Origin of the sequence: Enterococcus sp. DIV1208 (assembly GCF_050530455.1) — a bacterium.
Lineage (GTDB): Bacteria > Bacillota > Bacilli > Lactobacillales > Enterococcaceae > Enterococcus_B > Enterococcus_B hirae.
Genome location: NZ_CP172887.1, coordinates 1,037,843 through 1,960,588, shown reverse-complemented (window position 1 = coordinate 1,960,588; position 922,746 = coordinate 1,037,843). Strand labels below are relative to the sequence as shown.

The window sequence follows — 922,746 nt, the reverse complement described above, 5'->3', positions numbered from 1 at the left end:
CGCTCATTTGTACGGGGGAGAATTTGGCTTGATGTTCTTAGAAGGCAATCAAACATTTAGTAAGCTTGGTACAGCAGTTCAAATGGCTTGGCGTTACTGTGACCGTTTGGGAGTTTCACGTACGACTTATAGCGGAAAAGAAGTCTTTGAACGAGCAGAACAAGGGGATGAACTAGCAAAAGAAGAGGTAGATAATTTTTATAATTATTTAACAAAAGGTTTGTTTAGTATCCAATTTTCGATTGATCCTGAAGTCATCGTGATTGGCGGGGGGATCTCTGCAAAAGCAGGGTTATTAACAGAAATCAATCAACGAATGAAACAATTAACTACTGATTTAGAACTAAATGACTTTGATCCTAAAATTTTATTATGTGATTATCGAAATGATGCAAATTTGATTGGAGCAGCTGCCAATTTCACCGCTCAACGTGAAGGTTTAGTTCAATGATGCATAGCGTTGAACAAAACTTTTAGACATATGGTAGGCATTCCATGATTGAATATGATAAACTATCATGGAGGTGGAAAAAGATGTCAAAAAAAAATAAAGATATTGAAGTGCGTATCGAAGAAGTCAAAAAACAAATCAAAGGAACAACTTATGATGTGACTCAGTTATTTATTGGTAAAAAAATGATTGGGGAAATTTTGGCTTATGGACCAAAAGAATTTGAAATTTTTTTTGGTGAAGAAGATTTTGGGAAAGAAAAGAGTCTTGAAAACGCGATAGAAACAGTTATTCGTCACTGGAATCTACACGAATAAAAAAATATCAAAAAAATTTTCAATAAGGGGTTGCAAAAATCTGGAAAATTAGGTATTATAACTAAGTCAGGTTGATACAAACCTTTCGGAGGAGTAGCGAAGTGGCTAAACGCGACGGACTGTAAATCCGTTCCTTAGGGTTCAGTGGTTCGAATCCACTCTCCTCCATTTCATTGGGGTATAGCCAAGCGGTAAGGCAAGGGACTTTGACTCCCTCATGCGTTGGTTCGAATCCAGCTACCCCAGTAGTACGGAGTGATCTATTAAGATCACTCTTTTTTTGTGTGAAAACAGCTTGTTTCTTGAAGATTATCAAGAAATAGGCTAGAGTGAATAGTAGGTAGATCAAAAAAAGGGGGCAGTAAAATGAAGTGGAAAGAAAAAGTAGATGAGACTGCAGAGAAAATCTATGATTTGATTAAGTCGGAAAAGTATCAGGTAGAAGTCCGGTTACCGAAAAAATCAGAAAAAGCGATACAAGTGAAATCAAAGCGTCCAACCAATCACACAAAAAAATGGCTTTCAAAAAACCGTTAAGAATAACACAATCTCTAAAAAACAGTGATTTTGCTGTCTTTTGGAGGTTTTGTTATTTTACAAAATGATTTTCAATCCTTCCACTTGGATTAAAGAGGAAGGAAACACAATTACTTACATAAACTTTCGGATAAAATAAACGGGTTGGCAAATGATTGATCGACAATTAGTCGAGCAAAAGAAACTTTTTCCTTTTCAGTTGTGAACCAGGTATATACCAGTTATAATAAAGGAAATGAAAGGGCGGATATACGTTATGTCGAATCAACTACCAGTCTATATACAAATCCATGATCAGATCAAAAGTGAAATCGAACAAGGTATTTGGAAAATCGGTGATCGCCTTCCTTCTGAAAGAGAATTGGCAGTGAAATTCAATGTTAGTCGAATGACTTTACGTCAAGCCATTCAAAACCTGGCTGATGAAGGGATTTTGGAAAGAAAAATTGGCTCAGGTACATATGTTGCAAGAGAAAAAGTCCAAGAAAAGATGTCGGGTGCGACCAGTTTTACTGAAATTATGGAATCACAGAATCGAGTACCCTCCAGTCGGACAATCTCTTATTTTTTAACTTCCCCAAGTTCTAGTGAAATGGAGAAGCTGAAACTGGAAAAAGACGAAACGATTCTTCGTATGGAACGAATTCGTTATGCTGATGATATACCAATCTGTTTTGAAGTAGCCAGTATCCCGCAAAAGATTATTGCAGACTATAGTAAATCTGAAATTACCAATTCTCTTTATCGGGTACTCGAAGAGAAAAGTGGGCATAAGATCGGGGCAGCTAATCAAACAATAACAGCCATTCTTGCTTCAGAAAAAATTGCAGAATATTTAGAAGTAAAAAAAGGAGATGCTGTGTTACGTTTACGCCAAACTTCTTATTTTGATGACGGTACCCCATTTGAATATGTTCGTACGCAATATGTAGGGAATCGTTTTGAATTTTATTTAGAGAAATAAAAGAGGGATGCGAAACAGTCCAAATAAAGAAGAGCCTGAGACAAGTTTTGTCCTAGGCTCTTCTTTTTTGATTTCGAGATCAGCGGATAGAGTGATTACTGGTCAGCTTCTACCAGTTGTTCATGATAGGAAATTGGACCATCTGTAAATTCCACCTGTCCATTCAATAATTCAACGACTGCTGTTTTAAATGCAGTAACTTCTGTTTCTACAATCAAACAGTGAACCGTGACTTTGTCTGTGTAGATCGTTTCTTTTATAGGAATATGTTTCAACTCAAGCATATTTTCTAATTTACCTAATTGCGGATAGGTGATATGGACAGCTATTTCTTGCTGTTGTGTTCCTTCCACGATCCCGATTTCAATTAGTGCGTGAGAAACAGCCTGTGTATAGGCACGAATCAAACCACCGGTACCCAATTTTGTCCCACCAAAATAGCGTGTGACGACAGCGACCACATTGATCAATTCATTTTTTTTAAGTACTTCCAGCATTGGGACACCTGCCGTACCACTAGGCTCACCGTCATCACTACTGCGTTGAATTTCATTTTTTTCACCGAGAACGAAAGCACTACAGTTATGGTTTGCTTTCCAATGTTCTTTTTTCATTGCCTGAATAAACGCTTTAGCTTCTGCTTCCGTTTCAATTCGTTTCATAGAGCAAATAAAACGAGATTTTTTGACTTCGATTTCTGCTTGACCGTCTGCTTGGATGGTTCTATAACTATTCAGCGTGATGCTTCCTCCTTACAAGTAGTTGATAATAGTCAAAGTATAATGAATTATTCCTTTAGTTTCAACACTTATAATACTTGAGTAATGAAGAGAGTCTATGGGATAATAGAAGAAAGAAAGGTGAGATGGGGATGAAAGAACGCATAAAAAAATATGACGCCATCACCCAATATTTAAAAAATAACGGGGGATCACAGGTTACTTTAACATTTACACAGATCGACGAACTTCTTTTTCCAAGTTATGGGCTCCCTAAATCAGCTAGACAAAGCACTGATTGGTGGGCAAATGATTATAAGCACCCAGAAAAAGGAGCATATGGCTGGATCAATGCTGGCTACGAGGTTGTGGTGATCAATTTAAAAAAAGAATATGTTGTGTTCAATCAATTAGTTAAATCGAGTTGGCTATTCGACTGATAAGAAAACGTTGACATTATCTTGCTTTTTTGTATAATAATCACACAAGCAAAAAAAGAAATCGTTTGCAAAAGTTAAAAGAATGGAGAGAGTAAAATGACTAAAAAAACAATCATGCTCGTATGTTCTGCTGGGATGAGTACCAGTTTACTTGTAACAAAAATGCAAAAAGCTGCTGAAGAACAAGGAATTGATACGGATATTTTTGCCGTATCAGCTTCTGATGCCGATAATCAGCTAGCTTCTAAAGAAGTTGATGTTTTGCTGTTGGGACCACAAGTCCGCTTCATGAAGGCTGATTTTGAAAAACGTCTAGAACCAAAAGGAATCCCATTAGATATTATCAATATGGCAGATTATGGTTTGATGAATGGCGAAAAAGTATTACAACAAGCCATCCATTTAATTGAAAACAAATAAAGGACAGAGCATACTAAGATGTTCATATCGGAAACAAGCCGAAAAATCCAGCGAATAGGTCGCCTATTCAAGGATTTTTCGGCTTATTTTTTATACTAACCGCTTCAAATAACCATTCATTCTCAAATTTTTTTGAAGAATGGACTGATGTAGCGTATCTTCTTTTAGGGGATTAGATGAAAAAAAGTAGTTTATGCAGTTTATATGGCAGACGATTACTTACGAGAGACTTGAGAGAATGGACAGAGAGTTTTGAACAGATTCGCTATCAGAAACTAGCTGCCATTCATCTACAAGGAAATTGGTTAACATGTAATCGATGCAGCATGCGAACAAAAATAGGTAAATCAGAGCAAAAGCAACCAATCATCTTTTGTCCTGTTTGTCTTTTTTTAGGTCGTTGTGACAACACACAAGAATTATTTTTATTTGAACAACCTGAGTTGCCGAAAAGAAATGTCTGTTTTACTTGGACAGGAAAGTTAACGCCAACTCAACAAGCGATTTCTACGAACTTGGTCACTGATGTCTCGGGAAAACAGCACATGATTTGGGCTGTGACAGGAGCGGGAAAGACTGAGATGCTTTATGAAAAGGTCATAAAAACGTTAGAAAAAGGTGGACGAGTCGCATTAGTTTCACCTAGGGTTGATGTGTGCAACGAACTTTACCTACGTTTTTGTGGCGTTTTTCCAGAAGAAAACATTGTCCTGCTTCATGGAAAAAAGAAAGAAGCCTATCGCTTTAGTCCATTCGTGATTGCGACTACGCATCAGCTGTATCGTTTTTATCAGACGTTTGATCTGTTAGTCGTCGATGAGGTGGATGCGTTCCCTTTTGCAGGAGATCCTGGGTTAGCTTATGCTGTTGAAACTGCAATTAAACCAAAAGGAACATTTATCTATTTAAGTGCGACACCTAATGAGCAGCTACTGAAAAAAATCCGTTCAACCTTTTTGATCCATCAATTGCCACTTCGCTTTCATCAACGGTTATTGCCTGAACCACATTTGTTTTTTTGGAATGACTGGCCGAATAAATGTTTGAAAGAAAAAAAACTTCGACCACTTTTGAAGTGTCTAAACATGCTGCTCCAACAAAATCATGTCTTATTATTTTGTCCGTCGATTGCCTTGATGAATCGATTAGCCTCACTGTTAAAGCGTTGTTTACCCATGTACCGTATTACCGATGCATCCGCAAAAGATCCAAACCGTTCAGAAAAAGTTCAGCAAATGAGAAAGCAACAATATGATGTGTTACTTACTACAATGATTTTGGAACGTGGGGTAACATTTGCAAATGTGTCAGTGATCGTGTTAGGCGCTGATCACCGTGTTTTTACTAAATCTTCCCTTGTACAAATCGCTGGTCGAGCCGATCGAAAGGGAGATTTTACCAATAGCCAAGTCTATTTTTTCTATGAAGAACTGACAAAAGCTATCAAATTAGCCTGTCGTGAGATCAAAGAAATGAATCGTCAGGGAAAAAAGCAGATTGCTATGAAAAATAGTGAGCCTAGAGGAGAAAAAACACATGAATCGTTGTAGTTATTGTCAAAAACAAGTCATCCGAAATTTGAAGATCAGCGAGATTCTTGGATTGGGAAAGATTCTTCCTCAGATTTGTGAGGACTGTTCAAATTTGTTTCGTCCGATAAATAAACAGCAAAGCTGTCGAACTTGCCAGAAAGAACTGCCTGGTGATATTACGTATTGTGAAGATTGTATCGCCTGGAAAAACGCCTATCCCAATTATGATTTCAGTCATCATGCTTGTTTTTACTATGATTCAGCCTTCAAAGAATGGTTAAAGCGCTATAAATTTATGGGAGATGTCCGACTGGCAGGTACATTTGCTAAACAGTTGCAAATAATACAACAAGAATTTAGCGATTATCAAATCTGTCCAATCCCACTAGCAACTGCTCGTTTAAAAGAACGTGGGTTTAATCAGGTCATTGAAATGTTGAGAGTAGCTAAAATACCTTATAGTCAACTGCTGACTCGCTCTGATCATTCACTTCCACAATCCCAAAAAACACGTCAGGAACGTTTAAAAACTACCCAACCTTTCAAATTAGCTGTTGTTCCAACGATCATCAAAGGGAAAAAAGTATTGTTGGTAGACGATGTCTATACGACGGGGCAAACCCTTTTTCATGCTGCTTCTTGTTTATTGCCACATGCTCCTGAAAAAATCCGCACCTTTTCGCTAGCTCGATAAATAAATGAAAAACGAATGTCCTTGATAGCGATTTAGTTTGCAAATGGATTAGAGTTCGATATAATGGTAGTAAGAAGAGGGAAAGAGTGGTCCTTCTCCTTCTTGATTGTGGTAGACGAAAGGGGTAATTTTTATGTTTAGATACAATGTACGCGGTGAAAATATCGAAGTAACTGAAGCGATTCGTGACTACGTTGAGAAAAAAGTAGGAAAACTTGAACGCTATTTCAGTGATGCACCCGATGCTACAGCACATGTAAATTTAAAAGTTTATACTGAAAAAACAGCGAAAGTGGAAGTAACTATTCCATTACCTTATCTTGTATTGCGTGCCGAAGAAACATCACCTGATCTTTATGCAAGTATTGATTTGGTAGTTGACAAATTGGAACGACAAATCCGCAAATTCAAAACAAAAATTAACCGTAAATCTCGCGAAACCGGTATGAACACAGCCGATGCAGCGGTATTATTCAATAACGAAGCTGACGATGCCGATCATGAAAATGATTCTGAATTAGACATTGTCCGCACGAAACGTTTATCACTGAAACCAATGGACAGTGAAGAGGCTGTTCTACAAATGAACATGCTTGGTCATAATTTCTTTATTTTTGAAGATGCAGAAACCAATGGTACAAGTATCGTTTACCGTCGTAAAGATGGCAAATACGGTTTGATTGAAACCGACTGATAAATAACAATTAGAAAAAGCAGTAAAAAGCTTGTGGCAAACCCTTCACGGTTTGCCACAGCTTCTTTTTTGTCTACGTCAGAAATTGTGAATTAATTGTGAATATATTACATTAATTGTGTTAAGATATTTCAATTATCTAGAACTAATGATAAAATAGAAACTAGAATCTACATAATCTGGATAATATATGTAAAAAGGAGATTATACAACGCATGGCCAATTTTATTCGTTCGATTATCGAAAATGATAAAAAAGAACTAAAACGTTTAGATCGTATTGCTAAAAAAGTAGAAGATCATGCTGACGAAATGGCAGCATTAACAGATGAACAATTACAAGCAAAAACAGCTGAGTTTAAAGCTCGCTATCAAAAAGGGGAAACTTTAGATCAATTATTACCGGAAGCCTTTGCGGTAGTTCGTGAAGCTGCCAAACGAGTGTTGGGACTTTATCCTTACCATGTACAATTGATGGGGGGGATCGTTCTTCACGATGGAAATATCCCAGAGATGCGTACTGGTGAAGGGAAAACTTTAACAGCGACAATGCCGGTTTATTTGAATGCATTGACGGGAGAAGGCGTTCACGTCGTTACTGTCAATGAATACCTGGCTACTCGTGACTCCTCTGAAATGGGCGAATTATATAACTTTTTAGGTTTAACAGTTGGCTTGAATATCAATTCAAAATCAGCGGACGAAAAACGAGATGCTTACAATTGTGATATTACCTATAGTACCAATAATGAATTAGGTTTCGACTATCTAAGAGACAACATGGTCGTTTATCGTCATCAAATGGTTCAAAGACCATTGAATTATGCGATTGTCGATGAAGTCGATTCGATCTTGATCGATGAAGCAAGAACACCGTTGATTATTTCAGGTCAAGCTGAAAAATCAACAGCTTTATATACAAGAACAGATAATTTTGTGAAACGTTTGAAAGAAGAAGAAGATTATAAAATCGATGTGCAATCGAAAACAATCAGCTTGACTGAAGCAGGGATCGAGAAAGCCGAAGAAACATTTGGCTTAGAAAATCTATATGATATTGAAAATACTGCCTTAACCCACCATCTGGATCAAGCATTGCGTGCCAACTATATCATGATCTTGGATATTGATTATGTGGTCCAAGATGGAAAAGTCTTGATCGTTGACCAATTTACTGGTCGTATCATGGATGGACGCCGCTACTCTGATGGATTACATCAGGCGATTGAAGCAAAAGAAGGCGTAGAGATCGAAGACGAAACGAAGACGATGGCGACAATCACGTTCCAGAACTATTTCCGAATGTATAAGAAACTGTCAGGTATGACTGGTACAGCAAAAACAGAAGAAGAAGAGTTTCGGGAAATCTATAATATTCAAGTTTGTCAAATCCCAACAAATCGTCCAGTCATTCGTGACGACCGACCTGATTTGTTATATCCAACATTGACTAGCAAGTTCCAAGCGGTGGTGCAAGACATCAAAGAACGTTACCGCAAAGGACAACCTGTTCTTGTCGGAACGGTAGCAGTGGAAACTTCAGAATTATTGTCTGATATGTTGAATCGTGAACGTATCCCACATGAAGTATTGAATGCAAAAAACCACTTCAAAGAAGCGGAGATCATCATGAATGCTGGTCAAAAAGGTGCGGTGACGATTGCAACGAATATGGCTGGACGTGGTACAGATATCAAGTTGGGACTTGGTGTCAGAGAACTAGGCGGACTAGCTGTTATCGGGACAGAACGTCATGAATCACGTCGTATCGATAATCAATTACGTGGTAGGGCTGGACGTCAAGGAGACCCAGGGATGTCTCAATTCTATCTTTCATTGGAAGATGATCTGATGAAACGATTTGGTTCTGAACGGATCAAAGCATTCTTAGATCGCATGAAAATCGGTGAAGAGGATGCAGTGATCCAAAGTAAGATGCTGACAAAACAAGTGGAATCAGCACAAAAACGTGTCGAAGGAAATAACTACGATACTCGTAAAAATGTCTTACAATACGATGATGTAATGCGAGAACAACGCGAAGTTATCTACAAACAACGTCAAGAAGTCATCATGGAAGAAACAAGTTTGTCTAAACCAATGATGAATATGATCAAACGTACGATCAGTCGGGTAGTAGATGCACACACACAACTAGAAAAAGACAACTGGAACCTTGAAGGAATCGTTGATTTTGCAGGTAGTACATTAGTCCATGAAGATAGCATCTCAATCGATGACCTTAAAGGGAAAGAACCGCAACAGATCAAAGAATATTTAAATGAGTTAGCACAAGAAGTATTTAATACGAAAGCTAACCAGCTCAACGGACCTGAACAATTACTAGAATTTGAAAAAGTAGTCATTCTACGAGTAGTGGATTCGAAATGGACCGATCATATCGATGCTATGGATCAATTACGCCAATCAATCGGTCTTAGAGCATATGGACAAAACAATCCATTGGTTGAGTATCAAACAGAAGGATACAAGATGTTTGAAGAGATGGTTGGAGCGATCGAATATGAAGTGACTCGTCTCTTTATGAAAGCTGAGATTCGTCAAAATGTTCAACGGGAGCAAGTGTCAACCGGCGAAGCAGTTCAACCAACTACCGGTGATGCAAAAGAAAATAGCAACACAAGTGCCAAAAAACAACCGGTTCACGTGAACAAAGTAGGCAGAAATGATCCTTGTCCATGTGGTAGCGGGAAAAAATATAAAAACTGTCATGGAAAAGATGAGAACTAATTTTTGACAGCTAGCAGATAAGATTGGTGAGATCGGTTCTTTTTGATTAAGAATCGACTCACCTTCTTTCTGTTATGAAGCGTTTCTGTTAAACTAAAGTGGTTGAATAAAACATAAAATAATGTAGATAGAAAGAGGGAAGTTTATGGAGATTTCAGAAATCCGTAACTTATTAGCTGAGATGGAAGAAAAGGTCACAAGTTTCAGGAGGTCTCTTTGACTTAGATCGGTTGGAAGAAGACATCGCTGAAGCTGAAGCCAAAATGGCAGAGCCTGGTTTTTGGGATGATAGCGAAGCAGCACAAAAAGTGATCAATGAAAACAACACAAATAAAGAAACGTATGATCAATTCAATGCGTTAGCTGAAGAATTAGAAGAGTTAGCCCTAATGGTAGAAATGTTGCAAGAAGAACCAGATGCTCAAATGCAACAAGAAGCAGAAGATAGAATCCAACTATTAGACGAAAAAATGAAGACGTATGAATTAGCCATGCTTTTAGATGGTCCATATGATCGCAACCATGCAATCGTCGAACTTCATCCTGGAGCAGGGGGTACAGAATCCCAAGACTGGGGAAGTATGTTGTTACGCATGTATACACGTTGGGCAGAACAACATGGCTACCAAGTGGAAACATTGGATTACCAAGCAGGGGATGAAGCAGGAATAAAAAGTGTGACTTTACTGATCAAAGGGCATAATGCATATGGCTATTTAAAATCGGAAAAAGGTGTCCACCGTCTTGTTCGGATCTCCCCATTTGATTCAGCCAAACGGCGCCACACTTCGTTTTGTTCGGTCGATGTGATGCCAGAACTAGATGAAACGATTGATGTTGCCATCAACCCAGATGACTTGAAGATCGATACGTACCGAGCAAGCGGTGCCGGAGGACAACATATCAATAAAACAGAGTCTGCCGTTCGGATCACTCATCTTCCAACAGGAACGGTCGTAGCTAGTCAAGCGCAGCGTTCACAATTAAAAAACCGAGAACAAGCAATGAGCATGTTGAAAGCGAAGTTGTATCAACTTGAGGTTGAAAAGAAAGAACAAGAAGCTGCAGCATTGCGTGGGGAGCAAAAAGAAATTGGTTGGGGTTCACAAATTCGTTCCTATGTCTTCCATCCATATTCAATGGTAAAAGATCACCGGACAAACGTAGAAACTGGTAATGTTCAAGCTGTAATGGATGGCGATTTAGACTTATTTATTGACGGATATTTAAAAATGCACCTCTAAATAGTTGACTTTAATTGAAATAAAATTGTAAGCTTTTGAAAGCAAGATGAAACATTACCATGCTATAATGGTGAGAGACTGAGAAAAGATATGGAGAGAACGCCATGATTGAAATGAAGGATGTCATGAAAAAGTACTCAAATGGTACGACTGCAATCCGAAATTTATCGGTTGTTATCGATCAAGGAGAGTTCGTTTATGTAGTTGGTCCATCAGGGGCTGGGAAATCTACATTCATCAAATTGATGTATCGAGAAGAAAAAGCGTCAAAAGGAACCTTAAATGTTGCTGGTCATGATTTAATGGCAATCAAAAACAAAGATGTTCCTTACTTACGCAGAGAAATCGGGGTAGTTTTCCAAGACTACAAACTGTTGCCGAGAAAAACAGTTTACGAAAATGTCGCTTATGCGATGCAAGTAATCGGTAGAAAACCACGAGATATCAAAAAACGTGTGATGGAAGTGTTAGATCTTGTTGGATTGAAACATAAAGTGCGTGTTTTTCCAAGTGAGTTATCTGGTGGGGAACAGCAACGGGTATCGATTGCCCGTGCAATCGTAAATACGCCGAAAGTATTGATTGCTGACGAACCTACAGGAAATCTAGATCCGGAGAATTCTTGGGAGATCATGAAGTTATTGGACCGAATCAATGCTCAAGGGACAACGGTCGTTATGGCAACCCATAACAGTACGATCGTGAATACAATTCGTCATCGAGTGATCGCCATCGAAAATGGACGAATCATACGTGACCAAGCGGAAGGGGAATATGGATACGATGATTAGAACCTTTTTCCGACATTTATTAGAGAGTATCAAGAGTTTAAAGCGTAACGGCTGGATGACTGTCGCTTCAGTGAGTGCCGTGACGATCACATTAACATTAGTTGGGGTATTCATGGCTGTGATCATGAATGCAACGAAACTAGCCGAAGATATCGAAGGCAACGTAGATGTTTCTGTTTTCGTTGATATTGGCACGAATGAAAAAGATATGAAGAATCTTGAAAAACAATTAAAAGAGATTGATCACGTCAAAAGTGTCAAATTCTCAAGTAAAGACCAAGAGTTGAAAAAGATCCAGGATGCTATGGGGAATTCATGGAGTTTATTTGAAGGAGATAACAACCCGTTATATGATGTTTATGTCGTTCAAACGTCAGAACCTTCTTATACGAAACAAGTATCTCAAGAAGCCGGAAAATTAGCGAATGTTTCTCGCGCGGATTACGGTGGAACGTCTTCAGATAAAATTCTTAAGCTTGCAGGAACCGTTCGAACATGGGGCTTAGCTGCAGCAGCATTATTATTGTTTATTGCAATGTTTTTGATTTCAAATACAATCAGAATCACGATCTTATCTCGCCAAAAAGAAATTCAAATCATGCGATTAGTTGGTGCCAAAAACGGCTACATTCGTTGGCCATTCTTTTTAGAAGGTGGCTGGATTGGTTTGATCGGTGCAATTATTCCGGTATTGCTGATTACATTTGGGTACCAAGAAGTATTCCGAATGCTTAACCCTTCATTATTGCGCTCCCACTATTCCTTGATCCAACCACAGGATATCGTGTGGAAAATCAACGCTTTGATGGCTGGGATCGGAATCATTATCGGTTCATTAGGATCAATTATTTCGATGAGAAGATTCTTGAAGTTTTAATTCATTTCCATCGTTTCACCATATGAAAGGATGGAACGAGTTGTTTCAAGAAGATCCAACAACTTTAAAGTTTAAATGGATGATTCAATGAATCAGCAGACAGAAATTCATTTTTCTGTCTGCTTTTTTAGTTGAGATTGGGACAAAACTCGTCTCAGTCTCTTCTAGTATCTCTAAAAACGAATAAACGGCGTTCAAGAAGCAACTCCTCAACAATAAGCGATGATTTTCTAAAATATGAGGAGCTATTTTAAAAAATCCTCTCTTATTCGCTCGGAGCTAAACGCTTCTTTCACGACCTCTTGTTCACGGTGAGACAAAAGCAGCATCTTCGGAAAATTTGCCGAAATTTACCAAAAATTTGAGAAGCACCAAGTAGATAACAATCAACATCAAAAACTAGTTTTTGTGTTTCTTGTCAATTTTCGGAAATTCCTTCTTATTTCTTGATGCTAAACACTTTTGTCTCAATCTCTTTGTAAAACGCTATCATTTTTTGTCTCATAATATAAAATAAAAAAATAATATCAAGTAATGATCAATAGGAGGTCATATTGGTACAGCAGTAGGTATTTTAATTCATTGAGATCATTATCTGTCTGATACTTTCACTTTACTTTAAAAAACATCTCGGCTATTCTTAAGTAGGTGTAAAAGTGAAGAGGTGAGCCATGAGAGTAGTTGTTGATAATTTTTTTACGATCATCTTAATTGCGAATATCTTATTATCAATTGTCATTGTTTTTCGTGAACGAAAAGAAACCGCTCAGACATGGGCATGGTTGTTAGTATTAATGTTTATTCCGATTGTCGGTTTTCTTTTATATATCTTTTTTGGCAGAGGTATTTCACAAGACAAGATCTTTGATTTGAAGATCCAAGGGAAAATCGGGAAGAACTTGGAAATTGAAGAAGACAAACAAGCCTTGATGCGAGGACTTTATCCGCATCCACCAACAGGACAAGTTGATGTCAAGCAACTAATCTATATGCTGACAGTGTTTGAAAGTACATTGTACACAACTGGAAATGAAGTGACTTTATTTACGGATGGACGAGAAAAATTTGATGCATTGATTGAAGACATCAAGCAGGCAAAAGATCATATCCATCTACAATATTATATTTATCGGGGCGATGCTCTGGGTAAGGAAGTGCGTGACGCGCTGACTGAAGCAGCTCAAAGAGGGGTTAAAGTCCGTGTATTATTAGATGCTTGGGGGTCTACCCAAGTAAATGCAAAATTTTTCCACGAATTACAGGTAGCTGGTGGTGAAGTCGCTTTTTTCTTTCCACTATTTGTCCCTTATATCAATCCACGAATCAATTATCGAAACCATCGCAAAATCGTTGTTATCGATGGGAAAATTGGTTATACTGGTGGATTCAATGTAGGAAACGAATATTTAGGAGAAGTTTCAAAGTTTGGTTATTGGCGAGACAATCATTTGCGAATCTATGGGGAAGCAGTTTATACGCTACAAAATCGTTTCTTGATGGATTGGAACTCGCAGCACGTGAAAGAAGTCAGCTATGCACCAAAATTTTTCCCAAAAATTGATTCTGTAGGCACTTTAGCACTTCAAATCGTCACAAGTGGCCCAGATTCTGAGCATGAACAAATCAAATTGACTTATTTAAAAATGATTTCATTAGCAAAAAAAGAAATATTGATTCAAACGCCTTACTATATCCCAGATGAATCCATTCATGAAGCATTGAAATTAGCCTTGCTTTCTGGTGTCAAAGTTCAGATTCAGATTCCCAATAAACCTGATCATCCGTTAGTCTATTGGGCAACTTATTCTTTTGCAGCAGAACTAATCGAATATGGTGCAGTGATCGAAACCTATGAAAATGGGTTTATCCATGCTAAGACCATGATCATTGACAGTGGAATAGTTTCAATTGGTTCAGCAAATATTGATGTCCGTTCATTCAAATTAGACTTTGAAGTGAATGCGTTGATCTATGATGAAGGAATGGCGACTCACGTAAGAAAAGCTTTCTTTGCTGATTCAAGAAAGTCACAACTGTTAACCAAAGAACGCTATGAAAATCGAGGATTTATCATCAAATTAAAAGAAGGTTTGGCACGATTGATCTCGCCATTATTATAATTGCTACTTCCAGCTAATCAAAAAGGACATGAGGGAGGCGTCTAAGACGTCAGCTCATGTCCTTTTTCTGTCGGGGCCATTTCTGTAAACTGTCAGAAATGGAGAAAGCGTCTCACAGGAACAAAACTAACTTTGGGGTACTTCTTGTTTTTGGGGAAAGCAAGAAATAAGTTAGATAATGTTTGATAAAGAGACACATTTCAAAGCCAGTATAGCATAGAATAACCTAATGAGATAGTGTTTTTTTATTAATAATCATTATTTTTGTTATTTTATAATTTTAATTCGTTTTCAAGTATTTTGTTAAATGTTAAAATGAACTTACTTTAGGACTGAAGGAGATTTCTAAATGAAAAAATTAAAATTACTTTTACCAATAATAGGATTAACTATTCTTTTATCAGGTTGTTCAAAATGGATCGATCGAGGAGAATCCATTACAGCTGTCGGGTCTTCCGCATTGCAACCATTAGTTGAAACAGTCGCTGAATCTTTTCAGGCTGCAAACCCTGGGAAATTCATCAATGTCCAAGGTGGAGGAAGTGGAACTGGATTATCTCAAGTCCAATCTGGAGCAGTAGATATCGGGAATTCTGATTTATTTGCGGAGGAAAAATCTGGAATCGATGCATCTGCTTTAGTTGATCATCGAGTGGCTGTAGTTGGGATCACACCGATCGTTAACAAGGAAGTGGGCGTTAAAGACATCTCAATGGAAAACTTACGGAAGTTATTTACGGGTGAAATCACCAACTGGAAAGAACTTGGCGGGAAAGACCAACCAGTGGTTATTTTAAATCGTGCATCAGGAAGTGGGACACGTAGTACTTTTGAAAAATGGGTCCTTGATGGAGAAACGGCGATTCGTGCGCAAGAACAAGATTCAAGCGGAATGGTGCGACAAATCGTTGCAGATACTCCAGGAGCAATTAGTTATGTCGCTTTCTCATATGTAACCAACGATGTGGCTACTTTGAGTATTGATGGTGTAGAGCCAACCGATGACAACGTTACGACCAATAAATGGATCATTTGGGCTTATGAACATATGTATACAAAAAATCAACCAAAACAGTTAACGAAAGAGTTTTTAAACTACATGCTATCAGAAGAAGTTCAAAATAATATCGTAGGTGAATTAGGTTATATTCCGGTTTCACGTATGCAAGTAGAACGTGATTGGGAAGGAAATATTGTAAAATAATCATCTTTACACAATCTTTACAAACTTCGCATAAATTTTACATGTTATTAAACTCAAATTGATGTTCGCTTTGTACACTGTATAAGTATGTTAAACCTTACTGGGGGGGAATCATCTGTGGAAGATGTGAAAAAAGTATTATTAACAAAATCAAAACGTTCAAAAATGGAGCAGCGTGGTAAATTCATCAGCTTCTTATGTATCGCCTTGATCGTTCTAGTAGTAGTAGCCATTTTTTATTTTGTTGCAAGTAAAGGATTAGCGACCTTTTTCGTTGATAAGATCAACGTATTTGATTTCTTGTTTGGAACGAATTGGAATCCTGGACAAATTGGTGCAGATGGTAAACCGATGGTCGGGGCATTACCAATGATCGCTGGTTCGTTTATCGTTACTTTTTTATCTGCGATCATCGCGACACCTTTTGCCATCGGTGCAGCGGTCTTCATGACAGAGATATCTCCAAAAAATGGCACAAAAATCTTGCAACCAGTCATTGAACTATTAGTTGGCATTCCATCTGTTGTTTATGGTTTTATTGGATTATCAGTCATCGTACCATTTATCCGAAACATTTTTGGCGGAACTGGTTTTGGTATTTTAGCTGGGACATTTGTTTTGTTTGTCATGATCTTACCAACTGTGACGACTATGACAGTCGATGCCTTAAAAGCTGTGCCGCGTCATTATCGTGAAGCATCATTAGCTTTAGGAGCTACACGTTGGCAAACGATCTATAAAGTCGTTTTACGAGCTGCTGTACCGGGAATCTTGACAGCCGTTGTATTTGGTATGGCACGTGCATTTGGTGAAGCATTAGCGATCCAAATGGTCATCGGGAATGCTGCCTTGATGCCAACAGGATTAACAACTCCTGCTTCAACATTGACGTCGATTTTAACAATGGGGATCGGAAATACGATCATGGGAACAATTGAAAACAACGTGTTATGGTCATTAGCTTTGATCTTGCTATTGATGTCATTAATCTTTAATATCGTGATCCGAATGATTGGTAAGAAAGGGGCATTGAAATAATGAACGCAAAACGCTCTGATAAAATCGCAACAGGAGTCCTTTATGCAATATCGGGAATTATTGTATTGATCTTAGCTGCGTTACTTTTATATATTTTAGTTCGAGGAATTCCTCATATCTCTTGGTCATTTTTAACTGAACCATCAAAAGCCTATCAAGTAGGTGGCGGAATCGGTATCCAATTATTTAACTCGATTTATTTATTATTGATCACGATGATCATTAGTTTTCCGCTTTCTTTAGGAGCCGGTATTTACCTTTCTGAATATGCTGGTAAAAACTGGTTGACTGATGTTATCCGTACTTCAATTGAAATATTAAGCTCATTACCATCTGTAGTTGTTGGTTTGTTTGGCTTTTTAGTTTTTGTTATCCAATTCCAGTATGGCTTCTCCATTATCTCTGGGGCACTAGCTTTAACAGTTTTTAACTTACCTCTATTGACGAGAACGGTAGAAGAATCTTTACAAGCGGTGCATTACACACAGCGTGAGGCAGGGCTTGCATTAGGTTTGTCACGTTGGGAAACAGTAATTCGTGTAGTTGTACCTGAGGCAACTCCAGGGATTTTAACAGGAGTCATTTTAAGCTCAGGGAGAATTTTTGGGGAAGCAGCAGCTTTGATCTATACAGCTGGGCAAAGCGCGCCTGCACTTGATTTCTCAAACTGGAATCCATTGAGTGTCTCTAGTCCAATCAGTATTTTCCGTCAAGCTGAAACACTAGCTGTTCATATTTGGAAAATCAATACGGAAGGAACGATGCCAGATGGTGTATCAGTATCTGCTGGAGCATCAGCGGTCTTAATTATCGCAGTATTACTATTCAATTTTGGTGCTCGTGCGATTGGTAAACGTTTATACCGGAAAATGACTTCAGCTTAAGGAGAAGAAGTAAGATGAAAGAATATAATTGGAATGAAAGAAATATCATCACAATGGGTCAAGAAAAAGAAATTGCCCTTTATACAGATGATCTTCATGTTTGGTACGGTGACAACGAAGCGATCAAAGGTGTTGATCTGGAATTTGAAAAGAATAAGATCACAGCTTTAATCGGTCCTTCTGGCTGTGGGAAGTCAACTTATTTACGTTCGTTGAATCGGATGAATGATGGGATCGCAAATACTAAGGTGACTGGTAAAATCATGTACAAAGATGTCGATATCAATGCACCACAAATTGATGTCTATGAGATGCGTAAGCGAATCGGAATGGTTTTCCAACGACCAAATCCATTTAGTAAATCAATCTATGAAAATATCACGTTTGCATTGAAGCAACATGGCGAAAAGAACAAGAAGAAATTAGATGAGATCGTTGAGACCAGCTTGAAACAAGCCGCATTATGGGATCAAGTAAAAGATAGCCTGGATAAAAGTGCTTTAGCCTTGTCAGGTGGTCAACAACAACGTTTATGTATTGCACGTGCGATTGCGATGAAACCGGATATCTTGTTATTAGATGAACCAGCCAGCGCACTTGATCCGATTTCTACTGGGACAGTGGAAGAAACATTAGTGAATCTAAAAGATGATTACACGATCATCATTGTGACCCATAACATGCAACAAGCAGCTCGTATCAGTGACTATACTGCCTTTTTCTACTTAGGAAAAGCGATCGAATACGATAAAACGAATAAGATATTTACTAGACCAAAAATTAAAGCGACCGAAGATTATGTATCGGGTCATTTTGGGTAAGACGGAGGATTCGTTATGACAAAAGAAATTATCTCATCAAAAGATCTTCACTTATATTATGGAAAAAAAGAAGCGTTAAAAGGAATCGATCTAAGCTTCAATCAAGGCGAAATCACAGCGATGATTGGTCCTTCTGGCTGTGGTAAATCAACTTATCTACGCTCATTGAATCGAATGAATGATTTGATACCGAGTGTGACGATCACTGGAAGTGTCCTGTATAAAGGAAAAGATATCTATGGCCCTAAAACGGACATTGTTGAATTGCGTAAAGAAATTGGAATGGTCTTCCAACAACCAAATCCTTTTCCCTTTTCGATTTACGAAAATGTGATCTATGGGTTAAAACTAAAAGGCGAAAAAGATAAAAAAGTCCTTGATCAAGTAGTCGAAGAAAGTTTAAAGGCTGCATCTGTGTGGGATGATGTCAAAGACAAACTGCATAAAAGTGCCTTATCCTTATCAGGTGGTCAACAACAACGGGTATGCATTGCAAGAGTGTTAGCCGTCAATCCAGAAATTATTTTGTTAGATGAGCCAACTAGTGCGCTTGATCCTGTTTCTACTGGGAAAATCGAAAGCATGCTCTTGGAATTAAAGGAAAGATATACTATGATTATAGTTACGCATAATATGTCACAAGCTTCACGGATTTCTGATAAAACAGCCTTTTTCTTAGATGGGAATTTAATTGAGTTCAATGATACGAAAAAAATCTTTATGACTCCAGAAAAACAAGAAACGGAAGACTATATCTCAGGGCGATTTGGATAAGGAGGAAACGAAATGTTACGTACACAGTTTGAAGAAGAACTACTTAACCTTCATAATCAATTTTATGAGATGGGGATGATGGTAAGTAGTGCAGTGCATAAATCAGTTCGTTCTTATATCAAACATGATAAAGCACTTGCTCAAGAAGTGATCGAAAATGATATTAAAATCAACGACATGGAAACACGTTTAGAGAAAAAAAGTTTTGAAATGATTGCTTTGCAACAACCAGTGACTACAGACTTACGGATGATTATTACCGTGATGAAAGCTAGTTCTGATTTGGAACGAATGGCAGATCATGCGGTTTCAGTTGCCAAATCAACGATTCGTGTGAAAGGTCAAACCAGAATCCCAGAGATCGAAAAAGAAATCTCTGATATGTCTGATTATGTCAAAAAAATGGTGGACAATGTGTTGGTTGCTTACGTCAAAACGGATGAAAAAGATGCTCGAACGATCGCAAATATGGATCAACGGGTCAATGATTATTTCAATCGCATCTACAATGCAACGATCAAAAATATGCAGTCTGATCCAGAAACAGTCATCAGTGGGACAGATTATCTAAATGTTGCCAGCTACTTAGAACGGATTGGCGATTATGTAACGAATATTTGTGAATGGATCGTGTATCTAGCTACAGGAAAAATCACCGAATTAAACTCAAATCATAACGAAATTTTCTAACTCTTGAAGATTGGAAAGTAACGATCAACGTGTGAGTTATAAGAAATAAGCCGAAAAATTCCAAAATAGGAAATATCCTAGGAATTCTTCGGTTTTTTTGTAACTTGAAGACTTAGAGTGAATATTGCTGACTTCTCTGAGAGAAAAAGGTCAAGACTAATTGTCATTTGTATAATCGAAATTCAGCGACTAGTCTTTGTTTTTTCAACTCGTTCAATTATAATAAGAGCATAGAGATGAAAAGGAGTGAAAGAAGATGAAATTTGTTGAGCAAGATTTTGCTTATTATGAGCGGACAATCAAAAGAATGTATCAAAGTTATTATTGAAAGCGAATTCTAATCTTAGCATTCGTACTCGTGATTGTTCTGGCTTATACAGGCATCTTTCAGGAACATTTGCTTTATAATGTTTTACTGATGATAATCATTGCTGGGGGAGGTATTTATCTTTATCTGCAAAAACAAAAATTTCCAGAGGTCTATCAAAAATATCTAGAGATAAATCAACCAGAAGCAAAAATCGTTAAGATCCAAGAAGCAGAGTATAGCTATAATGATCTTGAAGACAAGAGTGTCAGGATTAACAAAACTGGTATGCGTAATTTGCCGTCAAGGAATAAACAGTATACATTGATGGTTGGATTCTCCAAGTCCTTTTTTCCGCGTGAACCACTTCAAATTGTTTATTATGATATGCTTGAACTAACCTATGAAGAAAAGTTTCGTTTGAAGCGAAACGGCTATCATTCAATGCCACGTTTTTTGCGTCGGTTTACATTTAGTAATTTAAAAGAAAGTATTGGTAATATGGGACGTTTTATTGTCGGAAATATATTTTTACTAGTTATCCTGTTTCGTGTTATACGCTATTTATGGTCATTTATCCAATTGCTTTTTTAATATCCATAATATTCATACATAATTCATAAAAAAATAGAAAACAATATTTCTTGCCATAAAAAGGGAAAGAAATATTGTTTTTAAAGCATTATTGGCTGGTTCAATGGGAAGTAAATCGTTCAGTAACTCAAGTTGGAGAAAAAGTTACAACTTAAGTCCTATGACTTTTTCTTCCATTCCGTGCATAATATGAATGTAAGGAAAAGCTTGCAAACTATATTTGCTTAAGGAGGCAATTTCCATGAAAGAAAGAGAACGTATTTTAGACTTAGTTAAAAAAGGGATCCTTTCCACTGAAGAGGGCTTAGATTTATTAGAAAGCATGGCAACTGAGAAAGATGAAAAGCAAATCGCAAAAGAAGCAGATAAAGTAACTGCTAGTCATAAAGAAAAAGATCAAGCAACTCAATTGATCGATGAATTGGAAAATGGCACATCAGAAGAAATCCATTTTAATGCCGATCCAAAACAAAATGAAAAAGAAGATCAAGAAAATTTGGAACGTATCTTAGATGAGTTAGCAACACAAGCAAATCAAACGTCGGCTCATTTAGACGAAGTGAATGAAAAGTTAGCACAAAATAAAGCGGCACGCAATGACAAACAGGAAACATTGATGCAGCTGAATACCAAAGAAGAATTGGATGAACTAACAGAAGATGAGCTTCTCCAAAGAAAGACTCTTGAATCTGAGATCAAGGAATTAGAAGCTGCGAGTGAACAATTAACAGAAGAACAATTGAAACTAGAAGCAGAATTAAAAGATATTCGCAAAAATCAATGGACAGAAAAGAAAGAAACAATTGCTGATAAATTTGAGTTACCAGATGACTGGAAAGAACAAGCCAACGATACATTGAACCAAGTTGGAGAAAAAATGTCTGAAGCTGGTTCTCAGCTAGGCAAGTTTTTGCGGAAGACATTCCAAACGGTATCGGAAACAGTTAATGAAAACATGGAATGGAAAGATGTCAATCTCCGTGTACCAGGTATCGCAACGACAAAATTTGAACACGAATTTTATTATGAAGCACCTGCAGCAAGTATTCTTGATATCAAAGCTGCAAACGGAAATGTCACATTGAAAACTTGGGAAAGTGAAGATGTGAAAGTTGAAGCTAAAATCAAATTATACGGTAAAATGAATGCAGAACCATTCGAGGCATTCTTAGAACGTAGTCAAATTGAAGTCAATGATGAGCATGTCTCATTCCAAATTCCAAATAAACGTGTACGTGCGGATCTAGTCTTTTATTTACCAAAACGAGTATATGACCATACAGCAATCAAATTGTTAAATGGGAATATTACGATTAACGACTTAGAAGGTAAAGATGTGTACACCAAATCGACAAATGGAAATATCGTCATTCAAAAATTACAAGCAACCATGCTTGAAATTGAAGGCGTTAATGGGAATATCGATGTTCAATCAGGTGCAATCTTAGATTCGATCATCGAAACAGTGAATGGTACGGTCACTGTAGGAACAACCCCTGAAAATCTTTCCGTTTCTCTCGTTAATGGGGATGTACGGTTGACAATGAAAGAAGAACATTTGAAAAAAATTGAAGCAAGTTCAGTCAATGGCAATGTCAAAGTAGCTTTACCAACAGGAATTGGCATGGAAGGTAATGCGAAAACAAGTTTAGGCAGCATCAACAGCCGCCTGACTGATTATGAAGTAATCCGTGAAAAAAAAGAACGGACCAATCAATTACTACAGTTCCGTCGTCTCTCTGAAAATGAAGTAGCTAGAATCCAATTATCGACTACGACTGGTAGTATTTATTTAAAAGATACGGATCAATAAAGTAATCAACCGGTGAGTTAGCTTATTCTAACAATCGAAAGCAGGATTGATAAGTGGGATGTACGTTCACTATTAAACGATGATACTTGGTCATTCGTTCCTTTAACGAGGAAAAGCAAAAATCTTTGGAGAAAAAGTGTAGTGAGAATGAACAGTTTATCTATTGTCACACTCTTTTTCTTCCATTAAAATGAATAGAACAGAGGTGAAAGTAAAATGAAAAGAAAATTGACAAAATCAAATAAAAATATTGTTTTGACTGGTACATTAGCTGGGATTGCAGAATATCTTGGAATTGATCCAACGGTAGTTCGTGTGATCTATGTATTCCTAAGCTTAGTGGCATTTGGAAGTCCAGTTATCTTATATATTTTATTGGCTTTGCTCATCCCTTCTGGACGAAACAAACAGACTCGTTATGGGCATGAAAACCAATATTATCAAAATAATAATTATCATCATGAACAAACAAAAAAACGTAAAGAGGCGGAAAAGGTCAATGATGACGAATGGAGTGACTTCTAATGTCTTATCTTCAGCGCCTCATCGTGAATACGTTGACGTTCATCTCTCTGGCAGTGATTTTTCCGACGATGATTTATGTAGATAGTATTTGGACAGCTATTTTAGCAAGTTTCGTATTGTCCATCTTGAATATGTTCATTAAACCTATTCTAACAATTTTATCACTACCATTCACTTTAGTGACACTGGGCTTGTTCACATTTGTCATCAATGCGGCAATCTTGAAGATGACTTCCTTTTTTGTTGGAGCATCTAATTTTAATTTTGCTTCCTTTGGTTCAGCTTTTTTGATTGCTGTGATCATGTCAGTGGTGAATATGATTGTCAGTGAACACAATAGTAGAAGGTAAACGTGAACAATCGATAATGACTAAAAGGGTACATCCATGGGAAATGTCTTAAATTCCTTGGTTGTACCTTTTTGCTTTGTTTTATAAAAAAAGTGAATTTAAAATAAAAACGTTTTTTTTATTTGGTAGTACTTTTTGTCAGACAATGATAAAATGGGAAGGAACACTCTAATAGAAATGAGGTAGCACGAATGGCAGAAGTTGTAAAAGTAAGCCAATTAGTAGAAAAATTATCATTAGAAATAGTGACTGGTGATGAAAAGAGTTTGGAGCGTGTTATCGTAACTGGTGACATCTCAAGACCTGGTTTAGAATTGACCGGTTATTTTAATTATTATTCACATGATCGTTTACAATTATTTGGGAGCAAAGAGATTAGCTTTGCTGAACGGATGATGCCGGAAGAAAGACTGATGATCATGAGAAGATTGTGCAGTGAGGATATGCCAGCATTCATTATTTCTCGGGGGCTTCCAGCTTCTGAAGAAATGATTCAAGCAGCCAACGAATACGGTATGGCTGTCTTACGTTCACCAATCTCCACATCACGTTTGCTTGGAGAATTATCTAGTTATTTAGATGGTCGTTTAGCTCCTAGAACGAGCGTTCATGGTGTGCTAGTCGATGTTTATGGGTTAGGTGTACTCATTCAAGGGGATAGCGGAATTGGTAAGAGTGAAACCGCATTAGAATTAATCAAACGTGGTCATCGCCTGATTGCTGATGACCGAGTAGATGTTTATCAACAAGATGAACTGACAGTCATTGGTGAACCACCAAAAATCTTAGAACACTTGATAGAGATCAGAGGGATCGGAATCATTGATGTCATGAACTTGTTTGGAGCAAGTGCTGTCCGTGGTTCAATGCAAGTGCAGTTAGCCGTTTATTTAGAAGCCTGGGCGAAGGACAAAAAATATGATCGACTAGGTTCTGAAGATACTTCTGTGGAAATTGCAGAAGTGGGGATTCCACAAATAAAAATACCTGTCAAAACTGGACGAAACGTGGCCATCATCATCGAAGTCGCAGCAATGAATTTCCGAGCAAAAACGATGGGATTTGATGCAACAAAAACGTTTGAAGAAAGATTAAGTCGTCTGATCGAAGAAAATTCAGGGGCACAATAGCAAGGAGTGGAAACATGATAGCGCAAATCGATCGGGTAGCGTTCAATCTTTTAGGAATACCAATCTATTGGTATGCTTTGATCATTGTATCGGGAATAATTATTGCCATGTGGCTAAGTAGCCGTGAAGCCGTACGTGTTGGCTTAAAATCTGAGGATATCACTGATTTTATGTTGTGGGGATTGCCACTTTCAATTATTGGGGCACGGTTGTACTATATTTTATTTGATTTACCACAATATATAGCTGATCCTATTCAAATATTCAATATCCGTTCTGGCGGGTTAGCTATTTATGGTGGATTGATCGCAGGTGCCATTACTTTATATTTCTTTACCAAATACCACTTTATTTCCATGTGGACATTTTTAGATATTGCCGCACCAAGTGTCCTACTCGCTCAAGCAATTGGGCGTTGGGGAAATTTTATGAATCATGAAGCTTATGGCCCTGTCACGACGAGAATCTTTTTAGAAAATCTTCATATCCCAAGATTCATAATTGATAATATGTACATTGAAGGTTTTTATCGTCAACCTACCTTTTTATATGAATCCGTTTGGAGTTTGATTGGCTTTATCCTACTCCTATTTTTAAGAAACAAAAAGCATTTACTGAAAAAAGGAGAAGTTTTACTTGTTTATGTGATGTGGTACAGCTTCGGGCGCTTTTTTATCGAAGGATTACGGACAGATAGTTTATACTTCTTAGGTGTTATTCGTATCTCCCAATTGTTGTCAGCCTTTTTATTCGTTGGAACAATTATTCTGTTTATCTGGCGTAGAAAAAAAGGAAATCTACCAGATTACGATCGCACTTTTGGTAAAAATCAAATGATTATCTAATTTACAGAGCTAAAAAAATGAAAAAAATAGCAGGAGTGGTAAAATGAAATATAGGGTGGCAGTCTTAGGAGCTGGCTCATGGGGGACAGCTCTTGCGCAAGTTCTTGCTGAAAATGGACATGATGTTCGCCTATGGGGACATCGTCAATCGCAAATAGACGAGATCAACCAACAACACACCAATCAAAAATATTTACCCGACTATCATTTGTCAATGTCAATCCGTGGTTTTAGTGAGTTGGAACAGGCAGTTCAAGATATTGATGCCTTGTTATTCGTGATTCCGACACGAGCCATTCGCTCTGTAGCACAAGAGGTGGTCACTAAATTGAATACCAAGCCTGTAATCATCCATGCAAGCAAGGGTCTAGAACAGGAAACACACAAACGGATCTCAGAAATTCTTTTAGAAGAGATCCCGAGTGACAAACGTCAATCCATTGCTGTTTTATCTGGTCCGAGTCACGCAGAAGAAGTAGCAAATCATGACATTACTACGATCACAGCTGCTAGCACAGATCAAAAAACAGCTTCCTTTGTCCAAAAGTTATTCATGAATCATTATTTTAGGATTTATACCAACCCTGATGTGATTGGGGTTGAAATGGGGGCTGCATTGAAAAATATTATTGCTCTTGGTGCAGGAGCAATCCACGGATTAGGTTTCGGGGATAATGCAAAAGCTGCTATTATGACTAGAGGTTTAGCTGAAATCAGTCGTTTAGGTGTTGCCATGGGTGCCAACCCATTGACTTTTATTGGTCTTAGTGGTGTGGGCGATTTGATCGTTACTTGTACTAGTATCCATTCGCGAAATTGGCGAGCGGGCAATTTGTTAGGTAAAGGGCATGAACTGTCAGAAGTATTGGAAAATATGGGGATGGTTGTGGAAGGTGTCCATACGACAAAAGCCGCAAAAGAACTTGCTCAGCAAGTAGGTGTAGACATGCCAATCACTCAAACAATTTATGAAGTACTTTATGAAAATAAAAATGTACAAATTGCGGCAAGAGAAATCATGTTGCGAGATGGAAAAAAAGAAAATGAATTTTCACGATTAATTTTTTAGAGGAGAGATGACAAATGAAAGTAAAAAAGGCAGTTATTCCAGCAGCAGGTTTAGGAACAAGATTTTTACCTGCAACAAAAGCGATGGCAAAAGAAATGCTTCCAATCGTTGACAAACCAACGATTCAATTTATCGTAGAAGAAGCACTTAAATCAGGGATCGAAGACATTTTGATCGTCACTGGGAAAGCAAAACGACCAATCGAAGACCATTTTGATTCAAATATCGAGTTAGAAACGAATTTGAGTGAAAAAGGGAAAACAGAATTATTGAAGTTGGTTGAAGAAACAACTGATGTAAATCTACACTTCATTCGTCAATCTCATCCAAAAGGGTTAGGACATGCTGTATTACAAGCCCGTGCTTTTATCGGTAATGAACCTTTTGTTGTGATGTTAGGTGATGATATCATGGAAGATGAAGTACCTTTGACACAACAATTGATTGATGACTATGAGCGGACACATGCATCAACAATCGCAGTGATGGAAGTGCCACAAAAAGATACGTCTAAATACGGAATTATTAATCCTGGTGAAGAATTAGAAGAAGGATTGTTCAATGTTAAAAACTTCGTTGAAAAACCAGACCCAAGTAAAGCACCAAGTAATTTAGCTATTATTGGACGCTATTTATTAACTCCTGAAATCTTTGATGTTTTGGCAGAACAACAACCAGGTGCTGGGAATGAAATCCAACTGACAGATGCGATTGATACATTGAATAAAACACAACGAGTATTTGCTCGTAACTTTACAGGCAAACGCTATGATGTTGGTGACAAGTTTGGTTTCATGAAAACCAGTATCGAATACGGCTTGACTCATCCAGAAGTCGGCGAACCATTAAAAGAATATATCAAAGAGCTAGGGAAACAATTAGAAGCTGATCAAACGATGGTACCAAAAAAAGACAACAAAAAAATTGAATCAAAAGATGAGCTGAAAAAATAAATTTTTTAGCAATGAAAGCTTCAACTGCTCTTATCCAAAAAAAGTAGTTGAAGCTTTGCTATTTTTTATTTGTTTAAAAAATGCGAAAATGCTATGCTTATAGAAAGAGTATCAGAAGGGAGTTCGAGTATGACAGGCGGAGAAATTGCTGGGCTGATTGCGGCCATCGCATTTGCAGTCCTCGTTGTTTTTATCATAAGAGTATTGTTACAATTATCAAAAACATTAGAAAAAGTGGATCAAACAGTGGCAGAAGCAAATACGACGATTGAAGTCGTCACCAAAGATGTCGATCTTTTGTCAAGGCAGGTGGAAGGTTTACTAGTCAAAAGTAATGAATTGCTTTTAGACATCAATGGGAAAGTAGAAACGATTGATCCATTATTTACAGCTATCGCAGATTTAAGTGAAAGCGTGTCAGAATTGAATACATCAAGTAAAAATATCGTAACCAAAGTTGGTGGGATTGGGCGTACAACAGCTAAAGCTACCGTGGCTGGAAAAGTTGGTGGCACAGCTTTAAAGTTTTTCAAAAATAAAAAACATACAGAAAAGACTGGAGGAATTTAATTATGGCAAAAAAAGGTGGATTTTTACTAGGAGCAGTTATTGGTGGGACAGCAGCGGCAGTCGCAGCATTATTATTAGCACCAAAGTCAGGAAAAGAACTACGCGATGAACTTGCTGCACAAGCAGATGATTTACTTGATATGGCTTCAGACTACACGGATATGGCAAAAGAAAAATCAGCGACATTAACAGACATCGCAAAAGAAAAAGCGCAAGATCTATCCCAACAAGCTGGTGACTTAGCTGGTAGCGTGAAAAATAAAGTCAATCATTCTGCAAATGATGTCGAAGATGAGTCTGAAGACATTTTATTAACATTAAAAGAACAATCAGAAGATCTTTCTCATCGCTTCAAGAAATCAGCAGATGAGCTTAAAAAGCCAGTCGGACAAATGAATGAAACAGTTAAAGATGCATCTGAAGATATGATGATCAATGCGAAAGATGCTGCAGGTGAAGCTGGACAAACAGTCAAAGAAGGCATTGCTGAAGCAAAACCAGTCGTAAAAGATGCGCAAGCAATGGCAGATATGGCTAAAGAAGATGTCAAAGCTAAAAAAGAAGATTTAAAAGATACATTTACTGACAATGGAAAATAGCCAATTTCTATTTTTAGTAGGTAATTAATAGATACTTTTTCGATTTCAGTTAATCGAACGGAACAAGTGATGAATATCAAAGCTAGCAAAGTTTCCTAGCTTTGATATTTTTTTGTTTGATAATTGCTAGAATAATACATAATGTAAAGGTCTAATTTGCGTAATCACTTGATAGCATGCTTATTACCATGAGAGTGAAGACACTATAAAAGAACCAGAATGATCAGAAGAATTCGTATAATCTATTGGTAACCAGAGCTCTTTGGTATGAATGAGCCAACAACGATTAGTGAGGTTGAAGATAAGAAAAAAATGAGTCTAGGACTAACAGTCACCCTAGACTCATTAATAGATGTAGAAGTGATAAACGGCGTTCAAGAAGCAACTCCTCAACAATAAACGATAATTTTCTAAAATAAGAGAAGCTATTTTAAAAAATCATCGCTTATTCGTTCGGAGTTAACCGCTTCTTTCACGACCTTACTCAATAACCAATAATTCTTTTGGCGTAGTTGTAAATGGAATACAGCCGTCTTTTGTCACATAGACACAGTCTTCGATTCGAACACCTACTTGATCAGGGATATAGATTCCTGGTTCAAGTGAGAAGCACATGCCTTCTTCGATGACTAAATCATTTCCTGCTACAAGGGAAGGAAATTCATGGACAGTGGTTCCGATTCCGTGACCTAGACGATGATTGAAGTATTCGCCATAGCCATAGCTATTGATTACATTTCTTGCAATTTGATCTAGTTCGGCAGCCGTTACGCCGGGACGTACAGCTGCTTGGGCAGCTAATTGTGCCTCAAGTGTGATTTGATAAATTTTTTCCTGAAATTCAGTTGGTTTTTTATAGGCTACAGTTCGAGTAGCATCGCTGCAATAACCATCCCAAACAACACCTAAATCAAACAAAACAAGTTCATTAGGCGAAATTTTTGTGCTGCCTGGAGCACCGTGGGGGCTTGCTGCGTTTTTACCAGCTAAAACGAGCGTGTCAAACGACATTTGCGAAACACCTTGTTTTTTTAGTTGATATTCGATTTCTGCAATGATTGCTTGCTCAGTAACACCTTCTTTTACTGCCTTAAAGCCGATTTCAAAGGCAACATCTGCCCATTTACCAGCAGCAAGTAATTGGTCTTTTTCTTCCAACGTTTTGATTAATTGGAGACGTTGAATGATTGCTGTTAAATCAGTAAAGTTGTCAGAACCAGTTAGAACATCTGAAATGGCATCGAAACGATCAACGGTTAACGCATTTTTTTCGATTCCGATATTTCCAGGCTGACCATAACGGTGACGAATTTCTTTCCCAATGATTTCCCAAGGATTTTCGCTGTCTAAATAGCCACGAACATCAAAAGACCATGCACTGTTTTGTGCATCTTCAACTTCTAAAGCCGGAGTGAATAAAAAAGGATCCTGTTCAAGTGGGATAAATAGTGCTAAGACACGTTCATGGGGTTCACTTTCGTATCCTGAAAAATAAGCGATGTGTCCTGGATCACTAATATAGGCAAGATCCACTTGATTTTGAGCCATCCATTTACGTAATTCGTTGATTTTTACGTTATTCATTTTGGCATCCTTCTTTCTAATTTATTGAATTATTAGATAATTGTACCACTTAATGTTTCAAAGACCAACGTATAAAAGTGAAAAAATGAATTATTTTCATGAAAGCGGTAGTAAAACGGTTGCAATTTTGAGTATTATTTGTTATCCTGTTTTAGAAATGTAAAGCGTATTTTCAGAAAACATATAAAAATGAACAGGAGAGCAAGAATGGAAAAGCAAACAATTACTATTTATGATGTAGCGAGAGAGGCAAATGTTTCGATGGCTACTGTTTCACGTGTCGTTAACGGGAATCCGAATGTCAAACCTGCGACTAGAAAAAAAGTGTTAGAAGTCATTGATCGATTGGACTATCGTCCGAATGCTGTTGCACGTGGGCTAGCAAGTAAGAAGACAACGACAGTAGGGGTAATCATTCCAGATGTCAGCAATATGTTTTTTGCTTCTTTAGCACGTGGGATCGATGATGTTGCTACAATGTACAAATACAACATCATTTTAGCAAATTCAGACGGCAATGATCAAAAAGAAGTGAATGTATTAAATAACTTGTTAGCAAAACAAGTAGATGGCGTGATCTTCATGGGACATCATATCACTGATGAAATCCGTGGTGAGTTTTCTCGATCTAAGACTCCTGTAGTATTGGCTGGCTCAATTGACCCTGATGAACAAGTTGGAAGTGTGAATATCGATTACACTTCAGCAACTAAGGATGCTGTCAATAAATTAGCTAAGAATGGCAATAAAAAAATTGCCTTTGTCAGTGGGGCATTGATTGATCCAATCAATGGTCAAAATCGCTTGAAAGGATATAAAGAAGCACTTAAAGAAAATAATTTACCTTACAGCGAAGGTTTGATCTTTGAAGCAGAGTATAACTTTAAAGACGGATTAACCCTAGTTGATCGCATTCATAATAGTGGCGCAACAGCTGTTTATGTTTCAGATGATGAATTAGCTATCGGTATTTTAGATGGTCTTTTAGATAAGGGTGTGAAAGTACCGGAAGAATTTGAGATCATTACAAGTAATAACTCATTGTTAACAGAAGTTGCACGTCCACGCCTAACAAGTATCACACAACCATTGTATGATTTAGGTGCCGTTTCAATGCGTCTATTAACAAAAATGATGAATAAAGAAGAAGTTGAAGAAAAAACAATTATCTTACCTTATGGAATTGAAGAAAAAGGATCGACGAAATAATAAGTGATTAACACTCCACTAGATGATGCTAGTGGAGTGTTTTTAACCTCTAAAAAGATTCAGTGATTGAAATAAGTAAACATTCGTTGAAGCTTTTAGCTAGTTAACAAGAACAACTATTTATTTTTTTTGTAAAAATTTGGACAAATTTTAGCTTTTTATTCCGTATAATGAAATGGAATCTCTATCAGAAGAGAAAATTTAAATTGTAAGGAGAAGTTATAAATGTCAGATTTTTATTTTGTGAAACTGCTTCCTGATGTTTACGATGAGTTAAAAACTTCAAAGTATAAAGACATAATATTAGAAAATTTAAATAGGACATATCTTGCATTGGAAAGAAATAGGAGAAATTGGTATATTCCTATTAAATCTTTTACAGAGAATGCTATTACAGATTTTGTATTTCCATTACCAGTAATGGAAGAGAAGTACAAGAACAATCGTCGCTGTACTCCAGGTTTTGTTTTTAATCATTCCTTATATCTTGATTCTTCACTGGTAATAGTAACTAAGGATCCGGGAATGGAATTATATCGTCCGTTTATAGAAGAAAATAAAGAAAAGATCATAGAAAAATTTTATTATTTTGTAAGTGTGGCACATCATATTAATGCACGTGTTAAGTGGGATAGCTCAATTGACTTATTTCCAGAAGGAGTTGAATATATACTAAATCTTAGGTTTAATGAGGGAATAGACGATAAAAGTATACAAAGCTTGAACAAACGGGGGGATAGGGAAGGGATTGAAACGTATCGAAAAAAACAACTTTCAACTTTTCTAGAAGAGGATAATTTTATTAAGTTTTTATCTGTTACAGCGCATCTTCCTTGGCAACACTCAAAAATAACCCAAAACCTGATCGCCCAAAAACCAGATGTCCAATTGGCTCTCGAGGCTCAGGAATGGAAGAAACTAGAAAAAAAATTAAAACTGGGTCCAGAGGCACTTTATAGAGACCATACAGAAGTACGTTTCGACAAAGAAACAAAAAGTAAACTAACAGCCTCTTTTCTAGTACAGGTTTTCGATGTTAGTGAATTAGCGGAAAAGCAAGAAATACCCAGACCAGCATACTATGTAGGGAATCAAACAGTTGATTCATTTCTCTACCAAATTTTGTTCCAAAGTATTAACCAATTTAAAAATATGCCAATCGAGATTCAGTCAGGGATGAATGATAAACAAACATTGAGTAACTTTATGCGTTCAGCCATACATAAGACAAGAGGGACTAGTACCGATTATCCAGACCAATTAGAATATTTTAAATCAGAAGCGATTGGTTATATCTTAGCAAAACATATAGGTTTACATACGGAGAGTTATTCTTTTGAATATCTTTCTACTTTGAAAAAAAGTGAATTGTCTGACAGTAAAATCGATGCTATTTTAGTTAGCATTAGTAGGAAAGTAAGTCAAATATATGGACGGTTTAGAGACAATTTTAACGATATTTTGAAAAAAAGCATGGAAAATGATACAGTCATCCAATTTCAAAACAATCAATCTATTGAGTTATTAGATCCTGTCAACAAATGGAGAAAAAGACGTGAAGCTTCAAATGAACGTAATCAAAAAAGGGTTGACAGCATACGTTTGGAAGAAGAGAAACAAAAACAGCATGACCCACAAGTATGGATAGAAGTACAAACGAACAGTAGCGAAAGAACCAATTGGAATAAAGATGAAAGTAAAATGCAAAGTCCTGAAGAGCCAAATAGAGAAAACAATAGCGATTATTGTAGGGAAATCGAAAGTAAGCAAGCGATGACTGTCAAAGAAGGGGATAACCGGCAATCAGGTGACTTTAAAGGAAAAGACAAAGATGATGCAAGCCTACCTTTAGAAAAAGCTGAGCCCTCGATGAATATCGATGGAAATGACCAACAGTCAGATAACCTAAAGAAATCAAGTGAAACGAACCCGCTGTGGTTTGAAATTGGGGTATGGGAACCAGTCATATATGAAAAAGAAAAAAGCAACCTTGCTACCAATGATCTAAATAGTTTTAACCCTAGCACTTTTAAAAGCTTGACTACTCCTAAATTCAAAGAAGGAACCAGCCTATATTTAGAAAAAGCTGAGCCCTCAATGAATATCAATGGAAATGACCAACAGTCAGATAACCTAAAGAAATCAAGTGAAACGAACCCGCTGTGGTTTGAAATTGGGGTATGGGAACCAGTCATACATGAAAAAGAAAAAAGCAAACCTGCTACCAATGATCTAAATCAGTCTAAATATTCACCGACTACAGATAAAAATACTCATCAACAGCAAACAGTGGATCAAAAAAGGAATAAAGCAATGAACTTAGTCAAACAGCAAGAAAAAAAGCGTATGGGCGCTACTGAAAAATTAACAAGATAAAAACAGTCGCCATAATTGACGACTGTTTTTTAGGTCCTTTGTCAAATAATGTTGGTGCGTTTCATCAATATTATTTGACAAAGTCTGAGTTATTCTTTTTCTTTATCATTTTCTTTTTTTGCTGGATGCTCTCGAGCAAAGGCTGAAGCAGTTCCCCAATAGTTTTTATAGTTTTCATCCGTTCCACCGACACCAAACTTGAATGTTGATTTTTTTGGACCATTTTTTGCCCAAAGCGATTCAACTGTCTGACTTGGTGTTTCGATGGTTTTCTTATCAACAGTAACTTTACCAGGAAGTTGTCCTGTAAAGGATGCTACTTTTTTCTTGGAGACATCAGAAGATAATTCAAATTTATCCTTTGTCCCGAACATCGCTGGATTTGCTTGGTATACTTGATTAATGAGATTGGCTAAATAGCTAGAAGAACGTAATCGGGCTCTTGAGTCCATTCCAGTGTTGTCATCGTGACCTGCCCAACTACTGATCGTAATAGATGGCGTTGAAACAATCAGCCAAGAATCACGGTAGTCATTTGTTGAACCTGTTTTGCCGATCCAATCCGCTTGTCCCAGTTCATGATTTAAAGCAGTAATATCATCTTTAAAAGGTGTCGTGATTTTCGCAGTGATTACACTACGCATCATATCATTCATAATTGATGCTGTAGCTTCAGAATACACTCTTACAGGTTTTTCCTCATGTTTGTAGATGACTTTTCCTGAGTTATCAGTAATTGAATCAATCAAATAACCTTCTTGATAGACCCCGCCATTAGCTAAAGCTTGGAAGCCATTGGTTTGTTCCAAAGTCGTTACATCAACGGTTCCCAAAGGTGCAGACTCAACGCTCCAATTATCGTTGGTTGGATAATTCATTTTTGCCAAGTAATTTTCATAAGCATATTGTTTAGAACCACCATTTTCTAAAACATCCTGATATAAATGATAGGCAGGGATATTGTTAGACCATTCCAAAGACTCTCGAATCGTTTGGAAGGTATTAGAACCTTCATTCGTTGCATTGACGATTTTTTCTCCTGCGTTACTTCCTTCTTGCCAGGTAGTTGCGTAATCAGAAACACGTGATTCTGATCCTACGAGCCCCATATCGATGGCTGGACCATACACGAGTACTGGTTTAATCGAAGACCCAGCTTGTCTTTGGGTGTCAAAAGCATGATTATTTTGGTTTTGTAGATAATTTCTACCACCAACAAAACCATAGATACGACCAGTTTTATTATCCATCAAGACATTTCCTGTCTCAACTTGTGTGGCTTTGCCATCGTCTAATAGATGACCATAACTTTTTGCTGCTTCTTGCATTGCCGCATAAACATTTTTATCGATCGTTGAATGGATCGTATAACCTTTGTTTTGGATCGTTTGTTGTGCTTTTTGATAGTAGGCATCATAGACTGAACTATCAGATAAATCTGCATCATCTTTTTCAGCTAATTGTTTAGTGATGATCTCTGTGGCTTCACCCATAACGGTATAATATAGAAACTCACGATCACTTTGTTCAGCAATCTGTTGTGGTAAGAAATCTTTCGTGAGATCATAAGCTTTCGCTTCTTCATATTGTTGTTTTGTGATTTTATTTTCACGATACATGCTGAATAGAACCACATCTTTTCGATTCAATCCTGCTGAAAGGTCTTCTTTTAAACTCCCAGTATTTGTATAAGGACTATAAGTGATCGGACTTTGTGGCAAACCTGCGATAAAGGCAGCTTGTGGTAAGTTGACATCTTTGGCATTAACACCAAAGATTCCTTTCGCTGCTTCTTGTACACCAGCGATATTTTGTCCTTTATTGTTTCGACCAAATGGAGAAACATTTAGATACATAGAAATAATTTCATTTTTGGAAAAGTGTTTCTCGACTTGTGCTGCTAATAAAATTTCATTTGCTTTTCGCTTGAATGTTGTTTCATCAGTTAAGATTTGTTGTTTGACTAACTGTTGAGTCAACGTGGAACCACCGGAAGAACCGATACCAGTTGCTTCAGAAAATAAAGCACGCAAAACAGCTTTTGGTACATAGCCGTTATGTCGCTCAAAATACTCATCTTCAGTACTAATGATTGCAGTTTTCAATAAAGGCGAAATTTGATCTGAAGGAACGGCTGTCCGCATTAAATCAGTTTGGATCTTTGATATTTCAGAATTGTCAGCATAAACAAGTTTAGATGTTTCTGTAATGTTGCCAAGCTCTGATTGCAGGATTGCTTTGGATGGTATTTCGGTATCTTCAACAAGATAGGCAAAATAACCAGCTCCGATACCAACACCAAGGGCTGCCAGTAGCAGAAGAAGGACGACGATAAAAGTAGTCAGTGATTGGAAGACACCAAAAGCGATGTTTAATCCCAACCATTTTTGCTTTTTCCTTCGATGTTGCTTTTTCCGAGTATCTTTACGTGGCAAAAGGGTTCACCTCAACTAATAGTTTTATTTCGCTAATTATAGCAAATAATGGAACAAAAAAACAGATATGGTGATTTTTATAAGGATTATTTCAACTTTCTTTTTCTGAATGATAGAGTGAACGAGAAACTTAAAGCACTAGACCGGTTTTCGAGTCGTAAACTTTCCTTTCCCTATATGTTCAGTTAAAATAGAAAAAGATTAGCTTATTTAGAGTGATTATCAATGAATGGAATATGGCTTGATAAGGATTTCGATCATTGACTCACTTTTTATGGAGAGGAAGAATTTTATGTTATTAGGGTCACACGTAAGCATGAGTGGGAAAAAAATGCTATTAGGGGCAGCAGAAGAAGCTGCAAGTTACGGTGCTTCAACCTTTATGATTTATACTGGAGCACCGCAAAATACTAGACGTAAAGCAATTGAAGACATGAATATCGAAGCGGGGAAAGCGTATATGAAGGAACATGGATTATCTGATATAGTGGTTCATGCACCTTATATTATTAATTTGGGAAATACGATTAAACCGGAGATGTTTCCTTTTGCGGTTCAATTTTTAAGAGAAGAGATCGTCCGAGCGGAGGCTTTAGGAGCAACACAGATCACTTTGCATCCAGGTGCCCATGTCGGTGCAGGTGCCGAAGCTGGTATCGCCAAAATCATTGAAGGATTGAATGAAGTTTTGACGAAAGAACAGACTGCACAAATTGCTTTAGAGACAATGGCTGGTAAAGGGACGGAAGTCGGTCGGACATTTGAAGAATTAGCGCAGATCATTGATGGCGTGACTTTGAATGAAAAATTGTCTGTGACATTTGATACTTGTCATACGAACGATGCAGGCTATGACGTGTGTCATGATTTTTCAGGTGTCATGACAGAATTTGATAAAGTAATCGGCTTGGATCGATTGAAAGTGTTACACATCAATGACTCGAAGAATCCTCAAGGGTCACATAAGGATCGTCATGCTAATATTGGTTTCGGGACGATCGGTTTTGATGCACTGAAAGAAATCGTACATGAACCGATGTTTTCAGATATTGCCAAAATCTTAGAAACCCCTTATGTAGGGAAAGAGAAAAAAACGGCCTATGCACCATATGGAAAAGAAATTGCTATGTTAAAAGAAAAACACTTTGATCCAGAAGCTTTCCCAGAATTATTAGCAGCAGTGAATGAATAAACAAATGAAACCTTAAAGTTTTGATTGTAGGATCTGTGCAAAAACTACATGATATTAGTAGTAAAAAACGTGATTCGTTTGCTTCACGAAGACATTTCAACAAATGGACATAAAAGTTGTTGAATGTAGTTATACGAATTAAAATAAGCCGAAGAATTTCCCTGAGTAACTATTTCGGGATTCTTTGGCTTATTTTTTAAAGTTGGACACTTAAGGAACAACTTTTTTATCATCTAATCTTTTTATTAGTTATTTTCTTGAACGGTTAGTTGTTGCAAACGTTCTGCGTATCTTTTGTTCCCTTTATACAAGTCGACGATCGTCCAACACAATAAGGCTAAGACAGCAAAGATAATCAAGTAGGCCACATTGTCTGCCCACATCAATTCATTGGTAGTTGCTTGATCACCAAAGAAACTTTCGATTTGTCCGGGTAATCCTCGTAAATTCAAGAATGTCAGACTGATTACGGAGATCCAGCCTAAAGATTTAACGAATAGATTATTTTTAAATTGTTTCCCCATCTCTACTTCACTATTTGTCATCATCAATAATGGAATCATTGAAAAAGGAAGCGCAAATGCAAGAAATACTTGAGATTCGTTCATCAAATGATTCAAAGCAGTATGTTCTTCGATCGTTCCTTTCGTGCTGGTAAAGAGGACACAGAGTAAAACAGGGATGACAGACAAGAGACGTGTGACCAAACGACGTAACCAAATCGGCATACGCATGTGGATAAAGCCTTCCATGATCACTTGTCCTGTCAGTGTTCCAGTAATCGTAGAATTTTGTCCAGAAGCTAAAAGTGCAACAGCAAATAATGTAGATAAAATGCCAGATTTTGCTACAGTGGTCAATACATCATTGCTCATAACAGAAGGATTAGACAATGCTTCGTAAAGCCCAAAAAATGATGGGTCTTGCACAGAACCATTTTTAAATACTGCAACGCCCATGATCAAAAGTAAAGCATTGACTAAAAAAGCCATAGTTAATTGAATATTAGAATCCCAAGTTGTAAAACGAACAGCTCGAGCGATATCGGTTGGGTCTTTCCGATCGATTTCTCTCGTTTGTGAGACTGCAGAATGGAGATACAAATTATGAGGCATGACAGTTGCGCCAATGATTCCTAATGCACCTGTCAATGGTGTTTCACCACCAATCATCGGTGAATCAGCAAACGTTTTGCTATTAGGAACAAAGCCAGCAAATAAATGTTTCCAGTCGGGATTTGACAAAGCCACTTGGTAGACAAAAACGAATAAAATGACAAAGATCAAACAAACGACGATGGCTTCAATTTTACGAAAGCCAATCTTAGTTAACATCAATAAAACAAAAACATCAAAAACAGTAATAAATACGGCAATTACTAATGGAATATCAAAAAGTAAATAAAGGGCAATGGCGGCCCCAATTACTTCTGCAATATCGGTTGCCATGATTGCCAATTCAGTTAACACCCACAAAATCACACCAAGTGTTTTACTTGTACGGGCTCGGATGGCTTGGGCTAAATCCATTTGACTAACGATGCCTAGTTTTGCTGCCATATATTGCAAAAGCATAGCGACTAAGCTGGATAAAAGAATGACTGACATCAGTAAATATTGAAAGTTTTGACCTCCTGTAATAGAAGTCGACCAGTTTCCTGGGTCCATATAACCTACCGCAACGAGTGCGCCAGGACCTGAATAAGCTAATAATGTTTTAAAAAAACTTTTCCCTTTAGGAACTTTGACTGTTCCGTTCACTTCAGCTAAAGATAAGCCGTTGGTGTGTTCAATCAATTTTTGTTTATGGAATTGATTACTCAAAAAAATCACCTCTCATTTTCTTCACGACACCATTCTACACCTGCATCAAAAAAATTGAAAGCAATTTATTCGGTTTGCCTAAAAAAAATATATGGTTAAGCTTCTTTTTGGCGAAGTTATAGGAAATCAGTAAAATAAACTTTTTAGCCAAAACTAAAGAAAACGCCTTTCTTTTTTGGGAAAACTTTAGTAAAATAAGTCATTGAGAGCAATTCGGAAATAGAAAGGAGAGATTTATATGGTAAAAACAGGAATAGTCGTACTTATCGCAGTTATTGCTTTATTAATCGGCGCAATCGGTGGATTCTTTTTTGCGCGTAAATATATGAAAGATTATTTAGAAAAAAATCCTCCCGTTAATGAGGACATGTTACGATCAATGATGATGTCAATGGGGCAAAAACCATCTGAAAAGAAAATTCGTCAGATGATGCAACAAATGAAAAACCAAGGGAAAAAATAAGGTTTTCATTGGACAAATCATAGCGGGCTGATTGATTTCAGCTCGCTTTTTTTGTTAGATGGATTTATGGAAGCGATTAAAAACAAGGTTGTGTAGTTAGTGAGAAAAATAAGTAACACTGACTAAATTTTCAAGAGAAAAAGAGGTTGATGGGAGTTAAAAAGGAGGAAAATATGTCTATTTTTAGGAAGTTGGGTTGGTTTTTTAAACAAGAAAAGAAGCACTATGTGATCGGCGTTTTTTCTTTATTATGTGTTGCCTTGGTTCAGTTAGTTCCGCCTAAAGTAATCGGGATCATTATCGATGAGATTGCAGATAAGAATCTCTCCATGCGATTTATCGTCTTTTGGATCGCTGTATTAATCGGATCTGCCATTTTACAGTATCTCTTTCGTTTCATTTGGCGGGTGAATATTTGGGGAAGTGCAGCGAGGTTAGAGAAGGAATTACGTCAGCGTTTGTTTATCCATTTCACTCGTATGGATAGTATGTTTTACCAAAAATATCGTACAGGTGACTTAATGGCACATGCGACCAATGATTTAAATGCGATTCAAAATGTGGCAGGAGCAGGCATCTTGACATTTGCTGATTCGGTCATTACTGGGGGAACCACAATCATTGCCATGATCCTTTTCATTGACTGGCGCTTGACTTTACTTGCTTTGATCCCTTTGCCGCTATTAGCTGTTACTTCAAGGATATTAGGATCAAAACTACATGATGCTTTTCGAGAATCACAAGAAGCTTTTTCCAGTATCAACGACAAAACGCAAGAAACTATTACTGGGATTAAAGTAATCAAAACCTTTGGGCAAGAGCAGGAAGATCTGGCAGATTTTCAAGAAAAAATCGAACAAGCAATCACCAAGAATAAACGTGTCAACTTTTTAGATGCTTTGTTTGATCCGTTTATCACGCTGATCATTGGGTTATCTTATGTCTTAACGATCATCTTGGGTGGTAAATATGTGCTAGATGGCACGATTACGATTGGACAAATGGTTTCCTTCATCAGTTACATTGGAATGTTGGTTTGGCCGATGTTTGCTATTGGTCGGTTGTTCAATGTTCTGGAAAGAGGAAATGCTTCTTATGACCGAGTGAATGAACTCTTACATGAGAAGACCCATATCGTCGAACAACTTGGTGCAGTGAAGACACCCGCAAAAGGAGAATTAAATGTAGAGATCGCGCAATTCCATTATCCCAAAGAAGAATTACCCGCCTTGGAACAAATCAAGTTTGCAATTAAAGAAGGGGATACATTAGGAATTGTTGGTAAAACTGGTGCTGGAAAAACCACGATCATGAAGTTGCTGATGCGTGAATATGATGACTATCAAGGACAAATCAAATTTGGTGGTCGTTCGATCAAAGAATATTCCTTAGATGCTCTTTTACATTCTATTGGCTATGTACCACAAGATCATTTTTTGTTTTCAATGACGATTCGTGAGAATATCCGTTTTTCTGATCCTAAGTTATCTAACGAAGAAGTGGAAGCTGCTGCGTCGTTAGCATCAATCAACCAAGAGATCAAAGAATTACCGAAGGGGTATGAAACATTAGTTGGTGAGCGGGGTGTTTCCTTATCTGGTGGACAAAAACAGCGGATCTCGATTGCCAGAGCATTGATCCAAAATCCAGAGTTATTGATCCTTGACGATGCGTTGTCGGCAGTGGATGCTAAAACAGAAGAAAGAATTTTGCGGAATTTAAAAGAAATTCGTCAAAGTAAAACCACGATCATTGCCGCTCATCGACTAAGCAGTGTGATGCATGCTGATGAAATCATCGTCATTGACAAAGGACAGATCGTTGAACGTGGCCGTCACGCCGAGCTATTGGCTTTAGGTGGTTGGTACAAACAAATGTGGGAAAAACAACAGTTAGAAGCCAAAATTGAAAGGGGAGAAAATGATGGAAGATAACTATCAATCCGAATGGTCAAAATCCATTCCATTGCGAGAGCAAAAGCAAATCATTAAACGCTTGTTGCATTTTGCTAAACCCTTTAAAGCGACTTTCATCATTGCCATCCTGTTTGCTTTGGGATTGTCAGTAATCAATGTCCTATTACCTCGAATCATTCAAACCTTTATGGATGAATATTTAGCCAAACAATCTGCTACGACACAAGTGATTTTATTTTTTGCAGGCTTGTATTTATTTGGGGTCATCGTCAAAAGTATCATCTGGTTTTTCCAATGGTATTTGTATTCCAATGCTTCGCTTAAAACCTATCAATATATCCGTATAAAATTATTTGAAAAATTGCATACATTGGGAATGAGATATTTTGACCAGACACCAGCCGGCTCGACTGTCTCAAGAGTCACGAATGACACCGAAACGCTTTTTGAATTTTGGTATGTTTTTCTGATGGTATTGACAGGCATTTTCGCAGTAGTTTCCTCCTTTATTGCAATGTTTCAAATCAACGGACGCATTGCTTTATGGCTGTTGCTTTTTTTACCTGTTCTAGGAGTCGTGATCTGGTATTATCAAAAATTTAGTTCTCGGATTTATCGTAATATGCGAGAAAAGTTAAGTCAGTTGAATACTAAATTAAATGAATCCATTTCAGGGATGCGGATCATCCAGCAATTCCGGCAGGAAAAACGGTTAGCAAACGAATTTGAAGCGGTCAATACGGATTATCTCAATACACGATACGCTATGATCAAAACCAATTCGCTGTTATTGAGCCCGATTATCAGCTTTTTATATGCATTAGCCATTGCTTGGGCACTGACGCTTTTTGGTTTAGATGCCTTAAAATCACCAGTGGAAGTTGGACTGATCTATGCTTTCACCACATATGTCCAAGGATTCTTCAACCCGATGTCTCAAATGATGGATTTCTTAAGTATATTCACTGACGGAATCGTCGCTGGTAGCAGAATCTTAAAAATCATGGACACAGAAGAATACGCACCACAGCAACATGAAGGAGCAAACAAAACCATCACTGAAGGGAAAATCGAATTTCGTAATGTCAGCTTTTCCTATGATGGGAAAAATAAGGTGTTGAACAACATTTCTTTTGTTGCCAATCCTGGTGAAACTGTCGCATTAGTCGGTCATACTGGCAGTGGGAAAAGTTCGATCATCAATGTATTGATGCGTTTTTATGAATTTTATGAAGGGCAGATTTTAATTGACGGGTGTGATATTCGGGAGTATCCGATTGCTGAACTTCGTAAAAAAATGGGGTTAGTTCTCCAAGATGCTTTTCTATTCTATGGGGATATTGCAGGAAATATACGTATGATGGACCCAGCGATCACAGATGAACAGATACGTGCAGCGGCTGAATTTGTCCAAGCCGATCGCTTTATTAATGAATTACCAAATGGGTATCATTCAAAAGTGATTGAGCGAGGCGCAAGTTATTCTAGTGGACAACGACAATTGATCACATTCGCACGAACCATTGTTACTGATCCTAAAATCTTGGTTTTAGATGAAGCAACTGCCAATATTGATACCGAGACAGAAGGGTTGATCCAAGAAGGATTAGCAAAGATGCGTCAAGGAAGAACCACTATTGCGATTGCGCACCGCTTGTCAACGATCAAAGATGCAGAACTCATTCTTGTCTTGGATAAAGGAAAAATCGTTGAACAAGGAACCCACCAGGAGTTGCTAGTAAAAGAAGGACTGTATGCTGATATGTATAAACTCCAAAGTGAATAGTTGTTCCAAATAGAAGTAATCAGACAGAGAAAAAGAGGAAATCATCTTCTTTTTCTCTGTTTTTTTAATAAAGACATTTTTATTGAGTATCAGAAGTAGAGTACCTTGAACAATAGCGTTTGAAATAAACAAAACAGATATAAAATAACTATTTAGAGACCAATTATTTCTTTTTTTAGAAAAATTGGGACGATTCGCAAAAGTAAATTAGCATAGAATGATAGAAATTAGAATTTTTATTATTCTAAAATAATTTTAGCTAGGGGTTGTGACCGATGAAAGAGGAAAACTTAGTCAATTTACTTAATGTACTGGAGATAAACCATGGGAAAAACAAAGGAGTATATGAAAAGTTACAAAAAAATCCTGAAAGCTTTGATATTGCTAGTTCGATACATGTGTTAACAAATGTACTTTTTCATACGTCTAATGTTGATCAAGATACGAGAGAAAAAACGTTAACAGTTTGTACGGCAAGCTTTTCACCCGAAGATAAGGCCTATATCTATAAACATGTCATTAATCATTCTATGGAACAATGGGAAAAAGTACCGCAAACAAAAGAAAGTGTCATGCAAAAATTTGCTGAATATTATGAGATTGCAACATATTGTGAAACACAAAAGTCGTATACTTTAATCAAGGCTAAGGAAGAGTTATTGGGTAATATACAAATAGGGACAGTAAAAGAAGAGACAGAAAAAGATATCGACGAATTAATCCAACTACATGTAAAAGTCATTGAAGAACATAGTAAGGTTAACAATCCTAGCACTTCCTTTAAAGAGGCAAACTCATTATTGCTAACAAGTCAACCACATATTGGTAACAATATAAATCAAATCGTTACTACTCTCGAAAAACTAGCTATTTCTCAAGTAACACATCATGAAGTAAAAGTTTATTTAACGAAACAGTTGATAGATAGACAAAAAGAAGTACTTGACAAGCAGGTATTTGTTGATGACATAATCAAAATCACTCGTGCTAAAAGACGGGATACAAACCATGAAACGATGGAACAACAGTATGGAACGTTACATGAATTAGTCCAGCAGATCAAATTTAAGGATGAGGAAAAAAATCGTTTGTATAAAAAATTTATTAAACTCCAAGCAAAAGATCATTTGCCGATAGCAGAAAGACTAACAGCAAATGATGTTGTGGGTTATTTAATCGATACATATAATCAACTTTCGTTGTCTGAAAAAGACAAACAAGTATTAGTAAATGATGAAAAAAATAGAATAAAACAACCTTTATCGAAGGAAGAATCCTATCAAGTTGACCAGAAAATCGACATTTTTTTGATGGTTAGTGAGAAAAAGCCACAGCAGAAGGCGAACATTGCGAATTTTTTTAAAGAATCTCACTCATTAAATGAAAAACAACGCATCGATTTTTTGACGCACTTATTTAATGATACGAAAGCATTTACGCAAGAACAAAAACAACAAATAGTGACAACTATATTTCCGGAGTTAGATGAACTGAAGCACTCAGAAGTTATCCATCAAATAGACAAAAAAATGTATTTTATGACAACAATTGCTCGTTCCCGTACTACTGATGAAAGTCCAGAAAAAAATACCTCTAACGTGCTCAAAGTGCTCCAAGATAAATTTTTATTGAAACAATCTGACAGCCCTTCAACGATTCATATAATGACTTATTTCAGTGTCGTTTGGCATGAATTATCACTTCCAAATAGTAAAAAAAAAGCAATTCTGTTACATGAAAAAGATCAATTAGTGCAATCATTGAGTGAAGAGAATCAACATAAAATAAATGATCAGCTAGAGGTATTTATGGAGATCAGTGAGAACTATCCTAATGAGGGAAAGATAATTAGCGATATCTTAAAAGAGCCTGACCGTTTACACAAAACAAGCGCAATCAATTACTTAGCGGATAAATTTCATCAGTTTCCAGAACTTAATGAAAAACAAAAAGCCGTTTTGGTAGGCTTAATGGCTGACAAAATTGGTTCTCCAACTGTATCCGTAGAAGAAATTAAAAAAACAGTGATTGCCAAAATGAAACACCTCTCACTAACTGAATCAAAACAGTTAGCAAGATTTGATCAGAAAAGAGCAAGTGGGCTAGAAGGCGCTGATAAGCAATTACCAGTTAACACCAATAAAACTGCTAAAAGCCACGAAACACAACATGAAATTTAAGCAAATAAAACCTAAAAAATATCCATGTCGTCGTGGATAACTTTTTTAGGTTTTTTCTTTTCCGACTAACTTATACAAGCTAGATGGTGAAAAGAGGAAATGAATAAGAAGCTAAAAAGTGTGAGATAAGATAATTTATTCCTTAATTGCAGGAGGCTCTTCCATAATAGAGGAGCTGATTGGGCGATCGTCTACTTTTTGTCCGATTTTGATTAAATGGTTGAGGTTTTTTTGATATTCCTCTGCAAAGATACAGCTGTATAGTACGTCTAGTAAGTAACAAATTGAAGTATTGATCGTAAAATTACTGATTTTGGAATACAATCGTTCTCTGGTAGTGATACGAAGGATTGCTGAGCTGAAAGTAGAAAGAGTGGAATCACCAATACTCGTCAATGTTAAAATCGGCACATTGATTTCTTGCAAAATCTTGGCTGTTCGTAACATCATTTTATTTTCGCCGGTATAAGAAATTAAGATGGCACAAGTATCAGGCGTACAGTTGTAGGCTTCATAGTAGGATTCGCCTGAAGTCGTCACGATCGTTACGTCTCGTTTGATTCGCTTCATTTTCAACATAAAAGCCTGCGAGATCAAAGTATTCGAATTACTAGAAAAAAGGACGATTTTTTTTGCTTTCAATAAAAGCTGTTTTGCTCGTTGTAAGTCATCGTGGTGAAGCAATGAGAGTGTGTCTTCAATCGTCATTCGTTCCAGTGCAGCGACTTTGTTCGCAATAGACATGATTCCATCGTTTTCTAGAAAGGGGAGGTTGGCATCAACTTCTTGAAAATTTCCTTCCAAATACTCGTTTTCCGCCAAAAAAGCTTCCTTAAAGTGGACCCAACCGTTGAACCCAGCCTTTTTGGCAATCCGAATCAACGTAGAAGGATGGACATAACATGCCTTCGCAATTTGTTGAATTGTTGCTTCTTTGAGTTGATGTTCATGGCTTTGAATAAAATGGATCACTTCTGTTTCTGCGGGAGAAAAAGCAATTTTTTTTAGTTTTTCTTTTAATAGCATGACGATCCTCTTTTACATTTTTTTAATTTTTTGTGTAAAAATATTGTAAGCGCTATTTGTTGATTCGTCAATCGTTCGTTGTTCTTATACAAGATTTTCACAAAAAAATCGGCTATATAATGAATTTTTGTAAATGGAAATGCAAAAGAATAAAGTTAACTTGTTGTTTTCGTTTACAAAAAACATAATATAGTTGTAAAAACAAAAAAGGAGGAAGCTCATGGAACGAAAAGTGAAGATTGCAACAATTGGTGGCGGAAGTAGCTATACCCCTGAATTGATGGAAGGGTTTATTAAACGATATGAAGAATTACCGATTAAAGAAATCTGGTTAGTGGATGTAGCAGAGGGTCAAGAAAAACTAAGAATCGTCAGTGAAATGTCTCAACGAATGTGGGATGCTTCGCCTTATGATGTTAAGATCTATGCGACGTTGGATCGAGAAGAAGCACTGCGGGATGCTGATTTTGTAACAACTCAGTTTCGGGTAGGTCAATTAGATGCCAGAGTGAAAGATGAACGAATCCCTGCATATTATGGCATGCTTGGACAAGAAACCAATGGAGCTGGCGGGATGTTCAAAGCGTTTCGTACCATTCCGGTCATTCTTTCAATCGTAGAAGATATGAAAAGACTATGTCCCGATGCTTGGCTGATCAATTTTGCCAATCCTAGTGGAATGGTTACAGAAGCTGTCGTTCGCTACGGAAAATGGGAAAAGGTAATTGGGCTTTGTAATGTACCAGTTATGGCAATGATGACAGAGCCAGAAATGCTGGGAGAAACAAAAGAAGACTTGATTTATAAATTTGCTGGACTCAATCACTTTCATTGGCATAAAGTAGCAGATTCACATGGAAACGATCGAACGAATGAGCTAATCGACCGACTTTATGCTGAAAATAATGGCTTACCAAAAAATATATTCGATGTGCCGTTTTTCAAGGAACAATTACAACAAATGCAAATGATTCCTTGTGGCTACCATCGCTATTATTATCGTGAAGAAGAAATGTTGAACCATGCTTTAGAAGAATATCAAACAATTGGTACAAGAGCAGAACAAGTTAAAAAAACGGAAGCAGAATTATTTGAGTTGTATCAGGACCCAGAACTAGACCATAAACCAGAACAGTTACAACAACGTGGGGGTGCTTATTATTCAGATGCTGCCTGTGAAACGATCGCTTCGATCTATGCCAATAAAGAAACCCAAATCGTTGTTTCAACAAAAAATGACGGCGCTGTTCCTGATCTGCCTGCTGATTGTGTCGTGGAGGTCACAGCGTATGTCGGGGCACAAGGGGCACGTAACGTTGCTTTCGGTTCTTTGCCACCAGCTGAACGTGGCTGGCTTCAAGTCATGAAAAATATGGAATTATTGACGATCGAAGCGGCAGTGACGGGTGATTATGGCACAGCGCTTCAAGCATTTACGATCAATCCCTTAGTACGTTCGGGTGAAACAGCGAAACGGATCATGGATGAATTGTTTGTTGCTCACGAAGCGTATTTGCCACAATTTAAGGAAACGATCCACCGCTTAAAAGAAGAGGGGATCGAAGTACAAGATGAAATAGCAAACAACCTGACAAAAACTTATCAAAAACAATAATGGAGGAAGTAGGATGGCATTTAGGAAAGACTTTTTATGGGGTGGCGCAACGGCTGCCAATCAATGTGAAGGAGGCTACGCTGAAGGTGGACGTGGTTTAGCTAATGTTGATGTTGTTCCGATTGGTAAAGATCGTTTTTCAGTGATCACTGGTAAACAAAAAATGTTTGACTTTGATGAGGAACATTTTTATCCAGCAAAAACAGCCATTGATATGTACCATCGTTACAAAGAGGATATTGCACTTTTTGCGGAAATGGGATTTAAAACCTATCGCTTATCCATTGGGTGGAGTCGTATTTTTCCAAAAGGTGATGAAAAGGAACCAAATGAAGAAGGGTTGAAGTTCTATGAAGATGTCTTTAAAGAATGTCAAAAATATGGAATCGAACCGTTAGTGACAATCACTCATTTTGATTGTCCGATGCATTTAGTCAAAGAATATGGTGCTTGGCGTTCTCGAAAGTTGATAGAGTTTTATGAAAGACTTTGCCATGTCATTTTTAATCGTTACAAAGGATTAGTGAAATACTGGTTGACCTTCAACGAAATCAATATGATTTTACATGCTCCATTTATGGGCGCTGGATTGTATTTTGAAGAAGGGGACGATGTGGAACAAATCAAATACCAGGCAGCCCATCATGAATTAGTTGCTAGTGCAATCGCTACAAAGATCGCTCATGAAGTGGATCCAGAAAATAAAGTTGGCTGTATGTTAGCAGCCGGCGCAATTTATCCTTACACTTGTAAACCTGAAGATGTCTGGGCTTCAAGAAAGGCGGACCGGGAAAACTATTTCTTTATTGATGTCCAGTCAAGGGGAAGTTATCCAGCCTATGCCTTAAAAGAAATGGCACGTAATGGAATCAAAATCGAGATGGAACCAACTGACTTAGAAATATTAAAAGAACATACCGTTGATTTTATTTCATTCTCCTATTACTCTTCCCGGGTAGCTACTACTGATCCAAAAGTATTAGAGCAAACGGCCGGTAATATTTTTGAATCGGCTAAAAATCCTTATCTTTCAGCCAGTGAATGGGGCTGGCAAATTGATCCATTGGGGTTACGTATCACGATGAATGATCTTTATGATCGTTACCAAAAACCATTGTTCATCGTCGAAAATGGGTTAGGTGCCATTGATACACCAGATGAAAATGGCTATGTAGAAGACGACTATCGGATCGATTATTTAGAACAACATATCCAAGCAATGAAAGATGCGGTTGAGCTCGATGGTGTGGATCTCCTAGGCTACACGACTTGGGGCTGTATCGATCTTGTCTCTGCTGGGACTGGCGAAATGAAGAAACGCTATGGGTTCATCTACGTTGACCGTGACAACGAAGGAAATGGGACATTGGAACGCTCGAAGAAAAAATCGTTCAACTGGTATAAAAAAGTCATTGCAACAAATGGAGAAGATTTAAGTAACGAATAGTGAATTAAATAAAAGTCTATTGTTTTTAAACTAATTTTTCGAGTATAATAAATCTATTCGAGGAAAGAGTAAGCAGAACAATAGACTTTTTTTTCTATAGGCTGTAAAGTAAGCTTACTTGATTTTTATAATGGAGGAATGTACATATGTATGATGTTATCGTGATTGGTGCTGGACCTGCTGGAATGACTGCTGCGTTATATGCGTCACGTTCAAATCTTTCAGTTGCTATGATTGAACAAGGCGCACCGGGTGGACAAATGAATAACACCGCTGAAGTTGAAAATTACCCTGGATTTGATTCCATCATGGGACCTGACCTTGCATATAAAATGTATGAAGGTGTCACTAAATTTGGAACAGAAAATGTCTATGGAATTGTGCAAGACATCAAAGACCATGGAAATTACAAAGAAGTGATCTGTGAAGATCAATCTTATGAAGCCAAAACAGTGATTATCGCAACGGGTTGTATCCATCGTAAGTTAGGTGTTCCTGGAGAAGAAGAATACGCTGGACGAGGTGTTTCCTATTGTGCAGTATGTGACGGTGCTTTTTTCCGAAACAAACGCTTAGTCGTGATCGGCGGTGGCGATTCTGCGGTAGAAGAAGCCATCTACCTAACGCAATTTGCTTCTGAAGTCGTGATCGTTCATCGAAGAGACGAATTACGTGCGCAAAAAATCATCCAAGATCGCGCATTCGCTAACGAAAAGATTTCATTTGTCTGGGACACTGTCACAGATGAAATCGTTGGTAATGACATGGTGGTCACTGGGGTTAAAGCGCATAATGTGAAAACGAATGAAACCGTTGATTTAGCAGCAGATGGCGTGTTTATTTATGTGGGCTTAGATCCATTGACTGAACCATTTAAAAAAGCTGGTTTAACTAATGCAGCTGGTTGGATTCCAACAGATCAAGACATGCGTACGACTATGCCTGGTGTGTTCGCTATTGGGGATGTTCGTGAAAAAGATTTACGACAAATCACGACAGCAGTCGGCGATGGAGGCATTGCTGGTCAACAAGTTTATAAATATTTAGAAGCATTAGAAGAAACAACACAAGCGTAAAGTGATCAAAAGAGGTCGTTAGAAGGGCTGTTTGAATATTATTCATTTTTATACTACTAAAGGAGAGTGGGACAATAGTTCTTTCTCAAAAAGAAAATAAGTTCGATTTTGATGTTTATTGTCAAAATCGAACTTATTTTTTCTGTTTTGCGCACTTTCCTCTCCATATATTTTCCTAATTTTCTTAAATTTAATGCCATCAGTGCCAAACCAATATCAATCGTTGCTCCTTGTTTCCCACGCAAATGGAAACGATGGAACGCCAAATGAGCCTTTAGATGTCCGAACACGGGTTCGACATCAATTTTTCGTTTCCGATAAATCGAACCAGTTTTCTCCTCTAAAAGATTTTTTCTGCATTCTGCTTTGAAATAGCGCCAATTATTATTTACTTGAATTTTTCGCTTTTGTTCACTTTTCGCACGCGTACATTGACGACGAACTGAACAGTTCCGACAATCCTCACATTCATAGATTTTGAAATCTCGAATAAAGCCACCTTTATCTTTTCTGCGACTATAATTTTTGAACGGTACCGGACGATTCGCTGGGCAAATATAGGTGTCTTGTTCTTCAAGATAACGCCAATTCTCCACGTTAAACGGATTATCCTTGTACTTCTTTTTATTTTCTTTGTGATAACTGCCATATGTAATTAAGGGAGTTTTATGTAGAACATCGTTGATATACATGTAATTTTCTTCGCTACCATACCCTGCATCTGCCACAATGTACTCCGGTAACTCCTTATGTCGGTCTAAAAAACTGTCTAAAAATGGATTCAATGTTTTGGTGTCTGTGGGATTTGGAAATAATTCATAGCTCAAAACATACTGATTTTCGGTGGCGATTTGTAAATTATAACCTGGCTTGAGCTGTCCATTTCGCATATAATCGTCTTTCATCCGCATAAAGGTGGCATCAGTATCTGTTTTTGAAAAGCTATTTCGTTCTTGAAATAGTTGAGCATACCGTTCATACTTTTGTTTTCTTGGCAGATAATCCGTTTGTACCTGTCGGAGATATTTTTTATACATTCTTCTTTTTTTCTTTAGTTGACTTTGCTTTTCTTTGCATTTTTCATGTGTTAATTGTACTTGTGTTTCATGGAGTTCAGCTTCTAAATGATGAGCGACTTCTTCTAACTGGTCGCTCGTCAATCCATCGGATTGACTTTCTTCTTTTAAGCAAGGAAGAATTTCCTCTTGATAAAGCGTTTGATAAAAAGCTTCTGATTTTTCATCTAACAACCGTTCATACCGAGTGGTGGCTTTACGCCAAACAAAGCTGAACTTATTGGCGTCTGCTTCAATTTTCGTACCGTCAACGAAGATGGCTTCATTATCTATCACTTGATTGGTTATCAGTTGACGGCGAAACAACACAAAAGCCTCTGCTAGAAGCTGAGCTGTCGTTTCCTGACTTCTGAATCGATTGATCGTGCGGTAACTCACTTGTTCATGATTGGCTAGCCAACGCATACGGTAACTATCGTCTAATAAAAATTCGATCTTTCTGCCAGAAAAAACACGTTGCGTGTAGGCATAAAGAAGAATTTTCAACATCATTTTGGGGTGATAGGCTGGACGTCCCAGCTGTTGTTCAATTTGGTTGAAGAGCGCTTGCGGGATTGCTTCTACTAACGAGTGAACCGCAAAGGCAACATCCGTTTCTGGAATATAATGTTCTACATCTAGTGGTAAAGTTGTTTGGTTGATGGTATAATTTTTAAACATAAGGCACACTCCTTTGATTTTTGTTTAGGCACTTTAATCATACAAGGTTGTGTGCTTTTTGTGTACCTTAAAATCAAAAAAAAAAATGGGGCAATAATCAGATTTTTTTCTGACTATTGTCCCACTCTCTTTTTGTGGACAGAATTTATTCATGGAAAATAGGAGTTATTTTTAGACACGATCGCTTGTTACTGGCACTTCAATCATTAAGAGAGAACTATTTTTTTTTGAAAACAGGATTTTTTGCCATCCGAGTGAAATTAACACGTGATACAATGAACAGGCATTTTGATGGAAATAGGGAAAGAAGAAGGACAATGAAAAAAGAGTACTCGGTGATGCAAGGACTATGGGAATAGAGGCTACTCGTAAACTACATAAAAAGCTAGCCACTTCCAATCAAAGAAGAGAGACACATATTCAAACGATAGAAATGGATCGTTGTACACGTAAATGACTTTCCAGAAAATGACTATCGTTATCAGAAATAAATGAAAAGGAGAGGAAAATGTGACAAAAGAAACTATTTTTATTTATGGCTTAGCTACAGCGCGGAAGGCATATGCGAAAAGTCTGGGGTACTCTATATTTAATCTAAGTCAGGCGATAGATCTAGCGGAAGAAAAACCAGGCAATTTAGAACAAGCAGAAAAGGAAGCAAAAAAAAATCATGTTCCCATTTTTATTGATGAGTACAATAACGAAATTAGGAGTATATTAAATAGAGAAGAGGATAAATTAAATGTGAAAGAGGATAGTATCTGGTGTTCTGAAGAATCTTTTTCAAAATTTTCCAAAGAATGGTTTAATTATGTGGATGAAGGCAAGAAACACTGGCCATTATGGGGAAATTATTTTCGTGGTACTCAAATGAATCAGAAAAATGAATTAAAAACAATCTATCAAGATGTACTTAAGAATAAAGCTTATCATGACCATTCTTTGCACGTGAATAGAGGCTGTAAAATTGGTTTGGATATAGCGATGGAAAAGCAAGATATGGAACTTTACTATTGCTTAGATGAAATAGATATTGAACTTGTCCTAGACGAAAAAAATCTAGATGATATTAAGGGAAGAAAGTCTACGACCTCTAGCGAACTACGTTATATTTACCGCAATTGGGAAAAATTACGTGGAAAAGTTACTTTTATCTCTCAAGGAAAAAAAGTAAAAGCACCTTGGGAACAGGAACCAGAAGTTTGGCAAACATACCAGCCGAAGAGTTGGAATAATCTTGGAACTTTGCAAAAGAAAGAAGAGCAAACAAATAAAAAAAGAAAATTATTTGATATTCTAAAAAATAAAAAAACTCAACCAGATAATCGTAACGGTTCAGTGCAATTTCAAAAACAAGAAAAATCTTGTTTGATATTGTAAGAACAGTAGGAATAATCTTGATCTTGGTGAAAGAAAAGAAGATCCTATCTGCGCTTATTTTTTCTTCTGACTTTTCTATCTAAAAAGAGAATGCTATACTGAAAGAGGTAGATATTTTAGAAAGAGGTGTTCGCTTCATGTCTTGGGAACAAGTATACCAACAATGGGCCAATGAAGAAAATTTAGAAGAAAATTTAAAAAAACAATTAACTGATCTTAGTCAGGACCCTGAAAAGCTGGAAGATGCTTTTTATGCTCCTTTAGAATTTGGAACAGCAGGAATGCGGGGAATTTTAGGTCCTGGGATCAATCGAATGAATATTTATACGGTCAGACAAGCAACAGAAGGGCTGGCACGTTTTATGGATACACAAGGAGAAGAAACAAAACGTCGCGGCGTAGCGATTGCTTATGATTCACGCCATCAATCGCCTGAATTTGCGATGGAAGCAGCGAAGACTTTGGCACAACACGATATTCCTTCTTTTGTCTTTGAGAGTCTACGTCCAACACCTGAACTTTCTTTCGCTGTTCGTCATTTGAATACGTTTGCGGGAATCATGGTGACAGCTTCTCATAACCCAGCAGCTTACAATGGCTATAAAGTTTATGGAGAAGATGGCGGACAAATGCCACCCGCTGATGCGGATGCATTGACAAAATATGTACGTGAAGTAAGTAATCCTTTAAAAGTCGCTGTTTTAGCTGATGACGAAGTAGAAACTAGTGGATTGATTACGATCATTGGTGAAGAAGTCGATAAAGCATATTTGGAAGAAATCAAAGCAGTCACGATTGATCAAGAATTAGTCCAAACAATGGGGAAAGACTTAAAATTGGTGTTTACACCCCTTCATGGTACAGGAAAAATGCTAGGAGAAAGAGCATTACAACAAGCTGGTTTCGAACAATTTATGCTTGTACCTGAACAAGCTGTAGCTGATCCTGACTTTACAACGGTTCAATCACCAAACCCTGAAGAACATTCAGCATTTGAGTATGCGATTCGTTTAGGTGAAAAAGAAGGCGCTGATTTATTGATTGCAACTGATCCTGATGCGGATCGCTTAGGAGCAGCAGTTCGCCAACCTGATGGCTCTTATAAAGTTTTGACCGGTAATCAAATCGGTGCGTTAATGATTCAATATATTTTAGAAGCACATCAATCACGAGGGACTTTACCTGAAAATGCAGCCGTACTTAAGTCAATCGTATCAAGTGAACTTCCTGCAGCCATCGCTGAAAGCTATGGCGCTACGATGATCAATGTCTTAACAGGCTTTAAATTTATTGCAGAAAAAATCCATCAATTTGAAAAAGATCATTCTCATACATTTATGTTTGGTTTTGAAGAAAGCTATGGTTACTTGGTCAAACCATTTGTACGTGATAAAGATGCAATCCAAGCACTCTTATTGTTAGCCGAAGTGGCTGCTTTTTATAAAAAACAAGGGAAGACACTTTATGACGGCTTACAAATGATTTTTGAAAAATATGGTTATTTTGCTGAAAAAACAATCTCAGTCACGATGAGTGGTCAAGAAGGTTCAGCCAAAATCGCTGCTTTGATGAAGAAATTCCGTGACCATGCCCCATCAGAATTTGCTGGAGCAAAAGTTCTTCAAACAGAAGATTTCAAAGAATTAACGAAAACAGTTTCAGCTGGACGAGTGGAAAAATTAACGACACCTCCATCTGACGTATTAAAATATGTATTAGAAGAACATGGTTGGGTAGCGATCCGTCCTTCAGGAACAGAGCCAAAAATCAAATTCTATATTGGTGTAAAAGGCAATTCCGCACAAGAGGCACAAGAAAAGATCGATACCTATGAAGCAATCATCAAATCAATGACAGAAGAATAAAATAATTGAGACTGATGGAAAAAGTGGTAAACTTTAGAAGTCAGTCTTTTTTATGGAGGTGAATCGGTTGACAGACACACCAAAAAGCGAAATAGAAAAAGTGAGTCAATTATTTAAAGTCTTAAGTGATCCTACCCGATTGAAAATATTGATGTATTTAAAAGATGGAGAACAAAATGTGACGGCCATCAGCCAAGCGGTGGAAATGGAACAATCCGCTGTTTCCCACCAACTACGTTTATTAAGGGAAAACCATGTGGTAAAATCGCATCGTGAAGGCAAAGCAATATTGTATAGTTTAGATGATTTTCACGTGTTGGATATCTTGGAACAAACCTTGAAACATGTGGAACATCAGTAAAATAAGAATGAGGCATTTCTAAGGGAATGTAAATAGATTATACTGAAAAAAAGCCAGCAGACACGTTTCAGCTGGCTTTTTTTTCAACTAGTTATGCGTTTGGTTCTGGTTGTTTGTTATAGCTGCTTACTGGATACAATTATTTGTTCTTTATTTTTCTCCTGAAGTATCCGTGCCATAATAACTGTGGTCCTCTAAATCTAAGGCATTTAGGATCAACGAAGCCGTTTCTTCAATTGAGAGAGAAGCAACATTGATCACAACGCAACCTAATTTTTCATACAAATCATTAGCAAAATCTAATTCTGCTCGTATTTTTTCGATATCAGAATAAGCCGTATCAGGATTTAATCCATAGGAACGCATCCGTTCTTTTCGAATATTATTTAAAATATCGGGATTATTGGTTAAACCAACAATTTTTTTAGGATCGATCTCCCAAAGTTGTTTTGGGATATGGGCTTGAGGAATGAGTGGGAGATTCGCCACTTTTAAGTTTTTATTCGCTAAAAAAAGACTTAACGGTGTCTTTGACGTTCTGGAAACTCCTAGCAACACCACGTCTGCTTCTAAGAAACCTCTTGGATCTTTCCCATCATCGTATTTTACAGCAAATTCCATTGCCTTGATTCGTTTAAAATAATTTTCATTCAATAAATGTAGGGCTCCAGGTTGACGAGTGGGTTGAATTCCTGTTAATCGTTGGATTTCTTCGATCGGTGGAGTCATCACGTCAAAACTAAATAAGTTGTTTTCTTCGCAAAAACTTCGGGTATAATCAATCAGCTCTTGGTTGATCAAGGTATGAAGTACTAACGCTTTTTCTGCTAACGCATCTTGTAAGGCTTGTTCGAGGGTGTCTTGGTCAGTGACAAACGTTCGACGAAATAAATTAAATTCAACTGTAGGATATTGTGCCATGGTTGCCTGTGCGAGTTTTGTTGCTGTTTCACCAGCTGAATCAGAAATGACAAAAAAAGTAACGATCTCAGTAGAATCAAAAGCCATAAATAAAAAACCTCACTTGCATTTTTTTTATCTTTAGTATACCATACTGTGGAATATGTACTTCGTAATCATTTTGATTTGGAGGGAAAGACTTGAAAAACCAAACATTAATCGAACAATCGTTAGAAATTTTGAAAAATAACGGATTTAAATACACGAAAAAGCGAGAAGCATTATTGACTTATTTGGTCAAAAGAAATCGTTATGTGTCAGCAAAAGAAGTATTTGATTTTATGAATGAGGAATTTAAAGGAGTGAGTTATGATACCATTTATCGTAATCTCCATGATTTCTCTGAGTTAGACTTATTAGAAGAAACCGATTTGAATGGCGAAATGAAGTTTCGCTTTCATTGTTGCCAGGGAGAGATCGGTCACCATCATCATTTTATTTGTACCGTTTGTGGGATGACAAAAGAAATCCATATGTGTCCAATGGACTATTTTGAAAATCAATTATCAGGTTGTACGATCGAAGGGCATCGGTTTGAAATTTTCGGTCGATGTGAAAACTGTCAGTAGTTGTTTTATAATAAAATAACATATCATTATTTTAAAAAATCCAAAGATTCCCTTGACGGTCAAATCAGCATTAGATATAATGTTTTATAGAACAGTCTTGTTTTTTGGATTATAATTTCAATAACAATTACGGTTACTTTTTAAGCTCGGAGGGAGGGAATTAACATGTCAAAAACAGTCATTCGTAAAAACGAATCAATTGACGATGCTCTTCGTCGCTTCAAACGTTCCGTGTCAAAAGCGGGTACTTTACAAGAATCTCGTAAACGTGAATTCTACGAAAAACCAAGCGTAAAACGTAAGAAAAAATCTGAAGCAGCTAGAAAAGCAGCGAAAAAACGCAAAAAAACGCAAAAAAACTAGTTCCTTTATGAATTGGAGTTGGTAGTGTGTCACTACTAAGTAGATTGAACGATGACATGAAAACAGCGATGAAAGCAAAAGATAAAGAATCTTTACAAGTCATACGTATGATTAAGTCATCCATTCAAAACGAGCAAATCAAAGAAGGTCACGACTTGACTGAAGATGAAGAATTAACAGTGTTGTCTCGTGAAATGAAACAACGGCGTGATTCTTTACATGAGTTCGAAGAAGCTGGACGTGACGATTTAGCTGAAAAAGTGAAAAGTGAAATAGTAATTGTTGAAAAATACATGCCAGAACAACTTTCTGAGGATGATATTCGTCAACTTGTTCAAGAAGCGATTACACAAACTGGAGCTTCTTCTGTCAAAGAATTTGGCAAAGTCATGGGTGCGATCATGCCGAAAGTCAAAGGAAAAGCAGATGGGAACCAAGTGAATGCGATTGTGAAAGAGCTATTACAATCTTAAACTTATCATTTAAAGAGTTTGGGACAACCGCCCTCTCTTAAAAAGAAAATAAGCCTGATTTTGATCCACAACGTCAAAATCAGACTTATTTTTTTTAGATTTTTTTTCATGCATGTCCCAATTTCCTCAAGGTGAGCGCCAAGGCAACATCAATCGGTACGCCTTGTTCCCCATGCAATCATACATATCCTTCTTTTATCTCTCTTCCTCACTCGATAGATCTAGGCTTGGTTAGATTGGTTCTTTGCCTTATCTATTAAGTAAAAGCTGTTTATTGATAGGCAGGAATCTCTCAATCATGGAATAACATAAAGTAAATCATGGAAGTTCAGCAAAGTAATTTTAGGTTAAAATGAATGAAACGAATAAGGAGTGAGACAACCTTTTTTATTTGCTATATAGTTTTTTACGAATATGGTAAAATAGGAAGGAATGAATTGAAGTAAAGGAGATGTCTATTTTTGACAGAAGCATCCAGTTCTTTAGAAATTAGATTAACAGCTGCTGACGATATCAGTATGTTGTTAGGCTCGCATGACAAACATGTAAAATTAATTGAAGAAATGACTGAAACAACGATTCATACGAGAGGCGAAATGATCCAGATTATTGGAGAAGAGCCGGGGCTTTCGTTAGCACAATCGGTGATACGTACCTTACAAGAATTGATCAAGCGGGGGATACATGTCAGTACACCTGATGTTGTTACTGCCTTAAAAATGGGGCAAAAAGGGACATTGGATTACTTCATTGAAATGTATGAAGAAGAAATCGTCAAAGACCGCAATGGTAAACCGATTCGAGTGAAAAATAGTGGACAAAAACAATATGTCGAGGCCGTTGCTAAACATGACATCGTATTTGGTGTCGGTCCTGCTGGAACAGGTAAAACATTTCTAGCTGTCGTTTTAGCAATTGCTGCGTTGAAAAAAGGCGAAGTCCAAAAAATCATTTTGACTCGTCCAGCGGTGGAAGCAGGAGAAAATCTTGGTTTCTTACCGGGTGATCTGAAAGAAAAGGTTGATCCTTATTTACGTCCAGTGTATGATGCACTGTATCAAATATTTGGTTTAGATCATACCAATCGTTTGATGGAGCGTGGGATCATCGAAATTGCGCCATTAGCTTATATGCGTGGGCGAACACTTGACGATGCTTTTGTAATACTAGATGAAGCTCAAAATACAACAGTGGCACAGATGAAAATGTTCTTGACTCGTTTGGGGTATCAATCAAAAATGATCGTAAACGGCGATACAAGTCAGATTGACTTACCTAAAGGGACGATGAGTGGTTTGATCCATGCAGAACGTACATTGAAACAAATCAAAAAAATTGCTTTTGTCAATTTTGAAGCAAGTGACGTCGTTCGTCATCCTGTTGTAGCCGAAATCATCAAAGCTTATGAAAAGGCAGATCTTCATCAAGAGTAAGGCTTAGGGGGATAAGCGAATGTTGAATAAAATACTCCAACAACTGCAAGCAAAATTAGGAAAGGCGGCAATGCCTTTCTTATTGCTTTTGTTTTTTGTGATCGTTTGTGGCGTTACGTTCAGTAGCGTCAAGCAAAAAGCCAATGATTTCAAAGAAGGACAAGTGGCAGAAGAAAGTATCCGTGCGAATAAAACGATCGAAAATACAGAAGAAACGGAACAAAAAAGAAAACTAGCAGCGGAAGCTGTTACGCCAGAATATACGTATCAACAAGATTTGGCGAGTGAACAAAGTAGTCGCATCAAGCAGCTTTTTGAATTGATCAATAAAACAAATGATTCGATCAATAAAGCGTATAAAGAAAAAGTGGATAAAGCAAAAGAAAATGAGAATGTTCCCAAACCAACTATAGATGAGCGAATTGCAGCTCTAAAGAAGAGTTTTGAAAATGCTAATGCTGAAAACGTGGCATTTTATCAAAAATTACCGACTAACTTTTACACAAAAATCTTTGGCATGTCAGATAGTCAAATTGCGACAGTCCGAGATGAAAGTCTGCGATTGATCAATGAACAAATGAAAAAACAAGTTCGAGAAAGTGATTTAGAAACCTTCAAGCAACAGGCGGAAGAACAGATCCAATATTTGAACGTGACACCTGACCAACAACAAACGATCCATTATCTTGTCGATCAAGGAATCGTCGTAAATGATGTCTTAAATGAAAAGAAAACAGAGGAATTGAAACAATCAGCAAGGAGTGCGGTTCAACCGGTCATGATCTATCAAGGCGAAATCATTGTTCGTGAAGGAAATCAAATCGATGCAGATGCAATGAAAAAGCTTGAATTATTAGGATTGACCAGTCAAACAACGTCAATTTTTCCTTTAGTAGCAATGATCTTAGCAGTCTTATTGCAAATTGCTGTTTTAGTTTACAACTCAATGCAGTACCATGAAGCCGGAAAACGAACAGAATATGTGCTCTTTTATGTTACGGCTATGTCCATCAGTGTGTTATTAATGAAATTTTTCCAACTATTCCAAACGGAACAAGCAGCTTTTATCCCGCTGTTTTATCCTGCAGCTTTTGTTCCTTTAGTTTTAAATTTCTTTTTGAACCGGAGGGCAGGAATCATGGCTGCCTTGTTCCAAGCCGTATCTGCATTGTTTATTTTTTATGGCTCGATTGGGACCAACTTTTTGACCGTTATCTTGATGGCTTATCTTTTTTCAGGTTTATTAGCGACGGTTTTAAAACGCCAACGAGTGTCAGAACAATGGTTTTCAGCTATGATGTGGGTCATTATTTTTCCGTTGATGATGGATGTTGTGTTGATCGTTTATCAAGGTATGAGCTTTAGTAATGGAACAACTTGGTTAACACTGATTTGTGGCTTTATGGGGGCTTTGCTGTCGTATCTGTTAACGATGGGATTACATCCGTATATCGAATTGATGGTCAACGATGATAGTGTGATCGTCTTGAATGAGTTAAGTAATCCTAACCATCCATTGTTAAAACAGCTATTGGAAGAAGCACCAGGAACTTATCATCACAGTATGATGGTCGCCAATTTAAGCGCGAACGCAGTGGCTGAGATCAATGGGCGGTCATTATTGACACGTGTAGCTTGTTACTACCACGATATTGGTAAAATCAAACATGCTAGCTTTTTTGTAGAAAACTTGCCTTCTGGTGCTGAGAATCCACATAATTTCTTATTACCGGAAGATAGTAAACAGATCATTTTTGGTCATGTGACCGATGGAGCGAAAATTTTAGAGGAATATGGCATGCCGCAAATGGTAATCGATATTTGCCGACAGCATCATGGAACAACATTGATGAAGTATTTCTATATCAAGGCAAAAGAAAGAAATCCTGAAGTCACCGAAGAACAATTTCGTTATCCTGGTCCCAAACCACAGACCCGAGAAGCCGGCATCGTGAATATTGCAGATAGTTGTGAAGCGGCAGTACGGGCAATGGATCATCCAACAGGTGAAAAAATCGAAAAATTTGTCCATAATTTGATTGAAGAACGAATCTCTGATGGTCAACTTGATGATAGTGGTTTAACATTAAAAGAAATTCGCAAAGTGGAAAAATATTTGATCAGTGGGTTAAGTAGTACCTTCCATTCACGGATCAAATATCCTAAAATGAAATCGGAAGCGGAAACGATGAAAGTAGAAAAAGAAAATGGCTAAAATAAAAAATATCAGCAATAAGTAAGAAAGAAGCGATAAATATGGACATCACATTTATGGATGAAACACAGAAAGTTTCAACAGAAAAAATCAAAGAGATCGAGGACCTTCTGCAATTTGCAGCGGCTCATTTGAAATTACCCGAGGAAACAGAAATGTCTGTTACTTTTATGGACAATGCAGCAATCCAAGAAATCAACCGTGTCTACCGTGGCAAAGATGCCCCAACAGATGTGATTAGTTTTGCATTAGAAGACGAAGGGGAAGACGAAATTCCCGTGATTTTTGAAGAAGGCGATAATCCTTTACCACGAGTATTAGGAGATATCATGATCTCAATTGAGCGTGCCCAGGAACAAGCGGAAGAATATGGTCATTCGTATGATCGAGAGTTGGGATTTTTGGCAGTGCATGGCTTTTTGCACATCAATGGTTATGATCACATGACACCCGAAGATGAAGCAGAGATGTTTGGTTTACAGAAAGAGATTTTAGATGCTTATGGACTTAAAAGATAAAGAGTGCGAGAAAAAGGTTGAGAAAAATAAGCACTTCGCTATGTCAGTAGAATTTGCTCTTCAAGGGGTTAAAACAGTCTTTGATGAGGAACGTAATATGAAAAAACATGTAGGTTTTGGGTTGCTGGCGTTTTTTATGGGAGTTGTATTTCAACTGAACCAACTAGAATGGCTGTGGTTAGTTTTAGCAGTTTTTCTGGTGTGGATCGTTGAGATTTTAAATACTGTTTTTGAGAATGTGGTGGATATGTTTACCGATTTTCATTTCCATCCAATTGGGAAAAAAATCAAAGATATGGCGGCAGGAGCAGTGTTAGTCACCGCTTGTTTTGCAGTGATCGTCGGTCTCATTTTATTTGTACCTAAAATCTATCAAATGTTTTTTAATTAAAAGGAGAATAATATGTTAGAACATAAATCAGGTTTTGTCGCTATTGTGGGACGACCAAATGTTGGCAAATCAACATTATTAAATCGAATCGTTGGGCAAAAAATTGCTATCATGAGTGACAAGGCACAAACGACCAGAAATAAGATCCAAGGCGTTTATACGACACCAGAAGCACAGTTGATTTTTATCGACACTCCGGGAATCCATAAACCAAAACATCGTTTGGGTGATTTTATGGTGGAATCAGCCTACAGTGCACTAAGAGAAGTGGATGCTGTCTTATTTATTATCAGTGCGGATCAAAAACGTGGACGTGGGGATGATTTTATTATTGAACGATTAAAAAATGTTCAATCACCTGTTTATTTGATTATCAATAAAATCGATAAAGTTCATCCAGATGAATTATTAGGAATCATCGAAGATTATTCGGCACAAATGCCTTTTGCACAAGTTGTACCGATTTCGGCTACAGAAGGGAACAATGTGGACCGTCTAATGGAAGTGTTGATCGCTGAGATGCCAGAAGGTCCTCAATACTTCCCGGATGATCAAGTAACGGATCATCCAGAATACTTTATCGTTTCGGAATTGATTCGTGAGAAAGTCCTGTTTTTGACTAGAGATGAAGTCCCACATTCAGTGGCTGTTGTTGTTGACTCAATGAAACGCAATGAAAATGATAAAATCCAAATTCAAGCAACCATTATCGTTGAACGTGATAGTCAAAAAGGGATTATCATCGGTAAAGGTGGTAAAATGCTAAAAGAAATTGGGACGAAAGCAAGAAAAGATATTGAAAATTTGCTTGGTGACAAAGTATTTCTAGAACTATGGGTTAAAGTTCAAAAAGATTGGCGCGATAAAAGAGTTTATTTACAAGATTTTGGTTACCGCAAAGAGGAATATTAACTTTAAGTAGATAAAAATGAGTTGAACGTGATTATTCGATAGACGAAACCGCGTGTAAAAGTCAGAAGACAAGAAAATGAGTAGAATAAGTGGGAAAGGAAAATGATTCAGTGAATGATTTTTCTTTTCCTTATTCTTTTTCTAAAAGGGGGGCGAAAAAAATGAGCCAGCTAGCCGAATCAAAAGGGATCATATTGTCCAGTCGAAATTATAAAGAAAAAGACAAATTAGTGAAAATTTTTACTGAGTCTGCGGGGAAGCTGATGTTTTATGTCAAAGGAATTCACCGGCAAAACCAACCATTAGCACCTGCACTGCTCCCTTTTACTGAAGGAATCTACATTGGTACGTTTAAAAGTGAAGGACTTTCGTTTATAACCAGCGTAAAAGATGTTCACTCCTTTAGAAAAATTCAAGAAGACATTTTTTTAAGTGGTTACGGCACGTATTTGTTAAACTTAGTGGATGCAGCGATCGAAGACCATCAATATGATCCCCATCTTTTTCAATTTACACAAGCAGCATTGCAACGGATGGATCAGGGGGACGACGCGGAAATCATCACTAACATCTTTGAGGTACAATTATTGCAACGCTTTGGGATTGCACCGATTTGGACACATTGTGTGGTGTGTGGTAAAACACAAGGTAAATTTGATTATTCTTCCAAATATGGAGGCGTGCTGTGCGAAGAACATTGGTCAATGGATCACCGTCGTTATCATGCAGATCCAAGAGCTGTTTATTTCGTGCGTATGTTCTCTGCTATTTCTTATGATAAGATCACAGGGATCAATTTAAAAGACGAAACTAAAGCAACGATCAGGCAACTGATTGACCAGTTATACGAAGAATACGTAGGGATTCATCTAAAAAGTAAAAAGTTCATTGATCAAATGAAATCATGGGAACATGTCCTAAAAAAGCCTGATCCGGAAGGAGAAAGTGCTTCTGAAAACCAAAAAAATGAGTAGAATGTTCAATCAACATTCAAAACTATTTGACAAAAGCCTAACTATACGTCTATTATGGAACCTAGATAAATGAGAGTTTTGTACAAAAACTTGATTGGCTAAATAAAAGAATAAAGTACGTTGAACAAGATCAGTAAAAAATACGTAGCAAAAGCGAGTTCGGGAGGGTGTGAGCCGAATGCTGTCGGTTTTTGAAGAGGCACTTGGGAGTACTGACAATGAAGCTGCCGAAATTTTCGGAAGTAGGGTGGAACCGCGAAGTTATTCGTCCCTATGTTTGTTTAGACAAGCATAGGGACTTTTTGTTGTTTCAAATTCTCAGCAAACTATTTAGAAGTGGAAGGAGTCATTTTAAATGAGCAAAAAATTATCTGTACAAGACATGATCTTGACGTTGCAAAAATTTTGGTCATCAAATGGGTGCATGTTGATGCAAGCCTATGATACAGAAAAGGGGGCAGGTACAATGAGCCCATATACCTTTTTACGAGCAATTGGACCAGAGCCTTGGAATGCAGCATACGTAGAGCCTTCTCGTCGCCCAGCCGACGGTCGTTATGGGGAAAATCCGAACCGTCTGTATCAACATCATCAGTTCCAAGTAGTGATGAAACCATCACCTGAAAATATCCAAGAACTTTATTTAGAAAGTTTACGTTTATTGGGGATCGATCCTTTGGAACACGACATTCGGTTTGTCGAAGATAACTGGGAAAACCCTTCGATGGGCTGTGCCGGTGTTGGTTGGGAAGTTTGGCTCGATGGAATGGAAATTACACAATTCACGTATTTCCAACAAGTCGGCGGTCTGCCATGTAAACCAGTGACATCTGAAATTACTTATGGTTTGGAGCGCTTGGCATCCTACATCCAAGAAGTAGAAAGTGTCTATGATCTTGAATGGTCAGATGGCGTAAAATATGGGGAGATTTTCAAACAGCCTGAATACGAGCACTCCAAATATTCATTTGAAGTCAGTGATCAAGAACTATTATTAAGTAATTTTGATCGTTTTGAAAAAGAAGCTAAACGATGCATTGATGAAAATTTAGTTCATCCTGCCTATGATTACATTTTAAAATGCAGCCATACATTCAATCTACTAGATGCTCGTGGGGCAGTTTCTGTCACAGAACGTGCTGGTTATCTGTCACGTATCAGAAATATGGCAAAATCTGTTGCAAAGATTTTTGTGGCAGAGCGTGAAAAATTAGGATTTCCTTTATTGAATAAAAACACAGCAAATCCAGAAACGGTTAAGGAGGCTGAATAACATGGCAAAAGAGTTACTTTTAGAAATCGGGTTGGAAGAAATGCCTGCCCATGTAGTTACACCAAGCATGAAACAACTGGAACAAAAAACAGCAAAGTTTTTAGATGAACACCAATTGTCTTATGATACAATCGAAACTTTTTCAACGCCAAGACGTTTAGCGATCAAAGTAACCAATATCCCAGAACGTCAAGCAGATAGCGAAGAAGAATTAAAGGGTCCGGCTAAAAAAATCGCATTGGATTCAGATGGAAATTGGACGAAAGCCGCAGAAGGGTTTGTACGTGGTCAAGGTTTGACGACTGACGATATTACCTTTAAAGAGCTGAAGGGTGTAGAGTATGTGTACGTAACCAAATATACACATGGACAACCAGCGAAAGAAGTATTGACTGGACTTGCAGATGTCATCAAAAGTTTGACATTTCCTGTTACGATGCATTGGGCAAATTTTGACTTCGAATATATTCGTCCTATTCATTGGATTGTTGCTTTACTAGATGATGAAGTGATTCCTTTCGAGATTTTAGATGTTACAACAGATCGCACATCACGTGGTCATCGTTTCTTAGGAGAAACAGTTCGTTTCGCTCATGCCAATGAGTATGAAGAAAAATTACAAGAACAATTCGTGATAGCTGCGCCACATAAAAGAAAAGAAATGATTGTCCAACAAGCAACAGAATTAGCAGAGAAAAACCATTGGACGATCGATTTAGACGAAAAGTTATTAGAAGAAGTGAATAATTTAGTCGAATATCCCACAGTTTTTGCTGGCGATTTTGAAGAAAAATATCTGTCTGTCCCTGAAGAAGTATTGGTTACTTCAATGAAGGAGCACCAACGTTATTTTGAAGTAAGAAATGACCAAGGATTACTCTTGCCACATTTTATTTCTGCTCGAAATGGGGATCGTGTCAAACTAGAAAACGTGATCCGTGGAAATCAAAAAGTATTGACTGCTCGTTTAGAAGATGCAGAGTTTTTCTACAATGAAGATAAAAAGATTGAAATCGAGACTTTTGTTGATAAATTAAAATCAGTGACTTTCCATGAAAAAATTGGAAGCATCTACGAAAAAATGCAACGAGTACAAGTTATTGCTCGTATTTTAGGTAAATCTGTCGGCTTATCACCAGAAGAGTTAACGGATTTACAACGTGCTTCTGAAATCTATAAATTTGATTTAGTGACCAACATGGTAGGTGAGTTTCCAGAGCTTCAAGGGATCATGGGTGAAAAATATGCGCGATTACACGGCGAAACATCAGCTGTAGCAACAGCTATCAAGGAACACTATCTGCCAATTTCAAGTGAAGGTGACTTACCAGAAACCAAAATTGGTGCAGTATTAGCGATTGCAGACAAATTAGATAGTATCTTCTCTTTCTTTACAGTTGGAATGATCCCAAGTGGGTCAAATGATCCGTATGCTCTTCGTCGTCAAGCGTATGGGATTGTCCGCATCATCGAAGCAAAAAATTGGGCATTTCCATTGGTTCGTTTACAACGTGAAATCGACCAGGCAATCAATGAAGATCAAGAACGTTTTGGCGTCCAGTTATCGGATGGACAACAGGCAGTCATTGATTTTATCAAAGGACGTTTCCGTCAGTTACTAACTACAAAACAAATCCGACACGATGTGATTGATGCAGTTTTGAATGCAAAACAAAGCGATTTGACAAAAGTTTTTGCAGCAGCTCAACTGTTTAAAGAACGTTTAGATGAGGAAGAGTTTAAGCCATCGATGGAAGCATTGACTCGAGTGGTTAATTTAGCGAAGAAAGCGCAAGAAACAACGACAACAGAGATTAATCCTGCATTATTTGAAAATGAAGCTGAAACAGCACTTTATCAAGCGGTAGCAGAAATGAAAAAACAATTTGGTACACAAACGCTGAAAGAAGATTATGATCAACTTGTTGCTTTACGTCCATTGATCGAAACGTATTTTGACCAAACCATGGTCATGGTAGACGATCCTGCTGTCCGTAACAATCGTTTGGCACAGCTGAAACAAATTGCTGAAATGGCACTATCAATAGCAAGCTTAGATCAGATTATCACTAAATAAATCAGGTAGCCCTCTGCCAACTTGATTTGAAACAAGCGTTATGACAAGTCTAGCTCTGAGATATAAGCCGAAGCATCCGAAAATAGTTTCTTCTATTTTTAAATGCTTCGGCTTATTTTTTGACTGATTACCGAAGTGCAGATCTTTGAACGCCGTCGATAAGATTGTGAAAGTACCAGAGTGGATCCTTTCATAACAATTACTCATCTTAGTGTAAAAAGTAAGCTTAAGGTCTTAATACCTCAGACTCTATTTATGTAGTGTATATCGTTTTTATTCATGCTATCTAGCAATAAGCGACTTTTCTTTCACGAATCAGAACAATATGACATTTCTTGGTAAAAAGAGAACAATCGGTCAGTGCTATTGAGTGAAATACATAGTTTTTGTTATTTTTAAATCATCCTTTATTTAAAAATGAAAGTTAGGTATAATTAATATAGAAAAATTGTTATTCATGACAAGAAAAGTTTGTTATGAATGGGATAATAGTAAATAGGGTCTCAGGTAGAAATTCTTTACTTGTCTAATGAAATTAGCAAATTTCCCGTGATTTGGAAGCGATTAGATAAAGTAACGATTTATTTTTTTGGGAATAAAAAGTTTTTAAAACGATGGGATCCAGTATCTTACTCTAGATGATAATAATTATCATCTGAATGATAAACTAAAAAATTTTTTTAGAAATCGATGTCATTTTATTATCTAAGTATGTTCATAGGATGGAAGTCTCACGAAGCTTCACTGAAATGAGTATATTTTATGAGAACAAGTAACATCAGCAGGATGTCATGTGTTAAAAGAAAAATGAATCTAGGAAAGTAACAGGAAAGTGGAGAGAAATGGAAGAGACAATTAGTATAAAAGAGATCATCGGAGTATTTCGTAAGCGTTTGTTGACCTTATTTATTTCAACGTTAGTTGGTTTGGCGGTAGCAAGTTTCGTTACATTCTTTATTTTAACACCCAAGTTTAGTTCACAAGCCCAATTGATTGTCACGTTGCTTCAGTCAAATATTACGAATGTCAATGATGTGAATACGAATTTACAAATGATTAACACCTACAAAGATATGATTATTAGTGACTTAGTTTTAAGTGAAGTGAAAGATCAATTAGAAACGCAAGATCAGCTAGCAATGACGGTTGGAGAAATCAAACAAGCAATCACAGTGAATCAATCCGAAAATTCACAAATGTTTTCTATCCAAGCGATTAGTTCGATTCCAGATAATGCTCAGAAAATTGCGAATACCACAGCTGAGGTGTTTCAAACGAAAGCAAAAGATGTGATGAATGTTGATAAAATATCGATCATTTCTGAAGCGGTTGCGGACGGAACATCGGTGTCACCAAATAAAAAAATAAATATTGCCCTTGGCCTTATTTTAGGTCTGATGATTGGCATGGGGATAGCTCTGTTATTGGAATTGTTCGACCAGACTGTGAAAGATGAAAAATATCTTTCGGAGGTCATAGGGTTTCCAATTTTAGGGACGGTACCAGAAATGACTGCCAAAGATTTCAATAGAAATGACAAAAACAACAATGCACCGGTGACAATAAACGATGAAACTGGTGAACAAGCGAGAGCTTCTCGTAGAGCTCGTTCGAGAGTGTAGGAGGGAAAACATGCGACGTGTCATAAAACAAAAAGAAACACTACTTCAACCGATTCGTTTGATTACTTTAACTAATCCTTCATCAGCAGCGGCTGAGCACTACCGAACGATTCGAACCAATATCCAATTTGTTTCAATCAATGATCAACAAGTCAAAACGATCGTGGTCACGTCATCTGGACCAGGTGAAGGGAAATCGACCACGGCTGCAAATCTGGCTGTTGTCTTTGCAAAAGCTGGTCAGAAAGTGTTATTAGTTGATGCTGACATGCGAAAACCAGTTATTTACAAAGCATTTCAAATAAATAATCACTATGGATTAAGTAATCTACTCAGTTCAACTGAAACGATCAGTAAAGGGATCCAAAAAACGGCAATCAAGGAATTATCGGTATTACCAAGTGGACCGATTCCTCCTAATCCATCAGAGCTGTTAAGCTCGAAAAGAATGGATCAACTAATGGTAGAAGCAAGTCAGCTCTATGATATCGTGATGTTTGATTTGCCGCCGATTGTAACTGTGACAGATGCTCAAATCTTGTCATCAAAGGCAGATGGTACGCTTCTGGTAGTACGTGAAAAGACTTCACGAAAAGAAGCAGTTGTGAAAGCAAAAAAATTATTAGAGATGGCTCAGGCAAAGGTACTGGGAATTGTTTATAACGGAGTCGAACAAAGCAAAGATACAAGTTATTATTATGAATGATAAAGAGGAGGTAAAGGGAATGATCGATTTACATTGTCATCTATTACCAGCAGTTGACGATGGTGCGCAAAACCTGGAAGAAAGCCTAGCAATGGCTGAAAAAGCGGTTGAACAAGGGATTACTCATATTTTATGTACACCGCACCATAACAATGGCAAGTATTGTAATCAAAAGAAAAAAGTCATTCCCCTAGTCGCCACTTTACAAAAAGAGCTGGATAAAAGAAATTTACCGTTGGTGTTATTAGAAGGTCAAGAAGTTCGTATTACTGGAGAATTGCTTGAAGCGCTTCACCGAGATGAACTTCTTTTTACAGATTTAAATGATACTTATCTGTTGATTGAATTTCCTACATTAGAAGTACCGTTATATGCAAAGAACCTTTTTTTTGAACTGTTGAAACTAGGAAAAATACCAGTAATCGTGCATCCTGAGCGTAATACTTATTTTGCAAAAGATCCGAATCGTTTGTTGCCTTATCTAGAAATGGGCTGTTTGACACAGCTGACAGCGCCAAGTTATCTGGGGCGCTTTGGCAAAGAAATCCAAAAAACAGCAAAAAAAATGGTCAAGTACAATCTTGTACAAATGATTGCTTCGGATGCTCACGGTGTTGAGCGACGTTCTTTTTGTTTAAAAGAATGTTATGAACAAATCGCTAAAGACTTCAATAACGAAAAAGTTGAACAAATGAAACAAGTCGCCAAAGATTTAATCAATGGGGAGCAGATTCATTATCCAACTTATCAAGCGATAAAAAAGAAGAAGTTTGGGTTATTTTAGGGGGAGTAAAGGTGTTTGAAGTCACAAGAAAAAGAAAGATTGCTATTTTGATAGGAGTTGATAGCTTATTGTTGTTTTTGGCAAACATTGCTACAATTAGATTCATGAAGCCATTCGCAGAAGTATCAACGGATTTTATGTTCATCTCTACAGGCGTTTCAATAGGTTTCTATTTGTTTTATGGGAGTTTATTTAAAGTCTTTACAAGGATCAATCGCTATATGAATTTAGAAGAAATCAGGGCGATTTTTGTTTCTTTGTCGATCACTATGATTTCAAATATTTTTGTCTTGTTTTTTATCAATCATCAGTATATGTTACGTCTAACGATCTTTACCTATATTTTGTCTTTGCTTTTAATCATGGGAAGCCGTCTGGAGTGGCGTCTTTACATTGAGAAAAAGCAGACAAAGCTACAACCTAGAGCCACTGCCAAGAAGACGATCATCGTAGGCGCTGGTGAAGGCGGTAGAATTTTGGCAAATATCTTACTTGGATCAAAAACAGCAAGTGACACCTATGTCATTGGTTTTGTTGATGATGATCCTAATAAGCAAAATACATATCTTTCAGGAAAAAAAGTGATCGGTATGATCAAAGACCTCCCTGCACTAATCAAGAAACATGATGTACAAATCGTTACCATCGCCATTCCTTCCTTATCCAAAACAAAAATCAGGAATATCTTTCAAATGGTAGAATCCTTGCATGTCAAAGTAAACACGATGCCTTCAATGGAAGAAATCGCTTCTGGAAAAGTCAGTGTCACAAAATTAAAAAAATTGACGTAGTTGATTTACTAGAAAGAGATGAAGTTGAATTGGACATTGAATCGATCAAAGGTCATTTGACAGGGAAAACCATTCTTGTGACTGGTGCGGGTGGCTCGATCGGCTCAGAGATTTGTCGGCAGATTATCCAGTTTTCCCCAGCACAATTATTACTAGTAGGACATGGGGAAAATTCGATTTATTTGATCGATCGGGAACTCCGCATGAATCAGCAAAATCAGCAGACAAAAATCGTCCCGCTCATTGCAGATATTCAAGATCGTGACAAAATCAATGAGATCATGCAAAACTATCGCCCAGATATCGTTTATCATGCTGCAGCACATAAGCATGTTCCTCTCATGGAAGTAAATCCCAAAGAAGCAGTAAAAAATAATATTCTTGGAACGAAAAATGTTGCGGAAGCAGCCAAACAAGCGAAAGTCAAGAATTTTGTGATGGTCTCAACAGATAAAGCGAATCATCCACCTAATGTGATGGGAGCGACAAAGCGGATTGCAGAAATGATTGTAACAGGATTGAACGAAAAAAATGGAACAACATTTTCCGCTGTTCGCTTTGGAAATGTATTAGGTTCACGAGGAAGTGTGATTCCTGTCTTTCGTGAACAAATTGCGCAAGGTGGACCAGTCACGATTACTGATTTTCGGATGACACGTTACTTTATGACAATTCCTGAAGCAAGTCGATTGGTTATTCAATCAGGAGTCTTGGCTAAAGGTGGAGAGATTTTTATTTTAGATATGGGTGAACCAGTCAAAATCGTCAACCTTGCCAAAAATATGATTCGCCTGAGTGGCTATCGTGAAGACGAAATTGAGATTCTTGAAACGGGTATCCGTCCTGGGGAAAAACTATATGAAGAACTACTGTTGGATAAAGAGAGAAACGATGAAGCTGTCTATGAAAAAATTTTTGTCGGAAACATCAAAGGTTATTCAAATCAAAAAGTGATGGATTTTATCCGTCATTTGCCAAAAGATGAGAAACAATTAGCAAGAGAAGTGATTCGTTTTGCCAATGCTTCTAATCAATAGAAACTAGCTGTTTTAAGCTGAACGTACTATTAGTAAAGTAGTAAAATCATTGCTTTATGTGCTGGATTATACGATTCCTGCGATCAAAAATTGCATAGGGATACGTTATTCAAATCGCATGTAAAAAAACGTTTGACCATCAAAAAAAGAAACGAGAGGAGAAAGCGAGTGGATGCAATAATAGTAGGAGCAGGTGGGTTTGGTAAAGAAATTGCTTTTTTGCTCCAACAACAAAATGAGTATCAGTGGGTCGGTTTTGTCGATGATCGTAAAAGTGAGCAAAGCGATGTTCTAGGAAAACCTGTGATTGGCAAAATTGCTGACTTGCTTCAAGTCAAAACACCAATGGCAGTTTTTCTTGGGATTGCGGCTCCGACGGTCAAAGAAAACATCTATGAACAGTTACGACAAAACCCTCACTTGCTTTTTCCAAATTTGTTTGCCCCTAGCGCATTGATTGGCTTAAATGTTCAACTGGGCATTGGGAACATATTGATGCCTTACACGACCTATACTGCAGATATTTCAATCGGTGACTTCAATATGATCAATATTGGTTCAACAATCGGTCATGACTCCATTATAGGTAGTTACAATGCCATTTTTCCTAATGTCAATATTTCGGGAGCAGTCACTTTAGGAGATAAAAATGAACTGGGTGTCGGTACAAAGATTATTCAAGAACGTTCGATTGGTGATGGTAACATTATTGGGGCTGGCAGTGTTGTCATCAGAGATATCCCTCATCATTCAAAATGGGTGGGGGTACCAGCAAAGATAATTAAAAGGTGGAGTTGATGTGAGAAAAAAGCGAATATTATTAGCTTCGCCCCATATGAGTGAAGCAGGCTATGAACAAGCGTTTGTCAAAGAAGCCTTTGATACGAACTGGATTGCCCCTTTAGGTGCCAATGTCGATGGTTTTGAGCAAGAACTGGCAGATCATGTGGGAGCCAAGCATGTTGCTGCGCTTTCTTCAGGTACGGCAGCGATTCATTTAGCATTAAAGGCAGCAGGTGTCACGAAAGGAGATCAAGTGATTTGTCAATCCTTGACTTTTGCAGCTACGGTCAACCCGATTCTTTATCAAGGAGCCGCCCCAATCTTTGTGGATAGTGATGCCGAAACTTGGAATATGAGTCCTGTTCATTTACGCGCAGCTTTAGAAAAATATCCAAAAGCGAAAGCGGTGATCGTCGTTCACTTATATGGATTAGCTGCAAACTTAGCTGAAATCATGCAGATCTGTCAAGAATATCAAGTGACGTTGATTGAAGATGCTGCCGAATCATTAGGAACGACTTACCAAGGTAAATATACAGGAACGTTTGGAGACTATGGGATTTATTCCTTCAATGGAAATAAGATCATCACAACTTCAGGTGGGGGAGCATTGATCTCTGACGATCCTTTAAAAATCGAAAAAGTCAAATTTTGGGCCACTCAATCTCGTGAAAATGAACGTCATTATCAACATTTAGAAATCGGTTATAACTATCGTATGAGCAATATATTAGCAGGAATCGGACGTGGTCAATTAAAAGTATTAAATGAAAGAATCCAAAAGAAGCGTGCCATCTATCAATTTTATCAAGAAGAATTGTCCGAGTTTCCTAATATACAATTTATGCCGGAAAACTCTTGGAACGAACCTAACTATTGGTTGAGTGTCATTCGTTTAGAAGGAATAGATCCATCTTATTTGATTGAAGAATTGGAAAAAGGACAGATCGAAGCACGTCCTGTCTGGAAACCGATGCACTTACAGCCTGTTTTTGACTCTTTTGATTTTATTGACGGTGAAGTTGCAGAATCGCTTTTTTCTTCTGGAGTTTGTCTTCCCTCAGATACTAAAATGACGGATGAAGAGTTAAATAGAGTCGTTGCAACGATCAAGCGAGTGATGCGTTATGAGTAAACCAACCTTTTATCGACTTTTTGGAAAGCGTGCGTTCGATCTTTTTTTCTCAGGTCTTTTATTGCTTTTGCTTGCACCACTGATGCTCATACTTGCAGGGTGTGTTCGATTTAAACTAGGTTCACCGGTTATTTTTAAGCAAACAAGACCAGGGAAGAATGAACAATTATTTTTTATGTACAAGTTTCGCACGATGACAGACGAGAAAGATCAACATGGCGCGTATCTTCCAGATGAAGTTCGTCTAACAAAATTCGGCAAACTACTTAGAGCGACTAGCCTTGACGAGCTGCCAGAGCTTTGGAATATCTTTAAAGGCGAAATGTCTTTTGTTGGTCCTCGTCCATTATTGGTAGAATATTTGACACTTTATAATGAAGAGCAACGAAAACGCCACAACATTCGCCCAGGTTTGACCGGATTGGCCCAAGTCAGTGGTAGAAATGCGATCAGTTGGGAAGAAAAGTTTACGTATGATTGTTTGTACGTTGAAAGTTATTCGTTTGGCAAAGATGTTTGGATCTTGTTACAAACAGTTCTTAAGGTGTTCAAACAAGAAGGGATTAGCTCAAATTTTGGACCAACAAGTGAAAAATTTGAAGGGAATGAACCATACTGAAAATTTTATATGTGACGACGATCTCCAATACACTCAATGCTTTTTTAATCCCTCATATTGATCAACTAATCAAAAATGGACATGAAGTGAGTGTGGCATGTGCGCTTGAACAACCGTTGGCATCTTATTTTTCTGATAAAAAAATACCTGTATTTCAAATACCATTCAATAGGAATCCATTAGCTAAAAGCAATCTTTTAGCCTATAAGAAAATCAAACAGCTGATCAAAGAAGAGAATATCGATATCGTACATACGCATACGCCAGTTGCTTCGATGGTGACAAGACTTGCTTGTAAGCGGATCAATATTCCTATCTACTATACGGCACATGGGTTTCACTTTTATCAAGGAGCCCCTATGCTTAATTGGTTCGTCTATTACCCAGTTGAAAAATACTTATCTCGTTATACAAGTAAGCTTATTACCATTAATCAGGAAGATTATTTGCTTGCTTCACAAAAATTTAAAGCAACACAAACTCATTTGATTCAGGGGGTTGGAATCCAAGTCGAAAAGTTCGAGAAAACCTTGGTTGATAAACGGCTAAAAAGTAAGGTACTTTCACTAGCTCAGCCAACAACCAAAGTACTCCTTTCAGTCGGTGAATTGAATAAAAACAAAAACCACGAACTGGTGATTCATGCACTCGCTTCATTTAAAGACCAAGATTTCCACTATTTTATTTGTGGAACGGGGCCTTTGAAACAAACGCTGGAACAAAAAATTAAATTTTTAGGTTTGGAAAAGAAAGTCAGTTTACTCGGATATCGTAAGGATATTATTCAGATCATGAAAATGAGTGATCTATTTCTCTTTCCTTCTTTAAGAGAAGGATTGCCCGTATCGATCATGGAGGCTATGAGCGTTGGTTTACCGGTAGTCGCTTCAAATATACGAGGCAATAAAGATCTGATCTATGATGAGAACACAGGAAAATTGTTTGATGTCAAAGAGTCAGAAGAACTAGTGAATATTCTTCAAGATTTTTTTGCTGGAACGTTACCTGTTACAAAATATTCCGAGAACGCTGCTGCTCATATCCAACAATTCAGCGAAAATGTAATCATCAATCAAGTAGCAGAACTTTATGAAACTTTATAACTAAAGGAATTTCACAAAATAAAAAAAGCACTTAAACAGGGAAAATGAGGTGAAAAGCTCTTAACCTCAAGAATGTTTTGATTATTTGTAAGAGTGACTGACGAAATGAGCCTGGGTTCAAAGGAAAAGTAAATGGCTTTGTTTTTTATAAAGCGAATGAAACGAAGAACTACCAATAACGTTCCAGTTTGTGTTTTTTATGTTAATAAAATTAATTATAGAGGTGAAACCAATTGAACGTATCAATTTTCGGCCTAGGCTATGTAGGGCTAGCCAATGCGTTATTACTTAGCCAGCATGAGAATGTCAAAGCTTATGACATCGTAGCAGAAAAGATCGAACGACTACAAAAGAAGGAGTCACCAATTGAAGACCGTGAAGTACATAATTTTCTTCAAAGAGAAGACCTAGCAATCGAATTTATTAAGGATTTCCGAGAAGCGGTTCTTTTTGGTGATTATTTGATTATTGCCACACCCACTGATTACGATGAAAAGAAAAATTATTTTAATACCTCATCGATTGAGAGCATCATTGAACAAGCTCTCGCCATTCGTCCAGAAGCAAAATTTATCATTAAGTCCACGGTACCAGTAGGGTATACGGCCGAATTAAAGAAAAAATATCAAACAGAAAATATTGTTTTTTCACCAGAATTTTTACGTGAAGGTAAAGCATTGTACGATAATCTTTATCCTGCCCGCATTGTTGTAGGAGAATGTTCAGATAGAGGGACAGAGATTGCGAATATGTTCAAAAAGAATACGCAAGCAGATAATGTCCCAGTTTTATTGACTCATTCAACAGAAGCGGAAGCAATCAAGTTATTCTCAAATACGTATCTGGCGTTGCGTGTGGCTTACTTCAATGAATTGGATAGTTATGCGGAGATACGAGGCTTAAATACGAAACAAATCATTGAAGGCGTCGGACTGGACCCACGTATCGGCTCTCATTACAATAATCCTTCATTTGGTTATGGAGGGTATTGTTTGCCAAAAGATACGAAACAGTTGAAAGCAAATTATACCGATGTGCCTAACAATCTTATCCAAGCGATCGTTGAAGCAAATACAACCAGAAAAGATTTTATTGCAGAACAAATTTTAGCCCAAAAGCCTAAGACTGTGGGAATCTATCGGTTAACGATGAAAGCCGATTCAGACAATTTCCGTTATTCATCGATTCAAGGAGTCATGAAACGAATCCAGGAACAAGGAGTTTCGGTGGTTGTCTATTAGCCAACGTTACCTGTTGAAGAATTTCATCATGCGCCTGTCGTTTCGGATCTTGCGCGATTCAAACAACTATCGGATGTGATCGTCTCAAATCGGATGGACCATCAATTAAAAGATGTGATCGAAAAAGTCTATACGAGAGATATTTTTAGTCGGGATGAATAAATGAAAAATATAGCCAAAAATTTTTTTTATCAGAGCTTGTTTCAACTGACGAAAATCATTCTTCCGATTATTACCATTCCAATCGTTTCTAATGCTTTAGGACCAAGTGGGATCGGTCTTTATAATTATACGTTTTCAATTGTCCAATATTTTGTTTTGTTTGCGGGGCTAGGGGTAACGATGTACGGGAACCGGGAAATAACTTTGACTTACAACTGTAAGAAAGAAGCGTTATCAGAAGTTTTTTGGGAAATTCTGCTTTTTAAGGCATTAGCGAGCTTAATTGTCATAGTCGTTTACTTTATTGTTGCCTCTTTATTAAATAATCGTTCGTATTTGTTTGTCCAATCCTTGGCGATTTTTGCCGTATTATTTGACGTATCTTGGTTTTTTATGGGAATTGAAGATTTTAAGAAAACTAGTATAGCTAATTTAGTAGTCCAACTAGTCACGTTTTTTCTCATTCTTTTCTTGATTAAAAACGAAGACGACACGTTAAAATATACCTTGATTCAAGGACTAGGTTTAGTTTGTTCACAAGTGAGTGTCTGGTTCTTTATTCCTAAATACATTCATTTGACGAAAGTTGATTTAAAGAAAAGTCTTAGTCATTTAAAGGGCTCTTTTGATTATTTTATTCCTCAAATTGCGATCATGTTGTATACCAATTTGAATAAGACCCTTTTAGGTTTCACATTAGGAAGTGTTGCAGTGGGCTATTTTACCAATTCTCTGCAATTGAATACCGTATTCATCACGATCATAACTACCTTAGACATCGTCTTACTTCCCCATATGACAAGTTTTTTTGCAAAAAAAAATATGGAGAAAATCGTTCGCACGATGGAAAAAACGATTCATTTACAATTGTTTTTTTCGATTCCAATCATGTTTGGGATGTTGACAGTTTATGACAAGCTCGTTCCTTGGTTTTTTGGCGAAAAATTTAGCTACATCACTCAAATTATTCCATATTTTACGGTTTTGATTGTGATCGTTCCTTTAGGCATGGCGATTTCTAGACAATATCTAATGCCAATCGGTCAGGTTAAAGAGTATAATCGTTCAGTAATCATTGGAGCTATCATCAATCTTGTGGCAAATCTCATACTATTGCCGTCTATTGGCTTTTTGGGCGTTGTATTTTCAACTATTCTCGCCGAAAGTTTCGTTACAGTTGTAAGAACAAGAGCTTTTCTGAAACAGACGACGTTTACCTTTTCTCTAAGAAAAATCGGGATGTTTATAATTGCTGGATTGATCATGTGTTTGATCACCAGGTTTTTAACAGGTCATTTAACGAGTAATATCCGAACCAATCTGATCCAATTCGTCATTGCTTGTCCGATCTATCTCGCAATCACAACGATAACCAAAGTCAATCCACTAGTTGATTTATTGAGGATCAAAAAGAAAATCTAATGATGACAAACAACAGGTCAAAGACCTTGAAAGTGGTTGCTGCTAGTGAAAAGAAAAATGTTTACACTGATTTTCATTCAATCCGAACCATTGATTCGGCAATATAGAGAAGAATAGTCAATGATCAGAGGACAAAATAAAAAAGGAGGAGAGGCGTTCTCTCTTCCTTTTTTATTTTAGCTATTTTGAGAAATAAACGAAATGCTTAGTTATTTCCGTTTTTGTTGTTTTCCAGCGTTACGACCTGTTTGGTTTTTAGGTGCTTTGACTTGTTTCTTCACTGGTTGTTCGCTATCCGCAGGTGTCACGTCTTTACGAGGTGTTACGACTTGCTTCGGTGGATTTTGTTTTAACTCTTCTGCCACTTGAGCTTTTAATTTAGGCTTCATGATGACATTTGTAATGAAGGTTTGCAAACAACTAAAGATACCACCAACTACCCAATAAAGTGTGACTCCAGCTGGCGCACTGATCGACATGAAGACGATCATCGCAGGCGAAACGATAAGCATCGTACGCATTGTTTTCTTTTGTTCTTCAGGGATACCGATTGTTGAAATATATCCTTGAAGTAAATAAGCAGCACCAGCAATCGCAACTAATACAAAACTAGGGTGTCCTAAGTCGATCCCATAGAAAGAGGATTCACGAATGCCTTCTGTATAACGAGCTGTGAAATAAAGGGCTGAAAAGATCGGCATTTGGATCAAGAGAGGCAAGCAGCCAATCCCGCCAGTCATACTTAACCCATTTTCACGATAAACTTGTTGCATTTCAGCTTGTGCAGCCATTTGTTCTTCACGAGTAGTCGCCGTTTTTAGTTTTTGTTGAGCGGCTTCGACTTGCGGCTTCAATGCTTGCATTTTTTCAGATTGGATCATTGTCTTTTTCGATTGACTAATACCTAATGGCAAAATGATGATACGAACGATGACTGTCATTAAAATAACAGCCCAACCATAGGACCAGTTGAAGTTCTCCACTAAATATGTAATCGCTTGTCCCATTGGATGGACTAATACTCGGTACACGATACCTGATGTGTCAGGGTTACCATTTGAATCCAGACGAACACAACCAGATAAGAAAAGCATGACTGTGACAAGGCCAGAACCCAATACCCAATTTTTCCATTTATTCATAAAATACTTCCTCTTTTATAATTTTTACACAAAATTAACTATACTAAAAAAGCCCACACAATTCAATCTACTTTATAGAAAATTCATAGATTCCTACCTATATGGTCTTAAAAAAATAAAAAAGTTATTTGTCAAACCACAAAAAGGAAAGGGAGAAAAGCCATCGGTTAAACAGAAGCAAAAACGATCAAACGAATGAGGGACGATTAGAAGAGAGAAGGCACGTTGTTTCTTTAAAAAAAGTCCTTTATCGTCAAACTTTCTTAAAGTCATGTGAGCCTTCTCATAGTGTAAATAGAACTACCTTTTGCGTGTTTCGTCCATTCAGAATCAGTAAATTAGCCGATCACATCAAATTTTTTTCGTTCTTCCATCATCGGATTATCTTGCAAGTCAACGTATTGTACGCGACCACTAGGACTTGGAGAATCCTTTACTTCTTCAATGAATCTTTTGATCGTTTCCTCATCGCCACATGCTTCGATTGTCACCGAACCATCTTCTTCGTTTTTAACTGTGCCTGTGATCCCTAATTGATCGGCAACGATTTTTGTCATATAACGAAAGCCAACACCTTGGACACGTCCTTGAACGTTCATCTTGATTTTTTTCATCATATCCACCTTTCTTTCCTTGCTTTTTAAATTAATGATACCGATTTTTTGATGTTGTAACAAGTTCAAGGTTCGAATTCATGCTATAATTAAGTGAGGTGAAAAATGTGAAAGAAATCCAATCAGCAAAAAATCCAAGAATCAAAGAATTGAAAAAACTACATAAGAAAAAATACCGGGAAGAAACAGGCGAGTATCTACTCGAAGGATTCCATTTGGTTGAAGAGGCAGTTGCTTCTCATGCCAAAGTAAAAGAAATCTTAATCACAGAGAAAGGGTTAGAAGAGTGGGAGGAGTGGCTTAAAAACCATTTAGACATCCCTTGTACCTTGGTAACGAATGAAGTCATGGCTGTGGTATCAGATTTGCCAACACCCCAAGGTATCTTAGCCGTTATGCTCTACGAAAAAGTAAACATGCCCGAATTAACTGGAGGATGGTTATTGTTAGATAATGTCCAAGATCCTGGGAATGTTGGAACAATGATTCGTACGGCAGATGCTTTTGGATTATCTGGTGTCGTTTTAGGAAAAGGATCAGCTGACATTTATAGTACAAAAGTGTTAAGAAGTATGCAGGGGAGCAATTACCATCTACCAATACTTCAAACAGACCTTGAGCAAATGATCCCGCTTTTAAAGGAACAAAATTTTAATATCTATGGAACGGAATTGAACGAGGATGCTCGTTCATTAGAACAGGTAACTGTTCCTGAGAAGTATGCAATTGTCATGGGGAATGAAGGGCAAGGCGTGCGGCCCGAAATTCTTTCCTTGACGGATAAAAATATCTATATTCCGATTTGCGGAAATGCTGAATCATTAAATGTAGGAGTGGCAGCAGGCATCGTACTTTACCATTTCTCTTTATGATTAAGGAACTATTAAGCTTTCTACATTTTGATGGAAACTCACTAGGATATTCCGAACACTAATGATATACTAGGATCAATTTCAAAGGAAAATGAAATTCAAAAAAGGTGGCAGATCAATAATTATGACAGAAAAATGGCGTGAAGACGAAGAATATATGTCTTATGTAGAAGATCTATTAGCAACAGATGCAGTGAAGAAATTAGCCAATTATACACAACATGTCCACTCCACTCGATTAGAGCATTCTCTTAGTGTTTCTTACTATAGTTATAAATTAGCCAAAAAATGGGGCGGTAATGCAAAAGCAACCGCACGTGCAGGTCTTTTGCATGATCTTTTCTACTATGATTGGCGTACAACAAAATTTGATGAAGGAACGCATGCTTATATCCATCCAAGGATCGCAGTGAAAAATGCAGAAAAAATTACTGACCTATCCGATTTAGAGCGTGATATCATTTTAAAACATATGTGGGGCGCTACGATCGCACCGCCTAAGTATAAAGAAAGCTATATTGTGACGTTTGTCGACAAATATTGTGCTGTGAAAGAAGCAGCACAGCCGATGACTGCTTCGATGAAACAAAAATGGCAAAGATATTTCGGCAAAGAACAATCGATTTAATACGATGTGATTAAGAATTCTTCCTGAGAAATTTCATAAAATTTCTCAGGTTTTTTTTTATTGACGAACCATGATTTTTACGGTTTACTTTGTATCAAGAACAAGTTGTTGATACAAAATTAAAGGGGGTGATGATAAGATGCCATATGGATCTTATTTAAAAGAGTGGAAAAGCTTTAACTAACGTACTTTGTTGAAGTTCTTTTCTTCAAAGTACATTCACTTGAAAGAAGAAAGGACTCAAAGTCATGGAAAAAACAATTAAACCTTATCAATATTATTTTATTAAAAGAGAAGTCGAACAATTAATATCAGTCTATCATTCAGTAAACGATTCTAAAACGATCGAAACGGTCCAAGCATTAGCTGTGGAGAGAATAGAGGAACTAGTAGAACCCTCACAAAGGATGAACCTTTTCTTAGAAAACATCTTAGATACTTCTTTGACTAAAGAAACTGCTGAACGCTTATTAGAAGAATTAAAAGAATCAGTTCAACCTTTTGAGCAACCTTCGAAAGCTCAAATCGAAAAATTATTCCGAAAAGTGAAAAAGCTAAAACAACCTGATTGGAATCATTTGGATTTAAGAGAACACACCTATATTGGATGGAATGATCCTGGTACCCAGAAAAAATTTCTTGTTTATTATGATGAATCAGGGAAGTTAAACGGTATTCGCGGGACTTTATCCCCGACCATCACGAAAGGGATTTGTACGATTTGTAAAAAAACTTCGAGTGTGTCACTCTTTTTAGCAACAACAAAATCGAATTCAGATGGCACCTATACGAAAAAAGGAAACTATATTTGCCATGATAGTGAGCATTGTAACCACAATTTAGTCCAATTGACTCCTTTTTATGAATTTACTGAGATTGTAAAAAAAGAAGGATAATTTCATTGTATTTTTCATAAATATATGCTATTTTAATTGATGAAGTGAATAGGTGATGGTGTTCGCCTTTAAACGTTAATCTTAAGATAACTAATGACGCCTACTAAGAATCGGGATACCCCTTTTTTTAGTAGGCGTTTTTTTTGAGGAGGAAAAGAGATGGAAAATCGATTACCTGATCCAATTAGGGTCGTCGTATACATGATCAAATGGTTATTGATCACATTGCTATTGGGAATTTTTATGGGAAGTTTATCAGCCTTTTTTCTCAATAGTTTAACATGGGTTACTAATATACGCCTTGCTTCACCCTGGTTGTTGTTTCTTTTACCAGTAAGTGGTGGAATTTTTGCTTTTTTATATAGTAAGTACGGAGGAAATTCTGGTAGAGGAAATAACTTAGTGATTGATCAAGGAAATGGTGGGGAAGAAAAAATTCCTTTACGCCTGATTCCTTTAACGTTATTTGGAACGATTACCACCCATTTATTTGGTGGTTCTGTCGGACGAGAAGGAACAGCTGTGCAAATGGGAGGCGCTTTAGCAGAAAATTTAGCCCGTCTCTTTCAGTTAAATAAAGTGGAACGGGAGTTATTGGTGATCAGCGGGATCAGTGCTGGTTTTAGTTCCGTTTTTGGTACGCCTCTGGCTGGAACACTATTTGGGTTAGAAGTTTTAGCAATTGGAAAAGTTAGAACAGAAGCCTTATTTCCAAGTTTTTTTGCAGCACTGTTTGCTAACTTTGTGACTGAAAGCTTTGGGGTGAAACATATCCATTACCCTATGGGGACGATTCCAAATTGGGATGTATCTCTTTTCTTTAAATTATTCGTTGCAGGCATTGCTTTTGGTCTTATTGGTTGGGTATTTAGTCGTTCGATCGTTTTTTTGAAAACTTGGTATGCCAAAAGAATGGCTAGTCCAGTTCTACGTAATTTTATTGGCGGAGCTGTGGTCGTCATCGCAGCGCTCTTATTGCAAACCCAAAGATATTTGGGGCTCAGTTTGCCTTTGTTAACTGATGCCTTTAATGGTACCGCCCATTTCTATGATTTTCTTGGAAAGCTTGGATTTACTGTCTTGTCTTTAGGTGCTGGTTATCAAGGTGGAGAGGTAACTCCTTTATTTGAAATTGGAGCGACATTAGGTGCTGCTCTAGCACCAATCTTACATGTGTCCATTCCTTTTTTAGCAGCCTTGGGATTCATTGGCGTCTTTTCAGGAGCAACAAATACACCCATTGCTTGTTTTGTTATGGGAATCGAATTGTTCGGTGGACAAGCAGCCAGTTATTTCTTTATGATCTGTCTGGTGAGCTTCATGTGTTCTGGTAATAGTGGAATTTATTCAGCACAAAAAGTAGTAGTGAAAAAGGGAATTCTTTTCCTGCCAATGATGGGAAGTCAGAAACAGTCTGAGCGATCTAAAGGGAGAACGAAAACACGAAAATAGTTGTTGCAAAAGGAAAGATTACAAAAAGTAAAAGGCATTTGGGGGGCACCCAAATGCCTTATTTAAATAAAGATGCTCAAAGCTGCGAATAATACGGTAAATAGCACGATTAAGCCACCAACGATCAAGTGTCTTTTTTTGTGCAGAACCAAGATGGCGATATATTCTCGCAAAAATGCATTCGGCAAGTAGTAAAAGGCAGTTTTCGCTCCGATTCCATCCGCTTTTAAACCAGCTTGCTTTGCATAAAGACCTGCACGGAAGATGTGGTAATTATTAGAAGTGAAAATCGCTCGATATGGCCCACCAGTTTGTTGATCCATGAGTTCTTTAGAAAAACGCATATTTTCTAAAGTTGTCTTTGAATTGGCTTCCACCAAGATATCTCTCTCAGGAATGCCTTTAGCTAAAGCATATTGCTTCATCGCAATTGCTTCCGGCACTTTTTCATCTGATCCTTGACCACCAGACATCAATAGAATAGGCGGGTTCAAGGTTGCTTTACTTTGTGCCCAATAAAAGGCGATCGCTTTGTCGATTCTTTTTGCTAAAAGAGGGGATACCGTTTCGCCATTGAGTAGACCAGCCCCTAAAACAATAATGTAATTTTGGTTGTATCGTGGACGGTTGAACTGATACAAAAAAGAAACGGTTATAAAGTTATAGAAAACCACAAAAAGATAAAACAGAATCAATGGGACAGCCGTGAATAATACATTGAACCATTGTGGGAAATATTGGATAAAGAAGATTTGAAATATAGTATATAACGTCAAAAAGATTGCTAATAATAAAGTTAAGAGATTGGCTAATGAGCGAGATTCTCTTTTTAAAACTAATAACCCGTTCCAAAATAAAAAGACGATCAAAATGTAAACGCCAAATAACAAGATCAACAAAACGGGGATAGCAATTATTGCAAATAAACCACCAATAAAAATATTTTGTGTTTCAAGCAGCAAGGTGACTAAGTAGCCACCAAAACTAATTAAAAAGAAATTAAACAATACCCCGTTCAATAGTTTGCGTTTTTCAGTAAAATAGGAGAATGCAAAAATACTGAAAAAAACAAGTGGGATCAAAAAGTAAAAGGTGGAATAAAAAATTTCCAAAACAATGAAGTAAGTGACCATCATCATAAATGTCCAAGATCCACAATAAAAGAACAGAGCAGGATCACTTTGACGACGGCGCCAATAAAGAATACCGGTAAACCCTAAAACATAGAGAACCAAGAAAGTCAGGTCTCTTGTCAAATTCATAGAATTAACTCCTTTCGTTTAATGAACACGAAATAAAACGTGTTTTGTTTAGGTTGATACCAATTTACGCAAAAACGATTGATTGAAAGATAAAATCAATAAAATTGACACAACCTTTACTATTATAGCTAAAATTAGAAAAAAAAGCTGTTCTGAAAAATTAAAAACTAAAAAAAGGAAAACTTGGGGCATGTAGCAAGGATTGTTAGATAAAAGTACACCTCCTAAGTTAGACAATGACATTCTGACTTAAGAGGTGTACTTAAAATTCTACGTTCTACTTGTTGGTATTTTAGCTGGATTAGAACAAATTACTAAAAAAATCAGTAACATGTCGCCAACCAATCACAAAGATATTTGCTTTTTTAACTGATTTAGCAGTAATAATATCTGTGGTTGGTTCTTTATTGTCTTCCAAATAGCCCAGTGAATCATCGGCTAAGGTAATCGTTGCTGTCCCTACCTTCATACCTTTATTGACGGGGGCTGCTACTTGATCATTCGTTACGACTTTTTTATCAAGGGTAGGAGTAATTTTTAATTTACCAGTATCCATACCATTTCTTACCCAAACTTTTACAGGATTTTTTAAGGCAACAGCTACTGAAGTTTCTTTGCCATCTTTCACTGCTAAGTTTTTTAAATCTGGAATACTTGCATTGGACTTTCCAAGTTCTTTAATTGACCAATTATCATAGCAGTAATCCATTAAACGTCCGGTTTCGTTGAAGCGGGCACTTGGATTTGTAGCATGGTCATCGGCATTTAAAACAACCGTAATGACTCGTCTACCATCTTTATTGATCGTTCCAACAAAACAAGCACCAGCAAATTCAGTTGTACCAGTTTTTAAGCCATCTACGCCTTCTTTGTAGTTAACAAACCCAGAAAGCATCCAATTCCAATTCACCATTTCGACAGGAGACTGAGTCCCTTCGCCGAACGTTTCATTAGTAGTATTTGTCACTTTTAATACCTCAGGGAAATCTAAGATCAAGTGTCTGGCAACGATCGCAACATCTTTGGCTGACATTTGGTTTTCTTCTGTTTCCGAGGTACCTTCAGGACGATTCTCACCGAGATAGGAATTATTTAATCCAGAGGCGTTCACAATCGTTGCGTCGTTAATACCCCAATCTTTTAATTGTTTTTTCATCAATTCAAGAAACTTTGTTTCACTGCCAGCTATTTTTTCGGCTAAAGCTACCATTGAGGCGTTAGCAGATTGAATAAAGGCTGAATCAAAAAGTTCTTTGACCGTATAGCTGTTCTCTTTGTGTAAAGGTACGTTTGACAAGTCAGGAACAACGCTCAATTTTTCAGCATAATCTGAAATTGGCACTTTTTCATCCCAAGTCAGTTTTCCTTCTTTTACTTGATCAAGAACGATATAAAGACCAATTATTTTGGTGATTGAAGCAATTCCCATTGGTTTTTCTCCATCTTGATCATAAAGGATCTTACCACTCTCTGCATCAACAGCAAAAGCGGCTTTTGCATTGACTTTGAATGATTCGTCAGCGTGAACTGCTGTGATTGGTAAAATCGCAGCGAGGCACAAGATCAAACTTGTTAATAACATGAACAATCGTAATTTTTTTTGAGGCATTTTTTTCTCCTTGTTTTCTAATAGTTTTCCTATAAATTAAAATTTTATCAAAGAGATAGAGTAGTTTCAATATTTCTGATAAAAACATAATAAAAGATATTTATAGAAAAAGGAGAAAAGTGGTTACTTCTCTTGATCTTTGCTACGAATTTTTACCGGTTGCGCTTCTGGTTCATTCAATCGAGAAGCAACAAAAATAGTAACAGCAGTTAGGGTTAATAAACTGAAGATCATGAATATGTGCATGTGATCACCTCATTCATTTATTTTCTATTAGTGTAGCAAAAAGAATTGAATTTCTTTTTAAGAAATGAAAGGAATGATTGAGTAAAGTATGAAATAATTATGAAATTAATTAAATAAAACAAAAATAGAAATAAGTCGTTTTATTAAAATTCGTTTTATTATCTCGAAAAAATTTGTTGTGGTAGACTTTACTTATAGTAAAGGAATGACTTTTTTTAGGAGGGATACGATTATGACAAAAATGGCGAAAGAATTATTGTCACAGCTGACTTCAGAAGGTGCTACAGGCCCATTCGTCACGATTATGTTGAACACCCATGTCGCACATCAAGATGTAGAAAAAGATCAAATCAAGTTCAAAAATTTTGCGAAAGAAGCAAAAAAACGGTTTGAAAAAAAATATGCTGAACATGACTGGTCCTTGTTCCAAGAAAAAATCACTAGTTTGTTAGAAGATGCTTCATTTTGGCGAAGCGCTACAACAAGCGTTGCTGTCATCTTATCTCCAGAACATACGTATATCCATCGCTTAGGTATTCCTGTAGATGACCAATATTATGTGAGTGATCTGCCATATCTTCTAGCGATTATCAAAAATAGTCACTTTAACTACGCTTATTATCTACTAGGATTGAATCGTGATTCAATGAAGTTGTACGAAGTAAACAATAAGCAGGTAACTGAAGTAAAATTACCGGAAGATGCACCGAAAGATGTAGTAACAGCTTTAGGTTCGGAGTTAACAGGTGGCGGATTAAACTATACTTCAAATGGTAGTGAGGGAGCTACGTTTCATGGTGTCAATCCAAAAGATGAGGAAGTAGAGATCGACTGGGTCAATTATTATCAAGCAGTTGATGATTATCTTAAGGATACCTTTGACAATCCTGAAAAACGCCCAATTTATCTCTTTGCGTTACCGGAAAACCAAACGATGTTCAAAAAAATCGCTAAAAATCCGTACTATTGTTCTGATGTGGCGATCTCTGCCTCACCTGCACAATTATCGTTAAAAGAAATCGAAGCAGGAGCTAAAAAACTTTCTGAGGAATTAGCTGCGAAAGAAGCAGAAGGGTATAATCGTTTGTTAGATAAGAAATTTATCGATCAACTAGTAGATATCGTTCCAGCTGCTAAAGAAGGGAAAATTTCTCACTTGTTTATTGCTACGTCTAACTTAGTGGATGGATTTGGAGAAGATCCAGAAACAGAGTATGACCGCCGTCAAGTTTTAAATGAATTGGCAGATAATGTCATCATGAACGGAGGACAAGTAGTCATTCTTGAACAAAAAGAGGCACCAGATGAGAAAAGTTTAGTAGCAATCCTTCGTTACTAATAGAGTGCCATGAGATTTTGCATTTTGAATAAAGAAATGAAAGAGCACGACTGGGGAAATTTTTTCCTCAGTCTTGTTTATAGTTAAAAAATAAAAAGTAGAAGAAGTCGATTCAACTGGTGTTATTTTACTATCAACTATCGTTCTTATGGGGAATCTTATCAAAAAAAATCGTTAGAGAAAGTCTGAATTATAAGGAAACGATTCCATAATTGTTAGGACGGAATACAGAGATATCACTCTTTTTCTCGTTTTTGTCAGAAAACACCAGATGAAAAGGAAAAAAAGAAGGGAAAATAGTGGCTATTTTGTAACCGATATGATATATTAAGAGTGTAGTTTTTGTTCGGTAATCTGTGGCATGTTTCAAATAAACATCTTCCAGATATACACCATTCAAGTAATTGCAAAATATGTGTTGAAACACAAGGAGGATTTTTATTATGGAAACAGGTACAGTAAAATGGTTTAACTCAGAAAAAGGTTTTGGATTCATTACAGCAGAAAACGGTAACGATGTATTCGTTCATTTCTCAGCTATCCAAGGCGACGGATTCAAAACTCTTGAAGAAGGTCAAACAGTAAACTTTGACGTTGAAGAAGGTCAACGTGGCCCTCAAGCAACTAACGTTGTTAAAGCTTAATTAATTGATTTGAATAAAAGCTCGATAACTACATTGTAGTTGTCGAGCTTTTTTGTTTTGGATCAATCACAAAGTTAAATAAGTTCTTCAGATAAGTGGAATTGATTCTGCATCAATAGGTAGTTGAGTAATCAGCCGGTAGTTAAGGTGATCAGATGATTTAGAAAGTGAACCAATAATATAAAGGTTTTTTTCATAAATGGAAAGAGAGATTAAGAAATTTTCTGGTGATTGTAGTATAATCGCAAGAGAACATTTAAAGGCAAGAGAAGAGGAAGTAAATTTGAAATCAAAAACTTATGCAGTTGTCGATATTGAAACGACTGGGACAAATCCAAAAGAAGATCGCATTATCCAATTTGGATGTGTCATGATTGAAGGTGGTCGAATCACTTCTCGTTTTTCGATTGATATTAATCCCGGACGCAAGATTTCCAAACAAATCCAACATCTGACAGGAATTACCAATCGTCGTGTCCAACAAGCACCTTATTTTGAAGATGTGGCCGCAACCATCTATAATCTGTTGGCGGATACGATTTTTGTTGCTCATAATATTTATTTTGATTATAACTTTCTTAATCAGGAGCTATTAAGGTGCCAAACACCGGGATTAAAGATTCCTGGCATCGATACTGTTGAATTAGCTCAAATCTTCTTGCCAAGTGAGCCAAGCTTTCGATTGGCTGATCTGTCAGAGAGTCTAGGCTTTATTCATGAAAACCCACACCAAGCTGATAGTGATGCCGAAGTGACTGCCCAACTTCTTCTATTGATTGAAGAACGGATGCGCCGTTTACCATTAGTCACATTAGAAGCCATTTATGCATTAAGTGGGCAAACTGGAATGGATACAAGTCGATTTATTCAAAGTGTGATGGAAGAGATGAGAGAACAACCTCAGCCGTTAAACGAAGAATTAGAGATAATCGATGGGTTAGCTTTGCAAAAAAAAGAAGTAGATCTTTATACCAGCATTCATTACAACGAGCAAGTTTATCCTAGAAAGAAACAAGCTAAAGAAAAGATATTTGGGAAAACATTGATGTATCGTAAGGAACAAAATCGCTTGATGAATGCAGTATACGACCATTTTACCAAAGATGAGTCCAAAGATTTGATGATTGAAGCCGCTACTGGAATGGGAAAAACGATCGGGTATCTACTCCCACTCAGCTATTTAGCCACTCCTGAAAAGCCGGCGATCATCAGTACTGTCTCACTGGTACTCCAGCAGCAGATCTTGGAGAAAGATATCCCATTGTTAAATCAATTGTTGGATCAGCCGATTCAAGCAACAGTGATTAAAAGTTATCGCCATTATATCGATTTACAAAGGTTTAAAGCGACCCTTGAAGCGCCAAAAGAACAAAAACAGTATTTACTTTACCAAATGGCAATCCTTGTTTGGTTGACTCAAACAAAAACCGGTGATTTAGACGAATTGCATTTGACCAACTTGAATCATCTTCTTTTTAGTGAGATTGCCCATCGGGGGACTTCATTTTTAGCTAAAAATCAACCGTTTTATGCACAAGATTTTGTTCGTTTTTTAGAGAGAAAGATCCAGCAAAGCAATTTTTTGATTGTGAATCATGCCTTTTTAGTCCAAGAAACCCAAAGAAAGCGACCATTGTTACCAGAGAGTCCATATTTATTGATCGATGAGGCGCATCATTTGCCTGATATTGCAGAGAAAGTCAATGATCGCCGCTTAAGTATTGCGTATTTTTTCAAACAAATCCAACAGTTTAACGAATCGGATCATTTGTTTGACCGGATCAAAGCGTATTTACCAGAAAACCACGAAGTTCAACGTTGGTTAGAGATTTACCAAGAGGAGTTAAACGCACTTAACGAAGCGCAAATTTTTCTGGCAGAAGGACTGAATCAATTTGCGGCAAAGCAAACAAACGGTCAGTATCCAGAAGAAATGATGGTTACTCAAGAAATGCTTTCGCAGTTACCATTTGAGTCGAGCCTTGCAATTGACCATCTCCATGTGTTTTATCGTGAAATCAAACAACTACAAGACCAAATGCGCTTAAGTTTGACAATCATTCAAGAAAGCTGGACGAAACAAATGCGCATTGATTTAGCCACTCTTTATCAATTATTCGATCAAATGGAAAAGCAAGCAACTTTGATGGAACAGTGGCTGGAAGATTGGCATGAAAATTTGATCCATTGGTTTGTTCCCAACAAAACGGCGCAACAAACGATTTTTCATCTTCACGATTTCAAGGCAGCCTCACTGAAAAGAACAGTTTGGTATCCGCGCTACACGCATATTTTATATATTGGCGGCACGCTTAAAGTGGGACCGAATCGTCAGTATCTTGCGAAACGTTTAGGAATTGAAGGTACACCATTGAAAGTGATCGCATCTCCTTATGATTACGAAAAACAAGTCCGTATCTATGTACCCAAAGAAGCACCGTCAATTAGTCAAGTTGATCAGCAACAATACGTGGACTATTTGTCTCATACGTTGTCTCAATTGATCTTACAAGAAAAGCGGCCAATCTTGGTTTTGTTTACGTCACATGATATTTTACAAAAAGTTTATCAGGCGATTCATTTATCCATGTTAGAGCAAGGACGGGAAATCTTAGCCCAAGGGATCGGCGGTAGCCGACAGAAATTGTTGAAACGATTCATGCTGTCTGAAATGAGTGTTTTATTTGGAGCTGATAGTTTTTGGGAAGGTGTGGATTTACCGGGGGATGCTTTACAGATTGTCGTGGTTACCCGCTTACCTTTTGACAATCCGTTACGACCGATGGTGAAGGCAAGGAATACCTATCTTGAATCAGAAGGAATCAACCCATTCTATCAAGAATCGATCCCTAAAGCTGCTTTAAAATTGAGACAAGCCTTAGGAAGATTGATTCGTGGTGAAGAAGATCGAGGCGTTTTATTGATTCTGGATCGTCGATTACTGTCTGCGAAATACAGTAATCGGATCTTGCAGGCCTTACCGAAGAATATTACGATCAAAGAAGAAACATTGGACGATATTTGCAAAGATATCCCAAAATTCTTAAAGAAAAACGAAGAATAAACTTCTTCAGACAATCTATTTTCGCATGAAAAATCTGCTATAATAAAACTTAGCGAATATAAAAGGAGCGACGATCCTTGAAGAAACAATCAAAACAAAAGCAAGAATCTCCGAAAGAAAAAACAATTAATCATGTATTACTAGGGTTGATTATCGCTTTATTAGCGATAATCGTATTTAGTTCGATTTTTTATTTACGTGCGAGCCGCCCAAGGATGCAAGCCAAACAAGAAGCAATTGAGATTGCTAAAAAATACGCAGGACTTGAAGAAGCAGATCACTTTTATTGGTTTACTCGGAATCATACTTACTTTTCTTTGACTGGTAAAAACGATAAAGGGCAAGAAATTGCGGTCATTATTCCTAAATCGGGCGAAAAGGTCAAAGTATTAGCTCAAAAAGATGGGATAACTGAACAAGAAGCAAAAGAAAAAATTGCTCAAGCTCATCCAGAAGTCCAAATCGAAAAAGCTTCACTAGGAATGTACGATAATCAAGCTGTCTGGGAAGTTGTTGGAAAAAATTCAAAGGATCAATTCAATTATTATTTGCTTTCTTTCGAGTCAGGGAAAGAAATAAAAACTATCACTGGAATATAATTTGTAAAGGATGAGTAGGATGAAGCTGTCAAAAAGAGTACAACAATTAGAACCTTCTGTGACGCTTGCTGCAGCAGCAAAAGCAAAAGCTTTAAAAGCACAAGGAAAAGATATCTTAAGTCTAACGGTCGGAGAACCTGACTTTGAAACGCCCGAAAATATCCAAGAAGTGGCGGTTCAGGCAATTAGAAACGGCAAAGCAAGTTACTATACGCCGAGCGCAGGGATTCCTGAACTACGCCAAGCAATTGTCGATTATATCAAGGAGTACTATGGGATCACCTATGAACCTTCTCAAACGATTGTAACGGATGGTGCAAAATTTGCGTTATATGCCCTTTTTCAGACGATTTTAGATCCTGAAGATGAAGTGATCATCCCAGTACCTTATTGGGTAAGTTATGGAGAGCAAGTAAAATTAGCAGAAGGTCGACCGGTATTTGTTAAAGGCGAGGAAAACAATGGATTTAAAATAACTGTTTCCCAGCTAGAAGCATCACGAACCCCTAAAACGAAAGCATTGATCATCAATTCTCCTTCGAATCCGACAGGAATGATCTATGATCAAAAAGAGCTGCAAGCAATCGGAGAATGGGCTGTCAAACATGATATTTTGATAGTTGCAGATGATATTTATGGACGTTTAGTTTATAATGGCAATGAGTTTACTCCAATTGCAACAATCTCTGAATCTATTCGTAAGCAAACGATCATCATCAATGGGGTCTCAAAAACTTATGCAATGACGGGATGGAGAATCGGCTATGCTTTGGGGAACCAAGAAATCATCGATGGGATGATTACAATTGCTTCTCAATCAACAAGTAATTCAACAGCAGTCAGTCAATATGCTGCGATTGAAGCGTTGACTGGTGAGCAAGATCCAGTGGAAGAAATGCGCGTGGCATTTGAAGAACGCCTAAATATCTTATATCCACTTGTTTCAAACTTACCTGGAGTGACACTTAATAAACCACAAGGTGCTTTTTATTTGTTTCCGAATGTAAAAGAAACGTTGGCTATGTGCGGTTATGAGAATGTTACGAAGTGGGTAGAAGATCTATTAGAGGAAACGGGTGTTGCTTTAGTAACTGGTGAAGGATTTGGTGCGCCAGAAAATGTGCGATTAAGTTATGCAACGGATCTTGGAACTTTGGAAGAAGCAGTCCGACGTATTGCGCAATTTATTGAGAGTAAAAGTCAAATATAATCCTAATAATTAAGGTAGAGCGAAGGAGAGTCATAAGTGGAAACAATTCAAATCATTGATTCGAAAAATCATGTAGGAGAAACAGTAAAGATTGGCGCTTGGGTAGCAAATAAACGTTCAAGCGGAAAAATTGCTTTTCTACAACTAAGAGATGGAACGGCTTATTTTCAAGGAGTAGTTGTGAAAAGTGAAGTTCCAGAAGAAGTATTTCAATTAGCAAAAAATCTTCACCAAGAAACATCAATCATCTTGACCGGAGAAATCCGTGAAGATAGCCGTTCAAAATTTGGCTACGAAATCGGGATTAAGACAATCGAAGTTGTCAGTGAAAGTCATGATTATCCCATCACACCTAAAGAACATGGAACTGATTTTTTGATGGATCACCGTCATTTATGGTTACGTTCTTCCAGACAACATGCAATCATGCAAATCAGAAATGAAATTATTCGTGCAACATATGAGTTCTTTAATAACCATAACTTTGTCAAAATCGATCCTCCAATTTTAACTGGTTCTGCACCAGAAGGAACGACTGACTTATTTGAAACGAACTATTTTGACCAAAAAGCGTACTTATCACAAAGTGGTCAATTATATATGGAAGCTGCAGCGATGGCTTTTGGTAAAGTATTCTCCTTTGGTCCAACATTCCGTGCAGAAAAATCAAAAACACGTCGTCATTTGATCGAATTTTGGATGATTGAACCTGAGATGGCATTTACACATCAAGAAGAAAGTCTAGAGGTCCAAGAACAATATGTTGCTTTCTTAGTACAAAATGTATTGGATCACTGTGATTACGCATTAGATGTCTTGGAACGAGACAAAGAAGTATTGAAAACTTATACGAAGTTACCATTCCCACGTATCTCTTATGATGATGCGATTGAATTATTGAAGAAAAATGGGTTTGATGATATTGAGTGGGGCGATGATTTTGGTTCTCCGCATGAGACATTCATTGCCAATTCATTTGAACAACCCGTATTTATCTTGAATTATCCAAAAGCAATCAAACCTTTCTATATGAAACCACATCCAACTCGTGAAGATGTAGTGATCTGTGCCGATATGATCGCACCAGAAGGATACGGTGAGATCATTGGTGGTAGTGAACGGGCAACGGATTATGAATTCTTATTAGAACAGATCAAAAATCATGGTTTAGACGAAAATGAATATTCTTGGTATCTTGATTTGCGTAAATATGGTTCAGTGCCACATTCTGGATTTGGATTGGGCTTAGAGCGAACAGTTACTTGGATCGCAGGTATCGACCATGTGCGTGAAGCAATTCCATTCCCACGTTTGTTAAACCGTATCTATCCATAAAAATGAAATAGCTGGTTCAACCACAAAAAACTGCAGAAAGTGGCCTCTTAGGAGGTTAACTTTCTGCAGTTTTTTTATAACTTAGTCAGTTTGTAATGGCTCTTTTAAAGCTTTAATTAATGGTTGGATCGTTGATTGCTGAAGAAGCAATTCTAAGGTACGAATCTCTTTTAGCGAAGGATAATTGTCTAAAAGTAGCCAGTTTTTCTGAGGAGCTATTGGAAGATTAGAAATCCAGTAATCGATGGAATCTGCATTTTGATCGTTCATTACAGAATCTTGGACATCAATGATTTCAAAAACTGCGTACTCATTCAATTTCGTTTTAAGAAGCGTAATCAGTAATTCACTATGTACTTGGTCGTAGGTAAAAGCAAGACCAATTTTTTTCTTCTGTTGATTTTTTCTAATAAGTTCCTTTAAGTGTTTATCATAGATAATTGTAAGATAGAGCCATTCATAAAATAAAGGATCATCATTTATTTCATTTCTGAAAGTGATCAATTTTTGTAACAGTCGGTTAGCAGTATGGGCAGAAAAGCGCCCATTTTGCTTAAAAAATTCAATCACAAATCGTTTTTTTTGATCATTTAACAAATATTTGATTTTTCCAGACAAAGTTAGTGATTGATCGATCGAATAATGGAGCTCGATTTCTTTATTTTCTCCAAATAGCTGGTAGAGTTCAGTTGTCAACTGAATCAAGGATTGCTTTTTCCCTTGCATTTCTAGTGAAAGCTTTGGTTCTTTCATCATTGACTGAAATGTTAAGAGATTTGATTGGACGACACCCGTATATGAAAGCTTGAATACTTCTTTGAAGTGTGCATAATCAATGACGATTCGTGAATCATCAAATGGTAAAGTTGCTGAGGATATTGCATTTTTATCCGCTGATTTATAATAAGTCGTTGATTTTTGGATATGGACACTAAGCTTAATAATCACCCAGATCCAGCTACTTAATCGTTGTTGTTCTCGAGAAGTAGAGAAGTTGGGCAATTCGGTAAATGCTTGCAACAGTTGATCAAGAATTAATTGTTCTTTCGGAAGAATATATTGAGTATTAGCGTGATATTTTTCTGAAAAAAAGACATAAAAAAACTGATATAGTTTAGATGAATCTCCTGTAAAGTAGAAAGGAGAGTCAGTCAGACAAATATCATGGCAGTTCAAAAAATCAGCTACTTGTTTTTTGATACGGCGAAATTGAGATTTACTGATTTTTAGTTTTTTAAAATTTCCGAAGTTGTTATAAACGGACGAGAAAAAACCAGAGAAATAAATTGAAGCTGTACAGAATCTTGATAAATATAACTGTATACTTCACTATAGCTGATTGGTTTATTTTTTCTCAGCAATAAATGATCTTTTTCTTTTCCACTTGAAAAAAGCCACGATTTTCCAGCTCATTCAATTGTTTAAGAATCGTTTGCTTGGTTGCTTGGGTTGTTTCTTCTAGTTGTTGAACGGTCACTTGTCCATTTGCTAAATATGTTTCTAAAATAATTAACTGGATATAATGTTTTTTGGATAATATCGCTTTCATCTTGGTTGGAACCTCCTTACTCGTTATAAGGATTGTACTAATGAAATAGCTGCTATCGGCAATGATAATTTCTTTTTTTGGAAAAAAAATTATGGACAATTCCAAAAAATTAGTAAACATTAGCAGGATTGCTAAATAGAGAGATGAAAAATGGGAATTTGGCGATTTATTTCTTTTTTTGTGTAAAAAAGGATCTTTAAAATAAAATGTTCATGAAAATTCAAGGCAAATAAAAGAGTATCTCCAGAGATAATATAGAATGAGTCTCGTTACCTAATCGTAACAGCAGAAATCAATTAGTGGGGGAAAATAGAATGAAAAATAACATGAAGAAGGTATTTGTCGCAAGTATTGCCTGTCTGTCTTTAGGAACTTCTATAGGCGTACATGCAACAACCATAGGCAAGGAAGCTATTACTATCAGTGATAACTTGAAAGAAGTGGTTGAGGACTCGATTATCAGTAACGGGGATTTTAGCGCTGGTTTAGATCATTGGATCGTGTCAAACCCAGAATCGAAGAATCCAACACTGGTAACTGAAAATGGGGTTTCTTATGTGAAAGCAATGTTGGGCGAAAATATCCATCAATATGTGAAATTACAACCCAATACGACCTACACATTTTCTTATGACGCTGCGGGAAGCAAAAATTTTCCGAGTAAAGTCGAGTTTGGTACATTGAATCACGGAGAAGAATTTGTTTCTTTACAAGAATCGGCACATAATAATGAACAATGGGAAAGACATTCGTTTACTTTTACGACACCAGAAAAAGACAATACATATATTATCCGTTTTTCTTCTACGGGAAATGGTTGGGCAACTTTTAAAAATATCGATATCCAATCTGAAGATGACACATCCCAAAATACTTTGTTATCTGTTGGAGTAGAAAGTCACCAACCATATATCTACTTAAACTTAACGCCAGAACAATTTAATAGCAAACAACGCCTGATGGTTTATTTGGATGGTAACTATTATTTTGAAACGTATAATGGTAAAGCTTACTACTCTTACAAAGAGATAACAGACGAACTAGTAAAGATACGTCGTGGGTTTGAAGGCAACAAAGGTGAAAAAATTGAAGTTTATTTAGCGCCTGGATCACCTGGTCAAAGCTCTGCAGGTAAAGTATTGTTAGAAACCTATGTAGTAGAGAAAAAATTGGAATCAGCAGCGACTGAATATGATCAGATCGTGAAAGATATTCAAGTAGTTGGAAATAAAGTAGTGATGGATATTGATCGAGAAATATTTGAGCAAGACAATCGAATCGTACTTTATAAAAATGATGCATATATCGCGGAAACTTATAAAGGAAAAGCTTACTATTCATCAGTCAAAAAAATGAATGAGACTGTTCGGGTGACTTACAGTAAAGGCGTGGTTGCTGGCGATATCATTTCAGTTAAATTAGTAGGTAATCGACCAGGAACAAGTACTACGAATAGTTTCCAACAACTACTAGCGACTATAGAAGTGGAATAATCCCAGTAAAATAGATATCGCTTAGGATGAAGAGATACGACAACAATAAAAAAACTCCCTCACTCGTTTGGCTAGTGGGGGAGTTTTAATCAAATAGGAGAAATGCTTATTTTTTTTATTGCTGATAAGATAGCTATTAGGTATGGATTAGTTCAGGGAATGACAAGTGTAGATTCCATTGTTCAGTTCTTTTTTATTTGTGACACTCCTGTACTCTTACAATGAATGATATGGTTTTCACTTTATGAGTCGCTTTTTTTATTGTAAAGGTAATGCTTTTTTGATTGATAAAAAATAGAAGAAGTATTAGTTTGACAAATGAGTGACCGCTCATATATAATTATATATGAATAAATGCTCATGTTTAAAGTGAGGAGGTCAGAGCATGAAAAGCTATCGATTAGAAGGATTGGATTGCGCAAACTGTGCAATGAAAATCGAAAAAAGAATCAACGAAATCAATGGGGTAAAGCAAGCAAATGTTAACTTTGCTGTAGGTAAATTAACGATTGACGCAGATCAGGATAAGATAGGTGAAATCGAAACTGAAACTAGAAAAGTGATCAAGGAATTAGAACCAGAAGTTGAGGTAAAAGAGATGGAAGAAGTGACTTCGACATTAAATGAAGAAAAAAAGGATCTGATTCGTATTGTCCTATCAGCTATTGGCTTATTAGGCTTGTTTATTTGGGATCCAGCTGAACCGATTCGTTTTATTGGATTTTTACTTGTCTATTTATTTATTGGTTTTGATGTTATTAAACAAGCTGCATTAAACATTACGAGAGGTCAATTGTTTGATGAAAATTTTTTGATGGCAATCGCAACGATCGGTGCGATGTTGATTGGTGAATATCCAGAGGCAGTAGCGGTCATGTTGTTTTATCAAGTAGGAGAATATTTCCAAGGCTTTGCAGTCAACCAATCAAGAAAATCGATACGTGCATTGATGGAGATTCGACCAGAAGTGGCTCATGTTGAAACAGAAGCTGGATTGGTGACAACCCAGCCAGAAAGAGTAATGATTGGGGAGCATGTTTTTGTCAAACCAGGAGAACGAGTACCATTAGATGGGAAAGTCATCAGTGGGCAGTCATTAGTTGACACTTCTGCATTAACGGGAGAATCGGTTCCAAAAGAAGTTTTTGAAGGAGAGTCAGTATTAAGTGGTTTTATCAATATCAATCAACCATTAGTTGTTGAAGTAGAAAAAAATTATCAAAACTCAACCATTAGTAAATTGCTCGAATTAGTAGAAAATGCAAGTAGTAAAAAGGCACCAGCAGAAAATTTCATCACTAAATTTGCTCGTTACTACACGCCAGTGGTAGTAGTATTAGCTGTTTTATTAGCCATTTTACCACCACTTGTGTTACCAAATACAGGATTTGATGAATGGATTTACCGAGCTTTGACGTTCTTAGTGATTTCGTGTCCTTGTGCTTTAGTAATTTCGGTACCTTTAAGCTTTTTTGGAGGGATTGGTGGAGCTAGTAAAATGGGTGTATTAGTGAAGGGTAGTAATTACCTTGAATTATTAGCTCATACAGACACCATGGTTTTTGACAAAACAGGAACTCTGACAAAAGGTGATTTTTCTGTTCAATCAATTGAAACTACTATGGTTGAACCTTTATTCATGCAATATGTTGCAAGTGTAGAACAATATTCGACACATCCGATTGCACAAGCGATTTTAGCTGATTATGAAGGAGCATTATTACCCACGGATCAAATGGAAGAAGTTTTAGGCGAAGGAATCAAGGCAGTTGTGGATGGGAAAGTAGTCTTAGTAGGAAATCATAAACTTTTCACTCGATACAATATAGCCTTTCCAGTCAATCAAGCAGTTGGTACCTTAGTATATGTGGCAATTGATCAACAGTATGTTGGAAGCATAGTGATTGCAGATTCCATCAAAGAAGATGCAAAAGCAGCTTTACAAAAACTAAAAAAACTTGGAGTTAAACAAACTGTGATGCTTACCGGGGACGCACAAGCAATTGCGACACATATTGGAAATGAATTAGGAATCGACACGGTCTATAGCGAGCTCTTACCGCAAGACAAAGTGGCTAAATTAGAGCAAATCCTCACGAACGCATCGCAAAAGACTGCGTTTGTTGGTGACGGAATCAATGATGCACCTGTGCTAGCTAGAGCTGATGTCGGAATAGCGATGGGAGGTCTTGGAAGTGATGCAGCAATCGAAGCGGCTGATGTAGTGATCATGAATGATGAACCTGGAAAAATCGCAGATGCTATTCGCTTATCAAGAAAAACGTTGAAAATCGTTAAACAAAATATTATCTTTGCAATCGGGATCAAAAGTGTTGTCTTAATTTTAGGCGCATTCGGGATCGCCACAATGGGAGATGCCGTATTTGCTGATGTAGGTGTCACTGTACTAGCAGTCTTAAACGCTATGAGATGTTTAAAACTCTAACGATCGACTGTTGATCTAAACACAAGCATCGTTAAAGTGAACTTTTCTTGCCTACGGAGTAGGATTATCAGAAAATAAGTGAAAATCTTTAACCAAACTATTTATATGCGTGTTTAAAATGAAGTTCTATAGGTGTATTTTGTTTGTTATTGATCAATAGAAAAGAAATTTTCCTTTATTCGTCAGCTTGATGACTGTTCGGATGAAAGGGGAATTTCTTTTTTTTATTTAAAAGCAACGATTTTTGAATTGTACTACCCATTGTTGTTTTTTGATTAGAAAGTAAGCATATTAAAATAACTATTTGATCTAATTTTTAGAAAATTCTTTTACATCGTTCAGTTTGAAAGGGATTAACTAATTTATACAAGGTGTTATCTTGTGTAAAATGATAAAAAGATGGAAGAATAGTGTGGGAAAATTAAAAATATACACACATAAAATAACGAACTATTGTAAATAGATAAGAATTTGTTTATGATTGTAAATAGATAAATATTTTATTTAAAAAAATTTAAAAGGAGAAAACAGATGAACGATAAACAACTACGTTGGTTTACCGTAGCACTCATTGCTTTCAACATGGTTTGGGGCATGGGGAATGTAGTAAACAACTATGCGCAACAAGGAATTTCAGTTGTTACTTCTTGGCTATTGATTCTTGCTATTTATTTTATCCCTTATGCCTTGATCGTAGGGCAACTTGGTTCCGCATTTAAAGACAGTAAAGGTGGCGTCAGCTCTTGGGTCGAAAATACGACATCAAATAAACGGTTGGCATACTATGCTGCATGGACTTATTGGGTCGTCCACATTCCTTATCTTGCACAAAAACCTCAGGCAATTTTGATTGCTGCTGGATGGGCAGTTCAAGGAAATGGAAATATTGTTAACACAATGACTGTTCAAATGGTAGCAGTGATTTCCTTAGTAATTTTCTTAGCCTTCTTGTATCTTTCTACAAAAGGATTATCCACATTGAAGGTCATTGGTGGATTAGCAGGAACTGCGATGTTTGTCATGTCACTTTTATTTATTTTGATGGCAGTAACAGCTCCATTTATTACTACTGATATGGAATTTGCTACTACAGGAATGAATCAGGTCAAAACATACATCCCGACATTTGACTTTAGCTATTTTACGACCGTTTCGATGCTTGTATTTGCAGTAGGTGGGGCAGAAAAAATCTCTCCTTATGTTAATTCCACAAGAAATCCAGCCAAAGAATTTCCAAAAGGAATGATTTTCTTGGCTGCAATGGTTGGTGTTTGTGCGGTTTTAGGTTCTGTAGCGATGGGAATGTTATTTGCGAGTGACAATATTCCGAAAGACTTAATGGCAAATGGTGCTTACAGTGCTTTCCAAATCCTAGGCAACTATTATGGCATTGGTAATTCGTTGATGATCATCTATGCTTTGACAAATATGGTTGGTCAAATTTCCGCATTAGCCTTCTCAATCGATGCACCACTGAAAATTTTATTAGCAGATGCAGATCCAGAATTTGTTCCTTCATGGTTACGTAAACGAAGCAATAAAGGAACACTCGTCAATGGCTATTTATTGACTGGGATTTTAGTTAGCATCATCATTTTACTACCCATTTTTGGAATCAAAGACATGAACGAATTAGTGAAATGGTTGACTAATCTAAATTCAGTAGTAATGCCTATGCGTTATTTATGGGTATTCTTAGCGTATATGATGTTGAATAAAGCTTACAAGAAATTTACTTCTGAGTATAAATTCGTGAAGAATCCAAAGGTTGGTTTTATTTTCGGTGCTTGGTGTTTTGCCTTTACCGCTTTTGCTTGTATTCTGGGAATGGTTCCCAAAGTCGAGTATGCGGCTGATCCTAAAGCTTGGTGGTTCCAGTTGATCTCAAATGTCGTTACACCAATTATTTTGATCATGTTGGGAATGATCTTACCAGCGATTGCCCGTCGTGATAAAAATAAAAATGTAAAAGAAACATTGATTAAAACATAATGAGCTGAGAGAGAAACGATCGTTTCTCTCTTTTTTTGTGCCTCATGTTATCATAAATAAAAAAAGAAAAAGTTTTGAGTGGAGGAGGAATAAGATGAAGATAGTAATTTTAGGACAAAGTGGCTCTGGAAAATCGACACTGGCAAGAACTATTCAAGAAACGGCAAAGATTCCTCTTTTACCCTTAGATTTTTTATGGCATGGTACAGATTATAGTGAAAAGGCACAAGTTTGGTTTCAACTAGAGCAAGAAAACTTTATGGCTAAACATGAGAACTGGATCATCGAAGGAAACTATCTTGCTACTGCTGCAAAGAGGTTGCAAGAAGCAGATCAAATCATCTTATTACGAGTGCCAACGTATCTTGCAATGACTCGTGTCATCAAACGAACTTTAAAAAGAAAGCGAGATCGTGCGACCAGACCTGACATGCCTAATGAGTTTACTGAAAAGTTGGATAAAGAATACTTGGATTTTTTGTGTTTTGTTTGGCGTTTTAAGCGAAAGAATGAATCTCGAATCTTCCAACTGATCGATACATTGCAAGTGAAAAATAAATTACTCATTTTAGATAATAAACGTGATCGACAAAAGTATATTGACCAGTTGAAAAAAAATAAGCCCATTGTTTGACAATTTTCGATTACAGTTGTAATCTATTATCGAATTTAAGTTTACAAATGTAATCGATGGAGGTGAAAAACCAATGGAAGAAAAGAGAGTATTAATTAAAATCAGTGATTCTGAATGGGAAGTCATGCGAGTTATCTGGACTTTAGGTCAAGCAAATGCCCAACAAATCACTCAGATATTAGCTGATTCGATGGATTGGAAAGTAGCAACTGTTAAAACCCTTCTAGGGCGTTTGGTGAAAAAAGAAGCGCTTTGGACTGAACAAGAGGGAAAGAAATTTATTTATCATCCAGCTGTTTCCGAGATGGAAACCGTTCGAAGTGCTACTGAAAATCTCTTTTCACATATTTGTGCAAAAAGAGTCGGTGCGACAATTGCTGATTTGGTTGAAGAAGCGACATTGACCCAAGAAGATATTCAGCAGATCATGAAACAACTCAATAAAAAAGAGCCAGTCGAAACGATTGAATGTAATTGTATACCTGGCCAATGTGAATGTAAGAAACAGTAATAAGGAGGAAACAAGAATGAAACAAGAATTTTCAGTTAAAGGGATGAGTTGCAACCATTGTGTGGCTCGGATTGAAGAAGCGGTCGGAAGAATCAGTGGTGTCAAAAAAGTAAAAGTTCAGCTGAAAAAAGAAAAAGCCGTTGTGAAATTTGATGAAGCAAATGTTCAAGCGACAGAGATTTGTCAAGCAATCAATGAATTAGGCTATCAAGCAGAGGTGATTTGATGGCAACGAATACCAAAATGGAAACATTTGTCATTACTGGAATGACATGTGCGAATTGTTCTGCTCGAATCGAAAAAGAACTAAATGAACAACCTGGTGTCATGTCTGCTACTGTCAATTTAGCCACTGAAAAGGCAAGTGTGAAATATACCGACACTACTACAGAAAGATTGATCAAAAGTGTCGAAAATATCGGCTATGGGGCAATTTTATATGACGAAGCGCATAAACAAAAAATTGCTGAGGAGAAACAAACCTATTTAAGAAAAATGAAGTTTGATCTTATCTTTAGTGCGATCTTGACTCTACCCTTGATGTTAGCAATGATTGCCATGATGCTTGGAAGTCATGGACCAATTGTGTCGTTCTTCCATCTGCCTCTTGTGCAGTTGCTCTTTGCTTTGCCTGTGCAATTTTATGTAGGTTGGCGCTTTTATAAAGGAGCCTATCATGCATTAAAAACTAAAGCGCCGAATATGGATGTCTTAGTTGCGATTGGAACATCTGCAGCCTTCGCATTAAGCATTTATAATGGTTTTTTCCCTAGCCATTCCCATGATCTTTATTTTGAAAGTAGCAGTATGATCATTACCTTGATTTTACTTGGAAAGTATTTAGAACATACAGCAAAAAGTAAAACAGGCGATGCCATCAAACAGTTGATGTCCCTTCAGACAAAAACAGCACAAGTTTTAAGAGATGGCAAAGAAGAGACGATTGCAATTGATGAGGTCATGATCGATGACATCTTAGTGATTCGTCCTGGTGAACAAGTACCTACAGATGGACGGATCATTGCTGGCACTAGTGCATTGGATGAAAGCATGTTGACAGGAGAAAGTGTACCTGTTGAGAAAAAAGAAAAAGATATGGTTTTTGGTGGAACGATCAATACCAATGGATTGATCCAAATACAAGTTTCTCAGATAGGAAAAGATACGGTGTTGGCACAAATCATCCAAATGGTGGAAGATGCTCAAGGAAGTAAAGCACCGATCCAACAAATTGCTGACAAGATTTCAGGGATTTTCGTACCGATCGTTTTGTTTTTAGCATTGGTGACACTATTAGTTACAGGATGGCTCACGAAGGATTGGCAGTTAGCATTGCTTCATAGTGTGTCCGTTTTAGTCATTGCTTGCCCATGTGCGCTTGGTTTAGCAACACCAACTGCCATCATGGTAGGAACAGGAGTCGGTGCTCATAATGGGATATTGATCAAAGGTGGCGAAGCGTTAGAAGGAGCCGCTCATCTAAATAGTATTATTTTGGATAAAACTGGAACGATTACACAAGGCCGACCAGAAGTAACAGATGTCATCGGTCCCAAAGAGATCATTTCCCTTTTCTATTCCCTTGAACATGCTTCTGAACATCCTTTAGGAAAAGCTATTGTTGCTTATGGTGCAAAAGTCGGTGCAAAAACTCAGCCAATCACTGATTTTGTTGCTCATCCTGGTGCAGGAATCAGTGGAACGATCAACGGTGTTCATTATTTTGCTGGGACAAGAAAGAGACTAGCTGAAATGAACCTTTCATTTGATGAATTTCAAGAACAGGCGTTAGAATTAGAACAGGCAGGGAAAACAGTGATGTTTTTAGCCAACGAAGAACAGGTTCTTGGAATGATTGCCGTTGCTGATCAAATCAAAGAAGATGCAAAACAAGCAATCGAGCAACTACAACAAAAAGGTGTCGATGTGTTTATGGTTACGGGAGATAATCAACGAGCCGCTCAAGCAATCGGCAAACAAGTAGGAATTGATTCCGACCATATCTTTGCAGAAGTTTTACCTGAAGAAAAAGCCAACTATGTAGAAAAACTACAGAAAGCTGGAAAGAAAGTTAGCATGGTCGGTGATGGAATCAATGATGCCCCAGCGCTAGCTTTAGCAGATGTTGGGATTGCAATGGGAAGTGGAACCGATATTGCGATGGAAACAGCCGATGTGACATTAATGAATAGTCATTTAACTTCTATCAATCAAATGATTTCTTTATCAGCTGCCACATTAAAAAAAATCAAACAAAATTTGTTTTGGGCATTCATTTATAATACGATCGGGATTCCTTTTGCTGCCTTTGGTTTTTTAAACCCAATCATTGCTGGTGGCGCAATGGCCTTTAGTTCAATCAGTGTATTATTGAATTCTTTAAGCTTAAATCGAAAAACGATCAAATAAATCGTTTCAGAGGAAAGGAAGGAAAAAGATGAATAATGGAATAGATCCTGAGAATGAAACAAATAAAAAGGGCGCTATTGGAAAGAATCCTGAGGAAAAAATAACTGTAGAACAAACGAATACCAAGAATAATTTACAGGAACATGGAAAAATGGAAAATATGGATCAACACCATACGCATGGACACATGGAACGACACCAACAGATGGACCATGGACACATGAGCGGAATGGATCATAGCCATATGGATCATGAAGATATGAGTGGAATGAATCATAGCCACATGGGTCATGAAAATATGAGTGGAATGGATCATTCTATGCACATGGGGAACTTTAAGCAAAAATTTTGGCTTTCTCTGATTTTAGCGATTCCGATTATTCTTTTTTCACCGATGATGGGGATGTCCTTTCCTTTTCAAGTGACGTTTCCTGGCTCTAATTGGGTGGTGTTGGTTCTGGCAACGATTTTATTTATTTATGGCGGACAACCATTCTTAAGCGGAGCCAAAATGGAATTGAAACAAAAAAGTCCAGCAATGATGACACTGATTGCTATGGGGATTACCGTCGCATATGTTTATAGTGTGTATTCTTTTATAGCCAACCTCATCAACCCCCATACACATGTCATGGATTTTTTCTGGGAATTAGCAACGTTAATCGTAATCATGTTATTGGGACATTGGATCGAAATGAATGCAGTCTCTAATGCCAGCGATGCTTTACAAAAATTAGCAGAATTATTACCTGAATCGGTAAAACGATTGAAAAAAGACGGAACTGAAGAAACCGTCTCTTTAAAAGAAGTCCATGAAGGTGATCGTCTAATTGTTCGTGCTGGAGACAAGATGCCAACGGATGGGACGATCGACAAAGGACATACCATTGTTGATGAATCTGCTGTTACGGGTGAATCCAAAGGGGTTAAAAAGCAAGTGGGCGATTCGGTCATTGGTGGATCAATTAATGGCGACGGAACAATTGAAATTACTGTAACAGGTACTGGCGAAAATGGTTACCTTGCAAAAGTAATGGAGATGGTACGAAAAGCCCAAGGAGAAAAATCTAAATTAGAGTTTCTATCAGATAAAGTAGCAAAATGGTTATTTTATGTGGCTTTAGTAGTTGGGATCATCGCCTTTATTGCTTGGCTCTTCCTAGCAAATTTACCAGATGCACTAGAACGAATGGTCACCGTGTTCATCATTGCTTGTCCGCATGCACTGGGACTTGCGATTCCATTAGTCGTTGCTCGTTCGACTTCGATCGCAGCTAAAAATGGGTTGCTTTTGAAAAATCGGAATGCGATGGAACAAGCCAATGATCTAGATGTGATCATGTTAGATAAAACAGGCACGTTGACCCAAGGGAAATTTACTGTAACTGGTATTGAGATTTTAGATGAAGCTTATCAAGAAGAAGAAATCTTGAAATATATTGGTGCTTTAGAAGCACATGCAAATCATCCTTTAGCGATTGGGATAATGAATTATTTAAAAGAAAAAAAGATTACTCCTTATCAAGCACAGGAACAAAAAAATTTAGCAGGTGTTGGTTTAGAAGCAACTGTGGAAGACAAAGATGTTAAAATTATTAATGAAAAAGAAGCAAAACGTTTAGGACTAAAAATCGACCCTGAACGATTAAAAAACTATGAAGCTCAAGGAAACACTGTCAGCTTTTTAGTAGTTTCAGATAAATTAGTGGCTGTGATTGCTCTAGGAGATGTCATTAAACCAGAAGCAAAAGAGTTTATCCAAGCGATCAAAGAAAAAAATATTATCCCAGTCATGTTGACTGGGGATAACCCCAAAGCAGCCCAAGCAGTAGCCGAATATCTTGGAATCAATGAATATTACGGCGGTCTACTGCCAGATGACAAAGAGGCGATCGTTCAAAGATATCTTGATCAAGGAAAAAAAGTGATCATGGTTGGTGACGGCATCAATGATGCGCCAAGCTTAGCACGGGCAACGATAGGTATGGCAATCGGAGCAGGAACTGATATTGCGATTGATTCTGCAGATGTTGTCTTAACGAACAGTGACCCCAAAGATATCTTGCATTTCTTAGAATTAGCAAAAGAAACAAGAAGAAAAATGATCCAAAATCTTTGGTGGGGCGCTGGTTATAATATTATTGCTATTCCTTTAGCAGCAGGAATCTTAGCACCAATCGGACTTATTTTAAGCCCAGCAGTGGGAGCAGTCTTGATGTCACTAAGTACAGTGGTCGTTGCGCTCAACGCCTTAACTTTAAAATAAGTTGTTAACGTTACTTGATTAACGAGTGAGTGTAAAAATAGAAAAAAGACAATCTTTAAGGACAAACACAAGCAAATTTATTCAAATGAAAACTGGCAAGCAGCTATTTTTCAGCGAATCAATTTTAGCAAAGGTCGTTAAAGATTGTCTTTTTTATTTATGTAGACAAAATGAAAAGAAAAAATGGCAGGAGAAAAGTTGAGAGAGGGATTCAAGAAATAATCAGTAACCATAGTTGTTCCCATTGTACGAAATTTTGCACAGTTCAATGTGTGACGGTAAGAAAAAAATAGCAGTAGTTAACTTTTTCGATCTGTTAAATTAGAATTTAATGAATTTCGTTTGAATTAAAGAAGAAAAAATGTTTTTTTTCGTAATTTATATATAGGGAGATGTATTAATCTATAGTTGATCGTGCTCCTGAAACACACAGTAAAAAATAAGTGAGGGAACGCCAATGAAGTGGCAAAGATTATTGTCAAAAAATGTACAAAATCTATTTATATTGATCCATCAAATGAAAGATTTATCGTGGAAAAAAACGGATCTAGCAGAAAAACTATTAGTTGATGTGAAAACGATCGATCGATATTTAAAAAGATTAGAAGAAGGAGATTTTCCGATCCAACTGATTCAACATAAAAAAAGCGTAAAGCTGATTTATAATAAAGGCTACAGTGAGCCCTATTTATTGTTTGATTTTCTGATCCACTCCTCATCCTTTTTCTTATTGAAGGATTTGATTTTGAACACGGAGTATCAACAAGAGTATGATCGCTCCTCACAAGAGCGTCTAAGAAAATGGCTGGGGGAATATCATTTGTCTTTTTCTTATCGAAAACAACAACTTTATGGTTCTGAAAGAAAGATACGCTATCTTTTTTTCTGTTTTCTTAAAGATTTTCCCCTCTTTTTTATTGGGGATACAGAACAGTCTTTTTCCGAATTATTTATCCATTTGTTGGAGACACGTGCCCAAAATGCCGAAATCAAAATATTAGACGAACATCGCACGCTTTTTTTTGAACTTTTTCCAGAGTTGTTATTCCGACACGAACAACGGTTATCTGTCCGCGAAAAAAATTACCGCTGTATCGTTCGTTTAAGTTGCAACATCATTATCGAAAAATACTGGAAAAAAATTGAAGAAACGAAAATCTACCGAAAATTAATGACCTTAACAGAGAAATTGGATTCGTTGTTTTGGTTGGCTAGTGAATTTGAAAGTACGAATAAAACAACGATTACGCGAGTTATCTATCAAGAGTGGCTCCGTTACTCAATTGGACTACACGAAAGAGTAGTCAAAGAGGAATTTCATGAGTATCAGGAAAGCTTGCGTTTGGTGCCGAATGTTAATGAAAAACTTTATCAATACCGGATGGCTTTACAACAAGCACTTACATATCCATCGTATGAATGGGGCCTACTTTTACTTAAAGTTTTGCAAGAAAGAGGATACCTGGAAATCTATCCACCAGAAGTAAAAATCGTCTTTTTTTTTCGTTACGATCACGAGGAAGCGCGCCGCCTAGCTTCTGTTCTGGATAAGACCTTGCGACATCGAAAACGGACCTCCATACATGTTTGTACTCGATCAATCCCTCCAAGTTATGCACAATTGATTATTACGGACCATTTTTTTCCATTAAATAATAGTAAACATCAAAAGACTTATTTCTACCAACCTTCTTTTGGGGTAGATCGTCTACTATCAGATATTGATTATTGGATTGATACGAAAAATTGATTTTTATCATATGAAAAGGGTGTGTTATAATAAAGAAGATGAGTAAAGGAGGATGTCTTTTGGATTTAAAGAAATTAGAAGTTCCTACATCTTCAATCACTGAAGTAAAACGATCACCGATGGATGTATTTGATCAGGCAAGAAAAGCTGAAACCGGTGTATATATATTTAATCGTGAAAAAGTTGCAGGAGTGATGTTGACACAAGAGCAATATGAAACACTGTTACAAGAATTAGCAGATTTACGTCAGAAGGCAAATGAAGAAGTACAGGCACCTATAGAAAGTAATGAACTACTTGGAAACTACGCTGACCAAACAGCTGCTGTCGTTTCGACTTCTGATGGTCTAGATGAGCTGGTACAAACACTGAAACGTTATTTGATTACTGGTGTAACGATTTCTGCTAAAAACTTAGATGAACGAATGGTTACACTAGGTTTCATTACGAAAAAGACGGGCTTTGGAGGAGTGGTCGATATGTTAAACGAATTGACCGCAACTGGAAAGATCAATTATCAGTTACGTAGAAAACCAAACAGTCGTACAGTAATTGCCGAGATTATTGGTGAACAAGACAGTCAATCACAATTATTTGATAAAATTATTATAAAAAAAATCTATCTGCATGAACTTTAATGAATAGCGTAAATTTTTATTTTTTGCTTCTTTCGGTGCTATGATTTTTCAGACTTTTTTACAAGGATCAATGAGAAATCATAGCTGATTTTCTATAAAAATTGGGTGGTTACCGATCCTTTGCTAGTCATATTTTTTCGATTCACTGATTTAACGAGTGAAAATTCTTGCCCAAAAAGCCCCAAGAATTTGAGGGATCAAATACAAAACCGAAAGCAGTAAAATCAGTTGGGTTGGTTTGAATGGCTGGTAAAAGAAATGCCAATCAGAGTAATAGTGACAAATCAAATAAGAAATGAATGTTGAACTAATATTAATAAAGAAGAGAAAGAGTAACTGTTGCTTTTTCTGGAAGCTAAAGCCAGCGTAAAAAGACAGAAAAATCAAAAAAATCAAGCCAAAAACAGAATGATACCGATAATCTAGTAGTAAAGAGAAGTACACATACGGAATGAAAAGTAAGAGCAAAATTAATTTTTTTTCATGATTTTTCATGGTGTGTTCCCCCAATCAGGTGAATCCGATTTCTCCTACTTTCATTCTAAAATCAACCAGCTAATAATCAAACACTTTTTTGAAATTTGTAGATTAAATGAATAAACTCTCATAGCCTTATCTCTAAAAAAAAAGATTTTCCCCCTAATTTTTTTAGAGAAAACGCTTATAGTAGGTGAAAGAAAAAATCGCATAGGAGTAAAGTGATGAAAAAGAAAATAAAACTTGAACAATTGTATTTATTTTTTTGGTTTTTTCCAATTCTGCTGTTGCCGTTTACTTGGGTGAATGCCGTTGTTCAGGGAGCAGAAATTTTGGGGCTAATTCATGGTACTGGGATTGTAGTATCGAAAAATTTTCCAATTTTAACACTATTCTATTTTTTAGTGAGTATGAGCTTGATTTTGACAAATAAATTTATGAATAGTTATAATTGGCATTTGATTCATTTTTCTTGTATGTTGGTTTTTACTTCCTTTTTTTCTATTCTGCCACGAATCATTGTTGGACCGAATGGCTTAAGTGAAAGTGGATTGAAAGATACAGGGGAAACTTCGATGTACTTTTTGACCATTAAACCAAGTTTTTATCTAGCGATTCTTTCGTTTTTATTAGCAGTCATTTTTTATTCTATAGCAAAATTAAGAATAGAAGAAAAACTGTCCGGCGAAGTTAATAAATTGGTTCAATAAAGAGGAAACATTGTGAGCAAATGATAGTAGCGAACAGTGTTTTTTTTGCTCTTTGTCAAAGATTTTTGATCCCAAAACAGGCGTTGGCAGGATTCGACATTTTGAAAACACTGTACAAAAATACCTGAAAGGATGGAAGAAGCAAGGTTGCCTGAAGAAAATCAAATATAAAAGAATAAATAACTGAATGCACTAATATTCTGCAAATGAAATATTTCTTTTCATGTAATAATCAACCTTTTTTAAGCAAGCTAAAGATCTTCATTCTATGATATAATATTATTGTAGAAAGTTTGTGGCGGTTTGGCAAATCCAATTGAAGGAGCGTGGTGCCTATGGGCTTATTAGCTTATCGGACGTACTCTTTAGAAAGGAAATGCCTGATTTGTTCTCATTGGATCAAATCATTGCTATTATCGGAGCAGCAGCAGTAGTAATTACTGCCGTAGCGAAAGCTAGCGATTCGATTTTAGCTTGGTTAAAGTTCAAAAAAGAACAAAAAAAATAGAGCCGTCTCAACTTTTGGCAGAGTAGACAGGCTCTAAACTTGTTAAAAAATGCCATCCGCTTTGAACGGACTACACATTAAGGGCTATGTTAGCGCATAGCTCCTTTATTTAATTATAGTATATCGTAGATAGAGAAGAAAGAAAAGGATTAAAGGTTAGTTTTGATATAAATTAACCTTTATTTTTGGGCTTTTTGTCAAATGACGTTGGTAAAGAGAAAGTCTAGAATCATTTGGCCAGAAAGAAGAAAACTTCTTTCTGTGTTTTTTTTGGTTAAAATAGTTTTACGTGACGGATAATGGTTTAAAGGATTTCAGGGGGGCTCTTCTCTCTGTTTTTACATCATAAAAAATTTGTCGGTGAATTTCACCAACATCAAAAAGTACGAAGCCTTTTTATTTGGCTTCGATTTACGATAACTTTACATAAATTAACTTGATATTTACACCTTCAATATGCAGGATTTACAGTAGATTGCTACAATTTACTTGTAAATAAGAAAGGGGTATATCAATGAAAAAAGTATTATTTTCTTTAGGTGTTTTAGGTCTTATGTTAGCTGGCTGTGGTTCCGGTTCTGGTAGCACGGATGGCTCCGCAGCACAAAATAATTCTGCAACTTCTGGCGATCAAGTCAAAATCGTGGCTGTCGGATCTACTGCGCTCCAACCTCTAGTCGATGCGGCACAAGAAAGTTTTGTCCAAAAAAATCCCAACTATCAAATCTCTGTCCAAGGTGGCGGAAGTGGTACTGGGTTAAGTCAGGTCGAGTCTGGGGCAGTGACGATCGGAAACTCAGATGTCTTTGCTGAGGAAAAAGAAGGCGTAGATGCAAGTAAAATAAAGGATCATAAAGTTGCGGTGGTAGGTATGGCGCCAATTGTCAATAAAGACACGAACGTCAAAAATATTACAAAACAGGAATTAATTGATATATTCACTGGGAAAATTACCAATTGGCAAGAACTAGGTGGGAAAGATGAAAAAATCAATGTCATCAATCGGGCAAATGGTAGTGGTACACGAGCTACTTTTGAAAAGTGGGGATTAGATGGTGCTACTCCAGTACAATCACAAGAACAGGATTCATCAGGAACTGTTCGACAAATTGTTAGCCAAACTCCTGGCGCGATCAGCTACCTTGCTTTTTCTTATTTGGATGATAAAACACAGGCTTTAAGTATTGATGGTGTAGAACCAAAAGAAGAAAATGTTGCTGACAACAGTTGGAAAATTTGGTCTTATGAACATATGTATACAAAAGGTGAGCCTTCCCCAGAAGTTCAAAAATTTTTAGATTATATGATGACAGACGAAATCCAACAAGGACCGGTGAAAGAACTCGGTTACTTACCAATTACTGCGATGAAAGTAGAACGTGATGCTGAAGGAAACTTAAAATAAGCAATCATGTACTCAAATCTGCTACCCCTAAAAGTGTGCCTTTAACGGGCATGCTTTTTTTTTAGCTATTTCCTGCAAATGAATATGACAGTAATGAAAGATATTTATTAGTCATTTCATAGGCTTTTTTTTTACAAATGTATTAAGGTAAATATAATACTAATAATCGAGGTAAACGGTAAATGAGAATATTTAGTCATCAAACGGAAGTTGAAAAAGATCAAACTTCAGTTAAAAATATTACAAGATATGCTCCCGATTATCGAGAGGGGCTAACAGATGAGCAAGTTGCAGAACGAGTGCATGCTCAAGCAACAAATGAAACGATCGACCCATCATTTAAAACGAACAAACAAATCGTTTTGCAAAATATATTTACTTATTTTAATTTGATTTTTATCGTCTTAGCAGTTTTATTATGTCTAGTTAGTTCCTATAAAAATTTGACTTTTTTGCCAGTGATTCTTGCAAACACGGGAATTGCTATCTATCAAGAGATTCGCTCAAAAAAGATATTAGATAATTTGAGTGTACTGAATGCAGCAAAAGTCACAGTCGTAAGAAACGGCGCAGCCAATAAGATCGATATGGAGGAATTAGTTTTAGATGATGTCATCTTGCTCGAAACGGGTCAACAGATTCCTGCAGACGGTTATGTCTTAGACGGTAAATTACAAGTCAACGAAGCACTTTTGACAGGTGAAGCAGATGAGATCGTGAAAGAAGTAGATGATTATTTGATGTCAGGGAGCTTTGTCGTTTCTGGTAAGGCTTATGTACGATTAGACAAGGTTGGCTATGACTCTTACATCTCCCAATTAACAGCAAAAGCAAAAAAAATGGGAGGAGGCGAACAATCAGAAATGATTGCTTCGCTGAATAAATTAATCAAATGGATCGGGATCATTATTATTCCCATCGGCATAACCTTGTTTTCACAAAGTTACTTTTTTAATGGCAACACGATCAAAGAAAGTGTGGTAGCCATGGAAGCAGCTTTAATCGGGATGATACCAGAAGGCTTGTATTTATTGACAACGATCGCTCTAGCAATGAGTGCCGCTCGTTTAGCTAAGCAACGAGTATTATTACATGATATGAAAAGCATAGAGACTTTAGCAAGGGTTAATGTACTATGTGTAGATAAAACGGGAACTATTACTGAAAATCAGATGTCTGTACAAAAACTAGTGATTGCTAAAAATGAGCAAGCGGAGCAACAGGCAACTAGGATTCAAGAACTCATTTCAGATTATGCTAAAGCTATGGCAAATGACAATGCGACGATGCAAGCAATCAAAACGTACTTTAATAAGCCTACAGATCAAGAACCTTTATCTATCTTGCCTTTTTCGTCGGTACAAAAATTCAGTAGCGTAACATTTGCGGATGGGGTCTATGTATTAGGAGCGCCAGAAATGGTTTTACGTGAACGTTTCGAAACAGTTAAAAATGAATTTAATCAATATGCTGATCAGGGCTATCGTGTGTTGGTTTTCGGTAGTTACCAAGGAATATTGAGCGAAGCACTTTTAGAAGCAGAAGTGATTCCGCTTGCTTATCTTTTGATTGCCAACCCAATTCGAAAAGAAGCCCCTGACACATTTGCTTATTTTAAGGAACAAGGGGTAGCAATCAAAGTGATTTCAGGGGATAATCCGCAGACCGTTTCAACTGTCGCATTACAGGCGGGCATTGCTAATGCAGACCAATATATTGATGTTTCTCAACTTGCTGAGGAAGATTATCTCTCAGCAGTGGAAAAATACACCGTATTTGGACGGGTAAAACCTGAACAAAAAATGCAGTTCGTTCAGCTTCTTAAACAAAAAAATACAGTCGCGATGACTGGTGATGGTGTCAATGATATTTTAGCAATGAAAGAAGCTGATTGTAGTATCGCTATGGCTTCTGGCAACGAAGCAACGATCCAAGCTGCGCAAGTTGCCTTATTAGATTCTGATTTTTCTAGAATGCCTGAGATCGTAGCAGAAGGTCGGCGAGTTGTTAATAATATTGAACGATCTGCTAGTTTGTTTTTAGTAAAAAATATTTTTTCTTTCTTACTTTCCGTCTTTTCTGTCTTGTTCGCACTGACTTATCCGTTGGAGCCTTCTCAAATTACCTTGATTAGTCTGTTTACGATTGGTTTGCCATCGTTTTTACTTGCTCTTGAAGAAAACAAAAATCGAATTGAAGGAAAGTTTATTGTGAATGTCTTAGAAAAAGCCATTCCTGGTGGGCTAACAGATATGACTGTCGTGGGGACTTTAGTGGTAGGCGGTGTCATCTTGCATTTGAACAAGACAGATGTTTCCACTGCTTCAACGATGCTACTGACAGCGGTTGGTTTTCTCGTACTCTATAAAATTTGTCACCCATTGAACCAATTCAGAGGGCGGATCATTTTATTTTGCGCAGCAGGTATCTTATTTTCAGTCGTCTTTCTGCATAAATTATTTTCTATCTCCGCTATTTCACCCGTTTCGATTCTGTTGCTTTTGATTCTATTTTTTGCGGCGGACTCGATTTTCCGGCAGTATTCGCGAATGATTGAAAATTACAGCCAGTTGAAGGATGGAAAGAAAAAACGGTCTATTTGGTTCTGGCTCAAAGTGCTGTTTTCAGTAGACAATAAACACGATTAACAGATAGACAAAACAAAAATGAGAGTGGGACAATAGTCAGAAAAAAATCTGATTATTGCCCCATTTTTTTTTTTGATTTTAAGGTACACAAAAAGCACACAACCTTGTATGATTAAAGTGCCTAAACAAAAATCAAAGGAGTGTGCCTTATGTTTAAAAATTATACCATCAACCAAACAACTTTACCACTAGATGTAGAACATTATATTCCAGAAACGGATGTTGCCTTTGCGGTTCACTCGTTAGTAGAAGCAATCCCGCAAGCGCTCTTCAACCAAATTGAACAACAGCTGGGACGTCCAGCCTATCACCCCAAAATGATGTTGAAAATTCTTCTTTATGCCTACACGCAACGTGTTTTTTCTGGCAGAAAGATCGAATTTTTATTAGACGATAGTTACCGTATGCGTTGGCTAGCCAATCATGAACAAGTGAGTTACCGCACGATCAATCGATTCAGAAGTCAGGAAACGACAGCTCAGCTTCTAGCAGAGGCTTTTGTGTTGTTTCGCCGTCAACTGATAACCAATCAAGTGATAGATAATGAAGCCATCTTCGTTGACGGTACGAAAATTGAAGCAGACGCCAATAAGTTCAGCTTTGTTTGGCGTAAAGCCACCACTCGGTATGAACGGTTGTTAGATGAAAAATCAGAAGCTTTTTATCAAACGCTTTATCAAGAGGAAATTCTTCCTTGCTTAAAAGAAGAAAGTCAATCCGATGGATTGACGAGCGACCAGTTAGAAGAAGTCGCTCATCATTTAGAAGCTGAACTCCATGAAACACAAGTACAATTAACACATGAAAAATGCAAAGAAAAGCAAAGTCAACTAAAGAAAAAAAGAAGAATGTATAAAAAATATCTCCGACAGGTACAAACGGATTATCTGCCAAGAAAACAAAAGTATGAACGGTATGCTCAACTATTTCAAGAACGAAATAGCTTTTCAAAAACAGATACTGATGCCACCTTTATGCGGATGAAAGACGATTATATGCGAAATGGACAGCTCAAGCCAGGTTATAATTTACAAATCGCCACCGAAAATCAGTATGTTTTGAGCTATGAATTATTTCCAAATCCCACAGACACCAAAACATTGAATCCATTTTTAGACAGTTTTTTAGACCGACATAAGGAGTTACCGGAGTACATTGTGGCAGATGCAGGGTATGGTAGCGAAGAAAATTACATGTATATCAACGATGTTCTACATAAAACTCCCTTAATTACATATGGCAGTTATCACAAAGAAAATAAAAAGAAGTACAAGGATAATCCGTTTAACGTGGAGAATTGGCGTTATCTTGAAGAACAAGACACCTATATTTGCCCAGCGAATCGTCCGGTACCGTTCAAAAATTATAGTCGCAGAAAAGATAAAGGTGGCTTTATTCGAGATTTCAAAATCTATGAATGTGAGGATTGTCGGAACTGTTCAGTTCGTCGTCAATGTACGCGTGCGAAAAGTGAACAAAAGCGAAAAATTCAAGTAAATAATAATTGGCGCTATTTCAAAGCAGAATGCAGAAAAAATCTTTTAGAGGAGAAAACTGGTTCGATTTATCGGAAACGAAAAATTGATGTCGAACCCGTGTTCGGACATCTAAAGGCTCATTTGGCGTTCCATCGTTTCCATTTGCGTGGGAAACAAGGAGCAACGATTGATATTGGTTTGGCACTGATGGCATTAAATTTAAGAAAATTAGGAAAATATATGGAGAGGAAAGTGCGCAAAACAGAAAAAATAAGTTCGATTTTGACAATAAACATCAAAATCGAACTTATTTTCTTTTTGAGAAAGAACTATTGTCCCACTCTCATTTTTTTCTGTTCCGCTATTTCACTTGTTCATTCATTTTTTGAAGATTTAAAGGTGATCATGCTGGAGGGATGGTGACGGTAAAAGTCGACCCCATTCCTGGATGACTTTCCACTTTGATCGTACCACCCAAGAGATTGACGTAATCTTTCACAATAGCCAGACCTAGACCAGTACCACCTGAGTGTCGACTACGTGCTTTATCCACTCGATAGAAGCGCTCAAAGATCCTTTCTTGATCTTCACGATCAATCCCAATACCAAAGTCTTGGACGGAGAATGTCAATTGGTTGTCAACCTCGTAACGGATGATTATTTTCTCTGATTCTTTAGAATATTGGATTGCATTTTCGATCAGATTTTTGATGATCGGGTATAAGAGTTCAGTTTGAGTTGTAAATGATTGTTCTTTCTGTTGCATTTCCAGGGTTAAGTGTTTCTTTTCGATCATTGGTTGGTAACTTTGAATGATTTGTTCAAAGTAAGTTGCTAAATGGATGGTTTGCGTTTCGTGTGCCGTTTCTTCATCTTTTGATAACTGAATGATTTCTCGGATCAGCTTATCTAAACGAATCGCATCTTTTTGCATGATCAATAGGAACTCATTCACTATTTTTGGGTCATCTTTGGCTCCATCCAGCAGTGTTTCAGTAAATCCGATCAATGAAGTAACCGGTGTTTTAAGTTCATGAGAAACATTTCCTACGAAGTCTTTTTGCAGTTTTTCTAATCGTCTGACTTTTGTGAGATCATAAGCCACGCCTAGAATCTGCCCAGTCTCTTCAGAACTATTGAAGTAACGTAAGCTGATGTCTAATGTTTGTTGTCCCTCTGAAATAGTAATTTCTTGATGGATCAATGGTTCATTTGGCGTAACTTGGTGAATCAATTGGATTAATTTTGGCTCTTGAATGATCTCAGTATACCGTTGATTAGGCTGATAATCATGTACCCCTAAATGTGCCTGCATTTTTGGATTCAATAGCCGCAGATGTGACTCTGAATCGATCAAAAAGACACCAATCATTAATTCATTCAATAGAGTATACAATTGTTCTTCAGTGGTCGTATAGGCACGATAGACTTTACTCATTTGTTCACTCAAAGCATTGATCGTTTGGTAAAGTTCTTCCCATTGATCAGAAGTTTGCATGATGGTCTCGGTTTTATCAGGGTTTTTGACCATTTTCTTTAAGACGGGCAGCACGGTTTTCAAGGGACGGTTACGTTGATAAACCAAATAATAGCTCATACTGGACAAAACAACGAAGAAAACCAAAAAGAAGAAAAAGACCCAACGACGAAAATTTTCTGTTCTTGGCAAAAAGCCGTTTGTTGGTTCTGCGATTCGAATAATGGCTTCCAACTGCCCATTCTTCTTGATCGGTAGTGCTACATATAATAGTTCTTCCTTTAACGTACTGCTCATTCTTAAAGAAGTACCTAGTGAGCCGCCATCAAGGACTGCTTTGATTTCTGGACGAGTATTTCGCTGCCCTCGTAGTGAGTGATCGGTCGTATCGAATAGGATTGTACCATTTGGAGCTAATAAGGTTAGTCGTTCATTTGATTGATGAACAAAGTCTGTTAAAACTGATTGATTATGCTTCGAAGATAAATCATCAATAGTCAATTGCTGGATCAGCAATTGCCCTTTTTTTGAAAGATAGCTTTCTTGTTGCTCGATGATTTGTTGTTTGAAATATTGAGAAATCATTTGCCAGCCACCGAAAAAGAGTCCCACTAAGAGAATGAAAAAGAAGACACGCTCAGAAATTTTTTTCCAATTCATCGTTTTGGTTCCTGAAATTTATAGCCAAAACCGCGAACTGTCACTAAATATTTTGGATGTTTAGGGTCTCTTTCGATTTTTTCTCTTAAGTGACTGACATGGACATCAACGATTCGACTTTGACCTGCAAAATCAAAATTCCAGATGCGATTTAGCAGCGTATCACGATCAATTACACGATCTTTTCGTTTCATAAAATAAACGAGCAGTTCAAATTCTTTTGGCGTTAATTCGATCGGTCGTTCCTCTACGGTTACTTGGAAATTCGTTAAATCTGCTTTGATCTGTCCAATCGTTAGGTAAGCAGGTTCTGCTTCTTCTTGTTGGACATGGCGTGGTTCGATGCGGCGAAAAATAGCTTTCATTCGAGCAAGTACTTCTCTAGGGCTGAAAGGCTTTGTTAAATAATCATCAGCACCAATTTCCAAACCGATGATCCGATCGACCTGGTCATCTTTGGCTGTTAGCATTAAAATTGGAGTATCAATTTTTTCTTGTCTTAACTTTTGGGTGATTGCCATACCATCTATAGAAGGCAGCATCACATCTAAAATCATAAAATCAAAAGGTTCTTCCAGTGCTAATTCCAGTCCTTTTTGTCCGTCTAAAGCACTTGTTACTTGATACCCTTCTTTTTCCAGATTGAATGTCAACAATGTGACGATTGAAGGTTCATCATCTACCACTAATACTTTTTTCATAACTTCTCCCTTTTCTTGCGTTCATTCTTTTTGTTTATTTAAAAACAGCTATCAACTAATGCCTGGTTTTTTTAATTAAGTGTCATGAATAGACATTTCTTATTTTAGCATAGAATCCAGTAGAAGGACTATTTTACCAACTAAATAAATGGTATAATAGGAAGGCACTTTGTTGGATAAAGGAGTGAGTGGCAATTGATCGGAATTAGCGCTTGTTTAGGCGGTGTCTTATGTCGGTATGATGGACAAGAAAAAGCTGTGCCGGAATTAAAGAAACTGGTCGCTGAAGGTAAAGCGATCATGGTTTGTCCTGAAGTAATGGGCGGTCTTTCAACTCCTAGAGCCCCAGCAGAAATCGTTGGTGGCGATGGATTTGACGTTTGGAATGGTCAGGCAAAAGTGATCACTACAAATGGTGAAGACGTCACAAAAGCCTACCAAGAAGGGGCAATCCATGCTTATCAAAAATTAAAAGAGCAAGAAATAGATTTAGTGATATTAAAAGCGAAAAGTCCTTCTTGTGGTTCCTCTCTTATTTATGATGGGAGTTTTTCAGGAACCTTGAAGTCTGGAACTGGTGTAGCAACTGCTTATTTTATCCAACAAAAGATGACCGTACTCTCTGATGAAGAATGGTTGAAATTGCGAGGTGAACAGAATGGAAATCGAGAAAACGAACCGAATGAACGCACTTTTTGAATTTTATTCTACGCTTTTAACCGAAAAACAGATGAATTATATGGAGTTGTATTATGCAGACGATTTTTCATTAGGAGAAATAGCAGAAGAGTATGAAGTAAGTCGCCAAGCAGTATACGATAATATCAAACGAACCAGTAAGATTTTAGAAGATTATGAAAAGAAACTCCATCTTTTCTCTAATTATATTGTTCGGGAACAGTTATTAGAAAAAATGAAAACTTATGTAAAGGAAACTTATCCTAAAGATGAAGTTCTCCTTGATTATGTGAAACAGATCCAAGAAATTGAAGAATAAAGGAATGAAGAAATCATGGCATTTGAAAATTTAACTGAGCGCCTTCAACAGGCAATGAGCAAGTTAAGAAAAAAAGGGAAAGTTTCAGAAGCTGACGTCAAAGAAATGATGCGGGAGATCCGCCTTGCATTACTAGAAGCCGATGTAAACTTACAAGTAGTAAAAGACTTTACAAAGCGTGTTCGAGAACGGGCGATTGGTGTAGAAGTATTAGAAAGTTTAACACCTGCACAACAAATCGTTAAGATCGTTGATGAAGAATTGACGATCACTTTAGGGGCAGAAACTGTTGAATTGAATAAATCACCAAAAATTCCAACAGTCATCATGATGGCAGGTTTGCAAGGGGCAGGTAAGACGACGTTTACTGGTAAACTAGCCAACTATTTAAAGAAAAATGAAAATGCACGTCCTTTACTAATCGCAGGTGACGTGTATCGTCCAGCTGCGATCGATCAATTGAAAGTTCTAGGGCAACAATTAGATGTCCCTGTTTTTGATATGGGAACAGATGTTAGTCCAGTTGAGATCGTTCGTCAAGGGATGGAATTAGCAAAAGAAAAGAAAAATGATTATGTTCTGATCGATACGGCGGGGCGTCTGCATATCGATGAAACCCTGATGGATGAATTGAAACAAATCAAAGAATTAACACAACCAAATGAAATCTTGTTGGTTGTCGATGCGATGACCGGTCAAGATGCTGTCAATGTGGCAGATAGTTTTAACCAACAACTAGGGATCACTGGGGTAGTTATTACTAAATTAGATGGTGATACACGTGGTGGTGCAGCACTTTCGATCCGTTCTGTGACTGGCGCACCAATCAAATTCATCGGGTCAGGGGAAAAATTAACAGATCTTGAAGTTTTCCATCCAGACCGTATGGCAAGCCGTATTCTTGGTATGGGCGATATGTTGACGTTGATCGAAAAAGCGCAACAAGACTATGACGAGAAAAAAGCAGAAGAATTAGCGAAAAAAATGCGGGAAAATTCATTTGATTTCAATGATTTCATTGAACAGTTGGATCAAGTGATGGGGATGGGACCGTTAGAGGATCTGATCAAAATGATTCCTGGGATGAACCAAGTACCAGGGATTGAAAATGTCAAAGTAGATCCTAAAGATGTCGAACGTAAAAAAGCAATGGTTTACTCAATGACACCTGCAGAAAGAGAAAACCCTGATTTATTGAATCCAAGTCGTCGCAGAAGGATTGCCGCAGGTTCTGGTAACAGTGTGGTTGAAGTTAACCGCATGATTAAGCAATTTAAAGAATCACGCAAAATGATGCAACAAATGTCTAAGGGAGATATGAATATTCCTGGAATGGACCAAATGTTTGGCACAGGTGTCAAAGGAAAACTTGGAAAAATGGCGATGAATCGCATGATCAAGAAAAACAAAAAGAAAAAGAAAAAACGGAAATAAAGCGTCTATCGTACTTCTATCGTACTTCTATTATAATAGTAGAATTTTGTTTACCGTTTCATCCATCGAAAGAATCGTTGAGTTAGCTTCTGCTGGCTTTGCGATTCTTTTTTTGCATAATAATAGATAAGTCCAATTCAAAAACTACCTGCCATAGCGTTCCTCTTTTTAGATAGAGAAACAAAGGAATGGTACAATAAAGCTAAGAGGTGAAGAGAATGAAACGAAGATGTCCTTGGGGTGAGCAAACAGCAAGTATGAAACATTATCATGACACAGTTTGGGGTGTTCCAGAATATGATGATCAATTACTTTTTCGTAAATTGATGTTAGATATCAATCAAGCGGGATTAAGCTGGCAAACGATTTTGAATAAAAGTGCCTCCTTTGATGAAGCTTATGACTTTTTTTCGATCGGTAAAGTAGCCGAATATACAGAAGCAAAAATCAATGAGTTGATGGAAAATAAAGGGATCATTCGTAACCGTCGTAAAATTGAAGCAGCGGTAGCCAATGCTCAGGGTGTCCAAAAAATCCAACATGAATTTGGTAGTTTTGCGGATTATTTGTGGTCATTTTCGGATCATCAAGTGATCAATCACTCGTATAAAGAACAAAATGAGGTACCAACAACGAGCCCGTTATCTGATCAAATCGCTAAAGATCTAAAACAACGCGGTTTTAAATTCATCGGAAGCACAACCATATATGCTTTTTTAGAAGCTGTGGGAATTGTCAATGACCATTTAGATCATTGCTTTCGCAAACAAGAAGTCAGCCAGATGGGAAAAGGAGAGTGAACATGATGGGGAAAATCGTCTTTTATGGAGCCATTAGTTTAGATGGCTACTTAGCAACAAAAGAGGATAGTTTACAATGGCTATTTGACACACCAACTGGAGAAAAAACAACTTACGAGGCTTTTTATCAAACAATTGATCAAACGATTATGGGAAGAAAAACTTATCAGGAAGCCAAAAAATTGTTAGCAACTGACCATCTGTATCCTGAAAAAAAGAATTTTGTATTTTCTACTAACAAAGAATTGGTATTAAATGATGCAACAGTTGTTCATGAAGATCCTGTTTCATTCGTGAAAAACATAAAAGAACATTCTAACCAAACAGTCTGGGTCGTTGGTGGTGGGAATTTGTTGAAACCTTTGATCGAAAATCATTTGATCGATGAATGGTGGATCCAAATCGCACCTGTGCTTTTAGGAGAAGGTATTCGATTGTTTCAAGAAGGCGCATACGAAGAACGATTGAAACTAGTTGATACTAATTATTTTGGAGAGTTCATTGAATTGCATTATGTAAGTAATCGTGGATAATACTGGTTTAGTAAAAGGGAAGAGAAGTCTCGGAAAAAAAGAACATAAAGAGAAATGAAAATTTTTCAAAGCATGAGGAGCGATTTTAACAAATCCTTTCTGATCCGCTCGGAGCTTATCGCTTTTTTCGTGGTCTTATTCATGTATTGAAAACAAGCCGAAGAATTCCAAAAATAGGAGAAGCTATTTTCGGATTCTTCGGCTTGTTTTTCAGAGCTAGACAGGTCACAACCTTTTTTCGATTGTTTCCTTCATATATGATCTATTTGATTCGACCCATCGCTTATCAAAGCTAATTTTTACTTAGTTAATTTATTTAAAAAATCAAGATAAGCATCTAGAATCGTTTGGAAGAAGCTGAGTGTTCCTTCCACAATATGACCTTCTTCATCAACTAAGTTTGCAATATTGCCAATATAAGCTTCAGGTTGTTGTAAGGTAGGAACATTTAAGAATACAAGTGATTGACGTAGGTGATGGTTCGCGCCAAATCCACCGATACCGCCAGGGGAAGCAGTGACAACTAACCCAGGTTTGCCGTCCCATGCGCTTTGACCGTAAGGGCGAGAGCCTACATCTAGTGCATTTTTAAGTACAGCAGGAACCGAACGATTGTATTCTGGAGAAACAAAAACAACACCTGCTAATTCCTTGACCTCATCACGGAAACGACTCCATTCAACAGGAGCATTCTCTGGAGTTTCAAGATCTTCGTTATAAAAAGGCAGATCATCGATCTTTATAAAAACACCTTCATATCCTTCAGGTAGCATGTTAGCGAAAGCCTCTGCTACTTTTCTATTGTACGAATCCTTACGCAAACTACCTACAAAAAATCCAATTTTTTTAGTCATAAAACAATTCCTCCTTCAAACTTTCTATATTTATCTTACAAAAAATAAGTAAACTCAGCAAATAAAAACACTTGAGGAACATAGTGACTAACTTAACTACTTTTTTCGACTACTTATAGTAGTTATTGCATATATATATTTGCTTCACTTGACATGGATCTTCTATAATTAGTGAATAGAAGTCTTGTCTGAAGGAGTTTGTGTGATTTTTTTAGAAAAGAGTGTAGTACATGAACTTTTGATAAAGAATGTTTCTTATTGAAACATCGGTACACATCATCGCATGACTTTGGGTAACGCAGCATCAAATAAAAAGATGAAATTGGTAGGTGGAACAAATGCATATTAACGAGTTTTTACCATTTTTGATCCCGTTAGTGATCATACAACTTGGGTTATTTTTTTATGCCCTTTATCATATTTTGACTCATACGCATTATCGATTTGGCAGTCGAACACTCTGGATCATCGTAATTCTCATAGGATTTCAATTTGTTGGTCCAATCTTGTATTTCGTGTTCGGTAAGGAGGAGGCATAATGGCGATCCTTGAACTAATCGATGTATCAAAATCTTTTGGTGAAAAAAAAGTGTTGAACCATCTTTCCCTTACCGTCAAGGAAAAGACGATCTTTGGGTTTATTGGAAAAAATGGTGCAGGGAAAACGACAACGATGAAATTGATTTTGGGGTTGCTAAAAAAAGATGCTGGAACAATCAAGGTTAATGATGAAACGGTTCACTATGGTCAAACAAAAACGAATCGCTGGATCGGCTATTTGCCAGATATTCCGATGTTTTATGACTACCTTACCGCCGAAGAGTATTTGCAATTATGCGGGGAAATCACCGAGATGCCTAAACATAAAATCCAACAAAAAACGCAAGAGTTATTAGCGTTAGTCGGATTGGCTCACGAGAAAAAAAGGATTAGGACTTTTTCAAGAGGGATGAAGCAACGTTTGGGGATTGCCCAAGGGTTACTGAACGAACCAAAACTGTTTATTTGTGATGAGCCGACTTCGGCGTTGGATCCATTGGGGCGTAAAGAAATTTTGGATATCTTATTACGTGTCAAAGAGCAAACAACGATCCTTTTTTCCACACATATTCTATCAGACGTGGAACAAATTTGTGATGAAGTGGCTTTCTTAAATAAAGGAGAAATCGTTTTATCAGGCACGGTAGCAGAATTGAAAACCCATCCTAAAAATGAAGGATTTGAAATCCAATTTCCAACTGTGAAACATTCTCAAGAATTTTTATCGCTTTTGCCGGGAGCAATCATGAAAAATGAAACCCTTATTTATCCTGGCAGAACTAACGAAGACTTACTTCGTGCACTATCTTTAATTGTTGATCACAAATTACCGATTCAATCGATTCATCGTTTAGAACCTTCCTTAGAACAAATTTTTATGGAAGTGGTGGACAAATGAAGCAATTACTCGCATTTTCAAAAAAAGAATGGAAGGAAAATTGGCGTACAGGTAGATTATTACTGTTGCTTTCATTAACGATCATTTTTGGGATCATGAATCCACTGATAGCCAAATTAACACCCTACATCGTTCAATCGATGTCAGAAAATTTAGCAGCATCTGGTATGAAAATCGGGGAAGTCAATGTAGATGCGCTGACTTCTTGGGGACAATTTTATAAAAACATGCCTATGTTTCTTTTATTGTTTTTGTTATTGTTTAGCTCGACATTGACGAATGAATATCAAAAAGGAACATTGATTAATCTTTTAACCAAAGGAATGGTTCGCTGGAAAATTTATTTTACTAAATGGATCATGGGACAGTTTTTTTGGGCAGTTGGTTTTTGGGGTTGCTCCTTCATTACTTACTTTTATACTGCTATTTATTGGGATAATGAGCTGGTTGTTCAATTAGGGACAAGAAGTTTTTATTATTATTTATGGGGTGTGTGGTTATATACTTTATTTCTATGGTTGTCCTCCTTTATTTCTTCTGGCTATTTTGTGCTAGCTTGTGGAGGGATTTGTGTGGCTGGCTGTTATCTGTTATCTATGTTTACAAAAGTTGCTGAGTATTCTCCTTTTTATTTAACGACAGTTTCGAACGCATTAGGGGAAAGGATTGATTCGAGTAACTATTCTTTTTCTTTAGTGGTAACAGGTTTGATGATTGCTGCCTTTTTAGTGACAGGAATTCTTTTTTTCAATAAAAAAGAGAGTTGAAAAAATTTTTTATTAGCTGTAAAGAAAAAAAGCTTTACAGGGTAAAAAAAAACTGTTACACTACAACTTGTGAATAAAACAATGGAGGTGGAAATATATAATGGCAGTTAAAATCCGTTTAAAACGTATGGGTTCTAAAAAGAGTCCTTTTTACCGTATCGTCGTAGCTGATTCACGTTCTCCTCGTGATGGACGTTTCATCGAAACTGTAGGTACTTACAATCCTTTGAAAGACCCTGCAGAAGTAGTTTTAAAAGAAGATTTAGTTCTTAACTGGTTATCTAAAGGTGCGCAACCTTCTGATACTGTACGTAACATCCTTTCAAGAGAAGGCGTTATGCAAAAACACCACGAAGCTAAATTCTCAAAGAAATAAGGTGATCGGATATGAAAGATTTAAGCGAATTAGTCTTAACAATCGTTCGTCCGTTAGTCACTTATCCTAAACAAGTCCAGTTAGAAGTCACTGAGTCAAAAGACTTCTATGAATATAACCTAACTGTGGCTCCTGAAGATATTGGTCGTATCATCGGTAAACAAGGGCGTGTTGCGAAAGCAATTCGTACGATCGTTTACGGGGTACGAACAAATGCACCGAAAAAAGTGCGTTTAAATATTATCGATCATAAGGAATAAAAAAAGCTGTTTCGTCTTGACGAGACAGCTTTTTTCTTTTTGAGGGGACTACTTGGCAAATGATTATAGAAAGCGTATCCTTAAAGTATAGAAAGGAGTAGATACCTATGAAAAAAGTTGCATTATTGATACCAGCTCTTTTACTTTTAAGTGCCTGTCAAGGAACAAATAATTCTACTGAAACAACTGATACGGCGACACCAGAGACTCATTCAACGAGTCATAGTAGTTCCAAAGAAACAGATACTCAATCAACAACCAAAAAGAGTGAAAGCTCTGAGATGTCTGGAAATACAACGGAAACGGCGACTACAAAAACAGAAACATCTACACAGAATAAACAAGCACAAACCGCATTTGAAGAACTGAAAGAAAAATACCCAACAACACCGATGCCACAAGAGATACCGATTACAACAGGGAAATTAAACATCGCTGCTGCCGAAACCAAACAGGGCTTTTCAATCTTATACTATGACCTACCCAAAGCCTATGTCTTAAATGCCAAAGAGTTAAATCAAGAAACCCCGATGGCTTCTTATCTTTACCAGTATGGCTTTGCTTCTAGTCAAGAAGCAATTGATGCCTTGCAACCAGTTACGGTTGATACAAACGGCCGACAAGTCGATTTGGGCTACAATATTACTGGCTATCAACAAGGAGCAGCGGGATCTAGTATTCTAGAATGGCAAGAAGGAAATTGGAGTATTCGTGTCCGGGCAAGTAATATTGAAGGACAAGATCCTGTACCGTTAGCCAAAGAAATCGTTGCTTACTTAGAAAAAGCAAGTTTGCCTGCTCCTGAGAAGTACGGAAAAATTACGGTTGAAATGAATGATTCTTCCCAACAAGCTACACAAGTAAGCTGGCAAGAGCCTAAAAATGTTTATACTGTTACCCACAAAGATACTCTTTCCGCATTGAAAATGGCTGTTTCTATGAACCAATAAATGATTGGAAAATGATATAGAAAAGCGAAAAGAAAGTAGAATTGCATATGCACACATGCTAAAATAAGGCAGATACGTCAAAAACACGTTCAGCCATTTAAAAACCATTGTTTGGTTGAAACATGTGTGAAAAGGAAAAGGGGATACAAGTTGACTGAATATTTAAATGTTGGAAAAATCGTAAATACTCAAGGGATCAAAGGAGAAGTGCGCGTCATTTCTACCACAGATTTTCCAGAAGAACGATATAAAAAAGGTGCTGTACTTACCTTGTTTCAAGAGAAGAAAGCGCCAATTGAATTAACCGTCAAAAGTCATCGTAAACATAAAAATTTTGACTTGTTAAGTTTTGAAGGGCATCCTTCAATCAATGATGTTGAAAAATATCGAGATGGTATTTTAAAAGTTTCAAAAGAAGAAACGATTGAGTTGCCAGAAAATGAATTTTATTATCATGAGATCATTGGAGCAAAGGTCGTTGAGGAAAATGGGAATGAACTAGGTAAAATCAAAGAAATTCTTTCACCAGGTGCTAACGATGTTTGGGTAGTCCAACGACCAAAGAAAAAAGATGTTTTGCTTCCTTATATTGACTCAGTGGTTAAAACAGTTGATTTAGAAAATGGGGTCATTTACGTCGAGATTCCAGAAGGATTGATCGATGATGAAAATTGATGTCTTAACACTCTTCCCACGAATGTTTGAAGGACCAATGGGTGAATCGATCATCGGTAAAGCGGTCAATAAAGGATTGTTAGAGATCAATGTTTCTAATTTTAGAGACTATTCCGATAATAAACACCAAACGGTCGATGATTATCCATATGGTGGCGGGGCAGGGATGTTGTTAAAAGTCCAACCTATCTATGACAATATCAAAGCTATTGAACAAGCAAATCCTGAAACAAAAAAACGTGTGATTTTATTGGATCCAGCTGGTAAACGATTTGATCAAGCGATGGCGGAAGAATTTTCGAATGAAGAACATTTAGTATTTATTTGTGGACATTACGAAGGCTATGATGAACGAATCCGTTCGCTAGTTACGGATGAAGTCTCTTTAGGTGATTATGTCTTGACTGGTGGCGAACTTGGCGCAATGGTGATGATTGATGCAACAGTCCGCTTACTACCGGATGTTTTAGGAAATCAAACATCCGCTCAAACAGATTCTTATTCAACGGGATTATTGGAACATCCTCAATATACACGGCCAGCAGAATTTAACGGGATGAAAGTCCCAGAAGTTTTAACAAATGGAAACCATAAATTGATTGAAGAATGGCAACTGAAAGAATCCTTAAGAAGAACCTATCAACGCCGACCTGACTTATTGGAACAATTATCAATGACTCCACAAATGCTGAAATTGTTAGAAGAAGTCAAAAAAGAAGAATCAGACGAAATAGAATAAGAAATATCAATATGACTCTTTACACTAAATTGATAGTATGATAGTATCTTATGGTGAGTGCAAAAGCACTTAACTATTACGATGTTCCGCTGTGAGGGAAAACTCATAAGAATGTTTGGAATAAGGAGAAAAGATCAATGAATCCATTAATCGAAGAATTAACAAAAGAACAATTACGTTCTGACATCCCAGCTTTCCGCCCTGGTGACACTGTACGTGTTCATGCGAAAGTTGTCGAAGGTACACGTGAACGTATCCAGTTATTTGAAGGTGTTGTAATCAAACGCCGCGGAGCTGGAATCAGCGAAACTTATACAGTACGTAAAGTTTCTAACGGAGTAGGCGTTGAACGTACATTCCCATTGCATACACCACGTGTTGCAAAGATCGAAGTCGTTCGCTACGGTAAAGTACGTCGTGCAAAATTGTACTACTTACGTGCATTACACGGAAAAGCTGCTCGTATCAAAGAAATCCGTCGTTAATCTATCGTTATCTGATAGTGGAAGAACCCTTGAATTTCAAGGGTTCTTTTTTTGATTATTTTTATAAGCAGTAAGTCTAGATTGTTTGACATTATAGATTTGCAAGAGTGGCAAACAAGGAGCAAAAAGTCGAGTCACTTTGGTATATCTTAAATATACGTCAATCAGATGACACGATGACAGTCCTATTCATACCAAAGGGGCGACAGATCTGGTAGGTGAACGTAATCAGCTTATCAAGTTTATATGTACTACACGCAAACGCTATGCGTATTAAAGAGATCAGAAAAAAATCCTGCTAGAGAGTGTCTAAAAATATAAATTGCGACAGTTCTTGAATAATAAGAACTTTTTTTGAATGTTTTTACTAACAATCGTTTTGTCATTGGCAAGTTAACTGAAAATGAGACTGAAGAATCTGTTCTGATTCATCAGTCTCATAATTTTAACTTATTCAAAATGCAACGATGATCCCAAAGGTCGGTTGTTAAGAGAATTGAGGACTTTTTTTACATATTTACTAAACGAGAAAGTCTACTTTTTTAGGAGCGGAGGTGTCAATTATTGATTAGTGATTTCAGCTTCCTTTTGAGCCATTTTTGCCGTTACGTGTTCATCAATGCGTAGGAATGGTAGATAGATAAATACGCTAACCGCAATGATTAGAACTTGCAGTACTGCTGCTCGCCAATCTCCACCTGTCGCAAGGAATCCTGAAATAACTGGTGGTGTGGTCCACGGTATCTGAACTACCACATGATTGATTAAGCCGGCTGCAGTCGCAAAGTAGGCAGTTACTAACGAGAAGATTGGTGCTAACACAAACGGAATAATTAGACTCAAGTTAAATACGATCGGTAATCCAAAGATGATCGGCTCACTGATATTAAACATCGCTGGTGTTACCGATAGTTTAGCAAAGTCTTTATAATCTTTTCGACGACTGAAGATGAAAATCGCAATCAATAAGGCGATCGTATTTCCTGAACCACCCATAACAGCAAAAGTATCCTTGAAAGCCATGTTGATAATATGTGGGATGTGTTCATGGTTTGCATAAGCTGCCATATTTTCTTGCATGTTTTGTAGTAAGAACGGATCAAGTAAAGAACCTGAAATTACAGCTTGATGAATTCCAAAACCAAAGAATAAATTGGCGATTGATGTGATTAAGATAAAGCCAGGTAAACCAGTTGTGATGTGACTTAAAGGTCCCGTGATCGCTTTAGTGATCACGCCATTTACGTCCATGTTGAATAACTGATTGACAGCGAAAGATAGAATCGCAAAACCAGTAACAGTAATCATAATCGGGATCAATACATTGAATGACTTCAACACTGCGGGCGGAATATTTCCAGATAGTTTGATTTGCAATTTTTCATTTGTAGATAATTTAATGAATAGCTCAGTAGCTACTAATCCAACAAAGATTCCGACAAACATTCCTGATGCACCTGTATGGGAACCTGGAATAACTCCGGTTACTTCGATCGCTTTTTTTGCATTTTCCGGAGTGAACATCATTTTCATTGGTGTTAAAACGATGAAAGTTGAGATCGAAACTAAAACCGCTGCGATATGATTTGTATAATTTCTGCTAACACACATATGATAAGAAACTGCAGCTACAACTAATAGCGTCGTAATACTCAATGTTCCATTGGCGATCGACATGCCAATTTCTTGAACTTTCATTAATGTTTCGGGTTTAACAATTTTACCCATAAAACCAGTTGGTTCTAAGATAACGTAATTAATCAAAGTCACGAATCCAGCTAACATCATAAATGGCATGAATGTTGCAAATGCATCGCGTAATGTACGCATATGAATTTGATTTCCTAGCTTCGATGCGATCATACCAAATCGTTCAAACACCTGTTCCTTCTTATTTGTTTTCTTCATGGTATATTCTCCTTGTTTTTTATTTGTAAGCACTTACCGTAGTTCAATAATAGAACGGAATTTGATAAAAGTAAATAACTTTTTTTAAAATTATATACTTTAATGAAAAAGGGCAAAAAAAAGAGCTGATTTCCTCAGCTCTTTCAATCATTTTTCAACAAAAACGGCTTCAAAAACAAAATCTTGATACAAATGCCTTGTAATGGAGTATTCAAAAGGAGTCCCGTTTGCCAAAGAAACACTTTTTTCAACTTCGATCATAAAGTCTCCGGCATCAATTCCTAATATATTTGCATCAAACTCGGTTGCCAGTACGCCCTTCATCCAAACGTGAGAAGCATTGATCTCTAACTGCAGTTCATTGCGAATATAGGAATAAACCGATTTTTTCAAGTGTTTAGGTTCCAAACCAGGAATAATTGATAGCGGCATAAAAGTTTGTTCCAATGAATAGGGTTGTTGATCGACAAAACGACTGCGAACAATATTATAAATGTATTCCTTGTCGTTAATCTGTAATCGCTCTGCTATTTTTTTTGACGGTAATTCAATTGAAAACATATGAATTTCAGAGTCTACATGTTCTTCGCCAACTACGCTCATAAAACCTTCGCTTGGACCGAAAACTTTCGAATTATGGATCGGTTTGCGCAAAACTTCGGTTCCAAATCCACTTCGACTATGTAAAACTCCTTCAGAAACTAACATGTCTAATCCTTTTTTTACTGTCAATTTACTCGTATGATATTGTTTTGCCAATTCGGAACCAGTTGGTAATTTTTCACCGATTGCGTAAGTACCGTTTTCAATTTTCTTTTTTACATCAGAATAAACTTCCATATATTTCGCATTCTTCTTCATTTTTTCCCTCCTATAGTTACCGCGTAAAGATATAAATAATTATATACCTTTCTTTAATTTTAGCAATCTTTAAAGGGTAAAACAATTAACATTTATAAAAAGTATATATTTTTTAATAAAAAAATATTCCAATTTATTGGAAGCGGTGTTATGATGGAGTAGTACTCAAGAGAATGTCATTTTAGGAGGATACAATGAACAAACAACAATTAACATTTCCAGAAAACTTTTGGTGGGGTTCTGCTTGGTCAGCTGAGCAAGCAGAAGGTCGTGGTGAAACTGGAAAAGCCGAAACGGTTTGGGAACGTTGGTACAAAGAACAACCATACCGTTTTTATCAAAGGATTAGTTCAGAAATTACGACAGATCACATTCATCGTTATAAAGAAGACGTTCAACTGATGAAGCAAACCGGACATAATTCCTTTCGGGTCTCGATCTCTTGGGCGCGGATGTTCCCAGATGATGGAGTAGGGGAGGTAAATCCAAAAGCGGTTGAATTTTATCGGGATTTATTTACTGAGATGAATAACAATGGTATTAAAGTATTCGCCAATCTTTATCATTTTGATATGCCAGCAGCCCAACAGGATAAAGGCGGTTGGGAATCACGGGAAGTTGTCGATGCATATGTGCAATTTGCAGTTACTTGTTTCAAGGAGTTTGGCGATCTCGTCTATCACTGGTTCACTTTCAATGAACCGTTGGGGCCGATCTTAGGGTCATATCTGGAAGACTTCCATTATCCAAATTTGATTGATTTCAAACGAGGAGCGCAAGCGGCTCACTTTACTATTTTGGCTCACGCGAAAGCAATTGCAGCACACAAAGAGTTGAATTTGAACAGTAAAATAGGTGTTATCTTGAATTTAAGCCCGACGTTTCCAAGGAGTCAAACCCCCGCTGATGTGAAGGCAGCTGAAATTGCGGATCTTTTTTATGTTCGCAGCTTTTTAGATCCAATGGTCAAGGGTGTTTATCCAGAAAAATTAATTAACCTTTTACGTGAATATGATCAATTGCCAACGGATTATACCGAGGAAGACCTGCGTTGTATCAAAGAGAACACGGCACAAATCTTAGGATTGAACTATTATGAACCACGTCGTGTGAAGGCTCGTTTAACTGCAATCAATCAAGATGGTCCGTTCTTACCGGATTGGTTTTTTGAGAATCATGTGATGCCGGGACGTCGGATGAATGAATATCGTGGTTGGGAAATTTATGAAAAAGGTATCCATGATTTATGCATGGATATCAAAGAAAACTATGGGAATATCGAATCCTTTATCTCTGAAAATGGGATGGGCGTAGCAGATGAGGAACGTTTTATGGATGAAAGTGGGCAAGTGATTGATAATTACCGGATCGAATATATCCAAGATCACCTCGCTTATCTTTGGAAAGCAATCAATGACGGCTGTAATATCAAAGGGTATCATCTTTGGACCTTTATTGACTGCTGGTCCTGGATCAATGCATATAAGAACCGTTATGGACTAATTTCTCTTGATCTGCCAACCCAAAAACGGACGATCAAGAAAAGTGGTGAGTTCTACAAACAGTTAAGCAATCAAAATGGGTTTGAGTATGATATTGATCGATTGGTATAGCAAAAAATGAGTGAAAAAACTTGTATTTTTGTTTGAAAATCTTTTATCTAGAAATCATAGAGTTATTCATTCAATGGGATTGTTCAAATAAGCATCGGGACTGGGACAAAAGTTCTCTCAGTATCTTCTAGTATCTCTAAAAACGAATAAACGGTGTTCAAAGAGCTGACCTTCGGCGATAAGTCAAAAAATCTCAAAAATGAGGAGCTGTTTCGAGATTTTCATCCTTAATGCTCCTGCGATTACTCGTCGCAGTTTTTACTTGGTGAGCACTCAGGTCAAAACACTCTTTTCACGACCTCAAGAGAAACACAAAAAACGCTTGGTGTTCGTTTATTTGTTCCCATAGATCTACTGGCTATAAATAGCTCATCGCTTTGTTCAAAAAACCAGAAGCCATTTTCAGTATTGTGCACGAATTGTTTAACTATTACACATTGATTAGTAACTGGGATAGTAGTTGAGAGCGTAGCGTATTCTTTTGTAAAATGAAAGGTCTGAAACAATCATTAACCTAAAAAGAAAGTAAGTCTGATTTTGATTCATTACGTCAAAGTCAGGCTTATTTTTTCTGTTCTAGGCACGATCTTTCACGAATTTTCTTCAATTTTAACAAAACAATTTACTCCGGTTTCAGTGAGGTAGTTTGGTAATGGAATAAGATAAAAATTTTTTATCGTTATTTTAAAATAACATTTTTAATAGTGAGGTGTATCTCGTTTATTATATGTATCTTTATTCTTAATGTTGATAATGTAATTTTTTTGTTGTAATATTTTTTTATGATAACAGACTTTTTGTTTTTATTATAACAAATTTATCTTATTAAATATTTTCTATTTTTTTATTTTATAAATGAATATACTGAATATATTATGAGATGTGTACTTATGTTATATATGAAGGGGTAGGGAAGGAAAAGGGGACATAAGATGACATAAAATGGCTTTACACTCAGTTCAAAAGGAGGGAAGTGTCCAGTGAGGTTGTAGATTAAGGAGTATCATCTTATTTTTATCAGATCATAAAAGAGCAAGTATACATATCATGTGAAAAATCTGTATGGCATCATGAATTATTCTCTAATTCATTTATAGGAGGAATCGTTATGGCTATTGATCATAAACAAGTGACTCAATTGGAAAAATTAGCATTAAACATTCAACTAGATATTTTGATAAGTGTTAAACAAAGAGGAGAAGAATCAATGGATTGTTCTTTTTCTATGATCAAATTGTTAGCTGTTTTATACGGCAAACAGATGAAGATTGACCCGAAAAAACCAGATTGGGGAAATCGTGATCAATTAGTTTTAGCTAAAAGTCATGCGGTATTGGAATTATATAGTACTTTATCTAATCTAGGGTATTTTGATAAGAAGTGGCTATGGACGATGAGTCATCAAGGGGACAGACTCCCTAAAAAGTTAGATCGTTCAAAGACTCCTGGAATCGATGTGACAATCGGGGACTTAAATAACGGTGTTGCAATAGCTGCAGGTCTTGCGATGGGATTAAAAATAGCAAATAAGGAAAATGATGTTTATTTAGTGATGGATGAAGACGAATTAAAAGATGAACGTTGCTGGCAAGTATTTCAGTGTATTGCTCATTTTAAATTAGATCATTGCTTGGTAATTATTGATAGTGGTTATAGAAAACGAGAACAGTTAAGCAAAAGGTATGAGAAAACTTATCTATTGAAAAGAAAAGCAGAGAAGGCTGGGTTTTATACGTTGCTCGTTGATGGGACAAATATCAAAGCAATCAATGAGGCGATTGAAGAGTATAAAATGAGGACGACACAAGCCTTCTGTATTGTTTTAGAAAGTTATCCAGAGCGAGTGCTATCAGACTTAACAATGGACGATCATGAGGATTCAAGTAAAAAAATTCCTAAAACATTCCATCAAGAGATAGAAAAAACGATTTTGAAATTACAAGAAAAGCTTGAAAGGATGAGCTAAATGGTTCAGTTAAGTAACTCGTTATCTGTAAGGAAAGAACTTCGTACTTGCATAGTTGATACATTAAATGAATTAATGAAAAAAAACCACAATATCGTTGCGTTAGAAAATAAGTTTGAATCATTTAGTAATTGGGTTGATTTAAAAAATGAACACCCAAAGAGATATCTCAACATGCCTGTGGATGAAGAGAACATGGTAGGTATTGCAGCGGGGTTAAGTTTAGCTGGCTACCAACCTTTTATTCATCTTTTTGATTCTCATGCGATTCGAAAAATTTTTGATCAATTATTTATTTCCGAAGGATACGGTGGAAATACCATCAATATTTTTGGGGAATATTTCGCTTCTAATCGAAATGGAAAGGAACGCGTCAATGAACTAGGGGAAGATTTAGCGTTGATGACAATGATCCCAAATTCAATTATTTGTGAAGCAACAGATGAGGTGCAAATGGCATGGATCATCAAAGAATTTAGCCAATTGAGCGGTATTCACTATGTACGCGGAGAAAATAAAAGGATACCTAATATCTATAAAAAAGAAACGACTTTTCAATTAGGCAAAGGAAACATTGTTTGGCATGGAACAGATATTTTAATTATTGTTGCTGGCAGATTAGTTTACGAAGCTCTCAATGTTGCTAAGCGGTTAAAGTCCTGTCAAATTAGTTGCGAAGTCATTGATATGTTTACGATCAAACCAATCGATAAACAGTTGATCCTTAACGAGTTGAAAGGGAAAACACAAGTGGTCACTATCGAAAATTATGCAGTTATTGGTGGCTTGAGCAGTGCGGTGAACAGAGCTCTTACAGAAAATAAAGCAGCTGTTCCGTTGAGAAAGATAGAGATTGTGAAGCTTAGGCAACAAACGGATGTGCCAATCCAGACAGAAGGTTTTGACTTAGTGGTTCAGTTGATTTTTGAAACAATATTAGCGAATGAGCTAGATCGATAACGGAAAAATTGAGCTGGATCATGATAAAGGATAAAATTTCTTGAAAAAAATTAGTGTATCAAAGAAAGCATATGAAATATTGATTCTAATCGAAATACATAAAGAGCCTTGATTGATCAAGGAAATGAAGAAAACGAAAAAGGCAGCGTTTGGATTGGCCCGATGAAAGGGCCATTTGGGCGCTGTCTTCCTTTAATTTTTCGTTTCTTTAACTACTTAAAAGAGTTTTAATCAATTAATAATTGAACATGTTTGCCAAAGGTCTCTTTTTGGCTATGGGATATAGCAGAATCAGTAATTAAATAATCGACTTCTTGGAGCGGGTAAAAGCCATAAAAATCTTTTTTATCAAGTTTATGATGATCTGCTACGATATATCGTGTTTCAGCGCTGTTCAATGCGTAACGTTGAGTCAATCCTTCATCTTCATTTGAAGTGAAAACGGATGTTTTATCTAATCCATTTACCCCGATGAAACTTTTTTTTACATGGATATTTGCAATAAAATCATTGGCGATCGTCCCAACGAAAGCGCCGGTCTTATTTCGATAGGAGCCGCCGATCAGGATGATCTCAAATCGAGGATCACTTTTGAATTTGTTAAACACATGGATCGAATTGGTGATGATTTTAGCATGGTTAATCGTCAAAAAATCATAAGCTAATTCAATCGTTGTTCCAGGTCCTAAAAAGACAGTATCGCCTTCGTGGATATGATTCGCAATGATTGTAGCAATTTCTATTTTTTCTGACAAATGAAGATCCTTTTTTTCCCGATGACTTAGTTCGATCACGGAAGTTTTAGGATTTAATAGTTTGGCACCACCATGAATGCGAATGATTAACCCCTTATCCTCCAATTCCTGCAAATCTCTACGAACAGTCATATCAGCTACTTTCAATTCTTGAACAATATCGGCCACTTTCACGATGCCGTTCTTCTCTAGTTGTGCTAATAAGTATTTTTGTCGTTCTTCTTTTAACATGATATAAACTCCCTGATATTTCGTGGTTCTTATTTTTTTTGTTTGAAATAAACATAAAACATTCAGAGAAGGTTGTCAAATATTAAAGGTTTGTATAAGAAAATAGATTGACATGTTAAAAACATTCGGTTACTATTTGTTTGTAAAAGACAAAAACGAACACAAACAAACATAAACTGGAACAAATATAATGTTCTTGTAAGAGAATGGAGGAAGAAAAATGGATAAAGAAACAGTAGCAATGATTGGATTTGAAGTGGTAGCTTTTGCTGGTGAAGCAAGATCGAAATTGATCGAAGCGTTAGCTAAAGCAGAGAAGGGGGAATTTGAAGAAGCCAATGGATTAGTTGAAGAAGCAAATCAGAGTTTGGTTGAAGCGCACAATTCTCAAACTAAAATGTTAGCTGCTGAAGCGAGTGGTGAAACAATTGAAGTAGGGTTTATTATGGTTCACGCCCAAGATCATCTAATGACCACGTTGCTATTGAAAGATGTCATTCAACATCTCTTTAATATTTATAAAAAATCATAGAGGAGCCTGGGTATGAATGCAATGATCAAACGTATCGAAAAAATGAAACCGTTTTTTGAGAAAATTTCTAATAATTCTTATTTAAGAGCAATTAGGGATGGTTTTATCAGTCTTATCCCTGTCATTCTTTTTTCAAGCTTTTTTTTATTGGTAGCATATGTTCCCAACGCATTCAATTTTCATTGGGGAGAAGAAATAGAGTCCATTCTAATGAAAGCGTATAACGGGTCCATGGGGATATTAGGGATCTTAATGGCTGCTACAGTGACCAAGAGTTTGACAGAAAACTTTAATACTAAATTGCCAAAAACGAATCAAATTAATAGTACTTCAACCATGATCGCTGCTTTTATTGCTTTCTTGATTGTTGGGGTTGATTCGTTAGAAGGTGGATTTGCTTCTGATTACATGGGGACTAAAGGATTGATGACAGCGTTCATTGTTGGTTTTATTGTTCCTAATATCTATCGATTCTGTGTTAGCAAGAATTTGACAGTGAAAATGCCAGAGGAAGTTCCTGGTAATATCTCACAGACATTTAAGGATTTGATCCCGATTACACTGTCGACCGTCTTTTTTTGGGGATTTGATTTGGGTTTTCGTAACCTTGTCGGTAGTGGGTTTTCAGAAAAATTGATTGAGCTGTTCCAACCAATTTTCTCAGCGGCCGATGGCTATTTTGGGTTAGCACTCATTTTTGGGGCAATGGCGTTTTTCTGGTTTGTCGGTATCCACGGTCCCTCTATTGTTGAGCCAGCTGTTGCTGCCATCTACATAACTAATGTAGAGATGAATTTTCAACTGTATCAAAGTGGGGAACATGCACCGAAAATTTTATCTCAAGGCTTACAATACTTTGTTGCCACACTAGGTGGGACGGGTGCGACATTGGTCATTACGTTGATGTTTGCTTTTCTAGCAAAGTCAAAGCAGTTAAAAACAATGGGACGTGCCTCAGCGATTCCCGTTTTGTTTGGTGTGAATGAACCCATGCTGTTTGGTGCACCAATTGTATTGAATCCTATCTTTTTTATTCCTTTTATTCTTGCACCGATCCTCAATGTCTGGATCTTTAAATTTTTTGTTGAGGTGTTAGATATGAATGGATTCATCTAAAATCTGCCATGGACAACTCCTGGACCAGTAGGGTTGATCTTAGGGACAGGTTTTGCTGGACTATCGATCGTTTTGATGATTGTTTTATTAACAGTTGATTTTGCGATTTACTATCCATTTTTCAAAGCCTATGACAATGAATTATTAGTGAAAGAAAAAGAAATAGGGCACGGGGATCAGTTGGAAAGTACAACTGTCAAACCAGCAGTCGTTTCACCGGCATTTGCTAAACAAAAGAATGATCAGACTAATGTTCTTGTACTTTGTGCCAATGGAGCAACTAGTTCGATGTTAGCCAATGCAATTAAAAAGGGTGCGAAGGAATTGAGTATCGGTGTGGATGCGACGGCAATGGCTTATGGGCAACATAAAGATCAGATTGGCGAGTTTGACTTGATTATCTTAGCTCCGCAAATGGCTTCGATGCTTGAGGAACTGAGAGAAAGTGCGAAGGACCATAAAACACAAACTGTTTCTACTACGGGAATCGAGTACGTCAAACTTGCAAAAGCACCTACAGATGCGGTCAACTTTGTTTTTGAAAATCTAACATGATGTGGAGGATGCGATGAATAAATTTCCAGAACATTTTATTTTTGGAGCGGCAACGGCCGCTTATCAAGCTGAGGGTGCCCTTTCAGTAGGAAACCGTGGGAAAAATTATTGGGATGATTACCTTAAAAAGACAGGGACATTTGACCCTAGTCAAGCAAGTGATTTCTATAATCGATATGCAGAAGACTTACAAGCATGTCATCAGTTTGGCATCAATGGCATTCGGATTTCGATTGCCTGGTCTAGGATCTTTCCTAGTGGGAGAGAGAAGGTCGATCCGATCGGTGTCCAATTTTATCATCGTTTGATCGATTCTTGTATCAAAAATGGAGTCACGCCGTTTGTGACTTTGCACCATTTTGATACACCAGAGAAGCAATTTAAAGATGGTGATTGGTTGTCTGCAAATATGGTGGATGATTATGTTGACTTTGCGCAATTTTGTTTCGAAGAATACGGGGACAAAGTGAAACATTGGATCACGATCAATGAACCCTGGTCAGTGGTTGCCGGTCAATACATCATCGGTCATTTTCCGCCGAACAATCAATATGAGCTGGGTAAAGCGATCCAATCAATGCACAACATGATGGTTGCCCACGCTCGCGTAGTCAAAAAATACAAGGAAGCTAATTACCAAGGTGAGATCGGGATCGTTCATATTTTAGAATCAAAGTACGGGATAACTGATCAGAGAGAAGATAGCCTGTCAGCGAAGAAAGAACATATCTTGGCGAATCAATTTCTATTGGATGCGACGTTTAAAGGGGAATACTCAGCAGAAACGATGCGTGTGATCAATGAGATCTTATCTGCAAATGGGGCGAAGCTTGAACTCAAAATAGAAGATTTTGATCATCTAAAAGAAGCAGCAAAAATGATTGATTTTTTAGGAGTCAATTATTATGCGAGTCATTTTTTAAAAGGCTATACAGGAACATCAAAAATCCAACATAACGGAACTGGTGAAAAAGGAAGTAGTATCTTTGCCTTGCAAGGTGTAGGAGAAAGGGTAACAAATCCTGTAATCCCAACGACTGACTGGGATTGGCCGATCTATCCACAAGGGTTGGAAGATATGCTTCTCTTGATCAAACAGAATTATCCGAACTATGGAAAAATCTATGTAACAGAAAATGGTTTAGGGAGTAAGGATCATTTTGAAGCGGGACAAATCAATGATGAGGAGCGGATCGATTATGTTCGTCTTCATCTAGCCGCTATTTTACGGGCGATCGACCAAGGTGTGAGAATTGAGGGATACTTTATTTGGTCGTTGATGGATATGTTTTCTTGGACGAATGGTTACAATAAACGTTATGGATTATTTTACGTAGATTTTGATACGCAGCAACGATTTCCTAAAAAGAGTGCTTATTGGTACCAAAAAATCAGCAAAGAAAAAGTATTGGATCAACCGATTAAAAATGAAACTAGCGAGAAATGAGAAAACTAAACAGGAGGAAAAATGAGTATGCGAGTAGTCATTGGTGCGGATAGCGACGGAATGGAATTAAAAGAATGGTTAAAAGATAAGCTCGTGCAAGAGGGATTTGAAGTAGAAGATAAAAGTATCCGACCAGCAGAAGATTTTATTGCATCTACATTAGCTATCACAACAGATTTAAAAGAACACCCGGAAAGTCTAGGGATTGCTATTGATGGTTATGGTGCAGGGAGCTTTATGGTCGCAACAAAAATAAAAGGAATCGTGGCAGCTGAAGTGTCGGATGAAAGAAGTGCTTATATGACTAGAGATCATAATGATGCCCGAATGATTACCTTAGGCGCAGCGATTGTTGGTAAAGAGCTTGCGTTAAATATCGTTAAGGGATTTTTGACCGCATCTTATAGTGGTGGTCGTCATCAGATTCGTGTAGATATGTTAAATGAAATGGGTTAAGAAAGGAGCAGATAATGAGAATAGCAATTGGATGTGACCACATCGTAACAGATACAAAAATAGCAGTTGCGGATTTTTTGAAATCAAAAGGGCATGAAGTATTGGATGTAGGGACCTATGATTTTACCCGCACACATTACCCGATATATGGGAAAAAAATTGGAGAAGCAGTAGTTAAAAAAGAAGTTGATTTAGGCGTATGTTTATGTGGAACAGGTGTCGGGATTACCAATGCAGTCAATAAAGTACCTGGAGTAAGAGGTGCGTTGGTTCGTGATATGACCAGTGCCATCTATGCAAAAGAGCAACTAAATGCGAACGTCATTGGTTTTGGCGCCAGAATCACAGGAGAATTTTTGATTTGTGATGTCATCGAAGCCTTTATTCAGGCAGAATATCAAGAAACAGATAAAAACAAACAGTTGATCGAAAAAATCAACCAGTGTGAAAGCACAAATGCTTCGCAAGAGAAGCCGGAATTTTTTGCAAAATTTCTTAAAAAATGGGAAATGGGCGAATACGAAGACTAAAAAGGAGCGTGACATAGAAGCAATGGATGGAAAAATGAAACATTTAAAAAAACTCTGGAATAAAGAACAAATCTTTGCCGCTTTAGCAATTGATCAACGAGGTGCATTACGTAAAATGCTTACCAAAGCAAAAGGAGAAGAAGCAAGTGCGAAAGAGCTGGAAGAATTTAAGATGATCGTGTCTTCGCAACTAACAAAAGATGCGTCAGCGATTTTGTTAGACCCAGAGTATGGCTTGCCTGCAGCGAAAGCGAAAGCGCAAGAAGCTGGCTTACTTCTTGCCTATGAAAAAACGGGATATGATAGTACCGTGCCTGGAAGACTTCCTGATCTTTTACCTACTTGTTCAGTTAAGAATCTAAAAGAGGCAGGTGCAGATGCTTGTAAATTCTTAATTTATTATGATGTTGATGAAAGTGACGAAATCAATGAGCGAAAACAGGTATTTATTGAACGGATCGGCTCAGAATGTCAGGCAGAAAATTTACCATTCTTTTTAGAATTAGTTTCATATGATCAAAACATTTCTGATAGTCAATCAAAAGAATATGCGATGAAAAAACCTGGCAAAGTCATAAAAATGATGGAGAAGTTTTCTGAAGAGCGATTCAATGTCGATGTCTTGAAAGTGGAAGTTCCTGTCAACATGCACTATGTAGAAGGATATGGTCAAACGGATTTCGTACATACGAAAGAAGAAGCAGCGAAATTTTTCCAGGAACAAGCTGCTGCTACCCATTTGCCTTATATCTTTTTAAGTGCCGGTGTCGAAGCAGAATTATTTTATGAAACACTACGTTTTGCCAAGACAGCAGGATCGACCTTCAATGGGGTTCTTTGTGGTCGGGCAACGTGGAGTGCTGGGGTAGAAACTTTTGTCAAACACGGAAAAGAAGCGGCGATGACGTGGATGAACGAAGAAGGAAGTAAAAAAATCCAACAACTCAACCAAGTGCTGAAAGAAACTGCAACACCAGTAGCGTTATAAAAAAGGCTATGAATACCATTTGTTCGGAGGGTATAAACATAGCGGGCAACTTTACTGAATGAACATTTTTTGAAACGCTTCTTCTATTTTTATAATGGAGAAAAATAGACAAGAATAAATAATCAAGAGATATAAAGATAGTGTAAAGAAACGATTTAAAGTTTCACACTATCTTTATATCTTTTTTTGTATGATCAAATCATAAAGGAGAGAGGAAAAATGATGATTATATTTGGTTTGATTAGTGCTTTATTAATGATTTATCTTTTCTGGTTTTTATTTAAGGGGGAAGAGTTATGAGTAGTATCATTTATCAAGGATTGTTTTTTTTATTTGTGTTACTAATTCTAGCGTTACCTCTTGGGTGGTATATTAAACAAATCATGCAAAATAACATACCTAAAGGTGTACGATTTTTGCAACCCGTTGAAAAACTATTTTATAAAATAATCGGACCAGTAAGTCAGAAAGAAATGACGGCGAAACGCTACATTTTTAGTGTATTGTCATTAAGCCTTTTTTCGCTCATTTTACTGATTGGTCTGTTAATGACACAAGAATGGTTGCCGGGAGGAAATACAGTTAAAAATCTTTCTTTCCCATTAGCCCTCAATACGGCAGTTAGCTTTGTAACGAATACTAATTGGCAAGCCTATGCTGGGGAAACTACCTTATCGAATTTTTCGCAAATGTTTGGCTTAACAGTTCAAAATTTTGTATCTGCAGGTGTTGGTTTAGCAGTTTTGATTGCCTTATTAAGAGGTTTGACTCAAGTGAAAAATAAACGACTAGGGAATTTTTGGCAAGATTTAACCAGAGGTCTAGTCTATATCTTATTGCCGCTTTCCATCGTTTTAGCCATCTTATTGATCTCTCAAGGAACGATCCAAACGTTTCAATCAGGGCTAGCTTATCAAGGATTAGAAGGAAAAGATTTGTGGTTGTATCTAGGACCAGTAGCAAGCCAAGTAGCTATCAAGCAGTTAGGAACGAACGGTGGTGGTTTTTTTGGAGCAAATTCAGCTTATCCTTTTGAGAATCCAACGATTTTAGCGAATTTTTTGGAAAATATTGCCATTTTGCTCATTCCTGCTGCATTGATTTTTACACTAGGTTTTTGGGTAAAAGAATGGAAACAAGGACGGACGATCTTGATCGTTGCAACCACTTTTGTTCTATTAGCGTTTATCGGGGTAGCAGTTAGTGAATATTATGGACCAAACTTTATTCAAGTGTTAGGTTCGGCCAACATGGAAGGAAAAGAAGTTCGTTTCGGTGTAGGATGGTCAAGTTTATGGGCTGTCAGCACGACTGCTGCTTCTAATGGTTCGGTCAATGCGATGTTAGATAGTTTTACGCCCTTAGGTGGAGCGATCCCACTCTTTTTGATGCAATTAGGAGAGATTATTTTTGGTGGGATTGGTAGTGGACTATACGGCATGCTTGCTTTTCTTTTGTTAGCCGTTTTTATTGCTGGTTTATTAGTTGGTCGTACGCCCGAATATTTAGGGAAAAAAATTGAAGCGTTTGACATCAAGATGGCTAGTTTAGTTATTTTGACTCCTTTAATGTTGACCCTCTTTGGAGCTATGGCCTTGATCAGCCACAGTGAAGTCTTCACTTGGTTAACTAATGAAGGTCCTCATGGATTTAGTGAATTATTATATGGTGCAACTTCCTTAGCGAATAATAATGGGAGTTCATTTGGCGGTCTATTAGCAGATACGCCGTTTATTAACTATTTAGGCAGTTTCTTGATGCTGCTTTCCAGATATCTACCGATCGTTGCGATTTTATTCCTAGCAGAAAACATGGGGAATAAGAAAAAAGCAGCGTTGAGTCCAGGGACATTATCAACCGTCAGTCCAACGTTTGTTACGATGTTGATTATCGTCATTTTAGTGATCGGCGCCTTGAGTTTCTTACCAGCATTAGCCTTAGGACCAATTGCTGAGTATTTTACAGTAAAGTGAGTGAGAAAAATGAAAAAAATCTATTTATGGGCTGTGGGTCAATCGTTCAAGAAGTTGGACCCACGACAGCAATTAAGAAACCCAGTCATGTTTGTTGTCTATTTAGGCGCGATTTTGACAACCATTTTGTGTTTTTACCCGATGGATGTACCGTTATGGTTTAGTCTTGCGATTACGGTTTTCTTATGGTTGACTCTATTATTTGCCAATTTTGCTGAAGCCGTTGCTGAAGGTCGTGGGAAGGCACAAGCGGATAGTTTGAAGCAAGCGAAGAAAGAAGTAATGACCTATAAGATCACCCGTTTAGAAGATGTGCAAGAAAAAAACTTTATTGAGATCCGTTCTTCTGATTTGAAAAAAGGCGATCTGGTTTATGTCCAGGCAGGTGAACAAATCCCAGCAGACGGGGACGTTATTGAAGGGGCTGCCTCCGTCGATGAAAGTGCCATTACTGGAGAATCAGCACCAGTCATTCGGGAATCCGGAGGGGATCGAAGCGCTGTGACAGGAGGAACGACAGTCGTCTCTGATTATTTAGTGATACGGGTCACTTCCGAAAACGGGCAATCATTTTTAGATAAAATGATTGCGATGGTGGAAGGCACCCAACGAAAAAAAACACCCAATGAAATCGGGCTGCAAATCTTTTTGATCACTTTGACGATCATTTTCTTAACAGTTTCGATTACGCTGATCCCGTTTACTCACTTTAGTAGTCTGCTAGCAGGAAAAGGTGGCCCGCTTTCTTTAATCATTGTGATTGCGTTATTGATTTGTTTAGCACCCACGACAATTGGTGCGTTGATCTCTTCGATCGGTATTGCTGGTATGAGTCGATTGACAAAAGAAAATGTCATTGCCATGAGTGGTCGAGCAATCGAAGCGGCAGGAGACGTCGATGTCTTATTATTGGATAAAACAGGAACGATTACGCTGGGCAATCGACGTGCAAGTGAATTTTTACCAGTTCATCAAGTGAGTGAACGAGAACTGGCGGATGCTGCCCAACTTTCCTCTTTGGCAGATGAAACAGCAGAAGGCAGAAGCATTGTGATTTTAGCCAAAGAACGATTCAATCTACGGGAACGTGAATTTCAGCAATCTGAGGTGAAATTTATTGATTTTAGTGCCAAAACAAGAATGAGCGGGATCGATTATCGCGGGGACGAAATTCGTAAAGGCGCGGCTGACACTATGAAAAAATACGTGGAAGCAAATGGACATACCTATCCTGAAGAATGCGATCAATTAGTGGCTCAAATCGCACGTGCAGGGGGAACCCCATTAGTAGTTGTCAAAAATTACCAAGTTTTAGGTGTCGTTTATCTCAAAGACATTGTAAAAAATGGTGTGAAAGAAAAATTTGCGGATATGCGGAAAATGGGGATCAAAACGATCATGATCACAGGGGATAATCCCATGACGGCGGCAGCGATTGCAGCAGAAGCGGGCGTTGATGACTTTTTGGCAGAAGCAACACCAGAAAACAAAATGGAATTAATCCGTGAGTACCAAGAAAAAGGTCACCTTGTAGCAATGACGGGTGATGGAACGAATGATGCTCCGGCATTAGCACAAGCTGATGTAGCGATGGCAATGAATACAGGAACCCAGGCTGCCAAAGAAGCAGGGAACATGATCGACTTAGATTCAAGCCCTACGAAGCTCCTGCAAGTAGTTCAAATCGGCAAACAACTATTGATGACTCGTGGAGCGTTAACGACCTTTAGTATTGCCAATGATGTTGCTAAATATTTTGCGGTGATCCCAGTCTTGTTCTATAGCATCTATCCACAACTAGATCAATTGAACATCATGGGACTTAGTACGCCTTTAACAGCTATTTTATCTGCGGTCATTTATAACGCGGTGGTGATTGTGGCATTGATCCCGTTAGCGCTGAAAGGTGTTGCTTACCAGGAAAAACCAGCTAGTCAAATCCTAAGACATAATCTACTTGTCTACGGATTAGGAGGGGTCATTGCACCATTTATTTTTATCAAACTGATTGATGTCATTTTATCATTCGTGATTTTGTAAAGGAGAAAAGTGATGCGAAAAACAGTTATGGGAAGTATTCGTTTTTTATTGTTAAGTTTACTTGTTTTTGGAGGGGGTTATACATTACTAGTTACCGGGGTCGGTCAACTATTTTTCAATGAACAAGCTAATGGTAGCCAAGTTACCAATGATGGGAAAGTCATAGGTTCGAAGTTGATTGGGCAACCTTTTGAATCAACTCGCTATTTTTCTGGACGGAATGAAAAAGTTAGCCAACTGTCACCGGTATCCAAGGAACAGGCTTCACGTGTGGAACAGAGAACGAAAAAACAACTTCAAGAAAACCCAGCGCAAAAAGAAGTTCCGGTGGATCTAGTGACTGCTTCGGCAAGTGGTGTAGACCCGGATATCAGTGTGGAAGCAGCCAATTTTCAAGTGTCAAAAATCGCTCAAGAGCGAGGTCTTAAAGAAGCGGATATCTATGCTATAATAGAAAAAAACAGCCATAAGGATTGGTTTTCAGACCGCAAATACGTTAATGTATTACAATTGAATCTTTCGTTAGATCAGATGTCTGATTCATAATCGGTTCTAGCCATTTTCTTGATTGGTTTTAGCCAATCAGAAAATGGCTCAGACTTACATAAAGGATAAGTTGGAGGGGGAAAGGATGTCGTTATCGAGTGTATCAGAAGATTTTATGCAAAGACAGCAAGGGAAGAAGGGCAAACTAAGAGTATTCTTTGGTTTTGCGGCTGGTGTCGGTAAAACGTATGCGATGCTCTTAGAAGCTAGAGAATTATTTGCCTTAGGTAAAGATGTCGTGATTGGCTATATTGAGCCTCATGATCGACCAGAAACGAATCAACTACTCGAAGGTATGCCTCAGATCCCACCCAAAGAAATCAATTACAAATCAATCACTTTATTTGAACCTGATATTGATCGCTTGATCAAGCGAAAGCCCGAAGTAGTTTTGATCGATGAATTAGCACACACCAATGCGCATGGTTCAAGAAATAAGAAACGTTACCAAGACGTGGCAGAGTTACTGAATGCTGGAATCAACGTTTTTACAACGATTAATGTGCAACATATCGAAAGTTTGAATGATGTTGTTGTTAATGTAACAGGTGTGGAAGTAAAAGAAACCGTGCCAGATACTTTCTTTCAACAAGCATCTTTGAAAGTGATCGATGTTGAGCCGGAAGAATTGATCTTACGGTTAGAAGAAGGAAAGATCTATACCAACGAAAATGCAAAACGAGCCTTAAAAAATTTTTTTACCCCACAAAAGTTGAATCATCTGAGAGGTTTAGCGATCCAAAGAGCTTCCGACCATATCAATCAAGTTAGTAGTCAAACCAATCGAATCCAAAGCAAGTTGTTGACTATTGTTAATGACGATTTTCCTAAAATGGCAGAAAAGTGTATTCGTTGGACTGCAAGATTAGCGCAGGGCTTAGGTGCGCAATGGGTCGTTATTCAGATTCGTTCACATGAAGACACGCCGACAAACTTACCACTTGCTGACAAACTTGGTGGAGAAGTGATCAGTATGGAAGAAGAAGGAAGCTTTGAAACGATCGTTGAATACGCTAAAATGACTGGTATCACAGATATCATCATGGGAAAGAATCTACGACAACCATGGTATGAACGATTATTTTTAGAATCGTTTGAAAACCGATTGCTGAAGCGATTGAATGATACAGAGATCCATTTGATCCCATTTCAAGAAACTAGACCGTCTTTTTTATTTCATACAAGAAAAATCATTGAAGGCGGCGGGAAAGATCTAGGGTATGCATTAGGTGCTGTTTTTTGTGCCACTTTAATTACTGAGTTGATGCAGTATTTGAACGTCGGCGATCAAAATCTGATGTTGATCTATCTCTTTTTCGTCTTATTAGTCGCTCGGATGACTTCCGGTTATTTTTGGAGCGCTTTAGCATCAATCCTTAGTGTACTATCGTTCAATTGGTTTTTTGTTGAGCCGCTTTATTCATTGACAGTCTATAAACAAGGCTATCCGTTCACTCTTTTGATCATGTTTTTAGTTGCTCTGATGATTAGTAACTTAATGGTGCGGTTAAAAAAACAAGCAGTTTATTCTATGGAAAAAGAGCATCAAATGGAAATTCTTTATGAATTGAATAAACAATATGTGTTAGCACAAGATCAACAACAAATTTTTGATATTACTGCGACGTATCTTTCACGTTTGTTAGATCGGGAAGTGGTTCTCTTTGATTCTGAAGGACAAGTGAAAAGTGTGCATCGTGTCGATCGGAAAAAATCAAGACTTAACATCAGTGAAGAAATTGCAGTAGCTGTTTGGACAGCAAAAAACCAACAGGAAGCAGGAAATGGAACCGATACCCTCGGAGGAGCAAAAGGATTCTATTTACCGATCCTTACTAATGGAAAAGTCGTAGCTGTTTTAGGAATGGAACGAAGTCATTCCCACGACCTACAAAACGATCAACTAAACTATTTAAAGTTGCTCATTACACAATTGGCAACGATTCTGGAACAAAATCAATTGAAAAATGAGAAAGAGCAAATCGAACTTGAGAATGAACGAGAAAGAGTCCGCAGCAATTTGCTCCGAGCGGTCTCGCATGATTTGCGGACACCATTAACGGCAATTTCAGGGATTGCGGAGACGTTAAACAATGAAAAAAGTGTGTCGAAAGAAACCCAACAAAAATTATTGCAAGATATTCAAGATGAGTCCCAATGGTTGATTCGGATGGTGGAAAATTTATTATCGATTACACGGATCAATATGAATACAATGAAAGTGAATAAATCAGCGGAACCGATTGAAGAAATTATCGAAGCTGTGTATAGTCATTTGAAAAAAGTGTATCCAGATAGCCAATTAGATGTCGTATTACCAGAAAACATGCTATTCATCCAAGCAGATCCTATTTTAATTGAACAAGCTTTGTTCAATTTGATTGAGAATGCTTTGAGACACGGTGAAAAACAGCAACCTGTACGATTGACTGTGAGCCAAAATGGAGAAGAAACGAGGATTGAGATTAGAAATAAGGGTGAGATTCCTATTGAACAATTTCAAAAAATCCAAAATAATCTGACTCAACCAAATGAGGTGCCTGTTGATTCTAAAAACGGATTGGGAATTGGTTTAAGTATTGTCAACACGATCATTCGTGCTCATAACGGACAAATGGAGATGATTGCCGATAATGGGGAAACGATTGTCCGAATCTATTTAAAGTAAGGAGTTTTTTATGAATAAGATGATCTTATTGATTGAAGATGATCCCAATATTACCGACTTCATGGAAGTGGTTTTTGAGCGAGAACAATATAGATTAACGGTAGCAGCAAATGGGATGGAAGCTTTAACTGCTTTACAGGCAGAAACATTTGATGTCATTTTACTTGATCTAGGTTTACCTGATATTGATGGAATGGATCTCTTGAAAATATTGAGGAAACGGATGGATCTTCCGATCGTGGTAATCTCTGCACGAAAGGACGAAAATGAAAAAGTAGCCGCCCTTGATTTAGGAGCAGATGATTACGTCACCAAACCTTTCGGGACTAACGAACTTCTAGCTCGTATAAGAACAGCTTTACGCCATAAGAAAACCAAAGAAGAACAGACGTTGATCGTAGTAAATAATGCATTGAAAATCGATTTTGATAAGCAGTTGGTTTATAAAAATGACCAAGAAATCCATTTAACAAAAAATGAATATCGATTACTTAAATGTTTATTTGAGCAGATTGGTAAAGTAGTCACTTATCAAACCTTAATGACCCAAGTATGGGGACCATACAGCGAAGATTCCCAAATTTTGCGAGTCAATATGTCAAATATCCGCAAAAAAATTGAAACAAATACGTTGAAGCCTGAATATATCATTACTGAAATTGGTATTGGTTATCGCTTACGTGATTACCGCTCGTAAACATAAAGATGAAACAGTGAAGTCTGTTTAATAAGTATTAGATCCGAGAAAGATAATTAAAAAAGGTTATAAAAGAAGCAAATAGCTCCGAGCAAAGCAGAGCAGAGCTAGCTGTATCTTTCATGACCTTTTTATGGTGTTCATCGTATTACTTCTAGGGAATTAAACCTAGGTTATTCACTTACTCTTTTATAATTAGACCTAACAATGTAGAGAATTTTAAGGCCTGGTAGGTTGAGACCTGGCAACCTTTTAATTCATTGATCGTAATGCCTAATGTTTCAAAATTAGAGGAGCTTAAATCAACGCCTTTTAAAGAGGTTTGCTGAAAATTCGCTTCGTTCAATTCACAATTGTCAAAAATGATTCCTTTGAAGTGACAATGATAAAGATCGGCGTTTTCCAATGAACAATGGCAAAATTGATTATTCTCCATTTTAGCATAGCCAAAAGCAGCTAGATTGATTAGACAATCTTTAAAAGTAACGTTTTTAATCGTTGATTCTTGAAAGGTTGTCCCAAGTAGTTTGCAATTGATAAATTCTACTCGGTGGATAGAGGCTTTTGTCATATTGACGTTGGAAAGATCACAATTTGTAAAGCGAACATCTACGAACTCGACCTGACTAAAATCGCTATTTGTAAATTGACAGTGATCAAATTCCATATTGTAAAAACGTGGACGATCGAAAAATGCTTCGATTGCTTCGTCATTGACTACTTTGCACATTTCAAGCATTGGTTCCTCTTCGGAATAGATTGTAGAAAAGGGCTTAAGTGGTAATGTGGGAGAAATTTTTGGAGGAACGATTTTCATAGATTCATCTACTTTCCTATATAAGATTTTTTCATATCAGTAACGGAATCATCGTTGTCTGCTTATTATAGCACAAATCATTTGATTGCATTTGGCGATTTTTTTGCGACAAAATGCGATAAATTGCAAAATATTGCAAAATGTTGCAAACTGTAGTAAAGTGACTTAAGGGAGGCGGTTTCATGCTGAGGGAAATTCGTTTGAAAAAAATAATCAAAATCATGAAAGAAAAACAAAATGCTGCGATTGATGACTTAGCAGAACAGCTGGAAGTATCTAAAGACACGATCAGACGTGATTTAATGAAGTTAGAAGAAAAAAATATAGTTCGCAGAACACACGGCGGAGCGATTTTATTAGAAAGAGAAGCAACTATTTTTGATTATGAGCAACGTTCAACTAAATTAAATGGAGTGAAACTTCAGTTAGGAAAAACCGCTGCAGCTATCATTAAAGACAATTCATCGGTTATTTTCGATTCCTCCACTACTGTAGAAAGTGTGATCAATCAAATAGGGATGAAACCTTTGACAGCTATCACTAATTCTTTGACTCATGCGATGCTGTTAGCAAAAAGGTCAGCAACTACGATTACGCTATTGCCGGGAAAATTGCACAAAACACAACTTTTTTTACATGGCTCAGATACTATTGAGAAATTAAAACAATACAGTGTAGACTATACATTTTTAGGTGTTTTTGCTTTATCGTCTGAAGGGATATTCATCCATACGGAAGAAGAAGGACTTGTCAAACGCCAAATGGTCAAACAGGCAAAAACGGTGGTTGCTTTAGCAGATCATACAAAAATGGATAAAACCGGTTTTTTTAAGGTTTGTGATTTAAAAGAGATTGATTTTCTAGTAACAGATCAACCTCCCAGCAAGCAGTTGCAACAAGCTTTGATAAATAATCAGGTGGAATGTCTTATATTAGATCAATAAAGGAGTAAGTATGGAAAAGATAAATATAATTTTAGATGTGTTGACTGAGCCGAAAACATTTGCAGATGTCTCACCGGTTTTCTTAACAGATGAAACGATTGAGATGAGAAAAAAACGAATGATACAAAGGATGAGAGAAGAAGCGATTGACACACTAATCATTTATGCAGATCGTGAGCATGGTAGCAATTTTGAATATTTTACAGGATTTATTCCACGGTTTGAAGAAGGATTATTTGTTATGGAAAATAGTGGAAAAAGTACCTTGATTTTGGGAAATGAAAATCTGAAACTATGTAAACATGCACGAATCCAATCAGAATTGGTTCATTATCCACCTTTTTCATTGCCGAATCAACCAATGGATCACGAACAACCTTTAGAACAATTATTTACCTCGTTAGGGTTCGTTGAAAAGAAAAAAATCGGGGTAGTTGGTTGGAAAATGTTTACTACACGGAAGAAAGAAGCGACCAAGCTATTCGATGTTCCTCACTTTATTATTGAAGCAATCGAAAAAGTAAAAGGTGAAACGACTGAACTACTAAATGCTAGTTCGCTGTTGATCGGGGAAAAAGGAATACGGAGAACAAATAATGCCAATGAGATCGCTCATTATGAATTTGGTGCCAATCTAGCTTCTAGTTGCATGTTACAAGCACTAAACAAGATTGAAGTAGGTGTAAAAGAGTCTGAAATTGGAGCATTGTTAAATGGAAAAGGACAACCGAACACGGTAGTGACAATTGCTGCGACAGGGCAACGTTTCGAATATGCTAATCTTTACCCAACCGATAAAACAATTAAACTTGGGGATGCGTTGTCTTTAACTACTGGGTTTAAAGGTGGTCTATCTAGCAGAACAGGGTTTGTCATCGAACATGAAAAACAACTTCCGTCAGAGCAAGCGGATTATTTAGAAAAAGTGGCTAAACCTTATTTTCAAGCAATTGTTCATTGGTTAGAAACAATCAAAGTGGGGATGAGAGGCGAAGAAGTTTATCAACTAGTTGAGACTGTTTTACCAAAAAAACAGTTCCATTGGCATTTAAATCCTGGTCACTTGACAGCAGATGAAGAGTGGTTAGCTTCACCTATTTATCAAGAGTCGCAAGAAATACTTGAAAGTGGGATGATTTTTCAACTAGATATCATTCCTTCAGTTCCGGGTTATACAGGTGTTAGTGCGGAAGAATGTGTGGTATTAGCTGATGAGGCACTGCAAGCAAAAATCAAAGAAAAGTACCCAGAATTATGGCAACGCATTATGATTCGTCAAACGTATTTGAAAGAAGTGCTAAACATTGATTTAAGTAAAGATATTTTACCGCTTTCCAACACGGTTGCATACTTACGCCCTTTTTATTTAGCAAAGAATCAAGCATTTCGTGTACAAAGAATAAAATCCACATCTTGATGTACGAGTGAATGATAAGAGAAAATTCGTAGGAGTAACAGGAGCTGTATGGTTCGTTACTTCTCGAATTTTTTAGGTCTGCTAGCTTTTTTGAGAAAAATCCCTTATAGTGAGAGCCGAAAGACTAGATCATTTTTTGTACGTTGTTTCAAATGCGACGATGATCATGCATAAATCTCCATTCGTTTATTGGGTTTGTCCAAGCAGATAAATGTTAGGATAGTCGTTTATGAACGAGATGGAACAGAAAAAAGGGGATATCGACTATGAACATCAAACAAGTGAGTGAAACGAAAGGGATCTCGCCCGATACATTACGTTATTATGAGAAAATTGGTCTCATTCCACCTGTACATCGCACGAAAGGCGGAATCCGTGATTATACAGAAGAAGACCTCAACTGGGTAGATTTTACAATTTGTATGAGAAATGCTGGCTTATCCATTGAGTCGTTGATCGAATACAATAAATTGTGTAAGCAAGGAGACCAGACAATTGCTGCTAGGAAGCAATTATTGATGACAGAAAGACAGCATTTGATTCAAAAGATCGATGAGATGCAAGAGTGTTTAACACGATTACATAAGAAAATCGAGAATTACGATCGGTATTTATTAGAACAATAAGATATTAGTCCATGTTAGCCAACAGTTGGTTAAGAGAACTTTTATAGCCCAAATACAACAGTTCTGAAATTTTTACCGATGATGAAATAAAAAAATTTTGATGAAAAAGAAGGCGTGTCGGAAGTGTCTAACTCTAAGAAATAAGCCGGATAGTCCCAAATAGGAGGAACTATTTTGGGACTATCCGGCTTATTTTCGATGATAGAACTCACCATGAATATCAGACAGTGAGTGAAACTACATAGCATTTAACGCATCATCAAGATTAGCGATCAAATCTTCTACATCTTCGATCCCGCATGAAAGCCGAACTAAAGTTTCAGTGACACCCATCGCTAATCGATCCTTTTCAGGCATACTGGCATGAGACATCGCCCAAGGATAAGAAAGGATGGATTCCACACCGCCGAGACTGACAGCTACGATTGGTACACGACAGTGTGTGAATAAGGTTTCAATTTGCTTAACTGAATCTACTTCAAATGACAAAATAGCACCACAGTCTTCGCATTGTTTTTGATGGATCGAATGTCCAGCATGCTGTTCAAGACCAGGATAATAAACGTTTGTTACTTTCGGATGATTGACGAGAAAGTTAGCTAATTCACTAGCGTTTCGAACTGATTTTTCCATTCTTAACCCCAGCGTTTTAACGCCGCGCAATAGTAGCCAAGCATCTTCAGGACCCAAAATCCCGCCCAGTGCTTTTTGATGTTCCTTTAATTGCTGATACAGCTCCTCGTTATTTGTAGCGACCAAACCTGCAACAACGTCACTATGTCCATTGATAAACTTTGTTGCACTATGTATCACGATATCAACACCTAAATCTAAAGGATGTTGTGAAATGGGTGTCATAAATGTATTATCTGCAACTGTTAAGATCTGATACTCGTTAGCCAATTCAGTCACTTTCTTTATATCAGTGATTGTTAATAATGGATTGGAAGGAGTTTCAATGTAAAACATTTTTGTTTCTTTTTTAATCGCTTTTTGCCAAGAATCAATATCCGTTTCATCAACAAAAGTGCAATCGATCCCGAAACGAGCTAAGAAAAGATGGATGCTTTGGAAGGTTCCACCATAAATATTTTTACCTAGTACTAAATGATCTCCTTTGGATAAAAGGAACAGGACAGCGTTAATAGCAGCCATTCCTGATGAAAAGGCTAAACCGAACTGCGCGTTTTCTAATGAAGCAATACATTTTTCCGCCGCTTCGACAGTAGGGTTACCAAAACGAGTGTAACTAAAACCTGTGTGAGTGAAGACATTTTTTTGATGAAACGTGGAAGTTTGATATTTAGGTATCGACGATGCGCCTGTAACTGGGTCGATGACTGGGTAATCGTGTAGAATTTTTGTATTGATATTCATATGGGTTTCCTCCAAACCTACTTCATGTATCTCAAAAATAACACATTCATTTCCGTTATGTCAACGCTTTCTTGATAAAAAATTATCAATGAAATTAATTGCTTGCGTTAGATTTTAAATAACATTAGTTTTTATAATTTTATTTTAAATAAAAGAATTTTTGCGGTTTTTAAAAACTCTGAAAGTGGTTGACTGCCTTAAAAATATATGATAATTTTTTAGTGTAATTGTATTCTATGATAAAAAATTATTAAAGGAGGAAAAGAATGAGTAGCAACAAATTACCGTATGAAAAATATCGCGTGGCGGGAGACTTGATCTTTGTTTCTGGACAGTTACCAATCGATCCAACCACTGGTGAAATCGTTTCTGAAGAGATTAAAGCACAAGCGAACCAAATTATGATCAATATATCACAAGTGTTGGAGGAGCTAGACTTGACCATGAATCAAGTGGTTAAAACGACTTGTTTTCTAACAGATATGAATCATTTTGAAGCATTTAATCAAGTGTACGCAGAACACTTTGGTGAACGTTTCCCAGCACGATCAGCTTTTCAAGTCGTTGCCTTACCAAAAGATGCTTTAATAGAAATCGAATGGGTTTTATCTAAAGCATAAGAAAAGAGGAAGAAAGAATGAAAATAATAATCATTGGTGGAATTGCTGCAGGAATGAGCGCAGCGGCCAAAGCAAAGAGAGTCAATCCAGATGCAGAAATCATCGTGATTGAACAAGAGGATTATATCTCTTTCGGCGCTTGTGGGCTTCCTTATTATTTAGGCGAAGAATTTAATGATGAACAAGAGATGTTTGCTCGAACGCCTGAACAAATCGAACGTTTAGGAATTAAATTATTGTTGCGCCATCGAGTAGAATCAATCGAATTTGCCACTAAAACGTTAGCTGTAAAAAATTTAAGTACAAATGAAGTGAGTCATGAAACTTATGATCGTCTGATGCTGGCTGTCGGTGCAAAGCCGTTTGTTCCTAACATTGCTGGTATTGATTCTAGTGATGTATATACGATTACAAAACTTAATGAAGTCAAACGACTACAGCAAGAATTATCAAATTATCAAAATATTGTCATCCTGGGTGGTGGATTTATTGGCATTGAAGTAGCTGATCAGTTAACGAAAGCAGGAAAAAATATTCATTTGATCGAGATGGCTCCTCACTTGATGAATCGTTCATTTGATCCGGAATTTTCTACTAAAATTAAAGAAGCTATTGAAGAAGAAAATGTAAGGGTTTCCTTGGAGGAGTCTGTTCTAGAGATCGAAAAAATCATGAACAAGTGGTAGCTGTCAAAACGAATAGAGGAAGTTATCAGGCGGATGCGGTGATCGTTGCTGCTGGATTTGTTCCTAATACCAGCTTTTTGAATGATCAATTGGAATTGTTAGGAAATGGTGCAATTAAAATCGATACATACGGGAGAACGTCTCAAAAAGATGTATTTGCGGCAGGTGACTGTGCTTCGATTCCCCATCGAATCTTAGGGGATATTTACCTTCCTTTAGCGACTACAGCGAATAAAATGGGACGGATCGTTGGGGTCAATCTTAGCGGTGTACAGATGCAGGAATATTCAGGGACATTAGGCAGTAGTGCGATCAAAGTAGGAGAGTACGAGGCAGCAGCGACTGGTATCACTGAAAAAATGGCAAGAGAAAAAGGATTAGATATCAAAACGACTTGTATTGAGACAATGAATCACTCGAATTATTATGGAACTCAAGAAAAAATCATGATCAAACTGGTTTATGACCGACAAACAAAAGTGTTGTATGGTGCCCAACTATTCGGGAAAAATGAAACAGTTCTTCGTGCGACTGGCTTAGCTGTTGCGATACACGCTCAAATGACGACTGAAGAATTAGGATTTGTTGATTTTGCTTATGCACCACCTTTTTCTTCTACGTGGGAAGCACTAAATGTTGTAGCAAATACTGCAAAATAAAGGGGATGAATAAATTGATCGATGCACCTTTTTTTACTCAATTTCTGAAAGTAAGTAATTATTATACTGCGGGAGGAATCGCTTTGCTGATTCTCTCCCTTGGGGTAATGAAGTACCTCAAAGACAAACGGATTAATTTCTCAAAACGAATGATTTATGCTCTTATTCTTGGTTTGCTTTTAGGGGTTGTCATTGATTTGATTGGTTCCGATAGCGAAATTTATACCGAATTTGCTCGAACGGAAATCAATGCCTGGTATGCCCTAGTTGGTTCAGGATTCTTGAAGATGATCCAGTTGCTAGCTATTCCTGTCGTGTTCTTATCGATTATCAAAGTAGTGATTGATGTCAAAGGAGAACGGTTAAAATATTTGACGGGAAAAACTTTTGCAACATTACTAGGGACTACAGCTATCTCTGCGGCATTGGGGATTGCGGTTGTCAAACTCTATCGGCTTAACGGTGCAGAGTTTGCTGGAGACTTGGCAGCAGACAAAGCAGAAAGTATTAGTAATATTGCTTCGCAAAGTTTCCCAGAATTTTTCTTGAAACTGATACCTAACAATATAGTTAGTGTGATGGGGGATAATGGGAGTATTGTATCGGTTGTGATCATAGCGGCTATGTTTGCTGGAGCTATTCGCTTCTTACAAGTCAAAAAACCGGATCAAGTGGCACCTTTTGTTACGTTGTTGGACTCATTAAAAGTAACCGTCATTTCCGTTTTAACTAACGTGATCAAGTTGATGCCGTATGGGGTTGTTGCTTTAGTAAGTAATACAATTATTTCTAGAGGGATTCAAGCAATTATGGGAATGATCGGATTTATTGCAGCTCTATATACTGGTGTTCTTTTGATGTTGATCGTTTATGTCATTTTATTACTATTCATGGGTGTGAATCCAATTGTTTTTTACAAAAAAGCATTTACGACACTATTGTTTGCTTTTTCTTCCCGTTCAAGTGTAGGAACTTTACCTTATACTTTGAAAAATCTGGAAGAAGATCTAGGTGTGTCTCAAGAAACGGCAAATTTTGTTGCTACTTTAGGAACTTCGATTGGTATGAATGGATGTGCTGGTGTATTCCCTGCTATGCTTGGTGTTTTAATGGGATCAGCTGTTGGCGCAGAAATGGATCTATCCTTTTATTTCTTGGTGGTCGTTGTCGTTACGGTAGGATCCATCGGAATTGCTGGTGTACCTGGTACGGCGACCGTTGCTGCGACAGTTACTCTTAATGGCTTAGGGTTTGGACACACGATCGCAAGTATTGGAGCGATATTTGGTATCGATCCGATTGTTGATATGGGACGTACCATGTTGAACGTCGCAGGCTCAATGGTTTCTGCGATTATGGTAGATAAGTGGGAAGGAACATTTGATAAACAAGCGTTTTTGGCACCATTGAATAAAAAAAATGAAGAAGAGTAATAGACAATGGGAAAAGTTATGTGTTCAATTAGTGATCAAATGATATCTGGGTAATGAGTTGATACCAACTCGCTGATTAGATCGTTTTTACTATAGCTTTCGCCTGTTTCAAAAGTGAAACAACCAAGAAATAAGACGGCACGCCTTAGTGAAGAGGAGTGCCGTCTTTAGTTTCAAAGCCCATCATGTCTGAGAAGCTGTTAAAAAAATGCTTGCTTATTGTCATTGGAGGTAACCGATGCTTTCGCAATCTCTTTACTTTTCTCCTTCAGCAATCTTCAGGTAACGATAAACGCTGGGATCTGATATGTTGAGAATCTTAGCCACTTGTGAAACGGCGCCTTTGATTTGGAAGATTCCTTTTTCATTTAATTGGCGAATGATTTTAATTTTCAACTCTTTATTTAAAGGAGTCTGTTTGTCCAAGAGATCGGAGGGGACGATAGAGTAGATAATCCCTTCAATGGTTTCTTCCAAGATCTCAACGGATTCGGGGAGGTGATTTGTATCAAACACTGCAAGTGGTTGTTTTTCTGTTGATAAGCCAGCTAATGCGAGTATCTCCTTTGAGAGTGACTGATATTTGCTGATATCTTGATTAATGCAAAGTAATCCGACTATCTTCTGCTGATCATTGCGTATAAAAAAAGTGGCACCTCTTAATTTTTTCCCGTCGATTGTTTGTGCATCATAGTTGACTAAATAATCTTGTTTAAGATATTTCTTTGAGCGCACCATTTCTAAAGCGAAACCAGTAACAGGAGAATGGATATCTCGTCCACTTATATGATTGTTTTCAATGGCAGCGATATGAAAATGACCTTCTTCCAGATGATGAAGAACCACTTCATAGTTTTCCCCTAAAGCTTGTCCGAGGAATTTGACCAGGGATATATATAGCGTTAATTGAGTGTTATTCATTTTCTCACCTTGATAATTTTTTGTTACTTTATAATACCATCTTTGTTTGCTGTTTACATTATAAAATAATCGTTATTTCATTTTATTTTTTATTGACAAATTTTTTGGGTGAAGTTATATTGTTTGTATAAATCGTAATCATTACTATTTGAGTTCGTGAACGGTTTATTTGATAAAAATAGACTTGAAAAAGGGAGAAAGCAATGGAAAAACAAGACTTAGCGAGTGCTTATCGTCGGCTAAAGAGCCCCAATATCAAAACGAAAAAAAGAGCGTTAAAAATCATTCATCAATACAAACGTAATAAAAATAAGTAAAAACTATCATTTGCTAAAAAACGTGTTTGTTTTGATTAGTGATCCTATCAGTAGATTCTTGTCTTAAAAATTTGAACTGGTATAATAGTTTTTAAACAAAAAAAGGTGTGTACTATATGATCCGTTATTCTATAGCAGCTAAAGAAGATTTACCTCGCATCGTGGAGATTTACAATCAATCGATTTTAACGAAACAATCAACTGCCGATGTAACGCCCGTAACTATCGAGGATAAATTGGCATGGTTTGAAGCCCATGATCCTAAGAAACGCCCACTATGGATCATGCAAGAAGCAGGAGTAATCATTGGCTGGATCAGTTTGAGTGATTTTTATGGACGACCAGCATATGATCAAACGGTAGAAATCAGTATTTATATTGATGAGACCTATCAACATAGAGGTATTGGGCAGTATGCTATGGACTTTGTAGAAAAACAGCTCCCTGGCTTAGGTATTGAGACCGTACTAGCCTTTATCTTCGATAGTAATCAAGCGAGTCAACGTTTATTTGAAAAAAATGGTTATTGTTTATGGGGGCTACTGCCTGAAGTTGCGCAAATCGATGAGAGATTGCTTGGGTTAGCTATTTGGGGAAAATCGTATCGCTAATCAAATAAGCTGTAGTTTCATGAATTTTTCTGAAACTACAGCTTATTTTTCATATTACTACACAAATGAAAAAATTTGTGTTACACTCTTTTTGTGAAACAGTTTGTAAAACTGTACTAATGAAAAAGCGTTTTTCGAGAGAATGTTTAATGAAAAGGGAGTAATGTTGTAATGGATGATGAAATGAAACAAGGTTCTAGAGCTGTAGTAGAAAGTTTAGCAAATCACCAAGTCGAATATGTTTTTGGGATTCCAGGAGCAAAAATCGATGGGGTGTTTAATGAGTTAGAAGATCAAGGACCAGAATTAATCGTTACGAGACATGAACAAAATGCCGCTTTTATGGCTCAAGCAATTGGACGGATCACAGGCGAGCCAGGTGTCGTCATTGCTACTAGTGGTCCTGGAGCTAGTAATTTAGCAACTGGGCTAGTGACCGCTACGGCTGAAGGTGATCCGGTTCTTGCAATTGCAGGACAAGTCAAACGAAGCGATCTACTTAAATTAACTCATCAAAGCATGGACAATGCTGCTTTATTTCAGCCAATCACTAAATATAGTGCAGAAATTCAAGATCCAGAAACAATTTCAGAAGTGATTGCCAATGCTTATCGAATGGCTAAAAGTTCGAAAAAAGGAGCAAGCTTTATTAGTATCCCACAAGATGTGGTAGATGCGACTGTAAAAAATGAAGTCATCAAACCTCTAAAAGATCCACAATTAGGTTCTGCTTCCGCTGGCGATATCGATTATTTAGCGGAACGTATTCAAGAAGCGAAATTACCTGTTTTATTAATTGGGATGCGAGGTTCAAGTAAAAAAGAAACAGCAGCGATCCGTAGATTAGTAGCAAAAACAGGCTTGCCGGTGGTAGAAACTTTCCAAGCCGCTGGTGTGATCTCTAGAAAATTAGAAAACTATTTCTTTGGCAGAGTCGGTTTGTTTAGAAATCAACCAGGAGATATGTTATTGAAACGAAGTGATCTAGTGATTGCGATTGGTTATGATCCAATCGAATATGAAGCAAGAAACTGGAATGCTGAAAAAGATGCTCGAGTAATCGTTATTGATGAAACACCAGCTGAGATTGATTCTTACATGCAGCCAGAAAGAGAATTAATCGGGGATATCTCTGAAACATTGGATCTGTTGACGGATTCTTTAACACCGCATCAAGTGTCACGTGATGCGAAAGAATACTTAGCCTTTTTGCAAAATAAATTAACTGAGCGTGATATTGTGCCAACGAAAGACCGCGAAGGAATTTTACATCCTCTAGAAGTCATTAATACACTCCAAAATAAAGTGACAGATGAGATGACTGTTACTGTAGATGTAGGTAGTCACTACATTTGGATGGCACGTCATTTTAGAAGTTATGAAGCAAGACATCTATTATTTAGCAATGGGATGCAGACACTAGGCGTTGCTTTACCATGGGCAATCTCTGCTGCATTAGTACGTCCTAAGACACAAATCATTTCGGTATCTGGTGATGGTGGTTTCTTATTTTCTGCTCAAGATCTAGAAACAGCTGTTCGTAAAAATTTGAAGATCATTCATTTGATTTGGAACGATGGTCGTTACAATATGGTAGAATTTCAAGAAATCATGAAATATCAACGAGCTTCCGGTGTGGATTTTGGCCCGGTTGATTTTGTAAAATATGCGGAAGCTTTTGGTGCTAAGGGGCTTCGTGTGACCTCTGTCGCTGAGTTGGAACAAGCAATAGAAGAAGGATTTAAAACGCAAGGTCCAGTTATCATCGATATTCCAATCGACTACCGTGACAATGAAAAACTTGGTGAAACGATTTTACCAGATCAATTCTATTAAGGAGATGCTAAGATGAGTGAAAGAATACTTTTTCAACATGGAACACTAGGAGCATTGATGGCAGGACTAATGGATGGTACTGAGACGATTGAACAGATACTCAAACACGGGACTTTAGGTTTGGGAACGCTACATGGGTTAGATGGGGAAGTCATCTTCTTGGATGGCGAAGCTTATCAAGGGCGTTCAGATGGAGTAGTTGTTAAGCTGACAGGAAAAGAAACCACTCCTTATGCAGCAATCACCCCATTCATTACAGATGAACGTTTTGAAGTCGAAAATCAAACAAAAGGCGAAGAATTAAAACAATCAATTTTAGCCAGTCAAGCAGGAAACAACTTATTTTTAGCGATAAAAATTACTGGGCTGTTTAAAACAGTCCACACACGTATTATGCCAAAACAAGAAAAGCCTTACCGAAGATTAGCAAAAATATCAGAGTCTCAACCTGAATTTCATGAAACAAATAGTCAAGGAACGTTAGTTGGATTTTATACGCCAGAACTGTTTCAAGGAGTAGCAGCTGCTGGATTTCATTTGCACTATATCGATGAAGCTAAACAATTCGGAGGGCATGTCATTGATTTTGAGCTGACAAAAGGCACTGTCGAAATCAGTAAAATCGAAACACTTGTTCAACATTTTCCCAGCGATGATCCAACGTTTATTGGAACGACAATAGATTATGCAAACTTGGAACAAGAGATCCAGCAAGCAGAATAATTTTCTAATGAGTCCGTGCTAAAAATTAATAATGAAAGTATTTTATATTTGAAGGATGTTCTTTTCCCGTCTTTCTGTCTAGTAAGGTCAGTTTTTTCTCAATGACTAGTCAGCAAATCATTTCTAAGCTATAATTTTTTCATAGAAGGAGTGGTTGAGATGTTGTGGACAGAAAAGCAAAAAGAAGATGCCTATCAAATTTTATTATTACAGCAAAAAGGATTATTAGAGGCAGAAGATCATTGGCTAGCAAATTTAGCGAATTCTTCTGCTTTGTTGAACGAGACATTACCAGAAACAGTTTTTGCAGGTTATTACCTATATAATGGCGAAGAATTGATTTTGGGTCCATTTCAAGGTCGTGTTTCTTGTACTAGGATCACAATAGGAAAAGGGGTTTGTGGTGAGTCAGCACAAACAAAAACTACATTGATCGTTGATGACGTTAAGAAACATGAAAACTATATTTCTTGTGATTCTGCAGCTCAATCTGAAATCGTTGTGCCCATGATCAAAGAAGGGCATCTGATTGGCGTTCTAGATATTGATTGTGGTGTAACAGGCGGATACGATCATATTGATCAAGAATATCTTGAGAAATACGTAGAAATGCTTATTGATATCGTGCCTTTAGATGTTATTTCTTAAAAAAATTCAATAACTTTAATAAGTGAAATCAAAAGAACGCTCGAAAAAGTCGTTCTTTTGATTTTTTTCTAAAATTATAATGGTTTTTGGTTTTCATAATCTAATTTTAATGCTATTATCATTTTATAAAATGTTAGAACGATTAAAGGTGGATGAGATATGAATAACGAAGAAATCATTTTGGGACAAAAATATGCGTGTAAGCCAATCGGTTTAAAGCATGTAGTAGTAGGTGAAGTCATTAATAAATTAGAAAATTGTATCGTGTTATGTGTGGAAAAATACCAAGAAAGTGATCATGAAGAAATATTAGAAAAATGTGGGAAAGTGGTTGCAAAATATGCGGATGTATATGATTTAACTACTATAGAAGCCATTTTTGAAACTTCTTCAAAAATTTATGAACCAGCGCTTGTCTCATAAATAAAAAATAGTTTAAAAGAGAGGCTCTTTGTCGAATGATGTTGGTAAAGAGAAATCTTAGAATAATTTGGGCAGAAAGAAGAAAAACTTCTTTCTGTTCTTTTTATTTGGTTAAAATGGTTTTACCGTGTCGAATCATGATCCGACGTTTGAAATGATAAAAATTTCGAAACCCATAAGCATTGCATTTTAATACTTTAATATGGTTGTTTAAACATTCTAGTGGTCCGTTTGAATAACTGTAGCGGAGGGCATTTCGGATCTGTGGCAGAAACTTTTTAAATGTTCGCAAAGTTGTCGCATAAGTTTCAGGTAGCTGGCTGACTTCTCTGGATAAACAGTCCTCAAATAGTAAATGATCTCTTTTCTTTACTGCATAAAGAACATCTAGATATAACTGATAGCCTTATCGCAAGTTGGGACAAGTGGCTAACAATCGGTCGACAATCTCACTTTCAGTTAAGTAATCTTTGAAACTGGCACGCCAAACTCGTTTTTCATCGTTCAACTTTGCTTCTTCTTTTTGACTGAGCATTTGGGAAAAGCTTTTTAACCAATGAAACATAAGGCGCATACCTATCAATAACAATGAATTCAACAGCTTTTCGAGTCGCTAAGGACAATCGAGAAAACAGCTTTCTAAATAAGGCAATCGTCGGTTTGAGACAATGTGGACACTCTTCGGGCGTGTATTGAAGAGTACCTTTGTAAATCAAGCAAATTTGCCCTTTATATCTTTCTTTGGTTAAACAATTTTCCTCGAAATAGATAGTTAGGTCTAGAATATTTAGGGTATCTTTGATAAGCTGAGTATAAGACATCTTGAATCCTCCTATGAATTGGTTAGCCAAATTAATTCTAAAGGATTTCAGGGTGTCTTTTCTATGTTTTTACATCATAAACATAAAAAGATGTTGGTGAATTTCACCAACATCAAAAAGTATAGAGCCAAAAGAGAAAGAGGAATAGCTTTCTCTTTTTTTTTTTGTTATTCAAACTTTTATGCTTTACAAGTCTCACTAAAACATTTATATTATTGATAAGTCAATAATTGACAAGTCAACGGAAGGAGGATGGAGATGGATTTAAGAAAACTCAGTCAGTTACTCTATAAAATCAAAATTATCAGTCAAGAAGGATCAGCTTTGTTCGAGAAAGAAACTGGATTCAGTTTGACGAGATATGAAATGCTGATGTTTTTATGGGAAAAAGGCAAATGTTTACAAAATCAAATTCAAACAGATCTGAAAATAGACAATGCAGCTATCTCTAGACATTTGAAGATATTGGAAGAAAAAGGCTATGTTTCACGAAAACGCAATCCAGCGAATAATCGTGAAGTATTTGTTCTACTGACGGATACAGCCAAACGAGAACTGGCTAAGTGTGAAAATAATCATCAACAGTCCGCTGACTCTTTGTGCATTTCGTTGACCGATGAAGAAATCACCGAACTAACAAAATTATTGAATAAACTTTATTAACTACATTAGGAGAAAGAAGAGAGAAAAATGAGCAAAGAATTAGTAAACAATGATTTTTCAAGTGTTGTATTTGGAAGAAAATCCGTTCGTGTATATGATGAAACGGTTAAGATTTCTCATGAAGAAATGTTAGAAATGATACAAGAAACAACAACAGCACCATCTTCAGTTAATATGCAACCATGGCGTTTTGTGGTGGCAGAAAGTGAAAAAGCAAAAGCAAAATTGAAACCATTGATCCGTTTTAATACGAGACAAAATGATACTTCATCAGCTATGGTCATGATCTTTGGAGATATGAACTGCTACGAATATGGGGAAGAAATCTATGACCAAGCAGTAGCAGAAGGTAAGATGCCGGCAGAAGTCCGAGACCAACAACTTGCTGCGATCCTTCCTTATTACCAAAACTTTACACGTGAACAAATGAATGACGTTGTGAAAATTGATGCTAGTTTAGCTGCAATGCAATTCATGCTAGTTGCTCGTAGTCACGGCTATGAAACAAATCCAATCGGGGGATTCGAAGCAGACCAATTGGCTGAAGCTTTTGATCTCGACAAAGAACGTTATGTTCCAGTGATGATCTTATCTGTTGGGAAAGCAGTAGAAGAAGGATATGAATCTGTTCGATTGGCTCCAGAAAAAATTACAACTTTTAAATAAAGCGAGTGTGGAAAAATGATCGTTATCAATGCAAAATTTTCAATCAAACCAGAAAAAAGAAATGAATTTCTTGCAGAAGTAAATGAACTTGTTGCAAGTACAAGAAAAGAAGACGGGTGCTTAAGCTATCAATTGTACGAATCAATCGATATTGAAAATGAATTTGTCATGGTTGAAAATTGGCGTGATCAAGCAGCAATTGAAGGACACAATCAAAGTCCGTTACTTCAACAATTATTTAAAAATATGAGTCAGTATAGTAGTAAGAAGACAGAAATAAATGTTTCTCAAACAGTAAACTAATTTTTTGATTAAAGAAGTTATGTGTTAAATCTATTTTATAAAATGTAACTAAATAATTTCCAGTTCGTCATGGTAAAATGATTAATCATTTACCGTGACGGGCTTTTTTTGTTAATCAATCATTTTTACTAAATAAACAGAATCGGATTTTAAATAACGTTTGTGAATTTTTTTAAGAATGTGAAAATCATAATTTTAATTCCTTAACTAGATATTTTTTTATTTTAACACACAGAAAACCTTGGTTTAATAATAAAATAATCTTGCGAATCTTATATGTTACAGGTAACATTAATATGTAGGTTAAACTACTATTGTTTATTTTAAATAACGTTTTTTAAGGAGGTGGATAATCGGATTCAAGTACATAAATAAAAGTAACCAACCTTAGAATAAAGTAAGAAAAAGCTAGGTTAGCCAAATTTCAAATATAACTGGGGGAGCAGATAAATTAAATGACGAAAAGAAAGCAAAATAAAAAAATAAAAAAAATGAAAACAATTATGAACTCAGCATTGCTGATGACCACTGTAGTGGGGTTGCTAGCACCTAACGTATTGGCAGCATCCAACGCAGTAAGTGAAATCGAAATGATTGATGAGGTGCAACCACCACATGATTCAGGAACATTGGACCTATCCATGCCTGAACCGGAAATAGGATGGGTATCTGTCAATGGGGTAGATGTAGATACACAAAAAGTACTTTGGTTTTCAGAGGAAGTCGGTTTCGTCGGAAATGATGTAACCTTATTCGCTGAAATTGTAGAAGGGTATGAATTGATCTCGCCAGATAGAGTGACTATTTATATGGAAACGGCAGAGATGCATCACAATTTTTACTATAAGAAAATTGAAGATAGTCCTGAAGAAAGTTTCTCGTCAGTAACTGTGCAGTATTTACATAATGAAACTGGTCAACCGATTGCCGAACCTACGGTAATTAATGATTTAGAGATTGGAACAGAATACATAGGAAATGCACTGGTGATTGATGGCTACACGATCGTAGGGCCTGAAACTTATACAATCAATGTTTCCGAGGATCCAAATAGCAATATCATTACTTTCCGTTATGATGAAAATCCAGTGACTAAAGAAAAAGCAGCTGTAACTGTTAAGTATATTAATGAGAAGGGGGAATCGATTGCTGAAGATAAAATAATAAGTGACCTGGAAGTCGGCTCTACACATACAGAAGAAGCGTTACTTATCGAAGGATACGAATTGCTGAGTACCAAAGTCCAAACGATAGAAATACAAAGCGAAGGCAATATCATTACATTTATATATGAAACTAAGGAAACAACGCCGCCAGAAAATGAAAAAGCCAATTTGACTGTGAAATATATTGATGAGCATGGTCAATCGATTGCTGAAGATAAAATAATAAGTGACCTGGAAGTCGGCTCTACACATACAGAAGAAGCGTTACTTATCGAAGGATACGAATTGCTGAGTACCAAAGTCCAAACGATAGAAATACAAAGCGAAGGCAATATCATTACATTTATATATGAAACTAAGGAAACAACGCCGCCAGAAAATGAAAAAGCCAATTTGACTGTGAAATATATTGATGAGCATGGTCAATCGATTGCTAATGATAAAATAATCCAAGACTTAGAAGTCGGCTCTACATATACGGAAGAAGCGTTACTTATCGAAGGATACGAATTGCTGAGTGCCAAAGTCCAAACGATAGAAGTACAAAGTGATGGCAACACCATTACATTTATATATAAAGCCAAAGAAACATCACCGTCAGAAAATGAAAAAGCCGATCTGACTGTCCGATATATCGATGAGCAAGGTCAATCAATTGCGGAGAAAAAAGTAATAACTGATTTAGAAATTGGGAAGCTTCACAAAGAAGAAGCGTTACTAATCAAAGGATATGAACTAGTTAATCCGAAGTTAGCGATACAAGAAGTCATGATTGAAAAGGGAACAAACACGATCACGTTTATCTATAAGAAAATCAAAACAACAGTAGCGTTAGCAGGAAACGTTGCTTTCATTTATGGTACAGAAGGAAAACAAATGACGGCGGTTATTCCAGGAGGAACAACGATGTACGTTGTTTTGAACGGGGAAATCATCGGAAAAGCCAAACAAGAAAAGGTCAATTCTTCTCGTTTAGTAGATGTAAAAGTAGAAGAACCGACGACGATTTATTTATCTAAAGCTGTAGCAAATGGGGAAACAGTTCAATACTATACAGAAAATGAAGCCGGAGAAAAATCAGTCATCTCAGAAATTACACGCCAAGAAAAGACGGATCAAACAAATAAACCAACTGAGAATGACGACAACAAACAAGATCAAAGTAAAGTGGATACCACAACTGAAACGAATAAAAATAAAGAAAGTACCGAAAAGAAAGAATCAAATCAAACGTCAACTTCAAAAAATGGTAGCACCACAAAAAATAATTCTACAGGTACGACCAAAACCACCGTATCTGGAAAAGCTACTTTACCAAAAACAGGAGAGCAACAAAATCACTTATTGCGCAGTTTAGGAATGGCACTTTTAGTAACGGTAATGGGGATCAGTTACATATTAAAGAGAAAAAATAGAATAAAACAAGATTAAAAATCATTCAATGAAAAATAACTAAAAAAACACAGACCTCCAGAAGTATCTAGATACTTTCGGGGGCCTGTGTTTTTGTTCTCGCTTCCTATTTACTGGCAGTGATAGCGGACAGGATACTCATTTTTTCGGGATCGGATAAAACCGTCAATTATTTATTGATCTATGTGAGTAAACTTTGTCATAATGACTGAGAAATAACCAAAATCTAACTAGTTCAAGGTTGCTTATTGTTCAAATTATGCGCTTTATATGTATCAGTCAGCAGGGAATGCTTAGATTCAATCGTTAGTATAGGAAAATGTTCAGAATCATTCAATTTTATAATGAGTCTAGATAATAAAATTTTATCTTTCATTACTTGGTATTTTTTTTGTAAGGGATAAGCACGAGATTTTTTGTCTCCGTAGTTTCTTCCTCGCTTAAAGGAGTGAGAATAATCGTTTCATTCTTCTTACTGACTTTGTAAGACATGATGTCACTTTTAGACCAAAGTTCCTTCCAAGTCATTATATCTCCTTTAATCGTATAACGAAACTCTTCTTTTATATGCTTACTGAATTGTTTGATAAATTTCTTCATATGTACACTATTGGATTCATCGTCTACAGAGTAATCGATACTTGAAAAATCTAAGTTAAAACTAGCTTTACGGTTAGAAAAGGTAAGGGTCATTTTGGGATCATCAGTAGAGTCCGTCCCTTCAATTACCCACGCATTTGCTTTTAGATCCTTAACTAAACGATTTGCTTGCTCGTCTTTTTTCCTTTGACACCCACATGCGCTAAGTAACAACAATGTGAATAAAACCAATAAACGAACGCTCTTTTTTTTTCACTTGCTTTCCTCCTTTCTATTTTCTTTAGTGTTCAAGAGAAGAAGACTTGCCCTCTAAGCAAATAAAGAGTTGCGAGTGCTTAAATTAGATAAATAATCTCCCGCTTTTTAGATAATTTATAAAAATTGAAAACGTGGGCTCCTTTCGTTCAGGATCAAATTATTCTTCTCTTATCAGAAATAACGCAACCATTCAAAGATGAAACATGTTTCTCGTTGTGAATATCTCTAAGTTAAGTTTAAAGCTTATCTGATTTCATGACAATCAGAAATTGAAGAAAGAGAATTGATCTTGCTCAGTGACCAATCCAAACCAAACTTGAGGAGATAATGTACAGCGTATTTCAATTTCTGAAAACAAAAAAATGATTCATTCAAAGAAATAATTATAAAAAAAGGAAAAAAAATTGTATATTTTTGGTTAAACTATTGGAAAATAAAAAGGTATTAAATGATGTAGTGAGCGCTGAAATGACGTAAACAAGTTTCAAAATATCTTTTAGTTAGAAAGTCGAGGTCTATCGTTGAGGAGTTGGTTTTACACATCGTTGATTTTCTTTGGTAGTAGGCCAGTTCCTATCTTTTATAATCAATTATTAAATGAGGAGGGGTATGTATGTTTCTAATATTTATGTTTATCTTTTTTATTTCAGCATTTTTACTCTTGATGTATGGCGCAATTAAAAGGCGAAAAGTTACTGTTCCATTTTTTCTGCTACTTTTTTTGGGAACTTGTTGTTTCTTCAATGTGGCTAAAGATGTACTAGACGAACTGGATTTGGGAAGCAAAACGTCTTTCAATCAATTAGATGATGATATTTTTGAAATTGACGATTGATGAGATAATCATAAAATGTAGTGAAATTTTTAGCATTACCAACGATATACTAATAGTAGCTATTCCTCTGAATCAAAGCGGTAGTGTGAAAAAGCGCAGATGATTTGTCTGAAGTATTAGACAGATATTATTTTTTAGAAAGGATGAAATAAAATAACAATCCAAAGAAATAATCAAGCGATTATATTTAGTATTTCAGCAGGAACAGGTTGTTATCGCCACCTTTGTGTATCAATTAATGAGACACTTGAGGATTTTGCTGAGCTTATTTTAAGTGCGTTTGATTTTGTAAACGATCATGCACATGCCTTCTTTATGGACAATTATGCGTGGAGTTCTAATAATTGCTATTATATGAATGAAATGGATGAAGATAACGAATATCTCCATACTTGTGATTATAGACTCTATCAATTTGGACTAAAAAAAGGGGATGCTTTCAAGTTTGTATTTGATTTTGGGGATGACTGGAGATTTCAGTGTAAAGTGCTACGTGTAATTGATGATGACAGCGAGTATGAGACCGTCATAAAAAGTGTAGGTGAATCACCAGAGCAATATTTCAATTACTTTGATTAATCCAGTATTTTATTACAATCTTTATACGACTAGCAGTAACGTAATCTTTTTCTGTGCTATGGAAAAAAATAGGACTAGATTTTCCAAGTAATTGAATAAAAAATTGTTGTGTATATGTTTTGATAGCGGTGAATCTTACTAACATCAAAAGTATAGAGTCAACTTTTATCAACAGTTCGAATTCTGGTCAACTTTCTAGAACAATAAAAAAACTTGCTAAATCATTAATCGATTAAGTAAGTTTTTTTATTGAGAGGGTACAAGAGATAGTGCATTGACATTCGCAGCATGTCGTTTATTACTTTATCAAACGACTAGTAAAATTTTTGTAGCAGATATAGTTTTTACTATATCCATTTAAGGAATTGTGTTATTTAAAACGATGAAGGATTGTATGCAATGAAAATATATTGGATGTTGTATTTTCAAATTCTAAACAAAGCATTTTGTAGTTCTGTTCATCGGACTGATGATTTGTAATGAGTCAGAACAATGTACAGGAGAAGCATCAAGGTATTATCGACAAATCAATAAATGTTATGAGCGACGTAGAGACAATCAAATGCACTGTAGTAAAAATGAGAAGAGAGTCGGGGAAACAGAACATTTAGCTGTTGAAAGTCATTTGAAGGATAGCGCTACTTGATTTGAGCAGTAGGATAAATGATTGGTTAGGATATTAATTCTGTATCTCTTAATTTGGCACAACCACTATTAAATCTGTGTTATACTAAGTTATATTTTGAGATAAAGAGGAGTTAATTGGGTGGTATGATTAAAAAAATTAAGAGCAACAGACATTTATTTATTGTTTTATTTTGTATTTTTGGTTTTATGCTTCTTTTAAATAGTATGTCTCCTTTGGTACACGACGATTATTACTATTTTGTAAAGACCTCAAGCATAAAAACAATTTTGTTTGATGAGTATCAACAATATATGACTTGGACTGGGAGATCGGTAGTCCATATTATTTTTCGTTTTTTTACTAAACTTCCAAAAATATATTTTAATGTGTATAATTCTTGCATATTTTCCCTATTGGTTTATCAAATTATTATGTTTTCTTCCATAGTAAAAGAGCGAACTACTAAGAATGTTTATCTAAAAGCGTTTATCATCTTTGCATTAATGTGGACATTTACCCCAGCTTTCAATAATGTTTACTTATGGTTGGCTGGTTCTGTAAATTATCTCACTGCAATGGTGATTATGTTATCTTTTATTCTGGTTTATCATCGATATATAGCAGAATCTGAAGAACAAAATAATAGTCTTTTTAAAACAATAGGCATGCTTCTTTTAGGTATAGTAGCTGGTTGGTGTAACGAAAATACCTCCGGAGGAACGTTGTTCATTGTTATAGCATATACTGTTCTTTCCTATTTTTATAAGAAGAAAAAAATTGAAAAATGGATGATCGCAGGTATTGTTGGAAATATTGTAGGTTTTCTTTTTATGGTTATGGCACCTGGGAACGATATCAGAGCGACTTATTTTCATAGAAGTACGCTTTCAACTGCTTGGAAAATTCTTGATGCAATCCCTGCAATCAGTCATGCGTTACAGGATAATGCCATGTTCCCTCTAACGATAGGATTAGCTTTGCTTGTTTTATCATACTTAAATAGTAGTTTTACACTTAGTAATATTCTAAGTTCGTTATTTTTCGTGGGAGGTATATTGACAATAGGAGTGCTTGCAATTTCTCCAACTGCATTATCTTGGTCTAGATCTTATTTTGGAGGAGTTATTTTTCTTTTCATATCTATAGTAATTAGTCTTTTTGAATTATTAACAAATTTTGATAGAAGCAATAAAGTTGTTTTTTCTATGATTTTCAGTTATTTACTAGTTAGTTTTTTATTATTGTTTTTCAATGGAACTGCAGACATCTATAAAAATTATGTAAGTTATAGTCGCCAAACTGAATCCATTAAAAAGCAAATGAAGGATGGTGAAATGGATATAGTTGTTCCACCATTAAATTATAAGACACAAACAATTTATCCAGTTCACAATGATGGTGATATTACTATGGATAAGAATAACGAGAGAAATAGAAGCGTTGCTGCATATTGGGGAGTAAACAGTATTCGACTAGAAGAAAAAACAGAATAGTAGATTTAAGTATTTTTCTTTTCATATATGAATGTTCGGACACGATTTAGGTCGTGTCTTTTTGTTTCCATATAATTTTAGTATGAATCAAAAAATAGTTGAGTGGGGTCCAATGAAAAATCAGCGTGAGAGATGAATCTTTCGGACTTGAAAATGAGCTTGAATAAATTTCATTTAACGAAAACTACCGAAAATAAAAAATGCCTAAATCCTTTTAAAATAAGGATTTAGGCATTTAGTGAAATCTACCGAAATCTCACAATGGAGACGGCGGGAGTCGAACCCGCGTCCAAACACATCGCCACTTAAAAATCTACGTTCATAGTCAACTCATTTGTGGTTTCGCTTTACAGCTTGCCGAGTGACAGGCATTCTGTATCGCTAGTCTGATGATCTCTTTAACAACTTACAGACGGAAAGTTGTCACGTATCCCACTAAATTTGAGACCCTTACTCGAGCACATGGGCGATGCCGAGAGGATCTACGCTAACTGTTTTTAGGCAGCTAAAGCGTAAGAGTTGTTTTCGTTTTTAGCAGTTATATTTAACTGTAACGTTTTAACGTAGACGTAACCTACGAAACGCAATTCAAGCTCAAACTGTGCCTGTCGAATCCGTAACGTCCCCGTTATAAACAAGGGTTACGTGTATTTTTCATACAATTTATATTATAGCACAAAATTGAATTTTTTCAACGAGAAACGATTACGGAAAAAGCAAATCGTCCGAAGTATCAAGAGATGATTCTCAATAGCTAATACTGTAAAAAATCATCTCTCAGTTACTCGGAAATATACATCGTATTTCGATTAAAAATCAAATCAAGTCAAAATGTTTGAGCGCATGAACGATTCCGCCCTCAGTGTTTTTCTTTGTAATAAAAGTGGATAGTTCTTTGAGATCATTGTAAGCATTGCCCATCGCGATCTTGTTGTCGCATGCTTCTAACAGTGCAAAGTCATTTGGTCCATCACCAAATCCAAATGTAGGCACATCAACAAGGTTTAATTCTTGTTTTAAACGTTTCACTCCTGCACCTTTCGAGATTCCTTTTTTGACCGTGTCAATCGAGTAAGGACCATTTCGATAAAAAGTCAGATCAGGAAATTGTTCATGATAATATTCATCCCCAGATTGAGAGAGGATAAGTAACATATTGATTGGATGATCCAAATAAGCTTGCGGATTGATTTCTGGTACATTTGAATGGATAAAGTTATAGGCATCAATCATCGTTTGTGTGTGTGCAGTACACCAAATATGTTGATGGTTATAAAATGAGAGCTGGTGCCCTTGTATTTGGACATGTTCGAGCATCTTTTGACAGTCTTCAGTTGCGATTATTTCAGAATGAACTTCTTGACCATCCACGCTGATGTAAGAACCATTCATCGTAACTGCAGAGGAAATACCAGCATCTGACATAATATGTTTGATTTCAGCTTCAGTTCGTCCAGTTGCTATGACTGGCAGGACGTTATTTGCCTGTAGTGCTTGCATTGCTTCGGCCACTTCTGGTGTGATTTTTGATTGAGCATCTAACAGTGTTCCATCAAGATCAAAAAAAGTAATTGCACGATAATTTGACACAAAAAAAACCCCTTTTTTATTCGATTACCCCTATCTTAACAAAGAATGAACAAAAGACAAACCTTTCGTGAAGAATTACCGAATATATTGGTTCAAGTTAATTTTTAGAGTATACTAGAAAGAGAGATTTAGGAGGGATCATATGATTTTTTTAGTTGTCGGAGTATTTTTGACTATCCTAGGTTGTTTGTTTCTTTTTATCCCTTCTAAAGGGAATCTGCCTTTTTATGGTTACCACTCACCGCGTGCCACAAAATCCGATGTTCACTGGCGGTTAGCACAAAAAACAAGTGGAAAATATTTTTTTATTTTCGGTTTATTGATGGCCTTGATCGGCTATTTACTAAAATTAACTGGACAGACAAACTATTTTATAATCGAGATGTTGGTTTTAGTTTTTCCAATTATGCCGATTTTTATCTTAACTGAAAAAAAATTACAAGAACTCGATGATAGTATTGGAGGAAATAAAAAATGAATATTTTAATGATAGAAGATAATCAATCCGTATCTGAAATGATGCAGATGTTTTTTTTGAATGAAGGATGGGAAGCAACTTTTAAATATGACGGAAAAGAAGGTCTAGATGCTTTTTTAGAAAGACCGAATTACTGGGACATGATCACTTTAGACCTGAACTTGCCAACGATGGATGGTATGCTTGTTGGAAGAGAAATTCGGAAAGTCTCTAGTACAGTTCCGATCATTATGTTAACAGCTCGTGATTCTGAAAGTGACCAGGTTATTGGATTAGAGATGGGCGCAGATGAGTACGTGACCAAACCTTTTAGCCCACTAACTTTGATTGCCCGAATGAAAGCTTTACACCGTCGTAGTGAATTGGTAGAGGTAAAAGAAGAAACAAACAACTCGGACGATCACTTCGATATCGAAACAGATCACTTTAAGATGAATACAAAAACACGTGAAGCTTATTTAAATAAAGCACCAATCGAAGGTTTGACACCGAAAGAGTTTGATCTATTATTTACACTAGCTAAAAAACCACGCCAAGTATTTTCTCGGGAACAATTACTGGAATTAGTGTGGGATTATCAATACTTTGGTGATGAACGAACGGTTGATGCGCATATCAAAAAGCTTCGAAAAAAAATCGAAAAGGTTGGACCACAAGTCATTCAAACGGTTTGGGGCGTAGGTTATAAATTTGATGATTCTGGTGTGGCCTAATGCGCTATCTTTACCAGCAGTTATTAGCCTTTTGCGGAATGATCGCGATGATCATTTTGATCGTAGGTGTTTCTTTTACGCAACTGACTAAGCAAACCATTGAAGAAAATAATTACCAACAACTTTTTGGCTATGCAGAATCTGTCGAGAAGACAACACAGACATACACAGACACGTTTCCTCAATTAAGCCAAGATCAAGCGTTTCAAAATGCATTATTATTAACGGAACAAGTCTTATCAGAACAAAATGTCAATTTTATTTTTATCGATAAGAACGAACGGGTCATTTATCCTACTGATAATGTGGTATTGAACTTTACGATTAAAGCGGAACAATGGGATAATCTGCGTCATGGAAGACAAGTAAAATTTACCTCCAACAAAAATATACTAGGACAAAATCAAGCGACGTCTTATGCCTTAGTACCTTTTAATTTAAATCATGAATTTTATGGTGGCTTGGTTGTTAGTCAACCGGCTAAAAATATCGATAATAGTGTTCGGTCGGTCACATTGAATCTGTTTAAAGGTTTTATTTTTTCAAGTATTGTTGCTATATTAGCGAGTTATGCGTTTGCTGCTTTTCAGGTTAAAAGGATCAATCGTTTACGTAATGCAACGAAAGAAGTCACGAATGGAAATTTTGATGTCCAATTGCCAGTTCATGATAAAGATGAATTTGATGAATTAGCGGATGACTTCAACAAAATGACGAATTCTTTAAAAGAATCACAGGCTGAAATCGAAGAGCAAGAAAACCGCCGAAGACAATTTATGGCAGATGCTTCTCACGAAATGCGTACGCCGCTAACCACAATCAACGGGTTACTTGAAGGTCTAAAATATAATGCAATTCCTGAAGACCAAAGAGAAAATGCGATCAACTTGATGAAAAATGAAACAGAACGACTGATACGCTTAGTTAACGAAAATCTAGACTATGAAAAAATCAGAACCAATCAAATCAGTATGGTTATTAAAAGATTCAATGGTACAGAAACATTGAAAAATATTGTGGCACAGCTTGAAACAAAAGCAGAAGCTGCAGGGAATGTTTTAGTTTTACAAGCAGAAGACGATGTGGAAGTGTATGCAGACTATGACCGATTTGTGCAAATCATGGTGAATATCATCCAAAATGCGATTCAATTTACAGAAAATGGAACGATCACGATCTCTTTAGAAAAAGGTTATCTAGAAACGATTATCCGAATTAAGGATACAGGTATCGGAATGACTGAACAACAAATGAAGAGTATTTGGGACCGTTATTATAAAGTTGATCCCTCAAGAAAGAATACAAAATACGGGGAATCAGGACTAGGACTTCCAATCGTTCAACAGTTAGTTCGGCTTCATAAAGGAAAGCTGGAAGTAGAAAGCGAATTGGGGACAGGAACAACATTTACAGTTAAATTACCAGATGTAGAAATAAAATAAACAAAGAGACTGATCCAAAAATTGGTTCAGTCTCTTTTAGTATCTCTAAAAACGAATAAACGGCGTTCAAGAAGCAATTCCTCAACAATAAGCGCTTCTTTCACAGCCTCTTGCTAAACGGCGTTCAAGAAACAACTCCTCAACAATTAAGAGAGGAGCTAAATAGTGTTCAAAGAGCTGATCTTTGGCAATAAGGATGAAACTCTCAAAACATAGGAAGCTGTGAGTTTCATCCTTATTGCATAGGTCGAGTTGCTCTTTCCACGACCTCTTTTTATCGTTCATCATAGATTTGGTCGACATACTGACTATGAGCAATGGTTTCATCATGAGTCAGTAATAGAATGGCGATTTTTTTGTTTTTGACTAGATAATCAAATAGATCAAGAATTTCTTGTGCTTCAATTACTTTAAGTTCATCCAGCACTTCTTCAATGATGAGTTTGTCTTTTTTAGCAAGTAACGCATGCAACAATTGAAGTTTGATTTTATCAAAAAGAGAGAGTTGATCAGGTTCTCTGTTAAGAAGTGCTGGATCAATTTTGAGCATTTCTTGAAAAGATAAACGTTCTTTTTTATTTTCAGATAAATTCAGTAGTACTTGATCTTTGGTTTTTAAATAAGGGAAGAGAGGCCAATCTTTTTGGACGATAAGTAATTGTTTGGGACTCGATACAATCGCTTGTTTTTTTAGCGCTGTTAATAGTTCTTCTTGTTTTGCTTTTGGGCAAAGAATAACAGCTAATTCTCCTAAAGACATTATTGGCTTACATGTATTCATGAAAGATCACCTTACCTTTTTTTAAACGTTGATAGAAAATCGTAAATTGTAAGAGACTAATGCATAGACTGATGGAGATAAGAAGGCCAACCGTTTGTAGGAAACTCTTAAACGTATCGAAGAAAAAAGCATCGTTTACAAAATCAATTTTAAAAAAAGTTTGTTGATCCATCGGTATGGCTAATGGTCGAGTAGTCGATATAAGTGAATGGGTGTCAGGTAATTCAAATAATCTTAGACTCCAAAAATTAAGATGTTGTAACAGTGCTTGATAAATGTTTTGAAAAAGCACAATTCCAATAAATAAGAGTGTGCAACAGATCAGTAATGGTAAGATCATTTGCCAGATGATCAAAAGAAAAATTCTAGTTTTCGATAAACCAGCTAAACGCCAGTTGATCAATTCACGTTGGTCTTGTTTTAATGTTCGCTGAAAGAAAAAGATAAATGCGCCAACAAACAAGAACAGTAACAACAAGATCAGCTCGACATAAAATTGTTTCACTGATAGAAAAGACGGAAAGTGTACTTTTAAGGACGTCGTGTCCAAGAAACTAAGACGATCTTCAATTTGTGCATAAAGTGTTGATTGTAAATGATATAAGTTACATACAAGCATCAATAAAAAAGCAATGACACTTGTAAATAAGCAACTAAAAAGTGTCTGTTTTTTATAATAACGCATTCTTGCAACTGAATAGCGGAGTATTCTCATCACTTTCACCTCATTTTAAATTATAGAAAATGAATATGAATAAAGTATGAAATTCATATAGTAAAATCAGGAAATCCCTATTTTTTAATAAACGAAAATGACGATAAATCAACTGTTCCGCTATATTTTGTGAATAAAATCCAATGTTCATGGATGGTTCTAATACGTGAGTTTAAGCTCTATTTTCTAGAAAAACGCCAGAGTAACTCAAATTAAAGTGCATGAAAAAAGCTAAGAATTAACGAAAAACAAGAATTGGTTTTCGTCAATCTTAGCTTTTATAATCATTACTTCTATGGGCACGTAATCTTTTTGAAAGAAAGGCTAGCTATTTATCAGATTCAGAAGAAGGAACTGAATCACTCGTCTGTGTCCCATTTATTTGTTGGTAAGTTTTGGTTTCATATAGATCTTTTGTTGATTGGTTATTGTTTTGACTAAAGACACTTGTTGATTTGTCACCTAGTTCTTTTTCTTTTTCAAGCAACTGTTTCATGCCGTTTTTGTAATCAAATTGACTTGCTTCAATTGGGTCTAACCCAGTATCTGTAGAAAAGCGGAGTAAGTCACCATTGTTTATTTGATCTGAAACAGCTAACTGTTTATTCGCTTTTTCTTTCAATGCATCAATTTCATTTTGAACTTCTTGAGTCGGTTCTGTAATGGCTTGTCCGGTTTTGTTATCGTAAATCGTTCCGCCATAATAAGTGTATTTAGGAGTAATAAAATCACCATCACGGAAAGTAACAAGTTGATCATGTTGCTTAGAGAAGAGATCTTGTCCTAGCTGATTGTAATTTTTGGTATCTACTCCTAACAGATGGAGTAGAGTAGGTAATGCATCCACTTGTCCGCCATAGGTATGATTGATTCCACCGTTTGTTTGTCCAGGAAGATGGATCATGTAGGGAACTCGTTGCATTTGTGCATTGTCAAAGTTGGTCCATGTATCACTTGTTTTACCCACTAGTTCCGCTAACGATTTATTTCTAGAGTTAGAAATTCCGTAGTGATCACCATAAAGGACGATGACAGAATTATCATAAAGACCACTAGCTTTCAAATAGTTGAAAAATTCTTCAACTGCTGTATCGAGATAATTCGCTGTTGCAAAGTATCCGTTGATCGTTTCATCATTTGTCGTAGCTAGTGGGAAGCCTGCTTCTTCGTTTGTGAACTTAGAATAAGGATAATGATTAGATACCGCAATAAATTTAGAATAAAAAGGTTGTTGTAAATGTTCTAAATATTGTACTGATTGTTGGAAGAACGGTTTATCATGCAATCCATATTGGAATGAATTGTCGTCATTGACATCATAATAAGAAGCATCAAAGAAATAGTTGTAACCTAATTTTTTATAGGTCTCATTACGATTCCAGAATGTACCAGCGTTACCATGGAAGGCAGCACTCGTATAACCTTGTGTCTGACTCAAAATATCAGGAGCAGCTTGGAAGGTATTCTTTCCACCTAATTGAGTGAATAACGATCCTTGATTTAAACCAAATAGTGAATTTTCAAATAAGGTTTCAGCATCACTGGTTTTACCTGCTTTAACTTGATGGAAGAAATTGTCAAAGCTAAATGTACTGTTACTATGATATAAACTATTCAGAAATGGCGTTACTTCATGTTCTACACCATTGGCATCTTTTAGTTTATAGTCGATCAAGAATTGTTGGAAACTTTCTAAATGGATATAAATCACATTTTTTCCTTTAGCAATACCAAATGTTTCATCATTTGGTTCAGCATAGTGATCTTTGATATAACTTTCTACTTCTTTCAGATCATTAGGACTTGCTTCTGCTCGTACTTGGTTCGTTTGGTAAGTCTGGATACCATCATAGACGGTAAACGCATTGATACCTAAATATTTGACTAAATAATCTCTAGAAAAAGTACGAGTCAATAACTCTGGGCGATCGGCTTCTGCTAAAAATAAATTTCCAGAAAAAATCATGACTGACAAAGTCGAGATCGCAAAAGCCATTCGTGCACGAATCGGTTGTGGATCCATTTTGATTTTTTTGGTTATCAATAATGCAGCGACAATGATAAAGTCGATCCAATAAAGGACGTCATATGGTCTAAATAAGCGAATAGCACTTTCTCCAAGCCCGCTAGCTACTTTTCCTGCCCCCAAGATGGTATTGATCGTAATAAAATCCGTAAACTCACGATAATAAGTTACGTTGGAGAACACCAGTAAAGTCAATAGGAAATAAATGACCATCATTGTAATATAAGACGCTTTCGTCCGTCTCACATATAACGCAATCCCCATTAACAACAACGTGGTAGCGATCGGATTGATAAACAGTATAAAGTATTGTATGCCACTTTCGATGCCTAAATTGAAATCAAACAAATAGGCAAAAATTGTTTTTAGCCAAAGTAAAACAGCTAATAAAGAAAAAAATCCGAGCCTTTTATTCAAAAAGGCGGGTGTTTTTATTCGTCTCAATGTAATCTCCCTTTCCCCACTCTTCTCATTTACAGAGTGTTATGAAGTTATGATTGCTCAAACTACATATTCCATCCTATTTTACTAGTACGCAAATCCAGTGTCAATCGAAACCAAACGCTTACACCGGTGATTAAGGATTTCTTATTCTTTTGTGAACGCTAGCACTAAGACAGCCTGCTTAATATTTGGTATACTGATTAATGATAAAGGTAAAGTAGGTGAGTCAATGAAAGTACAAATTAAGAAAAAAGCAGGAAATCGTATCAAGAACGGTTATCCATTGATTCAAAAGGAAGATTTGGTCCAGTCGTACAATGAAACCACGCAGTGGATCGAATTGGTTGATCAACAAGATAATTTCTTAGCTAAGGGCTATTTAGGTAAACAAAACAAAGGAATCGGTTGGGTTTTGAGTCAACAAAATGAAACGTTTGACCAGGCATTTTTTGAGAAAAAGTTTTCTGAAGCTAAAGCAAAAAGACAAGCTTTTTTCATAGATGAACAAACAACAGCATTTCGTTTATTTAACGGAGAAGGGGATGGCATCGGTGGTCTGATCATTGATTATTATGAACACTATGCAGTATTTTCTTGGTATAATGAAACTCTTTATACTTACCGACATTTGCTCTTCTCAGCGTTTCAACAAGTTTATCCTGAGATAAAGGGTGCTTACGAAAAAATCCGTTTTGAAACAAATGAATTTCCTGAAAGTCAGTATGTTTATGGAGAAACAGCTCCTGAACCTTTAATCATCAAAGAAAATGGCGTCTCTTACGCCACTTATTTGAATGAAGGGCTGATGACAGGCATCTTTTTAGATCAAAAAGAAGTCCGAGGAGCTTTGATCGATGGACTTGGTCTAGGAAAGTCTGTTTTGAATATGTTTAGCTATACTGGGGCTTTTTCAGTTGCGGCAGCAATGGGTGGTGCTTTGGAGACCACGAGTGTTGACTTAGCAAAGCGAAGTTTGAAAAAAACACAGGAACAATTTGAAATCAACGGTTTGGATCTTCAGACACAAAAAATCATTGTGATGGATGTTTTTGCCTATTTTAAATATGCTAAAAGAAAGCAGCTGACTTATGATCTCATTGTGCTTGACCCTCCAAGTTTTGCGAGAAACAAAAAGAAAGTGTTCCGAGTAGCCAAAGATTATGGCGAATTGGTTAAAGATAGCTTGGCTATTTTATCGGACGAGGGAACGCTTATCGCTTCAACGAACGCAGCTAACGTGAGTACCGATCAGTTCAAAAAAATGATCGAAAATGAACTAATGCTAGCCAATGTTGAATATGAAGAAATCACTCGTTTTCGATTACCACAAGATTTTCAAACCATTGAAGCCTTTCCAGAAGGGGATTATCTAAAAGTATTTATCTATCAAATTAGGAAATAAGGGGGGAGGACAGATGGTGCAAGTGAAAGGACTAAACTTAGGAAAAGGACATCCTAAAATTTGTGCGCCAATGATCGGAGACACTCGTGAAGAACTTTTGCGAGAAGCAATTTTAGCCAAAGAAGCTGGTGCTGATTTAGTGGAGTGGCGAATTGATTATTATGAAGATGTCTTTCAATATGAAAAAGTCACAGAAACGTTGGTGCTGATCCATGAGATGCTCGACGGGTTACCGGTGCTTTTCACTTTTAGAACAATAGCAGAAGGTGGCAAACGAGATATAACGATCCGAGCATACCACGAGTTGTACCTACAGATGATCCGCTCTGGTTTAGTCGATATGGTTGATTTAGAATTAGAAAAAATTGAAAGCCTTGAAAAAGAGTTGTTAGCAGAAATCAAACAGCGCAACATCCCGATGATTATCAGCAGTCATAATTTTAAAGAGACCCCAGCTGATCCAGTCTTATTGTATCAATTAAATATGATGGAACATCTTGGTGCAGATATCGGTAAAATAGCGGTAATGCCCCATAACGAACGAGATGTGTTACGTTTGATGGAGCTAACGAGACGGGCAAGAGCGTTTGTGTCCATGCCTCTGATTACAATGTCAATGGGACAGCTCGGAATGATTTCGCGCTTATCGGGAAATTTGACTGGTTCGGTCATGACTTTTGGTGCGTTAACCTCTGAAAAAGCATCAGCACCTGGACAAATCACTGTAAAGGAACTAAAATCAATAATCAAATTATTAAATTGAAACAATCTAATTTGAAGGTGAAAATGTTGGCAAAGAAAAAACAAGTGAAAACAAATGCGATCCGCTTAGTAGAACAAAAGAAAATCAAGTATACTGAACATGAGTATGCTTGGGATGAAGCACATTTAAGTGCATCTTCTGTCGCTGAGCAACTTTCTGAAAGTGAACACCGCATTTATAAAACACTCGTAGCGGTTGGAAACAAAACAGGAACGATCGTAGCGGTCATTCCTGGTAATCGAGAGTTAGATCTAAAAAAATTAGCAAGAGTATCTGGAAACAAAAAAGTAGAAATGTTACATCTGAAAGACTTAGAAGCTACCACTGGTTATATTCGTGGTGGTTGCTCGCCAATTGGGATGAAGAAATTATTTCCTACTTATTTAGAACAAACAGCACAATCACAAGAAACGATCATTGTATCAGCAGGAAAAAGAGGACACCAAATGGAGCTAGCACCTCAAGCCATTTGTGATTTAACTAAAGGGACTTTTGCTGATCTTGTACTGTGATGCAGTCGGCAATTCATCAGTTTATCAACTAAAAAAAGAAAAAACAGTAACGAAAAGAGTCAGACATCTTCTACTCCCTTCGTTACTGTTTTCGTTTAATTAGCTAAGAAAAGCGGCATTCATTCCTGCTACATGTCCAGTTGCAAAAGCCGCAGTAATATTGAACCCACCAGTATATCCATTAACATCTAGCAATTCACCAGCAAAAAATAATCCATTGACCAATTTGCTTTCTAATGTTTTTGGATTGATCTCTTTTAGTGAAACGCCACCACCAGTCACAAAAGACTTTTCGATGGCAAAAGTTTTGGTTATTTTGAAAGAAAAATTTTTGCAAAGCTCCGCAAATTGTTGGATCTCTTTTTCTGTCGTTTGACTACCAGTTTGTTCCGTTAATCCACTTTTTTCAAGGAAAAAGAGAAGCAAGCGTTCAGGTAAAAAGCCATGCCAAGCATTACTCAATGTTTTCTTGGATTGTTGGCTTTTAGCAGTCAATTCGTTGATCAATTCTTGAAGCGAACGATTCGGAAAACAGTCTAAGACGACCGTGACAGGTTCTCCAGTCGTTTGCAACTCTTGATTGATGAAACTTGAACATCTCAATGCCGCAGGTCCAGAAATCCCAAAATGCGTGAAAAGCAAGTCCATAACATGTTCGGTGATGACTTTACCTTTCTTGTTTAATACGCTTAAAGAAATATCTTGTAAAGATAATCCTTGCAAGGTTTTATCCTTGATAAAAGTTTCTTCAGAAACCAGTGGAGATTCTGTTGCATACAAGGGAGTGACAGTGTGACCGACTTTTTTAACGATTTTATAGCCATCACCTGTAGAACCAGTCGACGGATAGGTTCGCCCCCCAGTAGTTAATACGACACAAGAGGATTGAAATTCTTCAAATTCCGTTCGTACGCCATAGATTTTTCCGTCGCTATGCACTAATTTTTCGACTCGGGTGCCAAAGAGCATCGTAACATTTAATTCATTTAAACGATGGATCAAGGCTTCGATAATCGTTTTTGACTTATTCGTCACAGGGAACATCCGACCATGATCTTCTTCTTTTAGATGAACACCTTGAGATTCGAAAAATTCCATGATATCAAAATTATTCCATTGGGAAAATGTACTGTATAAAAATTTGCCATTTCCAGGAATATGAGCAATCAAATCATCAACTGGACGGTTATTCGTGACATTACATCTTCCGCCACCTGTCATTAATAATTTTTTTCCAGCTTTTTTATTTTTTTCAATTAAGAGAACCTTTGCGCCATATTCAGCCGCACTAATTGCAGCCATCATACCACTAGTTCCAGCACCGACTACAATCACATCATAGGTTGTTTCCATTTCCTCACCTCAGAGAAAGTGTAGCATATTTATGAAAAGAAAGCAGGAAATGTTTTGAGCATCTAATAAAAATAGGCTAAAATAAAAGAAGATTATAAAAGGAGTGTGAAACAATGACAAACGCAACAGAATACGTCCAACGAATTCAAAATAATATTCATCAAAAAGACACAGGACAAGTCGAATTTTTACAAGCCATTGATGAATTTATGCCTTCAGCTACTCAATTTTTAGAAAAACATCCTGAATACATCAAACGAAATATTTTAGGATTGTTATCAGAACCAGAAAGAATCATTCAATTTCGCGTGCCGTGGCAAGATGGCGAAGGAAACTGGCAAGTCAATCGTGGATACCGCATTCAGTACAATTCAGCAATCGGCCCTTATAAAGGTGGGTTGAGATTCCATCCGAGTGTGAATTTAAGTATTCTTAAATTTCTAGCTTTTGAACAAATTTTCAAAAATAGTCTAACTGGTCTACCAATTGGTGGAGGAAAAGGCGGAAGTGACTTTGATCCAAAAGGAAAATCAGACGATGAAATCATGCGTTTTTGTCAAAGTTTCATGCTGGAGCTATCCAAGCATATCGGTCCATCCATCGATGTACCTGCTGGAGATATTGGAGTCGGTGCCAGAGAAATCGGTTATTTGTTTGGAGAATATAAACGATTAAAACAATATGATGCCGGTGTCCTTACTGGAAAACCATTAGATTTTTGGGGAAGTAAGATTCGTACGGAAGCAACTGGATACGGATTGGTTTATTATGTCAAACATCTTTTACAAGCAGAAAAAGACTCTTTTGAAGGAAAAACAGTTATGGTATCTGGTAGCGGAAACGTTGCAATCTATGCCATTGAAAAAGTTCAAGAATTAGGTGGGAAAGTCATCACATGTTCTGATTCCAGTGGGTTTATCTATGATCCAGAAGGAATCGACCTGGCACTATTAAAAGAAGTCAAAGAAGAAAAAAGGGAACGGTTGACCGCTTATGCAGAAAAACGTGATTCTGCTGTCTATCATGCTGGTCAATCTGTCTGGACTTTGAAAGAAACTGCAGATATCGCGCTTCCTTGCGCTACTCAAAACGAGATAGACGAAACGCTGGCTAACAACTTGGTTGAATGTGGAGTGAAAATCATCGCAGAAGGCGCAAACATGCCATGTACTCTTGAAGCTGTCAATGTTTTTGAAAAAGCCAATGTGTGGTATTGTCCTGGGAAAGCAGCTAATGCCGGCGGTGTCGCTGTCTCAGCATTAGAAATGAGTCAAAATGCTCAACGATTGTCTTGGGAAAGTGAACAAGTGGATCGCCAATTAGATGAAATCATGAAAAATATTTATCAAACGTGTCGCCAAACGGCAGCAGCTTATGGCAATGAAAAAAATCTATTGCTAGGAGCAAATGTTGCAGGTTTTGAAAAAGTAGCGAAAGTGATGTATGCGCAAGGATTAGTTTAGTGTTTGAAATTTTCTTGTAAATATTAGCTTCAATTCATTTATTTGCTTGAAAAATTGTAAAAAAAAACGTAAAGTATAAGCTGTATATTGATCTTTTAAAGGAGGAATAAAAAATGGCACATATTCATTTTGATTATTCAAAAGTAGCACCATTTGTTAATGAACATGAGTTAGGTTACATGCAAAGCCAAGTATCAATGGCAGATAAAGTATTACGTGAAGGTACAGGCGCAGGAAGTGATTTCCGTGGTTGGATCGATCTACCTACTAATTACGACAAAGAAGAATTTGCTCGTATCAAAGAAGCAGCGAAAAAAATCCAATCTGATTCTGAAGTTTTAGTAGTTATCGGAATCGGTGGTTCTTACCTAGGCGCTCGTGCAGCAATCGATTTCTTAAACCACACTTTCTTCAATTTATTAGATGGTGAACAACGTAAAGCACCACAAATTTTCTTTGCAGGAAACTCAATCAGCTCAACTTATATCGCTGATTTGATTGAAGTAATCGGAGATCGTGACTTCTCAGTAAACGTGATTTCAAAATCAGGTACAACGACTGAACCAGCTATTGCATTCCGTGTCTTCAAAGAATTACTTGTTAAAAAATATGGTCAAGAAGAAGCGAATAAACGTATTTATGCAACAACTGATAAAGCAAAAGGTGCAGTTAAAGTAGAAGCCGACGCAGAAGGTTGGGAAACATTCGTGATTCCTGATGACATCGGTGGACGTTTCTCTGTTTTAACAGCAGTAGGATTACTACCAATCGCTGTTAGTGGAGCAGATATCGATGCGTTGATGCAAGGAGCTGCAGATGCAAGCAAAGCTTATTCAAGTGATAAACTAGAAGAAAACGAAGCTTATCAATATGCAGCAATGCGTAACATCCTTTACCGTAAAGGGAAAGTAACTGAATTATTGATCAACTATGAACCAGGAATGCAATATTTCTCTGAATGGTGGAAACAATTATACGGTGAATCAGAAGGTAAAGACCAAAAAGGAATCTACCCTTCAAGTGCGAACTTCTCAACTGACTTACATTCACTAGGTCAATATATTCAAGAAGGACGCCGTAACATCTTTGAAACGATCGTTAAAGTTGAAAAACCACGTAAATCAATTACAATTCCAGAACAAGCTGAAGACCTAGATGGTTTAGGTTACTTGGAAGGAAAAGAAGTAGATTTCGTCAATACAAAAGCTTTTGAAGGAACTTTATTGGCTCATACAGATGGCGACGTACCAAACTTATTAGTTAAAATTCCAGAAATGGATGCTTACACATTAGGTTATACAATGTACTTCTTTGAAATTGCTGTAGGTATTTCAGGTTACTTAAATGGAATTAACCCATTTGACCAACCTGGTGTTGAAGCATATAAGAAAAACATGTTCGCACTTCTAGGTAAACCAGGCTTTGAAGACCTTGCCAAAGAATTGAACGAACGTCTTTAAGATAAGGAGTTATAGGTAATTATTAAAAATAATTATCCAAAACAATTTGCCTTTAAAATGAAAAATGATACTCATTGAGGTATTTATAAAAAAGGATGGCTAATTATAGCCATCCTTTTTTGGTTTGTTGGCAGAGAAATATTTTGTCCAGAAAATTTTCGTTGTTGATTATTGATATAGTCATTGGACTTATCGAAGTTCGTTCAATACTTTCATATGACACTTGATCATATAGTTGAATAATAGAGATATCTTTATGACTTATATCTTCATGCTTCATGCCAACTTTTCGGTTAGGCACTGCTTACACATATCTACCATTATGGACAGTTAGGGGAGAGATGGGCACGTTTGTCAATTCTGTGGGCAATAGTATTCACAGTTTAAATTTTTTAAATCAATCAAGCTTACTTTGCTCGGTTGGTCAGAGATTGTGAGCATACATCAAATGTGATTTTTATGTCGTCTGTAATGATTAAATCTTTGTTCAGATCTTTTCAATAGCTTTTATCCGTGCACGAATACTATCATTGACAAATATATCATTATTTTGATAAAATAATTATTGTTATTTAATAGCCGTTTGTTTTGATTTGTAATTAGCTGAAACATAGGTAAATCCAATTATAATAGTTTTACGACCAAATTTTAATAAAGTGAATGGAGAAATGATATGGATCAAAAAGCGTTTATTGAATCGATTGATTCTACAATTAATAAATTAAAAAAAGATATTCAATCGTATAATAGAATCATTGGCATAGGGAATATTATAAAAATCGTATTATCTGCTGCTATCCCTATTTTAATTCACGAGGCATCTGATCATAAGTCTTTGTTATTAGTCGTTTCGATTGCTTCCGCAATCATAACGATTATTCAAAGTGGAATGTCTGCGTTTAATTATCAAAACAAAGTACAAACCGCAACACAGGTTCTAATGAAAATAGAAAACGAGAAGCTACTTTATGTAACAAAAACATCCCCATATGATAAAACGGATGAAGAAAATTTTCATTTGATTGTTTCGACACTTCAAACGGAGTTGAATGATATCATTTCTGACTTTAATCAAGTAAGCAATTAACCATATCATCCGTTTAAAGATAGAAAGGTACCAAAGAGATAGGAACAACAAGTAATCCTAGAACAGCATTTATGTATAAATAAAAAATAAACCTAATTTTGCTGATTTAAAAAGGTATCCAAACCTACTCGCTGAGACAGATGGATACCTTTTTTCTTTGACAAAAAAGTTCTGATTTTTTTAGACGGGAGTTATATACTTCAAAACCAATTTTTATTTTTTACCAATAAATTCTTTCTTGATTTTTTTAAAATCAATCAGTATTTTCGTGGGACCGAGCACATGATATTCTTTGACGACCAATTGGTTTCTTTGATTATAATAGCCACTGATTACTAATTTCATTCCTTCATCTACTTCAGCAAGAAAGTTTAAACCATGACCAGCGATTAAACAGTTCGTATCATTCAAGCTAAATCTTATCAAGGGACGAGCCCCAATTTGTAGTATTTTTATTTTTGTTACTGTGCCATATTTCTTAATCATTGTGGACTCTCCCTTATGAGCGATTTCGAGGATGCCAATCCATAAATATTCTTTAATAGCATTATACGAACGAACGTTCTTTTTGTAAAGGAGAAACGCAAAAAAATTTATGGTATTTAAGCTAATATCCGACTATTAATATCAGGGGAATGGCTGTAAAAATTTTCTGTTTTTTTGTATGACCATGCTTAAGTAAAGTTAGGAGAGACCGAACACCGGAAATGTTCACAAAAAAAATAAATTAGGGAGATAAATCTTATTTTGTGCTTTGAAAATGGATAAACGGTGTTCAAAGAGCTGACCTTCGGCGATAAGTCAAAAAATCTCAAAACATGGAGAGCTGTTTCGAGATTTTCATCCTTAACGTTCAGGTCAAAACGCTCTTTTCACAACCTCTGATTCACGGTGTTCAAGCATCAACTCCTTGAAATAAGCCGGAGAGTCCAAAATAGTAGAGACTATTTTCGGATTCTCCGGCTTAGTTATCAGAGCTAGACACTGCTGTCACAGTTCATTTTATTATTTTAGATTAACCACGCTTACACAACGTATATCCACGTGCTTGGGCCTCTTGCAGCGAGATAGCTACGACAGAATTTGCATTGTTAAGTCCCGAACAGTTCGGATTTAAATGATATTTTGTACCATGATCTGGAGCAATATAAACCGTTTGTTCGTTGTTTTGTTGCGGTGTTTGTGCTGCTGCAACTTGATTGGCTTGTTCTTGTGCGGCCGCAGCTTGCCGTTGTCGTTCTGCTTCAGCTGCCTCATTTGCTTTGATCGTTGCATCTACTGTAGCTAGTCGAGCAGACAAGTGTGATTGCCGTTTGGAATAGCCTGGATTAAAGTAGCTGCTGAGTTATAGTTTTCTCTAGTTGGATGAAGTGCTGTTGTTGCTTCATTTTCAGCTTGTTTTTGACGTTCTTCTTGTGCTTTACGCTCAGCTTCAATTTTCTGTTTTTCTTCTTCTTGTTTTTTGCGCTCAGCTTCAATTTTCTGTTTTTCTTCTTCTTGTTTTTTGCGCTCAGCCTCAAGTTTTTGTTTTTCTTCTTCTTGTTTCTTACGCTCAGCATCAAGCTTCCGTTTTTCTTTTTCTTTATGTTCAGCTTTTTGTTTCAGCTGTTCTTCACTAGAAGTACTTGATGTTCTTTTTGTTTCGATCTTTTTTTCAGATTGTGTGCTTGCTTTTGAACTATCGGAATGACTGGTAGGAGAGATAGACGCTCCGAAAATCATAAGAATAAATGCTGTTCCTATAATAATAAAGTTTCGTTTTTTATTCCCTTTTTTGAAAAATGATCGAATCAGTCCTACTAACCCCCAACAAATACCAATTAAACCTACTAACACTAAAAAAGTTCCCATTTTTTCCTCCAAAAATAAAAATATTTTCCTTCCATGTAGGAATGAAAGAAATAAACCTCCTAATAAAAAAATATATCATTCTGTAATACTTCTCTAAAGATATACAAAGTTGTTTTTTATCTAAAAATTAAATTACAAAATAAAAAATGTGAATTTTTGATCACCTATTGATAAAAATAGATATATAAAGGAAATGATTTGCACAACAGCAGATTACGATAGTTACAAAGTGGAAAAGATCAGTCATTAAGTTAGTACAGTATAATTCTTGTTTTTAACGCTTAGAACCTGCTAAAAAAGCAATCAAACAAGTTAATAAGAATCTTTTAAGGTTAATATCAATGAAATGAATTTTTGCTATACTTATTAGAGGCTTATTGAATAAGGAGTTGAGTGAATTGGTTAAAAATAAATTATCAAATATGATTAGTATCAAGAAGAAAGGCGGAGGAAAGGTTAGGGTACATGGATAGAGTAAAGGAAATGCTTCAGTATGTTAGGCAAAAACAACTTTATTTTATTTGTGGTATCGCTCTAATTCTTACACTAATACGTCTTTATCTCTATTACAAAGCGACTTACAGCATCGATATGACAGCTAGCTATGATGACCAGCTTTTTATTCATTATGCCCGTAACTTAGTGGACGGGCAGTGGTTAGGAGAGTACAATGCTAAAACTTTATCAAAAGGTATTTCTTATAGCTTATTTTTAGCTTTTGCCAATAAAATTCAGCTACCATACTCGCTATTATTAGGTGGGTTTAATATTTTAGCTAGCGTGCTGATTACACTGAGTGTAAAGCCGATCGTTAAAAAGAATAGTATCTTGTTTTTTATCTATGTCTTTTTTTTATTTTCACCAATCGGTTTTACCCATGAATATTCGACACGTATTTATCGAAACGCCATTGTAATTCCATCTGTCGTAATTATCGTTGCTTGTTTATTAGCTATTTATTATCGTAAATATCGTGCAACAAAAACTATTTTACCTTGGTTTTTCTTGTTGTCTCTAATCTTTCCATTTTACTGGTATATTCGCGAAGATTCACTCTGGTTGTTGCCGTTTGTTCTGGCAGCCTTAATCATTAGTTTTGTTCAGATTTTATTAGGAGTGGATTTTAGACCAACGAAAACTGTTGAAAAGTTTCTTTCACAAATTACCTTTGATCGAAGAAAACTGATCAAACTCAGTTTGTTTTTTCTTCCTATGATCAGCTTTATCGTGACAAACCAAATGATTAAGCATAAAAATGAAGAAGTCTATCATCTTGCAGTAGTCAATGATCGTACGAGCGGAGAGTTTGCTCAATTGATGAAGAACTTGATTCGAATAGATGATGGAACGAACATAAACAAAGAGAACAGTAGGATTTGGGTTTCTCATGAAGCGTTAAATAAAGCATTAGCTGTGTCACCTGCTTTTGCTAAAGAAGCTGCTAGAATCAAAGAATTATATACGACACATGCTTGGACTCAGGCAGGAAAAGTAAAGGAATTAAAGGGAGACATTATTTTTTGGGCACTGCGAGATGTGTTGAATGAGTCTGGCTACTATCAAAATAACGCAAAAGAAACCAATGAATTTTGGAAACAAGTCAATCAAGAGTTAAGGGCTGCTTATCGTAAGGGAGATTTGAAGAAGAAACGTGAAGTCTACTTAATGAGTACAGGAGATGGGAAGATTGCCGAGGATATTCCAGTACTCTTAGATTTTTTTAGGACAGCTTATAGTGATAATTTATTTTACAAAGATTTTCATCAAGGAGGGAATTACAGTTTTGGAACCCATGCGGATGTAGAAGCAGCGCAAAACTTTTTGCGGGTTCCTTTATTGAATAATTGGATTAATAGTGAAGATCCACAACCGCCGATTTTAGTTTTATCAAAAACAGCGAAAATCTCTAATATTATGATTGCGATTTATCAAAAGACAAGTGGTGTTGTTCTATGTTTAGCGATTTTAGGATTTTTATTTTTGATCTTAGGTTCAATCTATGCTAAAAAAGATCGTGGTTTTTATTGTTCTGCACTAGTCATTACTAGTGGTTTGATATTGACCCAGTTTTTATTTTTATTTGGGGTTTCATGGTTTTGTTCCTACTCGCCAGAGCAAAAAGATTATTTTCTAAGTGTGTATACGGGGGCAGGAGTACCAATCATGCAAATTGCGATGGTTCTAATCTTTCTGGGAATCAGCAAAATTTCATGGGGGAAAATAAAGCACAAACTCAAATTGAATAAATAATAAAAGACGTTTGCTAACTGTATTAGTTGCAAACGTCTTTATTCTTTTTTCGATCCCGAGTTGTTTTCGGTCATTAGAAATGATTCACTCCTTATTTGGATTCATTTAATGCACGGACAGCTTGTTCAATCGTGATACCAAATGCTACGTTGTTTTCATTTGTAGCATCAATTGCCATAAATTGATTGGATACAGTATCAAATGCAACTCGGTATTCAATATTTGTTTTAGTAAATGTCATGTAAGTCACCTCTTTTTTTATTAATGTAAATTGTGGTTGGAATTTTCTGTTAAATTTTCCTTCCTGTAATCAGTGTAGCACCCTTATTTTTTTTTCGCAATTAATTGCTATGTCAACAAGGGATTCTTAATTTTCTGTGAGTCCAATAAGCAATCCAATCAATAACAGGATAAATACAATAGCTTGAATAACAATCATGAAATTCCCTCCTCACAGAATAGTTTAGATGCTTTTTCGGAGGTTTACACGAACAAAAGGCTAACAGTTTCAAACAAATCTGTCACTTATAAATTACAATTATATCTTGGTATTAGTTATGTGAGAAAAAGGGGAAACTAGATTGAAATCGTGTAATTCTAAGAAAAAATATAAAAAAATTCAATAAATCGTTTTCAAATCTTCTTTTTTTTGTTATTATAAATTAAAGAATAACAAAATAAAGGAGGGAATTGAGAAATGTTAAAATTAGAAATAGGCAAGTCATACATATGCAAACCGATTGGAGTGAACTATGAAGTGATTGGTTGCGTGGAACGTACATATACTAATACGGCTGTTATTTTTGTAGAAAGCTATGATCAGAGAGATCGGTTGGCTGTTTACGATAGTAAGTTTCGTCTACTAGTTAAACTGGACGAAATTTATACAGTAGCAGAATCTGCTTTGGTTTCATAAACACTTTTTTTGAGAAATATCGTAAACTTCTCTATAATTAGAGGAGAGAGAAGGGAGCGAAAAAACATGCAAAAAAGAAAGAGTTCAGGTAAAATGGGCATTATCTTAGCAGTTATTTCTGCTATTCCGGCAATCTTAGCAGTGGTTCGTGCGGTGAAAAGCGCGAGAGAAAGATAAAGTAATTGAAAAAGAACCCCATGGATTCAATCCATGGGGCTCTTTTTTTAACCAACACCTAAAACGAAATTCAATAATTTATCTGAATAGGTGATCTCTTCATCCATTGCTTTGATATTTTCATTTAAGATAGTCATTTGATCAGTAATGATCCCATCAACACCATAAAACATCATACGACTGATTCCATCTGAGTCGTTAACCGTCCAGACATACACTTTTTTACCATCTTGATGAGCTGAATCAATAAAATTCCGATTGATCGTACTATACTCCATCGTCAAAAAGTCGGCCGGAGTAACTGGTGGTCCAACAATATTGAATGGTAGGATGTAGCCTACATAAAAATTAGGATTGGCATTTTTCAGATCAGATACCGTCTGATACGTAAGACTTTGTAGAATATGCTGATGAGTTAAAATGTTTTCTTCATATTTTTTGACAAAGCGTTCAACGATATCTTTAGAATCATTTTTTGAATTTTTGATTTCGATTAAAAGTTTTTGATTTAATTCATTGGCTCTCTTTAAATAAGTATCAAAGGAAACGACAGGTTCTTTCGCACCGTTTTCAGTTACTTTTAACTTTTCTAATTCTTTCAAGGTTAGATCTTGTGGTGCTTTATTTATCCCTGTTAATTTTTTTAAGTTAAAATCATGCATGACAACGAATTGACCATCTTTGGTTTCTTGTACATCCATTTCCACATAATCAGGATGGTAGGTACGACTTGTTTTTTCTAAAGCAGCTAAAGTATTTTGGGCACTGTTACCTCCACTGACACCACGATGAGAAATCGTTACAGGTTTCGCTTGAGAAGCAGAAGTCAAATAATCCATATTGTAGAGACAAACACCTACACCAAAAAATACAGCAAATAAAACTAAGCTTGTATTTTTAAGAACAGAAAAACGTTTGTTAGGAGATTCTAAACGAAACCAGTTAGGAGTCTCAGGAAGAAAACCTTCATCATCCATGAAATCAATAATAATGTAAAAAATTCCGACTGTTGACATAACGATGTTGAATAAAAGGATAGCTTGAAGAATCGTCATTGCAAAAACAGCGCTAATCAATGAATAATTAGGGAAAAATTGTTCTACAATTATTTGTGCGAGGAGCACAATTAAATAGCCGGCAAATGAAATGAGTAAAATACTACCACCAATAATGATGAACTGTCCAAGGATTGCAAAAAAACGTGATTTGGTTAAATACCAACTTTCTTTAACCGCTTGTTTAAATGGTCGATCACGTAGAATCATTTCTGGTAAGGCAAAAATGAGACGGATACCAATGTAAGCTAAAAAGATATAAAACAGAATGAAGCTGCTAACCACGATCCAACGATTAGTAAAAATAAAGTCCATGATAAAAGCTGGAATTTTGACTTTAGATAATAAATCAGAATTAAAACTTAACCCACTAATCGGTAAAATAAGTACGAAATAAGCTAAGAAAAAAAGAAAAGTCAATGGGCGTATTTTTTTTAATTGACGAAACGTTGCTTGAAGTAACTGTTTCAACGAGATAGGTGTTTGTTTCTTAATAAAGTAAACACTCATCAATAAAAAAGTAAACTCAAAATAAACTAGGAGTAAGATAGTTAATAAGACAGCAGTCAAAGACAATAAGACACCTGGGTGCTGTGAAAGGATTGTAGAGATATTATCACTAGATATATAATCAATGGCTCCTCGATTCAAGATGAATCTGGTCGTACTATTCAATAAGGGTAAACAAATAAATAAAATAAATAAATGCATAATCAAAACATCACGAAAATATGCTTGAGTTCCTTTAAGAAAGTCCCAAGCATTTCCTAAACTTCTTTTTAAATAAATTAACATTCAATCACCTACCATAAATATTATAACGTAAAAATAAAAATAAGTGGACAGATTGCGCAAATACTTAACGCAGTACGCCCACTTATAATAAACTATCCTAGTAATCCACTTAAGAAATGTCCACCATAAATCAAAGCCATGCTGTATAAGAAAATCGAGAGGGGTTTCGCCAATAAAATGATCCAAGTATATTTTTTTACAGAAATATTTGTTAGACCAGCCATTAAACAAAGCGCATCATCAGGGGCCACTGGTAGAAAAATTGCTAAAGCAAATAACTTTTCAAAGCGATTCTGGTTATCGAGCCAACCAACATACTTGTTATACGTCTTGTCACTGACCATAGATAAAATAAATGGTTTACCATACCGTCGACCAAGTAAAAAGATGATGATCGAACCGATACAAATCCCTACATAATTATAAATAAAACCAGCATAAGGTCCAAAAATTAATACACCGGCTGCTGTACTTATCCCTCCAGGAATGATTGGAATAACAACTTGCAGGATTTGGATTAAGATGAAAATAATAGGACCTAAGATAATTGAATCTCCAACTAATCCTCTTAAAGAATTTAAATCTTTAAATACACCCAAATTGATAAAATAAATCGTTAAGCCTATCGAAATTACTAATCCAATGATAGATATAAAATTGATCAATTTCCGTGATGCCGCAATGTTCAACGTCTATCAACTCCTTTGATACGTTTTCTTATATTACTAATGTACTTTATTAGTGACTCTTTGTGCCACTATTTTAAATGACAGTTATCAAACAATTTTGTAAGTTGTAATAAGTATAATTTAAAAACGATTCAAAAACATCCAACTAAAGATGTATTTGAAGTATTATTTTTGTGCCTGTAGTTTTAGGAAAAATATCCTCTATTAAATGAAAAATCGGCGTTCAAGTATTAAATCTTTAAAATAAGCTGAGGAAACTAAAAGAAGAAGTTTTTGCTTTACCTCTTATGCGTTTCTAGCTTACTTACGTGGATAGAATACTCTGAACGCCATAACTATATGAAAGCTAAAGGGAATATCTCAGGGGAGTGAAAATCAGTGTCTCATTTTGTCTTTTCACTAAGCCTGTTGAATCAAAGGATTCATCTAAATACTTTTATATTTAAGATGGGAAGTTCGTACATGAGTTCCACATCATCAATCAGACTTCCAAGTAATCGGAAATCTGATTGATCCAGAAAAACATTTCCAAGCTCTTGGTAATATAGATCCATAGTAGGATTTCTTGGTTCATTGAGCATTTCCGCTAACTCATGCAAATCAGAAGGAGGAGAGTAACAAGTTCCTTGAATTTCAATATATAATCCTTCGGGTGTTGATTCTAGCCCAATCCTTATTTCAGTGATCTCGTGAGAATAAAGATAGGTTAAAAATTCACTAATGATTCTTTTTGATAATTCTTTTTCCAATGCCATCCTTTTCCTTTCTGCCAACAGTCAGGCTGCCTAAGATCGGTACAAGAAAACCTGCAACGAAACCAGTTGAGAATCCACTATTATATAGGCTTAATCCGCCATGTAATGCACTGACGTTATGGACTAAGACAATATGCAAAAATCCAGCTAAAATACCAAAAATACTACCATAAAAACCACTAATAGGAGCAAGTGCAGTACCAAATATCGCTGCTACGATCATTGTTGTTTGAGAGGCATCATGGATAGTAGCCAGATATGAAGCAAGATAAATCCCTATAAGTATGGGGAAACTGTTCTTTAGATGACAACCAAAGGCACTGAATCCAACTGAAGATAGGATTGCACCAATAATCGGGCCGTTGAATTCACCACCAATAAGAAGAACATAGATGGAAAGCATCAGCCCTACTAACCCCATGTTTAGTAAGATGGCACCGATACTTGAGATCGCCATAAAATCAGTAGTTACTTTTCCTGAAGTTTGAAAAATGTCATGTAAACCAGTGAGCTTCCATGAATTAATAAAAAGACCAAATAGCGTAGTTAAACTAAAAAAAGAAAAATGACTAATGTAAGTTCTTGATGGTAGCCTGTTGAAACGAACGATTGAACTTCAATTGGAAAATCAAATAACCGAAGGATACCAGCCACGACCATGGCGATCAATCCAGAAGTAAAACCAATATTATACAAATTGAATCCACGATGAAAAATAAGGGTATGCGATGCCAAAGGAGGGAGTAAAAAACCAACGAGTATACCAGTCAGATTACCAAATAAAATACCTAAGCCCAATGGTAAGTTCATACCGAAAGTGATATAACTAACTACAGGTGACAAGGCACTAGCAAATAAGCCAACCATAATATACTGTGAAAATGGTTTATGTACAAAACGTGCATAGAGATAGACACCCAAAATAATGGAAAGAGAGTTATACAGATTTTTTCCAAAAAAAGAAAAACCTGTGACGGTTAATACAGAAGCAAAGATTAGTCCATTTAGATAGACTTTATGATGATAGCAAAGAAGTACGGACAACAAAGTCAGGACACCAACATTGATAAATGCGCTTCCAAAACCACCTATTGCCAAATAATCGGTCATCAGATTACTAGGAGAAGTAAGGATATTGTTGAGTCCCTCAATAGTTTCAACCGGATGTCCAGAAACAAGCCCGATTATTAGAAAAAACAAGCCAGTAAATGTTAAATAAAAATACTTATTTTTTTGAGATGGCTTTTTTTTGATGGGGTGAATATAAATAACGTCGTTTTTATTAACCATTACATACCTTCTTTGTCGTTTTCTTTAACTATAACGTGAAAGAAATCTTTTGGTCAACTAACAGTTACAGAAAAGTCAATTTTTGTAAGGGGAAACAGTATTTTTGTTTATTCTTAAATAATATTGTATCATTGTTAAAAATAAATAAGAAAAAAACTTAAAATATAACGTTTTGAGTAAATTATTTGCCAAAAACTGTGTATATCGGTTACAATAAAACAACATATACTGCAGTAAGAAGTGGGGGAGTTTTAATGAGAAGAAAAGTCTATACTAAAGATCAAATTCTGAAAGCTGCTTATGATGTTGTTGCAAAGGAAGGTTTTAAAGGGTTTACTGCGAGAAATATTGCTAAAAAAATGGGTATATCGACACAACCTATTTATTTAGAGTTCAAAAACATGGAGGATCTAAAAAATACTTTATTAGACTCAATTTTTGAACAACTCAAAGAAAATGTTTTTCCAGTTGAACGTACTGGAGATAAAATTATTGACCTAGGATTAAACTATATCTACTTTGCAAAAAAACATCATAGTCTTTACATGGCATTATATATCGACGAACATGGCGATGGACAAAAAGTGCATGATTTTTCTTATAACTATTTCCGTGAAATCGTCAAACAAGATCATCGATACAACCAGTTGTCAGATGAATACGTTGATGCATTACACACTGGAACCTGGGTTGCAGTTACCGGAATCGCATCTTTAATGTCTTCAAACATCATGCACCCAACTGAAGAACAAATTATTTCGTTCATCAAGCGAACGATTGATTCTATTCTTTCTTTAGAAAATCCTGAAACAATTAGTTAGATCTACTTATGAAGTGTGATAACACAAGGTTCATTCCAATACTCTTTCTTACTTCACATTGGGCACTATTTAAGAAGGAGCAGAAAATGATTCTTGTGTTTTTTTGTCTCCACATAAAATAAATATGCCGGTTTTTGATTTCTATCGGGAAATAGGCTTGACTTTTTACTAAAAAAAGTTTAAAAATAATAGGTATGGAAGGTTGGCAGAGTGGTAATGCACCGGACTCGAAATCCGGCGAACCGGCTAATACCGGCGCGCAGGTTCAAATCCTGTACCTTCCTTATATACCAACGGTTAGACACGATTTAGGTCGTGTCTTTTTTGTTGTATTTTTTTATCTGAAATATTTTTTGACTCCCCCGAAAGAATATTTTTATGGTGAGATATTAAACTCACACTTTACTCAAAAAATGAATCAATAGTGTTTAAGCAGAAGCTTATTGTCATTGGAGCTACCCAAAGTTTTCATAACCTCTTTTTGTATTCCGAATTTCCGTCAGATGCCTATCGATAGTTATTGTAACTTTTGTCTCTTCATGAACGATATCATTTAGAATGGAGAATTTATGAATGTTTCAAAAATTATGCGGTGTTATTTGTTTGGAGTACTTATTTTTCTTGTAAAGTTTTATTAACAAGTAATGAATCTTTTTTTAGCCGAATATGGTTGATCAAACGCTTTGGAAAACCAATGAATGAAACCTGTTAATTGTTATGTTTATTTTTGATAAAGTGACCAGTTTGTTCATTATTTAAAAATAAAAGGATGAAAAAAATATAGGAAACAGAAGCCTCTGTGTTATAATTGCTGGGATAAATTATAAAAAGGAGTTTAATAATGTACTGGAATAAAAAAAGAATTAATAAAGAATTATTTTTTTTGCTTTTAGTTATTTGGCTTGGTTTTTTATTTTTCAATCTATATATGCCATCATTTAGAGCAGACGATTTAGTTTACTCAAATAGATTAGACCAACTAGGGTATTTAGGAGCTTCGATCGAACATTATAAAACTTGGAGTTCGAGAATGATCATAGAGCTGTTTATGATGTTTTTTTCTAAACATTTTCTGCTGTGGAAATTTGTCAATTCAATCATCATGTTGGGCACGGTTCTGATGATTTGTAAGTATGTTTTTGAAAAATTGGATGGTAAGAACGTGTTGCTAGTTACATCTGTCTACTGCTTAGTTCCACTTACCGTGATGGGGGAAACAGGCTGGGAGTCGACAACTTTGAATTATCAATGGTCCGTTTCATTTTGCTTATTCGCTTTTTTCCCATTCTTCCAACGCTTAAAAGGAAGAGCTATCACTCCTAGTATTTATTGGTTTAGTTTTCCTTTCCTGATATTTGCTGCTAACCAAGAACAAGTGAATGCGTGCTTTTTTACTTTAACGGCCATTATAACTGGCTATTTATTATATAAAAGAGCATATCATCGCTTATTGATTTTCCCACTGCTCATAAGTTTTATTGAGTTACTATTTTCGTTGACAACACCGGGGAATGCCATCAGGACATCTCAAGAAATTAGTAAGTGGTTTCCTCAATATGATCAATTTGGGTTTATTACTAAATTGGATTTGGGTATTTCTTCTTTTGGAAAGCCTTTTTTTCTAGATACAAATGTATTGTTCTTAATTTTGTTCTTATTTGTTTTTTTACTTTCTTATAACAAGTGCAAAAATTATTATGGCCGCTTATTATCTGCTATACCTTTTTTCTTGAATCTGATTATCTATCTAGGGAATACGATGGGTGAAAGTTTTATACACATTCGTGGCAATAGTCGTGCACAAATATGGGATAGCAGTCACTTAACAAAGCTATTTACCGATACTGGAACGAATCTGTCACTTACTCGTCCTGGATCATGGCTAGCGACTCTACTTGTTTTAGGTTTATTGGCTTGTTTGCTTCTAGGGATTTACTTAAGTTTTGAAAATAAAAAAACAGCATCTTTTCTTATATTGTTAATGATGATGGGCGCTTGTTCAAGAATAATTATGGGATTTTCTCCTACGATCTGGGCTTCAGGAATGAGAACTTATTATATTTTATATATTGTTGTAGGAATTTTAGTGTTAATGCTGGTAAAAGAATTGTTGAAAACCTGGAATCCGCAAAAAGCAGAACTCGTACAATTTAGTTTGACTATGCTGGGGATTGGGACCATTGTTTTGACCATCATAAATAGATGAAAATAAAAAAAGACTCAAGTTGTAGGAAATCCAACAGTTAGAACACTAACTATTGAGATCGTTACAACTTGAGTTTTTTTATTTCTCGCTTTGATAGTTTTTTGGATTAATTTTTTCAGTCTCTCTGATAATATACACTGGACGTTGTTTGGTTTCTAAAAAGATTTTTCCGATGTATTTACCAATTATTCCAAGACACAATAATTGGATACCTCCGATAAACAAGAAAATCGAGACCATGGAAGGCCAACCAGCTGTAGGATCACCATACAACAGGGCACGTAAAATAATAAATAAAATAGCAAGACCTGAACCAATACATGATAATGCCCCCACGAATGAAGCAATTGTTAATGGTGCATCTGAAAAGTTGACGATTCCATCAATAGAGTAATTAAATAATTTCCAAAAAGACCAAGAGGTTTCACCAGCTACTCGTTCACGGTTTTCAAAGGAAATATACTTGGTTTTAAAACCAACCCAACTGAACAAGCCTTTCGAAAAGCGGTTGTATTCAGTTAATTCCAAGATAGCATCAACCATTTGGCGAGTCATTAAACGGAAATCTCTCGCTCCGTCAACCATTTCAGTATCACTGATTTTATTGATTAGCTGATAAAATTTCTTAGCAAAAAAACTACGGATCGGTGGTTCACCGTCACGAGTCGAACGACGAGTACCGACGCAATCAATATCAGATTGCATAATTGTTTCAATCATTTCTGGTAATAGATCAGGTGGATCTTGTAGATCAACATCCATTACAGAGACAAGGTCGCCAGTAGAAGCTTGTAAACCAGCATATAAAGCAGCTTCTTTCCCAAAATTTCGAGAAAAGGAAATAAAGCGTACATATTCATGGTCATTAGCTAATGCTTTGATTGCTTGTAATGTATTATCTCTTGAACCATCATCAATAAACAAATATTCAAATTCATGTATTCCCTTAAATTTTTCGACCTCGTTAAAAAAAAGAGGAACTGTTTTTTCTTCGTTATAGCATGGAACCACAATTGATACTTTCATAACATTACCCTTTCCAATAAAGATCCTTTATAATAATAACATGAATGAATCAAAAAAAATATAGTTTTAGAGATAAGTAAACGAACAAAGCCTTCTTAGCTATGTTCGAAGAAATAGAAAAGAAAATATAAACCAGATACTATGCGAGATGAGGTCAGATCTAGTTAGGTTTATTTGTAAGTGGAAAATATATTCTTGTTTTTAAACGAGATTGTTCCAACGGAATTTCTTTCACGACAAGAAGGTTTAAGAGTAAAATCAAACAAGTCTTATTGGAAATCGCTCGTAACTTATTTAGAGCGGATTATTTAGTAAGGACTATCTTTTGATTTGGTTGAATGATAGAGATGATTAAATAATAATGAATATTTTTCAAGTCTTTGCTAAACAAAATAGCTTCCTTAGTCAAAACATGTTAAATTAATTAATAGGACTACTTTTTTTATAGTAGAACTCAAAAATATTCACTGTTATTTCATGTGACGAAACTGTAAGAGAGCTATTATTTCAAGATTTAATAGCCTCTATGATAAGATGCTTATGGACGAAACAAAGTAATAGTAATTATTATCTAGGATGTGAAAAATAAAATGTGTGGAATTGTAGGATTTATTAACGACAAAGACAATAAAAAAGCAATCGTCAACGACATGATGGATCGAATCGTTCATCGGGGACCGAATAGTTCGGGTGATTATATTGACCAGCATGTTGCTTTAGGATTTAGAAGATTAAGTATTATCGACTTAGAGGGTGGAAAACAACCTATCTATAATGAAGATCGAACAAAAGTCATCATTTTTAATGGGGAAATCTATAATTACCAACCTCTTAGAGAAGAGCTGATTGCAGCTGGACATATTTTTCAAACACATGCGGATACAGAAGTATTGTTGCATGGTTATGAAGAATGGGGAACTGATCTATTACAAAGGGTTCGGGGTATGTTTGCCTTTGCAATCTGGGACAATAAACGCAATGAATTATTTGGTGCTCGGGATCATTTTGGAATTAAACCATATTATTATGCGGAAATGAACGGCACATTTATGTTCGGATCAGAAATCAAAAGCTTTTTACCACATCCAGATTTTCATAAAGAATTGAATAAAGAAGCCTTGAAACCTTATATGACATTTCAATATTCACCATTAAATGGAGAAACCTTTTTTAAAGGGGTTCACCGTTTGCCAGAAGGTCATTATTTCACTTACAAAGATAATAAGTTAGCGATTCATCAATATTGGGATGCTAATTTTGAAGAAAAACAAAACTATTCACGGAAAGAATGGATCGATAAGATTGATGAAACAGTTGAAGCATCGATTAAAGCACATACGATCAGCGATGTAGAAGTTGGCTCATTCTTATCTAGTGGGGTAGATTCAAGCTATGTGACTTCTGTATTAAAACCTGATCATTCTTTTTCAATTGGGTTTGATGATAAAACATATAATGAAGCTATTGAAGCTAGAAAGTTAACAGAACTTTTGGACTTAGATAATACAGCAGCTGTCATCGATGGAGATATGTCATTTAAAGCTTTTCCTTTGATTCAATACCATTTAGATGAGCCAGATTCGAATCCTTCATGTGTCCCACTTTATTTCTTAGCAAACTTGGCTTCGCAAAGTGTTCGAGTTGTCCAATCAGGTGAAGGGGCAGATGAACTATTTGCGGGATACCAAACTTATGGGTTCCATACGAATTCAAAAGTTATTCGTGTCATTGCTCAAGGGTTGAAGAAACTACCAAAAGGAACACGTTATAACTTGGGACGAAAAATTGGCAAGATGAAAAACTTCCACGGTAGAATCCATTTATATGAATCTTTAGCTCCTGCGAAAGAATATTTTATTGGTCATGCCCGAGTGTTTGAAGAAAACGAAGCGTCAGATATTTTAACACAAGAATACCAAAAGGCTCCTTCCGTTGAGGAGATTATGGCAGTCCATTATGCTAAAACTGAAAAAATCGAAGATGAAGTGAACAAAATGCAATACGTTGACCTTCATCAATGGATGCCAAAAGATATTTTATTAAAAGCGGATAAATTATCAATGGCTAGCTCACTTGAAGTACGCGTACCGTTACTTGACATCGAAGTGATGAGATTGGCAGAACAGATCCCAAGTAAGTATCTGTTAAATCAAAATAATACCAAAGATATTTTCCGACAAGCAGCAAATAAACATTTGCCAGAAGAATGGTCTAACCGTGTAAAACTTGGTTTCCCAGTACCAATCAAAGCTTGGTTGAAAGAAGACCATGGCTATCAACAAGTCAAAGAATTATTTGAGGCTGATTTTGCCAAAGAATTCTTTGATCAAGAAAAAATTATGAAGTTGTTAAATGACCATCATGAAGGGCGTCATGAAGAACAACGAAAAATTTGGACGATTTTCAGCTTTTTAACTTGGTATAAAGTTTTCTTCGTTGACGAAGAAATCCCTAAGGCTGAAGCAATCGATTATGTAACAGTCTAAACGTGATCAGTTAGCGAAGCAAAAGAACATCCCGCTTCGAGCGGATTGATTTTATTCCTTTTTAACAGTGAACAACTCCTCCTTTATTGTGGAGGAGTTGTTTTTTATTAATAGTTTATTTCTCTTTCTTTCGTTCCGTCTTTTTTGTAGATAATTAATGATGTGTTTTTGTTTTGAGCAATTTCTTTCCCTTTTTCAATCGCTTTTTCTTTCGTATCAAAATGATTACTTGCTTTTTTAGCTCCCTCTGATTGGACCATCCACTTATCTTCTTCAAATTTTACGATCACGTTGGCTGTCAATAATTTAGAAGCTCTTGGATTTGTGTCGTGAGAATCATGCTTTGTTGGATTTTTTTCTTGAGAAAACTCTTTTTTTTCAGTAGAAGTAGCATCTTCTGACCATTCTTTGGCTTGTTTGATAGCAATCGGAATAGCACGATCATCAGGATAGCCTTCTGCAAGCAAGGCGTTACCGATATCGATTGCTTTCTTTCGTGTTAACTCTTCTAAATTTTTCATTGCAGGCGGATAATCTTTCATATTCCAAGGCATAAAATCTTCCTCCTCAAAAATTATTTATACTTCAAGTGTAAGCGCAATAGTTGGAAAAGGAAAAGATTTTGTTTAGCAAGTAGTTATTTAGATAACTTTCGTCAAGTAGTTTTACTTAACAAATTTTGTAAAAAGGCTAGCAATCTAGTGGAAATCATGGTAAGATAATCAAGTCTGAGAGTCATCTTAGAGGATTCTAGTAAAAAATGGGAGGGAAAAACATGCGCGTAAACATTACTTTAGAGTGTACTTCTTGTAAAGAACGTAACTACCTAACAAGCAAAAACAAACGTAACAACCCTGATCGTTTGGAAAAACAAAAATATTGCCCACGCGAACGTAAAGTTACTTTACACCGTGAAACTAAATAATTAGTTCAGCGTAAGTCTAGAATCCTTTTTAGGAAGCTAGACTTTTTTTAATAGTGAAGGTTGAATGAAACCATAAACCTGACAAGTGACTCTTTTTCTTGTAACAGGGTCGTTTTTCTTGTAACAGGGTCGTTTTTCTTGTATGATTGAAATCGTTTGTTCAAATTCAGTTTGAGAGGATGAAACACATGTTTATTTCAATGTGGGCACAAGACAAGAATGGTTTGATTGGAAAAGATGGCTTGCTTCCTTGGAGGTTACCAAACGATATGCGTTTTTTTCGGGAACATACGATGGATAAAATATTAGTGATGGGAAGAAAGACATATGAAGGCATGGGCAAATTGTCTCTTCCTTATCGGCATATCATTGTGTTAACTACTCAAAAAGATTTTAAAGTAGAAAAAAATGCGGAAGTCCTTCATTCGATTGATGAACTTTTGGCATATGCCAAGGATATACCTGAAGATATCTATGTGTCAGGAGGAAGTCGAATTTTTCAAGCTTTGTTACCAGAAACAAAAATCATCTGGCGAACATTAATTGATGCAGAGTTTGAGGGGGATACATTTATTGGAGAAATCGATTTTACAAGTTTTGAATTAGTGGAAGAACATGAAGGAATTGTCAACCAAGAAAATCAATACCCTCATCGATTTCAGAAATGGCAAAAAATGAGCAAAGTGGTTTAGCACATAGTTAAATAAAAAAAGACGTTCACTCCAATTTGTAAAGAAAGGAAGGTGAACGTCTATTCTTGTTCAGGCGATTTATTTCAAATTATTTTTGATATCATTGACCATATTTTGACTAGCTATTGGACCATTATAGAGCCAACTAGATTCAGGACCAAATTCTAAGACATGATTTTCTTTGACTGCTTTTAAATTTTGCCAAGTTGCTTCATTAAACATCGCAGCTTTTTCATCACTGTTGACTAAGATGATATAGTCTGCATCTAACTCTGCTAATTTTTCTGCAGAGACAGCTGACCAATCTGAAGTTGCACTTTTAGAGATTTCAGTAACTAGATTTGGCACACCAAATTTTAGATCACCGTAAATGATTCTTCCACTTGAACGTGTTTCACTAACCATAAATGCTGAGTTATTCGTTACCCATAAAACAGCAGCCGTTTTGCCGTTGATTTTATTTGCGAGTTCTTGTCTAGTGGCTTTCACCTTTTTTTGGTAATCAGTAATGATTTTTTCTGCTGCTTGTTCTTTATTTAATGCTTTTCCGATATCTTTTAGTTGGGTTTCCCAAGTGACATCATTCCCATTTTTTACGACATAGGTTGGTGCAATTTTGCTGTATTGCTCGTATTTACCTCCTTCAACTGTAGCCGAAGAAGAGATCAATAAAAGATCGGGTTCATAACTTAAGACTTTTTCATACGGAAGATCATAAGAGATCGTGGGAACATCTTTTAATTCTTTTTGTAAATAATGTTGAATCGATCCACTACCAACTGTCCATTGAGCAACAGGTTTTTCACCTAAAGCGATAAGATAGTCTTCGAGGTAACTCCCGATGATTCGTTTTGGTTGATTAGGGATCTCGACTTCATGACCCAAGGCATCAGTCACTAGGTGAGTTTTTGCAGTTGTTTCATTACCTGCTGTGTCAGTTGAATTGGATGAATTATTTGAAGAAGAGCAGGCGCTAAGTAAACTAAGCAGCAACACTGTGGCCCCAATGGTAAAGATATTCTTTTTTAGTTTCATTTTTTCCTCCTGAAGGGATTTTCATTGATAATCATTCTCAATTGATATTATTCCTGACAATAGTGGTCATGTCAACTATTTTCGGGAAAGAGCCATTTAGAGTAAAACTTGACGAATTTGTGAAGGAGCTTCATAATTGAGAATGATTTTCAGGGAAGGATGAAAAATTTGACGACGATTGAAGCTGTTGATATTACAACGGGTTACTTAAATAAACAAGTGATTGAAAAAATGTCTATCAAGATACCAGAAGGAAAAGTGACAAGTTTGATTGGTCCTAATGGCAGTGGTAAATCAACTTTATTAAAAAGTTTTACTCGACTGTTACCTGTCAAAGAAGGAAAGATTATCGTAGATGGATCTGAAATTTCTACATATAGCCCTAAGATGTTAGCGCAAAAAATTGCACTGTTAGCCCAAAGTAGTGAACACCCTTTAGGTATGACTGTCGAAGAGGTGGTCTCTTATGGTCGTTATCCTTATCAAAAATTTTTTAGTGGATTAAATGAAGAAGATCTACATGCTATCCAATGGGCGTTGGAAGCGACACAACTAACTAAGTTGAAAGAAAGAGAGCTTTCGAGTCTATCAGGTGGACAAGCTCAACGAGTTTGGATTGCGATGGCTTTAGCCCAAGAAGCGGATATTTTGATTTTAGATGAGCCAACCACTTTTTTAGATCCTGCGCATCAATTGGAAATCTTACATTTACTGAAAGAGATCAATCATATCAAACAGACAACCATTTTAATGTCGATCCATGACATCAATCACGCTTCTCGCTTTTCTGACTATTTAATTGGGATGAAAGCAGGACAAATAGTGGTTCAAGGCACACCTGATGAAGTAATCACAACGTCATGGATGAGGGAAATCTATGAAATTGAAGCGCAGATCATCGAATTGCCTGAAACGAATAAACCCGTTGTTTTGTCTTACGATTTAATCAATGATCGTAAGGAGGATGAACAATGAAGACAAAGAGGAAACGAATGATTCTTTCCCTATTGTTGCTAGGAGTAGTTAGTATATTTTTCTTTGCGTTAGCCAATGGAGCGGCGGTTGTCGACTTTTCTAATTTGTGGCAAGCGATTTTTAAATTTGACGACTCAGTTCAATCGCAGTTGATTATCCGAACGATTCGGTTGCCTCGAGTGCTGGGGGCTTTCTTAGCGGGAAGCTGTTTTGCTCTTAGTGGCGCATTGATGCAAGGTGTGACACGGAATCCTTTAGCTGATTCAGGGTTATTAGGAATTAATGCAGGAGCATCACTTGCAATGGCTCTTTGTTTTGCGTTTTGGCCACAAGCTTCTGCTTTTTCTGTTTTTTTACTGTCATTACTTGGTTCGTTGGTAGTTACGTTATTTGTTTTTGGTTTCTTACGTTTTTCAAAAATGGGGATGAATCCACTTCAATTGATTTTAGCAGGTGTTGCGATCAGTACTTTTTTTACAGCTATTAGTCAAGCGCTGACACAACTATTCAATTTGCAACAAGACTTGGCGTTTTGGTTCGTGGGAGGCGCTGCGAATGTCACTTGGCATCAATTAGAAATTTTGGCTCCGATTTATCTGTTGACAGTTAGTGGCTCTTTTTTGCTAGGTCGCTCCATCTCGTTGGTCAACTTAAGTGAGTCACATGCCTTGGCATTAGGAGGCAACCCTGGACGGATCAGATTTTTTGCGTTTGTATTAGTGGCGGGGTTAGCTGCAATGGCGGTGTCGTTAGTTGGACCAGTTTCATTTATTGGATTGATGGTTCCACCAATCGTCCGAGGAATCATTGGTTCCGATTATCGGTATGTTTTACCAGCCTCTTTTTTAGTAGGTGGAGGATTAGTGATGCTGGCGGATTATGTTGCACGAATGATCAATCCGCCATTTGAAACGCCATTCGGCTTAATTATTTCCTTGATTGGTGTACCGTTCTTACTACTCCAAGTAAGGAGGGAACAAGGATGAAAAGAAGTTACCAATCACTAGTTGTTTTATTTCTTTTATTAGTTGTTAATATAGTTGCAAGTTTAATGATTGGCACACCATTTATTCCATTTGATCAATTAGCTGAGGTGTTTCAAGGGAATGGTTCGGCAATCCAAGAGTTGATTGTTTATGAATTTCGTGCCCCTCGTCTATTAATCAGTCTTCTTGCTGGTATGTGTTTAGGTATTTCAGGCTTTATCTTGCAGGGAGTTACCAGAAATAGACTAGCTGATGCTGGCATATTGGGCATTAACGCTGGAGCAGGTTTTTTCGTTATGATTTATTTGGGCTTTTATGCCAACCAAACTTTTCCGTTTTTACTATTGATCGTGGCTTTTCTAGGCGGCTTGCTTGCAGCTTTACTTGTGTACTTGTTTGCTTATACGAGAAATAGTTTTTTAGGGATGAACCGGCTTTTACTATCAGGAATTGCAGTCAATGCTGGATTGTCGGCATTGATGCTTTTATTTACGATTAAATTGTCGAAAGAAAACTATGGTTTTGTTAATGCCTGGTTAGCAGGTTCACTTTGGGGAGCTAGTTGGCCATATGTTTTCTCATTGTTACCTTGGGCAGTTATTTTGCTTCCTTTCGTGCTGATTTATAGTCGACGAATTGGTTTATTATCTTTTGGTCAAGAAAGAGCGCAAAGTCTAGGATTAGATGTGCAGAAAAGTCAAAAAATCCTATTGATACTCGCTGTTGCTTTAGCCTGCGGAAGCGTTGCGGTAGCTGGCAGCTTATCTTTTGTCGGTTTGTTAGCTCCTCATTTGGCTAAATTTATCGTCAGAAGAGAAAATCAACTGTCCTTGATCTTGAGTGGATTATTTGGGGCATTTTTTGTAACGATTGCAGATGTTCTTACACGAGTGATTCTACCAAGTGGTGAGATTCCTACTGGGATTTTAATTTCGGCCCTAGGAGCTCCATATTTCTTATATTTATTATTTTCCAAACAAACGATTGCTTAGAAAATAAATACGGGGAAGAAACGATTGTGTTGAGTAAGCAGTGTTTCCCAAAGTAGTTTCTCGTTATTTTGAGACTACGATTATTCTGTCTATTCAAATGAAAAGAGTGAATCAGAGGTCGTGAAGGCATCGGAAAGCTCCAATGACAATAAGAAAGAATTTTTTTTAACAGCTTCTCATGTTTTGAAAAATTCAGGCTTATTTCAAAGAGCTGATGCGTGAACACCGTTTACTCGTTTTTAGAATAAAGAGTGAGAGTGATGTCTTAAATTCTGTTTATAAAACTCTTTTTATTTAAAAAGTTAAATTGCTATTTTTACTATTTTCCGCTACCATTTTAACGAGAGGTGGGTTGATACGTTTGAGTCATATTAAAGAAAAACTTAGAAAACTTGGCATTGAAAATTTACAAAAGATTGCTAGAAGTGAACAGAAGCAGCAAAAAGAGCAAAAAATTTACCAACAACTCTTTCAAAGTAATGAATGGCAGCAAGCAAAAGTGGTTGGTTTGACGATGGCAAATGAGATAGAAGTGGCTACGACCCCAATTATTGAAAAGGCATGGGAAGAGGGTAAAACCATACTTGTTCCTAAGACATTGCCTGAACGTCAAATGTGTTTTTTTAAAATTGATCCGGATACCCGATTTGAACGCACCGCTTTTGGCGTACTGGAGCCATTATCTGATCATTCTTTTTCACCGGACGCTATCGATTTGCTGATCGTTCCAGGGGTTGTTTATCATCAAAATGGTTATCGGATTGGTTTTGGTGGAGGCTACTATGATCGCTATCTAGCCAATTATCCGAACCAGACATGTAGTCTGGTTTTTCAAGAACAAATAAACAATCAATGGGTACCAGAAAGTTTTGATAAAAAAGTGCAACACTTGTTTATCGATAAATAATAAGGAGGGTTACATGAATTATCAACAGAAATTAAAATTAAACGCTTGGCTAAGAAGACCAATTTTGACTTATTTGTTTTTAGCGATACAAACCATCGTGTTTGCAATGATGGAGTTCTTTCCATTTTTAAATATTCCAGCATATTTAGGCATGTTTGGGCCGTCTATTGTAGTTGGAAATGAATGGTGGCGGTTTATTACACCGATTTTCATTCACTTTGGACTGGTGCATTTTGTCATGAATTCTTTGATTTTATATTTTATGGGAGACCAAATTGAAACACTCTACGGTCATTGGCGTTTTTTCTTGATCTACTTGTTTAGTGGTATCCTTGGGAATGCAGCGAGTTTTGCATTCAACGATCTTGGCGTTCTATCTGGTGGAGCAAGTACTTCTTTGTTTGGTTTGTTTGGTGCGTTATTCGTTCTTGGATTTCATTTCAAAAATAACTCTCAGGTTCGCCAATTGATTCGTCATTACATGTTGTTTATTGTTATCAGTTTTGTATTTGGTTTGACGGATACCTCAGTCGATATCTGGGGGCATCTCGGTGGGATTGTTGGTGGCTTGCTTATAGGAAATATCATCGGCCTACCACAGAAAGTGACCAATTACTCGATTCATCAAAAAATCCTATCTACGCTTGTTTTTGGATTTCTTTTGATAATATGTGTTTTATTGGGTTTAAAAAACTACGGATTACTTGTATAATGTGAAGGAAGTGCTTTGAGATGGAGAGCTTATATGACGTGCAACAACTGCTCAAACGATTTGGCATCTTTGTCTATGTTGGGTCACGTATCTATGATATTGAATTAATGACGATTGAATTGAAGAATCTTCATGACAGTCGTTTGATCGATCATGATACATACATGACAGCGTGGCGCATACTAAAACGAGAGCACCGAGTGGAAGAAAGCCGAAAGAAAGGAAAATTGTAATGGACAAAAAAATTATTGGGATTGATTTAGGTGGAACAACAGCAAAATTTGCAATTCTAACACCAGAAGGAGAGATTCAACAAAAATGGAGCATCGATACCAATATATTGGATGACGGTAAACATATTATTCCGGAAATTATCGAGTCAGTAAATCATCGTATCAAATTATATAACATGAATGCTGAAAATTTCATCGGAATCGGTATGGGAACACCAGGAAGTGTCGATAGTGAAGCAGGTACAGTGATCGGAGCCTACAATTTAAATTGGACTGAACTTCAATACGTAAAAAAACAAATTGAAGAAGGAACTGGAATCAAATTTGCTATTGATAACGATGCGAACGTTGCTGCTTTAGGTGAGCGCTGGAAAGGTGCAGGGGAAAATGATCCTGACGTTATTTTTGTTACCTTAGGAACGGGTGTCGGTGGCGGAATCGTTGCTGCTGGGAACTTGATCCACGGCGTTGCTGGTGCAGGTGGCGAGATTGGACACATTACAGTGGACCCAGAAGGTTTTGAATGTACATGCGGTAAAAGAGGGTGCTTAGAAACAGTTTCAAGTGCAACAGGTGTAGTTCGCTTAGCACGTTTCTTAGCAGAAGAGTATGCCGGAGATTCAAAATTAAAAGCAATGCTTGACAATGGAGAAGAAGTAACAAGTAAAGATATTTTTGAAATGGCACAAGCAGACGATCCATTTGGTCTGATGGTCGTTGATCGTGTTTGTTTCTACTTAGGATTAGCTTGCGGTAATCTAGGGAACACTATGAACCCATCAAGTATTGTTTTAGGCGGCGGAGTATCTGCTGCCGGGGAATTTTTACGTAGTCGTGTTGAAAAATATTTCAACCAATTTACGTTCCCTCAAGTACAACAATCAACAAAAATCAAATTAGCAGAATTAGGAAATGAAGCTGGCGTGATCGGTGCTGCTTCATTAGCCTTGAAATTTGCGGAATAACGTGGAGGAATGACATGGTTTTATGGGTAATTAACATCATTTTGCTATTGATTATTCTTGCTATTGTGTTTTGGGAAGTTTATCTACGAGTAATGGCAAAACGTTCTGCAAAAACACTGGAAGAAGAAGAATTTCGTGATGGGATGCGTAAGGCACAAGTCATTGATGTTCGTGAAAAAGACGTGTTTGATGCAGGACATATTTTAGGGGCAAGAAATATCCCTTATACTGTTTTAAAAGATTCATTAGGATCTATCCGAAAAGATCAACCGGTGTATATCTACGACCAAAAGAAAAGCTTAAGTATTCGTACAGCGAATAAGTTAAGAAAAGCTGGCTACCAAGATATCTATATCTTAAAAGGTGGATATGATGGCTGGTCTGGCAAGATTAAAAGTAAAAAAGTATAGAACGTCATGACGTCAAATTATCGGTCAATCCTGATGAGTCGTGTAAAGTCAAATCTGGGTCAGAATGAACCTCATTCTGTCTCAGATTTTTTGTTATTTCATTTGGAAGGAAAATGGGGCTGAAGAATCAACTTTGATTCTGTAGTAACCACCAGAAGTTAGATTTTGGTCTTACTTTTTGGGATTGATACATTCATCAGTTCCACAAATGACAGAGCCAATTTATCAGAAGTTTTTGTATATAAAGTAACAGATACTTTTTAGAAAATTGCATGACTGATTATTCGATTAGGCAACGGGAATAAAAAGAATTCATTAGATCGCACAAGATAAAATACTAACTTTTATTCTTTCCAGAAATAAAAGTTCTATCTCCATTGCGTACGTCATGTATGATGATGATTCAATGATAAATCAAACAATGGGGGAGAAAAGGCAATGCCAGAAATATCTAATGAAACTTTCACTGAGCAACAACCTGCAGGAATAGTAAAAAAAGAAGAAATAACAGAAAAAAGAAAAAAGGAACTTGATAAACTTGTTGGAACGATTGAGGTTTCACTAGCTGGTAAATTAAAAGGAAAGACATATGAGGAGATCGTTGAATCGGTTGTGTCTAAGATTATAAATAAGAAGGTAAAGCAATCTGAACTTGGGAGAGTATTATACTCACTAGATCTTTCTGCCCAATTATATCAGCAGGTCGTAAAGGACTATAACATAAAACGCTTAATCAACCATGATGGTCCAAGCCAAAGTAAAGTCTCTATAACCAATTCTGTGGTTATAGAAAATATAGAAAGCGCAATAGATTCTCCACAAATAATAATAGAAGATCAATTGGTCGAACAAAAAGATAGTTCAAAACCAGAAAACATTCAAGAACAAAAAAACAAGTAAGTTGACCACAGAAAAGCTAACGTTTAGGAAAAGGATTAAGAAGTGGGGTCAATCGTTAAACATTTTCAGAAAGAGTAACACAGATAAACAAGAGAATATAACAAATCGTCAAGGAATTGAAATGGATAAGGGGAGGGTACCTTTAAAAAAAATATTTAGACGAAAACCGAGCAAAACTAATGATGATTGTCATAAGAATAACCAACGCCTATACCCTGTCCCTCTCGAAAAGGGAGATAGGAATCACTAGCAAGTATCCATAGATCGTGCAAAATTGAAACTTAGCATTTAGGGAGTACTAACAGAAATCAAGCCACGATTTTTTGCTATGACATAATCAAAGGAGAATCTAATCATTTATGCTATGATCAATGTATAAGCAATGAAAGAAGTGGAGAAAATGATCAAACTGAAAAGAGTGTACAGTGCGCGCGAAAAGGGTGATGGCTTTAGAATTTTAGTTGATCGAATATGGCCAAGAGGGATATCAAAGGAAAAAGCGCAGATTGATCTATGGTTAAAGGAGATTGCACCAAGTACTGAGTTGAGAAAATTCTTTGGACATCTTCCTGAACGTTTTCCTGTTTTTGAAGAAAAATACCTAGAAGAGTTAATGACAGATCAAGAAAAGCAATTGGCAGTCAAGCAGCTAGCTGAACTCTGTCAAAACTATCCAATCGTGACCTTAGTTTATGGTGCAAAGAATGAACAGCAAAATCAAGCCGTGGTGCTAAAAGCGTTGATGGAAAGGAAGCTGAATCGATGATTATTGGCATTGTTGGGGCAGGCCCCAGAGGACTAAGCATGGTAGAACGATTGATCCGAAACAATCGGGAAAACCAACATATCCAGATCTGTTTATTCGATCCTGATGGGCCTGGTGGTCGAGTCTGGCGGCTCGATCAACCAACAGAGTTATTGATGAACTCAGTCTCTCAGCAAGTTACGCTTTTTACAGATGAAACATTAACAAGTGGCGGAGAGATTTCACCGGGGCCTAATTTATATCAATGGAGCCAAACAGAGGCGAAAAAGTATATCGAAAAGCAACAGTTTGTGAATAAAGAATTTTTTTTGGCAGAAGCCGAGCGCTTACGTGCCAATGAACCAGCTACCAGATGTTTTTATGGCTTGTACCAACAGTGGTTTTATGAACAATTAAAAAAATTAGCACCGCATTCATTCACTATCGTTCGATCCTTAGTGAAAGAGATTGATAAGATAAAGACAGGTTTTTACTTGAAAACAAACGAACAGCATTTAGTAGTAGATCAGTTAGTGATGACTACGGGACATTGGGAAAATAAAGTATCCGAAGACGAGAAAAGGTTTTATGACTATGCTGAAAAAGAGCAATTGTTCTACCAACCGCCAGCAAATCCAGCTGATGTTTCCGTAGAAACTATTCCGCCAAAAACCACAGTGATTCTTAGAGGATTAGGTCTAAGTTTTTTTGATTATGTAGGTTTACTTACCGAGAATAGAGGAGGTAAGTTTGAAAAACAAGGAGAGAAATTGGTATATTTGCCGTCTGGACGTGAGCCGATCGTATACTGCGGGTCTAGAAAAGGGTTGCCCTATTTTCCTCGAGGAAAAAATGAAAAACGGGGAGGAGCAATGGCTGTTCCTAAATTGATCACCAAAGAAAATTTAGCAAAGCTTTATCAAAATCAACAATTAACTGGGAAACTGTTTTTCGACTTGCTAAAAAAAGATGTCGAACTTTTTTATTATAAGAAATTAATTGAGGAAAAACATCTAGCTATTTCACCAGTATTATTTGAACAAATCTTTTTAACACGTGATCAAAGTGATTGGCAAAAACAATTTCCTGAATTACAGCCTTATCAATGGGAGTGGGATTTTTTTGAAACGCCTATCTATCATGAGAAGCACGACTTTCAAAAAGAAAGTCGAAGGTTTATTGATTATCAAATCAATGAATCAATGAAAGGAAATTGTACTGGGGCGATTGCTTCAGCTTTTGATGCGTTAAAAGATTGGCGTGATCCTGTCCATCTGGTCATTGAATGGGGCATCTTCACTGCCAAAGAATATAGAGAAGTATTATGGGGTTGGTTTACTAAGCTCAATGCTTTTCTCACGATCGGTCCGCCAGTTGTTCGGACAAGAGAATTAGCCGCTCTGATTGATGCGGGTATTTTCACAATCGTTTCCCCACCGCTGGAAATCAAAACAGAGGCCGGTTTCTTTATCGTAGAAAACGAGGGACAACGGATTGAAAGTCGCTACTTGATTGAAGCCCGACTCCCGCAGACTGATTTGACACAAACAAAGAACCCAGCATTAAATAGCTTGAAAAAACATCAGCTGATTCGTCCTTTTACTTATCAGGACACGACTGGCGTGTATGAAACTGGTGCAATTGATATCAAACTAAGCACCAATCAAGTCTGGAACAAACAGGGAGAGCTAGAAGAAAATTTATATTGTTTAGGGATTCCGGTCGAAGGTGTGGATTGGTTGACAGCTACAGTCTCACGACCATATACCGATGCTTGGAATTTGAGGCAAATCGATAAAGTGGCACAGCTGATTCTTGGAAGGACAACCAATTGAAGCAAAAAACACAACCGACTCTAAAGGCTAGATCATTCATCTAACTTTTAAGATCGGTTGTGTTTTACTAATTAATAATGATTCTTTGGGTTATAAAAGGGATGATTTTCTTGAATCGTTTAAAGATTAGCGAGCTACACGTTTACGCATCGCTTTTTTACGATTTTCTTCGATCATTGTTTCTTTTTCATCAATGGGATCGATTACTGTTTTTTTAACTGAAGCTACCAATCCAGCAACAGCTGCCGCTGTTGCAAGACTACCGACTAAAATTCCAGATACAAATTTTTTCATTAAATCCACCTCGTTTATTAGTTGTTGCTTCTATTATGTAACAAATTGAAAAAAAAGGCTAGTCTGACGTCTATTTATTGGAAACCTTTACAAATTCCCCTTGAAAATATTTACTAAATGTTTTATTATAAATTTACTAAATAAATAGCAAAGGCAACAGAAACAAAAGGGTCATAGTTTCAAACGATTCAAAACGTACTTTTTGCTGCTTTTGTAAAAAAAGGAGTGTTTTCATGGCAATCTTGGTATTGGGTGGCGCAGGTTATATCGGTTCACATGCTGTTGATCGGTTGATCAATCAAAACTATCAAGTGGTAGTAGTGGATAATTTATTAACGGGGCATCAAGCAGCAATTCATCCTAAAGCACAATTTTATAAAGGTGACATTCGGGATAAATCTTTTTTACAGTCTGTTTTTGAAAAAGAAACGATCGAAGGAGTCCTTCATTTTGCAGCTAGTTCATTAGTGGGAGAGTCTGTTGAGAAACCATTGAAGTATTTTAATAACAATGTCTATGGTATGCAAATATTGTTAGAAGTGATGCATGAATATCATGTGAAGAATATTGTCTTTTCATCTACAGCAGCCACTTATGGTGAACCTACAGAATCACCAATTACCGAAGCAACTCCTACGAATCCAAAAAATCCGTACGGTGAAAGCAAATTGATGATGGAAAAAATGATGAAATGGTGTGACCAAGCCTATGGCATGCGATATGTAGCATTGCGTTATTTCAATGTAGCAGGTGCAAAAGCAGATGCATCGATTGGGGAAGATCACACACCAGAAACGCATTTAGTTCCTATTATTCTCCAAGTAGCTCTAGGTCAACGTGATTCTTTGGCGATTTACGGTGATGATTACGATACACCCGATGGAACATGCATCCGAGATTATGTTCAAGTGGAAGATTTGGCTGATGCCCATATCTTAGCTTTAGAATATTTAAGAGCGGGGAATGAAAGTAACTTCTTTAATCTAGGGAGCAATCAAGGCTACTCCGTCAAAGAAATGCTTGAAGCGGCTAGAGAAGTAACAAATCGAGAAATTCCAGCTAAGGTGGCACCACGTAGAGCCGGAGATCCAAGCCGGTTGGTCGCTTCCAGTGCTAAAGCTGAAGAAATCTTAGGTTGGCGACCAGCTTACACAGATGTAAAAGAAATCATTAAAACAGCCTGGGATTGGCATGTGAGTCATCCCCATGGTTATGAGGAGTAGAGAGAAGATGACAATCAGTCAAACGATTTGTGATTTTACGACACTAGCAATTGAAGCTGGTGGCTGGATGGAAATGGATCGAATTTATTTACAAAATCGAATTTTGGGAATGATCGGCGAAGAGGCTTTGGAAAACACTGAAGTGCGCCCTGTTTCAGAAGAATCGGTGGTGTTACTTGATCGGTTAGTCGAACAAGCCAAAAAAAATGAAGTGGTTACTGATTTACCAGCTGAAATCGAAATCTTTGAAGCACAATTAATGGATTTTTTAACACCACCACCATCAGTAGTCAATGCGTTTTTTGCACAACATTACGCAACAAATCCAGAAGAAGCAACAGACTACTTTTATCAATTGAGTAAAAGAAATGATTATATCAAAACCAGAGCGATTGCGAAAAATATCAGGTATACGTATCCTTCAGAATATGGCGAATTAGAGATTACGATCAACTTATCCAAACCTGAAAAAGATCCTAAGCAAATTGCTGCCGAAAAACATGCCAAAAAAGTTGATTATCCTGAGTGTATGCTTTGTATGAACAATGAAGGCTATAAAGGACGTTTAAATTATCCAGCTCGCACCAATCATCGAATCATCAGAATGAATCTTGATGGGGAAAGTTGGGGATTTCAGTATTCTCCATATGCTTATTATAATGAACATTCGATCATCTTGTCAGAAGAGCATCGTCCTATGAAGCTTACGAAAGAAACATTTTCACGTTTATTAAAAATCACAGAGGTTTTACCACACTACTTTGTTGGTTCAAATGCAGATCTGCCAATTGTTGGAGGATCGATTCTGTCACATGATCATTACCAAGCAGGGCGCCATGAATTTCCAATGGCTAAAGCTCCAATCGAACGATTAATCAAATTATCGGATTATCCTCAAGTAATCGCAGGTGTTGTCAAATGGCCAATGTCTGTCATTCGTCTGCAAGCGACGGGGAAAGAAATCCTAGTGGAAGCTGCTAATAGTATTTTAGAAAAATGGCAACAATATTCAGATCCCGCGGTAGCAGTGACGGCATTTTCTAAAGATGGTACGCCCCATCATACGATTACACCAATTGCTAGAAAACGCGAAAATTATTTTGAACTCGATTTAGTGTTACGAGATAACAATGTCTCTGACGAACATCCAGAAGGGATTTTCCATCCTCACCGAGATATTCAGCATATTAAAAAAGAAAATATCGGTTTGATCGAAGTCATGGGATTAGCTGTTTTACCACCTCGTTTAAAATCAGAAATGGCAGAAGTAGAAAAGTATTTGCTTGGACAAGAAAATAAGATAGCTGAGTATCACATGGAATGGGCGAAGGGCTTGAAAGCCGACCATCCAAATGTGACAACTGAAACAGTAACAGAGATCGTTCAGCAAGCTATTGGTAAAGTTTTTGCTCGTGTGTTGGAAGATTCAGGGGTCTTCAAACGCGATACAAAAGGTCAAGAAGCTTTCCAACGCTTTACTGCAACGCTTTAAGAAGAATGCCCGAGTGGAATAGATAGGAGGAGAAACAAGTGGCAACGATTAAAGATATTGCAAAGTTGGCAGGGGTTTCTCCTGCTACTGTGTCAAGAGTCTTAAATGATGATCAGGAGTTATCAGTTAGCCTAGCAACGAAAAGAAAAATTTTTGAGGCTGCTGAAGAGCTGAATTACACGAAGCATCATAGAAACACATCGTTGAATCAAAAGTCGTTGCGTTTGATCCAATGGTACAATGATCAAGAAGAATTAGAGGATCTCTATTATCTTGCTATTCGTTTGGGAATAGAGAAAAAGGCAGAGGAATCAAATGTGACTTTGCTAAAGGAAACGTGGGACGCTATCAGTGATAGACCGACAAATGGAACGATTGCTCTGGGAAAATTCGATGAGCAGCAGTTGATTGAATTGAAGCAGACACAAAGCAATCTGTTATTAGTTGATTTTGATGGAACACCCTATAACATTAATTCATTAATCGTTGATTTTCAAACAAGTATCCAAAAAGTGATTGATTATTTTTTTAACCAGGATAAAAAAGCGATTGCAATGCTTGCTGGTAGGGAATACACCAAAAAAGGACATCAACGGATTGATGACCCAAGGATTGCCGCCTACCAACAAATCATGGCTGGTAAAGGATTGACTACAACGATCATTGAAGCAGATTTTTCAGTTGAATCTGGCTATCGGAAAGTCAAAGAATACTTAGATAGTGGACAGTATTCGTTTGAGGCGCTGTTTGCAGCAAATGACACACTAGCGATCGGTGCATTGAAGGCAATTAACGAAAAAGGTCTGAAAGTACCTGAGGATATCTCATTGATCGGATTCAATGACATTAGTGTAGCAAAATATGTTTCCCCAGCTCTTTCGACAGTCAAAGTTCACACGGAATGGATGGGGGAACTGGCGGTAGAGACCGTGTTACAAATGATGAATGAAAAAGCACCTGTTTCGAGAAAAATCATTGTAGAAACGGATCTTATCTTGCGTGAATCTACAAAAAACTAAAGAACAAATCAAGAGAAAGTTGCGAATGATTGCAACTTTTTTTCTTTTTTTCTGAAATGAATTGTCTTTTTCTTAGCAAGAAGTATGCTACAATATAAAACGATAGAAGTTAGTAGAAAGGATGCATCAAAATGATTACATTAGGGATAGACACCGCTAATCAAACTTTAGCGATCGGCGTGATTGAAGATGATATTGTCTTAGGGCAAATCCAAATCAATAAACAGAAAAATCATAGCGTTAGTTTGATGCCGGCTATCGATCAATTATTCTCAGCACTCGGATTAGCACCAACCGCTATCGATCGAATTGCTGTTTCCGATGGACCAGGTTCATACACCGGTCTAAGAATCGGTGTAACTACTGCAAAAACACTTGCATATACATTGGGTAAAGAACTTGTGGGGATTTCAAGTTTACAAGCAATTGCTGCTAATTGCCGGAACGTAAATGGATTGATCGTGCCTTTATTTGATGCAAGAAGAAAAAATGTTTATGCTGGTGTGTACCGAAGACAAAATGGAAAATTAGAAACAGTTCTTGAAGATGTACATATTTCAATTGAAGAACTGCTTAAGCAACTGTCTCAGTTCGATGAACCTATCTTATTTGTCGGAACAGATACGCAAAAATTTACGAATGAAATAAAGGAAGTATTACATGAAGCAGAAATAAATAAGGTGCTTGAATGGGATCTTCCTAATGGCTGTACGATTGCAACATTAGGGGCCAATCGTGAACCAGTAAGAGATTTAACCAATTTTGTACCACGTTATTTGAAAAAAGTAGAAGCAGAGGAAAAGTGGTTGGAAACCCACACTCCTGGAGACGAAAGATATGTTGAAAAAATTTAAAGCATATGCTAGAAGTTTATTCTATGAAAAAAAAGAATTTGCTACTAAGATAATTGAAAATCAAGGGAAAAGCTATCGAATAAAAGAGCTGATACCTCGAGATATCAAAGATTTATTATCGATTGAACGCCAGGTATACAATGGCGAATTACCATGGACAAAAAGTGCCTTCCTTTCTGAATTAAATTCACCTTTTCAAAATTTATATTTAGGAATACTAGACGGTGAACAGTTAATTGGATTTATAGGTGCGAGAATTTTTGGCTTGGATTGCCATATTACAAATATTGCGGTTATTCCTGTGTACCAACGAAGAAATATCGGTACATTGTTAATTGACGAAATTGAAAAATTTGCTATAATGAATCGCTGTGACACACTCTCTTTAGAGGTGAGAATGAGTAATCAAGATGCCCAAAGACTCTATCGGAAATTAGGATTTCAATCGAACAAAGTAAAAAAAGGGTATTATACCCAAACAAATGAAGATGGATTAGAAATGATCAAATATTTAGAAAAATGAGAGGTACAATTGATTTATACTAAGAATGACTTTGAAGATGAACAGTTAGCGTCTTGTTTATGGGCGCTTTGTGAGGAAGCATATGAACATGGTTCTCCTTGGACCAAAGACCAATTTTTAATGGATATCCAACAACCACATACGCAATATTACTTATTGGTGGAAAATTCGCTACTCCAAGGATTCATTGGCTATTCGAAAGTTATCGATGAAACGGAGATCACGAATATTGCTGTGGCAAAAAAACTGCAAAAAAAAGGGTATGCACGTCAGTTATTACGCTTTTTATTAGACCGAGAAAAACAAGCAGGAACATATAATGTTTATTTAGAAGTACGAACGTCTAACCTAGCAGCTCGTCATCTTTACCAATCAGAGAAATTTAGAGAACTAGGGAAACGAAAATCTTATTATCATGATCCAGTAGAAGATGCGATCATTATGAGTACAAAGTTAAAAACGGAGACGATGAAATGAAAGAAGAATTGATTCTGGCAATTGAATCAAGTTGCGATGAAACGAGTGTCGCAGTTGTGAAAAATGGTGATGAGATTTTAGCCAATGTCATTGCTTCACAGATTAACAGCCATAAAAGATTTGGCGGTGTTGTTCCAGAGGTAGCAAGTCGCCATCATGTAGAGCAAATCACCTTATGTATCGAAGACGCTTTGGCGGAGGCTGGCACTTCTGTTGAACAACTGAGTGCTGTAGCGGTTACTTATGGTCCTGGTTTAGTTGGTTCGTTACTGATTGGGATTTCTGCCGCTAAAGCTTTTGCTTGGGCGAACAATTTGCCTTTGATACCTGTGAACCATATGGCAGGTCATATTTACGCTGCACGCTTTCAAAAGCCTTTTGAATTTCCGCTACTAGCATTGCTTGTCAGTGGTGGACATACAGAGTTGGTCTATATGAAGGAAGACGGGAACTATCAAATCATCGGTGAAACGAGAGACGATGCCGCTGGAGAAGCTTATGACAAAGTTGGTCGTGTCTTAGGTTTGAGTTATCCAAGCGGAAAAGAAATCGATCAGTTAGCGCATCGTGGTGAAGATACCTACCATTTTCCAAGAGCCATGATTCATGAAAGTAATTATGATTTTAGCTTTAGTGGTTTAAAAAGCGCCTTTATCAATTTAGTACACAATGCCCAACAACGTGGAGAAACTCTTGATACAAATAATTTAGCTGCTAGTTTTCAAGCGAGCGTTGTGGACGTTTTAGTCAATAAAACTCTTCGTGCTTGTAACGAATACCCAGTCAAACAATTGATTGTAGCAGGTGGAGTTGCAGCCAATCAAGGATTGCGTGAAACGCTCGAAGAGGCATTGAAAAAAGAACATCCAGAAATTGAACTGCTGATCCCTCCATTAAAACTTTGTGGTGATAATGCAGCAATGATTGGAGCAGCTGCGCATGTAGAATTGAAACAAGCCAATTTCGCTGATCTTCGTTTAAATGCGAAACCTAGTGTGGTATTGAATCAAGGAGGAAATGAGTAAAATTCACCTCATTTTCGTATACATGGCAAGAGCGGTGGAGAAAAACTTACTTTGTAGTAAGTGAAATCGATTGATTAATGAAATATGAAAGTTAGAATATCATTTTTGTTTTTACATCTATCAAAGAGCTTGGGACAATCTTTTATTTGTTCCAAGCTTTTTTTGACTTAAAATTTCTAAATTTGGAAATTTTTGTTCTATTGTTCAAATCGTTATATTAATAAGAGATCTCGCGATAATACGGATTAGAGATTAAGAATACAAATGACGTAAATACTATGTTCTCAGCAAAAACACTTATTATAATAACTATTTTTAAATAGTAATTGTTATTTTGCGAGTAGTGATTTTATTACGATGGTTATTTGTTTTGAAGGCATTTATTTAATTGTCTTAAGAAATAACATATGCTAATATGGATGGTAGAAATGCTTTTATGTGTTATTTTTTAATGGTTGTTTAATTATTTTGATAGGAAAAGGAGAGTTAGAAGATGAAATATGTGTTACAGAGTATGGTTTTAATTTTATGTAGTTTCTTTTTTACGTCTTATGTTGATGCTGCCGGGGCGATTTCGCAAGATGAGCAAATGATCATCCAAGAATTGACTCAACCTATTTTAATTCAAGGCAAAGAATTTCAAATGCCTCAAACATATATTACACAAACTGAAAATTATTTAAAACAAAATGATTTATCCAAGTCACAAGTGGATACAGCAGTAAAAAATATCCAAAATGTGAAGCAAAAACTGACTAATTTAGACATTGATTTGTCATCGGTTCATACGATAAATGATTTAATAAAAATTATCCCTAGGGAAACAATTTTGGAAATTCAGCAATTGATTTCATCAACAGCGGATGCTTTAGGATTAGTCGTTTTAAGTTGGAATAAAGGGTATGTTGAGCTAGGCGCACAAAACTCTGATGGCTCGATTTCAGCAGTGTTCAACTCGAAACAACCGATTAAACAAACGGGAACATTCCCTATCTCAAGCATTCTTGCAATTGGATGTTTAATGATGACTGCGACAGGTGCATTCATCGTAGGAAAGAAAGTCAAACTTGCATAAAAAAAAGAAAAAATTAAAAAGAATAGGCGGAATGATTTTTACCCCTATCTTTTTTTGATCATGGGTTATTCGCTAATGTATATTATTGGGCGACCTGTCATTCAGTTTACGACTTCTTCCTTACGATTGTTTCTGCTTTCGGATATTCCAAAATATGAAAAAAAGACACAACCATCAGCTAAAGGTATGTCAACTAGTGAGTTAGAAGAAAAACGGAAAACAATTGAGTTGGAAGGAGAGAACATTCCCTCCAGTAAAATCGATTATCCAAGAAGCGGGTATCAATATGGACAGGTTGATGTTGCTTCTGTAAATTTGAATGTGCCCTTATATTATGGAGACTCAGATGATATTTTACGAGAGGGTGCTGGACAATACATGGGGTCTGTGTATCCAGGTGAACATGGGACTACATTGATTGGTGGGCATAATAGTAGTGAATTTGGAAAATTAAGTGCTGTCAAAATTACGGATAAGATTAACATTTCCACTAGTTATGGTGAGTATGTTTACCAAGTATACGAAACAAAGATTTTAGATAAAAATGCGAAATTGATTAGTCAACTTCTAGTTCAAAAACAGCAAGGAAAACTGATTTTGTATACTTGTTATCCAGTCGATAGTATTGGAATGACGGATCAAAGATTATTTATTCTAGGCGATCTCATTAAGGGGCCAATGATCCAACCAGATAAATAATGAATTGAAAAATTGCGCTACTCATGTGTTAAGCAAAACGCTTTGAAAAGAGGTGGATTTACCAAAAAAGAATCAAATGATCAATCGAATAATCGCTTGTTTGGCTCACTAAAAATGAAGTTAGTGGATAAAAAATTTCGAAGTGGGGCAATTTAAGCTGCAATGAGTTTGTGAAATTTTATGGTCTTTTCTTACATTTGGTAAAAATAGTTATGAAAAAAAGAAAACAATGGCGAAAAGTGCCAAAAATGATTCTTGCTTTTATCTGTTCGCTTAGTTTATTTGCAATTTTTGTCTTGGGCATTCTTAAGATTACTTTATTCAATCAAAATTTTATGATCCGTGCAGTGGAATCCTCACATTATGGGGAAACGATCACTAAAGAGATCAATCACACAATTGCTGATGTAGGAAGAGGTGCCAATATCTCCCAAAAATGGTTGAATCAGACAGTTTCAGAAAGCTTAGTAAATGATAATATCAAACAATATATTCATAGTATCTATGCTGGCTCAACCTTTCAATTAGAAGGGGAGAAGCAAATAGAAGAGACAGTCCAAAGCCAATTAGAAAGTTATGGAAAAGAAAAGAATTACCCAAGAAATGCAGAATTTGAAACCACAGTAAATAAACTAAAAAAAGTGAGTATTGAAACAGTTCGGCGTGATATCGAAATCCCTTATTTTGCGTTATATGGCAAAAAAATAATGGCTTATACATCCACCCTTAACCTGTTGCTCATTTTTGCAGTCGCTTTTTTTGGAATCTTATTTTCCGCAATCATTTCGCTTAACAAACCCTTCTTTCATTTAATTATCCGTTACCTTGCTTATGTGATCGGTGGAGCTGGATTAATGGTAGGGGCTTTACCGACCTATTTGTATGTAACTCGATTGATTGAACGATTGGGTATTCATTCTGAAGCTCTATACTTATTTTTAACGACTTATTTGAAAAATTTTCTCTTTATGTTTATGAAATTTGGTCTTTTCAGTATCCTGTTGAGCTTGTTCCTATTTGGTGTAAGTGAGTTTTTCAGAAAGAAAATAGTTCGACGTGAAAAATAGAATAGAAAGGGGCGAAAAGATGGAAGCGGTTATTAATTTGAATGAGATTCTAAGCTGGTTAAAAAAGCGGATACTGTTGATTATTTGTACATTGATCGGCGGTTTCGCCGTTGCGACTGGAATAACTTATTTTGTTATTACACCAACATACAGTTCATCGTCTGAATTGATCGTTCAATCGAAAAACGAAATCGTCAACCATAATTTACAATCAGAAGTACATGCAAATGTACTCTTGATTAATACATATAAAGACATGATTTTAGGAGATATCGTACTTAATGAAGCAACCGAATACTTAGAAAATAAATTTGCTTATTACTTAACGAAAGATCAATTGAGAAAGAATATTCAGATTATTCAATCTTCAGATTCACAAATGTTCCATATCAAGGTGATGTCAGATGAAGCTGAAAAAGCTGCGAATATAGCAAATGTTCTTGCTTATACTTTTGAAGAAAAAGTAAAAGAAGTTTTAGACGTAAATAAAGTAACGATCACATCAATTGCGCAAGCAAATCAGCTACCGGTTTCACCCAATAAACGGTTGAATCTTTTTCTTGGTGCATTTTTAGGTTTACTTCTAGGGATCGGGATGGCTGTCTTGTTAGAAATATTGGATAAAACAGTAAAGGATGAGCATTTTCTCGCAACGATGGGGTATCCAGTCTTAGGGATAATTAGTGAAATGAGTAATAAGGAAATTGAAAGTGGGCAATCGATTCAACTCACAACTTACTCTCGACAAGGCACTCATACACATAGACAATGAGCGCGTACACATCTAAGCAGAGAAAATCGGTTCACACGAAAATAGATGAGGAGACTAATACGTGAAAAATAATATGAAAAAAAAGGGTGTTCCTCTGATTAGTGCTAGTAAACAATCGTCCATGATCTCTGAACAGTATCGAACGGTTCGATCAAATATCCAATTTAGCTCATTTGATCAGGATATAAAGACAATCGTCGTTACTTCAGCAGGTCCAGAGGAAGGGAAGTCAACTGTTTCAGCGAATCTAGCGATTGTTTTTGCAAATAGCGGGAAGAAAACACTCCTAATTGATGCAGATTTAAGAAAGCCAAGTGTAGAAAGTACATTTCGTTCAACCTCGAACAGTGACGGACTAACTAACCTGTTAAAAAAAAGAAATGAATCAGCTTTCGTATTCATTCATGAAACAAATATTGCACATTTGTGGACAATGACCAGTGGACCAAAACCTCCCAATCCTTCTGAATTACTCGAGTCAAGCCGAATGAATGAAATCATTGATGAATTAAGCGTAAATTTTGATTTGATCATTTTTGATTTACCGCCTGTTGTGCCTGTGACGGATGCACAGATACTAGCTTCAAAAACAGATGGTACAATCATTGTCGTGAGAGAACGAAAAACGCTAAAGCAAGAATTGTTCAAAGCAAAGGAACTATTGACGATCGCTCAGGCAAATATCTTAGGGATTGTCTATAATGGAGTAAAGAAGTCGAAAGATATCAACTACTATTATTGAGGTAGTAGATGGTGTGTTAAAATGATTGAAAGAAAATGTTGATCAAGATCGTGCATATCAAGTACTAAAGAAGGTGATTTATTGATTAAACCAACTAGAAAAATCAAAGCGATTAGTTTGGTGCTACTCGATAGTTTTCTGATCATACTTGCTAATTACATCAGTTTTATATTTATGGTTCCATTTGTTATCATCAATAGAGATTATTTGGCAATAACACTCATTTCATCAGTTGTTTGTTATCTGTTCTATGGTGGGATCTTTAAAGTATTTACAAGAATCAATCGTTATACGAATCTTAATGAGTTGTTAGGGATCTTTGCGGCACTCACTTTTATGTTATTTTCAATTTTTCCTTTGTTTTACTTGTTTAACCAGGAGCTCATGTACCAGATTAGTTTGCGATTAGTTGTTTTTTCTTACATAATGGCACTTTTATTGATTGCTAGTAGTCGGTTAGGCTGGCGGGTCTGGGTTGAATTGAAAAATAAAAATGGTCGTTCGAATGAAAAAAAAGTACGAATCTTGATCATTGGTGCTGGAGAGGGTGGACAATTACTGTATCAAAGTTTTTTAGGTTCTCAAATTGTGAATAATATTGAAGTTGTGGGCTTTGTCGATGATGATTGTAACAAATGGGGAACTTATCTTTTAGGTAAAAAAGTACTGGGAAATACCCGTGAAATAAATCAATTGATCCAGACATTCCGTATCAATATGGTTACGATAGCGATTCCTTCGTTACCAAAAAAGAAGATCCAACAGCTTGTTCAATCCATTGAAAATAAGAATATCAAGGTAAATATGGTTCCCTCTTTTGAAGAAGTAGCTACCGGAAAAATCAATGTTTCGCAATTAAAAGAAGTAGATGTGATCGATCTATTAGGAAGAGAGGAAGTTTCCCTTGACCTAGAAAGTATCAGCCATCAATTAGAAGGACAAACGATTTTAGTAACTGGGGCTGGGGGCTCGATTGGTTCAGAGATTTGTCGGCAAGTTTTGGCATTTGAACCAGCAAAGTTGATTTTACTTGGACATGGAGAAAATTCGATTTATTCGATTCATCGAGAACTAACTACATTAGATCCTCAGAGGAAAGTAGAGATTCTACCAATCATTGCTGATATTCAAGATAGAGAACGCATCTTTTATTTGATGGAAAAATACCATCCCACGATTGTTTATCATGCAGCCGCACATAAACACGTTCCGCTGATGGAATATAATCCCACAGAAGCAATTAAGAATAATATTAACGGAACAAAAAATGTGGCGGAAGCAGCTAAAAAAAATCATGTTAAGAACTTTGTGATGATTTCTTCTGATAAAGCAAATCGCCCGCCAAATGTGATGGGAGCAACAAAAAGAATCGCAGAAATGTTAATCACAAGTCTGAACCAATCTGGTGAGACCAAGTTTTCGGCTGTCCGTTTCGGGAATGTACTTGGGTCTAGAGGTAGTGTTATTCCACTGTTTAAAGAACAGATTTTAAGAGGGGGACCGATCATTGTCACCGATTTTCGGATGACCCGCTACTTCATGACGATCCCTGAAGCGAGCAGATTAGTTATTCAATCAGGTGCATTGGCTAAGGGAGGAGAAATTTTTGTTTTGGATATGGATAAGCCAATCAAGATCGTGGATCTAGCTAAGAATATGATCCATTTGAGTGGTTATACAGAAGAAGATATCGAGATTGTTGAAACAGGGATACGTCCTGGGGAAAAATTATATGAAGAATTGCTATTAGAAAAAGAAAAGAAAGAAACGCAAATTTTTGAGAAGATTTTTGTTGGGGACATTAAAGGCTTTTCTTTAAAAGAAGTCACCCAGCTAATTGAACAGTTACCAGAAGATGAAAGCGAAGCAGCCAAGAAAGTTATAGCGTTTGTAAATGCTTCTAATGAATGAAGGAAAGATAGAAATGATGATTGGAAAAATAAATCAATCAGTGAATTTTTGCTGTTAAAGGCACACGGGGAGATAGAAAATGAAAACAATTGAAGCAAATGGGTACTCATCAATTGATGAATTAACGAAAAGCAACCAAAAAATTTTAGGAAGGTTATTTTACCTATTGGGATTTACACTCTGTATTTCGCGTGTTTTTTTCGGGATCAATATGTCAATAAGTGATGTATTTATGGTGCTATTAGTTGGCTACCTTCTACTAATGAAAAAAGTGGTGTTCAGTAAACAATTAGTACTATTTTTTATTGGGGTTATTTGTTGGCGGTTATTGTCCACGATATTGTTAAGTTCATGGGTGGATACTTCTGTTTCGCTTTTTTCAGTCATCATGACGGGACAAAAATTTTTCGTCAATCTCCTTTATTTGATTCTAACGATCTCGATCCTTCATATAAATCCAGAGTTGAAAAAAGATTTTTTATCTGGGGTAAAAGTCGGAACACTTTTTTTGGCTGTCTTAGTATGTTCATTTTTCTAGTAGCTCCAGCAAGTTTGAAATCATTTGTTTTGTTCGGTGATCTACGTTTGAAAGGATTCATGAATGATCCTAACTATTTTGCTTATCTTCAAACATGTGGCTACTGTATCTGGTACTTAAGACCATTTAAAGGTAAGTGGAAGAACCTGATTGCATTCATGGGTTATACATTCTGTATTTTGTTATCTGCTTCCAAAACAGGCGTTGTAGCGTTTTTAGTAATCAATTTGTTATTTCTAATTCAAAAATTATTTAGGAAAAATATCAACGTCAAACATCTTGTAATGACAATCATGACAGCGAGTGTATTGATTATCGGTACGCATTTTCTTTTTGCTGATTATGTAAGTAATTTAATTGCACGTTTTCTTTCCATTCCGCAATTTGTCCGATTTGAGGGAGTCTTCACTAATTTTTATGGCGCAATCGTTGCTGGAGGTTCCGGTAGAACAGAAGCTTGGAAAACAGCACAACTTTTGTTAACGCGGACTCATTTCATGGGTATTGGTTTCGTTGACTACTCTTCAGTTGCTTTATCAGTTAGTGGAAGCCCGACGATTGCTCATAATACTTTTTTACAAATAGCTGTTGAATGGGGAATAGTCCCAGCAATGATGGGAATGTTGTTGGTATTTGGTCAGTTTGTCAGAAAATTATTGCTGAAAAAATGGTTGCTGTGTCTCTTAATATTAGCGAATATTATTTTTTCTTTTAGTATTTCTTTACAAAATTCACGATTACTATGGATCTTAGTAGGTTTACTCGTTGTGAAAGAACAGGGATCTCTAGTAAATGGAAAAAAGGAGCAGTCAAATGATTAGTGTGATTATTCCCACTTTCAATGCAGAAAAATCGATTGAGCGAGCAGTCAATTCTGTACTAAGACAAAGCTATCAAGATTTTGAAATCATTATTGTCGATGATCGATCAACAGATCATACTTGGGAACTTTTAACGAAATTAAAAAAACAAGATCAACGTATCAGAATCTATCAAAACGCTAGAAATTCTAAAAGTGCTTATACTCGCAACCAGGCAATCAAACATGCACGGGGGAACTACATTATGCAACTAGATGACGATGATTATTGTCACGTGGAACGTATGGCAAAGCAAGTAGCGTTTTTAGAGGGCTCATCCAGAATTTGGTTTTGTTGGCAGTAATGCCTATTTATGGGACCAAGAGGGTGTCTATGGTGAACGGGTGGTCAAAGAACGACCTGAAATAAAAGATCTCTTGAAAACGAGTTCGTTCATCAATCCATCGGCTATGTTTAGAAAATACATCTTAGAATCTGTAGCGGGTTATCGAGTTTCAAAAGATACTGTTAGAGGACAAGATTATGACCTATATATGCGGTTATATGCGAAGGGACACAAAGGTTATAATTTACAAGAAAACTTAGTTTATTACTATCAAGATAAAGAGTATTATAAAAAAATTTCCTGGAAAAATCGCCTTGGGGAAAGTCGGTTGAAATATCGTAATTTCAAAGAATTACAGGTTGCTAAAGTTCATTATCTGTATGTCTTGAAACCACTAATAGCGATAATGATTCCTAGACACCTCCTATTTTGGCATCAGCACCGCAAACAAGGATGAAAAGGTCTCTTTATCTCCTTTACAAATAAATCAGGCTTAGACAAAAAATAAAACATACTAAGATAAGGGCAGCCTCATCTTAGTATGTTTTTTTATTCTCTTAAAGCAGGCGTCACAGCAGTTTTACAAAAAGTAAACCGTTTCTTTTGGTAATCTAATAAACCAGAATCTTTTAACTGTTTGATTACTTGTCCAGCAGTCTCTCTCGTTGTCCCACTATTAACCGCTAATTCTTTTAGTGTGATAGGGTATGGAATTTCGACATGGCCATCTGTGGTTGGTATGCCAAGCTCTTCTTTTAAAATGAATAAGTTTTGTTTCACTCGATCAAAAGCGCTAGAAGTTAAACCGATCTGTATCCGCAGTTCGTGCATCGCTACTACTTTTGAGATTTTATGGATCATATAGAGTAATTGTTTTGGATTGTTTTTCGCAATTTTTTCATAACAAGATACTGGGAAAGAGAAAGTTTCGATGTCTGTCATTGCTTGAGCAGTGTATGAATAAATTCCTTCTTCAAAAATACCAGACATTGGGAAAAGGTTATTTGGATTGACATAATCATAATAATAATAAGTAGCACTTTCATCATATCGTTCTAGACGAACCAATCCTGATGTTAAAATGTAGAGACGTTGTCGTTCATCTCCTTCATCAAATAAAATTTGTCCTTTTTTATAAGAACGAAGGATCGTATGCTCTTTAATGAGCTCAAATTCCTCGTCAGTAAAGTTTTCAAAATCAGGTTGATAGCGTAACTTTGAAAAATGATAATCAATTCTATTTATACGCATAAAACTCCCACTCCTTACTTTCAGCTACATACTATATTGTGACTGGTTTTGGCTTAAATGTAAAGTTTTAACCTAGAAGAAAAATCATGGTTAAAAAAGCAATTTTATTCTTTGTGATCAGTCTTTTTTGTTATTATGAATAATTTATACGGATAGATTGCATAATTCTTTTTAATGATTGGTATTTTTGTATAAAAAACACAATTATTACATAAAGCAAGCGCTATCAACCTTGTGAAATATCGAAAAAGAAAATATTCAAAAATAATTTTTTAATGAATAAATATTTTTTTGAGAGAGTTTTCAGTATAAAAAAAGTGATAAAAGTTAATAAAAAATGTAAAAACGTTTATTTATTTAATTGTCTTCTAATAATGTGAAATTGCTCTCGTTTTAGATGAGAAGAAATTATGAAAGTGGTTACAAAAAGGCGGTATTCTATGTATGTAATCAAAACGAAGGAGGCAACACAACATGGATAAACCTATTCACGTTTTCTCTGAGATAGGGAAGTTAAAGACAGTTTTATTGAAACGACCTGGACAAGAAGTGGAAAATTTAACACCAGATATTATGGACCGTCTGTTGTTTGATGATATTCCATATCTGCCAATCGCACAAGAAGAGCATGACTATTTTGCAAAGACATTGCAAGATGAAGGCGTCGAAACTTTATATCTAGAAAAATTAGCTGCAGAAGCAATTGATGCCGGCAATGTCAAAGAACAATTTTTAAATAAAATGTTAGACGAATCCCACATTGCATCTTCTGCTGTAAGAGATGGTCTTCATGAGTTCCTTCTATCAATGGAAACCCAAGAAATGGTAGATAAAATTATGGCGGGTGTCCGCACGAAAGATATTTCAGTTCGTTCAAACAGTCTGTATGATCTTTCTTCAGATGACGACTATCCATTCTATATGGACCCAATGCCAAACCTTTACTTTACACGTGATCCTTCCGCATCAATGGGAAATGGGATGACTGTTAACATGATGACATTTGAAGCACGTCGTCGTGAATCAATGTTTACTGAATACATCTTGAAACATCACCCACGTTTTGCGAACAAAGGGGTTGAAGTATGGTTAGATCGTGAAAACCCTGATCACATCGAAGGTGGAGATGAATTAATCCTAAGTGACAAAGTCGTCGCTGTAGGTATCTCACAACGAACAAGCGCTAAAGCAATCGAAAAATTAGCACGTAATTTATTTGCTAAACATGCAGGCTTTGAAAAAGTCCTAGCAATCAAGATTCCTAACAATCGAGCAATGATGCATTTAGATACTGTGTTTACCATGGTTGACCATGATAAATTCACGATCCATCCAGCAATCCAAAGTAAAGAAGGAAAAATGGATGTCTTTACGATCGAACAAGCAGGCGATGATATCAAGATCGCTCATTCAGATGACTTACAAGCGTCATTAAAAGCTGCGTTAGGTTTGGATGATTTAGTCTTGATCCCAACTGGTAATGGTGATGCGATCGTTGCTCCTCGTGAACAATGGAATGATGGTTCTAACACCCTGGCAATCGCACCAGGTGTTGTCGTAACGTACAACCGTAACTATGTATCCAATGAATTATTACGTAGCTATGGCATCAAAGTATTGGAAATCAATTCAAGTGAGTTGTCACGCGGTCGTGGTGGTCCACGCTGCATGAGCCAACCATTAGTACGTGAAGATTTAAAATAATATGAATGCTAGTGGCAGTCTAACTGTCAGCTGCCACTAGATTTCCTCTTTAAAACAAAAACAAACAACCTAAAGGAGAATTTTAGTTATGAAAGAGTCAGTATTTCAAGGAAGAAGTTTATTAGCAGAAAAAGATTTTACAAAAGAAGAATTGCAATATCTAATCGATTTTTCTGAGCACTTAAAAGATTTGAAAAAACGTGGCATTCCACATCACTACTTAGAAGGTAAAAACATTGCACTTTTATTTGAAAAAACGTCTACTCGTACACGTGCAGCTTTTACAACTGCAGCAATCGATTTAGGTGCGCATCCTGAATATCTAGGTGCCAATGATATCCAATTAGGTAAAAAAGAATCAACAGAAGATACAGCTAAAGTATTAGGTCGAATGTTTGACGGAATTGAGTTCCGCGGCTTTAGCCAAAAAATGGTGGAAGAACTAGCAGAATTTTCTGGTGTTCCAGTATGGAATGGCTTAACAGACGAATGGCATCCAACACAAATGATCGCAGATTTCTTAACAATCCAAGAAAACTTTGGAACAGTTGAAGGAATCACAGTGGCGTATTGTGGTGACGGACGTAACAACATGGCGAACTCTTTACTTGTGACTGGGGCTATTTTAGGTGCAAACATGCGTATCGTAGCACCAAAAGAATTACAACCAGAAGAAGAAATCGTCAAAATGGCAGAAGAATTTGCTGCTAAATCTGGTTCACAATTAATGATCACTGATGACGTGGATAAAGGTGTTGACGGTGCTGACGTACTTTATTCAGATGTTTGGGTATCAATGGGTGAAGAAGATAAATTTGAAGAACGAATCAAATTGTTGAAACCTTACCAAATCAACATGGAAATGATCGAAAAAACGCACAATACTGACCGTTTGATTTTCTTACATTGCTTACCAGCGTTCCATGATACAAACACAATCTATGGTGAACAAATGAAAGAACGCTTCGGCATTACTGAGATGGAAGTTACTGATGAAGTCTTCCGCAGTAAATATGCACGTCAATTCGACCAAGCAGAAAACCGCATGCACTCAATCAAAGCGATCATGGCAGCAACACTTGGTAACTTGTTTATTCCTCGTGTGTAACGGTTAATCACATTCATCTCAAGAACAAAACGAGTCAGCTTTAATGTACCTCATCATGGGCTGGCTTGTTTTGTCATTGAGAAAATTCAGAACTCTCTGGAGAAAGGAAGACAAATATGGCAAATCGTAAAGTAGTTGTCGCATTAGGTGGTAATGCGATTTTATCAACAGATGCAAGTGCAAAAGCACAACAAGAGGCATTGATGGAAACAGCAAAATACTTAGTAAAATTCATTGAACAAGGGGATGAGTTGATCATTTCTCACGGGAATGGACCACAAGTAGGGAATTTGCTGATCCAACAACAAGCAGCTGACTCAGAAAAGACACCAGCGATGCCTTTAGATACTTGTGTTGCAATGACAGAAGGATCAATTGGGTATTGGTTACAAAATGCAATGGGTGAAGTATTGAAAGAAAAAGGCATCGATAAAGATGTGGTTTCACTTGTTACGCAAGTCATCGTTGATGAAAACGATCCATCATTTAAAAACCCAAGCAAACCAGTAGGACCATTCTATACCGAAGAAGAAGCCAATGAACAAATGAAAGCTGATTCAACAGTAACCTTTAAAGAAGATGCTGGTCGTGGCTGGCGTAAAGTAGTGGCTTCTCCTAAACCAATTTCAATTAAAGAAGCACGAGTGATTGAAACGCTAGTAGAACAAGGCGTGATTACAGTCTCTGTTGGTGGTGGTGGAATTCCTGTTGTGGAAACGGCAACTGGTTTAGAAGGTAGAGAAGCGGTTATCGATAAAGATTTTGCTTCTGAAAAATTAGCGGAAATTATCGATGCAGATCTATTGATCGTTTTAACTGGAGTAGATAATGTTTATGTAAATTATCAAAAACCAGATCAAAAGAAACTAGAAACTGTTTCAGTTTCAGAAATGAAGCAATACATTGATGAAAATCAATTTGCACCAGGAAGTATGCTGCCAAAAGTCGAAGCGGCAATTGCCTTTGTTGAGGCAAAACCAAAAGCTAAAGCGATTATTACTTCTTTAGAAAATATCGAGAACCTTCTCGCATCTGAAGAAGGAACGATCATCGTAGCGGATAACTAAGAATTCTTTTTCTTAGGAGATGAACTATGTTAAAAAGTGTCCAGTTGGTATTTCTTCTCCTTTAGACCTTCTGGACATTTTTTATAAGAAATCCCTAGCCAGCAGTTTTTTTTTCTGCTATAATTCAATTAATATAATAATTTCATAGTTTGTTGAACAAGAGAGTAATTGTATTTACTTGATCAAAGCGAGTTTGGGTGTGGTGAAAGCCAAACGAGAGGATACAATGAAGCGCACTTGGAGAACTCTGTCTAAGACAGACGGCTATCAACCGATATCAGATGAAGCTGGTCCTAGCAAATAGGACAACTGGAGTGGTACCGCGGGATATCTCGTCTCTAGTGATCATAGTTATCTATGATCACTAGAGATTTTTTTGTTTTCAGCAAACAAAAGTATTTATAGGAGGAATGTAAATGAATAACAAAGATATTGTATCAAAAGCGATCTATGACGTTGTCAAAGACGATCTTACAATGGAACAAGTAGAAAAACTATTAGAAAATCCAAAATCTGCAGACCATGGGGATGTAGCCTTTCCTGCCTTTTCATTAGCGAAAATCTATCGAAAAGCCCCTCAACAAATTGCAGCTGACCTAGCAGAAAAAATCGATTCAACAAACTTTGAAAAAATCGAAGTGGTTGGTCCTTACTTAAACTTCTTTATGAATAAAGCGATGATCAGTAAAGAAGTTTTGGCTTCTGTCGTGAAAGAAAAAGAACATTATGGCGACAGCTCCATCGGAAATAACGGAAACGTACCAATCGATATGTCTTCTCCTAATATTGCAAAGCCGATTTCAATGGGGCATTTGCGTTCTACAGTTATCGGGAACTCCATCGGATTTATCATGGAAAAATTAGGCTACAACCCGATTCGTATCAATCATTTAGGAGATTGGGGCACACAGTTTGGGAAACTGATTGTGGCTTATAAAAAATGGGGTTCAGAAGAAGCAGTACGTTCTGAACCAATCAATGAATTGTTGCGTCTGTATGTTCAATTCCATGAAGTGGCTGAAACAGAACCAGAATTGAATGATGAAGCACGTTCATGGTTTAAACGTTTGGAAGAAGGCGACAAAGAAGCCATTGAATTATGGCAATGGTTCCGCGACGAATCTATGAAAGAGTTCAATAAAATCTACGATCTATTAGAAGTTCGTTTTGATTCTTTAAATGGTGAAGCTTTCTATAACGATAAAATGGATGAAATCGTAGAACTTTTAGAAGAAAAACATTTATTGCAAGCAGATAAAGGTGCTGAAATCGTTGACTTATCAGCTTATGATTTGAACCCAGCGTTGATCAAGAAATCAGATGGTGCAACACTTTATATCACTCGTGATTTAGCAGCAGCTCTTTACCGCAAACGCACCTATGATTTTAAACAATCATTGTATGTTGTCGGAAACGAACAAAGTTATCACTTCAAACAATTGAAAGCTGTTCTTAAAGAATTAGGCTTTGATTGGTCAGATGATATGCATCACATCCCATTCGGATTGATTACTCAAGGTGGTAAAAAACTATCAACACGTAAAGGGAAAATTGTTTTACTTGAAGAAGTGCTAAATGAAGCCATTGACTCTGCTAAAGAACAGATCAGTGAGAAAAATCCTGATTTAGAAAATAAAGATGTGGTAGCTAAACAAGTCGGTGTTGGCGCAGTTATCTTCCATGATTTAAAAAACGATCGCCTAAATACATTTGACTTTAATTTAGAAGAAGTTGTCCGTTTCGAAGGTGAAACAGGACCTTATGTACAATATACACATGCTCGTGCTGTCAGCTTGTTAGCAAAAGCCGACTTTACGCCATCGGCAGATCAAGAATACGCCTTGAATGATGAAAACAGCTGGGAAGTTGTAAAATTGATTCAAAAATACCCAGAAACTGTTTTACAAGCAGGTGAAAAATACGAACCGTCTATTATTGCGAAACATGCAATCAAGTTAGCTCAAGCATTTAATAAATATTATGCACATACTAAAATTTTAGTTGAAGATGACCAAAAAGAAGCGCGTTTAGCATTAGTTTATGCTGTAACAGTCTTGTTAAAAGAAGATTTACGTTTGCTTGGCTTACACGCACCAGATAAAATGTAAGAAAAGTAACGTACACAAATAAACCGTCCCTTACGAAAGGCTTACTTATAATAGTAGCTTTCGTGAGGGTCGGTTTATTTTATATAGAAGTGATTGGGACAGATATCATCCATTCATTGATTCATGCTGCGTTGATTAAATTTAGTTGGCTTAAAAAAGTGTTGTTTCTTTGGGAGCATGTAAGAAGGCTTCCACCAATTTTGCTTCTTCTTCATCTTTGGAAATGATAATGGTTGTATCGAACCCGGCAATCGTACTGACGATATGAGGTGGTTTGATATCGTCTAAAACGGCAGCGAAAAGATGTGCGTTGTCTGGTAAGGTATGGACGACCGTCAGAAAATGGACCCGTTCCACTTTTAACACGATGTCTTCGATCATTTGGACTAACCGTTTTTCATCATCTGTTTTTGCTTCGAGTCCTTTTTTTCCTTGAAAAAGAACAAAATGGGAAACGCCATTTTCATCTGGTACTTTTACGATTTTTAAGTCACGAATATCTCTGGAAATCGTAGCTTGTGTCGCTGTCACACCATAATTCTCCAGTTTGGCCAAGAGTTCTTCTTGTGTACGGATCGTAAATTCCCCGATCACTTGTTTAATAAGTAAATGTCGCTCAGATTTACGCATATTCTTTCTCCTTTACGAAAGATTTCACATGTATCATATCAAAAAAAAATCGAGTTGCCCAATATTATTCTGATTTATGAGATAACTCTAGGAATTATGATCATTTGTTAATGAGAGAGTAAAGCATAAAAGATGAGAATAAATGCAGAGGCAACTAGAGATTTCTCTTGATATTTACTAGCAAGTCAGGTAAAATATTGAATGTTGAGCAAGAATGTCTCTTTAGCTATTGCTATACAGGTAGGTTACTTGTATAATGTTTGAAGATGCTTTTTGTATCAATAAATCCACATTCCTGTTGGATCGTTGATAGGTGCTTGAAAAAGTTTGTCAGCGAGGTGAAAGACAGGGAGAGGAAAAATAAAAACCAAATCGGAGGAAACAAAAATGGCAGTAATTTCAATGAAACAATTACTAGAAGCCGGCGTACATTTTGGTCACCAAACTCGTCGCTGGAACCCAAAAATGAAGAAATATATCTTCACAGAAAGAAACGGAATCTACATCATCGACTTACAAAAAACTGTTAAGTTAGTAGATGCAGCTTATGACTACATGAAGAGCGTTGCAGAAGAAGGCGGCGTGGCTTTATTCGTAGGTACGAAAAAACAAGCACAAGAAGCAATCAAAGATGAAGCAACACGTGCTGGACAATACTTTGTAAACCATCGTTGGTTAGGTGGAACATTGACTAACTGGGATACAATCCAAAAACGTATCAGCCGTTTGAAACAAATCAATGCAATGGAAGAAGATGGAACTTTTGAAGTTCTACCTAAAAAAGAAGTTGCTGGTTTGAACAAACAACGTGAACGTCTTGAAAAATTCTTGGGTGGTATCGCTGATATGCCAAGAATTCCAGATGTAATGTACATCGTTGACCCACGTAAAGAGCGCATTGCTGTTCAAGAAGCGCATAAATTAAATATCCCAATCGTAGCTATGGTTGATACAAACTGCGACCCAGACGAAATCGACGTAGTTATCCCTTCAAATGACGATGCAATCCGTGCCGTTAAATTGATTACTTCAAAAATGGCTGATGCATTTATCGAAGGTAACCAAGGGGAAGACCAAGTAGTTGAAGAAGACTTTGTAGTAGAAAACAATGCTACTTCAATCGAAGAAATCGTTGACGTTGTAGAAGGCGACAACACTTCAGCAGAATAATTTTTAAATGATGGAGCTGTTTCAAAGGCTAGGCGACAAGCCTCACTCTCCTTTGAAACAGCTTTTTTTAAAAAGAAACTATAGGAGGATACAATAATGGCAGACGTAACAGCTAAAATGGTAAAAGAACTACGCGAAATGACAGGCGTAGGTATGATGGATGCGAAAAAAGCATTAGTTGAAGTAGAAGGCGATATGGAAAAAGCAGTAGATCTTTTACGTGAAAAAGGAATGGCTAAAGCAGCTAAGAAAAATGATCGTATTGCAGCTGAAGGATTAGCTTCAGTAGCAATCAAAGGAAATACTGCAGCAATCGTTGAAGTTAACTCAGAAACAGACTTTGTTTCTAAAAACGAAATGTTCCAAGATCTAGTGAAAGAAATCGCTGAACTTGTTGCAGAAAACAAACCTGCAGACATGGAAGCTGCAATGAAGATCAAAACAGAAAAAGGTACGATCGAATCTGACTTGATCGAAGCAACACAAGTAATCGGAGAAAAAATCAGCTTCCGTCGTTTTGAAGTAGTTGAAAAAGAAGATAACGCTGCTTTCGGTGGTTACTTACACATGGGCGGACGTATCGCTGTATTGACTGTTTTAGATGGAACAACTGATGAATCTGTAGCAAGAGACGTTGCTATGCACGTAGCTGCAATCAATCCTCGCTATGTAAACGAAACTCAAATTCCTGAAGCTGAATTAGAACATGAAAAAACTGTTCTTACAGAACAAGCTTTAAACGAAGGTAAGCCTGCTAATATCGTTGAAAAAATGGTAGAAGGACGCTTGAAGAAATTTAAAGCAGAAATCGCTTTGGTTGACCAACCATTCGTTAAAGATCCTGATATGACTGTTGAAAAATATGTTGCTTCTAAAGGTGCTACAGTGAAAACTTTTGTACGCTTTGAAGTTGGCGAAGGAATCGAAAAACGCGAAGACAACTTTGTTGAAGAAGTTATGAACCAAGTGAAAAAATAATTCTGAAAATTGAGTATATGTTATCTAATGTTGATTCATTTTGCGAGTCACTTTTTAAATGTTGGATCAACATTAGATAGTATGCTTATTTGGAATTAAAAAGGAGCAGCGACGTATGTCACAGCTCTTTTTTTTAGGCATAGGTACAAATAGTTAGACTTTTAGTGGCTAAATTACCTGAATATGGTAAAATAGCAATAGAAAATATTGGAGGAATGAACATGGTCACACCGAAATATCAGCGTGTTGTCTTAAAATTAAGTGGAGAAGCTTTAGCTGGGAATGAAGGCTTTGGAATTAAACCGCCTGTTATTAAAGAAATCATCCAAGAAATCAAAGAAGTACACGAATTAGGCGTTGAAATGGCTATCGTGGTAGGCGGCGGCAATATTTGGCGCGGACAAATCGGTGCTCAGATGGGAATGGAACGTGCTCAAGCTGATTACATGGGGATGCTGGCAACTGTAATGAATGCTTTAGCGTTGCAAGATACTTTGGAAAATGTTGGTGTGCCAACACGTGTCCAAACATCAATCGAAATGCGACAAATTGCTGAACCATATATTCGCAGAAAAGCAGAACGTCATTTAGAAAAAGGCCGAATCGTGATTTTTGCAGGTGGAACTGGGAATCCATACTTTTCAACAGACACCACTGCAGCATTACGCGCAGCTGAGATTGGCGCTGATGTTATTTTAATGGCTAAAAACAATGTTGATGGTGTTTATTCAGCTGATCCAAAATTAGATTCAAATGCTGTGAAATTTGAAGAATTGACTCATTTAGAAGTGATTGCAAAAGGGTTGCAGGTAATGGACTCTACCGCTAGCTCACTAAGCATGGACAATGACATCCCATTGCTTGTCTTTAATTTAAATGAACATGGAAATATCCGTCGTGCAATCTTAGGCGAAAATATCGGAACAACTGTAAGGGGGAAATAAAAAATGGCAGATGCAATTATGACAGAAGCAAAAGAAAAGATGCAAAAAGCAGCACAAAATTTACAACGTGAGCTTGGACAAATTCGTGCAGGACGTGCCAATGCAAGTTTACTTGATCGAATCACAGTTAATTATTATGGTGCACCAACACCTTTGAACCAAATGGCTTCAATTCAAATCCCGGAAGCACGTGTTTTAATGATCACTCCATTTGATAAGAGCATTTTACAAGATGTTGAAAAAGCAATTATGGCAAGTGATATTGGAATCAGTCCAACCAATGATGGGAATGTCATTCGTTTAATTATTCCTCAATTAACTGAAGAACGTCGTAAAGAATTAGCAAAAGATGTAAAAAAAGAAGCAGAAAATGCGAAAATCGCTGTTCGTAACATTCGTCGTGATGCAATTGATGAATACAAAAAACAACAAAAAAATGGCGATATCACAGAAGATGATCTACGTGGATTAGAAAAAGAAGTACAAAAACTAACCGATGAAAGCATCAAAGAAGTAGATAAAATCGCTAGTGACAAAGAACAAGAATTACTGGATGTTTAATCATAAAGCTTGGTAGAATCAGTCTTTTATCAATGCCGTTTATGTATTTTTACACCTACTAAAAAGCCTTGGACGATTTCTTGTCCTAGGCTTTTTTTATAGCAAAAGTTAAAAAATAAGAAAAAAGTCGTAGAAATAACTAAAAAAAGTAATCCAGCATAGGAAATCACGTGATAAATTGATATAATACTAAAGATAGTGGTAACTTTTAAGTATAGGAGGAAAAAGAATGTTACGTTTTTTTCCGCAAAAAAACAAGTATATTCAAGAAAAAAGTGATTTTCATTTTGCGGCTGAAGGTCCCATTCCTCAGCATATCGCAATCATTATGGACGGAAATGGTCGTTGGGCCCAAAATCGACGTTTACCTCGAGTTGCTGGACATAAAGAAGGGATGGAGACAGTTAAAAAAGTAACCAAACAAGCTTCTCGTTTAGGTGTGAAAGTTTTAACCCTCTATGCTTTTTCAACAGAAAATTGGAAACGACCAAAAGATGAAGTCCGTTTTTTGATGCAACTTCCAGTGGATTTTTTTGATACATTTGTTCCAGAATTGATCAAAGAAAACGTTCAGGTTCGTGTCATGGGCTATGAAGAAGTATTACCTGAACATACACAAGATGCTGTTCGTCGAGCAATTGAGCAAACAAAAGATAATACTGGAATGATCCTTAACTTTGCTTTGAATTATGGAAGCAGAGCAGAGATTGTGACAGCAGTCAAAAAAATTGCTGAAGAAGTCAAAAATGAAGAAACTGCGATTGAAGCTATTGACGAAGAACTGATTGCAGATCATCTCATGACTGGTTTTTTGCCAACCGAATGGCGGGATCCTGAATTGGTTATTCGAACAAGTGGGGAAGAAAGAATTAGTAACTTCTTGCTTTGGCAACTTGCATACAGCGAATTGTATTTCACAAAAGCTTTGTGGCCTGATTTTGATGGGGCGCATCTAGAAGAAGCAATCGCAGCATTTCAAAACAGAGACCGTCGTTTCGGTGGCGTGAAGAAAACAGAGAAAGAAGGAGATCAGTCATGAAGCAACGAGTGATCACAGCTGCTATTGCCCTGGTCCTATTTATACCAATTATATGGATCGGTGGAATCACAATCGAATTTGTAGCAGCTTTGTTAGCAGTCGTCGGTGTCTATGAGTTATTCCGTATGAAGGGCTTGACGTTGTTAAGTTTTGAAGGAATATTATCAGCGATTGGAGCAGTTATTTTAGTTCTACCAAAAGAACGTTGGTTTTTCTTTTTACCGGAGAAGACAAGCACGTTTATGCTCTTTTACTTGATCGTCATGATCTTGTTAGGGACATCAGTTATTTCAAAGAATACTTATACGATTGATGAGGCGGGATTCCCGGTAATTACTAGTTTATATGTAGGTATTGGATTTCAAAATTTCGTCAATGCAAGAACAGAAGGTTTGGCAGTCTTGCTCTTTGGATTATTTGTCGTTTGGGCAACTGATATCGGTGCTTATATGGTTGGAAGACAATACGGAAAACATAAGTTAAGTCCAGATGTTTCACCGAATAAAACAATCGAAGGAGCATTAGGTGGTATTACTAGTGCATTAGTCGTTGCTTTGTTGTACTTCTTGTTCTATCCAGCCAAAGAATTATTTGGACATGGGCTGTTCTTCATGCTCCTTGTAACGATGCTCTTATCGATCGTGGGACAATTTGGTGATCTCGTTGAATCTTCGATCAAACGTCACTACGATGTCAAAGATTCTGGGAATATCTTACCAGGGCATGGCGGGATACTAGATCGTTTTGATAGTTTGCTTTTTGTCTTTCCAATCATGCATTTATTTGGATTGATCTAGTGATCATCAAAGACTTGAATGAGCACTTGCCCAATCGTCTACTCATTTATAAATAACAATAGTTTAATAGTATGTCAATGAGTTGTTAGCTAAATATGGGCATGGGAATGAAGCATTATCTTTTTTCAAATCAATATGCGAACTTTATGTTCACATATTACTCAAAAAAGAATACGTGGTGTCTTAGAAGTTGTTCGTTCAGAAAATAAGCCGAATAATCCAGAAGAAAAATAGTTTTGGATTATTCGGCTTATTTCTAAAAATTGATTATTTCCAGCGCCACCTCTTTTCTTTAAAAAAACTAGGGCTATTGGTGAATAGCTATTAATATGGTAAAATTAAGATGTTTTATTTAACCTAAAAAAAGTAAAGGAGAATGTAAAATGAAAACAATTATTACATTTATTATTGTTTTTGGCATTTTGGTCATTGTTCATGAACTTGGACACTTCTTCTTTGCGAAACGATCAGGAATTCTCGTTCGAGAGTTTGCAATTGGTATGGGACCCAAAATCTATGGGCATCAAGCTAAGGACGGAACTACCTATACACTACGTTTATTGCCAATCGGAGGTTATGTGAGGATGGCAGGAAACGGGGACGATGAAACAGAGATGGCTCCGGGAATGCCGTTATCTCTTTTATTAAATTCTGATGGTATCGTAGAGAAAATCAATTTAAGTAAAAAAGTACAGCTTACAAATAGTATCCCGATGGAATTGATTCGTTATGATCTTGAAGAAGAATTAACGATTACTGGCTATGTCAATGGCGAGGAAGAACAAGAAGTGACTTATTCTGTCGCGCATGATGCTTCGATCATTGAAGCCGATGGCACAGAACTTCGAATCGCTCCAAAAGACGTGCAGTTCCAATCAGCCAAATTATGGCAACGGATGTTGACGAATTTCGCAGGACCAATGAATAATTTCTTGTTAGCTATTTTGTTATTTATTCTGCTTGCTTTTATGCATGGCGGAGTTCAAGTCACTAACACGAACCAAATTGGCGAAGTCTTACCTAATGGTGCAGCACAAACTGCTGGTTTAAAAGAAAATGATAAAATCTTGGAGATCAATGGTAATGCCATTCATTCTTGGGGAGATCTAACGGCTACGATCACCGAGAATCCTGGGAAAAAACTCAGTGTTGAAGTCGAGCGCAATGGACAGAAACAAACCCTTTCAGTAACACCAGGCGTGGTAGAATCGAATGGAAAAAAATATGGGCAATTAGGAATCAAAGCACCAATGAAAACGGGATTTTTTGACAAAATCATTGGAGGAACACAACAAGCTTTCAGTAGTTCATTAGAAATTTTTAAAGCACTAGGCTCATTATTTACAAACTTTAGTTTAAATAAATTGGGCGGTCCTGTAATGATGTTCCAATTATCTTCAGAAGCTGCAGATCAAGGAATATTAACGGTCATTAGCTTGATGTCCATTCTTTCGATGAATTTGGGAATCGTTAACTTATTACCAATTCCAGCGCTTGACGGAGGAAAGCTTGTCTTGAACGTCGTGGAAGGGATTCGTGGAAAACCAATCAGCCAAGAAAAAGAAGGCTTTATCACATTAGCAGGCTTCGGTTTATTGATGCTTTTAATGGTATTAGTCACATGGAATGATATCCAACGATTCTTTTTCTAGAAAAAGTTTATAAATAGGGTATAATTACAAATGATAAATGATTATATGAGAAATGAAGGAGTATATAGAATGAGACAATCAAAAATGTTGATTCCAACATTACGAGAAGTTCCAAATGATGCAGAAGTACTAAGTCATCAAATTTTATTAAGAGCAGGGTATATTCGCCAAGTTTCAGCTGGTATTTATTCTTATTTGCCTCTTGCTAATCGTGTATTGGAAAAATTAAAAACGATCATGCGTGAAGAATTTGAAAAGATTGGCGCTGTCGAAATGTTGATGCCAGCTCTCTTACCTGCGGAATTGTGGGAAGAATCTGGTCGTTATGAAACTTACGGCCCAAATTTATATCGTCTCAATGATCGTAATGATCGCAAAATGATCTTAGGTCCAACTCATGAAGAAACATTTACTGAATTGATTCGCAATGAAGTCAATTCCTATAAAAAATTGCCGTTGAACCTTTACCAAATCCAGACAAAATATCGTGATGAAAAACGTCCACGGTTTGGGTTATTACGTGGCAGAGAATTTATTATGAAAGATGCTTACTCTTTCCATTCATCAGAAGAAAGTTTAGATGAAGCGTATAAAGATTATGAAAAAGCATATACTGAGATTTTCAAACGTTGTGGGTTAGATTTCCGAGCAATCATTGGTGATGGTGGCGCAATGGGTGGTAAAGATTCAAAAGAATTCATGGCGATCTCAGAAATCGGTGAAGATACGATCTGTTACTCAACAGAAAGCGATTATGCCGCTAACTTAGAAATGGCGACAAGTTATTATGTCCCTAAAAAATCACATGAAACACAACTTGAATTAGAAAAAATTGCGACACCAGATGTAAAAACGATTGAAGAAGTAGCGAACTTCTTTGAAACTGAACCACAAAAAATCATCAAATCTGTTTTATTTATGGCTGACGAAAACCCAGTATTGGTATTAGTACGTGGGGACCACGATGTCAATGATGTGAAACTGAAAAACTTTTTAGCGGTTGATTTCTTAGAAGAAGCAACAGAAGAAGATGCTCAAAAATACCTAGGAGCAGATTTCGGCTCTGTTGGTCCAATCGGTGTAGCAGAAGAAGTAAAAGTCTACGCTGATCGTCATGTCCAAGACTTAGCGAACGCTATTACTGGAGCGAATGAAACTGGGTTCCATTATGTGAATGTCAACCCAGAACGAGATTTTGAAGTGATCTCATATGAAGACCTTCGCTTTGTTCAAGAAGGAGATCCATCACCTGATAATAATGGTGTATTGGCATTTACACGTGGAATCGAAATCGGACATATCTTTAAATTAGGCACACGCTATAGTGAATCAATGGGCGCAACCGTATTAGATGAAAATGGACGTGAAAAATTTGTCATTATGGGTTGTTACGGAATTGGCGTAAGTCGTCTGCTTTCAGCAATCGTTGAACAAAATTCAGATGAAAATGGCATTAACTGGCCTAAAGGAATCGCGCCTTTTGATTTACATGTTGTTCAAATGAATCTAAAAGACGAAAACCAAACGAACTTAACCGAAGAAGTCGAACAAACGATGTTAGCTGCTGGTTATCAAGTACTCGTTGACGATCGTAATGAGCGTGCAGGTGTGAAATTTGCAGATTCCGATTTAATTGGCTGTCCAATTAGAATTACAGTAGGTAAAAAAGCGGTGGATGGTATCGTTGAAGTCAAAATTAAGAAAACTGGGGAAATGGTTGAAGTTCGCAAAGAAGAGCTAGCAAATACGTTACCCATTCTTTTAAATCAATAAAATACAGTTAAGAAAGAAAATTCTTGCTTGAAATGAAAGACAAGCCTAACGAATAGTTAGGCTTGTCTTTTTTCTAATGAGACTGAGGCAAGTCTTGGCTCGGTATCCTTCGTTTTTTTGTTTCTTACATTTGTTCGAATGAAAAATCATACTGGCTCTTTAGTAAGAAGAAATTGATTTGTGTTACAAAATCGTTCTTAATAAATTGTTGGCACCAATCCTCCATCAAGTCGCAAGGCAGCGCCAGAAAAAGAAGTTGTATAGGGGCTAGAAACAAATGCAACAAAACGCCCGATTTCTTCTGGTCGGATCAAGCGTTGGATCTGTGAGAGTGGACGATGATTTTTCATAAAATCTTGTTCCCATTCAGATTCAGGCAATTGGCTGTCTGCGTACATTGTTGTTAACATTTCTTGAACGCCCTCTGTCAAGGTGGAGCCAGGCAAGATCGTGTTGACGGTCACTTGAGAGCCAACAGTCAATTTGGATAAACTTTTTGCTAAAGAAAGATTCATCGTTTTGGTCATACTGTATTGAGCCATTTCACCTGAAGGCATCACTGCTTCTTCACTCGCAATAAAAAGGATACGACCAAAATCTTGCTTCAACATTTTAGGTAAATAATTTTTGGCTAATGCATTTCCAGCAAGTACATTGACTTGGAAAAAATGTTCCCAAATATCATCTGTGATAGCTAAATAATCCATCGGTTCAAAAATCCCCATATTATTGATCAAAATATCTACTGTAGGAAATTGCGTAAACAGTTCTTGCCGTGCTTCTGGATCTGCTAAATCAAATGGCGCACGCTGAGGGTTAGTTTGGGGGGATTTTTCTTTTAATTCAATGACCACTTGATCAACAAGCAGTGCGTGACGACCATTGATGATGACATCTGCACCTTCTTTTGCCAATTCAATCGCAATGGCCTTTCCGATGCCTTTCGTTGAGCCAGTGACTAACGCAACCTTATGAGATAAACCTAGTTCCATCTTACATCTTCCTCCTTTATTTAAAATCGAATGTATCAGGATTTGGTCCTACCCGAAAATGATCGTTCAGTGCATTCAAAACCGTCATTTCATCTTCAGAAAGAACGAAATCAAAAATGTCAGCATTACTTTTCATTCGTTCGGGCTTAACTGACTTGACCACTAATAAGATGTCTTGCTGGACATCCCAACGTAAGATTACTTGGGCTGGAGTAATATGATGCGCTTCAGCAATCTCTACTATAGTTGGGTGATTCAATAGTTTCCCTTGCATCAAAGGGGACCACGCTTGGATCTTTATTGCATGTTTTGCGCAGAAATTGCGTAGTTCAATTTGAGATAACTTTGGATGTAGTTCCACTTGGTTGAGAACGGGAATGACATTCGCATGTGTCAATAATTTTTCTAAATGAGTGATTTGAAAATTGCTAACACCAATCGCTTTGATTTTCCCCGCTTGATATAATTGTTCCAAAGCACGCCAAGACTCTAAGAAAGCATCTTCGCCAGGCCAATGGATTAAATAAAGATCTAGATAGTCTAGTCCTAGACGTGCTAAACTGGTTTCAAAAGCTTGGATCGTTTCGTCATAGGTTAAATGATCGTTCCAGACTTTGGAGGTTACGAATAGTTCTTCTCGAGAAATTCCAGCAGCTTTCAGCCCTTCTTTGATTCCGATTCCTGTACCAATTTCATTATCATATATTTGAGCAGTATCAATCAATCGATAGCCCTTTACAATGCCTGCTTTGACTACTTCAGCAGTTTGGGTATCAGGGATTTGAAAGACACCAAGTCCTATCCCTGGAATTTCTATTTGGTTATTTAACATGATTCGATCATTCAATGAATGGATCATCTATACTCCTCCTTTAATTTTCAATAGATATAATGTATACTAGATAGGCTCTAATAGATAGTACCTACTTTATTGTGCTATAGTGTCTAAAAAGTAACTATTGGATAGTAAAAGGATTTTAGGAGGGAAATATGATTGAAAAAACGTATAATATTGGTGTAGAAGCCACGATGGATGTTATCGGTGGAAAATGGAAACCGATTATTTTATGCAACCTGCGTCACAGTCCGCTTCGTCCCAGCGACTTAAAACGAAAAATTCCTAATCTTAGCCAAAAGATGTTGACTCAACAATTGCGTGAATTAGAAGCAGACGGTATTGTTGTACGAACCTCATATCATCAGGTTCCACCAAAAGTTGTTTATTCCTTAAGTGAATATGGCCAAACATTAAGTAGTGTGTTAGATGCGTTATGTGATTGGGGCGAACTGCATGTTACTACGTTGCAAGAGCAAGGAGTACCAATCAGCTTACGTTGTGAGGATTCATTTAGCTAAGTAATCAACGATTTAGAACGAGAAAGAAAATTCTTTGTCGTTTTTTTAATGTAAATCCATGTAAAAACGGGTATACTAAATAGTACTGAAAGAAGAAGAGGTTCAAATGAAATAGCATTGATTTGTCCTCGTCAGAAAGGGCGTATGGTTTTGTCAGAAAAACGAGAGTTATTTGAAAAATTGTTGGAACAAATCCAACTAGAAGAAGTGGAAAAAAATCATCCACTAATCTCTGCTGGCGAAATGGAGCGTGTAGTGGTTCACCGCAAATCAAGATTGTGGGAGTTTACCCTACACTTTACTCAAATTTTACCGATCATGCTTTATCGATCATTGCTCCAAAATTTGACACTGGCATTTAAAGATATTGCACAGATCAGATTAACTATCAAAGCTGATGATCAGCAGTTTGATGAAAAATTATTACAAGATTATTGGGCACAAGCTTTAGAAAGCCAACAATGCGATACGCCGTTGGCTCAACAAGTTTTAAAAACACAAGTCCCTATATTGAAGGAAAAGAAAATTGTCTTGCCAGTCGATAGTAATGGCGCTATTAATTATTTAAAGCAACAATATCTACCTTTAGTTGAAACGCTGTTTGTCAGCTACGGGTTCCCTAAATTTCGTATCGAACCTGAAATTGATGAAGAACAAGCAGAACGTGTGCTAAAACTGTTTGAAGAGCGGAAGCAAGAACAAGCAGAAGCGTTCATGAAGCAAGCTGCGGAAAGTTTGATTGTCCATGAACAAAAGAAAAAAGAAAGAAAAGAGCAACTTCCTGTACTAGATGGACCGATCCAGTTAGGTCGTAATATTCCAGCAGATGAACCGACAATACCAATGATCAATATCGTTGAAGAAGAACGTCGTGTGACCTTGGAAGGCTATGTATTTGATAAAGAAGTGCGTGAGCTACGTTCAAAACGTAAGATTCTAACGTTAAAAATCACCGATTATACTTCTTCTTTTATTGTTAAGAAATTTTCAAATAATGAAAAAGATGAACAAATCTTTGATGCAATCAGCGTAGGAAGCTGGTTAAAAGTTAGAGGAAGTATCCAAGAAGATACATTTGTGCGAGACCTGGTGATGAATGCACAAGATATCATTGAGGTGAAGCATGCACCTCGTAAAGACTATGCTCCTGACGATGAGAAACGAGTGGAATTACATGTTCATAGTAATATGAGTACGATGGATGCAACCAATAGTATCTCTGACCTTGTGGCTCAAGCTGGAAAATGGGGACACAAAGCGATTGCGATCACGGATCATGGAGGGGCACAAGCATTTCCTGAAGCGCATAGTGCCGGTAAAAAAGCAGGCGTGAAAATTCTTTATGGGGTTGAAGCCAATGTTGTAGATGATGGTGTGCCGATTGCTTACAATGATGAACATGTTTCTTTGAATGAAGGAACATATGTCGTATTTGACGTGGAAACCACCGGACTATCTGCTGTTTATGATACGATCATCGAATTAGCTGCGGTCAAGATGTATAAAGGGAATGTCATTGAAAGCTTTGATGAATTTATTGATCCTGGACACCCACTTTCCCGCACAACGATTGATCTAACTGGGATCACAGATGAAATGGTACGAGGATCTAAATCAGAAGAAGAAGTCCTACGTCTGTTTCTCGAGTTTTCAAAAGATTCGATTCTGGTCGCCCATAATGCCGCGTTTGATATGGGATTTTTGAATACAAGTTATGCAAAATATGGAATCCCAGAGGCGACGAATCCAGTCATCGATACGCTAGAATTAGCCAGATATCTGTATCCTCAATTTAAACGATTTGGTCTAGGTGTGTTATCTAAAAAATTTGGTGTCAGTCTTGAACAGCATCACCGAGCGATTTACGATGCTGAAGCGACAGGTCATTTAGCATGGATTTTCGTTAAAGAAGCAATGGAAAACCATGAGATGCTCTACCATGATCAACTCAATGCTCATGTGGGAGAAGGCGATTCGTATAAACGAGCAAGGCCATTTCATGTGACGATCTTAGCGAAAAATCAAGCTGGATTAAAAGATTTATTCAAATTAATCTCGATGTCGAATGTGGAATATTTTGAACGTGTCCCACGTATTCCTCGTTCACAACTGAAGAAATTACGTGAGAATCTTTTCATTGGCTCTGCTTGTGATAAAGGTGAGATTTTCGAAGCAATGATGCAAAAAGGAATTGAAGAAGCTAGAAATCGAGCAAAATTTTATGATTATATTGAAGTGATGCCAAAAGCGGTCTATGCACCATTGCTTGAGCAAGAACTAGTCAAAAATGAACATGATTTAGAAGAAATCATCAAAAATCTAGTTGAAATCGGAAAGTCATTGGACAAAATCGTCGTTGCTACTGGGAATGTTCATTACCTTAATGAAGAAGATGCAATCTATCGGAAGATTTTGATTAATTCAATGGGTGGGGCTAATCCGTTGAACCGACATAGTTTGCCTGATGTGCATTTTAGAACAACAGATGAGATGTTGATTGCTTTTAACTTTTTAGGAAAAGATCTAGCGAAAGAAATCGTCGTTGACAATACGAATAAGATTGCTGACCTTTGTGAAGAGGTCATTCCGGTGAAAGATGATTTGTATACGCCAAAAATTCCTGGATCTGAAGAAGAGATTTCTGATTTGAGTTATACCAGAGCTAAACAGTTGTACGGTGATCCATTACCAGAAATCATTGAAAAACGATTAGAAAAAGAATTGAATTCGATCAACGGGAATGGGTTTTCTGTGATCTATTTGATTGCGCAAAAACTGGTGCATAAAAGTAACAAAGATGGTTATTTAGTTGGTTCACGTGGATCAGTTGGTTCTAGTTTTGTTGCGACAATGACTGGGATCACTGAAGTAAATCCATTAGCCCCTCACTATTATTGTCCTGATTGCCAGTATTCAGAATTCTTTGAAGATGGTACTTACGGTTCGGGGTTTGATATGCCTGAAAAAAAATGTCCGAAATGTGGCGCACGATTAAATAAAGATGGCCATGATATTCCTTTTGAAACGTTCTTAGGGTTCCATGGAGACAAAGTACCAGATATCGATTTGAACTTTTCAGGTGATTACCAAGCAGAAGCGCACAACTATACGAAAGTTTTGTTTGGGGAAGAATATGTTTATCGAGCAGGAACAATCGGTACAGTTGCCGATAAAACAGCTTATGGCTTTGTTAAAGGTTATGAGCGAGATCATAATTTACAATTTCGCAGTGCTGAAGTTGATCGATTAGCCAAAGGTGCGACTGGCGTGAAGCGAACGACTGGACAACATCCAGGGGGGATCATCGTTATTCCCGATTACATGGACGTATATGATTTTACACCGATCCAATATCCAGCAGATGATCAAAATTCAGAATGGAAAACAACGCATTTTGATTTCCATTCTATCCATGATAATGTACTGAAGCTTGATATTCTGGGACATGATGATCCGACAGTAATCCGTATGTTGCAGGATTTATCGGGAATCGATCCACAAACGATCCCAACTGACGATCCAGAAGTAATGAGAATTTTTGCCGGTCCAGATGTCTTGAACGTTACCAGTGAACAGATTTATTCTAAAACAGGGACACTAGGTATCCCAGAGTTTGGGACACGCTTTGTTCGGGGAATGTTGGAAGAAACACATCCAACGACTTTTGCTGAACTCTTACAGATTTCCGGATTATCACATGGGACCGATGTGTGGTTAGGCAATGCAGAAGAATTGATCAAACGTGGGGATGCAACTTTGGCTGAAGTAATTGGTTGTCGGGATGATATCATGGTTTACTTGATCCATGCTGGATTAGATAGTGGGATGGCTTTTAAGATTATGGAAACCGTTCGTAAAGGGCTATGGAACAAGATCCCTGATGAATTACGAGAAACCTATCTATCCGCCATGAAAGAAAACAATGTTCCAGATTGGTACATTGATTCTTGTTCTAAAATCAAATATATGTTCCCAAAAGCCCATGCAGCGGCTTATGTTTTGATGGCCTTACGTGTAGCTTATTTTAAAGTCTATTTCCCTATTTTATACTATTGTGCCTATTTCTCAGTTCGAGCGGATGATTTTAATCTTGTGGCTATGTGTAAAGGGAAAGATGCGGTAAAACAAGCGATGAAAGAAATCACAGATAAAGGTTTGGATGCCTCAGTCAAAGAGAAAAATCAGTTGACCGTCCTTGAATTAGCGAATGAAATGTTGGAAAGAGGCTTCCATTTTGGCATGATCGATCTATATAAATCAGATGCCGTGAACTTCGTGATCGAAGGAGACACATTGATCGCACCATTTAGAGCTGTCCCAAGTTTAGGAACAAACGTTGCAAAACAAATCGTTGAAGCACGAAAAGATGGACCATTCTTATCAAAAGAAGATCTTGCTACACGAGGAAAAGTTTCTAAAACGTTGATTGAGTATATGAACGACAACGGAGTATTGAAAGACCTTCCAGATGAAAACCAACTTTCCTTGTTTGATATGTTCTAATCAAGGGTTAGCGTGGAAGCTTGTCATTTTAAATGAAATATGGTATAGTTATTTATAGGTAATGATACTAACTGTGAGTGAGCGGAATTTTCGCTCACTCTTTTTAATGGAATTACGGAAGCAATTTTAAGGAGGCGAACTTTTTGAGTAGCGTCGTTGAAACAGTCACAGCAATGGTGACTCCGATTTTAGAGGAACAAAATTTTGAACTTGTCGAAGTAGAATTTGTGAAGGAAGGCAAAAGTTGGTTCTTACGAGTATTCATTGACAAAGATGGCGGAATCGATATCGAAGAATGTGCATGGGTTAGCGAAAAACTTAGCGAAAAACTTGATGCAGCAGATCCAGATCCTATCCCACAAGCTTATTTTCTAGAGGTATCATCTCCAGGGGCAGAACGCCCATTAAAAAAAGAGAAAGATTACGAAAAAGCGCTTGGAGAATATATCCATGTTTCTCTTTATCAACCAGTTGATGGAGAAAAACAATATGAAGGATTTCTTCAATCAGTTGATGCTGAACAGCTGATATTGAAAATACGCATAAAAACACGGGAAAAAGAATTAATTCTTGACCGAAAAAATATTGCCAAAGCTCGCTTAGCGATCCAATTTTAATCACGGAGAGGAAACAGAAAAATGAGTAAAGAAATGCTAAACGCATTAGATGCATTAGAAGCTGAAAAAGGGATTTCAAAAGAAATCGTGATCGACGCTTTAGAAGCTGCTTTAGTTTCTGCATACAAACGCCATTATGGTCAAGCTCAAAATGTTGAAGTTGAATTTGATCAAAAGAAAGGGAAAATTCACGTCTATGCTGTGAAAGAAGTTACTGAAGAAGTAATGGATTCACAATTAGAAGTATCATTAAAAGATGCGCTTTTGATTAATCCGGCATATGAGATTGGTGATACCATCCGTTTTGAAGTGACACCAAAAGACTTTGGACGAATTGCTGCACAAACAGCAAAACAAGTTATTTTACAACGTGTCAGAGAAGCAGAAAGAACCATCATTTACAATGAGTTCAGCGCGTATGAAAAAGACATTATGCAAGGTATCGTTGAACGTCAAGATAAACGATATATCTATGTAAATCTTGGAAAGATCGAAGCAGTTTTATCGAAACAAGATCAAATGCCTAATGAATTTTATCAACCGCATGATCGTATCAAAGTGTACGTTTCTCGTGTAGAAAATACGTCAAAAGGTCCACAAGTCTTCGTTAGCCGTAGCCATCCAGATCTATTACGCCGTTTATTCGAACAAGAAGTGCCAGAAGTTTACGATGGGATCGTTGAAATCGTAAGCATTGCTAGAGAAGCGGGCGATCGCTCAAAAGTAGCCGTTCGTTCAAATGATGAAAATATTGATGCAGTTGGAACTTGTGTTGGACCAAAAGGCCAGCGTGTGCAAGCGATAGTGAATGAATTAAAGGGTGAAAACATGGATATCGTTGAGTGGAACGAAGATCCAGCGGTATTTATCACCAATGCTCTGAATCCAGCGCAAGTGATCGATGTGATTTTTGATGAAGAAAATCCTAAAGCTTGTACCGTTGTCGTTCCAGATTACCAATTATCCTTAGCGATTGGTAAACGTGGACAAAATGCACGTTTGGCTGCCAAACTAACAAATCACAAAATCGATATCAAGTCAGAATCAGATATGGCTGAATATTATGAAAAACAAGCGCAAGATCAAGAAGTAGCTTCTGAAGAAGTCGCTCATGATGAAGCGATCGTTCAATCTGATTATACAGATGATGAATATGAAACGATTGCTTTCAACGATGAAACAGTTGAAAATACGGATCAAGATGCTTAACAATTAGCTTAGGAGGCGAAGAGATGAAACAAAGGAAGATTCCTTTACGCAAATCTGTGGTTTCAGGTGAAATGAAACCCAAAAAAGAGATGATTCGAATTACCCGTTCCAAAGAAGGGGAAGTATCGATTGATCCCACTGGGAAAATGCCAGGCCGTGGTGCGTATGTCTCACTTGAGCCAGCTGAAGTACAACAAGCTTGGGATAAGAAGATTCTTGATCGGGCGTTAGAAACGACTTTGACAGATGAATTCTACCAAGAGTTACTCGATTATGTAACCCATCAAAAAGCACGAAAAGAGCTATTCGGTAAATGAATGAAGGAAATCGGCAAAAAGCCATGAATCTCATTGGGTTAGCGATGCGCGCTGGTAAGTTGATTACCGGCGAGGAGTTGACCATTGCAGACATTCGTAAACAGAAAGCAAAGATCGTGTTTGTAGCAAATGATGCGAGTGAGAATACGAAGAAAAAAGTGAAAGATAAGAGTTCATATTATGAAGTTCCTTGCTTTGAACTATTTTCCGAAGCTGAAATCACGCAGATGATTGGGAAGCCTCGCAAAGTATTTGGAATCGTAGATAACGGTTTTGCGAAGAAAACCAAGGAGCTAATTGAAGGTTAGGAAGGTGATTGCATGAGCAACAAACGAATTTATGAACTAGCAAAAGAATTAAATCAGCCTAGTAAAGACGTTGTGGAAAAGGCGCAGCAACTTGGGATTAATGTGAAGAATCACATGGGAACAATCACAACTGGTGATGAAAAGAAGTTGCAACAAGCGTTCAAAAAACCACAGACGAATAAAAAACCAGCACAGCAAGCCAGCCAAAAGCCAGCCACAAACCAGCCGAATGAACAAAAGAAACAAGAAACAAAAACGAAACAACAAAAAAATAACCGCAACTATCAAGATCGCGGTCAAGGGAGCGGTCAAGTGAATCAAGGAAAAAACCAATCAACAAACCAAAACCGAAGTAATAATGGAGGCGGAAATAACCAAAACCGTCAAGGAGCAACACAAAGTGGCAATCAAAACCGCCAAGGATCAACACAAGGCGGAAACCAAAATCGCCAAGGATCAAACCAAGGTGGTAACCAAAACCGTAACAACAATAATAATCGTGGTAAATTTAACAATAACAACCGCAATCGTTTTAACAAAAAAGGGAAAAAAGGAAAACAACAAACTTCCAATAAACCTGCTGTACCACCACGTAAATTCCGTGAGTTACCAGAAGTATTAGAGTATACTGAAGGCATGAACGTTGCGGATATTGCGAAGAAAATCCATCGTGAACCAGCAGAGATCATCAAAAAATTATTTATGCTTGGCGTAATGGTCAACCAAAACCAAGCACTAGATAAAGATACGATTGAACTCTTAGCAACAGATTATGGGATGGAACCACAAGAAAAAATCCAAGTAGATATCGCAGATATCGACAAATTCTTTGAACCAGAAGAATTAAATCCTGATACATTGGTTTCTCGTCCACCAGTTGTAACAATCATGGGACACGTCGACCACGGGAAAACAACATTACTTGATACATTACGTCATTCACGAGTAACAAGTGGCGAAGCTGGTGGGATTACACAACATATCGGTGCCTACCAAATCGATATCGATGGCAAACCAATCACATTCTTAGACACACCTGGGCATGCTGCATTTACAAGTATGCGTGCGCGAGGAGCAAGTATCACTGATATCACGATCTTAGTTGTAGCAGCAGATGACGGTGTTATGCCACAAACAGTCGAAGCAATCAACCATGCGAAAGCAGCTGGCGTACCAATTATCGTTGCTGTTAATAAGATTGATAAACCAGGGGCAAATCCTCAACACGTGATGCAAGAATTAAGTGAATATGAATTGATTCCAGAAGCTTGGGGTGGAGAAACGATTTTCGTTGAAATCTCTGCTAAATTTGGTCAAAATATTGACGAATTGCTAGAAATGATCTTGCTGGTTGCGGAAGTAGAGGATCTAAAAGCAGATCCTAAACAACGAGCAATTGGTACAGTAATTGAAGCACGTCTAGACAAAGGAAAAGGACCTGTTACTACATTACTTGTTCAACAAGGGACTTTAAACGTAGGTGACCCAATTGTAGTAGGAAATACCTATGGACGTGTGCGTGTGATGGTCAACGACTTAGGTCGTCGTGAAAAATCTGCTGGACCAGCAACACCAGTTGAGATCACTGGGTTAAACGATGTGCCACAAGCAGGTGACCGCTTTGTTGTCTTTGAAGATGAAAAAACTGCTCGTGCAGCCGGTGAAGAACGTGCCAAACGTGCGTTGTTAGAACATCGTGCGATCACTAGTCGGGTAACATTGGACAACTTGTTTGAAAGCTTAAAAGAAGGCGAATTAAAAGAAGTAAATGTTATCATTAAAGCTGATGTACAAGGTTCTGCAGAAGCATTGGCTGCTTCATTGCAAAAGATCGATGTAGAAGGCGTACGTGTGAAAATCGTCCATTCTGCAGTTGGTGCCATCAATGAAAGTGATGTAACCCTTGCAGCAGCAAGTAATGCGATCATCATTGGGTTCAATGTTCGTCCTACACCACAAGCTAAAATTCAAGCGGATAATGAAGAAGTGGACATTCGTTTACACCGAATCATTTATAAAGCAATCGAAGAAATCGAAACAGCGATGAAAGGGATGCTAGATCCAGAGTTTGAAGAAAAAATCACTGGTCAAATGATCGTTCGAGAAACATTCAAAGTTTCAAAAGTTGGAACGATCGCTGGGGCTTATGTCACAGAAGGATACATTCGACGTGATAGTGGCGTTCGCGTGATCCGTGATGGTATCGTCATTTACGAAGGACAACTAGCTAGCTTGAAACGTTTCAAAGACGATGTAAAAGAAGTTAAAATGGGTTATGAATGTGGTGCAATGATCGAAAAATTCAATGACATCAAAGTCGATGACGTCATCGAAGGCTTCATTATGGAAGAAATCAAAACAATTTAATTTTAGGAGGCCGCTCAATATGGCAAACTATAGAGACCGCCGAGTCGGTCAAGAAATTTTAAAAGAAGTAAATGATATTTTACGTAAAAAAGTTCGTGATCCTCGTGTAGAAAACGTGACAATCACTGATGTCCACGTTACGGGAGATCTACAACAAGCAACCATCTATTATAGTATTTTATCTGACTTAGCTTCAGATAAGAAAAAAGCACAGGAAGGCCTAGCAAAAGCAAGTGGACTGATTCGCCGTGAATTAGGACACAACTTAAGCATCTATAAAACGCCTGAATTAACTTTTGAATTAGATGAGTCAGTGGGGTATGGTAACCACATTGATGAGTTGCTTCGTAATTTAAATAAAGATTAAAACAAAAAGAGCTATAAACCTTAAGAAGTGGGGTTATAGCTCTTTTTTAGTAGTTTTTTTAGTTTTAGCTTTTTATAAAGCAGAGATACCGCAGTTACACCATCATCCAATTTTTTAGAAAAAAAGTTCAAACTACACAATGCAAGTAGTTTAAAATGATAAACGCACAGTACCGTAATTTTACTGTACAGAATACATGAGAAAAAAATGAGCAATTTGTACGTGTCTCGAACAGGTTGTGAAAGAAGCGGTCAACTCCAAACGAATAAGAGAGAATCTTTTAAAATAGCTTTTCTTATTTTGAAAAATTCTCTCTTATTTTTAAGAAGTGGCTTCTTGGACACCGTTTATTAAGAGTTAGATTTATACTTCAGACTCTTTTCGAGATTCGTATATGATTCTCAGTTTTTTGTTTTGGGGAAGACTAGGATCATCTATTCCTTAAAAGCTGCGTCTCGTTTTAATCAAAGGTTGCAAATGAAGGATTCAAGCTTGCCTTTGTCTAAGAGAATAACATGAATTGTATTTACAGGTTTGTGAAGTTTTATTACAAGTTTGTTGCCAAATAATAAAAACGTAGCGAAAAAAGGTAAAATCGTCACATTATTGTGGGATGTGTTATAATGACAAAGTTGATATTTTATTGGATAGGGAGAAAAAACATGGACGGATTATTACCTTTGTGGAAAGAACGTGGCATGACAAGTCATGATTGTGTATTTAAATTAAGAAAAATCTTACATATGAAAAAAATTGGTCATGGTGGTACGTTAGACCCTGATGTTGATGGTGTGTTACCGATTTGCCTTGGAAAAGCGACTAAAGTTATCGAATATTTAAGCGATGCAGGAAAAGTATACCAAGGAGAGATTACATTAGGATTTAGTACAACGACAGAAGACAAATCTGGTGAGGTCGTCGAAAGTAAAACAGTTGATCGATTAATCAGTGATGAAGAAATTGATGAAACGATGAAAAGTTTTATCGGGGAAATCACTCAGATACCACCGATGTATTCAGCTGTCAAAGTGAACGGCAAACGTCTTTATGAGTATGCCAGAAACAATGAAACAGTTACACGTCCCGTGCGTAAAGCGCAGATTGAACGTTTTGAAAGAACAAGTGACGTGCATTGGGACCAAGAGAAGGGGTTGCTATCTTGGCGTTTTGAGGTAGTATGCGGGAAAGGGACTTATGTACGAACGCTTGCTGTTGATACTGGGAAAAAATTAGGCTATCCTGCTCACATGTCCGATCTAACTCGAACAGCTAGTGGAGGAATGAAGAAGGAGCAGGCAATCACTTTACAGCAAGTAGCAGATTATATGCTTGCAGGAACCTTTGAAGAACATTTATTACCACTAGAAGCTGGTGTCGCTCGTTTTAAGAGAGTAGACATTAGTGATCGTGTTTGGGAAAAAGTTAAAAATGGTATGCGCTTAGATTATCAGGTATTTAACTTAGCAGAAATGCCGACAGAAGAGATCGCACTTTTTTACCAAGACAAAGTAGTAAGTATTTACCAGCCAAATCCAAAAGAAAAAAATAAATTAAAACCAAGCAAAGTGTTGAGGAATGAGGTATAAAAATGAAAATTATCAAAATTAGACATCCTTATCAAGCAGATCAGATCCCACCAGAAGATGTTGTACTTGTTTTAGGATTTTTTGACGGGGTACATCTAGGCCATCAACGTGTTATCAATCGGGGAAAAGAAATTGCTAAAAAAGAAGGATTGAAATTAGCTTTGATGACTTTCAACCAACATCCTTCAATCGTCTTCAAAAAAATAAATCCAAGTCAAGTAAAATATTTGACTACTCTGGAACAAAAAGAAGAAAAAATGGCCCTATTAGGTGTTGATTATTTATACGAAATCGATTTTACGTCATCGTTTGCTCATTTAGCTCCACAAGAATTTGTCGATCAATATATCGTAGGACTTCATGCAAAATATGCTGTTTCTGGTTTTGACTATACTTACGGACCTAAAGAAATTGCAGATGTAGCGCACTTACCAAGTTATGCAAAGAATCGATTTGAAGTCATCACTGTACCAAAAGAAGAAGACAGTGGCGAGAAGATTAGTTCGACACGGATACGTGAATTATTAAACGCAGGAGAAATAAATGAAGTAACACGTTTATTGGGGGCTGCTTACGAGGTCGAAGGGGTGGTAGTCCATGGCGATGCTCGTGGTCGCCTGCTAGGATTCCCAACAGCTAACATCAAAGTTAAAAGTACTGTTCATCTTCCAAAAGAAGGTGTCTATGTTTCAGAGATCAAAGTTGGTGAAACGTGGTATCAAGCAATGGGATCAATCGGTCATAATGATACCTTTGGTGATGATCGTGAACTTACCGTTGAATTATATATTTTAAATTTTGCTCAAGATATCTATGGAGAGCATGTAAAAGTCCGTTGGCATCATTTTTTGAGAAACCAAGTGAAATTTCCAAACGTTGAATCGTTGATTGAACAACTGAAAGCAGATGAAAAAGCGACAGCGGACTATTTTAAATAAAAGTATTGAATTTAACTGAAGACAATAAAAAAGACTTTTTTGGTGAAATCATTCGAGTCAGCAAGTAGCTTGCTGACTCTTTTATTATAGAAAAAAGTAAATCGATCGAATAAGCGTATCGTTTGCCTAAAAGACAGGGTGCTATTGTACACTTGATATAGGAAGTATGCAGTAGGTGAAAAAGAAGGGTGGAAAGTATATGTATAAAGATCTAACAAATAAGGTGGCAGTAGTAACTGGAGGATCAAAAGGGATCGGTAAAGCAATCTGTGAACGCTTTGGTAAAGAAAAAATGTGTGTGGTTGTCAACTATCATTCGGATGAAGAAGGGGCACAAGAAGCAGTAGCCGAGATCGAAAAAAATGGTGGCAAAGCAGTAGCTGTCGAAGCGGATGTCAGTACAGAAGAAGGGATGGATCGTCTGCTCAAAGCAGCAATCGAAACATTCGGAAGTTTAGATATCTGGGTCAATAATGCTGGTATGGAAACGCAAAAACCAACCCATGAGCTGGAATTAGAAGATTGGGAGAAAGTGTTAAAGGTGAACCTAACAGGCGTATTTTTAGGGACAAAAACAGCGTTGAGTTATTTTAAAACTCATCAGATCAAAGGTAATATTATCAACATGTCCTCCGTTCACGAACAAATCCCTTGGCCGACATTTGCTCATTACGCAGCATCAAAAGGCGGTGTCAAGCTGTTTACAGAAACAGTAGCCATGGAGTACGCACCAGAAAATATTCGAATCAACAGTATTGGACCAGGGGCGATCAAAACTCCGATTAATGCAGAAAAATTTGAAGATCCAAAAGAAAAAGAAATTCTAGAAAGCATGATACCAATGGAACGAGTGGGTAAACCCGAGGAAGTCGCCGCCGCTGCTGCTTGGCTCGCTTCTAATGAATCCAGTTATGTGACAGGAATTACTTTATTTGTAGATGGTGGCATGAAACTATATCCATCCTTTCAAGGTGGTAAGGGTTAAAGCTACTTACCATTATTATAGAAACAAGAAATAGGAAAAAAATAAATTTAGAATCTAAAAAAACAGTAAACGACATTCAAAGAGCTGACCTTCGGCAATAAGACAAAAATCCACAAAACAGGGGGAGCTGTTTCGAGATTTTTATCTTGTTTGCTCCAACGATTACTCGTCGTAGTTTTTACTTGGCGAGTAATCAGGTCAAACGCTCTTTTCGCAATCTCTTATACACGGTGCTTATGCATCCAGTTCTTGAAATAAGCCTGAATTTTTTGAAACATGGGAAGCTGTTTCAAAAAATTCAGGCTTATTGTCATCAGAGCAGATCGTTTCTTTCACAGTCTCTCTTTCAAAATAAAAAACTAATTCTTTTTTAGTGAAATGGATGTTTGTTTTTGTAGTTGTTCATAGATCCATGACCCGAAATTAGTGACATAATTAAAGTTACCACCAATTAAGATATCATATTCATTTTCTTTGAAATGCGTGTATTGGATCAATCGATCATTTTTATTAGCATAAACCTCTGAATGATAGTTAAAAAGTTGCTCTTTAAAGGCATCCATTTCGTGAAAATCATCTGTTACAAGAGATAATTTTAATGTGACAGGGACATCAAGCGTCACTTGATAATCTTTTTGGATCATTAGATTTTCCTTGTCACCGTAAAGGAAATCAAACAAATTTTGTTCAGAAAACTTCCATTTTCCTCCAACTTTTGTTCCCTTTAATTTCCCTTCGTGCAGATAGTTTCGAATTGAACGAGTTGTCACACCAAGTTGGTCGGCTAATTCTTGTACTGAATAATAACCTTTCAATATATCCCTCCTAAAAATTAAACCACTTATTTAAACACCGTGGTATCGAATTAAAATAAAGTCCTTATGACCCAAAAGTTAGTTTCAGATTGATGAGGAATTAAATATACTTTATAGATTGTAATTATACTAAAATTCTTATGAAAAAAATAGATTTGTTCGTTAAATAATCGTTATGTTTAGAATAAAATAAACAGATAAAGCAGTGTTTTTCAAATTTAAACTTAAAAAATCGTTATTTAAAATAACTTAATGGAAATTTATGATCACTATGAAAATTTGAGGTGATGAAATAAAATAAAAACAAATTTACTTATAGATAGTAATGAATCCAATCAAATAAGTCAGAAGAACAAATCAACGTGTCTTAGAAATTTTAGCGTTATATAAAAGAAACGCATAAATTGTTTAATTGTTTTTATTTTATAACTAAGGTTTTAATAATTTTTCTCTCGAACCGTCATTGACAATATTTTCATTCAAAGTTTATACTATATTTAGGAAAAAAAATGAATATTATCGTGCTTTTTCCTAAAAGTTCAGAAAGGAGACTTGTTATGTTTACGAAACCTGTACTAAAAAAAATCTCTGGCAATGTTTTGTCCCCATGTTCTTGTGGGTTATTGATTGGTAACGGTTCTTAATCTAGTCTTCCGATGTCCATTTTTAATTGGAAAATAAAGTTGCCCTACAAAACTCCCCTGTTAAAAAGGCGACTTTATTTTCCTATTTAATATAGTCAAAATGTTATTATTCGTTTGTGATGCTAATAAAAGAGGTGAGTGATCTATGAAAATCAAGGAAAATTTATACGCGTATCCTTTTCTTGATGAAATGATTCTCCATAATGTTCTAAGAAGCAGCTGGCTAGTGATTTCTAAAGAAGAGTTAGAGTTGGTGAAGCTACGAAAGTATTCAGCGTTATCCGAGTCTACGCAAAAAAAACTAAAAATCTTTCAGCTTCTATTAGACGAGCCATTAAAAGTAAAAAAAAATGAAGTCACCATTCCTGAAACCGCTTATTTGGCGTTGACACATCAATGTAATTTAAAATGTGTGTATTGTTACGCAGAAGCAGATATGACCAAGAACTATCCAGATCAATTGTCTTTTATTGAATGGTTCCAACTATTAGAGCAATTAAAAGACTGTGGTGTAAAAAAAGTCATTTTTACTGGTGGAGAAATAGGACTGAATCATGATTCTTTAAAATATATCGATTATGCCTATCAACTAGGCTTATCGGTTGGTTTGATCACTAATGGAACCTTGATTGGAAAAAAAAGGAATGCACAATTCTTGGCAGATCGATGCGAATCAATGACCATCAGCTTGGATTCGATTGATAAAGAAGAAAATGACAAGAACCGTGGTAGAGGTTGTTATGAAATAGCAATGAGAGGTATCCGTAATCTTTTAGATATCGGTTTCCATAATATTTACGTTAATGCAACCGTTACCAACTATAACTTAAAATCGGTTGATCAAACGATTGAGTTTTTTAAAGAGAATGGAATCGCCTATAAATTAGGTGGATTTAGCGAATTAGGAAGAGGTAGTATGGCAGATATTTCATTATCTTTTGAAGAAAGAAAAGAAATCGAGTGCAAAGAAAAAAGTGCTCAACGATCTGCATTTTTAAAGCCATTTACAATTAAAGAATCTTGTGGTTTTGGTTTGGGAGAGTTCGTTATCAATCCAGTTGGGGATATTTTTGCATGTAAATTATTGGAGACAGATGACTATAAATTAGGTAATATCAGAAAAAACAAATTAGCTGATATTTATAACCATAAAGAGATAGAATTGCTTGAATCTCAAAATATCCATCATTTATCTGGTTGTCAAACTTGTTCTTTTCGCTATTTATGCGGTGGTGGTTGTCGTGCGCAACATTATTATCATACCAATGATATTCATGGAGTGGATCGCTCTGAATGTCAATTATTGCAAGAGTTAATAAAAAATCAAATGTATCGTATCTGGAAACAGACAGAAATGACCTGAAGGAGCGTGATTAGGTGAGACTGAACGGCGAATTGGCCTATGAGAAATTAGGGAACGACCTCTATCTTTCCTTGAATGATGAAATCTATCTTTTAGATAATGAAGTATCGATCTATATATTTGAATTATTAAAAACAAATGTAGCACTTAGTCATGTAAAAGAAAAAGTATTAATACGATTTGCTGATTCTGGTGACTATTCTAATGAAGAAAAAGAAAAATATATCACAGAGTTTATCTCAGATCTGATTAACAATCAAATTCTCTTACAAGATCAGGTCAATCAATGAAAACTAGCAAAAGAACAATGCGTTTATCAAAAGATAATCAACATTGTTCTTTTTTGCTTCTTTCTTCTGGCTTCACTCAAATTATCAAATGAAGCGTCATATTTCGGTAAAACTTCTCTTTGTCCGTTACAAGACTCAATTAGATAGAGAAGGGTCTAACTCAGTTCTTTGTTTAAAAATTAAACAATACAGTACGCCTATGATAAAGCCACTGATTGCTGGCAGGATAAAACCAACACCACTGGAAGCAAATGGAATCGTATGAACATACCAATTGGTTAAATTTGTTGTCAAATGATTTTGAATAGGTAATGCTTTGATACCATCAAACAAAGCAGGTATGGCTGTAAAGATTGTCGTCAATTGATAAACGATTCTGCGATTTTGGAAAAAGGCAGAGCAAAGTGCTGGGATGATCATTGCCATGGAAAGAGGATAAAGAATCATTAAAAATGGCATGGTCCAAGCAATAATGGTGTCAAGTCCAAAGTTTGCGGTAATAAAAGAAAGTAATGTAGTGATTCGAAGCCATCCTTTATAGCCGATCTTAGGGAAGCGGACTGAGAAATCTTGGGCAAATGAGGCAATCAATCCCATCGCAGAAGTGAAAACTGCTAACAGCGTCATCAAGGCCATAAAAATCAATCCCACTTTACCAAAATAGGATTGGACGATTTGAATTAATGCAATCCCTCCGTTTTCGGAGATACCAAAGCGATTTAAAGACATCGTACCTAATGCAATAATCCCCAAATAGATACCACCACATAAAACCATCGTGAATAGACCAGATTTTACAGTATTTTTAGCAATCTGATCTTCATCATGAATCCCCATTCCTTGAAGCGCACGAATGATCGTAATTGATTTTTAATAAATTTGATTCACGAGTTGATAAATAATAGGCTAAGCCAAAGAAAATAACCGAAAAGATAAATAAGCCAATCGTTGTATACTTTTCTGGTAAAATCATTCCTAAACTAAATTGATATCCTAATGCAGCAGTTCTGGGAGTGGCGAATAAAGGTCCTAAGGCCATATGGTTCATAATAAGAAATAAGGTACCATACCACGCAGCCACTGGTTTAGCAAAATCGTACAACCCGCTTGAGCGTGTTTTACTTAAGGCAATCAGTGCAGCTAAAGGTAATAAAGTAGAGGAGATCAAAAAACCAATCCCAGCAGATAACCAATGACTACCTGCAAGTTGACCTAAATGAGCAGGGAAAATAAGGTTACCTGCTCCAAAAAGCATTCCGAAAATGAGTGAAGCTAATAAAAATAATTTCTTTGTTGATAATTTTTCCATCATAAATAACTCCTTAATCGTTTAGTTAACATAAATGAAATGAAGCTAAACGTCTGACTCGTCTTTGTCTAAAAATTTGCATAAATCTTTTCCTTTCTTTGGTGAAAAACACAAAAAGCCCGTTGGAATAATTATTCCAACGGGCAATTGACATTGCGGTACCACCGTTTTTTTTGTTTATGAATAAACAATCTCTTAGCGACTCACTAATAGTGAAGCGCATTATCCGATAACGGGGATCGCCGGCACAAACTTCTAACGTCACTTGTGCATCTCCAGAGTTACTTTCACAAATAATAGACCTACGATTTTCCACCAACCAATCGCTCTCTAAAATGCTTATTATTCGTTACTCTCTCTATCAATAATTTTTGTTCATTATAGAAGCAATGATGGACAGTGTCAAGACAAAAAAAGTAAAAAATTGAATTTTCTGTCAATAGATTTGGGTGAAACGTTCACCATTGATTTTTTTCTTTCTTCTTAATTATGGTCAATTTTTATTGCTGTAAGAGTCTTCGTTAAGGACAGAAGCGTAGTTAAGTGTCTACATAATAAATAGTGAAACGAATACTTAATGGCTTGAAAAATGTGGGGAATATTCTTTGAGATTGTTAGAAACAGCCAACTATTGTTAGCAAAGTATTTATTTGACTATCTCTACAACAATTTTGAAATTTGATCGATCACACCGATTTGTTATCAGTCAGTCGTTCGATTCATCTTTTAAGACAAAAAAAGCAAAAATTGCAAGGTTAAACGGTTTCAAACGCCTTTTTTTAGAATGAATATAAGTAAAATAGGATTTACCCAATTGAGCGAAGATTAAAAAAAGGAGGTTTTGTTACATTTGCTGTAAAGAGAAAGGTGAGGGTAAGTGGATGAGAAAGATGACGATTGTTTTCTTTTTGTTCCTTATTTTTTTGACCATTGAGGCATATACGCGAACAATGATTGTCTACGCTGAATCTGTACAAAGCACAGCGGGGATCCGCTTTGTACCAAATCCTTCAAATGCATCATCAGAAGATCTGGCAAAAGAGAAAGACGGGCAGACAAAAAGAATGATGCAAAGAAAGCTCCCAAAAACAATTGATCAGCAGAGTAGTTCTTTGATGATCTGTGGTGGACTCATTGTAACAGCAGCAGGAGGTTTCCTCTTACTGAGAAAAGGAAAGAAGGAAAAAAATGAAAAAAGTAGTTTTAACAATCGCACTATTTAGCACATTCGTTATTAGTGCGAAGGCAACAACCGTTTATGCAGAAATAGCCGATGATACTCATGGCACAAGTATCGCTAAAGTTGGGTTAGAGAAACAAGATGAAACGGATGAACCAACGGATCCAATTGATCCACCAGATGTACCAGGTACGTATATTCCAACAGGAAACACCGGTGCTTTACGTATTGACTATATCTCAAATATTGACTTCGGTACACAAAAAATCGCTAGTGAAACAAAAAACTATACAGCTGGGAATTCAGATGAATTTGTTGAGACACAAATATCTGATCTACGAGGAAATGGTGCAGGTTGGAACTTACAAGTTAGCTATGATAGTGAAAAAGCAGGATTTTATACTGAAAATGGTGTTGCGTTAGCTGGGGCTGAACTAAGCTTGCCAGCAGGGACAGCAAAAACGGTGACAGAGAATCAATCTCCGGCAGCTGAAACGGCAACGGTAACAGTAAATAAAGATGCGCAAAATATTATGTTTGCTGCCGCAACAACCGGTCTAGGGACTTGGGAAGATCAGATGTCAGCAGAAGCTGTTTCATTAAAAGTACCTTCTGGTAACTTGGCAGGAACTTATTCTGCCACACTTGTTTGGACATTAACAGACGCACCAACTTAATCTAAAGGAGAAGAAACATGAAAAAAAATATTCTAGCAACTACATTATTAAGTGTGTTAGCCATTAATACCATGAGTATGACCATCTATGCAGAAGAAATGAGTGATTCAGCAACTTCAACAGCAAAGATCACATTCGAAGGGAATGATACCCATTCCAACAAACCAGTGAATCCAGATAATCCAGATGATCCAATCGACAAACCAGACGAAGTAGATCCAGATGATCCTAACAATCATGGAACTGGCGATCAAGGACCACTTTCAATTGACTATATGTCCAATATCAGTTTTGGTACACAAGAAATTTCACAAAATAAAAAAGTCTATGTCGCAGCAAATGCAAAACCATTTGTTCAAATCACAGATAAACGAGGAGTAGCTGGTGGCTGGTCACTAACTGCGACTGCTTCAAAATTTTCAGCAGCTGACAGCACTGAATTAAAAGGAGCAATCCTATCATTTGCGAATGGAGATACTCGAACGACTTCTGATAACATCAGCGGCAAACCTGATGCTTTTGATTTCACTTTTAACAATCATGAAGCTCAACCAGTTATGACGGCAAAAAGTCTGAATGGTCAGGGAACTTGGTTAGATGTATTTGAAGGAGAAGAAGGAAACAATACAAATGTTCAATTGACTGTTCCTGCTGGTTCTGCTCAAGCAAAAGAGTATACCGCAACGATTACTTGGACCCTTACTGCAGGTCCAACTGATGCACAATGATGAATAAACGTCATCATCGTTTTATTTGTTTAGTCACAGGCATCATCGGATTTTGGGGAATCCTTGGTGTCAATTCGCTCACCTCATATGCAGATTCAGCTGAATCTGCATATAGTGTAAGTGCAAATATACCTGAAGAACAAACAAATAAAGATGTATCTTATTTTGACTTAACTGAAGCACCAAATGAAACGCGCGACCTATCCATTCATTTATCCAATGTCGGAGAAAAAGAAAGTGTCTTTGAAATAGAGATCAACAATGCAGCGACCAACACAAACGGTGTGATCGATTATAATCAACGAACAGTTAAAAAGGATGCCTCTGCCAAATACCAAGTCAGTGATTGCTTAACCACTGATGCAAAGGAAGTAACAATTCCAGCTGGAGAAGCAAAAGACGTGCACTTTCAATTGAAAATGCCAAAAGAATCATTTGACGGGATTCTTTTAGGAGGTATCCATGTAACGAAAAAAGAGAACCAAAGTGAAAAAGTTTCTGGAACAGCGATTCGAAATAAGTATGCTTATGTTATTGGGGTTGAGCTTAGGAACAACAGTAAACCTGTCTCACCAGATTTGAAATTAATTTCTGTAAGAACTGGGTTACAAAATTCGTATGCAACGATTTTTGCACATTTACAAAATCCTACATCAACGATCATCAGTCAAGTTCATACGGAAGCGACGATCACTAAAAAAGGCTCATCAAAAGTGTTGTATACAGCAAACAAAGATCATATGTCGATCGCACCCAATACGAACTTTGATTTTCCGATCAGTGTCAACAAGAAGAAAATCGATCCGGGAACTTATATGTTAACAGTGGATGCGACAACAGAAAATAATCAAAAGAAATGGCATTTAGCAAAAACATTTACGATCAAACCAGAAAATGCCAAAAAAATCAATGATGAAGCAATTACAGAAGAAAAAGCAGAAGTATCTTATCTGCCGATGATCATTGGGATAGGCGGCTTACTATTAGGGATCATTGCGTTCTTAAGTTACAAACTGATCCAACAAAAAGGTAGGTGAGGAAGGAAATGAAAAAGCAAAAAGTGAATAAAAAATTATTATTTCTAGTCGCCTATTTTGCTTTGTTCAGTCTCTTTCAGCTAGCCTTCTCTACTAAGTCAGTTGTTGCGGATTCATGGCCTGATGGACAATCAGAAGCTGACATCTATGGTGGACATATCCATGCTAAAATCACCTATGTAAAAGATGGGAATCCAAATTATACAGCGATTGGGGATACGATAACAGTTACAACAGTTTTAGAAAAAAAAGATGATACAAACCTTGAAGAAGAGTATAAGCAATCAACGTTAGTGACGGTTTTTCCTGATAAAGAGCAAGGGTTGGAATTATTAGGAGAACCCGAACTTGTTTATAAACATGGTGGTGTAACAGGTAACGGAAATTTGATGGCTCCATCTAAGGAAGTTGCCTATGACATCATAACGGCTTATAACTTTTATGGACATACAGAATTTGGAGATTCCAAGTCCTATGATGGGCGGATTACAGAAATATTGCCGCTCGCTTCAGACGGTATCTCTGATGGTCCTTATAGTGACAATTACTCGGTTTATCGATTATTGGAAAAAACGGGTGATTCAATGACGATCACCTATCGTGCCAAAGTCACAGAAAAAGCAGTCACTAAGGATAAATTTGTCTTGCGTGCATCTGTTTGGGATAGTATGAAAAAAGATATTGGATTTACTCATTTTTTATCTGCTGAAATGCCAAGCTTTCAATCAGAAAAGTTAGCCTTATCTTTTGATGATACGAGCAAAAATCTAGAATTAGATTCCGAGCAGATCACGCTAACAGGTAAATGGAGTGGTCCTTTGGACGATCTCACAGCTTACTTAACAATCAATGGGATGATAATGAACACTGATGAACTATTGTCTTGCTTCAAGAGTGATGGCACATTTCGTGTACCTGTTGACCTGAGTCAGCTACCATCAGTTTCAGAAGTGAATAATGTGACTTTGATGATTCAAAAAAGTAATGGTGAGTCAGCACAAGATTCAACGGTCTTAAGAATGACCAAACCTGCTTCACCTCCTACGATTGAACTGGCAAATAATCTTGCTAATCAAACGCTCGTTCTTTACCCGGGGGATCAAGGGTTTACCTTGAGTGGCAAGTGGAAAGCCGATAGTGGTTCGTGGATCAATATTTACTATAAGTTAAATGGTGTTGAAAAAAAGCTGAATGATTCAGATTCGATTGCGAATACACAACCTGGAAATATGGTTGATTTTTCAAAGAATTTCACACTTGCAGACTTAGTAGCAGGAGAAAATCAATTTGAAGTTTATGTTAAAAATGAAAAACAACAACAATCAAATATTGAAACATTTAAGGTGATCAAAGAAGCGGGGGTTGTGAGATTTGTAAACGTACCAGATCTTCTGACTTTCATGTCAATCCCCGTTGCTAGTCATACGATTCAAACAAATTTGACACAGGCAGCCAATCTTTTAGTAGAAGATACAACTGGAAAACCGATTAATTGGAAACTTAATGTGTCACAAACTGAAGAGTTTAAAGATGGTAAACAAGTATTACCAGCCACTCTTTTTTATCAAAATGGTGATACGGCACAAGTCATCGAAAAAGAACATCCGATCACACTTCCTATGACTGAAGTAACAACTAATAATAATGTCCGGAATTACAGCATTCTACAAAATTCAGAAAACTATTTTTATCTAAATGTTCAACCCGGTGGATATGCTGGGGAATATTCATCACAGGTGGAATGGACAATTGTCAATGCCCCTTAGTTACTTTTATTGATAAAATATAGTGGAGCTGGTTAACAGGGATATTCAAATGATTGAAATCCAGATTTTTAATATTGAAATTAGCGAAATAAGCCAAAGATAGCCAAAATTACTTTTTGTATTTAAGCTATCTTTGGCTTATTTTTTTGTATTGTTTTATTAAGGATGGTGCAAATGCTGATCAAAGAAGACTGTTCATTGATTGAAATAGTTTGGATAGTTCTATGCTACTAAAAAAAGATGAATAAATGAAACTTGGATTTCCATCTAATCGAGAAGGTTAAGGTAACGTGAGATTCAGTTTTACAGTTAAGCTCTAAGGTGGTTAAATAAAAATTAAATTTTTCAAATATTCTAAATATGCTTGCGATTTTTCTAGTATTTTTTATTATTCATGTTATCTTATAACAGTAATGTTATTGGTTGTCAAAAGGGGAGGCACCAATTAATGAAAAAGTGGTATGTTTGAAAATGATAAACTGGTTTGCTTAGGGGGATGGGTTAATGGAAGTGATTATTTATATTATAGTGGTTCATCTTAATTTTGCACTGATAGGTCTCATTTTATTTGCAAAAAAAAAGGATTTTTATGGATTGCTTCATTCGTTTGGGATTAACGCTACTTAATATATGGCTGATTGAATGGACGCCAGTATTTTTGGTTTTACTTTATTTTTATAATGGAAAATATATTTTTCAGGAAACAAGAAATCTATTTATTGTTTTTTTATTAAATACTTTTTGTGTAAATTTTATCGGTATTTCTGTTTTTTTGACAATTGAAGTGCCACGATTTTTAGAAAATTATGACTTGTTAGCGAATGCGATCCTAGAAATTTTGCTTTTAGTGGCAATCCTAATTGTAATGAAAGAATTAGATAAAAAGTTTCGAATTAGTAATTATCTATACGCATATAAAAAAAATCGTCTGTTTTCGACATTTTTGATTATATGTATGTTCATGTCACTTTTGTGGTATCATTTGCTTTTTTCGATGGATTCATTGGATTTCCTTTTAACCTCTTTTATTTTAGTTGCTAGTAATTCCTTTTATGGACTACTTATGCTTTTGATTTTATTGAATGAAAAAAAGGAAGAATACTATCAGATCTATTTGGAAAGCATGAAAAAAAATGAAGAATATTATCAAAAGCTAGAAGAATTTCGTCATGATTATAAAAATTATGTTGGTGTGATGGAAGATCTTGTACAGAATAAACAAATTCATAACGAAATAGAGGCCATCGTAGGGGAAGAAAAAGAGTTTTTTGAAACGCAACTCAACGATGCTTTACACATGAAGTTACAAAAAATTTATGATCCACTGTTGCAAGGAGTTTTTGTCAAATTTGTTAAGCGGGCAGAAGAGCTTCGGATACCTTATAAAATCCAAGTTAATCATATCATACCCAAGCTTTCAATGAATTCCTATGACATGATTCGCTTATTTACAAATATTATCGAAAATGCGTTTGTTCATTATGATCAAACGATGGCGAAAGAAAAAAAAGAAATCACGATCATCGTTGAACATTTGTGGGATTGTTTTTATTTTGAATTTAGTAATCCCAGCAAAAACACTGGAAAAAATCTAACTGAATTGTTTCAAAAAGGAACAACCAGTCAGAAAAGTAGTAAGGGAATTGGGTTATACAGTGTCAAAAAAATCGTAGAAGAGAATGAGAATCTTGCATTGAATTTAAAGTATGACAAACAAGAGCAACGTTTTTACTGTATCTTAACTTTGAAAAAAGAAACAGTCCATTAAAAAAAGCCACTCGCCTATTTACTGAATAGGCAAGTGGCTTTTTGTTGTACGTATGGGACTAATGAACTAAATGATTTTCATTTTTCAGATGTTCCATAAAATCCACTAATTTTTTTATGCTTCGACGGCTAAGGATTAAGGTATCATCATTTTTAAACACAATTTCATTGTTTTTTTTATCTACTAATTTAATGTTAGCTGGATTGATGGAGTAACTCTTCAAATCATTGAAAAAATGAAAGTTTTGAAACGTTTGTTTTAGTTCTTCAATTTTTCCATGAATCAAAAAAAATTCTGTTTGACAGAAAAATTCAATAGTCGAACGAGAACCTGTGATCTTACTTAAGTAATTGACTTCTTTAGGGTCGATTAAATAGATTTTAGAAAGTGATTCGATTTTAATGAGTTTACTTTGTCCTTGTTGCAAATTCGAATGGTTGAACAATAATTCTTCCAAGCCATTTACAGCTTCCATGATGTCTTTTTTACTATAATATTTATCTGCTCGAATATTTTGATTGATAATCTCCATACCTTTAGTTGTGTCATTCGTCAAAAACAGGATGTAACAAGAATGATTTCTCTGACGAATTTTTTTGCTAAAATCAATCCCAGAATGAAAACGGTTCAATTCAATATCAACAATAAAAATATCTGAGTCTTGGATAGGCATAAAATCAAGGTCAGCATAGAATTTTTCTAATTGAGAAGGCAAGGGGATGGTTAACGAAATTGCTGCTAAATTAGCACTACGATTATATTGTTTACGAAATTCTTCTTGATGGAATACATTATCTTCAATATAGTACACTTTCACACACATCACCTCCAACTTTCAATCGTTCTTAGTATAGCAAGAATCAATGTGTGGATAAAGAGAATAAAAGAATAAATTATTAGACTTTTTTTATTTAATATTTAAATAATTGAAAGGAAATATAGATGTTGAAGTAAAATTTGAACGAAAGAGTCAGAGAGAAAACGGTTATTTTGGAAGTCTAAAAATCATCTGGAAATAGTCTACAGACAAAAGCTGGGATACCTTTTTTAAAAGTTGAATCAATGCTTACTGTTTTGTTCGTAAAAAGAAAGAACATCCTATATTAGTTGGTCATATGAAGAAAAGAAAGAATGAGCAAAGAGAAAAATTAATTGAAATAGCCGTTACAAGAAAACGCTTTTATGTTAAGGTAGATACGTAAAATAGTACATTGGTTAGGGAGGGTATTCAAATGACAAGGGAAGAAAAAATATATGATGTAGCATCACAGATCATTTATGTAGTCATAAACAATCTTTTTTTTATTGTTGTAAATTTACCGCTGTTTAGTTACCTTTATTTGATGATTTATCAAGGAGTTACTTTATATCTAATCTTATTGGGTCTCTTTATGATTCTGTTTGCTATTTCATTGATCGCACTATTTGAATCGCTGTATCAGTTTATTATTAAGAAACAGGAAAGCAATCTCCGATTTTTTTGGCGGAGCATCGCTAAGGCATGTTCTTGGGATAGTTTACCTGTCTATTTGCTCATCAGTTTGATTGCTTCAATAGGATTTCTCTTTTTTATGGTTGAACTTTCTCCAATTTTTTCTATATTTGTCATTATTTATGCTATTTTAGCGGTCTACGGGATGTTAATCCTTCCTTTTGCTATCATGGAAACGATCCTTTTCCAAAACACCTTTTTAAAAACGTTGTTGAATGCGATGATTTTATCTTTCCAGAAATGGCAATTACAGCTTTTTACGATTGCCTATCTGTTATTTGTTCTTTTATTGTTTCCACGCTCGCCAGCTATCTTCTTTTTTGTCGGTTTTAGTGGCTACTGCTACTTGTTTTTAACTTTTTATACACCATTTTTACAAACTCGGATAGCGAGTATTAAGGGATTGGATCAAAGAAATGACTAAAAGCATGACGAGGATTAAACATAACCTTTTGAAACACGCTTTTTATCGTTACATGTTGTGGATGAGTGTTAGTTTATTAGTATTATTCTTTATTATTTATCTCATCACAGTTTCTTTCCATCAAAAAAGAGATGAAAATCTAAAGGAAATCAACTTAAATTTTTATACAGAAATTATGATGATGAAAAATGCAACAGATAATATGTTGGCGCTTTTGTATGCGGAACAACCTGATTTGGAAGATTTGAGGCAAATTACTAATTTATCACTCGCAGAATACTATGAATACAAAACGACTACTTACATGAAACATGCCGGTTCAAAGTATAATGGAACCCAAAATTTTGTTAATCAGTCCTTTAAAATGAATGATTATTTGTCAACTGTAGTTATTTATCATGCGCAGACGAAACGTAGCGTAGTCTTCCAAAAAGATCAGACAACCACGATGAAAAAAGTGGATGAATTTCATTTAGCAGACCCAAACGATATCGAAAAGACAAAAAAGCAAATTTTTAAGATAAATAAGAATAGAAATCTGATTGGATTTCACAAAGAATTACATAAAGAAACAGATTTAAGTTACGCAGCAGATGTCTATTTTTATTATAATATTTCTCCATTATTTGAAAAGATTCATTATCAAGTGTTAAGAAACAACGGCAATATTCAAGTTTTCTACAAAAACAAGCCTATTCCACCGGAGATAAAACCAAAATATGTTCTAGACCAACGTCAAGCAGAACATTATGTGGTTACAGCCACGACAAAGTATGCCAATGTTTTTACAGAATATTCTTTGATCTATACTGTCTACTCTTTTTTTGCCATCCTTGTGTTTTTAGGTTTTTTCCCATTTCTATTTCAGTATTTGCAAAAAATAGAGGGAAGACTCTCTCAACTAACTCAAAAAATTACCAAAGTAAAAACAGGGAATTTTGAACCTGAAAAGTTCGCTCAATCAGACGACTATAAAAGTGATGATGCGATTTCTTTGATCTCTTCTAGTATTGATGAATTAGCGTATCAGTTAAATGACCAGATTCATCAAGTTTATAAAAGTAAGATTAAACAAAAGGATTATCAGATCCAAAGTATTCGGTCTCAGATCAATCCACACTTTCTTTACAATACGTTAGAAGCAATTCGAATGAAAGCAGAACTAAATGAAGATCACGCAGTGGCAGGAATGCTCTTAAATGCTGCAACATTATACCGTAAATTGATCAAGGGGAAAGATGTCATTTGTTTAGCGGAAGAATTGGAATATTGTGATGCTTATCTTAGTCTTTTTGAAATACGTTTTGAAGATGCACTATTTTATGATATCGTTTGTGATCCAAGTCTTGAATCTTTGCTGATTGAGAAATTTACGATCCAACCAATCATCGAAAATTTTATTCATCACGGGATTGATTCGCAACGCCAAGATAACTTCATCGAGATCCATTGTTTTGAAAAGGATGATCGGTTATACATTGAAGTAGTAAATAACGGAAAGCCAATTCCAAAAGTAGAAAAACAAAGAATCCAAAAACAACTTGCTCAAAACAGCCATGATCTGGAGATGACTGCCCCTACTGGCTTATTTGGGGTAGATTATCGAATCAAACAACGCTTTGGTCATCAGTATGGCGTAACATTTACTACGCAAGAAGATTATGTGAAATTTCAAATCACCATGCCTAAAAAAAGAGGAGGGGAGATCGTGTGAATGTTTTACTAGTTGATGATGAACCGTTAATCACAGAAGGAATTGAGAAACTGCTAAAAAAAACAACCGGTAACACAAAAAATTTCACGACATTTAAAACAACTTCCGGTATTGAAGCATTGAAAATCCTAAATGAGGTAGCTATTGATATTTTATTAACAGATATCAGAATGCCTGATATTGATGGATTGGCACTTGCTAAAAAGGCACGTTGTGTACAAAAACAAATAAAAATCATCTTTATCAGTAGTTATGATGATTTTAGTTATCTGAAACAAGCCATTCTCATTGGAAGCAGTGATTATCTTTTAAAACCAGTAGATCCTATTGAGTTAGCCACTACTTTTGGGAAGTTGACAAGAGAAATAAAAGAAGAAAAACTCTTTCAGCATTTGAAGAACAATCAACAGATTGATGTGTTTCGTGTCAATTTGTTGCGGAAATTGCTGCATCAAGAAATTTCGTCAACGGAATTAGCAAAATGGCAGGACATCCTTGAACCAATCACAGATTGGCAAAATTATACCATCACTTACCTAGAAGGTGCTTTTTATAATGATAAACTTTTTGAACGTGTTTCTGAGCAGTTATCGGTATTATTCGTCCAACCTTATAGCCTTTTATTGGAACCGAATAAACTTCTTTTGTTTTTTTCTCCTAAAGAAGAACAACATTATCGGTTAAGTATTCAATATTTATGTGAGACATTTGATTTATTTGCGGTCATCGGTAGTGGCTGCCATTCATTAATTGAGATCACGCATTCTTATCGAAGTATTGAACCATTTATGGAAAGTAAAAATATCTTGGAAAACCCATTAGTCATTGATCTATTTCCTAAAACTACATTGATCAACGAATACCAACTAACGCAGAAAATTTATTTTAAAAGTTTAGCTTATCTTGAAAACCAATCGATTGAAGCATTCCAACAATTAGCTATTGCCAATATTGATCAATGGAAAGACCATCCGATTCAGTCGTTAGTATGTCATTACTTGCTGATCGCACTTCACAAAGGGATTGCTACTCTGGAAAAACAAGAACAAGCTTATCAAGAGTTACAACCATTGATCTACGCATTAAAGACAGCAGACAAATCAGTTTTTAAGAAAAAGATAGGTACGATCTGTTCAAAACTGACTGAAATAAGTTGTACCACAAAAAGTCATTCTCCAGTGATTGACCAAATCTTATATCTAGTCAATCAGGATTTCACGAAACGCTACTCTTTAAAATCATTAGCTGAGCGATTTCATATGAATCCAGCCTATCTTGGACAGCTTTTTTTAAAAGAATTGAATATGAGTTTTAGTGAATATGATAAAAAAATTCGTATGAGAGAAGCCAATCAGCGAATCAAAGAGAGTACGGAAAGAATTACTGTGATCGCAAAAGCCTTAGGATATGATGATATCAGTTTATTTTATCGTCATTATAAAAAAGAATACGGAATAACCCCCAATAAAGCACGCAAGTTCGAAAATGAAAGAGAGCCGTTGAACCTAAAATGAAAAATCATTCTTTTATCATTTTTTATGACTAAGAAAGGCGTAGCAAAACCAATAATGAAATCATGAATCATTTTTCGAGAAGAGTGATATTCCAGACTCTTCTTTTTTGTGTCTTTATTACATACAAAAAATATTGTCTATAATTTTGCCAATAAATCTATAAAATCGCAAATTGAGAAAGCGCTTTATTTACTTTATGATAAACATAGATAAGGAGTTGAACAGGATGGAAGAAAAATTAGCAGCAACATTTGTCAAAAAGAAGCAGGAAAATCGTGTGTTAAAAACATTTAAAAAAAACCGACCTTTATTTTTCCTTTCTTTACCAGGAATCATTTGGTTTGCGATATTTTCCTATTTTCCACTTTTTGCGATTTTAGTGGCGTTTAAAGATTTTCGATTAAGTGGTAATTTTTTTGAGAGTTTTATGAAGAGTGATTGGGTCGCTTTTAAAAACTTTGAATTTATTTTTAAAAGTGGGAATGCTAGCCTGATTATTCGCAACACGGTTGGTTATAATGTGCTGTTCATTGTTATGGGAATCATCGTGCCATTGATCCTTGCATTATTGTTAAATGAAATTTTCAGTAAGCGACTATCAAAATTGTATCAAAGTGTCATGTTTATTCCTTACTTTCTTTCGATGGTCGTTGTCAGTTATATCGTATTTGCATTTTTGGACCCGACAAATGGGTTTATCAATCAGTTTTTGATAAGTATTGGGAAAGAGCCGATCCAATTTTATATGCAAGCAAAGTATTGGCCTTATATTTTAGTCGTTGTACAAATGTGGAAAACGATGGGCTACAATATGATTATTTTTTTAGCCGCAATATGCGGGTTTGATAAATCTTATTACGAAGCAGCTAATCTTGATGGAGCAACAAAATTCCAACAAATCTGGTATGTCACGATTCCTATGTTGAAACCCGTGATCATTATGTTGACGATTTTAGCAGTAGGGGGGATCTTTCGGACAGACTTCGGATTGTTTTATCAAGTGCCAAAAGATTCAGGGGCGCTTATCAATGTGACACAAACCATTGACACTTATATCTATCGCGGATTGTCGTCTATGGGAGATATCGGTTTATCGGCTGCTGGTGGACTGTTGCAGTCAGTAGTTGGCTTCTTTTTAGTGTTAGGAACCAACATGATCGTCAAAAAAATCGATAAAACACAAGGAATCTTTTAAGGGAGGAAAAAAGAGTGGAAGCAAAAAAAACACTAGGTGAATCTTTGAACCGATTTGGACGAATCAGTAAAAAAAATAACCTTTTGATTAGTCTGGGTTTAGGGATATTGACCTTTTTAACTGCTGTTCCTTTTATTTTAGTTTGTATTATCGCCTTTACTGATTCAGAATCGATCCAACGAAACGGGTACCGACTGCTACCTGAAAAATGGAGCCTAGCAGCTTTTCAAGCAATTTTTGAAGAAGGAGCGATTTTTTCCGCTTTCGGTACAACGATTTTCATTACGATCATTGGGACCGTCATCGGTGTGTTTTTAATGTCGACCTTTGCGTATACCCTTTCTCGAAAGACTTACGCTTATCGAGGGTTTTTATCAAGGTATTCTTTGATACCCATGTTGTTTAGCGGTGGGATGATTGGTAATTACATTGTGGTTGTGAATGTTTTAGGGTTGAGGAACTCTATCTGGGCATTGATTTTACCTTTGTGTATGTCCACGTTTTCAATCATGGTTTTGAAAACGTTTTATCAAATGTCTGTCCCAGAAGCATTGATTGAATCAGCATATATCGATGGTGCCAGTGAGTGGTTGATTTATTTTAAAATCGTACTTCCGTTATCGTTGCCAGGTATCGCAACCATTGCCTTATTCTTAACCTTAGGCTATTGGAATGATTGGTTTTCAGCATTACTTTATACCGATAATAATCAATTGGTACCGTTACAGTATTTGTTGATGAAGATGGAGAATAATATTGAATTTATTGCAAACAATGCTGGAAAAATGGGGATGACCCAAACCGGCGCTTTACCCACTGAAACGATCAAAATGGCGGTGGTAGTAGTAGCTACTTTACCGATCTTGATTGCATATCCTTTTTTTCAAAAATATTTTATTGGTGGTTTAACTGTTGGCGCAGTGAAAGAATAGTATAGGAGGAAAAATAATGAAAAAATTTGTATTGCTAGGAGCTGCATTATTAGCAGGAGGTCTTTTAACAGGATGTTCAAGTAACAAAACCAGTAATGCGAGTGAGTCTGGTACGGTGGATCTTACTTGGTACATAACGGGTATTCCACAAAAAGATGTGGCAAAAGTGAATGAGGCGGTCAATAAGTATACAAAGGACAAATATAATGTCACAGTGTCTCTTAATCAAATTGACTGGGGTGAATATGACCAAAAGATGAGCGCACTGGTCAATGCCGGAGAAAGCTTTGATCTCGCATTTACTGCTTCTTGGCTAGGAGGATTTAATTATTTAACCAATGCTCGAAAGGGCGCATTGTACGATATCACAGAATTACTTGATAATGAAAACCAAGGATTAAAAGCTGAAATCTACGAGAATTTTTGGAAAGGTTCCACCATTGATGGAAAGATATATGGGGTACCAGCGCAAAAAGAAATTGCTGCTACGGAATATTTTGTCTTTAATAAAGAACTAGTTGATAAATATGATGTTCCGTATGAATCAATCAAAACCTATGATGAACTTGAACCATGGCTCAAAACGATCAAGGAAAAAGAAGGAATCAATCCTTGGTACATGTCTGAAGGCTACCGAAATCCTTATAAATTCGATGAATTATCGACATCCGTTGGGATCAACCTTGAAGGAGATGAAGGGAAGATCGTCAATTATTATTTTGAGAAACCATACGTTGAACGGGTTGAAAAAGTGAGAGATTTTATGAAAAAAGGCTATGTCAATAAAGATGCAGCACTGGCAAAACAAACCGATATTGTTGGGAAAGAATGGTTTGTTACTTCAACCGTGATGGGACCACTTGATACAGCAACAGTCAAAGACCAAGTGAAAAAAGATGTAGTGGTAACGCCTATGGTAGATTCAATTGTGACGAATGCTTCAGCAATGGGTGGCGGTACGGTGATCAGTGCGAACTCGAAACATCCAAAAGAAGCGATGAAGCTATTAGAAGCTGTGAATACCGATGAAAAATTGATGAACCTCTTATCCTATGGTATTGAAGGAACACATTATGAAAAAACTGGGGAGAAGATAATCAAATGGTTAGATGCTCATAGCAATTATACGATGCCATTTTATATGTTTGGGAATTACTTCAATCTTTATCACCAAGAAGGTGCACCAACAGACGAATGGGAAGTGTTGAAATCTTATAATGAGCAAGCAGAAGCATCCCCAGCACTTGGATTCAACTTTGACACGAAAGCTGTGACAACGCAACTTGCTGCTTTGAATAACGTACAAGAAGAATTTAAAGCATTGATCAACACTGGCTCAGTTGAAACACAAGAGAATTTGAATAATATGAAGAAAAAAATGAATGCGGCTGGACTAGATGAAATTATCACGGAAATGCAAACACAATATGATAGTTGGAAAAAAGAACAAAAATAATACAGATAGTACAAGCCAGGAGCTCAATTTTTTTAGTTGTTTCCTGGCTTTTCACTAGAAAAGAGGAATAGTGTGAAAAAATTACTAGAATTTGAACGTGTGCAACGAATCATCATAGAGTTAAAAAAGAACATGATCAAAACTGCGATACCTGTTGAGAATTTAGTTTTTCATTCTGAAACGGGGACAAAAGAATTTGAAAGAGGTGCTTATTTTGGCGAAAAAAATCAGTACTATACAATTGCAGGAGAACTCTGTTTACCAAATGAATTTCAAAATCAAACAGTCGATTTAGCAATCTTTTCTTCACTAACTGAATGGGATTCAACGACAAACCCTCAAATAAAAGTGTATTTTGATGATCAGCTGATCCAAGGGTTAGATGTTAACCATACGACTTTGCGGTTACCCAAAGAATATGCCTCAAGAGATCGGATTCCATTGCAAATCGAGGTTTTTTCAGGTCGGGAGGAAAAAAAATATCCTTTGACGGTTGAGCTAAGGCTGATCGATCCTTTGTCTTATGAACTCTATTACGATTTGTTCGTGATATTGGATAGTTGGCGATCGCTAAACGAGCATGACTCGAATTATATCTATTATGAAAGAGAATTAGGACAAGTAGTTGATCAATTGAATTTTTATAAACCTTATAGCTCAGAATATTATCAAGGATTAATGAAAGCAAAAGAACACTTAGAACGTGCATTTTATCAAGCAGGCTTAGTAAAAAATGCTCCTCGTGCCTTGGTTGTTGGTCATACACATATCGATTTGGCTTGGTTATGGACAGTGATGCAGGCGGTTGAAAAGGGAGAACGTAGTTTTTCGACTGTATTGAAATTAATGGAGGAATATGATGAACTGACTTTCATTCAGAGTCAACCACAAATGTATCAATTGATCAAAGATACCTATCCGCAACTATATGAGAAAATCAAAGAAAAAATTGTTGCAGGCAAGTGGATTCCAGAAGGGGCTATGTGGGTAGAAGCAGATTGTAATCTTGCTTCAGGTGAATCATTGGTCCGTCAATTTCTTTATGGGAAACAATTTATACGCGAAGAGTTTGGTCAAGAAAGTCAAATTTTGTGGTTACCAGATGTTTTTGGCTATTCTGCAGCTTTACCGCAAATTTTGAAAAAAACAAACACGCCCTATTTCATGACAACAAAACTTTCTTGGAATCAATTCAATCAGATCCCTTATGACAGCTTTTTTTGGCAAGGAATCGATGGTAGCCGAGCGCTAACTCATTTTATTACGACAATCAGTGACGGTTATAGCCCGACACCTTATTATACGACTTACAATGGACTACTCGATCCTTATACGGTGAAAGGAAGTTGGGAACGCTACTTAGATAAGGATGTCAATGACAGTATTCTGATCGCTTATGGTTATGGAGACGGTGGTGGAGGACCAACACGAGACATGTTGGAAACGTTGAAGCGTATGAAAAAAGGTTTGCCGAGTATGCCCCAAGTCATTGAGAGCGCAGCGATTGATTTTTTTGAAGAACTCTCCAAAAAAATGGTCAAGCATCAGGAAAAAGAGTGGCTCGGAGAACTGTATTTTGAATACCATCGAGGAACATACACTTCAATCGGGAAAAACAAGCGCAACAATCGATTTGGTGAAACGTTATTACAGACAGTTGAAAAATTATATAGTATCTTTGCCCGAGAAAAATATCCAGCTGAAATGTTGGAAAAATTATGGAAACAATTATTGTTAAATCAATTCCATGATATTCTTCCAGGAAGCGGAATCAAAGAAGTTTATGATCAGACAGATATTGATTATCACGAACTTTTCACTGAAATGAACCAATTAATTGACACAGTGTTGCCAAGTCACGATGCAGGACAGTTTCTTTATCTGTTCAACCCTAGCGGAGTAAGTGAACAAGTCATCGTTCCATTACCACTGGAATCAGGAGAATGTCTGGAACATCAAGGTCAGTCGATTGTCAGCCAAAAAACGTATGATGGACAATTCTTAGGACGATTCGATCATTTACCTGCTCTCGGTGGGAGTTATTACACTATTGTAAAATCAGATCGTGAAGTCACGACTAAAACGGAAACCATTCCTTTAACTAAGCAATACGAGACACAAGACTTTAGTCTTTTATTCGACGAACACTATCGTATGATCAGTGCATTCGATAAAAAGAACCAACGAGAAATCGCTGGTAAGAAAGCAGTGAACGAACTACTGGTTTACGAAGATCTGCCTTTAAATTATGATGCATGGGACATTGACTTTTACTATAAAAATAAACCAACAATCATTACCGATATTCAAGAAGCATTGATTGTTGATCAAGGTCCGATTCGGGATACGTTGAAAATCGTTAGAAAGTTTTATGATTCGACTATTACGCAATACATCCATTTGATTCACGGAAAAGCACGAATCGATTTTGAAACGAAGGTTGATTGGCAGCAAAATCATAGTCTCCTTCGAGCAGAGTTTCCAGTGCCTGTCAATGCCTATCAAGCGACTTATGATATCCAGTTTGGCAATCTACAACGACCGGCGCATAAAAATACTTCTTGGGACAAAGCAAAGTTTGAAGTATGTGGTCATAAATGGGTCGATCTATCCGATGATGGCTATGGGATTTCATTATTGACAGATTCAAAGTATGGCTTTGATGCTCAATACCAACATTTAGGAGTCTCATTGATCAAATCTGCCACAGACCCTTATGAAACAGCAGATCAAGGAAATCATCAGTTCACCTACTCGCTTTATTGCCATGCTCAAACGTGGAAGGAAGCGAAGACCCAAGAAGAAGCTCGTCAATTAAATATCCCTTGTTTGGCTGTTCGTCAAGAACAGAAAACTTTACCAGAAGGTTCGTGGGTGAACTGTCAAGAACGAAACATTTGTCTGGAAACCTTAAAGAAAGCTGAAACGGATGGATCCATCATTATGCGGGCTTATGAATTTGAAAATCGCCAAACAACAACGGTCTTAAAATTTTCTCAGCCAATTCAACATGTACAGATTTGCGATCTATTAGAAAATCCAATTGAAACGGTCGCTTTAGATAATGATCATGAAGTTACTGTGGTGTTCAAACCTTACGAGATCCATACCTTCAAAATCCAATTAAAGGAGCAGAACGATGGGTGATTTGCAAAAATTGTTGGAAAAAATGACACTAAAAGAAAAAGTTGGACAATTGAATCAACGATTGTATGGCTGGCAAGTCTACGAAAAAAAAGACGGAAAGCTTTTTTTGACGGACTATTTCAAAAATGAAGTGAAAAAATATGGCACAGTCGGTGTCATTTATGGGGTATTTCGTGCCGATCCTTGGTCTGAAAGAAATGAGCTGACTGGATTAACAACCAGTGAGGCACAAGAAGTCAGTCAGATGATCCAACAATACATGAAAAAAGAAACCCGTTTAAAAATCCCGGTCTTATTATCCGAAGAATGTCCCCATGGGCATCAAGCCTTAGAAGCCACCACACTGCCAACGAATTTTTCAGTGGGATGTAGTTGGAATCCAGAACTTTACCAACAATTGCAGGAAGTCGTGGCTGCGGAGTTACAAGAAAAAGGAGCTCATCTTGGACTGATTTCGACTTTAGATCTATTAAGAGATCCACGCTGGGGCAGAACAGAAGAATGTTTTAGTGAAGATCCGTATCTAACAGCGGCCTTTACCCAAGCAGCTGTAACTGGTTTACAAAAAGAACAAAAAATTAAAGCTGTGTTAAAACATTTGGCTGGTCAAGGAAACGTCATGGGAGGACATAATTCTGGTCCAGTGGCAATCGGAGAGCGTGAGTTAAGGGAAATCCATTTACCCGCCATTCGAGCAGGAATTAAAGCTGGCGCAAAAGGCTGTATGGCAGCGTATAACGATATTGATGGTGTATTTTGTCACACGAATCCCCATTTGTTACAAGAAATTTTACGAGAAGAATATGGGTTTTCTGGAATCGTCATGGCCGATGGTTGTGCATTAGATCGAGTGGCAGAAACTTGTGGCGATCCATCAATGGCTGCAGCCAAAGCCATCTCTAGTGGAGTTGATCTTAGCTTATGGGACGAGGTGTTTCCTTATCTAGAACAAGCAGTGGCTATTGGGCTGGTAAGTGAAGAAGTGATTGATCGTTCTGTTTTAAGAATTCTTGAGTTGAAAAGCGAATTAGGTCTTTTCTCTAGCCAAAGTTCACCGAAAGTTTCTTTTACTTCGGCACAAAAAGAAACGTTGTGTACAGCTTTGGCAGAAGACAGTCTAGTATTGTTGAAAAATGACAATATATTACCTTTGAAAAAAGAGAAATTAAATCAAATTGGAGTTGTAGGACCTCATGCGAATAATATCTATCATCTATTAGGTGATTACACGCCTTTTAAAAAAATAGCATCATGTTGCAATCTATTGCAGGGGATCGAAGAGCACACGGCAAATTCAACTACCCAATTGGCTTTTGCTCAAGGCTGTCAGATCACAACTGATCTACCTCAAGGACTAGACGAAGCAAATCAAGTAGCTGAAAATGCAGATGTCATTGTCGTGACTTTAGGTGGGTCCAGTGCCAGAGATTTTTCAACGGCTTTTGCTAAAAATGGCGCTGCATTACAGGGATCACAAGAAATGACTAGTGGGGAAAATATTGACCTAGCCTCGATCGAACTACCGGAATGCCAAATTAAACTAGTCAAGGAATTAGCAAAACATGGAAAACCAGTCATTGCCGTTTTGATTGAAGGCCGACCTCATAGTATCTCAGCGATTGAACCATATGTTTCAGCGATTCTTTTCGCTGGCTATCCAGGACAATACGGAGGAAAAGCGATCGCGAATGTTCTTTTTGGAAAAAATCCGAATGGTAGATTAGCGTTTACGATTCCCGAGCATTCAGGTCAATTACCCGTTTATTATAACTATCGAAATACTCAATTTAAAGAAACGTATACCGATTATCCTGAAAAGCCAATCTATCGTTTTGGCTATGGCTTAAGCTATACATCGTTTGAATTGACCGATGTACTCTTTACCGATCATCAAGATCATTCGATTAAGGTTTCTTGTCGATTGAAAAACACAGGTAATCATAGTGGAGCAGAGACGATTCAAATTTACGGGAAAAAACAACAAGGTTTTATTCCCCCACGAGAAAAAGAATTGCTCGCATTTAAAAAAGTACATCTAACCCCATTGGAAGAACGAATGATTGAAATTATCCTAACAAAAGAACAGTTATACTATTTAGATGAAACGTTTAAAGAAGTATTGCCAAGAGAAGTTCATTTGACAGTTGAAACAGTTACCTTTAAACAAAGTATTCAATTATTTAGAAAGGTTGATGATCATGAAAAAAGCACATGGTGTATCCGCAGTTGAACAGGAAAACGAAGACCGTAAGCTGCGAAAAGACCTTGTCGAAAACCATCAAAGCGAAACAGATCATTACCAGGAGTTACCCGCTAATATCCAAAAAAAACTCGATTGGTTTCAAGATCAAAAACTGGGCGTGATCTTTCATTGGGGGCTGTATAGTATTCCCGGTATTGTAGAGTCTTGGCAATTGTCACAAGAAGACAGCTGGGCAAGAAAAATACCTTGGCGCACGAACATGGTCGAATTACGAGAAGATTATTGGGGGTTGATCCATAGTTTCAATCCTTATAAGTTTGAACCAACTAAGTGGGCAAAGCTGTGCCGACAAGCTGGTTTTCGCTACATGATTTTTACAACAAAACATCATGACGGCTTTACAATGTATGATACAAAGTATTCGGATTATAAAGTAACTGCAGCGACATGTCCCTACCATAAAGCGCCTCAAGCAGACATTTTTAAGGCAGTTGTTACTGCTTTTAGAAAGGAAGGACTAGCGACAGGTGCTTATTATTCAAAACCAGATTGGCATAGCTCTTATTATTGGTTGCCAGAAAGAGAAGCGACTGGGCGATATGCAAATTATAACTCAAAAGAGTTTCCTGAAATCTGGCAGAAATATGATCGGTTTGTTACGAATCAACTCATTGAAATTAGTCAAAATTATGGCCAACTTGATATCTTATGGTTAGATGGAGGCTGGGTGAATCAGGGGAATGAACAACTGGATATGGAAAGAATAGCGAGTGAAGTTCGGCATTCTCAGCCAGATCTCTTGATTGTCGATCGAACCATTGGCGGGGCCTATGAGAACTATGTGACACCAGAAAGAAAAATACCTGAACAACCACCAGTCAAAGTATGGGAAAGTAATATCCCATTAACCAAAAATTGGGGCTATTGGCCAAATGATGAGTATAAAGAAGTAGCAGAAGTTATTCTATCATTCGTCCAGATCGTTGCAAAAGGAGGAAATCTACTACTAGGAATCGGACCTAAACCAAATGGAGAGTTACCTACAGAAGCGGTAGCGATTTTAGAAAGACTAGGCGATTGGTTGGAAAAATATGGTGAAGGAATCTATGAGACAAGAGCAGTACCGTTTGATTCCCCTGAAGGCTGGTATGTGACCCAGAAAAATGGCGATTATTACTTTTTTTATAAAGAAAACGCTTCATCTTTATTGCTGTCTGAGGTAGGATTGGATTATAGAAACTTTACCATTCAAGAACTGTCTGAAAAAAATCAGGTAATGGGATCAGAAACTTTAGTACCAGGAAAAACGATAGAGGGCATTGGTTGTTGGCAACTAATGGCAGAATAAGGAGTGGATGCTGCTTGATGAATGAATCAAACAAGCCAATATCTGTTACAAAAGCACCTTCTTTAAAAGAGCGTGGCGTGATTTTAGATATTGGACGTAAATTTTATTCAATAGATTTTCTAAAAGAACTTGTAGACTACATGGCTTCATTGAAAATGAATGCTTTGCAACTTCACTTTTCTGATAATGAAGGATTTCGGTTGGAATGCGAAACAATTCCAGAAATCACATCAGAGAAATTTTTGACGAAACAGGAAATGACGGATTTGATTGATTATGCGGAGCAAAAGGGGATTTCTGTGATTCCAGAGTTTGATAGTCCTGGTCATTTGCAACGGTTGTTGGCAATCTATCCACAATGGCAAATGGAGCGAAAAGGCGAGGATTCTTTGATTTTTCCCACTAATCGAGCCCTTGATATCACCAAAAAAGATGCGGTCGCCATGATCAAAAAGATGATAAAAGAATATGCAGAGTTATTTCATCGTTCCGATTATTTCCATTTAGGGGCAGATGAATACATTGAATTTTCAGAGTTGGATAAATATCCTGCATTAAAAGCACAAGCAATCGCTGAATACCACGACCCAACTCGTCAGTATGATGTTTTCATCGACTACATCAATGAGTTAGCAGACTATGTCGAAACATTAGGTAAAAAAGCTAGAATTTGGAATGATGGTGTCTATAAAAAAGGACTGCTCATGAAAAGTAAATTAAAACCTTCTATTCAAATTACGTATTGGACAAAACATCAAGCAACAATGGCGACTGCGGGGGAATTTCTCACTCGTGACCATCAATTGATCAATGTCAACGATCAATTTTTCTATTTTGTTTTAGGAGAAGGTGCCAGTTATAAATATCCTACAGCTCAAAAGATTCAAGACAACTGGACGATTGATCAATTTCCTGAAAATCAACGATTAACAAATGAACAAATGAAAAAAGTACAAGGTGCCTATTTTGCTATCTGGAGTGACTACCCTGATGCTTTGACTGAAGAGGAAGTCTTAACGATGATTAAAGAACCATTAGCTGCACAACAGCAAATCATCTGGCACGAAACAATATGAACAATCAGTGATCAAAGAGGTGAATCTATAGTTGATGTTGTTTTCAATAATTGATCCTGGTGTTTCTTAAAAGTTGTCCAAACAAAAAAGCCGAAGATTTCAAAAATTGTTTCTTTTTTGACATTCTTCGGCTTTTTTAGATCTAGAAATTGTTACCAGGTTCTTAACTATCTAATCAATAATAAGATCTGGTTAGAACGATTCTCGTACCAAAAGGCATCAACGCTAATTTAGCTAATTTAAACGACTGTTTACCAAATGGAATACCAATGATTGTAATATAGAGTATAAGACCACTAATCACGTGGGCAATCGCTAATGGGAGTCCACTGATAATCAACCAGATGATATTGATAATTAAAGAAGTCCCACTATCGCTATAAATCACTTCTTTACCAAATGGGAAAAAGCTAAGAGTTGCCAGCTTAAAACATTGTAACCCGATTGGAATACCAATGATCGTTATACACCAAATGACTCCTGCTAAAAACCAACCAATCCCACCGATACAGCCTCCAAAAATAAACCAAATCAAGTTTCCTAACATTCTCATTTTAACACCTACTAAATTTTTTCCCATTATACCATGTAATGGTTCTTAGATTTCCTTTATTAAAGTTATTTAATTATGTGTTTTTTGTTTTGAATAAATGCTTTTTAATATTAATTATATATAAAAATAGTTATTTAATAGTGAACTAAGAACAGAAAGAATGTGAATGGCAAAGTGGGTTTGCTTAATTACCTTAATAAAGAAAAGTGATTGACTTATGCATCTTTTAGATATATCATTCTTGTATCTAAAAGATAGATAAGGAGGAAGAAACATGATGAATGAACTGTTTGTTCTAGGAGAATTGATGGAATCACCACAAAATGGTTATCACTTAAGAAATGCAATGCAGGCTTCTTTAGGTAAAAATCGCAAAGTCAGTTTTGGTGTTTTATACCCATTGTTAGACAAGTTGGCAAAAAATGGCTTAATCACTATTACTGTTAATGAAGAAGGCCGTACACAAAAGACTGCCAGTATTACTGATAAAGGACGTCAACGATTTTTTGAATTAATGAAACAAGACGTTCCCAGTGGCGCTCATACAGAAGAAATTTATTTAATCAAACTCGATTCGATGCAACATCTCTCATTAGACGAACAAAAAGAATTGTTAATGGTCTACATACGTGAAAAACAAATCACGGTTGACGAAATCAAGGGCTATTTAAAAAAACTAGACGAAGTAAAAAAAATTGATCATTGGTATGCGACTAAAAAGTTAGAATTATTACTTGGAAAAGCCCAGTTAGCAATCCAGTGGGCAGAAGATTTCCTATCAGAACTACCTTATGTGGAAGAATAAGCATGATCTTGGTGTAGAACAAAACGTGACAGTTCTTAACATCAGGTCGATTTTAAAGCGTCATAAAAAAGCAACGATACTGTAACTTTTTATTAGTTACAGTCTCTTTTATACAAAAAAATATATATCTAAAAGATATATTAAGGATGATATTTGGAGGAAGAACATGTCTCAACAAATCAAAATTGCCTTAGTAATGGCAATGAGTTTATTTATGGAAATATTAGATGGTACGATTGTTACAACAGCTTTACCCAAAATGGCGACCACTTTTTCAACAAGTATGTCGCAAATCTCACTTTTAATCAGTGCCTATTTAGTTACAGTGGCGATTTTTATCCCAATGAGTGGCTGGTTAGCCAATTATTTTGGTAAGAAAAAAATCTGGCTTCTGGCTGTTTTCCTATTCACCATTAGTTCATTAGGGAGCGCCCTTGCGCCTAGTTTTGGGGTTCTTTTAGGAATGCGAATGTTGCAAGGTTTCTCTGGAGCGTTGATGACACCTACTGCACGATTGATCGTTTTTGAAAAAACGCCAGTCGATCAACTATTAAAAATGACGAGTTATCTTGTTTGGCCAGCATTAATCGCACCTGCGATCGCTCCTATAATGGGTGGAGAAATCATTACCTATTTAAGTTGGCATTGGATTTTTTTGATCAATTTGCCAATCGGTATGTCGATCTTGATCCTAGGATATTCATTGATTCCGTCAGACCATGACCTGATCAAAAATAAATTTGATTGGCTCGGTTTTGTGGAAATGGCAATGGCATCCACCTTACTTGTAGTCGGTGCAGAATTATCTTCACGAGACGGTCTTTCATTTGAGATAGCAGGAATTGTGTGTATCGTGAGTGGAATAATATTTCTTTTGTTCACATATCAACATTTAAATAAAGTCGAACAACCCTTATTTTCATTAAAAGCCCTATCAAAAACTTCTTTTAGAATCGGCCAAACCAGTGGGGCAATCCTTTGGTTATCTGTCGGAGCGATGCCATACTTGTTGACGATCTATTTACAAAATATTTTTCATTGGTCAGCAATCGTTGCAGGAAGTTACGTTATTTTCATTTTTATTGGAAATATTGGGATCAAACCCTTCACGACATCGATTATTCGCTCACTTAACTACAAAGGGGCACTGATTGCGTCATTCCTCATGATTTTGAGTAGTTCTTTCTGTTTGTTTTTCATTGAAGCAACTACATTTCCAGCGATTATTATGTTACTAGCTTTTGCTTCAGGAATCGGGCGTTCACTCGCACTTACCGCATTTATGGGATTGAGTTTATCAGAAATTCCACCACAAGAACGCAATAGTGCCAATACATTGAATACAGTTGTCCAATCTTTAGCTCAAGGGTTAGGCGTATCATTTATTACGTTGGTGATTCATTTATTGGAAATCCAGCTGTCGATTCCACTGGCTTATAGCCTAAGTTTTGCTGTTTTAGGGGCGCTAATGCTTCTGCCAATCATTGAAATCCTAAAAACCCCACAAACAATGGGCATAGCGACAATGAAGAAATAAATCTAAATATAGTAGACAGGTAGATGTATTAAAGAAAGATTTTAACTAAACGTACTTTACAATCAAAAAACTATTCAAAAATTAGCCCTTCGCTGACTTGATTGAGCGAGGGGGTAGTTTATGTAGCGTTTTACCGAAAAGCCACGTTGGTAGTAAGTTGAATAACGACACTTCGGTTCAAACAAACGCCAACTCTATTACAAATAAGCAAATCAAGGATCATAGATTAGTGAGTCAGTACACGCAGTTGTTTTAAGTAATTGGCTAAAAAACCTGAATGACTATTCTGATTTTTTGATCAACACAAGAACAAGTAACAATCCGATCTTTCCTAGTAGGGAAAATCCTTCATGTGACTCGGACACAAGTTAGCTTTCCTTAAAATATAATCGAGCCTTTTTGATAAAGTTTCTTTGAGTATAGGAGAGGAATGATACCCAGTAAACGATAGTTCAAATCAATGATAATCAACGAGAATGCCTAAAAAATCTGTAATCTTCACAATAGTTCTAGTAAGCGAAGTATCAACGGATTGATTCTTTTAATAAAAATTATTTAAAAATTTTTATTATATAACAAATTAATACTCTTGTTATTGATTTACAATGTAATTGTCAGAACGATAAGCGAGAGGAGAAAATAATGGTTTTTAAATTCTTACAAAAATTCAAAGAAGCCAATCAACTGGAAAGCAGCGCTCAAGAAGTGGTTTCCAAACAATACTTAGAAATAAGAAAAACGTCTTTTGTGCAAAAGAAAGATGAGAAGATCGTAATCGACTTTTTAAGTGACATGGATAAAGATTTCGGTAGTAGCCAAGATGATCGAGTGAGGCAAGGAGAACATTTTGAGCAATTTTTAGCAGCAGCTTTCCGATTAGCAGGATACGGGGTTGAGATAACGAAGAAAAGTTATGTCAAAGATCATCGTAAGTATGTGGGAGATGGGGGTGTCGATTTAATTTTGACGAAAGAAAAAAAGCGGATCGCGGTACAAGCAAAATCCAATCGCTTAAACGCAAAACCCACACCGACACTGATTGGACGTAAAGATATCACTAATTTTTCAGGAATTTCAAATAAAAATTGGGATAAAAAAATGTTTATCACCACTTCATTTTTTTATCAACAGGTCTATGAAGAAATTGAACAAAATGAAAAAGCAAAAGAAATCGAGTGGTATGATCGCTACGGGTTATTACAATTATTAAATCAAATCATACCAGATACGATGCTAAAATTTCAGCTTTTAAATTCTTTGCCAATGGGTATAAAAATATGCCCCAAATGTAGCGAAGGAATCATAATTAATTGTCGGAATGGAAAAACCGGCCATCTATTTAAAGCATGTTCCTTACATTGTGGTCATACAGAAAAGTTCAACACAACGGAATGATAGCATCAGTCAGCGATTCTTTTTCCAAAATCTCTACATATACTAATACAGTGATACTTCGATTGAATGGTAGTCAATACTACGGACGATAAGACAGGGTTTATAGTTTAAAAAATCAACAAAAAAATATGTGATGAAGCCGTACTTGGGAATAATTCCCCGTCAATTTTTCAATAGAAAGAATAAACAGTTCAAACAAGTGATTAAGAAAGGACTCTAGAATGGATAAATGACAAAAATACTCAAAGTAAAGCAAATTGAAGCAATGAAATTTTATACGGATATCTATCGAGAAGCAAGTTCATTCAGAACCATGTGGGTAATCAAACCCTTTTATCTGTTTTTGTATATTATTAGTGCAGGGCCTATAGTGTTATTTACGGTAGTAATTTTGGGTAGTGTTTTTTTATATTTAACTGGAAATCATAATGCTTATAACAATATTGAAAATATTTTTTACCAATTTATTGTGGCAACAATTTTTATCTTATACTGTTGCTATAAAATATATCGAACAAAGCATGGTCGTCCTAAGAAATACCATAATTATTTATATAAACGAAAAGCCGAAAGAATGCTTGACGAACGAAGTATCAATCAATTGATTTTTGATGTGGAATACTTGATCGAAAAGAAAGAAATACACGGAACCAAGATATTAAGTATTTACCAAAACTTTATCGTAGCTTTGTGTTTTCCTATCATGATCTATCTCATCCAAAAATTTTTTGAGAATGGCAGTATAAATTTTAGTATTTTTCTAATCAGTATTTTTACACTGATAATCATTTTTTTAATTTTTAAATCGAATGATTTATTTATACTAGTAAAAAATCTTTATGTCGAAGATTATTATATGCTTGTTCACGTAAAAAAAGAATTAGAATATATGAAGACAATCAAAATAGATCGGAACAATGAATAACGGTACTCATGAGTCTCGTGTAATCAATAGAAAAATAAACAGTACATAATCCTTTCTAAAATAGTAAAACCATCATTTTAGAAATAGGTTATATTCAATTTAAAGCTCAAACTCATCCTCGGATTGATATAGAGTGGAATAAGACTAAGGCTAGAGTGCGCGGAATAAATTGGTAAAGAGAGGGAGGGATATTAGATGAAGTATATCACTAAAAGTTGGTCATTTATTTCTTTTTTAATCTTGCTAATCATTTTTGAATTAGTTAACACATATCTTATTTATCAGTTTCCTTTTTATGTACGAATAGGCATATTGATACTCATTGGGTGGGGATATGAAATAATCATAAGACGTTTTTTAAAACATTAACTATAAAAAACTATGGTAGAACATCATGAAAAAATACTATAAGATTATCTCTGATTTACGTTGAGCAACTTTAGAATCAGCGCTTAATACAGCATTTTCAAGAAAATAAGATAGAATTAAAAAAGGTTAGGCTGGCTTCCTACGAGAACTAGCTATAATGATGCTGGAATAGCTATAGCCGGAATAATATAGAGGAGTGAGTTTTCTTGTATAAAAACTGGAAAAAGTATACGAAAAACCATCCATACGCTAGTATTATCATTGTGGCGTTAGTAGCCAGTTTAATAGGTATTTTTATCGAATATTTACTGAATCGAGACTTTCTAAGAAGCGGCTTTGGGGTAACGTTGATTTTGATTATCGGACAGATAGTTGTTGTAAAGAAAAATAAGAAATAATTTACTGAAATAAAGTGTCGGGGTAAGAAGCGTTTTTGTAGTGTGAAAAATGATGAGTTTATGAAAGATTAAATGATGAATAATGAAACAATTGAACAAAAGAGAAAGGGTATGCTATAATAAACATGAAAAAAGGAACTGCGTCAACAGTTCCCTTTTGACAGCACCGCTAAAGACGGTGGCAAGTTATATAGTTATCTCAAAAAGGAGTAACCAATCTCTCGCTAAAGTGACGGTTACTTCTTTTTGTCGTTTTTGTGGGCTAAGGTTAGAATGCCAAAAATCAGTGTTGCGATCAAAGATCCAAAACTGATCATTAGCCCTAACGCTGCTTCCACAGACAAAAGGCGTCTCCTTTCTCTAAAGTTTGAGATTATGTGCATAAGCACCACCTCACTTTCAGATTGGATAGCCACCGTCATTAAACTTTACTGTCATAACTGATTATAGCCTATAGGATTTGTTATTATTACCTTAAAAATAAAAAACAACTGTTCTTTTGTTTTGAAAATTGGATAGAAGAATAAGCGTATGCTATAATGAAGATGAAAAATGGAACTGCGCGAACAGTTCCCTTCTGACAGCACCGTTTAAGAAGGTGGCTCAGTTTAAAAATAGTTACAAAAAAATAACCGTTCAAACTGGCTAAGTTTAAATTGCGGTTATTTTTTGTCGTTTTTGTGATTGCTGGTTGTCAGACCTAACGTTGCAAAAGCTATTACAAACATTAGCGCTTCAAAAACAGACAAGCTTATCCTTTCTAGGGAGCAAGTTACAAATAAACATAGGCCTCACCCCATTTCTATTGGGATTAGCCACCACATAAACTGTGCTGTCTCAACTATATATAGCATATAGACCTAGTTATTTTCTTGAAATTTCAAGTATAATTAGGTCTATTTTTTTGCTTAAAAATAAGAAACCAAGAGGGATTGTGAACTGAAAAAAGATCAAGAAAAAGGAGAAAAACAAAAACTTTTTATCCGTGAAAACGTAAGTATATTAGAATCGATGGAAGTTAAAGTTATTTAGTCAAATAAGAAAAATTAAAGTTGCTTTATAACATAAGAAAGAAACAAAATAAAATAAGATTAAGGGGAACAAAAATCAATGAAACAACCAATCCCGCAGAACAAAAGGTTTCTGCGTAAATCCATATCCCGTTTTGTGAGCATATCTGTTCATTACTGTAACTGGCTGACTAAAATTAGTTCTTTTATTTAAAAAATTCAAACAGTTATGACTTTAAAAACGTTTTTTATGACGAGGTAAACTAATAACATCGTTATTAGTTTACAGTTGTATAGTCATATAAGACAAATAAAATAATTGGGAGGATACATATTTTTAAATGAAAATTAGTATTACTTACATCTGATTTGGTTGTCTCTATTACTCCATCAATCTCGATAGGATCAAATGTATTTGCTAATGAAAATACAAAAATTTCGTTGAATCAATCAATAGACAGAACTATTACTGAATAAAAGCTTACTGAAGGATTCAGGCAATTATTTAATTTAAATATTGACGATTTAATCACTATTTTGAAACGATAAGAAATTGATCCATATACAATTTTTACTGCTAGCGAAATAGCATTACAAAGAAGAAAAGAGCTACTTAAGGCTAGGGTAAATAAAGTATTTAATTTCAATAACGAAACAAAAGATATTTATTTGAACTCTTATATTGCGACTACTGCAAAAACTGTTGGGCTTGCAACGATTGTACATTATGTAGGTTTAGGATAGCTCAAGCTATTAATGGTTCTATCGGAACTACTATTCATACAAGTAAAGGAATGATTATTCTTGTAAATAAACAACCAGGATGAAAATGGGGTTCGAATATTGATTGTTGAGTAATCATAAGTGTACGCAGCCAATAAAGTAAAGAAATCTTGATTGGATGGTGTTTTATATGAATTATTTATCTAAAATATGGCTATTTGTTCATTATTTAATATTACTAGTGATTTTTGAATTGATTAACATATTTATTATTTATTGTTTTCCTATTTATGTGAGAATTGTAATACTTGTTCTCATTGCTTGGGGATATGAAATAATCGTAAGCCATTTAAAAAAAACATCGTTATAATCATAAGCAATAAAGAAATTGTTACATAAAATCATGAAAAAAAGACAACAGAATTATCGCTGATTGGTTAAACAATTGTTGGCCAAAAAACAAAAGAAATGATGAAGTACATAGTTAATGGGATAAGCATTAAATAACAAAAATTAGTTGATGTGGATAAAAATGGTTTGAACAATGAAGTCATATCTACGATTAAGATATGACTGTGACTACTAAAATGTGTTTAAAATAATGACTCAAATCCAAATGAAACTTTTATGAACATTAAAGAGTCGTTGTGGTACTTTACATTTGCGACGGCTAGAAAACTCTCTCCTTGTTTGGGTAGTTTTTATAGTTGTTGTGTTTTTTGTCTAGCTTTTTACTTTCCATAGGATAAGTAAAAAGCATTAAATGAAAAGGAGATGGATACTATATGAGAATAGGTAAACTGATTACTGCTGCTCTTGGTGTGGCGAGCATAGCAAATGAAGCACGTAGTTTAGGACACCAAAATCAAGGAAGGGAATTAGAACGAAATCCGTATGTAGAAAACTTGGGTAGAATTAATTTTTTACCTGATGACATTCATCCACACGAAGTTCAACACTCGAAACACAACAATGGGATGAACGCTGACCAAACCTCAAGACTACTAGACGAAATGCAAAGAGATGATCCAAGACACCCCTATTCAGCTCAAATATCTAAAAAAAAATCTAAAAAATCTAAAAAAAATGATGAAATTCATCCACACAAAGTTCGACACTCGAAACACAATAATGTGATGAACACTGACCAAACCTCAAGACTATTAGACGAAATGCAAGTCGATGATCCAAACCCCTATTCAGCTCAAAAATCTAAACAATCACAAGAAATTGATGTAGAATTTTCAAAGCATCTCGAGGATCAAAAAGCTCATGACGGAGCAATTTATCAACTAGTGGAAAAAGAGTCAGAATTTATCAAACTCTTAAACGGATACATTACTGAAAAACCTGCAGAAATTAATCAATTAAAATCATACCGTGAGCAGTCTGAAGAATTATGCAAAGAATTACGTCTTGTGAGGAATGATTTAAAAACTTTTGTGAATAAGACAGAACAGAAGATGGAATCGCTTGAAAAATATTTAAAAAATGATGGAATAGAGAATAGAACAGAAGTAGAAGAATATGAGTTTCGTTACATAATGGACTTAGACAATCTAAAAAACAAAAAAAGGGAGGCCAATAGTTTTTTAGCCAATTGTAGAAAGCTAACAAGATTCCTAAAAAATGAGATAAACTACCTGAGAACCCCTGCAGTGCATTCTCTTGAAACAGAAAGTCCTACTATTTTTTCACAAGAGTCTACAAAATCAAAAGGAACCCATTTGGGTAGCACTTATAAAACAACGATAAGTATGCCTGAAATAACGAATAAACCTACAACAGCGCTACCTACTCTTTCTCCACAAGAAGAATCTATAGCAATAAGATTTGAAGATCTTTCAAACAATTTCAACATGGCAACTAAAAATATAAAATATTTACGTGAACAAATTAATGAGTTCCATTTACAGTTACGCTCGAATAAGAAAATGTCTCCTAGTGATATTCAGCAGACAGAAAAAAATCTTAATATTTTTGAGAATATCATCCTTCCAACATTAAAGTGTGAAAAAACGAATATTCAATATGCAATAATTAATGAGAAAAATTGTATAGAGTTGCTTGTAAAAAAAGGAAAATTAAGCCCCTCGTTAGCAACAAAGTATACTGATGAATACAATAAACTCATTAATAACTTTGAACAATCTAATAACAGAAGAAATAAAAGAGGCCAGTCAATGAAACCTACTCTCTCAGAAAAACTAACAAATACTGCTATAAAAAATAACGAAGAATTTTCAAGAACTAAACGAGAGTCAACTTTTGAAAGGTAGTCTATAAAAAAGTGTGTAAACCCCCAGAGGTTGTATCAAGTGATGCAGAGTTTTTCAAATGGATAAACCTAAAGAAAAGAATGATTAAAAGAATTAGATTTAAAACGTACATACAACATAAAAGACAGAATGAAATAGCTAATAAGTTCAGCAATTGAGGAGATGCTTGTTGAATTACCATTTTTTAGGTCTTTTTTGATTAGCCACTGTATAGACCTTACTGTCTTTACCATTAAACTCATATCTCTTTATTGGCAGAAGCAGGCTTTCTAATTAAAGCGATCATGGAGCGAGTGGGTCATTCCAACATGAAAACAACTTTAGAAATTTATAACCAAGTAACCAATACAACCAAAGAAAAACTAGTCCAAGAAGTCGATTCTTGGATTTTTTAGTGGATTTGTTTGGAAAATACGGTTAGTATGCGTATATGAGAGGTTGTGAAAGCGATGGTTTGCTTCAAGAATTAAGAGCGAAAAATCGAAAATAGCTTTCCATATTTTTGAATTTTTTGAACTTAATTCCGTAGAAGCAATCGCTTGAACACCGTTTAAAGAAGGTCGAAAACAGGTACGACTTTTCGACGTAAGGAGAATTTAGTTTAATGAATGAAACAACCAATCCCGCAGAACAAAAGGTTTCTGCGTATATCCATATCCCGTTTTGTGAGCATATCTGTTATTACTGTGACTTTAATAAAGTATTTTTAGAAGGTCAACCCGTAGATGAATATGTCGAGATGCTTCTAAAAGAAATGGAAATCACACTTAAACAACATCCTGTAAAAGAATTAGAAACACTGTATGTTGGTGGTGGGACACCTACGTCTTTGACTGCAGTGCAATTGGATCGTTTGTTAGCAGGCGCTAGGGAAATATTGCCTTTTAAAGAAGGAAAAGAATTTACGGTTGAAGCGAATCCTGGAGATCTAACGAAAGAAAAGCTTCAGGTCATGAAAAATTATGGAGTGAATCGTTTATCAATGGGGGTGCAAACTTTTGATAATCGGTTGCTGAAAAAAATTGGGCGGAAACATACCGCAGAGGATGTTTACCAAACAATGCGTTTTTTAGAAGAAGAAAACTTTACGAATGTGAGTATTGATCTGATTTATGCGTTACCTGGACAAACATTAGAGGGCTATCGAGAGACATTGAATCAAGCACTTGCACTTGATTTGCCCCATTATTCATTGTATTCATTGATTTTAGAAAATAAAACGATGTTTATGAATTGGGTGCGGCAAGGGCGTTTAGAACTGCCTGACCAAGAAACCGAAACGCGGATGTTTGAAGAAACCATACAAGCAATGGAAAAAAAGGGACGTCATCAATATGAGATCAGTAATTTTGGGTTGGAGGGGCATGAATCAAAACACAATTTGATGTATTGGAACAATGATCATTATTTCGGCTTTGGCGCAGGTGCAAGTGGATATCTTGGGAATAAACGATACCGTAATAAGGGACCGATTCAACATTATTTACGTCCATTAAGAGCAGGAGAACTCCCTGTTTTGGAAACTGAAGTACTTTTAAGAGAAAATCAAATCGAGGAAGAAATGTTTCTTGGGTTAAGGAAAAAGATAGGAATTTCCAAACAACATTTTTACGAACGTTATCAGCAAACAATCGAATCGCTTTATTCAAAGGTTTTGACAGATTTAGAAAAAGAAGGATTATTGGTCAATGAATCCGATCGAATTTATTTAACGCCAAAAGGAACTTTTCTAGGAAATGAAGTATTTGAACGTTTCTTGCTTGAAAAATAGTTGTGAGAGGTCAATAAAACCTTTAAATTTCTTTATAGATCGATTAAATAATGGAAGGTATTAAGAAACCTATTTATCTTTCGTGTTGATCTATCAATGTATTTATCAGAGAATGCCGCTTTTAGCACTCGTTAAATGAGAGTGCTAAAAGTGGTGTTCTTTTTCTTGACACACTATGCGCTTCTTGCTATATTAGTAAGTGGGTTAGCACTTAGAAGATATGAGTGCTAATGAGAGGTGAAGAAGATGTTAACACAAAGACAAAGTGAGATTTTACGTCTGATCATCCAAAACTATACGAGTAGCGGTATACCCGTTGGCTCCAAAACCTTAATGGAAGATGGAGTCAAGGCAAGCTCAGCAACGATCCGTAATGACATGAAAGCCTTAGAAGATGCTGGGTTGTTACTTAAAACTCATTCTTCATCAGGAAGGATTCCTTCAGCATTAGGTTATCGGCATTATGTGGATCATTTGCTAAAACCTGCTCGTGTAACCAATGATGATCTGCAGCAGATTCGGCTGTCTTTAAGCAAAGAATTTCATGAAATTAACGAGATTATTCAACAATCTGCTGAGATTTTATCCGAGCTAACTAGTTACACAACCTTCTCGTTAGGCCCAGAAATTAAAGACCGCCGTTTGACTGGTTTTCGTATTGTTCCTTTAAATAGTCGTCAAGTGATTGCGATTGTAGTAACCGATAAAGGAAATGTAGAAAGCCAAGTTTTTACACTTCCTGAAAATCTAGGAAGCCAAGATTTAGAAAAAATTGTTCGCATTGTCAATGAACGATTGGTGGGAGATCCATTGATGACTGTCTATCATAAATTGCGGACAGAGATTCCAATGATTTTGCATAGATATTTTCAGACAACTGAAGGGATATCAAATCTTTTTGATACGATACTCGGACATGCGTTTGAAGACAAAATTTATGTAAGTGGGCAAATGAATCTACTAGATTATGAACTCCACCAAGATCTGGAGCAATTCAAATCGATGTTTTCGTTTATGACAGATACTTATGAATTAACCCAAATGATCGTCCCAACGGATAGTAACATCCACATCAAAATTGGATCTGAATTAGGAAATGAGCTTTTACAAAATATGAGCATGATCCAAGCAAGTTACGAGATTGCTGGACACGGTCGAGGTACAATAGCCTTGTTGGGACCAACCAGTATGCCTTATTCAAAAATGCTGGGTCTGGTAGATGTATATCGTCAAGAATTAGCGAACAAGCTTGCTGATTATTATCGATCAATTGATTTGACTGGATCTTAGCATGAAAACGAATCACTGACTGATTAACGAAAAGGAGTGTGTCTTGTGAAAGAAAAAAAAGAAGAGTTAGAAAAAGACGTAGCGGATATTCAAGAAGATACGGAAATCGATACGGAAGCGACGGAAGACTCAGGTGTCTCTGACGTAGAAGCTGAAGAATTTGAGCGTTTAAATTTAAAGGCTGAAATGGAAGAGTTGGAAGATAAATATTTACGTGCTCGAGCTGAGATTGCAAATATTGCAAATCGAAGTAAAAATGAGCGTGAACAATTACAAAAATATCGTTCACAAGATCTTGCTAAAAAATTATTACCTTCAATTGATAACTTAGAGCGTGCTTTGGCTACAGATGTGGCTGATGATCAGGGTGCAAGTTTGAAAAAAGGTGTTGAAATGGTACTAGAAAGCTTGAAACAAGCACTTAAAGAAGAAGGAATCGAAAAAATCCCAGCAAAAGGAGAGGCTTTTGATCCGAACCTCCATCAAGCTGTACAAACCGTGCCAGCGACTGAGGAACTTCCAGCTGACACAATCGTCGAAGTACTACAAGAAGGTTACAAATTACATGACCGCGTATTAAGACCAACAATGGTTATTGTTGCGCAATAATGTCATGATATAAAATTAACTAAGATAAGGAGACGTTAATTATGAGTAAAATTATCGGTATTGACTTAGGTACAACCAATTCAGCAGTAGCTGTTTTAGAAGGAAACGAAGCAAAAATTATTGCAAATCCAGAAGGTAACCGTACAACTCCTTCTGTTGTCTCATTTAAAAATGGGGAAATTCAAGTGGGTGAAGTTGCTAAACGTCAAGCAGTAACGAATCCAAATACGATTTCATCGATCAAACGCCATATCGGTGAACCAGGCTATAAAGTAGAAGTAGAAGGGAAATCATATACACCACAAGAAATCTCTGCAATGATCCTTCAATATATCAAAGGATTCGCTGAAGACTATCTAGGTGAAAAAGTTGAAAAAGCAGTTATTACTGTGCCTGCTTACTTCAATGATGCACAACGTCAAGCAACAAAAGATGCTGGTAAAATTGCTGGCTTAGAAGTTGAACGTATTGTAAATGAACCAACTGCTGCAGCGCTTGCTTATGGCTTGGATAAAACAGATCGTGATGAAAAAATCCTAGTATTTGACCTTGGTGGTGGTACGTTCGACGTATCTATCCTTGAATTAGGTGATGGCGTATTTGACGTACTATCAACAGCTGGAGATAACCATCTAGGTGGGGATGACTTCGATAACAAAATCATTGATCACATGGTAGCTGAGTTCAAAAAAGAAAACGGCATTGATTTATCACAAGATAAAATGGCATTGCAACGTTTGAAAGATGCTGCAGAAAAAGCGAAAAAAGATTTATCTGGAGTATCAAGCACACAAATCAGCTTACCGTTCATCACAGCTGGCGAAGCAGGTCCTCTTCACTTAGAAATGACATTGACTCGTGCGAAATTTGATGAATTAACTGCTGATTTAGTAGAGCGTACAAAAATTCCAGTACGACAAGCCTTGAAAGATGCTGGTTTATCACAATCTGAAATTGATGAAGTTATCTTAGTTGGTGGTTCAACACGTATTCCTGCAGTTGTTGAAGCAGTAAGAAAAGAAACTGGAAAAGAACCAAACAAATCTGTAAACCCAGATGAAGTAGTAGCGATGGGTGCTGCTATCCAAGGTGGGGTTATCACAGGTGATGTCAAAGACGTTGTGTTACTTGATGTTACTCCGTTATCATTAGGTATTGAAACAATGGGTGGCGTCTTTACTAAATTAATTGATCGAAACACAACGATCCCTACAAGTAAATCACAAGTGTTCTCAACGGCTGCAGATAATCAACCTGCTGTAGATATCCATGTCTTGCAAGGTGAACGTCCGATGGCTGCTGATAACAAAACGTTAGGAAGATTCCAATTAACAGATATTCCTGCAGCACCACGTGGTGTGCCACAAATCGAAGTTACTTTTGACATTGATAAAAATGGTATCGTGAATGTTTCTGCTAAAGACCTAGGTACACAAAAAGAACAAAAAATCACGATTAAATCTTCTTCAGGTCTAACTGATGATGAAATCGAACGCATGGTAAAAGATGCAGAAGCGAATGCAGAAGCAGATAAAGCACGTAAAGAAGAAGTGGATTTACGTAACGATATTGATGCTTTACTATTCTCAGTTGACAAAACACTAAAAGAATTAGAAGGTAAAGTTGACGCAGAAGAAGTGAAAAAAGCGGAAGAAGCTCGCGATGAATTGAAAGCTGCTGTTGAAGCAAACAATATCGAAGAAATGAAAACAAAACGTGATGCATTGAATGAAATCGTGCAAAATTTGACAGTTAAATTGTATGAACAAGCTGCGCAACAACAAGCACAAGAAAATCCAGAAGCAGCGCAAACAGGTGCAGATGATGTAGTAGACGCTGACTTTGAAGAAGTCGACGGAGACGACAAAAAATAATCTCATTAAATAATCGTTAGCTGTTTAGTAGAAATGACAAGTTTCAGTAGAGAAGGTTTTCCCCTTCTCTAGCTGGGACTGTTATCATACAATACAACCTTTTGAATACGTTGTTAAACAATATTAAGCAGGATCTAAAAGACGAGTGAATCGAAGTTTATACAACAATTTACTTTACCATTCGTTTTTAGTGCCAATGCTTGAAAGAAGGTTTAGCAAAAGAGATCAGCTCTAAGAAATAATCCGAAGAATGCGAAAATAGATTCTCATATTTTCGAGATTCTTCGGATTATTTTCCGATAGTTCTAAATTTAGCGTGGTCTAAAAGGTTAGTAGGCGTTCACTTTCAAGAATGATGCGCAAAATAGAGACCTTATTGTTTGGAGATTTGATGTGCATGATTATGCCTGTTGAATAACAGAAGTCATAAGAACAATGGGAGAATTTCTTGGACAATAGCTGTTGCTTTGAGGTAGTTCGATCTGGTCATAAGATAAGATTTGAGGAACATTCTTTCTTCAATTTGGAAAACTTGACTTAGGTATGAGCCTTAAACTAGCTTCCTTTTTTAAATACTTGAAAGTAGCAGTTTTTGTTTTCGTAAAAGTATGATATGATAACAAGCGACGTGGAAATGATGAGAACCAATAGGAGGAAAGCCTATGGCAACAAAACGTGATTATTATGAAGTCTTAGGGCTCTCAAAAGGAGCTTCTGAAGATGAAATTAAAAAAGCTTATCGAAAGCTATCAAAAAAATATCATCCAGATATCAATAAAGAAGCTGATGCAGAAGAAAAATTCAAAGAAGTATCAGAAGCTTATGAAATTTTAAGTGACCCGCAAAAACGGGCAGCTTATGATCAATATGGACACGCAGGTACCGATCCAAACTATGGCGCTGGTGGAGCCGGTGGCGGCTTTGGTGGTTTTGGCGGCTTTTCAGGTGGCGGTTTTGGTGGCTTCGAAGATATCTTTGATTCATTCTTTGGCGGTGGCGGTCGTACGGTAGACCCTAATGCGCCAAGACAGGGTGCGGATTTACAGTATACGATCGATCTTTCTTTTGAAGAAGCGATTTTTGGCGTAGAAAAAGAAATCAAGTATAACCGAGAAGAAATTTGTCATACTTGCCATGGAAATGGTGCGAAACCTGGAACACAACCAACAACTTGTCATAAGTGTCATGGATCAGGGACAATCAATGTGGAACGTCAAACGCCACTTGGCCGTGTGATGAGTCGTCAAACTTGTGACGTTTGTCATGGTACTGGTAAAGAAATCAAAGATCCTTGTCCGACTTGTCATGGTTCTGGTCACGAAAAGAAAGCACATTCTGTTAAGGTGAATGTACCAGCAGGTGTAGAAGAAGGACAACAAATGCGTCTGGCAGGTCAAGGTGAAGCTGGAGAAAACGGCGGACCATTTGGTGATCTATATGTTGTATTCCGTGTGGAAGAAAGTGATATTTTCGATCGTGATGGTTCAGAGATCTATTACGAATTGCCATTGAGTTTTGTACAAGCTGCTTTAGGTGATGAAGTAAAAGTGCCAACCGTTCATGGAGATGTCAAACTTAAAATTCCGGCAGGTACGCAAACAGGAACGAATTTCCGTTTACGTGGCAAAGGAGCGCCTAAACTTCGTGGAGGAGCTACTGGGGATCAACATGTGAAAGTGAAGTTGATCACGCCGAAGAACTTAAATGAACAGCAACGTGAAGCATTGCGTGCTTTTGCTGAAGCTGGCGGCATCAAAGTAGAAGAACAACAAGAAGATGGCTTCTTTGATAAAGTGAAAGATGCCTTTGGCGGTAAGAAAAGAAAATAAAAGAAAAGCAAATCAATAAATTCAGCTAGCATCTCTGGCAGTTAGACCAACATCTAATTGCTGGAAAATCGCCAGCCTCTTATTGATTTGCTTTTTTTATTTAGACAGGAGAAAGTGGCAAACAAATAATTAAAGCAGGGACGGAAGAAGAGGACAAAAAGGAAGTAAGTGTTATTTCTGGTCGATTTTATAAATGCCTTTAAAATAAAGACCGTTGCAAGGGATAGGCATCCTTTTGCAACGGTCTTTAACAATTTCATCATCTTAAGGTTAAATATCTAGTACTTTATCTAGGAAATCTTTTGTTCGTTCATTTTGTGGATTTTCAAAGATTTGTTGTGGTGTGCCATCTTCTAGGAAATTCCCTCCATCAATAAACATGACACGATTGGCAACTTCTTTAGCAAAGCCCATTTCGTGTGTAACGATAACCATCGTCATCCCTTGCTTAGCTAATTTTTTCATGACGTTCAAGACATCTCCGACCATTTCCGGGTCTAGTGCAGAAGTTGGTTCGTCGAAGAGCATGATATCAGGATTCATCGCTAGAGCACGAGCGATAGCGACCCGTTGCTTTTGTCCACCAGAAAGCATTTCTGGATACATGTCTTTTTTATCTTCAAGGCCGACGGTTTGTAGCAATTTGATTGCTTTCTTTTCAGCGGCTTCTTTTGATTCTTTTTTCAAATCCATTGGTGCTAATGTAATGTTTTCTAGCACTGAAAGATGTGGGAATAAATTAAAATGTTGGAATACCATTCCGATGTGTTGTCTTACCAAATTGATATCAGTGTTTTTGTCCATTAAGTGGGCCCCATCAATGATGATTTCGCCGTCTGAAGGCTCTTCTAAACGGTTTAAACAACGTAGGAAGGTACTTTTTCCTGAACCGGAAGGACCGATGATACAAACAACGTCACCTTCGTTGATTGAAACATTGATATCATTTAAAACGGTATTTTCACCGTATTTTTTTACAAGATGTTCAACTAGAATTTTTTCAGCCATCTTATTTCACCTTCTTTTCTAAAACTTTTGCTAATTTTGTCAGAATAGTAATGAGGATCAAATACATGATAGCAATAATTAGATAGACGTACGTACTTTGTGTCGTACGTGCAACGATAATTTTACCAGTTTGCAGTAACTCTACCACACCGATCGCTGAGATGATTGTTGTATCTTTCAATGAAATAACGAATTGGTTCACGAAAGATGGCAACATGATCTTGATTGCTTGTGGTAAGATGATTTTTTGCATGGTTCGATTATATGAAAGTCCTAAACTGCGAGAAGCTTCCATTTGACCAACTGGCACAGCTTTGATCCCACCACGAACGATTTCTGCGATATAAGCGCTGGCGTTCAAAGTTAGTGTGATAATCCCGGCAATGAAGTCGGGAATAGTAAATCCGACGATACCTGGTAATCCAAAGAAGATGAAGAATGCAAGAACCATCATTGGAATACCGCGGATGACATCGACATAAATACTTGCAATTGTTCGTAGGGCTCTGATTGGCGCTACGCTGAATAAACCAAAGATAACACCAACAACTAATGCCAAGGCGAATGAAATTAAAGTTAATAAGATCGTTTGCCATAAACCTTTTAGTAAAACTTTGTAGTTGTTTTGTAATAGACCAGTTAGTGTAGATTCATCTTTGCTGGCTTTAGTAGGCGTATTATCTGTTGAGATATATTTGTTGATGATTTTATCGTATTCGCCAGTTCGTTTTAATTCTTTTAGACCTTCGTTGAACATTTGTAATAGTTCAGGATTTTGGCCCTTTTTCACAGCAAAAGCGTATTTACCACCAGATTCTTTAGCAATCGGTGTTTCTAATTGTTGATTGTTTTTAATTGCATAGCCGATAACAGGGTAGTCGTCCATCATGGCGTCAATTGCTCCAACTCTCAATCCGTCATATAACTGATCTGCAGAATCGAAGTACTTGATGGTATAGCCGTACTGGTCTTCGTGGGCATTTAAAAAATCAGCACTTTCAGTTCCAACTTTGGCACCTACTGTTTTTCCTTTTAGGTCTTCATAGGACTTGATTGAATTGTCTCCTTTTTTGACAGCGATTTGAATCCCGCTTTCAAAATAAGGATCTGAGAAATCATAGCTTTTTTTTCGTTCATCGGTCACAGTCATTCCTGCGATCATTCCGTCTGCTTGACCAGATTCTAACGCTTGTAGCGCAGCAGAGAAACCACGATAATCCATACGTAGGTTAAATCCTTGCAGTTTGGAGATTGCCTCCATTAATCCAACATCAATTCCCTCGTATTTGCCTTCAGCGTTTTGAAACTCGAAAGGTGCAAAAGCTGAATCGCTGGCAATGACATACGTCTCTTTCTTAGGTTCTATTTTTTGCATCGTCTCGCTCGTACTTGAGTCAGCAGTAGTTTTATCGTCAGCTTGTACAGGATTGCTAAGCGCAAATGTGACAAGTCCTGTCATTATGAAAATAATCGTATGAAGCAAATGCTTTTTTTTCATAATTAACCTCCTAAAATTTCAATAACTTTTCATATTTTCCTATTATATGCGAAAACTAATAATAGATACAAGCTGAGTTGCTGAAAAAAATAAAAAAAATGTCATTTTGTAACAATCTATGTTATAAAATGTAACATAATAAATGTAGAGAGGAATCTAACGTAAGATAAATAATTACTTAAGGGACCTTATTGATATATAATTTTGCTGCCTAATTTACTACATAATACATGTATGAATTTATATAATATAGTAGAAAAGAAAAAACTCAAAAGTAGCGAAAGTATGTTCGGTGTGGTATAATAAATCAACAAGGAATGCCTTTGCTTTCCTTTTCTTTTTTGTGGTCGTAAAATGAAGAGGAAAGAATGAAAAGGAGGATGAAATATGATAGAAAGAGATACCTCCCGACACTTTGAGTTGGTGTCAAAATATCAACCAGCAGGAGATCAACCCGAAGCCATTACACAGTTAGTTGATGGGGTAGTTGGTGGAAAGAAAGCTCAGATACTTTTAGGAGCAACTGGTACAGGGAAGACGTATACCGTTTCGAATTTGATTGAAAAAGTGAATAAGCCAACATTGATTATTGCTCACAATAAAACATTAGCTGGACAATTATATGGGGAGTTCAAAGAATTTTTCCCCAATAATGCAGTTGAATATTTTGTATCTTATTACGATTATTATCAACCTGAAGCTTATGTCCCTTCAAGTGATACTTACATTGAAAAGGATTCTAGTGTCAATGATGAAATTGATAAGTTACGACATTCGGCAACCAGTTCGTTATTAGAACGAAATGACGTGATCGTGATTGCTTCTGTTTCTTGCATCTTTGGTTTGGGTTCACCTTTTGAGTATCAAAAACAAGTCGTTTCAATTAGACAAGGAGCTGAGCTTGATCGTAATCAATTGATTCGTGATTTAGTTAGTATCCAATTTGAGCGCAACGATATTGATTTTCAACGTGGTCGTTTTCGAGTACGTGGGGACGTTGTGGAGATTTTTCCAGCCAGTCGAGATGAACGTGCGTTGCGTGTTGAATTTTTTGGTGATGAGGTCGAAAGGATTCGTGAAGTCAATGCGTTGACTGGTGAGGTCTTGGGAGAAACTGAGCATGTGGCGATATTTCCAGCGACTCACTTTGTCACAAATGATGAACACATGGAACATGCGGTTGCAAATATCAAAGCGGAACTGGAACAACGTTTGACAGTTTTGCGGAATGAGAATAAATTGTTAGAGGCTCAACGGCTAGAACAACGAACGAACTATGATATTGAAATGATGTTAGAGATGGGTTATACATCTGGAATCGAAAATTATTCGCGACACATGGATGGTCGAAAAGAAGGTGAGCCACCATACACATTACTTGATTTCTTTCCCGAAGATTCATTAATGATTATTGATGAATCGCATGTGACAATGCCGCAAATTCGGGGAATGTACAATGGTGACCGCGCAAGAAAACAGATGTTAGTCGATTATGGTTTTCGTTTACCATCGGCATTAGACAATCGTCCGTTACGATTAGAAGAGTTTGAAAAGCACGTGAATCAAATCGTTTATGTATCTGCTACGCCTGGTCCATATGAGTATGAACAAACGGATACAGTGATTCAACAGATCATCCGACCAACTGGACTACTAGATCCAATCATCGAAGTGCGGCCGATCATGGGGCAAATTGATGATCTGGTAGGAGAAATCAATGAACGAGTTGAAAAAGATCAGCGCGTGTTTGTAACTACATTGACAAAGAAAATGTCTGAAGATTTGACTGATTATTTTAAAGAATTAGGAATCAAAGTCAAATATCTGCATAGTGATATCAAAACATTAGAACGTACCGAAATCATTCGTGATCTTCGTTTAGGTGAATTCGATGTACTTGTAGGAATCAACTTGTTACGTGAAGGACTTGATGTACCGGAAGTTTCGCTAGTAGCGATTTTGGATGCAGATAAAGAAGGCTTTTTACGGAGCGAACGTTCTTTAGTACAGACGATTGGACGTGCAGCACGGAATGCAGAAGGAAAAGTGATTATGTATGCGGACAAAGTGACTGATTCGATGCGCAAGGCTATCGATGAAACTTCTAGACGACGTAGTATCCAAGAACAATATAATCAAGAGCATGGTATCGTGCCGAAAACGATCATCAAAGAGATCCGTGATTTGATTTCCATCACGAAAGAATCCGAAGATGATGCAAAAGAAACGGTTCAAGTATCCTATGAAGAAATGACAAGAGAAGAAAAAGCTACATTATTAATGAAATTAGAAAAAGAAATGAAAGATGCTGCTAAAGCATTAGATTTCGAGACAGCCGCAAATGTACGGGATATGATTCTTGAACTAAAGGCGTCAGAGTAGGGGGATTATATGGCAAATGATAAAATAATTATCCATGGTGCAAGAGCCCACAATTTAAAAAACATCAATGTGACAATTCCGCGAGATAAATTTGTGGTGGTCACTGGATTATCTGGTTCTGGGAAAAGTTCGTTAGCATTCGATACATTATATGCAGAAGGACAAAGAAGATATGTCGAAAGTCTTTCTGCTTATGCACGGCAATTTTTAGGGCAAATGGATAAACCGGATGTTGATAGTATTGATGGGCTAAGTCCAGCAATTTCAATTGATCAAAAAACAACTAGTAAAAACCCTCGTTCAACAGTAGGAACTGTCACAGAAATCAATGATTATCTCCGATTGCTGTTTGCACGTGTGGGGCATCCTATCTGTCCGAATGATCACATTGAGATCACCAGCCAATCTATTGATCAAATGGCTGATAAAGTTTTAGAATTACCTGAACGAACTAAAATTCAAGTTCTTGCGCCGATCATTGTCAAGAAAAAAGGCCAACATAAAAAAGTTTTTGAACGTATTCAAAAAGAAGGATACGTACGTGTTCGAGTGGATGGAGAAATCTATGACTTAAGTGAAGTACCAGAATTAGAAAAAAATAAAAAGCATGATATCGCAATTGTCATAGACCGTGTCATCATAAAAGAAGGAATCCGTTCACGTTTGTTTGATTCAATCGAAGCTGCCTTGCGTTTAGCAGAAGGCTATGTTTTGATTGATGTCATCGGAGAAGAGGAAATGCTGTTTAGCGAGCATTACGCTTGTCCTTATTGTGGCTTTACTGTTGGTGAATTGGAACCAAGACTGTTTTCTTTCAATGCGCCATTTGGTGCGTGTCCTGATTGTGATGGTCTTGGTGTCAAATTAGAAGTGGACCAAGATTTAGTGATACCTGATCGTACGAAGACGTTGAGTCAAGGAGCGATCGTCCCTTGGAATCCAATCAGTTCACAATACTATCCTCAGATGCTAGCTCAAGCCTGTGAAAGTTATGGGATTGATATGGAGACGCCTTTTGAAGAGTTGCCACTTGAACATCAAGAAATCGTGCTCAATGGGACAGACGAGCTGTTCCATTTCCACTATGAGAATGATTTCGGTGGTGTTCGTGATGTTGAAACAACTTTTGAAGGGGTATTGAAAAACATTAAGCGTCGGTACCATGATACGAACAGTGATTTCACAAGAGAGCAAATGAGACAATATATGACTGAATTGACTTGCCAAACTTGTCATGGGTATCGTTTGAATCCTCAAGCTTTATCCGTTCAAATCAATGGAACGAATATTGGACAAACGAACGAGTTGTCTATCCAAAAAGCGGTCAACTTCTTTTCAAATTTGACCCTTTCAGACCAAGAAAAAGTAATAGCTAAACCGATTTTAAAAGAAGTGAATGATCGACTTTCATTTTTAGAAAATGTTGGTCTCGATTATTTAACGCTGAGTCGTGCATCAGGAACTCTTTCAGGAGGAGAAGCACAGCGGATCCGTTTGGCCACTCAAATTGGCTCGAATCTCTCAGGGGTTCTTTATATTTTAGATGAGCCTTCTATCGGACTCCATCAAAGAGATAACGACCGTTTGATCGGTTCATTGAAGAAAATGCGTGATCTAGGGAACACCCTGGTCGTGGTCGAGCATGATGAAGATACGATGCGTGCGGCAGATTATTTGATTGATGTGGGTCCTGGTGCGGGGCATCAAGGAGGAGAAATCGTTTCAGCTGGCACGCCAGCAGAAGTTGCTGCTGATGAAGATTCTTTAACTGGACAATATCTATCCGGTAAAAAGAGTATCCCAGTTCCAACTGAACGCCGAAAAGGGAATGGACAAGCTATCAAAATCACTGGGGCAACGGAAAATAATTTGAAAAATATTTCAGTGGAATTTCCTTTAGGTGAATTTGTTGCGGTGACTGGTGTGTCCGGTTCAGGTAAGAGTACATTGGTCAATAGTATCCTAAAACGAGCTCTTGCACAAAAAATCAATCGTAATTCAGCAAAACCTGGTAAATTCAAATCAATTTCCGGTTATGAAAGTATTGAAAAAATCATTGATATCGATCAAAGTCCGATTGGGCGCACACCACGAAGCAATCCTGCGACATATACTAGTGTATTTGATGATATTAGAGATTTATTTGCACAAACAAATGAAGCTAAAATGCGTGGGTATAAAAAAGGCCGTTTTAGTTTCAACGTTAAAGGTGGACGTTGTGAAGCCTGCCGAGGCGATGGAATTATTAAGATTGAAATGCACTTTCTACCTGATGTTTACGTTCCTTGTGAAGTTTGTCATGGGAAGCGATATAATTCTGAAACGCTAGAAGTTCATTATAAAGGGAAAAGTATTGCAGATATTTTAGAAATGACGGTTGAAGATGCCGTTGAATTTTTCCAACCAATCCCTAAGATTCATCGAAAACTTCAAACCATTGTCGATGTTGGTCTAGGCTACGTTACGATGGGGCAACCAGCTACAACATTATCTGGTGGGGAAGCACAGCGGATGAAACTCGCTAGTGAATTACACAAAATAGCGAATGGTAAGAACTTTTATATTTTAGATGAACCAACGACTGGTTTGCATACAGATGATATTGCCCGGCTACTTGATGTCTTGCAACGTTTAGTAGATGCAGGGAATACGGTATTAGTGATCGAGCATAACCTTGATGTTATTAAAACCGCTGATCATATTATTGATCTTGGACCAGAAGGCGGGGAAGGTGGCGGTACGATTTTAGCCACTGGTACACCTGAAGAAATCATTGAGGTGAAAGAGAGTTATACTGGTCGATACTTAAAAAAAATCATGAATGGTGAAAACCAACTGGATAGTTAAAAAAAAATTAAAATCAAGTATCTATTCTTGTTTTATTGACTAGTATAGACTAAAATACGAAACATGGTAGTTCTTTCTACACTAATTGGTATAGATAAAAACTTCCTATAAGTTCAATCCGTTCAAAAAAGAATTGAGCAATCGGAGGAGATTCCTTTGATTGCTTTTTTCTTTATGGTATGATATTCCTTGTGTAGTTGAAAAAGAAAACTAGAGATTATGAGTAAGTGAGAGATAATGATGAACAGTAATGTAAACGAAGAATTTATTCCTATTTTATTGGGTAGCGACATGAATGTCTATGGAATGGCACGTTCATTTCATGAAGCGTATGGCAAAGTTTGCCAGGCGTATGCATCAAATCAGTTGGCACCAACTCGCTATAGCAAAATTGTCAAAGTAGACGTAATTCCTGGTTTTGATAAAGATCCGGTCTTTATTGAGTCCATGTTACGTTTAGCAAGAGAGAAATATTCAGATCAAACGAAGAAGTATCTCTTGATTGCATGTGGAGATGGCTATGCAGAACTGATTTCTCAGCATAAAGAAGAACTCTCAAAGTATTTTATTTGTCCTTACATCGATTATTCGTTATTTAAACGTCTGATTAATAAGGTTAGTTTTTATGAAGTTTGCGAGGAATACCAGTTACCTTATCCCAAAACGTTGATTGTTAGAAAAGAAATGTTAGTTGATGGGCATTTGAATCAAGAGTTACCATTTGACTTTCCAGTGGCATTAAAGCCGGCAAACAGCGTAGAATACTTATCTGTCCAATTTGAAGGTCGAAAAAAAGCCTTTATTATCGATAATCGTGAAGAATTTGACTTGATCTTAGGTCGTATTTACGAAGCAGGTTATACAAGTGAAATGATCGTCCAAGATTTCATTCCTGGGGATGATAGTAATATGCGTGTGTTAAATGCTTATGTCGATGAAAACCATCAAGTAAGAATGATGTGTTTAGGTCACCCATTACTAGAAGATCCAACACCAGCTTCGATTGGTAATTATGTGGTGATCATGCCAGATTATAATGAAAAGATCTATCAAACGATTAAACGATTTTTAGAAGATATTTCCTATACTGGTTTTGCGAATTTTGATATGAAATACGATCCAAGAGATGGTGAATACAAACTTTTTGAAATCAACCTTCGTCAGGGAAGAAGCAGTTTCTTTGTCACTCTTAATGGCTTGAATTTAGCAAAATTTGTGACAGAAGACCGTGTATTTGAAGTTCCATTCACAGGGACTACCTATGGGACAAGCCAATCGGATCAAGCAAAATTATGGATGGGTGTACCTAACAAGGTCTTTTTAACTTATGCAAAAGCAAATGAAGACAAAAAAGTTGCAGAAAAAATGATTAAAGAAAATCGTTATGGAACGACTGTTTTTTATGAGAAAGATCGTTCGCTCAAACGCTGGTTATTGATGAAGTATATGTTTAGAAATTACATTCCTCGATTTAAAAAATACTTTCATGTGAAAGAAGGTTGATTCATGGAAAACTTTTTTAGTATTTTGGGCGGAATGGGAACGATGGCCACAGAGAGTTTTGTCCGTCTAATCAATCATCGAACCAAAGCCTCAAAAGATCAGGAATATTTAAATTATGTATTATTTAATCATGCGACAGTTCCTGATCGAACGGCTTATATTTTAGATAGGGAACAAGAAAGTCCAATGCCTTACCTACTAGATGATGTTGAAAAACAAAATTTACTCAAACCAAATTTTATCGTTTTAACGTGTAATACAGCTCATTATTTCTTTGATGAACTTCAAGCAGCCACTGAGATTCCGATTCTTCATATGCCACGAGAAGCGGCAAATGAGCTTGTCAGACAAAATACAACTGGTAAAGTAGCCATCCTAGGTACGGAAGGTAGCATGAAAGCTGGAATTTATGAAAAGGAAGTGAGACAGCTAGGCTTTGAGGCTGTCATTCCTGATGCTCAACTTCAGGCGAAAATCAACCATTTGATTTATCATGATATCAAAGAATCAGATTATTTAAACAAAGAACTATACTACGAAATTTTGGCAGAAGCGGTGGCGCGATTTGATTGCGAGAAAATTATTTTAGGCTGTACAGAATTATCGTTGATGCAAGAGTATGTAGGGGAAAATGAATATCCCGTCATTGACGCACAGTCAATCTTAGCTGATCAAACGATCGCCCGTGCCTTACAACACCGACAAGCTACCATATCAAGTTGAAAACTTTTATGAGCAAAGATTAGGGGCGGATACCTACAGTGGTATTTGTCCCTATTTTTATCGACAACTTCATTTTTAAGAATGTTTAACTGGTAATGATACGCCCGGAAGTGATATAATTTTAGGAAGAGATATGAGAGGGGGCCGTTTGATATGGCTGATAATTTACAACTAGTAATCATCACAGGGATGAGTGGCGCTGGGAAGACGGTCGCTATTCAAAGTTTTGAAGATATGGGGTATTTCTGTATTGATAATATGCCACCAAATCTAATTCCAAAGTTTTGGGAATTGATCAAAGAATCGGGTAAAGTGACGAAAATGGCATTAGTGGTAGACTTGCGTTCACGCTCGTTTTTTGAAGAAATCCAAAATATGTTAGTCGAAATTGAGAATACGGATTTTATCGATACGTCGATTTTATTTTTAGATGCATCCGATGAAGAATTAGTCGCACGATACAAGGAAACAAGACGTACCCATCCAATGGCAATGAACGGTTTAGTCACGGAAGGAATTCGTAAAGAACGTGCGATATTGAATGATCTAAAGATGCAGGCCTCGGTCATTATAGACACGACGACTTTAACACCACGTCAGTTAAGGGAAAAAATCAATCAAACGTTTAAGACCAAAGGCGATCAAGGCTTTCGAATCGAATTTGTTTCCTTTGGATTCAAATATGGCTTGCCAATTGATTCAGATATCGTGATGGATGTACGCTTTTTACCAAATCCCCACTATATTCCTGAATTAAGACCTTTGACAGGAAAAGATCAACCAGTTTATGACTATGTGATGTCATTTGATGAAACTGAGCTGTTTTATAATAAGTTTTTAGATTTATTACAGACGGTTTTACCAGGATATATCAAAGAAGGTAAAAGCAGCTTGACGATTGCTATTGGCTGTACCGGAGGGCAACACCGTTCAGTTGCGTTAACAGAACGTTTATCAGGTGCTTTGAAAGAAAATTATAAAGTCAATGTGACTCACCGTGACAAAGATAAACGGAAAGAGACGGTGAATCGCTCGTGAAGATGAAAACTTACCGTATAAGAAAGCCCAAAATCGTTGTCGTTGGGGGTGGCACAGGCTTACCGGTTATTTTAAAAAGCTTGCGTAACCAAGGGGCTGATATTACAGCAATCGTAACTGTCGCAGATGACGGGGGCAGTAGCGGTGCAATCAGAGAATCAATTGCGATGGCGCCCCCTGGCGATTTGAGGAATGTGTTGGTTTCATTGTCGGATATGCCACAATTTTATGAAGATATCTTTCAGTATCGTTTTAAAAAAGAAGATCAATTTTTAGCCAATCATACGATCGGTAATTTGATCATTGCCGCTGTCGCAGAAATGAGAGGAAGTACATACGAAGCAGTACAACTCCTATCTAAGATGATGCATGTGGACGGTCATATCTATCCTTCTTCTGAAACACCATTAACACTCCATGCAGTTTTTAAAGATGGTACTACTGCGGTGGGGGAATCAAAAATTGCGGTCGATCGAAAAACGATTGATCATGTCTATGTGCGAAATACCACGGATGATAGCGAAGCCAAACCAGCACGAAAAGTTGTTTCTGCCATTATGGAGGCAGATATGGTCGTTTTAGGACCGGGTAGTTTGTTTACTAGCATTTTACCTAATTTGGTCATCCAAGAAATTGGAGAAGCAGTAGCTAAAACAGAAGCCGAAGTGGTGTATATTTGTAATATCATGACACAAAAAGGTGAAACAGAACATTTTACAGATGCTGATCATATTCGGGTGTTGCATGAACATTTGAAACGACCATTTATTGATACTGTTTTAGTTAACACAGAAAAAGTACCAGCAGGTTATATGGATCCTGAAATTTACGATGAATACCTCGTACAAGTAACCCATGATTTTCATGGATTACGGAATGAAGGTTGTCGAGTGATTTCGACTGACTTTTTAGAATTAAAAAATGGAGGTGTCTTCCATGATGGTGAAAAAGTTGTGGAAGAGCTATTTCGTTTGGTTTTTGGTTCCAAATATTAAACGGTAGGTTACTAAAAGAAAGGAGGAGAATAGGGTGTCATTTGCGGCAGATGTCAAAAAAGAACTTACTGGACTTGAAGTTCACCGCGAACATGCAAAGGCGGAATTAGCTGCACTTTTGCGAATGAATGGATCTTTAGGGATTGTAAATCAACAATTTATCTTAAACGTTCAAACAGAAAATGCAGCTATCGCCAGACGGATCTATTCTCTTTTAAAAGATCATTATAATGTCCGAAGCGAGTTACTCGTTCGAAAAAAAATGAAATTGAAAAAGAATAATGTCTATATCGTTCGTTTGAAACAAGGAACGAAAAATGTACTGATGGATCTAGATATCATGGACGGAATGATGTTCAATGGGCATGTATCTGATGAAATTTTAGGAAATGCACAAAAAATGCGATCCTATCTAAGAGGAGCATTCATGGCGTCTGGTTCAGTCAATAACCCTGAAACTAGTCGTTACCATTTAGAAATTTTCTCCATTTATGAACAACATAATCAAGACATTTGTGATATGTTAAATTATTATGGTCTTCATGCTCGAACATTGGAACGTCGAAACGGCTATATTTCATACTTAAAAGGCGCAGAGAAAATTGCTGACTTTTTAACCTTAATTGGTGCGACGAATTCGATGTTGCGCTTTGAAGATGTCCGTATCGTACGTGATATGCGAAACTCAGTCAACCGACTTGTCAATTGTGAGACAGCCAATCTGAATAAAACGATTGATGCTGCAGCAAAACAAATCGAAAATATTGAATTGATTGAAAGTAGAGTTGGATTAACTGCACTACCAGAAAAATTGCAAGAAATTGCAGAATTGAGATTAAAGCACCCAGAAGTCAGTTTAAAAGAGCTAGGAGAAATGATTCCATCAGGAGCGATCTCTAAATCCGGAATCAATCATCGAATCAGAAAGATTAATGAATTTGCAGAAAAGTTGCGCGAAGAAGCAAGTTAAGTGAAAAAATTTTTAATTTTTTAATTAATGAAGATTTTGGGACAAGTATTTGTCTCAGAATCTTTTTTTATTATATTTCCAAAAAAAGTTCTAATCAGTGTCCTTTAATATGTTAAAAAGTAAGTAGCAAGTCCCATTGATAACGGTTATTGCTACTAAAAACAAAGGAGAATAGTATCATGAAATATCTGAATAAAATACTGAGAGCCAAGGTTGTTCAAGGTTATGAACAAGGAAAAACAGATGAAGAAATTGCAGATAGCTTGAAGATATACCGTAAAATAGTGGTTGAAATCAAATTGCTTGAAATCGCATGTAAACTAAGTCAAGGATTTACGGAACTTGAAATAGCTGAACGATTTCACAAGCCCATTGAGGAAATTCACAGAAACAAACACAACTATATTCTAAGACGTTTTTCGGATTCCTCAAGTAATAATTCCATTTCTGAGATTCCACCTTCCTCTAGGATTGACTCCATTTCTCAGCAGATAGGTGGCACGAAGGCGTATGTTCTTGAAAAAATAATTATTCAAAAGCTGAAAAAAATGGAAAATATCGAGGATATTACTAAGAGTGTTTCTATTTCATTAGGAGAAACTAAAAAGATAATAGAAAATTGTGCAATACGAAAAATCTGTGAGGAAGGATACACACTGGAAGAATTGCATAAAATGTTGCATCTTAATTTGGCTGAGAATCCAAGAGTCTATAATATCTACCTTGAAGTTAAAAAGGAAAACGAATCAGGAGAAAAAGGAGTAGAAAGTAGGAGACAAAATGAAATAATTAATTTTTACAAAGAAAATAGAAAAGACAAGTTAGAAGAAATAACATCAAGTGAATTAAATAAATATCTAATTAATTATATTGCTATCCAAAGAAAGAAAGGTAAAAATATTGAGGAAATTGCACAAGAGTTGAATAGAAGTCATAAAACAATTCGAATGATAATAGCGCAATTTATTATCAGTGAATCGAGTAAGGGAACCCCTAAACAACACATTTCTACCTATCTTTGGTTAACAACAGCTCAAATGAAAAAAAATGTATACAACTATCTTACAGTAGAGTTAAAGGCTAATACAATGCAACATATTGCTTGGTTAAACAGTTCTACGTTCGATCAGATTCAATTAATGTATATCGAAGGCGCACTTGAAATGAAAAAATCCATTCATAAGATGCGCCCCAATAAAGATAGTTCAAAAAAATTAGCGTTTCTAAAACGCCACAATAAGGAGGAAATGAAGAAAATACGAGTAGAGTTCATTCAAGGACTTGAAAATAAAATAAGTCATGAAGAACTTATCGAGCAACTAAAGATTAGTAGACCAAATGCTTATAGGATACTTAATTTAGAAATCGCACGTAGCATATACCAAGGTTTTTCGGTACTTCAGATAGCTGAAAGACTACATAAAAGTTCAATTAGTATAATGGACAAAAAACATGCATTTATCCAAAATAGTTTTAAAAGGCATAGTGATATCCCTCTCATTGCTGAGAATATTGGTTGTTCAGAAGATTATGTGATGGAAAAATTGGTCGTTCACAAGCTAAAAATAAAGAAAAACATAAAGAATATCTCTGAAAGCTTGAATATTTCGGTAGAAAAAACTAAAACGATAATAGAGGATTATGCAATAAAAAAGATTCATCAAGGATATACACGGGAAGAATTAAATATTATATTACCTGTGAGTTTAGATGGATATCCGAGGATACTTGAGACTTTCAAAAAAGTTGAAAAAAATAATAAGTTAGAGGGAGAAAGTAAAAACACAAATACCTTATTATTAAAAACACAACCAGAAAGGGTACTTGAACAACTAAGCTTCGAAGCGCTTGTCAAGAAACTAAGAAAAGGGATAAAAATTGGTGATATTGCAACCGAATTGGACTGGACTCCGAGAATGGTGAAACATCGAATGGCTAAATTTATTATAGATCATTCAATTAGGGGAATATCTAGACAAGAAATAAGTAACCAGCTTTGTTTAACTCAAACTGAAATAAAAACATTTCCATATCAGTATATTAAAAACAATATATTAAAGAACCAAAAAATTCAAGGATTTGCGGAAAGAAATGGCTGCACGTTGGCTCAAATTTATAAGATATATGTAGAGGGAGCAATTGAAAAAAATGTATCCATTAATGAAATTGCATGTACGCTAAAGATAAACGAAGAAGCCGTTCAAGAGATAGTGAATAAAATTCAGAACGAATCTCAACCAGAATTAAACACCCCAGAACCACCTATCATTGAGAAAGCAATCTCTGAAGTTAAGAAAAATCTGATACAAGAAGGCACGATCCAACCACCAAAACCAATATCTATAGCTGAATCAACAAACCAGTTTCATCAAACCGACCCTGAACCAAATAGCTTAGATCTATTGAGTAAATCTATTATTAGTGAGTATAAAAAGAAAAAAAATATAAAAATGATTTCAGCTAAATATAATGTACCGCTAGAAGTGGTACAAAATATAATAAGCGAATACATAGTAAATAAAGGAAAGAAGGGGAGACGGATTAATGAGGTTGCGGCAGAGTTATATTTTTCTACCATTCATACAGGCGATGGACAAGTGTTATTTATCCATCAATCTGGAAAGGTCTTTGAAGTTAAGAAAAATCTGATACAAGAAGGCACGATCCAACCACCAAAACCAATATCTATGGCTGAATCAACAAACCAGTTTCATCAAATCTACACTAAATCGAATAGAATAGATCCATTGCGTGAAATCATTGTTAGTGAGTATAAGGAGAATCAAAATATAGGAGTAATTTCATATCAATATAATTTATCACCAGAAGAGGTCCAAGAAATAATATGTGATTACATCCGAAATGAAGAAAAGAAAGGGAGGACAGTTAACGAGATTGCGACAGAATTTTCTTTTTATTCCGTTCCTAATTCCGATGGAAAACTGCGGTTTATCCATAAAGATGAAGTGTTATCTCTAGTTAAAAACAATCCGTTGTACCAAAGCACGAGTCACCAACCACTACAACCAATATCTATGGATGAATTGACCAAACGTTTTCATCAAATCGAGCTTAGATCAAATAGCTCAGACCAAGTGAAAGGAAAATATGAAAAGAGTCAAGAAATGAAATCAGAAGGAGAGAGGAAGAGAAGAAATTCAGAATCGGATCCTAGCGCCATGGGCCTAAGTCTGAAAAAAGCACGGGTAGACTCACCCATATTGTCACAGCCAAAAAGTTTTTCATCGACTACAACTCGTGCCGTTGAAAAAGTGCAAAATGTCATCGAACAGAAACGGCAACAGCATCTAAATAACCCACGTGTCCAAGCTAGTTTACGAAGCTTTGTCAACGAAAGGTCTTAGGATAGATGGTGTATCAATCCGTTTTTTTATCTTTTTCTAAATTAAGATCTGGATAGTCGCTCAATCAAAAATGACCCAAGGACCTTAAAAATAGGCTAGGCTATTTTTAGGGTTCTTGGGTCTTGTTAGGGTCGGAACGATAGTGTCAATCCTGATCAATAATGATTACAAGTACATGTGATAGTCAGGATTATTACTCGTTCATGTAGTCAATTAGCTCTTCTTTTTTGATCGATTCATCAAAAATATGATCTTCCAAAATAACAGTTGGAACAAAACGGATATTGGCAGCATTCGCCTCAGCTATAATTGCTTGAGAGGCAGGAGATTCTTCTTGGTAAGTTAGACCTAACTTATTTTGAGCATAATCTGCTACTTCTGCTAGACTAAGATTTTTCCAATCATCCTGCGAATCAAATACTTTTTTGATTTCTCGTAAAGCTACTTGACCGTCTGATGTATCAATATGATGATGCATCACATTCCCACGTTGCAAACTTTCTTTTTCTTTATCAAAAAGTTTGATCACCCGTTGCAAACGACCTTTACTTACAGCTTCTTCGAGTAATTCATAAGATTCGTTGAACCATTGACGGCAATAAGGGCAAGCCAGATTGATAAACTCAGCCATTTTCTTAGGAGCATCTAAGTTTCCATAATGAATGCCAGTTTCGGTATTTGTTTTATCTGCTTTAATGATAGATATATCCATGTATAATCACCTCTTAGATTCATTTTAAGCATTTTTCAGGAAAAAGACTAGTTTTTTGTTTAATAAAGCATGTATCTTCTCATGTGAGTACTTTTACAGAATAGGTAGGTTTTCAGGAGCTTTTGCGTTATAATAGGTGGGATATTTGAGAGAATTTGAACAAGGATGATGACAAATGCGAAAAATGAAAACAATGGACGGAAATACAGCTGCCGCTTATATTTCTTATGCTTTTACAGAATTAGCTGCAATCTATCCCATTACGCCCAGCTCAACGATGGCAGAATTAGTGGATCAATGGTCTGCTAGTGGGAAGAAAAATCTTTTTGGACAACCAGTTAAAGTGGTTGAAATGCAATCTGAAGCAGGAGCGGCTGGTGTTGTGCATGGTTCGCTCAAAACAGGAGCGCTGACAACGACTTATACAGCTTCTCAAGGATTGTTGTTGATGATACCCAATATGTATAAAATCGCTGGTGAATTACTACCAAGCGTATTTCATGTCGCAAGTCGTGCAGTCACGACGAATGCGTTAAATATCTTTGGGGATCATGGGGATGTCATGGCTGCTCGATCGACTGGATTTGCGATGCTTGCAGAAAGCAGTGTGCAAGAAGTTATGGACTTAGCACCCGTAGCACATTTGGCTTCGATTGAAGCAGAGCTGCCATTCTTGAATTTTTTTGATGGTTTTCGTACGAGCCATGAAATCCAAAAAATTGAAGTACTAGAATATGACGAGTTAGCATCGTTAATCAATCAAGAGAAACTTGCTGCGTTTAGAAACAGAGCGATGAACCCTAACCACCCAACTGTTAGTGGAACGAATCAAAATCCAGATATTCATTTTCAGCAAAGAGAAACGATCAATTCGTATTACGAACAATTACCTCGCATCGTACAAAAATACATGCAAGCAATCAATGAATTACGTGGAACTTCCTATGATTTAGTCACTTATCATGGTGCTGCCGACGCGACAGAAGTCATCATTTCGATGGGGTCGGTAGCGCAAACGATTGAGCAGACAGTCGATTATTTGAATAAAAATGGCCGTAAAGTCGGTTTCTTGAATATCCATCTTTATCGCCCATTCCCAATTGAAACATTGTTGCAAAAACTTCCTAAAACTACACAGTCAATTGCCGTATTAGATCGAAGCAAAGAACCAGGAGCTGGTGGGGAACCATTACTGCTAGATGTTCAAAGTGCACTTTATGATGCAACAATCTGTCCTAAAATAATTGGGGGGCGGTATGGATTAGGATCAAAAGATGTGACACCAGATCAAATCATCAGCGTTTTTGACGAGTTGCAAAAAGATGAACAAATGAAAAAACGATTTACAATCGGGATAGTGGATGATGTTACCTATCATTCTTTGGCACCAAGACCAACATTGGATTTAACGGATGCTGAAACTTATCAAGCTAAGTTTTGGGGTTTTGGTTCTGACGGGACAGTCGGTGCAAATAAATCTGCTATTAAAATCATTGGCGATCATACAGACAAATACGCCCAAGGCTATTTTTACTATGATTCAAAAAAATCAGGTGGATTGACGATTTCCCATCTCCGTTTTGGAAACACGCCAATTCGTTCTACTTATTTAGTTGAACATGCTGATTTTGTCGCTTGTCATACGCCTGCTTACTTGCACAGCTATGATTTAGTTAAAGGGTTGAAAAAAGGTGGCACATTTTTATTGAATACTTTATGGACAGATGAGCAGTTAGAAACGCATCTGCCTATTCGTCTAAAAAAATATTTGGCAGAAAATGAGATTCAATTTTATACGATCAATGCGATGAAAATTGCTCAAGAAGTTGGATTAGGTCGTCGTATTAACACTGCCATGCAAACGGCTTTTTTCAAATTAGCAAACATTATTCCTATTGAAGAAGTGATTCCGCTCTTGAAAGAAGAAGTGCTTAAAAGCTATGGTCATAAATCAATGAAAATCGTAGAAAAAAATAACCAAGCGATTGATCATACCCTTGAACTTCTCCATAGAGTTGAAATCCCCAAACATTGGCAATCATTAGAACTACCTAGCAAAAAAGAAGAGACAACATCACGTTACGTAAAAGAGATTTTTACGCCAATCAATGCTCAAGAAGGAAATCAACTGTCAGTAGGTACTTTAGTAGCCAACCAGATGACAACTGGCGAGATGCCATTAGGAACAGCAGCGCTGGAAAAACGAGGTGTAGCCCTAGAAGTCCCTGAATGGATCAGTGACCGTTGTACGATGTGCAATGAGTGCGCATTTGTATGTCCGCACGCAGCCATCCGCCCATTCTTAGCTGATGAAGAAGAGCTGACTGAAGCGCCTGAAGGATTTATCGTTCGTGATATGAGAGGACCTGACGGGTTAAAATATCGTATCCAAGTTTCCGTGGAGGACTGTACAGGATGTGGATTATGTGTGGAGGCTTGTCCAGCCAAAGGAAAAGCGTTAGTGATGAAACCTTACGAGGAACAAAAAGAACAAGCGGTCAATTGGGCGTTTGCAATGACATTGAGACAGAAAGAAAACCCTATGAAAGGAAAAAATACGGTAATGGCTACCCAATTTAACCAACCGTTGCTTGAATTTTCAGGTGCTTGCTCGGGTTGCGGTGAAACGCCATATGTGAAACTTTTGACCCAAATGTTCGGAGACCGAATGATGATCGCTAATGCAACCGGCTGTTCTTCAATATGGGGAGGAGCTTCGCCAGCATCACCGTTCACAACAAATGCTTGTGGGCAAGGTCCAGCTTGGTCTAATTCCTTATTAGAAGATAATGCTGAATTTGGCTATGGTATGTTACTAGCTGCTCAAACCCGTCGTGAAGCTTTAGCGCAATCTGTTCGTGAAATCATGCCAAAAGTATCGAGTGCGCTTCGACTGTTGATGGAGGACTGGCTCAACCATTTATTCGATAGCGAAGGAACACAACAACGAGCAGCTAAACTTCAGGCTGCGATGGTAGCGGAAGTACAGCAAGTCCCAGAATTGGAATCCATTCTTGAGCACAAAGATATTTTTGTCAAAAACAGTCAATGGATTATTGGCGGAGATGGTTGGGCTTATGATATTGGCTTTGGTGGTATCGATCATGTATTGGCTAGTGGGGCAGATGTGAATATCCTAGTATTGGATAATGAAGTTTATTCTAATACTGGGGGGCAAACCTCTAAAGCAACGCCAACGTCAGCTATTGCAAAATTCTCCGCAAGTGGGAAATATGCGTCGAAGAAAGATTTAGGAATGATGGCAATGACTTATGGGAACGTCTATGTCGCTCAAATTGCTTCTGGTGCCAATCAAATGCAAACAATCAAGGCGTTTGAAGAAGCAGAGAAATACCCAGGGCCATCACTAATCATTGCGTATACGCCTTGTATCACCCATGGTCTGTTGGGTGGCATGAAAGAATCGATTAAAGAAGCCAAAGAAGCTGTTTCATCAGGCTATTGGTCCCTCTATCGTTATAATCCAAGTTTAATTGAAAAAGGGAAGGTTCCGATGATTTTGGATTACAAAAAACCAGACTTTTCAACAATGGGCGATTTTATGCGTAAGCAAGTCCGGTTTTCTTCACTAGAAAGTGCCAACCCTCAATTAGCTGAAAAATTGTTTGAAAAAACGGTTCTAGATGCAAAAACTCGTTTTTACAATTATGCTTCACTCACTGGACAGCTTGATAAAATTAAAGAAAAACTAGAACCGTCTGATCCGATTGTAAAAGAAGAGGAAGTCGAAACGAAAAAGAGAAAAAAAGAACGTAAGATCGATGATGAAGCAGCAGCCAGAAGAGCTGCTAAAAGAGCAGAACGTGCAGCTCGTCGAAAATGATGTTTTGAGGTTTCGTTCAGTGGTCCAACTATCTCATTTAGTGAATGATAAGCAAACAATTTAAAGGACGGAAAAATCGATCGAATAATTTATGTAATTTTCTTGAAAAAAATAGGCAGAATCGTCTCATATTTCCAAACATATGATATACTTAAAGGGAAATCTCAAAAGAGAAGAGAGGCTTTTTATGTCATTTCAAATCGGGGAACTTTTTAATTTAGAGTATTGGCAACAAATGTTTTCCGGTGACTTATTTTCTCTGAATTTTTTGGTAAACATACTGGATATTTTAGTCGTATGGTATTTGGTTTACAAACTGATCCAGCTACTAAGAGGGACTAAAGCGATCCAATTGCTCAAAGGCGTTGCCATCTTTATCGTGATTCGAATTGCGGCTGAGTTGATTGGGCTACACACGCTGTCATGGCTGATGAACCAAGTCATAACTTATGGTGTGATTGCAGCAATCGTCATCTTCCAACCAGAGATTCGTCGTGGGTTAGAACATCTGGGAAGAAGTTCGTTATTCAAACAAACGAAAAGCGAACAGCAAGAAGACGAGAAGATGATCCTATCCTTTGATAAAGCTATTCAATATATGTCGAAACGTAAGATTGGTGCTCTGATTACGATCGAGCGTCATACTGGTTTAGATGAGTATATTGAGACAGGCATCGCATTGGATGCAGATATTACTGGTGAGTTACTCATTAATATCTTTATCCCCAATACGCCGCTGCATGACGGGGCAGTTATTGTCAAAAATGGAAAAATTGCAGTTGCCAGTGCCTATTTACCTTTATCAGAAAGTATGTTGATTCCAAAAGAATTTGGAACACGTCACCGAGCTGCTGTCGGTATTAGTGAGGTCAGCGATGCAATAACTATCGTGGTCTCGGAAGAAACAGGAGATGTAAGTATCACTTTAGACAATCAATTGATACCAGGGTTATCGCAAGAAGAGTATTTATCGATCTTACGAAAACAACTAATTGTAGAAGAAAAAAATAAAAACAAAAAGAATGGGCTTCAATCTTTCTTGGACGCAATGACTAAGGGAGGGGATCGGAAATGATCTCAAAAGAAAAGCGTACGAGTATTCTGTATGGGTTTGTTGCGTTATTGTTTAGTATCATTCTTTATTTCAATGCGAATGGTCAAACGATGCAAAACACATTATCTGGAAACGAGTCCTATTCGCAGACAGCTTCTGATGTTTCGATCCAACTTTTATATGATACCGATAAGTATTATATCCATGGTTACGAAAACACTACTACTGTCAAATTGGCTAGTGCGAATCGTATCCAGTTGATGGCTGAGGCAAATGAAGACACCCGTACCTTTAGGGTCACCGCAGACTTAGCACATCTAGGTGAAGGAACCCACGAAGTGCCATTGAAAATCAAAAATCTAAGCAGCGCTGTCACCGCTAAGTTGCAACCGGAAACGATCACGGTTACAATTGAAAAGAAAGTGACCAAAGACTTTGAAGTTAAGGCTATTCTGCCAACAGAGACGACGCCTTCTGGTTATAATTTAACTGAAACAACCGTCGATCCGACGAAGGTCACGATCACCACTGGAGATAAGACTTTAGCGGAAATTCATCAAGTGGTTGCAAAAGTCAACCCGTCAATGATAACGGACGATGGTGTGAATAGTAATGTATCTGTACAAGCGTTAAATTCAGCTGGTGAGCCGTTGAGTATTGTTTCTGATCCAGTGCAAGTCAACGTCACGTCAGATGCAATCAAACCGAAAAAAACGGTTAGCCTATATGGTATTCAACAAGGGACAAAAGGCGAAGGAATTAAGAACTATAATTTCAAGTTTTCCGAATTAGAGGCTGAAGTCACAGGGACGACGGAACAACTTGCTCAAATAGGGGATAGTATCGCTGTGCCTATCGACATATCAGGAATTACTCATCGAACGACTAGGACGATTCAGATTCCTATTGAACAAGGAATGAGCGTCTCGCCTAAATCGGTTAAAGTTGAGATAACACCAGTGCTGGAATCGACAACTAGTGATTCTTCAGTCGATAAAAATCAAAGTTCGACTAAAAGGAATGACTCAACAACGTCAACGACAAAGTCGACTACATCGAGCACGTCACTTTCTAGTGTCCAGACAGAAAGCAAGCAAACTTCTGAAAGTACAGATTCGAGTGAATCCACTATGCAAAGTACACAAGAGAGTCAAACGTATTCTTCGGAAAATTAAGTTAAAGGAGCAAATTTACAATTATGGGTAAATATTTTGGAACGGATGGTGTCCGTGGCGAAGCCAATAAAGAATTGACACCAGAATTAGCGTTTAAGTTAGGTAGATGTGGCGGATATGTATTAAGCCAACATGAAACAGAAGGGAAACGTCCACGGGTTTTAGTTGGGCGTGATACCAGAATCTCTGGGCAAATGCTAGAAGAAGCCTTAATTTCTGGTTTGTTATCAGTTGGTATTGAAGTATTTCAACTTGGCGTCATTTCCACACCAGGAGTTGCTTATTTAACAAGATTGCAAAAAGCCAATGCCGGCGTGATGATTTCTGCTTCACATAATCCTGCACAAGATAATGGAATCAAATTTTTTGGTGCTGATGGGTTTAAATTAGTGGATGAACAAGAATTAGAAATTGAAGCATTGCTTGATGCCGAAGTGGACGAATTGCCACGTCCTTCAGCAGAGGGATTAGGAACAGTAGAAGAATTTCCAGAAGGCTTATTAAAATATTCTCAATTCTTAGTGCAAACGATCAATGGGGATCTATCAGGCCTAACCGTTTGTGTCGATGCGGCAAATGGGGCGACAGCAACTTCTGTCAACCGTTTATTCGCAGACTTAGAAACAGATTTTTATACGATGGGTACCAGCCCTAATGGCTTAAATATTAACGATGGTGTTGGTTCAACACACCCTGAAAAGTTAGCTGAAATGGTTGTTGAAAAAGGCGCCGATGCCGGTTTAGCATTTGATGGTGATGGGGATCGAATTATTGCAGTGGATGAACTTGGGAACATCGTTGATGGTGATAAAATCATGTTCATTTGTGCGAAATACCTTTCAAAGAAAAATCGTTTGAAAAAAGATACGATCGTTACAACGGTCATGAGTAATTTAGGATTCCATAAAGCGGTGGAAGAAATTGGCTTGAAGGACGTAGTTACTCAGGTTGGTGACCGCTATGTTGTAGAAGAAATGCGAAAAAATGATTATAATTTTGGTGGAGAACAATCTGGTCATATGGTCTTCCTTGACTTTAATACTACAGGTGATGGAATGCTATCAGGAATCCAATTACTGAATATCATGAAGCAAACTGGGAAGAAATTATCCGAGTTAGCGAGCGAAGTGACGATCTACCCACAAAAATTAGTAAATATCCGAGTAAGCAACAAAAATGGTGCAATGGAAGTTCCAGCGATCAAAAAAGTGATTGAAGAAACTGAGGCTGAGATGGCTGGTGAAGGAAGAATTTTAGTTCGTCCTTCTGGAACTGAACCATTATTACGTGTCATGGCTGAAGCGCCAACGGATGAAAAAGTAGCATATTACGTGGATAAGATTGCTGCAGTTGTTCGAGAAGAGATCGGACTTGAAGAATAAGAACTAAAATTTTTCTCATTTTAATAGTAATCGACTGTTATTTACAAAAATGTTTTCTTGTTTTTGTGAATAACAGTTTTTTTGTCTGTAGGAAAACAAATTTGGGTTGCTGTCAAATGATTGTTCCAAGATAACTACTTTTTTGTATAAAATTAGCGTTGGGTTTAGAATATTCTCCGTTAAAAGTTGTTATGATAGAACTTTAATTTCTAATTATACGAAAAAAAAGGGCTTTTTTTATCTCTGAATAGATTAAACTAACTTGCGAAACAACTAATTTAGAGGAGGTAAATATGAAAATTTTCAAAAAACTGATTCGATTGATGATGATTGTTTTTCTATTTGTAAAACCGGTCATTGTAGTAGCGGTTGATCCATCTTATGCACCCTCTTATCAACTAGCAGAAGAGGTGATTATAAAAAATGGTGAATTTAATGATGGGTTGAATCACTGGATCGTTTCCAATCCTGGAAGTAACAATCCTGCACTTGTGACAGATGAAAGTGGCAATCATTATGTAATGGCATCAAATGGAGAGAATATCCTGCAATATGTTCAGTTAAAACCGAAAACGACCTATCAATTCACTTATTATGTGATTGGAGACCCTTCGTTTCCAGCAATTGTGGAATTTGGCACGCTTAATCATGGGGAAGGGTTTATTTCGTTGAAGGATGAGAGACATTATAATGATGCTTGGAAACAACATGAATTTAGCTTTACGACTCCGGAAGGTGAAAATACATATATTATCCGTTTTGCGTCTAGTGGAAACGGGACAGCATATTTTGATAACGTTCAAGCCACTGCATTAGATTTGGAAGCTCCTACCAATCCTAAAAATCTGAAAGTCAACGACGTTTCAAGTGATAGTGTTAGCTTGTCTTGGGAAGCTGCAACAGACAACGTAGGCGTAATGGGTTATTTGGTTTATCGAGACAACCAACTGATTCAAACAGTAACCGGTGCAGACCTCGCCTATACCGACAATGGATTAACGGAAGATACTACCTATACGTATGAAGTGAGAGCAGTTGATCAAGCGGGGAATGTATCAGTAGCGAGTAATGCAGTGACGGCTAGGACAAAACTGGCGAGTAGCAGCCCACCTGCAGTGCCTTTGAATTTAAAAGTCACTAGTGTAACAACTGATAGTGTCAGCTTATCGTGGGAATCAGCGACAGATAGCATTGACGTAATCGGTTATATCATTTATCGAGACAATCAGTTAATTCAAGGGGTTATTGGTGCGGAGGAAGTAGCATACACGGATATAGGATTAATGGAAGATACGATGTATACATATCAAGTAAGAGCAGTTGATCAGGCAGGAAACATATCAGAAATGAGTAATACAGTAACGGCTAGGACAAAACCAACAGAAGAAATTCTTCCTCCTGCAGCTCCTTTGAACTTGCGAATCGATGATGTAACAACTAACAGTGTCAGCTTATCATGGCAAGAAGCAATCGATAATGTTGATGTAGCTAGTTATAACGTTTATCGAGATGATCAGTTGGTTCAAACGCTAACTGGTACGGACTTAACCTACATAGATACAGGGTTGATGGAAGATACCACCTATACCTATATAGTCAAGCTGTTGATCCATCAGGGAATCTATCAGAAGCAAGTAATGCGGTAACGGCTAGGACAAAATCAGCAGAAGATCTGACTCCTCCTACGCCCCCTTTGAATTTACGAATCGATGATGTAACAACTAACAGTGTCAGCTTGTCGTGGGAAGCAGCAATCGATGATGTGGGTGTCACTGGTTATCACGTCTATCGAGATGATCAGTTAATCCAAACACTGTCTGGTACGGAATTATCCTACATAGATACAGGCTTGATGGAGGCTACCACTTATACCTATAAAATCAGAGCGGTTGATCAAGCTGGTAATCTATCAGAAGCGAGTAGTGCAGTGAAATCAAGAACGAAAATGACAATTGAGGTGAGTCGCCCGTTGCCCCCTACTAAACTGAGATCAGCCCGTGTCACAGAACATGAAGTGGCTTTAATGTGGGACGCACCTAATGAATCGAAGGAAATCATGAGCTATCAAGTTTACCGAAACAATGTATTGGTAGGAGAAGTAGCGGGGGAAACCTCACTATATACTGATAAAGATTTACAGGAAAATACGAAATATTCTTATGTAGTTAAATCGAAAAACAAAGAAGGGGATCTCTCGGAAGAAAGTAATAAAATCATTGTGCAGACAAGCAAAAAACATGAGACGGTTCCTCCTTTAGAGGAAGAGATAGAAAAAGAATCAACGGAAAAACCACCTGTGGCAAAAGAAACCGAAACAAAAAATAATGGAGCGATTAATAAAGGAAAAGTGGAAGCAAAAGTGAATAAGAATACTGCTAAAAAGGTGAGTAAACAGTTACCAGCTACGGGTAATAAAGTTAGTCCATTGCTACAACTACTGGGGCTAACCATAATGAGTGTAACAATCCTGTTATCTTACAGGAGACAAAAAAAGAGCCATCAAGCAAAACAGCCCGGAACTAATGCTTAGCTCCTTTAGATGGGGGACTCGATGCAAAATAGGTTAAAACAATAAAAAGTCATTTTCGAACTGATTGATGACTACACAAAAAAGCCAAAAAGGCAATGAAAACTAAATTTCATTGTTTTTTGGCTTTTTTCATGGTGATACATGCTATATTTTTTTAACCTTTTTCCTATTCAACGGTCACTGATTTTGCCAAATTTCTCGGTTTATCAACATCAAGACCTCTTAGCAAGGTCGCATAGTAGGCAATCAATTGTGTAGGAATCACTGTGATTAATGAAGTGAGTAAAGGATGAACAACAGGCAATACTAATTGGTCACCTGGTCGATCTAAGCCTTTTGTAGCCATAACCAAAGTTTTTGCTCCACGACTTTCCACTTCTTTTAGATTTCCTCTCGTGTGTGCACCTGTTATCTCTTCGCTGATCATCCCGATAACCGGTGTGTTCGTTTCAATCAGCGCGATCGTACCATGTTTTAATTCCCCAGCTGCGAAACCTTCTGCTTGGATATAACTGATTTCTTTTAACTTCAATGCAGCCTCTAAAGAGACAGCATAATCTGTTCCACGTCCAATATAAAAAGCGTTTCTTGCATCCATTAGATAGTCAGATGCTAACTCCTGTAAGTAGTCCTTTTGAGAAATTAGTTCTTCCATGCCATTCGCTACGATACTAAGCTCGTGCGTTAGATCGAATTCTCTAGCTGAAGAAAGATTTTTTTCATGACCAATTCCTTTAGCAAGTGCAGCTAAAACAGCGATTTGAGCAGTATAAGCTTTTGTTGAAGCCACGGCGATTTCAGGTCCAGCATGTAGTAAAAGAGTGTAAGAAGCTTCCCTTGATAAAGTAGAGCCGGGTACATTAGTGATCGTCAATGATGGGTAATTCAATTCATTCATTTTCACGAGTACTTGTCGACTGTCTGCTGTTTCTCCACTTTGGCTTAAGAAAATAAAAAATGGTTTCTCTGAAAGTAAAGGCAAATTATAACCAAATTCACTTGCAAGGTGGACTTCCACAGGAATACGGGTTAATTGTTCTAAAATAGGTTTTCCAACTAAGCCAGCATGGTAACTCGTTCCACAAGCAACAATGTAGATACGGTCACTGTTTTTAGCTGTTTCTAAAAGTTGTTTGTCCATCAGTACTTCATTCTCATGGTTCACGTAAGTTTGGGCAATCTTTCGCATAACGATCGGTTGTTCATCGATTTCTTTCAACATGTAGTAAGGATAAGTGCCCTTTTCAATATCAGCTGCATCAATTTGTGCTTCAAAAGAAGTTCGTTCAACTGGTTGACCTGAGATCGTTTCGATTGAAATCTCATTTTTAGTGACGATCACTAATTCGCCATCTTCAATTTCAACAAATTCTTTCGTATAAGCCAGCATAGCCATTGCATCGCTGGCGATAACATTGAATCCGTCTCCCAGACCAATCAAGAGAGGGCTTTTGTTTTTAGCAACAAAAATTTGATCTGGCAGAGTACGATCAATTAATGCGAAAGCATAAGAACCTTTGATTAATTGAAGTGTTTTGACAAAGGCAGATTTTGTATCCAGTCCTTCATTTGCAAAAAATTCAATAAGATGAGCAATGATCTCAGTATCCGTTTCCCCTGAAAATTGATCCGTTTCTAAATAATCATTTTTTAATTCAGCAAAGTTTTCAATTACACCGTTATGGACAAGAACAAAACGTCCGCTTTGAGAAGTGTGAGGGTGCGCATTTTTTTGAGAAGGTTCGCCATGAGTTGCCCAACGAGTGTGACCGATTCCGATTGTTCCTGCTGTTTCGTTTGTTAGCTTATCCTTTAGGTTCTGAATTCTACCTTGTGCTTTGACCAAAAAATCATTTTCGTCATTCGCAACAAAGATTCCAGCCGAATCGTATCCCCGATATTCTAATTTTTCTAAACCATTGATCAATCCTGGTGTTACGTTTTCAAATCCAATCATTCCGACAATTCCACACATAAAAAACATCCTACTTTCTATAATATAATCATTATGAAAGTTTCCAGCTGCTGGAATCGATTTTTGTTCTATCTTCACAGATAGGTTTTGATCGATCCTATAGAGTGCAGTCCCTAGGGTCATCCGCCGAATATTTCGATAAACCCTTTCCTCGTCATCTGTAACTACAGACCAGGCGCTATTCCTTAAAATGAGAATGGTATATCTAAACTCCTTTTTAGTATTTTTCTGGAAACTTCTTAAATGATAACGTTGTTGTGTGATGTTTGTCAATAAAAAAGAGAAAAAATAAAATTGGTCTATATGGTTGTGGCGGGAGGATCGAAATGAAGTTTTGACTATCATCTTTTTGCAGACTTCGGTACAATATGAGAGTAAGTAAAAGAAGGAGGATGAAAAATGGCATCAAATATCGCGGTCTTGACATTAGGCATGCTAAAAAAAAAGTTGGCCGAACTTGAAAAAGTAAATACAGTGGATGATGAAACCAAAATCTTTTTAGATACTGGTTGGGATAGTATCCAAGAAATTGCGCCTGATGCGTTGACTATTGGAGAAGCGCAACAATTCGTAGTAGAAGATGAGTGGACAAAAGAGAAGTTCAATGGATTTACATTAGTCGAAAAAGCAGAAAAAATGAATGCAACTGGAGAAAAAGAAACAGTGATCGTTATCAAAAATTTATATTAAGCGAGGGAGAGTATGAATAAAAAGCGTTGGATAGCAGTGTTGATTGCGGCAGGCTTATTGGTTGTTTCGTTGGTATCATCTAGCCTGACGTCAAATTCAAAAGAAGAAAAGCAAATGAGTGGTTTGAATAGCTTATTATATGGCACTAATGAATTATCGCCCACGGTTCTGGAAGAAGGAGATAGTTCAGAAAAAATCGTAAAATTGACTGTTGATGGGACGATCACTAGTGATGGAACATCAGGTTTGTTTGCAACAGAAGGATACAATCACGCTAAGTTTATGGAGCAATTAAATGCTATAAAAGAAGATAAAACGATCAAAGGGATGATGTTAGAAGTCAATTCTCCTGGTGGTGGTGTTTATGAAAGTGCAGAAATAGCTAAGACAATCAGTGATATCCGAAATGAACGAAATATTCCAATGTATGTCAGTATGAAAAATACAGCTGCTAGTGGCGGATATTATATCTCAGCCCAAGCAGATAAAATCTATGCAACAGAGGAAACAGTCACTGGGTCCATTGGTGTCATCATGTCAGGTCTTAATTATTCTGGACTTTTAGAAAAATTAGGGATCGAGGATACGACGGTAAAAAGTGGTGCATTGAAAGATATGGGTTCAAGTACTAGACCACAAACGCCAGAAGATCAAAAAGTCTTACAAACTTATATCGATAATGCCTACAATCGATTTGTCAAAGTAGTCAGTACTGGACGAAATCAATCAGAAGAAGAAGTCCGAAAAATTGCGGATGGTCGTATTTATGATGGAGAACAGGCGAAAGCAGTCGGATTAGTGGATGAAATTGGGTATCCACAAGACGCGTTAAAAGCGATGAGAAGTGAGCAACATTTAGAAAACGCTCAGTTAGTAGAATATGAAACGAATACTACTGGTTTTGCAAACACATGGTTCGGTTCGAAACTTGCTCAGCTTCAAGGCTTAAAAGCTTCTGAAACAAGTCAAATCTTGTCTTTCTTAGAAAATCAAGGAACTGTTCAATCACCAAAGGCAATGTATTATTACGGAGGTGAGTAAGCATGACGAAGCAACCAGAAGATTTAACTTCACATAACAAGGCAGATCGTCCTGCTGTGGGTCCAGATCCAGGCTTTTCTCAAAAAGTACTTCAATCTTTTAAAGAAAAACCACTATCTGAAAGTGAAATCAAAGTAAAGCAACAACAATGGCAACAGTATACCGAAGATAAAGAGGAAAAAATCAATGTAAATGACTTTCCTAAATATTTTTATGCAGGATTTTGGATAAGATTTTTCGCTTTTATTGTGGATCTGATTTGTATTGGCTCAATCACACGGTTGACCATTGGATCAGCGGCTAATTTAGACTGGTTAAAAGTATCCGATTCTTATTTAAGTATTTATGGTTTTGCTGCTTTGCTGATTTACCTTGGTTATTTTATTTTATTCACGAAATTAAATCATGGTCAAACGATTGGAAAAATGATTTTTGGGATTCGTGTGATTTGCTTTAATGAATCAGATTTGAGTTGGACAACAGTGCTGGTGAGAGAAGGCGCTTGTCGGTTCATTTTGAAATTCCCATTACTTTTTGTTGGCTATTTACCGACAATCTTTAATCAAAGAAAACAGCATATTGGTGATTATTTTTCAAATACGAGTGTAGTCACGCTAAATCTAGTCAAAGCCTTTAATCAAGAAATTAATGCTTGATTCATTTTATTTTTTCAACATGGCAATCTAAAAAAGATTGTCATGTTTTTTTATGTTTGATACTATAGTTTTATTCATGATTTTACTGGCAAAGAGTCGAAGGGAGAACGAACATTGGAGCCGATTGATTTTCCTGATAAATACGAAAATCTTATACGTCTAGCGCAACAAGCATTAGCTGATCATCAATATTTACAAGCAAAGACATTTTTACAACGAGCATTGGAGCTTAAAGGAACATTTGAGGCGAATCGTCTACTTGTCCTTTGCTTAGTTGAGCTAGATGAAAAAAAAGAAGCGCTGAATCAGGCGTTTCCTTATGAAAATGACTACCTGACAGATGAAAAAGTGGCAGCTTTTTATTTTGATCTGCTGATCCAAACAAAAGATTATCTTTATGCTCGCAAGTTAATTGCCAGCTATGATTTTTCTGATTTATTTGAGCAACTCATGGTAGAGAAGATCCAACAAGCAGAAAATTTCACGAGTCAAAATGACCGTCAAAAAATACGTAAGATTCATCTTAGTGTTGAAAAAATGCCGACAATGCCACCTGCAGAACAACTTTTGGTTGTTTCTGAGATTGAAGAGTTGCCTTATCATGAATTGGTACAAACAATCAAAAAAATGATTATCTTACCAGAGATCCACTTATTAGTGCGAGCAAAAATGTTAGAGTCACTCGTGCAAGTGAAGAAACACCAGCCAGTTGTTTATTTAACGATGGATCAGACGTTTATAGAAGTCATACCTGCAACATTACCAAAACCAGAAAAGCAGAAGGCTTATGAACAATTAATGCGATTAGCAGAAGCTTATGAAGATCAAGATGCCTATCTTAGTACAGTGCTAAAAGAAGAATTTATGATGCAATCCGCTCTTCTTTATCCTGTTTATGATACATATGTCGGTGATCCCCAAAAATGGTTTGCTGATACACTTAGCATGTATGATCCAAACTATAATAATAGACAAACAGAAGCAGAGGAAGCAGATTTCCTAGAAAAAAGGGGAAATATTTTAAGGGAAATGCTACTCTTTCAAAGTGACCGTTGACACTTATCAGATAAAAAAGTCATGAAAAACGTGGATTCTAACCATTCAATATGTTTACAATTTGAAAGGGTTAGTGTACTATTTAAGGGTATGCATGAAACGTTTTTGATGTATAAAATGAATTTTCTAAACTCGGAGGGAACTAAATGACTGCAACATTTGAAAAAAAAGGCACAAACGATGGTGTTTTAAAATTTACGATTGCGCAAGATGAAATTCAAAAAGGATTGACAGCTGCGTTTAATAAAGTTAAAGGAAACTTGAACGTACCAGGGTTCCGTAAAGGGAAAGTTTCACGCCAAGTATTCAACCGTATGTACGGAGAAGAAGCTCTTTATGAAGACGCATTGAATGCTGTCTTACCTGAAAGCTATGAAGCAGCAGTTAAAGAAGCAGGTATCGAACCTGTATCACAACCTCAAATCGATGTTGAAAGCATGGAAAAAGGGCAAGATTGGGTGATCACTGCTGAAGTAACAGTTAAACCTGAAGTGAAATTAGGTCAATATAAAGATTTAGTTGTTGAAAAACAAGATCGTGAAGTTACTGAAGCGGATGTGGAAGAACGTATCAAACGTGAACAAGAAGCTCAAGCAGAATTAGTAATCAAAGAAGATGCTCCAGCAGAAAATGGCGATACTGTAGTGATTGACTTTGAAGGCTTTGTTGATGGCGAAGCATTCGATGGCGGAAAAGGTGAAAACTATTCACTAGAACTAGGCTCTGGTTCATTCATTCCTGGCTTTGAAGATCAATTGATCGGTAAAAAATCAGGTGAAAGCTTAGATGTAACAGTTACTTTCCCAGAAGACTATCAAGCAGAAGACCTTGCTGGTAAAGAAGCAGTGTTCAAAGTAACGGTTCATGAAGTAAAAGCTAAAGAAGTACCTGAATTAGATGACGAATTTGCAAAAGATGTAGATGATGAAGTTTCTACATTAGCTGAATTGAAAGAAAAATATCTAAAAGAATTGACAGAAGCAAAAGAAAAAGAAGCAGAAGACGCAAAAGATGAAGCTGCAATCCGCTTAGCTGTTGAAAATGCAGAAATCGTTGATCTGCCACACGTGATGGTTCACGATGAAGTACACCGTTCAATGGATGAATTTTTGAACAACATGCAACGTCAAGGAATCTCTCCTGACATGTACTACCAATTAACTGGTTCTACAGAAGAAGACTTGCACAAACAATTTGAAGGCGAAGCAGAAGTACGCACAAAAACAAATCTTGTAATCGAAGCTATCGCTAAAGCAGAAGGACTAGCAGCAACAGAAGAAGAAATCAACGCTGAAATCCAAGAATTATCTGAGACATACAACATGCCAATCGAACAAATCAAACGAGTGTTAACAGAAGATATGTTGGAACATGATGTGACAATGAAAAAAGCAATTGATTTGATTACTGGAACTGCTACTGAAGCAAAATAATCATCTTTTATTGCATTTTATCAAAGAGGAAACTGAGAGGTTTCCTCTTTTTGCATATTTTCGATTTTTGGTTTTTGTTTAGTGCTTTTGCTTTTTTTTGAATTATGGTATGATAGTAAAAGACTGTAAAGTCTGTGATAGTTTCTTGCATTTATGATGCAAGTTAAGGGGTGAAGACCATGTATGATAATCCAAGTGGCAATGAGACCGTACGTTGTTCTTTTTGCGGGAAAACACAAGAAGAAGTAAAAAAAATCGTGGCTGGTCCAGGGGTCTACATCTGTAATGAATGTATTGACCTATGCAAAGAAATCATTGATGAAGAATTTTATGAAGAAGCGGTACGTGAATTCACAGAAGTACCAAAACCATTAGAAATTTTGGAAGTCTTAAATAATTATGTGATTGGTCAAGATCGTGCGAAACGTTCATTAGCTGTAGCAGTATACAATCACTATAAGCGTGTTAATCAACAATCCCAAGAAGATGCAGATGATGTTGAACTGCAAAAAAGTAATATCTGCTTGATCGGTCCTACTGGGTCAGGGAAAACTTTCTTGGCACAAACATTAGCTAAAACGTTAAATGTACCTTTTGCGATCGCTGATGCAACCAGTTTAACTGAAGCTGGTTATGTTGGGGAAGACGTCGAAAACATCCTATTGAAATTATTGCAATCAGCTGATTACAATGTGGAACGAGCTGAAAAAGGGATCATCTACATTGACGAAATCGATAAAATTGCTCGTAAAAGCGAAAATGTTTCAATTACTCGAGATGTTTCAGGTGAAGGTGTCCAACAAGCCTTATTGAAGATTTTAGAAGGAACAGTTGCCAGCGTTCCTCCTCAAGGCGGTCGGAAGCATCCTCATCAAGAATTTATCCAAATCGATACGACAAATGTTTTGTTTATCGTAGGTGGTGCGTTTGATGGGATTGAAACAATTGTTAAAAATCGTCTAGGAGAAAAGACAATCGGTTTCGGGACTAAAAATCAAAAATTAGCAGATGGCGAAAGTGTCATGCAAGAAATCATTCCAGAAGATCTATTGAAATTTGGTTTGATTCCTGAATTTATTGGTCGATTACCAGTAATGGCAGCACTTGAAAAATTAACGACAGAAGATCTTGTGCGTATTTTGACAGAGCCAAAGAATGCTTTGGTCAAACAATACCAAAAATTACTTGCTTTGGATAATACGGAATTAGAATTTGAACCAGAGGCATTAACAGCAATCGCTGAAAAAGCAATTGCCCGAAATACTGGGGCACGTGGACTACGTTCGATCATCGAAGAAATCATGATGGATATTATGTTTGACATCCCATCTAATGAGAATATCGAAAAAGTGATCATTACGAAAGAAGCTGCTGAATTAACAGGAGAACCGACTGTCGTTTATAAAGATTCTGAGAAAAAAGCGGGATAAAAGCAGATAGAAGCTGGAGTGCTGTCGTGAAAGTTAGTTATTGCTTTTGCGGCAGCTTTGTCTTTTTATCGAACTATTGATTAATGATTAAGGCATTCTATTGACAGCAGGCGATTCAACGTTGTGATTACTCAAAATCGACAAATAGGGAAGCTGACTTTCGTTTATGTAAAAACGTACTTTCCGCAATCAACTGCAGTTTTTCGATCGTTGAATCTTAGAATGAAATCAAAAAACCTCAAAACATGAGAAGCTGTTTCGAGATTTTTTTCTTTAAGGAACGAATCAATTCATGCTTCTCGCAACCTGTTACACGGCGTTTAAGAAGCGACTCTTCGTATATCAGAGATTGTTTAATAAAGTGATATTAAACAGTCTTCTCTCATCTCGATAGAGTTCCTTTCTTCTTCAACGACCTTTTTTAGGAGAGATTTTATGAAAGTACATCAAGCAGAAATAGTGATTAGTGCAGTTGCACCAAAACAATACCCAGAATCTGATTTACCAGAAATTGCTTTAGCAGGGCGTTCAAATGTCGGAAAGTCTTCTTTTATCAATACGTTGATTGACCGAAAGAACTTAGCTCGCACTTCGGGAAAACCAGGTAAGACCCAAACATTGAATTTTTATTTGATTGAAAATGCGTTACACTTTGTCGATGTCCCTGGTTATGGTTATGCCAAAGTATCAAAGACTGAACGTGCAAAATGGGGTAAAATGATCGAAACATATATTACGACCAGAGAGCAGTTGCGAGCAGTCGTTTCTTTAGTCGATTTACGTCACAAACCTTCCCAAGAGGATATCCAGATGTATGAATTTTTGAAATATTACGATATTCCAGTGATTGTCGTAGCGACTAAAGCGGATAAGATACCACGAGGAAAATGGAACAAGCATGAAAGTGAAATCAAAAAAGCGTTGGATTTTGATAATAATGATCAGTTTATTTTATTTTCTTCTGTCACAAAGCAAGGAAAAGAAGAAGCTTGGCAGGCAATTGAAGAAGCAATTTCAGAATAAAAAACTAGTAGCAGACGAAGGACTCAAAGAGGAGAACATTCGCTTGCTACTAGTTTTTTTCTATTTTTTTGTCTGTTCTTTTTTTTCGTCATTTTTTGGTTTCAAAAAGCGATCGATTTCTTCTTTTGAAGCAACTGTTTTTTCTGGATCAACAGCAAAGGATTCAAATAATTTATCAAGATTATCTGTACGTTCAAATTTAAGCCCCAAATTATTCACCTCTTTGATTATTTGTTTCTATTCTACCATGGATAGTTACTAAAATAATTGGAAGTCGTTAAATTTTAGTTTTTTCTTATGCTTGGTTATAATTTAATTATAAAATACTTTGAAAGGAGTGAGAGTATAGTGGAAGAACAACAATTATTAATGACGATTCAATTAACCGATTTGAATCAAAGTCAAAGAGAAAATGAATTGGAAGATTGGTTCTTTTTTATTCGGATGATGTTTAGTCCCTCATTTTTTCAGACTTCTCGTCAGACAGCACGAATATTTGAATGGACAACCTTTAAAAAGGAAGCAATGCAGGAATCTCAGTTCGCATTTGGTTGGCTGACTGTAAAAAATGAAAGGAATGAGTGTCGTTTTCATTTTGATGGTCAACAATTGATCATTAAGAATATTTTGGAGAAGAATATTTTCTTACAACATGAATCGGTGATCAGAGATTATATCCAGCTTAAAATGGATAAAAATGGCGTATTTGCTTACTTACGTTCATACAATGAATTTAAGTATCATAATATTAAAGAAATTGAAGAACGGTTGAAGTTTGAAACACAAGAAGCTATTGATAAGTTGCCAAAGATGAGAGAACGATCGGGAGCGGTTGTGATTGATTGTAATCAATTGCCTGGTTACGATCTATCTCACGAGGGATTATGCTTTACTTCTTGTTGGGAAATGTATTACAGCTCTTACTACTATCGCATCATTCCGAAACAAGTATTTTTAGATGTCCAACAAGTGGAATTTGTAAAAGAGAAACAAAATGGTGTGATCTGTATTCAATTATATCGTGACCCTTTCAAATGGGCTGAGGAAACGAATCGACATTTTCAGACCTATTATCGCGACCAATTGGGATTTGATCATCTTTCTTGGGACAATGGTGTTGGGCTTTTGAAAGCCCCGTACATTGAGTATGCTTATACCGATCAAAGTATTCAATCTGTTCAATACCAAAATGAAAGAATGCAACCGACTCAGAAAAAGGATGCGACGTTCTTCATTACTCGAAGTTATAATTTTGTCAACGATGAATACCACGAAAAGCGAGTAAGAGGGCGGTTGAATACACAAGCTTATTTTCCTTGGGTAGATGAGCAGCGGGCGCAGATGATGTTTTACAAAGTGATTGATCCCCGTATTTCTTTAGATGATGGGATCGAAGCTTATTGCTACTATATAAAAGAATATTTAGAGATCGCAGTTGACGATGAAAAATATCAAGAATATTTAGTTACTTTACGATTATACGTACCTACTGAAAATTTGACACAGCTCCCATTGAATGAAATTCGCGAAAAACTATCAGATATTCAGTTTAAGCGAATAAGAAAAAGACGAGGACGTTTAAGCTTTGACGTGAAAAAAGGTGTAAATCATCTTAGAGTAGAAATCTATGATTATCCAAAGTTAAACAAATTTGCGACATTACAAAAAATTTGAGGTGATCACATGGATAAACACTTATATTATCGGGTCATGTTACCTACAGCATTTGTAGCTTTTTTGATGTTCTTTCTTCCAAACATCCCTGTACGATCAATTTTGGGCTTTATCATTATGTTCATTGGATTAGGAAGGTACTATTATTTAGTGCATAGAAAATAAAGCATATAAAAGGTTGTGGAAGAATCGTACAGCGAATACCGTTCGTACTTCTTTACAACCAATCAAGAGTCTGGACCAGTTGAAAGTTCAGACTCTTTTTTGAATGTTTTAGATTGTCTATGAATGTTTTTGAATGATTTTTATTGATTAATAAAAAGAATTATGCTACTATATGTCGTGAGGTGATCGTGGAAATGCTTACAGAAGAGCGCAGACAAAAAATACTACACTTGTTAGAACAAAATAAAATAGTGAAATCTCAAGATTTAGTAACACTTCTAAACGCTTCTGAATCAACGATTAGACGTGATTTGCAAGAGTTGGAGAATGATGGTCTGTTAGAAAGAATCCATGGTGGCGCAAAAAAAGGGCAACTTTTAGGGTTTGAACAGAATATGAGTGAAAAAACGCTCAAAAACGTTCAAGAAAAACAAACAATTGCTCGATTAGCAGCTCAATTAATCAATGACGATGACGTTATTTATTTAGATGCTGGATCCACGACGTTAGAAATGATCCCATATTTGCAAGAGAAAAAGGTAACGGTAGTAACTAATTCAGTGAAACATGCAGCTAGTTTGGTTGATTTGCAACTTCCCACCATCATATTAGGTGGACAAGTTAAATTATCAACAAATGCTGTACTAGGAAATAGTACAATCAGCCAGTTAAAAAATTTCTATTTTAATAAAGTGTTTATGGGAATGAACGGTGTTGACTTGAACCGTGGATTTACAACGCCAGATCCGGAAGAAGCAGCCGTGAAACGTCTAGCAATGGCAAATGCGGAAGAAAGTTTCGTCCTGATTGACCATTCTAAGTTCAACAAGCTTAGTTTCACTTCTGTGGCACCTTTAGAAGCAGCTACGATCGTAACCGAACGTTGTCCATTGGAATTTGTTGCCGATTATCGGGAACGGACAACTATCAAGGAGGCAGCTATACAATGATTTATACAGTAACATTAAATCCGTCGATTGACTTTATCGTACGTGTCGATGGGTTAAAAATCGGGGAATTGAATCGAATGAAAGAAGACTTTAAAGTTCCTGGCGGAAAAGGGATCAATGTTTCTCGAATTTTGAAAAGAATTGACTCTGATTCGACAGCCCTTGGCTTTTTAGGAGGCTTTACAGGAAACTTTATCGCAGAGTGGTTGGAAAAAGAAACAATCCAAACTTCTTTTACAACAGTTCAATCAGATACTCGGATCAATATCAAATTAAAATCTGATTCTGAAACGGAGATCAATGGTTTAGGCCCAACGATCTCAGATGAAGAAATCCAATCATTCAAGCAAGCGCTAAGTGTTGTAAACAAAGGGGACATCGTTGTCTTATCTGGTAGTACTCCTGCCAGCTTAAGAAAAGGGTTCTATCAAGAATTGATTGAGATCATTCGTGAAAAAGAAGCAGACTTTGTGATTGATACAACTGGGGATGATCTAAAAAATTCTCTTGCTAAAAGACCATTGTTGATCAAACCTAATAACCATGAATTAGCCGAATTATATCAGACACACTTTGATCGTGTGGAAGAGATTTTGCCATATGGTAAGAAACTATTAGCTGAAGGGGCACAAAATGTCTTGATATCAATGGCGGGAGATGGTGCCTTGTTATTTACTAATGAAGGTGCTTACCGATCAAACGTATTAGTTCGCCCGTTAAAAAACTCGGTTGGTGCAGGAGATTCAATGATTGCTGGATTTATTGGTGCTTATAGCAAAAATCAAGATCCAGTGGAAGCATTTAAATGGGGAGTCGCTTGTGGAAGTGCGACAGCATTTTCTGATGATTTAGCTTCTAGAGCATTGATTGATGAACTGTTACCAGAAGTTGAGATAACAAAAATAGATTCGTTTTCAGGAGGATTATCATGAATATCAAAGATTTAATGATCAAAGATGCAATGATCATGGACCTACAAGCAACTGATAAAAAAGGCGCAATTGATGAAATGGTCCAAAAAATGTTTGCTGCCGGAAGAATCTCAGATATTGAAACCTATAAAGAGGGGATTTTAGCACGAGAAGCGCAAACTTCTACCGGACTAGGTGACGGCATTGCGATGCCTCATGCAAAAAATGCAGCAGTAAAAGAAGCAACCGTACTATTTGCTAAAAGTAACAAAGGAGTCGATTATGAGGCATTAGATGGTCAGCCGACTTACCTATTCTTTATGATCGCAGCTCCAGAAGGCGCAAATGATACACACTTACAAGCGTTAGCTGCTTTATCCCGCCTTTTAGTGGATCCAGATTTTGTTGCAAAATTAAAAGAAGCAGATTCACCAGAAGCTGTACAAGAATTATTCCAAACAGCGGAAGATCAAAAAGCTGCGGAAGAAAAAGCAGAACAGGCAAAACAAGCTGAAGCTGCAACCGTTGATCCTAAGAGCAAGTTTGTTATTGCAGTAACTGCTTGTCCAACAGGAATCGCCCACACTTATATGGCGGAAGATGCTTTGAAGAAAAAAGCGAAAGAAATGGGCGTAGAGATCAAAGTTGAAACAAACGGATCAGAAGGCGTTAAAAACTTATTGACAGCTGAAGACATCGCTCGTGCGGATGGTGTAATCGTAGCTGCAGATAAAAAAGTTGCCATGGATCGTTTTGACGGGAAAGAACTTGTCAATCGTCCGGTTAGCGACGGGATTCGTAAGCCAGAAGAACTGATCAATCTTGCTTTAAGCGGTACTGCACCAGTTTATCATGGACAAGGGAAAGATACTGGTTCTGATGAAGGAAATGCAGAAGGAACCGTCGGTCAACGAATCTATAAAGATTTGATGAATGGTGTTTCTCATATGCTACCGTTTGTTATTGGCGGTGGGATTGCAATTGCTCTTTCTTTCATGGTAGACCAATTTATGGGTGTACCACAAGATCAGCTTGCAAACCTTGGGAATTATAATCAAATTGCCAGCTGGTTCAACCAAATCGGTCAAGCTGCTTTTGGTTTCATGTTACCAGTTCTTGCTGGATTTATTGCTTCAAGTATCGGGGATCGCCCTGGTTTGATTGTTGGTTTTGCTGCTGGTGCATTAGCTAATACTGGCGGTGCAGGCTTCTTAGGAGCTTTGATCGGCGGTTTCTTAGCTGGATATGTCATTGTGTTCTTGCGCAAACTATTCAAGAAATTACCTAAATCATTAGACGGAATCAAAACGATTCTCTTTTATCCCGTGTTTGGGTTGTTGATTACCGGTTTCTTGATGTTGTTGGTTAATGTACCGATGAAAGCAATCAATGATGCATTGAACGGATTTTTAACAAGCATGAGCGGTTCAAACGCTGCGTTACTTGGAGCTTTACTTGCAGGAATGATGGCTGCTGACTTAGGTGGACCAATTAATAAAGCGGCTTATGTTTTCGGTACAGCTACGCTAGCAACAACTGTTGCGACTGGCGGTAGTGTCGTGATGGCTTCTGTTATGGCTGGTGGGATGGTTCCACCATTAGCAATTTTTGTTGCTACTCGTTTATTTAAAAATAAATTTAGTAAAACAGATCAAGATGCTGGTCTAACGAATATTGTGATGGGCTTGTCCTTTGTAACAGAAGGATCGATCCCGTTTGCAGCAGCTGATCCGATCCGCGCCATTCCAAGTTTCATTATTGGCTCTGCTTTAACAGGTGGTTTAGTTGGTGCTTTCGGTATCAAATTACTTGCTCCTCATGGTGGGATTTTCGTTGTATTCTTGTTAAGTCATCCAGTCTTGTACTTAGCATTCATCGCTATTGGTGCAATCGTTTCTGGTGTGATTTATGGTTTACTAAGAAAATCACCAACAGTAACAACAGCATAATTTTCAATTTATAAATATGAGACCTTCTTACGGAATTTAACAATAATTTTCGTAAGAAGGTTTTTTTGTGAGATTAAATGCAAATTTTTTGAAAATTAAAAAATGGAAAGCGAAATTGATCAATAGATGCATAAATATAGGATTTGTGATTAGAAATTAGTTATTTATTGACGGATATAAATGTGTATAGTATCATTTTTTTGTAATCTAATGTTAATCAAAAGCGCTTTTATATAAAAAAAGAATGGTTATAGAGGAGGGGAATATGAAAAAAAGTACAAAATGGGTTGTTTTATCGCTCTTTATTCTTTGTGCTAGTATTGTCCCAGTCAATGACTTTGATGCACAAGAAAATGCTGAGAATAGTGTAAATCTCCATGACAATGTGCAAACGAGCACAAGTGATGAGTACTCCGTTTCCTTTGAGACAACTACGGAAGAATCCCATGAAGATGTCAATAATGAAATCACCGAAGCATCAACAAGCAGCGAAGAAACAAAACAAGTGTTAGCAGAAAACGCTGAACTGTCCGACGAAATTGGTGCAATTAGTCCTTTGGTTGGAGAAGGAACATTAGAAAGTCCTTATACTGCAGCAACAGCAGATGAATTAATTAGGGTAATGAGTGAGATCAATAATGATTCAGGTTCGGGAACCTATTATGTTGCTTTGACAGCAGACATCGTGTATACAGATGCGGATGTTTTTGAGTTTTATAAAAATGTCGAGATCGATGGTCAAAATCATCATATGCTATATACCAACGCTTCCAACTCAACCGCTTCGAATACTGGCTATCGAGTGAAGATTAGTGGATTAAGAATCAAATTGAAAAACATGAATTTTGGAAGCGCGACACTAACTGATGAAAATGGCGTTATCTATGGCAACCAATCTTACTACGGGATCTTAGGGGCTGGAAGTTTATCTGTCCTCTCATTTGACGCGGTTTTTGAAAACGTCAATTATTATGGCAAGACCGGGGCGCAACCACTTCTAGCTTGGCATACAGAATCCACCTTCACCTTTGAGGGGAAAAATGAATTTGTCAGTGAAGCAGGAGCAAACAGCGAAGAGTTCATGGAAGGAAACAACATTACATTTGCGAAAGATTCGACGACGATTATCAACCACCAAACGAGTACGAATCTCGCTTTGTTTTATGGTTCAGCTTCTGGCGGATCGGGTGATCGGAAAATACGAGTCACTCTTGAAGAAAATGCGAATGTGCAATTGACATCAAGCAAAGATTATTTTTCTTATGATGGGACAGGATTAATTTTTACGATTGGTCAAAATGCTAAATTTTTGTATGAACAAACAGGTAACAAGCCAATGAATTTTACGAATGGTCAAGCAGCAGAAATCAATTTTGGCGCTAATTCACAAACTTCAATGATCAGCCAAGGCAGATTCAATTCAAATGGAAATGTTGTAATGAATGCGGATGAGCCCGATTTTGTTCGTTTTCAAAATACTTCTAATACCAACGGCTTGTTTGCTAGAAATATGACATTTAACCGGATCGATGGAGTAGCAGGAGAAATAGGAGGCTATCAATTTAGCTATTTAGCAACTGATCAAAGTTTACAAAAAAAGGAAGTAGTAGGAGCTGGTACAGCTACATTAAATGACAGTTACTTTACAAATACAGCTCTAAAACAAGCAATCTATCAAAAAAAAATCAATATTACCGATTGGAAAGCACAGCCGAGTGTAGCGGTCGGACAAAGTCAATTAGACACTACGATCAATGCTTATGAGCCAGCCAGTCGGATAGGAAAGGCAACGACGTTTAAATTAAGTACGAAACAACTTTGGAGTAAAACCGATTTAACGACTGAGGAAGCACAACAACAAGTTGAGCTTGCTGATGAAAATACAGATGGGATGATCGCAATCGAAGAAACCGCGGGAATGACATGGACAAAAGAAAAACTACCAGCTGGAACTTATTTTGTCTATACAAAAATAGCTGGTGCCGTCAACGATGATCCCGAACTTCAAGCCTATTTAACTGAAAGCCTTTGGGTAGAACAACAGGTGGAAGTAGTCAAAAGTCCATTAAGTGTGGAAGTACCTTTAGAAATGATATTTGAATCGAAAACAGAAGGTGCATTCGACACGGCATCTTCGACCAAACCAATCATTAGTTCGAGTAACTATCCCATTGATTTTACGATTGGCACGGTTCAAGATCTTACAGCTGATTCATCAGTTGTGCTAGTCAATCAATTTTCTGGCGGAAATCATAACGAGTTGATTCTTAATCTTGTTGCCACTGATGGGACAACGATGGGACCGTTGGTTGTCGGGCAAAATAATGTGGACAGATTGGAAATTGCCCCTTTTTTAACAGAACCAATTGAACTTTATTTAGCTGGAGAATTTTCAGGAAACATTTTACAAAAATATTATCCTAGTTATGCCTTTACTTATCAACTATCAGCTAAAGAATAAAGGAGAAAAGCAATGGAAGAAACAAAACGGAAAAAACAAAAACAGGTACTACTCATTCTACTAGGATTATTGTTATTGCTAAGTGGCTGGCTAGTGTACCGCTATTATCTTCAAGCAAAACCAGAGCCCGTTACTATTGTTAGTGGCGAATTTTTACCCGCTGGGAAAGATGCCCAAAAAATCTCTGACTCTGAAAAGAAAAAAATGGCACAGGTTGCAGTAGATAAAAGCAAATTCAATTTAGTTATCTCACCTGAAGCGAAAATCGATCGACAAACAGGGAGCGGCGAATTGATGATAAAAAATCCCAGTGAAAATGGCTATCCGATCAATGTAGAAATTAGAGAAAAAAAGAACAATCAACTTGTTTATACTTCCGGTGCGATTCAGCCCGGGTATGAAATAAAAAATGTCACGTTGGAACAGGCATTAGAAAAGGGGGAGTATCCATCAGTTGCTTTATTTAGTTTGTATGACCCAGACACCAACGAAAAAAAGGTCAAGTGGCTGCAGGAGTTACATTAACAGTTGAATAAAAAATAAAAGGGGTTTATTGATATGATGAAAAAAGTACTTGTAAGTATGTTGTTTAGTGGGAGTTTTGTTGGATTTGTTGCGCCCGCAATGGTTCAAGCGGAAGACGTGATTGGTGTTGACCAAGCCGATATTCAAATCAATGGTACGATTGGATTAGATAACACAGATCCAGAAGAAGCGATTGAGGAAAGTCATGACAATTGGATCAATGTGACATTAGATACAGCGACCATATTCTATAACGTAAGCGGGCGAAATGATATTGAATCTCCAACCTATACTATTGAAAATAAATCGGGACGTCCAGTTGATGTATCCATTGCAGATTTCGCGCAAACAAATGCCGAAAGTATTACAGAAATTTCTAGTCTAAATCTTGTTTCTCCAGCAGCAACGAACACTTCCTTGATCGCCGCAGGAACACTCACAGATTTTGCGACGACACCAGTCAAACTCTTTACATTAGCAAACAATGAAGGAAAACTAACTGCAAATGGTACCGCAAATAATGCTTTTTCGACCACCTTCAACTATGCTGGAACAGTATCTTCTACCACAGCAACCAAGAGTACACCAACGTTCAATTTGACGTTGCAATTAGATGCTGTATCTTGGACAGCAGCGCCTTAAACTGATTAAAAAAGTTAGAAGGGATAATATGAAGGCAACACTTGACGTAAAAGGATCACTTGGAATTGATGCCGAACTGCCAAATGACCAGCAAGAAAGTGCAGGGGCTCAAAAACCAGGTTATGTGATTAAAACAGAAGTAAAAACGATGAGTACCTTCCCCAAAACAACGGACACAGACAGTTTAATGATTAGTTTCTTAGGAATATTCCTTGTAGGAGTAACAATTACAGTGAAGTATTTTTGGGGAAATAAAGAAAGAGAATAAGATGAAAAGTTTTTTTAAAGATAAAGATACTGGTTGTATTTCCCTATAAAATAAAAATTTGCTCTTACTACTAGCATACTGGCTAATCGTAAGAGCAAATTTTTATTGCCTAAAAGGCTTGTTTCGTCGTTAAAATCGAAGAGCGAGCAACAATCGTTTTCCGTACGCTTGAAAGATGACGTTCATCGGTTAAGATGACTAAAATGTCGCCAACATTCATGATTGTATCCCCATGAGTTAAAATCTCTTTATTTCCTCTAATAATGGAAACGAGTAACATATGTTTTGGCCAATTGAAATCTCTGACCATTCGTCCATCCAATGTACTTTCCGCAGTGATTGGAAAATCAAAGGTTGTTTTGCCGACTAATATTGGTTGTTTTTCTTGTTGAATCAATCGCTCGAGTAAAGATTCGTAAATCGGATTGCCTCCTAATAAATCATTGCTAACGTAAGCGAAGAGTGAAACGACACCTAAAGGCATCAAATGATTCAAAGAACCGACCATCTCCGTTACTAAGATAATTGCAGTCAACGGGGCTTTTCCGATTGCTGTAAAGTAACCTGCCATCGCAATCACGAGAAAGTCTTTGACATAAATCGGATTCATACCAACTAAGTTCACTAAAGCCCCTCCATAAAATGCTCCAATCAGCGCACCTAAAGTTAGGATTGGTAAAAAAATCCCGCCCGGTAAACTGGCGCCATATGAAACCATAGAAAAGAAAAACCGTAAGATAAACAGACCTGCAATCAATGTTAATGGGTAAAAGGCATGTCCTGAAGTGATGATGATCTGGTTTCCGCCCCCTAGGATTGTTGGCCAAAAATAGCCAATCGGCAAAACTAAAAGAAAAGGAACGATTCCGTGAAAGTGTGCAGGAATCGGCAGCTTTCGATAAAATTTTGGTAAGCTAAGCAAAACGATCTGATAAATATACCCTAGCACACCGAGAATAATACCTAGAATAATTAAAAAACCATAATATTTTAACGGTAAAGACGGAATTTTTCCTAGAGACAATACAGGTTTCAAACCGAAAAAATAAAGTGACACAAAATTAGCAGTGATCGCTGATGTAAAGGATGTCAGCCAAACTAATGAAGAGAAAGAATGATGGATTTCTTCTAAAACAAATAATAACCCAGCAATCGGTGCATTAAATGCTGCTGCTAATCCCGCACTCGCTCCGCTAGAGATAAGAATTTTCTTTTCAGCCGAAGAGCTGTTTAATAATTGGCTTGTTCCTTCACCCACCACTGCGCCTAACTGGATTGATGGACCTTCTCGACCTAAGAATAAACCGGAACCAACCGATAACACGCCTCCAATAAATTTTTTCCATAGAACAGAAAACCATGAGACTGTTAATTCTCCTTGTAATTGTCCTTCAACTTGGGGAATGCCGCTTCCTTTAATATCGGGATCGCTTTTGATAAGAAATCCCACAAAAATAGCAATAATAATTGAAGCTGCTAAGATAAATGCTAAATATAAAGGTTCTTGTTGACTATGAAGGTAAACTTGTTCGGTCAATTCACCAAATTTCTCAATCGCCAAGCGAAAAATGCTAACGATACCGCCAGTGAGCAACCCAACTAAGACCCCTTTTAAAATATAATATAGTTGTGTTTTGTCGACATGTTTAAATAATGTTTTTGTTTTCATTGCTAATCCCTCGTTTCAATTTAATTTAGCGTGATTTTTTCTTTTTTACAAGAGGAAAAGAAAAGAAATTTTTTTTCATTGCAAATTCATCGCTTTGCAAACAAATTTTCATTTCGCTTGCAGTGATCAGATTGCGGTTATTACTACCCTATTCATAGATAATATATGCTTTAATGAAAGCTGGGGAAATGCTATAATTAAACGGATTGATAAAAGAAAGGATGTTGTAAATGTCATCCAAAAGTGAATTATTGAATGGGATGAATCCTCGACAAAAAGAAGCGGTTCTTCATACCGAGGGACCGCTATTATTGATGGCCGGCGCAGGTAGTGGGAAAACGAGGGTCTTGACCCACCGAATTGCTTATTTGATTGAAGAAAAGGAAGTAAATCCGTGGAACATCCTAGCGATTACTTTTACCAATAAAGCCGCTAAAGAGATGAAGGAGCGGGTAAATGCCATTTTAGAATATGGTGGCGAAGATGTTTGGGTATCGACTTTCCATTCCATGTGTGTGCGTATCTTAAGAAGAGATGTCGATTTTATCGGTTACAACCGAAATTTTACTATTATCGATTCTTCTGAACAGTTGTCTTTAATGAAACGTATCTTAAAAGAATTGAATATTGATCCGAAAAAATACGATCCAAGAAGTATACTTGGAACGATTTCGCAAGCAAAAAACAACTTGCAAAAACCTCAGGAGTTTGCCAAGTTGCAAGGAAGCTACTATGAAGAAATTGCAGCTAAGTGTTATGTAGCTTATCAAAAAGAATTACAATATAACCAATGTATGGATTTTGATGACTTGATTATGAATACCATTCGGTTATTTGAAGAGCATCCAGATTCTTTGACTTATTATCAAAATAAATTCCATTACATCCATGTGGATGAATACCAAGACACGAACCATGCACAATATACTTTAGTTAATCTACTCGCCCAAAGATTCCAAAATTTATGTGTTGTGGGGGATGCTGATCAAAGTATTTACGGTTGGCGTGGCGCTGATATGCAAAATATTTTGGATTTTGAAAAAGATTATCCGGATGCCACAGTCATTTTATTAGAGCAAAACTACCGTTCGACTAAAACAATTTTAAGTGCTGCCAACCAAGTGATCGAAAATAATAGCAATCGAAAGCCGAAAAATCTTTGGACAGAAAACCGGGAAGGAAATAAAATCACTTACTACCGTGCAGATAACGAGCGAGATGAAACACGTTTCATCGTGGATCGTATGCAAGAGCAAATTCGTGAAAATCAACGAAATTATGGCGACTTTGCGATTTTGTACCGAACCAATGCTCAGTCTCGTGTGATGGAAGAAACCTTACTAAAAGCGAATATTCCTTATAAAATGGTGGGCGGACATAAGTTCTACGACCGTAAAGAAATTAAGGATATTTTAGCGTATTTGAATGTGATTGCGAATCCTCAAGACTCAATCAGTTTTGAACGGATCGTTAATTCGCCTAAACGCGGGATCGGACCTGGCTCAATCGAGAAATTAAGAAGTTTTGCGACGATCCACCAATGGCCACTCCTTGAAGCGGCGCAAAATGTTGATTTAACTAACATTGGTGGAAAAGCCGGTCAACAATTAGCAGTTTTTGGCGATATGATCAATGACGTCACACAAATGGTTCCCTATCTAACAGTGACCGAACTGACAAAAGAAATCTTAGAACGTAGTGGGTATCTAGAAGACTTAAAAATTCAAAATACTTTAGAATCACAAGCAAGAATCGAAAACTTGGAAGAATTTTTAACCGTTACTCAAGAATTTGATAAACAATTTGAAAAACAAAATGAAGAAAATGCGGATGCACCAGAAGAAAAATTAACTGTATTTTTAAATGACTTGGCCTTAGTTTCTGACATCGATAATTTAGAAGAAGAAACTACCCAAGTGACATTGATGACTTTGCATGCCGCAAAAGGTCTTGAATTTCCAGTCGTCTTTCTGATTGGGTTGGAAGAAGGGGTTTTCCCATTGTCACGAGCCTTGATGGAAGAAAGCGAATTGGAAGAAGAACGAAGACTTGCTTATGTCGGGATCACGAGAGCAGAAGAAGCACTCTACCTGACCAATGCTTTTTCCCGTACCTTATATGGCAGGACGCAATATAATCGACCTTCTCGCTTTGTAGAAGAAATCGATCAAGAATTATTAGAAGTCCAAGGCATGCGGCCAACGCCAAAACAAACGAGTCCTTTTACGAGCAGAACAGCTAAACCAGCCTACAAACAACCAGTAACAACTGTTGTTTCTTCAAAAACAGCAACTGGTGGAGAAAGCAATAGCTGGAAAGCAGGCGATAAAGTCAACCATAAAAAATGGGGGATCGGAACAGTGGTAAGGGTAAATGGTACTGCCAAAGATTTAGAATTGGACGTGGCATTTCCTAGTCAAGGTGTGAAACGGTTGTTAGCAGCATTTGCGCCAATTGAAAAAGTTTAAACAGGGGGGATAAACGATGGAACATGAAATGACAATTGATGAAGCTGCAAAACGAGCAGAAGAACTACGATCTCGGTTAAATCGTTGGTCCAGAGAATATTATGTTGAAGATAAACCAACTGTCGAAGATTATGTTTATGATCAAGAATATGCTGAATTAGTAGCAATTGAAGAGCAATATCCTGATTTAATCACTTCGGATTCACCAACTCAGCGAGTAGGGGGGAAAGTTCTCAGTGGCTTTGAAAAAGTGACTCATGATATTCCGCTTTATAGTTTGAATGACGTATTTAGCAAAGACGAACTCTTTGCCTTTGATCAACGTGTCCAAAAAGCAATTGGTCGCCCTGTTGATTACTGCTGTGAGTTAAAAATTGATGGTTTATCGGTTTCCTTGCGCTATGAAAATGGCGAATTTGTTCGTGGTGCAACAAGAGGAGATGGGACGGTTGGCGAAAATATCACAGAAAATCTAAAAACAGTTCGTTCTGTCCCATTGAAGTTGAAAGATGCTATCAGTATCGAAGTCCGCGGCGAATGTTTTATGCCCAAAAAATCATTTGTGCAATTAAATCAAGCAAGAGAAGCAGAAGGAAAAGATATTTTTGCAAATCCTCGAAATGCAGCTGCAGGATCACTGAGACAACTGGACTCTAAAATTACTGCAAAACGTAATTTGGATACTTTTTTATATACGGTAGCGGATTTTGGACCGATGAAAGCAACAACCCAATATGATGCTTTAGAAGAATTAGAACAGATCGGTTTCCATACGAATCACGAAAAGCGTTTATGTCATTCGATTGATGAAGTTTGGTCATTTATTGAAGAATACCATGAAAAACGAATGGACTTAACCTATGAAATTGATGGAATCGTCATCAAAGTGAATGACTTTTCTTTACAGGACCAATTAGGTTTTACTGTCAAAGCACCTCGTTGGGCAACAGCATATAAATTCCCACCGGAAGAAGTAGAAACGAAGATCGAAGAAATCGAATGGACGGTTGGGCGGACTGGTGTTGTGACACCTACAGCGATTATGACTCCGGTACGAGTGGCTGGCACGACAGTTAGTCGAGCAAGTCTGCATAACGGTGATTACATCAAGTTAAAAGATATAAGGTTAAACGATATTGTTCGTATCTATAAAGCAGGAGATATTATCCCTGAAGTAGCACAAGTCGTGTTGGATCAACGACCTGCTGATAGCGAACCTTATGTTTTACCAACACATTGTCCGATCTGTCATAGTGAATTAGTTCATCTTGATGAAGAGGTTGCTCTTCGTTGTATCAATCCGAAGTGTCCAGCCCAAATCAAAGAAGGATTGAATCATTTTGTTTCACGTAACGCCATGAATATCGATGGCCTAGGACCAAGAGTATTGGCACAGATGTATGATAAACAACTAGTTACAGATGTGGCTGATCTTTACAAGCTAACGGAAGAGGAATTGCTGACGTTAGATAAAATCAAAGAAAAATCAGCCAATAATATATTGACAGCGATCCACGATAGTAAGGATAATTCGGTCGAAAGATTGATATTTGGCTTAGGGATTCGCCACGTCGGCTCCAAGGCAGCGAAGATATTAGCAGAGCATTTTGGCGATCTGGAAACATTAAGTAAAAGTGACTTTGAATCGATCATTGTTTTAGACACGATCGGCGATACGATTGCTGATAGCGTAGTGACTTATTTCAGTAATGAAGAGGTCCATGACTTGATGTCCGAACTAAAACAAGCAGGTGTCAACTTTGAGTATAAAGGGATTCGCTCTTCACAGATCGAAACGATCGACTCGCCTTTTAAAGAAAAAACAGTGGTTTTAACAGGGAAATTGACTCGTTTTACGCGTGAAGAAGCAAAAGAAACCATTGAAAATCTTGGAGGTAAGGTTACTGGCAGTGTGTCTAAGAAAACCGATATCGTGGTTGCAGGTGAAGACGCTGGTAGTAAGCTGACCAAAGCACAAGAACTAGGAATCGACGTATGGTCAGAAGAAAAAATGGCAGAAGCATTAGCTGACAGTCATTTTAATTAAGAAAATCTGATTTTTTTCAGACAAATTTCAAGAAACAATTTCAGATGGGAATCACTTATGTTAAAATAGAGAGCAAAGTTTTTAACTCGTTTAGAAAGAAGGGGTAGTATGGCGATCAGTGAAGAACAAGTAAAACACGTTGCCAAATTAGCAAAACTTGCGTTCGCAGATGAAGAACTTGCAAGTTTTACTGATCAATTAGGGAAAATCATTGATATGGTGGAAATGCTTGAGGAAGTTGATACAGAAGGTGTTCCATTTACATCAAATGTGGTTGAAACAGTGAACGTTATGCGACAAGACCGAGCAAGTGCTGGTTGGGATCGCGATGAATTGTTGAGAAATGTACCAGAAAAAGAAGATGGCTTTATCAAAGTGCCAGCAATTATTGACAATGGGGAGGCTGGCGCATAATGACAAAACTATATGATCTTTCTTTAGAAGAATTGCACGCATTACTGGTTTCTAAAGAAATCACTGCACAAGATTTAACAAGAGCAACCTTTGAGCGAATCAAAGAAACTGAGCCAGAGATTGAAGCTTTTATTACATTGAATGAAGAAAAAGCTCTGGCACAAGCCAAAGCGTTAGATGAAAAAGGAATTGACGAAAATAATGTCTTAGCTGGGATTCCAATTGGGATCAAAGACAATATCGTTACCAAAGATCTGTTGACGACTGCCGCTTCCAAAATTCTTTATAATTTTGATCCTATCTATGATGCTACTGTCATGGACAAAGTGTATCAAGCAGATATGATTCCAGTTGGTAAATTGAACATGGATGAGTTTGCGATGGGAGGAAGTACAGAAACTTCTTACTTTAAGAAAACAAAAAATGCTTGGGACCATTCGAAAGTTCCTGGTGGTTCTTCTGGTGGTTCGGCTGCTGCAGTCGCTGCTGGACAAATCCCAGTTTCCTTAGGTAGTGATACAGGCGGAAGTATTCGCCAACCAGCTTCATTTAATGGAATCGTGGGAATGAAACCTACCTACGGACGTGTGTCACGTTTTGGTTTGATCGCCTTTGCCTCATCACTAGATCAAATCGGGCCAATGACTCGCAACGTGAAAGATAATGCATTAGCTTTAACAGCAATCAGTGGCTATGATGAAAAAGATGGCACATCTTCTGGTGTTTCTGTTCCTAATTTTGCCGAAGGATTAACTGGCGACATCAAGGGGATGAAGATTGCTTTACCAAAAGAATATCTTGGCGAAGGAGTCGCTCCTGGCGTAAAAGAAAACATTTTGAAAGCGGCAGAAACTTTCCGTTCATTAGGCGCAACTGTAGAAAAAGTAAGTTTGCCACATTCAAAATATGGGGTAGCAGTCTACTATATCATTGCCTCATCAGAAGCAAGTTCCAACTTACAACGTTTTGATGGTATCCGTTTCGGTTACCGTTCAGAAAATGTGAAGAACTTAGAAGATGTATATGTGAATTCACGTACTGAAGGTTTTGGTGAAGAAGTCAAACGTCGGATCATGTTGGGAACATTCTCATTAAGTGCTGGATATTATGATGCTTACTTTAAAAAAGCGGGTCAAGTTCGAACATTGATCAAACGTGATTTTGAAAAAGTCTTTGCAGACTACGATCTGATCATCGGCCCATCTTCTCCAACAGTGGCATTTGGTATCGGTGAAAACATCAATGATCCAATCACGATGTACATGAGTGACATCTTAACAATTCCTGTTAACTTAGCTGGTTTACCAGGAATGTCAGTTCCTGCGGGATTATCTGAGGATATGCCGGTTGGTTTACAAATCATTGGTAATTATTTTGATGAAAAAACAATGTACCAAGCAGCCTATGCTTTTGAACAAGCAACACAATTCCATAATCAAAAACCAGCAATTTTAGGAGGGAAAGGCGAATGAACTTTGAAACAATCATTGGGCTTGAAGTCCACGTTGAGTTAAAGACCAACTCAAAAATTTTCTCTCCAGCTCCTGCACATTTTGGAGCTGAACCAAACAGCAATACAAATGTGATCGACTGGGGATATCCTGGTGTTTTACCAGTAATGAATAAAGCAGCATTAGAATTTGGTATGCGAGCAGCACTCGCTTTGAACTGTGAAATTTCTAAAGACACACATTTTGATCGTAAAAATTATTTTTACCCAGATAATCCAAAAGCTTACCAAATCTCACAATTTGATCAACCCATTGGGCATGACGGTTGGATCGAGATCGAAGTTGAAGGTAAGAAAAAGAAAATACGGATCGAACGTGTTCACTTAGAAGAAGATGCTGGTAAGAACATGCATGGTATTGGTGGCTATTCTTACGTTGACTTAAACCGTCAAGGGACACCATTGATCGAGATCGTTTCTGAAGCTGATATGCGTTCACCAGAAGAAGCCTATGCTTATCTAGAAGCATTGCGTTCAATCATCCAATTTACTGAAGTTAGTGATGTGAAAATGGAAGAAGGTTCTATGCGCTGTGATGCCAATATTTCTTTACGACCTTATGGACAGGAAGAATTTGGAACAAAAGCAGAGTTGAAAAACTTAAACTCCCTTTCATTTGTTAAAAAAGGTCTAGCCTTCGAAGAAAAACGTCAAGCAAAAGTCTTACTTTCTGGTGGAGAAATCCAACAAGAGACACGACGTTTTGACGAAACAACTAATAAAACAATTTTGATGCGTGTCAAAGAAGGTTCTAGCGATTATCGTTATTTCCCTGAACCTGATATTCCTAAATTTATGATTGACGATGAATGGATCCAAAAAGTGAAAGCAAGCTTGCCGGAAATGCCTGCTTCTCGTCGTCAACGTTATATCCAAGAATTAGGGTTACCAGAGTATGATGCAATGGTTCTAACTCTATCAAAAGAAATGTCTGACTTCTTTGAAGCGACTTTAGAGAATGGTGCGGATGCAAAACAGGCATCTAACTGGTTAATGGGTGAAGTATCTGCTTACTTGAACAGTGAGAAACTAGAATTAGCTCAAACGAACTTGACTCCTGAAAATCTAGCAGGCATGATTCGTCTGATTGCAGATGGTACGATTAGTTCTAAGATTGCGAAAAAAGTATTCCGAGAATTGATCACAAATGGTGGCGACGCACAAGATGTCGTTGAAAAAAATGGTTGGGTTCAGTTGTCTGATCCAAGCAAACTATTACCAATTATCAACGAAATCTTAGATAATAACCAACAATCAGTAGATGACTTCAAAAACGGAAAAGATCGTGCGGTTGGTTTCTTAGTAGGACAAATCATGAAAGCAACTAAAGGTCAAGCCAATCCAGGTGTCGTTAATAAACTGTTGCAAGAAGAATTAGCAAAACGCTAGGAGTAGATCATGAAAAAAGCTCGTGTTATTTATAATCCAACTTCTGGCAAAGAATTGTTGAAAAAAAATCTAGCGGATATCCTCCAAGCCTTGGAGGATTCTGGCTATGAAGCAAGTGCGTATGCGACAACACCAGAAAAAAATTCTGCCAAAAATGAAGCAAGAAGAGCAGCAGAAAATGGATTTGATCTGGTGGTAGCTGCGGGAGGCGATGGGACAATCAATGAGGTTGTTAACGGTATTGCACCGCTTGAGCATCGTCCTAAAATGGCGATTATCCCAGCAGGTACTACTAACGATTACGCACGTGCGTTAAAGATTCCACGGGATGATATCAAAGCCGCAGCTGAAGTTATCAAGAAGAATCAGACGGTTAAGATGGATATCGGTCAAACGGAAGATAGCTACTTTATCAACATCGCTGCGGGTGGTTATTTAACGGAGTTAACTTATGAAGTTCCTTCAGAACTAAAGAGTATTTTCGGCTATTTGGCATATTTAGCTAAAGGAGCAGAGATGCTGCCTCGAGTGAAACCAATCAAAATGCGCTTGAAATATGATGAAGGAGAATACATCGGGAATGCCTCTATGTTCTTTTTAGGACTCACTAATTCAGTCGGCGGGTTCGAAAAGATTGCTCCTGATGCCAAGCTAGACGATGGTAAATTTTCATTAATTATTGTCAAAACAGCGAATATTTTTGAAATTTTGCATATCGCAGCCTTGATGTTGAATGGTGGGCGCCATGTAGATGATTCTCGAGTGATTTATACGAAAACCAGCAGTTTGTATGTCGAAACAGAAGACGATATCAACCGACCAGTCATGATCAACTTAGACGGCGAATATGGTGGAAATGCACCTATGCACTTCCAAAACCTTCATCAACATATTGAATTTTATGCAAACATCGACCAAATTCCAGATGAAGCAATTACTGGTTCCGAAGAGGAGTTAGAAGAGGTCAGCAAAGAATTTGTCAAAGAAGTTGAGCGTTTGACTGATGAAGACATAGACGGTGACGGCAAGATTGCAGATAAAGAAAAATGACGTAAAGGGTGGGACAAATGATCGTTCCACCCTTTCGTATGATAAAAATTAATTCTTATTTATTGAAGATCATTATGTAACAGTATGTTATTTTTCTTTGTTGAATCTAAAGCAGACGGACGAAAGATTGACAATTGGATCGTAAATGAAGTGAAGGCATCAAGTGAATAAATGGACTTGCCAAAAAAAGGCTCTATGTGCCTAAAAAAATGTCCTGAAGCAACCCGGTACCAAGTCCCTATCCAATAAAACACAAATGATCGTTTTTTGGATATGACCGTAGTACTAAAAGCAAAACTGCTTCAGTTACAAACCTAAATGAGGAGTTATTATGAAAGAGAAACTATCAGTTAAAAAAAATGAACGTTACACATTAGATATTATCGATTTAAGTTATGAAGGTATGGGCGTAGCTAAAATCGATGGCTATCCTTTGTTTATTGAAAATGCATTGCCAGGCGAACGAGTGGAAGTGCTGGTAGTGAAAGTTGGAAATAAATTTGGTTATGGAAAAGTAGAAAAATGGCTAACTGAATCACCAGACCGTCAACCATTAAAGGATAATCGCCTTCTACGGACAGGAATTGCTCCTTTAGCACATTTGAACTATGAGCAACAATTACTTTTTAAACAAAAGCAAGTGGAAAATGTCATGAGCAAGATCGCAAAGATGCCAGAGGTTGACATTTTACCTACCATCCCAATGGAGAATCCTGTTGGCTATCGTAACAAAGCGCAGATTCCAGTGAGAAGAATGGATGGTCGTCTAGCAACTGGTTTTTATAAAAAGAATAGTCATGAACTAGTTGAAATCGAGGATTATTATATTCAAGATCCAGCAATCGATGAAGCTATCAAACGTGTGAGAGATATTTTGCAACGTTTCCAAGTACGTGGTTATAACGAGGCGAAAAATGAAGGACAGATCCGTCATATTATCATCAGAAGAGGTCATTACTCTCATGAAATGATGGTCGTTTTAGTTACACGAAAAGAAAAATTCTTTAAAGGTAAGGAAATTGCGTCTATTATTCATGAAGAATTGCCAGAAGTCGTTTCAGTCATTCAAAATATCAACGAAGAGAAAACAAACGTGATATTAGGCGATAAAGAGAAGGTTCTTTATGGTAGAAGTTATATTGAGGATCAACTATTGGGCAAAACTTACCGTATTTCCTCAAAATCATTCTATCAAGTGAATACTGAACAAACGGAAAAATTGTATCAAACAGCCATTGAATTTGCAGCGTTACAAAAAGAAGATACCGTCATTGATGCTTACTCTGGTATTGGAACGATCGGTTTATCTCTAGCTGATAAAGTTAAAGAGGTCTATGGCATGGAACTTGTTCCGGAAGCGATTGAAGATGCACAATTCAATGCATTAACAAACAAAATTGAAAATGCTCATTACGAAGTAGGTAAGGCAGAAACAGTCATGAAGAAATGGCAAGACAAAGGGGTCAAACCATCTGTGATCGTTGTCGACCCGCCAAGAAAAGGATTAGATGCACGTTTTATTGCGTCAGCCATTGACATGGCACCTGCGAAATTAGTATATATCTCTTGCAATCCAGCAACTTTTGCCAGAGATGCAAAGTTATTTGCTGAGTCAGGCTACGAAGTGAAAAAAGTACAACCAGTCGATTTATTCCCACAAACACATCATGTGGAATTAGTGGCGCTATTAGCACCTAAGGGATAATTCAAACTTAGTGAATCATGTAAAAGAATCAGAAAACTAGAAAATGATAACGTAGCTGACAATCATGAAGAAAGGGGTGCAAGATGGATACAAAGGAAAAAATGCTTGAATTGATCAAAAAGAAACAAGGTGGCGGACGTTCAAAAAAAATGGCCGAGCCTAAAAATGATCGACGGAATATGCGAAAAGGACCAAAAATTTATAATAAATAATTAAAAAGAATCAACACGAAACTAAAAATCGTGTTGATTCTTTTTTTTATTACTTGTTCAGCTAATGATCAATCATTGATTGGATAAGCTAATTTAAAAATGTATTGTTGTAGATCGAGCCATTCCTTTTTTGTAGGAAAATAAGAAAGTAAGAGTACTGGGCAAGGGCAGGTTGTATCTAGAAAATCATAATTGCAAACAACCAATGCAACCTCAGTTTCTAAAACCATCTTATGTGAAATAAATTTATTAGAGACAAAAAGAGGAACCACATTTTGTGGAAGCAATTGGCATACGAATCGAGTCAAATAGTCTTCTAATCCGGGTTCTCCTTGGAATGAAAATAAAATCGTCTGTTTTTTTTGGGTAGAGGAAGAGGTTAAATTGGCATAATGAATAATACTTAACGTTAAGGCGATATCTTGATAGTGGGTAACAGAAAAAGGTAATACATGTGTATACTTTTTTAAATAGTTCTGCCATTCTTTAAAAAGTTTTTTGACTTTCATAGGTACGCTGGTATGAAGTTCTAAAGTGATTCGCTCAAAATGAGAAGAGATTTTTGTCAGCAGACGCAGGTTGCTGAGATATCCTTTTAACTTTAGCAGGTCGACATTTGTAATAGTTGTAGAATTCTGTAATGGTCGTAAAAATGGTTCATACTGTTCTAAGGTTGGAATATCTTCTGGATAGCACAGATTCAAAGTTTTGTTAGCTGGGTAGTAAGAAACACAATGTAAGCGTATGAGGTAAGACCAAACAATTTCCTCCTCGGCTACTTGGGTAATACCAAATCTACTTTTAAAATACTTTTTAAAAACCGATTTAAACTGAATGAAACTTGTTCTTGCCTTAATTTCTTTACATAAGGACGGTTCGAGATGAATCATTTGTTTATTTAATAAGCGCTGTTTTAAAATATTCATCCATAAGTTGATGCGAAAATAATTTGTTGCGATTTGCGTTGTCGCTTCTTGGAGTTCTTCGTATGTATTGTTGATTGTTTGATAAGAATGATTGGTCGTAAATGTTTGTCTAAAACCATGGTAAAACTCAAATAAAAAGTAACGGATATCTGCTTCATTTCCTAATAAATCTAATTGTTTAGTCGATAAAGTAAGGCGATAAAATTTTAATTCTTTGTTAATATGGCGAATGGTCTTTCTCAAAACTGAATGCGAGAGATGAAACTGTTCGGTGGCAGTTTGGAATGAATGAATACGACCTCGGTAGATTTCGTCAATCAATTTATAAACAATTGTATCTTTAGCAATCTCCATGACAATGGAATCAATCGTTTTGAATGTAGACACCATCAATCGGTAACCGATCTTTTTATAATATTTGATGGTCATTCCCTTGGGAAGTAATTGTTGTAAAGAATCAATATCCGCGCGAAGTGTCGGTGCTGTTGTTTCAAGTTCTTTCACTAGTTTTTCAGTTGAAGAAATCGAATCACATTTATGTAAATAGTAAAGAATTCTTATCTGCCGCTGTAATTGCTTGTTATTTAATAATCTGAAAAATAGGTTATTCATTCTTATTCCTTCCCGACTTTAATTAAAAGCCGCGTAATTTATTTAGTGAAATCTTTTTTATTTTAACTTGAATAAACGATGAGCTCAATTTTTTTACTAATATTTTTTTTGAAAGAAAAAAATAGAAAACTTTTCCTTCAAGTAATCGTTGATTATATAAATAGCTTTTATTTTAAAAACATGGTGAATTTAGGGGGAAAATCAATGAACAAGAAAAAGTTAGTCAAATGTTCGTTAGCGATTTGGTTGGCGACACAATCTCTGCTTCATCCGTTTTCTTATTCTTATGCCGAAGAATGGAGTAAACCAGACGAAGAGCAAGTACAAACAGCAACTAGTTTAAACGAACCAGGAGGTAAAAACGATCTGGTCGAAAATCCATTAGAAACAATGATCCAGGAACCTGATGAAAATCAGCCAGAGTTAGAAGAGTCAATGACAGAAGTTCCGCAAGAAGAACTGGTAGAGGAATCAGAGAGCCTTGATCAACCAACTGAAAGTCAATCAGCTGTTGACTTAGATCAGGATCAATTGACGGAAAACACAGAACAAGAGGAGACGCTTCTCAACACTGCCACACCTACAGAAGAATCCACCGATATTGCCAGTGGTGTTTTCGGAACTTGTTCTTGGCGAATCGATGCAGAAGGTACATTATATATTGGAGGAGGCACATTGGGAGAAACACCGGTTACGTTTTTTCCTCCTTGGTTCAACAGCTATCGATTTAAAATAAAAAAAATGGTATTCACTGGACCAACGATTGCTCCTAAAGAAACTCATCGCTTATTTTATGGATATAGTAATCTTTTGTCCATTGAGAATTTAGCTTATTTAGACGTAAGTCAAGTAACGGATATGACTTCCTTTTTTTCTGACTGTCGTGTACTAAATGGCGTTGATTTGTCAGGATGGGATACGTCAAATGTCACGAATATGTCTAATATGTTTTTTGAAGCATTTGACCAAACAGAGAATCTCATTCATCTTGATCTTTCAAGTTTCGATACAAGTAATGTAGTTGATATGAGTGGCATGTTCAGTCGATGTACCAAAGTACAATCAATCGATCTTTCTAGTTTTGATACGAGTAATGTTGTCAACATGAACAGAATGTTTTTTGCTTGTAATGAATTAATTACCTTAGATATCGCTCACTTTGATACATCAAATGTGGTTTATATGTCACGTTTATTCGCTGAATGTAAGAAGTTGCGCTATGTGGATGTCTCAAATTTCGATACATCAAGTGCGATTGATCTTTCAGTGATGTTTCGTTTGAATTATGAATTAGAGAGTGTGGACGTTTCTAATTTTGATACATCAAAGGTTGTTCATTTGCATTACATGTTTGATCAATGTCGCAAATTGAAAACGATCGCAGTGGAAGGTTTTGATACAAGTCAAGTAACATCCATGAATTATATGTTCAATGGCTGTAATAGTTTAACCTCTTTGGACGTTTCTAATTTTGACACCAGTCTAGTCCAAGCAATGAGATACATGTTTGCTAATTGTGAGTTACTAGAGACGATCGATGTGTCTAATTTCAATACAGAGTCTGTGAATTATCTGACATATATGTTCTTAAATTGTTCGAAAGTAAAAAAATTAGATCTTTCTTATTTTCAGTTTGAGGATCCCGTAGAAATGGCAGAAATGCTGGCTGGAACAACGAGCCTCAATGAATTGACTCTTGGTAAAGGCTATCGTTTTGTAGATTCAGCCAATCTTCCTGCTATTCCAGTAGAAGATGGAAACACTGGTTATTGGCAAAACGTTGGTTCTGGAACGGTTACGAACCCTGTTGGGGAATACGTGCTAACTTCAGAAGAATTGATGACGAACTATACAGGAGCGATGGCAGATACGTATGTTTGGCAGAAAGAGCCAAACTATGAATCAATTTTAGCCAAAGATTCGACGCTTTACCTTGGTGAAACCTGGGATCCACAGGATAATTTTATTTCAGCAACAGATAAGGAAGGAAATCCCCTAACATTTGACCAGAAAATGGTTTCTGGTAAGGTGGATACGACAAAAGTTGGCGTTTATCCAGTGACCTATCAAAACGGTCATCAAAAGAAAACTGTTGAAATCCATGTGCTAGCTGAACCAACTAAAGAAAAACCAGATGCGGATACGAACCAATCGGGGGATAAAAAGCCAGTACCAGCAACGCCAAATGAGACAACGAATAACAACGATCAGAGAGATAAAAAAGACGAAAAAAATGAAAAAAATGAAAAAAATGAAAAAAATAAAAAAGATGAAAAAGACGAACAAGAAGAACAAGAAGAACAAGAAGACAAAAAACTACCTACTACAGGTTATCAAAAATCAAGTCTTTCTATGATTGGCATGGCTTGCTTCTTACTTGGATTATACTTTGTTTACAAAAAAAAGATAAACGTTAAATAAAGCGTAAATCAACTAGTCAATCTCCTCGTTTTACGTCATAATGTAAAAAAAGGAGATTGGCAAGATGGATAAAGAATTATTGATTATTGAATTGATGTCAGCAAAAGCAAAGATGTTGTCTATCATCAATCAACGAACGAAAAAAATGACATGGAAAATTGGGATGTATTTAATCGCTAACCTGTTGTTCTTTGGCGGATGGGGAAACATCTACCATCATTTAAAGCAGAATCATCCACATTCATTTAAAATGGAGCGAATCACTAGTTTGTACCATTTTTCAAGTTATGTTGACTTTGCGATAGGACTATTCTTGTTTTTACTCGTTGCTGTGCTATGGTTCAAAAAGAGGAACATCTCTCGGCATTATGATCAATGGCTGGAAAAACAAGTGGCGAATATGTTACATATTTCAGTTGGCTCTCAGGACGAAAATTATCTCTACTTGAGTGATCATAACAAAAAGGAGTTTACACTTGCGAAAAAGAGGCGTTATTTTCTGCTGCAAACGATGGAGGGTGTCTCACTTTTTCTAGGAGAACAACTTACTTGGTATGGCAGTAATCGATACTATGTTTTTATGCAAGTAAATGAACCGATAGACCGAAAAAACAAAAAAAGAATTGAGCCTTTTTACTCTCATTTAGCAATTGGAGTTGGAACACTCTTGTTGATTGGCGGGGGTGTTTATCAATTCATTAATGCAGGACCAGTAGCAACGAATGTACACTCTATGATGCAAAGCGAAGAAAAAGTAAGAAAAATGCCAACTTCGACTAATCAGGACGGTTTATTGAAACCTGTTCAAATATCCGTCAATTTGACCACTGAGCAAACGAATGACGTAAAAATAGACCCAGAAACACAAGCCTTGTATTTGACGACGAATCAAGGAAAAGACTGGCATTTCGTTCCAATTGCTGTGGACTGGTTGCGTTTTGGTGACTATACTTTGACTTCGGGTATTGTTGCAAAAGGGGAATGGATGGACAAAACATTTGATGTTTCTCCTACTTTTTCTTGGTTTATCTATTCACCTGATCAAAAAAACGTTTACCTATTATCATCAGCTGATAATGGGAAGACGTGGCAAAAAAGTCAGATTACAGATCAAGGCGGACAGGTTCGTTATCGTAAAGCAAACTTTTTCACAAACGATCAAGGCGTCATGGTATTTTCATCCTCTACAGGAATGTCTGCGGAAAGTCTAAAAATTTATACGACCAACGATAAAGGGCAAAGCTGGCAAAAAAGCGGCAGTACCATCGTAAATCAACCGATTCAAAATGTTAGTTTTGTGACGAAGACATTGGGTTTCCTTTCTACAAGAGAAAACATCTATTATACGAATGATGGGGGACTAACATTCAAAGAATCCTTGGTAGCTATCCCGGGTGAGTATCAATTGGGAGGGATCGATTTGTTCCAGTCACCAAATGAAGTGGTACAAGTAAGTGCCAATAAATTGGAAACCAAGTTTTACCTCCTAAAAAATGGATCGATCGATGCAGGGAAAATGTTTGCTTGTCTTTTTTATTCGACTGATGGTGGAGAAACATGGCAATTCGAACAACAATTATCGCAAGTAGAGAATCGCTAAAAAAGTTTAGATGAATTTCAACACCAAAAAGAAAATGGCGTAAGGAGAGACATTGACAATTTATGTAAGTGAAAGTTCTCTATGTAACGATTGAATTTGTGAATAAGAGAGATTGAAAGAATAGACCCATAAAAAAGAGCCTTGGAAAAAAGTCCAGGCTCTTTTTTATGGGGTTTAAAATAGGTAAAAAGTGTTCAAAATTACTTAGGTCAAAGCGTACTTTTCACAACCTCTTGATATAAACGGTGTTCAAAGTGCTGACCCTCGGTAATAAGTCTAAAAATCTCAAAACATGAGGAGCTGTTTCGAGATTTTCTTCCTTATTACTTGGGTCAAAGCGCACTTTTCACAACCTCTTGATATAAACGGCGTTCAAAGTGCTGACCCTCGGTAATAAGTCTAAAAATCTCAAAACATGAGGAGCTGTTTCGAGATTTTCTTCCTTATTACTCAGGTCAAGGCGCACTTTTCACAACCTCTTTTATGTGATTTGAAATTGGCTATTATATAAACTAGCATAAAGTGTTGGTTTGCTTAATAGTGACTGATGAGTTCCTTGTTCAATAATATTTCCATTTTCCATCACTAAAATCAAGTCGGCATTTTCAATCGTAGATAACCGATGGGCGATAATAAAGCTGGTTCGGTTTTCTGTGACAGCATTCATTGCTTTTTGGATCATTGCTTCGGTGCGGGTATCCACGCTGGAGGTTGCTTCATCTAAAATAACTACGGAAGGATTCGCCAGCAATACCCGAGCAATGGTCAGTAGCTGTTGTTGTCCTTGTGACAACGAACCATTTTCACTTGAAATAATCGTATCATATCCTTCAGGTAACGTACGGATGAAATGATCACATTGGGCAATTTTGGCAGCCGCAATGATTTCGTCTCTGGAAGCTTGCTGTTTCCCATAAGCAATATTATCTGCCACTGTGCCTTCAAAGAGCCACGTATTTTGCAAAACCATCCCAAAGTGTTTACGTAACTCACTACGAGAGAATTTCGTGATATCGATTCCGTCGAATTCGATTCTTCCATGGTTTAGCTCGTAAAATCGCATGAGTAAATTGACTAATGTCGTTTTTCCTGCCCCAGTTGGTCCCACGATTGCAATTGTTTGTTTTGGTTTAGCCGAAAAGTTGACATTTTCCATCAAGATCTTATCTGGACTATAACCAAATCGAACATCTTTGAACCTGATTGAACCATCAGGCTGGTCAAGTGATGTTGTATTTTCGTGATCAGAACGCTCATTTTGTTCATCCATAATCTCAAAAATACGATCAATCGCCGCCATAGCAGATTGTAACGAATTGATGACATAAGAAGCGGTCGAGATCGGCTCAGAGATTTGATTGATGTACTGCAGATAAGCTTGTAACAATCCTAGTGTGAGTCCACCAGATATTACTAAGATCCCACCTAAGACAGCACTTAAAATGAACGCTGATTGATTGATCAAGCGAATCGCTGGATAGATGGCAAAGTTCATGAATTGCGCTTTTTTAAATGCTTGGTACTGTGAATGATTTACTTGACGGATCGACTCGATCGCTTGATCTTGTTGATTGAATGTTTTGATGACCAAGTTACCTGCAAGATATTCTTCCACTTTATTATTTAATGAACCTAGTTCTGTTTGATTGTCATCAGAAATCTTTTTGTTTTTATTCGCAAAGAGTTGAGTGACCCATGAACTACCAACGATCAATAAAAGAATCAGTAACGTCAATTTGCTGTCAATATAAAACAGCATCAAAATTGAAAATAAAATCGTTACGATGGAAGTGAAAAATTGATTGATCCCTGTTAGCAAGACTTGTGCTAGTTGATTCAAACCAGTCGTTGTTCGGCTGATGATATCTCCTACCTGATGCTGATCAAAGAAGGCCATTGGTAATGTTTTGAATTTCTTGGTCATTTCTTTTCTAACATTAAGTGTGATTTTTTCACTCAATGAAGCCATTGCGTATTCTTGAATGAAAGAAGTAATACTACTTAAAAAAGAAAAAACGAGTAATAAAACAACAGGGAACAAAAGGGCATCCTTGACATCATGAAATGTCATTTCAGCAATCCCGATCGTACGGATTCGACTTAAAAGCTGATCGATACCAACGCCCATGATCATCGGCATTGCAACGACCATCAGGTTACCGATTAAACTACATAATAGTAAGCCATAAAATGTTTTGTGATCAGATTGGATCATTTTCCAAAAGCGGATCAAACTATGTTTATTCATTTTTACATCAGTTGTTTTCATATATTCCCTTCTTTCAAAATCCCTTGTGATTTAGCAAATTCCTGATAAGAAAGACAAGTAGCAAGGAGTGTTTCGTGAGTTCCTTGTCCCACGATTCGGCCATTGTCTAAAACGATGATGTGATCAGCGTTCATGATTGTACTCAATCTTTGAGCCACAATGATCAATGTCTTATCAGCCATTTCTTCATGGAGGGCTGTTCTTAGTTTTGCATCCGTCTTGTAGTCCAAAGCAGAAAAGCTATCGTCGAAAACATAGATATCTGCTGGTTTGATGAGCGCTCGTGCAATACACATCCGTTGTTTTTGTCCGCCAGAATAATTATCTCCGCCTTGTGCAACAAAACTAGCTAATTTTTTGGGCAATTTATCCAAAACTTCCTCTAATTGTGAAATACGTATAGCTGAGGTCAATTCTTCTTCTGTTGCATGCTCATTACCCATTTGCAGGTTTGATAAAATTGTTCCACTAAACAGAAACGCTTTTTGCGGAACATAGCTGATTTTTGAGCGAATCATTTCTTGTGTTAATTGTTGAAGTGGTTTCCCCCCTAATGTAATCTGTCCACTGGTCACATCATTCAAACGAAGAAGCAATTTGGCAATTGTACTTTTACCAGAACCAGTTCCGCCAACGATGGCAGTTGTTTTGCCTTTAGGTACCTTAAAATGGATATCTTCCAATACAGGTTCCGAATCTTTGGTATAACTGAAAGAAACGTGTTCAAAAGATAACACATGCTCATCATCCATATTCAGCGAAGCTGTTGATGGATTTTCCGGATCAATGATCTCAATAGGTTGATTCAACACTTCTTCGATCCGCCGAAGAGAGGACATCGATTTTGGAACGACGACTAACACCATAGCTGCAGTCATTAGATAAGCCAACGTGAGCATCGAATATTCGACGATGGCAGTAACAGTCCCGATCTGTAGTGTACCTTCACTGACCAACGAACCACCAAACCAAAGAATGGCGCTGTATACGATCCCCATTAATAAAAATGCAATCGGAGTGACCCAAGCAAATACGCGATTGACTCGGATCATCTGTGTGGCATACTTCTCAAATGTTTGATTGGTGCGCTTCTCCTCATAGTCTTGATTGTTGAAGGCTCGAATCATATTCACACCTGTAAAAAATTCCCTTAAAGTCACTGTGATACGATCCATTTTTGGTTGAATACTGAGAGATAGAGGGGTTCCTTTTTTCATTAAAATGTAAATAACGACAGCATAAATAAACACAGAAATCAATGTAATCAACGTCAATGTCATGGAATATTGAAGCATCATGACAATTGTAAACACCGCAATGATTGGTGCAGGTAAGATCATTTGACAAAAGAGTACAATCATTTGTTGGATATTATCTACATCATTAGTCATTCGAGTCAGGAGTGAGGCACTTCCAAATTCATCTGCATCTTTCATCGATAATTGTTGGAACTTATCAAAATAGGTTTCCCTTGTTTGGTAGCCAAATTTTGCAGACACTAGTGCAGAAAAATAGCTAGAAGCAATCGCTGAAAAAGTACCTAGCAAGGCTACGAATACCATTTGTAGACCAATGGTATAAATTTTACTGTTTTGACCAGTAACTATCCCTTCATCAATTAATGTTGCCACTAATTTAGGGACACCAAGTGTACCCATGATTTGTAAACAGACGAATAAAAAAGTCATGCCTACGATTTTTTTATTCTTCCATAGGAATTGTTTAAGTAATGTCATTTTGTTTCCTCCTTTTACTAGACAATAATGAATTTTACACCTTAAAGTTACTTGAAGGTCAATAGAAGAAGCGGTAAAATTAACAAGAGGTGAGCGGAAATGCCAAAACTTTACACAATCGGAGAAGTCTCGGAACTACTAAATGTACCAAAGTCAACGATTCGTTTTTGGGATGAGCAAGGGTTAATCCATTCTCTACGCCATGAAGAAAACGGGTATCGGATGTTTAATATTGATGATATTTTTCAGATCTATGACATCAATTTCTATCGAAAATTAGATGTTCCAATCAAACAGATGAAAAATTTATATGGAAAAACGATCGAAGAACATTATGCAACGATTGCAGAAACAGAGCAGCGGATTAAGCAAGAAAAAATAAGTCTGCAAAAAAAACATGAAGAAATCTTGGCTCGAAAAGAACAATTAAAACTTATGATTGACAATCGAGGCATTACCAAAGAAACAATTCCTTTTGCGGCAATCGTCATAGTGGATTCCGACGACATTTTAGATTCGAAAGCCTATCTTGAAAACTATGCCAGCTTCGGTGGGTATTTTGATTTTTCGCTGAGCGATGAAATGATTTATGGCTTCTGTACAGACCAAACATCAGCCACAATTCCACTGTCTAAAATTGTTTGGTACAATCAGCCTGGTAAAACTTATCATCGATTTTTATTACAAGTGGAAGTCAATCATACCGAAAAGAACAATATCGAAGAAGTAAGGTTAACATTAGCTCAACGAGGGTATCAAACAGGAAATGTGATTGGACAGTATCTGCTAACGAAGCAAACGGAAGAAGGAGTCTATCATGAATATTATTTAGGATGGATCGAAAGCCAAAAAGTAGAAGCTGATTTAACAAATGAGTATAAGCAAAAGTAGACGAAGAAGGAGCGGGAAAGGATAGTTATCTCGCTCTTCTTCGTCTATTTGGTTAGGATTTATCAGGGTTAAAACTTTCTCTAATGATTAGTCGTGTAGGATAAGTGACAATGATCGGTTCCTCTCTCAAACCATCGATTCGCTCCACCGCTAATCGAACAGCAGACTGACCAATGGCTTTTGCATTGATCGCTACACTTGTTAAACTAGGAGATAAATCAGCAATCGCCTCGATGTTATCGAAGCTAACTAGAACGATCTCTTCTCCAATTTTTCGATTGTCTTTTTGTAATGCTCGATAAACACCTAATGCTAAAGGATCGCTGCCGATCAAAATGGCCGTCGGTAAATCATGTTTTTGTTTTTCGAGAAGTTTGGTCGCTAACTGCTCTCCGGATTCCTCTGTCCATTCTCCTAAATAATAATTGATCTGTTTGGTCAAATGATGGTCTTGCATGAAATGGCGGTAGGCTCTGAGCCTTTTTTCATTCTCAGTTGTTGATTTCCGACCAGCTTCGTTAATATCGATTTGATAACCACCAATATAAGCGATGTTGGTGTGCCCATTGTCTAAAAAAAGTTCTAAAACAGATTTAGTCATTCGTTCGAGATCCCCATAGACCATATCCACTTCTTGTTGGATATCTGGATTATCTACTACAACTAATTGTCGGTTCTGTTTCAATAAATCGGCGATTGCACCTTTATCGATCGTACCGACTACGATTATAGCACCTAATTGATCCAAATCTTTCCACTCGGTCGGGTTATCCGACATATTATAAATTCGATTCATGCCGATATGGAGTCGGCTGGCTTCTTCTTCTAGACCTGCTCGTAATTCTCGATAATAAATATCTTTTTCTTCGCTGGCTTTACTGATTGCTGAAATGACACCGATGGAAGGACGGCGTTTTTTAATATATTTTCGCTTGTTGATATCATAATTTAATGTGGCAGCTGCAGTGAAAATCCGTTGACGAGTAGCAGCAGAGACACTGATCGTTTTGTCTTCATTCAAAACTCTTGAGACCGTAGCAGGTGAAACATTGGCTTTTCTTGCGACATCTCTAATTCCAACCATAAAATGGCACCCCTTACAAAAAAATAAAAATTTTTATTGACATATTTGTTTAGTAAACAGTATACAGGAAATGTAACAAAAGTAAACGGTTACTATTTATTTGAGAGGTGAAACAATGGAACAAGTGATGAAGAATCAAAGAGTAGCTTTAATCACATTTGACGAACAGGAAAAAGTATTTCATCTATCCAATTCAGAAATTTCCTATATTCTTCAAATTGAAGAAAGTGAAGTTCTGGCTCATGTTTATTTTGGTAAAAGAACGACCCATTATCATAATCATAAAAAATATCCTCGCAGAGATCGTGGCTTTTCTGGGAACGTCCCCTTAAATGAAGATCGAACGTATTCAAAAGATACATTACCACAAGAGTATTCAGGGCACGGAGGGATGGATTATCGATTACCTGCCTTGATGATTCGTCGAGAAAATGGATCAAATCTGCTTGATCTACGTTATGAAAGTTTTCAGATCCAAGAAGGAAAGCCAAATTTATCTGGATTACCGCAAGCGTATATCAAGAATGATACAGAGGCAGAAACATTGATCGTGACGTTGAAAGATCGTGAAGAAAAGATTTACGTGGATCTTTCCTATACGATTTATCGAGAAAGAGCAGTGATTACACGTTCGCTGAAGGTAAGAAATGAAACCAATGATCCAGTGATGATTGAAAAAGCAGCCTCTTTTCAACTTGATTTTACGAATTCAGGCCGGTTTGATGAAGTGATTGCCTTACCAGGAGCGCATGTCAAAGAACGGCAGATGTCTAGACAAAGCATAACAGATGGCATCAAATCATTTGAAAGCCGTCGTGGTTCAAGCAGTCATCAGATGAATTCATTCATCGCCTTGACAAATCATGCAACAACTGAATTCACAGGGGAAGCGATTGGGATCCATCTTGTTTATTCAGGAAATCATTCCTTTGAGATTGAAAAAGATACCATTCAACAATTTAGAGTGATCGGTGGAATCAATCCCTATAATTTTTCTTGGGAGTTACAACCATATGAAAGCTTCCAAACACCGGAAATACTCTTAACTTATTCTGATCAAGGGTTGAATGGGATGAGTCAAGTGACCCATCATTTATTACGGGAACGAGTAGCAAGAGGGCGATTCCAATACCAAGAACGTCCGATCCTAGTCAACAATTGGGAAGCGACTTATTTTGACTTTACGAGCAAAAAGATCGAAGCGATCGTTGATGAAGCAAACGAATTAGCGATAGAGATGTTTGTTTTAGATGATGGCTGGTTTGGGAAAAGAGATTCGGACCAATCTTCTCTAGGAGACTGGTTTGAATATCAAGGGAAATTGAAAAATGGCTTAAAAGGGATCGCTGACTATGTTCACCAAAAAGGACTAAAGTTTGGCTTGTGGGTTGAGCCTGAAATGGTTTCCAGCGACTCTCAATTAAATCGGAATCATCCCGAATTTATGATGAAAGAACCAGGTCGTCAACCATCAGCTTCTAGATCTCAACACGTCCTTGATTTTACCCGAAAAGAAGTCCGGCAGACGATTGAAACACAGTTACGGCATTTGTTAGACAGTGTGGAGATCGACTATATCAAATGGGATATGAATCGATCGCTATCTGATGTCTATTCGGTGTCATTGGGCAAACAAAACCAAGGGGAAGTTTTGCATCGTTATCTATTAGGATTATATGAGATGATGGAAAACTTAACAAACGACTATCCTCATATCCTTTGGGAAGGATGTTCTGGTGGTGGTGGACGGTTCGATGCAGGGCTGCTTTATTATATGCCACAGTCTTGGACTAGTGACAATACAGATGCGGTTGAACGCATCAATATCCAATATGGGACGAGCTTAGCTTATCCTATTTCAGCTATGACTGCCCATGTATCAGCTGTTCCTAATCATCAAACGGGTCGAGTCACCAGTTTAAAAACACGTGGAGATGTGGCCATGGGCGGGGTGTTTGGATATGAACTCGATCTAACAAAATTATCTAGTGAGGAAAAGCAGGAAGTAGCCGCACAGGTAGAATTTTATAAAAAAATCAGACAGACAGTCCAATATGGTGATTTCTATCGTTTACAAAATCCCTTTGAGCAAAATATTGCTTCCTGGGAATTTGTTTCAAAAAACCAACAGGAAGTCCTCTTATTTATAAATCGTCGGTTAGCAAATGCACAGCCCGAATTTCATGAGGTACGCCTTGTTGGACTAAGCGAAGAAAAACTATACCAGAACCAGATAGATGGCAAAGTATATTCAGGATCGGAATTAATGACAATAGGTCTTTATTTCCCAGATTTTTATGGCGATTTTCAAACAGAATTGATTCATTTTATGAGTATAGACGAAGGAGAATAGAAAAATGAACGCATTGATTGAATGGTTAGATGATCCGCAAGTGTATCGAGTAAATCAAAGGAAAGCCCATAGTGATCATGTTATTTATGGTGCTAAAGAAGAAGTGGAAACAGGAAACACCAGAATCCAATCGCTGAATGGGAAGTGGCAATTTTGCTATTCCCGTAATGCTTTAGAACGTCCAGTGAATTTTTTTGAAAAGGAATTTGATAACAGCAGCTTCGATCAGATTGATGTTCCTGGGCATATCGAACTAGCAGGATACGACAAGATCCACTACATCAATACGATGTATCCATGGGAAGGGCATGAGTTTAGACGTCCGGCTTATACAACCGCTAGTAAGGAAGAAGCCGAGGGGATGTTTTCTCAAGCCGATTATAACCCAGTTGGCTCATATGTGACGAACTTTACTTTAAATGAAGAAATGAAAGAAAAGGCGATCACCATTCGATTTGAAGGTGTCGAACAGGCAATGTATGTCTGGTTAAATGGGCACTTTGTCGGCTATGCAGAAGATTCTTTCACGCCTTCTGAATTTGATTTAACTCCTTATCTGGAAGAAGAGAATCGTTTAGCGGTAGAAGTCCATAAAAGAAGTAGTGCCGCTTTTCTAGAAGACCAAGATTTTTTCCGTTTCTTTGGGATTTTTAGAGATGTTTCATTGATCGCCAGAGGGAAAAATCATATAGAGGATATGTGGATCAAACCTCAAGTTGATCCCTCTTTTCAAAGCGGTTGGGTAGATATCGACTTGACTATTGAAAATCTTACTTCAAACGGAAAGCTACGTGTCCGACTCCTCAATTGCAAAGGAGAAGAGATCCATCAAGAAGAAGTGGGAATCGAAGAACAAATCTCGTTGCATATTCCAGTAGATAAAATTACTTTATGGGATCATTTTCAACCCAATTTATACATCGTCGAATTTGAAACGTTTGATGATACTGGGGTGACGGAGTATAGTTACTATCCATTTGGTTTTAGAAAGATCGAGATCAAAGAGCGGATCATTTATTTGAATGACCGACGTTTGATCATCAACGGTGTCAATCGACATGAATGGCATCCTGAAAAAGGAAGAGCTATCGATTTGATGGATATGAAGAAAGATCTAGAAATCATTAAACATGCGAATATCAATGGGGTTAGAACCTCACATTATCCAAATCAAATCCCTTGGTATTATCTTTGTGATCAGGCGGGTATTCACTTGATGGCAGAGACCAATCTGGAATCTCATGGTTCTTGGCAAAAGATGGGGGCGTTTGAGCCGTCTTACAATGTACCGGGGAACGTTCCTCAATGGCGGGAGATCGTTCTTGACAGAGCACAGACAAATTTTGAGACATTCAAGAACCATACGAGTATTTTATTCTGGTCTTTAGGAAATGAATCTTACGCAGAAGAGAATATTCGTTTGATGAATGATTACTTTAAAGAAAAAGATCCCGATCGCCTTGTTCACTATGAAGGGAATTTCCCTAATCCTGCATTCGAAGATTCGATTTCTGATGTCAAGAGTTGCATGTATGCTACGCCAACAGATATCTGTGATTACCTTGAAAATGATGGGAAAAAGCCTTTCATTTTATGTGAATACATGCATGACATGGGGAATTCTTTGGGAGGATTGAATTCTTACATGGAATTATTAGATCGATACCCAATGTATCAAGGTGGCTATATTTGGGACTTTAAAGATCAAGCGATTCAAGTGATCGATCCATTGACGAAACAAAAAGTAATGAGATACGGTGGGGACTTTGATGATCGTCCAAGTGATTATGAATTTTCAGGTAACGGGATCGTCTTTTCTGATGGTCAAGAAAAACCGGCATTACAGGAGGTAAGGTATTATTATGGAAAATACAGCGATTAAAATGAAGATTATTTATGGAGATTGTACATTTGCTTTAAAAGGTGAAGGATTTCATTATATCTTTTCCTATACAAGAGGTGGGTTGGAATCCTTAAATAAAAATGGGAAAGAATGGTTGTATCGAGAAACGCTGCCGACGTTTTGGCGGGCTTTGACGGATAATGATCGAGGGAATGGGTTTGGCTATCGTTCGTCCATGTGGCTAGGGGCTGGGATGTACCCGAAAGTAAAAAATGTTCAAGTTTCCATTGATCAAAAACCAATCGAACAGCCAATTGCTCCGATCAATAATCGCTATTCCAATCATGAATATGCGCAATCAGCAGCGATCAAATTCACGTTAGAAATCAATACGGTGCCCAAAACAGAAGTCATAGTCAACTATGAAGTACAATCTGATGGGGAAATGAAAATTTCTGTCTTTTATCATGGACAGCAAGGACTGCCTGAATTACCTTTATTAGGTTTTCGCTTTATTATGCCAACCAAAGCGAAATATTTTGAATATGAAGGACTATCAGGAGAAACGTATCCAGATCGAATGGCAGGAGGAATCGAGGGTACTTATAAAGTAACTGGTTTACCAGTGACTCCCTATCTCGTGCCACAAGATTGTGGTGTCCATATGAAGACGAAATGGCTAGAAATCACTAGAGATTCTACGATGAATAATGTGGATCAAGGAAAGGAGGAATTTTCATTACGCTTTGAACAAGTGAACGGCGATTTTGCATTTTCAGCTCTCCCCTATAAAGCCGAAGAATTAGAAAATGCCACACATCTTGAAGAGTTACCACCAGCTAGAAGAACCGTCTTAGTGATTCAAGGGAAGGTACGTGGTGTAGGAGGAATCAACAGCTGGGGAGCAGATGTTGAAGAAGCGTATCATATTTCAGCGGAAGAAGACCATGAATTTAGTTTTATCGTGAAGTAAAGGTCGTGAAAGAAGCGGTCAGCTCCGAGCAAATAAGAGGCAATTTTTTAAAACACCTTTTCATGTTAAAAAAAATTTAGGCTTATTTCAAGGAGCTGATGCTTGAATGCTGTCTATCTAGAGAAAGGAAGGATTGATAGCTAAGTATCGGTAAAGAACAATAGCTTTTCATATTATTAGCAGACACGAAAAATATAAAACCATAGACAAATAGACGTTGCTTTTCTAAAATCATCTATCTTAGAAGGGCAACGTCTATTGCTTATAAGTATCAACTAACTGAATTGTTTATTTTTGAATTAACTGATTAATGGCAATGTGATTTTTACCGTTGTACCAACACCCATAATCGATTGGATCTGCAATCCATACTCTTTGCCGTAAAGCAATTTGATTCGTTCGTTCACATTCTTGACTCCGATTCCAGAAAAATAGTCCTTGTTTTTTTTCTTTTGATTTGTATCAAATCCATCACCGTTATCTACGATTTCAAAGATCAATTGTGTTTCATGAATTTTTCCGAATAAAGTAATAAACCCACTTTTTTTTGTTTGAAAAGCATGTAAAAAAGCATTTTCAATAATTGGCTGGATCATCATATTGGGCACTTTAAAAGGGTATAGTTCATCGGGGACCATGATCCGAGTGGCGATATCATCACCATATCTCAATGAAAGAATATGGATATAGCTTTGCACACTTTTTAATTCTTCTTCGACAGTGATTGTTTCTGCTTTTTTCCCAATGGTACTTCTCAACAAATCAATAAAATGATCGATTCCATGAATTGCTTTTTGATTTTCTTTTTGCCAGATCAAAAATTTTAGACTAGTTAACGTATTGTAGATAAAGTGAGGCTGGATTTGGGCTTGCATCGTTTGAATCTCTAATTGGCGTTTTTTCTTTTCGTTTTCAATTGAAGTAAAATAGTTCTCATCGATCGTTGTTAACAGTTGATTGATTGTAGTGCCTAAAGTCTTTGTTTCGTAGGTCCCTTGAACGTCTACTTGGGTATTATTAGGAATTTTTTTGATATGTTTTAAGGACTGAATCAAGGCATAAATCGACTTCGTCTGACGGTTCATATAGCGAAAGACAATAGCACCAACTACCATTAAAGTCATCAAATTAAAAAGGACGATCGGAACAATCAGTCCCATTTGATTGACTAGTGAACGAATATTTACTTTACTAATCAAAGCTAAGTTTTGTCGATATAATGGAACACGTGTTAAACGATTATAATCAACTGTTTTTGTTTCATTGGTATTTAAATCATTTAACAAGTTGGTTTTGGCACCAATCATGCCAGTTTCATTGGAGGTAATGATTTGATTTGCTTCATTGATGAGATAGATTTTGGAGACCTCCGAATGGATCGTTTCATTGAATAAATTCGCTAGCTCATCTGCAGTTATCGCAATGACAGCATACCCATAAATATGATTCAACGAGGAAGTCAATTTCTTAATGAATAGGATGCTGCTTTTTGTTTGGTCACGAGTAGTCAAACCAAAGTCGACAAAGAACATTTGGGTCGATGCTTTATGTGCCTTTGCTTTTTGTACGACATCAGATCTCATGAATGCCGCAGCATCCATACTGGCAAGCATCTCGTTTCCAACGAAGGTATGTCCACTTTCACCATAGATCATCAGATCGTAATTGATGGAAGGAGAGATCGAAGTAAAGCTTCGGTTCATTTGTTGGATTGTTTTTACATTTGCGTAGTTATCTAACGAAGAGTGCGGATCGTTAGAGAAATAATTTTCGACTGCAGGGTTGTTAGCGACCATCGTTAAGGTATTTTCGATATTATCATTCAATCGTTCAAAATCACGTTGTATTTTGCCAAGCGTTAGTTCATTCGATTTATCAAATAGATGGATATAAGCGTTTTTGGATCGATCATAAATGAAGAAGGACAGAATAATCGCTTGAGTAAGAAGCGCAATGACTAGGACAACCAGTAGTTTTGTAACTAGTTCATACTCTTTGAATTTTTTCTTCATGTTTCAAACTTCCTTTTCGATATTGAGAAGGATTTAGCCCAGTTTCTTCCTTGAATACTCTTGAGAAGTAACCAAGTTCAGCAAATCCTACTTGGTAAGAGATTTGTGAAAGTGGCTCGGTTGTCTCAAGCAAAAGCCGTTTCGCATGTTGTATCCGGACTTTTTTTAGATATTTAGTGAAGCTAATCCCATATTTCTCGGTAAACATGGTAGATAAATAACTATAGGAAAAATGAAATTTTTCGGAGATGATTTGCAAGGAAATATCTTGATGATAATTTTCTTGAACATAATCATAGATCGCTGTCAGAATTTCTGAGTTTTCATTCTTTTCCGGCGTGCTCCAACGCATCAATTGAGTGATGATTTTAGTAAACGTAATGGAAAAATCTTCGATGGTGGCGACGTTCGTTATAAGTGTTGGTAACGTAATTTTTAATGTCGTCAATTCTTTCGTCCCTTGACCATCTTCTAAAGCATTGATGAGTGCGTAGAGACGATTGATTGTTTCGTGTTTTAAAAATAAAGGGTCAATTTTTAAAGCGATCAGAGTCTCAATCGCTGATTTCATTTCTCTGATAGCGGATACATAATCTTTGTTGACAATCTTTGTTAAGTAGCTTTTCGTGCTCTGATCAAAGTGTGGAATCAAAGGGACTAATTGTTCTTCCGATACAACACCAGCACTTTTCTGATAAAAACGTTGTCCTTTGCCTAATTTTTTTAATCTTTGAAAACAATCGAACAGCTCACTTAGCTCTAAACAAGGGGAAATAATCAATAATGCATCAGATTTTTGCGCATATTCACGCAAAGAAGTCTGAATTTGTTCGAAACAATCCATGGAAGAAACATTTAGTAAGCAACCATATTCATAGTCGAGAGTGGTAAAAGGCTGACAATCAATCCAGGATTCAGCTCGTTCTTCGTTACTTTTTAGAGAAGCTAGTGGAGCTAAATCATCCATTTCACTATAGACGATGTAAAATAACGGGAAACGAAAAGGATCGTTAGATATCGTTGTTTTTTGTCCAGAGAAATATTGAGTTAAAGCACTATCTAGAGAGAATTTAGAGTCTAGATTTTTTTGGCCTTTTTTAACCAAATGGTTCAAAGCAGAAAGCAGGTTTTCTGGATTCAATTTTGGTTTAAGTAAATAATCGGATACGCCTTCTTTAAAAGAGTCTTTCACTAGTTGAAACTCATCATGGCTTGATAACACTAATATTTGAATATCAGGCTTGCTTTTTTTTAAGAGGCGAGCAAGTTCAATCCCATCCAGTTCAGGCATGATAAGATCAGTAATGACAATATCAATATCATTAGAATGAATAGAGAAAAAATCAAGCGCTTCCAATGAGTTTGAAAAAGCGCCTTTAATTTGGAATCCGTGGTTTGACCAATCAACCAAATTGGCTATGCCATGTAAGATTGTTTTTTCATCGTCGATCAATAATAAATTAATCAAGCTTGTTCCCCCTTTTAAACAGTTTCTCTTTTTAAAATACGGTTTAATTGGCAGAAAAGCAAGATGAATTACTCAAAATAAAAAAAATTGAAATCTAAATTTGTGATTTTTTCTTATTTTGGGATATTTTTTGGAACTCTTTTAGAAATTAAGAAAACGATTACATTTTTTGGTATGATTCACATGTAAAGAATAAAAATGAAAAAGGCGGGTTGGATATGAAATTCAAAAAATTAGTAGCAAGTGCGACGCTTTTAGCTTCAGCAGCAGTTTTGTTTGCGGGATGTGGGAGTTCCTCAAATTCAGCAACGAAAGATGAAAATAAAATCAGTGTTTGGGCATGGGATGAAACGTTTAATATCAAAGCAGTCAATGAAGCAAAAAAAGTCTATGACAATAAAGATGTCGAAGTGGATGTCGTTACGATGTCACAAGATGATATCGTACAAAAGTTAAACACAGCATTAGCCAGTGGAAATACGGATGGATTACCGAATATCGTGTTGATTGAGGATTATCGTATTCAAGGTTATTTGAATTCTTATCCGGACGCATTTTCTGAGTTAACCGATATCGTAGATGAATCCAATTTTGCTTCGTATAAATTTGCGGTTAATAAGATCGATGATCAAATTTATGGCGTTCCATTTGATTCAGGTGTTACGGCTAATTTTTATCGAACAGATTTGTTAGAAGAAGCCGGTTACAGTCAAGCAGATATGCAGAATTTAAGTTGGGATGACTATTTACAAGTTGCTCGAGATGTTAAAGCAAAAACGGGTAAAAAAATTACTGAAGTGAATCCCTCAGATCTTGGACGTGTCCGTATGATTATGCAAGAAGCTGGTGAATGGTACACTTCAGAAGATGGAAAGACGGTTACGATCAAAGATAACCAATCATTGAAATATGGATTAAATCTATTTGCTACACTACTTAAAGAAGATCTAGTGGAACAAACTTCAGATTGGAATGCAGGTGTCACGGCCATTCAATCAGGGGCTGTTGCATCCAGTCCAATTGGTGCTTGGTATTCCTCAACGATCCAAGGTGCTGAAGATCAATCAGGGAAATGGGCAATTGCACCGACACCTTCATTACCTGCCAATATGCAAAAAGCACAAGCTTCTAATTTAGGCGGAGCTGGGTGGTATGTGATCAAAGGTGTTTCAGGCGAAGAAAATGCGAAAGACTTCTTGAAGAAGACCTTTGCGACTAACGAAGACTTGATGGGAACCTTAGCGAAAGAAATCGGGTTAGTTTCTACCATGTTAAGTGCAAAAGATCAACCAGCTTATCAAGAGTCTTCTGAATTCTATAGTGGTCAAAAGGTGTTTGAAGACTTTTCTAAATGGACAGCGGAAATTCCACAAGTTAATTATGGACAAGAAACCTATGCAATCGAAGCAGTTGTAGCAGAGTCATTACACCGAATCATCAATGGAGAAGATACTGATAAAGTCTTGGCAGATACGCAAAAACAAGTAGAAGCACAGTTAGCCAATTAAGCAGAGTGAAATGAATTGATTTAGAGGATCAAATTTGTGTTGGCTGGTGATTTTTGAACGGTCATCAGTCACACAAATTTGCTATCTATTAAAAATAGTTTCAATCAATACCGTAGAATTTTCGTGAGGACGCTGTCATTTACTCAGACAATTAGTTAAGAGGGAGGATTTGTGAGACGATCCTTAAATGACAGATAAAACGAAGATGAACGTAACGAAAGTGAGCAAAGCAGATGAAACAAAAAGATTTTTTCAAGAACGGAAATGCGTTTCTTGTTTTACCAGTTCTGATGATCTCGATCATGGTATTTATCCCAATGATTTTAGCGCTGATCACTTCATTTCAAAGTGGTCCCCCAGTTAATATGAGTTTTAATGGTTTGGGGAATTATCAACGCATGTTGAATGATGCGACCTTCAAAAAGGCTTTTTTTAACACCTTTTTATATTTATTGGTACAAGTACCGATTATGTTGTTTTTAGCTTTATTTGTCTCTAATTTATTAAATGATAAAAAGCTTAAAATGAAAGGATTCTTCCGGACAGCGATTTTTTTACCTTGTATCACATCCATGGTTAGCTATTCGCTTATTATGAAAAGCTTGTTTTCTCAATCGGGATTAGTGAATAATTTTTTGATGACGATCGGCTTGATCGATATGCCAATTGGCTGGCTGACTCATCCAGTTTGGGCGAAAGTATTAATCATCATTTCGATTACATGGCGTTGGACAGGTTATAACATGATTTTCTTTTTATCAGGAATGCAAAATATTGATCCGGCAATTTATGAAGCAGCAGAAATCGATGGCGCATCTAAGTGGCAACAATTGATCAAAGTCACGATTCCTAACTTAAAACCAATTATTTTGTTTACGTCAATCACATCAACGATCGGTACGTTGCAACTCTTTGATGAAGTACAAAATATTACGGGTGGTGGACCAGCAAATGCAACAACTACGCTATCTCAGTATATTTACAATTTAAGTTATAAATTTACACCGAATTTTGGTTATGCTGCGGCGGTTTCATTTGTGATCGTAGTCTTTATTGTACTGTTATCAATCATTCAAACGAAAGTCGGAGGTGAAAAAGCGTGATAGATCAAGCAGAAAACAAAGTACTTCTTAAAGAGAATGAAAAAAAAGCGACTAAAACATTCGATTGGTTAGCTGTTTTTAAATATGCCTCTTTGAGCGTGATTTCATTTATTTCGATTTTTCCTTTTGTTTGGATGATCTTAGGAATGACGAATACACCTATCGATATTACTGCCGGAAAATTAAAGATCGGTAGCCATTTAGTTGTCAACTTCCAGAATCTTTTTTCAAATGACTTAAACTTTGCACGCTCATTGTGGAATTCAGCTTTGATCGCTATTGTAACAACGGTCTTAGCTTTGTTGATTTCATCTATGGCTGGTTATGGGTTTGAGATCTATAAAAGTCGAAAAAAAGAACGATTATTTACGATTTTGCTTTTATCGATGATGGTTCCTTTTGCTGCATTGATGATTCCTTTATACCGCATGTTTTCTAACTTAAACGGAACGATCTTAGGGATTAATAGCTTCTTAGTCGTCATTTTGCCTTCAGTAAGTACAGCTTTTTTGATCTTCTTCTTTCGACAAAACGTTAAAGCGTTTCCTAAAGATTTAGTAGAAGCTGCACGTTTAGATGGATTAAAAGAATTAAGTATATTTTTCCGTGTCTACCTACCCACTGCTAAAAATACGTATGCAGCTGCTGCAATCATTACTTTTATGAGTAGTTGGAATAACTATCTTTGGCCTTTAGTTGCATTGCAATCACCAGATAAGCGTACGGTCCCATTAGTTTTATCTGCCATGGGAGCCTCTTATACACCAGATTACGGAATGATTATGGCCGGGCTTGTGATTGCAACATTGCCAACAGCTATCGTGTTCTTTGTTTTACAAAAACAATTTGTTCAAGGAATGATCGGTTCTGTCAAGTAAACGCGATTCGATGATAAAATTAGTTTGGTATAAACTTTAAATGTATAGGAAAAGCTGTCCCACTAAGGGAGAGCTTTTTTCTTTTTAAATAACATTTTATATTAAAAATATATTTATGGTTAATTATTTAAATAACTGTAATTATTATAGGTTGTAAGGATAAAAATTTATAAATATTATATTGTTGCTATTTATTTAGTTGTTATTTATAATTAAATTGTACAAAAGATAACGTTTTCTTAATGAATGAATCATTATTTTTTTCATAAAATAATTTTAAGGAGTGAGGTAAATGAAAAAATATGCGGTTAGTCTGTTGTTGTTTGTGTTTGGTATCTGTGTACTTTCAGCCAATGTTGGGGCGCAAGAAGTCACGTCAAAAGAGATTTTTAGTATTCCGGAGCCGACGTGGATCTTCAACTCAGGGATGAGTAAAGGGAAAAACCATGATCGTCAGGATCTAGGTTTTATCTTAAGCGAAAATACCGAATTGAGAATGAGACAGACAAATGCTCATTTCAAGAATAAGTTAAAATTGCGACTACTAGGAAACGATAAAAAGAATGAAAAAAGTATCGAAGTTGGATCTAATTGGGTAAGTATCCGTGCAGATGAGCCCTTGGTTCCATTTATTGATACACCGTACGGAGAAGGATCAGCACAGATCGAATACGAAGTGGTGACTTCCAAAGAAATGAAAGCGTTACCTGTTTATAAATATCATGGGAATGAGACCATGTTTTTTTCAATGTGGGATACGGAGGATGCAGAGTATGCGTTAATTCAAGGAGTAGATTTCCAATTACTCATGCCCAAATTGGACAAAGAACTAGTGAGAAACTTAAAAGATTTTCCATCAATTGATGCGTTGATTGGGTATCATCACGGTATTTTTGCTTTATTTAACGGTATCGCTGGTTTTGATGGTTCCGCACCAGAAAATCAGAACGGCGCGAATCGTTACTTTTTAAAGGCAGATGATTCTGGCGCAGGTGCTGCTTATTATGGGGGTGATTGGACAGCTAATAGTGAACCTACGACAGATATGTGGTTGAAAGAACTAAGTTGGGCAACATTACATGAAATTGCTCACGGTTATCAAGCTGGTTTTGATGGGCAAGATATGTATACTGGCGAAGTGTCAAATAATTTATTTGGGGTCCAATATCAGTATGAAAAATATGGAAAAAAAGCAGATGACATCGGTTGGTTGTTTAATTTAGGTAAAAAAGAAGAAGTCGAAAACAAGCTATATGATAAGTTGATCCGTGACGGAGACACTTACCATGATGTCGATGTGCGTGAACAACTGATTTTATTAACGATGTTCAAACAAAAAGCTGGAAATGACTCCTTCACTAAGATATATCAGGAATATCGTAAAATGGCTAATCAAAGTGATATCAAAGATTGGGAATATACATTACCTAATTTAATGAATCGTATCTACAGTGAAAATAGTAAGCAGGATTTTTCTGCTGCCTTAAAAAAACGTGGGTTGTATCTTGATGAATTTCAAGCAGAAAAAAATCGTGTGGCAGGTTATCCAGCTGTGGCTTCATTGGCAGATATTGTCTCTGAAAATGAGTTGGTGCGTGCACGTCAATTGATTGACCCAAACTATTTGATCAATTCTAATTTTGAATTGGTTACTAACGAAGAAATCGCCTCTCTAGGGTTGGTTGGTGATTTGACCATTGAAATTCTTCCTAGCGATTTGAGTAACTTTGAAGGGCTCACAGTTGAATTAAAAGATGGAGCAACTATTATAGCGAGTCAACCAGTACAACAAAAAATGACATTCAAAAATATTCCTAACGGGGTCTATCATTTAGAATTTTCTGGTGAACAAATGAAGTATTATTTACCAAGCGAAAATTATGTTTATGTAAAGGAAACCCAAAACCATGCTTCTCTTTCATTAATCAAAGCTGATATCAGTAAGTTAGCCGATGAAGATCTTATCTTTTATGGTTTTAGTGATCAATGGTCAGGCTCATTAAGAACGAATTTGAATTCAAGAGAAGCAACACTTACCTTAAATATACCAAAACCTCATTATTTATTTAAAGATGAACTCTATGTAAAAGTGACCATCAAATCTCAGGATGGCAAAATTAGGTATGAAAAATCGATTAATGGAGACATACCTGAACGATTCACCGATGACCATTTGTTGCTTGAGATAGGAGATAGCATAGAAATCTACCATGCAGAAGCAAGAAATCGTTTGAAAGGTCCAGAAAATCTTATTGATCGTGGACAAAATACTAACCACTGGCTAGTTACGGAACATGGGTTAAAACACCTTGGATTAAACAATAATCCAGAAAAAGATCTTATGAAAAAAATTGAAAAATTAGGGAATTCATTAGTAAAAGCTGAGGGTATTAAACCGATGGCGTGGGAAAGATCAATGGCTAAAAAACAATTATGGACAGCCATACAATCTCTATCTCCAAAAGATACAGAACATTATATGTCCCAATATTATGTTTTGTTTAAATAGCATATGATGAGAAGTCAAAATTATCGAATTGATCGTCTTTAGCAAAAAACTTAGCACCTTAGAGGTTGAGACGAAAGTGTTAATTATCAAGCACCAAAAAAATTCCGGAACTTGCCAAGAAACACAAACGCTAGTTTTTTCTGTCGATTGTTATCTACTTGGTGCTTCTCAAATTCTTGATTAATTTCGGCTTATCTTTCGAAAATGCTGCTTTTATCTCGTCGTGAACAAGAGCTCTTTAAACTCCGTTTATTCATTTTTAGATATACTAGAAGATACTGGGACAAAAAAGTTGTCTCAGTATCTTCTTTTGTTTTATCACAAGCGTTTGGTTTTAGTGATGTAATACAAATAAGACCAGTATAAAATATTAGCTAAATGGCTATGCTAGTATAAATGACTTGAATGATCCTAAGATTTACTCAAGAATTTTTTAAAAGAGCTTCTTTTATATAACAAATACTTTTTTTTTGATATAAAAATGGTTACGCTTTCATTAGAATAGAAATATCAAATAAAGGAGTGAGTAGAATGAAAAATAAATGTTGCATGATTACTTTGGCTTCTATTTTATTGTTAGGATGTGCTACACCAAGTATCGTTTACGGAAAGGAACAAGAGGGACTATTGGCAAGAACAAGCCTTGCATCTGTTTCTCAATCCCTCAACAAAGGAAACGAGGGGCAAGTAAAAACAACAACACTTGGACTATCTGACGATGAGCAAGCGATCATTCAAGCAATCGGTAAAGGCAAGAATTTCAAGGGAAAACTTTATTTAAATTATATCCGAGATAAAATAACTGAAGTTTTCAAAGAGTATAATGGAGATATTTTTAAACTTCTAAGTGAATTCTCTTCGTTGATATCAGACCAAATTTCAGAAGTGAATGTAAAAGAACGCTTTGATGTTAGTCCAGGAGTAATCAAACGTTTGATTACAATCAGTGCGATGTATGACATTGCTTTTGCAAAAGACAGTTGTTTTATGAGCTTGCTTGGTGCAGCGAATGATGGAACGGCACCTGCTGAGCCTACAGGTTTTTATCCTAATACCACTCAATTAGAAGGAACGACCGTAAATAAGCAAGATGGAAAATTAATGACGTTGAAATCTTATTATGTGGATCAAAAATCAGATGTAACGGTGATGATTCATGGTGGTTTTCGAGGAAATTGGAATTTAGGGACAGTAACGGATGAGTATAATATCTTTTACAATGCGGGCTATAATTTATTATTTGTAGACCCTCGTGCCACTGGAAACAGTGGGGGCGATTATGTCACTTATGGACAATATGAGTCAGATGATGTGCTCTATTGGATCAATCGAGAAGTAGGAACTAAGCCGACTCAAAAGATTTTACTTTATGGTGGCTCAATGGAGGCTGCAGCTATGATGTCAACATTAGCTAAGGATATCCCAGCAAACGTAAAAGGAATCATCGAGAATTGCGGATTTAAATCAATTGATGAACAACTTAGATACACCTACAAAAATACCGTAGCGCCTTTATTAGGTTCAATATTTGGGGAAGAATTTGACATTGTAGCAGACGAAGAACATGAAGATCTATATATGGGATTGTTGAAAGAGTATTACTTTGACCAAGAATTAAAAATGAATGTGAATGAAAATCTACCTGAAATTGGTATGGCCACAACGATCCCCAAATTGATCATTCACGGAGATGCTGATCAAGTAGTTCCTCATGAAAATGCGGATGAACTCTATGATCTTTCCGGGGGCTATAAAGTCAAGTTGATTGTAGCAGGAGCTGGACATGGGGAAGCCCAATCAGTTGATCCCGTAGCGTATCAAACATATGTCACTAATTTTCTAAATTATCTTTTTGGAAGTCAAAGACATTAAGAAAAAATGATTGATCTTTCTGAGGAATGGGACGAAGTTTGACACGATCGAGAGAGTAGCGCCACGCATAATTAGGTTGATGAAATAAGCCGAAGAATCTAAAATCATTTCCTTGATTTTAGTGTTCTTCGGCTTGTTTTTACTACATTTACTCAAACCACAAGCAGTTACAAATACATACATGAAAGTATTGAACCTATCTGATCTCGATCAAGATAAATGGAGAACGACTTAGTAGTTAAGGCATTTTCAGACTAATGAATGGGCATAGTGGATACTTTTGTATTCTTTTGGGGTACAGCCGGCGACCTTTTTGAACACTTGAATAAAATGACTTTGACTAGAATAAGCAAGCAAGTGACTGATTTCATCGTAAGAATGATCTGTAAACAATAACAAATGTTTTGCTTCGGTTATCTTTTTTTCTTGAATGTATCCGTGAATGGTAATCCCCATTTCTTTTTTGAAGTGGCTGCAAATATGTGCTTTATGTTTTTCAGTGATGGCAGCTAACTCGTCGACGGTGATGCGTTCGTATAAATGATTATTAATGTGGTTGACAATCGTTTTTACTAACATGGATTTTTGAGCTAAAGGAAAATTATGAAGCAGTTCCATAAAACGGAAGGTTGCTTCTTTCATATATTGCAGACATTCTTTGACTGAGTGGATATAAATCAGTCCCTGAATCAAAGAGTCGGACAGACCAAAGGCTTGATTGATCGGTACGCCTTCTTCAATACTCATTCTGGTGACGATGGCTACGAATGAGGCAAATTTAAGTTTCAACCCTTCCAATTCAAAGGGGGATAAAGAGACTTTATAGGTTTCTTTCATTTTATTGAAGACCCAAATGACTTTTTCAGGTTCGTTTCGTTTGATGTAATCTAGATACCGTAATTCAAAATGATACGAATCGAAGGTTTCTTTGTGGATCCGTCGATCATAAAGATTATTTTCCAGGCTGTAATCAGTGGATAGATTTTTTTTATTTTTATCTTGTTGAAAGTACCAAATAAATTCTTCCTTTTTGGTTGGCCGCTGAGTCAGAATCGTGTGTAATAGTTGGATATATTCTTCAAATGAATACTTGTCTTCTTTGGAATAATGAATATTATAATGGTACTCATGTCCCATAAAAAACAAGAGGTTTCTTTTGAACCGATAATACCGCAAGGGCCAATGATCATCTGATATTCCTTTTGATCAGATTTAAAACAAAAATAGCCGTATAAATAGGATGTTGTATGGTAAAGCTGGATCTGCTCTGTTTTTCTAAATGGAAAATAGGTACTGATCGTGATTGGTAAGTCTTCTAAATTTTTTGGATGGATGAGATATCCGTTTTCATCAAATAATAGCATCGGAATCAGATATTTTCGGTACAATAAATCCATAGTTATTTTAATCGTATCGGTAGTCATAATGTAAATACTCCTTGTGACGAATTCTTTCTTTTTATTTTACACGAATAAATTTTGTATAGCGCGAATATTTTGGTATAAACGCTAATATTTTTATATAAAAATCGTTTTTTATTCTTTATAATCTGTTATATAAAGCGGTTACAAATGAGGCGCCGATGGAAGCAGATCAGTTACAAGCTTTGTTTGATCGATTATCTGTTCAGGAAAAAATCGCACAAATGATCCAACTGAATGGAAGTATTCTATCAGAAAATGATGTGATGAATACTGGGCCAATGGAAGAATTAGGATTACCTCAAGAGTTAGATGTATTTGAGATTGGCTCTATTTATAATATCAACGATCATCAAAAATTAAAAGAACTACAAACAAAAGTTTTAGCAAAAAGTAAACACAAGATACCCATGTTGTTTATGTCAGATGTCATCTATGGGTTTCGGACAATTTTCCCCATACCTCTAGCTCAAGCTGGTTCTTACGATTTTGAGCTAATTCAACAAGCAGCTAAGTTAACAGCAGAAGAAAGTTATTTAAATGGCTTACATGTCTTGTTTTCACCAATGTTAGATTTAGCGCGTGATCCACGTTGGGGGAGGGTTATGGAATCTCCAGGCGAAGATGTTTATACGGCGAAAGAGTTTGCAAAAAGTATCGTCAATGGTTATCAGGGAGATAGTGAGACAAAAATTCCAGAAAAACATGTAGCCGCATGTCTGAAGCACTTTGCAGCTTATGGAGCACCGGAAGCAGGACGGGAATATCAAGCTGTAGATATGTCCCATAAACGGCTTTTCAATGAATATCTACAGCCTTATCAAGCAGCAATTGAAGCAAAATGTGAATTAGTAATGACTGCTTTTAATTTGTTGAATGGAGTTCCTGCAACTGGAAATGAATGGTTGAATCGAGAGATTTTACGTTCTCGCTTTGGTTTTGATGGCGTATTAGTTTCAGACTATGCAGCAATCAAAGAACTGATTCCTCACGGGTATGCCAAAGACGAAATAGATGCAGCCAAAAAGGCACTCATTGCAGGTGTTGATTTAGACATGATGACTTCGATTTATGCCAATCACCTGTCTGAATTAGTACAAGAGCCACGATTTATGCAACTTCTCGATGAAGCGGTGTGGCGTATTTTAATGTTAAAAAATAAATTGGGCTTATTTGAAAATCCTTATCGTGGCTTGGAAGAAGTGAATACTGGAGAAATCTTAACCGAAAAAGCTAAAGAAGCAGCAGTCGAGTTGGTTGAAAAAAGTTGTGTTCTTTTAAAAAATAATGACACACTTCCATTAGTACCAAATCAAAAAATTGCTGTGATCGGTCCATACGGCGAAAGTCCTCTCACTTTAGGTTTTTGGGCTTCAGTCAGCGGAAAGCCACAAGATACGGTTACTTTGAAGGAAGGATTGAGTCGCCATTTTGCGACAGATCACTTAATGTTTGCTAAAGGATACAATTTATTCGATTCTTATGATGGGTTTGGACCTCTGAAAAAAGGAATGGAATTATTGAATGGGCCAATTGCAGAAGAGGAATCATTAATGGAAGAAGCTTACCAGATTTCTCAAAAGGCTGATGTGATTGTATTAACATTTGGCGAACAATTTCTCGAAAGTGGTGAAGGAGCTTCTAAAGCTCACTTACAGATTTCAAAAAAACAACAACGTTTGATCAAAAAATTACATGAATTAAATAAACCAATTATAGGCGTACTATATACCGGTCGACCGCTAGTCATAACGGATATAGAAAAATATTTCGATAGTTTATTACTTGTCTGGTTTCCTGGAACGATGGGTGGGATCGGAATCGCTAATTTACTTGCTGGTAAAGTCAGTCCTTCTGCTCGTCTATCGATGACGTTTCCTAGAAGTGAAGGACAACTACCGATTTATTATGCTCAGACCTCCACAGGCAGACCAATATCAACAAGCAATCATTCTGAGCGTTTTGTCTCAAAATATATCGATGAATCCAATGATCCGCTATTCAAATTTGGAGCGGGAATGAGTTACGCCTCATTCGAAAGTCAATTACTGAGAAGTGAGCAAAAAGACCAATTTATTGAGATCAATTATTTAGTGAAAAATCGATCGGATGTTTCAGCAGAAACTGTGACACATCTTTATCTTCATCAAGAATATGCTTCGATTGTCCAACCGGAAAAACGATTGGTCAGCAGTCAGCGAATCTATTTAGAAGCAAATCAAGAAAAGCAAGCAAGAATCAATATTCCAATTTCTGACTTAGCTATCTTTGATAATAATGGAAATAGTTGGATAGAAGAAGGTGTCTACCATTTTTATTTAAATGTCGACGGGTTAGAAAGTGTTACCACATGGGAATATAAACAATAGGGGGATTACGATGGAAAAATTAGAAGCGTTTTTAGGAAGTAAGTTATTACCATTATCGCAAAAATTACAACAAAATAAAGTGTTAGCTGCTTTGATGGAAGGGTTTATTCGTACGAGTCCAATCACTTTGGGGATTGCGCTGATTACGATCGTAGGGAACTTCCCAATTCCTGGTTGGATCGATTATTTGACTTCATTAGGTATTTACCCACATGTAGAAGCTATTACAAATGGTGCAACTGGGGTATTTTCATTGTATGTCGTTTATAGTCTGGCTTTTTCTTATGCAAAACAACTGGGGACGAATGAGCGAAACGCAGCCATTATTTCTTTAGCTAGTTTTGTGATGTTGATGCCTCAAACTGTCGCAACAATGGCTATGCAAAATGGAGAGGCTGTAGACTCTACGATTGCAGCATTACGCTTAGATTTCTTAGGCGGACAAGGCTTGTTTATTGGAATGATCGTTGCGTTAGTGGTTACTCAACTTTATGCTTATCTATCGAAAAAAAATATTGTGCTTAAATTACCAGATAGCGTACCTCCGATGGTTACGCAATCATTGGCACCGGTCTTTGTTGTAACAATCATCTTTGTCTTTGTATTTATTCTGCGTATCTTATTTGGTTTGACAAAATCTGGCTCGATTTTCCAATTCTTTATCGATGTGATCAATGCACCGCTTAACGCGTTGGTTGCTAGTCCATTATCAATTATTATTATCATGGAAGTATTAGCTGTCCTTTGGTTCTTTGGAATTCACAACGCAGTTTTACAAGGACCATTAGGAGCAATCAGTATGACGATGGTTGTCTCAAATATCGCAGCTTTCCAAAAAAATGAAGCTTTGCCTTACTTGATTCCTTCTGTGATCTACATGGGAATGTACGCTGCAGGCTTCATGGGATTTGTGACGTTCTTTATGATTCGTAGTAAATCTGCCAAAATGAAACAACTTGGGAAATTATCCGTGATTCCTGCCATTTTCAACATTACGGAACCCTTGATGTTTGGTATGCCGATTATTTTAAACCCATTGTTTTTCATTCCACAAGTCTTTACACAGTTGATCGCAGGCTTTGTGACGTGGGGATTAACCACAACCATTTTACCGATTTCATTGAACCCAATGATAAGTTTATTGCCTTGGACGACACCAACTTTTGTTAAGATGCCACTTTCTGGTGGAATAAATTATACAATCTTGATGGTTATTTGCATGGGTATCGGGATCTTGATGTGGTATCCATTTATCAAGATTGCTGACAAAAAAGAGTATGAATTAGAATTAAAAGCAGAAGCCGAAGCTAAGGAAGCAAAAGAAAAGATGGCTGGTGTGATTGCAGAAGAAGTTCAAGCATAATGGAGGAGAGCAAATGGTCGTTTTAGGGATTGATATTGGAGGGACGATGATCAAGACCGCTCTGATTTCTCAGAATGAAGTTTCTTTTAAAAAGCGTTTTCCAACACCTTCAGACAAAGAGCAATTTCAACGATTATTATCACAAATGATTCGTGACTATCAAGAGATCCAATCATTCCATAAAATTGCTTTTTCAGTACCTGGATCGGTTGATCAGTCTGGGACAGTTCGCTTCGGCGGTGCTGTTCCTTATCTGGATCAACTCCAATTGCAATCGTTTTTAGAGTTGGAGAATTTCGAAGTGTTCGTTGAAAATGATGCCAAAGCTGCTACTTCCTGTGAAATGAAATATGGCAATTTAAAAGGGATCCAACAAGCCGCAGCAATTATTTTGGGAACTGGAGTTGGCATGGGCATTTGTATCAATGGACAGCTTTATAAAGGAACGCACATGCAAGCCGGTGAAATTAGCTTTATGATCCGTGATCGTCAGATTACTGGTCAAGACTCGTTTGTAGGTATGGGACTGTCGGCTGTTTGGTTGATCAAACAATTAGCTGAATTATTAAAAGTAGACGACGAGGGCGAACAGGTCTTTGCTGCCTTAAAAGACAGTGAGAATGAGTCAGCCAAAGCTTTATTTCATGATTATTGTAAACAGGTTGCTTTTCTTTGTTTCAATGTTCAAACGCTGCTAGATGTTGAAGAGATCGTCATTGGTGGAGGAATCAGTCAACAAGAATATTTGGTCCAGACGATTCAACAAGCTTATCGAGAGCTGTTTACAGTAGCGCCAATCATCAAAAAAACATTACAACCAATGACGATTGAAGCAGCAAAATTTCAAGCAGACGCCAATTTAATTGGTGCGGCCATAAAGGAGAATGAAGATGAAAAATAAATTTCCAACAGATTTTTTATGGGGAGCTTCTACCAGTGCTTATCAAGTAGAAGGCGCTTGGAATGAAGAGGGGAAAGAACCATCTGTTCAGGATATCAAGTCTATCCCAGAAGGAACGACTGATTTTAAAGTTGCCTCTGACCACTACCATCGATTGGAAGAAGATGTCCGTTTATTTAAAGAGTTAGGACTAAAAGCTTATCGTTTTTCGATTTCATGGAGTCGTGTAATGCCTAATGGAAAAGTGAATCCAGCTGGTATTGCTTTTTACAAACGTTTGATTGAGTTATTGAAAGAAAATGATATCCAACCAATCGTAACTGTTTTCCATTTTGATTTGCCTGCGTCCATTGCCGAAAAAGGTGGTTGGGAAAATAGAGAAACGATTCAAGCTTTTGCGGATTATTGTCAGGTATTATTTGACCATTTTGGGCAAGATGTTCCACTTTGGCAAACAATCAATGAACAAAATGTCATGGCATTGGCTGGTTCTGTAATTGGGACAAGTAATAAAAGTATGAAAGAAAAATTCCAAGAAAACCATCATATGTTAGTCGCACAAGCCCTCGTGACCAGTAATTACCACAAAGGGAATTATAACGGCAAAATTGGACCAGCACCTAACATCGCCAGTGTGTATCCTGCTTCAGATAAACCAGAGGATCAGATGGCCGCTTTATATATGAGTGCGCTTAGAAATTGGCTCTTTTTAGATGTTGCTGTTTTTGGGAAGTACAATCATAATGCTTGGCACTTATTAGAGAAGATTGGTGCGGCACCAGTGATTACTGCAGAAGATCAAACGATTTTAGCAGAAGGAACAGGAGACTACATTGCTTTTAACTACTATAATACAATGACCGTCTCCAGTTATTTTGCTAAAGAACAAAAAATAGATCAGCAATCCGGTTTTGGGATTCCAGGATTCTTTCAAACAGTCGAAAATCCACATTTACCAATGACGGAATTTGGCTGGCCTATTGATCCAGAAGGGTTTCGTTTTACTTTAAATGAAATTTATTCTCGCTATCGCTTACCACTCTTGGTGACAGAAAATGGGATCGGTGCATCAGAACAACTCATTGACGGGAAAATCCATGATGATTATCGAATTGATTATTTACATCAACACATCCAGCAAATGGCTTTAGCGATTGAAGATGGCGTTGAGGTGATCGGTTATTGCCCATGGAGTGCGATTGATTTGATCAGTACCCATGAAGGAATCAATAAAAGGTACGGATTTATCTATGTCAATCGGACCGATGAAGAGTTACTCGATTTAGCACGGTATAAAAAGGATAGCTTTTATTGGTATCAACAAGTGATTGAGGAAAATGGCTTAGGAGAATGAAGCAATGAGAACAAAAGAAATTATTTTTGATCGCAAGGCAAATACCGGTCTCAAGCTTTACTTACAAGAAGAATTGTTTGAATCGCAGCCAATCGAACAACGTCCGTTTATTTTAGTAATTCCTGGGGGTGGGTATTCTTTTTGTAGTGAAAGAGAAGGGGAACCGATCGCATTAAGCTTTCTGTCAAAGGGCTATCATGCAGGTGTTTTACATTATCATGTAGGAGAACATCGTCATTTTCAAAAAGCATTGTCTGATGGACAAAAAGCAATGGAATTACTTCAAGAATGTGCGGAAGAATGGCAGATTGATCGTCATAAGATTGCGGTCATTGGCTTTTCAGCAGGTGGGCATTTAGCAGCAGCCATGTCGACAATGTTAGCGACTAAACCCGCTCTATGTTTATTAGGTTATCCAGCTATCCTCGCTTCTTTTTCAGAGGTCATGGGTATTTCGGCTCCTTCTTTTGAAGAATGCGTGACGAGTGATACGCCGCCGACGTTTTTATTCTCCACATTTGAAGATTCGATCGTTCCTATCGAAAATTCCTTACTATATTTACGTGCGTTAGAAGAAAATGATGTTCCTTTTGAATCACATATTTTTCAAAAAGGACCTCATGGACTTTCTTTGGCAACTAAGTGGTACCGCACATCTGATGAAGTGACAGACGAACGTTTTGCTCGCTGGTTTCCATTTGCGATGGAATGGATGGAATCACAGTGGGAAGAACAAGAAAAAGGCAACGAATTATCGACCAGAGAGATCATCGACATACCGATTTTTCAACTCGTAAAAGAGTCAGAAAATCAGCAAGTTCTCCAACGATTTTTCCCTGGCTGGCAAGATCCTAGTCGTTTCAAATTAGTAAAAAGACTTAATTTAAAGCAATTGCGGCGAATGATTCCAGATCAAATGACGAATGAACGATTTGAACAATTGATCGATGGATTGAATCGACCAAAGGAGGAGCATTGAATGCAAGCTTACCTTGTCCATGAAAGTTATAAAGCGACCAATCGTCTGACGGCTGAACAGCCTCAGGAACTTACGGAGTTAACTTTTTATAAGAACAGTAAAAATGCTTGTCAGTTACTACTTCATGACGGGCGAAAAAACCATTTCGTACTATCGAATGAATTTTCGATACCAGATGCTATTGAGATACCGATTTATCGTATCGCTATCGAATCCTCGTTACCAGTAAAAGCTCAATTTATTGACTATTATTTAGGCAACGAAGATATATTGTATGCTGATAAGTTGTTAGAACAAACAGTGAAAACTTATTCAGGCGATCGTTATGCGCCAATTTATCTGGAATTTCCTTTGGATACTGAAATCAAGTCTGGCAGCTATTCACTAGAAATAACAGTTTACCGTTCATATTTGACAGCCGGTGACGAAGAAGTAGTGACGAAAAAATTAATGATTGACGTTTCAGATTATTGTTTTCCAGATAACGTGACTCAGAAATTTAATTTGGACATCTGGCAACAACCGTCTAATTTAGCGAGAAGTTTTCAAGTCCCACTTTGGAGTGAGACTCATTTCCGATTGATTCGCGAAATGGCTGCCAGTTTAGCAGCTATTGGGCAAAAATCGGTAACGGTTATCGCAGGCGAGATCCCTTGGAAAGGTTGGTTCAATTATATCGTCAAAGACTATCCAGCGAATCTCTATGAGTATTCAATGATCAAAGTCAAGAAGGATCTCAAAGGAGAATTGACGTGTGATTTCACCATTTTAGATCGCTATCTTCAAACGATGGCAGAAGCAGGTATCGATCAAGAAATCAACGTCTTTGGTTTGTTAGGTGTGTGGCAAGTACCATTCTTCCCATTGATCCAACAGTTAGATTACCCTGAAAAAATTGTGGTTCGCTATTTTGATGAAGTCTTGCAAAATATCGGATTCATCGAAAACAAAAATGAATTGAAGTCCTATTTCAACCAATTATTTGAGCATTTCAAAGAGATTGGGGTATGGGACAAAGTCAGGATTATCTCTGATGAGCCGAAGATTCACGAAATAGACACCTTTAAAGCTTCATTAGCAGAATTAAAGTCAGTGGATACTAGTGTTCAGATAAAAGTCGCTTTTGATAAAGAAAACGTCTTGGAACAATTGCTGCCAGATGTCGATTTTCCGGTCACTTCTTTTTATTGTACGTGCAACCATTATCAGCAGTTAACACAAAGCCATCCAGGAAAGACACAATATTATATTTGTAATTATCCTGATCGTCCGAATACCTTTTTACACAGCTCATTACTAGAGACTCGTATCCAAGGAATTTTAGCGCATTGCTTCAAAACAGATGGTATGCTGCGTTGGGCATATAATTGCTGGCCAGAAAATGTGCGAGAAGATATCCGCTATAATACTAGTTCGTTACCGATCGGTGATACTTGTCTCATTTATCCTAGCTATTCTGGACAGTTATTGTTGTCTTTACGTTACAAACAATTGCAAAGAGGAATTGAAGATTTTTACCTGGTCAAAGAAGCAGTGAAAAAGAATCCGATTGTCACACAACAATTGTTAGATGCATTTCTAGGCAGCAGTGAACCAAAAGAATGGATGAAAGATAGCCACACAAGCAACCAACGTTTGTTTAATCAACAGGCAGACGAATACGAAGCATTTCGAAAACAATTGATTGCTTCCTTGTCTTAGAGCTGAGTACTTGTTTTGTGGTTACTTCCCACAGGTGAAACAAGAAGAGACTCTTAGTTCCAGACGCTTTTTGATCACCTTGCTAAATAACATGCCTTTCTTTTAAAATCAAGCCCCAAAATTTGAAAAGTTCGTTCTGATTTTTCATTCTTGATTTGAGACATTGTTGCTTATAACATAAAGAGAAGCCAAAGGAGCCGAAACCAAGTTTGATTTTCGCTCAATTTGGCTTCTTTTTACGGTAATGTCATATTTGAGTATTTTTTTATTGAAAAAAATAACAGCGTTTACCTGTTCTGCTCGTAACTTGTGAAGGAATCAGGTAAAATAGAGTAAAGGAGGAGGATATATGCTAAAAAATTTAAAAGAAGTTGTTATCGCCATTTTACCAATGACGCTTTTAATTGTTATTTTAACTTTTATTTTCGCACCGCTTGACTCAGATGAAATGATTTCTTTTTTGTTTGGGGCAGGGATTATGATGATTGGCATGACACTATTTTTATTTGGCGCCGATTATTCGATGATGGAAGTCGGGCGATTAGTGGGAAAATATATGATCAAAAAGAAAAGTCTCACAATCCTCATTGCTTTAGGATTTATGATTGGAATTGTAATCACGATCGCAGAACCTTCCGTTCAAGTGTTGGGACAACAAGTCAATCAGATTTCTGAAGGAAAGATTGGCCGAGTTTTGTTAATTGGAATTGTAAGCGTTGGCACAGGTGTCTTTTTAGCGTTTGCTCTGTTACGGGTTGTCTTCAAATTATCTTATTATCAATTGATGGCGATTGGTTATGTTGGTGTATTAGTCGCTTCATTTTTTACAAGTAATGAATTTATGCCGATTGCTTTTGATTCTGGAGGCGTTACGACTGGACCGATTACTGTTCCTTTTATTCTAGCATTAGCTGGCGGACTGACTAGTATGATTCGTCAAGAAACGAGTGCCAATGATAGCTTTGGGATGGTTGGGATTGCATCTTTAGGTCCAATTCTGGCAGTAATGATTTTAGGGGTGATTTTTCAATGAAGATAGTCCAAGAATTATTCTCGGGGATAGAAATCATTTCCTATGAGGTATTAATCGCCATATCGCCGATCATACTATTATTCTTAGTCATGAACTTCCTGAGCTTTCAGATGAGTAAAGAACGTTTCTGGGCTATTATCAAGGGCTTTTTGATCACTACTGTCGGATTGATCTTATTCCTGCATGGTGTCGATCTGGCTTACGTTCCTGTTGGACAACATCTAGGTAGTGTACTTGCTAGTTTAGAACATAATCAGCTTTTGATACCTTTAGGGTTCTTGATGGGGTTTTTAGTTGGTTTCGCAGAACCAGCGATCCATGTCATGGTTAAACAAGTGGAAGAATTGAGTGAGGGAAGAATCAAAGCAAAAATCATGTTAGCAGTCATCTCTATTGGGATTGGCTTAGCAGTTGGGTTATCTATGTGGCGTTTATTAGTTGGTTTTTCTCTCTACTATTTTTTGATTCCAGGATATGGCTTAGCTTTCATTTTAGGACGCAAGGTTGATAAAATTTTTCTTGCTATGGCATTTGATAACGGAGGGGTAGCGACTGGTCCCATGTGTTCCACGTTCATTTTATCGATGTGTGTGGCAATCGCCACGCAAATTGAAGGAAGAGATCCGATTATTGATGGATTTGGAGTAGTGGCTATGATTGCATTGACGCCCATATTATCGACATTGGTTCTAGGCTATATCTACAAAAGGAAAGATGAAAAAGATAAACAAGCCAAACACAAATTACAACAGTTGGAGGGAAAAAAATGAAAGATCCTGTAGCGTTGAATCTGAATATGATCGTCACGATTGTTGATGGGGGAATGGGGTACGAAGTGATTAAGTTTTCAAAAACCGCCGGAGCAGCTGGAGGTACGATACTCCATGGGCGTGGATCAGGGATTCATGATTCTAGTAATTTTTTAGGTCTGGAAATCTCCCCTGAAAAAGATATTGTGTTAACCCTCGTACCCGATAGTTTAACCAATCAAGTCATGGAGACGATTGGTCAGGGAATCAACATTGATGTGCCAGGAAATGGTATCTGTTTTAGTATTGATGTCGATAAAGTCATTGGGATCACTAAAATCCACCAATATCGGGAAGTGATCGAGATGAAAGAATTGATGGAAAAAGAGGAGTGAATCTGCAATCGCTCAGGTGGTTTCATTGTTTTAAGGAGAATTTGATGAATTACTAAATTTTTATGAAACCCTCCTCTTTTACCAGACAACTTTTTAAAAATATGCTATGTTAAAAATGATAAAGGGGGAGAAAAATGAATTTTTTAGTGGTGCTAAAGGATCAAGTCATCAACCGTTCGACCTTTCTTTATGTTCAGTTAAACAAGGGGAAAACTTTGTTGCATTTTTCGCCAGAGTTTCATTTAGAAGGTCAAACACTAGGAGAAATCTATCAATCAGAAGGGTTAACTGCACTTTTGCTCTTTTTTAATAGAGAACTTGATTTACCTGTGAAAGATTATCTTGAGCTTTCATTGACAAGTTGGGATCAGGCAGTAACAGAGCTATTTCCAAATGGCTTGATAATCAAGGAGAACGGCCAGTTGATACAGTTAACGGTCAGTGAACTTCAAAGACAAATGCGTTATAAAATTGATGAGAAAGATTCGTTTTCAATTTTTCAACGGCAACAAAAAATCTTAAAAAGTTTTTTAAGTGAAATTGGTAAAAAACGCCATTTATTAAAGACAACTCAATTATTAAAAAAATATCCTGATTTAGTTCATACATCGATTCAATTAACACAATTCTTAACGCTGATTCGCCGATTTGTTCGCTTGAAGGAAGTGCCTTCTAGAAAGCTCACGTTACCGTTAGCGGATACATTTCGTGTCGTCCAAAGAGCGCAGGAAAAGAAAGTCATCGTGATTGACTTTATGAAGAATCGGAATGCACTTCATCAATTAACAATGGAAAAAGCGAATTAAAGCTTTTTCTTTTTGCTTTTTTTTGCCATAATAAGAGCAACAGGAGGAGTTACGATGGCACAAATTTGGTTAAGACGCTTGATTGAATACAAAAGAAAATACAACCAAGTGATGCAAGGACGTTATGCAACATTTGATTCGTTGAACCAAGTATTGTTGATTCTGGCACTATTCTTTCGTCTGTTTCAATTTTTACTTCCTTTTTCAATCGGTTATTTCTTATTTTGGGGATTACTCGGTCTAATCGTATTTCGATTGTTATCGAAGAAAATCTATGTAAGAATAAATGAAAATCGGAAATTCATCGAAAAATCGAATCAAATAAAATTATGGTTTTCTCAGTTGAGAAAGCCAAAAAATTCAAAGAAAGTGATGGAGTACACGTTTTTTTCTTGTCCTACTTGTCACCAAAAGCAAAGAGCGCCACGAGGTAAAGGACGAATTCGAGTGACTTGTCAAAAATGCGGTACCCAATTTGAAACGAAAGTCTAGGTGAAGAGGATGAAGTTAGTCTTATTACGACATGGTGAAAGTGAAGCCAATTTTCAAAATTATTGGACTGGCTGGTTAGATGTTGCGCTAACTGAAAAGGGGATGCAACAAGCAACGGAAGCTGGACGAAAAATGAATGAGCAAGGATTGGTTTTTGATATCGTTTATACATCTGTACTAAAAAGAGCAATCAAAACGTCACAGTTAGCTTTAGAAGAAATGAATCAATTGTATCTTCCCGTCCAAAAAACTTGGCGGTTAAATGAACGACATTATGGGGCATTAGTTGGTAAAAATAAAACGGAGATGAAAAAAGAATATGGCGAAGAACAAGTCAAAAAATGGCGTCGTGGCTATCGAGAAGTTCCGCCACTCGTATCAGAAAACCATTTTGATCGACGCTATGATTCTTTAGATCCACGTTTGCTCTCCCATGGTGAAAGCTTAGAGATGACAGTTGAGCGCGTGGTTCCTTTATGGCAAGATGAACTTGCACCACACTTATTAGGTGGTAAAAATGTCTTAGTGGTTGGACATGGGAATAGCTTACGTGCGTTAACGAAATACTTAGAAGATGTACCAGAAAATCAGTTGGATACGATTGATATCCCGAATGCGCAACCGATTCAATACACTTTAAATAAAGAGTTAGAAATCCTCGGAAAAGAATTGTTATAAGAGGGACATGTTTTGTGGGAATATGAATAGATTTAAAGGAAAGAAGTTACGATGATAAAAAATTATGTTTGGGATTTTGATGGAACATTATTTGATACTTATCCAGCCATGGTCGATGGAGCGCTTCAAGCAATGGCTGCGTTAGGTATCTTAGCGGATCAAGAAACGATTTATCCGATTATGAAGAAATTTTCCACCCGTCAACTAATCAAAGAATACCAATTACCAGAAGAACAATTTACACCTTTGTTTCATCGTTATGAAGCAGCGAGTCAGAAAATTTCCAAGCCTTTTGCAGGTACCCAAGAAGTGTTACGATTATTGAAAAGCCAAGGTGCAAAGCATTTTATTTTGACCCATCGACTCTCAACCTCGACATGGGGATTACTTGAGCAGTTTGATCTAGCTGATTTGATTGAAGAAGTCATCGGGATTGATCGGAATTTTCCTCGTAAGCCAGCGCCCGACTCATTAAATGATTTGATCCAAAGACATCAATTGAAAAAGTCGGAAACGATCATGATTGGTGATCGTCGTTTAGATATAGAAGCTGGTAAGAACGCAGGAGTCTTGACTTGTTTGTATGATATTGATCATTTTTTACAAGATATTCCTGCCGATTATGTTGTAGATGATCTCTTAAAAATCCTTGATATCAAGGAGAAAGCAATAAAATAGTATCCTCTTTCAAAGTGAGGTATGTTATAATTTGAATAAGGAGTGATCAAATGGAAATCAAAAGACAAAAAGAAGTAGTAGAGGCATTTCACTATGATTTTAAAAGGCCTGATCAAGAAGTTGAAACAGATTTAAAAGTAGGATTTTCTCCTCTGAAAGAGACGATTGAGAACTATCCGAAAGAACACAGTATCGTAGGGGCACGTTTAGAATTTCGCTTAGTCTTTGATACATATGTTTTATCAGGAAGCGTGAGTCAAATTAACCATATCCTTAATCGAAAGATTGAAGGACAAAATGATGTCACACAAGAAGAAGTGGATGAGCTAGTTGCGCCATTATTTGACATCGTCAAACGAATGGCCTATGAAATAACTGAGATTGCATTGGATCAACCAGGCGTGAAACTAAATTTTCAATCTGAAAAAGAAGAAAACGAAGCATAAAACGTGCTTAAAACCAGTAGTGATAGTCAAAGGCTATCACTACTGGTTTTTTTCTATTACTAATTGTAAGCAAAACGAATGTATTTTTTACATAAATAGTCTAGAATGAACGAGTCGCTGAAAAAAATATTTTCAGGAAAATGATTGAAGAATCATTTTCGGGAACCTTTACTTCCTTAGATGGACTTGTCATTAAAAATTAGAGGAGGAGTAAAATGACAACACTCATCACAGTTTTAGTGGTTCTAGTTTTTGCGGTATTATTATATGTTTTTTATCGCATGCAAAAGCGCCATGCAAAATTTTCAACAAGGGTTTATACAGCTCTAGCTATCGGAATCGTATTTGGTGGCTTATTACAATTGATTTTTGGAGTAGATAACCAAGTCATCAGTCAATCAATGGAATGGATCAATATCGTAGGTGAAGGCTATGTCGGCTTCTTACAAATGCTGATTATGCCATTAGTATTCGTCTCGATCGTTGGCGCATTTACAAAAATGAAAGTTTCTGAAAAATTAGGTAAAATCAGTGCAACAGTATTAACCTCACTGCTTGCAACAACAGCAATTGCTGCATTGATTGGAATCGGTACAACCATATTATTTGGTCTTCAAGGAGCGAAGTTTACCGAGGGCGCAGCAGAAACAGCTCGAATCTCGGAATTAGCCACTCGCCAAGAGAGTATCCAAGGATTAACGATTCCGCAACAAATATTATCATTCATCCCTAAAAATGTCTTTGCTGATCTAGCTGGTACACGTGCAACAAGTACGATCGGTGTTGTGATTTTTGCTGCATTTGTCGGGATTGCTTATCTAGGAGTCAAAAGAAAAGCACCGAAAGAAGCAGAATTTTTTGCCAATTTGATTGATAGTTTATATAAAATCGTTATGCGTATCGTTACCTTAGTTTTACGTTTGACTCCATATGGCGTCTTTGCGTTGATGACGAATGTGATGGCTACTAGTGATTTTGTTGCCATTATCAATTTAGGAAAATTCGTACTTGCTTCATATGTTGCTTTACTAGCAGTCTTGATTGTTCATTCATTGATCTTGCTTTCAGTGAAAGTCAATCCGTTTGATTACTTTAAAAAAGCTTTTCCAGTATTGAGCTTTGCTTTTACTTCACGTTCAAGTGCAGGGGCATTGCCATTGAATATCGAAACACAGACCAAAGCGTTAGGTGTGGATGAAGCAACAGCGAATTTTTCAGCCAGTTTTGGTTTATCAATTGGGCAAAACGGCTGTGCAGGTGTGTATCCAGCGATGCTAGCCACGATCGTTGCTCCAGCTGCTGGAATTGATGTTTTTAGTATTGGCTTTATCTTGATGTTAGTTGCAATCGTCACGATCAGCTCATTTGGTGTAGCCGGTGTTGGTGGTGGCGCAACGTTTGCTTCATTGATCGTCTTAGGGGCGATGAATTTGCCAGTTGCCATCGTTGGCTTAGTTATCTCAGTAGAACCATTGATTGATATGGCTCGAACAGCAACTAACGTCAGTGGCAGTATGGTTGCCGGGATTGTCACAAGTGCTAGAATTAAGGACTTGGATCGTGAAGCAATCAAAGATGATTCAAAAGTCATTGATGTCAATGCTTAGTTATAAGCCAAAAACAGATTTCGTCTTTGAGACGGGATCTGTTTTTTTATAAGCGATTGATACAGAGAATCTATTTTATTCCGAAAAGTGAAAACGAGATTCCATCCACTCCAAAAACTATGACAATAAGGGCAAGTATAAGAGTATAAAGATGGAGTGAAGATAGCTTTTCCGATCTCCGTATGCTAAAATAGTTAAGCTTATGACTTCTAAAAAGAAGAAATGTAGGAGGATTTACATGTTTACCAATGAAATGAAAATCATGTTATATGTTGATGATGTGAAAAAAAACGTTGATTTTTGGACTGCCGTTGGATTCAAAGAATTAGATCGTCAAGAAATGGATGGCACACTGGTTGTAGAAATCGCCCAATCAGAGAAGGCGACTACTTCACTTGTCTTATACGATCGGGAATTCATTGAACAACATTCCCCAGAAGTTGCTGGAAGTTCCCCATCCTTGATGTTTTATAGCGATGATATTTTTGATTTATATAAGAAAATGCAAGCACAAGGTACGGTATTAGGCGAATTAGTCCAGTTAGGTGAAGAATACGTATTTAATTTTGCCGATCCTGATGGTAATTATTTTGCAGTAACAGGGAAATAAAGAAATGATTTGAAGGTAGTCTTCAGACACTCATTCTACTAGTAGTTAAACAGGTCATGTTTAGCGACTAGTAGAGTGGGTGTTTTTCACTTGGTAGAACCTAGTTTATGTAAATGGTCATTCCATCGTTGAGGTCATCTTATTCCATCTTTTATATAGTAAAGTTTGCCTAAATTAAAAAACGATAATTATATTATGTTAACTGAAGAGTTTGAACATAAATACACAAGCATAAATATCGTCAAACGAACCTTACTTTTTTTATACTATTCTGGAGAGAAGAGAAGAGAAGGAAGGAAAGAAAACATGGATTACCAAGTATTACTTTATTACAACTACACAACCATTGAAGACCCAGAGCAATTTGCGAAGGAACATTTAGCCTTTTGTAAATCGTTGAATTTAAAAGGAAGAATCTTAGTTGCCAAAGAGGGTATCAACGGCACATTGTCTGGAACGATCGAAGAAACTGAAAAATATATGGCGATGATGCATCAAGATGAGCGTTTTGCTGATACATTTTTTAAAATTGATCCAAGTGAAGGCCACGCATTTAAGAAAATGTTTGTTCGTGCACGACCAGAACTTGTTTCTTTGAAATTAGAAGACGATATCGATCCTCACGAATTGACAGGAGATTATCTCTCACCAAAAGAATTCAAAGAGGCAATTTTAGATGAAGATACTGTTGTCATTGATGCCAGAAATGATTACGAGTATGATCTAGGACATTTTCGTGGGGCTGTTCGTCCTGATATTAGAAGCTTTAGGGAACTCCCTAAATGGATCCGTGATCATAAAGAAGAATTTATGGAAAAACGAGTGGTTACTTATTGTACTGGTGGGATTCGTTGCGAAAAATTTTCTGGTTGGTTAGTCCGTGAAGGCTTCAAAGATGTTGGTCAACTACACGGCGGGATCGCAACTTATGGAAAAGACCCTGAAGTTCAAGGAAAATTGTGGGATGGTAAGATGTATGTGTTTGATGAACGTATTGCAGTTGATATCAATCAAGTGGATAAACGAATCGTAGGCAAAGATTGGTTCGACGGTACGCCTTGCGAACGCTACATCAATTGTGGCAATCCTGAATGCAATCGTCAGATGTTGACTTCTGTTGAAAATGAAGAAAAACATTTAGGTTCTTGTTCGATCGAATGCGCAAAACATCCACAAAACCGCTACATCAAAGAGCATCAACTGTCTGAAAAAGAAGTAGAAGAAAAATTAGCTGCTTTTTTTAACTAGCATTTAGTGACAAGCTGAAAAATAAACATAGCAGGAGAAGCTGTTCTCCAATCACCTAGCTCTAGTTGAGCGCTGAGTGAATAAGGGAATTCCTTTGCTATCTTTATTTTTGGCTTGTCTTTTTTTCTTTTTATTGAGAAAATCAGTATAGGAAAGGGAAAAACCTTTTCGATAAGTGTTAATCTATGCGAAAGATACGTTATACTACAATGGAAAGGGAGAGTTTCATCATGAAAAAGTGGGTGTATGCGATTGGCGATGTTCATGGAAAATACGATCTCTTTAAAAAATTGGTCAACGAATTTGATCCATTAAATCATCAATTAGTATTGATGGGGGATTTGAATGATAGAGGCCCTAATACGAAAGAGTGTTTTTTACTAGGTATGCAGCTAGTCAAAGAAAATAACGCGATTTATCTTCGAGGAAACCACGAAGAGTACTTTTTGCAGTTCCTCCAAAGTCCTGAAGACTGGTATGAGCCCTATTTACGGAATGGTGGCAAAGAAACATTTGACAGTCTTTTACACCCTGGGTCAACTGAAGAGTATTCGCCCACAGAGATTGCGTTGATGATTCGCTCACGATATGGCGAACTGATTGATTTTTTATGTGAGCGGCCGCTTTATTATGAATGGCATAATTATCTCTTTGTCCATGCAGGGGTTGACTTAACTAAAAAAGATTGGCATGATACAAACCCTCATGATTTCATCTGGATTCGCGAACCTTTCCATGAAGGTAAAAATAATACAGGAAAAACAATCGTTTTTGGTCATACCATTACCCCTATGCTACACGGAGATATGGAAACGACAGATTTATGGATTCACGATAAGAAAATCGGAATTGACGGTGGAGCAGTCTTTGGTGGATCGATGCATGGTGTGGTTTTTGATGAAACTGGTATCGTTCAAGACATTGAGTATCAAAACACTGAAGGACCGTGGCAAGGAAATTAATGGATCAGGATAACAGTACATGATTCCTTATAAAAGTATTGAGGAAACTCAAATTCCTCAACTATTATAGGGGATTTTTAGTGTGATTGATTTGTTTTGCTAAGAGCTGCTATAAGTACTGTTATCAAATATGATAAAATAAATAAGTATGTGAGAAAATCCACCATTTTTATTTAGAAACAGGGAATAATGAAAATGGCTTTAACTTAAAAAGGGAGTATATTGATGGCAGAGAATTTAAATCAAACAATTGTCCAGTTAGTTCAAAAAGAACTAACGATGTATCATTCAAAACAACTTACCACCGTATTGAATTTATTGAACGAAGGAAATACTGTCCCATTTATTGCACGTTACCGAAAAGAAATGACCGGTAGCTTAGATGAGGTACAAATTCGAGAAATTGAAGAGCGCTATGCTTATTTAGAAAACTTAGAGAAACGAAAACAAGAAGTGATTCGTTTAATCGATGAACAAGGTAAGCTAACGCCAGAATTGAAAAAAGACATTACTTTAGCAGTTAAAATGCAACAAGTAGAAGACTTGTATCGTCCTTATAAACAAAAACGCAGAACGAAAGCGACGATCGCAAAAGAAAAAGGATTAGAGCCTTTTGCCCAGTGGCTTCGTCAATTGCCCAATGAAGATGTCTATGCAGAAGCAAAAAAATACCTCAATGATGAAAAAGAAGTTCATACGGTCGAGGAAGTATTGCAAGGCGCTCACGAAATCATTGCTGAAGAAGTCAGTGATAATGCAACTTACAGAACGTGGGTACGCTCCTATACCTACAATAAAGGTTCTTATGTCAGTGTCGTTAAAAAGAAGGAGTTAGATGAAAAAGCGGTATATGAAATGTATTATGATTATGCCGAACCCATTCATAAAATCGTCTCTCATCGCATTTTAGCGACGAATCGTGGTGAAAAAGAAGGTATTTTGAAAGTCGGACTCCAAGTGGAAGAGGAACCTATTTTGTCTTATTTGGAGCGGCAATTGATCAATAACCCAGCTTCTCCCGCAACTATGTTTGTTAGGAATGCTTATCAAGATAGTTACAAACGGTTTATTCAACCTGCGATTGAGCGGGAAGTGCGCAATGAATTAACTGAAAAAGCTGATGAGCAAGCAATTGCGATCTTTGGAGAAAACCTCCGTAATCTCTTGTTACAACCTCCTTTAAAAGGAAAAGTCGTTTTAGGATTCGATCCAGCCTATCGTACAGGATGTAAGTTAGCTGTAGTAGATGCGACAGGTAAAGTTTTGGCAATTGAAGTCATCTATCCGCATAAACCTGCTTCTCAAGCGAAACGTGAAGCTGCAGGACCTGCTTTTGTTCAATTGATCAACCAATACCAAGTAGATATGGTCGCAATAGGGAATGGTACTGCTAGCCGTGAATCAGAACAATTTGTTGCTGAACAATTAAAATCAGCTGATCATAAAGCGTACTATGCGATCGTGAATGAGGCGGGAGCTTCTGTTTATTCTGCAAGTGATATTGCCCGCAAAGAATTTCCTGACCTCCAAGTGGAAGAGCGAAGTGCAGTGTCGATCGCTCGACGTTTGCAAGATCCATTAGCTGAATTAGTGAAGATTGACCCTAAAGCTGTAGGAGTTGGACAATACCAACATGATGTTTCTCAAAAACGTTTAGCGGAACAATTAGATTTTGTAGTAGAAACTGTGGTCAATCAAGTGGGTGTGGATGTTAATACTGCAAGCCCTCAATTATTGCAACACATCTCTGGTTTGAATAAAACAACTGCTCAAAATATTGTGACTTATCGAGAAGAAAATGGTGCGTTTGAGACGCGAGCGCAATTGAAAAAAGTTCCTCGCTTAGGACCAAAGGCTTATGAGCAAGCGATCGGGTTTATCCGTGTACCAGGTGGGAAAAACATTCTTGATAATACAGGCATTCACCCAGAAAGCTATCCAATAGCAAAAGAAATTCTAAAAAGCAACGGGTTATCAGAGAAAGCATTAGGTAAAAAAGAAGCAATCGAAACCCTATCTCAACTTTCTTCCACTCATTTATCCAAAACATTATCTGTAGGAGAAGAAACGTTAGCTGATATTCTTGAAGGGTTAACCCGACCTGGTAGAGATATGCGGGATGAAATGCCAGCCCCACTCTTGCGTTCAGATGTTTTAAGTATGGAAGATTTGAAACCAGGGATGGAGTTGAAAGGGACTGTACGGAATGTAATCGACTTTGGTGCGTTTGTTGATATCGGTGTAAAGCAAGACGGATTAGTTCATCTTTCTAAATTAAGTAAAAAATTTGTTAAACATCCTACTGATGTCGTTTCTGTAGGCGATGTTGTAACAGTTTGGATTGAAGCTGTTGATGTCAATAAAGGAAGAATCAGTTTAACGATGCTTTCCCCTTATGAGGCGAAATAAAGTGACAGAAATCGAATTGCAGCAACTCGTTGAAAAAATCTCGCTAGATAGTTTTTCATTGCCCTTTAAGCATCAAGCAAAATTCAATTCTCGTTTGCGATCTACAGGGGGACGTTATCACTTAAACGACCATCATTTAGATTTTAATTGGAAGATGTTTCAAGAAGTGGATGAAGCGACAAAAGTTGCAATCATTAAACATGAATTATGTCATTATCATTTGCATTTAGCTAATAAAGGTTATCGTCATCGAGATGCTGATTTTAAGGTTTTACTAAAAAAAACGGGTGGTTTAAGATACGCTCCTGCTCTTTCTGCTAAGAAAACGACTAAAATTGAATGGTATCAGTGTGCTAGTTGTACAACCGATATTTACCGCAAACGAAAAATCGATACCAAACGCTATGTTTGCGGGAAATGTCGAGGGCATTTGATTTGGAAGGAAACACTGGATAAAGTGCCAAATGAACAGCTTTCCAGTAAGTAAAAAATCTTAAAAAGGAGAAAAAAGCTCATGACGAATCAAGGGGAACAATTGAAAGATTGGAATTGTTTGCTATCCTTTTTGGCTGATGCAAGTGATCAAAGAACAAATGATTCGGCACCAATAGTGATTCTAGCAGGTAATGGCTTACCGATTCTTGCTGATAAGGCAGCTGAACTGTATTTGCAAGGACAAGTGCAGCAAATTTTTCTAGTCGGAGGAATCGGACATGCTACTAAGGTGCTTCGCCAAAATTTTGCAAAGCAAGGGGTTTTATTTGAGGATGGACTCAGTGAAAGTGAGATGTGTTTTCGTTACTTAACAGAAAAATACCACATTCCAACTGAAAGATTCATTTTAGAAACAACCTCGACGAACTCTGGGGAAAATGCACAACATGCCTTGACGATCCTTCAAAAAAAGGGCGCTTTACCTGAACGGATTTTTCTTATGAATGATCCAACATTACAGCGACGTACCAGAGCAACTTTTGAGAAGGTCTGGAAAGGCACAGGAGTAGAATGGTGTAACTATGTCCCATTTGTTCCCCAATTAATTGAACTAGCGGAAGAGTTACATTTTTCTCAGCCAGAGTTGAACGATCAATGGTCGAAAGATTATTTCTATGCGTTAGTTTTAGGAGAAATGGTTCGTTTGAAGGATGATGAACAGGGCTATGGACCAAATGGGAAAAATTATATGAATCATGTGGACATCCCACAAAAAGTTTGGTCAGCCTATCAACGGATCCGTTCTTCTGTTTCAGGAACTTTCTTGCGTTCATGAGAAAATCATCCCTAGTAGACCAAACGAGAGCGTTAGCCAGTTTTTAAATTTGAACGATTTTTCAAGTAAGTAACCTCTTCAAATATATTTGGTTGAAATTTTTTTAGGTTTATATGATAATGAGGAACGTGTTGTAATAGAAAACAAAATAATGGATGATATTTAAGAGAAGAGGATTCAAATGGAAAATCAAAATAAATTATACCATTTTGTTGGTATTAAAGGATCAGGAATGAGCTCATTGGCACTTGTCTTACACGAGCAAGGGTTACCAGTACAAGGATCAGATATCGAAAAATATTTCTTTACACAAAGGGATTTAGAAAAAGAAAATATCAAAATTTTGCCTTTTGATGCAGAGAATGTTCAACCTGGAATGACGATCATTGCTGGTAATGCTTTCCCAGATACGCATGAGGAGATTCAAAGAGCGAAAGAGTTGGGATTAGAAGTTGTTCGTTATCATGACTTTATCGGCGACTTTATCCAAAACTACACGAGTATTGCAGTGACTGGTTCACATGGTAAAACGAGTACGACAGGATTACTTTCACATATGTTGACTGGCATTCGTCCAACAAGTTATTTAATTGGTGATGGCACAGGACATGGCGATCCTCAAGCAGAATTTTTTGCATTTGAAGCTTGTGAATATCGTCGCCATTTCTTAGCATATTCGCCTGATTATGTTATCATGACAAATATTGATTTTGATCATCCAGATTATTATACAAGTATTGATGATGTGTTTACCGCATTTCAATCAATGGCAAATCAAGTGAAAAAAGCGATCTTTGCCTATGGAGACGATGCTTACTTAAGAAAATTAGAAGCAGATGTTCCGATCTATTATTATGGTGTTTCTGAAGATGATGATATCCAAGCTCGGAATATCGAACGCACAACGACGGGGTCAGCTTTCGATGTGTACCACAAAGATGAATTTGTGGGACATTTCACTGTTCCTGCTTTTGGCAAACATAATATATTAAATGCATTAGGCGTGATCGCAGTTGCTTATTTTGAAAAACTAGACCAAGAAGAAGTAGCGAAAGAATTGTTAACATTCCCAGGTGTAAAACGTCGCTTTAGCGAAAAAATCGTAGCTGATATGACAGTTGTAGATGATTATGCTCATCATCCAGCTGAAATCAAAGCAACAATCGATGGGGCTCGACAAAAGTACCCTGATAAAGAAATCATTGCAGTTTTCCAACCTCATACATTTACCCGCACAATTGCTTTGATGGATGAGTTTGCAGAAGCACTAGATCTTGCAGATAAAGTTTACCTATGTGATATATTTGGCTCTGCTCGTGAAGAACAGGGCGATGTCAAAATTGAAGATCTTGGCAATAAAATCAAAAAAGGTGGTCAAGTGATCAAAGAAGACAATGTTTCTCCTTTACTTGATTTCCACGATGCTGTCATTATCTTTATGGGTGCAGGGGACGTTCAAAAATTTGAACAAGCGTATGAAAAATTATTAAGTAGTACGACAAAGAATGTATTGTAATCTATTTTTTAAGTAGTCGATTGTAAAGCAGTCTCTATCTGTTAAAGAATGAAACTTAACAGGTAGAGATTTTTTGATTTTTCTGGTTTTCAAAAGAGGAATCAACATCGCTGTCTTCTTTCAGTTTCGTTAATATTTTCTTGTTTTAATCAGTGTAACTTGCCTTTTTGGACTGTTTTGATACAATAAGAAGTGATCAATATATAAACTGGAGGGTTACTAACTTGAACATAAGTAAACCACGTAAATTAGGAAAAACCATCAATGAACTGGAGGAAGGGGACTCGTTGTCTTTAACTGAATCGATTGAAGACAATCAGCTGTTATTGTATTTAGGACTAACAAATGATGCGAATCCACTATACATCCAACATGATTTTGCGAAACAAACGGAGTACCAACAACCGATTGTGCCTTCTGTCATGTTGATGGGCATCATCACCAGTGCAATTTCAAAACATTTGCCAGGTCCTGGGTCTCATGTAGTCAATTTTTCTGTCAATTTTATTGAGCCAGTTTTCCATTATCAAACATTGACTTTTCAGTTTGATATTATCAAAGTAGACAAAATGAAAAATGTCGTGACAATCTCTGTCGAAGCAAACAATAGCGAAGAAAATCGGGTATTGGATGCAGTAGTGATGGTTCAGCCACCGGTCGAACCAGAATTAGAGATTACTCTTGAAAGTGAAGGTGAAACATATGAATAATCAAGGTACTATTTCAACAGGACTGAATCGCTTCTATGCTAAGGTCTATGGTTATCTAGGAGGAGGTCTAGCATTAAGTGCGATTATCTCTTATCTCGCATTACAAGTATATCCTCAACAAGTTTTCTCGTTCATCAATAATTTCCCATTAGGCTTTATGGGTCTCTGGATCGTAGAGTTGATTTTAGTAGTTGTATTGGGCGTTAAAGCAGCTAAAAACCCAAGTTTAGCTATTGGTGGTTTTATTGCGTATTCGCTCTTGAATGGACTGACGTTAGCTGTCACATTAGCGATGTATGATATCGGTAGCATTACCAGAGCGTTTATTACAGCAACTGGAATGTTTTTAGGGATGTCCGTTGTAGGCTTGGTTACTAAAAAAGATTTGACAGGTGTCAGCCGTGCCGGAATGGCCGCATTGATCGGTGTCATTATTGCCATGGTCTTAAATGTCTTTATTTTACGAAGCAGCGCAGTAGAGTTGTTTATTTCTCTTCTTTTAGTCGTGATCTTCGCAGGAATTACCGCATATGACAACCAAAAGATCCGGTCAATCTATATAGAATCAAATGGGACAGCACACAGTGGAATTGCCGTTTTCTTGGCATTGCAACTATACCTTGATTTTATCAACTTGTTCTTAGCATTCTTAAGAATTTTCGGACGTAACAATTAAGCGATTGAATGGATCGTTCAGTTGAACAATAATTATGAGAGTGAAAAGCATTGAGTCTTTTCACTCTTTTTTGTTCAGTAAAGTGGTTAATTTGCGTTTTTCTTTTCGCTTTCCTCAGTATTCTTTGTTAGAATAAATAAGAACTTTACAGTAAGGAGTTAGGCAGATGACAAAAAATAAATTATTACTTGTAGATGGAAATAGTGTTGCTTTTCGCGCATTTTTTGCTTTACACAATTCATTAGAACGGTTTAAAAATAGAAATGGGTTGCATACAAATGCGATCTATGCTTTTAACACGATGTTTGAAAATGTGATGCAAAAAGAGCAACCTACTCATGTATTAGTTGCATTCGATGCAGGAAAGACGACGTTTAGAACCGAGATGTATGCAGAATACAAAGGTGGCCGTTCAAAAACTCCTGGAGAATTTAAAGAACAGATGCCTTACATTCGTGAATTACTCACAGGACTAGGTGTCCAATACTATGAATTACCTAATTATGAAGCGGATGACATCATTGGGACATTAGCCGAAAAAGTCAATAAAGAAGAATTTGATGTCGTTGTTTTATCTGGTGATCGAGATCTGACTCAATTAGCTAGTAATGAAATCAAAGTAGACATTACGGTGAAAGGTGTGAGTGATATCGAAAGTTACACACCTGAACATGTGGCTGAAAAATATGATGGGTTGACGCCAAATCAAATCATTGATATGAAAGGTTTGGCAGGAGACGCTTCAGACAATATTCCTGGTGTGACGAAAATCGGCGAAAAAACAGCAATCAAATTGTTAAAACAATATGGATCCGTTGAAGGGATCTATGAGCATATTGATGAAATGAAACAAAGCAAAATGAAAGAAAATTTGATCAATGATAAAGAACAAGCTTTCTTATCCAAACAATTAGCGACGATCAATACAGATGCGCCAGTTGAAGTCTCGATTGATTCATTGAAATATGAAGGGAAAAACTTAGAGAAATTGGTGCCATTTTATAAAGAAATGGAATTTAAACAATTCCTGGCAAAGCTGGACCTTGTTGAGGAAGAAGTAGAACTTGAAGATATCCTATTTGAAGTAGTCCATGAATACCATGAGGACATGTTCACGACTGACATGGCTTTATATGTGGAGATGATGGGAGACAATTACCATACAGAAGATATCGTGGGTGTAGCTTGGGGGACGAAACAAAAAATTTATGTTACGAATGATCTAGCGTTATTTGAGAACGAAGCTTTTTGTGCTTGGCTAGCTGATCCAACACGGTTGAAAAAAGTCTATGATGCTAAACGGACTTATGTGGCTTTAAATCGTTATGCTACGAAAACAAAAGGGATCGATTTTGATGTCTTGCTTGGTGCCTACTTGCTTGATACAAATGAGAAAAGTACGGATATTGAAGGAATCGCTGCCCATTATGGCTATCATGAAGTGCAGTCAGATGAAGCAATTTATGGAAAAGGGGCAAAAAAAGGATTACCGGAAGAGGAAGAAGTATTTTTTGCCCACCTTGCCAGAAAAGTATCTGCCATTAATGTTTTAACACCTAAGTTAAGTCAAGAATTAACAGAAAAAAACCAAATGGCCTTGTTCCGTGAGATGGAACTACCCCTTTCAATCATCTTAGCTGAAATGGAAATCACTGGTATCAAAGTTGATGCTTCTCGTTTACAAGAAATGAAAATCGAATTCTCCGATCGATTGAAAGAGATCGAGGAAACAATCTATCAAGAGGCTGGTGAATCCTTCAATTTAAACTCACCAAAACAATTAGGGGTCATTTTATTTGAAAAAATGGGGTTACCGGTGATCAAGAAAACGAAGACGGGCTATTCCACTGCGGTCGATGTTTTAGAACAATTAAGAGAACAAGCACCAATCGTGGATGACATCTTGACGTATCGCCAAATCGCCAAGATCCAGTCAACTTATGTAGAAGGTTTGTTAAAAGTCATTCAATCCGATGGGAAAGTCCATACCAGATATGTTCAAACATTGACTCAAACAGGGCGTTTAAGTTCAGTAGATCCTAATTTACAGAATATTCCTATTCGCTTAGATGAAGGGCGAAAGATTCGCCAAGCGTTTGTGCCTAGAGAAAAAGACTGGTTGATCTATTCATCTGACTATTCACAAATCGAATTGCGAGTCTTGGCTCATATCTCGAATGATGAACATTTAAAAGCAGCCTTTCTTGAAGGACAAGACATCCATGCAAGTACTGCTATGCGTGTTTTTGGGATTGAAAAAGCAGAAGATGTCACACCAAATATGCGTCGTCAAGCAAAAGCAGTCAATTTTGGGATCGTTTATGGCATTTCTGACTATGGTTTATCACAAAATCTTGGGATTACAAGAAAAGCAGCGCAACAGTACATTGATACGTATTTTGAGAAATATCCTGGAGTCAAAGAATATATGGAACGTATCGTTCGTGAAGCAAAGGAACAAGGATTTGTCGAAACCCTTTACCATCGCAGACGTTATTTACCAGATATCAATTCACGAAATTATAATATACGTTCTTTTGCTGAAAGAACAGCAATCAATACCCCAATCCAAGGAAGTGCCGCTGATATTCTTAAAATCGCGATGATCGAGTTGGATAAACGCTTAAAAGAAGAAAAACTATCAGCAACCATGTTGTTACAAGTACACGATGAATTGGTTTTTGAAGTGCCAGAAACAGAATTAGAACGATTAGACAAATTAGTAAGTGAAGTCATGGAACATGCCGTGTCCTTACACGTACCATTGATTACAGATAGTAGTTGGGGGAAAACGTGGTATGAAGCGAAATAGCTGATTGCCACTATTGAACCGATCTGCTCAATAAATAGATAAAAAAGCAAATAAGTCGAAGGTGAAAACATGCCAGAATTACCAGAAGTAGAAACTGTACGAAAAGGCTTGTCTCGTTTAGTCGTTGGAAAGAAAATCCAAAAAATCCAAGTCTTATGGCCAAGAATAATTGAACAACCAGAAACAGCAATCTTTGAAGCTTCGTTAGTTGGCGAAGAGATTCTGTCTATTGATCGAAGAGGCAAGTTTTTAATTTTTCGTTTGAGTCATTATGAATTGATCTCGCATTTACGTATGGAAGGAAAATACCAATTTGTTGAAAAAAATGAACCGATCGATAAACACACGCATGTCATTTTTTTCTTTGAAGATGGTAGCCAACTCCGATACCATGATGTACGTAAATTTGGACGAATGACATTAGTTGAAAAAGGAACGAGTGATGCCTACAAAGGCATCATGAAATTAGGTCCAGAACCGTTGCCAGATACATTTTTATTAGACGGCTTTCGTTTAGGCTTACAAAAATCTCATAAAGCGATTAAACCATTATTATTAGATCAAAAGTTAGTAACAGGTTTAGGGAATATCTATGTGGATGAAGCGCTTTGGGAAGCAAAGATCCATCCAGAACAGCCAGCGGATACATTGAAGCCCAAAGAAGCAGAGTTGTTACGAAAAGCAATTATTGACGTGTTGTCTCGGGCAATTGAGGCTGGCGGAACGACGATCAGGAGTTATCTCAATGCGTTAGGCGAGTCGGGTAACTTTCAAGTAGCTTTACATGTCTATGGTCAGACTGGTCAACCATGTGTTCGTTGTCATACACCGATCGTCAAAACAAAAGTAGCGCAAAGGGGGACTCACTATTGTCCAAATTGCCAAAGACTAAAAATCAGCAAGTAGGCTATGTCTTAGGCTTAACTGGTGGGATTGCTACTGGGAAAAGCACTGCAGCAGCTGTTTTTAGCCGTCACCAAATCCCGATGATCGATGGAGATATCATCGCCCGTGAAGTCGTCCAACCTCAGACTCCTGGATTGGCGGCAATCGTTCAAGAATTTGGGGAAGAAATCCTTCAAGAAGATGGCTCGCTTGATCGAGTAGCTTTAGCTAAGATTATTTTCGATTCGACAGAACAAAGACAAAAACTTGATCGCTTATTAGACCCCTTTATCCGTCAAGCGATTACGGAACAGATTAAGCAACAAAAAGCAAATTATCCTTTAGTTGTCGTTGATATCCCTTTATTATTTGAAGGTCATTATGAACAGGAAATGGATGCTGTAGCAGTCGTTTACCTTCCAGAAGAAATTCAATTGCAACGTTTGATGAAAAGAAATCAATTGACACTAGACGAAGCAAAGAAAAGAATACAAAGCCAGATGCCGATTGAAGAAAAGAAAAAATTAGCAGATATCGTTTTTGACAATTCCGGTAGTAAGGATGAACTGACTTGTCAAATCGAACGTTGGCTCTCGGACTTCAACAATCGATTTCTTTGAGTATATTTAGATAGTTTGCTATGCTGAATATAAAGAAAAGAGGGGGATTGGTATGGGGACTTTTAAAAATCAAAAAGATAAAGTAGTCGGTTCTGCAAAAGAAAAACTAGGAGAGATCTTGAATAAAGATGAACTGGTAGATGAAGGACGGGCACAATCAGAAGCTGCAAAAGAAAATGATGAACGCTACAAAGCCAGAGTCGATGAATTAGAAGACCAACAAGCAGAAAAAGAAGCCAAGGAGCAAGATCTGACACAAGAACGAAAAAAAGATGATCCAACACACAAAAAAACACCTTTACCAGAATCCGATCATATTCCTGAACAACAAAAAATCGATGAACAACGAATGAAACATTATACAGGGATTGAAGAAAAACTTTAATGGGTATAACTTAGACTGTTGAAACAGAGAGTGAGACAAGTTTTGTCTCACTCTCTGTTTTTTTTGAAGTATGCACCTGAAAGAAGTTTTTAAGAAGCACTGTTTTACATGCAGTTTTCTCGAAAGTCAAGCCTAATTGTTTTGCTTTGGAACAATTTCGATCAATCGATTGAAAAAAAGGTTCTTCTAACGAGGTTTTTTATACAGGAGAGTCGCCTGTAAGAATTGTTTCATGTTATAATACAACTAGTTACATGTGTGAAACTTTTTTTATGAAAAGCAGGAGTGAATCATAAAAATATTGTTTCATACGTAATTATTTACGTAACTATTATCGAGTGAAAATTTATCCTTTGAATGTTCGTTGAATCAATACTATATAAATTGATTCAATATATTAAATGAATGTATATCAGAAAAATTTCAGATTAAGAGGTGAAAATAATGAGATGTCCTAGATGTCAACATAACAATTCCCGAGTGATTGATAGTCGACAAGCGGATGATGGTCGAGCAATTCGTCGAAGACGAGAGTGCGAAAACTGTTCTTTTCGTTTTACAACATTTGAAAGAATTGAAGCAGCACCTTTATTAGTGATCAAAAAAAATGGGGAACGGGAAGAATTTAATCGTGACAAGATTTTAAGAGGATTAATCCGTTCAGCAGAAAAAAGACCAGTTGCGATGGAACAAATGGAACAAATCGTAACCCATGTTGAAAATCGGGTGCGAAGTCTTGGTGAAAATGAAGTATCGACGACGTTGATCGGAGAATACGTGATGGAAGATCTGGTCAATTTAGATGAGATTGCTTATATCCGTTTTGCCAGTGTTTATCGTCAATTTAAAGATATGTCGGTGTTTTTAAAAGAATTACAAGACATCGTTGATAAAGCAAAAGAAAATAATAAAGAGAATCACAAAGAAAACAACGAATAAATCAGAAATAAAATCAAGTCATAAAAGGAGGCCAAATTCCTTGGATAACGCATGGAAAGAGCTTCAACCTAAAAATATCTACCAAGGAAGAAAAAGCTATCCGCTAAGAGAAGAAGGGAAATCCTCATTACTTTATCTCTACCAGCCATTAATCGGCAGTGAAGCTTTGAGTTTGTATTTTACCTTACTATCAGAAATTCCTTTACAAAAAGGCGTTGGACCGGAAGGATTACATGCTGATCTGTTAAGTAGCTTGAATTGTGGTATTCCTCAGCTTTATGAAGCACGAAAAAAACTAGAAGGGATCGGACTTTTAGAAGTTTTTTTCAAAGAAGACCCTAGCTTAGGGGGATGTTTTATTTATGAGTTACTTGAGCCAATTGAACCGTTAGCATTTTTTAAAGATACATTATTGTCTTTTCTGCTATTAGAAAAAGTCGGTCAACGGCGTTCCGATCAGTTGATCCAACTATTTCAGCCGGAACATTTTTCGACGAATGATTATCAAAAGATCACGAAGAAATTTTTAGAAGTATATCGCTTTAATGAAAAAACATATGCTGCAGATCAAGAGAAACTCGAGGGAAACCAACAGTCATTTACAACCAAATCAACTGATCTGGGGAAGTCCATGGAACAATCCACTCTTGATTGGCGCTTTTTGACAGATTGGTTGGCAAAAAAACATATCATGAATCTAGATGAATCATTGAAGGAACAGTTAACAATGTATCATTTACTTTATGGCGTGGATGAGTTGACATTAGGAGAATGGGTCGTACAAGCGTATGATTTTTCTGAGCAGACAGTATCTGTCAAAGAGCTTCAACGCATCGTATTGGTGAACCAACAGACGAAGCGAACAAATACATTGGCTAATCAAAATGAAGAAGCAACCTCTGCCAATCAGAATGAGACACCTAAGGAAGCAACTGCTCTGACAAATGCGACACTACAGTTAGTGAACGAAGCCAAAAGCATTCCGCCAATGAAATATTTAGAGGCACTGAAACAAGCAAAAGGCGGCTATGTGTCAAAACAAGAAACTTGGCTTTTACAGGATTTAGTTTCACAATCGGGATTGTCGAATAGTTTGATCAATATCCTGATCAATTATGTCTTAGTAATCAAAGATCGTCCTAGCTTAACCGCAAGCTTTGTCAACACGATCGCTAACGAATGGGCACAAAAAAAGATCATGACCCCAGAAGAAGCCATTGAACATATTCGGAAAACCAATAGCAAAGTCAAACAAAATACTAAAAATACGAACCAGAATTATTCAACTAATCGTCGAAACGTTCGTCGTGAGAAATTACCGGATTGGGTCAACCAGCCTAAAGAAGAGAAAAAAATCAGTAGTGAGAAAAAAGCGGAGATCGAACGACGATTCAAAGAATATTTTGCCAAGAAGGAGGGAGATAGCTAATGGAAGATGTAGGAAAAGAATTAAAGCGGATCATCAGCCAGCGAAATTATCAACAAAAATTTGCTGAAATGATCGAAGAAGTCCTCAACGATCCAGATGTGCAAGCCTTTTTGGCGGATCACAAAGATGAATTAACACAAGCAGATATCGAAAAAAGTTATGCAAAACTATATGAATTTGTCCAAGAAAAACGAAAATACCAAAAAAATGACCCTACGATGATCGCTCCTGGCTATGAGCCCAAGCTAACCTTGAATTTTCATTATGTCGATGTGACTTATGTTCCAACAGAAGCCTTATTGGCGAAGAAAAGACAAGAAGAAATCAGGAACCGGATCAAAGCTGTCGATATGCCAAAAGATATCCAAGATGCTTCTTTCAATAATTTTGAGCGTACCGATGGACGGAGCTATGCGAGCTTTGAAGCATTAGACTTTGTGGAAAATTATAGTGCAAGTCCCAAAGACTATCACAAAGGACTCTATTTAGTTGGCAGCTTTGGAATAGGAAAGACCTATCTTTTAGGAGCGACTGCCAGAGAACTAGCCATTAAAGGCTTTACAACTACACTTGTCCATTTTCCAACTTTTGCTGTTGAAATGAAACAAGCGATTGGAAAAGATCAAGTCGCAGAAAAACTAGATGCAGTCAAACGTTCACCGATCTTAATGATGGATGACATTGGCGCTGATGCCATGAGTAGTTGGATCAGAGATGAAGTCTTTGGTGTGATTTTGCAATATCGAATGCAAGAGCAACTGCCAACCTTTTTCTCTTCCAATTTTACAATGAATGAATTGGAGCAACATCTTGCTGTGACACAGCGTGGAGATGAAGAACCATTGAAAGCCAAACGAATCATGGAACGGATTCGTTATTTGACAAAAGAAATTGAAATGACTGGACGCAATCGGAGAAATGGCTAGCGAAAAGAGAAAGCATAGAAGTCATAATTGTAGCCTTAGTAGGCTTAGAAGATGTGATCGAGAAAGCTTTTTGCTGAATTAGTTATTGCCATATTTCCTGCCTATTGCTTTGATGGGTAGGAAAATAAGCAATGCAAACAATTAATTGAGAGAAGTCTGCAAATAATTCTCTTTTCAATGACTCTCGATGTTCACTTAGTTATTCAAGAAACTCATAATTTGAGATGAAAGTGTATCTGAATTCATACTTAACGCCACTTTTATTGATCGTAACAAGCTACAAAAGTGGTGTCATACTGGATAGAGTGATGATTACAGAAGCTTACGCCTGATCAATAGTCATCATGGTAACGAAAAAAGACAACCATAAATTTCTGATGAACAAGTATCAAAAACAAAATTGAACGACTAAAAACAGAATGTATTGATTATCGTCAACTAAATAAAAAGTCAAAGAACGATCATCAATTGAAGTAATGTAAATAATTAGCCGGAGGATAAAGATATGAAAGTGATTTTTTCTTGTTTGTTGGCGACAGGGTTACTTTTTTCGCTAACAGGTTGTGGTAATGGAGATAAAAATGAGGCATCGATCGATTCGATTAGTGCGGAAACAACGACTAAAGCGAAGGATTCTTCTAACGAAGGACAAAGTATTTTTAAGGGTGAAATTGAAAGTATTGATGATTCAGTCGATGATACCATTCAAATCAAAGTGGTCAATGTAGATGAAATCGAAGACCCCGAGAATATTGGAACCTCTTTTGATAATGATGGTGTAACACTAAATGTTTCGAATGATCAATTAGTCGGAGGTAAGGAATCTTTTCAAAAAGGTGACGAGATCAAGTTTACTTTAAAAGAAAAACCAATTATGACAATGTCAATCCCTCCGCAAATTCCTGGTAATTCGATCGTTGAGGTAAGAGTTATTGAATAGTCAGTGTTAAACGTTTCGTAAAAGCAAATAGCTCATCAGGAGATTTGAAATTTTTCTTTTTCAAATCTCCTTCATTTATAGGGAAAATGTTATAATGAGGGGGAAGGAGTGAAGGTATGAACCACTTAGATTTATCGAAACGCTTAGCATTAGTGGGAGAACATGTCCCAACAGGAGCGTTTTTAGCAGATATTGGCTCTGACCACGCTTACTTGCCAGTTGCATTAATGTTAAAGGATAAAATTGAATTTGCTGTAGCTGGCGAAGTGGTGAAAGGCCCTTATGAGTCAGCAAAAAAGCAAGTACAGAAAAATGGTTTAGAAAAGCGGATCGTTGTTCGTTTAGCTAACGGATTAGATGCGATTGAGCCAACAGATCAGATCAATGCGATCACGATTGCTGGTATGGGTGGGGCTTTGATTCGAGATATTTTAGAAGCAGGCGCCAAACAGCATCGTTTAACAGGGAAGGAGCGTTTGATTCTCCAACCAAATATTGGCGAGCAAGCAGTGAGAAAATGGTTGCAAGATAATCACTATCAAATCATTGCAGAAGAGATTTTAGAGGAAAACAAAAAAATCTATGAAATCATTGTAGCTGAAAAAACACCGACGAAGCATATCTATAATGAGGAAGAGATTCTGTTTGGTCCATTTTTATTGCAAGGAAAAACAGTGGTCTTCCAAAAGAAATGGCAAAGAGAATTAAAACAAAGACAAGCGATTTTAAAACAATTGGCACAAGCACAGAACCAAGAAGAACGTGTTGAAGCGATAAAAAAAGAAATCCAGATGATCGAGGAGGTTTTAGCTTAATGGCGATCAACGGTAATGAATTTATTCGCAAATTTGAAGAATATTGTCCTCAATGGTTGGCTGAAGAAGGAGATCCTGTGGGGCTACACCTCGGAACATTAAATAAACCGATTCAACGCATAATGATGACGTTAGATGTTCGTCCAGAAGTTGTGCAAGAAGCCATCGAAAAAAAGATTGATTTGTTAATTGCTAAACATCCTCCCATATTTCGACCAATTAAACGATTAACAACGGATCATCCACAAGAAAAAATGTATGCTGATTTATTAAAACATGATATTTCTGTCTATGCAGCACATACCAATATGGATATTATCGAGGATGGATTGAATGATTGGTTTTGTGAAGCATTAGGAATCAATGTCGAAAATTATTTGTTAAAGACACATACAAGGCATTACAAAAAACTAGCTGTTTATGTACCGATCGAAGACGCTGACAAATTACGTAAGGCTTTAGCTGAGGCTGGTGCGGGTGAACAAGGTCATTACGATCATACAAGTTTTACCAGTATTGGCGAAGGTCGTTTTCGACCGAATGAACAGGCACATCCCGCAATTGGTAAAAACGGTCAACTAGAAAAGGTAGAAGAAGCTAAAGTGGAAGTGATTTTTCCTGAAGACCGTGAGGAAAAAGTGTTATCAGCTATGTATCGTGTCCATCCTTATGAAGAAGTAGCATTTGATTTGTTTTCAATTGACGAACCGACTCAAACCTGGGGGATCGGTCGAATCGGAGAATTACCAGAAGCGCTTGATTTAGATACCTTTGTATCTAAAGTAAAAGAAGTCTTCCAATTAGAAGGGCTACGAGTTGTTCGTCTAACTCATACAAATAGCACTGTTAAAAGAATCGCCATTTGTGGTGGTAGCGGCGAAAAGTTCTATCCTTACGCATTAGCTCAAAAAGCGGATGTTTATATTACTGGAGATATCTATTACCACACAGCTCAAGATATGCAAAGTGCAGGCTTGATTGCGATTGATCCAGGTCATTATATTGAATCTTTATGTAAAGAAAAGTTTGTCGAAAAATTTGAGAAATGGAAACAAGAAGAAAATTGGACCGTTGATTTCTTTGTTTCAGAAACGGATACGAACCCATTTCAATTTAACTAAAGGAGAGCTGTTGTATGTACGAAAATCTTTTACCACGTTTTTTACGCTATGTTAAGACTGAAACCAGATCTGATGAAAGTAGTCAAACGACTCCTTCGACACAAACACAAGTCGCTTTTGCGCAAGTCTTAAAAAAGGAATTAGAAGATTTAGGACTAACCAATGTATTTTACAATGAAGAAAATGGATTTGTTATAGGAACATTGCCAAGTAACATTGAAAAGAAAGTTCGCTCGATCGGTTTCATTGCCCACATGGATACCGCAGATTTCAATGCAGTAAATGTTAATCCACAAATCATTGAGAACTACGATGGGGAATCAACGATTGTTCTAGATAGTGAAGAACATTATACATTAAATACCAAAGACTTCCCTAATTTGAAAAACTACGAAGGACACACATTGATCACAACTGATGGCAGTACGTTGTTAGGTGCGGACGATAAAGCTGGGATCGCTGAAATTATGACCGCAATGGAAATTCTGCTGAAAAACCCAACTATCCCTCATGGTGAGATCAAAGTAGCTTTTGGACCAGATGAAGAGATTGGGGTAGGAGCAGATAAATTTGATATCCAGCAGTTTGATGTTGATTTTGCCTATACCGTTGATGGTGGACCTTTAGGCGAATTACAATATGAAACATTCAGCGCAGCTCAGGCTAATATTTCAATTCAAGGAAAAAATGTCCATCCTGGTACAGCCAAAGATACGATGATCAATGCATTACAATTAGCCATAGACTTCCATAATCAACTACCAGCAGATGAAGTCCCAGAAAAAACGACAGGTTATGAAGGGTTCTTCCATTTGATGGGATTAAATGGAAATGTCGAAGAAGCAACTATGAGTTATATTATCCGTGACCACGATCGAGAAAAATTTGAAGCACGGAAAGCGAAAATTAGTGAAATACAAGAAAAACTAAATAGTCGCTTCGATCAGACACGTGTGAAAGTTGATATGTATGATCAGTACTATAATATGCGAGAAATTATTGAAAAAGATATGAGCATTGTTGAATTAGCAAAACAAGCGATGATCGATTTAGAAATCGAGCCTGTGATTGAACCAGTACGAGGTGGAACAGATGGATCGAAAATTTCTTATCTAGGCATTCCAACGCCTAATTTGTTCGCAGGTGGAGAAAATATGCACGGCCGATTTGAGTTTGTTTCTCTTCAAGTGATGGAAAAAGCAACAGATGTGATTGTAAAAATTGCAGAATTGAATACAAACGTATAAAATCAAATAGGAACGTGGATGGATCAAGTAAGTGAACGAAGTGGATCTATCCTTTTAGCTGGGGGTGGGCGTATTCCAACAATGGAACGTCTGACCCCTTGGTTTTTGTGTAAAAATGGGAGGAAGAAAGAAATGGAAAAATTGCTAGTTTTTTATAATCAAAGCTCAGGACAAGATGAAGGTGAAAAATTAGCAAGCTGGTTTAAAGAATATGCCTTAAAGAAACGACCAGAACTAATCATCAATCTAACGGAAACAGGTCCTTCGATCAAGCATGAGACATTAGTCAAAAAAGCTGAAGAAACGCACGCAGATACCTTAATCGTAATCGGAGGCGATGGTACGATCCATCATATTGTACAGGCTTTTCAAGATAAACTTGAGCATTATCAAGTAGGACTACTACCAGGAGGAACAATCAATAATTTAGCCCGTGTTCTCGGTATTCCATTAGAAAAGGAAAAAGCTGCAGACATTATCTTAGAGGGACAAATCCGTCAAATCGATTATGGAAAAGTCAATGATGAAGTCATTATCTCAACTTTAACGATCGGTATATTGGCAGATACAGCTGTTTGGATCAGTCAAAAAGAAAAGCAAAAATATGGTTCTTGGATTTTTATCAAACGGTTCATCAAGTTATTATTAAAAAAGAGAAAGTATCATTTAGATATCAAAACAGAAAAAGAACATTGGCGAGGAAAAACACAATTATTGACAGTCACAATGTCTAACTCAGTAGGTGGTTATACGAATTTTGATGATTCAGCTTCACCCGATGATGGTATGTTTCATGTCACAATCATCCCATCTTTAGATATTTTTCGATTTGTTTTTTATTTGCCTCGTTTAATCAAAGGAAAAATTTACTCTGTCCCAGGTATCAATTATTTGACTGCTAGTCAAATCAATATCCAAGCACGGGAGAAATCAGTTGGTACTCGTACAGATGGTGATACGACAGATAATCTGCCTATCGAATTAGTCGTAGTCAAAAAAGGGTTGTCGGTCTTTGCTCCCAAAGAAGAGCAAAAATGATGTGCTAGAGGTGGAGGGAAACACGTATGGAAGCTTTACTACACAATCCTTTGTGGTTTTATTTAGTGATTGTCAATTTATATTTATTTTGTTTGATGGGTTACGATAAGTATCAAGCAAAAAAAGGCGGTTGGCGCGTTCCAGAAAATAATTTGATTTTTGTTAGTTTATTAGGCGGTGGAATTGGGGGATTAATTTCTCGTAAAGTATTCCATCATAAAACGAGAAAAAAGAAATTTACAGTAGGATTTGTACTGGGTGTATTGGTGGATTTACTGTTGATTTATTTTTTTCATTAAGGAGTAATTGATGGCGACAAAAGGTGCAAAAACGAAAATAGCGTTAAATCTATTCTTATTGATTGGAATTTTTGCCATTATTTATTATTTGATCAACCAATCTTTTGCAGATATTTTCGCTGAATTGCTGTCTACAAGCTTTATCGTTCTGGTAGCGGCATTCTTGTTAGGAACGATCTATCAGGTGGCAGAAGGGCGTTCAATCAAAGAGATTGCCCAGCCTTTCGAACCAACATTTTCCACTTGTGATGGTTTTTGGACATCTTGCTATATTGCATTTTATCGAATCGTTTCATTTGGAACAGGCACTTTGATTTCAGAAATTTATTTTTATAATAAAAAAGGAATGAAATACTCACAAGGTGCAGGTGTCACTGCGTTGCATATGATTATGTATAAATTAGCCGTGATTACCTATGCGATCATTGGTTTGATCATCCAGTTCTCTCTATTTTATTCCAAAGGACCAAACATGATCTGGTTCATTATTGCTGGCATTATTTTAACTGGGGTGATCATTGCCTTTTTATTGATGGTCTCAATGAGTCTGAATCTACAAATTTTCTTTATGAGTATCTCAAACAAACTGTTTCGAAGTGAACGCATCAGAGGTTGGGTAGATACATGTAATACACAAATCTATTCGTTGAGAGAAACTGTCCAGACAATTGTCAAAGATCGAACAGCTCTATTACGCATCTATTTTTGGAATATGGTCAAACTTATTTTTTGGTATATCATGCCCTATCTCTTTTTGGTTGAAAACCATCCCACGATCGACTTTCTCTTGACCTTTTCATTTATCAGTTTTGCGGTAGTTTTATCTGGTGTCATCCCTACCCCAGCTGGAATCGGTTCATTTGAATTTGTCTATCTGTTGTTATTCAGACCACTTGTGGGAACCGTAGATGCTTTTTCTTCTTTATTACTGTATCGGTTTAGCTCATTTATCTTACCTTTTATTTATGGGTTATTCTACGTGATTGCTGATCGTCGAAAGGTAATCAAACAAGAGATCCAAGATGTTAAAAACAATAAAAAATAATCAAATTGACCATTACAGCAATTGTATTGAGTCATATTATTAGATCCAAAACACAACAGTAAGTCCATCCAAGAGGCCTCTGTTGTGTTTTTTTTGATCACTTATTTTCGATAAAATAAGCGAGGTTATCTTTTGACCAAGACTGACCAAAGAGGTATAATGTTTATTGGAACGAGATGTATCATATTGAATATTGAAATTTTATATTCAGGAGGTAAGTAAAATGAACATTGAAAAAATGACAACCACGCTTCAAGAAGCGATTGCTGAAGCGCAACAAATCGCTGTCACAAGAAAACATCAAGAAATTGATATTGCGCATTTGTGGAAGATTTTTTTACAACCAAACCATTTTGGGCGCAATCTATACACTGATGCGGGAATGGATGTTGATACGTTTGAAAAGGAAGTAGATCGTGTATTAGATGAATATCCCACAGTTTCAGGGGGAAACGTCCAATATGGTCAGAATCTAAGCCAAAATCTATTCCGTTTATTAAATGAAGCAGACCAGTTAAGAGAAAGTTTTGGCGATGAATTTCTTTCAACAGAGATTGTAATTTTAGCCTTGATGAAATTGAAAAATTATCCATTGACAGTTTATTTGACCAAAAATGGTTTATCAGAAAAAGAGTTACGTAAAAATATCGAAGACATGAGAGGAGGAGAAAAGGTGACATCTAAAAATCAAGAAGAACAATACAAAGCATTAGAAAAATACGGCGTTGATCTTGTTCAACAAGTCAGAAGCGGGAAAATGGATCCAATCATTGGACGTGATGAAGAAATTCGGGATGTTATCCGTATCTTATCTCGTAAAACCAAGAATAATCCAGTATTGATTGGTGAACCTGGTGTCGGTAAAACAGCAATTGTAGAAGGGTTAGCACAACGTATCGTACGAAAAGACGTGCCAGAAAACTTGAAAGATAAAACGATCTTTTCATTAGACATGGGGGCATTGATTGCTGGTGCTAAATTCCGTGGTGAATTTGAGGAACGATTAAAAGCTGTGCTGAAAGAAGTCAAGAAAAGTGATGGACGAATCATCTTATTTATTGATGAAATCCATAATATCGTTGGTGCAGGGAAAACTGAAGGCAGCATGGATGCTGGAAATTTATTGAAACCAATGCTTGCTCGAGGTGAATTGCATTTAATCGGTGCTACTACATTAGATGAATATCGTCAATATATGGAAAAAGATAAAGCATTAGAACGACGTTTCCAAAAAGTCTTAGTCAAAGAACCGACAGTAGAAGATACAATCAGTATCTTACGAGGATTGAAAGAACGTTTTGAGATTCATCATGGAGTCAACATTCATGATAATGCATTAGTCGCTGCTGCAACTTTATCTGACCGTTATATCACAGACCGCTTTTTACCAGATAAAGCAATTGATTTGATCGATGAAGCAAGTGCAACGATCCGAGTAGAAATGAACTCTATGCCGACTGAGCTAGACCAAGTGACTCGTCGCTTGATGCAATTAGAGATCGAAGAAGCAGCATTGAAAAAAGAATCAGACGATGCAAGTAAAAAACGTTTGAAAAATCTACAAGAAGAGTTAGCTGATCTTCGTGAAGAAGCAAACTCGATGAAAATGCAATGGGAAACAGAAAAACAAGAAGTCAATAGTGTTTCTTCTAAACGTGCGGAAATCGATAAAGCCAAACATGAATTAGAAGACGCAGAAAACAACTATGATTTAGAACGGGCAGCTGTCCTACGTCATGGAACGATTCCTCAATTAGAAAAAGAATTAAAGGAATTGGAAGCAAAAGCTAAAGACAGTGAAATCAAAATGGTTCAAGAATCAGTCACTGAAAACGAAATTGCGCAAGTGGTTGGACGTTTAACTGGTATCCCAGTCACAAAATTAGTGGAAGGGGAACGAGAAAAACTAATCAAGCTCAACGAAACATTGCATAAACGTGTGATTGGACAAGATGAAGCAGTAGATGCAGTCAGTGATGCGGTCATTCGCTCTCGAGCAGGATTGCAAGATCCAAACCGCCCACTAGGTTCTTTCTTATTCTTAGGACCAACCGGAGTTGGGAAAACAGAATTAGCGAAAGCTTTAGCAGAAAACTTATTTGATTCTGAAGAACACATGGTGCGGATCGATATGAGTGAGTATATGGAGAAACATGCCGTATCTCGTTTGGTTGGGGCTCCTCCAGGCTATGTTGGCTATGAAGAAGGCGGACAATTGACGGAAGCCGTTCGCAGAAATCCTTATACGATCGTTTTACTCGATGAAATCGAAAAAGCCCATCCAGATGTCTTCAATATCTTGTTACAAGTATTAGATGATGGACGTTTAACTGATTCTAAAGGACGTGTGGTTGACTTCAAAAATACCGTTCTTATCATGACCAGCAACATTGGTTCTCAACTGTTATTAGAAGGAGTGTCAGCAGATGGCACTATCCCTGAAGAAGTGGAAGAACAAGTAAGAACGATCCTTCGAGGTCATTTCAAACCAGAATTCTTAAATCGAATCGATGATACGATTTTATTCACACCATTAAGTCTTGAAAATGTGAAAGGAATCGTTGATAAAATGGTGGCACAATTGGCAAAACGATTGGATTATCAAGAAATTCATCTAACAATCAGCGACGAAGCCAAAACATGGATCGCTGAAAATGCCTACGAACCAGCATACGGGGCTCGACCATTGAAACGCTTTATTACGAAAGAAGTAGAAACACCATTAGCCAAAGAAATCGTAGCAGGACACATCTTACCAAAATCTAAAGTAACGATTACCTTGCTAGCAGAGAAACTTCATTTCCAAACGGAAGAACTTGAAGACACGGAAGAGTAAAGAAACGGTAAGCTTTCGCAAGAAAACGGGTGTTGGCAAACAGTAGAATCGATCAAATGTTTAGTTGAGCCACACACCATCTAAGCTCAAAAAAAACAATAAAGTTAGGTCAACCACCTAGCTTTATTGTTTTTTTGTAATTTAGTCATAAGTCTGAAAAAATCATTCATAAAATAAGTTGATCTCAATCGTTATTTCCAAGTTCATCTACTCATAAGGTAATGTTTTTATTCCCTATATAAATAGGAGTGGGCAGGTAAATATCTTCTTTGTTCCCATCATTTTAACCCTTATCAATAAGTACAATTTTCATTGGGAATGGTAACAAAATAACCGTAAGGGTTGATGATAAGAAATAAGTGGGTGAGACAAAATGAGATGCCACCTAACCATTGACGTTTTCACGCACAATTTTTAGGAAGCATCTCATTTTTGTCACAATTCTTTAATGTGATATTTTTTTTGCTCTATTTCAAAATTTTCAACCGATAATTTTCAAAATAATCACGATTGTTTCTTCCTTGGGTCCAAGCAAAGATTCCCATGACCAATGCACCAATCGTATTTGTGAATAAATCACCCATCGTGTCCATCAAAGCAGCTCGTCCGACAAATAAGGTGCCATCTGAAGCGGCAAACCGTTGGAGATTCATTCCTAAGAATTGATCACAGAGAAATTCCCAAAATTCCCAAAACACGCCGCAGAGGCCAGCAAAGGCAAAACCAAACAGTAAAAACAACCATGGACTAGTCTTCGCAATTGGTGCATCTTTCAATAATAAGCCGATCAATCCGTAACCTAGGGCAGTCAACACCATAGGACTAACGGCGTGTAAAATTTTATCCCAGAATGAAATGATACTGATCAAATGCATACCGGTACCTAAGAACACGGAAATAAACAAGAAAAACCAATAAAATAAAACAATGGCATCTGGAACGTATAATTTTGCGATCTTTCTAACGATCTGAGGGAGAAAAATCAATAGAATCCCAGCTAAAGATTCGATGATGAAAGTAACTCCCTGAGTAGTTGAATATTTTTTAGTGATAAATTCATAAAGGTTATAACAAACCACAAACACACCAAAAGCAACAAGTGCAAGTTGGATTTTTTTCATTGTCTTATTCATGGCTCAAACCTCCATCTAAGTAAGTCTTTACTTGACTGAGTAACGCTTCTTCACTAGTTACGAGAGCGCCATTTAGCTTGATTAACCCAATTGTATAAAGATTTAAATAATGGAATTGGTTTTCAGCTACTTCTTGTAAAGCAGCAATTTTTTGCGGGTGGGTACCGCCTTGTTGCCGACTATCTGTATACAATCCAATGACAGGAATCCCTTTAGCATAGGCAACACCAATTTCGGATGCAACACCAGGATCAATGGTCAAACCATCTAATAGTGCAATCATCAAATCACTTTCCAACACCTTTTCTGTATCGGCTAAAGCAATCATCTGACTATCAGCATAGGCTGTTTTATCATTGATCGCTTCGTTTTCTTGCGGAAGATAAATGGTTAATTCATTGGAAAGACTCCTGATTTCTTCTACAAGTTTCGCATTATATAATAAGTCACTTTTTGCAAAAAGTGGTGCAGCAAAATAAATATTCATTTTCATCGTCCTTTTCTTAGAAATAGTCACTGAAATAAGCTTCCATATTTGGAAGAATCAATTCAAGTGTTTTAAGTGTTTCATCATCCGTTTTGATTCGTTCGATCCTTGCAAGATAAGAAGGGCGACGATAATTCATCATCAAACAACTTAATGTTTGAATGGACAACTGGACCGATTGTCCGACAGGTTCGTCCACGACATCCAATTGTCCGTCTTCGTTCCAGACCAACCCAAAAACACCATTGTTCCATGAGGCGATAGGGTCCTCGACAATAAAGTGAAAAGGTTTCGCAGTAGAAACGAAGGGGAATTGCTTCAGAAACTCTTTGACATCTACGATTCTCGCCATGTAATAAGGCTCGATCTGTTCTTTTATTTGACTATCTTCGATCAAGAAAGCCAGTGGTTCATTTTTGTAGATATCACCGTGAACCCAGTAAACCATTGAAAAGTGTGCTGAAATAAAATTCCATAAACCATTCCGAGCTTCTTGATTCAAGTAAAACATCTCTTTAACATGGAAAATTTCTTCAGCGACCCAATAAAATAAAACACCAATTGGTTCATGCTCTTTCCTATAGTAGATCGCAGCTGTCCGTTCCTCTTTATTTTCAAATCGCCAATATTCTTCCCAATGAAATTGGCTACGAAACAAAGCACCGTGATTTTGAGCCGCAAACTTCTGATACACTCGGTAAACATCTGGATGATCTACTGGTAATCGTTCAACCATTCCATCCACAGGAACATTCTTCGGTAATTGGGTATCACGAATTTTAAATGTCAACTTATCAGACATGATTTCCCAACCCTTGCGTCGATAATAAGGCACGCTATAGGGATAAAGATAAGAGATCCATTGTTTGTTTTTGCGCATATTATCTAACGCAACCAAGATCAAATCTTGCATCAATCCATGATTTGCATATTCAGGATACGTTCCGACACCGGTAACGCCACCCATTTTGTATGGTTTACCGTGGATGTTGACTTCACATGGATAGATCGCAATTTGAGAAATCAATTTGTTATGGTGGAACCAGCCAAATACTTCCGATAGTTCCAAAATTGGGCGCTTGGAGCGAATAAATGCCCCTTTGCTTTCAAAACCACTTTCTTCGATGTCTGCTTCTGTTACTTGAAAGACATAAGACAATAACTCATTGAATTGATCAACATCTTTTTCAGTAACAGGTTTTAATTCAAGATTTTCTCTGAAATCTTTTTCATCCATTCTTTCATCTCCAATTATTTACTTGTTATTAGTATAGCAAATTTTCATAAAAAAAACTTCTAAAGCTGACTAGGTAAAAAGTCTTTAAATTCATGCTTTTCATTGATATAATGAGAGGTGCTGATTAAACGAAAAGAGGAGACGCTATGGATATAAAAAAAATGAAACAACGACAAGAGCAAATTCGAAATTTTTCGATCATTGCTCATATCGACCATGGAAAATCAACGCTGGCCGATCGTATTCTGGAAAAGACGAACACTGTGACGTCTCGTGAAATGCAGGATCAGCTATTAGACTCAATGGATCTAGAGCGTGAACGTGGAATCACGATTAAATTAAATGCTGTCGAATTGAATTATACAGCCAAAAATGGCGAAACCTATATTTTCCATCTAATCGACACCCCTGGGCACGTCGATTTCACTTATGAAGTATCAAGGAGTTTAGCAGCCTGTGAAGGTGCGGTATTAGTTGTTGATGCGGCACAGGGAATCGAGGCTCAAACATTAGCAAATGTTTACTTAGCTTTGGATAATGATCTGGAAATTTTGCCAGTCATCAATAAAATCGATCTTCCAGCTGCTGATCCAGAACGTGTACGTCAAGAAATCGAAGATGTTATCGGAATCGATGCCAGTGAGGCAGTTCTGGCTAGTGCTAAAGCAGGAATTGGGATTGAAGAAATACTTGAACAAATCGTTGAATATGTACCAGCCCCATCTGGCGAGCTGGATGCCCCTTTGAAAGCATTGATCTTTGATTCCGTGTACGATAGTTATCGAGGAGTCGTTCTGAATGTTCGAATCACAGACGGCATGGTCAAACCAGGCGATAAAATCAAATTGATGAGTAACGGCAAAACATTTGATGTGACAGAAGTGGGAGTCTTTTCACCAAAAGCTGTTGCTAGAGATTTCTTGATGGTCGGTGATGTAGGGTATATCACGGCAAGCATCAAAACGGTCCAAGACACACGAGTAGGGGACACAGTTACGTTGGCAGATAATCCAGCAGAAGAAGCGCTACCTGGATACCGTAAAATGAATCCAATGGTTTACTGTGGATTATATCCAATTGATACTTCCCGCTACAATGATTTGCGTGAAGCACTTGAAAAATTACAACTAAACGACGCAGCACTACAGTTTGAACCTGAAACCTCACAAGCCCTTGGCTTTGGCTTCCGTTGTGGATTCTTAGGTTTATTACACATGGATGTAGTCCAAGAACGTTTGGAACGTGAGTTCAACTTAGAGTTGATCACAACGGCACCTTCTGTAATTTATCATGTGAATAAAACAGATGGTTCTATGACAGTCGTCGATAACCCGGCAGATTTTCCAGAACCAGTAACGATTCAAGATGTTGAAGAACCTTTTGTGAAGGCACAAATCATGGTTCCAAATGATTTCGTCGGTGCAGTGATGGAATTATCCCAAAGAAAACGTGGAGAATTCATCACAATGGATTATTTAGATGATTATCGAGTGAATGTCGTTTATAATATTCCGCTTTCTGAAATCGTTTTTGACTTTTTCGATAAACTAAAATCCAGTACGAAAGGCTATGCTTCCTTGGATTATGAAATGTCCGGTTATCAAAAGAGCAAGTTAGTAAAAATGGATATTTTATTAAATGGAGAAAAAGTCGATGCGTTAAGTTTCATCGTTCACCGAGATTTTGCTTATGAACGAGGAAAAGCAATCGTTGAAAAACTGAAAAAACTAATTCCACGTCAACAATTTGAAGTGCCGATCCAAGCAGCTATCGGACAAAAAATCGTTGCTCGTTCAGATATCAAAGCATTACGTAAAAACGTCTTAGCAAAATGTTATGGTGGAGATGTCTCACGGAAACGCAAACTTCTTGAAAAACAAAAAGAAGGAAAGAAACGAATGAAACAAATCGGTAGCGTCGAAGTCCCACAAGAAGCCTTCATGGCTGTTCTGAAAATGGACGACCAGGATAACGCGAAATAGCTTGTTTTCAACGGAAAACCCTATTAAATCAATCTTTTCGAGTAGCGCAAAATTCGTGATTTACCCGTTTAAAAAAGTTTAAACTGTCATACGGTTGTCACGACTTAACAAAAAAGGACAAAAAAGGAATAATTTCCTTGAAGGTTTTTACTTGTCAGCGTATGATGAAAGCATCTCATAAGGAGGTGCTTTTTTCATGCAAACAAATAAAGATGAGTTAATCAAAATGGGAAAGCATTTAAAAGAAGCTAGGTTATCTAAGCAATTAACTCAAGAAGAACTGGCAAGATTATCAAATATATCACAAGCTACAATCGTAAAATATGAAAATGGATTACGAAGTATATCTAAAAAAAACGATAGAATTTTGAGTGATGTTCTCGGTGTTGAATCATTTATTAAAGATATGACTCAAAGAAAACAACAAGTATTGATTGATTTAGAAAAATATCAAACTACCAATAATTTTTCTCGTGAGGAATTATCTAAGAAGTTAGGAATCGAAATATCTCTTCTAAATAAATTTTTAAATCAAAGTCGACCATTGTCAAAAAATGCAATAGTGAAAATCACTCAGTTATTGTCTAACGATGGGAAAGAGGTTTTGATGGATATAAAACAAGATGACGGTTCGTTTAAATTACCCATCGTCGATAAAATAGCGATGGGAAAACGAATCCAAGAGATTCGGAAAAATAGAGGTGAAACACTGGAAAAATTTGGTAAGAACTTTACTCGACCAGCAGGTAAGAATGTTGTGAATAGATGGGAAAAAGGTGTGAACATTCCTGATATTGAAAGATTAATGAATGTTGCCTATCTTGGGAAAGTGACTGTCCCTTATATTTTGTATGGGGTGACTTTTAGCAAAATGTTGAAAAGGGGGAATACGATTAACCAATTTGAAAAGTTGGATCCTTTCCGAATGGGACTAAGATTCAGGAAGATTCGAAGAGATTATCGTTTAGAAAGAGAAGACTTTGGAAAGTTTTTTTCACCGCCTATTACAAAATGGTCAATGGACAAATACGAGAACGGAAAAGATATCCCAAATACGGATCGCATTATTCAGTATGCCTATATAGGAAGAGTCTCTTTGGAGTTTTTGATATACGGTATCTGATAATTTTTGAAAAGAATAGTTTTAAACATTCGAGACATTCAGAGGTGGATGTCTCTTTTTTATTGCCCAAATGGGAAAGGAGATTAATTATATGAAAAAGCCGAGATTTAAAAATTGGCGATTATTTGCGACTTTGGCTCTATTAGGCCAAACAATTGGCGGAGCGATTGGTCCTACGATTGCTCTGGCCGATGAAATTACTCATCCACAAACGGTAACCGTAGAGCTTGATTTGGCACATCAATACGCTGTAGAAGGAACTTTCAGTGACGGCCGTCCAATGTCAGAAGTCACTGTTCCACATTATGCAGTGTACAATGGCGTGAAACAAGATATTTTCTGTATTGAACCAGGAGTGCCAATTTACAATGAATTCACTCCAGGCTATGAGAAAAATCCATTGCCGGATATACCGGAGAAAGCCAAATTAGTTTCCGTTTTATGGAAAAAAGCCGGCACAGATGTAGATACTCATATTGTGGCACAGAAGATGATCTGGCAAGAAGTTAACGGCTACACCCTTCACTCAATCAAACGTTCGGATGGTAGTGCCGTAAATATCCCAGCTATTGAAGCAAAAATTAACAAAGCAATCGCGAACTATCAGAAGAAACCAAGCTTCCATAATAGCACGGCTAAAACAGTGTTAGGTCAATCAACTACTGTAAGGGATACGAATAATTTGAATTTGTCAGAATTCGATGAAGTTGTGGAAAATACTGCAAACATTGATTATCGTGTCAATGGCAATCAGTTGGTCATCACCCCAAATGCCAATTCTAAAGAAAATGGTGTGCTGACGCTTAAGAAATCTGCTGGAACTGGAACACCGGTCGCCTATAAGATGGCTGGGCAACAAACCTTGATGGCCGGGGCGATTGATATACCGAACACTTACACGGTCAAAATTGATGTGGAAACTGAGGGTTCTTTAAAGATTAAAAAAATTGATAAAGAATCAGGTGCTATTGTACCAGGAACGGTTTTCCATTTAGACTTTGGAAAAACTTTGCCTGCAAAAGACGTGACTACTGACAAAGAAGGGATTGCGACCTTAGATGGAATTCCTCATGGTACAAAAGTAACCATTACTGAAAAATCAGTGCCGGCGCCTTATACGATTGATTCCACACCTATGACTGCTATGATTAAAGCAGGTGAAACCATTTCTGTGACTTCAAAAAATACGAGAGAAAAAGGTCAAATCATTCTGGATAAAACCGGAGTTGAAACAGGGAGTGATCTTTGGAATGACAACTATTCTTTAGATGGAAATACGTTTGCCATTCGCAAGGGCAGTCCAACTGGTGAAATCATTCAAGAAATGACCACGGATGAAAACGGTCATGCAGAAACACCAAAAGAGATTGCCAATGCGTTGGAATTGGGAACCTATTATGTGACTGAAACCAAAGTATCTAATGGCTTCGTGAATACCTTCGAACCCGTAAAAGTCGAATTGAAGTATGCCAATCAAACCGTGGCCCTTGTGACCAGTAATGTAAAAGGACAAAACCAAGAAATTACTGGTGAAACCACTTTGACGAAAGAAGACAAAGATACTGGTAATGAGACTCAAGGGAAAGCTGAGTTTAAAGGAGCTGAATATACTCTCTTTACTGCAATAGATGGTCAAGCTGTTAAATGGGGTGAGGCTTTTGAACCAGAATTAGTGAAAGGAACGAAGGCTTCTGATGAAACGGTGACTTTGACTTTAGATGAAAAGAATCAAGCTGCCGTTAAACACTTAGCCATCAACGAGTACTACTGGCAAGAAACCAAAGCGCCTGAAGGATATACCTTAGATGAAACAAAGTATCCTGTATCCATCAAAAAGGTGGATGATAGCGAAAAAAATGCCGTGATTACCCGAGATGTTACGGCAAAAGAACAAGTGATTCGCTTTGGGTTTGATTTCTTCAAATTCGCCGGATCAGCCGCTGGCACTGCCGAAACTGGCTTCAATGACTTAACCTTTAAAGTGTCGCCATTGGAAGGAACCAATGAAATCACAGGCGCCGAAGATGAAGCGACCACCGCTTATAACGAGCAACTAGGTTTTGATGGCTACGGTAAATTTGAAAATCTTCCTTATGGTGATTATTTACTTGAAGAAGTAGAAGCACCAGAAGGATTTCAAAAGATTACACCACTAGAAATTCGTTCTATCTTTAAGGAAAACAAAGACAACTTTGTAAAGAGTGAGTATGTCTTTACCATTACTGAACAAGGTCAAAAACAACCGATTAAGACGGTGACCGTTCCTTACGAGAAGCTGACGAACAAAGAATTCTCCGTTAGTTTGAACCGTTTAATGCTTTATGATTTGCCTGAGGAAGAAGATAGCCTAACTTCCCTTGCGACTTGGAAAGACGGAGGCAAAGAATTGATTACCCTTGATTCTACCGAGCTAGTTGATAAATTGAGCTATAACTTGCATGAAATCAAAGAAGACTGGTATGTGGTAGCTCAGGCTATTGATGTGGGAGCCACAAAAACTGCCCAAGAAAAAGATGAAAAAGCCAAACCAGTGATAATTGCCGAAACAACCGCCACTTTGGTGAATAAAGAGAAAACTGGAACTTGGGAAATTCTGCATAAATTAACCGCCGAACAAGTTTTGGATAAAACTATTGTCTTATTCAACTATGTGTATGAAAACAAGAAAGCCTTTGAAGCGGGCGATGAGCCAGTGGCGAAGGATGCTAGTTTGAACAATCAAGCCCAAACTGTCAATTGTACAGTGGAACGTCATGTTTCCATCCAAACCAAAGCGCACCTAGAAGACGGTTCTCAGACCTTTACTCATGGTGACGTGGTGGATATGTTTGATGATGTATCCATTACCCATGATGTTCTGGATGGCTCAAAAGAAGCTTTTGAAACAATTCTGTATGCCTTATTACCAGATGGTACGAACAAAGAAATTTGGAAATCTGGCAAGATTGATTATGAAGTGAATGACAAAGAATTCACCAAAACCGTGCTTGCGGAAAAAGTGGATACAAGTAAATATCCAGAAGGTACAAGTTTTACCTTCAAAGAAATTAACTATGACAAAGATGGAAACATCAATGGAAAACACAATGAAGATTTGAAAGAAAAATCTCAAACCTTAACACCAAAAGAAGTGCCAACCAAACCGAGTACGCCAGAACAACCGGAAATGCTAACTGTTCCAAGCGACTCTCAAGAATCTAGTCCTACAGTGAAGACATTTCCTCAAACCGGTGAGAAAAATTCCAATGTGTTACTGTTCATTGGTTTTACTTTAATCTTTGCGACGGCTGGCTATTATTTCTGGAATCGCCGAAACTAAGGTGATGTGATGAAACCAGTAAATTATAAGAAACAACGTGCGCGACCGCCTCCTAAAAAAAGTGGTCGCGCTATTTTTGTATCCAAAACTAATAATGAAAAGAGGAAAAAAAGATGGAATTGAAATTTGTTGTGCCAAATATGGTTGAAACCTTTGGCAAGTTGAGTTACGCCGGTGAAGGTGAAATTTTAACAGAAGGATATGGGCGGAATACTACAGTAATTGGTCGTAGTTATCATTTGTATTCCAGTAAGCAACGAGCCGATGATATTGAAGTGGTGGTAGCTGCGGAAGCCGGAGAAAAGGATTTTGATCAAGATCAACCACTAAAAGCTGTAAATCCCCACTTGGTTGCCAAAGGGTATGAGATTGAGAATCGTGGGTTTACCGATTACGTGTTGTATGTCGATGATTTAGTGAAAGCATAGGAGGAAAAGAAGATGAGATTAACAGAAGGCATTGTTGTAGATTCAGGATTAACCTTTGGCAAGTTGCGTTTTTCCGCATTACGTCGGGAAGTACGCAAGCAAAATGAGGACGGAACGGTTAGTAACGAGGTAAAAGAACGGACCTATAATTTGAAATCCTCCGCTCAAGGTCGAATGATTCAAGTTAGTATCCCGGCAAATGTGCCCTTACGCGAGTTTGCCTATGACGCAGAGGTAGAGTTGGTCAATCCAATCGTGGATACCGTTGCCAATTATGTTTTTCGAGAAGGGACTACTGTTAATTGGTTCATTAAGGCAGACGATTTAGTTTTAAAACGACAACCAAATCAAGGAAATCCTACGAACCAAAATGAAGGAAAGAAATAGGTGAAGAATATGGAAATCAATGTGGAACATATTTTAGATTGTCTAGATCGTTATGGCAAAGGAGAACTAACCAAAGAACAAGTTAACGAGGATTTGACGATAGATGAAAAAGTATTCCTTATTATGAATCAGGATTTTTTTGAAACCGATGAGGAAGATTTTGACGTACTCAAATGGTTGGATGAGGAAGAGTCCTTCTTTATGGTTGTCGAAGTAAATGAAAACTTATGTCGACAGGCAGAATCAGTCTTAGAAGAAATCGGTGTGGAGATGCCGGATGCCATTGAAGGTTTTTTAACACAATTGGTTGAAATGAAACAACTTCCCGTGTCAGTAAATGACTAGCATAACTTTTTGAAATTGCCCAAAAAAACCTATTGGGTAATTTTCGATTGGAGGTGGAAACCATCAAAATGTACAAAGGGCATCGCATACGCGCAGGAGATCAACACTTGGTTTATCACTTTGTTCTTGGGTGGCTAATTGCTTTGTTCATCGGTTGGATGGGCGTCTTCTATTTTCAAGAGCTTAGACAATTTGAGATTTCTAAGGTATCACTTTCCACTATTGAAATCGTTTGGTCTATAAAAGATTTAGTATGTCTACTTGGAAGTCTCGCTCTTTCGGAAAGCATGATATTGCTTTATATTCACTTTTTTCAGGACCATTGGCGAAGTTTATGGCATCGACAAAAGCTGGCTCGGATGATTCTAGAAAATCATTGGTATGAAGTGAAGCAAACTCAAAGTGAAGGTTTTTTCAAAGATTTGAATAGTAGTCGGACTAAAGAGAGTATCAGTTACTTCCCCAAAATCTATTATCGAATGAAAGATGGTTTACTTTCTATTCGCGTTCAAATTTCACTGGGAAAATATCAAGATCAGCTATTGAAGTTGGAAAAGAAGTTAGAAAGTGGGCTGTATTGTGAGTTAGTAGAAAAAGAACTCAAAGACTCCTATGTGGAATACACCTTGTTATACGATATGATTGCCAATCGAATTGGGATAGATGAAGTAGTGGCAAAAAACGGAGCTTTGAGATTGATGAAAAACCAAGTATGGGCCTATGATTCTTTACCTCATATGTTAATCGCTGGTGGCACAGGTGGAGGGAAGACTTATTTTTTACTCACTATTATTCAAGCACTATTGAAGTCAGATGCAGAATTGTTTATCCTCGATCCAAAAAATGCAGACCTTGCCGATTTAGGTACGGTAATGCCTCAAGTATATTCGCAAAAAGAGGAAATTTCTGCTTGTGTGGAAGATTTCTATGAACGTATGATGGCTCGTAGCAAGGCAATGAAAGAAATGCCCAACTACAAAACAGGAGAGAATTATGCCTATATTGGACTTCCGCCAAACTTTTTAATCTTTGATGAATACGTGGCTTATATGGAAATGTTAATGACTAAGGAGAGTGCGGTGATTTTGAATAAGCTCAAACAAATCGTGATGTTAGGTCGTCAATCTGGTTTTTTTCTGATTCTGGCTTGTCAAAGACCCGATGCGAAATATTTAGGAGATGGAATTCGCGATCAATTTAACTTCCGAGTGGCTTTGGCTCGCATGAGTGAGCTTGGGTATTCCATGATGTTTGGGGAGATTGAAAAAAACTTCTTTATGAAACGCATCAAAGGTCGAGGTTATGTAGATACAGGAGGGAGTGTGATTAGCGAATTTTATACGCCACTTGTACCAAAAGGATATGATTTTTTAGGCTCAATTAATAAATTAAGAAAGTTGAATGATTGAGTGACCTTCAAATACTGACTTTATACTTTAAGTAACGTATAATACTTTTATGTAGTAGAAAAAAAGGGGGCGAATAATGTGGAAAGCAATGATTCTTATTTAGAGTACGCAAAAGCAAATAAGGATAGTTTTATTTCTTATATTATCAAAGGAAAATCCCCCGAAGTTGGACGAGACGCAGTTTTTATGGCAGGGAGTCCTGGCGCTGGAAAGTCAGAGGTTGCCATTGGATTGGCTGAGAATTATGATAATCACGTAATTATTGATGCGGATTACTTTCGTATCCTGTTTCCTGATTATAATGGAAAAAACTCTAGTCTCTTTCAAAAAGCATCTTCTTGGTTGGTGGAGCAGGCATTTAGATATGTCTTAGATCATGGCTATTCTTTTATCCTGGATGCAACTTTTTCTATATTAAGTGCTGAAAAAAATATTTCGCGGGCATTGAAAAATCATTTTCGAGTGACGATTTTCTATGTTTATCAAGACCCAAAAATCGCTTGGAATTTTACACAAGAACGTGAACTGGCAGAGGGACGCCATGTGCCGAAAAAGGTATTCATTAACGCCTTTTTCAAATCAAGAGAAAATATTGCAAAAGTAAAGAGTAAACATCCAGATGTATTGCTTCATATTATTATAAAAGATTATATGAATAACATTTCTGAAGTTCATTATGCTGCGGATAATCTAGAATTATTTTTGCCATTAGGATATAGTAGGGAAGATTTGGAGGTTCAATTACATGACTGAGAAAGAACAAGTAACGAAAATTGTAAAGAAATACAATAAGAGTATTGCGGATTTATCGGAAAATGCTACTGCAAAAGAGTTCAAAACAGTGATCAAATATGTTGCCGATCAGGCCAATGAAAAACAGCGGAAATTAGTTGGGTTAGATAAAAAATAGTAAATGAAGTAATAATGTAGAAGCCAAGAGCAAAAAATGTTCTTGGCTTTTTTCTTTGTAATGACTGAGGTGATGTATGACATTTTTAGATTTATTCGCCGGGATTGGTGGATTTCGCTTAGGTATGGAACAAGCGGGCCACCAGTGTATCGGTTTTTGTGAAATTGATGAATTTGCCCGGCGGAGTTATAAGGCAATCCATGATACAAGGAAGGAGGTGGAAATGCATGACATCACAAGTGTATCAGACGAGTTTGTTCAATCCCTCGGACCAGTGGACATCCTTTGCGGCGGATTTCCGTGCCAAGCTTTTTCAATTGCGGGAAAGCGGCAAGGATTTTCCGATACTCGAGGTACTTTATTCTTTGAAATCGCTCGGTTCGCCACTCTTCTCCAACCTAAGTTTTTATTCCTTGAGAACGTCCGGGGATTGCTCAATCACGAAGGAGGGGCTACGTTCGAGACAATCCTCCGAACGCTGGATGGATTGGGGTATGATGTGGAATGGCAGGTGCTTAACTCAAAGGCCTACGTTCCCCAAAACCGCGAGCGGGTCTTCCTTATCGGACATTCTCGAGACGAATGTACCGAACAAGTATTTCCTATCATTGGATCGTCTGCAACATCTGATCAAAACATCAGAAACTTGGTAAATATCAATCCTTCCAATCGAGGCATGGGTGGCCAAGTCTATGGTTCAGATGGGGTAGCGCCCACCTTAACTGGTGATGAAGGAATCAAAATAGCCTTACCCACGAACGAGGGAATTTCTATAGCGGGTATGTTGCCGGGGAATTTTGAACAAGGAAATCGGGTCTATGAGGTAACCGGAACAGCTCCCACCTTGTCAACGAAACAAGGGGAAACGAAAATTATGATTCGAAAAAATAAAACAGAATATCAAGAGGTGAAGCCAGGGGACAGTGTGAACCTGGCTTTTCCTAACTCCACAAGTCGCCGAGGCCGTCTGGGAAAACAAAGTGTGCATACTTTACTAACAGGAGATCAACAAGCGGTTGTCACAGATCAGTATCAGATTCGGAAGCTAACACCTAGGGAGTGCTGGCGACTTCAAGGCTTTCCCGATTGGGCTTTTGACCGAGCCTCTCAAGTCAATTCAGATAGTCAGTTGTATAAACAGGCCGGAAACTCTGTAACAGTTCCGGTCATTTTTGATATTGCTAGAAGGTTAAGGGAGGTGAAAGCACATGATTTATGATGAGTTGATTGGAGAAATCTACTGGGTGATTGGCAAGATTCAGTCAGATCCGGAATTGGAAGAAGAACTGTACCGGCTCAATTTCGATATTCGAAAAAATGGGGTGAAGGTCCCTGGTGATTCATATGTAATGGACGAAGAAACCGATGCTCGAATGGAGCTGAATCAAATCATCAGTGAATTGGAACGGATTGCGGACCTTGCCAAAGAAACTGATATCCGCCAATACTTGTTTGAAATAAAAGCAGAGTTGGAAATTGAGGGTATTATCGCGGAGTAACAACCTAATAAACCACTGATAGGCGCTGACCGCGGGGGATTTGCGAAGCAGAAATCCTCCGTGGTGCTGTGCCTGTTCATGGACAGCGTTAGCCGGCCATGATGTCTCACCCCCCGTATCTAACAGGGGGGTACAAAAACACAAAAAATAAGCAAGCAACCATTAAAAATGCTTGTTGTATCAAGGATATTAAGCGATTTGCATAGGTGTTAACTCATTTGAAAAAGTTAACACCTTGAACTTGGAGGTGAGAACTTGACACAACGGAATTTAGATTATCGGTTATTAAAAGAACGACGCAATGAATATGGTGTTTCACAAAATAAATTGGCTACGGCTTGCGGGCTTAGCCGTCCCTATTTAAATCAGATAGAAAACGGTGGCGTAACCGCCTCTACAAAGACCATGAGGAAAATTTTTGACCAACTGGAAAGTTTCAATCCCGATTTGCCTTTGACGTTACTGTTTGACTATGTAAGGATTCGTTTCCCCACAACGGATGTACGGAAAATTATTCAAGAAATTCTCCATTTGAAATTTGAGTGTATGCTTCATGAGGATTACGCCTTTTACTCCTATCAGGAACAATATGTCATGGGCGATATTGTGGTGATGTTGTCACATGAAGAAGATAAGGGCGTTCTTTTGGAATTAAAGGGGCGAGGTTGTCGGCAATTTGAAACTTTTTTACTTGCTCAAAAGCGTAGCTGGTACGACTTTTTCGGAGCTTGTCTAAAAGAAGGTGGCGTGATGAAACGTTTGGACTTGGCAATCAATGATCGAGTGGGGCTATTGAATATTCCTGATTTAACGAAAAAATGTCAGAAGGAAGAATGTATCTCCTTGTTTCGTACCTTTAAAAGTTACCGTTCCGGGGAACTGTTGAAAGCTGATGAAAAGGATGGTATGGGCAATACCTTATATATAGGCAGTCTCAAAAGTGAGGTTTACTTCTGTTTGTACGAAAAAGATTATGAACAATATATCAAGTTAGGAATTCCATTAGACCAGATCGAAACGAAAAATCGCTTTGAGATTCGACTGAAAAATGACCGCGCTTATCATGCGATTCAAGATTTGTTAAAAGGTCGTAGCATTGAAAGTACCACATTTTCCATTATCAACCGTTACTTGCGATTTGCGGATAAGGTGGAAGGAAAACGGCGAACCAATTGGCCCTTGAATGAACAATGGGGTCGCTTTATTGGACGGAATCGCAAGGAAATTCAATTAACTTCTGAGCCGAAACCGTACACCATTGAACGAACCTTGAATTGGCTTGGACGACAAGTCGCTCCTACGTGGAAGATGGCCAAGGAGTTGGATCGGTTGAATCAGACAACCTATATCCAGGATATGGTACAGAATGCACGGTTATCAGACCGGCACAAAAAGATTTTGGAGCAACAAAGTATGGCAATCGAAAACTTGATTATATGAAAAGAGGAATGGTCATGGGAATTGTAAAAGATATTTTATTGGTATTTGGTGGCAGTATGCTTGGTGTTACTGTGATGTGCTTGATGAATGCAAGTGCAGCAGCAGACCGAGCAATGGAAAAGAAAGGAAAGTGACGAGATGAATTTCGGACAAAATTTGTATCAATGGTTTTTAACCAATGCTCAATCTTTAGTTTTACTAGCGATTGTGGTCATTGGTTTGTTTTTAGGATTTAAGCGGGAGTTTTCCAAACTGATTGGCTTCTTAGTGATTGCCTTGATTGCGGTAGGTCTGGTCTTTAATGCTTCTGGTGTGAAAGATGTCTTACTCAATTTGTTTAACCGAATTGTTGGTGCCTAGATGAGGCTTGCAGAGCGGAAATAAAAAATCTGAGAAAAGCACGCTATTATTAGTACTTAATAATACTTATAAAAATAATAGAAAAAATACACTTTTGAATCATATAGAAAAAGATTTATTATCTTTTTTATTAGCTTGTGCAATGGTAAACTTGAGATGGTTAAATTCTTATTCGTTTTTTATTAATGAGTATGTTGGAGAGGATTTTTTTATGCAAAAAAAAGATATAAAGGTTGAAATTGAAGATTTAAAACAGATTTTCTTATATTCAAAAAAAATTGGATTTTTTTTAGGAGCAGGCACTTCTTGCGCAATGGGGTTGCCAAATGTATGGGATTTAACTAAAGAAGTGGAATCTAGGGTTAATCCTAAATTAGTTGAAAAATACCGTATTGTAAAAAATTTGGTTCCAAAGGTAAACAATATTCATCCTGAAAACGTAACAATTGAGCATATTTTAAATTTAGTTCGTCAAATAAAAGATTTAACAAATGCTCGAGCAGACTTGCTGTTTTTAGAGATATCTGGCACGGATTCAATGGAACTAGATCGTGAAATTTGTAAGCAAATCTATTGCATAATAAGTGAAAAAGAAACGAATGCAGATACTCTTGTTATGAGAAGATTTATCGCATGGCTAGGGATATGTAATAACTATGAAGTCAAAGAAATATTTACTACTAATTATGATTTGATTGTTGAGAGATCACTTGAAAAAAATGAAATTCCTTATTTTGATGGATTTGTTGGCGGGTATGAACCTTTTTTTTGGCCTGAGTCAATTGAAAAAGAGGTTCTTTGTAAGGATTTAACCTATAGTTGGGTAAGATTATGGAAAATTCATGGATCTTTGAATTGGGAATTTAAGAATGGTTCTTCTAGAATTATAAGGACATCAAGGAAAGAAATACCAACGAATGAATTAGTTATCTATCCCTCTAAAGAAAAGTATAATTTATCAAGAAAGCAACCATTTATTGCATATTTCGATCGTCTTAAACAATATTTGAGAAACGGAGAAATAACTCTTGTAATGTCTGGTTATTCATTTGCTGACCAACATATTAACGATATTATATTTAGTGCGCTTAGGGAAAATACACTTCTTTTTTGCTTAGTATTTTGTTACAGTGATGATCAAGTTAATGAGATGGAGAAATTTTCAACAACCTTTTTAAATCTATCTGTTTATGGTCCAAACAGAGGTATTATTAGAGGAACAGTTGTTGAGTGGGAATTCCCAGAGGAACAGGATGAAAGTACAAAATCGTATCTTTATGAAGGAAAAGAACTTGGACTGGGAGATTTTTCGCAATTAGCAGAATTTCTAATTACATCATCGGGAAAAACAATAAATACAGCAGGTGATGATGATGAAGTATGAAGATAGACTACTAGGAGAAGTAATTAGAGCAGATTCAAATGTAATAGAAATACTTATGACAGAAACTATCCCCTCTTCAAGTCCGATTATATTTGGAAAAGTATATAGAGTTGGTCAAATTGGTGCCTTGGTAAAAATTCCAATTGGTAACATAATAATATATGGTTCAGTTAATTCTATCAGTAATCAGGCTTCGAAGAGTGATGAAATCGATATTCACGGGAGACGTTTTTTAATAATAGATTTAATTGGGGAAAAAATTGGAAATAAACCATTTGAAAAGGGAGTTGGAATTTACCCAACCATAGGAGAGAAAGTTTATTTAGTAACTGATAAAGATCTTTTTGATATTTATGGTGGCGAAGAGAAAACTGGTTTTAAGATAGGTACTCATTCGTCATCAAGTAATTTGCCAATTATGCTTGATACCCATAAATTTGTGTTGCGTCATTCGGCTATCTTGGGGTCAACAGGAAGTGGAAAATCCAACACTACAGTAGGAATTTTGAAAAGTATAATTAAGTCATATCCAAACAGTCGCACTATACTGATAGATCCCCATGGAGAATATTCCTCTGCATTTCCAGATGCACATGTCGTACGAGTTGGTGATCAGAAACAACCATTATATGTTCCATACTGGCTTATGAATTTTGAAGAGCTAGCCTATTTTCTTGTGGGAGCTAAAAGCTCGGATGATGCTCGCCCAGAATATAGAAGATTACGAGAAAAAATTGTTGAAATGAAGAAGTCTTGGAGATTTCTTGGGCAAGATAAAAACGAGATTACTGCTGATAGTCCCGTTCCGTTCGATGTGAGAGAACTTTGGTATTTTATGAATTATTTGGTTAATGCAACATATGATGAGTCTGCTCTGGATAAGCAAATTCCTACTGAAGCTAAAGTTACTGAAAAAGGAGACAGTGAGGTACTTGAGCCAGCTATATTTGAATCTTACTCTATTGGTGCGGGTGCGCCATACAAAAGTAAAGATCAAGTATTTTATGCATACGAAAAGAATATTTTTACTAGATTGAAAGATACAAGATATGATTTTATGTTTCATCCAGGAGAATATAAAGATGGAAGTAAAGATATTTCAAATTTGCTGGTTGAATGGTTAGGTAATACTGAGAGATTAACAATTTTTGATTTGAGTAATGTACCGTTTGAGGTACTTGATATTACTGTTGGATTAATAACGAGAGTGATTTACGAAAGTATGTTTTGGGGACGATATGAACAAAATACAGGGAAAAATAGACCACTTTTGATGGTTTACGAAGAGGCACATTCGTATTTGTCCGATAAAGATAATTCTATTTATGCTAAAAAGGCAGTAGAAAGAATCTTTAAAGAAGGAAGAAAATTCGGGGTGGGTTCCATGGTTATTTCTCAAAGACCATCTGAACTCTCTGAAACGATACTTTCTCAAGTAGGAACTTTTATCGCATTAAGGTTAACAAATTCGTCTGATCAAGGCATTGTTAATTCGCTCGCACCAGATAATATGAATACCATAATTAAACTGTTACCTTCATTAAGAATTGGAGAGGCTATTGTAATTGGAGAAGCTATTAAGATTCCAACTCGAGTAAGAATAGCTGAAGAGTTCCCAAGAGCAGCTAGTGACGATCCGGAGCTTGTAAAAAGATGGTCGGAACATTTAGTTACCGGAGGGCAAGAAGAAATTTATGAACAAGTAGTAAAAAAAATGCGTAGTAGAAAATTCACAAGGAGTGAGTAAAATGGAAAGAGAGTATGTTGATTCAAGTAATTTGGCGAGTGTTGGGTTTGATAATGAACAATCAATTTTGGAAGTTGAATTTAAGAAAGATGGAGCTATATGGCAATATTATGATGTTGAAGATTCTGTTTATTATGAGTTAATGGCCGCAGATTCTATAGGAAGTTATTTTTATCACAATATTCGCGTTAGAGGCTATCAAGCAGTTCGTATCAACTAATCTCAAAATAGATTGCTTGCTAGTACCTAAATTTTATGAAAAATTACTTAAATACTTATTGGAAGTGACAGCTGTGAGAGTTGTCACTTTTTGTGGAAAGGATTAATTGAATGAAAAAAATAAAAAGCTACACCAGTATTTGGGCAGTTGAAAAAGTCATTTACGCAATTAATGACTTTCAGCTGCCTTTTCCTGTGACCTTTAACCAGATGTCTTGGTTCGTTTTATCCTTGCTGTTTGTCATTGTTTTTGCCCATGTGCCTCCGCTATCCATGATAGAGGGGGCTTTTTTAAAATACTTGGGCATACCGGTGGCGGTTACATGGCTTATGTCGCAAAAGACCTTTGACGGCAAGAAACCATTAGGATTTTTACGATCCTTTATCAGTTATCACTTGCGGTTTAAGGTCACTTTTGCTGGAAAGAAAGTCAAAGAACAGAAGAAACGATGGGATGAACCCATTACTCTTGTAAGGAGTGTGAACTATGTACCCGATTAAGTATATTGAAAATAATCTTGTCTTTAATCAAGAGGGAGAATGTTTTGCCTACTATGAATTAGTACCTTATAACTATTCCTTCTTATCACCTGAACAGAAGTATCAAGTGCATGATAACTTTCGCCAATTAATTGCTCAGAACAGAGAAGGTAAGATTCATGCCTTACAAATTGCGACAGAAAGTAGCATTTGCGCCACACAAGAACGATCGAAAAAGGAAATTACCGGTAGACTCAAAGAAGTCGCGAAACAACGAATTGACCTTCAAACAGATGCATTAGTATCCATGATTGGCGATAGTCAGGTTGATTATCGCTTTTTTATTGGATTTAAACTAATTGCGACAGATGAAGAAGTGAATCTAAAAAGTCTCAAAAAATCTTTTATTTTTGGCTTTCAAGAATTTGTCTATGGTGTCAATCATCATTTGATGGGAGATTTTGTTTCCTTATCCAATGAAGAAGTTCGCCGATACACCAAGCTTGAAAAATTAATGGAAAGTAAATTGGCTAGAAGATTTAAAGTCAGACGAGTCACACCGAGTGATCTGACATATTTAATTGAACATATCTATGGTGAAAAAGGGATGCCATTTGAAGAGTACGAATTTCAGTTGCCAAAGAAAAAGCTGAAATCAGAAACGCTGGTGAAACGTTATGACTTATCACGTCCCAGTCGTTGTTTAATTGAAGAAAAGCCTCGGTACTTACGCATGGAACATGAAAATCATGAATCGTATGTAGCGTACTTAACAATCAATACCATTGTAGGAGAGATGGAATTTCCTTCCTCAGAACTTTTCTATTACCAGCAACAACAATTCACTTTTCCGATTGATACTTCAATGAATGTAGAAATCGTGACGAACAAAAAAGCCCTTGCTACCGTTCGCAATAAGAAAAAGGAACTAAAAGATTTGGACAACCATGCCTATCAATCTGACAATGAGACGAATTCCAATGTCTTAGATGCGTTGGATTCAGTAGATGAATTGGAAACCACCTTGGATCAGTCGAAAGAATCTATGTACAAATTGAGTTATGTGGTTCGGGTGAGTGCCGAATCAGTAGATGAACTAAAACTCCGCTGTGATGAAGTGCTCGATTTTTATGATGATACCAATGTAAAACTAGTTCGGCCCTTTGGCGATATGATGGGATTACATGAAGAATTCCTACCTTCAAGCAAACGCTATATAAATGACTATATTCAGTATGTTACCTCTGATTTTCTCGCTGGACTTGGATTTGGAGCTACACAGATGTTAGGCGAGTTAGAAGGGATTTACTTTGGTTACAACGTAGATACAGGGCGAAATGTCTACCTGAAACCGGCATTGGCTTCACAGGGGGTAAAGGGTTCAGTTACCAATGCGCTAGCTGCTGCGTTCCTTGGTTCTCTCGGTGGAGGTAAATCCTTTAGTAATAATCTCTTAGTCTATTATGCCGTCCTTTTTGGTGGGCAAGCTGTAATTGTCGATCCAAAGGGAGAACGCGGTGGCTGGAAAGAAACCTTGCCAGAAATTGCGGATGAAATCAATATTCTCAACTTAACTAGTAAGCCAGAAAATCAAGGCTTACTTGATCCCTATGTGATTATGAAGAAAAAGAAAGACTCAGAAAGTTTAGCGATTGATATTCTGACTTTTTTAACAGGAATTTCTAGTCGAGATGGCGAGAAGTTCCCCGTTTTACGCAAAGCCATTCGAACGGTTACTCAAAGTGAGCAACGAGGATTATTACAAGTAATCGTTGAATTGCGTAAAGAGGACTCGCCAATCGCGGAAAATATCGCCAATCATATCGAGTCTTTTACCGATTATGATTTTGCACATTTACTTTTCTCAGACGGCTCGATTACCCAGTCGATTAGTTTAGATAAACAATTAAATATCATTCAAGTGGCGGATTTGGTTTTACCGGATGCAGAAACGACTTTTGAAGAATATACCACCATGGAGTTGTTAAGTGTTTCCATGCTAATTGTTATTTCCACTTTTGCCTTGGACTTTATCCATAGCAACCGAGAAATCTTCAAAATTGTAGATCTGGATGAGGCGTGGAGTTTTCTTCAAGTAGCGCAAGGAAAGACGTTATCGAATAAACTCGTTCGTGCTGGTCGGGCCATGAATGCCGGTGTTTATTTTGTCACGCAAAACAGTGATGATTTACTGGATGAACGCTTGAAGAATAATATCGGATTGAAATTTGCTTTTCGAAGTACCGATATTCATGAAATCAAGAAAACCTTGGAATTCTTTGGCTTAGATCAAGAGGATGAAAGCAACCAAAAACGCCTGCGTGATTTGGAAAACGGGCAATGTTTAATGCAAGACTTGTATGGTCGAGTAGGCGTGGTTCAAGTTCATCCAGTCTTTGAAGAACTCTTCCATGCCTTTGATACCCGTCCGCCGATTCAAGAGAGAATGGAGTGAGGGGATGAAAAAGAAATTTTTTCGGATTGTGGGAGTGATCGCAATCAGTCTCTGTGTCATGTTACTTCTTCTCAGCCTGATTGGTACGGTGGCTGAGGCAACAGGTCTGGTTGATGATACGGTTGAAGCGGGAAATCTTTATTCCAAATATTCTCTGAACAATTATCAACTAGATTTCTTTGTGGATAGCTCTTGGGATTGGCTGCCTTGGAATTGGGGGGATGGCTTAGGGAAAAGCGTGATGTATGGCCTTTATGCCATTACCAATTTTATATGGACGGTGAGTTTGTATTTGTCCAACGCAACAGGTTATGTAGTTCAAGAAGCTTACAAGTTGGATTTCATTTCAGACACGGCTGAAAGTATTGGGAAAAATATCCAAACCTTAGCTGGTATTACTGAAAATGGATTACAGGCTTCGGGTTTCTATTTCGGTTTCTTATTATTAATGATTTTAGCTCTAGGGATTTACGTTACCTATACCGGTCTACTCAAGCGAGAAACCACCAAAGCAGTCCGGGCTGTGATTAATTTTGTGATGATTTTTCTACTTTCGGGTTCATTCATTGCGTATGCGCCCACCTATATCACAAAAATCAATGACTTTAGCTCAGATGTTAGTGAAGCGGCCCTTACCCTTGGAACCGAGATCGTTGTACCCAATTCAGAAAGCCAAGGAAAAGATAGTGTCGATTTGATTCGGGATAGCTTGTTTTCCATTCAAGTCCAACAACCTTGGTTACTACTACAATTTGATGATTCCAATATAGAAGAAATTGGAGAAGACCGAGTCAATAAAATCTTATCCGTGAGTCCGGATGAAAATAAGGGCAAGGATCGGGAAGAAGCGGTCAAAGCCGAGATTGAAGACAATGACAATGCGAATTTAAGTATTACCAAGACCATGAACCGCTTAGGGACCGTGGTCTTTTTGGTGTTGTTCAATATTGGCATATCCTTCTTTGTCTTTCTCCTAACAGGGATTATGTTATTTTCTCAAATTCTCTTCATTATCTTTGCGATGTTTCTACCAATTAGTTTCTTATTGTCCATGTTGCCGACTTATGAAAGTTTGGGAAAGAAGGCGATTATTCGCTTATTCAATACGATTATGATGCGAGCGGGTGTCACCTTGGTGATTACGACTGCATTCAGTATTTCCACCATGTTTTTCAATATTTCGGCTACCTATCCGTTCTTTATGGTAGCGTTTCTACAAATTGTGACCTTTGCCGGTATTTATTTCAAATTGGGCGATATTATGAGCATGTTCAACCTTCAAAGTAATGATAGCCAATCAATGGGAAGACGTGTCATGCGAAAACCGCAAATGTTAATGAATCGAAAACTGCGGCAACTCAATCGAAATGTGGGGCGAACTTTGGCTTTTGGTGGTGGTGCAGCAGTTGGAAATAAGTTGGCAAAGGAACAATCAAAATCCAAATTTAAGCCATCCGGTTCTTCTCTACGAAAGAATTCACGATTACCTAACGATCACGAGTTAGCATCAGACTCGGCTAAGGAGAAGCCAATTTCAAATAATGAGAAACAATCCCGAATGAATTTGGCCGGAAGAAAAATCGGCAAAGTTCTGGATACCCAAGCTTTGGTGAAAGATAAGACCAAACAAGTAAAGGATCAGGTAAGGAATACGCCAACGAATTTGAAATACAATCTCCATAAAGGAATCGAAAAGACGAAAAAAGCACCAGAAGAATTCAAGCGCGGACTGGTCCAAGAAAAAGCAAATCGAGCGGAGTTGCGAGAAAAACAACGGCAACGTAGAGATGAAAAAATGGCTGAAAAGCGCAAAGTATTGAACGAAACAGGGAATCGTAATGGGAAAAGAAGGGGAAATGTTTCAATAGATAAAGCGGCTCAATCTCAAAAAGATAGGGCGCCGAAAAAAGAAGCACCAAAGCGGATTGTGAAAGAAAATCCGAATCCTGAAATCAAACGGAAACTTGCTAGTCAGGAAGTCATTTTAAAAGAGAAAAACCAATCATCCAGTAAGAAAAATTCTTTCCAACAAGTGAAACAGAGGTCTACTCTGCCCAAGCGAACCAATCAAAAAGTACAAAAAAGAATGAACCCTCGTCCAAAATCAAGATCAGGTGAGAAAAAATGAACGTAAAGAAATTGAGTATCATTTCGTTAACCTACTTGACAATCTCCTTTATGGGCATCTTGTTGTGTGTGGGGTTGTTGTTTGGCGAGGACAGTGAGGGAAGTGGGAGTTCTGGAACTTCTCCTGGAGGTAGTAGTGTTTCAGAAGAAGTTTTGAAACACCGCTCAATGGTGGAAAAATATGCCAAAGAATCAGATATCTCAGAATATGTCCCGATTCTTTTGGCGATTATTCAAGTCGAATCTGGTGGCACAATGGAAGATGTTATGCAGAGTTCGGAATCAGCCGGGTTGCCACCGAATTCATTAAGTACTGAGGCATCCATCAAACAAGGGTGCCTCTATTTTGCGTCTTTGGTTAAGCGTTCCAAAGAATTAGGTTGTGATCAAGATAGTATTATTCAGGCCTACAACTATGGCGGTGGGTATTTGGACCATGTCGCGAAAAACGGGAAGAAGAATAGTTTTGCTTTAGCCGAATCTTTTTCAAAGGAAAAATCTGGTGGTCAGAAAGTCGATTACCCCAATCCAATAGCGATTAAGGAAAATGGTGGGTGGCGGTATAACTATGGCAATATGTTTTATTGCTTGTTGGTGAAACAATATCTGAACACGACACAGTTTGATGATAAAACCGTCCAAGCGATTTTTGACGAGGCGTTTAAGTATGAAGGAACGGCCTATGTATTTGGTGGCTCAAGTCCAGAAACGGGATTTGATTGTAGTGGGTTAACTCAATGGTGTTATGCCAAAGTTGGTTTGAAACTTCCTCGGGTGGCTCAGGATCAATATGATGCCATGACTCATATGGATTTAAAAGATGCCAAACCAGGTGATTTGATTTTCTTTCATTCAACTTATGATGCCGGTACGTATGTGACTCATGTGGGTATTTATGCAGGAGAGAATCGTATGTATCATGCAGGAGATCCAGTGGGATGGACGAATCTAACAGAAAACTATTGGCAGCAGCATCTTATCGGAGCTGGACGGTACAAATAAGAGAAAAGAGGAAAAATAATGAAGATAAAAATTGAACGGAATCAAAAGGAAAAGATTCAAAAAAAGAAGAAAGAACGAATCTTTTCAGTGGGCAAGCATCGAAAAATGGTACTTGCTCTTTGGCTTTTGTTGACTTGTAGTCTTGTTTTTGGCATCTACAAAAATTTCACCGCTATTGATCAACACACGACTCATGAAAAAGTGGTCGTGAAGGAAAAGGTAGTGAATACTTCTGGCGTTAAAAGTTTTACGAAAGATTTTGCGAAAGAATATTTTTCGTGGAAGAATAACAAGGAAGTAATTGAAAAGAGAATGAGCAATCTCGAACAGTACCTTACAGAAGAAGGTCTCGCTTTAAGCCAAGATATGGTTCGAGTAGATATTCCTACTAGTTCTGAAGTTCAATCAGTAAAAATCTTAGATGTGGAAAGGGGCCCGAAAGAATTTGTCGTTTCGTTTTTAGTGGAGCAAAAGATTATGGAGGGAAAAAAGGCACAATCGATTTCTTCTGCATACCGAGTGACGATCTTTGAAGATGAAAACGGAAATCATGTAGTAACGAGTTTGCCTACTATGATTGCAAAACCAGAAAAAGCGGAGTATGAGGTAAAACAAGTAGAAAGTGATTCGGAAATTGATGTCAAAACAACGGAAGAAATTACGGAGTTTTTAGAGACTTTTTTCAAGCTTTATCCAACTGCCTCAGAAAAAGAACTTGAATACTACGTGGAAGATGATGCGATGCGACCAATCAATGTGAATTTGAAATTTGTGGAGTTAGCGGACTCAGTTTTCTTCCAAGATGGCAATAATATTCAAGCGAAAATAAATGTAAAATACCTTGATGATTTATCAAAAACAACCAACTTTTTTCAATATAGATTAAGTTTTCAGAAAAAGGAGAATTGGACAATTGTTGGATTCAAATAAAAAATGAATCATTCAACAGAGGAAAGTGTTTCAAATTCAAATGGAATAGATTTTCTTAGAGATGTGGACTAATCACGGAGAACCGTATTATAAATAGGGATATAGAATATAATAAAAGAAATCGTGCTTGATATTATCGAGTGCGATTCCTTTTTTTATTGGGAAGTATGAGTAACTGATTAACTGCATTTTATATGGTTTAAACCGCCACGTTTTTTCTGATATTCATAATAGATGATGCGATCATTACGGAGGTGCGTAACATGGAAAATAATTATGAAGATTTTTCAAAAAGCTTGAACGTTTTTATACGTAGAAGGAATTTTTTTGCTTTAAACCAATTTTAGTAATCTGGACTTATAGGCAATATTGCTATTCTATAAGATATAGAGATAAAATACAGTGAAGTCAAGTGAAAAGTTATTTTTTTGTGTTATATTAGAGTGACGCCTAAAAATAAAATAAATGTAGATTTTTATAAAAAAAGAATTGGTATAAAGCTATTTATTAAAAAAATGATAGGGCTCTTTTTTAAAAATATTTTAATATATTATAGCGGAGAGTGACAATTAGATGACAGATAACGATAATACCCTTATCGGGATTTTAAGTGAAAAAGGTCCCTTGGTTAGTACTGAGTTAGTTGAAGAACTAAAGAATCTTAAAATTAATAATGTTTTAGGTCGTAAATGGATACAAAGGGCTTGTAGCAGAGGAAGTATTTTAAAAGTCAAAGGATTAAGTTTTAAACATAATCAACAGCTTTATTATCTTAAAGGCCAAGAAAATAGATTAAAAAAGAAAATTTTAGATTCCATTGAGAAGTATGATGAATTATCACAGAGATTAATCACAGCTCTAATAGAGAACAAGTTCCTTTTTTTGGAAGAAGCTCTCAAGATAATTGGAGCTCCAATTAATAAATGCCCTACTAAGAATTTTGAAGAGTCAAGAAGAGTGTATCGAGAAGTCGTCAATGGACTTCAAGAAAAACAAATAATAAGTGTCATAAATTCTGAACAAGTTGATGAATATATAAAACTCAATGCGGAATATATAGAATCCTCAATTAATTCGAATGAACTAGAGGAACGGAGAGTTAAATTACAACTTTCCAAAAAAATCTTATGTGATATGTTAGAAATTTTAGAAAGAACGGGTTTTCTGGGGTGGAACAGTAGCCGAGTTACAAATTTAAATGAAAACACACTGGATGTCTTTAACAATTATTATTTTGACGCCCTAGGTTTTTCTTATACTTATGATAACTTTTATATAAAAAATGGAAATAAAAAAGGAATGCCTGTGCTTCTTGATATTCTACTTTATAGACAAACAAAAATGTTTGATGTAGTTGGAAAGAAAATAACGGCAGATAATGTTAAAAGTAAGTTTAGAAGTAATGATAACCGAAAAGTTACACCAATAATTTTAGTGTCTTCAATTGAAAGAGAGGCTCTTAGATTTGCCAGAAATACGGGTATTGTAGTTATTAATGTTAGAGATATCATCGGTAATAATAATCTTGATATAATTAAAAAAGTCTTACAAATGAAGCCGAGAGAAATGGACATCTCTAGTTTTGAAGACTATTTTAGACTCATTTCTTTGGATGGTAGATTTAATAATGTACGTGGCATTCTATTTAATTATATGGTTGCTCAATTATTAAGTAAATTTGTGGGTAGTGATTTGAGAATAGGAAAAGAATATAAAATAGAAAAAGATAAACATAATAAAAAATGTGAGTGTGATATTGTCTTAGAAACAATAGATACAATATTTATTTTTGAAACGAAGGGTTACCGAAAAGCAACTCAGATTAAGTTAGGTAAGGATCAAGAAGAAAAAGATTCAGTTAAAAAATTTTTTGAAAGGACTAGGGATATCGTTCATAAGGCAAACTATAATAAACCGGTAGTACCTATTTTCATAACATCCTCTTCCTTTGAAGATGAAGCTTTGAACTATTTACAAAGACAAAAGAAAGTGAAAAATATTTTTGTTAGGAATGCCGCTTGGAATACTTTTTTAGATGGTGAATTGTATATTGATAGAGATAAATTGGTTTCACTCGCTAAACAACATAAATGTACAGATATAAAGAAGATTATTGATGAATATTTTCAATAATATAATATTCTAATTTGAGACGCCTATTATTCTCGAGGCTAGGAATATGGTACATCTATTAACTATTAGATGAAAAATAAAACAGTTGCTAATAGTCTGACTTACTTTAAGAATTATTATTAAATCAAAGATTTCAGAAAATATCGTTCACTTCAGATATGGAGAAACGTATCATAAATGATGCAGTTCAGACCGTAGACAAATACCGTTTCAAGTAGCCTTTATTACTACTTGAAACGGTATTTGTCTACGGTCTGAGTCCAACCCTCAAAAGAGTACTGGACTCATTTTAATACTTATAAATACTGTTTTGCTTTTGTACTGTGGACAAATCAAAGTCTTGCTTGTTATTCACAATTTCATTGTAGACAGTGAGTATGTTCTCAAAATCTTTTGGGGTAGGATTTGAATGAATAGATACTACGGTACATTCTGGTACGAACAGTGATGGAAGATTGGTTATCAAAAGATCGTACTTACACATTCTTTCTCTAACTGAGGTAAGGCTAGTAGCGTCAATCAAATCCACATTCACTCGTGTTTTTAAATGATACATAATATCTTCTTTCAAAAAATTACAGTGCTCGTAGCTCGTATTGAAAAAGAGGCCAGTCTTAATAGTTGGCGATTTTTGTTCCAATTGATCAGATAATGAGTCCCATGAAGTGACCACCATAAATAGTAGTCGATTAATAACGGAATCATCTACATAAATTGGTAAATCACTATTTAAAAAATAACGAGATACAATTTTTTTGACCCTTTGTGTGAATCCTTCGTAATAATTATTGAGATTGATAAAAAATTCTTCATTAGGATTATAAAGGATTTTTGCAGGTCCCCAAATATAAGTGGTTGCGTTGTATAGATAAAGCATAAGTTCTTCTTTATTTGATAGGATTAGATTTTCCCTTTCAACAATTGAGTTTAATGTATTTTCTATCGCTAAACGAAGATGATTAATTTTTGGATTTAAGGAGCATTTTTGATTTAAATCTGTCATTGACCATGCATATTTGTCATTGAAAAATATATAAAATAATCGATATATGCTCTTTGAGGTTATCTCAGTGTGGTAGTGTTGAAAAAGTTTTTGAATTAACTCTTCTGAAAAAGTAAACCCATGTTTTTGGTCATTTTGTGATTGGCTTGGAAGTAAATGACCTCTGCGAATGCGTAGAAAATTAATAAATAACATAGTTCTAAATTTATTTACATAAGAATAGGTTTGGCGTGCAGGTGTTTGTAAAAATGGGTAACAATCCATAAACTCTTGCATGACCTCATCCATCAATTCAACATCGTTCTCAGTAATTACTTTTTCAATGAGTCCATATTTTTCGATTAAGTAGCAAAAATAGAACCAGCAGATTTTTCTCTCATCACCGATTATGTCCATATAAGTACAGTCAATGTGAAAGTCGAAAGGAGCTAAAAGTTCATTGATTGTTCCTATCTTTCTTTTTAATGTAGAAATGCTGAGGAAAAGATGATCAGCTAGAGAGGTCAAGTTGGTATGTCTACTTAAGAAGATTTCTTCAAGTATGGAAAATCTTGCAGACTGATTGTACAGTGCAGAAAAAATAAAAAAAGGATTTTGATCAGGCATGAGAATTAGCCGTACACCGAGTTGTTTACTACTTTCCAGTTTCGCTGGGGTGATGTATCGGTTGATATCTCCAATGCTTTTACGAACTGTACTTTCAGAGATTTGGGTAAATTTCGAAATAGTGCTTATTTTTTCCCAGTCTCTATAAATGAGAAATTTAATGATTTGATAGTGTCGTTGTAAGTTTTTTTCTAATAATGTTTCCATATGGAGCCTCCAATAGTTAACGAACGTTAGATTAAAAATGGACTTTCTCAATGAGAAGTATTGTTCTATAGTTATCACCGTTGTTGGAAACATAGGTAAGCTGACAAGCTACAATTATTATAACAACATTAGAGTAAGAAAAACAATGGAAGGTAAGGAGAATGGAAAGAAAAAAACGATCAAGAATTGTTATCTTTTTAATTTTGTTGATAGCTCTGTTAGTGGGAAGTGTGTACTACTATTTTTTAACTCATCAAACTGCTCCCAATGTAGTTGCCGGCGAAACTGATGGGAAATCAGGTGAGTTTGTTAAGGATATGAGCGAAAAAGAATTTGAAGAGCTTCTTCAAGCGAAGGCTGATAAAAGCGAAGTACGTTTGAAAATGAATTCTGATATGGTTTTTGAATCTTCATCAGAGGTTGGCGAGGTCAGTATATTAAATCCGGCAAGTAATCAATATGCCATACGCGTTCAGACTACAATTGATGGAGAGAATAAAGTTGTTTATGATTCAGGTCTCATTAAGCCAAAACAATATGTATCCCAAGGTAAATTAAGCACTACCATCAAAAAAGGTGTTTATAAAACACAAAATTTAGTCACCTATTATGAGAACGATAAGGCACAAAAAAAGGTTGGAGAAACCCTAGTAGTAGGGCAATTATCTGTGAATAACTAGAATATCTAGTTATAAATAATAGAAACAATGGAGGAACAAAAATGAAAAAAAACCAATTTGTAGCACTTTTCGGTGTAGTCGCATTTGGAGGAGCAGCATTATTAGGCCCGTCAGCTGCGTTTGCCTATGAAGATGGTCAACCAGATCCGAATACTCAACCACAGGAAGTCAAAAAACAAGATTCTGCTACTATTCCGGCAGAAGGAACATTTAAAGAATTTGACCCAACAGATCCAACAGACCCGACTCAACCAGATCCAGATCCAACGGATCCTGCATGGGTTGATGTAAAAATTCCAACAAAAATCTTATTTGGTCAAACTGATGTAAGTACAGGGATTATTTCTCCACTTTATGAAATTGAAAATCTTTCCTCAAAAGGAGTGAAGATTTCTGTTAACGATTTTAAGGATAGTGGTACACCGGGAGGGTCTGGGAGTCAAACGGATGCTGAGAAAATTAGTGATAAGTTGACTTTGAATTTAACCAATAAAACTGCAAACAAAGACATTGCTTTGCACACGACAGACCCACAAAATCCTGCTCAATTCCCGGCGGAAATTGGCACTTTGAATCCAACTGGAGACAAGCTTGAATTTAAATTAAGTGGTGGGGTAGCAACAGGGTTTAATTTTGAAAAGAATGCTTTAAATCCACAATATGATTTAGTTCTTAAGTTTGAAGTTCAATAGGAATTGATATGAAAAAATACTATGGTTTTATATTGCTATCGTTAGTAATCATTCTAACTTTTATTTGTCCAATCGAGGCCTTCGCTGAGTCATCAAGTATTCAGTTTAATCATATTCCGATTGAGGGAATCATTGGCAAAGGAAACGACCAACATTCTGATGTAGTTGATGAAAACCAAAGTGATAAGATGGAGAAATTACCACAATTAGGCAATGAAGGAGATAATAGTAAATTTCTCTCCTTCATTGGAGTGGTTCTTATGCTTATCGCTTTAGAGCTGAGGTTTCTATTGGGGGGCGCTTATGAAAAAAAGTAGCATTTCTTTGATTATGGCTTTCGTTTGCATTATTGGAAGTTTGTCATTTCCCACATATAGCTTTGCAAGTGATTCAGGAGCTACCGCAGCAGGAGTTGCACAAGATGCTACTGAGGCTGAGTGGAATAAGCTTGATACTTTTTTGACACAGGCTCTTATACCAAAAAAAGAGGGTGCATCCGTTTCGTATGATTATCCCACAAACTTTGAGACTTACTGTACGAATTGGGAAATGAATGAATACAATTTTACGGGTCCTGCTAAACGAGTCATAACAAAAATCACTAGCTCTGATCCAAATACGGTAATTCCGACGTATACAGATCATTCCATTAATTTGACACGAGGCAAAGGAAATACAGGGCTTGTTCAACTTGATATTGAATACGATCTTGAATGGCGATTTTATGTAGAAGAAAAAGTGGGCGGGATTTGGTACCAAGTCAATGATCGAATTGGAAGCTTTCATCAAACAAAATCGATTATGGTAAATGTTTCAAAACGATCACTAGATGTGATTCCAAAGAAAAATAATACGATTGAATTGAATTTATTTGATGCTACATTTAATGATCCGTTTAACTACGTTGATGTTTTATCACACGATGGAACAGTAAATTGGAGTATGGAAGAGCGACCTATTGATTCCCGACTAGGTGTTACAACCGGTAAGTTTCGATTCTCCGATAATAATGAATCAATGCTGGTTACTGTTCCATTTACAGTAATTGACACCACACCTCCAACAGGGATATTAATCAACCCAATAGAATTAGAACTTGGCCAAAAATCAGATGTTAATGACTTCTTTGTAAGTCCGCCAAAGGATAATGGAAAACAACCCGTTACCATTCGTCCAGACTCGGACTCAAATAGTCTAGGATTAGGTAGTCACAATTTTGGTGTTAAATTAATCGATAACTTGGGAAATACCGCAAGCTTGAGTACTACAGTGATTGTGAAGGATACAACTCCTCCAAAAGTCATAAGTAAGGATGCAACGATAGACTACGGAGGTACTGTAACGGAAGCTGATTTTATCGATCATGTATCAGATAATGATATTAATGGACCATTTTCGTTTTCATTTGATAAGTCAAAACCAACTCCGGACAATAAGAAAGTTGGTATTCAAGATGTTTATCTGGAAGTAAGTGATCCATCTGGAAATATTACCAAAGTACAAGCAAAGTTAACTGTTAATCCTGACAATGTTGCACCTACTGGGAATGGTATTTTACAAATGATCCCAGTCAACGGCAGTATATCAGCCAACCCACTTGATGTAGTAACAAACTTGCAAGATAACGATGCTATTTCAAAAATAACAGCAAAGTATATAAAAATACCTGATACATCTAAAATTGGTTTGACGGATGCAAAAGTTGAATTATCCGATCAAAATGGGAATAAGTCAGAAGTGACTGTACCTGTTTTTGTACATGATCACCATAGTATCTTTGATGATCAATATGTTTTGAGTTCGCAAAATTTCACTGTCTATTCTAACCAAGTCCCTGCTTCAAAAATGGAAGAATGGATTTTACAAGAAAGCCAATCTAAAGCGTGGGAACTTTCTAGTGGAAATGAAATATCTCAGCAAATTAAAGTGATTAAGCATGATGTCAAGCCTCAGTTTGGCTCCTATACTGCTACGATCCAACTTGGCAATCTTACGAAAGATATTACGATTAATATTTTAGATGCCAAAGATTTGATTGATGTTACTATCCCGCAAAAAGTAATTTTTGGATCAACAGATGTTCAAAACGGTAAGGTATCATCACCAAGTTACGAAGTGAAAAATAATTCAACTGCTAAGCTCAAAGTATCTTTAGCCAAAATGCAAGTGGATTCTAGTTCAACGATTGATGTCATTCGAGCTAATGATATCGAACCTAGTGGGAAAGATGAAAAAGTGAAATTAAGTTTGAGTTCATTGGAAGAATTTCAGTTTCCGATGATTGAGTTACATCCATCAGTTGCAAATCAAGAATTGGGGATTTTAAATTCTCAAGCAGTTGGTGGATTTCAAATTAAAGGAGCATATTACGGAAAATATCAAAATACAAAATGTAACATCCAAATGACCTTCAAATTTGAAGTGATTTAGTAGAGATAACTAGGGTGGTCCCCTGGTTATCTCAGTACATAGATTTCGTGAGTAATGAGGCGATGGGTTATGCAAAAAAGATATGGTCATCTGATTATTTTAGATGAATTAATTCAAAATGGTTATAAAAAGTATCACTGCCTTTGTGATTGTGGACAAGAAACAATTGTTTATCATTCCAATTTAGTCTCGGGTCGAACAAAAAGCTGCGGGTGTGGAAATGTTAAAAATCGGCATAGATATAAGGATTTATCTAATAAAAAATTTGGTGAACTAGTTGCCCTTGCTCCAACAGAAGAACGTAGCGAAGGAACCGTTGTATGGAAATGCCTATGTTCGTGTGGCAATGAAATACTGGCATCGGCAAAACGATTGCAACGAGGAGAAATCCGGAGTTGTGGATGTCTTAAGGAAAAACAGTTTCATATTGAAAAGCAAGTATTCGGTAACCTGACTGTCATTGAACCATTAAATAAGAAGTTAGATTGGAAAACAAAATGGAGATGTAAGTGTAGCTGCGGTCGATTATGTGAAGTAAGCTATGGCAACTTATCATCAGGTCACACAAAAAGTTGTGGTTGCTTGAAAAGAGTTGAAAGTAGAACTTGTGTAAAAGGAACAATTGTCGAATGTTTGAAAGCTAAATTGGCCAAAAACAATACTAGTGGCGTAAAAGGAGTTTATCGGTGTAAGGGAATGTGGGTAGCTTATATTACTTTCCGTGGAAAGCGACACTATCTGGGTACGTATGACAATCTAAGTGAAGCAGCGCTGGCGAGAAAAAAAGCCGAAGACAAATATTTTTTGCCATTGTTAAAACAATTTTCGATTTAATGTCCAGTTTCGTGTTCCCTTTTTGTTTTTAGTAGTGAAAGGGGAAGAAAGAATATGGATATTCGTGATGAAAAATGTCGAGTGTACGAGCAACTGAGACTATTGATGGAGGAAAGAAGGGAGCTTTCAAAACAGTATTTTGATCTAAAAGAATACTTGATTCATTTAGAAGATAATCAAGACACGACAAGTTCTGATAAAGCAATACATCGTGACGTGGAGCCGATGAATCTCGAAAATGAAAAGGAGCTCCAAGATTACTTTACTCAGCGAAAAGCAATCGACAACCATCATCGATCTTACAAAGATTACGGGTTTATTATTGCATCAATTTTGAAAGAGTCAGGAAAACCATTATCCGCCAAACAAATTTATCACGAGTGGACGGAGTCATATGAAATTTTTCCAGATTATCGCAATTTTGTAAATAATATTCTTCCAAAAATTAATCGAGATGAATCAATCCCTGTTGAACGTGCTATGAGAGGATATTGGCAATATAGACTTAAAACCTAATTTGTCCGTATATCTTTTTCCTTTCGAATTTTCAAAGGAAGAAGTGACAGTGATGAATCAGAATTTTGATTTTGCAAATGATGATGCACAAATTATTAGCTATATTCAAAAAACAGTTCACAATACGGCAATTAATTATTTTGCTAAAAATAGCAGACTAAAAGATACTGAATTTGTTCCTGGACAAAAGACACTAGATTACTTTATCGAGGAGCAAGCTATGTATCCACAAGAAACTGTTACGGTAGTATCTGAAATTTTTCCGCTAGATTTCTCTAATTGTGCTTTAGCCACTGAATTCCAAAAACTATCTGATAAAGATCAATCTCTACTGATTCAAAAATATATTTTTGGATATTCAGACTATGAAATTTCCATTCAACTGTCGATGACAAGGCAAGGTGCAACAAAAAAGCGCCAACGTATTCTAGGAAAAATTCGAAAACATCTCCTTACTTAATTTTAAAAAACTATATGATTCGTGCTCCTCCCTGAAGCACTCGCTGTGAAAAATGAGTGCTAAAAAATGGAGGATGCGTGAAATGAAGTCATTGGCAGAACTCGTTATTCTTGTTCAAAAGGATGATGAAGAGGCTTTTTCTCAAATTGTTAACAGTTTTAAACCCTTATTGGTTAAAGAATCTTGTCGTAATGGGAACTTTGATGAAGATTGCTATCAAGAGTGTATGATCAGATTATATTTAGCTCTTAAAAAAATTGATATTACAGAATAATCACTATTGAAGATAATCGTGTAGTCAGTTTTTGTTAGTGTTTCCGAAAGGTAGGTACAAAGCTATGAACCTACCTTTCTTTGATTTTGAATGATATTAAAAAAATTTAGAGGAGGTTTGGTTATGATTCTGTTTTTATTAGGTTTATTTATAGGATGTATGCTGGGAGCAATTATAATGAGTTGCTTAGTCGCGGGAAAAAATGACGATATAACTTCCGGAAGAGAGTAGGTTTATTGTGACATAAATAAGGATAGCAGCTGCATTTTGCAGAGGTGGGAGTAAAAATGAAACGAAAATATATTGTGCTGGCTTTGTGTGTGTTATTTTTATTGGTAGTATATTCTCTTTTGACGCCCTTTTCTAAGGATGTTGTAAACATGGTGATAGTCATAATAGGAACCGTTTTGATACTTGTAACGTTTTGCTATGTTGTGATTAAAAAAACAACTAAATAAGTAATGCTAGGATTTAGCATAATAAATTTTATTACATTCATTTATAGTGCTATTTAGTCGATTGATAATACTAACTTGTAAAGAATAGAATTTTAAAGTGAAAAAGAAAATTTGGAGGAAATATCTATGGAGCATAAAAGAAATAGTAAATTGAAATTCAAAAGACTTCAGCTTATATTCGTGTTATTGATGTTGATTGCATTGTCTCAAAGAAATTATCTTTTGGCCTTTTGCTGTGGAATTACGTCTACAATTTTTTATATTCTTCAAAATAAGTATTAGCTGGAGCCTTATCTATTTACAAAAAAAATTTTTCAAAACAACAGGATGATGCTAATAGTTTGGGGAGATTTTGGTGATTAAATAAAAGATATGTAGTATTCCGTAGTTTTGGAGATACAGTAATAATGTTTTATCTGCTTTTAGGAATTCTCACAAAGATATTTAGTGATTTTGTTTAGGAGAAAGGTAAGGAGAAATGTTAGAGACAGCTTCTAATGTAACAATTATCATATTTCCAATTTTAGTATGCATATTTGTAGGTATTGATAGAAAAAAGTGGGGATCATGGAATAAAAACAAACGAATTTTTTTCTTCATAAGCTGGTTAGTTATAGCCGCTATTTTAATGAGCAATAATCTTTATATCTTTGTTTTAGTATCAATCATTTTATTTTTCACTGAGCTTTACTTGTGATTAGTTGTAGATTTATTGAACAACCTGTAAAGAAATTTTTTATGTCAATTAATGGAAAGATCAGTATTGGATAACTTCAAGAGATAGGAGAAGCGGTGCTAGCAATACTGACTTTATAGTAGACATTGCAGCTTCGTATGTGTTTAGTGGAGAGTATGAGCCTATATGGATTACTGGTTAGAGTTGCCTGTTCTTGAAATATTGCATCAGTATTTAACATATATTCTATATCAAACATTTTTAAAATATTGGTTTTCATTTTTGGTGAGGTAACTTGCAGGGGGATATTTTTTTCTTATAACCTTTTCAATATTAAGAGTGACAATTAAGGACTTCCTATTAAACTGGGAGCTAGTTTTACCAGCAATATTAATTATACTAACTATTTTTTTGGTAGGAACGCTGTTGGCTACATACAGCAGATAATAGATTGTTTAAGATAAACGTAGATAATTCATAAAAAAGTTAACAACATTTTTCGCAAGTGTATGGAAGACAAGTTTGTGTTTGTCATAATAAATTAAAAAAAGGAGTAACGAAGTTGGTTTTGCTAGGTCAACGTTTTGTTTGTCCTTTTTTTATTTGTTCATTATGAAATTAAACTTTATGAATTTTAGAGGAGTATCATTCTACCTATTTAATCCATCATATGTAAATATAATTCCATCGAGTTAATCTTTTCTGAAAGCGATATGAAGCGTATAATTAAGTATATATATTTTTAGAGAGGAGCAGTTTTGATGGGTTGCTTGCTTAATGGTGAAATATCAAAGTTAGCACGTTTATCATGTGAAGATTTAGTAGAGAACATGCTTCAAGTCGATATTGATCATTCAATTCAAGAACAATTATCCTGGAAAAATTCCTTATACTTACTGATTCAACTTCTTAATGATCAAAGTTTTGGCAATTTGTGGCTAGCAGCTGAATATTCACTAACTGCAGATAGAAGAATTGACGCTATTATCTTTGGTTATTCTAGTCAGCAGCAACCTACTGCAATTATTGTTGAGTTAAAACAGTGGGGAAAACTTGCTCCTAATATCGAGAAACAAAAAACAAATATGAATGTTTGTATCGGAAATAGAACTGAGTATAGGGTACATCCAATTTATCAGACAGTGAACTATACACGAGATCTAAAAGCCCATCATGAGATTGTTGCCAATAAGAAAATCGATTTATATGCAATTCAATATTTACATAATTTTATTGGAGACAAAAATGCCTTTTTCTCTGAAATGTATGAAGACTATCAAAAACTATCTGTCGGTTTTTTTGTTAAAGGGGAAGAGCAACTTTTAGTTAATCACCTAAAAAAACATTTCGATGTAACAATAAACGGAGAGCAAGTCGCTACAGAGTTTCTTGAGGGAAAATACATTATTGGGCAAGTTGGCTTTAACGGTTTGCGGAGTGTTCTCAATCAAAAGGATAATGCGATTATGTTGGCAGATCAAATTGAAATCTCAGCACAAATAAGCCAGATATTTAAAGAATTCACTCAAACCCATAGAAATACGGCAATTATTATAAGAGGTGCTGCGGGCACTGGAAAAACAATTATAGGTATTCACTTACTTTTTCTTGCTCAGCAACATGGTCTTAAAATCAATGATATGGTTTTTACTTTCGCTAAAAGTAGAATGTTACGAGAAGTAGTCAAAAATGAAGCGGGATTGATGCAACACATTCCGTATCTAGACGGTATTGCTTCAAAGGATTATTCGTTAGTTGTAGTTGATGAAGCCCATAGAGATACTGATATCAATAAGACCATTAGGCGTTTATTTAGCCATAGCAGAAGACCTAAAATTGTAGTATTTTTACAGGATGACCATCAAAGAGTTTTATTAGAGGAAGCTGGGACGGTTTCAAATTATCGAAAGGCACTACATGAGTTAGGAATTGAACCATTTATTTTCAATTTGATAGTTCAAAAGAGATCAGGAAATCAAGGGGATTATGTAGATAGAATTCATAATTTATTTTTTGATTGTACTAAAGAAATTTCAAGCAAGAGTACCTTTGAAATTGTGTTATCAGACTCCTTAAAAACAATTGACGAGCAATTATTAAAGATGAAAGACTTAGGTCAAACTGCAAAATGGTTTGCGCCATATGATTGGCCTTGGAAATCTAGAAATAATCTTACCATTAGTAATGATATTGAGATTCAGGATAAAGATGGAACGATTTTTCAAAAGCAGTGGAACCCTATGAAGAATCAGTATGAATGGTATAAAGATGCTGACGAAACATCATTTAATCAGGTTGGTTCCGTCTATACAGCACAAGGATTGGATTATGATTACACGGGGTTCATTTGGTATGATGATTTACGGTGGGATAAATGCCTTAGCAAGTGGGTTTTTGATCCTACAAAAGTTAAAGATCAAACTTTTGTTAAGCAGGTTGAACGTTTTTTAAGTTCACATAATTACTCTGATGCAGCATGTGATGAAGTTTTGGAGATTTTTTTAAACCAATACTATGTCTTATTAACAAGAGCAAGAAAAGGGATTTTCTTGTGGTTTAATGATAAGGATACCGAAGACCATGTTATGAGTGTTATAAAAAGATAGGTGGGTTCAATTATGTCAGAGATTCAAGAATTAACCGAATTAATTAATAAATTTCGTGATGAGAGAGACTGGCGGCAATTTCATAATGAAAAGGATTTAGCTATTTCGATTTCTTTGGAAGCTAGTGAACTATTAGAGCTATTCCAATGGAAAACAGCAGAAGAGGGAACTGGGAATCTGCTTGCTCTAAAGGATGAGTTAGCCGATATTTTAATTTATTCTTTTATGTTGGCAGATAATTTAAATTTGGACATCGAGCAAGTAGTAAAAGAAAAATTAATCAAAAATCAGCAGAAATATCCAATCAGTAAGAGTAAAGGATCAAAAACGAAATATACTGAGCTCTGAATTATCTCTTTAGGGTAAGAAAATTTTGAATTATATTTAAGGTGGTTTTGGTATGGCAAAATATGACTATGTCATGTTAGTGGTGAATGGAAGAGAACTTGTTGGATTTGACAAATTGAGGAAAGTACAACAGGAAAAATTAGAAAAAGGGGATATTATTTACATCTATAGAAGCACGAAATCCAATAAAGTGTACATTGGTCAATCAAAACATTTTAAAACTAGACATGAGCAACATTATAACGGTGCTGAAGAAAAATTTAACGATGCAAACTTTGATCAAGTTATCGTACTTTTTTCTGCATTGTTCAATGGCTCTGCTTTAAATGATGTTGAGAACCAGCTTATCACTTATTTTTTAGCTGATAATTCTAAATCAAGAAGAAATTTAGTCGAGTATGAAACCAGTGAAGTAATCAATCTTACTAAGGGGAACGACACGAATAGTTATAAAGAACGTGAGGCTATTGCTACTGAAGTTGTTCTACCTTTTTGGGAGGAGCTATATAGCAAAGGTTGGGTAAAAACACCTACTATTGATGAACTTAGAAATCAAGCTTTGGTTAAATATAGTCCAATAAAAGAATTGACCCAACAACAAATGGATCTTATCAATGAAATACTTGCAAACCCAGAAAAGAACTTTGTAATCAATGGAGATGCTGGAACGGGAAAAACGGTTCTGTTGACGCATTTGGTTGCAAAATTTTTGGATGAGCAATCTGATAAAACAATTGCTGTAGTTGTACAACCAAATTGGATTAAGACAGCTCAAGAAATTTTCAAAGTGTATGGCATGAATGGAAAAAATCTTACTGTAGCAACCTCTACTCAATTGATTAATCAGGATAAGGACTTTGATATAGTGGTTGTTGATGAGTCTCATAAGTTATCACGAAAATATGCTAAACAAATGGCTTCGTTCAATAATGTATACAAAGGTAGATTCAACTCAGATGATAATCACCTAGAGCCTCTGAAAAAAATTGGTAAGCAACTTATTCTGATGTACGATGTTTTACAAGCAATTCGACCAGCGAATATGACTCGAGAGCAGTTTAGTAGAGCTACAGAAAATTTTGAAAAGAAATATCTTACTACACAATTTCGAATTCAAGCTCCTGAAGGTAAATCGTATACTTCAGATGACTATATAAATGGTATTAAATACTTACTATATAAAGATACCGACTTATTATCAGAAACAAATTATAATCCTAATTTTGACCGGTCAGTATTTTGCGATAGGGATATCGATGCTTATTTCGGATTTTTTGAAGATGACCCTTTAGCTAATTTGTTTGATTGGATAGAAGATGATAGAAATTATCATAGTGATCATGTTAATAGAGTCTTGGGAGGATTGGTTGAACCTTGGAAACAATCAGATGGTAAGGATCCAGAGATTACCCATTGGCACGAAGGGAATCTTCACAAACGATGGAATTCTACACAAGAAAATTGGATTAATTCGAAAGATCCCGATGCAGAGGACCAGATCGGATCGGTTTTTGCTGTTCAAGGAATTGACTTGAATAAAGTCGGTGTACTGATTGGAAATGATCTACAAGTCGATGAGTCAGGACGTCTTTTTGGTAATCCCGATAATTTCCACAATGTAAATGGTAAATTTTCAAAGAATGATGCTAATCCGGAAAACGAAAATGAATTTACACTGTTTGTATTGAACATCTATTATATTTTGCTAACCAGGGGTATTGATGGCGTGCGAATAGGTTTTTGGAAGAATGAATCATTTAAGAAATATATGAGAGATACACTTCAAATTGAATAAGAGGATATAATATATCATTTTTAAACAAAATTAGAGTTGTTGATTAAGTGATTCAAGGCATCGGTAGGACTAAAATCAAAATCTATGACGGAGGGAAACAACATGGGAAATTTAGGTTGGTATCAATTAATGACAACTTTAGCAAAAAAAGTTGGTGGACCAAAAAATTTATTAGTACTTGTGGCTACAGGTGGTTACGCAATAATTAGAACTGTAGAAGCAGGGGGGAAGAAAGTAGTTAAATTGGTTAAAAAAAAGAGTGTATCAAAAATAGAAGAAGCCAGTCTAACAACTTTCATTTTTACAGAGACCGGTGTTGGAGATGGTGGGCTTAAATATTCCGAAGGGGAATCTTTTTTTGTAGCAGCAACTCATGATGATGTAATTTTGATTGAAAAAGAAAACGATAAAGATAATCCATATTTTGTTAGTGGAGATTGGTTGAAAAAAGTTAGCACATATGTGTAAATGAGATAATCAAGCTTTCATAATAGAAACTATAAAGTAAATAATTATTATTTTGATCAACTACAGAACTAGTAAGTTTAGATAATTAAAATGGAGTTGGTATCTTTGAAGATAAGTGAAAAATTGAAATTAGAACGTAATCAGAGTGAATTGGATTTTGTAGATATTGATTTGGATAATGACACAGCTTTATTTTTAGATCCGTATTTTTTATCGATAAGAGAAGACAAGTGGTCAAAAAAGGCTCATAGAACATTGGAAAATTATTTTCAATTTGTTTTGAATCTTTTGGAAAAAGGAGAAGAAAATAAGGCAAAAGAATATTTTAGATTTAATGAACCTGAAGAAGTTTGTTTTGGACTGTCCAAATCGGGGACACATGGTAAAGGATTAGGAAAAGATGAATCTAGCAAACTTTTCAATTATATTATGGAAAGTAAAGCAGTAGAAGACGGTGTAATCAATACGTCAAGTGATATAAAAATATTTGTCCCAAATATTGGTCATGATAAACTATCTGATTTGACGATTAATGTTATTAGAAAACATTTAATTGAATATACAAAAGACCAAATGTACTTACATGGTATATCGTTAACCAATGCTCCGTCTGGAATTTATTGGGACACGGAATTACACTCTTGGAATAATAGTTATGAAGATATGTTAGTAATTGAGGGGAAGCCTGTAATTTTGGTTCCCAAAGCAATAGTATGTAAAATTGAGAACTATTTCTATGATTATAACGTGTATGCTAATAACCCTGTTTACTTTTACCTGAAAGAAAGAGAACTAAGAATTGGTTCAAGTCTAGTCAAGGAAAGAAAAAATGGAGAAAAATACGTTACAAAGAAAGATTTAAAAGAGGAATATGGATTTGATAAAAAAGCTTTTTTGCAAAAGTTTACTAAGGAGCATCCAGAAATATATGATCACTTTAAAGTTCAAGCAAAAGATAAGGTTAAATCAATCGATGATTCTGAACTAATCGAAAACCATTATGATGAAGTTTACATTGGATTAATTGATAGCTTAATTAGCAAATTTAAAACTATACCTTCTGGGAAAAAAGATGCCAATGATTACCATAACCTCATTATTGGTACAATGACATTTCTGTTTTATCCAGACTTAATTAATCCAGTAAAAGAGCAGCCTCTTCACGATGGTAGAAAAAGAATTGATATCACATATGATAATGCATCCAAAGAGGGGTTCTTTTATACATTGTCGAATAATAAAAAAATTCCTTGTTCATATGTATTTATTGAATGCAAAAACTATACAGGCGAAGTATTAAATCCAGAATTTGATCAATTAAATGGTCGTTTTTCTGTAAACAATGGACAATTTGGTTTCTTGGTATTTAGAAAAACTGAAAATGAAGAAGCTATAATAAAACGTTGTCAAGATTTTTATACAGATATGAGAAGTTTGATTATTCCAATTATGGATAAAGATTTTATTAAAATGTTAGAGGGAAAGAAAGTGTCTCAAACTAATGCTCCGCAACAAAATTTTCTGAATGAAATTACAAGAAAAATAATGCTTGGCTAATAAAATGGATAGCTAATAGCTTCTACTAAAGATTAAGAAACTAAGTCAGACGATCAGGTTAAAAAGAAAGAAAACAAATGAGAATTAGGAACCATGGGGGATATCTGAAAACTTAAATAACTCTGAAGTACTTTTTTAGAAAGGGTGGATATCTGTGGAAGTGACTGTTTTAGCAATAAATGCTATGAATAATTATTATCGTATTGCTGATCAAAGGAAGAAACATAACTTGAGTATAAAAGAAAGAATTGCTTCTAAAGTTCCAACACTCTTTTTCATTACTGAAGTTTCACAAGATTGTGAAGTTGAAGAGTTTGATTTGCCAGAGTATAAAATCTTTGGATTACCAGCTAGTAGAGAAAAAACATTGGGAAGTGTAGTAGGGATTAAAATAGATACTCTCAAGAATGATTGTTCTTTTGAAGACTATAGTGCAAAATGGTTTATTCATCGTGGGGTGCAAGTTGATTTTGTCCTGAAAAATGATATGTTCTTAAGTGTTCTTGGAATATATCCTGCTAGTTTTGGTTCTAATTTTTGTCCTGAAATCTTTACTAGAATGATTGATTGGATTGATTCACAAGTAAAAAAAAGAACGAATTTTATCGTAGCTGGGGATATAAATTGTGATACAGATTCTAAGGGTGTAGATTTTCCTCAGTATGATTTCACACATCTAAAAATACTTGCTAATCAATATGATGCTTGGCTTGATGGAAATGCAATTAAAAAAGGAGAACACACAACCAACCCGTCTCAAAAATCAAGAATTGATAGAATTTTTACCAATCTGCCTATTAAATATATAGAACACTCTTGGAACGAATTTGAAAGTTTAAGTGATCATGCTGTGATTTTTTCTAAATTGCAACTCAAAAATGTAGATGACAATTAGCTTATCATTTTTTTTGTTATTTTTTTGAAACTCAAATAAGACAAGCCGACTTTGAAAATAAAATTCCTATCAAAAGTACGCCACGCAACTTGAATACGACCAGAAAACTAATTATGATGCTTCATTATTAATAGAGCAACTATCTCCATTTTAATACCATTGAAATATCAACAATCTTCAATCAACATCAATGAACTTAAATTTCTAAAGAAAGCAACTTTCTTTCAAAGAGAGTTGCTTTTTTACATTCTCAATTGTCTTTATTAGTGTAAAGAAAAATGACCTTTGAAAATTGAATACAAAATCTATCAGTACTTTCCATTTGCAGGGAGCATTTCTCAATTTCGCCATGATGAGTAATGAGTAACCGGAGCGATAAATAATTGAGAGAAGAATTGTCGAATTCGAGCTATGATCTGCAAATGTAATAATGATACTTCCGTAATCAAATTGGCTCGCCATCACTGGGGAGAGGTGGAAATCCTATGTGCTCTTTGACATGAGCAGCTGGTAGATAAATAAATGTTTTTATAATTTGTAGCTTATGTTTTTTCGTGAGACGCTGACATAGGAAAGAGAAGGCGGTAGAATGAAGACAGCCACTCGGCAAGATATTATCAAATTGGGATTTTCACGGTATTACGCTGACAAGATCTTCAGGGAATGCAAAGCTCTTCTGGTCACTAATGGGTATTCTTTTTATCGCAATAGCAAGATTAAAAGGATACCCGTGAGTGTCATTGAAGAGGTCTTACACATTTCTTGGGGGGATGAATACTGATGAGAAGAGTTGCAAATGTGTACAAAGACGAGAAGAGAGGAACGTGGTATTTTTCATTAACTTTGGGTTATGATCGTTTCGGAAAGAGAATTCAACCCACTAGAAGAGGATTTAAATCGCAAAAAGAAGCAAAAGATGCGATGGAGGAATTGAAAAAGAATTATTCTGATTCTCAAGAAATTTATTTACAAGGGATTACTTTTCGTGAGTTTTATAAGAAGTATTTTTTTCCGTGGTATAAACTTGGGACGGTTGAGAAAACCTATGTAAAAACCGATAAGACTTTAAAACGTGCTTTAGCCTATTTTGGAAAAATGCAAATGGAAAAGATTCGACCGATTCATATTCAAGAGTTTCAACAATTTCTTGTTCAAGAATGTTCTGTCACGAATAAAGAAGGAAAAATACGTCCGCTTTCGAACAATTATATTAAACAGATCTTTAATAAGTTACGGATTATTTTTAAACGTGCGGTAGTTTTGGAAGTCATTGATGAGAATCCGGTAGACACTATCGGGAAAATCAGAACACAGCGATCGGTTGTGGCATTTTGGACCGTTGATGAATTCAAGAAAGTATACAATTGTTCTTATCGCTGTGATTTCCAAGAAGACTTTTATAAACGAATGATGCGCTTTTTATTCGTGACAGGACTTAGAAGTGAAGAACTTTTTGCACTACAATGGCCAGATATTGATTTTCGCAAAGGAACTTGTAGTGTGAGTAAATCACTCTATATTCGAACAAGAACGGATTATGATTTCTCAGATACTAAAAATGCTTCGAGCATCCGAACGATTACTTTAGACAAGCAAACGATAGAAGACTTGAGGAAATGGAAAGAGTCTCAAAAAACGATTGGGGATGACTTGGGATTTATTTTTACATTTGATGGCTTACCACCATCTCCAAAGACATTCTTAGGTCGAGTAAAAAAATTAGCTGAGGTAGCTGGTGTCAAACCGATTCACTTACATGGATTACGGCATTCACATGTGGCATTCTTGATTGAACATAATAACAATATCTATGCTGTTTCAAAGCACTTAGGACATTCTTCTGTTAAGACAACTTTAGATAAGTATGGTCATCTTTATCCCGATACCAATCAAACTTTAGCAGATGAATTTACCAAATTTGAAGTGTAATTTTTTTTGCGATTTACTGCTGTCAAATTACTGTCACGAGCCGTTTTTAGCCGATTTTTGAATTTTCGATGTTGATATACCGGGCTTTAGAGGCTAGTTGTCGGAATCGAAAATGGATGAGGACGAACCGAAGAAATAGCAAAAGGTCTAGCTCAATGGCTAGACCTTTTTTATCTGTTTTTCCCACGGTTTTCCCACATGCGAAGAAATAGCAGCGCTTGCTTGAAAATAGTGTAAAAATTAGACCATGTTTACATGGATTTGCCACCGGTGGTTTTTTGGGTGGCAAACCTCAAGAGTTCTTTCTAAGCTTCTCCATAATGTCGACCGTTTCATTTTGCATTTTATTCGGCATGTGAGAGTATCCATCGTAATAGAAATTCTGCTATGCCCTAGTCGTTCAGGAAATTCCTTCATCTTAGCACCATTTTCAAGAAGAGTAGCGTGAGTATGCCGCAAAGAATGAAAGTTGAATGAGAGGGGGAGTGCATTCTAGATTTAGTATTTCATTTCACTACACTTTGAATGATCAGTTTCATGCTTCCCCTAATCCTTGAACTGAGCGATTACTACTATTATCACTACTCAATAAGAATAATAGACACGATTGCGCTGATATTTATATGGGGTTATGCCTACGATCTTTTTGAATACGGTTGAGAAATGGCTCTGGGTGCTAAACGATAGTTCTTCGGCAATTTGATTGATGGATTTGTTAGAAAATAATAAAAAGTACTTGGCCTTTTCAATTTTCTTCAAATGCATGAAATCTTTAAAATGCATCCCAACTTCTTTATAAAATAACCTTCCCACGTATTTTGAATCCCGATTTAAAACATCACAGATATCTTTTAAAGAAATAGCTTCATACAGATGATTTTCTACATAGTTAAGAACACATACGGTAACAGGGCTATAGGTTTTTTTAGGAATATTGGTTGGATGAGCTAAAAAGTCATGAATGGCTTGCTTAGATAATGTTTCAAACTTATTGATATCACGAATTTCCTGTAAATATTCATAGTACTGAAACTGTCTATTAAAAACTTTGCTTACCGGCACACCTTTTTCAACTTCCACTCGTGTAAATAATGTAATGAGCGCACAATAAAAACATTTGAGTTGATCGCTTGTAAGGCTCTTATAGTAATATTTGATAAATAATTCAAGTGTTTTTATTGCAGCTAGTTTATTGCGATCTTTTACATGAGAAAAGAGCAGCAACTCTAACTTATAGTATTCTTCAATATCGTAAAAAGTATTATAAGAGAATGTTTGTGATTGGTAAAATTCTTCTAAATTTAATTGCTTATCGTCGATTTTTTTTGGTGAATGATGATTTGCTAATATAAATAGATTTGTAAGGATTTGTCTGAATTCTTGTGTGGTATCCTCGGCTTCTTTTAAACCAAAATTTACCTCAGCCATGAGTAATGGGCCACAGGTAATCTTCATATAACCTGTCTCCGATGAACTGTCACTATATAAAAAAGTTCCATAGATTTCTCGTTTTATATTATACATTTGAATAGCAGAAAGCTGATTTTCTTCTGTTTTTAGTGTTTTTTCAACCACACTGACGGGAATGCCTAGTTTTTCTGTTATGGATATTAATGAAATAAGGATTGGCGACATACTAACACCTCCATTCAAAATATAAAACACTTTCTTAATAAGAGAAACACTTTTTTGGTATATCTATTCATAATCATTGTTTATACTATGGATGATTAAAGTACTTGATCAAAAAAACATTTATTTAAACATATTAGAATGGAGTATTGAGTAATGAAAAAATTCGAAGCGTTTTTAAACAATAATTTGTTGCCGCTTTCAGCAAAGATGCAAAACAATAATATCTTAGGAGCACTATCTGAAGGATTTATTCGAACAAGTCCAGCGACGATTGGCTCTGCGTTCATATTAATTTTGGCAAATTTCCCGATTCCTGCTTGGCTTAAATGGTTACAGGATATGAACTTAGCACCTGGTCTAGCCGCTGTTAGTAATGCCTCTATTGGTCTAATGGGTTTGTTTGCAGTTTATAATATTGCGTATGCATATGCGAATCGCTTAGGTGTCCATTCACAAAATGCAGGTCTAATTTCTCTCGCTTCATATTTTATTTTAATCCCTCAACAAGTTGTTACGCATGTCAACGATGGGGGAAAATGGGTGGAATCAACAGTCAACGCGGTGAAATTTGATTATTTAGGAGGACAAGGTATTTTCGTAGGAATGATCGTTGCAATTGGAATTACCAAATTGTATTCTATCTTGTCAAAGAAAAATTTTACGATCAAATTACCAGCATCAGTGCCACCAATGGTTTCTGATTCCTTAGCACCGACGTTTATTGTGACCACGATTTTCTTATTTGTATGTGCCATTCGGATTGCTTTTTCGTTTACTGATTTTGGAGATATCTTTACTTTTATTACAGAAATGATTAGTGCACCGTTGAATAGTTTGATGGCTAATCCAGTATCAATGATTTTTATTCAAGTATTGATTGCTTTCTTGTGGTTCTTTGGTATCCATAATGCTGTGTTATCTGGACCACTTTCAGCTGTAACCTTAACAATGATGACTGCTAATATCGATGCTTATACCAATGGCAGCACGTTGCCTTTCGCCATGGCTTCTCTCGTGTATGGTGTTTGTGGAGCTGCAGGAAATGCGCTTGGTCTGGTTATTTGTTTATTCTTCTCTAAGTCAGCTCGCTATAAAGAAATGTTTAAGTTAGGTGCGTTGCCAACGATTTTTAATATTACCGAGCCGCTAAACTTTGGGATTCCGACAGTAATGAATCCAATCTTTTTCTTACCATTAGTTTTAAGCCCACTTGTTGCAGGTTTTGTTTCTTGGGGCTTAATGAGTACGATTTTGCCAATTCCCTATAATCCTACGGCAGAAGCGATTCCTTGGACAACACCAGGATTTGTTAAGTTTTCATTGATTGGTAACTGGCAATTCCTGTTGATTTACATTATTATCACGGCAATTGTGGCATTGATTTGGTTCCCATTTGTTAAAGTCGCTGATATGAAAGAGCTACAGGAAGAAATGAAAAATAAATAATTGTTAGGAGTAAATCCAGTGTTAGGAATTTCCTTATATCCAGAAAAAGCTTCATTTAATGAAATGAAAAACTATTTAGCTTTAGCAAAATCGTATGGCTTTCAACGTGTATTCTTGAGCTTGCTTCAAATTGATCGGAACAATGTCAGTGAGTCCATGGAAAAATATTTAAAAATAATCAAAGAAGCAAGAGAGCAAGAATTTGAAGTAGCCATTGATTTTATCCCACCAATATTTGATCTTTTAGGAGAGTCCTATAAAGACTTAACATTTTTAGCTGATTGGGGAATTAATTGTATTCGCTTAGATGCTGGTATGACAGGGAAAGAAGAAGCTGAAATGACTAAAAATCCTTATGGTATCAAGATTGAATTAAATATGAGCAATTATTCTCATTATCTTGATCAAATTTTGGATTATGGTCCGAATCGAAAGCAGCTTACTGGTTGCCATAATTTTTTCCCACAGCAATATACAGGGCTATCCAGAGAGCAGTTTAAGCAGTATTCAATAAAATTCTGTCAAAGTTATTTAACGACAGCAGCATTTGTTACTTCTCAGTCCGGGGAACATGGTCCTTGGCCATTACAAGAGGGGCTTTGTACCTTAGAGGAACATCGTCACCTACCAATAGGAATACAAGTGAGGGATCTTTTACAAAGTGGTCTAATAGATGATGTCCTGATTGGTACGATGTTTGCCTCAGAAGAAGAATTACGTCAAGTCAGTGAAGTTGCCAAAGATTCAATGAAAAAAATAGATATCACCTTAGTGGAAGATATTACTGCATTCGAACGACAGCTCTTATTTGACTACACGCATAACTATCGAGGAGACTCTTCGGATTATATGATTCGTTCAACTAGGCTTTGCGCTAAGATTGTAGATAAACCATTGCCTAGTAATCACCCAGTTCAGATGATCAAAGAAGGGGATATTCTCATTTTAAATGAGGCTTATGGGCAATATAAAGGTGAAGTTCAAATTGCTTTGAAAGATCGCCCTGGTGATAAAAAAATCAATCTTGTGGGGCATATTCCGGAAGATCGGTTATTTGAGATGAAAAACATACAACGCTTTGAAGATTTTAGATTTTGTGAGGTGAACAAACAGTATGACTAGCTATTACTTAGGTGTCGATATCGGGGGGACCTTTATTAAATTAGGGATAGTTGATTCTACAGGACAGATAATAAAAAAAGAAAAAATCACTAGTACAAATGATATGACACAAATTTTGACCGATTTGAAAAATTATTTAAACGAGCAACAACAGTATTTAGATATTTCTGGTGTAGGAATTAGTTTACCAGGAGTGATAAATCATGATGGAACGATGCAAACAGCAGGCTCCTTAAAAAAATTGATTGGCTTGAACGTTAAAGAAATTGCTCAAGACCATTTACAACTACCAGTTGAAATCATTACTGATAGTAAAGCGGTTGCCTTAGCTGAAGGTTGGCTTGGAAATGGGGCGAACTATAGTAATTATGTCTGCGTGACTTTAGGCACCGCTATTGGAGGGGCGATCGTGATTGATCGTAAGCTTTATTGGGGGCAAGGTGGTTTAGCTGGTGAGTTCGGTGTTTCTTTAATGGGTAGAGAAAATCAGGAATATAAACTGGATTCTACTTCATTACATGCGGGTGTTGTCGGCGGTTTATGTCGCAAATATAGCTTAGCGATTGGGAAAGAAGTGAAGGATGCCAAGTATATCTTTGATTTGGCCGCACAAAAAGATGCATTAGCTAAAAAATATGTAGATGAATTTTTAGATGATGTTGCCCGACTTCTAACCAACATTAGTGTGTATATAGCACCCGAAGCTATTTTGATAGGAGGAGGGGTTAGTGGAAATTCTCAGATTATGGCGGAGATACAAGCAGCTTATACAAGAATTATTCATGAGTACCGAGTATTATCCAGCGTTCAAATGCCCCAAGTCATTCCTTGCAAATTGGCAAATGATGCCGGTGTAATTGGTTCAGTAAAACAAATCATAGATATGCAACAAAGAGGTGATAATCAATGACAGCTCTTTTTGATATTAATTTTTTTTCCAAAACATTGAATATGAACACGACAATGAAGGTGATCGTCCCTCAAAGACAGAACCATTCAATCGGTGTGTCACAAGCTCCCGAATCTGAAACTTATAAAATTTTATATTTGCTTCATGGAATGACTGATGATCATACAATTTGGTTAAGGCGCTCTAATATCGAGCGTTATGTCTCAGATAAAAATATGATCGTAGTAATGCCAAATGTACACTTGTCATGGTATACAGATACAAAATACGGGCTGAATTACTGGAAATTCATTTCGGAAGAATTACTACAGATTTGTCATGAATTTTTCCCATATATTTCCTCAAAAAGAACTGATCATCTCGTTGCTGGACTATCAATGGGGGGGGCTATGGCGCGATCAAACTAGCGATGAAACGTAGTGATTATTTTGCCTATGGAGCTTCATTGTCTGGCGCATTAGATGTGGTTAACGGGTTAAAGAACAATAAGCAGCAGTCTTTGACTGGGCAACCATTGTCTGACCAGGAAAAACTCTATTGGCAAGGGATTTTCGGAAATTTTGCACAAGCGGAATCAGAAAATCTTTTTACAATGTTGGAAGCGGGTCTCGGTAAAGAAGCAACGAACTATTTTGCTTGCTGTGGCTATCAAGATTTTTTATATGACCATACAAAAGCTTTTGAAAAAGAATGTCACAAGAAAAAGTACCAATTGACAACCGATTATTCTAATGGAAGTCACGAATGGGGCTATTGGGATAAACAAATTTTTAAGGTACTAGATTGGTATGAAGAAAATGAAAAGGGTGTAGAAAATGGAACATCAAAAATTAAATGACTTCCCAGAAGACTTCTTGTGGGGCTCTGCTTCAGCGGCCTATCAAGTAGAAGGTGCTTATGATGAAGATGGCAAAGGAGAATCTGTTTGGGATAAATTCGTAAAAATTCCTGGTAAAACATTTAAAGGAACAACAGGAGAAATTGCAGTTGATCACTATCACCGTTTTAAACAAGATATTGCATTAATGAAAGAACAAGGCTTGAAAACTTATCGATTTTCCGTGTCGTGGACTCGGATTTTTCCTAACGGCAGAGGAGCAATCAATCAAGCTGGTTTAGCCTTTTATCAACGTTTAGTGGATGAATTGATCGACAATGACATTGAACCTATGTTGACGTTATATCATTGGGATCTTCCTCAAGCATTACAAGAAGAGTATCAAGGATGGGAATCTCGAAAAATTATCGAAGATTTTACCAACTATGCCCAAGTATTGTTTGAAGCATTTCGTGGAAAAGTTCATTATTGGATAAGCTTGAATGAGCAGAACATATTTATTTCCCATGGGTATTTGTTAGCTGCTCATCCACCAGGAGTTAGTGATCCTAAGCGTATGTATCATGCAAATCATATGGCAAATCTTGCAAATGCAGCAGTAATCAATAAATTTCATGAATTAGAGATGCCAGGTAAGATTGGACCAAGTTTTGCTTATTCTCCAAACTATGCCATTGATAGTAATCCCCAAAACGTTCTTGCTGCAGAAAATGCGGAGGATCTACTTGCAAATTTTTGGATGGATATTTACATGCAGGGGCGTTATCCGCTAGCTGCTTTGCGCTATTTAGAAGAAAAGGGCTGGGCACCTGAAATTGAACCAGGAGATATGGCGTTGTTAGCAAGTGCCAAACCAGATTTTTTAGGGATCAATTATTATCAGTCAACAACCAATGGATTTAATCCGCTAACAGGAGTTGGTTTTGGTGAAATGAATACGACTGGTAAAAAAGGAACTTCTGGAGAAAGTGGTCTTCCAGGAGTCTACAAAAAAGTCCCAAATCCTTTTGTTGAACGAACAAATTGGGATTGGGAGATTGATCCAAGTGGGCTGAGAATTGCTTTAAGAAGAATTGCTAGTCGTTATCAAACACCCATCATCATTACTGAAAATGGGCTGGGGGAATACGATAAACTAACTGAAAATAACCAGATTCATGACAGCTATCGAATCACGTATCTCAAAAATCATATTCAAGCGATTCAAGAAGCTTTAACAGACGGTGTCGAAGTTTTAGGTTATTGTACTTGGTCATATACTGATTTACTTAGTTGGTTAGATGGCTATCAAAAGCGCTATGGACTTGTATATGTTGATCAAGATGAGTTGCAAAAAGGAAGCCTTAAGCGTTACAAAAAAGACAGTTATTTTTGGTATCAAAAGGTCATAGCAAGTAATGGCAGCAATTTGGAAGGAGTATAGCCATGGGCATTTTAGCTTTAGATTTTGGGGGTACATCAATCAAATACGGACTTTGGAAAGAGGAATTGATTGAACAAGGTGTGACGCCACTGCCCAAAACTTGGGAGGAAGCTTTAAAAGCAATCGAAAAAATTTTGGAACGTTATCGAAACGATGGGTATCTGATTGATGGGATAGCAACTAGTGTACCTGGAGCTGTGAGTCAAGAAGAAGACAAAATTTATGGATTAACGGCAATTGATTACATTCATCACAGAAGTTTCACTCAGGAGCTATCTGATTATTTTCAATTACCTGTTACTATGGAAAATGATGCGAATTGTGCTGCTTTGTCAGAAATATGGAAAGGGCATGCAGATGATGCTCAAAGTATTTTATATTTTGTTTTTGGTACAGGTGTAGGTGGTGCTATTATCCAAAATAGACAAATTCAGGCAGGAAAACATCAATTTGGGGGAGAATTTGGCTATATGATGCTAAATGAAGAGGGTTCATTTAGTGAATTAGCAAGTATTGTTCGTACGTGCAACAAATGGGGATGAATTAGCAAAATATTTAATCACACAATTTTGTCGGTATAGTGCTAGAGGTATTTATAATCTGATGATCAGTTTTGACCCAGATAAAATAATTATTGGGGGAGCCATTTCCAGTAACTCATTATTTATCAAGAAGATGAAAGAAGAAATAGAATGTTTACGGACGCGGACAGGAGCACAGCGAGTGGAAACTGAGATTCTACCTTCAAAATTTGGAAATAATGCCAATTTAGTTGGTGCTGTGTACAATTTTATGATCAAAAAAGCTAAGTAAAAAATCGTCTATCGTTCACAAGCAATATTTTTTCATAATCAATATATCCGAATAGAGAGATGTCAGAGCTTCTTCACTGTAAGCGAAACACGTCTTGCTAGACTGTTGCTTTAAATTTAGCCGCTTTTTCGATAGAAACTAATGGACTAAACTGAATTTCGATGTCTCCAGTTTGATTCAGACCAAAATGAGCAGTACAATCCATTACTTTATCAGGAGCAACTGATCCCATTGTATTGTCATTTGGATAAGAAGAAGCTTTTTTATCGTCTGAGCCATAAACTTCTACATCCATTCCTACAGGAAGGTCATTTTGACCATTGTTTTTAATTGTGTAAGTAATCTTGACTACTTGAGCAGGTTGTTCATCTGCAAATTGATTTCTTTCGTCAGTAAGTTCCACACTGTTTAATGTGTACTCAGCATCGCCAACTTTTACAGTATCCCCAACTTGGTAAAAACTTTCTTGCGCTTCTTTTGAAGAAGAGCTTGATGTAGCTTCTTTAGTAGAACTTGTTTTTGTCACTTTTTCTCCGCCGTTATCACTTGCTTTATTGTCATCTGAGCCACCCAGTGCAGATCCAATTATTGCTACAAGAATGATTGCTAGTACCTAAAACCAAACTTTTTTATAAAATGGCTTTTTCTCCTTTACTACGTAACGTTTGCCATCTTCCCCTAACACTTTTTTTAACCATTGTTTCCTCCATAATAATTTTCTAATTTACTCCCACTTAATGGCAGGTAGTGATAGTCGCCAAAATATAGATATCTTATGTTTCATTTATTAAGACATCTTTACTACCAAATATTCAGTTTTTCACAAATGAAAAGCTTCAAAAAAAACACCTAACAGTTCGCATCAAATAAGAATATTCATTTTTTACTTACATATAGTAACATGATGTGTTTGATTTGAAAATATGTAATTATAAAATTTGTTATTTTTTATTATTCGAAAGATTATGTTAGGTATCGAGAAAGTAATAGAAAAGTAGGATTATAAAAAAAATGTAGGAGATGATAAGCATCTATTGATAAGTGGTTAATGTCATTTATGTGACAAATTTGAAAGATAAATAAATGAAAAAAAAAGCTCAAAAAAGATAAAATAAGTTAAATTTATTGATGAGGTGAGTTTATGAAAAAGGGAATATTCGGGGTTATTGTATTAATTTTATTAGGAGTTGGAGGATTTTTCGGTTACAAATATTATAGCGAAACGTATAAAACAACTACTGCATACACTAAGATTCCAACAGAAGTGCCAGAAAAAACGAAATCAAAGAACAGCGATGGGAAAATCATTGCGGGTGAATATAGTTACCATTATGACGTGACTTTTGTAAAAGCTGATGGTAAAGCAACCAAACGAACATTTAGTGTGAGTGGAGAAGCACCACAACCATTGAAACCAGGTAGTTACGTGCAAGCTGACATCAGTGACAAAAGAACAAGTTCTCCTAGAGTAATTGCAGAAGAAAAGATTCCTAAAGAAATCAAAAATAAAGTAGACGAATTAAATTAGTTTTTAAAAAAATGAAAGAGACGATAAAAAGTCTGATTCAAAATCAACTATTAAATCTAGCCGGAGCATGTACTGGTTAGATTTTTTTGTTGGTCAGTTATTCCATGTGATGGAGCATTGACGCAATTTGATGGAGAAATAGATTAGCAGGGGATTGTCCAAATACGCATTCTAGGATTCACGAATGAAATTTTGACAAAAAATCATTAATATGGTTTATTAAGAATAGAAAGATGAGGTGAATGAAATGGATAATGACCAGAGGTACTCTAAGCTTGCTAAGGATAAAACCTTTGTAACTTGGGGAATGATTCCGGTAGTCGGCTTTTTTGGACTTTTAGTGTCGTTGATGATTTTCATTTAAATATCTTCAAATAGTTAGGTGAGGCTTCTATGTAAACATAAGCTACTGCCCAAAAATGTCGAGAGACGCCAATGGGTAGAACAGGGATTGTCGATAGCAAGGCTTTTCTTAAGGTAGCTAAGTGCAAACTTTACGTTGCATAGTGCCAAAGCTCAAACGTGACGTAAGTCAAACGAAAACGGTAGCAAAAGCATCAATCAGTTCTTCAGACAGGATAAAAAAATGAAACGTTGGTAGACGTTCAACATTTATCCTGTCTGAAGAACTGATGCTGGAGCACCGTTTATTTGTTATTTTGCAGACGTTCCAAAAATTTTTTACTAATTTTGTTTAGGTTAGTTTTTTAGGCTGTAAGATTATTTTTATTACATCGATTGAATATCGCTGGACACCTTGCATAGTTTTCTCTGTTAGAATGCCAGTAGTTACAGATTTTAAAAAGTGAAAAATAATATTCTTGTCATTAAAACAAGTGAGCTATTTCTTCTTTTTGATAATAATGAAAACAAGAATGGAATAGAAGATGGTGGAAAAAGCGAGTCCTTTAAGATAGAAATCGAATAATTGAACAGGTTGACTATAGGAATATTCTAAAATTTGGATCATAAAATAGATAGACGGAAAAGAGGAGAGAAGCATTAGTATGTCATATTTGTTCCATTTTGTATAAAGAGACAAAAAAAGAATAATACCAATAAAAGGGATCCAAACAGTAATTTACTCATCGTAATCATATGACCCATCCTTATACAGCCTTTGCATAATTTAGATAATAGCACGTAGTATATAACCGACAAAGAGTTTTGTATTACCTTGTCCAATTTTTAATTGTATACTCATTAATGGCGGAATAAGTTAAGGAGAGAACTGAATAAAGTGAGGTAAATAGACGACAAAAAAGCACCTACCATTGAATGAATAGGTGCTTTTAAAGTGAACTAGAACTGTAATCGTTCATTTGGGGTTTTCACTCCTATGCGGATTTTTTCAATTCTTGCACTGCTTGTTCAATCGTCACTCCAGTGGCTACTCGATTTTCATTTGTTTTATCAAATACCACAAATAGATTCAAATCAGTATTTAGAGTTACACGATATTGTAAGTCTTTGTTATAGAATGTCATAATCATTCTCCTTTCTTAAATTCTTGCGAAAGGCAACGAAACGTTGATAACGAAATTCCATTTATTATTATAGCATAAAGAAGAAAACTTTGCTAATTAAGGATTGTTTAACTTTATATAGAAGATAAGATAAACAGGATAGAAATAGCCTATTCGCTTTAATTAAAAAACTATAAAAAAAGTAGAGGTTTATTCTTGTGTTTCTCATTTATCTATGCTATATTAAGTAAGTAATCTATTTTGAAACGTAATTTGAGCTAACTATTTTAGTTTATGACTCCTTTTGCCTATCAATAATTTATTGCAATAAAATCGTACGTTGATACGTATTAGGAGGAAATATATATGAATAACGGTACAGTAAAATGGTTTAACGCAGACAAAGGTTTTGGATTTATCACTGCTGAAGATGGAAATGATGTTTTTGCACATTTCTCAGCTATCCAAGGTGACGGTTTCAAAACATTAGACGAAGGTCAAGCAGTGACTTTTGATATTGAAGACGGTCAACGTGGCCCTCAAGCAGTAAACATCGTAAAAGGTTAATACTGTCATAATAAAAACTACTCTTTCATTAGAGTAGTTTTTTTGTTTTTTCTTAGTAAAGAAAAATGCTGCTCTGCCGCTCAAGTGAATACTATTGAGGAAGGGATACGGGCCTCTCCCTATTCAATAGCGAAGAATCGTGATCGACGAATGAATGTGTCAGTCAGACAGTTTAAATGAATCCTAATATAATGAATATGAGAGTGAGAAAAGGTTCATACTCTCATATTCATTGCGTTTATTTGAATCAATAAATGAGGAAAATCTGATGAACTTTTAAGAATCCATAGCTTTTATATGGATTAAATCAATTCCTTTTTGTTTAAGGTTTGTTAAACAGATCATCAGGTAGTCCTCGTCATGCTCAGGATAAATAGGTGAAGTTTGTTTTTGAGGAGAAAGATTAGTATAAGGATCACAGGCTTTCCCACGGTACTCCGGGACAGACCATTCTGGAGAAGGAAGATAATGGCGATTTTTCATTTCAGTAAGAATAAGTTGGTGATACTGATAAAGCTTGTAAGGGGAATGTTGGAAGACATAATCAACTGTTGCATGCTTTCTTCCCCAACCATTACCTCTTAATGCACAACATTCTCTATGTTGACCTAATAATTGTTTTCTAGGAAGCAAAGGGATTAATTCTTCATGCCATAAGCGCATTTACTCACTCTCTTTCATTTAGATTAGATGGTTTAATTTACGCGGTCTGGTTTTTCTGATCGTCCGATCAAATAGTCAACAGATACATTATAAAAATCCGCAATAAAAATTAGATCGATAGCGCTCGGACAACGTTTTCCCTGTTCTAATTGTAGATAAGTTTCCAACGGGAGTGAGGTTTGTTCAGCCACTTCCTTAACGGTTAAATTCTTTTTTTTCGGAGATAATCCAGCCGACAGCGTAGTGTATCTAATAAAATCGCTTCTTCAATACTCATAAATTCGCTCCTTTTGTCATTCAAATAAATTCATCGATCAATGCTTTCTATTTAAATAAACCAAATAAGCAATTGGTAATAACAAGGCTAGAATCAAATCAATCAGTTCTGCCACGAATAATTGGTCTGGTTCAAAATACTGATAATTTAAGATTTTATATGAAAAAAAGATTGCTGGTAACGTAAAAAACGCTAAAATTAAGCGTTCCTTGTTCCAGTTGATTAAGTAACAAATAATAGGGATAAGAATTAAGGTAGGAATAAAAAAAATAAGTCGACTCAATGTTATCATAGTACTAACTCCTATAGATTTCGTATTTAAATAATCATTGATTTTCAGTCGTAGGTTAACAACGAACAACCACTTACACTAAGAGGTGGAAAACACTTCGAAAAGTGATTACGACTTAAATAATCATAAGAATAAAAAAACAACCCAAATACAAGATAGCACGTTCCGAGTAACAGAACAAATAATATGCTACGTGTTTGAAAAAACAAATGATTCAAGCAATTCATATACCAAGTGATAGAGCATTTGTGGTGAAGAGGGAGGGGAAGAGCTGGAAATCGTCTGATCAAAATAAAATATTTGTTATTTAATGGAATACTTTTGGATTTTTATTAATTAAGCTTGTTTCGGATTTTTATTCATGCTATAGTAGATATAAGTTATTTTTATATCTTGAAATTTTTACTGTACCCTTAGCTCAGTTGGTTAGAGCTGACGGCTCATAACCGTCCGGTCATAGGTTCGAGTCCTACAGGGTACATATTAAAGCGCTCGTTTCTTTAAACAATGATTAGATAATCATTGTTTTTTTATTTTAAAAAGTTGCATGCTTTTAGAAATGACTAATAACTGACGTTTCAACTATTGTTTATTGGAGATGGGGAACCTCATTTGATATTTTTTATAAACGCTATAGGAAGTTTAGTAGTAAAAAAATCCTAACCGTTACTTTCCACAAAGTGAGGGAACGATCAATACAAATTTTAGGAAATAGATAGTACGAACAAAGAAAAGCCTTTAGTAAATAACGAAATAAAACGCCCACAAAGTTAAATGTTGTGGGCGTTTTATTTTCGGTTACTTCAACTCAACATTAAAATCTTTGAGTAGTTTTAGCGCTTGATCGCCATGCTTGTTTTCAGAAACAAAAGCTGTATCCACTAAAAAATCAGCTTCTGGAAATACGCTTTGTAAAGCAATGGTATTCGATAAGACACAGAGATTCGTTTCTGTACCAACGACTTCAATGTGCTTTTCTTTTTCATCTTGGTCAAAAGCTTCTTGTTTAATCTCAAGTAAGCTTTCCGGTGGCATCGTGAAGTAGTATTTCTTGACGACTTTTTCATTTTCTTTAGGAGCAAGTGTAGGAATGATTTGCAAATCTTCGCCTTCTTCATCCTGCTCTTTTCGCTCGACTGGTATATCTCTGGTAAAAAGAATATATTCGTTTTTTTTACGTGCAGCTTCTAAACGTGAGTGGATTTGTTTGATTAACTTATCTGCGTGCTGAACATAATATTTACTCTCAGGATCTAGAATATGATTTTGCATATCGACGATTACTAACAATTTTGTCTCCCTCCTTAAACCTTAATAATAATTGTTGATAATATACGCTACACCAGCTTCTTCATTTGTTTTGGTTACTTCATCCGCAATATTTTTTACCTGTTTCTGTGCATTTCCCATCGCAATACTTGTTCCACTGACTTTTAGCATCGCAATATCATTTTCCTGATCACCAAAGGCAACGATCTCATGAGGATCGATTTCCAAGGTCTCAGCTAAAAAGATTAATGAGTGAGCCTTTGTTACATTTTTAGGTGTGATTTCCAAAAAATGGGGGTCTGAAAAGACGGAATCAATCCCTTCACTTTTTAAATCTTGTTGCAGTTTTTGCAATTTTGATTCATCTTTATCTGTTAATGCCAATTTTAAATAGCTGACAGATGGATCTTCTAATAACTTAGTGATTTCAGCAAATGTCTGATTTTGTAAATTGAAATGTTGGTAGTAGGGATCATCTTTCACCAAATTTGACTCATCAAAGGTTAATTGATCATCTTGAGTTTCTCGACTAGCAATAATTGATATTTTTGCCTCTTGTGCTAAGAAGAAGGCCCGTTTAAGGGTAGCAAGCTCAATTTTAGAACGTTTCAATACGTGAAGGATCTCGCCTTTCATCATCTTTGCCACGAAAGAACCATTAGATGAAATCAAATAGCCGCCGATCCCAAGTTCTTCAAATACATCTTTAGCAGAGATGCTATTTCTACCAGTCGCAATCGTGACGATCCCACCATGTCGATCAAAGTTTTGAAGTGCCTCGATGTTTTCTTTTGGTATCTTTCCATCCCGATCGAGTAAAGTACCATCTAAATCAATTGCTGCTAATTTCATATTATTCGCTCCCTTTATCTATTGCTTACTCTAAGGTTAAATGAGAATTTCCTAAAATAAAAATAAAATGCTTTGTGTTTTTGAATTTTTTCAAAAAATATTCTTAGTTTTCATTCGACATATATAGGTAGTATTTCAAATCCTATAATTGAATAAATAGGCAGAAAAACGATTAAGTTAACGTTTTCAATTCGATAAAAAAGGTTTATTTTTATGAATTATTCAATGAAAATGAAGCATATCTTTTGCTTTAAAGTTTATTGAGGCATATTCTGGATATAGAAAAGGTTAGAAAAAGATTAGAAAAAGGAGTGATTTTAATGGAGATGAAACAAGGTATCGTTCCGGTAGTAACTGCTTCAGATGAAAATTACGCTCCTTACTTAAGCGTGATGATTGCCACTGTACTGGAAAACTCCACTAAAACAAGACACATTTATTTTTATGTCATTGACGACGGTATTTCTGAATATAGCAAAGAAGGACTTAGACAAACGGTTAAAAAACATTCAGACAATGCAACGATTCAATTTTTAACAGTTGATAAAGATGTCTACGAAGATTTCCTAGTAAGTGACCATATTACTACTACAGCATACTTAAGAATATCTTTACCTAAGATCTTAGCTAAATACGACTATAAAAAAGTGCTTTATTTAGATTCAGATATTTTAGTACTGGATGACATCGTTCATTTATATGATCAACCATTAAATGGTAAAACGATTGGAGCTGTCATCGATCCAGGTCAAACGAAAGCTTTGAAACGGTTAGGAATTGAATCAGATGCTTATTATTTTAATTCTGGCGTGATGGTTATCGACATTGATCGTTGGAATGAAAAAATGATCACTGAAAAAACAATCAATTATTTAAAAGAAAATGGTGATCGAATTATTTACCATGATCAAGATGCTTTAAATGCAGTTCTTTATGAAGACTGGGAGCAATTAGAACCAAAATGGAATATGCAGACTTCCTTGATTTTTGAACGTCATCCTGCTCCAGATGCTGCGTATGAAAAATTATACAAAGCAGGAAATGAATCGCCGTCGATCGTTCATTTCACAGGGCATGACAAACCATGGAATACGTTAAAAGATCATCCATATACAAATGTCTATTTAAAAAAATTAGCGCATAGCGTTTTAAAGAAAGTGGGAGAGGTAAATGAATAGAAGAAAAGAAATCGCAATCGTATCAAGTTGTAATACCAAATTTGTGCCTCATCTAGCGGCGCTATTCGTTTCAGTATTAGAAAATAGTGATCCAAAAGTTTTTGTACGATTTTATGTCATTGATGACAACATTGATAATGAAAGCAAACAATTATTACGTTTCTCTGTTAAGAATTCTCGTATGAATACAGAGGTGGAATTCTTGAAGATCAACAAAAAATTCTTTGAAAATGTAGTAACAAGTGATCGTATTCCGGAAACTGCTTACTATCGTATTGCTATTCCTGAGTTATTTAGAGGAAAAAATGTCGAACGTCTTTTATATATGGACTGTGACATGATTACCGTAAAAGATGTTACACCATTATGGGATCTTGAATTTAACGGTGCGATCTTGGCCGCCGTAGAAGATGCTGGTTTCCACCAACGATTAGAAAAAATGGAGATCCCAGCAAAATCAACACGCTACTTTAATTCTGGATTGATGCTCATCAATGTTGAAAAATGGTTAGAACAAGACATTACTAAAAAAGTTCTAACATTCATTGAAGAAAATCCTGAAAAATTACGTTTCCACGATCAAGATGCGTTAAATGCAATTTTACATGATCGTTGGATTCCATTACATCCAAAATGGAATGCTCAAGGGTATATCATGGCAAAAGCGAAGCAACATCCAACGCCACAAGGAGAAAAGGAATACGAAGAAACACGTAAAGATCCATCGATCATCCACTTCTCTGGTCATGTTAAACCATGGAGTAAAGATTTTGAAGGGCCAACTAAAAAATACTACGATAAATATGCAAACATGACAGCTTTCCGTTGTGTCGCAAAATTTCCTAAATATCCACTTTATGCCAGAATCAATCGTAACACAGAAGTGAGCCGCTGAGGAAAAATGTCGTAACTTATATATAATCTGAAGGAGATGATGATGATGGAAATCACGATGACAAAACATGCGATGGAGGCATTGACAAAAAAAGTAGGAAAAGATTCAAAAATTGCTTTGGCATTGATTGATTCTTCAGATCCGTTTTTAAGAGATAAAGGGGCTTGTGCAAAAGGCAGTTTTTTCCAGATTATTCCTTTCTTTGTAGAATTTGGGAAATACGTCAATAAAATCGAACATCCCACTCTGGAAATCTACACATCTAAATTAGAGCAATCTTATTTAGGTAGACATTTGAATCTTGCATATGACCACCAATTAAACAGTTTCTCTTTAGAAAATGAGATTGTTGTCTCGGATCGTAACATTAAATTAAGCAACTGTTTCTTTAGCTAACATCCTTTGTAGAAAGGGAGATTGATCATGCTGGACTATTACTTTATTGGAAAAGAGAAAGTAATAACGACAGACAAAAACAACTATAATTGGCTCGTGATCGACAGTAGTGACACTAAGGAAATCGAACAGGTGATTGAAAAGTATCGTTTACCAAAAGATATCTTTGTTGGAACTTCTCTACCAGAAGAAGTTTCAAGAATTGAAGAGCTTGTGGGGACGAATTTGAACCATCCGATTTCCTTAGTGCTACTGAATTTGTCCAACCAGGAGCAGAAAATCGAGAATCGATTAATGCCTATTTCGTTTATTTATTCGGATGAGTTATTGATTAGTTGTATCGATAAAAAAACGGACTTTTTTGATCGAGTATTAGCAAAACATGGGAATAAGATCAATTCTTTTGAAACACTTATTGCATATTCTGTCTTGAACATCTATACCCATTACGTGAAAGAACTAACAGAAATGAAAAAGAGGATTGATTCCCTCGATCAAGAAGCGCGTAAAACGACGGAAAACGAAGAACTATATAAGCAAGCGGATTTAGAACGGGACATTGTTTATATTGACCATACGTTGAGAGATCAAAAAGAGACTTTAGATACCTTATGGCAATCAGAAGATTTTGTTGAGAAATTAGCTGATGCTCGTCTACTTTATGACATCCAATTGAGACAAAGACAAACAGAAAAAATGATTTTGATCTATCGTGACTTGTTAGAAAGTATTGGGGATCTTTTTAATGGAATGATGGACAATCATTTGAATCATTTAATGAAATATCTTGATTCGGCGGCATTAGTGATCTCTGTTCCAGCATTGATTGCAGGGATTTGGGGGATGAATACTGGCGGATTACCTGGTAAAAGCTCTGGCTTAGCCTTTTTATTAGTTATCTTTGGCTCGATCGTTGTTGCAGGAGCTGTAGGCTACCATCTTTACCGAAAAGATTATACAAAATAAAAAATTACCAAACTATGAGGAGGATACACATGACAGAACCAAAATTAATTGATCCACGTAAACTTTACCATACTGAGGAATTTCCTAAACAAGACCAGGATACACCAGCATTACAAAAAGAAATGCAACCAGTTCCTGACTGTGGAGAAGAATCTTATGAAGGATCAAATCAACTAGAAAATCGCCGTGTTCTGATTACTGGCGGAGACTCAGGGATCGGGCGCGCGGCAGCTATTGCTTTTGCAAGAGAAGGGGCAGATATCGGCTTGCACTTTTTCCCAGGAGAAGAAGAAGATGCCAAACAAGTAGCTTCCTATATTGAAAAAGCAGGACGAAAAGTTGTCTTACTACCATATGATCTTAGAGACGAAACAGCGCCTAAAGAAATCGTTGAAAAAGTTGTCAGTGAATTAGGTGGCTTAGATACATTAGTATTAAATGCGGGACAACAAATCTCTTGCCCGGCTATTGAAGAAATTCCATTAGAACAAGTGAAAGATACCTTCATGGTGAATATCTTAGCGATGTTTGCGATTGTTAAAGAGGCGGTTCCGCATATTCCAGCAGGAGGGGCAATTATCAACACTACTTCTGTTCAAGCGTTCAATCCAAGTGAACATCTTTTAGATTACGCTTCCACGAAAGCAGCTATTGCAAACTTTACAATTGGCTTAGCAAAACAATTAGCACCAAAAGGCATTCGTGTTAATGGAGTAGCTCCTGGTCCTATTTGGACACCACTACAGTTAGACGAAGGACAACCGGAAGATTCTATTCCTGAATTTGGCCAACAAAGCTTGCTTGAACGTGCCGGCCAACCAGTAGAATTAGCTCCAGTTTACGTTTTCTTAGCTTCAAATAAAGCGAGCTACGTTACTGCACAAATTTATGGTGTAACTGGTGGGGAAGCTATCAACTTATAAAAAATGGGAGGTGCCAGGATGAATAAAGGGACTAAAACAATTGGTGTCATTTTTTCTCTGCTACTTTTGTCTATTCTACTATTTGTCGTCTTGATCAGTGCGGTCTATCCTTTACCATTGATGCTTGAACGATTCCGTTTCTTTACAATAACGAATTACTATATGCAGCAATATATTTTTTGGGTAGCAGTCGGCTTAGCGATTCTACTAATTATTGCATTATTGATCGTCATTTTTTATCCGAAAACGATTGGAACCTTCTTATTGAAAAAAGGGGACGGCGAATTAACGTTAGATAAAAAAGCGATTGAAGGTATGGTTCGTTCACACTTAAATGAAGATGAATTCATTCACTCACCTAAGGTTAATATCAAAGCCACAAAAAATAAGATCGCAGTTACAGTTAAAGGTGAATTAAAACGGACTTCTTCATTGATCGGGAAAACAAGAATATTGATGGATGAAATCGAAAAAGAAGTGAAACAGTTACTCGGCACAGATGAGCAAGTAAAAGTGTCGGTGAAGTATACAGGTTACCAAGCACCTACCAATAAATATCAAACAAACGAACACGCTCGTGTGGAATAAGGAGGGGCACAAATGAATGAACTTTTTGCTGCTTATAAGCTTCCGATCATTTGCGGGGCAATTGGGTTGATTCTCGCCGTACTATTGATTACAGTGGGATTCTTTAAAACCTTATTGCTGATCCTTATGGCGATCATTGGCGTGGCGGTCGGAATGTATTTAAAACAAACAAAAATTTTTGATCATAAATCTTAGGAGGAAATTCTATTATGGATAACAACAAAACAAACAACCAAAACAAACCAGTATCTGCACATCCAGATCCAACGACACCGAACAATGCAAATGGTGTTCATGATGCTAAAGATAAAACAGCACCCGTTTCAGCACATCCAGATCCGGTTGTACCCAACGTTGAAAACAAAGTGGCTCATGATAAAAAAGAAAACGAAGGACAATCAGGACAACAAGGGAAACATGAAAATTCTAGTAAACCACAAGAACATCATGGAGATCAGCCAAAACCTCCAATGCCAGGGCATACACCACCTAAGCCAGAAGCCCCAGCAAAAGATCCAAAAAACACAACGGAAAACGGTGAATCTATGAATGGTGATGTGACATATGAAGATAAGGTCATTCAAAAAATCATAGGCATCTCCTTAGAAAAAGTGGATGGATTATTAACAGCTGATGGTGGCTTCTTCTCTAACGTGGCAGAAAAATTAGTCAACACTGATAATGTAACAGCCGGTATTGACACGGAAGTTGGGAAAAAACAAGTCGCTGTTGATCTTAAGATCGTTGTTGAATACGGCAAAGACATCGAAGAAATTTACCAACAAATCAAAAAAATCATTGCCAAAGAAGTTCATGAAATGACACATCTAGATGTCATTGAAGTCAATGTCGATGTTGTCGACATTAAGACAAAAGAAGAATATGAAGCAAACAGTGAAACAGTTCAAGATAAATTGACAAATGCGGCAAAAGCCACAGGAGAATTTGCATCTGAACAAACGGAAAAAGCCAAATCAGCAATTGAGCAACAAAAAGAAAATAACCAATAATCAACTGATTCAAGCACGAATTAGCTGTTCGTTCAGTCGCTAAGTAGTTGAAAGCGAAGCAACTAAAAATTAGTTTATTTATAGAGTCAATAGAAGAGATCGAGACAAGTTTTTGTCTCGGTCTCTTCTATTTTTGGCTAAGGCTCCTTTTTTAATGGTAAGTAAAATGTTTTACATAACAAAAACAGCTTCTGTCTTTTAGTGTTTGTCCATTGTGAAAAAGTGACATTACATATTCTTGTGATTCACATTAAACTTAAGAAGTAGGGTTTTATTGAAGTTTTTCCATAAAAATAAACGTAAAAGGGGCGAATTGGGAGAAAAGAAAAAAAACTTAAGAAACATAACGTTTTAACTTTACTACATTGGCAGAAACAAAGGAAGAAATCAAACATAAGTATGGCATAAAAAGGAGTCTTTCTTATGAGAAAACAGACATTACTTTTCTATTGCCATTTAAAGATATAGCCTTAAAAGGAGGAGTACATTGAAAACCAGAAAAAAGTTATTACATAGTACATTAATATTAGCGCTAGCGCTTGGACAAACCAGCGGGACAGTTGTTGAAGCTGTTTCGATGTTAAGCTCAGTTGAAAGTATTGATGTCAAGAAAATGTCAAAAATGAATGAAAAGAAAACTACGACCAAGAAAGAAGTAAAAAAAGACGAGAAACGCACGAAGGAAAAAAACACCGAGAAAGACAAAAAAGTTGCTGATTCAACAGAAAGTAATAAAATAAAAAGTTCAATTGAAAGTTTTGCTAATCCGACATTTGAATTACCAATACATGTTGGAGCTGACATTATAGCGGCATCTACTGACTCAGAAAAAGAAATTGGAAAAGCTGTAAATGAATTTCTTTCTAAAAAGTTGAATCTTATGATAGATAATTCGACAGATGATTTTAAAGTAGGCGATACAATTACTTATAAAATTCCTGGCGTCTTTCTAGGTGGGAATACGAATGGAGCTGAAATCATTTCTAGTGAGTTCAGTGATTTCTGGGAGAACTGGGAAAACTCTAGTAATTATAGAGTCACTCTTCTAAATATTTTAAGAGGTACATATGCCTTGTTTTATGTTACTAGTGAATCAGAAAGTGGAAATTGGCAAATGAAAATTACAACGTCTGATCAAGCTAATGGACTTTATTATGTAGCACCTTCAGATAATAATTTATATGTTACCTTTACGCGACTAAAAGTAGCTATTCCTCAAAAAGAAGTATTCAAAGTAAGTAAGTTCCCTTATAGTAATATCAATCATGATTATGGGGTAGCTTATACTACTCGTTATGTTCCGATGACGTTTAACGTTGATTTTCCTAAAAGTAAAGGAACGCTTAAGGCAGAGGTAAAAGATGGTCCTCATGTGGTCGAAGAAAAGAGCTCTCCTAAACCAGAAGATTATGTAGAGGTGAAAGATAGCCTTGGAAAAGTGACTTATACATGGATAACAAAACCAGATACAAATAAACTAGGAAATCAAAACGTTAAAGTATTAGTGGAAGATGAAACAGGTCGGTCAAAAGAACTAACATTTACGATGACAGTTAAATCTCTGCTCACAGTAAAAAAGGAAGCAGGTGAAATCTATCAATATTCTCTTTTGCCAGATGTCAATGATTATTTTGAGGTAACCACGGAAGGATCCTATACGCTTCAATGGTCTAATAACCCAAATACAATGACAGCAGGAATACATAAGTGGGAAGCTACAGTAAGAACCTCTGATAACCGAGAAATAACGAAATCAATAACCATGAGAGTGCTGCCACATCCTGAGTTACAACTAAAATTAAAACCGATTGAGGATCGTACCGTAACCTTGGTGGAGTCGTCTGATACGTTAGCCAATACGTTTAAAAACTATATTGAAGAGGCAACACTGTTAGGGGAACCTGTAGCGATTGATGATCTTGAGTTTGTTGCGAACGAATCGTCCAAGACTGAATTTCAATCGGTTGGTACCCATGAAGTACGCATCACTGTGCAAGCGAAGCATCCTAATTCTAATGTTATGATTAAAGGATCTGGAACTACTACCGTGAACGTACTATGGGGTAATACCATCTTAATACGTTCGGTTGATGGCTATTCCGCCGGAGCTTTTGCGTTAGATGGTAGCAATTCTAATAATGCCCCAGCTACGCTATCGATTCGTCAGGGCATTGCGTCTCCTTTAAATGAAGGAGTTGGCGATATGACCGATCCATTTGGTCTTTATTATCGTTTGGAAATCTTGCGTAATGGCAATGAAATTTACAAACAAGAGGTGCCGAAACGTGCCACGTTACAAGAAATCATGAATGATTATGGAGATGCTAATAACAACACTACGGTACAAATGAATGATATTATCCAAATCACATATCCAAGCAAGACACCTAATGCTTCGGTTGTGATGATTAAGGAAAAAGAAAATGATTTTACGTATGGTACGGAGATCGCTCGTTACCGCGTGACTCCTTATGGGTTTGATCCAGCACCTGTCATGACGGCAGAAAGTGCGGAAAAAGCGTTCGTTTTAGGCGAAGACGTGAAGCAAACGAATTTGAATGAACTAGTAAAAAATGTGCGGATCAACGGTGGGGTAGCGGACAATGAATTTTATACAGTAGAACCTCTTGATGAGTTTGATACCAGCACGATCGGTAAACGAAATACGCGGGTCAAAGTCACGACAAAAGATAAACTGGCTTCTGAAATCATTGAGATTTCTTACCAAGTGAAGTGGGGAGACACTTTTGTTATTAAAGGTTTGAAAGAGGCGACAGTTGGTGCGTTTAGTTTATTGAAGAATCAAAATCAATGGCAAATCCAAGCTTCTCAAGGAGTGGACGGCACAAACTTAAATGATCCGGTGGATAATTATTTTGGGCGTGATACCTACTATTCTATCGAAGTTTTACAAGGAGCTACCAGCAAGTTCCGTTATGAAGTGGCAGGTAATCAGTCGATTCGTGAATCCATTCAGGGATTCAATAATGGGCAACCGTTGACGGTCAGTAATGGCGACGTGATCAAAGTGTATCATGCCGATCCTCTTGGGAAAAATCTTTTAATGAAAGATGAATTAGTCAAGGACTATACGATTGGTTCCAATTATGCCTATTATGAAGTCACTGACCATGGCTTGGAACCGATTTTAGCGGTTGTGGCTGATTCGATGGCTCAAGAATTTATCTTAGGTGAAGATAGTAGTAACGTTGATGGTGCGAAGTTGATCAATAGCATTACGATTAATGGAACGGCAGTGGGAAGTAATCAATATACAGTCAAACAAATGAGTGATTTTGATACTTCGGTGGCAGGATCACAAACGATCAACGTGCGTATTGATACGAAAGATGGACTCGTTTCAAAAGAAATCGAGGTTCCTTATGAAGTTAAATGGAACGATACGATTTTGATGAAAGCTCAAAATGGTCAATCAGCCGGAGCCTTTTCATTACATTCTGGGACTTCCAGTACGAATCGTGTATTAGTCTTAAACCAAGGATTAAAAACCGATCTCAATGCGCCGATTAGTACCGATTCTTCACTTTATTATTCCATTGAAGTATTGCGAGATGGTCGTTCTGTTTATCTACAAGAGGTACCGGGACGTGCTTCTCTCCAACAGGTAATGGACAATTTCGGGACGAAACAAACGTTAAATGTCCAAGCTGGTGATGTCGTTAAAATGTATCATCCACAACGTTCAGAAGGTAGTTCAGTGTTAATGGTAGATGAAATGGAAGAAGATTATACCTATGGCTCTCAATATGCCTACTATCGAGTAACCTCCTATGGTTTTGAGCCGATGTCAGTGATTGAAGCTGTTGGCTCCAACAAAGCATTCTCATTAAAGGAGAATACTAAAACGACGGACTTGAGTCAGTTGTTAGCACAAGTATCGATCAACGGCGAAATCGTTACGAATGAAGACTATACAGTGGAGAAACTTTCTGAATTAGATACCGCAACTGTGGGCAAAAAGGAAGTCAGATTAAAACTGAGGACAGCGGATGAGACAGCAGATATCGAATTGGATGTTCCTTACGAAGTGGTTTGGGGAAGTACCTTCTTGCTTAAAGGGTTAGATGACCAGAATGTGGGCGCTTATAGTATTGTGGAACAAGACGGAGAGTGGACGATCCAAGCTGGCAAAGGGGATGATTCCACCGTCTTAACCAATCATGTGAATAACATTTTTGGTCGCGATATTTACTATCGGATCGAGGTAGTAGCAAGTTCAGAAAATCAACCGAAGGAAGGTTCTGGTGTAACCGTTGAAAATATTATGGGCTTAGATCCGACGACTCGATTATCGGAACAAATAAAATACCAGTATGATGTGACTGGAAACATGACTGTGGGTCAGGCCATTAACGTGTTTAATAATGGACAGCCGTTGTCAATTGAAGAAGGGGATATCGTAAAAGTTTATCATGCAGAGGCGAAGAATAATTTATTGATGCGAGATGACTTGACGAAAAATTATACAGCGGGTTCAAATTATGCCTATTATCAAGTAGCCAATCAAGAATTTGAACCGATCACTGAGATGAAAGCTGAAACAATTTCACAAGAATTGACATTAGGCGAAGATGCCAGTGATATTGATGGAATGGATTTGATCAAAAATGTTACTTTCAATGGTCAAAAATTAGATACGACATTATATGATGTTGAACAAGTTTCTGACTTTGATACGAATACCGCTGGAGCGAAGATGTTAACGGTGAAATTGTCTACCGCAGATGGTGTCACTTCTACGGATGTGGAAGTACCTTACGAAGTCAAATGGGGGAGTACGATCCAGCTCAAAAATAAAAAAGGTGAAACCGTTGGTACTTTCGGCTTAACAAAAGACAAAAAACAATTGAAACTCCAGGCGTTACAAGGAAAAGAAGGAACGAACTTAGCTAGTCGAGTCACTGAAGCCAACGATGCAGATGTGTATTATGGGATCGAAGTCTTTACAAATAACACTAGTAAATATAAATACGAAGTGCGAGGCACACAAACGATTGCCCAAGCGATCGAACGATTCAATAGTGGGGAGCCATTAAAAGTTTCTGCAGGGGATCAAATCAAAGTGTATCATACGGATCCAAGCGGGAATGTCTTGATGGCAGAAGAAACGGAGCAAAATTATACCTATGGTTCCAATTATGCGTATTATAATGTGACCGAATACGGCTTTGAACCAACAGGAGATTTTACCGTGACACCGGCAGAAGCAAAAATAATCATCAATACCAAACAAGTGGACCTTAAAGATCTCCTGAAAGAAGTGAAAGTCAACGGGAAAGAAGTACCGAAAAACGCTTATACCGTGAAATTGGATCCTGAAACCGAAATCGATACTTCAAGTTTAGGAAATCGTGTCGCTAAATTAGTGGTCAAAGTTGACCGCTCTTACGGTGGATTTTCTACTGAAACTGAAGCGACTTATGAGGTGGTGAAAGAAGGAACACCAGGAGCGTTAGGAGAAAGTTCAGGGGAAGGAAATACAGAAGAAGAGACCAACGCGGAAGGTGAAGGAACAGAAGAAGCAAACGGTGGTAACTTACCAAAAACCAATGAAACCAAAAATGCAATGTTTCCTTTATTAGGCACCGTACTAATTAGTTTGGTAGGAATGTTTCTGTTTTGGAAAAAGAAAAAACCAAAAGAAGAACCAAAAAAGTAGTATAATCCTATTGAAATAAATAAAGCACTCATTAGTTGTCGTAAAACTTCTGATGAGTGCTTTTTTGGCACTGAGCTTACCATTTGCACAAATAAAGCTCTATACAAGTCTGAGGATAACAGCTATCGTCTATCAATATCCGAAAAAAATTCTTTGGTAAGCTTTGGAAAATAGCTTTTCAACGATTTTACTGTATGTATAACGAAAATTATAGTTATTATAACAAAATTAAAAATGATGTCTGCTTAACTAAACGTACATGTCGGTTTCAAGTTACTACGATAATCGTCCTGTTGAAATTTATTCATTAACCACATCTAGAGAGTGGGTCAATTCTATCTAAAGTAAATTTTATTGTAATATCAGTATTAATCAGCGTTTTTACTATCTGAAATGAAACGGAAAAATCAATGATGATTCATCAATCCCATAAATATCAGTTTTTTTCATTTCCTTTTACATTTATAGTACAATTTAAAAAATAACGATTTTAAGTAAGTCCATTTTTCCTGGTTTGTTGGTAAAATATGACATTGTACGATAAAATAATTCCTTATATGCTTCTTGATGAAAGAAAAATTTTTTCTTAATAGAGTAATCAAGGGAGGATTATGTTGAAAGATAAAAAAAGATTATTGAAAAGTGCGTTGATTTTTGCATTGATACTCGGTCAAACGAATAGTGGGACTATCGTGGGAGCAGGTTCGATGTTGCCTACAAATGAAAACAGATCTATAAGTCAAAAATCAAAAAGAACTGAAAAAACAAATCAGGGAAAAGAAAAAAAACAAGTGAAAAAGCAGATAATAATAACCTAGTAGATTCAGAAGATGATCAAAAAAATACAACAATTTCTTCTAGAGACTCTGTGCTAACCAGTTATCAACGTGGAGAACTTAGGAAGACAGCTTCTTCGTATTTAGAAAAATATTTGAATGTTAGGATAAGATTTACAGTAGATGAGATTAACTTAAATTATAAAGTAGATGAACAAGTAAATTTAAAATATATACTTGTTTCAGACTTTGAGTATAGCAATCAGATAGGTCTTATGGAACCAGCTTATGACCCTGATCTCCCTCGTGATGGCATTCTGATAAAGAATGACACAATATATTTATTACCTCAAGGGGCACCACATAATGGAACTATTCCAGAAGGTAAACATTTTAGTGTAGATTCAAAAAGCGGAAATTGGCGAATGAAATTGGTTCAATTAAATACTTGGGGTTATCAGGTTACATTCACTCGTCTGAAAATTGCGCCAAACCAACCCGAGATTTTCCCTATGGAAATCGCTTATAAACCTACTTACTTTTATGGGATAGTTAAAGAATATGATGCAATTGATTTTTCAGTAGATTTTCCTGATGCAGAAGCAAGTATTGGGAAATTGAAAGCTTCAATAAAAGATAGCGTACATACGCTTAAACAAGGTGATGAGGTACCTAACGCTGTAGAATATATTGAGTCAGTAGAGAATACTCGAGGAAATGTAAAATATGAATGGAAAACGTCTCCTGATACGAGTCAGCCAGGAGTGCAAGAAGCGAAAATAGTAGTCAGTGATGACTCTGGAAGAACACTTGAAGTCACTGTGCCGATTACGATTATGCCTTTGCCGCTAGAGATGTTACCAAAAGCAGGAGAACATAAAGTCATACAATATGGTGCTGTTCCAAAAGCAGCCGATTATTTTAATGTGGTGAATCATTATGAAGAGTCTACATATAAAATTGAATGGGTCAAAGCCCCTGATATGAATCAAGAGGGTGTTCAAACTTGTCTGGCGAAAGCGACCTCCTCAGATGGGCGTACTGCAGATAGTGCAGTACAAATTGAAGTTATCTCCAATCCAGGTTTAGAAGTTAAATTAAAACCATTAGAAGAACGAATATTAGGAGTATCCTACCCTTCTTTAAGTTCAAATTTTAAAAATTATATAGAAGAAGTGACACTGTTAGGTGAGAAAGTAGACGTTAATGAGCTAGAATTGGTCGTGGACGAAACAACCGATACAAATTTTCAGACTATTGGTCAAAAAGAAGTAAACATTACAGTTAAGAAAAAAACTTCTGAGGCGAGTGTCTGGATTAAAGGAACAGGAACCACTACAGTCAACGTATTATGGGGCAATACCATCTTAATGCGTTCAATTGATGGCCATTCTGCAGGTGCTTTCACTCTTGATGTCAGTAACTCAAATAATGACTCCGCAGCTCTTTCGATTCGCCAAGGATTAGAATCACCGTTAAACGTGGCGGTAGGAAAATTACAAGATCCATTTAAACTGTATTATCGGTTGGATATTTTACGTAATGAGAGAACGATCTATACGCAAGAAGTAACAAATCGGGCAACTTTACAAGAAATTATGAATGCTTTCGGAGATAAAGAGAATAAAATAGAAGTTAAAATAGATGATATCATCCAAATCACACACCCAGGGAAAACAGCTAATAGCTCGGTCGTGATGATTGATGAAGAAGAAAAAGATTTTACATACGGAACAGAGAATGCTCGTTATCGTGTAACAGCGTATGGTTTAGACCCAGCTCCCGTAATAACAGCTGAAAGCGCAAGAGTATTTTTTTTAGGCGAAGATATCAACCAATTGAATCCACAAGAGTTCATCAAAAATATACGTCTTAATGATCAATTAACTTCGAATGAACAGTATAAAATCAACCTTATCGATGGGGGGATACTCGAACAGTTGGTAAGCAAACGATGAGAGTCAATATTACCACAAAAGATGGTTTAGTCTCTGAAGAAGTTGAAGTCACTTATCAAGTGAAATGGGGTGATACTTTCGTTCTAAAGGGGTTGAAAGAATCGACTGTTGGTGCATTCAGTTTACTAAAAAGTAATGATCAATGGCAGATTAAAGCTAGCCAGGGCGTAGAAGGTACAGAATTAGACGAGCCAGTCAATAACTACTTTGGCAGAGGTACCTTTTACTCCATTGAAATTTTACAGGGGACAACTAACAAGTTCCGTTATGAAGTGATAGGCAATCAGTCGATTCGTGAATCCATCTACGGTTTCAACGAGGGAAAACCGCTGGATGTCAATGAAGGTGACGTGATCAAAGTGTACCATGCCGATTCTGTTGGGAAAAATCTATTAATGAAAGACGAATTAGTCAAGGATTACACGATGGGTTCCGATTATGCGTATTATGAAGTCACTGAATATGGCTTGGAACCAATTTTAGCGGTTGCGGCTGATTCGATGCCTCAAGAATTTACCTTGGGTGAAGACAGCAGTAACGTTGATGGATCGAAGTTGATCAATAGTATTACGGTCAATGGAACGATAGTGGCTAGTAATTTATATACAGTCAAACAAATGAGTGATTTCGATACTTCGGTAGCTGGTTCACAAACGATCAAGGTACGTATTGATACGAAAGATGGGCTGGTGTCAAAAGAGCTTGACGTTCCCTATGAAGTCAAATGGGGGAAAACTATTTTGATAAAAGCTCAGAATGGACAATCAGCCGGGGCCTTTTCATTATATGCGGGAACTTCCAGTACGAATCGGGTATTAGTCTTTAACCAAGGATTAAAAACCGATCTTAAGACACCAATTAGTACCGATTCTTCACTTTACTATTCCATTGAAATAGTGCGTGAAGGGCGATCTGTTTACTCGCAAGAGATACCGGGTTATGCGACTTTAGAAGAGGTAATGGCTAATTTTGGCTCGAAACAAAAATTGAATGTCCAAGCAGGTGATATCATAAAACTATATCATCCCCAACGTTCAGACGGTAGTTCTGTCTTACTGGTAAATGAAATAGAAAAGGACTATACCTATGGTTCTCCATATGCTAATTACCGCATAACTTCTTATGGTTTTGAGCCCATGCCGGTAATTGAAACTGTAGGACCAAATAAAGTTTTTTCTTTAATGGAAAACATTCAAAATATAGACTTGAGTCAGCTATTAGCGAATATAACAATCAATGGTGAACGGGTGGAAAGCAAAAATTATAAGATTACGCAACTTTCTAAAATGGACACCTCTACTGTTGGTAAAAGAGAAGTCAAATTAAATCTTAAGCCAGAAGATGGCTCAGCAGATATTGAACTGGATGTTCCTTATGAAGTGGCTTGGGGAAGTACTTTCTTACTTAAAGGGTTTGATGACCAGAATGTGGGCGCTTATAGTATTGTGGAACAAGACGGAGAGTGGACGATCCAAGTTGGCAAAGGGGATGATTCCACCGTTTTATCGGATCATGTGAATAGTGCCTTTGGTCGCGATACTTACTACCGAATCGAAATAGTAGGAAATCCAGAAAATCAGTCCGAAGAAAAAACAGGTGTCACTGTCGAAAATATTATGGGCTTAGATCCGACTACTCGATTATCGGAACAAATAAAATACCAGTATGATGTGACGGGCAATATGACAGTGTGGCAGGCGATCAATGGGTTTAATAATGGCCAACCATTACCGATTGAGGAAGGGGACATCGTTAAAGTTTATCATGCAGAGGCGAAGAATAATTTATTGATGCGAGATGACTTGTCGAAAAATTATACAGCGGGTTCCAACTACGCCTATTATCAAGTGGCCAGTCAAGAATTTGTTCCCATCACTGAGATGGAGGCTGAAACAGTTTCGCATGAATTTACCTTGGGCGAAGATACCAGTGACATTGATGGAATGGATTTGATTAAAAATGTCACTTTCAATGGTCAAAAATTAGAGACGACATTATATGATGTCGAACAAGTTTCTGACTTTGATACAAATACCACTGGACAGAAAATGTTAAAAGTGAAATTGTCTACCGCAGATGAGGTGACTTCTACAGAAGTGGAAGTGCCTTACGAAGTGAAGTGGGGAAGTACGATCCAACTAAAAAATCAAGATGGCGATACTGTAGGTGCCTACAGTTTGATAAAAGAAAACAAACAAATCAAACTCCAATCATTACAGGGAGAAGACGGAAGTGACTTATCGAACCGTATCACAGAATATGATGACATGGAAATTTACTATGGGATTGAAGTTTTTACAAATAACAGCAGTAAATATAAATACGAAGTTCGCGGTACGCAAACAATTGAACAATCGATTAATCGATTCAATAGTGGGGAACCATTAAAAGTTTCGGTGGGAGATCAAATTAAAGTGTATCATGCCGATCCAAGTGGGAATGTCTTGATGGCAGAAGAAGAAGAGCGAAATTACACTTATGGTTCCAATTATGCGTATTACAATGTGACTGAATATGGGTTTGAACCAACAGGAGATTTTACCGTGACACCAGCAGAAGCGAAAATAGTTATCGATACGAAACGTGTGGACCTTAAAAATCTTTTGAAAGAAGTTAAAGTCAATGGCAAAGAGCTGCCGAAAACTGCTTATACGGTTGCATTAGATCCTGAAACAGAAATCGATACTTCTTCTTTGGGGTATCGTGTTGCTAAACTAGTCGTGAAAGCTGACCGTTCCTATGGTGGTTTTTCTACTGAAACTGAAGCGGCTTATGAAGTGGTGGAAAAAGGGACGGATGGTGCTTTAGAAGATGGTACAGAAGATAGCATGACTGAAGATAAAGAGATCACAGGAACAGATTCAGAAAAAAAGAACTCAAATGGAGACAATACAAGTGGCGCAAAAAATGGTAATTTACCAAAAACCAATGAAACAAAAAATACGGTTTTTACTGTATCAGGTGTCTTGATTGTTAGTTTAGCGGGAATCATCCTGTTTTGGAGAAAAAGAAAAGCAAATAAAAATTCTAAAAAATAAGATAATCAGTTATTAAAAAGCCCACGTTAGCTAGATTACAGCTGACGTGGGCTTTTTTGTCGGTCTTCAGATTGATTAGAAAGTAGTTAGCTTTCATTGGTGTCACTCAACTAAAGAAATGAGCTACTCTCTCATTTGGCTTCTATCTTGATATTCGAGGATATCACCTGGTTGGCAGTTTAAAACTTCGCAAATCTTATCGAGCGTAGAAAACCGAACCGCTTTTGCTTTACCATTTTTTAAAATAGAGATATTAGCCATCGTAAGACCTACTTTTTCACTCAGTTCGGTCACGCTCATTTTTCGCTTGGCTAACATGACATCTAAATTGATAATAATAGACATTCGACACCTCACACTGTTAAATCATAGTCATTTTTTAAATAAATGGCTTGTTTGAGTAAATCAATCAAAATGCTTGAAAGGATGTAGATAAAAAAAGGGATAAAGAGTAAGACGAAAGCGATGAGTAGGATTCCTGGACTATCGCTCATATCAGCTATTTGGTAAAATTTTGGCAAAATACCAAATGCAAGGATCGTGATACATAAAAGGCAAGATCGGATTTTACTGATAAGCTTTAGACTCTTTTTAGTAAAAGTTTCCTTTGAAGGGAAGGTTTTGACTAAGCGGAGCAGGAAGAAATTGAGCAACAAAGTCACTAGAAGGATTAGGTAAAGAACTAGAATAAATAGTGTAGTTTGCCAGTTGCTAAATGGATTTGTAGGATTTGTACTCAATTGAATAGTTAATAGCGTTCCCAAGAGAAGGGGAACAAAACAAAAAACAGAAACGATTAATTGGATAAAGAACAGTTTGGATTTCATAAAATGCCTCCTAAATTTTTATTAGTATAGCATGAGGTTTGTTCATTATCAATAATTATTTATCGATAAACGATAAATAAAAGGATGGACAAACGCCTTTTTCAATAAAGAAAAGGCGTTCTAACGAATCATATTATATTTTAAAGCTGTAAAACTATTACTAAAAATGGACTATTTCTCATTTAAACAATGTATTCCCTAACCACTAATACATCCTTGTAACCCTGAAGTTACGCCAGTGGGATTAAATTTCATCAAAACAAATCAAAATCTCGCATAAAATATTTATCGCAATAGATTAATTATAACATATCATTTGCAAAAAAGATATTTAATTTAGATTACATTTACGATAGTTATAAATAACAGAAATTTTAAGGAGAAAAACGTATCATTATCATGTTTATACCCTCCCAAATCTAAAGTAAATATGCTAAAATCACAAATAACAACGAAGATCATGATTGGTTGGGGAAATTTATTCCTATTTTTCGTTATTAAAATTAGGTGTACAAATAACTAATTGTTTTATTTTGTTTGGTTGTGGGGAGTGGAGAAACAAAATACGCTAATATAAATTGTTATATAAGTATGGATAAAAAATTCAGATAAAATTATTAAGTTGTTAGGGGAAGTTTAAATGAAATTAAATGAAGAAAGTTTATTTATCCTAATTTTGATTGGTCAGCTTTACACTGTTTTTATGGCTCTTGGTTATCTAAGGAATCTTTTATCAAATAAAAAATTTCAATTGTTTTCGTTTATTAGTGTAATCGCTTATATTGCTTTATATCAATGGATCAATATCATTGCGACAGTTATCTTATGGGCTGGGTTATGTCTAAGTATCTATATCATTGATCGAAACATTGATATAGCGATATTTTATCCTTCGATTATTTTATTTTTCTACATATTCATTGATGGAACAGCCAAATATCTATATAAAATTTTAGAGTGGGATATCAGCGATTTTTTTACAGCTGTTTTAGGAACAGGTTGTTTGTGGATCGTTACTGTTTTTCTAAAAAAAATGGTCATACCGAAGATTGTTAGGGATAAAACGACTTTAAAAATAGCGGCCATCGTTGTTTTTTTTACGATTATTATTTATTTTATTAACATTTGTAGTGATCGTTTTTCTGTTTTAGCAAGATTCCTAGTTATCAGTAATGAATTATTTACGGTTCTTTATGGTGTAATGTCTACCATAATTTATTGTGTACTACTTTTTATCAAGAAAAAAGAATTCGAAACACGAGAGCAGCAAAAAGAAATGCGTCACCTGATTGAATACAGTGAACAGATCGAAAATAACTATCTTGCATTACGAAAATTTAAACACGATTATAAGAATATTTTGTTTTCAATAGAGGATTATATTCAAACAAAGGATATTGAAGGGCTGCAAAAGTATTTTTATCAAAGTATCAAAGCTACTGAAACGATTTTTGAAGAAAACAATCTCCCAATTGCTTCGATTTCAAATCTTAAAATTAGAGAGATAAAAAGCATTATTTTGAGTAAATTATACGTGGCTAGCCAAAAGGGTGTCGAAGTAAACGTAATGATTCCAACACCCATTACGGATATCGCTATCTCAACAGTCACACTTGTTCGTATGCTAGGGATTATACTGGATAATGCAATTGAAGAATCAGCCTTTTTAGAAAAGGGAAAAATTGAATTGACTATTATGGAGGAAGACAAAAATTGTTTTTTTGTCTTAATGAATCAATGTCGTTCGAGTATTCCTAAATTACATGAATTGAAAAAAGTGAATTTTACTACTAAAAAAGGAAATCAAGGACTAGGTCTAACGAATCTGGACGAGCTTGTTCATTTGAACGAGAATGTTTTTTTAGAAACAAAAATTGAAAACAATCGCTTTATACAAATCATAACGATTAGTGGAATGAGGGGCTAGTAATGTTAAAAATATTTGTTTGTGATGATGAAATTGCTCATCGAAATAAGCTTACTCGGATGATTACAAATTATTTATTGATGAAAGACTATGATGTTCAATTCCAATTTGCTACGGATGATCCAATGATGATCTTGTCGTTTATTTCAAAACATAAAACAGAAGGAATCTATTTTTTGGATATTGATCTAAAAACGGATTTAAATGGGATCGAGTTAGCAAAAAAAATCAGAGATTACGACCCAACAGCAAAAATCATTTTTGTGACAACTTATACAGATTTAGTCTATTTAACTTTTTTATACAAAGTCGAAGCATTAGATTACATCGTTAAAGATAATATGGATACCTTTCAAAAGAGAGTGACGGAATGTATTGACGTCGCAGTTGAACGCTATTTGAATACAAATCTGGAAACTAGACCCCAAATTTGGATTAAGAATGGTCCAGTTGATGTAAAGTTATATGTCGATGAAATATTTTATTTTGAATCTAGTCCAACACCCCATAAATTGATCGTCTATTTAGATAACCTCAGAATTGAGTATATAGGGAAGATCAAAGAAGTAGAAAGTATGTATGAGGTATTTTGTCGTTGCCATCAATCTTATGTAGTTAATCTGATGAATGTGAAAGAAATCAATAAAAAAGAACGAGTGATCACTATGGCCAATGGAGCAAAATGTTTAGTTTCTACTCGTCATTTAAAAAAAGTAGTAAATCAGTTCAAGAAATTAACCAGTTGTTGATTACATCTCCAGGTATTCCGCACTTTTGATCAAATAACGTTCACTTTTGATAAAACCAACTATCTTATAAAAAAACAAATATAATATAGATGAAAAGGAGCGGATCAAATGTTGGAAGAATCTATATCTTTAGAAGAAAAAGTTTCAAAAACAATTAGTAAGCGGATAGGAAGACAATTACAATTGTCAGAAATTGACTTGGCAAAAATGGAATATGGATTAGCTGTTCTTCTGGTAATTAGTTCAAAGATATTTTTTATCTACTGTTTAGCTGGGTGTCTTCATATTATTCTGCCGGTTTTAACTACCCATTTGGCATTTACACTAATGAGAAGAACAACAAAAAGTTTCCATGCAAGAGATAGTAATGTATGTACGGTCTTAAGTCTATTTTTCTTTGTCTTATTACCATATCTAGTTACTACTTTTGCTGTAGATGTCACAAGAGCCAGCTTTGTGATCTGCAGTCTCATGATTTGCTTGATCTTGTGGTTCAAAGGGATAGTGATCGCACAAAAATCGGCGAAAAGTTCTTTGCTAAATGGAAAGAGCCAGATGATAGTGGTCAGTTTGTTCCTAACTATTTTTGGTGGGGTTCAATCAAGTAACCGTATTCGTACCTTACTGTTGTTAGGCATGATGATCTCAACCCTTTTAATGTTTGTTCAAAAAAGAAAGGATGAAGAAAATGTTAAAAAAAATTAGCTCAAGAAAATTAAAATATATGCGAATTTTAGCAACTGTTGCTATTGCTGTTGCTACAGAAGCTATAGGTAAAGGAACAATGTGTACAGGAATTATTTATGAACCAAAAGTACCTGATGCATTGAAACAAATCGAAAAATAAACTTGGAAATCGAAATACTAGTGGAATAAAAAGAATTCATTGTACGAATAAGTCTTAGGATCAAAAATAGTAGTTGCTATTTTGACCCTAAGACTTATTTTTTTCGATAATTTTGTAAGAGCAAAACAAATATAAAAAAGAAAAAAGATTCCCATAATGTCGTTGTCCAACTAAATTCTTTTGAAATTCCAAAAAATAAATTCCCTGCATTAGAAACGATTAAATAAATTAAGGTAGTTATTAGAGCATAAATTATTTTCTTTACCATAATCTCACAACACCCCTTTTTTCAAAAACATGGCTAAAGCGTTCCATTTCTTCAAATGATCTTTACTTAAGTATAATTCATTTAAAAGATATTTGGAAAGAAATTTTATCTGTTTTTTACAGATATGAAAGAAGAAAGAGAGTAGGAAACGATAAATATTAGAAAATTTTCATAGCAACTGATAGTTTTTTGTAATAATAACTGAGCATTATCTTTGCATTTTTTAATGTAGACTACTATCCTTTAAATATACCCAATAGAAAAAAGGCAACACAGTCTATTGGAGGGAAACGTTATTTATGAATGATTGTCATAGAAAGTGAAAAAAGGCTATTAGTATTAGCATGGCATGGTAGCGCTTTCTATTAAATCTTGTAAATAACATGTGTGATCACGGTCAATTAGAAGTAGGAGGTGGAGAATGAATAAAGGGTGGAAGATCGTCGGTATTCTTGCAAGTTTATTCTTGCTGACGGTGCTTTTAGGGATCGCGTTGATCAACGCACCGTATATGATGCCAGAACAGTTGGAACGTTTTCGATTTTTTGTCATAACGAACTACTACGTGCAACAATATCTATTTTGGACAGCTGTCGTTTTTGCTATACTTGTGCTTATTTTGTTATTAGTTGTTCTTTTCTATCCAAAATCCAAAGGGACGTTTGTTTTAAAACAAAAAGATGGAAAACTGACTTTAGATAAGAAAGCAATCGAAGGGCTTGTGCGATCACAATTACATGAAGAAGAATTTGTTGGTTCACCAAAAGTTCGAGTACGCTCAACAAAAAATAAAATCAATGTCCATGTAAAAGGGGATTTAAAACGAACATCCTCTTTAATTGGTAAAACAGGAGAATTGATGCGTGACATTGAACAACAAGTGGCACGAGTACTTGGTACTGAACAAAACATCGCTGTAGCTGTTACTTATAGTGGATTTGAAGATTATGACAGTAATGCACACAAGCACGCTCGAGTAGAATAGGAGGGGCCCATCATGAAAGAGATATTTTCAGCGTACAAGCTCCCTATTATCTTCGGGGGACTTGGCTTACTGTTAGCTGTTTTATGGATAACAGTTGGATTTTTTAAAACACTTCTAATATTAATCATGACTGCTATAGGTGCAGGCATTGGTTTTTATTTGAAAGAAACAAAAATATTTGATCAATTTTTTAAATCTTAGGAGGAACTGGACATGGAAAACAAAGAAATCAAAAACACAAATACAATGACATCTGAGAATAACCATATTTCACGTGGAGAATTAACTTACGAAGATAAAGTAATTCAAAAAATCATCGGTTATGCTTTGAAAGATGTTGATGGTTTATTAACATTAGATGGCGGTTTCTTCTCAAACATTGCTGAAAAATTAGTGAACACGGATAACGTCACAGCAGGAATCAATGCAGAAGTTGGTAAAAAACAAGTAGCTGTTGACTTAGATGTAGTTGTAGAATACGGAAAAGATATTGAAAATATCTATGATCAAATTAAAGACTTGATCAGCCGTGAAGTGAATGATATGACACATTTAGATGTAATCGAAGTGAATGTGAATGTAGTTGATATCAAAACACAAGAAGAATATGCAAAAGATCAAGAAACTGTCCAAGACAAAGTGACAGATGCTGCTAAATCAACTGGTCAATTTGCTTCAAAACAAACAGATAAAGCAAAAGCAGCTATGAATAAAGGAACACAAAAAGTGAAAGAAAACACTGAACCACGTGTTCAGTAATTGATTGTTAGTAAAAGAAATTAGGAGGAAATTAAAATGGGATTTATTTGGTCATTAATCGTCGGTGGTATTATCGGAGCAATTGCAGGGGCTATTACAAATAAAGGTTCTTCAATGGGAATCATTGCTAACGTAGTCGCAGGTCTAGTTGGATCAGCGATCGGACAAGCTTTACTTGGCACTTGGGGACCAAGTATCGGGGGCATGGCAATCGTTCCATCATTGATTGGTGCAATCATTCTTGTATTGGTCGTATCATTCTTTGCTCGTAAACTGTAAGAATTTGATCGGATCATTTGATCGATCATAAATAAAATCAGAAGAGAGTGGGACAATAGTTCTTTCTCAAAAAGAAAATAAGTTCGATTTTGATGTTTATTGTCAAAATCGAACTTATTTTTTCTGTTTTGCGCACTTTCCTCTCCATATATTTTCCTAATTTTCTTAAATTTAATGCCATCAGTGCCAAACCAATATCAATCGTTGCTCCTTGTTTCCCACGCAAATGGAAACGATGGAACGCCAAATGAGCCTTTAGATGTCCGAACACGGGTTCGACATCAATTTTTCGTTTCCGATAAATCGAACCAGTTTTCTCCTCTAAAAGATTTTTTCTGCATTCTGCTTTGAAATAGCGCCAATTATTATTTACTTGAATTTTTCGCTTTTGTTCACTTTTCGCACGCGTACATTGACGACGAACTGAACAGTTCCGACAATCCTCACATTCATAGATTTTGAAATCTCGAATAAAGCCACCTTTATCTTTTCTGCGACTATAATTTTTGAACGGTACCGGACGATTCGCTGGGCAAATATAGGTGTCTTGTTCTTCAAGATAACGCCAATTCTCCACGTTAAACGGATTATCCTTGTACTTCTTTTTATTTTCTTTGTGATAACTGCCATATGTAATTAAGGGAGTTTTATGTAGAACATCGTTGATATACATGTAATTTTCTTCGCTACCATACCCTGCATCTGCCACAATGTACTCCGGTAACTCCTTATGTCGGTCTAAAAAACTGTCTAAAAATGGATTCAATGTTTTGGTGTCTGTGGGATTTGGAAATAATTCATAGCTCAAAACATACTGATTTTCGGTGGCGATTTGTAAATTATAACCTGGCTTGAGCTGTCCATTTCGCATATAATCGTCTTTCATCCGCATAAAGGTGGCATCAGTATCTGTTTTTGAAAAGCTATTTCGTTCTTGAAATAGTTGAGCATACCGTTCATACTTTTGTTTTCTTGGCAGATAATCCGTTTGTACCTGTCGGAGATATTTTTTATACATTCTTCTTTTTTTCTTTAGTTGACTTTGCTTTTCTTTGCATTTTTCATGTGTTAATTGTACTTGTGTTTCATGGAGTTCAGCTTCTAAATGATGAGCGACTTCTTCTAACTGGTCGCTCGTCAATCCATCGGATTGACTTTCTTCTTTTAAGCAAGGAAGAATTTCCTCTTGATAAAGCGTTTGATAAAAAGCTTCTGATTTTTCATCTAACAACCGTTCATACCGAGTGGTGGCTTTACGCCAAACAAAGCTGAACTTATTGGCGTCTGCTTCAATTTTCGTACCGTCAACGAAGATGGCTTCATTATCTATCACTTGATTGGTTATCAGTTGACGGCGAAACAACACAAAAGCCTCTGCTAGAAGCTGAGCTGTCGTTTCCTGACTTCTGAATCGATTGATCGTGCGGTAACTCACTTGTTCATGATTGGCTAGCCAACGCATACGGTAACTATCGTCTAATAAAAATTCGATCTTTCTGCCAGAAAAAACACGTTGCGTGTAGGCATAAAGAAGAATTTTCAACATCATTTTGGGGTGATAGGCTGGACGTCCCAGCTGTTGTTCAATTTGGTTGAAGAGCGCTTGCGGGATTGCTTCTACTAACGAGTGAACCGCAAAGGCAACATCCGTTTCTGGAATATAATGTTCTACATCTAGTGGTAAAGTTGTTTGGTTGATGGTATAATTTTTAAACATAAGGCACACTCCTTTGATTTTTGTTTAGGCACTTTAATCATACAAGGTTGTGTGCTTTTTGTGTACCTTAAAATCAAAAAAAAATGGGGCAATAATCAGATTTTTTTCTGACTATTGTCCCACTCTCTTTTTTTATCTACTTTAAAAAAATTCGGTCCAGTTAGTAAAGTTTATTCGTGTAAGCTGTTTAGAATAAAAATATCATTGTTATTGTGAAGTTTTACTCAAAATCCTCTTGACTTAGAGTTGACTCCAAGTAGTACAATATCTTTTGTGGTAACAATTACTAAGGCCGAAATGAGTTATTCTTTTCGGACATGTTATTGCAAAAGGAGAGAGAATAGTGAGTATAAAGACAAACATCTTAGACCAAATCAATGGTCCAACAGAGGTAAAAAAACTAACGATAGACGAAATGTCTGAATTAGCTACAGAAATGAGAGAAAAGATTTTACAAAAAAATAGTGCGATCGGAGGACATGTCGGCCCAAATTTGGGTGTCGTGGAATTAACAATTGCTTTCCACCATGTGTTTGACTCGCCCAAGGATAAAATTGTTTGGGACGTTTCCCATCAATCTTATGGACATAAGTTACTAACTGGTCGTAAAAATGGATTTGAGGAGGGAAGTTACCACGAAATTAGTGGCTATTCCAATCAACATGAAAGTGAACATGATTATTTTACTGTGGGGCATACTTCAACTTCGATCAGTTTAGCGGTCGGTCTTGCAAAAGCCCGTGATTTGAAACAGGAGAAAGGAAATATCATTGCTTTTATCGGGGATGGTTCCTTAAGTGGAGGCTTAGCTTTTGAAGGTTTGAATAATGGTGGAACAATCAATTCTAATTTGATCGTTTTGGTTAATGACAATGAAATGTCCATTGATGAGAATCAGGGAAGTTTATATCGTCATTTAGCAGAGCTTCGTGAAAGCAATGGGACAAGTAATGATAATTTATTTAAAGCGATGGGGTATGATTATCGCTACGTTGCGGATGGTAATGATTTAGAAACAGTAATTGAGGTTTTCAGAGAAATTAAAGACATTGACCATCCAATCGTTTTACATGTTCACACCGAAAAAGGTCATGGCTATGAGCCAGCCGTCGAAAACAAAATGAAATATCATTGGCATGTACCGTTTGATTTAGAAACAGGCGAAGCGAAAAATGCTCCTACTAGTGAAAGTTTTAATCAAATAATTATGAACTATCTTGATGAAAAAACGAAAACAAGTGCAACGCCTATCGTGGCTGTGAATGCTGCGATTCCAGGAATGTTTGGCTTAAAGGAATTTCAAAAAAAACATCCAGAACACTACTTTGATGTGGGGATTGCAGAACAACATTCGATCACATTTGCTTCTGCTTTAGCATCTCAAGGGATTCGACCTGTGGTATTCCATTCAAGTGTGTTTTTACAACGAGCATATGATCAATTATCTCATGATTTAGCGATCAACGAAAATCCAGTAGTCATTCTAATTGGAGGAGCAAGCATTTCAGGAAGTGATCGTACCCACCAAGGGACTTTTGATATTCCTTATCTTTCAAGTATTCCTAATATTAAATATTTAGCGCCAGCTACGAAGGAAGACTTACTTTCGATGTTGGATTGGAGTTTATCACAAACCGATACACCGGTTGCTATTAGAATCCCTGCTCATGGTGTGACATCTGGTGAAGCAATCGCAAAAGACTATGCTATTCCAAGTTACCAACGCTTGGTTGCTGGAGATAAAGTTGCAATCTTAGCACTAGGTGGCTTCCTTGAATTAGGTAAACAAGCTTTAGAAGAATTTGCGAATCAGGGGATTTCAGGCACTTTGATTAACCCTGGAACGATCACCGAACTTGATCATGAAACTTTAGAAGAATTAAAAGAAAATCACCAATTGATTATCACTTTAGAAGATGGTAGTCTTTCGGGCGGATTTGGTGAAAAAATCAGTCGTTATTATGGAGATTCAGCAATCCAAGTTCTAAACTTTGGTTCTCAAAAAGAGTTTACTGATAGTGTACCTGTTCAAACATTGTATGAACGTTATCATTTGACACCAAAACAAATCGTAGCAGATAGTCTTAGCAGTTTAAATCAATAGAAAAAACAGAGTAAATTCGTGATATCAAACGAATTTACTCTGTTTTTTTAAGAAATCCGACTTAAATAAACTATATTTATATTATGTAAACAAAGCTAGGGATAAACCGAACGATTAATGAAATAAACATTGCTTTTATCGATAAGAATCCCATAGAATAGAAAAGTAAAGAAATAATCTATTGTTAAGGAGGTTTTTTATTTGATTGATTTGCAAGAAATATTTACACAAAACCAGATTGCGTTTGAACTTTATCGCCATCGCCCAATTTTTACCAATGAGGATGCGTTAGTTGTAAAAGAGGAACAAGGGTTTAGTGGTACTGAGACGAAGAGCTTGTATCTAAAAGATAAACAAAACAATCGCTATATTTTTTTAACCTTCACGACTAAAAGAAGCGACTTTAAAAAATTAAGCAAACTGATTGGTAAAAGAGTGTCAGTTGTTTCGGCTGAAGAAATGGAAGCGGAAACGGGACAAAAGCCAGGTGCTGTTTCACCATTTGGTTATGAATCATCTGTTCCTATCATTATTGATGAAGAAATATTCGCTCAGGAAAAATTAGTATTTGCACCTGGTAGACCTGATCAAACCATGGTAGTCAAAGTAGCTGATTTAGATAAGATCATTCAAATATTAGAAATAAAAACGTATGTATTACCAGCAGGGGTGTGACCTGTAACCATAATGAAACAGGTTCATCTTAAGTAAAATCTTTTGTTTAACGTAAAGTTTCGTGATAGAAAAAACTACACATGAGTAAAGTGGCAGACGTGACGTTCCATACCAAAAAGCTTAGCTGATCAGAAAGTAAATCGAACATGGTTCAGACAAAAACGATGAGACGATCGTGAAAGTAAAACAAAAAAGCAAATGTCTAAACTATAAACAAAAGTGTCATTTTGTTATAAAACATCGATCATCAGCTTTTTTATTTGGAAATTATTTTGTTCCTGTAATCAAGTTAATTGAGATAATAGTTGATCATATCCTAATTCTCTGGCATAATCTTCGGCAGTTTTCCCTTGGTTATCACGCAATTCTTTATTTGCACCATGAGCCAATAATTCTCGGACGATGTCTTGGTAGATCTTTGAGCCATCTCGCAAAGCCACAGCTTCAATTAACGCAGTATAGCCATAATGATTTTGATGGTCAATATCAACACGACCATCAGTTAGCAAAAGTTTGACGTTGGCTAAATGTCCTTTTTCGGCAGCTGGTATCAATGCATTACCACCAAAACGGTTAACGATCGACTGATCAGGTTCACTATTTTCAAGCATATAAGCAAGAATCTCAGTTTTTCCTTGTGCGCCAGCATATAAGTAAGGGCTATCTTGAATATGATCTTGTAAGTTGATGTTCGCACCGTGATCAACGAGGATTTTTGCAATATCGATCATATTATGGTGGACAGCAATCAATAATGGGGATTCTCCTTTTTCATTTTGTTCATCAATCATCGCAGTTGACTGGTCTAACAACGTTTGAACTAGATTTAAATCCTCGGCACTAACAGCTTGTAACAAGCGACCTGGAGCAATTGACATTGGTGTTTCCTCCTTTGATGGATGGTTGGGATTAGTTGGTAAAGGCACAGAAGCTGTAGAATCCAAAACAATCGAATTCGTGCTAGTATTAGTACCATTTGACTGAGAGGAATGATCGGCACATCCTGCAAATACCAATAACGTAGGGAATAACCATAGGATTGAATAAGGTTTCATGAAAACGCCTCCTCCATATTATTTTAGTTGAAATAGCCATAAACAGCAAAGTAAATACTTGCTAAACAATGCACAGCTCTTTAATAGAGGAAAAAACGTAATTAGCAACACTTCCAATACGGATTCTTGACAAAAAAAGAACAATGATAGATAGTAAAAAATAGTGTCTGACTAAATCTAGACAGGAGAACAGTTTTTGATTCTGTCAAATGAAAGCAGGGGAGTAGATGTTTACACGTTTGTCATCTCAATTAACAGAAAGAGAAAATTATAAATTACTGATTGGTTCAATTATTCCCAGACCAGTAGCTGTTGTTTCAACATTAACTGAGAAAGGGAACTTAAACATTGCGCCATTCAGCTATTTTAATATCGTTAGTTCAAATCCACCCATCGTTTCGTTAGCTGTCCAAAGAAAGAATGAGCAGATGAAAGATACTGCTAAAAATATCTTAATAAGGAAAGCAGCAATTATCCAAGTTTTAGATGAGCAAAATGTGGTGGAGGTCAATAAAACAGCAGCAACTCTTCCGCAAGAAGAAAGTGAACTAACCTTGACTAACTTGACTACGAAAATAAATAGGAATGGTTCAATTCCACCAATCAATGAGGCAAAAATTGTTTTTGAAACGGATTTATATGACCATCTCAAAATTAAAAATGAGCAAGAAGTTACTGCCGATCTTTTCTTATTAAAAATCCATACGTATCAATTAAATGAAGAGGTATATGATCCAGTATCTAGGAAGATCGATCCCAAGAAACTACAACCAGTTAGTCGATTAGCAGGGAATGATTATGCAACCTTAGGGAAAATCTTTACCATCCCTAGGCCAAAGTGAACTACATGACGATAAATATGTTATTTTTAGAGGATGTATAATCCTAAGAATATTATTATAATATTGGCGTAAGAAATAAAATTTAGCTAAAACATTTTTTAGTTATAAAAAACAATAAAGTTTTTTTAGGTAAACCGAATGATTTAAAGTTTTATTTGAAATATACAAGTAAAAAGGCAGATATGAGGATTTCTGGTGCATGGATAAACTGGTATGTAAATGTTAAGATAACTTGATAATTTATTCCGAAAAGTGAAAACGAGAAAATCAAAACAGAAAAATCAATCAAGTCAGCAAAGGATTTTCATATTAAACGACTTCCTAAAAAGGGGAAATATATTAAAGATTGATTAATTTTGTTTTTTTATCAAATAAATGATTGCTAAAATAGTTAAAGAAGCTTACTATTAACTCTGTAAAAAATAAAAATAGTAATAACCTTGTTAGGTGAGGCTCCTATACAAACATATGCTATTGCTCAGAAACGTCGAAAGACGCCAATGAGTCAAACAGGAATTGTCGGATTAAGGCTTTTTCAAATAGCTAAGAGTGTTTCTTTACGTTGTATAGTGCTAAAACTCGGACGATGAGATGATGCTAGGTCAGAATTCTTGTTCGAAAAGGTTTCTGACCTTTTCTTATATTCTATAACTGATTCTATATTTAACTGCTCGTGTTCGCCTAACTTGTGTAAGAGGAGGGGGATATGCGATGTGGAAAAACAGAAAGATCGACTGGTTGATTTTAGGCCCTTATTTGGCTTTGTCAATTGTCGGTCTTTTAGAGATATATAGTGCTAGTTCCTATCGTTTATTGGTAGCAGGAAGTGATCCTAAAAGCTTATTTATTCGGCAATTTTTGTTTATTATCCTTAGTTGGGGCGTAATTGTATTGACCTATTCCATCAGATTACAAGTTCTACTGAAACCAAGAATAATAAAAGCTGGATTGATTGTATCGGGCTTATTATTAGCGATGATGAAACTCGGGATTTTTGCTGTAACAGTTAATGGTGCCCAGCGGTGGGTTTCAATCGCTGGAATCCAGTTTCAACCATCAGAAATCGCAACCATTTTTTTGATTTTATATTTAAGTCGTTTTTTTAGAAATGACCGCAGTGTTCCTGAGAAACTTCATATACCAGTATTGATCGTGGGCGGAATCGCCGTGCTTGTTTTGTTTCAACCTAAAATTGCGGGAGCACTGATGATTTTAGCTATTGCTGGAGCTATCTTTTGGGCTGCAGCTATTCCCATTAAAAAAGGGCTGATAATTATCGGAGCAGCGATTGCTAGCTTGATCTTAGTAGCTGGCTTAGTTTTACTACTTGAAAAGCATCATTTGTTACCTTCATTTTTTGAACACGCTTATGACCGAATCGCAATGGTTCATAATCCTTTTTTAGATGAACATGGTGCAGGATACCAGATGAGTAACTCTTACTATGCACTATACAACGGTGGCCTATTTGGTCGAGGAATGGGGAATAGTATTACTAAAAAAGGTTATCTCCCTGAATCCGAAACAGATTTTATTTTCTCAGTCATTGCTGAGGAGTTTGGGTTGATAGGCGCATTACTTGTTTTGTTTTTGCTTTTCTTATTATGTATGCGAATCTTCCAAAAGAGTACGAAACAAAAGAACCAACAGGCAAATTTGATCTTAATTGGTGTAGGGACATGGATACTCGTTCAGACAAGTATCAATATTGGAAGCATCCTTGGTTTAATTCCAATGACAGGTGTACCATTGCCATTTGTTAGCTACGGAGGAACAAGCTATTTAATCTTGTCTTTTGCTATTGGATTAGCTTTGAATATCTCGTCTCGACAAGTGAAAGAGAAAAATAAGCAGGTTGAGAGGTTACAACTCAAGAAACCTAAACTGTTAAACAAGAACAATTAAGAATCTCTCAATTGGACTATCATAATAAAAAAATGGCTATATTTCAAGTAAGAGGTTCGGTTAGAAAGAGGAATCGAAAATGAAAACATTTCAAAAAGTGATTTTAGGTCTATTGACGGCAGTCGTCATTGTCATCGGCTATTTTTCTTTTGAGTTTGTTCATGGTTATTCTTCAACGAGTCGAGCAGACGATGTACCAAAAGTAGAAGCCAAAAGTGTTCCTAAGATTATCAATGTGGCATTGATTGGCTCTGATGCCCGGTCGAAAGAAGAAAATGGACGTTCAGATTCTTTGATGATTGCTCAGTATAATCAAAAAACTAAAAAAGCAAAATTGGTTTCGATTATGCGTGATTCTTATGTAGATATACCTGGGCATGGTCAAGATAAGATCAACGCAGCATATTCATATGGAGGGATTGATCTTTTGAACCAAACATTGAAAGAAAATTTAAAATTTGAAACACCTTATTATGCAAGTATCACCTTCCAAGATTTCATTGATTGTGTCAATGAGCTATTCCCTAACGGTGTAGATATCAATGCTGAGAAAGATTTAGACTTGGATGGTGTATACATCAAAAAAGGTGAACAAACGATGGATGGGAATACCTTATTGCAATATGCGCGTTTTAGAGAAGATGCTGAAGGAGATTTTGGACGGATCAGAAGACAACAACAAGTGATCAAAGCAATTTCTAAGCAATTAAAAGATGTGACCTCCATCCTTAAATTACCAAAAGCAATCGGTCAACTCTTGGGAAGTATTAAAACCAATTTACCTGAAAGTGTATTAATTGATTGTGGCATTGATTTCTTAAAAGATGACAAACCAATTGATACGTTATCTGTACCAGTTGAAGGTAGTTGGAATTTTAATGATTACACACCTTCTGGTAGTGTACTAGAACTTGATTTAGAAAAAAATCAATTAGCAATCAATCAGTTTTTAGACCAATAGATTTACATTTTATTTAAAGTGTAAGAAGTTAGAAACAAGCGATTGTCGTTGTGTTCTAGCTTCTTTTCTTATGGTAAAATGGATAGAAGTTAAGATAAGAAAATGTGAGCGGAGGGACAAAATGAAACGAAGTGACAATCATCGTAGGAACAAGACTGGTGTTTATCTAACAAGCGCCCTTGTTTTGGTTCTTGCGGCTGGTGGCGGGTATTTTTACTATCAAAAAACGCATGAAGAGCAAGTGGTTTCAGCAGGAGAAAAAACGATCCAACAGTTTGCGGAACGTTTGAGTACTGGTGATTATAAAAAGGCGATGTCATACACGCAAATTGATTCACAGACTAAGAAGACAATTTCTGAAAAAGAAGCTCTTGAAAAATACCAAAATATTTACGGAGCTGTGGCCATAAAAGGCTTGGAAATCTCTAATTTAAAAGTGACGAAAAAAGATAGTGAAACCTATTCTTTTTCTTATAAAGCTAAAATGAATACAAGCTTAGGCGAATTAAAAGACCTATCATATAAAGGGACTTTGACAAATAAAAATGATCAGATCAAAATCAACTGGCAGCCGAACTTGATTTTTCCTCAAATGGAAGATACAGACAAAGTAAGTCTGACTAGTGAGGAAGCTAAAAGAGGCGATATCCTTGATCGAAATGGAAAGAAATTAGCAACGACGGGCAAATTGAAACAGTTAGGGATCGTTCCTAGAAAGCTGGGAGAAAAAGAAGAGAAAACAGCAAACATCAAATCAATTGCTGCAGCTTTTGATCTTTCAGAAGATGAAATCAATCAAGCTATCTCTCAAAGTTGGGTACAACCGGACTACTTTGTTCCTCTAAAAATCATTGATGGACAAACCCCCGAATTGCCAAGCGGAGCAGCGATCCAAGAAGTTGATGGTCGCACCTATCCGTTAGGCGAAGCAGCAGCGCAATTGATTGGTTATGTTGGTGATATCTCAGCAGAAGATATCAAAAAGAATGCTGAATTAAGTAGTAATGGTAAAATTGGTCGTTCTGGTCTGGAAATGACTTATGACAAAGAACTACGTGGCACCAATGGAGGGAAATTGAGTATTACGGATGCTGATGGGACAGAAAAAGAAGTATTGATTGATCAAGAAGTGAAAAATGGTCAGGATATCAAATTAACTCTTGATGCCGATGCTCAAAAAATCGCATTTGATAGTTTAGGTGGAAAAGCGGGTTCAACAGTAGCGACTTCGCCAAAAACGGGTGAGTTGTTAGTATTAGCGAGCTCTCCAAGTTATGATCCAAACAAAATGACAAATGGAATCTCTCAAGAAGATTATCAAGCCTATACGGAAAATAAAGATCAACCATTTATTAGTCGTTTTGCTACCGGTTACGCTCCCGGATCTACATTTAAAATGATTACTGCCGCAATCGGATTAGATAATCAAACGCTGAATCCAGACGAAGTATTGACGATCAATGGATTGAAATGGCAAAAAGACCAATCATGGGGATCGTATCAAGTTACTCGTGTCAGCGATGTGCCTCAAGTCAATCTGAGAAACGCAATGATTTATTCAGATAATATCTATATGGCTCAAGAAACCTTGAAAATGGGTGAGAAGAAATTCCGCGAAGGATTAAATAAATTCATTTTTGGGGAAGACTTAGATTTGCCGATCAGCATGAATCCCGCACAAATCTCAAATAAGGATAGTTTCAAGTCAGAAATCTTATTAGCAGATACTGGTTATGGGCAGGGAGAACTATTGATCAATCCGATCCAACAAGCAACGATGTATTCTGTTTTTGCTAATAATGGAAATCTCGTTTATCCAAAATTAGAGATGGATAAAGAAACGAAAGTTAAACAAAATGTCATTGCTTCAACAGCTGTACAGACGATTCTGCCAGATTTGAAAGATGTTGTTCAAGATACGAATGGTACCGCTCATTCTTTAGCTACTTTAGGCATACCAATAGCAGCAAAAACTGGTACAGCGGAAATCAAAGAAAAACAAGATGAAAAAGGACAAGAAAATAGCTTCCTATTTGCTGTGAATCCTGATACAAATGGTTATCTCATGATCAGCATGTTAGAAGATAAAGCAGAAGGTGATTCTGCAACGAAACGTGCACCTGAGTTGCTCCAATACTTGAATCAAAACTATCAATAGACGAATGAATAAAACTAATCAATGACTGTAGTCACTACTTACATTTGGGCTAGGAAACCTAAATTATTTAGAATACTACAGTCACTCGATTAGTTTTTTTATATAGGGATGCTTTAGAATGATCTTTTTACCTTTGGTTTAACGATAAAAGTAGCTAAACCTAATAAAATGAATCCAATAATGAATGGCATCGTATGATGGAAATTAGCATATAGTTGACCACCGATCATCGGACCGATCACTCTAGCTAATGCTTGGATGCTTTGTGAAGCCCCTTGGATTTTCCCTTGGTCCTCTTTGCTAGCATACGTTGAAATCAAACCATTATAGGAAGGACTAAAAATCGCATCACCTAGCCCGAAAAAGACCATGCCGATGATAAAGCAGGGGATCGAGCCATAAAAAGCGGAAAGGATGATGACAGAATAACCAATCATTTCACTGGTAATACCCATAGTAATGATCTGGTTTTCTCGCCAAAATTTTAATAAAATCGGCATAATCAACAGTTGAGCAAAAATGTCCATAATGCCAATTAACGAGAAAGTAAAACCGATGATAATTGGCGATAGATGGAAAGTATCAATTGAAAATTGAGCAAAAATCGCTTGGAATGAACCGTTGGGTAGCCAAATCAAAAAACCTGTGATCAATAACCATTTGACTGATCGAAAAGTGAAAACCAATTGGAGTTGCTTGAAGGGATTGATTTGCTGAAGAGAAAGATTTCTTGTACGTTCACGTTTAGTCAAACTTTCAGGCATGAAAAAATAACCGTAAACCGCATTACTCAAAGACAAAAAGGAGGCAACGTATAAGGGAATTGCTGGTCCGTACTGTGCCAAGAACCCACCAATCAAAGGACCTGCTGCAGTTCCAATCCCAACCGTCGCGCTAATCCATCCAAAAGATTTTGTTCGACTTTCAATTGGCGTCAAATCAGCAAAATAGGCAAGAATAGCTGAGATTTCGCCGCCGGTCAGCCCCTCAATTATTCTACCAAGAAAAAGTATCCATAAAGCTCCACCAAAGCCAAATAAATAGTACCCAATCGCAGAGCCAAACAAACTACTGATCAAAATAATTTTCCGACCAAACCGATCACTGAGTGCGCCTAACATAGGGGCGGCTAAAAACATGGAAAAAGCATAGATCGCACTGAGTAGTGTCACCGTGGTTGCTTGTTGCTGTGTGTTTTTTGTGTATTGCTCTACCATAAATGGGATGACCGGATTAACGATTGTTAACCCTAATCCAATCAAAAAGACCGAAGTGAAACCAAAAACGAGTGCATGTTTGTTGATTGTTGTATTCATATCAAAACTCCTTAGCTATAAAATGTTTCTAGGAAACATTTTATATAGCATCCGTTTATTGTTTCCTTGTCAACAATAAACGGAGAGATACTAAGATAGAAGAATGAAATCTAACGAAGAAGAGAGCAAAAAATCAACCGTGATCTTAAGATCACGGTTGATTACACATGCACTTTATTTTTCTAGTTTTGTTCTTTTTAAATTTTCTCTAAAGCGACCGATAAAACGAAAAACAGTATCAAACTCTTCCTTAGTCATTTGTTGAAAAACGACCTCATTTTCTTTAAGAAATTCTTCATGGAGCTTTTGATGCATTTTGTTAATACGCTGACCTTCAGCTGTCAGGAGAAAGTAACGCTCTTTTTTATTTTCAGGTTTCTGATAGCTTTCAAGTAAGCCGTTAGTGATCATTTTTTTAGTTAGCTTACTAATCGCTCCACGAGTCATGTAACTAGCATTTGCTAATTTGGTTACATTTGGATTTGGAATTGATGCTACTTTTTCGATTAAGTCGATCTCATTTAAAGAATAGCCTTCGAGTACTTGTTCTAACTTTGGTTTATTACGCCAAGTGATCTCGTTAGTCAGATCGACCATCTCACTAATCAATTTAAGTCTTGAGTCCATTTTTCACCGTCCTTTTTCTCTAGTATAACGAATGGACATTATCATCACAACATTCATTGATAGATAGTAAGTTAATTGGCGTATACTTTTTTAGTGAAATATTTAAGAATCAGAGGTGAGATCAGAGTACTTAACAAAACAACGATCACTAAAGGAGAGTAGTAGTGATTTTCAATCAAGTTGCTTTGTTGTCCGATCTGTAAAATGATCAGTGCCATTTCACCACGAGAAATCATACCAGCTCCTACCATAAGTGCACTGTTGGAAGAAAAACCAGAGAATTTTGCTCCAATATATCCGCCAATAAGTTTAGTCAGAATCGCTACGAGTGTCAAAATCAAAATAAATAGTATCTGTTCACTAAATTTAGAAAAATCTACTTCTAAACCAACACTCACAAAAAAGACGGGGATGAATACTGCATATCCCAAAGCTTCAACATTATTGTAAACTTCATGTTTTACTTTTGTTTGACTCACTGCAATCCCAGCAAAAAATGCCCCAATTACTGAACTTAACCCAATCAGGTCTGCTAAATAAGACATTCCTAGGCAAATGACTAATGACATAATGATAATGGCTGAATTCGCATAGATTTTTTCTGCTAGAGACATTAAAAATGGAGCGATCCATTTCACTAATAAAAAGATAAATAAGAAATAGAATAGTTGTTCCAACAAGAGTAAAGGAAGGGGTAGGTTGCTCGTAGACTTACCTGTTAAAAAAGATAAACTGAAGCTTAGCACTAGAACAACCAGAATATCATCAACAACAGAGGCACCTAGAATCGTTGATCCTTCCTTCGTATTCACAACATTTAATTCTTTTAATACTTCGACAGAGATACTAACAGAAGTCGCAGCTAAAATAATCCCAAAAAAGATTGCTTCATTGTTTGCTACTTGAAACGCCTCGCCAGTAAGCCAACCGAAAAAGACAGGGAAGAGGATTCCTAAAAGTGCTACAAACATTCCTGGTTTAAAATATTTTTTCAATAAGGATAAATCACTTTCCAAACCTGCTAAGAACATCAGCAAAATGACACCAATTTCAGAAAAATCATGAACTAAAATATTTGGATGAACCCAGCCAAGTCCTGCTTGTCCTAGTAATACACCAACTAACAATTGCCCAATAACAGCCGGAATCCCAAATCTTCTTGAAATATGCGAACCAATTGTAGTTGCAACAAGGATTAGACACAAGATACCAATAAACTCCATAAGATAGTCAAACCTTTCTTTATTCAATAGTCTCAAATATATAATAACATTAATTATTTTATTTGTGGTAAAAAGAGATTGCATAAGAAATCAGCAATCAGAGACTCGGAAAATGAAAAATTTTAAAGCAAATAAAAAGAGGGAGCAAACAGAAAGTTTACCCCTAGAAACGAAAGATATTTGGAAAAAGCAACTTCTTCCATCTTCTAGGTAAACTAATAGTCATGCAACCTCTTATTTACTTACGAATATCTCTTGTTCACTTTAAAATAGCTAATGATTTCTGAGATACCCATGAAAATTAATAGCCCACCAAATAATTGGAAGAGTATCATAACGCTTTTGAATGGATTGAATAATAAAATCAAACCACCAATCAATAAGAGAATACTATAAGCACTCCAACCTTTCGAACGGGTGTTAAGTCCAACGAATAATTGAAAGAGACTTTTTAGGATAATAACTAAACCTAAGATAACTGGTAAGAGCGAGACGATTGCTGCTGCAAAGACCCACACGATTAGTGCGAGAATAAAAAAGGCAATCCCGCTAATTAAACCAAATCCCCATGCACCCGTTTGTTTTCGGTTTTTATTTGCTTCTAAAAGATTCAAAACTCCTAATAAAACAAAATACGCTGTAATGAGGTAGCCAATAAAATGGAATACAGCTGTCGGATTGATCACAATTGCAAGTCCGGCAATGATGTAAATGGCTGACCTTAGTAATGCGTAACGCTGAAAATTCGTTCGTATCATTTCAAACATAACATAACCTCCTTTTCATCTATTGTAACGGTAAACAGTTATTCTACCAAATAAAAACCTGCTTTTTATTTAGCTTCTTAATATTTTATCCATTTTCTTGCCTTTTGCAAGTTCATCAATTAGCTTATCTAAATAACGTATTTCCTGCATCAGTGGGTCTTTGATCGTTTCCACTCGCACACCACAAATCACCCCAGTTATCAACTGTCTGTTTGGATTCAGTTTGGGTGCTTGTTCAAAGAAGACTTGGAACGTTACTTCATTTTTCAGTTGTTTTTGTAATTCTTCTTCGGTATAACCAGTCAACCAGCGGATGATTTCATCCACTTCTGACCGAGAGTGTCCTTTTTTCTCAGCTTTTTTTACATAGAGAGGGTAGACACTTGAGAAACTCATGGTGAAAATTCGTTGATTCATGATAGCACCTCCTGCGATAAGTTTTCTTTTATTATATTCGTTTGTTCAATAAATGTGTACTTATCGCAATTGTAAAAAAAGAATAAATAAAAGGCTAAGGCAAGTTGATGAATAAACTTGTCTTAACCTTTTGAGATTTGTAGCAAAGTTATTCTTTTCTCATCAAATAGTCAAATGAACCAAGGGCTGCTGTAGCTCCTGATCCCATAGCAATAATGATCTGTTTATAAGCACTATCTGTGCAATCACCAGCAGCGTAAAGTCCTGCTTCACTGGTAGCACCATGGGCATCAGTGATGATTTCTCCTCGATCATTTAACTCAAGTGTTCCAACTAACCAATCCGTATTAGGAACCAAACCGATCAGAATAAACACACCTGAAACAGCTATTGTGTGTTCTTCCTGGGTGGAACGGTCGATATAACTCAACGAATCAACCTTTGTCTGACCACTGATTTCTTTCGTCTGGGCATTTAGAATGACAGTGACATTTGTTAAAGTAGCTAGTTTATCTTGTAATACTTGGTCTGCTTTAAGTGTCGGAAGAAACTCTAAAATATATACATGTTTCGCCAACCCAGCTAAATCAATGGCAGCTTCAATCCCTGAATTTCCGCCACCAATCACTGCGATTTCTTTTCCGGCAAAGAGGGGACCATCGCAATGAGGACAATAGGCAATTCCTTTGTTTTTAAATTCTTTTTCACCAGGAACATTGATGGAACGCCAATGAGCTCCTGTTGCAACAATCGTTGTTTTTGATTTCAGTTGATTGCCGCTTTTTAAATTGATTTCAAAGAGATCTGCTCCTTTGTTTAGTGACACAACTTGTTGATTTGTCATAACAGCAACAGGATAAGACCGTAAATGTTCTTCGACTTGTTTCATCAATCGTGGACCTTCTGTGTAAGGTGTACCGATTAGATTTTCGATGCCTAACGTATCTACGACTTGACCGCCAAGTGTATCAGTTACGAGTCCAGTACGGAGGCCTTTTCTAACTGCGTAAATCGCTGCGCTGCTTGCTGCTGGACCGCCACCGATAACTAGAACGTCAAATAATTCTTTTGTATTGATTTCCTTTTGTTCCATTAGATTCGGGCCAGCTATTTTTCCTAAAATTTGTTCAATCGTCATTCGTCCACTAGCAAATTCTTTTTCGTTTAAAAAGACGGTTGGCACGGCCATGATTTGTTTTTCAGTGATTTCATGCTGATGCATCCCACCTTCGATCATCGTATGGGTGATCAACGGATTCAAAACCGCTAAAATGTTTAACGCTTGAACAACATCAGGGCAGTTGTGACAGGTTAAACTGACATAGCTCTCAAAATGTAGAGGCTGATTAATTTCTAAAATGGATTGAATCAAAGTATCAGCTATTTTAGGTGGTCGTCCACTTACTTGTAATAAAGCAAGGAGGAAAGATGCAAACTCGTGGCCTAAAGGAATACCTGCGAAAGTGATCCCGCTAGTCTTTTGTAAAGAATTGATTTCAAAGCTAGGGGTACGTGGCAACGTCTTTTGTTCAACCGTAATTTTATCAGTCATATCTGCCACTTCGTTCACAAACTCGAATAGTTGTTGGGAATTGGCTGTGTCATCTGTACTAACCGAAAAAACAACTGGTGCTTCCATTAAATCAAGATATTGAGCTAAATTTTGTTTCGTTTCCTTATCTAACATCGGCTCATCCTCTAAATCTTTCCAACAAGATCGAAACTAGGTTTTAGTGTTTCGCCACTTTCTTTCCATTTCGCTGGACAAACTTCACCAGGATGCGTACGTACGTATTGTGCGGCTTTGATTTTGTCAATCAAGGCACTTGCGTCACGTCCAATACCATCAGCATTGATTTCCATTGCTTGTACGATACCATCTGGATCTATGATAAAAGTTCCTCTTTGTGCAAGTCCACTTTCTTCATTCAATACATCAAATAAACGAGAAATGTGGTGAGAAGGGTCGCCAATCATGGCATATTCTATTTTTCCGATAGCTTCAGATGAGTCATGCCATGCTTTATGTGTAAAGTGGGTATCCGTTGAACAAGAAAATACTTGGACGCCTAGTGATTTTAATTCATCGTATTGTTCCTGTAAATCCTCTAATTCTGTTGGACATACGAAAGTGAAATCTGCTGGATAAAAGCAAATGATACTCCAATTACCAGTAAGATTAGCATCGCTGATATCGATAAATTCTCCGTTTTTATAAGCTTGTGCGGTAAATTCTCCAACTTTTTTTCCAATCAATGACATATGAAAACCTCCAATTTATTTTGCTTTATTTATAATTAATATAATTTAATAACGGTTGCAAAGTCAAAGGTTTTTTGGTTATTTTAAGAATGTCTCGTAAAAATAGGAGGTTATTTATAGGTAGAATAGAAAAAGCCGTACATGGGAATAGTGGCTGCTTCCTTTGTTTAGTAGGATTCATCGACTATTTTTCCATGAACGGCTGCATTGGATCATTTATTAGAAAATGGTGTGCAAGATGTATAATCATTTTCTTGCTTTAATTCAAAGATATATCCAGCAATTTGAGTAATTACTTTTTTCCATTCTTGCGGTGTCACATAATTGTCCAATAAATAGATTTTTTTGATATGTGGCGGCAGATGCTCTAAGGGACAGTCACTGACGATGATATCACATTCTTCCATATAATTTTTTTGGATGATGATCGACTCGGAAGAAAAGATCTGCTCGATTTTGACCATCAAATCTTTACTCACATAAAAATCCTTGGTGTAATTGATACCTATGACGATCGAGTGTTGAGGTTTAAAGCGATCATACAAATGAAGTAAGTCTTCAACGATCCATTGCATATTTTCTTTGATCAATAGATCTGGCAGCTCTTTACTGATTTTTTGTCTAAAAGTGACGTAGAATTGTTTGATCTCATTTTGTAAGTTTTCAAAATTTTCTTTTCCTTCATATAAAATTTTCTTTTCCTTCATATAAAGTATAGGTAGGTAAAGGAGTATTGGGTTGATCAGGATTCAAAAAAGTACTGAAAAGTTTATTTCGAGCAAAGTTCAAGGCATAAAGTTTTTGTTGGTTGACTGGTACTTTTAAATGAAAGTGTCGGCTAAAAGACTCCACTAGCTTTTTAGAGTAAACGATGTAAGGAACATTAGCTTCTAGTAACATTTGGTAATGTTGAAAGCTAAGCTCGTCACTTTCTAGTTTTGAGATCGCTAATCTTGCTAACAGGTTGATTAAAACCCGCTGCTCATGACAGATAGATAAATGATCGTTAAGTAAATCAAATTCTGGAGTAACCAAGTATTCAATATAGTCATATTCTTTAAACTCTCTTTGGACATTCTTCAACGATGTAACTGGAAAGTTCTCTACACAGATTTTTAATAGTAAAAATAATTTCTCTTTCATACCTCCACTTAGGGCATCAAGTAATTCTTGTTTAAAATAAGTTGTTAGTTCATACGTAATAGATTGTGGGGTTTCCATGCCGTAGGGGACAGAAGTATTTGAAAAAATATTCCAATAAACATCTAAAAAACAATACTGGATCTGTACTTCCGTTCCTGCTACGATTTTTTTTCCTTTAGCTGTAAATTTAAATGCAATCCCATACAATTTAAGGAACTGATTGACAGCTTTCATTTTGGAATAAAGATAAGAGGAGCTGTAATTTGTTGTTTGACTAATGCTAACAATTGAATGACCAGTTGGTTCTAACAGGGCTGTTAAAATTTTAAAATTTGTCGATTCTAAACAGTATTTACCAAATAATTCATAATAACATTTTGCACTATCTGTATTCTTTAAATCTAACTGGACAAATTTCTTTTGCCTGATCAAAGAAACATCTTCTAAATCAAGTGTCATAAAATCCTGTTCTAATTCTTGGAGATAAAGCAAAAAAGTAGAATCAGACATCTCAAAATAATCAGTGAGGTAGTGAGTGGTAATGAAGAATGGGTGTTCTGCAAGAAAAAGAAAAATATTGAGCTTGGTAACACTTTTTTTATTTAAAAGATACTTTTTGATTGCTTCTTGTGTTTGCATGTTATTCCTCCATTTGATTTTCCATCCAGCATTTTACTAAAAAATTAGCTATTTTGAACAAAAAAACAGTAATAATATTTTAGCCGTTTGTATTATCTTATGTATTGCAAGCCAAAAGTGTTTGAAACGGGGGAGATGTAAAAATGAATCACTTAAAACTTATAATGGCTACTGTTGCTTTGACAGGCCTATCGGTAACTGCCGAAGCAACGCAACAAGTAAAGATTGAAGAGCACCACCCAATCGTTACTAAAACGAAAGAGCCTGGGTGGGCAAACGTGAATTGTATCACACTACAGGATGAATTTTCCACAACAAATTCAGGAATCATGAAATTTCCGGTGGGAAAAACGGTACCAGTCAAAGCCAGTGTCAGCTATTCAGGCGATAGACAACCAATCTCACAATCCAATGTAGTATTTGAGAAAGTTGATCCAGCATTGACGATTGGGTACGATCCAACTACGCTTCAGATTAATGGACATAAGGCTAGTTTTACCTTTACTGTAACATTAAATCAACATTTAACAAAGCCAGCATTATTTACGATCAAAGTAGCTGATGGCAGTCCGACAGATAATCAGCATCTTACGCCTTATAGTCAACGTCAGACAGTTGAAGAAATGCTTAATGTTGATGAGGATAATTTTACCGAATTACCAGAAATTGAACCGACTGATCCAACACCGGAAGAAAAGCCAGATCCAGTTGAACCGACTGATCCAACGCCGGAAGAAAAGCCAGATCCAGTTGAACCGACTGATCCAACGCCAGAAGAAAAGCCAGATCCAGTCGAACCGACTGATCCAACACCAGATGAAATGAAAAAACCTCAAGTGGAAATCGAGATACCTAAGAAAGAAGAATTTCCAACTGTGGGGGAATCTTTAATTGACGTTAATACGAAAAATCAAGTAATTTTGCCAGATATGATCAAAGAAAAATCGCATCAGATGTCTTTATCAGGTAGTTTTACGCCTAAAAATGAAAACAATTATGAAATAAACAATGATAATTTCTCAGATAATGAAAAATCTCTTGGTAATGGTATAAGTGGTCAATTACCAAAAACAGCAGATAAAGCAACACCAAGTTTTATGTATCTTGGGTTTACACTTATCATTTTCTCTATTTTCGGAGTGAGAAAGTTACGAAATAGTGAAAAACAAAGTTAAAGCAAACAAATAACATTATTATTAAAAGAAGAGAATGAGGAGCACATCCTCATTCTCTTCTTTATAAAATAGAAAATTACTAGAAAAATAAGTGATGAACCATAAGTATTAAATCACTTATTTTTTATTTGTTTAAATAATGTATTTGTTCTTGATCAACCATTGGATAAGTAATCAATTCAGTGCCTTCGAGATTTTCTTTATGCATTTCAACTGCGGTGATTTGGTGATTGTTGTAAGTAGTATAGTAATAGATCCCTTTGTCCATGTTACAACAAGACGAATAGATCGTATATTCAAACTTCCCATTTCCTACATCACACAATCCTTTTTGTTGTTCCACGGATGTTAATATATGGAAAAATTGGTTCACGCTCTCCATCTCTGAATCTCCTGAGACTGATTGCCATTTTGTAAAGGCAGCTTTTACGAAACGAGAAGCAGATGATAAATCGCCTGGTAAGCCTAATCCACCCATTCCACGACTATACACATCCAACTCTAGATTTTTCGCAAAATGATTGGAAGATACAGTAGGAGAAACATGACGGTAGTTATTTAAATTAAACAATTGATAATCAAAAGGTGGATTATTTGTTAATACACCGACTGGATTATTGTAAATTTTCAAACCATCAATGGTTGATTCGATCACGAGAGCTTCATTTTGGTCAGCAAGCATCCAGTGAAGAGGAGAAAGTGGAAGTTCTTCACTAAAATTGATATTTACTAAGTTGATCTCAGCAAGTAATTTTTTTGCCTCATCGATTGTTGCGCATTTTCCTAATAACCAAGGGATAAATTCGAATGGTGAGATATTGGCTTTACCAGAGTCTTCTTCAAAGTAATGAGCATTTTCAGGGAAATTCAAACCTGCCATGCTAAGTCCTTTTTCATTTGTTGCTTCAAAATATAACGGATAATTATCAACAACTGCAGCCATACCAATTAACGCATAGTGAGAGGGTAGAGGATCCGTTCGACGAAATTTAAAAGGATAGTTTCTAGGCGTAATTGTCACTACTTGTCCATAAGAAAGCTCTAAATCTAAGTTTCGTCCAAAATAATGATCTTTAGTTGCATAAACAATGGATGTACACATGATACATCTCCTCCTTTTATTAATATAAATTAATGATAATACCAATTTTAATTTTTTACCAGAAAAACTGATTTTTGATTAAAAAAACTCCTATTATAAAAAAAGATCTTTTCTAAGATGGATTTACTTTGTAAGGATTAACAAGACAAGTGTGCGGTGTTCTAGAAAATTTTAGCGGAAAATAAGCCGAAGAATGCCCTAACTAGAAGGGATTCTTCGACTTATTTCTCAGAGCTAGAGACGTCACAAAATTTTTATGACAATTAAACTGAAGTAAATCTTACAGGTTCTGATTCAAAGAAAGTCACTCTTTGAGGGGATGGTTGGGAATTTCTTTCACTTTTAATATATCTAATAAGAATGTAAAAATTGGAATACCAACAATCAAACCCCATACTCCTAAAAAGCGTTCGCTGATCAATAATACAATAAAGGTATAGAAAATCGGTAATTCTGTTTTACTAGACATCAATTTTGGATTCAAAACATAAGATTCAAGTAAATGGACGATTAAAATCGTTAATAAGATGTAAACCACATCTTTTATGCCACCTTGAGAATACGCAATAAAGGATAAGGGCACACAAGAGATAATGACACCAGCAACTGGGATCAAACTTAAAATAAAGATCATAATTGCTAAACTAAGCAACTGATGGAAACCAAAAGCAGCTAAAGCAATCGTTGTGAGGATCGTGTTTAATAAAGCAATAATGAACTGTGCCTCTAATACTAATCCAAAGGTATTGACAAATTTATCAGCAAAGTAATAAATGTCTTGGAAGAACCAAGAAAATTCGCCTTTTAAGAATAAGCGGGAAAATAGGATTGTTTTTTTCTTTTCGATCATAAAAAAGAAACTTAAGATAAAAGACATAGTAAAGGCGACAGCCATCTTACCAAAGTCTTGTAAATAGCCTAAAGCAATTGATGCACCATTTTGTAATTGTTCAAAGAAATCATTTCTTTCAATGTAATTATGGATATAAAGTAAAACCGGATCAGCGTCTTTGGGTTGATGTTCATAGAAATTGATGACTGATTTGACCATGTCAAATGTTTGGTGTACCAAGGCGGGGATATAAATTGTAAATGCTAAATAGATTAGGTAAACCACAAGAGCATAAACAATAATGGTTAATACTCCGGTTGGAACCTTAATGAATCGTTGGATAATTTGCACTAAGTGAATCATTAAATACGTAAAAATAAAAGTTAGTAAAATTGTTGTAATCATGCTTCTTACAAGAAAAAGGACTACAATAATGATTAATAGAACAGTCATACGACGAATTTTTTCATTCGCCAAAAAGCGTTGGTAAACAGACAAATCAACAACCTCCAAGTAATTTAAGTCATAGCGTACATATTTGATTATAAAGCGGAAATAGGGAATTAGGAAGAAAAAAATAAAAACTGCAGACATTGATGAGCAATGTCTGCAGTTTGACTGTTTAGTTCCTAGTGTTTTTCCCGAAAATTAGTTAGCATTTTCTTGCTGAGTTTTTGCAAAAGAACAAGCTCATCCGGTTCAAGTGGAAGACTCGCTAATATTTTAGCAGGAATATCTTTTGCTTTTTCTTCTAAAGCTTTTCCATTAGAAGTCAGTGATAGAATCGTAATACGCTCGTCTTTATCTGCTCTTCTTCTTTGAAGTAGGCCTTTGTCAGCCATTTTTTTTATGACGGGCGTCAAGGTTCCAGAATCTAAACAAAGTAAGCTGCCAAGTTCTTTCATTGTGACTTGTTGGTTTTCCCATAAAACAAGCATTACCAGGTATTGCGTGTAAGTTAAATCTAAAGGCTTCAGCAAAGGGTTGTACGAGCGAATGATTTCTTTAGAGGCGGCATATAAAGGAAAGCACAACTGGTTTTCTAAATATAAATCTTCCATTTTCTCCACCTCGATTCTCGTAGTTCCTTGTTAGCATAGCTGATTTTGTAATAAATGTCTAGCTGTTAACGGCAGTCAATGTCACTTCAATATTACCTGCAGTTGCCTTAGAATAAGGGCAAACCTTATGAGCTGCTTCTAGTAATTCTTGTGTTTCCTCTAAAGAGAGACCTTCAACATGACCTTCAATTTCAACGCCTAAAACAAAACTCATTTCATTTTCAGCATACAAAGATACTTGAGCACTGATGGTAGAAGCACCAGAGATATTTTTTTGATTTTTGATCAATTCTAACGCACTATTGAAACAAGCACTGAAACCTGCTGCAAATAATTGCTCAGGATTCGTTGCATCGGCTACACGACGTCCAGGAGCCGCAATTGCAAGTTCAAATGAATGATCTGGACTATGAACTTCACCTGAACGACCACCAGTATTGATCATTTTTGTAGAATACATTTTTTTCATAAAAAACACTCCTTTAAATTTGATTTTGTACAATTAAATTGTATACAACTTAATTGAGAAAGGCAACTAATTCGTTTCAGCATGGGCATAAAAAAAACGAGCGACTACACGTTATGACATCACTCGTTTTAGATAAATTATTTAAGCAGAATCAATTTTTAGAAGAAATACAAAAATAGAAGAGGAAGTATTTATGAATAAGCTTCTTATTACTCAATTGGATGGTAAGTAAAGCCACTACCAGTTACTTCAGCTACACTGCTGACAATCACAAAAGCAGTAGGGTCGATTTCTTCGATCAATGGTTTGACTCTTGAAAACTCCTGGTCTGTTACGACGATCAATAAAACTTCTTTAGATTTGCGGTTGTAGCCACCTTTTGCTTCTAATAAAGTTAAGCCACGACCAATTTCCGCACTTAAACGTTGGCGGATTTCTTCGATAGAAGTTTCGCTCATCACCATTATCGATTTTTTACGATTCATTCCTGTTTCAATATATGACATTACAATCGAGGTAATGACGATCGAAAGAATGGCGTATAAAAATTCTTCAAACCCAAAAATAAATAAATTAAGTGATACAACAAACGCATCTGTTACCAATAAACCAATCGAAGTATTCAAATGAAAGTACTTTTTGAAGATCAGTGGTGGAATAGTTGTTCCGCCACTTGAAGAATTATTTTTGTATAAAATAGCGACACCCAGAGCAAAGATCGCACTACCAAAGATCACTGAAAGTAAACGATCCGACGTAACCATCATTTCAGGGACGACCGCAATAATCAGCGGAAAGACAAGACTTCCAAAAAGCACTTTGAAAAAAGGTTTTTTTCCAAGAAATACAAGAGCTAATACCAACATGATGATATTTAATACTAAAATGACCATTGCACGATCAAAACCTAAAGCCGATTCTAAGAGAATACCTAAACCACTCACACCGCCTGCTGCGATATGGTGGGGGCCTAAAAACATATTGATACCTACGCCTAAAATGGTTAAAGCAAACATTATTTTTATGTATGTCCAAATCATCGCTTTCATTTGCTTCATCCATTCATTATTGTATTTTAATTTTTTAGTGATTTTTTCATTATAACGTAATATTCACCTAAAGTTAACTACTATTTTAAAAAATGTTAGGTTAGTCTAACATTTCAGGTTGAGAAATAGATGAGCTATGAGTTCACTATGTTGCTATAGATAGTGAATAATCATATTTTTTATCGATTGAAATAAAAATGAAAGATGTCTTTTACTTTTACTTATTTCGATAAAGAGCAAATAAAGATGGAAATTTAATGAATGAAAGGTTGGACATAAATGCAACGTCATGTCGATTCGTTACGAACAGTTAGTGTGCAAGAACCATTGGCAATAAGATGAGCAGGAGTTGGTTCGTTTTCTTTTTCTAAATAAATTTCAGCTGCCCAAAATTGGATAGAACGTCCAATTTTAGTTGGACGTGCGATCACTCGTAATTGTCCATTTTGAGCGCTGTTAAGGTGGTTGACGTGTAAATCTACACCTACCGCATATTGTGGCGAGCTTAAATGTTGGTTAGCACCAATACTACAAGCGGTTTCAATCAAGATACCGTTGATTCCACCATGAAGGAAGCCAAAAGGTTGGAGATGGATGTCAGAAATCGGTAGTAACAATTCAACCTGTTCTTTTGAGATAGACATTGTCTCAATCTGTAAATATTCGATTAAATTCATTTTTAGGTTTCATTCCTTTTTTTGTTTTTTGAATAGTATAACAGAAATTCTTAAAAAATATAAAATTACAAACGTTTTCTTTGGCTTTTGTGTATAATAAGAATGTTCAACTTAGAGGAGGAATAAAATGAGAGAATGGCAAACAATTAAAGACTATGAAGAAATACTTTTTGAAAAACATGGTAAAATAGCAAAAATAACAATTAATCGACCTCAAGTACACAATGCATTCACTCCAAAGACAGTGTTTGAAATGATTGAAGCTTTTACTATTTGTCGAGAGCGGCAAGATATTGGTGTGATTATTTTAACCGGGGCAGGAGATCAAGCATTTTGTTCTGGTGGAGATCAAAAAGTTCGAGGAAATGGCGGGTATGTAGGTGATGATCAAATCCCTCGCTTGAATGTGCTAGATCTCCAACGCTTGATTCGGGTCATTCCAAAGCCTGTGATTGCTATGGTCAAAGGTTGGTCGATCGGTGGAGGCAATGTCTTACAACTTGTTTGTGACATCACAATTGCCGCTGAAAATGCGAAATTTGGACAAACAGGTCCGAATGTAGGAAGTTTTGACGGCGGTTATGGATCAGGCTATCTAGCTCGAGTGATCGGTCATAAAAAAGCAAAAGAAGTCTGGTTTATGACGAAACAGTATTCCGCAACAGAAGCTTTAGCAATGAATTGGATCAACACAGTGGTACCTTTAGCCGAAATTGAAGACGTAACGATAGAGTGGGCAGAAGAAATGTTGAAGAAAAGTCCTTTAGCATTAAGAATGATCAAGGCTGCAATGAACGCAGATACAGACGGACTAGCGGGGATCCAACAATTAGCAGGGGATGCCACTTTACTTTACTACACGATGGCTGAAGCTCAAGAAGGACGAGATGCATTCAAAGAAAAGAGAGAGCCTGACTTTGACCAATTTCCTAAATTTCCCTAAACAAAAACCAAATAGTTGGTTGCAACGACAAGCATTAGAACAGCCAGATCAGCCAGCCTTTTATACGAAAGATGTTTGTCTAACGTTTAGTGAATTGAATCACTATGTACAGCAACTTGCTTATTATTTCAAACGTTTTATAAGCAATCAACAAAAAACTATTAAAAGAGTAGCCATTTTGAGCGACAATCAGACAATGATGTATCAGTCGATCTTAGCTCTATGGGAACTAGGAATGGAGATCCAATTTCTAAATACAAGGTTAACCAGTGAAGAACTAGCTTATCAGTTAAAAGATGCCAATACACGACTATTGATCACTGAACATCCTGAAAATTTTTCCTTTGAAAATGTAACCATCATTTCTTTCCCGAAAAAAAAGGAACTAATCGGGAGAATTAATGAACCACCAATTGATTTCGGCTATCAATTGGAGCAAATAGCCTCGATCATGTATACATCTGGGACTACTGGAAAGCCAAAAGGAGTACCTCAAACTTTTTCAAACCATCAAGCAAGTAGCCTAGCTACACAAAAAAGTATGGCTATCGAGTCTGGCGAGAATTGGCTTTGTTGCGTCCCGTTGTACCATATCAGTGGTTTATCGATTCTTTTACGTTCCCTTGTTTTAGGAATTAGCGTTCATTTATGTGAGAAATTTCACCCATCAGAAGGCAACCAACTGATTTTAAGCGAAAAAACCGCTTATTTGTCGTTAGTCACGAAAATGTTAAAAGATCTGTTGCCGTTTGTACCAGAAGACGGTTATCCTTCTTCTTTGAAGCAAGTTTTATTAGGTGGCGGTCCGATTGAATCTACCTTACTTGAAGACTGTTGCCAGTTGAAGCTACCCGTTATGTTGTCTTATGGCATGACAGAAACATGTTCCCAAGTTGTCGCAGGTAAAATCAATTTGCATTCAAAGTTTAAAGACACGGTTGGTCGTCCGCTAATGGGTGTGCAAATTAAAATCGATGGGACAGATCAAGCGAATGAATCTGGAGAAATTCTTTTGAAAGGTCCGTCGATCGTTAAAGGATATCTCAACGGACGAGATCGACATTCGTGGACGAAAGAGGGCTGGTTTTGTACTGGTGATTGGGGCTATTTAACAGATACTGGTGAACTAAAAATTCTTAGTCGAATGAGTGAGCGAATCATCTCAGGCGGAGAAAATATTTACCCTGCTGAGATTGAAGCAATTTTTTTAAAAAGTCAGAAAATTGCAGAGGCTATTGTTATTGGTAGAGCCGATCCTAACTGGGGGCAACGCCCAGTAGCTTATTTGAAATTAATAGATAAGGTCAGCGTTAATGAAATTTGCAATCTCATGGAGCAACTTGCTTCCTACAAACATCCTGACGAAATTTTTGTCATCCATGATCTACCAAAAACAGCCTCAGGAAAACCATTAAAACGACTTTTTTTAACAGAAGAAAGAGTGAACTATATTGACTACCAACTTATTTAATCTAAATCTACAGGAAGTACCTGAAGCTGACTATGTATGTTATAGCTTTAAGATTCCTTATGAACCGTTAGCAAATCTCTTTGCAAAAGCGAGTGACTTTAAAGGCACACGTTTCTTTTGGCAAACGCCAGACAAAAATGTCGGTTTCTTGGGGTTTGGGCGTAATCTTTTAAAGAAGCATGGAAACTGGTCCACCGAAGACCTGATAAATGCTAAACAAGAGTTTTTTAAAAAACTTTCGTTTCTGGTTCCTGAAAAAGAGACTCCGATTCTTTTTGGAGGATTACCTTTTGATGCTGAAAACAAAAATCAAGCGCCTATTTTGGGAGAATTGGCAGAGGGGTGTTTTATTCTACCCGAACTATTAATCAAGCAAAATCATCAGCAACTAACCGTTGTAATAACCGCAAGTAATCATTTTAAAACTTTAAAAGAACTCGATGAGTTTATTAAAGAAAAAATGAGACTCATTAATGAAATGAAAGAGCGATGTGTCCCAGATTTTTCGCCAAGTCAAATATTAAAAGAAACTGAAGTAGCTGTTCCTCATTTCTTAAAAGCTGTTGAAGAGACGATCGAAGTCACAGCAAATAAAAAATCAGCACTTAAAAAAGTGGTTTTAGCAAGACAGATGCAATTAGTTGGCAAAGAATTTTCTGTTGAAAAAATCTTACTTCATCTGATTAGTCAACAACCAAACACCTATCTCTTTGTTTTAGAAGCAAAAGGTCAAGCGTTTATTGGCGCAACACCTGAACGTTTGCTTCAGGCGACTGATACCCATTTCTTGACCGCTAGCATTGCTGGCTCTATCGCTAGAAGTTCAAACGAAAGAGAAGACGTTACATCGGGAGAAAAACTTTTAAAAGACTCTAAAAATATTGGAGAACACCAATTAGTCGTCGAACGTTTAACAGAACAGATGCACTCATTTATTAAGGGGAAACTAACAGTATCAGAAAAAAGTCTTTTAAAAAACCGAGACATTCAACATCTTTGTTTGACGTTGAAAGGGAGCCGTCAGGATGGTTTCTCATTTTTAGAAGTCATACGACAACTACATCCTTCACCAGCTTTAGGCGGTGTTCCTAAACAGGCAGCCATTGATTGGATAGCGGAAAAAGAACCTATTGGGCGAGGGTTATACGGTGGTCCAATTGGCTGGTGTAGTTTAACTGAGGATGTTGGTGAATTTGCAGTTGGTATTCGTTCTGGAGTAGTGAGTGATACTGAGGTCCAGTTGTATGCTGGCTGTGGAATTGTGCCAGATTCAACGCCTGAAGCGGAATACTTAGAAACTGCTCTAAAATTTCAACCGATGATTCGAGGTGTAAAAGAATGACGAACACAAAAGAGCTGACTGCTTATTTATTAGCATTTATCCATGGATTGAAAGAAAGTGGATTAAAAGAAATGGTCATTAGCCCAGGATCACGCTCGACACCACTGGCCTTATTGGCTTATCGTGACCCGGAAATCAATTGCTATATCAATGTGGACGAGCGTTCGGCTGCTTTTTTTGCGCTTGGTTTAGCAAAAGCACAAAAGGAACCTGTTGGTCTGATTTGCACATCAGGAACTGCTGCAGCAAATTATTATCCAGCCATTTGTGAAGCTGAGGCGTCAAATGTTCCACTCGTTGTGTTGACCGCTGACCGTCCACCAGAGGCGCAAGGCGTAGGAGCACCACAAACGATAGATCAGCAACATTTGTATGGAAGCCATGTCAAAAAGTATATCGGAATGGCTTTGCCTGAAGAAGGAGAATCTTTTGAAAGATATGCGTTTTTTCAGGGTTGGGAGAGTGCGGCTGCTGCAATAAAAATTCCTAAAGGACCTGTACATGTGAATCTACCTTTTCGAGAACCTTTATTACCAGATTTGTCCCAATCATTTACACGTCATTATTCAAGAAAAGGGGAAACGATCAATAAAGTAACTTCCTTTTCGTTACCAGAACTTGATTCTTGGTTGACCAAAAAAGGGTTGATTATTGTTGGAAGAGAATTGACCACACAACAGGCAACGAAAATGATTGAACTAGCTGAAATCGTAGGATGGCCTATTCTTGGTGATCCACTTACAAATTTAGGAAATTGCGGGAAAGAAAGCGACAATTATATTTCTCATGTTGATTTGATCTTTGCCGATCAACGCTTAGAAACACCCGAAATCGTTTGGCAGTTTGGTAACTTGCCATTGGCTAAAAACCTCATGCTTTATTTAAATCAGTCAAAAGACCTGACTTATGTCATCATTGATGAAAGCGAATCTTGGAAAGACTGGTTACATCAAAGTAATTATGTTTTACCAATTGATCCACTGACGTTTTGTAGCATGGTTAAGAACATGAGCGATGAAGAATTTCATACTCATGCAGATAGAAACTGGTTATCCTATTGGCAAGAAAGAGCAAAGCTTGCCAGACAAACGATAGAAACAACCTTACCCTTAGATGCCTATAACGAAAGCAATGCTAGTAAGCGTCTTTTTCAATTGTTAAAGTTTGACGAAACACTCTTCTTGTCCAATAGTAATGCTATTCGTTTTATTGATCGCTACGCTGGTTTTTCAAAACAACGATTTTCAGTCTATGGGAATCGGGGAGTAAATGGTATTGACGGGATTGTTTCAACAGCTGCAGGTATTTGTGCGGCTAAGAAACAGCAGATGTTTTTGTTGATTGGTGACTTAGCTTTGTTTCATGATATGAATGGGTTACAAATAATCAAAGAACTTGAGCTGCCGGTGACTGTGATCGTTTTGAATAATAACGGGGGAGGTATCTTTTCTTTCCTTCCTCAAAGGGAATTAGATAACTCCTTTTTTGATCCTTTGTTTTCAACACCCTTACATCTAGACTTGGAGAAAGTGGCAGATCTCTACTGCGGCGCTTATAAAAAGCCCAAATCGCTGACTGAATTTGAACAAATAGTTTGTGAAAGTCGAGAAAGAATAGAAAGTAAAGACAATAGAGAAGAGAAAGAAAATTCAACTTGGACGTTGATTGAAGTCGTTGGCGAACAAAAAGCACCAGCAGAGCTTTGGCAACACATGATTGAGGGATACGGTAATCGAAATGAGTGAGGGAAAAATAAAAATCAATGGTGTTAATTATGCTTATCGTTGGTTACAGCGAACATCTCCAATGAGACCTACTATCATTTGTTTACACGGATTTACCGGAACTTCCATGAGCTTTTCTTTGCCTTTTCAAGATTTAAATGTTTTAGCAATCGATTTGATCGGGCATGGTAAGACGGATGTTTATGTTCATCCTTATCGCTATAAGCTTCCATTACTTGTTCAAGATTTAGCACAATTGGTTTTGCAATTAAAGATCGATGCTTTTTATTTGTTGGGGTATTCCATGGGGGCCCGTACCGCGTTAACTTGGCTGATTGAACAACCAAAAGGAATTTTAGGCATCATTATGGAAAGTGGTACACCAGGCATCAGTTCGCTTAGCGAAAGACTCATACGTCAAAAAAAAGATCTTCTATTAGCGCAAAAGATCATGACTGAACCATTGTCTGGTTTTGTGGATTATTGGGAATCGATTCCATTATTTGAAAGTCAAAAAGAACTACCTGATTCGACAAGAAGAAAGATTCGCCAAGGAAGACTTATGCAACAATCAATTGGTTTGGCGCTTAGTTTGATGTACATGAGAACTGGGCAACAGACGAATTACTGGCCATCGCTTAGAAATATCCAAAGACCGATCCTTTATATAGCAGGAGAATATGATACTAAGTTTCAAAAAATCGGAAAAAAATTGGTTGAAGAAAATAGTCTGTTTTCCATGGCGTTGGTTCCCAAAAGTGGACACTGTATTCATCTAGAACAGCCAACGAAATTTGTTTCCCTAGTAAATCAATGGATAATGGAGAAAGAAAAAAAGTGATACAAATTAGAAAAATCGAGCAATTACAACTTAAATTACCTTTGACTTCCCCTTTTGAAACGAGTTATGGAATTCTAACTGAAAAAGCGTTTGATTTATTGATAATCGAGGATGAATTAGGCAATCAAGGAGTAGGAGAGTTGGTTTCTTTCCAACAAGCGGACTATATTGAAGAAACGATCGACATGAGTCGCTTGATCATCAAAAATGAATTGATTCCTTTACTTACTATGTCTCCAATCAAAGAGCCTTTCGAAGTTCAGCGACGATTGACGAAAGTGCAAGGGAATTTTATGGCAAAAGCAGCCTTGGAAACAGCTATTTGGGATTTATATGCCAGACGAAAGAATGTCAGTTTCCGAGAAATTTTCAAAAGTACGAAAACAGAATTAGCAGTTGGGATTAGTTTAGGTATCCACACAGATTCTGCAAAATTGTTAAAACAAGCTCGAATGTATGTTTCTCAAGGCTATACGCGGTTGAAGTTAAAAATCAAACCAGATTACGATATCGAACCATTAACCTTATTACGAAAGGAATTTCCTCACTTGCTTTTGATGGCAGATGCCAATTCTGCTTATACATTAAGGGATCTACCGGTATTGTTAAAATTGGATCGATTAAACCTAGCGATGATTGAACAGCCTTTTAATCAACGGGATTTTATCGAGCATGCGTATTTACAGAAACAATTAAAAACACCAATTTGTTTAGATGAGAATATTCGTACACTAAATGATGTTAAAACCGCTCATACCTTGGGAAGTTGTCGTGGGATTAATCTAAAAATCCCCAGAGTGGGTGGGATCGCTGAGGCATTATCCATCGTAACATTTTGTCGTGAACATAACTTGACGGTGTGGCTAGGTGGAATGTTTGAATCAGGAGTAGGACGTTGCTTAAATATACAATTTGCCAGCCAAAATGACTTTACTTTCCCTGGCGATATATCGGCATCAGATCGCTATTACTACGATGATATCATCAAAAATAAAGCTTGCCTCACTGATGGGAAACTTGCAGTTCCCTTAGGAAAAGGCAATGGGGCAGTCCTTGATCAAGAAAAAATCGAACGTTATTGCTACAAAAAGGAACTCCTTTTTTCTTAATAATAAACGTTTGACAAATAATATGATCACTGTGGTCGTTGTAGAGATACACCAAGTAATCAGAAAGAATCCAAAAGCAGCTCTTTCTCTTTTGGATTCTTTCTTTTTGTTGAACTTTTTTTATATGAATCAGCAAGTAGCGAGTATAAAATTACACTTTCTACAATACCGATAATTCAGCTAATGTCGCCATTGACCTAACTTCTCCTTTTGATGAGATAATCATGGGAAACAGAATTCTGTTACCGATAACATAAATGAAAGCGTTGTCTTTTGTTGTTCACTCTTTTATAGTGAACACGTAATCTTAAATATGAAGGAGGAAATACATGAACACCGCAGCAATTTATCATCGACCGGAAAGTGAATATGCTTTTTTATATACAGCTGATACTTTCAGAATTCGTTTACGTACCTGTAAAGACGATGTAAAAAAAGTTTATCTTATTAGTGGCGATCCTTATACGATTGATTCACAAAAATGGTATCTGGAAGAAATACCAATGAAAAAAAGTCTGAGTACTTTAGTTCATGATTACTGGGAAGTGGAACAAACAAGCTCGACTAGAAGGTTACAATATGGGTTTCATATCGTAGGGATTGATGGCACAGAATGTTTTTACGGGGATCAAGGGATTTTTGCGTATGAACCAGCAAACTTAGCAGAAGCAAATTACTATTTCCGGATACCCTATTTTCATGAAATTGATCGTTTCAAAGTGCCGCAATGGGCAAAAGAAACGATTTGGTACCAAATATTTCCTGAACGATTTGCGAATGGCGACTCAACTAACGATCCAGCTCATACGCTACCATGGGGAAGTAAAGCACCTGACCGAGATGATTTCTTTGGTGGTGATTTACAGGGTGTGATTGATCACCTCGATTACTTAGTCGATTTGGGAATCAATGGTATTTATTTTTGCCCGATTTTCCAAGCTATGTCTAATCATAAATACGATACGATCGACTATTTGAAGGTTGATCCAGCCTTTGGTGACGAACGTCTGTTAAAAGAATTAATCGAAAAAGCGCATAAAAAGGGTATCCGCATTATGTTAGATGCTGTTTTCAATCATATTGGTAGTGACTCGCCCCAATGGCAAGATGTGATCAAAAATGGCGAAAAATCAATTTATAAAGATTGGTTCCATATTCATTCTTTTCCTGTGGATGCCTATCAAATGACGAATTTACCCGAAACAGCAGCAAATTTATCTTATGATACGTTTGCTTTTACACCTTTCATGCCTAAACTCAACACAGCAAATCCTGAGGTTCAATCGTATTTACTAGATATTGCTGCTTATTGGGTGAAAGAATTTGATATTGATGGGTGGCGTTTAGATGTCGCTAATGAAGTCGATCATCATTTCTGGAAATTGTTCCATGAAAAAGTCACTGCAATCAAACCAGATATTTATATTTTAGGCGAAATCTGGCATTCATCCCAAGCTTGGTTACAAGGAGATGAGTTCCATGCTGTAATGAACTATGCATTTACAGACTCAATCAAAGACTATTTTGTTAAACGAAAAATCACTGCTTCACAAATGGCAAGTGGCATGAACCATCAGCAGATGCTGTACCAAGATCAAGTAAACGAAGGAACATTTAATTTATTAGATTCCCACGATACTGCGAGAATCCTAACCTTGTGTAATGGAAATAAAGAGTTGATGAAAGCTGTACTTACTTTCATGTTTTTACAAAAAGGCGCACCTTGTATTTATTACGGAACGGAAATCGGATTGACTGGAGAAGATGATCCTGATTGTCGTAAATGTATGATCTGGGAGAAAGAGCAACAAGATACGGAATTATACGGTTTTATTAAAGAATTGATTTATCTTCGGAAACGATTATCTGAAATTTTAATCACTGGTACGATTTGCTGGGAGCTAATTGATGATAGTCAAGACGTGATTCATTTTTCTCGTGAATTGAACGGCCAAAAGATCCATGCTATTTTTAATCAATCTTCCACAAGTTATTTGGTTGATCAGAAAAATGAAATTATCTTAAGCCAAAATAGTGAATTATTAAATGATGGGAAAGCTGAAATTCAACAATTCGGATTCATTTTGATGTGTGAATAACTTGTTACCGGTAACATGCAGAAAGCGTTTGCAAGTTGTCGTTTTATAACAGTATACTCTTTATACAAACAACATTTATGGAAGTGGAGGAACAAAAAGTGAAGAAAAACTATGTTAAAAAATTAGGGTTGGGTTTATTGTCACTTGGTATTTTAGGTGGATTAGCAGCTTGTGGTAATGGAAAAGCTGATACAGCTAGCGGTGGAAATGATGAAAAAACATTAACTGTATCGGTAGATTCTGGTTATAAAGATTACATCAATGAGATCAAGGGTGATTTTGAAAAAGAGAATGATGTCAAAATCAAGCTAGTTGAAAAAGATATGTTCGATCAATTAGAAGCGCTTTCTTTAGATGGACCTGCCGGTAAAGGACCAGATGTGATGATGGCAGCCTATGATCGAATTGGTGCGTTAGGACAACAAGGCCATTTAGCGGAAGTCAAATTAGGAAATGAAGCCGACTATGATGAAACAGATAAAGCACAAGTGACCTATGACGGAAAAATTTACGGCGAACCAGCAGTGATCGAAACATTAGTCTTGTACTACAACAAGGATCTAGTAGATGCAGCACCAACCACTTTCAAAGAATTAGAAAATCTAGCCAAAGACAAACGCTTTGCCTTTGAATCAGAAGCAGGAAAAAATACTGGATTCTTAGCAAAATGGACTGATTTCTATTATTCTTATGGTTTACTAGCAGGCTATGGCGGGTATGTTTTTGGTGACAACGGAACTAATCCATCAGATATTGGTCTAAATAATGCAGGATCAATCGAAGGAATCACTTATGCTACAAACTGGTTCCAAAATGTTTGGCCAAAAGGGATGCAAGATATCAAGAGTGCAGGCGATTTCGTTAGCCAACAATTCATGTCTAACAAAGCAGCCGCAATCATTGATGGCCCTTGGCAAGCACAAACTTATAAAGACAACAAAATCAATTATGGGGTAGCAAAAATTCCAACATTGAACAACGGCGAATCTTATCAACCGTTTGGTGGAGGAAAAGGTTGGGTAGCAAGTAACTATTCTAAAAACAAAGAATTATCACAAAAATGGTTAGACTATGTGACAAACACAAAAAATCAAGAAAAATTCTTTGAAATGGTCAATGAGATTCCAGCCAATCAAGCAGCACGTGAAACAGCTAAATCAAAAAATGATGAATTGACAACTGCGGTGATTGATCAGTATGAAACTGCGCAAGCAATGCCAAATATTCCAGAAATGGCTGAAGTTTGGACTGGTGCTGAAAACTTAATGTTTGATGCAGCTTCAGGTTCTAAATCGCCAAAAGAATCTGCTAACCAAGCAGTGAAAACCATAAAAGAAGCGATTGAGCAAAAGTATTAAAAGTAACAAAGTGATCTCTATTCACGATCAAATGGATATTTTTACTAGATGTGGTGATAGTAGACCACTAAATCTCATTTGGTCAACCAAATCATAAAACAAGTCATGGATCAATAGGTGAAACAGTTGAACGGTGTATTTTCTTTAACTGTTTCACATTGATTCGTGTGAATAACATCCACGAGCAGAGTTTTTTATAGCAACTGAGTGAGGACTACAAATGAATGGAAAATGGTTTTTGATAGCAATTATTGATGACTGTCATGGATAGCTACTATTTATAGTTACTATGTATAACTGCTATGAATAGTTACTTATAGATGGCTATTGTGGATAGCCGACTGATTCATTTCCTTGCGCAAAGAATAAAATAGTAGTACTGGGGGTATCGTTATGCAAGACGAAAAAAATAATATCAATGTAAGAAAAATTACACTTATGTCTCTCATACCTGGCTTAGGGCAATTTGCTAATGGTCAAGCGTTCAAAGGAATCGTATTTCTAGGTATTTTCGTAGCATTTATTCTACAACTGATAGTTGGTGGCTTCCACTCTTTGATTGGCTTAGTCACACTGGGAACAGTTCCGATGGAGGATCACTCCTTATTTATTTTGATTCAAGGAACGCTGCAACTAATCATTACGGTTATTTTTTTTATTTTCTATGGACTGAATCTGTTAGATGCCAAACGTGTCGCAGTTTTACGCAAAGAAGGTAAGAAAATCAACCGAACGATGAAGGAAGTTATACATAATATTGGTGATGAGGGTTTTCCTTATTTGCTTACACTTCCAGCCTATCTTTTGATGATTTTTACGATTATTTTTCCAGTTCTAGTCACATTATTTACAGCATTTACCAACTATGATTTCAAACATATCCCACCTGCTAGTTTGATTGATTGGATCGGAGTAAAAAACTTTTTTAGTATCTTCTTCTTAAGTTCTTACCGTAATACCTTTTTCTCTGTGTTTTCTTGGACTGTTATTTGGACACTATGTGCAACGACACTTCAAATCACATTAGGTATTTTTACAGCCGTTATTGCTCACCAAAAATTTATTAAATTTAGACGTTTTTTTGGTATTATTTTCCTTTTACCATGGGCGGTACCAGCATTTATAACAATTATGAGTTTCTCTAATATCTTCAATGATAGTGTGGGGGCGATCAACACCCAAGTGATTCCTTTTATCAATCATCTGCCATTCGTAGACATTAGCGCGATTTCATGGAAAACAGATCCATTTTGGACGAAAGTTGCGATCATTATGGTTCAAGGGTGGTTAGGATTCCCTTATATCTATGTCATGGTAACAGGTATTTTACAATCCATTTCTGAAGATTTATATGAAGCAGCAAAAATCGATGGTGCAAATGCTTGGAAACGTTTCTCTAATATCACGTTACCGGCTATTTTTCTAGTAGCAGCGCCAACGTTTATTACTCAGTATACTGGTAATTTCAACAATTTCTCGATGATTTATTTATTTAACAACGGTGGTCCTGGAAGTGTAGGAGGGGGCGCAGGTTCAACAGACATCTTGATTTCTTGGATCTATAAACTAACGACGGGAACCTCGCCACAATACTCCATGGCTTCAGCCATTACACTAATTATTTCTGCAATTGTCATTTGTGTTTCTTTACTTGTGTTTAAAAAGACTAATGCATTTAATATGGAGGACTAAGCGATGAAACAATTTAATTCAAGTGCTAAATTCCAACGAAGATTGTCACAATTCTTGACCTATGTTTTTTTGATTCTTTTGTCGATCATCATTATCTATCCATTGTTGATTACAGCCAGTACAGCATTTAAATCAGGTAATATCGCTGCTTTTAGTCTGGATTTATCCAGTGACTGGACACTAGAAAATTTTAGACGGCTATTCTCAGAAACGTTATATGGTACTTGGTATAAAAATACCTTGATTATTTCCATTTTAACAATGGTTATCCAAGTGACTGTTGTAACTTTGGCTGGTTACACTTATAGTCGTTACCGTTTCATTGGACGCAAATCAAGCTTGATGTTTTTCCTGGTGATTCAAATGGTTCCAACGATGGCTGCATTGACCGCTTTTTACGTCATGGCTTTTCTACTTAACGCCTTAGATCGATACTGGTTCTTAACAATGATCTATATTGGTGGGGGAATTCCGATGAATACTTGGCTAATGAAAGGTTATTTTGATACTGTTCCACTTGATTTAGATGAATCTGCTAAATTAGATGGAGCTGGTCATTTCCGGATTTTTCTACAAATCGTTTTACCGTTAGTTAAACCAATGATTGCCGTTCAAGCATTATGGGCCTTTATGGGACCGTTCGGAGACTTCATGCTCGCTAAATTTTTACTACGCACACCAGAAAATCAAACAGTGGCAGTTGGTTTGCAAACATTCATTTCTGATGTGACAAATCAACGGGTTTCATTATTTGCCGCAGGAGCGATCCTCATTGCATTACCGATTTGTTTATTGTTCTTCTTTTTACAAAAAAACTTTGTCACTGGTTTGACTTCTGGTGGCACAAAAGGTTAGGAGCAGGTGTTGATGCAAACATTTCCTTTGAATTACTTTTCTCATTTAAATAGTCCTAGACGTCTTTTTGCTGGTAGAAGACAGTTGTCATGGCCTAAATTGAGTCTGATCTTTCTTTTCTTGGTCGCGTTGATGGTTATGCCGATTACCATGTATTATACCAATCAGGTAAAAGCAATCCCTATGGAGCAATTTTTGACAGTTCACCAACTAATTGATCAAGATGGAGTAAATAAATTTTTAGAATTACCCATGGAGAATGGGCAAATAAATCACTCACCAATAACGATTTATCAGAATAACGAAATACTGATTGGGTCAGGATTGACGAAAGAACAAAAAAACGAAAAAAACGCCTTTATTGATTTCGCAAAAAATCATTGGACAATCCAGCAAAAAGAACAGGGGCGTATAAGAACCTATCAAATGAATTACCAAGCGTCTTTCAATCCCGAATCAGTCCGAACGCCACAAGAGTTTCAAGCATTTTTAGAACAGGAATTTTACGCCAGTAATCGTCCAATGATTATTTTATCTTATAGTATGAGTTTAGGAATCATCTTATTTATAATGACTAGCTTCATTTTATTTGGTGCTTCTTTCTTTTTATGGCTAACTAGAAAGAGTCGTTTTTCTTCCATCCAAACATTCAAAGAAAGTGCCAATTTAATGTTGAATGTGATTGGAGTTGGCTCCATTATTGCCACGATTGTTGGATTCTTTTATTTTGATTTTGTTTTGATGTTAGGTATTCAATCAACTGTTTCAGTTCTTTTATTGCTATGGATTTTTGCTAAAACTGGATTTAAAGATGAAGTCAAGGCCTAAGATCATCAACTAATTATGAGAAAATAAATGTGAAAATAATGAAAATTTGATAGGTAACAAAGATTTTTTTCTGAAAAATACCCTTCTGAGTTGATTCTTTTAATTTTTAGTATTAACGTTAAATAGTAGCAATTCTAAGGAGGAAAATCATGTTAGAAAAAACAGTATATAATCAATTATTTTCACGTTCTTTCTCCCTTCCAGTCGAAGTTACTTACTGGGATGGTACGACAAAACGCTATGGAGATACTGACAATCCTCCCCAAATCAAAATTAAGATCCATGAAGAAATACCAATGAAAGAAATCACAAATAACGCCTCTCTAGCTCTAGGTGAAGCTTACATGGATCATCGTATTGAGATTGAGGGAAGTATTCAAGCGTTGATCAACGATGCTTACCAACAAGCAAACAGCTTTTTAAGAGGGAGCGACTATTTAAAATGGCTTCCTAAAAAGCAAAAACACACAAAAAAACAAAATCAAGCAGATATTCATGCACATTATGATCTAGGAAATGATTTTTATGAAATGTGGCTAGATCCAACATTAACCTATTCTTGTGCTTATTTTGAGACACCTGAAGATACATTGGAACAAGCCCAAATCAATAAAGTCCACCACATCTTAGATAAACTTTTTATCAAGGATAATGATACGTTATTAGATATCGGTTGTGGTTGGGGAACCTTGATGTTTACAGCTATCAAAGAATACAATGTAAAAGCAACTGGTATTACCTTGAGTGAAGAACAATATAACCATATTACTAATCGGATCAAAGAAGAACATCTGGAAGATAAATGTCGGGTCTTATTAATGGATTATCGTGATCTAAAAGATGAAACGTTTGATCATATTACAAGTGTCGGGATGTTTGAACATGTGGGAGCAGACAACTTAAAAGAGTATTTTGGTGTCATCCAAAAATTACTAGCTCCTAAAGGAACAGCGTTGATTCACGGTATTACTCGTCAGCAAGGTGGGGCAGTTAATGCTTGGATCAACAAATATATTTTCCCGGGTGGATACATTCCAGGATTAGCAGAAATCGTAACAGATATTACGGATAATGATTTACAGTTAATTGATTTAGAAAGTTTGCGTCGGGACTATCAGCTTACTTTAGAACATTGGACAAATAATTTCCATAAAGTACAAGACAAGGTAACAGAAACTATGGGCGATTCCTTTTATCGAATGTGGGATCTTTACCTTCAAGCTTGTGCAGCATCTTTTGAATCAAGTAACATTGATGTTATCCAATACTTACTTGTTCAACCAAGTAATAATGATCTTCCAATGCATCGTGCATAAGGGGAAAACCTAATAAAAAATATTAATTAAGATTCGCATGAAAAGAGGCTTTGAAAGAAGCGTTTAGCTCCTCCCTTATTATTGAGGAGTTGCTTCTTGAACGCCGTGAATCAGAGGTCGTAAAAACATCGGGTAGCTCTGATGACAATAAGAAAGAATTTTTTGAAACAGCTTCTCATGTTTTGAAAAATTCAGGCTTATTTCAAGTAGCTGATGTTTGAACACCGTTTATTCGTTTTTAGAGATACTAGAAGAGACTGAGACAACTTTTGTCCCAGTCCCTTTTTTATTGTGAAAATGTCTAATGCTGGCCAACCTATTTTTTTGATTTTTTATTAGCTAAAAAGGAGATGATTATCGAGCTGATTTTGCCAATAGAATAGAACAGATATTGAAAGAGCAACCGTGCTAAACTGTATTTTTTGATGAATGAAAATGAAAAAATTATGATAATCAAAATTGCATAGACTATATGTGTCGTTCAATAAAGTGAAAAAAGATTTTCCATCAGTTCTCACTCTATGTATATAATCATTAAGTGCATGTTGTTATTTTTTATCTATATTTAAATAAAAAACAATACATATATTTTCGTTGTTATAAAAGTATTTATAGAACTATAAATAACAATTATTTATAAATAAATCGTTCATCAAACCTCCATGTTGTGATATTATAAACATGAGCTGTGGGTGGCTAGTTTACTCAAGTTCAAGTAAAACAAGGGAGGTGAAAAGAGTGGAAAAAATTCTTATACCATTAAAACAACATGTAGGCGCTTCATCAAAGAGTATGGTAAAAATAGGCGAATATGTGCAACGTGGACAAAAAATTGCTAAACCAGATGGATTAGGAGCAAACATTCATTCTAGCTTTTCAGGTGTTGTATCAGAAGTAACCAACGATCAGATTGTGCTAAAGATTGATGAAAAGCAAAATTTTTCAAGTTATCTTCCTATTCCAGAAACATCCTCTTATATTCAAGCAATCAAAGAAGCCGGAATTGTCGGAGCTGGTGGAGCTGGGTTTCCGACAGATATAAAATTATCTTGTGAAATACCAGAAGGCATCTTTATCGCAAATGGTGCAGAATGTGAAGCTTTATTACTTCACAATGTAAAGCAAATGAAAAATCAAATCAAACAATTGATTCGTGGAATAAAGTATTGCATGAGCATTACGAAAGCACCCAAAGGAATCATTGCCGTTAAAGGAAAACATCGAGAGTTAGTCATACAATTGTTAAAGTTTACCAACAATGAACCGACAATAGATGTTTACCAATTACCTGACATCTATCCTGCAGGCGATGAACGTGTAGTGATTCGTGAAGTGTTGAACATCACTTTAGACCCTGGTCAACTACCAATCGAAATCGGAGCAGTAGTGGATAATGTTGAAACAATTAAACGCATTGTCGAAGCGATTGAACAGCGAAAGCCATTTATTGATAAAGATCTTACGGTATCTGGTCGTGTAAAACAAAAGAAAACAGTCTTTAAAGATGTCCCAATTGGAACACCTGTCAAGCAATTAATTGATCAAGTTGGAGGTTTTATTGAGCCCCATGGAGAAATTGTGATCGGTGGACCAATGACTGGTCATAGCGGCACGGAAGAAACCCCCATTACGAAAACCAGCGGAGGGGTATTGGTTGCTATGCCATTTCCTCAAGAACACCGAAAAATAGGACTATTACTTTGTGAATGCGGCGGTTCAGAAGAAAGAATGACTGAAATAGCTGAAAACATGGGTGCTGAAGTTGTTGCTACACAACGCTGTAAGCGAATGGTAAAAGTGAATGGAAGATATAGATGTACCTTGCCAGGTATATGTCCAGGACAAGCACAAACAGTCTTTGCTTTGAAAAAAGCAGGTGCTGAAGTTGTGATGACTGGAACTTGTTCTGATTGAACGAACACCGTTATTGGTGTAGCTCCTAGGTTAGGAGTTCCGGTTTATCATCATACAGATCATGTACTTCGGGCAGATGGGCACAGACTATATCGTAAATTACCTACAACGAAATAAATTTAAATTTTAGGAGGATTTAACGAATGTCTATTACGGCTGAAACTGCCCAAGAACATGCAAAAGATCTAGCTGTACTCTGTTGTCGTGCGGAAGCAGGCACAGTGATTACGCCAGAAAATCTAGAGGACCCCGCAATTTTTCTTGATCTGGAAGAATCAGGGTTACTTGAATTTTCTGAAGATGTGTTAACAATTGAACAAGTACTTGGTACAACATTAAAAGAAACAACGGATGCGTTGATTCCATTGACAAAAGAATTACTGGAAGGTGTATCTGAAGGAATGAAAGAAGTTCATTTAAATGAAAAAAAAGAAGTTGAGACTTCTGAAACAATTGCGACGCCAACTCAAGCTGCTTCATCTTCTGTAACAAGTGGTCAGACTATTAAAATTCATATTGCTGAAGGAAAAGGAATTGATTTAGAGCTTCCTTTAATGATGGCTGCTCAGTTAACCGAAACGGTAAATCCTGCACCGGAATCAATAATTCCTGAGCAAGTAACGCCAATAATACCAGCACCGGTTTTGGGAAACTCAAATCAGGTGAAAGAAAAAGTGATTCGTTCTGTACGACATGATCATCTAAAAATTGATCAGGTGATTTTTGGGGAAGAAACAAAAATCGAAGGAACAACTTTAATTTTACGAAAAATGACAGAAATTTGTGCTGAAGCAGTTGAACTGGAACAGCTCGTTGAAGATATGACTTTAGAAATCATTACACCAGATAAATACACTGAATATAGTGAAACGATTATGGACGTTCAGCCAATTGCCGCAAAAGTTGAAGGCGATCTTGGGCATGGAATTACCCGAGTACTGGATGGTGTCGTCATGGTTGTTACAGGGACGGATGCTAATGGAGTTCAAATCGGTGAATTTGGTTCTTCTGAAGGAGAATTAGATCGTAACATTATGTGGGGACGTCCTGGAGCACCAGATAAAGGAGAAATCTTTATTAAAACCCAAGTGACAATCAAAGAACACGCGAATATGGAACGTCCGGGTCCGCTAGCCGCTCACAAAGCTTCTGATTACATCACTCAAGAAATTCGTGAAGCCCTCAAAAAAGCGGATGAATCATTGGTGATACATTCAGAAGAAATTATACAGAAACGTCGAATTGGCAATAAGAAAGTTTTGATCATCAAAGAAATAATGGGGCAAGGTGCGATGCATGATAATTTGATTATGCCCATCGAGCCAGTTGGAACATTTGGCGCAAAACCAAATGTTGACCTTGGCAATTTGCCAATCCTATTGGCACCAACAGAAGTATTAGATGGAGGAATCCATGCGTTAACTTGTATTGGACCGGCTTCGAAAGAAACTTCACGCCATTATTGGCGGGAACCGCTTGTTAAAGAAGCAATGGCAGATGAAGAAATTGATTTAGTCGGTGTTATGTTCGTCGGCTCTCCACAAGCGAATACTGAAAAATATTATGTTTCAAAACGTTTAGGAATGACTGTCGAAGCCATGGACATTGATGGTGCCATTGTAACCACTGAAGGTTTCGGAAATAATCATATTGATTTCGCTTCTCACATGGAAGAAATTGGAAAACGTGGAATCAAAGTGGTTGGCGACTCTTATAGTGCTGTTCAAGGAGCCTTAGTTGTTGGTAATTCTGAAATGGGCGCAATGGTTGATAATAATAAATCAAAACAAGAGATTGAAAATGAAATTTTATCAAATAATACCTTGTGTAGAGAAGACGCCATTCGTGATTTAGCTATGTTAAAAACGTTAATGGGTGGAGGAACAATTAAACCAGCTGAACGTAAATGGAATCCGAATGTCAAACAAAACAACATTGAGACTATCGAAAAAACAACAGGAAGAAAAATAGACCTGGAAGAAAATGAGCAATCTTTGCTGAAAAGTAAAAAACGTCAAGAAATTTATGAAAAAGAATAAAATAAGGTGCAAAATGGATAGAATCGAAAAATTAAAGTATGTCTCTACTGAACAAATGTTTGAAGGGATACTTGTTGAAGTTCGAGATGCGAGCGTAACTATTGATATCAAAGGACGACTAGGTCAATTAAAAATTCCGCGGCGCATGATTATTTCAGAGTACGATTTAAAAATAGGACAAGAAGTTGGATTTTTGATGAGTTATCCAGAGGTTTTGGAAGAAGCAGCCAATACTCATTACGTTGAAGCAATCACAGAACATGAACGTCGACGTTTAAAAAATCAACAGAAGAAAATAAAAATGAGAGAGGAAAATGAGTAGATGAGTTTAACAGTATTCGAAGGATTACAGTCAGAAATTTTTGTACCAATCACACCCAAATCCGTCTTTACGCCCGTTAAAAAAGAGCTGAAAGAAATGCGGATTGCTTTGGCAACGGCAGCTGGTGTCCACTTAAAAAGTGATACACGCTTTAATTTGGCAGGAGACACAACGTATCGTGAGATTCCAGATGGAGTACCAAGTGAAGATTTAATGGTCTCACATGGTGGATATGACAACGCAGACGTTAATCGGGATGTCAATGCAATGTTTCCGATTGACCGATTACATGAATTAGTAAAAGACGGCTTTATTAAAGAAGCTGCCCCTGTACATTATGGCTTTATGGGAGGCGGCGGTGACCAAGATGCCTTTAATGAACAGACGGGACCAGAAATCGCACAAAAACTCGTAGAAGAAGTTGACGCAGTTGTTTTAACTGCTGGTTGAGGGACCTGTCACAGAACTGCCGTGATCGTGCAGAGAGCAATTGAGGAAGCAGGGATTCCTACTATTTTAATCGCCGCATTACCACCAGTAGTACGGCAAAATGGTTCACCTAGAGCTGTAGCACCACGTGTACCGATGGGCGCTAATGCCGGAGAACCACATAATATTGACATGCAAACGGGTATTTTAAAAGATACTTTAGAAAGCCTAGTTTCAATTGAAACACCAGGGAAAATTGTGCCATTACCTTATGAATATATCGCTCATGTGTAAAGAGGGATCAGCATGCAAGGAGAAACATTAAAGATGAAAGTTTTCCATATGGAAAAAGTTTCCATAGGAAATCAATTTAAGCTTGATCACAATCAACTACAGATAAAAACTGAATTTGATTGTCTGTGTGAGGATGTCAAATCCTTGACGATCCGATTGTTAGAGCCAGATCAGTTAGACCTAAAAACAAATACTATCATGGATATTTTACCAATTTCTGCTAAAGTATTAGGCGTTTTGGGGACGGGTATCACCCATACATTAACGGGAGTGTCGGTCATAATGACCGGCACAATCGATGAGGGTGAACAGCTCCATGAGTTTGGTTCTTCTGATGGTGTATTGCGTGATCATTTATTTTTAAATCGACCGGGCACACCTAACGCAGAGGATTACATTATTTTGATTGACTTACTTGTCAAGAAAGGAACACCTTTCGATCGTGAGTTATGTTTAAAATTGTTTCGGATAGTTGACAATTATCTGCAGGAAATCCGAGAACAATTAAAGTTGCTAGATGGTAAGGAAGCAACGGAAACACATATCTATGAAGAAAAAAGAAATCCGGGAAAGCCAAAAGTGACGTTGGTCAAGCAGGTAGCTGGCCAAGGTGCGATGTACGATATGTTATTATTTCCAGATGAACCTAGTGGGTTTAAGGGTGGTCATTCGATTATCGATATGAATAATATGCCCATCTTTTTATCTGCCAATGAGTATCGTGATGGTGCCATTCGTTCAATGGTCTAATTGTTAGAAAAGGGGATTTTTATGGGAATAGGACCATCAACTAAAGAAACTTCGATGCACCTTTTTAAAGATCCTTTACTGGATGTTTTAAGCAAAGATCCTGACATTGATTTCCAAGGTGTTATTATTATTGGCACACCTCAAAGCAATGAAATGAAGCATCTAGTCGGACAACGAACAGCTACTTGGCTAGAAGCGATGGCTACAGATGGCGTTGTTTTATCAACAGATGGTTGGGGAAATTCAGACATCGATTTTGCCAATACCCCTAGAAGAAATAGGTTGTCGTGGCCTCAGTGTTATTGGGCTCAAATTTATTGGGAAACAAGCCAAGTTTGTCGTAGAAAATGATTATACAAAATATGTGCTGGATTTTAATAAATCACAAGCAGGGATTGAAACGGAAGTGGTTGGAGAAAATACGATCACTTTCTATGATGCAGTTAAAGCGCTCGCTTTTATAAAACTAAAGATGCGTAAAGATAATCAAAAATTGAAGTAACGTGGAGGTTAGTATGAAAGTATAAAAAATGATATCAGTAGTAGATACCCATACAGCTGGTGAAGCCGCTCGGTTAATTGTAGGAGGCATTCCTAAATTTCATGGAAAAACGATGGCGGATAAAAAAATATACCTGGAAACACAAGCAGATGATTTACGTAAAATGCTAATGCATGAACCACGAGGGCATAAAAATATGTTCGGGGCTTTTATTTGTGAACCGGTTCATGATGAGGCAGACTACGGGATTATTTTCATGGATTCTGGTGGCTATTTAAATATGTGCGGTCACAATACCATTGCGGCAATGACAGCAGCTGTAGAATTGGGCTGGGTAGATGTAGGAGAAGGCACCCGTGTGGTTAAAGTAACGCAAGATACACCTGCGGGGATTGTTTGCGGAGAGGTTCGTCTGGATGAAGATTACTCTGCGGAATCAGTCTCTTTTGAAAACGTGGAATCCTTTCTATATAAAGAAAATGTGGCAGTGAATGTGCCCGATATTGGGACAGTTCATGTGGATATTTCTTTTGGCGGAAGTTTTTTTGCCATATTAAAAGCCGAAGAAGTAGGTTTAACCATTGAACCGAAGAATGCGTCAAAATTTACTGAAGTGGGGCTAAAAATTCGCGAAGCGATTAATCAAACGATTGAGATCCAACATCCTCGGTTAAAACATATTAACACCGTTGATTTAGTCGAATTTTATGGTCCTGCTAAAAGTCCTGAAGCTACTTATCAAAATGTCGTGGTATTCGGGGATGGACAAGTTGATCGTTCACCTTGCGGAACAGGAACGAGTGCTAAATTAGCAACTTTGTATGCAAAAAATGAGTTGAAAATTGGTGAAAGTTTTGTTTATGAAAGTATTTTAGGAACGATGTTTAAGGGAGAAATTACAAAGGAAACACGTGTAGGAAACTATCAAGCGATTATTCCCAAAGTGACGGGATCTGCTTATATTACAGGATTTAATCAATTCCTTGTCGATCCTAAAGACTCATTAAAAAATGGATTTTTACTTGATTAAAATACACGGTATAACCATCCAAAGTGTGAATTGAATTCTCTAGTCCTAGCCATTAACAGATGGTTACATAAAAAATGATGGGTTAGTAAAACTCTGCTTACTATTAAGGAGGTATCATGGTACAACTACTGTTGGGTTTATTAAGCGTTTTATTACTCTATTTCTTATTCTTTTTTGTTCTCGACTTACTTGCAAATAAAGGAAATTGGGGTGGAGGAAATTATCTTATTTCTGGAACAATTGGGGTAATTACCGATTTTTTAGATACATTAGGGATTGGTAGTTTTGCGCCAACAACCATGTTACTAGAATTTACCAAGCAATTAGATAACGATCGACAATTACCAGGAACGCTCAATGTGGCACACTCTATTCCGGTAATCATTGAAGCTTTTATTTTCATTACTGTTGTTAAAGTATCACCTATTACTCTGTTTTCATTAGTTGCAGCAGCAATTGTGGGTTCGTTTGTGGGTTCGAAAACAGTCAGTAAGCTACCTGAAAAAAAGGTGCAGTTTTTTATGGGACTTGCTCTGATTGTGACAGCAATTTTAATGGGGCTAAAACAAGCTGGAATGCTGGATCTCTTAGGCTCTGGAAATGAAGCGACTGCTTTAACAGGTCTTAAGCTAATCATCGGCGTCATCGGTAATTTCCTCTTAGGTGCATTAATGACGATTGGCGTAGGTTTATATGCACCATGTATGGCATTAGTATACATGTTGGGGTTAAGTCCGCTTGTTGCTTTTCCTATTATGATGGCTTCTTGCGCAGGATTGATGCCCGTTGCTTCAGGTAACTTTATTAAATCTGGTGATTATGAGCGTAAAGTTAGTTTGGCAATTACGATTGGTGGAGTGATTGGGGTAATTATTGCTGTTAAATTTGTCACAAGCTTAGATTTGAATATGCTGACTTGGGTAATCATTGCTGTAATTATTTACTCAGGAATTACATATATGCGAAAAGGAATGTTTTCTAAAAAATAGAAAAGCTTAATCTAGTAGCAAAATGTGAAGGAGTGGAAAGAACTGTACAGCCACTTCTTCATTTTTAGTACACCAAACTAGCATAGTTATTTTAATGATTTGCCCGCTATTTTCTGATTGTTGGTGTAACTATAGAAAATGAAACAGTAAGCGGCAGAGGAAAAGTCATCAATTACTACACTATATGAAAAGGAAGTGGATGCCAATGAAAAAAGAAATCGAACAATTAATTATTTGTGGTGGATGTAACGCTAAGATTGGTCCTGGAAATCTAGGGAATATTCTAGCAGACCTCCCTAAATCCCAAGATGAAAAATTGTTAGTGGGCTTTGATGCAACAGATGACGCAGCCGTTATTAAATTGACCGATGAATTAGCAGTTATTCAAACGTTAGACTTTTTTCCTACTATGGTGACAGATCCTTATTTATTTGGCAAAATTGCTGCTGCCAATGCGATGAGTGATGTTTATGCGATGGGAGGGGATGTATTATCTGCCTTAAATATTGTTGCTTTTCCTGAAGAAAAAGAACTACAGGTTTTAAAAGAGATTTTAAGAGGTGGGGCTGAAAAAGTTCAAGAAGCAGGTGGAATCTTAGCAGGTGGGCACTCAATCCATGACCGTTCAGTCAAATATGGACTTTCTGTAACTGGCACAATTCATCCAAACAATATTTACAAAAATAATACTTGTCAAGAAGGAGATCACTTAATCTTAACAAAACCTCTAGGTGTAAGCATTATCACCATTGGTTATAGCGCCGGGGCAATAACCAAAGAAGGGTTTGCCAAAGCAACAAAAAGTATGGAAACCTTAAATAAATATGCGATGGCTATCATCAGAAAATATCCAATCACTAGTTGTACCGACGTAACAGGATTTGGGTTAGCAGGACATCTTCATGAAATGTTACATGACAATTTTTCAGCTGAAATCTATTCAGAAAAACTGCCATTTTTTGAAGAAGCTTATGAAGGAGCAAAAGCCTTTCTTTTTACTGCTGGAGGACAACGAAACCGAAATTTTATGGAAAAAAAGATGGCCTTTTATGTCGATGACTTAGGGATCGAAGAGTTGCTATATGATCCACAGACATCTGGAGGATTATTGGTAAGTATCCCAGCTAAAGAAGCAAAAAAATTAGAAGAAGAGCTGAAATCAGCCAATATCTTAGCCAAAGATTTTGGCGTTGTTACGAAAAAAAAGACAGCAGGAATCATGGTTTATTAAGAAAAAAATTGTTCGATTAGTCTAACAAACTGATCCCATGATTAACTACACATGGAAAGGAGAATCAAAATGGTTAAAATTAACGCATTGGGAAAAGTATGTCCCCTTCCAGTGATTGAAACAAAGAAAGCTTTGGAAGAAAACGATACAGTAGAAACAACTGTCGATAATGAGATTGCTGCACAAAATCTAAAAAAAATGGCGGGACAACTAGGTTATGATTATCAAGTAGAGCAAAATGATGCACAATCGTTTGCTGTACGTATCTCCAAGAAAAAAGGAGAGGTAGCTTCTATTTATGAACAAGAACTTACAAGAGAAAATGATATTGAAGACAATTATATAGTTATTGTCGACACGAATACGATGGGGCAAGGGTCGAAAGAATTAGGGAAACAATTATTAAAAATGTTTATTTATTCTTTAACCGAACAACCTGATTTGCCCGAAAAAATCATTTTCTACAATGGTGGGGTCCATTTAGTAAGCGACAACTCGGATTCCTTGGAGGATTTACAGATTCTTGCGGAAAATGGGATAGAAATTTATGCTTGTGGAGCCTGTCTTAACTATTATAATCTCAGTGAAAAATGTAAAGTCGGTGAAGTGACCAATATGTATCATATTATTGAAATGATGCGAAAATCTAAAAAAATCATCAAACCTTAAGGAGTAAACAATGAAGTCATATGGAGTGGTATTATTTCATTCGACACGTGAAGCAATGAGAGCTGAGCTGATGTGCCAATCAGCTAAACTATCTGTAAGAATCATTCCTACACCCGAAAAAATATATCTTAGCTGTGGTTTTTCTTTAAAATTTCCGCTAGAAGCTGAAAATCAGATACGTCATATTTTAGCTAAAAATAATGTGTCATCAGAAGGTTTTTATAAAGTGCTTCAAGTTGGATTGGATGTAACGTATTACTTATTATAAGGGGTAAAAGAAATGGCAAATATTGTAATTGGAACAGCTGGGCATATTGATCATGGAAAAACAACATTGATCAAAGCGCTGACTGGAATAGATACTGACACAACAAAAGAAGAAAAAAAAAGGGGCATGTCGATTAATCTAGGATTTGCTTACTTAAATTTACCAAATCAACAACGTGTGGGTTTCGTAGATGTTCCTGGCCATGAAAAATTTATTAAAAATATGGTTGCTGGACTACCTGGTCTTAATCTTATTTTATTAGTCATTGATGCTAGTGAAGGAATCATGCCTCAAACAAAAGAGCATATTGATATTTTGAATTTATTAGGAATCCACCATTTTTTAATTGTATTAACTAAAATTGATACGATTGATGCTGAATTGAAAGAACTAGTCATCGAAGATATACGTGATCAATTACTTCACACGCCTTTAGAAAAAGCGGAAATAATTGAAACCGATGCCATTAGCGGAAAAGGGATCAAACAATTACTAAAAAAAATCGAAGCCTACACGGAGCAAACATCAGAGCAAGTAAGTAGTGGAACACCAAGGTTAAATATCGATCGGGTTTTCAGTGTAAAAGGCTTCGGTACAGTAGTTACAGGCACTTTGTTGGAAGGGGAACTAACCGTTGGAGAAAACTGCTATCTCTACCCAAATAAGCGAAAAGTTCGGATAAGAAATCTGCAGGTACATGAAAATAACGTTCAAAAAGCATATGCTGGACAACGAACTGCTATCAATTTAGCAAACATTACCCGTGAAGAAGTCACGCGCGGGGATGTTCTATCAACCGCGGATTCTTTAGAGGAAAGCTGGATGTTGGATGTTAAGGTAACTTGCTTGGCAGGGACGGATGGGGGAATTAATCTATGGGATCGGGTTAGAGTGTTGATCGGAACAAAAGAAATAATGGCTCGTACTGTTCCATTAGGATTAGATTGGATTGGGCCAAACGAAGAAGGCTTTTTGCAGTTAAAATTAGAAGAAAAAGTTTCTGTAAAAGAAAAAGATCGTTTTATTCTACGCTCTTATTCACCCATGCATACGATTGCTGGAGGCGAAGTCTTAAACGCCGTTCCAAAAAAACATCGCCGATTCAAGCAGGCGATTTTAGAAAGCTTAAAAGCAAAAGAAAATGGCAATCTAAACAGTATGATAATTGATTTTATGTTAAATAAGAAACAGCCATTTACAGTAGAAAAAGAATTGTTGGCCTATCTGGGTGTCCCTCTTGATCAACTAAGCCATTCATTAGAAGAACTACAGGGAAAAAATCAAATCTTCTTTACCTCTTGTGGGTTTTTACTTTATGAAAGATATCAACAATTAGCAGGAAAAGCACAAAAGATCTTAGAAGAGTATCACAAAAAATATCGTCTACGGGATGGTATGCCTTTAGAAGAATTTCGTTCTAAAATACGAAATGGCTTGACCGAAAAAGAAGTTTTCGTCTTGATTCAATTATTAAAAAAATTCAACGTAATCAAAGAACAACAGAAACGATTATCTGTTTATGATTTTCAAGTACAATTTAATAGCTATCAGCAAGTCGCCAAACAAAAAATTGAACGTTACCTAAAAAACAGTGGTTATATGCCGATAAAAAAAGAAGAGTTAGCCCTTTTAGACAAAAATGCTGAAGAAGTATTGGAAGCTTTAGATGCCACCAGCGCTGTTTTTTTAACCCACGAATATGTTCTATCAGGAAAGATTTACCAGCAAGCTATTCAACAAATCCAGACTTATATCAAGAAAAACAAGAAAATGACACTGGCTGATTTTCGTGATATGACAAACTCGAGCCGAAAAGCTTCCATGCTTATTCTAGAATCAATCGATAAACTTGGCATCACGAAACGAGTAGAAAATTATCGGATTTTAGGGAAACAAGAAGGAGACTAGTATGACTATTTATTTAGATAATGCAGCTACGACAGTCCAAAAGCCGGTTTGTATGAAACAAACAATCCTAGATGTGCTTGAAAGTGAGAGGTATGGCAACCCAGCTCGTGGCGCTCATAGCTATTCCATTCGTGCTTATCAATTAATAGAAATGGCAAGAGATACATTAAAAAATTTTTTTCATACCGGGGATTTATATGAAATTATTTTTTCTGGAAGCGTGACTATTGCTCTTAATGCAGTATTAAAAGGGTTCATTCAAGCTGGTGATCATGTATTGACCACAAGTTGGGAACACAATTCCGTGCTGCGACCACTCTATCAATTAGAAAAACTAGGCGTTTCCTACGACATTATCAGTAGTCATCCGATCACTGGACAGTTGAATTATGAAGAATTTACTGAAAAATTAAACGCAAAAACCAAAGTAGTGGTCTGCAATCATGCAAGTAATGTGACAGGGAATCTTTTAGATATTGAATGGATAAAACGTTTTTGCCACAAACATCAGCTGTATTTAATCTTAGATATTTCTCAAACAGCTGGACATCTACCAATTGACTTAAGTGATGGGAAGGTCGCAGCGGCTTGTTTCACTGGACACAAAGCGTTACATGGACCACAAGGAACTGGGGGCATTTGTATTCACAAAAAACTGAAACTTACACCGATAATAACTGGTGGTGATGGTATGAAGTCCTTCTCTAAGGAGCAGCCGGATGAATTGCCAGCAATGTTGGAGGCTGGGACAGCAAATGTGCCAGGAATTGCTGGATTAGCAGCCAGTGTAGGTTGGCTAATGTCCCAAGAGACACCATCATTGGGAAACTACTTCTACCAAGAAGCGACGAAGATTTCAGAATTAACGTTTTATGGTGATTTCACGAAAGAGCATATAGACGTTTTTTCGTTGAATATCAGATCTGCAGAATCAGCTTTAATCAGTGATATTCTGTGGGAAGAGTTTGGCATTGCCACACGTTCAGGCTACCATTGTTCACCGCTAATACATCAAGATTTAGGAACTAAAAATACTGGAACTGTTCGAGTATCCTTATCCCGTTTTACAACAGAAGAAGAAATAGAAAAAACCATAAAGGCGTTGAGAATAATTGCAAAACGATAGAAAGCAGGTAAACGATGGCTAGAGAAATACAACGACGATTAGCAGATTTGCCTTCAGTGGATCGTTTATTAAAAACTCCTGAATTGCAAATATTAGAAAAGAAGTATTCTTACGGAGTAGTCAAACAACAGGTACAAAGTGTTTTAGAGCAAACTAGAAAAACTGTTTTAAAAGAAGAATTGTTACCTCCAGCGATTGAAGAACTCTGTATTCAAGTGATTGAAAAAGTGAAACAACGAACATATTCATTACAAAAAGTAATTAATGGGACAGTTACAATTCTGCATACAAATTTAGGACGTTCCTTACTTAGTAAGAAAATTGAGGAACAATTAAAGACAATAAGTTTTTCCTATTCAAATTTAGAAATGGATTTAACTAGTGGCAAGAGAGGTACTAGATACAATCATTTAACGCATATTCTAAAAAAACTTACTGGAGCAGAAGACGTCTTAGTGGTGAATAATAACGCAGCAGCTATTATGTTAATTCTTGATACTTTGGCTACTGATAAAGAAGTATTGGTTTCTCGAGGGGAACTTGTTGAAATAGGAGGGTCCTTTCGTATCCCAGAGGTAATTACCGCAACAGGTGGGAAAATTAGAGAAGTAGGGACAACCAATAAAACGCATATTAGAGATTACCAACAGGCTTTGACTTCTGAAACTGGAGCGATTTTAAAAGTCCATACCAGTAATTATCGAATCATTGGATTTACAGAAACTCCTTACTTATCAGAGTTAGCTCTCTTAGCACAAAAACATCAAGTCCCGTTAATCAATGATCTGGGTAGCGGTCTACTCATTGACATGCGACGCTTTGGCTTACCGTATGAACCGACTGTTCGAGAAGTAATCGAGCAAGGGTGTGATGTGGTCTCCTTTAGTGGAGATAAATTATTAGGCGGACCACAAGCCGGAATTATCGTAGGTAAAAAAACGTATATTCAGAGGATGAAAGAAAATCAACTACTGCGTGCATTAAGAGTCGATAAAATGACTCTAAGTGCATTAGAAGCAACTTTAGAACTTTATCTTGATGAAGAAGAAGCCATTCGATCCTTGCCTACTTTGCAAATGCTATCGGATAAGATCGAAAATTGTTTGAATCGAGCCCAAATATTAGCTGAAAAGTTAAAAAAAATCGAGCAACTCGAAGTCTCTATCGAAAAAGATTATAGTACGGTTGGTGGTGGAACGTATCCAGAAAGCTTATTACCTACCTATGCAGTAACAGTAAAAAGTAAGCAATGCCATGCGGAAGAACTGCAACGAAGACTAAGAAAAGGAATTGTTCCAGTGATTAGTCGGGTAAAAAATGAGCGAAACTATTTAGATATGCGCACGATTTTTGAAGAAGAACTTCATCAGGTGTTCGTCAGTTTAGAAAAGATTTTTTGTGAGGAAATAACATGAAATTAAAGAAAGAATTTGTGGTTGTTTCACACTGCATCTTGAATCAACATGCGGTGATACCTGGATGGGAGCGGGCTCGTGGTGCTTTTCCTTTGGCTATTTCTTTATTAAATCAAGGCGTTGCGTTGCTACAATTGCCTTGTCCTGAATTTTTGACCTTAGGAAAAGAGAGACCACCAATGACTTATCAAGAATATGTTGCTATACCAGGCTATCGTCAAAAATGTCAAAGTATGTTGCAACCAGTCATTCAACAAATCAAAGAGTACCAAGCGAATGATTATCGCTATTTGGGAATCATCGGGATCAATGAAAGTCCTAATTGTTCCATCTCAGCACAGCGAGGCGTACTAATGGAAGAGTATTTTGAATTATGTAAGAATCATGGGATTGTTAATCCTTATTTTGAAGTTCCAACTTGGTATACAGAAGAATCACAAGGCGATTTATATCAGAAATTAAAACTATTTTTAGAAGGAAAGTAAACGATGAATAATAAAATGAAAATATTGACTTTATGTGCAATGGCCGTTGTTTTAAATGTTGTTTTAGGTGAGGCTGTTTCACTAATGAAAATCCCCTTATTATTTTTAGATACGATGGGAACGATTTATATTTCAACCAATTTTGGTATGAGTTATGGGGTAATGACTGGGATTGCCACTAATTTATTAATGGGGATCATCAGTGGGCCGTTGGCTGTTCCTTTTGTATTCGTAAATATTGTTGTAGCAATTATCTGTTCTTTACTAGCGAAGAATGGATTTTCTTACAAAAAAGCGCTAATAGCAGGGGGACTATTAGCCGTTGTTTGTCCAATGATCGGTGCGCCGATCCGTTTAGCTTTATTTGGTGGTTTTACCGGTTCAGGAACGGACATCCTCATTTTTGCTTTCAAGGCTTCCGGTAAAGAAATGATCACTGCAACTTATTGGGCAACTGTTGCAGGAAATATTGTGGATAAGATGCTTTCTTGTTTACTCGTTGCTTGGTTTATGAAACGTTTACCGCAACGTATCCTAGTAAAATAAAAAGAGAACGACTAACAGATATTAAAGCTAGTCTAGTCTTTTATAACTACAAACATTCTAGCATTTGATATTGATTGAACAAACGAAAAATGTTAGAATGTTTTTATTAGGGGAGTGGATGGGTTCTGGTGTTCCCTCTGGTCTTCAAAACCAGTATGAGGAGTTAAGAGCTTCTTGGGTAGGTTCGATTCCTACACATTCCCGCCAATTGAATACATACAAAGCTAAAAACATTGATACAGAGCCGTTCTGTTGATGTTTTTAGCTTTATTTTTTTGTCGCCACTGCATTTCCACTGCATTTGATTATTTTTCGAGGTAGTTCATTGCTTGATCACTGTTTTCATCAAGTGTAAGAAAGGAACATTCTGCTTCTCGCTTTTTATCAATGCCCATGTGATTGAAATCACATATTAGTCTCGACATGGCTATTTTTCCATGCTATATTTAATTCGAAAAGAAGAAATTAAAATATAGATGTGCGCATCTACTACATAAAAAGACTTAATTATTAAGGATTTTTATCGTCTTTCTATTAATTCCCACATAGTTAAAGTTTTTATATGAATACGCCGGAAAGGAATGAGAGCTTGATTTCATTTGAACACGTTTCAAAGTCTTTTGGAGGTACCATGATCCTAAATGATCTCAATTTATTTATACCAAAAGGTAAAATCTTTGGTATCATTGGACGAAGTGGTGCAGGAAAAAGTACAATGATTCGTTTAATAAACGGATTAGATCAACCAACAAAAGGTAATATATCTCTATCACAAGATGTGAAAAGCAGCACAATATTTCAACATTATGCCTTATTGCAGTCAAAAACTGTTGCTGATAACATTCGACTTGCTCTGAGATTTAGCAAAGTCAATAAGCAGGAATACGACAAAAGAATTGAAAACGTTTTACATTATGTATCAATGATAGAGAAAAAAAATACATATCCCTCCCATTTATCTGGTGGGCAGAAACAACGAGTGGGGATTGCTAGAGCGTTAGTAACGGAGCCTTCGCTTTTATTATGCGACGAAATTACTAGCGCTCTTGATCCAACCGCTAAAAAAAGTATTTTAAATTTGTTAAAAAAAGTGAATGAGGAACTAGGAACCACCATCATTTTGGTCACCCATGAAATGGAGGCGATAAAAGAAATTTGTGATGAAGTGGCTGTCATTGATTCAGGAAAAGTTATTGAACAGGCAACAACCAAAAAAATGTTTTTAAGCCCTCAAAGCAATTTAGTTCGTGAATTTTTAGCAGATATGATTTATCCTAAGTATCCAAAAAAAGAATCGATTTCCTTTAATTATGTCCTTTACTTCCTGATGAATGCCACAAATTATGCTCGTTTTCAAGAAAGTAAAATGGAGGGGACGGTCTATGATATCAAAACCATACATATTAGCGGAGAACGTTTTTTTGCGATGTATTTTCTAACAAATAAAATTCCTGATAATGAATTTATTGACCAACTAATTAGTTATGAGAAGGTGACCGTTGATGTTTGAAATACTTTCATCAGAGATCATTCTCAAAGCAACTTATGAATCGATTTATATGGTCAGTATTTCTTTGGTGTTCGCTATCGGCTTAGGAGTTCCTTTAGGCATACTATTAGCAGAGACCAGAAAACAAGGTGTTTTAGCTAATTCTCTTATGTACACGGTGTTACAGACGCTTATCAACATCTTGCGTTCAGTGCCATTTATCATTTTATTGGTGGCTATTTTGCCTTTTACTCGCTTAGTTGTTGGAACTTCCATTGGAACAACTGCTGCTATTGTCCCTTTAACGTTATATATTGTTCCCTTTATGGGCCGTTTAATCGAGCAAGCCATTCTAGAAATCCCTCCTACAATTATCGAATGTGCCAAAACTTTAGGGGCAAACCGATTGGAAATCATTCTTTACTTTATTCTACCTGAAGCTCGACCGGCGATTATTTTAGCCATTACTAATTCAATGATTGGACTAATTAATGCCTCTTCTATGGCGGGAACTGTTGGTGGAGGAGGAATCGGGGATTTAGCTATTTCCCAAGGCTATCAACGATTTAATAGTGGGATGATTGTTGTAACGGTAGTTATCTTAATTGTTTTAATAAACAGTATCCAATTTCTGGGAAATTATCTTTATCATAAAATTAAATATTAAGGAGTAAACTTCATGAAAAAAATAATGACTATAGTCTGTCTGTTCGTATTGGTTCTCATTGGGGGTGGTTGTCATTCAAAAGATCAATCATCACACGCTCAGAAAAAACATGAAATTGTCATGGGGGTAACTGGAGGACCGTATAACGATTTATTTGATGATGCGATTGCACCTATATTAGAATCGGAAGGATATACGATTAAACGAATTGAATTTTCTCAATTTATCCAATCAAATACTGCCTTAGGTGAAGGAAAGATTGATGTAAATGTTGCTCAACACTCCGCTTATATGAATGTTTCAATAAGGAGAATGGTACTGATTTAGTTCCTTTAGTTGCTACACCCTCTGTTCCGTGTAATTTGTACTCTTCCAAATATACAAGTAAAGAAGAGGTGAAAAAAGGAATGATGATTGGGATTCCCCAAGATCCGAGTAATGCAGCACGAGCCTATGCAGTTCTTGCTAAAGCTGGTTTTATTCAAGTGGATAAACAAGTGAAAAGTACCGACTTGACTGCAAAAGCAATCACAAATAACCCCTATCAGTTAAATATCAAAGAGATGGACACGAACACTTTACCACACGTGTTGGATGACCTTGATTTTGAAGTCATACCTGGAAGCACAGTTGAAGATGCAGGAATTCGACAACAACTTCATTTGATCGAGCTAGAAAAAATGGTGCCTGAATTACAAATCGTAGCTGCTGTGACAAAAGAAAATGAAAAAACGGATTGGGCAAAAGCGATTAAGAAAGCCTACCAATCAGAAAAATTTCGTACATATATCAATAGTCATAATAAAGATAATTACTGGATCATACCTGACATTTCTGAAACTGAGAATAGCAGTCAATAAAGATATTACATATTAGCAATTGAAAGGAAGCGTTGCGTTTTTACTTAAAACACGTTTTGCTTGTTCGTAGAAGCGGAGACAATTTTTTTCTTATTTTGATTTTTTAGACAAGACTGATTACTTTTTTAGTCTTGTCTTTTTTTGCTATTTAATGATTGATTTGTTCAAAAATGACAGAACAACTTTACTTGTGTATACTTAAATTAAAGTGATTTTTATTCAAGAAAGGAAATAAATTTTATGAAAACTAATGTTATTTTTTGTGGGCTGTTTTCTTTACTATTGTTAGCAGGGTGTCAATCGAATCAGGCTACACCAGAATCAACGCCAGCGCCAGCGACTACGTCAACAAGTACTGGTCAACAAACAACTTCTTCAACCGAAGCATCAAATCAAACAATGAATTCTGGGACGAATGCAACAAAAGAGATCAAAGTATCTGCACAAAAAGCGATTGAGTTGTTTCAAAAAGAATATCCAAATGCAGCGATTACCAGTTTAGAATTAGATAGTAGTTGGGGAAGTTTCTTCTATAAAATCGATGGTGTTGATGATCAAAATGAATACGAAATGAAGATCAATGCAGCAAACGAAGAAATTCAAAAACAAAATCCTGAGCGTTTAGATCAAGATGAACAAAATGGACAGAAGAAACAAGAAGATGCTTTGGACACAAGTAAACTTCTAAGTATTGAAGAAGCAGCAAAGATCGCTGAAAAACAAGCGGGTGGGGGAACAGCCACTGACTGGGATCTTAGTAAGGAACTTGGTACCACTTACTGGGAAGTGAAAGTGAAAAACGGGAATAAGAGTACTCAAGTAAAACTCAATAGTCAAACAGGAGAAGTTTTAGCAACTGAAAATGATGATTAATTGTCTTGATCCTCTTTGCTTTTGCTTGACTTGATGATAAACTAGAAAAAATGATTCATCAAAGGAGAGAATGACTTGACCTTAGAAACGACTTTTTTTAATCATACTTTTGCTAACCCTTTTATGAATGCCTCCGGTGTTCATTGCATGACAACGACAGAACTAGTTGAATTGGAACAATCCAATGCTGGCGCTTTTATCACAAAGAGTTGTACACTGAATGAACGTGCTGGAAATCCAGAACCTCGTTATTTCGATGTACCTCTTGGAAGTATTAATTCCATGGGATTACCTAATCGTGGATTTGATTATTACTTAGATTATGCATTGAACTATGAAAAACAGCAGACACAACCGCTCTTTTTCTCTATTGCAGGTATGAGTGCAGCAGAAAATTTGGAAATGTTGACAATGATTGAAAAGAGTGACTTTCAAGGAATCACTGAATTGAATCTTTCTTGTCCCAATGTTCCTGGCAAACCACAGTTAGCCTATGATTTTGAGGCGACGGAAGATTTATTGCAACAAGTTTTTGCCCGTTTCACCAAACCATTAGGAATCAAATTGCCCCCATATTTTGATTTGGCGCATTTTGATCAAATGGCTGAAATTTTGAATCAATTTCCTTTAACTTATGTAAATTCTATTAATAGTATCGGCAATGGTTTGTATATCGATACTCAAAAAGAAGCAGTCGTGATCAAACCTAAAGAGGGTTTCGGTGGACTTGGTGGAGAATATGTGAAACCAACCGCTTTAGCGAATGTCCGTGCTTTTTATACTCGCTTGAAACCAGAGATCAAAATTATTGGTACTGGAGGCATTCGAAATGGACAGGATGCTTTTGAACATTTATTATGTGGAGCAACTATGCTACAAATCGGTACCGAACTTCACAAAGAAGGACCGAAAATTTTTGATCGGATCACGAAAGAACTCGAACAGATCATGACAGAAAAAGGGTATCGAACCATCGATGAATTTAGAGGGAAACTAAAAACGATCTAATCGTTAACGATTCTCTAAGTGATGAAATAAAAGACAACAATAAAAAATAAGCCAAAGAATCCAAACATAGTTTCTCTTATTTTGGAAATCTTTGGCTTATTTTTATGCAATCCGGTGGTTTTAGAATAATAACTGGTGGTTAGCTTTTAGTCTATTCGTTGGTTTGCCATGAATAGTACCTTAGCTATTAGGATACAATAGGTGTATATAATTACTGATAATAGCACCACCGTTTCTAACATGAAGCGTAATCATTCTTTTTGTTTGTTGAATAGAAATATGAGAAAATGGCACAAAGGTATGACAAATAAAAGGAGGGATTTACTTGAAAGATGGCATGGAGATCGTGAAGGGTCTAAAAAAGAAGCAGTTCAGTTACAAGGAATTAGTCAAAGAGGTTAGCCAAAAAGTAGCAAAATTAAATCCAGAATTAAATGCGTTCGTTACTTTTGAAACAGATCAACCGATTAAAGATGAGGCACCAATTCTAAAGGATGAACAGCCTTTAAGCGGCTTACCGTTCCCGTTGAAAATGTTAGGACAGGAAAAGCAAGGTTGGTTAGCTACATCAGGCTCAAAGCTTTTTCAAACTCATCGCTCATCTAGAAATTCAAATTTTGTTTCGCAAGTTGAAAAAATTGGTCTTATCCCACTTGGACAAACAAATGCGCCAGAGTTTGGATTTAAAAATATCACCGACCCACAACTTTATGGTCCAGCTAAAAATCCTTGGAATCTTGCGCATTCGCCAGGTGGTTCAAGTGGTGGGGCAGCAGCCGTTGTTGCTTCTGGCATTTTACCGATCGCTGGTGCTAGTGACGGTGGAGGATCAATTCGCATACCTGCTTCCTTTTGTGGTCTGATTGGCTTAAAACCTTCACGAGGAACGATGCCAGTTGGTCCTCATGCTTGGCGAGGTTGGCAAGGAGCAGCGATTGATTTTGGTTTGACCATTTCTATGAGAGACACCAAAGCTTTATTTGCAGGACTGCGAAGTATCCATTCAGGAGCGCCTTATCAAGTTTCGCCAGCGGAATGGCAAGAGCATCCACCAAAAAAACGGTTGAAAATCGCTGTTTGCACAGAATCACCGATCCACACAAAAATCAGCGATGAAGCACGACAAGCAGTGACCAATGCGGTGACATTTTTAGCACAAGAAGGCCAAGAAATCATTGAAATCAATTACCCTCTTGATGGAAGAGCCTTGATTCAGTCTTATTATCAAATGAATGGAGCAGAAACAGCTAGTATGATTCACTCGATTGAATCTGGATTAGGACGACCGGTTGCTCAAAATGAACTTGAACCAATTTCCTGGGTCCTGCTAGAGTATGGGAAGAAGGTTTCTGCAGCGAACTATATCCAGTCGCTTCATGTTTGGGATCATGCAGCAATCACAATGGAAGAACTATTTCAAACTGTTGATCTTTTTCTTTCGCCGACAACAGCATTTACTGCTCCAGAAATTTCCACTGATCTTCAAAGCGATGAAATTCGGGCAAAAATGGCTGGAATCAACGAATGCAACGAACAAGAAAGTTTAGCAGTTATTTCTGAAATGTTTGAGGAAAGTTTAAAGATCACGCCTTACACCCAACTGGCAAATTTGACGGGACAACCAGCAATCAGTTTACCCACACATATCAGTGAGGAAGGTCTGCCTTTGGGTATCCAATTCATGGCTGCCAGAGGACGAGAAGACTTGCTCTTTCAAATTGGCGAAATCTTTGAAAATCATCAAAAATTCTATTTACCGCCAAGTTATCAATAATAGTCAGTTGAAGAAAAGCAGTTGGGACTAAGAAAACTTTAGACTCAACTGTTTTTTATCTGGCTGTCAGCTACCTCGTGACGATGTTTTGTCCCATTCATTTAGCCGAATCAAAGTGAACAAAAACTAATTCTAAATATTTTTAAGGAAACGATTCAAATAATAATTAACGATAGATTTTTTGTTGGATCTAAGGTAGAATGGGTAGGCGAAAATATGTTCGGAGGTGGAGGGATTGAAAACTCCTTTAACGATCGAGATGGAAACTTCTCTTTATCAATACTGTATCGAACAAGGGGGCATTGTCGTAGAAGAGGTGACCATGCCTGACGACCATGGTATCGTGGATACGTTAAGTTGTCTCACAAAGTTTGATGGTACAAGAGAGTGGCGTTGCTATGAGTTGAAAGTATCAAAAGCGGACTTTCGTTCCACTGCAAAATTATCGTTTGTCGGGAATTACAATTATTTTGTATTACCTCAAAAACTTTTTGATGAAGTCAAAGCTGAAATCCCCACTGGTATCGGTGTTTTAGTTTATCGACCTTACGGGATAGCAGAAGAGATGCCAGCTTCTGGCACATTCATTATTGCTAAAAAAGCAATGAAGCAACCGTTAGCAGTGGCAGAAGAGGCGCTGCTCAACCGTTTTATGGCTTCATTATTTAGAGAAGTAAGAAAAGCCAAACAAATGGAACGAGGCGTCAAATATTTTCCAACTGATCAGTTGTATAAAGAATTAAAAAAACGTTCAGATTCTCAAGATCCATTTGCCAAAGAGCGTTATTATGAACGATTTATTGAGGAAACAGAAAATCAAGCGATCCAAGATTTACAAGCAGAAATCAACGCTTTACAGCAAGATTATGAGAATCTGCGACAAAAGCAGCAAGTTAGACGCTTGCCAACAGAGCCATTGGAGTGAATAAGTATGTACTATCCTTATTTGAGAGGGAAACAGTTTGATCTTTTAGCATTAAAAGAAATGATTCAACAGAATCTATTATCTAAAAAGGTGGTTCCCATCATCGAACCAGTTCGTGATTCAGCTACCTTTAAAAACGTTGTCGAGTTATTCCAAAAAGTAAATCACCCGCTGATCATCATCGATAATCCCCAAGTGGGTCAGTTCAAACTTTTTGATGAACATTTACATTTATGGGAAGAAAAAGAAAATAGTTCCATTCAACATGCAATGATCATCACGTCCGATAATTACCAACAGATCATGGAGCAACCACCTAAATTGATCATTTTTGATGGACAACATCAGCCGCGTGATCCAAAAATATGGAAAGAACTTTCAAAAATGGATACTCATTTTTTGTTACCAGACCATAGTCGGTTCCATATCTGGTTACCAGAAAACAAAATCATCATAAAAGAAGCCTTTAAACCAAGAAAACACGAAGAAGATTATAGCGAAAAAATAGATGATTTTTTTAGCGACGACTATTTGTTTTTTAAAGAAGAGGGGAATCATGGCTTTTCAGATTTTACGATTGAAGGAAGTCGCTATTTTGATAAAGGCTTTCCTAGTCGGGCATTGGCACTTCATCTGACCTATGTTGATGCATATGGTAATCTCAGAGTAATACATTTTATTTCTGATACGAACGATTCAGCTAAGGATCAAGCACTAAAGTTTTTTGAAGCTGTTGAAAAAATGCAACAGTGGGTATTGAGGAACCAAGATCAACTGTTGATTACAACGGGTATATTAGCCCTGCTTTCTTTGAAACAACAAAAAAAATTTCCTGGTTTAGGTGTATTGAAAAAATGGACATTGGTCCATCATTTAGAACTGCTCAGTTTATTATTAGATCAGCCGACTAATTGGTTACGCATGTATTCTAAAATAGAGGAACTACATTCGCTGATTTGTGGTATTGGACATACAGAACGACAAAAATTGGTTTGATTCCCCTCACTAGTTTATGTTTTGAAGCTAGTGAGAGATTTTTTTGCTAATCAATCCTGTTTATCAAAATAAGATCATTCTTTGAGCATTTTTATTTGTCGCTTAAATTGGTTTTTGGTGGCTTCTAACCCTTCATTATTTGCTAAAACAATGAGGTTTGGTCGTTTTTTTAACTCATCTAATTTCTTCGTGTCTTGCTCAAAAAGAGCGAGCCTTTTTTTGATTTGATCCGGAGCATCTCCACGTTGTTCTAAACGCTGCTTCAATTTGTTTTTAGCGATAGTCACAAATACTGGTTGGATCTGTTCCCCAAATGCATGGAAGAGTGCCCAAACACCAGCAGCTGTTAAAATTGTATAACAATCACCATTTTTCAACTTTTGAGCAATCTCCCTCTTAGTTGAACCATATTTATGTCCCGCATATTCATCCCATTCCACAAATGCCTGTTCAGTGATCAACTGCTCAAATTTGTCTTCAGAGAGAAAATAGTAATCTTTTTGATCGGTTTCACCTTTTCGAGGAGGACGAGTCGTCGAAGTGACAATTTTTTCTTTTGGTTCAAAAAGAGCATTAGCAATGGAGGTTTTTCCTGAACCAGAAGGACCAATAAATACATAACATTTGTTCATCATGAATCTCCTTCAAATCTTTATTTCCTTTATTAAACGATACACGAGAAAGTTTCTTTTAGCAATTGTTCTTTTCGCATAGATATTCCAGGTGGACGACAATAAATTTTGTCTTATAAAAAACACTCTCTTGAGTCTTTAGAAAATCGTCTAAAGAGCAAAGAGAGTGTTTTAAATATACAATTCAATTAAATTTAATCATTTAGACTAATAAACCAGTGACGATCGCACTTAAAAAGCTGACTAATGTGGCAGTCAATAAGATTTTTAATCCATGTTTCGCAACTAAGTTTCCTTTTTCTTCATTTAGACCTTTCATAGCACCCGAAATGATTCCAATGGAAGAGAAGTTAGCAAAAGATACTAAAAAGACAGATAAAATAGCTGTTGTACGTTCAGTAAAATGCAGGTTCCCAGTGGCTAGTTCTGTCATCGCAACAAATTCATTTGTCACAAGTTTCGTCGCCATGATACTACCCGCATCCACAGCTTCTTTCCAAGGAATCCCGCTGATAAATGCTAGTGGAGCAAAGATATAACCAAGAATTTCTTGGAAAGAGATCCCAAAGATTCCACTAAAAATGGCATTGATCATAGCAATAAGAGCAACGAATCCAATCAACATAGCAGCAACTGTAATCGCTACATGAAAGCCGTCAAGAATATATTCTCCAAGCATTTGGAAGAAAGTTTGTTCTTTGTTTTCTTCAATGATCAACTCATCTTCTTTTTCTTCTAATTCATAGGGATTAACGATGGAGGCCAAGATATACCCACCGAATAAGTTCAATACCAGCGCAGTAATTACATATTTAGAATCGATCAACGCCATATAAGAACCTACGATCGACATCGAAACAGTCGACATGGCAGAAACGCTCATGGTAAATAAACGTTTTTCAGATAAGAAAGGCAATTCTTTTTTTATTGAAATAAAAACTTCAGATTGACCTAGTATTGCTGAAGCAACACCGTTGTAAGATTCTAATTTCCCCATACCATTGATTTTACTTAAACCCAATCCAACTGCCTTCATGAATAATGGCAAGATCTTGATATAACGCAAAATCCCGATGATTGCAGAAATAAAAACAATCGGCATCAAAACATTTAAGAAAAACGGCGCACTGCCTTTATTGGCTACCCCAGCAAAAACAAAATTGACTCCTTCACCTGCAAACGCTAGTAAATGATCGAATACTTTCGCTAACATGGAAACGACTGCTGTACCAAAAGTCGTTCGTAACAAAATAAAACCAAAAATAAATTGCAATACGATCATCAATAGTAAAGGTTTTACTTTGATGGCTTTCTTGTTGGTACTAATCAAAAAAGCAAGGCTAAAAATAAAAAGTAATCCAATAATTCCTAAAATCTGACTCAAACTATCACTCCTAATCAAAATTCCGTTTAATTTTACACGTTTTATCGTTAAAATACTAATTTTTTGCTAAGATTATCATCGCTTTTTTAGACTGAAACGCATACATTTCAATTGAAACGGATACAACAAAATAAAACTCTTAAAAGATTATCAGTTGCACTTTTTCAGGTGCAATTTAAATAAAATCTTTTAAGAGTTTATTCAGCTATTTGTTCATAAAAAAACAATGCTTATTGATAAAATAAATTTTCCGATGGATAGAAGGGAGCACTTGTGATATCAATACCTAATTGTTTCAACGTTTGTTCATCATTTTTATTGACGATGACTGTCGAGTGAGCTTGAGCACCATCTAATTCAGCAAGTTTGTCATAAGCTACTTGAGCGATAGGATTGGTTACCGCACTGATCGAAAGAACAATCAGTACTTCATTTAGGCTCAATGTATCAACGGAAGAATGCAGTGCGGCAGACTTCATCCCTTGAATCCGTTCTAGAACAAGCGGCGACAACAATGGAATATTATCTGAGATATGTGCTAAATGTTTGATCGCATTTAAAATGACGGCAGCAGAAGCATTCATTAAAGAACTGGTGCGTCCTGTAATGATCACTTCATCGGGTAATTGGATCGCGATCACCGCAGAAGGATCGTTGCTGTCATTTTGAACAGTTTTTGCATACTCATGAGCAGGCAATACCACTTGACGGTCTTCAGGTTGAAGACCTACTTCTTCCATGATCAATTTAATTCGATTTACTGTTTCCTCATCAATCAATCCTTTTTTGAAATCACACTCTGTTTGGAAATAGCGGCGGATGATTTCTTGTCGAGAAGCTTCTTGCACAACTTCATCATCAACGATTCCGAATCCCACACGATTCACACCCATATCGGTAGGGGATTGATAGATTGATTCTTTACCAGTGATTTTTTCAATGATCCGTTTGATTACTGGAAAGGTTTCAACATCTCGATTATAGTTTACAGCAACCTTGCCATAGGCATCATAATGGAAGGAATCGATCATATTGACATCTTTTAAATCCACAGTGGCAGCTTCATAGGCAATGTTTAGTGGATGTTTCAATGGGACATTCCAAACAGGGAAGGTCTCAAATTTTGAATAACCTGCTGATTGTCCTTTTTGGCTTTCATGATAAAGCTGATTCAAACATGTTGCTAGTTTGCCACTACCAGGTCCAGGAGCAGTAACAACAACGATTGGCTTACTGGTCTCAATATATTCATTTTTGCCAAAGCCGTTTTCAGAAACGATTTTTTCAACATTAATTGGATAATCTTCAATTTCTGAATGTTTGTAGACTTTGATATTACGTCTTTCTAATTTATTGACGAAGACATTCGTAGCTGGCTGACCATTGTAACGAGTAATGACGACACTATTGATAGATAATCCGTAGCCACGCATTTCGTCGATCAAGCGTAAAATATCCATGTCATAAGTGATACCATAATCCCCACGAATTTTATTACGTTCAATGTCTCCAGCGTAGACGCAAATCAAGATTTCTGCTTGATCTTTTAATTTTTGTAACAATTTGATTTTTGCATCTTCTTCAAAGCCAGGCAAAACACGTTTGGCATGCTTATCATCGACCAATTTGCCTCCAAATTCTAAATATAATTTGTCATAGTGATTCACTCGTTCAAGGATATATGCTGATTGTTCTTCGATATATTTCTCTGAATCAAAACCGATTTTTTTCACGAGATTCCCTCCTTAAGTACTAAAGCATTTTTTCATTTTTTTTGATTTTCGTCAACTAGTAACTAACACCGGATTAAAACAACAGATAAAATCTCAAATCTGGCTTGTTTCATCTTAAATTCATTGGTATGATAGTTTTGGTAAGGAAGGTGTCACATGAAAAAAAGACAGAAAAAGAAAAACGCATATAAACAATATATCCGTTCGATTTTTACCGGTTATGAAAAAATGCTCGAAAATACTGATTTAGAAGAGATGAAGTTTACTTATTTGAATGAAGAAACACTATTATCTCGTGATGAAAATCTGCGCATTCACTTCACAACCAGAGATCTGCCTCAAAAATAAGAAAATTACTGAGTGAAAAAGAGTGGGGGGATCTGTAGTAACCCCCAAAAGTTAGAATCTAACTTTTGGAGGTCGCTTCAATCCTCTTTCCACTCTTTTGTTTTACTCTCGATACGTAAGATTATTCAATAGTGAAAGTACAATAATCAGACCTTATCAAAACGGTGGATAATCAATGAATATTGATTAAAAGATACATAGAGGAGGAAGCCCTTTGTAACATTTTTTTCTATAAAATGGTACTATTAAATTATCAATTCAATAGTAAGTAAACTCAACCTATTGTGCTTCTGTCCAAGAAAGTGGATAACTGTGAGGAGGTAATCAAAATGAAAGAAACACCACAAGAAAATAACGAAGAAATCATCATTCAGCAAGAAGATGACACTACTTTTTTTGATATCAAAGAAAAAGCTAGCACGAATCTATCTCAACTGTTAGAGGATTTACAAGCATTTGAAAGAGCTGTTCGTGAAGAAAACATTCCAGAAATCTATCAACTGTATAATGGTCATTTAAATGAGGAATTGAAAAAAAGTTCGAATGAAAACCATGAAATCGATCAGCTATTAATGCGGAAAATTCATGATCGCTTTATTCAAGAATTTCCATTTATGGAGCTAGTCGAAAATATTTCTCCTACGATGAGTTATTACAAGATCGGTACGTATTATCACGAAAGGCCAACAATTGGCATCGATGCTAGTCTACCGGAAATTTTCGTTTTGCCCCAAATTGACGAAGAGTGGGGCACCTATGCAAACCAGGAACCGGATGACTACAGTCAACAAATTAACGAACTTGATGCTAAAGTCATCACTGCAAAAGCCGAGATTGATCGTCTGGATGAAGAATTAAAAGAAGTGGATCGCCAAATCTCTGATCTGGATGACACTAAAGGATTCTTAAATCGTAAAAAAATTGATGAAGAAATCCAAGAACTAAAAAAACAAAAACAAGCATTATCGAATGAAAAATTAGGCTGGATGCCTTATCTTGAAGCACCTGAAAAAATCCAAAATCAAAAAGCTGCTTTACTTAACGAAGCAAAAGCGAATCAATTACGTGCAGCGATCGTTGAAAAAGAACAACGACAAATCAATCGCTACTTCGGTGGGATAGAAGGGTTCAGTCAAGCCATCCATCATTTCCTAATGAATTACTTAGGAAATGTTGACCCACATAAAAACCCAGAAGTATCGATGCAAGAGGGAGGGGTAGAGTAATGAATGAGCATGAAGAGTTAGAAAAAAATGAAGAGCTGGAAGCACAATCGTTAGCAGAAACGACTGTGACGGAAGAAGCAATAGAAACAGATCCTGAAAACTCCAGCAATCACTCTGCTTCTGAAGATGATTTGCTTGATGAAAATGAACAGGTCACTTCTGAACAATTAGAGGCAATTGAATCCAGTCATCCGCATGAAGCGAGGGAAAATCAAGTCTATTTAGAAACAAAAGAAAAAGACCATCAAGACATTGTTCTTTTGATTGAAACAGCAGAGGCAGAATTAGCGGATTTACGCTTACGGAAATATCTACTTGAATCGGACTTTTCACAATTATTAGATGCTTTTGAACGCTATATCTTAAAAGCAGAACCTATTTCTCCGATTGGTAAGACAAGTTTGATCGAATACTTTACTTATGAGTTGCTAAAACCTTTAAATGATATTGGGTTGAAATTCTCTAATACCACTTATGATACTTGGGAAACACGACATTTTTCGATCAACTATCGTTTGAATGATTCCAATCAATTAGTATTTTCTTTTGTTCTTCCGACGATTGATCAACGATACCAAGTGGAATCACTCAACTTATTGGAAGTTTCACCAGAAACGATGGAAATCACGGTTCAGGATGACCGTGTGTTATCTTTGATTCGTTATTGGTCTGTTGAACGGGTATTCTCTGCTGGTCAACTGACTATTTTCAATCATAAGTTCAACCAAATATTAGCTCATGCACGTCACTTAGGTTTTTTAGTCAAGCAAACTTTACTAGATAACACCCAACCGTTACATCTGAATCTTCAAAGTCAATTTGAATTGACTGACCAGGTACTAGATGACATCTTTATCGTAGCGATGAAAAATCCTCAATATGATTTTGAAAAAATTGGAGAAGAAAAATACCAAGTTCTATTAGATAAAGGACAATCCATGATCATTTCCAAAAATCAGAAAAACCAAACAATGCTTGAAGTTTCTTCTGGGGAGTACCATCGATCAGTGATTGATTTCTTTATCAATTACGAATTTTTGGTTCCTTTGATGGTTCGAAAGGCTTAGACAGGATATAAACGTGTGGCAATCCTTAGAGAGATTGTCGCATGTTTTTTGTTCCGTCTGCAGGCAATAGATCACACGGTTCTTCCGAGAGATAGTTAACTGAGAAACTGTTGAGAAGAAAAGAAAGAAGGAAATAAGATGGAAAATTTTAAAAAGAGCGGGATGTTCTCTGTGATTGCTGCATTAGGTGCGAATATTTTAGTTGCAATCAGTAAATTTGTCGGTTATGCCATTAGTGGAAGTGCGGCAATGCTGAATGAAAGTATTCATAGTATCGTCGATTGCAGCAACCAAATTCTATTGCTTTTTGGGGATAAACGAGCGAATAGAGGGCAAAGCGAGTTACACCAATTTGGCGAAGGAAGAGCAAAATATTTTTTTAGCACAATTGTGGCAACCATGCTCTTTTTTGGTGGGGGAGCTTTGGGAGTCATGGAAGCTTTTGAAAAATTGACCCATCCTGCGCATGAAGTTGATAACTCATTGATCGTTATCATTATTTTAATTTTTGGATTAGCCATTGAAGGAACGTCATTACGTATCGCTATGAAAGAAATCCATGAGTTGAATACCGAAAAATTATCATTGATGAAATTTTTGAGAGAAAGTCGTCACAGTGAAATTTTGATCATCTTTACTGAAGATTTTTGTGCCGTGATCGGACTCATTCTTGCTTTATTAGGAACAGTCTTGACGATGGTAACAGGAATTGCGGCGTTTGATGCGATTAGCGGCCTATTGATCGGATTATTGTTGATGGGAGCTGCCATTTTCTTAGCAAAAGAATTTTATAGTTTGATTGTTGGTGAAAGTGTGACAACGAGTGACTTGATTAAAATCAAGCAAGCCTTTGAGCGTCCGGAAGTCTCTCGTTTGATCGATGTAAAGACCGTTCATCTGAGCCCAACTGAGGTATTGGTAGCTGCTAAAATTGATATCTTTGATCACCCAGAGAATGAATCGTATGCAATCATCAATAACATTGAAGAAACGATTCGTCAGTCTTTAAATGATAAAAAAGTTTATATTTATATTGAAACTGATAAATATGACCCTAATTATCGAAGATGACCATGCTGATTCTTCAGCAAAAAATGCTTTTATGTTGCATAAAAATAACTTGTTTATGATTTAAAATTTCAATATTCAAGCTTAAAATGAGAAAAATATAATATTGTTTTTAGATAAAACGGCTACAATTTCGTTTTTTTATGTTACAATGAGTCCGCTGTTTATTTGTTGTAATTGAAGGAGACATTTTGATGAATAAAAAGAAAAGTGCGCCATGGCTTCAGGCTTTGCACGCAGTAATGCCACTTTGCTTAAGTTATATACCAGTTGGGTTAGCTTGTGGTGTCTTGTTGCAAAAAGTGGGTTTTGATCCAATCTTAACCGGTCTGTTGTCCATATTAGTATTTTCGGGTGGAGCGCAATTTTTAGTTGCTTCGATGCTAACAACTCAAGCATCTTTTGCAACGACACTTTTGATGGTATTTTTCTTGGAATTACGTTACACATTGTTAGGGTCGAGTCTTTCAGGTTTTATGAAGAAAGAAAAGAGACTATTCTTGGCGGTATTTTCACAATCGTTAAATGATGAAAATTATGCGGTTAATTATCTTAAATATTCAACTGATCCTACATGGAATAAGCGTAAAGCTTTATATGTAAATTGGTTTTCGATGGCTTCTTGGACAGGTAGTAACATGATTGGAAACATGTTTGGTTCTGTTATCCATGTAGATGCTGATCTCGTTCACTTTGCACTGACTGCGATGTTTATCTTCATGTTTGTCATGCAAATGAAAAATAAGCTGCTCATTTTTACAGGATTGTTTTCTGGTGTATTAGGCGTTACTTTCATGGTCATGTTCCAAAATACATTAGGTTTAATTGCTGCGACGGTGATCGCCTCTTTTGCAGGGTTTGCTTTAGAGAAAGCTTTCAAAAAAGAGAAGGCAAAAAAATTAAAACGATTAAAAAACCGTGGCAAACATGTCAATGAACCACTATTCAACTTCCCAGAACAGGAGAGTCAACATCATGACTAAGACGTATCTTATTCTTTTAGTACTTAGTTTATTCGTGGTGGCTTATGTGCCACGACTATTCCCGATGCTCTATTTTACCCATCGGAAAGTCCCTTCATGGTTTAGTGAATGGATGAAATATGTGCCTGTTGCGCTATTCGCAGCTTTAGCATTCAAGGATGTCTTTATTACCCATGAACATTTAGCCATTGCTTGGAATATCAAAATCTTAGCTATGGTTCTCGTAGTTGGCGTGGCGTATAAAACTCATTCTATGGCATTATCAGTAGTAACTGGACTTGCTTCGGTATTTTTGCTGTCGATGTTTTAAACAGTTCCAAAATTTTGCCTTCTCTTAGTTTTAGAGAATGGCTTTTTTTTTGCCTTTTTTATTAAAATTTTAAGGATGATTTGTCCTTCTTTGAATTTTTGCTATAATGGGAAAGGTATTGATTTAAATATAGATAGTTGAGGAAAATTTAATGAATAAAAAATTGATGCAAGGAACATTTTGGTTAACCTTTGCTAATTTGCTTTGTAAGGTATTAGGTGTTGTTTACTTGATCCCATGGCTAAGTATGATGGGGAACAATCAAGAAGGAATGTTAGCGACCACTTTATACAATGTAGGTTATTTACCTTATGGCTTGTTCCTGATGCTGGGAACAGTTGGGTTTCCTAATGCGATTGCTAAAAAAGTCGCTGTAGCAACGAAAGAAAATGATGAACAGGGCTGTCGAACGATTTTTCGCAGTACCATCAATATCATGTTTGTCATTGGGATCATTTCTGCTGTGCTGATGTATCTTTTTGCCCCGATGCTTGCAGGAATCAGCCCAATTGCAAATGTAAATAATGGGATCTTAGCAATTCGTAGTTTGTGTCCGTCATTGATCGCCATTCCAGTTCTTAGTGCAATGAGAGGTTATTTTCAAGGGAAAAACAATCTGAGACCTTATGGGACCTCACTAATCATTGAACAAGCGGTTCGTGTCCTGGTCATTTTAGCAGGAACGTTTTATTTACGCGTCTTGACCGATGGAACGATTTTAGAAGCTGTTCTGATCAGTACAGTGGCATCCTTCTTTGGTGGGTTAGCAGCAATTATCCATATGTATTTCGTTGGAATAAAAAATGATTATTTCAAATTAAAAGATTTCTTGATCTCTAGTCGTTATTTCAAGCATGAAAATCGGGCAGAGTCGGTATCGATCATTCGTGAAACTTTACCTTTCATCTTTGTGGGATCTGTTATTACCATCGTGCAAATGATTGACCAAGTGACGATGAAGCCGTTGTTGCATTTTTTCAGACCTGAAATCACGAATCAACAATTGGAATTTTTATTTAGTCGAGCGTCAGTTAATCCCAACAAGTTGACATTGATCTTGATTTCTATGGTTGGTACAGTCGCAATCAGCAGTTTGCCGATTTTAAGTACTTTGAGAAAAAAAGATCGTTTGCAAATTGAAAAGACAGTAGGAGATAGTTTTTCAATTGCTGTCTTGATTTTACTTCCTTCTCTTGCGGGGATGTCATTATTGGCGGGTCCATTGTATACCTTATTTTTTGGATATGATCCTGATAGTGTCGGCTATTTCCAATTTGCCTTACTCGCTTCATTATTCTTTTCATTGTTCACGATTCTTTCGACGATGTTACAATCACTTAGCCATCATATGATTGCGATTCGGCTGACCGTTGAAGCGATTATTTTGAAAATTGTCTTTCAAGTGATTGGATTAGCACTATTTGGCGGTTATGGTATGAGTTTTTCAAACACAATGGCTTTTGCGATCGTGTTTATCAGAGGTTATTTCTATATGTGTAAAGAGTATCGAATCGCACCTCTAGCTAAAATCAGATTTTTCTTTCTTAAAACATTCCGCTCAACCTTGTTGATGCTGGTTCTTTGTTCGATTGTATTTATCCTATTGAACCTCCAATTGACGATGACGTCGAAAGCCCATGCTGTTGTTTATTGTGTTGGCCTTGGTGGAATAGGTGGGCTGACATTTCTTTTTGCTCAATTTGGCAGAAATGGGCTCCAATTACTTAAAAACTTCCAGCATCGGCATCACTCAACCAAAAATTAGGAACAACATCCAGTTCATGATAATTTTTTAAAGCTACAGAAAGTGAGAGGGACGTGATTATTTCTCTCACTTTTTGAGTGAGAGGTTCAAATGTCATCTTTCTTATGATATAGTTAAATAGACTGGTAAAATTCTTTGAAATGAGGAAATTAAATAAATGAAACTTGCAGTAGTTACTGACAGTACGGCTTATTTGCCTGAACGAATCCAAAATCATCCTGATTTGTTCGTTATTCCGATCCCTGTCATTTTGGATGGGAAAATCTACAATGAAGGAATAGACATAGAAGCTGACGAATACTATGGGCTTTTAAATAAAAGCAAAGACTTCCCGACCACTTCACAACCTGCAGTTGGAGAAGTACTGGCGCTTTACGAAGAACTGAAAAGAAAAGGATACGATACCATCTTAAGTATCCATTTATCCTCTGGGATCTCCGGCTTTGTCAACACATTACATGCTATGAAAAACGACATTGATGGTGTAAAAATCGTTCCTTATGATTCTAAGATCACGAGTATGCCAATGGGTCACATGGTAGAAGCTGCTCTAGATTTAAATCAAAAAGGTCAATCTCTTGAAGAAATTATCGCACATATCGATCGTATTCGAGATAATACGTATGCTTATCTCATCGTGGATGACTTGAACAACTTAGTACGCGGTGGACGCTTGACTAATGGGGCTGCATTGATAGGTGGATTGCTTAAAATCAAACCGATTTTGACTTTTTCAGAAGGAAAAATCGTTTTATTTGAAAAAATCCGTTCAAGTAAAAAAGCTTTCGCTCGTGCCGAAAAAGTCATCGGCATGCGAAATGAGGAAATTGCACCACCTGTTAAACTTTATGTGATTCATGCAAATAATTTGGAAGTTGCCATACAAGAAAAAGAAAAATTACAAAAGCAATACCCGCATGCTGACATTGAGATTGGTCATTTTGGTCCAGTGATTGGTAGTCACTTAGGAGAAAAAGCAATCGGGCTTGCCATCTCTGCGCAATAATTTAGATTATTCAATTCAATGCAAGCATCGTCTCTCATTCATTGGGATACGATGCTTTTTTTGCATTTTTTCTATATAAGGCGTATAATCCTTAAAAGTTTAGTAAATGAGTAAATCACTAGGTTAGTAATTTACTAAAAGAGAAAGGATGGATTTAGATGGAAATCCCAACAAATTTAAAACACAAACCTGTTATTGTCGTTGAAGACTATGATCAAGTTGATGGTAGAAATGCTTTGCATACGGATGCTAAAGGACTATCTTTAGGGTTAGCACAATGGAATGATCGTGGAAAAGTTGATATTTCAGGCAAGGTATGGCGCCATACGGGTGAAAAATGGTCACGCCAATCGGAAGAACTACCAATCACTCGGATCTTAGATCTAGCAATTTTAGCTGCGCAAGGGAGTTTGTATTTTCAAGATGCGTATCGCTATGAAAAATTTTATGATCCTGAAAATCCAGTTGTCGATATTATTGGACTTCAAGGAAATCGAATGACGGTTGAAGTGGATACCAAAAATCCTAAGATCGATGAAGATATTATGCTCTATTATGACACGTTACAAAAAGATGGCGAATTGATCGGAGAACGTTTCCGAATTTTGAAACGTCTATTAGATGATTTAGGGTATTAAGGAAAAAAGGAGTGAGGTACATTGGAAGATTTCTCACTGACAAAAGACCGTCAATTTTCAAGTGTTGAAAAACAAATGATTTGGCAAAAGCCAACGAGTCATCGAACCAGTCAAGAAGAACAAAGAATCGCAGCTGAAATCTTTGAAAACTGGAATGATCCTGAAATGAAGATCAGTAACATCTTGCTTGAAGGGGATGCTGGGTCAGGAAAAACGCAACTGGCTAAAGCTCTTTCGGCTGATTTACAACTTCCTTATACGAAAATAACTTGTTTTGCGGATATGGATAAATCAGATGTCTTTGGTGCGCTATTGCCTATTGTTGAGTCTGACGTAGATGAAGATCAAGAATTGATTGATGCAATCAACCAAACAGAGACTTTAGAGGCTGTCTTACGGTTAATCAAACATCATTATAATCTTAGTACAGAAATGGCTAAATCCAAACTGGCTGATTTCATCAAGCGGATGGAACAAAATGAAAATAGTAACGTTCGCTATAAATATTATCCCTCTGAAATTGTTCGTGCGATCGAAAAGGGGTATTTGTTAGAAATCCAGGAGCCAACGGTGATCCGTGATGCTTCCGTATTAGTTGCTTTAAATTCCGCTCTTGAGCCAAATGGATTATTGAATTTACCCACGGGTGTCGTCGTCCGTCATCCAGATTGCGTCATCATCATCACAACCAATCGGAACTACCAAGGTAATCGTCCGTTGAATGAATCTTTGAGAGATCGGATGCAACATGCTGAGAAGATGGATTTACCTTCACTTGAAGTGATGGCTGAGCGAGCCTTAGGTAAGACAAAGATTCAACAACCTGAACTGCTCTTGAAATTAGCGGAGATCATTCGTTTATTAGATGATACTGCCAAAGCGAATGCCATCAAGGGAGTGGCTGGTATGCGTTCTTACTTTTATTGGGCAAATACTTGGAAACAAGGGCAAGATCTTTTCCAATCGATTTATCCTAAAGTTCTCTATAAATTGACCACTGTTCCAGAAGAATTGGAGATATTAACCCAAGCATTAGAACAAAGTGGGCTTCTTGAAGAACTTCGTGAATTATTACGGCAAATAAAGTGGGGACGTCTTTCAGAAGAAGCTTCAAGAAATCGAGGCAGAATCTTTAACGATGAAGAAGCTGATGAACGTAATATCGATCAACTAGCAGAAGAAACGTTGTCTTTAATGGAAAATGAGTCGCCTGAGATCGAAGAAGAAACTCCACCAGTGGAGAATGCTGAGATTGAAGAGGAAAAAAAGGCAGAGTCTTTTTCATTTGAACAAGAACGAAGTCAAGAAGTTTCAGGTCAGGGGCAACAGGAGCAACAAGCAGAAGATAATTCAGAAAAAATGTCTGCCTCTGATATGGAGGCTTACGACAAAGAAATCAAACGTGAGTTAACGAAAGAAGCACGACAAATAATGAAGGGGACGATGCACGAAAAAGAAGGACTGATCGTTCATCGACCAAAATTTGAACTCAAAGCACAAGAAGCAGAACAAATCAGACAACAAGTTTTACCGATCGTTGAAACATTAAGCCGTCAAATTTTAGATTTGTTGGAAAATGATGAATCAACGACTTATCAAAAAGGAAAATATGAAGGACAACGGTTCAATGCGAGTCGTGTGGCCTATAATGACCTAGGTTATTTTGATAAGAAAAATCCACCCCACGAACAACCTTCATTGGCAGTGGCTTTAAGGATTGATGAATCTGGTTCAATGATTCGAGATGAACGAATCGAAGCAGCAAAAAAAGCAGCGATCGCCATCGCAGAATTTGCTAAACGTGTAAATATTCCTTTAATGATTTATGGAGATACAGCAGATGTCTCAACGAGAGAAAAGACCTCAATTTTTTCTTATAAAGAATTTAGTGATGATTTCCAATGGTTAGATGAAAAGTTAGTGACGATGAAACCACGACAAAACAATCGTGATGGTGCCAGTCTGAGACTAATCGCTAACAAACTAAGCCAAGAATCTGCCACGACTAAATTGTTGATCTCGATTAGTGATGGCCAGCCTAAAGCTTTGCCAGACTATACTGGGAAGAAGGCAAGGGAAGATATCCAAAGCGTTCTGTCTGAATATGACCGTCAAGGCGTCATCTTTGTGGCTGCTGCGATTGGACAGGATCAAAAAGAAATCAAAGAGATATATGGGGAAAATCGTTTCATTGATATGACAGACATCAACGAGTTACCACAGCAATTGATCCAATTGATTGCTCGCTATTTGTAAATAGCTGAAAATAGCTGGAGTCACGTATAAGTCCATTCATCGACTAAGAGAGATTGTGACAGAAGTTCCTAGCTCTGAGAACAAGCCGAAGAATTCGAAAATAGTTCCTATTTTTGGATTTTCGGCTTGTTTTTTTGTTAGAGCGACTGCTGGAACAACGGGAAGAGGTTATGAACGCATTGTAGCGAATGGTTAAACACCATTTAGTTTATCTATCAGACTCTTTTTGATCGTTAATCGACTGTTAAATCCTGACATTCTGCAAACCAGATAACGAAACAAAAAAGGAAACTGTTAAAGAGAAAACGATGTTATCGGTAACATCAACAAAAAATAGTGGCATTGTTTTATAATAGAGAAAAAGAGAAGGGAAGAAAACAATGACTCAAACAAAAGCTTGGTGGAAAGAAGCGGTCGGATACCAGATTTATCCTGCCAGTTTTATGGATAGTAATGGAGACGGCATTGGGGATCTCAATGGTATTCGTGAAAAGCTTTCTTATTTAAAACAATTAGGGATTGATTTTATTTGGATCAATCCAGTTTATTCTTCACCTTTTATTGATAACGGTTACGATATTAGTGACTACCAAAATATTTTAGAAAAATTTGGAACAATGGCCGAATTTGATCAATTACTGGCAGAAGCACATCTACAAGGAATCAAAATCATTATGGATCTAGTCATCAATCATACATCTGATCAACACGAGTGGTTTATTGAATCCAAGAAGTCACTGGATAATCCTTACCGAGATTACTATATCTGGGTAGATGGAACACCTGAAAACGCTCCGAATGACTGGCAATCGATTTTTGGTGGCTCAGCTTGGGCATATGATGAACAGACGAAACAATATTATCTGCATGTCTTTGCTAAAGAGCAGCCTGATTTGAATTGGGAAAGCGAGAAATTAAAAAATGAACTTTTTTCTATGATTCGCTGGTGGTTAGATAAAGGGATCGATGGGTTTCGTTTAGATGCGATTTCCCATGTGAAAAAAGATGAATATTCTGTTAAAGCAACTGAAAACCCCTTTTCTCCTTTTCAAAATGTTTCCGGGATCGATGAACACTTAAATGAATTAAAAGATGTTTTTGATGACTATGACATTATGACTGTTGGCGAAGCTAGCGGGGTGTCGGCTGAAGAAGGTCCAGAATGGGTCGGCGCTGATGGGTATTTTGACATGATCTTTGAATTTGACCATATCTCGATTTGGAAGCACGAAAAAGAAGGAAAACTTGATGTTATCAATTTAAAAAGAGCGTTAAGTGCCTGGCAAACCGCTTTAGACGGTAAGGGTTGGAATGCACTTTATATGGAAAATCATGATACACCTCGTTCAGTTTCTTTTTTTGGTGATCCTGAACATTATTGGCAAAAATCAGCAAAAGCAGTCGCAATGATGTACTTTTTCCTGCAAGGCACGCCATTTATTTATCAAGGACAAGAAATCGGTATGACGAATATGCCGTTTACTGCCATCGAACAAATCGATGCCGTCGATTCAAGACGTCTTTATAACCAATTGCTAGAAGAAGGAAAATCTCCTGAGGAAGCTATAGATATCGTTGCTGATACAACAAGAGACAATAGCCGAACACCTATGCAGTGGGGATCAGAAAAATATGCCGGATTCTCAACAAACGAACCTTGGCTGATGGTAAATCCCAACTATCATACACTTAACGTAGAAGAACAAGAAAACGATCCTTCGTCGATCTTATCTTTCTACAAACAAATGATCCGCATCCGTCGTGAAAATCAAGGATTGATCTATGGTTCATTCAAAGAATATCTCGCTGAACACGACCAACTCTATGTCTATGAACGATCATTTACCGATAAAAACTATCTGATTATAGTCAATCTAACGAGTGAAGTAGCGGAATATTCATTACCGAATGAAGTTGATGTTCCTTGGGAATTACTTCTCACGAATCAAGAAGAACGTGTATTTGAACGAGTGGGTAAGCTTGATCCTTATGAAGCGAAATTATTTGTAACCAGTAAAAAAAGAAACTAAAAAAAGTTTGTCTTGAGCTTTCTAATGAAGTCCAAGGCAAACTTTTTTGACATACTGTATGAAGTTGGGTGACTGTACCTTTATAGAAATTAGATAATAAGTGAATATTTTATAATAAAGAATAACATTTACATAAATATTAGGTAGGTTATCAGTTAATTGATTCTTTTAAATCACTTCATACTCAGCTCGCGGACCACCAATGTATTTTGGACGTGAACGCAGAGCTGTAACATGCGCGGCTCCTAATGTTTGACTGCTTGGTCGAACAGGTACTTGAACGTGTTTGACATGCATACCGATGGAAGTATCACCGATATCGATCCCAGCTTGCGCTACCACATGTTCCACTTCTACTGGATCATCGAATTGGTCAAACGCTGCTACTGAACAAGCGCCACCAGCGTGTAAGGCTGGTACAACAGAAACAATTTCAAATTGTTTTTGCTCTGCTACGGAGCGTTCGACGACAAGGGCTCGATTAATGTGTTCACATCCTTGAACAGCTAAAGCGACTCCTAAGGGTTGCAATATTTCTCTAATCGTTTGGATAATCCACTGTCCAACTGGAGCACTTGAGTTTTTACCAATTTGTCCACCGACCACTTCACTGGTACTACATCCTAATACAAATAAATCGCCAGATTTTAAATTTGCTTCTGCTAATACCTCGTTGACCATTTTGGTTAATTCTTGTTTTAAAGATTCTTCTGTGATGCTCATTTTATTCTTCCTTTCATTACTTACTTTCTTTTTGTACTCTCGTTCGTTTTAGAGCTTGAGTGAGTGGTAAAGCCAATCCAACCCCTATAATATTTTGAAAAATATTTCCAGGAATAGAAGCTACCCCCGCAGGCCAATCATATAAAAACCAACCTGCTAAAAAATAGCCACTAATCATCAGACAACTACCGATAAAAAGACCGACAAATCGACCTTTTCTTGTTTTTTCGGCAAAATAGCCACTGACCAATCCTTGCAAACCATGGATCAATAAGGAAAAAAGGGCCCATTGCGGATAACCTGACAGTAAATCGATGAATAAACCACTTGAGGCACCGACAACGAACCCACCAAATGGACCAAATAATAAAGCAGTGGTGTAGATGCCAGCTTCGCAGAGCGTGACAAAGCCGTTAGTTGCTGGTATTGGAACTAAAATTGTTAAAGATAATGCTACTGTTAAAGCGATCAGCATGGCATAAATTGTCATTCGTTTCGTATTCAACGATTAAATCCCTCCTTTGATGTTACCGCCAGACCAGACACTGCCTGTTTGATCATTCATTTCAACACCGTTTAAAATACATTGATAAACGTAAGTTTTACTTCGTTGAATGGCTTGTGGGAGCGTATAGCCATGGACGAGATTCGCTGTAATAGCAGAAGAAAAGGTACATCCTGCGCCATTCACCGTTGATCGTGTTAATTTTTCCATTGTAAAAGTGGTTAGTCCGTCATGACTATACAAAACATCGATTGCTTCATCGCCATGGATCCCAGAGCCACCTTTAACAACGACCGCTTTGCTTCCTAAAGTATGAATAAATTTGGTTGTCTCTATCACTTCATTGATGCTTGAAATTTTTTTCTTTCCAGAAAGGAGAGCCGCTTCTTTAAGATTGGGCGTGACAAGATCAACAAGGGGGAAGAGTTCTTTCACTAAGCACTCAATATACTGTTGATTCGCTAATGAAGTAGTTTCTTTAAAAGCTAAAACCGGATCAAGAACGATTGGGATTTGAGGGTGCTTTTTTAAAAAATCTCGGACGATCATGATTGCTTCAAGAGAATGCAATAAGCCAATTTTGATACCCGCTAAGTCTGTCATCTTCTGGATCGAAGCAAGTTGCTGTTCCAACCACTCAGCAGGTAGATTTTCTAAGAGGAATGCGTTGTTTTCGTCTAACATGCCTACACAGGTGAGCGCGCTCATTCCAAAAAGTTGAAAATTCTCAAAAGTTTTCAAATCGGATTGAATTCCTCCACCGGCAAAAGGGTCAGAACCACCAATTGTAAGTATTTTTCTCATTGTTTTCCCTCCACGAAAAGAGTATAACGAAAGTTGTTAGAAAAGAAAACAGCCAATTGGCATATTTTTATGTCATCCAATTTTGCGTAGTCTTTAGATCACTAAAATTTATCTATCATCTGAATGAAACAAGTACACTGTATTGTTGGCAACTTAACAGCTAGAAGAAAACAACCTGATTTTTAAGCTATGCATACTCAAATAAACAACTTCATTAGATATCATTATCAATAAATTGAATCTTTTTTTGTTATTCCTACATTTTTTACAACTGAAAATTTTTTAAACAAAAGAGAACACTGACGTTATACCTGCTAGGTAAGAGGATAACGTCAGTGTTCTTTTTATTATGCTTTTAATTCTTTTTCAATTTGTAGTCGACGGACTTTCATTGTCGCAGTCCGTGGGATATCTTCATAATCTCTGATAATCGGCGTATTCAATCGAGGTAACTCATGCACTTGTTTCCACCAACGATCCCAGTCCATTTCGTGATTAGGAGCAAGAGCGATCAATGGTTGTGGCGCATTGTTTTTATCACGAACGATGACCACTTCCGATAGAAATTCTAATGAGTCTAACAAGAAATCTTCGATCGCTAAATTGCTATTGATTGTATCGATCAAATCCACTTGACGATCCTTTAAGAACAAATGCCCCTGTTCATCCATGCTGCCGTAATCACCGCTGTCCCACCAAGCACCATAAACATTTTCTTGGAAACGAGCATCTTCTTTATAATAAGTTAATGCACGACCTTTTGACAATAAATGGATGTGTCCATCTGTATTAGCAGGTAAGACGTTCCCATTTTCATCTGCGATCCGCGCTTTGGTTAAGTCGCCAAGTCCCACACCCATGTCTCTCGCATTACTCGTTTTTAAACTCTCTAATGTATGAGCTTTTAAAATCATCGGTCCGCATTCGCTTTGGCCATAAACTTGTAAGAAAACAGCTTCTTGATTAGGAGAAGTCCGTAAGAATGTTTCCATAGTAGAGTTGTTGATCGCATCAAAAGTGGAATGGTAATAACGAATACCAGCAAAAGCTTCTGGATATTCTTTCGCTGTAAAGCTCCACTGAACAAAGTTGTTTGGATGTGTTTCAAGTGCAATCGGTGGATTTTCTTTTAACATGGCCACAACGTTTTCCCCTTGAGCATCCGCTAACGGCATCATTGGAAAGCCCATCGCCATTAACGAAGAAATACCAATATTGAAGCGAGAATGAACAGGAGAGATATGGAAAGCCACAAGTTTTTTCTCTGCGATCTTAGTAAAGACAGTTTTTTGCCATTTGGTGCGCCAGCCCATTGAATGAGCAGAATGACAAATCAATTTAGGAATACCTGTTGTTCCTGAAGTATGGGTCATATAAGAAATTTCATCGTTCCCCAATTGATTTTGTGCCACTGGTTCTGCTGGTTGAGTCAATAGTTTAGAAACAGCAATTTGTTTTTCTTTTGATCCATTTGAAATGCCAGCCACTCGTTCAGCCGTTTCATCATCAAAAAGGATAAATGGATCTTCTAAACGGTCGACAAAGACTTCTAAAGTGGGGGTAGGGAAGTGATAAGAGATCATTGCTGGTACCGCCCCAAGATAAGCTGTTGCTACAGCTAATAAATAAGTATCAAAAGCTGAACTTTTGTAGATCATGACCTTATCACCAAGTCCGACACCCAAATGAGCTAATTGATAGGCACGAGTCAAAACGAGTTGGCAGGTATCTTTGTAAGTGCTTTTAAAACCAAGTTCCGGAAAAGCTGCTAAGGGTTGGTCAAAGATGATTGGTACATCTGGTGTAGCATTCGCTGCTTCTTGAAAATTAGAAAAAAGATTTAGTGGGGAATAAGCGATTATTTCCATAAGTCACACTCCGATTTCATTTAATAGACAAGTTGGTAAGCAAAGTAAGAAAAATTTGTGAATTAAATCATTTACTTTGCAAATTCAGCTATAATCTTAGCACAAACCCTAAATAAAAAACAGCTTTATTTGTGAAAAAATGAATTATATTTCGTTATTTCATTTTTTATTACTTGTTATTTCCTTGTAAGAGAACTCTAACATCTTTTGTTGGACTTCTTCAAATGAATGTTCATTGATATAACGATTACCATAAAGGAAATTGACGATATCCAGATCATCAAAATAAAGGGAAACGTAGTACCCGTAAGTTTTACGACATAATTCTGGCGAAATATTTTTATATACAGTGATTTTACTTAGTATTTGGCGAATCGTCCGTGGAGAGATTTGCTGGTCATGAGATGAACGAAAAGCAAAAGAATCAGGTCCTGTCCCAGTATCAGTTATTGCTAAATAGTTTTTAATGAATGGCAGTGCTTCATTGGGAATTGGCGACTGATTAAGCCGATTTTTTTTACGGCTAAGATGAATGATTTGTTTATTTAAGTCAATATCTTTTCTTTTTAATTCAACGACTTCATGGATCTTTAACCCGCAATATAAAAGAATAGCTGCGATCGCTAAATTTCTTGGTCGGTTCCTTATTTCAAAGCGTGCTTCTCGTGAAGAGTTAAAGCCATTCATAGGAATAAACAGATGCTCAAAGTCTTGAAACAAAGAGGCGTCTATGAATCGAGGCGCTGCAGCAGTAGTTTCAGGAAGCGTTTTTCCTAATAGAGATATTTCTTCAGTCAATAACCCTTTTTGATACAAAAACCGTAGAAAATGATTTAACGAATATTGTTTTCGTGAAAGACCATAATAGCTATTTTTAAATAACTGGTTTGTTTGTTGATCAGCTGTGGTCTGAAACGAACGAGTATGCTGATAGACTTTATCTAAAAAATTTAAATAGTCTTGTTTTTCAAGACGAAGAATAACTTCATCTGTGATCTCTTGATCTAAAGCTTCGTGAAGATAATCCGTGAATAAATGAAAATCTTTTGCATATTCATAACGACTGCTTAATGAAAGCTTTTTTTGATTTTCTTTTAAAAATTCTTGGAAAATAGGAGGAAGCTGTGCGATGCGTTGTTTTAACTTTTCTTGAATGTGTTTTCGTGTTTTTTGATCCATAAAAGAACCTCCTTTTTGTTCAAACTGGTGTTCTATTTTATTATTGTAGCTTATTTTTCGTTTTTCTTCTATTTCCTTTTACTGATATCTATTTATACCAACGTTTATTTGCTCATGATTCATATATATAGTAACATCGCCAACTATAAGAAAAACTGTAACCAATAAACAGAAAGACAATGATCTTGTAGTATGAACGAATTGTTTCATGAGTTTTGTTTAGTGACATTTTGTCACTGTTGCGCTATACTTTTTTACAGTGACAAAATGTCACTATCGAAAAAGGAAAATGTAGGAGGGAAAGTAATGTTTTTAGCAATGAAAGAAATGAAATACGCAAAACTACGATACGGACTCATTATCGGTATCATGTTCTTAATTGCTTATGTCGTTTTCATGCTATCAGGTCTAGCAAGTGGATTAGCAGAAGAATTTAAAAAAGCGATTGATGATTGGGGTGCTCAAGAAATCGTTTTGTCCGAAGATGCTAATCAAGTGTTTGCAGCATCTCAATTGACAAGAGGTGACCTTGATCAAGTAAATGCGAAAGAAAAAGCACCGATTGGCTTATTCAGTGGAGCAATCAAGGGCAAAAACAAAGAAAACGTGACAGTCTTTGGTACGACTAACGATGCCTTTTTATTACCTAAAATCACAGATGGTCGGATGTTTGATAAGAAAAATGAAATAATTATCTCCCAAAATCTGGCACAAGATCAATATAAGTTGGGAGATCAAATCAAAATCGGTAGCGATGACCAAGCATTTACGATCGTTGGAATTTTTCCTGCCACTTATTATACGGTCTCACCAGTCATCTATACAGATCTAGAAACTTGGACACAATTAAAATATGGAGCCCAACCGTTTGCTTCAGATGACAAAAAGCCGATCAATGCGATCGTGACCAAACAATCAGCTGCAATTGATAAAGATGGCGCATCAAAAGATTTACAAAAACTGACGATTCCTGATTTTATTGAAAGTCTTCCAGGTTATTCTGCACAAAATATGACACTAAATGCAATGGTTTACTTCTTGTTTCTTGTCGTAGCAGCAGTGGTTGGCATTTTTATGTATGTCATCACTTTACAAAAAACGGCGATCTTTGGCGTAATGAAAGCTCAAGGGATTCGCAATTCATTTATTGCTAAATCGTTGATTGCACAGTCATTTGTTATTGGAGTCATTGGTGTCGCCTTAGCAGTTCTAGCTGCTTATCTAACTAGCTTGTTTTTACCAAGTGCGATGCCATTCGCTATTTTTTGGACACAATGGTTGCTATATAGTGGGGTCTTACTCGTTGTAGCAGTTGTAGGCGGCGTCTTCTCAATACGCACGATCACAAAAGTGGACCCAATCACCGCCATAGGAGGGTAAAAAATGAAGAATATTTTAACGATGAAAAATATCGTCAAGACTTTTGGTAGTGGACATACTGAAGTGACTGCACTAAAAGGAATTAATTTTAATGTCAAACAGGGAGAATTTGTCAGCATCATCGGTCCCTCTGGTTCAGGAAAGAGTACTTTCTTAACCATTTCCGGTGGGCTACAAACACCTACTTCTGGAGAAATCGCCATTAATGGTCAGTCTTTTTCCGATTTATCTGAGAAAAAAAGAGCCGATTTACGTTTTAAAGAAATTGGGTTTATTTTACAAAGTTCTAATTTGATTCCATTTCTAAAGGTCAAAGAACAATTTTATTTAGTTGATCGAGTCAGCCATCAGAAACAAAACGAAACAGTGATTGATGACTTATTGAAATCATTAGATATTTATGATCTAAAAGAAAGCTATCCTCGAGATTTATCTGGTGGAGAAAGACAACGTGTAGCAATTGCTCGTGCGTTGTTCAATGACCCTAGTTTGATCTTAGCAGATGAGCCTACCGCTAGCTTAGATACAGATCATGCCTTTGAAGTAGTCAAGTTACTTGTCAAAGAAGCACATGAAAAACAAAAAGCAACAGTCATGGTTACACATGATGCTCGGATGATCAAATGGAGCGATCGTGTCTACCGAATGAAAGATGGTGATTTGATCGAAGAAACGGAGGGGTGGGATGCCTAAATCGACCTTTCTTAATCTGCCCAATGAGAAGAAACAACGGCTTATTGAAATTTTACTTGAAAATTTTTCAGCTCGACATATTAGCCAAGTAAAAGTTGCAGATATTGTCGAAGATATGGCTATGTCAAGAGGGGCCTTTTATAAGTACTTCGAAGACTTGGAAGATGCCTATACCTACACGATCCAGTATTATTCGATTCAAATCCATCGAGATATTTTGAAATATATCAGTCAAAACAAGCAAGACTTTTTTCAAGGAATTGAAAATTACCTTGCGTGGTGTAGTGAGCTGGAACAAAAAAGTAGTTATTGGCAGGCCATCCGCTTTTTAACGAGAAGTGATGATTTTACCAAGCACCAAAGAACCAAGCCTTCTGCTGAATCAGGAAGATTAAAGGAATGGTTTAAGTTACTGAAGGCAAATGGCTTTCACATTACTTCGGAAGAAGAAGCGATTAGCTTTTTATATTTTGTCATGGATCTTGTGATCAATTCATTGACGGATTACATTGCGAATGACTGGACTACTGATGAGTTGTTGCAAGATTATCGTTACAAGGTAAAATGGCTGCAAAAAGGTTTGAAAACCGAACGAAGTGAATCTTGAATCCACTCGATTCATTTGTTAGCCGTTTCTTTTTAACTGGTAAGTAGTGTCCGTATTCAGAAAAACACTTCGATACTTCTTTGTGTCATCATCGATAACCAAATAAAAACCTTCGATAGAAAGTTCTTATAGTTGAGAGCAACGATTTTTCCTTTTTGATTCTCCGTGATAGAATTTTTATTGTAAGAAAAGAAAAGGGATGACACAGATGAAGAAAATTATACTATTTGGTGATAGCATTGCTGCTGGATTGTACCAGGGGGAGGTCGTCCATGCATTGGACCATGCGTTATCAACGACCTTAAAAGCTTTAGGACAAGCTGATTTTAAGATCATTAACTTAGGAAAAAAAGGCGATTCAACGACAAGCAGTCTTGAACGATTGTCTCAACTTCCCCAAGATGAACGTACAGCTGACTACGTCGTTCTTAATGTTGGCGTTAATGATGCAATCAATCAAAGAGATAACCAAAAAAACTATCGAAAAAACTTGGAACAATTGATCAACTTTTTTAAACATAGCCAAGTGATTTTAATAGGGCCTAGTTACGTTGATGAAAAGATCAAAACCCAAACAATTCCTGAGATCTTAGTAGAGTATACTCAGATCGCAAAAGAAGTAGCAGATGAGAACAAAGTAAGTTTTATTGATTTTTATCATTATGAAAAATCTTTTGAGGACCCAACACTTTACTTGCAAGACGATGGGTTGCATCCTTCGAAGTTAGGCTATCACTTGCTAGGTGCTTTGATTGCACAATGTATCCAGCAAAAAGAACAAAATTAATCTACAGACCGAGTACCTCAATCTTTGCAGTACTCGGTCTGTAGATTTTTAGTTTCAAGTTTTATCATAACAAAAAGAATGAAGCGCGCTCTATTGGCTTTGACATACGGTAATAAACAACTGTTTTCTAATGGCGATATTCCTTCAACAAACCTTTTTGGATCAAGTCTTGTTTTTGTTTGAGATTCTGGATGTTTTCTTGATAGTTTTGTGCATACATCACGGAATAAAGAGTGTTTAAAACATAGTCGAAGGCAATTTGTGAGGAAAATGTTGCCACTTTAGCAAAATCTAATTCATCTTGCGTAACGATGAGTTTCATCGTTGCTTGTTTTGCCATTTCTGAATGTTCATTTCCAGTGATCAATACAGTTTTAGCACCCACATGGTTTAAATGCATCATAATTTTTTCATAATGGTGAATCCTTCCACTATAAGTTAGAAAGATGGCACAATCCTTTTCCGTTAAATTAGCTGCATTCCAAGAAGAATCACTATACTCTTCAGCTAATATCAAAAATTTATTGATCTTGATTAGTTTATTTTGAAATTTGCGTGCTGTGATTTGAGAATCCCCTTTGGCAAAAATAAACATGCGATTCGCTTGATTCAATGCTGTGGCAATCGCATCAATTGACTGTTTCTCCAATTGAAGCTGTGCTTTTTTGATAGATTGGATCGACAAATCGGCCATTTTTTTAGCGATCGATTGACTATCATCTTGATCAGTAAAAGGAAAGTTTGGATCAATGATTTGATTGAACTGGGCTTTCATCTGATGGACTTCACGACCAAATTCAAAACGAAATTCTCTAAAACCAGAAAAACTCAATTTTTTACATAAGCGAATAATGGCTGAATGCGAAGTATACGTCGCTTTTGCCAATTCCTCGATCGTCATATAAACAGCTGTTTCTCTATTTGCTTTGAGATAATCAGCAATTCTTTTTTCTGTTGTTGTAAATGCTTCTTGTCGTATCAATTGGTCTTCGATTAACATATGCTCACCTTCCTCATCCATCTTACTGAATATCCCTCTTTTTGACTACTATTTTTTGTGTAGGTTAAACATACCTGTCGATTATTCACTTAAAAAGAGCACTTTCTTGAACATTTTTTTCTAACTGCGCTCAAATTAACTTTTAAAGGGACCAGTCATTTATACTGATAGTAGTTAAAAACAAAAATTGGAGGAAAACGTATGTTAACAATTGCCTATCTAGGAAATGGAAAAAGTACCAACCGCTATCATTTACCTTTTTCACGAAAACTAAAAGATAAGATCAAAATCAAAACGATCTTTTCACGTTCAGAACCCACTTGGGAAACATTTGAGGATATCCATTACACCAATCAATTGGAAGATCTATGGAACGATCCAGAAATCCAACTAGCTGTCATTACGACTCCGAGCCAATTTCATTATGAATATGCTAAATTAGCCTTAGAGCATGGAAAAAATGTCCTGGTAGAAAAACCGTTTGCTGAAACTTCTGCAGAAGCGAAAGAGTTATTTGAGCTAGCGAAGCAAAAAGATTTATTTATCCAGTGTTATCAAAATCGTCGTTTTGATTCTGATTTCTTGACCGTACAAAAAGTGTTGGAAAGTGGAAAATTAGGCGATATTTTAGAAATTGAGATGCATTATGATTATTTCAGACCTGAAGTTCCTGAATCGGCAACAGAATTTTCAACAGTCAATAGTTATCTCTACGGTCATGCTTGTCACACAGTAGATCAAGTAATTTCTTACTTTGGCGAACCAGATGACATCCACTATGATGTGCGCCAATTATTAGGAACGGGACGAATGAATGATTATTTCGATTTAGATTTTTATTATGGAACAATGAAAATCTCTGTCAAATCAAGCTATTTTCGTATTAAGGAACGCCCAAGCTTTGTGGTTTATGGGAAGAAAGGGATGTTTGTAAAACAGACAAAAGATCGACAAGAAGAGCATCTTAAACTATTTTATTTCCCGGACCATCAAGATTTTGGTATTGATTTACCAGAACACTACGGCACACTTACCTATATGGACCAAAATGGAAACTACCATGAGGAAAAAGTGATTTCTGAAGTAGGGGACTATAGTCGGGTCTATGAGGGAGTCTATGAAACGCTCATAAACGGAGCCGAAAAAGTAGTGAAAGACGAAGAAACACTTCTACAAATGAACATTTTAGAAACAGGGATCAAAGAGATCCAGGAAAAAGAAGCGCAAGCAAACAAATAAACCATTCGCTGTTTATAATCATTCTGAAGGATTAAGCAAAGATTGATGAGAACCAAAAAAACAAAACCATTAAAATATGATGGGGAGGACACCTCATGTTTTGACAGTTATTTTGTTCTTATGTACTATAAAATAAATAACTGTAAGGAGGAATTCTCATGACAAATTATAACGGCGAAAAAGGCAAACGTTTAAGAGGTTCGATGGCGCCTAAAACCGATGATGAAGTAGCATTAGCAGGGACAAATTCTGGTGAAACAGAAAACAAACAAGAATCGTTATCTGGCACAAACTCTGGCGAAGTCAAGGATGTCGCTTTATCTGGTTCTAATTCGGTTGAAGAGGAAGAACCAAAGAAACCGAATGCTTTTGAAAAAGAAGTGGAAAAATTAGCGGAAGAAGTAAAAGAAAAATTTGAAGAATTGACATCTAAAAAAGATACTAAAAAATAGATTTGTCAGTTGCTAGTGATCCTATGAAAAAGACAGCTTTTACGCTGTCTTTTTTTATCCAAAAACTATTTTTCCGATTTTAGAAAAAAATGGTGTCTGCGCTTACCTTCTTTGTATTATGCTTTATTTATGAGAATAATTTTTTCTCAGCTAAACATTAGGAGGTAATATATGGAAAATTTTGGGTTACAGTTAATCAATTCGAGTGTGCTTGGACAAACCGATTTCATAAGTCTATTCACGACTTATTTATCAGATTATATGTATTTGTTCTTAGGTGGAGCCGTTCTATTTGTTATTTTGATGTTGTTATTAAGTAAAAAAATGTCCGATAAGCCTGCAAATAAAAGCGGATCTTCAAAAGGTGCTTCTAAGCAAAGCCAATATAAACGAATGAAATAGATCTTATTTTACTTTGAACAGATTGTTAGTTTACTAATAATCTGTTTTTTTGCCATAACTATAAAAAAATATTATAGTAACTATAAATATCATTATATTGAAAAATGTTTCTATCAGAACTATAATTTTCATGAAAATAACATATGAGATGAAAAGGAGCGTGTATCAACATGAGAAAAACCAGTAGAAAAGTAGTGATCGTTGGAACAGGCTTTGTGGGAACAAGTATTGCTTATGCCATGATCAATCAAGGAATTGCGAATGAATTAGTCTTGATCGATGTCAACCAAGAAAAAGCGGAAGGGGAAGCTTTAGACCTTTTAGATGGTATGGCATGGGGCGAAGAGAATGTTGCTGTTTGGTCAGGTGATTATAGCGAATGCAGCGATGCCGATCTAGTAGTAATCACAGCAGGTATCAACCAAAAACCAGGACAAACTCGTTTAGATTTAGTGAAAACAAATGCTGGAATTATGAAGGATATTGTTCGACAAATCATGGGAGCAGGATTCAACGGAATATTAGTTGTTGCTTCTAATCCAGTAGATATTTTGACTTGCATTGCGTGGAAAGAATCAGGGTTACCTTCTTCTCGAGTAATCGGAACAGGAACAACATTAGATACAACTCGTTTTAGAAAAGAAATTGCCTTGAAACTTTCTGTCGATCCTCGTAGCGTTCACGGCTATATTTTAGGTGAACACGGCGATTCTGAAGTAGCAGCTTGGTCCCATACAACAGTTGGCGGAAAACCAATCATGGAATTTGTCGAAAAAGATCATCGAATCGACGAAAAGGACTTAGATATCATTGCTGATAAAGTTAAAAATGCTGCCTATGAAATCATCGATCGAAAAAAAGCGACTTATTATGGAATTGGTATGAGTACAGCACGAATTGTCAAGGCTGTATTAAACAATGAACAAGCTGTATTACCAGTTTCTGCTTATTTATCTGGTCAATATGGAGTGAAAGATATCTTTACAGGTGTTCCATCCATCGTTGATGAAAAGGGTGTAAGAGAAGTTATTGAATTATCAATTACACCAGAAGAAGAACAAATGTTTAAACAATCTGTCAATGAATTAAGAAACGTATTAAACACCGTGAGATAATTGAATGAAAAAAAGGAGAACGAGCAAAATGCTCATTCTCCTTTTTATTTTTGTTTTAGAAAAAATAGTTCTCTAGGAGAAAGTGAATTGTAATAAAATGGTAGCATATTAGGTAAAGTTTTTGGGAAATGCATTTGAAACAACAAGAAAAAAATGAAGGAGGTGATTGATTTAGAGCAGAATAAGATTATTTTTTTAAATTAGATGCAATAAATATTCTTTCTTCACTTATGATTATTTTATTCTAGAAAAAGGAGATAAGTACTATAATGCCTAAAGATAATGCTGAGTTGATAAAAAAAGAAATTGAATTACGTTCAAAAATTGCTGGGGCAAGTGCTAAAGAAAATTTTTATAGTACCATGACAGTGAGGCTTGAGCGACTAAAAGGTATGGATAGATTTAATCCTTCTAAACGAAAAGAATACCGAGATATAAAAAAATTTATAAAAACTATAGAAAAACGTACTAAAGAAGCATCGTCAAACAAGGAGGGTTATATACAACAATTGCAAGAGTTAGATAAACAACTTAAACAAGGAACTCTTCGGAATTTTGAACAAATAAGAGGAAAATCTAAAGAAGAAATTGCTATATTACCAGATTCTACTCATAATATGAATAGAACGCCTCGGGCATTTGAACAAATAATGGGAGGCTCAAAATCATCTGTTCCATTGTCGCATTCTACCCCTAATATGGATAGACCACCAGCTTTGCCACCTAGAGTTGGAAGATAGACTTCATACATAAATAAGAAAAAAAGAAACGTATTAAACACCGTGAGATAATTGAATGAAAAAAAGGAGAATGAGCGTTTTGCTCGTTTTCCTTTTTAATTTTTTTTTAGAAAAAATAGTTCTCTAGTAGAAAGTGAATTGTAATAAAATGGTAGCATATTAGGTAACTTTTTTGGGAAATGCATTTGAAACAACAATAAAAAAATGAAAGAGGTAATTGATTTAGAGCAGAATCAGCTTAAAAAGAATAAAAGATGACTGGTAAAATTACTAAATAAATGAAAGGAGATAGTATATGGAAAAGCAGAATACTAAGGACTCAAGAAGCGGATTAGAAGAATCTGCAGTTCAACAAGATATTCACTCTATACATACAGAGCAAACCGTATCTGATAGACAACAAAATACTTTTGGCAAAGATCAATCGGAGATGATATATGCAGAGCTGGTAGGCTTGCCTGAAGGAAAATTCAAACAGAAACCGGAAACAACTATTTATTCAACTAAAAAGAATAGAAGATGACTGGTAAAATTACTAGATAAATGAAAGGAGATAGTATATGGAAAAGCAGAATACTCAGGAGTTAAGAAGCGTATCTGATGGGCAGAAAAATACTTTAGACAAAGATCAATCGAAGATGATAGATGCAGAGCTAGTTGGCTTGCTTGAAGGAAGAGTTAAACAGAAATCGGAAAAAGCTATTTATTCAACTATCATTCAGTCTCAATCAAGTTCATCGGAGAAACAAGAAGATCAGTCTCAGCCTCTAAATAATAAAGGGGAGTCCCTTAAAAAGAATAAGTTAGACATGGATGAAAATACTGGATGGGGCACCACAGAAAGATACTCTGAAAAAACACAACCTAATCCCCAAACTAACAGCCATTACAAATCTTTTTTAAATGAACTTATCCGCAAGTCAGCGGAAAGAAAGAGTGTACAAAATTCAGCAAATGGTTTAGAGACTGACAATATCTTGAGCAGTGGGAATTCTCAGTCCGTTATGATAAATAAATCTCTGTATCATTTGAATGGACGAGCAGGCATTATTACAAATGTCACGCCCGAGACAAGACACAATATTGATAAAACTACTGGATCTGACACCAATATAGCTTCTCCCGTTTCACAGACTTCTTATAATATCAATAGGTAAACCTGTAAGGTCGGTTTATGAGATAAACAATTGAAAAAATAATGTAAAAATTTAAGGAGATGATTTAAATTTAAACGTCATCAGCGCCGTATGAATCAACTAAACGCACTTGAAGGGCGTAGGCCGGATCTGTACCACGTTGATCATGTATCTTTGATTTTATATGAGGGGATGTTACATAGAGCAGACGGTGGATATGTTTCTGGAAAAAACGAATATGAAAAAATTATAGATAAAAATGATTCTAAAAAAAGGCAGAATGTGGACGAACAACAGAGTGAATTTTTATTATGTTAAGGATCTACTTGGCATAATGTATACAATGTAATCAATTTTTAGTGACTCGCTACTTGTATAATAATGGTGCACTGATCCCTACAGTGTATAATAGAGAAATGCTATATCAGAAATACGATACATTTTTTGTTTCATTTAGATCGGCAGGGATTTAATTTTATGTTAATTTTTCTAATTCAGGGGAAAACAAGAAACCCCATTATTGGTTTTTCTTATTTATAATTACAAATAAAAATAAAGGAAGAAAAAAATGAAAGAATTACAACCTACAAATCCTGTTAGCGAACAAGAATCACAAACTGCAAGTCCTGTTAACGAACAAGATATCGAAGATCGTATAAATCAATTTTTGCAACAAAATGGTGGGAATCCTCCAATAGTATCAAGCAATATTTTTTCTAGAAATAAAAAAACAAACTTAGATGTCTTAAACAAGATAGAAACGCTTGGAGACGACCAACATAGTAAACGTTTAAAAATGTTGCTTCAGGAAATGAACGAAATGCACAAAAATTTAAATAAAGATAACTTTAAAGGCCTGTTCCTTAGAGATCGAAAAGAAAATTACGAAAACTTTATTAAAGAAGCAGGATCAGATATTTCAGAAATATTATCCTCTCAAAAAAAAATTCGATATAAAGACGCTCTTAAAATAGCACTAGCAGGACTGTCTTACCAAGATAACTCAAACCCAAAAAAAGAATTGTCTAAAGAAAATAAAGCGTGGGTAAAACTTTTTTCTCTATTCAATGAAACGCAACGTGTTTGGATAAATGGACCTGGTCCAATACAACCTGATTATGACGACAGCATTAAAAAAATGCGAAATCAATCAAAAAAGTTTGATGAAATCAGAGCTATGAGGAAAGTCAAGAAACTTTCCGAAAACAAACAGGATAAAGCAATCAATAAAAACCCTTCCAAAGAAAAATCAGAAGGTTCTTTCTTAGAAAGATAGAATTCATACATAAACAATAAAAATAAAGAAAGAGCAACTAGACATATAGATTAGTCGCTCTTTCTTTATTTTTTATTTTACTCTTTTTATTGTTTCTTCGGTTATACTGTCAAACTAGATTTATTCTCTAAATTGTATCAACTCTGTGTATGCTAGCTTGTCCAACGATTTTATTGCTAATTGATTTTCGGATAAATGACGCTTTATAGAACTAAAAACTGGGTAGAAAAACAAGTATCGGTGTCATTAGCGGTCTTAGACGAGTGTTGTAATGATTCAGGTTGTTATGTCGCTGGTTTGATTGCTAACGGACGTAAACGCATGACAAAACAACACAAACAAATGATCGAGAATTATAAGAGTGCTGTTGATCTGATCGTTAGTAAGGAGTGACTTGTATGAAATTGAAATGTAAAGATTATGATTGTTTTATTGTAGAGAATGTCACATGTGAATATTGTGGAGTTTTTGTTTCTAATTTTGTAAATTATGGATATGGACTTTTGCAAATCATACTAATATAGACAGATAAAAAATTTATTCGTGTTTAAATCTTGTCAAACACGATTTAATTGATATTTTATAATACAAAATAATTTTAAAATTTTGCAATGGTTCGAAAGAGTCATTTTTTTATCTTTTTAGTTTGATTTTGGTTTGATGGGGGTTTAATTCACTTCGAATCTACTTTGTATAATATATATTATGTAAACTAAAATATAAAATTTTTATCTCCTTCCTTTAAAAAAGCCGCAAACCCTCTCTTCTTGCTATTTATTCTATTTCTTTTTGCCAGATAGTATAAAAACGATTCTTTTCTTGTTCAACTAATCAGTTATATATATATATATACGCATGCATAAACCATTTAGAATTAAAGCTATCTAGAAATCATTCACACCAAAAATAGATTTTGATGTGAATTTATCTATCCATATTTTGTTAGAGCAATGATTGATAGATGTATCCTAGAAAGTAGTGTTTTATCAGTTGATTAATATACCTTTAAAGTGTAAGAACGATTATATGGGGTTATAGACTGTTAAATATGCCTTTGATTTATGATAATAATTCACGTTGTTTTAAGAATCCAATTACATCATTATTACGCAACAATTCAACTTAATCTTAAAAGAAATACTATAATCAAGGAACATTAGTTTTTTATCTGTCTATATTAGTATGGTTTGCTGATGCCAAAGTTAAACTGGGAGATGTTTGTGCATATCTTGCCTTAGCTTGTTCAATATTGTTTTCTAGTTTATTTTCCAAACTTTGTTTTCTTTTAACTATATCAACTACTTTTCGAATCGATTCTAAACATTTTTCATCGACTCTTACGGCTTGATTTTCCCCACATTCTTTCGGTAAATTTTTTAGAAGTGCCACATCGTTCCATACAAAACTTCGATTAATTTCCTGCACTCCTTCAGCAATTAGGGTCGCCCGCCCCTTTTCATGATCAACCTTATATAGGTTATTGTTCCCAAAATATAGTAATGGCTCGTCTTTGTCATAACCGCTCTTGTTTTTAGCATCTAATGGATAATATACTACCGGTTCATTTTTACTCAGCCATTAGGATTCACCTCCAACCATGGTTGACCTGCTATCTGGTCTTTCTTTCCCATAGTTTCAAAATCTTGCAAATTCTGATTAATCTTCCCTAGAGTATGCGATTCCATATGGATTGTTTCAGTTTTATTTCTTTTTTTATTCTTAAAATATTTTTTTAAAAAATTATTTTTTTGAGCTATTTCAACATAACCTTGAAATAGTTCCACTCTCAGTCCTTGCTCATTTCTCTTGAAAAAATGAACACCTCGACGTTCTACTTTATCTGCGAGAAATTTTGACTGTTTATTTTTAGGATCAATTTGATAAAGACTGCCTTTGTACAACATTAATTGAACAGTCATTTTGGGGTTACTTGATGTATACTTCGGAATCCCGATCTTAAGTCCTTTACCAATATAATTTTGATCTGGTTGCGTTATTCTACGATCTACCCCTTTGCTATTTTTTGCTTCTTGGAAAATTTCATTATTTCTGATGATACTACACACTAAATCCGGATGAACAAACATCGTATGAGCACCATTTGTCTTATTTTTTTTCATCTTTACATTAGTAACTAAATTTTGGTAGATATTAAACTTTTTGTTTGCTTGGAACAAGCGGTTTTTTCGATAACGTACATCCTCAGCAATTACATAAGCTTCTCCTTTTTCTTTAAATTGGTTCAAATTTTCTATGTAATAGAGTTTGCCTTGGTGTAAGTATAATAGTTTATCCCCTGGCTCACGATGATGAATCCCATAGATTTTTTCGCCTGGTATTTTTATATTATTAGGTAATTCGGAGAAAACATTTTTATGTTTTGAAATAAGATCATTCAAAAATATATGATCGTTTCCCTTAATCCATTCATGCGTTGCTTGTTGTTGGTCTTCTTTGATTTGCTCCTCAGAAAAATTTAGCCGGTTATACAGTTGCTCCTCACCTGTTGGCGTGGGGTCTTCACTTCGAATATTTATATTATCCATAGTGATTACATCTTCCTATCTAAAAATATACTTTATTTAATGCATTTTTAATAAGAAACTCTCGTTCTTCTTTATAATGCAATAAATCCGAATACTATAATCATTTTATCTAGACGTTCCCACAGGTCTGTCGGAAAGATTCGGAGCCATACGTGTCTTTTTTGGACTATTTTTAGTAAGGGATTGAGTTTGGTTTTGAACATTTTTTTCAGTTTTAGTGAAGTTTTATGCGTGCATTGTTAAACCTTCTAAAGAGTTTCTTGTTTGAGCGATGTTCCTCGATTGGTTTATTTTTGCTATTTCAAAAATTTTAGAAGCTTTGTATGAAGATATTGGCCATTTCATATTTTCATTATGCGATAAGTTGGATAAGAGTATTTTATTATCTGATTTGATCTTACCATCTTCAAAATTGACATTAGCGGCAACCTTCATAGCCACCTTTGATTTATGATCAACTAAATACAAATTGGTATCTTTCAACAAAAGTGTATATACATCTTTGTTTCTATTTTTATGAGCAATCATTTTTTGGAATTCAATAAAATGCGCCACTTTCTTTTCTATTTCCCCTTTTTGTGTCCACTCCAATCCGGAAAACAACTTTGGTACAGGAAATAAATTCAATTTTATACTTTTATTGATATCGTTTAATGCAAGATCGCTTTTATGAAGTTGTTTATCAAGGTGTTTATTAGTAAGCAAATAAGCTTTTTGGACTTTCCCGCGATCGTTAATCTCTAACTTATAAAGAGCACTTTTGTCGTAATCGTAATAGATTGGGTCTTTATCGTTGTGAAGGTTTGGATCTTTTACTATTGTTAACTTCTTTAACGATGGTATGCTATCAACATCCACCTCAGGCCAAGGTTTACTTTCTATCTAATCCTTCTTTTCCATAATTTCAAAATATTGTAATCGCTGATTGATGTCCGCTAGGGTATCGGCTCTTACATACTTCGTTTGAGTTTTTTCTCTTTCGTTAACGTTGAACCCTCGATTTGATTATTTGTTTCCGGCATAATGATTGCACCTTCCTATTTATGTTATTTTTTGCATAAAAAATAATCATTTGTTTAGTTTTTAACCTTATTAAATGTCTGGCATATAAGATTTTGTCGAAACAAAAGATTTTTTAATGCGCTTTTATTTTATAATTATTATTAGTGAGAAATAATCCATTAATTTCCATAAATAGAAATAAAAAGCACCACAAGAAATAACTTGTTATTCTCTAATTTTTTATGAATTGTCGTACCCACTTCTGCGAGCTTTAGCTGTTAACTTGTCTAAAACGACAATTTTCATTCTTAAACATCTAATGTTCAAATCTTATAATCACTAACAAATCAATAACCGACATATTCATTGATGTTATAAGTAAGTGAGCTTAATTCCTTGATAATAAACGGACTTAACCTAGCATTTCCAATAGAAAAAGATCTTAAAACACAAATGTGTTCTAAGATCTTTAGTTATATATTTTACTAATTTATCATGATACTTTTATGATAAAGAAATTTCAAAGTGAATCATTATGCTCTATTATAACTGCGAATGTGGTTTATTTCCGGTAATCAACCAAAATACTGATGCCATAATTGTGTCAATACGGGTAGAAAGTAAATGATTACTAGTGCTGCGATGACCATCAGTAATTGCTTACGTTGTTTCTTTCGTTTCAACAGACTACTTGTTTTGTGTAAAAAGTATGTGGCACTTTTCGCTCCAGCTGTTAGTGTTGATAGTAGCAGTGTAGGTGAGTAAGCCGTAGGATCTTTCGTGATAGACAATAATTTCGTACCATATTCTGGATATTTTAATAATGCTTGATAAACAGCAACAATCGTGATCGTTCCCATCAAATAATTTAACAATGAATGAACTTTTTTCAAACGCTTAAACTCCTTATTTATAAATCGTATGTTATTTTTGGATAAATAAACCAACACTTTTCGGAATAATTATTTTTCTTCTTTATTTTTTTCTCCTGATTTTTCCATCCACGGAAAAGAAAAACCGATCGAATAATCTGCTTTTAGTTCTAGTACCGCATCAAACTTCCCTTTTTTGCCAGTCAACCCTTTAACTACTTTACTAGTCTTACCTTTAGACAATAATTCCCGCATCATCGTTTTCGTCAGCTTCTTCTTTGCAATCGTTGGCCAAAGTTTAAAATCACAGGAAGCATTGGTACAAGTTGCTACTTTTGGATACAACATGACGATCCCTTGTTTACACTTTGGACATCTGCCTAGTTGATCATTTTTCTTCTCCAGCGCTTTGATTTGGCGCGTTCCAGTGATTTCTTCAGATAAATCGACTGAAGTCAGTTGTTTTGGCACGGATTCGAGTAAATGAAGGATGAATTTTTTGATATTTGCTAAAAAGACTTCGGGTGTGCCCTCATTGTTACCGATCTTTTTGAGGTATCCTTCCCACTGAGCAGTCATTTCCGCACTAGTCAACAAAGGTTCTTGAGCGACCGCTTTACAAAGAGTGATTCCTTTAGCCGTAACAGTGATTTCATTTTTAGTGACCTCGATATAGTAACGTTGCTTTAGATTTTCAATAATATTGGCTCGAGTCGCTTCTGTTCCGATTCCCTCAACTTCTTTTAAGATTTCCTGTGCTTCTTCATCATCCAATGTTTTCCCTGCCGTTTTCATCGCAGTGATTAGTGTTCCCTCGTTGTATGGTTTTGGTGGTTGGGTTTCTTTTTGAATACTTTTCAGATCAACGCCGACCACCTGACCTTTTACCACATCTGGTAATACTTGGACTTCTTTCTGCTTGCTTTTGGTTGCTAAGATCATTTGCCACCCTTTTTTGATTGGAATTTTCCCTGTACTTTTTAAGCGAAGTTCTTGGACACCAGTATAAATCGTTGTTTCTTCATATACATAATTTTCGGCAAACATTGCCATAGTCGTTTTCGCTACTTGTAAATAGATGGCTTGTTGCAGACGTGATAATTGCGCAAAACGTTCCTTGGAAGGAATCGTTTTTGTTGGAATAATTGCATGGTGTTCTTGGACTTTTGTCGCATCAACATATCTTTTTTTCGACCATGTTTCAGGAGTCTCTACGCTGCTGATCCCTAAAAAATCTTTATAACGTACTAAGTTTTTCACCAAGTAGTGATGTTCATTTTCAGTAATGTAAGTAGAATCTGTCCGAGGATAGCTTAAAAATTTCTTTTCGTAGAGCCCTTGGGCAGCATCTAATGTCGCTTTGGCACTCACCTTCATCAATTGGTTCATTTTTGTCTGGAGACTAGATAAAGAAAATAAACGTGGACTACTTAGTTGTTTTTCTTTTTTAATGACCGATAAGATCTGTCCTGATTGCTTCCCTAAATGCGCGCCTGATTTTTCAATTACTTGATGTAGCGCTTCGAGGGTTTTAAAATTCTGCTTGGGATCGATTTTCCCTGTAAACCGTCCATCATCACAACTGATCGTCGCTTCTACTTCATAGTATGGTTCTTTTTTGAAGTTTTTAATCGTTTCTTGTAACTGATAGATCATATATAGGGTTGGCGTTTGGACACGTCCTAAAGAAAAGCTGCCATCGATCCCTTTTTGTTGCAGTAAGAGACTATATAATGGACTCCCGTTCATCCCGATCAACCAATCCGCATTCTGTCTAGCTTTCGCTTCTTTATATTTAGGAAAATAGCTCTCGCCTGGACGAAGGTTTTTAAAGCCTTCATAAATCGCCTCTTTTTCCAGCGAATTGATCCACAAACGTTGATACTTTTTGCTTTTGGTGAAGGCTTGTGCTTGAATGATAATCGACCAAGCAATGGCTTCTCCTTCACGGTCTCCATCTGTCGCAATAATGATCGTATCCGCTGATTGTAATTCCTTTTTGACGATTGAAAATTGTGCTTGTTTTTCTTTCGGCACTTCATAGCGGAAGGTTTCTGGGAAAATTGGTAAGTTAGCTAAGGACCATTTACTCCAACGTTCTTCATATGCACCAGGAGGGACCATGTCCACTAAGTGACCGAATCCATAAGTAATCGTTACTTCCCCACTAAACAACGGGTCAACGATCTCATAATACCCTTCGTGACGTATTCGTTTCTTAAATGTTTCAGCATAAGCTTTTGCTTGGGAAGGTTTTTCAGCCAGTATAACAGTTTTCATTTTATCCCCTCCATGATTCTCAGTCTTAGAACAGACTTCTTTATTATGGAACAAACATTCGCATATGACAACCCAAAAACTATTTTTTCAAAAGAAAAAAACGACTGAAGACCCTTGTCTAACAGTCGTTTTATGAACTTAGCTTTTACAATTGGTGAAAATCCAAAGTGTTGAATCGTCCACCTATTAAAAATGGAGGACTTTTACCTAAACGAAGTGAAATAGATGATTACAGAGAGTAACTTCCTATTTCTTTTCTTCCATTTATTTACTTAAAAAATCACTGATTGCTGCACGATTGGCGTCATTGTCGATCACCAAAATACTTCCGGCATAACTACTGTTTCCGAAGTTCCATGAACCTTCAACAGGCACACTTAAGCGATCCACACCACCGACACCTCGAGCAATCGACAAGAGATTTTTGATAATAAAGAATGATGAAACATCCGTTGAGGTATAACCAATGGCTTTTCCGGCAGCGTAAGGGGCACGAATCAAGTTTAGGGGATTTTTTAGCTGACTAAAAATCGTATTCGTGACTTGTTGTTGCCGTCTTACTCGACCAAAATCGCCTTCTTCGTCTTTTCTAAAACGTGCATACTGTAAAAGTGTATGACCATCCATTTTTTGGACACCTTTTTTGATATCGACACCATCCAGATTCAAATCTTTCTCTGCATCGATCTTGATACCATTCATAAACAATGCATCGACCACTTTTTCAAACGATTTAAAATCGACTTTTGCGTAATACTGGCAATCAAGTCCAAAATTTTCTTTGATGGTTTGACGGACCAGATCAGCACCGCCATATGCATAAGCTGCATTGATCTTGTTTTGACCAACTCCTGGAATTGCTACAAAACTATCACGCATGAATGAGATCAATTTTGGTTTATGAGCAGGTCCATCTAACTGTAACACCATGATCGTATCTGCACGACCAGCATCCTCACCTCTAGTGTCACTACCTAATATCAAAATATTATGTGCGCCACTCGAAGACTGTACACCATCAAATGATTCCGTTGTAACACTCGGCAAACTGGTATCATGCTCTGCCATGGATTTCCCGACAAAAAAGGAAATGACTGAAAATAAGAATAAAAATAGAATAATGCCTAAAATGATTTTCCCCCACGAACGTTTCTTTTTTGGACGAACTTTTTTTGGCTCTTTCTTCCTCTTAAAAAAATTTTTCTTCGTTTGATTAAATCCTTTTTTGTTTCCTGCTTTTGCATAGGAATAAGGGGTTTGATAGTCATTAGCTTGTCCTTCTCTGGAAGAATAAGAAGAATCCTGATCAGGTTGATAGATCCGAGTAGCTTCATCTCTTGGATCATTCAACGCTTTGTCCTTTTGACGTTCACGTCTAAAAAAACCGGTTGATTCTTTTTTTAATGGTTTTGCTTTTTTATGGATGTTCTTATAACGATCCATCCGACTCATTTTGTTTCCTCCCTGCTATCTGTACAAGTAAATAAAGGATACGCTATCTTCTTGATAAAAACAGCTATTTGAACCACAATTTAATAAAAAATAACGAAATGAAACAAGCCATTACACGTAAAGCTCATCACACTTCTTGTTCTAATTGTTCTCGTATGTTCTGGACTGGCATTTCTCGATGTGTCCACAGTTCAAAAGCAATTGCTCCTTGATGAATCAACATACCTAAACCATTATAGGCTTTGATTCCCATTTTTTTGGCTTCTTGGATTAATCGTGTCTCACTAGGGGAGTAGATCAAGTCAAAGACGGCTAATTGCGAATGCAACAACTTTACATCAGCAATCGGTAATTGGTCTTTCTTGCTTCCCATTCCGATATCAGTTGCGTTGATCAATAGATTCGCCTGACTCAAATCTAATGCCAGTTGACTTTCGTCCGCATAATCATGTAATCGGATGGGACAACCTGTTTTCTCAGAGACTTTCACAAAATACTCTTTTAGTGGTAAAAAAGTGGCATTCAAACGTTTGTAAATCGTGATTTCTTGTGCGCCTTCTAGTGCCATTTGGACGACAATTGCTTTTGCTGCACCACCTGCTCCCAGAACAACGATTTTTTGATTTTTGATTGGATGCCCCGTTTCGTTGACGGAACGTACAAATCCCATACCATCTGTATTGTAACCAATCAAACGTTGCTCCTGGTGAACGATCGTGTTGACCGCTCCGATCAATTCCGCTTCAGGGCTTAACTGATCAAGGTATGCTAAGACAGCCGTTTTATTCGGCATTGAAACATTCACGCCCAACATATCTAATGTGCGGATACTCTCAACGGCTTGTCTTAGGTTCGTTTGATCTACCTCAAAAGCCAGATAAACGGCATCAATACCCCAATGTGAAAATGCCAGATTGTGCATCAACGGTGAAAGACTATGAGAAGCAGGCTTTGCAAAAAAGCCTGTGAGTTTTGTTTTACCAGAGATCATCTTTTTCCTCCTTATAAAATAAAACAACCATCCAATCCTCGTAAACATGACACGAGACATCAGATGGTCGATTGTTTAGTTCTGTTTCTTGTGCTTTTTCTTATGTCTATGATTGACGAGTCTTTCTAAGTTTAAAGGAGGTATGAGAAACTTGTCAACATGATTGTCAAACAAGCAGGGCCTCTTTCTCATTCATTTAAAACAAATCAATGTACTATAGGCATACTAGGCACAAAGTAGAAGGAAAAGCAGTCAGTAATCAAAAACTAATCTAACACTTCTTCAAAAAATTGTAATAGATCCGCTAGTGACAATTGCTCTTTTTCTTCTTTAGACAAATCTTTCACGATCCGTCCTTTTTGTAAAACGATCAGACGATTCCCATAATTCAAGGCATCTTCCATCCGGTGGGTGATCATCAAGCACGTCAAGTGTTGTTCAGTAATCCTGCGATTGGTTAATTGCATCAATGATTTGGCAGTTTTAGGATCGAGCGCTGCTGTATGTTCATCTAATAGCAGCAACTCAGGCGCTTCAATGGTCGCCATCAACAAACTCAATGCTTGGCGTTGCCCTCCTGATAATTCCCCAGCTGGCGTATCTAGATGCTGCTCCAACCCATTTCCAACTTCTTGACACAATTGATAAAATTTTTCTCTTTGATTCTTTAGGTTACGGAGACGAAGGGGTCTTTTCTTTCCTCTTTTTTGAGCCAAAAGCAAGTTCTCTGCTACTGTCATCCTTGGAGCTGTGCCCATCTTAGGATCTTGGAACACCCGAGAAAGAAAAGAAGCCCGTTTTTCTTCTGTTTCTTTCGTGATATTCCGCTCTTTAAAAGCGATCGACCCTTGACTTAATTGTAATGTTCCTGCGATCGTGTTGAACAGCGTACTTTTTCCCGCACCATTTCCACCAAGGACCGTAATAAAATCGCCTTTATTGATTGTCAAATCAATTCCATCTAATAATACTTTTTCTTCATTCATGCCATTGCTAACGACTTTTTTTCCATTTTTAATTGTGATGATCGCTGTCATGGTCAAACCTCCTTTTCAAAACCGGTTTTAAGTTTCAATGCTTGTTTTAACTGAGGAATCATCAAACAAATGGCTAAAATAATAGCGGAGAAGAGTTTGAGATATGTTGTGTCAAACCCAAGTTTAATGACGATCAGGATCAATAATTGATAGATGATGCTTCCCACGACAATGGCAATCAAGCGTTCTGCTAACGTTAATTCGTGGAAAATCACTTCTCCAATAATGATAGAAGCTAGCCCGATCACGATGACACCAATTCCTTTATTGACATCGGCATACCCATCATTTTGTGCAATCAATGCACCTGATAAAGCAATAACACCATTTGAAAGAGTCAATCCTAAGATTTTCATTCGATCTGTTTTGATCCCTAAGGAACGAGCCATCGTTTCGTTGTCTCCTGTCGCGATATACCCTTGACCTAAATCGGTATTGAAAAAGAACAGTAAGACACCAATCAAGAGACTTAATGCAAGCAAGCCAAGTAACACGGTATCAAAATAGTCAGGTAAATGAAGACCATTGAACGTATCTTGTAAAATCGAATGGTTCAATAAAGAAAGATTTGGTGTGCGCATCACGAATAAAATCACCGAGTTTAATCCAGACATGACTAAGATTCCGGCAAGGATCACTGGGATCTTTCCTTTGGTATACAACAGCCCCGTAACTAGTCCGGCAAGCATGCCTGCACCAACGCCAAGCAGTGTTGCTAAAACTGGGGAGATCCCATGAGTGATAGCTGTCACACAAACTGCTCCACCTAATGGAAATGATCCTTCAGTCGTCATATCAGGAAAATCCAAAATCCGATAAGTCATAAAGATTCCTAATCCTAAGATTGCCCATAACATCCCTTGTGAAATTGCTGATACGATCATTGTTCATCCCCCTCGTCTTTCGGTTCTTCTGAAACATTTTTAGCTTCTTGCTTTATTGAATCAGGAATCGTGATCCCTAATTTTTCCGCCTGTTTTTCATTGATAATAACATCGCCTTTATCAAAGACGTAAACAGGTGTCGTTGCTGGTTTTTCTTTTCCTAGTGCAAGCATCGCAGCCATTTTCCCACTTTGGACACCTAAATCATATTGGTTAATTCCGATCGTTGCCAAGCCACCTTGTTCGACCATTGAATCAACTGAAGGGATCACTGGGATCTTCGCTTTATCAGCTTCTTTTACCACTGTCTGCATAGCATTAGCAATTGTATTGTCTAAAGGAACATAAATGAAATCCACTTGTTTACTCATCACTTGGACAGTTTGGGCGATTTCATTCGTAGAAGGTACAGCATATTTTACTGAAGTCAAACCTACTTTTTGAATCGCTTTTTCTGCTTGGCTTACTTGGTATTTTGAATTATCTTCTGAAGAAGCGTATAAAATCCCGACTTTCTTCGCATTCGGCAACAATTCAGCGCCTAACTTGATTTGCGCTTCAACAGGAGGCTGATCAGATACGCCTGTGATGTTTCCACCTGGTTCTTTTAAAGACTTCACTAAGCCGGCACCAACTGGATCTGTGACCGCACCTAAGACTAGTGGGATCGTATTCGTTACATTAGCTAAAGACTGAGCAGCCGGAGTAGCGATCCCTACTAGGACATCTGGGTCAGCTTGTACTAATTGTTGACTCATAGTGGCTAATTTACTTTGATCAGCTTGCCCGTTTTGAAAGGAGATCGTTAAATTTTTTCCTTCCTCAAGCCCTGATTGTTCGAGACCGTCTTTGATCCCACGGTAAATTTCATCTAATGCCGGATGGCTCACATATTGCAAAACCCCAACGGAAACAGTTTGATTCGTTTCTTTTGGTTTCGATTCAGTAGAAGCAGGCGTTATTTTTTCATAAATAAAGGTTCCTACTAAGTAAAGCATAATAAGTGCAACAACTGTGATCAAACGTTTATTTTTCATTTTTCTTCCCCCTCATTCCTTTAATCATTATTATTCAAGTCTGGTTTCTGACACGAACTGACAAAAAAAGACAATCACCCCAACGGTAATTGTCTTCTTACATACAAAAAACCGCATAGATCGAATCTATGCGGTAGTCAAATTTCTTGTCCAGCACAGATACAAATTTTAGATTTGTACTCTAAAAAGTTGTATCTACGGTCAAAGTTCGCCATCAATACAACTTATCTACGCCAGTTACGCCAAGCTTGAGTTGTTCCTGCTAAAAATTGGTTTGATAAGTTCATTGTGGATCACCCTTTCCTTAATAATTAATCTAAGTCTAATCGAATTTAGCATGTTCGTCAACTGTTTTTTTATTCCGTCTTATTTCCAGCATTAAGATCTGTTCCCAGTTGAGTATTAGTCGAAGTCGTTTGCGTTTCTTTCCCAAGTTCTTCTTCTAATTTCTTGATATTCGCTAATGGCAAACGATTTAATTCGGGAATCAGCTGCGTAGGGAAATCACTTAACTGATTTGCGTTATAGACTAAGCGATTGGTTTCTTTGCCATTTTGGAAAAAGATTACCGTCAAATGTTCTTGCTTTAAATCGTAGCGTTGTTCTAATTCATTGACCTGATAAACCAATGGGTAAAAATAAATAGGGCGATTCAATTCCGCCATTTTTTTTGGATCATGAAAAATGTCCATTAATGCTTGATACATTTCTCCACTTGGCACACTGAACAAAACTGAAATAGCTTTACTTTCTTCAATTGTTTGCGAGGCTTCATTGATATTCAAAGGTTTAAGCTTAGGAGAATCGATGTCTGCATAGACTAAGCTCTCCACCTGTGCTTCTCTAATATTTTTAGGAAAGACAAACATCGTGATCGTAATGACCAGTGAAACAAGGAATACGAACAATAAACGCATAAAATAGCGTTGTGGATGCGTATCGAAATCAGCCAAAAAATGATGGTATTTGACTTTGATGGTCTCACTTATCTCTTTCCACATAGCGATCACCTTCTTTTTCGTTTTCTTTTATTATACCTAAGTTTGAGGTAGATAGAAAAAAATACATTTAAAGAATATCGATTATTTTTCAATCCAGTATCTTTTTATGATCAAATCAGTTGATAACTACCTAGTAAATTGGTCTTTTTACGTTTTTTTCGTTATAATGAAACTACTTATGAAAAGAAATGAGGAATGAACCATGTCCTTTGATGGTGTCTTTACTCATGCAATGATCAATGAATTGCGTGAGACTCTATTATCTGGTCGGATTTCTAAAATCCACCAACCTTACGAAAATGAAGTCGTATTAGTGATTCGCTCACGTGGTAAAAATCAGCGTTTGCTCTTATCTGCACATCCTAGTTATGCTCGAATCCAGATCACTCAGATCGACTATCAAAATCCAGACACACCACCGAACTTTGTGATGATGTTACGCAAGCATCTTGATGGGGCAATTTTGGAGTCGATCGAACAAATCGAAAACGACCGAGTGATCCACTTTCATTTCACGAAACGAGACGAACTAGGAGATCTCCAAAATATCATTTTGATTGTGGAACTCATGGGTCGACATAGCACGATCATCTTAGTGAATAAAGAATCAGGAAAAATCTTAGATGCGATCAAGCATATTGGTAGTTCACAAAACACTTATCGTTCCCTTCTGCCTGGTGTAGACTATATTGCTCCACCTGAACAAAACCAGCTGAATCCCTTTAGTCAGGAAAAAGAAAAAGTCTTCCATCGGCTTTCTCAAATGGACTTGACACCAAAAGGAATCCAACAACAATTTCAAGGAATCGGTTTTGATACTGCGCAAGAATTGGTAGCTCGCTTAACAGAACGCCCCAATGAAAAAATGTTGGTATGGCAAGAATTCTTCACAGCAATCGACACCCAACTCTCCCCTAGCCTTTATGAAGTAGCGGAGAAAGAATATTTTACGCCGATCAACTATCGTTTCTTTGACTCAAATACGCAACAAAAAAAGATGTACCCGACTCTCAGTGCGTTATTAGATGCGTTTTACCAAGAAAAAGCGGAAAAAGACCGTGCCAAACAACAAGGTAGCGAGCTCATCCGCAAGATTGAAAACGAGCTTAAGCGAAACAGAAATAAACTGAAAAAACGGGAGCAGACCTTAAAAGATTCGGAAAATGCCGAAGATTATCGTCGAGATGGCGAACTATTAACTACTTTTATGGCTCAAGTACCTCGGGGCGCAAATGAAGTAACATTGCCTAATTATTATGAAGAAGATCGGCCGATCACAATCAAGCTTGATCCAGCATTAACGCCCAATCAAAATGCCCAAAAATATTTCCATCGCTACCAAAAACTAAAAAATGCCGTCAAATTGATTGGTAAACAGATCGAAGAAGCCAAAAATGAGATCGATTATTTAGAATCTGTCTTGTCCCAATTAGAGATTGCTGGACCTATGGATATCGAAGTGATCAAAGAAGAATTGACAGCAGAAGGTTATTTAAAAAAGAAATCTTCGAAAAAACAAAAACGCAAGAAACCTTCACAGCCAGATCAATATCTTTCTACTGATGGTACGTTGATCTTGGTAGGGAAAAACAATCTTCAAAATGATCAACTTTCCTTAAAAACGGCGAAGAAAACAGACTATTGGCTCCATGCCAAAAATATCCCTGGCTCTCATGTCATTATCAAAAGTGACCAGCCATCTGATGAAACGATAACTGAAGCCGCTGAATTAGCTGCTTATTTCTCAAAATACCGTCATTCCGCCCAAGTACCAGTGGACTTGGTTCAAGTCAAGCATTTGCGCAAACCGAATGGCGCAAAACCAGGCTATGTGATTTATGAAAATCAAAAAACGATCATTGTTACTCCGGAAGAAGAAAAGATCAACAAGATGAAACAGATGACTAACTGATGTAATGCAATTTAATCTAGTCAACAGTATCGCATCTGGCCATCATCGATGAGTAAGCACTCCCCTTTTTATTCGCTAACATGACAAGTGCCTGTTCCAGAAAATATCGGATGATTTTTCTGGAACAGGCACTTGTTTCTATTATCTAGTCTATTGCTATCTTTGAACGGGTTCATCCAAGAAACTTCACTCTTGTCTTTCATGACAGCAAAAAAACGAGTAAGATGTCGAATGCCACCCTTACTCGTTTGTTAAAAACAGGCGTTTTGTTGATTTCTTCTCACTTTCTTTGTTCTTTTAAAAAGCTGGAATATTTGCGCCTTTAGAATTTTTCTTAATATACTCAGCGACTTCTTTCGTCGTCATTGCTTTTTTCAATACGTTGATTTTCTCGCTGTCTTTTTCCCCTTCTCTCGTTACCAGTTGCAGAGCGTAATGTTTGCTGGCAGCTTCATCTTCCAGTAAAATCGCATCTTTGGTCGATAAGCCCGCTGGTTCTAAGTAAGCAGGGTAACAAAAGACCATCGCAATGTCATTTTCATCATAGGCTTTTACTAGATTCAATAAATCGATTCGTTCAAACTGAAGATTTTTAGGATTGTCAACGATATCCGCCACTGTGCCGTTGAACCCGATGTTGTCCTTTAATTTGATGACACCATTTTTATTTAAGATTGCTAATGCCCGACCTTCATTTGTTGGATCGCTTGGAATACCGACTTTAGCATTTTTGGGCAATTGATCAGCATTCTTATAGTTTTTGGAATAAAAGCCCCCCGCAAAATAATAAATGGGTTGGACGGCGACTAAATCTGCTTTTTTTTCTTGATTGAACATTTCCATAAACGGTTCATGCTGTGCAAAATTGGCATCTGCTTCGTCATGTTGAACGGCATCATTATAAGCTACATTGTCACTTACTTCCATAATATCAATGGTGTAACCCTGTTTCTCCACTTCTTTTTTGGCAATCTCCAAAATATCTTTTGATGACTCTAACTGAACAGCCACTTTGATTTCCTTTTTGTCTTTATCCGCTGAATGACCTCCACAAGCTGCTAAAGTTAAGATCGCAATCATTGCGAAACCAATCAAATAAAACTTCTTCATTCTTCTTCCTCCTATTTTCGTTTATCCAGTGTCTGAGCAACAAAGTTTCCCAGCATTTGTAAAATAAAGACTAAAACGATCATGATCACAATGGCGACATACATGACCCCATATTCATAGCGTTGATAACCGACACGAACAGCAAAATCACCGATTCCGCCACCGCCAATGACTCCCATGACAGTCGAATAGGAAACCATACTGACAGTCGTCGTCGTATACGCCAAGACTAAACCACTTCTCGCTTCTACTAGTAAAAAATGCCAGATATATTGAAAGCGAGTCGTCCCTAATGAATTGGCCAATGCATAAGTTTCGTCAGAAACATCCAGCAAGACCTGTTCAACTAGCCGAGCAAAGATAGTGATCGCAATGATACTAAGTGGTACAGAAGCTGGTATAGGACCAAAGGCTTTGCCTAATATCGCGCGAGTTACTGGGATCAACGCAATCACAAATAATAGATAGGGAAAAGAGCGGATCACTGTGACTAAAAAATTCAAAGTCCAATAAATCCAAGGATAACGACCACGAACTTTAGGATTCGCCAAAAACAACCCTAAACCTAGTGGCAATCCGCCAACCACACACACGCCCATCGAAATAGCCATCATGATGCCCGTTTCTTCGAGACTGGTCAGTAGCGCTGGCCAATACTCCATCATGCTTTGTAAATGAATCATTGCGCTAAGCTCCTTTTTATTTTTTCAAAATACGTCAAGTTTTCTTCCGTATAACGTTGTGGGTGATTTCTTAATTCGCCAATCAACTCGCCATTTTCCATGACCAAAATTCGTTGGCATAAGCTTTTCACGGTTTCTAATTCGTGACTAACAAAGAAAATTGTCGGCTGGAATTCTTCATGGACTTTATGCAATAAACGAATCACACTTTCCGTATTTTCTTCATCTAGTGAGCTGGTGGCTTCATCACACAATAAAATTTCTGGGTCACGTGTCAACGCCCGAGCAATCGACACTCGTTGCTTTTCACCGCCAGATAGTTTTACTGGATAAACAGCATCTTTATGAGCCATCCCAACAAAATTTAATAAATAATCGATTTTTTCACGATTCTTTTTCTTTTGCAGCTTCAATGGTAATGACACGTTTTCATACACCTTTAAGTTATCTAATAGATTATGGTTTTGGAAAATCATCCCCATTTTTTGTTTTTGCTGCCTTTTTTCTTTTTTGTTCAACTTTTGAACGGCCACACCATCGATTAGGATTTCCCCACTACTAGGTTCTTCCATTAAGTTCAACAAACGAAGTAACGTAGATTTACCAGAACCGCTTTTCCCAACGATTCCGATGATCTCACCTGGTTCGATTGTCAAATGAATATTCTTTACCGCTTGCGTGCCTTCATAGCTTTTAGTTACATTGATCAATTCAATCATCTGTTCCTCCAACGAAAAATAGTACACCTTATCAAACTGTTTGATAAAATTAGATAAATCAATTTATTGGTTTTCTATTTGAATAAAAAACGCTTCCTAAATACTAACTGTTTCTATAATGGCGGAGTATTCGTAAAAAAGCAACTTTTTTACTCATCTTCTATCTGTTTTTTAACTGTATTAATAATGGTGTTTTATAAACCGATTTATCTGTATCTTTTATGAACCCTCACTGTAACAAGCATGTATTCTATCTATTGCCATTAATCACCATAGGCTAACAACGTTGTTATTTCTTTTTTCAACAAATTCAGTTTCTTTTTCATAAAAACGAAAAATAGGAGGAAAAGAAAAAGCGGTCAAACGATCGCTGTTGTCGATCGTTCAACCAATTTTTCAATGGCTCTATAATTTGAGAGTGGGACAATAGTTCTTTCTCAAAAAGAAAATAAGTTCGACTTTGATGGCTAGTGTCAAAATCGAACTTATTTTTTCTATTATGTACACTTTCCTCTCCATATATTTTCCTAATTTTCTTAAATTTAATGCCATCAGTGCCAAACCAATATCAATCGTTGCTCCTTGTTTCCCACGCAAATGGAAACGATGGAACGCCAAGTGAGTCTTTAGATGCCCGAACACTGGTTCGACCTCGATTTTCTCCTCTAAAAGCTTTTTTCTGCATTCTGCTTTGAAATAGCGCCAATTATTATTTACTTGAATTTTTCGCTTTTGTTCACTTTTCGCACGCGTACATTAACGACGGACTGGACAGTTCCGACAATCCTCACATTCATAGATTTTGAAATCTTGAATAAAGCCACCTTTATCTTTCGACTATCATTTTTGAACGGTATCGGACGATTCGCTGGGCAAATGTATTCATCTTGTTCTTCAAGGTAGTGCCAGTTTTCCACGTTAAATGGATTCTCCTTGTATTTCTTTTTGTTTTCTTTGTGATAACTTAGGATCTTTTTGATTAATCAATTAATCAACATGAAATAACAAAAAAATCTGAGACAGAATGAGGTTCATTCTGACCCAGATTTGATTTTACACCACTCATCAGTCCTTATTGACAAAGAGCCAAGGTTTACACACTTTTTGTAAACTATCTTGTCATAGATATAGTTGTATTTTGTGCAATAGGTTTCTCTGAATTATTTATAACTATACTTTCTAGTTTTTTTGAAAGGTTCTGTTTCAATGATATGTCTCTTTTATTTCTTTCTTTAGCAAAGTTAATATTGAGTTTATTATACTCATTAAGAAACTTTTTTGCTTCAAAAGGACTTATTTTCCCTTGGCCTTCAAGCGAATTTATATGATTTACCTCCTTAATTATTTCAGCTTGAATATGAAATTTTTCCGACTCTAATTTTGGAATTATGTTACGATTTATCTCATTAAGGTCTGCTTTTACGTCACTAATATTACGAGGATTTTCAAATTGAGTCCTATACTGATTCTGTAATAGTAAAAGTAACTCTTTTTCTTGCCTACGGAAAGCATTGATTTCTTGAGTTTTCTCGTTGAACTGGGATATAAGTTTTTTACTTCTTATTAGAATACGTTCTGTTTCTTGTAGAGAAATAGTAGGTTGCTTTGTGCGTGATGTTGTCATAGTTGATTTACTTGTGCTCACAGAATGGGTTTTCTTTGATTCTATAGACTCTTGTAATTGATTTACCATGTCTTTACAATTGGATATAAGATAGTCGATATGCTTTTTATTTGTACTTAAAACTTTTATTTCTTTATAGCATTCTTTAAGCATTTTTTTGTTCTTTATTTTATGCTTTCTTAAATTTACCTTTTGCTGTGTCATTTTACCATATTCAATTACTATATCATTTCTTAGTTTACGGAATTTCGAGCAAAAATTTTGAACCCGCTGGAGATTCGTTTGTAATTGATTAACTTCTATAGAACTTTCAGTAGAAATTCCCTCTTTTAATTTTTTAAAATCTGTCTCTTCTTGCTTAATAAGATTCTTTATTTTTTTATGTAAAAATTTTTTAGCAGAATATGGTTGTCTTGAAACATCATCTTGTATTTCATCTAAATGTTTTAAGTTCCCCTTATTTCTGTGTTTTGAGTGTAGTTTTTTGTGTGAATAAGTTTTATCAGATAAACGGGTGGTTTCATTCCTGTTTTCTAAATCTAGTACTTTTCCTAATCCCCTCCCTTGATTTTGGTTGTCTAAACTAGGCAGTGCCCTTGCTCCGCCTATTCCACTTGCTATGCTTAAAGCATTAAGAAAAGTAACTATCATTTTGTCTAATCTCATATGCCATCAATCTCCTTTTCATTTAATGATTTTCACTTATCCTATGGAAAATAAAAACTTATACAGAAAAAATTCTGTTTCAAAAGCCATAATGCACCGATCAACAAAAGTTAGACCAAAAATCTAACGTCTGAAACTTTAATTTTCCCAAAGTCTGTTCGAGTCTTTCTAATCAAACCAACTAGTCCTTCACGTTCCTATTTTTGTACCCAACGATAGAGTGCACATAGAGACGCTTCACTTTTAATAGATATTTACCTTAGCTACTACATTTTTATCTAAAAGAGTTAATCCTTGGCTACTATCTGCCACAGTAGATGGTTCATTTATTGTAGAAGCATATCCAGAGATTGTGCTTTCAGATACGCTAATTCCAATAGTTAAAATATCTAAAGATAAGATAAACTTATTTTTCATTTTCTATTACCTCGAAATCCAAAAAACAGAAAGCGCTTTCTGGATAAATCATAACAGAGAAATCAAATTATATATATAAAAGTCATAAAAAATAGTTTTCATGTCATAATCGTTCATTTTTTCTGTATTGTCCTTTATTTATAAAAAATTATTTCCACATCCACAGTCAATAAGAGCAACGAAATTCAATTCATTTTAGGATATAGATTAAGGTTTTGATATAAAAAGTCAAAATTTTTTGCATACAAATAATTTACAATTGTTATTATATTTTATAAAGGTAATTTATAAATTTATTCATTGTTCATTTGTACAGGTTGATCGTATTTTACAAATCAATCAACTAGATAAATTACTATAAGAAGTAGCGAGAGATAATTTAGTGATAGATATCTAAAAAGATACCATGAAAAATTGGTTTAATTAAACAATTACGGAGGAGTAAATATTAGCGATTATGACGTAAAACACATATTTTATGAAATTTTTTTACATAACTTAAAGTATATAATATATCAGAATAAGAAAGCGTTTTTTTGTTAAAAGTGTTATCTAACACCTTTTAAGGAGACTTAAATAATGTGAAGAAAAAAATATTACTTGGTATTTATTTTGTCTCATTGTCTTTCAAAACACAAAAAATATCTGAGACAGAATGAGGTTCATTCTGACCCAGATTTGATTTTACACCACTCATCAGCCCTTATTGACAAAGAGCTTTTTCAATTTGTTTTGATCTGACTTAGTAAAACGGTTAGACTTTCCATGAATTTTTGTGCAATTTCGCTTAATTGGCGCTTAGCAGAATAAATCACATACAATTCATTTTGGGGACTATTTGCCAATGGAATCAAACGTAAATACTCTTTGATCTCACCAATGACCAGCCCAGAACCTGAAGCATAAGCATCTGTTTCTAACACGATATTCATCAATGTTCCCCGATCACTCGTATAGATAACCGTTTCTTGATCAGGACTTTCAATCAAGTCTTCATAAAAATAAGGAAAATTATTGCCATCTTGTGTAAATCTCACTTGGGGATAAGGAAGTAATTCTTCTTTAAAAATTTCTTTCTTCTCACTGAGCGGATGTCCCTGACGTAAAAAAATGTGCGTTTGAAATTCTCCTAATGAATGGGCAACTAGCTCCCCTTGCTCTAAGTAGCGCTTGATCCCTGCTTGATTGTGTTCATTCATATAAAGAATCCCAATCTCACTATGCTGATCCTTCACTTCTTCAATCACATTAGCAGTCGTTGTTTCAACGATTCGAAACTGTTTGATCTCACTTTTGAAAGAAGAGATCAACTTTGCTGTTAAAGGACCTAAGAAATCATAATGTTGCGAAGCAATTGAAAAGCTTTCACGCTTCTCATTCGTCAAATAATAGTTTTCTAAAGACTCTAACTGTAAGAGAATCCGTTCCGCTCTTTTTAAAAACTCTTGTCCTTCCTCGGTCAGATACGCCCCTCGATTCGTTCGAGTGAACAGCGTGATCCCTAACTCGGTTTCTAATTCTTTGATTCCTGCGGAAAGACTTGGTTGTGCGACATAGAGTTTTTTAGCTGCTTCTCTGAAACTCCCATTGTTCGCTACAGCAATTACATATTTTAATTGTTGGAAGTTCACTGATGATCCCTCACAAAATAACTGATTGGACGATTTTTCAACGGTTGGAGCGGACGGTTGTTTGGTTGTGCATACTGTCCTTTAAAAGGAATCAAGAAATCTTTATTTAGTTTTTGCACTTGATCCATGACAAACCATTGGATTGGTCCACTCGTTGGTGGCGTAGTTAAAGAGCCGACATAATGGTAATGGCTTTTTTGTTCAGGAAAAAGAACCAATGGATTGGTCCAATGTTCATGTTTTTCTACATTCCAACTATCGCCATTGTCTCGATCGTACAACCAACCTTCATCCGTCGTTAGCTGAAACATCACACCAACAACTAAGTTTTCTTTTTTAGCATTCATATGAACAAAGTGGAACTCGATATCTTCTTGATTACCATTGATCAGATGTTCAGAAGGCATATGAAAATGGATATCTGTGAGATAATATTTCTGACCTTTAAATTCGACATAACTAAGCTGATCATAAGGAACCAAGTGGATCGTATTTTTAAATTCTTTATCTGTAAACCGTTGCTTCTGATAATGAAAAGCAATGGTATCTGATTGATCCTTCGCTGGCTCACAAGTGGTCAATGGAATGGGCGACTGCAATTCAAACGCCGCACCTTTAGCAAACCAGTCGCATAATTCAGCCCAATGTTCCGGTCCTCTTTCTCCCGTATATCCCCATTCAACATCCATATTCTTTTTCACTTTTATTCCTCCTGCATCTTTGCAAAATTTTCTATTGTTGACTATTTTTAACGATCGTTGAAACAGTCGCTAAAAAGTCTTCTTTTCCATAAAATTCTTGATTCAGTAATTCAGGGAAAATCTCGTTGAAGAAATACTTGACAGAAGGACGATGCTCAAACCCTTTGATCGTAGTTACCGCTTCAATAAACATCTCTTTATATACTTTTTCTGGATTGTTCTTGATGATCTCTTCAAATGATTCGTACAATAGATCGACTTTATCAGAGATTGCTAATAACTCACCTTCCACTGTGTCATCTTTTCCTTCAAACAATCGCCGGCGGTATACTTCTTGAAACTCTTCCGGAATCTCTTGGTTGATGAACTCATCCGTCATCTTTTCTTCAACTGTTTGTAACATTCCCCGTAACTCTTTATTTGCATACTTGACCGGTGTTTTGATATCCCCGATAAAACGTTCTGTGTAATCGTGATTTAACGCTTTTTCATAAAGTAATTTCCAATCGATCGCTTGACCATGAACCTCTTCAATGTCACCTAAGACTTGAGCAATCGAAGCCACTCGATAAGAATGAGCGGCTACCGTATGTTCAGTAAATTTAAAGAACCCTGGCGCTCGTGTAATTTTTTCCAAATTATTCAAACCTAAAATAAATTCATTCAATCCCATAAAATAGCCTCCCCTTTACTTTTCCGATGATTTTATCATTAAATAACTATCTTTCGCAAACATCCCGTTTGTAAATCAACGAAAAATTAATTTTTTTGATGAGAATCATGCCATTCTTGCTATAAAAAAATAGAAACCAGAAAAACAACTCTAGTTTCCATCAAAATAATCATAAGATTCAAAACCAACTCTGTGTAAGCTCCTCGCCTTAAAAACGACAAGCGAAGTACAGCAACTATTAGTTCAGAAACATTCAAAACAACATAGCTCTAAAACCTCGCAGGAATTTTTTTCTTACGAAATTTCGTAATCGCGCTACTCGTCCATAGCAAAACTTTCGCCTTGAATGCTTCCTTTGTTTCATTCAGTTGTTTTGTTTGATCCTAGTATACCATGGATTTTGTTCAACGAAAGCCCTTTTTTGAGTCTTTTGTTTTTGTTCCATCTTCATTTCCTTCGTTACTGTTTTAACCAGTCCGCTGGATTCTTTTTCCATTCTTTTAACAAGGCTAATTCCGCTTCATCAATATATTTTTCGGCTAATGCCGTTTCAATCAAGACAGAATAATTCGTGAGAGTAAATAGTGGTAACTCTGCTTTGGCAAAATTTTCTTCACCTGATGGTAGTTCATACGTAAAGATCGCTGCTACGCCTAATACATTTGCGCCTTCTCTTTTGGCTGCTTCCGTTGCTTCTAAAACGCTTTGGCCTGTCGAGATCAAATCTTCGATCACAACCATTTTTTGACCTTCAAAAATCCGTCCTTCGATTTGATTGCCTTTACCGTGATCTTTCGCTTTACTACGGATATAAACCATAGGCAAGTCCAAGATTTCTGCCACCCATGCAGCGTGAGGGATTCCTGCTGTTGCTGTACCAGCAATGACTTCCACGTCAGGGAATGCTTGCTTGATTTTTTCTGCTAACCCTTGAGCAATTGCTTTTCTGACTTTTGGATAACTCATCGTGATGCGGTTGTCACAATAAATCGGGCTTTTTAGTCCACTTGCCCACGTGAATGGTTCATTTGGGCTTAAGAAAACCGCTTCAATAGCTAACAAATCTTTGGCAATGTTCTTTTCAATCGTATTCAAATTGATCGACTCCATTCTTCTTTGATTGTTTGATAGGCTTGGTAGGGATCTTTCGTTTGAGTGATTGGTCGTCCAACCACGATAAACGTTGAACCAATTCCTCGAGCTTGGGCAGGCGTGACGATCCTCGTTTGATCACCTGCGACGCTTCCTTCTGGTCTGATACCCGGAGAAAGGCAAATGAAATCTTGGCGGGTAGCTGCTTTGATGCCACTCACTTCTAAGGCAGAAGAAACAACGCCATCTAGTCCGGCAGCTTCGGCACATTTCGCATAATGGATCACACTTTCTTCTAAGGGAACTTGGATCAATTGATCATGATGCATATCCGCTTCACTAGTTGAAGTAAGCTGAGTGATTGCTAACAACAATGGGCGTTTTTTGCCAGCAGGCGTTCCTTCTTCTAGCCCACGTAGTGCCGCTTGCATCATTTTGATTCCGCCAGCTGCATGGACACAAGTGATATCCACGCCTAGTTTTGCTAACCCACGCATGGCTTTTTCCACCGTGTTAGGGATATCATGAAGTTTCAAGTCTAAAAATACTTCATGTCCAGCATCTTTCAACCAACGAACAATAATCGGTCCTTCCTGATAAAATAATTCCATTCCGATTTTTACAAATAATTTTTCCTCTTCAGGGAATAGTTGCATAAATTGTTCCACTTCTTGCCACGTCGAAAAGTCTAAAGCAATAATTGGTCGTTGGTTCATTTCATTCGTTCCTCTCTTACTTCTTTGATTAGTTGTTGGAGGGATTCGATCCCTAATTCTGCCATTCGTACGGGTAGTTCTTCAATCAGTTTCGGACAAATGTACGGATCCGTAAAATTAGCTGTTCCTACTGCCACGGCACTGGCTCCTGCCATGAACATCTCTAAGACATCGTCAACGGTTTGGACCCCGCCCATACCAATGATCGGTAACTCGGAAACAGCAGCAACTTGATGGATCAAACGAATTGCCACTGGTTTGATCGCAGGACCAGAAAGACCGCCTGTCTGATTAGCTAAAATAGGTTGACGTGTTTTCAGATCGATCCGCATTCCAAGAAGCGTATTGATCATCGTAAAGCCATCTGCCCCACCGCTTTCGATTGCTTGTGCAATGGGCACGATATCCGTCACATTAGGGGAAAGTTTCACATAAACTGGTACACTTGCAACCTTTTTGACAGCTTTCGTCAATTGAAAGGCAACGTCTGGGTCTGTCCCAAAGGCAATGCCGCCATGTTTGACATTCGGGCAAGAAATATTCAACTCGATCGCTTTGACATTCGGCGCTTCACCAATTTTACGACAAACCTCGACATAGTCTTCTTCACAGGCACCAGCGACATTCGCAATGATAGGTAAATCTGGATAGACAGCTAATTCTGGTAACAGTTCATTCATGACAACTTCCAGACCGGGATTTTGCAATCCGATCGCATTCAACATACCGGAGGGTGTTTCCGCCACACGTGGGGTGGGATTACCAAACCTTGCATGTGACGTTGTCGCCTTGACCATAATCGACCCCAATTGATTCAAATCGTAATATTTCCCATATTCTTTTCCAAATCCAAAGCATCCACTGGCTGGCATGATCGGATTTTTCAATTCCAAACCTGGGAGCTTAACTGCTAAGGGATTACTCATAAGACAACCTCTCCTACTTTAAAAATTGGCCCTTCGTCACACACCTTGACACTTTTTGTTCCAGTTTCATCATCCGGTCGATGACAAACGCACGCATAACAAGCACCGATACCGCAAGCCATTCGTGATTCTAAGGACAATTGGACATTTGGGTGATCCACAAAAAGTTGTTCGACTGTTTTTAAGAGACCATTTGCACCACAAGCAAAGACAGCTTTTGGTTGCTTATGAGTACTCATTAGCAGATTCCCGACGTTTCCATGGATCCCATAAGTACCATCATCCGTCGCTACTCTGGTTTCACCTAATTCATGAAACTTTGCTTCATGGTACATGACTTCTTTTGATGCAAATCCTAAAAAATTGGTGACTTTTACGTCCCGCATATTCAGTTGTTTGGCTAATTCATATAAAGGTGGGATACCAATTCCTCCCCCTACGATGAACACTTCATCTCCTGCGGACAACCCAGATAGATCAAAGCCATTGCCTAATGGACCTAAAACGTCTAAAGAATCGTCAGCTTTCAATGTAGAAAATTCTTTCGTTCCTTCACCTTCGATTCGATAGATGATCTGGCAAGTGTGGTTTTGTTGATCAATCGAATGGATACTGATGGGGCGGCGTAAAAGCAAATCTGCTCTAGGTACTCGAATATTCAAAAACTGCCCAGGTATTAACATTTCTTTGACCAATTCTCCTTTTAAAGTCAATTCATAAATACGTGGTGCTAGTTGTGTTTGTTGAATGATTGTCATGACTTCTTGCTTCATATCTGCTCTCCTCTTTGGGATTTTTTCATTGCCAAACATCTCGACAAAAGTGATCCTTTCAGCCAATGTCAGTAACAAGGCGAACGTAAACGATCACTTTTATCTTTGTTTAGGTGCCTACAAGCTATTTTAACTATTACTTAATCGTTATAGGAACTGTCACTTTAGAACATGCTGATCAAATCGCTTGTGTTGAAAAAGCTCGAGACTCCATTACCCGAATGATCGCATCCGCTGTATCTAATGAAGTAAATAAAGGAATACCATGTTCAACTGCTTCTCGGCGAATGATAAATCCGTCTTTCGAGGCATTTCCTCGATCTTTATCGATGGTATTAACAACGACCTGTGCTTTTCCTTCTCGAATCAACTCAACAACATTTTTCTCCGTTGCTTTTTCAGAGATTTTAGCAACAGGCGTGACGATCAGCCCATTTTTTTCAAAATAAGCTGCCGTATGCTTGGTAGCTAATAGGCTGTAACCAATTTCTGAAAAACGTTTAGCTAGTGCTAACGCTTCTTCTTTAGTTTCATCAGCGATCGTGAACAAGACGGCACCATAATCTGGTAGGCGTAGACCTGATGCTTCAAACGCTTTGTATAATGCTTTATCTAAGTTTTGATCAGAGCCCATGACTTCTCCAGTAGATTTCATTTCAGGGCCTAAATAGGTATCCACTTGTTGTAATTTAGTAAACGAGAACACAGGAGCTTTCACATGAACAGCGTTGGATTCTGGATATAAGCCATTCGTAAAGCCTAAATCACTTAACTTTTCACCTAAGATCGCTTTTGTGGCGATTTGAGCCATCGGTATTCCTGTAACTTTACTTAAAAACGGAACCGTTCGACTTGCACGAGGATTGACTTCGATCACGTAAACTTGATTGTCGTGGATCACGAATTGGATATTCATCATACCGATGCAGTTTAATCCACGAGCTAAGCGAATCGTATAGTCTTCAATGGTTTGTTTGATCTCTGCTGAGAGTGCTTGTGGCGGATAAACAGCCATGGAATCCCCCGAATGGACCCCTGCACGTTCAATGTGTTCCATGATTCCAGGGATTAGAACTGTTTCCCCATCACAAATGGCATCTACTTCACATTCACTTCCAAGCAAATAACGGTCAATCAAAACAGGATGTTCTGGGGAAGCTTTCACTGCATGTTCCATATAATCTTCCAAATCTTGTTGATTTTCAACGATTTCCATTGCTCGACCGCCCAAGACATAACTTGGTCTGACAAGAACCGGATAACCGATTTTTGAAGCGATCCCTACTGCTTCTTCTTTACTAGTTGCAGTATCACCTAGTGGCTGAGGTACTTCCAGGCTTCTTAAGGCTTGTTCAAATAAATCACGGTTTTCAGCTCGATCTAGATCTTCAATTGTAGTACCTAAAATTTTGACGCCCGCTTGAACTAACGGCTCCGCTAAATTGATAGCTGTCTGACCACCAAACTGGACGATTACCCCAATCGGTTGTTCAAGTTCAATGACATTCATCACATCTTCAAAAGTCAGTGGTTCAAAGTACAGTTTATCAGAGATCGAGAAATCGGTTGAAACTGTTTCAGGATTGCTATTCATGATAATCGCTTCATAACCTGCTTGTTGGATCGCTTTTACTGAATGGACTGTCGCATAATCAAACTCGACCCCTTGACCGATCCGAATGGGTCCAGAGCCTAAGACAAGAACAGAATCTTTTGCGGATCGTTCACTTTCATTTTCAACTTCGTATGAGCTGTAAAAATAAGGCGTCTGTGAAGCAAATTCAGCCGCGCACGTATCGACCATTTTGTATACGGGTTTGATGTCGGATTTTTCACGTAGCTCTCTGATCTGTTTCGCTTCAGTTTTCCACAGTTCAGCAATCTTTTGATCTGTAAACCCGTTTTGTTTCACAGTACGTAAGACGTTTTCATCCTGCGGGTGTTCCAACAGTTCAGTTTCTAGTTCAACGATATGGAGCAACTTGTCTAAAAAGAACAAATCGATCTTTGTCAACTCTGCCAATTCTTCAATTGGATAGCCGCGGCGAATCGCCTCTGCGACATAGAATAAGCGATCATCTTGGGCACGGACGACTTTTTCGATCAATTCACTATCATCGATCATGTTTAGTTCTGGTAGTTCCAAATGGTGTGTCCCGATCTCTAAAGAGCGGACAGCTTTTAATAGGGATTCTTCAATGTTACGACCAATCGCCATCACTTCGCCAGTTGCTTTCATTTGAGTTCCTAAAACTCGTTCCCCATTCTCAAATTTATCGAATGGCCAACGAGGAATCTTAGCAACGACGTAGTCCAAAGCTGGTTCAAATTCTGCATAAGTCGTTCCAGTTACCGGATTCTTCATTTCATCAAGTGTTAAACCTAAAGCGATCTTAGCCGCCAATTTTGCAATCGGGTAACCAGTTGCTTTACTTGCTAAAGCAGAAGAGCGTGAAACACGTGGGTTAACTTCGATCACATAATAATTGAAGCTATGTGGATCAAGTGCAAGTTGGACATTGCAGCCGCCTTCGATTTTCAATGCACGAATAATCGCTAATGATGCATCACGCAACAGCTGGTATTCATGATCTGAAAGGGTCTGACTTGGGGCGAAGACGATCGAATCGCCTGTGTGGATACCCACTGGGTCAAAATTTTCCATGTTACAAACAACAATGGCATTATCAGCCGAGTCACGCATAACTTCGTATTCAATTTCTTTGAATCCAGCAATACTGCGTTCGATCAAACATTGGGTCACTGGAGAAAGGCTCAGACCATTTTCTGCGATCACTCGAAGTTCTTCTTCATTTTTACACATTCCACCACCCGTTCCACCTAACGTGAAAGCGGGACGAACGATGATTGGATAGCCAATTTTATTAGCAAATTCGACTGCTTCTTCAACAGTTGTGACGATTTCAGATTCGGGGATTGGTTGATTCAGTTCTTCCATCAACTTTTTAAATAAATCACGATCCTCTGCTTGATCGATAGCAGATAATTTTGTTCCTAACAGCTCAATGCCTAGTTCATCTAAAATACCAGATTCTGCTAGTTCCATTGCCATGTTCAAGCCCGTTTGTCCGCCTAAAGTCGGTAACAAAGCATCAGGACGTTCTTTTCGCAAGATCCTTGAAACAAATTCTAGTGTGATCGGTTCGATATACACTTGATCGGCAATTTCTTGATCAGTCATGATCGTTGCGGGATTAGAATTTACTAAAACGACCTCATATCCTTCTTCTTTCAAAGCAAGGCAAGCTTGGGTTCCGGCATAGTCAAATTCCGCCGCTTGACCAATGATGATCGGACCTGATCCAATCACCATAATTTTTTTGATATCTGTACGTTTTGGCATGTTTATTTCTCCTCTCCTGCATCCATCATTTCCATAAATTCATCAAATAAATGAAGCGCATCATGTGGACCGGGAGCTGCATCAGGATGGAATTGGACGCTAAACGCTGGATAATGGCGATGTCTAATTCCTTCCACAGTCCCATCATTTACTTCTACATGTGTGATCAGCAACTGATCTGGATCAACTGTTTTTTCATCCACAGCATAGCCGTGATTTTGAGAAGTAAAATCGATCCTTCCAGTCGCGATTTCTCGGACAGGATGATTCAAGCCACGATGACCAAATTTCATTTTATAGGTATCCGCACCATTAGCTAAGGCAAACAATTGATGCCCTAAACAGATCCCGAAAATTGGTATTTTCCCTTGGATTTCTCGAATCATTTCAATAGCTTCTGGTACGTCTTTTGGATCTCCTGGTCCATTCGTCAGCATGACGCCATCCGGTGCTAGGGAGAGAATTGTTTTTGCATCCGTATTATAAGGTAATACGGTTAAATTGCAGTTTCTTTTACTTAGTTCACGCAAAATACTATGTTTCAAACCAAAATCAATGACAGCCACATTTTTTCCAGTTCCAGGACTTGGATATGGTTTACTCGTTGAGACTTGTTGCACTTGGTTTGTAGCTAAAACGGTCGCTTTCAATTGATCAAAAGCATGTTCAAAGGAATCACCAGCATCCACGATACTCGCTTTCATCGTTCCAACTTGACGGATTTTTCGTGTCAAGGCACGAGTATCGATCCCTGAAATTCCAGGGATACCTTTTCGTTTCAAAAACTCGTCCAATGTCATTTGACTCCGCCAATTAGAAGCCACTCTCGCATGTTCTTTGACGACTACGCCCTTGCAAGTTGGTGCGATGGATTCATAATCATCACGGTTGACACCGTAATTTCCCACCATCGGATACGTAAAGGTAATGATTTGCCCATTGAAACTTTGGTCTGTGATCGTTTCTTGATAGCCTGTCATGCTAGTAGTAAACACGATCTCGCCAAACACATTATTATTCGCTCCGAATGCTTTTCCTTTAAAAACTGTTCCGTCTTCTAAAATCAATAATCGTTCCATTTGCTTCACTCCCCTTTGTGCCATGCCAATTTTCCATCAACGAATGTTCCTAATGTTTCGCCCTTGACGTTCCATCCAACAAAAGGTGTGTTTTCGCCTTTCGATAAGAAATCTTTCTTATCGATTGTACTTGAGTGTTCAATATCGAAAATAGCTACGTCAGCTGGTGCCCCAACTGTCAATGTCCCAGCCTCTAACTGGAAGATTTCCGCTGGTTTGGTAGCCATCCAGTTGATCACTTGTTCGAGTGTGAAACGATTGGTTTCAACAAAGTGCGTATAAATCAGTTGGAAAGCTGTCTCACTTCCTACGATCCCAAATGGTGATTCTAAGAAACTTTTGCTTTTTTCTTCTAATCCGTGTGGCGCGTGGTCAGTCGCAATACAATCAATCGTTCCATCAAGAAGTCCTTCAATTAACGCTTCTCGATCTTCCTTTCCTCTTAATGGTGGGTTCATTTTCCAAAAGCCGAAGTCTTCGGGGATATCTTCATCAATCAAGATCAAATGATGGGGAGAAACCTCTGCTGTAACTTGGATACCCGCTTTTTTGGCATCACGAATGACCCGCACGCTTTCCTTGGTAGAAACGTGACAGACGTGATAGTGCACACCTGTTGCTTCAGCTAAAAGGAGATCCCGTGCGATTTGTGAGGATTCAGTTACACTTAAAATACCTGGCAAACCTAGTTCTTTTGCTTTATCACCAGCATGCATCACTCCACCGAATAGTAATGATTCATCTTCCGTATGTGCTACCAGTGCTTTGTTATTTTTTGCTGCTTCTTTCATGGCTTGATACATCGTTCCTGCGGTCTGAACACCCACGCCATCATTCGTAAATGCAAATGCGCCTGCTTTAATCATCGCTTCTTGATCCACTAAGACTTCACTTCGAAGATTTTCAGTGATCGGTGCATATTGCAAGACTTTGACCACTGCATCTCGTTTGATCAAGTCATAGACCTGTTCTAATTTTTCTGGGGTATCAGGTACAGGGTTCAGATTAGGCATGGCACAAACAGTTGTAAAGCCGCCTCTTGCTGCTGCTTTAGTACCAGCTGCAATCGTCTCCTTGTATGTAAATCCTGGCTCTCGTAAATGGACATGGACGTCCACTAAACCAGGTGTGATCAGTTGTCCTTTGGCATCAAACACTTCATCAAATTCAGCCTCGGAAAATCCTTCGCCGATTGCTTTGATTTTTCCGTTTTCGATCCAAATTTCTGCAGGTGTTGTTTCATTCTTTCGTGTATTGATTTGACCGTTTTTAATGAGTGTTCTCATCTTTTCTTCCTCCTAGCTTTACGCTTTTCCGTTTAGTACTGCTTCTAAGATCGCCATTCTAACAAAGACGCCATTGCTCATTTGCTGTACGATTCGTGATTGTAGTCCTTCCACAAGGGAATCAGCTAATTCGACATCACGATTGACTGGCGCTGGGTGCATGATGATCGCATGCTTTTGTAATTTCTTCGCACGTTCGACTGTTAATCCATACTCTTGGTGATAGGCTTCTTTCGAAAAACTTTCTTTCCCATCATGCCGTTCATGTTGTACTCGAAGCATCATCATGACATCCACTTGTTCTAATAATTCATCTAATGGCAGGTAGTGCCCATAGACTTCAAATTCTTCATCGTACCATTCACGTGGACCTGAAAAGAAAACTTGTGCTCCTAATCGTTTCAGCATTTGCATGTTTGATTTTGCTACTCGTGAGTGTGTGATATCCCCGACGATCGCTACTTTCAATCCCTCAAAGTAACCAAATTCTTCGTAGATCGTCATCAAATCAAGTAAGCATTGTGTTGGATGTTGGCCACTTCCGTCACCACCATTGATAATCGAGCATTGGATCGTTTTACTTTGGATCAATTCATCATAGTAATTTTCATCTCCATGGCGGATTACTGCAACATCCACACCGAGCGCAGACATCGTCAAGACCGTATCATAAAGGGTTTCCCCTTTTTGTACAGAACTCGTACTCGCTTCAAATTCAATCACTTCTAAGCCTAGTTTCTTTTCGGCTACATCGAAGCTCTTATGCGTACGAGTACTATTTTCAAAAAACAGATTCGTCGCAAAGTATTGCGGTTTTTGTGGTGTCCAGTTTGCTCCTTGTTTAAACTCTTGACCTCGTCGGATCAAGCCCATGACTTCTTGATCCGTTAAAGCTTCCACTGTCAATAAATGTTTTAAACTAATGCGTTCTGATTTGATGATCATGATAGTTCCTCCTTATTTTTCTTCGCTACGTGAAGTTTCGGGTAAGATAAGATTCAGAATGATACCAAGTACAGTTGCTAAAGCCATTGCTGATAACGTGAAGGTGCCTACTTCAAAAACCAAGCCGCCGATTCCGACCACTAAGATCACTGAAGCAATCAACAGATTTTTCTTTTTATCAAAATCGATTTTATTTTCGATCAAAATCTTCATTCCACTCGCTGCGATCACTCCGAACAAGATAAAGCTGATTCCGGAAATTACGGGTCCGGGGATACTTAAGATCAAAGCGCTTAATTTGCCCACAAATCCTAAAATCACAGCGAAGACTGCTGCACCACCGATGACGAATACGCTGTGTACACGAGTGATTGCTAACACACCGATATTTTCCCCATAACTTGTAACTGGAGGACCACCGACGAAAGCTGCAACGATCTGCGCTAAGCCATCTCCCATCAATGTTTTGTGTAAACCTGGCTCTTCAAAGAAATTACGTTTGGTTAATTTATTCAAGACCATCAAATGTCCAATGTGTTCCGTCATCGTAACGAAAGCGATAGGTGCCATCGTCGTTATTGCTCCTAAGTAAAGCTTCGGTTCATATTGAACAAATGGAATCTCGAAGTTTGGTAAAGCGAACCAAGCAGCATCAGCGATCGGCTTTGTATCGACGATTCCGAAGAGTAAAGCAACGAGGTAGCCGCAAATGATCCCTAACAAAATTGGAATAAGTCCTAAAAATCCTTTTAGCCACATGTTGAAGAAAATCGTCAATGCTAAAGTGATCAATGCCACGGCAATATATTTAAAATCATAGTTGCCTTGGTTATACATTGCGTTCGTTGCAGCATTCGCTGCTAACCCTAAGCCGATTACCATGATCACGGGACCAACGACAATCGGTGGTAAAATTTTGTCCAACCATGCTGAACCGATCTTTTTGATGATCCATGCGACGATCAAGTAAACCAGACCAGTCGTTACGGCTCCTTGGGCGATCGCTGGGTAACCGTCAGTCTTCATCAGCATTTGCATAGCTGCGATAAAGGCAAAGCTACTACCCAAGTAGGCTGGAATCTTTCCTTTAGTAGTAAAAAGATAAACTAATGTTCCTAATCCTGAGCTGACTAAGGCAATCCCTGGATCGATCCCCACTAAAATCGGCACAAGTACAGTAGCACCAAACATCGTAAAGAGATGTTGTAAACTTAAGCCGATCCAATGTCCTGTTTTTGGGCGATCGTGGATATCTAAAACCGCATCGTGATTATGGAATTTTTTCTGTTCTGACATATCAATTGCTCCTCTATTCTTCCTCTTTCAAAATCATGATTCGATCTTTGCCGTCAAGTTCTTGCATTTCGACTAAGATTTCTTCTGTTTTAGCTGTGGGAATGTTTTTCCCAACATAGTCTGCTCGAATCGGTAACTCCCGATGTCCCCTGTCTACTAAGACAGCCAGAGAAATTTTTCTAGGACGACCATAGTCCATTACTGCGTCCATCGCTGCTCGAATCGTTCGTCCAGTGTAAAGGACGTCATCGATCAAAATCACTTCTTTTCCTTCTAGTGAAACGGGAATATCTGAAGAATGAAGTTCTGCTTCAGCTGGTGTTTCTTTTTTATCATCACGATACAATGTGATGTCCAGCTCTCCGACCGGAACTTCGATGCCTTCTAGTTGCTTCAAACGATCGGCAACTCTTGATGCGATGTAAATGCCTCTTGTTTTTATCCCAATTAAGACAACATCTTGAATCGTCTGATTTCTTTCAATGATTTCATAAGTGATACGTGTCAATGCCCGCTTCATGGTTACTTGATCCACAACTTCTTTTGCTTGCATGTTTGTTTCCTCCTTTTTTATACACAAAAAAACTCCTGCCCTAAGAGGACAGGAGGAATGTCTAGACTAAGTGTACATTTAGATACACTGATAGTTATACTACGTCATTGAGTAATCGATGTTATGGCGCACCATAGCTCTCTTACCCACACCCTTCTTAGCCTCACGGGACTAAACTTAAAGGAACTGATATGAAGTTTTTATGCTTTCGTTGTTAAATACTATACCGTTATCTAAATCAAAATGCAACACTTTTCCTTAGTTTTTCTAAAGTTTTTTCAAAGATTGTTGGAAGCGGTGCTTCAAAGACCATTTTCTGACCTGTGATTGGATGGGTAAAACCTAAGAGCTTCGCATGAAGAAATTGCCCATTTCCTTTCAATGTCTTACTTGGTCCATAAACTGGGTCTCCAGCTAAAGGATACCCTATATATTTCATATGCACACGGATCTGATGGGTCCTACCTGTTTCTAACGTCAACTCTACCAACGTAAAATCATTGAATCGTTCCAAGACATTAAAATGGGTCACGGCTAGTTTGCCATCTTCTCTGACTGCCTGCATTTTACGGTTCACTTTTGATCGACCGATCGGTGCGTTGATCGTTCCTTTTTCATGAGGAATCACTCCATGGACTAACGCTACGTATTTACGTAAAGAAGTTTTATCTTTTAATTGCTTGGCCAAAGATTCATGTGCTAAATCATTTTTCGCTACCATCAACAAACCTGAAGTATCTTTATCGATTCGATGGACGATCCCTGGACGGATCACACCATTGATCGACGAAAGATCTTTTACATGATACATTAAAGCATTGACCATCGTACCATTCGGATGACCTGCTGAAGGATGGACGACCATGCCTTGTGGTTTATTGACAACAGCAACCGCTTCGTCTTCATAAACGATTTCTAATGGAATGTCTTCTGCTTCAATTGAAAGGGTCTCTGGTTCTGGCACAGCGATCACGATTTCATCATTTTTCTTCACTTTATAATTTGCTTTCACCACTTGTCCGTTGACCGAAACGGCACCATCTTTGAGCCAAAGCTGGATTTGTGAACGACTATAATCGTTGAATAAACCTGTGAGTACTTTATCGATCCGTCCTGTTTCTGTTTGAATCGTTGCGTTTAATTCTGTCATTTTTTCCCTTGTTCCTTTTCATCTAAAATAATGTATATCAAAATAAGAATCACACCACAAACAAGTGTCATATCAGCTACATTGAAGATCGGAAAATTCATAAAATCAGTTTGGAACATATCGACGACATATCCCAATCTTACACGATCAATAAAATTCCCAATAGCTCCTGCTAAAATAAAACTTAACCCTGTCAGCAACCATCGATTGCCCTGTTTGCGATTCTTGACCATCAATGTCACGACAACAATGACAGCAATCACTGTGATTATGACGAAAAACCACATCTTCCCTTCAAGCATACTCCAAGCTGCCCCAGTATTGCGTATATGATTCAACGATAAGACGCCTGGAATCAATGTCTTCGTTTCGCCTAAAGATAAATCATTGACGATCCACCATTTGACCCACTGATCAAGAGCCACTAATAATCCACTGATCATAAAATAAATTGCTAACAAAAAATCATTCCTTTTCTATTTGTTGATAAATATCTCTAGGTCTAATGATCCCCAGTAAGTTGCCGTCAGGATGACCATCTTTGGTAATCAGGACTGCTTCTAGAGTTCCTTGTTCCCGAAACATTGTTTCCACTTCATAAACATAAGTATGTTCAGCTACAAAACGATAATTCGTATATTTGCCATCACTAAAAATCAAATCAGCCGCTTTTTTATCTGTTAAATCAATGGTCCCTTTTTGACTTTCCTTTGCTAGCCAAAAACCAATGACCCGCAATGTCACAAGCGCTACGAATTTCCCTTTATTATACAAAGGAAACTGTGAGTATCGTTTTTTGGCAACCGTTCCTAACAAATCAAGTAAAGGAAGATCTCGTTCAAAACCTGTGACATGTTTCGCAAAGCGAGGTAAAACCTTTGCTGGACGAATCAAGTCTTCTTCAATCTGCTGGATCTTATTGACTGCCCAATCATTGGGTTCAGCAATCACAAAATCCACAGCAATCCGATCGTGAACAATGGCATTTCGTAACTGCGCCAGCTGAAGCAAATCTTCTTCATATTGACGAATCACTGCTTTTTTGCGTTGGGCAAGTCGCCGAACTAACTCAGTAAATCCCATATTGCGGGCGTTACCCATTTCATCTCTCATCCATTTTTCGATCCGATTAAAACTACTTAAAAAAATATCAGAGTTTGCCATCTTTCTCCTCCTTGATTACATAGGCTTGGTTTTTGATGAAAAAAAAGAAGCCAATCATTACAAGTACCACGAACATACTATAAATTAGATTGTGTAACCACAATGCGCTTAATCCACTTCCTAAAAATAAAAAGGGATAAATCTGTAACAATAAGAGATTCATTGTAATGAAGTATCCTTTGGACGGATGCGTTATTGTATACACTGGACTTTTTAACCAATAAAACGAAACTTGCATTGTAAAAGGTGCTTCTAACTTAAGTAAAACCGATTGATTATGATTCAATTGTCCTTTTTTCTTTCCATTGATCCGCAGTTGGATCGGACTACCCATGCCATAAAAACCTGTTCGTCTTGTCACTCGTACGTCCATAACGCCCCTCCTCCTGATGCTTTCTTAGTATACCGTAAAACACCCGAACAAGAAAGTAGATGTCTCAAAGTGTTTGAGTTCCCTATATTTAACTAATTTATAGACATTTTTTGCTCAAATGCAGCGAGTACAGTAAAAGTAGCCAACCAGAAAAACTATTAGAAATCTGTTGTAACATCGTTTTCACTCCTTATATATCCATTAAAGATGTTCGATCGAAAATAAAAGGATGACACAACTATCCGTAATGAATAATTGTGTCATCCTTTTTTACTGTTTAGAAGTATTTTTTTCAACCTCACTTTTTGTAAATCTCCACTTGCTTTAACTACTTTATCGTTCATTGCTTTGCAACAACTAAGTAAAGAATAAAAAAAGAAATATACCCACACCATTATAAAAAACATGGGTCAATATGGCGTACCACACATTAGAAGTTTTTATATAAACGAATCCAAATAGAACGCCGCAGAAAAAAAGGTTGAAATTTCCTCCGTGTACGATTGAAAACAAAAATGAAGAGATTATGAGGAGAGAAGCCTTTGTTTTCCTGTCAGAATGTAAGCTGATTAGACTAAATCTAAAAATCATTTCTTCTAAAAATACACCGTACGTTGTAGCACTTATTATATATTTTTTCAATTCACTATTAGCTAAAGAATTTAGGGGTAAGCTATTTGTATCAGGCAAAGCAGTATTAATGACAATAATACTAACGATACAAAAGACTGCTATAAATATGAGTTTCAGCCATTGTATTTCTACTAATGATTGATAGAGAAGCTGGTGGAACAACACCAAAAACATAAAACTTAGGATCAACGGAAACCAAGAAATCCAATCAAATATGAAATCATATTTGATTGGGATCCCTATACTTGGGATCATAAAATAAATAATAAAGTAACTCAAGCAAAGAATGAATTTCCAATGTTTCTTAGTATTCCTATGTATCATATTGCTATATAATCAATATATTGTGTATTTGCTGTAGCAGTTTGAGTACGAATATATTTATTGTCTACTTTACGATAAACTCGGTAAGTGACCGTTATTCTTGCATTTTGACGATACTTCTTGAATTTTCCGCTTACTGAGTATTCGTTCCCTATTTTAATATTCATTCCGAAGATCGTTGCACCAATTGATAATGTGGTTTTTCTATTGTGGGTTTCTGTACCCAAATATGTACGATTTCCTTTAGAAACACACCAACTTTGAGGTTGTGACCAAGTTTTTGTCTGAATCGATGGTTCGTCTAATACATAGTACTCATCATCACTACAAATTGCTATGCCAGAACTATTCGTTTCATCGGCTAATACTGGAACACACGAAGTTACAGCAGTTCCTAAAGTCAAAAGTGACGTAGACACCAAAATTGTTCTAAATAAATACTTTTTCAAAAATTTTCACTCCTATTTTAGTGTTAAAAAAACGTTTTCTTCGCAATGATTATAAATCATTTTATTTTAGACATATGATTGCTATCATAAAAAGCTGTTTTGAACTCAAAATCATCCGTGAAACCGCCATTATTTACTTGTTGACTAACACAATATGTATAAAAACAAGTCAGCCATTGTATCAACATATACAAGAGCTGACTTTATCCTTTTTTTGATTGAAAGAGAGCCATTACCTAATTTTAGGTATTCTCACTAATCATTTTTGATAGATGGCTTTTTTATGAAGCACCCTATCCTCTTTTTTTAGAATAATCCCAGTACTTCCCCATCATTGGTAACATCCATATTCAATGCAGCTGGTTTTTTTGGAAGTCCCGGCATAGTCATGACATCTCCTGTTAGCGCAACGATAAACCCAGCCCCTAATTTGGGAACGAACTCTCTGATGGTAATCGTAAATCCTTCAGGAGCGCCTAGAAGTGTCGGGTCGTCAGAAAATGAATATTGGGTTTTTGCCATACAAATTGGCAGTTTATCCCAACCATTAAGGACAAACTCAGCGATTTGTTTTTTGGCTTTTTTACTAAAGTTGACCCCTTTTCCACCATAAATCTCTTGGACGATCGTTGTCACTTTTTCTTCGATAGTCGCTGTCGGTTGATACAAGGGTTGATAATTTGCTTGCTGACTATCAATCGCACGAACGACCGCTTTGGCAAGTTCAATTCCACCGTCTGCGCCATGCTCCCAAACACTTGCTCGTTGTACGATCACCCCTTGATTTTCGCAAAGACGTTCTAACAAAGTAAATTCAGCTTCCGTATCTGTCACGAACTCGTTGATCGCAACAATTACTGGGATATGGTATTTCTCCATATTGTGGATATGACGTTTTAAATTACTGAATCCTTTTTCCAATGCTGCTAAATTTTCCGTTTTCAACTCTTCTTTAGTTGCACCGCCATGCATTTTCAATGCACGAACTGTTGCTACAATCACGATCGCATCAGGCGCCTTTTTCAAATTCGGAACTTTGATATCTAGGAATTTTTCTCCACCTAGATCTGCACCAAATCCAGCTTCAGTCACCACATACTCCCCTAATTTAAGAGCTGTTTGGGTAGCTAAAACACTATTACACCCGTGAGCAATATTGGCAAAAGGACCTCCATGGACAAATGCTGGCGTGCCATAAATCGTTTGTACTAAGTTTGGTTTGATCGCTTCTTTTAATAGCAGTGCCAATGCGCCTTCTGCTTTGAGATCACCAGCTGTCACTGGCTTTTGATCAAAGGTATAACCGACAACAATTCGAGCTAAACGAGCTTTTAAATCATCGATGTCTGTTGCTAAGCATAAAATCGCCATGATTTCACTTGCTACGGTGATGTCAAAGCCATCTTCTCTCGGCACACCTTGAATCGGACCTCCCAAGCCAACAATCACTTTTCGCAGTTCGCGATCATTCAAATCGACGACACGTTTCCAGATCACACGACGTGAATCGATTCTCAGTTCATTCCCTTGATGGATATGATTGTCTAAAAGTGCAGACAATGCATTATTAGCAGACGTAATCGCATGCATATCGCCAGTAAAGTGTAAATTGATATCTTCCATTGGTAATACTTGTGCATAGCCTCCGCCGGCAGCACCACCCTTGATTCCCATGACTGGACCAAGGGAAGGTTCTCTTAACGCAATCACTGCTTTTTTACCAATTTGATTCAATGCGTCCCCAAGACCTACCGTGATGGTCGATTTACCTTCTCCAGCTGGTGTAGGATTGATGGATGTAACTAAAATCAAGTGACCATCTGGTTTTTTCTTTAATTTCTTGATGGTGGAAAAATCGATTTTCGCTTTATATTTTCCGTAAAGCTCCAGGTCATCTTGTTGGATATCCAATTTTTCCGCAATTTTAATAATCGGTTTTAACTCTGTTTCTTGTGATATTTGTAGATCGCTCTTCATCAAATTACCCCTTTACACGAACTTTATACCCAAAACAAAAGACTTTGTTCAGTTATATCTATTATACCTTTTTTTATTTTAAAACAACATAGGCAAGATTGCTTTTTTAATTTAATTGACGTATATATAAATACTCTTTATAATGTTAGTTATGATCAGACTTTAGAAAGGTCGTGAGAGCTTTGACCACAGGAACTGTGAAATGGTTTGACAACAAAAAAGGATATGGATTTATTAGTTATGATGAAACAGAAGAAATATTCGTCCATTTTACTGCAATTGAAGAAGAGGGATTCAAAACCCTTGAAGAAAATCAATCTGTAGAATTTGAAATAATCGAAGGAAACCGTGGGGCACAAGCCGCTCATGTCAAAAAAATGATCTTATAAGAAAGTTTCAACAATAAGTAACTTCTCTTCAAAACAGAAGAGATTGCATCAAAAATATTCAATTTAAAGAAAGACCGATACTCCGCAAAATGTTCTTTGCAAAGTATCGGCTTTTTTATAATTTTATAATTGCTTGAACGATAGAAAATCAACTTATGCTGCGTCTCTTCCATACAGTACAACGTTCACTAATATTACAAAATCTCACTTTTCAATATAAAGATACATATTTCTGTTTGTTTTCTGATCCTATCGAAAGAAGGTTATCTCGAATTTATCAGATGATTTGAAAAAGACTGCTCGACTGTATTGAAAACTTGATTTCTAGCGTTTGCTTTAATATTTTTTACAAATTTCTTTTCTTTTTTCTTCGCTATTATTTCTTCTCGTTGTATCTATGCATCCTTCTCACTTATTTCCGAGTGAATGATGTCTTTCGCATCAGATTGTTTTCTTTTCAACATTAATTGCCATTTTAAAAGAATCTTTCTAAATCGAGACAACGGATTTAAAGAATCGACAATCCGAACAAGGGCTTGATTGTTATATAGCCTTGGTTGATAATCTTTTTTGATTGCTTTTATACCATTTTTTTACCGAGCTTTTCTAATAACTAGTTTCAACGATCACTTTCACTATTTATGATTCGTTCATTTATGTATCTTCTTGAACTGGTTCCTGAAGTTATTTCCTGCGAATCAAACCCAGCCATGATATTTTTTAAGTCCTGAAGGTTATACCCCTGTGTTTTGCTGTTTTCTTTTTAAAAATTGCCAACCATTTATCACTCCTAATTGCTCAAAACACTGAATCCAACGATTGACATCAAAACTATGTGAACCCATAGAAAGATTCATCTCGTTGAGGTGATAGATGTCTGTTGACTCCTGGAGTAGCCCTTCTGCTGATTCGCAAAATTTCTTGAAATTTGCGCATTTTTCCAACTCGCTTGATTTGTTGCACGGACAGATAGCGAACGTATTTCTTGTTTATTGTTCGAACTACCTTGTTTCACTCTTGATGTCTGTGCTTTTTTCATCTGTGTTCTTTTGCCATTTTCCTTTCTTTTATTTAGCTTTTCCAAGTGCATTCTCCGTAGTTTTGTACCTCTCGTTTTCCATATTCCTTTTATCTTCCTACCGTTTCTCCGCCATAGTCTCGATAGCTTCGCACCTCTTTTTCTTCGTATTTCTTTTATCTTCCAAATTCGGTTGAGATCTTCTAACATTTTTTTTATTTCCACGTCCGTTTTTCTCCTTATACTTTTTCTGTAAGTTTTATTATAAATAAGAAAAAATGTTATCTTACTTCTTTTTTTCCTTTAAAAAATATTTAGTGCAAATTTTTTATAATATCCTTTATGTTATTAAGTTATATATCCCTTGGTTGAATGGTCAGGTGTCCATTACTTTATCGAAAGTTACTGGTCGAACATCATATCATCCATTATTCTAAGGTCAAGTTCATACAAACGTCAGCAAGACACAATCAAGCCGAAGAATCTCACCCTGATCATAAAATGATCTTCGGATTCTTCGGCTTGTTTTCTCAGAGGTTATATATAGTTATGTTTTTCTCGCAGCTATTTTATATCTGCTGAATCAATTGGTTTAAACAAGTAAAATCAATCAGCTAGTTGTATTTACTTGGTTGTTAGTGCTTTGTTGCTCTTTACCTTCAGAATAGTAGGACAAAAAAGCTGTCTGACTTCTTTTGCGCATCAGATAGAAGGTTGGCTCAGCCTTCCCTACATATTTAATATTTACGCCTCTTTTGACCGGTGTTACAGAGTCAATATCTTGTAGCGGGATATTTTGGTCCTTCCAAAAAGCAGCATATTTAATTTTGATTGCATGGTTTTTCAAAATAAATGACCGACGATACCCAAGAAAAAGAAAAATTAAAAATAGCCCCATCACTAAGTTACTTTTCCAATAGGGTCTAGTGTTTTCAAGTGATAAAATCAAACTAAAAAATAAAATGATCAAAGATAAAGACCAATAGATGATCGTCTGCGCCCATTCCGGCTGCCAGCGAATTATTTTTTTCATTCTTTAACCTCGCATCTATTTGTAATGGTATAATTATAGCATAACACTATTTTTAGAAAAAGGAGAGCTTCCTTACTATGATCAAAGTATACATTGATGCTTCCACAAAAGGCAATCCAGGACCTAGTGGTGGAGGCATTTTAATTATCCATGAAAATAAACAAGAACAGCTTACCGTCCCACTTTCGGATGGCTCCAATCATCAAGCTGAATTCGAAGTCTTTTTAAAAACTTTAGAAATTTTAAAGGAAAAAGGCTGGGTCAATGAAACAATTCTCTGTTATTCCGATAGCAAAGTACTTGTTTCTACAATCGACAAAAACCACACAAACAACGAAAGTTTCTCTTCCCTTCTATATGAGATCCAACAATTACTCGCTCAGTTCCATTTACTCATCTTACAATGGATTCCCGAGAGTAAGAATAAAGGGGCGGATAATCTGGCACGCCAAGCGCTTCAAAAACAATTAAATCCATAAAAAAAAGACTTTTTAGCTACTTACTAAAAAGTCTTTTTAAAGTTTCTGATTTAATAGAGAAGATAATTGTGATCAAAAGTAATATCGAGTTCAAAAGAACCAACCTTTTTCTCAATAGCTTGACGAATCTTTTCTTCTAAAACATCATCTGGTAACTTGAAATTCTGAGGAACTACAATATCGAATTGCAACTCTTTTCCTTTACGTATGATCCGTAAATCGTGCAACCTCAACTCTTCCCCTAACTCTTTGATAATTTGTCTCAATTGTTTCAATATCTTACGGTATTGTTCATTATGGATTGCTACCGGATCTAGATGACAAACTAAATCTACATCCAAAGTCTTTTTAAAGTCTTTTTCGATAATATCAATGATTTTATGTGCTTCATTCAAGTTTAAACTGTCGTCAACTTCAATATGAACAGAAGCAAACTTTTTATTTGGTCCATAATTATGAACCAACAGATCATGAAAACCTAAAATCGATTTATAAGAACTTAATTGTTTTTCCATTGTTTTGATTTCTTCAGCTGTTGGACGGCTACCTAGTAATTCATAGACAAAATCACGTAACATCATGATCCCACTAAAAATAATGTACCCGGCTAAGACAAAACCAACATAGCCATCAATACGCCAGCCAGTGAATCTTTCGATACCTGCAGATACTAAAACAGCTAACGTCGTGAATACATCATTGTAACTATCTTTGGCTGTCGCTTTTAGTGCTTCTGACTGAATTGTTTTTGAAAATCTAGTGTACATACGTCCTTGTAAAAGTTTTAACAGAATCGAAAATATCAGGACAAGAAACACGATCGGTGTCAGGACTAAATGTTCCGGCCGAAAAATTTTCCGTATAGAAGCGTCCAAAAATTGAAACCCTACATACGTAATGATGATTGAAACAAATAAGCCACTGATATATTCAAATCGTTCATGTCCAAATGGATGTTCTTGGTCTGCGGGTTTTGCAGCAATCTTAAACCCAACAAGCGTCAAAATGGATGAAGCTGTATCGGATAAACTATTGATAGCATCCGCCATGATCGAAACACTGCCAGAAAAAAGTCCGATTGCAAATTTCGCAACAAACAATAATATATTTGTGATAAGACCTAAGATTCCAGCTATAATACCTTTTTTGGTACGTTCTTGCCCACTAATCGTTTTTTGTTCTTTTGACACTTTTTCGCTTCCTTTATTCTTTATTCTGGTTTGAGTGGCGTTGCAGCAAACAGCGCTTTAGCAATCAGTGGCGTAATGATTCCGGCACCTATCGCTTCCGGAATCCCATTGATTGCGGCAACTCCTGCCAAAGTTTTAAATAATAGATCCGCATCTACGCCATACGCATCAGCAGTTGCCCCAGTATAAAACAGTCCCATAAACCCTAGAACTAAAAGTGTATTCACGAGTGAGCCAAATACTCCTGCTAAAACCGAACCAACGACTACAGAATGATAACGTTGATAAATCCAGTGAAAAATGATTCCTGCAACTAAGCCAACTAAAACTCTAGGAACAACTGAAATGATCGGATTGGTAAAGACGAGGGTATCAAATGGGGTCGTAGGCATGGCGTAAGCACGAATGATCGTGGCGATCCCCCAAAACAAACCAATGACCATGCCGTCTTTCGGTCCTAATACAACCGCAGCAACGATAACTGTTATGTGAATAATCGTCAAACTAATAAATCCTAAAGGAATAAACCCTAACCATGGAACCATTGCTTGAACGATAATGATTGCTAATAAAATCGCTCGTAAAACTAAACGAAAAGTTTTATTTTTACTATTCAATTTTACCCCCTCCTTTTTATTCTAATCGTAAAAGGTTTTGCTTTTTTGTCAATTAATTACTCTCAAAGAAAATGCTGATTGGTTGCATTCAGTTCTCATAAAATAAACCGAATTTGTCAACGGGATTTCCGTTTCAAACAAATTCGGTAGAACTTTTCTTTAACAAATAGGAGGATTCAATACTCCTTGAACAAAAAAGGTCGTTCTTGAGCCCTTTAGCATGTATGAAAATAAATAGTATTATCGGTGCTTCCTTAAGCAATAAGCGATCAGTGTTTAAACTATGAAAAGCTGTTTAAAAAATGACCGCTTACTCGCTTCAATGAAAGCATTCTATTCCCCATTATTTGCTAAAACAAGGTCAAGTATTCGCTCCTTGAAATAAGTTTTTTCTCTCCCAAACATAAAATACCGTTTCAAAAGGAGGTTATTATCATCTGAGCTATTCGACGCTTTCCCATTTTATTTGGAAAAGTATTTAAAGTTGATTATTGATTAGACAACCATGTTTTAGCTTCTGATAAAGCATCTGGGATACCAGCAGGGTTTTTCCCACCTGCTTGCGCCATATCAGGGCGACCACCACCGCCACCACCAACTTTTGGTGCGATTGCTTTGATCAAGTCACCAGCTTTTAGCCCAGCATCATTTGCTTCTTTCGTCATAGCGACTAACAAACTAACTTTTCCGTCTTGTTCATTTGCCAAAACAAGAATATCGGAAATGTTTTTTTGTTTCCATTGGTCTGCTAATTGACGTAATTGGTTCATATCTTTTACTTTTACTTGTGCAGTAATCAGTGAATGACCACTAACTGTTTCCACATTTTTAAAGACATCGCCTGCTTGTTGGTTCGCTAGTTTACTTGCTAATTGTTCATTTTCTTTTTGTAGTTCTTTTAGTTGTTGTTGTAATTGTTCTGTTTTTGATACAACCTCTTTTAATTGAGGTGATTTGACAATTGTGGCAACTTCTTTTAATTGTTTTTCTTCTGCTTCCAATAACTCATATGCTTCTTTACTTGTTACAGCTTCGATCCGACGAACACCGGCACCGATTCCTGATTCAGAAACGATTTTAAAGATCCCAATATTTTCAGTATTTGCTACATGGGTTCCACCACAAAGTTCGATAGACCATCCACCAATGTTCACTACACGGACTTCTTGACCATATTTTTCACCAAATAAAGCCATAGCACCCATATTCTTAGCGGTATCGATATCTGTTTCGATGGTTTCTACTGGGATTGCTTCCCATATCTTCTCATTAACGATTCGTTCCATTTTTACTAATTCATCAGCTGTGATTTGTCCAAAATGAGTAAAGTCAAAGCGTAAATGTCCAGGAGCAACTAAAGAACCAGCTTGGTTTGCATGTTCCCCTAAAACTTCTTTTAAAGCTTTATGCAATAAGTGAGTCGCTGTATGGTTTTTGATAATGCGATTTCTCATCGGTACATCGATCAACAAGTGGTAAACTTCGCCTTCAGTCAATGTTGAAAGCACTTCTACGGTGTGCATAAATTGTCCATTCGGTGCTTTTTGAACGTCAACAACTGTCGCAACCGTTTCTCCAGAGGCATCAATGATCCAACCTTGATCAGCCACTTGTCCACCCATTTCTGCATAAAACGGTGTTTGATCAAAAATCAATTGACCTTGTCCAGCAGACAATTCACTCACTAGTTCTTCCTCTTTGATAATCACCAATAGTTTGCTGTCTGATTCAACTTGATCATAGCCAATAAATTTACTATCCACTTTGATATCTGTTAATAGGGCAGATTGGACTCCCATTGATTTTTCTGTACTACGAGCAGCACGCGCACGTTGTCTTTGTGCTTCCATTTCTTTTTCAAAGCCTTCATGATCGACTTTCAAGCCTTCATCTTCTGCCACTTCTTCGGTCAACTCCACTGGGAAACCGTAAGTATCATACAATTTGAAGATATCTTTTCCAGCAAGTGTTGTTCCATTTGCTTTTTTGACTTCAGCGATCACTTGATTCAAGATTTCAAGACCTTCGTTGATCGTTTCATTGAAACGTTCTTCTTCGGTACGAACTACTTTTTCAATAAATTCTTTTTGTTGAAGGACTTCTGGATAATAGCTAACCATGATTTCGCCAACTACTGGAACAAGATCATATAAGAAAGCTTTTTCAATCCCTAATTTTTTCCCGTGCATCACTGCTCGGCGTAATAAACGACGAAGAACATAGCCACGACCTTCATTTGAAGGAAGCGCCCCATCTCCAATCGCAAAAGATAATGCTCGGATATGATCCGCAATTACTTTATAAGAAATGTCGGTTGTCGGGTTTTCCCCATATTTTACTTGGTTGCTTAGTTTTTCTACCGCATGAATGATCGGTAAGAACAAATCTGTTTCAAAGTTTGTTGGTGCGTCTTGAACGATCGAAACCATCCGTTCCAGCCCCATGCCCGTATCAATGTTTTTATGTGGTAAAGGTTCAAATGTATGATCTGGTTTATGGTTGAACTCAGAAAATACTAGATTCCAAATTTCTAAATAGCGTTCGTTTTCTCCACCAGGGTAGTTTTCTGGATCATCTTCTGCGACATCATTGTATGCTTCGCCTCGATCATAGAAGATTTCTGTATCAGGACCACAAGGACCCGCACCAATATCCCAGAAATTATCTTCAACATCTACAATGTGATCAAGTGGCAAGCCGACTTCTTCATGCCAGATTCGTTTTGCTTCTGTGTCTTTTGGATAAACGGTAACATATAATTTTTCCGGATCAAATGCCATCCATTCAGGACTTGTTAAAAATTCCCATGCCCAATGGATTGCTTCATTTTTGAAATAATCACCAATAGAAAAATTTCCAAGCATTTCAAACATTGTGTGGTGCCGTGCTGTCTTCCCTACATTTTCAATATCATTCGTACGAATTGATTTTTGAGCGTTTGTGATGCGTGGGTTTTCTGGTACGACAGAGCCGTCAAAATATTTTTTTAACGTAGCAACCCCTGAGTTGATCCATAAAAGTGTTGGATCGTTGACTGGAATTAATGATGCGCTAGGTTCAATCGTGTGTCCTTTTGATTGGAAGAAATCTAAAAACATTTGTCGAACTTGTGCACTGCTTAATTGTTTCATTTTATTACCTTCTTTCTTTATTTTAAACGACAAAAAAACACCCTCACAGCCAAGGACGAAAACTCGCGGTACCACCTTGGTTGCAATGATGTTCGATCATTACCTCTTGAACTCGATAACGCTGAGTAGCGTTGATATTTCTATCAATAAAAAAGGGAGCAATTTGTTTTTTTGACTATTCTTTTTTCAGCCTGGAAAGAATTTTCTGTAAGTCAGACTTAAACAAACCATGTCCTTTTCGTACTTTACAAGTATACGTATTCTATTTTATTCTGTCAACCGCTCTTTTCCTTCAACTCTTATTTCTTTCTAGAATATTTTTTGTTAAGCTTGAATTACGCCTATTAATCAAAAGGAGAATCGATGATGCAAGTTTATTTTGGAAACAAGTCCTGGATCAGAGGGGCGAGTTTTTATCTTCGTTATCAGGTATTTGTTCTGGAACAAGGCATTTTGCCAGAATTAGAATTTGACGAAACGGACACTTCTGATAACTACTTTCTGTTAATGGAAAACAATGTTCCAATTGCAACATTACGTTATCAAAAAAAATCGTCCACTTGTCTTAACCCCGATCGTTTTTGCGTCGCCAAAAATTATCGCCAACAAGGTTTCGGTCGTCAGCTGTTGTCCTTAGCTGAACAGAAAGCGAAAAAAGAAGGCTTGCTATCAAGTTACCTAGTAGCAGAAATGACTGCCCTTAGTTTCTATCAGCAACAAGGTTACGAGACTTGTACAGATCCTTTTATCGAGGATGGGATTACCTGCGTAGGGATGCAAAAAGAATTGATTTAAGATCTATTATCACTAGATTATCTGCTAAATGAACACTTAAAAACAGACCAAAGGAATGCAATCCTTTGGTCTGTGAGCGTGAAGTCATGACGTCTCTTTTAAAGGGTCTGGTCATTGACTTACTTATTGGAGTTTTTCTTATTTTTTCTTGCAGTTCTAGTTTGTTGTCTGCGTTCGATTTTACGGTCTTTTTTGTTCTTTTCAGCAATTGCCCAATCGATTTTCTTTTTATATCCAGGTTTGATTTTTTTCTTTTTCTTTTTCACTAAGCCGATCAATGTAGGATCCAGTGTATCTTTGGATTTTTCCCGTTTCGTCCGACGATTGCGGTCATAAGTCTTGATGATTTCATCATTTTTGATTTCCATCGGTTCAAATGTGACACCAATTTTTTCAATACTGTCAATCGTTTGGTCATCACTTGGTGAGTACAAAGTGATCGCAGTTCCTTTTAAACCATTACGTCCAGTCCGACCTACTCGATGGATAAAGAAGTCAAGGTCTTCAGGAATTTCTGCATTGATCACATGAGAAACCCCTTTAATATCGATGCCACGTGCCGCTAGATCTGTCGCAACCACGTATTGATATTCTAAGTTTTGAACTTGGCGCATCACCCGTTTTCGTTCTCTTGGAGTGATATCTCCATGGATTTTAGCTACTTTTAAGCCTTGGCTTTTCAAGTAATCAGCAATTTCATCTACGTGTTGCTTCGTATTCGCGAAGACAATTGCTAGATAAGGATGACCAATCGTTAACAATTGGTAAATCATTCGATTTTTATCTTTCCCTTTAGTAGAGATCAGCCAATTCTCGATATCTTCTGAAATAACTGCTTTCGGTTTGATTTCTTCAATGATTGGATTTTCCATGTATTTACGTAAAAATGGTCGTAATTTTTCAGGAATCGTCGCTGAGAAAACTAAAAATTGCAGTTTTTCAGGCAAGCGACTAGCAATTTGATCCACTTCATGCAAGAAGCCCATGTCCAGTGTCATATCTGCTTCATCTACAACAAATGCAAATGCTGTATGGATTTTTAATGCTTGTTCATTCATCATATCCAAGATTCTACCTGGCGTTCCCACTACGATCTGTGGTTGTTGATGTTTCAAGCGGCTCAATTGGCGTTGCTTATCCGTTCCACCTACAAAATTCGTCACTCGGATCTCTGGATCGGAAAATTTAGCGATCTGACTAGCAGCATCATAAATTTGAGTAGCTAGTTCACGACTTGGTGCAGTGATTACTACTTGTACTTCGGCTTTTTCCGCATTGATTTTTTGAAATAAAGGCAATAAAAATGTATGCGTTTTGCCCGAACCAGTTTGTGATTGACCAATGATATTTTTTCCTTTAGCGATCAAAGGAATCAAACGCTCTTGTACTTCAGTTGGTTGAGCAAAACCTTTTTCTGCTAACGCCTCATTTATATATGGTTTAAAATGAAATTGTTCAAAATTACTCATTTAAGTAAGCACCTCTTCTCTTTCTTTTTTACACGACTTTCGCATTATACCACATCCTCAAGCAATTTGCTTGATCCTTTTCAAAGTCGCTCACGATCCACTAGTTCCCTTTTGGTTGAATGGTACTAATCGTATGTGTTTGACTGGCTTTTTCATAGAACAGCACTCTTTTCTTACGAAGGAATGACAAGAAAAGATTCAGCATGAAGATAAACTGTGCAAATGCAACACCCAACACAATAAAAATCCCGCTTACCTGTAATACACCTGTCGTATGGTCAGTGATATGTTGGATCGTCTGACTAAGCCAAGCTAACCCATAAAATAAAAAGTAAAGATACCCATAACGGATAAACAGTGCTTTAAAAGAAAGTCGTTTTCCGTTATCCGAAACCACACGAATGCGTACGATTTTTTTACCTAAAGTGAGACCGTTTGTTACATATGGTATGACCATGAAATAAAGCAAGACTTCTAAAAATACCCACCAACTACTTGAAGTGATATCACCTATTTTCAAAGACAATTGAAGAGTCACAGCAATCAGCACGGATAAAACCGATAAGAAAGCCCAATCAATGAAATAGGCAACTAATCGTCTCGTTAGAGAAACTGTTTTCCCTTTTTCGTATGACACTTCATCCATTCTTGCTCTCGTAGGCAACATGAAGGTAAAGATTGGTGTCATAATGTACCCTAACGTTCCTCCGATCGTATTCGTCAATAAGTCATTGACATCAAATAGCCGATAAGGTCGAGGATAAATAAAATACAACCCACTTAACTGTGTCAATTCAAAAAATAAGGAAAGACAAAAACTTGCAATGATGGTTTTCACAAAAGATAATCGAAAATAATATCTTAAATAGATCCCGAAAGGTAATAAAAGCAAAACATTAAATACCGGTTCTAAAAAAACGCTTTGTCGCATCGCTGGTAAATACGTACTTGGATCAGATAAAACCAAGACGGTATTCTCTCGGAAATGGACCCATGATGCAAATAAATGTAATTCCATTTTAGGTCCGGTCATTTGAGCAACGGCTTCCTTTGAAGGCAACGGTAAAATGATCAAAAAATAAGCACATAACAAATAAAAAACAAACGAATATAAGATAACCGCTCTCGAAAAAATAAACGTTCCATACTTTCGATATTCATAAATGAAAAAAAACGAAGAAATCGCTAATGCCAAAAATGGAAAAACAATAAGTGCAAAGCGAATCGGTTCAATATAACTAGCCATAAACATCCCCCTTTTTCATCTTAACTAACGGTTTCATCTTATCAGTACTCTTGTAAACTATGCAAGTTATGGGGTAATTATTTTTAAATTTATATTAATTGAAGTATCATTAACAAAAGGAGGCGATTAGCGTGCTTAATATTTATTTTGTGTTTGGCGTACCCGCTTTTTTATTGATTCTCTATCTCATTTTTGCGTATATACGTAAAAAAACGACCATCCGCTATCTTGGATTTATCTTGTTAATTATTGCTAGTTTCATGCTCGTGTTCAACTTACAGACATGGCAACAAGCACTACTTGAAATGGAGCAAGCTTCCTCTCGATCTTTATCAGATCAATTAGGTTATCCGATCTACTTGATTTGGATTCCCATTACTGTTGCTGGTTTTCTCGTCTTATTAAACCTTTTTCGTGCTTGGCGCCGGCTAAAACAGTTAAGAAAAAAAACAGGATAAAAACGTGCATTCTCTTGTAGCTGGTTGGTAAAGTTAGCATTGCTTAACTTGACACGCTACAACAGAATGCACGTTTAACTATCATTTATATGTTAAACTACAGGATATTTATTTTTCAAATATAAATAAACAGGGATTCCGACTAATGTCAAAGCGATTCCGCTAAATGCTAAAAGTGTTTGTGTCAGTAACGTACTAACCACGATAAAAGCACCACCAAGAATGGCGATTAGCGGAATGATTGGGTATAACGGAACTTTATAAGGCCTTTCAAGTTTTGGAACTGTATTTCTCAATATAATTACACCTACAAATACCATCGTATAAAAAATCCAAATCACAAAAACAAGCATATCCGTCAGCATATCAGATCCACCGACCATCATCATACCGATCGCAATCCCTAGTTCCAAAACACCAGCAACCACTGGAATCTTCGTTCGATCGTTCAATTTTCCTAAGTGGTGACTGAAAGGTAACCGTTTTTCTTGGGCCATCACATAGGGCAGGCGCATCCCAGTAAGTGTATAGCCATTGATTGTTCCATAGACTGAAATCAAAATCCCGACAGTTACAAGTTTCCCACCTACGCCACCAAAAATCATGGTAGCCACTTCGCTAGCAGCATTACTGTTGCCACTGATTCCTCCAATCGAAGCTGTTTTTAAAAAGACGGTATTAACGAATAAATAAACAACCATAATCCCGATGATTCCTATAGAAATGGCTTTCGGTAAATCTTTTGGCGGTTTTTTTAATTCTCCTGCAATGTTTCCAACGTGAATCCAACCATCATAAGCAAACATTGTCGCTAACAAGCCCGCACCTAATGCTGAAAACAATGGCAGATCTTTTCCTGATTCTATGGGAAACAGCTGAAACTCTACTCCACCACTGCGAAATAAGCCAAACAAGACGATGACTGCCAGTGGGATCAATTTACAGATTAAGGTAATGGATTGAAAAGTTCCACCAACTTTTGATCCTAAAAAATTGATCAGCATGATCGTCACAGCGGCTATAATAGCGATGGGGACAATCCATTGCTGTTCTAAGGCAAATAAGTTCACAAATTGTGTCCCAAAGATAATTGATAATGCCGCTACATTTGCAGGAAAGTAAATCACAACTTGTGCCCAACCTAACAAAAAAGCAGCCGTCTGTCCATAGGTTCGTTCGATATATTTGACCATACCGCCTGTTTCGGGGATTGCTGCGGCAAGTTCTGCACCAGTTAAACCTGCACAGACGGAGATGATACCTCCCAAAAACCAAGAAAGCATATGTAAACTAACTGATCCTGTAACTTCTGCGACACTCGCTGCTTTAAAGAATACTCCCGCTCCAATCACTGTTCCCATCACAGTCGATAAAGCAGTAAAAAAGCCCATCGTTCGCTTTAGTTCGACTTTGTTTTTTTCAACCGATACTTGGTTACGTTCCATCGCTTATCCTCCCTTTATCGTAAACTCCCCACCACTCGATCGGAAGTTTACGATAAACTATAGTAATTAGACTGTTGCTGTCAATTTCTCTTGCAACTTGGACAACATATCTTGAGTCATTTTATCTAGGTCGTAACGTGGTTGAAAGCCCCACTCTTTTTGCGCACAACTAATATCTAATGAATTTGGCCAAGAGTCTGCGATCGATTGTCGCACTGGATCAACTGCATAGTCCATTTCAAAATCAGGAAACACTTTTTTGATTGACGCTTTGATTTCTTCTGGTTCAAAAGACATTGCAGAGATATTGAATGCATTGCGATGAACTAAATTTTTAGGATCAGCATTCATCAACTGAACAATCGCCTCAATGGCATCTGGCATGTACATCATGTCCATAGCTGTACCACGATCAATAAAGCACGTGTATTTTCCTTCTTTGATAGCTGAATAATAAATATCCACTGCATAGTCCGTCGTCCCACCCCCAGGTAAAGTTTTATAAGAAATCAATCCAGGGAAGCGTACACCTCGTGTATCTACGCCATACTTTGTATAATAGTAGTCACACAAAAGCTCGCCTGCGACTTTTGTCACGCCATACATTGTTGTTGGTCGTTGGAGTGTATCTTGAGGAGTCTCATCTTTTGGTGTATTAGGTCCAAAAGCGCCGATTGAACTTGGCGTGAAGAATTTTAACTTAAATTCTCTTGCGACTTCCAGCGCATTGACTAACCCAACCATATTGAGGTCCCAAGCGAACTTTGGTTTTGCTTCAGCGACAGCTGATAAAAGCGCTGCTAAATGAATCAAAGTATCTACTTGATATTTTTCGACTAACGCTCGCATTTTTTCGTAATCCATGACGTCTAAAATTTCAAATAGTTCACCATCTTCTAGCTTTTCAGGCATACGAATATCCGTTGCGACAACATTTTCATTACCCAAATCTTCCCTTAAACGTAAAACTAATTCCGATCCGATTTGTCCAAGGCAGCCAGTAACTAATACTTTTTTCATACAAACACTCCTTTTTAGTTCATTTTCACTATCTATTAAAAATAAATGCTACCTACATTCCATTGACGAGCAAAATATAAAAAAGGTGATTCTTCGATTTTCACAGAAACACAACCGAAACGCTCTATCCTATGATCGTCTTTCTCTTAGATTTCAGGCGAGATCATTTCTACTAAATCAAATGATGCCCATTTCATTTCCGACTTTTTGGTAAATCGCTACAGCATGATCGAGCATTTCTTTGGTATGAGCTGCAGTTGGCATATTACGAACACGACCTGTTCCCAATGGTACGGTTGGATAAACGATTGGTTTCACATATAGTCCATTTTCAATCAACTTTTTAGAAAATTGTTGTGTTAGACTCTCATCGCCAAGTATCACTGGAGTGATTGGTGTTTCCGACACGCCGATGTCATACCCGATTTTTTTCAGTTTTTCTTTGAAATAAATGGCATTTTCCCAAACTTTTTCGACTAATTCTGGATGATCTTGCATCAGTTGAATCGATGCTAGAGCAGCGCCAGCAGCACCTGGTGTAAGTGATGTTGAAAACAAGAAAGGACGTCCTCGTGATTTTAACCAGTCGATCAACGATTTAGATCCTGCGACATAGCCACCAACGACACCGATTGCTTTAGACAATGTACCCATTTGCATGTCAATTTTCTGTTGGAGACCAAAATGCTTCACTGTGCCGGCTCCTTTTCCCATCACTCCAGAACCGTGGGCATCATCCACATAAGTAATCAACCCGTATTTTTCGGCAATTGGGATCATATCGGGTAAATTAGCTACATCGCCATCCATTGAAAAAACACCGTCTGTGATATACATGATTTTGTTATATTTCCCACTATTTACCGCTTCTTTTGCTTTTTCTTCTAGATCGTTCATATCTTGATGCTTAACACGAATGATTTTGGCACCAGAGAGGCGACATCCATCGATGATCGAAGCATGATTCAATTCATCTGATAAGATCGCATCCTCCTTAGTCATAATGGCTGAAATAGCTCCCATATTACAATTGAAGCCTGATTGAAAAGCAATCGCTGCTTCTGTACCTTTAAATTCTGCAATTTTATTCTCTAATTCTTGATGGATACGCAATGTGCCATTAATTGTTCGGACAGCACCTGCGCCGACACCATAGCGATTCGTTGCGTCGATACACGCTTGTTTCAGCTCCACTCGATCAGCAAACCCCAAATAATTATTCGATGCTAGATTGATCAAATTTTTCCCTGCTACCTCAATGATCGCACCATTTGCACCTTCAAGGATATCAATCGTGTTGTATAGTCCCTTTTCCTTCAATAAAGCCAGTTCCTGTTCTAAATAAGTTGACAATACTTCAGAAGACATGTCTCCACCCCCATTTTTCTAACCTTCAAGGTTGAGGAACGAATATGCAGCCTTTCATTCCTGTTTATAAGTATACCTTTTCTGATAGCGCTTACACAAATTATGAGAGTTATTTAACTGAGTATTTTCTTACATAACAAATCAATCGGTACTCCACTAACGAAATATTTTTTTACTTATTTTAGTAACTGTCGTTATTTTTAAGAGGATCACCTCTAGCTAATATCAACCCTTAACTTAATAAACTTTCCAATAAATATTCCATATATTCTGAATTTTCCGCCATTAGTTATTCTTGTTTTTTGTTATGAAATAAAAAAACGAATATTCTATTTGTATATTAAATTCTTTTAATGTTTGCTTCTCTAGCTATATATTACTTGGTCCAAGGCGCTTACCTGTAGCTATTTTAAGAAGTCTTTCTCCCAACACAAAAAACGTTCCCTATGGTCGTCAGTTACTACTCATGACCACAAGAAGAGACTGAGACAAACCTTGCCTCAGTCTCTTCTGGTCTCTCTAAAATCGAATAAACGGTGTTCAAAGAGCTGACCTTCGGCGATAAGTCAAAAAATCTCAAAACATGGGGAGCTGTTTCGAGATTTTCATCCTTAATGTTCCTGCGATTACTCGTCGCAGTTTTTACTTGGTGAGCGCTCAGGTCAAGGCACTCTTTTCACGACCTCTTGTTCACGGTGAGACAAAAGTAGCATCTTCGGAAAACTTGCCGAAATTTACCAAAAATTTGAGAAGCACCAAGTAGGTAACAATCAACATCAAAAACGAGTTTTTGTGTTTCTTGTCAATTTTCGGAAATTCCTTCTTATTTCTTGATGCTTAACACTTTTGTCTCAACCTCCTGTTGCCAACCAGCTTTCGGGAGTAAAATCAGGGTCTCCTACTGACCATTCATTGAAGAATTCATCAATAAATTCCCGCATAAAGGCTTCTCGTCGTTTTGCTTCCTTTATACCATATGGGGTGTTCATCCTATCTGGTAATAAGAACAATTTTTCGTAAAAATGATTGATCACAGTGGACCCTTTGCGATAATCTTTTTTATTTTGATAAGTGATTGGTTGCCGACTTTCATCAAAAATGGGATGACCATGTCCACCACCAAAATAAGCCGTACGCAAAATACCAATTGCTCCTAAGGCTTCAAGACGATCTGCATCTTGAACAATTTTTCCTTCAATAGGTAATGCCATTTCTTCACCTGACAACCCTTTTGAAAAAGACAGGTTTTCAATAATCAAAAAGATTGATTCAATGGTTGCATCTGATAGCTCTAAACGTTGCAAAAATTGATGTAACTCTGCTTTTGCTTTCGTTTCATCGGCTACTACTTTATCATCGATCGTATCATGCAAATAAGCAGAAGCAAGGGTAATCAATGGATCAGCTTGCGGTTCAGTTGCTAAAATTTTCTCTGCTAATTTAACGACTCTTACCGTATGATCAATCCCGTGTCCAGTTTGATCCATTGCTAATTGCTTGAAACTGTAATCAGCAATTTCCTGCAGTTTCTCCATTTATTTTCCTTCTTTCTCGCTACTGAATTCAGCTACTTGATAGACCGAAAAATAGATTTTTTTCATGTAATCGATCAAATATTGCGGATTTAGCACCTCATCGGTTGCATCCTGAATCAATTGCGTTGGTTTTCTAGATGCACCATATTGATGGATCTTTTCTTTCATCCATTCTTTGATTGGTCGATAATCATCGGATGCTAACACTTCATCGATCGAAAGCTCTTTTTCTAATGCGTGAAGCAGTTGCGCAGCATACATATATCCTAAAGCATAAGATGGGAAGTAACCAAAACTAGCTCCTGACCAGTGGACATCTTGCAAGATTCCTTCTAAATCATTCGAAGGTCGTACTCCTAGATATTCTTCATACTTTTGATTCCAAATAGTTGGTAACTGAGCCACGTCCACGCCTTCATTGAAAATCATTTTCTCAATTTCATAACGAATAATGATATGCAATGGATAGGTTAAACTATCTGCTTCAATTCGAATCAAGCTTGCTTGGGTTTGTTTCAGCGAGCGATAAAAGTCAGTAAATGAAATATCATCGAATGTTCCTTCTGCACATTGTTGGAAAAATGGATATTGTTTTTCCCAGAAACTTCGATTGCTACCAATGATGATCTCATTGAACAGTGATTGAGATTCGTGGATGCCCATCGAAGTACCTTGGTAAATCGGAGTATAAGCAAATTTTTCGTCAATATCTTGCTCATACATTCCATGACCAGCTTCATGGATCACGCCAAAGACTGCCATTTTAAAGTCATGTTCATTCCAACGAGTCGTAATACGTGCATCATTATGATTGATCCCGATCATAAAAGGATGGATTGTGTCATCTAAACGTCCTCTTGAGAAATCATAACCTAACTGTTCAATCACGCCTGTGACAAACCTTTTTTGTTGGGCTTTAGTCATTTTTCGAGAAAGAAAAGAGGTATCTGGTTCATGCCCTTTTTCTGCTAAGGTTTTTCTAATTTCCATGATTCCTTCTTTTACTTGTTGGAAAACACGATCTAAGATTTCAACAGACATTCCTGGTTCATATTGGTTGAGTAACACATCATAATCAGTTGCTTCGTCTTTTTTCCAATAGGGGATCAACTGTTTTGTTAACTCAATATTTTTAGTCAATGCTTCTTGAAAATCCGCAAAATTTTTCGTTTCACGAGATTGCTGCCATTGCACCTGTGCGGTAGAAGTTGCTGCTGTCAATGCCGTCATCAATTCTTCAGGAACTTTATATTCAAGTTCGTAGTCTTCTTTGACCTTCTCGAACACGATTTTTCCCGTTTCAGATAATTCATTGGGATGTTCAGAAAAATATTGGATGGCTTCTTTGATCTTAGGTCCAATTTTCTTTGAGAAATAAAGACTATAAAGATAACTATTGACTTCACTACGATCCTCACTCGCTTTTTCTGGCATACCCGTTTGGATATCCCAATCTAAAATGCCCAAGGTTTGTTGCAAGAGATTGATTTCTTTTAGTTCTTTCATCAATTCTTTTTCATTCATCATTTATTCCTCCATCCATCCCATATAATTTTAAATCGTTTTGTCTTTTCTTGGTGGACGCGTTCCCCAGTATTGGAAGAGATCAGTCCGTAAAGCTCCGTTATACAGTTTACGTTTTTTAGTAGCTTTTTGCCCATAATACTCTTCAAAAGTAAGGTCACTTGTCAAAATGTATTTACTCCATGTCTTTAATGGACGGAAAACATCGCCCATTTCTTCATACAAGCGACGAACCGTTTCTTCTTCACCTAAACGCTCTCCATAAGGCGGATTCGCGACGATTACGCCGTATTCTTTATCCGTTTTGAAATCTTTGACTGCTTGTTGTTTAAACGTGATTGAAGAGCCTAAGCCAATTTCTTCCGCATTCGCTTTAGCAATTTCGATCATCCGCCCATTGATATCAGAACCTGTGATATCGAGTTCAATATCATAATCTGCTTGCTCTTCTGCCAATGCTCGAACATTTTCCATAACATCTTTACTAAACCAATCCCATGATTCACAAGCAAATTCACGATTAAATCCTGGTGCAATGTTGTGTCCAATCAAGGCAGCTTCGATGCAGATCGTACCAGAACCACACACTGGATCATAAAACGGACGATCTTTTCGCCAATTTGTCAACATCACTAAAGCGGCTGCCATGTTTTCTTTCAACGGTGCGCCACCTTTTTCCAAACGATATCCCCGTTTGAACAAACTAGGACCAGTTGTATCTAGTGTGATCATGACATGATCTTTTAGTAAAGCGACTTCTAATTGAAAATGTGCGCCTGTCTCCGTTAATGGAACAGATGCCGGACGGTGATAATACTTACGCAATCGTTCAACGATCGCTTTTTTAGTGATCGCCTGACAATCAGGTGTACTATAAAGCTTAGACTTGATTGATTTTCCTGCAACCGGAAATTCAGCATCTAAAGGTAGAAAGTCTTCCCAAGGTAATGCTTTAACTTTCTCAAATAGTTCATCAAAGGTAAACGCATCAAATTCCCCAACAACGATTTTTACCCTGTCAGCTGTTCGTAACCATAAATTTGCTGTAGCGATCGTTTCCATCGTTCCTTTGAAACGTGCCCGTCCATTTTCAACTTGACAATCAATGCCTAAGTCACGTAGTTCTTTTCCAACAAGGGCTTCTAACCCACTTGCAGCCGTTGCCACAAGATTAAATTCTCTAGTCGTATCCATACTTATCTCCTTATAAGAAAAGCTGAACGTGGTCGTCCAGCTTTTTGTAAAATCAAACCGAAAAATGAATCAGTATTTTTTTCATACTTGTCTCTAAATTGCCATTCTTCACTCGTTCATTTTTGTGTTCCTGAACAAACAAGCCATTTATTGAATGGTATAAATCGGTGGTGACACTCTAATGTTAAAAAAAACCTTCACAACATGGTTGGAAGGTATTCCCTGTTATATTGCGGTTTTCTGTAAGCCATGTTCTGTACACTACTTTTCCAGGGAGAAAAAGCAATGTGGTAACCATCTATCTGCAGTTAACCTGCCTTTTTGTCTCGTTCTTAATTCCCAACAAAAAGCGCCCCTACCATTGTTTGGGTTGCTCGCTCGAGGGGTTTACCGCGTTCCACCGAATAAGTTTCCCTATCCGCTTCGTCACTGTGGCACTTTCAAGGATACTTAAGCATAGTTAAAAACCTTAGCTTGTTTTCCTGCCGTTACTCTAATAGAGCACCTTAGCTTATTGTTTCGCTAAGCACGAACACTACAGGCATCACAGCCTGTGCGAGCATGGACTTTCCTCAGCCTGATCATGTCAGACCGCGATTACCCAAAAACCGCAATGTATCATCAATCTTAGAATTGACGTGTCTTTTCGTTATCATCGTCACTTGCATTTGTGTAGTTGTTTGGGTTAGGTTGGGAAACATTCACTGTTGATGATTGTTGATCCAATTTTTTTCCAAATACTTCACGTTCAAGATTTGACAAACGTTTCAAGATATCGAAATTTGTGACTGCTGCACTTTTCGGTGTTTCAACTTGTTGAACACGCGTTTGTGCTGCTCCTTGTGTTTTTGATAATTGTGCTACTTTGGCACTTAATTTATCATTTTCTTCTTGTAAAGCAAGGAGTTTTTTGCTGTAAGTTTCATAATCTTTGATGATATTGTCTAAGAATTCATCCACTTCGATGGGATCATAGCCACGCATCTTTGTTTTGAATTCTTGTTGTAAAATGTCTTTAGGACTATAAACCAATTCCGCCATATTTACACCTCTAGTTTTCATTTACATAATAACAGTTTCTACCTATATCATTGTATCGGAAATAACTTGATAAATCAAACACTATCTGAATTATTCACTGAAATTTTGTAAATCATCCATACTGACTAGCCGAATTTCATAAGAATGATCCTGTTGATAGGTTTGCGCCTCTTTCAGAAAATACTGGGTTTTCCCTGGAAACTCAGGATCATAAATCAGTAGACAGCCATCGGTATGGTCAAGTAAAAAACGCGTGTGGTTTCTTAATTGGCTAGGCGACTGATAGGCTTGATGGCTAACTGCTTCAACATAGTCTGCTAACTGTTCTGTCATTCTTAACTTTTCTTGATTATTCTCATTCCAATTATTTCCAAACTCTTTGAATGGATAGATGATCCCCAACTTTAACTCAGGGTATTCCTGCTTTAATTCAGCAACTACTTCCGTGACCCATGTTTCTATACCCAAGTTTCCACTAGTAAGAACCCATTCAAGTCCTTCTTCGACTAATTGCTGTATCTCTTTTTTTAAGACTTTTTTAATAACCGTTATTTTAGGGTCATTTTCCTTAAAAACCCCAAGTTCAAAACTTCGATAACCGGAAATATACATCACTTTTAATCGGTCCATTTGAGTTTCCTTTTCTTTCTTGATTCTTTTTTGCTATAATGTTGGCTAGGAGTGTGATTAAAATGGTTTTACGCTATCCAAACGGCCAACCCTATCATAAGAATGCCTCTTTAAAGGAAAAAGTTCAAGAAAAAAGAGAATCAGCCATTGAATTTGGCAATCGAGGGATGCGTTTTGAAGAAGCAATTAACGAAAGTAACCAGTATTACTTAGCGCACCAAGTAGCTGTTATCCATAAAAAACCAACCCCCATTCAAATTGTTAAAGTAGATTATCCTCGACGTAGCGCCGCTGTTATTAAGGAAGCTTATTTCTCACAGGCCTCCACAACAGATTATAACGGTGTATATCGAGGTTTCTATTTGGATTTTGAAGCGAAAGAAACAAAGAATAAGACATCTTTTCCCTTCAAAAATTTCCATGCGCATCAAATTGACCATATGGAAGCTTGTCTAAAGCAACAAGGAATTTGTTTTGTCCTATTATGGTTTTCTACGTTGAAGCGTTGCTTTTATTTAGATAGTACTTATCTGATCGATTATTGGCATGCGCAAAAGGATCAGGGGAAAAAGTCGCTTCCGCTTTCATTGATCGAAAAAATAGGGATCGAGATCCAAACAGGTTTTTCGCCACGTATCCCTTATCTAAAAGCGGTAGATCAATACTTATCAACATTAACTATCGAAGGAGATCGCAAGAATGGCAAATGAGCAAACAAGAACTTCCAGACGAAACAGTCCCTCTTCTTCTAAAAAGACGAGTCAAACAAGAAATAAAACTTCTGGCAAAGGTTCCGGGCATAAGAAGCGTGGGCTTTTCATCCGTATCATCTTGATTTTATTTTCTTTGATTTGTATCGCTTTCCTAGCCGGTGTCGGATTATTTTGGTTTTATGCAAAAGATGCTCCAAAATTAATGGACACTGCATTAGATGCGACTGTTTCTTCTAAACTTTACACACAAAATGGCGAATTATTTGAAGATTTAGGAGCAGAAAAAAGAGAAAAGATTACCGCAAACGAATTGCCGAAAACGTTAGAAAACGCCATCGTTTCTGTTGAAGATCGACGTTTCTATAAACATATCGGGATCGACCCAGTTCGGATCGTCGGCTCTGCACTTTCTAACTTTACTTCTGGCGGACTTCAAGGTGGTAGTACATTGACCCAACAATTGATTAAGCTCTCCTACTTCTCTACCAACGCTTCAGATCAAACCTTGAAACGAAAAGCACAAGAAGCTTGGTTAGCTGTAAAATTAGAACAACAAAAATCAAAACAAGAAATATTGACTTACTATGTGAACAAAGTCTATATGTCCAACGGATTATACGGAATGGAAACGGCAGCAGAAAATTATTTTGGTAAAAGATTACCAGAACTTTCATTACCACAGACTGCTTTGTTAGCTGGAATGCCACAAGCGCCTTCTGCCTATGACCCATACCAATATCCAGAACAAGCCAAAAAACGGCGAGATACTGTTTTATATACCATGTTACAAAACAAGAAAATCTCTCAATCAGAATATGATGCTGCAGTGAATACACCAATCGATGATGGTCTTCAAGAGATGAAAAAAGAAGATGATAATTCAAAAATCGTTGATAATTATGTCAAAGAAGTCATCAATGAAGTTCAAGAAAAAACGGATAAAAATGTATTTACTGATGGATTGGATATCTATACTAACTTAGATCTAGACGCACAAAAACATCTTTATGATATTGTCAACACTGATGACTATGTCAACTATCCAGATGATGAAATGCAAGTTGCTTCTACGTTGATCGATGTCAATACTGGTCAAGTAAAAGCACAAATTGGCGGTCGCCATATTGCAGAAGATGTCACACTAGGTATGAACTTAGCTGTTAATACTTCTCGTGACTTCGGTTCGACAATGAAACCAGTCACAGATTATGGCCCAGCTTTTGAATATCTAAAATACTCTACAGGAAAAACGATCAGTGATGCTCCTTATAACTATGAAGGAACCTCAACACCAGTAGGCAACTGGGATAACCGTTTTATGGGGACGATCACCTTAAGACAAGCCTTGTATCTTTCCAGAAACGTTCCAGCTGTCAAATTGTTCAATGAAGTCGGCGCAGATAAAGTTAGCACCTTTTTAAAAGATCTTGGAATTGAATATAGTACGATCCATCAATCAAATGCGATTTCAAGTAACACAGAAAAACAAGACGGCACAAAATATGGCGCTTCTTCCTTGAAAATGGCGGCTGCCTATGCTGCTTTCGCTAATGGAGGAACGTATTATAAACCACAATATGTCAATAAGATCGTCTTCCAAGACGGCACAGAAGAAACGTTCGATCCCGATGGTAATACAGCTATGTCTCCAGAAACAGCCTATATGGTCACAGATATTTTAAAAGATACATTAACAAAAGGAACTGGGACGAATGCGTTGATTCCTGGATTATACCAAGCTGGAAAAACCGGGACTTCCAACTATACGGATGATGAGTACGCAAAATTAGGAACTTCTAGCGGTGTGTATCCTGATATTTTATTTGCTGGTTATACACCAAACTACGCCATCTCAGTATGGACCGGTTATAACAACAAAATGACACCTGTCACCTCTGCTTCGTCTCATGTTGCTTCTGATGTTTATCGAGAATTAATGAAATATGTATCATCCAGCGTCACAAATAGCGATTGGCAAATGCCTAGCGGACTGGTAAGATCTGGCGGTGAATTATACTTTACCGATCAACTCAAGAAAACACCAAGTACGACGATCCCTTCAACAACGGTGCCATCTTCATCAGTGACACTGGTACCTGAAAGTTCGACACCGGTATCTTCTTCGTCGGAATCGACAGAAACTTCAACAACTGAGTCATCTGCCGAATCTTCGACATCGGTAGATAGTTCAAGTGACAAAAATGATTCAAGTAGTTCAGCTGAAACGCCAGAAAATAGCAGCAGTAGTCAAAGCTCTTCATCTTCGGCAACTCCTGAGTCATCCACGACACCACCAGCGCAAACACCTCCGGAGAACAATGCACAGTCCGGACAGTCCTCTAGTCGTTCAACGTCTTCTGGCACATAACAAAAAAGGAAGTTGAGAAAAACCTCAACTTCCTTTTTTTATCTTTTATTTTACGTTCAATGTTTTTTCTTTCATTCTGTTTTTTCCATCTTGACACATGTCTAACAAGGGGCAAACTTCACACCGTGGACTTCTTGCCGTGCAATGATAACGACCAAAAAATATTAAAGTGTGGTGAGTCTTGACCCATAATTCTTTTGGTACTTTGCGCATCAGCGTTTCTTCTACTTCCAACACCGAGGCATTCAACTTACAAATCCTTAAACGTTTTGTTACTCTCTCGACATGAGTATCCACAGCAATTGCTGGTATACCAAAAGCATCACCTAAAACGACATTCGCTGTCTTTCGTCCAACTCCTGGAAGAGAAATCAATTCTTCTCTAGTTTGAGGAACTTGACCTGAAAAGCGATCCATCAATTGTTGGGCACATGCTTTGATATTTTTTGCTTTATTGCGGTAAAGACCAATCGTTTTGATCTTAGGGATAATGTCATCAATCGGAGCCGCAGCCAGCTTTTCAGGAGTTGGAAAAGCTTCAAAAAGAGCTGGGGTCGCTTTATTAACTGAGACATCGGTTGCTTGAGCACTGAGTATGACAGCAATCAACAGTTCATAAGGGTTTCGATGTTTTAATTCACCATGTGCTTCTGGGAACATGTCGTACATTTTTGTCAAGGCTTCCATTGTTTTTTGTTTACTTAACATATTATTCCTCCAGCCAATTTTTCAACGTAACTTTTGGCAAGGCTTCTGGTTGTGCGTTAGTGGTTTCCACTTCTTTTTGTAACATTTGTTGTTTTCGTCTTTTTTGATCTTCTTCTACTTGTTGCTTCGTCTTTAAATTTTTACGTTCCCAAGACAACAAGATTCGATCCACATAGTTAAAACTATACGCTTGATTCAAAACAGCCTCACGTAAAGCAAGTTTCAGAATTTCCGGTTGATAATGATCTTCTTCTAACCATTGACCGATCCGTTGAAATTCGATGGCTGACAATGGGCGACCAAATTCCTGTTCAAATAACTGATAAACAGACTGCACCATTTTTTCTTGACTTAAATCAGCTTGTTTTTGATTTTGACTTTCCAAAAAATTCCCTAAAATTTCATATATAGGATATAGATTGTAACGATCAGCTTGCTTACCATCAATTGTTGCTGTTTCAATTTTAATAAACCCATTACTGATCAAGTGATTTAAAATTTGATAGATACGCTCTTGTTTGACACCCATATCCAACGCAATCGAGTGTAAATCTGGGAAAAAGTCTCCTTCGAGTTGCGCCCTTTGCAATTGCAAAATAAATAAAAACTCTTCTGCTTGTAATCCGATACGATGATAATTTTTTAACAACAAGTTCGATATCGTTGTTTGTCCCGCTTTTAAGTAATTTTCTAAGTTCAACATGATTTTTCCCTCACTTCAAATCCAGTATACGGAAAAAGCTTGTTCGAGGCAAGGTAGCTTTCCTTTACTTCTATATGTTTTTTATTTTTTGTTTCACTTTTTCACTTTTCGGAATAAATAAGCTATTCGCTCTATCAAGGAACATGTGCCGTCGCAAAAAAGCCAGGTTTCCCAATCATCAGTCGATTGAAAAACCTGAACTTTTTTTAAATGATTAGAGAACTGCTTATTTATCTTCTTCCGTTTGCAAGACGTAAGGTTCTCCTTCATAAGTATACTCCGTATTGATTGTTCCATCGTTTTCATCTGAATAAACGCGACGACTGAATGGGAAACGATGGGAATTGCCATCTTTCGCTACTTCCCCACTCATTAGATAATAATCCTCTTGTGTTTCATTCAATTGGTTGATTACTTGATCAGCTAATTGATCGACATTGATCGTTTCATCTTTTGCTTCTTTTTTATAATCATCCAGAAATGCTGCTTGTTGTACAAAGTATTCTTTTTCCATCATTTGATCGCTCCCTCATTATAGTTTGACATGATCTGCATCATCCTCTATTTATTTTGTCAGAAAACGAATTGAAAGACAACTTATAGCTTTTATGTCTAAGAATTAAAAGAATACTTTATCTCAAAATAATATTAAATTTTGTCTACTTTGTTATCTATGTGCTTATTTAGACCTAAATTTTTTCAAACTACTTCCTCACTTATCCCCTTACAAACCTAGGCATATTAAAAAGACGCTATTTCTTAACTATAGAAAACAGTAATTTTTCAAATTATTTCATTCAATTGATAGACTTGACTATCTATATACTTTCACTTGGATTTGACATCCATTTTACTGTAATAATCAATACAATCGTTTTTTTTTGTTATTGCTGACGCTCAGATTTTTATCATCTGATGTCAGTTGTTTTCTTGTATGTAATTCATTTTTCACACTAGCATTTATACTAGCATTTCTTGTTAAATGATGAAGATTCTTATGGATATTTTCTTCATCAAGTATTCCTTTTAAAATCTCCCCCAAGTTTGGTAATTGCCTTTTTGACGAGGTGAACACCTTAAAATTATCAAACGATTGACTTTTTTTGAAAGTAAGCGGCGAACTTGAGTCGTTGATTATACTATTGGTAAAACTTGCTGTAAATTCTCCCTGAGAGTATTCCAAAAAATAATAGGGGTTTTCAGCAATTCTTTTTTCTCGTTGTTCTTTAAGCTCTAAATAAACGTTATATAGATGAGTCAACGCACTGACTTGTTTTTTATTAAATCTCGCTTCTTTTATAAAAGCTTCAAGTAACATCTTACGATTATCTCTGGTATTTCCTACCTTTGGCTTAATTGTTCTACTTTTTAATTCTACTGGTAGTTTTTTTAACCCAGTAGCTATTGTCTCTTGAAAAATAGATTTCTGACTGTTGTAGAGAACGACTCTAAAAGTCCCAAAAAGTTCTTTAACCGTACAATTTGCCATTCCATTATATCCCCTCATACTAAGGTTGAGGTATGTAGGGTCTATTTTTTCTTCGCCTAATTGCTGAATAACTTTTGCTGTATTGCAACGACTATCTTTGTGATGTTCAAATTTTGTCTGGAAAATGATTTTACTTAAAGTACTTAATTTTTCTGGAAGAATCGTTGTGAATACACCTGATGGACGATCACTGTTCGTATCTTCCAATTTATCAATCATCGCTACTAAATAATGTCCTTCTTTTCTATAAAGGATTAATCCAAATACATGATCCTGAATTTTTTTAGTGATATATGCCGGAAAAATTATAAAATCTGTTGGATCATCTTTTTTCATGTTTTCCATCATTTGCTGTAACTCTTTGGGATTTTTCATTTCATAAAATTTAATCGTTCTTTTCAAGGAATCAATGATTGCTGGTTTTTTCTCTCGGTCAATCAATGCTTCCTGTTCATCATTTTCAAGCATTTTAATAAAAGTTGAGAATAACAATTGATAATTTTTTTTTCCTTCTTCACCGACTGCTTTAAAATCTCCTGCATCAGCCAACCCATAAGCGAGTGCCAACAACATATAAGATCGTTCAAACAAGTTCATAACATCACTCCTGATTAGAATAGTTGAATTTTATCATATAAAAAAGAAACAAAAGAATCTCTTTTTCTTATTTTTAGAAAAAAAGATTCTTTTGTTTCGATAATACCCGTTGATACCTTTACGTAAAAAAAGAGGGACTGGGACAAAAGTTGTCTCAGTCTCTTCTAGTATCTCTAAAAAACGAATAAACAATGTTCAACCATTCGCTGATTGCTTATTGCGCAGTTTCGATTTCGCCCAATGCAGCTTGTGCCAATAGGTTCAAGTAGTTCCATGGACGGTCAAAATGAGGTTGGAAGAAGAAATCAGATAGCGCTAGATCTTCAACGGTCATTTTATTTTGAACAGCCAGTGACATCGTATTTGCTGATTGAGTGATATCATATTTCGACATGAATTGGGCACCGACAATGCGGTTTGTCCCTTTTTCATAAACCAATTCCATCATCACTTTTTCATTTGTTGGCATGAATTCTGGACGATAATTGTCTTCAAAGACCGTTGCTTGGACTTCTAAATTATTCATAGGTGCGCTCTCTTTTGTCACCCCTGTTGAACCAATCGTCCAACCAAATAGGTAAAGTCCAGACGTTCCTTGCGTTCCACGATACGCCATTTTATGTTCAGTCAAGTTATTTCCTACTAACAATCCTTGACGAACTGCGTTAGTTGCCAAAGGAATATAATTTTGGGTACCACTTGGGTTATAACTTACTACAGCAGAATCCCCTGCAGCAAAGATATCTGGATCGCTTGTTTGCATGTATTCATTAACTTTGATGGCTCCATTAGGTAACGTATCAACTTTTCCATCAACTAATGTCGTATTTGGTCTAAAACCAACACATAAGATGACCATGTCCGCGTCAAAAGTTTCTTTAGCAGTTGCTACTTGTTTCACTTTACCCTCTTCATCCGCAATAAACTCAGAAACATTTTCACCTAATGCTAGAGTAACTCCACGGTCGACAAGTTCTTTTTCTAATACATCTGTGAATGGTTTATCAAGATATTTATTTAAAATACGATCTAAACCATCAATCAATGTAACTTGTTTACCAGATTCAACAAAAGCTTCGACTAATTCGATACCGATATAACCGCCACCTACGATGACCACCCGTTTGGCATCTTCTGCTTGTGCAATAATTTCATTTGCTTGGTTATAGTTTTTACATAACAAAATATTTTTTGATTCAATTCCTTTGATTGGCGGAATGATTGGCCAAGAGCCAGTAGTCATTACCAATTTATCATAAGAAACTGTTTCAACTTCACCAGTTTTTAGATCTTTGGCTGTCACAGTTTTCTTTTCAGTATCCACGTCAGTTACATCATGTTCCATTTTTACAGTTGCACCTAAAGAATGTAGTTCTTCAGGATTAGAATAGAATAAACCGGCTGGGTCTTTTACTACACCACCCACGTATAATGCGATCCCACATGATAAAAAGGAAATATTATCATTTCGCTCGTACACAGTAACATCCGCTTCTGGGTGATTTTTTAAGATACTTTTAACAGCTGCTGTACCCGCATGCGTGCAGCCAATTACTACAACTTTCATATGTGAATCCCTCCGATTAACGATTTGTCCTTCGACAAGTTTAAATATAGCAAAAATAAAACGGATACAACAGTTTAATGCTTGTGAATTCACAAATTCAACCTTGTTGTTTTCTGTTCATTCTCCTGCGCAATTGCTGATTAATCCACGATTTACTTGTGAAAACAAAAACATACACTATAACCTTTGTGAATGAAAGAGAAAAAAATAAAAAAAAGTCAGTGATTTGTTTATCAAACTGACTAATTTTTTATTTTTTCATATTTTTATCAATACTTTCAGCAAACTAAATCGCTTGTTCTTTTTGACACTCAGGACAGCGACCATATAATTCCAAACGATGCTCATTGATCTCAAAGTTCGTCAATCGACCAGCTGCCATTTCGATATCCGCTAAATCAGGATAATGAAAATCGACGATCTTTCCACAATTTTCGCATATCACATGATAGTGACGTTTTGAACTAAAATCGAATCGACTAGATGAATCCCCAAATTTCATCTCTTGTACAAAGCCAATTGAAGTAAACAATCTTAAATTGTTATAAACTGTTGCCACACTCATATTCGGAAAACGATCTTCCAGAGCACGATAAATTTCGTCAGCAGTCGGATGTGAATGATGTTCAATCAGATACTCTAAAACTGCATACCTCTGAGGTGTGATCCGTATATTTTCCTTTTTCAATTTTTCGATTGTTTCTTCAACTAATAGTTTATTCTCCATTTTTAACACCCCGCGTTGTTATTCTCGTCCTATCATACTATTTTTAGTTTTTAAAATCTACTTTTCATGAAAAGAAATTTCAAATTAATCATAATATTGCGAAAAAAGACGCAATTAAGGAAAAAATCTCCTTAATTACGTCTAAATGTTGTGGTAAGAATTCTTTACATTTCTTGATAAAGCGCTGTTGACAAATAACGTTCTCCGTTATCTGGGACAACCGCTAAGACTTTTTTCCCTTTACCTAACACTTTCGCTTCTGCCAAAGCAGCAGCAATCGCTGCGCCTGATGAAATGCCTACTAAGATTCCTTCTTTTTTTCCAACTTCTCTAGCAGTGGCTAACGCTTGATCCCCTGTTACAGAAACTACCCGATCATAGACGCTCGTATCCAAAGTATCTGGCACAAACCCTGTCCCAATTCCTTGAATTTTATGTGGTCCTGCTTCTTTCCCTTCTAAAATCGCTGATTCGGCTGGTTCAACTCCAATGATTTCAATTGCTGGATAGACTCGCTTCAACTCTTTACCAGCACCAGAAATCGTTCCTCCAGTGCCAATCCCTGCTACAAAAGCATCTAACCCATTCACACCAAACGCCTCTTGAATCTCATGTCCAGTTGTTTTCTCATGGATAGAAGGATTTGCTGGATTTTCAAACTGAAGTGGCAAGAAGTAGTCATTTTCCGCTGCTAAACGTTTCGCTTCTTTGATTGAGCCACTGATTCCATCCTTACCTGGCGTGAGCAGTAATTCAGCACCATAACCTTTCATCAATAAGCGTCGTTCGATACTCATCGTTTCTGGCATCACGATGATCACTTTATACCCTTTAGCTACCCCAACCATGGCTAATCCGATCCCTGTATTTCCTGAAGTCGGTTCGATGATTGTGTCTCCTGGCTTAAGAAGGCCATCCCGTTCTGCTTTTTCAATCATACTTAATGCAATCCGGTCTTTTACGCTACCACCAGGATTAAAAAATTCCAATTTCACATAAACTTCCGCTGAATCTTCTGGAACCAAATGATTAAGCTTAACGATCGGTGTCTGACCAATCAATTCTGTAATCGAATGATAAATTTGTGTCATTTTAAGTTCCTCCTTAATATTTTCTTCTATTCAATGATAATACAACTAAGAAACTTCTGGCGAATAATTCGCCTTTTCAACGTAAAAAAACAGGAAAGCTGCGAAGAGCCTTTCCCGTTTTTATCTCTTAATTTAACTAAACGTTTATTTCTTGTCCGACTAATAAGGAATAGTTAGACATCGTCATCCCATTTTTAGCCATTAAGTCATCAACTGACAAACCAAATTTCTGTGCGATATCCCACAAAGTATCACCTGAAACCACTTTATAAGTCTGGCTGCCGCTTGTTGAAGAGGTAGTTGACGTAGTAGTCGTGGTTGTAGTACTTGTACTTGTCGTTGTCGTTGTTGTACCGGACGAAGGCGTATCAAATCGGGTTAAATTATACGTATTAATCAATGAGTTCAATTTTGCTCCGTAACCCGGATCTGTTGCATAACGACCAGTTAGATATGCTGTCGCATCGTAAAAACTCGTGGTATTACTTTTCCAGACACCAGCATAATGATAGTCTCCAATTGAAAAACTAGTTGAACGCAAAACGTTGGCATGATCTTGCAGAGATTCCCAATAAGAAGAATATTTACGGAAAGGTTCATTCATCGTGACCCATTGTCCATTAAGATATTCCTTTGTAGCCATATAAACGACTTGACCACTATAACTTCCTTTAACTCCGAATAAATTATAGTTTGGCGCACTTGCCAGGCTAGATGTGCCATAAGCACTTTCTAATAAAGCTTGGGCAATCATGACCGATGCATATAAATCATTGTTTGCAGCCACTTCAGAAGCTGCCCAACCGATTTGATTGATGAAAGCTTGTGGATCTGCAGTCGTTTGTGTGACCTGCTCATCTGCTCGTACATTTTGCGGTGCTGCTGTAACCATCATTGGCCCCACTAAAAGAGTTGTCCCCATCAAAGGAGCAATCGCTTTTTTATTGATCACCATGGTTCTTTTATTCTTTTGGTGTCGGGCACTGCGGGTTTTCAGCTCTTGCATTCGAATTCCTCCTCAAAAAAATAAAAAACTCTTGATAAAGTTTCCATCTTTAAACAATCTTAATTAATTAAATTATACTTTTAATTTATGGGAAACTCAAATCAATCTTTACTATTTTTCTTTTTGTAACACGAACGTAATGTTAAAGAAACATTAAGTAATATTAAACACGAATCATTATTCTAATTTTCTACTACAAAAAAAAGAACATCTGAAAATAGTCTCCTTTTTTCAGATGTTCTTAAACGTTTGTCGTAAAACTTCTTTAACTCATTTTATAATTGGTTGAAAGTTGCTACAACATTTTCCACAGTGAAACCAAATTCTTCAAGAATTTTATTTCCTGGAGCAGAAGCACCAAAATGATCGATCGTGATAGTTGTTCCTTCTGTCCCAACATAGCGTTCCCAACCAAATGAAGCTGCTGCTTCAATAGCTACTCGTTTTGTTACGGCTTTTGGTAAGACGCTTTCTTTGTATTCTGCAGATTGTTTTTCAAATAAATCGAAACTTGGCATTGAAACGACTGAAACATCTTTTCCAGCTGCTGCCAATTCTTTTTGTGCTTTGACTGCTAGATCCACTTCAGAACCAGTCGCGATCAAGATACCTTCTGGTGTTTCTCCTTGAGCTGGTGATAGTACATAAGCTCCTTTTTTCACCATTTCGTCTGCCACTTCTTTCGTTGATGGCAGAACTGAAAGATTTTGACGACTTAAAACCAAGATCGTTGGTGTATCAGTCGATTCCATTGCTACTTTCCAAGCAGCGCGTGTTTCATTCCCATCGGCTGGACGAATCACGTGAACACCTGGCATACATCTTACAGACGCTAATTGTTCGATTGGCTCATGTGTTGGTCCATCTTCACCAACCGCCACTGAATCATGTGTCAACACGTAGATGACCGGTGTATTTTGAATAGCTGCTAAACGGACTGCTGGACGTAAGTAATCAACGAAAACAAAGAATGTACCGCCATAGATACGAGTTCCGCCATGAAGCTGGATACCGTTCATCGCAGCTGCCATCGCAAACTCACGAACGCCAAACCAAATATTACGACCTTCATAATGTTCTGGAGTAAAGTCTTTGTCCGCAGTGACCATCGTATTATTCGAACCTGATAAGTCCGCTGATCCGCCCCAGAAACTTGGGATTGCTTTTGATAACTCTTGAATCACTTCTTTGCTTGAAACCCGGCTAGCTTGACTTTCGCCTACTTCATAAGAAGGTAATTCAGCATCCCAGTCAGCTGGAAGTTTTCCAGCAAACGCATCTTCAAATTGTTGAGCTAATTCTGGATAAGCATGTTTATAGTTTTCAAACATTTCTTTCCATTCATTTTCAGCTTTTTGCCCTTCTTCAACCATTGTTTGGTGGAATCTTTCAGCTACTTCTTCTGGAACTGTGAAATCAGGATACTCCCAACCATACACTCCTTTAGCCATTTTAATTCCATCATCGCCAATTGGTGCCCCATGGACAGCAGAAGTTCCTTCTTTAGGAGCTCCGTAGCCGATCACTGTTTTGACTTCGATCAATGTTGGTTTTTCAGTTTCAGCTTTTGCTTCTTCGATCGCTTGATTGATGGCTTCCAAATCATTCCCATCTTTAACCAAAATATGTTGCCAGCCATAAGCTTCATAACGAGCTCCTACATTTTCAGTGAAAGCTTTTGAAGTAGGACCATCTAATGAAATATCATTTGAATCATACAATACGATCAATTTACCTAATTTCATGTGAGCAGCCATTGAACTTGCTTCTTGCGAAACGCCTTCCATCAAGTCGCCGTCGCCACAAAGAGAATAAGTATAGTGATCTACCACTTTGAAGTTTTCTCTGTTATATGTTGCTGCCAAGTGAGCTTCTGCCATTGCCATACCTACAGCCATAGCGATTCCTTGTCCTAACGGTCCAGTTGTTGCTTCTACTCCGTCAGTATGATTGACCTCTGGATGTCCAGGTGTTTTTGAATCCCATTGACGGAATTGTTTTAAGTCATCGATTGTGACTTGATAACCTGATAAATGTAGTAAGCTGTATAACATTGCCGAACCATGTCCTGCGGATAAGACAAAACGGTCACGGTCAACCCAATTTTTTGAAGTCGTTGGGTTCACTTTCAAATGTTTCGTCCAGAGTGCATATGCCATTGGGGCTGCCCCCATTGGTAACCCTGGGTGTCCAGAATTTGCCTTTTGAACTGCTTCAATACTTAATGTACGGATCGTGTTAACGCCAAGTTGGTCGATTTTGTCGAACAAAATAACCCCTCCTATTAATTTAGGTTTTTTTTACCTTTATTTCTTACTTACTAATTTTATTAGATACGTCTAGAAAAAGCAATGTTTTTTAGTAATTATTACTGAAACTTATTTCCTCGACGATGTAAGCCTTTTTCACGTTGGATTTCTTTCAATTTTTCTGGAGTGACATCGTTACCTTCTGGATCAACGATTTTCATCCCTTCGATATGGTGTCGCATCCCAGAACGAAAAGCAGACAGATACTCTTCTCTTAACGCCAATTGTTCTTTTTCTTCGTCAGCTGTTAAGCCTTCTGTTTTCTTTTTTTGGGCCAGTTCGTTGATGCGGGTAATTTTTTCCGGTGATAACATAGCAAGTCCTCCTTTTTACTCTACTTCATATTATATAAAAATCACGAAAAAAACAACTAGTATAAAATATTTTAAATACGAACATTTGTTTGAAAGAAGTAGTTTTATGTGGTACTATTTAATTATTAATTGAAAGAAGGTGTACTCTGTGGCCCGACAAACCGAAACCAGACAAATCGAAGTCTTACGATATATCCACGAGCAAGTTTCCCAAAAAGGCTACCCACCAACTGTTCGGGAGATCGGAGAAGCGGTTCAGCTTTCTTCTACCTCCACAGTTCACGGTCATCTTGCACGATTGGAAAAAAAAGGATTTATTCAACGTGACCCTACGAAACCACGTGCAATCGAATTAACAAAACAAGGATTAGCCAAAATAGGGGTAAAACCTTCCACGATTCCAGTGCTTGGTGTGGTCACTGCAGGTGAACCGATTTTAGCAGTTGAAGATGCGTCCGATTTCTTTCCGATCCCTCCTAACCTTTCTTCTGAAGATGGAAGCTTGTTCATGTTGACGATCCGCGGAGAAAGTATGATCAATGCAGGAATTTTAGACGGAGATAATGTAATTGTCCGTAAACAAGAAACTGCCCAAAACGGGGATATCGTGATTGCAATGACCGCCGAAGATGAAGCGACTTGTAAACGATTCTATAAAGAAAAAAATCATTTTCGTTTACAACCGGAAAACGATCTTCTTGAACCGATCATTTTAGATCAAGTCTCTATTTTAGGTCGAGTCGTTGGGCTCTACCGCAGTCATATCTATTAAAGACGATTTTTTTTACTAGACTTAAGTGAAGGTCTTACTCGCATACTCATTTATTTGCAGTAACTGCTATATCTATCAATAAAGACTGAAAAACCCGGGGCAAAGTGTCTCGGGTTCTTTAATGGGCATTAAGATGGATAAACGATGATTAAGTGTCCATAAACGGCCTGAGTTTTTTCTCTTGTGCTTTCCTCACTCCTTAAATAAAATGCACCGATCTCCTACTTTTTTGTCGATCTTTGTCGTATTTCCATTTCGATTTTTTTCATTTGGTACCACTACAATCGTCATTTACCTACCATGATCTGCGGCATGATTTAGATCAAATACAGCTAACTGCTTTGAATACGGTAAATAAGCAAATGACCTGTGCTGGTTTAAAAAAATTCTGAGTATTACACACATAGATTTCGATCTTTTTTGTTCTTCCCTCTTTACAAAACGAACAAAAGTTCGTATACTAATTATACGAACTTTTGTTCGCATAAAATAATGAGGTGAGAAATCATGAAATCAATGAGACGTCTTGGCTTAGTATTAATGGTATTATTTTTAGGCATTATTATTGGTAATTTTGGTATGCGTACAGCATTGTTGATCTTTGTTCCGTTGTTTGCTTTATGGTTTATGTTGTGGGATGAAAAGAAATACCGTCAGTCTGAACGGCGTCGGATTCATGATGACACTTTTTATCCAGACTCCTATTATCGATCGAGACACTCTTGATCTTGACCCATAAAGAATCCTGAATAACGAAATAAAAAAACACATATGTAAGAGTCAGAAAACGGCTCATGCACAAAAAAGTAGTCGATTGTTCCCCCCCATCAAAAAACAATTGACTACTTTTACAAATACACCTGCACAAACTAAAAATAGTGAGCAAGCGTACTTGGGATTGCTTGACAAAAAAGAGAGTGGGACAATTAGTCAGAAAAAATCTGATTAACGTCCCACTTCTTTTTACATTTATTTTTAATGTTTATTAAGCAAAAAATCGTTTAATATTCCATCAAGGTGATCATATCATATCCTTCGATTTTTTCACGACCATCTAAGTCCATTAGTTCGATCAAGAAAGCACAGCCAACAACGACACCGCCCAATTTTTCTACTAATTCGATCGTTGCTTTGATCGTTCCCCCTGTAGCCAATAAGTCATCACAAATCAAGACTCTTTGTCCAGGTTGGATCGCGTCTTTATGGAGTGTCAATGTATCTGTACCGTATTCCAGTCCGTAAGTTACTTCGATCGTTTCACGAGGCAACTTCCCTTTTTTACGTACAGGTGCAAATCCAACTCCTAATTCGTAAGCTACAGGACAGCCAACGATGAATCCTCGCGCTTCTGGTCCTACAACCATATCGATTCTTTTTTCTTTCGCATAATCTACGATCTGTTTCGTTGCTTCTCTGTAGGCATCTCCATCAGCCATAAGGGGCGAGATGTCACGAAAAATAATTCCTTTTGCTGGATAATCAGGAATACTTGCAATATATTTTTTTAAATCCACTATTTGTCTCCTCCTAGGTTGTTAACCTTTTTTTAATAGAGGGAATATCACTTAACAATAAGAATTCCTCTACTTTGATTTTTTTTATTCGTTGCTGATAACGTACGCTATCAGTCAACGGATGACTTTTGGGATTAGCGATCTTTTGCAAAACGCCATCTTCTATTGTAACAAATTTCAATTCAAAAAACACCTGAATCATAAAAATTAATAATTTTTGTGGTATTTTTAGATATTGAGCAATTGAGCCTAATTTATAGCGAATATCTATTTTTTCTTGTGTATGGATCAGTTTGAACAATTTGGCATATTGTTCTCTTGAACCAACTCCATTCAAATAAGCTTCTTCATAAGAAATCCCTAATAAGTACATTCGATCGAAAGAACCAAAGGCAAGGATTTCTTTTAATATTTCTAAATCATTTGGACAATCAACTACCAGCAAGGAATGATATGAATTATCGTGGATCAACTGCTTGATATGTTCCCCACTTTCGAACACGTGGACATTGTCTGTAGCCAGTCCAGAGATTTCTTTTAAAGAAGAGCGATCAAACGCAAGATACAATGTTTGTGGATCAACTTTCGTTAACTGACGGTATCTCTTTGAACGCCAATCAAAAATTTGAAATCCATCAACAACAAAGTCTGATACCAGCAATTGCGGTTTTTTCCGACCGTTCCATTCATTGATAGCTAATTTCCCAACGATATCCACTGGATTATTTAACAGCTCAGCTTCTTGGTCGCCAAAACCAAATGCTACCGCATCTAACGGACTAGCTTCTTCCATCAATGTTAACTTCAAATGTTGCTGACTCGTACCAATTCTTTTCACATTTTCAGCCAAGATTTGGCGAAACAGAAAGTGAGGTACCGCATTGTCTGTACCATATGGTGCAAGTAACTTTAATTCATTAAGCAATTCAATGGTTACATCTTTGGGTGTAAGGACTTCGTCGATCGGTAAAGCTGCGCCTTTTGTCAAATCAATTTTTTGTTCGGAAACATACTGATTCATTCGTTTTTGTAATTCTTGAAGATTATCACTAGGCATCGTTAACCCTACAGCAGCATGGTGTCCTCCAAAGAAAGTAAATAAGTCACGCATCGCATCTAACATTTCATATAGATTCAGGGCTTCGACACTTCGGCCAGATCCTTTCGCTGTACCATCTTCTTTGATCGTTAAGACGATCGTCGGTTTACCAGTGGCATTCATCAGCTTACCAGCTACGATCCCCAACACTCCCTCATGCCACCCAGGATGGGCAAGAAGGTGGATCTGATTCGTTTCATCAATCATTTCCAATGCTTCTTGGGTAATTTTTTCAACGACTGCTTTTCTTTCTTCATTGATCGTGTTGAGTTTTTTGGCATACGTGAGTGCCGCTTCCTCATCAAAGGTAGCTAGCATCTCGACAGCTGGATTAGGATCACCCATTCGGCCAATCGCGTTGAGCCGAGGGGCAATTGAAAAGCCGATGGTCGTTTCATCTGCTTCTTTCATAGAGACGCCACTTTCATTAAATAAAGCTTGTAAACCGATCCGTTCGGTTTCTTTGATCGTATCTAACCCTAAAGCAACAAGTGTGCGATTTTCGCCTGTCATTGATACCAAGTCTGCAATCGTTCCAATCGCCACTAAATCTAAAAATTCAGAAGGAGGTTCTTCTAATAATGCTGTTGCCACTTTAAAAGCTACTCCGACACCTGCTAGATCAGGAAACGGATAATCCCCTTGTGGATGTCGTGGATGCACGATAGCGTAGGCTTCAGGTAATTCACTGGGCATTTCATGGTGATCTGTGATGATTACATCAACACCTGCTTGTTGCGCATAAGCTACGGCATCGTGACCAGCCACACCATTGTCCACTGTAATGATCAATTGCGCACCTGCATCAATTTTTTCTTGATAAACGGCTTTGTTTGGTCCATAGCCATGGATAAAACGATTGGGTAAAAATGTTTCGACATTGGCGCCGAGTAGCTCCAATGTTTCTTTCATCACTGTCGTACTTGTAATCCCATCTGCATCGTAGTCACCATAAACGACTATTTTTTCACCATTGATCACCGCTTCTTGGATTCGACTGATGGCTTTATCCATGTCATGCATTAAGTAAGGATCATGCAATTCTTGATGTTTGGGATTCAAAAATTCTTTTACTTTCTCTACATCACGATAGCCTCGTTGCCAAAGTAATTTGCCAATAAAAGGCGATAGATTCTCTTGCTTTATACTTTGAAGAAACATTTCAGTCGGTTCTGATTCACTTAATTGCCAATCATAAATTGCTTGTCTCACTTGCTCACCCCTAACCTAGTTATTATAGCAAACGAAAAGCTTAAAAAAAAGAAGAAAGATAGCCACAAACACATTAAAATGGTCTTCAAAAAGTCGTTACTCACTTTTTGAAGACCATTTGACAAACCCGAAACTCAGCCTTTAACTTCTCAGCCAAATATGACAATGGTTCCTGCCATCTTTTATTTTGGTCTCGTTCATGAAACTTTAGTCAAAATAATTATAGCTTTGCTTTGCTGAAATTTTCTGCGTATCAGATGTTGACGACTGTGCTTGTTGTAGTTGTTTTTTCGTTGCTTGTAATTCTGCCTGATAAGCAGCTTCTAATTCTGCTCGTTCATTTCGGAATGTTCGTTGTTGTTCTTCCTTTGCTTCAGCAATTTTCTTATCAAGATTCTCTTGATAATCTGATAGTTCCTGCTTTAATTGTTTGATTTGTTTTTTCTGTTGCCATAAAGTGGTTGATGCAGTAACAAAAACAATCAATGCACCAATAATCGCCGAACCAATGATAACTAAAATCAATGGTGCAGAAAATGAAGCAATCCCAAAGTTAACAGGAACATTTCTGTTGTTTAATACAGCAAATACGACAATAATCAAGACAAGCAAAAATCCAATAATCACACTACTTTGTTTTTTCATACTCTTTCACCTACTTTTTATTAAAAATCCCACTTGCGAGGTAGTCGCCAATAGTCGGAAAGAGAGTGTAAAATTTAGCCGCTATTTCAAGAAGGACAGGACGATTCACTTCACGCTTTGGATGTTCCATTGTTCGTACAATTGTTTTTGCTAGTTTCTCCGGTTCTAAAACAAGTTGACTAACTTTTTCTAAATAACTGCCGGTAGGATCAGCTTTATCAAAAAATTCAGTAGCAACCGGTCCTGGATTCACCGTAGTGACTGCCACTCCAAGTGGTCTTAATTCTAATCGTAAGGCATTAGAAAAGCCTAAGACAGCAAATTTTGTTGCTGAATAGATCGTTGATTTCGCCGTCGCCATTTTCCCAGCCATTGAAGCGATATTGATGATATGTCCTTGCCTTCTTTCAGCCATATCAATCGCAAATTTTTGGGTTAAGACCATCATACCTAGTACATTTACTTCAAACATATCGTAAGCTTTTCCTAAATCGAAAGTTAAAAAATCTTCAAAAATGCCAAAGCCGGCATTATTGACTAACACATCTACACGTCCGACTGTTTGCATCACTTGTTCATAGAGCCGATCGACGCTGTCAGGATCACTCACATCTACTGGAAAAGCATAGGCTTCCTTTCCGCTTAATCTCTGACATTCTGCTTTAACCTCATCAATCAATTGGCTGCGTCGAGCACAAGCAATGACGATAGCACCTTTTTTTGCAGCTTCATAACAGATTTGAGCGCCCAATCCACCAGAACTACCGGTAACTAAGACAACTTTATTTTCTAAATTCATTCTTTTCCTCCTCACGAAATGGAATATCGACAGTATCAAAATCTTTCATGATCCTTGTATTTGCAAAGACCTCACGTGCCTCTTCTTCTAGCTCTTGCGCAGCTTTTCCTAAATAGCGCGCACTGATATGGGTTAATAACAAACTTTTCGCTGCTGCTTCTTTAGCTACTTCAGCCGCTTGATAAGTCGTCGAATGGAAGTAGTTCTTTGCCAGCTTGGCTTCATTTTTGTTAAACGTACTTTCATGAACCAAAACATCACAGTCTTGGGCCAACACGACTGAATTTGCTGTCTTCCTCGTATCACCTAAAATCGTAACGATCCGCCCTTTTTTGTCTGGTCCCACAAACTGCTTCCCATCCACAACCCTTCCATCAGGTAATTGAACAGATTCTCCTTTTTTCAACTTTCCATATATTGGTCCAGCCGGAATATTCAGTTCTTGTAATTTTTCAACTTGAAGCTCTCCTTTATGGTCATGTTCCACAACCCGAAAGCCATAGCTGGCAATTCCATGATCTAATTTTTTAGTATAGACAGAAAAATGCTGATCTTGAAAAATCGGCTGATCTTCAACTAACTCGATGAATTTCAACGGATAGCCTAAACGTGTTTGCGAAACAGCTAACGAAGTTTTGACAAATGTTTCGATTCCTTTTGGTCCGTAGATTTCCAGGGGCGTATCTCCCCCTTGGAATGAACGACTGCTTAACAAGCCTGGCAACCCAAAGATATGGTCACCATGTAAGTGAGTAATAAATATCTTTTCAATCTTTCTTGGACGAATGTTGGTACGTAAGATTTGCATTTGCGTTCCTTCACCACAGTCAAATAACCAGACTTCATTTCTTTCATCCAAAAGTTTTAATGCAATACTGGTAACGTTTCGATGTTTGGCAGGTACCCCTGCACCAGTTCCTAAAAATTGTAATTCCATAATCTACCTGACTTTCTTTAAACTCACTATTAATTTTATGGGAAATGTGTCGGATAATCAACCGAAAGTCCGTATTGCTTCCTAAATAATTGCATTTTTATTGGTACTAAAAAAAGAAAAACGCCTTTTTCACGCGTTTCTCTTTCTTTATTCTGTTCGTTTCTTTATTGAGGATGTTTGTCTTTCCACGATTTCCGTGCCGTTTCTTGTGTTTGTTTTTCGACTTCTTTGGCAGCGTGGACGTCTTCTTCGACCTCTTCATAATCTAAGCGAGTAATTTCGCCACCTAAATCCATCATGACTAATTGGTTCAAAGGACGATTATCTTCTTCTTCAGCAATCAAAATCAAACCGGTTGCTCCTTCGCCAATTTTATTGCCCACAAAATCAAAAACTGTCTGAGCATCTTGGATTTCCTTGGCATCCTGCGTAGCACCGATCATCCCGCCAGCAAACCAGCCTAAAAGAATCCCTAGTGGGCCTCCCAAGACACCGACTAACATTCCGATTAAACCACCTTTTGAAGATTTATTGTTTCCAGTAAAATCCAAAAAATCCTCTATTTTGAATTGATGCGTTCCATTAGGATCGTGACTAATCACTGCCATTTGTTCACCCTTGATGGCACGAGAAGCGTGTAATCGTTTGATTTCAGAAAATGCTTGGTAAGCTTGACTCTCTACAGGGAAATTCAAAATAATCACTCGTTTGCTCATAAAAACACTCCTCTATTCATTTTCTTTATTCTAACTTTTATTTTAAAAAAACAAAAGGAAAAACCCTTTAATAAATAACACATAAGAAATATAAATTTTTCCTATTAAAAAATCTTTCTGAATACTATTGGTGATAGCTTAAAAATTTTTACCAAAAGACAAATCCTACCATTGCTTAAACCAAAAAAGCGCCAAACCATTTTTCTGGTTTGACGCTTTGTTGATATTGAGTGTTAACATGGGCTCTTTTCATGAGCATGCGTAATCTTATTCGACAAACTCAAATTCAAATTCACCGATTCTCACTAGATCGCCATCTTTTGCTCCACGGGCACGTAAAGCTTCGTCAACGCCCATTCCTCTCAACTGACGAGCAAAACGCATAACAGTTTCATCGTGATCGAAATTCGTCATTTGGAATAGTTTCTCAATTTTTTCTCCTGATAAGATCCAAGTAGCATCAGGATCGCGATCGATTTTAAATTCTGGCCCTTCTGGATTGAATCCATATTGAACTGTTTCTTCTTCGATTTCTTCATCATATAACGGAAACTCTGGTGTTACTTCTAGAAGATCCGCTGTCGCATTCAGCAATGGATCAATGCCTTTTCTTGTTACCCCTGAAACTGGAAAAATCGGCATATCGTCTGCAAATTCATCTGTTTTTTCTTTATTAAGCTGCTCTTTGAATTTTTTCAAATTTTCTTCTGCGTTTGGCATGTCCATTTTATTGGCTACAATTATTTGAGGTCGTTCCAATAAACGAAGATTATAAGTAGACAATTCATGGTTGATCGCCAAATAGTCTTCGTAAGGATCTCTGCCTTCCATCCCACTCATATCAATCACATGTAAAATAACACGAGTACGTTCGATATGACGTAAAAACTGCGTTCCTAAGCCAACACCTTGAGAAGCTCCTTCAATCAATCCAGGAAGGTCCGCTGCTGCAAAACTGCGTCCATCGCTAGTTGTTACCATACCAAGATTTGGTACTAATGTCGTGAAATGGTACGCGCCGATTTTAGGCCGAGCAGAAGAAATAACTGAAAGCAGCGTTGATTTACCTACAGATGGAAAGCCAACCAGCCCAACATCAGCCAAGACTTTTAGTTCTAATTCGATTCTGCGTTCTTGACCTGGTTCGCCGTTTTCTGCAATTTCTGGTGCTGGGTTTCGTGGAGAAGCAAAGCGGATGTTTCCTCGTCCCCCTCGACCGCCTTTAGCAACGACTAAGGTTTGACCATTTTCAATCAAATCGCCTAACAAAGCGCCTGTTTCAGCATCACGGACAGTCGTTCCTTGAGGGACTTTTACATAAGTATCTTCTGAACCCCGACCGTGCATCCCTTTACTCATTCCGTTTTCTCCTGGCTGTGCTTTAAAATGGCGATTGAAACGAAAATCCATTAATGTACGTAAACCTTCATCAACGATCAAAATGACGTCACCGCCACGACCGCCGTCACCACCAGCAGGTCCTCCATCAGGTACATATTTTTCTCTGCGAAAAGCGACCATTCCGTCGCCGCCTTTACCGGCCTTCACATCGATGGTTACTTGATCTAAAAACATGGACATCTTTAAGTCCTCCTATTTTAATTATCTATTATTCATTTGACTGCCTGAATTTCCACAATAAACAAAAGTCTTATTTATTTTATCGGTCAAAAGCTATTTTGTCTATCGTTTCAATTAAACTTTCCAGGTTTTGTTCATTTTTTCTATTCTACTTAAGGAAATTGTTTCAAAGATCTCCTAGTGCTTTTTACCTCTCAGACCATTTTATCACTTTACTTTTGTAAGTATCATTTTTTGACAAATTTTGTGAACAGGAGGAAAATGACAGTGTATTAATCAAGGATGCGAAGTTTGCACCCTCAATATCACTAAAGGAGGAACTTTTGATTATGACAGTAAAAGTAGGTATTAACGGATTTGGACGTATTGGACGTTTAGCTTTCCGCCGAATCAAAGAAGTATCTGATGATATTGAAGTCGTAGCAATCAATGACTTAACTAGCCCAACCATGTTGGCACAGTTGCTACAATTTGATTCAACTCATGGAACCTATCCCGGTACAGTTACTGCAACAGAAGACTCAATCGTAGTAGATGGTGAAGAAACGCGTGTCTATGCTGAACCAGATGCAAGTAAAATCCCTTGGGTTAAAGAAAACGGGGTCGATATCGTACTGGAATGTACTGGTTTTTATACTTCGGAAGAAAAAGCACAAGTCCATTTGAACGCTGGGGTAAAACGTGTAGTGATCTCTGCTCCTGCTGGTGCAATGAAAACTATCGTATACAATGTAAATGATGATACGTTAGATGCTAATGATAAAATCATTTCGGCAGGCTCTTGTACGACAAACTGTTTAGCACCGATGGCTTATTTCTTAAATAATGAATTTGGTATCGAAGTGGGGACTATGACTACCGTTCATGCTTATACTTCTACACAAATGTTATTAGACGGACCAGTAAAAGGTGGAAATTTACGGGCAGCTCGATCAGCAGCTGACAACACGATCCCTCACTCAACAGGTGCGGCAAAAGCAATTGGCTTAGTTATTCCAGAGCTTCAAGGGAAATTGCAAGGTCACGCACAACGAGTACCTGTAGTGGATGGTTCATTAACAGAACTAGTTTCCATTTTAAAAACAAAAGTGACCGCTGAACAAGTGAACGAAGCGATCAAGAAACATACCGAAGACAATCCATCATTTGGTTACGATGATCGTCAAATCGTCTCTGGTGACGTAATCGGTACCACACAAGGTTCGATTTTCGATCCAACTCAAACAGAAGTCACAACGGCTGGCGATTACCAACTCGTAAAAACCGTTGCTTGGTATGACAATGAATATGGTTTCACTTGCCAAATGATCCGTTTGTTGGAAAAATTTGCTAATCTTTAATCACCAAAAGATCACACGTTTTCAAAGATAGAAAATAGAGACCGTTTGAACGACTCGTTGAGTGGTTCAAACGGTCTCTTTGTCTAGTTCTTCTAAACTGGTTCAAAAAGAACGAGTGATGGTAAAACTTATTCCCTCTCTTGATCAAAGATAGAATTTTTATAAACGTCCCTTATTTGCGAATTACTAGCTCGTGTTTTTTTCACTTTCTTTTGAGCAAAGTGTTCCGGATAAGCTATTTTCAATGCTCTTTCTTCTCCTAAATTATTCGCTAACTCTGTATTTTTTCCACTCAATTTCTTAAGATCATTAATATAAACATAACGCCCTAACTGCATTGTACTTGAAAAAATAGCAAAATCTACTGCGGCAGAAAAATGATGAAATCCCTGTTTTGATTTTAAATAAGCACTTTGATCAATGATATAATCTGTAACTTTTCCTCCATTGCTAATTAAAGATAAATCCCTTTGAAGGATAAAATCACTTTTGTTCTTATCGTTGCTCTTATTGAGTGCTTGTGCTAGTTCTGATAGGTTAGATTTAGAAATTTCAAATTCATGTACACAAGGTAACAGACCATTTACTTGCGTTCTTTTTTGATAGTAACCTGTGGGATCAACCACTGAAACGATAAAGTTACCGAAAGTATTTTTCCGTATCACACAACCAAGATTCTGTTTTTCATGAGGACCCTTGTCCTTCAACTTGATCTGAATATCATGAGAAGTAACTAGAAAAGAAGTTGGATCTCCTGGCATTAATCGAGAGAGTTCTTGTACAATCGAATTTTTTTCTAACTGATAATACTTACTATATTGAAGTGAACGGCTAATTGCTGCCACTTCATTTGGCAGAACAATCCCTCTTGACTGTTTTAATTGTTCTTCTGCTTTCTCAAATATTTCTTTTGGTTCCCGCAGCTCAGCTAGGTAAATCCCTCTGTCTTCTACTTCTACTGAATCTTGTCTAGACAGCGATTTTCTTTGTTGAGAAGTTGTGAGTATTGTATCTTCAATTTTTGTTTTCCAATTCTTATCCATATTTTCCACTTGTTCAGTTTTATTATGTACAATAACCATCGAATGAAGAAGATCTTCAGAATATTGTAATTGGTTCATCCTCTTAAGTGCTGCGTAATGAAACTCATTCATCAAACGTTTATGATTATTTTGTTGAGTTGCTGGTGTAAGATTGAAGTAATCCATTGGGGGCTTCGTTTGTTCATCAATTGCCTTCCCCTTCTGATCTTGTATTTGACCGTTCTTTTGAACATCCTCATGAATTTGATCAATAGCATTCCCATAAAAAATGTAGTCAACAGTGTAATATAGTTGCGGAAGTAAGAAATGAAATTTTTTTGAATGTGATATATTCTTTGCCGTTTCTTTTATTTCTTGTTTATTCCTAAGATTCTCAAATTTATCCACTAGTGTAGTCATATTCTCATGGCTAGAGTGTAATGGCGTGCCCAATAGATTGGCTAACTCTTTGGTTTTGTCTTGATCGATTGCGCATTTGCGAATCGTGAGCTCTTGGTCATTCGAAGTTACCAATGTAACGAGATATTTATTGTTTTGATTTTGGATAATTGCTCCTGTTAAACTAGTGTATACAGGCTCATTTTCAGTGGTGTCCTTAATCAACTCTTTTTCCTCTTTATGTAACGGTCTCCCACTTAGGAGTGGTAATACGAGAAAACGAGCTTCATCTCCACTTAAGTGTAAAAGTTCCTGTTCTATTTTTTGTGTATCTTGGATAGCATCGCTACTCCGTTCGAATGAATCGTACATTGTAAACTGACCCTTTTCTTCAGCTAAACTTGTTATGTTAGGATCGTCACTCACATTGATCATATGACTCCAATTTTTCAAATACTCTTTAAACATCGCTTTCGTCTCATTCAAATCAGGAATATGCCGAATATCTCCAACTGGAAGATCAAAAAATTGTTCATACATTTTGAAATTTCCAAATTTGTCTTGCTTATTTACTTCAATCGAAGGTTTTTTTTTGAACAAACGTTTTGTACGGTTCACAATTGAATGTTTAGTATCTTTAGAGGATATTGAATTGACTAATAATCGTGCGCGCAAAGCTTGTTCTAGTTCTAGTTTATTTGCCAGTGGCATTTTTTCGCTCCCTTTCTTGAGATCATTTTTTATAATAAAAATCGTTTTGTGCGGTTGATTTGCTTTCTTTACGAAACGATTTTATATCCGTTTTTATGTCAAAAAGGCTCCTAAATTCATTTTCTCTATTTTCATTCTTCACAATGTATTTTTCGATAATGACAGAAAGGTTCCTCTTTGCCTATTCTTGATTTTCGTTCGTTTTTTTGTCTGATTTATGTAAAATTCTCAACTATATATGTAAGCAGTCACCCATATTTCTATTGTGAACGGATGACTGCCGGTAAATAAAAAGAATGAGTTCTCTCTATTAGAATCCTAAAATTATTTTTGTATTAGCTATTAGCAAACAACTCATTGGACATATTTTGCTAAAAACTCTTTGACGGTTTGCTGATACTTTTCTGGGTCTGCCTGATACGCTTTTGCGTGTTCGGCTCCCTTGACCACGTATTTTTCTTTTGGTCCCTTAGTTGCAGCATATACTTTTGCTAACATATTATAGGGAACGAATGTATCCGCATCACCATGGATAAATAACATTGGTTTCGTATTTTTAGTTAATTGATCAACGGCACTTGCTTCCCCAAAAAAATACCCTGCTCGAATTTTTGTAATCAAGCTAGTCACTTGGATCAATGGAAAAGAAGGTAAGTTGAACATATCTTTTAGTTGATATGCAAGTTCTTCATCAACTGACGAATACCCACAGTCTTCGATGATCGCTTTCACGTTATTTGGTAGCTTCTCACCGCTCGTCATCATCACAGTTGCAGCACCCATACTTACTCCATAAAGCACGATTTGTTGCGACTGCCCTGTTTCTGCTATGATTTTATCGATCCATTGGACGTAATCTTTTCGCTCTGGCCAACCGAATCCGATATAATCCCCTTCACTACGCCCGTGGCCTCGAGCATCTGGAACTAACACATTGTAGCCTAAATCATGAAACATTTTTGCATAATTTGCCATTGTTTCTGCATTCCCCATATAACCATGGGCAACAATAACTGTTTTATCACTTTTCTTTTCTGCTGGCAGATAGATCGCAGACAATTTCAAATGATCTGTTGATGTTAGATGCCAGTAAGTGCGATTCTCTTTCTGATTGAACCACTTTGTCGCCTCGTTTTCTTTTGTTGTTTGAGAAGTTCCCGGCGTATCGTTTTCTAAAAAATCCTTTTCTGATGGGACAACTGCATAATTATAAAAATAGTTGCCTGCAAATAATAGAACCACTATCACGACAATAGCAATTCCGATTACTATTTTTGTCAAAAGTTTCATCGCTTTCCTTCCTTATTCCATTATTAATACTAATTCTTGATTAAGTATAAACAAAGAAGTTATTCGATGCAATCCTTCCAAGAGTAAATATAAAGCTCCACATCACCCATTTCTCTTCAAATTTCATTATAAATGGTTGAAAAAAAACCATCTTCACACAACTAATCTATCAAGATCAGTCTTGTTATCTCAGAGACATAACACCTTGACAAATTATTTAGACTAATCAATTTTTCAATCATTTTTACAAAAAAACTTCAAAACCAGTAGAATTAACCGGCTTTGAAGTTTCCCCGATGGTTCTTAGCTTTTAAACAAAAATAGTTTAAAAGTTAGGAACCATTATTTTTTATTTTCGATCATTTTAAAACTTGACCACGGTTTTAAGAAGTCTAATAAGAACAATTCATCTTCTGAAATACGTCCGACTACATTCACACGACCGTCATTTTTCATCTCTTTTAGCGCAATTTGAGTTTCACCTTTGTATTGGTCATACCCCACATTATCAATCAAGACATCCCCGCGAGACATGTCCCGGGTATTATGTGGTGGGAATGGTTTATCTTTATAGTAGATCCGTGTCATTGTTGAACGAAGGATATATTCTGAACGATCACCACGATAGCTGTGGAGATTATCAAACAAACAAATCCGTTCATCTTCGGTGATATCTTCTTCAACATCTACTTTCAATGTTGGATAATCTGCATTAAATGCTTCTGCCATCGCTTTTAGTTCTTCCTCGCTCGCATAAGCATTGCCGATAGAAATATCATCGATCAAACCCGTCAGCATCAAGTGCTTGACTTGTGTAGAAATCTCTAAGTTTCGATGATCTTCAAGCGAACACAAACCGTCTTGCGTTGGCCATGGTCCGAAATCAGCGGTTTGAGAATTGACGAATGCCATTGTATTCAAATTATAATTTCTAAATTTTTCTGAGCAATACACAAAATGATCATAACTCAAACCAGAATAGCGATGAGGGTAAAAATTATGAGACCCTAACAAATTATTAGTATTCGGAGAATAACTCATGATGTTGTCAACATAACTAGTTCCAGAACTCATATTGATCTCAATCTTAATACCGTATGGATTACGTGTCATTTTTGCTTCTTCAGCTCCCGTAAACCCGATATCTAAACGGATGCCGTACGCTCCCATCTTATGAAAAAAGGAAAGATCATCGTAGGATATCCCTAATTGTTCAAATAATGCTGGATTGATATCTACCATAACTTCCATTCCTAATTGGTTCGCATATTCCACAACTTTAGAAAAATCAGCTAAAACCTTTTCTTTGTCATCTTCTATTTGTAATAAGCTAGTAAATACACGTTTGAATCCATATTTATGTGCTAAATCCAAATATGCTTTGTCCTTTTTGAACGTTGAACGTTCCGGATAAATCGAAATACCTAATTTTCCCATCAGTTGAATCCTCCCAAAATCTTTTTTGTATCCACTTACATTATAACAAAAGCGCTTTAAATGGTCTACACCTTTGAGAAAAGTGATCATAAACGAAGAAATTATGAGAAAAAGAATAGGTAAATTGATCATTATTTGTTATCATTATAGATAACAAACTGATTATCTTTGAAAGGAACCAAAAATGAAAACAAAAAAACTTCTTTTAAGTATGGGATTGGTTGCAACCCTACTATTTGCAGCAGGGTGTAATCAAAGTGAACCAAAAACAAACACTTCTGAAACAACAAGTTCAACAGAAAAAACAACGGAAAGCAGTACAAAAGAAAGTGTCGATTTAAACGCACTCCCTCTTCCTCAATTGAGCAATGAGGTCGCTGCCAATGAAGATCTGGTTGAGATGGTCACATCAAAAGGGACAATCAAAATGAAATTATTCCCTGAATTGGCCCCTAAAGCAGTTGAGAATTTTATGACACATGCTAAAGATGGCTATTACGATGGCTTGACTTTCCACCGAGTGATCAAAGATTTCATGATCCAAGGAGGCGATCCTAAAGGGGATGGTACTGGCGGTGAAAGTATTTGGGGCAAAGGATTTGAAACTGAAATATCTAACCAGCTTTACAACATCCGCGGAGCTTTATCCATGGCACGTGCCCAAGATCCTAACAGTAATGGGAGCCAATTTTTTATCGTCCAAAACTCAGATGATATGCATGACGGACTATTAAAAGATGATTACCCTCAAGCAATCATCAATGCGTATAAAAATGGTGGCTATCCTAGTTTAGATGGTGAATATACGGTCTTTGGACAAGTCATCGAAGGAATGGACGTTGTAGATAAAATCGCAGAGGTTGAAACAGATGCCTCAGATAAACCAAAAGAAGCGGTTAAAATTGAAAAAATCAATATTTTACAAGAAGCGAAAGAATCATAAGACGAATCATTAAGTAAAAGCCGAAGAATAACGAAAGGTATTCCATTGCCCTTCGCTGTTCTTCGGCTTTTACTGATAACTGGGTCCTTGTAAATTCTGCTTTTATAAAAAAAGCCGCTTTACCCAATTAAGCATCTTTGTTCACAATAAAAGTAAACTCACACTCACAAACTTTTTTATCCTCGACATAAGCCGCAGATAAAGCGGTCCCTACTGCACCCTTCATTTTTGTGATTTCAAAATGACATTTCATCACGTCACCAGGAACCACTTTCTGGCGAAATTTCGCTTTGTTAATCCCACCGATATACGCTCTTTTGCCTAAAAATTCTTCTGATTTTAAAATCAGAATCGATCCAGCTTGCGCTAAGGTTTCTAGAATCAATGCACCAGGCATTACTGGATTATCAGGAAAGTGTCCTTGGAAGAAATCTTCATTGATCGTTACATTTTTCGTTGCGACGATTTTCTTTCCTGGTTCTAAGGTATCGACATAATCGATATAGCATATTGGATAACGATTGGGAATCAAGTCCATTACTTCAGTAGCTGATAATACGTAAGACATAATATACTCCTTCTTTTGGCTAATTGCCTTGATTATTACTTTGATTATCAAAGTATCATATTCTTAAATTTTTAGCAATCTTTTTTTATTATTAAAAAAAATAGTTTGACAATCAAAGCATTTTGACTAATAATAGAAAATCAAGAGGTTATTATTTTGCAATTATTGTTTATTATACAACCTATTAAATCTTTTTAAGATCAAAGGAGTGTCAATATGTCTTTTTTAGAAGGAAAGAAAATCGTCATTATGGGCGTCGCAAATAAGCGTAGTATTGCTTGGGGTTGTGCCGAAGCAATGATGAAACAAGGTGCTGAGATCATCTATACTTATCAAAATGAACGCATGAAAAAATCATTGCTTAAATTAGTCGGCGAAGATGCCTTTACGGTGGAATGTGATGTATCAAGTGATGAAAGTATTGAAAAAGCAATGGATGCAATCGGCGAATATGCTGGAGAAATCCACGGCCTAGTACACGCGATCGCATACGCAAACAAAGAAGAATTATCAGGAAACGTATCCGATATCTCACGTGATGGCTATCAATTAGCGCAAGATATCAGTAGCTATTCATTAATCGCTGTAACAAAATATGCACAAAAGTATCTAGCACATAACAGCGGAATTGTAAGCATGTCTTATTTAGGATCAGAACGCGCTATTCCTAACTACAACATGATGGGAATTGCAAAAGCATCTTTAGAAGCAGCCATCCGTTACTTAGCTGCAGAACTATCTCCTAAAGGCATTCGTGTCAACGGTATTTCAGCTGGGGCGATCAAAACATTAGCGGTTACTGGCGTGAAAGATTACCAAAAATTGATCCAATTATCTGAATCACGTACACCAGATCAACAAGGTGTGACGATCGAAGAAGTCGGGAATGCCTGTGCCTTTTTAATTAGCCCATTATCAAGCGGAATGATTGGCGACATTGTTTATGTAGATAAAGGTGTCCACTTATCTTAAGAGAACCCTATTTACTTTAGTCATCCCATTTAAAACAACACGAATCGCTTTTTATTTAAGTAAGATAACGGAAAAATTCGTTTAACACTAACGAACTCACCGGTTTCAAATAAACTTTAAACGACGACCTACTATTGATAGGCTTATCAATATTGGGTCGTCTTATTTTGATTGATCCCTAAAGAAAATATGAGACCCAGACGATGATACGCATGAAATATGCCTATCTAGATTATTGTGGCAGATTACAAGCCATTTGATTGTTAAAATATAAATAGTTTATATTTTAATATGAGTGAAATTGTATCTTCTATTTGGTGATGGATAAACTCTTCTAAAGTAGTATGTGGCAAGAAAGCTTGTAAAACTAATTTTATAAAAAAACTAGGACAGATCATCTATATCTGTCCTAGAAATCGTAGTATCTCTTTTTTACTAGATTATACTGTTGTTTATTCGACTACTTCGATCCAACCCTCAGGCGCTTCTACATCGCCAAACTGGATCCCTGTCAATTCATCATACAATCGTTTAGTTACAGGACCAACTTCTGTTTCGCTATGGAAAACATGTAAGTTATTTTGATAATAGATCCCTCCGATCGGTGAGATGACCGCTGCTGTGCCACACGCTCCTGCTTCGGCAAATTGGTCTAATTGATCAATAAAGATATCCCCTTCGACAGCAGTTAAGCCTAAACGCTCTTCAGCCAATTGTAAGAGTGAATATTTCGTGATACTTGGTAAAATCGATGGCGATTGCGGTGTGATAAATTGCCCATCTTTAGTAATACCAAAGAAATTCGCTGCCCCGACTTCTTCAATTTTCGTGTGAGTAGCAGGATCTAAATACACGCAGTCTGAATAATCTAATTCCTTCGCTTGTGTACCTGGCAACAGACTAGCTGCATAGTTCCCTCCTACTTTTGCTGCCCCTGTTCCATTAGGTGCTGCCCGGTCGTACTCTGATACGATAAAGTTCGTTGGTTTCAAACCACCTTTAAAGTAAGCACCAACTGGTGTACAGAAAACGACAAATAAGTACTCTGGCGCTGGGTGCACACCAATGTTTTCACCGACACCAATCAGAAAAGGACGTAAGTATAATGTTGCGCCTGTTCCATAAGGTGGTACAAATGCTTCGTTCGCTTTGACTACGTCTTTCACAGCTTCAATGAACATTTTTTCTGGTACCATCGGCATCAATAACCGTCTAGCACTTTGATTCAAACGACGGCTGTTTTGATCTGGTCGAAAAAGATTGATCTTGCCATCTTTTCTTCGGTAAGCTTTTAATCCTTCAAAGCATTGTTGTCCATAATGAAGCGCTGGAGAACCTTCATGGATTGTTAAATAGTTGTCTTCCGTCAATTCTCCTTTTTCCCATTGACCATCTTTCCACTTTGCAACGTAACGCCAAGGAGTTTTGATATATGAGAAACCTAAATTATTCCAATCCAATTGCATATTCATTCCACCTATCTTTGTTTTGTGAATATTTTAGCACTATCCTTGAGGTTTGTCATTTTATTTTTTGGAAAATTTCTGAAATTTGAAACAGTTTTGCTGATTTTCTTTTTCCCTTGTTCTTGTTACAATACAGTAGTGAGTATATATTTTAGAAAAGAGGATCTTATGTTTTTACAACTAGCGACAACAGCAACCACTTCCACAGGTGAAACATTAACTGACCAAGCAGTCCACCAAGTGAATGCTTTTCAACGTTTCTGGAATACGATCGATTGGGATGCAATTTTTGCAACCTTCATCCAAAAAGGACTTTATTTAGTTTTTTTAATTCTTTTATTTGCCATACTCAACCGTGTCGGAAAATATTTAATTGATAAATCTTTTAAACAATATTCTAAGAAATCGGTTTTGAATGAAAGTCGTTTAAAAACGTTACACAGTCTGTTAAATACGATTTTCCAATACACGATGGGTTTTTTCTTTATTTATGCGATTTTATCCGTCATTGGTGTTCCGATTGGTTCATTGTTGGCAGGAGCGGGAATTGCTGGGGTAGCAATTGGATTGGGCGCACAAGGCTTTATGAGTGATGTGATTACTGGCTTTTTCATTATTATGGAACAACAAATGGATGTCGGAGATTATGTAAAATTAGCAAATCTGTCAATTGAAGGAACAGTGGCTTCTGTCGGTATTCGGACGTTACAGCTAAAGGCTGTAGACGGTACGGTTCACTTTATTCCCAATCGAAACATCACGACTATCAGCAACCTATCCAGAGCGAATATGCAAGTTCTACTTGATATTCGCATCGTGCCGGAAGAAGGCTATGATTCTATCTACGAAATCATCGATCGTGTAAATCAACGATTAGCTGAAAAATACCAAGACGACTTACAAACTGAACCAACAATTTTTGGATTAGTCGATTTAGGGAACAGTAATTTTGCGATTCGAACCATTTGTTATGCCTTGAATGGAAAACAATTTGTTTTGAAAGAAGAATTTTTGAGTTCTTATGTAAAAGAATTGACAACAGCAGGATTTACCATTCCTAACAGCCCGATCAGCTTGAAATAAAAAAGATTGAGACGATTCCTTACGCTTTCCATTAAATGACCTTAATGGAGAAATAAGTGTAATCAGTCTCAATCTTTTTTGCTTTAATCGTTAACTAACGATGTCTAACTTTTCTTTTAATTCTTCGACTTTAGGCGAAACAATGTTTCGTCGTTCCAATTCATGCACCATATAGTTGACTGCCTTTAGTAGTTCTTTTCGAGTAATGATCCCTTTAAAAACTTTGTCTTCTGTAACAACCGGTAGAAAAGGTGAATCAACTAATAAATGGAGAACTTCTTCTAGTTCCCAATTTTCATCGATCGTTGCAACATTCGTTTCCATTACATCTGCAACGGTTAGTCCTTCTAATGGGTCCATGCTGATCGTTTGTAGATCGATCATTTTATTGACGACATCAGATAAGCTAACTAATCCCACAAAACGGTCATCTTTTCCTAGTACAGGGATCTTCGTATAACCTACTTTCGATAAAACAAGCAAACCATGTGATAATGGATGTTGATACATGACATTCGCTACATTTTCAGCTGAGATCAAAAAAGTCTCTCGATTTTGTAGCAATAACTCTCTTACAATCGGTCCAATCATTGGAGGGCCTCCATTTCAATTTCATTTCAACATTATTATTTTACCGAAAACGGATGCAAAATTCATATAAAAAATCGAGATTTTAGTAAAAATTAGAGATTTTTTGCTTACAAGGAAAAAGTGAAAGCCAGTTCCTCGACAGGTTGATGCGCTCGATTATAATATTGAACATTGACTTGTTCTCCACTGTGTTCAATCAAGGCATAAGAAGGGATTTGGATCGGTCCTCGTGGTTGCGAAATGCTTCCAGGATTCAAATACAAGACCCCTTCTACTACCTCACAACCAATTTGATGCGTATGACCAAAAAAGACCATTGTTGCTTGGTTGGCTTGCGCTTCAAGCGCTAATTGAGTAAGACCAAAACGAACATTTGCCAAATGTCCATGAGTGATAAATATTTTATCTTTCCCAGTATCAACCCACTCTTTTTCAACAAATCCCGGTCCGAAATCACAATTTCCCTTGACTACATGGAAGTGCGTCCACAATTGATCTTCTGGCGATAATTCTGAATCGCCACAGTGAAAGAAGAAATCCACTTTCGTTTGATAACGAGCAACTAGATCAGCTAAGATTTCCCGATCACCATGGTTATCACTGACAACTAAATATTTCATTTGTTTTCACCTTCCAACCAGCTTTGCCATACTTGGCTCAATTTTTTCATTGCTTGTGCCCGGTGGCTGACTTGGTTTTTTTCTTCACTTGACATTTCGGCTGCAGTTTCAGTTGAACCGTCAGGAATAAATAGTGGATCATACCCAAAGCCGTTGTCTCCTCTTGGGATTCTTCCTACTTTTCCTGGCCATTGCGCTTCCACCACTAGACTTTCTTTATCCGGTGCAGCAAAAACCAAGGTGCAATGAAATTGCGCCGTTCTTTTCTCATCTGGAATCTCCGTCATCTCATAAAGTAATTTCGCATTGTTTCCTGCGTCACTTTTGTGTTCACCGGCAAATCGTGCAGAGTAGATTCCTGGCATGCCACCTAAAGCATCTACTTTCAAACCAGAGTCATCAGCTAATACAGGTTGATTCAACAAATAAGCAATCGTTTCCGCCTTCAGACGAGCATTTTCCTCAAACGTTGAACCAGTTTCTTCTACATCAGGTAATTCAGGATAGTCAAACAATGTTTTGACTTCATAACCAGCTTTGCCAAACATCGCTTTAAATTCTTCTGCTTTCCCAGCATTTTTGGTAGCAATAACGATCGTCTTCAAATCGTCCTCTCTTTCTGCTCGTTGCTCGAACAAGACATTTTTTTGTTCAAGAATCAATTGCTCAATCGCTGTTTTTCCATAAAAGAGCAGATCGTTTAATTGTTCACCATCAAAGGTTGCTTCTTCCCCAGTTCCTTGAATCTCGACAAATTTGCCAGATTCAGTCATGACTAGATTCATATCGACTAGCGCTGCAGCATCTTCTTCATAATCTAAATCTGCCACACATGTCTGATCGGGTAAAATCCCAACACTGATAGCAGCTAAATGTTCAATAACTGGATCTTCACGTAAAACTTTTGTTTGAAGTAACTTTTCGACTGCTAATTTTAACGCAATAAAAGCTCCTGTGATGCTAGCCGTTCTTGTCCCACCATCTGCTTGCAAAACATCGCAATCAATGATAATACTACGTTCGCCTAACTTTTTCAGATCAACGACCGCTCTTAACGAACGACCAATCAACCGTTGGATTTCCATTGTGCGTCCTGAAAGTTTTCCTTTGCTGCTTTCTCTTCGATTTCTAGTATGAGTCGCACGTGGCAACATGCTATATTCTGCTGTTACCCAACCAGTTCCTGTTTCTCTTAAAAATGGCGGAACGTTTTCTTCAATCGTAGCAGAACAATTGACGATCGTATCACCAAAGTGAATCATAACAGAACCTTCTGGATGTTTAAAAACATTTGTTTCAATCTTTATTTTTCTTAACTGCTGAGGTTGTCTTCCATCGTGACGCATCTGTTATTTTCCTCCTAATTCAATATGCTCAACATTCAACTGATCGAGCATCAACCAATCTTGTGCAATCTCTTTAAAAAGCTTAGCTGAACCAGTCGTATAGAATTGGCATAACGTCCGCCCCTCATTGACTGAATTGCTGATTTCAAAATAGTCCAGCAACATCGAAACTTCCCCGACAGTCTCTGCACCTGAATCGATTAATGTTACACTTTCTCCCATAACGTTTTGGATAATCGGACGTAACAAAGGGTAATGGGTACAACCCAATACTAATGTATCGATTTTCTTAGTAACCAATGGCGCTAGTGTCTGGGCAACGATTTTTTTTGCCACTGACGAATGATATTCATTACTTTCCACTACCGAAACGAATTTTGGACAAGCCAAACTAGTCACGGCAAGTTCAGGTACCTTCGTTTTCAGCGCTGTTTCATAAGCACGACTTTTGATCGTTCCGAGGGTTCCAATAATCCCTACTTGTTTATTTCTTGTTTGTTTAACAGCTGCTCTTGTCCCAGGTAAGATCACACCAATGACTGGAATAGGAAGTGCCGCCTTGATTTCTTCTAAAGCAACCGCAGTAGCAGTATTACAGGCAATCACTAACATTTTGATGTTTTGTTCCACCAAATGATTCGTCATTTCCCAAGTAAATTCGATCACTTGTTCTGCCGGTCTAGGACCATAGGGGCAACGGGCAGTATCTCCAACATATAAGATATTTTCATTTGGTAATTGTTTCAATGCTTCTTTGACCACCGTCAATCCACCAACACCTGAATCAATAAAACCAATCGGGCGATTATCAGTCAATAGTATCATCCTTTTTCTCAATAAATTCTATCTTCCTTATTGTGGACTTTTTAAGGTGATTTTTCAAGTACTACCTTTGTACTTCTATCCATAAAGCTTGAATAGCTCACACAGTCGATCTAAAGAATCACTAGTTTGACTTAATGATCTTAAGTTAGTTGTTTTTAGCAGATGAAGATTGCTCTTTATCTACACTTATCATGAATGATTGCGATTCGTTTTAGAGATACTAGAAGAGACTGAGACAAGTTTTGTCCCAGTCTCTGAGCAATTATGGTTTATCGACTAACTTCAGCTGACCCTTGAGATAAAGAATTCATTTGTTTTATATTTTTGTTTGGTTTTGGTAGAGTATTTTGTTCCGATCCTCGATTACTTAGTCTTTGATTCAATGGTAATGGAACTTGATCTATTGGATTTGGGTTTGTTCTATCTAGTTCGGGAAGCTTACTTAGCAAAGTTGTTTTTCCATTGATTATTTCATTAAGCTCTTTTTTATCTTCGTTAGTGAGAGTAAGCATATAAGGTATATTGCGTCTATTTATTTCATTAAGTTTTCTGCTACCAATAAATTCCGCCATCGTAGATAGCATTTTGGGTTCTACCTTTTGGTTCTCTTTAAGTGCTAATGCAGTGTTCATTGCTCGAGATAACAAAAGCGCGTTGTCATCCACTACTTCAGCTATAGTCTTCCCATTTATTTTAATGTCTGCTTCATTTTCTTGTTTTTTATCTGTTTGTTGTTTCGCTCTTTCTCTGATTATATCCCGAAGTGCTTCTTTTTCTTCTATTCTCATGACAAGATTTGTAATCTCTTTTAAATTAGCATCTGTCTTACTTTCCTGTGTTTTCAATGTGTCTTGTTTTTTTCTGTATATTTTCCGAAGAGTGGCTCGATCTTCTTTTAATAGTTCAAGTTTAGCTATAACCGCCCTTTTCATTTCCTCATCAAGATTTAAATCCATGACCTCATTTGCTATTGCCTCTAGTTTTTCTTCGGAGACAGTGTGGTTCTCTAAAAGTTGGTATTTATTTGTAATAGCTATAGTAGCATCATCTGTTAGCTGCGCTATTAATTCATTCACCTTTAGAAATTGATCATCTTTAAGCCTAGTTAATTCCCTTCTAGTTATATTCAGATCGAAAATAAAGTTATGACACGTACTAGTTTTTAAAGGAATATAATAGAATTTATCAAGGTCTTCAATTAGTGCAGCTTTCGTTTCTTCCGACAAAGGCATGTTTGAATTAAGTCTATGTTTTTCATTAAGATAGTTAATAAAAAAGGTTCTATTATTACTATTTATTTCTATATTTCTTTGTTTTAACAGATTTTTCTCTTCTAGAAGAGATTTTAGATAGGAGGGAATTTCTTCAGTTGAAGCTTGATGATCTTTAGAAAGATCTTTATCCAATGCTGCTGATGTTTCCAGATCAGTACGTTTCTTTTTCGTAAATTTATACTTATTGAATAGTCTATAAAAAAAACCACGCTGATCTTGGGACTGTATGCTAACTTTCTCTTCATTGTTTTTATTTATATTCTGTTCCTTGTCTGGCATGCTGTTTTCTCCTTTGAGATTTTATATACGCTTTATAAATTTATCAGAAAAAAAAGGACATCAAAATTTTTATTTCTAAACAAAGAAATTCTTGGGATTTAATACTATTGCATTTATTCAAAATCTAGATTATCGTTTTTAATCTCTGGGAATATTTGGTCATAAATAGTATTCTCAAAGGATTCTACATCAACAGAATTTTATTTAGGTACTGCTATACCTAACTATTTCTTTAAAAATAATTTTTTGAATATTTGGCATCCACGTGCGGTGATTTGCAAAAATAGTATTACTTTATAAAAACAGAAGAACATGTAGCCTGCAAATTCAAATCAATATCAACATGAAAATTAGAAGCTTTTTGATCAATTTATGAGACAATGTGAAAGAACAAAAAAGCTGAGATAGCATGAGGTACATTCTGACCCAGATTTAATTTTGCGCAACTTATCAGTTCTTATTGACCAAAAACCTTTTTTTAACATATATTAAAACTAATCAAAAAAAAAACGAAAATCAGAATAACTGCTTTTCGTTTTTTCAGCTTGTTCATACGAATACTTTGACCGCACGCTCAAGTTAATTTTTGAACTGTTACACTCTTACTTGAATGTTGCTAAATTGAACACTATCTGATCGTTAGGTGATAATTTAATATCATTTGCTCCTTTTTCCGCCATTTTGCCGTTGATTGTGAACGTCCAATATAATCCTTTATCTTTGTCTTGTGCATGCCCATCAATTGCCGTCACAAAACCATTGTCTTCTTTCACTGAAAACTGTTTTTTTAGTAATTCCAACAAGGTCTGATTTGGTTGGTAAGTAACGTTTTTTGCCGATAGTTCTTTTCCCTCTTCTTGCAAAGTGATGGTCACTTTTTTTGTAGTGGCTTGTGATTGAGCGCTTGATTGTTCTGTCGTGGTAGGTGATTGACAACCAGTCATAACGATCATACTTGATAAAGCAGCTAATAATACTATAAATTTCTTCAAAAAAAACACTCCTATTTATTAATTTGTAAAAAGAATTAACTTAAGTTATCACTTTAAACATTATAGATATGATTCTTAGACAGTTAGATTTTAATTCAAACAGTAAGGTCTGATAATAATTAATGGAATACTTTCCCAGCTCGCTCATAGAATGGTTCTTTAATATGATAAACCACATTGACATAACGTGCCAAGACAAAAAAGAGATCCGATAACCGATTAATCAGTTTATAGCTCATTTGATTCGTTTCTGTTTCTTCCAAAATCAATTCAGTGATTTCACGTTCCGCTCTTCGGGTCACTGTTCGGGCAAGATGGAAATGCCCTGCTACTGGATGTCCACTAGGCAAAATAAATTTGTCGATCACCGGTAGTTTTTCTTGATAAAAATCAATCATTTCTTCCATTTTCTCCAAATCTTTTTTAGTCACGATCCGTTCTTTGACTTCCGTTGGTGTGGCAAAATCTGTTCCGATATCAAATAGTAATCGTTGAAGTTGGATTAATTGTTCGATCAAAAGTGCAAATTTATCAGGATCTAATTCTGCAACGATCGTTCCTACCCAAGAGTTGATTTCATCCACACTTCCATAAGCTCTAACACGAGAAGCTGACTTAGCTAGCCGTTGTCCTCCGATAATACTAGTCATCCCAGCATCACCACTTTTAGTATAGATTTTCATGGTACCATGCTCCTTTTTAAACTTATAATCCACACTTTAGTTGTACTTTACAATGGGTGCAAGTACTGCAACCTCCGATTTCTTCAATTGTACCTTCATGACAAATCGGACAGCGCTCTTCACTCGTTGCTGAGTCGTTTGAAGCTTCTGTTAGCAAAACATCTGGGTGTACCTCTGATGTTACTAGCTCATCGGTAAAACTATTTTCTTCCGCTGATAAAGTCAGGACTTGTGAATCTCGGCTACCGTCAACATATACCGTACCGCCTTTTGCCCCACCTTGATAAAGTCGTTCGTAAATATCAGCTACTTCTTTAACACGATATCCCTTAGGTGCGTTGACTGTTTTGGAAATGGAGCTATCAACCCATCGTTGGATCGTACATTGGACATCCACGTGAGCTTCTGGTGAAAGCTCCATTGCTGAGACAAAGTATTCCGGTAACTCTGAGGCATCTGCCTCTGGATGTTTCGCTAGATATTCGTCAACGATTTCAGCGTGTACTTCAATGAATTTTCCTAAGCGACCGCTTCTAAAGTAGGAAAAAGAGAAATAAGGTTCCAATCCCGTGGAAACACCAGTCATCGTACCTGTCGAGCCAGTTGGTGCAACGGTTAATAAGTGTGAATTACGGATTCCATAAGTTAAGACACCTTGCCTAATATGTTCTGGCATCTTTTTCATATACCCAGAATGGATAAAACGCTCACGTAATTGTCGTGTTTCTTCTTCGTTCTTACCAACTAAATAAGGAAAACTTCCTTTTTCTTTTGCCAATTCGATCGACGTTTGATAAGCTGTAACGGCAATCGTTTCAAACAATTGATCGACTAACGCATTTCCTTCTTTAGAGCCATACGTTTTGCCGCAATAGATCAATAAGTCGGCTAAGCCCATCACCCCTAAACCAATACGACGTTCCCCTTTTGCTTGTTGCTCATTCTTGTCAAAAAAATAAGGGGTCGCATCAATAACATTATCTTGGAAACGTACACTGGTTCTAACCACTTCTGCAACTTTTTGAAAATCGATTTCTTGGTGCTCATCTACCATATTCGCTAAATTGATAGCTGCAAGATTACATACCGCATACGGTGTCAATGGCTGTTCTCCACAAGGATTTGTTGCAACGACTTTTTGTCCATAGGCAGCAGCATTAGTCATCTCATTGGCGTTATCAATAAAAAAGATCCCTGGTTCCGCAGAATAAGTAGCACAGTAAGTGATCAATTCCCAAAGCTCTCTGGCTCGAATTGTTTGATGAACTTTCACTTTACGTCCTGTCGCTTCCCACTCACGAACATCACCGATTTCAGCCCAATGTTGATCATAATCAGCCATTTCTATTTCTGTATACTCGTCAATAGCAGGAAAACGCAAATCATAGGTCTTATCTTGTGCGACAGCTGCCATGAATTCCTTTGTCAGACAGATTGAAATATTCGCCCCTGTTAAGAAGTCAGGATCTTTGACACTATAACTTCCACCCATTTTTAATTTTTGCTTAGCCTCTTTGATGAAAGCATGTTCTGCAAATTGCAAAAGCCCCTCTTCCTTAACCAAGACTTCAAATAGCTCCCTTTCTTCTTGAGTTAAAGGAGAAAAAGCTAGTTTCTCGCTTGCTAATTGTTTGATTAGGGGATTTTGACTTGTAGTTATCAACTGTTGCAGGATCAACGGATTCTGGATTTTTGAAATAATAAATTCAAAAATATCTGGGTGCCAATCATTGAGCATGATCATTTGCGCCCCTCTGCGACTTCCTCCTTGCTCGACTAAATGGGTGAGATTAGCTAAATCATTGAGCCAAGAAACAGCACCAGAAGATTTTCCATTTACGCCATGTACGACAGCTGATTTTGGTCTCAAGGTTGAGCCATTCGTTCCTACTCCACCACCACGACTCATGATTTCCATGACTTCTTCTCGGTGTTTTGCTAAACCAGAACGAGAATCTTGAATAAATGGCATGACAAAACAATTAAAGTATGTGACTTCTGATTGCGTACCAGCACCATATAACACCCTTCCTGCAGGAATCAAATTTTGTTCAGTCAATTGTTTGTAAAAATCTTCAAAAAATTCAGCTTTTCTATCGCCCTCGACTTGACTAATTCCGAAAGCAACTCGAGCAGCAATTTGTTCATAATACAGCTCTAAAGGTTTTTCAACTTCACTTTTGTTTCTTTTAACGAATCCACGAGCTATTTCTTCAGGATCAGTCAAAGAGGAGCAAAATTCCTCTTCCACTTCGATCGTTAAATCGTCTCCAGAGTGCTGAATGATCGTTCCAATTCCACGAGCCGGGTATTGTGGATCCGCATGTACCGTCAAGACGACTAGATCACCTATGGTTAACGTCTGATTATGTGGATCTTTGTAAGTATATCGATCCAACATGACCAAGCGTGAAATCCCTTCAAATGTCAGTTTCATTTGTGGATCAATAGGTTTGACCTCTGGATAATTCCGTATATCCTGATTAAGTTTTTCTATATATTTTTTTGAATAAATTCCCATTCCATCGCCACCTTATCATAAAAAACACTATATATAGTGTCTGTTAATTATTATCACACTACATAATGTGTTTTTCAATCTTGTAATAAAAAAAATTTATGATATAATGAGAACTATTATCAGTGAAGGAGCAGCCTCAAAAGATGAACACATTTAAACAAAAACCTTACTTTACGATTCACAAATTTGCTTATTTGTCATTATTAATTGCTGCCTGTGTCGTAGGCAGACTTTTTTTTGCTTGGTTACCAAATATTCAACCTATGACAGCAATTCTTTTACTACTTGCGGCATTTGGTTCTTTAACAGATGCTTTAATCGTCTCCATATTGAGCTTATTCATCACTAATCTATATTTAGGATTAGGGACTTGGACAATCAGTCAAATGCTCGCCTTCAGCGGGATTGTTTTGTTTTTTCATTGGATGAATCAGTTACCTATAGTCGCTAAGCATGTGACTATTCAAGCAATTTTGAGCTTTATTTGTGGATTAATTTACGGTTTGATTGTTTCACGAATTGAAACTTTCATCTATCAACTTCCCTCTTTTTGGGCTTACTATTTTCAAGGACTTCCTTTTGATCTCGCCCATGGTATAGGTAATTTCTTTTTTTATTTGATTCTCTTTCCCGCATTTCAACGGATACTGTTTCCGCTATACAGTAAGACGCTTGATGACAGATATAAAAAATAAATGACGTGAGAATCCTTATTTTATCAGCCCTCTGATTATTTTTGTCTAACTTTTTTTGAGGGTATAGAATCAGAAGTGATTCTTCTGTCCCAGTTTTCATTTAGCCATAAAAAGTGGGATATTAATCAAATTTTTTCTGATTAATATCCCACACTCATTTATCATGTAATCATTTTTAGAGTTTATTGATTGTTATCTATGTAACGGGTTAAACTTCTCAATTTCTTTTTCTCGTCTCTCTCGGCTTATTCTTGGTCTATTCTCCAACTCATCTATGAATTGCTTTAATATGGTGGGGTTAAGTTTAGTAAAGTGTCTATTCTTCATAAAACTTGCTATCGCTTGCTTAACCGCTTCATTTTCTTTTCTTTCTTCAATTAATTTTTCCACTCTTGAGGTTTGATTTTCTATAAGTTCCTTAGCGTCCTGTTCAGCGATTATTTTTAGATCATGAATAAATGCTATACACGTATCAGGAGTCAAGGGATTAAACTTAAATTTATTAAGGTCTCCAATTAGTGCATCTTTTGTTTCCTTCGGCAAACGTGTATCTGAGTGAATCTTATGCCTTGTCTTAAGGTAGTCAATATAAAAAGTTTTATTTTGGCTAGTTACTTCTATTGTATTTTGGGTCTCTATTAGGTTGTTTGGTTGTATGAGTTTGCTCTCATCTGGATGAAGTGGAAGTCGTTGGATGACCCCTTCTGCTACATCATCTTTAAGTTCAGAAAGAAATTCACCTATTGCTGCTAATGTTTCCAAACTAACAGGTTCACCCTCCTCAAGCTTACACTCTTCGATTAGTTGAAAAGCTATAGTAGCATGATTATACAAAGTATTTCGAGGTCGTTCGCTTTCATTATTTGCAATTTTTTGATTTGTTTCTTTTTTCTGTTCCATGTTTGGCATGTTATTCTCTCCTTTAAAATTTTATGTACTGCTTCATCAATTTATCAGAAAAAAAAATACATAAGAAAACTTTTATTTCCAAGAAAAGAAAATTTTGCAATTTAATACCATTTAATTGATTAAAATTCTAGGTTATTACTTTTAATTTCTGAGAATACAAGGTCAAGAATAGTATTTTCAAAGAAAAATGCATCATGAAATTATATTTGAGTATTCCTATACATAACAATTCCTTTCATAATATTTCATTGATTTTTTAATCCCAGTTTTAATTTAGCCATAAAAAGTGGGATATTAATCAGATCAATATCCCACACTCATTTATTATGTAATTATTTTTAGAGTTTTATTGATCACTATCTTTGAAATTGATCCTTTTTGTTTAGATATGCCTGTGACTTTGGTAGTACAGATGTTTTTAATTGCTCAATTCTTTTTTTCGTAAGTCTTCCTTGCTCGGATTTTCCTTGCTCACGTTTTCTTTTATTAAGGCTTCTTTGTTCTGAGCTTCCTTTTTCAAGAAATTCTTTTACACTCATCTTGAAATATTCCTGTCTTTCATTTGGTTTACTTGGAGACTTATATTCATTTTTTAATTTCTCAATTTCTATTTTTTGCCTCTTTTTGCTTATGTATTCAGATTTTTTCAACTCGTCTTGAAATTGCACCATTAGTGTTGGGGGAATTTCAGTATAGTGTCTGTTCATCTTAAATCTTTCTTTCACTTGATCAACCGCTATATCTTCTCTTGCCTTTTTTATTGATTTTTCTATCTTGGGCGTTTGCTTCTTTAAGAGTGTCTGAACATCTCTTCTAGCGATCACATCTAAATCATAAATAAAGGAAGTAAACCTGTTAAGGTCCAAAGAATCGAAATAGAATTTATCAAGGTCTTGAATTAGTGCATGTTTTGTTTCTTTCGACAAAACTGCTTTTTTGCTTAAATCATACTTTTGATTAAGGTAGTTAATATAAAAGGTTTTATTTTTATCATCCACTACTATTCTATCATCACTATTCATTTGGATGTTCCTTTGTCGTAACAGTTTTTTCTCTTCTGGAAGAAGCGGAAGATAGGAGATAATCCCTTCTGCAGAATCTCTCTTATAGTTAGAAAGAATTTTACCTAATGTTGCTAACTTTTCCGAACTATCAGCTTCTCCCCTCACAAGCTTATGATCCTTGATTAGTTGAAGAGCAATAGCATATTGACTTCCTGTCCGTATTACTGCTATTTTTTGTTTATCATTTGGCATGTTATTCTCTCCTTTAAAAGTTATATACTACCTTGTTAAACTATCAGAAAAAAGGAGTATCTAAGTAACTTTTATTTCTGCAGAAAGAATTTTTTGGCATCTGATATCACTAAACATGTTGTTTTTCGAGTTACTATCCGATAACCATTCTGTCAAAAAGCAGTCATCACCCACTTATAGAGAATGGATGATGACTGCCTATACTAGATTAAAATTGAAGATTCTTAATTTATCCACTTCTGTTTGTCACAAATTGTTGATTGAATGATCTATCGACCACTAGAACATCGTACTTCTACTTCACGCAAGCTCCCCTTTTTTGCTTTAGCAGTCGTTCAGAACAGCTGGTTTTCTAACCGACCAATTTGTTCATTCATTTTTGACATTTTCCTAAATAAACGAACTCTTACACAAAAAATGTACTAAATTTCTAGAAAATCTTACAGAAACTTCTTTCTTTTTACCATTTCCTGTTTGTCGCAAGCAATGGATCATTCGTATACAATTAGTCCAATTACATTCGATAATAGACAATGATTGCTAGTCCGATACCTGATAAAATCAGTCCCCAAAATAGTTGTCCGAACATACTGGTATCTCCCAATAGCCAACGAACGAAAAATAATTTTCTTCCAAAACAAAAAATTAACACACCTATGATAAAAATAATACATCCCGTAGAAAATATCGGGTTTGCTTGAAAAGCATTTATAATCTCTTCCATCTAACAACATCTCTTTCTCTATCTATCCATTATAGTTACCACAAACTCTGTTAGGCATTCTCTCATTTCAATACGTTTACCTAACGACACTTAGTATACTTCCTACTGTCAAGACAGTCCATATTTTTAAATGAACTGAACGAACAAAACTGTAAGCTATGTTTTTAAGCTGATCTTTGTCTACGACTACTTTCTCTCACAATATCGTTGAAGAGAAAAACGATCTAAGTTTTACATTGACGAATCAAATAAAAATACTCGCTGAACAATTTTCATTGAACAACGAGCATGCTAAGTTTTTGACTAATAGCTGTACTTTCTTTTTTCTAAATAGGAAGAAAGTAAGGATAAAGCATAGCAGACAGCAAAATACATCAATGTCATTGCCACAAACATTGGCAATACATAATTGGTATTTTGTCCGTAAACAATTCGTGCTTGGTGAGTCAATTCAGGTAAGGAAATGATCACTGCTAATGATGTATCCTTGATCAATGAAATCAGCTGACTCACGATTGCTGGGATCATTGATTTAAATGCTTGGGGTAAAACGACGATTCTCATCGTTTCTACATAAGACAATCCTGTGGAAAGACCAGCCTCCATTTGTCCTTTAGGAACGGCATTCAACCCTGCTCGAAAAATTTCTGATAACATAGCCGATTCAAAAATCGTCAATGCTGCTACGGCTGACCAAAAAATATTCATTTGGATACCGATTTGTGGTAAGGCAAAATACGTAAAGAAAATGATTAATAACAATGGAAGATTTCTGATAATATCAATTAGTATTCCTAGTATTTTTGAAAGATAAGGTATATTGGCAAAACGAACCACACCACAAATCCCGCCAATCAAAAAACTAAAGATGATTGAAAATAATGAAACCTCCACAGTCACTTTTAATCCTTCTAATAAGAAGCGGATATTCATCCATGAAAAAGCACCACTAAAATCCATTTTGTTCTCCCTTCCTATGAACGAACTGCCCATTTTTTCTCTAAATATGTCATCAAGTAAGACAAAGGTAATGTAATTACTAAGTAAAAAAGACCCACGATGATATAGGTATCAAAAGTGTTGAAAGTTTCACTGGCAATTAAGTCCCCTTGATACATTAAATCTAACCCAGCAACGATAGCTAAAATCGATGAATTTTTTACTAAATTAATAAATTGGTTTCCTAATGGTGGTACGACGATCTTGAAAGCCTGCGGCAAAATAATAAACCGCATCGTTTGCGCATAGGTCAAACCAGCTGATAATCCCGCTTCTGTTTGCCCTTTTGGCACTGTTTGAATCCCTGAACGAACGGTTTCTGCAATAAATGCCGAAGTATAGATCGTCAAACCGATCGTCCCTGCTTGAAAGCCGTCAAAACTAATCCAATAGATCGGAAGGACGACATAAAAGAACATCACAATAATCAACAATGGGATATTTCGAAAAAATTCCACGTACGCTTTAGCTAGTCCACTGATCACTTTGTTCGTTGACAATTGAAAAATTGCCATCAGTGTTCCAATAATCAAACTAAATAATAAAGCTAACACACTTGAATAGATAGTGATTTTAAACCCTTCTAAGAAGGTTGATCCATATGTTTGCAGCAACTCAGCCATTCTTTCCCCTCCTTAATTCACTTTTCCTTGGGTGGTATCTGGGAACCATTTTTGGTAAATCTGATCATATGTGCCGTTAGCAATGAGTTCTTTTAACGCTTGATTTACGGCATCCAAAAATTCTGTTTGTCCTTTATTGATCGCAATTCCATAAGGTTCATTGGTAAATGTCCCACCTGCTAAAGTATAGTCAGGGTTCTCGTCAGCCATTCCCAACAAAATGGCATTATCGGTCGTCATAGCATCTCCTTGTCCTGATTGTAAAGCAGTAAACGCTTCGGCATAGTTTTCTAGTTCAAGAATTTTTGCATCTGGAGCATGTTCTCGGATATTTACTGCAGAAGTTGATCCTTTGACTGCAAGCACAGTTGTTTCAGCATTTAAGTCATCTACGCTTTTAATCGGGCTTCCTTTTTTGACTAATAAAGATTGTCCGGCATCAAAATAAACATCAGAAAAATCAACTTGCTTTTTTCGTTCATCTGTAATGGTCATTGTCGCAATAATCGCATCAATATTTCCATTTTTTAATAGCGGAATCCGTGTTTTAGAGGTAACTTCCACAAATTCTGCTTTCCCATCCTTTCCAAGAATCTCTTGCGTAATCGCTTTAGCGATATCGATATCAAATCCTTGAACCGTACTACTTTTGATATCCATCATCCCAAATAAGCGAGTATCGTATTTTACACCCCACGTTATGGTGTTGTTTTGCTTACTTCGTTCCAGAATATTTTCTTCAGCGACACTTTTTCCTTTGCAGCCTGCTAATATCAAAAAGACCAGACCCAAAAGGAAAAGCAAACGAATCATTGTTTTCTTACGCATTTTATTCCTCCTATCAATGATTGATTACTTTACTAATAAATTGTTGTGCCCGAGGTTCTTTAGGGTTCTCAAAGAAGTCTTTTACATTGCGGCTATCTTCTAATACTTGGCCATCCGCCATGAAAATAACCCGATCTGCTACTTCTTTTGCAAATCCCATTTCATGGGTCACGACGATCATTGACATCCCATCACGAGCTAATTTTTTCATCACATCAAGTACATCCCCGATCATTTCCGGATCTAAAGCAGATGTAGGCTCGTCAAATAACAGCATTTCCGGATTCATCGCCAAACCTCTGGCAATTGCCACACGCTGTTGTTGTCCTCCAGATAACATAGATGGATAAGAATCTTTTTTGTCGAGCATGTTGACTTTTTCTAAGAATTTTTCCGCGTTTTTCACTGCACTTGCTTGATCTTGCTTTAATACTTTAATCGGTGCAAGTGTAATGTTTTCTAAAACGGTTTTATTAGGATATAGATTAAAATGCTGAAAAACCATTCCAACATTTTTTCTGACTTCGGTCAATTTTGTTTTTTTGTCCTGAAGGTCGATATCATTGATTAACAATCTTCCAGAAGAAATCGTTTCTAATCCATTGATACATCGTAACATTGTACTTTTACCTGAACCTGAAGGACCAATGACAACGACGACTTCCCCTTTCTCAAACTCGAGGTTTATGTTTTTCAAAGCATGGAATTTGCCGTAGTATTTTTCCACGTTATCAAATTTAATCATTGCCATATCATTACACTCCCATTATTATTTAGTAAGAAAACATTTAAAGATATATAATAGAACATATTATATCTGAAACTTACGTATTTTGTAAAGTTTCTTTGAAACTTTCTTTCGTTATTTTTCTCCTTTGCTTCTTACATCTGCTATTTTTCTGCATTTTGTTCGTCTTTTGATTTAGAACGGTTGTTTCTTCCTCCAAAAAACGGTAAGATATTAAGTGCTTAGTCTTACAAATCGTAAAGAGGTGTTTTTTTTGAAAAATATTATTCTAACAGGTGATCGCCCGACTGGCAAGTTACATTTAGGGCATTATGTAGGATCACTCAAAACACGGGTAGAAATGCAAAAAGATGAAAACAATCAACTTTTTGTAATGATTGCAGATATGCAAGCCCTAACCGATAACGCTAAAAACCCTGAGAAGGTTTCTTCAAATGTACTTGAAGTTGCTTTAGACTATTTAGCTGTTGGATTAGATCCTACGAAATCAACGCTTTTTATCCAATCGCAAATACCAGAATTAGCTGAATTGACTATGTACTATTTAAACCTAGTCAGCGTCGGGCGTGTCCGTCGTAATCCTACAGTTAAAACAGAAATCGAACAGAAAAAATTTGGTGAAGGTGTCCCAACTGGATTCTTTATTTATCCTGTATCGCAAGCTGCTGATATCACAGCTTTCAAAGCGAATTTAGTTCCTGTTGGTGAAGATCAAAAACCAATGCTTGAACAAACACAAGAAATAGTTCAAAGTTTCAACCACACGTATGGCGACGTCTTAGTGGAACCAAAAGGCGTTTTCCCACCAAAAGGAATGGGCCGTTTGCCTGGCATCGATGGGAATGGAAAAATGAGCAAGTCATTGGGTAATGGCATCTATATTTCTGATCCTGCTGATGTGGTCAAGAAAAAAGTAATGAGTATGTACACAGACCCAAATCACATCCACGTGGAAGATCCAGGTCAAGTCGAAGGCAATATGGTGTTCACTTATCTTGATGTGTTTGGAAAAGACAAAAATGCGATTGAAGAAATGAAAGCTCATTATCGTCGTGGTGGTCTAGGTGATGTGAAAATCAAACGCTATTTGATTGATGTTTTGGAAGAAGAGTTTGCTCCAATTCGTGCTAGAAGAGAAGAATTAGCGAAAGATCCAGCTGCTGTGATGGCGATCCTAAGAGACGGTAGTGAAGCAGCTGCGAAAGTCGCTGCTCAAACTCTAGCAGAAGTCAAAACTGCAATGGGAATCAATTATTTTAACTGATTGGCTTGTTAATGAATAAAAAAGACGTCCTCATTCTTTGTGAGGGCGTCTTTTTTTACAGTTTAACGAATATTTGCACCAACTGTTTCACTTAGTGCTTTTTCGATCTTAGTCATTGATCGGTTAATTTCTTCATCTGTCATTGTTGCTTCAGGATTCTCGAATGTCAGACTGTAAGCCATTGACTTATGTCCTTCCTCGATATTTTTTCCTTGATACACATCAAACAATTGGATGTCTGTTAAGAACTTACCTGCAGCAGACTGGATAACCGTTACGATTTCTTGATTGGTTACTGTTTCTGCAACTAACATCGCAATGTCACGAGAAACGGAAGGGAATTTTGTCACCGCATGGAAAGTCATCCCTTTTTGAGCAGCTTCGATCACTGAGCTCAAGTCAAATTCTGCAACATAGGTTTCTGGAACATCGTATTCTTTAGCTGTATTCGGATGAACCTGTCCAACAAATCCAATCACTGTTTCACCTAAATAGATTTCCGCTGTTCTTCCTGGATGCATGTCTTTCAAACTATCAGTCGCTTGATAAGAAATGTCTGTTGCTATTCCTAATTGTTCAAACAAGTTTTCTAAAAGACCTTTGATCGTATAGAAGTCAACTACTTCTGCTTGAGTTTGCCAACTTTTATCCTGCCAAGTACCTGTCAATGCAAGAGCAACATGTTTCACTTCCTGCGGCAAATGAGTCAATGGATCGTTTTCTTGATAGAAGACTCTTCCGACTTCATAAAAAGCGACATCACTATTTTTTCTAGCTACGTTATAGTTCACATTATCCAGTAACCCACTGATCAAGTTCATTCGTAAGACAGAACGGTCTTCGCTCATTGGCCAATCAAGACGTGTAACTAAGGAATCTTTGATTGTAAATTGACGAGATTTTTCTTCCGTTGTCAAAGCATAGCTGATGGCTTCATGTAAACCACTGTCTTCAAGTAATGTACGGATCTTGCGTGTTGTTGATTGCTCTTGGGTCAAACTTCCTGCAACAGTCTCTCCACTTGGTAATGTGGAAGGCAAGCGATCATAGCCATAGATACGAGCAACTTCTTCAATAATATCCGCTTCAATCTTGATATCCCAGCGACGAGGAGGAACAGTAACGGTGAACGTTTCCCCTTCACTTTGATAGCCAAAGCCAAGTGCTTCAAAAATCTCATTTACTTCCTTAACTGTTAAGTCAGTTCCTAGATAATGATTGATTCGTGAGAGAGTGATCGTTACTGTTACGTCTTCTACTTGATAAGTCGAACCAGCAACCGCACCTTGAAGAACCTCACCGCCTGCTAACGAAACGATCATTGCAGCAGCAACGTCACATGCTTCAGCAACTGTTGCTTGATTGATTCCTTTTTCAAAACGAGCAGAAGATTCACTTCTTAAATTGAATTGTTTCGCTGTTCGACGGATCGAAATTGGATCAAACAAAGCTGCTTCTAGAGCAACCGTAGTCGTTGTCTCAGTGATTTCAGAATCCAAGCCGCCCATCACACCTGCTAAAGCGACTGGTTGTTCTCTATTAGTGATCACGAGATTTTCGGGTGTTAACTCACGTGTTTCGCCATCTAACGTAACGATTTTTTCTGTTGCTTTTGCCTGACGGACGACGATTTCTTGTGATCCTAGCCGATCATAATCAAACGCATGTAATGGTTGTCCAAACAACAGTAAGATGTAGTTTGTGATATCTACTACGTTGTTGATTGGTCGAATCCCTTCATTCATCAAGATATTTTGTAACCATTGTGGACTAGATTGGATTTTTACGCCTTCAATGATTCGAATTTGATAAGCAGGCACAGCTTCTGGATCTTCGACTGTCACCTTGATTTTGTCTTTTGCCGGACGTGCTGCTTCTACTAATTCTTCCTCTGCAAAATGAGGTGTTTGACGATAAATCGCCCCCACTTCATATGCTACTCCTCGCATAGATAAAGCATCTGCGCGATTCGGTGTAATCGATAACTCGATAATTGAATCGTCCATGTCTAAATAAGAAAAGACGGGCTCTCCATTGACTGCCTCTTGTGGAAGATAGTAGATTCCTTCAGCATATTCTTTGGGAACGACACTATCTGGATAGCCAATTTCTTGTAAGGCACAAATCATCCCATTAGAAACTTGACCACGCATTTTCCCTTTTTTGATTTTTACATTCCCTGCGATCCGTGAATTAGGTAAAGCAACGATGACTTTGATCCCTGCCTTCACGTTAGGCGCGCCACAAACGATCTGTGAAAGTTCTTCTTCACCGATATCCACTTGGCAAATCGATAAATGATCGGAATCAGGATGTGGCACACATTCCTTGACTTCGCCGACTACGATTTTTTTTAAGCCTTCTTCAGGAACCGTGATTCCTTCCACTTCGATCCCAGTCACTGACATTTTATCAGCTAGTTCTTTTGGCGTAACTGCTGACAAATCAAGATATTTATTTAACCATTTATAAGAAACTAACATGCTTTTTACTCCCCTTTGAACTGACTTAAGAAACGCAAGTCATTTTGATAGAAATTACGAATATCATTGACACCGTAACGTAGCATTGCTACTCGATCTGGGCCAAGGCCAAAAGCAAAACCAGAGTATTTTTCCGGATCGATACCTGACATTTTCAATACATTTGGATGAACCATCCCAGCTCCTAAGATTTCAATCCAACCGGTGTGCTTGCAGACATTACAGCCAGCGCCACCACATTTGAAACAGCTGACATCCACTTCAACAGAAGGTTCAGTAAACGGGAAATAACTAGGACGTAGTCGAATTTCACGTTCTTCACCAAACATCTTCTTCATTACGACTTCTAAAGTGCCTTTTAAGTCACCCATCGTAATATTTTCATCGATCACTAATCCTTCGATTTGATGGAATTGGTGGCTATGAGTAGCATCATCCGTATCACGACGGAATACTTTCCCAGGTGAGATCATTCGAAGTGCACCTTTTGAAAAGTCATGTTTTTCCATCGTACGTGCTTGTACTGGTGAGGTATGCGTACGAATCAAGATCTCTTCTGAAATATAAAAAGTATCTTGCATATCACGAGCTGGGTGGTCTTTTGGTAAGTTCATTCGCTCAAAATTATAATGATCAGACTCCACCTCATACCCTTCAACAATTTGGTAGCCCATTCCGACAAAGATGTCTTCGATTTCTTCCATGATTTGTGTCAAGATGTGGCGGTTTCCTTGTTTGACTTGACGTCCTGGCAAGGTCACATCAATTGTTTCTTTGCTTAAAGCTGCTGCAAGTGCCGCTTCTTCTAACGCTTGCTTTTTACGTTCAATTTCTGCTGTCAACAGATCACGAATCTCATTGGCAAAACTACCAACTTTCGGACGTTCTTCAGGACTTAGATCCTTCATTCCCCGTAAAACTTCGGTGATTGGTCCTTTTTTTCCTAAAGTTTCTACACGAATTTGATTTAATTCTTTTAAATCGCGTGCTGTCGCTATTTTAACGATTGTGGCTTCTTTCAAGCTTTCTAATTGGGCTTGTAGAGACATTCCCTATTTCCTCCTTCAAATTCAAATACAAAAAAGACCTCATTCCTACAAAGGAACGAGGTCTTCGCGTTACCATCCTAATTTACGGTCAAAACCGTACACTTACTTTTTTAACGACATTTGCCGGTCTGAATAAATCAGACGAACTCAGAAAGTGAACTTCATTTTTCAAACTCAGGATCTGCTTACAGTCTATGACAGATCTCCCTGGACTGGTTTAGCCAAACTACTCTTTTTCGTCAACGTTCTTTAGCTATTCATCTAATGCCAGTTTACAAGATTTCACTTCCAAAATCAACTGCATTCTTCTTCTGTCACCCATTTTTCACTCCAAACCTGTAACTGAACGATGGCCTTTTGAAGATCCGCTCCTTTTTCAGTTAACATATATTCTGAACGGCTGGACTCTTTACATGAGAAGTTTCTGGCGATGATTTTTTCTTTTTCAAGTTCTTTTAATCGTTCAACTAAAACCCGATCACTCACCATAGGTATTTTAGCTGCGAGATCAACAAAGCGTTGCGGACCATTTTCAAGCAATACATCAATAATCAGCCCATTCCATTTTTTACCTAAAATCGAAAAGGTCTTTTCAAATTTAGGACATAAAGTGAACTCTGTCTGTGTTAGCTCCATTTTACTCACCTCTTTGCTAAGAGTATAGCATATTACTTACAAAGTGTAAGTCCTAGTTGCTCAATTATTATTATTTATTAATATTTATTATTTTCTTTGCACTTAATAAGACAAGAAAGACATCTGTGACAGGCTTTTCTAAAGATTCTGTCAACGCCTGTTGATAGAGATTCAATTGCCCACGATATTTTTGAATGACTGCATCAATCGCTGTTTCATCGTCACGATCTAAAATGAAATCCGTCTTAAAGTCATATAATTGAATCGTCGTGGGTAACTCAATATAACCATCAACAATCCCATGGATTAGCAATTCATCTTCTTCATTTGGGTATTGTTCAAAGACCCGTTCTGCAGGTAACAGCATCGAAAACGGTTGTTCCCGTTTGACATGCGCTTTTTGCTTGATTAATTCTTTTCCAAGCTCGGTTTCAAAAAACCAAAGAATAGCAGAAAAATCAATTTTTTTGGCTACCTTTTGATCCACTAAACGCTTTTTAACTAATTCATCTAGTAATGCTTGGATCGACTCAGTAGTCGGCGTTTCTAATGGCAGCAATTGCAATAAATAGTGTGTTGCAGTTCCGATTGCCGCAGCTGAAACCTGTTGCGTTTTTTGTAAGAAACGTGGTTCAGCCAATGTATCTTGCGTATAACGGAATTGGCGGTTTAACCCTCTTGTTTCATTACTTTCCCAGACAAGTTTAGCATCAAGCGTATCATCTGGATCTTCAAACAAACGTTTAATTTCAGAAACCGATTGATAACTCGTGGTTTGTGTCGACTCTTTGAAAGGGTAACGATAATCGAGTCGTGCTTTCAAAGCAGGTGATAGTGGTGTTTGATCCACGTCATTATTTTCAGCAGCATCGTTTTCTTGCGCTATTAAACGTTGCCTTTTTTCAAGCAGAGATTGTTGATTCATCCAAGTAATGGCAAATTGGCTATCAGAGTTTTTTAATTCTGAAAGAATGGTTGCTTCGGCAAAATAGTTTTGCATCAATGGATGACGCATCAAACTAAGACCGATCCAGCTCATCAAGCTGCTATTCCCTTTTAATCGAGTCGTTGGCTCTAAGACTAATTTGGTTTGTTCAGAAGCTTCTGACCAATTCTTCAAGGTATCTTCTTTATTTTTATACGAGCCGATAATAAATAATTTTTGTTCCGCACGGGTCAAACCAACGTAGAGTTTACGCATCTCCTCTGACAATAACTTATTTTGTTTGGCTGATTTGATTGCTTGGTAAGGCAAGGTATCATACAACACCCGAGTATCAGGGTCCATATAACGAATCCCCGCACCTAGTTTTTCTTCAAAAGCATATCGCTTTTTTAAATCTTGCAAATTGAATTGTTTGGTCATATCTAATAAAAAGACAATAGGAAATTCTAAGCCTTTACTTGCGTGAATTGTCATGACCCGAACAGCATTATCGCTGGAGGAAATCACCGGCTCCGCTAAATCTTTGTCTTTTTCCTGCATCTTTTCGATGAAGCGAACGAACTGATACAACCCTCTAAACGAACTTTGTTCATACGCTTTCGTACGATCAGCTAAGGCATAAAGGTTTGCTTGTCTTTGGGCACCAGCTGGTAAACCTGCTACATATTCTAAATAACCGGTTTGTAAATAGATCTCCCACAGCAAGTCAGTGATTGAAGACCGCCGAGCCAGTTCCCGCCACAATTCGAGTTGGTCATTGAAATGGCGCAATTTATCAGCCAATTCATTCTGATTTGCTGTTTGGTAAGCCAGCACCGCATCATAATAGGTATGCGTTCGATCAGCTAAACGGATCTGTGCCAGTTCTGGTTCAATCAGTCCTACGATCGGTGAACGTAAAACGGCTGCCAAGGGAATATCTTGATACGGATTATCAATCAATTGTAGCAAAGAAATCATCGTACGCAACTCTGTAGATTGAAAATAATTTTGGGCATCATTCATTTCTAAAGGAATATCCAATGTTTTAAAGATCTCTAATATCGTAAGATTATTCTTCTTTGTAGGTGTCAAAAGTACGATATCTTTATATTCGACTGGACGATTCTGTTTCATTTTTTTATCATAGATCAGGAATTTTTCATCAATCAGTTCGCGGATTTTTAAGCCCGTCATAAAGAGTTCACCTTCTGTTTTGTCCTCTAGATTCTCATCAATTGGAAGGTCGCTGTTTGGCTCTTCTTCTTTTTCGTAAATCAATAGTTCTGGTTCAAAGCGATCGACTTCGGGGAAATCAGGAAATCCTAATCGTAATTGTGCAGCATCATCATAAGCGATTTGTCCCACAACAGGGTCCATCAATTGTTGGAACACCAGATTGGTAAATGACAGGACTTCCTTTCGGGAACGAAAGTTTTCTGCCAAAATGATCCGTCTTCCACCCTCAGCTGTTGAAAATGCTTCATATTTTTCAATAAACAAACTAGGATCAGCTAGTCGAAAAGAATAAATCGACTGTTTGACATCCCCAACCATGAATAAATTACCGTTTGTCGGATCAGGCTGTCTAAGCCAATAAAGGATAGCTTCTTGCAACTGGTTGATATCTTGGTATTCATCGACCATTACTTCTTTGAATTGCTTACGATAAAGCTTTGATGCTTCACTTGGAAGCCATGACTCTTCTGTTTGAGTCGTCAAGATTCGCAAGGCAAGATGTTCTAAATCATTGAAATCTACTACTCCCTTTTCTCTTTTTCGTTGGCTAAAGCCATCCATGAAACGTTTGGTGACATTCGTCAACTCTTCCACTAGGACAGCAGCTTTTTTCGTCCGTTCGGTCAATTGTTCAGGAGAAATCGGAAAATAAGTTTTTCCAATTTTCTGAATGATTTTTTTCGCCTGATCTCTTAAATTTTTAACTTCGGCTGAACGTTCTTTCAGCTCTGCTTTGCGACTGCTTTTAAAAGTAGTAAAAGTCAATGTTTCTAAACCCGTATAGGCTTCCGGCAATTGATCTTGTAATAAGTGATCATAAATGCGTTGGACTTGTTCTTTTTCTCCTGCAACTTGTTCCAACATTTTTTCCAGACCTTCTTCTTGCGCTAATCTAACCATTTCTTCATAAAGTTGCACACTTTGTGCCATATCTGTAAGTAGAAGTGGTCGCAATTGTTCTTGGTACAATGGTGAATGAGCTAATCCATCATCTAAACGATAGTTATCCACTAATTGATCTAACCAACGTTTGGGATCAGGATTCGCTCGCGCAAATTCATAAAGAGAGAAAACCAGATTGGTCAATCCATCATCTGAACGATCATTTGAAAAATTCATTGTTAATTGGAAAAACTCTTCCCGATCTTCACTATAACAAGCCTCGCGTAATTCATCCCAAACATCTTCTTTCATTAAGATCGTTTCTGTCTCATCCGTTAACATTCGAAAAACTGGATCAATATCGATCAAGTAGTAGAATCGGCGGATAACCGTTAAACAAAAAGCATGTAAAGTAGAAATATTAGCACTCGGCAATAAAATCAGCTGTTTCGTGAAATGTTGTTGGCGTGCCGGATCGCTTTCACTATTGACTGCTTCTTGTAAAGCTTCTTGGATCCGTTCTTTCATTTCTTTCGCTGCCGCTTCTGTAAACGTCACGATCAAAAGTTCATCAATATTGAACCCCATTTTTAGTTTTTCGATTACTCGACGGACAAGCACTGTGGTTTTTCCAGAACCAGCGGAAGCTGATACCAGCAAGTTATCTCCCTGATCAAAAATGGCTTGCCATTGTTCGTCAGTGAATCGTTCGTTTTCTGGTCTCAAAGGAATTTTGGTCATTCTTCCTCACTCCTTTTTTCTATTCTTCGCAGGGCTTCTTCCTTGTTTAATTTTTCTAAACGGTGATAATTGTTTTCTTGCAACATCACATCGAACGTACAAACACTTCTAAAAGGACACATCTGGCAAGCAAGCCGCTCCTTGTCTTTGTAAGCTGGATTAAGTTTGATCTCCCCTGACGTGATTTTATCCCCTGCTAAACGCATATTCGCACGATTATGCGCCATAAAAAGTTGGAGTTCCTGTTCTGTATAGAATTTTTCTTTACTAAAACTTCCCTTTTGATAGACATCTTTCGCATTTTTCTTGATCGGATAAATCAAAGAGTTCTCTTTTGCTTCCAGTGAATGATCTAATACTTCCAATAACTCAGGTTCATCGACAAAGATGCCGTCATAACTGAATTTTTTCAATGTCTCTTTTTCAATTTCATTTGCTTCAGACAAAATCGGATTATGGACATGTAAATAATAGGAACCAGCCGGTCGAACCAATGCTTTTCCAGTCAATTTGACAGCATCCATCAACGCCACGTCTAGATAGGTCAACAGTTGCATAGCCATCCCGTAGTAAGCTTCAGTGACATCAAAGGAACGTCCACTTGATTTATAATCGACAACACTAAGCCAGGTATCCGCTTGTTCAACAGCAACATCCACACGATCAATCTTCCCACGAACATGTAGTTTCCCTCCATTATTCAGTGGTAATTCCAACCCTGGGATACCTTGAGCGCCCGCAATTTGGCCAAACAATATTTCTGTTTGAAGGGGCTTCATCCCTGTATTTTTACTTTGCTTTTGTAATGCCCAAGCTACTTTTTGGATCGTTTGTCCTAACTGATAACGAATATAGTTCATTCGAGCTGAACTATCTAAAATTTCAAAGCGTAACTCGCCAAAGACGTCTTGCAAGACTTTTTCAGTAAACTCTTTACGTTGTGTATCGGTCATTTCTACTAGCGATATCTGATTTGAAAATAGTAATTTAAAGAAACGATCTAGTGATTCATGATAAAAATCACCTGTAGCAGCCGGCGTTAAACCATAGACCATTCGTTCTTTCAGTTTCAAACCAAATTGGACAAAATATTTATATTCACAATTATAGAAATTTTCTAATCTGGAAATAGAGGTATAAATATCTTTACCATAGAGTTCCTCTGCCATCTTTTTAGGTAATGACACCGGGACATTCAGATGTTCTTGACTTTCAAAAATGCGCAATGCAAAATTTCGCCATTGTGATTGCAAGATCTGCTCTCTTAGTTGGCGCCAATACACCGGAACTTTTTTCTTCTCTTCCTTTGCTAAACGATAGATATGATTGATTGTATTGATCCCACTACGATACGTACCGATATAACAACTCGGATCGCTGTCTAAAACCAAATGCTCTTTTCTTTCAGCTGGGATCATCAAGTATTCCATGATTCGTTTCAAATAAGGAGAGATTTTCAACGTGTTTGTATCATAACTTTGAGCGTAACTGAGGTATAGACGCTGAGTGGCTGAAGCAAACACCAAGTAGGCTTGCAATGGTTCAAAAGACAAGTTCTCTTTTGCGGGATCAAATAAAAATTTCTCTTCCGCTAAACGAGCATTCAACGTTTCCCTTTCCTCACTAGAAAGCAAGCCTTTCGTTTCGTGCCGATCAGGAAATACTTGATCATTCAAGCCAATGGCAAACGTGACTTTCGCCTGGTTTGATCGTACCAGTTCCAAGCGGTTGATGCGTACTTGGTCGATTGCTGTAGGAATCTTCCCATAACTTAAATTTTCTAACCCGCTGGTAATGATTTCCTGAAACAAATGCCAGTCAAATTCAGATTCCCCATAAATGAGCGAATACTCGTCCAGTAAATCAATCAACGCCCCCCATGTTTGCTCATGGTTTCGGGCTGCTGCTAAATTGCCTCGTTCAATTTCTTGATTTCGCCAAAAAACTAATTGTTGTTGTACGCCACTGTTCACCAAAAAACGATAAAAGACCGTCGCGCCTTCTTGTCCATTTTTACATTTTTTTATCTTGTCAAAAAATGTTGGGACTTTCTCTTTGAAGAAGTGCCGAATATCATTCGAGCGTTTTTCTAATTCTTGAACATCTTCCAGTTGTTCTGCTTCAAAATCGTAAGACACGAACTGCCAATCTTTTTCTCTCGTCCAGTATGAACCTTGATAGTTATAAGCAAGTGCTACATTTTCTGTGACATCTAATTTTGCTCGGAACTGATTTCTTTGCTCACGCCAACTGGCTAAGTCTAGTGTATCATCCGCTTCACAAATGAATAATTCAGTTTTGAAAAAACGCATGATATCATTCAAACGATAGGCATATCGATCTAAAGCGAATAAACTATTGATCCATTCGATCAATGGATGATTCTCCATCAACTGCTCTTCATCAATATAAAAAGGAATTGCCATTTCTTTGAAAACAGGTTGTAGCAAGTTACCATAAAACGCCATATCTTTCGTTAACACTTGAATGTCACGATAGCGATAATTTTCCTCGCTGACCAAACGACGGATCTCCACAGCTAGTTGTCTGACTTCTTCGGTGGCGTTCTCTGCTTCCCAAATTCTCAACGCCTCTTGTTGCCCAACCTTCAGCGGCTGGCTTTTTTTGTTGCTAGAAGTTTCTTCCCACATTTTTTGCAAGTGCATGAGTGCAAGCGGTCTTTCATGTTCTGGGGCAAATTTTTCCACTAAAACCGGCACTCTTCGTTCTTTGGCACTGTTGATCAGTTGGAAATAGAGCTTTCCTGTTTCATGAAACAATGTCAACACTTCAGGCATATCCGTGATATAAGGACGATCAAGAAGCAAATCAATCACTAGCTGTCCCTTTTCCATCATGACCTGTAACAATTGATATTCTTGCGCATTGACTCGAGTGAAACCACTAACGATAAATTTCACCTTAGACATGTCTTGCGTTTGTAAATAATTTGCCAAAATGGTCAAAGCATCTTCAGATTGCAGCGCACGTTGGACCAATTCTTCTTCAAAAGCTGTAAAAATCAATTGAAGATCTTTCATTTTCAACTGTTGATTTTCAGCTTTTACCGTATCCGCTAGTTCTGAAAAGACAAGATCTTCAGGTGAAATATTTCCAATACGTAATTCATTGTGCAATTCTTGCAGCTGGCGAATAAACCCTTTTTTATTGATTTCTCCCCGAAAAATCGTTAAATTTTCTTCATTTTTTTCTAGGATCTGTCGCAAGATCATTGCCGAACCAGATTCTGAAAGTTCATTACCAGACAATAACGTTGTTTGCTGCAACAAATACCACGCTAAACGATAAAAACTAAAGACTTGGACATTCGTTGTACTAAATGACGTTTTGCCACTTCTTTGACGCAGCTCTGTCAAGATTTCTTGTTCTTGTTCAAATTTATTATAGTTAGGTACAAGGAAAAATACCTGGTGCATGCTATCTTTTGCTAACCATTCGACTGATTCATCAATCAACGCTGTACGGTGGTCTTTTCGGGCTGTCCCGAGAATAAATTGTAAAGACATTTTCCCTCTCCTTATTCCTTAGATTCATTCCTCATTCATTATACCAAAAACAACTGAACATTTGTTCTTTCTCCTATTTTTTTTAGAAATTAATTGTTTGCGCTTATAGAGATTATTTTACCAAATCCTCTCAAAAAAAGTTTAGGACTACTTCTTGCGATTCACATCCATCAATCGCTATCCTTTACTTATTTCTTATACTTATCCATATAAAAAAAGCACCAAAGCTAGTTATTTCCACTAACTTTGATACTTTCTTTTATAACTTCATTTGGTTTAATGAATGGAACCCATCAATTTTTTGATTGGTTCTTTGATCATAAATAATACAACTGCTCCAACGATTGCTACGACACCGACAATCCCGAAATAAGCAGATTCAGTACCTGGTGTATAGAAACGCGCGATTTGTGCATTGATCGCTTGTGAAGAAGCATCTGCCAAGAACCAGATAGCAATGGTTTGTGATTCAAAAGCTTTAGGTGCTAATTTTGTTGTCGCAGACAAGCCAACTGGTGATAAACATAATTCAGCGATTACGACAATGAAGAAGCTGCCAATCAACCACATTGGACTTACTTTACTATCTGTGCCATAAAGCATGCCTGGTAACATCATTAATAAGAAAGATAACCCAGCAAATAATAATCCTAGTGAAAATTTCACTACGGTTGATGGTTGTCGTTTTCCTAATCTCGTCCACAATGTAACGAATACTGGTGTCAAGACGAAGATGAAAATCGGATTCAATGATTGGTACCAACTAGCTGGAATATTCATACCGAACAATGTTGATTGTGTCCGTTCTTGTGCAAACAGAGCCAAGATGGAAGATCCTTGTTCTTGTAACGACCAGAAAATGATCGCTGCTAAAAATAATGGGATATACGCCCATACTTTTGGTTTTTCCTCTGCTGTAACATTTTTAGCTGTTAACATTTTAACAAAATAGTATAACGGTAAAAGAATACCTAAAGCACTAATTGAATTGACAAAGAAATCAATGGTTAAATGTCCAGTGACTTGTGCGCCACCAAAGATTGCTACAATCACAACTAAAGCAATGACTAAGTTACGAATGAATTTTTTACGCTCTGCTGCTGTTAATGGATTAGGAGCAACTGTTCCTATACCATCCAACGTTTTACGTCCTTGGATCACGTATTGTAACAGTCCAAAGAACATTCCGATTGCAGCTAATGAGAAGCCAAGATGGTAGTTGTATTCCTGTCCGATCGTTCCTACGATGATCGGTGCTAGCATCGCACCTAAGTTGATCCCCATATAAAAAATAGAGAAGCCGGCATCTCGTCTTAAATCAGTTTTTGAATAAAGATGTCCAACCATTCCGGAAACATTTGGTTTCAAAAAGGCTGTCCCAAAGATAATCAAAGCCATTGAGACGAATAAAGTGGAAACACCAAATGGCAATGCTAAGACGATATGCCCAAGCATAATAAATATTCCACCGAAGAAAACAGTTCTTTTTGCACCTAGTACCCGGTCTGAAACCCAACCACCGATGATACTAGACATATAAATCAGTGAACCATAAATTGACATAATTGCTAATGCTGTTGCGGTAGGTAATCCAAGTCCACCGTTTGCTACAGTATCGTACATGTAGTAAAGCAACAGCGCACGCATACCATAATAACTAAATCGTTCCCACATCTCTGTGAAGAACAATGTTGACAACCCCTTCGGCTGACCGAAGAAGCCCTTGTCTTGTTGATTTTCCATAATCCATACCCCAATTCTTTAAATTTTCAGAAAATACTATAAATATTCACTGAAAAATTTAACTAAAAAACTTATTTAAGAAATATATACTTATTTTCTATAAAAACGAATAAAATTTAATGGGAAAATGATAATAAAAAATAAACAGATATTTAATAATTATATATTGCTATTTTAAAATGATCGAGTTTTACTTAGTTTAACAACAATGGAAACGTTAACTAAAATAACCTCTATTATTTTAATATTCATTAAAAAATTTACTTATTTTTTGTGAGCATATTATTTCACTTACTTTTTGTAAGGTGATATACTTCGTTTGTACTCATAAAATATGCAGATCGCAACTAAAGGAGATTTCACCATGACAACATTTACAAAAACTTTGCAAAACCGTCGTTCTATCTATGATTTAGGACATAACGTAACACTATCAAATGAAGAATTAACAGCTTTGATCAAAGAAGCAATCAAAGAAAGTCCAACTGCATTTAATGCACAATCAACACGAGCAGTCATTCTTTTTGGAGATGCTCACGAAAAATTATGGGAAATGACCGAAGAAGCTCTTCGCCCATTGACACCTGCTGAAGCTTTTCCAAATACGCAAAATAAATTAGCGGGCTTCAAAAAAGGCTATGGAACAGTCTTGTTCTTTAAAGATACAGATATCATCAAAAATCTCCAAGAACAATTTACATTATATGCTGACAACTTCCCAGATTGGTCAGAACAATCAAATGGGATTGCTACAGCAAATACATGGGTAGCCTTAACAGAACAAGGTTTAGGAGCTAACTTGCAACATTACAATCCAGTAATTGACGAAGCTGTCGCTAAAGAATGGAACATCCCATCTAATTGGAAACTACGTTCTCAATTAGTGTTTGGCTCACCAGAAACACCAGCTGGAGAAAAAGAATATATGAACGACGAAGATCGTTTCCGTGTATTTAACTAAAATCTCTATGTAATAACCAACTTTTAGCCCAATACTTTAATGGTTGTGAATAGCGTGCTTTAACTTGAACAATAAGTGCACATTTTTAAAATAGCTTTTCAACTCCTTAAAAGTGTCTGCTTATGGTTTAATGTTCACTCTGTGATACCATTTCTGTCTATATTAAACTACTAAAGATAAAGAGCTCGGGGCGAAGGTCGCCCTGAGCTCTTTATCAATTTTCTTTTATCCTACCTTTAACCAGAAGGACTTGTTACATTAATTACATAAAAATCTTAAAATAGTCTATTCATGTGTTCTATTAGACTTGCCTATTAATAAATTCTATCAAATTTCACTAAAAAATTTAAAGATACCTTTAATGATCTTAAAAAATTAGATAATATGGAGACTGGGACAAAAGTTGTCTCAGTATCTTTTAGTATCTCTAAAACCAATAAAATGAGTTTTTGTGTTTCTTGTCAATTTTCGGAAATTCCTTCTTATTTCTTGATACTAAACACTTTTGTCTCAACCTCTTCCTGATGGCTTTGTTACGACTATCATCTTTTTCTATTATTTTGAATGAATTAATTTATAACAAGCATATAAGTTTTTCAACACCCAGGTTTTATTTTCGTAAACGAGATATTTTGCAGCCCACTGAGGCTTGTATTTTTCTTTGTATTTCCTTAACCCTTTGAATGAATACAAATACTGAGTATTATTATAGACGCTGTAAATAAACGTATTCTCTAAATTAATTGTGTTTTTATAAGTAGAAGAGAACGGAGCCATTCCTAAATTGAATTTTTGATAACCTTGTTCCTTAGCCCATAGGATGGAATATAAATAAAGAGCATCCATCATTGCCACTTCTTCACTGATAGACCAACGGATCAAGTCGACTGAAATGGTCTCATTAGTATAAGTTGGCATCATGGAAACAAAGCCAACAATTTTTTGTTCTTGATTTCTTATAATACCAACTGCTGCACAATTTAAATATTCCTTCTCAAATCGTCCGACAGAAAAAGTCATCTCATTTTTTGACCTTAACCATTGATCAGATACTTCTTTCAATTCTGACAACAGTTCACGATCATGGGATAACTGTGATGTTGGTGAAAATTCCGAAGAAATTGAGCCCACGCTTTCTGATGACTCTGAAACAATTGTCGGTTCGATGATTTCAAACGTATACCCTAGTTTTTCCATTTGGTTTAATGTTGCTCTAAACCCTCTCTTCTTCTTCCCTGATAGTGAAAACTCAGATAAATCAATGACTGCTTCTTCTCCTAACTTGAAAAATTCGCAATTTAGATCATTATAAAAACTAAGGTACTGTGTGGAAGCTTGATAAAAAACAATTCGTTTGCCTAATTGATTCGCTTTAGACACCAAAGTTTTCAAAAAAGGAAAAATGGCTTCTTGTTTACCAACTGGATCACCTAAAATAAAGAGATAATGGTTATTTTCTTGATAAATCACTGCAACATCTTCCCACCACGCAACTCGGTTTTCCTTTAAAAAACCTAAATGAGCTAAGTGATTTCCACCATTTTGTTCTAAGAAATTTCGATATTCAGCATCATCTAATAACTTTAAATCAAGCTTTAATGATTTCCTTTTTCTTCTTCGGTGTATAACTGACCAAAGCCCAGAAAGTAAAAGCAATAATAGTGTCGTTCCACTCAGAATAAAGAATGATTGTCTAGGCAATATCGGAAAAATTTCAGTTAGACTATCAAATACATAGAGACATGCTAAAGTCCAAATCAATTTTTCTAAAACACTTTGTTTGATGACTTCGACCTCTAACCATCTCCTATAAAATAGAGTATCTACAAATAATACCGTTGTTAATAAGAGGGCTGTCAAACTTTGGCCTTCCCAAAAAAGATAAAACTGACAAAGTGCTAATAACATCAGTTTGAAACGCAACATTTCCCAAGTATCGATCGCCCCTTTATAAATCCCTACAACATCTGTCAGTAATAAAATGCTCAGACATACGTAAATTGGCGCAATAAAAAAAGCCGACTTCATTCCCATATATGCATATTCAAAAAATAAAATGCATGAATCAAATAAAAATGTTAATGAACAAAATAGAAAAATGGCTGTGCTGAGCGTTCTTCCAATTTGCTTCATCTGTGCTTGCGTAATCGAAAATACTACTGTCGTAAATTCCTTCGTAAGAATCGAAAATTGATTATTGCTGATTTTTTGACTAATCAGCATTTGAACTTCACTCACACTGAACAATAAACCAAACAATAGTGGAATGAAGTAATACGCTAAACGATACAGAATCAGCGCCATCAATACTGCTTCTTTATCTATCTGCAGCTCGTGTGTAGCGCCTAAAAGGAAAATGACATCAAACGCACCAAAACCACCTGGTACCATACTAATAATTCCAGCAATCGTTGCTAAAATAAAAATACTTTCCATATCAACGAATTGAACCTGCAAGTTAAGAAAACGAAACGCGACGTACATCACAATACCAGAAGTGAGATAATCAATCGTTGATACGATCGTGAATTGTAAACCTAACCATCTCGCAGCTGGAAGTGGCGGTTTGATACTAATGTAGCCGATATATAGAGGCAACAAACAAGCACTGACAATTAAACCAATCTTGATCGTATCATTTCCCTCTAATAAATGACTTTCTGGAAAAACATTTAGCAGCACCATTGCAGATAATACGCCCACACCAGAAATAGATGAGATCAATAATAGCGAAATCGCTTTTTTTAGTTGGTTTACTCTGCTTTGGTCAATATAGTTTTTATAGAAATTATAACGTACGCTGGCACCAAAAATTCCACCAAATCCCAAAACTGCATTGAATGAATTGGCAATCCAGCTGATTTTTAATAGTTTTATTTTAGAAATTTTCTTCGTCTTCAATTTTCGGATTAATGCAAAGTCGTAGAGACAAAGAATGAAAATGCCTAAAGCACCTACTAAAAACAAACTGAAAATTTTTAAGATAGATTCATTACTAATTGTTTGTAACACTTTGCTTAACCTAATGGTAGAAAGTTCACTATTTATTTTTAAAACAGAGATCGAAAAAATGAATAGTGAGAATATAATTTTGAAAAAATTGAGTTTCATCCTCTTCATTAAAATTAAAAGTCCTTTCATTATAATAGAGCTAATATATATCAAATTAGTGAAACAATTTTTTTAATGTTATTATAAAAGTGATCGCAACGATTCAAAAATAAATAAACAAACTCTTTCTCATACGAAGAATCATTTTGAAATGCTGTGTAATCTAGCGTCTGCAAGGCAAAGAAAAAAGAGACCGAGCTAATACTTGCCTCAGTCTCTTATTATATATGCGACTCCGAAATAGGTTCATCCCATATATCGCTCACTATCGTTCTTTGTTCTTATTCTAAAGTAACTTACTCTTGATCAGAATCAATCATAATATCAATTTCGGCATCATCATTTAAATGCTGTGCTAAAAAAGTGACCAACTCTTCCATTGATACAGAAAATTTCAGCATGGGTCCACGCCAACCGTTACGAAAGAAATTCATTTTTATGATGGAAGATCCTTCCGGTTGATACAAAACGATTTTATTGATCTCAGAAAAAGGAACACCTTTTTTATCAAAGCTATTTAGAACAAGCCCATCTTCTGTTATACCACGACTATCTAGTAAAAAGCTGATGAAAATTAGCGCTGACAAGACCCCTTTAGCCAATTCATCTGCAGTTGGTTGACTAATCAGCGTAAACCAAAGAACTAAGATTGCCAGAAAAGGCACGACTAAGTAAACCCAGCGATTTCTAACCGTTCGATAGACGATTTCTCGACGTACCAACCATAAAAACAAACACATAACAAAGACAAATAAAAATAATAGTAAAGTAAATATACTAATCATCTAACTACACCTCTTTTCTCTTTCCAAATACTCGAAAAAGAAATAAAAATTACAAGCAAAAGGACATACAGTACCGATTTCGTTACTGTACGTCCAAAATCATTTCTTCTTATTCAAATGTTTCGTATTTTGCAACAACCATACTTGCTTTTTCTTCTAATAACTCTTGATCTTCCATTGCGCATTGAGCAACTTTGACTACGGCACAATTCGTCATTTTTGAAACAACTTCTCCGATAACTGCTTTTGTAAACCCAATCGGTTTACATGAATATTGCTCTCCTAAATTAATCATTTCTTCCGTCATCAAAATCCTCCTAAACTACCAAGCTCTTTTATAAGGTAACTGTTTTTTTCAAACAGTAATTGCTCTTTCAAATAAACATCATCTAAAAACATTTGTTATTTGACCTGCGATTTATTTCGACCTTACTGGCATTATAGCGTACTGTTTTCGTTTTCACAATTAAAAACTATCAATAAATCGAAACATTTTTTTCAATTTAAAAAAAATTATTCGGCTATTGATCCTGTGATTTTTCAGGACTTTTGTCTTCTTATTTTAAATTTGGAAAACAACATGTCAAATTTTTTATTTTTAAAAAAAAGCATTATAATATGTAAATATCAGAAAAAAGGGGAATTATTATGAAAAGATTCATTGGTAAAAAAATATTATTCGTGGCAATCCTATTATTCGTTATTTTTTCTGCCACCACTTATTTTCACCATTCACACAATGTTGGAAAGGATACTGAAAAAGTAAGTAGTTATGCTAAAAAACAAGTTTTACTTGATGTCCCCTTGGAAAGCCAATTCACCGAGCCAGCGTTAGGAAATGGCTGTGAAGTTACTTCACTGTCCATGCTGCTTTCTTATTATGGTTACGAGACTTCTAAAAATCAGTTAGCTCAACAATTGAATTACGTTTCTGTTTTTAATGCTGATGGTACACATGGCGATCCTAATGAAGGGTTTGTTGGGGACATCAGCGGTGGAGATTGGGCAATGGGCGTCTATGTCCCGCCTATCGCTTCGTTGGCACAGACAATCGTAAAAACAGATTATCATACTCTTCCAAAAACCGATGCAACAATCAATGACATTAAGAAAGCTTTACAACAAGGAAAGCCTGTGTGGGCCTCCGTTACTTTAGATTTCCAAGTCCCTACTGATACTGATTTCGTTACTTGGCAAACAAACAATGGGCAAGTAAAAGTGACACCATTAAACCATGCCTGTGTAGTTACTGGTTATGACAATGACAATATTTATGTAAATGATCCTTATGGAGAAAAAAATAGACCCGTAGCAATCAAAGATTTTGAGGCAATTTTCACCTCAATGGGTGGTCAAATGTTGACTTTAGAGAAAAGCTAGTATTTTTATAAAAAATACATTATACTCTAGCTAAATATGATGGAAAGGATTGAGGGAAATGGAAAAAATTCATAAAAAAATAGATCCTAATGAAATTCCGATTATTTTCGTTCGTGATGTAAATGGTCATACACCAACCAAAGTTTCCGTCAAGGAATGGACGGATCGCTATAGCCCAGTTTCACTCAATGAGTTACAGATCAAACTTTATCGTCAAGCATTAGCCTATTATTCTGAGAAAGATTATGCAAAAGCGATTGATTTATTGAAATTTTTAATCTCACAAACAAACTATACACATTTTGAATACATCGAACGTTTGGCAACGATCTATCGAATCATCGATGCTCCACTAAAAGAATTTCAGTTACTTTCTAATACATTATCAATTGCCAATTTGATCCCACTTCCATCTGGTTTAATCAAGAAGTTAGAAAGACGAATGATCACTGTCAAAAAAATGCTGGATAAAGAGTAATCTCTTGCATTTTCTTTGTGTCGTGCTATGATCAAATTGTTTGATTGGGATGTAGCCAAACTGGTAAGGCACTTGACTCTGAATCAAGCAATTGCAGGTTCGAACCCTACCATCCCAATAAAAAAACCAATCAGAAACTCAGTTTTCTGATTGGTTTTTTTATATTCTCTTTAAGTTTACATAATAAAATTATATTTATCCAATGATAGCTAATGCTTTTTTAGGTACTTCTTTTTTGTCAACTTCTTCATATGACTCGACGTGAGCGCCCTTATTAATGATCTTTAAATAATGTCCTTCTTTTAAAATAGATAAACCTGTAAATTCAATCGTTCGTTCATGTCCCTTTTGATCGGCAGCTTTTTGGATATAAGTCGCTGTTCCATATGAATTGACTTCATCTGGTTTTTTCGTCTTGACGTATACCTCTCCTTTTGTTACCAACGGATTTAATTGGTCTACCACACCTGCCATCTCATCGTGGGAATTTTGCGTATAAAACTTCAAGCCCACTAATGCGACTCCTGCAAATAATACCGTTCCAATAACTACTTTTACTACTTTCATTTTTCTACCTCCTATTTTTATTTCATTATATCCATAAAAATAAACGGCTTCATCCGCCTCTAGTTGGAGATTTTTCTCCTACTTTGGCACAAAAGCTTTTGCTCACCCTTGTTCTAAATAATGCTCAATATTAAAAAACGCTCAAAATGGCTAAAACCATTTCAAGCGTTTTTTTAATAATAAAATCATGAGCAACAATTTTGCCATATGATTAATTTCTTGTAATTAATACAGCCTAGTTGGATCATAATGATAAACTACATTCCCGTTCAATAATGCCTTACCTACGACATATTTACGATTCTTTAATTTTAGCCACGCTTCACGAAAAAGCATGACCTCTTCTCTTTTGACTTCAATTTTTTCAATTTTTCCGTCAATCAATTCTTGGATAAGTGCTTCGTATGGATTCATTGTTCTCCTCCGTCACAATCAATACGTAGTAAAAATTGGTTCATGATCTACTTTTGTATCTAGGTCTGTTCTGACATTTACCGTTGTATATAAAACTTTTTCAACAGGTATACTATAATAATTGTCTTCGCTACTGCTGAATTGGTGTACACCTTTTTTCGTCAGAATACCATTGATTTTATTCATCAGTACTCTTTTTTCTACACTATTACTGACCACATAGTAAATCACACGTATATTGTTTACTAAATGTAAATCGACTTCTAACATTACTTGATCCATGAAAATTTCATCCTTTCTTTCGGATCAATTATAGCAAGAAACTTCTTGTTAATCAAAAACCTTTGTATGTCCTTCTTGGTTATCAATTAAAGAAATACTTGCATCATTTGATACAAAATGTTATTTTGTATCAGATATCATTATTATTCTGGGAGGCACTCTCGTGATTGCGATTGGTCAGCTTGTTTTTTACATTCCATTTTTCATCATGCTAAGTATTCTTTTCTATTACATAAATTGGACAAAAAAGAAACTATCTGTTTTACTTGTTTCTCTTCCAAGCATCTATTTTACTTATCAAATCTTTTCTTTCCGCCATTGGGAAATCCCTTCTGTCTTAATTAGACATGTCATTAGTTTAGTTATTTCAGTCATTATACTGATACTTTGGATATTTTATTTATTAAATAAACAAGATTAGTGTGTGTATAGATTGTGAACAATCGAACAAAAAATGAGTGTGAAAAAAGTGAGCAACCACTTTTTCACACTCATTTTTGATCATTCATTTACACCAAAGAAAGATTTGAACCGTTCAAGGATTGATGCTTGTTTTAAATCAATAAACTGTTGGGCAACAGAAAATTTGTCCTCTAGCAATTCTTTATTTGATTCAATCAAAATTTTTGCTTCTTCGTACTTCTTTTCTTTACATAGTTGTTTGACTTCATTCAATACATCACCAGCACTCATCTTTTCACCTACTTCAGTTATTAGGAACCTGTTGATATAAAAGGTTGTCTCAATGTTGAATGTTTACGATTCTTTCACACAATGAACTTTCTTCCGCAGCACAAAAGCTATTCTTTTTGATCACTTGACGTGATAAACCGGATCGACTCTTGGTACTCACGATAGTCTCTACTATAAAGATCTGTTAATCGATCTGGCAAAACGAACCAAGCTGGATGGTACCCATTTACAGTGACAGGAAATCCTTTCTCTTGCAGACTATCACCATCCCAGCGTAAGGCAATCGCTGTTTTGCCTGACCATTTCACTAAAGCAACAGAATAACCTTTTTTCGTCTGCGTACCACCTTCTAAAATTTTGAGAATTTCAATTTTTTCTTTAGGAGCTGTAACCTCTTGTGGACGTACCATTCTTTCCCCTCCTTATTTGACCACTAACACACTGCAGGGCGCATGAGTAACAACGTAAGAAGCTGTAGAGCCGACTAAAGCTTGTTGGATTGCTCCTTTACCAGTAGCCCCCATGACAATCAAATCGATCGCTTCTTGTTGTGGAAACACCGTCCCAATCAAGTTACGTGGGTCACCCGTTTCAACAATAGCATGGATGTCATTGATCCCATATTCTTTCGCATCATGGATCTTTTTTAACATTTCGACTTCTATCTTCTGTTTTTCTTCTGCATAGATTTTTGAAAATGCGTAGGCGCTATGTGTCAACTCTACTTTATTGATGATCGAAACGATAAATAATTCGGCTTCATTATCTTTCGCTAAATCTAGCGCTTCCAAAAAAGCTTGTTCTGATTGCTTAGACCCATCGACAGCTACCATTATTTTTTGATATCTCTTACTCATGTTATCGCCTCCTTGTTTCTATTATTGTAACATCACATGCTAAATTTAAAAAAAATTACGCTGTTTTCAATTATTTCGTATTTATTTTCAAAAAATGTAGCTTTTTTTTACTTGTTTCTAGTGTTTATTTTTCTCATCAATTGTCCTTGTTAGTGGTTTATTTTAAACGTTTATGACGGTTTTCTCATTGTTTTTCACATTTTATGATAATCTGTTTGTTACAAAAAACGTATCTTTGTTACAAAGTGTCATAGAGCTTTTACCTATGAAATATTTTCCCATGGTAAAGTATTCCTCGTTGGACACAACAAAACTATTTTTAAATTTATGAAGGAGATCTTACATGAAATCACTTAAAACATTACTATTAGGAACAACTTTGACTGCCGGCGCACTATTCTTTATGGGAACATCTGCACATGCGGACGAAGCTTATACCGTTCAATCAGGTGATACGCTATCAACGATTTCTCAAAAATACGTTGGTGATAACTCCTTGATCCAAACTATTGCAGAAAAAAATTCAATCTCAAACATCAACTTGATTTATTCAGGTCAACAATTAACAATCCCAACAGGCGAACAAGCAGCAACAACACAAACAGCTTACCAAGCGCCTGCTCAAACAAAAACAGTGGCTGAACAACCAGTGAAGCAAGAACCAGTTCAACAAGCAGCACCTGCTCAACCAGTTGCTCAAGCAACGCAAACAGCGGCACAAGCAACACCAGCGACAACAAACACAAGCTCAGCGAAAGAATGGATCGCTCAAAAAGAATCTAGCGGTTCTTATACAGCAACAAACGGTCGTTACATCGGACGTTACCAATTAGATTCTTCTTACTTAAATGGTGACTATTCAGCAGCAAACCAAGAACGAGTTGCTGAACAATACGTATCTTCTCGTTATGGCTCATGGGAAGCAGCTAAATCTTTCTGGGAAGCAAACGGTTGGTACTAATATAAAATAGCTTGTTTAAAAAGCGAAGGTCCCTCTTTAGGATCTTCGCTTTTTTATTGATTTTATTCATTTATTTTTTTGAGATTGTTTTAACTTCTTGATTGCCCATTCGTAGTGACTGGAAGTTGCAGAAATGAAATAACTACCTAATGTGGTATTCCCCACCCATGCAAATTGCTTTTTCTGGAATAACTCTTCATTACTCAAGGCGTCTAATTTTTTCATTACTTGCTCATGGCTTTTTTTCAAATAGTTTTCAGCTTCCACTAAAGAAGTTGTTTGATGCTTTTCTACAAACTCTTCATTCATCTTTCCGTAGGTTCGCCAATTATACGGTTCAGGCAAGAAATTTCTTTCTTCTCCGTTAAAGTTGCTTTCAAGCCATCGTAACAATAGTAAATGCCATTCGTACAAATGGATCAATACATCTTTTAAGTCTTTGTCTCGTCGCCAATGTGCTTCCTTTTTTTTCGCCAAAAACTCTTCACTAAATTGAAAGGATTGCTTGCGATCTTCCTCACCCATACCGTTAATTAATTTCCATAAATCATCGAATTGGCTGTTTGCTTTTTCAAGCAATTCATCTTTTGATTTTGGTCGCATATGACACCCCACTCTTTTTTGCTAAATCACTTGCTCACCATAAGGAATTTCAAAATGATTTGTAGTAACTTTTATGTGTTCATTATTTTGTATTACGAGCAACAAAAGCAAAACGATGTTGCAAATTATAAATCGTACCATGTCGTTTCAACTCTTCATAAAGTCCCAATAACTCTTTGAAATTTTTCTCAACTGTAAATCCTGGGTATTCCCATTCAATCGTCCGTACATAAAAGATCAAACTATCCATATCAAAGAATTGTTGATTCAAATAGGCTTCGTCACAAAACAAAAGATCAAAATGGTGCTGTTCTAGTTCTGCTTTCACTAAGGAAAGATGAAAATCAAAACATTCTTTCCTTACTTCTGGCATCAAACGAGAAGCCAAATTCAACCCGTTGAAATCTCCTACTTGTTGAGAAATAAATAACCCATCTGGTTTCAAGACACGCTTCACTTCAGCTACTGCAAAAGATTCATGAGAATTGATCACTAGATCAAATGAATCATCTGGAAAATCCAATACGTCCTCTTCCCCCACAAATTTTACTGTTACACCTTGAGGGTCAAGTGTTTGTAATAATAGCTGGTAATTAGGCGGATACCCTTCCGTTACTGCTGTCTGCTCATAAGGATGGTTAAATGTTTGTAACAATTCACCTCCACCTGTTCCCATATCTAGTAGAAACATAGTTGGAGTTAAATAATTTAAAACAAGCTCTCGGTAATCCCACGGAGGCTCTTCACACGACCATTTCCCATCTAAATAGGAAAAATCCCAGCCAGTAAAATTTTTCTGTTGTTCCTCACTTTTAAGCCACTCTTTTTTTAATTGGTCCATCATCTTTTATCGCTCCAGTCATTATAATTTTATAATCGTTGACGGCGATATAGTCGATTGGATAAAGCATACTCGATATAGGTCTATCCATTCCACTATATCGAGTAGCTACCTCGTTGTTTTCTCATGTTCATTCTCCTTTTGATTGACTTAAAAACAGTATATCATGAAAATCAGGACTAGAAAACGCTTACTAAAAAACTTGTCTTATGCGTTTGCTTAGATTGTTAGATAATTTGGAAGCTATAATTTTTTTGAGTTTCAACGACCTCTTTCGCAATTATTTTCCTATACTGAACAACCTTTTAGTACATCAGCTATCTGAATATTTTACATAGAAAAAAACTCTTCTATCAGCTTTTACTAAAAGCTGTTAAAAGAGTTTAAGTTAGTGTATCAGCCAATAACTCATTATTGATTCAAGATATCCTTTGCTTTCATTTTTTCCATTTCTTTTATTGTCTTTTTTTTCTTTGATTCTTTTCCGCCTTCATAAATACAGATCAATGTAATCAAACCAACAATAGGCATTAATATATTTCTAAATGTTAGATTTAAATGACCTGTCAAAACGATAAAAACAACTAAACCACTGAAAATCACTGGTAAGATCGCTCCCATATATTTATTCCCTATATAACCACTTAGGGTTTGAAACCCAATAATACCTGCAATAAATAAAAATTGTATTATATTATTCATCTATACTCTCCCTATGTTTTTTTATAATTTCTTTTGCTACGTCTAAACTTATTTTTTCGTTAATCACGAGTTGCATCATTGATACTTCAAAAGAATCTTCTTGCTTTCCATCAAAAAGTTTTATTTTTTCAATTAATCTATCTAACCTTATTCTTACTGTTGGATAACTAACTTCATACTCTTTTGCTAACTGCTTTAAGGAACCTGATGCCAACAAAAATTTCTTAATAAATACTTGTTCCTCAGGTTCTAAATTAAAAAACCATTCCATTCATTAACCTCCCAACAAAATATAAATATAATTAAACAAAGTTTAACATTATTAAAAACAAAACACAACTTAATTTATTAAGTATAATTTATAAAGCATTTCGAGATGCGATTTGAATAGAAAAAGAGAAAGGGATAAAAGTCGTTATCATTTATTCATATTTTGACAATTTTACTTCATCAAGCATCAATTTTTACAAAACAAAAAATCCCTCACCAACTTTTTCTAAAAGTTGATAAAGGAGTTTAAAAGTTGTTTACTCGTTGAATATGAAACCCGTGTCAAAATTATCTAATACCAAGTGCAATTCGTGCATAGCGACTCATCTTATCCGTCGTCCAGGCTGGATACCAAACTAGTTTGACTTCTGCCTTAGTTACTTCTGGCACTTCTTTTAAGGCATCGTGGATTGATTCAGTTAGGATATCAGCTAACGGGCAACCCATGGTTGTTAAGGTCATTTTAATGACTGTTTCTCCGTTTTCTGGATCAAATTCGATTTCATAGATCAAGCCTAGGTTGACGATATCGATCCCTAGTTCAGGGTCGATGACCATTTCTAAGGCAGCTAAGATTCGTTCCTTGATTTCATTGACTTCTTCTGCAGACCATTTTTGGTTTGCTTCGCTCATCTTGCAGCACTCCTTCATGCAATTTTCATTTATCATACTCTTTTTTTGCTCATTTGTAAATGAGAATCGAGAGGTTCTATTCTCATTTAGCAGGTTGAAAACAGAAAATTCTTCTGACTTATTTAAGTCAATTATTGTTTTTTAGTTTTTGAAGGAGTTTTCTTTATTTCGGGAAAGACACCCGTAGAACGGTAAAGATTTTGTTCGCTTTCATTCGCAAAACGGCCAAATACCGAATGCGTTGGTAAAATATTGATAAAAGCATCTTCGTCGATTTCATGGACGATTTGATCTAAATCATACATTTCATAACGAGTGATCACCATCATGATCGTTTTACCTTCTTTTTTAGAATAGCCACCGATTGATGGTAAGAGGGTCATTCCTCGAACCATATTTTGAGCGATCGCTGCGGTCACTTCATCTGGTTTAACCGTCACAATCATGGCGGTCACTTTTTGATGACTCGTATGAATCGCATCAATCACTTGGGTCATGGCATAGATAGAGATAATCGTATAGAGCGCACTCTCCCAGTTAAAAAGAAAGCCCGCAATCACCACGATCAAACCATTTAACATCAACATATAATTTCCAACGGTTTTCCCTGTAGTTTGTGAAAGGACTAAAGAAATAATATCCATTCCTCCAGTTGTAAACCCCATTTTAAGTGAGATCCCTACACCAACACCTAACAAAACACCGCCGACTAAGGCATTCATTAAAATATTGTCCGTCACTTGCCCAGTGGGAAGTAAGGTAGTTGCTACCGATACGGCTACTACATTGACAAAACTTAAAATCGTTGCTCGTCTGCCTACTTTCAAGAACCCTAGAATAAAGACAGGGATATTCAAAATAAAGATAAAGGCACCTGTGTCCACTTTTACGTGGAGCCAGTCAGATAATAACGAGGCAATGATTTGGGCAATCCCATTCATCCCTGCGGAAAAGACGTTTGCTGGAATCAAAAAATAATTTAAGGCAACCGCTGCGGTCAATCCGGTGACTAAGATAACCACAATCTTTTTTAATATTTCATTTCTTTGATACACTGTCATAATCTTACTCACAAGCACCTCTTCCTTTCAAAGTTATTCCAATTGTAAGAATAACAGGTTATGAATTAAATTAAAATACTTGAATCATAAATGAGAATAATTTTAGTAAAGCTTCAACACAATCATTTGACTATGATACAATAAAATAAAAACAAATCAGGAGGATCACTATGGCAAAAGATGCAAGTTTTGACATTGTTTCAGAGGTCACAATCGAAGAAGTCAGAAATGCGATCCAGCAAACAATAAAAGAATTAACCAACCGTTTTGATTTTAAAGATTCGACTATTGATATCAAATTTGATAACAATAAATTAATCATTCTTAGTGACGACGATTTCAAGATTGAACAAATCAAAGATGTCTTGTTCAGTAAATTAAACAAACGAAATGTTCCAATCAAAAATATTCATTTCTCTGAATCAGAGCATGCCCTTGGAGGAAAAGCACGTCAATCCGCTGAACTTATCAATGGCATTGATCGGGAAAATGCCAAGAAAATCACAACCGAGATCAAAAATTCAAAGATTAAAGTAAAAACCCAGATTCAAGAAGATCAAATTCGTGTAACTGGAAAAAACCGTGATGACCTTCAAGCGGTGATTGCTTTATTGCGAAAATTAGATCTGCCGATCGAACTTCAGTTTACTAACTATCGTTAACAGATAGCTTTACTTGTCAGACAATGAAACAATTGATCAAATACGCGCTTGAATAGATAAGACACCTGAATCTACCAGTCGTTTGTGGTTGATTCAGGTGTTTTTAATTTTAAACTACTAGCGCTAGAGTAATTTCACATCTCCAATTATTTACTTTTGTGCCAAAAATCGGTGATTTCTGTTGTGAGTTCAGATAGGTTTCTGACAGTGGTCGCTGACTGCCAATGTCTTGGAAACAATTGACGATAATCCAACCGATTAAAACGCTGATCTGCTAACAAAACGATTCCCTGATCACTGGCATCTCTAATGACACGCCCCGCTGCTTGTAAGACTTTATTCATACCAGGTAATTGGTACGCATAAGCAAATCCCAGCTGATCTTTTTCGTCATAATATTCTTTGATCAACTCCTGCTCATGGTTCATTTGTGGTAATCCAACGCCAACGATCATACTGCCAATTAATCGGGTTCCTTTTAAATCGATCCCTTCTGAAAAGATTCCGCCTAACACACAAAAAGCTAGTAAGGTTTCGTCTGGATCAATTTGAAACTGCTTCAAAAATGTTTCTCTCTCAATTTCACTCATCATGGTATCTTGAATCAGCACCTTAACATCTGGATGTTTTTCTTGAAAGGCTGTCACTGCCTGATCCAAATATTGGTAAGAGGGGAAAAATATCAAGTAATTTCCGATCTTTTCTTTTGTAAAATGTTGGATCGTTTCAATCAATCGAGGCATGTTCTCTTCTCGTTTACGATAGGTTGTTTCTAAATAATTTGTGATCAGCACTTTTTGGTTTTCTTCTGGAAAAGGACTTGGCAAGCGATAAGCTAAGCTCTCTTTTCCTCCTAGCGTTTCTTGGTAATAAGACAATGGCGAAAAACTAGCGGAAAATAAGATACTACTTCTCCCCTTAGCTAACGATTGTTCTAAAAAATCACTAGGATCGATGCAAAATGCTTTGATGACGAAATCTTGATAAGTTTTCTCTACAGTTGTTTCATAATGATCATCGTAAAATTCACTGATTTTCAAAAAGTGAAGTAAGTCAAAATAAAAGGGGAGTAACGTCTCTTGAATGGCATGTTCAGGATACTCTGCCAACCACTCTTGGATGTGCTCACTCAATTGATAACCAGCATTAACCAATGTGTCCGCGGGTGCTTTTTGATGGTGGTAGGTCCACCCATCTTCATTTGAAATTTCCTGGATCTGATCGAACGCTTTGAGTAATTTATTAAAACGTCGTCTTAGCTTTTTAAATTCTTTTGGAATGAGTGCATAGACGTTTCTAGCGCTTCGATATGAAAGTTTTGCGGAGTACATCTCTCGGGAACGACTGACCAAATTATGGGCTTCATCAATCAGAAAAAGATGATCCTCATTTTTTTCGCCTTCAAAAAAACGTCGTAAATAAACAGTCGGATCAAACAAATAATTATAATCCCCGATAATCACATCACACCATAAACTCACATCTAGCGACAACTCAAAAGGACATAACGTATGTTTCTTCGCATAGGTTTCAATAACTTCTCTGGTGATTTGATTTTCATGATTCAATAAATCCCATAATCCTTCATTGATCCGGTTGTAATAACCGTTGGCATATGGACATTGATCTGGATTACATGTTGTTTCGTCTAAAAAACAAATCTTATCTTTGGCTGTCAAAGTTACACTTTTGGTCTCAGCACCCACATCTTTTAACGCCTCCAAAGCATCTTCAGCGACTTGTCTCGTGATTGTTTTAGCCGTTAAATAAAAAATGCGTTCTCCCTCTTCTTCCCCTATTGCTTTCAAAGCGGGGAACAGTGTAGAAACTGTTTTCCCAGTTCCTGTCGGTGCTTCGACGAATAATTTTTGTTTTGTACGAATCGTTTTATAGGCAGCGACTGCTAACTCTCTTTGACCTTTACGGTAGTTGTCATAGGGGAATTTCAAAGCCATCAAAGAAGCATTTCGAACGGTACGCCAATTCTCTTGAAAAATCAGCCATTCCTTATAGTCATCTGTAAGTTTTTTAAAAAACTCATTTAATTGTTCGATGGTTTGATGCTCAACTTTTCGGGTAATGATTCCTTCAGTAGTTTGATAATAAGTTAGTTGCAAATTAATTTCTTTTAAATCATGTTCATGACAATAAATATAAGCATAGGTTCTTGCTTGATGGAAAAATAATTCAATTTGTTCTTTTTCTAAGTCTTCATACCTCGGTTCCGAAGTTTTTATTTCATCAATATAATAGATGCCTTCTTTTTGGAACACGCCATCTGCTCGCCCTTCTATGATTAGCTGGTATTCCTCGAAGTGGACAGTCGTCTTTAAAAAGACTTCTTTTTCATAGTCTTCTCCAGCATCTTTTTGAAGCTTCCGATGGATCTTGGCACCTTCCAGTGCGGTATGGTTACTTTTTTTACGATTGTCGATACTGCCACGCCTTAAGATAAATTCAACAAGGTTACGTACCGATATTTTTGATTGCTTCACCACTCCCACTCCTTTGACTATAAGCTTACCTGAAAAAGAAAAGAATCGCAAAATACTAAAATCAAGCTTATCAATTTGCCGATTTATACGCCTAAACAGATGAAAGTATTACAGCTATTTAGTCACTTCTTCCTTTCACAAGTAGGATCACAAAGCTATAGATTTGTTTACATTATTCAGATATCTCTCTCCCTTTACATTCATCATCGTTCACTTGAAAGTAAAGTAAAACATCCGAAAATAGCTTTTTGCATTTTCGGATGCTTCCCTTTGTTTTTCAGAGTTGGACATCACTGTCGCAAGCTCGAATAGGATATAGAATTAGGATTTTTGGATGAGCTCACTCTAACACCAACTTATTAAAAAGAAGTGAGAATTTTCTGTTCTCTTGTTTAAAATCTCTCAATACTTTTATTTTACACCTTGTCATTGAAATAAGTGGTTCATTTAGGAAGCAAGAAAACTCGGCTACAAAAAAACATGACTCAGCTCTACTATATTCAATTAATTCAATTAATTCAATTAATTCATTTATTATTCATTCAATTCGATTTAGATTCACCGTGGACCATTCCTCAAGTAGGGTCTTTTGTTTCATCTTATCAATTGAGTTATACTAGAATTAAGTAAGCGATCAGGAGGAACTCTTTATGCATATTGAACAAATCAAAACTGGGATGATCGAAGAAAATTGTTATTTGGTTTATAACGATGAAGCTTTACTGATTATTGATCCTGGTGAAGATGCAGCAAAAATCAAAACGCAAATCGAAAAAACGCAACAACAACCCGTAGCGATTTTACTAACACATACCCACTATGACCATATCGGAGCCGTCGAAGAACTTCGTCAGTTTTATCAGATCCCTGTATATGTTAGTCCATTAGAACAAAGTTGGTTAGGCGATCCGATATTGAATCTTTCTGGTTTGGGAAGACATGATGACATTGCGAATATCATTGTTTCACCTGCTGAATATGAATTTGAAATGAAACCCTATCGTCTAGGGAATATGACATTTCGGGTCGTCCCTACACCTGGTCATTCGATTGGAAGTGTCAGCTTTATCTTTGATGATTTTGTCGTATCAGGTGATGCACTATTTAAAGGCAGTATCGGTCGAACCGATCTATATACTGGGAATCTGGAACAGCTGCTACACAGTATTCAAACCCAGTTGTTTGTGTTGCCAGATGAATTTGCCGTTTATCCTGGGCATGGAGATGCTACGACCATTGAACATGAAAAAAGAACCAACCCTTTCTTTAATGCTTAACTAACAAATCGATTGGAGGCTGTAAATATGACTAAAACCACTCTTTACATCGTCAGACACGGAAAAACGATGTTCAATACGATTGAACGTGTCCAAGGTTGGTGTGACACACCACTTACCAAACAAGGCCAAGAAGGAATCCACTATCTTGGAAAAGGATTGAAAGACGTTGATTTTTCTTTTGCTTATTCTAGCGATAGTGGTCGTGCTATTGAAACGGCACGTATCATCCTCAGTGAACATGCCAAAGGAAAAGATATCCCTTACTTTATCGATCAAAGGATTCGTGAATGGTGTTTTGGCTCCTTAGAAGGTGGCTATGACATGGAAATGTGGGGAGTTATCCCCCGAGTATTAAACTTCAAAACTTATGATGAGATGTTCACGACGGACGTAACTTTTGAACAAATTGCTAATGCTATTTATAACTTGGATACTGCTGGCTGGGCTGAGACCTACGATACTTTAAAAAATCGTGTATGGTCAGGATTTGAAGACATTGCGCATCATTGCGAAAAAAATGGTGGTGGCAACGTCCTAGTCGTTTCTCATGGATTGACGATTGGCTTTTTACTCAGCCTAATTGACGTACATCAACCTGTTCGAGCAGGCTTATTAAATGGCAGCGTGACAAAAGTGACGTATGAAAAAGGCAATTTTTCAATTGAAGGAATCAACGATATTAGTTATATAGAGCAGGGAAAAAAACACTCGCGGGATTCTTTCTTATAATCGTTCTGTTATCAAACACTGGTTTGCGAGTACTCACTTGAGTACTCGCTTTCTTATGCCCTCTTGCTATTTCTCAAGTTTTTCTTAACATCAAGAAAGCATTTGGTTTTCATTAGAAAGAACGGTATACTTAATACTGTATTTTATTTGGGAAGGAAGGTCCGTATGTTTTTTGCAAATATCATCAAAGCAGCTATCTTAGGAATTATCGAAGGGATTACCGAGTGGTTGCCGATCAGTAGCACTGGTCACTTGATCCTAGCAGATCAGTTCATCAAGCTAGACGCTAGCACACAGTTTATGTCGATGTTCAACGTCGTTATTCAATTAGGTGCTATTTTAGCAGTCGTCGTTTTATATTTTCATAAATTAAATCCCTTTTCTCCAAGCAAAACCACTATTGAGAAAAAAGATACTTGGACATTATGGTTCAAAGTCGTAGTCGCTTGTATTCCAGCAATTATTATTGGATTACCTTTAGATGATTGGTTAGAAGAACATTTTCATAAATTTCTACCAGTTGCGATCGTCTTAATCGTTTATGGGATTGCATTCATTGTTGTGGAAAAAAGAAACAAGACAAAAACACCACGTTGGACAACCTTAAACGATTTTACTTATCAAGCGGCGTTACTGGTTGGATTATTCCAAGTATTAGCGTTAGTTCCTGGAACTTCTCGTTCAGGAGCTACGATCCTCGGAGCCATTTTGATTGGTGCTTCTCGATTTGTAGCAACAGAATTTTCATTTTTCCTTGGTATCCCAGTGATGTTTGGTGCCAGTGGTTTAAAAATCGTGAAGTATCTAGCTGAAGGAAACTCCTTTAAAATGGAAGAAACAATTATTTTACTCGTTGGAACCCTCGTATCATTTATTGTCTCCGTTTTAGCCATCAAATTCTTGTTAAGTTATTTGAAGAAAAACGACTTTACAATTTTTGGTTGGTATCGGATTATTTTAGGAATCATTTTGATTGGTTACTGGTTTATCGCAATGTAACTGAATAAAACGAAGTCAAAGCACCGTATGATTACGGTGTTTTTTATATTTATTCTAATTATCCCCTTTCCAAAAACGCGTTATTCTAAATGATAACTATTATCGTTCTCATTTAGCGATTTTTATTATCAATTAGAATTTTGGTGTGGTATATTAATTTTGTAAAGGAGGAAACAAATATGACTCGTTTAATACAGACATTTATCCCGACAATCGGTTGTTTATTACTTATAATCTTAGGTTTGGCTACTCAATCTTTTGTGCCTTTTCTAAGTATCATCTTTTATTTAGGAGCCATCTCATTCGGTGGTTTCAAGCAGACTCGTGAAGGGTTGACCGAACTCTGGCAGGAAAACACATTGAATGTTGACTTATTGATGGCCTTGGCAGCAATTGGCGCTTGTTTGATCGGTGATTTTTTAGAAGGTGCGATGCTTACGTTTATTTTCTGTTTAAGTGGCGCTCTCGAAGAATATACGACCAGTAAAAGTCAGCAAGAAATTACCGCTTTAATGAATCTACAGCCACGAAAAGCACAACGTTTAACTGCAAACGAAGAATTAGAAGAAATAGCTGTAACTGATCTTAAGATCAATGATCGGGTATTTGTCCCAAAAGGTGGAACGATCCCAATTGACGGCTATTTAGAAAGTCAACAAGCAACGGTTGATGAAGCAACATTGAGTGGTGAATCTGTACCAGTTGAAAAAGTCCCTCATGATGAGTTATTTGCAGGAACGATCAATCGAGGGAATCCTTTGATCCTACAGGTGACTAAAAAAAGTGATGAGACCGTTTTTGCTAAAATCATCCAGCTGGTTGAAAAAGCACAAAGCACCCCTACAAAGACCGCTTCTTTTATCTCTCGTATTGAAAATACCTACGTTAAAGGTGTGTTAGTCGTTGTTCCATTAATGATTCTTGTTTCATATTTCATTTTTGGCTGGAGTTTTCAAGAAAGTTTTTATCGGGGAATGGTTTTACTGGTTGTCGCCTCTCCTTGTGCGTTGGTTGCCTCTGCGACACCTGCAACACTAGCAGCCCTTTCTAACGCTGCCCGCAACGGTGTGCTGATCAAAGGTGGACTCCATTTAGAACAATTAGCTGATTTAAAAGCAATTGCCTTTGATAAAACCGGAACTTTAACGAAAGGTAAACCGATAGTAACTGATAGCTATTTTGTAAAAGATCAGAATCTGGCGCAACAAATCTTAGTTTCAATGGAACAAAAAACAACGCACCCCTTAGCTCAAGCAATCGTAACACATTTTGACATTGCTATACCAAAAGACATCCAAAAATTACTAATCGAAGAAATCACGGGGTTTGGTTTACGAACAGTTTACCAAGAAGCTCAGTGGATTGTAGGTAAATGGGAACCAGAAAAAACGTCGATAGCTGAAAAAGAACTTCTTGATAAAATTCATTTACTCGAACAACAGGGAAAGACAGTGATTGTTTTAACCAAAGACAATCAATTGATAGCACTCATCGGCTTATTAGATGTGCCGAAAGAAAATGCCCAACAAGTCATTGACTATTTCAATAACCAGCAAATTGATACCAGCATGATCACTGGAGATAACCAAGGGACTGCTGCAGCTATTGCAGAGAAAATTGGTGTTCAACACTTACTGGCTAACTGCACACCATCGGATAAAACACACTATGCACAACAGCAAAAAGAAAAGTATACTGTCACAGCAATGGTTGGTGATGGTGTCAATGATGCCCCAGCTCTTGCAACTGCTTCACTAGGAGTTGCCATGGGACAAGGAACGGATGTCGCTATGGAAATCGCTGATATCGTCTTGGTAAAAAATGACTTGCAAAAATTAAGTTATGCCCACCGTCTTTCACTAAGAATGAAGAAAATCATTAAGCAAAATATTATTTTTTCTCTTACAGTGATTTGTTTACTGATCCTTTCTAACTTTCTGCAATTTTTAAATTTACCTCTTGGCGTGATTGGTCATGAAGGAAGCACGATCTTGGTTATCTTAAATGGGTTACGTTTATTGAAACCCTTACCTGAAGATACTTCCAAAAAATCACGTTGCACTGGCTGTCCCTTACAGCCAAATCACCACTCTATCTAGTTTTTCCACTCTGATGAACCTCACTTTTGTAACCGTTGAAAAAATGATATGATTGATGGCAGGAAAGTGAGGTTCTTTTTTTATGGAAAGTTGGATTTTTCTTGGATTGATCATGCTTGTTGCCCTGCTTGCTAAAAATCAAAGCTTGATCATCGCTACAGGTTTTATATTACTAGTCAAATTGATACCGACATCGAAAGTGTTTCTTACTTGGCTTCAAGGCAAAGGAATTAATCTAGGAGTCACCATCATCACAGCTGCTATTTTAGTTCCAATCGCTACTGGCGAGATTGGTTTAAAAGATTTACTGGATGCCTTTAAATCACCCATCGGTTGGATTGCTGTGTTTTGTGGTGGTCTAGTAGCCGTACTTTCTTCCAAAGGAGTCGGTTTGATTGCTTCAGACCCGCAGATTACTGTTGCATTGGTTTTTGGAACAATTCTCGGAGTCGTTTTCTTAAAAGGGATCGCGGCTGGTCCAGTCATTGCTTCTGGTATTACCTATTGTCTCTTGCAATTATTTTCTTTAAGTAAATGAAAAAATCGATCACAGATAAAGTGTTTTGAGTCCTCTGAATCGAATCGTTCGTGATATACTTATTCCGAGGTGATCACATGTTAGAAAAATTAAAATACTTTATCGGCACGGTTGGTTGGTTTTTATTAGCGATCGTATTGATTTTAGGACTAGCTTATCTTTTATTTCCAGATCTGATCCAAAATGTGTTCAATACCTACTTTAATTGATCGTGAAAAAAGTAAACCCGATAGATGGAGTAAACAAACTTTATCTATCGGGTTTATTGTTTTTTCATTTATCTTTACTTATGGAATCTACTTGATAAAAGTTGCGTGAGTTTCATCAAGTATGTTTTTAATGTTCCTACCTCTTCCTCTTACCCCTACACCACTTACCCCCTTTTATGTTTCCTAAAATATTATTAAATAATCCTCATTTCTTTTTGGCTCCTCCTTTCATTTTTTGTTATACTAGAACACAAGATAGCATCATTTATATTTTTAATCATTCGCTATTATGCTTTATATATAGAAAGGAAAACGCTCATGGAAACCTTTGAAGGTCTTTTAATTGATACGTATGTCTTACAAGAACAACCTATGATGTTGACTGGCTTAAATCTTCAACTGGAAGATCGTGTCATTAACGGTCTGTTGAAAGATCGTTACTTGGCAAAATATATTCTTCGGCTCCCTTTAAATAAATATGTATTAGAAGTCAGTGGAAAATGGAACCGCCGCAATCAATTAGTCATCAAAAAAATGATGATCAAAAATATTGATGAATACATTAAAATTATTGGGACTCCGGAATAAATTTAGACACACCAACGGTTAACGGTTATAAAATAACTAAAGAATGGTATCGTTATGATTGCTTAGTCTACAAGGAACGTATCCCTTTTCAAAAAAAGCTTTGCAAACGGTTCGCTTTGTTATATAATGTTCGAGTACCAAACAGTCCCATTCAAATTTTGTTTAAAAAGATAAATTTATCTGCTTTGGTTGAACGCTATTGTCTCCCACAATAGCGTTTTTTATTTGCCCATTTTCCTTCTCTTTCAATGCTAGTAGAGCCTAGAATTAAGTTTCTTTTAGTGTTAAGGAAAAAAACTTGTCATGTTCATATTGCAAAGATTACTTCATTTAGGTATAATAATGAATGTTGAATTATGCGGTAACACGCGTAAGAACTTAATTTATCGGAGGTGAAACTAATGCCAAACATTGAATCTGCAATCAAACGTGTTCGTACAAGCGAAAATGCGAACGTTAAAAATTCATCTCAAACAAGCGCTATGCGTACTGCAATCAAAAAATTTGAAGATGCTGTAGCTTCAGGTGCTGAAAACGTAGATGCGTTATATAAAGAAGCTGTTAAAGCTATTGATATGGCTGAAACAAAAGGTCTAATTCATAAAAACAAAGCTAACCGCGACAAATCTCGTTTAAGCAAAAAAATCGCTAAATAAGGAAATCGGCTACGGCCGGTTTTTTTATTTTGTCTCAAACAGTCTATTCGATCACCCTTCTGTTGGGTTTCTTTCCATTCTTTTTATTAGTAAACCAGCTGCGGCTGACTCAGCACTTCCTACTCTAAAACAATTGATGTCTAAAAAACGCTCAAAACATCATCGTTTCAAGCGTTCTTTTTGGATTTATTTCGATTGTTTTTCTCTTCTTTTTAACTCTTCAAAAGCTGACCTGTTCGTAAGACAAATAATTGAAAGCTTAATTCTTTTTCGATTTTACCACTTTTGATTTGGTAATCCATTTCAACCAGATCGTCAAATAAACGCCTTAGGATCTTTTCATCAAATTTACGTACCTCTTGCATCGCCAATTTTACACGGTAAGGATGTATCTTTAAAGTCTCAGCAATATTAGCCTGCTGATAACCGATTTTCATCAAAAACTTGGTCTGTAAAAACAAACGTATTTGTGAAAGCAAGATGGCATTGATCTTAATGGTTTCTTCTCCTTGGGTAATTAAGTCTTCAAACAACCGCAGCGCTTGTTCTGTTTTCCCGGAAAGAATATATTGTGTCATATCAAAAAGATTATGTTCCAAGGTTTTAGGGACTAACTGTTCCACTTCTTTAACAGTGATCAGTTCTTGTTGTTGCCCATACAATAGTAATTTATTCAATTCCCTCATCATTTTTGATAGATCGAGATCCGTTAACCTTAAAAACAGATCAATCGCTTTACGGTCCATTTGAATCGGTGCATTTTCCAGTGTATTCAATAAATACTGACGTACTTCTTTTTCATTCAATTGCTGAACATTGATGGTCACAGCAGTTTTTTTTAATTGTTTCGTTATTTTTTTCCGCTCATCTAATTTCTCATAGGGAGCAAAAAACACTAAAACTGTTGATTCTAAAGGTTCTTTTAAATAATCAATCAGTAGATCCGTATTTTGTTCAATCCCATTATTCACTTTTTCAGCTGTTAAAAAGTAGGGATTTTCTACAAATACTAGGCGTTGATCACCAAAAAATGGCAAAGTCTCTGCCTCAGCAACCACCTCATCAATACTAGCATTCCCCATATCAAAACTTAAGAAATTCAAGTCATCTTGACTATCGATTTGAATTTTTTTCTGGATTTCTGCTCTTACCTGATCCTGTAAATATTTTTCAGTACCTAGAATCAAATAACAAGGCGCAAGCTTTTCTTTATGGATTTTTTGTAAATCTGCTTGAATACTCATTTCGTTCACCACTTTCAAATTTATCCTACCATGAGTAGCTGGGAATTGCTAGTCTATCATTGTGTGGATCTTTCCGTTTGGATACCAAAAGGGATGCCATTTAAAAGTAATTGCGCCTTGACGGTCGGTACGCAAAGGAGTGACTTTATTCTGCTTTAACGTCGCTAGTACGTCTTCATGAGGATGACCAAATAAAATTATTCACGCCACAGGATAAAACACCATAGGTTGCTTCTAATTGCGAAATGAACTGTGGATGACTAGATGTGCGGCTGCCATGATGTCCTAATTTGATCACATCCGCTTTTAAATCTGGATAAGCGTTTCCGATCTTTTCTTCTGCATGCTGATCTAAATCACCTAAAAAGAGAAAACGACAGGATTGATGAGTCACTGACAAGCCAATTGAATCTTCATTCTCCCCCTTCCCCTGGGTAATCGGAGACAACACAAAAAAATCAAAATAACCTTTGATCCAATCACCCTGCCTGACTTCACAAATAGTAGTTCCTGCTTTTTCCAATTTCTGCAACTGCGTATGGAGCCAGGTGCTTTTGCCAGCTCCCCAACCAATATAAATCGTATCGATCTTGAAATGTTTTGCTAATGTCGTGATTTCTCCCACATGATCGATATCGTCATGCGTTAATATCAGTTTATTGATGTGTCGGATGCCATTTCCTTTTAAAAATGGGACAAGATTGAACTCTGCAGGTGGTCTAACCCTTCGCTCTTGCCAAACTTCTTTTTGAAAACTCAATTTTCCACCAGTATCAATCATAACGATTTCTTTTAAAAACGGCGCTTTAAAAAGAATACTGTCTCCTTGCCCTACGTCGTTGAAAGTGATACTACTTCCGAATTGAAGAAAACGACCAAAAATGAGAATAATGGGCACAAGGAGTGCAGCGGTCACGCATTGACAAGGTTTATGTTGTTTTTTCTCTATAAGCCATAAAAGAAAGCCTAAACTAAATATTAACAACCAGCCATTCGGTCGCCCAATCACTAGATTGGCAAATCTCAACGAATCTAGTAATCTCTCGAAATGGACTAAATAAGAATCAAGCAACTCGCTAACACTTGGAGGTAATACCCTGCCAAAAACAAATAAAAACGTCAAACAAGGAAGAAATACTTTCTTAAAAACAGGAGCAAAAAGAAGAGTCAACATACTACCTAATAGTGGCCACTCATAAAAATGCCAAGCTGTCAGTGGCATGATGCCGATACTAAATAACACGATAGTAGTGAACTTTTGAAACTTAGTGGTCGGGCGAGACAACAAAAGAAAGAAGAAGCTCATTCCTAAACTTAGCTGGCCCTCTACTTGGAAAAGACAAAGCGGCTCGATCAGCAAAAGTATCCATAAAATAATCGAATAATGATCGAAAGAAGAAAATTTGACATTGAGGAGTTTTAGCCCTAATTTCAATAAGAATGACAGCCCCGCTCTTTTCACTGACACAGAGCCCCCAGATAAGCTAAAATACCCCAAAGTCCCCCCAACTAGTGGGAGATAACTAGCAGTTAATGTCATCCCTCCTCTGCGAAACAGATAATAGAGCCAACCTAAGTAAGTTTGGATGTGCATGCCTGACAAACTGAATAAATGAAGTAAGCCAGTTTCTTTATATGTGTCTTCTGATGCTAAAAACTGACTATCTTTATAGCCAAAGATCAAAGCATTCATATAGACACTCACCTTGTGACTAAAGTGTTCTTGAATAAACGTAATAGACCTTCCTCGTGTTCTGCTCAGCATATTCTGCCAAGCATTACGATTCAAATGTTCTTTGATCTGGCGTATCTGAAATCGTCCTTTGATCCGATGTATTTGGTCATACTTTTTTTGATCAAACCCACAAGGATTCCTTTGTTTGGAAGTTTCTTGGTAATCCCCGACTACAATTAATTCAATCGCTTCATGTCTAAGAACAAGAAAAGAATTTCTTTCTTGTTCAGATTTGGCATAATAGCTGCAAGAAATCTTTTGCTTGTCCGTTGTGTGCCCAATAAAAGTCACTAAATCTCCATTCATTTTCACTGTGTCTGAGGCGACCATGATACGTTCCAACGTCCTTTGATCATCGATTGGTTTTGTTTCTTTAAGCCAGCAAGAAAATAAAACCAGCGTACTACAAATGAGACTTAAACCAATAATTTGTTTATTTTCTTTCCGTAAAAAAAACAAAAAAAATCCAGCGAAAATCAAACGATAATGCCATCTGTCTGTATAATAAAACAAACAAATAAAAATCGAAGAAATCGCTGGAAAAATGAATCGATTCTGTGCTTGATCACAAAATCTACTAAACATGTTCTCCTGATAATTCTTTTTGGAGTTTAGAAAAGTGAGTAGAATCCAATGATACTTGATGAACAGTTGCACCTAATTGTTCGATCAATGATTGTGCATACGGATCATTTCGATAATCATGTAAATAGTTGATTTTTTTGATTCCTGCTTGTAATAAGGCTTTTGTACAAGCTAAACAAGGGAAATGAGTCACGTAAATCTCTGCGCCCTCCGTAGGTATGCCTAGTTTTGCACATTGTAATAAAGCATTCATTTCCGCATGGATCGTTCGCAAGCAATGACCATCGACGATATAACAGCCTTCATCAATGCAATGAACATCCCCGCTAACAGCGCCATTGTAGCCTCCAGCAATGATCCGTTTTTCTCTTACTAAAGTTGCGCCGACTTCTAATCGTGTACAAGTACTTCTCAATGATAATAATACTGCTTGAGCCATAAAATATTGGTCCCAAGGAATCCGTTCATTGCTCATATTAGCCACCTCTATCGTTTATTCTATAGTAATTGTAACGAAGTTTTTGATTTTTTCAACTGTCTTCTGACCAATTCCGTCTATTTCTTGAAGCTCGTCAATACTTTTGAACGATCCATTATCTTGTCTATACTGAATAATTTCTCGGGCTTTTTTTTCACCGATCCCCGGTATTTGTTGCAATTGCGAAAGATCAGCAGTATTAAGATGCACTCGATCTGGGTTTGTGTCCACTGAATCTAGCGTCGCTAGACTAGCATTTGAGCTTTCTGGAATTTCTTCTCCTACTTCAGGAACGTACAGCATTTGTTGATCCGTTATTTTTGCTGCAAAGTTGATCTGTTTCTCGTCAGCTGATTCCGTCAGCCCACCTGCTTTTTGAATAACATCAAAGACCCGATCTTCTGCCACAAAAGCGTACATTCCAGGTTGTTTCACCGCTCCTTTCACATCGACATAAATCACTGACCTAGTCGATGTACTCACCGTTTCATCAATTGGTTTCGTTTCAGAACTGTTCTTTTCCGGAGCTTCAATCGATTGGTTTGTCAAAAATAGTTGATCCTTTTTACTTGATTGACTGAAAAAATGAACCACCATTCCACCAAGGATGATGACCCCTATGATGCCAAAGATCCCTCCGATCACAAATTTTGGTGAAGAAAAGTTGGTAGTATAGAAACGCTTTCGTTTGTTCTTCCATTCTTCGCTCATTGTGACTATTTTCCGATTGGCTTCCTTTCATTAAATTATGAAGAAGTTTTTTCTCTTCATGATTAAATACGTCAAACCATTTTTCTACATGAAAATAAACCTACTTTTGGGACAATTATTTTATGAAGAATGAATCTTTCATACCTTTAAACATTTCAGGAATAGGCGTTGACCTAGGGTCTATATTTCTCTTTTCATTACCTAGCAAAAACCATCAAAATCACTTTTACTGACTTTGATGTTTATCTATTTTTCTATTCGTTTTTTAAAAATAGTTTCAAGTTCACACTCTTAGCGAAGCTCTTCCTTGATTTTTTTGAGCATGTACCCGACTTACCTAAGTAATCCTAAATCCGATATCTTTGCCACTGTCTCTCTAGCGGCTATGTACAATTATTCTCACTATACTAAAACGCAACGCCTCGATTATATCAACTTTCCCAGTGTTCAACTATCCTAAATAAGTCAAAGACTCGCTTTTCCTCATGAATAATCGTGAGCTAGTTTACATAGATTTTATAAGATATTTTTTTACGGACAAAATATTCCATTGTCTAAACTAGTCGTTATACCATATCCAGATAGATAACTAGTACGATTACGAGACATGTGATGATCATGTAAATGATGTTTTCTAACCGTCTTGTATGATTTTTTAGAATAATCCCAGGATCAGTAGAATTGAAACTAGTCCGATACTCGATTGGCACAAAATTACCGATACATATTCCGAATAACAAAAGTAAAGAAGGCCAATTTGTAATAACTCCTCTATTCATAAACGCACCTATGATTGAGCTAACATAAATCACCATTTGAATCATTATAATTACAATCGCTTTTTTTCTCATCATTAATCCTCTCCAAGTAAATTTAGAAAAACAAACAGGACTTGATCACAAAATAAAAGTGGTAGTTGGTTTTAATAGATTTCAAGAATAAAATTCTCCAGCTCTTTCCTCTATTTTCAGAATACCCAATGAATCGGATAAATGTAAAAATCAAAAGCTGTGTGCCAACGTAGTTTTACTAGGGAATCAGTAAAAAAACACTGACTTAGAACGATCTGATCATCTTACTGTATTCATTTTTCTGTCCTTCGATTATAACATACATCTTCACTTTATTTCCTATTTTTTCATTTCACCGAAAATTTTTCCATAATAAGTTTAAACTCTTTATCAACTGACGCAATTAAAAATAACTTTACCTTTACTGATCCAACGAATATAAAAAGCTTACCTCATACACATAGATCCCCTCATGGCTAGTTTCTATTCATTTTAGTTTCTCTATAAAAAAGAGACAGACATGCTTTCCGTTAAGGCTGAGTCATTGAAAACATCAATCTTAAAGGAAATTTTGTCTGTCTATTTATTCGTTCAAAAACCGTTTCATGAACAACGATAAAAAAATGTTGTTGAAACAAAATGATTTCTAATGAATCTTTAGTTCATCTTTTCTAAATAATCAAGGGCATCTTGTACGGTTTTCACTGGTACAATTTTCATTGAAGAGTTCAATTCTTTCGCAGCAGCTTTGGCTTCTTCGTAATTGGTTTTGATTTCTGGATGTTTCTTCTTGATTTCATCTGAGATTGGATCATCCGGTGCAAAGAATATTTCAACGCCAGCTTTGTCTGCACTAGCCACTTTTTTATCAATACCACCAATTCGCCCAACTTCACCGTCGCTATTGATCGTTCCAGTACCAGCAATTTCTTTCCCTTGACGAAGATTTTTACCGGTCAATTGTTCATAAATTTCCAGGGTAAACATCAAACCAGCAGACGGCCCTCCGATTGATCCTGAATTAATCATTACATCTGTATCCGACTTGATACTCGTATGATCGGTTAAAGTAATCCCAATCCCTGCTTTATTATCCGTTGGCAGTTCGATCAATTTACCTGAAGTTTCGTTTTCTTTGCCATCTCGGAGATAGGTGATCGTGACCGTATCGCCGACTTTTTTACTTTTGACATACTTCATAAATGCTTCTGCACTTTTAAAGGTTTGTCCATCAACTTTTGTGACTGTATCACCAACTGCTAATTTTCCATAGAAATTGGAATTCTTCTCGACACTCATGACATAAACACCTTTAAATTCCATCTGGTAAGAGCGCCCTGCCAATTTTAGCGCTTGCTCAATCGCTGCATTTTGGGAAGACTCCATATAATATTGTTGGATTTGATTGTATTCTTCGCTAGTCGCCCCGCCAGTCAACTCCTCAGCGCTAATCAAATCTTCAAACGGTGCTAGCTTGGCTTTGACTGCTGTAAAACCAGTTGCTCGACGGATGCCCACTGAAGTTAATGAAAAGGAACCTGAATCTTTGTCCTTTTTCCCATTGACGGTAATCAGCTCTTTCAAATTGATGGTTGCTCCTGGTGCTTCCACATAAAAAGGAAGTGGAATTACCACGAACCCAATAATAAATATCCCTAAAAAAATGACAAGAATCGTCTTTAACCATCTTTTAAAGTCCATCATTTTCACGCTTTCCAGCTAACGCTTCGTTGATTACTGTTGGAAGATAGTCACTGACATCTCCCCCAAAGTGTAAGACTTCTTTTAATAAACTAGAACTAACGTGACTATATTCTTGTTTAGCCAATAAAAAGACCGTCTCGATTTCTTGATTTAAATGATGATTCATTTGAGCAATATCCCGTTCATATTCAAAATCCTTTACGCTACGGATACCACGAATGATGGTTTGAACAGCTAATTCATTCGCAATCTCGACTGTTAATTGATTTTCCTGATGGTACACTTTAACATTCGGAAGATGACGAACAGCTTGAGTAATCAATGTAACTTTTTCATCAACGGTAAATAGATGTTTTTTTGACGTATTCACAAATACCCCAATGATGACCTCATCAAACATTTTTGCTGCTCGTTCGACCATATCTAAATGCCCATTCGTGAACGGATCAAAGCTGCCTGGAAACAAGGCTTTTTTCATAGGTCTTCCTCTTTTCTGTAGATAGTCACAGTTGAAATACCATACGTTTGTTTTCTGATTTGCGTAAAATCAGCAATCTTTTCTGGTAATTCCACTGTTTTATCAGTTTCACATACAATAACTGCCGAATCATTAAAAAGGTCCAGCTCCGTCATTTTGATTATTTGGTCAAGAATTTTTTGTTTGGCATATGGTGGGTCAAGAAATAAATAATCAAATTTTTGCTGATCATTTGCCAGCTTTTCGATGGCTTTGTCCGCATCAAGTTTTAATGTGGTGAATTTTTCTGGCTCTTTCGTTACTTTAATGTTTTCTTGGATTATTTTTAGCGCTTGGTAATTTTTGTCTACACAAAAGGCATGCCCACAGCCACGAGAAACTGCTTCGATAGCTAACCCGCCACTACCAGAAAATAGGTCTAAGACTGTTTCTCCGTCGAAGTAAGGACCGATCATATTGAAGATCGATTCTTTCACTTTATCTGTGGTGGGACGTGTATTAGCCCCTGCTAAACTCTTTAAGCGTCGTCCACCATATGTTCCTGATATGACTCGCATTGACTCACTCCTTTTAAAAATCGTGCTGTTACTAGTATACCAAAAAAAAAGATAAAAAAACTTGGATCGCCATTAATTTCATGCTTTCTCAAGTTATTTTTATCTTTTTTATTTAAGAGATGAATGATTTACACAAAACAGGTTTAAAAGACATGGTCTGCTAAACGAATCTTAGTATTGATCTCCTCAATCTCAAAACCTTCTTCTTTGACTGGTTGCTTCGTACCAATCTTATCAGCAAAGTTCATTTCGACGTCTGGACGATAAGAGCGTTCAACTTTGCGAACAAAATGAAGTTTGTTGATTCGTTCTGCAGTTTGCTCAAAAGTGTCTTCATTCAAATACAATACGACATATTTCATTTTACGCGAAACGTAATGAAGCAATCCAAATTTCTTCAAATTTTTTAATTGTTTCAAACTGTATACCCAGACAATCAACCCACGTCGTTTCGTTAGTTGAAATTCATTTTTTTCATCATTCATGACAGTTACCTCCACATCCACTACGCCCCTTTTGTTCAAAAAAAGGATTTCCCGCATCAATTTTAATCGTCAACGATACCGTTTCTGCTAACTGTTGGCTAATTTTATCCAATAGATCTTGCAATTGTGTTTCCATACAACGAAAATCCGCTACTTTTTCATGCAAATCAAGTTGGCGTTTGGCTAACCGAACAGCTCTTTGCTTCTCTCGAAATTCTGGTGCATATTTTTGATAAGGAACAACTTTTTCAAACTGTTCTTTTTTTATTGAGAAATCATTAATCAATAAATTGACATCCGCTGATTGTTCCATCACTTTTTTAGCTTTTAAATATTTTTTCATCGTCTCGCTTTTTTTGATACAATCGGATAAGCTCTGACATTGATCTTCTAAGGCAAATAATTCCTCATTGATTATCACTGCTATCGGTACTCTCCTTAACTTCTTCTTGCATTAAGACTAACATATTTTCTTTTAAAAAAGCAATTCCTAATAGATCGGAAGTGTTAACTAAAAAGCGGTCGTGATAGTACGGATCACTATACAAAAATAAAAATGTAAACGTTGGATCAATCACTGGATGTGTAAAGACACCGGTCGAATGGGGAAGCTTTCTTTTTGCGACTAACGAATCAATTTCATCAGTAGTCAATGAAAACTTAGCAGTTGCGTTTGTACTACCCGCTATTTGTTGCCATTCTGCTAATCGTTCTTTCGTCAAAATATCTTCTGGTCTATTAAGATAATCACTTAAAAGCAATTTCGTTTGAGTAGAAAAACCGGTCGTCTGCTTATAAAGTGGTAAGCGATCCAATTGCCTTAACTGATTCAACAATCGAACACTATGACCTTCTTTTGCTTGATTGATTTCAGCCCAATCTACTTGATCGTCTATTTTATATTGCGGTAAGTCTGAACCAAATACTTGATAGGGATGAAGTTTCAACAAACTAGCTTTATCCAAATAAACGATCGAAAACAGTCCATTACTACTTTGGTCGAAGAATAAAATAGCAAACGTATCATTATCAAACGCAATCAACGGTCGATAATTCATATCTTCTTCCATCAATTCGATCCCGACATCTGTTCCATTGTATTGAAAATTAAAATTCGTATAGATCGTGGTGATCTCTGTTAGATCTTGCATTGTCATCCCTAAGTAAAAAGGAGCAATCGTTGAGTTGTCCGTATTTAATACTTTAATCGTGGAAACTTTATCTTTTGTGATATTCGCTTCAAAGGATAAGTGATTGATTTGATCATGGTAATATCTTGTTTCAAAACCAAACCCACTCGTCAAGCGTTCATAGGGATCACCAAAACGTTGCTCTAATTCATCAACTGATTGACCAACATACGTGGAAAAGCCAGATGTTTCCAACTTCTGGTATTTCCACGTAGTCATTTGATTTTGAGTGATTTGCTCTGAGCTTTTTTTTACTTCAAGTTTAGGAGGAAACAACACCGGCTGCATGTAAAATGCAATGATCACTGATAACAATATCGCACCAAATAACCCTAGCCGTTTCATCTTTTTCCCACCTTTATTTTTCAGTTACTTCAATCAATAAGTCACCAGAAGCGATCGCATCGCCATCTGTTACATAGACATGCGCAATTTCACCATCAAAACGAGCTTCAATTGCCGTTTCCATTTTCATTGCTTCCGTGATCATCAATGTATCGCCTTTTTTGACATGATCTCCTTTTTTGACTAATACATCTAATACAGAACCAGACATCGTTGCACCGATATGTTCACGATTTGTTGGTTCAGCTTTCACACGTGTTTGTACAGTACTGATGATCGAATGGTCGTTCACTGTGATTTCACGACGTTGCCCATTCAAGTTAAAGAATAAGACACGATTTCCTTCAATATCTGGTTCGCCGATTTCATCCAAGCGAATAATCAAAATCTTGCCTTTTTCAATTTGAACATTCACCGTTTCTCCTAAGCGAATCCCTTGGAAGAATGTTGGTGTATCAAGTAATGTCACATCACCAAATTGATTATAGGCTGCTTGATAATCTAGAAAGACTTGCGGATACATCAAATAGCTCAGCACTTCTTCTTGTTTAGGTTCATAGCCGATTTTTTCAGCTAATTCTGCTTTGACTTGTTGGAAATCAACTGGTTTAGCTAAAGCTCCAGGACGTTCAGTAATCGCTTCTCGTCCTTTAAGGATGATCTTTTGTAATTTTTCCGGGAATCCTCCAACCGGTTGTCCTAGCTCTCCTTGGAAGAAAGTAATGACAGATTCAGGGAAACTCAGTGTTTCACCTTTTTCATAGATATCTTCCTCCGTTAAATCATTTTGAACCATGAACAAGGCCATGTCTCCTACAACTTTTGATGAAGGGGTAACTTTCACGATATCACCAAACATCAGGTTCACTGTATGGTACATCTGTTTGATGTCATCCCATTTATTTCCTAAACCAACTGCTTTGGCTTGTTGTTGGAGATTAGAGTATTGTCCACCAGGCATTTCATGCATATATACTTCTGTTTCTGGTGCATTCAAACCGTTCTCAAATGGTTTGTAATACATACGGACATCTTCCCAGTAATGATTCAATTGTTGTGCATTTTGAATATTGATCTCTGGCAACCGTGGACCGTTGACCAAAGCATAATACAAACTGCTCATACTTGGTTGACTTGTATTCCCACTCATCGCACTCATCGCCACATCAACGATATCTACCCCAGCCTTTGAAGCTGCAGAATAGGTAATGATTCCATTTCCACTCGTATCATGTGTATGAAGGTGGATTGGCAGATCAGTAGTCTCTTTCAATTCACTGATCAAGCGATAAGCAGCTTGTGGTTTCAGCAAGCCAGCCATATCTTTGATCGCAATGATATGCGCCCCAAGTTGTTCTAGTTCTTTCGCCATGTCCTTGTAATATTGGACATTATATTTTGCACGACTAGGATCATTGATATCTCCGGTATAGCAGATCGCAGCTTCTGCAATCTTACCTGTGTCTCGAACCGCTTGGATACTTTTTTCCATTTGCGGTACCCAGTTCAAACTGTCAAAGATTCGAAACACATCAATTCCTTGAGCCGCTGCTTCTTTCACAAATTCTACTAAGACGTTATCCGGATAATTGGAATAACCGACTGCATTTGAACCTCTGAACAACATTTGTAACAGCGTATTTGGCATCAATGCTCGGATCTTTCTTAATCTTTGCCAAGGATCTTCATTCAAGAAGCGATAAGCGACGTCAAAGGTTGCTCCTCCCCACATCTCACTTGAGAATAGTTCAGGTAATCCTTCACCGGTCAATTGAGCAATCTCTTTAAAGTCTTTCGTACGAACACGAGTTGCTAATAAACTTTGATGAGCATCTCTAAATGTCGTATCAGTCAATAACAAGTTTTCTTGCGATTTGATCCATTGGACTAACGCATCCGAACCATCAGAATCTAAAACATTTTTTGCTGTCAGATAATCTGGGCGTTTAATCAAATCTTTCGGTACCCGAGGAGATTCATAAAATGGTTTTTCACCATTTTTGATTCCCGGGAAGCCATTCACGGTAATTTCACCGATGTATTTCATTGTTTTATTCCCACGGTCGCGTAAACGAGGGAACTCAAACAATTCTTTTGTATTATCGATAAATGTCGTTTTAGCGTTTCCTGATTGAAATTCAGGATGGGAAATCACATTCAACATAAATGGAATATTGGTTTTGACTCCACGAATCCGAAATTCTTTTAAGCAACGTTCCATTTTTTGGATTGCCGTATCAAAATCTGCTGCATGTGTACAAACTTTGACTAAAAGTGAATCAAAGTATGGGGTAACCACATATCCTGCATAAGCATTACCGACATCTAAACGCACTCCGAAACCACCAGGTGAACGGTAAGTATCGATTTTCCCTGTATCAGGAAGAAAATGATTCAACGGGTCTTCTGTAGTGATCCGACATTGAATCGCAGAACCATTTAGTTTGATATCTGCTTGTTGCGGCAGACCAATTTCACTGTGTAAATCTTTCCCTTGGGCAATCAATAATTGAGTAGTCACGATGTCCACATCGGTAATCATCTCTGTAATCGTATGTTCCACTTGGACTCGAGGGTTGACTTCGATAAAATAAAAGTCATTTCCTTCAACTAAAAATTCAACCGTCCCAGCATTGACATAACCAACGTGTTTCATTAATTGAACGGCTGCTTGACAGATGCGTTCTCGTTGTTCAGTCGACATGGAGACACAAGGTGCTACCTCTACTACCTTTTGGTGACGTCTTTGTACAGAGCAGTCTCTTTCAAATAAATGGATCACATTTCCATGTTTATCGCCCAAAATTTGGACTTCGATGTGTTTAGGATTTGCAATATATTTTTCAACATACACTTCATCGCTGCCAAAAGCCGCTTTTGCTTCACTTTTCGCGCGATCATAGCCTTCTCGAGCGCTTTTTTCATCATGGGCGACACGCATTCCTCGTCCCCCACCACCTAGAGCGGCTTTGATCATGATCGGATAACCGTACGTTTCAGCAAAAGACAAAGCATCTTCGACCTTTTCAATCGGTCCATCAGTCCCAGGAATCGAAGCAATTCCAGCTGCGATAGCTGCTGCTTTTGCTTTGATCTTGTCACCAAAGATATCCAAATGATGTAAGTCTGGTCCTACAAAAGTGATGCCTTCTTCCTTGCATCGTTTTGCAAAACTTAGATTTTCAGATAACAACCCATAGCCTGGATGGATCGCATCCGCTCCACAGGCTTTCGCAATGGCAATAATCCCTTCAATATCTAAGTAAGCATCAATCGGTTTTTTCCCTTCGCCAACTAGATATGCTTCATCTGCTTTAAACCGGTGCACGGAATACTCATCTTCTTTTGCGTAGATACCTACAGTTTTAATTCCTAATTCTGTACATGCTCGAAACACTCGTACAGCAATTTCTCCTCTGTTAGCAACTAAAACTTTTTCCATCAAACCACTCCTACATCTTTTTAGTATAAACCTAAACTTTTTCGTTTTTCATCTGCACTGATATTCAAGACGAAGCCAACACAAATGGATAACATCAATAAACTAGATCCTCCCTGACTCAAAAATGGGAAAGTGATCCCAGTTAATGGAATAACGCCGGTTATCCCTCCCAAATTGATAAATATTTGGATCATGAACATGGCACCAATCCCAATACATAATAGAGAATTAAATGGATCTTTTGAGCGAATCCCCACCAAAAAGATCCGAACAATCATGAAAAACAGTAAAGCAAGAATCAAGATCCCCATGATCACGCCTAACTCTTCTACCACAATGGCATAAATAAAGTCCGTCTGCGCTTCATTTAAAAAACCTTTTTTCTGGATACTATTTCCAAGACCTCGGCCAAAAAGCCCTCCATTGAACATCGCATAATAACCATTAGCTAATTGATGCCCTTTGTTCAACTCATCAGAAAAAGGATTTTGATAAATGGCAAATCGGTTATAGATATATTGTAAACGTCCGGGAAATATTTTCCCGTGGGTGATATTGATCAACCAGATTGCTAAAGCACTCAAGCCAACTCCACCGACCCCAACGATCAACGTATAAACGTAGTTGATACCACTAGCCAAAAGTAAGACTAAGATAATTAAAAAAATGACAGTTGCATTACCAAAATCGGGTAAAATAGCAACTAGCGCTGTTAGTGCCAACACTAACAGTAACGGTCTTTTAACAGTAGAAACAAAATCTTTTTGAACGCTTCTTTGTCTTTTAGATAACGTTAATGCTAAGTACCAAATTACAATGATCTTTAAGTATTCAGCTGGCTGGAGAGAGAATCCAGCGATTTGAAGCCATCCTTTCGCTCCATTGATCTCTTTCCCGAAGAATAAAACGATCAATAGCAAGATCGTCAGTACAGCAATAGCTGCCATAATCAGTCGTTGATTTTTTAATACGGATGTTTTCATTTTATATAAAAGTCCAATAGCTACTAAGCTAACGCCCCAAAACAAACTTTGGTTAAAAAAAGAGGCGGAAGGACTGCTTCCATTTTCTAGCAATAAATAAGATGATGAACTATAGACCATGATTAAACCTAAAATACATAGAATCAAGTAAGGAATCAAAATACTATAGTTTAATAAATGCCTTTTTTTTACTTTCTTAGGCAAGTTTACTCCTCCTTGCCAATTTCTTTTTTATCGTAATTTTCTTGGTAAACCTCACTATATAATCGGTTCAGTTCACGCTCTAGCTCACTCAGCAACAATTGTCCTTCCGTTTTATCGATGATGCCTACACGAACGGCAAATCCGACTTGTTGTGAGAAGCCATACATTTGCGTATCTACTACTTCTTCAAATGCCTTACATTGTGAGATACACAGGCTATTTTTTTGATTTTTGATCAAGCGTTTGATTCGTTCTGATTCATCTTTAAGCACTTGAACTGCAAATTCATTTGATAGAGAATCCATCTAAGCCTACCCCCATTCTAAGTTTATTTATTATAACATACTTAAAATTCTAACGGGGAAAAATCCCAGTTTTCGCTCAGGGATTTTCTTCTTTTTTTACTATTTGCTAGCCTATCATGAGCAAAAACAATAGATGTACTAATTTTACAAACGATACACTACTTAACTAGAAAGTATCAGTGCTAAAAAAGCGTCCCCGTATTTGTCTAACTTGCTTTGTCCTACCCCTTTTATCTGCAATAAAGAAAGTCGATCTTTTGGACGTTGTCGACTCATTTCTTTTAAAGTCGCATCTGAAAAAACCACATAAGGCGGCACGCCTGCTTCAGAAGCTAAGTCAGTGCGTAACTCTCTTAGCGTTTCAAATAAGGTGTCAGCTTCTTCATCAGAAAGTTGTTGGACTTTTTCAGCTTCTTTTTTAAATACTTTTTGTTTCCCTTTTAACACTTCGATTCCTAGTTCCGTTACTTTCAACGTGGGGTATTCACCGTTCATTGAATACAGATAACCACCAGAAATAAGATACTCGATCAACTGAAGAATATCTTTTTGTGCCCATTTTTTTAATAAGCCGTAAGTTGATAACGCTTGAAAACCTAGCATCTTGACTTTTTGTTCTTTCGAACCAGCTAATACCTTCATCAACAATTGTTTCCCATAATTTTCACCCATGCGTTTCAAGCAAGACAACACCATCTGTGTTTCAGTCGTTACATCGACTAGTTCACGTTCATCTAAACAGTTACCACATCTTCCACATGGGATACTTTTTTCGCCAAAATAAGTAAGAATATATTGTTGCAGACAGGATTCGATGTAGACGTATTCCGTCATTGCTTTTAATTTTTCGTATTCTTTTTGTTTTTGTGACTCTTCTCGTTGAGATTGTTGGATAAAAAATTTTTGGACCTGTATATCTTGGGGAGCAAACAACAAGACAGCCTCACTTAAGAGCCCATCACGACCTGCTCGTCCCGCCTCCTGATAGTAAGCTTCTAAAGAACCAGGAATCTGATAGTGAATGACGAAGCGGATGTTACTCTTATTGATCCCCATGCCAAAAGCATTCGTTGCAACTAATAATTCTGTACGGTCATATAAAAAGTCTTCTTGGATTTCTGTTCGTTGGCTTTCACTCATCCCACCATGATATCTGCCAACACTGAAATCAAATTTCTTTAACAAATGATAGATTCGATCAACTTCTTTGCGGGTAGCGGCATAAATGATCCCTGATTGCTTTTTATTGATACGTAGATACTCAATTAAGTACTGCTCTTTTTTTTGATCTTTTACTACTTGTAAACGTAGATTTTCTCGTGCAAAACCCGTTTGAATATGATTATCCATTGGTATCTTTAAAAGTCTTTTAATATCTTCTGCTACTTGCTTTGTTGCAGTAGCAGTCAATGCCACAATGACCGGTCGTTGATCAAACGTGTTTAATGTTTCTGCCATATGAAGATAGCTTGGACGAAAATCATGTCCCCATTGTGAAATACAATGCGCTTCATCAATCGCTATCAGTTGCACGTGCCAACGTTTCATTGATTGGATAAAATCTGGCATGATAAACCGTTCTGGCGCAACATATAATAATTGGATTTGTTGCTGTTCGAGTAATCGAAACCGAGAAGCAGTCTCATAACTATCCAATGAACTATTGATAAATGTCGCTGAAATGCCTAACTGATTGGCAGCATCTACTTGATCTTTCATCAGAGAGATCAAGGGAGAAATGACCACAGTCAAGCCATCCAGCATCAACGCTGGCAATTGATAACAAATGGACTTCCCACTTCCTGTAGGCATGATCCCTAGGACGTCTTCATGACCAAGTACCTTTCGGATAATTTCTTTTTGTCCAGGGCGAAATACTTCATAACCAAAGTATTGTTTTAATATATCATTCATTTTATCCCTACTTTTTAGTTGATTTAAGAGGTTGTGAAAGAAGCGATCAGCTCCGAGCGAATAAGAGAGGATTTTTTAAAATAGCTTCTCATATTTTAGAAAATCATCGCTTATTGCTGAGGAGTTGCTTCTTGAACACCGTGAATAAGAGGTTGTGAAAGCATCGGGAAGCTCCGATGACAATAAGAAAGAATTTTTTAAAACAGCTTCTCATGTTTTGAAAAATTCAGGCTTATTTCAAGGAGCTGATGCTTGAACACCGTGAATAAGAGGTTGTGAAAAGAGCGCTTTGACCTGAGCGCTCACCAAGTAAAAACTGCGACGAGTAATCGCAGGAGCATTAAGGATGATAATCTTGAAACAGCTCCCCATGTTTTACGAAATTCAGCTTTATGTCAAAAAACTGTCGCTCGTCCACGGTTTAGTTTTTTTTATTTATAAAAAGCCTAGAGCAATCTTTTATTATTGACTCTTCTATCGCCCCTCTATAACTATAATACGTCAATTATATTTTACTTCTCCAAGCAATCAAGTACAACATTCTTTTTGTGAAACTTTTGCTTTTCGTGAAACAAAAACCGAGGTGATTAAAGATTTTAAAAAGACTTTTAATAAACTTTTAGCGTACTTATTGAATTTTTCTTTTGATTTTTATTAACTTCTCCACAGATAACAATTTTAGAAAAAGGAAAAACAATTCTCTCCTTTTAATTTCAAACAATTGAATACGTTCTAAAAAATTGAGAAGCAAAATTTGCCGACAGTATTTTTCTTTTCATCCACTTTAATGCTGATTTACCAGTCATCTGAACAAAAAATAAACCGAAGATGCCCGAAAATAGTTACTCCTATTTTTGGACTTCTTCGGTTTATTTCTCAAAGCTAAACATCACTGTATCAACAAGTTGAACAGATGATTATTTTTTCTTTTTAGAAGCTTTTTCACGTGCATTTTTGTTTAAGATTTGTTTTCTTAAACGGATACTTTCCGGTGTTACTTCACAATATTCATCGTCATTCAAGAATTCTAACGATTCTTCTAACGTCAATTGTTTTGGTTTTTTGATAACAGATGTTTGGTCCTTGGTAGCAGAACGAACGTTAGTCATTTGTTTTGCTTTCGTAATGTTAACAGTCAAGTCATTGTCACGACTATTTTCACCAATGATCATACCTTCATAAACTTCTGTACCTGGTTCAACAAAAACAGTTCCACGTTCTTCGATACTCATGATGGAATAAGTCGTTGCTTTTCCAGTATCGATTGATACTAACGCACCTTGGTGTCGTCCACCGATTTGACCTGGTAACATTGGTAGGTATTGATCAAATGTGTGGTTCATGATTCCGTAGCCACGAGTCATTGAAAGGAATTCAGTTGAATAACCAATCAAGCCACGAGCTGGTGTTAAAAATGTTAGACGGATTTGTCCATTACCAGTATGGATCATGTCTTGCATTTCACCTTTACGTAAGCTTAATGATTCGATTACGCTACCCATATATTCTTCAGGTGTGTCGATTTGAACACGTTCAAAAGGTTCACATTTCACGCCATCAATTTCTTTTTCGATAACTTCAGGACGCGATACTTGTAGTTCATAACCTTCACGACGCATGTTTTCGATCAAGATTGACAAATGAAGTTCTCCACGACCAGAAACAGTCCAAGCATCTGGAGAATTTGTTGGTTCAACACGCAATGAAACATCCGTTTGCAACTCAGCCATCAAGCGTTCTTCAATTTTACGAGCAGTGACATATTTCCCTTCACGGCCAGCAAATGGTGAATTATTCACTAAGAAAGTCATTTGCAGTGTTGGTTCGTCAATGTGTAGAATTGGCAGAGCATCTTGGTGGTCCACAGGTGTCACTGTTTCCCCAACGAAAATATCTTCCATTCCTGATACGGCAATTAGATCTCCAGCTTTTGCTTCGTCAATTTCTAAACGTTTCAAGCCGAAGAAACCAAATAATTTAGTTACACGGAATTTTTTAACTGAACCGTCTAATTTTAGTAAGGCAACTTGGTCCCCTACTTTGATCGTTCCACGGAAGACACGACCAATCCCGATACGTCCAACATAGTCGTTATAATCAAGCAATGATACTTGGAATTGTAATGGTTCATCGCTATTGTCTACTGGCGCAGGAATTTTTTCAACAATTGTATCAAAGATCGGTGCCATTGTTGGTTCTTGATCAGCTGGATCATCAGACAAGCTAGATGTTCCGTTTAATGCTGAAGCATAGATAACTGGGAAATCTAATTGATCATCATCTGCACCTAGTTCAATAAATAATTCTAATACTTCATCAACAACAAACTCAGGTCGTGCAGAAGGTTTATCAATTTTATTCACAACTACGATCGGTGTAATATGTTGTTCTAGCGCTTTTTTCAAAACAAAACGAGTTTGTGGCATCGTTCCTTCATAAGCATCAACTACTAAGACAACGCCGTCAACCATTTTCATGATTCGTTCAACTTCGCCACCAAAGTCCGCATGCCCAGGTGTATCCATGATATTGACACGAATCCCTTTATAATCAACTGCGGTATTTTTTGCTAAAATCGTGATTCCACGTTCTTTTTCTAAAGCATTTGAATCCATCGCACGTTCTTGTAATTGTGTGTGTGCGTCTAATGTATCTGATTGTTTCAATAATTCATCAACCAATGTGGTTTTTCCGTGGTCAACGTGGGCGATGATCGCTACGTTACGGATATCATTTCTATAGTTCAATGTAACTAACTCCTTCTCGGTTCTTTATGACAGTGCAATTTTACTCGACTGTTTATTATAGCAAACTTTTTTCATGAAATATAGTAAAATGTTTTCATTTTTTCGAGAAAATTAATATTTTAGCCATATTTTTCTTAATTTTGCGGTTTTTTTACTTATTTAGCGAATCAGCCGCAGCAATAAGTGCCCGAATTTCATCATAGGCTTGAGGTGTAGCCGCAATATAATATTCTCTTCCTCGAAATTTTAGCTTTTCTCCTGAGATACCGCTATATTTCATTCCAAATTCAGCGAGTAAAACATTCCCTGCGCCATAGTCCCACGGGCTCAAATTTGCAATATAACCAATATGTTTCCCTTTTAAAAGTGCAATCATTTCTAGTCCTGCACATCCATAAATACGAACACCCATACTTTGTTCACCAATCGTTCGGACATTCCACCGATTATGACTAAAAAGATAACCGTTCAAACCAATAAGTCCATCTTTTAAACGAAGGTCTTCTGGCTTAGTTAACGGATGGTCATTCATATAAACACCTAAATCTTTTCCACCCCAATACAGCGCTTCTTTCATCACGTCATAAATAAAACCAAGTTGTCCAACACCATCTTGATAAACGCCTAACATAATACAAAAATTCTCTTGTTCAAGTACGAAGTTCATGGTTCCATCAATTGGATCAATAACAAATACTTGCCCTTCAAAGCTTTCTAACTCACTGTAACCTTCTTCTTCTGCGAGAATCTTTGCTTCTGGATTATACGCCTGAATCTTTTCAATCAAAAAAGCTTGGACTTCACGATCCATATTGGTAACCAGATCTTTTCGATTGGTTTTTTGATCAACTTTAAGCGTCTTGATTTGTACCGCACGAATTTTCTCAGCTGCTTCTTTAAGCCAAATTTTGATCTGATGGATCAGTTCTTGTTTATTCATGTTCTCACCCATTCATTTTTAGGATTTTTTTCTGATTCTTTTTTGCTGCTTGAACTGTTCGATACAATGAATAACCTGATACTTTTTCAAATTCTTTTCCTAATTTTTTTTCTTCCCCGATAGATGGAATGACTGTTTTGAATTGTTGGTATGATTTTAAAAACCGAGCATTATCGATGCCCTTTTCATTCGCTAACTCTAAATCCTCCCACATCTTCATCACAATGACCATTTCTTCGGTGGTCCAATCTAAATCAAGCGGGTATTGATAATCTTGCATACTTCATTCTCCTATTTCCTATAGTCAAAATCAGTGTATCATAATAATAAGTACATAACCAAATAGTTTCGATTTTCTAGTTTACATAATTAATTTATAGTTGAATAACTATGTTTTATCGCTAGCTAAGAAAAATAAGTAATAGTCTATAAAAATTCACATGTTCATACAAAGAACCGTCACTAACAAAATAGAGAAAATAAATTCTGTCGGTGACGTAGGTTTATTTATTAAGATAAGAGAAAAAGATCTAACATTTTTACTTTTCCTAAGGGATTTCATATGAAACTAACGTCCTTCATGTTCAGGTATGTTTAACGAGCTCATAGACGCTTCATTCTCTGTCGTGAAATTATGATTTGACAATTCATCGGATAAATTGTCCGATTCTTGACGTTCACTTAATCCCATTACATACTTCATTGGTTTTTTTCCTGAGTTTAATGTCTCATCAAATCTCATTAATATTTCCGTTATTTCTTCTGTCATGAGACTATCATTTGATGAATCTTCGAATAAATCATTATTGGATTGTTTTGGAAGTTCATTCGATTCGTTCACATAGTCCACTAGTTTTTTTGCTGAATCTAACGTCTCATCAACTTCCACTAACGCTTCCACTATTTCGTCTGTCATGAGACTATCATTTGATGAATCATCGAATAAATCATTATTAGATTGTTTTGCAAGTTCATTCGATCCGTTCACATAATCCACTAGATTTTTTGCTGGGTCTAATGTCTCATCAACTTCCACTAACGCTTCCACTTTTTCCTCTGTCGTGAGATTATCATTTGATGAATCATCGAATAAATCATTATTAGATTGTTTTGCAAGTTCATTTGATCCGTTCACATAGTCCACTAGATTTTTTGCTGGGTCTAACGTCTCATCAACTTTCATTAACGCTTCCACTATTTCGTCTGTCATGAGACTATCATTTGATGAATCATCGAATAAATCATTATTAGATTGTTTTGCAAGTTCATTCGATCCGTTCACATAGTCCACTAGATTTTTTCCTGAGTCTAACGTCTCATCAACTTCCATTAACACTTCCACTATTTCGTCTGTCGTGAGACTATCATTTGATGAATCATCGAATAAGTCATTATTAGATTGTTTTGGAAGTTCATTCGATCCGTTCACATAGTCCACTAGATTTTTTCCTGAGTCTAACGTCTCATCAACTTCCATTAACACTTCCACTATTTCGTCTGTCGTGAGACTATCATTTGATGAATCATCGAATAAGTCATTATTAGATTGTTTTGGAAGTTCATTCGATCCGTTCACATAGTCCACTAGATTTTTTCCTGAGTCTAACGTCTCGTCAAATTCCATTAACGCTTCCACTATTTCGTCTGTCGTGAGACTATCATTTGATGAATCATCGAATAAATCATTATTAGATTGTTTTGCAAGTTCATTTGATCCGTTCACATAGTCCACTAGATTTTTTGCTGAGTCTAACATCTCGTCAAATTCCATTAACGCTTCCACTATTTCGTCTGTCGTGAGACTATCATTTGATGAATCATCGAATAAATCGTTATTAGATTGTTTTGGGAGTTCATTCGATCCGTTCACATAGTCCACTAGATTTTTTGCTGAGTCTAACGTCTCATCAATTTCCACTAACGCTTCCACTATTTCGTCTGTCGTGAGACTATCATTTGATAAATCTTCGAATAAATCATTATTAGATTGTTTTGGAAGTTCATTCAATCCGTTCACATAGTCCACTAGATTTTTTGCTGAGTCTAACGTCTCGTCAAATTCCATTAATGCTTCCACTATTTCGTCTGTCGTGAGATTATGATTTGACAATTCATCGGATAAATTTGCTGACTTTTGAAAAAACAAACGTTCTTCATTGGACTCATTTGAATAGTCAAAATCAGATAAACTATCGAACAAGCTATTTTCAAATTCACCTTCTGTCTCTGATAAAATTGGGTGTTCCTCTTGATTTTCTCTTAGATGACTTCCAGTTACTTGCACTTGTTTGCTATTGAAGATATGGTTCTCACTACTTGTTGCTTCCTCTACTTTATTTGGTAAAGGAAGTGATGAAGAAAAGTTTTTATTTTGTTGAGGACCGATCCCTTGAAGTATATCCTGTTGGTTCTCATCAATTAAATGCTCATTCTCTGTTGTATGTATTTGTTTGCTTATTTGTGATAGTTTGGGTGAATATTCTTCTACTTCATGAAGTACATGAGATTTCTTTGGCTTCTTAGGTTTCACACTCGATGTTTTCAATCTATCTTTATCAATTGGGAACGCCGATAGTGAAAACTTTTCTGGGTCCTTATTTTCTTGCATCTTTCTTTTTCTGCTTGAACTGTCATTGAGATTGTATTTTTTTGACTGGCTGTCATGATCAACACTTTTTTGTTTTCTTAATGAAGTGACTTTGTCCTCTAAAGGCCTTGGCTGAGCAGGATGTACCTGTTCCAGCTCATCTTTTAGAGGAACTTTTGAAACCAGCTCTTGTTGCTTCACTAACTCTTCCCTTTGCTCAAAACTATTTCTATCTAACTGTAAAATTTCATTTTCTGACGATGTTTTATATTGCATCTCTTCCTTCTGTTCTCTTACTTTCTTTATTTTCATCAAAATGGTTCTCGCTGATCCGTTAAATCTATTAACAAGTTTACTTAACCACAACTCTCCTGCTAAATATGCTTCGATATTTTGATTATTGCTGTCTTCCTTTTCTTTAGTTGTCTCATTCGTTAAGCTTTGCTGTTGCAGATTTTGCTCTTTTAGACTATGTGTTACATTTCCAATGGTTCTCTTTGATACTCCAAATCGCTCAGCAAGTCCTGCTATCGGTGTATTTTTTGTTTGGTATGCTTCTATAATCCTTTCATTTCTCTTTTTAATTGAATTATTAGGACCGCCAATTTCATTATTCTTTTCATTCTCATGACAGTCTCCTTGAAGTGTTTTAATCGTTTCTTTTCTCATAAAGTGAATCTCCTTTAAAGTGATTAAAATTTAGTTAGTAAACAACTAGTTCCGCTAGTCAAATCATTGATATAGAAATATGCTGATCTGATTGCTTTTACCACATTTATTCTAACACCCTCTTTCAAAAAGCTTGACTTTCTTTTTTGTTTTTCAGAAAAAGAGGTTTTGAAAAGACCACAAAAAAACATCAAAGCTAGCATTTTTGCTAACTTTGATGTTTGATCGATCATGTATCAATTCAATTTGTCAAAAAGATGTTTTTAACCTGGTAACTATCGCCAGCATCCATACTTTTTTTGAAACAGCTCGGATAAAATATCCCAATTGCTAAATTAAATATGGATTGGTAAACCTAAAGCGAGTTCAGCAGCGTCCATCGTAATTTCACCTAGCGATGGATGCGGATGGATCGTTAATGCAATGTCTTCGGCATTCATTCCTGATTCAATGGCTAAAGCAAGCTCAGAAACCATATCACTAGCACCTACACCACCGATTTGTGCTCCAATGATGACGTTGTCTTCATTGGTCGTCACTAAACGGATAAAACCTTCTGTTTTTGCAAGCGATAACGCCCGTCCATTTCCTGAAAACGGAAATTTATATGCAGTAGCTTCAATACCAGCTTCTTTTGCTTCTTTGATCGTCATCCCAACAGAAGCTAATTCTGGATCTGTAAAGGCAACCGCAGGCATTGCTTTATAGTCAACTGCTACTTTCTTACCTGAGATAGCTTCTGCAGCAATTTTTGCTTCATAACTTGCTTTATGCGCTAAAGCAGCACCTGGTACGATATCCCCAATTGCAAAAATGTTTGGCACATTCGTACGCCCTTGTTGATCCACTGGAATCAATCCACGTTCACCGACTTCGACACCCGCTTGTTCTAATCCCATATCGTCAGTATTTGGACGACGGCCAACTGTTACCATAACATAATCTGCTGTCACTGTTTCTTCTTTACCGTCAACAGTATATTTGACTGTCACACTGTCCCCATTATCAACAGCTTCTTTCGCCATTGCATTGGTTACGATTGTCACACCTTTTTTCTTGAAGTCGTCTTCCACTAATTTCACCATATCTTTTTCATAGGTAGGTAAAATTTGAGGAGAACCTTCAAGAATCGTTACCTCAGCACCTAAGTTAGCATAGGCTCCACCTAATTCTGCTCCAATAACTCCGCCACCAATGATGACGAATTTTTTTGGTACTTCTTTTAAAGCTAAGCCGCCTGTTGAGTCAAGTACACGTCCGCCAAACTTGAAGCCTGGGATTTCGATCGGACGGGAACCAGTAGCAATGATTGCATTATTGAAAGAATACGTTTGAGCAGAATCAGGATGGATCACACGTAATGTATGATCATCGACGAAGAATGCTTCACCTTCGATTGTTTCTACCTTGTGTTTTTTCAATAAGAAACCAACACCAGAAGTCAGTGTTTTCACTACTTTATTTTCTTTCCAGTCTTGTGTTTTTGCAAAATCAAGTGTGACATTTTCACTCGTGACACCGAATAAAGTTGAATCAAGAGATTCTTGATAATGATGTCCTGCAGCAATCAGCGCTTTTGAAGGAATACAACCAACGTTTAAACAAACACCACCGATGTATTCTCTTTCAATGATTGCCACTTTTTGTCCCATTTCAGCAGCACGGATGGCAGCAACATAGCCACCAGGTCCCGCACCGATTACAACTGTGTCTAATTCTACAGCAAAATCTCCAACTACCATTTGTTTATCATCCTTCCATCATCAATAACTCAGGATCAGCTAAAAGTCGTTTGATATTGTTCATTGCTTGTTGAGCTGTTGCTCCGTCTACGATACGGTGATCAAAGCTTAAGGAAAGTTTCATCACTCGTCCAACAACGATTTCACCTTCACCATTAACGATCGGTTGTTGTGCAATTGTTCCCACACCTAAAATTGCTACTTCAGGGTAGTTGATTACTGGTGTAAACCAACCGCCACCTACAGAACCAATGTTACTGATCGTAATAGTGCCATTTCGCATATCTTCAGCTGCTAATTTACCTTCATGAGCTAGTTTTGCTTTTTCATTGATTTCATCCGCAATCGCAAACATGCCTTTACGGTCTGCATCTTTTACATTTGGTACATACAAGCCATGATCTGTATCAGTTGCAATTCCGATGTTATAGTAATTTTTATAAACGATTTCTTGGTTCGCATCATCAATTGACGCATTCAAAATAGGGAATTTCTTCACAGTAGCAGTTAATGCTTTTACCACGTATGGCAAGAAAGTCAATTTTGTCCCATTCGCAGCTGCCACTTCTTTAAATCTCTTACGATTATCCCAAAGTTTAGAAACCTCTACTTCATCATGTAAAGTAACATGTGGCGCTGTTTGCTTGCTATTGACCATTGCTTTAGCAATCGCTTTACGTGTCGGTGTCATCGCTACACGTTCTTCCAATTCACCTAAATTAGATTTGAACGCTTTTGCTGGTGCTGCTGGCTTGCTTTCAACTTTCGCTTCAACCGCTTTTTCTGACGCAGGTGCAGCTGGTTCAGCTGATGCTGTTTGACTCGCATGCCCACCTGATAGATAACTTTCAATATCTTCTTTTGTCACACGTCCGCCTTTACCAGTTGCAGTGACTTGTGTGATATCCACATCTTTTTCACGAGCAAATTGTCGAACTGATGGCATAGCCAAAACACGTTTGTTAGGATCAGCTGCCTCAGCTACTGATGCTGAACCAAAAGTTTCTACTTTAGCATCAGTTAATTCAGCTGTTTTTTCTGATGTAGTAGAAGGCGCACTATTATGTCCTGGTGCATCGATTTCTACTAATACATCACCAACAGTTGCAACTGTTCCTTCTGATACCAAGATGTTTTTAACCGTTCCAGTCACTGGTGACGGGATTTCTTCTACCGATTTATCGTTTTGTACTTCTAACAATGTGTCATCTTCATTGATGGTATCGCCTGGTTTCACAAACCATTTAACGATTTCACCTTCTGCGATTCCTTCACCAATATCGGGTAATTTAAATTCAAAGACCCCACCATCGGCACTAGCTTCAGTTGGTTCAGCAGCTGGATGTTCAGGTGTTTGCTCTTTCGCTGCTACTCCAGCATCGCCACTTGTTTCATTGTCTTCATGTCCTGGTGCATCGATTTCTACCAGTACATCGCCAACATTCGCGACTGTTCCTTCAGGTACGATGACGTTTTTCACTGTCCCAGTAACTGGGGATGGAATTTCTTCTACTGATTTATCATTTTGAACTTCTAATAACGTATCATCCTCATTGATGGTATCGCCTGGCTTGACAAACCATTTGACGATTTCGCCTTCTGCGATTCCTTCACCAATGTCAGGTAATTTAAATTGGTATGCCATGATTTACTTACGTCCCTTCTTATTTCTTAGAATTCTGCAATTTCTTTGACTTTTGCTTCAATATCAGCCGCATTTGGTAACCAGATGTTTTCAGCTTGTCCAAATGGAAAAACAGTATCTGGTGCTGCTACACGTCCAATTGGTGCTTCTAATGAAAGGATCGCACGTTCTGAGATTTCAGCAATCACTTGGGCACTTACACCTGCTTGTCGTTGCGCTTCTTGAACGACTACCACACGACCAGTTTTCTCAACTGATTGAATGATTGTGTCAATATCTAGCGGTGCGACTGTTCTTAGGTCAACGACTTCTACTGAAATATCCTCTTTCGCAAGATTGTCAGCTGCTTTGATCGCTTCACGAACCATTGCGCCATAGGTGATGATTGAAACGTCTGTTCCTTCACGAGTAATTGCCGCTTTGTCCAATGGTACTTCATAAGCTTCATCTGGAACTTCTTCACGGAATGAACGATAAAGTTTCATATGTTCCAAAAATACAACTGGGTCATTGCTGCGGATAGAAGAGATCAATAATCCTTTTGCATCATAAGGATTTGATGGAATGACTACGCGAATTCCTGGAGATTGAGCAATCAATCCTTCTAAGTTATCTGAATGAAGTTCTGGTGTGTGAACCCCACCACCAAATGGTGAACGAATCGTGATCGGTAGATTTCTAGTCCCACCCATTCGATATCTTGTACGTGCCATTTGTGCGACTACTTCATCCATGGCTTCAAAAATAAATCCAAAGAACTGAATTTCAGGTACTGGACGAAAACCTTCTAAAGCTAACCCAAAACTCATACCAGCAATCCCTGATTCAGCTAATGGGGTATCGAAAACGCGTTCTTCGCCAAATTTTTCTTGCAATCCTTCCGTTGCACGGAAAACTCCACCGTTTTTCCCAACATCTTCACCAAAAACGATTACGTTCTCATCATTTTCAAGTTCAAGTGCTAGGGCATCTGTGATTGCTTGAATCATTGTTTTTTGTGCCATGATTATTTCGACTCCTTCGCTTCATAGATTGCAATTTGTTCTTTAATTGATTGTGGTGCCACTTCAAACATATTTTTTAAGAAATCAGAAACTTTTTGTTTTGGAATCTTATCTGCTTCAGCAATCGCTGCTTTGATTTCCTCTTTTGTTTGTTCAATTACTTGTTCTTCTTTTTCTTCTGACCATAGACCTTTTTCTGTTAGGTAGTTACGGAAACGGATCAATGGATCTTTTTTCTGCCATTCGTCATCTGTTTCTTTAGAACGGTAACGAGTTGGGTCATCTCCTGATAAAGTATGCGGACCATAACGGTAAGTCAATGTCTCAATCAAGACTGGACCATTCCCGTTGATTGCCCAATCACGTGCCATTTTAGATACTGTATAAACTGCTAATGGATCCATACCATCTACTTGGATCCCTGGAATCCCGGCTGCCACAGCTTTTTGCGCTAATGTTTTAGCAGCTGTTTGTTTTTCACGAGGTGTTGAGATCGCAAAGCCATTGTTTTGGATATAAAATACAGCATTTGCATGATAAGCTCCAGCAAAGTTGATTGCTTCATAAAAATCACCTTGAGAAGAGCCGCCGTCACCAGTATAAGTGAAGACCACATTTTTTTTGTTTCGTTTTTTCAAACCTAAAGCCACACCAGCCGCTTGGATGTACTGCGCACCAATAATGATTTGTGGTGGTAGAGCTTTCAATTCTTCTGGATAAAAATTCCCTGCCGCATGTCCTCGTGACCATAAGAAAGCTTGTGCTAAAGGCAATCCATGTTTTACTAATTGGGGAACATCACGGTAACCAGGAAGTAATACGTCTTCTTTTTCAAAAGCAAATGCACTTGCAAGTTGGCTAGCTTCTTGACCAGCTGTCGGTGCAAAGAATCCTAAACGTCCTTGACGGTTTAAAGCTGTTGAACGTTGGTCTAATACACGAGACCAAACCATGCTAGTCATTAATTCTACTAATTGTTCATCTGATAAATCAGGAACAAGATCAGGGTTTACTACTTTACCATTTTGGTCAAGCGCTTGGTATACTGGAAAATCTGAATTGACTTCATCTAATAACGCATTAAAGTCTAGTGGTAATTTCTTTTTTGCCATTTGTACACATTCCTCTCTCATCATATAAGAAAATCTCATCTTTCTGCGATTGAAACAGATATATAAACTGTATCAATATCCAACCGTCTTCTTTTATAAATTATCATGGATCATTAAGAAATACAAGCTAAAAGCAAAAAAATTCACGTTTTTAAAAATTTGTAATAATCCGCTTAACCACGCAAATAGTGAACAACCTCACAACCAAGAAAGCGGTTTACATCATTTGTACAAAATTAGTCCTTATTTTCTATCTACTCCTCTCTACTGTTATCATTGAATCCGCACATTGTTATACCTTATTCCAACAAACAGAAAAAATTTTTTATTAATTAGTGATTTTCTTTACAATCATCCCTCTTTTAATTTTCTACTATATGTGTATTTTTTTCAATTAAAAAGCAACAGCAAGGAATCTCCTTAACTGTTGCACATGAACCTGTTCTTTTGATCATGAATTAAACGGATAAACGTTTTGCTAATTTTGCCATTTCCGCTTGAAAAAATGGCAGCCTTTCTTCAGTTAAACGACTAAAATTGATACGTAACCCGTTGGTCTCTTCTCCAAACAAAAAACTTGGTGCAATGCCTAACCCTGAGCGGATCAATTCTTCCGCAATATCTCTTGTCAATTGCTGTCCTTTCCACGTAATCCACGCATAGTACCCACCATAAATGGGCCAGACTTCAAAAAAGTTTTGCGTTTTTTCCCATTCAACCAGTGTCAAACTTCTTTTGTATAATTCTTCCCTCACAATGGCGATCTTTGTGCTATAACTTTCTTCAAATACAGTCATCGCCACATTTTGGGGAAAGATGCTCATCGAAAATTCCATCATTTCCTGCGCTTTCGCTAAGCGGTCGATAAAGGAACGCAGCCCAACGATCCAACCTATCTTGGTCGTTTGTCCTAATACCCTAGATAATGATCCGACATATAAGACGTTTTCCGGATCAATCGAATGAATCGCAGTTGGTTTATGCTTTTCACTATCATGAAAGGATAAGTCACTAAAAACGTCGTCTTCAATGATCGGTAATTGATAGTTGCGACAAAGGGTCACTAATGCTTCGCGACGTTTTTGGGACATCACTTTCCCTGTTGGATTTTGAAAGTTTGGATTAACTAAGACAGCTTTCAATTTATTTTTCTTGATCAACACTTCTAGCTTATCCAGCTCAATACCTTCTCTATCCATGGGTACACCAAATAGACGAATCCCTGTCGCTTTAAATAAGGACAAACGATAAAAAAACGAAGGCGCTTCTACCGCAATAGCATCACCACTAGATAAAATCGTCTGTAAAATTAGAAAAATAGCCTGTTGACCCCCACTCGTAACTAATAATTGCGTTTTAGTAAAATCAAAATAAAATTTTTCGATCAAGTAATTTTTTATTTTTGCTACTAATGGAAGATAACCTAGACAGGTGATTTGTTGCTCTTTTTCAATAATCTCATTCATTGAGTATGCTGGAAATTGAACGTTTGGTAATAAGTCTGTAGGCATCTCGCTCGAAAATAAATCGAGAAAATAAGGGTTCAGTTTTCCTACTTCGATCATTTTTTCATAACTATCATCGATTTGTTCATAGCGTTGGGAAAATAATTCGCGCCAATTCACTCTCGGGACAGAATACCGCCCCCATTCGGTTTGATTCACAAAACGTCCACTACCTCGGCGACTGATAAGAACGCCAAGATCTCGTAATTCATCCAACGCTCGAACCACAGTTGTGCGATTTGTTTGAAAAATAACTGCCAATTTCCTTTCAGAGGGCAAGGGTACGTTGGGATCTAAATTCCCATTTTCAATATTTTTCATCACCTGATCCATAATTTGTCGATAAATTGGTCTTTGTTTCTTATCTATAACTTCCCACATGTTCTTCTCCATTCCTCTTTCTTCTACTGCCTATTTTATCTTATAAAAAAGGGATCGAAAAGCAAAGAAAAAGCAAAGTATGATGCGAGAGCATCTACTTTGCTTTTTAATAGCTTATTAAATGGTATCTCCGTTAAAAATGGAGTTTTTAACAATCACATAATCAACTTTGCGAATAGCTTCAATATCTTTCCCACCCGCGTAAGAAATAGAAGATTGTAAATCTTGTTGCATTTCAACCAACGTGTCTTTCAAAGACCCTTTATGTTGGATCCAAATTTTCTTACCTTCTACATTTTTCTTTTCACCTTTTTGAAACTCGGAGGCAGAGCCGAAGTATTCTTTGTACACTACGCCATTTTCCACCATTGTCTCACCAGGCGATTCTTCATGTCCGGCAAATAGCGAACCGATCATAACCATTGTTGCGCCAAAACGAACGGATTTTGCAATATCACCATGGGTACGAATACCCCCATCAGCAATAATCGGTTTTCTGGCAGCTTTCGCACACCATCTTAAGGCAGCAAGTTGCCAACCACCGGTACCAAAACCGGTTTTGATTTTTGTGATACAAACTTTACCAGGTCCAATTCCAACCTTTGTTGCATCAGCTCCGGCATTTTCTAATTCCCGAACAGCTTCTGGTGTACCAACGTTTCCTGCAATAACGAACGTTTCTGGTAAATGTTTTTTGATATGTTGGATCATTTCAATCACCGCATTTGAATGACCGTGCGCAATATCAATCGTGATATAATCAGGAACTAAATTTAACTGTGCTAATTCTTCAACAAATGAATATTCTTCTTGTTTTACGCCAACACTGATTGAAGTAATCAATTGTTGCTCCTTCATTTTTTGCACAAAGGGGATTCTTGCTGCTTCATCAAATCGATGCATAATATAGAAGTAACCATTTTCTGCTAAAAATTGTGCAATTGACTCATCGATGATCGTTTGCATATTCGCAGGGACAACAGGCATTTTAAAAGTATGCTTTCCTAGTGTCACTGTCGTGTTACATTCTGAACGGCTACTTACAATACATTTATTAGGAATGAGTTGTATATCTTCGTAATCAAACACTTTCATGGACATGATCCTCCTGATGTTCGAATTCAGTAAAACACGAACATTATTTGCTTTTTGGGTGTTTATTTTTAGCACCTTATGTAATTTACCGTATTTAAACTAAAAAATCAAGGGGAATATAAACAAAAAAATAAAAACTCCTTAATCTGAAATAACACTGTCTAGCCATCAAACTTTTCGACAAATAAACAATCAGCTGTTTGTCGCTTATAGCTACTCAATCTCTACCAGGTGGTTCATTCTTTTGTTGATTTCCAGCTTCTTTTGATTGGTTTGTTTTCTCTTGATTGTTTTCATTCAGAGTTCCGGGTTGAACGATTGCTTTTTTAGCGTCAGAAATAATATTAGTCAATCTGTTATAAACCCGTTTTTGACCGTTAGGGTTTTCTTTATCTTTAGATAACTTTGTTTGCGAAATGTTCGAACTTTTTTCTAGCTCTTTTTCTCTATCCTTTTTGAATTTCTCCATACCAGCAAGTACTTTAGGGCTAAAATAGCTTTGCGCTATTTCTTGGATCATTCCAAGTAGAGCTCTATTAGGTTTATTTGATTTTGCAGATTTCGTTTTATTTATTGCGTGTGTCATTACTCCAAGACTATAGCGTTGGGGGTCTAGTTTTAGATTGCCTTTCGCTTCTTTACCATCACTGACATTTTCATACGCTGCTCTATGAGCGTTTAGCTCACTTTCTGGCATTGACGAATTATTGTCCCATTTATTTAGATATCCCATTTTACTCCCCTTTTCGTAGATTCTTAGTGACGTTCCTCGCATCAATATATGTAGAAGTCAATAGCGAACAAGCAACTAATGACTGTTTCATTCAATGTTTTTTCATGTCTATGGTAGGATATTGCCAGCTTCGCGATACAGCGCATACCAGTCTTCACGACTCAGTTCAACGTCTGATGCTTGTGCAATTTCCTTGATTCGCCCTACATTCATCGTTCCTGCAATCACTTGGATATTCGCAGGATGGCGTAAAATCCAAGCTGAAGCTAAACCTGTTGGCGTTGTATGATATTTTTCAGCAAGTTCTGCTAATTTTTGATTCAATTTAGGAAACTTTTCGTTACCGATAAATACCCCTTCAAAAAAACCATATTGATAAGGCGACCATGCTTGGATCGTCATTTCATTCAAACGTGAATAATCCAAGACACTACCATCGTGGTCAACGCTAGCTTCATCTGTCATATTCACATGGATCCCTTGATCAATCATTCCAGAATGTTTCAATCCAAATTGCAATTGGTTGATCAACAAAGGTTGTTTGACGTATTTCTTTAGCAATTCGACTTGCATTGGTTTCTGATTACTTACACCGAAATAACGTACTTTACCTGACTTTTCTAATTCATCGAATGCCTCTGCCACTTCCTCAGGTTCAACTAAGGTATCAGGACGATGTAATAGCAACGCATCAACATAATCCATTTTTAACCGTTTGAGGCTACCTTCTACTGATTCAGTGATGTGCTTTTTGGAAAAGTCAAACATCACACCGGGAACAATCCCACATTTTGTTTGAATAAATAGCTCTTCTCTCTTTATTGAAGTTTTTGCTAACGCACTAGCAAAGATGTTTTCACATTCTCCACCACCATAGATATCCGCATGGTCAAAAAAATTGATACCGTTATCAAAAGCAGTTTCAATAATACGTTCTGGATGCTCAGCGCCATTAATCCTCATACATCCGAGAATGACCGACGACACCTTTTGATTTGAAGTTCCCAATTGAATCTGTTTCATTAAAATCATTCCTTTCTTTCCCATTAGATTTTAACACATTTACTTCAAAAAGGGGGCAAAAAGAGGCATGCCACTTTTTTCTCAAAAAAGAAAAAAATGTTATCCCCCTTTTTGTTGTGCTAGTGATTCTTAGAAAAAACGTTGATTGCTTTCATTCCAATATCTTTCCGATAAAATGTCCCCTTTGTATCTTTTGATTCTAACACGTTGTATATTTTTTCCCTCGCTTCTTCAATTGTTTCCCCATAGGACTCCACTAAGTAGATTCGACCACCTGAACCTTTTAAAACTCCTTTTTCCTCTTGAACACCCGCATAATAGACAGTTGCCTCCTCTTCAGGAAAATCGGGCAAATCCATAGCAGTTAAATACTGATTAGGATAACCTTCTGCTGCAACTACAACCCCTAAACGATATCCAGTTTCCTCCCAAATTAAATGAACCGGCTTATGGTCTAACAAATCGGTGATCACTTGCGCCAAGTCACTCTTCAATCGAGGTAAAATGACTTGTGTCTCAGGATCGCCAAATCTCGCATTAAATTCAATCACTTTCGGTCCATCTGAAGTGGCGATCAATCCTGCATACAATACACCGATAAACGGACGACCAATTTCGCTCATCCCTTTAGCTGCAGGTTTTATTACTTTTTCGATTCCCGCTTCAATGATCGCTTCAGAAATATGAGGTACTGGAGAATAGGCACCCATCCCCCCAGTATTCGGCCCTTGATCTCCATCATACGTTCGTTTATGATCTTGTGAGATTTCCATTGGATAAACTGCTTCGCCATCCACAAACGCTAATAAAGAGAACTCTTCTCCTTCTAAAAATTCTTCCACAACGATTTGATGTCCACTTTGTCCAAAGCGATGTTTTTCCAGCATATCGCTGGCTGCCTGTAACGCTTCGGCTTTTGTCATCGCTACGACCACGCCTTTGCCAGCAGCTAAACCGTCCGCTTTGATCACAATTGGGGTGCCCTTCTCTTCGATATATCGTTTGGCTTCAAGATAGCTGGTAAAAGTTTTAGATTCAGCAGTTGGAATCTGACAACGCTCCATCAATTCTTTGGCGAAACTCTTAGATCCTTCGATCAATGCGGCAGCTTTCGTTGGGCCAAATATTTTTAATTCTGCTTTTTTAAAATCATCTACGATCCCATTTAGTAATGGAATTTCTGGGCCAACAAAACTCCAAGTAATTGACGCTTTCTTAGCAAACTCAATCAATCCTTGATGATCAGTTTCTTTAATATCAACGATTTTGACCCCATCACGTGTCATGCCAGGATTCCCCGGTGCACAATAAACGTTTTCGACTAGCGGACTTTGTAAGATTTTACTCGCAATCGCATGTTCACGCCCACCAGTTCCTATGATCAATACATTCATTTCTTACTCCTTCTATCTTAATGTCTAAAGTGACGGACGTTCGTAAAGACCATGGCAATTCCATGTTTATTAGCCATATCAATCGACGCTTGGTCCTTGATACTTCCACCAGGCTGAATGATCGCATTGATTCCGTGTTTAGCTGCATATTCCACCGAATCATCCATTGGGAAATAAGCATCGCTTGCCAAAACAGCTGCTTGTGCTTTTTCTCCAGCTTGTTCAATCGCAAGTTTGACAGAACCGACACGATTCATTTGTCCTGCACCAATCCCTAGCGTCTGATACCGATTACTTACAACGATCGCATTTGATTTGACGTGCTTAACAGCTTTCCAAGCAAATGCTAATGCAGCCATTTCATCAGATGTTGGCTGACGATCGGTTACTACTTGCCACGTAGTTGGTTTTTCCATTGCTGTATCTTTTTCTTGGACGAGTAACCCTCCAAGGACTGAAACAATTTCATTAGATGCTTTTGTTAATTGCGAGTTAAAGTCAACCGTTAATAATCGTAAATTCTTCTTGGCTTTTAAAACTTCTAAACTTTCTGGTGTATAAGACGGTGCAATGATAATTTCTAAAAAGAGTTTATACATTTCTTGAGCTGTTGCTAAATCGACTTCCCGATTCAATACCACAATCCCACCAAAAATCGAAACAGGATCTGCTTCATAAGCTGCTAGCCAAGCATCGAAAATCGTGTGAGCTGAGCCAATACCACAAGGATTCATGTGTTTGAGTGCTACGACTGTTGGTTCTTGGTATTCACTCATGATCCGCAAAGCAGCATCTGCATCACGAATATTATTAAAAGATAGTTCTTTTCCATGAAGCTGTTTTGCTTGAGCAATCGAATAACGTTCTGGTAGAGCAGATTGATAAAAGACAGCTTGCTGATGACTATTCTCGCCATAGCGGAGGTCTTGCTTGCGTTCAAAAGTAAGAGTCAATTTTTCCGTCTTTTCTTCCTTCACTTGCTCCGTTAAATATTGAGCAATCAATGCATCATAGGCTGCTGTGTGACGAAATACTTTCGCTGCCAGTTTCTGACGTGTCGCTAGAGAAGTAGTCCCTTGATTTCTCAGTTCATCTAAAACAATTGGATAATCGTTCGGATCAACGATCGCCGTAACAAATTCATGGTTTTTGGCAGCACTACGCAACATACTTGGTCCACCAATATCAATATTTTCAATGGCTTCTTTTTCACTAACATCCGGTTTCATGATTGTTTCTTTGAAAGGATACAAATTGACGCAAACAAAATCAATCGGCAAAATCTCAGAAGCTGCCATTGCATCTCTGTGACTAGCAAGATCACGACGTGCTAATAATCCCCCATGAATCTTAGGATGCAAAGTTTTGACACGTCCGTCCATCATCTCAGGAAAGCCAGTGACATCTTCGATTGCGATGGTTAAGATTCCCGCTTCATCAAGTGTTTTTTTGGTGCCCCCAGTTGAAATGATCTCAATTTCCAAAGCTTGTAATCCCTTGGCAAATTCAACAATTCCTTTTTTATCCGATACACTTAACAATGCTCTAGTCATTTTTTTCTTCCTCCACTTTTTGCATTTCTTTGATGACTGCTTCGATTATTTTAGGATAGGTCTGATGTTCGATTTGATGAATCTTTGCTTCTAAGCTATCCAATGTGTCTTCTTTCGTGATCTCTATGGTTTCTTGGTGAATGATGGGTCCTGTATCTATCCCTTTATCAATGTAATGAATCGTTATACCTGTTTCTTTGACTTCCGCAGCAAACGCATCACGAATCCCATGTAAGCCAGGAAAATCAGGTAAAAGAGAGGGGTGGATATTAATGATCCTTGACTCATAAGCATTCAATAAAGTCGGACCAATAATCCGCATGTATCCTGCTAATACAATGAGTTCAATTTCTTTTTCCACTAGGATCTCTAAAATTTTTTCTTCATATTCTCTTTTAGATGAAAATTCTTTTGGTGAAAAAAAATGAAATGGTACATGTAACTTTTCTGCCCGTTCTAAGACAAAAGCATTCGGCTGGTCACAAAAAAGCCATTCAAAGGTATCTGGCAACTTATTTTCCCGAAAATAGTCAACTAAAGCTTGAAAGTTGCTGCCATTTCCTGAAGCAAATACGGCAATCTTCATTTTTCTTCCTCATCAAACAACACTGTTTTATTTTTTAAGGGAATTACTTCACCGATTCGATAAGCTGCTTCTCCTTGCTCATTGATTTTTTCAATGACTTCATCGACTTGAGAAGCTGCTACTGCTACAACCATTCCAATACCCATATTAAAAATCTCAAACATCTCTTGTTCAGGGATTTCACCTAAACGTTGGAGACAATCAAAAATCGGCAAGCTAGGCCATGAACCTAATTGAATTTGCGCGGCCGTCCCTTCCGGCAACATCCGAGGAATATTTTCTACGAATCCACCACCAGTGATATGTGCCGCACCTTTGATCTTTTGTTCTTTTATGATTGGCAGCAAAGCTGATACATAGATTTTTGTCGGCTTTAACAATTCTCGGTCCAGTGTTTCAGACAGACCCTCTATCTGATCGGTTAATGTGTAACTATTTTGTTCAAAAAACACTTTCCGAACCAATGAATAGCCGTTTGAATGAATCCCGCTAGAAGGTAAGCCTAACAGAACATCACCAACTTCGATTTCACTTCCTGTGATCAATTGCGACTTTTCTGCAACCCCAACTGCAAAACCAGCAAGATCATACTCATTTTCCGCGTACATCCCTGGCATCTCTGCGGTTTCGCCACCGATCAACGCAAGATTACCTGCTACACAACCATCCGCCACGCCAGCGACGACTTTTTCTAATTTTCGTGGATCATTTTTTCCAGTAGCTAAATAGTCTAAGAAATATAAAGGTTCCGCACCTTGAGCTAAAATATCATTGACACACATCGCCACACAATCGATTCCGATCGTTTCATGTTGATCCGCTTCGATGGCTACTAACAATTTTGTTCCTACCCCATCTGTCCCTGATACCAAAACTGGTTCTTTTAATTGGTAAGAACTTAAATCAAAACAGCCACCAAAACCGCCTAAAGCACCCATTACCCCTAGTCGCTCTGTTTTTTTCACGTGTTTCTTGATTCGTTCTACTACTTCATAGCCAGCTTCTACATCCACACCAGCATTCGCATAGGCATTGCTCATGTTACTTCCTCCTTTATTGAAAAAAAGATACTTTTTCTTTCAATGATTCACGGTATTTTTCTTCATAGTCGTATAAAGGCGTCGGATAATCACCATTAAAATAAGCCATACATAACCCAGAATAAGGAGCTGCTTCTTTTAATCCGATTGCTTGGATCAATCCATCCTCACTCAAAAATTCCAATGAATCTGCTTCGATACATTGTCTGATTTCTTCGATACTATGATTCGCTGCAATTAGTTCTTTTCTCGTTTGAATATCGATGCCGTAAAAACAAGGATATTTTAACGGTGGTGAAGCAATTCGTACATGAACCTCTTTTGCTCCTGCTTCTTTTAATAGACGTACGATTCGCCGGCTCGTTGTTCCTCTAACGATCGAATCATCCACCATCACGATTCGTTTGCCTTTAACAACTCCTCTGACAGCCGAAAGTTTCATCCTGACACCCTGTTCCCTTAACGCTGGTGTAGGTTGAATAAAGGTTCTGGCAATGTATTGATTTTTTACTAGTCCAATCTCATAAGGGATGCCACTAGCTTCGGCATAGCCACTGGCTGCTGATAGCGAAGAATTTGGAACACCTACAACCATGTCAGCATCAATTGGCGCTTCCTGTGCTAAATTTCTCCCCATATTTTTACGAGCAGTGTGTACATTGACACCAGCGATATTTGAATCTGGTCGTGCAAAGTAGATATATTCCATGGGACAAATCGCTAACTGGGTTTCGGTCGTATAAGTATCGATCGTGTAGCCTGAGTCATCAATGATCACTACTTCCCCTGGACGAACATCTCGAATAAACCGCGCACCGATGACTTCCAGTGCACAAGTTTCAGAAGCAATCACATATGCACCATTTTTCATTTGACCGATTGCCAAAGGTCGAAAACCATTCGGATCAAGAGCGGCGATCATGGCATCTTCTGTTAAAAGCAAATAGGCAAATCCGCCTTTCACTTCATTTAATGCTTCTTTTAAACGATCGAGCAATGTTGTTTTTTTACTTCGACGAATCAAATGCATCAAAATCTCTGTATCTGAATTGGAATGGAAAATCGCACCGTCTTTTTCTAACGACGTTCTCAACGAACGGGCATTCGTAAGATTACCATTGTGAGCTAGACCGATTGACTGGTCATAAAATTTAAATAAAAAGGGTTGGATATTGTCCACACTACCATTACCTGCTGTAGCATAACGCACATGTCCAATCGCTGCTTGTCCAGAGAGTGCAGCTAGCTTTCTTTGATCTTTGAAAACTTCTGAGAGTAAACCTAGATCCCGGTGTCCTACTAGTTTCCCTTGATCATTTGAAACGATCCCAGCACCTTCTTGACCACGGTGCTGAAGACTATGAAGCCCAAAATACGTTACGCTAGATGCTTCTTGATGTCCCCAGACACCAAACACCCCACATTCTTCATTTAAACTTTTTACTTCATAAGACATTCGATTGCGTCCTCCCAGCATTTTTTAGCTGTTGTAACAGCTAGATGGATTTCCCCATCACTTGCTTGGATCACGATATTACTTGACTCAGTCACTTTACCGATACAACTTGCTTTTTCGCCCATCAAACGTTCAAATTCCTCACGATCTTCTGGAAGGATGGTGACCACAAATCTTGATTGTGTCTCTGAAAAAAGTTGTGCTGTCGTCAGATTTACTGTGACATCTAATCCCAATTGGGTACCAAAAGCTGCTTCAGCCAACGCCACAGCCAAACCGCCTTCCGAACAATCATGCGCACTGGTTACCACTCCTGCTTGAATAGCCGCCAGTAGACTTTCTTGGTTTTGTTGTTCCGTCAATAGATCAAAATGCTCGATGTCCCCTTCAATTTTTCCTAATTGCATTTTTTGCAATTCACTACCATTGAAATCGTCATAAGTTTCACCAACAAGATAAATCAAATCATCCGCCATTTTGAAAGATTGAGTGGTGATGTGTTGGTGGTCTTTGATCAATCCGACCATGCCGATCATCGGGGTAGGATAAATCGCTTTGCCATCCGTTTCATTGTATAAAGAAACATTCCCGGAGATCACAGGTGTCGCAAAGACTTCACATGCTTTGGCAATCCCGTCTGCTGATTTGACCAGTTCCCAAAATACTTCTGGCTTATCAGGAGAACCATAATTCAAGCAGTCTGTGATCGCCAATGGACGTCCGCCACTAGCTACAATGTTTCTGGCAGCCTCTGCAACAGCAATTTGGCCACCTATCTCGGGGTTTAAGTAAAGGTAGCGGGCATTACAGTCAGTCGTCATAGCAATTGCTTTTTCAGTTCCACGAATACGCAATACGGCAGCATCACTTCCAGGGGAAACTACTGTATTGGTTTGTACTTGAGAATCATAGGTTTCATAAATCGCATGTTTTGAAGCTATTGTCGGTTGTTTCAATAAATCTAGCAATAATTGATTCGCATCTTCAATGATTGGTTGATATTGCCCTAACTGTTTAAATTTTTCGATTCGAGCGGGTTCTTGCACTGCCTTTTCATAAACAGGTGCATCTTCGGCTAAGGCATCAACTGGTAAGTTAGCCACTTCTTCCCCATGATGGTACAAGCGATACAAGCCATCATCGGTGACTTCTCCAATCGTAACAGCATCCAAATCATATTTTTTAAACAATTCTTTGACTCTTTCCTCTGCCCCAGCTTTTACACAAATCAACATTCGTTCCTGTGATTCTGAAAGCATCATTTCGTAAGGAGTCATATTTGTTTCTCGTTGTGGCACATCGTCTAATGTCAAAATCAAACCAGATCCAGCTTTTGATGCCATTTCCGAACTTGAAGAAACCAATCCAGCAGCGCCCATGTCTTGGATCCCTACTAAAATGTCCGCATGTTCCAGGATCAATTCTAAGCAAGCTTCAAGTAATAGTTTTTCCATAAAAGGATCGCCTACTTGAACTGCGGAACGTTGCTGTTCTTCTTCTTGACTGAACTCTTCTGAAGCAAAAGTCGCACCGTGAATGCCGTCGCGTCCTGTTTTCGCACCGACATACATGATCGAATTACCCACACCAGAAGCTTGCCCTTTTTGAATGTCTTTGTGATCGATCAATCCTACACACATGGCATTAACTAACGGATTCCCTTCATAACAAGGATCAAACGCTACTTCTCCTCCAACCGTCGGTATTCCGATACAATTACCATACCCAGAAATCCCTGCGACTACTTCTTCCAATAAGTACTTGGTTCGTGGTTGGTCTAACTCGCCAAAACGTAAGGAGTCAAGTAAAGCAATCGGACGTGCACCCATACTGAAAATATCACGGATGATCCCACCAACACCGGTTGCCGCTCCTTCATAAGGTTCTACTGCTGAAGGGTGATTATGACTTTCCGCTTTAAACACAACTGCTTGACCATCACCGATATCCACGATACCAGCTCCTTCTCCTGGACCTTGAAGAACATGCGGTCCACTTGTTGGGAATTTTCGTAAAATCGGTTTAGAATTTTTGTAAGAACAATGTTCACTCCACATGACTGAAAACAAACCTGTTTCGGTGTAGTTAGGCATTCTCCCCAATATATCTTCTTCGATCATTCGATATTCTTCATCTGTCAATCCCCATTCAGCATAAATTTTCTTTTCTTTGATCTCTAAGGGACTTGGTTCATTCCGTGTTTTCATCTTAGACAGTCACCTTTCCAAAATTTTTTAACATCGATGCAAAAAATCGTTTTCCGTCTTCTGATCCTAGTAACGCCTCCATTGCCCGTTCTGGATGAGGCATCATTCCCAACACATTTCCTGCTTTATTGGTGATCCCTGCAATATTTGCGACACTACCATTGATATTCTCAGCGTAAGTAAAAACGATTTGATTATTGGCTTTTAACTCTTGCAACGTTTGATCATCGCAAAAATAATTTCCTTCGCCATGAGCGACAGGCAGCTGAATGATCTCATCGGTTTCATACTCCGAAGTAAAGGCTGTCTGGTTGTTAACTTTCAAAGGAACAGTTTTGCAAATGAAGCGCAAAGAATCATTTTTTCTTAACACGCCTGGAAGAAGACCCGCTTCTGTAAGGATTTGAAACCCATTACATGTACCAAAGACTGGTTTTCCTTCCTCCGCAAAACGAACAACTTCTTTCATGATAGCTGAAAAACGCGCAATAGCTCCACAGCGTAAGTAATCGCCATAAGAAAAACCACCAGGGAGCAATACGCCGTCATAGCCTTGTAGAGAGGTTTCATCGTAACGAACATACTCAGCTTCTACTCCCACAATGTCACGAATTGCCCACAGCATATCCGCATCACAGTTCGAACCAGGAAAGACAATCACGGCAAATTTCATGCTAGATTCCCTCCAATTGTTCGATTTCATAACGATACGTTTCCATGTTGACGTTAGCTAATAGTTTGTCACAAATTCCTTCAATCGTTTCCTCTACTGCGCTAGCTTCTGCTGAAACTTGGATCTCAAAATATTTACCGATTCGGATATCTTCAACAGTTTCATATCCCAAACGATGGACCGCATTTTTCACTGCTTCTCCTTGAGGATCTAATACAGAATCTTTATAGGTGACATAAACTTTTACAAAATACATTTCATTTTCCCCTCTCATAAACCAACTTGTGTTAAACGTGTCAAAACTTCTTGATATACTGGGACAATCTCCCCAATTTTTCGTCGATAAACATCTTTGTCCATGTGTTCGTTTGTTTTCAGATCCCATAATCGACAAGTGTCAGGCGAAATTTCATCTCCTAATACGATTTCGCCCGTAGCTGTTTTCCCAAATTCCAGTTTGAAATCAATTAACTGTAAATCGATTTTCTCAAATAGTTGGATTAACAAATGATTGATTTTTCTAGCCTGTGTCTTTAATTCAGTAATTTCAGCTTCATCTGCAATTTGTAAAAACAGCACATGTTCATCATTGATAAATGGATCATCTAATTGATCGTCTTTGTAATAAAATTCGACAATTGGTGTGGGTAATTTTTGTCCTTCAGGAATTGCCAACCGTTTTGAAAAACTACCAGCTGCACTATTTCTGACTACCACTTCTAAGGGAAGAATATTTAATTTTTTCACTAATTGTTCGTCTTTTCCGATTTGTTGAATAAAGTGATTGGCAATCCCTTGTTCGGATAAATAATGGAAGACTTTACTTGTGATTTGATTGTTCAGTTCCCCTTTTCCATTTACTTGGTCTTTCATCAAGCCATTTAAAGCGGTAGCTTGGTCCAAGTATTCCACCCAAATCACCTGTTCATCTGAAGTATGGTACATTTTTTTGGCTTTTCCTTCATACAGCAAATCTTTCTGTTCCATTTCGACATCTCCTTAAATTCTTGACGATCACAACAAATATTATTTTTTTGTTCGTCTTTTCACTTTAAATTTTAACAAGTGTTTTTATCCTGTTCAATAAAAACATGTACATTTATAGCATTAAAATTGTCTAATGTTCGTGTTTAATCAAAAAAATTCTTCCCTGGAAAAATAATAAGCGTTTACACCTATAATAATTGATGCTATAGTAGGATTAGAATGATTCTGGATATTTATTCAAGGAATTCAAGGAGGTAGCGAAATGGAAGAGGCCGCAGTTTGTGCCCAATGTTTTTTAATGGATTTATCGCCCGAGGAAACGTCACGTTTATATAATGACCTGTTGTCTATCAAAGATGTCTACTTATGTAATAAAGATACGAGTTTTTATACCTTCAGAAAAATCCGTCGTGCGGCAAAGCGCCATACTGAGTGTCGAAAGCGCACATTTGAATATCAAACATTTTCTGAACATCAACTCGTGATCAGTCAGATACACGAACAAAAATTATTCAAAAATCATTATCGTATCCAAGTCACTTATGATCAGCAAGAATTTGATTATACTTTTATCGAAGAATTATTGAGTTTGCTTCATACTAAACATTTTAACTATTCCGCTCAAGCCCTTTACGGATAGTTTTCTCATGCTATTATCAAGCAACATCATGAAATGAATCAAAATAGCTAAAAAGAACCCCGACCAGTTGAGTTATTTGTGTCAAGGTTCTTTTTTATTACATTTCAGTAAAAGAGTGGCTGCTTCTAGCAATCCGAAGCAAGCCACTCATTTTGATTATTTGTCTTTTTCTCCTAAACCAACACGGTCAAAGATCACATCCACATTTTTCAGGTGATGATGGTAGTCAAATGCGTCATCGATCTCTTCTTTTGTTAAAACAGAAGTAACCGTTGGATCCTCTTCAAGTAAAGGTCTAAATTGAACTTGATGATCCCATGCATAAGCTGTTTTAGGTTGAACCAAGTCGTAAGCTTCTTCTCTTGTCATACCTTTGTCAATCAGTTTCAACATCACACGTTGACTATAGATCAAGCCAAAAGTAGCTTCCATGTTACGTTTCATATTCTCAGGAAAGACCGTCAGATTTTTTACGATATTTCCAAAACGATTCAACATATAGTCCAATAAAATTGTTGTATCAGGTAAAATGATTCGTTCTGCTGACGAATGAGAGATATCTCTTTCATGCCACAACGAAACATTTTCATAGGCTGTGACCATATGACCACGAATCACTCGAGCAAGTCCAGCCATGTTTTCTGAACCGATTGGGTTTCGTTTATGAGGCATTGCTGAAGACCCTTTTTGTCCTTTAGCGAAGAACTCTTCTACTTCTCTCGTTTCTGATTTTTGCAAACCACGGATTTCTGTTGCAAAACGTTCGATGCTGGTAGCAATCAATGCCATAGTCGCAAAGTACTCTGCGTGGAGATCACGTGGGAGCACTTGCGTAGATATCTCTTGCGGACGAATCCCTAATTTTTCACACACATATTCTTCAATAAATGGCGGAATGTTCGCAAATGTTCCTACCGCTCCTGATATCTTACCTGCTTCAACACCTTTGGCTGCATGCTCAAAACGTTCAATATTTCGTTTCATTTCTGAATACCAAGTAGCTAATTTCAAGCCAAATGTCGTTGGTTCAGCATGAACGCCATGCGTTCTTCCCATCATCACTGTGTACTTATGTTCTTTAGCTTTTTCACCAATAATTGCCGTAAAACGTTTCAAATCATCTCGTAAAAGATCATTTGCTTGTTTGATTTGATAGCCATAAGCTGTATCCACGACATCAGTACTCGTTAAGCCGTAGTGGACCCACTTACGTTCTTCGCCTAATGTTTCAGAAACTGCTCGAGTAAAGGCAACAACGTCGTGACGTGTTTCCTTTTCAATTTCCAAAATACGTTCAATATCAAAAGATGCATGTTCACGAATTTTTTTGACATCTTCTTTAGGAATTTCTCCTAATTCTGTCCATGCTTCGTCAGCTAAAATTTCTACCTCCAGCCAAGCTTGGTATTTGTTTTGTTCTGTCCAGATATTGCCCATTTCAGGTCGTGTATAACGTTCTAACATCAATTTTTCTCCTTTAATCCCAAATATTGGTTTTCTTTATTTCATCCAAAGTTTGTTGAATGTCTTCAGTTACGATAGTAATATGCCCCATTTTACGACCCTTTTTCGCTTGTGCTTTCCCATAAAAATGAAATTGCCAATCTGGTTTTTTATCGATCAAATGATAGCTTTCTAATAACTGCTCGCCCAATACATTGACCATCACTGCCTCACTCAATAAACGGACTTTTTTACTTAATGGCCAACCACATATTCCCCGAATATGGGCATCAAATTGACTCATCGAGCATGCTTCAATGGAGTAATGTCCCGAGTTGTGAGGTCGTGGTGCTAATTCATTCACATATAAACCACCAGTTTTTGTTAAAAACATTTCAATGCAAAGTACGCCAGATAAGCTCATTCCTTCAGCGATGACTCGAGCAATCCGCTCTGCTTCTTCAACAACCTCATCAGCGATTGCTGCTGGTGCAATCGTTTCATGTAAAATGTTGTTACGGTGGATATTTTCGACCACTGGAAATGTACTATAATCCCCTTGTCCGTTTCCAGCAACTAAGATCGAGATTTCTTTTTCAAAGGGAATCCATGCTTCCAATACACAGGTCCCTTCCCTTAGTAAATCCATTGCTGGCGCAAGGTCTGCCCGACTTTTCAAGACGTATTGTCCCTTGCCGTCATATCCACCTCGTGTCGTTTTCAACACACAAGGATAACCAATACCATCAATGGCATCTTGAATATCGGTTGGACTTACAATTGTCGCATAAGGGGCAATAACGATATTATTCGTTTCTAAAAAAGATTTTTCTAAAAGACGATCTTGGGTGATCGCTAATAAATCAGTTCCTTGAGGAATAAACGACATAGAGGAAATGGCATTTAATGCTTCCACACTGACGTTTTCAAATTCATACGTGATAACATCTGTTTGTCTAGCAAGTTCTTCCAATGCAAAAGTATCATCGTATGTTCCTTGAATATACCAATCAGCTACTTGAGCTGCTGGACAATTCGTTACAGGATCAAGAACCCCGACTTTAAAGCCCATTTCTTTTGCACTGATCGCCATCATCAGTCCTAATTGTCCGCCACCGACAATTCCGATCGTTGATCCAGGCAACAAAGGTTTAACCAAGTTGATCACTACTTTCTATCACAGTTTCAGCTAACATTAACCGTCTTTTCGCTAACTTAGCCTCCAACTTTAAATCATACATTGAAAGCATCTCAACCGCAAGTAGTCCAGCGTTAATTGCCCCCGCTTTTCCAATCGCCGTCGTTGCCACAGGAACACCACCAGGCATCTGGACAATAGATAATAGCGAATCTAATCCGTTCAATGTTCGTGTTTGTACCGGAACGCCAATTACTGGTAAGGTTGTTTGAGAAGCCACCATTCCTGGCAGATGAGCGGCTCCACCTGCTCCAGCAATGATTACTTTGATTCCCCTTGCTCGTGCTTCTTTGGCATACTGAAACATCAAATCAGGTGTACGATGCGCAGAGACGACTTTCTTTTCATAAGCCACCTCAAACTCTTCTAGAATCTCGCAAGTATTTTTCATCGTTTCCCAATCAGATGTACTCCCCATAATTACCGCAACCTTGATTGTCATACATTTCTCCTTTCTCTACTTTCACATTCATATTTTAGCAATCGATTTTTTTGATGTCAAAGAATTTTCGAATATTATAAAGATTTTCAGCTTTAATGTTCGGTATTTATATCAGCAAAAAAACGAGAGTGAGACAATCGTTCTTTCTCAAAAAGAAAATAAGTTCGATTTTGATGTTTATTGTCAAAATCGAACTTATTTTTTCTGTTATGCGCACTTTCCTCTCCATATATTTTCCTTATTTCCTTAAATTTAATGCCATCAGTGCCAAACCAATATCTATCGTTGCTCCTTGTTTCCCACGCAAATGGAAACGATGGAACGCCAAGTGAGCCTTCAGATATCCGAATGCGGGTTCGACATCCATTTTTCGTTTCCGATAAATCGAACCAGTTTTCTCCTCTAGAAGCTTTTTTCTGCATTCTGCTTTGAAATAGCGCCAATTATTATTTACTTGAATTTTTCGCTTTTGTTCACTTTTCACACGCGTACATTGACGACGAACTGGACAGTTCCGACAATCCTCACATTCATAGATTTTGAAATCTCGAATAAAGCCGCCTTTCTCTTTTCTGCGACTATAATTTTTGAACGGTACCGGACGATTCGCCGGGGTCTTGTTCTTCAAGATAACGCCAATTCTCCACGTTAAACGGATTCTCCTTGTCCTTCTTTTTATTTTCTTTGTAATAACTGCCATAGGTAATCAAGGGAGTTATATGTAGAACATCGTTGATATACATGTAAATTTCTTCGCTACCATACCCTGCATCTGCCACAATGTACTCCGGCAACTCCTTATGTTGGTCTAAAAAACTATCTAAAAATGGCTTCAATATTTTGGTGTCTGTGGGATTCGGAAATAATTCATAGCTCAAAACATACTGATTTTCGGTGGTGATTTGTAAATGATAACCTGGTTTGAGCTGTCCATTTCGCATATAATCGTCTTTCATCCGCATAAAGGCGGCATCAGTAAATGTTCTACATCTAGTGGTAAAGTTGTTTGGTTGATGGTATTATTTTTAAACATAAAGCACACTCCTTTGATTTTTGTTTAAGCACTTGAATCATACAAGGTTGTGTGCTTTTTGTGTGCCTTAAAATCAAAAAAAAATGGGACAATAATCAGATTTTTTCTGACTATTGTCCCACTCTCTAATCTTAGTATGTTTTTGTAAATGGAAACAATAAATTTCGTGGGAACTATCATATCCTTTGTATAGATTTATGTAATTATCCATTATACAAGTAGAAGAAAAGAGTAGTTTTTCATCTTTTCCTAACAAAAGAAATTATTAGAATATAACTATAATCTTAACGTGTTAAGATTGAACTATGAATAAAAATAGAGGAGTGAAGAGATGAAAGAATGGTATGAAGGGTTTCACTTTACAAAAGATGAGATTAACAGTCAAAGAAAAATAACTGAAAAAGCAAAACAAGCCCTTAATGTGAAACATGAATATTCATCAGCGAGCAAAGTGGCGAAAGAAAACTACGAAAAAGAAAATAAATGCTTGGAATATATGAAAAGTCATCATCAAGAAGAAAAGGATCAATCAGCATTTAGCGCAAAAGAAATAGATGAAGCAAAAGTACAAGTGTATAAATTGGAAATGCAGCATGCTCGGATATCCGATCCTTTTGGCAATGAAGCATTAAAAATATCAGAAAAACTTAAATATGCCAAAAACAGATACAATCATATGGAAAACATAAATAAACCCAAAGTACAACGACAGCAAAAAGCGAAAGAGACAGAACAAGCAGCGGCTAATTTGGGCACGTTACAAGCACTGAGAGAACAAAGAGAAGAACCTGATGATAAAAAAATTAAGGTGTATATGGACAATTTTAAAAAGTCAAACAACCAGTTAGAAGCAAAATACAATAACTTAACTACTAACAGTCCTGATAAAAATGGAAAACTCAAAGAAAACCAATTTGAGGAAATCACAAACACTGTGCAGTATGTTAAAGATAATAAACATAAAATGTCCCTGCTAGATAAAAAAGAGTCTAGAATCCAAGATAAATTAAGTAATGAAAAAGAGAGCCGAAAGAACATAAAAAATCAAATAAATGAAATAGATAATTCGTCATTTTTCAATAAAATTATAGTGTATTTTACAGGAGAGAAGAGAGATTTAACGAAAAAATTAGACACAAAAGATCAAAATATAGTAACTTATAATAAAGAATTGAGTACGATATCTGTAGATAAAGCATCATATATAATGGAGAGTGAAGCAGCAATAGATAAAATGTTATCCATAAGTCAAGAAAAACAGGCTGAGCTTAATGCTTTAAAAACGAATCTCAAAACTTTGATGAATGAGGTGAATCATTTATCTAAAAATACACAAGTAACCCAACAAATTGATCCCAAATTCAAGGATGATTTGACAAACTTAGAAAATTCGAATAAAACACTTTCGGAAAAAATTAAGAATTCAATAAAAATAGTTCAAAATTTAGCTGACCAAAAAAAGGAATTTGCAACAATGAGGGGTCAAAGTACATTTATTGATCTAAAAGAAAATGCGAAGGAAAAACAAAGTGAAATTGTAAGTCAAGGGAAACAACCTGAAAAAAGTAAACAACCAGATAAATCAGAGCGGGGTTCCTCTTTTGCATAGCATAAATAGCATATAATAAGTATAGAATATTGATTTTAGCGTATACATAAAGAAATAAACTAGAACGAGGTTGAGACAAAGGTATTTAGCGTCAAGAAATAAGCAGGAATTTCCAAAATTTGCTTTTCAACTTTTTGGTCAATCCCTGCTTATTTTTCGAAGATGTTACTTTTGTCTCAGTCTCATTTTTAGGACGATTCAAGTTATTTTTTTGCTAATGCTTCTTCAATAATCTCTTCATCTTTTTTCAACCCGTTAAAAACAAGATTCAAAACGATCGCTGTCACGCTACTCATGACGATCCCATTCCCCGTAAACATTTGAACTGTTGGGGGTAATTGGCTAAATAAAGTCGGCATAATATTGAATCCTAAGCCAAAACCAATCGAAACAGCAGTAATCAAGAGATTTTTGTCATTCGTAAAATCAACTTCCATCAACATCCGAATACCTTGAACAGCAACCATCCCAAACATGACTAACATACCGCCACCTAGAACTGGCTCTGGAATGATTTGTGCTAAAGCACCTATTTTAGGAAATAATCCAAGAATAATCAAAAAAATTGCAGAGAAATAAATTGGTTTTCTTGTCTTGATACCAGAAAGTTGGACTAGCCCAACATTTTGAGAAAAACCAGTGTAAGGGAAAGTATTGAAAATCCCACCTAAAATAACCGCCAGACCTTCGGCACGATAGCCTTTTTTCAATTCTTCTTCGCCCACTTTTTGTCCAGTGATATCCCCTAGCGCAAAGTAAACACCTGTTGACTCTACCATACTCACAATAGAAATAATGATCATCAACAAGATCGACCAGACATCAAAAGTTGGTTTTCCAAAATAAAAAGGTTGAGGCACGTGAAAAACAGGTGCTTGACCAATCGCACTTAAATCCACCATTCCCAGTACAGCAGCTAAAATACTCCCGCCAACTAAACCGATCAGTACAGCAATCGAGCGAACAAACCCTTTAGCTAACATTTGTACTCCGACGATCAGTGCAATTGTAACGAAAGCTAGCAATAAATTGGTTTGATTTCCAAAATTAGTCGCAGATGAATCGCCACCGCCCATTTTTTCGATTGCAACTGGAATCAACGTCAACCCAATCACGGTAATGACCGTCCCAGTCACGATCGGCGGAAATAATCGTTTGATCTTTGAGAAAAATCCAGACACTAAAACAACAAAAATACCAGAAGCGATAATCGAACCATAAATTGCCCCAACACCTTGGTCGCTCCCAATTAGGATCAGTGGTGCAACTGCTTGAATGGCACAACCTAAAACAACTGGCAACCCAATACCAAAAAAACGATTAACCGTCAATTGTAATAATGTTGCTAAGCCACACATAAAAATATCAATCGAGATCAAGTACGTCATTTGCTCTTGATTAAACCCTAGTCCCGTACCGATCAGCAAAGGAACAGCAACTGCCCCAGCATACATTGCTAAGAGATGTTGTAAACCTAATACTGCGGCTTGGCCATTTTTTGTTTCTTTCTCCACCTTTATGCATCCTCCTCAAGAAATTCAACTTGTCCGTTGGATAATGCCGCAATTCGTGCCAATGAAACAACTTTCAAGCCCATTTCTTCTAATAGCTGACGGCCATCTTGGAACGATTTTTCAATCAGGATGCCGATCCCTTCGACTCCTGCACCTGCTTGGCGGCACAATTCAACCAACCCTTTCGCCGCTTGACCGTTCGCTAAGAAATCATCAATGATTAAAACCTTGTCCTCTGCAGATAAAAATTTACGAGAGATAGAAATCGTACTAGTCACTTGTTTTGTAAAGGAATAAACAGAAGTAGTCAGCAATTCTTCATCCATCGTCAAGCTTTTGGCTTTTCTGGCAAAAATCATTGGTACATTTAATGTCTGTGCCACAAATAAAGCTGGTGCAATTCCAGAAGCTTCAATCGTTACCACTTTAGTGATTCCTTGATCTTTGAAAACTTCCGCAAATCGTTGGCCTATTTGTTCCATTAATACCGGATCCACTTGATGCGTCACAAAGCTATCTACTTTTAAGACGCCTTCACCTAGCACACGGCCATCTTTTTGAATACGTTCCACTAATTCTTTCACTTTATTTTCCCCTTTTTCATTTATTGATATCAAAGCTAACCACTATTCGACCTCATGGATCACCCTTTCAAGGTTTCAAGCTCGTGCGAAATACGCAAAAATGCCTGCTTTTTAAACAAAAAAACCCTTTTACTAAATAAGTAAAAAGGGTGCAAGACACTCTTTCACTTATAGTCCAGCATTTACGGTGCTGGCTAGAAACTGTCATCCTTATCATGACGATATATAAGTGGGCTATATCACTACGTTCCTTCGATCCTCTTAAGAAACAAAATAGTGATCTATTTTGCTCAAGTAGTCTAGAAGTAGCTTTAATAAAATATGTTGATTGGTTCAAGCATTCATAATCGTTGTTTGGCACTTTTAATGTTAGCTTTTGTTCCAAACGATGAAAACAGTTTAACATCTGTTTCAGAAAGTGACAACCAACTTTCACTATTTTTTTCTAAAATCTAATATTTTTGATCTCACTCAGCAAGGTTGTTCGGTATTTATGACAGAAATAAAGAGAAAAAAGAGAATTTACGTGAGTGCCACGATTTTTTCTCTTTTTTGACTTGTTTTTGATTATTATGATTCCTCTTGCTTTTCAAGTTGTCGATACTTTTCCATTTTATGACTAAATAATTCCCCGTTACTTGGAGGAGTATAGGTAATAGCGTTCGCTCCAGCTTTGATCGTATCCAAGATGCTTTGATCTGTTGGACCACCAGTAGCAATAATCGGTAGTTCCGGATACTTTTCTCGGAAAAATTTTACCGTTTCAGTTGTTTCTTTCCCTGCACTGATATTGATGATCGTAATACCTGCTGCCAATTTTTCATCGATTTCTGTATATTTCGATGTCACTGTACTAATCACTGGGATATCCACTGCACGACAAACTTCTTGAACTGTTTCAAGTGGTGTGGGTGCATTTAAAACGACTCCTAACGATCCTTGCGCTTCAGCGAATAAGCTCATGTAAGAAGAGCGCGTGCCTTGCGTTAGACCTCCGCCAACACCTGAAAATACTGGAATGTCTGCTGCTTCGATAATACTTTTAGTGATTGCAGGATGCGGAGTAAATGGGTACACAGCAATCACGGCATTTGCATTTGTATTCCGGACAATTGCTATATCAGTAGTAAAAATAATCGATCGGATCAGTTTTCCAAAAATCTTAATACCACTTGCCTCCATAATGACCTCCGGTACTCTAACGATATCTTTTCGTAGCTCGGTCATAATTTCAGGGGTAAATTGCTCTGCCATCTTGCCACTCCCTTTTTCATAGTTATTGATCATATTGATCCAAGTGATAGGTTTCAATGACTTGGATAATTTTTTGTGCGTAGGAAGGGTCAGTTGCGTAGCCTGCGTCTTGCAGTGCTTGGGCAGCTTCACGATAGTTCGTAGCCGTGATCACTTTTTCATATAATGCTGGATTCCAATCTACCCCATTCACAAAAAGTTGTGTGTGAGAGTCCATCGATTGTTCCCATGAATCATACACACGAAAATCTCCTTGGATCGTGACCCATTCTTCATTCACAAATTCCTTTGTTTCTAAATTGACCTTTTTTTGATCACCATATGCTTTAATTCCAAAAAGATTATTGTATTGACTGGCTAACGTACTCTCGCCCCAGTTTGATTCAAGAATTGCCTGACCTAAAATGATACTTGGGAGAACGCCATAGCCGGTTTGTAATTCTTTCGCATGAGGAGCTAATCGATCAATAAATTGTTGATGTGTTTGTGCCTCATTGTTATTCTGTTCTTGCCCAACAATAGGCGCTGACAAGCCTCGTAAAGAGAGAACAAAAGCTATCATCAACAATATTCCACCAAAAATCACAGCAATCAAGCGTAATGAATTACGTTTTTGTTTCTTCCATTTTTTTTTGGCCATTCACTACTCCTATTTCTTTTGTAATTGTTCTAAGTATTCTTCTAATGTGATATCATGTTTCGAAATATAGGCCGCACTTTCTTCTCCAACATAACGTAGGTGCCATGGTTCATACGTGATTTTTGTAATATCTTGACGATCTTTAGGATAACGTATGATAAATCCATATTTAGGCGCATTTTCAGCAATCCATTTTGCCCCTGGTTGATCTCCATAACTTGCCTCTAAAAGCTGTGAAGGATAATTATTATACCAATTTTCATCCACTACATCGACCGCTAAGCCTGTATGATGTTCGCTATGTCCAGGGACGGTGATTGTTTGTTTCGTGATTGCTGTCGCCTCTTCTTCTGAAACATGTTGACTACTCATCACTTCTTGGACATTTTGTGTAAACACCTGTTGCTGTGCTGCAACCGAACGATATGCGGAGACCATCACTAAAGGAAACCCTGCAGATTGTGCTGCTTTCGCAAAATCTTCATAATGGGATTCGATACGTTTATCGATCAAATAACCATTGGGCAGTGATGCCAGTTGCGTGTCTTCATTGATTTCTTTTTCGATTTTATGATCAGGTCCTACCAAGACAAGATCCCAATCGGTCGATTGAACCTTTGGTAGATCTTCACTTTTTTTGGTTGAATCCTTCACTTTAGTTTCTTTGGAACTCTTTGTTGTCTGTTTGGTTACTTGTTCAGTTGTTTGATTTTCTGCTTGGACGTCAGATTTCATGTGTTGCTCGCTTACAAAGATGTACCCCATTGCGGCAACCATGATCACAACTGCTCCAAACCCTAAAACTTTATTCACTCTTAAAAATCCTCTCATTCCTTTTTATGTTCATTTTTTTCATGAACATAGGTTTCTTCCAAATTCTCGTTTACCCAATCCAACAGTTCCAATTTCTCGCCTTCGATCTGTCTTTGAACGTCTGCAGGTAATCGAAAGTTCAAGATGTCGTCATAACCCCATTCATCATAATTAATACTTACCTTCAAGTCAAGGAACCCTGTAAGATATTGATCGTTTTTTAATGGAATCAATTCGACTTTGGCAGGACCATCCGTTAACCATTTTTGAGCGATTCTCGTTTTGATTTGTTTATACTCTGCCACTGCAGTCGTCCTTTTTTCAGGGAAAATGATCGTTTGTCGTAAAATCTTTTGCGTAAGCATCCATTCATAATCAGTAAACAGGTTTTTGATTTTCTGCATGGTTTCAGATGGAAGGTTCTTCTCTCCTCGTTTCCAGCCTTCCCACTGCGCTTCGTCAATTACTAAATAGTCCTCTAAAAAATTCTTTTCTGTTGCGTACTGTTCCAGTAATACACTAAGAATCAAATCAACATAAACTTGATGCATAAAAGTTTCCCCCTCTACTCATTTTACTTAAATTTCAAAAAAATTCACTACGGCTTTACTTTTTCTTATTAAAGTACTCTAACACAAATTTTAACGATTCATTTGGTATAATTAAACAAGGACAATGGCATTTTTTCATTTCATTCACTATATTAAATATAACACGAGAAGGAGTTTTGAAGTATGAAAAAGTATCAATGGGGAATCATTGGCTTAGGAAATATTGCACATGAGTTTGCGGAACATTTTGACCAAGAAACAAGCGAGTTGGCAGCAGTTGCTTCACGAACAATAGATAAAGCAGAAGCATTTGCACAACGCTATCATATTCCTAAAGCATATGGTAGTTATCAAGAAATGCTTAATGACCAAGAAATCGATATTATTTATATTGCCGTTCCCAATCGTCAACATAGTCAACATATCATGGAAGCATTAGCAGCGAATAAGCATGTTTTATGTGAAAAAGCGATCACCATGAATAAAAAAGAACTGACCGAAGCAATGAAATTAGCAGAAGAAAAGAATCTAGTGTTAGCAGAAGCGATGACGATTTTCAATATGCCATTGTATCAACAGTTACGTTCTTTGATCGATACAAACAAGCTTGGGGCATTAAAAATGATTCAAGCACCATTTGGCAGCTATAAAGATCCCGACCCAACCAATCGCTTTTTCAATCCTGAATTAGCTGGTGGTGCTTTATTAGATATTGGGACATATGCCGTCTCGTTTGCTCGTTTCTTTTTGAGCTCTCAACCAGAAGTTATTGCATCAACAATGGTACCATTTGAAACAGGTGTGGATGAACAGTCAGTGACTATTTTAAGGAATAAAGAAAATGAGTTAGCAACGATCAGTCTGACTTTCCAAGCCAAAATGCCTAAAGTGGGAATCGTTGCCTTTGAAGAAGGCTATATCACCATCACCGATTACCCTCGTGCGGATCGTGCGGAGATCATCTTCAATGACGGGACAAAAGAATGGATCGAAAGCGGCAGCACCGCGCAAGCCATGAATTATGAAATCGAAAATATGGTCAAAACTATTAAAGGCGAACTCCCTAACCGTTCGTTGTTTCTGACCCACGATGTCATCGAAATCCTTGATGGGATGCAAAAACTTTGGCAAAAATAAGCTCCTTGAAATAAGCTGGAATTTTTCAAAAACATGAAAAGCTGTTTAAGCAACGGAGACATCCCCAATGCTTAAACAGCTTCTCTTTATTTCATTCATTGAACTGAATAATTTAACCAATCGATTGTTGCGAAAATTCCGCTTTGATTTCAATAAAGCTCTTAAAGGATTGCAAAAATTGAAACAATTCTGCTCGATCTTCAAATTCTAAACGTTCTTTGGGCATAGCCATGTCCCGATATAGTTCGTAGACTTCTTCAATCCGCTTCAATAATTCTTTTCCATCATTTTTTTCGGAAAAAGTTTCTGCAGTATAAACCAACAAGCCGTAAATATGCTTGCCATAAGGAACCGGGTCTTGGATTCGATCCAGATTCCCCTGCATATCTTTGATCACGTTGATTTGGGTTCGACGCATGGAAAAATACGTTTCATAGTATTGCGTTTGTTTCACCCAGTAATTCTCTTGGTACTTCCTAGCATCGCTCTGACTTTCTCTTACGAAAGCCAACAATTTATCACAAAGCAGTTGATTGTTGGTATTTCTTCCAGTCAGTAGGAAATCAGCCATGTTGTTTAAAATGATACGAAACTCTTCTTCGATCAATTGTTGATTTTTTTGTAGCTGTTTTTTGATATCCGGCATATAGATATTCGCTACTAATGCAAAAAAGACACCGATAGCCATTAAACTTGCTGCATTACCGATCAACGACCAACTCATATTTTTTTCACTTAAATAGTGTGTGACTAGCACAGAATTTACGACAATTCCATCCGTCAATTTTAACCCAACAGTCAGAGGAATAAACAGTAGTAGGAACAAGCCAAACCCCAAGATCGTATAATCAAAAATAAAAAAACTAATAAAAGCAATCACAGTTGCTAAAATAAATGCCGTAATCCTTAACATCCCAGTTCTTAAAGTTGAACGTTTCGTGTTGCCCACACTTAACAAAGCAATGATTCCTGCTGAAGGCCAAAACAATAATGAAAACATTTGGGCGGTAACCATGGACAACATACTACTAACCACTGTTTTCACGGTCCTCATTCCGATACGCATAAGCAACCCCTCTCTTTTCTTAGAATTATACTAAAAGACTTAGCTAAAAACTAGCAATCTCTTTAAAAGTTCGTTATCCTATTAAAAAGGACTAAAAGGAGAATAAGCGATGGAATTTGGCCGTTTTCGTTTAGGAATGCGAACAATAAAAAGCGCATTAGCAGTTTTTTTATGTATTTTATTTTTCCACGTCACTGATCGAGGACTACCGATGATTGCTGCATTGTCAGCTGTTTTTTCCTTGCGCCAAGATTTAACCACTACTGTTTCCTTTGGTCGTTCAAGAATCATTGGCAATTCAATCGGCGGCTTTCTCGGAATCATCTATTTTTTAGTAAAGAACTATTTTCACAATGATTTTTTAGTGGAATTATTTCTGCTGCCGGTTCTAGTGGTCATCGTCATCGTGGTATCTGACGGAATCAATAATAATTCTGGGATCATCTCAGCAATCGCCACTTTGTTGTTGATTGCCCTGAGCGTTCCCCAAGGCGAATCCTCTTTATATGCGATCCAGCGAGTCTTAGACACATTCATTGGAACCTTTATCGCCATCGGAATCAATTTCTTTCTCCGTCCACCTGAGACAGAAAAGAAAGAAGAGCTTGTAGAAGACTTAGTTGAGCTGCAAAAAAAAGAAGCGTTGCTTAGAGAAAATTTGGCAGAAGTCGAAGAACAGATCAAAAAACACAAAAATAGCTAATACATAAATAAACAAACCAGTCTCTTCAACATGAAAGAAACTGGTTTGTTTATTTTTCTAACTAATTTTAGCGATAATTATTCTGCTTGATCGGGTTGTTCCCCGTTTTCATAGAGATTAACTTGTTTCATCGTTCCACGATTAGAGAGATTTTCGATAATGTCTTTGATATCTAATCCTGTTGTTTCTTTCAACGTTTCTTGAGTGGAAGCTAAGAGATTGGTAGCATAGTTAGTCACCCGGTTCGCTCCGCCATTTTCGCTTGACCCGTTACTGGTATCAACCACTGAGATTTTCTCAATGTTTCCTAATGGTTGTGCTGCTTCTTTCATTAATTGTGGTAACATCTCGATTACCATACTCAAGACCGCTGCTTCACCATATTCTTTGAACGCATCTGCGATTTTGGCTTTGGCTTCAGCTTCGGCCGCTCCTTTGGCTAAAGTCGCTTCCGCTTCCGCTTGACCAGCTAACCGGGTTTTATTGGCTTCGGCTTGTGCCAGTGCTTCAACGCGGAATTGTTCAGCTTCGGCTTCAGTTACTTCTTTTACCTTTTGAGCTTGTGCTTCTTGTTCTTTGGCATAACGATCCGCATCGGCTTTTTTCTTCACTTCTGAATCGTATTGTTTCTCACGACGAATGATTTCTTTTTCTTCTAATTCAATTTGTTTTTGTCGTTCAATGACTTTTACTTCCATTTCTTGTTCAACAACATGTTGTTGCGCCCGAGCGCTTTCCAAGTTATAGGCTTGGTCTGCTTTGGCTTTTGCAATATCTTGTTCTTGCTTGTAAGAAGCTAGTTTTAATTCTTTTTCTTTGATTGATTCTGCAATTTCCGTCTGTCTTTGTAGTTCCGCTGCTTGAGAATCTTTTTCAGCTTCTGCTTTTTTAATACGTGTTTCTTTTAACGCTTCTGCTTCCGCAATATCTGCGTCACGTTTCACTTGGGCGATCCGTGGTTTCCCTAAAGAATCTAAGTAACCGTTTTTATCACGAACTTCTTTGATCGTAAACGAAACAATGATCAATCCCATTTTCGCTAAATCAACAGATGCCACTTCTTGAACGCTTTGACTAAATTTGTCGCGGTTTTGATAAATTTCTTCTACAGTCATGGAACCCAAAATGGAACGAAGATGCCCTTCCAAAACTTCTCTTGCTTCATTTTCAAGTTCCTCACGTGTTTTACCTAGAAACTGTTCTGCAGCAGTCGCAATTTCTTCCACTGAAGAACCAATCTTGATGATCGAGGTGCCATCACACATCACTGGTACCCCTTGTTCAGTATAGACTTCTGGCGTCGAAACATCTAACTTGCTTGACAAGAGACTGATCCGATTCGAGCGTTGGAAAACTGGTAAAACAAATGCCCCGCCACCACGAACGATTTTGATTTTATTATTACTTTCATCTGCGTGGACATTTTTACTGCCTAAATAACTCCCGCTAATAATTAATGCTTCATCTGGTTTGGCAGTTTGATATTTTGCTACAAAGACGATCAGTAACATTAAAATGATCAAGACTGCAATAGCAATTGCGATATAAACTCCTGATATTTCCATTTCTTATACACTCCTTCATATTTTTAGCATGCCTTCATAAGGCGTTACATAACAAACTCTTTCTTTTACTTCAATGATCAAGACCTGTTCTCCTTGCTTAGCTGGTGAACTTTGTGGGGCATAAAAGCATGCAGGTCGCGTAATCGAACCAGTCACACTTTTTAATTGGATCTCCCCCATCCCTTTTAATGGTATGGGTGTAACTACGATCGCCATCTGTCCTTCAAGAGTTTTTTCTGATGCCGACAACGTACTTTCAGCATTTTTCATCGGCATTCGGACATAAAAATTGAGCAAAAACACTAAAACAGTTGCAATCGCCCCACTTGAAATCAATAGAAACAGCGAATCTAATTCTGTTAAGCGTTCTCCTAAATACCCAAACAGGCTGGTAAAAGTTAGCCAAGGGACAATGAGTATCGGGTCAATTGGACCATCGAAATCAAAAATATCTCCAAAGACTAGCAGAAAAACTGCAATCCCCGCACAAGTTAAAAGTGTATACCAATAAATCGTCTCTAATGCCACCCCTCCAATCATGTAATCGCCTCCTCCTCTGTTTTGTTCTATCATACCAATAGAATAACTTTCTGTATAGTTTGATCGATAATTTTGTTTTACCAATTTCCCAATGACGATTTAGCCAGTGGGGCGGACACCCCACCGGCAACAAAAGAACTTTGATGCGATCGTTTATTATTTTTGTTCGCTTCTTTTCTTTAAAAAGAAAATGGCTCATGCATCTAGTTTGTGAGTTGATTTTACCGTCATCCCTACAAAAGCTTTCTCTAATTCAACAAGAAGGAATAAAACCAATCCAGGTAGTAAACTGATGCTTGCTTCTTGGACAGTCAACGAAACTGTCCCAATCGCAATTTTTAATGGTGGGAACACTAACATCAATCCTTGTAAGAGGATCATCGCTCCAATCGAATAGAGTAATGCCCGATTTTCAAAAAGATCTTTTGTCAGACTAAATTCAGTCACTCTTCGACAATTAACCATGTAGAAGGCTTGTCCAAAAACCATCGCATTGATCAGAACGGTTTGTTTCGCTTCAGCAGGAACAAAATCCATTGCAACAAACCCTAAAATAGTCATGATGATCCCAACATATAAAATACGCAAAAGTGCATATTTTGATAGGATTTTTTCGTCAATTGGTCTCGGTGGACGATTCATAACATCTTGATCTGCTTTTTCAAAACCCAATGCGTATGAAAGGGTGATCGAAGCGACTAGATTTAACCACAAGATTTGTACAGTAGTTAAAGGTAATGGGAAATTTCCTACCAATGAAAAGAGCAATAGTAATCCTTGGGCTAAACAAGTTGGCAAATAAAAGAGAATCGTCTTTTTCAAATTATCAAAAATACGTCGTCCTTCTTTCACGGCTTTTGCAATGGTCTCAAAATTATCATCTACCAACACCATGTCTGCTGCCTGTTTGCTAACATCGCTCCCTTTGATTCCCATAGCGATCCCGACATCGGCTTTTTTCAAAGCTGGCGCATCATTAACGCCGTCCCCAGTCATTCCAACAATTTCATCTTGTTCTTGGAGATAGGTCACAATAGCCAATTTATGTTCAGGTGTCGTCCTGGCAAAAACATCATTCTCACGGACAGCGATCTTCCATTCTTCTTCTGTCAATTGATCTAGTTCCGTTCCCGTAATCGCCGATTTAGCATTTTTTAAACCTAATTCCTCAGCGATCGCTTTTGCTGTTGCTTGATGATCGCCAGTGATCATTTTTACTCTGATCCCTGCTTGTTGCATTTCCTTGACTGAAGCAATAGCTGATTCCTTTGGTGGATCAATGATGCCACTAAGTCCAATCATCACCAGCTCATTCGTTAATTCTTCATGTGACAATTCACGATCCTTTAACTCTTTCATTGCAAACGCTAAGACACGTTGGCCTGTTTGCGCTAATTGTTCGTTTTTTTGTAACCACATAGCATGATCTATCTGTTGTTGTCTTCCATCTGATCCCAGTTCATATTGCACTTTATTCAGTAAAACATCTGGCGCACCTTTCACAAATAAGATCCTTTTTCCTGCAATCTCATGGACGGTCGCCATATATTTGTAAGCTGAGTCGAAAGGGATTTTATCAACGACTGGATAAAGTTCGATCGGTTGTTGATTGGTCCATTTTAATAAAGCTAATTCCGTGGCATTACCTGAAGTTGGACATACTCCTTGAGTTAGTTGGGTTTCTTGACAATTATGCATCGCTTCAACAAGCCAAGTCTCATTTTTGGTCCAGTTTTTTTCTTCAAGCATTTCCACCCCATGGTTCGCTTCTCTAGTCGCTAAGCTAACCAATGTCATTTCATTTTTAGTCAGTGTTCCTGTTTTATCTGAACAAATTACTGTCATTGCCCCTAACGTTTCAACTGTGGGTAGATTTTTGACGATTGCTTGTTTCTTTGCCATTCGATTGACACCCGAAGATAAAATAATCGTTAAGATCGAAGGAAGTCCTTCTGGGATAGAAGACACGATCAAGGCAATGACAGCCGTCGCTATATAGCCCCAAGTCATGCCATAATAAAAGTAGGATACGGTAGCTAACAATAAAATCAACGCAGCGATTCCTTTAAATATACTAGTATTCATTTCTTTGATTTTCTTCAATAACGGTGTTTCTTGTTCTGTGATCGACCCTAATGAAGTGCTGATTTTTCCAATTTCTGTAGCAGTTCCGACAGCGACTACGATCCCTATTCCTCTGCCTGATTCCACTTTAGTCCCAGAAAAAGCCATATTCGTTTGTTCCGCTAAAGGAGTCTCTAGCGGTAACGGGTCGGTCGTCTTTTGGATCGCATGGGTTTCTCCAGTAAGAATTGCTTCATCAATTTGTAAGTTGAACGTTTCACTCAAACGAACATCTGCAGAAACGATATCTCCAGCAGCTAATACGATTTGATCCCCCACCACTAAATCAGCTGGTGCAATCTCTTTTTGCTGTCCCTTTTCGATGATGACTGCTTTTTCACTAAGTAATTCCGCAATGCTGTCTAAAGATGAAGCTGCCTTTCGTTCTTGTAAATAGCCGATCAGCGCATTTAAGAAAACAACTAAAAAAATCATACTGCCTTCAATATATGCGCCTGTAAAAAGCTTAACGATCGCAGCTCCTAATAAAATGTACATCAGTGCATCATGAAAGTAAGAAAGAAATTTTTTCCATTCTGGAACTTTAATACCATTTTCTAAGACGTTTCTTCCATACTTAAGTTGTCGTTCGTTCCTTTCTTGTTCGTTCATTGCTTTTTTTACCATTAATTTTTCTTTGATTTCTATGATTGATAAGGTGTACCATTCTTTCATTTTTTTCCTCCAATAATTCTTACTGATCAAATCATAAAGGTTAGAGTGACTCTAAGGTCAAGAAAAATTTAAGCAAATCTATCTATGTAGAATAAAAAAATCAATTCCATTCACATTTCCCCCACGTTTCGTAGTAAAATAACCTTACTTAAAATGACTGATCAATGGAAGTGATGATTTGAAAATCAATGAATTAGCAAAGCTCTATGATATTACAGCCCATACTTTACGCTATTATGAAAAATTAGGTTTGATTACACCGGATTATGATGAAAATGGCTATCGAAATTATTCTTACGAACACATTGAACAACTGAATACCATCCGTGACCTACGTTATTTTGATGTCTCCATTACTGAGATCGCCGATTATTTGAAGCAAAAAGAAATCAGCAAGACAAAAGAATTATTAGCTTTTGAAATCGAGGCACTTCATCAACTCATCAGTGACTCACAAAAAAAAATCGAACTATTAATCGAACGTGTCCAGTTAATTGAAGAAGCAGAAAGCATAGACTATCAAGAAGTGCTATTAGTGCAGCAACCGAAAAGACTGATTCTTAAAGCTTCTACGGTTGCAACGGATGAACAAATCGACTTTTCGTTAAAAGAACTTCATAAAAAATACGAACCTTTATTAAGCACTAATAATCAAAATCTTTTTGGTAGTATCATCCATTTAGAGGAAGATCCTTTTACCTATCAAGTATTTTATTTTTGTCCTGACCTTACGATTAAAAATGAGGATGCTGAGATACTCCCTGCTGGAAATTATCTTAGTTATAGTTTTAAAGGTGACTATGAACAAAGGAAGAAAGGAATTGCTACCATCATGAACTACCTGACTACCCATTCGCTTCATAGAGCCAGTCCATTTTATGAATCTTATCTAATTGATTTTCACGAAACGAATAAGCCAGAAGAATATGTGACGCGTTTAGAAATTTTAGTTGAATCGTAGCTTGGAATAACTAAATATTTATACAAGAAAAAACTACGTCTGAGTTTGACATCAGACATCAAACTCAGACATAGTAACTCTTTTATAAATCAAGAATAAAAATTTGCTACTAAGTGCTACGAATCAATAAATGTGAAGACTTCAAGTAAGCCCCCGCAAGCTTCGTCACTTTTGACCGTAATATGCATGCATCCCATGTTTTCGATAGTAGTGCTTATCTAAAAGATATTGTGGAATAGATTGCATAGCAGGATTAATTTTTTCATTTTCTTTAGCCATTAAGCATATTTCGTCTAAGATCAAGCTATTCTCTACCGCCTTTGCAGGGGTTTCACCCCAAGTAAATGGGCCATGTCCATAAACGAATACACCAGGAACTTCAGTGGGAGCTAATTGTCTCTCTTGAAACGTTTCAACAATCACATGACCAGTGTTTCTTTCATAAGCACTTTTAACTTCTTCTTCAGTTAATTGCCGTGTGCAAGGAATCGTTCCATAAAAAGCATCCGCATGAGTTGTTCCATAGGCAGGCAAGTCTCGACCAGCCTGCGCCCACATGACTGAATGAGTGGAGTGCGTGTGGACGATAGCATTGATTTTTTCAAAAGCTTGATACAAAATCACATGAGTCGATAAATCAGAAGAGGGCTTCATCCCATCTTCTTCTAGCGGATTTCCAGCTAGATCAGTCACTACCATTTGTTCGGGAGCCATCTGTTCATACTTTACACCACTTGGCTTGATCACGATCACCCCAAGCGCTCGATCAATCTCACTGACATTGCCCCAAGTCAACTTAACTAGTCCATATTGAGGTAGTGCCAAATTTGCTTCATAAACACGTTGTTTCATTTCTTTAATGATCGGATTACGCAAACTCATAACCTGCCTCCTTTAGCTTCGGATAAAGATAGCTTTTTGCTGCTACGATTTCTTTTTTAAAATCCGGATTTTTTTCACTCCACATTTCAATTAAAAATGACCCATTATAATTCATCTGTTTGAGTTTCTTTAACAAACCCTCAAAGTCAACACAGCCTGCGCCAAAAGGAACATCACGAAATTGACCTGATGATTCAGTTGTTACTGGATAGGTATCCTTTAAGTGGATGGAAGAAATCCAATTGATCCCTTTTTCTAGTTCACGTTCTGGATCGTTTTCTTGCCAAGCCGAAAGGTTACCAAGATCTGGATAAACTTGAAGATATGGTGAATCAATCTGGCGTTTGATTTCTAAAAATTTAGTGATTGAATTCATAAATGGATCATCCATAATTTCAATTGACAAGATGATTCCATATTCAGAAGCTATTTTGACGCTTTCTTCAAGTCCTTCAATAAATAATTTTCGTGATAGCCTTGTTTTTTTTTCATAATAGACATCGTATCCGGCTACTTGGATAATTTTGATACTTAAGCGCTGAGCAAGTCGGATCGCTTTGACCATCAATTCTTTGGCTTTTATCCGATACGCTTCATTTGAAGAGCCAAAAGGAAACCTGCGATGACCACTCAGACAAATGGAATTGATCCGAATGCCCGTCTCTTTCATGTCTTTGCGTATTTGATTGATCATCTCGTCAGACCAATTGAGTCGAGCTAGGCGTTCATCTGTCTCGTCAATCGACATCTCAATAAAGGAAAAACCAAGTTCCTTTGCTAATAAAAAGCGCTCTTTCCAAGAGATATCTTTTGGTAGTGCCTTCTCATAAATTCCGATTTGAGCCAAGTCTATTCCCCCCAAATGCGAATCATTTCTTGTTTAAAATCATTGGCTGCTTTTGCAGGATCGTCCGCACTAGAAATCCCTCTTCCAGCTATAAAAGTTTCCACTTCAATCCCTGCGAATAATTTCAATGTTTCCACGTTTAATCCACCTGTCACAGAAACTGCAAAGCCCATTTCTATCAATTTCTTTACTTTTGTCAGATCCCGTTCTCCCCAAGTTTCACCAGAAAGTAATGCATCTCGACTTTGATGATAGATCACCTGTTGGATACCGATCCTCCGCCATTCAGCTGCTTGTTCATAGGTCCAATCCCCATACAGTTCGACTTGCAATGCCTTCACTTCTTTTTGAGCTGCTTCCATGGTTGGCAGAGTAGCACAGCAGATAACAGTCATAAAATCCGCACCGGCATCAGTTACATTTTTGGCTACCGTTCCCCCGGCATCCGCACATTTTGTATCAGCAACAATTGTTTTCCTTGGAAACATGCTACGAATACAGCTGATGGCTTTGCGCCCCTCTTGCAGACATAAAATGGTTCCAATTTCAATAATATCGACAATATCCCCTACTTGAAATACATCTGCTAATGCTTGTTCTAAATCATTATGATCCAAAGCAATCTGTAATTTTGGTCTGCTCATTTTGTCTTCCTCTTTTATTTAGATTTTTGATACAACGCTGATTCAGCAAATTTTTCACCAATTTCTTTGGCTGACATGACATTTTTAATGCCAATCACTGTAATTCCTTTTTTCTCAGCTTGGATAAACATATTCAAAAAATTGACTGGTGTAAAAACGACATCATACTGAGTCGCAGAACTTTTTCCTTCAGAAATTGCACAATGATGGATTTTGGTAATTGACACACCTAGTTCTTTCATTGCCTTTTCGACGCTTCTCATCATCATCAAACTTGTTCCCGACCCGTTTGCGCAAGATACTAAAATTCTCATTATGTTTTCCTCCTATGTGTTCATTTTAATTTTATTGTTGTATTTAATTCTCGTTGTGATATTTTTCTGCATATTGCTCATAATCATCGACGATCAAAAAGTACCCGTCTGGATTTTTACGGTATTGTAATTGTGGAATAATCAATAGTCCAACCACGACTAATGCGATACCAACATACCCCAAAAACTTCATCATTACAGTAAATAATGGCCAAGCAGTGGCCCAGTCAAACATACCGAGATAGCCACCATATTTTGACATGCCGATCCAAGTTGCAAAAACGGCCGATCCACCAACTTGAATGATTCCAGAAAGAAATGGGAACAGACAGGCGGCTTTGAAACCACCTCGATTGTTGGCAAAAACTGCGATAACTGCATTGTCAAAGAACAATGGAATAAAACCAGCAATCACGATGGTTGGTGATTTGAACAAAATGAGTAAGGCAATCATCAAAAATTGACCTAAGGCACCAAACAAGAAGCCAATGGTTACGGCGTTAGGTGAACCAAAACCAAAAGTAGCAGCTACGTCAATCCCAGGAACCGCACCTGGTAGGATTGTATTGGAGATCCCTTGAAAAGATTGTGTTAGCTCATCCACGAAAGTACGGACTCCTAATTGTAAAATGGCTAGGTAGACAGCAAAATTCAATGATGTTGTCATAATATAGAACAAGAAACTTTGTCCTTCTTGCATAAACTGTGCTTGAATCAAATAATCTTTTCCTAGCACTAACAAAATAATTCAAAAAAATAAAAGCATTAATAAAGAAGTTGCTACCATATTTTCATTAAATATAGATAAAAAACCTGGTAATTCAATATCTTCCAATTTTTTATCCACTTTTTTAGAGTGTTCTTTTTTTTGATCACGTTTCTTTAAAAACTCGGCTAACTTCGCAAATATATAGATACCAAACATTTGCTGATGTGCCACAGAAAAACCCGCGCCCTCGGTTAACTCCTGGGTGATACCAACTGTTAAATTAGAAGCTACTGCCCAATAACAGCCTAAAATCAGTCCCATAAAAATCAGAACTTGAATTCTTCCTAAAGAGGGAAAACAAAATAATAATATCCAAAAAGCAGTTGCAGATTGTTGAATCTGAACATTTCCAGTTGTAAAAACCGAACGTAATTTTGTATATTTTTGAAAACGAACGAGTAAGATATTCATAACAAAAGCAATCAAAAGTAAAATCATGACATCCCCAAATGTACGACCAAATGTTTCCTCTAATCCAGAGTCAACGGCATTTTGTCCAAAATATGGATCGGTGACCATCGCATCCAGATTAAACCGTTCTTTTAAACCTACTAAAATGGGGCGGAAGTTGTTTACTAATCCTCCTGAACCAACCGTCAAAATGAAGTAACCGACTGTTGCTTTCAAGAAACCAGCAATACACTCATAAAATGGACGTTTCAAGAGAATGTACCCTAGCAGTACAATAAAACCAATCAGATAAGCTGGTTGAGTTAAGATGTTTGTAGCGAAATAAGTCCAAATGCTCAATAAAAAATCAGCCATTCTTTTTTCCTCCTATAAGTTATACTCTTGCATCACCACTCGATAGTCTTCAATCGAATCGGTATCTGCCAAACGATCAATTAGCCCATCTATCATCAACAACTCAGACAATTTTTGAATATTTTCCATATGCTGATCTACATTTTTGGCTGCTAAAGTAAAGAATAAACTTGCTGATTTTTCTTCTTGGTCGAATTGAATGGGCCTTTTCATTTTAGTGAATGATATAGCTGTTCCATAAACTCCTTCACTATCTGCTGAAGAATGTGGCATTGCCACTTTGGGAACAATCACGATATAAGGACCATGTTCTTCTACACATTGGATGATTTCATCTACGTAACTTTGATCAATCAACTTTTTATCTAATAATAGTTGACAGCTTTCAGCAACAGCTTCCTTCCAATCAGTAATTTCTTTATCGGAATATTTCACCAAGCCTTGATCCAAAAAATATTTCAACATGTTGTTAGCCTCTTTTCTATAAGAATGACGGGAATGGTGTATCGTTTTCTACAGAAAATACATCCTCAAAACCACGGTAGAAATTAAATTCCAGGTCGTCTTTGTTCGTTGGATAGGTAAACTTGCCTCCTACCTGCCAGATATATGGTTTAAAATCGTACTTCAAGCGATCCTTTTTAAACTTCCATATTTCGGTAATTTCTTTTGGATCAGCCATAAAATTTGCCCAGATATCATAATGAACAGGGATGACTACTTTAGCCTTCAATGACTCAGCCATTCGCAACATATCGACAGAAGTCACTTTATCCGTGATACCTCGTGGATTTTCATCATATGCACCTAGGCAAACATCAATAGTATGTTCGTTCCCATGTTTCGCAAACATATTAGAATAATGAGAGTCTCCAGCATAATAAATATTTCCACCCGATGTTTCAAATAGATAATTCACAGCGATCTCATCCATTTCTTGAGGTATTTTCCCTTTTAAAGTTTCCTCTGGATCTTCACAAGTGACTAATGCTGTACGGTCAAATGCTTCTAAAGCAACGATAGTTACATCCTCAATTTTGACTTCATCTCCTGGTTTGACGATTATCGTTTTCTCTTTTGGAATTCCCCAGTTCAACCAAGTATTTACTACTTCTTGAGGACCAATGAATTTTGCATTCGGACAATTTTGATGAACAGCAGCTGCTGTATTGATATCCAAATGATCCGAATGGATATGCGTGACAACTAAAGCGTTTACACTTTTCATTTCAAAAGGGTCAATCACAAAAGGTTGCGTCCGCAAGTTCGGTTGCATTTTTTGAACCCCACTCATTCGCATCATCTGATGCCCTTTTTTCATCATCCCATTTCCATGACTACGTTTACCTGTCCCACACCATAAATCACACAAAATATTTGTCCCTTTATGCGTCTTTAACCAAATCCCGGTACAACCTAACCACCACATCGCAACCGTTCCTTCTTTTACTTCTTCTGTTTCGATCTCTTCATTCAAGTAGGTACCCCATTCAGGAAATGTTTCTAAAACCCAATTTTCTTTTGTGACATCATTGACATGTTTGCTCATTGTAATTCTCCTCTCAAGAACTTTCTTTTGTTGATATCTAAATCATAATATGCAACGACAAACATGAAAACCCTTTTATATGACTGTTTGTTATTTATATGATCGTTTTTGTAAGTTAATTGATTTTTTTAGTATGATATATATAGTTAATAAACTTTATATGAATCTTTGAAGCGATAAAAATCATATACATAGGCAACAAATAGGAGGGTAAATAATGAAAAATTCCATTGTCAATATTGAGAAGCGTCAAAAGGATATTTTGGAGCGATTACAACAAAAAGAGCAAATGACAACATATGAGTTAGCTGAATCTTTAAAAGTCTCTATTAGTACAATACGCAGAGACCTAAATTTATTAGAAGAAAAAAATGAGATCATTCGTCATTACGGGTTCTGTTCTTATAATTATGATAATCGTACAGACTTTGATCAATCTGGACCAGAACGACTAAAACAATCAATCGCTCGTGAAGCTTGTAAATACATCAATGATTATGATACCGTATTCATTAATTCTAGTTCTACTGCACTTAAAGTGGTTGAATATGTACGTGCCAATCACCTGACAATTGTCACAAATAACGTAAAAATCACTTACTCCCCTCATAAAGAAAACTGCAATTATATCTTGACTGGAGGTGAGATGCGCTTTCCAAAAGAAGCATTAGTGGGTGATATCGCATTAAATACCATTTCTTCAATGAATGCTGATGTCTGTATCATTGGTTGCAGTGGTGTGTCGATCGATAATGGCGTAACAACTAAAATTCTCAATGAATCAACGATCAATGAAATGATGATTCGTCAAACGTTTAAATGTAAAATTCTAGTTGCTGATCATCGTAAAATTGGTTTAACATCAAAATTTAAAATTGCAGATATTTCTGTTTTTGATTATTTGATTACTGACAAGTTTTGTTCTGAAAAAGTAATTGCTGAAATCAAAAATGTTGGGGTGAAAGTCATCCAAATCAGTTAAAAAAAAGCCGGTGTGAATGGAACAAGGTTCTGTCCCAACCACATCGGCTTTTGCTTATTTACGAATGATGTTCAAATAAAATGACCTGATCCATTAAGTCAAAGCTCTTCAAATCAGCCTTTCAGCGATGGTTCGCTCTTACTTACTTAATAACAGTCTTTTTATTAAGCGTGATAACGTTCTACACCATCTAGGTATGTTGCTTCTAAAGTCATATCTGGATTCAATACGATAAAATCAGCGTCCCGTCCTTTTGCGATCTTGCCACAAGTATCATCGATCTTGCAGCTGATTGCTGGTACTAAGCTTCCCATCATCACAGCTTGTTCAGGTGTAGCTAATCCCCAGTCTACTACATTTTTGATTGCTTCTTTTAATTTCAAGATACTTCCTGCTAAATTACCTGATTCTAAGCGAGCAGTTCCATCTTTCACGACCACTGGAAATTCTCCTAAATTATAATTGCCATCAGGCATTCCACCAGCCATCATGCAATCAGTGATCAATGCCACATGGTCATGACCTGCTTTTTCCATTAAAATTTGAGCAGCATTTGGATGAACATGATGCCCATCACAAATCAATTCTGAAAAAACATGTTCTAGCGATAGTAGCGCACCAACCATTCCAGGTTCACGATGATTTAATCCACGCATGCCATTATACGCATGGACAAAGACACTGGCACCTGCTTCTACTGCCTTTTGTGCTTCATCGATCGTCGCATTACTATGACCCAATGAAACAACCACGCCTTCATCTGTCACTTGTTTGACAAACTCTTCAACGCCTTTTCGTTCTGGGGCTAGGGCAATTTTTTTGATCAGTCCGCCAGAAGCTTCTTGCCATTCATGGAAAGTATCAAGATCAGGGTCTCCAAAATAACTTGGATTTTGCGCCCCTTTATGTTCTTCCGTAAAGAATGGTCCTTCAAAATAGATTCCTTTAATTTTTGCTCCAGGAGCTTCTTGGTACATTTTTCCAATTGTTTCAGCTACATCTTTTAAACGTTCTTTACTTGATGTTAAAGTAGTTGGTAAAAACGATGTTACTCCACAAGAAAGCAATCCTTCTGACATTGCTTTCACACCTTCTGCATCATTATCCATCACATCATGGTTCATATAGCCATGAATATGCGTATCAACTAGACCAGGAGCGATCCATTTTCCGCTTTGATCAATGATATTGACTTCTCCTTCAGGTGTGTTTTGGGTATACTCCCCAAAAAGACCATCAGTGATTTCAAGATAACCTGCATTTTTGACACCGGATGACAAAAAGAATTTGTCTGCGTAGATAAAAGTTCTCATTCTTCTCTCTCCTTTGATTTTCTATCCTAAAGGTACTCTTATTTTGGAGATAAGTCAAGAATGGTCTACACCATTTAGAGACTTTTTGCTATTTTTTTAACTGATTGTGCCAATTCTTCATAAAAGAGAGCTTTATTGATTTCACCTTTCTTTTTATAAATCAAACTCTTTAAAATAAATAAATCGTTAAGGTAATAATAACTATTTTTATCTTGCGCCCACCGTATTCCTTGATTTACTTGTTCTAAAGATAGTTCAATTTCTCCTTGGTGCAACAAAAAGCTTCCATAGTTATAAAAAATTTGAGTAAACTCACTTTTGGTTCGATCTTGGATCGTCTCTTGGAAGAGTTGGATACTACGACTTAAATAGTACCTCGCTTCCGCAGTTTTGCCAGCTACGCCATAGATTTTGCCAATGCAACTGACTAGCTGGATCTCAACATCCGTCACTTGTGTTCGATCTTTTAACGTCGAATAGGAGAGCGCTTCTTTTAAATAACTAAGTGCTTGAGTAATATTTTTTCGTAATGTAAATTCACAGACGCCTAAATAATAATAATATTTTTGAAAATCCGCAGCTTCGTACAAATTTTCTGTAACCTCTGGCGATTTTAACACTTGTTCCAGCTTGCGATAATCTCGTTGCTGAAAATACAAGTCTGTTAACTCAAAATTCTTTAAGACCTCTCGAATTTTCCCATGAGATAAACGCATGACATGATCGATCGTTACGCCTAAACGTTGGCAAATTTGTGCCATTACAACAACATTTGGTAGCTCTTCATTATTTTCAATTCTGCTTAAAACACTCTGTGAACAAATATCTTGCGAAAGCATTTTTTGTGTCATCTTCTGTTCTTTTCGAATTTCTTTTATGATTGTACCAAAGGAAGCGACCAACGTTTCCATAAGCATCCTCCTTCAAAATATGCGTATTCGCATTATACCAATATTTTACTTTACGGAAGAAGAAACATCAAGAAAAGTCCTATCAAAAACTTGTCCGACTTTTTTCCTTCCTTATTTTTGATTTAGCTAGTGATTATTTCATCTCTCACACCAAAAAGAGCCAAAACTTGAGTTCGGCTCTTTTGAGTAAAAACATCCATGACAGGCTATTTTTGTCGGTAAGTCGATAAAAATTCACGCATTTTGACAGCAGTCGTTTTCAGATCATCCATCTTTGGTAAATAAACGATTCTAAAATGATCCGGTTGATGCCAATTAAATCCCCCACCATGAACCAGCAAGATATGATGTTCATGTAGGAAATCTAAAACAAACTTTTCGTCATCTAAAATATTGAAACGCTTCGTATCAATCTTAGGAAAAATGTAAAACGCTGCTTTAGGTTTTACTGCAGAAAGACCGGGAATGTCATTAATGGCATTGTAAATAAATTCTCGTTGCTCATAAATACGCCCACCAGGTAATAATAATTCATCCACACTTTGATAACCACCTAATGCCGTCTGAATGATTTGCTGAGACAATACATTGGAACAAAGACGCATCGAAGAAAGCATGTTCAATCCTTCAATATAGCCTTTAACATGTGATTTATCTCCACTCAACACCATCCAGCCAACACGAAATCCTGCAACACGATGGGATTTAGATAAACCATTCAACGTCACGACAAATAAATCTGGTGCCAAGGTAGCGATTGGAATATGTTCTAAACCATCCATGACTAAACGATCATAAATTTCATCAGAATAAATAATCAATTGATTTTGACGAGCAATCTCCACGATTTGCTCTAAAATCTCTTTTGGATACAATGCTCCAGTTGGATTATTTGGGTTGATGATCACGATTGCTTTTGTTCTACTCGTTATTTTTGATTTAATGTCATCAATATCAGGATACCATTCTGCTTGTTCGTCACATATATAATGAACAGGTTTTCCACCAGCCAGTGATACTGAAGCCGTCCATAATGGATAATCAGGCATCGGAACTAAAACCTCATCCCCATTATCAAGTAGACCTTGCATACACATTGTGATCAGTTCGCTGACTCCATTCCCTGTATAAATGTCGTTGATCGTCACATTGGGGAACTTTTTGATTTGACAATATTGTTCAATCGCTTTTCTTGCTGAAAAAATGCCTTTAGAATCAGAATAGCCTTCTGAATCTCGTGCATTCATAATCAAATCACGTATCACTTCATTTGGCGCTTCAAATCCAAAGGGGGCAGGATTTCCAGTATTTAACTTCAAAATACTGATCCCTTCTTCTTGCATACGTTCGGCTTCTTCTAACACAGGTCCACGTACGTCGTAGCTTACGCCTTCTAGTTTATTGGATTTTTCAAATTCTCTCATAACGCTATCCAATCCCTCATTTCAAAATAAACAGAAATTTCTGATTTTTTATTTTTTACTTATTTTCAATATCATACTCTATCCCTCTAAAATTTACCACAATTTTAAGTAAAACCATAAGAAATTTTAGTTAGTTTTCAAACTCATTTCCGTCGATATTCATTGAATAAATTCGCACCCCAGTCCATAGCAATTCCGCAAATAACGCCCAAAAAAATTCCGGCAGACAAATCTTTCAATACAATACCAAGAATTAGCCCAACACTCATTCCTAAGATAGAAAACTCCCCATCATATTTTTCCACTTTTTCTCTCCCTTTTCATCTTGACATCTGCGGAAATACTCGCTATCATTAATTTATTGTTATTATACGCAGACGTGATGGAACGGCAGACATGCAAGATTGAGGGTCTTGTGAGCGTACGCTCGTGTGGGTTCAAATCCCATCGTCTGCATCAATGACTAGTCGTAGAGCATTCCGTGCTCTACGTTTTTTTGTTTTCTTATTCACGTCTTATTAATAAACTTACTGTTCGTTATACTAAACGACCTGACTTCTGATAATTTTACGCATAAATTCTTCTTTCTATTTTACTCTTCCTGTTAATTTACTGCTAATGATTACTATGGACAGTTCCTTCTTATGTTTCATAAGATAGCTTTTTTGATTATTTCTCCTTATTACGATTAAGCAATGAGATCAGTATTGTTTTATCTGCATGCCTTCTATTTTGCCCATCTTGATCATTTTTTATATTTACAACCTATGACCTATACTGTAAAAGAATTATGAGAACGATGAATATTAGGAACCATAATTGAACTCTTATTCAATCGATTCTTTTAAATAGTGTAACGCTTGTTTACAGTTCTTGAATCCTTTTGCTTTCCATTGGACATTTCTCTTTCTTAACTTATATATTTCATTTTTTTCTCATCATCAAACTCGTATTCTTATAAATAAAGATGACATTACCAGCTTATAACCTTATTTTATAAGCTTAAGCAGTATTTTAGTACTAATATAAAAATTAGTTTATAATTAGAGTATGTCAAATATGGAGAGGAGAAATAACAAATGAAAACTTTAGACATTATTGCTTTAACATTGTTGATCGTTGGTGGATTAAATTGGTTATTGGTTGGTTTATTAGAATTTGATTTAGTTGCTACTATTGCAGGTGGATCTACGACAATTCTAGCTAAAGCGATCTATATTATTGTAGGAATTTGTGCTATTTATTGTTTGAAATTCTTTCCACTTATTACAAATAGAGTAGAACGATAATTTTTTAATTATCCTCTGTTCCTAATATAAATAAAGCAGTCATGAGCGTTAGTTTGTATGCTCATGACTGTTTTTATTTATATTCATGTAAGCGTTATCCGAGACGAAAGAGAGATTTTTTCTACAAAAAAACGTGAGATTAACCTTTTCTTAATAACTAGACAGCTACTCTTTTCAGAGACATTATGCTTGATTTTACGACAAAGAAATCGCTTTCGATTACATATGTTACTTCAAATATTACAAAAAAGGTAGATTTGTCATAAAGCTATTACCTATGAAATATATCCCCGTGGTAAAGTATTCCTCGTTGGTCACAACAAAACTATTTTTAAATTTACGAAGGAGCTTTTACATGAAATCACTTAAAACATTACTATTAGGAACAACTTTGACTGCCGGCGCACTATTCTTTATGGGAACATCTGCACATGCGGACGAAGCTTATACCGTTCAATCAGGTGATACGCTATCAACGATTTCTCAAAAATACGTTGGTGATAACTCCTTGATCCAAACTATTGCAGAAAAAAATTCAATCTCAAACATCAACTTGATTTATTCAGGTCAACAATTAACAATCCCAACAGGCGAACAAGCAGCAACAACACAAACAGCTTACCAAGCGCCTGCTCAAACAAAAACAGTGGCTGAACAACCAGTGAAGCAAGAACCAGTTCAACAAGCAGCACCTGCTCAACCAGTTGCTCAAGCAACGCAAACAGCGGCACAAGCAACACCAGCGACAACAAACACAAGCTCAGCGAAAGAATGGATCGCTCAAAAAGAATCTAGCGGTTCTTATACAGCAACAAACGGTCGTTACATCGGACGTTACCAATTAGATTCTTCTTACTTAAATGGTGACTATTCAGCAGCAAACCAAGAACGAGTTGCTGAACAATACGTATCTTCTCGTTATGGCTCATGGGAAGCAGCTAAATCTTTCTGGGAAGCAAACGGTTGGTACTAATATAAAATAGCTTGTTTAAAAAGCGAAGGTCCCTCTTTAGGATCTTCGTTTTTTTTTACTAAGCAAAGCGTAAATGAAAAAAATTGGCAGAAATGGTATCCTTTCTGTCAATTTTTTTGGTAATTTCGATTTTCTAATTCCAGTTTGGCAAATGGTGGTTCGTTCATCGTGTTTTTTGAACAGTTGTGTTTGTCTAACTGCTCAAAATTATTTTTTGTTTCTTTCATGACGTTCAATAAATAGTTGTTCTCTGCTTTCAATCGTTTCACTAATGAATTCAAATAATTGTTTTCTTTATGTAATTCGTCTATTGTTTTACTCTTTTCGTCTGTCATATGATTTGAGTAGTTGTCTGTTTCTCTTACTGGTTTCTTCATCCCCACCTCAGAAGGCAACAACGAGTGGTGAAGTAATTTAGTATACAGTTCTTTGTATTCCTGATACTCAGCATTCAATTGTTCTTTCATATGATCATTTGTCGATTTCTTTCGATAGATGGATGTCTTATTTTGTTGAAGAACTGCTTCTAACTTTTTGAGTAATTCTGTTTCTATTTCACAGTTTTTATATTTGGACATAATATAAGCAGAATTGAGACGTCCTTCTTTCATGGGTATTAGGCCAATATGTAAGTGTGGTTTCTCTTCATCAAAATGAACATGTGCATAAATGATATTCGATAGACCGTATAGTTTTTGAAAGGCTTGAACAATTTGTAAAAAAAATAGTTTTGTTTCTCTTACTGATAATTTTTTTAATGCCGATTCTTTAAAGATGATTCGCCATTCAATTAATATTGTCCAATTAGAATGAATCGATTTTGTTGAAGATAAATGGGTCAAATATTTTCTAATGATCTTTTTATAGTCAATAAATTTCTTATTTAAAACATCATAATTTAAAGATGTTTTATCTGGTTGTACAATACTTGATTCAACTATTTCTCTTTGATTATGTCTTTGGACTTGTTCTAATTCATAAAATCGATAATCCGTTTTTTCTAATTTGATTGATTTAATAGTTCTGCCTCCTTACTTTCTTCTTACTATGTGAATCTTTCAAACAAGTAAATAAACAACGTTTTCATCTAAAGTTTAGTTAATTCTATCCCAAAAAACAAACCGAAAAATTCCTATTTCTTGGTAATTATGTACTTTTAGTGAAATAAAAAAGGACCCTCTTTAAAGGATCCCAAGTAAACCAGTTAAAACAAAACCTACTTCGTGAATTTTCGAGTGAACTAAGATAATAAAGCAAGCTTTGGCCCGCCTCTAAATAACTATTTTTTATTATACTAGCTATGATTCGTTAATCAATACGGAGTGTTCCATCAATGGTTGTTGTATTGATTAGTTCTTTTTCATCATATACTTTATAATATATCTTTATGCCATGCGTACCCGAGGAAGGCATATTCTTGAAAGCAACCGATTCAATCCCATTGTTGGGTGGAATCAATCCTGAAACATATAATTTTTTTTGATTAGATGCTAAATAGTATTCTACTTGTATATTATAGGAGTTGACACCCACATTACGTACATCCACGTGGGCTTTTCCCTCTTTATTTAATTCGATTTCATGCTTCAATACAATCCGAACATTGTCTTTATCGACTTCTTCCTGCATCTTTTTTAATAATTCGCCATTATTCAACTGAGTGATGTTCTCATCAAAATCTGGCAATCCTGTAACGACTTGAGGGGGAGATTGATTAAAATAGAAGTATCCACTGATCCCCAATATCAAAAGTACTACAGAGAAGGTTATCAGGATATATGTGCTTTTTTTTCTTTGTTTTGCTTTATGTGCCATTTAAAAATCTCCCTTTCTGATAAAATCAAAAACAAATCGTCTCAACCAGATGGATAAAAAAATCATTCGTTAAGCATTTACTTTTATTTTTTTTCAAACAATCCACAAGTTTTTTTGTTGATCAACTAGTTTCTTTCGTTCCAACAGTTTATACTTTCAATGATTAGCAGAACTCCAACTATTTGGAATCCTGCTAAATGGTATTCTAAGACAGTCATGTCATTGTTACTATGTGCGAAATTCCCTGTTTATTCTGCTGGGGATTCCAATAATATATGATATAAATGAAACAAATCACGCTTTTTTATGATTCAGTATCTTTTAAAGCAGTGAAATTAAACGTTATTTCGTAACTTGGTCTAACCACTTGATTTTCTTTAAATCCTTCAGCGATTTTTCCTTCGAATTTTAACGTTTTAGATGAAGATTTATCTAATTCTGTTAAATAAGTAGGGCTATTAAGAAATTGACCCGCAACACTTTGTAAACGGACGCCCGCTTCATTTGTTGGCGTAAAGTATAAATCTTGTCTTACACCCGATTGACTTTTTTCTTCAAATTTTGATATTTCAATCTTGACTCTACGTGCACTAGAATTATTTGTTACGGTATAAATAGGTGATAAGATATTAGGAAGTGGCTGCCCATCATCTGTTACCGCATTTGCATAACGTACTTTTGTAGGTACAGTGATGTCAACATAAGATACATCTTCCGGTCCGACCGGATCCCATGGACCAATCCAGCCATCCACTCCAATTTGTGCATTATCTTTTCCTTGAATAGTTGCGCTGTCATCCTCAGGGTCACTTAATCCAGGAATCCAGCCTAATTCATTATCTTTAACTGTTTCTGCACTTGCATTCATTGTTCCAATTCCAAATCCACCTAATAAAATAGATGATACTAGTAACACATTTGTCAACTTCTTCATTATTCTGTCTCTCTCCTCGCTGAAAACGTCTCACAACATTTCCATAAAAATAAAATTACATGATATAGTTTTTTTCTCGATTGAGCTCAATCAACATAACCGTTGAGAAAAGGGATACAATTGTTCCAAGTAACATCATATAAACGCTCAATTGTTCACCAGTTTGTGGAAGTCTCACTTTTTTTGAAGAACCTGAATCAGATGGTGTGATCGTTATAGTTGCTTTTTCTTTGGTTCCTGCGTCACTTACGTTATCAATTGTACTGGCATCTGCGTCCGCATCCCATACTCCTATTATTGCTTCAACTTGAATCGTTTGTTCATTTGTGGTTTGTGCATGACAGTTTGTTGTAATGAAAAGACTAACCATTAAAACACCTATCAAATAATACATCACTCTTTTTATTTCGCTCTTCACCTCCAATACTTTAACGACGCAACCTCCACAATAATATTATCCGTAAAAATAAAATAGAATGAAAACCAAGTTTTACCGATAGATTGGTAAATACCTTTTCCATTAGTAATTGTTATGTAACAAAAAGATGATTAGCTTAGAACATCTAAAAAATAATACTTAATTTTTAGCCATATCAGTTGATAAGCGGAAACTTTTCCGAAATTTATAGTCATAGTGCAAACTAACTATCCATACTGGAATTAACTTTTATATGGTAATAATCAACTAATTTATTAATGATATCTTCATCAAAATAACTAGACATCCCAATCGTTGGAATACCGAAATGGTCAGGCGAATATACATCTGTTAAAAGGCAATCGAACTTTTGTAAATAGCCCTTTTGTATTTGAGTAGTAGGATCGAGTATCTCAATTTTGATATTATGTCTAAAATAAAATTGAATTTCCTCTTTGAGCATCCGCATATGATCGTAAGAGCTATCCAATAAAAGCGCTACATTGATACTTGCTTTACTTTCTCTCACGCGTACCCATAGTTCAGACCAAGAAGTTAATAATTTGAAGATGGATTGCTGGATCATTTCATCTAAGTAAGATAAAAATGGATTACCAAGAGAAAAGTAAATATCAAAAAATTCATCTCTTAATGCGGTAACTAACTCAGGACTTACCTTCAACGTATTTTCAAAAAAATCCGTTTTTTTATTGTATAAAATATAAGTAGGTCGCACCGAACTCATGGTCGTCCAATAAATATCATGAATCAATTTATCTCGATTCTCGCAAAGTAATCCAAAACGTTCTTCCAGCAAAGTAATCACATAGCCGATCTGTTTCTTTATTGAGACCGAATCGATTTCAACTCCTTCTGAATGAAAGCGAGCGATTGGATTAATTGGCTGATGGAATTCATAAAATAATTGCTGAAGATTTTCTTTTACACTTTTGATGCCAAAGACATTATGTATTTTTTCTACTAGTTTTTTTTCGTTCATTAGATGTGTAAAATGAAAAGGTATCTCGTTAACTTCTAATTGATAGCCTTGCTTCAATCGTGTAAAACAGACATACAATTGAAATTTTAAATTTCCCAAAAATAAATGATGGTCATTGTTCACAATTGCCCATATCGTATTTTCTTTGATGAATATATCAATGATCTCTGAAATCAAATTTCTTTCTTCTTTTTGTATCAATTTTTCGGGCAAATGATATTTCTCAGAAAAATATACTGAAAAGAAGTCTCTGATATTCCCTTCGTTTCCGATAATTTTGATTTGATTGGTAATTTGAAAATCGAAAAACCGGATTTCTTGATTGATTCGATTAATTACCCTTGATACCTGAGTTTCTGAAATATAAAGCAAATCACTAAGCTCTTCTTTAGAAGTAACTTTTCCTAGGAAAATCGTTTCCAGTAATGTGTATTCTAGACTCTTTTCAAGAATTTTTGAATAGATAAATGACTTAGGCGTTGTGATATCTTTCTTTAAAATGATTCCTGCTCTAAAAGAAGTTTCAATTGATAGAGGCTCAATCATTTCGTTGACTTGAGATAGATCATTTCGAATGGTTTTTTCTGAACTATCAATTTTTTCAGCTAATTCCGCAGTCGTAATCCATTCCGTATTCCAAAGGATTTCTAAAATATTCAATTGGCGTCTCAAACGCCCGTCTAATATTTCTCTCATTTCTATTACATCTCTCCTCTCCTAACAGATAAATACTCCTTGTTTTATTTTTAGCATATCCCAATCTTTAAAAATAACCTTAATATACCGAGCCCTTGGTAAAATATCTTTCATAATCTTTTATTTTTTCCACCGATCCATTGAGTTGTTCGTGATGCAAAGTAAAAAAATAGGAGACCAAAGACAATCATTCATCTCGGGTCCCTTTACTAGGTAGATCTATGCAACAAACAGAATCGTTTTCACTAAATAGGACGCTCACTTTTTTTATAGTTAATGTAACGATAACTGCTCTTTGGATGTTTATTCGGAAATACTACTATGATTGTTACTGTATCGTTCAGCCTCTTTCTCAATATGTATATTCAACTTGTTTTGCTTTTAGATGAGTATATTCTTTCTAAAAACGTGTAATTCTTCCTTTTTGTTGATCAAAAAATGATGTAGTTTTTTGACAAATTCTTCTCCAAAATAATTAGGGACGCCAATAATTTTCACATCTCCTAGATCGCCAGTATTAAAGCCATTGGTTAGGACACAATCATAGTGTTTTAGCTGATTCACAGAATTTTGTGCTATTGGCAATAAAATATCAACTTCATATGTATTTCTAAAATGATATTCAATTTCTTCTTTTAGCATTTTTAAATGCCCGGCTGGTGCATCTAATAGCAATGCAGCGTGGATTTTAATCGTTGGCTTACGTATTTCCGAACGAAATTCAGACCATTGTGAAACTAAAGTATAAATGGATTGATAAATCATATTTTTTTTATCTAGAGAATGAACGGTTAGATCGTCATAAATTTCACTGAATTTAGCTTTCAAATTTAAAACGATATCTTGTCGATCATTCATTAATTCGCAGACAAAATCTTCTTCAACGTTATTTAAAATATGCGTTGGACCGATCGTACGAAATATCCGCCACATAACGGCCTGAAGTAGAGCTGTTTTGTTCTGGCATTTAATCTTAAATTCATAGCTAACTTCCAAAATCAGATTTTCCAGTCTTGTTTGTAAGATCGATTGACTAGTCCCTAGTTGTAAGCATCTTTCATTTAATTTGAATGGAGCATGAAAATACTCAAACAGGTTAAACAAAACTTCTTCTGATAGTTCGATACCAAACACAGCTTGCCACCTTTTGTTTAATTCTCGATCTCCAGTAATCATAGAATAATTAAAATAATCTTCCTCTTGTTTAAAGAATGAGCTAGATTTACAACGATAGGCAGCCACCCATAATCTCATTCGCATTTTATTCAATAAAAAATGATGTTGATCATCCATAACCATCTTCTCTTTATTTTGTTTATAAAAAATATCAAGTACTGTATCAATCAGTTGAAATTCTTCTGTTTTAAAAAGTAAATCGGGTGAAAGGTATTTTTCATAGAACAAACTAGAGAAAAGTTTACGGATATTTTTTTCGTGTCCGATCAATTTCAAATCATTTGTGATTTTTATTTCGTATTTTTTCATTAAAATATTCATTTTATTATGTAATCGATTGAGTTGTGTTTCTGAAATAAAGAGTTGATCGCATAGTTCCCCTCTTTTCATCATGGGATTGATGAATATCATTTCCAACATTTGACATTCGACACTTTTTTGTAAAAAAAGCGAATAAACATATGATTTTGAAACACCTAAGTCTTTACTTAAAAAAACGCCATATTTTACCGAAGTCTCTATTTTTAAAGGTTCAATTATTTCATTCAGTTGTTTGATGTCTGTTCGGATCGTTTTTTCAACCCCACCTATTTTTTTGACGATCTCTGCAATCGTCAGCCATTCGTTGCTCCAGAGTAACTCTAAGAGTGCTAGCTGTCTTAAACTTTGTTTCGTTAGTAATTGCTTCATTTTCCCCTCCTAATCCCTCAAAATTTACAAACGCTTTGTTTTCTCTATTCTCCTCTATTATTAATTTTAATGTACGAAAATAAGTATGTCTACCATTTCATTAAAATATAAGTATAATAATATTAAAAAAGTAGTGATCAACCTATAAGATTCGTGCTTTTCTGCGAGGTAATATTTTAATAAAAATAACACTCAAGATATCTATTATTAAAATATTTACTACCGGATCTTTTAGAGAACTCTATAAAGAGCCTTTCACTAAAATAATCTTTTTATCATTTTCACTACAATAGAAAAAACGCCTAAATTCGAGGACATTTTCAGCCACAGATTTAAGCGTTTATTTTTTTATATTTAATCGTTTTTTTACATAATCAATACACTGTATTTTTTATTTCAATAAATAGGATAAATCACTCGCTACCGTTGGATAACCCATGATCCACTGCTCTAATTCTTCTTTTTTTGTATGTTGACTGATCAATAAATTCAAATCATTGATTAAATCATCTGCCTGTTCACTAAGGACACTGGCACCAATCAAATACCCAGCTTTGTCATAGATCATTTGGGATTTAGCAAGTGGTTCATTCACACGATGATAGGTAAACCAATTGGTCATATCAATTTCTACTACTTCTTCTTGTCCAGTGAGTTGTTTTTTTGTTACCCCGACCTGAGCCAATTTCGGACTAGTAAAAACGATCGTAGGGATGGAAGGGTAACTAATTTTTTCTTTAGTATTTCCTAATACATAGTTTGCAACATAATTTCCTTCAAAGGTAGCAACTGGCGTTAATTTTGGCTCTGTCCGTGAGATGATATCCCCGCAAGCAAAAATCATTGGATTACTCGTTTGAAGATAGTCATTAACAACAACACCATGTTTCGTTGTTTCTACCTTCGCCTTTTCCAGGTCTAGTCGCTCAACATTTGGCTGTCTTCCAGTGGCACAAAAAATCGCATCTGCCTGTAGTTCTTGATCGTTTGACTGCAAGGAATAGTGCGTTCCTTCTTGAATGATTCGCTGTGACTCAAAATCAAAAACAAATCGAATCCCGGCTGCTTCCATTTGTTTAACTAATTGTTTGACCAATTGTTCGTCAAATTCTTTTAATGGTCGTTGATTATGGTGAACGATCGTGACATTGTTTCCTGAAGCATGAGCGATCATCGCTAATTCAAATGCAATATAGCCTGCACCAATAAAAATAATGTCCTGAGGCAATTCACTTAATGATAAAAAGTCAGTACTTGTTTGTAAAAATTCATTCCCATCAATAGGTAAAATCGATGGTCGTTGACCAGTAGCAAGAATGAAATGTTCAGCTGAAATTTTTTCTTCTCCTACAATGATCGTATTTTCATTGATAAAGCGTGCTGTTCCAGCTAGATAATCAATGTCAGCTGCTGCTAATTCTTTTTGACGATTCTTTGAAACTGGATCTGTAAAACTGCGCTTAAATGCTTGTAGTTCTTGCCAATCAACAGTTGGTACTTCGCTGAATCCTTTACCCAACAACTGTTCAATTCGTTTTCTTGCTTCCACACTATTTAGTAGAATTTTTTTAGGGTCACATCCTCGATTAGGAGAAGTACCACCCCAAAGATTTTCTTCGATGATCAAGACGTTCTTCCCTGCTTTTTTTAACCCATAAGCCACGCTCATACCAGCTACGCCAGAACCAATCACAACTTCATCATATTCTTTCATTTTCCCTTTCCTTTCTAGATAAATAAGTGAAGATATCTTTTCTTGTAATCTCCCCTAGATTTTCCTCATTTTCTCGAATATTTACTGCTTCATGTTGGATCAATAATTCGAATACTTCAGTCAGCGGTGTACTTAAGTAAACATCTGGAAAATCCGCTTGATGAAGTCCTTTGCTGTAATCGTCAGCTACGATCAGCTCTTTTACTGTTTGTTGTTTTTGTTGAATCGTTTCATCAAAAAAGCTCCGTACAAATTCATTTTTAGGCTGAGTCAACAACTGGTCGGGTTGGTCACATTGAATTAATTCGCCCTCTTTCATGACAGCGATCCGATCTCCTAATTTTATGGCTTCATCCATATTATGCGTCACAAAGACGATCGTTGTGCCTAATTCTCGATGTAAGGAAAGTACAAGGTCTTGTAAAGAAGCTCGAGACAAAGGATCTAAAGCACTAAATGGTTCGTCCATCAAAATAACTTCTGGGCTAGCTGCCAAAGCACGGACGATACCGATCCGTTGTTGCTCTCCACCGGATAATTCCTGCGGCATTCTATTTCGATAGATTGTAGGATCAAGTCCGACTTTCTCAAGTAATTGGTCAGCTATTTTTTCTCTTTTTCTTCTTTCCCATCCTAGCATTTCTGGAATAACTTCGATATTTTGTTGGACAGTCATAGTTGGAAACAACGCAATTTGTTGTAAAACATAGCCCATTTTCCACCGCATTTTTTGTAAATCATAGTCTTTTAACGATTTACCCTTGAAGAATATCTCCCCTGCGCTCGGCTGAGATAGACCATTGATCATTTTAAGCGAGGTCGTCTTCCCGCTACCAGAGGGACCCACCAAAACAAAGATTTCCCCTTGTTCAATCGATAAGTTTAGTTCTTTAATTGCATATTTTTCGCCAAATTTCTTTTGGACTTGCTTGAATTCTATCAGATTATTCATTTATTCCCCTCCTTCAGTAGTCCTTCTTTTTCCAAGAATGCATGCGCTACTTCCGCAGGTTGTTGTTTTTCTACATTCACTTGATAATTCATTTCAATCATTTGAGATTCTGTTACTTTGCCAGCGAGCTTGTTTAGAGCTGCAACGATTTCTGGATGTTCCTTCGCAAAGGCTTTGGTCATCAAAGGAGCTCCTTGATAATCTGGAAATAATCCCTGATCATCTTCTAAGGTGACAAGGTCATATTGTTTTAGATCACTATCCGTCGAATAAGCATCTACTACATTGACATCTCCGTTATCGATGGCTTGATAGCGTAAACTTGGTTCCATACTTTGGACACTTGGAAAATTAAGCTTGTAAAGTTCTTGGATTCCTTTATAGCCATCCGAACGATCAATAAATTCTAATGTGAAACCGGCTTTTATCTGATCTTCAATCTTTCCCAAATCAGAAATGGTTTTTAGCCCATTTTCTTTGGCAAATGATCGCTTCACCGCTAAAGCATAGGTATTTTGATACGCCATTGGTTGAAGAAGTGTCATTTCAAATTGTTCACCTAATAAGCGATTCGCTTGATTATAGGTTTCTTTTTCATTCAATTCTTTATTTTTTAAGTCATCAGGTACTTTAACTAAGCTTTCTAAAACAGTTCCTGTAAATTCCGGATAAATATCGATCTGTTGATTCTCCAATGCACTAAAAAGAAAACTGGTTTTGCCGAAGTTCGGTTTTAATTCAACTTCAACATCTGAATTATCTTCAATTAATTCTTTATACATTTGAATCAAAATATCTGGTTCTGAACCTAATTTCCCAGCAATTGTCACCTTATCTTCTTTAAAGAGTCCGCTTTGATACAAAGATATTCCACCGATTCCCAAAAAGATAAGCAATAAAGTGATAACTGTATATCGAGGTTTCAAATGTTGAAGAAGTCTGATTAAACTACTGAAAATAATCGCTAACAAAGCTGAACTGATTGCACCGATCAGAGTCAAAACTGGCGTATTTCGATCAATTCCTAATAAGATAAACGTTCCTAAGCCACCGGCACCGATCAATGCTGCTAACGTTGCTGTTCCAATGATCAAGACAAGGGCTGTCCGAATACCTGAAATAATAACAGGTAACGCGATTGGCAATTCCACTTTGATCAACCGTCTCATGCGTGACATACCAAAAGCAACTGCTGCTTCTTCAATGGATGGATCAATTTCACTAAGTCCGATATACGTATTTTGAAAAATTGGTAATAACGCATAGATCACTAATGCGATCAACGCTGGCACTGTTCCGATTCCAACGAAGGGGATCAACAATCCTAATAAAGCTAAAGATGGGATCGTCTGTAAAACACTGGTTATCTGCAACAATACTTCTGCCATTTTTTTATGGTTCACTGCCCAAATAGCTAATGGGATTGCAATAACAATCGCAATCAATAAGGCAATTAATGAAATTGATAAGTGCTGAAATGTTGCGGAGATCAATTCTCCTTTTCGCTCAACAAGCGTTTGAAAAAAATTATTCATAGGATCTTCCTTTCCATTCTAATTTAAGTATAAACATAGACGAAAAAATCCCCAACTAAGTTGTCTGAAAAGAACAAAAAAGATGCATAGTTCATCATTTGTAAATCCAACACCCCGGCAATTCTCTGAATATGCTTCAAACTAGCAATAAAGTCCTTAATCAATAAATGGAAAGAAAATGGAAAGAAAGAAGAAATATATTTCTTCAAACTCTATGTATTTCTTTTATATAAAAAAAGACACATCTCACGAATTTGAACGAGAAATGTGTCTAATTTATTTGAATATAAAAAAACAGCCAGTAAAGCAGAAACCTCGTGGGGGAGATAATTTTTACTGGCTTGTTCATAAATTATTATACTGTAAGTTTTGTCCAAAGATAAAAAAAAGTAATAAATGATCGTTTTAGAGTCATAAACGTTCAATTTTTCTCGAAATTCCTATTTTTTCTCAAATGACTAGCTGGTTTGCTCTTTCTTTCACTCCGTATAATGGGTAAAATTCTTGACCTTTTTGATACAAAATTTCTTTTTCACGATTTTTCATCAAGAAAATAAGCAACTCTTTCATCGGCAGATTGGGTTTATTTGGTTCAAATAAAAACACACATTGAGTCTCACCTTTTCTTCGAATGCTCGTCAAAGCCTGCAGATTATCATGAAGATCACAATAGATGCCTTTATATTCTCTTTTCGTTGGAGAAGTTGTGATGAGTGTTAATAGATCAGCTGCTCGCATAGTTACTCCTTTCCTTGAACATCCTTTAAATGTTGAAAAAAATTTTCAAATTATCTATTGAAGATTCTTAACTAATAAGTATAATAAAGAAGTTGCTGAAAATTTTCAAAAGAAAAGAGGTTTGAGAATGAAAAAAATAAATCTATTAATTGATCTGGTTGGTATCAGTTTTGGCGCTGCACTTTATGGTTTAGCTGTGACCGGGATCAATATTCCTGCTAAATTAGCAGATGGTGGTGTAACAGGAATTGCCCTTTTACTTAATAATTTATTCGGTTTTGCTCCTTCCATTACATCACTTATTATCAATTTACCATTGCTATTGGTTTCATTATTCATTTTTGGTAAGCAGTCTTTTCTGCGAACGATTGTCGGAACCTTTGCCTTAGTGTTCTTTTTACATTTGTGGGAAGGTTTAAACGTCCATTTTGCTGTCCACAGTCTTTTACTCAATAGCCTGATGACTGGTGTATTATCTGGTATCGGTTGTGGTCTGGTCTTTCGCTTTGGTGGAAGCACTGGCGGAACAGACATTATTTACCAAGCCTTTGAAAAATATTTCCATATCAAGATCGGTAAAAGTCTATTCTTGATTACATTTGGTATCTTGGTTGTTTCTTTATTATATCTGGATGTAACACATTTTGTTTATACCTTACTCAGTTGCTCCATCTTATCTTATACGTTAAACAAAGTGAAATATCTCGAAGTAAAAGGTTCTCTCAATCCTTTTTCTGCAAATCGTTCAAAAGAACCTTTTGATACTCTTGATTCTGCAGAACAATTTGAATAACATTCTTAAATGATTGGTTAGCGACTGAAAAGTATATTTCTACTTTTCAGTCGCTATTTCGTTACTAGCAAAACCTCCAGTAATCACTACTTTACCATGTACTTTTCCAGTCTCTACTTCTTTCGTTGCCTGCTTTAAAGTCTCTTTGCTGATGCCTTCTCTGTATACTTTTCCTAAAGTAGTATGGATTTTTTCTTCTTCTACCAATGCTGTCAAATGTTTTAATATTTCCCCTTGTGTCTCGATTAGTTGACCATAATCCGTTTTAGTAAACATATACTCCCATTCAAATGAAACAGATAAATTTTTAAAACTTGCAATATCGATTGGTCCATCAAGTCCTACGATCATCCCAATTTTCCCCATAGGTTGAATCATTTCTGCCAGCTCAGTTAGATAGGGACGGATATCATGTAAAACCGCTACGACATCGACGGTGCTTATCCCAACCTTTTCTAGTTGAGGCTTTAACTCTTGATGGTAATCAATTGGATGATCGACCCCATTTTCTTTTAACCATTGAAAGTTTTTGGGGCTGGCTGTCGCAACCACCTCTAACCCACTCCATTTTGCTAATTGTGTGAGAATCGAACCGACACCTCCAGCACCGTTGATGACCAATATTTTTTTACCTTTATTCGCTGATTCTTTAGGAATCAATTGAAATTTCTCAAATAAGAGTTCATAGGCGGTGATCGCAGTTAACGGTAATGCTGCACTAGCTTCGTCCGTGAGATTTTCTGGTGCTTTTGCCACAATTCGTTCATCTACCAACTGATATTCTTGGTTACTACCTGGTTGTTTTGCTGAACCAGCATAATAAATACGGTCTCCTATCTCAAAGTTTTCAGATTGGGGACCTTTTGCAACTATTCTCCCTACCGCATCAAATCCCAAAACAGTAAAAGACTCTTGTTTTGGCGTCTGCATTCTAAATTTTACATCCACTGGATTCACTGAAACCGCTGAAATCTCCACCAATAACTCCCTTTTTTTAGGAACCGGAGTTTCTGCCAACTTTTCTAAAAAACTATTTTTGTCAGTCAATGGTAATCCCTCATAAAACCCTATTTGCTTCATTTGTTTTTTCATAGAAACCTTTCCTTCTTTCTTTATACAAAAAGACCTGGATCAATCCACGAAAGGAGTTATCCAGGCTTTCCATTATTTAAAATAGCTATTTTCTCCCAAAGAATTCCCTTGTTCTTCTATCAATCCTTTTAATGATCTTTCTAAAACACCATGATTTTTATCTTTTCTTTTTGATGTCGCACTGAGTGGTTCTTTCTCAGCTTTGTTAAAAGGTTGTACAGAAGGAGAGCCGGCTTTTTTTGTTTGGTAAGGTACCGGTTCATTATCAAATAACAAATATGAATCTTTCATTTTTTTCATTGAATCAACTAGTTCTGCGTCAGAAATACTAGATACTTTTGGATCAGGAATAATTGATGCTGGCACATACTTAGGTACAAAGTAAGAACGCCCACGACCATTTTTTTGTTGGTTCGATGTATAGGCTTTGGTACTTGTGTGCTGCTCTTGACTCTTCTGACTATTCATTGAATCAGCCGCTTTTCTCGTCCGCTGATTAGTCAATGGGCGATTACTTGCTTGATGCGTATGATAATCAGGAAGCTGTTCTTTGTGTCTGACTAAATTTTCTTTTGGAATTGTTGATTTTTTTGAATTGCTCAAATTTCGACGTTTGCGTTGTTCTCTAGCATCGCCTTGAGCAAAGTGAAATTCTTGCATTTGCTCAAACATTGGTTGATTATTGTTTTCGGTTAATAGATCATCCTGTCCATCAAATAAAACACGCCTTTGGTTTTTTGCTAGTTTGACGCCAATTTCGTCATCATAGGCAGGAAAACGAAAATGTTTCCGTCTAATTTCATTCATTTTAAACCATCCTTCTCATAAATGGAACTTTTCTCAATCATAGCATAATTTTTTCATTTTCCATAGTAACCATAACTAAATTTAACCTCTTTCGACAGTCATCTGGTCGTTTCTCGAATGACCAATTCAGGGAAAAATCGACGATATCCTTGACTTTCTCCTTTTTCGGTAATTTTTTTTAACAACATTTCACCACAAACTTCACCCATTCGTACGATATCTTGTTTTACCGTAGTTAATTTGGGTGAACTGATTTGGTCTAAAAATACACCATCAAAGCCAATGACTCCAAAATCTTCAGGAATTTTTCCCTTTTCTTTAGCAATACCTCTTACAATCCCTAAAGCTAGTCGGTCAGAGCTGCAAATAAAACAAGTCTTTGGTTTAATAGTTGACCAATGATCGGCAAGATATTTCTCTGCCATTGTCGAATGATTTGGGAAACGTAATATTTGCGGCTCCATGTTGGCTGTTTCCATAACTGAAAGGTAGCCTGCTTCTCTTGATAACTCAAATGGCTCATCCTCGTCAATCCCAATATAAATAATGGTCTCGTAACCGCATTCCATAGCATATTGTGAAGCCTTTGCTGTGCCATAATGATTATCGCTATCTACATAATCATAGCCAAAACGATTTTCACCAAAAAGGACGACTGGTTTTTCCAATCGGTCGATCCAGTCAAAATCTTTTTCTCTCACCCCTGTAATGATGTAGCCGTCGCAAGACCCTACGTCAAATGCATCATTGGTTACCAACTGCAAAGAATAGTGCGCTTTTCCAATACATTTTGCAATTCCCATCAATAAATTCATATAATACGGTTCTGTTGTATCAATCTCTTCAAGGATGAAAAGTTTGATGATTTGTGACCGATTAGAAACGAGTGCTTTTGCTGCAATATTGGGGCGATAATCTAATTCTGCCATCGCAGAAAAAACTAATTCTTTTAACTCATCCGTTACTTGTTCCGGGTGATTGATGACACGAGACACCGTCATTTTGGATACATTTGCTTTTTTAGCAACATCAGCTAATGTTGGCATAGATTGCTCCTTTCACAATAGAAAACTTTTTTCTGTTTTCTATTATTATAGCAAACTTGAAAGCGATAAAATGTAGAAATATCGTAAAAATCATCTGCACGCCAGCATCTTTTTAATAAAAGTTCACTAGAATCGAAAGCCAGTTACTCCATTTTATTAGAAAAATGTACGTTATCTCCATCTATTTTCTAGTTTCAGATATGAACTAGAAAAATAGCAAAGAATGAGACTAAGCCAAAAATAGCCTCCTCTTCTAGTATCTCTAAAACGAATAAACGGTGTTTAAGGAGCAACAACTTCAAAAAATTTGCCGAAATTGACTAAAAATTTGAGAAACACCTAGTAAGTATCCATCAATAGCAAAAACCAGTGTTTGTGTTTCTTGTCAATTTTTGGATATTCTTTCGTATTTCTTGATGCTAAACGATTTTTTCTCAACCTCAACTTTGCTTATTTCATAGCATTGTTTACTTCTTTATCTATTTAATTTGTTATAAAAAATCAGAATACACCTGTCTTTTCTATTCTTTGGATTCATTCATCATTTGCACCAAAAATTTGGTTGCTGTATCCATCAATGGGATTTTTACCATATGCTTTTCGGTTTGCGAATAATCAAAAACAATTCCTTGACCATAACGTTCTTTTTGATTATTTTTCACAAAATCATTGGTTTGTTGAAAGGGAATTTTCTCGTCTTTTTCACCGTGCCAAAAATATAAAGGTCGCCCAGCTAGTTTTTCTGGCTGCAAAGATAAATCATATTTTTCGACCCAAGAAATTAAATCAAAATAATCGTTCGGCAGTATGTATTGGTACTGATGAGCTCTTTTGTAAATTTCTTTAGCATACTGTTCAGGCGCAGGGGAACCCATCAGACAAATACCACCAACCAAATGCGGATGTTTTGTTAACAACGCACAAGTCGTCATCCCCCCCATTGAAACGCCACCTACAGCTACTTTTTCATGAAGAACATCTCGTTTTTCTAAGTGCTTCAATAAAGTCTCAAATTCAAATAAATTTCCATAAATACTATTCCAAAAGGTAAAGGAAGGAATAGCAGAAACTACTTGCTTTCTTTCACCATGGTTCATTGCATCTGGTAGTAAGACACGAAATCCTTGTTTAGCAAACTTTCTTCCTTGTGTCAAAACTAATTCTTTACTCGTTTGCCAACCATGATAATAAATAATTATCGGAATTTTTTCAGCTCTTAATTCGGTTAGGACAACTTCTAATAATGGAATATTATTTACTTTACGTTTTAATATAATTGGATTCACTTCTTTAGTCTCCGATCTTCATCAAAATAGTCGAACGAAATATTTCCCATCCACTAACCACAATTTGAAATAAACAAATCGTACCAAACAAAATCAAAAATAAGCTCATCGTTCTTGAAAAGAGCAATAATGCTAAAAGACCAGCTAGTCCTAATCCTAAGGTAAGCAGTGGATAAATTGTGAAATTAAAAAAACTAGCAAAGCTGCCAAAAATATTTCCGATAAAGATCACGGAAAATAAAAAAATACTTAAAAGCAAGCTATCGGTCAATGATATCTGAAAGATATTATTATTGGCTACGATGGGCTGCTGAAGTGAATATAAATCTAAATATCCACAAGAGGCAACACTGAGAACATGAGTGACTCCTATGGCTCGGTTTATTATTTTCATTCGTATCACCAACTCTCTTTATAATTCTATTATAATCGTTTTATCATCATTTAGAAAAAAAAAAGGCTTAAATTTTAATTTTTTCTTTTTTCCAAATAATTGTTCACAATCAAAATGACCTAACAACCTATAAGTACCTCTTGTTTTTTTGTCATGCTCCTCATTTTGTCTGTCTAGTTCTGAAAAAATTTAATTCTTTTTTCAGGCATTTCATGTTCAAACTTCTCCTTTTTTAAAATAGAGAATAAATATACTTTTGGGAAAATCTACATCAAACTGATCTATTATTAACTCATAAGTAATAATCAATGTTTTCACTAAAATTCTTTGTGAATAAAAACATTTAAGTGAGGCACATCATTAGTAAAACCTTTAATTAAATTAGTTTGAAAACTTGTAATTGAAGTTAAAATGAAATTTACCATATAAAAAAAGCCTTTATTTTTTATTTACATTAAAAAGCATCGACATATACTCATCATTTTGTTATCATATATCTGATTAACACTATTTTTATCAGGAGAATATATGAAAACGAAACGACAGACAAGTACATTTTTGCACATAGGGACGCTTTTCGCCCTATTGACACTTTTTTTGTTCTTATGCTATTCCTATTTCAGATCTTCCGATATACCATGTAATGCCTTTGGCTGGTTATTGTTAGATCACCCCGGTTTAAGTCAGGTAGATGAGAGCCTCTTCTTGCTAATTCTTTCATCTTTGTGTGGTTTTATTTTTTCATTGGCTTTTCGAACATATGTGAAAAAACAAATCCCCAAAAAGATGGATGAAGCTGCTACAATTTTTGTTGCATCTAGGTTGCTCGCATTGCTGACCGTTTTATTCTATTCCTTTAACCAAAATTCATTGTTCTTTTTTATACTGAATGGACTGGTTATCATTTTATCCATCTTTACTTACTTTATTTTTTCACTAATATTCAAAAAGTTACGCTTGCCACTTTTAATGCAACTAATCCCACTATTCTGCTTTGTCTATAGTGTCTTTTCTTTTCTTGTATTAGCGTTAGCGCCAACTTTTGATCCAGCAGATATTCAAATCACTAGTAATTTTCTTGAATTACTCTTCATTTCGTGTTTAGGAATGATGATGTGGCAAATAAGAAAAACAGTTCAGGACAAGTAAGTCTAAGTGCCTTGAACTGTTTTTTTATTTTTCGGATGATATTGCTAATAAAGAATCCTTTACAATAGACATAAATGATTGAACTTTACATAAAAAACATCAAAGCTAGTCATTTCTGATAACTTTGATGTCTGAGGATTATTAACAGTTGAGTCTAAAAATTTTTCAGTTGATTTTTTCTATATAAGAAAAATCTGCTAAATTTAGTTCCTTGATAAGACGATCATAGACTTTTCTAGCAATATAAGCATGCTCTTCCACGGTTCTTCCAGCAGCGATTTTGGGTAGTTGTCTTCTGCTGTTTGCCGTTTTAACCAACGGCAATGCTAATTGATAGTTGAGCTGATCATCAGTTTTCACAACTTTAACAGTATTCGACAAGATCAGTGAATCAAAGAAGATACTGGAACGACGATTCTTATATTTTTGAGCTTGGATACGCTCAATGATTACTTCAACTTGATCAAAATAATAAGTTTCGTTGACGTCACCGATCAGTTCTACAAGTTTTAAAAATTCTGATGGCACAGGTAATTGTTTCTTTTGTAAATAAAAATAATTGGCAAGAGAATAAGATAACTTGTTATGATAATTTAAAGAAACAAATCGATAATTCTCATTGCCAGCAACCTGTCTCGTCACAGGAATAAGATCTTCTAAGGTTGCATAAAAATAGGTTGAATTAGACACGAAACATTCTTGCCAACATTCATTTCCCATAACCAACTGTTTTTCCGTTTGCGACAAATGACTAATAGCTTGTAAAATCTGGGCTGCAGCTTCTTCAATTTCTTTTTGATAAGTTTCTTCCTCAAATATTGGAAAATTCAACTTATAACGACGATTTTCCCGCTTGATTAGATTTTCATCAATCAACTGATCAAGAAAAGCTTCAAATTTCGGTTGATCAAAATTTTTTTTCAACTCTCTCAAAATAATGTCTTCTTCTTGATGATGATGCAAATACTCAATCAAAGTTGGAAAAACAGCATCGTTTACTAGTTTGCTAAGCAACTGCTGGTGATTTTGTGAATAAAAATAGTTCATTTTTTCCCCTTCTCGTTTTCCCTAGCTCAATTGGAAATAGGCCGAAGAATCCCAAAAATACGAGCAACTATTTTCGGATTCTTCGGCTTATTTTTTAAAGCTGGATCACTTCTGTTCCAACCTCATTTTGATCGAACAAGCTAGGCTGGCATTGTGAGCCTGGAACAAATAGCTGTCAGGCTCTTTAATAACTATCGAATAAAAGGTGTTAGCAACCCCTTAGCTAGCTTAGTTAAAAACTGCTGTTAGCTGAGGAACGACTTGTTTCTTACGAGAAACAACTCCTTTTAATAAGGCACGATTGTTCGTTAATTTAACTTGGAAAGCTTCTTCGACTTTATCTAATCCTTGACCTGCCACTAATAATTCCGAATCGCTATCTAGGATATTCGTTACCACTAGGACAAAGAGGTCATATCCATTTTTAGCCATTTCTTCAGTCATCGCTTCTTCCAGTTCCGTTTGACGAGCCATTACTTCGCTTAAATCGACTGTATTCACTTGTGCAATACGAACATTAGCTTCTCCCATTGGGAAGCTTTTGGCATCAAGATCAAGTAAGGTTGCAGCTGATTTATCGCTAAGATTTGTACCGGCCTTTAACATATCTAACCCATAGCTTGTCAAATCAACGCCTGCAATTGTTGCAAGTTCTTTTGCAGCTGCCTCATCTTCTGATGTGCATGTTGGTGATTTGAATAGCAATGTATCAGATAAAATTGCAGAAAGCATAATGCCAGCAATCTCTTTAGGAAGTTCTACTTGGTTTTCTTTATATAACTTCAAAATGATTGTACTTGTACAACCTACTGGTTCAGCTCGGTAATAAAGTGGATTTGCTGTTTCAAAATTTGCAATCCGATGATGATCAACGACCGCTAAAATTTCTACTTCTGCAATATCAGAAATACTTTGTTGAAATTCATTATGGTCCACTAGCATCACTTGTGTTGCTTCTTCTTTTGCTGATTGAACGACACGTGGGGCAGATAACTTAAAGTAATCTAATGCATATTGTGTTTCTTCGTTAGGTGTACCTAAAGCTACAGCTTCAGTTTCTTTTCCTAGTTGATTTTGCAAGTGCGAAAAGGCGATTGCCGCTCCAATTGCATCTGTATCTGGATTTTGGTGACCAAAAACTAAAATTTTTGACATTTGTCTCGCTCCTTTATGGTTTCTCCTACTTAATAATAGCAAAAAAACCGAAAGAAGCAATACTGACGCTATAATTTCTAGAATGGAAGATATTCCGATCCACCTTACTTTTATATCAAACAATCGTAAACAAAATTTTTGATAGCGCGAAGTACCATGGAACAGTCATTTAAAAAGTTGGCCATGCCATTACTTATTTCATTGCAGAACTCTTCGCACTGAAAGAAAAAGTTGGAAAAAGTAAATCATTTATCGTTTTTTTCTTTACTAGCCTTTAATGACTACTTGAGTTTTGAGCAAACGGTTCAACTAAGCGGTTTTCAGCGATTACCTGTGCCATCCATAAACTTGATTGTTTCGGTAACCGTTTATAGCCATTGTCCAGATCGACACGATAAAAACCATATCTATTTTTATAGGCATTCAACCAACTCCAACAGTCAGCAAATGTCCACATATGATACCCAAAGCAAGGAGAACCTTCTGAAATTGCCTGCTGCAGTTGCGTCAAATGTTCAAATAAAAAATCAATTCGGTAGTTGTCGTCAATCATATTCTCTTTATTGTTGAACCGTTCTTCTTGCGACACACCTATCCCGTTTTCTGAAATATACCAAGGGATATTGCTATAACTGTTTTTTAACCGCATCGCAATATCATAGATTCCCCGCGGATAGATCTCCCAGCCACGATGTGGGTTAATTCGTTTCTCCGGCCAATCATAACCTCGGAATAAATCTCTTAGTCCTGTGATTGGTCGTTTCTTTTCTTGAGGTGCTTGAACACGTAATGGCTGGTAATAATTACAACCAATAAAGTCTACTGTATTCTCCGCAAAAATTTCTTTATCACCTGTTTCTGTTTTAGGAAGCAAATCACTTTCTCGTAATACCTCTACCAGCTCTTCTGGAAAAGTACCTCGTACCGCACAGTCCAGAAAGCTGCGAATATAAAACAGGTCTGCCCACTTTGCAGCAGCCACGTCTTCAGCTTCTTCGCTTTTAGAGTAAACGGGTGCTAAATTGAGAATGATAGAAATTTGTCCGTCATTAAAAGAAGAGCGCCGGTACTCCTTTACAGCTTTCGCATGCGCTAGTAGTGTGTGATAGGCAACTTGTATAGCTCGTTTAAAATCATGCACCTTGGGCCAATGTGCATCTCCCATATACCCACATTCGATGTGTACAAGAGGCTCATTGAACGTCGCCCATTTTTTTACTAAATCGCCAAAAGCTTCAAACGCAGTCTTTGCGTAAAATGCAAAATGATCAACTGACTCACGAACTTCCCAGCCACCTTTTTCCATCAGCCACCAAGGCATATCAAAATGGAACAAATTGATGATCGGCTCAATGCCATTATCCAGCATTTCCTGAAAATAGGCTCGGTAAAAATCAACAGCTTGCGGATTTAATGTCTTGCCATCCGGTAAAAGACGCGTCCAAGCAATCGATGTCCGATAGGAATTTAAATTCATTGCCTTCATACAGGCAACATCTTCTTTGTATTGATAATACGTATTAGAGGTATTTTCTGGTCCTGTTCCGTTATAAAACAATTCTGGTTCTATTTCAAACCACTTATCCCAAGTTGATGGGCTCTTGCAATCAACCAAAGCAGCTCCTTCTGTCTGAGGGGCAGAAGCCGCTGCTCCCCACAGAAAGTTTTGTGGAAATGTATCCATTTAAAATTTCCTTCCTTTTCTATCGTTTTATCCACTGATTCCCTTCAGTCAGTGAACCCAATGATCATCGTTTATGTTGGTTCATTCTTTTTCTCATTTATATTTACCATGATTTGGCAAAATTATTTAGTCAGTGTGATACTCGTTCTCTTTGATCTTTATCATGAAACCATTTGTTTGACCATCATCGCTATGCTAGTTGCTAATGATCTCATTTTGGTTTCTCCAAACTCTTGATATTTTGTTCAAACAAAGCTGGACGCTAGGAACATCCCAAACGTCCACTTTGATGTTAAAGATGATTATTCGGTTTTAGCCCAACGATCATATGCATTTTGATAAGTGCTGACAAAGTCATTTAATCCCATTGATTTTAATGTACTGACATATTCATCCCATTTAGCCAAACTTTCCACACCTGTAATAAATTTAGCTTCCATTTGCTCTACATAAGTCCGAATGTCCGTCGCGTTGATCGCAATTTGATCTGCTTCATCTTTCGTCATATAAACAATTGGGAAAGGTACCTCGGTATTGGGCATGATTTTCTCATTGATTTCTTTCATGCGAAATTCCGTCCATACACTAGGATCAGGATCGTTGACATTAGCTAAAACACTTTGGGCATAATCGTCTTCTAATCCCGGTACGACTAAGCCATAATCCATTGCAATTTTCCCACGGTCTTCTTCCATCTTTTGTTTATTTTCACCTGTATATACCCGAACTTTTTCTCCAGAATCGTTTGTTTCATATTTCCAAAATGCCCCTTCTGGACCTTTTGTCATTAAATCTTGGCCTTCTTCTGTGTAAAGATAGTCCGCCCATCGCATTGCTGCCTCTGGACTTTTACATTTATTGGTAATCGCAAACGTTCCAGTTGTTACACGAGGATGACCCGGTGCTAAAGGTGTATTTTGAATACTTGAAGTAACTGGTGAAAACATTGGATCTGATAAAGAATCCTCAGGCATTTTACCAGTAGCCATGTATGAAGCATACGCGCCAAATAAACCGACTTTATCTGTTTGTGTGTTTCCTTGATACTTTTCTTCTGACTGCGAGAAGACTTCTGGGTCCAGCAATCCTTCAGAATAAAGTTTATTCATATACGTTAAATATTCCTTATAGTTAGCCGATGCAGCAGCATAACGCACTTTTCCGTTAACTTCTTCGATTCCTAGAGATTTCATACCAAAAGCAGGTAGCAACCACGTACGAATAATGGCCAACTTGTTGCCGTCTGATAACGGAATCTCATCTTGTTTGCCATTACCGTTGGGGTCTTCTTCTTTGAATCGCTTCAACAATTTATATAACTCATCCGTGTTTTTTGGCAATTCGGTTACCCCTAATTTTTCTAGCCACTCGCCGTTATACCATAAAGGTGAGATATAAAGAGGGCTAGAGGTATCTTCTGGATATAATCGTGGTAAAGAATAAATGTGACCATCTGGTGCAGTAATTGATTTTTTGAACTCTGGGTTCTCATCAAGGATTTTCTTTAAATTGGGCTCATAGTCATCAATCAAATCCTCCAAGGCAATTAAAATTCCTTGTGATCCATAATCTGATTGTTTGGCATTTGAAAGACCACTTCCTGCACCAAAAATAACATCAGGTAACTCACCAGAAGCAAAAGCCAAATTCAATTTCGCTTCAAAATCTGTACTTGGCGGAGTAATATAATCAAAATTGATTCCAGTTAATTCCGCTAACGCTTTAGCCGAAGCTAACTCATCCCATTCTGCTTCTCCACCAGGAGCCATCATCGTCATGTTGATTTTTTCTTTGACGATTGGCATTCCGGTTTTTTCAACGGCAATAGTTTCTTCTTTTCCAGCAGTATTTCCCTTGTTCCCACAAGCACCCAAAAGAGTTGTTGTCAACACTAATGATGCAATTACTAAATAACATTTTTTCATTCATTCCACTCACTCTCTTATTTATTTTTTAGTTAGCCTTTCAAAGAACCAACCATGACACCTTTAACAAAGTACTTTTGTAAAAACGGATAGATCATAATGATTGGTAATGTCGAAACGATCATTACTCCATATTTAATGACTTGTGCAAGCTGTTGTTTACTATAAGCTACTTCTGCTGCCGCTGCTGTCATCTCTGTTGTTCCTTTTGTTAAATCTTGATTCACTAAAATCTCTCGCAGGATTAATTGAAGCGAATACATTGATTTGTTTGTTAAATAGATTAACGCACTAAAATAACTATTCCAATGGGCCACTCCGCAAAATAGTCCCATTACTGCAATAATTGGCATTGATAAAGGTAAAACAATCTTCATAAATATCTGAAAGTCAGAACATCCATCAATCAATGCCACTTCCTCCATTTCTCTAGGAATGGTGGATTGAAAGAAAGTACGTGTAATTGCAATATTATAAACTGAAACGGCCCCTGGAATAACTAACGCCCAAATCGAATCATTCATCCCTAGATTTTTAATCAATAAATAAGTAGGTACCAAACCGCCACTGATAAACATAGGAACCATCAAAAACTTCATAAATAGATTTTTCCCATAAAATTCTGCTCTTCCTAGAGCATATGCACAAGGAAGTGTACATAATAAATTGATAAATGTTCCTAGTAATGTGTAATAAATCGTGTTCCGGTAACCTTGCCAGATACTTTTATACGTAAAAATCGTTTTGTAACCATCCCAAGTGATCTTTTTTGGCAATAAACAAGTAGATGAGAAACATGAAAAATTTGTCACCTTTCGATGATCGGATCGCTTTTGAATACATTATTTTCCCTCCATTACCATAAACTTGTTTCGCTGACTTTACGCGAAATTTTATTTACTGTGATCAATAAAAATGCGTTGATTGCTGCATTGAACAGTCCGACAGCTGATGCATAGCTGTACTGTGCATCAAGCAACCCTTGTTTGTAAACAAACGTGGCAATCACATTTGAAGAATCCATATTCAACGCATTTTGCATCAACAGGATTTTTTCATAACCTAATGACATCAAACTCCCCACATTCATGATCAGTAAAATAACCATAGTAGGAATGATAGTCGGTAGGTTGATATACCAGATTCTTTGCCATCTCGTTGCACCATCAACAGTTGCAGCTTCATGAAGCTGTGTATCAACACCAGATAATGCAGCTAAATAAATCACTGAACCCCATCCTGTTCCTTGCCAAACCCCAGATAATACGTAGATCGTTTTAAACCAACGAGGATCTGTCATGAAACTAATTCGCTCAAAACCTAGAAAAACCAATAGATGGTTAATAATACCGGTGGAAGGCGTCAAAAAAGCAATTAACATACCGCATACGACAACGACTGAAATAAAATTAGGTGCATAAGTCACTGTCTGCGTAAACTTTTTAAATTTTCCATCTTTCAACTCATTTAGTGCTAATGCTAAAATAATCGGTAGCGGAAATCCTACGACCAAAGAATATATACTGATACCTAACGTGTTTTTAATTAGATCCCAGAAATAGTAGGAATCAAAAAAACGTTGGAAATGCTTAAATCCTACCCAAGGACTTCCAAAAATTCCTAATGATGGGATATAATCCTTGAATGCTATAATCACGCCGTACATGGGACCGTAAGAAAAAACAGCAACCACCACCAATGCTGGAATGACAAAAACATACAGCTGTCGGCTTTTATATAATTTTTTTTTGATCTCTGACCATTTTGTTTTCTCTTTCTCTTTATTGACATCAAGTAATGCATCAGCCATTTTTTAACCTCCTTTTATGAAGTTCACTCATCTCTATCCTTGTGGCTTTTTTAAAATTTCAAGACCAATCAGCCCAATTGCTGGTTTCTCTAATTCACTGCTGAGGATATATATTTGATCTTCTTCCGTATATACTTCTAATTCTTTTTTTGTAGATAAATCTTTAATCACATGATGTTTATCGGCCTCAATGTCAGCTAAAAATATTTTTTCTTGTGTAAAGCGAATACTTTGAAAGGCATAATGTATGGTTTGATCTTTGCTGTATGTCAATTTCCACTGATTTTGCCATTCTTTAGGTTGTGAGCGAGTTTCATAGATTCCTTCTCCATAGATATTTAGCCAATTCCCAATTTCCTGTAAGATTTTGGTTTCTTCATCAGTAAAGGTACCATCTGGTTTTGGCCCAACTCCTAAGATCAAATTCCCACCTTTGCTGACCACATCGACAAAAGTTTCCAATAGTTCTTGGGAACTCTTAAAGCGATCATTTGGTACATAGCCCCAATCATCACCAATCGGGATATTACTTTCCCAAACTTTATTGGGAATTTCAGCTAGTTCTGGCACCTTTCGTTCAGGGGTCACATAGTTCTCATGTCTGCCCCCCATCATACGATCCACAATAATTAATTCCGGTTGCTTCTCACGAGCGATTTCTGCTAATCGATCCATTTCCAGGTCTTCTTTTTTCTGTCCACACCAACCAGCATCTAACCATAAAAGATCCACATGACCATAGTTATGCGTGATTTCTTTAATCTGATTATGAACAAAACTTACGTAACGTTGCCAAATTTCTGGGTAACGTTCCGTATCATAGCTCGCATGACGCCCCTTGATCGTATCGTCATCTAACCAATAAAACGACGAATACCAATCGGCTTTTGAATAGTAGGCTCCTGTTGCTATTTCTTCTTTACGAAAAGCCTCAAAAACTTCTTTTAAAATATCTCTTTTAAACGGGCTTTGTTTACCGCCAACCTTATATTCTGTTTCAAGAGTATTGTACATATTAAACCCATCGTGATGTTTCGTTGTAAAAATACAATACTTAAAGCCTGCTTCTTTACATATACTTGCCCATTTCTTTGCCTGTAATTTTTCTGGGTTAAACTCTTTAATCAAATTCCAGTAGTCTAGTTGCAGTTGTTTAAAATCTTTCCGAAACTCACGCCCTTCTCTTGCCCAAAGGTCTTTTTCAGAAAGTTGCCAAGATTCTACGATTCCTGCTTGAGCATAAAGTCCGTAGTGAAAAATCACGCCAAGTTTTAAATCTTGAAACCATTCTAATCGTTCTTTTAGCATTTCTGTTTCTGGATAAGTCCTATGATCTAATTCAACCTCTTTAGGTACCTCGATATCTCCGCGTATCGCCATTTATAAAACCCCTTTCATGTTTGTGCTTTAAATTTACAAAAAAAGCAAGGCAACAGCAATATGTAAAAAGCATAAGCTATGTAAAAACAGCATAAAGCGTAACTTATTTAGAGGATATCTATATCTTATCTCTTAGTCGGAAAGTAACTATGTAAAAGTAGAAAAAGCTATGTAATAATCGCATACTGATAGAAAACATAAATAAACCTAACTATAATAAAAAGAGCTGTATGACTAATACAAGGAGGTTTTAGCTATGAATCAACATAAACGATCACCACATTCTATTTTTGATTTCACCTATTCTTTAGGAAAATTCTTGCTTTTTCTCATCAAGCTCCAAGTATTTTGGTTTTTATCGGTATTAAAAGGTTGTATTCTACTAGGAACTTTTCCCGCAAGTGTTACCTTTCTCAAATTTTTCTATCATTTATTTGAAGAAAAACAAATTCCGCAAGTCTTATATTCAGATTTTCAAACAAGCTTCAATAATCTGTTTATTTCAACAAATCAACTAGGCTATGCTGCTGGCATGTTACTAGGATTTCTATGGATGGATCTGAGAATTGCAGCTGTGTATTTACAAAACCCTTTCATTCATATGGGGATCTTATTATTATTTATCGCAACTGTCATAGTCATTCTTTATTTATTCCCAGTATTTTTACGTTATGATTTGTCATTCACACAATATTTCAAACAAGCATTATTTCTATCTTTGTGTAGCTTGATTGAAACCGTAGCGATTATTCTGGGGATCTTTGTCGTGACGGCTGTCTCTACCTTTTTCCCAATTTTGACAATCGTGGCTTTTGTGCCTTTATTCTGTTTGCCATTAAGTTGGTTCTCTTTGCAATCAATGATTAAAATTGAAGAAAAAAATCGTACGTTAACGCAATAACAAAAAACAAACCTTAAATCAAACAAACAGCTAAAAGCTGTAACAGAACTGCGAGGAGATTTTACAAGGAAACCTCAATAATAGCTCTTTTTTTAACTTACAATCTACAATGCGATTCGTCAGCCCTTTAGGTAAAAGTCAAATGTCTGTTTCACTCCTTATTCATAATTGTCGCCATCAAAGGGAACCTTCTGCCAATCGTTGACTCAAGCCTTTTTTCAATTTTTGCTAAGGCTACTACCTGTTACTTATCCCTTTAGCTTTTTCTTTCATTTATTATTTTCCAGAAGCTGATTGGCTATGTATATTCATCAACTTTCACTATGTCAAATAAACAGATTATGTACTTTCAAGCTAGTTATTTTCTTTTTTTACAAGTGCTATATACTGAAAATGAAAACGATTACTTCAAAGAGGTTATTATGCAAGTTTCAATCGAACTTACAGATGTCATGCGTGATTTTTTTGAAATTGCGACAAACGAATTAGCGTTAACTATTTCAGATAATGGAAAACCACTCCAACTGATTCAGCGTAACGGTTCATTAAAAATTGAAAATAAAGAAAACGAAACGTTTATCTATTTTCAGGAAAAAGCCCATCTTTTTCGAGCGCTGTCACTCTGGTTAGATCGCTGTGAAGAAGAATTTGTTTATGAAGAGTTTCCGCAATTTGAAAAAATTGGGCCCATGGTAGATCTTTCTAGAAATGCTGTGATGACTGTTGATCAGCTGAAACACTTTTTTGTTCTTTGTAGCAAGATGGGATTAAATAGCTGCATGCTTTATATGGAAGATACGTATCAAATCCCTGATTATCCTTATTTTGGTTATTGTCGTGGTGCCTATTCTCTTGAGGAATTAAAGGCGTTGGATGCTTTTGCAGACACAATAGGAATCGAGCTGATTCCTTGTATTCAAACGCTGGCTCATTTAACTAATCCGCTAAAATGGGGATTTGCCAATGGCATGAGAGATACAAGTGATATTCTCCTTGTGGAAGAGGAAAAAACATATCAATTTTTAGATCGTGCAATTTCTGTGATCGCAGCCGCTTTTAAAACGTCAAAAATTCATATCGGGATGGACGAAGCTCATGATCTGGGACGTGGTCATTATTTAACCCAGCATGGTTTGATCGATCGCTTTGATATTATGGAAAAGCATCTGAAAAAAGTAATGGAAATCTGCAGGAACTATCAGTTACAGCCCATGATGTGGAGCGATATGTTTTTTAGAATCGGTTCAAAGTCAGGAGACTATTACGATAAAGACGTATATTTTCCAGAAGATTTGATTGCAAAGATTCCTGAAATTAGTATGGTTTATTGGGATTATTACCATCATTCAAAAGAAGAATACCAATTGCATTTTTCAAATCATAAAAAATTGCAACGACCGATCGTTTTTGCGGGCGGTATCTGGACGTGGAATGGTCTTGCACCAAATTATGGAAAATCGTTTGAAACGACCAGTGCTAGCCTTTCTGTCGCAAAAGAGGAAAAAATCAACGAAGTTTATGCTACTTTATGGGGCGATGATAGTGCTGAAACACCGATCATCGCAAGTTTGTTAGGATTACAACAATTCAGCGAGGAACAATTTGCTCCTGAAGTAAGCATGGAACTGATTAAAGAGCGTTTCCGTCTCTTCCACCATCTTGAGGCTGATGATTTTTTACTGCTAGATGCTTTTGATCAGACGAAAGGTGTAGCAAAAAATAACCCTGATGGATCAAATAGTAGTAAGTTGGCACTTTATCAAGATCTATTATACGGTCTTTACGATGTTGATCTGCAAAATTTAGAACTTCCTTCGCATTATAAGGACTTAAGTGAGAAACTATCTAGCATAACAGCTAATGAGGACACACAAACGATGTTTACTTTTTATCAGAAATTAGCACAAGTCCTTTTTGTAAAAACAAATTTGATCGGTCGCTCTTATCGAGCCTACCAATCAAAAAGGAATGACCAGTTACAACTAATCCTTCACGAACTGGAAGTTCTCACCAAAAAGATCAATGAGTTGCAACACCTCCATCGCCAGCTATGGTTTGAATGGAATAAACCCTTTGGCTATGAAATTATCGATCTTCGTTACGGTGCCTTAAAAAGTCGGATAGAAACAACCGTTTGGCGACTGAAGAAATTTTTAACAGGAGAAATCAAGCAATTGCCTGAGCTTGAGCAAACGCCTTTACCCTTCGATGCTCCTTTCAAAACAGCAAGCGGTGTCGGGCGAAACTTGTTCCATGGAATTTATAGTGCTAGTAAACTATCAGATATCTAAAGGCAGGGATAAAAAATGAAAAAGAGAACTCTTTTTTTGGTCATTCTGAGTATTTTTTTGTTGGTCACTGCTGCTTCTCAGCTTGTCAGAAACGTGCCTCGTGTCGAAGCAAAACAGACATCTACTAAAATCACTGGGAAAATCAATAATCAAAGAACTGCGAACATCTGCCATCAGCTTTTACAACAAAATTTAAAGGCTGCAACGGATAAAAATCTGAACGACTATTTAGCAACACTAGTCAAAGATGCACATAAAGCGACCACAAAAGAAATGCAGCAATTTTTTAAAGACTATGATGTCAGTCATGAACTGCTTTCTTTCGAAGTAATCAAACAAGCACCTCAATCGATGTTAGTAGTGGCAGAACAAAAAACAGTGAATCATGGGAAGAAGGCATATCGAGATCATATCACAACGGCATATCACACCTTTATTTTTGAAGAGAATAAATGGAAAATCAAAGAAACAACAATGACAAATACACAATTTTTAAATTAGGAGTGTTCATATGAAAAAATTCAATAATTGGCCTACCGACTATCCTGATCCTAACTGGTTTATCCATGATCGTTTTGGTTTGTTTATCCATTTTGGCTTGTTCAGTGTGGGAGCTAGACACGAATGGTTTATGACCACAGAACAAGTCTCTTTAAAGGAATATTCAAAAAAATATTTTCAGCATTTTAACCCTGATTTGTTTGATGCAGATGCTTGGGCAAAAGAAGCCGCTCGCTGTGGGGTGAAATACATGGTATTCACGACAAAACATCATGAAGGCTTTGCCTTATGGGATACGAAACAAACTGATTACAAAATCACCAATACTGCTTTTGGACGAGATCTTCTGGCAGAGCTACTCCCGGCTTTTCGCAAAGTCGGGATCAAAATCGGGTTATACCACTCACTGATCGATTGGCGCCATGAACATTTCCCACTGGACGGACTGCATCCTGAAAGAGAGAACCAGAAACTGCGAGAAAAAAATTCCGAAAGAGATATCAAGATTCATCAACGCTATCTTCGCGAACAAGTCAAAGAACTACTGACAGAATATGGAAAAATCGATTATTTATGGTTCGATTTTTCTTACAGCCACCGCGATTGGGGTTGGTCAAAAGGAAAAGGGCACATTGATTGGGATAGCGAAGCACTAGAAAAGCTCTGCTTAGAACTGCAACCCCATCTCCTATTGAATGATCGGCTTGATTTAGGCCATGGCATCACTACTCCAGAACAGTTTCAACCTGATAAACCATTAGAGAAAAACGGCATGCCTGTTATCTGGGAAGCCTGTCAGACAATGTATGGCACTTGGGGGTATGACCGTGACAATATGGAATGGAAAAGTAGTGAGATGCTTTTGAAAATGCTGATTGATACCGTTTCAAAAAATGGGAATTTCTTGATGAATATTGGTCCTAATCCACGAGGAATGATTGATACGAAAACGTTGGAACGGCTTCATGCTATCGGGGATTGGATGACCCTTCACAAAGCATCTGTCATTGGCTGTTCATATAGCGCCTTTGAAGCTCCTGACGATTGCCGATATACACAAAATGGAAACAAGCTTTATCTGCATCTCTTTTCTTATCCTTACCGCAACCTTCGTCTTAAAGGATTAGCAGGTAAAGTTGAGTTTATTCGTCTGCTCAATGATGGCTCGGAAATTTTTTATCGAGGATTTGATCCGGACGAAGTGATTACTTCTACAGAAGCAGTCATTGCTCCAGAAGATCTTGTCATCACCTTGCCAATCATCAAGCCTGATGTGCTGATCCCAGTAATTGAAATTACCTTGAAAGACGATTAAAGAACAAATATAAAGCAGATGATACTTCCTTCGTCGATTCACAAAAAATACTGGCATCGAAAGCTTGTAAAAACATACTTTTAGTGAGAAATATAGTAAAACATTTGAATAACTACCCAAGTTATATGCTGAAAAAGCAACAATTTGGGTAGTTATTTCAGTCTTTTACAATTATTTGCTTTTGTTTTTTTAGTTAGAAGCTCAAAACTGGAAATAAAATGACTTCTTCGTCCTGCTCCAGTTCGATGCCCCCCTTAGTTTACTCCTATTTATTGCTTATAAAGTTCCTTCTCTATTCATTGTTCGGTATTGACCTGGAGTCACACCAACGTTCGTCCTGAATTTTCTCGTATAGTTTGAAACATCATAATAACCATTCTTTTGAATAATCGTTTTTATTGGCAAATCAGTTTCTATTAAGTCTTGCTTGATTTTTTCTAGCCGCAATTCTTGCAGATATTTTGAAAAAGTAGTACCTGTTTCTTTTTTGATAAAACGGCTAAGGTATGAAACTGAAAGTTGAAATTCATCTGCCAACTTTTCCATAGATAATTGGGAAGAAGCATAGTTTTTGTGAAGATATTCGAACAATTCTTTTTTCAGCACAGACTCTTGATTTTGTGGCTTAACTTGCATAACCTCACAGATCATTTTTGCGAGCATTAATAGTTGTTGCTTCAATTCGAGTAAATTACTAAACTTGGCACTTTTTTCTGCTTTTTTCAAAATTGTTTTATTTTGCAAATTACTACTTACTTTAGCAACTGCATTTAATAGATAAAAACCATACATTTTTTGTCCACTATAAGAAAAATGTTCTTTAATCCCCCGCTCAATCAACGATTCTATCGTTTCCGCAGCGATCGTTAAGTCTCCTTGACGCAGACTTTGAATCAATTTCAGTTTTTCTCCATCTGGGTAATTAATGCTGGTTGAAGACTCTTCACCTGGAATTTCATTATAGAAAACAAAGTTATTTTCTACTGTTGAATAGTCTAATGCGGCCAAACCTTCAATATAAGAAGCATTGATCTTCGTAAGGTTTTCAGTACTATTTCCTACTCCTATCCTAAAAGTACCGTAACACGCTTTTTTTAGTTGCTGAATCATCTCTATTACAACTTTCTTGTGACTAGTTTTTTCATAGGTACTAAAGATATAGGCGGTCACTCCTGCAGATAGGATCTCTGTACCATATCCCGAAAAGTTCTTTCCACTTACTTTCAGCGGTAACTCATTAGCTGTGTCGTCAATGCTCTGGATAGGATAATCAACTACGACGACAAAATAGCAAGTACCGGTAAAATGTACTTGGACAGAGTTCAGTAGAACTAATGAATCTTCTGGAGACTTAAATTTCCCTCCTAAAATTTTTCTAAGGACCTGTTCTCTCGCATGGGGAGTCTGTCGTTTAATTTCTTTATGTAGCTCTTCATGTTCGTTCAAAAATTGCGCCAACGTTTCATAGACATTCCCGTTGGAAACAGCTACACCGATTTTATTTCGATAATATTGATCAATCAATTTTTCAATGTTGCGGATTGGCTGTGAAAAACGAGTACCTATAATCACTACAAGCACTAGACCAAACACAAATATCACAAAAAAAAGTTTTAAAAACTTTTGGTGGATGGTATTGATCTTTGTCAAAGCTTGTGATGGATCCATTACAGAAACAAATGACATATTCAAATCCCTGCTATTCAAAGACTGGACAAGATAGTTTCGATGGTTGTAGTAAAAATTATCCTGTTGCAAGATCATTTGAATTTGCTTCGGCTGATGCAAATGCGCCGTTAGTTTGTTATTACTGGTATCTGCTGCTAGAATACGATACGAGTCATCAATCAGATAGTTGGTACTGATACCATCACTATTGGAAAGATTCAACAGCTTATTCAAAATCGAAAGATTGATTGAATAGATTGCTGCGCCATAAAAATGCATTTCTGCATCTTTAATTGGAACAATGTAAAAAAGTTGTGTGGAATTAGGTTCTTTTTTCAGGGTTAGTCCAGTTGGAATATCGTTATCAAGATGTGAAAGCAGCTCTTTTTTATCAAGCGAATGATTATTGATTTTTCGTTGCAAAAAATTGTCCACTGACAAGCTACCGGTAGATGAAAACAATGTATTTGGTTTTTCTTTGTAGTAAAGATAAATTTCCTCAACAAAATCATTACTTAGCTTATATTGTTGCAAGCTAAGCTGTCCTTCACGAGCATAATAACTATGGGAAAGCCTTCCAGGTGAAAGATTAGTGTTATAAGGAATATGTTGAGTGATATTATCCAATTGCAAAAACTTATTTTCAGATGAGTACTTCAATTGGAGTAACTGATTTTTGGCTGTCAAAACAACTTGCTGATTAATGCTTTCTTTAGCCGTATGAAACCAAATTAACGATACCATAAAAAATGGCACTAGAAAGACAAAAAGATAAGATAAAATCGACTTAGAAAGCTGTCTGTGCTGTTTATTTTTCCCGTTAGTAGCAACTTCTCGTACCATATGTCCCTCCTTGATTCTTTAGCTAATCCTGTCGTGTTATCTAGGGCTTTAGTTATAAATAGCAACTTTTCATTTCTATAATTACTCCTCACAATTCCATCCGCACTGGTCAATGAATAGATATCTACAGGCTGCTGATCCCGATGAAAATACCTAAAAAAGCTGATCCATCAACTTCATAGAACCATTTTCATTATCCTGACAACCCAGCTTTTTGCCGCCACATTTTATTTACATATATCACAAATCTAATTTTTATCTGTTATTCTTCCATCGTTTCCTTTTATTCCAACGTATGTATGCCTCGATTATAAAGCGCTTTCTAAACAAAGGAAATCCTTGCTTAAAATTTTGATCATTGTTCAAAAATTAGCAAGATTTTTGTTCAACTCATTCATTTTTATTCAAAAGCATTTTATTCGCAAAAAGAAAGCGCTATAATAAAAGAAAAACTTGGAGAAAAAAATGGAGACTAGACGTACAAGCGATCTTTTAAGCTATTTGGTAAAAAAGAAACAAGCAACTTCCAAAGAACTTTGTACTCACCTTCACTGTAGTATAAGTACACTTCGCAGAGAATTACTTGAGCTAGAAAAACGAAAATTGATCCGCAGAACTTGGGGCGGAGCGATCTTGAACGAAACGACAAACATGGAATATACTTATCTTCAAAGAGAAGCCAGTAATATCCCGGAAAAAAAGATCATCAGTGAATTAGCACGAGATTTTATTGCACCAGGTATGTGTATTTTTTTAGATTCCAGCAGTACGGTTCTACACCTTATTTCACTACTTGTTAAGATACCTAACTTAATTATCATTACCAATGGTTTGCGTACAGCTTTAAAGTTAAGTGAATGTCAGAACGAATCTTTAAAAATTTATTTGACTGGCGGTGAAGTCAAACTTAATGCTAGTACAGTTATTTCAAATACACTTGATCCCATTACCAGTTCCTTTCGTTTCAATGCTGCCTTTTTATCTTGTCGCGGGCTCGACCATGAAGGGATTTATGAAGCAAACTTCAATCAAGCACAAATCAAAAAAGAAATGATGAATAAAGCACAAGAGATTGTTTTATTGGCTGACGAAACGAAATTTGACTCTACTCATTTTTTCAAGATAGGTGATTATTATGATTATGATGCGATTGTTACCAATAAAAAACCGCCTAAGATTTATCATAGAATCATTGAAAAAAATGACATTCACTTGGTGTATCCCACTGAATGAGAAATATAAATGGACAAAAAACGATTGGAGCATCCAATATTTCTCATTGTCCAACTTGTTGATAGAACTTTTGCAACCAGCCAAATAAACGCCCTTGTTACTCACCCTTTTTCTTCTCAAAAAGCAGGTGAATCAAACAGCACTTATTTGCTTCATCAAAAGAAACAGCACACCTACATCAAGCTATTGGTTGACCTGAAATCACAGATCCTCAAACAAGACAATCCGCTATAAAAAGTGTTTTGGTATCGCTAAAAAATGAACATACAGTATTGAGGCCATTGCTTAATTGTCTCTATCATTTATGTGACTGGAGGATTCTTCAGTCACATTTTCGTGCGCTTTGTGCGAAACAAAAAATCTGAGACAGAATATGATTCATTCTGACCCAGATTTGATTTTACACAGCTACTCAGTTCTTATTGCTGAGATATCCTCGATAGTCTTCTGTGTGAAGTAGTCGTTTGGCATTCTCGACTCTTTCTTTTGTTGGCGGTTCAATACCTTCTAGTGGATAATCTAAGCCAAGTGTTTCCCACTTATATTTCCCCATCGTATGGTAAGGTAGAATCTCTACTTTAGCTACATTGTTCAATGTCTTGATAAAGTCATCTAGCCGAATCAAGTATTCATCATAGTCACTGCGTTCAGGAACTAATACGTGTCTGATCCACACTGGCTTATTGATTTCAGAAAGATATTGCGCCATCTCCAGAATATTTTCATTATCCCAACGTGTTAACTTTTTATGCTCTTCGTTGTCGATGTGTTTGATATCAAACAGTAACAATTCAGTATACTTCATCAATTCTTGAAAACGAGAAAAGAATGGTTCGTCACGCGTGAAAGGCTTCCCACAAGTATCTAGCGTAGTATGCATACCACGCTCTTTCGCTTTCTTGAACAGTTCGATCAAAAAATCGATCTGTAATAAAGGTTCGCCTCCACTAACAGTGATACCGCCTTCTGAACCCCAATAGGAACGATAGCGCTCTGCTTGGTCTAATAGTTCATCCGCCGTATATTCTTTTCCTCCGCCTATATTCCATGTATCAGGATTATGACAAAATTCACAACGCATGCGACAACCTTGCATAAAAACGACGAATCTAACGCCTGGTCCATCTACAGAACCAAACGTTTCGATCGAATGAACATAGCCAATTGTTTTTTCTTCCATAAGGATCACTTCTTTTCTTTGATTTCATTTTATTTCAAAAGACACTTGAATCAACCGATTGCTAGGAAAAGACGAGGGCAAAGACCTCCGCCTTGCCCTCAACCTTTTTCAATCGTTCTTTTTAATGATAGATCGTATTATTTATTCCGCTTTACATTCTATCGTGTGATGTTCTCATCAATACGTCTAATTGTTGTTCTCTCGTTAGATCACGGAATTTAACAGCATAACCTGAGACACGGATCGTCAAGTTAGGGTATTTCATTGGATTTTCCATAGCATCACGTAATAGATCATTACTAAATACATTGACGTTCAAATGGTACGCTCCTTTAGAGAAGTAACCATCTAATACATTACGCAAGTTGCCGATACGTGTTTCTTCATCTTTTCCAAGACCGGAAGGATTGATCGTTTGCGTATTAGAGATCCCGTCACGTGCATACCCATAATTGATTTTAGCAGTTGAGTTAAGACTTGCCAACAATCCATTTTGTTCTGCATTGTAACTTGGGTTTGCCCCAGGAGCAAGAGGTTTACCTGCTTCACGTCCATCAGGTGTGTTACCAGTGTTTTTACCATAAACCACGTTTGATGTGATTGTTAATAATGACGTTGTTGGTGTGGAGTTACGGTATGTTTTATGACGTTTGATTTGTGTCATAAAGTATTCTAAGATCCATTCTGCTAACTCATCTGCTGCATCATCGTCATTTCCGTATTTAGGGAAGTCGCCAGTTACTTCGAAATCAACGGCAATTCCTTTTTCGTTACGGATTGGTTTCACATCTGCATATTTGATTGCTGACAAGCTATCCGCTGCATGAGAGATTCCAGCAATCCCTGTTGCAAATGTACGTTTCAAATCTGAATCCATCAATGCCAGTTGAGCTGCTTCATAAGAATATTTATCATGCATATAATGGATGATGTTTAATGTATTCACATATAACTCAGCTAACCAGTCCATCACATTCATAAATTTGTGTTTTACTTCTTCAAAGTCTAATACATCAGCTGTGATTGGACGATATTCAGGAGCAACTTGGGCACCAGTTACTTCATCAACCCCACCGTTGATTGCGTATAATAATGCTTTTGCTAAGTTCGCACGAGCCCCGAAGAACTGCATATCTTTTCCAACAACTGTTCCAGATACGCAACATGCAATAGCGCAATCATCTGAACCCCATTGTTCGCGAAGAAGATTGTCATTTTCAAATTGGATAGATGAGCTTTCGATCGCAATTTTACTTGCATAAGTTCTGAAGCCTTCTGGTAAATGTTCTGAATATAAAACTGTTAAGTTTGGTTCAGGAGAAGGACCCATGTTAGTCAATGTGTGCAATAGACGGAAATCATTCTTAGTTACTAATGAGCGTCCATCTAAGCCCATTCCAGCGATTGAAAGAGTCGCCCAGATTGGGAATCCTGAGAATAATTGATTGTATTCTGGTGTACGGGCAAATTTCACCATACGTAATTTCATGACTAAGTGATCGATCAATTCTTGTGCTTCTTGTTCGGTGATCACGCCATTATCTAAGTCACGTTGGATATAGATATCTAGGAAAGCAGAGATACGTCCGATTGACATTGCTGCACCATTTTGTGATTTGATGGCTGCTAAATAACCGAAGTATAACCATTGTACTGCTTCTTTTGCATTAGCAGCTGGTTTAGAGATATCATAGCCATATTTTGCAGCCATTTCTTTCATTTGTGCTAAAGCACGATATTGTTCTGTGATTTCTTCACGAAGACGAATGACTTCTTCATCCATTGTATGGAAACCTGTCATATCATGGTCTTTTTTCTTTTGTTCCATCAAATAGTCAATACCATACAATGCGATACGACGGTAGTCACCAATGATTCGTCCACGTCCATAAGCATCTGGAAGGCCTGTAATGATTTTGTTTTTACGTGCTGCACGCATTTCAGCTGTATAGGCATCAAATACACCTTGGTTATGTGTTTTACGCCAATCGCTAAAGATATGTGTCAACTCATCATTAGGTGTGTAACCATTACTTGTTAATGCATTGTTAGCCATATTGATACCACCAAATGGCATAAATGCTTGTTTCAATGGTTTATCTGTTTGTAAACCAACGATTTTTTCAAGATCTTTGTCTAAATAACCTGCATCATGTGAGGTAATCGTTGAAACGATTTCTGTGTCCATGTCATAAACGCCATTGCGTTCAAATTGAATATCATTTAGTTTTTGTAATTCTGCCCAAAGCTTTTCTGTTGCTTCAGTTGGTTTTTCTAAAAAGCTGTCGTCTCCACGGTATTCAGTGTAGTTATTTTGGATGAAGTCTCTTGTATCTACGCCTTCTTTCCATTTCGTTCCTTTAAATCCATTCCATTGCTCCATTGTATGGACCTCCCGTTATCTGTTTTATGTAACAGTTTTTACGTGATTAGTATAACACAGACGAGCATCTTTGCAAGGGTTTTCTTGTTTTTTATTTAACAAAAGATGGCGTTTTTATTCGCTTATATCAACAAACGCTAATATACCAAGCTTTAGCAATTGTGAACACTTTCATATTTTTTATCTTAATATTTATAATTTTTTAATAATCAGAAAAAAGAAGGTAGTTCTGTATTAAAACAGATCTACCTTCTTTCAAAAAAACTATAACAGTTAATCGGTAATGGCTACTTCAGGTGGCTCAATGACTTTGATCACTTCGCCACCTTTTTTCTCGTCAACTGCAAATGAGCCATTAGAGGTTCGATCGCCAATCGGATAATCCGTTGGGTCAATCATTAGCTCTTGACCTTTTTGATTGATGATCATTATTTCTTTGGCGTTTCCTTCAGACATATGAATAACTCGATGTGGGTTTTTCTTTAGTTCACGTAGAACCGTAACACCACGTTTTGCTCGAGAGGTTTGACTAATTTCTTGCGCAAGCATCCGTTTTACCGCACCACGTTGAGTGACGATGATGATTGGCGTATCTCCTTCTGTCAAAACGAGTAACCCGTTAACGACAGTATCTTCGTCTTTGAGGTTGATTGAACGAACGCCAGCAGCTTTTGCTCCTACCACAGGTACTTCTTCTAATGGATATCGTAACCCCATCCCTTGGTAGGTGACTAAAAAGAGATCTAAATCTGTTTGACCTTCTACCAAGTAAGACGCAACTAATTCATCATCGTCACTTTTGAGTTTCATGCCACTTAACGGACGACTCTTATAAGTACGCCATGGTTCAAATTCAGTCATTCGAGTTTGTTTTACCCAGCCATTTTTACTGATGAAGACCAATGTTTTTTCTGCTTCGATTTTTTTGTATGGAAAAACAGCTAGAATCGATTCATCAACCGAAAGATTGACAATCGTTTGTGAAATATGTTCTCCAGCATCTTTCCATTTTAAATCTGGCAATTCATGGACAGGACGATAAATGACATTTGCCTTATTGGTGATCAACAACACATGATCCAAGGTATTTAGTTCACCAGAATACAAGAGATAGTCCCCTTCTCTCATGCCGATTTCCTCTGGTTTAGAAGCACTATATGAACGTAGACTAGTCCGTTTCACATAACCTTCCTTCGTTACGCTGACAATCACATCTTCTTGTGCTACTAACACTTTTGTATCAATTTTGATTTCTTCGATTTCGTCTTCAATTGTCGTTAAACGTGCATTAGCATACTTTTTCTTGACCTCACGAAGTTCTTTCTTCATGACTGAGAATAATTCTTTATCATTAGATAGAATTTTGTTTAATTCAGTGATTTGTGCTATTAAGCTTTCTGATTCTTTACGTAATTCCGTAATATCCGTATTTGTTAGACGATATAGTTGCAACGTCACGATTGCTTCAGCTTGTTCTTCCGTAAACTGAAAAACTTCGACTAAATTTTGCTTCGCGTTTTTCTTATCTTTACTTTCTCGAATCGTGGCAATGACTTCATCCAAGATCGACAAAGCTTTCATTAAACCTTCTACGATATGCTGGCGCTTTTGTGCTTTTTCTAAATCAAATTGACTTCGTTTCGTGATTACTTGTTTTCGATGATCAATATAACTACTTAAAATATCTTTTAACCCCACTTGATGCGGTGTCATGTGATCAATAGCTACCATATTGAAGTTGTAATTGATTTGTAGTTCAGTATTTTTAAACAGGTAATTGAGGATACCTTGTGCGTTAGCATCTTTTTTCAATTCAACCACGATCTGTAATCCAGTGCGGTCACTTTCATCTCTAACTTCAGCAATGCCATCGATTTTTTTATTTAAACGGATTTCATCCATTTTCTTCACTAATGTGGCTTTATTTACTTCATAAGGGATCTCGGAAATCACGATTTGCTGCTTGTTCCCTTTAATCGCTTCAATTTTAGTCTTTGATCGCAGAATGACTTTTCCACGTCCAGTTTCATAAGCTTTTTTGATCTCTGCTTTTCCTTGTAAGATTCCCCCAGTAGGAAAATCAGGACCAGGGATATAATCCATTAGTTTCTCTAAACTCGCTTGGGGATGATCAATGAGGTAAATCGTACCATCAATGACTTCTGCTAAGTTATGGGTAGGGATCTCCGTAGCATAACCAGCGGAAATTCCCGTTGAACCATTGACTAATAGGTTTGGATATCTCGCTGGCAACACAGTTGGTTCTTTTTCAGTATCATCAAAGTTCCATACAAGATCAACCGTATTTTTTTCAATATCTGCCAACATTTCACCACTCAATTGGGAGAGCCGTGCTTCTGTATAACGCATAGCAGCTGGTGGGTCACCATCCATACTACCGTTATTTCCGTGCATCTCTATAAGTACTTCTCTTAGCTTCCAATCCTGACTCATCCGAACCATGGCTTCATAAATACTACTGTCCCCATGAGGATGATAATTCCCCATGATATTTCCGACAGATTTGGCAGATTTACGGAATCCTTTATCAAAAGTATTGCCATCTTTATTCATCGCAAATAAAATTCGTCTTTGAACGGGTTTCAATCCATCTCGGATGTCTGGCAATGCTCTTTCTTGAATAATATATTTTGAGTAACGTCCAAAGCGGTCACCCATCACTTCTTCTAGGGTTAGTTCTTGGACTTCTTGACGTTCTTCCATTAGGTGACCTCCTATTCTTCTACTAATTCAGATTGTTTCTCTTCATCGAACAATTCATTGGACGTAGCTGTATTTTCAATATCTTCTTTTTTATCTAAGATACTACCATCTTCTTCTAACGTGAATTGCACATGATTTTCGATCCATTTTCGGCGAGGTTCAACTTTGTCCCCCATTAATGTCGTCACGCGACGTTCCGCTTGAGCAGCATCATCTATCCTCACGCGAATCAACGTTCGAGAGGCTGGGTCCATGGTAGTTTCCCACAATTGTTCTGCATTCATTTCTCCAAGACCTTTATAGCGTTGCAACATATAGCCTTTACCAATTTTTTTGATGGTCGCTGCTAATTCATCATCTGTCCAAGCATATTCGACCACTTGTTTTTTTCCTTGACCTTTAGAAACCTTATAAAGCGGTGGTAATGCGATATACACTTTTCCTGCTTCAATCAATGGTTTCATGTAACGATAAAAGAACGTCAGTAATAGCACTTGAATATGTGCACCATCGGTATCCGCATCGGTCATGATAATAATTTTGTCATAATTGCAATCTTCAATTGAAAACTCAGGTCCAACACCTGAACCGATCGTATAGATCATCGTATTGATTTCTTCGTTTTTCAAGATGTCTTGCATTTTTGCTTTTTCAGTGTTGATCACTTTCCCACGAAGAGGCAAGATGGCTTGGAATTTACGGTCTCTTCCTTGTTTTGCTGAACCACCAGCAGAGTCTCCCTCCACGAGGTATAATTCATTCTTTTTCGGATTTCGTGATTGAGCAGGTGTCAGTTTTCCTGAGAGTAATGATTCACCTTTTTTACGTTTTTTCCCATTACGGCTTTCTTCTCGAGCTTTTCGGGCAGCTTCACGAGCTTCTCGGGCTTTGATTGCTTTTCGCACTAACATTTGGCTCATTTCACTGTTTTCCTGTAAATAAAAGCCCATTTGTTCTCCAATGACATTATCTACTGCCGTACGGGCAATTGGTGTACCCAATTTTTCTTTTGTCTGTCCTTCAAATTGTAAGAGATTCTCAGGTACTCGAATGGAGAGAACAGCTGCTAAACCTTCTCTAAAATCACTACCTTCGAGATTCTTATCTCGTTCCTTCAGCAAGCCCACTTTTCGGGCATATTCATTGTAGGCTTTCGTCATCGCTGACTTCATACCGACTTCATGGGTGCCTCCATCTTTCGTTCGGACATTATTCACAAATGACAACACGTTTTCTGAATATCCATCATTATATTGGTAAGCAACTTCGACTTCGATACCGTCTTTTTCACCAGAAAAATAAACAACTGGTGTCAACGTATCTTTTTCTTCGTTTAGGTAGTCAACAAATTCTTTGATTCCTTCTTCGTAGTGAAAAACTTCCTTGATTGGTTCTTCACCACGCAGATCAGAAAGTGTGATTTTTACTCCTCTTAAAAGAAAAGCTGATTCTCGCAAACGTTCAGATAAAATATCATAAGAAAATTTAGTAGTGGAAAAGATCGTGTCATCTGGTAAGAAATGAACTGTCGTTCCATTGGATTTCTTGGTTTTCCCGATTTTTTTCAGTGTACCATCAGGCTTACCACCATTGCTGAATTTTTGTTGGTATTCAATCCCATCACGGACGATTGTAACAACCAACCATTTTGATAAAGCATTGACCACACTTGCTCCGACACCGTGTAGTCCCCCTGAGGTCTTGTATCCTCCTTGACCGAACTTTCCGCCGGCATGTAGTACAGTAAAAATCACTTCAACTGTGGGGATACCAGAAGCATGCATCCCAACTGGCATACCACGACCGCTATCTGTCACAGTGATACTATTGTCTTCATGAATGGTTACATCAATTTCATTTCCATATCCAGATAAAGCTTCATCAACCGCATTGTCAACGATCTCATAGACTAAATGATGTAAGCCCCGGCTATCCGTTGACCCGATATACATTCCTGGTCGTTTTCTAACTGCCTCTAATCCTTCAAGAACCTGGATCGATGCATCATTATATTCGTTCTTTACTTTTTTTGCCAAGGCAAACGCTCCTTCAATAATACTTTACGGTTAAAACCGCATCACGATAATCATACTAGAAATACGCATGAAAAAAAAGAGGTTAGGAAAGAATTAAAACTTAATTACTAACTAACCTTTGAGAATACCATCTTTTTTATTCTATTGTTCGCTTTTGTCTTGCCGATTAAATATTTCACGTTATTTAAAATGCAAACATTTAGTTATCTTTTTCGTTCATATTGTTCCACTCGATTTTTATACAACGATCCATGACGATGTCTTTGCGATTTGCTGATTGAAGCTTGTTTGCTGCTTCTTCATTTGCGATACCTAATTGCGCCCAAAATACTTTTGCTTGAGTCTGTAAAAAGTCAGCAGCTACCTCTGGCAAAAATTCACTACGCCGAAAAATATCCACGATATCGATCGGTTCTTGGATTTCCTGTAGCGATGCATAGACCTTTTCGCCTAAAATGATCTCTCCTGCTAATAATGGGTTCACTGGAATGATACGATATCCCCGTTCTTGCAGAAATCGAGCAATTTGGTAACTTGTTCGTTCTTCCTTGTTACTCAAACCAACAATTGCAATCGTTTTTGCTGTTTTTAAATAATCGAAGATTTTTTCTTGTGTTGGATTTTCAAATGACATAAATAATACTCCCTTTCCTTCACTCTTTCAAGTATTTCCAATTGTTCACGTACTTTATTCATGATAAAATAAATATTAGTTTCAAATTGAAAGAGGTAGAACAATGAAATTAATTTTATTATTGGTACTTGCCTATCTTCTAGGCTCGATTCCTTCGGGGGTTTGGATAGGTAAATTATTTTTCAAAAAAGACATCCGCCAACATGGTAGCGGAAATACTGGCACCACCAATACTTTTAGAGTTTTAGGAAAAACAGCAGGTACAATTGTGTTGTTCATGGATATCTTGAAAGGAACCTTGGCAACTTGCTTACCAGTTATTTTCCACGTTACAACCATTAATCCCCTATGGTTTGGTGTTTGTGCGATCTTAGGTCATACATTTCCTATTTTCGCTGGCTTCAAAGGAGGCAAAGCAGTTGCAACAAGTGCTGGAATGTTACTTGGATTCAATCCTCTATTTTTTATCTATTCCAGTATCATCTTCGTTGTTACGCTCTTTTGTACTAGTATGGTAAGTTTAACAAGTATGATCAGTGCAACTTTGATCACTTTATCAACGATTATCCTTCCTTACATCGCACCTGGTATCTTACCTAAGCAAAACTGGCTATTGACGATCATTGCATTTTTAGTTTCTGCCTTTATTTTCTATCGCCATAAAGAGAATATCCTACGAATCAAAAACCATACAGAAAGTCGTATCCCCTTCGGATTGAATAGTAGTAAGAAAAAAAATTGACCTGAGAGAAAAACAGTTGACTAATCAGCCAACTGTTTTTTTAGCTTTTAAATGATTGATTCGTTAAGAAGCGAAAAGAAACGATTAGCAAAATAAAGGGAACATGAATCATTATACCTGATTTCCTCTGATTAATTGAAATCAAACAACTTTAGGATAACCACTATTTTACCGTAATCGAATATTTTGTTTGAAAAATTTCATGTGCGCCTAGTTGATTGATTCCAGCTTTTTCCATCAATTCTCCCGAGCTGCTTACTGTATCTGCGATACCACACCAAGGTTCGATACAAACAAAAGGCGCTTCTTTTGGATAAGGTGACCAAATCCCAACATATGGCATATCTTTATAACTCAATGTCACACTGTGGCTAGATTTTTCACTACGGATGGCATAAGCGTTCAATCCTTTCGTTTCAAATACTAGTGCATCATTTTCAAAAAGATCGTGTACTAATGCAAGGTTGGTATTTGTTTGTCCAAGTGTTTTTTGTTCCATATCGATATATGGCCCACTTAAAGGTAAACGCAAACGTGATTTTTTAGGTGAAAACGCAAGATAAAAATCATCAAAAGTCAATCCTTCTTCCAGAGGAACATTAAAGGCTGGGTGACCCCCAATCGAAAAGAACATTTCTTCTTCTCCAGTATTAGCCACTTGATAATGAACAGTGATCCCATCTCCACCTAATTCATAAGAAATCACTAATTCAAAATCAAAAGGATAATTTTTTTTGGTCTCGGGTGTGCTTCTTAACAAAAAGCTGGCTAATTCTTGACCATGTTCGATTACTTCAAAATCCATATCTCTCGCAAAGCCATGTTGCCCCATTGAATAAGTCTTTCCTTGGTACGTGTATTGGTCATCCTTTAATCTTCCAACAAATGGAAATAAAACGGGCGCATGTCTTCCCCAATACGCTGGATCAGCTTGCCAAATATACTCAAGATTATTATCCTTTGATTTTAAACTGACCAATTCTGCTCCATGTTCAGCAATTTCAGCAATCAATTGATCATTTTGAATGATTACAGTCATTATAATTCCTCCACCGTTAAATCTTAGGACCTGAGATAGCTAGTCTCAGGTCCTAAGCTATTCTTATTTTTTCCAACAAGAAGTATCCGAATCATCCTTGGCATTACTCGTGTGTTTCAGCGAAAAGAAAACCCAAAGGAGACTCTTTTTGTTTACTTCGTTCCTACTGAATAGATTCATCTAATCAATCGGTCATAGATTTTTAGTAACTGTGTTTTGTTAATTCTTCTTTGAATCTGGAATTTAGAACTTTTAAATACGTCCCTTTCATCCCAAGGGAGCGTGATTCAATGATCCCAGCTGACTCTAATTTACGTAATGCATTGACGATCACTGAGCGAGTGATCCCAATTTTATCCGCAATATTGGATGCTGTTAAACGTCCTTCATCGCCTTCTAAGGCATCAAAAATCGCTTGAACTGCCTTCAATTCGCTATAAGACAAAGTATTGATCGCCATTTGGACAGCTGTTGCACTTCTGACATCCGCTTCAATACTACGTGATTTTTGATAAAGGATCTGCATGCCGACTACCGTCGCACCATATTCAGCTAACACTAGGTCTTCATCGGTAAAGGCTTGTTCCATCCTTGATAAAATAATGGTTCCTAACCGCTCGCCAGCACCAAAAATAGGGACTACTGTCGTCAAACCAAATGGGTATTTTTCTCTTGCTTCAAAAGGAAAAGCAGTCATTTCACTACTGATCGGAATATTGGCTTCCGTTTTGTTCAATTGATCAACTGTGTCAGTATAAGAATCGGGAAATTGCTTTTCAACAAACATCATTTTTATCCGTTCATTGTTGACATCATGACGTTCATCATAGCCTAATAAAACTCCTTCACTGCTAATGATATAGACATTACTATCTAAAATAGCACCTAATGTCACAGCCATTTTATCGTAAGGTAAATCAGCTCGCAGATCGAAAGTATTTTTTTGTTGTAATAATTTGTTGATATTGCGGGTTTTTGTTAATAAATCCGTCATTTTCTTCCTCCGATTTTATAAAATAAAACGACTTAAATCTTCATTTGCTACAATCGAACCTAATTTTTCTTCTACATAAGCTTCCGTAATCGTGATTTCTCCCATTTGCATGTCAGGTGCTTCAAACAATAAGTCTTCTAACAATTTTTCTAAGATCGTGTGCAAACGTCTAGCTCCGATATTGTCTGTATCGCGGTTCACATCATAAGCGATTTGAGCGATTTTCTCAATTGCTTCTTTCGTAAAGATAACTGAAACATTTTCTGTACCAATTAATGCTACGTATTGTTTGATTAGTGCATTGTTTGGTTCAGTCAAGATTTTAATAAAGTCATCTGCAGTTAAATCATCTAATTCTACACGTATTGGAAAACGTCCTTGCAATTCTGGAATCAAATCACTTGGTTTTGATAAATGGAAGGCACCAGAAGCAATAAATAAGACGTGATCCGTTTGGATAACTCCATACTTCGTGTTCACTTGTGAACCTTCAACGATTGGCAGGATATCTCTTTGGACGCCTTCACGTGATACTTCACCAGATTGTTGTGATTTTGAAGTGATTTTATCGATTTCATCAATAAAAATGATCCCGCTTGATTGTGCTAATTGAATGGCTTCACTATGGATGTCAGCATCTTTGACTAGTTTACTTGATTCTTCTTTGATCAACAGTTCAAGTGCATCTTTTACTGCTAACGTGCGCTCAACCTTTTTCTTCGGTGTTAGCGCCCCTAATGTTTCATTTAAATCAATGCCCATCTGTTCCAAACCATTGTTCATCATTGGAGCTGGTTTCTTTTGTTCTTCTATTTCGATTGTTACTTGACGGTTATCAAGTAAACCTTTTTGTAATTGTTCTAGAACCGTTTTCCGATTGACACGGATTTCTTCAGTCACTTCTTCTTGCGGTTCTGCTGTATTTTGTTGCGCAACATTGAACATGTTCATCATTTGTTCAAATTGATTTCCTGTTTGTTTTTGTTCTTTTTTAATTCCAGGAACCAGCACTTTTACTAATCGTTTTTCTGCTCTTTTCTTAGCTTCAGTATATACACGACTATATTGTTCTTTTTCAACGATCTGGATCGCATTTTCTACTAGATCACGAACCATCGACTCCACATCTCGACCAACATAACCTACTTCTGTAAATTTCGTTGCTTCTACTTTCACGAAAGGAGCGTTGACGATTTTTGCCAATCGGCGAGCGATCTCTGTTTTCCCTACCCCTGTTGGTCCGATCATCAGCATATTTTTAGGTGTGATATCTTGTTGCATTTTTTCATCTAATTGTAAACGGCGATAGCGATTGCGCAAAGCGACCGCAACTGATTTTTTAGCTGCTTGTTGTCCAATGATATATTGATCTAATTCATTAACGATTTGTCTTGGTGTTTGTTTTAATTCATACATTCTTCTTCACCTCTATAATTCTTCCACAATAATATTATGATTTGTAAAGATACAAATGTCTGCTGCAATATTCAATGCATTCTCTGCGATTTCTTTGGCACTCATGTCGTTTTGTGCGTAGTTCTTCATTGCTCGAGCAGCAGCTAATGCAAAATTCCCTCCTGAACCAATAGCCAAAATTCCATCATCTGGTGCAATCACTTCCCCAGTACCTGAAACTAATAACATTTCTTTTTCATTCATTACGATCAACATTGCTTCTAGTTTTTGCATGGACTGTTGTGTCCGCCATTCTTGCGCTAATTCCACTGCAGCTCGCTGTAAATTACCATTGTATTCATTTAATTTGCCTTCAAATTTTTCTTCCAATGTAAATGCGTCTGCGACACTTCCAGCAAATCCTACGATGACTTCATCATTATAGATTCGACGGACTTTTCTTGCGCTTCCTTTCATCACCACGGATTCGCCCATTGTAACTTGACCGTCACCTGCCATTGCAAATTTTCCATCTTTTTCAACGGCACAAATCGTCGTTGAATGAAATTGTGATTCTACCATAGTTATTTCCTCCCAATTAAGATTACTGATCCTTTTCTATTACGCTCTTGGATGAAACGAGCGATAATTTTTTTGTAAACTTTCTTTTGTCACGTGAGCATAGATCTGTGTAGTAGATAGATTAGCATGACCCAACAGCTCTTGAACTGTCCGCATATCTGCACCATTATTCAGCAAGTGTGTAGCAAAGGTATGCCGCAGCATATGTGGATGGATCGAACTATCTAAACTACTCTTTTTAATCACTTGATTCAATACATACTCGATCCCTGTTGGCGTAATTGGTTCACCATGATGGTTCACAAAAACATAGTCATGACTCTTGTGGTATTTATCCATCAGCACCTTTCGCCCTTTTTCAAAATACTCTTGTAAGGCATCTTGTGCGAATGAACCAAGTGGTGCATACCGTTCTTTATTCCCTTTACCATGAATCAACATGACTTCGGAGTCGAAATCGATTTCTGCTAGTTTCAAATTACTGCACTCGCTTAATCGAATCCCCGAACCGTAAAGAACTTCTAATAGCGCTTGGTTCCTCAAATCTAAAGGTTTTTCTCCTTTGACACTGTCAAATAATACTTGCATTTCATTCTCATAAAAAAAGCGAGGTAGTTTCAAATTTTTCTTTTTTAGGTGGACATAAGAAAAAGGATTTTCTTTGATCACTTCTTCTTTTAAAAGGTATTGATAAAAAGAGCGCAGACTTGCAATCTTACGACTGATCGAATTTCTGCTATATCTTTCATCAGTTAGGTAACTTAAATACACTCGAACATCTAAGTGATTGATTTTTAATAAATCATCCTCTCCTGATTCTGTAAGAAATCTTTCAAAATTAGTGAGGTCTTCCTCGTATGCTTCTCGTGTTTTTTCAGAGTAACCACGTTCCACGATTAAATAACGCAAAAACTTATCTTTCCACGTTTGTTCTAGCATTTTATCACCTTCCTTTTAATCCCAGAGATAAATTTAGCATAGCAAAATTAAAAAAACAAATAAATTGTCAGAATTTAATCAATATTTCTAAGTTTGTTCACAATTGAAACAATTAATTTGACAAATTTCTTAGATTACGACCTTTTTTTTAATCTGATATTTACTCATTTTTTACCAAAAGAAAAAATCCTTTTGGAACACTGCAAATAAAAGATGCGTTGTATATTTGTTTTATGCCTAGTAAAGAGCCCGGAACACCTTTGTCCCGGGCTCACTTCATGTTACTGAGCTGTTACTTCATCAATTAATTCTTTTTTTATTTGTTCATTTGCCTGAAGTGCTCTTTGAGCAATCGCTTCATAACGTGTTTTTTTGTCACGAATGCGCTCTGGTAATTCAGGGAACAAACCATAATTCGCATTCATTGGTTGGAAATGTTTTCCTTCAGCATGTGTAATATAATACGCCATACTCCCAATCGCTGTTTCTCGTGGAAACTCAATCGGCTCACTTTCTTTAGCTAAACGAGCAGCATTGATCCCTGCAAGCAAACCACTAGCTGCACTTTCAACATAACCTTCCACACCAGTCATTTGTCCTGCAAAGAACAAGTCTTCACGCTTCGTTGATTGATAAGTTGGTTTCAATAATTCTGGTGAATTCATAAAACTGTTGCGGTGCATTACACCATAACGGACAAATTCTGCGTTTTCTAAACCTGGGATCATACGGAAAACCCGTTTTTGTTCTCCCCATTTTAAGTGCGTTTGGAAACCAACGATGTTATACAATGAGGCAGCGGCATTGTCCTGACGTAACTGGATCACCGCATAAGGGCGTTTACCGGTTTTTGGATCTTCTAATCCAACTGGTTTCATTGGACCAAACAGCATTGTTTTAAAGCCACGCTGAGCCATCACTTCGATCGGCATACAGCCTTCAAAGTATTTTTCTTTTTCAAATGATTTAAGTTCGGCTACTTCAGCTGTTGTTAAAGCTTCGTGGAATGCTTTAAACTCTTCTTCAGTCATTGGACAGTTTAGATAAGCTGCTTCCCCTTTATCATAGCGTGATTTTAAATAGACTTTATCCATATCGATCGTTGCTTTGTCTACGATCGGTGCTGCTGCATCATAAAAATAGAATCCGTCAGAACCATTGAATGCTTTAATACTTTCAGCTAACGGGTGAGAGGTTAAGGGACCAGTAGCAATGATCGTGATCCCTTCTGGAATTTCAGTGATTTCTTCATTGATGACTGTTACTAGCGGGTGTTCTTTGACTTTACGTGTGATCGTCTCAGAAAAAGAATCCCGATCCACTGCTAAGGCACCGCCAGCTGGAACAGCTGTTTCATCAGCTGAAGTGATCACGACTGAATTTAACCGTCGCATTTCTTCTTTTAATAAACCTACTGCATTTGCTAAACTATTCCCTCTCAAGGAGTTGGAACAGACTAACTCTGCAAAATTACTTGTATGGTGTGCTTCTGTTGATTTCACTGGGCGCATCTCGTATAGACGAACAGGAACACCTGCTTGAGCGACTTGCCAAGCTGCTTCACTTCCAGCTAATCCTGCACCTATTACATTAACAGTTTTCAAATAAAGACCTCTTCTCATTTTATTTTTGAATGTCTTCTTCATAGTCGCCATTGATACATACGACTTGTTTTCCGCCTTTGACTTTCTTTTCAACTAAATACTGGTCACATTTCGGACAATTTCGTCCTACTGGTTTGTCCCAAGAAGTAAAGTCACAGTCTGGAAAACGTGAACACCCGTAAAAGATTCGGTTTTTCTTAGACTTGCGTTCAATCACCTGACCCTCATGACAAACTGGACAAGTCACACCGATCTCTTTAACAATTGGTTTCGTATTTCGACAATCAGGAAAATTACTACATGCATAAAATTTACCATACTTTCCTAATTTTATAACCATCGGATGCCCACAAATATCACAGTCAAATCCAGCCGGTTCATCTTTGATTTGAATTTTTTCGATTTTTTCTTCTGCATTGGTCAATTCTTTTTCAAATGGTTTGTAGAAACGATCCACCACTTCGATCCATGCTTCTTTTCCTTCTTCAATTTTATCCAAATCACCTTCCATTTCAGCGGTAAAATGGATATCGACGATTTGGGGGAAGAAATCACAAATCAAAGAATTGACGATTTCACCCAATTCAGTTGGTTCGAAGCGTTTTTGTGTCAATTTGACATAGTAACGTCGTTGGATCGTATCCAGCGTTGGCGCATAAGTGGAAGGACGTCCCACACCATTTTCTTCCAAAGCACGGATTAAAGTTGCTTCACTGAATCTTGCTGGCGGTTGTGTGAAATGTTGCTTCGGTTCAATGTCCACTGATTGAACAATGTCCCCTTGTGCTAGTTCTGGTAAGATATTTTCTTTATCTTCTTTCCCATCATCTCTGCCTTCAACATAGACTTGCATGAACCCTTTAAATTTAACTTTAGAGCCATTCGCAATAAAAAGTACGCCATTTTGTTCTAAGGTAACTTTCATGGTATCTAATATCGCTGGTGTCATTTGACTAGCAACAAATCGTGACCAGATAAGGGTGTAGAGTTTTAATTGGTCCTTGTCTAAATATTGTTTGATTTCCTCAGGAGTACGTAGGACACTTGTCGGGCGAACTGCTTCATGGGCGTCTTGCGCACCTTGCGCATTTTTGATTTTACGTTGTGCATGACTAGAAAATTCTTTCCCGTAAGTTTCTTCGATGAAGGTAGCCGCTTCTGCTTTCGCAGTCTCAGCGATCCGTGTTGAATCGGTACGCATATATGTGATCAAACCTACAGTCCCTTGCTTACCTAAGGAGATCCCTTCATATAATTGTTGCGCAACCATCATCGTTTTCCGTGTTCTAAAATTCAATTTTCTAGCAGCTTCTTGTTGTAGGCTACTCGTAGTAAATGGGTTTGCTGGATTTCGTTTCCGTTCTTTCTTTTCGACTTTTTGAACGGTGAAATCTGGTCCATCAATACGATCAGTAACTTCTTTTACGGATTGGGCATCAGGCAATTTCTTTTTCTTGCCATCAATTCCCCAAAAGTTTGCTTTAAATTTTTTACGTGTTTTTTTGAAATTACCGTCAATGCTCCAGTATTCTTCTGGAATGAAATCACGGATTTCTTTTTCACGATCAATGATAATTTTTAATGCAATAGACTGTACTCTTCCAGCACTTAATCCTTTTTTGACTTTGCGCCATAGGATTGGACTGATGGAGTAGCCCACCAAGCGGTCTAACGCCCGTCTTGCTTGTTGGGCATCCACTAAATCCACGTCGATCGTTCTTGGTTCCTTGAAAGCTGCTTTTACCGCTTCCTTAGTAATTTCGTTAAAAACCACACGATTTTTTTCTGATAAATCTAAACCTAGTAAATAGGCTAAATGCCAAGCAATTGCTTCCCCTTCTCTATCCGGGTCACTTGCAAGATAAACTTTTTGCGCTTTTTTTGCTGCTGATTTTAAACTTTTGATCACATCGCCTTTTCCGCGAATTGAAATATAATGGGGTTCATAGTTGTTTTCGACATCAATTCCCATTTTACTTTTAGGTAAATCACGTATATGACCGACACTGGCCATTACTTTATAATTACGACCAAGATATTTTTCAATGGTTTTGGCCTTTGCAGGTGATTCCACAATCACTAAATATTTATATGCCATTACTGAATGGACTCCTTTCCATTGACATGTTCCTACTATATTAAGCGGACTCATACAAATCGTAGCTTATCATATCCATTCAGAAAACGTTTGTCAAGAAAATCAAATGAGAAGTTCCTGTTATTCTTTCAACTCGAACAATAAATCTTCACCAGAAATCACACAAACAGCACCATCTTGAATTAGTTGATGGGAGCCAGTTGAGTATTGTGTCAAAATATTTCCAGGTACAGAAAAAACAGTTCGACCGATTTCTAACGCTTGTTGTGCTGTTATCAAAGAACCACTCTTTTGCTTTGCTTCAATGACACAAGTGCCTTGTGACAAAGCAGCAATGATTCGATTTCTCATGGGAAAGCGGTATTGTTTTGGTCCTTCGTATGGTGGATATTCACTAAGTAAAAGATGATTCTTTCCAATTTCTGCTTGAAGAAATTGGTTTTCCTTTGGGTAGGCTTTTTTAATTCCTGTACCGATTACCGCAATCGTCTTTCCAGTATTTTTAATCGCAGCCAAATGTGCGTATGTATCGATTCCTTTGGCACAGCCACTAACGATGACATAGTTAGCATCTATGACCGGAGTTAAAAGTTCATGTACAACTTTTTTTGCCAAGACCGAGGTTTTCCTGCCCCCAACCACACTGAGCATCTTTTGTTTTAGTAGAGAAAGATCACCAGAATAAAATAAAAGAATCGGTGGTGTCGCAAGATGAAAAAGTTGCGGGGGATAGCACGGGTCAAGACAAGTAATGAATGACTGAGCTGTTTTAAATTTCGCAAAATTTTGATTGATTTGCCGCCAACTTTCTTGAAATTTTTCTCGATGACGAACAATTTTTGCGATTTCAATGATTTCATAAGAAGACAACTCGCTTGTTTGAGCTTCCAATAAAGCCTGGACAACCGCCCATTTTCCTTGACTGCTAATTCCTTTCGCATAAGCTAATTTAAGTAAAAATCCTTCAATCTGATCCATGAACGAAAACCGCCTCTCGAAGTTACTTTTAAATAAAATACGCAAGAGACGGTCAAACATCTTAAGATAAATAATTTTTTATCGGTGCAAAAGAGCGTCGATGAATAGGGGTAATTCCTTGTGTTGCTAAGCCTTGTAGATGTTCTTTCGTTCCATAACCAGCATTATGGCCAAAACCATAACCTGGATATAGTTCATCATATTTTTTCATTAAATCATCACGATAAACTTTTGCAATGATACTTGCTGCCGCAATAGAAACTGAACGAGCATCTCCCTTGATCAATTTTTCTTGCTGGATTGGCAAATCCAGTGTCATGGCATCAATTAAGAGATAATTTGGACGTATCGCCAGCTTTTCTACAGCTTGAATCATTGCTAGTTTACTTGCCTCATAAATATTGACCTCATCAATCTTTTTTTCATCAATGATGCCGATACCGATAGCAAGTGCTTTTTGTTGGATTTGGTCATAAAGCAGTTCTCGTTTTTTTTCTGATAATTGTTTCGAGTCATTTAATCCAAGGATCGGTTCGTCTTTAGGTAGGATGACAGCGGCCGCTACTACTGGCCCTGCTAAAGGCCCACGCCCTACTTCATCAATCCCCGCAATCCATTCATATCCTTGTTCATATGCCTGCTTCTCAAATAATGACATTTCCAAATATTTTTCTTGGATCAATGCCGTTTTTTTTACTTGTTTCTCAAAGGATCGAAGCGCTTGTTGTACCCCTTTTCGCTGATCTTGCTTTAGTTCGGCAATGAAGGGATCAGTTAACGACGTCACTGTTTTTAATCGTTCCTTGATACTTTGGATCGATTCACTCATCGCTTGTTTTCCCCATTTCTTCACATCGATCTAACGTGTAGCGCCCAAGTTTTCCTTGACGGATATCGAAGACTACCACTTCACTACCACGATCATAATCATCTTTATAGCCACGCTTTGCAGTAATCGTCATCAATAATTCAGGTGCTAATTGTTGTTCTGCTTCTTCTGGCAACTGATAGCGCTCCGCAATTCTTCCTGGATAGTAACGAGCGAAAAAATCTAAGCCATAGATAGCGAGATCATCTAAATGAACTAACTGGTCTTTAATGGCTCCGGTTAGTGCTAGTTTTTTACCGATCTCTTCATCTTCAAATTTAGGCCATAAGATTCCTGGCGTATCTAATAACTCTAATTCGCTACCTAGGCGCAACCATTGTTGTCCTTTTGTCACACCAGGTTTATTACCTGTTTGCGCAATTTTTTTCCCAACTAAGCGGTTCATCAATGTTGACTTCCCGACATTTGGAATACCTAAAACCATGGCTCTGATTGCTCGTGGTTTGATCCCTCGAGCGGCATCACGTGCTCTTTTTTCTTTCAGTGCTTCTTTGGCTGCTGGAATCAACGCTTTGATCCCTTTACTCTCTTGAGCGGTAATCGCTAATGCTTGATGACCTTGTTGTTGAAAATACGTTTGCCATAACTTCGTTTGTTGGGGGTCTGCTAGATCAGCTTTATTTAATAATACCAACCTTGGCTTTTGTTGGATGATCTGATCAAGCATTGGATTACGTGAAGACAAAGGTAATCGTGCATCGACTAATTCAAAGACGATATCGACATATTTCATTTTCTCAGAAACTTCACGACGGGCTTTTGCCATGTGCCCTGGAAACCATTGGATCGTCATAGAATAAATTCATTCCTTTCATATAAGGATTTCAAACCTTATTCTTACATTATCATATTTAACCTTAGTAAATCTATGCATACAAGTCTACTACCATCAAGTAAGTTGATTAGGCTCATTTTCCTTATATTATTCAAAACAATTATTGGGTAGACTCTTTCAAAAGCAGCTCTGCAACTATCCATACTACCATGAACCTAAGATCAGCGATTATTTTTATGCATTTATCCTGACTTTACAATTTTTTAAAGTGGATACCGCTTTTTATTCATCAGTGGTTCGGCAGAATAATCCTTCTATCATGATACTAAATCTCAACGCCTTAGGGTATTTTTCTTTATCAAACATATTTTGTACTTTTATTACTATTAATAAAAAGAAAATACATCATTATAAATAACAAAAAGGCGCCTGTTCCGTATTTTATCATATTTCCCTACTAATCGCACTCTCATTTTGGCATTTTCCGTTCTCTGGGTTCTTAATTCCTCCATGCTACAAATTGGTGAGATAACACATCCTTTAAGACTTCTTCGTGATCCATTACTCAATATAATTTTAGATATTTTTTCACTTTATTATCGATTCTGAATTTTGGAATCATCAACTATCGATTATCCTTTTTCAGTTAAAAATGAGTGGAAAACTTCCAACTTGCTTTCTAACGTTTAATCGATTGAGTTATTTATTTTTTTATTTAACGCTCTTGCTTGCTTTTTGCTCTCATTTTTTGCGTATAGATAAAAAGCAATGGTGTGTAAGATCAAATTTAAAATAAGATAAATTGCCAAAAGATTAATTGGTGAAATTGCCAAAGGCAGTTTGAATGAAAGCAAATTGAAAATCGCTAAACCCGCAACTGTATTTCCAACAGTCGCAATCAAAATATTACTGACTGGTTTCAGCGTAAGATGATTCCAAAGCACATCATACATCACACCAAAGACTAATGCACAAACTAGACTAACACCCATTACGTGCCAAAGAAAATAAACATGGATCATCTGTCCTTTCGCAAAGAAGCTTGTTATTATAAATATCAACCAGATGCTGCTTAACGAGAACGTTTGAAAAAAATTATGTTTTATCTGTTTACTCATACCCACATCTCCTTAAATTTTTTTACATAGTGACGATTCACAATAAATTTAGAACCATTTTTCATTTCAATTTCAACCCGTGCATTATCCGTAGAACGAAAAGCTTTAATAAAAGATCGATTAACCAGCGTACTAATGTTGATCCGCACAAATCCGTAACTTGTAAATTGCTTCTCAACTATTTTTAACCGTACAGCTAATAGATACCTCTCATTTGATGTAAAAACGACATGACACATCTGTTCTTTTGACTCGATTGAGGAGACATCACTTAATAGCCTGGAAACTTTCTTATTTGTTTTTGCATCAATTACTACGATTGTTTGCTCCGTAGTCAGAATAGCTTCTTTTATTCTCCCCCACGTTTTTTCGCAAGAAGAATGGGTAGTTACCTTCACTGTATCCTGTGCAATGTGATTATCAATTCCAAATTTTATTCTCAAATTTTCTCCTCCTTGCTTTGATACTCTCAGTTTAAGCCGTACGCATACCATATTCAATTCCTTTCCATGAGGTTGCACTTTTTCGCAAGAAGATTGCAAGAGATAGGAAACATTTCAATACTTCCTCCCTATTCAGGTGTACCCTGCTTCTTCAAATGAAGAATGTTCCTGTCTTTAATGATGAACGACATTCGATTGGGTTTAATCGTTTTTTCTAGTATTCTGCCGATAAATATATTTAATGAACGTTTATAAAACTGTAAAGAAGAATTCTTTCAGCACGCATCTTTTGACAACGTTTACATTTTGATAGATGATAGGATAAAAGAAAGGAGAGGTACAAATGAACAGTATGGTTTTTGTTAATTTCCCCGTTGAAGATGTAGACAAGTCTGTTGCTTTTTATGAAAAATTGGGCTTTAAGAAAAATGAAGAATTTTCAACTGACGAAGCAAGCGCTGTGGTTTGGGACGACACATTTTGGATCATGTTACTCTCTCACGGTTTTTACAAAAAATTCTTAAAAGACAAAGAAATCGCAGATAATAAAAAAACAAGTGGCGCCTTGATTTCTTTTAGTGTAGCAAATGCGGATGAAGTTAAAAAGTTTGCGAATACGGCGAAAGAAAATGGCGGAAGCTATCATGAAGTCGATATGGGCATGTCTGAAGAAGAAATGTTTTCACTTGAAGTCCAAGATTTAGATGGAAATATATTAGAGCCTGTCTGGATGAAAATGTAAATTTTTTAAAGCCCTCCATTAGAAAAACAGATGGAAGGCTTTTTTAGATAAATTATCTTGGTCTCCTATGCACTTATTTTGGCTTGTTTGACTAAAATAGTAGTGCTAGTAGATCTTCGTTATTAAAATGAAAGATATAATCTGAAACAGTCATATCATTTAATGCGTTTTTTATTTCTTCATAAATAAATTTTTGACCAAGTAATTGTTGTTCAAGAATACTTACATCTTTTTGTCCAAAAAAATCACCATAAAAACGAATCTCATTGATTCTCCCATGCAGTGTCGACAAACGGACGTCCACAATTCCAACTTTGGGGAGCCTGATTCTGCGTTTCACCGAAAACCTTGGTGTTTCACCATAGACCCAATCATCATTAGCATAACGATTCTGGACGATTTGTTCAATGTTTTGTTCATCTTTCTTCGTCAAATCTACCCTTTTATCTTCAATTTCTTGCAGATCATCGACCTGATAGACTTCACAAATCAGTGCATCTCTAAAGTCAGCGGTTTTTTCAAATTGATATTTTTCTTTTAAAAATGGTTTCAGATTCGTCACACTTTTTTTTACTGATTTCGTTGCTTTAGACTCAATTTTCTCTTTGGAAACCGTCAAAATTTTATCAAGAACGGACAAATCAACATCATACATTAATGTACCATGTGAGTATAACCGATTTTTTTTCGTATACATGGCATTACCAGAAAATTTCATTCCTTCGATATACATATCATTACGTCCACCAACTTCTGCTTTGGTTGCGCCCATTTTTCTTAATGCTGTGATAATAGGCGAGGTAATGGATTCATATTCACCAAATTTCATTGCATTTTTGCTGGTCACAAAGCTAAAGCTTAGATTTCCTAAGTCATCATATACAGCTCCTCCACCTGAGGTTCGCCGAGTGAGTGTCACGTTTTTTTCCCTTAAATACTTGAGATCGATTTCTTCATAACTATTTTGGTTTCGTCCAATAATCACACAAGGTTTTTGAATATATAATAAAAACAAAGGTTCATCACTGTCAAAATTGTTCATAAGATATTCCTCTGTTGCTAGATTTCTCCGAATATCTAAACTTTCCATGATATGATAGCGCACTTTTATCCCTTCTTACTTTTTCTCCTATCATCTCTTTTAGAACATAAAATGGCAAGAAATTAGTTCATTTTATATCTTAATTGTACTATTTTAATCAAGTAAAAAAGCGACCTCCAAAAGTTAGAACAGAAAATCTAACTTTTGGAGGTCGCTTCCCTCTTCACTCTAAAACAAATTAGCGGTGGCATTAGCGCCTTGAAATCATCCTGAATGATCTCTTTTCTTTACCCAATCCATTTTATCTCGTTCAAAGGATAGTAAACAAAGCGAGCCTTACCCAATATTTCGCTTCCTGTAATCATACCAAAGGAGCGACTGTCTTTCGAAACACGTCGATTGTCCCCTAAAACAAAGTAACTGTCGGCTGGCAGCTTTGTCTTATTCGTTAATTCTTCCAGAGTAAAGTCCGTTGTATAAGGACTACTTTCATTATCTGACTTTCTATTTTTCGTTAGAAAAGGTTCTTCGACCACTTTTCCATTCACTTTCAGCTGATCATTCTCATAGCTAATTGTCTCTCCTGGCAACCCGATCACTCGTTTGATATAAATCGTTCCATCAGCCAATTGAAAAACAACTACGTCAAACCGTCTGATTTCAGAAAATTTTTCCATTACAACCATGTCACCTTGTTTCAAGACGTTTTCCATCGAATTACCTTCCACTGGCACTGGAATAAGAAGAAATCCTCTTAAAATAAAAGCGATCAAGATGGAGCAAAGTACATATTTGATTATAAGCCAAAAACGGTCGATATAGCGTTGTTTTTTTGTCAATATCCATCATTCCACTCTCAAGGTTATCGTTCTTTCTCTATTATAGAAAAAAAAACCAAAAAATGCGACTAGATGTTTTCTCTTTGATCTTTTCTAAAAAATGAAGAAAACAAACGCAGAATCAATGGCTGTTTTCTAAATATTTTTCCCACACCTCATCAAATATATCCATAGATGACAAATAATCCACATTCAATTCTAGATAATCGGAAATTTCTTCATAACTCGTACTATGTTTAGGAAACTGGATATCTTTTCCTGCTTCTGTGGCGAAAACAGACTGTTGATCTGCTTGTTTACCGCCACGAAGAGTCATTAAATAATGATAGAAGCTTTGATTCACATTCTTTCCTCCCAGTTTTCTTTGACGAAAGCCGCTCTTCTTGCATGGTTTCGCTCAAAATTTTCAGGATTTTTTTTATAATAATCTTGATGCTCTGGCTCAGCCAAATAAAATGGTTGTGCTTTTTCAATCGTGGTCACGATCGGTTTTGTAAACCGACCACTAGCCGCTAATCGATTTTTACTTTCTTCCGCGATTCTCTTCTGTTCATTTGTCGTAAAGTAAATAACCGGCCGATAATTCTCGCCACGATCTTCAAATTGTCCAAATGCATCCGTTGGATCGGTTTGCTGCCAATAAATTTCCACTAATTCTTGATATGATATTTTCTCTGGATCATAGATGATCTCTACCGCTTCTGTATGACCAGTCGTTTTAGATTTGACTTGTTCATAGGTTGGAGATGGCACATGTCCACCTGTATAGCCAGACATGATCGTATGAATCCCTGGTAGCGTATCAAAGGGCTGAATCATACACCAAAAGCATCCTCCAGCAAAAATTGCTCTTTCCATCCTTCTCTCTCCCGTCGATGACCCACTGTTTACTTCGTTACACTCGTGTCGGTGGTATCAGTATTCTTTGTCGTTTTATTGCTCGTTGTCTTTTCCCCAGTTTCTTTAGGTAGATATAGACTAAAACGAATGTCATCATTCACTAAATCAATTTTATCTGCTTTGATGTACATACCATTTTGCATACGGAAGCGATCTAAACGTAGCATGATCGTCAAATCATCCGTATTGATTTCAATCCAATCAGGCAACTTATAATTTCGCTTGATCATATTCATGATATCTTTGATCGGTAAACTCAATGTGCCGATCGAAAGACTTTTCGCTTTTAATTGGACATTTCCATTTTCCATCACATATGGATCAAAGTACAGATAAAAGTTGATTGGAAATCCTAATACTTCAAACGTACCATTCAACATCGCTTCATTTTCAAGATAAAATTTATATTGAATACCTTGGTCTTTTTGATAATCTGTCAAGAAAAAACTGATCATTTGATTGACCTTTTCTTTATTGGTGTTGATGGTCAAGACTGGATCTCCTTGTCTTTGGGTGATCGCTGGTACCTTAGCAAAATCCGGTTCTCGATTCGCAAAAATCCGAGTGCCTAAAAAGATGCTTGATCCAAGAACAACCCCTAAAAGGATCAAAAAAGCCCATTTCCAATAATTTTTCTTTTGAATTTCAG

At 36.8% G+C, this 922,746-nt stretch carries 810 protein-coding genes, 7 tRNA genes, 2 other RNA genes, 18 pseudogenes, 4 riboswitches and 3 other annotated features (2 of these 844 only partly in view); of the genes and pseudogenes, 511 read left to right on the top strand and 326 right to left on the bottom strand.

Features of this window, described 5'->3' with window-relative positions; genetic code table 11:
- From IGK91_RS09000 to IGK91_RS08975, 6 genes are all read left to right on the top strand, one after another.
- Positions 1-451 carry the 3' portion of an ROK family protein gene (locus tag IGK91_RS09000; RefSeq protein ID WP_025480524.1) on the top strand. 437 nt of this gene lie to the left of the window's left edge, so 451 of the gene's 888 nt are visible here — the last part of the coding sequence; its start codon lies beyond the left edge, outside the window; its stop codon occupies positions 449-451.
- Between the two features lie 83 nt (positions 452-534).
- Complete coding sequence (locus tag IGK91_RS08995; protein WP_010718582.1) at positions 535-768, top strand: DUF2969 domain-containing protein; 234 nt, start codon at positions 535-537, stop codon at positions 766-768.
- An 87-nt stretch (positions 769-855) separates the two neighbouring features.
- Positions 856-936, top strand: a tRNA-Tyr gene (locus IGK91_RS08990).
- A 6-nt stretch (positions 937-942) separates the two neighbouring features.
- Positions 943-1,014 (top strand) — tRNA-Gln (locus IGK91_RS08985).
- 120 nt (positions 1,015-1,134) lie between these two features.
- Complete coding sequence (locus tag IGK91_RS08980; RefSeq protein WP_010718581.1) at positions 1,135-1,305, top strand: hypothetical protein; 171 nt, start codon at positions 1,135-1,137, stop codon at positions 1,303-1,305.
- A 256-nt stretch (positions 1,306-1,561) separates the two neighbouring features.
- Positions 1,562-2,269, top strand: a complete 708-nt coding sequence (locus IGK91_RS08975) for a GntR family transcriptional regulator (RefSeq protein ID WP_010737976.1) — start codon at positions 1,562-1,564, stop codon at positions 2,267-2,269.
- Between the two features lie 95 nt (positions 2,270-2,364).
- Here the strand turns inward: IGK91_RS08975 and IGK91_RS08970 are convergent, their stop codons facing one another.
- On the bottom strand, positions 2,365-3,012 hold the full coding sequence (locus IGK91_RS08970; protein ID WP_063627399.1) for a YigZ family protein: 648 nt from the start codon (positions 3,010-3,012) through the stop codon (positions 2,365-2,367).
- A 128-nt stretch (positions 3,013-3,140) separates the two neighbouring features.
- Here IGK91_RS08970 and IGK91_RS08965 point away from each other — a divergent pair, with 128 nt between their 5' ends.
- From IGK91_RS08965 to IGK91_RS08835, 27 genes are all read left to right on the top strand, one after another.
- Entirely contained in the window at positions 3,141-3,428 is a 288-nt protein-coding gene (locus IGK91_RS08965) for a DUF7662 domain-containing protein (RefSeq protein ID WP_010718578.1), read from the top strand.
- Between the two features lie 96 nt (positions 3,429-3,524).
- Positions 3,525-3,848 (top strand): PTS sugar transporter subunit IIB, encoded by a 324-nt coding sequence (locus tag IGK91_RS08960; protein WP_010718577.1) that lies wholly within the window; start codon positions 3,525-3,527, stop codon positions 3,846-3,848.
- A gap of 176 nt (positions 3,849-4,024) precedes the next feature.
- A complete protein-coding gene (locus IGK91_RS08955; protein ID WP_128479014.1) occupies positions 4,025-5,398 on the top strand; it encodes a DEAD/DEAH box helicase in 1,374 nt (457 codons plus the stop codon).
- Positions 5,385-6,074 (top strand): ComF family protein, encoded by a 690-nt coding sequence (locus IGK91_RS08950; protein ID WP_010718573.1) that lies wholly within the window; start codon positions 5,385-5,387, stop codon positions 6,072-6,074. Before IGK91_RS08955 ends, IGK91_RS08950 begins: the two co-directional genes overlap by 14 nt.
- Positions 6,075-6,207: 133 nt before the next feature.
- Complete coding sequence (gene hpf, locus IGK91_RS08945) at positions 6,208-6,768, top strand: ribosome hibernation-promoting factor, HPF/YfiA family (RefSeq protein ID WP_010718572.1); 561 nt, start codon at positions 6,208-6,210, stop codon at positions 6,766-6,768.
- A gap of 215 nt (positions 6,769-6,983) precedes the next feature.
- Positions 6,984-9,518, top strand: coding sequence for a preprotein translocase subunit SecA (gene secA, locus IGK91_RS08940; protein ID WP_010718571.1), 2,535 nt, complete (start codon positions 6,984-6,986; stop codon positions 9,516-9,518).
- A gap of 145 nt (positions 9,519-9,663) precedes the next feature.
- Positions 9,664-10,762, top strand: a protein-coding gene (prfB, locus tag IGK91_RS08935; RefSeq protein WP_178243920.1) for a peptide chain release factor 2 whose coding sequence is annotated in 2 segments (ribosomal slippage) — positions 9,664-9,735 and positions 9,737-10,762 — 1,098 coding nt in all. Because the reading frame shifts where the segments join, the coding sequence is not laid out codon by codon here.
- Positions 10,763-10,866: 104 nt separating this feature from the next.
- Positions 10,867-11,553 (top strand): cell division ATP-binding protein FtsE, encoded by a 687-nt coding sequence (gene ftsE, locus IGK91_RS08930; protein ID WP_010718569.1) that lies wholly within the window; start codon positions 10,867-10,869, stop codon positions 11,551-11,553.
- Positions 11,546-12,430, top strand: a complete 885-nt coding sequence (gene ftsX, locus IGK91_RS08925; protein WP_277985448.1) for a permease-like cell division protein FtsX — start codon at positions 11,546-11,548, stop codon at positions 12,428-12,430. Before ftsE ends, ftsX begins: the two co-directional genes overlap by 8 nt.
- 671 nt (positions 12,431-13,101) lie before the next feature.
- On the top strand, positions 13,102-14,550 hold the full coding sequence (cls, locus tag IGK91_RS08920) for a cardiolipin synthase (protein ID WP_010718567.1): 1,449 nt from the start codon (positions 13,102-13,104) through the stop codon (positions 14,548-14,550).
- Positions 14,551-14,899: 349 nt separating this feature from the next.
- Positions 14,900-15,754, top strand: coding sequence for a phosphate ABC transporter substrate-binding protein PstS (locus tag IGK91_RS08915; RefSeq protein ID WP_010718566.1), 855 nt, complete (start codon positions 14,900-14,902; stop codon positions 15,752-15,754).
- A 117-nt stretch (positions 15,755-15,871) separates the two neighbouring features.
- Entirely contained in the window at positions 15,872-16,792 is a 921-nt protein-coding gene (gene pstC, locus IGK91_RS08910; protein WP_010718565.1) for a phosphate ABC transporter permease subunit PstC, read from the top strand.
- A complete protein-coding gene (pstA, locus tag IGK91_RS08905) occupies positions 16,792-17,676 on the top strand; it encodes a phosphate ABC transporter permease PstA (protein ID WP_010718564.1) in 885 nt (294 codons plus the stop codon). The genes pstC and pstA overlap by 1 nt, the downstream gene beginning before the upstream one ends.
- Before the next feature lie 14 nt (positions 17,677-17,690).
- Positions 17,691-18,497, top strand: coding sequence for a phosphate ABC transporter ATP-binding protein PstB (gene pstB, locus IGK91_RS08900; protein WP_010718563.1), 807 nt, complete (start codon positions 17,691-17,693; stop codon positions 18,495-18,497).
- Between the two features lie 15 nt (positions 18,498-18,512).
- Positions 18,513-19,271: a phosphate ABC transporter ATP-binding protein PstB gene (gene pstB / locus IGK91_RS08895; protein WP_010718562.1), complete on the top strand. Its 759-nt coding sequence runs from the start codon at positions 18,513-18,515 to the stop codon at positions 19,269-19,271.
- A gap of 12 nt (positions 19,272-19,283) precedes the next feature.
- The gene (gene phoU / locus IGK91_RS08890) at positions 19,284-19,961 is read left to right on the top strand and encodes a phosphate signaling complex protein PhoU (protein WP_010718561.1); all 678 of its coding nucleotides are present in this window, start codon (positions 19,284-19,286) and stop codon (positions 19,959-19,961) included.
- Positions 19,962-20,319: 358 nt separating this feature from the next.
- Complete coding sequence (locus IGK91_RS08885; protein WP_014834518.1) at positions 20,320-20,862, top strand: hypothetical protein; 543 nt, start codon at positions 20,320-20,322, stop codon at positions 20,860-20,862.
- Between the two features lie 241 nt (positions 20,863-21,103).
- Complete coding sequence (gene liaX / locus IGK91_RS08880; protein ID WP_010737970.1) at positions 21,104-22,675, top strand: daptomycin-sensing surface protein LiaX; 1,572 nt, start codon at positions 21,104-21,106, stop codon at positions 22,673-22,675.
- A 216-nt stretch (positions 22,676-22,891) separates the two neighbouring features.
- Positions 22,892-23,200: a PspC domain-containing protein gene (locus IGK91_RS08875; protein WP_010718558.1), complete on the top strand. Its 309-nt coding sequence runs from the start codon at positions 22,892-22,894 to the stop codon at positions 23,198-23,200.
- A complete protein-coding gene (locus tag IGK91_RS08870) occupies positions 23,200-23,550 on the top strand; it encodes a phage holin family protein (RefSeq protein WP_010737969.1) in 351 nt (116 codons plus the stop codon). The genes IGK91_RS08875 and IGK91_RS08870 overlap by 1 nt, the downstream gene beginning before the upstream one ends.
- A gap of 191 nt (positions 23,551-23,741) precedes the next feature.
- Positions 23,742-24,680: an HPr(Ser) kinase/phosphatase gene (gene hprK, locus IGK91_RS08865; RefSeq protein WP_010718556.1), complete on the top strand. Its 939-nt coding sequence runs from the start codon at positions 23,742-23,744 to the stop codon at positions 24,678-24,680.
- 14 nt (positions 24,681-24,694) lie between these two features.
- The gene (lgt, locus tag IGK91_RS08860) at positions 24,695-25,525 is read left to right on the top strand and encodes a prolipoprotein diacylglyceryl transferase (RefSeq protein ID WP_010737968.1); all 831 of its coding nucleotides are present in this window, start codon (positions 24,695-24,697) and stop codon (positions 25,523-25,525) included.
- A 43-nt stretch (positions 25,526-25,568) separates the two neighbouring features.
- Positions 25,569-26,594, top strand: coding sequence for an NAD(P)H-dependent glycerol-3-phosphate dehydrogenase (locus IGK91_RS08855; RefSeq protein ID WP_010737967.1), 1,026 nt, complete (start codon positions 25,569-25,571; stop codon positions 26,592-26,594).
- 14 nt (positions 26,595-26,608) lie between these two features.
- On the top strand, positions 26,609-27,547 hold the full coding sequence (gene galU / locus IGK91_RS08850; protein WP_010718553.1) for a UTP--glucose-1-phosphate uridylyltransferase GalU: 939 nt from the start codon (positions 26,609-26,611) through the stop codon (positions 27,545-27,547).
- Positions 27,548-27,676: 129 nt separating this feature from the next.
- Positions 27,677-28,117, top strand: a complete 441-nt coding sequence (locus IGK91_RS08845) for a DUF948 domain-containing protein (protein ID WP_010718552.1) — start codon at positions 27,677-27,679, stop codon at positions 28,115-28,117.
- Between the two features lie 2 nt (positions 28,118-28,119).
- The gene (locus IGK91_RS08840; RefSeq protein WP_034867377.1) at positions 28,120-28,716 is read left to right on the top strand and encodes a YtxH domain-containing protein; all 597 of its coding nucleotides are present in this window, start codon (positions 28,120-28,122) and stop codon (positions 28,714-28,716) included.
- 267 nt (positions 28,717-28,983) lie between these two features.
- Positions 28,984-29,115, top strand: coding sequence for a hypothetical protein (locus IGK91_RS08835; protein WP_010718550.1), 132 nt, complete (start codon positions 28,984-28,986; stop codon positions 29,113-29,115).
- Positions 29,116-29,196: 81 nt separating this feature from the next.
- Here the strand turns inward: IGK91_RS08835 and IGK91_RS08830 are convergent, their stop codons facing one another.
- On the bottom strand, positions 29,197-30,300 hold the full coding sequence (locus IGK91_RS08830) for a M24 family metallopeptidase (RefSeq protein ID WP_010737965.1): 1,104 nt from the start codon (positions 30,298-30,300) through the stop codon (positions 29,197-29,199).
- A gap of 207 nt (positions 30,301-30,507) precedes the next feature.
- Here IGK91_RS08830 and ccpA point away from each other — a divergent pair, with 207 nt between their 5' ends.
- Entirely contained in the window at positions 30,508-31,509 is a 1,002-nt protein-coding gene (gene ccpA / locus IGK91_RS08825) for a catabolite control protein A (protein WP_010718548.1), read from the top strand.
- Positions 31,510-31,734: 225 nt separating this feature from the next.
- Positions 31,735-33,885, top strand: coding sequence for a hypothetical protein (locus IGK91_RS08820; protein WP_081123220.1), 2,151 nt, complete (start codon positions 31,735-31,737; stop codon positions 33,883-33,885).
- 89 nt (positions 33,886-33,974) lie between these two features.
- On the opposite strand, the gene IGK91_RS08815 is transcribed toward IGK91_RS08820, so the two are convergent.
- Entirely contained in the window at positions 33,975-36,320 is a 2,346-nt protein-coding gene (locus tag IGK91_RS08815) for a transglycosylase domain-containing protein (protein ID WP_081123219.1), read from the bottom strand.
- A 292-nt stretch (positions 36,321-36,612) separates the two neighbouring features.
- Here IGK91_RS08815 and IGK91_RS08810 point away from each other — a divergent pair, with 292 nt between their 5' ends.
- Complete coding sequence (locus tag IGK91_RS08810; protein WP_010737962.1) at positions 36,613-37,512, top strand: deoxyribonuclease IV; 900 nt, start codon at positions 36,613-36,615, stop codon at positions 37,510-37,512.
- A gap of 245 nt (positions 37,513-37,757) precedes the next feature.
- On the opposite strand, the gene IGK91_RS08805 is transcribed toward IGK91_RS08810, so the two are convergent.
- Complete coding sequence (locus IGK91_RS08805; protein WP_010718543.1) at positions 37,758-39,335, bottom strand: Nramp family divalent metal transporter; 1,578 nt, start codon at positions 39,333-39,335, stop codon at positions 37,758-37,760.
- 238 nt (positions 39,336-39,573) lie between these two features.
- On the opposite strand from IGK91_RS08805, the gene IGK91_RS08800 reads away from it, so the two are divergent.
- From IGK91_RS08800 to IGK91_RS08785, 4 genes are all read left to right on the top strand, one after another.
- Positions 39,574-39,798 carry a YneF family protein gene (locus IGK91_RS08800; protein ID WP_010718542.1) on the top strand — a complete coding sequence of 75 codons (225 nt, stop codon included), beginning with the start codon at positions 39,574-39,576 and terminating at the stop codon, positions 39,796-39,798.
- A 173-nt stretch (positions 39,799-39,971) separates the two neighbouring features.
- The gene (locus tag IGK91_RS08795; protein WP_081115190.1) at positions 39,972-41,732 is read left to right on the top strand and encodes an ABC transporter ATP-binding protein; all 1,761 of its coding nucleotides are present in this window, start codon (positions 39,972-39,974) and stop codon (positions 41,730-41,732) included.
- Complete coding sequence (locus IGK91_RS08790; RefSeq protein ID WP_010718540.1) at positions 41,722-43,500, top strand: ABC transporter ATP-binding protein; 1,779 nt, start codon at positions 41,722-41,724, stop codon at positions 43,498-43,500. The genes IGK91_RS08795 and IGK91_RS08790 overlap by 11 nt, the downstream gene beginning before the upstream one ends.
- A gap of 275 nt (positions 43,501-43,775) precedes the next feature.
- The gene (locus tag IGK91_RS08785) at positions 43,776-45,680 is read left to right on the top strand and encodes a hypothetical protein (RefSeq protein WP_081123215.1); all 1,905 of its coding nucleotides are present in this window, start codon (positions 43,776-43,778) and stop codon (positions 45,678-45,680) included.
- A gap of 135 nt (positions 45,681-45,815) precedes the next feature.
- On the opposite strand, the gene IGK91_RS08780 is transcribed toward IGK91_RS08785, so the two are convergent.
- The gene (locus IGK91_RS08780) at positions 45,816-46,706 is read right to left on the bottom strand and encodes a MurR/RpiR family transcriptional regulator (protein ID WP_010737959.1); all 891 of its coding nucleotides are present in this window, start codon (positions 46,704-46,706) and stop codon (positions 45,816-45,818) included.
- 220 nt (positions 46,707-46,926) lie between these two features.
- Here IGK91_RS08780 and IGK91_RS08775 point away from each other — a divergent pair, with 220 nt between their 5' ends.
- The 3 genes from IGK91_RS08775 to trxB all read left to right on the top strand — a co-directional run bounded on the left by IGK91_RS08775 (position 46,927) and on the right by trxB (position 50,844).
- Positions 46,927-48,321 (top strand): 6-phospho-beta-glucosidase, encoded by a 1,395-nt coding sequence (locus IGK91_RS08775; protein WP_010737958.1) that lies wholly within the window; start codon positions 46,927-46,929, stop codon positions 48,319-48,321.
- Between the two features lie 13 nt (positions 48,322-48,334).
- Positions 48,335-49,768, top strand: coding sequence for a 6-phospho-beta-glucosidase (locus IGK91_RS08770; protein WP_081123214.1), 1,434 nt, complete (start codon positions 48,335-48,337; stop codon positions 49,766-49,768).
- A gap of 146 nt (positions 49,769-49,914) precedes the next feature.
- Positions 49,915-50,844 carry a thioredoxin-disulfide reductase gene (gene trxB / locus IGK91_RS08765; protein ID WP_010737956.1) on the top strand — a complete coding sequence of 310 codons (930 nt, stop codon included), beginning with the start codon at positions 49,915-49,917 and terminating at the stop codon, positions 50,842-50,844.
- Positions 50,845-50,900: 56 nt separating this feature from the next.
- Here trxB and IGK91_RS08760 read toward each other — a convergent pair whose 3' ends face one another.
- Positions 50,901-52,580, bottom strand: coding sequence for an IS1182 family transposase (locus tag IGK91_RS08760; RefSeq protein WP_430605289.1), 1,680 nt, complete (start codon positions 52,578-52,580; stop codon positions 50,901-50,903).
- 510 nt (positions 52,581-53,090) lie between these two features.
- Here IGK91_RS08760 and IGK91_RS08755 point away from each other — a divergent pair.
- The 3 genes from IGK91_RS08755 to IGK91_RS08745 all read left to right on the top strand — a co-directional run bounded on the left by IGK91_RS08755 (position 53,091) and on the right by IGK91_RS08745 (position 56,186).
- Complete coding sequence (locus IGK91_RS08755; RefSeq protein ID WP_010737955.1) at positions 53,091-53,960, top strand: hypothetical protein; 870 nt, start codon at positions 53,091-53,093, stop codon at positions 53,958-53,960.
- Positions 53,961-54,097: 137 nt separating this feature from the next.
- Positions 54,098-55,825: a phospho-sugar mutase gene (locus tag IGK91_RS08750; protein WP_181934377.1), complete on the top strand. Its 1,728-nt coding sequence runs from the start codon at positions 54,098-54,100 to the stop codon at positions 55,823-55,825.
- Between the two features lie 67 nt (positions 55,826-55,892).
- Positions 55,893-56,186 carry an ArsR/SmtB family transcription factor gene (locus IGK91_RS08745; protein WP_010718533.1) on the top strand — a complete coding sequence of 98 codons (294 nt, stop codon included), beginning with the start codon at positions 55,893-55,895 and terminating at the stop codon, positions 56,184-56,186.
- A gap of 150 nt (positions 56,187-56,336) precedes the next feature.
- Here the strand turns inward: IGK91_RS08745 and IGK91_RS08740 are convergent, their stop codons facing one another.
- Positions 56,337-57,194 carry a pyruvate, water dikinase regulatory protein gene (locus tag IGK91_RS08740; RefSeq protein ID WP_010718532.1) on the bottom strand — a complete coding sequence of 286 codons (858 nt, stop codon included), beginning with the start codon at positions 57,192-57,194 and terminating at the stop codon, positions 56,337-56,339.
- A gap of 92 nt (positions 57,195-57,286) precedes the next feature.
- Here IGK91_RS08740 and IGK91_RS08735 point away from each other — a divergent pair, with 92 nt between their 5' ends.
- From IGK91_RS08735 to IGK91_RS08635, 21 genes and pseudogenes are all read left to right on the top strand, one after another.
- Positions 57,287-57,715 carry a Fur family transcriptional regulator gene (locus tag IGK91_RS08735; RefSeq protein WP_010718531.1) on the top strand — a complete coding sequence of 143 codons (429 nt, stop codon included), beginning with the start codon at positions 57,287-57,289 and terminating at the stop codon, positions 57,713-57,715.
- Between the two features lie 165 nt (positions 57,716-57,880).
- Positions 57,881-58,078 (top strand): 30S ribosomal protein S21, encoded by a 198-nt coding sequence (rpsU, locus tag IGK91_RS08730; RefSeq protein ID WP_010718530.1) that lies wholly within the window; start codon positions 57,881-57,883, stop codon positions 58,076-58,078.
- Positions 58,079-58,104: 26 nt separating this feature from the next.
- Positions 58,105-58,551: a GatB/YqeY domain-containing protein gene (locus IGK91_RS08725; RefSeq protein ID WP_010718529.1), complete on the top strand. Its 447-nt coding sequence runs from the start codon at positions 58,105-58,107 to the stop codon at positions 58,549-58,551.
- Positions 58,552-59,012: 461 nt separating this feature from the next.
- Positions 59,013-59,984, top strand: a complete 972-nt coding sequence (locus IGK91_RS08720) for a PhoH family protein (RefSeq protein ID WP_010718528.1) — start codon at positions 59,013-59,015, stop codon at positions 59,982-59,984.
- 19 nt (positions 59,985-60,003) lie between these two features.
- The gene (locus IGK91_RS08715) at positions 60,004-62,199 is read left to right on the top strand and encodes an HD family phosphohydrolase (RefSeq protein WP_430605288.1); all 2,196 of its coding nucleotides are present in this window, start codon (positions 60,004-60,006) and stop codon (positions 62,197-62,199) included.
- Between the two features lie 41 nt (positions 62,200-62,240).
- Entirely contained in the window at positions 62,241-62,717 is a 477-nt protein-coding gene (ybeY, locus tag IGK91_RS08710) for an rRNA maturation RNase YbeY (RefSeq protein ID WP_014834527.1), read from the top strand.
- Positions 62,701-63,108, top strand: coding sequence for a diacylglycerol kinase family protein (locus IGK91_RS08705; RefSeq protein WP_025480126.1), 408 nt, complete (start codon positions 62,701-62,703; stop codon positions 63,106-63,108). The genes ybeY and IGK91_RS08705 overlap by 17 nt, the downstream gene beginning before the upstream one ends.
- A gap of 12 nt (positions 63,109-63,120) precedes the next feature.
- Positions 63,121-64,020 (top strand): GTPase Era, encoded by a 900-nt coding sequence (gene era, locus IGK91_RS08700; protein WP_081123208.1) that lies wholly within the window; start codon positions 63,121-63,123, stop codon positions 64,018-64,020.
- Between the two features lie 161 nt (positions 64,021-64,181).
- The gene (recO, locus tag IGK91_RS08695; protein WP_010718523.1) at positions 64,182-64,994 is read left to right on the top strand and encodes a DNA repair protein RecO; all 813 of its coding nucleotides are present in this window, start codon (positions 64,182-64,184) and stop codon (positions 64,992-64,994) included.
- A gap of 355 nt (positions 64,995-65,349) precedes the next feature.
- The gene (glyQ, locus tag IGK91_RS08690) at positions 65,350-66,267 is read left to right on the top strand and encodes a glycine--tRNA ligase subunit alpha (protein ID WP_010718522.1); all 918 of its coding nucleotides are present in this window, start codon (positions 65,350-65,352) and stop codon (positions 66,265-66,267) included.
- Position 66,268: 1 nt separating this feature from the next.
- Positions 66,269-68,344, top strand: a complete 2,076-nt coding sequence (gene glyS, locus IGK91_RS08685) for a glycine--tRNA ligase subunit beta (RefSeq protein WP_181934375.1) — start codon at positions 66,269-66,271, stop codon at positions 68,342-68,344.
- A gap of 842 nt (positions 68,345-69,186) precedes the next feature.
- On the top strand, positions 69,187-69,966 hold the full coding sequence (locus tag IGK91_RS08680) for a YveK family protein (RefSeq protein ID WP_325810420.1): 780 nt from the start codon (positions 69,187-69,189) through the stop codon (positions 69,964-69,966).
- A 10-nt stretch (positions 69,967-69,976) separates the two neighbouring features.
- Entirely contained in the window at positions 69,977-70,672 is a 696-nt protein-coding gene (locus IGK91_RS08675) for a CpsD/CapB family tyrosine-protein kinase (protein WP_010718519.1), read from the top strand.
- A gap of 19 nt (positions 70,673-70,691) precedes the next feature.
- Positions 70,692-71,456: a tyrosine-protein phosphatase gene (locus tag IGK91_RS08670; protein ID WP_010737946.1), complete on the top strand. Its 765-nt coding sequence runs from the start codon at positions 70,692-70,694 to the stop codon at positions 71,454-71,456.
- 11 nt (positions 71,457-71,467) lie between these two features.
- Positions 71,468-73,284 (top strand): annotated as a pseudogene (locus IGK91_RS08665) (polysaccharide biosynthesis protein).
- Between the two features lie 168 nt (positions 73,285-73,452).
- Positions 73,453-74,082 (top strand): acetyltransferase, encoded by a 630-nt coding sequence (locus IGK91_RS08660; protein ID WP_181934373.1) that lies wholly within the window; start codon positions 73,453-73,455, stop codon positions 74,080-74,082.
- A 1-nt stretch (position 74,083) separates the two neighbouring features.
- Positions 74,084-75,202, top strand: a complete 1,119-nt coding sequence (locus IGK91_RS08655) for a DegT/DnrJ/EryC1/StrS family aminotransferase (RefSeq protein ID WP_325810421.1) — start codon at positions 74,084-74,086, stop codon at positions 75,200-75,202.
- Positions 75,195-75,821 (top strand): sugar transferase, encoded by a 627-nt coding sequence (locus IGK91_RS08650; protein ID WP_010737944.1) that lies wholly within the window; start codon positions 75,195-75,197, stop codon positions 75,819-75,821. The genes IGK91_RS08655 and IGK91_RS08650 overlap by 8 nt, the downstream gene beginning before the upstream one ends.
- Positions 75,822-75,832: 11 nt before the next feature.
- Positions 75,833-76,924 carry a glycosyltransferase family 4 protein gene (locus IGK91_RS08645; protein WP_010737943.1) on the top strand — a complete coding sequence of 364 codons (1,092 nt, stop codon included), beginning with the start codon at positions 75,833-75,835 and terminating at the stop codon, positions 76,922-76,924.
- Positions 76,925-77,157: 233 nt separating this feature from the next.
- Positions 77,158-78,327 (top strand): annotated as a pseudogene (locus IGK91_RS08640) (nucleotide sugar dehydrogenase).
- Complete coding sequence (locus IGK91_RS08635; protein WP_081123206.1) at positions 78,328-79,749, top strand: oligosaccharide flippase family protein; 1,422 nt, start codon at positions 78,328-78,330, stop codon at positions 79,747-79,749. It abuts the pseudogene before it with no gap.
- Positions 79,750-79,958: 209 nt separating this feature from the next.
- Here IGK91_RS08635 and yidC read toward each other — a convergent pair whose 3' ends face one another.
- Positions 79,959-80,891: a membrane protein insertase YidC gene (yidC, locus tag IGK91_RS08630; RefSeq protein ID WP_010718510.1), complete on the bottom strand. Its 933-nt coding sequence runs from the start codon at positions 80,889-80,891 to the stop codon at positions 79,959-79,961.
- 338 nt (positions 80,892-81,229) lie between these two features.
- Entirely contained in the window at positions 81,230-81,505 is a 276-nt protein-coding gene (locus tag IGK91_RS08625; protein ID WP_010718509.1) for an acylphosphatase, read from the bottom strand.
- Between the two features lie 107 nt (positions 81,506-81,612).
- Between IGK91_RS08625 and IGK91_RS08620 the strand changes: the two genes are divergently transcribed.
- From IGK91_RS08620 to IGK91_RS08605, 4 genes are all read left to right on the top strand, one after another.
- Positions 81,613-82,377, top strand: coding sequence for a TrmH family RNA methyltransferase (locus IGK91_RS08620; RefSeq protein ID WP_181934372.1), 765 nt, complete (start codon positions 81,613-81,615; stop codon positions 82,375-82,377).
- A 124-nt stretch (positions 82,378-82,501) separates the two neighbouring features.
- The gene (locus IGK91_RS08615) at positions 82,502-83,005 is read left to right on the top strand and encodes an HD domain-containing protein (protein ID WP_010737939.1); all 504 of its coding nucleotides are present in this window, start codon (positions 82,502-82,504) and stop codon (positions 83,003-83,005) included.
- 248 nt (positions 83,006-83,253) lie between these two features.
- A complete protein-coding gene (locus IGK91_RS08610; RefSeq protein WP_010718506.1) occupies positions 83,254-83,901 on the top strand; it encodes a FusB/FusC family EF-G-binding protein in 648 nt (215 codons plus the stop codon).
- A gap of 42 nt (positions 83,902-83,943) precedes the next feature.
- Positions 83,944-84,011, top strand: a riboswitch (Fluoride riboswitch).
- Between the two features lie 49 nt (positions 84,012-84,060).
- Complete coding sequence (locus tag IGK91_RS08605) at positions 84,061-85,353, top strand: voltage-gated chloride channel family protein (RefSeq protein ID WP_010737938.1); 1,293 nt, start codon at positions 84,061-84,063, stop codon at positions 85,351-85,353.
- 62 nt (positions 85,354-85,415) lie between these two features.
- Here IGK91_RS08605 and IGK91_RS08600 read toward each other — a convergent pair whose 3' ends face one another.
- From IGK91_RS08600 to IGK91_RS08590, 3 genes are all read right to left on the bottom strand, one after another.
- Positions 85,416-86,615, bottom strand: a complete 1,200-nt coding sequence (locus IGK91_RS08600) for a YdcF family protein (RefSeq protein WP_010718504.1) — start codon at positions 86,613-86,615, stop codon at positions 85,416-85,418.
- A gap of 301 nt (positions 86,616-86,916) precedes the next feature.
- Positions 86,917-88,224, bottom strand: coding sequence for a serine hydrolase (locus IGK91_RS08595; RefSeq protein ID WP_181934371.1), 1,308 nt, complete (start codon positions 88,222-88,224; stop codon positions 86,917-86,919).
- Between the two features lie 123 nt (positions 88,225-88,347).
- Entirely contained in the window at positions 88,348-88,470 is a 123-nt protein-coding gene (locus IGK91_RS08590; protein ID WP_010737936.1) for a hypothetical protein, read from the bottom strand.
- 232 nt (positions 88,471-88,702) lie between these two features.
- Between IGK91_RS08590 and IGK91_RS08585 the strand changes: the two genes are divergently transcribed.
- From IGK91_RS08585 to asnS, 6 genes are all read left to right on the top strand, one after another.
- On the top strand, positions 88,703-89,809 hold the full coding sequence (locus IGK91_RS08585; protein WP_010737935.1) for a hypothetical protein: 1,107 nt from the start codon (positions 88,703-88,705) through the stop codon (positions 89,807-89,809).
- Between the two features lie 443 nt (positions 89,810-90,252).
- Complete coding sequence (locus tag IGK91_RS08580; RefSeq protein ID WP_005875554.1) at positions 90,253-90,453, top strand: cold-shock protein; 201 nt, start codon at positions 90,253-90,255, stop codon at positions 90,451-90,453.
- Between the two features lie 283 nt (positions 90,454-90,736).
- Positions 90,737-93,517, top strand: coding sequence for a helicase C-terminal domain-containing protein (locus IGK91_RS08575; RefSeq protein WP_025480520.1), 2,781 nt, complete (start codon positions 90,737-90,739; stop codon positions 93,515-93,517).
- A 77-nt stretch (positions 93,518-93,594) separates the two neighbouring features.
- A complete protein-coding gene (locus IGK91_RS08570) occupies positions 93,595-94,116 on the top strand; it encodes a DUF5590 domain-containing protein (RefSeq protein WP_010718499.1) in 522 nt (173 codons plus the stop codon).
- 19 nt (positions 94,117-94,135) lie between these two features.
- Complete coding sequence (locus tag IGK91_RS08565) at positions 94,136-95,326, top strand: pyridoxal phosphate-dependent aminotransferase (RefSeq protein WP_181934370.1); 1,191 nt, start codon at positions 94,136-94,138, stop codon at positions 95,324-95,326.
- 36 nt (positions 95,327-95,362) lie between these two features.
- On the top strand, positions 95,363-96,661 hold the full coding sequence (gene asnS / locus IGK91_RS08560) for an asparagine--tRNA ligase (protein ID WP_010718497.1): 1,299 nt from the start codon (positions 95,363-95,365) through the stop codon (positions 96,659-96,661).
- Between the two features lie 81 nt (positions 96,662-96,742).
- Here asnS and IGK91_RS08555 read toward each other — a convergent pair whose 3' ends face one another.
- Complete coding sequence (locus IGK91_RS08555) at positions 96,743-97,837, bottom strand: hypothetical protein (RefSeq protein WP_181934369.1); 1,095 nt, start codon at positions 97,835-97,837, stop codon at positions 96,743-96,745.
- A 178-nt stretch (positions 97,838-98,015) separates the two neighbouring features.
- Positions 98,016-98,210: a helix-turn-helix domain-containing protein gene (locus tag IGK91_RS08550; protein WP_010737931.1), complete on the bottom strand. Its 195-nt coding sequence runs from the start codon at positions 98,208-98,210 to the stop codon at positions 98,016-98,018.
- A 314-nt stretch (positions 98,211-98,524) separates the two neighbouring features.
- Here IGK91_RS08550 and IGK91_RS08545 point away from each other — a divergent pair, with 314 nt between their 5' ends.
- The 10 genes from IGK91_RS08545 to IGK91_RS08500 all read left to right on the top strand — a co-directional run bounded on the left by IGK91_RS08545 (position 98,525) and on the right by IGK91_RS08500 (position 112,349).
- Complete coding sequence (locus IGK91_RS08545) at positions 98,525-99,703, top strand: carbohydrate binding domain-containing protein (protein ID WP_010737930.1); 1,179 nt, start codon at positions 98,525-98,527, stop codon at positions 99,701-99,703.
- Between the two features lie 385 nt (positions 99,704-100,088).
- On the top strand, positions 100,089-102,149 hold the full coding sequence (locus IGK91_RS08540; protein WP_010737929.1) for a heavy metal translocating P-type ATPase: 2,061 nt from the start codon (positions 100,089-100,091) through the stop codon (positions 102,147-102,149).
- A 531-nt stretch (positions 102,150-102,680) separates the two neighbouring features.
- Positions 102,681-104,141, top strand: a complete 1,461-nt coding sequence (locus IGK91_RS08535) for an APC family permease (RefSeq protein ID WP_010737928.1) — start codon at positions 102,681-102,683, stop codon at positions 104,139-104,141.
- Between the two features lie 94 nt (positions 104,142-104,235).
- Positions 104,236-104,775: a topology modulation protein gene (locus tag IGK91_RS08530; protein WP_010737927.1), complete on the top strand. Its 540-nt coding sequence runs from the start codon at positions 104,236-104,238 to the stop codon at positions 104,773-104,775.
- A 73-nt stretch (positions 104,776-104,848) separates the two neighbouring features.
- A complete protein-coding gene (locus IGK91_RS08525; protein WP_010718491.1) occupies positions 104,849-105,286 on the top strand; it encodes a CopY/TcrY family copper transport repressor in 438 nt (145 codons plus the stop codon).
- A gap of 16 nt (positions 105,287-105,302) precedes the next feature.
- Positions 105,303-105,512 (top strand): copper chaperone CopZ, encoded by a 210-nt coding sequence (gene copZ, locus IGK91_RS08520; protein ID WP_010718490.1) that lies wholly within the window; start codon positions 105,303-105,305, stop codon positions 105,510-105,512.
- Positions 105,512-107,695, top strand: coding sequence for a copper-translocating P-type ATPase CopA (gene copA / locus IGK91_RS08515; protein ID WP_081123198.1), 2,184 nt, complete (start codon positions 105,512-105,514; stop codon positions 107,693-107,695). Before copZ ends, copA begins: the two co-directional genes overlap by 1 nt.
- A 28-nt stretch (positions 107,696-107,723) precedes the next feature.
- The gene (gene copB / locus IGK91_RS08510) at positions 107,724-109,961 is read left to right on the top strand and encodes a copper/silver-translocating P-type ATPase CopB (protein WP_010737924.1); all 2,238 of its coding nucleotides are present in this window, start codon (positions 107,724-107,726) and stop codon (positions 109,959-109,961) included.
- Between the two features lie 457 nt (positions 109,962-110,418).
- The gene (locus IGK91_RS08505) at positions 110,419-111,711 is read left to right on the top strand and encodes a helix-turn-helix domain-containing protein (protein WP_081130438.1); all 1,293 of its coding nucleotides are present in this window, start codon (positions 110,419-110,421) and stop codon (positions 111,709-111,711) included.
- Positions 111,712-111,770: 59 nt separating this feature from the next.
- Entirely contained in the window at positions 111,771-112,349 is a 579-nt protein-coding gene (locus IGK91_RS08500; RefSeq protein ID WP_010718485.1) for a prevent-host-death protein, read from the top strand.
- Between the two features lie 150 nt (positions 112,350-112,499).
- Here the strand turns inward: IGK91_RS08500 and IGK91_RS08495 are convergent, their stop codons facing one another.
- The gene (locus tag IGK91_RS08495; RefSeq protein ID WP_081123196.1) at positions 112,500-112,844 is read right to left on the bottom strand and encodes a hypothetical protein; all 345 of its coding nucleotides are present in this window, start codon (positions 112,842-112,844) and stop codon (positions 112,500-112,502) included.
- Between the two features lie 206 nt (positions 112,845-113,050).
- Between IGK91_RS08495 and IGK91_RS08490 the strand changes: the two genes are divergently transcribed.
- From IGK91_RS08490 to IGK91_RS08470, 5 genes are all read left to right on the top strand, one after another.
- Positions 113,051-113,536 carry a hypothetical protein gene (locus tag IGK91_RS08490; protein WP_010737922.1) on the top strand — a complete coding sequence of 162 codons (486 nt, stop codon included), beginning with the start codon at positions 113,051-113,053 and terminating at the stop codon, positions 113,534-113,536.
- Positions 113,537-113,831: 295 nt separating this feature from the next.
- Entirely contained in the window at positions 113,832-114,044 is a 213-nt protein-coding gene (locus IGK91_RS08485; RefSeq protein ID WP_014834536.1) for a hypothetical protein, read from the top strand.
- Between the two features lie 514 nt (positions 114,045-114,558).
- Complete coding sequence (locus IGK91_RS08480) at positions 114,559-115,449, top strand: phosphate ABC transporter substrate-binding protein (RefSeq protein ID WP_010737921.1); 891 nt, start codon at positions 114,559-114,561, stop codon at positions 115,447-115,449.
- A gap of 182 nt (positions 115,450-115,631) precedes the next feature.
- Positions 115,632-118,097 carry a cation-translocating P-type ATPase gene (locus IGK91_RS08475; protein ID WP_010737920.1) on the top strand — a complete coding sequence of 822 codons (2,466 nt, stop codon included), beginning with the start codon at positions 115,632-115,634 and terminating at the stop codon, positions 118,095-118,097.
- Positions 118,098-118,246: 149 nt separating this feature from the next.
- A complete protein-coding gene (locus tag IGK91_RS08470) occupies positions 118,247-119,998 on the top strand; it encodes an IS1182 family transposase (protein WP_113803634.1) in 1,752 nt (583 codons plus the stop codon).
- On the opposite strand, the gene IGK91_RS08465 is transcribed toward IGK91_RS08470, so the two are convergent.
- Both IGK91_RS08465 and IGK91_RS08460 read right to left on the bottom strand, forming a co-directional pair.
- Positions 119,979-121,712: a sensor histidine kinase gene (locus tag IGK91_RS08465; protein ID WP_181934367.1), complete on the bottom strand. Its 1,734-nt coding sequence runs from the start codon at positions 121,710-121,712 to the stop codon at positions 119,979-119,981. The two genes, IGK91_RS08470 and IGK91_RS08465, sit on opposite strands and share 20 nt — an antisense overlap.
- Entirely contained in the window at positions 121,709-122,413 is a 705-nt protein-coding gene (locus tag IGK91_RS08460; protein WP_010718479.1) for a response regulator transcription factor, read from the bottom strand. Before IGK91_RS08460 ends, IGK91_RS08465 begins: the two co-directional genes overlap by 4 nt.
- Before the next feature lie 195 nt (positions 122,414-122,608).
- On the opposite strand from IGK91_RS08460, the gene IGK91_RS08455 reads away from it, so the two are divergent.
- The 5 genes from IGK91_RS08455 (at position 122,609) to IGK91_RS08435 (ending at position 126,177) form a co-directional block, all read left to right on the top strand.
- Positions 122,609-123,112, top strand: a complete 504-nt coding sequence (locus IGK91_RS08455; RefSeq protein WP_010718478.1) for a DUF523 domain-containing protein — start codon at positions 122,609-122,611, stop codon at positions 123,110-123,112.
- Positions 123,072-123,410 carry a putative DNA-binding protein gene (locus tag IGK91_RS08450; RefSeq protein WP_010718477.1) on the top strand — a complete coding sequence of 113 codons (339 nt, stop codon included), beginning with the start codon at positions 123,072-123,074 and terminating at the stop codon, positions 123,408-123,410. Before IGK91_RS08455 ends, IGK91_RS08450 begins: the two co-directional genes overlap by 41 nt.
- A 15-nt stretch (positions 123,411-123,425) precedes the next feature.
- Positions 123,426-124,844, top strand: a complete 1,419-nt coding sequence (gene ffh, locus IGK91_RS08445; RefSeq protein WP_010718476.1) for a signal recognition particle protein — start codon at positions 123,426-123,428, stop codon at positions 124,842-124,844.
- A 218-nt stretch (positions 124,845-125,062) separates the two neighbouring features.
- Positions 125,063-125,644: a DNA-3-methyladenine glycosylase I gene (locus IGK91_RS08440; protein WP_010737917.1), complete on the top strand. Its 582-nt coding sequence runs from the start codon at positions 125,063-125,065 to the stop codon at positions 125,642-125,644.
- A gap of 5 nt (positions 125,645-125,649) precedes the next feature.
- Positions 125,650-126,177, top strand: a complete 528-nt coding sequence (locus IGK91_RS08435) for a dihydrofolate reductase family protein (RefSeq protein WP_014834542.1) — start codon at positions 125,650-125,652, stop codon at positions 126,175-126,177.
- A gap of 299 nt (positions 126,178-126,476) precedes the next feature.
- Here IGK91_RS08435 and IGK91_RS08430 read toward each other — a convergent pair whose 3' ends face one another.
- The gene (locus tag IGK91_RS08430; protein ID WP_010737915.1) at positions 126,477-127,031 is read right to left on the bottom strand and encodes an NADPH-dependent FMN reductase; all 555 of its coding nucleotides are present in this window, start codon (positions 127,029-127,031) and stop codon (positions 126,477-126,479) included.
- A gap of 338 nt (positions 127,032-127,369) precedes the next feature.
- Here IGK91_RS08430 and IGK91_RS08425 point away from each other — a divergent pair, with 338 nt between their 5' ends.
- The 9 genes from IGK91_RS08425 to rplS all read left to right on the top strand — a co-directional run bounded on the left by IGK91_RS08425 (position 127,370) and on the right by rplS (position 132,721).
- Positions 127,370-127,570 (top strand): PLDc N-terminal domain-containing protein, encoded by a 201-nt coding sequence (locus tag IGK91_RS08425; RefSeq protein ID WP_010737914.1) that lies wholly within the window; start codon positions 127,370-127,372, stop codon positions 127,568-127,570.
- Positions 127,570-128,469 carry an ABC transporter ATP-binding protein gene (locus tag IGK91_RS08420; protein ID WP_010737913.1) on the top strand — a complete coding sequence of 300 codons (900 nt, stop codon included), beginning with the start codon at positions 127,570-127,572 and terminating at the stop codon, positions 128,467-128,469. The genes IGK91_RS08425 and IGK91_RS08420 overlap by 1 nt, the downstream gene beginning before the upstream one ends.
- The gene (locus IGK91_RS08415; RefSeq protein WP_010718465.1) at positions 128,466-129,236 is read left to right on the top strand and encodes an ABC transporter permease subunit; all 771 of its coding nucleotides are present in this window, start codon (positions 128,466-128,468) and stop codon (positions 129,234-129,236) included. The genes IGK91_RS08420 and IGK91_RS08415 overlap by 4 nt, the downstream gene beginning before the upstream one ends.
- Positions 129,237-129,336: 100 nt before the next feature.
- Positions 129,337-129,612, top strand: coding sequence for a 30S ribosomal protein S16 (rpsP, locus tag IGK91_RS08410; protein ID WP_010718464.1), 276 nt, complete (start codon positions 129,337-129,339; stop codon positions 129,610-129,612).
- Between the two features lie 11 nt (positions 129,613-129,623).
- A complete protein-coding gene (locus tag IGK91_RS08405; RefSeq protein ID WP_181934366.1) occupies positions 129,624-129,872 on the top strand; it encodes a KH domain-containing protein in 249 nt (82 codons plus the stop codon).
- 107 nt (positions 129,873-129,979) lie between these two features.
- On the top strand, positions 129,980-130,822 hold the full coding sequence (locus IGK91_RS08400; protein ID WP_010737912.1) for a hypothetical protein: 843 nt from the start codon (positions 129,980-129,982) through the stop codon (positions 130,820-130,822).
- Between the two features lie 150 nt (positions 130,823-130,972).
- The gene (rimM, locus tag IGK91_RS08395) at positions 130,973-131,497 is read left to right on the top strand and encodes a ribosome maturation factor RimM (RefSeq protein WP_010718461.1); all 525 of its coding nucleotides are present in this window, start codon (positions 130,973-130,975) and stop codon (positions 131,495-131,497) included.
- A complete protein-coding gene (gene trmD / locus IGK91_RS08390) occupies positions 131,487-132,236 on the top strand; it encodes a tRNA (guanosine(37)-N1)-methyltransferase TrmD (RefSeq protein ID WP_025480115.1) in 750 nt (249 codons plus the stop codon). The genes rimM and trmD overlap by 11 nt, the downstream gene beginning before the upstream one ends.
- 137 nt (positions 132,237-132,373) lie before the next feature.
- Entirely contained in the window at positions 132,374-132,721 is a 348-nt protein-coding gene (rplS, locus tag IGK91_RS08385) for a 50S ribosomal protein L19 (RefSeq protein ID WP_002286913.1), read from the top strand.
- 561 nt (positions 132,722-133,282) lie between these two features.
- On the opposite strand, the gene IGK91_RS08380 is transcribed toward rplS, so the two are convergent.
- Both IGK91_RS08380 and IGK91_RS08375 read right to left on the bottom strand, forming a co-directional pair.
- Entirely contained in the window at positions 133,283-134,629 is a 1,347-nt protein-coding gene (locus IGK91_RS08380) for a PTS sugar transporter subunit IIC (RefSeq protein ID WP_010737911.1), read from the bottom strand.
- Positions 134,630-134,776: 147 nt separating this feature from the next.
- Positions 134,777-135,490, bottom strand: coding sequence for a GntR family transcriptional regulator (locus IGK91_RS08375; protein ID WP_010718458.1), 714 nt, complete (start codon positions 135,488-135,490; stop codon positions 134,777-134,779).
- Between the two features lie 194 nt (positions 135,491-135,684).
- Here IGK91_RS08375 and IGK91_RS08370 point away from each other — a divergent pair, with 194 nt between their 5' ends.
- The 3 genes from IGK91_RS08370 to IGK91_RS08360 all read left to right on the top strand — a co-directional run bounded on the left by IGK91_RS08370 (position 135,685) and on the right by IGK91_RS08360 (position 140,029).
- A complete protein-coding gene (locus tag IGK91_RS08370; protein ID WP_010737910.1) occupies positions 135,685-137,103 on the top strand; it encodes a glycoside hydrolase family 1 protein in 1,419 nt (472 codons plus the stop codon).
- A 1,108-nt stretch (positions 137,104-138,211) separates the two neighbouring features.
- Complete coding sequence (locus IGK91_RS08365) at positions 138,212-139,069, top strand: transketolase (RefSeq protein WP_181934365.1); 858 nt, start codon at positions 138,212-138,214, stop codon at positions 139,067-139,069.
- Positions 139,070-140,029: a transketolase family protein gene (locus tag IGK91_RS08360; RefSeq protein WP_034866841.1), complete on the top strand. Its 960-nt coding sequence runs from the start codon at positions 139,070-139,072 to the stop codon at positions 140,027-140,029.
- Positions 140,030-140,256: 227 nt separating this feature from the next.
- Here the strand turns inward: IGK91_RS08360 and IGK91_RS08355 are convergent, their stop codons facing one another.
- A complete protein-coding gene (locus tag IGK91_RS08355; protein WP_181934363.1) occupies positions 140,257-141,015 on the bottom strand; it encodes a DeoR/GlpR family DNA-binding transcription regulator in 759 nt (252 codons plus the stop codon).
- Between the two features lie 220 nt (positions 141,016-141,235).
- Here IGK91_RS08355 and IGK91_RS08350 point away from each other — a divergent pair, with 220 nt between their 5' ends.
- From IGK91_RS08350 to IGK91_RS08300, 11 genes and pseudogenes are all read left to right on the top strand, one after another.
- Positions 141,236-141,547 (top strand): PTS lactose/cellobiose transporter subunit IIA, encoded by a 312-nt coding sequence (locus tag IGK91_RS08350; protein ID WP_034700819.1) that lies wholly within the window; start codon positions 141,236-141,238, stop codon positions 141,545-141,547.
- 12 nt (positions 141,548-141,559) lie between these two features.
- Positions 141,560-143,218, top strand: a pseudogene (locus tag IGK91_RS08345) (PTS transporter subunit EIIC).
- 13 nt (positions 143,219-143,231) lie between these two features.
- Positions 143,232-144,665 carry a 6-phospho-beta-galactosidase gene (lacG, locus tag IGK91_RS08340; protein ID WP_034866843.1) on the top strand — a complete coding sequence of 478 codons (1,434 nt, stop codon included), beginning with the start codon at positions 143,232-143,234 and terminating at the stop codon, positions 144,663-144,665.
- Between the two features lie 27 nt (positions 144,666-144,692).
- Positions 144,693-145,121: a galactose-6-phosphate isomerase subunit LacA gene (gene lacA, locus IGK91_RS08335; protein WP_063627352.1), complete on the top strand. Its 429-nt coding sequence runs from the start codon at positions 144,693-144,695 to the stop codon at positions 145,119-145,121.
- A gap of 14 nt (positions 145,122-145,135) precedes the next feature.
- Positions 145,136-145,651: a galactose-6-phosphate isomerase subunit LacB gene (gene lacB, locus IGK91_RS08330; RefSeq protein ID WP_010718449.1), complete on the top strand. Its 516-nt coding sequence runs from the start codon at positions 145,136-145,138 to the stop codon at positions 145,649-145,651.
- Between the two features lie 34 nt (positions 145,652-145,685).
- Complete coding sequence (gene lacD, locus IGK91_RS08325; RefSeq protein ID WP_229060323.1) at positions 145,686-146,639, top strand: tagatose-bisphosphate aldolase; 954 nt, start codon at positions 145,686-145,688, stop codon at positions 146,637-146,639.
- Positions 146,640-146,935: 296 nt separating this feature from the next.
- Positions 146,936-148,612, top strand: coding sequence for a potassium-transporting ATPase subunit KdpA (kdpA, locus tag IGK91_RS08320; RefSeq protein ID WP_034866848.1), 1,677 nt, complete (start codon positions 146,936-146,938; stop codon positions 148,610-148,612).
- A 9-nt stretch (positions 148,613-148,621) separates the two neighbouring features.
- Positions 148,622-150,652, top strand: coding sequence for a potassium-transporting ATPase subunit KdpB (kdpB, locus tag IGK91_RS08315; RefSeq protein WP_034700808.1), 2,031 nt, complete (start codon positions 148,622-148,624; stop codon positions 150,650-150,652).
- Between the two features lie 12 nt (positions 150,653-150,664).
- The gene (locus IGK91_RS08310) at positions 150,665-151,198 is read left to right on the top strand and encodes a potassium-transporting ATPase subunit C (RefSeq protein ID WP_034700806.1); all 534 of its coding nucleotides are present in this window, start codon (positions 150,665-150,667) and stop codon (positions 151,196-151,198) included.
- Positions 151,199-151,283: 85 nt separating this feature from the next.
- Positions 151,284-153,866, top strand: a complete 2,583-nt coding sequence (locus tag IGK91_RS08305) for a sensor histidine kinase (protein ID WP_274456562.1) — start codon at positions 151,284-151,286, stop codon at positions 153,864-153,866.
- Positions 153,867-153,876: 10 nt separating this feature from the next.
- Positions 153,877-154,563 carry a response regulator transcription factor gene (locus tag IGK91_RS08300; protein ID WP_010737908.1) on the top strand — a complete coding sequence of 229 codons (687 nt, stop codon included), beginning with the start codon at positions 153,877-153,879 and terminating at the stop codon, positions 154,561-154,563.
- 181 nt (positions 154,564-154,744) lie between these two features.
- Here IGK91_RS08300 and IGK91_RS08295 read toward each other — a convergent pair whose 3' ends face one another.
- Entirely contained in the window at positions 154,745-155,302 is a 558-nt protein-coding gene (locus IGK91_RS08295; RefSeq protein ID WP_228012171.1) for a pentapeptide repeat-containing protein, read from the bottom strand.
- A 260-nt stretch (positions 155,303-155,562) separates the two neighbouring features.
- Here IGK91_RS08295 and IGK91_RS08290 point away from each other — a divergent pair, with 260 nt between their 5' ends.
- From IGK91_RS08290 to IGK91_RS08280, 3 genes are all read left to right on the top strand, one after another.
- On the top strand, positions 155,563-156,324 hold the full coding sequence (locus IGK91_RS08290) for a DeoR/GlpR family DNA-binding transcription regulator (RefSeq protein WP_010737906.1): 762 nt from the start codon (positions 155,563-155,565) through the stop codon (positions 156,322-156,324).
- A 10-nt stretch (positions 156,325-156,334) separates the two neighbouring features.
- Positions 156,335-157,741: a M24 family metallopeptidase gene (locus IGK91_RS08285; protein ID WP_034866856.1), complete on the top strand. Its 1,407-nt coding sequence runs from the start codon at positions 156,335-156,337 to the stop codon at positions 157,739-157,741.
- Between the two features lie 266 nt (positions 157,742-158,007).
- Complete coding sequence (locus IGK91_RS08280; protein WP_010737903.1) at positions 158,008-158,367, top strand: MerR family transcriptional regulator; 360 nt, start codon at positions 158,008-158,010, stop codon at positions 158,365-158,367.
- A gap of 237 nt (positions 158,368-158,604) precedes the next feature.
- On the opposite strand, the gene IGK91_RS08275 is transcribed toward IGK91_RS08280, so the two are convergent.
- Positions 158,605-159,744, bottom strand: a complete 1,140-nt coding sequence (locus IGK91_RS08275; RefSeq protein ID WP_081123460.1) for a trans-sulfuration enzyme family protein — start codon at positions 159,742-159,744, stop codon at positions 158,605-158,607.
- A 266-nt stretch (positions 159,745-160,010) separates the two neighbouring features.
- Here IGK91_RS08275 and IGK91_RS08270 point away from each other — a divergent pair, with 266 nt between their 5' ends.
- The 4 genes and pseudogenes from IGK91_RS08270 to IGK91_RS08255 all read left to right on the top strand — a co-directional run bounded on the left by IGK91_RS08270 (position 160,011) and on the right by IGK91_RS08255 (position 163,142).
- A complete protein-coding gene (locus IGK91_RS08270) occupies positions 160,011-160,364 on the top strand; it encodes a Rid family detoxifying hydrolase (RefSeq protein WP_010737901.1) in 354 nt (117 codons plus the stop codon).
- A gap of 17 nt (positions 160,365-160,381) precedes the next feature.
- Positions 160,382-161,223, top strand: a pseudogene (locus IGK91_RS08265) (FAD-dependent oxidoreductase); the annotation flags it as partial.
- A gap of 63 nt (positions 161,224-161,286) precedes the next feature.
- A complete protein-coding gene (locus IGK91_RS08260; RefSeq protein WP_309597270.1) occupies positions 161,287-161,709 on the top strand; it encodes a hypothetical protein in 423 nt (140 codons plus the stop codon).
- Between the two features lie 14 nt (positions 161,710-161,723).
- Complete coding sequence (locus IGK91_RS08255; RefSeq protein ID WP_010737899.1) at positions 161,724-163,142, top strand: cation:dicarboxylate symporter family transporter; 1,419 nt, start codon at positions 161,724-161,726, stop codon at positions 163,140-163,142.
- Between the two features lie 255 nt (positions 163,143-163,397).
- Here IGK91_RS08255 and IGK91_RS08250 read toward each other — a convergent pair whose 3' ends face one another.
- Entirely contained in the window at positions 163,398-164,063 is a 666-nt protein-coding gene (locus IGK91_RS08250) for a helix-turn-helix transcriptional regulator (protein WP_181934361.1), read from the bottom strand.
- A 203-nt stretch (positions 164,064-164,266) separates the two neighbouring features.
- Between IGK91_RS08250 and IGK91_RS08245 the strand changes: the two genes are divergently transcribed.
- The 6 genes from IGK91_RS08245 (at position 164,267) to IGK91_RS08220 (ending at position 168,621) form a co-directional block, all read left to right on the top strand.
- On the top strand, positions 164,267-164,380 hold the full coding sequence (locus IGK91_RS08245; protein WP_010718433.1) for a putative metal homeostasis protein: 114 nt from the start codon (positions 164,267-164,269) through the stop codon (positions 164,378-164,380).
- Between the two features lie 116 nt (positions 164,381-164,496).
- Positions 164,497-164,991, top strand: coding sequence for a GNAT family N-acetyltransferase (locus tag IGK91_RS08240; protein WP_010737897.1), 495 nt, complete (start codon positions 164,497-164,499; stop codon positions 164,989-164,991).
- Between the two features lie 171 nt (positions 164,992-165,162).
- The gene (gene alsS / locus IGK91_RS08235; protein WP_034866860.1) at positions 165,163-166,827 is read left to right on the top strand and encodes an acetolactate synthase AlsS; all 1,665 of its coding nucleotides are present in this window, start codon (positions 165,163-165,165) and stop codon (positions 166,825-166,827) included.
- Positions 166,828-166,839: 12 nt separating this feature from the next.
- Positions 166,840-167,550 carry an acetolactate decarboxylase gene (gene budA, locus IGK91_RS08230; protein ID WP_010718430.1) on the top strand — a complete coding sequence of 237 codons (711 nt, stop codon included), beginning with the start codon at positions 166,840-166,842 and terminating at the stop codon, positions 167,548-167,550.
- 162 nt (positions 167,551-167,712) lie between these two features.
- On the top strand, positions 167,713-168,198 hold the full coding sequence (locus IGK91_RS08225; protein WP_025480518.1) for a GAF domain-containing protein: 486 nt from the start codon (positions 167,713-167,715) through the stop codon (positions 168,196-168,198).
- Positions 168,199-168,357: 159 nt separating this feature from the next.
- On the top strand, positions 168,358-168,621 hold the full coding sequence (locus IGK91_RS08220; RefSeq protein WP_010737894.1) for a hypothetical protein: 264 nt from the start codon (positions 168,358-168,360) through the stop codon (positions 168,619-168,621).
- A gap of 103 nt (positions 168,622-168,724) precedes the next feature.
- On the opposite strand, the pseudogene IGK91_RS08215 reads toward IGK91_RS08220, so the two are convergent.
- Together IGK91_RS08215 and IGK91_RS08210 are read right to left on the bottom strand one after the other, a co-directional pair.
- Positions 168,725-169,291: pseudogene (locus IGK91_RS08215) on the bottom strand (transposase); the annotation flags it as partial.
- Positions 169,287-169,442, bottom strand: a pseudogene (locus tag IGK91_RS08210) (ISL3 family transposase); the annotation flags it as partial. The pseudogenes IGK91_RS08210 and IGK91_RS08215, both read right to left, overlap by 5 nt.
- Positions 169,443-169,700: 258 nt before the next feature.
- On the opposite strand from IGK91_RS08210, the gene IGK91_RS08205 reads away from it, so the two are divergent.
- The 4 genes from IGK91_RS08205 to IGK91_RS08190 all read left to right on the top strand — a co-directional run bounded on the left by IGK91_RS08205 (position 169,701) and on the right by IGK91_RS08190 (position 173,671).
- On the top strand, positions 169,701-170,105 hold the full coding sequence (locus IGK91_RS08205; RefSeq protein WP_010737892.1) for a MarR family winged helix-turn-helix transcriptional regulator: 405 nt from the start codon (positions 169,701-169,703) through the stop codon (positions 170,103-170,105).
- Positions 170,106-170,132: 27 nt separating this feature from the next.
- Positions 170,133-170,771, top strand: a complete 639-nt coding sequence (locus IGK91_RS08200; protein ID WP_010737891.1) for a nitroreductase family protein — start codon at positions 170,133-170,135, stop codon at positions 170,769-170,771.
- Positions 170,772-170,786: 15 nt separating this feature from the next.
- Positions 170,787-171,074: a putative quinol monooxygenase gene (locus IGK91_RS08195; protein ID WP_010718425.1), complete on the top strand. Its 288-nt coding sequence runs from the start codon at positions 170,787-170,789 to the stop codon at positions 171,072-171,074.
- 455 nt (positions 171,075-171,529) lie between these two features.
- The gene (locus IGK91_RS08190) at positions 171,530-173,671 is read left to right on the top strand and encodes a MucBP domain-containing protein (RefSeq protein ID WP_430605286.1); all 2,142 of its coding nucleotides are present in this window, start codon (positions 171,530-171,532) and stop codon (positions 173,669-173,671) included.
- Between the two features lie 357 nt (positions 173,672-174,028).
- On the opposite strand, the gene IGK91_RS08185 is transcribed toward IGK91_RS08190, so the two are convergent.
- Positions 174,029-174,484: a hypothetical protein gene (locus IGK91_RS08185; protein ID WP_014834546.1), complete on the bottom strand. Its 456-nt coding sequence runs from the start codon at positions 174,482-174,484 to the stop codon at positions 174,029-174,031.
- 640 nt (positions 174,485-175,124) lie between these two features.
- Here IGK91_RS08185 and IGK91_RS08180 point away from each other — a divergent pair.
- The 3 genes from IGK91_RS08180 to IGK91_RS08170 all read left to right on the top strand — a co-directional run bounded on the left by IGK91_RS08180 (position 175,125) and on the right by IGK91_RS08170 (position 178,046).
- Complete coding sequence (locus tag IGK91_RS08180; protein ID WP_010737889.1) at positions 175,125-175,346, top strand: hypothetical protein; 222 nt, start codon at positions 175,125-175,127, stop codon at positions 175,344-175,346.
- A 153-nt stretch (positions 175,347-175,499) separates the two neighbouring features.
- The gene (locus tag IGK91_RS08175; protein ID WP_306425424.1) at positions 175,500-175,925 is read left to right on the top strand and encodes an IS1096 element passenger TnpR family protein; all 426 of its coding nucleotides are present in this window, start codon (positions 175,500-175,502) and stop codon (positions 175,923-175,925) included.
- A 771-nt stretch (positions 175,926-176,696) separates the two neighbouring features.
- Positions 176,697-178,046, top strand: coding sequence for a DUF3329 domain-containing protein (locus IGK91_RS08170; RefSeq protein ID WP_113803669.1), 1,350 nt, complete (start codon positions 176,697-176,699; stop codon positions 178,044-178,046).
- 259 nt (positions 178,047-178,305) lie between these two features.
- Here IGK91_RS08170 and ssrA read toward each other — a convergent pair.
- Both ssrA and IGK91_RS08160 read right to left on the bottom strand, forming a co-directional pair.
- Positions 178,306-178,673: a transfer-messenger RNA gene (gene ssrA / locus IGK91_RS08165) on the bottom strand.
- Between the two features lie 189 nt (positions 178,674-178,862).
- The gene (locus tag IGK91_RS08160) at positions 178,863-179,636 is read right to left on the bottom strand and encodes a Cof-type HAD-IIB family hydrolase (RefSeq protein WP_010737850.1); all 774 of its coding nucleotides are present in this window, start codon (positions 179,634-179,636) and stop codon (positions 178,863-178,865) included.
- Positions 179,637-179,778: 142 nt separating this feature from the next.
- On the opposite strand from IGK91_RS08160, the pseudogene IGK91_RS08155 reads away from it, so the two are divergent.
- The 3 genes and pseudogenes from IGK91_RS08155 to IGK91_RS08145 all read left to right on the top strand — a co-directional run bounded on the left by IGK91_RS08155 (position 179,779) and on the right by IGK91_RS08145 (position 182,269).
- A pseudogene (locus IGK91_RS08155) lies at positions 179,779-180,136 on the top strand (SdpI family protein).
- Entirely contained in the window at positions 180,111-180,827 is a 717-nt protein-coding gene (locus tag IGK91_RS08150) for a response regulator transcription factor (protein ID WP_081123697.1), read from the top strand. Before IGK91_RS08155 ends, IGK91_RS08150 begins: the two are co-directional and overlap by 26 nt.
- Positions 180,827-182,269 carry a sensor histidine kinase gene (locus IGK91_RS08145; protein WP_010718416.1) on the top strand — a complete coding sequence of 481 codons (1,443 nt, stop codon included), beginning with the start codon at positions 180,827-180,829 and terminating at the stop codon, positions 182,267-182,269. The genes IGK91_RS08150 and IGK91_RS08145 overlap by 1 nt, the downstream gene beginning before the upstream one ends.
- 274 nt (positions 182,270-182,543) lie before the next feature.
- Here the strand turns inward: IGK91_RS08145 and IGK91_RS08140 are convergent, their stop codons facing one another.
- The 3 genes from IGK91_RS08140 to IGK91_RS08130 all read right to left on the bottom strand — a co-directional run bounded on the left by IGK91_RS08140 (position 182,544) and on the right by IGK91_RS08130 (position 186,235).
- Positions 182,544-183,050, bottom strand: coding sequence for a hypothetical protein (locus tag IGK91_RS08140; RefSeq protein ID WP_081123696.1), 507 nt, complete (start codon positions 183,048-183,050; stop codon positions 182,544-182,546).
- On the bottom strand, positions 183,037-183,765 hold the full coding sequence (locus IGK91_RS08135) for a hypothetical protein (RefSeq protein ID WP_181934339.1): 729 nt from the start codon (positions 183,763-183,765) through the stop codon (positions 183,037-183,039). The genes IGK91_RS08140 and IGK91_RS08135 overlap by 14 nt, the downstream gene beginning before the upstream one ends.
- 328 nt (positions 183,766-184,093) lie before the next feature.
- Entirely contained in the window at positions 184,094-186,235 is a 2,142-nt protein-coding gene (locus tag IGK91_RS08130; RefSeq protein ID WP_010718413.1) for an LTA synthase family protein, read from the bottom strand.
- A 229-nt stretch (positions 186,236-186,464) separates the two neighbouring features.
- Here IGK91_RS08130 and IGK91_RS08125 point away from each other — a divergent pair, with 229 nt between their 5' ends.
- Genes IGK91_RS08125 through ybaK form a run of 3 tightly spaced genes read left to right on the top strand, consistent with a single transcriptional unit; the run spans position 186,465 to position 188,912 of the window.
- On the top strand, positions 186,465-187,637 hold the full coding sequence (locus IGK91_RS08125) for a class I SAM-dependent rRNA methyltransferase (protein WP_010737846.1): 1,173 nt from the start codon (positions 186,465-186,467) through the stop codon (positions 187,635-187,637).
- A 13-nt stretch (positions 187,638-187,650) separates the two neighbouring features.
- A complete protein-coding gene (gene aroD / locus IGK91_RS08120) occupies positions 187,651-188,400 on the top strand; it encodes a type I 3-dehydroquinate dehydratase (RefSeq protein WP_081123695.1) in 750 nt (249 codons plus the stop codon).
- Positions 188,401-188,426: 26 nt separating this feature from the next.
- Positions 188,427-188,912 carry a Cys-tRNA(Pro) deacylase gene (gene ybaK / locus IGK91_RS08115; RefSeq protein WP_025480513.1) on the top strand — a complete coding sequence of 162 codons (486 nt, stop codon included), beginning with the start codon at positions 188,427-188,429 and terminating at the stop codon, positions 188,910-188,912.
- Between the two features lie 99 nt (positions 188,913-189,011).
- On the opposite strand, the gene IGK91_RS08110 is transcribed toward ybaK, so the two are convergent.
- On the bottom strand, positions 189,012-190,265 hold the full coding sequence (locus IGK91_RS08110; protein WP_010737843.1) for an NAD(P)/FAD-dependent oxidoreductase: 1,254 nt from the start codon (positions 190,263-190,265) through the stop codon (positions 189,012-189,014).
- Between the two features lie 113 nt (positions 190,266-190,378).
- Here IGK91_RS08110 and gdhA point away from each other — a divergent pair, with 113 nt between their 5' ends.
- The 3 genes from gdhA to IGK91_RS08095 all read left to right on the top strand — a co-directional run bounded on the left by gdhA (position 190,379) and on the right by IGK91_RS08095 (position 194,275).
- Positions 190,379-191,728: an NADP-specific glutamate dehydrogenase gene (gdhA, locus tag IGK91_RS08105; protein WP_010737842.1), complete on the top strand. Its 1,350-nt coding sequence runs from the start codon at positions 190,379-190,381 to the stop codon at positions 191,726-191,728.
- Between the two features lie 113 nt (positions 191,729-191,841).
- On the top strand, positions 191,842-193,188 hold the full coding sequence (locus IGK91_RS08100; protein WP_010718407.1) for a glucose-6-phosphate isomerase: 1,347 nt from the start codon (positions 191,842-191,844) through the stop codon (positions 193,186-193,188).
- A gap of 673 nt (positions 193,189-193,861) precedes the next feature.
- On the top strand, positions 193,862-194,275 hold the full coding sequence (locus tag IGK91_RS08095) for a DUF4231 domain-containing protein (RefSeq protein WP_010718761.1): 414 nt from the start codon (positions 193,862-193,864) through the stop codon (positions 194,273-194,275).
- A gap of 213 nt (positions 194,276-194,488) precedes the next feature.
- Here the strand turns inward: IGK91_RS08095 and IGK91_RS08090 are convergent, their stop codons facing one another.
- The 3 genes from IGK91_RS08090 to IGK91_RS08080 all read right to left on the bottom strand — a co-directional run bounded on the left by IGK91_RS08090 (position 194,489) and on the right by IGK91_RS08080 (position 196,126).
- Positions 194,489-194,761, bottom strand: a complete 273-nt coding sequence (locus IGK91_RS08090; RefSeq protein WP_010737819.1) for a hypothetical protein — start codon at positions 194,759-194,761, stop codon at positions 194,489-194,491.
- A gap of 529 nt (positions 194,762-195,290) precedes the next feature.
- Positions 195,291-195,575, bottom strand: a complete 285-nt coding sequence (locus IGK91_RS08085; protein WP_228012170.1) for a hypothetical protein — start codon at positions 195,573-195,575, stop codon at positions 195,291-195,293.
- Entirely contained in the window at positions 195,560-196,126 is a 567-nt protein-coding gene (locus IGK91_RS08080; protein WP_430605284.1) for a hypothetical protein, read from the bottom strand. The genes IGK91_RS08085 and IGK91_RS08080 overlap by 16 nt, the downstream gene beginning before the upstream one ends.
- A gap of 465 nt (positions 196,127-196,591) precedes the next feature.
- Here IGK91_RS08080 and IGK91_RS08075 point away from each other — a divergent pair, with 465 nt between their 5' ends.
- Complete coding sequence (locus IGK91_RS08075) at positions 196,592-198,376, top strand: hypothetical protein (RefSeq protein ID WP_010737816.1); 1,785 nt, start codon at positions 196,592-196,594, stop codon at positions 198,374-198,376.
- 91 nt (positions 198,377-198,467) lie between these two features.
- On the opposite strand, the gene IGK91_RS08070 is transcribed toward IGK91_RS08075, so the two are convergent.
- Positions 198,468-198,617 (bottom strand): hypothetical protein, encoded by a 150-nt coding sequence (locus tag IGK91_RS08070; RefSeq protein ID WP_010718765.1) that lies wholly within the window; start codon positions 198,615-198,617, stop codon positions 198,468-198,470.
- A gap of 456 nt (positions 198,618-199,073) precedes the next feature.
- Between IGK91_RS08070 and IGK91_RS08065 the strand changes: the two genes are divergently transcribed.
- Positions 199,074-199,292, top strand: coding sequence for a hypothetical protein (locus IGK91_RS08065; RefSeq protein ID WP_010737815.1), 219 nt, complete (start codon positions 199,074-199,076; stop codon positions 199,290-199,292).
- A 224-nt stretch (positions 199,293-199,516) separates the two neighbouring features.
- Here the strand turns inward: IGK91_RS08065 and IGK91_RS08060 are convergent, their stop codons facing one another.
- From IGK91_RS08060 to IGK91_RS08045, 4 genes and pseudogenes are all read right to left on the bottom strand, one after another.
- Positions 199,517-201,319, bottom strand: a complete 1,803-nt coding sequence (locus IGK91_RS08060; RefSeq protein ID WP_081123336.1) for a glycerophosphoryl diester phosphodiesterase membrane domain-containing protein — start codon at positions 201,317-201,319, stop codon at positions 199,517-199,519.
- 92 nt (positions 201,320-201,411) lie between these two features.
- Complete coding sequence (locus IGK91_RS08055) at positions 201,412-202,008, bottom strand: TVP38/TMEM64 family protein (RefSeq protein ID WP_010737813.1); 597 nt, start codon at positions 202,006-202,008, stop codon at positions 201,412-201,414.
- 422 nt (positions 202,009-202,430) lie between these two features.
- On the bottom strand, positions 202,431-202,757 hold the full coding sequence (locus IGK91_RS08050; RefSeq protein ID WP_144775909.1) for a hypothetical protein: 327 nt from the start codon (positions 202,755-202,757) through the stop codon (positions 202,431-202,433).
- A pseudogene (locus tag IGK91_RS08045) lies at positions 202,726-204,053 on the bottom strand (DUF1576 domain-containing protein). The gene IGK91_RS08050 and the pseudogene IGK91_RS08045 overlap by 32 nt, the downstream one beginning before the upstream one ends.
- A 254-nt stretch (positions 204,054-204,307) precedes the next feature.
- Here IGK91_RS08045 and IGK91_RS08040 point away from each other — a divergent pair.
- The 3 genes from IGK91_RS08040 to IGK91_RS08030 all read left to right on the top strand — a co-directional run bounded on the left by IGK91_RS08040 (position 204,308) and on the right by IGK91_RS08030 (position 207,080).
- On the top strand, positions 204,308-204,874 hold the full coding sequence (locus IGK91_RS08040; RefSeq protein WP_081123332.1) for a TetR/AcrR family transcriptional regulator: 567 nt from the start codon (positions 204,308-204,310) through the stop codon (positions 204,872-204,874).
- 196 nt (positions 204,875-205,070) lie between these two features.
- Positions 205,071-205,158 (top strand) — tRNA-Ser (locus IGK91_RS08035).
- 557 nt (positions 205,159-205,715) lie between these two features.
- A complete protein-coding gene (locus tag IGK91_RS08030) occupies positions 205,716-207,080 on the top strand; it encodes a DUF6056 family protein (RefSeq protein WP_010737810.1) in 1,365 nt (454 codons plus the stop codon).
- 78 nt (positions 207,081-207,158) lie between these two features.
- Here IGK91_RS08030 and IGK91_RS08025 read toward each other — a convergent pair whose 3' ends face one another.
- Entirely contained in the window at positions 207,159-208,106 is a 948-nt protein-coding gene (locus IGK91_RS08025) for a glycosyltransferase family 2 protein (RefSeq protein WP_010718832.1), read from the bottom strand.
- Positions 208,107-208,696: 590 nt separating this feature from the next.
- Here IGK91_RS08025 and asnB point away from each other — a divergent pair.
- Positions 208,697-210,592 carry an asparagine synthase (glutamine-hydrolyzing) gene (gene asnB / locus IGK91_RS08020; RefSeq protein ID WP_181934338.1) on the top strand — a complete coding sequence of 632 codons (1,896 nt, stop codon included), beginning with the start codon at positions 208,697-208,699 and terminating at the stop codon, positions 210,590-210,592.
- A 107-nt stretch (positions 210,593-210,699) separates the two neighbouring features.
- Here asnB and IGK91_RS08015 read toward each other — a convergent pair whose 3' ends face one another.
- Positions 210,700-211,146, bottom strand: a complete 447-nt coding sequence (locus IGK91_RS08015; protein ID WP_010737808.1) for a DUF2188 domain-containing protein — start codon at positions 211,144-211,146, stop codon at positions 210,700-210,702.
- 206 nt (positions 211,147-211,352) lie between these two features.
- Between IGK91_RS08015 and rpmG the strand changes: the two genes are divergently transcribed.
- Both rpmG and IGK91_RS08005 read left to right on the top strand, forming a co-directional pair.
- The gene (gene rpmG, locus IGK91_RS08010) at positions 211,353-211,517 is read left to right on the top strand and encodes a 50S ribosomal protein L33 (RefSeq protein ID WP_002320810.1); all 165 of its coding nucleotides are present in this window, start codon (positions 211,353-211,355) and stop codon (positions 211,515-211,517) included.
- Between the two features lie 188 nt (positions 211,518-211,705).
- Entirely contained in the window at positions 211,706-212,209 is a 504-nt protein-coding gene (locus IGK91_RS08005) for a dihydrofolate reductase (RefSeq protein ID WP_010737807.1), read from the top strand.
- A 78-nt stretch (positions 212,210-212,287) separates the two neighbouring features.
- On the opposite strand, the gene IGK91_RS08000 is transcribed toward IGK91_RS08005, so the two are convergent.
- Complete coding sequence (locus tag IGK91_RS08000; protein ID WP_113803597.1) at positions 212,288-213,244, bottom strand: ABC transporter substrate-binding protein; 957 nt, start codon at positions 213,242-213,244, stop codon at positions 212,288-212,290.
- Between the two features lie 159 nt (positions 213,245-213,403).
- On the opposite strand from IGK91_RS08000, the gene IGK91_RS07995 reads away from it, so the two are divergent.
- The 11 genes from IGK91_RS07995 (at position 213,404) to IGK91_RS07945 (ending at position 222,904) form a co-directional block, all read left to right on the top strand.
- On the top strand, positions 213,404-214,219 hold the full coding sequence (locus IGK91_RS07995) for an ABC transporter ATP-binding protein (RefSeq protein WP_080292474.1): 816 nt from the start codon (positions 213,404-213,406) through the stop codon (positions 214,217-214,219).
- Complete coding sequence (locus IGK91_RS07990; RefSeq protein ID WP_081123330.1) at positions 214,216-215,205, top strand: FecCD family ABC transporter permease; 990 nt, start codon at positions 214,216-214,218, stop codon at positions 215,203-215,205. The genes IGK91_RS07995 and IGK91_RS07990 overlap by 4 nt, the downstream gene beginning before the upstream one ends.
- Positions 215,202-216,197, top strand: a complete 996-nt coding sequence (locus IGK91_RS07985; protein WP_181934337.1) for a FecCD family ABC transporter permease — start codon at positions 215,202-215,204, stop codon at positions 216,195-216,197. Before IGK91_RS07990 ends, IGK91_RS07985 begins: the two co-directional genes overlap by 4 nt.
- Before the next feature lie 361 nt (positions 216,198-216,558).
- On the top strand, positions 216,559-217,104 hold the full coding sequence (locus IGK91_RS07980) for a 5-formyltetrahydrofolate cyclo-ligase (protein WP_010737802.1): 546 nt from the start codon (positions 216,559-216,561) through the stop codon (positions 217,102-217,104).
- A gap of 13 nt (positions 217,105-217,117) precedes the next feature.
- The gene (locus IGK91_RS07975) at positions 217,118-217,816 is read left to right on the top strand and encodes a rhomboid family intramembrane serine protease (protein ID WP_010737801.1); all 699 of its coding nucleotides are present in this window, start codon (positions 217,118-217,120) and stop codon (positions 217,814-217,816) included.
- A gap of 20 nt (positions 217,817-217,836) precedes the next feature.
- Positions 217,837-218,049, top strand: coding sequence for a YqgQ family protein (locus tag IGK91_RS07970; protein ID WP_181934336.1), 213 nt, complete (start codon positions 217,837-217,839; stop codon positions 218,047-218,049).
- Complete coding sequence (locus tag IGK91_RS07965) at positions 218,049-219,014, top strand: ROK family glucokinase (RefSeq protein WP_010718843.1); 966 nt, start codon at positions 218,049-218,051, stop codon at positions 219,012-219,014. The genes IGK91_RS07970 and IGK91_RS07965 overlap by 1 nt, the downstream gene beginning before the upstream one ends.
- A 14-nt stretch (positions 219,015-219,028) precedes the next feature.
- Positions 219,029-219,424: a rhodanese-like domain-containing protein gene (locus IGK91_RS07960; protein WP_010737800.1), complete on the top strand. Its 396-nt coding sequence runs from the start codon at positions 219,029-219,031 to the stop codon at positions 219,422-219,424.
- 438 nt (positions 219,425-219,862) lie between these two features.
- Complete coding sequence (locus tag IGK91_RS07955; RefSeq protein ID WP_081129492.1) at positions 219,863-220,324, top strand: hypothetical protein; 462 nt, start codon at positions 219,863-219,865, stop codon at positions 220,322-220,324.
- 400 nt (positions 220,325-220,724) lie between these two features.
- Positions 220,725-221,090: a DUF488 domain-containing protein gene (locus tag IGK91_RS07950; protein ID WP_010737798.1), complete on the top strand. Its 366-nt coding sequence runs from the start codon at positions 220,725-220,727 to the stop codon at positions 221,088-221,090.
- On the top strand, positions 221,087-222,904 hold the full coding sequence (locus IGK91_RS07945) for an FAD/NAD(P)-binding protein (protein WP_181934335.1): 1,818 nt from the start codon (positions 221,087-221,089) through the stop codon (positions 222,902-222,904). The genes IGK91_RS07950 and IGK91_RS07945 overlap by 4 nt, the downstream gene beginning before the upstream one ends.
- A 126-nt stretch (positions 222,905-223,030) precedes the next feature.
- Here IGK91_RS07945 and IGK91_RS07940 read toward each other — a convergent pair whose 3' ends face one another.
- Positions 223,031-223,198, bottom strand: a complete 168-nt coding sequence (locus tag IGK91_RS07940; protein WP_010718848.1) for a DUF3042 family protein — start codon at positions 223,196-223,198, stop codon at positions 223,031-223,033.
- Between the two features lie 233 nt (positions 223,199-223,431).
- On the opposite strand from IGK91_RS07940, the gene galE reads away from it, so the two are divergent.
- The 17 genes from galE to IGK91_RS07855 all read left to right on the top strand — a co-directional run bounded on the left by galE (position 223,432) and on the right by IGK91_RS07855 (position 238,218).
- Positions 223,432-224,421: a UDP-glucose 4-epimerase GalE gene (gene galE / locus IGK91_RS07935; protein ID WP_010737796.1), complete on the top strand. Its 990-nt coding sequence runs from the start codon at positions 223,432-223,434 to the stop codon at positions 224,419-224,421.
- A 7-nt stretch (positions 224,422-224,428) separates the two neighbouring features.
- Positions 224,429-225,913 (top strand): UDP-glucose--hexose-1-phosphate uridylyltransferase, encoded by a 1,485-nt coding sequence (gene galT / locus IGK91_RS07930; protein ID WP_010737795.1) that lies wholly within the window; start codon positions 224,429-224,431, stop codon positions 225,911-225,913.
- Between the two features lie 38 nt (positions 225,914-225,951).
- Positions 225,952-226,932, top strand: a complete 981-nt coding sequence (locus IGK91_RS07925; protein WP_010718851.1) for a LacI family DNA-binding transcriptional regulator — start codon at positions 225,952-225,954, stop codon at positions 226,930-226,932.
- Between the two features lie 131 nt (positions 226,933-227,063).
- The gene (gene tsaB, locus IGK91_RS07920) at positions 227,064-227,786 is read left to right on the top strand and encodes a tRNA (adenosine(37)-N6)-threonylcarbamoyltransferase complex dimerization subunit type 1 TsaB (RefSeq protein WP_010737794.1); all 723 of its coding nucleotides are present in this window, start codon (positions 227,064-227,066) and stop codon (positions 227,784-227,786) included.
- Entirely contained in the window at positions 227,770-228,309 is a 540-nt protein-coding gene (gene rimI / locus IGK91_RS07915) for a ribosomal protein S18-alanine N-acetyltransferase (RefSeq protein ID WP_010737793.1), read from the top strand. The genes tsaB and rimI (IGK91_RS07915) overlap by 17 nt, the downstream gene beginning before the upstream one ends.
- A 9-nt stretch (positions 228,310-228,318) precedes the next feature.
- Positions 228,319-228,786, top strand: coding sequence for a ribosomal protein S18-alanine N-acetyltransferase (gene rimI, locus IGK91_RS07910; protein WP_063627253.1), 468 nt, complete (start codon positions 228,319-228,321; stop codon positions 228,784-228,786).
- Positions 228,783-229,811: a tRNA (adenosine(37)-N6)-threonylcarbamoyltransferase complex transferase subunit TsaD gene (gene tsaD / locus IGK91_RS07905; protein WP_010718855.1), complete on the top strand. Its 1,029-nt coding sequence runs from the start codon at positions 228,783-228,785 to the stop codon at positions 229,809-229,811. Before rimI (IGK91_RS07910) ends, tsaD begins: the two co-directional genes overlap by 4 nt.
- Positions 229,812-230,304: 493 nt before the next feature.
- Complete coding sequence (locus tag IGK91_RS07900) at positions 230,305-230,886, top strand: hypothetical protein (RefSeq protein WP_034698353.1); 582 nt, start codon at positions 230,305-230,307, stop codon at positions 230,884-230,886.
- Between the two features lie 75 nt (positions 230,887-230,961).
- Positions 230,962-231,585 carry a class D sortase gene (locus tag IGK91_RS07895; protein WP_088771460.1) on the top strand — a complete coding sequence of 208 codons (624 nt, stop codon included), beginning with the start codon at positions 230,962-230,964 and terminating at the stop codon, positions 231,583-231,585.
- A 212-nt stretch (positions 231,586-231,797) separates the two neighbouring features.
- Entirely contained in the window at positions 231,798-232,652 is an 855-nt protein-coding gene (locus IGK91_RS07890; protein WP_051641758.1) for a hypothetical protein, read from the top strand.
- Positions 232,653-232,671: 19 nt separating this feature from the next.
- Positions 232,672-233,424: a YveK family protein gene (locus IGK91_RS07885; protein ID WP_181934333.1), complete on the top strand. Its 753-nt coding sequence runs from the start codon at positions 232,672-232,674 to the stop codon at positions 233,422-233,424.
- A gap of 73 nt (positions 233,425-233,497) precedes the next feature.
- Positions 233,498-234,166, top strand: a complete 669-nt coding sequence (locus tag IGK91_RS07880; RefSeq protein WP_025480509.1) for a CpsD/CapB family tyrosine-protein kinase — start codon at positions 233,498-233,500, stop codon at positions 234,164-234,166.
- 81 nt (positions 234,167-234,247) lie between these two features.
- Positions 234,248-236,077: a polysaccharide biosynthesis protein gene (locus IGK91_RS07875; protein WP_181934332.1), complete on the top strand. Its 1,830-nt coding sequence runs from the start codon at positions 234,248-234,250 to the stop codon at positions 236,075-236,077.
- Positions 236,078-236,156: 79 nt separating this feature from the next.
- The gene (locus tag IGK91_RS07870) at positions 236,157-236,615 is read left to right on the top strand and encodes a hypothetical protein (RefSeq protein ID WP_228022438.1); all 459 of its coding nucleotides are present in this window, start codon (positions 236,157-236,159) and stop codon (positions 236,613-236,615) included.
- Entirely contained in the window at positions 236,600-237,436 is an 837-nt protein-coding gene (locus IGK91_RS07865; RefSeq protein ID WP_228022436.1) for an O-antigen ligase family protein, read from the top strand. The genes IGK91_RS07870 and IGK91_RS07865 overlap by 16 nt, the downstream gene beginning before the upstream one ends.
- Positions 237,429-237,779 carry a glycosyltransferase family 2 protein gene (locus tag IGK91_RS07860; protein WP_258924973.1) on the top strand — a complete coding sequence of 117 codons (351 nt, stop codon included), beginning with the start codon at positions 237,429-237,431 and terminating at the stop codon, positions 237,777-237,779. Before IGK91_RS07865 ends, IGK91_RS07860 begins: the two co-directional genes overlap by 8 nt.
- A 40-nt stretch (positions 237,780-237,819) precedes the next feature.
- Positions 237,820-238,218 (top strand): hypothetical protein, encoded by a 399-nt coding sequence (locus IGK91_RS07855; protein WP_258924972.1) that lies wholly within the window; start codon positions 237,820-237,822, stop codon positions 238,216-238,218.
- A 92-nt stretch (positions 238,219-238,310) separates the two neighbouring features.
- On the opposite strand, the gene IGK91_RS07850 is transcribed toward IGK91_RS07855, so the two are convergent.
- Positions 238,311-239,012: a Crp/Fnr family transcriptional regulator gene (locus tag IGK91_RS07850; RefSeq protein ID WP_010718864.1), complete on the bottom strand. Its 702-nt coding sequence runs from the start codon at positions 239,010-239,012 to the stop codon at positions 238,311-238,313.
- Positions 239,013-239,486: 474 nt separating this feature from the next.
- Between IGK91_RS07850 and arcA the strand changes: the two genes are divergently transcribed.
- From arcA to argS, 4 genes are all read left to right on the top strand, one after another.
- On the top strand, positions 239,487-240,716 hold the full coding sequence (gene arcA / locus IGK91_RS07845; protein WP_010718865.1) for an arginine deiminase: 1,230 nt from the start codon (positions 239,487-239,489) through the stop codon (positions 240,714-240,716).
- A gap of 88 nt (positions 240,717-240,804) precedes the next feature.
- The gene (gene argF, locus IGK91_RS07840) at positions 240,805-241,824 is read left to right on the top strand and encodes an ornithine carbamoyltransferase (RefSeq protein ID WP_010737784.1); all 1,020 of its coding nucleotides are present in this window, start codon (positions 240,805-240,807) and stop codon (positions 241,822-241,824) included.
- A gap of 116 nt (positions 241,825-241,940) precedes the next feature.
- On the top strand, positions 241,941-242,891 hold the full coding sequence (arcC, locus tag IGK91_RS07835) for a carbamate kinase (protein WP_010718867.1): 951 nt from the start codon (positions 241,941-241,943) through the stop codon (positions 242,889-242,891).
- 143 nt (positions 242,892-243,034) lie between these two features.
- Positions 243,035-243,234: a binding site (T-box leader), on the top strand.
- 73 nt (positions 243,235-243,307) lie between these two features.
- A complete protein-coding gene (gene argS, locus IGK91_RS07830; RefSeq protein ID WP_034866988.1) occupies positions 243,308-244,999 on the top strand; it encodes an arginine--tRNA ligase in 1,692 nt (563 codons plus the stop codon).
- Positions 245,000-245,149: 150 nt separating this feature from the next.
- Here the strand turns inward: argS and IGK91_RS07825 are convergent, their stop codons facing one another.
- On the bottom strand, positions 245,150-245,629 hold the full coding sequence (locus IGK91_RS07825; protein WP_010737782.1) for an arginine repressor: 480 nt from the start codon (positions 245,627-245,629) through the stop codon (positions 245,150-245,152).
- Between the two features lie 387 nt (positions 245,630-246,016).
- Between IGK91_RS07825 and rpsB the strand changes: the two genes are divergently transcribed.
- The 8 genes from rpsB (at position 246,017) to IGK91_RS07785 (ending at position 254,543) form a co-directional block, all read left to right on the top strand.
- The gene (gene rpsB, locus IGK91_RS07820) at positions 246,017-246,799 is read left to right on the top strand and encodes a 30S ribosomal protein S2 (protein ID WP_010718870.1); all 783 of its coding nucleotides are present in this window, start codon (positions 246,017-246,019) and stop codon (positions 246,797-246,799) included.
- Between the two features lie 96 nt (positions 246,800-246,895).
- Positions 246,896-247,777: a translation elongation factor Ts gene (gene tsf, locus IGK91_RS07815; protein ID WP_010718871.1), complete on the top strand. Its 882-nt coding sequence runs from the start codon at positions 246,896-246,898 to the stop codon at positions 247,775-247,777.
- Positions 247,778-247,998: 221 nt separating this feature from the next.
- Positions 247,999-248,721, top strand: coding sequence for a UMP kinase (gene pyrH / locus IGK91_RS07810; protein WP_010718872.1), 723 nt, complete (start codon positions 247,999-248,001; stop codon positions 248,719-248,721).
- A 3-nt stretch (positions 248,722-248,724) separates the two neighbouring features.
- Positions 248,725-249,282, top strand: coding sequence for a ribosome recycling factor (frr, locus tag IGK91_RS07805; RefSeq protein ID WP_010737781.1), 558 nt, complete (start codon positions 248,725-248,727; stop codon positions 249,280-249,282).
- Positions 249,283-249,511: 229 nt separating this feature from the next.
- Positions 249,512-250,321 (top strand): isoprenyl transferase, encoded by an 810-nt coding sequence (locus IGK91_RS07800; protein WP_010718874.1) that lies wholly within the window; start codon positions 249,512-249,514, stop codon positions 250,319-250,321.
- Positions 250,318-251,118 (top strand): phosphatidate cytidylyltransferase, encoded by an 801-nt coding sequence (locus tag IGK91_RS07795; RefSeq protein WP_034866992.1) that lies wholly within the window; start codon positions 250,318-250,320, stop codon positions 251,116-251,118. Before IGK91_RS07800 ends, IGK91_RS07795 begins: the two co-directional genes overlap by 4 nt.
- 383 nt (positions 251,119-251,501) lie before the next feature.
- Positions 251,502-252,770, top strand: coding sequence for an RIP metalloprotease RseP (gene rseP / locus IGK91_RS07790; RefSeq protein ID WP_181934331.1), 1,269 nt, complete (start codon positions 251,502-251,504; stop codon positions 252,768-252,770).
- A 69-nt stretch (positions 252,771-252,839) separates the two neighbouring features.
- The gene (locus IGK91_RS07785) at positions 252,840-254,543 is read left to right on the top strand and encodes a proline--tRNA ligase (protein ID WP_010718877.1); all 1,704 of its coding nucleotides are present in this window, start codon (positions 252,840-252,842) and stop codon (positions 254,541-254,543) included.
- A gap of 197 nt (positions 254,544-254,740) precedes the next feature.
- Here the strand turns inward: IGK91_RS07785 and IGK91_RS07780 are convergent, their stop codons facing one another.
- Together IGK91_RS07780 and IGK91_RS07775 are read right to left on the bottom strand one after the other, a co-directional pair.
- The gene (locus IGK91_RS07780; RefSeq protein ID WP_430605282.1) at positions 254,741-255,535 is read right to left on the bottom strand and encodes an SDR family NAD(P)-dependent oxidoreductase; all 795 of its coding nucleotides are present in this window, start codon (positions 255,533-255,535) and stop codon (positions 254,741-254,743) included.
- A gap of 16 nt (positions 255,536-255,551) precedes the next feature.
- A complete protein-coding gene (locus IGK91_RS07775; protein ID WP_010737777.1) occupies positions 255,552-256,394 on the bottom strand; it encodes an aldo/keto reductase in 843 nt (280 codons plus the stop codon).
- Between the two features lie 131 nt (positions 256,395-256,525).
- On the opposite strand from IGK91_RS07775, the gene IGK91_RS07770 reads away from it, so the two are divergent.
- The 11 genes from IGK91_RS07770 (at position 256,526) to IGK91_RS07720 (ending at position 270,088) form a co-directional block, all read left to right on the top strand.
- Entirely contained in the window at positions 256,526-256,891 is a 366-nt protein-coding gene (locus tag IGK91_RS07770) for a winged helix-turn-helix transcriptional regulator (RefSeq protein WP_010737776.1), read from the top strand.
- Between the two features lie 150 nt (positions 256,892-257,041).
- On the top strand, positions 257,042-261,394 hold the full coding sequence (locus tag IGK91_RS07765) for a PolC-type DNA polymerase III (RefSeq protein WP_430605281.1): 4,353 nt from the start codon (positions 257,042-257,044) through the stop codon (positions 261,392-261,394).
- Positions 261,395-261,537: 143 nt separating this feature from the next.
- Complete coding sequence (rimP, locus tag IGK91_RS07760) at positions 261,538-262,011, top strand: ribosome maturation factor RimP (RefSeq protein ID WP_010718882.1); 474 nt, start codon at positions 261,538-261,540, stop codon at positions 262,009-262,011.
- A gap of 21 nt (positions 262,012-262,032) precedes the next feature.
- Complete coding sequence (gene nusA / locus IGK91_RS07755) at positions 262,033-263,220, top strand: transcription termination factor NusA (RefSeq protein WP_010718883.1); 1,188 nt, start codon at positions 262,033-262,035, stop codon at positions 263,218-263,220.
- 23 nt (positions 263,221-263,243) lie between these two features.
- A complete protein-coding gene (gene rnpM, locus IGK91_RS07750; protein ID WP_010718884.1) occupies positions 263,244-263,537 on the top strand; it encodes an RNase P modulator RnpM in 294 nt (97 codons plus the stop codon).
- Positions 263,534-263,845 carry a YlxQ-related RNA-binding protein gene (locus IGK91_RS07745; protein ID WP_010718885.1) on the top strand — a complete coding sequence of 104 codons (312 nt, stop codon included), beginning with the start codon at positions 263,534-263,536 and terminating at the stop codon, positions 263,843-263,845. Before rnpM ends, IGK91_RS07745 begins: the two co-directional genes overlap by 4 nt.
- Before the next feature lie 12 nt (positions 263,846-263,857).
- The gene (gene infB, locus IGK91_RS07740; RefSeq protein ID WP_081123315.1) at positions 263,858-266,212 is read left to right on the top strand and encodes a translation initiation factor IF-2; all 2,355 of its coding nucleotides are present in this window, start codon (positions 263,858-263,860) and stop codon (positions 266,210-266,212) included.
- Between the two features lie 19 nt (positions 266,213-266,231).
- The gene (gene rbfA / locus IGK91_RS07735; protein WP_010718887.1) at positions 266,232-266,579 is read left to right on the top strand and encodes a 30S ribosome-binding factor RbfA; all 348 of its coding nucleotides are present in this window, start codon (positions 266,232-266,234) and stop codon (positions 266,577-266,579) included.
- A 662-nt stretch (positions 266,580-267,241) separates the two neighbouring features.
- Positions 267,242-268,165, top strand: a complete 924-nt coding sequence (gene truB, locus IGK91_RS07730; protein ID WP_010718888.1) for a tRNA pseudouridine(55) synthase TruB — start codon at positions 267,242-267,244, stop codon at positions 268,163-268,165.
- Positions 268,166-268,167: 2 nt separating this feature from the next.
- Positions 268,168-269,103, top strand: coding sequence for a riboflavin biosynthesis protein RibF (gene ribF, locus IGK91_RS07725; RefSeq protein WP_010737771.1), 936 nt, complete (start codon positions 268,168-268,170; stop codon positions 269,101-269,103).
- Positions 269,104-269,302: 199 nt separating this feature from the next.
- Positions 269,303-270,088 carry a glucose-1-dehydrogenase gene (locus tag IGK91_RS07720; RefSeq protein ID WP_010737770.1) on the top strand — a complete coding sequence of 262 codons (786 nt, stop codon included), beginning with the start codon at positions 269,303-269,305 and terminating at the stop codon, positions 270,086-270,088.
- 359 nt (positions 270,089-270,447) lie between these two features.
- On the opposite strand, the gene IGK91_RS07715 is transcribed toward IGK91_RS07720, so the two are convergent.
- A complete protein-coding gene (locus tag IGK91_RS07715; protein ID WP_010718891.1) occupies positions 270,448-270,903 on the bottom strand; it encodes a helix-turn-helix domain-containing protein in 456 nt (151 codons plus the stop codon).
- 789 nt (positions 270,904-271,692) lie between these two features.
- On the opposite strand from IGK91_RS07715, the gene IGK91_RS07710 reads away from it, so the two are divergent.
- Together IGK91_RS07710 and IGK91_RS07705 are read left to right on the top strand one after the other, a co-directional pair.
- On the top strand, positions 271,693-272,910 hold the full coding sequence (locus IGK91_RS07710) for a radical SAM/SPASM domain-containing protein (RefSeq protein WP_181934330.1): 1,218 nt from the start codon (positions 271,693-271,695) through the stop codon (positions 272,908-272,910).
- A gap of 14 nt (positions 272,911-272,924) precedes the next feature.
- Positions 272,925-273,200, top strand: coding sequence for a hypothetical protein (locus tag IGK91_RS07705; RefSeq protein WP_010737768.1), 276 nt, complete (start codon positions 272,925-272,927; stop codon positions 273,198-273,200).
- Positions 273,201-273,335: 135 nt separating this feature from the next.
- Here the strand turns inward: IGK91_RS07705 and IGK91_RS07700 are convergent, their stop codons facing one another.
- Together IGK91_RS07700 and IGK91_RS07695 are read right to left on the bottom strand one after the other, a co-directional pair.
- Complete coding sequence (locus IGK91_RS07700; RefSeq protein ID WP_241653299.1) at positions 273,336-274,037, bottom strand: branched-chain amino acid transport system II carrier protein; 702 nt, start codon at positions 274,035-274,037, stop codon at positions 273,336-273,338.
- The gene (locus IGK91_RS07695; RefSeq protein ID WP_241653298.1) at positions 274,024-274,509 is read right to left on the bottom strand and encodes a branched-chain amino acid transport system II carrier protein; all 486 of its coding nucleotides are present in this window, start codon (positions 274,507-274,509) and stop codon (positions 274,024-274,026) included. Before IGK91_RS07695 ends, IGK91_RS07700 begins: the two co-directional genes overlap by 14 nt.
- A gap of 136 nt (positions 274,510-274,645) precedes the next feature.
- Positions 274,646-274,883: a binding site (T-box leader), on the bottom strand.
- 507 nt (positions 274,884-275,390) lie between these two features.
- Here IGK91_RS07695 and IGK91_RS07690 point away from each other — a divergent pair.
- The 6 genes from IGK91_RS07690 to IGK91_RS07665 all read left to right on the top strand — a co-directional run bounded on the left by IGK91_RS07690 (position 275,391) and on the right by IGK91_RS07665 (position 281,665).
- Positions 275,391-275,732, top strand: coding sequence for an LPXTG cell wall anchor domain-containing protein (locus IGK91_RS07690; protein WP_010737766.1), 342 nt, complete (start codon positions 275,391-275,393; stop codon positions 275,730-275,732).
- Positions 275,698-276,366 (top strand): WxL domain-containing protein, encoded by a 669-nt coding sequence (locus tag IGK91_RS07685; protein WP_010737765.1) that lies wholly within the window; start codon positions 275,698-275,700, stop codon positions 276,364-276,366. The genes IGK91_RS07690 and IGK91_RS07685 overlap by 35 nt, the downstream gene beginning before the upstream one ends.
- 17 nt (positions 276,367-276,383) lie before the next feature.
- Complete coding sequence (locus IGK91_RS07680) at positions 276,384-277,094, top strand: WxL domain-containing protein (protein WP_104325012.1); 711 nt, start codon at positions 276,384-276,386, stop codon at positions 277,092-277,094.
- Positions 277,091-278,131: a DUF916 and DUF3324 domain-containing protein gene (locus IGK91_RS07675; protein ID WP_113803594.1), complete on the top strand. Its 1,041-nt coding sequence runs from the start codon at positions 277,091-277,093 to the stop codon at positions 278,129-278,131. The genes IGK91_RS07680 and IGK91_RS07675 overlap by 4 nt, the downstream gene beginning before the upstream one ends.
- Positions 278,132-278,139: 8 nt before the next feature.
- Complete coding sequence (locus tag IGK91_RS07670; RefSeq protein WP_081125119.1) at positions 278,140-279,897, top strand: hypothetical protein; 1,758 nt, start codon at positions 278,140-278,142, stop codon at positions 279,895-279,897.
- Positions 279,898-280,486: 589 nt separating this feature from the next.
- Positions 280,487-281,665: a sensor histidine kinase gene (locus IGK91_RS07665; protein WP_223603364.1), complete on the top strand. Its 1,179-nt coding sequence runs from the start codon at positions 280,487-280,489 to the stop codon at positions 281,663-281,665.
- Between the two features lie 58 nt (positions 281,666-281,723).
- On the opposite strand, the gene IGK91_RS07660 is transcribed toward IGK91_RS07665, so the two are convergent.
- A complete protein-coding gene (locus tag IGK91_RS07660; protein ID WP_192924244.1) occupies positions 281,724-282,488 on the bottom strand; it encodes a LytTR family transcriptional regulator DNA-binding domain-containing protein in 765 nt (254 codons plus the stop codon).
- Positions 282,489-282,897: 409 nt separating this feature from the next.
- On the opposite strand from IGK91_RS07660, the gene IGK91_RS07655 reads away from it, so the two are divergent.
- The 10 genes from IGK91_RS07655 to IGK91_RS07610 all read left to right on the top strand — a co-directional run bounded on the left by IGK91_RS07655 (position 282,898) and on the right by IGK91_RS07610 (position 298,166).
- Positions 282,898-283,581, top strand: a complete 684-nt coding sequence (locus IGK91_RS07655; RefSeq protein WP_010737759.1) for a hypothetical protein — start codon at positions 282,898-282,900, stop codon at positions 283,579-283,581.
- Complete coding sequence (locus tag IGK91_RS07650; protein WP_181934329.1) at positions 283,574-285,295, top strand: sensor histidine kinase; 1,722 nt, start codon at positions 283,574-283,576, stop codon at positions 285,293-285,295. The genes IGK91_RS07655 and IGK91_RS07650 overlap by 8 nt, the downstream gene beginning before the upstream one ends.
- Positions 285,292-286,809 (top strand): response regulator transcription factor, encoded by a 1,518-nt coding sequence (locus IGK91_RS07645; RefSeq protein WP_010737757.1) that lies wholly within the window; start codon positions 285,292-285,294, stop codon positions 286,807-286,809. The genes IGK91_RS07650 and IGK91_RS07645 overlap by 4 nt, the downstream gene beginning before the upstream one ends.
- A gap of 226 nt (positions 286,810-287,035) precedes the next feature.
- Complete coding sequence (locus IGK91_RS07640) at positions 287,036-288,004, top strand: ABC transporter permease (protein WP_010718906.1); 969 nt, start codon at positions 287,036-287,038, stop codon at positions 288,002-288,004.
- A 14-nt stretch (positions 288,005-288,018) separates the two neighbouring features.
- On the top strand, positions 288,019-288,936 hold the full coding sequence (locus IGK91_RS07635) for a carbohydrate ABC transporter permease (protein WP_010737756.1): 918 nt from the start codon (positions 288,019-288,021) through the stop codon (positions 288,934-288,936).
- 16 nt (positions 288,937-288,952) lie between these two features.
- Entirely contained in the window at positions 288,953-290,392 is a 1,440-nt protein-coding gene (locus IGK91_RS07630; protein ID WP_113803593.1) for an ABC transporter substrate-binding protein, read from the top strand.
- Between the two features lie 72 nt (positions 290,393-290,464).
- Positions 290,465-293,539 carry an alpha-mannosidase gene (locus IGK91_RS07625; RefSeq protein ID WP_181934328.1) on the top strand — a complete coding sequence of 1,025 codons (3,075 nt, stop codon included), beginning with the start codon at positions 290,465-290,467 and terminating at the stop codon, positions 293,537-293,539.
- Positions 293,532-295,769: a glycoside hydrolase family 3 N-terminal domain-containing protein gene (locus IGK91_RS07620; RefSeq protein WP_010737753.1), complete on the top strand. Its 2,238-nt coding sequence runs from the start codon at positions 293,532-293,534 to the stop codon at positions 295,767-295,769. Before IGK91_RS07625 ends, IGK91_RS07620 begins: the two co-directional genes overlap by 8 nt.
- Positions 295,738-297,090 carry an alpha-L-fucosidase gene (locus IGK91_RS07615; protein ID WP_181934327.1) on the top strand — a complete coding sequence of 451 codons (1,353 nt, stop codon included), beginning with the start codon at positions 295,738-295,740 and terminating at the stop codon, positions 297,088-297,090. Before IGK91_RS07620 ends, IGK91_RS07615 begins: the two co-directional genes overlap by 32 nt.
- A 17-nt stretch (positions 297,091-297,107) precedes the next feature.
- Positions 297,108-298,166 carry a family 20 glycosylhydrolase gene (locus IGK91_RS07610; protein ID WP_223603360.1) on the top strand — a complete coding sequence of 353 codons (1,059 nt, stop codon included), beginning with the start codon at positions 297,108-297,110 and terminating at the stop codon, positions 298,164-298,166.
- A gap of 175 nt (positions 298,167-298,341) precedes the next feature.
- Here the strand turns inward: IGK91_RS07610 and IGK91_RS07605 are convergent, their stop codons facing one another.
- Positions 298,342-298,719: a YccF domain-containing protein gene (locus tag IGK91_RS07605; RefSeq protein ID WP_010718913.1), complete on the bottom strand. Its 378-nt coding sequence runs from the start codon at positions 298,717-298,719 to the stop codon at positions 298,342-298,344.
- A 274-nt stretch (positions 298,720-298,993) separates the two neighbouring features.
- Between IGK91_RS07605 and IGK91_RS07600 the strand changes: the two genes are divergently transcribed.
- The 5 genes from IGK91_RS07600 to IGK91_RS07580 all read left to right on the top strand — a co-directional run bounded on the left by IGK91_RS07600 (position 298,994) and on the right by IGK91_RS07580 (position 304,148).
- A complete protein-coding gene (locus IGK91_RS07600; protein ID WP_010737750.1) occupies positions 298,994-299,524 on the top strand; it encodes a PadR family transcriptional regulator in 531 nt (176 codons plus the stop codon).
- A gap of 166 nt (positions 299,525-299,690) precedes the next feature.
- On the top strand, positions 299,691-301,061 hold the full coding sequence (locus IGK91_RS07595; RefSeq protein WP_181934326.1) for an MFS transporter: 1,371 nt from the start codon (positions 299,691-299,693) through the stop codon (positions 301,059-301,061).
- 642 nt (positions 301,062-301,703) lie between these two features.
- A complete protein-coding gene (locus tag IGK91_RS07590; RefSeq protein ID WP_010718916.1) occupies positions 301,704-302,456 on the top strand; it encodes a restriction endonuclease in 753 nt (250 codons plus the stop codon).
- 229 nt (positions 302,457-302,685) lie between these two features.
- On the top strand, positions 302,686-303,381 hold the full coding sequence (locus tag IGK91_RS07585) for a hypothetical protein (RefSeq protein ID WP_225429048.1): 696 nt from the start codon (positions 302,686-302,688) through the stop codon (positions 303,379-303,381).
- Between the two features lie 575 nt (positions 303,382-303,956).
- On the top strand, positions 303,957-304,148 hold the full coding sequence (locus tag IGK91_RS07580; protein WP_010718919.1) for a hypothetical protein: 192 nt from the start codon (positions 303,957-303,959) through the stop codon (positions 304,146-304,148).
- A 236-nt stretch (positions 304,149-304,384) separates the two neighbouring features.
- On the opposite strand, the gene IGK91_RS07575 is transcribed toward IGK91_RS07580, so the two are convergent.
- Positions 304,385-304,531: a putative holin-like toxin gene (locus IGK91_RS07575; protein WP_081186522.1), complete on the bottom strand. Its 147-nt coding sequence runs from the start codon at positions 304,529-304,531 to the stop codon at positions 304,385-304,387.
- A 2,135-nt stretch (positions 304,532-306,666) separates the two neighbouring features.
- On the opposite strand from IGK91_RS07575, the gene IGK91_RS07570 reads away from it, so the two are divergent.
- The 6 genes from IGK91_RS07570 (at position 306,667) to dnaJ (ending at position 315,533) form a co-directional block, all read left to right on the top strand.
- A complete protein-coding gene (locus IGK91_RS07570) occupies positions 306,667-308,160 on the top strand; it encodes a hypothetical protein (RefSeq protein ID WP_223603357.1) in 1,494 nt (497 codons plus the stop codon).
- Between the two features lie 604 nt (positions 308,161-308,764).
- Complete coding sequence (gene hemW / locus IGK91_RS07565; RefSeq protein ID WP_010737743.1) at positions 308,765-309,931, top strand: radical SAM family heme chaperone HemW; 1,167 nt, start codon at positions 308,765-308,767, stop codon at positions 309,929-309,931.
- 246 nt (positions 309,932-310,177) lie between these two features.
- The gene (gene hrcA / locus IGK91_RS07560; RefSeq protein WP_010718939.1) at positions 310,178-311,221 is read left to right on the top strand and encodes a heat-inducible transcriptional repressor HrcA; all 1,044 of its coding nucleotides are present in this window, start codon (positions 310,178-310,180) and stop codon (positions 311,219-311,221) included.
- Positions 311,222-311,266: 45 nt separating this feature from the next.
- A complete protein-coding gene (gene grpE, locus IGK91_RS07555) occupies positions 311,267-311,830 on the top strand; it encodes a nucleotide exchange factor GrpE (RefSeq protein WP_010718940.1) in 564 nt (187 codons plus the stop codon).
- A gap of 41 nt (positions 311,831-311,871) precedes the next feature.
- The gene (dnaK, locus tag IGK91_RS07550; RefSeq protein ID WP_010718941.1) at positions 311,872-313,704 is read left to right on the top strand and encodes a molecular chaperone DnaK; all 1,833 of its coding nucleotides are present in this window, start codon (positions 311,872-311,874) and stop codon (positions 313,702-313,704) included.
- Between the two features lie 662 nt (positions 313,705-314,366).
- Positions 314,367-315,533 carry a molecular chaperone DnaJ gene (dnaJ, locus tag IGK91_RS07545; RefSeq protein ID WP_010718942.1) on the top strand — a complete coding sequence of 389 codons (1,167 nt, stop codon included), beginning with the start codon at positions 314,367-314,369 and terminating at the stop codon, positions 315,531-315,533.
- A 270-nt stretch (positions 315,534-315,803) separates the two neighbouring features.
- Here the strand turns inward: dnaJ and IGK91_RS07540 are convergent, their stop codons facing one another.
- Both IGK91_RS07540 and IGK91_RS07535 read right to left on the bottom strand, forming a co-directional pair.
- On the bottom strand, positions 315,804-316,541 hold the full coding sequence (locus tag IGK91_RS07540) for an amino acid ABC transporter ATP-binding protein (protein ID WP_010718943.1): 738 nt from the start codon (positions 316,539-316,541) through the stop codon (positions 315,804-315,806).
- 1 nt (position 316,542) lies between these two features.
- Positions 316,543-318,039 carry an amino acid ABC transporter substrate-binding protein/permease gene (locus IGK91_RS07535; RefSeq protein WP_010737741.1) on the bottom strand — a complete coding sequence of 499 codons (1,497 nt, stop codon included), beginning with the start codon at positions 318,037-318,039 and terminating at the stop codon, positions 316,543-316,545.
- A gap of 387 nt (positions 318,040-318,426) precedes the next feature.
- Between IGK91_RS07535 and uvrB the strand changes: the two genes are divergently transcribed.
- The 8 genes from uvrB (at position 318,427) to IGK91_RS07495 (ending at position 331,862) form a co-directional block, all read left to right on the top strand.
- Complete coding sequence (gene uvrB / locus IGK91_RS07530; RefSeq protein ID WP_010737740.1) at positions 318,427-320,421, top strand: excinuclease ABC subunit UvrB; 1,995 nt, start codon at positions 318,427-318,429, stop codon at positions 320,419-320,421.
- A gap of 9 nt (positions 320,422-320,430) precedes the next feature.
- The gene (uvrA, locus tag IGK91_RS07525; protein WP_010737739.1) at positions 320,431-323,268 is read left to right on the top strand and encodes an excinuclease ABC subunit UvrA; all 2,838 of its coding nucleotides are present in this window, start codon (positions 320,431-320,433) and stop codon (positions 323,266-323,268) included.
- 237 nt (positions 323,269-323,505) lie between these two features.
- Positions 323,506-324,771, top strand: a complete 1,266-nt coding sequence (locus tag IGK91_RS07520) for a D-aspartate ligase (RefSeq protein ID WP_010718947.1) — start codon at positions 323,506-323,508, stop codon at positions 324,769-324,771.
- 3 nt (positions 324,772-324,774) lie between these two features.
- Positions 324,775-325,494, top strand: coding sequence for an amino acid racemase (locus tag IGK91_RS07515; RefSeq protein ID WP_010718948.1), 720 nt, complete (start codon positions 324,775-324,777; stop codon positions 325,492-325,494).
- A gap of 153 nt (positions 325,495-325,647) precedes the next feature.
- Positions 325,648-326,532 carry an RNase adapter RapZ gene (rapZ, locus tag IGK91_RS07510; protein WP_010718949.1) on the top strand — a complete coding sequence of 295 codons (885 nt, stop codon included), beginning with the start codon at positions 325,648-325,650 and terminating at the stop codon, positions 326,530-326,532.
- The gene (locus tag IGK91_RS07505; RefSeq protein WP_010718950.1) at positions 326,529-327,527 is read left to right on the top strand and encodes a gluconeogenesis factor YvcK family protein; all 999 of its coding nucleotides are present in this window, start codon (positions 326,529-326,531) and stop codon (positions 327,525-327,527) included. Before rapZ ends, IGK91_RS07505 begins: the two co-directional genes overlap by 4 nt.
- Positions 327,528-327,561: 34 nt before the next feature.
- Positions 327,562-328,497, top strand: a complete 936-nt coding sequence (gene whiA, locus IGK91_RS07500) for a DNA-binding protein WhiA (RefSeq protein ID WP_010718951.1) — start codon at positions 327,562-327,564, stop codon at positions 328,495-328,497.
- 179 nt (positions 328,498-328,676) lie between these two features.
- Positions 328,677-331,862, top strand: coding sequence for a hypothetical protein (locus IGK91_RS07495; RefSeq protein ID WP_181934325.1), 3,186 nt, complete (start codon positions 328,677-328,679; stop codon positions 331,860-331,862).
- Between the two features lie 193 nt (positions 331,863-332,055).
- Here the strand turns inward: IGK91_RS07495 and IGK91_RS07490 are convergent, their stop codons facing one another.
- Complete coding sequence (locus IGK91_RS07490; RefSeq protein ID WP_010737737.1) at positions 332,056-332,574, bottom strand: thioredoxin domain-containing protein; 519 nt, start codon at positions 332,572-332,574, stop codon at positions 332,056-332,058.
- 175 nt (positions 332,575-332,749) lie between these two features.
- Here IGK91_RS07490 and nifJ point away from each other — a divergent pair, with 175 nt between their 5' ends.
- The 6 genes from nifJ to IGK91_RS07460 all read left to right on the top strand — a co-directional run bounded on the left by nifJ (position 332,750) and on the right by IGK91_RS07460 (position 342,559).
- Positions 332,750-336,418 (top strand): pyruvate:ferredoxin (flavodoxin) oxidoreductase, encoded by a 3,669-nt coding sequence (gene nifJ, locus IGK91_RS07485; RefSeq protein WP_034867015.1) that lies wholly within the window; start codon positions 332,750-332,752, stop codon positions 336,416-336,418.
- A 187-nt stretch (positions 336,419-336,605) separates the two neighbouring features.
- On the top strand, positions 336,606-337,493 hold the full coding sequence (gene cdaA / locus IGK91_RS07480; protein WP_010737735.1) for a diadenylate cyclase CdaA: 888 nt from the start codon (positions 336,606-336,608) through the stop codon (positions 337,491-337,493).
- On the top strand, positions 337,490-338,647 hold the full coding sequence (locus tag IGK91_RS07475) for a CdaR family protein (protein ID WP_010737734.1): 1,158 nt from the start codon (positions 337,490-337,492) through the stop codon (positions 338,645-338,647). The genes cdaA and IGK91_RS07475 overlap by 4 nt, the downstream gene beginning before the upstream one ends.
- Positions 338,648-338,670: 23 nt before the next feature.
- Positions 338,671-340,029, top strand: coding sequence for a phosphoglucosamine mutase (gene glmM, locus IGK91_RS07470; RefSeq protein WP_010718960.1), 1,359 nt, complete (start codon positions 338,671-338,673; stop codon positions 340,027-340,029).
- Between the two features lie 293 nt (positions 340,030-340,322).
- Positions 340,323-341,675, top strand: a complete 1,353-nt coding sequence (locus IGK91_RS07465) for a fibronectin type III domain-containing protein (protein ID WP_430605279.1) — start codon at positions 340,323-340,325, stop codon at positions 341,673-341,675.
- Positions 341,676-341,722: 47 nt separating this feature from the next.
- Positions 341,723-342,559, top strand: coding sequence for a fibronectin type III domain-containing protein (locus tag IGK91_RS07460; RefSeq protein WP_430605278.1), 837 nt, complete (start codon positions 341,723-341,725; stop codon positions 342,557-342,559).
- Positions 342,560-342,725: 166 nt separating this feature from the next.
- On the opposite strand, the gene glmS is transcribed toward IGK91_RS07460, so the two are convergent.
- On the bottom strand, positions 342,726-344,534 hold the full coding sequence (glmS, locus tag IGK91_RS07455) for a glutamine--fructose-6-phosphate transaminase (isomerizing) (RefSeq protein ID WP_081123306.1): 1,809 nt from the start codon (positions 344,532-344,534) through the stop codon (positions 342,726-342,728).
- A 399-nt stretch (positions 344,535-344,933) separates the two neighbouring features.
- Between glmS and IGK91_RS07450 the strand changes: the two genes are divergently transcribed.
- From IGK91_RS07450 to yihA, 7 genes are all read left to right on the top strand, one after another.
- Positions 344,934-345,224 carry a hypothetical protein gene (locus IGK91_RS07450; protein WP_181934323.1) on the top strand — a complete coding sequence of 97 codons (291 nt, stop codon included), beginning with the start codon at positions 344,934-344,936 and terminating at the stop codon, positions 345,222-345,224.
- Positions 345,225-345,236: 12 nt separating this feature from the next.
- Positions 345,237-346,265, top strand: a complete 1,029-nt coding sequence (sppA, locus tag IGK91_RS07445; RefSeq protein WP_010718964.1) for a signal peptide peptidase SppA — start codon at positions 345,237-345,239, stop codon at positions 346,263-346,265.
- Between the two features lie 2 nt (positions 346,266-346,267).
- The gene (locus tag IGK91_RS07440; RefSeq protein WP_010737729.1) at positions 346,268-346,921 is read left to right on the top strand and encodes an RDD family protein; all 654 of its coding nucleotides are present in this window, start codon (positions 346,268-346,270) and stop codon (positions 346,919-346,921) included.
- A gap of 114 nt (positions 346,922-347,035) precedes the next feature.
- Positions 347,036-347,977 (top strand): hypothetical protein, encoded by a 942-nt coding sequence (locus tag IGK91_RS07435; protein ID WP_081123305.1) that lies wholly within the window; start codon positions 347,036-347,038, stop codon positions 347,975-347,977.
- 146 nt (positions 347,978-348,123) lie between these two features.
- Positions 348,124-349,410 carry a trigger factor gene (gene tig, locus IGK91_RS07430; protein ID WP_010718967.1) on the top strand — a complete coding sequence of 429 codons (1,287 nt, stop codon included), beginning with the start codon at positions 348,124-348,126 and terminating at the stop codon, positions 349,408-349,410.
- A 179-nt stretch (positions 349,411-349,589) separates the two neighbouring features.
- Complete coding sequence (clpX, locus tag IGK91_RS07425; RefSeq protein WP_010718968.1) at positions 349,590-350,840, top strand: ATP-dependent Clp protease ATP-binding subunit ClpX; 1,251 nt, start codon at positions 349,590-349,592, stop codon at positions 350,838-350,840.
- 435 nt (positions 350,841-351,275) lie between these two features.
- Positions 351,276-351,863, top strand: coding sequence for a ribosome biogenesis GTP-binding protein YihA/YsxC (yihA, locus tag IGK91_RS07420; protein WP_010718969.1), 588 nt, complete (start codon positions 351,276-351,278; stop codon positions 351,861-351,863).
- A 60-nt stretch (positions 351,864-351,923) separates the two neighbouring features.
- On the opposite strand, the gene IGK91_RS07415 is transcribed toward yihA, so the two are convergent.
- Entirely contained in the window at positions 351,924-352,073 is a 150-nt protein-coding gene (locus IGK91_RS07415) for an SPJ_0845 family protein (RefSeq protein WP_010737727.1), read from the bottom strand.
- Positions 352,074-352,208: 135 nt separating this feature from the next.
- Here IGK91_RS07415 and IGK91_RS07410 point away from each other — a divergent pair, with 135 nt between their 5' ends.
- From IGK91_RS07410 to IGK91_RS07375, 8 genes are all read left to right on the top strand, one after another.
- Positions 352,209-353,537, top strand: a complete 1,329-nt coding sequence (locus tag IGK91_RS07410; protein ID WP_181934435.1) for a hypothetical protein — start codon at positions 352,209-352,211, stop codon at positions 353,535-353,537.
- Between the two features lie 359 nt (positions 353,538-353,896).
- Positions 353,897-354,652 (top strand): DeoR/GlpR family DNA-binding transcription regulator, encoded by a 756-nt coding sequence (locus tag IGK91_RS07405; RefSeq protein WP_010737725.1) that lies wholly within the window; start codon positions 353,897-353,899, stop codon positions 354,650-354,652.
- The gene (pfkB, locus tag IGK91_RS07400) at positions 354,649-355,584 is read left to right on the top strand and encodes a 1-phosphofructokinase (RefSeq protein WP_010718974.1); all 936 of its coding nucleotides are present in this window, start codon (positions 354,649-354,651) and stop codon (positions 355,582-355,584) included. Before IGK91_RS07405 ends, pfkB begins: the two co-directional genes overlap by 4 nt.
- A complete protein-coding gene (locus IGK91_RS07395) occupies positions 355,581-357,512 on the top strand; it encodes a PTS fructose transporter subunit IIABC (RefSeq protein ID WP_010737724.1) in 1,932 nt (643 codons plus the stop codon). Before pfkB ends, IGK91_RS07395 begins: the two co-directional genes overlap by 4 nt.
- A 265-nt stretch (positions 357,513-357,777) precedes the next feature.
- The gene (locus IGK91_RS07390) at positions 357,778-359,973 is read left to right on the top strand and encodes a hypothetical protein (protein WP_430605276.1); all 2,196 of its coding nucleotides are present in this window, start codon (positions 357,778-357,780) and stop codon (positions 359,971-359,973) included.
- Positions 359,974-359,985: 12 nt separating this feature from the next.
- Positions 359,986-360,498 carry a hypothetical protein gene (locus IGK91_RS07385; RefSeq protein WP_014834611.1) on the top strand — a complete coding sequence of 171 codons (513 nt, stop codon included), beginning with the start codon at positions 359,986-359,988 and terminating at the stop codon, positions 360,496-360,498.
- 33 nt (positions 360,499-360,531) lie between these two features.
- The gene (locus IGK91_RS07380) at positions 360,532-361,140 is read left to right on the top strand and encodes a hypothetical protein (RefSeq protein WP_010737721.1); all 609 of its coding nucleotides are present in this window, start codon (positions 360,532-360,534) and stop codon (positions 361,138-361,140) included.
- A gap of 28 nt (positions 361,141-361,168) precedes the next feature.
- A complete protein-coding gene (locus tag IGK91_RS07375) occupies positions 361,169-361,408 on the top strand; it encodes a hypothetical protein (protein WP_010718979.1) in 240 nt (79 codons plus the stop codon).
- A 109-nt stretch (positions 361,409-361,517) separates the two neighbouring features.
- Here the strand turns inward: IGK91_RS07375 and IGK91_RS07370 are convergent, their stop codons facing one another.
- Positions 361,518-363,077 (bottom strand): ClC family H(+)/Cl(-) exchange transporter, encoded by a 1,560-nt coding sequence (locus tag IGK91_RS07370; RefSeq protein WP_325810308.1) that lies wholly within the window; start codon positions 363,075-363,077, stop codon positions 361,518-361,520.
- 230 nt (positions 363,078-363,307) lie between these two features.
- On the opposite strand from IGK91_RS07370, the gene pcrA reads away from it, so the two are divergent.
- The 8 genes from pcrA to IGK91_RS07330 all read left to right on the top strand — a co-directional run bounded on the left by pcrA (position 363,308) and on the right by IGK91_RS07330 (position 373,872).
- Positions 363,308-365,545: a DNA helicase PcrA gene (gene pcrA / locus IGK91_RS07365; RefSeq protein WP_081123301.1), complete on the top strand. Its 2,238-nt coding sequence runs from the start codon at positions 363,308-363,310 to the stop codon at positions 365,543-365,545.
- 16 nt (positions 365,546-365,561) lie between these two features.
- Positions 365,562-367,592 (top strand): NAD-dependent DNA ligase LigA, encoded by a 2,031-nt coding sequence (gene ligA / locus IGK91_RS07360; protein WP_010737718.1) that lies wholly within the window; start codon positions 365,562-365,564, stop codon positions 367,590-367,592.
- Positions 367,593-367,700: 108 nt separating this feature from the next.
- Entirely contained in the window at positions 367,701-368,006 is a 306-nt protein-coding gene (gene gatC / locus IGK91_RS07355; protein ID WP_010718983.1) for an Asp-tRNA(Asn)/Glu-tRNA(Gln) amidotransferase subunit GatC, read from the top strand.
- Positions 368,006-369,478 carry an Asp-tRNA(Asn)/Glu-tRNA(Gln) amidotransferase subunit GatA gene (gene gatA, locus IGK91_RS07350; protein ID WP_181934318.1) on the top strand — a complete coding sequence of 491 codons (1,473 nt, stop codon included), beginning with the start codon at positions 368,006-368,008 and terminating at the stop codon, positions 369,476-369,478. The genes gatC and gatA overlap by 1 nt, the downstream gene beginning before the upstream one ends.
- Entirely contained in the window at positions 369,475-370,905 is a 1,431-nt protein-coding gene (gene gatB, locus IGK91_RS07345; protein ID WP_010737716.1) for an Asp-tRNA(Asn)/Glu-tRNA(Gln) amidotransferase subunit GatB, read from the top strand. The genes gatA and gatB overlap by 4 nt, the downstream gene beginning before the upstream one ends.
- Before the next feature lie 9 nt (positions 370,906-370,914).
- Positions 370,915-371,955 (top strand): diacylglycerol kinase, encoded by a 1,041-nt coding sequence (locus tag IGK91_RS07340; RefSeq protein WP_010718986.1) that lies wholly within the window; start codon positions 370,915-370,917, stop codon positions 371,953-371,955.
- A gap of 331 nt (positions 371,956-372,286) precedes the next feature.
- On the top strand, positions 372,287-373,660 hold the full coding sequence (gene rlmD, locus IGK91_RS07335) for a 23S rRNA (uracil(1939)-C(5))-methyltransferase RlmD (protein WP_010737715.1): 1,374 nt from the start codon (positions 372,287-372,289) through the stop codon (positions 373,658-373,660).
- Positions 373,661-373,743: 83 nt separating this feature from the next.
- Entirely contained in the window at positions 373,744-373,872 is a 129-nt protein-coding gene (locus tag IGK91_RS07330; protein WP_010718988.1) for a hypothetical protein, read from the top strand.
- Positions 373,873-373,940: 68 nt separating this feature from the next.
- Here IGK91_RS07330 and IGK91_RS07325 read toward each other — a convergent pair whose 3' ends face one another.
- Positions 373,941-375,410, bottom strand: a complete 1,470-nt coding sequence (locus tag IGK91_RS07325; protein ID WP_063627210.1) for a helix-turn-helix domain-containing protein — start codon at positions 375,408-375,410, stop codon at positions 373,941-373,943.
- Between the two features lie 204 nt (positions 375,411-375,614).
- Between IGK91_RS07325 and IGK91_RS07320 the strand changes: the two genes are divergently transcribed.
- Positions 375,615-377,831, top strand: coding sequence for a BspA family leucine-rich repeat surface protein (locus tag IGK91_RS07320; RefSeq protein WP_181934317.1), 2,217 nt, complete (start codon positions 375,615-375,617; stop codon positions 377,829-377,831).
- A gap of 64 nt (positions 377,832-377,895) precedes the next feature.
- A complete protein-coding gene (locus tag IGK91_RS07315; RefSeq protein WP_430605274.1) occupies positions 377,896-379,431 on the top strand; it encodes a WD40/YVTN/BNR-like repeat-containing protein in 1,536 nt (511 codons plus the stop codon).
- 481 nt (positions 379,432-379,912) lie between these two features.
- On the opposite strand, the gene IGK91_RS07310 is transcribed toward IGK91_RS07315, so the two are convergent.
- On the bottom strand, positions 379,913-381,700 hold the full coding sequence (locus tag IGK91_RS07310) for an ABC transporter ATP-binding protein (RefSeq protein ID WP_181934316.1): 1,788 nt from the start codon (positions 381,698-381,700) through the stop codon (positions 379,913-379,915).
- Positions 381,697-383,436, bottom strand: a complete 1,740-nt coding sequence (locus tag IGK91_RS07305) for an ABC transporter ATP-binding protein (protein ID WP_010737710.1) — start codon at positions 383,434-383,436, stop codon at positions 381,697-381,699. Before IGK91_RS07305 ends, IGK91_RS07310 begins: the two co-directional genes overlap by 4 nt.
- 99 nt (positions 383,437-383,535) lie before the next feature.
- Between IGK91_RS07305 and IGK91_RS07300 the strand changes: the two genes are divergently transcribed.
- On the top strand, positions 383,536-384,327 hold the full coding sequence (locus IGK91_RS07300) for a MerR family transcriptional regulator (protein ID WP_430605273.1): 792 nt from the start codon (positions 383,536-383,538) through the stop codon (positions 384,325-384,327).
- A gap of 52 nt (positions 384,328-384,379) precedes the next feature.
- Here the strand turns inward: IGK91_RS07300 and IGK91_RS07295 are convergent, their stop codons facing one another.
- Positions 384,380-385,411 (bottom strand): LacI family DNA-binding transcriptional regulator, encoded by a 1,032-nt coding sequence (locus tag IGK91_RS07295; RefSeq protein ID WP_010718997.1) that lies wholly within the window; start codon positions 385,409-385,411, stop codon positions 384,380-384,382.
- 115 nt (positions 385,412-385,526) lie between these two features.
- Here IGK91_RS07295 and IGK91_RS07290 point away from each other — a divergent pair, with 115 nt between their 5' ends.
- The 3 genes from IGK91_RS07290 to IGK91_RS07280 are packed head-to-tail and all read left to right on the top strand — an operon-like array spanning position 385,527 to position 390,580.
- Positions 385,527-387,764 carry an alpha-galactosidase gene (locus tag IGK91_RS07290; RefSeq protein ID WP_081123294.1) on the top strand — a complete coding sequence of 746 codons (2,238 nt, stop codon included), beginning with the start codon at positions 385,527-385,529 and terminating at the stop codon, positions 387,762-387,764.
- A 4-nt stretch (positions 387,765-387,768) separates the two neighbouring features.
- Complete coding sequence (locus IGK91_RS07285) at positions 387,769-389,646, top strand: glycoside hydrolase family 2 protein (RefSeq protein ID WP_010737707.1); 1,878 nt, start codon at positions 387,769-387,771, stop codon at positions 389,644-389,646.
- Positions 389,627-390,580, top strand: coding sequence for a beta-galactosidase small subunit (locus tag IGK91_RS07280; RefSeq protein WP_081129526.1), 954 nt, complete (start codon positions 389,627-389,629; stop codon positions 390,578-390,580). The genes IGK91_RS07285 and IGK91_RS07280 overlap by 20 nt, the downstream gene beginning before the upstream one ends.
- Before the next feature lie 299 nt (positions 390,581-390,879).
- On the opposite strand, the gene IGK91_RS07275 is transcribed toward IGK91_RS07280, so the two are convergent.
- Together IGK91_RS07275 and IGK91_RS07270 are read right to left on the bottom strand one after the other, a co-directional pair.
- Positions 390,880-392,592, bottom strand: a complete 1,713-nt coding sequence (locus IGK91_RS07275) for a cache domain-containing sensor histidine kinase (RefSeq protein ID WP_010737706.1) — start codon at positions 392,590-392,592, stop codon at positions 390,880-390,882.
- A complete protein-coding gene (locus tag IGK91_RS07270; RefSeq protein WP_181934314.1) occupies positions 392,567-394,060 on the bottom strand; it encodes a response regulator transcription factor in 1,494 nt (497 codons plus the stop codon). Before IGK91_RS07270 ends, IGK91_RS07275 begins: the two co-directional genes overlap by 26 nt.
- Positions 394,061-394,278: 218 nt before the next feature.
- Here IGK91_RS07270 and IGK91_RS07265 point away from each other — a divergent pair, with 218 nt between their 5' ends.
- The 5 genes and pseudogenes from IGK91_RS07265 to IGK91_RS07245 form a co-directional block, all read left to right on the top strand.
- Positions 394,279-395,568 carry an ABC transporter substrate-binding protein gene (locus IGK91_RS07265; protein ID WP_010737704.1) on the top strand — a complete coding sequence of 430 codons (1,290 nt, stop codon included), beginning with the start codon at positions 394,279-394,281 and terminating at the stop codon, positions 395,566-395,568.
- Between the two features lie 233 nt (positions 395,569-395,801).
- Positions 395,802-396,671, top strand: coding sequence for a carbohydrate ABC transporter permease (locus IGK91_RS07260; RefSeq protein WP_010719005.1), 870 nt, complete (start codon positions 395,802-395,804; stop codon positions 396,669-396,671).
- Positions 396,668-397,549 carry a carbohydrate ABC transporter permease gene (locus tag IGK91_RS07255; RefSeq protein ID WP_010719006.1) on the top strand — a complete coding sequence of 294 codons (882 nt, stop codon included), beginning with the start codon at positions 396,668-396,670 and terminating at the stop codon, positions 397,547-397,549. The genes IGK91_RS07260 and IGK91_RS07255 overlap by 4 nt, the downstream gene beginning before the upstream one ends.
- A gap of 292 nt (positions 397,550-397,841) precedes the next feature.
- On the top strand, positions 397,842-400,058 hold the full coding sequence (locus tag IGK91_RS07250; protein ID WP_081123291.1) for a putative mucin/carbohydrate-binding domain-containing protein: 2,217 nt from the start codon (positions 397,842-397,844) through the stop codon (positions 400,056-400,058).
- A gap of 741 nt (positions 400,059-400,799) precedes the next feature.
- Positions 400,800-401,921, top strand: a pseudogene (locus IGK91_RS07245) (alpha/beta hydrolase); the annotation flags it as partial.
- 258 nt (positions 401,922-402,179) lie between these two features.
- Here the strand turns inward: IGK91_RS07245 and IGK91_RS07240 are convergent.
- On the bottom strand, positions 402,180-403,067 hold the full coding sequence (locus tag IGK91_RS07240) for a helix-turn-helix domain-containing protein (RefSeq protein ID WP_228022456.1): 888 nt from the start codon (positions 403,065-403,067) through the stop codon (positions 402,180-402,182).
- A gap of 445 nt (positions 403,068-403,512) precedes the next feature.
- Here IGK91_RS07240 and IGK91_RS07235 point away from each other — a divergent pair, with 445 nt between their 5' ends.
- The 39 genes from IGK91_RS07235 (at position 403,513) to clpB (ending at position 445,640) form a co-directional block, all read left to right on the top strand.
- Entirely contained in the window at positions 403,513-405,720 is a 2,208-nt protein-coding gene (locus IGK91_RS07235; RefSeq protein WP_430605271.1) for a glycoside hydrolase family 3 N-terminal domain-containing protein, read from the top strand.
- A 10-nt stretch (positions 405,721-405,730) separates the two neighbouring features.
- The gene (locus IGK91_RS07230) at positions 405,731-407,083 is read left to right on the top strand and encodes a PTS sugar transporter subunit IIC (protein ID WP_010737699.1); all 1,353 of its coding nucleotides are present in this window, start codon (positions 405,731-405,733) and stop codon (positions 407,081-407,083) included.
- Positions 407,084-407,096: 13 nt separating this feature from the next.
- Positions 407,097-407,984, top strand: a complete 888-nt coding sequence (locus IGK91_RS07225) for an ROK family protein (RefSeq protein ID WP_081123288.1) — start codon at positions 407,097-407,099, stop codon at positions 407,982-407,984.
- On the top strand, positions 407,974-409,338 hold the full coding sequence (locus IGK91_RS07220) for a glycoside hydrolase family 1 protein (protein WP_034867044.1): 1,365 nt from the start codon (positions 407,974-407,976) through the stop codon (positions 409,336-409,338). Before IGK91_RS07225 ends, IGK91_RS07220 begins: the two co-directional genes overlap by 11 nt.
- A 4-nt stretch (positions 409,339-409,342) precedes the next feature.
- Complete coding sequence (locus tag IGK91_RS07215; protein ID WP_081123287.1) at positions 409,343-410,317, top strand: alpha/beta hydrolase; 975 nt, start codon at positions 409,343-409,345, stop codon at positions 410,315-410,317.
- On the top strand, positions 410,318-412,018 hold the full coding sequence (locus IGK91_RS07210) for a DUF4091 domain-containing protein (RefSeq protein WP_081123286.1): 1,701 nt from the start codon (positions 410,318-410,320) through the stop codon (positions 412,016-412,018).
- Positions 412,019-412,367: 349 nt separating this feature from the next.
- Entirely contained in the window at positions 412,368-413,051 is a 684-nt protein-coding gene (locus IGK91_RS07205) for a DUF1538 domain-containing protein (RefSeq protein WP_010737694.1), read from the top strand.
- The gene (locus tag IGK91_RS07200) at positions 413,048-413,821 is read left to right on the top strand and encodes a DUF1538 domain-containing protein (protein ID WP_010719018.1); all 774 of its coding nucleotides are present in this window, start codon (positions 413,048-413,050) and stop codon (positions 413,819-413,821) included. The genes IGK91_RS07205 and IGK91_RS07200 overlap by 4 nt, the downstream gene beginning before the upstream one ends.
- A complete protein-coding gene (locus tag IGK91_RS07195; RefSeq protein ID WP_010719019.1) occupies positions 413,818-414,195 on the top strand; it encodes a P-II family nitrogen regulator in 378 nt (125 codons plus the stop codon). Before IGK91_RS07200 ends, IGK91_RS07195 begins: the two co-directional genes overlap by 4 nt.
- A gap of 134 nt (positions 414,196-414,329) precedes the next feature.
- On the top strand, positions 414,330-415,001 hold the full coding sequence (locus tag IGK91_RS07190) for a hypothetical protein (protein ID WP_010737691.1): 672 nt from the start codon (positions 414,330-414,332) through the stop codon (positions 414,999-415,001).
- Between the two features lie 54 nt (positions 415,002-415,055).
- On the top strand, positions 415,056-415,493 hold the full coding sequence (locus IGK91_RS07185) for a hypothetical protein (RefSeq protein ID WP_081123285.1): 438 nt from the start codon (positions 415,056-415,058) through the stop codon (positions 415,491-415,493).
- A gap of 9 nt (positions 415,494-415,502) precedes the next feature.
- Entirely contained in the window at positions 415,503-416,171 is a 669-nt protein-coding gene (locus tag IGK91_RS07180; protein WP_010737689.1) for a 2,3-bisphosphoglycerate-dependent phosphoglycerate mutase, read from the top strand.
- 54 nt (positions 416,172-416,225) lie between these two features.
- On the top strand, positions 416,226-416,849 hold the full coding sequence (locus IGK91_RS07175) for an HAD-IA family hydrolase (protein ID WP_025480503.1): 624 nt from the start codon (positions 416,226-416,228) through the stop codon (positions 416,847-416,849).
- A gap of 50 nt (positions 416,850-416,899) precedes the next feature.
- The gene (locus tag IGK91_RS07170) at positions 416,900-417,295 is read left to right on the top strand and encodes a DUF1149 family protein (RefSeq protein WP_010719024.1); all 396 of its coding nucleotides are present in this window, start codon (positions 416,900-416,902) and stop codon (positions 417,293-417,295) included.
- Between the two features lie 215 nt (positions 417,296-417,510).
- Positions 417,511-418,902, top strand: a complete 1,392-nt coding sequence (locus IGK91_RS07165) for an L-cystine transporter (RefSeq protein ID WP_010719025.1) — start codon at positions 417,511-417,513, stop codon at positions 418,900-418,902.
- A gap of 238 nt (positions 418,903-419,140) precedes the next feature.
- Positions 419,141-419,512: a VOC family protein gene (locus IGK91_RS07160; RefSeq protein ID WP_010719026.1), complete on the top strand. Its 372-nt coding sequence runs from the start codon at positions 419,141-419,143 to the stop codon at positions 419,510-419,512.
- A gap of 306 nt (positions 419,513-419,818) precedes the next feature.
- On the top strand, positions 419,819-420,760 hold the full coding sequence (locus tag IGK91_RS07155) for a rhodanese-related sulfurtransferase (RefSeq protein WP_081123284.1): 942 nt from the start codon (positions 419,819-419,821) through the stop codon (positions 420,758-420,760).
- 230 nt (positions 420,761-420,990) lie between these two features.
- On the top strand, positions 420,991-421,722 hold the full coding sequence (locus tag IGK91_RS07150) for a metallophosphoesterase family protein (RefSeq protein ID WP_010719028.1): 732 nt from the start codon (positions 420,991-420,993) through the stop codon (positions 421,720-421,722).
- A gap of 225 nt (positions 421,723-421,947) precedes the next feature.
- The gene (locus IGK91_RS07145) at positions 421,948-424,131 is read left to right on the top strand and encodes a Tex family protein (RefSeq protein ID WP_010737685.1); all 2,184 of its coding nucleotides are present in this window, start codon (positions 421,948-421,950) and stop codon (positions 424,129-424,131) included.
- Position 424,132: 1 nt separating this feature from the next.
- Entirely contained in the window at positions 424,133-424,618 is a 486-nt protein-coding gene (locus tag IGK91_RS07140) for a SprT family protein (protein WP_010737684.1), read from the top strand.
- 27 nt (positions 424,619-424,645) lie between these two features.
- Entirely contained in the window at positions 424,646-425,401 is a 756-nt protein-coding gene (locus tag IGK91_RS07135) for a YdcF family protein (RefSeq protein ID WP_010737683.1), read from the top strand.
- A 181-nt stretch (positions 425,402-425,582) separates the two neighbouring features.
- Positions 425,583-426,917, top strand: coding sequence for a UDP-N-acetylmuramate--L-alanine ligase (gene murC, locus IGK91_RS07130; protein ID WP_181934310.1), 1,335 nt, complete (start codon positions 425,583-425,585; stop codon positions 426,915-426,917).
- A 224-nt stretch (positions 426,918-427,141) separates the two neighbouring features.
- Complete coding sequence (locus IGK91_RS07125; RefSeq protein WP_010737681.1) at positions 427,142-427,627, top strand: MaoC/PaaZ C-terminal domain-containing protein; 486 nt, start codon at positions 427,142-427,144, stop codon at positions 427,625-427,627.
- Positions 427,620-428,303: a Bax inhibitor-1/YccA family protein gene (locus tag IGK91_RS07120; protein ID WP_081123282.1), complete on the top strand. Its 684-nt coding sequence runs from the start codon at positions 427,620-427,622 to the stop codon at positions 428,301-428,303. The genes IGK91_RS07125 and IGK91_RS07120 overlap by 8 nt, the downstream gene beginning before the upstream one ends.
- A gap of 166 nt (positions 428,304-428,469) precedes the next feature.
- Entirely contained in the window at positions 428,470-431,115 is a 2,646-nt protein-coding gene (gene polA / locus IGK91_RS07115; RefSeq protein ID WP_010737679.1) for a DNA polymerase I, read from the top strand.
- Between the two features lie 69 nt (positions 431,116-431,184).
- On the top strand, positions 431,185-432,021 hold the full coding sequence (mutM, locus tag IGK91_RS07110) for a DNA-formamidopyrimidine glycosylase (RefSeq protein ID WP_010737678.1): 837 nt from the start codon (positions 431,185-431,187) through the stop codon (positions 432,019-432,021).
- Positions 431,985-432,620 carry a dephospho-CoA kinase gene (gene coaE / locus IGK91_RS07105; RefSeq protein WP_010719037.1) on the top strand — a complete coding sequence of 212 codons (636 nt, stop codon included), beginning with the start codon at positions 431,985-431,987 and terminating at the stop codon, positions 432,618-432,620. The genes mutM and coaE overlap by 37 nt, the downstream gene beginning before the upstream one ends.
- Positions 432,621-432,672: 52 nt before the next feature.
- Positions 432,673-433,005: a hypothetical protein gene (locus IGK91_RS07100; RefSeq protein ID WP_010737677.1), complete on the top strand. Its 333-nt coding sequence runs from the start codon at positions 432,673-432,675 to the stop codon at positions 433,003-433,005.
- Positions 433,006-433,449: 444 nt separating this feature from the next.
- Entirely contained in the window at positions 433,450-433,944 is a 495-nt protein-coding gene (gene nrdR / locus IGK91_RS07095) for a transcriptional regulator NrdR (RefSeq protein WP_081123280.1), read from the top strand.
- A 40-nt stretch (positions 433,945-433,984) separates the two neighbouring features.
- On the top strand, positions 433,985-435,373 hold the full coding sequence (locus IGK91_RS07090; RefSeq protein WP_430605269.1) for a replication initiation and membrane attachment family protein: 1,389 nt from the start codon (positions 433,985-433,987) through the stop codon (positions 435,371-435,373).
- The gene (gene dnaI / locus IGK91_RS07085) at positions 435,373-436,299 is read left to right on the top strand and encodes a primosomal protein DnaI (protein WP_010737675.1); all 927 of its coding nucleotides are present in this window, start codon (positions 435,373-435,375) and stop codon (positions 436,297-436,299) included. The genes IGK91_RS07090 and dnaI overlap by 1 nt, the downstream gene beginning before the upstream one ends.
- A 505-nt stretch (positions 436,300-436,804) precedes the next feature.
- Positions 436,805-437,239, top strand: a complete 435-nt coding sequence (locus IGK91_RS07080) for an LptM family lipoprotein (RefSeq protein ID WP_010737674.1) — start codon at positions 436,805-436,807, stop codon at positions 437,237-437,239.
- 116 nt (positions 437,240-437,355) lie between these two features.
- A complete protein-coding gene (locus tag IGK91_RS07075; RefSeq protein WP_010719043.1) occupies positions 437,356-438,054 on the top strand; it encodes a tRNA (adenine(22)-N(1))-methyltransferase in 699 nt (232 codons plus the stop codon).
- A complete protein-coding gene (locus IGK91_RS07070) occupies positions 438,054-439,175 on the top strand; it encodes a Nif3-like dinuclear metal center hexameric protein (RefSeq protein WP_181934309.1) in 1,122 nt (373 codons plus the stop codon). The genes IGK91_RS07075 and IGK91_RS07070 overlap by 1 nt, the downstream gene beginning before the upstream one ends.
- A gap of 14 nt (positions 439,176-439,189) precedes the next feature.
- On the top strand, positions 439,190-440,422 hold the full coding sequence (gene pepT / locus IGK91_RS07065; protein ID WP_081123279.1) for a peptidase T: 1,233 nt from the start codon (positions 439,190-439,192) through the stop codon (positions 440,420-440,422).
- A gap of 132 nt (positions 440,423-440,554) precedes the next feature.
- Positions 440,555-441,460 (top strand): diacylglycerol/lipid kinase family protein, encoded by a 906-nt coding sequence (locus IGK91_RS07060; protein ID WP_081123346.1) that lies wholly within the window; start codon positions 440,555-440,557, stop codon positions 441,458-441,460.
- A 26-nt stretch (positions 441,461-441,486) separates the two neighbouring features.
- Positions 441,487-441,759, top strand: coding sequence for a DUF1294 domain-containing protein (locus IGK91_RS07055; RefSeq protein WP_010719047.1), 273 nt, complete (start codon positions 441,487-441,489; stop codon positions 441,757-441,759).
- 10 nt (positions 441,760-441,769) lie between these two features.
- Positions 441,770-442,804, top strand: coding sequence for a lysylphosphatidylglycerol synthase transmembrane domain-containing protein (locus tag IGK91_RS07050; RefSeq protein ID WP_010737670.1), 1,035 nt, complete (start codon positions 441,770-441,772; stop codon positions 442,802-442,804).
- A 223-nt stretch (positions 442,805-443,027) separates the two neighbouring features.
- Positions 443,028-445,640, top strand: a complete 2,613-nt coding sequence (clpB, locus tag IGK91_RS07045) for an ATP-dependent chaperone ClpB (protein WP_010737669.1) — start codon at positions 443,028-443,030, stop codon at positions 445,638-445,640.
- 467 nt (positions 445,641-446,107) lie between these two features.
- On the opposite strand, the gene IGK91_RS07040 is transcribed toward clpB, so the two are convergent.
- Genes IGK91_RS07040 through IGK91_RS07030 form a run of 3 tightly spaced genes read right to left on the bottom strand, consistent with a single transcriptional unit; the run spans position 446,108 to position 448,497 of the window.
- On the bottom strand, positions 446,108-446,773 hold the full coding sequence (locus IGK91_RS07040) for a hypothetical protein (protein ID WP_010719050.1): 666 nt from the start codon (positions 446,771-446,773) through the stop codon (positions 446,108-446,110).
- Positions 446,766-447,260, bottom strand: a complete 495-nt coding sequence (locus tag IGK91_RS07035; protein WP_010719051.1) for a nucleoside 2-deoxyribosyltransferase — start codon at positions 447,258-447,260, stop codon at positions 446,766-446,768. The genes IGK91_RS07040 and IGK91_RS07035 overlap by 8 nt, the downstream gene beginning before the upstream one ends.
- A gap of 16 nt (positions 447,261-447,276) precedes the next feature.
- Positions 447,277-448,497, bottom strand: coding sequence for a GNAT family N-acetyltransferase (locus tag IGK91_RS07030; protein ID WP_081123278.1), 1,221 nt, complete (start codon positions 448,495-448,497; stop codon positions 447,277-447,279).
- A 146-nt stretch (positions 448,498-448,643) separates the two neighbouring features.
- On the opposite strand from IGK91_RS07030, the gene lepA reads away from it, so the two are divergent.
- The 23 genes from lepA to IGK91_RS06915 all read left to right on the top strand — a co-directional run bounded on the left by lepA (position 448,644) and on the right by IGK91_RS06915 (position 474,176).
- Positions 448,644-450,479, top strand: a complete 1,836-nt coding sequence (lepA, locus tag IGK91_RS07025) for a translation elongation factor 4 (RefSeq protein ID WP_081123277.1) — start codon at positions 448,644-448,646, stop codon at positions 450,477-450,479.
- A gap of 196 nt (positions 450,480-450,675) precedes the next feature.
- On the top strand, positions 450,676-451,602 hold the full coding sequence (locus IGK91_RS07020) for a helix-turn-helix domain-containing protein (protein ID WP_181934307.1): 927 nt from the start codon (positions 450,676-450,678) through the stop codon (positions 451,600-451,602).
- A 91-nt stretch (positions 451,603-451,693) separates the two neighbouring features.
- A complete protein-coding gene (gene fss3 / locus IGK91_RS07015) occupies positions 451,694-454,921 on the top strand; it encodes a fibrinogen-binding MSCRAMM adhesin Fss3 (RefSeq protein ID WP_181934306.1) in 3,228 nt (1,075 codons plus the stop codon).
- Positions 454,922-455,034: 113 nt separating this feature from the next.
- The gene (locus IGK91_RS07010; RefSeq protein WP_075491072.1) at positions 455,035-455,349 is read left to right on the top strand and encodes a YdcP family protein; all 315 of its coding nucleotides are present in this window, start codon (positions 455,035-455,037) and stop codon (positions 455,347-455,349) included.
- 12 nt (positions 455,350-455,361) lie between these two features.
- Positions 455,362-455,736: a YdcP family protein gene (locus tag IGK91_RS07005; protein WP_002335604.1), complete on the top strand. Its 375-nt coding sequence runs from the start codon at positions 455,362-455,364 to the stop codon at positions 455,734-455,736.
- Between the two features lie 9 nt (positions 455,737-455,745).
- Positions 455,746-456,081 carry a damage-inducible protein J gene (locus IGK91_RS07000; RefSeq protein WP_430605348.1) on the top strand — a complete coding sequence of 112 codons (336 nt, stop codon included), beginning with the start codon at positions 455,746-455,748 and terminating at the stop codon, positions 456,079-456,081.
- 68 nt (positions 456,082-456,149) lie between these two features.
- Positions 456,150-457,490 (top strand): FtsK/SpoIIIE domain-containing protein, encoded by a 1,341-nt coding sequence (locus IGK91_RS06995; protein WP_181934305.1) that lies wholly within the window; start codon positions 456,150-456,152, stop codon positions 457,488-457,490.
- A gap of 78 nt (positions 457,491-457,568) precedes the next feature.
- Positions 457,569-458,243: a zeta toxin family protein gene (locus IGK91_RS06990; protein ID WP_181934304.1), complete on the top strand. Its 675-nt coding sequence runs from the start codon at positions 457,569-457,571 to the stop codon at positions 458,241-458,243.
- Positions 458,236-458,400: a hypothetical protein gene (locus tag IGK91_RS06985; RefSeq protein ID WP_002335608.1), complete on the top strand. Its 165-nt coding sequence runs from the start codon at positions 458,236-458,238 to the stop codon at positions 458,398-458,400. Before IGK91_RS06990 ends, IGK91_RS06985 begins: the two co-directional genes overlap by 8 nt.
- A 76-nt stretch (positions 458,401-458,476) precedes the next feature.
- On the top strand, positions 458,477-459,619 hold the full coding sequence (dcm, locus tag IGK91_RS06980) for a DNA (cytosine-5-)-methyltransferase (RefSeq protein WP_181934303.1): 1,143 nt from the start codon (positions 458,477-458,479) through the stop codon (positions 459,617-459,619).
- Positions 459,609-459,899, top strand: coding sequence for a hypothetical protein (locus IGK91_RS06975; RefSeq protein ID WP_181934302.1), 291 nt, complete (start codon positions 459,609-459,611; stop codon positions 459,897-459,899). Before dcm ends, IGK91_RS06975 begins: the two co-directional genes overlap by 11 nt.
- 255 nt (positions 459,900-460,154) lie before the next feature.
- On the top strand, positions 460,155-461,339 hold the full coding sequence (gene mobT / locus IGK91_RS06970; protein WP_181934301.1) for a MobT family relaxase: 1,185 nt from the start codon (positions 460,155-460,157) through the stop codon (positions 461,337-461,339).
- Positions 461,336-461,473, top strand: a complete 138-nt coding sequence (locus IGK91_RS06965) for a DUF3789 domain-containing protein (protein WP_118340338.1) — start codon at positions 461,336-461,338, stop codon at positions 461,471-461,473. Before mobT ends, IGK91_RS06965 begins: the two co-directional genes overlap by 4 nt.
- A gap of 4 nt (positions 461,474-461,477) precedes the next feature.
- Positions 461,478-461,699 carry a hypothetical protein gene (locus tag IGK91_RS06960; RefSeq protein WP_002298822.1) on the top strand — a complete coding sequence of 74 codons (222 nt, stop codon included), beginning with the start codon at positions 461,478-461,480 and terminating at the stop codon, positions 461,697-461,699.
- Between the two features lie 7 nt (positions 461,700-461,706).
- Positions 461,707-463,083 carry an SIR2 family protein gene (locus IGK91_RS06955; RefSeq protein ID WP_220379556.1) on the top strand — a complete coding sequence of 459 codons (1,377 nt, stop codon included), beginning with the start codon at positions 461,707-461,709 and terminating at the stop codon, positions 463,081-463,083.
- A complete protein-coding gene (locus IGK91_RS06950; protein WP_430605268.1) occupies positions 463,073-464,830 on the top strand; it encodes an ATP-binding protein in 1,758 nt (585 codons plus the stop codon). The genes IGK91_RS06955 and IGK91_RS06950 overlap by 11 nt, the downstream gene beginning before the upstream one ends.
- A 1-nt stretch (position 464,831) precedes the next feature.
- Positions 464,832-465,050: a KTSC domain-containing protein gene (locus IGK91_RS06945; protein WP_430605267.1), complete on the top strand. Its 219-nt coding sequence runs from the start codon at positions 464,832-464,834 to the stop codon at positions 465,048-465,050.
- A gap of 110 nt (positions 465,051-465,160) precedes the next feature.
- The gene (locus tag IGK91_RS06940; RefSeq protein ID WP_181934298.1) at positions 465,161-465,550 is read left to right on the top strand and encodes a conjugal transfer protein; all 390 of its coding nucleotides are present in this window, start codon (positions 465,161-465,163) and stop codon (positions 465,548-465,550) included.
- Positions 465,537-467,984 (top strand): ATP-binding protein, encoded by a 2,448-nt coding sequence (locus tag IGK91_RS06935; RefSeq protein ID WP_181934297.1) that lies wholly within the window; start codon positions 465,537-465,539, stop codon positions 467,982-467,984. The genes IGK91_RS06940 and IGK91_RS06935 overlap by 14 nt, the downstream gene beginning before the upstream one ends.
- A gap of 4 nt (positions 467,985-467,988) precedes the next feature.
- Positions 467,989-470,112 carry an FUSC family protein gene (locus IGK91_RS06930; protein WP_181934296.1) on the top strand — a complete coding sequence of 708 codons (2,124 nt, stop codon included), beginning with the start codon at positions 467,989-467,991 and terminating at the stop codon, positions 470,110-470,112.
- The gene (locus tag IGK91_RS06925; protein WP_181934295.1) at positions 470,109-471,113 is read left to right on the top strand and encodes a lysozyme family protein; all 1,005 of its coding nucleotides are present in this window, start codon (positions 470,109-470,111) and stop codon (positions 471,111-471,113) included. Before IGK91_RS06930 ends, IGK91_RS06925 begins: the two co-directional genes overlap by 4 nt.
- Positions 471,114-471,131: 18 nt before the next feature.
- Positions 471,132-472,043 (top strand): conjugal transfer protein, encoded by a 912-nt coding sequence (locus IGK91_RS06920; protein ID WP_181934294.1) that lies wholly within the window; start codon positions 471,132-471,134, stop codon positions 472,041-472,043.
- Between the two features lie 573 nt (positions 472,044-472,616).
- A complete protein-coding gene (locus IGK91_RS06915; protein ID WP_181934293.1) occupies positions 472,617-474,176 on the top strand; it encodes a hypothetical protein in 1,560 nt (519 codons plus the stop codon).
- A gap of 289 nt (positions 474,177-474,465) precedes the next feature.
- Here IGK91_RS06915 and IGK91_RS06910 read toward each other — a convergent pair whose 3' ends face one another.
- Positions 474,466-475,992, bottom strand: coding sequence for a helix-turn-helix domain-containing protein (locus tag IGK91_RS06910; protein WP_181934292.1), 1,527 nt, complete (start codon positions 475,990-475,992; stop codon positions 474,466-474,468).
- Positions 475,993-476,153: 161 nt separating this feature from the next.
- Between IGK91_RS06910 and IGK91_RS06905 the strand changes: the two genes are divergently transcribed.
- The 16 genes from IGK91_RS06905 to IGK91_RS06830 all read left to right on the top strand — a co-directional run bounded on the left by IGK91_RS06905 (position 476,154) and on the right by IGK91_RS06830 (position 492,610).
- Entirely contained in the window at positions 476,154-476,672 is a 519-nt protein-coding gene (locus IGK91_RS06905; RefSeq protein WP_181934291.1) for a hypothetical protein, read from the top strand.
- Between the two features lie 41 nt (positions 476,673-476,713).
- Positions 476,714-477,364, top strand: coding sequence for a hypothetical protein (locus IGK91_RS06900; RefSeq protein ID WP_181934290.1), 651 nt, complete (start codon positions 476,714-476,716; stop codon positions 477,362-477,364).
- An 8-nt stretch (positions 477,365-477,372) separates the two neighbouring features.
- Positions 477,373-477,681, top strand: coding sequence for a hypothetical protein (locus tag IGK91_RS06895; protein ID WP_181934289.1), 309 nt, complete (start codon positions 477,373-477,375; stop codon positions 477,679-477,681).
- Positions 477,668-479,794 carry a hypothetical protein gene (locus IGK91_RS06890; RefSeq protein ID WP_181934288.1) on the top strand — a complete coding sequence of 709 codons (2,127 nt, stop codon included), beginning with the start codon at positions 477,668-477,670 and terminating at the stop codon, positions 479,792-479,794. Before IGK91_RS06895 ends, IGK91_RS06890 begins: the two co-directional genes overlap by 14 nt.
- A gap of 69 nt (positions 479,795-479,863) precedes the next feature.
- Positions 479,864-480,628, top strand: a complete 765-nt coding sequence (locus IGK91_RS06885; protein ID WP_095803589.1) for an AP2 domain-containing protein — start codon at positions 479,864-479,866, stop codon at positions 480,626-480,628.
- Positions 480,629-480,682: 54 nt separating this feature from the next.
- On the top strand, positions 480,683-481,144 hold the full coding sequence (locus IGK91_RS06880; protein ID WP_095803590.1) for a hypothetical protein: 462 nt from the start codon (positions 480,683-480,685) through the stop codon (positions 481,142-481,144).
- A gap of 52 nt (positions 481,145-481,196) precedes the next feature.
- A complete protein-coding gene (locus tag IGK91_RS06875) occupies positions 481,197-481,604 on the top strand; it encodes a sigma-70 family RNA polymerase sigma factor (RefSeq protein ID WP_095803911.1) in 408 nt (135 codons plus the stop codon).
- 82 nt (positions 481,605-481,686) lie between these two features.
- Complete coding sequence (locus tag IGK91_RS06870) at positions 481,687-481,878, top strand: helix-turn-helix domain-containing protein (protein WP_172843724.1); 192 nt, start codon at positions 481,687-481,689, stop codon at positions 481,876-481,878.
- A gap of 1,895 nt (positions 481,879-483,773) precedes the next feature.
- The gene (locus IGK91_RS06865; protein ID WP_181934287.1) at positions 483,774-485,618 is read left to right on the top strand and encodes a DNA/RNA helicase domain-containing protein; all 1,845 of its coding nucleotides are present in this window, start codon (positions 483,774-483,776) and stop codon (positions 485,616-485,618) included.
- A gap of 12 nt (positions 485,619-485,630) precedes the next feature.
- Positions 485,631-485,966: a nucleotide pyrophosphohydrolase gene (locus IGK91_RS06860; protein ID WP_181934286.1), complete on the top strand. Its 336-nt coding sequence runs from the start codon at positions 485,631-485,633 to the stop codon at positions 485,964-485,966.
- Positions 485,967-486,018: 52 nt separating this feature from the next.
- A complete protein-coding gene (locus tag IGK91_RS06855; protein WP_181934285.1) occupies positions 486,019-487,761 on the top strand; it encodes a DUF2075 domain-containing protein in 1,743 nt (580 codons plus the stop codon).
- Positions 487,762-487,863: 102 nt separating this feature from the next.
- Positions 487,864-488,229 carry a hypothetical protein gene (locus tag IGK91_RS06850; protein ID WP_181934284.1) on the top strand — a complete coding sequence of 122 codons (366 nt, stop codon included), beginning with the start codon at positions 487,864-487,866 and terminating at the stop codon, positions 488,227-488,229.
- Between the two features lie 105 nt (positions 488,230-488,334).
- Positions 488,335-489,786: a hypothetical protein gene (locus tag IGK91_RS06845; RefSeq protein ID WP_181934283.1), complete on the top strand. Its 1,452-nt coding sequence runs from the start codon at positions 488,335-488,337 to the stop codon at positions 489,784-489,786.
- Positions 489,787-489,940: 154 nt separating this feature from the next.
- A complete protein-coding gene (locus IGK91_RS06840; protein ID WP_181934282.1) occupies positions 489,941-490,681 on the top strand; it encodes an endonuclease/exonuclease/phosphatase family protein in 741 nt (246 codons plus the stop codon).
- A gap of 589 nt (positions 490,682-491,270) precedes the next feature.
- Entirely contained in the window at positions 491,271-491,462 is a 192-nt protein-coding gene (locus tag IGK91_RS06835) for a DUF3173 domain-containing protein (RefSeq protein ID WP_181934281.1), read from the top strand.
- Entirely contained in the window at positions 491,462-492,610 is a 1,149-nt protein-coding gene (locus IGK91_RS06830; protein WP_181934280.1) for a site-specific integrase, read from the top strand. The genes IGK91_RS06835 and IGK91_RS06830 overlap by 1 nt, the downstream gene beginning before the upstream one ends.
- 292 nt (positions 492,611-492,902) lie before the next feature.
- Here the strand turns inward: IGK91_RS06830 and IGK91_RS06825 are convergent.
- Positions 492,903-493,102 (bottom strand): annotated as a pseudogene (locus IGK91_RS06825) (tyrosine-type recombinase/integrase); the annotation flags it as partial.
- A 93-nt stretch (positions 493,103-493,195) separates the two neighbouring features.
- Entirely contained in the window at positions 493,196-494,245 is a 1,050-nt protein-coding gene (locus IGK91_RS06820) for a helix-turn-helix domain-containing protein (RefSeq protein WP_081123462.1), read from the bottom strand.
- Positions 494,246-494,398: 153 nt separating this feature from the next.
- Here IGK91_RS06820 and IGK91_RS06815 point away from each other — a divergent pair, with 153 nt between their 5' ends.
- The 8 genes from IGK91_RS06815 to IGK91_RS06780 are packed head-to-tail and all read left to right on the top strand — an operon-like array spanning position 494,399 to position 500,797.
- On the top strand, positions 494,399-495,691 hold the full coding sequence (locus IGK91_RS06815; protein ID WP_010737665.1) for a PTS sugar transporter subunit IIC: 1,293 nt from the start codon (positions 494,399-494,401) through the stop codon (positions 495,689-495,691).
- A gap of 18 nt (positions 495,692-495,709) precedes the next feature.
- On the top strand, positions 495,710-496,813 hold the full coding sequence (locus tag IGK91_RS06810; protein ID WP_430605265.1) for a DUF871 domain-containing protein: 1,104 nt from the start codon (positions 495,710-495,712) through the stop codon (positions 496,811-496,813).
- On the top strand, positions 496,806-497,723 hold the full coding sequence (locus IGK91_RS06805) for an ROK family protein (protein ID WP_181934277.1): 918 nt from the start codon (positions 496,806-496,808) through the stop codon (positions 497,721-497,723). Before IGK91_RS06810 ends, IGK91_RS06805 begins: the two co-directional genes overlap by 8 nt.
- Entirely contained in the window at positions 497,720-498,130 is a 411-nt protein-coding gene (locus IGK91_RS06800; protein WP_258924963.1) for an alpha/beta hydrolase, read from the top strand. Before IGK91_RS06805 ends, IGK91_RS06800 begins: the two co-directional genes overlap by 4 nt.
- A gap of 2 nt (positions 498,131-498,132) precedes the next feature.
- On the top strand, positions 498,133-498,561 hold the full coding sequence (locus IGK91_RS06795) for a hypothetical protein (RefSeq protein ID WP_258924962.1): 429 nt from the start codon (positions 498,133-498,135) through the stop codon (positions 498,559-498,561).
- Positions 498,539-499,984: a glycoside hydrolase family 1 protein gene (locus IGK91_RS06790; protein WP_081123463.1), complete on the top strand. Its 1,446-nt coding sequence runs from the start codon at positions 498,539-498,541 to the stop codon at positions 499,982-499,984. The genes IGK91_RS06795 and IGK91_RS06790 overlap by 23 nt, the downstream gene beginning before the upstream one ends.
- Before the next feature lie 2 nt (positions 499,985-499,986).
- Entirely contained in the window at positions 499,987-500,526 is a 540-nt protein-coding gene (locus IGK91_RS06785; RefSeq protein WP_228012163.1) for an ROK family protein, read from the top strand.
- Positions 500,498-500,797 (top strand): ROK family protein, encoded by a 300-nt coding sequence (locus IGK91_RS06780; RefSeq protein WP_228012162.1) that lies wholly within the window; start codon positions 500,498-500,500, stop codon positions 500,795-500,797. Before IGK91_RS06785 ends, IGK91_RS06780 begins: the two co-directional genes overlap by 29 nt.
- A gap of 97 nt (positions 500,798-500,894) precedes the next feature.
- Here IGK91_RS06780 and IGK91_RS06775 read toward each other — a convergent pair.
- Positions 500,895-501,482 (bottom strand): annotated as a pseudogene (locus IGK91_RS06775) (DUF4352 domain-containing protein).
- Positions 501,483-501,938: 456 nt separating this feature from the next.
- Here IGK91_RS06775 and IGK91_RS06770 point away from each other — a divergent pair.
- Positions 501,939-502,325 (top strand): DUF1093 domain-containing protein, encoded by a 387-nt coding sequence (locus IGK91_RS06770; RefSeq protein ID WP_010719069.1) that lies wholly within the window; start codon positions 501,939-501,941, stop codon positions 502,323-502,325.
- Positions 502,326-502,692: 367 nt separating this feature from the next.
- A riboswitch (M-box (ykoK) riboswitch) is annotated at positions 502,693-502,861 on the top strand.
- Positions 502,862-503,662: 801 nt separating this feature from the next.
- On the opposite strand, the gene IGK91_RS06765 is transcribed toward IGK91_RS06770, so the two are convergent.
- Positions 503,663-503,812, bottom strand: a complete 150-nt coding sequence (locus tag IGK91_RS06765; protein ID WP_010719071.1) for a hypothetical protein — start codon at positions 503,810-503,812, stop codon at positions 503,663-503,665.
- A gap of 345 nt (positions 503,813-504,157) precedes the next feature.
- Between IGK91_RS06765 and IGK91_RS06760 the strand changes: the two genes are divergently transcribed.
- The gene (locus tag IGK91_RS06760) at positions 504,158-504,358 is read left to right on the top strand and encodes a cold-shock protein (protein WP_010719072.1); all 201 of its coding nucleotides are present in this window, start codon (positions 504,158-504,160) and stop codon (positions 504,356-504,358) included.
- Between the two features lie 276 nt (positions 504,359-504,634).
- On the opposite strand, the gene IGK91_RS06755 is transcribed toward IGK91_RS06760, so the two are convergent.
- The 3 genes and pseudogenes from IGK91_RS06755 to IGK91_RS06745 form a co-directional block, all read right to left on the bottom strand.
- On the bottom strand, positions 504,635-505,021 hold the full coding sequence (locus IGK91_RS06755) for a TIGR02328 family protein (RefSeq protein WP_010737656.1): 387 nt from the start codon (positions 505,019-505,021) through the stop codon (positions 504,635-504,637).
- Between the two features lie 32 nt (positions 505,022-505,053).
- Positions 505,054-505,298 (bottom strand): annotated as a pseudogene (locus tag IGK91_RS06750) (helix-turn-helix domain-containing protein).
- Positions 505,299-505,335: 37 nt separating this feature from the next.
- Complete coding sequence (locus tag IGK91_RS06745) at positions 505,336-505,590, bottom strand: hypothetical protein (protein ID WP_081123464.1); 255 nt, start codon at positions 505,588-505,590, stop codon at positions 505,336-505,338.
- A 407-nt stretch (positions 505,591-505,997) separates the two neighbouring features.
- Between IGK91_RS06745 and IGK91_RS06740 the strand changes: the two genes are divergently transcribed.
- A tRNA-Ile gene (locus IGK91_RS06740) sits at positions 505,998-506,071 on the top strand.
- 317 nt (positions 506,072-506,388) lie between these two features.
- On the opposite strand, the gene IGK91_RS06735 is transcribed toward IGK91_RS06740, so the two are convergent.
- On the bottom strand, positions 506,389-506,880 hold the full coding sequence (locus IGK91_RS06735) for an isochorismatase family protein (protein ID WP_010719076.1): 492 nt from the start codon (positions 506,878-506,880) through the stop codon (positions 506,389-506,391).
- A 21-nt stretch (positions 506,881-506,901) separates the two neighbouring features.
- Complete coding sequence (locus IGK91_RS06730) at positions 506,902-507,711, bottom strand: Cof-type HAD-IIB family hydrolase (RefSeq protein WP_181934276.1); 810 nt, start codon at positions 507,709-507,711, stop codon at positions 506,902-506,904.
- A gap of 320 nt (positions 507,712-508,031) precedes the next feature.
- On the opposite strand from IGK91_RS06730, the gene IGK91_RS06725 reads away from it, so the two are divergent.
- From IGK91_RS06725 to IGK91_RS06670, 12 genes are all read left to right on the top strand, one after another.
- Positions 508,032-508,889, top strand: coding sequence for a glycosyltransferase family 8 protein (locus IGK91_RS06725; RefSeq protein ID WP_010719078.1), 858 nt, complete (start codon positions 508,032-508,034; stop codon positions 508,887-508,889).
- Complete coding sequence (locus IGK91_RS06720) at positions 508,882-509,784, top strand: glycosyltransferase family 8 protein (RefSeq protein WP_010719079.1); 903 nt, start codon at positions 508,882-508,884, stop codon at positions 509,782-509,784. The genes IGK91_RS06725 and IGK91_RS06720 overlap by 8 nt, the downstream gene beginning before the upstream one ends.
- Positions 509,785-509,829: 45 nt before the next feature.
- Entirely contained in the window at positions 509,830-510,180 is a 351-nt protein-coding gene (locus IGK91_RS06715; protein ID WP_081123466.1) for an iron-sulfur cluster biosynthesis family protein, read from the top strand.
- 27 nt (positions 510,181-510,207) lie between these two features.
- Positions 510,208-511,146: a magnesium transporter CorA family protein gene (locus tag IGK91_RS06710; protein ID WP_010719081.1), complete on the top strand. Its 939-nt coding sequence runs from the start codon at positions 510,208-510,210 to the stop codon at positions 511,144-511,146.
- A gap of 29 nt (positions 511,147-511,175) precedes the next feature.
- On the top strand, positions 511,176-512,069 hold the full coding sequence (locus IGK91_RS06705) for an SDR family oxidoreductase (RefSeq protein WP_010719082.1): 894 nt from the start codon (positions 511,176-511,178) through the stop codon (positions 512,067-512,069).
- A gap of 18 nt (positions 512,070-512,087) precedes the next feature.
- Entirely contained in the window at positions 512,088-512,657 is a 570-nt protein-coding gene (gene amaP / locus IGK91_RS06700) for an alkaline shock response membrane anchor protein AmaP (RefSeq protein WP_010737652.1), read from the top strand.
- Between the two features lie 12 nt (positions 512,658-512,669).
- Positions 512,670-512,852 carry a DUF2273 domain-containing protein gene (locus IGK91_RS06695; protein WP_010719084.1) on the top strand — a complete coding sequence of 61 codons (183 nt, stop codon included), beginning with the start codon at positions 512,670-512,672 and terminating at the stop codon, positions 512,850-512,852.
- Between the two features lie 14 nt (positions 512,853-512,866).
- Positions 512,867-513,667, top strand: a complete 801-nt coding sequence (locus IGK91_RS06690) for an Asp23/Gls24 family envelope stress response protein (RefSeq protein WP_034698113.1) — start codon at positions 512,867-512,869, stop codon at positions 513,665-513,667.
- Between the two features lie 487 nt (positions 513,668-514,154).
- Entirely contained in the window at positions 514,155-519,347 is a 5,193-nt protein-coding gene (locus IGK91_RS06685; RefSeq protein WP_430605263.1) for an LPXTG cell wall anchor domain-containing protein, read from the top strand.
- Positions 519,348-519,961: 614 nt separating this feature from the next.
- The gene (locus tag IGK91_RS06680) at positions 519,962-520,165 is read left to right on the top strand and encodes a hypothetical protein (protein WP_128479502.1); all 204 of its coding nucleotides are present in this window, start codon (positions 519,962-519,964) and stop codon (positions 520,163-520,165) included.
- Positions 520,166-520,398: 233 nt separating this feature from the next.
- A complete protein-coding gene (locus tag IGK91_RS06675; protein ID WP_240187585.1) occupies positions 520,399-522,081 on the top strand; it encodes a Rib/alpha-like domain-containing protein in 1,683 nt (560 codons plus the stop codon).
- A complete protein-coding gene (locus IGK91_RS06670) occupies positions 522,078-525,119 on the top strand; it encodes an LPXTG cell wall anchor domain-containing protein (RefSeq protein ID WP_181934274.1) in 3,042 nt (1,013 codons plus the stop codon). Before IGK91_RS06675 ends, IGK91_RS06670 begins: the two co-directional genes overlap by 4 nt.
- A gap of 123 nt (positions 525,120-525,242) precedes the next feature.
- On the opposite strand, the gene IGK91_RS06665 is transcribed toward IGK91_RS06670, so the two are convergent.
- Positions 525,243-525,464: a helix-turn-helix domain-containing protein gene (locus tag IGK91_RS06665; RefSeq protein ID WP_081123468.1), complete on the bottom strand. Its 222-nt coding sequence runs from the start codon at positions 525,462-525,464 to the stop codon at positions 525,243-525,245.
- An 8-nt stretch (positions 525,465-525,472) separates the two neighbouring features.
- A complete protein-coding gene (locus IGK91_RS06660) occupies positions 525,473-525,946 on the bottom strand; it encodes a DUF2975 domain-containing protein (RefSeq protein ID WP_034867092.1) in 474 nt (157 codons plus the stop codon).
- Between the two features lie 640 nt (positions 525,947-526,586).
- On the opposite strand from IGK91_RS06660, the gene IGK91_RS06655 reads away from it, so the two are divergent.
- The 8 genes from IGK91_RS06655 (at position 526,587) to IGK91_RS06620 (ending at position 531,760) form a co-directional block, all read left to right on the top strand.
- Positions 526,587-527,873 (top strand): sensor histidine kinase, encoded by a 1,287-nt coding sequence (locus tag IGK91_RS06655; RefSeq protein WP_010737645.1) that lies wholly within the window; start codon positions 526,587-526,589, stop codon positions 527,871-527,873.
- A 2-nt stretch (positions 527,874-527,875) separates the two neighbouring features.
- Positions 527,876-528,622, top strand: coding sequence for a LytR/AlgR family response regulator transcription factor (locus IGK91_RS06650; protein WP_430605262.1), 747 nt, complete (start codon positions 527,876-527,878; stop codon positions 528,620-528,622).
- 108 nt (positions 528,623-528,730) lie between these two features.
- Positions 528,731-529,327: an accessory gene regulator B family protein gene (locus IGK91_RS06645; protein WP_181934273.1), complete on the top strand. Its 597-nt coding sequence runs from the start codon at positions 528,731-528,733 to the stop codon at positions 529,325-529,327.
- Entirely contained in the window at positions 529,311-529,469 is a 159-nt protein-coding gene (locus IGK91_RS06640) for a cyclic lactone autoinducer peptide (protein WP_010737642.1), read from the top strand. The genes IGK91_RS06645 and IGK91_RS06640 overlap by 17 nt, the downstream gene beginning before the upstream one ends.
- 689 nt (positions 529,470-530,158) lie before the next feature.
- Complete coding sequence (gene amaP / locus IGK91_RS06635) at positions 530,159-530,722, top strand: alkaline shock response membrane anchor protein AmaP (protein WP_010737641.1); 564 nt, start codon at positions 530,159-530,161, stop codon at positions 530,720-530,722.
- 12 nt (positions 530,723-530,734) lie between these two features.
- The gene (locus IGK91_RS06630; RefSeq protein ID WP_010719095.1) at positions 530,735-530,923 is read left to right on the top strand and encodes a DUF2273 domain-containing protein; all 189 of its coding nucleotides are present in this window, start codon (positions 530,735-530,737) and stop codon (positions 530,921-530,923) included.
- 12 nt (positions 530,924-530,935) lie between these two features.
- Positions 530,936-531,481: an Asp23/Gls24 family envelope stress response protein gene (locus IGK91_RS06625; RefSeq protein ID WP_010719096.1), complete on the top strand. Its 546-nt coding sequence runs from the start codon at positions 530,936-530,938 to the stop codon at positions 531,479-531,481.
- Positions 531,482-531,517: 36 nt separating this feature from the next.
- On the top strand, positions 531,518-531,760 hold the full coding sequence (locus IGK91_RS06620; protein ID WP_010719097.1) for a GlsB/YeaQ/YmgE family stress response membrane protein: 243 nt from the start codon (positions 531,518-531,520) through the stop codon (positions 531,758-531,760).
- Positions 531,761-531,797: 37 nt separating this feature from the next.
- On the opposite strand, the gene IGK91_RS06615 is transcribed toward IGK91_RS06620, so the two are convergent.
- Positions 531,798-533,477: an IS1182 family transposase gene (locus tag IGK91_RS06615; RefSeq protein ID WP_113803577.1), complete on the bottom strand. Its 1,680-nt coding sequence runs from the start codon at positions 533,475-533,477 to the stop codon at positions 531,798-531,800.
- Positions 533,478-533,820: 343 nt separating this feature from the next.
- Here IGK91_RS06615 and IGK91_RS06610 point away from each other — a divergent pair, with 343 nt between their 5' ends.
- Together IGK91_RS06610 and IGK91_RS06605 are read left to right on the top strand one after the other, a co-directional pair.
- Positions 533,821-535,581, top strand: coding sequence for a 1-deoxy-D-xylulose-5-phosphate synthase (locus tag IGK91_RS06610; protein ID WP_081122702.1), 1,761 nt, complete (start codon positions 533,821-533,823; stop codon positions 535,579-535,581).
- A gap of 201 nt (positions 535,582-535,782) precedes the next feature.
- Complete coding sequence (locus tag IGK91_RS06605; protein WP_010737638.1) at positions 535,783-536,256, top strand: YbaK/EbsC family protein; 474 nt, start codon at positions 535,783-535,785, stop codon at positions 536,254-536,256.
- 284 nt (positions 536,257-536,540) lie between these two features.
- Here the strand turns inward: IGK91_RS06605 and IGK91_RS06600 are convergent, their stop codons facing one another.
- The gene (locus IGK91_RS06600) at positions 536,541-537,311 is read right to left on the bottom strand and encodes an ankyrin repeat domain-containing protein (protein ID WP_010737637.1); all 771 of its coding nucleotides are present in this window, start codon (positions 537,309-537,311) and stop codon (positions 536,541-536,543) included.
- Between the two features lie 227 nt (positions 537,312-537,538).
- Between IGK91_RS06600 and IGK91_RS06595 the strand changes: the two genes are divergently transcribed.
- The 4 genes from IGK91_RS06595 (at position 537,539) to IGK91_RS06580 (ending at position 543,177) form a co-directional block, all read left to right on the top strand.
- Entirely contained in the window at positions 537,539-538,153 is a 615-nt protein-coding gene (locus IGK91_RS06595; protein WP_081122706.1) for a flavin reductase family protein, read from the top strand.
- Between the two features lie 432 nt (positions 538,154-538,585).
- A riboswitch (M-box (ykoK) riboswitch) is annotated at positions 538,586-538,751 on the top strand.
- Between the two features lie 113 nt (positions 538,752-538,864).
- Positions 538,865-540,058 (top strand): FtsW/RodA/SpoVE family cell cycle protein, encoded by a 1,194-nt coding sequence (locus IGK91_RS06590; RefSeq protein ID WP_010737635.1) that lies wholly within the window; start codon positions 538,865-538,867, stop codon positions 540,056-540,058.
- A 79-nt stretch (positions 540,059-540,137) separates the two neighbouring features.
- Positions 540,138-541,019: an LCP family protein gene (locus IGK91_RS06585; RefSeq protein WP_081122708.1), complete on the top strand. Its 882-nt coding sequence runs from the start codon at positions 540,138-540,140 to the stop codon at positions 541,017-541,019.
- 121 nt (positions 541,020-541,140) lie between these two features.
- Positions 541,141-543,177: a penicillin-binding transpeptidase domain-containing protein gene (locus IGK91_RS06580; protein WP_081129312.1), complete on the top strand. Its 2,037-nt coding sequence runs from the start codon at positions 541,141-541,143 to the stop codon at positions 543,175-543,177.
- 113 nt (positions 543,178-543,290) lie between these two features.
- Here the strand turns inward: IGK91_RS06580 and IGK91_RS06575 are convergent, their stop codons facing one another.
- The 8 genes and pseudogenes from IGK91_RS06575 to IGK91_RS06540 form a co-directional block, all read right to left on the bottom strand.
- Positions 543,291-544,493, bottom strand: coding sequence for an MFS transporter (locus tag IGK91_RS06575; protein WP_081122712.1), 1,203 nt, complete (start codon positions 544,491-544,493; stop codon positions 543,291-543,293).
- 174 nt (positions 544,494-544,667) lie between these two features.
- Entirely contained in the window at positions 544,668-545,120 is a 453-nt protein-coding gene (locus tag IGK91_RS06570) for a MarR family transcriptional regulator (protein WP_034866533.1), read from the bottom strand.
- Between the two features lie 71 nt (positions 545,121-545,191).
- Positions 545,192-546,343, bottom strand: coding sequence for a cation:proton antiporter (locus IGK91_RS06565; protein ID WP_034866535.1), 1,152 nt, complete (start codon positions 546,341-546,343; stop codon positions 545,192-545,194).
- A 242-nt stretch (positions 546,344-546,585) separates the two neighbouring features.
- On the bottom strand, positions 546,586-547,110 hold the full coding sequence (locus IGK91_RS06560; RefSeq protein ID WP_010737629.1) for a DUF308 domain-containing protein: 525 nt from the start codon (positions 547,108-547,110) through the stop codon (positions 546,586-546,588).
- Positions 547,111-547,179: 69 nt separating this feature from the next.
- Entirely contained in the window at positions 547,180-547,527 is a 348-nt protein-coding gene (locus tag IGK91_RS06555) for a DUF2200 domain-containing protein (protein WP_010737628.1), read from the bottom strand.
- A gap of 148 nt (positions 547,528-547,675) precedes the next feature.
- The gene (ahpF, locus tag IGK91_RS06550) at positions 547,676-549,214 is read right to left on the bottom strand and encodes an alkyl hydroperoxide reductase subunit F (protein ID WP_181934272.1); all 1,539 of its coding nucleotides are present in this window, start codon (positions 549,212-549,214) and stop codon (positions 547,676-547,678) included.
- 11 nt (positions 549,215-549,225) lie between these two features.
- Positions 549,226-549,789: an alkyl hydroperoxide reductase subunit C gene (ahpC, locus tag IGK91_RS06545; protein WP_010737626.1), complete on the bottom strand. Its 564-nt coding sequence runs from the start codon at positions 549,787-549,789 to the stop codon at positions 549,226-549,228.
- 212 nt (positions 549,790-550,001) lie between these two features.
- Positions 550,002-551,571, bottom strand: a pseudogene (locus IGK91_RS06540) (helix-turn-helix domain-containing protein).
- Positions 551,572-551,714: 143 nt separating this feature from the next.
- Between IGK91_RS06540 and IGK91_RS06535 the strand changes: the two are divergent.
- Positions 551,715-552,746 (top strand): LPXTG cell wall anchor domain-containing protein, encoded by a 1,032-nt coding sequence (locus IGK91_RS06535; protein WP_135981838.1) that lies wholly within the window; start codon positions 551,715-551,717, stop codon positions 552,744-552,746.
- 124 nt (positions 552,747-552,870) lie between these two features.
- Here the strand turns inward: IGK91_RS06535 and bsh are convergent, their stop codons facing one another.
- From bsh to IGK91_RS06505, 6 genes are all read right to left on the bottom strand, one after another.
- On the bottom strand, positions 552,871-553,848 hold the full coding sequence (bsh, locus tag IGK91_RS06530) for a choloylglycine hydrolase (RefSeq protein WP_081122719.1): 978 nt from the start codon (positions 553,846-553,848) through the stop codon (positions 552,871-552,873).
- A gap of 304 nt (positions 553,849-554,152) precedes the next feature.
- Complete coding sequence (locus IGK91_RS06525) at positions 554,153-555,178, bottom strand: AI-2E family transporter (protein ID WP_081122721.1); 1,026 nt, start codon at positions 555,176-555,178, stop codon at positions 554,153-554,155.
- A 131-nt stretch (positions 555,179-555,309) separates the two neighbouring features.
- Positions 555,310-555,741 carry a MarR family winged helix-turn-helix transcriptional regulator gene (locus IGK91_RS06520; RefSeq protein ID WP_034866544.1) on the bottom strand — a complete coding sequence of 144 codons (432 nt, stop codon included), beginning with the start codon at positions 555,739-555,741 and terminating at the stop codon, positions 555,310-555,312.
- A gap of 58 nt (positions 555,742-555,799) precedes the next feature.
- Positions 555,800-556,210, bottom strand: a complete 411-nt coding sequence (locus IGK91_RS06515; RefSeq protein WP_010719118.1) for an organic hydroperoxide resistance protein — start codon at positions 556,208-556,210, stop codon at positions 555,800-555,802.
- 209 nt (positions 556,211-556,419) lie between these two features.
- A complete protein-coding gene (locus IGK91_RS06510) occupies positions 556,420-557,268 on the bottom strand; it encodes a YitT family protein (RefSeq protein ID WP_430605260.1) in 849 nt (282 codons plus the stop codon).
- Between the two features lie 278 nt (positions 557,269-557,546).
- The gene (locus IGK91_RS06505; protein WP_034866549.1) at positions 557,547-557,936 is read right to left on the bottom strand and encodes a PaaI family thioesterase; all 390 of its coding nucleotides are present in this window, start codon (positions 557,934-557,936) and stop codon (positions 557,547-557,549) included.
- A 127-nt stretch (positions 557,937-558,063) separates the two neighbouring features.
- On the opposite strand from IGK91_RS06505, the gene menB reads away from it, so the two are divergent.
- The 38 genes and pseudogenes from menB to IGK91_RS06315 all read left to right on the top strand — a co-directional run bounded on the left by menB (position 558,064) and on the right by IGK91_RS06315 (position 598,023).
- On the top strand, positions 558,064-558,879 hold the full coding sequence (gene menB / locus IGK91_RS06500) for a 1,4-dihydroxy-2-naphthoyl-CoA synthase (protein ID WP_010719121.1): 816 nt from the start codon (positions 558,064-558,066) through the stop codon (positions 558,877-558,879).
- Positions 558,824-560,350 carry an o-succinylbenzoate--CoA ligase gene (menE, locus tag IGK91_RS06495; protein ID WP_181934270.1) on the top strand — a complete coding sequence of 509 codons (1,527 nt, stop codon included), beginning with the start codon at positions 558,824-558,826 and terminating at the stop codon, positions 560,348-560,350. Before menB ends, menE begins: the two co-directional genes overlap by 56 nt.
- Positions 560,331-561,692: an isochorismate synthase gene (locus tag IGK91_RS06490; protein ID WP_181934269.1), complete on the top strand. Its 1,362-nt coding sequence runs from the start codon at positions 560,331-560,333 to the stop codon at positions 561,690-561,692. Before menE ends, IGK91_RS06490 begins: the two co-directional genes overlap by 20 nt.
- Positions 561,689-563,437, top strand: a complete 1,749-nt coding sequence (menD, locus tag IGK91_RS06485) for a 2-succinyl-5-enolpyruvyl-6-hydroxy-3-cyclohexene-1-carboxylic-acid synthase (RefSeq protein ID WP_081122729.1) — start codon at positions 561,689-561,691, stop codon at positions 563,435-563,437. Before IGK91_RS06490 ends, menD begins: the two co-directional genes overlap by 4 nt.
- On the top strand, positions 563,430-564,257 hold the full coding sequence (gene menH, locus IGK91_RS06480) for a 2-succinyl-6-hydroxy-2,4-cyclohexadiene-1-carboxylate synthase (protein ID WP_081122730.1): 828 nt from the start codon (positions 563,430-563,432) through the stop codon (positions 564,255-564,257). The genes menD and menH overlap by 8 nt, the downstream gene beginning before the upstream one ends.
- The gene (menC, locus tag IGK91_RS06475) at positions 564,257-565,366 is read left to right on the top strand and encodes an o-succinylbenzoate synthase (protein WP_241546938.1); all 1,110 of its coding nucleotides are present in this window, start codon (positions 564,257-564,259) and stop codon (positions 565,364-565,366) included. Before menH ends, menC begins: the two co-directional genes overlap by 1 nt.
- Positions 565,367-565,695: 329 nt before the next feature.
- A complete protein-coding gene (locus IGK91_RS06470) occupies positions 565,696-567,465 on the top strand; it encodes a glycoside hydrolase family 13 protein (protein ID WP_010719127.1) in 1,770 nt (589 codons plus the stop codon).
- A 98-nt stretch (positions 567,466-567,563) separates the two neighbouring features.
- Positions 567,564-568,823, top strand: a complete 1,260-nt coding sequence (locus IGK91_RS06465; RefSeq protein WP_010737611.1) for an extracellular solute-binding protein — start codon at positions 567,564-567,566, stop codon at positions 568,821-568,823.
- 393 nt (positions 568,824-569,216) lie between these two features.
- Positions 569,217-570,515: a carbohydrate ABC transporter permease gene (locus IGK91_RS06460; protein WP_081122733.1), complete on the top strand. Its 1,299-nt coding sequence runs from the start codon at positions 569,217-569,219 to the stop codon at positions 570,513-570,515.
- 3 nt (positions 570,516-570,518) lie between these two features.
- Positions 570,519-571,370, top strand: coding sequence for a sugar ABC transporter permease (locus IGK91_RS06455; protein ID WP_010719130.1), 852 nt, complete (start codon positions 570,519-570,521; stop codon positions 571,368-571,370).
- Between the two features lie 12 nt (positions 571,371-571,382).
- Positions 571,383-572,198, top strand: coding sequence for an integral membrane protein (locus IGK91_RS06450; protein WP_010737609.1), 816 nt, complete (start codon positions 571,383-571,385; stop codon positions 572,196-572,198).
- 149 nt (positions 572,199-572,347) lie between these two features.
- Positions 572,348-573,514, top strand: coding sequence for a class I SAM-dependent methyltransferase (locus IGK91_RS06445; protein WP_010719132.1), 1,167 nt, complete (start codon positions 572,348-572,350; stop codon positions 573,512-573,514).
- Between the two features lie 50 nt (positions 573,515-573,564).
- Entirely contained in the window at positions 573,565-573,735 is a 171-nt protein-coding gene (locus tag IGK91_RS06440; RefSeq protein ID WP_014834649.1) for a hypothetical protein, read from the top strand.
- Positions 573,736-574,252: 517 nt separating this feature from the next.
- Positions 574,253-575,545: a proline reductase-associated electron transfer protein PrdC gene (prdC, locus tag IGK91_RS06435; RefSeq protein ID WP_374220197.1), complete on the top strand. Its 1,293-nt coding sequence runs from the start codon at positions 574,253-574,255 to the stop codon at positions 575,543-575,545.
- A gap of 26 nt (positions 575,546-575,571) precedes the next feature.
- Positions 575,572-577,467 carry a D-proline reductase (dithiol) proprotein PrdA gene (prdA, locus tag IGK91_RS06430; protein WP_081122735.1) on the top strand — a complete coding sequence of 632 codons (1,896 nt, stop codon included), beginning with the start codon at positions 575,572-575,574 and terminating at the stop codon, positions 577,465-577,467.
- Positions 577,468-577,480: 13 nt separating this feature from the next.
- The gene (locus IGK91_RS06425; RefSeq protein WP_010719135.1) at positions 577,481-577,789 is read left to right on the top strand and encodes a CBO2463/CBO2479 domain-containing protein; all 309 of its coding nucleotides are present in this window, start codon (positions 577,481-577,483) and stop codon (positions 577,787-577,789) included.
- On the top strand, positions 577,790-578,512 hold the full coding sequence (gene prdB / locus IGK91_RS06420) for a D-proline reductase (dithiol) protein PrdB (protein ID WP_080593147.1): 723 nt from the start codon (positions 577,790-577,792) through the stop codon (positions 578,510-578,512). It begins immediately after the preceding gene.
- Between the two features lie 12 nt (positions 578,513-578,524).
- Positions 578,525-579,262 carry a proline reductase cluster protein PrdD gene (gene prdD / locus IGK91_RS06415; protein WP_010737604.1) on the top strand — a complete coding sequence of 246 codons (738 nt, stop codon included), beginning with the start codon at positions 578,525-578,527 and terminating at the stop codon, positions 579,260-579,262.
- 21 nt (positions 579,263-579,283) lie between these two features.
- Positions 579,284-579,764 (top strand): annotated as a pseudogene (locus IGK91_RS06410) (glycine/sarcosine/betaine reductase component B subunit).
- Positions 579,765-579,792: 28 nt separating this feature from the next.
- Positions 579,793-580,794: a proline racemase family protein gene (locus IGK91_RS06405; protein ID WP_010737602.1), complete on the top strand. Its 1,002-nt coding sequence runs from the start codon at positions 579,793-579,795 to the stop codon at positions 580,792-580,794.
- Between the two features lie 116 nt (positions 580,795-580,910).
- Positions 580,911-581,783, top strand: coding sequence for a sulfite exporter TauE/SafE family protein (locus IGK91_RS06400; protein ID WP_181934266.1), 873 nt, complete (start codon positions 580,911-580,913; stop codon positions 581,781-581,783).
- A 199-nt stretch (positions 581,784-581,982) separates the two neighbouring features.
- Complete coding sequence (gene selD, locus IGK91_RS06395) at positions 581,983-583,014, top strand: selenide, water dikinase SelD (RefSeq protein ID WP_181934265.1); 1,032 nt, start codon at positions 581,983-581,985, stop codon at positions 583,012-583,014.
- Between the two features lie 69 nt (positions 583,015-583,083).
- Positions 583,084-583,683 (top strand): sulfurtransferase-like selenium metabolism protein YedF, encoded by a 600-nt coding sequence (gene yedF / locus IGK91_RS06390; RefSeq protein WP_113803570.1) that lies wholly within the window; start codon positions 583,084-583,086, stop codon positions 583,681-583,683.
- A gap of 10 nt (positions 583,684-583,693) precedes the next feature.
- Positions 583,694-583,951, top strand: a complete 258-nt coding sequence (locus IGK91_RS06385) for a DUF3343 domain-containing protein (RefSeq protein WP_081122738.1) — start codon at positions 583,694-583,696, stop codon at positions 583,949-583,951.
- A gap of 12 nt (positions 583,952-583,963) precedes the next feature.
- On the top strand, positions 583,964-585,859 hold the full coding sequence (selB, locus tag IGK91_RS06380; RefSeq protein ID WP_181934264.1) for a selenocysteine-specific translation elongation factor: 1,896 nt from the start codon (positions 583,964-583,966) through the stop codon (positions 585,857-585,859).
- Position 585,860: 1 nt separating this feature from the next.
- On the top strand, positions 585,861-586,985 hold the full coding sequence (locus IGK91_RS06375) for an aminotransferase class V-fold PLP-dependent enzyme (RefSeq protein WP_010737596.1): 1,125 nt from the start codon (positions 585,861-585,863) through the stop codon (positions 586,983-586,985).
- A gap of 14 nt (positions 586,986-586,999) precedes the next feature.
- The gene (gene selA / locus IGK91_RS06370) at positions 587,000-588,400 is read left to right on the top strand and encodes an L-seryl-tRNA(Sec) selenium transferase (protein ID WP_181934263.1); all 1,401 of its coding nucleotides are present in this window, start codon (positions 587,000-587,002) and stop codon (positions 588,398-588,400) included.
- The gene (locus IGK91_RS06365) at positions 588,397-588,885 is read left to right on the top strand and encodes a CD3072 family TudS-related putative desulfidase (RefSeq protein WP_010737593.1); all 489 of its coding nucleotides are present in this window, start codon (positions 588,397-588,399) and stop codon (positions 588,883-588,885) included. Before selA ends, IGK91_RS06365 begins: the two co-directional genes overlap by 4 nt.
- A 3-nt stretch (positions 588,886-588,888) precedes the next feature.
- The gene (locus IGK91_RS06360) at positions 588,889-589,431 is read left to right on the top strand and encodes a CD3073 family putative ECF transporter S component (protein ID WP_010737592.1); all 543 of its coding nucleotides are present in this window, start codon (positions 588,889-588,891) and stop codon (positions 589,429-589,431) included.
- A 110-nt stretch (positions 589,432-589,541) separates the two neighbouring features.
- Positions 589,542-589,638, top strand: a tRNA-Sec gene (locus tag IGK91_RS06355).
- A gap of 382 nt (positions 589,639-590,020) precedes the next feature.
- Positions 590,021-590,941 (top strand): methionine ABC transporter ATP-binding protein, encoded by a 921-nt coding sequence (locus IGK91_RS06350; protein ID WP_025480495.1) that lies wholly within the window; start codon positions 590,021-590,023, stop codon positions 590,939-590,941.
- A complete protein-coding gene (locus IGK91_RS06345; RefSeq protein WP_010719143.1) occupies positions 590,934-591,587 on the top strand; it encodes a methionine ABC transporter permease in 654 nt (217 codons plus the stop codon). Before IGK91_RS06350 ends, IGK91_RS06345 begins: the two co-directional genes overlap by 8 nt.
- 12 nt (positions 591,588-591,599) lie before the next feature.
- Positions 591,600-592,447, top strand: a pseudogene (locus tag IGK91_RS06340) (MetQ/NlpA family ABC transporter substrate-binding protein).
- A gap of 240 nt (positions 592,448-592,687) precedes the next feature.
- On the top strand, positions 592,688-593,320 hold the full coding sequence (locus IGK91_RS06335) for a PepSY domain-containing protein (protein ID WP_010737589.1): 633 nt from the start codon (positions 592,688-592,690) through the stop codon (positions 593,318-593,320).
- A 75-nt stretch (positions 593,321-593,395) separates the two neighbouring features.
- The gene (locus tag IGK91_RS06330; RefSeq protein WP_010737588.1) at positions 593,396-594,328 is read left to right on the top strand and encodes a dihydroorotate oxidase; all 933 of its coding nucleotides are present in this window, start codon (positions 593,396-593,398) and stop codon (positions 594,326-594,328) included.
- A gap of 325 nt (positions 594,329-594,653) precedes the next feature.
- Entirely contained in the window at positions 594,654-596,102 is a 1,449-nt protein-coding gene (locus tag IGK91_RS06325) for an amidase (protein ID WP_081122742.1), read from the top strand.
- 235 nt (positions 596,103-596,337) lie between these two features.
- Entirely contained in the window at positions 596,338-597,027 is a 690-nt protein-coding gene (locus tag IGK91_RS06320) for a hypothetical protein (protein ID WP_081122744.1), read from the top strand.
- A 6-nt stretch (positions 597,028-597,033) separates the two neighbouring features.
- Positions 597,034-598,023, top strand: a complete 990-nt coding sequence (locus IGK91_RS06315) for a sce7725 family protein (protein ID WP_081122745.1) — start codon at positions 597,034-597,036, stop codon at positions 598,021-598,023.
- Positions 598,024-598,097: 74 nt separating this feature from the next.
- On the opposite strand, the gene IGK91_RS06310 is transcribed toward IGK91_RS06315, so the two are convergent.
- The 3 genes from IGK91_RS06310 to IGK91_RS06300 form a co-directional block, all read right to left on the bottom strand.
- Positions 598,098-598,655, bottom strand: a complete 558-nt coding sequence (locus IGK91_RS06310; protein WP_181934261.1) for a guanylate kinase — start codon at positions 598,653-598,655, stop codon at positions 598,098-598,100.
- A gap of 202 nt (positions 598,656-598,857) precedes the next feature.
- Positions 598,858-600,039, bottom strand: coding sequence for a NupC/NupG family nucleoside CNT transporter (locus IGK91_RS06305; RefSeq protein ID WP_010719151.1), 1,182 nt, complete (start codon positions 600,037-600,039; stop codon positions 598,858-598,860).
- 230 nt (positions 600,040-600,269) lie between these two features.
- Positions 600,270-601,772: a DUF1846 domain-containing protein gene (locus tag IGK91_RS06300; RefSeq protein WP_081122747.1), complete on the bottom strand. Its 1,503-nt coding sequence runs from the start codon at positions 601,770-601,772 to the stop codon at positions 600,270-600,272.
- Positions 601,773-601,928: 156 nt separating this feature from the next.
- Here IGK91_RS06300 and IGK91_RS06295 point away from each other — a divergent pair, with 156 nt between their 5' ends.
- The 11 genes from IGK91_RS06295 (at position 601,929) to IGK91_RS06245 (ending at position 614,469) form a co-directional block, all read left to right on the top strand.
- Entirely contained in the window at positions 601,929-602,120 is a 192-nt protein-coding gene (locus tag IGK91_RS06295) for a hypothetical protein (RefSeq protein WP_081122749.1), read from the top strand.
- A 329-nt stretch (positions 602,121-602,449) separates the two neighbouring features.
- Entirely contained in the window at positions 602,450-603,346 is an 897-nt protein-coding gene (locus IGK91_RS06290) for a viral A-type inclusion protein (protein ID WP_081122750.1), read from the top strand.
- A complete protein-coding gene (locus IGK91_RS06285) occupies positions 603,346-604,413 on the top strand; it encodes a hypothetical protein (protein ID WP_010737581.1) in 1,068 nt (355 codons plus the stop codon). The genes IGK91_RS06290 and IGK91_RS06285 overlap by 1 nt, the downstream gene beginning before the upstream one ends.
- Before the next feature lie 138 nt (positions 604,414-604,551).
- Positions 604,552-605,484 carry a cation diffusion facilitator family transporter gene (locus tag IGK91_RS06280; protein WP_010737580.1) on the top strand — a complete coding sequence of 311 codons (933 nt, stop codon included), beginning with the start codon at positions 604,552-604,554 and terminating at the stop codon, positions 605,482-605,484.
- A 191-nt stretch (positions 605,485-605,675) separates the two neighbouring features.
- Positions 605,676-606,464, top strand: coding sequence for an AzlC family ABC transporter permease (locus tag IGK91_RS06275; protein ID WP_010719157.1), 789 nt, complete (start codon positions 605,676-605,678; stop codon positions 606,462-606,464).
- The gene (locus tag IGK91_RS06270) at positions 606,457-606,774 is read left to right on the top strand and encodes an AzlD domain-containing protein (RefSeq protein ID WP_010737579.1); all 318 of its coding nucleotides are present in this window, start codon (positions 606,457-606,459) and stop codon (positions 606,772-606,774) included. The genes IGK91_RS06275 and IGK91_RS06270 overlap by 8 nt, the downstream gene beginning before the upstream one ends.
- 151 nt (positions 606,775-606,925) lie before the next feature.
- On the top strand, positions 606,926-608,539 hold the full coding sequence (locus IGK91_RS06265) for a polysaccharide biosynthesis protein (RefSeq protein ID WP_010737578.1): 1,614 nt from the start codon (positions 606,926-606,928) through the stop codon (positions 608,537-608,539).
- A 157-nt stretch (positions 608,540-608,696) separates the two neighbouring features.
- Entirely contained in the window at positions 608,697-609,545 is an 849-nt protein-coding gene (locus IGK91_RS06260) for a DegV family protein (RefSeq protein ID WP_010719160.1), read from the top strand.
- A gap of 158 nt (positions 609,546-609,703) precedes the next feature.
- Positions 609,704-610,183: a DUF6530 family protein gene (locus tag IGK91_RS06255; protein WP_010719161.1), complete on the top strand. Its 480-nt coding sequence runs from the start codon at positions 609,704-609,706 to the stop codon at positions 610,181-610,183.
- A 21-nt stretch (positions 610,184-610,204) separates the two neighbouring features.
- Complete coding sequence (locus tag IGK91_RS06250; RefSeq protein WP_081122753.1) at positions 610,205-612,439, top strand: AAA family ATPase; 2,235 nt, start codon at positions 610,205-610,207, stop codon at positions 612,437-612,439.
- A gap of 380 nt (positions 612,440-612,819) precedes the next feature.
- The gene (locus IGK91_RS06245) at positions 612,820-614,469 is read left to right on the top strand and encodes a glycoside hydrolase family 13 protein (RefSeq protein ID WP_010737575.1); all 1,650 of its coding nucleotides are present in this window, start codon (positions 612,820-612,822) and stop codon (positions 614,467-614,469) included.
- A 168-nt stretch (positions 614,470-614,637) separates the two neighbouring features.
- On the opposite strand, the gene IGK91_RS06240 is transcribed toward IGK91_RS06245, so the two are convergent.
- The 5 genes from IGK91_RS06240 to IGK91_RS06220 all read right to left on the bottom strand — a co-directional run bounded on the left by IGK91_RS06240 (position 614,638) and on the right by IGK91_RS06220 (position 619,548).
- A complete protein-coding gene (locus IGK91_RS06240; protein WP_034697955.1) occupies positions 614,638-615,192 on the bottom strand; it encodes a TIGR01440 family protein in 555 nt (184 codons plus the stop codon).
- Between the two features lie 16 nt (positions 615,193-615,208).
- Positions 615,209-615,697: an ECF transporter S component gene (locus tag IGK91_RS06235; protein ID WP_430605345.1), complete on the bottom strand. Its 489-nt coding sequence runs from the start codon at positions 615,695-615,697 to the stop codon at positions 615,209-615,211.
- A gap of 3 nt (positions 615,698-615,700) precedes the next feature.
- A complete protein-coding gene (locus IGK91_RS06230; protein WP_081122755.1) occupies positions 615,701-616,501 on the bottom strand; it encodes a hydroxymethylpyrimidine/phosphomethylpyrimidine kinase in 801 nt (266 codons plus the stop codon).
- Between the two features lie 347 nt (positions 616,502-616,848).
- A complete protein-coding gene (locus IGK91_RS06225; protein WP_081122756.1) occupies positions 616,849-618,369 on the bottom strand; it encodes an AMP-binding protein in 1,521 nt (506 codons plus the stop codon).
- Positions 618,370-618,528: 159 nt separating this feature from the next.
- Positions 618,529-619,548: a tyrosine-type recombinase/integrase gene (locus tag IGK91_RS06220; protein WP_010737570.1), complete on the bottom strand. Its 1,020-nt coding sequence runs from the start codon at positions 619,546-619,548 to the stop codon at positions 618,529-618,531.
- A 306-nt stretch (positions 619,549-619,854) separates the two neighbouring features.
- Here IGK91_RS06220 and IGK91_RS06215 point away from each other — a divergent pair, with 306 nt between their 5' ends.
- The 4 genes from IGK91_RS06215 to IGK91_RS06200 all read left to right on the top strand — a co-directional run bounded on the left by IGK91_RS06215 (position 619,855) and on the right by IGK91_RS06200 (position 623,015).
- On the top strand, positions 619,855-620,928 hold the full coding sequence (locus IGK91_RS06215; protein WP_034697946.1) for an ABC transporter permease: 1,074 nt from the start codon (positions 619,855-619,857) through the stop codon (positions 620,926-620,928).
- A gap of 3 nt (positions 620,929-620,931) precedes the next feature.
- Entirely contained in the window at positions 620,932-621,621 is a 690-nt protein-coding gene (locus IGK91_RS06210; protein WP_010737568.1) for an ABC transporter ATP-binding protein, read from the top strand.
- On the top strand, positions 621,614-622,228 hold the full coding sequence (locus tag IGK91_RS06205; RefSeq protein ID WP_081122758.1) for a TetR/AcrR family transcriptional regulator: 615 nt from the start codon (positions 621,614-621,616) through the stop codon (positions 622,226-622,228). Before IGK91_RS06210 ends, IGK91_RS06205 begins: the two co-directional genes overlap by 8 nt.
- Before the next feature lie 208 nt (positions 622,229-622,436).
- Complete coding sequence (locus IGK91_RS06200; RefSeq protein WP_034866591.1) at positions 622,437-623,015, top strand: SGNH/GDSL hydrolase family protein; 579 nt, start codon at positions 622,437-622,439, stop codon at positions 623,013-623,015.
- A gap of 127 nt (positions 623,016-623,142) precedes the next feature.
- Here IGK91_RS06200 and IGK91_RS06195 read toward each other — a convergent pair whose 3' ends face one another.
- Positions 623,143-624,015: a MurR/RpiR family transcriptional regulator gene (locus IGK91_RS06195; protein WP_034866593.1), complete on the bottom strand. Its 873-nt coding sequence runs from the start codon at positions 624,013-624,015 to the stop codon at positions 623,143-623,145.
- 201 nt (positions 624,016-624,216) lie between these two features.
- Here IGK91_RS06195 and IGK91_RS06190 point away from each other — a divergent pair, with 201 nt between their 5' ends.
- The 9 genes from IGK91_RS06190 to IGK91_RS06150 all read left to right on the top strand — a co-directional run bounded on the left by IGK91_RS06190 (position 624,217) and on the right by IGK91_RS06150 (position 630,768).
- The gene (locus tag IGK91_RS06190; RefSeq protein WP_081122759.1) at positions 624,217-625,254 is read left to right on the top strand and encodes a Gfo/Idh/MocA family oxidoreductase; all 1,038 of its coding nucleotides are present in this window, start codon (positions 624,217-624,219) and stop codon (positions 625,252-625,254) included.
- Between the two features lie 158 nt (positions 625,255-625,412).
- Positions 625,413-625,706: a hypothetical protein gene (locus tag IGK91_RS06185; protein ID WP_010737563.1), complete on the top strand. Its 294-nt coding sequence runs from the start codon at positions 625,413-625,415 to the stop codon at positions 625,704-625,706.
- A gap of 171 nt (positions 625,707-625,877) precedes the next feature.
- Positions 625,878-626,108 carry a hypothetical protein gene (locus IGK91_RS06180; RefSeq protein ID WP_010719176.1) on the top strand — a complete coding sequence of 77 codons (231 nt, stop codon included), beginning with the start codon at positions 625,878-625,880 and terminating at the stop codon, positions 626,106-626,108.
- A 170-nt stretch (positions 626,109-626,278) separates the two neighbouring features.
- Positions 626,279-627,223 carry an L-lactate dehydrogenase gene (locus tag IGK91_RS06175; protein ID WP_010719177.1) on the top strand — a complete coding sequence of 315 codons (945 nt, stop codon included), beginning with the start codon at positions 626,279-626,281 and terminating at the stop codon, positions 627,221-627,223.
- A 269-nt stretch (positions 627,224-627,492) separates the two neighbouring features.
- Positions 627,493-627,963, top strand: coding sequence for a hypothetical protein (locus tag IGK91_RS06170; RefSeq protein ID WP_010737561.1), 471 nt, complete (start codon positions 627,493-627,495; stop codon positions 627,961-627,963).
- 295 nt (positions 627,964-628,258) lie between these two features.
- The gene (locus IGK91_RS06165; protein WP_034866597.1) at positions 628,259-628,486 is read left to right on the top strand and encodes a hypothetical protein; all 228 of its coding nucleotides are present in this window, start codon (positions 628,259-628,261) and stop codon (positions 628,484-628,486) included.
- Between the two features lie 37 nt (positions 628,487-628,523).
- Positions 628,524-629,120 (top strand): hypothetical protein, encoded by a 597-nt coding sequence (locus IGK91_RS06160; RefSeq protein WP_010737560.1) that lies wholly within the window; start codon positions 628,524-628,526, stop codon positions 629,118-629,120.
- Positions 629,121-629,667: 547 nt separating this feature from the next.
- Positions 629,668-630,375 (top strand): hypothetical protein, encoded by a 708-nt coding sequence (locus IGK91_RS06155; protein WP_034866599.1) that lies wholly within the window; start codon positions 629,668-629,670, stop codon positions 630,373-630,375.
- Positions 630,376-630,570: 195 nt separating this feature from the next.
- Positions 630,571-630,768, top strand: coding sequence for a hypothetical protein (locus IGK91_RS06150; protein ID WP_123874784.1), 198 nt, complete (start codon positions 630,571-630,573; stop codon positions 630,766-630,768).
- 771 nt (positions 630,769-631,539) lie between these two features.
- Here IGK91_RS06150 and IGK91_RS06145 read toward each other — a convergent pair.
- From IGK91_RS06145 to IGK91_RS06095, 11 genes are all read right to left on the bottom strand, one after another.
- Positions 631,540-631,800, bottom strand: a complete 261-nt coding sequence (locus IGK91_RS06145) for a hypothetical protein (RefSeq protein WP_081122763.1) — start codon at positions 631,798-631,800, stop codon at positions 631,540-631,542.
- A 146-nt stretch (positions 631,801-631,946) separates the two neighbouring features.
- On the bottom strand, positions 631,947-632,921 hold the full coding sequence (locus IGK91_RS06140; RefSeq protein ID WP_181934260.1) for a hypothetical protein: 975 nt from the start codon (positions 632,919-632,921) through the stop codon (positions 631,947-631,949).
- 225 nt (positions 632,922-633,146) lie between these two features.
- Complete coding sequence (locus tag IGK91_RS06135) at positions 633,147-633,779, bottom strand: hypothetical protein (protein WP_240187582.1); 633 nt, start codon at positions 633,777-633,779, stop codon at positions 633,147-633,149.
- Positions 633,780-634,498: 719 nt separating this feature from the next.
- A complete protein-coding gene (locus tag IGK91_RS06130; RefSeq protein ID WP_174270245.1) occupies positions 634,499-634,783 on the bottom strand; it encodes a hypothetical protein in 285 nt (94 codons plus the stop codon).
- 102 nt (positions 634,784-634,885) lie between these two features.
- A complete protein-coding gene (gene topB / locus IGK91_RS06125; RefSeq protein ID WP_010737556.1) occupies positions 634,886-637,075 on the bottom strand; it encodes a type IA DNA topoisomerase in 2,190 nt (729 codons plus the stop codon).
- Between the two features lie 264 nt (positions 637,076-637,339).
- Complete coding sequence (locus IGK91_RS06120) at positions 637,340-638,527, bottom strand: LCP family protein (RefSeq protein WP_181934259.1); 1,188 nt, start codon at positions 638,525-638,527, stop codon at positions 637,340-637,342.
- Between the two features lie 127 nt (positions 638,528-638,654).
- Positions 638,655-639,518 (bottom strand): shikimate dehydrogenase, encoded by an 864-nt coding sequence (locus IGK91_RS06115; RefSeq protein ID WP_010737554.1) that lies wholly within the window; start codon positions 639,516-639,518, stop codon positions 638,655-638,657.
- A 266-nt stretch (positions 639,519-639,784) separates the two neighbouring features.
- The gene (locus tag IGK91_RS06110; protein ID WP_010719188.1) at positions 639,785-640,555 is read right to left on the bottom strand and encodes an ABC transporter ATP-binding protein; all 771 of its coding nucleotides are present in this window, start codon (positions 640,553-640,555) and stop codon (positions 639,785-639,787) included.
- 2 nt (positions 640,556-640,557) lie between these two features.
- Complete coding sequence (locus tag IGK91_RS06105; RefSeq protein ID WP_010737553.1) at positions 640,558-641,439, bottom strand: ABC transporter permease; 882 nt, start codon at positions 641,437-641,439, stop codon at positions 640,558-640,560.
- The gene (gene trpX, locus IGK91_RS06100) at positions 641,436-642,476 is read right to left on the bottom strand and encodes a tryptophan ABC transporter substrate-binding protein (RefSeq protein ID WP_081125590.1); all 1,041 of its coding nucleotides are present in this window, start codon (positions 642,474-642,476) and stop codon (positions 641,436-641,438) included. The genes IGK91_RS06105 and trpX overlap by 4 nt, the downstream gene beginning before the upstream one ends.
- A 356-nt stretch (positions 642,477-642,832) precedes the next feature.
- A complete protein-coding gene (locus IGK91_RS06095) occupies positions 642,833-643,477 on the bottom strand; it encodes a hypothetical protein (RefSeq protein WP_010737551.1) in 645 nt (214 codons plus the stop codon).
- Positions 643,478-643,679: 202 nt separating this feature from the next.
- Here IGK91_RS06095 and efbA point away from each other — a divergent pair, with 202 nt between their 5' ends.
- On the top strand, positions 643,680-645,389 hold the full coding sequence (gene efbA / locus IGK91_RS06090; RefSeq protein WP_081130424.1) for a fibronectin-binding protein EfbA: 1,710 nt from the start codon (positions 643,680-643,682) through the stop codon (positions 645,387-645,389).
- Positions 645,390-645,686: 297 nt separating this feature from the next.
- Here efbA and IGK91_RS06085 read toward each other — a convergent pair whose 3' ends face one another.
- From IGK91_RS06085 to IGK91_RS05960, 26 genes and pseudogenes are all read right to left on the bottom strand, one after another.
- Positions 645,687-646,499 (bottom strand): MetQ/NlpA family ABC transporter substrate-binding protein, encoded by an 813-nt coding sequence (locus IGK91_RS06085; RefSeq protein WP_010737549.1) that lies wholly within the window; start codon positions 646,497-646,499, stop codon positions 645,687-645,689.
- An 11-nt stretch (positions 646,500-646,510) separates the two neighbouring features.
- The gene (locus IGK91_RS06080) at positions 646,511-647,182 is read right to left on the bottom strand and encodes a methionine ABC transporter permease (protein WP_081122776.1); all 672 of its coding nucleotides are present in this window, start codon (positions 647,180-647,182) and stop codon (positions 646,511-646,513) included.
- Positions 647,179-647,901, bottom strand: coding sequence for an ATP-binding cassette domain-containing protein (locus IGK91_RS06075; protein WP_010737547.1), 723 nt, complete (start codon positions 647,899-647,901; stop codon positions 647,179-647,181). Before IGK91_RS06075 ends, IGK91_RS06080 begins: the two co-directional genes overlap by 4 nt.
- A 405-nt stretch (positions 647,902-648,306) precedes the next feature.
- A pseudogene (locus IGK91_RS06070) lies at positions 648,307-648,866 on the bottom strand (transposase); the annotation flags it as partial.
- A 146-nt stretch (positions 648,867-649,012) separates the two neighbouring features.
- A complete protein-coding gene (locus IGK91_RS06065; RefSeq protein WP_081122778.1) occupies positions 649,013-650,191 on the bottom strand; it encodes a hypothetical protein in 1,179 nt (392 codons plus the stop codon).
- A gap of 243 nt (positions 650,192-650,434) precedes the next feature.
- Positions 650,435-650,608 carry a hypothetical protein gene (locus IGK91_RS06060; RefSeq protein ID WP_010737544.1) on the bottom strand — a complete coding sequence of 58 codons (174 nt, stop codon included), beginning with the start codon at positions 650,606-650,608 and terminating at the stop codon, positions 650,435-650,437.
- Positions 650,609-651,330: 722 nt separating this feature from the next.
- A complete protein-coding gene (locus tag IGK91_RS06055) occupies positions 651,331-652,239 on the bottom strand; it encodes a LysR family transcriptional regulator (protein ID WP_010737543.1) in 909 nt (302 codons plus the stop codon).
- A complete protein-coding gene (locus IGK91_RS06050; protein ID WP_010737542.1) occupies positions 652,236-652,940 on the bottom strand; it encodes a carbonic anhydrase family protein in 705 nt (234 codons plus the stop codon). The genes IGK91_RS06055 and IGK91_RS06050 overlap by 4 nt, the downstream gene beginning before the upstream one ends.
- A 31-nt stretch (positions 652,941-652,971) precedes the next feature.
- A complete protein-coding gene (locus IGK91_RS06045) occupies positions 652,972-653,613 on the bottom strand; it encodes a YfbR-like 5'-deoxynucleotidase (protein ID WP_010719207.1) in 642 nt (213 codons plus the stop codon).
- Positions 653,614-654,072: 459 nt separating this feature from the next.
- On the bottom strand, positions 654,073-654,723 hold the full coding sequence (gene pyrE, locus IGK91_RS06040; RefSeq protein WP_164907395.1) for an orotate phosphoribosyltransferase: 651 nt from the start codon (positions 654,721-654,723) through the stop codon (positions 654,073-654,075).
- Positions 654,705-655,421 (bottom strand): orotidine-5'-phosphate decarboxylase, encoded by a 717-nt coding sequence (gene pyrF / locus IGK91_RS06035; protein ID WP_181934258.1) that lies wholly within the window; start codon positions 655,419-655,421, stop codon positions 654,705-654,707. Before pyrF ends, pyrE begins: the two co-directional genes overlap by 19 nt.
- The gene (locus tag IGK91_RS06030; protein ID WP_430605343.1) at positions 655,418-656,347 is read right to left on the bottom strand and encodes a dihydroorotate dehydrogenase; all 930 of its coding nucleotides are present in this window, start codon (positions 656,345-656,347) and stop codon (positions 655,418-655,420) included. Before IGK91_RS06030 ends, pyrF begins: the two co-directional genes overlap by 4 nt.
- Positions 656,344-657,120 (bottom strand): dihydroorotate dehydrogenase electron transfer subunit, encoded by a 777-nt coding sequence (locus IGK91_RS06025; protein WP_081122780.1) that lies wholly within the window; start codon positions 657,118-657,120, stop codon positions 656,344-656,346. Before IGK91_RS06025 ends, IGK91_RS06030 begins: the two co-directional genes overlap by 4 nt.
- A gap of 178 nt (positions 657,121-657,298) precedes the next feature.
- Complete coding sequence (gene carB / locus IGK91_RS06020) at positions 657,299-660,484, bottom strand: carbamoyl-phosphate synthase large subunit (RefSeq protein ID WP_010737538.1); 3,186 nt, start codon at positions 660,482-660,484, stop codon at positions 657,299-657,301.
- Positions 660,485-660,486: 2 nt separating this feature from the next.
- Positions 660,487-661,563 carry a carbamoyl phosphate synthase small subunit gene (locus IGK91_RS06015; protein WP_010737537.1) on the bottom strand — a complete coding sequence of 359 codons (1,077 nt, stop codon included), beginning with the start codon at positions 661,561-661,563 and terminating at the stop codon, positions 660,487-660,489.
- A gap of 5 nt (positions 661,564-661,568) precedes the next feature.
- Positions 661,569-662,849 (bottom strand): dihydroorotase, encoded by a 1,281-nt coding sequence (locus IGK91_RS06010; protein WP_010737536.1) that lies wholly within the window; start codon positions 662,847-662,849, stop codon positions 661,569-661,571.
- A gap of 18 nt (positions 662,850-662,867) precedes the next feature.
- Positions 662,868-663,794: an aspartate carbamoyltransferase catalytic subunit gene (locus IGK91_RS06005; protein WP_010719215.1), complete on the bottom strand. Its 927-nt coding sequence runs from the start codon at positions 663,792-663,794 to the stop codon at positions 662,868-662,870.
- A 12-nt stretch (positions 663,795-663,806) separates the two neighbouring features.
- A complete protein-coding gene (locus IGK91_RS06000) occupies positions 663,807-665,090 on the bottom strand; it encodes a solute carrier family 23 protein (RefSeq protein ID WP_010719216.1) in 1,284 nt (427 codons plus the stop codon).
- Positions 665,091-665,103: 13 nt separating this feature from the next.
- Positions 665,104-665,643, bottom strand: coding sequence for a bifunctional pyr operon transcriptional regulator/uracil phosphoribosyltransferase PyrR (pyrR, locus tag IGK91_RS05995; protein ID WP_010719217.1), 540 nt, complete (start codon positions 665,641-665,643; stop codon positions 665,104-665,106).
- Between the two features lie 238 nt (positions 665,644-665,881).
- Complete coding sequence (locus IGK91_RS05990) at positions 665,882-666,793, bottom strand: RluA family pseudouridine synthase (RefSeq protein WP_034866618.1); 912 nt, start codon at positions 666,791-666,793, stop codon at positions 665,882-665,884.
- The gene (gene lspA, locus IGK91_RS05985) at positions 666,790-667,254 is read right to left on the bottom strand and encodes a signal peptidase II (protein ID WP_010737534.1); all 465 of its coding nucleotides are present in this window, start codon (positions 667,252-667,254) and stop codon (positions 666,790-666,792) included. Before lspA ends, IGK91_RS05990 begins: the two co-directional genes overlap by 4 nt.
- A gap of 4 nt (positions 667,255-667,258) precedes the next feature.
- On the bottom strand, positions 667,259-667,957 hold the full coding sequence (locus IGK91_RS05980) for a CBS domain-containing protein (protein WP_010719220.1): 699 nt from the start codon (positions 667,955-667,957) through the stop codon (positions 667,259-667,261).
- The gene (locus IGK91_RS05975) at positions 667,944-668,330 is read right to left on the bottom strand and encodes a hypothetical protein (protein WP_081122784.1); all 387 of its coding nucleotides are present in this window, start codon (positions 668,328-668,330) and stop codon (positions 667,944-667,946) included. Before IGK91_RS05975 ends, IGK91_RS05980 begins: the two co-directional genes overlap by 14 nt.
- A gap of 357 nt (positions 668,331-668,687) precedes the next feature.
- Positions 668,688-668,921, bottom strand: a complete 234-nt coding sequence (locus IGK91_RS05970; RefSeq protein WP_229060502.1) for a CPBP family intramembrane glutamic endopeptidase — start codon at positions 668,919-668,921, stop codon at positions 668,688-668,690.
- A gap of 362 nt (positions 668,922-669,283) precedes the next feature.
- Positions 669,284-669,736, bottom strand: a complete 453-nt coding sequence (locus IGK91_RS05965) for an LMxysn_1693 family intestinal colonization protein (protein ID WP_081122786.1) — start codon at positions 669,734-669,736, stop codon at positions 669,284-669,286.
- Positions 669,737-670,042: 306 nt separating this feature from the next.
- Positions 670,043-671,713 carry a formate--tetrahydrofolate ligase gene (locus tag IGK91_RS05960; RefSeq protein WP_010737529.1) on the bottom strand — a complete coding sequence of 557 codons (1,671 nt, stop codon included), beginning with the start codon at positions 671,711-671,713 and terminating at the stop codon, positions 670,043-670,045.
- A 182-nt stretch (positions 671,714-671,895) separates the two neighbouring features.
- Between IGK91_RS05960 and IGK91_RS05955 the strand changes: the two genes are divergently transcribed.
- A complete protein-coding gene (locus IGK91_RS05955; RefSeq protein ID WP_010719225.1) occupies positions 671,896-672,102 on the top strand; it encodes a cold-shock protein in 207 nt (68 codons plus the stop codon).
- Between the two features lie 853 nt (positions 672,103-672,955).
- Here IGK91_RS05955 and IGK91_RS05950 read toward each other — a convergent pair.
- Complete coding sequence (locus IGK91_RS05950; RefSeq protein WP_223603274.1) at positions 672,956-673,345, bottom strand: hypothetical protein; 390 nt, start codon at positions 673,343-673,345, stop codon at positions 672,956-672,958.
- A gap of 385 nt (positions 673,346-673,730) precedes the next feature.
- A complete protein-coding gene (locus IGK91_RS05945) occupies positions 673,731-674,153 on the bottom strand; it encodes an EbsA family protein (protein ID WP_181934255.1) in 423 nt (140 codons plus the stop codon).
- Between the two features lie 77 nt (positions 674,154-674,230).
- On the opposite strand from IGK91_RS05945, the gene IGK91_RS05940 reads away from it, so the two are divergent.
- The gene (locus tag IGK91_RS05940) at positions 674,231-674,632 is read left to right on the top strand and encodes a ribonuclease HI family protein (RefSeq protein ID WP_010719229.1); all 402 of its coding nucleotides are present in this window, start codon (positions 674,231-674,233) and stop codon (positions 674,630-674,632) included.
- Between the two features lie 50 nt (positions 674,633-674,682).
- On the opposite strand, the gene IGK91_RS05935 is transcribed toward IGK91_RS05940, so the two are convergent.
- From IGK91_RS05935 to alaS, 3 genes are all read right to left on the bottom strand, one after another.
- Positions 674,683-675,822, bottom strand: coding sequence for a cation diffusion facilitator family transporter (locus IGK91_RS05935; RefSeq protein ID WP_010737526.1), 1,140 nt, complete (start codon positions 675,820-675,822; stop codon positions 674,683-674,685).
- Between the two features lie 20 nt (positions 675,823-675,842).
- Positions 675,843-676,439 (bottom strand): ECF transporter S component, encoded by a 597-nt coding sequence (locus IGK91_RS05930; RefSeq protein WP_010737525.1) that lies wholly within the window; start codon positions 676,437-676,439, stop codon positions 675,843-675,845.
- A gap of 488 nt (positions 676,440-676,927) precedes the next feature.
- On the bottom strand, positions 676,928-679,570 hold the full coding sequence (alaS, locus tag IGK91_RS05925) for an alanine--tRNA ligase (RefSeq protein ID WP_034866621.1): 2,643 nt from the start codon (positions 679,568-679,570) through the stop codon (positions 676,928-676,930).
- Positions 679,571-679,936: 366 nt separating this feature from the next.
- Between alaS and IGK91_RS05920 the strand changes: the two genes are divergently transcribed.
- Positions 679,937-680,365 carry a GNAT family N-acetyltransferase gene (locus tag IGK91_RS05920; protein WP_014834680.1) on the top strand — a complete coding sequence of 143 codons (429 nt, stop codon included), beginning with the start codon at positions 679,937-679,939 and terminating at the stop codon, positions 680,363-680,365.
- 119 nt (positions 680,366-680,484) lie between these two features.
- On the opposite strand, the gene IGK91_RS05915 is transcribed toward IGK91_RS05920, so the two are convergent.
- Entirely contained in the window at positions 680,485-681,834 is a 1,350-nt protein-coding gene (locus IGK91_RS05915; RefSeq protein ID WP_081129348.1) for a DEAD/DEAH box helicase, read from the bottom strand.
- A 100-nt stretch (positions 681,835-681,934) separates the two neighbouring features.
- Positions 681,935-683,080 (bottom strand): VanZ family protein, encoded by a 1,146-nt coding sequence (locus tag IGK91_RS05910; protein WP_010737522.1) that lies wholly within the window; start codon positions 683,078-683,080, stop codon positions 681,935-681,937.
- Between the two features lie 131 nt (positions 683,081-683,211).
- Between IGK91_RS05910 and IGK91_RS05905 the strand changes: the two genes are divergently transcribed.
- Complete coding sequence (locus IGK91_RS05905; protein ID WP_010719236.1) at positions 683,212-683,538, top strand: hypothetical protein; 327 nt, start codon at positions 683,212-683,214, stop codon at positions 683,536-683,538.
- A gap of 92 nt (positions 683,539-683,630) precedes the next feature.
- Here IGK91_RS05905 and IGK91_RS05900 read toward each other — a convergent pair whose 3' ends face one another.
- From IGK91_RS05900 to IGK91_RS05860, 9 genes are all read right to left on the bottom strand, one after another.
- Entirely contained in the window at positions 683,631-684,983 is a 1,353-nt protein-coding gene (locus tag IGK91_RS05900) for an APC family permease (protein WP_113803558.1), read from the bottom strand.
- A gap of 66 nt (positions 684,984-685,049) precedes the next feature.
- Complete coding sequence (locus IGK91_RS05895) at positions 685,050-686,003, bottom strand: L-threonine 3-dehydrogenase (protein ID WP_010737520.1); 954 nt, start codon at positions 686,001-686,003, stop codon at positions 685,050-685,052.
- A 177-nt stretch (positions 686,004-686,180) separates the two neighbouring features.
- Positions 686,181-687,371: a glycine C-acetyltransferase gene (locus IGK91_RS05890; protein WP_010737519.1), complete on the bottom strand. Its 1,191-nt coding sequence runs from the start codon at positions 687,369-687,371 to the stop codon at positions 686,181-686,183.
- Between the two features lie 851 nt (positions 687,372-688,222).
- Complete coding sequence (locus tag IGK91_RS05885; protein ID WP_010737518.1) at positions 688,223-688,906, bottom strand: HD domain-containing protein; 684 nt, start codon at positions 688,904-688,906, stop codon at positions 688,223-688,225.
- Positions 688,907-690,430 (bottom strand): carboxypeptidase M32, encoded by a 1,524-nt coding sequence (locus tag IGK91_RS05880; protein ID WP_430605342.1) that lies wholly within the window; start codon positions 690,428-690,430, stop codon positions 688,907-688,909. It lies immediately after the preceding gene.
- Between the two features lie 30 nt (positions 690,431-690,460).
- Complete coding sequence (locus tag IGK91_RS05875; RefSeq protein ID WP_010737516.1) at positions 690,461-691,624, bottom strand: THUMP domain-containing class I SAM-dependent RNA methyltransferase; 1,164 nt, start codon at positions 691,622-691,624, stop codon at positions 690,461-690,463.
- A 238-nt stretch (positions 691,625-691,862) separates the two neighbouring features.
- An RNA gene (rnpB, locus tag IGK91_RS05870) (RNase P RNA component class B) lies at positions 691,863-692,233 on the bottom strand.
- Positions 692,234-692,251: 18 nt separating this feature from the next.
- A complete protein-coding gene (gpsB, locus tag IGK91_RS05865; RefSeq protein WP_010719243.1) occupies positions 692,252-692,665 on the bottom strand; it encodes a cell division regulator GpsB in 414 nt (137 codons plus the stop codon).
- Between the two features lie 90 nt (positions 692,666-692,755).
- Positions 692,756-693,295, bottom strand: coding sequence for a DUF1273 domain-containing protein (locus IGK91_RS05860; protein ID WP_010737515.1), 540 nt, complete (start codon positions 693,293-693,295; stop codon positions 692,756-692,758).
- Between the two features lie 62 nt (positions 693,296-693,357).
- Here IGK91_RS05860 and recU point away from each other — a divergent pair, with 62 nt between their 5' ends.
- Both recU and IGK91_RS05850 read left to right on the top strand, forming a co-directional pair.
- Positions 693,358-694,005 carry a Holliday junction resolvase RecU gene (gene recU, locus IGK91_RS05855; protein WP_010737514.1) on the top strand — a complete coding sequence of 216 codons (648 nt, stop codon included), beginning with the start codon at positions 693,358-693,360 and terminating at the stop codon, positions 694,003-694,005.
- Positions 693,995-696,376 (top strand): PBP1A family penicillin-binding protein, encoded by a 2,382-nt coding sequence (locus tag IGK91_RS05850; protein WP_081122797.1) that lies wholly within the window; start codon positions 693,995-693,997, stop codon positions 696,374-696,376. Before recU ends, IGK91_RS05850 begins: the two co-directional genes overlap by 11 nt.
- A gap of 45 nt (positions 696,377-696,421) precedes the next feature.
- Here the strand turns inward: IGK91_RS05850 and nth are convergent, their stop codons facing one another.
- The 10 genes from nth to IGK91_RS05800 form a co-directional block, all read right to left on the bottom strand.
- Positions 696,422-697,084 carry an endonuclease III gene (nth, locus tag IGK91_RS05845; protein WP_010737512.1) on the bottom strand — a complete coding sequence of 221 codons (663 nt, stop codon included), beginning with the start codon at positions 697,082-697,084 and terminating at the stop codon, positions 696,422-696,424.
- A gap of 1 nt (position 697,085) precedes the next feature.
- A complete protein-coding gene (locus IGK91_RS05840; protein WP_010737511.1) occupies positions 697,086-697,787 on the bottom strand; it encodes a DnaD domain protein in 702 nt (233 codons plus the stop codon).
- A 226-nt stretch (positions 697,788-698,013) separates the two neighbouring features.
- Positions 698,014-698,301: a DUF5960 family protein gene (locus tag IGK91_RS05835; protein ID WP_014834686.1), complete on the bottom strand. Its 288-nt coding sequence runs from the start codon at positions 698,299-698,301 to the stop codon at positions 698,014-698,016.
- 348 nt (positions 698,302-698,649) lie between these two features.
- Positions 698,650-699,873, bottom strand: a complete 1,224-nt coding sequence (locus tag IGK91_RS05830; RefSeq protein WP_430605341.1) for a hypothetical protein — start codon at positions 699,871-699,873, stop codon at positions 698,650-698,652.
- Positions 699,874-700,087: 214 nt separating this feature from the next.
- Positions 700,088-701,440: an NADH oxidase gene (locus IGK91_RS05825; protein WP_010737508.1), complete on the bottom strand. Its 1,353-nt coding sequence runs from the start codon at positions 701,438-701,440 to the stop codon at positions 700,088-700,090.
- A gap of 286 nt (positions 701,441-701,726) precedes the next feature.
- Complete coding sequence (locus tag IGK91_RS05820) at positions 701,727-702,167, bottom strand: Fur family transcriptional regulator (protein ID WP_010719254.1); 441 nt, start codon at positions 702,165-702,167, stop codon at positions 701,727-701,729.
- A gap of 164 nt (positions 702,168-702,331) precedes the next feature.
- The gene (gene cysK / locus IGK91_RS05815; protein WP_010719255.1) at positions 702,332-703,258 is read right to left on the bottom strand and encodes a cysteine synthase A; all 927 of its coding nucleotides are present in this window, start codon (positions 703,256-703,258) and stop codon (positions 702,332-702,334) included.
- A gap of 136 nt (positions 703,259-703,394) precedes the next feature.
- Entirely contained in the window at positions 703,395-704,264 is an 870-nt protein-coding gene (locus IGK91_RS05810) for a glucosaminidase domain-containing protein (RefSeq protein ID WP_034866634.1), read from the bottom strand.
- A gap of 275 nt (positions 704,265-704,539) precedes the next feature.
- Positions 704,540-706,534 (bottom strand): transketolase, encoded by a 1,995-nt coding sequence (tkt, locus tag IGK91_RS05805; RefSeq protein ID WP_081122805.1) that lies wholly within the window; start codon positions 706,532-706,534, stop codon positions 704,540-704,542.
- A 98-nt stretch (positions 706,535-706,632) separates the two neighbouring features.
- A complete protein-coding gene (locus IGK91_RS05800) occupies positions 706,633-706,887 on the bottom strand; it encodes a DUF896 family protein (protein ID WP_010719258.1) in 255 nt (84 codons plus the stop codon).
- Positions 706,888-707,035: 148 nt separating this feature from the next.
- Here IGK91_RS05800 and lexA point away from each other — a divergent pair, with 148 nt between their 5' ends.
- Together lexA and IGK91_RS05790 are read left to right on the top strand one after the other, a co-directional pair.
- Positions 707,036-707,659: a transcriptional repressor LexA gene (lexA, locus tag IGK91_RS05795; protein WP_010719259.1), complete on the top strand. Its 624-nt coding sequence runs from the start codon at positions 707,036-707,038 to the stop codon at positions 707,657-707,659.
- 507 nt (positions 707,660-708,166) lie between these two features.
- Positions 708,167-708,385: a hypothetical protein gene (locus IGK91_RS05790; protein WP_010719260.1), complete on the top strand. Its 219-nt coding sequence runs from the start codon at positions 708,167-708,169 to the stop codon at positions 708,383-708,385.
- Positions 708,386-708,660: 275 nt separating this feature from the next.
- Here the strand turns inward: IGK91_RS05790 and IGK91_RS05785 are convergent, their stop codons facing one another.
- The 7 genes from IGK91_RS05785 to obgE form a co-directional block, all read right to left on the bottom strand.
- A complete protein-coding gene (locus tag IGK91_RS05785; RefSeq protein WP_010719261.1) occupies positions 708,661-709,173 on the bottom strand; it encodes an adenine phosphoribosyltransferase in 513 nt (170 codons plus the stop codon).
- A 13-nt stretch (positions 709,174-709,186) separates the two neighbouring features.
- Positions 709,187-711,484 carry a single-stranded-DNA-specific exonuclease RecJ gene (gene recJ / locus IGK91_RS05780; RefSeq protein WP_181934253.1) on the bottom strand — a complete coding sequence of 766 codons (2,298 nt, stop codon included), beginning with the start codon at positions 711,482-711,484 and terminating at the stop codon, positions 709,187-709,189.
- Between the two features lie 207 nt (positions 711,485-711,691).
- Positions 711,692-712,129 (bottom strand): LapA family protein, encoded by a 438-nt coding sequence (locus tag IGK91_RS05775; RefSeq protein WP_010719263.1) that lies wholly within the window; start codon positions 712,127-712,129, stop codon positions 711,692-711,694.
- A gap of 10 nt (positions 712,130-712,139) precedes the next feature.
- Positions 712,140-712,928, bottom strand: coding sequence for an SDR family NAD(P)-dependent oxidoreductase (locus tag IGK91_RS05770; RefSeq protein WP_010737503.1), 789 nt, complete (start codon positions 712,926-712,928; stop codon positions 712,140-712,142).
- The gene (rnz, locus tag IGK91_RS05765; RefSeq protein ID WP_010737502.1) at positions 712,912-713,865 is read right to left on the bottom strand and encodes a ribonuclease Z; all 954 of its coding nucleotides are present in this window, start codon (positions 713,863-713,865) and stop codon (positions 712,912-712,914) included. Before rnz ends, IGK91_RS05770 begins: the two co-directional genes overlap by 17 nt.
- A 164-nt stretch (positions 713,866-714,029) precedes the next feature.
- On the bottom strand, positions 714,030-714,581 hold the full coding sequence (locus tag IGK91_RS05760; RefSeq protein WP_010737501.1) for a hypothetical protein: 552 nt from the start codon (positions 714,579-714,581) through the stop codon (positions 714,030-714,032).
- A gap of 267 nt (positions 714,582-714,848) precedes the next feature.
- Entirely contained in the window at positions 714,849-716,162 is a 1,314-nt protein-coding gene (obgE, locus tag IGK91_RS05755; protein ID WP_010719267.1) for a GTPase ObgE, read from the bottom strand.
- A gap of 329 nt (positions 716,163-716,491) precedes the next feature.
- On the opposite strand from obgE, the gene gap reads away from it, so the two are divergent.
- On the top strand, positions 716,492-717,502 hold the full coding sequence (gap, locus tag IGK91_RS05750) for a type I glyceraldehyde-3-phosphate dehydrogenase (RefSeq protein ID WP_181934252.1): 1,011 nt from the start codon (positions 716,492-716,494) through the stop codon (positions 717,500-717,502).
- 128 nt (positions 717,503-717,630) lie between these two features.
- On the opposite strand, the gene IGK91_RS05745 is transcribed toward gap, so the two are convergent.
- The 3 genes from IGK91_RS05745 to IGK91_RS05735 all read right to left on the bottom strand — a co-directional run bounded on the left by IGK91_RS05745 (position 717,631) and on the right by IGK91_RS05735 (position 722,361).
- On the bottom strand, positions 717,631-719,634 hold the full coding sequence (locus IGK91_RS05745; RefSeq protein WP_223603269.1) for a hypothetical protein: 2,004 nt from the start codon (positions 719,632-719,634) through the stop codon (positions 717,631-717,633).
- Positions 719,635-719,988: 354 nt separating this feature from the next.
- Positions 719,989-720,924 carry an alpha/beta hydrolase gene (locus IGK91_RS05740; RefSeq protein WP_010737499.1) on the bottom strand — a complete coding sequence of 312 codons (936 nt, stop codon included), beginning with the start codon at positions 720,922-720,924 and terminating at the stop codon, positions 719,989-719,991.
- A gap of 342 nt (positions 720,925-721,266) precedes the next feature.
- The gene (locus tag IGK91_RS05735) at positions 721,267-722,361 is read right to left on the bottom strand and encodes a DUF871 domain-containing protein (protein ID WP_010719272.1); all 1,095 of its coding nucleotides are present in this window, start codon (positions 722,359-722,361) and stop codon (positions 721,267-721,269) included.
- 184 nt (positions 722,362-722,545) lie between these two features.
- On the opposite strand from IGK91_RS05735, the gene IGK91_RS05730 reads away from it, so the two are divergent.
- Positions 722,546-723,304, top strand: a complete 759-nt coding sequence (locus IGK91_RS05730) for a peptidylprolyl isomerase (protein WP_010719273.1) — start codon at positions 722,546-722,548, stop codon at positions 723,302-723,304.
- Positions 723,305-723,431: 127 nt separating this feature from the next.
- Here the strand turns inward: IGK91_RS05730 and fabZ are convergent, their stop codons facing one another.
- On the bottom strand, positions 723,432-723,872 hold the full coding sequence (gene fabZ, locus IGK91_RS05725; protein ID WP_010719274.1) for a 3-hydroxyacyl-ACP dehydratase FabZ: 441 nt from the start codon (positions 723,870-723,872) through the stop codon (positions 723,432-723,434).
- Between the two features lie 216 nt (positions 723,873-724,088).
- Between fabZ and fabI the strand changes: the two genes are divergently transcribed.
- Complete coding sequence (fabI, locus tag IGK91_RS05720; RefSeq protein WP_010719275.1) at positions 724,089-724,844, top strand: enoyl-ACP reductase FabI; 756 nt, start codon at positions 724,089-724,091, stop codon at positions 724,842-724,844.
- A gap of 452 nt (positions 724,845-725,296) precedes the next feature.
- Here fabI and IGK91_RS05715 read toward each other — a convergent pair whose 3' ends face one another.
- A complete protein-coding gene (locus IGK91_RS05715) occupies positions 725,297-726,310 on the bottom strand; it encodes a branched-chain amino acid aminotransferase (RefSeq protein ID WP_010719277.1) in 1,014 nt (337 codons plus the stop codon).
- Positions 726,311-726,478: 168 nt separating this feature from the next.
- Between IGK91_RS05715 and IGK91_RS05710 the strand changes: the two genes are divergently transcribed.
- Entirely contained in the window at positions 726,479-727,393 is a 915-nt protein-coding gene (locus IGK91_RS05710; protein ID WP_034697771.1) for a mechanosensitive ion channel family protein, read from the top strand.
- Between the two features lie 90 nt (positions 727,394-727,483).
- Here IGK91_RS05710 and cbpB read toward each other — a convergent pair whose 3' ends face one another.
- The 8 genes from cbpB to IGK91_RS05670 form a co-directional block, all read right to left on the bottom strand.
- Complete coding sequence (gene cbpB / locus IGK91_RS05705; RefSeq protein ID WP_010719279.1) at positions 727,484-727,984, bottom strand: cyclic-di-AMP-binding protein CbpB; 501 nt, start codon at positions 727,982-727,984, stop codon at positions 727,484-727,486.
- Positions 727,985-728,091: 107 nt separating this feature from the next.
- Complete coding sequence (locus tag IGK91_RS05700; protein WP_010737496.1) at positions 728,092-728,604, bottom strand: metallophosphoesterase; 513 nt, start codon at positions 728,602-728,604, stop codon at positions 728,092-728,094.
- On the bottom strand, positions 728,601-729,950 hold the full coding sequence (rph, locus tag IGK91_RS05695; protein WP_010737495.1) for a ribonuclease PH: 1,350 nt from the start codon (positions 729,948-729,950) through the stop codon (positions 728,601-728,603). The genes IGK91_RS05700 and rph overlap by 4 nt, the downstream gene beginning before the upstream one ends.
- 3 nt (positions 729,951-729,953) lie before the next feature.
- Positions 729,954-730,775 carry a glutamate racemase gene (racE, locus tag IGK91_RS05690; protein WP_010737494.1) on the bottom strand — a complete coding sequence of 274 codons (822 nt, stop codon included), beginning with the start codon at positions 730,773-730,775 and terminating at the stop codon, positions 729,954-729,956.
- Between the two features lie 269 nt (positions 730,776-731,044).
- Complete coding sequence (locus IGK91_RS05685) at positions 731,045-732,328, bottom strand: hypothetical protein (RefSeq protein ID WP_104325111.1); 1,284 nt, start codon at positions 732,326-732,328, stop codon at positions 731,045-731,047.
- A 602-nt stretch (positions 732,329-732,930) separates the two neighbouring features.
- Entirely contained in the window at positions 732,931-733,329 is a 399-nt protein-coding gene (locus IGK91_RS05680) for a DUF4430 domain-containing protein (RefSeq protein WP_223603268.1), read from the bottom strand.
- A 110-nt stretch (positions 733,330-733,439) separates the two neighbouring features.
- Entirely contained in the window at positions 733,440-734,003 is a 564-nt protein-coding gene (locus IGK91_RS05675) for a cob(I)yrinic acid a,c-diamide adenosyltransferase (protein WP_010737492.1), read from the bottom strand.
- Between the two features lie 22 nt (positions 734,004-734,025).
- On the bottom strand, positions 734,026-736,524 hold the full coding sequence (locus IGK91_RS05670; RefSeq protein WP_181934251.1) for a vitamin B12-dependent ribonucleotide reductase: 2,499 nt from the start codon (positions 736,522-736,524) through the stop codon (positions 734,026-734,028).
- Between the two features lie 143 nt (positions 736,525-736,667).
- Here IGK91_RS05670 and IGK91_RS05665 point away from each other — a divergent pair, with 143 nt between their 5' ends.
- Positions 736,668-737,219, top strand: a complete 552-nt coding sequence (locus IGK91_RS05665; RefSeq protein ID WP_010737490.1) for a DUF6580 family putative transport protein — start codon at positions 736,668-736,670, stop codon at positions 737,217-737,219.
- A gap of 192 nt (positions 737,220-737,411) precedes the next feature.
- Here IGK91_RS05665 and IGK91_RS05660 read toward each other — a convergent pair whose 3' ends face one another.
- The 7 genes from IGK91_RS05660 to IGK91_RS05630 form a co-directional block, all read right to left on the bottom strand.
- Positions 737,412-738,128 (bottom strand): hypothetical protein, encoded by a 717-nt coding sequence (locus IGK91_RS05660; protein ID WP_325810268.1) that lies wholly within the window; start codon positions 738,126-738,128, stop codon positions 737,412-737,414.
- A gap of 356 nt (positions 738,129-738,484) precedes the next feature.
- Positions 738,485-739,384, bottom strand: a complete 900-nt coding sequence (locus IGK91_RS05655) for a hypothetical protein (protein WP_181934249.1) — start codon at positions 739,382-739,384, stop codon at positions 738,485-738,487.
- 514 nt (positions 739,385-739,898) lie between these two features.
- Complete coding sequence (locus tag IGK91_RS05650; RefSeq protein WP_010737487.1) at positions 739,899-740,108, bottom strand: hypothetical protein; 210 nt, start codon at positions 740,106-740,108, stop codon at positions 739,899-739,901.
- Between the two features lie 303 nt (positions 740,109-740,411).
- Positions 740,412-741,068, bottom strand: a complete 657-nt coding sequence (locus IGK91_RS05645) for an amino acid ABC transporter permease (RefSeq protein ID WP_010737486.1) — start codon at positions 741,066-741,068, stop codon at positions 740,412-740,414.
- Between the two features lie 14 nt (positions 741,069-741,082).
- Positions 741,083-741,730, bottom strand: coding sequence for an amino acid ABC transporter permease (locus tag IGK91_RS05640; RefSeq protein WP_010719298.1), 648 nt, complete (start codon positions 741,728-741,730; stop codon positions 741,083-741,085).
- 12 nt (positions 741,731-741,742) lie between these two features.
- Complete coding sequence (locus IGK91_RS05635) at positions 741,743-742,558, bottom strand: transporter substrate-binding domain-containing protein (protein ID WP_010719299.1); 816 nt, start codon at positions 742,556-742,558, stop codon at positions 741,743-741,745.
- A gap of 13 nt (positions 742,559-742,571) precedes the next feature.
- On the bottom strand, positions 742,572-743,309 hold the full coding sequence (locus IGK91_RS05630) for an amino acid ABC transporter ATP-binding protein (protein WP_010719300.1): 738 nt from the start codon (positions 743,307-743,309) through the stop codon (positions 742,572-742,574).
- 250 nt (positions 743,310-743,559) lie between these two features.
- On the opposite strand from IGK91_RS05630, the gene trpS reads away from it, so the two are divergent.
- Positions 743,560-744,570 (top strand): tryptophan--tRNA ligase, encoded by a 1,011-nt coding sequence (gene trpS / locus IGK91_RS05625; protein WP_010719301.1) that lies wholly within the window; start codon positions 743,560-743,562, stop codon positions 744,568-744,570.
- A 62-nt stretch (positions 744,571-744,632) separates the two neighbouring features.
- Here the strand turns inward: trpS and pheT are convergent, their stop codons facing one another.
- From pheT to IGK91_RS05595, 6 genes are all read right to left on the bottom strand, one after another.
- Positions 744,633-747,053, bottom strand: coding sequence for a phenylalanine--tRNA ligase subunit beta (pheT, locus tag IGK91_RS05620; RefSeq protein ID WP_181934248.1), 2,421 nt, complete (start codon positions 747,051-747,053; stop codon positions 744,633-744,635).
- A gap of 5 nt (positions 747,054-747,058) precedes the next feature.
- Complete coding sequence (gene pheS / locus IGK91_RS05615) at positions 747,059-748,102, bottom strand: phenylalanine--tRNA ligase subunit alpha (RefSeq protein WP_034866648.1); 1,044 nt, start codon at positions 748,100-748,102, stop codon at positions 747,059-747,061.
- 48 nt (positions 748,103-748,150) lie between these two features.
- Positions 748,151-748,354: a binding site (T-box leader), on the bottom strand.
- Between the two features lie 42 nt (positions 748,355-748,396).
- Positions 748,397-748,738 carry a winged helix-turn-helix transcriptional regulator gene (locus IGK91_RS05610; protein WP_010719304.1) on the bottom strand — a complete coding sequence of 114 codons (342 nt, stop codon included), beginning with the start codon at positions 748,736-748,738 and terminating at the stop codon, positions 748,397-748,399.
- Positions 748,739-748,808: 70 nt separating this feature from the next.
- Positions 748,809-752,525 carry a helicase-exonuclease AddAB subunit AddA gene (gene addA / locus IGK91_RS05605; protein ID WP_430605340.1) on the bottom strand — a complete coding sequence of 1,239 codons (3,717 nt, stop codon included), beginning with the start codon at positions 752,523-752,525 and terminating at the stop codon, positions 748,809-748,811.
- A complete protein-coding gene (locus tag IGK91_RS05600; RefSeq protein ID WP_081115032.1) occupies positions 752,522-756,052 on the bottom strand; it encodes a PD-(D/E)XK nuclease family protein in 3,531 nt (1,176 codons plus the stop codon). Before IGK91_RS05600 ends, addA begins: the two co-directional genes overlap by 4 nt.
- A gap of 276 nt (positions 756,053-756,328) precedes the next feature.
- Complete coding sequence (locus IGK91_RS05595) at positions 756,329-757,795, bottom strand: peptide MFS transporter (RefSeq protein ID WP_430605339.1); 1,467 nt, start codon at positions 757,793-757,795, stop codon at positions 756,329-756,331.
- Between the two features lie 364 nt (positions 757,796-758,159).
- On the opposite strand from IGK91_RS05595, the gene IGK91_RS05590 reads away from it, so the two are divergent.
- A complete protein-coding gene (locus IGK91_RS05590; RefSeq protein WP_034866654.1) occupies positions 758,160-758,756 on the top strand; it encodes a nitroreductase family protein in 597 nt (198 codons plus the stop codon).
- 555 nt (positions 758,757-759,311) lie between these two features.
- On the opposite strand, the gene IGK91_RS05585 is transcribed toward IGK91_RS05590, so the two are convergent.
- The 3 genes from IGK91_RS05585 to IGK91_RS05575 all read right to left on the bottom strand — a co-directional run bounded on the left by IGK91_RS05585 (position 759,312) and on the right by IGK91_RS05575 (position 762,959).
- Positions 759,312-761,768, bottom strand: coding sequence for a phosphatidylglycerol lysyltransferase domain-containing protein (locus tag IGK91_RS05585; RefSeq protein ID WP_240187580.1), 2,457 nt, complete (start codon positions 761,766-761,768; stop codon positions 759,312-759,314).
- Between the two features lie 395 nt (positions 761,769-762,163).
- On the bottom strand, positions 762,164-762,652 hold the full coding sequence (locus IGK91_RS05580) for a hypothetical protein (protein WP_010719310.1): 489 nt from the start codon (positions 762,650-762,652) through the stop codon (positions 762,164-762,166).
- Positions 762,653-762,761: 109 nt separating this feature from the next.
- On the bottom strand, positions 762,762-762,959 hold the full coding sequence (locus tag IGK91_RS05575; RefSeq protein ID WP_010719311.1) for a hypothetical protein: 198 nt from the start codon (positions 762,957-762,959) through the stop codon (positions 762,762-762,764).
- A gap of 341 nt (positions 762,960-763,300) precedes the next feature.
- On the opposite strand from IGK91_RS05575, the gene IGK91_RS05570 reads away from it, so the two are divergent.
- The 3 genes from IGK91_RS05570 (at position 763,301) to IGK91_RS05560 (ending at position 764,628) form a co-directional block, all read left to right on the top strand.
- Positions 763,301-764,032 carry a C39 family peptidase gene (locus tag IGK91_RS05570; RefSeq protein WP_430605338.1) on the top strand — a complete coding sequence of 244 codons (732 nt, stop codon included), beginning with the start codon at positions 763,301-763,303 and terminating at the stop codon, positions 764,030-764,032.
- A gap of 58 nt (positions 764,033-764,090) precedes the next feature.
- Positions 764,091-764,510 (top strand): hypothetical protein, encoded by a 420-nt coding sequence (locus IGK91_RS05565; RefSeq protein WP_010737477.1) that lies wholly within the window; start codon positions 764,091-764,093, stop codon positions 764,508-764,510.
- Positions 764,511-764,555: 45 nt separating this feature from the next.
- Positions 764,556-764,628: transfer RNA gene (locus tag IGK91_RS05560), tRNA-Gln, on the top strand.
- Positions 764,629-764,705: 77 nt separating this feature from the next.
- Here IGK91_RS05560 and IGK91_RS05555 read toward each other — a convergent pair.
- The 3 genes from IGK91_RS05555 to IGK91_RS05545 form a co-directional block, all read right to left on the bottom strand.
- Complete coding sequence (locus IGK91_RS05555; RefSeq protein ID WP_010737476.1) at positions 764,706-765,077, bottom strand: YxeA family protein; 372 nt, start codon at positions 765,075-765,077, stop codon at positions 764,706-764,708.
- 225 nt (positions 765,078-765,302) lie between these two features.
- Entirely contained in the window at positions 765,303-765,491 is a 189-nt protein-coding gene (locus tag IGK91_RS05550; protein ID WP_010737475.1) for a hypothetical protein, read from the bottom strand.
- Between the two features lie 18 nt (positions 765,492-765,509).
- Positions 765,510-765,773: a hypothetical protein gene (locus IGK91_RS05545; RefSeq protein ID WP_010737474.1), complete on the bottom strand. Its 264-nt coding sequence runs from the start codon at positions 765,771-765,773 to the stop codon at positions 765,510-765,512.
- 163 nt (positions 765,774-765,936) lie between these two features.
- Between IGK91_RS05545 and IGK91_RS05540 the strand changes: the two genes are divergently transcribed.
- Positions 765,937-766,194: a hypothetical protein gene (locus tag IGK91_RS05540; RefSeq protein WP_010719317.1), complete on the top strand. Its 258-nt coding sequence runs from the start codon at positions 765,937-765,939 to the stop codon at positions 766,192-766,194.
- A gap of 80 nt (positions 766,195-766,274) precedes the next feature.
- Here the strand turns inward: IGK91_RS05540 and IGK91_RS05535 are convergent, their stop codons facing one another.
- The 3 genes from IGK91_RS05535 to IGK91_RS05525 form a co-directional block, all read right to left on the bottom strand.
- Positions 766,275-766,466, bottom strand: a complete 192-nt coding sequence (locus tag IGK91_RS05535) for a hypothetical protein (protein WP_010719318.1) — start codon at positions 766,464-766,466, stop codon at positions 766,275-766,277.
- A 107-nt stretch (positions 766,467-766,573) separates the two neighbouring features.
- Complete coding sequence (locus IGK91_RS05530; RefSeq protein WP_081122840.1) at positions 766,574-766,876, bottom strand: hypothetical protein; 303 nt, start codon at positions 766,874-766,876, stop codon at positions 766,574-766,576.
- 12 nt (positions 766,877-766,888) lie between these two features.
- Positions 766,889-767,323, bottom strand: a complete 435-nt coding sequence (locus IGK91_RS05525; RefSeq protein WP_010719320.1) for a universal stress protein — start codon at positions 767,321-767,323, stop codon at positions 766,889-766,891.
- A gap of 343 nt (positions 767,324-767,666) precedes the next feature.
- Here IGK91_RS05525 and IGK91_RS05520 point away from each other — a divergent pair, with 343 nt between their 5' ends.
- Positions 767,667-768,284, top strand: coding sequence for a LysM peptidoglycan-binding domain-containing protein (locus IGK91_RS05520; RefSeq protein ID WP_010737411.1), 618 nt, complete (start codon positions 767,667-767,669; stop codon positions 768,282-768,284).
- A 66-nt stretch (positions 768,285-768,350) separates the two neighbouring features.
- Here IGK91_RS05520 and IGK91_RS05515 read toward each other — a convergent pair whose 3' ends face one another.
- From IGK91_RS05515 to IGK91_RS05490, 6 genes are all read right to left on the bottom strand, one after another.
- Entirely contained in the window at positions 768,351-768,887 is a 537-nt protein-coding gene (locus IGK91_RS05515) for a ClbS/DfsB family four-helix bundle protein (RefSeq protein WP_010737473.1), read from the bottom strand.
- 82 nt (positions 768,888-768,969) lie between these two features.
- Positions 768,970-769,731, bottom strand: coding sequence for a class I SAM-dependent methyltransferase (locus tag IGK91_RS05510; RefSeq protein WP_010737472.1), 762 nt, complete (start codon positions 769,729-769,731; stop codon positions 768,970-768,972).
- A 408-nt stretch (positions 769,732-770,139) separates the two neighbouring features.
- Positions 770,140-770,430 (bottom strand): hypothetical protein, encoded by a 291-nt coding sequence (locus tag IGK91_RS05505; RefSeq protein WP_034700666.1) that lies wholly within the window; start codon positions 770,428-770,430, stop codon positions 770,140-770,142.
- Positions 770,423-770,701 (bottom strand): DUF2089 family protein, encoded by a 279-nt coding sequence (locus IGK91_RS05500; protein WP_010737470.1) that lies wholly within the window; start codon positions 770,699-770,701, stop codon positions 770,423-770,425. Before IGK91_RS05500 ends, IGK91_RS05505 begins: the two co-directional genes overlap by 8 nt.
- Positions 770,702-770,988: 287 nt before the next feature.
- Complete coding sequence (locus IGK91_RS05495; RefSeq protein WP_010719329.1) at positions 770,989-771,333, bottom strand: metal-sulfur cluster assembly factor; 345 nt, start codon at positions 771,331-771,333, stop codon at positions 770,989-770,991.
- A gap of 131 nt (positions 771,334-771,464) precedes the next feature.
- A complete protein-coding gene (locus IGK91_RS05490; RefSeq protein WP_010737469.1) occupies positions 771,465-772,406 on the bottom strand; it encodes a YitT family protein in 942 nt (313 codons plus the stop codon).
- Between the two features lie 158 nt (positions 772,407-772,564).
- On the opposite strand from IGK91_RS05490, the gene IGK91_RS05485 reads away from it, so the two are divergent.
- Positions 772,565-773,056, top strand: coding sequence for a YajQ family cyclic di-GMP-binding protein (locus IGK91_RS05485; RefSeq protein WP_010737468.1), 492 nt, complete (start codon positions 772,565-772,567; stop codon positions 773,054-773,056).
- Positions 773,057-773,202: 146 nt separating this feature from the next.
- Here the strand turns inward: IGK91_RS05485 and IGK91_RS05480 are convergent, their stop codons facing one another.
- Positions 773,203-775,554 carry an ATP-dependent DNA helicase gene (locus IGK91_RS05480; RefSeq protein WP_010737467.1) on the bottom strand — a complete coding sequence of 784 codons (2,352 nt, stop codon included), beginning with the start codon at positions 775,552-775,554 and terminating at the stop codon, positions 773,203-773,205.
- 647 nt (positions 775,555-776,201) lie between these two features.
- Between IGK91_RS05480 and IGK91_RS05475 the strand changes: the two genes are divergently transcribed.
- The 8 genes from IGK91_RS05475 to rpsT all read left to right on the top strand — a co-directional run bounded on the left by IGK91_RS05475 (position 776,202) and on the right by rpsT (position 782,649).
- Complete coding sequence (locus IGK91_RS05475; protein WP_010719334.1) at positions 776,202-776,828, top strand: MBL fold metallo-hydrolase; 627 nt, start codon at positions 776,202-776,204, stop codon at positions 776,826-776,828.
- 27 nt (positions 776,829-776,855) lie between these two features.
- On the top strand, positions 776,856-777,560 hold the full coding sequence (locus IGK91_RS05470) for a histidine phosphatase family protein (protein WP_034700670.1): 705 nt from the start codon (positions 776,856-776,858) through the stop codon (positions 777,558-777,560).
- A gap of 165 nt (positions 777,561-777,725) precedes the next feature.
- Complete coding sequence (locus tag IGK91_RS05465) at positions 777,726-778,559, top strand: undecaprenyl-diphosphate phosphatase (protein ID WP_010737464.1); 834 nt, start codon at positions 777,726-777,728, stop codon at positions 778,557-778,559.
- Positions 778,560-778,738: 179 nt separating this feature from the next.
- Entirely contained in the window at positions 778,739-780,658 is a 1,920-nt protein-coding gene (locus IGK91_RS05460; protein ID WP_081123436.1) for a heavy metal translocating P-type ATPase, read from the top strand.
- Between the two features lie 82 nt (positions 780,659-780,740).
- Positions 780,741-781,196, top strand: a complete 456-nt coding sequence (locus IGK91_RS05455; protein ID WP_010719338.1) for a DUF441 domain-containing protein — start codon at positions 780,741-780,743, stop codon at positions 781,194-781,196.
- Positions 781,197-781,273: 77 nt separating this feature from the next.
- Entirely contained in the window at positions 781,274-781,405 is a 132-nt protein-coding gene (locus IGK91_RS05450; RefSeq protein WP_010719339.1) for a hypothetical protein, read from the top strand.
- Positions 781,406-781,723: 318 nt separating this feature from the next.
- The gene (locus IGK91_RS05445; RefSeq protein ID WP_005878685.1) at positions 781,724-781,993 is read left to right on the top strand and encodes a hypothetical protein; all 270 of its coding nucleotides are present in this window, start codon (positions 781,724-781,726) and stop codon (positions 781,991-781,993) included.
- Between the two features lie 401 nt (positions 781,994-782,394).
- Positions 782,395-782,649 (top strand): 30S ribosomal protein S20, encoded by a 255-nt coding sequence (gene rpsT, locus IGK91_RS05440; RefSeq protein WP_010719340.1) that lies wholly within the window; start codon positions 782,395-782,397, stop codon positions 782,647-782,649.
- A 212-nt stretch (positions 782,650-782,861) separates the two neighbouring features.
- Here rpsT and holA read toward each other — a convergent pair whose 3' ends face one another.
- The 36 genes from holA to purC all read right to left on the bottom strand — a co-directional run bounded on the left by holA (position 782,862) and on the right by purC (position 826,879).
- Positions 782,862-783,905 carry a DNA polymerase III subunit delta gene (holA, locus tag IGK91_RS05435; RefSeq protein ID WP_081123437.1) on the bottom strand — a complete coding sequence of 348 codons (1,044 nt, stop codon included), beginning with the start codon at positions 783,903-783,905 and terminating at the stop codon, positions 782,862-782,864.
- A gap of 163 nt (positions 783,906-784,068) precedes the next feature.
- Positions 784,069-786,213 carry a DNA internalization-related competence protein ComEC/Rec2 gene (locus IGK91_RS05430; RefSeq protein WP_258924959.1) on the bottom strand — a complete coding sequence of 715 codons (2,145 nt, stop codon included), beginning with the start codon at positions 786,211-786,213 and terminating at the stop codon, positions 784,069-784,071.
- Positions 786,206-786,688, bottom strand: a complete 483-nt coding sequence (locus tag IGK91_RS05425) for a ComE operon protein 2 (RefSeq protein ID WP_010719343.1) — start codon at positions 786,686-786,688, stop codon at positions 786,206-786,208. Before IGK91_RS05425 ends, IGK91_RS05430 begins: the two co-directional genes overlap by 8 nt.
- Before the next feature lie 18 nt (positions 786,689-786,706).
- The gene (locus IGK91_RS05420) at positions 786,707-787,402 is read right to left on the bottom strand and encodes a helix-hairpin-helix domain-containing protein (RefSeq protein ID WP_081125640.1); all 696 of its coding nucleotides are present in this window, start codon (positions 787,400-787,402) and stop codon (positions 786,707-786,709) included.
- A gap of 566 nt (positions 787,403-787,968) precedes the next feature.
- Positions 787,969-788,256, bottom strand: coding sequence for a hypothetical protein (locus IGK91_RS05415; RefSeq protein WP_010737459.1), 288 nt, complete (start codon positions 788,254-788,256; stop codon positions 787,969-787,971).
- Between the two features lie 594 nt (positions 788,257-788,850).
- Positions 788,851-789,894, bottom strand: a complete 1,044-nt coding sequence (locus IGK91_RS05410) for a SepM family pheromone-processing serine protease (RefSeq protein WP_025480486.1) — start codon at positions 789,892-789,894, stop codon at positions 788,851-788,853.
- Positions 789,884-790,375, bottom strand: coding sequence for a pantetheine-phosphate adenylyltransferase (coaD, locus tag IGK91_RS05405; RefSeq protein WP_010737457.1), 492 nt, complete (start codon positions 790,373-790,375; stop codon positions 789,884-789,886). Before coaD ends, IGK91_RS05410 begins: the two co-directional genes overlap by 11 nt.
- Complete coding sequence (rsmD, locus tag IGK91_RS05400; RefSeq protein ID WP_223603477.1) at positions 790,372-790,953, bottom strand: 16S rRNA (guanine(966)-N(2))-methyltransferase RsmD; 582 nt, start codon at positions 790,951-790,953, stop codon at positions 790,372-790,374. The genes coaD and rsmD overlap by 4 nt, the downstream gene beginning before the upstream one ends.
- Before the next feature lie 122 nt (positions 790,954-791,075).
- On the bottom strand, positions 791,076-791,417 hold the full coding sequence (locus tag IGK91_RS05395; RefSeq protein WP_010719349.1) for a YlbG family protein: 342 nt from the start codon (positions 791,415-791,417) through the stop codon (positions 791,076-791,078).
- A complete protein-coding gene (locus IGK91_RS05390) occupies positions 791,410-791,838 on the bottom strand; it encodes a YlbF family regulator (RefSeq protein ID WP_010737456.1) in 429 nt (142 codons plus the stop codon). The genes IGK91_RS05395 and IGK91_RS05390 overlap by 8 nt, the downstream gene beginning before the upstream one ends.
- Entirely contained in the window at positions 791,825-792,952 is a 1,128-nt protein-coding gene (locus IGK91_RS05385) for a CAP-associated domain-containing protein (protein WP_081123438.1), read from the bottom strand. Before IGK91_RS05385 ends, IGK91_RS05390 begins: the two co-directional genes overlap by 14 nt.
- Positions 792,953-792,965: 13 nt before the next feature.
- The gene (locus tag IGK91_RS05380) at positions 792,966-796,394 is read right to left on the bottom strand and encodes a pyruvate carboxylase (RefSeq protein ID WP_010737454.1); all 3,429 of its coding nucleotides are present in this window, start codon (positions 796,392-796,394) and stop codon (positions 792,966-792,968) included.
- A 20-nt stretch (positions 796,395-796,414) separates the two neighbouring features.
- Complete coding sequence (locus tag IGK91_RS05375) at positions 796,415-797,581, bottom strand: FtsW/RodA/SpoVE family cell cycle protein (RefSeq protein ID WP_010719353.1); 1,167 nt, start codon at positions 797,579-797,581, stop codon at positions 796,415-796,417.
- Positions 797,582-797,583: 2 nt separating this feature from the next.
- Positions 797,584-797,886, bottom strand: a complete 303-nt coding sequence (locus IGK91_RS05370; protein ID WP_010719354.1) for a DUF1507 family protein — start codon at positions 797,884-797,886, stop codon at positions 797,584-797,586.
- Between the two features lie 162 nt (positions 797,887-798,048).
- A complete protein-coding gene (gene recQ, locus IGK91_RS05365; protein WP_010737452.1) occupies positions 798,049-799,800 on the bottom strand; it encodes a DNA helicase RecQ in 1,752 nt (583 codons plus the stop codon).
- A gap of 917 nt (positions 799,801-800,717) precedes the next feature.
- Positions 800,718-802,547: a translational GTPase TypA gene (gene typA / locus IGK91_RS05360; RefSeq protein WP_010737451.1), complete on the bottom strand. Its 1,830-nt coding sequence runs from the start codon at positions 802,545-802,547 to the stop codon at positions 800,718-800,720.
- A 151-nt stretch (positions 802,548-802,698) separates the two neighbouring features.
- Positions 802,699-803,487, bottom strand: coding sequence for an inositol monophosphatase family protein (locus IGK91_RS05355; protein WP_014834711.1), 789 nt, complete (start codon positions 803,485-803,487; stop codon positions 802,699-802,701).
- 4 nt (positions 803,488-803,491) lie between these two features.
- Positions 803,492-803,767 carry a UPF0223 family protein gene (locus IGK91_RS05350; protein ID WP_010719359.1) on the bottom strand — a complete coding sequence of 92 codons (276 nt, stop codon included), beginning with the start codon at positions 803,765-803,767 and terminating at the stop codon, positions 803,492-803,494.
- A 288-nt stretch (positions 803,768-804,055) separates the two neighbouring features.
- On the bottom strand, positions 804,056-806,743 hold the full coding sequence (locus IGK91_RS05345; RefSeq protein WP_258924958.1) for a hypothetical protein: 2,688 nt from the start codon (positions 806,741-806,743) through the stop codon (positions 804,056-804,058).
- 335 nt (positions 806,744-807,078) lie between these two features.
- Positions 807,079-808,485, bottom strand: a complete 1,407-nt coding sequence (lpdA, locus tag IGK91_RS05340) for a dihydrolipoyl dehydrogenase (protein ID WP_010719369.1) — start codon at positions 808,483-808,485, stop codon at positions 807,079-807,081.
- A 7-nt stretch (positions 808,486-808,492) separates the two neighbouring features.
- A complete protein-coding gene (locus IGK91_RS05335; protein ID WP_081123440.1) occupies positions 808,493-810,130 on the bottom strand; it encodes a dihydrolipoyllysine-residue acetyltransferase in 1,638 nt (545 codons plus the stop codon).
- 26 nt (positions 810,131-810,156) lie between these two features.
- Positions 810,157-811,134, bottom strand: a complete 978-nt coding sequence (locus tag IGK91_RS05330; protein WP_010737448.1) for an alpha-ketoacid dehydrogenase subunit beta — start codon at positions 811,132-811,134, stop codon at positions 810,157-810,159.
- A gap of 2 nt (positions 811,135-811,136) precedes the next feature.
- Positions 811,137-812,246, bottom strand: coding sequence for a pyruvate dehydrogenase (acetyl-transferring) E1 component subunit alpha (gene pdhA / locus IGK91_RS05325; RefSeq protein WP_010719372.1), 1,110 nt, complete (start codon positions 812,244-812,246; stop codon positions 811,137-811,139).
- Positions 812,247-812,704: 458 nt separating this feature from the next.
- Positions 812,705-814,132: a PLP-dependent aminotransferase family protein gene (locus tag IGK91_RS05320; protein ID WP_010737447.1), complete on the bottom strand. Its 1,428-nt coding sequence runs from the start codon at positions 814,130-814,132 to the stop codon at positions 812,705-812,707.
- A gap of 117 nt (positions 814,133-814,249) precedes the next feature.
- A complete protein-coding gene (gene guaC, locus IGK91_RS05315) occupies positions 814,250-815,227 on the bottom strand; it encodes a GMP reductase (RefSeq protein ID WP_010719374.1) in 978 nt (325 codons plus the stop codon).
- A gap of 217 nt (positions 815,228-815,444) precedes the next feature.
- Positions 815,445-815,960, bottom strand: a complete 516-nt coding sequence (locus tag IGK91_RS05310; protein ID WP_010737446.1) for a hypothetical protein — start codon at positions 815,958-815,960, stop codon at positions 815,445-815,447.
- A gap of 108 nt (positions 815,961-816,068) precedes the next feature.
- On the bottom strand, positions 816,069-816,983 hold the full coding sequence (locus IGK91_RS05305; RefSeq protein ID WP_010737445.1) for an aldo/keto reductase: 915 nt from the start codon (positions 816,981-816,983) through the stop codon (positions 816,069-816,071).
- A gap of 119 nt (positions 816,984-817,102) precedes the next feature.
- On the bottom strand, positions 817,103-818,377 hold the full coding sequence (gene purD, locus IGK91_RS05300; protein WP_113803547.1) for a phosphoribosylamine--glycine ligase: 1,275 nt from the start codon (positions 818,375-818,377) through the stop codon (positions 817,103-817,105).
- Positions 818,378-818,394: 17 nt separating this feature from the next.
- The gene (gene purH, locus IGK91_RS05295; protein WP_010737443.1) at positions 818,395-819,930 is read right to left on the bottom strand and encodes a bifunctional phosphoribosylaminoimidazolecarboxamide formyltransferase/IMP cyclohydrolase; all 1,536 of its coding nucleotides are present in this window, start codon (positions 819,928-819,930) and stop codon (positions 818,395-818,397) included.
- The gene (purN, locus tag IGK91_RS05290) at positions 819,923-820,516 is read right to left on the bottom strand and encodes a phosphoribosylglycinamide formyltransferase (protein WP_010737442.1); all 594 of its coding nucleotides are present in this window, start codon (positions 820,514-820,516) and stop codon (positions 819,923-819,925) included. The genes purH and purN overlap by 8 nt, the downstream gene beginning before the upstream one ends.
- Positions 820,513-821,556, bottom strand: a complete 1,044-nt coding sequence (purM, locus tag IGK91_RS05285; RefSeq protein ID WP_010737441.1) for a phosphoribosylformylglycinamidine cyclo-ligase — start codon at positions 821,554-821,556, stop codon at positions 820,513-820,515. The genes purN and purM overlap by 4 nt, the downstream gene beginning before the upstream one ends.
- 13 nt (positions 821,557-821,569) lie before the next feature.
- Positions 821,570-823,012 carry an amidophosphoribosyltransferase gene (gene purF, locus IGK91_RS05280; protein ID WP_113803546.1) on the bottom strand — a complete coding sequence of 481 codons (1,443 nt, stop codon included), beginning with the start codon at positions 823,010-823,012 and terminating at the stop codon, positions 821,570-821,572.
- Positions 822,997-825,219: a phosphoribosylformylglycinamidine synthase subunit PurL gene (purL, locus tag IGK91_RS05275; protein ID WP_010737439.1), complete on the bottom strand. Its 2,223-nt coding sequence runs from the start codon at positions 825,217-825,219 to the stop codon at positions 822,997-822,999. The genes purF and purL overlap by 16 nt, the downstream gene beginning before the upstream one ends.
- Position 825,220: 1 nt before the next feature.
- Positions 825,221-825,892: a phosphoribosylformylglycinamidine synthase subunit PurQ gene (gene purQ / locus IGK91_RS05270; RefSeq protein ID WP_010737438.1), complete on the bottom strand. Its 672-nt coding sequence runs from the start codon at positions 825,890-825,892 to the stop codon at positions 825,221-825,223.
- 1 nt (position 825,893) lies between these two features.
- Positions 825,894-826,148 carry a phosphoribosylformylglycinamidine synthase subunit PurS gene (gene purS / locus IGK91_RS05265; protein ID WP_010737437.1) on the bottom strand — a complete coding sequence of 85 codons (255 nt, stop codon included), beginning with the start codon at positions 826,146-826,148 and terminating at the stop codon, positions 825,894-825,896.
- 14 nt (positions 826,149-826,162) lie between these two features.
- Positions 826,163-826,879, bottom strand: a complete 717-nt coding sequence (purC, locus tag IGK91_RS05260; protein ID WP_034700365.1) for a phosphoribosylaminoimidazolesuccinocarboxamide synthase — start codon at positions 826,877-826,879, stop codon at positions 826,163-826,165.
- Between the two features lie 262 nt (positions 826,880-827,141).
- On the opposite strand from purC, the gene IGK91_RS05255 reads away from it, so the two are divergent.
- Positions 827,142-827,519 (top strand): hypothetical protein, encoded by a 378-nt coding sequence (locus IGK91_RS05255; protein ID WP_010737435.1) that lies wholly within the window; start codon positions 827,142-827,144, stop codon positions 827,517-827,519.
- A gap of 156 nt (positions 827,520-827,675) precedes the next feature.
- On the opposite strand, the gene purB is transcribed toward IGK91_RS05255, so the two are convergent.
- The 4 genes and pseudogenes from purB to IGK91_RS05235 form a co-directional block, all read right to left on the bottom strand.
- On the bottom strand, positions 827,676-828,983 hold the full coding sequence (purB, locus tag IGK91_RS05250; protein ID WP_081129369.1) for an adenylosuccinate lyase: 1,308 nt from the start codon (positions 828,981-828,983) through the stop codon (positions 827,676-827,678).
- A gap of 13 nt (positions 828,984-828,996) precedes the next feature.
- Positions 828,997-830,121: a 5-(carboxyamino)imidazole ribonucleotide synthase gene (gene purK, locus IGK91_RS05245; RefSeq protein WP_181934243.1), complete on the bottom strand. Its 1,125-nt coding sequence runs from the start codon at positions 830,119-830,121 to the stop codon at positions 828,997-828,999.
- Positions 830,114-830,602, bottom strand: a complete 489-nt coding sequence (gene purE / locus IGK91_RS05240; protein ID WP_010719389.1) for a 5-(carboxyamino)imidazole ribonucleotide mutase — start codon at positions 830,600-830,602, stop codon at positions 830,114-830,116. Before purE ends, purK begins: the two co-directional genes overlap by 8 nt.
- Positions 830,603-830,708: 106 nt before the next feature.
- Positions 830,709-831,585 (bottom strand): annotated as a pseudogene (locus IGK91_RS05235) (transposase); the annotation flags it as partial.
- A gap of 381 nt (positions 831,586-831,966) precedes the next feature.
- Between IGK91_RS05235 and IGK91_RS05230 the strand changes: the two are divergent.
- Complete coding sequence (locus IGK91_RS05230; RefSeq protein ID WP_181934242.1) at positions 831,967-833,244, top strand: hypothetical protein; 1,278 nt, start codon at positions 831,967-831,969, stop codon at positions 833,242-833,244.
- A gap of 203 nt (positions 833,245-833,447) precedes the next feature.
- Here IGK91_RS05230 and IGK91_RS05225 read toward each other — a convergent pair whose 3' ends face one another.
- The 6 genes from IGK91_RS05225 to IGK91_RS05200 all read right to left on the bottom strand — a co-directional run bounded on the left by IGK91_RS05225 (position 833,448) and on the right by IGK91_RS05200 (position 838,600).
- A complete protein-coding gene (locus IGK91_RS05225; protein WP_010737429.1) occupies positions 833,448-834,758 on the bottom strand; it encodes a nucleobase:cation symporter-2 family protein in 1,311 nt (436 codons plus the stop codon).
- Between the two features lie 2 nt (positions 834,759-834,760).
- Complete coding sequence (locus tag IGK91_RS05220; protein WP_010719393.1) at positions 834,761-835,342, bottom strand: xanthine phosphoribosyltransferase; 582 nt, start codon at positions 835,340-835,342, stop codon at positions 834,761-834,763.
- Positions 835,343-835,493: 151 nt separating this feature from the next.
- Positions 835,494-835,591: riboswitch (purine riboswitch) on the bottom strand.
- Positions 835,592-835,912: 321 nt separating this feature from the next.
- A complete protein-coding gene (locus IGK91_RS05215; RefSeq protein WP_081123447.1) occupies positions 835,913-836,596 on the bottom strand; it encodes a hydrolase in 684 nt (227 codons plus the stop codon).
- A gap of 22 nt (positions 836,597-836,618) precedes the next feature.
- Positions 836,619-837,236, bottom strand: coding sequence for a glycoside hydrolase family 73 protein (locus tag IGK91_RS05210; protein ID WP_081123448.1), 618 nt, complete (start codon positions 837,234-837,236; stop codon positions 836,619-836,621).
- A gap of 9 nt (positions 837,237-837,245) precedes the next feature.
- The gene (locus tag IGK91_RS05205) at positions 837,246-838,049 is read right to left on the bottom strand and encodes a M15 family metallopeptidase (RefSeq protein WP_010737426.1); all 804 of its coding nucleotides are present in this window, start codon (positions 838,047-838,049) and stop codon (positions 837,246-837,248) included.
- 14 nt (positions 838,050-838,063) lie between these two features.
- On the bottom strand, positions 838,064-838,600 hold the full coding sequence (locus IGK91_RS05200; protein WP_014834723.1) for a hypothetical protein: 537 nt from the start codon (positions 838,598-838,600) through the stop codon (positions 838,064-838,066).
- A gap of 183 nt (positions 838,601-838,783) precedes the next feature.
- Here IGK91_RS05200 and IGK91_RS05195 point away from each other — a divergent pair, with 183 nt between their 5' ends.
- Positions 838,784-839,737 (top strand): Gfo/Idh/MocA family protein, encoded by a 954-nt coding sequence (locus IGK91_RS05195; RefSeq protein WP_010737424.1) that lies wholly within the window; start codon positions 838,784-838,786, stop codon positions 839,735-839,737.
- 112 nt (positions 839,738-839,849) lie between these two features.
- On the opposite strand, the gene IGK91_RS05190 is transcribed toward IGK91_RS05195, so the two are convergent.
- Positions 839,850-840,803 carry an aromatic acid exporter family protein gene (locus tag IGK91_RS05190; protein ID WP_010737423.1) on the bottom strand — a complete coding sequence of 318 codons (954 nt, stop codon included), beginning with the start codon at positions 840,801-840,803 and terminating at the stop codon, positions 839,850-839,852.
- 109 nt (positions 840,804-840,912) lie between these two features.
- On the opposite strand from IGK91_RS05190, the gene IGK91_RS05185 reads away from it, so the two are divergent.
- Positions 840,913-841,506 carry an FUSC family protein gene (locus tag IGK91_RS05185; protein ID WP_010719400.1) on the top strand — a complete coding sequence of 198 codons (594 nt, stop codon included), beginning with the start codon at positions 840,913-840,915 and terminating at the stop codon, positions 841,504-841,506.
- Between the two features lie 77 nt (positions 841,507-841,583).
- Here IGK91_RS05185 and IGK91_RS05180 read toward each other — a convergent pair whose 3' ends face one another.
- The 3 genes from IGK91_RS05180 to IGK91_RS05170 form a co-directional block, all read right to left on the bottom strand.
- Positions 841,584-843,071 carry a flotillin family protein gene (locus IGK91_RS05180; protein ID WP_010719401.1) on the bottom strand — a complete coding sequence of 496 codons (1,488 nt, stop codon included), beginning with the start codon at positions 843,069-843,071 and terminating at the stop codon, positions 841,584-841,586.
- 15 nt (positions 843,072-843,086) lie between these two features.
- Positions 843,087-843,611 (bottom strand): NfeD family protein, encoded by a 525-nt coding sequence (locus IGK91_RS05175; protein ID WP_010719402.1) that lies wholly within the window; start codon positions 843,609-843,611, stop codon positions 843,087-843,089.
- A 195-nt stretch (positions 843,612-843,806) separates the two neighbouring features.
- Positions 843,807-846,410: an HAD-IC family P-type ATPase gene (locus IGK91_RS05170; RefSeq protein ID WP_034866770.1), complete on the bottom strand. Its 2,604-nt coding sequence runs from the start codon at positions 846,408-846,410 to the stop codon at positions 843,807-843,809.
- A gap of 178 nt (positions 846,411-846,588) precedes the next feature.
- On the opposite strand from IGK91_RS05170, the gene IGK91_RS05165 reads away from it, so the two are divergent.
- Positions 846,589-847,371 carry a MerR family transcriptional regulator gene (locus tag IGK91_RS05165; protein WP_010719404.1) on the top strand — a complete coding sequence of 261 codons (783 nt, stop codon included), beginning with the start codon at positions 846,589-846,591 and terminating at the stop codon, positions 847,369-847,371.
- Between the two features lie 165 nt (positions 847,372-847,536).
- Here the strand turns inward: IGK91_RS05165 and IGK91_RS05160 are convergent, their stop codons facing one another.
- From IGK91_RS05160 to ulaG, 7 genes and pseudogenes are all read right to left on the bottom strand, one after another.
- The gene (locus IGK91_RS05160) at positions 847,537-848,253 is read right to left on the bottom strand and encodes an L-ribulose-5-phosphate 4-epimerase (RefSeq protein WP_034700355.1); all 717 of its coding nucleotides are present in this window, start codon (positions 848,251-848,253) and stop codon (positions 847,537-847,539) included.
- Positions 848,240-849,100, bottom strand: a complete 861-nt coding sequence (locus IGK91_RS05155; protein ID WP_010719406.1) for an L-ribulose-5-phosphate 3-epimerase — start codon at positions 849,098-849,100, stop codon at positions 848,240-848,242. Before IGK91_RS05155 ends, IGK91_RS05160 begins: the two co-directional genes overlap by 14 nt.
- A 2-nt stretch (positions 849,101-849,102) precedes the next feature.
- Positions 849,103-849,744: a 3-keto-L-gulonate-6-phosphate decarboxylase UlaD gene (locus IGK91_RS05150; RefSeq protein ID WP_010719407.1), complete on the bottom strand. Its 642-nt coding sequence runs from the start codon at positions 849,742-849,744 to the stop codon at positions 849,103-849,105.
- Positions 849,745-849,758: 14 nt separating this feature from the next.
- Entirely contained in the window at positions 849,759-850,058 is a 300-nt protein-coding gene (locus IGK91_RS05145) for a PTS sugar transporter subunit IIB (RefSeq protein ID WP_010719408.1), read from the bottom strand.
- A gap of 43 nt (positions 850,059-850,101) precedes the next feature.
- Positions 850,102-851,592 (bottom strand): annotated as a pseudogene (locus IGK91_RS05140) (PTS ascorbate transporter subunit IIC).
- A 12-nt stretch (positions 851,593-851,604) separates the two neighbouring features.
- A complete protein-coding gene (locus tag IGK91_RS05135) occupies positions 851,605-852,057 on the bottom strand; it encodes a PTS sugar transporter subunit IIA (RefSeq protein ID WP_034866766.1) in 453 nt (150 codons plus the stop codon).
- A gap of 16 nt (positions 852,058-852,073) precedes the next feature.
- Positions 852,074-853,141: an L-ascorbate 6-phosphate lactonase gene (gene ulaG, locus IGK91_RS05130; protein ID WP_181934241.1), complete on the bottom strand. Its 1,068-nt coding sequence runs from the start codon at positions 853,139-853,141 to the stop codon at positions 852,074-852,076.
- A gap of 217 nt (positions 853,142-853,358) precedes the next feature.
- Here ulaG and IGK91_RS05125 point away from each other — a divergent pair, with 217 nt between their 5' ends.
- Positions 853,359-854,123 (top strand): DeoR/GlpR family DNA-binding transcription regulator, encoded by a 765-nt coding sequence (locus tag IGK91_RS05125; RefSeq protein WP_034700348.1) that lies wholly within the window; start codon positions 853,359-853,361, stop codon positions 854,121-854,123.
- A gap of 164 nt (positions 854,124-854,287) precedes the next feature.
- Here IGK91_RS05125 and nagA read toward each other — a convergent pair whose 3' ends face one another.
- The 4 genes from nagA to IGK91_RS05105 all read right to left on the bottom strand — a co-directional run bounded on the left by nagA (position 854,288) and on the right by IGK91_RS05105 (position 858,076).
- A complete protein-coding gene (gene nagA / locus IGK91_RS05120) occupies positions 854,288-855,436 on the bottom strand; it encodes an N-acetylglucosamine-6-phosphate deacetylase (RefSeq protein ID WP_010719415.1) in 1,149 nt (382 codons plus the stop codon).
- A 74-nt stretch (positions 855,437-855,510) separates the two neighbouring features.
- Entirely contained in the window at positions 855,511-856,347 is an 837-nt protein-coding gene (locus IGK91_RS05115; RefSeq protein ID WP_081123453.1) for a helix-turn-helix domain-containing protein, read from the bottom strand.
- 206 nt (positions 856,348-856,553) lie between these two features.
- Positions 856,554-857,771: a pyridoxal phosphate-dependent aminotransferase gene (locus IGK91_RS05110; protein WP_010719417.1), complete on the bottom strand. Its 1,218-nt coding sequence runs from the start codon at positions 857,769-857,771 to the stop codon at positions 856,554-856,556.
- A gap of 143 nt (positions 857,772-857,914) precedes the next feature.
- Positions 857,915-858,076 (bottom strand): hypothetical protein, encoded by a 162-nt coding sequence (locus IGK91_RS05105; protein WP_010719418.1) that lies wholly within the window; start codon positions 858,074-858,076, stop codon positions 857,915-857,917.
- A gap of 68 nt (positions 858,077-858,144) precedes the next feature.
- Between IGK91_RS05105 and IGK91_RS05100 the strand changes: the two genes are divergently transcribed.
- The 3 genes from IGK91_RS05100 to IGK91_RS05090 all read left to right on the top strand — a co-directional run bounded on the left by IGK91_RS05100 (position 858,145) and on the right by IGK91_RS05090 (position 860,033).
- Positions 858,145-858,227, top strand: a tRNA-Leu gene (locus tag IGK91_RS05100).
- A 623-nt stretch (positions 858,228-858,850) separates the two neighbouring features.
- On the top strand, positions 858,851-859,060 hold the full coding sequence (locus tag IGK91_RS05095; RefSeq protein WP_010719419.1) for a DUF378 domain-containing protein: 210 nt from the start codon (positions 858,851-858,853) through the stop codon (positions 859,058-859,060).
- A gap of 355 nt (positions 859,061-859,415) precedes the next feature.
- On the top strand, positions 859,416-860,033 hold the full coding sequence (locus tag IGK91_RS05090; protein WP_010737411.1) for a LysM peptidoglycan-binding domain-containing protein: 618 nt from the start codon (positions 859,416-859,418) through the stop codon (positions 860,031-860,033).
- 107 nt (positions 860,034-860,140) lie between these two features.
- Here the strand turns inward: IGK91_RS05090 and IGK91_RS05085 are convergent, their stop codons facing one another.
- The 10 genes from IGK91_RS05085 to IGK91_RS05040 form a co-directional block, all read right to left on the bottom strand.
- A complete protein-coding gene (locus IGK91_RS05085) occupies positions 860,141-860,959 on the bottom strand; it encodes a plasmid recombination protein (RefSeq protein WP_374220201.1) in 819 nt (272 codons plus the stop codon).
- Positions 860,960-861,341: 382 nt separating this feature from the next.
- Positions 861,342-861,848, bottom strand: coding sequence for a hypothetical protein (locus IGK91_RS05080; RefSeq protein ID WP_010737409.1), 507 nt, complete (start codon positions 861,846-861,848; stop codon positions 861,342-861,344).
- 304 nt (positions 861,849-862,152) lie between these two features.
- Positions 862,153-862,782 (bottom strand): hypothetical protein, encoded by a 630-nt coding sequence (locus IGK91_RS05075; RefSeq protein ID WP_010737408.1) that lies wholly within the window; start codon positions 862,780-862,782, stop codon positions 862,153-862,155.
- A 55-nt stretch (positions 862,783-862,837) separates the two neighbouring features.
- Positions 862,838-863,176: an LPXTG cell wall anchor domain-containing protein gene (locus tag IGK91_RS05070; protein WP_223603537.1), complete on the bottom strand. Its 339-nt coding sequence runs from the start codon at positions 863,174-863,176 to the stop codon at positions 862,838-862,840.
- Positions 863,177-863,423: 247 nt separating this feature from the next.
- Positions 863,424-864,896: a helix-turn-helix domain-containing protein gene (locus tag IGK91_RS05065; RefSeq protein ID WP_010719424.1), complete on the bottom strand. Its 1,473-nt coding sequence runs from the start codon at positions 864,894-864,896 to the stop codon at positions 863,424-863,426.
- A gap of 381 nt (positions 864,897-865,277) precedes the next feature.
- Positions 865,278-866,762, bottom strand: coding sequence for a helix-turn-helix domain-containing protein (locus IGK91_RS05060; protein WP_034867558.1), 1,485 nt, complete (start codon positions 866,760-866,762; stop codon positions 865,278-865,280).
- Positions 866,763-867,153: 391 nt separating this feature from the next.
- Positions 867,154-868,476, bottom strand: coding sequence for a dihydrolipoyl dehydrogenase family protein (locus IGK91_RS05055; protein WP_181934240.1), 1,323 nt, complete (start codon positions 868,474-868,476; stop codon positions 867,154-867,156).
- On the bottom strand, positions 868,463-869,428 hold the full coding sequence (locus IGK91_RS05050) for an ABC transporter ATP-binding protein (RefSeq protein ID WP_034700339.1): 966 nt from the start codon (positions 869,426-869,428) through the stop codon (positions 868,463-868,465). Before IGK91_RS05050 ends, IGK91_RS05055 begins: the two co-directional genes overlap by 14 nt.
- Entirely contained in the window at positions 869,425-870,963 is a 1,539-nt protein-coding gene (locus IGK91_RS05045; protein WP_010737403.1) for an ABC transporter permease/substrate-binding protein, read from the bottom strand. The genes IGK91_RS05050 and IGK91_RS05045 overlap by 4 nt, the downstream gene beginning before the upstream one ends.
- Before the next feature lie 450 nt (positions 870,964-871,413).
- Positions 871,414-871,701, bottom strand: a complete 288-nt coding sequence (locus tag IGK91_RS05040) for a hypothetical protein (RefSeq protein ID WP_010737402.1) — start codon at positions 871,699-871,701, stop codon at positions 871,414-871,416.
- 127 nt (positions 871,702-871,828) lie between these two features.
- Between IGK91_RS05040 and IGK91_RS05035 the strand changes: the two genes are divergently transcribed.
- Positions 871,829-872,494 carry a YitT family protein gene (locus IGK91_RS05035; protein WP_010737401.1) on the top strand — a complete coding sequence of 222 codons (666 nt, stop codon included), beginning with the start codon at positions 871,829-871,831 and terminating at the stop codon, positions 872,492-872,494.
- Between the two features lie 39 nt (positions 872,495-872,533).
- Here IGK91_RS05035 and IGK91_RS05030 read toward each other — a convergent pair whose 3' ends face one another.
- The 12 genes from IGK91_RS05030 to IGK91_RS04975 all read right to left on the bottom strand — a co-directional run bounded on the left by IGK91_RS05030 (position 872,534) and on the right by IGK91_RS04975 (position 887,269).
- The gene (locus IGK91_RS05030) at positions 872,534-873,586 is read right to left on the bottom strand and encodes a zinc-binding alcohol dehydrogenase family protein (RefSeq protein ID WP_010719431.1); all 1,053 of its coding nucleotides are present in this window, start codon (positions 873,584-873,586) and stop codon (positions 872,534-872,536) included.
- 72 nt (positions 873,587-873,658) lie between these two features.
- Positions 873,659-874,393, bottom strand: coding sequence for a hypothetical protein (locus IGK91_RS05025; protein ID WP_010737399.1), 735 nt, complete (start codon positions 874,391-874,393; stop codon positions 873,659-873,661).
- Positions 874,394-874,491: 98 nt separating this feature from the next.
- Complete coding sequence (locus tag IGK91_RS05020; protein WP_181934238.1) at positions 874,492-875,439, bottom strand: LacI family DNA-binding transcriptional regulator; 948 nt, start codon at positions 875,437-875,439, stop codon at positions 874,492-874,494.
- Positions 875,440-875,960: 521 nt separating this feature from the next.
- Positions 875,961-876,725, bottom strand: coding sequence for an alpha/beta fold hydrolase (locus IGK91_RS05015; RefSeq protein ID WP_010737397.1), 765 nt, complete (start codon positions 876,723-876,725; stop codon positions 875,961-875,963).
- 4 nt (positions 876,726-876,729) lie between these two features.
- A complete protein-coding gene (locus IGK91_RS05010; RefSeq protein WP_010719436.1) occupies positions 876,730-877,119 on the bottom strand; it encodes a hypothetical protein in 390 nt (129 codons plus the stop codon).
- A 1,314-nt stretch (positions 877,120-878,433) separates the two neighbouring features.
- The gene (locus tag IGK91_RS05005; RefSeq protein ID WP_081122850.1) at positions 878,434-879,315 is read right to left on the bottom strand and encodes a DUF1803 domain-containing protein; all 882 of its coding nucleotides are present in this window, start codon (positions 879,313-879,315) and stop codon (positions 878,434-878,436) included.
- Positions 879,316-879,543: 228 nt separating this feature from the next.
- Positions 879,544-880,470, bottom strand: coding sequence for a manganese-dependent inorganic pyrophosphatase (locus IGK91_RS05000; RefSeq protein WP_010719439.1), 927 nt, complete (start codon positions 880,468-880,470; stop codon positions 879,544-879,546).
- Between the two features lie 274 nt (positions 880,471-880,744).
- Entirely contained in the window at positions 880,745-882,154 is a 1,410-nt protein-coding gene (locus IGK91_RS04995; protein WP_181934237.1) for a glycoside hydrolase family 1 protein, read from the bottom strand.
- Between the two features lie 302 nt (positions 882,155-882,456).
- Positions 882,457-884,079: an extracellular solute-binding protein gene (locus IGK91_RS04990; protein WP_010737394.1), complete on the bottom strand. Its 1,623-nt coding sequence runs from the start codon at positions 884,077-884,079 to the stop codon at positions 882,457-882,459.
- Between the two features lie 32 nt (positions 884,080-884,111).
- Complete coding sequence (locus tag IGK91_RS04985) at positions 884,112-884,891, bottom strand: carbohydrate ABC transporter permease (RefSeq protein ID WP_240187575.1); 780 nt, start codon at positions 884,889-884,891, stop codon at positions 884,112-884,114.
- A gap of 44 nt (positions 884,892-884,935) precedes the next feature.
- Positions 884,936-885,889, bottom strand: coding sequence for an ABC transporter permease (locus tag IGK91_RS04980; protein WP_034867549.1), 954 nt, complete (start codon positions 885,887-885,889; stop codon positions 884,936-884,938).
- Positions 885,890-885,922: 33 nt separating this feature from the next.
- Positions 885,923-887,269 (bottom strand): alpha-L-fucosidase, encoded by a 1,347-nt coding sequence (locus tag IGK91_RS04975; RefSeq protein WP_081122853.1) that lies wholly within the window; start codon positions 887,267-887,269, stop codon positions 885,923-885,925.
- A 256-nt stretch (positions 887,270-887,525) separates the two neighbouring features.
- Here IGK91_RS04975 and IGK91_RS04970 point away from each other — a divergent pair, with 256 nt between their 5' ends.
- The 4 genes from IGK91_RS04970 to IGK91_RS04955 all read left to right on the top strand — a co-directional run bounded on the left by IGK91_RS04970 (position 887,526) and on the right by IGK91_RS04955 (position 892,277).
- Complete coding sequence (locus tag IGK91_RS04970) at positions 887,526-888,170, top strand: DUF624 domain-containing protein (protein WP_430605336.1); 645 nt, start codon at positions 887,526-887,528, stop codon at positions 888,168-888,170.
- Between the two features lie 422 nt (positions 888,171-888,592).
- Entirely contained in the window at positions 888,593-890,461 is a 1,869-nt protein-coding gene (locus IGK91_RS04965) for a beta-N-acetylhexosaminidase (RefSeq protein ID WP_010737389.1), read from the top strand.
- A 15-nt stretch (positions 890,462-890,476) separates the two neighbouring features.
- A complete protein-coding gene (locus IGK91_RS04960) occupies positions 890,477-890,962 on the top strand; it encodes a hypothetical protein (protein ID WP_034867543.1) in 486 nt (161 codons plus the stop codon).
- 10 nt (positions 890,963-890,972) lie between these two features.
- On the top strand, positions 890,973-892,277 hold the full coding sequence (locus IGK91_RS04955) for an alpha-L-fucosidase (protein WP_081129376.1): 1,305 nt from the start codon (positions 890,973-890,975) through the stop codon (positions 892,275-892,277).
- A 276-nt stretch (positions 892,278-892,553) separates the two neighbouring features.
- Here the strand turns inward: IGK91_RS04955 and IGK91_RS04950 are convergent, their stop codons facing one another.
- On the bottom strand, positions 892,554-894,788 hold the full coding sequence (locus tag IGK91_RS04950; protein ID WP_010737386.1) for a helix-turn-helix domain-containing protein: 2,235 nt from the start codon (positions 894,786-894,788) through the stop codon (positions 892,554-892,556).
- A gap of 465 nt (positions 894,789-895,253) precedes the next feature.
- Between IGK91_RS04950 and IGK91_RS04945 the strand changes: the two genes are divergently transcribed.
- Both IGK91_RS04945 and IGK91_RS04940 read left to right on the top strand, forming a co-directional pair.
- Positions 895,254-896,021 carry a DeoR/GlpR family DNA-binding transcription regulator gene (locus tag IGK91_RS04945; RefSeq protein ID WP_081122856.1) on the top strand — a complete coding sequence of 256 codons (768 nt, stop codon included), beginning with the start codon at positions 895,254-895,256 and terminating at the stop codon, positions 896,019-896,021.
- Between the two features lie 9 nt (positions 896,022-896,030).
- Positions 896,031-896,255 carry a hypothetical protein gene (locus IGK91_RS04940; protein WP_014834732.1) on the top strand — a complete coding sequence of 75 codons (225 nt, stop codon included), beginning with the start codon at positions 896,031-896,033 and terminating at the stop codon, positions 896,253-896,255.
- Between the two features lie 178 nt (positions 896,256-896,433).
- Here the strand turns inward: IGK91_RS04940 and pflA are convergent, their stop codons facing one another.
- From pflA to IGK91_RS04915, 5 genes are all read right to left on the bottom strand, one after another.
- Positions 896,434-897,201 carry a pyruvate formate-lyase-activating protein gene (pflA, locus tag IGK91_RS04935; protein ID WP_010737384.1) on the bottom strand — a complete coding sequence of 256 codons (768 nt, stop codon included), beginning with the start codon at positions 897,199-897,201 and terminating at the stop codon, positions 896,434-896,436.
- A gap of 151 nt (positions 897,202-897,352) precedes the next feature.
- On the bottom strand, positions 897,353-899,584 hold the full coding sequence (pflB, locus tag IGK91_RS04930) for a formate C-acetyltransferase (RefSeq protein WP_010719453.1): 2,232 nt from the start codon (positions 899,582-899,584) through the stop codon (positions 897,353-897,355).
- A 273-nt stretch (positions 899,585-899,857) separates the two neighbouring features.
- Positions 899,858-902,308: a DNA topoisomerase IV subunit A gene (gene parC / locus IGK91_RS04925; protein ID WP_010719454.1), complete on the bottom strand. Its 2,451-nt coding sequence runs from the start codon at positions 902,306-902,308 to the stop codon at positions 899,858-899,860.
- An 11-nt stretch (positions 902,309-902,319) separates the two neighbouring features.
- Positions 902,320-904,344, bottom strand: a complete 2,025-nt coding sequence (gene parE / locus IGK91_RS04920; RefSeq protein WP_010737383.1) for a DNA topoisomerase IV subunit B — start codon at positions 904,342-904,344, stop codon at positions 902,320-902,322.
- A 199-nt stretch (positions 904,345-904,543) separates the two neighbouring features.
- Positions 904,544-904,978 carry a CoA-binding protein gene (locus IGK91_RS04915; protein ID WP_010719456.1) on the bottom strand — a complete coding sequence of 145 codons (435 nt, stop codon included), beginning with the start codon at positions 904,976-904,978 and terminating at the stop codon, positions 904,544-904,546.
- Between the two features lie 103 nt (positions 904,979-905,081).
- Here IGK91_RS04915 and plsY point away from each other — a divergent pair, with 103 nt between their 5' ends.
- A complete protein-coding gene (gene plsY, locus IGK91_RS04910; protein ID WP_010719457.1) occupies positions 905,082-905,720 on the top strand; it encodes a glycerol-3-phosphate 1-O-acyltransferase PlsY in 639 nt (212 codons plus the stop codon).
- A 163-nt stretch (positions 905,721-905,883) separates the two neighbouring features.
- On the opposite strand, the gene IGK91_RS04905 is transcribed toward plsY, so the two are convergent.
- From IGK91_RS04905 to IGK91_RS04850, 12 genes are all read right to left on the bottom strand, one after another.
- Entirely contained in the window at positions 905,884-906,759 is an 876-nt protein-coding gene (locus tag IGK91_RS04905) for an aldose 1-epimerase family protein (protein WP_010737381.1), read from the bottom strand.
- Between the two features lie 202 nt (positions 906,760-906,961).
- The gene (gene codY / locus IGK91_RS04900; RefSeq protein WP_010719459.1) at positions 906,962-907,753 is read right to left on the bottom strand and encodes a GTP-sensing pleiotropic transcriptional regulator CodY; all 792 of its coding nucleotides are present in this window, start codon (positions 907,751-907,753) and stop codon (positions 906,962-906,964) included.
- Between the two features lie 15 nt (positions 907,754-907,768).
- Positions 907,769-909,169 carry an ATP-dependent protease ATPase subunit HslU gene (gene hslU / locus IGK91_RS04895; protein ID WP_010719460.1) on the bottom strand — a complete coding sequence of 467 codons (1,401 nt, stop codon included), beginning with the start codon at positions 909,167-909,169 and terminating at the stop codon, positions 907,769-907,771.
- A 12-nt stretch (positions 909,170-909,181) separates the two neighbouring features.
- A complete protein-coding gene (hslV, locus tag IGK91_RS04890; RefSeq protein ID WP_010719461.1) occupies positions 909,182-909,730 on the bottom strand; it encodes an ATP-dependent protease subunit HslV in 549 nt (182 codons plus the stop codon).
- A 39-nt stretch (positions 909,731-909,769) separates the two neighbouring features.
- Positions 909,770-910,669, bottom strand: a complete 900-nt coding sequence (gene xerC, locus IGK91_RS04885) for a tyrosine recombinase XerC (protein ID WP_010737380.1) — start codon at positions 910,667-910,669, stop codon at positions 909,770-909,772.
- A 281-nt stretch (positions 910,670-910,950) separates the two neighbouring features.
- The gene (gene trmFO, locus IGK91_RS04880) at positions 910,951-912,324 is read right to left on the bottom strand and encodes an FADH(2)-oxidizing methylenetetrahydrofolate--tRNA-(uracil(54)-C(5))-methyltransferase TrmFO (protein WP_051092533.1); all 1,374 of its coding nucleotides are present in this window, start codon (positions 912,322-912,324) and stop codon (positions 910,951-910,953) included.
- Positions 912,293-914,371: a type I DNA topoisomerase gene (gene topA / locus IGK91_RS04875; protein WP_010719464.1), complete on the bottom strand. Its 2,079-nt coding sequence runs from the start codon at positions 914,369-914,371 to the stop codon at positions 912,293-912,295. The genes trmFO and topA overlap by 32 nt, the downstream gene beginning before the upstream one ends.
- Positions 914,372-914,491: 120 nt before the next feature.
- Positions 914,492-915,349 (bottom strand): DNA-processing protein DprA, encoded by an 858-nt coding sequence (dprA, locus tag IGK91_RS04870; RefSeq protein WP_010737379.1) that lies wholly within the window; start codon positions 915,347-915,349, stop codon positions 914,492-914,494.
- Positions 915,350-915,410: 61 nt separating this feature from the next.
- Positions 915,411-916,178 (bottom strand): ribonuclease HII, encoded by a 768-nt coding sequence (locus IGK91_RS04865; protein ID WP_010737378.1) that lies wholly within the window; start codon positions 916,176-916,178, stop codon positions 915,411-915,413.
- On the bottom strand, positions 916,171-917,031 hold the full coding sequence (gene ylqF / locus IGK91_RS04860; protein WP_010719467.1) for a ribosome biogenesis GTPase YlqF: 861 nt from the start codon (positions 917,029-917,031) through the stop codon (positions 916,171-916,173). Before ylqF ends, IGK91_RS04865 begins: the two co-directional genes overlap by 8 nt.
- Positions 917,032-917,699: 668 nt before the next feature.
- Entirely contained in the window at positions 917,700-918,131 is a 432-nt protein-coding gene (locus IGK91_RS04855) for a hypothetical protein (protein WP_010737376.1), read from the bottom strand.
- Positions 918,128-918,574 (bottom strand): LytTR family DNA-binding domain-containing protein, encoded by a 447-nt coding sequence (locus tag IGK91_RS04850; protein WP_034700296.1) that lies wholly within the window; start codon positions 918,572-918,574, stop codon positions 918,128-918,130. The genes IGK91_RS04855 and IGK91_RS04850 overlap by 4 nt, the downstream gene beginning before the upstream one ends.
- A gap of 343 nt (positions 918,575-918,917) precedes the next feature.
- Here IGK91_RS04850 and IGK91_RS04845 point away from each other — a divergent pair, with 343 nt between their 5' ends.
- Positions 918,918-919,316 (top strand): VOC family protein, encoded by a 399-nt coding sequence (locus IGK91_RS04845; RefSeq protein ID WP_081129379.1) that lies wholly within the window; start codon positions 918,918-918,920, stop codon positions 919,314-919,316.
- 91 nt (positions 919,317-919,407) lie between these two features.
- On the opposite strand, the gene IGK91_RS04840 is transcribed toward IGK91_RS04845, so the two are convergent.
- From IGK91_RS04840 to IGK91_RS04820, 5 genes are all read right to left on the bottom strand, one after another.
- Positions 919,408-920,421, bottom strand: coding sequence for a lipoate--protein ligase (locus IGK91_RS04840; RefSeq protein WP_010737373.1), 1,014 nt, complete (start codon positions 920,419-920,421; stop codon positions 919,408-919,410).
- A gap of 224 nt (positions 920,422-920,645) precedes the next feature.
- Positions 920,646-921,197, bottom strand: coding sequence for a signal peptidase I (lepB, locus tag IGK91_RS04835; RefSeq protein WP_325810257.1), 552 nt, complete (start codon positions 921,195-921,197; stop codon positions 920,646-920,648).
- A 121-nt stretch (positions 921,198-921,318) separates the two neighbouring features.
- Entirely contained in the window at positions 921,319-921,540 is a 222-nt protein-coding gene (locus tag IGK91_RS04830; protein ID WP_010719473.1) for a YozE family protein, read from the bottom strand.
- Complete coding sequence (gene msrA, locus IGK91_RS04825; RefSeq protein WP_010737371.1) at positions 921,537-922,055, bottom strand: peptide-methionine (S)-S-oxide reductase MsrA; 519 nt, start codon at positions 922,053-922,055, stop codon at positions 921,537-921,539. The genes IGK91_RS04830 and msrA overlap by 4 nt, the downstream gene beginning before the upstream one ends.
- A gap of 29 nt (positions 922,056-922,084) precedes the next feature.
- A protein-coding gene (locus IGK91_RS04820; protein WP_010737370.1) for a YpmS family protein crosses the window boundary here: on the bottom strand, positions 922,085-922,746 show its 3' portion. Its footprint extends 40 nt past the window's final position; only the last 662 of its 702 coding nucleotides appear in the window; its start codon lies beyond the right edge, outside the window; it ends in the stop codon at positions 922,085-922,087.

Bases quoted from the DNA above. Each gene is read 5' to 3' on its own strand.
- IGK91_RS08995 (WP_010718582.1), top strand. From the start codon at position 535: ATGTCAAAAAAAAATAAAGATATTGAAGTGCGTATCGAAGAAGTCAAA.
- IGK91_RS08980 (WP_010718581.1), top strand. From the start codon at position 1,135: ATGAAGTGGAAAGAAAAAGTAGATGAGACTGCAGAGAAAATCTATGAT.
- IGK91_RS08975 (WP_010737976.1), top strand. From the start codon at position 1,562: ATGTCGAATCAACTACCAGTCTATATACAAATCCATGATCAGATCAAA.
- IGK91_RS08965 (WP_010718578.1), top strand. From the start codon at position 3,141: ATGAAAGAACGCATAAAAAAATATGACGCCATCACCCAATATTTAAAA.
- IGK91_RS08960 (WP_010718577.1), top strand. From the start codon at position 3,525: ATGACTAAAAAAACAATCATGCTCGTATGTTCTGCTGGGATGAGTACC.
- IGK91_RS08955 (WP_128479014.1), top strand. From the start codon at position 4,025: ATGAAAAAAAGTAGTTTATGCAGTTTATATGGCAGACGATTACTTACG.
- IGK91_RS08950 (WP_010718573.1), top strand. From the start codon at position 5,385: ATGAATCGTTGTAGTTATTGTCAAAAACAAGTCATCCGAAATTTGAAG.
- hpf (WP_010718572.1), top strand. From the start codon at position 6,208: ATGTTTAGATACAATGTACGCGGTGAAAATATCGAAGTAACTGAAGCG.
- secA (WP_010718571.1), top strand. From the start codon at position 6,984: ATGGCCAATTTTATTCGTTCGATTATCGAAAATGATAAAAAAGAACTA.
- ftsE (WP_010718569.1), top strand. From the start codon at position 10,867: ATGATTGAAATGAAGGATGTCATGAAAAAGTACTCAAATGGTACGACT.
- ftsX (WP_277985448.1), top strand. From the start codon at position 11,546: ATGATTAGAACCTTTTTCCGACATTTATTAGAGAGTATCAAGAGTTTA.
- cls (WP_010718567.1), top strand. From the start codon at position 13,102: ATGAGAGTAGTTGTTGATAATTTTTTTACGATCATCTTAATTGCGAAT.
- IGK91_RS08915 (WP_010718566.1), top strand. From the start codon at position 14,900: ATGAAAAAATTAAAATTACTTTTACCAATAATAGGATTAACTATTCTT.
- pstA (WP_010718564.1), top strand. From the start codon at position 16,792: ATGAACGCAAAACGCTCTGATAAAATCGCAACAGGAGTCCTTTATGCA.
- pstB (WP_010718563.1), top strand. From the start codon at position 17,691: ATGAAAGAATATAATTGGAATGAAAGAAATATCATCACAATGGGTCAA.
- pstB (WP_010718562.1), top strand. From the start codon at position 18,513: ATGACAAAAGAAATTATCTCATCAAAAGATCTTCACTTATATTATGGA.
- phoU (WP_010718561.1), top strand. From the start codon at position 19,284: ATGTTACGTACACAGTTTGAAGAAGAACTACTTAACCTTCATAATCAA.
- liaX (WP_010737970.1), top strand. From the start codon at position 21,104: ATGAAAGAAAGAGAACGTATTTTAGACTTAGTTAAAAAAGGGATCCTT.
- IGK91_RS08875 (WP_010718558.1), top strand. From the start codon at position 22,892: ATGAAAAGAAAATTGACAAAATCAAATAAAAATATTGTTTTGACTGGT.
- IGK91_RS08870 (WP_010737969.1), top strand. From the start codon at position 23,200: ATGTCTTATCTTCAGCGCCTCATCGTGAATACGTTGACGTTCATCTCT.
- hprK (WP_010718556.1), top strand. From the start codon at position 23,742: ATGGCAGAAGTTGTAAAAGTAAGCCAATTAGTAGAAAAATTATCATTA.
- lgt (WP_010737968.1), top strand. From the start codon at position 24,695: ATGATAGCGCAAATCGATCGGGTAGCGTTCAATCTTTTAGGAATACCA.
- IGK91_RS08855 (WP_010737967.1), top strand. From the start codon at position 25,569: ATGAAATATAGGGTGGCAGTCTTAGGAGCTGGCTCATGGGGGACAGCT.
- galU (WP_010718553.1), top strand. From the start codon at position 26,609: ATGAAAGTAAAAAAGGCAGTTATTCCAGCAGCAGGTTTAGGAACAAGA.
- IGK91_RS08845 (WP_010718552.1), top strand. From the start codon at position 27,677: ATGACAGGCGGAGAAATTGCTGGGCTGATTGCGGCCATCGCATTTGCA.
- IGK91_RS08840 (WP_034867377.1), top strand. From the start codon at position 28,120: ATGGCAAAAAAAGGTGGATTTTTACTAGGAGCAGTTATTGGTGGGACA.
- IGK91_RS08835 (WP_010718550.1), top strand. From the start codon at position 28,984: ATGAATGAGCCAACAACGATTAGTGAGGTTGAAGATAAGAAAAAAATG.
- IGK91_RS08830 (WP_010737965.1), bottom strand. From the start codon at position 30,300: ATGAATAACGTAAAAATCAACGAATTACGTAAATGGATGGCTCAAAAT.
- ccpA (WP_010718548.1), top strand. From the start codon at position 30,508: ATGGAAAAGCAAACAATTACTATTTATGATGTAGCGAGAGAGGCAAAT.
- IGK91_RS08820 (WP_081123220.1), top strand. From the start codon at position 31,735: ATGTCAGATTTTTATTTTGTGAAACTGCTTCCTGATGTTTACGATGAG.
- IGK91_RS08810 (WP_010737962.1), top strand. From the start codon at position 36,613: ATGTTATTAGGGTCACACGTAAGCATGAGTGGGAAAAAAATGCTATTA.
- IGK91_RS08800 (WP_010718542.1), top strand. From the start codon at position 39,574: ATGGTAAAAACAGGAATAGTCGTACTTATCGCAGTTATTGCTTTATTA.
- IGK91_RS08795 (WP_081115190.1), top strand. From the start codon at position 39,972: ATGTCTATTTTTAGGAAGTTGGGTTGGTTTTTTAAACAAGAAAAGAAG.
- IGK91_RS08790 (WP_010718540.1), top strand. From the start codon at position 41,722: ATGGAAGATAACTATCAATCCGAATGGTCAAAATCCATTCCATTGCGA.
- IGK91_RS08785 (WP_081123215.1), top strand. From the start codon at position 43,776: ATGAAAGAGGAAAACTTAGTCAATTTACTTAATGTACTGGAGATAAAC.
- IGK91_RS08780 (WP_010737959.1), bottom strand. From the start codon at position 46,706: ATGCTATTAAAAGAAAAACTAAAAAAAATTGCTTTTTCTCCCGCAGAA.
- IGK91_RS08775 (WP_010737958.1), top strand. From the start codon at position 46,927: ATGGAACGAAAAGTGAAGATTGCAACAATTGGTGGCGGAAGTAGCTAT.
- IGK91_RS08770 (WP_081123214.1), top strand. From the start codon at position 48,335: ATGGCATTTAGGAAAGACTTTTTATGGGGTGGCGCAACGGCTGCCAAT.
- trxB (WP_010737956.1), top strand. From the start codon at position 49,915: ATGTATGATGTTATCGTGATTGGTGCTGGACCTGCTGGAATGACTGCT.
- IGK91_RS08760 (WP_430605289.1), bottom strand. From the start codon at position 52,580: ATGTTTAAAAATTATACCATCAACCAAACAACTTTACCACTAGATGTA.
- IGK91_RS08750 (WP_181934377.1), top strand. From the start codon at position 54,098: ATGTCTTGGGAACAAGTATACCAACAATGGGCCAATGAAGAAAATTTA.
- IGK91_RS08740 (WP_010718532.1), bottom strand. From the start codon at position 57,194: ATGGCTTTTGATTCTACTGAGATCGTTACTTTTTTTGTCATTTCTGAT.
- rpsU (WP_010718530.1), top strand. From the start codon at position 57,881: ATGTCAAAAACAGTCATTCGTAAAAACGAATCAATTGACGATGCTCTT.
- IGK91_RS08715 (WP_430605288.1), top strand. From the start codon at position 60,004: ATGTTGAATAAAATACTCCAACAACTGCAAGCAAAATTAGGAAAGGCG.
- ybeY (WP_014834527.1), top strand. From the start codon at position 62,241: ATGGACATCACATTTATGGATGAAACACAGAAAGTTTCAACAGAAAAA.
- IGK91_RS08705 (WP_025480126.1), top strand. From the start codon at position 62,701: ATGGACTTAAAAGATAAAGAGTGCGAGAAAAAGGTTGAGAAAAATAAG.
- era (WP_081123208.1), top strand. From the start codon at position 63,121: ATGTTAGAACATAAATCAGGTTTTGTCGCTATTGTGGGACGACCAAAT.
- recO (WP_010718523.1), top strand. From the start codon at position 64,182: ATGAGCCAGCTAGCCGAATCAAAAGGGATCATATTGTCCAGTCGAAAT.
- glyQ (WP_010718522.1), top strand. From the start codon at position 65,350: ATGAGCAAAAAATTATCTGTACAAGACATGATCTTGACGTTGCAAAAA.
- glyS (WP_181934375.1), top strand. From the start codon at position 66,269: ATGGCAAAAGAGTTACTTTTAGAAATCGGGTTGGAAGAAATGCCTGCC.
- IGK91_RS08680 (WP_325810420.1), top strand. From the start codon at position 69,187: ATGGAAGAGACAATTAGTATAAAAGAGATCATCGGAGTATTTCGTAAG.
- IGK91_RS08675 (WP_010718519.1), top strand. From the start codon at position 69,977: ATGCGACGTGTCATAAAACAAAAAGAAACACTACTTCAACCGATTCGT.
- IGK91_RS08670 (WP_010737946.1), top strand. From the start codon at position 70,692: ATGATCGATTTACATTGTCATCTATTACCAGCAGTTGACGATGGTGCG.
- IGK91_RS08650 (WP_010737944.1), top strand. From the start codon at position 75,195: ATGAGTAAACCAACCTTTTATCGACTTTTTGGAAAGCGTGCGTTCGAT.
- IGK91_RS08635 (WP_081123206.1), top strand. From the start codon at position 78,328: ATGAAAAATATAGCCAAAAATTTTTTTTATCAGAGCTTGTTTCAACTG.
- yidC (WP_010718510.1), bottom strand. From the start codon at position 80,891: ATGAATAAATGGAAAAATTGGGTATTGGGTTCTGGCCTTGTCACAGTC.
- IGK91_RS08625 (WP_010718509.1), bottom strand. From the start codon at position 81,505: ATGAAAAAAATCAAGATGAACGTTCAAGGACGTGTCCAAGGTGTTGGC.
- IGK91_RS08615 (WP_010737939.1), top strand. From the start codon at position 82,502: ATGACAGAAAAATGGCGTGAAGACGAAGAATATATGTCTTATGTAGAA.
- IGK91_RS08610 (WP_010718506.1), top strand. From the start codon at position 83,254: ATGGAAAAAACAATTAAACCTTATCAATATTATTTTATTAAAAGAGAA.
- IGK91_RS08605 (WP_010737938.1), top strand. From the start codon at position 84,061: ATGGAAAATCGATTACCTGATCCAATTAGGGTCGTCGTATACATGATC.
- IGK91_RS08600 (WP_010718504.1), bottom strand. From the start codon at position 86,615: ATGAATTTGACAAGAGACCTGACTTTCTTGGTTCTCTATGTTTTAGGG.
- IGK91_RS08595 (WP_181934371.1), bottom strand. From the start codon at position 88,224: ATGCCTCAAAAAAAATTACGATTGTTCATGTTATTAACAAGTTTGATC.
- IGK91_RS08590 (WP_010737936.1), bottom strand. From the start codon at position 88,470: ATGCACATATTCATGATCTTCAGTTTATTAACCCTAACTGCTGTTACT.
- IGK91_RS08585 (WP_010737935.1), top strand. From the start codon at position 88,703: ATGACAAAAATGGCGAAAGAATTATTGTCACAGCTGACTTCAGAAGGT.
- IGK91_RS08580 (WP_005875554.1), top strand. From the start codon at position 90,253: ATGGAAACAGGTACAGTAAAATGGTTTAACTCAGAAAAAGGTTTTGGA.
- IGK91_RS08565 (WP_181934370.1), top strand. From the start codon at position 94,136: ATGAAGCTGTCAAAAAGAGTACAACAATTAGAACCTTCTGTGACGCTT.
- IGK91_RS08550 (WP_010737931.1), bottom strand. From the start codon at position 98,210: ATGAAAGCGATATTATCCAAAAAACATTATATCCAGTTAATTATTTTA.
- IGK91_RS08545 (WP_010737930.1), top strand. From the start codon at position 98,525: ATGAAAAATAACATGAAGAAGGTATTTGTCGCAAGTATTGCCTGTCTG.
- IGK91_RS08540 (WP_010737929.1), top strand. From the start codon at position 100,089: ATGAAAAGCTATCGATTAGAAGGATTGGATTGCGCAAACTGTGCAATG.
- IGK91_RS08535 (WP_010737928.1), top strand. From the start codon at position 102,681: ATGAACGATAAACAACTACGTTGGTTTACCGTAGCACTCATTGCTTTC.
- IGK91_RS08530 (WP_010737927.1), top strand. From the start codon at position 104,236: ATGAAGATAGTAATTTTAGGACAAAGTGGCTCTGGAAAATCGACACTG.
- IGK91_RS08525 (WP_010718491.1), top strand. From the start codon at position 104,849: ATGGAAGAAAAGAGAGTATTAATTAAAATCAGTGATTCTGAATGGGAA.
- copZ (WP_010718490.1), top strand. From the start codon at position 105,303: ATGAAACAAGAATTTTCAGTTAAAGGGATGAGTTGCAACCATTGTGTG.
- copA (WP_081123198.1), top strand. From the start codon at position 105,512: ATGGCAACGAATACCAAAATGGAAACATTTGTCATTACTGGAATGACA.
- copB (WP_010737924.1), top strand. From the start codon at position 107,724: ATGAATAATGGAATAGATCCTGAGAATGAAACAAATAAAAAGGGCGCT.
- IGK91_RS08505 (WP_081130438.1), top strand. From the start codon at position 110,419: ATGAAGTGGCAAAGATTATTGTCAAAAAATGTACAAAATCTATTTATA.
- IGK91_RS08495 (WP_081123196.1), bottom strand. From the start codon at position 112,844: ATGAAAAATCATGAAAAAAAATTAATTTTGCTCTTACTTTTCATTCCG.
- IGK91_RS08490 (WP_010737922.1), top strand. From the start codon at position 113,051: ATGAAAAAGAAAATAAAACTTGAACAATTGTATTTATTTTTTTGGTTT.
- IGK91_RS08480 (WP_010737921.1), top strand. From the start codon at position 114,559: ATGAAAAAAGTATTATTTTCTTTAGGTGTTTTAGGTCTTATGTTAGCT.
- IGK91_RS08475 (WP_010737920.1), top strand. From the start codon at position 115,632: ATGAGAATATTTAGTCATCAAACGGAAGTTGAAAAAGATCAAACTTCA.
- IGK91_RS08470 (WP_113803634.1), top strand. From the start codon at position 118,247: ATGTTTAAAAATTATACCATCAACCAAACAACTTTACCACTAGATGTA.
- IGK91_RS08465 (WP_181934367.1), bottom strand. From the start codon at position 121,712: ATGAATTGGAAAAAAATTTCTGAGCGTGTCTTCTTTTTCATTCTCTTA.
- IGK91_RS08460 (WP_010718479.1), bottom strand. From the start codon at position 122,413: ATGAAAAAAGTATTAGTGGTAGATGATGAACCTTCAATCGTCACATTG.
- IGK91_RS08450 (WP_010718477.1), top strand. From the start codon at position 123,072: ATGGAAATCGAGAAAACGAACCGAATGAACGCACTTTTTGAATTTTAT.
- ffh (WP_010718476.1), top strand. From the start codon at position 123,426: ATGGCATTTGAAAATTTAACTGAGCGCCTTCAACAGGCAATGAGCAAG.
- IGK91_RS08440 (WP_010737917.1), top strand. From the start codon at position 125,063: ATGAAACGAAGATGTCCTTGGGGTGAGCAAACAGCAAGTATGAAACAT.
- IGK91_RS08435 (WP_014834542.1), top strand. From the start codon at position 125,650: ATGGGGAAAATCGTCTTTTATGGAGCCATTAGTTTAGATGGCTACTTA.
- IGK91_RS08430 (WP_010737915.1), bottom strand. From the start codon at position 127,031: ATGACTAAAAAAATTGGATTTTTTGTAGGTAGTTTGCGTAAGGATTCG.
- IGK91_RS08425 (WP_010737914.1), top strand. From the start codon at position 127,370: ATGCATATTAACGAGTTTTTACCATTTTTGATCCCGTTAGTGATCATA.
- IGK91_RS08420 (WP_010737913.1), top strand. From the start codon at position 127,570: ATGGCGATCCTTGAACTAATCGATGTATCAAAATCTTTTGGTGAAAAA.
- IGK91_RS08415 (WP_010718465.1), top strand. From the start codon at position 128,466: ATGAAGCAATTACTCGCATTTTCAAAAAAAGAATGGAAGGAAAATTGG.
- rpsP (WP_010718464.1), top strand. From the start codon at position 129,337: ATGGCAGTTAAAATCCGTTTAAAACGTATGGGTTCTAAAAAGAGTCCT.
- IGK91_RS08405 (WP_181934366.1), top strand. From the start codon at position 129,624: ATGAAAGATTTAAGCGAATTAGTCTTAACAATCGTTCGTCCGTTAGTC.
- IGK91_RS08400 (WP_010737912.1), top strand. From the start codon at position 129,980: ATGAAAAAAGTTGCATTATTGATACCAGCTCTTTTACTTTTAAGTGCC.
- trmD (WP_025480115.1), top strand. From the start codon at position 131,487: ATGAAAATTGATGTCTTAACACTCTTCCCACGAATGTTTGAAGGACCA.
- rplS (WP_002286913.1), top strand. From the start codon at position 132,374: ATGAATCCATTAATCGAAGAATTAACAAAAGAACAATTACGTTCTGAC.
- IGK91_RS08380 (WP_010737911.1), bottom strand. From the start codon at position 134,629: ATGAAGAAAACAAATAAGAAGGAACAGGTGTTTGAACGATTTGGTATG.
- IGK91_RS08375 (WP_010718458.1), bottom strand. From the start codon at position 135,490: ATGAAGAAGAATGCGAAATATATGGAAGTTTATTCTGATGTAAAAAAG.
- IGK91_RS08370 (WP_010737910.1), top strand. From the start codon at position 135,685: ATGAACAAACAACAATTAACATTTCCAGAAAACTTTTGGTGGGGTTCT.
- IGK91_RS08365 (WP_181934365.1), top strand. From the start codon at position 138,212: ATGGCTATTGATCATAAACAAGTGACTCAATTGGAAAAATTAGCATTA.
- IGK91_RS08360 (WP_034866841.1), top strand. From the start codon at position 139,070: ATGGTTCAGTTAAGTAACTCGTTATCTGTAAGGAAAGAACTTCGTACT.
- IGK91_RS08355 (WP_181934363.1), bottom strand. From the start codon at position 141,015: ATGTTAAAAGAAGAACGACAAAAATACTTATTAGCACAACTAGAGAAG.
- IGK91_RS08350 (WP_034700819.1), top strand. From the start codon at position 141,236: ATGGATAAAGAAACAGTAGCAATGATTGGATTTGAAGTGGTAGCTTTT.
- lacG (WP_034866843.1), top strand. From the start codon at position 143,232: ATGAATAAATTTCCAGAACATTTTATTTTTGGAGCGGCAACGGCCGCT.
- lacA (WP_063627352.1), top strand. From the start codon at position 144,693: ATGCGAGTAGTCATTGGTGCGGATAGCGACGGAATGGAATTAAAAGAA.
- lacB (WP_010718449.1), top strand. From the start codon at position 145,136: ATGAGAATAGCAATTGGATGTGACCACATCGTAACAGATACAAAAATA.
- lacD (WP_229060323.1), top strand. From the start codon at position 145,686: ATGAAACATTTAAAAAAACTCTGGAATAAAGAACAAATCTTTGCCGCT.
- kdpA (WP_034866848.1), top strand. From the start codon at position 146,936: ATGAGTAGTATCATTTATCAAGGATTGTTTTTTTTATTTGTGTTACTA.
- kdpB (WP_034700808.1), top strand. From the start codon at position 148,622: ATGAAAAAAATCTATTTATGGGCTGTGGGTCAATCGTTCAAGAAGTTG.
- IGK91_RS08310 (WP_034700806.1), top strand. From the start codon at position 150,665: ATGCGAAAAACAGTTATGGGAAGTATTCGTTTTTTATTGTTAAGTTTA.
- IGK91_RS08305 (WP_274456562.1), top strand. From the start codon at position 151,284: ATGTCGTTATCGAGTGTATCAGAAGATTTTATGCAAAGACAGCAAGGG.
- IGK91_RS08300 (WP_010737908.1), top strand. From the start codon at position 153,877: ATGAATAAGATGATCTTATTGATTGAAGATGATCCCAATATTACCGAC.
- IGK91_RS08295 (WP_228012171.1), bottom strand. From the start codon at position 155,302: ATGCTTGAAATGTGCAAAGTAGTCAATGACGAAGCAATCGAAGCATTT.
- IGK91_RS08290 (WP_010737906.1), top strand. From the start codon at position 155,563: ATGCTGAGGGAAATTCGTTTGAAAAAAATAATCAAAATCATGAAAGAA.
- IGK91_RS08285 (WP_034866856.1), top strand. From the start codon at position 156,335: ATGGAAAAGATAAATATAATTTTAGATGTGTTGACTGAGCCGAAAACA.
- IGK91_RS08280 (WP_010737903.1), top strand. From the start codon at position 158,008: ATGAACATCAAACAAGTGAGTGAAACGAAAGGGATCTCGCCCGATACA.
- IGK91_RS08275 (WP_081123460.1), bottom strand. From the start codon at position 159,744: ATGAATATCAATACAAAAATTCTACACGATTACCCAGTCATCGACCCA.
- IGK91_RS08270 (WP_010737901.1), top strand. From the start codon at position 160,011: ATGAGTAGCAACAAATTACCGTATGAAAAATATCGCGTGGCGGGAGAC.
- IGK91_RS08260 (WP_309597270.1), top strand. From the start codon at position 161,287: ATGGGACGGATCGTTGGGGTCAATCTTAGCGGTGTACAGATGCAGGAA.
- IGK91_RS08250 (WP_181934361.1), bottom strand. From the start codon at position 164,063: ATGAATAACACTCAATTAACGCTATATATATCCCTGGTCAAATTCCTC.
- IGK91_RS08245 (WP_010718433.1), top strand. From the start codon at position 164,267: ATGGAAAAACAAGACTTAGCGAGTGCTTATCGTCGGCTAAAGAGCCCC.
- IGK91_RS08240 (WP_010737897.1), top strand. From the start codon at position 164,497: ATGATCCGTTATTCTATAGCAGCTAAAGAAGATTTACCTCGCATCGTG.
- alsS (WP_034866860.1), top strand. From the start codon at position 165,163: ATGGATGATGAAATGAAACAAGGTTCTAGAGCTGTAGTAGAAAGTTTA.
- budA (WP_010718430.1), top strand. From the start codon at position 166,840: ATGAGTGAAAGAATACTTTTTCAACATGGAACACTAGGAGCATTGATG.
- IGK91_RS08220 (WP_010737894.1), top strand. From the start codon at position 168,358: ATGAATAACGAAGAAATCATTTTGGGACAAAAATATGCGTGTAAGCCA.
- IGK91_RS08205 (WP_010737892.1), top strand. From the start codon at position 169,701: ATGGATTTAAGAAAACTCAGTCAGTTACTCTATAAAATCAAAATTATC.
- IGK91_RS08200 (WP_010737891.1), top strand. From the start codon at position 170,133: ATGAGCAAAGAATTAGTAAACAATGATTTTTCAAGTGTTGTATTTGGA.
- IGK91_RS08195 (WP_010718425.1), top strand. From the start codon at position 170,787: ATGATCGTTATCAATGCAAAATTTTCAATCAAACCAGAAAAAAGAAAT.
- IGK91_RS08190 (WP_430605286.1), top strand. From the start codon at position 171,530: ATGACGAAAAGAAAGCAAAATAAAAAAATAAAAAAAATGAAAACAATT.
- IGK91_RS08180 (WP_010737889.1), top strand. From the start codon at position 175,125: ATGTTTCTAATATTTATGTTTATCTTTTTTATTTCAGCATTTTTACTC.
- IGK91_RS08170 (WP_113803669.1), top strand. From the start codon at position 176,697: ATGATTAAAAAAATTAAGAGCAACAGACATTTATTTATTGTTTTATTT.
- IGK91_RS08150 (WP_081123697.1), top strand. From the start codon at position 180,111: ATGAATATTTTAATGATAGAAGATAATCAATCCGTATCTGAAATGATG.
- IGK91_RS08145 (WP_010718416.1), top strand. From the start codon at position 180,827: ATGCGCTATCTTTACCAGCAGTTATTAGCCTTTTGCGGAATGATCGCG.
- IGK91_RS08140 (WP_081123696.1), bottom strand. From the start codon at position 183,050: ATGAATACATGTAAGCCAATAATGTCTTTAGGAGAATTAGCTGTTATT.
- IGK91_RS08135 (WP_181934339.1), bottom strand. From the start codon at position 183,765: ATGAGAATACTCCGCTATTCAGTTGCAAGAATGCGTTATTATAAAAAA.
- IGK91_RS08125 (WP_010737846.1), top strand. From the start codon at position 186,465: ATGAAAGTACAAATTAAGAAAAAAGCAGGAAATCGTATCAAGAACGGT.
- aroD (WP_081123695.1), top strand. From the start codon at position 187,651: ATGGTGCAAGTGAAAGGACTAAACTTAGGAAAAGGACATCCTAAAATT.
- IGK91_RS08110 (WP_010737843.1), bottom strand. From the start codon at position 190,265: ATGGAAACAACCTATGATGTGATTGTAGTCGGTGCTGGAACTAGTGGT.
- gdhA (WP_010737842.1), top strand. From the start codon at position 190,379: ATGACAAACGCAACAGAATACGTCCAACGAATTCAAAATAATATTCAT.
- IGK91_RS08100 (WP_010718407.1), top strand. From the start codon at position 191,842: ATGGCACATATTCATTTTGATTATTCAAAAGTAGCACCATTTGTTAAT.
- IGK91_RS08095 (WP_010718761.1), top strand. From the start codon at position 193,862: ATGGATCAAAAAGCGTTTATTGAATCGATTGATTCTACAATTAATAAA.
- IGK91_RS08090 (WP_010737819.1), bottom strand. From the start codon at position 194,761: ATGATTAAGAAATATGGCACAGTAACAAAAATAAAAATACTACAAATT.
- IGK91_RS08080 (WP_430605284.1), bottom strand. From the start codon at position 196,126: ATGGGAACTTTTTTAGTGTTAGTAGGTTTAATTGGTATTTGTTGGGGG.
- IGK91_RS08075 (WP_010737816.1), top strand. From the start codon at position 196,592: ATGGATAGAGTAAAGGAAATGCTTCAGTATGTTAGGCAAAAACAACTT.
- IGK91_RS08070 (WP_010718765.1), bottom strand. From the start codon at position 198,617: ATGACATTTACTAAAACAAATATTGAATACCGAGTTGCATTTGATACT.
- IGK91_RS08065 (WP_010737815.1), top strand. From the start codon at position 199,074: ATGTTAAAATTAGAAATAGGCAAGTCATACATATGCAAACCGATTGGA.
- IGK91_RS08060 (WP_081123336.1), bottom strand. From the start codon at position 201,319: ATGTTAATTTATTTAAAAAGAAGTTTAGGAAATGCTTGGGACTTTCTT.
- IGK91_RS08040 (WP_081123332.1), top strand. From the start codon at position 204,308: ATGAGAAGAAAAGTCTATACTAAAGATCAAATTCTGAAAGCTGCTTAT.
- IGK91_RS08030 (WP_010737810.1), top strand. From the start codon at position 205,716: ATGTACTGGAATAAAAAAAGAATTAATAAAGAATTATTTTTTTTGCTT.
- IGK91_RS08025 (WP_010718832.1), bottom strand. From the start codon at position 208,106: ATGAAAGTATCAATTGTGGTTCCATGCTATAACGAAGAAAAAACAGTT.
- asnB (WP_181934338.1), top strand. From the start codon at position 208,697: ATGTGTGGAATTGTAGGATTTATTAACGACAAAGACAATAAAAAAGCA.
- IGK91_RS08015 (WP_010737808.1), bottom strand. From the start codon at position 211,146: ATGCCTTGGAATATGAAAGATTATCCGCCTGCAATGAAAAATTTAGAA.
- rpmG (WP_002320810.1), top strand. From the start codon at position 211,353: ATGGGAGGGAAAAACATGCGCGTAAACATTACTTTAGAGTGTACTTCT.
- IGK91_RS08005 (WP_010737807.1), top strand. From the start codon at position 211,706: ATGTTTATTTCAATGTGGGCACAAGACAAGAATGGTTTGATTGGAAAA.
- IGK91_RS08000 (WP_113803597.1), bottom strand. From the start codon at position 213,244: ATGAAACTAAAAAAGAATATCTTTACCATTGGGGCCACAGTGTTGCTG.
- IGK91_RS07995 (WP_080292474.1), top strand. From the start codon at position 213,404: ATGAAAAATTTGACGACGATTGAAGCTGTTGATATTACAACGGGTTAC.
- IGK91_RS07990 (WP_081123330.1), top strand. From the start codon at position 214,216: ATGAAGACAAAGAGGAAACGAATGATTCTTTCCCTATTGTTGCTAGGA.
- IGK91_RS07985 (WP_181934337.1), top strand. From the start codon at position 215,202: ATGAAAAGAAGTTACCAATCACTAGTTGTTTTATTTCTTTTATTAGTT.
- IGK91_RS07975 (WP_010737801.1), top strand. From the start codon at position 217,118: ATGAATTATCAACAGAAATTAAAATTAAACGCTTGGCTAAGAAGACCA.
- IGK91_RS07970 (WP_181934336.1), top strand. From the start codon at position 217,837: ATGGAGAGCTTATATGACGTGCAACAACTGCTCAAACGATTTGGCATC.
- IGK91_RS07965 (WP_010718843.1), top strand. From the start codon at position 218,049: ATGGACAAAAAAATTATTGGGATTGATTTAGGTGGAACAACAGCAAAA.
- IGK91_RS07960 (WP_010737800.1), top strand. From the start codon at position 219,029: ATGGTTTTATGGGTAATTAACATCATTTTGCTATTGATTATTCTTGCT.
- IGK91_RS07955 (WP_081129492.1), top strand. From the start codon at position 219,863: ATGCCAGAAATATCTAATGAAACTTTCACTGAGCAACAACCTGCAGGA.
- IGK91_RS07950 (WP_010737798.1), top strand. From the start codon at position 220,725: ATGATCAAACTGAAAAGAGTGTACAGTGCGCGCGAAAAGGGTGATGGC.
- IGK91_RS07945 (WP_181934335.1), top strand. From the start codon at position 221,087: ATGATTATTGGCATTGTTGGGGCAGGCCCCAGAGGACTAAGCATGGTA.
- IGK91_RS07940 (WP_010718848.1), bottom strand. From the start codon at position 223,198: ATGAAAAAATTTGTATCTGGAATTTTAGTCGGTAGTCTTGCAACAGCG.
- galE (WP_010737796.1), top strand. From the start codon at position 223,432: ATGGCAATCTTGGTATTGGGTGGCGCAGGTTATATCGGTTCACATGCT.
- galT (WP_010737795.1), top strand. From the start codon at position 224,429: ATGACAATCAGTCAAACGATTTGTGATTTTACGACACTAGCAATTGAA.
- tsaB (WP_010737794.1), top strand. From the start codon at position 227,064: ATGATTACATTAGGGATAGACACCGCTAATCAAACTTTAGCGATCGGC.
- rimI (WP_010737793.1), top strand. From the start codon at position 227,770: ATGTTGAAAAAATTTAAAGCATATGCTAGAAGTTTATTCTATGAAAAA.
- tsaD (WP_010718855.1), top strand. From the start codon at position 228,783: ATGAAAGAAGAATTGATTCTGGCAATTGAATCAAGTTGCGATGAAACG.
- IGK91_RS07900 (WP_034698353.1), top strand. From the start codon at position 230,305: ATGAAATATGTGTTACAGAGTATGGTTTTAATTTTATGTAGTTTCTTT.
- IGK91_RS07895 (WP_088771460.1), top strand. From the start codon at position 230,962: ATGTATATTATTGGGCGACCTGTCATTCAGTTTACGACTTCTTCCTTA.
- IGK91_RS07890 (WP_051641758.1), top strand. From the start codon at position 231,798: ATGAAAAAAAGAAAACAATGGCGAAAAGTGCCAAAAATGATTCTTGCT.
- IGK91_RS07885 (WP_181934333.1), top strand. From the start codon at position 232,672: ATGGAAGCGGTTATTAATTTGAATGAGATTCTAAGCTGGTTAAAAAAG.
- IGK91_RS07880 (WP_025480509.1), top strand. From the start codon at position 233,498: ATGAAAAAAAAGGGTGTTCCTCTGATTAGTGCTAGTAAACAATCGTCC.
- IGK91_RS07870 (WP_228022438.1), top strand. From the start codon at position 236,157: ATGAAAACAATTGAAGCAAATGGGTACTCATCAATTGATGAATTAACG.
- IGK91_RS07865 (WP_228022436.1), top strand. From the start codon at position 236,600: ATGTTCATTTTTCTAGTAGCTCCAGCAAGTTTGAAATCATTTGTTTTG.
- IGK91_RS07860 (WP_258924973.1), top strand. From the start codon at position 237,429: ATGATTAGTGTGATTATTCCCACTTTCAATGCAGAAAAATCGATTGAG.
- IGK91_RS07850 (WP_010718864.1), bottom strand. From the start codon at position 239,012: ATGCGTATAAATAGAATTGATTATCATTTTTCAAAGTTACGCTATCAA.
- arcA (WP_010718865.1), top strand. From the start codon at position 239,487: ATGGATAAACCTATTCACGTTTTCTCTGAGATAGGGAAGTTAAAGACA.
- argF (WP_010737784.1), top strand. From the start codon at position 240,805: ATGAAAGAGTCAGTATTTCAAGGAAGAAGTTTATTAGCAGAAAAAGAT.
- arcC (WP_010718867.1), top strand. From the start codon at position 241,941: ATGGCAAATCGTAAAGTAGTTGTCGCATTAGGTGGTAATGCGATTTTA.
- argS (WP_034866988.1), top strand. From the start codon at position 243,308: ATGAATAACAAAGATATTGTATCAAAAGCGATCTATGACGTTGTCAAA.
- IGK91_RS07825 (WP_010737782.1), bottom strand. From the start codon at position 245,629: ATGCGTAAATCTGAGCGACATTTACTTATTAAACAAGTGATCGGGGAA.
- rpsB (WP_010718870.1), top strand. From the start codon at position 246,017: ATGGCAGTAATTTCAATGAAACAATTACTAGAAGCCGGCGTACATTTT.
- tsf (WP_010718871.1), top strand. From the start codon at position 246,896: ATGGCAGACGTAACAGCTAAAATGGTAAAAGAACTACGCGAAATGACA.
- pyrH (WP_010718872.1), top strand. From the start codon at position 247,999: ATGGTCACACCGAAATATCAGCGTGTTGTCTTAAAATTAAGTGGAGAA.
- frr (WP_010737781.1), top strand. From the start codon at position 248,725: ATGGCAGATGCAATTATGACAGAAGCAAAAGAAAAGATGCAAAAAGCA.
- IGK91_RS07800 (WP_010718874.1), top strand. From the start codon at position 249,512: ATGTTACGTTTTTTTCCGCAAAAAAACAAGTATATTCAAGAAAAAAGT.
- IGK91_RS07795 (WP_034866992.1), top strand. From the start codon at position 250,318: ATGAAGCAACGAGTGATCACAGCTGCTATTGCCCTGGTCCTATTTATA.
- rseP (WP_181934331.1), top strand. From the start codon at position 251,502: ATGAAAACAATTATTACATTTATTATTGTTTTTGGCATTTTGGTCATT.
- IGK91_RS07785 (WP_010718877.1), top strand. From the start codon at position 252,840: ATGAGACAATCAAAAATGTTGATTCCAACATTACGAGAAGTTCCAAAT.
- IGK91_RS07780 (WP_430605282.1), bottom strand. From the start codon at position 255,535: ATGGAACTAGGTTTATCTCATAAGGTTGCGTTAGTCACTGGCTCAACG.
- IGK91_RS07775 (WP_010737777.1), bottom strand. From the start codon at position 256,394: ATGATCCATTCATTGAATGATCGAATCATGTTAAATAACCAAATAGAA.
- IGK91_RS07770 (WP_010737776.1), top strand. From the start codon at position 256,526: ATGATTGAAAAAACGTATAATATTGGTGTAGAAGCCACGATGGATGTT.
- nusA (WP_010718883.1), top strand. From the start codon at position 262,033: ATGAGTAAAGAAATGCTAAACGCATTAGATGCATTAGAAGCTGAAAAA.
- rnpM (WP_010718884.1), top strand. From the start codon at position 263,244: ATGAAACAAAGGAAGATTCCTTTACGCAAATCTGTGGTTTCAGGTGAA.
- IGK91_RS07745 (WP_010718885.1), top strand. From the start codon at position 263,534: ATGAATGAAGGAAATCGGCAAAAAGCCATGAATCTCATTGGGTTAGCG.
- infB (WP_081123315.1), top strand. From the start codon at position 263,858: ATGAGCAACAAACGAATTTATGAACTAGCAAAAGAATTAAATCAGCCT.
- rbfA (WP_010718887.1), top strand. From the start codon at position 266,232: ATGGCAAACTATAGAGACCGCCGAGTCGGTCAAGAAATTTTAAAAGAA.
- truB (WP_010718888.1), top strand. From the start codon at position 267,242: ATGGACGGATTATTACCTTTGTGGAAAGAACGTGGCATGACAAGTCAT.
- ribF (WP_010737771.1), top strand. From the start codon at position 268,168: ATGAAAATTATCAAAATTAGACATCCTTATCAAGCAGATCAGATCCCA.
- IGK91_RS07720 (WP_010737770.1), top strand. From the start codon at position 269,303: ATGTATAAAGATCTAACAAATAAGGTGGCAGTAGTAACTGGAGGATCA.
- IGK91_RS07710 (WP_181934330.1), top strand. From the start codon at position 271,693: ATGAAAATCAAGGAAAATTTATACGCGTATCCTTTTCTTGATGAAATG.
- IGK91_RS07700 (WP_241653299.1), bottom strand. From the start codon at position 274,037: ATGGGGATTCATGATGAAGATCAGATTGCTAAAAATACTGTAAAATCT.
- IGK91_RS07695 (WP_241653298.1), bottom strand. From the start codon at position 274,509: ATGGAAAAATTATCAACAAAGAAATTATTTTTATTAGCTTCACTCATT.
- IGK91_RS07690 (WP_010737766.1), top strand. From the start codon at position 275,391: ATGAGAAAGATGACGATTGTTTTCTTTTTGTTCCTTATTTTTTTGACC.
- IGK91_RS07685 (WP_010737765.1), top strand. From the start codon at position 275,698: ATGAAAAAAGTAGTTTTAACAATCGCACTATTTAGCACATTCGTTATT.
- IGK91_RS07680 (WP_104325012.1), top strand. From the start codon at position 276,384: ATGAAAAAAAATATTCTAGCAACTACATTATTAAGTGTGTTAGCCATT.
- IGK91_RS07675 (WP_113803594.1), top strand. From the start codon at position 277,091: ATGATGAATAAACGTCATCATCGTTTTATTTGTTTAGTCACAGGCATC.
- IGK91_RS07670 (WP_081125119.1), top strand. From the start codon at position 278,140: ATGAAAAAGCAAAAAGTGAATAAAAAATTATTATTTCTAGTCGCCTAT.
- IGK91_RS07665 (WP_223603364.1), top strand. From the start codon at position 280,487: ATGGATTGCTTCATTCGTTTGGGATTAACGCTACTTAATATATGGCTG.
- IGK91_RS07660 (WP_192924244.1), bottom strand. From the start codon at position 282,488: ATGTGTGTGAAAGTGTACTATATTGAAGATAATGTATTCCATCAAGAA.
- IGK91_RS07655 (WP_010737759.1), top strand. From the start codon at position 282,898: ATGACAAGGGAAGAAAAAATATATGATGTAGCATCACAGATCATTTAT.
- IGK91_RS07650 (WP_181934329.1), top strand. From the start codon at position 283,574: ATGACTAAAAGCATGACGAGGATTAAACATAACCTTTTGAAACACGCT.
- IGK91_RS07640 (WP_010718906.1), top strand. From the start codon at position 287,036: ATGGAAGAAAAATTAGCAGCAACATTTGTCAAAAAGAAGCAGGAAAAT.
- IGK91_RS07630 (WP_113803593.1), top strand. From the start codon at position 288,953: ATGAAAAAATTTGTATTGCTAGGAGCTGCATTATTAGCAGGAGGTCTT.
- IGK91_RS07620 (WP_010737753.1), top strand. From the start codon at position 293,532: ATGGGTGATTTGCAAAAATTGTTGGAAAAAATGACACTAAAAGAAAAA.
- IGK91_RS07615 (WP_181934327.1), top strand. From the start codon at position 295,738: ATGAAAAAAGCACATGGTGTATCCGCAGTTGAACAGGAAAACGAAGAC.
- IGK91_RS07610 (WP_223603360.1), top strand. From the start codon at position 297,108: ATGAATGAATCAAACAAGCCAATATCTGTTACAAAAGCACCTTCTTTA.
- IGK91_RS07605 (WP_010718913.1), bottom strand. From the start codon at position 298,719: ATGAGAATGTTAGGAAACTTGATTTGGTTTATTTTTGGAGGCTGTATC.
- IGK91_RS07600 (WP_010737750.1), top strand. From the start codon at position 298,994: ATGATGAATGAACTGTTTGTTCTAGGAGAATTGATGGAATCACCACAA.
- IGK91_RS07595 (WP_181934326.1), top strand. From the start codon at position 299,691: ATGTCTCAACAAATCAAAATTGCCTTAGTAATGGCAATGAGTTTATTT.
- IGK91_RS07590 (WP_010718916.1), top strand. From the start codon at position 301,704: ATGGTTTTTAAATTCTTACAAAAATTCAAAGAAGCCAATCAACTGGAA.
- IGK91_RS07585 (WP_225429048.1), top strand. From the start codon at position 302,686: ATGACAAAAATACTCAAAGTAAAGCAAATTGAAGCAATGAAATTTTAT.
- IGK91_RS07575 (WP_081186522.1), bottom strand. From the start codon at position 304,531: ATGCACATAATCTCAAACTTTAGAGAAAGGAGACGCCTTTTGTCTGTG.
- IGK91_RS07570 (WP_223603357.1), top strand. From the start codon at position 306,667: ATGAGAATAGGTAAACTGATTACTGCTGCTCTTGGTGTGGCGAGCATA.
- hemW (WP_010737743.1), top strand. From the start codon at position 308,765: ATGAATGAAACAACCAATCCCGCAGAACAAAAGGTTTCTGCGTATATC.
- hrcA (WP_010718939.1), top strand. From the start codon at position 310,178: ATGTTAACACAAAGACAAAGTGAGATTTTACGTCTGATCATCCAAAAC.
- dnaK (WP_010718941.1), top strand. From the start codon at position 311,872: ATGAGTAAAATTATCGGTATTGACTTAGGTACAACCAATTCAGCAGTA.
- dnaJ (WP_010718942.1), top strand. From the start codon at position 314,367: ATGGCAACAAAACGTGATTATTATGAAGTCTTAGGGCTCTCAAAAGGA.
- IGK91_RS07540 (WP_010718943.1), bottom strand. From the start codon at position 316,541: ATGGCTGAAAAAATTCTAGTTGAACATCTTGTAAAAAAATACGGTGAA.
- IGK91_RS07535 (WP_010737741.1), bottom strand. From the start codon at position 318,039: ATGAAAAAAAAGCATTTGCTTCATACGATTATTTTCATAATGACAGGA.
- uvrB (WP_010737740.1), top strand. From the start codon at position 318,427: ATGATAGAAAGAGATACCTCCCGACACTTTGAGTTGGTGTCAAAATAT.
- uvrA (WP_010737739.1), top strand. From the start codon at position 320,431: ATGGCAAATGATAAAATAATTATCCATGGTGCAAGAGCCCACAATTTA.
- IGK91_RS07520 (WP_010718947.1), top strand. From the start codon at position 323,506: ATGATGAACAGTAATGTAAACGAAGAATTTATTCCTATTTTATTGGGT.
- IGK91_RS07515 (WP_010718948.1), top strand. From the start codon at position 324,775: ATGGAAAACTTTTTTAGTATTTTGGGCGGAATGGGAACGATGGCCACA.
- rapZ (WP_010718949.1), top strand. From the start codon at position 325,648: ATGGCTGATAATTTACAACTAGTAATCATCACAGGGATGAGTGGCGCT.
- IGK91_RS07495 (WP_181934325.1), top strand. From the start codon at position 328,677: ATGAAATATCTGAATAAAATACTGAGAGCCAAGGTTGTTCAAGGTTAT.
- IGK91_RS07490 (WP_010737737.1), bottom strand. From the start codon at position 332,574: ATGGATATATCTATCATTAAAGCAGATAAAACAAATACCGAAACTGGC.
- nifJ (WP_034867015.1), top strand. From the start codon at position 332,750: ATGCGAAAAATGAAAACAATGGACGGAAATACAGCTGCCGCTTATATT.
- cdaA (WP_010737735.1), top strand. From the start codon at position 336,606: ATGTCATTTCAAATCGGGGAACTTTTTAATTTAGAGTATTGGCAACAA.
- IGK91_RS07475 (WP_010737734.1), top strand. From the start codon at position 337,490: ATGATCTCAAAAGAAAAGCGTACGAGTATTCTGTATGGGTTTGTTGCG.
- glmM (WP_010718960.1), top strand. From the start codon at position 338,671: ATGGGTAAATATTTTGGAACGGATGGTGTCCGTGGCGAAGCCAATAAA.
- IGK91_RS07465 (WP_430605279.1), top strand. From the start codon at position 340,323: ATGAAAATTTTCAAAAAACTGATTCGATTGATGATGATTGTTTTTCTA.
- glmS (WP_081123306.1), bottom strand. From the start codon at position 344,534: ATGTGTGGAATTGTCGGAATGATTGGATTTGAAAACGTAACACCAGGA.
- IGK91_RS07450 (WP_181934323.1), top strand. From the start codon at position 344,934: ATGGCATCAAATATCGCGGTCTTGACATTAGGCATGCTAAAAAAAAAG.
- sppA (WP_010718964.1), top strand. From the start codon at position 345,237: ATGAATAAAAAGCGTTGGATAGCAGTGTTGATTGCGGCAGGCTTATTG.
- IGK91_RS07440 (WP_010737729.1), top strand. From the start codon at position 346,268: ATGACGAAGCAACCAGAAGATTTAACTTCACATAACAAGGCAGATCGT.
- tig (WP_010718967.1), top strand. From the start codon at position 348,124: ATGACTGCAACATTTGAAAAAAAAGGCACAAACGATGGTGTTTTAAAA.
- clpX (WP_010718968.1), top strand. From the start codon at position 349,590: ATGTATGATAATCCAAGTGGCAATGAGACCGTACGTTGTTCTTTTTGC.
- yihA (WP_010718969.1), top strand. From the start codon at position 351,276: ATGAAAGTACATCAAGCAGAAATAGTGATTAGTGCAGTTGCACCAAAA.
- IGK91_RS07405 (WP_010737725.1), top strand. From the start codon at position 353,897: ATGCTTACAGAAGAGCGCAGACAAAAAATACTACACTTGTTAGAACAA.
- pfkB (WP_010718974.1), top strand. From the start codon at position 354,649: ATGATTTATACAGTAACATTAAATCCGTCGATTGACTTTATCGTACGT.
- IGK91_RS07395 (WP_010737724.1), top strand. From the start codon at position 355,581: ATGAATATCAAAGATTTAATGATCAAAGATGCAATGATCATGGACCTA.
- IGK91_RS07390 (WP_430605276.1), top strand. From the start codon at position 357,778: ATGAAAAAAAGTACAAAATGGGTTGTTTTATCGCTCTTTATTCTTTGT.
- IGK91_RS07385 (WP_014834611.1), top strand. From the start codon at position 359,986: ATGGAAGAAACAAAACGGAAAAAACAAAAACAGGTACTACTCATTCTA.
- IGK91_RS07380 (WP_010737721.1), top strand. From the start codon at position 360,532: ATGATGAAAAAAGTACTTGTAAGTATGTTGTTTAGTGGGAGTTTTGTT.
- IGK91_RS07375 (WP_010718979.1), top strand. From the start codon at position 361,169: ATGAAGGCAACACTTGACGTAAAAGGATCACTTGGAATTGATGCCGAA.
- IGK91_RS07370 (WP_325810308.1), bottom strand. From the start codon at position 363,077: ATGAAAACAAAAACATTATTTAAACATGTCGACAAAACACAACTATAT.
- pcrA (WP_081123301.1), top strand. From the start codon at position 363,308: ATGTCATCCAAAAGTGAATTATTGAATGGGATGAATCCTCGACAAAAA.
- ligA (WP_010737718.1), top strand. From the start codon at position 365,562: ATGGAACATGAAATGACAATTGATGAAGCTGCAAAACGAGCAGAAGAA.
- gatC (WP_010718983.1), top strand. From the start codon at position 367,701: ATGGCGATCAGTGAAGAACAAGTAAAACACGTTGCCAAATTAGCAAAA.
- gatA (WP_181934318.1), top strand. From the start codon at position 368,006: ATGACAAAACTATATGATCTTTCTTTAGAAGAATTGCACGCATTACTG.
- gatB (WP_010737716.1), top strand. From the start codon at position 369,475: ATGAACTTTGAAACAATCATTGGGCTTGAAGTCCACGTTGAGTTAAAG.
- IGK91_RS07340 (WP_010718986.1), top strand. From the start codon at position 370,915: ATGAAAAAAGCTCGTGTTATTTATAATCCAACTTCTGGCAAAGAATTG.
- rlmD (WP_010737715.1), top strand. From the start codon at position 372,287: ATGAAAGAGAAACTATCAGTTAAAAAAAATGAACGTTACACATTAGAT.
- IGK91_RS07330 (WP_010718988.1), top strand. From the start codon at position 373,744: ATGGATACAAAGGAAAAAATGCTTGAATTGATCAAAAAGAAACAAGGT.
- IGK91_RS07325 (WP_063627210.1), bottom strand. From the start codon at position 375,410: ATGAATAACCTATTTTTCAGATTATTAAATAACAAGCAATTACAGCGG.
- IGK91_RS07320 (WP_181934317.1), top strand. From the start codon at position 375,615: ATGAACAAGAAAAAGTTAGTCAAATGTTCGTTAGCGATTTGGTTGGCG.
- IGK91_RS07315 (WP_430605274.1), top strand. From the start codon at position 377,896: ATGGATAAAGAATTATTGATTATTGAATTGATGTCAGCAAAAGCAAAG.
- IGK91_RS07310 (WP_181934316.1), bottom strand. From the start codon at position 381,700: ATGAAAACAACTGATGTAAAAATGAATAAACATAGTTTGATCCGCTTT.
- IGK91_RS07305 (WP_010737710.1), bottom strand. From the start codon at position 383,436: ATGACATTACTTAAACAATTCCTATGGAAGAATAAAAAAATCGTAGGC.
- IGK91_RS07300 (WP_430605273.1), top strand. From the start codon at position 383,536: ATGCCAAAACTTTACACAATCGGAGAAGTCTCGGAACTACTAAATGTA.
- IGK91_RS07295 (WP_010718997.1), bottom strand. From the start codon at position 385,411: ATGGTTGGAATTAGAGATGTCGCAAGAAAAGCCAATGTTTCACCTGCT.
- IGK91_RS07290 (WP_081123294.1), top strand. From the start codon at position 385,527: ATGGAACAAGTGATGAAGAATCAAAGAGTAGCTTTAATCACATTTGAC.
- IGK91_RS07285 (WP_010737707.1), top strand. From the start codon at position 387,769: ATGAACGCATTGATTGAATGGTTAGATGATCCGCAAGTGTATCGAGTA.
- IGK91_RS07280 (WP_081129526.1), top strand. From the start codon at position 389,627: ATGGAAAATACAGCGATTAAAATGAAGATTATTTATGGAGATTGTACA.
- IGK91_RS07275 (WP_010737706.1), bottom strand. From the start codon at position 392,592: ATGAAGAAAAAATTCAAAGAGTATGAACTAGTTACAAAACTACTGGTT.
- IGK91_RS07265 (WP_010737704.1), top strand. From the start codon at position 394,279: ATGAAATTCAAAAAATTAGTAGCAAGTGCGACGCTTTTAGCTTCAGCA.
- IGK91_RS07260 (WP_010719005.1), top strand. From the start codon at position 395,802: ATGAAACAAAAAGATTTTTTCAAGAACGGAAATGCGTTTCTTGTTTTA.
- IGK91_RS07250 (WP_081123291.1), top strand. From the start codon at position 397,842: ATGAAAAAATATGCGGTTAGTCTGTTGTTGTTTGTGTTTGGTATCTGT.
- IGK91_RS07240 (WP_228022456.1), bottom strand. From the start codon at position 403,067: ATGGGACATGAGTACCATTATAATATTCATTATTCCAAAGAAGACAAG.
- IGK91_RS07235 (WP_430605271.1), top strand. From the start codon at position 403,513: ATGGAAGCAGATCAGTTACAAGCTTTGTTTGATCGATTATCTGTTCAG.
- IGK91_RS07230 (WP_010737699.1), top strand. From the start codon at position 405,731: ATGGAAAAATTAGAAGCGTTTTTAGGAAGTAAGTTATTACCATTATCG.
- IGK91_RS07225 (WP_081123288.1), top strand. From the start codon at position 407,097: ATGGTCGTTTTAGGGATTGATATTGGAGGGACGATGATCAAGACCGCT.
- IGK91_RS07220 (WP_034867044.1), top strand. From the start codon at position 407,974: ATGAAAAATAAATTTCCAACAGATTTTTTATGGGGAGCTTCTACCAGT.
- IGK91_RS07215 (WP_081123287.1), top strand. From the start codon at position 409,343: ATGAGAACAAAAGAAATTATTTTTGATCGCAAGGCAAATACCGGTCTC.
- IGK91_RS07210 (WP_081123286.1), top strand. From the start codon at position 410,318: ATGCAAGCTTACCTTGTCCATGAAAGTTATAAAGCGACCAATCGTCTG.
- IGK91_RS07205 (WP_010737694.1), top strand. From the start codon at position 412,368: ATGCTAAAAAATTTAAAAGAAGTTGTTATCGCCATTTTACCAATGACG.
- IGK91_RS07200 (WP_010719018.1), top strand. From the start codon at position 413,048: ATGAAGATAGTCCAAGAATTATTCTCGGGGATAGAAATCATTTCCTAT.
- IGK91_RS07195 (WP_010719019.1), top strand. From the start codon at position 413,818: ATGAAAGATCCTGTAGCGTTGAATCTGAATATGATCGTCACGATTGTT.
- IGK91_RS07190 (WP_010737691.1), top strand. From the start codon at position 414,330: ATGAATTTTTTAGTGGTGCTAAAGGATCAAGTCATCAACCGTTCGACC.
- IGK91_RS07185 (WP_081123285.1), top strand. From the start codon at position 415,056: ATGGCACAAATTTGGTTAAGACGCTTGATTGAATACAAAAGAAAATAC.
- IGK91_RS07180 (WP_010737689.1), top strand. From the start codon at position 415,503: ATGAAGTTAGTCTTATTACGACATGGTGAAAGTGAAGCCAATTTTCAA.
- IGK91_RS07170 (WP_010719024.1), top strand. From the start codon at position 416,900: ATGGAAATCAAAAGACAAAAAGAAGTAGTAGAGGCATTTCACTATGAT.
- IGK91_RS07165 (WP_010719025.1), top strand. From the start codon at position 417,511: ATGACAACACTCATCACAGTTTTAGTGGTTCTAGTTTTTGCGGTATTA.
- IGK91_RS07160 (WP_010719026.1), top strand. From the start codon at position 419,141: ATGTTTACCAATGAAATGAAAATCATGTTATATGTTGATGATGTGAAA.
- IGK91_RS07155 (WP_081123284.1), top strand. From the start codon at position 419,819: ATGGATTACCAAGTATTACTTTATTACAACTACACAACCATTGAAGAC.
- IGK91_RS07150 (WP_010719028.1), top strand. From the start codon at position 420,991: ATGAAAAAGTGGGTGTATGCGATTGGCGATGTTCATGGAAAATACGAT.
- IGK91_RS07145 (WP_010737685.1), top strand. From the start codon at position 421,948: ATGGCAGAGAATTTAAATCAAACAATTGTCCAGTTAGTTCAAAAAGAA.
- IGK91_RS07135 (WP_010737683.1), top strand. From the start codon at position 424,646: ATGACGAATCAAGGGGAACAATTGAAAGATTGGAATTGTTTGCTATCC.
- murC (WP_181934310.1), top strand. From the start codon at position 425,583: ATGGAAAATCAAAATAAATTATACCATTTTGTTGGTATTAAAGGATCA.
- IGK91_RS07120 (WP_081123282.1), top strand. From the start codon at position 427,620: ATGAATAATCAAGGTACTATTTCAACAGGACTGAATCGCTTCTATGCT.
- polA (WP_010737679.1), top strand. From the start codon at position 428,470: ATGACAAAAAATAAATTATTACTTGTAGATGGAAATAGTGTTGCTTTT.
- mutM (WP_010737678.1), top strand. From the start codon at position 431,185: ATGCCAGAATTACCAGAAGTAGAAACTGTACGAAAAGGCTTGTCTCGT.
- IGK91_RS07100 (WP_010737677.1), top strand. From the start codon at position 432,673: ATGGGGACTTTTAAAAATCAAAAAGATAAAGTAGTCGGTTCTGCAAAA.
- nrdR (WP_081123280.1), top strand. From the start codon at position 433,450: ATGAGATGTCCTAGATGTCAACATAACAATTCCCGAGTGATTGATAGT.
- dnaI (WP_010737675.1), top strand. From the start codon at position 435,373: ATGGAAGATGTAGGAAAAGAATTAAAGCGGATCATCAGCCAGCGAAAT.
- IGK91_RS07080 (WP_010737674.1), top strand. From the start codon at position 436,805: ATGAAAGTGATTTTTTCTTGTTTGTTGGCGACAGGGTTACTTTTTTCG.
- IGK91_RS07075 (WP_010719043.1), top strand. From the start codon at position 437,356: ATGAACCACTTAGATTTATCGAAACGCTTAGCATTAGTGGGAGAACAT.
- IGK91_RS07070 (WP_181934309.1), top strand. From the start codon at position 438,054: ATGGCGATCAACGGTAATGAATTTATTCGCAAATTTGAAGAATATTGT.
- pepT (WP_081123279.1), top strand. From the start codon at position 439,190: ATGTACGAAAATCTTTTACCACGTTTTTTACGCTATGTTAAGACTGAA.
- IGK91_RS07060 (WP_081123346.1), top strand. From the start codon at position 440,555: ATGGAAAAATTGCTAGTTTTTTATAATCAAAGCTCAGGACAAGATGAA.
- IGK91_RS07055 (WP_010719047.1), top strand. From the start codon at position 441,487: ATGGAAGCTTTACTACACAATCCTTTGTGGTTTTATTTAGTGATTGTC.
- IGK91_RS07050 (WP_010737670.1), top strand. From the start codon at position 441,770: ATGGCGACAAAAGGTGCAAAAACGAAAATAGCGTTAAATCTATTCTTA.
- clpB (WP_010737669.1), top strand. From the start codon at position 443,028: ATGAACATTGAAAAAATGACAACCACGCTTCAAGAAGCGATTGCTGAA.
- IGK91_RS07040 (WP_010719050.1), bottom strand. From the start codon at position 446,773: ATGAATAAGACAATGAAAAAAATCCAACTTGCACTTGTTGCTTTTGGT.
- IGK91_RS07035 (WP_010719051.1), bottom strand. From the start codon at position 447,260: ATGAATATTTATTTTGCTGCACCACTTTTTGCAAAAAGTGACTTATTA.
- IGK91_RS07030 (WP_081123278.1), bottom strand. From the start codon at position 448,497: ATGGATGAAAAAGATTTCAGAGAAAATCTTGAATTAAAACCTGTTACT.
- lepA (WP_081123277.1), top strand. From the start codon at position 448,644: ATGGATATAAAAAAAATGAAACAACGACAAGAGCAAATTCGAAATTTT.
- IGK91_RS07020 (WP_181934307.1), top strand. From the start codon at position 450,676: ATGCAAACAAATAAAGATGAGTTAATCAAAATGGGAAAGCATTTAAAA.
- fss3 (WP_181934306.1), top strand. From the start codon at position 451,694: ATGAAAAAGCCGAGATTTAAAAATTGGCGATTATTTGCGACTTTGGCT.
- IGK91_RS07010 (WP_075491072.1), top strand. From the start codon at position 455,035: ATGGAATTGAAATTTGTTGTGCCAAATATGGTTGAAACCTTTGGCAAG.
- IGK91_RS07005 (WP_002335604.1), top strand. From the start codon at position 455,362: ATGAGATTAACAGAAGGCATTGTTGTAGATTCAGGATTAACCTTTGGC.
- IGK91_RS07000 (WP_430605348.1), top strand. From the start codon at position 455,746: ATGGAAATCAATGTGGAACATATTTTAGATTGTCTAGATCGTTATGGC.
- IGK91_RS06995 (WP_181934305.1), top strand. From the start codon at position 456,150: ATGTACAAAGGGCATCGCATACGCGCAGGAGATCAACACTTGGTTTAT.
- IGK91_RS06985 (WP_002335608.1), top strand. From the start codon at position 458,236: ATGACTGAGAAAGAACAAGTAACGAAAATTGTAAAGAAATACAATAAG.
- dcm (WP_181934303.1), top strand. From the start codon at position 458,477: ATGACATTTTTAGATTTATTCGCCGGGATTGGTGGATTTCGCTTAGGT.
- IGK91_RS06975 (WP_181934302.1), top strand. From the start codon at position 459,609: ATGATTTATGATGAGTTGATTGGAGAAATCTACTGGGTGATTGGCAAG.
- IGK91_RS06965 (WP_118340338.1), top strand. From the start codon at position 461,336: ATGAAAAGAGGAATGGTCATGGGAATTGTAAAAGATATTTTATTGGTA.
- IGK91_RS06960 (WP_002298822.1), top strand. From the start codon at position 461,478: ATGAATTTCGGACAAAATTTGTATCAATGGTTTTTAACCAATGCTCAA.
- IGK91_RS06950 (WP_430605268.1), top strand. From the start codon at position 463,073: ATGAAGTATGAAGATAGACTACTAGGAGAAGTAATTAGAGCAGATTCA.
- IGK91_RS06945 (WP_430605267.1), top strand. From the start codon at position 464,832: ATGGAAAGAGAGTATGTTGATTCAAGTAATTTGGCGAGTGTTGGGTTT.
- IGK91_RS06940 (WP_181934298.1), top strand. From the start codon at position 465,161: ATGAAAAAAATAAAAAGCTACACCAGTATTTGGGCAGTTGAAAAAGTC.
- IGK91_RS06935 (WP_181934297.1), top strand. From the start codon at position 465,537: ATGTACCCGATTAAGTATATTGAAAATAATCTTGTCTTTAATCAAGAG.
- IGK91_RS06930 (WP_181934296.1), top strand. From the start codon at position 467,989: ATGAAAAAGAAATTTTTTCGGATTGTGGGAGTGATCGCAATCAGTCTC.
- IGK91_RS06925 (WP_181934295.1), top strand. From the start codon at position 470,109: ATGAACGTAAAGAAATTGAGTATCATTTCGTTAACCTACTTGACAATC.
- IGK91_RS06920 (WP_181934294.1), top strand. From the start codon at position 471,132: ATGAAGATAAAAATTGAACGGAATCAAAAGGAAAAGATTCAAAAAAAG.
- IGK91_RS06915 (WP_181934293.1), top strand. From the start codon at position 472,617: ATGACAGATAACGATAATACCCTTATCGGGATTTTAAGTGAAAAAGGT.
- IGK91_RS06910 (WP_181934292.1), bottom strand. From the start codon at position 475,992: ATGGAAACATTATTAGAAAAAAACTTACAACGACACTATCAAATCATT.
- IGK91_RS06905 (WP_181934291.1), top strand. From the start codon at position 476,154: ATGGAAAGAAAAAAACGATCAAGAATTGTTATCTTTTTAATTTTGTTG.
- IGK91_RS06900 (WP_181934290.1), top strand. From the start codon at position 476,714: ATGAAAAAAAACCAATTTGTAGCACTTTTCGGTGTAGTCGCATTTGGA.
- IGK91_RS06895 (WP_181934289.1), top strand. From the start codon at position 477,373: ATGAAAAAATACTATGGTTTTATATTGCTATCGTTAGTAATCATTCTA.
- IGK91_RS06890 (WP_181934288.1), top strand. From the start codon at position 477,668: ATGAAAAAAAGTAGCATTTCTTTGATTATGGCTTTCGTTTGCATTATT.
- IGK91_RS06885 (WP_095803589.1), top strand. From the start codon at position 479,864: ATGCAAAAAAGATATGGTCATCTGATTATTTTAGATGAATTAATTCAA.
- IGK91_RS06880 (WP_095803590.1), top strand. From the start codon at position 480,683: ATGGATATTCGTGATGAAAAATGTCGAGTGTACGAGCAACTGAGACTA.
- IGK91_RS06875 (WP_095803911.1), top strand. From the start codon at position 481,197: ATGAATCAGAATTTTGATTTTGCAAATGATGATGCACAAATTATTAGC.
- IGK91_RS06870 (WP_172843724.1), top strand. From the start codon at position 481,687: ATGAAGTCATTGGCAGAACTCGTTATTCTTGTTCAAAAGGATGATGAA.
- IGK91_RS06865 (WP_181934287.1), top strand. From the start codon at position 483,774: ATGGGTTGCTTGCTTAATGGTGAAATATCAAAGTTAGCACGTTTATCA.
- IGK91_RS06860 (WP_181934286.1), top strand. From the start codon at position 485,631: ATGTCAGAGATTCAAGAATTAACCGAATTAATTAATAAATTTCGTGAT.
- IGK91_RS06855 (WP_181934285.1), top strand. From the start codon at position 486,019: ATGGCAAAATATGACTATGTCATGTTAGTGGTGAATGGAAGAGAACTT.
- IGK91_RS06850 (WP_181934284.1), top strand. From the start codon at position 487,864: ATGGGAAATTTAGGTTGGTATCAATTAATGACAACTTTAGCAAAAAAA.
- IGK91_RS06835 (WP_181934281.1), top strand. From the start codon at position 491,271: ATGAAGACAGCCACTCGGCAAGATATTATCAAATTGGGATTTTCACGG.
- IGK91_RS06830 (WP_181934280.1), top strand. From the start codon at position 491,462: ATGAGAAGAGTTGCAAATGTGTACAAAGACGAGAAGAGAGGAACGTGG.
- IGK91_RS06820 (WP_081123462.1), bottom strand. From the start codon at position 494,245: ATGTCGCCAATCCTTATTTCATTAATATCCATAACAGAAAAACTAGGC.
- IGK91_RS06815 (WP_010737665.1), top strand. From the start codon at position 494,399: ATGAAAAAATTCGAAGCGTTTTTAAACAATAATTTGTTGCCGCTTTCA.
- IGK91_RS06805 (WP_181934277.1), top strand. From the start codon at position 496,806: ATGACTAGCTATTACTTAGGTGTCGATATCGGGGGGACCTTTATTAAA.
- IGK91_RS06800 (WP_258924963.1), top strand. From the start codon at position 497,720: ATGACAGCTCTTTTTGATATTAATTTTTTTTCCAAAACATTGAATATG.
- IGK91_RS06795 (WP_258924962.1), top strand. From the start codon at position 498,133: ATGAAACGTAGTGATTATTTTGCCTATGGAGCTTCATTGTCTGGCGCA.
- IGK91_RS06790 (WP_081123463.1), top strand. From the start codon at position 498,539: ATGGAACATCAAAAATTAAATGACTTCCCAGAAGACTTCTTGTGGGGC.
- IGK91_RS06785 (WP_228012163.1), top strand. From the start codon at position 499,987: ATGGGCATTTTAGCTTTAGATTTTGGGGGTACATCAATCAAATACGGA.
- IGK91_RS06770 (WP_010719069.1), top strand. From the start codon at position 501,939: ATGAAAAAGGGAATATTCGGGGTTATTGTATTAATTTTATTAGGAGTT.
- IGK91_RS06765 (WP_010719071.1), bottom strand. From the start codon at position 503,812: ATGACATTCTATAACAAAGACTTACAATATCGTGTAACTCTAAATACT.
- IGK91_RS06760 (WP_010719072.1), top strand. From the start codon at position 504,158: ATGAATAACGGTACAGTAAAATGGTTTAACGCAGACAAAGGTTTTGGA.
- IGK91_RS06755 (WP_010737656.1), bottom strand. From the start codon at position 505,021: ATGCGCTTATGGCATGAAGAATTAATCCCTTTGCTTCCTAGAAAACAA.
- IGK91_RS06745 (WP_081123464.1), bottom strand. From the start codon at position 505,590: ATGATAACATTGAGTCGACTTATTTTTTTTATTCCTACCTTAATTCTT.
- IGK91_RS06730 (WP_181934276.1), bottom strand. From the start codon at position 507,711: ATGAAATTAGCAGCAATTGATTTAGATGGTACTTTACTCGATCGGGAT.
- IGK91_RS06725 (WP_010719078.1), top strand. From the start codon at position 508,032: ATGGAGATGAAACAAGGTATCGTTCCGGTAGTAACTGCTTCAGATGAA.
- IGK91_RS06720 (WP_010719079.1), top strand. From the start codon at position 508,882: ATGAATAGAAGAAAAGAAATCGCAATCGTATCAAGTTGTAATACCAAA.
- IGK91_RS06715 (WP_081123466.1), top strand. From the start codon at position 509,830: ATGGAAATCACGATGACAAAACATGCGATGGAGGCATTGACAAAAAAA.
- IGK91_RS06710 (WP_010719081.1), top strand. From the start codon at position 510,208: ATGCTGGACTATTACTTTATTGGAAAAGAGAAAGTAATAACGACAGAC.
- IGK91_RS06705 (WP_010719082.1), top strand. From the start codon at position 511,176: ATGACAGAACCAAAATTAATTGATCCACGTAAACTTTACCATACTGAG.
- amaP (WP_010737652.1), top strand. From the start codon at position 512,088: ATGAATAAAGGGACTAAAACAATTGGTGTCATTTTTTCTCTGCTACTT.
- IGK91_RS06695 (WP_010719084.1), top strand. From the start codon at position 512,670: ATGAATGAACTTTTTGCTGCTTATAAGCTTCCGATCATTTGCGGGGCA.
- IGK91_RS06690 (WP_034698113.1), top strand. From the start codon at position 512,867: ATGGATAACAACAAAACAAACAACCAAAACAAACCAGTATCTGCACAT.
- IGK91_RS06675 (WP_240187585.1), top strand. From the start codon at position 520,399: ATGGAACCAGCTTATGACCCTGATCTCCCTCGTGATGGCATTCTGATA.
- IGK91_RS06670 (WP_181934274.1), top strand. From the start codon at position 522,078: ATGAGAGTCAATATTACCACAAAAGATGGTTTAGTCTCTGAAGAAGTT.
- IGK91_RS06665 (WP_081123468.1), bottom strand. From the start codon at position 525,464: ATGTCTATTATTATCAATTTAGATGTCATGTTAGCCAAGCGAAAAATG.
- IGK91_RS06660 (WP_034867092.1), bottom strand. From the start codon at position 525,946: ATGAAATCCAAACTGTTCTTTATCCAATTAATCGTTTCTGTTTTTTGT.
- IGK91_RS06655 (WP_010737645.1), top strand. From the start codon at position 526,587: ATGAAATTAAATGAAGAAAGTTTATTTATCCTAATTTTGATTGGTCAG.
- IGK91_RS06650 (WP_430605262.1), top strand. From the start codon at position 527,876: ATGTTAAAAATATTTGTTTGTGATGATGAAATTGCTCATCGAAATAAG.
- IGK91_RS06645 (WP_181934273.1), top strand. From the start codon at position 528,731: ATGTTGGAAGAATCTATATCTTTAGAAGAAAAAGTTTCAAAAACAATT.
- IGK91_RS06640 (WP_010737642.1), top strand. From the start codon at position 529,311: ATGTTAAAAAAAATTAGCTCAAGAAAATTAAAATATATGCGAATTTTA.
- amaP (WP_010737641.1), top strand. From the start codon at position 530,159: ATGAATAAAGGGTGGAAGATCGTCGGTATTCTTGCAAGTTTATTCTTG.
- IGK91_RS06630 (WP_010719095.1), top strand. From the start codon at position 530,735: ATGAAAGAGATATTTTCAGCGTACAAGCTCCCTATTATCTTCGGGGGA.
- IGK91_RS06625 (WP_010719096.1), top strand. From the start codon at position 530,936: ATGGAAAACAAAGAAATCAAAAACACAAATACAATGACATCTGAGAAT.
- IGK91_RS06620 (WP_010719097.1), top strand. From the start codon at position 531,518: ATGGGATTTATTTGGTCATTAATCGTCGGTGGTATTATCGGAGCAATT.
- IGK91_RS06615 (WP_113803577.1), bottom strand. From the start codon at position 533,477: ATGTTTAAAAATTATACCATCAACCAAACAACTTTACCACTAGATGTA.
- IGK91_RS06600 (WP_010737637.1), bottom strand. From the start codon at position 537,311: ATGAAACCTTATTCAATCCTATGGTTATTCCCTACGTTATTGGTATTT.
- IGK91_RS06595 (WP_081122706.1), top strand. From the start codon at position 537,539: ATGTTTACACGTTTGTCATCTCAATTAACAGAAAGAGAAAATTATAAA.
- IGK91_RS06590 (WP_010737635.1), top strand. From the start codon at position 538,865: ATGTGGAAAAACAGAAAGATCGACTGGTTGATTTTAGGCCCTTATTTG.
- IGK91_RS06585 (WP_081122708.1), top strand. From the start codon at position 540,138: ATGAAAACATTTCAAAAAGTGATTTTAGGTCTATTGACGGCAGTCGTC.
- IGK91_RS06580 (WP_081129312.1), top strand. From the start codon at position 541,141: ATGAAACGAAGTGACAATCATCGTAGGAACAAGACTGGTGTTTATCTA.
- IGK91_RS06575 (WP_081122712.1), bottom strand. From the start codon at position 544,493: ATGAATACAACAATCAACAAACATGCACTCGTTTTTGGTTTCACTTCG.
- IGK91_RS06570 (WP_034866533.1), bottom strand. From the start codon at position 545,120: ATGGACTCAAGACTTAAATTGATTAGTGAGATGGTCGATCTGACTAAC.
- IGK91_RS06565 (WP_034866535.1), bottom strand. From the start codon at position 546,343: ATGGAGTTTATTGGTATCTTGTGTCTAATCCTTGTTGCAACTACAATT.
- IGK91_RS06560 (WP_010737629.1), bottom strand. From the start codon at position 547,110: ATGTTTGAAATGATACGAACGAATTTTCAGCGTTACGCATTACTAAGG.
- IGK91_RS06555 (WP_010737628.1), bottom strand. From the start codon at position 547,527: ATGAATCAACGAATTTTCACCATGAGTTTCTCAAGTGTCTACCCTCTC.
- ahpF (WP_181934272.1), bottom strand. From the start codon at position 549,214: ATGTTAGATAAGGAAACGAAACAAAATTTAGCTCAATATCTTGATTTA.
- ahpC (WP_010737626.1), bottom strand. From the start codon at position 549,789: ATGTCATTGATTGGAAAAAAAGTTGGAGAATTTACCGCACAAGCTTAT.
- IGK91_RS06535 (WP_135981838.1), top strand. From the start codon at position 551,715: ATGAATCACTTAAAACTTATAATGGCTACTGTTGCTTTGACAGGCCTA.
- bsh (WP_081122719.1), bottom strand. From the start codon at position 553,848: ATGTGTACATCCATTGTTTATGCAACTAAAGATCATTATTTTGGACGA.
- IGK91_RS06520 (WP_034866544.1), bottom strand. From the start codon at position 555,741: ATGGAAGATTTATATTTAGAAAACCAGTTGTGCTTTCCTTTATATGCC.
- IGK91_RS06515 (WP_010719118.1), bottom strand. From the start codon at position 556,210: ATGAAAAAAATGTATTCTACAAAAATGATCAATACTGGTGGTCGTTCA.
- IGK91_RS06510 (WP_430605260.1), bottom strand. From the start codon at position 557,268: ATGAAGCAAATGAAAGCGATGATTTGGACATACATAAAAATAATGTTT.
- IGK91_RS06505 (WP_034866549.1), bottom strand. From the start codon at position 557,936: ATGAATTTAATCGAATATTTACAGATTGAGACAATGTCTATCTCAAAA.
- menB (WP_010719121.1), top strand. From the start codon at position 558,064: ATGAGAGAATGGCAAACAATTAAAGACTATGAAGAAATACTTTTTGAA.
- menE (WP_181934270.1), top strand. From the start codon at position 558,824: ATGCATTCAAAGAAAAGAGAGAGCCTGACTTTGACCAATTTCCTAAAT.
- menD (WP_081122729.1), top strand. From the start codon at position 561,689: ATGACGAACACAAAAGAGCTGACTGCTTATTTATTAGCATTTATCCAT.
- menH (WP_081122730.1), top strand. From the start codon at position 563,430: ATGAGTGAGGGAAAAATAAAAATCAATGGTGTTAATTATGCTTATCGT.
- IGK91_RS06470 (WP_010719127.1), top strand. From the start codon at position 565,696: ATGAACACCGCAGCAATTTATCATCGACCGGAAAGTGAATATGCTTTT.
- IGK91_RS06460 (WP_081122733.1), top strand. From the start codon at position 569,217: ATGCAAGACGAAAAAAATAATATCAATGTAAGAAAAATTACACTTATG.
- IGK91_RS06455 (WP_010719130.1), top strand. From the start codon at position 570,519: ATGAAACAATTTAATTCAAGTGCTAAATTCCAACGAAGATTGTCACAA.
- IGK91_RS06450 (WP_010737609.1), top strand. From the start codon at position 571,383: ATGCAAACATTTCCTTTGAATTACTTTTCTCATTTAAATAGTCCTAGA.
- IGK91_RS06445 (WP_010719132.1), top strand. From the start codon at position 572,348: ATGTTAGAAAAAACAGTATATAATCAATTATTTTCACGTTCTTTCTCC.
- prdA (WP_081122735.1), top strand. From the start codon at position 575,572: ATGTCTATTACGGCTGAAACTGCCCAAGAACATGCAAAAGATCTAGCT.
- IGK91_RS06425 (WP_010719135.1), top strand. From the start codon at position 577,481: ATGGATAGAATCGAAAAATTAAAGTATGTCTCTACTGAACAAATGTTT.
- prdD (WP_010737604.1), top strand. From the start codon at position 578,525: ATGCAAGGAGAAACATTAAAGATGAAAGTTTTCCATATGGAAAAAGTT.
- IGK91_RS06405 (WP_010737602.1), top strand. From the start codon at position 579,793: ATGATATCAGTAGTAGATACCCATACAGCTGGTGAAGCCGCTCGGTTA.
- IGK91_RS06400 (WP_181934266.1), top strand. From the start codon at position 580,911: ATGGTACAACTACTGTTGGGTTTATTAAGCGTTTTATTACTCTATTTC.
- selD (WP_181934265.1), top strand. From the start codon at position 581,983: ATGCCAATGAAAAAAGAAATCGAACAATTAATTATTTGTGGTGGATGT.
- yedF (WP_113803570.1), top strand. From the start codon at position 583,084: ATGGTTAAAATTAACGCATTGGGAAAAGTATGTCCCCTTCCAGTGATT.
- IGK91_RS06385 (WP_081122738.1), top strand. From the start codon at position 583,694: ATGAAGTCATATGGAGTGGTATTATTTCATTCGACACGTGAAGCAATG.
- selB (WP_181934264.1), top strand. From the start codon at position 583,964: ATGGCAAATATTGTAATTGGAACAGCTGGGCATATTGATCATGGAAAA.
- IGK91_RS06375 (WP_010737596.1), top strand. From the start codon at position 585,861: ATGACTATTTATTTAGATAATGCAGCTACGACAGTCCAAAAGCCGGTT.
- selA (WP_181934263.1), top strand. From the start codon at position 587,000: ATGGCTAGAGAAATACAACGACGATTAGCAGATTTGCCTTCAGTGGAT.
- IGK91_RS06365 (WP_010737593.1), top strand. From the start codon at position 588,397: ATGAAATTAAAGAAAGAATTTGTGGTTGTTTCACACTGCATCTTGAAT.
- IGK91_RS06360 (WP_010737592.1), top strand. From the start codon at position 588,889: ATGAATAATAAAATGAAAATATTGACTTTATGTGCAATGGCCGTTGTT.
- IGK91_RS06345 (WP_010719143.1), top strand. From the start codon at position 590,934: ATGTTTGAAATACTTTCATCAGAGATCATTCTCAAAGCAACTTATGAA.
- IGK91_RS06335 (WP_010737589.1), top strand. From the start codon at position 592,688: ATGAAAACTAATGTTATTTTTTGTGGGCTGTTTTCTTTACTATTGTTA.
- IGK91_RS06315 (WP_081122745.1), top strand. From the start codon at position 597,034: ATGTACTATCCTTATTTGAGAGGGAAACAGTTTGATCTTTTAGCATTA.
- IGK91_RS06310 (WP_181934261.1), bottom strand. From the start codon at position 598,655: ATGAACAAATGTTATGTATTTATTGGTCCTTCTGGTTCAGGAAAAACC.
- IGK91_RS06295 (WP_081122749.1), top strand. From the start codon at position 601,929: ATGAAAAAAAGACAGAAAAAGAAAAACGCATATAAACAATATATCCGT.
- IGK91_RS06290 (WP_081122750.1), top strand. From the start codon at position 602,450: ATGAAAGAAACACCACAAGAAAATAACGAAGAAATCATCATTCAGCAA.
- IGK91_RS06285 (WP_010737581.1), top strand. From the start codon at position 603,346: ATGAATGAGCATGAAGAGTTAGAAAAAAATGAAGAGCTGGAAGCACAA.
- IGK91_RS06280 (WP_010737580.1), top strand. From the start codon at position 604,552: ATGGAAAATTTTAAAAAGAGCGGGATGTTCTCTGTGATTGCTGCATTA.
- IGK91_RS06275 (WP_010719157.1), top strand. From the start codon at position 605,676: ATGAATAAAAAGAAAAGTGCGCCATGGCTTCAGGCTTTGCACGCAGTA.
- IGK91_RS06270 (WP_010737579.1), top strand. From the start codon at position 606,457: ATGACTAAGACGTATCTTATTCTTTTAGTACTTAGTTTATTCGTGGTG.
- IGK91_RS06265 (WP_010737578.1), top strand. From the start codon at position 606,926: ATGAATAAAAAATTGATGCAAGGAACATTTTGGTTAACCTTTGCTAAT.
- IGK91_RS06260 (WP_010719160.1), top strand. From the start codon at position 608,697: ATGAAACTTGCAGTAGTTACTGACAGTACGGCTTATTTGCCTGAACGA.
- IGK91_RS06255 (WP_010719161.1), top strand. From the start codon at position 609,704: ATGGAAATCCCAACAAATTTAAAACACAAACCTGTTATTGTCGTTGAA.
- IGK91_RS06245 (WP_010737575.1), top strand. From the start codon at position 612,820: ATGACTCAAACAAAAGCTTGGTGGAAAGAAGCGGTCGGATACCAGATT.
- IGK91_RS06240 (WP_034697955.1), bottom strand. From the start codon at position 615,192: ATGAGCATCACAGAAGAATCTTTAAAACAAGAATTAACCAAAATGGTC.
- IGK91_RS06230 (WP_081122755.1), bottom strand. From the start codon at position 616,501: ATGAGAAAAATACTTACAATTGGTGGTTCTGACCCTTTTGCCGGTGGA.
- IGK91_RS06225 (WP_081122756.1), bottom strand. From the start codon at position 618,369: ATGGAAATAATCGCTTATTCCCCACTAAATCTTTTTTCTAATTTTCAA.
- IGK91_RS06220 (WP_010737570.1), bottom strand. From the start codon at position 619,548: ATGGATCAAAAAACACGAAAACACATTCAAGAAAAGTTAAAACAACGC.
- IGK91_RS06215 (WP_034697946.1), top strand. From the start codon at position 619,855: ATGTTTTTAGCAATGAAAGAAATGAAATACGCAAAACTACGATACGGA.
- IGK91_RS06210 (WP_010737568.1), top strand. From the start codon at position 620,932: ATGAAGAATATTTTAACGATGAAAAATATCGTCAAGACTTTTGGTAGT.
- IGK91_RS06205 (WP_081122758.1), top strand. From the start codon at position 621,614: ATGCCTAAATCGACCTTTCTTAATCTGCCCAATGAGAAGAAACAACGG.
- IGK91_RS06200 (WP_034866591.1), top strand. From the start codon at position 622,437: ATGAAGAAAATTATACTATTTGGTGATAGCATTGCTGCTGGATTGTAC.
- IGK91_RS06195 (WP_034866593.1), bottom strand. From the start codon at position 624,015: ATGTTAATCGAAGACCAATTGATACGACAAGAAGCATTTACAACAACA.
- IGK91_RS06190 (WP_081122759.1), top strand. From the start codon at position 624,217: ATGTTAACAATTGCCTATCTAGGAAATGGAAAAAGTACCAACCGCTAT.
- IGK91_RS06185 (WP_010737563.1), top strand. From the start codon at position 625,413: ATGACAAATTATAACGGCGAAAAAGGCAAACGTTTAAGAGGTTCGATG.
- IGK91_RS06180 (WP_010719176.1), top strand. From the start codon at position 625,878: ATGGAAAATTTTGGGTTACAGTTAATCAATTCGAGTGTGCTTGGACAA.
- IGK91_RS06175 (WP_010719177.1), top strand. From the start codon at position 626,279: ATGAGAAAAACCAGTAGAAAAGTAGTGATCGTTGGAACAGGCTTTGTG.
- IGK91_RS06170 (WP_010737561.1), top strand. From the start codon at position 627,493: ATGCCTAAAGATAATGCTGAGTTGATAAAAAAAGAAATTGAATTACGT.
- IGK91_RS06165 (WP_034866597.1), top strand. From the start codon at position 628,259: ATGGAAAAGCAGAATACTAAGGACTCAAGAAGCGGATTAGAAGAATCT.
- IGK91_RS06160 (WP_010737560.1), top strand. From the start codon at position 628,524: ATGGAAAAGCAGAATACTCAGGAGTTAAGAAGCGTATCTGATGGGCAG.
- IGK91_RS06155 (WP_034866599.1), top strand. From the start codon at position 629,668: ATGAAAGAATTACAACCTACAAATCCTGTTAGCGAACAAGAATCACAA.
- IGK91_RS06150 (WP_123874784.1), top strand. From the start codon at position 630,571: ATGACGCTTTATAGAACTAAAAACTGGGTAGAAAAACAAGTATCGGTG.
- IGK91_RS06140 (WP_181934260.1), bottom strand. From the start codon at position 632,921: ATGGATAATATAAATATTCGAAGTGAAGACCCCACGCCAACAGGTGAG.
- IGK91_RS06130 (WP_174270245.1), bottom strand. From the start codon at position 634,783: ATGGGAACGATCACGATTGTTGCTGTTTATCAAGCATTATTAAAATAT.
- topB (WP_010737556.1), bottom strand. From the start codon at position 637,075: ATGAAAACTGTTATACTGGCTGAAAAACCTTCCCAAGCAAAAGCTTAT.
- IGK91_RS06120 (WP_181934259.1), bottom strand. From the start codon at position 638,527: ATGAGTCGGATGGATCGTTATAAGAACATCCATAAAAAAGCAAAACCA.
- IGK91_RS06115 (WP_010737554.1), bottom strand. From the start codon at position 639,518: ATGATCTCTGGTAAAACAAAACTCACAGGCTTTTTTGCAAAGCCTGCT.
- IGK91_RS06110 (WP_010719188.1), bottom strand. From the start codon at position 640,555: ATGACAGCGATCATCACAATTAAAAATGGAAAAAAAGTCGTTAGCAAT.
- IGK91_RS06105 (WP_010737553.1), bottom strand. From the start codon at position 641,439: ATGATCGTATCAGCAATTTCACAAGGGATGTTATGGGCAATCTTAGGA.
- trpX (WP_081125590.1), bottom strand. From the start codon at position 642,476: ATGAAAAATAAACGTTTGATCACAGTTGTTGCACTTATTATGCTTTAC.
- IGK91_RS06095 (WP_010737551.1), bottom strand. From the start codon at position 643,477: ATGTGGAAAGAGATAAGTGAGACCATCAAAGTCAAATACCATCATTTT.
- efbA (WP_081130424.1), top strand. From the start codon at position 643,680: ATGTCCTTTGATGGTGTCTTTACTCATGCAATGATCAATGAATTGCGT.
- IGK91_RS06085 (WP_010737549.1), bottom strand. From the start codon at position 646,499: ATGAAGAAGTTTTATTTGATTGGTTTCGCAATGATTGCGATCTTAACT.
- IGK91_RS06080 (WP_081122776.1), bottom strand. From the start codon at position 647,182: ATGATTCATTTACAAAGCATGATGGAGTATTGGCCAGCGCTACTGACC.
- IGK91_RS06075 (WP_010737547.1), bottom strand. From the start codon at position 647,901: ATGATTGAATTGATCAATGTAACTAAAAGCTATGAAGGCACGCAAGCG.
- IGK91_RS06065 (WP_081122778.1), bottom strand. From the start codon at position 650,191: ATGAGATTAGACAAAATGATAGTTACTTTTCTTAATGCTTTAAGCATA.
- IGK91_RS06060 (WP_010737544.1), bottom strand. From the start codon at position 650,608: ATGAAAAATAAGTTTATCTTATCTTTAGATATTTTAACTATTGGAATT.
- IGK91_RS06045 (WP_010719207.1), bottom strand. From the start codon at position 653,613: ATGGGATTGAATGAATTTATTTTAGGTTTGAATAATTTGGAAAAAATT.
- pyrE (WP_164907395.1), bottom strand. From the start codon at position 654,723: ATGGAGTCGATCAATTTGAATACGATTGAAAAGAACATTGCCAAAGAT.
- pyrF (WP_181934258.1), bottom strand. From the start codon at position 655,421: ATGAACCAACGACCAATTATTGCTTTAGACTTTTCGACGTGGCAAGAA.
- IGK91_RS06030 (WP_430605343.1), bottom strand. From the start codon at position 656,347: ATGAGTAATCCCTTAGCAGTTAAGCTCCCAGGTTTGGAATTGAAAAAT.
- IGK91_RS06025 (WP_081122780.1), bottom strand. From the start codon at position 657,120: ATGAAGCAAGAAGTCATGACAATCATTCAACAAACACAACTAGCACCA.
- carB (WP_010737538.1), bottom strand. From the start codon at position 660,484: ATGCCAAAACGTACAGATATCAAAAAAATTATGGTGATTGGATCAGGT.
- IGK91_RS06015 (WP_010737537.1), bottom strand. From the start codon at position 661,563: ATGGAACGATTATTGATTTTAGAAGACGGAACAGTTTTTAAAGGAAAA.
- IGK91_RS06010 (WP_010737536.1), bottom strand. From the start codon at position 662,849: ATGAGAACACTCATTAAAAACGGTCAAATCAATACACGAAAGAATGAA.
- IGK91_RS06005 (WP_010719215.1), bottom strand. From the start codon at position 663,794: ATGATCATCAAATCAGAACGCATTAGTTTAAAACATTTATTGACAGTG.
- IGK91_RS06000 (WP_010719216.1), bottom strand. From the start codon at position 665,090: ATGTCAGAACAGAAAAAATTCCATAATCACGATGCGGTTTTAGATATC.
- pyrR (WP_010719217.1), bottom strand. From the start codon at position 665,643: ATGCAAGCAAAAGAAGTTGTGGATCAAGTAACCATGAAGCGGGCATTG.
- IGK91_RS05990 (WP_034866618.1), bottom strand. From the start codon at position 666,793: ATGACAGAATTAAACGCAACGATTCAAACAGAAACAGGACGGATCGAT.
- IGK91_RS05980 (WP_010719220.1), bottom strand. From the start codon at position 667,957: ATGGCAAACTCTGATATTTTTTTAAGTAGTTTTAATCGGATCGAAAAA.
- IGK91_RS05975 (WP_081122784.1), bottom strand. From the start codon at position 668,330: ATGGACGTACGAGTGACAAGACGAACAGGTTTTTATGGCATGGGTAGT.
- IGK91_RS05970 (WP_229060502.1), bottom strand. From the start codon at position 668,921: ATGATTTTTAGATTTAGTCTAATCAGCTTACATTCTGACAGGAAAACA.
- IGK91_RS05960 (WP_010737529.1), bottom strand. From the start codon at position 671,713: ATGAAGAGCGATCTACAAATATCACAAGAAACAGAGTTAAAACCGATT.
- IGK91_RS05945 (WP_181934255.1), bottom strand. From the start codon at position 674,153: ATGAAAAAAATAATTCGCTGGCAGCCGGAATGGGCGCAGACGATCATC.
- IGK91_RS05940 (WP_010719229.1), top strand. From the start codon at position 674,231: ATGATCAAAGTATACATTGATGCTTCCACAAAAGGCAATCCAGGACCT.
- alaS (WP_034866621.1), bottom strand. From the start codon at position 679,570: ATGAAACAATTAAGCAGTGCACAAGTTCGACAAATGTTTTTAGATTTC.
- IGK91_RS05920 (WP_014834680.1), top strand. From the start codon at position 679,937: ATGCAAGTTTATTTTGGAAACAAGTCCTGGATCAGAGGGGCGAGTTTT.
- IGK91_RS05915 (WP_081129348.1), bottom strand. From the start codon at position 681,834: ATGAGTAATTTTGAACAATTTCATTTTAAACCATATATAAATGAGGCG.
- IGK91_RS05910 (WP_010737522.1), bottom strand. From the start codon at position 683,080: ATGGCTAGTTATATTGAACCGATTCGCTTTGCACTTATTGTTTTTCCA.
- IGK91_RS05900 (WP_113803558.1), bottom strand. From the start codon at position 684,983: ATGGAACGTAACCAAGTATCGGTTGAAAAAAACAAAGTCGAACTAAAG.
- IGK91_RS05895 (WP_010737520.1), bottom strand. From the start codon at position 686,003: ATGAAAAAAGTATTAGTTACTGGCTGCCTTGGACAAATCGGATCGGAA.
- IGK91_RS05890 (WP_010737519.1), bottom strand. From the start codon at position 687,371: ATGTCTTCTGAAGTATTGTCAACTTATTTAGAACAGGAACTGGCTTTA.
- IGK91_RS05885 (WP_010737518.1), bottom strand. From the start codon at position 688,906: ATGGAGAAACTGCAGGAAATTGCTGATTACAGTTTCAAGCAATTAGCA.
- IGK91_RS05880 (WP_430605342.1), bottom strand. From the start codon at position 690,430: ATGAATGAAAAAGAATTGATGAAAGAACTAAAAGAAATCAATCTCTTG.
- IGK91_RS05875 (WP_010737516.1), bottom strand. From the start codon at position 691,624: ATGGATACGACTAGAGAATTTAATCTTGTGGCAACGGCTGCAAGTGGG.
- gpsB (WP_010719243.1), bottom strand. From the start codon at position 692,665: ATGGCGGAATTGGTTTATAGTCCTAAAGACATTTTACAACAAGAATTC.
- IGK91_RS05860 (WP_010737515.1), bottom strand. From the start codon at position 693,295: ATGGACCGATTAAAAGTGATGTATATTTCCGGTTATCGAAGTTTTGAA.
- recU (WP_010737514.1), top strand. From the start codon at position 693,358: ATGGTTTTACGCTATCCAAACGGCCAACCCTATCATAAGAATGCCTCT.
- IGK91_RS05850 (WP_081122797.1), top strand. From the start codon at position 693,995: ATGGCAAATGAGCAAACAAGAACTTCCAGACGAAACAGTCCCTCTTCT.
- nth (WP_010737512.1), bottom strand. From the start codon at position 697,084: ATGTTAAGTAAACAAAAAACAATGGAAGCCTTGACAAAAATGTACGAC.
- IGK91_RS05840 (WP_010737511.1), bottom strand. From the start codon at position 697,787: ATGTTGAACTTAGAAAATTACTTAAAAGCGGGACAAACAACGATATCG.
- IGK91_RS05835 (WP_014834686.1), bottom strand. From the start codon at position 698,301: ATGGAAAAAGAATACTTTGTACAACAAGCAGCATTTCTGGATGATTAT.
- IGK91_RS05830 (WP_430605341.1), bottom strand. From the start codon at position 699,873: ATGAACTTGTTTGAACGATCTTATATGTTGTTGGCACTCGCTTATGGG.
- IGK91_RS05825 (WP_010737508.1), bottom strand. From the start codon at position 701,440: ATGAAAGTTGTAGTAATTGGCTGCACGCATGCGGGTACAGCAGCTGTT.
- IGK91_RS05820 (WP_010719254.1), bottom strand. From the start codon at position 702,167: ATGGAGAATAAACTATTAGTTGAAGAAACAATCGAAAAATTGAAAAAG.
- cysK (WP_010719255.1), bottom strand. From the start codon at position 703,258: ATGACACAAATTTATCATTCGATTACAGAATTGATTGGTCAGACACCG.
- IGK91_RS05810 (WP_034866634.1), bottom strand. From the start codon at position 704,264: ATGCAAGAGCTGAAAACCCGCAGTGCCCGACACCAAAAGAATAAAAGA.
- IGK91_RS05800 (WP_010719258.1), bottom strand. From the start codon at position 706,887: ATGTTATCACCGGAAAAAATTACCCGCATCAACGAACTGGCCCAAAAA.
- IGK91_RS05790 (WP_010719260.1), top strand. From the start codon at position 708,167: ATGAAATCAATGAGACGTCTTGGCTTAGTATTAATGGTATTATTTTTA.
- IGK91_RS05775 (WP_010719263.1), bottom strand. From the start codon at position 712,129: ATGAAAAAACAAAGTAGTGTGATTATTGGATTTTTGCTTGTCTTGATT.
- IGK91_RS05770 (WP_010737503.1), bottom strand. From the start codon at position 712,928: ATGAATTTAGAAAATAAAGTTGTCTTAGTTACCGGTAGTTCTGGTGGA.
- rnz (WP_010737502.1), bottom strand. From the start codon at position 713,865: ATGGAATTACAATTTTTAGGAACTGGTGCAGGGGTACCTGCCAAACAT.
- IGK91_RS05760 (WP_010737501.1), bottom strand. From the start codon at position 714,581: ATGAGCAAACGAGTGATTATTTTGAATTTCCCTGTAGAGAGTCAAGCT.
- obgE (WP_010719267.1), bottom strand. From the start codon at position 716,162: ATGTCCATGTTTTTAGATCAAGTAACCATCGATGTGAAGGCCGGTAAA.
- gap (WP_181934252.1), top strand. From the start codon at position 716,492: ATGACAGTAAAAGTAGGTATTAACGGATTTGGACGTATTGGACGTTTA.
- IGK91_RS05745 (WP_223603269.1), bottom strand. From the start codon at position 719,634: ATGCCACTGGCAAATAAACTAGAACTAGAACAAGCTTTGCGCGCACGA.
- IGK91_RS05740 (WP_010737499.1), bottom strand. From the start codon at position 720,924: ATGAAACTTTTGACAAAAATAGTAATCGGAATTGCTATTGTCGTGATA.
- IGK91_RS05735 (WP_010719272.1), bottom strand. From the start codon at position 722,361: ATGGGAAAATTAGGTATTTCGATTTATCCGGAACGTTCAACGTTCAAA.
- IGK91_RS05730 (WP_010719273.1), top strand. From the start codon at position 722,546: ATGAAAACAAAAAAACTTCTTTTAAGTATGGGATTGGTTGCAACCCTA.
- fabZ (WP_010719274.1), bottom strand. From the start codon at position 723,872: ATGTCTTACGTATTATCAGCTACTGAAGTAATGGACTTGATTCCCAAT.
- fabI (WP_010719275.1), top strand. From the start codon at position 724,089: ATGTCTTTTTTAGAAGGAAAGAAAATCGTCATTATGGGCGTCGCAAAT.
- IGK91_RS05715 (WP_010719277.1), bottom strand. From the start codon at position 726,310: ATGCAATTGGATTGGAATAATTTAGGTTTCTCATATATCAAAACTCCT.
- IGK91_RS05710 (WP_034697771.1), top strand. From the start codon at position 726,479: ATGTTTTTACAACTAGCGACAACAGCAACCACTTCCACAGGTGAAACA.
- cbpB (WP_010719279.1), bottom strand. From the start codon at position 727,984: ATGATTGGACCGATTGTAAGAGAGTTATTGCTACAAAATCGAGAGACT.
- IGK91_RS05700 (WP_010737496.1), bottom strand. From the start codon at position 728,604: ATGAAATATTTAGTTGTCAGTGATAACCATGGTGATCGGGAAATCTTA.
- rph (WP_010737495.1), bottom strand. From the start codon at position 729,950: ATGCGTCACGATGGAAGACAACCTCAGCAGTTAAGAAAAATAAAGATT.
- racE (WP_010737494.1), bottom strand. From the start codon at position 730,775: ATGATACTATTGACTGATAATCGCCCGATTGGTTTTATTGATTCAGGT.
- IGK91_RS05685 (WP_104325111.1), bottom strand. From the start codon at position 732,328: ATGCCAGACAAGGAACAGAATATAAATAAAAACAATGAAGAGAAAGTT.
- IGK91_RS05675 (WP_010737492.1), bottom strand. From the start codon at position 734,003: ATGAAAATCTATACTAAAAGTGGTGATGCTGGGATGACTAGTATTATC.
- IGK91_RS05670 (WP_181934251.1), bottom strand. From the start codon at position 736,524: ATGGGAATTTATTCAAAAAAATATATAGAAAAACTTAATCAGGATATA.
- IGK91_RS05665 (WP_010737490.1), top strand. From the start codon at position 736,668: ATGAACACATTTAAACAAAAACCTTACTTTACGATTCACAAATTTGCT.
- IGK91_RS05660 (WP_325810268.1), bottom strand. From the start codon at position 738,128: ATGCCAAACATGGAACAGAAAAAAGAAACAAATCAAAAAATTGCAAAT.
- IGK91_RS05655 (WP_181934249.1), bottom strand. From the start codon at position 739,384: ATGCCAAATGATAAACAAAAAATAGCAGTAATACGGACAGGAAGTCAA.
- IGK91_RS05650 (WP_010737487.1), bottom strand. From the start codon at position 740,108: ATGGAAGAGATTATAAATGCTTTTCAAGCAAACCCGATATTTTCTACG.
- IGK91_RS05645 (WP_010737486.1), bottom strand. From the start codon at position 741,068: ATGGATTTTAGTGGTGCTTTTTCATGGATGAATATCCGCTTCTTATTA.
- IGK91_RS05640 (WP_010719298.1), bottom strand. From the start codon at position 741,730: ATGGCTGAGTTGCTGCAAACATATGGATCAACCTTCTTAGAAGGGTTT.
- IGK91_RS05635 (WP_010719299.1), bottom strand. From the start codon at position 742,558: ATGCGTAAGAAAACAATGATTCGTTTGCTTTTCCTTTTGGGTCTGGTC.
- IGK91_RS05630 (WP_010719300.1), bottom strand. From the start codon at position 743,309: ATGGCAATGATTAAATTTGATAACGTGGAAAAATACTACGGCAAATTC.
- pheT (WP_181934248.1), bottom strand. From the start codon at position 747,053: ATGTTAGTTTCTTATAAATGGTTAAATAAATATCTTGATTTGTCAGCA.
- pheS (WP_034866648.1), bottom strand. From the start codon at position 748,102: ATGTCTCTACAAGCCCAATTAGAAAGCTTGAAAGAAGCCACAATCGTT.
- IGK91_RS05610 (WP_010719304.1), bottom strand. From the start codon at position 748,738: ATGGAGCTAACACAGACAGAGTTCACTTTATGTCCTAAATTTGAAAAG.
- addA (WP_430605340.1), bottom strand. From the start codon at position 752,525: ATGACCAAAATTCCTTTGAGACCAGAAAACGAACGATTCACTGACGAA.
- IGK91_RS05600 (WP_081115032.1), bottom strand. From the start codon at position 756,052: ATGTCTTTACAATTTATTCTCGGGACAGCCCGAAAAGACCACCGTACA.
- IGK91_RS05595 (WP_430605339.1), bottom strand. From the start codon at position 757,795: ATGGAAAATCAACAAGACAAGGGCTTCTTCGGTCAGCCGAAGGGGTTG.
- IGK91_RS05590 (WP_034866654.1), top strand. From the start codon at position 758,160: ATGACAACATTTACAAAAACTTTGCAAAACCGTCGTTCTATCTATGAT.
- IGK91_RS05580 (WP_010719310.1), bottom strand. From the start codon at position 762,652: ATGATTAGTATATTTACTTTACTATTATTTTTATTTGTCTTTGTTATG.
- IGK91_RS05575 (WP_010719311.1), bottom strand. From the start codon at position 762,959: ATGACGGAAGAAATGATTAATTTAGGAGAGCAATATTCATGTAAACCG.
- IGK91_RS05570 (WP_430605338.1), top strand. From the start codon at position 763,301: ATGAAAAGATTCATTGGTAAAAAAATATTATTCGTGGCAATCCTATTA.
- IGK91_RS05565 (WP_010737477.1), top strand. From the start codon at position 764,091: ATGGAAAAAATTCATAAAAAAATAGATCCTAATGAAATTCCGATTATT.
- IGK91_RS05555 (WP_010737476.1), bottom strand. From the start codon at position 765,077: ATGAAAGTAGTAAAAGTAGTTATTGGAACGGTATTATTTGCAGGAGTC.
- IGK91_RS05550 (WP_010737475.1), bottom strand. From the start codon at position 765,491: ATGAATCCATACGAAGCACTTATCCAAGAATTGATTGACGGAAAAATT.
- IGK91_RS05545 (WP_010737474.1), bottom strand. From the start codon at position 765,773: ATGGATCAAGTAATGTTAGAAGTCGATTTACATTTAGTAAACAATATA.
- IGK91_RS05535 (WP_010719318.1), bottom strand. From the start codon at position 766,466: ATGAGTGCTGGTGATGTATTGAATGAAGTCAAACAACTATGTAAAGAA.
- IGK91_RS05530 (WP_081122840.1), bottom strand. From the start codon at position 766,876: ATGGTACGTCCACAAGAGGTTACAGCTCCTAAAGAAAAAATTGAAATT.
- IGK91_RS05525 (WP_010719320.1), bottom strand. From the start codon at position 767,323: ATGAGTAAGAGATATCAAAAAATAATGGTAGCTGTCGATGGGTCTAAG.
- IGK91_RS05520 (WP_010737411.1), top strand. From the start codon at position 767,667: ATGAAATCACTTAAAACATTACTATTAGGAACAACTTTGACTGCCGGC.
- IGK91_RS05515 (WP_010737473.1), bottom strand. From the start codon at position 768,887: ATGCGACCAAAATCAAAAGATGAATTGCTTGAAAAAGCAAACAGCCAA.
- IGK91_RS05510 (WP_010737472.1), bottom strand. From the start codon at position 769,731: ATGATGGACCAATTAAAAAAAGAGTGGCTTAAAAGTGAGGAACAACAG.
- IGK91_RS05505 (WP_034700666.1), bottom strand. From the start codon at position 770,430: ATGAATAATATAATACAATTTTTATTTATTGCAGGTATTATTGGGTTT.
- IGK91_RS05500 (WP_010737470.1), bottom strand. From the start codon at position 770,701: ATGGAATGGTTTTTTAATTTAGAACCTGAGGAACAAGTATTTATTAAG.
- IGK91_RS05495 (WP_010719329.1), bottom strand. From the start codon at position 771,333: ATGAGCGAAGCAAACCAAAAATGGTCTGCAGAAGAAGTCAATGAAATC.
- IGK91_RS05485 (WP_010737468.1), top strand. From the start codon at position 772,565: ATGGCAAAAGATGCAAGTTTTGACATTGTTTCAGAGGTCACAATCGAA.
- IGK91_RS05475 (WP_010719334.1), top strand. From the start codon at position 776,202: ATGCATATTGAACAAATCAAAACTGGGATGATCGAAGAAAATTGTTAT.
- IGK91_RS05470 (WP_034700670.1), top strand. From the start codon at position 776,856: ATGACTAAAACCACTCTTTACATCGTCAGACACGGAAAAACGATGTTC.
- IGK91_RS05465 (WP_010737464.1), top strand. From the start codon at position 777,726: ATGTTTTTTGCAAATATCATCAAAGCAGCTATCTTAGGAATTATCGAA.
- IGK91_RS05460 (WP_081123436.1), top strand. From the start codon at position 778,739: ATGACTCGTTTAATACAGACATTTATCCCGACAATCGGTTGTTTATTA.
- IGK91_RS05455 (WP_010719338.1), top strand. From the start codon at position 780,741: ATGGAAAGTTGGATTTTTCTTGGATTGATCATGCTTGTTGCCCTGCTT.
- IGK91_RS05450 (WP_010719339.1), top strand. From the start codon at position 781,274: ATGTTAGAAAAATTAAAATACTTTATCGGCACGGTTGGTTGGTTTTTA.
- IGK91_RS05445 (WP_005878685.1), top strand. From the start codon at position 781,724: ATGGAAACCTTTGAAGGTCTTTTAATTGATACGTATGTCTTACAAGAA.
- rpsT (WP_010719340.1), top strand. From the start codon at position 782,395: ATGCCAAACATTGAATCTGCAATCAAACGTGTTCGTACAAGCGAAAAT.
- IGK91_RS05430 (WP_258924959.1), bottom strand. From the start codon at position 786,213: ATGTTTAGTAGATTTTGTGATCAAGCACAGAATCGATTCATTTTTCCA.
- IGK91_RS05425 (WP_010719343.1), bottom strand. From the start codon at position 786,688: ATGAGCAATGAACGGATTCCTTGGGACCAATATTTTATGGCTCAAGCA.
- IGK91_RS05420 (WP_081125640.1), bottom strand. From the start codon at position 787,402: ATGAGCGAAGAATGGAAGAACAAACGAAAGCGTTTCTATACTACCAAC.
- IGK91_RS05415 (WP_010737459.1), bottom strand. From the start codon at position 788,256: ATGATGAGAAAAAAAGCGATTGTAATTATAATGATTCAAATGGTGATT.
- IGK91_RS05410 (WP_025480486.1), bottom strand. From the start codon at position 789,894: ATGGACTTTAAAAGATGGTTAAAGACGATTCTTGTCATTTTTTTAGGG.
- coaD (WP_010737457.1), bottom strand. From the start codon at position 790,375: ATGAAAAAAGCCTTGTTTCCAGGCAGCTTTGATCCGTTCACGAATGGG.
- IGK91_RS05395 (WP_010719349.1), bottom strand. From the start codon at position 791,417: ATGAATGATGAAAAAAATGAATTTCAACTAACGAAACGACGTGGGTTG.
- IGK91_RS05385 (WP_081123438.1), bottom strand. From the start codon at position 792,952: ATGAAACGGCTAGGGTTATTTGGTGCGATATTGTTATCAGTGATCATT.
- IGK91_RS05380 (WP_010737454.1), bottom strand. From the start codon at position 796,394: ATGGAAAAAGTTTTAGTTGCTAACAGAGGAGAAATTGCTGTACGAGTG.
- IGK91_RS05370 (WP_010719354.1), bottom strand. From the start codon at position 797,886: ATGGATTCTCTATCAAATGAATTTGCAGTTCAAGTGCTTAAAGATGAA.
- recQ (WP_010737452.1), bottom strand. From the start codon at position 799,800: ATGAATGATATATTAAAACAATACTTTGGTTATGAAGTATTTCGCCCT.
- IGK91_RS05355 (WP_014834711.1), bottom strand. From the start codon at position 803,487: ATGAATAAACAAGAACTGATCCATCAGATCAAAATTTGGCTTAAAGAA.
- IGK91_RS05350 (WP_010719359.1), bottom strand. From the start codon at position 803,767: ATGCAAGATTATCAATACCCGCTTGATTTAGATTGGACCACCGAAGAA.
- IGK91_RS05345 (WP_258924958.1), bottom strand. From the start codon at position 806,743: ATGAGAAAAGAAACGATTAAAACACTTCAAGGAGACTGTCATGAGAAT.
- lpdA (WP_010719369.1), bottom strand. From the start codon at position 808,485: ATGGTAGTTGGAGATTTTGCTGTAGAATTAGACACAGTTGTAATCGGT.
- IGK91_RS05335 (WP_081123440.1), bottom strand. From the start codon at position 810,130: ATGGCATACCAATTTAAATTACCTGACATTGGTGAAGGAATCGCAGAA.
- IGK91_RS05330 (WP_010737448.1), bottom strand. From the start codon at position 811,134: ATGGCACAAAAAACAATGATTCAAGCAATCACAGATGCCCTAGCACTT.
- pdhA (WP_010719372.1), bottom strand. From the start codon at position 812,246: ATGGCAAAAAAGAAATTACCACTAGACTTTAATGCGTTATTAGATGAA.
- IGK91_RS05320 (WP_010737447.1), bottom strand. From the start codon at position 814,132: ATGTGGGAAGTTATAGATAAGAAACAAAGACCAATTTATCGACAAATT.
- guaC (WP_010719374.1), bottom strand. From the start codon at position 815,227: ATGAAAGTGTTTGATTACGAAGATATACAACTCATTCCTAATAAATGT.
- IGK91_RS05310 (WP_010737446.1), bottom strand. From the start codon at position 815,960: ATGGGATATCTAAATAAATGGGACAATAATTCGTCAATGCCAGAAAGT.
- IGK91_RS05305 (WP_010737445.1), bottom strand. From the start codon at position 816,983: ATGAAACAGATTCAATTGGGAACTTCAAATCAAAAGGTGTCGTCGGTC.
- purD (WP_113803547.1), bottom strand. From the start codon at position 818,377: ATGAATGTATTGATCATAGGAACTGGTGGGCGTGAACATGCGATTGCG.
- purH (WP_010737443.1), bottom strand. From the start codon at position 819,930: ATGACTAGAGCATTGTTAAGTGTATCGGATAAAAAAGGAATTGTTGAA.
- purN (WP_010737442.1), bottom strand. From the start codon at position 820,516: ATGAAGATTGCCGTATTTGCTTCAGGAAATGGCAGCAACTTTCAAGCT.
- purM (WP_010737441.1), bottom strand. From the start codon at position 821,556: ATGAGCAATGCCTATGCGAATGCTGGTGTGGATGTAGAAGCTGGCTAT.
- purF (WP_113803546.1), bottom strand. From the start codon at position 823,012: ATGTCTTATGAAGTAAAAAGTTTAAATGAAGAATGTGGGGTGTTTGGT.
- purL (WP_010737439.1), bottom strand. From the start codon at position 825,219: ATGAAAACACGGAATGAACCAAGTCCCTTAGAGATCAAAGAAAAGAAA.
- purQ (WP_010737438.1), bottom strand. From the start codon at position 825,892: ATGAAATTTGCCGTGATTGTCTTTCCTGGTTCGAACTGTGATGCGGAT.
- purS (WP_010737437.1), bottom strand. From the start codon at position 826,148: ATGTATTTTGTAAAAGTTTATGTCACCTATAAAGATTCTGTATTAGAT.
- purC (WP_034700365.1), bottom strand. From the start codon at position 826,879: ATGGAACAGAAAGATTTGCTGTATGAAGGAAAAGCCAAAAAAATGTAC.
- IGK91_RS05255 (WP_010737435.1), top strand. From the start codon at position 827,142: ATGGAAGAGGCCGCAGTTTGTGCCCAATGTTTTTTAATGGATTTATCG.
- purB (WP_081129369.1), bottom strand. From the start codon at position 828,983: ATGTTAGAACGTTATACACGACCTGAAATGGGCAATATCTGGACAGAA.
- purE (WP_010719389.1), bottom strand. From the start codon at position 830,602: ATGACAATCAAGGTTGCGGTAATTATGGGGAGTACATCTGATTGGGAA.
- IGK91_RS05230 (WP_181934242.1), top strand. From the start codon at position 831,967: ATGAAAGAATGGTATGAAGGGTTTCACTTTACAAAAGATGAGATTAAC.
- IGK91_RS05215 (WP_081123447.1), bottom strand. From the start codon at position 836,596: ATGGCAGAGCAATTTACCCCTGAAATTATGACCGAGCTACGAAAAGAT.
- IGK91_RS05210 (WP_081123448.1), bottom strand. From the start codon at position 837,236: ATGGCCAAAAAAAAATGGAAGAAACAAAAACGTAATTCATTACGCTTG.
- IGK91_RS05200 (WP_014834723.1), bottom strand. From the start codon at position 838,600: ATGCATCAAGTTTATGTTGATTTGATTCTTAGTGTATTACTGGAACAG.
- IGK91_RS05195 (WP_010737424.1), top strand. From the start codon at position 838,784: ATGAAAAAGTATCAATGGGGAATCATTGGCTTAGGAAATATTGCACAT.
- IGK91_RS05190 (WP_010737423.1), bottom strand. From the start codon at position 840,803: ATGCGTATCGGAATGAGGACCGTGAAAACAGTGGTTAGTAGTATGTTG.
- IGK91_RS05185 (WP_010719400.1), top strand. From the start codon at position 840,913: ATGGAATTTGGCCGTTTTCGTTTAGGAATGCGAACAATAAAAAGCGCA.
- IGK91_RS05180 (WP_010719401.1), bottom strand. From the start codon at position 843,071: ATGGAAATATCAGGAGTTTATATCGCAATTGCTATTGCAGTCTTGATC.
- IGK91_RS05175 (WP_010719402.1), bottom strand. From the start codon at position 843,611: ATGATTGGAGGGGTGGCATTAGAGACGATTTATTGGTATACACTTTTA.
- IGK91_RS05170 (WP_034866770.1), bottom strand. From the start codon at position 846,410: ATGAAAGAATGGTACACCTTATCAATCATAGAAATCAAAGAAAAATTA.
- IGK91_RS05160 (WP_034700355.1), bottom strand. From the start codon at position 848,253: ATGAGTTTGCGTAATCCGATCATTAAAGAAATGAAACAACGTGTTTAT.
- IGK91_RS05150 (WP_010719407.1), bottom strand. From the start codon at position 849,744: ATGAGCAGACCAAAATTACAGATTGCTTTGGATCATAATGATTTAGAA.
- IGK91_RS05145 (WP_010719408.1), bottom strand. From the start codon at position 850,058: ATGAGAATTTTAGTATCTTGCGCAAACGGGTCGGGAACAAGTTTGATG.
- IGK91_RS05135 (WP_034866766.1), bottom strand. From the start codon at position 852,057: ATGTTGAAATATTTTTTGGATCAAGGCTTGGTGAAATATTCCGATAAA.
- ulaG (WP_181934241.1), bottom strand. From the start codon at position 853,141: ATGAGCAAACATGTCAATGATGTCACAAAAGAAAATTGGGTTTTAGAA.
- IGK91_RS05125 (WP_034700348.1), top strand. From the start codon at position 853,359: ATGAAAAATTCCATTGTCAATATTGAGAAGCGTCAAAAGGATATTTTG.
- nagA (WP_010719415.1), bottom strand. From the start codon at position 855,436: ATGAGAACTTTTATCTACGCAGACAAATTCTTTTTGTCATCCGGTGTC.
- IGK91_RS05115 (WP_081123453.1), bottom strand. From the start codon at position 856,347: ATGGAAACGTTGGTCGCTTCCTTTGGTACAATCATAAAAGAAATTCGA.
- IGK91_RS05110 (WP_010719417.1), bottom strand. From the start codon at position 857,771: ATGAGAGAATTTGAAAAATCCAATAAACTAGAAGGCGTAAGCTACGAC.
- IGK91_RS05095 (WP_010719419.1), top strand. From the start codon at position 858,851: ATGAAAACTTTAGACATTATTGCTTTAACATTGTTGATCGTTGGTGGA.
- IGK91_RS05090 (WP_010737411.1), top strand. From the start codon at position 859,416: ATGAAATCACTTAAAACATTACTATTAGGAACAACTTTGACTGCCGGC.
- IGK91_RS05080 (WP_010737409.1), bottom strand. From the start codon at position 861,848: ATGGCACATAAAGCAAAACAAAGAAAAAAAAGCACATATATCCTGATA.
- IGK91_RS05075 (WP_010737408.1), bottom strand. From the start codon at position 862,782: ATGAAGAAGTTGACAAATGTGTTACTAGTATCATCTATTTTATTAGGT.
- IGK91_RS05070 (WP_223603537.1), bottom strand. From the start codon at position 863,176: ATGTATTATTTGATAGGTGTTTTAATGGTTAGTCTTTTCATTACAACA.
- IGK91_RS05065 (WP_010719424.1), bottom strand. From the start codon at position 864,896: ATGAGAGAAATATTAGACGGGCGTTTGAGACGCCAATTGAATATTTTA.
- IGK91_RS05060 (WP_034867558.1), bottom strand. From the start codon at position 866,762: ATGAAGCAATTACTAACGAAACAAAGTTTAAGACAGCTAGCACTCTTA.
- IGK91_RS05055 (WP_181934240.1), bottom strand. From the start codon at position 868,476: ATGAAAGAATATGATGAAGTTGTGATTGGTTCTGGCGTAGCTGGTATG.
- IGK91_RS05050 (WP_034700339.1), bottom strand. From the start codon at position 869,428: ATGAATAATCTGATAGAATTCAAGCAAGTCCAAAAGAAATTTGGCGAA.
- IGK91_RS05045 (WP_010737403.1), bottom strand. From the start codon at position 870,963: ATGAATAATTTTTTTCAAACGCTTGTTGAGCGAAAAGGAGAATTGATC.
- IGK91_RS05040 (WP_010737402.1), bottom strand. From the start codon at position 871,701: ATGCGAGCAGCTGATCTATTAACACTCATCACAACTTCTCCAACGAAA.
- IGK91_RS05035 (WP_010737401.1), top strand. From the start codon at position 871,829: ATGAAAAAAATAAATCTATTAATTGATCTGGTTGGTATCAGTTTTGGC.
- IGK91_RS05030 (WP_010719431.1), bottom strand. From the start codon at position 873,586: ATGAAAAAACAAATGAAGCAAATAGGGTTTTATGAGGGATTACCATTG.
- IGK91_RS05025 (WP_010737399.1), bottom strand. From the start codon at position 874,393: ATGAATGAAATTAGACGGAAACATTTTCGTTTTCCTGCCTATGATGAC.
- IGK91_RS05020 (WP_181934238.1), bottom strand. From the start codon at position 875,439: ATGCCAACATTAGCTGATGTTGCTAAAAAAGCAAATGTATCCAAAATG.
- IGK91_RS05010 (WP_010719436.1), bottom strand. From the start codon at position 877,119: ATGAAAATAATAAACCGAGCCATAGGAGTCACTCATGTTCTCAGTGTT.
- IGK91_RS05005 (WP_081122850.1), bottom strand. From the start codon at position 879,315: ATGAACTATTTTTATTCACAAAATCACCAGCAGTTGCTTAGCAAACTA.
- IGK91_RS05000 (WP_010719439.1), bottom strand. From the start codon at position 880,470: ATGTCAAAAATTTTAGTTTTTGGTCACCAAAATCCAGATACAGATGCA.
- IGK91_RS04995 (WP_181934237.1), bottom strand. From the start codon at position 882,154: ATGGATACATTTCCACAAAACTTTCTGTGGGGAGCAGCGGCTTCTGCC.
- IGK91_RS04990 (WP_010737394.1), bottom strand. From the start codon at position 884,079: ATGAAAAAATGTTATTTAGTAATTGCATCATTAGTGTTGACAACAACT.
- IGK91_RS04980 (WP_034867549.1), bottom strand. From the start codon at position 885,889: ATGGCTGATGCATTACTTGATGTCAATAAAGAGAAAGAGAAAACAAAA.
- IGK91_RS04975 (WP_081122853.1), bottom strand. From the start codon at position 887,269: ATGGCGATACGCGGAGATATCGAGGTACCTAAAGAGGTTGAATTAGAT.
- IGK91_RS04970 (WP_430605336.1), top strand. From the start codon at position 887,526: ATGAATCAACATAAACGATCACCACATTCTATTTTTGATTTCACCTAT.
- IGK91_RS04965 (WP_010737389.1), top strand. From the start codon at position 888,593: ATGCAAGTTTCAATCGAACTTACAGATGTCATGCGTGATTTTTTTGAA.
- IGK91_RS04960 (WP_034867543.1), top strand. From the start codon at position 890,477: ATGAAAAAGAGAACTCTTTTTTTGGTCATTCTGAGTATTTTTTTGTTG.
- IGK91_RS04955 (WP_081129376.1), top strand. From the start codon at position 890,973: ATGAAAAAATTCAATAATTGGCCTACCGACTATCCTGATCCTAACTGG.
- IGK91_RS04950 (WP_010737386.1), bottom strand. From the start codon at position 894,788: ATGGTACGAGAAGTTGCTACTAACGGGAAAAATAAACAGCACAGACAG.
- IGK91_RS04945 (WP_081122856.1), top strand. From the start codon at position 895,254: ATGGAGACTAGACGTACAAGCGATCTTTTAAGCTATTTGGTAAAAAAG.
- IGK91_RS04940 (WP_014834732.1), top strand. From the start codon at position 896,031: ATGGACAAAAAACGATTGGAGCATCCAATATTTCTCATTGTCCAACTT.
- pflA (WP_010737384.1), bottom strand. From the start codon at position 897,201: ATGGAAGAAAAAACAATTGGCTATGTTCATTCGATCGAAACGTTTGGT.
- pflB (WP_010719453.1), bottom strand. From the start codon at position 899,584: ATGGAGCAATGGAATGGATTTAAAGGAACGAAATGGAAAGAAGGCGTA.
- parC (WP_010719454.1), bottom strand. From the start codon at position 902,308: ATGGAAGAACGTCAAGAAGTCCAAGAACTAACCCTAGAAGAAGTGATG.
- IGK91_RS04915 (WP_010719456.1), bottom strand. From the start codon at position 904,978: ATGTCATTTGAAAATCCAACACAAGAAAAAATCTTCGATTATTTAAAA.
- plsY (WP_010719457.1), top strand. From the start codon at position 905,082: ATGAAATTAATTTTATTATTGGTACTTGCCTATCTTCTAGGCTCGATT.
- IGK91_RS04905 (WP_010737381.1), bottom strand. From the start codon at position 906,759: ATGACTGTAATCATTCAAAATGATCAATTGATTGCTGAAATTGCTGAA.
- codY (WP_010719459.1), bottom strand. From the start codon at position 907,753: ATGACGGATTTATTAACAAAAACCCGCAATATCAACAAATTATTACAA.
- hslU (WP_010719460.1), bottom strand. From the start codon at position 909,169: ATGTATGAATTAAAACAAACACCAAGACAAATCGTTAATGAATTAGAT.
- hslV (WP_010719461.1), bottom strand. From the start codon at position 909,730: ATGGTAGAATCACAATTTCATTCAACGACGATTTGTGCCGTTGAAAAA.
- xerC (WP_010737380.1), bottom strand. From the start codon at position 910,669: ATGCTAGAACAAACGTGGAAAGATAAGTTTTTGCGTTATTTAATCGTG.
- trmFO (WP_051092533.1), bottom strand. From the start codon at position 912,324: ATGGCGACTATGAAGAAGACATTCAAAAATAAAATGAGAAGAGGTCTT.
- topA (WP_010719464.1), bottom strand. From the start codon at position 914,371: ATGGCATATAAATATTTAGTGATTGTGGAATCACCTGCAAAGGCCAAA.
- dprA (WP_010737379.1), bottom strand. From the start codon at position 915,349: ATGGATCAGATTGAAGGATTTTTACTTAAATTAGCTTATGCGAAAGGA.
- IGK91_RS04865 (WP_010737378.1), bottom strand. From the start codon at position 916,178: ATGAGTGAATCGATCCAAAGTATCAAGGAACGATTAAAAACAGTGACG.
- ylqF (WP_010719467.1), bottom strand. From the start codon at position 917,031: ATGACGATCCAATGGTTTCCAGGGCACATGGCAAAAGCCCGTCGTGAA.
- IGK91_RS04855 (WP_010737376.1), bottom strand. From the start codon at position 918,131: ATGAGTAAACAGATAAAACATAATTTTTTTCAAACGTTCTCGTTAAGC.
- IGK91_RS04845 (WP_081129379.1), top strand. From the start codon at position 918,918: ATGAACAGTATGGTTTTTGTTAATTTCCCCGTTGAAGATGTAGACAAG.
- msrA (WP_010737371.1), bottom strand. From the start codon at position 922,055: ATGGAAAGAGCAATTTTTGCTGGAGGATGCTTTTGGTGTATGATTCAG.